Below are 920,200 nucleotides of genomic sequence, written 5' to 3' on the forward strand. Positions count from 1 at the left end.
TGGCCGCCCCCACAGGCGGCTTCCGGCCCTCGCTCGACCCGGGCAAGTCGCTGCTGCGCCGCCCGGAGGCGCTGCTGTTCCTGGTGCCGATGGCGCTCGTGGCCGTGGCGATTCCGGTCTTGTTCGTCTGCGGCGTGTTCATCGACGAGGCCGGTGTCGGGAAGGCACCCACCCTCGCCGTCGGTGACTGCGTACGCAACGAAGGCGACTGGAAGGACCAGGACCTGGAGATCGTGGACTGCGGTTCGGCCGACGCGGAGTACAAGGTGACCCGCACGCTCGACTCCTCGAAGGACCAGTGCGCCGACGGGGAGTTGATCGCCGACATCCAATTCAGCCGGGACAAGGTGACGGTGTCCTGCCTCGCCCCCGCCCGGTAGGGGCGAAGGGGCACAGGGCAATGGGACAGTGGGGCAACAGGGGTCCGGAGGATCAGCCCCCGCCCGGCTCTGCCCCGGGCTCCTCTCCCGCCCCGAGCAGCGCCAGGAAGTCCCGGAACGCCGCCGGCATGTCCACCTCCTCCGGGTCCAGCAGCCACTGCAGTTGCAGGCCGTCCATCACGGCGGCCAGCAGCGGCGCCGCCCGCTCGGCGGACAGGCCGCCGGGCAGCGTGTCGCCGTACTCGGCCCGCAGCACCTCGGCCATCGAGGCCCGCACGGCGCGGAAACGGGATTCGAAGAAGGCGCGGGCGGGGTGGTCCTCGGTGACGCTGTCGGCGGACAGCACCGTGTAGGTCTGGACGATGCCGGAGCGGGTGGCGTTGTAGTCGACGAGCTGGGCGAGGGCGTCGGTGCGCAAGGTGCCGGACGCCGCGGCGGCCGAGGCCAGGTCCCAGCGGTCGCGCGCCTCCAGCACGCCGACCAGCAGCAGCTGCTTCGTCGGGAAGTGGTGCAGCAGCCCCTGCTGGGTCAGTCCGGCGCGCTCGGCGACGGCGGCGAGTGAGGTACGGCGGTAGCCGCGCTCGGCGATGAGCTCCATGGCGGCCTGCAGGATGGCCTCGCGCCGCTCCGCGCGCCGGGTCTCCCGCCCGCCGCCGCCCCGCCGGGCGCCCGCCCCGCCACCGTGGGATCTGTCCTGGTCTGGTGCAGTCACCGGCCGAGCGTAACTCCCGCGTGGAGATCCCGTACGACTGGTGTATCGGAAAGGTAACGACGCCTACCGGCCAGGAGGTGGGGCGGCAAGAATCGCGGCAAGGGGGGCCGCACGTCCATCAGGGAGCACCGGAGAACCGCATGACCGACACCCAGCCCCACCACCCCACCGACGCCCCACACCGTGCCCGCGGCGAGGCGCACGACTACACCGCAGTGGTGGAGCGGGCGCTCGCCGCGCTCGACCTCGATACCAAGGTCCGGCTGCTGTCCGGCCAGGACATGTGGACCCTGCCGGCCGTGCCGGCGATCGGGCTGCGGTCGCTGGTGATGTCGGACGGCCCGGTCGGTGTGCGGGGCCGGGAGTGGAACGCCGAGGACCCCTCGGTCACGCTGCCCAGCCCCACGGCGCTGGCCGCGACCTGGGACCCCGCGCTCGCCCGCCGGGCCGGCCACCTCCTCGCCCAGGAAGCCCGCCGCAAGGGCGTGCACGTACTCCTCGCGCCGACCGTCAACCTCCACCGCTCACCGCTGGGCGGCCGCCACTTCGAGTGTTACGCGGAAGACCCGCTGCTCACCGGCGCGATCGGTGCCGGGTATGTGCGCGGTGTGCAGGAAGGCGGCGTCGGCACGACGGTCAAACACTTCGTCGGCAACGACGCCGAGACCGACCGTTTCACCGTCGACAACCGCATCGCCCCGCGCCCGCTGCGCGAGCTCTATCTCGCGCCCTTCGAGCACATCGTCGAACACGCCCGCCCCTGGGGCGTCATGACCGCCTATCACCAGGTCAACGGCGCGACGATGACCGAACACCGGGCGCTGGTGCAGGACGTGCTGCGCGGCGAATGGGGCTTCGACGGCGTCAATGTCTCCGACTGGACGGCCGCCCGCGACACCGTGCGCGCCCTGCGCGCCGGCCTGGACGTGGCGATGCCGGGGCCCCGAACGGTCTACGGCGCGCCGCTCGCCGAGGTCGTCCGTGCGGGTGAGGTGGCCGAGTCGGAGGTGGACGACGCGGTGCGCAGGGTGCTGCTGCTCGCCGCCCGCACCGGATGCCTGGAAGGGGTGCCGGCCGCGGTCGGCCCGGCCGGTGTCCCGCAGGGCATCGACGGCCGGGCGGTGGCCCGCGAGATCGCCCGGCGGGGGTGTGTCCTGCTGCGCAACGAGCCGGTGGGCGGGGCACGGCGGGCCCTGCCGCTGGACGCCGCGGCCCTGGGCAGGGTCGCCGTCATCGGGGCGGCCGCCCGAGAGGCCCGGGTCCTCGGCGGCGGCTCCGCGACCGTCTTCCCCGACGCGGTCGTCTCCCCGCTGGAGGGGCTGCGCACCGCGCTCCCCGAGGACGTCGAGGTCACCTTCGCCGTCGGCGCCGATCCGCGCACCCGGGTCCCGCACGCCCGCGACGGCTTCACGCTGCGCGCCCGCTACCTCGCCGCCGACGGCCGCGTGCTGGCGGAGACACCGCAGGCCGACGGCAAGGTGCAGGTGACCGGCCGCCTGCCCGAGGGCGTCACCCGGCAGGACCTGAGCGCCGTCGAGCTGACCGGGAGCTACCTCCCGCGGCTCACCGGCCGCCACACCCTCGCGGTCTCCGGCAGCGGCGAGCTGCGGCTGACCGTCGGCGGTGCGGTCCTCTTCGACGGCCGCCTCGCGCCCGAGAGCAACGACCCCTTCGAGACCTACCTGCGTCCCGCCCAGCGGCGCATGACGGCGGAGCTGACGGCGGGCGAGAGCGTCGAGATCACCCTGCGGTGCACGGCGGACGGCCCGCAGCCGGGCGAAGGCCCGGCCTCGCCGGCCTTCGCCCTCGGCCACGGCGAACCGCAGCCCGACGCCGATGCGCAGATCGAGGAGGCGGTCCGCGCCGCGGCCGGCGCCGAAGTCGCGATCGTGGTCGTCGCCACCACCGAGGAGACCGAGTCCGAGGGCTTCGACCGCAGCGATCTGCGGCTGCCCGGCCGCCAGGACGAGCTGGTCACCCGGGTCGCCGCCGCCAACCCGCACACGGTCGTGGTCGTCAACTCCGGTTCCCCGGTGGAGCTTCCGTGGCGCGCCGAGGTCCCCGCCGTGCTGCTGAACTGGTTCCCCGGCCAGGAGGCCGGTGCGGCGCTGGCCGACGTCCTGCTCGGTGCCCATGAGCCGGGTGGCCGGCTCCCCACCACCTGGCCCGCCCGCCTCACCGACGCCCCGGTCACCACCGTGACCCCCGCCGACGGTCAACTCACCTACTCCGAAGGGGTGTACCTCGGCTATCGCGGCTGGCAGCGCTCCGCCCCCGCGCCCGCCTACCCCTTCGGCCACGGACTCGGCTACACCGACTGGGAGTACGAGTCGCTGGACACCACCCCCGACTCGGTGCGGGTGCGGATCCGCAACGCGGGCGACCGGCCCGGCCGCGAGGTCGTCCAGATCTATCTGGCGCCCACGGCGGACGCCGCCCCTGACGCCCCGGAGCGCCCGGTCCGCTGGCTGGCCGGCTTCGCGGTCGTCGAGGCCGGCCCCGGTGAGAGCGCGGAGGCCGAGATCCCGCTGCCGGACCGGGCCTTCGCGGTCTGGGAAGCGGGCGACGGCGGGGAAGCGGCGGACGGCGGCTGGCGCCGGGTCAAGGGCGTCTACCGCGTCGAGGCGGCGCACAGCGTCGACGACCGCAGGCTGACGGCGGAGGTCACCGTCGGCTGACCCGGCCGGGGACGGGGGCGCTCCTGCCCGGGAACGCCCCCGGCGGCGCCCCCTCACGAGGTCACCACGGACACATCACCGCCGCTCGTCCGTGCCGCCACCTTGTGCGCGGAGCCCTCGTCCGTCGGGACGGAGACCTTGCGGGTGCCGCCGCTCGTCGAGGCGTCCACGGCGTAGGAGGAACCCTTCGGCAGGCGGATGGTGACACTGCCTCCACTGGTCCGGCCCGACACCTCGTCGGGTGCCGTGGACAGCGCAAGGTCCACGTCTCCGCCGCTGGTCCTCGCCTTCGCCGTGCGGGCCGAGGAGTCCGCGACGGTGATATCGCCGCCGCTGGTCTCCGCGGCGATGCCGCCCGACGCGCCGTGGACGATGATGTCCCCGCCGCTGGTCCGCAGGTCGACCGAGGCGTTGCGCGGCAGCAGGACCCGGTAGTTCACCGCGCACTTGCGCCCCATGCCGCATTCCTCGGCCTTGAGCGTCAGCCGGCCGTCCTTGACCCCGTGCTCGGGGGACGGCTTCTGCTTGTTGTACTCGTACTTCTCCGTCACCTTCACCGACCCGCCGGCGTCGATCGGCACCACCTCGATGTCCCCGCCGTGCGTCGTCGCCGAGAGTGCGGTGACCTTGCCCTTGACGGTGTACGTCCGCTCCGCCTCCTTCGTCAGGCCGAAACCCGACACCGAGCAGCCGGTCACCAGCACGGTCAACGCCGCACAGGACAGTACGAGATGGGGAACGCGAAGGCGGGCCATGGCGAGAGGTCTCCCGGGGCAGACAGCGGACGAAGGGACCGGAGTTCCGGTCACTCCTCATCGTTCCTGCTCCGCCGCCCCACCGCGTCAGCGCACAGGATGACCTCCTCCGGCCCCCGCCCTTAAGGGTTTCCCGCACTCCTGGGGCCTGAAGGGAGGCCCCAGGGACCTGTCTTCAGGCCCGAGGCCGCACCGAGAACGCGTAGACGGTCTGTGACCGATAGGTCTCGCCGGGCCGCAGCACCGTGCCGGGGAAGTCCGGGCGGTTCGGCGAGTCCGGGAAGTGCTGGGTTTCCAGGGCCAGGCCGGCCGCCGGTCCGTAGGGGACGCCCGAGGTGCCGGTCAGGGTGCCGTCGAGGTGATCCGCCGTGTAGAGCTGCAGACCGGGCTCGGTGGTGGACAGGTCCAGGACGCGGCCCGAGCGCCGGTCGTACAGCTCCGCGACCGTACGCGGCGCGGCGTACACACCGCCGTCCAGCACGAAGTTGTGGTCGTAGGCACCCGCCACCGCACGCGCCGCCCGGAAGTCGAAGCGGGTGCCGGTGACATCGGCGGGCGGACCGGGCAGCGGTATGCCGGTGCCGTCGACGGGCGTGTACCGGGACGCCGTCAGCCGCAGCTCGTGGCCGGTGGCGCTGCCGCTGCCGTCGCCCCCCAGATTGAGGTAGGTGTGGTTCGTGAGGTTGACGACGGTCGGTGCGTCGGTCGTCGCCTGCGAGACGATGCGCAGCGCGCCCGCCGAGAGGGTGTACGTCACGCGGACGTCCAGGGCGCCGGGAAAGCCTTCCTCACCCGCCGGGCTGACCCGGTGCAACTGCACGCCCCCGTCGACCTGACAGGCCTCCCACACCACCCGGGAGAATCCCCCCGGCCCGCCGTGCAGACTGTGCCGCCCGTCGTTCGGCGTCAGCGTGCGGGCCTCGCCGTCGAGCGTGAAGGACGCCCCGGCGATCCGGTTGGCGTACCGCCCGACCAGCGCGCCGAAGTACGACCCGCCGTGCGCGGCATACGGCGCGAGGTCGGCGAAGCCCAGCGCCAACTGCCCCCTCGTCCCGTCCCGGTCCGGCGCCTCCACCGTCTGGATGATTCCGCCGTAGGTGAGGAGGCGGACCCGCAGCCCGCCCGGACCCGACTCCAGGGTCCAGCGGTCGACGCGGGTGCCGTCGTCCAGCATGCCGAAGGATTCCCTGCTGACCTGCGTCGTCATACGCGTGAGCCTATGCCCAGCCCCTACGGCTGCGCCCGGGTGATCACACGGAACGCCAGTGCCGCCAGCTCCTTCTGGCCGCGGGCGCCCGGGTGGAACCAGTCCCAGGTGCTCAACTGGCGCCCGGTGAAGCGGTAGTCGAAGACCGACTTGTCGAAGCGGCACAGCGGATCCTTGCCGCACACCTCGGCCAGCGCCGCGTTGTAGGCCACCACCCGTTCCCGCACCGTCGCCCGGCGGCCTCGCGCCGCCTTCGTCAGATCGTCCGGATCGCGCAGCATGGACCCGCAGATGCCCAGCTTCCACACCTGTTTGCCGAGCGGGTTCTTGCGCCCTTCGGACCACAGCCGCAGCAGGTCGGGGACCGCCGCGACATACACCTGGGTGTGCGGCAGGGCGCGCCGCAGCCGCTTCATGGAGCGCGCGAAGCCGGCGCGGAAGGCGGCCGTCGGGGTCATCGCCCCGACGTCGCGCCGGCAGGCGTCATTGGCGCCGATCAGGACCGTGACCAACTCGGGTTTGCGGTGGACGGCCGCGGTGATCTGGTCCGGCAGATCGCTCATCAGCGCACCGGTCCTGGCGAAGTTCCAGCTCTGGGTGGCGGGGTGTTTGACGAGCCGTCGGGCGACGCTGCCGACCTTGGGGTCGGTGCCGGTGGCCCAGGAGACCCGGGGGCATTCGGAGAGCAGCGTGCAGGCGTCGAAACCGACCGTGATCGAGTCCCCGAGCGCCGCGACCGAACCGGGGTCGGTGTGCCATACGGGCGTCGGCTTGGGGTGCGGCTTCTGGGGGTGCCCGCCGCCGCTACAGGCGGTGAGGGCGATCACCAGGGCGGAAGCGGCGGCGACGGTGCGTGAGGAGCGGCGGCCGAGGCGGCTGCGCCGGGGGCGAACAGGCCGATCGATCTGCTTCATCCCCTGTCCCCTCCGGCGTGCGAGTGATATCTCTTCGGGTACCGACGGTACGTCACCCCCGGGCCGGCACCGCGCGGTAGCTTTGCCCCGTGCCTGCCGGGCGGTGACCCCAAGTGGCTGGTGCAGTCGGCACAGACCAAATTACATCACGTCATTTCCTGTCCCTTTTGCGGCAAATTCCGCCTAATGGTGTTTACTGTAGGTCACCAGCATGCTGGTGCCGAAGTGGTCACTGGGGCAGAATGACAACTGTCCCGGCCGCAACCGGAACGGGCACGAGGCCGCTGGGGAAGGCGAACCTCGAACCGCACTGGAGGTCCCGGTGACGACACGTGGAGTTCTGTACATCCACTCCGCTCCGCGCGCGCTGTGCCCGCATGTCGAATGGGCCGTCGCGGGCGTCCTCGGTGTGCGCGTCAATCTCGACTGGATCCGCCAGCCGGCGTCCCCGGGCACCTGGAGAGCCGAGTTCTCGTGGCAGGGGGAGGCCGGCACGGCCTCCAAGCTGGCCTCCGCGCTGCGCGGCTGGCATCTGCTGCGCTTCGAAGTGACCGCGGAACCCTGCTCCACCGCCGAGGGCGAGCGCTACAGCTCCACCCCCGACCTGGGCATCTTCCATGCCGTCACGGGCATCCACGGCGACATCCTCATCCCCGAGGACCGGCTGCGCGCCGCGGCCGCCCGCGCGGCGCGCGGCGAGACCGACCTCGCCGCCGAGGTCGACAAGCTCCTCGGCAAGCCCTGGGACGACGAACTGGAGCCCTTCCGGTATGCGGGCGAGGGCGCCCCGGTCCGCTGGCTCCACCAGGTCGTCTAGCCGCGCCGCGCCCTGTCCCGACACGCGGCAGCAGTTGCCCTGGAGTGCGCTCCACGGCCTAGCGTGCCGTCATGGCCGACAACAATTCTTCCGACGCCCCGTCAGTAGCGGTGCTCGGCACCGGAATCATGGGTGCGGCGATGGCCCGCAACCTCGCCAGGGCCGGTCTGGACGTCCGGGTCTGGAACCGCACCCGCGCGAGGGCCGAGCCGCTGGCCGCCGACGGGGCCCGCGTCACCGGCACGCCCGCCGAGGCGGTGGACGGCGCCGATGTGGTCCTCACGATGCTCCTGGACGGGGAGGCCGTCCTGCAGGCGATGCGGCAGGCCGCGGACGCGCTGCCGTCCGGTGCCCTGTGGCTCCAGACGAGCACGGTGGGCACCGAAGCCCTCCCGTCACTCGCCCGGTTCGCCGACGAGCACCGCCTGCGGTTCGTGGACGCCCCCGTACTGGGCACCAAGGCGCCCGCGGAAAAGGGTGAGTTGACGATCCTGGCAGCCGGCCCGCAGGACGTCAGGGAACGCGCCGAGCAGATCTTCGGCATCGTCGGGAGCCGCACCCGGTGGGTCGGCGGGGACGGGGCGAGCGGGGCGGCGAGTCATCTCAAGCTCGTCGTCAACAACTGGGTGCTGACGGTCATCAACGGTACGGGTGAGTCTCTCGCGCTCGCCAGGGCACTTGGCGTGGACCCGCGCGACTTCCTCGGCGCGGTCGCCGGCGGGGCGCTCGACATGCCGTATCTCCGGCTGAAATCCGAGCTGATCCTGTCCGGGAACTACCCACCGAGCTTCACGGTGTCCGCGGCCCGCAAGGATGCCCGGCTGATCCTGGAGGCCGCCCGGGACGGTGGTGTGCGCATGGACCTGGCCCAGGCCTCCGCCGAACGCTTCCGGAGGTCCGAGGAGCAGGGGCACGGCGAAGAGGACGGCGCGGCCGCCTACTTCGCGAGCTTCGGGGGCTGAGCGGCCCGCGGGAGGAACGCCGAGGGCCCGTCCGGTGAAGTCCTCACCGGACGGGCCCTCGGTACGTGCGTCAGACCGTCCGGAAGGCCAGGACCACGTTGTGGCCGCCGAAGCCGAACGAGTCGTTCAGGGCCGCGATCCGGCCCTCGGCGGGCAGCTTGCGGGGCTCGCCGCGGACGATGTCCGCGTCGGCCTCCGGGTCGAGCTGCTCGATGTTGATCGTCGGCGGGGCGATCCGGTTCTTGAGCGCGAGGACCGTGGCCACCGTCTCGATGCCGCCCGCGCCGCCCAGGAGGTGGCCGGTCATCGACTTCGTGCTGGTGATGGCCATATGGTCGACGTCGTCGCCGAACGCCTTGCGCAGTGCCCGGAGCTCGCCGACGTCACCGGCAGGCGTCGAGGTCGCGTGCGCGTTCACGTGCACGATCTCGGCGGGGTCGAGGCCGGTGTTGTCGAGCAGGTTCTGCAGCGCCGCCGCGATGCCGTTGCCGGACGGCTCGGGCTGCGTGATGTGGTGGGCGTCGGCCGAGATGCCCTGGCCGACGGCCTCCGCGTAGATCGTGGCGCCGCGGGCCTTGGCGTGCTCCTCGGACTCCAGGACGATCACGCCCGCGCCCTCGCCGAGCACGAAGCCGTTGCGGTCGACGTCCCAGGGGCGGGAGGCGCCCTGCGGGTCGTCGTTGTTCTTGGACATCGCCATCATGTTGCCGAATGCCACGATCGGCAGCGGGTGGATGGCGGCCTCGGTGCCACCCGCGACGACGACATCGGCGCGGCCCGAGCGGATCATCTCGATGGCGTAGCCGATGGCCTCGGCGCCCGACGCACACGCCGAGACCGGCGTGTGCACACCGGCGCGGGCGTTGAACTCGATGCCGACGTTGGCGGACGGCGAGTTCGGCATCAGCATCGGCACGGTGTGCGGGGAGACGCGGCGTACGCCCTTCTCCTTGAGCACGTCGTACTGGTCGAGCAGGGTCGTCACACCGCCGATGCCGGAGGCGATGACGGCGCCCAGACGGTCGGGGTTGACCGCCGTGTCCTCGCCGGCCTTGGCGGTGAAGCCCGCGTCCTTCCAGGCCTCCTGGGCCGCGACGAGCGCGAACTGCGCCGAGCGGTCCAGCTTGCGGGCCTGCGGGCGGGGAATGGTCTCGGACGGCTCGACGGCGATCTGCCCGGCAATACGGACGGGCAGATCGGTGGCCCAGTCCTGTTCGAGGGTGCTGACACCGGAACGTCCGGCGAGCAGGGCCTCCCAGGACGAAGCGCTGTCGCCACCCAGCGGTGTGGTTGCGCCGATACCGGTGACGACCACGGTGCGATTGGTCGCGTTCACGGGAATTCTTACTCCACGGGTAGAGGGGTCTGAATCGACGGCGCCACCGCGGGGTGGCGACATGCGCGGGAGCTGGATCAGCTCTGGTGCTTGAGGATGTACTCGGTCGCGTCGCCGACCGTCTTGAGGTTCTTGACGTCGTCGTCCGGGATCTTCACGTCGAAGCGCTCTTCGGCGGCGACGACCACCTCGACCATGGACAGCGAGTCGACGTCCAGGTCGTCGGTGAAGGACTTGTCCACCTGGACGTCCTCGGTGGGGATCCCGGCGATCTCGTTCACGATCTCGGCGAGACCGGCGACGATCTCTTCCTGAGTGGCGGCCATGATGGCGCTCCTTCGGTCATTTTATGGGGAAACTGCGTTACTTGCGGTGAGGATCCGTGCGACGGCCGACACGTCCGGGGACGTACGGCCCTGCGCAGATCTTGCCTAGGGGAGGGTAACGACCGTCGCGGCGTAGACGAGACCCGCCCCGAAGCCGATGACCAGCGCGGTGTCGCCGCTCTTGGCCTGCCCGGTCGCCAACAGCCGCTCCATGGCGAGCGGAATGGAGGCGGCCGAGGTGTTGCCGGTGGTCTCCACATCGCGGGCGACCGTCACGCTCTCCGGCAGCTTCAGAGTCTTCACCATCGAGTCGATGATCCGCATGTTGGCCTGGTGCGGGATGAAGACGTCCAGGTCGTCCGGGCTGACTCCGGCCGCGTCCAGCGCCTGCTGGGCGACCTTCGCCATCTCGAACACCGCCCACCGGAAGACCGACTGGCCCTCCTGCGTGATGGCGGGGTACCGGATCTCCTCCGGAGCCGGGCGGCCCTCGGGGGCGTCCCCTCCGGGGAGGGGGGTGGAACGGTAGACGTCCCAGCCGAGGGTCTGCTTGATGGTCTCGGACTTGTCGCCCTCCGAGCCCCAGACGGTCGGGCCGATCTCCGGCTCGTTGGCCGGGCCCACGATCACCGCGCCGGCGCCGTCACCGAAGAGGAAGGCCGTCGCACGGTCCTCCAGGTCGGTGAGGTCCGACAGCCGCTCGACACCGAGGACCAGGACGTACTCCGCCGAGCCCTCGGTCACCAGGCCCTTGGCCAGGGTCAGGCCGTAGCCGAAGCCCGCACAGCCCGCCGAGATGTCGAACGCGGCCGGCTTGCCGGCACCGATACGGTGCGCGATCTCGGTCGCGATGGCCGGAGTCTGCTTGAAGTGCGACACGGTGGAGACGATCACGGCGCCGATCTGCCCGGGCGTGATGCCCGCGTCGGCGATCGCCTTGCCCGACGCCTCGACCGACATGGTCGCGACGGTCTCGTCGGGACCCGCCCAGTGGCGGGTCGCGATACCGGACCGCGAGCGGATCCACTCGTCGGACGAGTCGATGTGCTGGAGGATCTCCTCGTTCGGCACGACACGGGTCGGGCGGTAGCCGCCGACACCCATGATCCGCGCGTACGGGGCGCCCTTCGAGGGCTTGATCTTCGAGGTCATGCGCTTCGGACTCCTATTCGGCCGGTGCAGCGTTGTCGGCGTGTCCGGCGATCAGCGTGCGGGCCGCGTCGAGGTCGTCGGGCGTCTTGAGGGCGAGGGTCTGCACGCCGGGCAGCGCGCGTTTGGCCAGGCCGGTGAGCGTGCCGCCGGGAGCCGCCTCGATGAGCGCGGTGACCCCGAGCTCCTTGAAGGTCTCCATGCACTGGTCCCAGCGCACGGGGTTGGCCACCTGGCCCACCAGCCGCTGCACCAGTTCCCGGCCGTCGGAGACCAGCCGCCCGTCCTTGTTGGAGACGTAGCGCGTGTGCGGATCGGCGACCGACACCTGGGTGGTCGCCGATTCCAGAGCCGAGACAGCGGGTGCCATGTGGTGAGTATGGAACGCGCCGGCCACCTTCAGCGGTACGACCCGGCGAGTGCCCTCCGGCTTGTTCTCGACCAGTGCGGCGATCTGCTCGGTGGTGCCCGCGGCGACGATCTGTCCGGCGCCGTTCACATTCGCCGGGGTGAGGCCCAACTGCTCCAGATGCGGGATGACGACGTCCGCCTCGCCGCCCAGCAGGGCGGCCATACCGGTCTCGGTGACGGCGGCGGCCTCGGCCATCGCCTGGCCGCGCCGGCGCACCAGCGTCATCGCGGCCTCGTCGGAGATCGCGCCGGTCAGTGCGGCGGCGGCGAGCTCACCGACGCTGTGGCCGGCTGCCGCGCCGACCTGCGCGGCGACGTCCTCGGCCGTCGCGAACAGCTGCCGGGCGGAGACCAGGGCGGAGGCCACCAGCAGCGGCTGCGCCACCGAGGTGTCGCGGATCTCCTCCTCGTCCGCCTTGGTGCCGTAGTGGACCAGGTCCAGGTCGATGGCGTCCGACCAGGCACGGAGCTGGTCCTCGACACCGGGGAGGTCGAGCCAGGGAGTCAGGAAGCCGGGCGTCTGAGCGCCTTGGCCGGGAGCGACGAGTACGAGCACCCTCACACTCTCTCTTGTGGGTGGTTCCGCCCGCCCGTGGGGACAAGGACGAAGAACCATCGGGGGAATTGTTGGTGTCCGACAAAAGTCTAGGGTTGCGCCTCACCGTCAGCCAGGCGCCCCAGAATCAACGCGATACGGAGGGTGAACGCCGAGCGCACATCGGAGGGTGACCAGCCGGTGACGTCCGTCACACGTCGCAGCCGATAGCGCACGGTGTTGGGGTGCACGAACAGCATCCGGGCGGCGCCCTCCAGGCTGCTCGCCTGCTCCAGGTAAACGCTCAGCGTTTCCAGAAGTGCCGACCCCGCTTCCTCCAGTGGTCTGTAGATCTCCTCCACCAGCTGCTCGCGGGCGACCGGGTCCGAGGCCATCGCGCGCTCCGGCAGCAGGTCGTCGGCGAGCACCGGCCGCGGCGCGTCGGGCCAGGCGGCGCACGCCCGCAGGCCGGCCGCCGCGGCCTGCGCCGAGCGGGTCGCGGCCAGCAGATCGGAGACCACCGGGCCGGCCACCACGGCACCGGCGGCATACGGGCCGATCAGCGCCTTCGCGGCCTTCAGCGGGTTGTCCGAGCCGCCCGCGATCACCACCAGGCGGGAGCCCAGCACACCGGTCAGCACCTGGAGCTTGGCGTGCCGGGCGGCCCGCCGGATCGCCTCCACGGTCAGTTCGCTGTCCCCGTCCGGGGCGGTGCCCAGCACCACGCACACATGTTCGGGGGAGTTCCAGCCCAGCGCCGCGGCACGGGAGACCGCGCCCTCGTCCGCCTCGCCCGACAGCACCGCGTTGACCACCAGCGACTCCAGCCGGGCGTCCCACGCGCCGCGGGCCTCGGCGGCCTGGGCGTAGACCTGGGCGGTGGCGAAGGCGATCTCCCGGGCGTAGACCAGCAGTGCCTCGCGCAGTACGGACTCGTCGCCCGGGGCCGCGACCTCGTCGATCGCGGACTCCATGACCTCGATGGTCGTCCGCACCATCTCCACGGTCTGCCGCAGGGTGATCGCCCGGGTCAGCTCGCGCGGTGCCGTGCCGAAGACGTCGGTGCTGATCGCCTGTGGGGTCTCCGGGTGCCGGAACCACTCGGTGAACGCGGCGATACCGGCCTGTGCCACCAGGCCGATCCAGGAGCGGTTCTCCGGGGGCATCGCGCGGTACCACGGGAGGGTGGCGTCCATGCGGGCGATGGCCGCGGCCGCCAGTTTGCCGGAGGAGTTCTCCAGGCGCCGGAGGGTGGCGGAGTGCGGGTGCGCGTCGCGCGATGCGGGTTCAGACACGGGACAAGCCTGCACTATCGGGGCGGGAGGGTGCGGGGGCGGGGCTACGGTGGGCCCATGATTCAGGTGCGCAGAGGCCATGAACGGTATCCGGGCGGGGATGCGGAGGCCGGGATCGAGTCACTGCACGCGTTCTCCTTCGGGCCTCATTTCGACCCGGACAATCTGCGCTTCGGTGCGCTGGTCGCCTGCAACGAGGAGCGGCTGGCGGCGGGCGCCGGATTCGACGAGCATCCGCACCGCGACACGGAGATCGTGACCTGGGTGGTCGAGGGCGAGCTGACCCACCGCGACTCGGCCGGCCACGAGACCACCGTACGCCCCGGTGATCTCCAGCGGCTCAGCTCGGCCGGCGGCGTACGGCATGTGGAGCGCAACGACGGCGCGCGGCCGCTGCGGTTCGTCCAGATGTGGCTGGCGCCACGGGAATTCGGCGGCGAGCCGTCGTACGAGGTGGTGCGCGGAATCGCCGACGGCACCCCGTACGCCGTCCCGCGGGCCGGGGCCCTGCTGCATCTGCGCCGCCTCGCCGAGGGCGAGCGCACCGCGGTCCCGGATGCCGCACGGGCGTATGTGCAGGTGGTGCGTGGCGCCGTACGGATCGGTGCGGAGCGCCTGGAGGCCGGCGACGCGGCGCGGATCACCGAGGGGGCGGGCGTGGAGCTGCAGGGGCTGGCGGCGGCGGAGTGCCTGGTGTGGGAGATGGGGGCGGAGCCGGCGTACGGGTGAGGGCGGCGGCGGGCCCGGAGCCGGCGGCGGGTCCGGGGCCGGCGGCGGGTCCGGGGCCGGCGGTGGCGCGCCATGCCGGTGTGTCGCGCCGTCCGGGGCCGGGGGGCGTTCGCACTGTCCGCCCCGGATCGCCCGCTTACGCCCGCGTACCGCCCGTATCGCCCTGTCAGGCGGTCTGTGCCAGCTCGGCCAGCACCGCATCGGTCAGCGGCGGCCAGGCCTCGACGGCCCACGGCCCGAAGGCCCGGTCGGCCAGCGCCACACACGCCGCGCGCGCGTCGGGATCCACCCACAGGAATGTCCCGGACTGGCCGAAATGCCCGAAGGTGCGGGGCGAGGACGTGCTGCCCGTCCAGTGCGGTGACTTGCCGTCGCGGATCTCGAAGCCCAGCCCCCAGTCGTTCGGCTTCTGGTGGCCGTAGCCCGGCAGCACCCCCGTCAGGCCGGGGAAGGCCACCTGCGTCGCCTCCGCGAGCGTCTGCGGTGCGAGCAGCCGCGGCGCCTGCAGCTCGGCGGCGAACCGGACCAGGTCGGCGACGGTGGAGACGCCGTCCTTGGCGGGGGAGCCGGGCAGTTCCGTCGCGGTCATCCCGAGCGGTGTGAGGACCGCCTCCTGCAGATACTGCGGGAAGGGGATGTCCGTCGCCTTGGCGATGTGGTCGCCCAGCGCCTCGAAACCGGTGTTGGAGTAGAGCCGGCGGGTGCCCGGCTCGGCCATCGTGCGCTGCTCGTCGAAGGCCAGCCCCGAGGTGTGGGCGAGGAGGTGACGGACCGTGGACCCCTCGGGTCCGGCCGGTTCGTCCAGCTCGACGGCGCCCTCCTCGACGGCCAGCAGGGCGGCATACGCGGCCAGCGGCTTGGTGACGGACGCCAGCGGGAAGCGGTGCTCCTGGGGGCCGTAGGATCCGGCCACCGACCCATCGGCTCGTACGACGGCGGCCGCGGCGGTGGGCACCGGCCAGTTCTCGATCATCCGCAGGCTCTGCATGCCCACGAGCCTAGGCGGTGTCCCCTCCGCCCTGTCCGGGAGGTCCGCACGTCCCCAAATCCCGGTCAAGTCTGCCCGTGATCCGCACTTGCCTGGAGTGCACTCGAAGTCTCTAGCGTTGAAGACGTCGAGAGGCACCCGGCGAACAGGCCGGGAGACAACCGGCGATCCAGGGGAGACGGGGCATGACGGTAACGCAGAGCGAACCGGTCACGAGCGGGGCCGCGGCCGGGAAGCTACCGGCGAGGCCGCGCAAGTGCGGCCCGGCGCTCACGCACCCGCGGCCCGCCGGCCGGGACCAGTACACGATCAGCGAGGTGGCGGAACACACCGGACTCAGCGCCCACACCCTGCGCTGGTACGAGCGCATCGGCCTGATGCCGCATGTGGACCGCACCCACACCGGGCAGCGGCGCTTCACCAACCGCGATCTGGACTGGCTGAGCCTGGTGGCCAGGCTGCGGCTGACCGGCATGCCGGTCGCGGACATGGTCCGCTACGCCGAGCTGGTGCGGGCCGGGGAGCGCACCTTCGCCGAGCGCGAGGAGCTGCTGACCGCGCACCGCGAGGACGTACGACAGCGGATAGCCGAGCTGCAGAGCACGCTGGACATCCTCGACTACAAGATCGACATCTATGCCGACGCCCGCCGGGCGTCCGAGAGATTCTGAGGGCTCCATGGGTAGCAACAAGATCGAGACGGTCGAACTGGGCACCGGCGGACCGCGGGTCGGGGTACAGGGCCTCGGCTGCATGGGCATGAGCTTCGCCTACGGCCCGACGACGGACGTCGACGAGGCGCGGGCCACGCTGGAGCGGGCCCTGGAGCTGGGCGTGACGCTCTTCGACACGGCCGACATGTACGGCCTGGGGGAGAACGAGAAGTTCATCGCCCCGTTCATCCAGGCGCACCGCGACGAGGTCGTGGTGGCCACCAAGTTCGCGATAGCCGCCGACCCGGACCACCCGGACGACCGGTCCAAGCGCGTCATCCGCAACGACCGGCCGTACATCCGCCAGGCCGTCGAGGGCAGCCTGAAGCGTCTGGGCGTCGACGAGATCGACCTGTATTACATGCACCGGCGCACGGCGGACGTCCCCCTGGAGGAGTCGGTCGGCGCGATGGCCGAGCTGGTGGCCGAGGGCAAGGTCAAGCACCTGGGGCTGAGCGAGGTGACCGCCTCCGAGCTGCGCGCGGCGCAGGCCGTGCACCCGATCGCGGCCCTGCAGTCCGAGTGGTCGCTGTTCAGCCGGGACATCGAGGACGGCGTGGTGCAGGCCGCGGCCGAGCTCGGGGTCGGCGTCGTCCCGTACTCGCCGCTCGGCCGGGGCTTCCTCACCGGTGCGTTCGTCAGCGCCGACAAGGAGCTGACGGAGGACGACTTCCGGCGGACCCAGCCCCGCTTCACCGGCGACAACGCCACCGCCAACGCCGCGCTGCTGGAGCCGGTCCGCAAGCTCGCCGATGCCCATGGCGTGACGCCCGGCCAGATCGCGCTGGCCTGGGTGCAGCACCAGGCCACGGCCCACGGGATCGCCGTCGTGCCGATCCCCGGCACCCGTAAGCGCAGCCGTGTCGAGGAGAACACCGGGGCCACCCGGATCCCGCTGACCGAGCAGGACCTGGCGCTGCTGGAGCCGATCGCCGGACAGGTCGCGGGGGCGCGGTACGCGGACATGACGCACACCTCGGCGGGGCGGCCGTAAGGCCCGCGGGGCGGGGCCGGTGGTGCGCTTCGTTGCACTACGGCCCCGCCGCCCGGCCGGGTGCTCACGCCAGCCCCAGCGCAAAGGCGGCGAACCCGGCGGCCAGCAGCGCCGCGCCGGCCCGGCGGGCCCGGGTGACACCGGTCCACGGCGCCTCGAAGCGGCGGGTGGTGCGCGCGATGAGGAGCAGCGCCACGCCGAACACCGGCAGCCAGGCGAGCCGGGCGAGGATCCAGCCGAGGGTGTCGGGCTGCGTGGTCAGCCCGGGGATCTCGCCCAGGAAGGATGCGGGCACGGCCGCCGAGAGCATCGCCGTCTGATGCCAGCACAGGACCGTCATCGCCGAGAGGTTGACGATCGTGACCGGCGCCCACAGGGCAGGCCGGTGCAGGAGACGGGCGAGCCGGTCACGGAGCAGGACGGCGGCGCCGGACTGGGCCGCCGCCAGCGCCAGGACCAGCAGCGACGGCGGGTGGGAGTTCGTACGGTCCTGACCGGGGACGCCGACCATGCTCACCGGGTAGTGGAAGAACAGCAGCAGCGCGGCGAACAGTGCGGCGCCCCCGAGCAGCAGCGACCAGGCGGTGCGCACGCCGAGCCGCCGCCCGCCCCAGGACACCCCGAGCTGATAGGCGAACAGCCAGCCGGGCAGGAGATTGAGCAGGCCGGTCCACCCCGGCATGACATCGGCGGACGGCCCGTAGCGCAGGAAGTCCACCGCCGCCACGACGGCCGCCGGCGGTGCCGCGGCCCAGGCGCCCCACCGCCGGGCGGCACGCAGGCAGTACGGCGTGAGCGCGGTGACCGCCGCATACACGCCCACGAACCACAGCGGCTGGATCACCAGCGTCGCCCCGGTCCGCAGCGTCGCCTCCGGCACCCCCAGGCCGTACAGGACGGGGAGCAGCACCGCCCACACGGCCGTCACCCCGAGGACCGGGCGGCCCAGCCGGAGGATCCGGCCGCGCAGCCAGACTCCGGCCCACTCGCCCCGCTCGGTGGCGCGCCGGAGGGAGCGCACCGACGCATGGCCGCCGACCAGGAAGAAGATGCCGAGCATCTGCAGCACCCAACTGGCGGGCGCGAGAGCGCCGAAGGTGCTCAGCGGGCTGGTGTTGTGCAGTGCGCCGCCGGCATCGCGGGTGAAACCCCCGAGCAGCCAGTGGCCGAGGGGCACGGCGAGCAGGGCCAGCGCGCGCAGCCCGTCGAGGGCGCGGTCGCGGTCCGCCGGCGTGCGGTCCTCGATGGTGCGGACCGTCTTGGAGGTGGCGTCTCTGAGAGACGTGAGGAAGGCGATGTCCATGAGGCGTCCTTGAGTCCTGGGACCGGAGGGTGGGGTGAGCGGGGAGGCACGGGCGCCGGGGCCTGGGCCCGGGACCCAGCGGCCTTGCACGGACCGGTGTCGCGGACCGGTGTCGCGGACGGATGCCGCGGATCGGTGTCACGCACCGGCGTCAGCGCACGGCGCCGTAGCGGCCCAGCACGATGGCCGCGAAGTTCCGCAGGGAGTCCGTACCGGGCGCGAGATAGCCGGTGTGGCCCACGGCCCGCACGGCGGAGACCCGGCGGGCGCCGAAGGCGGGGTCGGTGGGGTCGGTGCCGTGCCCCAGGCCGAACAGTTCGACGTTCGGGACATCACCGATCCAGTCGGACCCGTCCCGCGCCGCCCAGACCCGGGCCGAGGTGTGCAGCTGCGCCACGTTGTCCCGGCGGACGCCGGGCGAGCCGAAGAACACCAGGTCGGCGATGCCGCCGTGGGCCGGCTGCGAGGCGGCCAGCCCGCAGACCACCGAGCCGTAGCTGTGGCACAGCACGGCCGGGGCCGGGGCCCCCACGGCGGCCAGCCCGGACAGCAACCGGGCCAGCCGCGGCGCCCCGGCATCGGCGAGCCGGCCGGTCATGGCATCCGGGCCGATACCGACCGGTGTGGTGTATCCGGCCCAGGCGATGACCGCGGTACGGGTCCCGGGTGCGTCGGCGGCCAGCCGGGTCCGCAGCGACCTGGCCATGCCCGCCGGTGTGCCGTACGGGTGGTGGTCGCGGTCGAAGGAGGTCAGGTCGATGTCCGAGCCCGGCACGATCACGGCGGTGCGCTCGGCGGTGGCCAAGTCGCCGTACACCTCGGCCACTTGTCCGCGGCCGCGGGGATCGTAGGCGAGGATGTGACGGCCGGGGGAGAGCAGCGAAGCGCAGCGGGCGGCCGCCTTCCTGGCCTGCCGGTGCTCCTGGAGGGTGCCGGCCGGATCGGTGGCGCGGGCCAGCCGGCGGTCCCGTTCCGCCGCCAGCGCACGGGAGTTGGCCGCATACCGCACGGCGGGGGGCACCCCGTCGAGATTGCCGACGGTGAGCGGGTGCCGGGCCACCAGAGCCTGCCGCTGCCCGTCGGTCAGCGAGGCGAAGAAGCGGGTGACGTCGGCGGGCCGTGCGGTCGCCGGGTCCGGCAGCCGGACGCCGAGGGAGTGGTCGGCGCGCCAGGCGGCGGCGCCGGGCGCCGGGCCCGTGACGGCGCTCTGTGCGGTGCCGGCCGCCCAGCCGCCGGTGCCGGCGGCCAGGGTCAGCGCGAGCGCGGCGCCGAGGAGCGTGCGCCGGCCGCGTTGAGCGATGCTTCGCAGCCTGGACATGGTGGTGTCTCCCTCTCCCGTTGGTGTGGCGGAGGGAAACGTAGGAAGAGGGTGTAGGGCGCGGCGTCACACCGCGGAGCCAACTGCCGGGTGATACCCCGGTAGGGGGGAGGCGCCTCCCTCGTCCTCAAGGAGGGGCAGCGCGGGGAAGGGTACGCCCGGGAACCCTCCCCTCCGCTACGGCTACCGCTCCCGGCCGCTACTGCTCCCCGGGCGTGACCAGCCCCGACTCGTACGCGAAGATCACGGCCTGGGCGCGGTCCCGCAGCGCCAACTTGGCGAGCACCCGGCTGACATGGGTCTTCACGGTCTGCTCGGCGACGATCAGCGCAGCGGCGATCTCCTGGTTCGACAGACCGCGGGCGATCAGCTCCAGCACCTCCGTCTCGCGCGGGGTGAGGCCCGTCAGCTGTAGCGCCGCCCGGCCCTTGCGGGGCGCGGGCCGCCGGCGGGCGAAATCGGCTATCAGCCGCCGGGTCACGGACGGGGCGAGCAGCGCCTCCCCGGCCGCCACGACCCGGACCGCGGAGATCAGATCACCCGGCGGCGCGTCCTTGAGCAGGAAGCCGGACGCCCCCGCCCGCAGTGCCTCGTAGACGTAGTCGTCGACATCGAAGGTGGTCAGCATCAGCACCTTCGGGCGGTGCGGCACCCCGGGGGACGGATCGAGCAGCTGCCGGGCCGCCTCCAGCCCGTCCATCTCGGGCATCCGGACATCCATCAGCACCACATCGGGGTGCGTCCGGCGGCTCAGCTCCACTCCCTGCACCCCGTCCGGCGCATCGCCCACCACTTCGATATCGCTCTGCGCGGCGAGCAGCGCGGCGAAGCCCGCGCGCACCATGGCCTGGTCGTCGACGATGATCACGCGCGTGGTCATACGGAGTCGGAATCCTTCGGTCCAGGGGAAGCCACCGGGGCGGGCGGCGGCGAAAGGGGGAGCTGCGCGGCCACCCGGAACCCGCCGTCGGGCAGCGGCCCGGTGTCGAGCGAACCGCCCACCAGCCGCACCCGCTCCCGCATGCCGACGAGGCCATGGCCGGTGCCGTTGGTCTCCAGCGGTGCACAGGGCGCGGACGGCGCGGGCGGCGGGGAGTTGACGACGAGGACGGTCAGCCGGGAGCCGTCCGCCGCCGTCGTCACCGACACCCGGGTCGGTGCGCCCGGGGCGTGCCGTACGACATTGGCCAGCGCCTCCTGCACGATGCGGTACGCCGACAGATCCACCGCCGGTTCGAGCGGCCCCCGGTCCCCGGGCAGCGAGAGCTCCACCGGCACACCCGCCCGTACGGTCCCCTCGACCAGCTTCGGCAGCATGCCGATACCGGGCTGCGGGGTCTTCTCCGGGCCGCCGTGCCGCTCCGCCTCCTCGCTGCGCAGCACCCCGAGCAGCCGGCGCATCTCCGCCAGCGACTCCCGTGCGGTCGCCGCGATCGACCCGAACTCCTCCTCGGCCTCCCGGGGTATCCCGCTGATGCGGTACGGGGCGCTGTCGGCCTGGACTGTGATCACCGACATGTGGTGGGCGACGACATCGTGCAGCTCGCGGGCGATACGGGTGCGCTCCTCCAGCAGCGTCCGACGGGCCCGCTCGGCCTCGCTGATGGTCTCCTGCTCGATCAACTTCCGCCGGGCGTCGCCGCGTTCCCGCAGCGTGGCGCCCATCAGCAGCACCACCCCGGTCAGCACGAACAGCAGCACCCAGGTGCCGTTGATCCGGTCCGGGGCGACCGCCTCGGAGAGCACGCCCGCCACACCGGTCGCCAGCCAGACGGCGATCAGGGTGCGGCCGCGCTCGCGCAGCGACAGCGCCACCATCAGCGCGAGATAGCCGACGATCGCCGTGGGCGGCCAGGGCCAGGAGCGGTCCGCGACGTCGTCCGCGTGGATGAGCGCCAGGGCGCAGACCACGTCCGCCGCGAAGATCACCCACCAGGCCTGCAGCGGCCGGGTCACCGCGAGCAGCAGCGGCGCGACCTGCGCGGTGGCCAGCGCGCCGGACAGTCCGCCGTCCAGGCCGTAGTCGTGGCTGAGGAGGGTGATGGTCGTCGGCAGCAGGGACACCGCGAACACGAACGCGACCAGATACGGCAGCCGGCGCAGCCAGGCGCTCCGGACGCTGCCGAACAGCGGGGTGCCGGGTTCGGTCGGCGTGCCGAGCTCGACGGCGAGGAGGTGCGGTGCCTGCCGTACGGCGCGCAGCACCCGCCCGCGGGCCGGCTCGGGTGCGGGGAGGGAAGAGGGTCGGATCATCGCGCCCTCCATCCAAGCGGAGCGCCGCGGCCGTGGCGTCATACCAGGGGCCGGACTTCCACCCCCTACCACGGTATGAGCCCCCGGATCCCGTCCCAGGGATCCCGTCCCCGGGTCCGCACCCCGGCCCGCAGGATTCCCGAGGGCATCCGGAGTCCTTGCCCCCTTGGAGCCCCGGAGCCGCTACAGCTCCGCCAGCAGCTCGGCCTTCTTCGCGCTGAACTCGTCGTCGGTCAGCAGGCCGGCCCCGTGGAGCTCGCCGAGGTGCCGTATCCGGTCCGCGATATCCGCGGGGTCCCGGCGTGCGTCCCCGGTCCGGCGGCGCGGTTCGCGCTCCGCCGTCTCCGACGCCGGCTCGGCGGCGCGTACGGCCTGCAGCACCGAGGCCGCGAACGGCAGCGACTCATGAACGGGGCCGTACCCCAGCCCGAACACCACCGCGGCCGGATCCTGGTCCGCCTCGCCGGTCCCCGGTTCACGGGCACCGCGCTCCAGCAGACGCAGATAGCCGTTGAGGATCTCCGGTGACCGCCACTCGACCCCGGCCAGTTCGCCGACCGGGAAGGTCTGGTCGCCGCACTTCCACTTCGCCGAGGACGCACCCGTCCAGAACCACCGGAAGGCGACCGAACGGCCGTCGAAGGACGCCTTGCCGTCGTACGCCTTGAAGTGCAGCGGCGGCTCCGGCGCGGCCACCAGGTGGCGGTCGGCGGGTTCCTTCGCATCGGGGCCGAGCACCGTGCGCAGCTCGTCGGCGTAGTACTCGGCCAGCGTCTCGCGCTCGGCCGGCAGCACCAGCCGGTACGGATCGGCGTCCTTCTTGAGCTGTCCGTCCGCCGCCTCCATCAACGGATCGGCGCCGGTCCGGGGCACGGCATGCAGCACCACCGTGCCGCGTCTGCCTCCGGTCACCTCGACGGAGCTCAGCGCCTCGTACGGAATGCGTCGCTCGCCGAGCGCCTGGAACAGCTTCGGCCTGCGGATCCCCCGTTCGAAGCGGATGAGTACGGAGTCCGTGTCGAACTCCCAGACGGCATGAAAACCGGCCAGCACATCACCCATGCGGCTCATCGTATGCGGGCGGTTGCCCGCCCGTCCCCCTTCCGGACACCTCGGGGCGTTCTGCCGAAGCTACGCGCGTCACTCCGGCCACCCGCTGCGTTCCCTGTACTGGTGGACGTCCCCGGCGCCGGGTGCGGTTCCCGTGGGCACGGCCCGTCCCCGGGCGCCGGGCCGTGCCCACGGAACCAGTCGTACGGGCCGACGGCCCTCAGGCCAGCCCCGAACTGCAGTGCGGGTCATCGGTGGCGCAGGAGACGGTGCTGGTCGCGCCCACCCCGACCAGGGCGAAGTTGCGCAGGCTGCGGGTACCGGGCGCGAAGTAGCCGGCGTGCCCGACGGCGCCGTCGGCCGACAGGACCCGTGAGCCGAAGGACGGATCGACGGGGTCGGCGCCGTGGCCGAGCCCGCCGACCTCCAGGTAGGGCACGTCCGCGATCCAGTCGTCGGCGTCCCGCATGGCCCAGACGCGGGCGTGGGTGCGCAGCCCGGAGAGGTTGCCGGCCCGCATGCCGGGGCTGCCGGCCACCGCGATGTCCTCGACGTTGGACGGCAGGTCACGGGCCGCGACGCCGCACACCACGGACCCGTAGCTGTGGCAGAACAGCGAGACGGCGTCGGAGGAGGGCAGCGCGTCCACCAGGGCGCGCAGCCGGACCGCGCCGTCCGCGGCGAGCTTCCCGGTGGCGGCCTCGACGCCCATCCCGGCCGGCGAGGTGTAGTCGGCCCAGGCGATCACGGCGGTACGGGTGCTCGGCCGGGCTTCGCGCTCGGCGCCGTAGAGGGACCGCGCCATGCCGACGGGGGCGGTGTTCGCCCGCGCGGTGCGCTCGAAGGTCGACAGGTTGGTGTCCACGCCGGGCACCACGACCGAGACCCGCTGCGCCGCCGGGAGGTTGCCGAAGACCTCGGCGGCCCGGCCGTCGCCGGCCGGATCGAACGCCAGGATCTGCCGGGCGGGACTCATCATCGACTCGAAGCGGTGCATCAGCCGGCCCGCCTCCTGGCGGCCGACGGGAGTGAGCCGGCGGTCGCCCATCCGCTGTTTCTCGATACCGCGGGCATCGTCGATGGCCATCCGGTTGGCGCGGTAACGCAGCGGTACGGGGGCGCCGTTCATATTGCCCACGACCAGCGGAAAGCGGTCGGCGAGCTGCTGCTTCTCGGCACCGGTGAGCCCCGCGAAGAAGCCCCGGAGCGCGGCCGGCGAACCGTCGGGGTCGGGCAGCGGGCGGCCGTGGAAGGTGGCGTGCTGCCAGGCGGTCTTGGCGGTGGCCAGCGGATGGGCGTCTTCCTTGGTTCCTCTGACGGCCGTCCAGCCGGTGAGGGCAAGCATCACGAACACCACCGCCAGGGCGAGCGCGGCACGCAAGGCGGAGGACTGCAGGAAGCTGGAGGAGGGGCCGAGGCCCGGGAAGGAAGTCACCGCGTGCCACCCTAGGAGAAGCGGAAGGGTGCTTGCTGTGACCGTGAGTGAGATCACGTTTCACGGTGGGTATTTCGACCAAACCGGACACGTGTCAGCCGTTTTCGGTGCTCAGTCGTGCAGGCGCGGTCTCAGGGGGCGCGCGGAGTGATCGCGTAAAGGTGGATTTCCGTTACGGGGAGTAACGCATGCCGCGCGGGTGGCGGGGCTGTCGCGGACCCGTCGTACGAGCCGCTGTGCGGGCCGTCGCGCTCACTTCGCCCGCCAGTCGCCCTCCATCGCCGGCCCGATGTGGTCCAGATAGGACTGGGTGAGCTCGCGGATGGACGCCACGCTGCAGTCCTGCCCCTCGCCCCACACCTTGCCGGCCACCCGCATCACCCCGCTGAGCGCGGCAACCAGCACCCTCGGACGCGGATCCTCATCCACATCCAGTCCCTCGCGCCGGGCGATCAACCGCGCGATCTGCTCCTCCAGTTCGGAGGAGCGCCGCAGATGCGCGGCGACCAGTGCGGGCGTCGACTCGATCATCTGGAACGAGCGCATGTACAGCTCCACCGGGATCACCGACTCGATGGCGCTGCCGATGTCGTCCCAGGCCACCATCACGGCGGTGCGCAGGGCGGTGAGCGGTGCCTCCGCCGCGGGCCGTGCGCTCAGCTCGTCGAGGAAGCGGGCCTCGACCATCTCCTGGACGGCAAAGGCGACGTCTTCCTTGTTGGCGAAGTAGCGGAAGTACGTCCGCTGGGAGACATCCACGGCCTCCGCGATCTCGTCGATCGTCGTCGCCTCGTACCCCTGCTCCGTGAAGAGTTCGAGTGCCGCGCGGATCAGCGCGTCGCGGGTGCGCTGCTTCTTGCGTTCCCGCAGGCCGGTGGGTGCCGTATGCGGCGTCGGGTCCGCCATCCTGAGCCGCCTTTCCGTGGTGTTCTCGCTGCTCAGGTTACCTGTGAGCGAAATGACAGTTACCGACTCATGATTTGCTTTGTCAACTGTCAGTGGCTGACATTAGCCTCGTCGTATGAGTTCTCAGACGCCGGTCGCCGTCGCTGCGCCGGACCTTCCCGCACCAGAGCCCTCGAAGGGGCTGCGCGGCCATCCGTGGCTGACCCTCTTCTCCGTCGCGATCGGCGTCATGATGGTCGCCCTGGACGGCACGATCGTCGCCATCGCCAACCCGGCCATCAAGAAGGACCTCGGTGCCTCGCTCGCCGACGTGCAGTGGATCACCAACGGCTACATGCTCGCGCTGGCCGTCGCGCTGATCACGGCCGGCAAGCTCGGTGACCGCTTCGGCCACCGCCAGACCTTCCTCGTCGGCATCCTCGGCTTCGCCGCCGCCTCCGGCGCCATCGGCTTCTCCCACGAGGTCGCGCTGGTCATCACCTTCCGTGTCCTGCAAGGCCTGTTCGGCGCGCTGCTGATGCCCGCCGCGCTGGGGCTGCTGCGCGCCACCTTCCCGGCCGAGAAGCTCAACATGGCGATCGGCATCTGGGGCATGGTCATCGGCGCCTCCACCGCCGGCGGGCCGATAGTCGGCGGACTGCTGGTCGAGCACGTCAACTGGCAGTCCGTGTTCTTCATCAATGTCCCGGTCGGTGTGCTGGCGCTGGTCCTCGGCCTGGTGATCCTCAAGGACCACCGTGCACAGAACGCCCCGCGCTCGTTCGACATCCCGGGCATCGCGCTGCTCTCCGGAGCGATGTTCTGCCTCATCTGGCCGCTGATCAAGGCGTCGGAATGGGGCTGGGGCGACATGAAGACCTGGGGCTTCCTGATCGCCGCGGTGGTCCTCTTCGCGCTGTTCGCCGTCCTGGAGACCAAGGTCCGCGAACCGCTCGTCCCGCTGCGGATGTTCCGCTCCCTGCCGCTGACCGCCGGCACGGTCCTGATGGTGCTGATGGCCTTCGCCTTCATGGGCGGCCTGTTCTTCGTGACGTTCTACCTGCAGAACGTCCACGGCATGACCCCCGTGGACAGCGGTCTGCACCTCCTCCCGCTCACGGGCATGATGATCGTCGGCTCGCCGCTCGCCGGCGCCCTGATCACCAAGCTCGGCCCGCGCATCCCGCTGGTCGGCGGTATGGTCCTCACCGCCGTCGCGATGTACGGCATGTCCGGTCTCGACACGGACAGCACCACCGGCCCGATGTCCCTCTGGTTCGCGCTGCTCGGCCTGGGCCTCGCGCCCGTCATGGTCGGCGCCACCGAGGTCATCGTCGGCAACGCCCCGCTGGAGCTCTCCGGCGTCGCCGGCGGCCTCCAGCAGGCCGCGATGCAGGTCGGCGGCAGCCTCGGCACGGCCGTGCTCGGCGCGGTGATGGCCTCCCGCGTCGACAACGAACTCCCGGACAACTGGAAGGCCGCGGGCCTCCCGCCGGTCCCGCCCGGGCAGGCGTCCCAGCTCTCCGACGCGGTCTCGGCCGGTATCGCCCCCGTCCCGAAGGGCACCCCGCCGGAGTTCGCCCAGAAGATCACCTCCGTCGCCCACGACACCTTTGTGTCCGGCATGGGGCTGGCCTTCACGGTCGCCTGCGGTGTGGCGGTCGTGGCCGCCGTCGTCGCCGTCTTCACCAAGCGCGGCGCGAACGCCGAGGCGGGCGCCGGGGTCGGCCACATCTGACCGGGCCCGGCCGCAGGGCACACCCTCCGCGGCGCCCGGCGTCCGAGCGCCCACCGCGCGGGGACGAGCCCGGCTCCGACGCCCTGACGCCCGGCGCCGGCGCGCGGCAGGTACGAGGCTCGTCCTCGTCCGGCCGCGCGCCGTTGCGTGGTGCCTGTGCGGTGCCCCGCGTGCTGCCGTCAACGGCGGGCGTCAACCGGCCGTCCCGGACCACGTCCGGCCCCTCCCGCCGTGCGACCGGCGGGAGTTGGCCCTGCCGGAGGACCGGTCCCTCAGCCGAATCCCTCATCCGGATGAGCCGGCGCGGGAACCGGACCGGGCACCGGCCTCCTCCTGGGGCATCGGGTGCCTCCCGGACCCCGGCAGGCCATGGGGCGAACGGTTTCCGCACTCCCTGTCCGCCGGTCCGTCCCACGTCAACGCCGTGCACCGGACGCCGCACGCCGGGCCGTTCCGGCTGTCCACATCCCTGATCCGGGTGGCCGTGCCGCCACGGCCTTGGCAACCGCGCCGCGCCCTCGCGAAGCTCGACACCGCAGCACCCGCCGCGGGCAACCCGCCCAGGGCGGAACGCCATCGTCGTACTTCACGGGGGAGAGATTCCTATGCGTCTGCGTCTGCGCACGCCCCACACCACCGCGCTCCTCACCGGCCTCGCCGCGCTCACCGCCGCCCTCGCCGTCCCGCCGGCCCTCGGCACCCCGGCTGCGCACGCGGCCCCCGGCGGTCGTGCCGGTGCCGCCTCGGGCCAGTGCGCGGCAGGACAGCTGTGCCTGTGGCCGAAGGCGGACTTCGGCGGCACACGGCGGACCTACGAGCTGTCCGACACCGATATCGAGAGCTGCACCCCGCTGCCCAAGGGAACGAGTGCCGCCGCGCTCGCCAACCGGACCGGCCGGCCGGTGACCACCTACCAGAGCGAGGAATGCGCCGAGACCGCCGAGTTCGACACCTACCCGGGCGGCGGCAGCTGGGTGCCGCGGTCCCCGTACCAGGTACGGGCGTTCAAGGTGTGGGAGCGCTGAACCGGCCGCCCACGGACCTCCCCGTGCGCCCCGCCGCGCCCCACCACACACCGCCCGGCCGCACACCACCGCGCCCCCCGGCCGGCGAAGGACGCCGGCCGGGGGGCGCGGGAGAGGAGACGCGGCGGTCTGCCGCGGAGGGGTCAGGCGTCGCCGCCGGCCTCACCCGCGTCGGCGGCCGTGACGTCCAGGAGCTGGTAGCGGTCGATCGCCTGCTTCAGCAGCGACCGGTCGACCTTGCCCTCCTTGGCGAGCTCGGTGAGCACGCCGAGGACGATGGACTGCGCGTCGATGTGGAAGAAGCGACGGGCCGCACCACGCGTGTCCGCGAAGCCGAAGCCGTCGGCACCCAGCGACTGGTACGTGCCGGGAACCCAGCGCGCGATCTGGTCGGGCACCGCCCGCATCCAGTCCGAGACCGCGACCGTCGGACCCTCGGCACCCTGGAGCTTCTGCGTCACGTACGGGACGCGCTGCTCCTCCTCCGGGTGCAGAAGGTTGTGCTCCTCGATCTCCACCGCGTCGCGGCGCAGCTCGTTCCAGGAGGTCGCGGACCAGACATCGGCCTTGACGTTCCACTCGTCCGCGAGGATCTGCTGGGCCTCGACGGCCCACGGCACCGCGACACCCGAGGCGAGGATCCGGGCCGCGTGCTCGCCCTTCTCGCCCGCCTTGATGCGGTGCAGACCCTTGAGGATGCCCTCGACGTCGACGTCGGACGGCTCCGCCGGGTGCTGGATCGGCTCGTTGTAGACGGTCAGGTAGTAGAAGATGTCCTCGGCGTTCTCGCCGTACATCCGCCGCAGACCGTCCTTGACGATGTGCGCGATCTCGTAGCCGTAGGCCGGGTCGTAGGAGACACAGGCCGGGTTGGTCGAGGCCAGCAGCTGGGAGTGGCCGTCGGCGTGCTGCAGCCCCTCACCGGTCAGCGTCGTCCGGCCCGCGGTCGCACCGAGCACGAAGCCGCGCGCGAGCTGGTCGGCCATCTGCCAGAACTGGTCGCCGGTGCGCTGGAAGCCGAACATCGAGTAGAAGACATAGACCGGGATCAGCGGCTCGCCGTGCGTCGCATAGGCGGAGCCCGCCGCGATCAGGGAAGCGGTGCAGCCCGCCTCGGTGATGCCGTCGTGCAGCATCTGGCCGGTCGGCGACTCCTTGTACGCGAGGAGCAGTTCGCGGTCGACCGACTCGTACTGCTGGCCCAGCGGGTTGTAGATCTTGGCCGACGGGAAGAACGCGTCCATACCGAAGGTCCGGTACTCGTCGGGCGCGATCGGCACGAAGCGCTTGCCGATCTCCTTGTCCCGCATGAGGTCCTTCAGGACACGGACGAACGCCATGGTCGTGGCGATCTTCTGCTGTCCCGAGCCCTTCTTGGCACCCGCGTACGCCTTGTCGTCCGGCAGCTTCAGCGGCTCGGCGCGCACGACACGGGTGGGTACATAGCCTCCCAGCCCCTTGCGGCGGTCGTGCATGTACTGGATCTCTTCGGAGTTCCGGCCCGGGTGGTAGTACGGCGGCAGGCCGTCCTCCAGGTCCTTGTCCGGGATCGGCAGGCGCAGCCGGTCACGGAAGCCCTTGAGGTCCGCGACCGTGAGCTTCTTCATCTGGTGGGTCGCGTTGCGGCCCTCGAAGTTCGGACCGAGCGTCCAGCCCTTGACGGTCTGCGCGAGGATCACCGTCGGCTGGCCCTTGTGAGCCTTGGCCGCCGCATACGCCGCGTAGATCTTCTTGTGGTCGTGACCGCCGCGGCCCAGGTGCAGGATCTGGTCGTCGGTCATGTTCTCGACCATCGCGCGCAGCCGGTGGTCGTCGCCGAAGAAGTGCTCGCGGATGTACGCACCGGTCTCGGTGGCGTACGTCTGGAACTGACCGTCAGGCGTGCTGTTGAGCTTGTTGACCAGGATGCCGTCGCGGTCCTGCGCGAGCAGCGGGTCCCAGCTGCGGTCCCAGACCAGCTTGATGACGTTCCAGCCGGCGCCGCGGAACTGCGACTCCAGCTCCTGCATGATCTTGCCGTTGCCGCGGACCGGGCCGTCGAGGCGCTGCAGGTTGCAGTTGACGACGAAGGTCAGGTTGTCCAGGCCCTCACGGGCGGCGATGGACAGCTGGCCGAGCGACTCGGGCTCGTCCATCTCGCCGTCGCCGAGGTAGGCCCAGACGTGCGACTTGGAGGTGTCGGCGATGCCGCGCGCCTCCATGTAGCGGTTCATCCGCGCCTGGTAGATCGCGCCGAGCGGGCCGAGGCCCATCGAGACGGTCGGGAACTCCCAGAAGTCCGGCATCAGCCGCGGGTGCGGGTAGCTGGACAGGCCGTCGGGGGCCTTGGACTTCTCCTGCCGGAAGGCGTCGAGCTGGGCCTCGGACAGCCGGTCCAGGAGGAAGGCGCGGGCGTAGACACCGGGCGAGGCGTGGCCCTGGAAGAAGATCTGGTCGCCGCCGTCGCCCTCGTCCTTGCCCCGGAAGAAGTGGTTGAAGCCCACGTCGTAGAGGGAGGCGGAGGAGGCGAAGGTGGCGATGTGCCCGCCGACGCCGATGCCCGGACGCTGGGCGCGCGAGACCATGACCGCGGCGTTCCACCGGGTCGCGTTCAGGACCTTGCGCTCGATCTCCTCATTGCCCGGGAAGAACGGCTCGTCCCTGGTCGCGATGGTGTTCACGTAGTCCGAGCTGCGCATCTCGGGCACGGCCACCCGCTTCTCACGCGCGCGCTCGATCAGGCGGAGCATGAGGTAGCGGGCACGTTCCCGGCCCCGCTCGTCGACGGCCGCGTCGAGCGAGTCGAGCCATTCCTGGGTCTCTTCGGGATCGAAGTCCGGGACCTGGCTGGGAAGGCCGCCAATGATGATCGGGTTTCGATCGGATCCGGAAGCCACGCTGTTCCTTCGTGTTCGGTTCGTTTCGTGCTCTGCAAGTGATTGCTGCGGTGCACGGGACGAATGCTGTCGCTGCCTTGGTGTCGCGCCGTCTTCCATCGTGTACCGAGCCACTGGGATACGTCACCTCTACCGATGGGTAACCCATCCGTAGAGAGATGGCGCTGAAAAGGCCGATTTCTCGGGTCGGCCAAATCGCAACCATACGCCCATGTCGAAAGTGCTTCGCGTACGGACGTGCGGGCCCCGAAACCGGGTCCGAGGCCGGCCGCCGCCCCCGAAGGGACCAGTCCCGCGCAAGTACCCGATAAACTTCACAGAAAGCTGTGGCGTGAATCACTTCAGCCTGGCCTGCGGGGGTCGTGCTTGCGGCGAGACGCCTCGAAACGTCACTGTTTCGGCGGTCTGGACCGCCGGGTACTTGCGCGATCCGCCCGGCCCGTGTGGACTACGCCCAATGCTCCGCGCACGCGCGGGGTCCCCGAGCATTTCCGAAACATGACAGGAGGCAATCCGTGAGCGCGACCGCGGACCACGCGGAGGAGCGGACCAACCCTGCCGCCAGGCTGGGGTTCGAGCCCGGACAGGTGGTCCAGGAGATCGGCTACGACGACGACGTCGATCAGGATCTCCGCGAAGGCATTGAGACCGTGATCGGCCAGGATCTCGTCGACGAGGACTACGACGACGTGTGTGACGTCGTGCTGCTGTGGTTCCGCGACGAGGACGGCGACCTCACGGACGCGCTGGTGGACGCCATCGGGCTGATCGACGAGGGCGGGCAGATCTGGCTGCTGACCCCGAAGACCGGCCGCGACGGCTACGTCGAGCCGAGCGACATCAATGAGGCCGCGCAGACCGCGGGTCTGTCCCAGACCAAGAGCATCAACGCGGGCAAGGACTGGGCAGGCAGCCGACTGGTCACGCCCAAGGCCGGCAAGCGCTGAGCCGCACGGTCTCACCGTTCGCCACCGAGCCCCCTCCGCCTGTTCCGGAGGGGGCTCGGCCCTGTTCAGGACGGGTTCCCCGGACGTGCGCCGCGGCGCGTAGGGTTGGCCGCGTCCTGTTGAGCGTGAGCGGAAGGGAAGCACCCCATGGCGATCGAGGTCGGCACAAAGGCTCCGGATTTCGAGCTGAAGAACCAGCACGGCGAGCTGGTCAAGCTCTCCGATTTCCGCGGCGAGAAGGCCGTCGTCCTCCTCTTCTACCCCTTCGCCTTCACCGGCGTCTGCACCGGCGAGCTCTGCGCGCTCCGTGACGAGCTGCCGAAGTTCGCCAACGACGACGTCCAGCTGCTGGCCGTCTCCAACGACTCCCCGTTCTCGCTGCGCATCTTCGCCGAGCAGGAGGGGCTGGAGTACCCGCTGCTGTCGGACTTCTGGCCGCACGGCGAGGCCTCGCGGGCGTACGGCGTCTTCGACGAGGAGAAGGGCTGCGCGGTGCGCGGCACCTTCATCATCGACAAGGAAGGCGTGGTGCGCTGGACGGTCGTCAACGGCCTGCCCGACGCCCGTGACCTGAACGAGTACGTCAAGGCGCTCGACACCCTCTGAGGCGGCGCGCTCTCCCGGCGCCCCGGCGTACCTGCGCCCACCGGGCCGAATCCGCACTGATCCAGGTGCGATATCTGCAATCGGTGGGAACCGGTCACTAGGATCAATTCGTTGATCCGATGCCATGCACGATGGGGGCGCAAATCTTTACGTACCCCTCGAATCTATGGGAGGACTCGTGGGAGTCAGCCTCAGCAAGGGCGGCAACGTCTCGCTGACGAAGGAAGCCCCCAATCTGACCGCCGTCGTCGTCGGTCTGGGCTGGGACGCGCGTACGACCACCGGTACGGACTTCGACCTGGACGCCAGTGCCCTGCTGACGAACGACCAGGGCAAGGTGGCCAACGACCAGAACTTCGTGTTCTTCAACAACCTGAAGAGCCCGGACGGTTCGGTCGAGCACACCGGTGACAACATCACCGGTGAGGGCGAGGGCGACGACGAGCAGATCAAGGTGAACCTGGCCGCTGTGCCGGCCGAGGTCTCCAAGATCGTCTTCCCGGTGTCGATCTACGACGCCGAGACCCGCCAGCAGAGCTTCGGCCAGGTCCGCAACGCCTTCATCCGCGTGGTCAACCAGGCCGATAACAACGAGCTGGCGCGCTACGACCTGAGCGAGGACGCCTCGACCGAGACCGCCATGGTCTTCGGCGAGCTGTACCGCAACGGCGCCGAGTGGAAGTTCCGGGCCATCGGCCAGGGCTACGCCTCGGGTCTGCGCGGCATCGCGCAGGATTTCGGCGTCAACGTCTGATCGGCCGGAGCCGACGGGATCCGTGGGGATCCGACGGGATCCGCCATCTGATCGTCGACGTCCGGACCGGACAGCACCACTGCAGGGGCTGCCGGGCCAGGAGTGACCGCGACCGGCGCCGTACGCCCCGCCCGGGGAGTACGGCGCCGGACGTGCATACAGGGACACGGGCCGCGCCGGGCACGGCCCGCACGGACACAGGGGAGGAAGCGCACGATGAGCGTCACGCTCGCCAAGGGGGGAAATGTCTCCCTTTCCAAGGCCGCTCCGAATCTCACGCAGATCATGGTCGGCCTCGGCTGGGACGCACGGTCCACGACCGGAGCGCCCTTCGACCTCGACGCCAGCGCGCTGCTGTGCCAGTCGGGCCGGGTGCTGGGGGACGAGTACTTCGTCTTCTACAACAACCTCAAGAGCCCCGAGGGCTCCGTCGAGCACACCGGGGACAACCTCACCGGCGAGGGGGAGGGGGACGACGAGTCCGTCCTCGTCGATCTCTCGCAGGTGCCCGAGCAGGTCGACAAGATCGTTTTTCCGGTCTCGATCCATGAGGCCGATGCGCGCGGCCAGAGCTTCGGCCAGGTCAGCAATGCCTTTATCCGGATCGTCAATCAGGCCGACGGCAGCGAACTCGCCCGTTACGACCTCAGCGAGGACGCCTCCGCCGAAACCGCAATGATCTTCGGCGAGGTGTACCGCCACAACGGCGAATGGAAGTTCCGTGCGGTAGGGCAGGGGTACGCGTCGGGTCTGCGGGGCATCGCTCTAGACTTCGGGGTCAACGTTTCGTAAAGCGCCGCGCGCTGCGCGCGGGGGACCCCATACAGCGAGGGATTGGGTAGGCAGTGCTCCTGAAAACCTTTGGCTGGTCGTTCGCCATCACGGTGATAGGCCTCGCCTTGGCGGGCGTGCTCTGGGGGTGGCAGGGGCTCGCGATCGTCGGGATCCTGTCCGTCCTGGAGATCTCGCTCTCGTTCGACAATGCCGTGATCAACGCAGGCATCCTGCGCAAGATGAACGCCTTCTGGCAGAAGGTCTTCCTCACCGTCGGCATCCTCATCGCGGTGTTCGGCATGCGGCTGGTGTTCCCGGTCGTCATTGTCGCGATCACCGCGAAGCTGGGGCCGATCGAGGCGGTCAACCTCGCCATCAATGACAAGGCGCAATACCAGGAACTGGTCACCAGCGCGCACCCGGCCATCGCGGCCTTCGGCGGAATCTTCCTGCTGATGATCTTCCTCGACTTCATATTCGAGGAGCGCGACTACAAGTGGCTTTCCTGGATCGAGAAGCCCATGGCCAAGATGGGCAAGCTCGACATGCTGTCGGTCATCATCGGGCTGGTCGTCCTGCTGGTGAGCGCAATGACGGTGGCCACCGCCGCCGCGCACGGCGCCGGTGACAAGAGCGCCACGGTCCTGCTGGCCGGCGTCGCGGGCATGATCACCTATCTCGTCGTCGGCGGCATCTCCGGCTACTTCGAGGACAAGCTGGAGGACGAGGACGAGGACGAGGAAGGGGAGGAGGCCGCGGCGGCCCCCGCGAAGAAGGGCACCGGCGCGGCAGTGGGCCTGGCCGGCAAGGCCGCGTTCTTCATGTTCCTCTACCTTGAGGTCATCGACGCGTCGTTCTCCTTCGACGGCGTCATCGGCGCCTTCGCGATCACCAACGACATCTTCATGATGGCGCTGGGCCTGGGCATCGGCGCGATGTACATCCGCTCGCTGACCGTCTTCCTGGTCCGCAAGGGGACCCTGGACGACTATGTCTACCTGGAGCACGGCGCCCACTACGCGATCGGCGCGCTGGCCGTGATCCTGCTGGCCACGATCAAGTACGAGATCCCCGAGGTCGTCACCGGCCTGGTGGGCATCTCGCTGATCGGCCTCTCCTTCGCCTCGTCCGTGATCAGGAACCGGCGCGAGGGCAAGCCGGGAGATTCCTCAAAGGCACAGTCGGAAGTGGCGCACCGAGTGTGATGCGACGCTGATTGCGGAACGCTCTCTGCGGGGCGGCCCTGAGGTGTGGACCTCCAGGCCGCCCCGCAGCGATGTGGGGCCGAGCAATGGGGTGGGCAGAGTGTCGTTCCTGGGGAATCTGTGGCGCGGTGGCGCCGCGAAGTTCGACTTCGACAGCGGCGGAGCGTCGTACGTCGTCGAGCTGACGAAACGCAATCCGACCGTCTCCCTGACCAAGCAGGGGGCGGCCACCGGACATCTGCGGGTCAATCTGCACTGGCAGATGCGGCCCTCGGACCTGCACGAGCGGAGCGGGCAGGGCAGGGGCGTGCTGCGGCATCCAGGCAAACTGTTCAAGCCCGAGATAGTGCAGGCGCAGGGGCCGGCCGTGGTCAACGTCGACCTGGATCTGGCCTGCCTGTACGAGCTCACGGACGGCACCCGGGGCGTGGTGCAGCCGCTGGGAAACTTTCTGGGCGATCTCAACGGGGCGCCCTTCGTCAAGCTCAGCGGCGACGACCGCTTCGGTTCGGGATCCGGCGAGACGCTGTACATCAACCTGGACCACCGCGACGAGATCAAGCGCATGCTGATCTTCGTCTACATCTACGACGGCACACCGGCCTTCGACCGTACGCATGCGGTCGTGACGCTCTACCCGAGCAGCGGACCGCGGGTGGAGGTCAAGCTGGACGAGCGGGCGCCACAGGCGCGCTCCTGTGCCGTCTTCATGCTCGAGAACGTCAAGGGCGAGCTGACGGTGCGCCGCGAGGTGAAGTACGTCTACGGCTTCCAGGCGGAGCTCGACCGGCTGTACGGCTGGGGGCTGCAGTGGGGGCGGGGCTACAAGACCAACGCCTGAGCCGGGCACGCTGCGGCCCGCCGCCGGAGCGGCGCGCCGCTCGTTCCGGCTCCGGCCCCCGCGGCCGCCGGTCCGAGCCGCGCCCCCGCGGCCTTACGTCTGTGCCGCGTCCCCGCCGCCGGGGGCGTCCGCCCGGTCTCCCTAACGGCGCTGGAACTGCGGGCCCTGGGGCGGCAGGACGAAGGACGGGTCCGGCACGAAGGGCTGCTGCACCGGGTAGCCGTACGTCGAGGCCGGTGGTTGCTGCGTCGGCTGCGGAGGGCTGTACGGGGACGGCGGCGGCTGCTGTGGCTGGTACTGGGGCGGCGGTCCCGGGTAGCCGTAGGCGGGCTGGACCGGGGGCTGCGTCGGCGGTGGCGGAACGTTCTGCGGATAGCCGTAGCCGCCGCTCGTGGGCGCCGTTCCCGGCGTCTGGGGCGCCACGGTGGGAGGTGAGGCCAGTGGTGCGGACGAAAGAGGCTCCGGCATGGCGTCCGGCACGTGCTGGGTGACCGCCTCCGGGTCCGACGCCGACGAGGCCTGGGGGGCCGCCGCGGACGGGGGGCCGGAGGCCTCTTCGGGCCAGGTGCTGGGCGGCGGGGTCGCGGCGGAGGCGGCGGGGCCGGTCATCGCCGGGCCGGGGGCGGCCGGGCCGGGGACGGTCGGGTCGCCGGACGGGCCGGGCTCGCTCCCGGGGGCCGGGGCGGCGGTCGATGCCGGCTCCGGCCCGGGGGGTGCCGACACCGGGGCTTCCGAGGCCGGCGGACCGTCGGCGGCAGCCTCGTTCTCGTCCACCGAGATCCCGAACTCGGTCGCCAGGCCGACCAGACCGCTCTCGTAGCCCTGCCCCAGGGCGCGGAATTTCCAGCTGTCGGCGCGCCGGTACAACTCCCCGCAGATCAGGGCCGTTTCCTCGCCCGTCTCGGGAACCACATCGAAGACCGCGATCGGCTCGCCGTCGCTCTGCGCCGCGTCGTACAGCATGACCCGCAGATCCGTGACGCCCGCGAACGGGCCACCGTCCGAGGAGGCGGCCAGCACGACCCGGTCCACCGACGCGTCCAGCGCCGACAGGTCCGCCTCGATGGTGTCGGTCAGGCTCTCTGCGAGCTGTGTCTTGGGCAGGTGCCGCACCAGGCCACTGGGGTGCCGCGGTTGGTTGTAGAAGACGAAGTCCTCGTCGGAGTTCACGCGCCCCTCGGGTCCCACCAACAGGGCCGAGGCATCGACATCGGGGACACCGGCGCCGGGGGTCCAGCGCAGGACGGCCCGGACCGCCGTGGCATCGAGGGGTACGTTCGACCCTTTCAGCATCGCGTGCGTCATGCCGCAATCCTGCCTTCCCGGAGGTCGCAGCGACAACGCGGGGGGCCGCGAGCCGTTCCCGGGGCGTGGCCGTGGATGCCCGGGCGCCTCGTGGGGGTTACGTGATTTTCACGCACGCGGGAACTAACCAGGCCCCCACACACGTACGATTACCGGCTGGATCCAGACAGCGAGACGCAGCGGGGGTGCCGGATCCCGCATGTAGACGGGGAGTTATATGCGTCATTTTGGGTACCTTCCGCCCGACATCCGGAAGACACTGTTCCACCAGGAGCCGGTGGAGTTCACCGCCGGCTCTCCGGCCCGCACGCTCGCGGTCGCTCTGGGGGCGACGCTCTACAGCCCCGCCACCCGCCCGCGACTCGCCGCCGATGTCCTCAAGCAGGCCGCGCGTGGCGTGACCTCCATGGTCCTGTGCCTCGAGGACTCCATAGGCGACGGGGATGTCGAGGCCGGCGAGGAGAACCTTGTGCGGCAGCTCGGCCTTCTCGACGAGGCGGCAACTGCGGGCGCTGATCTTCCCCTGCTGTTCATCCGCGTCCGCACACCCGGCCAAATACCGGATCTCGTCCGCCGGATGGGCACTGCCGTGCACAGGCTGTCCGGTTTTGTACTTCCGAAGTTCACCGAGGAGCGTGGCATCCCGTTCCTTGAGGCGCTGAACGAGGCCGAGGGCGACTGCGCCCGGCCGCTGTTCGTGATGCCGGTGCTGGAATCGCCGGAGTTGCTGCATCTGGAGAGCCGCGCCGAAACCCTTGCGGGCATCGCCCGGACCGTGGACAAATACCGGGACCGGGTGCTTGCCCTGCGGCTCGGCGTCACGGACTTCTGCTCCGCCTATGGACTGCGCAGAGCCCCCGACATGACGGCCTACGATGTCCAGATCGTTGCCTCCGTGATCGCCGATGTGGTGAATGTGCTGGGGCGGGCGGACGGCACGGGCTTCACGGTCACCGGCCCGGTGTGGGAGTACTTCCGGCTGCAGGAGCGGATGTTCAAGCCGCAGCTGCGCCGCAGCCCCTTCCTCGGACGCGCCGAGGAGTTGCGCACGGCCCTGATCGAGCACGACATGGACGGCCTGCTGCGGGAGATCGAACTCGACCGCGCGAACGGTCTGCAGGGCAAGACCTGCATCCACCCCTCGCATGTCGCGCCGGTGCACGCCCTCTCGGTCGTCAGCCATGAGGAGTTCAGCGACGCGGTCGACATCCTGCGGCCCGAGCGGGGCGACGGCGGGGTGCTGCGCTCCGCCTATACGAACAAGATGAACGAGGTGAAGCCGCATCGCGCCTGGGCCGAGCGGACCCTGCTGCGCGCCGAGGCGTTCGGGGTCGCCCGGGAAGGCATCGGGTTCGTGGAGCTGCTGACGGCGAGCCTGCCGCAGGCGTGAGCGAGCGGGCGTGAGCGGGCGTGACGTGAGCAGGCATGACGTAAGCAGGCGTGACCTGCGGGACAACAGATGAACGGTACGACGGAGGAGACGGAACACGTGGTCTGGACGGGAGAATGGGTCGCCGGCCGGCTCGGGGTCTCGCTGAGCGGCGGGGACGAACTGCCGGAACTGCTGGGGCTGGCGCTGCGGCGTAACCCCAAGCGGGCCCATTTGCTCGTGTCGAACGTGCTCGGCAAGCACGTGCCCCAGCGGCCGGATGTGGTCCATGGCGCCGGCGTCGGGCTGGGGCGCCGGGTGCGGAAGCTGCTGGGCGACGAGGCCGCTGCCCGCTCCGTCGTCCTCGGCTACGCCGAAACCGCCACCGGCCTGGGACATTCGGTGGCCGACGGCCTGGCACTCGCGCCGTATCTGCACTCCACCCGCCGGCCGGTCGCGGGCGTGGCGCAGGTGGGCGGGTTCGAGGAGGAGCACAGCCACGCCACCTCGCATCTGCTGCTCCCGGAGGACCGTGCACTCCTCGCCGGGGACGGACCGCTGGTGCTCGTCGACGACGAGTTCTCCACCGGCCGGACCGTCCTGAACACGATCACCGCGCTGCATGCGCACTTCCCACGCGAGCGGTACGTGGTCGTCGCCCTGGTCGACATGCGCTCCGACGCGGACCGCAGCCACCTGGAGAAGTTCGCGGCGGAACTGGGTGCCCGCGTCGACCTCGTGGCACTGGCCGCCGGCGGCGTACAGCTGCCTGCGGACGTCCTGGCCCGTGGCCAGGAACTCGTCGCCGCGCAGGAGGCGCTTGCGGCGCGGGCCCCTGCGCCCGCCACGGGGACCGTGCCCGAGGGAGCGGGCTCCGAGGGCGCTGGTTCCGAGCGCACTGACCGCGGTCCCGGTTCGGCAGATACACCGACGGCGCCCGGTGGCGGCGCTGGCGTCCTGCGGGTCGGTCTCGACTGGCCCGCCGGGCTGCCGGACGGTGGTCGGCACGGCTTCACACCGGCGCACCGCGCCCGGCTGGAGGCCGCTCTGCCGCACATGGCGACCCGGATCGCCCGGCAACTGGACGGCGCCCGCCGCATCCTCGTCCTCGGCAACGAGGAGTTGATGTACGCGCCGCTGCGGATGGCCCAGGCCCTGGACACTCTCCTGGCCGAGGAGGCGGGTGGTGCCGAGCCGGCGCCGCACGTCTTCTTCTCCACCACCACCCGGTCGCCGGTGCTCGCCGTCGACGACCCCGGTTACGCGATACGGACCCGGCTGTCCTTTCCCGCTCACGACAGGCCGGCCGACGGTCCGGGGGAGCGGTACGCCTACAACGTGGCGGCCGGCGCCGACCCGGAACGCGGCTTCGACGCCATCGTGGCCGTCGTGGACTCGCACGGGGACTGCCCGGAACTGCACGCCACCCACGGTCTGCTGCACCGGCTCACCGAGCACACCGGCCGGCTGCTGCTCGCCGTCATCCCCTCGTACGCGCCGCAGCCGCAGCCGCAGCCGCAGCCACAGCCCCGGTCCAAGCCCCATCCCGAACCGCAGGTCCGGTCCATGCCCCTCCCCGAGCCGTTGCGCGGCCCCGCCTTCTCCTCCTACACCGCTGACGAGGTCGGCTGGCTGCTGCAGGACCTCTCCGATGTCACCCTGGAAGCGCCGACCGAGGAACGCGAGGAGGCGATTCAGCGCGGTGGCGCCCACTACGCCGAGTCGCTGCCGGTCGAATACCAGCCGAGCGAGCAGTACCAGGAGCTGTTCCACAGCGCGCTGCGGACCTCCGCGAGCCGGATTGCCCGGGCGGTCGGGACCGTCACCGAGACCGTGCTCGCCGAACGCGGCCCACGCCCCGTGCTGGTGTCGCTGGCACGGGCCGGTACCCCCGTCGGGGTGCTGATGCGCCGCTGGGCGCTGCACACCCACGGCGTGGAGCTGCCGCACTACACCCTCTCGATCGTCCGCGGGCGGGGCATCGACACCACCGCACTGCGCTGGCTGGCCGCCCATCACGATCCGGCGGATGTCGTCTTCGTGGACGGCTGGACCGGCAAGGGCGCCATCACCCGCGAACTCGCCCAGGCCCTGGCGGACTTCCCGGGCTTCGACCCGCGGATCGCCGTGCTCGCCGACCCCGGCGGCTGTGTCGAGACCTATGGCACCCGGGACGACTTCCTCATCCCGTCCGCCTGCCTCAACTCCACCGTCTCCGGCCTCATATCCCGCACCGTTCTGCGCGACGACCTCGTGGGGCCGGACGACTTCCACGGTGCGAAGTTCTACCGGGACCTGGCGGCGGACGATGTGTCGCACGCGTTCCTGGACGCGGTCGCCGCCCGCTTCGACGACGTGGCCGCGGAGGTCGCGACGGAGGTGAAGGAGCTGGCCGCCGCCGACCGGGCGCCCACCTGGGAGGGCTGGGCGGCCGTTGAACGGATCAGCGAGGAGTACGGCATCCACGACGTCAATCTCGTGAAGCCCGGTGTCGGCGAGACCACGCGCGTCCTGCTGCGCCGGGTCCCCTGGAAGATCCTGGCCCGGCAGGGAGCCGGGGCCGATCTCGATCATGTGCGCCTCCTGGCGGAACAACGGGGCGTGCCCGTCGAAGAGGTCGGCGAACTGCCCTATACCTGTGTCGGATTGATCCACCCCCGCTTCACCCGCGGGGCCACGGGCGCCGACGGCAAGGCGGTGGCCTCCTGATGAGCGCGATCGTCGCCAGCGACCTCGACCGCACCCTGATCTATTCGGCCGCCGCCCTGAGCCTCGCCATGCCGGACGCCGAGGCCCCCCGGCTCCTGTGCGTCGAGACCTATGAGCGCCAGCCGCTGTCCTATATGACGGAGACGGCCGCGGCCCTGCTCGCCGAACTGGCCGGCGCCACCACCTTCGTCCCGGCCACCACCCGCACTCGCGAGCAGTACGGCCGTATCCACCTCCCCGGGCCCGTCCCCGAGTTCGCCGTCTGCGCCAACGGCGGCCATCTGCTCGTACGGGGGGAGTCCGACCCGGACTGGCAGCGCACCGTCGCCGGGCGGCTCTCCTCGCAGTGCGCACCCCTGGACGAGATCCGTGCGCACCTGGTCCGCACCGCCGACCCGGCCTGGTTGCGCAAGGAACGCGTTGCCGAGGACCTTTTCGCCTATCTCGTCGTGGAGCGGCCACTGCTGCCGGACACCTGGGTGAAGGACCTGACCGGCTGGGCGGACGAACGCGGCTGGACCGTGTCCCTGCAGGGCCGCAAGATCTACGCCGTGCCGAAGCCGCTGACCAAGAGCGCAGCAGTGGCGGAAGTGGCCCGCCGCACCGGGGCCTCCGAGATCCTCGCGGCCGGTGACTCCCTTCTCGACGCCGACCTGCTGCTGGCCGCGGACCGCGCATGGCGGCCCGGACACGGCGAACTGGCGGACTCCGGCTGGCACGCCCCTCATGTCACGGCGCTCGACGAACAGGGTGTCGCGGCGGGCGAGGAAATCGTGCGGGCCTTCATTCGCGGCGCCGCATCCCCGAGCCGGGCCGGCTGACACGGGCGGCCACGAAGACCGCCAGCGGCAGGATCACCTCGCTCGGCAGCGGCGGGAACAGATTCTCCGCGGCGATTGCCACGCCCGCGCCGGGCGCGCCGAGCGTGTCCATGAGGCCCGGTGATCCAGCCGGGTGCGGTGCTTCCGATGCTCTCGATCATGCTTCAACGCTATGAATTCGCACCTCACGGCACATTGCGGTACACCGCACAAAAAACTGCGGTTTTCCGCAGTGCGCGGGGATGCGCGGTGCGGCTAGCGTTTTGATCATGTGGGGAATGGCACGGCGCGGATTGCGCTTGGCGACAGGGCTTGCGCTCGGTGCTGTGATGACGGCGGCCGAGCTCCCCTTCGTTGTGCTCTCCGGCCTCTCCCTGCTGCTCGTCCTCGCCTGGCCGCGCGGCCGACGCGTGGTCCTCGAGCACGTGTGCGCCGCGGCGCGGCTCCTGACCGAGAACAATCGAGGCCGCCTCCGCGTCTATTTCGTGACCGACACGTCAGACACCTACACCGGCCCCCGCGCGTTGCACTATCTCTCCCTGCGCTGGGGGTTGGGCCTGCTGGGGGCTCTCGTCCTGAGCGCGGCGCTGATCGGAGCGGCGTACGGCACCGTCTGGATCTACATCCTGCTCTTCGACGAAGCCCGCCATCCCGGCACCCTCGCGCTGACGAGCGTCGGCGGCCTCTTTCTTCTCTTCCTCGGCCTGCAGAGCAGTTTCGGCGTCGCCGGGCTGGAGACCAAGCTGGCGCGGTATTACCTGGGCCCCAGCCACCAAGAGGCGCTGGAGCGCCGTATCGAGCAACTGGCAGCCAGTCGCGCCGGCGTCATCGCCGCGGTCAACGATGAGCGCCGCCGTATCGAACGCGATCTGCACGACGGTGTGCAGCAGCGGCTGGTGGCCCTGGGCATGCTGCTCGGCCGCGCGCTGCGCAGCCAGGACGCGCAGCGCGCGGACCAACTCCTGCGCCAGGCCCACGAAGAGAGCAGCCAGGCCCTGACCGAGCTGCGCGAGGCGGCATGGCGGGTCTATCCGACGGTGCTGGACGAAGCAGGGCTGCGCGCAGCCCTGGAAACGGTCGCGGAACGCTCGGCCATCTCCGTACGCCTCGACTACGAACTTGCCACCGAACCCGACACCGCCGTGGCCACGGTCGCCTACTTCGTGGTCTGCGAAGCCGTCACCAACGCCGTCAAGCATTCCGATGCCGGACAGATAACGGTCCGCGTCGCCCCTGGCGAGGACGCCGTGCTCGTGCACATCGAGGACGACGGTTTGGGCGGCGCGGATTCGTCCGGCAGTGGCCTGTTCGGGCTGGCCCGCCGGGTCGCCGCCCTCGACGGCCGGTTCCGGGTGGACAGCCCGGCCGGCGGACCGACCATCATCACCGCGGAGCTGCCGTGCGCGTAGTGCTTGCCGACGATTCGATCCTGCTGCGGGAGGGCCTGGTGCGCCTTCTTGCCGAAGAAGGACACGAGGTGGCCGCCGCGGTCGGCGACGCCGATCAGCTGATCGCCGTGCTGGAGCAGGTGGGAGAGCGGGGCGAGAAACCGGACGCGGTGGTCGTGGACGTCCGGATGCCACCCACGCACACCGACGAGGGGCTGCGCGCCGCCGTACAGATCCGGGAGCGCTGGCCCGACGTCGGCGTACTGGTGCTCTCGCAGTACGTCGAGCGTCGCTATGCGACGGAGTTGCTGACCGACGACAGCGAGGGGGTGGGATATCTGCTCAAGGATCGGGTGCTCCAGGTGGACGAGTTCCTGGACGCGCTGGAACGGGTGGGCGCAGGCCAGGCTGCCTTCGACCCCGAAGTCGTACGGCAGTTACTGACACGCAGCCGTCGCACGGATCCGCTCGGCACCCTCACCGCACGCGAGCGGGAGGTGCTGGGGGAGATGGCGCAGGGCCACACCAACGCAGCGATCGCCGTCCGGCTGCACATCTCGCTGAGCGCCGTCGAGAAACACACCAACGCGATCTTCGACAAGCTCGATCTGATCGGCACCTCCGGATACTCACGCCGGGTCCTGGCGGTGTTGCGCTATCTGGGGACGTGAGACCGGGGAGGGAAGGAAGGCACGAGGCGAGGGAGCGACCGGAAAGCAGTCGGTGAAGGTGGCGGCTCGGTTAGTCTCGCCGAGGCGGTTGGCCGCATCGTCCGGTGATCGCCCGAGACCGCGATCCTTGACCCAGGGGAGAGCCAGTGACCGAGTCCAAGAGCACGCCGATCACGGCGGAGATGTACGACTACGTCCTCGCCCACAACCCACCGTTGAACGCCGCGCAGCGGGACATCGTGGAGCTCACCCGACAGCAGTTCCCCGAGGCGGCGGGGATGCAGTCAGCGGAGGAACAGGGGCCCCTGCTGGCGTTCCTGGTGCGGCTGATCGGGGCTCGGCATGTCGTCGAGGTGGGAACGTTCACCGGGTTTTCGGCGCTGTCCATGGCCCAGGCGCTGCCCGCGGACGGCACGCTGATCGCCTGTGATGTCTCCGAGGAGTGGACGGCGTACGGCCGGGAGGCATGGGAGAAGGCCGGTGTCGGGGACCGCGTCGAGCTGCGGATCGCGCCCGCGCTGGAAACGCTGCGGGCGATGCCGACCGAACCGCATATCGACCTCGCCTACCTCGACGCGGACAAGGGCGGCTATATCGCGTACTGGGAAGAGCTGGTGCCCCGGCTGCGGCCGGGCGGCCTGATCGTGGCGGACAACGTCCTGTACCACGGGGAGGTTGCCGACCCGGCGGCGACCGGGTCGGCCCTCGCGATCAGGGCCTTCAACGACCATGTAGTGGAGGACTCCCGTATGGAGGCGGTCATTCTCACGGTGGCCGACGGCGTGACCCTGGCACGCAAGAGGTAGCGGCCGGGGCTCCAGGCCCCGCAGTCGCCGTGAGTACTAGCCGCCGCAGCAACCGCCCCCGCAGCAGCCGCCGCCTCCGCCCTGCGGGGCGGCAGCGGTCGCGGAGCCGCCGACGGCGACCGTGGAGAGGAGCTTCACGGTGTCCTCGTGGCCCTCGGGGCACACGGCCGGGGCGGAGGACTCGGCCATCGGCCGGTTCAGCTCGAAGGTGGAGCCGCAGGGGCGGCACCGGTATTCGTAACGAGGCATGAGCACAGGTTAGCCGCGGCGCCGCTCAGCGGACGACGGTGCCGGGCGGCGCGCCCAGCATGCCCAGCTCCGCACGGGTCGGCGCGCCCTCCCAGTCGCCGGGGGACGCGACCGCGAATGCTCCCGTGGTGACGGCCCGCTCCAGGCATGCGGCCGGCCCTTCACCGTCCAGCAGCGCCGACAGATAGCCCGCCACGAAGGCATCGCCGGCCCCCACGGCATCGACGGCCCGTACGGCCTTGGCGGACCGGTGCAGGGAGCCGCCGTGCGTGAAGGCCGTTGCCCCCTCCGCGCCGAGTTTGACCACGATCTCGCCGACGCCCAGCTCCCTCAGCAGCCTGGCCTGCGACGCGATGCCGGCGGCGGAGTCACCGTCGGCGTCCCGGGGCGGGAGGCACAGCGGAAGCTCGTCATCGGAGGCGATCAGGAGATCCACGAAGGGGATCCACTCGCCCAGGACCACGGCGGCTTCCTCGGCCGTCCACAGCCGGGCGCGGAAGTTGACATCGAGGCAGACCAAGGAGCCGTGCTCGCGGGCCAGTCGGAGGGACTGCAGAGCTGCCGAGCGAGCCGTGGGGCTCAGGGCCGGGGTGATGCCCGTCAGGTGCAGGACGCGGGGCGGGGCGGCGCGGAAGGCGCGTTCGATCACGTCTGGCGTGAGCCGCGAGCCGGCCGATCCCGCACGGTAGTAGTGCACCCGGGTGATGTCGGGCAGCCGCGGTTCGAAGAGGAGCAGCCCGGTCGGGGCACCCGGATCGGTCGGGGCGCCGGACACCTCGACGCCCTCGGCGCGCAGCGTACGCAGCACCAGTTCCCCGGCCTCGTCCTCGCCGACCGCACCCGCCCAGCGGACCTCGTGCCCGAGCCGGGCCAGCCCGATCGCCACGTTGCTCTCCGCTCCGGCGATGGAGACCTGCATCGTGCCGCCGAGCTTCAGCGGGCCGCTGCCGCGTAGCGCGACCATGGTCTCGCCGAAGGTGAAGACGTCCGGACGGCCCGGTTGCCGGGGAACCCGTGGACGGCCCGGCGCGGCCCCGGGGCGGGCATCGGCGCCGCCGCCGTGCTGTCCGTCCCCGTGTCCGTCCCCGTGTCCGTCCCCGTGTCCGTCCGCGGCCCCATGCCCGTCCCCGTGATCGTCGCTGTCCCGCGGTGCTTGTCCGCCCCCGGCAGCCGACTGCCCCGTCATCGTGCGCACACCGCCCTGAACTCCGCCGCGCGCTTGCGCAGCCCGTCCAGGTCGCCCCCGTCCGCCGCGTCCCCGACCAGCGGCGAGCCGACACCCACCGCTACCGCCCCGGCGGCGAAGTACGCCTGCGCGGCGGCTGCGTCCACGCCCCCGACCGGCACGAACGGCAGCTCGGGGAAGGGCGCCCGCAGCGCCTGCAGATACGCCGGTCCGCCGGCCGACGCCGGGAACAGCTTCAGGGCCGAGACGCCCAGCGCGTCCGCGGCGATCACCTCGGACGGCGTCAGCACGCCGGCGAGCGTCGGCAGGCCCTGGCGTACGGACTCCTCCAGACCGGCCCCGAGGCCGGGGGTGACAATGAGATTCGCCCCGGCTTCGGCGGCGCGCCGGGCGTCCGATGCGGTCAGGACGGTGCCGGCGCCGAGCCAGGCCGCGTCGCCCAGCTCGGCGCGCGCCCGTCGGATCACGGTGAGGGCGTCCTTCCCGCTGAGCGAGATCTCGATCAGCGGAAGGCCCGCCTCCACAAGCGCCATGACGGTACGGAAGGACGCCTCCGCATCTCTGCCCCGGATGATGGCGACCAGTCGCTCGGTCCGGAGCGCTGTGCTGAGGTCCATGGCGTTTCCTGCTTTCTCCTGCACCCCGCCGCGTGGGTGACTGCGCGGCTGGGTCGTTCGGGCGCGCGGGTGACACCTTCGATTATTCCGGGCCGCACCGACAGGTGTACCGGGCGTGCCGGATGTGCCGGAGATGCCGTGCGTGCCGGAGGTGTCGTGCGTGCCGGAGGTGCCGGGGCCGACAGGTACACCCCCTCACCATTCGGCGAACGACCCGTCCTCATGGCGCCACACGGGGTTCCGCCAGGCGTGGCCCCGCTCATCCGCCGCCCGCACCGCGGCCTCGTCCACCTCCACACCGAGCCCGGGGCGGTCGGTCCGCAGCAGTGATCCCCCGTGGAAGCGGAACGGCTCCGGATCCACCACGTAGTCCAGCAGCTCGGCGCCCCGGTGGTAGTGGATCCCGATGGACTGCTCCTGGATGAGGAAGTTCGGTGTGGTGAAGGCGACTTGGAGGCTGGCGGCGAGTGCGACCGGACCGAGCGGGCAGTGCGGGGCGAGCTGCGCCCCGTACACCTCCGCGAGCGCGGCGATCCGGCGCAGCTCGGAGATGCCGCCCGCATGCGAGACATCGGGCTGGAGGATCGCGACGCCGGCTTGGAGGGGAGCCAGGAACTCTCGCCGGGTGAAGAGACGTTCACCGAGTGCGAGGGGGATGTTGGAGGCGTTGACGAGATCAGGGAGGGCTTGCAGGCAGTCGGAGAGGACGGGCTCCTCGACGAACATCGGCGCGTAGTCGGCCAGCAGGGGGAGGAGCCTGCGGGCGTTGGCGGGCGAGACCCGGCCGTGGAAGTCGAGGCCGAAGTCCCGTTCGTCGCCGAGGACTTCGCGTGCCGTCTCGGCGCGCAGCAGGCATTCCCGTACCTCGGCGCGGGTGGCCACCGGCGTCATCCGGCCGCAGCCGTTCATCTTGACGGCGGTGAAGCCCGCCTCGATCTGGGCGGTGACCGCGTCGCGGACGGCGTGCGGCTCGTCGCCGCCCACCCAGGCGTAGGCGCGGATCCGCTCGCGTACCGGTCCGCCCAGCAGCTGGTGGACGGGGACGCCGTGCCGCTTCCCCTTGATGTCCCACAACGCCTGGTCCAGGCCGGCGACCGCGGACGACAGGACGGGCCCGCCGCGGTAGAAGCCGCCTTTGGTCATGACCTGCCAGTGGTCCTCGATGCGCGCCGGATCCTGGCCCAGAAGGTACTCGGACAGCACCTCCACCGCCGCCCGGACCGGCTCGGCCCGCCCTTCGACCACCGGCTCACCCCAGCCGACGACGCCCTCATCGGTCTCCACCCGGACGAACAGCCAGCGCGGTGGCGCGAGGAACGTCTCGATGCGGCTGATCTTCATGGAACGGCTCCGTCCTGTCGGGGTGCGGGTGCGGCGCGCCGCCTACGGGCGGAGTCCGCTTTACCGGACCGATGCCTTTCCCCTCAACCCCTACGGATGCTCCCGCGCCAACCCCTACGGATGCTCCCGCGCCGACAGATCAAGCAGTTCGAGCATCGCCATATAAGCCCCGTCGACGTCCCGGCTCCGTACGGCCTCGACCACCGCGGCGTGGGCCGCATGAGGATGTTCGAACACGCCGTCCGCGGCGAGCACGGCCCGTTCGCGCTGGACGAGTACCGGCACGATCACCCGGTGCATCTGCGCGTAGAAGCGGTTGTTCGAGGCGATCAGCATCGCCGTGTGGAACGACGCATCGGCGCGTATGCGCAGTGCCGGATCGGTGTCGGTCGTGGCCATCGCGCCGAGCGCGGTGTCCAGTGCCGCCAGATCCTCATCCGTGCGGCGCTCCGCAGCGAGCGCGGCCGCCGCAGGCTCGATGGAACGGCGCAGTTCGAGCGCATCGGCGAAGAAATCGGACGAGACACCGGCCGCGAGCTTCCAGCGCAGCACGTCCGGATCCAGCAGGTTCCAGTCCTCCCGGGGGCGGACGAACGTGCCACGCTCCTTGTCGGCATCGAGGAGACCCTTCATGGTCAGCACCTTGACCGCCTCACGCAGCACGGTCTGGGTCACGTCCAGCTGCGCCATCACGTCCGGCATGACGAGGCTGCCGCCCTCACCGTAAGTGCCCTTGATGATCCGCCTCGCAAGCGCTTCGACCGCCTCGTGGTGCACCCCGTGCCCGCCGGCGGAGGAGGCGGTGTGCTCCGAACGGCTCATCGTGTGCTCCCTGCTCTCCCCGTGTTCGCCGACCTGCCGCCCCTCCCTCCAACCCACGCCGTCCCACCCGGCCGCCGCACCGGCCTGCCCAGCGCTCGGCCGTCACACCGCACCTGGAGGGACGCGTCGGCCAAGTCCCCGTGATCCGGTTCCCGTCATCAGCCGTCAGGGCGTACCGAGCACCCCATTCCCACCTCGGTACGCCCTGACGTCTCTCCTCGCCCCGGCTCAGGGCCTCTTGCCGGCGGTACCGGCATCCGTGCCGGTGCCGGAGCCCGCACCCACCCCCCTGGTACCGGAGGAGGCAGTACCCGTGCCCGTACTCGTACCCGTGCCCGTACTCATGCCCGTGCGGGATCTGCTCCCGCTGGTGCCGGCGCCGATCGAACCGCGCCCGGCATGCGAGGCGCCTTGGACGTTGACCCGCGCCGCCTGCCGTGCGGCGGTCATGCCGGAGACGGGATGCAGCTGGCCACGGTCGAACCGTTCCGCTTCCTCCGGGTGCCGGGCGCGCCAGTACGGATTGTCGTGCGAGAGGCCGCCGCTGACCCGTCCGTACATCCCGAAGACCAGCAGCATCAGTCCGACCGCAAAGCTGAAGAGGACGTTCTGGAGCCGGAAGGCGAGGAAGTTCGCGCCGGTGTCCAGCAGCGCCAGGTTCACGAAGCCGCTCAGGAGGAAGAGGATGCCGAACACGATGTTGAAGGTCGAGGCGAAGTTCCCGCCGATCACCATGCCGGCGACGAGGATCGCGCCGACGACGATGGAGAGGATGCTCAGGGAGCCGTTGGTGTTCAGCCCGGCAACGGTGTCGCCGCCGGTGTCGAAGAAGCCGATGTGGTGGGTCAGCCCGAGGATGCCGAAGGCGATCAGCACCAAGCCCATCAGCCCCGCGCCGATGCGGTAGACCTTGCTGAGCCGGTGGTCCACGGGCAGATGCTCATCGAGCCGGGTGTGATGCGCCTTCGTCCGGTGAAAGGGGTTCGAGGGCCCGTGCAGGGTCTGGCCAGTAGCCCCAGTAGCCATCTCCGGCCTCCTTCGCGCAGGTGTGCCGCCTGGGCCGTACTTCCCTCCAGGATCCGCCCACGTGCGACATCACGCCATTGCACCCTGGGTGACGGGCAGGTGGCCGCGGCGACGAGCACAGAGGCGGCATCCGCCCCGGGACCACCCGCCGGCCCACCTCCGGAGCCTCAGCCGCTCCCGCAGTCTCAGCCGCTCCCGCTCCCGCTCCCGCTCCCGCAGCCTCAGCCGGCCCCGCCCCCTGGACCGCCCCTGGCCCCGCGGATCTCCTGCACCACCCGGGCCGCCGTCTCCCGTACCGCTTCGGTCTCCGTCAGGAAATGCCACCAGTCCGGATGCCGCCCCTCCAGGCCCGCGACCGCACGGTCCAGCCGCGCCACCGCCTCGTCCAGGGGGCCGGCATGCCGCGGCTCGGGGGTGCTGCGCCCGGCCATCGCCAGCCGCTGCGCATCCCGGACCGCGAAGCGCGTCCGTTCGACCTCCTTCTGCCGGTCGAACGACACCGCATCGAGCCGCTGCAGCCGGTCACCGGCCGCCGAGACCGCCTCGTCGGTGCCGTCCAGCAGCGCCCGTACGGTGGCCAGCAGGCTCGTGGCATCCGCCCAGCGCTGCTCGTCCCGCGCCTGCTGCGCCTCCCGCAGCTTGACCTCGGCCTGCCGGACGGACTGCGCGGCCTGTTCCGGTACCTGCTGCAGGTCCTGCCAGCATGCCGCGCTGTACCGCCGCCGCAGCTCGCTGAGGACCGGGTCGACCTTCCCGGCACGCGTCGTGATCGCCTGGGACCGGGTCCGCAGTGACACCAGCCGCTTGTCGATCTCCGCCGCCTTCCCCGGCAGCCGCTCGGCCTCGGTCCGTACGCCCTCGGCCTTGCGCAGCATGTCGTCGGCGCGCCGGATCGTCTCCTGTACGCCATGCTGCCCGGCACCCTGGTTGAGCTTGGTCAGCTCGGGCCCGAGCGCCGCCAGCCGGGTCGCGAGATCATCGGCCCGCAGCCCCTGCGCACGGACCGCGTCCAGCGCATTGCTCGCCGCCAGCAGCGCCTGCCGCGCCCGCTCCACGGCCGGAGCCAGCCGCGCCAGCTGTGTCTCGGCGGTCTGCAGCAACGGCCCGAGCCCTTGCGCGAACCGCTCCAGCTCGCTCCGGACGCGATCCAGCTCCTCCTTGGCCCGCGTCAGATCCGCTCGCGCCCGCGCCACCGCGGCACCGTCCAGATCGTCACGGTCCAGATCGTGGGAGTCGACCGCGGTGATGTACTGCTGACTCACCTCGTCGATCCGCCGGCCGAAGCCCTCGTAATCCGCCGCGGCCTTCCGCGCGGCCGGCGAATTGTCGACCGCGGTGATCGTCTCTATGGAGATCCGCAGGTCACGGTGTGCGGTGTCCAGCTCGTAGAACGCCGCCGCCGCGGCGTCCTTCGCGGCCTGCGCGTCGGCCCGCTGACTCTCCCCGCGCCCGAACCAGCGACGGGTCCCCCCACCCGCGAACGACACCGGCACCATCGCCACCAGCAACGGCAACGGCAGCAACACGAGCCCCACCACATCGCGGAGCGGACCCCCACGGACGCGACGGCGTTCTCGCTGCTCATGCGGCTGCGTCTCTGTCGCCGTCACTTCCCTCTCCCGATCGGATCGCCCCAGGACCGAATGTCATTCTCCCACTCACCGGAAACGAACACACCGGCCGGTAAGTTCGGACTTCGAGTACGGGTTTGCCGTTCAGCCCCAGAGGCAAGGTAGTCTGTCGGCTCGGCCAGGGCGCATAGCTCAGCGGTAGAGCGCTGCTCTTACAAAGCAGATGTCACAGGTTCAAATCCTGTTGTGCCCACAGAGAAATAGCAGGTCAGAGGGCCCTTCGCGGCGGCACGCGGAGGGCTTTCCGTGTTCTTTGCCCGGCGGTACATGTTCCGTACGCCTCGGTCCGTACACGTCGGCGCGGTCAGGTCGCGTTTCCACCGCAGATTCCTGCTCCGGCTCGGCGAGCGACCTGGCTGCCTTGCGCGTCTTCCCCAGAGCTTGTCCGGGGGCTTTACCAGGCTGCTGGAGACGGGCGGCCTGTTACTGATCTTGTAAAGGCATCACGCCACGGGGGCTCGGGGCATGTGAACGGAGGCGGGTGGCTGCATGCAGCCACCCGCCTACTCGGCCCACTCCGTCAGCCGCATGCCGAGGTCGGGGGCCGGTCCCAGGTCGTACGGCGGTGGCGGCTCGAACGGCAGATTCATGATTTTCCCTCCCCCTGTCCGGCCACCCCTGATCGAGCGGGTGGCGGCTACAGGGGGCGCGCTCCCTCGCGGGGCGGGCCTGTGCGCCGGCTCGCTACACCTCTGTTTCTGCGAGTTGCCGGATCAGGTGGTCGGCGAATGCGGTGATCACTGCGGGGAGTTGACGGCCTGCCATGGCCTGGATCTGGAGGGTGCGGAGGTGCATTTCCGGGTTGAGGATGGCGAGGGCTTTGAGGCCTTCGCGGCGCAGGCGTTCGTGCACGCTGATGTGGCCGGTCAAGGAGACGGCGTCGGTCTCTTTGACGAAGGTGGACAGCGCGATGGAACTCGAGCTGACCAGCAGCGGTTCGAAGGTGATGCCCTCGATGGAGCAGCAGAGGTCGAAGAGGCGTCTGTTCGTGGTGCCTTCTTCGGTGAGGGCCACCGGGTAGGGGAGGAGGTCGTGGAGGCGGATTTCGTCTCGTTCGGCCAGTGGGTGGTCCGATCTGACCAGGGCTTGGATCGGGGCCCGCTGGGCGTGTACGACGCGGACATCGGGGGCGGGGGCGAGGCTGAAGGTGACTCCCAGGTCGACGGAGCCGTCCTGGACCATTTGCGTGGTCAACGAGGGGGTCGCCACGGGCAGTTGAAAGGTGGTGCCCGGGTGTTCCCTGCGGAAGGCGGCCATGGCCTGCGGGAGGAATTCCTGCGCCGCGCCCTGTGAACTGGCCACTCGGACGACGCTTCCCAGCCGGCCGCGCCCGCGGATATCCGCGAGCACCTGGTCGGTTTCCAATGCGGCTCGGCGCGCATAGGCGGCGAGCAGAGCACCGGCCTCGCTCGGCACCATTCCGCGCGGTCTGCGCTCGAAGAGCGGTACGCCGATTTCCTGCTCGAGTTTGCCGATTTGCCGGCTGATGGCCGAGCCCGCGACCAGCAGCCGTCTGGACGCCTCGTTGACCGAGCCGGTACGGACCACTTCGAGGAAGTACTCAAGAGCCGGACTGTTCAGCATGCCGCCAGCATAAGGAGCCATTGCATTTCAGGCAATGGTTTGTTCTATAAATTGCGATTGTGCGAATGGTGGGGTTGTGCCTACCTTCTCCCTATGCCCTGCGGGCTCACCCGGCCGGGCGGACCGCACGACGGGGAAGCGCCCCACTGGGCGCCCTCACCGGCGACCGGCCCAGGGGCCTCACAGCCGCTCAGGTGTGCATCCTCCCCGCAGGCAGCCGAGGCAGGGGAAAACGATGAATGCGACAGCCTCCAGCGAATTCACCGGCTCGTGTGCGATGCCGCACCGGGACGCGGAATTCCTCTGCCCGCTGCCCCACATACCGGAGGCCGTCGGCGTGGTGCGCCGCCGTGCACACACGGTCCTGACCGGCTGGAATCTGTCTCCCGCCACCATTGAGGACGCAGTGTTGGTGATTTCGGAAATGGTCACCAATGCGGTCACTCATGCCCTGCCCCCGGCGCTGCTGCAACTGTCCCGGACGGGCGGCGGCGAAGGGCCCTGCGCCCTGCGTATCGAGGTCACTGATGCGGGACCGTCGGCGGACGCCCGGCGGCCGGACGGCGGCCCGCAGGCCGGGGAGCACGGCCGTGGGAGCGGCATCGTCAGCGCCCTGTCCGTCCGGCACGGCGTCCGCGCGGACCGCGGCTGGATCACGCGGTGGGCGGATCTCCGGGCGGCGTGAGGACGCGTTCGCCACAGCGTTGCCGTAAAGGCAATCAGGTGTTCTAGAAGTTGCGATTGTGTGAACGACCCGGCGGCCCTAGCGTCATCGCTCAGCGAGTTCACGAGCCCCGCCTTCCGCTTCTCACTCATCCATCGGCGGTTCCACTCTGCGCGACAGTTCGCCTGCTCGATTCGAGGGAGTAACACTCATGACGACCGCTAGAGAGACAGGCCAGATGATTGCCGAGAAGCCCCTCAGCAAAAGCCGTGCGAGGCGTGCCGTGCTCGCGGCCACGGCGGGAAACACGCTGGAATGGTTCGATCTGGCCACGTACGGGTTCTTCGCGGTTTCGATCTCCAAAGCGTTCTTCCCCGCCGGCGACCCGACCGTTTCCCTGATGCTCGCCTTCGGCACGTTCGGGGTGTCGTATCTGGTCCGGCCCTTGGGTGCTCTTGTCTTGGGGACTTTCGCGGATCGCACCGGTCGTAAGGCCGCGCTGCTGCTCACGATTCGGCTCATGATGGTCGGGACTTTGCTGATCGCCTTGATGCCGACTTACGAATCCATCGGACTTGCCGCGCCGGTCCTGATTCTGGTGGCCCGGCTGCTGCAGGGATTCTCGGCGGGTGGCGAGTTCGGCAGTGCCACCGCGTTTTTGGCCGAGCAGGCGCCCGACCGGCGTGGCTTCATGGCGAGTTGGCAATTTGCCTCTCAGGGGTTGGCGACGCTGCTGGCCGCGACATTCGGCACCGTGCTGAGTCTCACGCTGTCCGGAGCGCAGCTGGATTCCTGGGGCTGGCGCATCCCCTTCCTCGCCGGCCTGCTGATCGGCCCGGTCGGGTACGTGATCCGCCGTCAGGTCCCGGAGTCTCCCGAATTCGCCGAGGCCACCGAGGCGGGGGACGTCGCGACGACCCCGGTCCGGCAGGTACTCCGGGACCAGAAGCTTCGGGTGCTCCTCATGGTCGGCGCACTGGTGATGTCCACCGCGGTGACCTACGTGATCGTCTATATGCCGACCTATGCGCAGGAGACTCTGGGCCTGCCGCCCTCCGCCGGCTTCATCGGGGCGGCGGTGTCCGGCGTGGCGCTGACGGCCGTGACGCCCCTGGTCGGTCACCTCTCGGACCGGACCGGCCGCATCAAGATCATGCTCATCGCCGGGACCGCGATGGTACTCAGCATCTACCCGCTGTTCCTGCTGCTGTCGGGCAGCCCGTCGCTGCTGGTCATGGGCGTGGTGATGTTCACGCTCGGCGTCTTGAAGGCCTGCTACTTCGGTGCGCTGCCCGCGTTGATGTCCGAGGCCTTCCCGACCGGCACGCGCAGCACCGGGCTGTCGCTGAGCTACAACATCGGCGTGATGTCCTTCGGCGGCTTCGCTCCCGTGATCATCACCTGGATGATCGCCGCGACCGGCAGCCACCTCTCACCGAGCTTCTACATCATGGCGGCCGGCGTCCTGAGCATCGCCGCCCTGCTGGCGAGCCGGCGCTTCCTCTCCCTGCGCTGACGCACCTGGCGCCGCCCCCCGGCCGGTATCCGGCGGACCGCGGAGCCCAAGCCCCCAGCCCCCTCAGCCCCAGCCTCCTCAGCCCCCAGCCCCCACGAAAGAACGAGGCCCACCATGACGGACGCTTCCGCGATCCGCGCCCAACTCTCCGGCACCCCGCGTGAACTGGTGCACGAGCGCCAGGAGGAACTGATCGCCGGACTGATGGACTACGTCAGCCAGCCCGGTGTGAGCGCGACCGGCGAAGGATTCCCCGCCGCCACCGACCGTGCGGTCGAAGAGGTCAAGCGGGCCGGCCTGACCCCGTCGGTACTCGTCGGCGACGGCCGGCCGCTGGTGACCGGGCACCGCGCCGGGCCCGCCGGAGCGCCGCACGTCCTGATCTACGGCCATTACGACGTCCAGCCGACCGGGCCGCGCGAGCTGTGGGATTGCGACCCCTTCGCTCCGGTCGTGCGCGACGGACGGATCTGGGGGCGCGGCACCGGCGACAACAAGGGGCAGCATTACGCGCACCTCCAGGCGCTGCGCCTCTTCGAGGAGCAGGCCGGCGCGCTCCCGTGCTCGGTCACGGTGCTGCTCGACGGTGAGGAGGAGATCGGCAGCCCGTCGCTGGCAGGCGTTCTGCGCGCACACCCCGAGCGGTTCGACGGCGATCTCGTCGTCTGGAGCGACCGTTCGGTGCACGAGTCCGGTGAATGGTGCGTCTCGCACGGCGTGCGGGGCATGCTCCGGCTCCGGCTCCGGGCGACCGGCCCCAGCCGCCCGCTGCATTCCGGCAACTTCGGCAATGTCGCGCCCAATCCGGCATGGCAGCTGGTCCAGGCGCTCGCCAGCCTCAAGGACCCCAGCGGCCGGGTCCTCGTCGAGGGCTTCGAGGACGGCCGGGAACCGCTGTCCGACGCCGACCGTGCCGCGTTCACCGCTCTCCCGCTCGATCTGCCGCAGGTCCTCGGCGACATCGGGCTGACCGAAATGGACCCGGCCTTCGACGGGCTGTCCTTCTACGAGCGGCTGGCCGACCGTCCCACGCTGACGATCAACGGGATCACCACCGGCGATGTGGCCCGGACCATCATCCCCGACACCGCGGAGGCGGGCGTCGACATCCGGCTGACGGCGGGCCAGGACCCGCAGGCCGTCTTCGAGCGCGTGGCCGCGCACCTGCGTATCCACGCGCCCGGGGTGACCGTCACCAAGTCCGGTGGTGTACCGGCCTCCAGGACCCCGATCGACAATCCGTATACGCCCAGGGTGGCGCGTGCCATCTCCCGGGTCACCGGGCGCGACCCGCTGCTGGTCCCCGCGTACGGCGGCACGCTTCCCGACTGGATCTTCACCGGGGTCCTCGGCCTGCCCAGCATCGGCCTGCCGCTCGCCAACGCCGACCAGGCCAACCACGCACCCAACGAGAACCTGCGCGTCGACTACTTCCTCGACGCCACCGCGATCTGCATGGAGCTGCTGCTCGAACTGGGCGCCTGACCCTCCGGCCCCGGCGACATCACAGGAACAGAGGCGACACCGCAATGCCCACCACACCCACACCACACCCCCCGCCCTGGCTCGTCCACGACGGCGTACTGACCGGCCTGAAGGTCCTCGATCTGTCCCGCGTCCTGTCCGGGCCGTTCTGCAGCATGATGCTGGCCGATCTGGGCGCTGATGTGATCAAGGTCGAGGACACCGCCTCGGGCGATGACACCCGCGCCTGGGGTCCTCCCTTCCAGGGGGCGGACGCGGCGTACTTCCACAGCGTCAACCGCAACAAGCGCGGTATTGCCGTCGACCTCAAGGACCCCGACTGCCTGCGCCTGATGCAGGAGCTGGCCGCCGGTGCCGATGTGATCGTGGAGAACTTCCGGCCCGGCACCGCGGCCCGCCTCGGCCTCGGCTATCAGGATGTCCGCGACCGGAATCCCGGTGTCGTGTACGCCTCCATCAGCGGTTACGGACAGACCGGGCCGTACCGGAGCGAGCCGGGCTATGACGCGATTGCCCAGGCGGTCAGCGGCGTCATGAGCGTGACCGGAGAACCCGGCGGTCCGCCGGTGCGGTTCGGGGTGTCCCCGGCCGATCTCGCCGCCGGGATGTGGGCCGCCATCGGCGTCCTGGCCGCCTTGCGCAACCGCGAGCACACCGGCAGCGGCGAGTGGGTCGATGTCTCGCTGCTGGACGGCCAGGTGGCCTGGCTGAGTTACGTCGCCGGTGGGTACTTCGCCTCCGGCGAGGTCCCGCGGCGCCATGGCTCGGCCCACCCGACGATCGTGCCGTACCAGGCGTTTCCCACCGCCGACGGGCACCTCATGGTCGCCGCCGGAAACGACGGCCTGTGGCGCCGGTTCGCCACCGCGATCGGATGCGCCGAGCTGGCCGACGACCCACGGTTCGCGACCAACCCCGACCGGGTCCGCCATCGCGGGGAACTGCTCCCGCTCATCGAGCACGCGCTGCGGGCACGCGGTGCCCGGGAATGGGCCGAGATCCTCACCGAGGCGAAAGTGCCGGTCGGTCCGATCAACACCGTCGAGCAGGCCCTGCGGCATCCGCAGGTCCTCGCGCGCGGCATGGTCGCCGAAGTCGAGCACCCCGACGCCGGCACCCTGCGCACCATCGCCTCGCCCCTCAAACTGTCCGGCCATCCGGCCACGGTGCGCACCCCGCCGCCCCGCCACGGGGAGCACACCGCACAGATCCTGACCGCCCTCGGGGTCGGCCCGCGGCAACTGGCAGGGCTCCGCGCGCGAAAGGCCGTGAAGTGACCCCCGTACCCGCCCCCGACCCGGCCTATCGGATATCCCGGTCCGGGCCGGCCGCCGAGATCCGTATCGGTGACGGCAGCCGGCGCAACGCCCTTCCCGGCCGGGCCTGGGCGCGGCTGGCCCGGGAGGTCGGGGAGCTCGGGGCGGACCGGTCGTTGCGGGTGGTGGTGATCCGCGGGCAGGGCGACACATTCTGCGCCGGTTCGGACGTGGCCGACTGGGTGGAGGCGGACACCGGCTACGTCGAGGAGTGCTTCGCGCAGATGGAAGCGGCGTTCACCGCGATCGAGGACTGTCCCGTTCCGGTGATCGCCGAGATCCGCGGTGTCGCCGCCGGTGCGGGGTGCCAACTCGCCCTCGCCTGCGACCTGCGGCTCATGGCGGACGGGGCACGGATCGGGATGCCGATCGCCAGGCTCGGCATCCTCGCCAGCCCCGCCTTCGCCGCACGCCTGGTCGCGCTGGCCGGACCGGCCGTGGCGCGGGAACTGCTCTACACCGGCCGGCTGCTCGACGCCCGCACCGCGGTGGCCCGCGGGCTCGCGGAGGACCGCGTGCCCGAGGCACAACTCGCCGCCCGCACCGGCGATCTCGCCACCGCGGTCGCCGGCCATCCGCCCGCGGCGATCCGGGCCGCCAAGCTGGCGGTGACCGCCGCGCTGGCACCGCAGCGGCAGGCCGCCGCCGTCAACCCGCGGTCCGCGGTGGCGCGGTCCGACTTCGACCGGGCGATCAGCGCCTTCCTCGGGCGGCGGTCGGCTGCCGCGCCGGTCCCGCCTGCCGCGCCGGCGCCGCCTGCCGTGTGAAGGTCGGCGCCGGTCGGTGCGTCCCTCCTGTGCCGGTCCGGGGCGCCGGCCGGGGGCCTCGGGGGCCAGTTCCGGAAAGTGGCCGGAAAACGGCCGGATACCGGCCCAAGGGCTCTGGGCAGCGGTGGGGCCGGTGGGGTAGATCAGGAGGGGGGAGGGCACGGTGGCCCCTGGCGGTGTCGTGGCAGGAGATCGGAGAGCAGGCTGCATGTCCGTACGACGTCTGAACCACGCGGTGCTTTACGTCCGTGATGTGGCGCGGTCGGTAGCGTTCTACACCGACGCGCTGGGGCTCACGGTGGGGACGGAGGTGCCGGGACAGGCCGCTTTCCTCAGCGCTCCCGGCTCACTCAACGATCATGATCTGGCGCTGTTCGCGGTGGGAGCACAGGCGCCGGGGCCCGAGGCCGGGCGGGTCGGGCTCTACCACCTGGCCTGGGAGATCGGCACGCTCGGCGAGTTGGCCGCGGCCCATGCGCAGCTCGTCGAGCGGGGCGCGCTGGTGGGGTCGAGTGATCATCTCGTCGCCAAGTCGCTGTACGCCAAGGACCCGGACGGCAACGAGTTCGAGGTGATGTGGCGGGTCCCGCGGGAGGACTGGCCGGGACCGGACCAGCCGGAGCGGCTGCGGCCACTCGATCTGGCGGAGGCGCTGCAGCGCTGGGGACCGGACCTGGCGACGGGGGCGGCGGCCGGTTCGGCCACCTGAAGGGGGGCGGTGCCCCGGCGCCACTACGGGTGCGCCGGGGACGTCTGCGGGGCGTGGGGCCCACGTGCCTCAGGCGTGTGGGGCCCCCGTGCCTCAGGCGTCCGGCGTGGCGGGCCCCGCCGAGCCCGTCTGCTCCGTCGGCCGGGTTCGCTCTGATGGTTCCGCCCGTTCCGCCCGCTGCGCCCAGCGCTTTTCGACGCCGGCCAGTCGCCAGTACGCCAGCGCCGCGGCCCACACCACCACGAACAGGCCGACGATGAGGAAGCCGACATTGTCGAGGTCGAGGCCGGAAATCCAGCCGGTCAGCGGGTCGTTGAGGGCAAGCTTCTCGTGCAGTACGGTCACCAGCTCGATCGTGCCGATGAAGAAGGCGACGGCGATCGACAGGCCGGTGATGGTGAGGTTGTAGTAGACCTTGCGCACCGGGTTGGAGAACGCCCACTGGTAGGCGAAGTTCATGAAGGTGCCGTCGAGGGTGTCGAACAGGCTCATGCCGGCGGCGAAGAGCAGCGGCAGGCACAGCACGGCGTACCAGGGCAGGCCGGCCGCGGCGCCGCTGCCCGCCATCACCATCAGCGTCACTTCGGTCGCGGTGTCGAAGCCGAGTCCGAAGAGGAAGCCGAGCGGGAACATCTGGCCGGGACGGGAGATCGAGCGGGTGAACCGTCCCAGAAAGCGGTTCATGAAGCCGCGCGCGTCGAGGCGCTGCTCCAGCTCGGCCTCGTCGTAGTGGCCGTTGCGCATACCGCGGAAGACCCGCCAGATCCCGGCCAGCGCGATCAGGTTGAGGGCGGCGATGAGGTAGAGAAAGCTCCCCGAGATCGTGGTACCGATCGTGCCGAGGATCTGGTGCGTACGGGACTCGTCGTTGAGCAGAGTGCCCGCGAGCTGGGCGCCGCCCGCCACCAGGGCCGCCATCGCGACGACCACGCTGGAGTGGCCCAGGGCGAACCAGAAGCCGACCGAGACCGGCCGCTTGCCGTCGGCCATCAGCTTGCGGGTGGTGTTGTCGATGGCGGCGATGTGGTCGGCGTCGAAGGCGTGCCGCATCCCGAGGGTGTAGGCGGTGACACCGAGCCCCACGCCGAAGACCTGGCTGCCCACGGCGTAGTGATAGGGCACCACGAGCAGGAAGAGCACGCCGAAGGCGATGACGTGCAGACCGGCTATGACGGCCATCAGGCCCGCGGTGCGGACGGTGTCCTGCCGGCGCCAGCGGAACGCCGCGGAGGCAGGGGTGGTACGGGTATCGGTGGACAGGGCCATCCGGCGGTCACTCTCCAGCACCTCGTGGATCACTTCGTGAGATGCCGTGGCCGGTCTCCTGGCTTAGGGGTACCTCCCTGCTCGTCAAGAGCTAGGGGGAGGGTGCACGCGCCCGCCCCGCCTTCCCGGCCGCGGGGCGCGGTCAGTGGCGCCGCAGGCGCGCCGTGCGCCTGCGGAAGGGGCGGAAACTCCCCGATCACAGTGGCGAGGGCCGCTCCGGTCTGGGACCCCAAGGTCCGTCACCGGATTCCCGAACACCACGGCCCGGTCACTCTAGCTGCCGCGGGGTGCTCGCTACCGCCCCGGTCGCACTTTGCGCCGGCGATCCCGGGGGCGTGGTCCGTGGCGGTGCCGTAAACCTCAGCAGTCCTCGGTAGTCCCCAGCAGCCCTCAGTAGTCCAGGGACGAGAGGAAGGCGTGGAGTTCGCGGTCGAAGAGTGCGGTGTTCTCCAGATTGACCATATGCGCCGCGCCCGGTATCCGGACTCTTCGGGCGCCGGGAACGGTCAGCGTGATCGCATGGGCGTTGGCGGAGATGTCCCTGCTGTCGAGGTCGCCGTCGAACACGACGGTGGGCACCCGTATCTCGCCCAGGCGGTCGGCGGCGCCGGCCTCAAAGGGCATACCGGCACCCGCGCCCTCGGCATGTACCTCCACATTGGCCTCGGCCGAGGCGCGCATCCGCTCACGGAATCCCGGGTGCACCGCGAAGGGGTCGCGGTGCGGACCGTCCACCCACATCCGCAGGAAGTGCTCGACATAGCGTTCCGCGCCGTCCGGTGCGCCGATCGCCGCCACCTGCGCCTTGATGTGTTCCAGGAGGAAGGGGTCGGTGAAGGCGCGGCCGCTGATGCCGGGGGAGGCGAGCGCGAGGGCCGTCACCCGCTCCGGGCGGGCTATGGCGGTGTCGAGCGCGACCCGCGCGCCATGGGAGAGGCCGACGAGGACGGCGCCGGGAACATCGAGGGCGTCGAGCAGGGAGCACAGGTCGTCGTGGTTCGCATAGTCCCCGGTGACGGTGGAGGACAGGCCATGGCCGCGGAAGTCGTAACGGATCGCGCGCAGGCCGGAGTTCACCAGCCAGGCGAACTGCTCGTCCCACATGTGCTGGTCGAGCATGCCGCCGTGGAGCAGCACCACCGCGGGGCCCGAGCCGGCCGTCTCGTAGAACAGCTCACCGTCGTCGACCGGCACGAGCCCGTTGTCGATCTCGGACCAGTCGGTGATTCCTCGGGTCATCTTGCGGGCCGTCCTTTGTGTGCCGGATGCGATGAGGTGGGCGTGATGGTGCCATTGTCGCCGCTCTTGCCGCTGCTGCCGCAACTGCCGGTTTCCTCCGGTGTCATGCGTGAGCCGTCCGCCAGCTGCCGGAACTCCTCGCCGAGCCGGTCCAGAACGTGCAGCGCCGTACGGACGTCCTCGGCGGACAGGTCGGCCAGCCGCTGCCTCAGCTCCGCCGCCTCGGATTCCCGGACGCCGCGTATCGCCTCCGTGCCTTCGTCGGTGAGCCGGATCAGGGACGAGCGGCGGTGCGCGGGATTCGGGGCGGTCACGACCAGGCCCAGCTCCATGGCGTGGTTCACCCAGCGCTGCACCGGCTGCCGGTCGAGCCCCATCCCGCGCGCCAACTGCGGCACGGTGCGCGGGCCTTCGGCGCGCAGCGCGTCCAGCAGCGCGTGTTCGCCGGCGGTCATGCCCGTGCCCGTCAGCTCGTGTTCCACCGCGCGGACGACCGTGCGATGCAGCGGCCACAGGCGTCGGAGGACGCCGTACAGCAGGTCTTCGGTGGGCGACGGCTCTCCGCCGTCGGTGTCTTTCGCGTCTCCGGCATGCTGCTCACTGACACTCATGATGTCATGATGACATCGCTGATGTCGTTTGAGAAGGGGGGCTTCGCGGAAAGGAATGGAGCGGAAAGGAAGGGAGGAGGCGGCGGGCGTGACGGGGCTCGTGCGGCCGGTCGACGGGAAATGACGAGAGCGGTCGGCGCGAACGGTCGACGAGAGCAGTCGCTGAGAAGCGACGAGGGAAGACGAGGGAAGGGGACGGCGGATGAAGGTCGGTTTGTTGCGTGCGGTCGGGGTGGCCACGGCCGTGTACGGGGTGGCGGTGGCGGCGCTGCCCGATCTGCTGGCACGGCCCTCCGGGCTGGCCGACGCCCAAGGGCGGACCGCGCCGGCGACCCGTACCGCACTGCGCCCGCTGGCCTGGCGGGACGCGGTGAGCGGGCTGGCGATGACGCTGGCTCCGGAAGGGCCGGCGCTGCGCACCGCCGCGTATGTGCGGATCGCGGCGGACTTCGGGGACGCCGTCGTGCTCGGTGCGACGCTGCCGGGGCGCGGCCGGAAGCTGACGGCGGTGGCGGTGTCCGCCGGGTGGGGTGCGCTGTCGGTGGCCGGGCTGCTCGCCGGCCGGCGGCGGTGGGGGAGCGGGGTCATGCGCTCGGTGGAGGTGGGGCCTCTCCGGGTGCGAAGGTGACGACGAGGTCGGCGCGGTCGCGGGTGGCCGCCACCACGCGGGCGTTGGCCTCGTCCGAGGTGCGTACGAACCGTTCGGCGTCGGCGCGTGGACGCCCGAACCGCTCGTGCCGGCCGACCAGCCGCCGGATCCGTTCCGTGGTCTCCAGCTCCACGTACCAGACCTCGTCGAGCAATGCCCGGACCCGTGGCCACGGGGCGGAGTCGAGGAGGAGGTAGTTGCCCTCGGTGACGATGAGGGGAATATGGGGCGCCACGGGGATGCTGCCGGCCACCGGCTCCTCGATACGGCGGTCGAACGCCGGGGCGTAGACGGCGGTGTCCGGTTCCGGGGAGCGCAGACGCGTCAGCAGCGCGGCGTAGCCGGCCGGGTCGAAGGTGTCCGGCGCGCCCTTGCGGTCCGTACGGCCCAGGCGGTGCAGCTCCGCCTCGGCGAGATGGAAGCCGTCCATCGGGACGAGCGCCGCCTGACCGGCCAGCTCCGCCACGAGGTGGGCGGCGAGGGTGGACTTGCCCGCGCCGGGCGGGCCGGCGATGCCGAGCAGCCGCCGTCGGCCCGGGGTCGCGGAGGCGGCGAGCCGGCGGGCGCGGGAGAGGAGGAGCCGGGGATCCATGGTGCGTCCATCGTGCCTGACGGGATGCGTTCCCGGTGCCTGACGGGGTGTTTCCCGGGTGCCTGACGGTGTGTCCCGGGTGCCTGACGGCGGGGTGCGTTTCTCGTGCCGGGGACGGGGCGCCGATTCGGGCTTGCGGTTTCCGCCGCGTCAACTCCTACGGTCATCCGTGGGGCCGGAGAGACCGGCCCGGCGAGGGAGGCACGGCAATGGCCTGGTCGATCGCGGAAGTGGCCCGGATGTCCGGGGTGACGTCCCGGACGCTGCGGCACTACGACGAGATCGGTCTGCTGCCGCCTGCAGGGACCGGAAGTAACGGGCACCGCTATTACGAGGAGGCCGATCTGCTGCGGTTGCAGCAGATTCTGCTGATGCGGGAGCTGGACCTGGGACTGCGGGAGATCCAGGCGGTTCTGGACAGCCAGGTCGACCGGGTGGCCGTACTGCGCGAGCACCACCGGCGCCTGCGGAGGGAACGGGACCGGCTGGAGACGCTGGTCCGCACGGTCGGGCGGACCCTCGCCGAACTGGAGGAAGGCAAGGACGACATGGCAAAGATCAACAGGCCGGAGAACCTGTTCGAGGGCTTCGAGACCTCCGCCGCCGAGGCGGAGGCCGAGGTGCGCGAACGGTGGCCGGAACAGTGGGAGCAGGCCCGGCAGGCCAGGGAGGCCATGACCACTGAGGACCAGGAGCAGTGGCAGCGTGAGGTGACGGCGCAGATGATCCGCACAGCGGAGTTCATGGTGGCCGGCACACCGGTTGCCGATGCCGCGGTGCAAGCCGAGATGCACGCTCACCACCAGGGCATCTGCCGGTTCTGGACCCCGAACGCGGTCGCCTACAAGGGGCTGGCCCAGACCTACGTCGACGACCCGCAGATGCGTGCCAACTTCGACTCGATCGCCGAGGGGCTGGCCGTCTACCAGCAGCAGGCGATGGTCGTCTACGCGGATGCCCGGCTGAGCTGACCGGGCCGGCTGAGTCGACCGGGCCGGCCGACGGCTCTCACTGCCGGGGGGCTGCAGACCCCCGGCGGCAAGCAGCTCTCTTCCCCTCCCCGCGCTCGGAACGTGCGACCCGCCGGACGTCCTCAGGGAGTGCCGGACGCACTCCGGTCCGCGGTGCCCAGGCGCCACAGGGAGGTGACCTCGGCCGCGCGGGCCACGTGAAGCGGGTCGGAGGTGTCGCGGGCACGCGGATGGCGCGGGGTGATGTCGTGCCGGCCCAGGACCGTCAGGCCGGCCTTGGCGAAGGCGTCCAGCAGCTCGTCGTGTCCGCGCAGGCCGAGGTGTTCCGCCAGGTCGGAGAGGATCAGCCAGCCCTCGCCGTCCGGTGTCAGATGGTCCGCCAGACCGCTCAGAAAGCCGTACAGCATCCGGTTCCCCGGGTCGTACACCGCGTACTCGACGGGTGAGGTCGGCTTCGCGGGCACCCACGGGGGGTTGCAGACGATCAGCGGGGCGCGGCCGGCCGGGAAGAGATCGGCCTCGACCACTTCCACCTGTCCGGCGACGCCCAGCCGTTCGGTGTTCTCACGGGCACAGGCCAGCGCACGCGGGTCCTGGTCGGTGGCCACGACCCGGCGGACGCCGCGCCGGGCGAGGACCGAGGCCAGCACGCCGGTGCCGGTGCCGATGTCGAACGCCAGCTCGTCGCCGGGCAGCGGAGCCTCGGCCACCAGGTCGACGTACTCGCCGCGGGCCGGGGAGAAGACGCCGTAGTGCGGATGGATACGGTCGCCGCCGAGCGCCGGGATCTCGACGCCCTTCCTGCGCCATTCGTTGGCGCCGATGAGACCAAGGAGTTCGCGCAGCGAGACGAGCGAGGCGGTCGGATTCATGCCCTCGGCGGCGGTCGCGGCGCCTTCGGTCTCCCCGGCAGCCTCCCCGGCGGTCTTCCCGGTGGGGCCGTACGCCCTGGTGCAGGCCTCGCGGACATCGGGGGCGCGGTGCAGCGGGACGGCGAGGGTCGCATCGAGCGGAACCAGCAGCATGCCCAGGATGCGGGCGCGGTGATTCTGTGCGGCGCGGTGCACATGGAAGGCCTGGGTGACATCGGCGGGCGGCGCCTTGCGGGGGCGGCGGTCGATGCGGCGGGCCAGCGCCGTCAGCAGCTGGCGGGCGTTGTGGAAGTCGCCGCGCCACAGCAGCGCGGTGCCCTCGCAGGCGGATCTGTAGGCGTCGTCGGCCTTCGTCCGGTCGTCCGCGATGACGACGCGGCGTGGTGGCGGGGTGCCGTTCTCGGAGCGCCAACGGGCGGAACGGGGCTCGTCGGCCTCGGTCCATTCGACGACCGGCGGTTGGTTCACCGAAATGTGCCTCTGTGTGTGGTTCGGGCCCGTCCCAGGGGTGCCGCTGTGGTGCGGCGCCGGTCCGGTGCCGGGGGGAGCGGCCGGGCGCTCGCGGAAGACGGCGGGCGGGGTGGTGGACGGTTGACTTTACTCCGTATCGGCCTCGGGCCCTGCCCCTGCCCGGCGCCGGCAGCGCACGGCCGACGCCGGGCCACGCAGGACGAAGCCGGGGCGGGGTGGGCAGGACAGGGCCTGGGGCAGGCGGGGCCGGCGCCAGGGCCGGGGTCAGGCGATGCCGAACGCCGTGGCGTAGCGCACCGTGCCGCGCGGGGGCGGGGAGCCGTCCAGGGAAAGCGCCATGAAGGCCTCGTCCGGCCAGGGCTGCGGGGGCAGGATGCCGAAGCGGGTGGCGGCCGGTGCGAATCCGAAGCGTGGGTAATACGGCGCATGGCCGAGCACGATCGCGGTCCGCTCGCCGGCTTCCCGCGCCGCCTGAAGGAGCGCCCTGATCACCGCGCCGCCCGCACCGCACTTCTGGTACCCGGGCAGCACCGCGCACGGGGCGAGCGCCACGGCAGGGACGTCGTCGACATGACAGCGCGTCAGCAGCGCATGGGCGACGGGGATGCCGTCCGGTGCCTCGGTGACGTAGGACAGCCCCGGCAGCCAGGCCACCGGGTCGCGGCGCAACGCGTCGACGAGGTCCGCCTCACCGGCCGTCTCGAAGGCGGCGAGGTGGATCCGGCGGACGGCCGGTATGTCCCGGGCGGTTTCGGGGCGGGGGTGCCAGGTGCCGGGGGCCGGGGCGTGAGGGGTGGTGGCGCCGGGGGAGGTGCCGCCGGGGGTGGGTGAGCCGTCGCTGTCGTGGGTGCCGCTCATGTGCTTCATCGTCGCACCGGGGTCTGACAGCCCGGCCAAGGATTTCCGCTCCGAATGGCTGGTGACTGGCGACTTGGTGGCAGGTGGCAGGTGGCAGGTGGCAGGTGGTCGGAGGCCGGTGGTCAGCCGAGGCCTCGTCCGGGCCTGCCGGCCTGTCGGCCTCCCGGCCTGCCGGCCTCCCGGCCTGCCGGCCTGTCGGCCTCCCGGGCTGTCGGCCTCCCGGGCCGCGCAGCGTCCCCGTCAGTCCGCGGCCCCGTGTTCCGGGCGGCGTATCAGGAAGGCGGCCGCGGACCCGGCGGCGAAGAGGGCCATCACGGAGAGGGCGGTGCCCACCCAGGACGTGCCGAGCCACTGCCCGCCGAAGTAGCCGAGGCTGACGCTGTAGGCGGCCCAGGCGAGGGAAGCCAGCGCGGACCAGGGAAGGAACTCGCGGACCGTACGGTGCGCAACGCCGGCCCCGAGGCTGACCACGGAGCGCCCGGCGGGTGCGAAGCGGGCCAGGACGACGATGCCGCCGCCGCCTCGCGTCAGCGCCGTACCGAGTCGTTTCTGCGCCGCCGTCAGGCGGCGGGAGCGGCCGATGGCGCGGTCGAAGCGGTCGCCGCCGCGCCAGGCGAGCCGGTAGGCGGCCATGTCGCCGAGCACCGAGGCGGTGGCCGCGCACAGCATCAGGGAGAACATCTCGGCCGGGTGCGTACCGGTGTGGACGGATGAGGTGACATCGACGCCGCCCACCGCCTCCGCCGCGGTGCTGGTGCCGGCGGCAGTGGTGGCCGCGGCGATCACCAGGACTCCGCTGGGCAGGATCGGCACGAACACATCGAGAACGATCGAGACACTGACGATCACATACACCCAAGGGGTGCCGCTGAGGGACCCCAGCTTTTCCAGCAACGCCCTGCTCCCGGTCCGAACCCCGCCGCGACGTCGCTCGGTGCGGCAGGGGCGGCCCTTACAGCCATACAGCGTACGCCTGGGCTCTGCGGGCGCCGGCCGGGGGTGGACGGTGCGGCGCCCGCAGCCCGTACGACGGAGACGCCGCACGGCCCGCGCGACGGCGATGCCGTACGGGCCGTGCGAGGAGGCGGGGCCGGGGTGCGCCGGCCCCGCCGGCGCGTGCGTCAGGCGGCGGAAGGCTCCTGGCGTGCGGTTGAAGCCTGCTCCTGCCGGTCCTCGCCGAAGAAGACCCGGTCGAGTGCCCATGTTCCGGGGCCGGAGAAGAAGATCAGCAGGAAGGCCCAGCAGAACATCACCGAGGCCTCACCGCCGTTCTGTATCGGCCACAGCGCGGAGCCCTGGTGCATGGAGAAGTACGCGTACGCCATCGAGCCGGAGCTGATGAATGCCGCGGGGCGGGTGCCCAGGCCGAGCATCACGAGGATGCCGCCCGCCAGCTGGATCACGGCGGCGTACCAGCCCGGCCAGGCGCCGGTGGGGACGGTGCCGCCCTGGCCCATGGCGCCACCGAGGACGCCGAAGAGGGAGGACGCCCCGTGGCAGGCGAAGAGCAGGCCGACGACGATGCGGAAGAGCGCGTGCACGTGCGGGGCTGATCTCTGGATGAGCGAGGACAGGGGTGCGGACATGTGGGGACTCCTACGGTTTCTGGGGACGAGGTAACCGCCGGAGACAGAGGTTAGGGACACCTAAGCAGTACTTGCAAGTTCAACTTCTGGCCGAATCGGACCTTTGGCCGGAAACCGCCGAGCCGGTCACCGTGACCGCGGCCGTCCCCGCTCCTGTCCCCGTGACCGCGCCCTGCCCGGTGACCGGGCCCGCCCCTTTTCCCGCCCCCGTCCCCGTCCCCGTCATCGCGGCCCGCAGCGCCGCCCGGGCCACGGCGTCCGTGTCCGCCAACGTGACCGACCCCACTCCTGGACGGGCCCCCGCCGCCGTCACCCAGTGCACGCCCTCCGTGGGCACCCCCACCGCGAAGCGCCGCGGGTGGCGCGCGCCGTTGGCCCTGACGAGGTGGTACGGGCTCGGCGACACATCGAGGCCGCCCGTTTCGTAGCCGTCCGTGGTGTGCGGCCGGCAACCGCCCTCGGCCAGCAGCCGGGCCAGCAGCGGGTCCGCGGTGTACCGCAGATCCGGCTCCGGCAGCCGCGCCTCGATCAGCGCCGTCGCCGTCACCTCCGAGCCCGCGACGTCCGGCGAATGGGCCGTGAAACCGGGCCCGCGGCCGTCGGCGCCGCCGAGCCGGACGGTCATCCGGGGGCCGGTCACCTCCAGCACCCCCGCCTCGATCAGCGCGGTCATCTCCTCGATCCGGCGCCGCGGCGGCCCGATGGACAAGAAGGCGTTGAGCGGGGTGTACCAGCGGTCCAGGTGCCGGTGGCGGGAGGCGCCGGCCAGCCCGCCGTGGTCGACGATCTGCCGCAGCTCGTTGCGCAGATCCCGCAGCACGTCGAGGGCCGCCTTGAGCGGGCCGGACACATTGTCCTGCCGGGCGTGTGCGACGTCCTGGCGCAGATGTCCCAGCAGCCACTCCCGGAACGCGGCCCGGTCGGCGAACGACCGCTCCGCGTGCGGCCGGGCGATCCGGTCCCAGTCCCAGCGATCGGCCGGTGCGATACCGAAGGCGCCCAGGGCGGCGGCCTCGTCGGTGCCGCGGTGTGCGCTGCTCAGGAAGCGCTCCCGGAAGCGGCGGCACGGCTCCCCGCCCGCACCGCGCCGCCTCAGCAGCGCCTCGTAGTAGACCGCTTCCACCTCCTTGGCCACCAGGGGCCAGACCTCGGTCAGGAAGTCGGGCAGATCGCCGGAGTCCGCGCGCTTGCGGAAGGCCGCTATCACGTCCGGCGTCAGCAGCAGCGGCAGATGGCGGCCGTGCGCGCCCTTCGCGTTGTCGCCGCGTGCGTGGTAGGGGATGCCGCGGCGGGAGCCCGCGTACAGCCGGGGTTCGCGGCCGGACGGCAGATAGGTCAGCGCCCCGTCCGCACCCTCGACGAACCGGCCGCCGCGGGCCGTGGTCAGCAGCGCCATGTGATCGAAGAAGTTGAGACCGAGACCGCGCAGCAGTACCGGGCGGCCCGGGGCCAGTGCCGCCAGAGGAGCGGAGAGGTCGGCGGGGTTGGCGGGCGGGAGATAGTGCAGGCCGTGCCCGGCGGCGTAGTCGGCCAGGCGCTGTTGCTCGGGGCCGGCCACGGCCGGCAGATGGCCCTGGGCGAGCACCACCGCCCCCAGCCCGTGCAGCGACCGCCCGTCGTCGAGGGTGAGCGACTGCGAGCCGTCGGGGGCCTCGGCCAGGCGCACCGCGCGGGCCCGGTGCACCACCACCGTCACCTCTTCGGGAGCGGTGCGCACGGTCCGGCCGAAGACCCACTCCAGATAGCGGCCGTACAGCGCACGCCCCGGATAGTCGTCCGGGCCGACCTCACAGCCCTCCCAGGCGTACAGGCTCGGCCCGGTGCGTATCGGCCCCGCGCACTCGACGCTGTCGTCGGTGAACAGCGTGACCTGCGAGGCCACGGTGTTCATCAGCAGCTCGGGGGGCTGGGCGGTGCGCCACACCTGGCCGGCGCCGGGCGGGGCGGGGTCGATGACATGGACGGTCAGCCGGGCACCCGGGGCCAGTTCGGCGGCCGAGGCGCAGATCCGCTCCAGCACGCTCGTCCCGCGCGGCCCCGCACCGACGAGGGCGAGAGCGGGCCGTGGCGGGCGGTCGGCGAGATGATCGGCGGCCAAAAGGGGCTCTCCCTGGGGCGGCGGACGGCCGGCCGCGCGGGCGCGGCCGCCCGAGAGTGCGGGCGACGGGCAAAGGTGCGCCCCATCATCACCGCCCGATCCGCCGTTGCAGCACCCGGGGGTGGGCAAAAAATACGCCGGAACCCCGGGGCGGTTGCCCGGCCGGCCCGCCCTGCCGGACACCTGCCGGACGGCTACCGGAACCAGAGCGTCCGGATCATCCGGTCTTCGGTCGTTCGGTCCCCGGGGCACGCCCGCCCGCACCACCCGATTTCCCGGCAACCCGTGCATCGGACAGCGCCGCCCGCCAGACCGTGACGAGCCGGACGCCGCCCCGCTTCTCCCGGCGGGTCTGATCCAGGGCGAGGCGCGCCGTCCGGCCCGCCAGCGTCAGCGTCATCAGCTGGTTGCCGAACCACGGGCCGCCCGTACGCCGCCACTTCACGGCCGGGCGGGTCAGCCGCCCGTGCCGGGCCAGCAGCTTCCCCAGCCAGCGGCCCGGCCGGCTCCAGCCGAAGCGGAAACCGGCCTGCAGCGAGCCGGGGATGCTGTTGTGAACGGGGGAGCAGGTCAGTTGCAGCACCCGGCTCGTGGGGTGCGGCCCGGCGCCGCGCCAGTGCGGCTCGGCCACATAGGCGTGGTGCACATCCCCGGACAGCACACAGACCGTCGCCGGAGCGTCCTCGCCACCACCGGCCTCGGCGATCAGCTCGGTGAGCGCGGTGAACGAACCGGGGAAGGCCGCCCAGTGCTCCAAGTCGGCGCGCTGGCGCAGGAATTCGCTTCTGCGGGCCCAGCGGGGGCCGCGCTCGCCGGCGCACAGCGCCGCGTTCCAGCCCTCCGCGGCGTGGATGAAATGCGGCAGCAGCCAGGGCAGCGAACTGCCCAGCAGCAGATGGTCGTAGCCGCCGCGCCCCTCCAGCACCGCCTGCCGCAGCCATTCACCCTCGGTCTTGTCGAGCATCGCGCGGTCGCTCTCGTCCAGCACGCGGGTGGCCCGGGTGTCGATCATGACCAGCCGCACCCGGCCGAAGTCGCGGCGGTAGCTCCAGCGGGCGCACGCCGGATCGGCATCCGCACCGGCCGCGAACTCCCGCACCGCCTCCGTCGCGTCCGGCAGCGCCCGCACCCGCGCGTACAGCTCGTCGGCGGCCAGCTCGGCGGGCGAGAGATTGCCCAGGTGCTGGTGGACCCAGTACGACATCAGGCCGCCGAGTATCCGCTCCCGCCACCAGGGGGTCGCCCGCATCCGGGCCACCCAGGCCGCCGAGGTGTTCCAGTCGTCGATCACATCGTGGTCGTCGAAGATCATGCAGCTGGGGACCGTGGACAGCAGCCAGCGGACCTCCGGGTCGAGCCAGGACTCGTAGTAGAGGTGGGTGTACTCCTCGAAGTCAGCGACCTGCTTCCAGGGCGGCTCGCCGAGGTCGCGGCGGCCGGCCAGCACGCGGGCGGTCGCCTCGGAGGTCTGGTCGGCGTAGACCTGGTCGCCCAGCAGGAGCAGCACGTCGGGGCGCGGACGGCCGGGATCGGCGGCCAGTGTGGCGGCGAGGGTGTCCAGGGCGTCGGGGCCGACCGGGTCGTGCGCCGCGTTCGAGGGCGTCGCCGACCAGCGGCAGGAGCCGAAGGCAAAGGCCAGCGGCTCGTCGGGGGAGGCGGGCAGCGTACGGATCGTGCTCGCCGGGAAGCGGCTGCCGGGCAGTGGCCAGACCTGCCCCAGGGCACCGCCGGGAGACGCCCCCGGCTCTTCCAGCAGGACCTCGTAGGGCGTCTCGGTGCCGGGCGTGAGGCCGGTCACCGGGACCAGCGCATAGTGGTGCCCGGCCACCTGCCAGGTCCGTTCCGCGCCGGCTGCCCCGCCGTCGCAGCGGATGTGCACCACGCACGGCTCATCGGTCTCCACCCACACCGTCGCGCTGTGCGCGTCGACGTAGCGCAGCAGCGGCCCCAAGCGCAGTCCGGCCATCGGTGTCTCCCCACTCGTCGTGGTCAGAGGATAGGAGCACCACGGGCGCTGCGGGGGGCCGGGGCGGCGGCGCGCCCGCCGGCCGGTGGTTCCGGCCGGCGGGCGCACAGGACCGGCTGCGCGGGGAGGGCGGCTCAGCAGCCGTCCAGGATCTTCTTCAGCGCGGCCTTCTCCGCCGAGTCCGCGGTCATGCCGTACTCATGCTTCACCGACACCCACATCCGGGCGTACTCGCAGTGGTACGAGGCCTTCGGCGGCAGCCACTTCGCCGGGTCCTTGTCACCCTTCTCCTGGTTGAGGTTGTCGGTGACGGCGATCAGCTGGGAGTGGGTGAGGTCGTTGGCCAGCTCCTGGCGGCGCGCGGTGGTCCACTGTGCGGCGCCCGACTTCCAGGCCTCCGACAGCGGTACGACGTGGTCGATGTCGAGGTCGGCCGGGTCGGTCCAGGTCGCGCCGTCGTAGGCCGAGACCCACTTGCCGCTGGTTGCCGCGCAGCTGCTGTCCTGCTGTACGTCCGTGCCGTCGCGCTTGAGCACCACTTCGCGGGTGTTGCAGTTCTTGCCCTGGTCGATCCAGTGCGGGAACTTGTCGCGGCTGTAGCCGTCCTGCGGGCCCTCGGGCTGTTCCTTGATCTGGGTGAGGTACGTCCGTGCGGTGGCCGCGTCCGGCGGGCTGGGAGGTGCCGCCTGGGCGGTCTGGCCGCTGAGTGCCAGCGTGCAGACCAGCGCCGCCGCCGATCCCGCGGCGAGGGAAACGCGACGCGCGTAGACCTTTTTCATCGAAACTCCCGGAATGTGGGGGGAAGTTACTGTGCGGTGCCGCCCCATCGTGGCGATGTGGGGTTTCCACGAGATGGGCACCAGGTAACAGAGTGGCGACATGCCCACGTCAGTTCAAGGGGGGCTGACGGGGCACCACAAATGCATCACGGCACTCCGGTTGACCTGCTCCCGCGTATGCGCCCCTGTCGCCGCCTTACAGTGAGCGCGTGCTGCTGCCGGTCAACGTCACCCTCGGGGTCGTCCTCGCCGTCCTGCTGGCCGCCGCGGTGGCCGTTGCCGCGCTGGCGCGCCTCGGTCATGCCCGGGCCATCGCCGTCGCCGGAGTGCGCGCCGCCGCCCAACTCGCCGCCGTCTCCTACCTCATCGGCTGGGTGGTGCACGCCCTCCCCTGGCTGCTGAGCTTCCTCGCACTGATGTTCGCGGTGGCGGTACGGACCGCAGGCCGCCGGATCACCCGGAACCGCACCTGGTGGTGGGCCGCCGTGCCGATCGCCGCCGGGGTCGTCCCGGTCGTCGCTCTGCTGCTGCTCACCGGCCTGGTGCCGCCGCGCGGCCTGACCCTGATCCCCGTCGCGGGCATCCTGACCGGCGGCGCGCTGACCGCCACCGTCCTGGGCGGGCGGCGGGCGCTGGACGAGCTGGCGACGCGGCACGGTGAGTTCGAGGCGGGTCTCGCGCTGGGGCTGGCGGACCGCGACGCCCGGATGGAGGTCGCCCGCCCGGCCGCTTCGGACGCCCTGCTGCCGGGGCTCGACCAGACCCGGACCGTGGGATTGGTCACGCTTCCCGGCGCCTTCGTCGGGATGCTGCTGGGCGGCGCCTCCCCCGTACAGGCGGGCGCGGTGCAGCTGTTCGTGCTGGTCGCCCTGCTGGCGGTGCAGGCGGCGGCCTGCGCGACGGTGCTGGAGCTGGTCGCGCGCGGACGGCTGCACCGCGTACCCTTGACGGCAGCAGAAGGGGAGTAGCTCTCTGCCGGACCGTCGACATACTGCCCTCCCGTTGCCCGCCCGCCCTTCCAGGTGGAGCGCCTGACCGGCGCCGGGACAACGGGGGAGCCGGCGCCCGGAGCCCGGTGCGTACGCGTACCGGGCCAGCGAGACCTTCGGCCGCAGTGTCTGACGCTGCCGTGCCGAAGCGACCCCTCTCCCGGGCCCCTTTGGTGCGGCCCGACCGATCGAGGTATTCCACCCCGTGTTCAGCCTTACCGTCGCCGCAGTCGTCTTCGGCGTCGTCTTCCTCGCCGAACTGCCCGACAAGACCGCCCTCGCCGGCCTGATGCTCGGCACCCGCTACCGCGCCTCGTACGTCTTCGCCGGCGTCGCCGCGGCCTTCCTGGTGCATGTGGCGCTCGCCATCGCCGCGGGCAGCGTGCTGACGCTGCTCCCGCACCGCTGGGTCCAGGGGGTGGTCGGCGTTCTCTTCCTGGCGGGCGCCGCCGTGCTGCTCTTCAGGAAGGACGACGACGAGGAAGAAGTGAAGAAGCCCACCGACCAGAGCTTCTGGAAGGTCTCCGGGGCGGGCTTCATGATGATTCTGGTCGCCGAGTTCGGTGATCTGACGCAGATCATGACCGCCAACCTCGCGGCCCGTTACGACGACCCGCTCTCGGTCGGCATCGGCGCCGTCCTGGCCCTGTGGGCGGTGGCCGGCCTGGGCATCCTGGGCGGCCGTACGCTCATGAAGTACGTGCCGCTGAAGCTCATCACCAAGATCGCGGCGGGTGTGATGCTGCTGCTGGCGGGCTTCAGCCTGTACGAGGCGGCTTCCGGCTGAGCCGTGCGCGGGACGGGGCGGGCGGGGGCTCCCGGCGGGCGCTCCCTCCTGGCCTCGCGGCTCCCCGCCCCGCGCCCGGCGCGGGGCTCAGTCCGTGAGATGCACCGCGATCATGCCGTCCGCCAGCGCCTCGACGCGGATGCCGGTGAGGTCGCGCACCTGCACGGTGGGGGCGAAAGCGGCGGCCCGGTCGCCGACGCCGACCACCCGCATGCCGGCCGCCCGGCCCGCCTCGATGCCCGCCTCGGAGTCCTCGAAGACCAGGCAGTCCTCGGGTGCGTGGCCCAGCTCGGCCGCGCCCTTGAGGAAGCCCTCCGGGTCGGGCTTGCTGGCGCTCACGCTCTCCGCCGTGATCCGCACGGCGGGCATCGGCAGCCCCGCCGCGCCCATCCGGGCGTCGGAGAGCGGGATGTCGGCGGAGGTCACCAGGGCGTGCGGGAGCGTGGCGAGCGCGGCCATGAAGGCGGGCGCGCCGGGCACCGGCACCACGCCGTCCGTGTCGGCGGTCTCCTGCGCCAGCATCCGGCGGTTGTCGGCCAGGTGGCGTTCCATGGGACGGTCCGGCAGCAGTGCGGCCATGGTGGCCCAGCCCTGCCGGCCGTGGACGACCTTGAGGACCTCGTCCGCGTCCAGTCCCTGCTCGTCGGCCCAGCGGCGCCAGCAGCGCTCGACGACCGCCTCGGAGTTCACGATCGTGCTGTCCATGTCCAGCAGCAGGGCGCGGGCGGTGAGCGTGGTGGTGGCCGGCATCGGCGGGCTCCTGGGCGCTACGGGCATACATACGGATGGTGCCGCGGTATGCGGACGGTCATACGGATGGTGCCGCCGTATGCGGACGGTCCTACGGGCGGTGCGGATCGCACGGGGAACACAAGAGTGGTTCCGCCCGCCGGTCAGGGAGTGCGGGCGGAACCACTTTGTTTCTTCACGATACAAAACGTATCCGGGTGCCGACAACCGGGCCTGGTCAGCGCCCCGCGCCGGGGCCGGTCCGCCGGGTCAGGGCGGGCTCTCCGCCGGGTCAGGACGGGCCCTCCGCCGGTGTCCTCGCCCGTGGCGTCGGGCAGTGACACGTACGGCCGAACGCGCAGCGGGTCAAAGCCGTCCGCATCGACCGCCGCACACAGACAGGCCGGCCGGCCGTCGCCGCGTACGGGGGCGGAGCAGTGCGGGCATAGCGGTGCCGTCACGAGCGGCCCCCTCCCTGGAGGCGTCGAACCGGCAGCGATTGCCCAAAGGGCACACCCGTTCGCACAGGCGCTCGAAGACATCCGTACGGCATATCCCGGATGTCCCCCGAACGGCCCCGGATACCGAACGCCGTCCGCGGGCCATATCCGGCCGAACCGCCCAGGATGGGAGGAGCCCGAAGGGCGCTCCGCGACGGAAAGGGCGGCCCGGCGGAACAGAGGAGACGCTCATGGCGCAGGACACCGGCGCTCCTGCCGTCCCCCGCGAGGGCGGGTCACGGCGAACGGTCCTCGCCGCGATCGGCGCGCTGCTGCTCGGCCTGCTCATCGCGGCGCTCGACCAGACCATCGTCGCCACCGCGCTGCCGACGATCGTCAGCGAGCTCGGCGGCCTCGACCACCTCTCCTGGGTGGTCACCGCCTACCTCCTGGCCTCGACGGCCGCGACTCCCCTGTGGGGCAAGCTCGGTGACCAGTACGGCCGCAAGAGGCTGTTCCAGACCGCCATCGTGATCTTCCTGATCGGGTCGGTGCTGTGCGGTATCGCGCAGAACATGGGCCAGCTGATCGCCTTCCGGGCCCTCCAGGGGCTGGGCGGCGGGGGCCTGATCGTGCTGTCGATGGCGATCGTCGGCGATATCGTGCCGCCCCGCGAACGCGGGAAGTACCAGGGCCTGTTCGGAGCCGTCTTCGGCGGTACCAGCGTCCTCGGACCGCTGCTCGGCGGGCTGTTCGTGGACCACCTCAGCTGGCGCTGGGTGTTCTACATCAATGTCCCCGTCGGCATCGTGGCGCTCGCCGTCATCGCCGCCGTGCTGCACATCCCGCGCCGCCGCACCCCGCACCGGATCGACTACTCGGGCACCGCCGTGATCGCCGCGGTCGCCGCCTGCTTCGTCCTGATGACCTCGCTCGGTGGCGTCAGCTACCCCTGGGCCTCCTGGCAGATCGTGGGCTGCGGCGTCCTGGGCGTCGTACTGCTGGCAGCGTTCCCCGTCATCGAGCGCCGGGCCGCCGAACCCGTCCTGCCGCTGCGCCTGTTCCGCAGCCGCACCTTCACACTGACCGCCGCCATCGGCTTCGTCGTCGGCTTCGCGTTGTTCGGCTCGATGACGTATCTGCCGACGTTCCTGCAGGTCGTGCAGGGGGTGACGCCGACCATGTCCGGGGTGCACATGCTGCCGATGGTGGTCGGCATGCTGCTCGCCTCCACCGGCTCAGGCCAGCTCGTCAGCCACACCGGCCACTACAAGGTCTTCCCGATCGCCGGCACCGGTGTCACGGCGCTGGGACTGCTGCTCCTGCACCGGCTCGAACCGTCCAGCGGCGTCGCGGGGATGAGCGCCTGCCTCTTCGTCTTCGGCTTCGGGCTCGGCCTGGTCATGCAGGTGCTGGTGCTCATCGCGCAGAACGCCGTCCCCTACCGGGACCTGGGCGTCGCCACCTCCGGCGCCACGTTCTTCCGCTCCATCGGCGCCTCGTTCGGGGTCTCCCTCTTCGGCACGCTCTTCACCAGCCGGCTCCGGCCGCGGATCGCCGACGCCGTCGCCGGAGCGCATCTGCCGCCGGGCGTCGACCCGTCCAGGATCGCCGAGGATCCGCGGACCGTCGACCGGCTGCCGTCCGGGCAGGCCGCCGGGGTCCTCAACGCCTACTCCGTCTCGATCACCGACGTCTTCCTCTACGCCGTCCCGGTCGTCCTGGCCGCGTTCGTGCTGGCCTGGTTCCTCAAGGAGGAGCCACTGCGCAGCAGCGTCACCGCCCCCGACACCAGCGAAGTGCTCTCCTCCAACCCCGTCGTGCGGTCCTCGCACGACGAATGCGCCCGCGCCCTGTCCACACTCGGCAGCAGGGAAGGCCGTAGGCGCATCTACGAGAAGATCACCGCTCGGGCCGGGCTGGACCTGGGACCTGCGGCCGGCTGGCTGATCCTGCGCATCCACCGCGACGGAGCGGTGGAACCGGCGCTGCTCGCCGAGCGCAGCACCGTCCCGCCCGGGGTGCTCTCGGAGAGCATCCGCCAGGTCGAGGAACGCGGACTCACCACCCGTGACGGGCAGGTCCTGCGGCTCACCGACAGCGGACGGGAGGCCGCCGACCGGCTCGCGGCGGCCCGCCGGCAGTCGCTCGCTCAGATGCTGGGCGACTGGTGGACCCAGGACCGGCCCACCGATCTCACCGCACTCGTCCGGGAGCTGACGGCGGAGCTGTGCGGCTCGGACGCGGAGGAGCCCCGCCACGGCCCTGCCCGCCGACCGCTGCCCCGCACCCCTCCGCACACGCCACAGCCGCCTGATCTGGCGAAGTGAACGTGCCGGAAGGCGAGTTGACGGCACCGGACCTCCCGACCGGTCAACGGCCCCCGTCCAGCCGCTTCTCGAAGAAGATCTCCGCGTAAGGGTCCTCGTGGTACGGATCGATCTCGACGAAGCCGTGCCGCCGGTAGAGCGCGACGGCCTCCACCAGATCCCGCCGGGTGTCCAGCCGGATCCGCTCGGCGCCCAGCTGCGCCGCGGCCCGCTCGGCGGCCGTGAGCAGCACGGCCGCACCGCCCCGGCCGCGCCGGGCGGCCCGTACGAACATCTGCTTGAGCTCCGCGGTCCGTGCGTCCAGCATCCGCACACCGACGCAGCCCGCCGCCACCGCGCCGTGGCGGGCCACCAGCAGCGTGCCGTGCGGCGGCGTCAGATCGGTGCTGGGGTACTCCGCCACCCCCTCGTCGATCTCCTCGGGAGTCGAGCGGCGGCCTTCGTGCAGGGCGAAGTAGCGGTCCGCCACCTCGGTGTAGTACTCGCGCAACAGCGCCTCGGCATCCGGCGAGCCGACCGGCTCCGCGGAGACGGCCCAGGGGAGGCGGAGGGCGGCGGCGTCACTCATGGCGTCATTGTGGCGGCCGGTGCGGCACGTGGCGCAACGGTTTTCCGAGTGACGCCGCCGAGGGCGCTCAGCCCTGCTTCGGGCCGGTCTGCTGCACCACCTCGAAGGACCACAGAGTGGAACCCGACGCGGCGGGCTTGGGCCGCTCGCCGCCCCCGTCGCCGCCCTGCTGGTGCGCGGCCTTCATGGGACCCTCCATCCACGCCTGGAACGACTCCTCGTCCCGCCACCGGGTGTAGACGAGGTACTGCTCGGTGCCCTCCACGGGGCGCAGCAGCTCGAACCACTCGAAGCCGTCGGAGGAATCCACGGTGCCGGCGCGCGACGCGAAGCGCTTCTCCAACACCTCGCGCTGCTCGGCGGGCACGGTCAGTACATTGATCTTGACTACGCTCATGGCTCCATCTTGCCGCACGGCCGCCCCGCGGCAACGAGCGAGGCGCGCCGCCTGCGCGACAGTGGTTGCATGGGCAAGGCCCGCGGGCGCGGTCGTTCAGCCGTGCAGCTTCAGGCCCTTGGTGATTTTGTCGATGATGCCGCGCGGTCCGTGGACGGCGAGTCCCACCAGATCGAGGTCGGCGACGGCCACCGCCCGTACCGCTGCCCGGTTGTCGTCGTCGTTTCCTGTGCGGAACATGTCGGCGGTGTACAGCGCGGTCGGTACGCCGCGGCTGAGTGCACGGGCGTGGGTACGGGTCAGCCCTCGGGCATCGGCGGTGTAGCACAGCACCGGCTCGCGGAAGAGTGCCAGGTAGTCCTGCCCGGAGGCGTCCTCGTAGGGCTTGCCCATGATGTCGTCACAGGCGTGCGCGATACCGCTGGCGAGGAAGGCGGTGACGTTCAGCTTCTGCCAGACGGCGAGGTCGTCCCGGACGATCACGGCGATCTTGGTGTCGAAGCGGGGCGCGGCCGGGGCCGTGCCGGGGGATGCGGCAGGGGCCGTGCCCGGGGCTGCGGTCGGGGCCGTGTCAGCGGATGCGGTCGGTGCAGTCGTCATACGGGGAGTGTCGTCCGGCATCCGGACGGCCGTCTTGAACGCTGGTGCGGCGCGGCAGACTGGAGTGATGAGCAGGCAGCACGGCGGGGACTGGGCGCGCTACTGGCGCGACCCCGAGCGGCCCCTGGAAGCGATGCATGCGCACTTCGTCCGCCATGTCTTCCACCCGCACAGTCATGACGCCTACTCGTTCGCCGTGACGGAGACCGGCGCCCAGCGCTTCACCTGCCGCGGTGCGGGCCACACCAGCGCGGCCGGCATGGTGATGGCGTTCAATCCGGACGACCCGCACGACGGGGAGTCCGCCGTCGAACTCGGCTTCACCTACCGGATCATGCACATCGGCCCGGACGTGGTCCGCGGCGTTCTCGACGATGTCACCGACGGCCGGGGCGCCATGCCGCTGTTCGCCCGTCCGGTCGTCGACGACCCGGTGCTGGCCCGCGCCCTGCGCCGGCTGCACCCGGCACTGGTCGGCGGCGCGGACCCGTTGGTGCGGGAGGAACGGCTCACCGCGGCCGTCGAAGCCATGGTGCGGCGCAATGCGTCCCGCGGCGCCACGCCCGCCGGACCGCGCGAACTGCCCCCGGGCGCGCAGGCACCGGCGGCCCGGCGCGTCCGCGAGCTGCTGAGGGCGGCCTACGACCAGCCGCTGTCCGCGCAGGATCTCGCCGATGCGGCGGGCTGCAGCCGTTTCGCGCTCTACCGGGCGTTCCGGGCCGAGTACGGCATGGCGCCCAGCGACTTCCAGCGGCTGCTGCGACTGCGCCGCGCCCGCACGCTGCTCATCGACGGCCGGCCGACGGCCGAGGCGGCCACCGAGGCCGGCTTCGCCGACCAGGCGCACTTCCACCGCTGGTTCGTCCGCTGCTTCGGTGTCACACCGGGTGCCTTCCGCGGGGCCGGGGCGCAGGCGTGAGGCGCCGGACGCGAGGCCGCAGCCGTGAGCCGTACACGTGAGGCAGGAGACCTGAGGCAGGAGACCTGAGGCAGGAGACCTGAGGCCGTACACAGCAGCGCTCCGCCCCGCCGGTTGGACCGGCGGGGCGGAAGGAAGCCGCAGTGGCAGCAGTGTCGGTAACGACCCGATCGGGCCGTCGTCCGCCGGGGCGCGTGGTGCGCTCCGTGCGGTGTGCGGTCAGGCTGCCGAGCCGGCCGCGGCCGCGCTGCGGACCTCGCGTGCCTCCGCCTCGGTCTCGACGGCCGGCGGGGAGCCGGGCAGCGGCTTGCGGGCGCTCTCCGACATCAGCAGGACGGCGATGCCGCCGATCACGGCCGCCGCCATCATGTAGTAGGCGGGCATCATCTTGTTGCCGGTCGCGCCGATCAGGGCGGTGACCACCAGCGGCGTCGTCCCGCCGAAGAGCGACACGGACACGTTGAAGCCGATCGACAGGGAGCCGTAGCGCACCTTGGTCGGGAAGAGTGCGGGCAGCGCGGACGGCATGGCCGCGGTGAAGGTGACCAGCAGCAGGCCGAGGGCGGCCATGCCCAGCGCGATGGCGGCCAGCGAACCCTGCCGGATCAGCAGCAGGGCCGGCACGGACAGCACCAGGAAGCCGGCGCAGCCCGCGCCGATGACCGGACGACGGCCGAAGCGGTCGGTGAGCCGGCCCGCGAACGGCTGGACGCCCATCATCAGGACCATCACCGCGAGCACGACCAGCAGTCCGTGCGTCTCGTCGTACTTGAGCTCCGAGGTCAGGTAGCTCGGCATGTACGACAGCAGCATGTAGTCGGTGACGTTGAAGACCAGGACCAGCCCGACGCAGAGCAGCATCGACCGCCACTGACCGAAGATCATCTCGCGGATACCGATCCGCTTCTCGGCCTCGCGGCGCGCCTTCTCCTTGGTCCGCGCCTCCTTCTCCAACTGGGCGAAGGCCGGGGTCTCTTCCAGCCGCATCCGCAGGTAGAGGCCGATGATGCCCATCGGTCCGGCGATCAGGAACGGGATGCGCCAGCCCCAGGAGGTCAGGTCGTCGGTGGACAGCAGCGCGGTCATCAGCGTGACCAGGCCGGCGCCGCCGACGTAACCGGCCAGGGTGCCGAACTCCAGCCAGCTGCCGAGGAATCCGCGCTTCTTGTCGGGCGCGTACTCGGCGATGAAGGTGGAGGCGCCACCGTATTCGCCGCCGGTGGAGAAACCCTGTACCAGGCGGGCGACGAGCAGCAGGATGGGCGCCCCGACGCCGATGGAGGCATAGGACGGGATCAGGCCGATGGAGAAGGTGCCCGCGGCCATCATGATCATGGTGATCGCCAGGATCTTCTGCCGGCCGATCTTGTCACCGAGCGGCCCGAAGACCATGCCGCCGATGGGACGGACCAGGAACGCCGCCGCGAACGCCCCGAACGTCGACAGCAACTGCGCGGTCGCATTCCCGGACGGGAAGAAGACGTGTCCGAGGGTGACCGCGATGTAGCTGTACACGCCGAAGTCGAACCACTCCATCGCATTGCCGAGCGCGGCCGCCGACACGGCACGTTTGACCATCGCGGGATCGACGATGGTCACCTCGTCCGATGGCTGCTGTGCCGGATCCCCGGCCCGCTCCCGTTGCGGATCGGATGCGGTATCGGCATGGCTGCCGACGGGGTTACGGGGCCCGGGGGCGACGGTGGAATGCGTCGGCACGTGCTCGCTCGCCTGCGCTCTCTTTGGACGACAACATGACTCCGCCCGCCACGGAGTGGCGGGCCCAAGCCCGCCATGGAGCGGCGGGCAAAGGTCGACCATAGGGGCAGACCGGATCATCACGGACAGTGCGCGGACGACCGCGCAGGTGGCCGTATACCCGCTCCTTGCTGGGGAAACGCCCTGTCGTGCAGCAATCCACGGCACTTATGTCTGTGATCCATATCGCGGTGATCCGCTGCAACCTTCGGCGGATTGTGAGGTGTGTCACGCGTAGGGGTGCACGCATAGGGGTGCCGCGGCCGGCATGGAAGCGGCGCGGGCCGGCATGGAAGCGGCGCGGCGGCACACTTCGGACCGCCGCGCCGATGTGGATCGTCGCGTTCCCTCAAGGATCGGCCATGGCCGCCGGCCCCGCCACTCGGGCGCGGGCCCGGCCGGCCGCCACGGTGCGCCCCCGCGTCGCCAGGGCAGCCGCAGCTCCGGCAGCCACGCCTCAGGGCGTCCGTGCCTCACGGCATCCACTCCTCACGGCATCCACGCCTCGTACGACATGACCTCCCCCGACTTGATCCTGAAGTCCGGCGCGTCCTTGGTGAAGGTGATCTCCAGCCCCAGGAGTTCCCCGGTGCGCGGATCGAGGATCACCATCTGGCGGGTGGAGTTCGCGGCGCCGTCGGGCCCGTCGTACACATACGCCTGCCCGCGCCGGCCCAGCCGGTCGGTGACCACGCCCGCCTGCCGCAGCCCGTCCGCATCGGCCAGCATCCGGACGATGGCGGCCGTCTCGCGCGGCCCCGGCGTCCACTCCTGACGGAAGGAGGAGAGCGCCTGCAGGAGCTCCGGAGTCGTACGGGTGCCGCCGGGACCGCCGTACAGCCACGACAGCTGTTCGCGCAGCGCCGCGGGGTCGGTCGACGGCCTCGTACGGGAAGCGAGGCCGCTGTGCTGGGCTTCGGAGCCCGCCGGATAGGTCTTGCGGTGCAGTACCTTGCCGTCGCTGACGGTCTGCCAGTGACCGTCGTTGTCGTGGATCACCGGGCGGCCCGGGTGCCGGGGGTCGGTGGCCACGACCAGTTCCGAGCCGCTGCCGTCGTCGTGCCAGCGGGTGATGCGCTCCTCGGGCACGGTGACGGGCGGATCGGCGTCGGGGCCCGACTCCATGCTCATGTACCAGCTCTGCAGATGGCTGCCCCGGCTCGGCCCGTCCGCGGCACCGGCCGCCCGCGCCCTGGCTTCCGCCCTGCGGGCGAGGACGTCCAGCGAGACGGACGGCGCATCGGCGTGCAGGGCGAGGGCGACGGGCGCCGCGACGGCGGGGCCGCTGCCGACACCGGAAAAGGTGAGTACGAGGGCGGCGACGACGGCCGTCGACACGGCGGTGGCGGTCAGGCCCAGCACCAGACGGCGGCGGCGCACGGGACGCGGACGGCTGCCGGGGACCGTGCCGGCCGTCAATGCCTGCAGGCGGGCCTCGGCCGACGCGGTCAGCGGGCGGTCGCGCCAGGGCCCCTCCTCGGCGGAGACGGGGTCGGCCTGCCGCAGCAGCTCCAGTTCCTCAGTCATGGCTGCGGCCTCCGGCTCGGGTCGGTACGGGGTGGTGGGCAACTCTGGGCGGCGTGGGTGGTGAGGGCGGCGGTGCAGGGAGTGACGGTGGCTGTGCAGGGGGCGCGTCGGGCCGTGGCGGGGGTGCGTCGGGCCGGGCGGCGCCTCTCTGCCGCATCCGCTCGATCTGCGTACGGAGCCGGCCGCGTGCCCGATGCAGCCGCATGGCCGCCGCGCTCCGGCCGCAGCCGAGGGTCACCGCCAGCTCCTCGACGGTCAGTTCCTCCCAGGCCGTCAGGCGCAGCACCTCCCGGTCGGCGGGGGAGAGCCGGGCCAGCGCCTCGTGCACCCAGGAGCCGGGCCGCTCCGCGTCCGGGCTTTCCACGGTCTGCCGTTGTTGCGCCGCCTCGTGGTTGCCGAGCCGGTGCAGCAGCCGCCGGTAACGGCCCAGCCCCCGCAGCGTATTGGCCAGACAGTTCCGGGCCACCCCGTACAGCCAGGGCAGTGGCGCATCGGGGAGTTCGGTGCGGCGTCTCCAGGCTATGGAGAAGACCTCCGCCACCACTTCCTCGACCTCGTGTGCCTGCCCGTCCAGCCGTCGCGCCACGAAGCGGCTGACCGCCCAGTAGTGCGCGCGATAGGCCTCGGCGAAGGCGTCGTCCGTGCTCATGAACCCTTGGTGTCCGGCATGGCCTTGATCGTCACACCTCCCCTGGGTGAGACTTCCCACCGGCCGTCAGGGCCCGCCGTTCCTCGCCTCGTGTGACGTCCGCGGCGGCTGCGGACACCTACGGGGCATGAGATCTCCCGTGAAGTGGCTGACGACCACCGACCACAAGACGATCGGCACGCTGTACCTGGTCACCGCCTTCGCATTCTTCTGCGTCGGCGGACTGATGGCGCTGCTGATGCGCGCCGAGCTCGCCCGTCCGGGCCATCAGCTCCTGTCGAACGAGCAGTTCAACCAGGCGTTCACGATGCACGGCACGGTCATGCTGCTGATGTTCGCGACGCCGCTGTTCGCCGGCTTCGCGAACTGGATCATGCCGCTGCAGATCGGCGCGCCCGACGTCGCCTTTCCCCGGCTGAACATGTTCGCGTACTGGCTCTATCTCTTCGGTTCGCTGATCGCGGTGGGGGGATTTCTGACGCCTCAAGGGGCGGCGGACTTCGGCTGGTTCGCGTATGCACCGCTCTCCGACGCCGTGCATTCCCCCGGTGTCGGCGGCGATATGTGGATCATGGGTCTGGCCTTCTCGGGCTTCGGCACGATCCTCGGTTCGGTCAACTTCATCACGACGATCATCTGCATGCGGGCACCCGGCATGACGATGTTCCGGATGCCGATCTTCACCTGGAATGTGCTGCTGACCGGTGTGCTGGTCCTGCTGGCCTTCCCGGTGCTGGCGGCGGCGCTGTTCGCGCTGGAGGCGGACCGTAAATTCGGGGCGCATGTCTTCGATGCGGCAAATGGCGGGGCGTTGCTCTGGCAGCATCTCTTCTGGTTCTTCGGCCATCCTGAGGTGTACATCATCGCTTTGCCGTTCTTCGGCATCATTTCCGAGGTCATTCCGGTGTTCTCCCGGAAGCCGATGTTCGGTTACATGGGTCTGATCGCGGCGACGGTGTCGATTGCCGGTCTGTCGGTCACGGTGTGGGCGCACCACATGTATGCAACGGGCGGTGTGCTGTTGCCGTTCTTCTCGTTCATGACGTTCCTGATCGCGGTGCCGACCGGTGTGAAGTTCTTCAACTGGATCGGCACGATGTGGAAGGGCTCGCTGTCCTTCGAGACGCCGATGCTGTGGACGATCGGCTTCCTGATCACCTTCACCTTCGGTGGTCTGACCGGTGTCATCCTGGCCTCGCCGCCGATGGACTTCCACGTCTCGGACTCGTACTTCGTGGTGGCGCACTTCCACTACGTGGTGTTCGGCACGGTCGTCTTCGCGATGTTCGCGGGCTTCCACTTCTGGTGGCCGAAGTTCACCGGCAAGATGCTGGACGAGCGGCTGGGCAAGATCACCTTCTGGACGCTGTTCGTGGGCTTCCACGGCACCTTCCTCGTCCAGCACTGGCTGGGTGCCGAGGGCATGGTGCGGCGTATCCCCGACTATCTCGCCGCGGACGGATTCACCGCCCTGAACACCGTCTCCAGCATCTTCTCCTTCCTTCTCGGGCTCTCCCTGCTGCCGTTCTTCTACAACATCTGGAAGACGGCGAAGTACGGCGAGAAGGTCGAGGCCGACGACCCGTGGGGCTACGGCCGCTCGCTGGAGTGGGCGACGTCCTGCCCGCCGCCGCGGCACAACTTCCGCACCCTGCCGCGCATTCGCTCCGAATCCCCGGCATTCGACCTGCACCACCCGGAAATCGCAGGAGGCAGGGAGGCCCTGGCGGATGCCGCCGGGAAAACGCCTGCCGCCGGCATCGGGGCACGTACATGAGCGAGGGAATGCGAAGGAGCGAGGGAATGCGAAGGAGTGCGGGAACGCGGAGAGGCGCGGAAATGCGGCGGAGTGAGGAAGTGCGCAGGGGCGAGGAAGTGCAGCGGCGCGAGGAAAAGCAGAGGGGTGAGGAAATGCAGTGGGACCAGGCCATCAACGAGATCGAGGGATTTCTCCTCTGGGAGGCGGAGAAGGACCGGACCCGCACCCGCGCCCAGGCCTTCTGTGCCGGCCTGCCCTGGCTCACCGACTCCCAGCGGCGGGAAGTGGAGTGGCGCTACTGCCGGGACCAGCGCGATACCTCACGCGCCTACCTGGAGCGCATCGCGGTCCGCAGCGCCACTCTGCGGACCGAATACGAAGACGTCTACCGGGCCCTGCGGCGACGGCTGATCACCGGGCTCCTGAGCGGCACGGTGGCCGTGGCGGCGCTGGTGACCGTAGCGGCCGCCGGCCTGGCCGTACGCTGAGAGCGACGCGACGGCCCGCTGTGCCCCGGGAACGGGCGGACGTCCCCGGGGCGGGAACGGGCGGGCGAACGTCCCCCGGGGCGGTAACGGGTGACGCCCGCTCACCACGGCCCGTCACCCGTGGCCCGTCCGCCGCTCAGGCCGTGACGGTGATCTGGGACGCGGGGTCGGTGGTGTCACTGACCTTGTAGACGGCGTTGAACGTCGAGGTGGTCGCGCTGGTCGGGCAGCCGAAACCGCCCGTCACCTTCACCGGCACCTGTGCGTTGGTGAAGCCGAGAGCGGAGGGCGCGCCGTTGGTCCAGGTGCCGTTCACCGTTGCTGCCGAGGTGGGGGCCGCGGTCACCGTGCAGGACGCCAGACCGCTGGTCTTGAGCACGAAACCGCCGACGGGGATGGTCAGTCCGGCGGTCACCGGCGCCCCGTTCTGCATGGCCACGCCCCAGGTGCCGCTGGTGGTGACACTCGCGCTGACACCCGGCATGCTCGTCGAGCAGGAGCTGTAGGTGGCCGGAGTGGTGGAGCTGCTGACCGGGCCCGCCGGGTTCTGGTTGCCGGGCGCGGCCGGAACCTGCCCGCTGGAGGAAGAGACCGTACAGGTGACGGTCACCGAACCGGCCTTGAAGGTGGCCTTGCCGCTGAGCGCGGCGGTGAAGCTGTGGCCTGCGGGGCTCACGGTCGTGGACGCTGCCGGGGCGGATGCGGCGGCGGCGGGCTGTGCCGTCGCCGAGCCCGTCATGGCGAGCGACAGACCGAGGGCCGCGACGACCCCGGTACCGGCGGTGAGTAAGGCGTGCTGACGGGGTGTGTGCCGGGCGGGCTGCGTCATGGTCATCGCGGGTCTCCTTCGAGGGGGTGGGGTGCCGGAGGGAGCGGGTGGTGCCGGAGGGTGTGGTGCGCGTGGGTGATGCGGGCAGCGCTCCGGTTCCGTACGCGGGCAAGGCGTGGGGATGTGCGTACGGGCGGACGCCGGCCGGCGGCGGGCTTACGGTTCGCTGGGGGCCGGCGCACTGCTGCCGGGCTCGGCACGGGCTCCGGGCTCGGCACGGGCTCCGGGTTCGGCACGGGCTCCGGGTTCGGCACGGGCTCCGGGTTCGGCAATGGTCCCGGACTCGGCAACGGCCGTGGGAGCAGTGGCGGTTGTGGCGGTTGTGGCGGTTGCGGTGGTGGCGGAGCCTTCGGGATCCGTCGGGGCGACCGGCTGCCAGGCAAAGATCATCGAGCCGCCGAGAATCCCGATGATGGTGCCGATCAAGAAGCCGCCGAGGTTGGACATCACCAGCGCGGCCGCCGCGCACAGCACGGTGAGCACGCCCGCGAGGCCCCGGTAGTGCGGCGCGAACCACGCCGAGAGCCCCATCACGATCATCACCAGCCCCATCAGCACCGACGGGATGCCCGCGATGCCCTGTTGCAGCATGATCTTCAGCGGTGCCAGCGGGATGGCGCAGATCTCGGCGCCGGCGACGACGGCCGCCAGGCCGCCCCAGAAGGGCCGCCCCCTCCGCCAGCGCCGCCAGGTCAGAAGCATTCCTTCTTGCCCTTGGAGATCTTCATGTTGAGGCCGGACAGCTTGAAGGTCCCCGCGTTGGTGGCCCAGGCGGTCTGCCGGAGGTTGCCGATGTTGATGTCATCGGCCTGCTGGGCGAACAGGTCCTGCATGCCCTGGGCGCTGTCCGGCCCCTTGTCGAGGGTGGAGGCGTCCCGGCCGATCTCGATCTGGTGGAAGGTCGCATCGCCGGAGAGCTGGGTGGCGTCCACGAAGAGATTGGTCGCCTCGACGGGCTTGCCGCCCGTACCGGCGCTGAGGTTGAGCGAGATATCGCCGATGACCGGCAGGTGGGTGACGACCGACTGGCACAGGTGGTTCATCTGGGCCGACTTGATGGCGGTGACGGCGACCGGCAGGAGATCTCCCCTGGCGTTCGCGTCCACGCCGCCGTACTGGGCGAACCCTTCGCCCTTGAGGCTGTCTGCGGAGACCTTGAACTGCTGTCCCGAGACGGCGAACGATGCCGCCAGTGCCCCGTTGGCCAGGGCGATGCCCAGGGCGGCGGTGCCGGCGAGGGCCGGGACGGACAGCACGGCGAACTTCCGCCAGCTGATACGTCCCGTGACAGGTCTGCCGTGTGCGTCCTTCATGATGGTATGTCCCCTTCGGAGAGCGGTGGAGCGCACTGTCGAACGCGTGGGGTGCGGTTGCGCAAGGTGCGGATGCGCAAGATGCGGTTGGTGCTGACGTCGCGCGGAGAGCCGGCCTGGGCATCCATGGGGGACGTCGTGCGGCTCGGGGGTGCGCGGCGTCGAGCGGTGCGCGAAAATGTCGAACTGCCAATTGTTACTGGCGAGTTGAATGTAAGTCTGCCCATGGCGGCTGGCAAGGTTGAGGGCGGAACCGTTTTCGGACATACCGTCGGTCCGGCTTTCGCCGCTCGCTGCCGGCCTCTCGCCGCTCGCCGTTGGCCGCTCGCCGCCGGTGATCGGCGGCCGCCGACCGTCGGCCGCCGACCATTGTCCGTTGTGCCCGTCGGCTCAGCCGTAGTGGACCTGAAGCTCCTTGACCCCATTGAGCCAGGCCGAGCGGAGCCGGCGCGGGTCGCCCGCCAGGCTGATGCCGGGCATGGCGTCGGCGAGCGCGTTGAAGATCAGGTTGATCTCCAGGACCGCAAGGGACTTGCCGAGGCAGAAGTGCGGCCCGCCGCCGCCGAACCCCAGGTGGGGGTTGGGGTCGCGGGTGATGTCGAAGACCTCGGGGTGGTCGAAGACCTCCGGGTCGTGGTTGGCGGAGGAGTAGAAGATCCCCACCCGCTGCCCCTTCTTGATCTTCGCCCCGCCCAGTTCGGTGTCCTGGGTGGCGGTGCGCTGGAAGGAGACCACCGGCGTCGCCCACCGCACGATCTCCTCGGCCGTCGTCCCGGGGCGCTCGCGTTTGTAGAGCTCCCACTGGTCGGGATGGGTGAGGAAGGCGTGCATCCCGTGGGTGATGGCATTGCGCGTCGTCTCGTTGCCGGCCACCGCCAGCAGCAGCACGAAGAAGCCGAACTCGTCCGAGCCGAGATTCCCCTCGTGCTCCGCCGCGACCAGCCGGCTGACGATGTCCTTGGCCGGGCACTCCTTGCGCGCCGCGGCGAGGTTCATGGCGTACGAGATCAGCTCCATGGCCGCGTTGACGCCGACCTCTTCGGTGATGGCCAGTTCGGGATCGTCGTACGCGATCATCTTGTTCGACCAGTCGAAGATCCGGGCCCGGTCGTCCTGGGGGATGCCGATGAGTTCCGCGATGGCCTGGAGGGGGAGTTCGCAGGCGATATCGGTGACGAAGTCGCCGGAGCCCTTCCGGCGCGCCCCGGCGACGATGTGCGCCGCCCGGTCGCGCAGCGCGTCCTCCAGGGCGCGGATGGCGCGCGGGGTGAAGCCGCGCTGCACGATCTGGCGGACCCGGGTGTGCTCGGGCGGGTCCATGTTGAGCATGATCAGCTTCTGGACGTCGATCTGGTCGCGGGTCATGGACGACTGGAAGCGGATGATCGAGGTGTTGAGGTTCGCGGAGAAGATCTCCGGCTTGGTGGACACCTCTTTGACGTCCTGGTGACGGGTGACCACCCAATAGCCGTCGTCACCGAAACCGGCGATGCCGTGCGGCTGGGCGTTCCACCACACGGGCGCGGTCTGCCGCAACTGCGCGAACTCCGGGAGCGGAACGCGGGACTGGTAGACGTCGGGGTCGGTGAAGTCGAACCCTTCGGGCAATGCGGGGCATGGCATCGGCGACTCCTGGTCCATCCGGCGGCCGGCGTCTGGCGTCGGGCGGTGTCCGGCGCCCGGCGGTGTCTGACGGTGCATCAGATATGGGTCGCGGTGAACGTAGTGACGAGTTCTGTAACTAGCAAGGGTCGTGGCGACTCCCTTTCCGGACAACAGCGTTGCATGCCCCTTGCGTCCCGGGGGGTGGCTCATAAGACTGTGGCAGAACTAGAACGCGTACTAGTTCTTCTTCCGTGGGTGCCGGGACGCCCCGCGGACGCGAGGAGAGGACGAGTCAGTCATGGCCGCGGAACCCGTCATCGTCGAAGCAGTACGCACCCCGATCGGCAAGCGCCAAGGCGCGCTCGCCAACCTGCACCCCGCCTATCTCCTGGGCGAGACCTACCGCGAACTCCTCGCCCGTACGGGCATCCAGCCCGACTGCGTCGAACAGATCGTCGGCGGCACCGTCACCCACGCCGGTGAACAGTCCATGAACCCGGCACGCAACGCCTGGCTGGCGATGGGCCTCCCGTACGAGACCGCCGCGACCACGGTGGACTGCCAGTGCGGCTCCTCCCAGCAGGCCAACCACATGGTCGCCAACATGATCGCGGCCGGGGTCATCGACATCGGCATCGGCTGCGGCGTCGAGGCGATGTCCCGGGTGCCGCTGGGCAGCGGCTCCAAACACGGCCCCGGCAAGCCCTGGCCCGACGAGTGGAACGTCGACCTGCCCAACCAGTTCGAGGCGGCCGAACGGATCGCCCGCAAGCGGGGGCTGAGCCGTGCGGACGTCGACTCGCTCGGCCTGCGCTCCCAGGAACGGGCGGCCGCCGCCTGGGCCGAGGAACGCTTCAAACGGGAGACGTTCGCCGTCCAGGTCCCCACCACCGAGGACGAACAGGCCGCGGGCCAGGGCATGTGGCGGCTGGTCGACCACGACGAAGGGCTGCGCGACACCAGCCTGGAGGCCCTGGGCGGCCTCAAGCCCGTGATGCCGACCGCCGTCCACACGGCGGGCAACTCCTCGCAGATCTCCGACGGTGCCGCCGCGGTGATGTGGGCCTCCAAGCGCATGGCACGCGCCCTCAAGCTCAAGCCGCGGGCCCGCATCGTGGCCCAGGCGCTGGTCGGCTCCGATCCGCACTTCCACCTGGACGGTCCCATCGACGCCACCCGGGCCGTGCTCGGCAAGGCCGGGATGTCCCTCAAGGACATCGACCTCGTCGAGATCAACGAAGCCTTCGCCTCCGTGGTGCTCTCCTGGGCGCAGGTCTTCGAGCAGGACCTGGAGAAGGTGAACGTGAACGGCGGCGCGATCGCCCTGGGCCACCCGGTCGGCGCCACCGGCGCCCGGCTCCTCACCACCGCACTCCACGAACTCGAACGCCGGGACAAGGAGTTCGCCCTGATCACCATGTGCGCGGGCGGGGCACTGGCGACGGGGACGATCATCCAGCGGCTGTAGGGCCTGGCGGGGCGGGCGCCGGTGGCTGTCACCGCGAGGGGAAGGACGGTTGCCGGGTCCGGGGCCAGGGCCAGGGCCGAGGCCTGGGCTTGGGCCGAGGCCTGGGCTTGGGCTTGGGCTTGGGCCGGGGTCGGGGTCGGGGTCGGTTGCCCCGCATCGGGGGTGCGGGGCCGCGGGGGGATTCTCTCCACCCTGAGGGAAACCTCAGTTGAGTTGGGGGGAAACCCGCATTCCGCGGGGCACGCGCTCTCCGTAGCGTCGACGACATGACGAAGAACGCCGCGCAGCAACAGCATGCACCTTCCGCCGCGTCCGGTGCACCGGCCGAGCCGGGGGCATTACGCGGACAACGGTGCGTGCCGCGTGCACTGGCCGCGGGAGCCGCTCTCGCGCTGACAGTGCTGACGACGGCCCCGGCCGCGCTGGCGGCACCGTCACACCTGACTCCGGGTGCCGCACAGGGCGCCCGCGCCGCCGCACGGACGACCACCGGCTCCGTGCCGAGCACGGCCCAGAAGCGAGGGACGCTCCTCTCCCTCACGCCCCTCGGCCGGCAGAACCGCGCCGAGGTCGTGGCCCGGGCGCAGAAGCAAGGCCTGGAGGCCGGCACCGCCCGGCACGGCGTCGCCGCATACCGCCTGATCTACCGCACGATCACGCCCGAAGGCCGCCCCACCACCGCGTCGGGCCTGCTGGCCCTCCCCGTCGGCAGCGGCCGTCGGCCTCTCCCACCCGTCGTCCACGGTCACGGCACCCTCGCCTACCGGGCCGACGCCCCGTCGGTGGCGGAAGGGCCCGACCGCGCGGTGTCGGTGCTGTACGCCTCGGCCGGTCGCGCCGCCCTCGCCCCCGACTACCTCGGCCTCGGCGCCGGCCCCGGGCACCACCCCTACATGGACGCCCGGTCCGCCGCCTCGGCTTCCCTCGACATGCTCCGGGCAGCGCGTTCCGCCGCCCCGGAACTCGGCGCCACCCTCGGCCGCACGGTGTCACTGACCGGCTTCTCGCAGGGCGGGCAGGCCACCATGGAACTGGGCCGTGAACTCGCCCGCGGCGCCGATCCCCGATTCCGGCCGGGGATGCTCGCCCCGGTCGGCGGGCCGTACGACCTCGACGGCAGCGAACTCCCCGGCATATTCGACGGTCGTATCGCTCCCGGGGCCGCCGTCTACTACCTCTCCTACTTCCTCACCGCACAGAACCGTCTGCACCCCCTCTACCGCGATCCGGGCGAAGTGTTCCGTGCGCCCTACGCCCACCGCGTCGAGGACCTTTTCGACGGCAGCCACTCGGAGGAGGACATCGTCGGAAAGCTCCCCGCCCGCATCGAAGACCTGCTCACCCAGACCTGGTACAAGAAGCTCCAGCACCCTTCCGGCGCCCTGCTCGAAGCCCTCCGCGCCAACGACCGTACCTGCGAATGGAAGCCGGGCCGGGGCGTGCGGATCACGCTGTACACCGCCACCGGCGACCGTGACGTGCCCATAGCCAACGCCCGTAGCTGTGCAAAGGATCTGGCCGGCCACGGCACCCGGGCCACGGTCATCGACCAGGGCGCCGACGCCGGTCACGGCACCTCGTTCCTGCGCTCGGAACCGTCCATAGCCCGCGCCCTGCCGGTCGCCCGCTGACACCGCTCAGGCGGCGTCAAGCCGGTCCGGCGGTGCTGCCCCGGGCAGCACCGCACCGGTCACGGGGCGGCGGCCCCTCCGGGGGGATCGCGAGTGAAGGAGACGGGGACGTCGAAGGCCGCCCGGCGGGTGGCGCGGCGCAGGGCCTTGAGGACGGTGCCGCCCAGCGTGCAGGTGAGGAGCACGGTGGCCAGGGCCCGGGGGAGGTCCCAGCCGAGGGACGTGGCGAGGCAGTAGGCGAGGTAGCGGGCGAGGTTCTGGTCGAGCGGGTCCCCGGGGACGAAGGAGACCCCCGAGGCCATGCCGCCGATATAGGGCCAGCCCTGAAGGTTCATGACCAGGCCGTAGAGGAGGGCGGAGACGGCTCCGTAGGCGGCGAGCACGGCCAGTTCACGGCGGCCGCGCAGCCGGTCGGGCCCCGGCAGCAGGCCGGCGCCCATCGACACCCACCCCATCGACAGCATCTGGAACGGCATCCACGGGCCGACACCGCCGGTCAGCAGCGCCGACGCGAACATCGCCACGGACCCCAGCACGAACCCGAAGCCGGGCCCGAGCACTCGCCCCGACAGCACCATCAGAAAGAACATCGGCTCGATACCGGCCGTCCCCGCGCCCAGCGGGCGCATCGCGGCTCCGGCCGCGGCCAGGACGCCGAGCATCGCGATGGCCTTCGCGTCCAGGCCGGTGTCGGCGATGGTCGCCACGACCACGGCGAGCAGCATCGGCAGCAACGCGGCGAACAGCCAGGGCGCGTCCCGGGAATGGGCGAGCCCGGAGGCGGAGTCGGCGAGCAGCGGCCACCCGAAGGCCATCACGCCGATGGCTGAGACGAGAACCAGCGCGGCGATGGAGCGGGGACCGAGCCGTACGGCACGGGCCCGGCGGCCGGGACCGGTGCGCGGCCCGTCGCCCTCCGGCCGGTGCGGGTGTGCGCTCATACGGGGCCTCCGGGGTGTGCACTCATGCGGCGGCCTCCGGGGTGTGCACTCATGCGGCGGTCTCCGGGGCGTGTGCTCATGCGGGGGCCTCCAGAGCGTGTGCCACCTGGGAAACGGTCAGCCAGGGCAGCGGGGAGAGCACCTTGGCGACCTGCGGTGCGAAGGAGGGAGAGGAAACCACGACCTCATCGGTGGGACCGTCGGCGACGATCTCACCGTCGGCCAGGAGGACGACCCGGTGGGCCAGTTCGGCGGCGAGTTCCACGTCATGGGTGGCCAGGACGATGGCGTGGCCCTCGGCGGCCAGTGCCCGCAGCACCTCGATCAGACGGGCCTTGGCGGCGTAGTCCAGGCCGCGGGTGGGCTCGTCGAGGAGGAGCAGCGGAGGACGGGCGGTCAGCACGATGGCCAGGGCCAGGGCGAGGCGCTGGCCCTCGGACAGATCGCGGGGATGGACGAAGTCGGGGACGTCCGGCAGCAGCCGGGTGACCAGGGCCCGGCAGCTGCCGGGGGCGGCGTCCGCGTCCTGGTCGGCCGCGGTGCACTCGGCCGCGACGGTGTCGGCGTACAGGAGGTCGCGAGGCTCCTGGGGGACGAGGCCGGCATGCCGCAGGAGGGCTCGCGGGCTGGTGCGGTGCGGGGTGACGCCACCGACCCGCACCGTCCCGGAGAACGGTGCGTGCATACCGACGAGGGTGGTGAGCAGGGTGGACTTCCCCGCGCCGTTCCGCCCCATCAAGGCCAGCATCTCGCCGCCCCGCACGGTCAGATCCACCTGGTGCAGCGCCTCGGTCCGCCCCCGGCGGACACTGAGCCCACGGACGACCGCGGCGGCACCGGCGGGGGAGCCGGCAGAGGCCGGCGTGCCCGCAGAAGCCGGGGGCGGCACCACCGGCGAGCCCACCGGGCCCCGGCCCGTACCCGTACCTGTGCTCGTGCCCCCGCCCGTGCCCGTCCCCGTCCCTGTACCCGTACCCGTACGCGTCTCCGGTGCCGGCGGCCTGACTCCCGCCAGCCGCTCGCGCAGGGGCGCGGCCTTCCGGCGGGCGTCGCGTACGGACAGCGGGAGCGGCGACCAGCGGGCCAGGCGGCCCAGGGCCACCACCGGGGGGTGGACGGGGGAGACGGCCATGATGTCGGCGGGGGTGCCGATGACCGGGGGCGCGCCGGGGGACGGGAGCAGGATGACCTGGTCGGCGTACTGGACCACCCGCTCCAGGCGGTGTTCGGCGAGCAGGACCGTGGTGCCGAGGTCGTGGACGAGGCGTTGGAGGACGGCAAGGACCTCTTCGGCGGCGGCGGGGTCGAGTGCCGACGTCGGTTCGTCGAGGACCAGGACCTTGGGGTGGGTGGTGAGGACCGAGCCGATCGCCACCCGCTGCATCTGGCCGCCCGAGAGGGTGGCGAGGGCGCGGTCGCGGAGTTCGGCCAGGCCCAACAGGTCCAGGGTCTCCTCGACACGGCGGCGCATCACGTCGGGTGCGAGGCCCAGCGACTCCATCCCGTAGGCGAGTTCGTCCTCGACGGTGTCGGTGACGAAGTGTGCCCGCGGGTCCTGGCCCACCGTGCCTACGACGTCGGCCAGTTCACGCGGCTTATGGGTGCGGGTGTCCCGTCCGTCGACGCTGACCCGGCCGCGCAGGGTGCCGCCGGTGAAGTGCGGGACCAGGCCGCACACGGCGTTCAGGACGGTGGACTTGCCGACGCCGGAAGGGCCGACCAGGAGACAGAGTTCGCCCTCGGGGACGGTCAGGTCGATGCCCTGGACGGCGGGCGCCGCGGCGTCCCCGTAGGTGACCGAGACCTGCTCGAACCGGATCACTGGGTGGGCTCCTTCGCGTGCGGATCGCCATCGGGGGCACGGCCACGGGACGCGGCCCTGGCTGCCCTGCTTGCTCTGCTTGTCCTGGCTGTTCGGCCCGCCTGTTCCGCCCCGTCCGCCCGGCATGCCCCGTCCGCCCGGCATGCCTCGTCCGCCCGGTCCGCCCGGCCCGTGCCCGGCGGGAGCGGGGCGACGAACGCGGGTAGCAGCCCCACGAGAACGGAGGCGGCCGGCCAGAGGGGGAGGACCGGGGCGGTGAGCGGGACCGCGGGCGGGTGGAGGGCGGTGGCTGCGTAGTCGTTCGCCCAGATCACCAGGGCGGCGACGGCGATACCGGAGCCCGCGACCAGCCAGGCGCGGGCGCCCCACCGGTCGGGCCGGTAGCGGCTGCGCACCGACCTGCGGCCGCCGAGCCACAGCCCGGCGAGCGCCGCCGCCAGCCCGGCCAGCAGCAGCGGCAGCCCGTAGCCGCCGCCGGCATCGCCCAGCAGCCCGTACGTCCCGGCGCAGATGCCGAGCAGCCCGCCGAGAGTGAGGACGGAGGTGAGGCGCCGTACCGCGGGCGGCACCTCGGCCGTGCGGCCGTAGCCGCGTGCGTCCATGGCCGCGGCCAGTGCCACCGAGCGTTCCAGAGCGCCCTCCAGGACCGGCAGCCCGACCTGGAGGAGCGCCGTGAAACCGCGGTCCGGGCGGCCGCGCAGCCGGCGCGCGGCACGCAGCCGCTGGACATCGGCGACCAGGTTCGGTGCGAAGGTCATCGCGACGACGACCGCGACGCCCGCCTCGTAGAGCGCACCGGGCAGCGACTTCAGCAGCCGGGCCGGGTTGGCCAGCGCATTGGCGGCGCCCACGCAAATGAGGAGAGTGGCCAGTTTCAGCCCGTCGTACAGCGCGAAGACCATGCCCTCGGCGGTGACCCGGCCGCCGATCCGGACGCCCTTCGCCCAGCTGGGCAGCGGCACTTCGGGCAGCGTGACCAGGGTGTGCGTACCGGGGATCGGCGAGCCGAGGACAAAGGCGAAGAGCAGCCGGATGGCGATCACGACCAGCCCGAGCTTGACGAACGCCCCGTACGAACGGGCCCACGGCGCGTTCGTACGGCGGGCCGCGACGACATAGCCGGCCACCCCCACCAGCAGTCCCAGCAGCAGGGGATTCGTGGTGCGGGAGGCCGCGGTGGCCAGGCCGAGTGCCCACAGCCACCAGGCGCCGGCGTGCAGCGCGGTGGTGCGGGTCGCCTGCGGGGCGCTCATCCGCGTCGGCGGCGCGCCTGCCACACCGCCGCCGCGCCCAGTACGACGACGGCCGCGACCCCGCCGACCAGCCCGGCGGACGGGCCGCCGTCGCCCGCACCGCTTGCGTCACCGCCGCTGCCCGCGTCGCTCCCGTCCGCCGACGCGCCCGAAGACGGCGCGGCGGACGACGCGGGCTCCTTCGCTCCCTCCACCTGTTCCGCGCACCCCGCCTCCGGGTAGCCGGCGATGGCACACAGCAAGGCGCGGGAGTCATAGCGCAGCGGCCGGGCCACCGCCGCCAGCGCCTCGCCCGCCGAGGCGTCCTCCGCCACCTGGGCGCACTCCGTCCTGGGCTTCGGCGGCCGCTCCCCGCCGGGCGCATCCGTCGCGGTGCCGAAGTCGATGACGATGCCGACCCGCTTGCGGCCGTCCTTCGCGGGGGTGCCGTGGCAGATCGCGTCGAAGGCGGCGGCCGTACGGGGCTTTCCGGCCGCGGCCGAATCGGCGCTGACGGCGAAGCGGAAGCCCGCCACCGCGCCGTCGGCCGGCCGCAGCGTGGCCGGCCCTTCGGTGGCATACGCCCAGGAGCTGCCCTTGCCGTGCCAGAAGGACCAGTAGCGGTACTCCTGCGCCTGGGCGGGCCCGGCGGCCAGGCCGGTGACCGCACCGGCCAGCAGCACCGCTCCGGCGATCCCGGTACGCCGCACCGGACGGGACTGCCGCATCAGAGCTGGGTCTTCTTACGGCTGCTCAGCAGGAAGCCGATGCCGGCACCGATGGCGAGGCCGATGCCGATGATCCACACCAGGCCGAAGCCGCCGCCCTTGGAGCCGTCGGCGTCCTTGCCGTCCTTCGTCGCCGCGGCGGCCGGCTCGGGGCCGGTGGCGTTGAGCGCGGCCACCAGATCGGTGCCGCCGAAGGAGCGGGGGTCCGTGCCGGTGGCATGGGCGGCCAGCACCAACTGGGCGTACGCGGCGGGGCCGTTCTGCTTGGCCCAGCCCGCCGCGTTCTTCTCCAGCCACTTCAGCGGCTTCGCGGCGGCGGTGGTGTGCGCGCCGGCCGCCAGTGCCACCACGGCGTCGGCGGTGTTGCCGACATCCGGCTGCTCCTTTGCGCCCGGCATCGCGGAAAGCAGATGCTGCCCGTTCTTGTCGAGCTGGGCGACGAGGTAGCCGGAGCCGCCCTGGGCCGCCTGTGCCGGATCGCTGCCGCCCGCCTTCTTGTCGTCGCCGTCCTTGCAGCTCAGCGGCTTGACGGGGGTGTCCGCGCCCTTGCCGGCCGGCTCGACGACAAAGCCCTTGCCGAGCGCTCCGGTCGCGGCGGCCGCGGTGGCGTCCGCGTTCGGGGCCGCCCCCTTGAGCTGGAAGGTGAACGCACCGCGCGCATCCTCCTTCGCCTCGCAGCCCAGCCGGAAGGTGAGCAGCGCGTCGAAGGGGGTCTTGCCGCCCTTCTTCGAGGTCACGGACCCCGGCTTCTCACCCGCCGCGGCGAGCGCGCCGATGACCACGGAAGTGGAGTTGGCATCGCTGGCCGAGCCGGCCATCGAGCTCCAGCCGCCGTCGTCGTTCTGCACCGATTTCAGCCAGCTCACGGCCTTCTTCACGGTGTCCCCGTGCCCGCCGAGCGCGGCCAGCGCCTGCACCGCGGCGGCCGTCTGGTTGGTGTCCCGCCCGGTCTTGGCGTCGCAGGGCGTGCCCGGCTCGGCCCGGAAGGCGGTGAACGAGCCGTCGGCGCACTGCTGTCCGGCCAGCCACTGCACGGCGGACGCCGCGGGGCGGATGCCCACGGTGTCCTGGGCCAGCAGTGCGAGGGACTGCCGCCAGACCCCGTCGTACTGCGGGTCCTTGGTGCCGTACAGCCCGGCGGGCAGCTTCTTGGGAGAGGCGGAAGCGGAGTCGGCGTACGCGGCGGGGGCAGCGGCCGCGCCCAGCACCGCCACGGCCGCCAGCGCCGTGGCGGCGCGGCGCGCCAGGAAGGCGACGGAGTGCGTCAAAGGGGCCGGGTGAGCCATGGAAGCCATGGGGGCCATCGGGTCGGTGCCTCTCGGGTCGGGTCGCGGCGATGCTACGCAGCCACGCTCGGCCGGCCACTCGCGTGCCGATACGTACATCGGCCGCGGTGGCACCGGGCTCAGCTCCGTATACCTCGACGGTGCCGCGCACCGGCCGTCCGCAGGGGCGGCGGTTCGGTGGCGGGAGCCTTGGTCGTGCCCTGTCGGGTGCTCCGGCTCGTACGGCCCGCCACGCCGGGCCGGGGGCACGGTGCGGGCGGGCGTCCTCACGGTTGCGGGTCAGCGCCGGATTTCCACCGGCTTCCCCCGATCGGGTACGGATGAAGTTGTCCCGCACACCTTAACCGGCGTCCGCCGGGCCATTCGCTCGCCCGTACGAACCGGCCCCGCGCCGGGGAGCGCCGGGAGCGCCCCTGAGCCGGCCCCTGTCTCCGCCCTCAGTCCGCCCCTGCCTTTGCCCCGAGCCCGCCCCTTCCTTTGCCCCTGAGTCCGTCTCCCTCACACCGCCTGGTACCGCACCGGATCGGACCCCGGCACCCGCTCCGCCTGCCCCTGTTTCACCAGACGGCGCAGATGGGCCTCGGCCTCCGAGACGGCGATATTGCGGGAGGCGTAAGGGATCTGCTCCCAGGGGCGGTTCCACTCCATGGCCATGGCGAGCTGCCAGGGGGTACGGGGTTCGCGGAGCAGTTCCCGCAGCCGGCGGAGCCGTTCCTCGTGGTGCGCGATGAGCTCGCGTACCCGTCCGCCGGCGTCGGTGAAAGCGTGCTGGTGGGCGGGCAGCACCTCGGCGGGGGCGAGCCTGCCGACGCGTTCGAGGGAGCCGAGATAGTCACCCAGGGGGTCGGGAACGGTGACCCCCTCCGGGTCCTCCGGGTCCTCCGCGCCCTCCGGGTCCTCCGCGCCCTTCGGATCCTCGTACAGGCCGATGTGCGGGGTGATGCCGGGGAGGAGGTGGTCCCCGGAGAAGAGCCGGCCGAAGCCGCCGACCCGCCCCGAGGGGTGCTCCTCCTCCAGGTGGAGGCACACATGCCCCGGGGTGTGCCCCGGTGTCCAGATGGCGCGCACCCGGCGCCCCGGCAGGTCGAGCAGTTCACCGGGGCCGATGTCACGGTCGGGCAGTGCGGCCCCCTGCCCGGGGAACTTCCGGCCGCGGCCATGCGCGCGGGCCTCCCGCAGCGGTGCCAGATGCTCGTCGGGCGCGCCCGCCGCCACGAGCCTGGCGGTCAGGTGGTCGAGCCACCGGCCCGGTTCGGCCTCGCGGGTGCGGCGGACCACGGCGGTGTCCGCGGCATGCATGGCGATCCACGCGCCGGAGGCCTCCCGCACCTTGGCCGAGAGGCCGTGGTGGTCGGGGTGATGGTGGGTGATCAGGACGCCGTGGAGGTCGGCGGGCGCGAAGCCGCAGGCGCTGATGCCGGTGACGAGTGTCGTCCAGGAGTCCGGGTCGTCCCAGCCGGTGTCGATGAGCACCGGTCCGCGGTCGGTCTCCAGGAGATGGACGAGGGTGTGTCCGAGCGGGTTGTCCGGGATGGGGACGGCGATGCTCCACACCCCGCCCTTGTGGTCGGTCGCCTGCGGCGTCATCCCGGTCCCCTCTCGGTGTGCCGTACACCCGGTACCCGGCCTCACTATAACTAGAACTGGTTTCAACGTGACTGGTCTGCGGTGCGAACCGCTCCCGCGTCACCTCGCGAAGTGACCGGTGCTGCTGCGGGAGTTGGGATTCGGCCTCGCGCCGTGGACTCCTGTAACTAGAACTGGTATCAGTTCCTGGGTCGGTGGGCAGTTCTGATGCGGCGTGCTGCGTGCTGCGTGCGGCGTGCGGCAACGGAAGAACTCCCGGAAACCGCAGGAGCTCCCGGAACCTCAGGAACTCCAGAAGCTCCAAGAACTCCAAGAACTCCAAGAACCCAAGGAACCGCGAAAAGCGCCCAGCACCCCCGAAAACCGTCAGGGATCGTCGAACAGGCGGCCAACCCGCAGGAGGCGGCAGCGATGAGCGACCTCGTCGAGCACGGCAAGCTCTACATAGGCGGTGAGTGGGCCGATCCGGCCGGCCGGGACGTGATCGAGGTCGTCTCGCCCCACACCGAACAGGTCATCGGCCGGGTGCCGCACGCCTCGCGGGCCGATGTCGACCGTGCGGTGGCCGCGGCCCGTACGTCCTTCGACTCCGGGGTGTGGGCGAACGCCCCGCTGGCGGACCGGATCGCGGTGGTGACCCGCATCAAGGACGCCTTCGCGGCCCGCAGTGAGGAGATCGCCAAGGTCATCAGCTCCGAGAACGGCACGCCCGTCACCTCCGGCGTCATGGTGCAGTCGCTGGCCGCGATGCTGGCGTGGGACGCGGCGCTGACGGTGGCCGGTGACTTCCCGTTCGAGGAGCGGCGGGACGGGGTGCTGGGACCGCTGCTGGTGCGGCGGGAGCCGGCCGGGGTGGTCGCGGCCGTCGTGCCGTGGAACGTCCCGCAGTTCACCGCCGCCGCCAAGCTCGCGCCGGCGCTGCTGGCCGGCTGCTCGGTGGTGCTGAAGGTGTCCCCGGAGACCCCGCTGGACGCGTACCTCCTCGCGGAGATCGCGACGGAGGCCGGGCTGCCGCAGGGCGTGCTGTCGATCCTCCCGGCGGACCGCGAGGTGAGCGAGTACCTGGTCGGACACCCCGGCGTGGACAAGGTGTCGTTCACCGGCTCGGTGGCGGCGGGCAAGCGGGTCATGGAGGTCGCGGCCCGGAACCTCAGCCGGGTCACGCTGGAGCTGGGCGGGAAATCCGCCGCGGTGATCCTGCCGGACGCGGATCTGGACGCCGCGGTGGCCGGCATCGTGCCGTTCGCCTGGATGATCAACGGCCAGGCGTGTGTGGCCCAGACGCGGATCCTCGCCCCGCGCAGCCACTACGACGAGATCGCCGAACGGTTCACCGCGGCGGCGTCCGCGCTCACCGTCGGCGACCCGCTGGATCCGGCCACCGAACTCGGCCCGCTGGTCGCCCGCCGCCAGCAGCAGCGCTCGCTGGACTACATCGAGCTCGGCCGGAAGGAGGGCGCCCAGGTCCTCACCGGCGGCGGCCGGCCGAAGGGGCAGCCGACGGGCTGGTATGTCGAGCCGACCCTCTTCGGCGAGGTCGCCAACTCCATGCGGATCGCCCGCGAGGAGATCTTCGGCCCGGTCATCTGCCTGCTCCCGTACGACGACGAGGCCGAGGCGGTACGGATCGCCAACGACTCCGACTACGGGCTCTCCGGCTCGGTGTGGACGGCCGACGTCGACCACGGCATCGACCTCGCGCGGCAGGTGCGCACCGGGACGTACTCGGTGAACACCTTCAGCATCGACATGCTCGGCCCGTTCGGCGGCTACAAGAACTCCGGTATCGGGCGGGAGTTCGGGCCCGAGGGCTTCGGCGCCTACCTGGAGCACAAGATGATCCATCTGCCGGCCGGTGCCTGATGGGGGACCGCTGGCAGGTGGAGGTGGACCGCCGCGTCTGCATCGGGTCCGGGATGTGTGCCGCGGCGGCGCCGGACGGCTTCCGGCTGGACTCGGCCCGGCAGTCGCACCCGGTGGCGCCGGAGGCGGAGGCCGGCGAGGGCGTGCTGGCGGCGGCCGAGGGGTGCCCCGTGGAGGCGATCACCCTGACCGTGGCCGGCAGCGGCGAGGCGGTCTTCCCGCCGGAGGAGTGAGCGGCCCGGGGCGGGGCGAGGGGGGAGAGGCGGCCGTTAAGGGGGAGGTCCCGTAGGGGGGTGGGGGTGGCGGTCCCGTAGGGGTGCGGAAGGCCCCCTACGGGCCAACTACCCAGGTGAGGAGCGGGGTTAACGCTCCGCGCCGGGGGCGCCGGATGTACCGGGGACACCGGATGCGCCGGGCGCGCCGGGCGCGGTGAGGCCGATCAGCCGGCACACCGTCTCGATGTCTATTTTCACCTGGGCGATCGAGGCCCGTCCCGAAAGCCAGGTGATCAGTGCCGAGTGCCAGGTGTGCTCGATGACCCGGACCGCGGAAAGCTGTTCGGGGGTGGGCGAGATGGAGGAGCGCGCCGGCTCCTGCGAAGGGTGGTGGTGGGCGACGGGCGGGGCCATCGCGTCGAGGATGATCGCGGTGGTCAGCCGGGAGACGGTGTCGACCTCAGGGCTGACGGAACGGTCGGCGAAGGTCAGTGCGCGCACCATCGCGTCCGCGAGATGCGGTTCGCGCTGCAGGGCGCGGAAGGCCCGCATCAGGGTCTGGGCGACCCGGGCGCCCGGGTCCTGCTCCGACGGCGGGCGCTTGCGCAGCGTTTCGTGCATGTGCTGGAGCTGGTCCTGCATGGTGGCGACCAGCAGATGCACCTTGGAGGGGAAGTAGCGGTAGAGGGTGCCGAGCGCGACGCCCGAGGACTCGGCGACCTCGCGCATCTGCACGGCGTCGAAGCCACCACGGGACGCCAGCTTGGCGCTGGTGTGCAGGATGCGGCGGCGCCGCGCCTCCTGACGCTCGGTCAGGGGAGGACTCGCGGGAAGGGCCGGTCTGGCCGCCTTGGGTTCCGTAGTCATATTTCCCATTCCGTGGCATTCCGTCCGCGATGCGGTGAGTGCCGGTGGTGTGCTCGGCACAGCATGGCAGGGGGGCGGGTGGTGGCGCGAATCACCTGGTGCGGCTCTTTTCGCCTCGTGCTCGGCCGGTAGATTCGAAGCTGGGTGAACTGATGAGTAGCCAATCAGTTCTGAAACTTGTTCTAGATTACCGCCAGCGGTTACGCTCCGGCGAAAGTCCAGTGAGAAGGGGGCCGAGCGTGACCGCAGAGGCCGTCCAGGCAGCCGCGCCTCGCCCCGCAGAGGCCTCCTCGGCCTCCGCCCCGTCGAACGGTGAGCGTCCCCTGCGCATCGCGATGCTCACGTATAAGGGGAACCCGTTCTGCGGCGGCCAGGGCGTCTACGTCCGCCACCTCTCGCGCGAACTGGCCCGCCTCGGCCACACCGTCGAGGTCATCGGCGCCCAGCCCTACCCCGTCCTGGACGAGGGGGTGCCCCTGACCGAGCTGCCCAGCCTGGACCTCTACCGCCAGCCCGACCCGTTCCGCACGCCGAAGCGCGGCGAGTACCGCGACTGGATCGATGCGCTCGAGGTCGGCACGATGTGGACCGGCGGCTTCCCCGAGCCGCTGACCTTCTCCCTGCGGGCCCGGCGCCACCTCGCCGCCCGCCGCGGCCAGTTCGATGTCGTCCACGACAACCAGACCCTCGGCTACGGCCTGCTCGGCGGGCCCGGCGCGCTCGGCGCCCCGCTGGTCACCACCATCCACCACCCCATCACCGTCGACCGGCGGCTCGACCTCCAAGCCGCCGGCAGCTGGCGGCGCCGCGCCTCCGTCCGCCGCTGGTACGGCTTCACCCGCATGCAGAAGCGCGTCGCCCGGCGGCTGCCGTCGGTGCTGACCGTCTCCGGCTCCTCCCGCCAGGAGATCGTCGACGACCTCGGGGTGTCGGCCGGCCGGATCCATGTGGTCCATATCGGCGCCGACACCGACCTGTTCTCGCCGGACGCCTCGGTGGCCGAGGTGCCGGGCCGGATCGTCACCACCTCCAGCGCGGATGTGCCGCTCAAGGGTCTGATCCACCTGGTCGAGGCGCTCGCCAAGGTGCGCACCGAGAACCCCGATGCGCATCTGGTGGTCGTCGGCAAGCGCGCCGACGACGGGCCGGTCGCCGCCGCCATCGAACGGCTCGGGCTGTCCGGCGCCATCGAATTCGTCAAGGGCATCACCGACGGCGAACTCGTCGACCTGGTGCGCAGCGCCCAGATCGCCTGTGTCCCCTCCCTCTACGAGGGCTTCTCGCTGCCCGCGGCCGAAGCGATGGCCACCGGCACCCCGCTGCTGGCGACCACCGGCGGCGCGATCCCCGAGGTCGCCGGGCCGGACGGCGAGACCTGCCTCGCGGTGCCGCCGGGCGACGCCGGCGCGCTGGCGGGCGGACTGCTCCGGCTGCTGGGCGACGAGCCCCTGCGCCGCCGGCTCGGCGCGGCCGGCCGGGAACGGGTACTGGCCCGCTTCACCTGGCGCCAGGCCGCCCTCGGCACCGCCGAGCGCTACCGCGAGGCCATCGCCCTCCAGGGCGGCCTGGATGCCGCCCGTACCTCCTTGCGGGCCACGTCCGACAGGACCGCGGGCGCCGCGCCCGCGCCGAGCACCGCCGGACACGTCTAGCGGCCCGGCCGGCCCCGTCCTCTTTCCGCAGCCACACCGCCACCAACCGCCGGACGAAAGCAGAACGCCGTGCTGACCGTCGACTTTTCCCGTTTCCCGCTCGCTCCGGGCGACCGCGTGCTCGACCTGGGGTGCGGCGCCGGCCGGCATGCCTTCGAGTGCTACCGGCGCGGCGCGCAGGTCGTCGCCCTCGACCAGAACGGCGAGGAGATCCGCGAGGTCGCCAAGTGGTTCGCCGCGATGGAGGAGGCGGGCGAGGCCCCGGCGGGCGCCTGTGCCACCGCCATGGAGGGCGATGCGCTGAACCTGCCGTTCCCCGACGACAGCTTCGACGTCGTGATCATCTCCGAGGTCATGGAGCACATCCCGGACGACAAGGGGGTGCTCGCCGAGATGGTCCGGGTGCTGCGTCCCGGCGGCCGGATCGCCGTCACCGTCCCGCGCTACGGCCCCGAGAAGGTCTGTTGGGCACTCAGCGACGCCTACCACGAGGTCGAGGGCGGCCATATCCGCATCTACCGCGGCGACGAACTCCTCGGCAAGATGCGGGAAGCCGGACTGGAGCCGTACGGCACCCACCATGCGCACGGGCTGCACAGCCCCTACTGGTGGCTCAAGTGCGCCTTCGGGGTCGACAACGACAAGGCGCTGCCGGTGCAGGCGTACCACAAGCTGCTGGTCTGGGACATCATGAAGAAGCCGCTGGCCACCCGGCTCGCCGAGCGGGCGCTCAACCCCGTCATCGGCAAGAGCTTCGTCGTCTACGCGACCAAGCCGCACCTGCCCGGGACGGCGGCTGCCGCCGAACCGGCAACCACCGAAACGGCGGCCACTGAGCCGGCAGCCACCGAACCGGCGGCCACGTCCTCCGAGCCGGCGGCCCCGAAGCCCGCCCGAGGCGCCAAGCCGGGCACCAAGCCGGGCGCCGCGTCCGCCGCCAAGGCTCCGGCCAAGTCCACCTCCAGGACTTCCGCCGCCAAGTCCTCCGCCAAGTCCGCCAAGAACTCCACCGGGGCCGCCAAGTGACAAGTCCCGGGCGTACCGAACGGCTGGTCCTGCCGGGGGTGCTCACCGCCGAGGAGGCGGCCCGCACGGTGGCCGGCATCCTGGCGGCCCAGCGGCCGGACGGCGCGATCCCCTGGTTCCGGGGCCACCACCTCGACCCGTGGGACCACACCGAGGCCGCCATGGCCCTGGACGCGGCCGGTGAACACGAGCGTGCCGAGGCGGCGTACGACTGGCTGGTACGGCATCAGAACCCTGACGGGTCCTGGTACGCGGCCTACGCCGACGGTGACGCCGAAGAGCCCACCGACCGCGGCCGGGAGACCAACTTCTGCGCCTATATCGCGGTCGGCGTCTGGCACCACTACCTGTCCACCGGCGACGAGACCTTCCTCGACCGCATGTGGCCCGCGGTCCACTCGGCGATCGAGTACGTCCTGGAGCTGCAGCAGCCCGGCGGCGAGATCGGCTGGAAGCGCGAGGACGACGGCACCCCCGTCACCGACGCGCTGCTGACCGGCTCGTCCTCCGTCTACCAGGCGCTGCGCTGTGCGCTCGCCCTCGCCGCACAGCGCGAGGAGCCGCAGCCCGACTGGGAACTGGCGGTCGGCAGCCTCGGCCATGCGATACGCAGCCACCCCGAGCGGTTCCTCGACAAGGCCCGCTACTCCATGGACTGGTACTACCCGATCCTGGGCGGCGCGGTCCGCGGCGCGGCGGCCAGGGAGCGTATCGACGCGGAGTGGGAGCGCTTCGTGGTGCCGGGTCTGGGCGTGCGCTGTGTGCTGCCCAACCCCTGGGTCACCGGCGGGGAGAGCGCGGAACTGGCGCTCGCGCTGTGGGCGATGGGGGAGTCCGAGCGGGCCGTGCAGATCCTGAAGTGGATCCAGCACCTCCGCGCCGAGGACGGCATGTACTGGACCGGATACGTCTTCGACGACGACGCGATCTGGCCCCGCGAACGCACCTCCTGGACGGCCGGCTCGCTGCTCCTCGCGGTGGCCGCCCTGGGCGGCGACGAGGCCACCACCTCGGTCTTCGGGGGCGAGTGGCTCCCGACGGGGCTCGATCCGGACTGCTGCCGGCCGCCGGGCCCGTAGGACGGCGCGCCCCCGGAAAAGGGAGCGCGGGGAGGGGGAAGGCGCACTATTGTGCGCCGCATGACACTCCAAGGATCCCTCTCCCACGAGGAATACTGCGCCCAACTCCTCGCCGAGACCGATGCGTTCCGGGCGATCGTGCGGACCGCCGACCTCTCGGCGACCGTGCCGACCTGCCCCGACTGGACGCTGGCCGATCTCGCCCGGCATGTGGGGGGTGCGCACCGCTGGGCCGGCACGCTCGTCGCCACCCGCGCGACGGAGAGCGTCGGCCCCGCGGACGTCCCTGAGGGCGCCGGGCCCCAGGGCGCCGGTCCCGGGGGCGAGGACGCGGCGGCGCTCGACGCCTGGCTGGCGGCGGGCGCCGAGCGGACCGTCGCCGCCCTGCGGGAGGCCGGTCCCGACGCGGAGGTCTGGAGCTGGACGACGGCACGGAACAGCGGTTTCTGGGCCCGCCGGATGACCCATGAGACGGTCGTCCACCGGGCCGATGCGGCACTCACGGCCGGCGTCCCCTTCGAGGTCCCCGCGCCGGTCGCCGCGGACTGCCTGGAGGAGTGGCTGCAGATCGGCGAACTGCCGATGGTGGTGGCCCGCTTCGCCGAGCGCGGCACGACGCTGCTCGGCCCCGGCCGGACGATTCACGTCCACGCCACCGACGCCCCGCCCGGGCTGGACGCCGAGTGGCTGCTCGACCTCACGGGGGAGGCGCCCGCCCACCGCCGCACCCATGAGAAGGCGGCGGTCGCGCTGCGCGGCCCCCTCACCGATGTGCTCCAGGTCCTCTACCGCCGGCTGCCCGCCGACAGCGACCGGGTCGAGGTGCTGGGCGAGCGCGCCCTGCTCGACCAGTGGCTGGAGTGGGCGTCCTTCGGGTGACCGGCCGGCCGGGCTCAGGAGTTGAGCTCGGCGAGTACCCGTAGCGTGTGCGGGTCCGGGGCGGTGACCAGCAGATCCGTGACCGGGCCCGCACGCCACAACTCCAGCCGCTCGGCGATCCGTTCCCGTGGGCCGACCAGGGAGATCTCGTCGGCGAAGGCGTCCGGAACGGCGCGGACGGCCTCCTCCTTACGGCCGTCGAGGAAGAGCCGCTGCACCCGCCGGGCCTCCTCCTCGAACCCCATCCGCGCCATCAGATCGGCGTGGAAGTTCCTGGCGGCGTGGCCCATCCCGCCGATGTAGAAGCCGAGCATGGCCTTCACCGGCAGCAGCCCCTCGGCGAGGTCGTCACAGACCACGGCGCGGGCCATCGGGGCGATCAGGAAGCCTTCCGGGGCGTCGGCGAGCGAGGCCCGGTAGACATCGGGGCGCTGCGGTGACCAGTACAGCGGCAGCCAGCCGTCCGCGATCCGGGTGGTCTGGGCGATGTTCTTGGGACCCTCGGCACCGAGGAGGAGCGGAATGCCCGCCCGGAGCGGGTGGGTGATGGGCTTGAGCGGTTTGCCGAGGCCGGTGCCGTCCGCACCGCGGTAGGGGTGCGGGTGGAAGCGCCCGTCCGAGGCCACCGGCCCCTCACGGCGCAGGACTTGGCGGATCACGTCCACATATTCGCGGGTGGCGGTCAGCGGGCTCTTCGGGAAGGGCCGTCCGTACCACCCCTCGACGACCTGCGGTCCGGAAAGCCCCAGGCCCAGCAGCAGACGCCCGCCGGAGAGATGGTCGAGGGTCAGGGCGTGCATCGCGGTGGCCGTGGGGGTGCGGGCCGCCATCTGTGCGATACCGGTGCCCAGTCTGATGCCGGAGGTGTGGGCGGCGATCCAGGTGAGCGTGGTGAAGGCGTCCGATCCCCAGGCCTCCGCGGTCCACACCGAGTCGTACCCCAGCCGCTCGGCCTCGCGGGCGAGTTCGAGGTGCCGGGGATCGGGGCCACGGCCCCAGTAGCCCAGTGCCAGCCCCAGTCGCATGCCGATCGCCCCTCCCGGACGCGGTGACCGTTCCGTGCCGACGGCGGCCCGTGCGACGGTGGTCCGTGCCGACGGCGGCCCGTGCTGACCGCATCTTTGCTGACGGTATGTCAGGTGCCGTGCGTCCGGTGACTGTACGGCCCGGTCGCGGACATGGCAACGGCCCCCCGCCCGCGAGGGCGAGGGGCCGCGAGGTGGGAGGCCGCGAAAGGACCGCCGGGTGTCCGGTGTCAGCCGCGCTGGATACCGGTGGTGTCCTGCAGCACGCCGCGACGGCCGTCCTGGGTCTGGGCGATCAGGGCCTGGCCGCGCTGCTCCACCGCGAGGTACCAGGTGCCGGGCGCCAGTTCGGCGATCGGTGCCGGCGAACCGTCCTCGCCGTACAGGGGGCGGGCGACGGGCACCGCGAACCAGAACGGGGCGAAGTCCGTGGGGGCGCCGGCCGCGGGGGTGGCCCCTGCGGGGGCGGCTGCCGCGTGGCCGCCGGCCGTGGCGTCGGCCGGTGCCTGCTGGCCGTAGGGCTGGCCGGGCTGGGGCTGCTGCTGGCCGCCCGGGTAGCCGTAGCCGTGGCCCGCCTGCTGCTGGGCGCCGGGGTAGCCGTAACCCGGGTTGGGGCCGGCCCCGTAGGGGGCGGGCTGCGGCTTGGGGGCGCCGACCAGCGCGACCTTGAGCGCCGGGACGAGCGGCCCGGCGACCGCGCCACCGGCCAGGATCAGGGCGGCGATCAGGCCGAGGATCAGGCCTGCCCCGCCGCCGGCGGCGGCGATGATGGTCCACAGCGCCGTCCAGGCCGCGAAGACGGTGAGGGCGACACCGAACTGGCCGACGTCGAGGCCGGCCACCTTGCGCGGCTGCGACTGCGGAAGCGTCCGGCTGAGGATGATGATCGCCGCACCGATCACTCCGGCCAGGTACACGCTCATGAGGAGGCCCAGCGACTGCCAGGCGTTGATGCCCGAGGCGGCCTGGGCTTCGCAGTACTTGGCGAGCGCGCCGGAGCCGGAGCAGTCCGGGGCACTGGCGAGATCGAGGAACGAGGCGATGAACAGCAACACCGCTGCTCCGATCACCACGCCGTCGCCTCGAGTGAGGGAGCGGATGTTCACGTAAGGGTCCTTTGTCGGTTTCGTGGGTCCGGTCGTCGCTGTCGCGGTGCGCAGTGCGAGGCACGGCGGTGGCCACCCATCGTAAAGGGGAACCCGGCGCCGAATCCTGCGGGCTGCCTTGTTCGTTTCCCCGCTCTATCGGCACGGCGTACCGGATGCGGTATCGGCGGGGTTTCGGAGGGGCTTTGGGGGCGTGGGCCGGCGGTCCGGTCAGCGCGTCAAGAAGTCCGTAATGCCCTCGGTGATCCCACGGGCCGCTTTCTGCCGCCACCGGGCGTCGGTCAATTGCGCGGCGTCCTCGGGGTCGCGCATATTGCCGCACTCGATGAAGACCTTCGGCACCGTGGAGAGGTTGAGGCCGCCGAGATCGGAGCGTACGTCGAGTCCGGTGCCGTGGCCGATGTAATTGGAGGGTGCGCTTCCGGTGACCGCGCGGAACCGGCCGGCCAGCCGTTCGCCCAGCTTCCGCGAGGGCGCCACGATCGGGGCGGTGGCGGCAGGACGGGCCGACACACGGGCGGGCAGGATGACATGGAAGCCGCGGTTGCCGGCGACCGAGCCGTCGGCATGGATCGAGAGCGCGGCATCGGCGTGCTGCTCGTTCCCGATATCGGCGCGCTCGTCCACGCACGGCCCGTACCGGCGGTCGCCGTCCTGGGTGAACACGACCTCGGCGCCCGCGGCCCGCAGGAGGGTGCGGGCGCGGCGGGCGACGTCGAGGGTGAAGGACGCCTCGGCGTAACCGTCGTTGGTGGAGGTGCCGGTGGTGTCGCACTCCTTGCGGCCGTTGCCGATGTCCACCTGCCGGGCGATCTCCCGGCCGTGCTCGCTGTTGTGCGGATTGTGGCCGGGGTCGATCACCACGACCTTGCCCTTGAGGCTGCCGTGCGCGCCGCCCGGGCCCTGGGGGCCGCCGCTCGCCGCGCCGCCGCTCCCGTGCCCCGACGACCGGCTCGGTGCGGGCTGCCCGGCCCCCGGGAGCCCGGGGCCGTCACCCGCCGGCCGCCAGACCAGCCAGCCCCCCAGGCCGGCGGCCACCACGGCGGCCACCACGGCGGCCAGTACGGCAAGGAGGGCGCCGCGCAGGCGGCGGTGCGGAGAAGGAGTACTGCCGTTCGACACGTCGGCGATCGTAGCCCGCTCAGATGCCGGCCCCGGTGCGCCGCAGTACGTGCAGCGACCGGTGGGCCGATATCTCGGTGAAGGCGCCGGACTCCAGGGCCCTGCGGTAGATGCGGTACGGGGCCTGGCCGCCGTCCGCCGGGTCCGCGAACACGTCGTGGATGACCAGCAGCCCGCCGGGGGCGAGGTGCGGCGCCCAGCCCTCGTAGTCGGCGGTGGCGTGCTCGTCGGTGTGCCCGCCGTCGATGAAGACCAGGCCCACCGGCGCCTGCCAGACGGCGGCGGCCTGCGGGGAGCGGCCCACCAGGGCGATCACCTGGTCCTCCAGGCCCGCGGCGTGCAGGGTGCGGCGGAAGGTGGGCAGGGTGTCCATCCGGCCGACCTCGGGGTCGACGACGGTCGGATCGTGGTACTCCCAGCCGGGCTGCTGCTCCTCGCTGCCCCGGTGGTGGTCGACGGTGACGGCCATGACCCCGGCGGTGCGGGCGGCGTCCGCGAGCAGGATCGTGGACCGGCCGCAGTAGGTGCCGACCTCCACCAGCGGCAGCCCGAGCGCCGCCGCCTCTGTCGCCGCCGCGTACAGCGCAAGGCCTTCGTCCACGGGCATGAAGCCCTTCGCCGCCTCGAACGCGGCGAGGATCGCCGGCTGCGGAGCGGTCGGAGCCGTGGGAGCGGACATGGGCTGCCTCCTGGTGGTGCGGTCAGGGCCTCATCGTGCCGTACGGGCCCGGGCGGGCGAGGTGCGGGTCTCCCTTCCGGTCATTCGGATATCGGATATCGGATATCGGAACGGGGTTCCTGTTTCCGTGCACCGGGGGCCTGGCTGTTCCTGGATGTTCCCGGCTGTTGACGGCTGTTCCTGTCGGTTCCGGCAGGTACCTGTCGGGTTCCCGTCGGGGTTCTGCCGGATTTCCGCCGGGTTCTTGCCGGGTTCTCGCTGGGTTCTTGCCGGGTTCTGCTGGTTCCCCTCGGCTTTCCGCCGGTTTCCGGTCCGTTCCCGGCGGTTTATCGTCGGCCGTTTCCCTGCTGCCCGAAAGCGGCGAATGCGCGACGGGGAACCAGTACGGAGGGAATGGCGGCCCGCGTCATCCCGCGAAGACGTGTTCCGGAATTCACCGGACCGATTCCTGTGTGCCTCTTCATGGTTCCCCGTGGTTCCCCGTCGTTCCCCGTCGTTCCCTGGGGAACCCCGGCGGGGGAGTGGCGCATCAGCTGTCCAGCAGAAAGCCCAAGGGTCCGCGGAGGTCGGCAGGCCCGCGGTAGTGCACGCCGGTCATCCCGAGCCCGGCCGCGGCTTCGACGTTCTCGGGTCGTCCACGAAGAGGCACCGGCCGGGAGTTGTCCCGCCCCGCGCCACCCGGCTCGCACGGCTCCGTCTTTTCCTGACCTTCCGTCAGAATGCAACGTGTTCTAGTCTGTTGCGCATGGGTATCGGAATCACAGCAGAGCACCGTGACCTGGCCGAGGCGGCGGGGGGCTGGGCCGCGCGGGCCGTGCCGCCCGAAGAGGTGCGCAAGCTGCTCGACACCGCACTCGGCCCGCAGGGGCGGCCCGCTTACTGGGACCAGCTCGCCGCCCAGGGGCTGCTGGGGCTCCACCTCCCCGAGGCCGATGGGGGCGGTGGCGGTGAACTGCTCGATCTCGCCGTCGTGCTGGAGGAAATGGGCCGCGCCGCGCTCCCCGGTCCCTATCTGCCCACCACCCTCGCCGCCGAGCTGCTGCACCGCGGCGGCGGCCACCGGCCCCTGGTGCGGGCCCTGGCCGAAGGGGAGCGCATCGCCGCCGTCGCCCTGGGGCCCGGTTCCCTCACCGCCACGGCGCAGGACGGCGGCTACGTCCTGGACGGCACCGCGCCCCCGGTCCTGGCCGGCGCCGATGCGGATCTGCTGGTGCTGGCCGCGCAGACCCCCGAGGACACCGTCTGGCTCGCCGTCGACGCCGGGACCCTGTCCGTACGCGTCCAGGAGAGCGCCGATCCGACCCGGCCGACCGCCGAGGTGAGCGCGGACGCCGTGCCGGTGCCCGGCGACCGGCTGCTGGCCATCGACAGCGACCTCGTGCGTGACACCGCCGGGGTGCTGTTCGCCGCGGAGAGCTGCGGAACGGCCGCATGGTCGCTGCACACCGCCGCGGAATACGCCAAGGTACGCGAGCAGTTCGGCCGTCCGATCGGCCAGTTCCAGGCGGTCAAACACCTCTGCGCCGATATGCTCGTCCGCTGCGAACAGGCCCGCGCCCTGGTCTGGGACGCGGCCCGCGCGCTGCACGAGCCGCCCGCGGTCCGCGCGCTGGTCGCGGCGCTGGCCACCGCGACCGCCCTGGACGCCTCCTTCAGCTGCGCCAAGGACTGCATCCAGGTACTCGGCGGCATCGGCTTCACCTGGGAACACGACGCCCACCTCCATCTGCGGCGGGCGACCGTGGCCCGCCAGCTGCTCGGCAGCGGCGACACCCACCGGTTGCGCGCCGCCCGCCACGGAGCCGACGGTGCCCGGCGCGCACTGCACCTCGAACTCCCCGCCACGGCACAGGAGTACCGGGCCGCGGCCCGCACCGTCGTCGACGGCGTCCGCGGCCTCGACCCCGCCGCCGTACGGCGCGCACTCGCCCCCTCCGGTTATGCCGCGCCGCACCTGCCCAAGCCCTACGGACTGGGCGCAGGCCCCGTACAGCAACTGGCGATCCAGCAGGAGTGCGCCGCCGCCGGCGTCCGCATCAGCGATCTGGGCATCGCGACCTGGGTGGTCCCCTCGCTGATCGCCCACGGCACCCAGGAGCAGCAGGAGCGCTATCTGCTGCCGTCGCTGCGCGGCGATCTGCTGTGGTGCCAGCTGTTCTCCGAGCCCGAGGCCGGCTCGGACCTGGCCGCCCTGCGCACCCGCGCCGAGCGGACGGACGACGGCGGCTGGCGGATCAACGGCCAGAAGGTGTGGACCTCGGCCGCCCAGGGGGCGAGCCACGGCATCCTGCTGGCCCGTACCGACCCGGAGGCCCCCAAGCGCAAGGGCCTGACCTTCTTCGTCGTCGAGATGAAGACGCCCGGCATCGGCGTCCGCCCGCTGAAGGAGATCACCGGCGACGCCCTCTTCAACGAGGTCTACTTCGACGATGTGCTGCTGCCGGCCGGCGCGGTGGTCGGCGAGGTCGACGACGGCTGGAAGGTGGCCCGTACCACCCTGGACAACGAACGCATCCACATGGCCGACCAGCTGACCTTCGACACCGGCCTGGAGGCGCTGCTCGAGTGCGCCGCGGGGCTGGACGCGACGGTGCGGGCGAAGGTGGGCGCGCTGGCCGCCGAGGCGCACGCCCTGGGCTGCATCGGGCTGCGCACCACGCTCCAGCAGGTATCGGGTCTGGAGCCGGGGGCGGGCGCCAGTATCCGCAAGCTGGTGCAGACCCCGCACCAGCAGAAGGTCGCCGAACTGGCGCTGGAACTGCTCGGACCGGACGGCGCGGTGCGGGAAGGGGCCGGCGGGCGGGCGCTGCACGGCTTCTTGATGTCGCGCTGTCTGACCATTGCCGGCGGCACCACCCAGGTGCAGCTGAACGTCGTCGCGGAGCGGCTGCTCGGCCTGCCCCGGGATCCGGAGCCCCGCCCGCTGATCTGAGACTCCCCGGACCTGGCTTCCCTGAGCTGCCTGCTTGGCCCGGTCCCTGATCTGATCCCTGATCTGGCCCCTGCCCTCTGATCTGCCCTCAGATCTGGCCCCCTTGATCCGGGGCCCCTGCTCTGAATGCCCTGATCCGATCTGCATGCCCGGATCCGACTCCCCGGATCCGGCCACTTCCAGGAGGACATGCATGGCTGGCAAGGCGTATCTCGTCGGTGTCGGGATGACGAAGTTCGAGAAGCCCGAGACCCGCGCATGGCAGTACTGGGATATGGCGGAGGAAGCGGGCACCAAGGCGCTCGCCGACGCCGGGATCGGCTACGAGGCGGTCGAGCAGCTACCGGTCGGCTTCTGTTACCAGGCCTCGACGGCAGGCCAGCGCGCCGCCTACGAACTGGGCCTGACCGGCATCCCGGTCTACAACGTCAACAACAACTGCGCGACCGCCTCGACCGCACTGATGATGGCGCGCCAGTTCGTCGAGGCCGGGATCAACGACTGTGTGATGGCGCTCGGCTTCGAGAAGATGAAGCGGGGCGCGCTGGGCGGCGATGCGGGCAGCGGCGATTTCCAGACCTCGCCGGTGGCCCGCCACTACGGGGTGATGGCTGCCGCCCACGGCTTCGAGATGACCCCGCCCACGGCCCAGATTTTCGGCAACGCGGCCCGCGAGCACATGGAACGCCACGGCACCACCGCCGAACAGCTCGCCGCGGTCGGTGCCAAGAACCACCGGCACTCCGCCCACAACCCCCACGCCCAGTTCCAGGACGTCTACACCGTCGAGGAAATCCTCGCCGCCAGGACCATTCACCGGCCGCTGACCAAGCTGCAGTGCTCTCCGACCTCCGACGGAGCGGCCGCGGCCGTGGTCGCCTCCGAGCGGTTCGTCCGCGAACACGGCCTGGCCGACCGTGCGGTGGAGATCGTGGCGCAGGCCATGACGACCGACACCGAGGAAAGCTTCTCCTCCGGTTCCTGCATCGATGCCGTCGGCAAGCCCATGACACGGGCCGCGGCCCGGCAGGTCTTCGCAGCCTCCGGCCTCGGCATCGAGGACGTCGACGTCATCGAGCTGCACGACTGCTTCTCCATCAATGAGCTGCTGACCTACGAGGCCCTGGGCATGTGCGCGGACGGGGAGTCGGGGAAGCTGGTCGCCGACGGTGCCACGACCTACGGCGGCCGCTGGGTGGTCAATCCGTCCGGTGGCCTGATCTCCAAGGGGCATCCGCTGGGCGCGACGGGGCTGGCGCAGACCGCCGAGCTGGTCTGGCAGCTCCGGGGCACGGCGGGCGAACGGCAGGTCCCCGGTGCCCGGGTGGGCCTGGCACACAACATCGGACTGGGCGGCGCCGCGGTGGTGACCTTGCTGCGCAGGTGATCAGGTGATCTTTGCGACCGGGGTGATGCGTTCAGGGTGATGTGTCCGGGGCGATGTGTTCGGGGTGATGCGATCGGGGCGATGCGATCGGAGTGATGTGGGCGGGTCGATGTGATCGTGTCGGTGTGATCGTGCCGATGCGGTAACTGGGGCCGTTGTGTGGGTAGTTGGTCTACCGGGGGCCTTCCCGCCCCGTAGGGGACCGCCCCTACGGCCCCGGCTCCGGCTCCCGGCCCTGGCCTCCCCCCGCCGCCCGCCCCTGAGCCCTCCCCTCTGCCGCGCCTCTCCTCCCCCCGGCCCTCCGTCCTGCGCCCTACGTCTCCGGTCAGGTGGCCCATGCACCGATATACCGATGCGGGATCCAAGCGGCGAATGCGAGCATGGGCGGCATGCCACCGATAGCCGCCCCCGCCACCATGCCCGAAACCACGCGCCGGACGGCCGCACCGGCGTGGCTGGTGATGCTGCTGGTGTGTGCGGGGCAGTTCCTGGTCGTCCTGGACGTCTCCGTCGTGAACGTCGCCCTGCCTGCCATGCGGACCGGCCTGGGCCTGAGCGAACTGGGTCTGCAGTGGATCGTCAACGCGTATGTGATCACCTTCGCCGGCTTCATGCTGCTCGGCGGCCGGGCCGCCGATCTCTTCGGCCGTAAGCGGGTCTTCGTCCTCGGGCTGGCGCTGTTCACCGTCGCGAGCGCGGGCGGCGGGCTGGCCCAGCAGCCCTGGCAGCTGATCGCGGCCCGGACGGTCCAGGGCGTCGGCGCCGCCGTGCTCTCACCGGCCACCCTCACGATCCTGACCACGTCGTTTCCGCCCGGTCCGGCACGCAACCGGGCCATCGCCACCTGGACGGCGGTCGGTGCCGGCGGTGGCGCGGTGGGCGGTCTGGTCGGCGGGGTGCTCACCGAATACCTGTCATGGCGCTGGGTGTTGCTGATCAATGTCCCGGTCGGGGCGCTGGTGCTGACCGGTGCGGTGTGGTGGCTCACCGAGAGCCGGCAGGGTGCCGGGCGGCGGCTGGACGTGCCCGGCGCGGTGCTGGTGACCGCCGGGCTCGCGCTGGTGGCGTACGGGATCGTGCAGACCGAGACGGACGGCTGGACCTCGGCCTCCGCGCTGCTGCCGCTGGCCGCCGGGCTGGTCGTGATCGCGGCGTTCCTGGCCGTCGAGGCGCGCGCCAAGGCTCCGCTGATGCCACTGGGGCTGTTCCGGGTGCGCTCGGTCTGCTCGGCGAACGGGGCGATGGTGCTGGCCGGCGCCGCGATGTTCTCCATGTGGTACTTCCTGTCGCTGTACGTGCAGAACGTGCTGGGCTACCGGCCCCTGGAGGCCGGGCTCTCCTTCATTCCGCACTCGCTCTCCATCGTGCTGGGCTCCAAGGTCGGACCGCGGCTGATGAACCGGGTGGGTGCCAAGACCCTGGCCGTCACCGGTGCGGTGATCTCCGCGTCCGGTATGGCGTGGCAGGGGACGATGGACGTCGACGGCACCTATCTCGGCACGATCCTCGGCCCCGGCATCCTGATGGCCCTGGGCGCAGGGCTGACGGCGACGCCGATCGCGGCGATCGCCACGTCCGGCGCCGACCCCGCCGACCAGGGGCTGGTCTCCGGCCTGATCAACACCTCCCGCCAGATGGGCGGGGCGCTGGGGCTGTCGGTCCTGTCGACCATCGCCGCGTCCCGTATCGCGGCGGGTCACGGCGGTCCGAAGGCCCTGGCGGACGGTTACGGTCTGGCCTTCCAGGTCGGCTCCATGATCCTGCTGTGCAGCATCGTGCTGATGGTCCTCGCGCTGCCCCGGCGACGCGAGGACGCCGCCCACGGCTGAGCAGGCCACGGCTGAGCTGCCCACCGCCGAAACGCCCACGACCGAACCGGCTACTGCCGAACCGGCTACTGCCGAGCCGCCCACGACCGAGCCGCCCACGACCGAGCCGGCTACTGCCGAGCCTGGCCATGACCGAGCCGGCCGCGGGGGCCCTCCGGCCCGCTGCCTCCCGCTACAACCAGCCGTTCCGCCGCGCCGCCCGCACCGCCTCCATGCGGTTGCGGGTGCCGGTCTTGCCGATGGCCGCGGAGAGGTAGTTGCGGACGGTGGCCTGGGAGAGGTGGAGTCTGCCGGCGATATCGGCGACCGTGGCGCCGTCCACGGCGGTGGTGAGGACGTCGCGTTCGCGCTGGGTCAGAGGGTTGGGACCGGCGCTCAGCGCCGCAGCGGCGAGGCCGGGGTCGATGACCCGCTCGCCGGCGAGCACCCGGCGGATCGCCGCCGCCAGTTCCTCCACCGGGCCGTCCTTCACCAGGAAACCGGACGCACCGGCCTCCATCGCACGGCGCAGATAGCCGGGGCGGCCGAAGGTCGTCACGATCAGCACCTGGCAGGACGGCAGCTGTGTGCGCAGGTCGGCCGCGGCGTCCAGGCCGCTGCGGCCGGGAAGTTCGATGTCCAGGAGGGCGATGTCGGGACGGGCGTCCAGGGCGGCGGCGACGATCTGATCGCCCGCCGCGACCTGGGCCACGACCTGCATGTCCTCCTCCAGGTCGAGCAGCAGCGCCAGCGCGCCCCGCATCATCCCCTGGTCCTCCGCCAACAGGACCTTGATCACCTGGTCAACTCCTCCACGTCCGCCATATCACCCGTGCCGACCGGCAGTTCCGCCGTGACACGGAAGCCGCGGCGGCCGTCCGGGCCGCTGCGCAGGGTGCCGCCTGCCGCGGCCAGCCGCTCGGCCAGCCCCTTCAGCCCGGTGCCGCCCACCGGTCCCGAAGAGCCGGCCGGCACCGTGCTGTCCGGCTCTCCGGAGCCCGGCGCAGCAGGCTCCGGGCGGCCCGTGCCGTCCGGTCCCTGCGCACCGCCCGTAGCGCTCAAGTCGTCCCTCACCCCGTAGCCGCCCGGACCGCCGCCGTCCGGATCTTCTCCGGCCGGGCCGCCGCCGCGCCCGGGGACGCGGTCGCGGAGCCAGGCCAGGCCGGGTGCCGGGGCAGCACCGGAGCTTACGGGACCGCGGCCGTCGTCCGTGAGCGTCAGCCGTACCCGCTCCTCGTCGGCGTGGACGTCGATCTCGCAGCGGGTGGCGCCGCTGTGCCGGACGGTGTTGGTGACGCCCTCACGGACCACCCAGCCCAGCAGTGCACCGGCCTGCGGGGGCAGCGGCGGTCCCGCCTGCCGTACGACGGGTTCGATACCGGCCGCCTCCAGCACCGAGCGGGCCCGGTCCAGCTCGGTGGTCAGACTGCCCTCGCGGTAGCCGGTGACCGCCTCGCGGATCTCGGTCAGCGCCTGCCGGCCGACCGCCTCGATATCGGCGGCCTGGGCGAGCGCCGCCTCCAGATTGCGCGGGGCCAGCCGGCGGACCGCCTCGGCCTTGACCACCACCACGGACAGGGTGTGCCCCAGCAGGTCGTGCAGATCGCGGGAGAAGCGCAGCCGCTCCTTCTCGACGGCGCTGCGGGCCAGCTCCTGGCGGGTGGTGTTCAGCTCCTGGATGGTGTCGAACAGGCTGAGGACCGTGGCCGTCACCGTGCCGGACAGGAACGTGCCGTACCCGATGCCGAACGAGCCCCACGGGTCGGGGCCGTGCCGGCCGACCAGATATCCGGCCGTGCCGCTGAGCGTGATCAGCCAGAGGGCGAGCTTCTTGCCGCGCAGCGCGCGCACCGTGCCGGAGGCCAGTGACAGCAGCGGGAAGAACAGGAACCAGTTGCCGCCGAACCCGAGCGCGATGGCGAAGGTGACGGCGGTCAGCAGGCCCAGGGCGTACAGCGGATGGCGGGAGTCGCGCAGCCGGGGGTTGAAGGAGGACCAGACGACGGTGATGTAGAGGGAGTTGAAGGCGAGCAGCCCGAGACCGGCCAGCCACGGATTGCCCGTCTTGCCCTGGATGATGTTGGAAAAGGCGCCCAGGCCCATCAGCAGCCACGGCAGGAAGGCGTACTTGCCCGGCCCCCGGTCCGTTTTCCTGCCCGGACGCTTCGGCCGGCACGTGAGGTCGCCGGCGCCCTCCGCGCCGCCGGGTTTGCCGTCACCGGCGGCCCGCTGCTTGCTGTGCTGCACTGTCACTTCTCCGGTCTGCACCATCGTCGATCACACCGTTCGCGCGGCCCGACGGTACGCGTACACCGCATATCCGCCGAAGAGTGCCAGCCAGGCGGCCAGCGCCGCTACTGTGCCCAGGCCCGGAGCGGCGCCCTGGGTGACGCTCTGGCCGAGCTCGGCGAAGCGGTTGCCGGGGGTCCAGGACGACAGCGAGCGCAGCCAGCCGGGGAACAGCTCGGCCGGGAACCACAGGCCCCCGATGATCGACAGCAGCAGCATGCAGCCCGTGTTGACCAGGCCGGTGGACTGCGCGGAGAGGCGGTAGCCGTTGCCGAGGCCGAGCAGGGTGAAGGGGGCGGTGCCGATCCACAGCAGCCCGGCCAGTGCGGCCCACTGCCAGGCCGGCATCCGGACGCCGTTGACCAGCGCGCCCACCAGCAGGACGGAGGCGATGGCCGGCAGTACCGTCACCGAGCCGGTCAGTCCACGGCCCACGACGACCCGTATCGGGCTCAGCGGGGTGATGCGCAGCTGCCGAAGCCAGCCCAGCTGTTTGTCCTCGGCGACGCCCGTGCCCGTGCCGATCGCCGCGCCGAGCGCGCCGTATGCGGCCATACCGACCATCGACGCGGTCTTCCACTCCATACCGGCGCCGCCGGGGCCCGCGCCGATGTTGGTCATCAGCACATACATCAGCACCGGCATCCCGATGCCGAAGATGACGAAGCTCCGGTCGCGCAGGGTGCGACGCACTTCGAGGCGGATGTAGTCGAGCATCACGCAAGCTCCTTCGCGGACCGGGTGGCGGCGGTGTGCGCCGGGGTGTGGCCGGCGGCGTTGCCGGAGGTGAGAGTGAGGAAGGCGTCCTCCAGGCCGGTGGGGGTGACCTGCAGTGCGCGGACGAGCCCGAGCCCGGCGAGGGCCACGACGGTCGCGTCGGAGTCCGCCGTCCGCAGCAGTGCACGGTCGCCGCGCACCTCCACGGCGCTCACGCCGGGCAGGGTGGCCAGCGGCTCGGTCGCCGCGCCCGCGAGGTCGAAGGAGACCAGCGTGCCGCCGGCCCGCCGCTTGATCGACTCGCCGCTGCCGTCGGCGACCACCCGGCCGCCGTCCATCACCACGATCCGGTCGGCGTGCTCATCGGCCTCCTCCAGGTAGTGGGTGGAGAACACGATGGTGTTGCCGCGGCGGGCGTACGCGCGCATCGAGCGCCAGAAGGCGCGGCGCGCCTCGACGTCCAGTGCCGCGGTCGGCTCGTCGAGCACCAGCAGCTCCGGGTTGCCGGCCAGCGCCACCGCGAAGCGGACCCGCTGGGCCTGCCCGCCGGACAGCCGGTCCACCCGCCGCCCGGCGAACTCGCTCAGGCCCGCCAGCTCCAGGGCCTCGGTGACCGCCATGGGGTGGGGGTAGGTGGCGGCGACGAACGTGATCAGTTCGCGGACGGTGACCCGCGGAAGGGGCTTGCCGTCCTGCAGCATGGCGCCCACCCTGCCCGCCCGTACCGCCGTCTCCGGCGTGCCGGCGAACAGTTGCACCGATCCCGTACCGGGCGGCAGCAGGCCCAGCAGCATGGTGAGGGTCGTGGACTTCCCCGCACCGTTGCGCCCGAGCAGCGCCACCGTCTCGCCCACCGCGATCTCCAGGTCCAGCCCGTCCACGGCCCTGACCGCACCGTAACTCCGTGTCACCTCGGAGAATGCCACTGCCGCGGCGCCGCCTGTCGTGTACGCAGCGCTGACCGGCTCGTTCGTCCGTGCCATGCCCACCCCCGCCTCTCGTTCGATGTCTATGACATTACGGAGAGTTGCTGCGGGGTGTTAGAGGCGAATGTGTGTGATCCGCCCTGACAAATGTCACGGTTGGGCGCGGCAGTGGCCGGGGTGCGGGCGCGCCGGCGCAGGGGATCCGGGGGGGAGCCGAGGGGATCCGAGGGGAGTCGTGAGGGGGTCAAGGCGAATCCGAGCAGATCTGACGCAGTGTCAGGGGGCTTCCGGGCGTGGGACGGATCGGCTATACATGAGGGCCATCGGCTAGAACGCGTTCTAGAAGCGTGAAAGGCATGCCGGCGGAGCGCGGCCGCGCCGACCAGGTACGACCCCGGCACGGTCGACGGTGCGGACGGCCGGGCCGGGGTCTTCACAACGTGGTGAAGGAGCAAACAGCCCCATGCCCATCGACGCCGCCAAGGCCACCTCCGCCGAGCCGCGGACCACCGAACTCGCCTGGGACCACAAGGACGTCCAGCTCTACCACCTCGGCATCGGGGCCGGCGCGGCCACCCCGGAGAAACCTCACCCCGCCACCGACCCGGACGAACTGCGCTACACCCTGGAGAGCGCGCTGCACGTCCTGCCCGCCTTCGCCACCGTCGCGGGCGGGGGAATGGCCCTCGCCGGCGGGCTCTCCGCCCCGGGGATCGACGTCGACCTCGCCGCGGTCCTGCACGGCGGCCAGACCGTCACCGTGCACCGCGCCCTCCCGGTGAGCGGCCGCGCCACCCAGACCTCGTCCGTCCCCGCCGTGTACGACAAGGGCAAGGCCGCCGTCATCGTGCTGCGCTCCGAAGTCGCCGACGACGACGGGCCGTTGTGGACCTGCGACACCCAGATCTTCGTCCGCGGCGAAGGCGGCTTCGGCGGCGACCGTGGCCCCTCCGCCCGCCTCGACCTCCCCGACCGCACCCCCGACCTGCGCACCGAACGCCACATCCGCCCGGACCAGGCCCTGCTCTACCGCCTCTCCGGCGACTGGAATCCCCTGCATGCCGATCCCGGGTTCGCCAAGCTCGCCGGGTTCGACCGGCCGATTCTGCACGGACTGTGCACCTACGGGGTCACCCTCAAGGCCGTGGTCGACACGCTGCTCGGCGGCGACGTGGCCCGCGTGCGGTCGTACACGACCCGCTTTGCCGGGGTGGTCTTCCCGGGGGAGACGTTGCGGATCGGCCTGTGGCAGGAGCCCGGCCGGATCCAGGTGTCGGTCACGGCCGCCGACCGCGACGATGCGCCGGTGCTGGCCGACACGGTGGTGGAGCACAGCTAGCGAGACACCCGGTAGGGAGAGGCCCGGTAGCGAGACACCCGGTAGGGAGAGACCCGGTAACGAGTGCCGTCCGGGGTGCGCCTTGCGCCCCGGCCGGTCCGGGCGGGGGCGGGATTGCCGTACGTACGAGAGGAGTCGTGACATGCGCGCAGCCGTACAGCACGAGACAGGGCAGGACAAGCTCGAAGTCCTCGACGACGTCGAGGCGGTGGGGTTCGGCCCCGGCAAGGTCAGGATCCGGATCCGGGCGACCGGTCTGTGCCACTCCGACCTCTCGGCGATGAACGGGGTGCTGCCGCAGCCCGCCCCCTTCGTCCCCGGGCACGAGGGCGCAGGCGAGATCCTTGACGTCGGCGACGGCGTCACCGGGCTCGCCCAGGGCGACCGCGTCCTGATGTGCTGGCTGCCCGCCTGCGGCAGCTGTCCGTCCTGCAAGCGCGGCCAGACCCATCTGTGCCTGGCCGGGTTCATGAACGCCGGCACCCCCAACTTCCGGCGCGCCGGCGGCGACGTCTTCGGCTTCGCCGGCACCGGCACCTTCACCGAGGAGGTCGTGGTCGCCGCCAACTGCGCGGTCCCCATCCCGGACGACATCCCCTACGAGATCGCCGCGCTCATCGGCTGCGGCGTCACCACGGGGCTCGGTGCGGCCCTCAATACGGCCAAGGTGGAGGCCGCTTCCTCGGTCGCGGTGATCGGCTGCGGCGGCGTCGGCATCTCCGTCATCCAGGGGGCGAAGGCCTGCGGCGCGGCCCAGATCATCGCGGTGGACCCCGTGCCCGCCCGCCGGGAGGCCGCGCTCCGCTTCGGCGCGACCGAGGCCGTCGCCCCGGAGGAGTTCGCCGACGCCAAGGCCCGGATCACCGCGGGGGAGGGCTTCGACTACGTCTTCGAGGTGGTCGGCAAGTCCGCCACCGCCCGCACCGCCTACGAGATGACCCGGCGCGGCGGCACCCTGTGCGTGGTCGGCGCGGGAGCCATGGACGACACCTTCCAGGTCAATATGTTCGAGCTGTTCTTCGACGAGAAGCGGATCCTGCCGTCCCTGTACGGCGGCGCGGATGTGCTGCGCTCCTACGAGCGGGCCATCGCCCTGTGGCGGGCCGGCCGGATCGACCTCGAAGGCCTGATCACCCATCGCGTCCGGCTCGCCGAGATCAACGACGCGCTCGACCAGATGCGCTCAGGGACCTCGCTGCGCACCTGCATCGAGATCTGACGCCCGCGGCGCTCACGCTTCCACGGGAGCGCGTCGCCGCGCCCCCTCACCCCGTATCCACCGCACCCCACCGAGCTCCGAGAAGACTGGAGAGGACAGGAATGGCACAGCCACTGGAGGGCCTGACCGCGATCGTCACCGGTGCCGGGCGCGGCCTGGGCCGCGCCGAAGCCCTTGAACTCGCCCGCCTCGGCGCATCCGTCGTGGTCAACGACTACGGGCAGCCGGGCCGCGACGGTTCGGGCGAGGCCTCGGCGGCGCCCGCCGAGGACGTCGCCGCCGAGATCCGTGCGGCGGGCGGCCGGGCCGTCGCCCACCTCGGCGACGTCGCCGACCACGACGACGCCCGCGCCCTCGTGCAGCTGGCGGTCGAGACCTACGGACGGCTCGACATCCTGGTCAACAACGCGGGCATCCTGCGCGACCGGATGGTGTTCTCGATGAGCGAGGACGAGTGGGACTCGGTCATCCGCGTCCACCTCAAGGGCCACTTCAACACCACCCACTTCGCCGCCGCCCACTGGCGCGAGCGTTCCAAGGCGGCCGGCGGTCCGGTGCACGGCCGGATCATCAACACCTCCTCCGAGGCGTTCCTGGCGGGCTCGGCGGGCCAGCCCAACTACGCGGCGGCCAAGGGGGGCATCGTCGGCCTGACCACCTCCACGGCGCTGGCGCTGGGCAAATACGGCGTGACCACCAACGCGATCTGCCCGCGCGCCCGTACCCGTATGACGGAGGACGTCTTCGCCGGCTTTCCCGCACATCCGGGGGGCGGGGAGTCCGGGGAGGGCCGCGAGGGCGAGGGGGGCGGGCTCGATGTGCTCGCGCCCGAACATGTCGCGCCGCTCGTCGGCTATCTCGCCTCGCCGGCCGCGGCCCGGGTCAACGGCCAGTTGCTGGTCGTGCACGGCGGCATGGTCGCCATCGCCGAACGTCCGCGGATCGCCGCCAAGTTCGACACCGGCAAGGATCTCTTCAGCTTCGAGGAGCTGGATGAACTGCTGACCCCGTACTACGCACAGCGCCCGCCGGACGAGACCTTCGCGGCGGCCGAGGTGCTGGCCCTCAAGCACGACTGACCCCGCCGCGCGGCGCACCGTGCACCACGGCCGTGGCCGCCGCCCGCGACGATGCGGTGCGGCGGCCACGGCCGTTCGTACGGTCGGCGGGCGGGACGCGCCGGACCGGTCTTACGCGTCCTGCGGCTGCTTGTCCCGGCGGTGCCGGCCATGGGCGGCGGAGCCGGACTCCTCGGCGGCGGCCGGGCCACGGTGCTTGCCGGAGCTTGCGGCCTCGGCGGCCTGGGCGGATGCCTCCTGGGGGCTCGCCTGGGTCGTGTCGGTTCGGGCTTCGGACATGGGAAGAGTCACTCCGTCAGATTGCTTACAGCTGTACGCGTCGGGACCTCGCCCGACGACCGCCAAGGCTGACCCGAGCGGCACTGTCGGTGGCCGGTCAACCGGCTGCGTAGCCCCCGCCCGAAATTCTAACGGGGCCGGAAAACGCACTCCACCGGGTCTACCGGGCCGCCTGAGGTGCCTGTTGCAGGGGAACTGGCCTGCACATTCCAGGATGTGGGGGGAGGCGCGGCGGTTCCGCGGGCGCGGGCCGGGGTTGTGCAGATGCTGTGGAGCGGTTGTCGGTATTCGCCGCATCCGGGACAATCCCCCCGCCCCTCCCGGCAGCCGCCGCGGCCACCGCCCCGGAAGGCACCCCCTGCGTCCCGGGCGCTTCCTGGATCCCCGGCGCCTCCTGCACCTCCTGCACCTCCTGAGCCGACGGTTGCTGCTGCACGGGCTGCACGGGCTGCACCGGCGGTTGCGGCTGCACCGGCAGCTGCGGCTGCACCCCTCGCACCGCTTGCTCCGGCGGCTCCACCGGCCGCCCCGGCCCCACCACCCCCACCGGCTGCCCGTGCCCCACCTGCTCCACCAGCCGCTCAGCCCCCACCCGCCGCGCAGCCTCCACCAACCCCGCCGCCCCCGGCCGCACGGAGATCCGCGCCACTCCGCACGGCTCCGCCCCCGTCGCGTACGGCAGCAGCAGTTCGCCGCCCGCCGTCCACAGCCCGGCCTCCGCCAGCCACCCCTCCGGCGCCGGGAAGTGCCGCAACTGCCGCTCCGCGGGCCGCCAGACCCCCAGCCACGTCCCGTTCGCCGCGGCCACCCGGAACGCCACCGCACAGCTCTCCGGCGCCAGCATCTGTCCCGGCTGCATCGCGAACGGTGCGAGAGCCGCCTGCGCGGGATGCAGGCACTCCGGGAAGCGCACCGGCAGGCTGCTGCCCAGTACGCACCAGCCCAGCCGGTCGTGCCCCGGGGCGTCCGACCGCAGGAGCAGCAGCCCGCTGTCCGGATCGGCGAGCAGCAGCCGGTCGTTGCTCTCCTGGGTGATCTGCAGCAGCGGACCGGTCTCGCCGCCCCGCTCCAGATCGACCACCACGGTCTTCGTCCGGCCGTCCGTCTCCCGGTCCAGCGCCAGCAGCCGGCCGCCGCGGTCCAGCCAGACGCCCCCCGTACAGCGTCCCGGGATCCGGGCGGCCCGCTCGGGTCCTTCCGTGCCGCCGTGCAGTAGCCACAGGGTGGTCCGGTGCTCCTCGGGGGCCAGGGCGTAGCCCCGTTTCCCCCCGGGGGCGGGCGGCAGCAGGGTCAGCTCGGGGGCGTGCACGGCGCCCAGCAGGAGTTCACCGGTGCCGGGGCCCGCCGGGTAGAGCAGGGAGACGGCGAAACGGCCGGCGACCCGGCGCAGGATCAGCACCCGTCCGTCCGCGAGCGGCAGCAGCGCGCTGTCCGGCTCCTCGGGCTGGTTGCCCTGCAGCGGCACGGCGTACGGCTCGGGGCCGCTCAGCGTCCAGCGCTCCGGAAACCAGCTCCCGGCGGCGTCGTTGTGACGGGCGAGCCGGGCGGCGTACGAACCGTCGGCGGCGATCGTCAGCGCCGCGCGGTGCGCGCGGTCCCGCACATCCCGCATGTCCCGCGCCCTGGCGTCCTCAGTGGCACAGATCGTCATCGCAAGGTCACCTCCAGTCGGCAACCGAAGCTAGTTTTCGCACGTCCGGCCGATCGCCGGGAGGTGCCACACTTCACGCATAAGGGTGGCGATTGTCCGGTTCGCCGGTTCCCGGTGGGAGGGTTGTGCTTCGGATTTCCGGCACGGGCGGTGCGGAATTCCGGCACGGGCGGTGCGGAATTCCGGCACGGGCGGTGCGGATTTTCCGCATGGGCCGGGCGGCGGAGGGGCAGGGGCGGGGGAGACGACCCGAGGGCCCCGCGCCATGTCACAGCTGGGAGGTAATCTTCCACCCGTGCCCGTACTGTCTGAAGTCCTCACCGCGCTCGACGCCCTCTGGCCCCCCGAGCGGGCCGAAGGGTGGGACGCCGTCGGCACGGTCTGCGGAGATCCCGGCGCCGAGGTCCGCCGGGTGCTGTTCGCCGTCGACCCGGTCCAGGAGATCGTCGACGAGGCGGTGAAGCTCGGCGCCGACCTCCTCGTCACCCACCACCCGCTCTATCTGCGCGGGACGACGACGGTCGCGGCCTCGACCTTCAAGGGCAAGGTCGTGCACACGCTCATCAAGCACGACATCGCCCTGCATGTCGCGCACACCAACGCCGACACCGCCGACCCCGGTGTCTCCGACGCCCTGGCCGGCGCGCTGGACCTGCGCATCCTCGGCCCGCTGGTGCCGGACCCGAGCGATCCGGCGGGCCGCCGGGGCCTGGGCCGGATCTGCGAGCTGCCGCATCCGATGACGCTGGCCGACCTCGCCGCCTACGCCGCGGAACGGCTGCCCGCCACCGCTCAGGGCATCCGGGCGGCCGGCGACCCGGACCGCGAGATCCGGACCCTCGCCGTCTCCGGCGGCTCCGGCGACAGCCTCTTCGATGACGTACGGGCGGCCGGTGTGGAGGCCTTCCTCACCGCCGACCTGCGCCACCACCCGGCCTCCGAGGCCCTTCAGACCACCGGGCAGAACAGCCCGCCGGCGCTGCTCGACGCCGCCCACTGGGCCACCGAATGGCCGTGGTGCGAGCAGGCCGCGGCCCAGCTCGACGCGGTCTCCGACCGGCACGACTGGGGACTGCGCACGCATGTCTCCCGCACGGTCACCGACCCCTGGACCGCCCACGCGGCGTCCACCCCCTTCTTCGCCCCGACCCACACCACAGGAGCCCCACGCTGAACGCCGCGCCCGCCGACCAGATCCGCCTCCTCGACGTCCAGGCCCTGGACGTGAGGCTCACCCAGCTCGCCCACCGGCGCAACAACCTCCCCGAGCTGGCCGAGCTGCAGACCCTGGAGGCCGACCTCATCCAGCAGCGCGACCTGCTCGTCGCCGCGCAGACCGAGGAGAGCGACACCAGCCGCGAGCAGACCAAGGCCGAGCAGGACGTGGACCAGGTGCGCCAGCGCGCCGCCCGCGACCAGAAGCGCCTGGACTCCGGTGCCGTCACCTCCCCCAAGGACCTGGAGAACCTCCAGCGCGAACTGACCTCGCTGGCCAAGCGCCAGGGCGACCTGGAGGACGTCGTCCTGGAGGTCATGGAGCGCCGCGAGAGTGCCCAGGAGCGGGTGACCGAGCTGACCGGCCGGGTCGACGCCATCCAGGCCAAGGCCGATGACGCCGCCGCCCGCCGGGACGCCGCCTACGCCGAGATCGACACCGAGCGCGGCACGGTCGCCAAGGAGCGCGAGCTGACCGTCGCCGACATCCCGGCCGATCTGCTGAAGCTCTACGACAAGATCCGCACGAAGGAGGGCGGCGTCGGCGCGGCCCGCCTCTACCAGCGCCGCTGCGAGGGCTGCCGCCTGGAGCTGAACATCACCGAGGTCAACGACGTCCGCGCGGCCGCCGCCGATGCGGTGCTGCGCTGCGAGAACTGCACCCGCATCCTGGTCCGTACGCCCGACTCGGGTCTGTAGGCCGTGTCGCGCGTCCTGATCGTCGAGGCGGACGGCGGGTCCCGGGGCAACCCGGGGCCGGCCGGCTACGGCGCGGTCGTCCTCGACCCGGAGTCGGGCGAGGCGCTGGCCGAGGCCGCCGAGTTCATCGGCACCGCCACCAACAACGTCGCCGAGTACAAGGGCCTGGTGGCCGGTCTGCGGGCGGCGCATGCGCTCGATCCGCAGGCCCGCATCCGGGTGCGGATGGACTCCAAGCTCGTCGTCGAGCAGATGTCGGGACGCTGGAAGATCAAGCACCCGGACATGAAGCCGCTGGCCGCCGAGGCCGGTGCGGTCTTCCCGCCCGGCCAGGTCACCTACGAGTGGATCCCGCGCGCGCAGAACAAGCACGCGGACCGGCTCGCCAACGAGGCGATGGACGCCGGGAAGACCGGCCGGCAGTGGGAGCCGGGCAACTCCACGGCGGCGCTCGCCACCGCGGCCGCGCCCGCCCGCAGCGCCGCCGCCCGGGCCGCCGACGAGGCGGTGGCGACGGCGGAGGAGGCCGCGTCTTCCGCCGCCCCGGCGGTCGGCTGGGGCTCTCCCGACCTCGGCCCGCCCGCGACCTTCGTCCTGTTGCGGCACGGCGAGACCCCGCTGACGCCCGAGAAGCGGTTCTCCGGCAGCGGCGGCACCGACCCCGCGCTCTCCGCCGCCGGGCGCCGCCAGGCCGAGGCGACCGCCGCCGCGCTCGCCGCCCGGGGCACGATCCAGGCCGTCGTCAGCTCACCGCTGCGGCGCTGCCGGGAGACCGCCGGTGCGGTCGCGGACCGGCTCGGCCTGGAGGTCCGTATCGAGGAGGGCCTGCGCGAGACCGACTTCGGGGCGTGGGAAGGGCTGACGTTCGCCGAGGTGCGCGAGCGCCACCCCGACGACCTCGACGCCTGGCTCGGCTCCGCCAAGGTGGCGCCCACCGGAGGCGGCGAGTCCTTCGCGACGGTCGCCCGCCGGGTCGCCGTCGCCCGCGACAAGCTCCTCGCGCGGTACGCGGGCAAGACCGTCCTCGTGGTCACCCACGTCACCCCCGTCAAGACGCTGGTCCGGCTGGCGCTGGGCGCCCCGCCGGAGTCGCTGTTCCGGATGGAGCTGTCCGCGGCGTCGCTCTCGGTCGTCGCGTACTACTCCGACGGCAACGCCTCGCTGCGGCTGCTGAACGACACCTCGCATCTGCGGTAGCGGCCGTGCCGCGACAGCGCGGCCGCGCACCCCATGGCCAGGGCGACAGGGCCCGGCACCTCGCAGACCGAGGTGCCGGGCCCTTCGCACGCGGCAGCCTCAGGCCGCCAACGCCGCCGCCTCCCGGGCGAGTCGGCGCACCCGGTCCCAGTCCTTCGTGGCCAGCGCCTCGGCCGGCAGCATCCAGGTGCCGCCGACACAGCCGACGTTCGGCAGCGCCAGATAGGACGGCGCCGACGCCAGGCCGATGCCCCCGGTCGGACAGAAGCGGGCCTGCGGCAGCGGCGCGGCCAGCGCGGCGAGATAGGCGGTACCGCCCGCCGCCTCGGCCGGGAAGAACTTCATCTCGGTGACGCCCTCCGCCAGCAGCGTCACCACCTCCGAGGCCGTGGAGACCCCCGGCAGGAACGGCACCCCGGAGTCCCGCATCGCGCCCAGCAGCCGCGGCGACCAGCCGGGGCTGACCAGGAAGCGGGAGCCGGCCGTCAGGGCCGTCTCGACCTGGCCGGGGGTGAGCAGGGTGCCCGCGCCGATCACCGCCTCCGGGACCTCGTCGGCAACGGCCCGGATCGCGTCCAGCGCGGCGGGCGTCCGCAGGGTCACCTCGATCGCGGGCAGCCCGCCCGCGACGAGCGCCCGGGCGAGCGGTACGGCATCGGCCGCGTCGTCCAGCACGACGACCGGGATGACGGGGGCGAGCCCGAGGACAGAGGCGGGGGAGGGGGCGGCGCGGGTCACGTCGCCCATGGTGCGCCCGCTCACCCACTCTCCGCAACGAGTGTTGCGCATGCTGCAACGGCCCGGCTGGGCGGTCCTGCCGTCCGTCCGCTGGGCGGCCCCGCAGTCCGTCCGCCCCTTGTCCCGCCCGGCCCCGCCCTACAGCTCCGTCACGATCACATCGACGGCCCACGCCTTGCCGTCCTTCGCCGGAGGCTCCGCCTCCACCGCATACCCCAGCCCCCGCAGCGCCTCCACCAGCTCCGCCGGACCCGCCGGAGCCAGGCCCGCCGACAGCAGATCCCGCACCAGCCGTCCCTTGGTCGCCTTGTTGAAGTGGCTGACCACCGTCCGCTTCTCCACACCGGCCACCGTCTTCGACTGCAGCACCCGCACCGTCGCGGTCCGTCCGGCCACCTCGCCCTTGGGCTTCCAGGCCGTCGCATACGCCGCCGAGCGCAGATCGAGGACCAGTCCGTCCCCGGCGGCCTCGGGCATCACCTCGGCCATCGGCGCCCGCCAGTACGCGCCCAGCGCGCCGAGCCCCGGCAGCTTCACGCCCATCGAGCAGCGGTAGGACGGAATCCGGTCGCCGATCCGTACGGCGCCCCACAGCCCCGAGAACACCAGCAGGGACCGCTCGGCCCGCTTCCGGGCCGCCGCGTCCAGGGACGCCAGACCGAGCGCGTCATAGAGCACCCCGGTGTAGATCTCCCCGGCCGGCCGCGTCCCTGCCGTCCGCAGGCCCGCGTTCTTGGCGATCTCGCCCTTGAGGCCGTCGCTGAGCCCCAGCACCTCCTGGGCCTTGGCCTCGTCCGCCGCGCACAGCCCGACCAGCTCCTCCAGCACCGCCTCGCGCGCGGCGGTCAGCGCGGGCAGCGACAGCGCACCGGCATCCAGCGGCGCCCCGGCCGCTCCCGCGGCCTTCCCTTCGGACGGCGGCAACAGCACGAGCACGGTGTTTCTCCCTCACGGCGGTACGGGTGGTACGGCGGGGTGCGGCCCCGGCACAGGGTATGGCCTGCGGCGGGTGGGCCAGGAACCCGCGAGGCGCGGCCGCCGCCCCCCGGGCCGGGCACCTGCACGCCGCCCTGGGGCCGGCCCCCCCGCACGCCACCTCGGGGCCGTTCCCCGCCGCACGTCACCCGGAGCCGTTCCCACAAGCCACCCGGCACGGCCACCCGCACGCCGCGCCGGGAGCGGCCGCCCGCCATACGCTCGATGGCATGCCCCGTCTCCATATGCATGTGACCGACGCAGCCGAGGCCCCGCTGCGGGTCGCGCTGCATGAGCTGCGCGGAAGGCTGGAGATCCCGGACCACTTCCCGCCCACGGCCCAGGCCGAGGCGGAGAGCGCCGCCCGCGCCCCGCGCATCCCGGCCGCCGACGGCGCGGTGGCGACCGAGCACACCCTGGAGGACGCCACCGACCTTCCCCTCTTCACCCTCGACCCGCCCGGCTCCCTCGATCTCGACCAGGCCATGTTCCTGTCCCGGCGCCCCGGCGGCGGCTATCGCGTCCACTACGCCATCGCCGATGTCGCCTCCTTCGTGACACCCGGCGGCGCCCTGGACGCCGAGGCGCACCACCGGGTGATGACCCTCTACTTCCCCGACGAGCGGGTTTCGCTGCATCCCCATGTGCTGAGCGAGGGCGCCGCCAGCCTGCTGCCCGACCGGGACCGCCCGGCCGTCCTGTGGCAGCTCGACCTCTACGCGGACGGTGCCCTGGCCGCCGCGTCCGTACGCCGTGCCCTGGTCCGCTCCCGCGCCCGGCTGGACTACGCCGGCGTCCAGCGGATCCTGGACGACTCGACGGCCGAGGAACCGCTTGCCCTGCTCCGCGAGATCGGCCTGCTGCGCGAGGAGCTGGAGGTCGCCCGGGGTGCGATCTCCCTCAACGTCCCCGAGCAGGAGATCGTCGAGCGGGACGGCCGCTACACCCTCGAATACCGCGCCCCGCTCCCGGCTTACGGCTGGAACGCGCAGATCTCCCTGCTCACCGGCATGGCGGCGGCCGAACTGATGCTGGCCTCCGGCACCGGCATCCTCCGCACGCTGCCTACCGCTCCCGACGGCTCGGTCGCCCGGCTCCGCCTGACCGCCCGCGCGCTCGGCGTCGACTGGCCGCACCACACCTCGTACGCGGCGCTGATCCGCACCCTCGACCCGCGCCGCCCCGCCCACGCCGCCTTCCTGCAGGAGTGCACCGCCCTGCTGCGCGGCGCCGGCTACACCACCTTCGACGGCACCGCGCCACGGGCCGCCGAGGCGCTGCACGCCGCGGTCGCCGCCCCGTACGCGCATGCCACCGCGCCGCTGCGGCGGCTGGCCGACCGCTACACCTCCGAGCTGTGCCTGGCCGCTTCGGCCGGCGTCGAACCGCCCGGCTGGGTGCGCAGCGCGCTGCCCGCCCTGCCCCGCGAGATGGAGACCGGTGCCCAGCGCGCCAACCAGGTGGAGCGCTCCTGCGTCGACCTGGTGGAAGCGGCGCTGCTCCGGGACCGGGTCGGCGAGATCTTCGAGGCGCTGGTCGTCGACATCCAGGAGAAGGACCCCACCCACGGCACCGTCCACCTCTACGACCCGGCCGTCATCGGCACCGTCGAAACCGCCCCGGAAGGCCCCGCGCTGCCCCTGGGCCACCGCATCCCGGTCCGCCTCGCCGAAGCCGAACCGGGCCACCACCCCGTCCGCTTCACCCCTGCCTGACCGCGGCCCCGCCCGTCTCCGGCGTCCTCCCCGCGCCCGCCTCCGGCGCCGCGGCCTCTCCCGTCTCCCGCGCCGTACCCGCGTTCACCGCCGCCAGTTGCGCCCGCAGGGCCGTCACCGCCGCTCGCGCGTCATCGGCATGGAACCGCACCGTACGCACCGTCTCCCGCCGCCCCAGCAAACGGACGGCCACGACCGGTTCGGACAGCTCGACGGTGACCGAGGTCTGATCGCCGACCGCCAGCTCCACCACCACGTTGCCGTCCTTCTCCGGCTCCCGGACGAACCGGAGGTCGTGACGCACGGAGGCGATCAGCTCCAGCGGGATCCGTATGTCCCGGCCCGCACCGGCCCGTAGCCACAAGGTCTCCGCCCCCAGCACATGCGGCCGGGTGACCGCCGCCGCCTGCAGACCCAGTACCACCAGCACGGTGTAGAGGTCGAGGACCAGCATCACCGTGTGCGCCGCCGGGCGGTCCGCCAGCAGCACGCTGACCCCGACCGTCTCCACCACACACACGAACGCCAGCCCGTACACGAACGCGGCCTGCGCCCCCGCATACGCCAGGGCCCGCTCGCCCGGCGCCACCCCGATCCGCCGCCGCGCCACCCACCAGCCCAGGCTGACCAGCCACCGCGCCTCGTAGGCGCCCAGCCGGCGCAGCGCGGCCACCCGGCTCACCGCGCACGCTCCGCGATCAGCTGGATCGCCCGGCGTACGGCCTGGGCCTGCGCGGGCGCGAAGTGCGCGTAGTACGCCGTCAGGAAGCTGTCGCCGGCCTCCGCGCCCACCCCGGCCGCCTGTTCCCAGTGCTCCCTGCCTGCCTGGGCGACCACCGCCTCCGGAATGCAGTCCGCGAGCGCCCGAGCGGCCGCTTCCACCCGCGGATCGTCGGCCGGGGCCTCCGCCAGCGCGTCGAGCAGGCCGTACACCTCGTACATCTGCTGCATCGCCCCGGGCGCCGCGACCGCCTCCCCCAGCAGCTCCACCATCCGCTTGTTCCCCTCCGCCTCGCCCGTCGATTCGAGCAGCGCCAGCACCTCCCGTTCCTTCGCCGCCATCGCAGGCTCCGGCCCCGGGTGCGCGGCGGAAGCGCGGGCCATCTCTGCGAAGAGCGCCGCCAGTTCGTCCGACACCGGCCCCTCCGCGGGCAGCCCCCCGTGCTCGTCCGCCTGCCGCCGCACCGACGCCAGCCGGGCCCGCCGCGACCGGATCTCCTCCTCCTGGCGGGCCAGATCCGCGTCCAGCTCGGACAGCACCTCGTGCAGCTCACGCCCCGCGTCGTCGGCGAGGACGTCCCGCACCTCGTCCAGCCCCAGCCCCAGCTCCGTCAGCCGGCGCACCCGGGCGAGCGCGACCGCGTCCCGCAGCCCGTACTCCCGGTAGCCGTTGGCGCGGCGTTCCGGCTCGGGCAGCAGTCCGAGGTGGTGGTAGTGGCGGACGGCGCGGGTGCTGACGCCGATCAGACCTGCGAGCTCTCCGATTCTCATGCGCCCAGTACAAACGTTGCCGCTGCGACAAGGTCAAGGCCCGGACCCGGCGGGGAACGGGAGGCCCGGCGGGAAACGGGGAAGCCCGGGGAGGGGAACGGGCAAGCCCGGCGAGGACCGCTGCCCCCTACGGGTAGCATGGTCACCACGGCGGACGAGCCGGCCGGACGGCCGCGTGGGGATCACTGATCCCCCCGAGGAACGTCCGGGCTCCACAGGGCAAGGTGGTGGGTAACGCCCACCCGGGGTGACCCGCGGGACAGTGCCACAGAAAACAGACCGCCGGCGGCTTCGGCCTCCGGTAAGGGTGAAACGGTGGTGTAAGAGACCACCAGCCTCCGGGGTGACTCGGAGGGCTAGGTAAACCCCACCTGGAGCAAGGTCAAGAGGAGGCATCGGCTGATGCCTCTGCGCGGACGACCGAGGGCTGCCCGCCCGAGTCCGCGGGTAGACCGCACGAGGCTGCCGGCAACGGCAGCCCTAGATGGATGGCCGTCTCCCCCCGGCCCGCAAGGACCGGAGGCGACAGAACCCGGCGTACAGGCCGACTCGTCCGCTACTACAGCTCTGTCCAGGGCGAATACCCTGGCCGGGGCCGTGGTGCTTCCCGCCGGGCTTCCTGCCCTGACCTGCGGCTTCCCGGGAGTTCCCGTGGGGATGTTCGTGAACGAGCGCGGGACCAACCAGCGTTCGTACCGGGTGAGGCATCACGTACGAGGCGGTGTTCGACGCCGGATGGAGAACAAGCCCACGCCGAGCACCGCTACCTTTAGCACTTGGGTACCCGCTCGGGGGACACCTCGCCACCGTCGCTCATGATGGACGTGCTCGCGTCGATATAGCCGGATCCGCCGTCATAGGAGATCTTGTACGTCGCGCCGTAGCCGAATCCGGTCGCATCCGCTTTGCCTGGTGTGTAGCACTCGACTGTTACCGGCGTGAGCGTGGTCAGATCGGCGATCGGGTTCTGGCCCCGGGGATCAGCGTTCGGCCAGACCGAGACCTTGTCGTAGTTTCCGATCTTTCCGTCGACGCCACATCCTGCCAGCACAGCCGTCGCCAACCCGGCTGCTACAACCGACACCACCACGTTCCGTTTGCGATTCACTTGTGTCCCCGTCCTGTCCGCCCGCGCGGAATCCGTTGCGTAAAACACCTGCGAGTTCGATGCCCTGCCCACGGCAAGGCCGCACCTTGTCGTTTAATCCGCGCGTCGGGGTTCGGGGGCTGCCGTGGAGGGGTTCCGGTAGGGCCGGCCGGTGGTGAGTTCGAGGCCTGAGGTGGAACAACTGCTAGTCACCCCCTCCACCGCCACAGGACGAGCCGCACGACGAGCCGCACGACGAGCCACAGGACGGAGTGGAACAGCCGCCGCCTGGATGAGGCCGCCGCCTGCACCTCGCCCCCGTTGGGACCAGTGTGCTCGGCGGCGCCGTCCACAGTTCCTTGTCCGTGCTGAACCCTGCCTCTTCGATCAGGGCCACGGCCCGCAGGTGTGCGCCCGGGTCGCGATCGGGGGTGTCCGGCCCGTCGGGGTGGTGGTGTACGAAGTTTCCGAGCCGGGCGCACAGCTTGGCGTACAGCGCCGTGTGCAGAATGAGGGCGTGCCACCCCTCGTCGACCATGCGCGAAGGCCGGATGGACGTCGTCGGGAACTTCGCGGCGGCCACGACGAACTTGAGGGCTTCTTCCACGACGCGCCTGGCCGTAGGCTCGTCCATGCCAGGGTTGTTGTCCATGACCGTTGCGACGACACCTCTGAACGCGTCAGGAGCGAGTAAGTCACGCAGTTCGTGCATGTCGTGTTTTCCTTCCTGGTGTGTTTCCTCTGGCGCCCGCCTCGGCCGTTCGACCTGCCAGGATTGATCCGGCCGGGGCGGGAGTCGCTTCGCTGGGTCAGCCCACTGGCCGGTCACTGCGCTGCGAGCTGTCCGCCACGCTGGGCAGGGGTGACTCCAGATGGCGCTTGAGGCGCTGCAGCGTGGTGCCGATGTTGGTGTTGTTGACGCCGCTGCGGTCGAAGACGCCGGTGATCAAGATGGCGAGGGGCATGAACCACAGGGGCACCCGCGTCCAGGTGGTCTCGGTGAGGTGCAGCCCTCCGCTGTGGGTGCGATGTCGTGCTGCCGGCGGGAGATGGGGACTCCGAGCGGCGCCGTCACCTCGTAGGCGAAGCACCGGCTCGGATCGGCATCCGTGATACGGCAGGTGGTGGCCCAGCGACGCAGGCCGTTGCGGTTGTGGCCGTGGAAGCGGGCGCCCACCGCTGGTGCAGTGGCTCCGCCCAGCCAGCGGGCACGGTGGGCCTCTTCGGCGAGACGGACTATGACGGGCGGATCGCTGACAACGCGATACGCATCAGCCGGGGTTGTCCTGATGGCCACCGTGCCGGTGGCCGCGGGGGCCGGGAATCGCGGAATGCGCAACAGGCGCAGCACGGGCATCGGAGCCTCCTCGACTGATGTAATCAGCGATTACATCAGTGCGCGGAGTGGCCGTCAAGACCCTGCGAAACCTGGTCAGTTGGCGATGCCGAGGCCGATGGTGTCCAGAACCTGCTCGGTCAGCTGTTCCGCCTGATCCGGCGGCAGATACCCATCAACGATCATCTGTGACAGGCCGTAGACGATCGCCTGACCCGCGAGAGCCACCACTGCGGGATCGCCGGGGCGCAGCACACCGGCCTTCTGATCGGCGACGATGATGTCGGTGAGAGTCCGCTCGATGTCGGAGAGGCGCTGGTGCAGTTCGGCAGGCCGACTGTCGCTGAACACCCTGGTCTTGATCAGCTCGAAGCGGCGCGGGTGGCGGATCGCGTAACGGACGAAGCCCAGGCCGAAAGCGCGCATCACAGAACCCTCGACGTCTGCGACCATGCCGAGCTGCCATTCCCCGAAGTCGACCAGAATGTGGTCGGCGACCGCTGTCAGCAGCGCCTGACGGTCGGCGAAATGCCGAAACGGCGCTCCTGGCGACACCCCTGCCCGGCGGGCGACTTCACGGACAGTCACATGCTCCACCCCGCGCTCGTCCAGGAGCTCGATGGCCGCAGCGGTGAGCGCGGCGGGGAGGTCGCCATGGTGATAACCAGCGCGTTCAGTGGACTTGGCCTTCATGTACGCAGTGCTACCACACGTGGAAGTGCGACTGACCGGTGCCCTGGGAGCACCTCGTGGTGTCCGCGGGTCATGTACGTGGCGGGCAGGTTCCGTAGATCCCGTATGCGGGCGTGGACGGGGTTCTCGCCGGTCGGCATCCGTGGCCTCGAGGCCCTGCCGGGCTACCCGTACGGTCCACTGGCCAGATGCAGCCGCCCTGTCGGGGCGACCAGTGCTGTGGCCTGGTCACCACCCACGACCCGTGGCCGTCTCGGGCCAGGATGTCTCTCGCGTACAGGCCGACTCGTCCGCCATCACGACCCTGAACAGGGCCGTGATGCGTCAGGGCGCTCAGCCGAGGCATCAATGCGCGGACTCCCGGCGGGGTGCCATCGTGTGAAGCCAACGATCAGCGGGTCCGCGGCGGTTGGGGCACGACGGTCGCGACTTGGGGGTATTGATGGATGTCACAGGATACTCAAGCGAATTCATTACCGATCGTGCCTTCCCGGCGGCGATGAAGCGGTTCACTCTACGTCAGGTCCGGAGATGGCCCGGATTGTTTTTGGACGGAGAGAGGGTGGCCGCGGAATCACTGAGGGATTGGCTACTTCCGGAGAATGCAGAAGATGACTACTCCAGCATTGTCACCTTCTCCGAGAGTCGAAACATGGAGGAGTTCTGGGAGCGTTGCGGGTACGCGCTGAATTGCCAGGGTGAGGGGCCGTTCTCCATTCTTTACAAGCGTTACCCAGATGTACTCCGAGCGCACCGGGTAGCCGGAGTTCAGCTCGCTGATCCGGAAAGTTCAGCGGTGGTGGAGGGTGCTTCGCTTCTCTTGTCCGAGTGCTATGTCGTCAGCCTGGTCACTCCCGAAGACCCCAGGACCGATCCGTTCTCCGGTGGCATCCTCCGCGATTTCCTCGATTCATTCAGCCGGTAATCGGATCCGGGTGCACCGAGACTGCCTGCTGCCGGCCGATCCGGATCAACTGCCGGTGTCGATGTGTGAGGAGATCCGGGGCACCAGGCCTCGTTCCCGTATTTGGTGGGAGTGCAGGAGGTAGCCGAGGTGCAGCCGGTTTCTTGCTCCCAGCCTTCGCATGAGGTCCGAGACATGACGCTGGCAGGTCCGTAAGGACATGCCCAGGCGGCGGGCGATGACCTTGTCCTCAAGGCCCTCTGTCAGCAGATGGGCAATCGTGGTCTTGATGTCGTCCAGGACTTGGTCGGCGGTCACCGGGTCGTACCTGGAGGGAAAGGGGATGGCCGTGCTCCAGGCCGGTTCGAACGAGGTCCGCATGAAAGCGACCACGTGGGGATCCCGGACGATCAATGCGCCGTACCGGTCGTCGCGCAGAGACGTCACCGCCACCTTGCCGTCGAAGAGGAGGAGGTTCATGAATCCGTCGCTCCGGGTGCGGACTTCGGCTCCCCGCCCGGTGACGTGATGGACGAACTCCGCGGTCGCGGGGCTGAATCGCGCGGTGTGCTGGTAGAGGGTCCGCAGCCGGACGCCCCGGTCCAGTAACTCGTCGGTGCGCTCCAGTGATTCCTTGAGTGCTTCGGCGGGCCGGGCTCCGCCCGGCTGAGCGGTGATCACTTCCTCGGTGGCCTCGGCGGCGAGCTGGGTGAGGGCCCGGCGGACCGAGGGAAGATCCGGAACGATCTCCAGCGGACACGACCCGGCCTCGTGCAGCGTGGCGCTCTCGTAGACCTGCGCGAGTTCGGAGTACACCTCACGGATGGCGTCCACCTCACGCTGACGGCGGCTGAGTTCCCTGACGATCGGCCAGACGAACTGCACCCTGGCGCTTTCGGGCGAGAGGGCCCGCAGGGTGCCCTTCTCCCACGAGGACCTGCACAGCAGCCTGAGCGTCATCAGCTGCTCGATCGCCCGGTCCAGGGACTCGTCGGCCATCCGCGTCCGCGTACGCACCTCGCAGGCAGGGATGCCTTCGGGAGCCTCGGCCAGGAACCGGTACACAGCCCGGACTTCCTCACTCAGAGCAGGCCATTCCCCTGTGGCATGAAGGCCGGATACCTCCACGTTGCACACCCCCGGTGTGTCTGAGCCGCGCGGCACATCGATACCTGGCACGCCGGAGACCGCCTCCGGAGGCGGAGCACCCGGAGGCGGCCTCGATCACCCCATCACTCATACTTTATGCCGAGTTAAGGAATTCTCCGTGGTGGCTTCGATGTTCGCCACAATTGGCTGGTTCTCAGCGGAGTAGCGCAGCAGCGGAGTAGCGGACAGGGCGGCCCGGTGCGCGGACCAGATCGCTCCGTTCCCCCGACCCTTGACGTATCTGCGCCAGTCGCAGACACGACACCCCGTGTGTGTGTACGCACCGCCCGTTGTCACGCAGGCTCATTACGGTGCCGGTCCCCTGAAGACACGGAGTTGCCATGACGCTCACCGCACGATGTCCGGCTGTACCCGTACACCACGCCCTGACCAGCGGCCCGTCGGCTCTCGGCCTTGGCATGACCGCCGACCTCGGCTGGGGAGACTGAGCGTTCCTCCTCCCCGGCAACCGTCCGCTGACAGGAGTTCCGTCCGTGAACGCAAGGCGCTATTCGCTGACCCCGCAGATGGCCCAGTACGACGACTTCGTCGATCGCGGGGAGACCCGCTGGGTGCCCTACCTGATGTACTTCCACCGGGCGGATTACCGCTCCGGCGTCGTGAACACCGATCGTCTCGGATTCCGCGTCTCCCATGGCGCGACCGGCACCGCCTCCGTCGCCGACGCACCCGCCGACGGCACGGTCAACGTCCTGGCGGGCAGCTCCACCGCATTCGGCGTGGGCACCACCAACGACGCCGCCTCGATCCCGTCGCGTCTGTGGAGCCGGCACGCGCCCTCCGCCCCCTGGCTGAACCTCGGTGCCCGCGGATACTGCTCCACGCAGGAGATGATGCTCTACCTGCTGCACCGCGAGATGCTGCCGCCGGTCGACCGGATCGTCATCCTCTCCGGGCTGAACAACCTGGCGCTGGCCGGCCTCCCCCGCGCCCTGCAGGGCGATTACGGGGCCTTCTTCTTCTCCGGCGAGTACTACCAGCAGATGGAGGAGCTGCGCTCGCGCCACCGCAAGGCCAAGCGCACCGGCCGGTTCGGGCGCGGCGAACGCCGGGCCGCCGAGCCGCCGCAGGCACCCGCCGACGAGGCGCCGCTGACGCTCGACGAACGGCTGGCGACCGCCATCGAGCGCACGGCGCTCGACCTGGAGCGCTTCAAGCTGCTGGCCGGCACCTCCGGCACCCGGATCTCGTTCGCTCTTCAGCCGCTGGCCACCTGGGTGCGGGAGACTCCCTCGCCCGAGGAGGCCGAGCTCTTCCGCGAACTGGACGGCAAGCAGTCGACGTTCTGGCAGCTCTTCGGTGAGATCGCCCCCGCCGAGGTCGGCCGCCGTTACGCCGAGGGCATCGCGCAGGCGTGCGCCAAACACGACGTGGCGTTCCTGGATCTCAACCCGCTCGTGGCGGATGCTGCAGATCCCGGGCAGTGGCTGTTCGTGGACCGCGCGCACTTCACCGACGAAGGCTACGACCTGGTCTCCGGTCTGCTGGCCACGGGCCTGGGTCTGTCCTGACCACGGCCTCGGCCTGTCCTGACCACGGGCCCGGCACCCCGGGCGGCCGGGCCTGTCCTGACCGCGCCGACGAGCCCCCGCATCGCACCCGCCACTCCTGAAGGGAACCTCCCATGGCACTGCTGCGTAAAGTGCTCGGATTCTTCCAGCGCAAGCGCAAGACCAAGTCCAAGGACGACGCCTCCATCTACCCGATGTTCTGACACCCCGGACCCGGACCGGAACCACAGGAGGAGCGTCGATGCAACGCCAGCAGGCGGCGGCCGGCACCGCCGGCCGCCGGCCCCGGGCCGTCGCGGAGGAGTGCCGCACGCTGTACGTACGGGCGGCGGACCCGGAGGGGTTCCCCCCGAGGGTGGCGATTCCGGACGAGTACTCCCGTGCGCTGACGGCATCCGCGCAGACGCCGGCGGACTGGGAGCGCCGGGCCGGCGCATGGTCGGTCCGGGCCGGCGAGGACTATCGGGCACTCGCGGCCCGGGCCGCCGACCAGGAGTCGCGTGATGCCCTGGTTCGCCGGGCGGCCCTCGGCGCGGCTCCGCTCGCACTGGTCTCGGGCGCCTGGCTGCAGTGGCTGAGCAGTCCCGGCAACGGCGACAGCGAGCTGACGATGCGTACGCTCTCGCTCTACGCCCAGGACCTGGGTGCCGGGCATCCCGGTGCCGACCGGGGCAGCGCGTACCGGGCCCTGCTGCACCACCTGCGGCTCGCGGAGCGCGCCGCACCCGTCACCCGGCTGGCCCAGGACCCGCAGGTGTCCGACCTGGCCTTCGCTCTGCCCGGGCCGCTGCTGACCATGAGCCGACGGCCCGACGACCATCGCGCGGAGCTGGTGGGTGCCGATCTGTGCCTGCGGGCGGTCGGGCTGCTCCCGCCCCTTGCCCTGGTGCGTGAACTGCTCCCGGCGGCGGCCGACTGGACCGCCCTGGACCCCGGGGCCGCCCGCCGGGCGGATACGCCGACCGGACTCGCGCTCGCCCGTGCCGGCGCCGCCGCGCTCCCGGCCGAGAGCCCGGATGCCCCGGGGCTGATCGCGGGTTTCCGCTGGGCCCTGGACATGCTGCAGCGGTGGAGCGGCGGCCTGTACGAGGAGGTGTCGGCGGCCCTGGACCCGGCCCATGACATGGCGGAGCTGCTGAGGCTCCGGGCCCGCGAAGCAGCCCTGTACCACCAGGATTTCAAGGTCGGGGGCCGCGCGCTCGGCGACTGGTTCACCGAGGCCCGTACCGCACCCCACGGACTGCTCCGCGCCCTCGCGGCCAGTCGGCTCGTCAGGCCGGGGAGCCCCGAGCGCAGCCCCCTGCTGCGCGGCCTGATCTCCGAGAACGGCCCGATGTTCCGGATCTTCTCCCCTGCGGACGAGGCCGTGATCCGGCGCTGGATCCGTTCGCTGCCCGCGGTTGCGGCCGCGGACCGCGACGGACAGGCCACGACCACGGCCACCGTCACGGCCACGGACACGACCACGGACACCGTCACGGCCCCGGCCCCGGCCCCGGCCCCGGCCATGGACACGGAAACGGACACCGTCACAGTGACAGTGACGGGCCCGGACCCGGACCCGGGCCCGGACACAGCGCGGTCCCTCCCCGTCCCGGCGGCCGTACGAGCCCCGGCCGCGCGGCGCGACCGGACCCCCGGCACCCTGCGCGAGGCGTACCACCTCCTGCTCAGCCGCGGTGACACACCCGCGCTGCGCCGGTACGCCACGGGGTACGTACACGGCTGGCTGGCGCGCTCCCGCGTCGGCTGGGACACGGCCGGGCATCTGCCTCCGGACCACTGGGATCCGCGGGGGCTGCGCCCGTGGCTCCAGGAGCAGCACGACCGGCACGGCCGGGAATTCGAGCAGGGGGCGGACGCACCCCTGCCCTCCAAGGAGGCGCTGGTCGACGCCACCGTGCAGCTCGCTCCCCTGACCCTGATAGACGGCAGCTGGCTGCAGGGCTTCACGGACTACGGCCATGCCTCCTCGGACGTCGGCCATCTGCTGTTCTCCACCTACTGGGACGAACTCGGCAACGGGGACCTCGGCCTCAACCACCCCCTGATCTACCGCGAGGTGCTGCGGGAGATGGGCGTCGAACTGCCGCCCACCGCTTCCCGCGAGTTCGCGCAGTGGCCGGGGTTCCGGGAGGAGTCGTTCGAGCTGCCGGTGTACTGGCTGTGCATCGGCCGGCTGCCGCGCACCTTCCTGCCGGAAGTGCTGGGGCTGAACGTGGCGATGGAGCTGTCCGGCGTCGGCGGCGGCTACCGGCGCGCCCGCATCGGCCTGGAGAAGTACGGGTTCAGCACCCGTTTCGTCGACATCCACAACACCATCGACAACGTCGCCACGGGCCACTCCGCCTGGGCCGCCGACGCGGTGGACGCCTATATGGCCGCCGTGCCCTCCGTGCTGGGTCCGGGCTGCGAACCGGGGATCTGGGAGCGCGTCAGGACGGGCTACCGGTCGTTGAACCCACCGGGCGGACGGCGCGCCAGAAGGGCCGCCCGGACGGCCACGCGCGCATACGAGAACAAGCGCGCATACGAAAACAAGGGAGAGATTCATTGAGTCACGTCCTGGCCTTCATCGCCATCGCCCTGGTGGTGAATCTGACACCGGGGCCGGCGATGCTCCACTGCGTCGCGAGCAGCGTCAGCAGGGGGCCGCGGGCCGGTATCAGGGCAGCTCTGGGCGTGGAACTCGGGGTCTTCGTCTACGTCGTGGCGACCGTGACCGGGCTCGCCGCACTCCTGGTCTCGGCCCCGACCGCCTACACCGTGGTGCAGCTCATCGGTATCTGCTTCCTGGCCTACATGGCCTGGACGAGCGTCCCGCGCGGCAAGCAGGACGAAGGGGAGGACGGCGTCACCCAGCGGGGTTCCGGTGGCCGCCCGTTCGTCAAGGGCTTCCTGCTCAATGTGTCCAATCCGAAGATCGCCCTGTTCTTCCTGACCATCCTTCCCCAACTGGTGCCCTCCGGAGCGAGCTCCTGGCAGCTCCTCGCCTTCGGTTTGGGCTTCAACCTCTCCGGATTCACCGTCAACACCCTGGCGGGGCTGCTCGGCCACCAGCTCGCCCCGGCCACCGACCGGCTCGGCCCCGTGCGCAACGTTCTGCCCTGGATTCCTCCCGCGGTGTTCCTCGCCCTCACCGCGGCCGCGCTGTGGAGTGTGATCACGTGATGCGAGAACGGCTGGAGGCCCTGCGGGCCCGAATAGACGCCGCGGCCACGGCAGCGGGCCGGCGCCCCGAGGCGGTGGAACTGCTCGCCGTGTCCAAGGGACACCCGGTCTCCGCGATCCGCGAGGCCCGCGCCCTCGGCCTGGACCGCTTCGGCGAGAGCTACGTCGGCGAGGCCCTGCCGAAGACGGCCGAACTCCGTGGCTCGGGTGTCCAATGGGTGTACCTGGGGCCGGTCCAGAGCAACAAGACCAGACTCCTGGCGGAGCATTTCTCCTGGGTGCTGGGGCTCTGCTCGCAGAAGGCGGCCCGGCGCCTCGACGCGCAGCGCCCCGACGACCTGCCGCCGCTCCAGGTGTGCGTCCAGGTCAACGCCGACGGCGATCCCGCCAAGGCGGGCCTCGCCCCGGATCAGCTCGACCCGTTCCTGGAGTCGGTCCAGGACCTGAGGCGCCTGACCGTCCGCGGCCTGATGACCATTCCCCGCAAGGCGGTGCCCGCTGCGCCCGTGACCGGCCCGCCCGCCTTCGAGGTACTGGCCGAGCTGTTCGCCAAGCAGGTCGCGGCAGGGCACCGGTGGGACACCCTCTCCATGGGGATGAGCGGCGACTTCGAGGCGGCGATCGCCGCCGGATCGACCCAGGTGAGGCTCGGGACCGCACTGTTCGGCCCACGGCCCGCCAAGCCCGGCACCCGCACCCCAGGAGTGGACGCTCACCATGACTGACCTCGTTCTGGGTATCTCCGCCTACTACCACGACAGTGCGGCAGCTCTCGTGGACGGCACGGCCATCATCGCCGCCGCGCAGGAGGAGCGCTTCACCCGGCGGCGCCACGATCCGTCCTTCCCGGCCCAGGCGGTGTCGTACTGCCTGGCCGAGGCGGGCGCGACACTGCGGGACGTCAGCGCAGTGGCGTACTACGAGGATCCGGCGCTCAAGTTCCGCCGCGTGCTGGCCTCGTACGCCGGCGCCGCGCCGTCCGGCTTCCCCTCGTTCCGGGACACCCTGCCGGAGTGGCTGCGCTGGAAGAGGCGGGCGGAACAGACCGTCCGGCGGGAGCTGGCGGCACTGGGTCAGGGAGCGGTGCCGGACATCATCTGCCGCCGCCACCACGAGTCGCACGCGGCCTCCGCGTTCTTCCCCAGCCCCTACGAGTCCGCGGCCGTGCTCTGCATCGACGGGGTGGGGGAGTGGGCGACCACCTCGCTCTGGCACGGACGCGCGGACCGCCTCGCACCGCTGGCCGAGCTGCGCTTCCCTCATTCACTCGGCATGCTGTACTCCGCGTTCACCTACTTCTGCGGATTCAAGGTGGACTCCGGCGAGTACAAGCTCATGGGGCTGGCGCCCTACGGCACGCCCCGTTACGCGGACCTGATCCGCGAACGGCTGATCGATCTCAAGCCCGACGGTTCCTTCCACCTGGACATGCGCTACTTCGCGTACCTGCGGGGTCAGGTGATGACCGGCCGCCGTTTCGAGGAGCTTTTCGGCGGGCCGCGCCGCCGTCCCGAAAGCCCCCTGACGGAGCGCGAGTTCGACCTGGCCGCCTCCGTGCAGCAGGTGACCGAGGAAGCGGTCCTGCGCCTGGCCAGGACCGCGCAGCGGCAGACCGGGGAGACCCGGCTGTGCCTGGCGGGCGGGGTGGCGCTCAACTGCGTTGCCAACGGGCGGGTGATCCGCGAGGAGATCTTCGACGGGGTGTGGGTGCAGCCGGCGGCCGGTGACGCGGGCGGCGCCCTGGGCGCGGCGCTCGCCGTCGCGATGGAGGGCGGCGCCGAGCGCACCCACCTCGGGAGCGGCGGGGACGCCATGTCCGGCGCCCTGCTGGGCCCCGCCTACCGGGACGAGGAGATCCAGGCGTACCTGGACGGCGCCGGTGTGCCGTACACCCGCTTCGAGACGGACGCGCTCGCGGCCAGGGCGGCTGCGGAGCTGGCGCGGGGCAAGGTGGTCGGCTGGTTCCAGGACCGGATGGAGTTCGGGCCGCGTGCCCTGGGCGCCCGGTCGATCCTGGGCGACCCCCGCGACACCGAGATGCAGTCCGCGATGAACCAGAAGATCAAATTCCGGGAGTCCTTCCGCCCCTTCGCGCCGGCCGTCCTCGACACCGACGCCGAGGACTACTTCGAACTCAAGCAGGAGAGCCCCTACATGCTGGTGGTCGCGGACGTGGCCGCCGCCCAGCGGCTGCCCGCCGAGGACGCCGGCGCCCGCGGACTGGAGCGGCTGAAGGTCCACCGCTCGACCATCCCGGCCGTCACCCACGTGGACATGTCGGCCCGCGTCCAGACCGTGAGCCAGGAGGCCAACCCGGCCTTCCACCGCCTGCTGACCGCCTTCAAGGCCGAAACCGGCTGCCCGGTCCTGGTGAACACCTCCTTCAACGTGCGGGGAGAGCCCATCGTCCGCTCGCCCGAAGAGGCCTACCGGTGCTTCATGCGCACCCGGATCGACGTCCTCGTGCTCGGCAGCTTCCTGCTGCTCAAAGAGGCCCAGCCGGCCTGGAGCGAGGACGGCGACTGGCGCGACGAGATCCCCCTCGACTGACCCTCTGCCGGACCAAGGAGAACCGCCCATGACCATGAGGAACCTCGCACTCCTCCTGCTCTACTGCCTGGTCGTCGTCCCCGCGGGAATCGTGGCGAGCCTGGGGCGCGACCCCCTGCGCCGCGGCATCGACCGCACCGCCGCGACCTACTGGATCGACGCCGGGGGAGCGCGCAGAAGCACGAAGGCATAAGGACCCGGCACGCGTGGCGGCCCCCTCGCCATTAAGATCGCTTACTTATTCGCGAGGGGGAAGCATGCGCAAGATCATCATTGGTACGGCTCTGGTCCTGACCACGTCTCTGCTGACGGGATGCGGTAGCGACGACAAGCCTGCGCCCGCCGGCAAGTCCGCGCACGCGCAGGCCGACGCGGGCGGGAAGCCGGGACCGGACAGCGGAAGCGGCGAGGTCAAGCACAAGGTCACCCTCGAAGTCCTCGGCACCGGCACCTCGCAGGTCTACTACAACCTCGACACCAACAAAATGGTGACGGCGACGCTGCCCTGGAAGAAGACCTCGGACATCACCCTGACCACCGACGCCGAGAAGAGGATCGGCATCGGGGTGTCCGTCGTTCCCGGCTCCGTGCCCGCCTCCGACGGCACGCTCCGCGCGGCGGCCTGCGTCATCACCGTCGACGGAAAGAAGGTCTCGGACAACAAGGGGGGCAAGTCCGACAAGATGTGCAAGTACACGGTGAAGTGAGGACGCCCGGCCGGCCGTGAGAACCGCCGCCACGCTTCACCGTGCCGGCGTGCGCAGAGGGTGGCACGACAGGGCCCGGAGGCAGGCTAAGCCGCCGGGCCCGCTCCTTTGGCCTTGGCCTTGCCCTCTTCGTGGCAGCGGGTTCTTGGCCAGCCGGCTGCAGGGTGTGCCGGCGGTCCTGTTCAGCGGCAGCGGGCGGGGGTGGACCTGCGGCTGACGGGGCAGGGGCAGGGGTAGGGGGGCGGCTCCGCAACCCGTCCTCTTCGGTGCCGAGTTGGCGGCGGAGGCCGCAATCCGCAAGGCGGCCGGGGTGCCGTGCCGGCCGTTCCGGAACCCTTGACATGGGTGAGCAGGTGCTTCTTGCGGCCGTCGGGGTCACGTGGCAGGGCCGGGCAGCTCTGCACGGCCAGTACCACCACGACGACGGTCATCGCGCGCCTGCTCGGTATCGGTAAGGGGCTGCGCCCTCTGCTCGCTGTCACCGCTCCCCCTCGGACCGACGGCGCAGGTCCGTCCGTCCCGATGTCCCCATGTCCCGGCCTCGAAAGGCGGTTGTGGCGCCGGGCTCTCCCCTGTGGAGCCCGGCACCACCGCTCGGAAGGCGGCAGTGGAGAGGCACGGAAACCGTGCGATCGGTTCCCATGTGCGAGGTGAACCCCGGTCGCACAGCGGCACCGCCCTGGCGAGGATCCTTCAACAACACCGCGTTGTCAACAATCGTTTAATCCAGGAGCGTTGGCGGCGGCTTCGGGGGCTGCCGAGCGGTCGTACCCGACACAATTGTGGTGCCGTTCATGGCGTACGGTGCTGGCGACCGTTAATCTCGGAGTGGCTGCGAGTGCGCCGCCGCCCCCGCCCCCGCCCCTGTCTACCGACCAGGAGACCGCCCATCGCCATGGATGCCTCCCACGCGCACCCGGCGGATGGTCTCCCCGCCGTCGTCGCAGCGATTGACGAACTCCTCCGGGACCTGGGCCTGGGACGCGACGTCATCGACATCGACCACCTCTCGCACCGGACGGGCATCACGGTCCCCCGCGTCCAGGCGTTGCTCGATCACACCGGCCAGGAATCCGAGAACGTGCAGGACTCGTTCCAGGACCGCCTCGTCTTCCTGCGGGACACCCGTCGCAAGCCCGACGGGAAGAGGTACACCCTCGACGAGATCGGCGCGGGGGCCGGCATCTCCCACGGTCAGGTCGGCTACCTCCTGAACGGCAAGCGGAAGAGCCCCGGGCTGGACGTCACCCGGAAGCTGGAGAAGTTCTTCGGTGTCGAGCCCGGCTTCTTCACCGCCACCGAGCGTCAGGCGCTCTACCGGGCCCTGCAGTCGACGCACGAGCAGCTGACCCATCTCGCGCTGCTCCGGGGCAAGGGCATCGACCGGCTGGCGATGCGCAGCGGCACCAGCGGTGACAGCAGAATCGACCGGGAGCTGCGGGAGGCGCTTTCCGAGGCCCTGAGCCGGCCGGAGCGTGCGGATCCCGAAGTACGGGAGCTGACGGACCGTATGTGCTCCCTGCCCACCAGAAGCAGGAGGCGGGTCTTTCCGCTGATCCAGGGGCTGTTGGGGCTGGCGCGGCCCGAGAGCGACGACGGCCCGCCGCCCGGGCGGCGCGGCAGCTGAACGGCACGCGAACCCCGTGCACTGCGCGGTACCTGCGCGGCAGCTGAACGGCACGGGAGGCCCGCGGCCTGCGTGGTCTTCGTCTTCGATGCGGTGGGGCTCAGCTCCTGCCGACCGCTCCCGGTGAGGTGCCGCCGACTGCCGGACCGGCGTCACGACGGCGTCGCGCTGCCACGTACTCCCGGCCGAGAAGCCGGAGCGCCGCAGCCACATCCGGCCGGGCGGACCCGTCGAGCAGCGCGGTTCCCTTCCTTGCCACTGCCCGCAGGGTCAGGCCCTGGATGCCGATCAGGGCGCGGACGAACGGCCGGCTACGGGCGTGCACCAGATCCACGAGCCCGTAGGACGCGGTCAGTCCGGTACGGATCTGCCGGGCCTGGTCACCGACCAGCCCACGGAAGCCCTCGGGGGCGCCGCCCTTGCGGGCCGGGCCGGTGTGGGCCGGGCCGGTGCGCGTCAGGTCGGTGCGGGTCAGGCCGTGCCGGGCGAGGAGTTCTTCCGGGATGCCCAGCCGCCCGTTGCCCAGGTCCTCGGCAAGGTCGTTCAGGAAGTCGAGACGCTGACTCGCCTCGATGAAGCTCCGGCAGCCGGCCAGGTACGCGTCCGCCGGCGCCCCCGCGTCGAGCAGGCAGGCGATGAGCATGAAGGCGGGCAGCGAATAGCCGTCGATGTAGTGCTGGAAGTCGCTCTCCGAGGCAAAACCCTGCGCCTGCACCTCCAGGGGCGCGCCGGCGAGGAAGTCTTCGACGTACTGCCGCAGCCGGGGATGCCTGGAGATGGTGTCAAGGAGCGCCCGCAACACGGGCTCACCGGCTTCGCCGCTCTTGAGGGCGGCGTGCACCCTGCCCTCCCAGTCGGCGAGCGCGGCGATCCGCTCGTCGGCCGGTCCTTGGTCGATGAGGTTGTCGCTGTGGTGCATGAACGCGGTCGCGGCGATGACGTCGGGCACGAACTCGGCGGGAAGCAGCAGGCGTACGGCGGTGTACTCGGCGCGGGCGTACCGGGCCACCAGTCGGCGCTGCTCGCTGTAGTCGCGACGCAGCGAGGGGTCCGTGATCCCTGCCCGGTCGAGCGTCTTCGGCCACGTGGCCATCGTCAGCTCCCCTCCATGTTGGCGGTGCACTTCACCTTAGGTGATCGCGGTTGAGGGGCCTGAGGGGCCTGAGGGGCTTGAGGGGCCTGACGGGCCTGACGGGCCTGACCTGATCCGTCCCGGCATCGCCGGCCTGCACCGCGTGGTGCGCCGGCCTCCTGGGTGGCGGCAAGGCGCCCCGGCCGGACGGGAGGTGACGCTTCCGGTCGGGGCGCCCCATGGAGGCGGGCGATGTGAGGGGTGGCGGTGTGAGGAGGGGCGTGAGGACGGGCTTCAGCGAGTAGTGGCCAGGACTCGTGCCGTTCGGGCCAGCACCCGGGGATGGGTCAGCGATTTCGGATGCCGGCGCATGTGCACGACGTCCATGAACGCCTGGTTGACGCCGGAGTCGAGGACGGACGCTTCCGCGATCTTGTCGCCGGCCCAGCGGGCGAGCCGGTAGCCACGGGGGTACGGGCCCTGTACATGAGGCTGGGCGAGGTCCGCGGTCGCCGACACCTGCCAGGCCGCATCGACCACCACGGCGGCCCGCCGGAAGTACTCCCAGGCCGGATCGTGCGGAGGCGACCCGGCGCGCAGATACGCGGACAGACACGAGGCCTGCAGCGCGGCAAGGGTGAGACCCTGCCCGTAGATCGGGTTGACCGAGGCAACGGAGTCTCCCACCGCCACCAGTCCACCGGGGAACCGCCTCAGCCGGGTGAAGTCGCGGCGCCGGCTCTCCTGGAAGGGGAAGGTCCGGACGTCGCCGAGCAGGGTGCACCGGTCCGCCACCTCGTGCAGCGGAGAGACACAGCGCCGCATCCGGGCCAGAAAATCGGCCGGATCTCGCCCCGGGCGGTGATCCGTGTATCCGGCCAGTACCACCATCCAACGGTTGTCCTCCACCGCCACCATCGCCCCTGGTTCGCTGAGCGTGGGCTGGTATCCACTGGCAGGGCCAGGGGAGGCGTGTGCGACGACCGTGGAGGGGAGTTCGTCGCCGCGCCGGAAGACGGCCGTGGCGTAGCCGAGGTCGATCCTCATCCGGTGCAGCGGGGCGTGATCCCACCCGCTGCGGAGCAGCCAGGTGCCGAGGCGGCTGGACCGCCCCATGGCGTCGACCACCAGGTCGGCGTCCAGTTCGCCCTGCTGACCGGCGTGAGGTGACGTTTCCTCAGCGGTCGAGTAGCGCACGCCGCAGACCCGGCCGGCGTTGAAGCGCAGGTCTTCGGCGCGCCCCTGCAGGACGCGGACATTCGGCAGGGCCGTGACCCGACGGCGGACCCGGCTCTCGATGAACGGCCGGGTGGCGCCCAGCATCCGGAGGCCGGGAACCGGAGCCTTGAGTGCGCCGTCGACGTAGAACTGCACCTCCGGGCCGGTCCCCAAGCGTGCCCCGCCCGCGACGAGTTCAGCGGTGATGCCCGGGAACCAGCGTTCGAGGTGGGTGTGCCCCATGGACAGCAGCGCATGCAGTTGCTGTCGATGCGGAGCGCCGCGCCCGGTGCCGTCTTCCCCCAGGTCATCCGCTTCGAGGATGACCACGTCGTCGGCATGGTCGCTCAGCACGCGAGCGGCGTACAGGCCGGCGATGCTCCCGCCCAGGACCACAGCTCGTTTCATCAGTCCCCCTAGGTGATTCGATGGTGCCCCGTGCCACAGGGCGCCGGGCATGGTCGGGTGCCCGGGGCCGGCACGGGGGCGGCCAATTCTGCCGCAGCCGTCCGGCGGAACGGGCGGGCGCGGGCTCCACGGCCCGGCATACCGGGGCCGCACCGGCCAGGGGAGACACCCCCTACGGCCGCTCGGATACCTCGGTCACCCCGGATACCTCGGTCACCCCGGATACTTCCGTCGCCTCCGTCACCCCGGTCGCGGAACGCTGTACGCGCACCGCGTGCAAGGCCGTGGCGACCAGCGGGGCGGTGAGTGCCTGGGCGACGCGCAACAGCCGTTGGCGTTCGTCGGAGGCGGGGGTGTCCTCGCCGGGCAGCGCCACCTGCGGGCCCCCGGGCGCCTGGGGGTGACCGGGACAGCCCTGCAGTGCGGCTTCGCGCCGAGCGGCCTGCAGGCGCTGGGCCGCGTCCCGCAGGGCAGCGGCCGTGGCGGCCGCCTCCAGGTCCCGCTCCGAGAGGCGGCGGGCGTCAGCCTTCCCCCGGGACGGCGCGTAGGCGGTGTATACGGCGGCCGCGGGCAGGGGCGACACCCAGGGACGCAGCGCGCGCATCCCGTCCAGGATCTCGATCACGCGGCGGTGCAGGTTGAAACCGACGTTCCATGCCAGGCGATGGCTGCGGGCGCTGTCCACGCTGAAGGCGAGGTCTTCGTCGACCCCTTCGACGACGAGATCCCACAACGGCTGCAGGGCCTTGATGTCACGCCGTTCGCGCAGCCATGCGCCCACCGCGGCTCCCGAGAGGCCGTAGCTGGTGATCAGGGCGCCGATCGAGCCGAAGGTGGAGCCGAGCACCCCCACCGTGTCCAGGGTGTGGTTGCCCAGCGCGGCCAGTGTGATGGCGGGGGCGCAGCACACCACATAGCCGAAGACGAACAGCATGGCGATGCCGAAGGAGCGCAGCGCGCGCTGGAACCGGGGGTCTTCGAGCTTCACCATGCGGCACTGCCGGTAGGTGCTCAGGGTGCCGCAGGCCAGAGTGGCGAGGAAGGCCGCCAGGAACACCTGGACCAGCGGCTCGGTCGCGAAGTTGGTGTTGAATTTCAGGGGATCCGCCGGACCGGACAGGTCGGCGGAACAGAACGTCACCACCATGACGGCCGGCGCCACGACGTACACCGCGGACCACAGCGCGACCCTGCGGCGCAGCACCGCAGGACGCTGCCGCAACCCGGGATCCCACAGCATCGTGAGCAGGTGGAGAAGGGAGAAGCAGGTCAGGATGCCGATGTAGACGGGAAGGGTGGCGAAGCTGGGGACGCCGGTGAGTTCGCCCAGCCTCCGGTACCCCACCGGAGCGGCCATCGTGAACACCAGGCCGGACGTCACGAAGTTCACCGTGATCAGGGACAGCGTGGGGGTGGGATCGCGCAGCAGCGCCAGGCACTTCCACCCGGCGATCACGAAGTCGAGGATCGCAATGGCCAGGTAGATGACGTTCGACGTGCTCTCAGACACCGGACCTCCGGTGGGAGAGCGCCGAGGAGAGGAACCCGTTGGTGCGCTGATCGCGCCGCAGTTCGAGGTGGCGCTGAAGCATCACGGTGGCGAACGCCTCCGCCCGTCGTTCATGGGCGCTGTCGTAGTGCGACCGGTTCAGGACCTGCAGCACCGGCCCCGTCTTCAGCCCGGGGAGGAGCTGCCGCACGGTTTCCTCGGTCATGAGCTGGTCGGAAGAGCCGTCGTCGGCCGGATGCTCCTCCCACAGATGGAACAGCTCGTGAAGGCTGGCGTGGAGGCGGGTCAGTTCGTTCGCGGTGGAATCCACCACGATGAAGTCACGGTCCTTGCCGCGGGCGCAGAATCCGGACACCTGCTGAGGAAGCGGCACTTCGGTGATCGTGATCGGCTTGTTGCGCCGCACGGCCACCGCGTCGACGAGGCCCTGCATGTCCCGTACACCGGACAGCCGGAGGTCGCGGTGGACGAGGCGGGTGACCGACCAGGTGGCGAAGAGGACCGCCAACTGCTCTCGGAGCGAGGTCCACGGGGAGCTGGGAGGCCGGTGCTGAGGGGGCTGCGGCAGCGCTGCTCGCTGCGCTGAACCATGACGGCGGGGCCACCACATGAACGGATACTCCTACGGCTGTTGCTGCGCTCGGGGTGAAGATCGGGGTGAAGAGGGGACGGTACGGGGCCAGGGAAGACGTCGGGCTCGGCGGGCGTCGGACGGTCGGGGTCGGTGCGGTCTCGGCCAGAGTGACTGTAGGGCTACCGAGGGATACCGCACGGCATGTTTCCGGCGGGACGAGACGGAGGAAGGCTTTCTCCGGCCAAAGACGGGGCCGGTCCGGACACGGTCCACCCTCCCCGTCGGGGCTTCGGGGTGCCCCCTTGCCTGCCGGAACGCCCGCATTGCCCCGTAATTCGCTGCATGTCCAACCCATTTCGACTGGCGAGAGTGTAGTGGAGCCCCCTGCCCTTGGTGAGGGCAAGTTACCCGGCGCTCCCGGGCCGGCTCAGGAGCGGGATACCTGTATACCCGCTGGTCAGAGCGGTGCGCCGGGAAGGATCGGCGGGCCGGGCCGCCCCGTCCGCAGGCCGCGGCCGTCCCTGCCGGCCCCGCCTCCTGGCGTCCCCTGGCGTCCCCGGGGCCTCCCTGGCGGCCCCGCCCCGCATGCCGTGGCGCCCCCGCGGATCCCCGCGGACAATGGGAGGCGGGAGCGGTGCCGGCCGTCCGCCCGGACGGTGGGCGCCGCGGCAGTGCTCAGTGCTTCGGGGGGTTGCTCCGAGGACGGTGTGATGCTCGTCGACTGGGATGCGCCGATCACGATGGACGACGGGGTCGAGCTCCGCGCCGATGTGTTCCTGCCGGACGACGGTGAGACCCACCCCGTGATCATGAGCCATGGGCCGTACGCCAAGGGGCTCGCCTTTCAGGAGGGGTTCGCGCCCATGTGGCGCACCTTGGCGGACGAGCACCCGGATGCCGTCGCCGGGTCCTCGAACCGCTACCAGAACTGGGAGACGGCCGATCCGGAGAAGTGGGTGCCCGACGGGTACGTGGTGATCCGGGTCGACTCGCGCGGTGCCGGCCGGTCACCGGGCTGTCTGGACATCTTCTCGCCGCGCGAGACGCGGGACTACTACGAGTGCATCGAGTGGGCGGGCGTCCAGCCCTGGAGCAACGGCAAGGTGGGGCTGCTCGGCATCTCGTACTACGCGGTCAACCAGTGGCAGGTGGCCGCGCTGCGGCCGCCGCACCTCGCGGCCATCTGCCCTTGGGAGGGTGGCACCGACTTCTACCGTGAACTCACCCATCACGGCGGGATCCTGCACACCTTCCTGCAGCAGTGGTACCCGGCGCAGGTCGCCGCGGTGCAGCACGGGGTGGCCGGCAGTCCCTGGCACCGGATCACGGGCGTTCCGGTCACCGGGCCCGGGGTGCTGAGCGACGAGGAGCGGGCGAAGAACGCGGCCGACACGGTCGGCGCGGTGCACGATCGAGCGCTGCTCGACGCGTACTACCGGGAGCGGACCGCGGACCTGCCGCGGATCACCGTCCCGGTGCTGTCCGCGGTCAACTGGGCGCATCACCTGCACACACGGGGCGGCTTCGAGGGATACGAGGGGGTCGCCAGTGACCGGAAGTGGCTGGAAGTGCACGGACTGCAGCACTGGGTGGAGTTCTACACGGACTACGGGGTCGGCCTGCAGAAGCGGTTCTTCGGGCACTTCCTCCAGGGCCGCGACACCGGCTGGGACGACCAGCCGCCGGTCCTCCTCAACATCCGGCGGGCGGACGGCGGCTTCGAGCAACGGCCCGAAGGGGAGTGGCCATTGGCGCGCACACGGTGGACGGCGTTCCACCTCGATCTCGACCGCATGGCGCTCGCGCCGGCGGCGGCCCCCGGTGAGCGGAGTGCCGGTTTCGATGCGCTCGGCGACGGTCTGACGTTCTGGACCGAGCCCCTGGCGGACGAGCTGGAGCTGACCGGGCCCGCCGCCGCGTCGCTGCGGGTGGCCTCGTCGACCACGGACGCCGATCTGTTCCTCACCCTCCGGGTGCAGGACCCCGGCGGCCGCGATGTCACCTTCGTCAGCGCGATGGACCCGCACGGGGCGGTCGGGCTGGGCTGGCTGCGGGCCTCGCTCCGCAAGCTCGACCCCGCCCGCAGCGAGCCGTACCGGCCCTGGCACACCTTCGACGAGCGGCAGCCGCTCACCCCCGGCGATCCGGTCGACCTGCACATCGAGATCTGGCCGACGTCGGTGGTCGTCCCGGCCGGCTACCGGCTCGGCGTCTCGGTCCAGGGCCGGGACTTCGAGTTTCCGGGGGAGGGGCCGTGGCCGTCGGCGTCCGGGGTCGCGATGCGGGGCAACGGCATCTTCCTGCACACGGACGCCGAGGACCGGGGCTCGGACGTCTATGCGGGCCGGACGACGCTGATCAGCGGGGGGAGGCATCCGTCCTTTCTGCTGCTGCCGGTCGTTCCGGGCAGGGACGGCGGGTGAGGGGGCCGTACGCGGTCCGGCCGTACGGCCCCCGGGGCGCGGGCCGGGAGGTCAGGAGGACTGGGCCGTGGTGTAGAGGTTCTTGGCGTCGTCGCCGAAGTACGGGCCGAACATGGTGGTGGGCCAGAACTGGTAGCCGAAGCTGTTCACCGAGGACTGCAGGCCGGTGCCGGTCTTCTCGTCGAAGGTGGTGAACCAGGGGCCGCCGCTGGAGCCGCCGGTCATGTTGCAGGCGAGGCCGTGGTCGCCGGAGAACAGCGGGTCCTTGAAGGTGGTGCCGCTGCAGTAGATCAGCTTGCTGCCGTCGTACGGGGCGGCCGCGGGGAAGCCGAAGGCGTACATCGCCTTGCTGTAGCCGGAGTTGAAGGACAGGCCCTGGCCGCCGACGACATCGGTGAGCTTCTTGCCGTCGAGCGGGGCGACCACCGCGGCACCGACGTCGTAGTTGATGTCCTCGCTCGCCGTCCACTGCGGGGTGGAGAGCGTCTTGGCCGCCGCCCACTTGCCGTACGGAGCCTGGCCGTCGTGGTAGCCGGGGACGAAGACCCAGTCGGTGTGCCAGACGCCGCCCAGCTTCACACAGTGCCCCGCGGTGAGCACGGTGCTCTTGTTGCTGCTGGTCACCGCGTCACCGGAGCAGGAGGCGGTGCGGCCCTGGTAGGTGAAGAACACCCGGCCGGTGGTCTTGGTGACCGCGCCGCCGCCGGTCCAGGGCCCGCCGGCCTGGGGGAGCGTGCCGGGGAGCAGCGGGGTGACGGAGGGCGCCTTCGAGGCCTGCGGGAGCCGCGGGAGCGTGGGGGTCACCTTCAGCGGGGCGCTGCGCGGGACCGTGGTGGCGGGGGTGTGCTTCGCGGGTGCGGTGAGGTCCAGGGGGACGGCGCTGCGCATCCGGTCCGCGGTCCAGAAGGCGCCGGGGGCGGTCCGCGGGGCGGGGGAGCGGTGCGAGGGGGAGTGGTGCGGGGTGGCGGCGGCCGAGCCGGTGGGGAGCAGCAGGGCGAGCAGCGTACCGGTGGCGGTCAGGGTGCCGAGGGCGGCCCGGGACCTGGGCACGCGGCGTGGCGCGGGTATGCCGTGAACGGCCGGTATGCCACGAACGGTTCGTCTCACGCGTAACTCCTTCTGCGGGGGCCGCGCGCGCCGGGGCGCGCACGGCCGCGGGGGATCGGGGCCGCGCGCGGGCGGCCCCGGCAGATGAGTGGTGCGGATCCGAGGCAAGGGTGCCACCGGAAGCGGCAAGAGGGCAGGGGTCGTACGGGGATTCGACGCGCCGGGCCGGTGCGGCGGCTCGGCCCCGGCCGGCGGGCGCCGCCATCAGGGCCGGCGCCCCGGCCCGCTTTCAGCCCCCCGGCAGCCTCGCCCCCGGTCCCGCCCTCCCCCCAGCCCTCAACCCCGCCCGATATAAGGCATGTTGGTCGCCATCACCGTCGCGAACTGCACATTGGCGGCCAGTGGCAGCTCCGCCATGTGCACCACCGTGCGGGCCACATCCGCCGCGTCCATCACCGGCTCCACCGCCAGCTGGCCGTTCGCCTGCAGCGTGCCGGTCTGCATCCGGCCGGTCATCTCGGTGGCCGCATTGCCGATGTCGATCTGGCCGCAGGCGATGCCGTACGGACGGCCGTCCAGGGAGAGCGACTTGGTCAGGCCGGTCATCGCGTGCTTGGTGGCGGTGTACGCGACGGAGTGCGGGCGCGGGGTGTGCGCGGAGACCGAGCCGTTGTTGATGATGCGTCCGCCCTGCGGCTCCTGGGACTTCATGGCGCGGAACGCGGCCTGGGCGCAGAGGAAGGAGCCGGTGAGGTTGACGTCGACGACCGCGCGCCAGTCGTCGGGGGACAGTTCCTCCAGCGGCACCGTCCGGCCGAACGTGCCCGCGTTGTTGAAGAGCAGATCGACCCGGCCGAAGCGTTCGCGGGCGGCGGCGAAGAGGGCGTCGACCTCGTCGGGGCGGGTGACATCGGTCGGCACCGTCAGCACCGCGGGGCCGCCGGCGTCCAGCGGGCCCGCCAGCCGGGAGGTCTCCGCCAGTGCCTGTGCGCGCCGCCCGGCCAGGACCACCGTCCAGTGGGCGGCGATCAGGGCATGGGCGACCGCCCGCCCGATTCCGGAGCCGGCGCCGGTGACCACGGCCACCTTCCGGTGCGGTGCCCCGCCCTGCCGTGCCTCCTGTGGTGCCGGTGCCGTCTGCATGCTCTGCCCGGCCCGCGAGGCCGGCGCCGGCAGCGTGGGCCGGTCCGCGGTCGCCGTGCCGCCCACCTGCCCGGCCCGTGCCCTCGGCGTCGTCCGCGCGGTCCGTGCCGGCTCTGTGTTCTCTGCCATGGCGGCAGCGTAAACGGCGTACGGCGGGCGGACGGGCAGCCGCCGCGCCTCAGCCCGTGGTGTGGAAGCGCTGCAGTACCGCGGCCTTCGTGGCGGTGAACTCCTCCTCGGTGAGGACGCCCTCCCGGCGCAGTGCGCCCAGTTCGCGCAGGCGGCGCAGCAGGGCGTCATGGTCGTCGGCGGGGGCCGCGCCGGATGCCGGGGGAGCGGCCGGGGTGGGTGCCGTGGCGACGGGCAGGGCCGGGGCGGCGGGCAGAGCCGGGGTGCCCGCCGACAGGGCCCTGCCGGGGCCGGCCGACGGGTGCGGCAGCCGTGTCGCGACGGCGGCGGCCAGCAGCGCCGTCGTGCCGCTCTCCTTCTTGAAGCCCCACAGTTCGATGGCGAGAGGGTCGTGCTCCGGCGCGATCCGCTCCGTCGCCCCGTGCGTCCGGAAGCGGAGATAGCCGGACTCCAGCCCGGCGGCGGCCCGCCACTCCACCGCTTCCAGATCGGCCAGGGCAAAGTCCCTGGGGCCCTGGTTCCGCTTGGACTCGCTGGTGTTCCAGCGCCATTCGAGGTGCACCCGCTCCCCGTCGAAGGAGGCGATGCCGTCCACCCCCGCGGCCGACAGTGGCACGGCCGGACCGGGCAGCAGATAGCGGTCGGCGGGCCCGTCCGGAATCTCCTCCAGCAGCAAGGCCTGGCGCACCACGTCCACGAAGTACTCGGCGACATCAACCCGCGCGGCGTCCACGGCCACCTGGTACGGGTTCGCCTCGTCCGGCAGGCTGCCGCCGGTGACCTGCAACAGCGGGTCCGCGCCGTCCCGCAGCCGCAGTCGCAGCCGGCCGCCCTTGCGGGCCGGTTCGTAGGCGATCCCGGCTATCGCGATCAGCGGCACGGTGAACTCCCCGAGGTCCTGGCGGAGTTTGTGCACTCCGCGCTCGTGCCCCGGCACGATCCGCACGGCCTCGTCGTCGAAGGTCCAGGTGCCGTCGCGCACCATCAGTTCAGCCATGCCCCGAATCCTACGGAGGCACGGCGGGTGCCGTGATTGTCCGACGGCGTCCGTTGCGGGACCGGTCCTCATCCACCTGTCATGCCTGCGTCGTGCACGGGACAGCGCCCCGCCGTCCCGCGGCCCTGCAATCACTGGGACAACCGCCGCCAGGGGAGGGCCAGATGACGCACCACGCACCGCACGAGCAGGAGATCCGGGCCGCCGCCGCACACTTCGGCCGCCGCCGCTTTCTCACCGTCACCGGAGCCGCCGCCGCGCTCGCCTTCACGACCAACCTCCCGGGCACCGGCGCCTTCGCCGCCGAGGCCGATGCGCGGAAGATCGCCGAGAACCCCTTCACGCTCGGCGTGGCCTCCGGGGACCCGCAGCCCGGCTCCGTGGTGCTGTGGACCCGGCTCGCCCCCCGCCCGTACGAGTCCGGGGGAGGCATGCCGAACGCCAGGGTCACCGTCCGCTGGGAAGTCGCCTACGACGAGCGCTTCCAGCGGCTGGCCGGCCGGGGCCGCGCCGAGGCGCACCCGGAGTTCAACCACTCCGTGCACATCGAACCCACCGGCCTCGCACCCGACCGCGTCTACTACTACCGCTTCCGCGCCGGCAACTGGATCAGTCCGGTCGGCCGCACCCGTACCGCTCCCGGCCGCGCCGCCCGGCTCTCCGAGCTGAAGCTCGCCGCGGTCTCCTGCCAGGCCTACCACGACGGCTACTTCACGGCCTACCGGCACCTGGCCGAGGAAGACCTCGACGTCGTCTTCCACCTCGGCGACTACCTCTACGAGTACCCGGTCGACGCGGCCGGCGGCGTCCGCCGCTACACCGACCGCACGCTGCCCGCGGTCTTCAACCGGGAGACGGTCACCCTGGAGGACTACCGGCTGCGCTACGCCCTCTACAAGTCCGACCCGGACCTGCAGGCCGCGCACGCCGCGCACCCCTTCATCGTCACCTGGGACGACCACGAGGTGGAGAACAACTACGCCTCCGACATCAGCGAGGACCACCTCCCGCCCGCCGCATTCCTCGTCCGCCGGGCCGCCGCCTACCGGGCGTACTGGGAGAACCAGCCGTTGCGCCGTCCGCAGCGGCCCGACGGTGCCGACGCAAGGCTCTACCGCCGCGTCCAGTACGGCCGGCTCGCCCAGTTCGACATCCTCGACACCCGCCAGTACCGCTCCGACCAGGCCTACGGTGACGGCTGGCACGCCCCGGGCCCCGAGTCCCTTAACCCCGAGCGCACCCTGACCGGCGCCGCCCAGGAGCGCTGGCTGATCGACGGCTGGCGGCAGTCCTCCGCGCGCTGGAACGTCCTGCCGCAGCAGGTCACCTTCTCCGAGCGGCGCAATGCCACCGGCGCCGGCTACCAGCTGAGCATGGACGCCTGGGACGGCTATGCGGCCTCCCGCGACCGGGTCCTTGCGGGCGCGGAGTCGGCGGGCGTGGACAACCTCGTCGTGCTCACCGGCGATGTGCACGTCCACTACGCCTTCGACATCAAGAAGGACTTCAAGGACCCCGGCTCGCGCACCGCGGGGGTGGAGTTCGTCACCACCTCGATCGCCAGCGGCAAGGACGGCGCGGACAAGCCCGCCAACTGGGCCGCGTACCTGGCCGCCAACCCGCACATGAAGTTCTACAACGGCCGGCGCGGCTATGTGACCGTCACCCTCGGCCAGGACACCGCCCGCGCCGACTACCGCACGGTGCCCGCCGTCACCACCCCCGGGGCGCCGGTGCACACCGCCGCCTCCTTCGTCTCCGAGGCGGGTGATCCGGGGCTCAAGCCCGCCTGACCGGGTCGGCCGGGACCTGGGTCCTAGGACCTCGGAACGTCCGGTTTCCGTCCAAGGGACCGGTCCGGAACCCCCCGGAAGCCGTCCCGTGCATGACACCATGGTGCCGCCCTCGACGACCCATGGAGACGCAGATGACGGAGCCCGGCGCGGCCGATTCCACGGACCTTCCCGCCATAGCCGAGCGGGGCGCGGCAGCAGCACCGAGCGCACCGGCCCCGCTGCCCGCGTCCCGCCGCACCGGCCTCCTCGTCACCCTCGTCCTCGGCGGCCTCACGGCGGTCCCGCCGCTCTCCATGGACATGTATCTGCCGGCCCTGCCGCAGGTCACCGCGGCCCTGCACAGCCCGGCCGCCACCGTCCAGCTCACCTTGACCACCTGCCTGGCGGGCATGGCGCTGGGCCAGATGATCGTCGGCCCGATGAGCGACAAGTGGGGCCGCCGCCGCCCGCTGCTGGCCGGCATGGTGATCTACATCCTGGCGACCGCGCTGTGCGCGTTCGCCCCCACTGCCGAACTCCTCATCGGCTGCCGCCTGTTGCAGGGCCTGGCGGGTTCCGCCGGGATCGTCATCGCCCGGGCGATGGTCCGCGATCTGTACGACGGCGTGGCGATGGCCCGGTTCTTCTCCACCCTGATGCTGATCTCCGGAGCGGCGCCGGTCGTCGCCCCGCTCATCGGCGGCCAGATCCTGCGGATCACCGACTGGCGCGGTGTGTTCGTCGTCCTCACCGTCGTCGGGGTGGCGCTCACCCTCCTGGTGTGGCGCCGGCTCGACGAGACCCTGCCGCCCGCCCGCCGTCACCCCGGCGGCCTCGGCCAGGCCCTGCGCACCATGCGCGATCTGCTCGCCGACCGCGCCTTCTCCGGCTACCTCCTCGTCGGCGCCTTCGCCTTCGCCGCTCTCTTCGCCTATATCTCCGCCTCGCCGTTCGTCATCCAGGAGATCTACGGCGCCTCCCCGCAGACCTTCAGCCTGCTCTTCGGCCTCAACTCGGTCGGCCTGGTGTGTGTCGGCCAGTTCAACGGCAAGGTCCTGGTCGGCCGGGTCAGCCTCGACAAGGTGCTCGGCACCGGACTGGCCGTGATCGCGCTCGCCGCCGCCGGGCTGCTGGTGATGTCCTCCGGCGTCCTCGGCCGTCCCGGCCTGGTCCCGGTGGCCGCCGGCCTCTTCGTCCTCATGTCGGCGATGGGCCTGGTCATGCCGAGCACCAACACCCTCGCGCTGCTGCGCACCCCACATGCGGCCGGCTCCGCCTCCGCGCTGCTGGGCACCTCCACCTTCCTGCTCGGCTCGGTGGCCTCGCCGCTGGTGGGCATCGCGGGCGAGCGGACGGCCCTGCCGATGGCCCTCGTACAGCTCTCCTGCGCCATATTGGCGCTCGTGAGCTTCCTGGGAATGTGCCGCCCGTGGCAGCGTAGGGGGGAGAGCAACGGGAGCACGGCCGGCGAGAGGACCAGGCCCTGAACGCACCGAGACTCACCTATGGCACGCCGGCCCGGGCGGGACTGGACCCCGCCTGTATGGAGCGGCTGGTCCGCGGCGTGCGGGCGCTGCCCGAGGGCCGTCCGCCCTGGGCGCCCGGAGTCGTCGTCCTGGCCGGCCGCGGCCCCGTCGTCGCCGCCGAGGCCGCCGCGGGCTGGGCGCTGCGCTACCGGGCCTGGGACCCCGAGCGCGAGCGCGGCCTCGATCTGCCCCGCGACCTGTGGGAGCCGATGCGGGTCGGTACCGTCTTCGACCTCGCCTCGCTCAGCAAGCTCTTCACCGCCGTCGCCGCGGTCCAGCAGATCGAGCGCGGCCGGCTGGCCCTCGACGACGAGGTCCGCGCCGATCTGCCCGCCTTCGCCCCCGGCATCACCGTCCGGCAGCTGCTCACCCACACCTCCGGCCTCGCCCCCGAGCTGCCCTTCCACGACCACCGGACCCGCGCCGCCCAACTGGCGCTCCTGTGGGCGGAGGCCGCGGCCCCCAGCGGCCGCCCGGGCACCGCACACCGCTACTCCGACCTCAACCTCATCGCCCTCCAGCTGCTCCTGGAGCAGCGCACCGGACACCGGCTCGACGCCCTGATCCGCGACGGCATCACCGGCCCGCTGGACATGTCCAGCACCTCCTACGGCCCGCTGGCGCCGCAGGGCGTGGCGGCGACCGAGGACCAGCGGCGGCCCTGGGCCAAGGCGGACCGCGGCCTGGTCCGCGGCGAGGTGCACGACGAGAACGCCTGGGCGCTGGGCGGCGTGGCCGGCCACGCGGGCCTCTTCTCCACCGCCCAGGACCTGGCCGTGTTGTGCCGCACCCTGCTCAACGGCGGCGCCTACGGCACGGCCCGGATCCTCGGCCCCGATGCCGTCGCCGCCCTCCTCGACCCGCCGGGCCTGGGCTTCGGCGTCGACCAGCCGTACTTCATGGGCGAGTTGGCGGGCCGCGGCGCGGCCGGGCACACCGGCTTCACCGGTACCAGCCTGGTCCTCGACCGGGCCACCGACACGTTCCTCGTCCTCCTCGCCAACACCGTCCACCCCTGCCGCCACAACGGCGGCAGCGCCCCGCGCGCCGCGGCCGCCACCAGGCTGGCCCGCGCGGTGTCCCGCGCCACCTGACCCGGCAGGGCCCCGTGCCAGGCAGAGCCCCGTGACCAGGCAGGGCACCCCACCGGGCCCCGTAGAATTTCCCCCATGCACGAGGAACTGCGCGCCGCGCTGGCGGGCCTGCTCGACGGCCTGCCGCCCAAACAGGCCGCGCAGGCCGTCGAGCGGCTGATCGCCAACTACCGGGGGCGCACCCCCACCGACGCCCCGGTCCTGCGCGACCGCGCGGATGTGGCCGCGTACGCCGCCTACCGCATGCCGGCCACCTTCGAGGCGGTACGGGCGGCGCTGGCCGCGTTCGCCGCCCGGGTCCCGGACTGGTCCCCGGCCACCCACGTCGACATCGGCGGCGGCACCGGCGCCGCCACCTGGGCCACCGCGGCCACCTGGGAAGGCCCTCGCAGCACCGTCCTGGACTGGGCGCAGCCCGCCCTCGACCTGGGCAGGGAACTGGCCGCCAAGACCCTCCCCGACACCACGTGGCAGCGGGCGGTCATCGGCGAGGGCCTGCCGGTCCCCGCCGGCACGGACCTGGTCACCGTCTCCTACGTCCTGGGGGAGCTCCGCCCCGAGGACCGCCGCGCCGTCGTCGCCGCGGCGGCCACCGCGGCCACTACCGTCGTCCTGATCGAACCCGGCACCCCCGAGGGCTACCTCCGCATCCGCGAGGCCCGCACCCAGCTCACCGAGGCCGGACTGCGCATCGTCGCCCCCTGCCCGCACGGCGACACCTGCCCCATCAGTCCTGGACAGGACTGGTGCCACTTCGCCGCCCGGGTCAACCGTTCCTCCCTCCACCGCCAGGTCAAGGGCGGCTCCCTCCCCTACGAGGACGAAAAGTTCAGCTACGTGGCCGCGACCACCCTCGACGCCACCCCCGCGCCCGCCCGCATCATCCGCAAGCCCCAACTCCGCAAGGGCCAGGTCCTCCTGGACCTGTGCACGGCGCAGGACGGTCTGCAGCGCACCACGGTGACCAAACGGCACGGCACCCACTACCGCGACGCCCGCGACGCCTCCTGGGGCGACGACTGGTCCTGACCGGACCCACGGGGGTGCACGCCACCGTTCGGGTGGTCCGCGGCTCACTTCTCGTGCGCCCGCTCCTGGAACCTGCGCAGGAGTTCACGGCGCCGTTCCCGGGCCTCGGACCGTCCCGGGCCACCGCGGTCCGCGGCGCCGCCGCCACGCAGCGCGCCACGCGAGAGTTTGGCGCGGGTGCCGCCGACCCCGAGCATCCCGCCGGCGTTTCCCTTGCTCATGGAATTGCCCTCCTTCTTCCTCGTCGCTTTCCTCTGGAGCCTTTTCCTCTGCAGCTTTTTCCTCTACATCGAGCGAGACGGATCGTCTCGCTCGCGCTCCACTATGGGCGAGACGATGCGTCTCGTCAAGACGATACGTCTCGCCTCCCCCTCGCTAGACTTCGCCGCATGGCCGACAAAGCAGCCCCCGACTCTCCCCCTGGCGCCGCTGGGGGGACCCCCACTCGCCGCAGCGAACGCTCCCGCCGGGCGATCTTCGATGCCGCCCTCGCTCTCGTCGGCGAGGTGGGCTACGACAAGCTCACGATCGAAGGCATCGCCTCCCGGGCCGGGGTCGGCAAGCAGACGATCTACCGCTGGTGGCCCTCCAAGGCCGCCGTCCTGCTGGACGCCTTCACCGCCGGCGTCGACGACTACTCCGCGCAGGGGCTGCCGGACACCGGCGACCTGGCCGCGGACCTGAAGTCCGTGCTGCGTGCCACCGTCGACGAATTCAACGATCCGGCGTTCCAGGCCCCCTATCGCGCCCTCGCGGCCGCCGGCGCCAACGACGAGGAGCTCTCCCGCGCCTTCGTCGCGCGGCTGATGGAACCCGGCACCCGGGTCTACATCGACCGGCTGCGGGCGGCGCAGGAGGCGGGCGAGGTGGCCGACGGCGTCGATGTGCGGATCGCCACCGAGATGATGCTGAGTCCCTTCTCACAGCGCTGGCTGATGCGTACCGGCGAATTGACCTACGGCTTTGTCGACACCCTTGTCGACCAGGTGCTGCACGGCCTGCGCCCCCGCGGCTGAGCGCGCGGGCGGCCGGGCGCGGGCGGCGGCATCCTGTCGCCGATGACCTGAATTGCCGGTATTGGCCCCCCCTTCGTTCACCCCGGATCTCCACACCGGTCACCCGAGGCGCAGGATGGTGGCAGCATTGATCCCAGACCACCGCTCGAAGTGAGGGGATAGATGGAACGCAAGAGCAGGTTCTCCCAGTGGCTGCGCCGGCCGAAGAGCGGATCGGACGGCGGCGATACGGACACGGGATCAGCGGCTGCACGCAGCCGCGAGGACCTGCTGCTGGCGGCGGCCGACGCGGGCTTCCCGGTGGCACCGGCGGCGCACCCCTCCGGCTACGGCTGTTCCTGTGAACGCATCGGCTGTCCCACCCCCGCCCGCCATCCCATCTCCTTCGGCTGGCAGACCGTCGCCACCACCGACCGCGACAAGGTCGCCGCCTGGGTCCGCACCCTCCCGCAGGCCAACTTCATCACCGCCACCGGCATCACCCACGATGTGCTGGACGTCCCCGTCGAGGCGGGCCGCAGCGCCCTGGGACGGCTGGACGCGGCGGGTATCGAGGTCGGGCCGATCACCCTCAGCGGCGCCGGCTTCAACGGCCGGATGCTCTTCTTCACCGCCACCCGCGGCACCCCGGACGACGAGGACGAGTGGTGGCCCTGCGAGCTGGACTGCCACCCCGAGACCATGGACGAGCACCCGGGGCTGCGCTGGCACTGCCGCGGCAGCTATGTGCTCCTGCCGCCCTCGGCGCTGCCCGGCGAGCAGCCCGCGGTGAGCTGGCTGCGCGGCCCCGAGCTGACCCTGCCCGACCCGCTGACGCTGCTGGAATCACTCACCGACGCCTGCGCGGAGTTCAACGACCGCGAGCCGCACCACCACGAGGCGGCGGCCTGGCCGATCGGCCGCTGAGCGGGCCCCGCCACCCCTTTGCTCACCCCGTACGGAGACATACCGAAGGGCCGCCGTGACCCGGCGGCCCTTCGCGTACGTACGGTTTCCCGGCCGGCTACAGCGGCTTCACCGTGGTCTTCGCCTCGATCCGGTTGAGGACCGCGACCTTCCCCCCGGCGCTCTTGGCGGGCACCTTGACCGTTTGGCCGGAGACCGTGGTGAACAGCATCCGGTTGGTCTTCTTCGGCGGCCCCTCCAGGAGGCCCTTCAGCTTTCCGACCGAGATCGTCGCCCCGGCGAACAGCGTCTGCTGCTGGTGGTAGACGGTCGAGAAGAACACCAGCGCACCGCCGTCCGTCGTCCGCAGCGCCACCGGCGGGTAGGTCGCGGGCGAGTCCTCCCACATGATGCGCTGGCCGGCCCGGTTGGCGTCCTTGGCGCGCCGCGCCCGCCAGCCGTCGGTCTGCGGGCCGGAGGCGAAGGTGCTCCCCTTGCCGGTGTTCAGGTAGTCCGCGTAGGTACTGCTCAGCTTGCCCGGATCGACCGCCAGGCCGGACTTGGCGCCGGCGGGCACCGCCTCCGCGTAGCCCTTCTTGTCCGTCTTCAGCTCCGGGGCCTTGTTGTCCGCGAACGTCGCCAGGTACACCGCGCGCCACTGCTCGTCGATGCCGTTGCGGCTGAACACCAGGAACCAGCGGGTGTTCTGGCCGTGGGCGTTCTTGCGGTTGCTGGCCGCGTCCGCGATGAAGTACTTCGGCCAGCCCGCCTGCTGGGGCACGGTGAAGTGCGGATCCGTGAACGCCAGGTCCGTGAAGCCCGGATTGCCCTGCGGCCGCAGGGCGTGTGCCGCCTTTATCCCGGCCTGGTCGATGGCGAGCAGCGCGCCCCCCTCGAAGGAGGGGTTCAGCGCCGGATCGAGCTGACGGTTGGCCTTGTTGAAGGTCTCGGTGAAGTGCGTGAGCGCCTTGGTGCCCTCAGCCTTCGACACCGCCGGCAGCATCTCCCTCTCGCCGTGCACCGTCATGCACCCGCTCACTATCACCATCGCCGCCACTGCCGACGTCAGTGTTGCGGGCACCCGGAACGGCGACCTGCGTGTCATGGGGCTCGGGCTCCTTCGGGGCGACCGGGGCGGACGGGGCGGCCGCCGGGGTGGCACGATTCGGCGCCACCCTACCGGGGGCGAAGAAGATCGTGAGCGTGGGGATCAGATACAGAGCCCACACCGTGACCTGAAGAACGGTCGGGTCCGGCTGGAAGTTGAAGATGCCCTTCAGCAGGGTTCCGTACCAGCTGTCGGCCGGGATCCGGTCGCTGATGTCGAACGCCTGCGAGGCCAGCCCCGGCAGGAGGTCCGCCTCCTGCAGATCGTGGAAGCCGTACGCCAGCACACCCGCCGCGACCACCACCAGCATGCCGCCGGTCCAGGTGAAGAACTTCGCCAGGTTGATCCGCACCGCACCGCGGTAGAACAGCCAGCCCAGCAGCACCGCCGTCAGCAGGCCCAGCAGCGCCCCGACCAGCGGCCGGACGCCGTCGTCGGCGGACTGCGCGGCGGTCCAGATGAACAGCGCGGTCTCCAGGCCCTCGCGGCCCACCGACAGGAACGCGGTGACCACCAGCGCCACGGTGCCCATCTGCAGCGCCGCGTCCAGCTTGCCGTGCAGCTCCTTCTTCAGATGCCGCGCGGTGCGCCGCATCCAGAAGACCATCCACGTCACCAGGCCGACCGCAATGACCGACAGCGAACCGCCCAGCGCCTCCTGGGCCTTGAAGGTCAGGGTCTGCGACCCGAACTGCAGCGCCGCACCGAACGCGAACGACAGCACCACGGCGAGCGTGATCCCGAGCCAGACCGGACGCAGCGCCTCCCGCCGCCCGGTCTTGACCAGATAGGCGATGAGGATGCAGACGACGAGGCTGGCTTCCAGGCCCTCGCGCAGACCGATCAGGTAGTTGCCGAACACGTCGGTTCCTTCCCTTCCTTCATGGTGCCGACGCCCTTCTTCCGGGCGTGGGGTGTGTCGATGGTGTCGGCGGTGACGACGGTGTCAGCGGTGACGACGGTGTCAGGCGAACAGCTCCCGGCCCCACCAGTCGTCCGCGTTCCGGACGCCCGGCGGCACCGCGAAGACCGCTGAACCCACGTGCTGGATGTATTCGTTGAGCGCGTCGTTGGCCGCCAGCCTCTGCTGGAGGGGGACGAAGCCATGGCGCACGTCCCGCTGGTAGGCGAGGAAGAACAGCCCCGCGTCCAGCCGCCCCAGGCCGTCCGTACCGTCGGTGAAGGAGTAGCCGCGGCGCAGGATGCGTATCCCGCCGTTGGAGTCCGGGTGCGCGAGGCGGACATGAGCGGTGGGCAGCATCGACTTCAGATGCGGGGTGTCCCGCTCGTGCTTCTTGCCCACCGGCGCGCCCTCGCCCTTGTCGCGGCCGAAGATGTCCTCCTGCTCCTTGCGCGAGGTGCGGTCCCAGGTCTCGATGTGCATCCGGATCCGGCGCGCGACGAGGTAGGAGCCGCCGGCCATCCAGCTCTCCTTGCCCTTCGCCTCGCCGTCCGCGACCCAGACGTGCCGGTCGAGCGCGGCGGTGTCGGTGCCCGCCAGGTTGTGGGTGCCGTCCTTGAAGCCGAACATGTTGCGCGGGGTCTGCGCGTCCGGCGTCGTCGAGGAGGTCTTGCCGAAGCCCAGCTGCGACCAGCGGATCGCGACCTTGCCGAAGCCGATCCGGGCCAGGTTGCGGATCGCGTGCACCGCCACCTGCGGGTCGTCCGCACACGCCTGGACGCACAGATCGCCGTTGCTGCGCGCCTTGTCGAGGTTGTCGCCGGGGAACTGCGGCAGATCGATCAGGGCATCGGGCCGCCGGGCCTTGATGCCGAACCGGTCCTTGCCGTCCTTCTCGAACAGCGTCGGGCCGATGCCGAAGGTGAGGGTGAGCCGGGACGGCGGCAGCCCGAGCGCTTCACCGGTGTCGTCCGGCGGGGCCTCCGCCAGCCCGCCGACCGCGCCGTCGCCGACCGGGTCCCCGGCCGTCATCCGCGCCGCCGCCTTCGTCCACTCCTTGAGCAGCGCGATCAGCTCGTCGCGGTCGTCGGTGGTGACGTCGAACGAGGCGAAGTGCAGCCGGTCCTGGACGGCGCTGGCGATGCCCGCCTGATGCCTGCCGTGGAAGGCGATCGCGGAGCGCGAGGTCGCGTCCGCGCCGGCCGGCTGGGCGTCGCCGCCGGTGCGCAGCGCCGCCGCCGTACCGCCGGCCGCGACCGCGCCCAGCGCCAGGCCCGCGCCTCCCCAGCCGAGCAGGGAACGCCGGGACGGCGCGCGCCCGTCGGCGGCCTGCGCGGCCGTGCCGTCGCCGGTGCCCGTGCTGCCCTCGGTGGCCGTGCCGTCCTCGGCGGTGGTGCGGCTCTCGGCGGTCGCGCCGTCCTTGCCGGTCATGCCCTCGTGCTGCGTCATCGTGCTCCCTCGCCCGCGGCGGACTACTTGGTGGTGGCCACGGCGGCGGCCAGCTTCGACAGCGGCTCGGCCAGCGCGTTGACGCCGTCGGAGAGCTTCTTGCGGTCGTCCTTGCCGACCGTGTCGTAGGAGGCGAAGCCGTCCGCGGACTTGCTGTCGCGGTGGTCGTCGAGCAGCGTGCGGATCGCCTTGAACTGCTTGTCCAGCTCCTTGGCGAGCGCCGGGTCGTTCTTGCCGACGACCGGCTTCAGCAGCTCGTACGCCTTCTCGGCACCCTCGACATTGCCCTGGAAGTCGACCAGGTCGGTGTGGCTGTAACGCTCTTCCTCACCGGTGACCTTGCCGGTGGCCACCTCGTCGAGCAGTTCCTTGGCGCCGTTGGCCATGCTGGTCGGGGTGATCTCGGCCTTCCCGACCCGCTTCTGCCAGTCCTTCAGATCGGTGATGAGCTGACCGGCGAGCTTCTTGTCGTCCCCGGAGATCTTCTTCTCCTCCCACAGGGACTTCTCCAGCTTGTGCCAGCCGGTCCACTTCTGGCCCTTCTCCACACCGTCGGCGCGCACATCGACCTTGGGGTCGATGTCACCGAACGACTCGGCGACCGGCTCGGTGCGCTCCCAGCCCACCCGCGAGAGGGCGTAGGACTTCTTGGCGGCCTCGACATCTCCGCTCTTGACCGCGTCGGCGAACTTCTGTGCCGCCGGGAGCGTCCGGTCGGCCTGCTCCTGGACGTAGGTGCGGTACGCGGCGACCGCGGCATCCAGCTTGGGGTCGCGCTTGGCATCCGCGCCCTTGCCGCCGGCGGTCACCTTCTGGCGGATGCCGTGGCCCTTCATGCCGGGCTTGCAGGCGACCTCGTACGCACCGGCCTTGATCTCCGCGGTGATCTCCGCGTGGGTGCCGGGGCCGATGTTCTCCCGCTCGGTCACGATCCGGTCGCCGGGCGCGTAGACGTACACCTCGGTGACCTTGGAGCCCTTGTTCTGGACCGCGAACCGGACATGTCCGGCGGGGAACTCCTTGGCGGAGAGCTCACAGCTGGAGTCGGTCGCGGTCACCTCGATGGCGCCCTTGCCGCCGCCCTTGCCGTCGTTCTTCGCGGCGCAGCCGGCGACGGCGGTGACGGCCGTGGCAGCGGCGAGGGCGACGACGACGGAGGAGCGATGGGCTCGCATACGGGGCTCCAGGCGGGCTCGGGTGGAACGGAAAGGACTAGGCGAACGATAAACAGTCAAGAAGATCGCCACTAAGGCGGCCCTAACTTATCTGAGGCTTACCTGTTTTCGCCCGCCCAGTCCAGTGATCCCGCTCTCATGGACAACGACTGGATCACGGATCGGCCCGAGCCCGGTCACGGAACCGTCATGCGTCGGTCAAGGTAAGGGTCATGCCGCGCGACGGGTGATGACCGGCGGCATTCCGGTCCGCGACGGTCCGCGGAGGGCCGACTGCCCCTCTCCGGGTGCCGGCCTCTCGGTGCCGGCCCCTTGGCGGCGGCCCCTTGGCGGCGGCGCCTCGGCGGTGGCCCCGCTCACCTCTGCCGCGCCGCCCCGCGATTCACTGTCGGGATGACCGAACTCGAGGTACTCCGGGTGTTCTGCGGGCCCGACGGCGCCGGAGGCAATCTGCTGGGCGTCGTCCGCGACGGGGCGTCCGTCCCCGGCGCCGCCGGGCGAGCCGCCCTCGCGGCCGAACTCGGCTTCAGTGAAACCGTGTTCCTCGACGACGCACACCGGGGCACCGTGGACATCCATACCCCGAGCGTCCGGCTCCCGTTCGCCGGGCACCCGTTGGTGGGTCTGGCCTGGCTGTTGCGGAGCCTGGGGCAGCCGCCGCGCACCCTGCGCCCGGCAGCCGGTGAGGTCGCGGTCCGCTTCGAGGAGGACGTGGTCTGGGTGCACGGGCGCGCGGAGTGGGTGACCGCCCGCACCACCCGGCGGTACGCCTCGGTGGCCGAGGTCGACGCGCTGCCCGCACCACCACCGGGGGAGGGCTGGCTCTACGCCTGGGCCTGGCAGGACGAGGCCGCGGGAGTGGTCCGGGCGCGGGCCTTCCCGCGGCGCGGCGACGCCGTCGTCGAGGACGAGGCCACCGGCGCCGCCGCCCTGCTGCTGACGCACGAGCTGGGGCGCCCGCTCGACATCCGGCAGGGCACCGGCTCCCGGATCCTCACCCGCCCGTATCCGGACGGCACGATCGCCATCGGCGGACGGGTGCGTCCCGATAGGCGCTAGCGGTCAGGGGCGGAGCCCGTAGGGGTGGCCCCTACGCGCTCAACGGGAACTGCTCACCCAGCTCCCGGAAGACCGCGCTGTTCAGCCGGAAGGCGCGCTTGCACTCGTCGACCACCCGCTGCTTCTCCAGGTCGTCCACCGGCAGGGCGTCCAGCAGCGCCCGGTACTCGCGCTTGAAGGCGGCCGGGTTGGCGATGTCCTCGAAGACGTAGAACCGCACGCCGTCGCCCTTGCGCGCGAAGCCCCAGGTCTTTTCGGCCGTGCCGCGGATGATCTGGCCGCCCGAGAGGTCGCCGAGGTAGCGGGTGTAGTGGTGGGCGACGAAGCCGCCCGGCCAGTCGCGGACGCAGGCCGCTACCCGGTCGGCATAGGCGGCGGTGGCGGCCAGCGGCTCCAGGCCGGTGTGCCAGGACGGGCCGCCGAGGTGGGCGAGGTCGCGCTCCAGTGCGGCGGTGCGGGCCAGCTCGGGACGGACGAAGGGGCCCGCCACCGGGTCGTCGGCGAGCGGCCCGGAGGCATCTTCCAGCGCGCGGTAGACGAACCACAGCTGCTCGGTGTAGCGCCGGTAGGCGGCGACGCCGAGCCTGCCGCCGAGCAGGTCGCTCATGAAGGAGGAGTTCTCGGCCTCGGTGTGCTGCTCGTGGGACGCGGTGCGGATGACCGCCGAGAACGGGGTGGCGGGAGCGGACGGGGTCGGGCTGGACGCTTCCAAGACGGACCTCCGGGGGGCCGAGGGGAGCGGACGGGAACAGGCCGGCTCCGCCGAGCCGCCGACCCTGGGCCACCTAACTACTGAGGCTTACCTGAGTCAACCCGTTCCCGACGTCCTGTCGGTAACGAGCCTACGCCTGTTCCCGACGCCCTGTCGGTAAAGTTCCGGCCGTTCCCGTCAGGGCAGCGTGAGGATCTCCGCCCCGGTGTCCGTGACCACCAGCGTGTGCTCGAACTGCGCGGTCCGCTTGCGGTCCTTCGTCACCACCGTCCAGCCGTCGTCCCACATGTCGTAGTCGTGGGTCCCCAGCGTCAGCATCGGCTCGATCGTGAACGTCATACCGGGCTTGATGTCGGTGGTGTGGTGCGGGCTGTCGTAGTGCGGAACGATCAGGCCGGAGTGGAAGGAGGAGTTGATGCCGTGCCCGGTGAAGTCACGGACCACTCCGTAGCCGAAGCGCTTGGCGTACGACTCGATGACCCGGCCGATGATGTTGATCTGACGGCCCGGCTTGACGGCCTTGATCGCGCGGCCCAGCGCTTCCCGGGTCCGCTCGACCAGCAGCCTGGACTCCTCGTCCACGTCGCCGCACAGGTAGGTGGCATTGTTGTCGCCGTGCACACCGTTGATGTACGCGGTGACGTCGAGGTTCACGATGTCGCCGTCCTTCAGGACGGTCGAGTCCGGGATGCCGTGGCAGATGACCTCGTTGAGCGAGGAGCACAGGGACTTGGGGAAGCCGCGGTAGCCGAGCGTGGACGGGTAGGCGCCGTGGTCGCACATGAACTCGTGGGCGACCCGGTCCAGTTCATCGGTCGTCACGCCGGGTGCGATCAGCTTGGCGGCCTCCTCCATCGCCTGCGCGGCGATCCGGCCGGCGATCCGCATCCGTTCGATCGTTTCGGCGTCCTGCACCTCGGGCCCGGTGTACGGGGTGGGTGCGTCCTTCCCGACGTATTCGGGGCGCGGGATCGAGGCGGGGACGGGGCGGGTGGGGGAGATCTTCCCCGGGACAAGAAGCGACTGGCCAGACATGCCAGCGAGTGTATCCGCGGGCCGTCGGGCAGGATGGTGGCACAGAGCATCCACAGGAGGCGGCAATGGCGCTGTTCAAGAGGCGTACGGTCGGCAGGCCCGGCGAGTGGTTCTACTGCCTCGAGCACCGGACGGTCGAGGAGGGGCCCCAGTGCCGCGCCGCCGACCGCCTCGGCCCGTACCCCACCCGCGAAGAGGCCGAGCACGCCATGGAGACCGCCCACGAGCGGAATGTGGAGTGGGAGACCGACCCGAAGTGGCACGACGGCCCGGGGCGGGAGAAAGGTGACGGGGAGGGGTAGGAGCCTTCCGGGCTTCTCTGGGGGCGTTTGAGCGGTTCTGGTGCTTTGTTTCCGGCCCCGGACTACCAGTCTTTCCGGCCCCGGACTACCAGCGAGGCGGCGGCGGGGCGGTCAGTCCGTCCGCGAGGCGGGCCAGGCGGTCGCGGAAGCGGCGGTGCCTGCGGGGGGCGGGCAGGCTGTTCTCGCCGGCGGCCGCGCTCACCAGATGCTGGACCGTGTCGAGGTCGAGATCGGCCGGCTCCTCGTCCGCGCCGTCGGGCGGGGGCGGGGGTGCGGCGAGCGCGTCATGCGCCAGGGCGTGCAGATCGCGGTCGCCGCCGTCCAGGGCGAGTACCGTCGCGCCGTTGCGGCGGGCGTCATGCACCCGCTCCAGCAGCCCGGCGCCCGGCTGCTCCGGCGTCACGACCAGCAGCGTCTCGCCGCGTCCGGCCGCCGCCAACCGGCCGAGGCCCACTGCCAGATGGGCCGGCGCCCCGCCGGGGGCCCGGTGGCGCACCAGCGTCGGCGACAGCTCGGGCCGGCCCGACCAGGCGGCCTCGTCGTCGAGGTGGGCGGCCAGGTGCCAGGGCTCGTACGAGGCGCTGCCGACCAGCAGCAGCCCCCCGCCGTGCGGGGTGACGGCGCCGCGCAGCGTCCCCGCGAAGCGGCGGGTGGCCTGGACCCACTCGGTCCCGGCGAGAACTTCGCGCAGCAGGGCGACCCGTACGGCATCCATGGCCCGGCATCCTGCCGCAGCACGGCGCTGTCCGGTGGCGGTTTCCACGGGTGTCACCCGTACGGGAGGCGGCCCTGTCGGACGGGCTGCAGGCCGGCGGCGGTGAGCCGACGTCCTACCTCCGCCACGGCCTCTTCGCTCAGCGGGCGCTGCGGAAAGGCGGTGGCGCCCCCGTCGATCACGCCGAGGAGGTGGAGGGCCGCCTTGAACGCGCCCAGCGCGGAGGAGCTGCGCCCCATCTCGGGCTCGGGGCCGGCATCGACCATGGCGAACAGGGCGACCAGGCGTTCCTGTTCGGCGGCCGCCCGCTCCCAGTCGCCGGCCCGGGCGGCGTCGTAGAGGCGGACGTAGGCCGCCGGGTCGACATTGCCGATACCGGGGACGACGCCGTCCGCGCCCGCCAACAGGGCGGCGTCCACGGTCAGTTCGGAGCCGGTGAGGACCGAGAAGCCGGGGGCGGGGCCGGTGCGCCGGGCGGTGCGGCCGCCGAGCGCGGTGAGCAGGCGGCGCAGCGAGCCCTCGTCGCCGCTGCTGTCCTTGAGCCCGGCGAGCGTGCCGTCCGCGGCCAGCTCCCGCACCAGCGACGGGGACAGCTTGCTGTGTACGGCGACGGGGATGTCGTAGGCGAACAGCGGGAGGTCCACGGCCGTGCGCAGGTGGCGGAAGTGCGCGGCGATCTCCCGGGGGTGGGTGCGGGTGTAGAAGGGCGCGGTGGCGACCAGGGCGTCGGCGCCGAGGGCGGCGGCGGTCCGGGCGTGGTCGAGCACCCGCGGGGTGGTGGTGTCGATGACCCCGGCGAGCACCGGGACCCTGCCGTCCGCGGCCTTGAGGACGGTCTCCAGCGCGGTGCCGCGCTGGGCGTCGGTGAGGTAGGCGACCTCGCTGGTGGAGCCGAGGGCGAACAGCCCGTGGACGCCGCCGTCGAGGAGGTGGTGCACCAGGCGGGTCAGTGAGGCGGTGTCGATCTCGCCGCGCGGGCCGAGCGGGGTGCAGACCGGCGGGATGACGCCGTGCAGGGGGGCGGGCAGTGCCATGGGGGCTCCGGGGTCTCCGAGTCCGACATAGGACATCCCATGTCCTATGTTGAGCACAATAGACCTGTTCACAGGCGGTCGGTCAAGGATCCGCGGTCGGTGGGGCGGGTGGCGGACGGGGCTGCCGTATGACAGTCGCGGGAGCGGGAGAGGGAGATTCCATGGCGCGAGGGACGATGGCCGAGGAGGTGCAGGCGCAGATCAAGCAGTTGATCCTGCAGCGCGGACTGACGCCGGGCGATCCGCTGCCCACCGAGGCCGAGCTGGTCGGCCTGCTCGACGTCAGCCGCAACTCGGTGCGCGAAGCGCTCAAGGCGCTGCAGGCGATGCGCATCGTGGAGATCCGGCACGGCTTCGGCACCTACGTCGGCCCGCTCACCCTGGAGCCGTTCGTCGAGGGCGTCGCCTTCCGCGCCGCGGTCCGCCACCACCAGGGCGAGTCCAGCCTGTACGAGCTGATGGAGGTCCGCGAGGCGCTGGAGGCGGGGCTGATCGGCACGGTCGCCCGCGACCTGTCCGCCGAGGATCTTGCCGTCCTCAAGGGGCTGGTGCAGCGGATGGCGGAGGAGGCGCGGGGCGGGCAGGTGCAGAGCGCCACCGACCGGGCCTTCCATCTCGCCCTGTACCGCTCGCTGGGCAACCACTTGCTGAGCGAGGTGCTGGACGCGTTCTGGGCGGCGCTGCGCCGGGTGCGGGAGGACCTTTCCGACGACGGCCCCGACCCGGAGGTGACACATCGCCAGCACCGGGAGATCGTCGACGCGTTGGAGGCGGGTGACGGCGACCGCGCCGTGGAGGCGATACACCGGCACTTCGACGGCATCCGGCGCCGGCTGACGGAGTAGTGAGGGGGCCGGGCCGGCCGAGGGGACGGCAGAGGCAGGGCAGGGGTGCGGCAGAGGTGTGGTGAAGGTGCCGCTGCGGGCGTCGCCGCCCCCGTTCACCGGGATGTCACCCCGTGTCGACGGTGCCTTTGCCGGCGCGGGAATGCCCCATGTGCGGTGTCTTGACGGCAAGTTGGGCACTCCCTATGGTCGCCGCAGGACAAGGGACATCCTACGTCCCCGCCCGTGGGGGCGCCCGACCGCTCCACGGGGCGGGCGACTTCAGCGCGTGCTCGACGATCACCTTGCGCCGTATCCGCAGCCGCATCCTCGTGGGGGAGCCGATATGAGCAACCGCACCGTGCACCGCAGAACGGTCCTGGGAGGGGCGGCCGCCGTCGCCGCCGGCTGGGCGCTCACCGGCTGCGGCGAGGGCGGGGACGGCGACGGCAACCCACCCCGGGAGCGCAAGAAGGGGCAGCGGATCGAGCTGACCTTCTGGTCCTGGGTGCCGGGCATCGACAAGCCCGTAGACCTCTGGAACCGCAAGCATCCCGAGGTGCAGGTCAAGGTCGAGAAGGTGTCGGCCGTGGGCGGCCAGCAATACGCGAAGATGCATGCCGCCATCAAGGCCGGGAACCCGCCCGACCTGGGCCAGATCGAATTCCCCGCTCTCGCCGGCTTTCTGCTCGACGACGGACTGCTCGACCTCGCCCCGCTCGGCGCCGCCCGCCACCGGAACAAGTTCTTCGGCTGGCAGTGGCAGCAGTCCGTCTTCGGCAAGGGCCTCTACGCCATCCCCCAGGCATCCGGGCCGATGGGGCTCTTCCTCCGCCAGGACCTCTTCGACAACTGGGACGTGCAGACCCCGCGGACCTGGGACGAGTACGAGGCCGCCGCCAAGGCCGTCCGGAAGAAGGGCGCCTGGATCGAGACCTTCGCCCCCACCAACGGCAACCGCTTCGCCGGCCTCGCCTGGCAGGCGGGCGCCAAGTGGTACCGGACGCACGGCGACACCTGGATCGTGCAGATCGACGACGCACCCACCCGCACGGTCGCCGACTACTGGGAATCCCTGGTCAAGCAGAAGCTCGTCAAGACCATCCCGGACCGGCAGAACGCCTGGTACAAGGATCTGCAGACCGGCGCCATCCCGGCCTGGATCGGCGCCAGTTGGGGCGATGCGCTGCTGGCCGGCAATGCGCCGGGCACCAAGGGGAGGTGGCGGGCCGCACCGCTGCCGCAGTGGAAGGCGGGCGAGCAGGCCTTCGCCAACTGGGGCGGCTCGACCACCGCCGTCTTCGCCAAGGCCCGCTACCCCGAGGACGCCCTGGACTTCGCCGTCTGGCTCAACACCGACCCCGAGTCGATCGCGCTGCTGATCGACGGCGGCTATGGCTTCCCCAGCGCCAAGAAGGGCTATGCCGCCACCGATCTCGACGTCGACAAGGACTTCTTCGGCGGTCAGGCGTACAGCAAGGTCTTCGCGGCCGCCGGTGCGCACGTGGACACCAGCTGGCGGTGGGGGCCCGGGGTGGACACCCTCTACCAGCGGCTCGGCGACGCCTTCACCGATGCGCTGGCGGACGGCGGCTCCTTCCGCTCGGTCCTGACGAAAGTGCAGGCCCAGACCGTTGCCGACCTCAAGGGCAAGGGCCTGAAGGTGGAGAGCGGGTGAGCCGGGACACGCCGGTCCGGCCGGACCCGGTCCCCCGCGGCGCGGCCCGCAAGAACACCGGCCGCCGCCCGCGCCGCGCGACCCGCACCGAGGCCCGCAACGCCCGCGCCGCCGCCGGATTCGTCCTGCCGTTCCTCGCCCTCTTCGGCCTCTGCTTCCTCGCCCCCCTCGGCTACGCCCTCTACGAGAGCCTGCAGAAAACCGAACGCACCGGCCCGCTCGGCCTCGGCGGTCAGGAACACCAGGCCTTCGCCGGCCTCGCCAACTACGCCCACGCCCTCTCCGACGACCGGTTCCTGGCCGGCTTCGGCCGGGTGCTGCTCTTCGGCGCCGTCCAGATCCCGCTGATGATCGTGCTGGCCACCGCCCTCGCGCTGCTGCTGGAGAGCGCGAGCGCCCGCGCGGTCCCCTTCTTCCGCAGCGCCTTCTTCCTGCCGTACGGCGTGCCGGGAGTGATCGCCTCGATCCTGTGGGGATTCCTCTACGTGCCGGGCATCAGCCCGCTGGTGAAGATCGCCGAATCCATGGGCTGGAGCATCGACTTCCTCTCCCGCGGCACCGTCCTGTGGTCCCTCGCCAACATCGTCACCTGGCAGTTCACCGGCTACAACATGCTGGTGCTGATCGCCCAGCTCAAGGCCGTACCGGGGGAGCTGTACGAGGCGGCACGGATCGACGGGGCGAGCGCCTGGCAGGTCGCCCGGCACATCAAGATCCCGCTGCTCCGCCCTGCGCTCGTGCTCACCGCTGTCTTCAGCATCATCGGCACCCTCCAGCTGTTCGCCGAACCCATGGTGCTGCGCCCGCTGGCCTCCTCCATCGACTCGGGCTTCACCCCGAACCTGCACGCCTACAGCGAGGCGTTCGTCGGCAACAACCAGCAGGCGGCGGCGGCCGAGGCGGTACTGCTCGCGCTGGTGGCGTGCGCGGTGTCCTTCGGTTTTCTGCGGCTGGCCGGCGGGCGCGCCGGGGAGCGCGGATGACACCGCCCCCGGTCCGCCACCGGATCATCACCGCCTCGCTGCTGACCGTCGCCGCGCTCTACTTCCTGGTCCCCGTCTACTGGCTGGCGGTCTCCGCCACCAAGAACAGCGCCGACCTCTTCGGCACCTTCGGCTTCTGGTTCTCCGGCCATCCGCACCCCGTCGACCACCTCGTCGACGTCCTCACCTACGACCACGGCATCTACGCCCGCTGGTTCGCCAACTCCCTCTTCTACGCCGGGACCGGCGCGGTCTGTGCCACCCTGCTGTCCGCCGCGGCCGGCTATGCGCTGGCCGTCTTCCCGTTCCGCGGCCGGGAGGCGGTCTTCAACGTGGTGCTCGCCGGGGTGCTGATCCCCGGCACCGCACTGGCCCTGCCGCTCTACTTCCTCTTCAGCGCGCTGGGGCTGTCCAACACCTACTGGGCGGTGCTGATCCCCGGCACGGTCAGTCCGTTCGGCGTGTATCTGTGCCGGATCTACGCCGCCGCCGCGGTCCCCGACCCGCTCCTGGAAGCAGCCCGGATCGACGGCGCGGGCGAGGCCAGGATCTTCGGCGGGATCGCGCTGCGGCTGATGACCCCGGCGCTGGTGACCGTCTTCCTCTTCCAGTTCGTGCACATCTGGAACAACTACTTCCTGCCACTCGTGATGCTCTCGGACTCCGACCTCTACCCGGTCCAGCTGGGCCTGACCTCCTGGACCGGCTACGCCGACCGCCAACCGGTGCTCTACCAGTACACGGTGGGCGGGGCCTTTCTCTCCGTGGTGCCGCTGATGGTGCTGATGACGGTGCTCCAGCGGTACTGGCGCACGGGCCTGACCGAGGGCAGCGTGAAGGCGTGACGGTCCGCGGTGACGGCGCGGGCGGTTCGCCGTGACGTCACGACAGGGGCGCCGTGACGGCCCGACCGGTTCCGTGCCGAGGGCCTGACCTGTTCCGTGCCGAGGTCCTGACCGGTTCGCGGTCGGCGCGTGACAGGATCGCTGTCATGACTACTCCTGACGATGGCCGGTTCTCCCCGAACGCCGCGACGCGCGCGAAGGCCGCCCTCAAGCGTGACCCCTGGGACCTCCCGGACGTCTCCGGCCTGGTGGTCGGCGTCCTCGGCGGCACCGGCGACCAGGGCCGCGGCCTGGCCTACCGGCTCGCCCGGGCCGGCCAGAAGGTGATCATCGGCTCCCGGGCCGCCGAGCGCGCCGAGACCGCCGCCGGCGAACTCGGCCTGGGCATCGAGGGCGCGGAGAACGCCGTCTGCGCCCGGCGCAGCGATGTGGTGATCGTCGCCGTGCCGTGGGAGGGCCACGCCAAGACCCTGGAGGCGCTGCGCGAGGAGCTGGCCGGCAAGCTCGTCATCGACTGCGTCAATCCGCTCGGCTTCGACAAGAAGGGCGCCTACGCGCTCAAGCCGGAGGAGGGCAGCGCCGCCGAGCAGGCCGCGGTCCTGCTGCCCGAGTCGCGGGTCACCGCCGCCTTCCACCACCTGTCCGCGGTGCTGCTGCAGGACCCGGAGACCGAGCGGATCGACACCGATGTGATGGTCCTCGGTGAGTCCCGCGCCGACACCGACCTGGTGCAGGCGCTGGCCGCCCGTATCCCCGGTATGCGGGGCGTCTTCGCCGGCCGGCTGCGCAATGCCCACCAGGTCGAGTCGCTGGTTGCCAACCTGATCTCGGTCAACCGGCGCTACAAGGCACACGCGGGGCTGCGCCTCACCGACGTCTGAGCCGGCCGGCCGCGGCGGCAGCGGGCGCTGCCGGACCGCCGACCGGTGCACACGGGGCGATGGGGGACACTGGGGAGGACCGCACCACTGTCGACAGGAGCCGCTTCCATGCCCCCCTTGCCCCCGTCCGGCCCGGCCCGCCGGCTCGCTCTCATGGCCCTCGCCGTGTGCGTCCTCTCCGTCGCCGCGGCCGTGGTCGCGTTCGTCCAGGGCAGCTTCTTCGGCATCGTCTGGATCCTGCTGGCGGGCATCTCCAGCAACATGGCGTGGTTCTACCTGCGCAGGGCGAAGCTCCAGCGGGCGCAGCAGGCCGGCTGAGCCCGGCGCATCGAGCCCTCCTGCCGAGCCCGGTCCCTCAGGCCGGCCTGCGGAGCCCGGTCCCCGAGCCGGCCTGCGGAGCCCGGCCCCTCACGCCGGCCGGCCGGGCCCCGGCCCTCAGAAGAGGCCCCCGCTCTGCGGCAGCGGCGGCTCGCCCTGCCAGAAGCGGAAGAGCTCCTGGCCGAGGTAGGTGTCGAGCGAGGAGACGCCGAGGCCGTGCAGGATCGTGTTCACCAGGCCGAAGAAGGCCTGGTTGACCTCCGGGACCCACAGCAGCCCGAAGACCGCCAGCAGCCCGAACGGCGCGAACGGCTCCACCTGCCGCCGCAGCTTGTACGACAGCCACGGCTCGATCACCCCGTAGCCGTCCAGCCCCGGCACCGGCACGAAGTTCAAGATCGCGGCGGTCACCTGCAGCAGCGCCAGGAACGCCAGCGCGAAGCGGAACGGGGCGGGCACCCCGGCCAGCCCGTGCAGCCAGAACGGCGCCGTGCACACCGCCGCGAACACGATGTTGGTCAGCGGCCCGGCCGCCGAGATCAGACTGTGCCGCCAGCGCCCCTGGATCCGGCCCCGCTCGATGAACACCGCGCCGCCCGGCAGCCCGATCCCGCCCATGATCACGAAGATCACCGGCAGCACGATGCTGAGCAGCGCATGGGTGTACTTCAGCGGATTCAGCGTCAGGTAGCCCTTGGCCTCCACCGAGATATCGCCGCTGTGCAGCGCGGTCCTGGCGTGCGCGTACTCGTGCAGGCACAGCGACACCACCCAGCCGGACACCACGAACAAGAACACCGCGAAGCCGGTGTTCGCCGCGAGCGTTTCGCTCCACACCGCCCAGCCGGACACCGCCATGACGGCGACGAGCGCGAGAAAGACCGGGCTGATGCGGCGGTCGGCGCGTCGGATTGCTGTGGTCATGGTGCAAGGCTCCCGGGTGTCTGATGAGGGGCAGCCATGACCGTAACCGCGTCACGGCGGCCGGCGCACGGCGGTGTGCCGGCGGGCTCGTGCACGGACCCCTGCCCAGGACCCGTGCACCCGAAAACGACGCTTGGTGCCTGGAGAGTTCTGGCTTTCGACGACAATGGGCCGGTGCGCTACGGAATTCTCGGCACCACCCAGGCCGACCGGCCCGACGGCACCCCCGTCGCGATCGGCGGACCACGCCTGCGCGCGCTGCTCGCCGCCCTCGCGCTGCGCCCCGGCCGGGCACTCTCCCCGGATGTACTGATCTCCGACATCTGGGGCCTGGACCCGCCCGCCGACGCGGCCGGGGCGCTGCAGGCGCTGGTCGGCCGGCTGCGCCGTGCCCTGGGGCATGCCGCGGTGGCCTCGGCCGACGGCGGCTACCGGCTGTGCGCCGAGCCCGACGCCGTCGATCTGCACCGTTTCGAGCGGCTTGCGGCGGAGGGCGGCCGGGCGCTGACCGCCGCGGACCCGGCCGGTGCCGCCGCCCTGCTCGACGACGCCCTGGCGCTCTGGCGCGGTCCGGCCCTCGCCGATCTGCCGGACGCGGGCGCCGAGGCCTCCCGCGCCGAACGCCGCCGCCTGGACGCCCAGCGCACCCGCCTCGCCGCCGACCTCGCCCTCGGCCGGGCCGACCGGGCGCTGCCCACCCTCCACGCGCTGTGCCAGGACCACCCGCTGGACGAACCCCTCCAGGCCCTGCGGCTGCGCGCGCTGCGGGCCGCGGGCCGTACGGCGGAGGCACTGGCGGCCTACGAGGAGATACGCACCGGCCTCGCCGACCGCCTCGGCGCGGACCCGGGCCCGGAGCTGCGCGCCCTGCACGCGGAACTGCTCCGTCCGCCGGCGGAGACGGTGCCGCCGCCTGTGCACCCCGGCGCTCCCGGTGCCACCCACGTCCCCGGTGACGCTCACCTCCCCGGTGCCACTCACGTCCCGGCCACCGCACACCCGCCCGGCCCCGGCGCCCCCACAGCCGTCCCCGCTCCCTCAGCCGTCCCCGCTCCCTACCTCACCCCGCCCCGCCCCCGCCCCGGCAACCTCCGCGCCCGGCTCACCTCCTTCGTCGGGCGGGACACCGATCTGGCGGCGATCCGCGCCGATCTGGCCGAGCACCGGCTGGTGACGCTGCTGGGCCCCGGCGGCGCCGGCAAGACCCGGCTGTCGCAGGAGGGCGCGGAGGCCGCCGCGGCCGCGCTGCCGGACGCCTGGCCGCACGGCGTATGGCTGGCCGAGCTGGCACCGGTGGACGATCCGCAGACCGTGCCCGAGGCGGTGCTGACCGCGCTCGGGGCCCGCGAGACGGTCGTCCGCGGCACCACCGCGGAAGGCCTGCGGGCCGCCGCCGATCCGACCGCCCTGGACCCGCTCGGCCGGCTCGCCGAGCACTGCGCGGGACGCCGGATGCTGCTCGTCCTCGACAACTGCGAGCATGTGATCGGCGCCGCCGCCGAGCTCGCCGAGCGGCTGCTGGCCGACTGCCCCGGGGTGACGGTGCTGGCCACCAGCCGGGAGCCGCTGGCCGTACCGGGCGAGGTGCTGCGGCCGGTCGAGCCGCTGCCCGCCCCCGTCGCCCTGCGGCTGCTGGCCGACCGCGGGGCCGCCGCCCTGCCCGGCTTCCGTATCGAGGCCGATGAGGAAACCACCGCGGCCTGCACCGAGATCTGCCGCCGGCTGGACGGGCTGCCGCTCGCCATCGAACTCGCCGCGGCCCGGCTGCGGTTGCTGACGCCCCGGCAGCTCGCCGACCGGCTCGACGACCGTTTCCGGCTGCTGACCAGCGGCAGCCGGACCGTGCTGCCCCGCCAGCAGACGCTGCGCGCGGTCGTGGACTGGTCCTGGGACCTGACCGACGAGCCCGAACGGGCGGTGCTGCGCCGGCTGTCCGTCTTCGCCGGCGGCTGCGATCTGGCCGCTGCCGAGGAGGTGTGCGCGGGCGACGGCGTCGACCGGCGCGAGGTGGCCGCGCTGCTCGGCTCACTGATCGACAAATCGCTGGTGGTCGCGGCCCCGGCCGGCCAGGTGCCGGGCGGCAGCCGTTTTGGCGGGGGAGAGATGCGCTACCGGCTGCTGGAGACGGTGGGGGAGTACGCCGGCGAGCGGCTGGACGAGGCCGGGGAACGGGCCGGTGCCGAGCGCCGCCACCTCGTCGCCTACCGCGAACTGGCCCGCACCACCGACCCGTTGCTGCGCGGCCCCGGCCAGCGCGCGGGCATGGCGCGGCTGGAGCTGGAGCACGACAACCTGCGCACCGCGCTGCGCCGCGCCCTCGCCGCACGTGACGAGCACGAGGCGCTGTGCCTGGTGCTGTCCCTGCAGTGGTTCTGGTCGCTGCGCGACCACCGCAGCGACGCCCGCCACTGGGCGACGGCGGCCGCCGCGCTCGGCCCCAACCCCTTCACCCCGCCCGCCGAACCGGCCCCCGTCCTGCACGAGAGACCCATCGACGCACCCCCGCCGATGGCTCCCGAACAACTGCAGGAGGCCCGCCGCGAGGTCCGGCTGGTCGCGCTCTCCAGCCGGGACAGCGATATCGAGGCGCTGCACGATCCGGCGATGCAGGAAGAGCTGGCCGGGATGCTCACCGTCTACCGCACCGGTATGCCGCAGACCTGCAAGGTGCCCGGCGCGCTGTGGTACTACGCGGTGCTGATCACCGGACGGTTCGACGAACTGGCCGAGCTGGTCGAAGGCGCGGTGCAGGCCTGCCGCGACCTCGGCTACGAATGGGAGCTCGCCTACATCCTGCAGTTCCGCTCGAAGATCCTCAACGACCGTGCCGGCGGGCTGGCGCAGGCGGCCCGCGATGCCGACGAGGCGCTGCGCACCTTCCTGAGGATCGGCGACATATGGGGCGTGGCCGAGGCGCTGGCGGGACGCGCCGAAACCCATGAGAGGCGGGGCGCGTACGCGCAGGCGGCGCGTGACTACCGGGCGGCGATGGTGCATGCCGAGAACCTGGGGGCGCACGGCCAGACCCTGCTGCTGCGCTGCCAGCTGGGTGCCGTACTGATCGAGGACGGCCAGGCGGAGACCGGCGAGCGGATGCTGCGTGAGGTGCTGGCCGAGGCGGTGAAGGGCAACAGCGGCCGGGACACCGAGCCGTTCGCCCGGCTGACCCTCGCGATGTGGCTGACGACGAAGGGGGCTCTCCGGGAGGCGCGGTCGGAACTGCACGCGGTGCGCGAGGCCTTCGCCTCGCGCGCCCCGGACCTGTTCACCGGGATGCTGGAGTCGTCGCTGATCTCGCTGGACCTGGAAGAGGGCCACCGCGAGGAGAGCCTGCTGACGAGGTTCCGGACGGCCATGGACCGCATGAAGGACCCCCTGACGCAGATGGTTGCGCCGGACCTTCCCGTGGTGCAAATCCTCACCGGTGCACGGGTGTTGATGGCGGTGCGGGGCGAGTGGGCGGGGCGCGACGCGGCGCGTCTGGTGGGGGCGTACGACGCGCTGCGGGCAGCCAGCCATGTCCCGCCGCGGATCATCCGCGACGACCGGGCCCGTACCGAGGCGGCCGCGCGGGCACTGGTGGGCGATACGGCCTATGTACAGGCGTACGCCGAAGGCGGTGGCCTCTCCCTCGAAGAGGCCACCGCCCTCATCTGACGCGAGCCGGGCGAAGGCGGTCCCGCAGGGAAGCCCCCTGCGGGACGCGCGTCAGGTCTTCTTGCGGAACTTCGCCACCGCGAGCGGCATGGTGACGGCCGTGATGGCGACCGCCCAGCCGAGGGTGACCAGTGCCGGGTGGGCCACCGCCCCCTGGTCGTTGATCAGCGCACGGGACGCGTCCGCCAGATTGGAGAGCGGGTTGACCTTGGTGAACCCCTCCAGCCAGCCGGGCATCGAGGTCGTCGGCGCGAAGATCGACGAGCCGAACTGCAGCGGCATCAGTACCAGCATCGCCATGCCCTGGACCGCCTGAGGGGTCTTCACGGTGAGTCCCAGCAGGATGAAGATCCACATCAGGGCGGCGCCGAAGGCGGTGGACAGCACGACCGCAGACAAGAACGCGAGCATGCTGCCCTTGATCTCCAGCCCGAGCAGGAATCCCATGCCGAGCAGGATCGCGGTGGCGATCAGCATCCGGCCGATCTCGACGACGATCTTGGCGATGAGGACCGAGGACCGGGCGATGGGCATCGTCCGGAAGCGGTCCATCACGCCCTTGCGGAAGTCCTCGTTGACGCCGCTGCCCACCGCCATGGCGATGTTCATGCCCAGCATCGCCATCATGCCGGGCACCAGGCGCTGGATGTAATCGTGCTGGTGGCCCTTGCCGGCGATCGCGCCGCCGAAGACATAGGTGAACAGCAGGATGAAGATGATCGGCATCAGCAGGACGTCCATCATGGACTCCGGGTCCTGCTTGATCTGCAGGGCGTTGCGCCGCACCAGCGCCCCGATGTGCCGCAGATTGGCCCGCAGACCGATCCGGCCCTCATCGGCGCCGGCCTTCACCCGTGGCGCCGCCATCGTTGCCGTACTCATGCCGACACCCCCGCGTACTGCTCGTCCATGGCGTCCTCGGAACCGGATCCGGCCTCGGCCTCGGAGGTCTTCTGGCCGGTGATGGCCAGGAACACCTCGTCCAGACTGGGCAGATGGGTGCTGATCCCGGCGAGCGCGATGCCCTCCCGGCCGAGCACATTGACCACCGCGGTCAGCTGCTCATCGCTGATGATCGGTACGTTGACCACACCCCCGTCGTGGTCGGCGGTGGCACCCGCGATGCCGTCCAGACCGGCCCGGGCGACGGCCTCGGCCATCCGGTCCAGCTCGCCGGGGTCCGACGGCCGGATCTGCAGCGTCCGCCCGCCGACCTTGGCCTTGAGCTCGTCCACCTGGCCCTCGGCGATCACCCGGCCGCGGTCGATGACCGTCAGCTCGTTGGCCAACTGCTCGGCCTCTTCCATGTACTGGGTGGTCAGCAGCACCGTGGCGCCGTCGCGCACCATCCGCTGGACCTCCTGCCACACCTCGTTACGGGTGCGGGGGTCCAGGCCGGTGGTCGGCTCGTCCAGGTAGAGGACCGCCGGTTGGCCGATCATCGAAGCGGCCAGGTCGAGCCGGCGGCGCATACCGCCGGAGTACTTGGCCGCGGCCCGCTTGGCGGCCTCGGTCAGCGAGAACCGCTCCAGCATCTCGTCCGCGCGGCGGCGGGCGTCCTTGCGGGACAGATCGAGCAGCCGCCCGATCATGTAGAGGTTCTCCCAGCCGGAGAGCTTTTCGTCGACCGAGGCGTACTGCCCGGTCAGGCCGATGGTGCGGCGCAGTGCGCGGGGCTGGCGCACCACATCGAAGCCGGCCACGAAGGCGCTGCCGGCGTCCGGCACAAGGAGGGTGGACAGGCACCGCACGAGGGTCGTCTTGCCGGCGCCATTGGGGCCGAGCACGCCGAGCACGGTGCCTTCCTTCACGTCCAGGTCCACCCCGTCGACGGCCTTGACCGCGCCGAAGTGCTTGACCAGACCGCGCACCTCCACGGCGTTGCCGCCCTTGGTGGATATCGTCTGTCGCGTCATGACCCCAAGGTGTCAGCTGCCACCGACAGCGCACCGACAGTTTGCCTACAAGGCCGTTGCCTTCCCACGTTTTCGGCTTTCCCGCCGTGGGGGTTTCTCTTTGTTGCGCCTGGCGGCGGGCCCGTCCGCTGCGCTTTGCCTTCGCCCGTTTTTGGCTTTCCCGCCGTTGCGCCTGCGCCTGGCGGCGGGCCCGTCCGCTGCGCTTTGCCTCCGCCCGTTTTTGGCTTTTCCGCCGTTGCGCCTGCGCCTGGCGGCGGGCGGGGTCCGCTGCGCGGGGCGGGTCCGCTGCGCGGGGCTGTCGGGGTGCGGTGACGGGCCTGCGCGGGTGGGTGTCCGGACTGCTTCGCTTTACGTCCGGACACCCACCCGCTCCGGCCCGTCCCCTCCCGTTGGGGGGTGGGAAGAAGGCCGGTGGGAGTGCGCGTAGGTGGTCCGGTGCTGCTCGTGGAACACGTGGAAATGCCTACGACCGTGGCCCGCCCCCACCCACATTCACTCACTCACCCACGGGAGGGGACGGGCCGGAGGGGCAGGGGTGTGGGACGTAAAGCGAAGCAGTCCCACACCCCTGCCCCGCAGGCCCGTCACCGCACCCACAGCCCCGCGCAGCGGACCTGGCCCGCCGCAGGCGCAACGGCGAGAAAGCCAAAAACGGGCCGAGGCAAAGCGCAGCGAAACGGTGAGAAACCCCCACGGCGGGAAAGCCAACGTAGACGGTTCAGTGAAAGAGATGCGGCTCCGCCGGAAACGCGCCGCCGACGACGTCCTCGGCGAACTCCTTGGCCGCGCTTCCGAGCAGCTCCCGCAGGGCAACGTACTGCTTGACGAACTTCGGGACCCGGCCGGCCGTCATTCCGGCCATGTCGGTCCATACCAGCACCTGGGCGTCGCAGTCCGGGCCGGCGCCGATACCGACGGTCGGGATGTAGAGCGAACGGGTGACCTCGGCCGCCAGCTCGGCCGGTACCGCCTCCAGGACGACCGCGAACGCACCGGCGTCCTGCACCGCCTTGGCGTCCCGCAGCAGCTGCTGGGCCGCCTCCTCGCCGCGGCCCTGGACGGGGTAGCCGCCGTAGGCGTGGACCGACTGCGGGGTCAGCCCGACATGGGCCATCACCGGGATGCCGGACGAGACCAGCAGCTCCACCTGGTCGGCGGAGCGCTCGCCGCCCTCCAGCTTGACGGCGCCCACGCCCGCTTCCTTCACCAGCCGGGTGGCGTTGCGCAGCGCCTGCACCGGGCCTTCCTGGTACGAGCCGAACGGCAGATCGCCGACGACGAGCGCGCGCCTCGTGCCCCGGACGACCGCCGCGGACAGCAGGGTGGTCTCGTCCATGGTGACCGGCACGGTGGATTCGTAACCGAGGTGACAGTTGCCCATCGAGTCACCGACGAGCAGAACGGGGATGCCGGCCTCGTCGAAGACGGAGGCGGTCATGGCGTCGTAGGCGGTGAGCATCGGCCACTTCTCGCCGCGCTCCTTGGCGGCGGCGATGTCCCGGACGGTGATCCGGCGCGACCCCGAGCCCCCGTACAGAGACTTGGCAACCGGCTTCTGGGCAGGCGAAGGCTGCGTCATGGTGACGGCTCCTGTTCGTCATCTCGAGGCACCCTGACGGTGTCCCCGGACTCGTCTCCATGCTGGCACGGCCCGCGTGCAAAGGAAAAGGGAAGGGGCGTGACCGCTCTCGCTTCGGCCGGAAGCCACCCCTGCTCCGCCCGGAGGACCGCTCTCGCTTCGGCCGGAAGACGGCCACCGCTTCGCCCGGAAGAAGGGACCTGCCCGCGCGGCTACCCGATACGGAACGGTGCCGTATCGGAATCTCCCTAGGGTGCCGGGCATGGCCTCCTCCTCCAGCATCCCGGGCGCACCGCCGGCCCGACAGATCCCGGACCCCGTCCACCGCCGCCGCTGGGCGATCCTGTCCACCCTCATGCTCAGCCTGCTGATCGTGGTGCTGGACAACTCGATCCTCAATGTCGCCATGAAGACGATCGCGACTCCGGCCCCGCTCGGCCTCGGCGCCACCCAGAGCGAGCTGGAGTGGGCGATCAACTCCTACACGCTGGTCTTCGCCGGTCTGCTGTTCACCGCGGGCCTGCTCGGCGACCGGGTGGGCCGCAAGAAAACGCTGCTTTTCGGCCTGGCCGTCTTCGGTGCCGGGTCGGTGCTCGCCGGGGTCTCCGGATCGCCGGCGGAGCTGATCACCTTCCGCGCGCTGATGGGGCTGGGCGGCGCCTTCGTGATGCCGTCCACCCTCGCCATCCTGATGAACGTCTTCGAGCGGGAGGAGCAGCCCCGGGCGATCGGCATCTGGGCCGGCGGGGTGGGGCTGGCCATCGCGGTCGGCCCGATCGCCGGAGGGCTTCTGCTCAGCCACTTCTGGTGGGGCTCGGTCTTCATGATCAACGCCCCGGTCGTCGTGGTCTCGCTGATCGCGATGGTGATCCTGGTGCCCGACTCCAAGGACCCCGGTCCCGGCCGGCTGGACCCGTTCGGGGTGCTGCTGTCCGTCGTCGGGCTCGTCCTGCTGGTCTACGGCATCATCAAGGGCGGTCAGCTCGCCGACTTCGCCGACCCGCAGGTGGTCGGCGCGATCGCCGGCGGCCTGGTGGTGCTGGTCGTCTTCGTGCTGCACCAGAAGCACAGCGACCATCCGTCCATCGACATCAGCTACTTCCGCAGCCCCGCCTTCTCGGCCGCCATCGCCGCCATCGCGCTGGTCTTCTTCGCGCTGATGGGTGTCGCGTTCTTCACCGTCTTCTACATCCAGAGCGTGCGCGGCTACACCCCGCTGCAGGCCGGGATGCTGTTCCTGCCGCTGGCCGCCGCCCAGACGATCTTCGCGCCACGGGCCCGGCTCGCCGTCGACCAGTACGGCGCCCGCGCGGTGTGCACCTTCAGCATGTTCGTGGTGGCCACCACCATGTCGGGCATGCTGCTGCTGGACACCGACACCCCGATCTGGGTCCTGGAGGCGCTGTTCTTCCTGCAGGGCGCCGGTATGGCGCACATCATGCCGCCGGCCACCGTCGCGGTCATGCAGGCGCTGCCCCGGGAGAAGGCCGGCTCCGGCTCGGCGCTCAACAACGTCTTCCGGCAGGTCGGCGGCACCCTCGGCGTCGCCGTCCTCGGCTCGCTGCTGTCGACGAGCTACCGCGACCGTATGCAGGACACCCTCGACCGGCTGCCGGGAGTACCGCCCGCCGCCCGGCACGCGGCCGGGGAATCCATCGAGGCGACCCACGGGCTCGCGGACAGGATGGGACCGGCGGGCCGGTCGCTGGCCGCCGTGGCCGACGACGCCTTCATCCACGCCATGCACATCACCGCGCTCGGCTCGGCCGCCGTCGCGCTGCTGGGGCTCGTGGTGGCCGCGGCCTTCCTGCCGGGCAAAACGGCACCGGCGCCGCAGCCGGCCGAGCCGCAGGAAGAGCGGACGGCGGGCGTGGAGCGATGAGCCGGGCGGCGGCGGACTCCGGGGCGGCGGCCGGGGAGCGGCCGGGCCCGGCGGTCCCCGGGCGCCGCGGCCGGCCGCGCAGCGCCGCGGCCGACTCGGCCATCATCGAGGCCGTGCTGCGCCTGATCGAGGACGGGGCCTCCATAACTGAGCTGTCCATGGAGCGCATCGCCCGGGAGGCAGGCGTCGGCAAGGCCACGGTCTACCGCCGCTGGCCGGGGAAGAGCGCCCTGATGCTCGATGTCATGCGGTCCCTGGACGTCCCGGGCCCGCTCCTGGACGGCACCTCGGTACGCGACGACCTGGTCTCGCTGCTGGAATTCCTGCGCCGCCGCGGCCTGGCCAGGCGCAGCTCCGCGCTGCTGCGCACCCTCGTCAGCCATGCGCAGCCCGAGCTGTGGGCGGAGTACCACGACACCGTCGTACGGGCTCGCCGCGAGGCGCTGCTCGGGGTGCTCCGGCGCGGGGTGGCGAACGGCGATATCCGCACCGACCGGGACCTGGAGACCGTCGCCGACCTCTTCGTCGGTCCGATGCTGGCCCGCGCCCTCCTGCACGAGTGGAAGGAACTGCCCGAGAGTCTTCCGGCGGACATCGTCGACATGGTCCTGGAGGGCGTACGGCCGGCGGCGACGGATACGGAGGCGCCGGATGCGACGGCGGCGCCGGATGCGACGGCGCCCGATACGGGGGCGGCAGATACGGCGGCGGGCCGAACTCCGCGGTGCGGCAGGGGCCTTGGGAGCAAGGACACCCACCCCGGCACTCCGTGTGCAGACGGCCCCGTATGACCGGCCCGTGCCTGTTCTGTCACAGCCGCTGTCATGAACCCCGGTACCGGAACCCCGACCCGCCACCATGCCGTCCTCACTTCTAAGAAAGCGCATTACGGACCATCGCCTAGGGTCGGAGACCACAGGTCAGGCGCGAAGCAACGCAGTGAGGACAGCTACATGGCGCAGGCATACATGACGGAGCCGGGACAGGGGCACAACCCCGGGCAGGCCGGTTCCCGGGCCGAACGCCTGCGGAACTGGTGGCGTCCGGAGGGCATGTGGCGGCGCGGCATCGTGCTCGCGGTGCTCGCGGTCCTGGTGGGCCTGCTGATGATGCTGCACTCCCAGATCCCCAACACCGTGGGGAACCTGGGCAGTCTGCTGGAGACCTTCCTGCCGTGGCTGGGGCTGTGCCTCCCGCTGCTGCTCGTCGTCGCGGTGCTGCGCCGCTCGGCGACCGCGCTGGTGGCGCTGGTGCTGCCGGTGTTCGCCTGGATCAGCCTCTTCGGCGGGCAGATCACCGACAAGGCCGGCAACGGCGGCAATCTCACGGTCGCCACCCACAACGTCAATGCCGACAACCCCGACCCGGCGTCCACCGCGCGGGACATCGTGGCCTCCGACGCCGATGTGGTGGCCCTGGAGGAGCTGACCGGCGACGCCCTGCCCGCCTACCGGAAGGGGCTGGCGAAGGCGTATCCGTACCACACGGTCGAGGGCACCGTCGGGCTGTGGAGCAAGCGCCCGCTGTCCGAGACGAAGCCGGTGGACATCAAGATGGGCTGGACCCGCGCGCTGCGGGCCACCGTCACCGCCGCCGACGGCCAGAAGTTCGCCGTCTACGTCGCGCATCTGCCGTCGGTACGCGTCAAGGTCGCGGCGGGCTTCACCGCCAACCAGCGCGACGGCAGCGCCGCGGCGCTCGGCGAGGCGATCGCCGCCGACCCGGAGCAGAAGGTCATGCTGCTCGGCGACCTCAACGGCACCATGAACGACCGCTCGCTGGCCCCGGTCACCTCCCAGATGCGCTCCGCCCAGGGCGCGGCGGGTGACGGCTTCGGCTTCAGCTGGCCGGCCGCGTTCCCGATGGCCCGGATCGACCAGATCATGATGAAGGGGATGGACCCGGTCAATGCCTGGGTGATGCCCGAGACCGGCAGCGACCACCTTCCGGTCGCGGCGACGGTGAAGATCTGACCGACGGGCTGCCGACGGGGATCCGACGCGGGTTCGTCACGTCCCGTTCCCCCGCTGGAATACTGCGCCTGAGAGACTTTGTTCCGTAAGAGAACTTAAGTGCTTACGGTCCGTGCGCTGCGTGCCCGCCCGCACGCAAAACCCTGAAAGGTCTTTCATGCCCTTGGCTCTGCTCGCGCTTGCGATCTCGGCCTTCGGTATCGGCACCACGGAATTCGTGATGATGGGCCTGCTGCCCGACGTCGCGGACGATCTGGGCACCTCCGTGCCCACCGCCGGCTACCTCGTCTCCGCCTATGCCCTCGGCGTCGTCATCGGCGCCCCGCTCCTGACCGCCCTCGGCTCCCGCATCCCGCGCAAGCGGATGCTGGTGGGCCTGATGGCGGTCTTCACCGTCGGCAACCTCGCCTCCGCCCTGGCTCCCACCTTCGGGCTGCTGATCGCCGGCCGGCTGCTGGCCGGGCTCCCGCACGGTGCGTTCTTCGGCGTCGGCGCGGTGGTCGCCGCCCGGCTGGTGCGCGAGGGCCGCCAGGCCCGTGCGGTCGCCACGATGTTCCTCGGCCTGACCGTCGCCAACATCATCGGCGTCCCCGCGGCGACCCTGCTGGGCCAGCAGCTCGGCTGGCGCGCCACCTTCCTCGTCGTCGCCGCCATCGGGCTGGCCGCCATGGCCGCCCTGGCCCGGCTGATCCCCCCGCTGCCGGCCGAGGAGCGCTCCGGGCTCGGCAGCGAGCTGCGGGCGCTGGGCAACCGCCAGGTGCTGCTCGGCCTGCTCACCACCGTCTTCGGCTTCGCCGGGATCTTCGCCGTCTACAGCTACCTCGCGTCGATGATGACCGAGGTCACCGGCTTCGCCGCGGGCTCGGTGCCGCTGGTCCTCGCCCTCTTCGGCATCGGGATGACCCTCGGCGCGCTCGCCGCGGGACCGCTCACCGACCGGGCCCTGCGCCCGACCCTCTACGGCTCGCTGGCCGCCCTGGCCCTCGTCCTGACGGCCTTCCATTTCACCGCCCAGGTGAAGTGGGCGGCGCTGGTGACGGTCGTCCTCATCGGCGCGGTCGGCTTCCTGACCACCACGCCCCTGCAGATGCTGGTCATGAACAAGGCCCAGCAGGCCCCGACGCTGGCCGCCGCCTCCAACCAGTCCGCCTTCAACCTCGCCAACGCCGGGGGCGCCTGGGTCGGCGGCCTGGCCCTGGCGGCAGGCTGGGGCTGGACCTCCCCGACCCTGGTCGGCGCGGTGCTGGCCGCCCTGGGGCTGGCCGTCGCCGTCGTGGCCGGTCTCCTGGACCGCGGTGCCCACGACTCCTCCCGGATCGTGGCCCGCAGCGGTGAGAGCCACAGCGGTGAGAGCCACAGCGGTGAGAGCCACAGCGGTGAGAGCCACAGCGGTGAGAGCCACAGCGGTGGGACCGGCAGCGGCGAGACGGCGGCCGGGCAGACCGCGGAAGGAAGCCGACGCCCCGTCAGCTCCCCTCCCGCCAGTGGTTGGTGATCGGCAGCCGCCGGTCCTTGCCGAAGCCCTTCGCGGAGATCTTGGGGCCGGGCGGGTACTGGCGGCGCTTGTACTCGGCGTGGTCCACCATCCGCAGGACCCGCGTCACCAGGGCCTCGTCGAAGCCCTGGGCGACGATGTCCTCCCGGCCGCGGTCGTGGTCGACATAGAGCTCCAGGATGCGGTCCAGGATGTCGTAGTCGGGCAGTGAGTCGGTGTCGACCTGGCCGGGGCGCAGCTCGGCGCTCGGGGGCTTGGTGAGGGTGTTCTCCGGGATCGGCGGGATCCGGCCGCGGTCGGCGGCGGCCTGGTTGCGCCAGCGGGCCAGCTGGTAGACGACCGACTTGTAGACGTCCTTGATGGGGCCGTAACCGCCCACCGAGTCGCCGTAGAGGGTCGAATAGCCGCAGGCCAGCTCGGACTTGTTGCCGGGGGCGAGGACCAGGTGGCCTTCCTGGTTGGAGAGGGCCATCAAGGTGGTGCCCCGCAGCCGCGACTGCAGATTCTCCTCGGCCAGCCCGGTCAGCGGCAGCGCCGCCATATAGGCGTCGAACATCGGGCCGATCGGCACCGTACGGAATGCCAGGCCCGTACGGCTCGCGAGTTCGGCGGCGTCGGTGAGGGAGTGCTCCGACGAGTAGCGGGAGGGCATCGCCACGGCGTGCACGTGCTCCGCCCCCAGGGCGTCGCAGGCGAGCGTGGCGACCAGCGCCGAGTCGATGCCGCCGGAGAGGCCGAGCACCACGCTGCCGAAGCCGTTCTTGGCGGCATAGGCGCGCAGGCCGACGACCAGCGCGGTGTAGATCTCCTCCAGGTCCGTGAGGCGGTCGGCCTCGCCGCCGGGCGTCTCGGGCGGGTAGGGCGGCAGCGGGTCGGGCGACAGGACGCGGTGGTCGACGCGCAGCCCGTCGTCCAGCACGCCCGACGGGGGCACCGGCGCCGCGGCGGGCAGGTCCAGATCGACCAGCACACAGCCCTCCGCGAACTGCGGTGCCCGCGCGATCACGGTGCCGTCCTTGTCGACGACGATCGAGTCGCCGTCGAAGACCAGCTCGTCCTGCCCGCCGATCATCGCCAGATAGGCGGTGGTGCAGCCGGCCTCCTGGGCCCGCTTGCGGACCAGCTCCAGGCGGGTGTCGTCCTTGTCCCGCTCGTAGGGCGAGGCGTTGACCGACACCAGGAGCCCGGCGCCCGCGCTGCGCGTCGCCGGCACCCGTCCGCCGTCCTGCCACAGGTCCTCGCAGATGGCGAGCGCGACATCCACCCCGTGCACCCGCAGGACGGGCAGGGTGTCGCCGGGGACGAAGTAGCGGAACTCGTCGAAGACGCCGTAGTTGGGAAGGTGGTGCTTGGCGAAGGTCAGCGCGACCTCGCCGCGGTACAGCACGGCGGCGGCGTTCTGCGGGGCGCCCGCCGGCCGGCCGTAGCGCGGCCTGGCCTGCGCACCGCGGTCGAGATAGCCGACGATCACCGGGAGGTCGCCCAGGCCCTGCGACGCCAGCCGGCCGGCCAGCGTCCGCAGCGCGTCGCGGCTCGCCTCGACGAACGAGGGGCGCAGCGCCAGGTCCTCGACGGGATAGCCGGTCAGCGCCATCTCGGGGAAGGCGACGAGGTGCGCGCCCTGGTCGGCGGCGTGCCGGGTCCAGCGCAGGATCGTCTCGGCGTTCCGGTCGAGAGCGCCGACACAGCTGTCGATCTGGTTGAGGGCGAGACGAAGTTGAGGCACGACGCCAGTGTAATCGTCTTTCTGACGCAATGGGGGGTGGAGAAGGGCGGAGACGCCCTTCGCCACCCCCGGGCCGCCGCTTCTTCTACTTCCGGTACTTCTTGCGGTACCCGATGACCGTCATCATCCCGGACTCCGAGTGGTAGATGTTGTGGCAGTGGACCATCCACAGACCGGGGTTGTCGGCGTGGAAATCGACGTCCACCCTGCGGCCGGGCAGCAGGATCGTGGTGTCCTTGCGGGGCCCGCCGTCGGGCAGCGTGAAGGTGTGGCCGTGCAGATGCATCGGGTGCCACATCCTGGTGTGGTTGCGGAAGATGATCCGGACCCGCTCACCGGCCTCGACGGGATACCGCTGGGAGGGCGTGTACGGGCTCCCGTTGATCGCCCAGTCGTACTTCTCCATGGTCCCGGTGAGGGTCATTTCGATGGTGCGGTCGGGGCGGCGCGACATGGACCGCACCGACTCGGCGGCCGTGAGCCGGTCCGCCGTCATGATCCTGCCGTACAGGCTCTTGGGCCGGGCGGACGCGCCGGGTGCCTCGCCGCCCCCGGTGCGCAGCAGGCCCAGCGCGGAGCGCCCCTTGCCCTCGGCGAGCACGGTGAGCGGGAAGACGCCGTCCCCGGCCGTGACCAGGACGTCATAGCGTTCGGCCATCCCGATGAGCAGCGCATCGGTCTCGGCGTGCTCGACGGGCAGGCCGTCGGTGTGCGTCACGGTCATCCGGTGGTCGCCGAGTGCGACGCGGTAGGCGGTCTCGCTGCCCGCGTTGATGAAGCGGATACGGATGCGGTCGCCGGGCCGGGCGCGGAAGGTCCGCGGGTCATGGACGGTGCGGCCGTTGACGAGGTGGTAGGGGTGGTCCACATCCCCCGCGTCGTGGCCGAGCAGCCTGCTCCGGGCGCCCTTGAGCATCCGCGACGGGCCGTCGGAGGGGACGGCCGCGCCCCCCATGGCGTGGGCTCCGCGGCCGCTGCCCCGTGGGTGGCCCATCTCCGTCTCGCCATGGCTCATGGGCCCGCGGTCCACGCCCCCGTGCAACTGCTTGAGCACGTCTTCGGGTGTGCTCCCGTCGACCCCGTCGACCCAGTCGTCCAGCAGGACGATCCACTCCTTGTCGTAGGAGAGCGCTTCCCTGGGGTCGTCGACGATCAGGGGGGCGTACAGCCCGCGGTCCAACTGGAGACCGGAGTGCGGATGCACCCAGTGGGTGCCGGGGGTGGTGACCGCGAAGTGGTAGTCGAACGTGCTGCCGGGCCTGATGGACCGCTGGGTCACCCCGGGGACGCCGTCCATGTCGTTGCGCACCGTCAGCCCGTGCCAGTGCAGCGTCGTGGACTGCGGAAGGTGGTTGGTGAGGGTCAGTGCGATCCGGTCGCCCGCGGTGACGCGCATGATCTTGCCGGGCAGCGCATCGCCGTACGCCCAGGTCTCGACGGTACGGCCGCCCAGGTCGAACCGGCTGATCCCGGCGGTCAGCGCGAAGCGGCGCAAGGGGCCCGCACCCCGCCTGCGCTCGGCCTCGGCGACCTCCGGGCCGTGCGGGGACACATAGCCGGACGGGGGGCGGTCGTCCGGACCGGTGGACGCGGCCATGCCGTTCATGCCGTCCATACCGGAGTGCGGGCCGGAGCCGGTCTTGCCGGTGGCGCAGGCGGAGAGCAGGCCGCTGCCGGCGGCGGCGAGACCTGCGCCGAGCACGGCGCGGCGGGAGTGCGTACGCATGGGAGAAACACCTCGAGACGATGTCGGTGGTGATCTGGGCGGGGTGAGGGCACTGCCGCGGGCTCCGGTGGGCGTCGGCGGCGGGGCGCGCTCCTGCACGCGCGGCACCGACAGTTCAGATGAGGAGTGTGGGGCGCGGCGGCCCGGATATCGGCCACCGGCCGGTCTCCCGGCACTCGGCCGGGGCGCCGGCGCCGAGGAAGGCCGGCAGGGCGGGCGTCCGGAGGGGAGCGAGGGCGGCAGGCGGCGCGGTGAACAGCAGCAGACGGCCGCACCACGCGGCGGTCTTGCCCTGTTCCTGCATCGCGGACCTCTCGACGGACGGCGAACCGGCGGACGCGGGAGGAGGTCCGCTTGCCGCAATCTACCCCCGAGGGGTATGGGTCTCGTGGTGGCCCGCCGGACGGAGTGCCATTGCGCCGTCCGGCGGGTGACCGGAGCCCTCCGGCGGGGCGTGGCGGCGCCGTCCGCCGGGCGGGGGCGGGCTGCGCTCAGAGGGCGGACAGCAGGCCGCTGAGCTGCGGCACCTGCTCCCGCTCCGCGGCCTCCGGCGCCAGCCAGGATCCGTCGGGGAAGGAGAGGTCCACCCGGCGGGTGTGGCGCGCGGGATGCGGCTCGGTCCGCAGGGTGAACCGGCCGCGGGGCAGCTCGCCGAGTAGCTGCGCCGCCTCCCCGGGCCGCAGCAGGGCCGAGCTGTGCGCAAGGAGCCAGGCGTCCCGCTCGGGGACGACGGGGCTGGGGTGCATGTCCGTCTCTCTGTTCCCTGTCCCTTCTCGGCGCCCGGCCGGTGGGTTCGTCGCCGAGGGGGCCGGCCGCTGATCAGCGTAGGAAGGCCAGGGAACGGACCCTTCAACACCGGGTCAACGGCCGCTCAGGCCCGCTTCAAGACTCCGCCAAGCCCCCCGTTTGCCCCCGTCCGCTGCGCTGAGCCCGCTCGCCGCGGGAAGGATGCGGGGTGAGGGTTACGGGACGGCGGTTCTGATTCAGGCCAAGGGTGCGTAATGTGACGGTAACCCCCTCACGTGATACTGGTGTGCCACGTCGCGTGATCCGGCGCGTGTGGACAGGCCGATTGACCTGCAAGGATTGGTGACCCATGGACAAGCAGCAGGAGTTTGTGCTCCGCACGCTCGAGGAGCGCGACATCCGCTTCGTACGGCTGTGGTTCACCGATGTCCTCGGTTTCCTCAAGTCCGTGGCGGTGGCTCCCGCGGAGCTGGAGCAGGCCTTCGACGAGGGCATCGGCTTCGACGGCTCGGCCATCGAGGGGTTCGCCCGGGTGTACGAGTCCGACATGATCGCCAAGCCGGACCCCGGCACCTTCCAGATCCTGCCCTGGCGCGCCGAGGCCCCCGGCACCGCCCGGATGTTCTGCGACATCCTGATGCCGGACGGCTCCCCCTCCTACGCCGACCCGCGCTACGTCCTCAAGCGCATCCTGGCCAAGACCTCCGACCTCGGGTTCACCTTCTACACCCACCCGGAGATCGAGTTCTTCCTGCTCAAGGACAAGCCCGTGGACGGCCAGCGGCCGACCCCCGGCGACTCCTCGGGCTACTTCGACCACACCCCGCAGAACGTCGGCATGGACTTCCGCCGGCAGGCGATCACGATGCTGGAGTCGATGGGCATCTCGGTGGAGTTCAGCCACCACGAGGGCGCCCCCGGCCAGCAGGAGATCGACCTGCGCTACGCCGACGCCCTCTCGACCGCCGACAACATCATGACGTTCCGGCTGGTCATGAAGCAGGTGGCCCTGGAGCAGGGCGTCCAGGCGACGTTCATGCCCAAGCCGTTCTCGGAGTACCCGGGCTCCGGCATGCACACCCACCTCTCCCTCTTCGAGGGCGACCGCAACGCCTTCCACGAGTCCGGCTCGGAGTACCAACTCTCCAAGGTCGGGCGCTCGTTCATCGCCGGACTGCTCCGGCACGCGGGCGAGATCTCGGCCGTCACCAACCAGTGGGTCAACTCCTACAAGCGCATCTGGGGCGGCGCCAACCGCACCGCGGGCGCCGGCGGCGAGGCCCCCTCGTACATCTGCTGGGGCCACAACAACCGCTCCGCGCTGATCCGCGTCCCGATGTACAAGCCCGGCAAGATGGGCTCCACGCGGGTCGAGGTCCGCTCCATCGACTCCGGCGCCAACCCCTACCTGACCTACGCGGTGCTGCTCGCGGCCGGTCTCAAGGGCATCGAGGAGGGCTACGAGCTGCCGGCCGGCGCCGATGACGACGTCTGGGCGCTGTCCGACTCCGAGCGCCGGGCGATGGGCATCGAGCCGCTGCCGCAGAACCTCGGCGAGGCCATTGAGCTGATGGAGCGCAGCGAACTGGTCGCCGAGACGCTTGGCGAGCACGTCTTCGACTTCTTCCTCCGCAACAAGAAGCAGGAGTGGGAGGAGTACCGCTCCGAGGTCACCGCCTTCGAGCTGCGCAAGATGCTGCCCGTGCTCTGAGCCACCGCGCCACCGAGAGGCTGCACCCATGGCACTTCCCGCTCCGCAGGGCCGGCGGAGCAGCACCTACACCCGGCTGCTGAGGCACGGTTTCACCAACCCCTCGGCGGCCGGGGAGCTGCTGGACGCCCCCGAACTCGCCTCCGTGCGTGATGACTCGGTGCTGCTCGAAGCCCTGGGCGCCACCGCCGACCCGGACCTGGCACTGCACAGCCTGGTCCGGCTGGTGGAGGCGCAGGAAGAGGACGAGCAGCAGACGCTGCTGAGCACCATCGTCGCGGCGAAACCGCTGCGCGACCGGCTGCTGGGAGTGCTGGGCGCCTCCGAGGCGCTTGCCGACCATCTCGTCCGGCACCCGCGCGACTGGCAGTCGCTGGTCACCTACGAGTCGGTCGACCTGCACCCCACCACCCCCGAGTTCGAGCTGGCGCTCGCCGAGGGGATCTGGGCCGGCCAGAACGCCGAACGGCCCCGCGCCGACGCGCTGCGCACCGCCTACCGCCGCTCCCTGCTGGGCATCGCCGCCCGCGATGTGTGCGGCACGACCGATGTCGCCGAGGCCGCGGCCGAGCTGGCGGACCTGGCCACCGCCACGGTACGGGCCGCCCTGGAGATCAGCTACGAGGAGGCGCCCGGCGACGCCGCGGTGTCCCGGCTGGCCGTCATCGGCATGGGCAAATGCGGCGGCCGCGAGCTGAACTACGTCTCGGACGTCGATGTCATCTTCGTCGCCGAGGCCAAGGAGGGCGTGGACGAGGCCCAGGCGCTGCAGGCCGCGACCCGGCTCGCCGCCCGGATGATGCGTCTGTGCTCGGACAACACCGTCGAGGGCACGATCTGGCCGGTGGACGCCAACCTGCGCCCCGAGGGCCGCAACGGACCGCTGGTGCGCACCCTCTCCAGCCACCTCGCCTACTACCAGCGCTGGGCCAAGACCTGGGAGTTCCAGGCGCTGCTCAAGGCCCGGCCGATGGCCGGCGACCTGCAGCTGGGCCAGGAGTACGTGGACGCGCTGGCACCGATGGTGTGGGAGGTCGCCGAGCGGGAGAACTTCGTCGCCGATGTGCGCCAGATGCGCCGCCGGGTCGTCGAGAACATCCCCGCGGCCCAGGTCGAGCGGGAGCTCAAGCTCGGCCCCGGCGGCCTGCGCGACGTCGAATTCGCCGTCCAGCTCCTGCAGTTGGTGCACGGCCGCAGCGATGCCACGCTACGCAGCGCCACCACCCTCGACGCCCTCGCGGCACTGGCCGCCGGCGGCTACGTCGGACGCCAGGACGCCGCGGCCCTGGACGCCGCCTACCGCTTCCTGCGCACGCTGGAGCACCGCATCCAGCTCTTCCGGATGCGCCGTACCCATCTGATGCCCGAGGGCGAGGGCGAACAGCGGCGCCTGGCACGCTCGTTGGGCCTGCGGACCGAACCGGTCGACACCCTCCGCAAGGAGTGGAAGTGGCACGCCCGCGAAGTGCGCCGGCTGCACGAAAAGCTCTTCTACCGTCCGCTGCTCGATGCCGTCGCCACGCTGGAGCCCGGCGAGACCCGGCTCTCCGCCCGGGCCGCCGGCCACCGCCTCGAAGCGCTCGGCTACGCCGACCCGGTGGCCGCGCTGCGGCATCTGGAGGCGCTGGCGTCCGGCGTGACCCGCAAGGCCGCCATCCAGCGGACGCTGCTGCCGGTGCTGCTGGCCTGGTTCGCGGACTCCGCCGACCCGGACGCCGGACTGCTCAACTTCCGCAAGGTCTCCGACGCGCTCGGCAAGACGCCCTGGTATCTGCGGCTGCTGCGCGACGAGGGCGCGGCCGCCGAAAACCTCGCCCGGGTGCTGTCCGCCGGCCGGCTCGCCCCCGATCTGCTGCTGCGCGCCCCCGAGGCGGTCGCGCTGCTCGGTGCCCCCGACGGGCTGCAGCCACGCAGCCGGGCCGCGCTGGAGCAGGAGGTGCTGGCCGCGGTCGGCCGCGCGGACGGCGCGGAGGCGGCGGTCGCGGCGGCCCGCGGAGTGCGCCGCAGAGAGCTGTTCCGCACGGCCGCCGCGGACGTCATCGGCGCGTACGGCACGGAGTTCAGCCCGGCGGACAACGATCACGGCCACTCCGTCGACGCCGTCGGCTCCGCGGTCTCCGACCTCAACGCCGCCACCCTCGCCGGCGCCCTGCGCGCCGCGGTCCGCCAGCAGTGGGGCGACACCCTGCCCACCCGCTTCACGGTGATCGGCATGGGCCGCTTCGGCGGCCGCGAGCTGAGCTACGGCTCGGACGCCGATGTCCTCTTCGTCCACGAGCCGCGCGAGGGCGCCGATGAACAGGAGGCCGCCAAGGCCGCCCACGCCGTCGCCAACGAGATGCGCCGGCTGCTCGAACTCCCCTCCTCCGACCCACCGTTGCCCATCGACGCGGACCTGCGCCCGGAGGGCAGGTCGGGCCCGCTGGTACGGACCCTCGCCTCGTACGCGGCCTACTACCGGCGCTGGTCGCTGGTGTGGGAGTCGCAGGCCCTGCTGCGCGCCGAACCGGTCGCGGGCGACGCCGAACTGGGGGAGCGGTTCATCGAGCTGATCGACCCGCTGCGTTATCCGGCCGAGGGCCTGGGCGACGACGCGGTCCGCGAGATCCGCAAGCTCAAGGCCCGGATGGAGGCCGAGCGGCTGCCCCGCGGCGCCGACCCCACCACCCACGCCAAGCTCGGCCGCGGCGGCCTCAGCGACGTCGAATGGACGGTGCAACTCCTGCAGATGCAGCACGGCTGGGAGGTCCCCGGCCTGCGCACCACCCGCACCCGCGAGGCGTTGGCGGCCGCGCACGCCGCCGGCCTGATCGACACCGAGGACGCCCAGACCCTCGACGAGGCCTGGGTCCTGGCTGCCCGGGTACGCAACGCCGTCATGGTGGTGCGTGCCCGCCCCGGCGACACGTTCCCCGTTGACGGCCGGGAAGTGGCAGCCGTGGGCCGCTACCTGGGCTACGAGGAGGGCCACATCGGCGAGATGATCGACGACTACCGCCGCATCACCAGGCGGGCACGCGGCGTGGTCGAGGAGATCTTTTACGGCGCGTGAGGGCCGGGGTGCCGCTCGGGCCGTCGCCTCGCTGAAGGGTCGCAGGCGTGGGGCCCACTTGGATGTACCGAGGTAACGATCACTCCGCTGATCTGGGGTTTTTGCGCTGGTTGGCATGGAAGCGCGCTTTCTTCTGACGATTCCCGCACGTGTTCATGTCACACCATTTGCGGGTGCGGCTCTGGCTGGTGTCGAAGAAGGCGGCTTGGCAGGTTGGTGAGGCACACAAGGCCAATTTTCCGTCTCGTTCGCCGGCGATGATGCTGATCGCGTCGGCGGCGATCACGCTGAGGGCATCTTCCACGCAGGAAGCCGAGCCGAGCCGCCATCGCCGCTTACCCTCGGGCGTCAGGATCGCCGCGGCCCGGCCCTGAGCGCTGCAGTCATTGATGACTTGGACAGCCGGCGCAGGGAGAGCGTCCTGGATCGCGGCCGCTGTCGCGGCGGCGTGAATCGACTCCCTCAGTTCCCGGGCGAGGTCGAGCTGGGCAGTGGTGCAGGAGTCCACGGCGAGGCCGTTCACTGCCAGCCAGTCGACGAGTCGGTGCGGCGTGGGAATGCGCTCCACGGCGTTGCCATAACGCTCCGACAGCGTCCCCGTGAAGCTGGTCGCCAGCACCTTGCCGAGGCGGAAGTCAGGGAATCCAGCATGCATGGAACCACCTTAGGGGGTTGCAGCGTGGCTCGGAGAACTGCTAGAACCGCCTTAGCCGGTTCCGCGATGGCCAGGAGGTCTCATGCCCCGTCCCACCACCGAGGTGCAAGCATTTGAAGCCCACGCAACTGATGCCGACCTCGACGATCTGCGCGCGCGACTGGCCGCGGCGCGACTACCGGAGGCCGAGACGGTCCATCGCGCCGCGCCCGGCCCTCGCCGATGGGAACAGGGCGTTCCTCTCGCCGACCTCGTCGATCTCGTGAACTACTGGCGCACCGGGTACAACTGGCGGTCGTTCGAAGAGCGCCTTCACCGGATCGGCCAGTTCCGCACGACCATTGACGATCTGGGAATCCACTTCCTGCACCGCCGATCCGCGCGCGCGGATGCCACTCCTCTGATCTTGACGCACGGCTGGCCAGGCAGCATTGCTGAGTTCATCGATGTAGTGGACGAGCTGGCAGATCCGAAAGAGGCAGGCGCGCCGGCGTTCCACGTCGTGGTCCCGTCGCTACCGGGCTTTGGTTACAGCGACAAGCCGGCCACCACCGGGTGGGGAACCGAAAAGATCGCGGCCGCATGGGTGGAACTGATGGGAAGGCTCGGCTACCGCAAGTTCGCAGCCCACGGCGGCGACTGGGGAGGCAATATCACCACGGTTCTCGGCGGCAGGTTCCCGGCGCACGTTCTCGGCATCCACACATTGTTCGCGGAGGCGCCGCCCGGGTTGACAACGGACGGGCTGACGGCGGTCGAGCGCCAGTGGACCGAGGAAACCCGCGATTTCTGGCGCCACCGCGCGGCGTACGCGAAGCAGCAGGCGACCCGGCCGCAGACCATCGGCTACTCGCTCGTCGACTCACCGGTCGGGCTTCTTGCCTGGATCCTTGACAAGTTCGCCGAGTGGACAGATACCGAAGACAGCCCGTTCGAGACGATTTCCAGAGACCGGGTTCTTGACGACGTCACCCTGTATTGGCTGACGCGGACCGGCGCTTCGGCGGCCCGCATTTACTACGAAAGCCACAACTCGCTGGACCCCGAGCTTCGGGTCGACGTCCCGTCAGCAATCACTATGTATCCCCGCGACATCGAGAAGTGTCCGCGCCCCTGGGCACAGGAGCGGTACCGGCAGATCGTCCGATGGAGGTCGCCCGAAAGCGGGGGACATTTCCCGTCGCTGGAGGTTCCCGAGTATTTCGTCAAGGACCTGCAAGAAGGCCTTGCGGCAGTGCTGGCCGCCCATCGGTGAACGCGGCTCGGCGACGCGGCACCCGCCACCCGCCCCTCCTCAGGCTTCGTGGAAGAGGGCGCGCGGAGGCCGTATGAGGCCCGGGCTCACGCCGTCACGGGCGACAGACGTGACAGCCGATGCGGCAACGCCCCGTACCACACGCACGCCACCACGAGGCCGAAGGCGAGGCACAGCACGCCCCCCATCGCGTCCAGCCAGAAGTGGTTGGCGGTGGAGACGATGACCAGGAGGGTCGTGGCGGGGTAGAGGAGGCCGAGGGTCTTGGCCCAGCGGGAGCGGGCGAGGAGTGCGATGGTGATGCCGCACCACAGGGACCAGCCGATGTGCATCGACGGCATCGCGGCGTACTGGTTGGACATCGAGGCGAGGTTGCCGGAGGCCAGTGAGCCCCAGGTCCCGTGGTGGACGACAGTGTCGATGAAGCCGCCGTCCGGCATCAGCCGGGGTGGCGCCAACGGGTAGAAGTAGTAGCCGATCAGGGCGATGCCGGTGGTGGCGAAGAGTGCCAGCCGGGCGGCGGCGTAGCGGCCGGGGTGCCACCGGTAGAGCCAGACCAGCACCCCGATCGTCACGATGAAGTGCAGCGTCGCGTAGTAGTAGTTCATCGTGACGATCAGCCATGTCACGGAGTTCACGGCATGGTTGACGGTGTGTTCGACGGCGATTCCGAGGGCGTGCTCCGCCTGCCAGATCCAGTCGGCGTTCCTCAGGGCCTTGGCCTTCTGCTCGGGCACCGCGTTGCGGATCAGCGAGTACGTCCAGTAACTGACCGCGATCAGCAGGATCTCGAACCAGAGCCGGGGGGTGCGAGGAGCACGCAGACGGGCCATCCGCCTCTCGGCCACCGGGTGGTCCGCGCGTTCCCCCTTGGGTGGCGGGGTGGTCGGCAGGCCGTCCAGCGTCCTCGTATTCGCTTCACCCATAGGCAGACAGTCTGCCAGAAAGGGGCGTACCGGCGATCATCCTTCGGTCGGGTATTCGAAGCCGCATATCGGTCTCAAGAGGGACGCCGGACCCCCGTATTTCTGGGGGAAGCAGCCCTCAGGGAGCCCTCAGGTAGCCCGCAGCGGCTTCGGGATCCTGGCCGGTTTCGGGGCCGAGGCGGTCGATCCGCGCACCACCAGCTCGGGGTGGAAGACGAACTCGCTGTGCGGGGCCGGGGTGCCGCCGATCTCCTCCAGCAGCGCGCGCACGGCCGCCTGCCCCATGGCCGTGACCGGCTGCCGGATCGTGGTCAGCGGCGGATCGGTGAAGGCGATGAGCGGGGAGTCGTCGAAGCCGACCACGGAGATCTCGCGCGGGACGTCGAGCCCGCGCTGCCGGGCCGCCCGGATCGCGCCGAGCGCCATCATGTCGCTGGCGCAGACGAGGGCCGTGGCGCCCCGCTCGATCAGCGCGCCCGCCGCGGCCTGGCCGCCCTCCAGTGTGTAGAGGGAGTGCTGAATGAAGGGCTCGGTCTCGGCCGGGCCGGTCTGCAGCCGCTCCTGCATGGCGCGTACGAAGCCCTCGATCTTGCGCTGCACGGGCACGAAGCGCTTGGGGCCGAGCGCCAGCCCGATCCGCCGGTGGCCGAGCGCGCTGAGGTGGGTGACGGCCAGATCCACCGCGGCCCGGTCGTCGGGGGAGACGAAGGGCGCCTGCACCTTGTCGGAGAAGCCGTTGATGAGGACGAACGGCACGCCCTGGCCGCGCAACTGCTCGTAGCGCTGCATATCGGCGGAGGTGTCGGCGTGCAGCCCGGAGACGAAGATGATGCCGGCCACCCCGCGGTCGACCAGCATCTCGGTCAGCTCGTCCTCCGTGGAGCCGCCCGGCGTCTGCGTCGCGAGGACCGGCGTATAGCCCTGGCGGGTCAACGCCTGCCCGATGACCTGCGCAAAGGCCGGGAAGATCGGGTTCTCCAGCTCCGGCGTGATCAGCCCGACCAGCCCCGCGCTGCGCTGCCGCAGCCGCACCGGGCGCTCGTAGCCCAGCACGTCGAGGGCGGCGAGCACGGACTGGCGGGTGGTGGCGGAGACGCCGGGCTTCCCGTTGAGAACCCGGCTGACGGTGGCCTCGCTGACACCCGCCTGTGCTGCGATATCGGAGAGCCGGGCGGTCATGGGTGGGACTGTACCGGTCTGCTGTCAGATTGCCCACCAGGTGCAGCTGTCCCCGGGGAGGTGGGCGGCGGCGCCGTCGACGCTCACCGGGGCGCTGGAGAGCAGCGGTGTTCCGGGGGTGGGGAGTTCGACGTCGTGCCCCAGGGTGTTGACGGTGCACAGCAGGCCGGGGCGGGTGAAGGCGAGCGCCCCGTCGGGGGCGGGCGCCCAGCTCATCGCGCCGTCGCCCAGCCCCGGCAGCCGGCGCCGCAGATCGAGGGCGGTGCGGTAGAGCTCCAGGGTGGAGGCGGGGTCGCCGGTCTGGGCCGCGACGGTGAGCGGTGCCCAGTCGGCGGGCTGCGGCAGCCAGCTGCCGCCGGGGCCGAAGCCGTACGGCGGCGCCTCGCCGGACCAGGGCAGCGGCACCCGGCAGCCGTCGCGGAAGCCGTCCTGGCCGCTGGTGGAGGCGACGCCGTCCGGGGCGGACTCGGTGTCGGTGCCGGGGCCCGCCGCGCCGGTCGCCCGGCCGCCGCGGAAGAACGCCGGGTCCTGGCGGACCTCGTCGGGCAGGTCGGTGACCTCGGGCAGGCCCAGTTCCTCGCCCTGGTAGAGGTAGGCGGAGCCGGGCAGGGCCAGCATCAGGAGGGTGGCGGCGCGGGCGCGGGCGAGGCTGCCGCCGAGGCGGGTGGTGTGGCGTACGACGTCGTGGTTGGACAGCACCCAGGTGGTGGGGGCGCCGACCGAGGCGGTGGCGGCGAGCGAGGCGTCGATCACCGAGCGCAGCGCGTCGGCCTGCCAGGCGGCGTTCAGGAACTGGAAGTTGAAGGCCTGGTGGAGTTCGTCGGGGCGTACGTACAGGGCGAGGCGTTCCGGGGTGGGGGCCCAGGCCTCGGCGACGCCGATGACCTGCCTGCCGCGGGCGTCTCCGTAGCCGTCCAGCAGCCGGCGCCAGGCGCGGTGGATGGCGTGCACGCCGTCCTGGTCGAAGAACGGCAGGACCTGGCTGCCGATGAGCTGGGCCTGGGCGCCGTGGCCGATGTCCGGCAGGCCGGGCGCCTTGATCATGCCGTGCGCGACATCGACCCGGAAGCCGTCCGCCCCGAGGTCGAGCCAGAAGCGCATGATGGCCTCGAATTCGGCGTGCACCTCCGGGTTCTCCCAGTTCAGGTCGGGCTGCTCGGGGGCGAAGAGGTGCAGGTACCAGTCGCCCCGGTCGGTGCGCGTCCAGGCCGGGCCGCCGAAGATGGACTCCCAGTCGTTGGGCGGGAGTTCGCCGCCCTCGCCCTTGCCGGGGCGGAAGAGGTAGCGCTGCCGGGAGAGCGCCGGGTCCTGGAACCACGGGTGCCGGTCGGAGGTGTGGTTGGGGACGATGTCGACGATCACCCGCAGGCCCAGGTCATGGGCGTCGCGGAGGAGTTCGCCGGCGTCCTGGAGGGTGCCGAAGAGCGGGTCGACGGTGCGGTAGTCGGCGACGTCGTAGCCGCCGTCGGCCTGGGGTGAGGCGTAGAAGGGGGTGAGCCAGACGGCGTCCACCCCCAGGTCCTTGAGGTACGGCAGCCGCTCGCGGATTCCGCGCAGATCGCCGATGCCGTCGCCGTCGCTGTCGGCGAAGGAGCGGACGTAGACCTGGTAGATGACGGCGTCGCGCCACCATCCGGGACCTCGGCCCGGTCCGGGGGCCTGGGGGGCGGGGCTGGGGGAAGTGAGCTCCTGGGTCATCTGCCGTCCCTGTCGAGGTCAAGAGGCGTCGGTGCCTTCAAGGAATCAACGCTCGGGCGGGCGCGGGGTGACGGTGCCGGGAGCGCCCGGAGGGTCCCCTTCCAGCCATCTCGTTGCACTTCGTTCCCGCAGTCTTGCAGAAAATTGCCGCAAGGTCTTTCGGTTTGTTTTCCGCGCTGTTACGTTCCTGACCGCCATCTGAGGCATTTCCCTAAGGAGTTCACATGCGGCGTGGCATACGGGGCGCAACGGCCACCGCGCTGGTAGCGGGCCTGGCACTGGCGGCGACGGCGTGCGGCGGAGGTGACGGCGGCAGCGGCGGCAACAGCGGGGGCGAACTGTCCGGAACCGTTACCTTCTGGGACACCTCCAACGACGCCGAGAAGGCGACGTACCGCAAGCTTGCCGAAGGTTTCCAGAAAGAGCACCCGAAGGTCCACGTCAAGTATGTGAACGTGCCGTTCGGCGACGCCAACGCCAAGTTCAAGAACGCCGCCGGCGGCAACTCCGGCGCCCCCGACGTGATGCGCACCGAGGTCGCCTGGGTCGCCGACTTCGCCAACCTCGGCTACCTCGCGCCCCTCGACGGCACCCCCGCCCTCGACAAGGCCGACGACTACCTCCCGCAGGCCGTCGGCTCCACGAAGTTCAAGGGCAAGACCTACGCCGCACCCCAGGTCATCGACACCCTCGGCCTCTTCTACAACAAGAAGCTCCTCAAGGACGCCGGCGTCGAGGTGCCCAAGACCTTCGCCGAACTGGCCACCGCCGCCAAGAAGATCAAGGCGAAGACCGGCGCCACCGCCCTCTACCTGCGCGGCGACGACCCCTACTGGTTCCTGCCCTACCTCTACGGCGAGGGCGGCGACCTGGTGAACGCCCGCGACAAGGTCGTGGAGATCGACGACGGCGCCGGCGTCAAGGCGTTCAAGACCCTCAAGAGCCTGGTCGACTCCAAGGCCGCCGTCACCGATGCCACCGACGGCCAGGAGAACCAGCTCAAGGCCCTCAAGGACGGCACCGTCGCGATGGCCGTCGACGGCCCCTGGGACATCGAGGGCGCCCGCGCCGGCAAGGCCTTCAAGTCCCCCGCCCACAAGGACAACCTCGGCGTCGCCCCCGTACCCGGCGGCAGCACCGCCCAGGGCTCCCCGCAGGGCGGCTGGAACCTCTCCGTCTACGCCGGCAGCAAGAACCTCCAGGCCTCCTACGCCTTCGTCAAGTACATGAGCTCGGCCAAGGTCCAGCAGCAGACCAACGAGAAGCTGAGCCTGCTGCCCACCCGCAAGTCCGTGTACGAGGTGCCGGCCGTCAAGAACAACGAGATGGTCCAGTTCTTCAAGCCCGCCGTCGACGGCGCGGTCCAGCGCCCCTGGATCGCCGAGGGCAACTCCCTCTTCGAGCCGGTCAAGGTCCAGATGAACAAGGTGCTCACCGGCGCCTCCTCGCCCGAGCAGGCCGCCAAGGCGGCCGGCGACGCCTACCGGAAGCTGCTCAAGGACTACAAGTGACCTTCGCTGTACGGGTGCGCCGGGCGCTGGGCACCCACTGGTACGCATGGACGATGGTCGCCCCGGTGGTACTCGTCATCGGGGTGATCATCGGCTATCCGCTGGTGCGCGGCGTCTTCCTCTCGCTCACCGACGCCAACGAGGCCAACGTCGAGCGGAACATCGGCGTCAACCACCTCCCCGCCACCTACAAGTTCACCGGCCTGGACAACTACCGGGCGGTGCTGGCCGACGGCGTCTTCTGGGACCGTCTGGGCTGGACCGTTCTGTGGACCGTCGGCTGCGTCTCGCTGACCTTCCTGACCGGCCTCGCCCTGGCGAACATGCTCAACCGCACGCTGCGCGGCCGCACCTTCTACCGCCTCGCGCTGATCCTGCCGTGGGCCATCCCCGCCTTCATCTCGGTCTTCACCTGGCGGATGCTCTACAACGAGAAGAACGGCATCCTCAACAAGCTGCTGGCCGGCGGCGGTATCGACGCGGTCCCGTGGCTCAACGACCCGACCTGGGCCAAGCTCTCGGTGATCGCCGTCAACGTCTGGCTGGGCGTGCCCTTCATGCTCGTTGCGCTGCTCGGCGGACTGCAGTCCATCCCCGGCGAGCTGTACGAGGCCGCCGAGATGGACGGCGCGGGCCCCTGGCAGCGATTCCGCAACATCACCGTCCCCGGCCTGCGCGCCGTCAGCAGCACGGTGATCCTGCTCTCCACCATCTGGACCTTCAACATGTTCCCGGTGATCTTCCTGCTGACCCGGGGCGGCCCCGGCGACGCCACCGAGATCCTGGTGACCTACGCCTACCGGCTCTCCTTCCTCGACAGCCCCCGCAACTTCTCCGAGTCCGCGGCCTGGGGCGTCCTGATCCTGGTCCTGCTCTCGGCCGTCGCGGTGGTCTACCGCCGGGCGCTGCGCAAGCAGGGAGAGGTGTGGTGACCATGACCATGACCCGCACACGCAGCAACCGGGCCTCCGCGACCCGGACGCCCGCCCCGCACCGGCCCACGTCCCGTAAGCGCAACGAGCGCTCCCGCCCGGCGTCCCTGGGCCTGCACGCGGCCCTGCTCGTCGCCGCCGCCGTGGCCGTCTTCCCGCCGCTCTGGCTGCTGGTGACGTCCTTCAAACCGAAGAACGACGCCTTCTCCACCGGCCTTGTCACCCACTTCACCCTCGCCAACTACACCCACGTGATCGCCGACACCGAGTTCCTGACCTGGTTCAAGAACTCCGTGATCATCGTCGGGCTGACCACCGTCCTCGGTGTCTTCATCGCCGCCACCACCGGCTACGCCGTCAGCCGCTTCCGCTTCCCCGGGATGCGCCCGCTGATGTGGCTGCTGCTGATCACCCAGATGTTCCCGGTCGCGGTGCTGATCGTGCCGCTGTACAACCTGCTGGCGAGCCTGGGCCTGCTCAACCAGCCGGCCGGCCTGGTCGTCACCTACCTGACCATCGCCGTCCCCTTCTGCGCCTGGATGATGAAGGGCTTCTTCGACACCATCCCGGTGGAGATCGACGAGTCCGGACGGGTCGACGGCCTCAACCCCTTCGGCACCTTCTGGCGCCTGGTCCTCCCGCTCGCCAGACCGGGCCTGGCCGTCACCGGCTTCTACACCTTCGTCACCGCCTGGGCCGAGGTCGCCTACGCCTCCGCCTTCATGACCGGCGAGGAGAACCTGACGCTCGCCGGCGGCCTGCAGACCTTCGTCAACCAGTACACCAACGACTGGGGTTCGATGACCGCCGCCGCCGTGATCATCGCCGTGCCGGCCGCCCTCGTCTTCGCCTTCGCCCAGCGCCACCTCGTCGCCGGACTGACCGCCGGCACCACCAAGGGTTGAGATGACTTCACAGCACACCACCACTCCTGCCACCGACTGGTGGCGCCACGCGGTGATCTACCAGGTCTATCCGCGCAGCTTCGCCGACGGCAACGGCGACGGCATGGGGGACCTGCCGGGCGTCCGCAGCCGGCTGCCGTACCTGCGCGACCTGGGCGTGGACGCGGTCTGGCTCAGCCCCTTCTACGCCTCCCCGCAGGCCGACGCCGGTTACGACGTCGCCGACTACCGCACCATCGACCCGATGTTCGGCACCCTGGCCGACGCCGAGGCCGTCATCCGGGACGCCCACGCCCTGGGCCTGCGCATCATCGTCGACCTCGTCCCCAACCACTGCTCCGACCAGCACGAATGGTTCCGCCGCGGACTGGCGGAGGGCCCGGGTTCGGTACTGCGCGAGCGCTTCCACTTCCGCAAGGGGCGCGGCGAGAACGGCGAGGAGCCGCCCAACGACTGGGAGTCCCTGTTCGGCGGCCCGGCCTGGACCCGGGTCCCCGACGGGGAGTGGTACCTCCACCTCTTCGCCCCCGAACAGCCCGACTTCAACTGGGACCACCCCGCCGTCCGGGACGAGTTCCGTTCCATCCTCCGCTTCTGGCTGGACCTGGGCGTGGACGGCTTCCGGGTCGACGTGGCCCACGGCCTGGTCAAGGCCCCCGGCCTGCCCGACATGGGCCACGGCGAACAGCTGAAGCTGCTGGGCAACCAGGTCCTGCCGTTCTTCGACCAGGACGGTGTCCACGACATCTACCGCTCCTGGCGCACCGTCCTCGACGAGTACTCCGGCGAACGGATCGCGGTCGCCGAGGCCTGGACCCCCACCGCCGACCGCACCGCCCTCTACCTCCGCCCCGACGAACTCCACCAGGCCTTCAACTTCCATTACTTGAACGCGGAATGGGATGCGGCCGCCCTCCGCGAGGCGATCGACTCCTCCCTCGACGCCATGCGCCCGGTGGCGGCCCCCACCACCTGGGTGCTGTCCAACCACGACGTCGTACGCCACACCACCCGCCTCGGCGGCAGCCTCGCCCGCGCCCGCGCCGCCACCCTCCTGATGCTGGCCCTGCCCGGCTCCGCCTACCTCTACCAGGGCGAGGAACTGGGCCTGCCCGAGGTCACCGACCTGCCCGACGAGGTCCGCCAGGACCCCTCCTTCTTCCGGGCCACCGGCCAGGACGGCCTGCGCGACGGCTGCCGGGTCCCGCTCCCGTGGAGCGGCGACGCGGCCCCCTACGGCTTCGGCGACGGCGGCAGCTGGCTGCCCCAGCCCGCTGACTGGGCACCGCTCACCGTCGCGGCCCAGACCGGCGACCCCGCCTCCACCCTGGAGCTCTACCGCACCGCCCTGACCCTGCGCCGCGCCCACCCCGGCCTCGGCGCGGGCGACGCGGTCGAGTGGCTGGACGCCCCCGACGGCGTCCTGGCCTTCCGCCGCCCCGGCGGCCTCGTCTGCACGGTCAACACGACCGGGGCCCCGGCCCGCCTGCCCGCTCCCGGCCGGCTGCTGCTCTCCTCCCGCCCACTGGACACGTCCGAGGGGGGCGTCGAACTGCACACGTCCGCGGGGGCCATCGAGCTGCCCGCCGACACCGCCGTCTGGTGGGAGGAATGACCCTGCCCGATCCCGCCGACGCCACGGCCGCCCCCCGGTTGTCCGACATCGCCGCCCAGGCGCAGGTCAGCGAGGCGACCGTCAGCCGGGTCCTGAACGCCAAGGCGGGCGTGGCGGCGGGCACCCGGCGGCGGGTGCTCGCCGCGCTCGACGTGCTCGGCTACGAGCGCCCGGTCCGGCTGCGGCGGCGCAGCGCCGGACTCGTCGGCCTGGTCATCCCCGAACTGACCAACCCGATCTTCCCGGCCTTCGCCCAGATCATCGAGCAGTCGCTGGCGGGCCACGGCTACACCCCGGTGCTCTGCACCCAGATGCCCGGCGGCGCCACCGAGGACGAACTCGTCGAGCAACTGGAGGAGCGCGGCGTCACCGGCATCGTCTTCCTCTCCGGCCTGCACGCGGACACCGGCGCCGACCCGTCCCGCTACGCCCGCCTGGCCGCACGCGGCGTCCCGTACGTCCTCATCAACGGCTACAACGACCACATCGACGCGCCTTTCGTCTCACCCGACGACGGCGCGGCGGCCCGGATGGCAGTGCGTCACCTGGCCGAGCTGGGGCACGAGCGGATCGGGCTGGCCGTCGGCCCGGCCCGCTATGTGCCCTCCCGCCGCAAGGCCGAGGGCTTCGCGGCGGCGCTGGGCGAGTCGTTCGGCCTGTCGAGGGGGCAGGCCGAACGGCGCGTCCGGCACACCCTGTTCAGCGTGGAAGGCGGACACGCGGCCGCCGCCACACTGCTCGACGACGGCTGCACCGGCATCGTCTGCGGCAGCGACCTGATGGCGCTCGGCGTCGTCCGCGCGGCCCGCCAGCGCGGCCTGGCCGTCCCGGCCGGCCTCTCGGTCGTCGGCTTCGACGACTCCCAGCTCATCGCCTTCACCGACCCGCCGCTGACCACCGTGCGCCAGCCGGTACAGGCCATGGCGACGGCGGCGGTGGGCGCCCTGATCGAGGAGATCCACGAACGGGCGGCGGGCCGCCGGGAACCGCCCCGCCGCACCGAGTTCGTCTTCCAGCCGGAGCTGGTGGTGCGGGGGTCCACGGGGGCGGTACGGCCCTGACCGCGCGCCCCGGAGGCCGGGGTGGACGCGGGCCTGGGCGGCGGCGGGACCGCGCGGTGCGGACGTCCCGGGCGCCGGTCCCTCTCGTCCCCGCGTCAGTGCACGTCGTCAGCGGTCCCGTGAACGGCCGGCCCCCAGTCCGCGGGAATCTCGGAGGCGATCAGGGCGGCGGCCTCCTCCAGGGTTTCGACCCACCCGACCTGGTGACGTTCCGAACCGTTGGGTTCCCACATGCGGATCACCACGAAGCCGCCACCCGCGCTCGGGAACAACGCCGGGATGTCATAGGTCAAGGGGGACTCGGTGCAGCGGCTGAATTGCAGCGATCCATGACTCACCAAGGGGACGAACTGACGCAGCCGAGGCTGTGCATAGGCCGCTTCCACCATGTCCGGGTCGATTACTTCCGCACTCAACGCGCGCACCTTGCGCCACTTGAGCGCCACCACGTCGGACGCGTCGTGGCTGCCCGCCTGCACCCTCAGGCCTCCTGCACGGCGGCGTACGCCACGAACTCCGTCCAGGCCGGGGCGGGCACGGCGAGCTGCGGGCCGGCCTTGTCCTTGGAGTCGCGGATGTGGACGGTGGTGGGGCAGGCGGCGATCTCGACGCAGCTGTCTCCGGCATCGCCGCTGTAGCTGGACTTGTACCAGGAGAGGGCGACTTCCACGCAGTCGTCGCCGGAGCTGCCGCTGTAGCTGCTCTTGAACCAGGCCAGTTCGGTGGTGTTCATAGCGCTCCTCGCATCTGCGTCAGCAGGCTCCGGGAATCCTCCGGAGTGAGGGCCTGCGAACGCAGTTTCGCATAGCGCATGTGCAGTGTGCTGATGGTCTTCGCGTCAGAAATGAGGAGGCCGCTCTCCTGCCCCTCGCAATAGCCATACCACCGGTTGCTCGGGGTCTCCAGGAGCCGCAGCGGGCCATCCATCCCTCCATGAACTCCCCTGGCCAACGGCATGACTTGCAGCTCGACATTCCGGAGGCGCTGGGTGGTCTCCAGCACACGGTCAAGGAGTTCCCGGGCCACGTCAGCCCCGCCGGTCCGGCGCAGAAAGACATGCTCGTCGATGATGAAACTGAACGCCGTGTTCGGCCGGTCCCGCAGCAGCTTCTGCCGGTCCAGTCGGGCGGTCACCTTCGTCTCGGTCTCCTCGTCGGTCAGCAGCGGAATGCGGTGCTCGAACAGCTCCCGCGCGTACGCCTCGGTCTGCAACAGGCCCGGCATCAAACGGCATTCGTACGTGTACAGGCTGATCGCCTGCTCCTCCAGCCGGGCCCACTGCCGGAACCACGCGGCTAATCCCGGCTGCCGGGCCAGCTGCGTCGCCATCGCCCGCAGTACCCCGAAGGCGTCCAGCACCCGCTCGGCCCGCTCGATGAACTCCGGTGGCGGGAGCCTGCGCCCCTGCTCGATCGAGGCGATGGTCCCGGCGGAGAATCCCACCCGCCGCGCCAGTCCCTCCTGCGTCAGTTTCGCCCGCTTCCGGAACGCCTTGACCACGGCCCCGAAGGCCCTGAGGCTGTCGGTGGTTTCGGGCTCGCTGTTGCCCGTTTTGCCGGCCATACCGGCCACCTCCCCTGCGTCTGTCGTGCCACGCGCACAACTCACCCATGGTTACGTTCCGTTATCGCCGATGTCCACCCTTTGCACTCGTACGCTCACGTTGCGTACGAGCTCCGTAGGGGCGGAAACCCTGGCCATGGCTGCCATGGGGGCGTCACCGTAGGGCGCATGCCAGTCCAGTCAACCTTCCGGGCCGCCCAAGCCCCGGTTACCGTACGTGTGTTCACCATGCGCTTCAGTGCGACCCGCCTCGGTGCCCGTCTCGCCCGCCGCCTCGCCGTCCACCGGCTCGATCAGTGGGGCTTCCCCTACGGCAGCGGGTTGTCCGATACGGCCGCCGCGGTCGTCGCCGAACTCGCCGCGAATGCCGTGACACACGGCCGGGTCCCCGGCCGGGACTTCGAGCTGCGCCTCGCGACCCTGTCCCGCGCCCACGCCGGCGCCGCCGCACGCCCCGCGACCCTCCGCATCGAGGTCGCCGACACCCGTACGGAGAAACGCCCGCCGTCCCCTGACGCGCTCACGCTCCCGCCCCCGGACTGCGAAACGGGGCGCGGTCTCCCACTGGTGGCCGCGCTCGCCGACCGCTGGGAGGTCGTCGACCGGGTCCCGGTGGGCAAGGTGGTCCGGGTCGAACTGGACCTGTAGCGCCGCCCGGCTGTGTATGGACCCTGGGCCCGTCCTACCTCCGTCCGAAGGGGGACCGGTGCTTGACGGGTCATCAAACGACTGCTGGGCTGGCTGCTTCGAGTCAGCCAGTCGGAGGTAGCCCAGGTGTCCAGGTCGGATCTTCGCGCGTTATTCCGGTCGAATGATCGTGAGCTGAAAGCCGTTGACTACTTCGCCGACCGGCGTGACGAGTGGGCCACGGTGGTGGAGAGCCTCGTACGCCATACCCGACGGGTGCACGAGGCCGGGTTCGATGTCGAGGATCTGGAGACCCCGCGGCGCAATGTGCTCGTCTTCTACGGGGTCGGCGGTATCGGCAAGTCCACGCTGTCGCGTGGCGTCGCCGAGCACCTGGTGGACGGCGAAGCGCGCGGCGCCGACTGGACTCCGCTGGACCCGCGGGTGGGGCGGGTGGCCCCGGTACGCGTCGACTTGTCGCGTGACTCCGGCAGTGACTTCGAGTCCTTGATGCTTGCCCTGCGGCTCGCGGTGGTCGAGCTGGGGGAGCCGATGCCGGCCTTCGACCTTGCGTTCCAGCGCTACTGGGAGCGTAACCATCCCGGAGAGCCGCTTGAGGAGTATCTGCGGCGCCGCACCTGGTTCAGCCGGTTCCCGGGGGCACGGTCGCTGTCCGGCCAGATGCAGTCGGTGCTGTCGGACGTCGCGCAGGCGGCGTCCTTGCCCGGGACTACGGGCGCGCTCGTCGGAAAGGGGCTTCGGTCCCTTGTCCGTGCGTTGCGGGACCGGCGTCACCAGGTCCGCTCGCTTGCCGAGTGCCGCCGTTTGGCCGACCTGCTCGAAGCCGAACCGGACCTGGAAGCACTCAGCTACTACTCGCATCTGCTCGCCTGGGACCTGAGCCGGCTCTCGGCCAAGCGCCGGGCAACGCTCGTCGTCCTGCTGGACACCTTCGAGGATGTCGGGGACCGCGTGCACCGCGATCTTGAGCGGCTGATCCAGCGGGTGGCGTGGCTGATGCCGAACGTCCTGTTCATCATCACCGGCCGAAACCGTCTGCAGTGGGACGATGCCGGACTGGAGGGGCAACTGGACTGGGCGGGAGCGGACTTCTGGCCTCTGCTCGTCGGCGGTGCGGTGGAGGAACCGCGTCAGCACACTGTCGGCTATCTCTCCGCGGAGGACTGCGAGAGGTACCTTTGCGAGCGGCTGACCGTCGGCAGCCGGCCGCTGATGGATGACAGTGCGCGACACCTGATCACTGCCAACTCGCACGGGCTGCCGCTCTACCTGGACCTCGCGGTGATGCGGTTCTTGGACATGTACCGCAAGAACGGGCGCGCCCCGGTGGCGAGCGAGTTCAATCTGGACTTCCCGGCGCTCGTGGCACGGACCTTCCGGGATCTCACACCGAGCGTACGGCAGGTCCTGAGAGCGGTGAGTCTGCTCGACTCGTTCTCTGTCGAGCTGGCAGCGGCCGGCGCCGGTCTCGATCACGACGCCCCTGCCCTGGAATTGGTCGAGCGCCCCTTCGTGGATCTGGATCCCGGCGCCCCTTGGCCCTACCGGCTGCACAATCTCGTACGCGATGCCATGCGGGAGGCGGACTCGACGAGCGAGGACCGCTGGAGCCCGGCGGACTGGCGGCGGGCTGCGCAACGCACGCTCGATGCCTTGGAACATGAGGCGGACGGAGACCGAAGGCGTCTGGTCGCCGCCCTGAGGCAGGGACTGACGCTCGCCCGCGACTACGGGTTAAAACTCGGCTGGCTGCAGGACGCGGCGTTCCGCTACGTCGACGACTTCGTATGGGAGCCCATCGAACTGCCGGCCCCTGCCCCAGCCGCGCAAGCGAGCCACCACGCCCGGACCGGCAGTGCGGCGGAGGTTCTGGCCAGCACGTTGTCCGCGATCGCACGGCGGCAGCGACGTCACCGGAGTGAAACCGCTGAGCAATTGCGCGGGGTGCTGGCATCCGGGCAGTTGCCCGAGTCGCTGTTGGAGCTGCCGCGCTACTTCCTGGCGGAGTGCGACCGCGATCTCGGGAACTTCGCGGCCTCGTTGGAGGGGATGAGGAAGGTCGTCGACACCGGGGGACGACTTGCCCCCACTGCGGCCCGCGGCCTGGTGCACCTCGCGCGCCGCGTGGGGCGGTTCCCCCAGGTGCATGCCGCAGCCGAGGCCCTTGGCGTGGAGGGCCGCCGGGACCGGGCCCTCGGCGACCTTTGGTGGACCCAGGGGAACATGGCGCTCGCCTGCTCCTCGTACGCGGTCAACCGGGACGAGGCACTGCGGCTCGGCCAGCCGGGCGAGGCCGCGCTGTCACAGGCATGCCTGGCCTTCGCCGCCGCGTTCCGGGATCGCCCCCGCGCCGGGGAGGAGATCACGCGGGCGCAGGACGCCTTGGGCACGGTGTCGATCCGGTGGGCGGAGATTCAGACGAAGATCGCATCGCTCGTGCGGGATGCAGGTGTCAGCGACGACCTGCCGGCCCGCGCCGAGGCAGTGGTCGAGGAGGCGCGTGAGGCGGGACTCACGTCGTCTGTCGCGTACGTGCGCTTCGCGGTCTGTCTCCACGCCGCGGTCCTGGGCGAGTCGGCTCCGCGGGACGAGGCGCGCGAAAGGCTGCACGAGTGTGTACGGGGCGAGGAGTTCGCCTACCTGGTCGAACTGTCGTACCTGATGGCGGGTGAAGAGCCGCCCGCAGATCTGCCGCGCGCCGAATGGGTGGACGAGCGAAGCCGAGTACGGGCACGCTGGGCCGCGATTGTCGATGATCGGCGCCGAGAGGCCGCCGCACAAAGAGGAGACTGAGCCGGGTGGCGACGTACACCAAGCTGGACCAGATCGACCTGCCCGCTGTGTCTGAGCGCTACGGGCTGCAGGACCCGCAACTGGAACCTCTCAACGGCGGCGCGGCGAACTCCAGCTTCCACGTGTCCAGTCCATCGGGCGACTTCACACTGACCATCCTCGACAACCACGACATCGTCAGCGCCCGGAGCCTCGCGACGTACACGCAGGCCGTGTATCGGCTGGGGGTGCCGACGACCGAGGTGGTTCCCGCCCTCGACGGAGAGCTGATCACCACCTTCGACGACGGCCGCCCGGTCATCCTCAAGAAGTGGATCCAGGGGGAGGTGCGCCAGCCGCTGCCGATTCCGGTGCTGCCCGAGGCAGGGCGTATCCTGGCGCAACTGCATGCCCTGGAGCCGGAGTCGGAAGGGCTCGGCGACCTCCCCGTCGGGACGCGCCGCCTCTCGGCTGAGCAGTTGGACGCCATTCCGCAGTTCGCCGACCGGGAGTTTGCGGCGTGGCTCGCGGCTCGCCTGAAGCGGGTGCGCAGCGCCGAAGCCGACAGCCAACGTTCTCGGAAGGTCGCACACGGGGACCTTTTCGCCGACAACGTGATCGTGCGTGACGATGGGACGCTGTCCGTACTGGACTGGGAAACGGTCTCACTCGACGATCCCCTGCTGGATCTCGGCATGGCGGCGGTCGGACTGGCGGCGGAGGATGACGTCCTGGTGCCCGAACGGCTGAGTGCCCTGGTGACGGGATATCAGGCTCTTGCGCCCCTGTCGAAGGCAGATGCAGCCGCACTGCCTCTGGAAATCGAGCACGCGGCGTGCATCATCGCTTTCCATCGCTACTACCGGCACAGCGTTCGCTTTCCCGACCCGAGCAAAAGTACCTATCACCTGAAGATGATCAAGTTCGTGGAATCTGTGGGTGCTTGAACAACGGTGCCACGCCGAACCCCACCGCTCTCACCGGTCGGAGCGGTGGGGTTCGGCGTGGTGGCCCGCTACATCAAGACCGTCGGCTCCTGCCCAGCAGCCCTCACGCTCGCGCCTCTGCTGACCTGGCATGACTTCGGCGACAACTCCTCGGGCTGGGGTAGGAGGCTGCCTGGCACCGGTCCGACCGTCCGGGCGCGTGGGCCCGCGGGGCGGGCCTCCGGTCGGCCGGACCGGCTACTGCGGGAACGTAACACCCTTCCAATGTCTTGCGTAAGGTCTTGCAGCAAGGATTCGGCGCGGATAGAACCATGACCCATGTCCTCCACCACACGCCGGTTCCCCGCTGCGCGCCGCCCCCGCCCCCGCCGGAACCTGGCCGCCGCCCTCGCCGTTGCCCTCGGCGCGGTGACCCTGCTCGCCTCGTCCCCGCTGCACCCTGCGCAGGCGGCCGGGCCGGAGCAGGCCCGGGCCCAGTGGATCGACCGCGACACCGTCGTCTGGAAGGGCGCGGAACATACCGCCTCCCAGCTGGAGTTCGGGGCGCACGGCAAGCGGATACGGCTCACGCCCGGCACCCTCAGCCCCTCCGAACGGCTCGCCTCTCCGCATCTGACGGGCTACCCGGCCTTCACCGTCGACCCCCGCGACCGCCACCTCGCCCGTACCGCCCTGCGCGGCAGGCTCCTCGCCACCCAGCGCACGGCCGACGGGGGGAGTGCCACGACCGGTGTCCAGATACCCGGCGTCCTGGACGACCTCTACGGCGCCCGCGCCCGGCACGCCGCGCTCGGCCCGGTCTTCCACCACGGCCACCCCACCCTCTCCGTCTGGGCACCCACCGCCCGCACGGTCGCCCTCGAACTCGACGGCCGTACCGTCCCGATGCGACGCGATGACACCACCGGCATCTGGCGCACCACCGGCACCCGCGACTGGGCCGGAAAGCCGTACCGCTACCTCGTCACGGTCTGGGCGCCCACCGTCGGCAAGACCGTCACCAACAAGGTCACCGACCCCTACTCCACCGCGCTGACCGCCGACTCGGCCCGCAGCCTGGTCACCGACCTCGACGACCCGGAACTCGCCCCGCCCGGCTGGTCACGGCTGACGAAGCCCGCCGCGGTGCCGCTGCGCCGCGCCCGCATCCAAGAGCTGCAGATCCGCGACTTCTCCGTCGAGGACCGCACCTCCCGCCACCCCGGTCAGTACCTCGCCTTCACCGACCGCCGCTCGGACGGCATGCGGCACCTGGCCTCCCTCGCCCGGTCCGGCACCTCCTACGTCCACCTCCTGCCGGCCTTCGACTTCGCCACCACGCCCGAGCGGCCCGCCGACCAGGCCCGTCCCGGCTGCGACCTGGCCTCGTACGCCCCCGACTCCGACCGCCAGCAGGACTGCGTCGGCAAGACGGCCGGCCGCGACGCCTACAACTGGGGCTACGACCCGCTCCACTACACCGTCCCGGAAGGGTCCTACGCCTCCGACCCGGGAGGCCCGGCCCGCACCGTCGAGTTCCGCCGCATGGTCCAGGGCCTCAACGGCGCCGGGCTGCGCACCGTCATGGACGTCGTCTACAACCACACCGCCGCGAGCGGCCAGGACCCGCACTCCGTACTGGACCGCATCGTCCCCGGCTACTACCAGCGGCTCATGGACGACGGCAGCGTCGCCACCTCCACCTGCTGCTCGGGCACCGCCCCCGAACACACCATGATGGGCAAGCTCGTCGTCGACTCCGTCGTCACCTGGGCCAAGGAGTACAAGGTCGACGGCTTCCGCTTCGACCTCATGGGGCACCACCCCAAGGCCGACATCCTGGACGTCAGGAAGGCCCTCGACGCACTGACCCCCGAGAAGGGCGGCGTCGACGGCAAGAAGATCATTCTCTACGGGGAGGGCTGGAACTTCGGCGAGGCCGCGAACGACGCCCGCTTCGTCCAGGCCACCCAGCGGAACATGGCCGGGACCGGCATCGCGACCTTCAGCGACCGGGCCCGGGACGCGGTACGCGGCGGCAGTCCCTTCGACGGCGACCCCCGCATCCAGGGCTTCGCCTCAGGCCTCTACACCGACCCCAACTCCTCGAAGGAGAACGGGAGTCCGGCCGAGCAGCGCGCCCGGCTCCTCCACTACCAGGACCTCATCAAGGTCGGCCTCACCGGCAACCTCGCCGACTACACCTTCACCGACACCACCGGCCACCGCGTCAAGGGCTCCCAGATCGACTACAACGGCGCCCCGGCCGGATACGCCGCCGCCCCCGGCGACGCCCTCGCCTACGCCGACGCCCACGACAACGAAACCCTCTACGACGCCCTCGCCTACAAACTCCCGCAGCGCACCGGCGCCGCCGACCGCTCCCGTATGCAGGTGCTCGCCCTCGCCACCGCCGCCCTCTCGCAGGGCCCGGCGCTCTCCCAGGCCGGCTCCGACCTCCTGCGCTCCAAGTCCCTGGACCGCAACTCCTTCGACAGCGGCGACTGGTTCAACGCCCTGCACTGGAACTGCGCCGACGGCAACGGCTTCGGCCGCGGACTGCCCCCGGCCGCCGACAACAAGGACAAGTGGCCCTACGCCCGGCCCCTCCTCGCCGACCCCGCGCTCCGCCCCGGCTGCGCCGCGGTCCACCACGCCTCCGCCGCCTACCGCGACCTGCTGCGCATCCACGCCACGGAACCGGCCTTCGGCCTTGAGACCACCGCCCGGGTCCAGTCGGCGCTGTCCTTCCCGCTCTCCGGGCAGGACGAGACCCCCGGCGTGATCACCATGCGGCTCGGCAACCTCGTCGTCGTCCTCAACGCCACCCCGCACCGCCAGGACCAGACCGTCCGCGCACTCGCAGGCGAGCGCTACGCCCTGCATCCCGTCCAGGCCCACGGCACGGACCGGACCACCGCCACCGCGTCGTACGCACGGACGTCGGGCACCTTCACCGTGCCGGCCCGCACGGTTGCGGTCTTCCGCCGCGGCTGAGGCCCGACTCAGGCCTTCAGCCGCTTTTCGAGGAGGGTGACGGCGTACCGGTTGCCGCCGTTCCCCTCCTTGCAGGGCTGCTCCCCGACGACGGTGTAGCCGGCGCCCTCGTAGTAGGTACGCAGCCGCGGGTTGGACGCGAGACAGTCCAGCCGGGCCCACGCGCGGCCCGCCCCGGCCATCCGCCGCTCGGCATGCGCCAGCATCGCCCGGCCGGTTCCGGCCGGTGCCCGGTCGCGGTCCACCATCAGGCGGTGCACATAGCCCGCCACGGGCGGTTGCGGCCCCCACGCGGGCTCGTCACGCCACCACAGTTCGAACGCGCCCACCCGCCGCCCGGCGGCCTCCGCGAGCCAGACCTCGCCGTCCTTCCTCCGCAGCCGGAAGTGCTCCTCGTCCTTCCCGCCGGGCTTCCACTGGTCGATGCCGTTCGCCTGCATCCAGCGGGCCGCGGCGTCGTACAGCGCGACCAGACCCGGCAGATCGCCGCCGTCGTCGGCGGGCCGGAAGGTGATCTCGTCCATGCGGCGATTCTGCCTGCCCACGTTTTCGGCTCTCCCGCCGTGGGGGTTGCTCACCGTTCGCCGCCCGCTGTGCGGCACCGCCCGCCGTTGCGCCTGCGCCTGGCGGCGGGCGGTGTTGCTGCGGTCCGCTGCGGGGGGCTGCACCCCCATGCCGCTCCTGCTAGTGCCACCTTTCATAGGCGGCGGAATCTCTTAGTGATCGAGCGATGATCGGTCGTGGCGACGGACCCGCGAGGGCGGTTTGCCGTCGAGGGGGGCTGAGTAGTGCCCCACGCACTCGGCCGAGAATTGACAGTTTGTTACTCGCTACTACTGGGTTCTCTGGTACGTCTGGCCGAAACGGTCGAAACCTGACAGGGCGCGCATGCCCCACGCCTCCGAATTTGCGTTAGAGCGCACTCCGACTCCTAGGTTCAGAAGCATGCGGTACATCAAACTCGGAACGACCGGACTGGAAGTCTCCGCCATCACCCTCGGCTGCATGAGCTTCGGCGAGCCGGACCGGGGCGGCGAGCCCTGGTCGCTGGGCGCGGACGCCAGCCGGGACATCATCAAGCAGGCCCTCGAGGGCGGCGTCAACTTCCTCGACACGGCCAATGGGTACAGCGCCGGAAGCAGCGAGGAGATCGTCGGCCAGGCGGTCAAGGACTTCACCCGGCGCGAGGAGGTCGTTCTCTCCACCAAGGTCTGGATGCGGATGCGCCCCGGCCCGAACGGCGCCGGGCTGTCCCGCAAGGCGATCTTCGCCGAGCTCGACGCCTCCCTGAAGCGACTGGGGACCGACTACATCGACCTGTACCAGATCCACCGCTGGGACTACGACACCCCGATCGAGGAAACCCTCGAGGCGCTGCACGACGCGGTCAAGTCCGGGAAGGTCCGCTACATCGGAGCCTCTTCCATGCACGCCTGGCAGTTCGCCAAGGCCCTGTACCTGGCTGACCTGAACGGCTGGACCCGGTTCGTGTCGATGCAGGACCACTACAACCTCATCCACCGAGAAGCAGAGCGGGAGATGCTCCCGCTCTGCGCCGACCAGGGCATCGGCGTGATCCCGTGGAGCCCGCTGGCGCGGGGCAGGCTGACGCGGGCCCGGGACACCGCCACGGCGCGTGCCGAGACCGACGAGGGCGGCAAGATCCTCTACCGCGACGAGGACCAGGCAGTGGCCGAGCGCGTCCACGAGATCGCGGGCAAGCGGGGTCTGTCCCCGGCCCAGGTCGCCCTGGCCTGGGTCATGCGCAACCCGGCGGTGACCTCGCCCATCGTCGGGGTCACCAAGCCGGCCCAGCTGGCCGACGCGGTCGCCGCGGTGGACGTCGAACTCGACGAAGACGAGGCCGCCTACTTGGAGGAGCCCTACCAGCCGCACGAGGCCGCCTACCTGGAGGAGTCCTTCTACAAGCCGCACCCTGTGGCGGGCTCCCGGTAGTCCGGGCTGCTGCCGGGCCTTCGACGAGTCCTTGGTCTCGGCCTTCACAGCCCTGTGGTGGGCCCGGCGGTGCTTGCGGGCGGTCGCGCGCAACTGCATGATCTGCGCGCTGCCCGCCAGCGCAGAGCGGGCGGGGCCGGGGTCGCGGAGCATGACACGGTCCGAGCGCAGGCGCCCGACCAGGACGACGGGCAAGTCCGCCAGCGCGTGGGAGAGGTAGACGACTTCGTAGCCGGAGTCCATGACGATCCAGATCTCCGGATCACCCGCCTGCCACCGCTGGGCCTGGCCCAACCGCTCGACAGCATCTCGTAGTTGGGCAGCAGTGACGGCGGTCCCGTCGTCCGCTGGCCCGAGGCGCACGGCGTCCAGCAACGCCACCCATGAGGTCCGGCCGGTCTCCAGGGCGGCGACGAAAGAGTACGGCCAGCCCGGCACGAACTGATCCGTCTTGCGGTCGCCGCGCCCGTAGACGTGGCAGAACAGCCGGTCGTCGCTGGTCGGGGCGTCCGGGCGGAGCCAGTTGCCGACGTCCGCGGCCGGCACGATGCGCCCGTCGGCCGCCCGCGGCAGCGGCAGGCCGGTCAGCGTGCGGCGCAACCGCGTCGGCTCCAGCCAACCGTGGTCCATAGCCGTGTACAGCGCGCCGTGCCCGCGCCGATGCCCGACCACCAGCGACAGCTCGATCAGGGTCTTCACCGGCCCGTCCGCGCACAACACCGCGTCCGTGAGCTCGAAGAGCGCGTCCTGGCGGGCGTAGAGGCATTCATAGAACTCGACCCGAAGGCGGGACAAGATGCCCAATGCTTCGCCTGCGGGCGCATCGATCGGGAGACTCATACACAGCGGCCGTTCTTTCGTGCTTCGTTATTCGACCTCTCGAAGCGTGAAGAACGGCCGCGTCACGTGCCGCCGGATTCCGGGATCTCAGCAGGCCGAGTGACCTGCGACGTTAAACCCCAAGCTCAGTGACGGTTCCCGGAGCCCACGTAGAGCGGCTGGAGGACGGCACCGAGATCAAGCTCGGGGTTTTTCTGTCCGACACCAAGAGCAGGCGCGCGAAGTTGGCCGCGGACAAAGCTGCCGGGAATGTGCTGGCCCGCTTGCGCCGACGATGGCGGCGCAAGCGGTGTTCCCCAGACTGCAGGTGTCTCACGAGGCACCGCGTCGGCCACCTCAAGCAAGCTGCATTGGTTGAGTGTTCAGGCGTTGCGCGCCGTGGCTGCGGGCTTCTGGCCGTTCTGAGCCTGCTGTGCCCGCTCTGCCAGCATCTTCCCCAGGACTTCGAGCCGCGAGGTCTCGAAGGGTTGGCCATCGGAGCCGCCACCACTGATGATCACGAGGACGGAGCCAACGCGCATATTCAGCACGATGCCTCCTTCATTCCCGTTCCCAGGAGGGTAGGAGGATGCATAGCTCTCGTCCCCGATCTGTGGCAGTGGAACCCGGGTCGTACCGGTTTCGCGCTCATCCACCTGATTCTTCCGATACAAGGCACTGGCCTTGTCGGCGCTGGTGAAGGCAGCGACGCTGCAGTGCAGTTTCGCGTCTGGATCCCCCATCAGGTAGTCAGCGCTGTCCAGATGGGTCAGACCGAAGCCCTTACGGAGATGAGACTTCCCGCTCTTGGGTCCCTCGGGCTGTGTCCAGCCTGGCGGCAAGCTGGAAAGCTCAGGAAGCACTTGGCGTAGGGCGCCGGCGCTCAGTGCGGTCACGGATCGCTCCTGTGCTCCTCCACCTCCGGTGACAAGCCGGGCACCGCCGTATATCCCCAGCGCTACCAGGGCGACGAAGACCAGTGCAGCGGCAAGCAAGGAGAAGCGGGCGTTACGTGTGTTGTGGAACGTCACGGGCCCCAGGGAGATCGTATTTCGGCCCCGCAACGTGGAACCGTCGATCGTGATGCCGCCAGAGACCGAGCGTGGAGATTCGGCGGGCGGGGCCCCGGCCAGGACCGTGGCGATCTGCCCAGCGAAGTCCGGATCCGCGTCCATCTCTGCCCGGAGCAGCGCTCGGAGCTCTTCCACCGCCACCGGGTCTCCAGGCCGCTCGTCGACAGCCCGCATTGCTGACCGGCCGTCATCGCTTCTCGTGAGCCGCCCACGCACTACGTCCGATATCGCTTGCCCGACTCCAGTACCCACCGCGGCCGCGGTACCGCCGGTCATCTGAGTGAGTATCTGGACCACTGTCTCCACCATGCGCCATCCGCCTCAATCCCGAGACAACAGGGGCCATTGTCGCCAAGTGGACGCCCCTGCGGGCCCTGACGGCTCACAAAACTCAGATGCTCTCTACAACTCCAAGTTCAGACCGCTGGCGGCCCGGGGCGGTTGCGGGCCCAGCAATTGAGGACGCCGAGGACCGCGAGCACGCGCCCGTGCGACCCGTGTGGCCTGTGCGAGCCGGAGGGGCGGGCGACGGTCATGGTGCGCACGGGCAGATGGGTCAGGGCCCGGCCCGCACCCACTACGAGAGCGTCGACAGCACCGTGCTGATCCGGAACCACCTGACGGGAGTGTGTCTCTATACCGTCACGGTCCGTTTCACCACTAAGAAGGGCCAAGAAGTGGGCACGGGTGAAGACCGGGTCAACGTCCGAGCCGGATCCGAAGAGACGGTCTTTCCGGGTACTCGGACGACAGCCGACGGGCCCTTCGTGGCCGAGCTGCTCCATGTGGACAGGGCTTGCTGAACACCGGACGGATTTGGTTGGCCCGGCCAGTCCTGCAGCCACTGACAACAACTTTGCGCCCGACAGCTGAAGCTGCATCCGGGCCTCGTTGATCCGCAGGCCGACGTCGCCCCCGCACCGCCTGGCGCAACCTCCACGCCCAGCCTCGGGCGCCCGCGCCCGCCCCACTGCGGGACACGAACTGGGCCGAGCAGCGCTCGGACAAACCCCCACCAGCCAGCCGGACATGGACACTGAACCGTGTGGCCTCGATCCGACCGACCGAATCGAGGCCACACGGTGTTCGCGGGGGACGTGAACACCCGCTCAACGAAGGAACCGAGCCCAAGCAACGGCGCAGACAAGGACCAGCCGCTGGTCTCGGGTGGAACCCCGCGGGAGGGAGCAGCGGTTCCAACCGGCCGGTTGGGGACGCCCGTCAGCGAGTGCCCCGGCGCAGTGCGTGCCGGGGCGTCGTCCTTCGCGATGCGGTCCTGGCCTCCGCAGCTGTCGGTGGTGGGCTGGGGGACGGCTTCGGCGAACCGGACCGACTAGGAGCTGAGCCCGTCCACGCGCTCCATGGTTGCGTCCCGGTCACACCACACCGTCGAGGTCCCGCCGGATTCGACCCTGTTGCCGTAGTGCGTGTAATTGCCGTAGCCCCGCTTGAAGCAGGTCGCCTTGGCGACGAAGGCCGACCCGGTACACCTGATCGATCCGCCGGCGTGACCGTCGCTGCCGGGGAAGTACTGGCGGTTGCTGCACGACAGTGCCGTCGCTGACGATTCGGAAGCGTTCGCCGTCGATGTGCCGGCGACTCCCGTCATGACCAAAGCGGAGGAGGCGACCAACAACGCTAAACCCCGAGCACTCATACGTTTCCCCTCGGAAGAGCCATTGTTTGAACCAAGGGACATAGTAGGCATGGGAGCAGAAAGCACACTAGAGTGCCATTCAGGCCACTGGTGACGGTACCCCCGCGAATATCACGCTTGGCTACTTGTCACTTGGTTCGCCGTTCGTTGATGGCACCCCTGGTTGACGGCCCGGCGCAGTCTCGGGGCCGGCCCCCACTCCTGACGATGACGGCCCGTGCCGCCCTGGCGGACCCCGTCTGGGAGTGGCTCGCAGGTAGCGGCGAGCGAAGCGGGTCGCTGGCTCAGCTTGGGGTTTAACGTCGCAGGTCACTCGGCCTGCTGAGATCCCGGAATCCGGCGGCACGTGACGCGGCCGTTCTTCACGCTTCGAGAGGTCGAATAATGAAGCACGAAAGGACGGCCGCTGTGTATGAGTCTCCCGATCGATGCGCCCGCAGGCGAAGCATTGGGCATCTTGTCCCGCCTTCGGGTCGAGTTCTTTGAATGCCTCTACGCCCGCCAGGACGCGCTCTTCGAGCTCACGGACGCGGTGTTGTGCGCGGACGGGCCGGTGAAGACCCTGGTCGAGCTGTCGCTGGTGGTCGGGCATCGGTGCGGGCACGGCGCGCTGTACGCGGCTATGGGCCACGGTTGGCTGGAGCCGACGCGGTTGCGCCGCACGCTGACCGGCCTGCCGCTGCCGCGGGCGGCCGACGGGCGCATCGTGCCGGCCGCGGACGTCGGCAACTGGCTCCGCCCGGACGCCCCGACCAGCGACGACCGGCTGTTCTGCCACGTCTACGGGCGCGGCGACCGCAAGACGGATCACGCAGCGTCACCGCACACTCCAGGAAGCGCGCTCGTTGAGCAGGACCGGATCGAAGCCCGCAGTGCGCTTGTACGAAGCGGCGATCTCCGCTCGTTCCGCGAGCGGGACGACCTGTTCGATGTCGTCGAAGCCACCGGGAGCCCGCTCGTGGGCGAGCCGCATGACGACCTCGGGCCCCTGGCGCCGGTTGGCGAGTTGGAGCGCGGTCGTGGCCGGCCTGCGGATGTCCTCGTACGCGGCGGCGGAGCCGGTCGTGGCGAGTGAGTGGGCGAGCACCCGGGCGTCGATGATCGCCTGGGACGCCCCGTTGGACCCGACGGGGTACATGGCATGCGCGGCGTCGCCCAGCAGGACGACGTCGTCCCTGGTCCAGCAGGGCAGGGGATCGCGGTCCACCATCGGGTACTCGAAGGCCGCCTCGGCTCCCGTGATGATCCCCGACACGTCGAGCCAGTCGAACTTCCAGTCGGCGAAGTGCTCGACGACCGTGGCCGGGTCGGCGGGGCGATTCCAGTTTCCCCGCTCGAGCGGTTCGTCGCCCAGCGGTCGCTCGGCGATCCAGTTGATCAGCCGTCCGTCCCCGATCGGGTAGGCGACGAACTTCTGCGAGCCGTCCCCGGCCATGATCATGGACCGGCCGGTCAGGAACGGCTCGGCGCGGGTCGTGCCCCGCCACAGCACGAGTCCGTTCCACGGCGGTGCCCCTTCGCCGGGGAAGAGCGCGGCCCGGACGGCCGAGTGGATCCCGTCGGCGCCGACGAGCAGATCGGCATCGTGGCGCAGGCCGGTGATCCGGCTCCCGGTGCGGACCGCGTGTGCGCCGAGGCGCTCGCGGACGGCGTCCAGCAGCAGTAGTTGCAGCCTGCCCCGGTGCACCGAGTACTGCGGCCACCGGTAGCCGGCGCCGAGCCCGCGCGGTTCGGACCAGATCGCCTGGCCGTACCGGTTGTAGTAGGCCAGCTCGGCCGTGGGGACGGCGATCGCGGCCAGCCGGTCGGCCAGGCCGAGTTCGGTCAGCTCCCTCACCGCGTGCGGAAGGAGGTTGATCCCGACGCCGAGCGGACGGATCACCTGGGCCGCCTCGTGCACGACGACGTCGTCGAATCCGGCCGCATGCAGGCTGAGCGCGGTGGCGAGCCCGCCGATACCGCCTCCAGCGATGGTGATCCGCACAGCACCCTCCGGCTCGTTGGAGATTGTTACGGCCATAACAATCTCCCGTCGAGGCCGCCATGCGCAAGACTCTGTCCCGTGGAACGACCAGATCTCAGCTACGCCGCCTACGCGCGCGACCGGCTCGCGGGCATGCCGTCACCGGCCGACCCGGAAGCCTTTGCGCTCGCCTACCACCTGCTGCACCTTTCCTACCTGGTCATCGCCGACCTGGAGAGCCACATCCACCGCCCGCGCGGATGGACGCTCCCGGGCTTCCGGCTGATGTTCAAGCTGTGGCTGCTGGGCCCCACCCAGCCCGCCAGGCTTGCCGAGATCTCGGCGATGTCCCGCTCGTCGGTCACCAACGCCGTCAACACCCTCGAACGGGACGGCCTGGTGGAGCGCCGACGACTCCCCGACGACGGTCGCGCCATCGCCGTCGGCCTCACCGCCGCGGGCGCGGACGCCGTCCAGGAGGCTTTCGCCGAGCAGTCCCGCCGCGAGCAGCAGTGGTTCGCCACCCTCGACGCCGAGGAGCGGGCCACCCTCACCAACCTGGTCATCCGCGTCCTCGGCGCGCGGCCCGAGGACGCGGCCTAGACAGGGCCCGGCGGACGGCAGAAGCGCAACGGCGCAAGCCCGACGGGCTGCGGAGGCTCAACGGGCGTCGGCCGGCCCGGGCTGACGGCCCGTGGGGCACCCTTTGCCGTCGATCGGCGGCCGGTCGAGGTCCATGACCGGCCGCAGCGCTCCCAGCAGGGCGCCGACGCACATGTCGTGCAGCTCGGCGCGGCTGAACGCCTGGTGCGTCAGCCAGTCCACGCACAGGGTGCGGACGAACACCAGCCAGCTCATCAGCGCCGCCGACACCATCTCCCTGGGGCCCTCGCCGAGGCCCGTGGAGTCGAGCAGCCGTCGTCGCAGCTCGGCCAGCTCGTCGGTGATGACGGCCTGGATCACCGGGTCGCCGGCGAGTACCCGGTTCGCCGCGAGCACGGTGTTCCGGTGCGCGACGAAGTAGTCGATGTGCGCGTCGAGTCCGGCGGACAGCTGCTCGCGTACGGAGCGGCCCGGGTCGAGTTCCGTCCGGGTCAGCAGCCGGTCGGCGGCCTGCTGGTAGACCGCGGCGAACAGATCGCGCTTGTTCGGGAAGTAGCGGTAGAGCAGGGCGCGGGAGATGCCGGCCCGTTCGGCGACCTCCTCCATGAACACCTCGTCGTACGGCTTCGCCGCGAAGAGCTGGGCTCCGGCGCCGAGCAGCTGGCTCCGGCGCTCGGCGGGGTCGAGTCTGCGGCGCGTGGTCACACCCCCAGGTTACTTGACACCTGTCTACTACGCCGTACGTTCCCCGCTGGTAGACAGGCATCTACTAGCGGGAAAGGTGACCGCCTCATGGCCGGACTTCTCAAGTGGCTGGTGCTGGCAATGGGGGCCGCCTGCGCGGCGATCGGCGTCTTCCATCTCGTGCTCGGCATCGACTCGGTACCGGGCGAGGGATCGGCCGGCGCGACCGTCGACAGCCGGGAGCGGTACTACGGAGCGGTCTTCCTCGGCTACGGCCTCGCCTGGATCTGGGCGGCACGGCAGTCGCCGGTCCCGTCCACGGCGGTGCGGTGGCTCGCCGGAATCTTTCTGCTCGGCGGCATCGGCCGGCTGCTGTCGATGGCGGTCCACGGGCCGCCGCAGAGCTTCCAGATCGTCCTGACGGTCCTCGAACTCGCCCTGCCGCCCCTGTACTTCTGGCTGTCGGACGCCGACGAGCGGGCGGTGGCGGCCCGGCCCCCTGTACGGCGAGCCGACCCAGCGCGTCCGTAGCGTGCGACCGGAAATGATCACCGGGCGGGGAGCCATGATGTGAGGATGACCGCCGACTCACGCGCCCATGCGTTCAACGCCGCCGCTGACCAGTACGCGGCCGGCCGCCCTTCGTATCCGCCCGCGCTCTTCGATTTCGTCGCACAGGTCATGCGCCGGCCCCTGGCGGGTGCCCGGGTCGCCGATGTCGGCGCGGGCACCGGAATCGCCACCGTGCTGCTGCGTGCGCGCGGTGCTGACGTGATCGGGGTGGAGCCGGGCGAGGCCATGGCCGACCGGTTCCGCCTCGGGCTCCCGGACCTACCGGTCGTGAGGGGGGACGGCAACGCCCTCCCGCTCGCGGACGCCTCCCACGACCTCATCACCTACGCGCAGTCCTGGCAGTGGACCGACACCGCCCGCTCCGTCCCGGAGGCGTTGCGGGTCCTGCGTCCGGGCGGTGCGCTCGCGGTCTGGTGGAACACCACCGCCTTTGACGTGCCCTGGATCCGTGACCAGCACGAGCGGATCGCGCGCCACTGCGGAGTGACGCCCTCTTCCCGGACGCGTCCCGACGACGGCGACGCCATCCGGCTCGCGGGCCTGTCGGGGCTCCGGGTCGCGCGCCGCCAGGTGCGGTGGAGCCGCAGGGTCCCCCTCGACACGCACCTCGCCAACATCACCAGCCGCTCGGCGTTCCTGGTCCTTGCCGAGGACGACAGGCGGGCCTTTCTCCGCGAGGAGCGCAGGCGGCTGCACGGGATGTTCCCCGACGAGGCGGTGGAAGAGGCCTATGTGGTGGACCTGTTGGTGGCGACTCGTCCGTGACCTGCACAGAGTCCGGGGGTGTTCTCCCCGGGGTCCGTGGGGCACTACCTAGCCCACCGCCCCCATCGACTTCCCGTTCGCCAGCCGTCCCTGCAGCTGTGCCCGGTCGCCCGACTTCGCCGGGAGGGTCAGCAGGCGGCCGGGGGCCTGGCCGTGTACGTCGCCGGTGGTCGTGATCGAGGTGACCTTGCTGCTGCCCGCGGCCAGCAGCCACCACTGCCCGGTGGCGGACTTCCACAGCACCCCGGCCAGGGCCCGCGGCGCCCGGGGGCCGCAGGCCGTACCGCCCTCGGCGCGGGCGGCCACCGCGCCGGGTGCGTAGCGCCGGCCGCCCGCTGCCGGTGTCTGGATCTGGGCCATCGTCCGGCTGCCCGGACCGCGCCAGGTCTCGGCGCGGGTGCACAGCCAGGCCGCGCTGCCCGCGCTCCCGGGCAGCGGCTGGCGGGCGAACTCCCAGGAGTTCACCGTGCGGACGCCCTGGCCGCGTACCGCGGCAAGCTGGCAGGCCGTGCGCGCCCAGGCCGTCCTGGCGCGCGGCGCGGTCACCTCGCCGGGCTTGCGGGGGGTGCCGTACGTCAGCCGGGCCGGGGTCAGTTCACCGAGGTCGGTGAGCAGACGGCCGCCCATCCGCAGCGCCGGCCAGGTCGTGCACGTCGCCGCGGGCTGTGGTGTGGGCACCGGATCGGTCGTGCCGTCGGGCCTGATCCGCAACCGAGCGCCCGGCGCGTCCGGCTTGACCAGATCGACCAGCCGCGCCGACTTCACCCACGGCGCGGTCAGATACCGGACATTGCCCTGCGTACGGCTCACCACCAGCGCGCTCGCCGAATCCGCCGCCGCGCCGTCGGTCCGCGCGAAGTCCACCGCAGCGCCGGTGCCGTCGCTCTGCCCCTCGCCGTCCGCCGCCTCCGCGTAGCGCACCACCCGCAGCCCGTCGTGCAGGAGCACCACCACGACGTGGTCCACCACGCCCGCGAAGAGCAGTTGGGCCGGTCCGGCGGCCGGTCCGGTCGGGGTGCCGGGCGTCGCCGAGACCGGCACCCCGGCACCGGGCCTGGCCCACACGGCCAGCGCCCGCCGCAGCAGCGCCTTGTCGTGGATCCGGTCGCCGCGGGCGGGCCAGGCCGAGAAGTCCTGCCGGGCGGCGTTCTTCCAGGCGGTCGCGGAGGTCACCGCGAGCTTTCCGGGGTCCAGGGCCGCTTCGGACGCCGCGTTGCGTGCGTACGGCGGGGCGGCGGCGCCGTCCGGGCCCCAGCCGTCGCCCGGCATCCCCAGCAGCGCCCCGCACACCAGCACCGCCGCACCGGCGGTCAGCACCGCCCGGCCGTGCTGCCGCCGCCGGATCAGATCCGTCGGCCTGGCCTGCAGCGCGCAGGGGTCGAACTCCGGTGACTCCAGCAGCGACCGGTCCCGGCTGCCGGCCGGCGTCGTGGCCCGCTCCGCCTCGTCCAGCGCCGCACGGGGGTGTGCCACCCCGGCGGCCTCCAGCACCCGGCGCGTCTCGGGCGCGCTCAGCCGTTCCAGATCGCGCAGCACGAACGCGGCCCGCCCCGGGCCGGACAGCGCCGACAGCGCCTGGTCCAGCGCGAGTTCATCGGCCCCGCCGGAGCGCGGGAACAGTCGCAGGCCCCAGACCTGGGGGAACGGGGCCGGCGGCACCGGCAGCCACCGGCGCGAACGGCCGGCGGCCAGGGCGGCCCGCAGGACCCGCAGCCGTACGAAGGCATAGCCGGGGTCGATCGCCGCGTCCGTGCCGGCGCGCTGGGCGGGCAGTCCCAGCCCGCGGGTGGAGCTGCGCTGGCGCGGCAGGGTGCGCTGCACGACGGCATGGGCGGCCAGCACCCGCCGGCCGCGGCTGGGGCCCGGCGGCAGGACCAGGTAGGCCAGCCGGACCAGCCGCGGGTAGTGCTCGACCAGCGCCGCCTCGGCCTGCTCGACGTCGATGACGTCACCGATGTCCTCAAGGCTGCCGGGGGAGGTGCGGTCCGGACGCTGGGGTGTCGCTTGCTGCTGCTTCACGTTCGGTGAAACGAGTGATTCCTGTGATGGTCACCGGCCCTCCGGGGCGCCCCGACGGGTGACGCTCACACGCCCGCGGCCACCGCGGTGGGTGGACCGCGGTGGCCGCCATGACTGCCGGACGGGCCGGCTTTCGCGCTGTGGGCCGGACGTCAGCGCTGCAGGTCGAACTCGCCGTCCCGCGCGCCGAGTACGAATGCCCGCCACTCCGCCTCGGTGTAGCGCAGTACCACATCGGGGTCCGTGGAGTTGCGCATGGCCACCGCGCCCCGCTCCAGGAAGGCGATCTCCACGGCCTCCTCGGCGTCTCCGGGGGCGCGCTGCCAGGTGGCGTCGGAAATGTCGAGGGCGTAGAGCCACTCCTTCTCAGCTGCGGCACTCAGTCGGGTAGCCGGAGCGGGTTGCCCCGCCCCGGCCCCCTCAGAACCGGACGTGCGGCTGTTCGCCGCATCCGGCTCAAGCGGGCCCCTTGAGCCTTGCGTCGTGGTCATACTTGCTTGGTCCTTTCGTGATCGCCAGCGTGGTGCTGGCGGTGACATTCGGCATGTACGAGGCGGAGATTTTTCGTTTCGTTCAAACCGCCGTCCCGCCGATACACGAAGTGATGCTTATGCAGCGGCTTCATGGATGCCGAGAACCAGGCTGCCCATTCATGCGGGCTGTCGGACTCATACTCGGCACCGAGGATCAGCGGCTGTTTGCATAGCGGACAGATCCCCTGTTGGCGGGCGGCCAGCGTGATCGACAGTTTGTCGGCCGTTGCTGGCATGCTTCTGCGCGTACGGTTTGCCCAGTAGCTCGAAAGGCCCGGGTCATCACGGGAACTTCTTCCCCTGACCATGATGTGCCGTTCGATCCTGGTCCAGCTGAACTTGAAGAGATAGATGCCGGTTTCCCGGTCACCGAATACCCAATTGTCCTGCCGGAGCGAATTGAACTTTCCAAAGTGCCTGTTGACGACCCAGGACTTCGACTTCCTCGGGTGAGAGTGTTTGGCCCACTTATAGGTGAGCAGCCACACATAATCATCCAGTGACGTGAACGTGCGACTGGACACACCCGTCCGGTAGTAGGTAGCCCATCCCCGGATGATGGGATTGAGCTTCTTCACCACGGCGAGAGCGTTGGCCCCTCTAAGGGCCAGGACCTCATCGCGGAGCCTCTTCCGGATCCTCTTGACGGCATCCTTGCTCGGTTTGACGAGTAACTTCCCGTCATACCTGCGAATGTTGAACCCGAGAAAATCGAATCCTTCGTCGAGGTGGACGATCCTCGTCTTTTCCTCGTTGAAGAACAGACCTCTCGGACTCAACCATTGGGCCAGACCATCCTTGACCCGATGTGCGTCGTCCTCGCTGAAACACAACACAACGAAGTCATCGGCATATCGCACAAGCACCGGTGCACTTCTCTTCTGCCATTCACTGGCGCCGTCCATGCAACCAGCGGCCGTACTCATTCCGTGCAGTGCGATATTGAGGAGAAGCGGGCTGACAACGCCGCCTTGAGGTGTGCCCTCTTCGGTCGGCGCGAATCGCGCGTTCTCCATGACTCCGGCCTTGAGCCAGCCACGGATCATTTCCCTTGCCGGGAAGTCGCCGATGCTCCTCATCAGACGGTCATGGTCGATTCGGTCAAACGCCGCTGACAGGTCAGCGTCGAGCGCCCACAGCCGCCGGGCCGTATGGCCACGCACTGTGGAGAAGATGCTCTGAATCGCATCCTGACAGCCCCGGCCCGGACGGAAGCCGTAACTTCGCGCCTCGAACCGAGCTTCCCATTCTGGCTCCAGGGCATTCTTTGCACGGGCCTGGTGGACCCTGTCTCGAATGACCGGGATTCCGAGAGGGCGCTTCTTCCCGTTCGCCTTTGGAATGTACACGCGCCGAACTGCACTGGCTTGTGCAGAGGTTGGCTCCGCACAGATCTCTGCTACCAATTTCCCTCGCTCCGCCGGAGTGAGAGCAGTTCTTCCGTCGATGCCAGCCGTTCGGCGACCAGAGCTCTGCTGAGTCACCCTCTTGACGCTAACTTGCACGTTGGAGCGTGACCGAAGCATGAGCTTCTGCAAGTTACGGACCTTTTTCAGGTCCCCCTCCTGCGAGGCTGTGAAGATGCGCTGCCGCAGCCGCCGTACTGACGCCTCAGCCTTGGCCCAGTCAATGCTGTGCCACATGTTGGCGTAGTCCTTGGGTCCGTTCGCTGGGCAGAGCGATGCGGCAACGTCAGTTTTGGTTGTCACAGCGCTCCCTCCCAGCGTCTAACTTGTCCGTCGGTTCCGGTTTCGTTGCAGTTGCTCTTCACGGGCCTACCTGATCCGCGTGGGCTCCCTTTCGGGCCGGGCACTGGGCCCGTATCCGGCGGGTTATACGAGGCGGTTGGAGATTCGCCTCGTTTTTCCCTGAGCTTTCGCCCTGCCGGCATTCGCTTCTCGGATCATCCTGTCCTGCTGGAGAGTTGGGCCTTCGTCACCTCCGGCTTACCGTGCTGCCGCACGGACTCCAACAGGGTTTCCACGTTCCACTTCTTAGAGATACGACTGGGGTGGGCGCCCTCTTAACCCCGGGACCAATGGTGTCCTCGCCCCTTCACTCTAACCAAGGGGTTCGTTTCACGCTCTTCCGCGTTTAGGTCCTGTCGCCACCGATTGCCTTACCATCCGCGTGACTTGGGGATAACGAGGTGTCATCAAGGGTTCACTTGCGTTCGCCCGTCCAGTCTTCCCCTTCGCCTGTTGCTGCCCGATGGCCTGGGCCGCTCTTGGGCTTTATCCGCTCGGCTTCACACCCCGCCGTTGCCAGCGACGCATGCGAGCGTGGGGACGGGCCTGGACACTGGCCCGGAGCGATCTATTCGTGCACTCTTCTCCCTCTGATCGCCCGCTCCTCAGAAGCGACTTCGTGTCGCACTACCGTGATCCCCTCGCTCGTGGTGCGTTCCCGGTCAGCGTACGCGGCGCTCAGGCGAGCTTCCAGCGGCGGAATTCCGCCGTCCCGCGGTCCTCCGCCGCGGAGTTGGCGGCACACTGGTGCAGACCGGTGTCCTGCCGGGCGGCGGCTCCGGGGACGGTGACGGTGGCGATCTCGCGCCAGGTCGCGCCGTCGTCGGTGGAGCAGGAGCCGGTGTAGGTGCCCGCGGCCCCGGTGTCCTTCCTGCGGGTGAGGCGGAGTAGGACGGGCGCGGTGATGCCGGTGAGCCGCCGGTAGGTGTCCAGGGTGCCGTCGCCGTTCGCGTCGTAGGAGAGCACGACGCCGTTGGCGGGGGTCACGGAGAGGTTGAGGAAGCCGAGGGCGTCCGCGGAGCCTGCGGCTGAGGGGGCGCCCGGGGTGGAGGGGGCGGAGGGCGAGGACGGTGCGGCGAGGCGGTTGCGGACGATGAGGCCGGCCCGGGCCCAGGGGCCGGTCGGGTCCTGGGAGGTCACCTCGACGGTCACCGAGCCGCCCGCGGTGAGCGCGCCCGGCCGGTAGGCCGCGCCGAACTCTGCGGTGGCCTTCCAGAGGTCCGCGCCCCCGCCGTTGACGGCCAGCCGGTCGCCCAACTGGCCGAAAACCGCCGCATTGGTGGTGACGGTCCGCAGTCCGTCGTCCAGCGGCCCCGCCACGTACAGGGTGCCGTGCCGCGCCGCGCGGACCCGGGGCTCGCCCTTCGGGCCGTAGTCGACGGTGAGGTCGTAGGGGAGCGGGTGCAGGGGGGCGTTTTGCGGACCGGCGGGGGCGGTGACCTGCCAGCGGGCGCGGCCGCTGCCGCCGGGCGGGAGCGACGGCAGCGACACCGGGCCCGACGCGGTGGCCGCGACGCCGGTCAGCGCGAAGTCCACCCGGCCGGTCGCGCGCAGCCCGTTGACGTTGCGCAGCGCCGCGGTGACGGTGGCCCGGCCGCCCGGCGGCAGCGCGGGCGGGTCGGCGGTGACCGTGACGGTGCCCTGGTAGGGGGCCTTGGCGAGGGTGTCGTGGACCCGCCGCGCGGTGCGGTACGCATCGGTCGTCGGGCGCAGCGGAGGGGTGGTGCGCGCGCGGGTCCAGGGCTCTTCCAGGGCATACCAGTCGAAGGTCTTCGGCGGCCGGTCCGCGGCCAGCGCGTCGGCCAGTTCGTCCAAGTACGCCTGCCACTGCGGGAGATGGACCTCGCCGATCAGGCCGTGCCAGTCGCGGCCCGCGTAATTGGCGAGCGAACCGCCGTCGGCGGTGGCCCGGTCCGCCCAGGTGGTGATCAGCGCGCGGGCGCTGTGTTCCAGCCGTGCCTGCTCCTCCGTGCCGGTCGCCATGGCCTTGGCCTGTGCCAGCCAGGGGCCGAGCAGGAACAGCCGGTGCGCGCCGGTGACCTCGTCGCTCAGCCGCATCAGCCGCAGCCACAGCTCCGACAGCGCACGGAACGTCGTACGGTCCTTGCGCCGGTAGGCCTCCTGGAGCTGCCCGATCAGCTGCCAGGACCGGTTGGCGAGGGCCTGCCGGGCGGCGTCCGTCAGATCGTGGCGGTAGGCGTCGCTGCCGCGCAGCGCGGGGCGGACCGTCAGCAGCGCGGCGAAGGCGGTGTCGAACGCCGCCGGGTCGAAGGCCGGGGTGTGGGTGGCGTAGACCGTGCCGGAGCGGGCGGCCAGCGAGGGGCGGGCGGCGAAGACCGAGTCGTGCGGCCGGCCGTCCTTGCTGGAGATCTCGTACGTGCTGGTGCGCAGTGCGGCGTACGCGGCGCGGGCCCCGTCGTCGCGGGCGCCGTAGCGCAGGTCGGCATAGCCGTCGAACCAGGCGGCGCGGTCCACCGGGCGCTCCCGCCAGGCCAGTTCGCAAAACAGCTCGAACGCGGCCGGGTCGCGTTCGGCGGCCTCCGGCATGTACGCGGTCCCGGCGAGCTTGCTGCCCGGTTTGTCGCGCCAGGCGGTGAAGCGCTCGGCCCAGATATGGGTCTTGGCGCCGAGGGTGGTGCGGCCGCCGAAGTTGGGGATGGAGCCGAAGGCGTACGGCACCCCGCCCCAGTCCCGTTCCCGGTCGGTGACCGTGTCCAGGTCGCTGAGGCCGTCCACGATCAGCATCCGGTCGTGGTCGACGGCGTCCAGCAGATCGCGCCGGGGGTTGCCCTGCCAGCCCAGGATCACCCAGGTGGCATCGGGGCGGGCGGTGCGCAGGGCCTTCTCGACGGCGCGGGCGGCGTCCGGCACGGGAACGTCGCCGGGGTCGCCGCCCTCGTGCAGCAGATCCATCTTGAAGTGGTCGGCGGGGCCGAGGAGTTGGTGCTGATGGCGGTAGAAGGAGGCGGCGGCAGCGGCGAAGGCGTCGGTGCGCGGATCGAGCCAGTCGGGGCGCTTGAGGCCGGACCAGGTGCCCTGCGGGACGGTGCGCGCGCCGGGGTTGCGGGCGGCGAAACCGTCCGGGACGGTGCCGAAGTAGCCGGGCAGGACGGGATGCATGCCGAGCTCGCGCAGCCGGCCGGTGATCCTGCGGCCCAGGTCGGCGCGCTTGTCGATCAGCTCGCGGCTGAGCGGGCCGCCGTAGCCGCTCATGTTCTGCAGCAGCCACCACGGCTGGTGCGAGGGTGCGGGGAGCCAGGCGCGGGCCTCGGTGTCGGAGTAGCCGGAGTCGGTGAGCAGCCGGTGGTAGACGGCCTCGGCACCGGGGGTGACCAGCACCTCGTTCACCCCGTGCAGCGCCAGCACATCGATCAGCCGCTCCCAGTGCGGCCAGTCGGCGTACGGAGCGGTGTAGCCGTCGTGGGTGTCGTTGAGGGCGAAGCGGTGGCGCAGCGCGGTGGACCGGTCGGCCGGCGAGGCCGGGGCGGGCAGCCGGCCGGGCAGCTCCGCCTGGTCGCCGGCCCAGGACAGATGGGCCCGGCAGGTGTACTTGAGGTACCAGTGGACGCCGGTCAGCAGGACCGCGGGGGTGGTCCCGGAGACCGTGATCCGGCCCGCCCGGCCGTCCACCCGGAAGCGGTCGGCGCCGCCGTCCGGGGCGAGCGGCACCAGCTGGAACTGGTCGGCGTGCCGGGGCAGCAGCCGGGCCAGCGTCGCCCGCGCCGGTGCGGTGTCATATGCCGCTCCGGTGCCGTGCGCCGCTCCGGTGTCGTCCGCCGGTGTCCGTTCCTGGCGGCGGGCCAACCGCCCCGAGGCCGCGGCGCCCGCGGCGGGAGCGGCCCCGCCGAGCGCCGCCCCGGCCCCGATCGCTCCGGCGGTTCCCAACAGTGCGCGTCGTGACGGTCGGCTCATGTGTGCTCCCACTGCTCGGTGGTAACAAACAGTCTCCGTGCGGGTGGCACGCTAACGGGCGCCCGGCCTCAGTCCAAGACGGTATGCGGCGGGACCCGGACACACCGGCCGGGCGATCGGCCCGCAGGGGCGCCGCGCCCCGGCCCCGGAGCGCGGCGACCAGTGTTCCGCGGACCCTCACCCGTTCGCTCCCTGGGCTTCACGCGCCCGGCCGGCGGGCCCGGGAACAGTCTGCCGCGTAGAGAAGGGCCAGGTCATCGGGTTGCGCCCGCACCCAGGGCGTACCCGGACCACCGCGGAGCGGTGGAGCAGCCGAGCAGTGCACCGGCAGCTCGCTCCGTACGGCCCGCCGGCCCCGCTGACTCACCGTCCGTCGACTCGCACAGCCTCCCCACTCCCCACGGAGGGCTCTCATGAGCATGGCATCGACCGCGTCCGCTGCCGTTCGCCGTACCGCTTCCGCTTCCGCTTCCGCTTCCGCTGCCGTCCCCACACCCGTGGCAGCCCCCACAGTCGTTCCCGGCCCGGCACCCGCTCCCGCCCCCACGGCGGCCGCCCCTGCCGGTCCCGGCGCCGACCCCGGCTACACCGCGGAGATCGCCGACACCCGCGAGCAGATCCGCGCCGCACAGCGCCTGCGCCACCAGGTCTTCGCCGGCGAGATGGGGGCGACCCTGCACTCCCCGCTGGCCGGCCACGACATCGACGCCGTCGACGACCTCGCCGACCACCTCGTCGTCACCCACACCGCCACCGGCGACGTCGTCGGCACCTACCGGCTGCTGCCGCCCGGCCGCAGCCCGCGGCTCTACTCCGACGGCGAGTTCGACCTGGGCGCGCTGGCGGAGCTGCGTCCCTCCCTCATCGAGGCCGGCCGCTCCTGTGTCCACCCCGCCCACCGCAGCGGCGCCGTCATGACCCAGATGTGGGCCGCGCTCGCCCGCTACACCCTGCTCTCCGGCCACCGCTACCTCGCCGGCTGCGCCTCCGTCCCGCTCGCGGACGGCGGTACCGCGGCCGCCCACGCCTGGGGGCTGGGCCGCACCCGCTACGCCGCCCCGCACGGGCTGCAGGTCACCCCGCACCACCCCTGGCACCCCACCGTCCCCGTCCCCGCACGCCCCACCCTGGCCCAGCTGCCGCCGCTGCTCCGCGGCTACCTGCGCATCGGCGCCTTCATCTGCGGCGCGCCCGCCCACGACCCCGAGTTCGACGTCGCCGACTTCTTCGTCGTCCTGGACATGGAACGGCTCGACGACCGCTACCGCCGCTACTTCCTGGGCGCGCGGTGAACGGCCCCTGGGACGTCTGGTCCGACTGCACTCCGGACTGCGCCACCCACGCCCTGCCGCGCGTACCGGCGCCCCGCATCGCCCGGCGCGGCACCGCGTTCGCCCGCTGTGTACGGCGGGCGCTGACGGACGGGGAGCGGATGGCCGACCCGGTACGGCTGCGGGCCCACGCCGGGGCGCTGCTCGATGCCCTCGGAGTCCGCGTCGAGGGCGCGGCCGCGCTCACCGCGGGCGGTCGCGACGGTGACGGCACGGGCCCCGGCCCTGGCCTCGGCACCAGCCCCGGCTCCGGCCTCGGCACCGCCAACGGCCCTGGCCTCGGCACCGGCCCCGGCACCCTCATCGTCATCAACCACATCTCCTGGCTCGACATCCTCGCCCTGCTCGCCGTCGAACCGGTCACCCTGCTCGCCAAGCGCGAGGTCGGCACCTGGCCGGTCGTCGGCGGCCTGGCCCGCAGAGCCGGTACGCACTTCATCGACCGTACGAGCCCCCGCCGGCTGCGGCACACCGTCCGGGAGGTGTCCGAACTGCTCGGCTCCGGGCGGTCGGTGGCGGTCTTCCCGCAGGCCACCACCTGGTGCACCGCCGACCGGGGCAGCTTCCGCCGGGCCACTTTCCAGGCCGCCCTCGACGCGGGTGCGCCGGTCCGCCCGGTGACCCTCCGCTACACCCAGCAGGGCCTGCCCAGCACGGTGGCCGCGTTCTGCGGCGAGGACACCTTTGCCGCATCGCTGCGCAGGGTGCTCGCCGCCCGCGCGCTGACCGTTCGTGTCACGGCACATCCGGTGCTGAACGCGGCGGACGGGTTCTGGGACCGGCGGGAGCTGGCGGACCGGGCGGCGCGCGCGGTGCTGGGCGGCCGGCCGGAGCCGGGCGCGGTGGCGGTGCCGGAGTTCCCCGTACCGGCGTTCCCGGTGCCGGGGGTTCCGGTGCCGGAGGTTCCGGTACCCGGGTCCGCCACACCGGAGACTCCGGCCCGTGTTTGAGCAGCTGGACCAGCTCACCGAGCCCCTGCAGGGCATGCTGGGCTCGCCCTGGCTGTGGCTGGTGGTCCTGTTGGTGTCCGGTCTCGATGCGCTGCTGCCGTTCATGCCGAGCGAGACCACCGTCGTCCTGGTCGCCGTGCTCATCGGCCCCGACCTGCCGCTGCTCGCCCTGCTGGCGGGTGTGGCGGCGGCCGGGGCGCTGGCCGGTGACTGCCTCGGCTATGCCGTGGGACGGTACGCGGGCCCGCGCGCGGTCGCCCGGCTGCTGCGGGGCGAGCGCGGCCGGGCCCGGCACTCCAGGGCCCGGGCACGGGTCGAACGGCATGCCGCCCTGCTCATCGTCGCCGGCCGCTTCCTGCCCGGCGGCCGGGTGATCGCCGCCCTGTCCACCGGGAGTGTCCGCTTCCCGCTGCGCCGCTTCGTCGCGCTGGACGCGGTGGGCGCGGGCATCTGGGCGGTGGGCAGCGCGGCGCTCGGCGGTCTGGGCGGTACGGCGCTCACCGATTCCCCGGCCGAGGGGATGCTGCTGGCCTCCGGGACCGGGCTGGTGGTGGCGGGCTGCGTGGGCGCTCTGCACCGCCGGTCCGCCTCACGGGAGGGGGAACGGGGCACACCGAAGCGGTGCGGGCCCCGGATACGCGTGCTGTGAGGCCGGGCGGGGGAGCGGCTCCCCGCCCGGCCTTCAAGGCCGGTGGGCCTCAGATGCCCGGTACGTACTTGTAGCCGACCCGCCGCACCGTCACGATCGACGACCGGTGCGCGGCGCCCAACTTGCGCCGCAGCCGGGCGACATGGACATCGACCGTACGGCCGTCGCCGACGTGCCCGTAGCCCCACACCGTGGACACCAACTGGTCGCGGGTGTGCACCCGGTGCGGATGCGCGACCAGATGGGCCAGCAGCTCGAATTCGAGGTACGTCAGGTCCAGCGGCCGGCCCTGGACCTGCGCGGTGCGCTGTTCGGGGTCGATCCCGACGATCTCGTCGCCGGTTGGCGCGCTCACCCCGGGACCGGCGGTGGCCGGCGACGGGGCGGTCGCGACCTGCTCGGCCGGTACGAGGACGAGATAGCCGACCATCGGCGGCCGGCCGGGCAGCGCGGGCAGGCTGTGCTGCGGGGCCGGAAGCCAGGTGGCGCCGGAGTCCAGCAGCTGGGCGACCGAGGGGACACCGAGGGGCGGGGCACCTTCGCCCGGGGCCGTGGCGGGCGACGCATGGGCCTCGTCCGGCGCCACGGCGCGCAGCCGGTGGCGCGGGGGATGCGGGGGGTGCGAGGCGGGGTGGGCGGGGAGGGGAGCCGTGGCGGAACCGGCGGTCAGGGTACGGAGGTTCGTCATCGGAAGTCAGCTCTTTCGCGCAGAGGGGCGTCGGGGACGTCATGCGCGCGGGCAGGGCGTGAAACGCCGGTCAACGGCGTCGACGAGGGGTGTGCGGGCCCGCGCTCAGTGCGCGCGGCAACACAGACGGTCGAATGCGTGCGCCTGCCGGGACGGCCAGAAAGGCTCGAGGTCGCTGCGACCTGTCGCGGTGTCGGTGAGGCTGGCCATGGGCCCATTGAACCAGACGGCCGGTGATCTGTCCCTCGTACGGCGGGCCCTGTGACGGGATTCGCCGCACACAAGCCGCGCAGGCGCCGGGGCCGGGAGTGCTCCGCGCCCGCGTCGTTCCGCTTCCGCCTCGGTCCGCGCCCGTCTCGGTTCGTTCCCGTCCCGGTCCGTCCCGGCGTCAGTCCACTCTCGCCTCGGCCCGCGCCCGCCTCAGCCCCCTCCCGTCCGTCTCCCCTTTACGGCCCGCATCCCCGTCCCCATGGCCACCCCCAGCGCGAGCGCCACCAGATGCCCGGCGTCGGTGAACGTCCGCCGGCGGCGCAGCACGGGCCAGGTCCCCAGCGCCAGCAGGCCGGCCGTTGCCGCGGCACGCGTGCCACGGTGCGGGACGGTGGCGGCGAGGGCGCCCACCGTGGCGTTGAAGCCGTAGCTGGCTCCGACGTCGATGGCCCGCGCGGTCGCGTCCGGCGGCTCTTCTCCCGTGGCCTCGGGGGCGTGAACGGCGCAGGCTCCGGCGCCGGTTGGGGGAGTTGCGGGAGCGCCGGGAGCACCACCCGGCACTCGGCCCCGCAAGGCCGCGTAGACCAGCAGACTGGCCCCCACGTGACCGGCCGCGAACACCCCTGCCGTGCGCCGGGGGCCCCAGCGCGCCTCGGCCGTGCCGAGGGCGGCGAGCAGCGCGGCGCCGTAGGCCGCCGGCAGCGGCCCCTCGACGAACGCCGCACTGGTGACCAGCGTCTGCCACTTTCCGGCCCGCAGATTGGCGACATTCGTGGAGTGCGCACGCAGCAGTTCCGTGCGCCGGTGGCGGGGGAGCCGCGCGGTGGCGTACGCACCGAGCTGTACGGCACCGACATAGAGCGGCGCGGCCCAGGGCACGGCGACCGGCAGACCACGGGGGAGGCGGGCGGTCGTGAGGACGCGTGATACGGCCCGTGACACAGGACCAGCGGACACGGGACCACCCGACACCGGACCACCCGGCACGGGGCCACTGGACACGGGACCACGGGGCGTCATCCGCGATGCGGCCGTCGGCATCTCAGGCTCCCGTTCCCGTTCTCGGCAGCCGCTTGCGCCAGTCCAGCGGGGCGACCTCGATGATCCGGTCCGGGTCGCCGTCCCACTGAGCCGGCAGGCCCGCCCCGGTGAGCGCCGCCACCACCGTCCGCCCGACCGCGGCACGGTCCTCGGCGGAGGCCTCGCCGGTGTCCGCATGGACGCCATAGCGCACGGCCAGCCCATGGCCTTCCGCTGCCGCCTCGGTGTCCTGGAAGTGGAAGAAGACGAAACCCCGGTCCCCTTCGGCGCGTTCGTGCGCTATCTCGCCCACCGCGCAGTTGCTGCAACAGCTGTAGTTCATCCGGGCGGTCAGCCCCTGGGCGTCCAGTGCCTCGAAGGCCCGCTCCACCCGGTCGGCATCGGTCACCTCGGGCCATTCGGCCTGTTCGGCAAGCCGCTCCTCCCACAGGCCGCCGACGATCCGGCGTGCGTCGTCCAGCGAGACCTGGGCGTCCTCGGGGCCGAAGGCCTCGCAGACGCCCTGTGCGACCTCATGGAAGTCCCGGAAACCGCCATGGATCTGCTCACGCGCCCGCTGCTCGGCGACGGCACGGGTTTCCGGGTCCAGACCGGGCGTGGAGTACAGGTCAGCCCACTGCCAGTCGAGCGCCGTACGCCAGGCCTCCCCGCCGCGCGCCCAGTCCAGGAAGACCTCCACGACCCGCTCGGCGTCGCCGCTCTCCGCGCGGAAGTGCCGCTCCGGCGCGCCGTCGCGGTACTCGACCGTGAACGGCCCGTCGTCGTCCCGCCAGGCCTGCACGAACGCCTGGGCCTCCTCGGGGAACCGCTCGACGACCACGAAATGGTCGTCGTCGGCGCCGATCCGCCGCAGCAGCCCGGTGAGTTCGGCTTCGTCGGGGCGTGATCGGTCCGGGCCGGACTCGGTCTTGACGCTGATCTCAAGCATGACCCCAGCCTGCCAGCCGCCACTGACAATCGGCCCCCGATCTGCTCCTCGCACGACCGCGGGGCCGCGGTACCGCGCGACCCCACGGCCACAGGGCCGGCCACCCGACCGCTCGGCTCCATGATCACGCGCCTGCGCGACCCCACGGCCACGCGACCGCACGCACGCGCACGGGCGGGCAGGCGAAGGGGCCGGACCGCTGCGGACACCGGGGGTACCCCCGGTGTCCGCAGCGGTCCGGCCCCTGGCCCGCGCCCACGCTCCCGCAGACGTCAGACCTGCTCGCGCCGCGCCAGCTCCGTGCAGCAGGTGTCCACCATCAGCCGGGTGACCACATACGGGTCGACGTTGGCGTTCGGGCGCCGGTCCTCGATGTAGCCCTTCTTCTCGACCTCGACCTGCCAGGGGATGCGCACCGAGGCGCCGCGGTCGGAGGCGCCGTAGGAGTACGCGTCCCAGGGGGCGGTCTCGTGCGCGCCGGTCAGCCGGTCCTCGATGCCGGTGCCGTACTGGCGGACGTGCTCCAGCGGCTTGTCGTCCTGGCCCAGCGCCTCGCAGGCGGTGATGATCGGGTCATAGCCCTCCCGCATCGCGCGGGTGGAGAAGTTGGTGTGCGCGCCCGCGCCGTTCCAGTCGCCCTTGGCCGGCTTGGCGTCCAGCGACGCGGTGACGCCGTACTCCTCCGCCACCCGGTGCAGCAGCCAGCGCGCCACCCACATGTGGTCCGACACCTCCAGCGGCGGCAGCGCGCCGACCTGGAACTCCCACTGGCCGGGCATGACCTCGGCGTTGATGCCGGACAGGCCCAGACCGGCCGCCAGGCACAGGTCGAGGTGCTTCTCGACGATCTCCCGGCCGAAGATCGCGTCGGCGCCCACACCGCAGTAGTAGTCGGCCTGCGGTGCCGGGTAGCCGCCGCCCTCGGGGAAGCCGAGCGGACGGTCGCCCTTGAGGAAGGTGTACTCCTGCTCGATGCCGAAGATCGGCTCCTGGCCGGCGAACCGCTCCGCGACCGGGCGCAGCAGCGCCCGCGTGTTGGAGGGGTGCGGAGTGAGGTCGGTGTGCAGCACCTCGCACAGCACCAGCAGGTGGTCGCCGCCGCGGATCGGGTCCGGGCAGCTGAACACCGGCTCCAGGACGAGGTCCGAGGCGTGGCCTTCGGCCTGGTTGGTGCTGGACCCGTCGAATCCCCAGCGGGGCAGCTTGCTCGCTCCTCCCGTGCTGAAGGCCTGGGAGTGGCTCCCGTCCAGGATCTTGGTCTTGGAGCGGAGCTTGGCGGTCGGCTGCGTGCCGTCGATCCAGATGTACTCGGCCTTGATGCTCACGGGGTCCTCTTCACGGTCGGTGCGGGTACGGTGCGGGCGTACCGCCGCACTCTCGCAACGCGCCGTTTCTCGTCCGTTGCCCGTTTGTGAACCACAGGTTACCGAGCCGGACATCCAGCCGTTTCCAAGGAATTCTGTCCCGTGAGCCTGGGATTCCAGGCCTCAATGTGGGCTCCTTCACATCATTCCCATGCGGCGCAGGCCTCGGGCGCGCCGCTTCGGCGCATGACCGGACCGACGGGAGCGACGCCGCGGACGGCACCGCCGACAGCCCTGACAGCCCTGACAGCCCTGACAGCGCCGACGGCACCGCCGACGCCGCTACATCGCCGCCGCGCCCCGCACCCCGCACCCCGCGAGACACTGACCCCATGACGACCCCGCGCATCGGACTCCTCGGCACCGGACCCTGGGCGCGGCGCGTCCATGCCCCCGCCCTCGCCGCCCACCCCGGCGTCGAGTTCACCGGCATCTGGGGGCGCAGGGCGGAGGCCGCCGCCGCGCTGGCCCAGGTCCACCGCACCCGCCCGTACGAGAGCGCCGACGAGCTGTTCGAGGCCTGCGACGCCGTCGCGATCGCCCTGCCGCCTTCCGTCCAGGCCGCGTTGGCGCTCCGCGCCGCCGGGGCCGGCTGTCATCTCCTCCTGGACAAGCCGGTGGCCACCGCCGTGCCCGAGGCCCGCGCCCTCGTCGCGGCCGCCGACCGGGCGGGTATCGCCTCGGTGGTCTTCTTCACGGCGCGCTTCGGGGCACAGGAAGGGGAGTGGATCGCCGCCCAGGCCGCGGCCGGCGGCTGGTTCACCGCCCATGCCGACTGGCTCGGCTCGGTCTTCGCCGACGACAGCTCCAGCCCGTACGCCGACTCGCCCTGGCGCCGTGAGAAGGGCGGGCTGTGGGACGTCGGCCCGCATGCGCTGTCGGTGCTCCTGCCGGTCCTCGGCGACGCGGAAACGGTCACCGCGACCCGCGGCCCCGCCGATGCCGTGCTGCTGACGATGCGTCACAGCAGTGGCGCGGCCAGTTCGGCGACGCTCGGCCTGACCGCGCCCGCCGCGGCGTCCGGCGTCGAGGTCACCCTCCGCGGCACCGCGGGCGTCACCTCCCTGCCCCGTCGCCAGGACGGCCCCGAAGTGGCCTACCGCCATGCGGTCGACGCCCTGCTGGCCGCCGTCGAGACGGGTCTGCCCAACGCCTGCGACCTCCACTTCGGCCTCCGGGTCACCGAAATCCTGGCGGCGGCGGAGGAAACCCTCCCGCCTCTCGTGCCTGACGGGTCATGACCACCAGGCATGCCTGACGGGTCACGACCTCACGTCATGCCTGACGGGTCACGACCTCACGTCATGCCTCACGGGTCATGACCACATGGCGAAATTGGTCGTGGAGGGCATCAGCGAACGTCCGTAGCGTCAAAGCGTGACCGTTTCCTCACACGCCCCGTCACCGGACCAAGGGACCCACCGCCATGACGCCCGCCACCGGCTTCACCAGTTACACCGACGCTCTCCTCGCCGCCCTCGCCCGTGACCCGTCCCGCACCGCGGTGACCGTGGGGGAGGGCGGCGAAGAGATCACCGCCGGCACCCTGCACGCCACCGTCCACCGCATGGCGGCGGTGCTCGCCGCCCACGGCATCGGCCGCGGCCGCACCGTCTGCCTCCTCAGCGGCAACCGCCCCGAGGTGCTTGCCGCCCGCTACGCCGCGGGCCTCCTGGGCGCCCGGGTGGTCTTCCTCTACGACGGCATGGCCGCCGAGACCCTGGCCCGGATCGCCACCAGCGTGGACACCGCCCTGCTCCTGGTCGACCCGGCCCTCCACGACACCGCGCGCACGCTGCTCCGTCATCTCCGGGGGCCGCTCCCCGAGGTCATGACCCTGGGGAAGGGCGCCGTCGGCCCGGGCGTCGGTCCGGGCGCCGATCTGGGCCCCGACCTGCTCGCCGCCGCTGCCGCACTGCCCGCCACCCCCGAGGTCCCGGGCGCCGCGCACCCCGAGGACGACTGGTGCATCCGGCACACCGGCGGCACGACCGGCATCCCCAAGGGCGTCCGGATGAGACACGCCCCGTATGCCCGGATGGTGATCCAGCAGCGCATGGAGGCCGCAGGCGATCCGCCGCGCTTCCTGGCCTGCACCCCGCTCGCCCACCTTGCGGGCATCCTGGCCGATGCCACGCTCGTGGCCGGCGGCACCGTCGTACTGCACCGCGCCTTCGAGCCCGCCGCCGTACTCGCCGCCGTCGCCCGCCACCGCATCACCCACCTCTGGCTGCTGCCCCCGCTCCTCTACCGGCTCCTCGACGACCCCACCCTCCCCACCACCGACCTCAGCTCCCTCACCCGCATCTCCTACGGCGGCTGTGCGGCCTCACCCACCCGGCTGGCGCAGGCCGCCGAGGCCTTCGGGCCGGTGCTGTTCGGGATGTACGGCCAGGCCGAGGCGATGTCGATCACCGAGGCCCGCCCGGAGGACCACCTCCGCACCGGCCCCGGCGGACGGATCACCGTCGGCCGCGCCCTGCCCGGTGTGACCCTCGCCGTGCGCGACGCGGACGGGCGGGACCTGCCGGCGGGGGAGCGGGGTGAGGTCCATGTGCGCTCCACCGCGGTGATGAACGGCTACTGGAAGCAGCCCGACGTGACCGCGCAGGTCCTGGGGGCCGACGGCTGGCTGCGCACCGGCGATGTCGGCGTGCTGGACGACGAGGGGCGGCTCTACCTCGTCGACCGGGTCAAGGACCTGATCATCGTCGTGGGCGGGCACGTCCACCCGGCGGAGGTCGAAGACCTGCTGCACACCCATCCCGCGGTCGCCCACTGCGCCGTCTACGGGGTGCGGGGGGCGGACGAGGCCGAGGAGGTGCACGCCGCGGTCGTCCCCGCGCCGGGGCACCGGGTGGACGCCGACGGACTCCGCGCTTTCGTCACCGAACACAAGGGCGCCCTGTACGCCCCGGCCGCCGTCCGTGTCCTCGACACCATCCCTCTCACCCCCGTGGGCAAGCCGGACAAGGCGCTGCTGCGCGCCACGGCCGCGACGGCCTGACGAACGGCCCTTCGGAAGGCTCTGCGGAAGGCCCTTCCGCAGGTCCCCCGCACGGCCCTCTCCGGGCTCCAAATCCCCCCTGGCCAGGGGCTTTTGTCAGTGCCCGGCAGTAGAATGGGAACCAGTCAGTGAGGGTTCATCCACGCTCCAGGAGGTCGCCGATGGCCGCTGCCACACTCATGACGAAGCCTCTCCCGGCCCACCCACTGCCCAAGAAGCCGCTGCCCGCCGGATGGCCGCGCGAACGGTACGAATCGCACAACCGCCGCCTGAAGGCCATGCGGCTCGCCATAGCCCTGCTCGACACCGGGGTCTACCGCCCCGAGCAGGCCCACAACCGCAAGATCCGCAGCACCGCGGCCGAGATCGGGGTCCACGCCCCGTCCGAGACGACCTGCCGCCTGGTGCGCGCCCTCCTCTACGACCACTGCTGACGGCCGGCACACCAACAGGGCGGCCTGCCCCGGGACTCCCCCGGGGCAGGCCGCCCCTTGCCGTACGGGCACGGCTCACCCGGCCGGGCCGTCCCCCGGACCCTCCGGCCCGCCCTCCCCGGCGGCATCCAGCTCCGTCACTTCCGCCAACGCCTCCTCCAGCCACTCCACCCAGAAGGTCTCCAGGCCGATCCCGGCCCGCAGCACCAGCCGCCGCAGCCGGTCCTCCGGATCCGCCGCGGCCCCGAAATCACGGTCCTCGATCTCCTGGTACTCCGCCAACTGCCGCCGGTGCAGCGTCAGATGCCGCCGCAGCTCCTCGTCGAGCCCGGTCCGCCCCACCACCGCCGAAGCCCGCAGCCGCAGCAGCAGCGCGTCCCGGATGGGCTTGGGATCCTGCTCGCCACCGGCCCAGCGGGTCAGCTCGGCCCGTCCCGCGGGCAGCACCTCGAACTCCTTCTTCTGCCCGCGGGACGGTTGTGCGCTCGGCAGCGCCCGGATGAACCCGGCCTGCTCCAGCTTCCCCAGCTCCCGGTAGATCTGCTGGTGCGTGGCCGACCAGAAGTAGCCGATCGACCGGTCGAACCTGCGGGTCAGCGCCAGCCCCGACGACGGCTTCTCCAGCAGGGCGGTGAGGATGGCGTGCGGGAGTGACATGCCGCCATCCTAGGCAGCCGGCGGCAGGTCACAGCGCCGCCGCCAGCTCCGTCCCCTGGGCAATCGCGCGCTTGGCGTCCAGCTCCGCGGCGACGTCCGCACCGCCGATGAGGTGCACGGCGCGCCCCTCGGCCCGCAGCTCCTCGTACAGGTCCCGGCGCGGCTCCTGCCCGGTGCACAGCACGACGGTGTCCACGGGGAGGGTGCCGGCCGTACCGTCGACGGTGACATGCAGGCCCTCGTCGTCGATCCGGTCGTACGTCGCCCCGGCGACCGTCGTCACGCCCCGGTGCCGCAGCTCCGCGCGGTGGATCCAGCCGGTGGTCTTGCCGAGGCCGGCGCCGACCTTCGACGTCTTGCGCTGCAGGAGATGCACCTGGCGCGGGGCCTTGGGACGCTCGGGCGCCCGCAGTCCGCCGCGCTCGCCGTACTCCGTGTCGACGCCCCAGGCGCGGAAGTAGGTCTCCGGGTCCTGGCTCGCCGCGTCACCGGCATCGGTCAGGAACTCCGCGACATCGAAGCCGATGCCCCCGGCCCCCAGGATCGCCACCCGCTCGCCGACCTGCGCGCCGCCGCGCAGCACATCGAGGTAGCTGACGACGCTCGGGTGGTCGACGCCCTCGATCTCCGGGGTGCGCGGGGTGACCCCGGTGGCCACCACGACCTCGTCGAACCCGCCGAGATCCCCGGCCGTCACGGGGGTGTTCAGCCGGACCTCCACCCCCTGCCGCGCCAGCTGCGTACGGAAGTAGCGCAGGGTCTCCTCGAACTCCTCCTTGCCCGGCACCCGCTTGGCGAGGTTCAGCTGCCCGCCGATCTCGTCCGCGGCGTCGAACAGCGTGACCGCGTGGCCGCGTTCGGCGGCGGACACGGCACAGGCGAGCCCGGCGGGCCCGGCGCCGACCACCGCGAGGTGCTTGCGCCGCCGGGTGGGGGAGAGGACCAGCTCGGTCTCGTGGCACGCCCGCGGGTTGACCAGACAGGACGTGATCTTCCCGCTGAAGGTGTGGTCGAGGCAGGCCTGGTTGCAGCCGATGCAGGTGTTGATCTCCTCGGCCCGGCCGTCCTGCGCCTTGGCGACGAAGTCCGGGTCGGCGAGGAAGGGCCGGGCCAGCGACACCATGTCGGCGCGGCCGTCGGCCAGCAACTCCTCGGCCACCTCGGGGGTGTTGATGCGGTTGCTGGTCACCAGGGGGATGGTGACCGAGCCCATCAGCCGCTTGGTCACCCAGGTGTAGGCGCCGCGCGGCACCGAGGTCACGATGGTGGGGATGCGGGCCTCGTGCCAGCCGATACCGGTGTTGATGATCGTGGCGCCGGCCGCCTCGATCTCCTTGGCGAGCGCCACCACCTCCTCCAGCGTCGAGCCGCCCGGAACGAGGTCCAGCATCGAGAGCCGGTAGATCAGGATGAAGTCCGTGCCGACGCGCTCGCGGGTACGGCGGACGATCTCCAGCGGGAAGCGCACCCGGTTCTCGTACGAGCCGCCCCACCGGTCCGTGCGCTGATTGGTCGCGCCCACGATGAACTCGTTGATCAGATAGCCCTCGGAGCCCATGATCTCGACACCGTCGTACCCGGCGGACTTGGCCAGCTCCGCCGCCCGCACATAGTCCTCGATGGTCTGCTCGACCTCGTCGTCGGTGAGCGCATGGGGCGCAAAGGGGCTGATGGGCGCCTGGAGCGCGCTCGGTGCGACGAGGTCGGCGTGGTACGCGTACCGCCCGAAGTGCAGGATCTGCATCGCGATCTTGCCGCCCGCGGCGTGCACCGCATCGGTCACGGTCCGGTGCTGCGCCGCCTCCTCCTCGGTGGTGAGCTTGGCCCCGCCGTCGTAGGGCCGTCCCGCGTCGTTCGGCGCGATACCGCCGGTCACCATCAGGCCGACGCCGCCCCGCGCGCGGGCGGCGTAGAAGGCGGCCATCCGGTCGAAGCCGTTCTCGGCCTCCTCCAGGCCGATGTGCATCGACCCCATCAGCACCCGGTTGGGAAGGGTCGTGAACCCGAGGTCGAGCGGGCTCATCAGGTGCGGGTACTGGCTCATGGGGGGCCTCCTGGCGCGGTGGTCGTGACAGCAGTTGTAGACCAGCCGCCAGCCTTATGCAACAAGTTGCATAAAACGTGATGCAGGCGACGCCGGTGCGCCCCCCTGCGCCCCTTCGCGCCGCCCTCCTCACCGCACTACTCCCCGCCCTCCTCACCGCGCGCACCGGCCGCATCGGCGCAGTGTGACGTATCACAGACAACACAGGGGCGCTGTGGGAACTTCAACTGTGCTACTCCTCAATGGAGTTGCCGAAGAGCCGAAGGTGCGGGCCGGACGGCACGCGGACCGCACGGATCGCCTGGTGGGGGCGTCCGGGGCGAGGCCGCGGGCCGACGGCGGGCATCCGGCTCGGGACGGTCCCCGTACGTGGAGAGGGTCGCATGAGCACTGCGCAAGCCATCACGCCCGACCAGGTGGTCGACACCGCCCGGTACCCCCTGTCGCAGCTCGACAGTGCCGAAGGGCGGGCCGTGATCACCCGTGCCCGGCGCGAACTCGCGGCGTCCGGCTGCACCGTGCTGCCGGACTTCATCCGTCCGTCGCTCCGCGAGGCGCTGGAGCAGGAGTGCGCGGCCCTCGCGCCCCACGCGCACTACGACGTCGAGACCGTCAACGTCTACAACATCGCGGTGGACCGGGAGCTGCCCGAGGACCACCCCGGCCGCCGGACCTTCCAGCGCGGCAATGCGTTCGTCCCCCGCGACCGCGTCCCCGCGACCTCCCTCATCGGCAGCCTCTACTCCCACACGGCGTTCCAGGACTTCATCGCCCGCTGCTTCGGACTGCCCCAGCTGCACGAGCTGGCGGACCCGCTCTCCGGGCTGGTCCTCAACGTCGTCGCGCCGGGCATGGAGCACCCCTGGCACTTCGACACCAACGAGTTCACGGTCAGCCTGCTCACCCGCCAGGCACAGGACGGCGGCGTCTTCGAGTACTGCCCGAACATCAGGTCCGCCGAGGACGAGCGCTTCGACGACGTCCGCGACGTCCTGGACGGCCGGGGCGAGCGGCTGACCCGGCGCCTCCCCCTGCACCCCGGCGACCTCCAGCTGTTCAAGGGCCGCTATGCGCTGCACCGGGTGAGCCCGGTGCGCGGCGAGCTCGCGCGCCACTCCGCGATCTTCGCCTACAGCGAGCGCCCCGGTGTCATCGGGAGCGTGGCACGGACCCGGCAGCTCTTCGGCCGGGTGCTGCCCGAGCATCTGGCGGCCGAGGGCCGGGCCGTACGGGGCGACCGGCTGCTGGATTAGCGGCCGGCCGGCGAGGACGCGCCGTCGCCGTGCACCGCCGCCCGCCCCGCGCTCCCCGCAGCGGCGGGCACGGTGGGTAACGGCGCGACCATGGACGAGTGACATCACAGGCCCACAGGCCCCCACGACCGGAATCGAGAGAGCAGAATTGAACACCCTGAACACCCGTCAGGAAAGGCCCGCAGTCATGACGACCTTCGCCCATGAGGACAGCCTGCCGCGGGTGCCCCTGCCCACACTGGAGGCCAGCGCCGAGCGGTTCCTCGCCTGGTGCGCACCGCTGCTGACCGCCGACGAGCTGGCGGCGACCGAGGCGGAGGTGGCCGCCTTCCTCCGCCCCGGCGGCCCCGGCCGGGCACTGCACGCCGCGCTGGAGGAGTACGACGCCACCGAGGGCGTCCACAGCTGGCTCGACACCTTCTGGCCGTACCGCTACCTGGGCCGCAGGGACCGGATCGCGCTCAACGCCAATTTCTTCTTCCTCTTCCAGGACGCCGCGCCCCGGCAGTCACAGGTGGAGCGGGCCGCCGGGCTCATCGCCGGAGCCGTCGACTACAAGCGGCAGCTCGATGCGGAACTCATTCCTCCCGTGATGCAGCGCGGCGCACCCCAGTCGATGATCCAGAACAAGTACCTGTTCTCCGCCACCCGCATCCCCGGTGCACAGCAGGACACCGTCCGCAGCCCGTACACCGACGCCTGGCCGGGCCCGTCCCGCGCCCGGCACATCGTGGTGTTCTTCCGCGGCAACATGTTCCGGATGGAGGTGCTCGGCGCCGACGGCGTCCCGCACAGCCTCGACGACCTCGAAGCGGGACTGCGCGCCGTGCAGAAGGCCGGCGCCGAACCGGCCCCCGAGGGCACCCCGGTGGGCCACCTCACCACCATGGCCCGCGCCGAGTGGGCCGCGGCCCGGGAGTCCCTGCGCGCCGGCCACCCCCGCAACGCGGACGCCCTGGACGACATCGAGACCGCCCTGTTCTGCGTCTGCCTGGAGGACTTCGCCCCCGAGGACACCCAGCAGGCCTGCGACCAGCTGCTGTACGGCGACCGCGGCAACCGCTGGTTCGACAAGGCCGTCTCCCTGATCGTCTTCGCGGACGGCCGGGCGGGCATCAACGTCGAGCACTGCGAGCTGGACGGCACCACCATCCTCAGCTTCACCGACGCCCTGCTCAGCACCCCCGCCGAGGAGCACTCCCGCCGCTCCGGCGCCCGCCCCCAGGGGCTCCCCTCCGTGGAACCGGTCGTCTTCGAGCTGGACGACGCCCTCCAGGACCGGGTGCGCTCCGCCGCCGAGGCGTTCGCGGCGTACGGGGCGAACACCGCGACCCGGACCGTCTCCTTCGACGACTTCGGCAGCACCACAGCCAAGGCCCTGGGCTCCTCACCGGACGCCTTCGTCCAGCTCGCCTACCAACTGGCCCACCAGCGCGCCAAGGGGCACCTGGGCGCCACCTACGAGTCGATCGCCACCCGCCAGTGGCGCCGCGGCCGCACCGAGGCGATGCGGGTGGTCACCCCGGAGATCCAGGCGTTCGTCGCCGCGATGGAGGACCCGGCGGCCGACGCGGACACCCGCCGGGCCGCCTTCCGTGCCGCCGCCGCCAAGCACGTCGCCCGCGCCAAGGAGTGCCAGGCCGGCGACGCGCCCGAGCAGCACCTGTGGGAGCTGGAACTGATCCAGCGCCGCCGCGGCACGGAACTCGGCGTGACCGAGCAGCCCGCCCTCTACCGCACGCCCGGCTGGCTGACGATGCGCGACGACTACCTGAGCACCAGCTCGGCCCCGTCCGCCCACATCCAGTACTTCGGCTTCGGCTCCACCAGCAGCCGCTGCATCGGCGTCGCCTACGTCCTCCTGCCCGACCGCTTCCACCTCTACCTGAGCACGCCACTGGCCGTGGCCGACCAGATGCAGACCTTCGCCGACCGGCTCCGGGAGGCGGTGGCGGAACTGCGGGAGCTGCTGGCGGCCGGGCCTGCCGGGGCCTGAACCCCCTCCCCGCTACCGCGCTCCCCGCCACCGGCCATGGTCCGGTGGCGGGGAGCGCCCGCCCGCCCGGCTACTTCAGCAACCGGGACATCCGCCGGTCCGCAAGAACCTTGCCCCCGGTCTGACAGGCCGGGCAGTACTGCAGCGACGAATCACTGAAGGACACCTCACGGATGGTGTCCCCGCACACCGGGCACGGCTCCCCCTTCCGCCCGTGTACCCGCAGCCCGCTCCTCTTCTCCGCCTTGAGATCCTTGAGCGCCAGCCCACGCGACCGCTCGACGGCCTCACCGAGCGTCGTACCGATCGCCTCGTAGATCCGGCCCACCTCGTCCTCCGAAAGCCTGGCGGCCGGCTTGAACGGCGACATCCGGGCCGCGTGCAAAATCTCGTCCGAGTAGGCGTTCCCGATCCCCGCCACCACGCTCTGATCCCGCAGCACCCCCTTGATCTGCCGGCTTTCCCCCGCCAACAGCCCGGCGAAGGCCTCCCGGGTGAATCCCTCAGCGAGCGGATCGGGCCCGAGCCGCGCGACCCCGGGCACCTCGCGCGGATCCCGTACGACATACACCGCCAGGTGCTTCTGACTACCGGCCTCGGTCACATCGAACCCGGCCTCCTCCGGCTCGACCAGCCGCACCCGAAGCGCCAACGGCCCCTTCCCGGGCCGCGGCGGCGCCACCGGCAGCTTGTCGCTCCACCGCACCCACCCCGCCCTGGCCAGGTGCATGACCAGATGCAGCTCCCCGGCCCGGAAATCGAGCAACTTGCCGTGCCGGGTCACGTCCTCGAACGTCCGGCCCTCCAGCGCGGTGAGCGGCGGGTCATAGGTCTTCAGCGCGTGCACGGCGACCGGATACACCCGGGCGACGGAACGGCCGACCAGCTGCCCGGCCAAAAACCGCGACAGACGCTCAACCTCCGGCAATTCAGGCATACCGCCATTTTGCCTCGGAACCTCGCGATCGGATCGCTCCGAAGGGGTCCTTGCGTGCCAGTTGGGTGCGGCCCGGCCGGTGCGGCACCCGCCAACGCAGGTTCGAGCCGGCCGAGGGAGGAGATGCCGCCCTCGCGGGAAATCGGCGACCGCGGCTTCGGGCTGGGCGGTGTCACCGGCACAACCGCAGAGCTGGTCATCCTCTCGGCCTGGGCCCACGCCCCCGACACGTGGAACGATGAGCACACCGCGGGCGCCGGTCTCGCGTCCGCGACCGCGATGCGTGGCCTGAACGCGCTCGGCTCCCCTACTGCGCAGACGGCTCAAGACGCTGCAGTACCGGCACCGTGTCCTCGGCGGATTCCTCGCCGGGACGGGCCTTGCTCTCGACGGACCGGACCGACCCTCAAAACGCCGAAGTCAGTAACCCACGGACAGCCGAAGAGCCGAGCTCCGGACTACGCCCAGATCACTCCTCACTGCCGGCCGTGGAATGTTGTGGTCTCCCCCAGCGTGGCACGCTCAGTGATGATGTGGTTCACCGGTGCGGCGTCGTCGGCGTATCCGAACGAGATCCCGACGAGCAGTTTCCCCGCGGTGACGCCGAGTTCGGCGCGTACCTCGTCGGCGTAGAAGCTCAGCAGTCCCTGCGGGCAGCTGGCCACGCCATACGCGGTCATCGCCAGCAGTAGCGTCTGCATGTAGGCGCCGACGTCGGCAGCCAGCCGCGCGTTGTCCTGTTCGGAGACGAAGAGGAACGCGACATGCGGTGCACCGTAGAACCCCAGGCTCTCGGCGTCATATGCCGCGCGCGCCGCATGGTCGTCAAAGCCGATGCCCAGTGTCCCGTAGAGCCGGCCGCCGAAGGTGGCCCGCCGCTCCTGCTGCACCGGCGAGTAAAGGTCATCGCTGTACGGGAAGTCGACCGACGTGCGCCGTGCGGCGTGGGCCTCCTGAAGGGACGCCGCCAGGCGGTCGCGCGACGCGCCACTGACGACCTCCACCCGCCATGGCTGCGCGTTGGAGTTGGACGGCGCCGCTCCAGCCAGCGAGAACATCGCACGCATCGTCTCCTTGGGCACGGGCTCGGGCCGGAAAGCGCGCGTCGCACGTCGGGCACGGATCAGCTTCTCCGCGTAGCTGCTCAGCTCGGTGTGGCCGGACCAACTCATGGGACTCCTCATCGATGTAAACGTGTCTGTTTACTTGAGGTGGGATAGTAGCCCCGCACCGCGAGCAAAGTAAACGCGGTCGTATGCTTTCTTCATGGGCGCGATGAGTGACACGACGCGGCGAGGAGGGCGAGGCGCAAGGGAACGCATCCTGGCAGCCGCCACCCGGCTGTTCGCGGATCAAGGGATCGCCGGGACCGGCATGGAGCAGGTCGCAGAGGCGGCACCGGTGTCCAAGCGGACCCTCTACGCCCACTTCCGCTCCAGGGACGAACTGGCGATTGCCTACCTGCAGGCGCTGGCCTCGTCGGGGAACACCATGGAGGGTGTGCTGATCCGTGAGGACCTCAGCCCTCGCGAGCGGATTCTTCGCTTGTTCGATCAGCCCACCACGGACACGTCTTCGGTGCGAGGGTGCCCCTTCATCGACGCAGCGGCAGAGTTCCCCGACCCGAAGAATCCGATCCACGCCTACGCACGCGAACAGAAGCTCCGGATGGTGCAGTTGGTCACCGGTCTGGTGGCGGAACTGGACTGCAGTGAACCCGCCGCACTCGCCGAGCAACTGGTGACCCTCGCGGACGGAGCAGCCAGCCGTGCCATGGTGCTGAACCAGGCGGACTACGGCCGGCACGCGCGCGCGGCCGCGAAGACCCTGCTGGAACAGGCTCTCACGCCTCCCTCAAGACGCTGACTTGCCAAGAAAGACGAACGCTCCCCACGGCCGAAGCCAGGCCAGGCGCGTAAGGCTCCGTGGCGACCGCTTCCTGCTCCGACTCCGTCATTCGGGATCAACCACTGCGTCCGCCTCGGCCGCGACCGCGACTCCTGCGTCCGCGTCGGTGCCGTCGACTACCCAGACCCTGAAACGCCGAAATCAGTAGCGTTGTTTTTTCGGCGAGAACTACTGGGACCCGTCGAGGCCTGCGGGTTCAGCTGAACTGATGCTTGTTCAGAGGGAACTCGGGGGTCGGTCCGTGTGCGTCAGCTGGGGGTATCCGTGGGTTCGATAGGAATGTGTGTGTGGTGCGTCGTGGCTACCGCGTCCTGACCCGGGTGGACCGGACCGAACCGCCGGCGGATCCGAGCCGGCGCAAGAGGAATTCGACGAGCGGTTCTGCTCCATCGTCACTGACCTGGTCGGCACACCCACGGAACTTGTCGATGAAGACGGCGCGATTGCCTGGCATTCCAGCTCCACGCTGTGGGGAACACCGCATCCGGCTGATCCCCGCAAGGCTGTGGTGGAGTGCAGTCTCGGCTTCCCAGGTCAGTACCACGACCGTGAGAGCGGCCTGCACTACAACGTGTTCCGTTATTACGACTCACTCACCGGCCGATATCTCAGCCCCGATCCGCTCGGTCTCGGGCCCGCCCCCGACCCACACGGCTATGTCGACAATCCCTTCGCCGAGATCGACCCACTCGGCCTGGCGAAGAAGAAGTGCCCGGTCATCATCGAACGCTACGGCAGCGAGGCGGAAGCGAAGGCGAGCGCAGCAGTGAAGCCGAACGGGGGCCTTGTCCCGAGGCCCGGCCACGAACGGCAGCCAAAGTGGATCGCCCAGACCGGCAAGGTCAACCCCGGCACGCTGGGCAAGAGCAAGAATTACACCCACAAAATGGAGTTCCACTGCAAGCCAGAGGTGTTGGCCTGGCTGAAACAGTACGAGATCAAGCCGACCAACGAGCCGGGTCGCTATGCGGTACCGGCGGACAAGATCGATGAGTTCAACAAGTACGTGGAGAAGACGACCGTCCAGCCGCTCGACTCAGGCGGCGGCCGTAGGAGGAGACGATGAATCCGTCATCGCCGCGCGGACGCCTGCGCGATGCCCTGCTGCGTGTCGGCGAAAGGGGGGACGCGACCGAGGCCGACCTCCGTGCGGCAGTCACCACCGCGCTGCGCGAACTGGCTGTGGAGGCGCTGGGCGAGCGTTCGCGCGTCGAGCTGGTCACCCTTGGCGCTGAGGAGCACCCCTGGGGACGAAGCTTCGGTCTTCGGCTTGCGGACTATGACGTAGAGCTGCCGGACGTGCTCTTGTACGCAGACCAGAGCGACCTTCCGCCCCAGGTGCAGGAGAGTTTCCCGACTCTGAGCCAGGAGGAGTGGGAGGCCGTACTGCTGGTCTCCAAGCTCATCTTCATGGGTCTTCAGTCGGAGCCCGAGCCAGTGCGCGACGATGCCGGCCAACAGCCGCAGGTCACCCCGAGACCGCCCCGGTCGGTAGTGAGAGAGCAATTCTGCCAGGCGCTGGCGGCCATTTCGGAACGCCCTGACCTGCACCAGGACGAACTCACTGCGCAATTGCGGACCGCGCTCCTGAACTTCGCGTCGGAGACACCCGACAACAAGGACGCCGCTCAGCGCATCGCGGTGCTGCACACCGGGGAGCCCCGGCAAGGGCCGCGCTTGTGCCTCAGCCGCTCGGGGCTGGCCTTCGCGAAGGTAGTGCTGAGCGCTGGTGGCTGTCCTGTCCCCAACTGTGTACTGGAGGAATTCCCGGACTTGACCCAGGACGAGTGGAACGCCGTCATCCACGTCACAGGACTGACGATCATGGCGTTCGAGACCGAGCCGGCCCGCGACGTGGGATAGCGTCCGGTCGCGTTGACGGTCCAGGTTCGGCAAAAGACAGTCGGTAACCAGCAGAGCGGTCGCGACAGACGACGAGCGGTTGCCTCCACTCGAGTGGAGGCAACCGCTCTCAGCATTTCCTTCGGCTGCCGAGTTCGAGCTTTACTTTCTAGATGTCGAAGTACAGCACGGAAGCCATTCCGACCTGCGAATATGTGACATGGATGACGGGCCTGGTGCACAACGGGTGCACACTGTGCACCCGCCGGGGGCTGCGGACCGGAGGGGCACCATCCGAGCAGCAGTCCGCCTACCGGGAGACCCCTGGGCGCCCATGCGCACTTGCGTGCGCCCGCTCTCCCCTCCATACCGTGACACACCATGTCAGTACCTGCGGAAAGCATCCTCGCACTACTGCGTCATCAGATCCCCGTACGCGTCAATTCGACAGCCTCGCTGGTGATGGACACCGACAAGGCAGCCACAGCCATCGCCCGCAAACGTGCACGCGAGCGAGGCGAGGAGGAACGAGTTCCTCGTAAGCCCGGGCTGGAACCGCTACAGACGGCCGAACAGAACGATCTCGCCACCACGCCTTGGGAGTTGCTCGGCGTCTTCGCACGAGCCGCCACCTTGGCTCGTCATGGGCGCGGAAGAGGCTTGGCCGAGCACTGGCAGGCCCTGAAGTACTGCCAGGCCCTGGGAGTCGGTGCCAGTGGCTACCTGGCTCTCACCGAGGAGGGGCAGAACCCAGAACTCTCCTACAGGGGGATGCAGGCCCGAGAGTTGGGACGAGCGCTGGGGTTGGCGATCGCACAGCGCACAGTGCGGGCCCGCTTCCCGGATCACCTGGTCTCGACTGTCGACGCCGAGTCGGTGCTGCTTGCTGGATTCGCGCGCTCCGGACCGCGGCCTTCCCTGGGCGCTCGACCACGGCCTGACTTCTTCATCGAGGCATGGAAGCCCGGCGAACCGTCCCGGCTCTTCGTGGTGACGGCCAACGGAAATCACCAGAAGACGACCAAGCGCACGGGGAAGACCGACCGCTCAGCCTTCAAGCAACTGGCCAGGGCCAGTGAGCGCGCTGAACATTTCCACCTCGCCGAGTGGAACACCACGCCCTGCCTCTTGATGTCCACCGAGCTGCTGGCCAAGGAGGGCACCACAGTCCACGCTCTGCAGGCACCGGGCCAGGGGTTGTTACCTGTGCGATCGGTCACAGGACGCGATAGCGCGGACGCCGTGCCGTCGAAGAGGAACCCTCCGTATGCCAACGCTGTGAGGGTGCCTGCCCGCGCTTGCGAGGAAGGCTTCCACGACGGCTTCCTCATTCCACGAAAAGATCGCGCGTGGTTCGGTCAGGTACTTGCCCGAACCAGTGCCGCGGGCCAACTGGCGTTTGCCGGCGCTGGCATGGAGATCGCTCAGTACTTGACCAGCGATCAGGGTTGCAAGCACTACGAACAGCGAACATTCGCAGGATCATCCAGCGTCCGGGACGCAGAGCACTGCTTCGGTGCGACCCGCTTCTTCGGTACTGACCAGGTCTTCAGGTTGAACAGGACCCGCGTCGAGGCGTTCTCAGGGGTGGCAGAGGACCTGTATCAGCTTCTGGTCGAAGGGAAGGTCGAGGCGTACCGGCGCCGCGCATACGAGCTCCGCCCCACGCTGCCGAATGGTGCGACCGCTCCGAAGTGGGGCGCGGTCTCCTTCGGTGAGGACGGCACTGTCATGGCTTTGCGTATTCTCCCGGAAAGAGACAAACGATGTGCTCCGTGAACCAGACCCGGCATGTCCGCGCACTGGTGACCACGCCGGAGACTGACCCAAAGCCCTGTCAGAGGTCGCTCGTAAGCTCTGGAGCATGGGGAGCACTGGAATCACTGAAGCCGATGTCGACAAGGCGATAGCCGTCGTCGAAAGCAGCAGGCAGTCACTTCGGCGGGATGATCCCGCAGTCCAAGCACTCGCCGCAGCGGTATCCGTGCGGCGCCGCTTACAGGGAGAAAAGCCGGTCACGGACGACGAACTGCTTGCGGCGCATGACCAGTTGCACGCAAAGATGCCTCACAGGAACGGCGGCAGCCTGGAGGCACTTGCCGACGCGCTACTGGGTCGCGGGATGGTGCCCTCGCCCGGCGACTACGACGGCGACTGGTGGCTGTGGTGGCCCAAGAAGGGCTATGGGCCGTGTCGTGACTGCCGGCAGAGTCGCTCACTGACGCGCTACTCCGCCAAGTGGGGCAAGCCGTACAGATACTTGTGCGCACGCTGCCGCAAGCAGGAACTGGCAGACGATACGGCGCACCTCAACAGCGTCACCGGTGTCACCCCGGAGGAAGGTGAGTCGGCCGAATCGCTCTTCAGCAGACGTACGGCAGCTCTCATCGGCCAGCTGGGCAGCCAGGCGGCAGCAGCACCCGAGAGGCAAGCGGGTCGCCCGGACACCGAACAGTGGGGCGAGTACGTAGACCGGCTCATGGAAGTGCTCGGCCCGCTCGACTGGGCTGGCTGGGAGGTACCGGACGAATACGATTCGGACTGGGATGCCGAAACTGGCCCGATGCTCTTCGCCACGCTGTGGCGTACCAGCGCCGCGCTGGACATCGAGTACTACCCGCGTGAAAGCCGGCTCCGATTTCTTCCCTACGAAGACGTATGCGGCGATTTCCCGGAATCTTTTTCCGCACTCGATGAAGAGGTCGAACTCACGGTCACCCTCCAGGGCGACGAGGCGGTCACGGTGGTCCAACATCGAGCCGGCGCGTTGGGATTGCTCGATGCAACTCGCGTCCGCGTGGTGGAGGGGGCTGATCGAGAAGCCACGGAGGCGTTCGAAGCGGAATCGCTACTCTCCCTCTTCAGCCCGGCAGCCTCCTACCGGAAGATCCCGGTTGCAGACATCGTCAAGGAAGCTGTACAGCACCCCGATCTCAGCACCTATCTGCGCTGGGTTGTCGGTATGGCGGGCCGCAACGTGCACCCGGATCCGGTGCCCGATGCGGCGGCTCTGGGTATCGCGGCCTGGTGCTGGCGCAATGAAACGGCTGTGGAGGCTCACCACCTTCCCTCGGACGTGCTGATGGCCCGAGTGAACATTGCGGTGACTCGCGCGGTGCTGCCTCATGTCTGCCCGTACGAAGGTATCGACTGGGACGGGATCGAGCAGTCACTGACTGATACAGACTGGGAACTCCCCAACCGTCGAACTGTCTCCTCCCTGTTCGGCGACGGATGGCCGGAGGTGCAGTCGACGGTGCGTGAGCAGATCCGTAAATGGCAACGCCTCGACAGCGAACTTCTTGGTCCGGATACCACTTTGAGGCTGATGACGATCGGGGGCTCGACAAGCTATACGTGTCATTGGTGGGGCCAGGGACGGTGGCGCGCGATCTGCGAAGAGATTGTCTGCGATGCTGTTGAAGCTGGTTTCACGCTGCCACAGCCGTACGACTGCCGTGGTTCTGATGCCTTGATCGACGACTTGGAACACCCGGACATGCAGTCCGATGCCGTGCTGGACTGGCTCATCGACATGCCCGAAGCCCCCGTTTCAGGGCCTCACGGATTGCGCCACCATCCAGCTACCCAGCCGCTCGTGCGCGAATACGATCCGTGGTGGGCAACGCCGGAGGGAGACTGACTCCGCAGCCGTCGGCAGTCCAGTGCCCCTACGAGCAGATCGAGCGTCTGCCTCCAGCAGGACCTGCTGGAGGCAGACGCTCGGGGAGTCCTTCGGCCGACTACTCGCCGAGTTCGAGCTTTACTTTCTAGATGTCGAAGTACAGGTGTAGAAGCGCTCTGACCTGCACAGATACTCCGCTGGCAGGCAAGGTGGTGCACAAGTGGTGCACGGGAGGAGTGTCAGACGGAATTGCTGCGTCTCTTGTGACTTTGGCGGTCTGCCTTGCGGTACTTGCCAGTGACTCGTCGCCTACCTACGGCCATCTCGGTGGTACGGCGACGGTGTTCCAGGACGGCGACCCACCACGCCAATCGGTCACTGGACTTATCTGGGATGAGCAGCCGCAGGGCCCGGAGGCAGAAGAAGACCAGGCTAGTGAATGCGGCGACCAGGCATGCTGCCCACCAAGGCATGCCGGTGACCACGGCTCCAAGGATCTCGATCACGACGTGAGTGCTTTCTGTCGGTAGCGCAGAGGGGCGAATTGGCGTGCGGCCGGCTAGGTGCGTCGCGAGCGAAGGTGGAGCGTAGCGTTTCCGAGCGTGATGGCGAGATAGCCAGGTGCAGACACCGTCCTAGCCCCGGGAATGCCAATGATCGGATCAGTCATTGACGCGGCCAGGTCGTCCGGATAGGGATACGAGTCCCATCGCAGCTCCCAGCTGTCACCGGCCCCCTGAAGCTTCCGGTCTTCGCCGAGACTGCGTTTGCTGTTAAGCCAGCCTGGGCGGCGCAGGGGGTCGTAGAACCAGTTGCCGATTGCCCAGCTGCGGTGAGGGTCTCGTGTTGAGATGCGGCAGAAGACGCCAGCCAGCAGACACTGTGCATGCTCTGTCATAGGAGGCACGCTGGCCAGCTGTTCGCGCTCGCCAGGAGTGAGCGGAACGTCCACGGTGAAGAAGTCGACGTAGGACTCGCTTCGTGCATCGACAGGTTTCCCTGACGGGTTATCCGTAACTACGAACTGCGCGTTTGTAGGCAGGTGCCGCATGACGTAGGTGCCGTACCCACGGTGCTCCTCAACACGCAGACCGGGCACTCCGCCTACCCCATTCGGCTCCGGGAGCAGGTAGTCGACCACGTTATGGGGCACGTCAGTGATGAGCACGATGCGATCGAACCGTGGGGACGCCGTGATGGTGTACGCGGAGAGGGCAGCCACGTGCCAGCCGGCGGGAGTGCTGTAGTCATACCCGCGGTTCAGCAAGCCGAGCGCGAGCAGTGCTCGTAGCTCTCGTTGCCCCGGGATGCAGACATCCAGCCCGATAGAGCGGTCGCGGGCAATTCCTGCTTTGGCTGCGGCGAATTTCTCGCCGGTGTACAGCGAACGGATACGGGCTGCCACGTTCCGCTGGCTTTCGGGCATGCTTCACCTCACCGCTGCCCGGTCAGCGCATCAGGGCCACATACCTTGTGAAACCACGCGTCGTCTGCTGAGTCGCGGAGTAGGTGCTCCACACCCTGCACAGCTTCCGTGAGTACCGGGCTCACATACTTCTGCTGGCGACCGGGCCTCCGCGGACCGGTATTTGATCGCACTGTACCTGACGTCTGCCCGGTTTCGCGTTGAGTTGCCGGAAGTTCTCAGCGCAGGGGAGTGCCGCCTCCGCGGCTGGCGCGGGGTGGAGAGGGGGACAGGTGCCGCAGCGCGTGCATCAGCCACGATGAGCCGTTTCCTGGGCCGCGCCTGATGACAGCAAGAGCGTCAAACGCCCTCGGCGCCAGTTCGGCGACGTCGTCGCTGAGGCCCCGCTGGCTGCCGAACAGAGCCTCGTCTTGCTAGCGCAGGCTGAGGCGGCGAGTGCTAAGACATACGTGCGCATCGTGTACCTGGACAGATGGATCCGAGCGCAAGCTGAGCTCGACCACGTGTGGGAGAGGGCCAGCATTGCTGTGTCAGCCTCCATACGACAGCGCCTTTCCAAAAAATAACGCCAGCGCAATGATGTGCCATCGTGGACGAGCTAGTGATTGCTCTGATTGCAGCCGGGTTCGGGCTGGCAGGCACCGTGCTAGGTGCCGTTGTCGCGGCACGAGCGACGAAGGCCGGAGCCGAAAAGAACGCTGAGACTGTTCGAAGACAGGTAGAGGACCAGGCGACTGCTGAGCATTCGCATTGGCTGAGGCAGCAGCGGCTTAACGCCTACGAAGGGTTCCTGGAAGCCTGGGACGAGTGCCTTCGCTTTACCCAGGCTTCCAGCGATGCCCGCAATGGTGATCTGGCGAGCGTAGACCTGCTGAGAGAGGCCGCAGGCCGAATGGAGGAGCGTGCGAGACGCATCGCGCTTCTGGGGCCACCCGAGGTCACACAGGCGGTTGAGGACTTGGCCGAGACGATGCAGCAAGATGTAGACGCGAGCGCTGAGTTTATGCAGGCGACGGAGGCTGGGCGCTCGGCTATGGACGCGTGCCCTGTCGATGTCGCTGCAGTCCAAGCCGCCACGGAAGACCTTGAGGAGCGTGGCCAGCGGTTGCGGGACCTCCTGACAGGGGCGTCCGAGCACCGTGAGACTGTCGACGGTCACCCGCTCTTGGCGGAGTACCTGGGCAGCCTGCCGATACGACGCCTTCCGATGAGCAGCCTTCATGGCGCGAGCCCGACGCCCCGGCGCGGCCCGCGCTGATGAACCGCAAGCGCACCACCGAGAAGCGAGACCAGGGGAAGACCATCCGCTTCACCCTGACCGCGGTTCAGATCGACCAACTCCTGGCGGAGGGAGCCGGCCATGGTGCCTGACGTCTCCACCGGCTCCAGCGCCCTCGGCCTGATCAACTACCTCTTCGGCCCTGGGCGGCGGGACGAGCACACCGACCCGCACATCGTCGCCGCCTGGGACATGGCCGGCGCCCCCGACCCCGGCCGCGACCATGAGGCCACCTACAGTCAGCTCGCCAGGCGCCTGGATCACCATGTCGACTTGCGCACCCGCGAGCTGGGCGGCCACAAACCGCCGCAGCACGTGTGGCACTGCCCGGTACGCACCGCCCCCGGCGACCGCTACCTCACCGACGCCGAGTGGGCAGAAGTCGCCTGCCGCATAGTGGCGGCCACCGGTATCGCGCCCGAGGGCGACGAGAAGGCGTGCCGGTGGATCGCCATACGACATGCGGACGACCACATCCACATCCTTGCCACTACCGTCCGCGCCGACGGCCGACGGCCGACGCCCCCGCACCCACCGCGACGGCCAGCGGGCACAGCAGGAGTGCCGCAAAATCGAGGTCGAGTTCGGCCTGCGCCGGTTGAAATCCGGCGACCTCACCGCACCGCCCACGCCGACCGGCGCCGAACGTGCCAAGGCCGAGCGCCAGAGCCAGGGCGTCACCGCGCGGGAGTGGCTGCGCGAGCAGGCGTACACGGTCGCTGCCGCCGTACGCAGCGTTGACGACTACTTCACCGTTCTCACGTCGCTCGGCATCCAGGTCAAGCAGCGCATCGGTCCCGAGTCAGGTGAGGTGACCGGCTACAGCCTGGCAGCCCCTGGCGACACCGCCCGAGGCGAGCCGGTCTGGTACGGCGGCTCCAAACTCGCCCCCGACCTGTCCTTCAACCGCCTGTGCGAACGCCTCCCCACCCAGGACGTAACCGACCGCCCGCAGCACATCGACGACCCCCACATGGCATGGCGCGGTGCCGAGTGGGCTGTGCGCACAGCCCACACCTTCCTCGACTCGGGTGACGACGCCGCAGCCCAGGGCCAACTGGATGCCTTCAGCGACGCCCTGCACAACCTGGCCCGAGCCGTACACGGTCCGCACAAGGCCGAACTGCAGGCAGCAGCAACGGTGTTCAACCGTGCCCGCCGCTCTGCGATCCGAGCCGACCACCAGGCTGCCACCTCCCTGCGGGACGCCACCAGGGAACTCGCCTGCGCCAGAGACGAGCCAGGTGGGCTCGCCATTGCCCTCATCTTCGCCGCCCTCCACCTGGCCCGCGCCGCCGCCAATTGGCACGCGCAGCGCGGCCACCAGCAGCAGGCCGCCGCAGCTGAACAGGCCCTCCTCCACCTGCGGGTCGGTTACCAGCAGGCCAGCGCGCCAGTCCTGGCAGATCTCTCCCGCCGAGCCCCAGGCCAGCAGACCATCGACCGATTCGAGTCCACCGTGCGTCAGGCAATCCCCGACCACGCCGACCAGATCCTGGCTGATCCTGTCTGGCCCGCCCTTACCACCACGCTCGCCCGCGCCGAGACCGCCGGCCACAATCCCCGTCAACTCCTGAGCGAGGTTGCCGCCGAGCGTGAACTCGCCACCGCGGACTCACCGGCACAGGTCCTGGTGTGGCGGATCACCGCCCAGCCGAACAAGCGCATGCAAGGAGCGCGCAGGCGAAGCACCGTGAGCGCCACGTCCTTCGCCTCCGCACCTCAGCCCGCGCCCACGACAGTGCACGAGCAGAGCAGCGATCGCAGCCAACGCCAAGCGCGTGGCGGACCACGCCATGGTCGGTGACATCGAGCCGTGAGCGGGCCTGCTTCAACCCTGCCTGTGCTTGACCGAGGACAGCGCCACCACGAGTGCGTCCAGGTCTCCGGTGTAGACGATGACCTCTTCATCGTTGGCCGGGAGGTCGAATCGGGCGAAGAAGTCGTCAAGGGCTTCGGGGGTGACGGTGAGAGCGTTGGCGTCCTCGCGCTGGTTGCGCTCGGCGAGGCGTCCCAGCAGTTCTTCCCGGTCGGCAGGGAGGTAGACCACGACCGGGTAGCCGCCCGCTTCGCGGGCAGCCTGACGCCAGGCGTCGCGCTCTGGGAGCCGCCACAGCCCGTGGTCCAGGACGACGTCGTTCCCGGCCTCCAGCTCCTTGACGAACCGTGCCTGGACCGCCTGGACCACGGGCCGTTCGCGCTCGAAGTAGGTGTGCTCGGGATAGTCCACGCCGTATCGGCCGTGGAGGCGGTGCACCTCCTCGTCCACGGACAGTCGCGTGTAGCCGTGGTCGGCCAGGGCTTGGGCGACGGTGGTCTTCCCGGAGCCGGTAATGCCGGCCAGGAGAACGGCGAGGGGCACGCGGTCATCCCTTCCACGAGGAGCTGTGCGTGGGCGCCTTCATTGTCTCCAATTCTGGCTGGTGCGCGACGTGCGGTCGCCAGGCCGTGACGATGCTGCGGGCCTCGCTGGGCCAGTTGAACGGCATGCGGTCCAGGCTCACCCGGCGGAAGGCGAACCGCGGATCGCTGGTGTTGATCACGCCGCCGTGCCGGCCGACGTGCGACAGGAGACGGCCGGCCTCGTCGCGCACGGCCGGGGTCTCTTCCTGCCATGTGCCGGTCGAGAAGTGCTTGACCCGGCGGCGGAGGTCGTCCAGGACGCCCGAGCGCCACTTGAAGTGGTGAACCGCGCAGATACGGTCGGCATCCGGACGCTGTCCGGGGGCCCTGTGGTTGCCGCCCGCCACGGTGACATCGTGGCGGGCGAGCACGATCTTGCGCGGGTCTCCGTGCAGGAGTCGGTGGCTGAGGTGCCCGCCGAGGGGATAGGCGAGGTCCAGTCCGCCTTCGGGCCGCCAGCCGGTCAGGCGTCCGCTCGCGGAGATCCGGTCGAGCATCAGGCCGCCCACCACGCGGTGCCCGGACTTCTCGGCCTGGGCGATCACCTCACCCAGTGGGGCGGGGTACTGCTGGAACTCGTCAGCGTCGGCGAGCAGGTGCCAGCCCGGGCCGGCCCGGTGCCGCAGGGCGTCTCTGAGCTGGGTGTTGGTGCGCTCGTGCCACGGGCCGGTGCTGGTGCCGGTGGGGATGATGCCCAGTTCGCGGCTGGCGGCCTGCAGTTCGTGCCGCTGCTGGTCGGGCACGTGCTTGGGGAAGTGGAAGGCGATCAGGAATCGCTCGACACCCAGCCACCGGTAGTGGCGGACCCAGGCGGCCAGCAGCGCGGGTTCTACGGGGCCGACGACGGCGATCAGCGCGGGAGAGGTGCTCAGCATCGGGACTCCTTCGTACACAGTGAGGCGAAGGTTCGGGTGAGGAAGCCGGCCTGCTCGGCGGCCGACCGCATCCCCAGCAGGCCGGGAGCTTCGGGGCCGGGCAGCGGAGGTGGCTGGCGGATGACGGTATGCAGGGCTTCGGCGAGGGCGGCCGGGTCGCCGGCGGGGAACGTCAGGGCCCAGGGCTGGCTGCGAAGACGCGCGGTGAGGGCGGGGTCGTGGTCGGAGACGATGAGGGGAACCCCGAGGCGGGCGGCATCCATGACGAGCCCGGACTCCTTGCCGGTCCCGTGGTGGCGGGTGACGAGGGCGGCGTCGGCAGCGGCGTACACGAGCCGCAGTACGGCTTCGCTGACCGGACCGGGCACGGTGTGCACCCGCAGGCCGGGCTGGGCCCGCCACCGCTGGAGGAGTGCTTCGTCGAGGGGGAAACCGGTGACCACCAGGTGCAGGGGTTCCTTGAGCCGGGACAGGGCGGCGTCGATGACGGCGATGTCCTTGTAGGGCCACCACCCGCCCACCAGGCACACCAGGGCCTCGGGGGAGGGGACATCGAACGCGGCACGGCCGCCCTCGCGTTCGCCTGCGGTCAGGCGGTGGCCGTCGTCGACCGCGAAACCGCCGACCGCGGCGGGCAGGCGGGGGAAGGCAGCGGTGAACTGGTCAGCCACGGCCTGTGTCGGATACATCGCGATCACTCGCCCTTCGCCCCGGCGGGCGAGCCGGCCGAGCAGCCGCACGACGGCGTCCTCGTCGGTGACCGCCTCGTGGACGAACCGCAGGTGCGGCTGGTCGCCCAGGAGGGCGGCAGCTCCGTGCAGAGCCTCGCTGGCGGTCAGGATGACCACCGCGTCGGCCCGGGACTCCAGCCGACGCGCGATCCGCAACGCCGCCCCTTCGGTGAGGCAGCAGGCGATGAGGGTGACCTGGTGCGGCAACCGCCGCATCCGGCGGGGCCAGCGGCGCGACCGGAGCAATCGCTGTCCGGCCGCGGAGATGCTGGCTGCCAGCCGGGAGGCGGCCAGCAGGAAGCGCGCCTGGTGCCCGGATGGTCCGGTGACCAACCGGGCCCCCGCCTCACGCAGGGCGCTGACCGCCTCGGTGGCAATCCCGTGCGGGGCGATGACCAGGCTGCCGGGTCGGACTCTGGCGAGGGCTACCAGCGTGCGCTGGTGATGCCCGCCCAGGCGGTTCGCGTACGGCTCGATGAGCACGAGCGGGCCGGTCATCCGGCCACCGCCTGGTCTCCGTGGGCGGTGGTGAACCTTGCCCGCAGCCAGGCAGGGTCGTTGAGATGGCCGAACCGCTGCGGGGCGCAGGCGGCTTCGCGGGCGAAAGCGACGCCATCCCGGGCTCCGGCGGCCGCGTAGGCGGCGAACTCGCCGCTGCGACTGCTCGCCCACGCCTCCACCCGCCGACGGGAGTCGTCGTCGGCCATCCCGTACTCGCTGCCGCGGGCGAGCATCGCGCACTCGCGGAAACCGGCCTTCCACGCGTGGAAGGGGCTCTGGTTGAACCTCGTGATCCCCGCGGTCTGCTGGGCGAACTCGATCCGTCCGGGCAGGGCGGCGAGCACGTCCACGGCCTCGCCCATCTCACGCAGGGCACTGCGGCGGATCAGCTTCAGCCCGCCGTAGCCGTAGGTCAGACCGTTGACCGGGTTGACCGCCCGCCACACCCGCATCGACGCGCCCTCGTCCAGAGGCTCCACCAACGCGGGGTCGAAGCTGGCGTCGATGGCGAAGTCCCCGTCGGCGAGGAAGAACTGCTCGTGGTCGACGACCTCGGCACACAGACGGTAGGCCCGGCGCATCCCGTGTACGCCGTGCAGGCGCTTGACCGCGCCGCCGAGCGTGCGCTGGAGCCGGGAGTGCAGAGAGGTGGCCATCGGCTCGTCGTACGAGAGGAGAACCGCGTCGTAGCTGTTCACGAGACGGCCTCCAGGTAGCGGGCCGCGATCAGGGCGGGGGTGAAGTCGGCGGTGGAGGCGTGGGCCCGCTTGGCGTGCAGGGCATGGAATTCGGCGTCCGTGGCGAGCCGTTCGGCCAAGGTGACGGCCTCGGCCGGGGTGGTGAAGCACAGCTCGGGGTCGATGTGCTCGGCGAGCCAGCCAAGGCGGGGCGAGATGACCGGAAGGCCCATGCCCTGGCAGTCGATCACGCTCATCGACCAGGGGCAGCCCGGCCGGAACGGGGCGATGCCGAAGTGCGCGCCGGCCAGGAGGTCCTTGTAGCGGACGCGGTCGCCACGGTCGGAGACGACCTGCACGTGCGGCAAGGCGGTGAGCTGGTCACGCATCTTCTCGGGGCTGTCGTCCAGGCTCTTGCGCTCCGCCCGGCGCTGGCCGAACAGGTCCATGACCCGCAGCCTGATGGTGCCGGACGCGACCAGGTCGCGGGCCAGGTCCACGAACTGTCCGGTGCCGTAGTGCGCGTACAGCCGGTGGTTGTAGACGCCGATCGCCTCGACGCCGGAGGCGGGCTGCGTGGTGGCGGGGTCGCGTACCAGACGCTCGTCACGCGGGGCGGGCACCACTCGCAGCTTCCCGCCGAGGTCCAGAGTGGTCCGGGCGGCTGCCGCCGACACCCAGGACGCGGCCGTGGAGGAGTGGACCAGCACCCGGTCACAGGCGGCCAGTCCGGCAGCGAACGCCAGCAGTACCGGTCGCCCAAGCGCCGCGTCGTTCAGGGAGGGGTCGAGTTGGAGCCGTCCGCCGCCCGTGAAGGAGAACGGCAGGTAGTGGCAGTAGCCGGCCAGTAGGGCGTTGGATCCGGTCTCCAGTAAGGCCGTGCGGATCGCCGGGGCCTCCTCGATCTGATTGGCCACGACCACGTCGGGCTTCTCCGCCCGGATCAGTGCCACCAGCTCGTCGATGTCCGCGGAGAAGCGGGCCCGGTACTTCGTCCCCGGCACCTTCGTCCGGTGGAATCCGCAGCGTGCATCCCCGGCCGGAGCCGGGGCCGCGACGGTCACTTCGGCGCCGGCGTCCGCCAGAGCGGGGGCAAGCAGGTCCGCGAAGATCCACCCAGAGTCGGCCGAAAGCCGGTCGGGGTTGGAGATGTTGAGCAAGTACAGCACGCGCATGGCGCTTCGTCTCCTTCATCCGCCCGGGGATCGATCCGGGCTGGTAAGGGAAGGAAAGCGGCGACGCAGACCGTGACGGGATGGTGAACTTGGATCACTCACGGTTCATTCATGCTCACCAACGATGACGCGGGGCTTCGATGGAAGCGCAAGGCGAGGAGATCACCGCCGAGCAGGCGGCCGAGGACTACGCAGCCGAGGTGGCGCGCTGGCGGGAAGTACGCGGCATGTCCAAGAGGGCGTTGGCGCTGGCGATGGGCTTCGACCCGTCCTACGTCAGCCACGTGGAGTCGGGCCGCCACAAGCCCAGCGAGGAGTTCTCGCGTCTCGCCGATGAGGCACTGAATGCCGGGAAGGCGATCTGGAGACGCTGGTGCGACTACGAGCAGGCAAAGGCCCGTTCCCGGCGGCCGGCGGCGGCGCCGCCCGCCCAGCGCGGGCCCGAACAGCCGTATGCGACCGGATCGGCCCTCGTCGTCGAACACGACGCGGCACGGCTCCAGTACGACGGCACCTCGTACCGGCTGACCATGCGCCGACGGCTGCGAAACACAGGCGAGGAGCCGGTGACCCGCTACCTGATCCGAATCTCCGTGGACCGCTACCCCGGCGACCCTGAGCAGTCGAACGCGCACTACCGAGCCCACCCGCTGACCTGGGAGGAACTCGACCTCACCGCCACCTGCCGGGGCGAGGCGATGCGGTGGCAGGCCAAGCACGACCGCGACGCCTTCAAGGAGGTGTGGCTGCTGTTCGACAACGAACACGGCCGCTTCCCCCTCTACCCCGGCGAGTCCGTGTGGATCGAGTACGCCTACACCGTCGGCGATGACAAGTGGGGCAACTGGTTCCAGCGAGCTGTCCGCCTGCCCACCGAACAACTCGAAGTCCAGCTCGCCTTCCCTGCCGCCCTTGACCCCGTGGTGTGGGGCACCGAGACCTCCATGACCGCCGAAGCCTCCCCGCTGCGAACCCCTCCCGTCCGCAGCGACGACGGTGAACTACGGCAATTCACGTGGATCACGACTACACCCGCCCTGCACGCTCGGTACCGTCTGGAGTGGCGGTTTCGGGCACGGACCGAACGCGACTCAGATCAAGGGGAGTTCAGGTGATTGACGTGCGGCCCAGCCAGCAGATGCGAGACCTCGGCGTCGTCCAACACGGTGCCGGCATCCTCACCGAACCGGCCCGAGCCTTCGACCTGCCCGCCGAACGCGACGAAGCTGAACGCATCACAGACGAGCTCTTCGCCGCCATGGAACGGATCGGCCAGGTCCACCCCTTCGCCAAAGGCATGGGCATCGCCGCTCCACAGATCGGCATCGCACGCGCCGCTGCGGTCGTCCAGCCGCCTGGCGACGCACCCGCGATCATCCTCCTCAACCCTCGGATCACCACCTGCTCCGAGGAGATGGACGAGCAGTACGAGGGCTGCCTGAGCTTCTTCGACGTCCGCGGCCACGTCCCCCGCCCCCTGAAGATCACCGTCGAGACCACGGCCCTGACCGGGGAGACCGTCACCACCACGTGCGAACGCGGTCTCGCCCGTCTCATCTACCACGAGATCGACCACCTCGACGGCCTCCTGTACACCGCCCGCATGAGGACCGGCGTGGACCCCATCCCCGTCGAGGAGTACCGGCAGACCGGCCGGGCCTGGGTGTATGACGGTGTCTGATCCAAAGGCCCCTGCCCATGCGTTACACGCTTGTCAACGGCCACGATGCCCGTCGGATGGGTACTGAGCCTCCGCCATGAGGTGCCTATGCAGCGGCTCCTTCCCGGAGGCGAGTCAGTTCGTTGATCATTTGCCTGAAGCGCAGGCCCATATCCCGGAGTTGCTGATTCACTATCAGTCGAAGGTGCGGACACAACGGGGAGGGGACACCGTGGACCCGACAATCGTCGCCTTGGCCAGCGCGGGAGGTACGGCCGTGGCATCGGCGATGGCAACGGACGGATGGAACACGCTTCGATCAGGCGTCGTCACTCTGTGGCAACAGTTTCGCCCGAACTCCGCTGGTGAACTGGAACGGGATCTTGACACGACCCGTTCGACTCTTCTCGCAACCCCTGCCAGTGAAGTCGAACAGGTCCGTCAGGCTCTTCAGTCCGCCTGGCAAGGGCGGATGTTGACTCTCTTCCTGGAGGATCCGGCGGCAGCATCGGAGTTCGAAGCCCTGCTGTCGAGGCTCGGGGAAGCTGGCTCGCCCCGGACGAACACCAGCTTCCACGCCGAGGTCCGTGATCACGGACGCGTGTACCAAGCCGGTGGGAATCAGTTCATCAGCGAGCGATGAGCACGGGCCACTGGGACCACGAAGACGACGCCCCTTGGCACATGCGCGCCAGCGCCGAGGATGAGGGGCGCGTCTACCAAGCAGGCCGCGATCAGCACATCACGGAGTTTCACTTTCATGGCTCGGCTCCCGACGTAGACGACGACGAGGATGAAGACGACGACTGGGGCTATTACGAGACGGGAGGCACTTCCTGGGGCATGATCTGGGAGACGTTGCTTAGCGTCCTTCTCGCCTTGGCCCCTCTGCTTCCACTTGCGATCGCGGGCGCCAGCACGCACGCCGTGTGGACCGACAAGTCCGACCCATCGACTTGGTGGTCCGTGCTCTACTCGCTGGGAGCCGTCATCGTTGGTGCAACAGGCTTCATCATCCTTCATGAACGCCTGTCCTACAGGTCGCATCTGATCGACAGGCTTTCCTGGCTGTACGTACCTGTGAGCATTGGCGTCTTCGTCTACTACGTCATTGGGAACCCTGCCGGGCTTCAGCTCAAGTTCATCGGCGACATCGGCCTGGAGCTTGCTCGTAAGCTCGGCCCTCTGTGATCCCGCCCCAAGCAAGTGCCAGCATCAGGAGAAAGCAGCGATGAAGGCGAAAGGCCGGCGCGATGAAGAACACCCTCGGTGGAACATGCATGCCCAGGCCGAGGGTGAGGGACACGTGTATCAAGCCGGTGGCGACCAGCATCTGACGGTTCACGTCCAGGGGATGGAGCCAGACTCCGGGTCAGAACCGTACAGACTGGCTGCACTAATGCCGCTCATCAGACTGGCCCAGTTTGTATTAGTCCTCGCCTTCGTCGTCTGCGCCATGGCCACCGGCCTGGTCCTCTACAGTGGCGGCTTCACAGTCGAGTTCCTTAAGGGCCTAGGGCTCACCTCAGGAATCTTGGCGCTGCTGTTGGTCGTGGAGCGCATTACGACGGGCCGCTGGCACAGGTGGTCACGCCCCCGCCAGCGAGCAGCGCGCCGGTAGGTGCCTGTCCGTGGACGGATCGTTCGAGGGGCGATACCGCGTTTCCGATAGAGGCGTTCCGGGGCTTGGGGACTATGAGCTGGTCGACTTTCCACGGGCACACCCAGGGCACAACGCACCGAAAAACCCTGTGGACCAGTGAGAACTGCCAAGCGTAGTTTTCCCTGGTCCACAGGGTTTTCGCGACATAGTCGCAGGTCAGCCGCCATACCCCGCCACACATCGCCAACAATCCGCAAAAAGGCCAGGTCAGCGTCCTACGGCAACGATCGCCGCAGGTGACCAACCTGTACGATTTCTAGGAGACCAAGAAGGCGGGTCGGACGGGTGCCTCGTCTTGACAGCGCTTACAAACCAGTGGGGCCGCCACTCCAGACGAAGTGGCGGCCCCACTGCATTACTGACGGCGGGTCAGGCTTTGGGTGGTCCGGTGCACACGCGGTGCACAAGGGGGCGGAAAACGGCCAGTAAGAGCGAGAACTACTGAGAAGAGTTTCTGCAGGTCACAGCCTGTTTTCAGGGTTTCCGCCCAGGCCACCCACCCCCACCCTTTAGATGTCGAAGAACTGATGCGTCACAGCCGCCACCTGGGCCGCTAGTACAGGCCGTGGTGATGACCTGCGGGGAAGTGGCTCTCTACGGTCGTCGTTGGTCGACCTGGGGCGTGCTCGGACGGCCCAGGGACGGCCCGTGACGCCCAGAGACGGCCGAGCCCAAAGGCTCAAGGTCGGGTGGTCGTGCGCGCGTCTTCAAGTGGCCGGCGATAGCCATGGTGGACGGCTACGGTGACGGCCATACTTGCTGTATGGGAGGTGGGCGTGTCAAAGACGACCGTGGACGTGGATCCGGAGCTGCTCGAAGCGGCGAAGGCTCGCTTGGGCACCACAACAATCAAGGAAACCATCAATGAGGCGCTGCGAGAGATCGCGCTGCGTGGCGAGCGCGATGAGGCCATTGATGACCTTGCTGGAATGATTCGTGACGGGCAGCTCGACTGGGATGTCATCGACGACAAGAGTGCATACCGGGCCGTGCCGAGTACCTCGGGAGAAGCGAACTCTTCATGGAATCTACGTCGTGAGGACTTAAAATATCTCCCTACTCTTCTAGCGGAGGCCAAGGGGCCGGCTGAACGTGAGGGTGTACTCAGCTCGATTGCCTTCCTTCTCGCGAGCCGCCCTGAGTGGGTGCGCCAAGCTATGGATGAGTTCCGATTTCATGGATTGGCTGATCAGCTTCGGGAAATGAAGGATCACTTCTCCGAACTGGGTTCGCACCCCGATCCTCGCGCTGAGCAGGTTCTGGCAACGCTCATGGAGTGGCTTGAAGAGGCTAATTTACGCGAGGCGGCAGGGTGACTAAGTATTTGATCGACACCTCCGCCGCGCATAGATTTTTTAAAGATCCTGGCTTGTATCCGGAGTGGCGCGCCGTAATTACGCGCGGCGAAGTCGGTATTATTCCGCTCATTGAATACGAGATTTGCTACTCCGCGCAAAAGGCGAGTGATCGCGCTAAGTTGTTAGCATTGCTCAACAAACTCTTTGCTCCGGTCATCCCTCAAGCTGCCGCGTATCAGGCTGCTCGCGAAATTCAGGAAGCATTGACGAGTAAAGGCGCGCATAGGTGCTGTAGCCCGGTGGACCTGACACTTGCTGCGACGGCCGAAATTGAGAACCTAGTCGTCTTGCATGTCGACAAGGATTACGAGACTGTCGCCCGTTTTTGGCCATCATTTAAGCAGGTGCGGTTCGGAGCTGGTGTGCCACTTGAGTAGGTGACGCTGAGATTAGTCGCACCTTCAGCATCGAACACCTCAGCTGTCGACAATCAATTCTCGTGGCGAAGTCGCATGCTGCTGGGCGGGGCACCGACGGAAAGCCGCACCGAATCAAGACCGATCGTCACGGCACCGGCATGCGGTATCGCGCCCGTTACGTGGCGCCGGACGGGGCCGAGCGCAGCAAGTCCTTCCCTGACAAGCAGAAGCGCCTTGCCGAGGCATGGCTGACGCAGATCGCGGCTGACATGAATCGTGGGCAGTACGTCGACCCGTCGGCAGGGAGGGTGACGTTCCAGCAGTTCGCCACGCAATGGCTCGCATCGCAGACCACCGACCCCTCCACGATCGTGGCCATGGAGCTGCGATTTCGGCTGCATGCCTTTCCGCACATTGGGTCACGCTCCCTGAGTTCCTTCCAGCCTGGTCACATCCGTTTATGGGCGCGGGCACTCAAGGATTCAGGTATGGCGGCGTCGTATCAGCGGGTCGTCTTCGCCAACGTTTCCGCCGTTTTCGCAGCGGCCGTCGATGACGCCATAATCACCCGCAAACCCTGCCGCGCAGGCTCTGTGAAAGCGCCCAAGCTGGACGACAGGAAGCTCAAGCCGTGGAGCCATGAACGCGTGACCGCATTGCGGGCCAGTCTCCCGGAGCAGTATGAGACGACCGTTGATGCTGGCGGGGGATGTGGGCTCCGGCAAGGAGAAATCTTCGGACTCGCCGTTGACGAGATCGACTTTCTCGGAGGCGTGGTTCACGTTGTGCGGCAGGTGAAGATGATCGGCCCACATCTCGTGTTCGCCCCGCCCAAGGGCGGCAAGCTGCGAGACGTGCCGATGGCCGACCTCGTTTCACACCGTCTCTCCGAGCACATCACTCGCCATCCGCCCGTTGACGTCACGCTGCCGTGGAAGACACCGGATGGACCGCTCGTTACCGCGAAGCTGATCTTCTACTCACGAGAGCGGAAGGCGCTGAACCGGAACTACTTCAACATGTACTTGTGGAAGCCCGCGCTGGTGGCCGCTGGTGTCATTCCCGAGCGCCGGCCGGGGGAGCGCTTCACCTACTCCCGCGAACACGGCATGCATGCGCTGCGCCACTTCTACGCCTCGGTGCTGTTGGACGCCGGGGAGAACATCAAGGCACTCGCCGAGTACCTCGGTCACTCTGACCCTGGGTTCACGCTACGCACGTACACGCACCTCATGCCGAACAGCCAGGACCGCGCGCGGAAGGCCATCGACGTGGCATTCGGATGGGCCGGTGCGGACGCCGGCGGTGACGACGGAGCGACACCCGCCGCCGCTTGAGCGGCCCCCCCGAGAACGGCCATCGGCCGTGCCTTCCGGTGACGGAAGAACACGGCCGACGGCCCACAGACGGCCCAGGAGAGCGGAAAACCGCTCTGACCTGCGGCGTTCTTAAATGTCGAAGTAAAGCTCGAACTCGTGCGGGTGCGGCCGCAGCTGGATCGGGGCGATTTCGTTGGTGCGCTTGTAGTCGATCCAGGTCTCGATCAGGTCGGAGGTGAAGACGCCGCCCTGCTGGAGGTACTCGTTGTCGGCCTCGAGGGCGTCGAGGACGGCCGGGAGGGAGGTGGGGACCTGGGGGACGCCCGCGTGCTCCTCGGGGGCGAGCTCGTAGAGGTCCTTGTCGATCGGCTCGGCCGGCTCGATCTTGTTCTTGACGCCATCCAGGCCCGCGAGGAGGAGGGCGGAGAAGGCGAGGTACGGGTTCGAGGACGGGTCCGGCGCGCGGAACTCGACGCGCTTGGCCTTGGGGTTCGAGCCCGTGATCGGGATACGCATGGCCGCGGAGCGGTTGCGCTGCGAGTAGACCAGGTTGACCGGGGCCTCGAAGCCGGGGACCAGGCGGTGGTAGGAGTTCACCGTCGGGTTGGTGAAGGCCAGCAGCGACGGGGCGTGCTTGAGGATGCCGCCGATGTAGTAGCGGGCGGTGTCCGAGAGGCCCGCGTAGCCCTGCTCGTCGTAGAAGAGGGGGCTGCCGCCCTGCCACAGCGACTGGTGGACGTGCATGCCGGAGCCGTTGTCACCGAAGATCGGCTTGGGCATGAAGGTCGCGGTCTTGCCGTTGCGCCAGGCGACGTTCTTCACGATGTACTTGAAGAGCATCAGGTCGTCGGCGGCGGCGAGCAGCGTGTTGAACTTGTAGTTGATCTCCGCCTGGCCGGCGGTGCCGACCTCGTGGTGCTGGCGCTCGACCTGCAGGCCGGCCGCGTCCAGCTCCAGGGAGATCTCGGCGCGCAGGTCGGCGAAGTGGTCGACCGGCGGGGCCGGGAAGTAGCCGCCCTTGTAGCGGACCTTGTAGCCGCGGTTGTTCTCCTCCGACCCGGTGTTCCAGGCGCCCGCCTCGGAGTCGATGTGGTAGAAGGACTGGTTCGCGCCGGTCTCGAAGCGCACGCTGTCGAACACGTAGAACTCGGCCTCGGGGCCGAAGAACGCGGTGTCCGCGATGCCGGTCGAGGCGAGGTAGGCCTCGGCCTTCTTGGCGATGTTCCGCGGGTCACGGCTGTACTGCTCGCCGGTGATCGGGTCGTGGATGAAGAAGTTGATGTTGACGGTCTTGTCGCGGCGGAACGGGTCCACACGAGCCGTCGACAGGTCCGCGCGCAGCGCCATGTCCGACTCGTGGATGGCCTGGAAGCCGCGGATCGAGGAACCGTCGAAGGCGAGTTCCTCGGCCGGGTCGAACGCCTTCGCCGGGATCGTGAAGTGCTGCATCACACCGGGCAGGTCGCAGAACCGGACGTCGATGAACTTCACGTCCTCGTCGGCGATGAACTTCTTGGCCTCGTCGGCGTTCTGGAACATCCAACTCCTCCTAGCCCGGTCACCGGTCGGCGGACGCGGGATTGCTACTCGGAACGCGACCATGTGCGGTGGCGCGTTGCCCGACCATAGGCAGGCGGGATTTCCCAAGCATGACCCATTTGTTTCGCCGAGGTTAACCGGCGCACGCCTGCCTTTATTCACCAGTGTGACCCATAAAGGGGCATTTTGGCCCAGGGTGGCGGCCGTTCGCTGCAGCGCCGCGCCGAGCCGTTCCGCCCCTGGCGGCGCGCCCCCGTGGCCCGGCCCGGAGGGCGGGCCCGAGCCGCTTTGCACCGGACCTCGGCGCAGCGAATGTATGCGGTCGCAGTACCGTGGTCGGGTGGACAACAGGCAAGCAATCGGATCGTGGATCTCCGGGCCCCGCGCGGCAGCCGAGGACATGGGTGTCGAGTTCGGGTACCGCGGGCAGCAGCTCGGGCTGCCGGAGACGGGGCCGGGCTCGATCGCGCGCCCCGGGCGCCGCTTCGCCGCGCTCTTCCTCGACTGGGCGCTGTGCCTGCTCATCGCCTACGGCCTGCTCAGCGGCGGTAAGGCGCAGTCGGCGAGCAACTGGGCGCTGGTGGTCTTCGCGGTCCTCAGCGTGCTGACGGTGGGCACGGTCGGGTTCACACCGGGCAAGCGGCTGCTGGGCCTGCGGGTGGTCGCCGAGGGCGGTGGCCGGATTTCGCTGCCGCGGGTCGTGCTCCGCACGGTGCTGCTCGTCGTGGTCATCCCGGCCGTGGTCTGGGACCGGGACGGGCGGGGGCTGCACGATCGCCTCGCGCGCGCCGTGCAGGTCCGCATCTGAGCCCGGACCTCAGGCCGAGTCCGATGGGCGCCGTGCGGGCGTAGCTGAGCCCGTACCGTACGCCGACCCGGCGGGCCCCGGGCGGTACCCCCGGCGGACCCCGGGCGATACCTGAGCCTGTACGCCGCCCCGCCCGTATACGGCGCGTACGCCCGCCCCGCATCCGGCGCTTCCGTCCCCCCGTACGCCCGCCCCGCGTACACCCCGGCAGCCCCCCACACGACGAAACGCCCCGGAGCCACAGGCCCCGGGGCGTCATCGTTCGGTCAGGGTGTCGGGTCCGTCGGCCGGACGCGGGTGCGGACGGCCGTCACGGTCAGCGGGTCTTGCCGCCGCCCTTGGGCATCCGCATGCCCTTCGGCATCGGGCCCTTCGGGACCGGCATGTTGCTCATCAGGTCGCCCAGCGCCTTGAGCCGGTCGTTGACGGCGGTGACCTGGGCGCCGGGGAGTACGCGCGGCAGCTTCAGCAGCGTCGTACGGATCTTCTTCAGCGGCACCTGGCCCTCGTCGTCGCCCACGATGATGTCGTGGACCGGGGCGTCGGCGACGGTGCGCGCCATCCGCTTCTTCTCGGCGGCCAGCAGGCCGCGCAGACGGTTCGGGTTGCCCTCGCCGACCAGCACGATCCCGGCCTTGCCGACGGCGCGGTGGACCACGTCCTGGCTGCGGTTCATGGCCACCGCGGGGGTCACCGTCCAGCCGCGGCCGACGTTGTCCAGCACGGCGGCCGCCGCACCGGGCTGGCCTTCCATCTGCCCGAAGGCAGCCCGCTCGGCGCGCCGTCCGAAGACGATCGCCATGGCGAGGAAGGCCAGGACGAAGCCCAGGATCCCCGCGTAGATTTCGTGGCCGATCGCGAAGCCGATGGCAAGGAGAACGCCGAATACGACGATGCCTACACCAGCGACGACTAGACCGACCTTGGAGTCGACCCGACGGGTCATCTTGTAGGTCAGGGCGATCTGCTTCAGCCGCCCGGTGTTCTCAGCGCCGGCAGCGCCGACAGCGCCCTCAGCATTTACCTTCCTCGCCATACAGCGCAGTCTACGTGGCGTGCGGGTGCTGGGTCGCCGCGGCCTCCAGTACGTACTCGGCCTCGTGGCGGTCCTTGGCGCGGCGGCGGTCCTCCAGGACCGATGTCCAGGCGTTACGACGGGCGGTGCGCTGTCCGCCGCGCATCAGGACGGCCTCGACGGCGCGCAGCGCACCGGTGACCGAAGGGATGGGGAGGGCGGGATTGGCGCGGAGCGGCGCGGCCTGCATGGTGGTGACTCCCTCTGATCTGTTCGGAGAAGCAGGGGTAGGTGCGGGAGCGGTGCGTGCATCCATCGTCACGGAAAGGTGTTACCAACGGATGACCTGCCGGTCAAACACCGATGAAACGTTGACGCGGCCCCCACGCCCCCCGTCAGGGGGAGTGCGGGCCGCGTCCTCCAGCATGTGCCACGTTTCACAAGACGGCGCGCCGGGGAAATCAAACCGCCTGACTGGACGCCTCGGCCTCGCGCCGCTCCATGGCCTGCTGGTAGAGGCGGCCGGCGCGGTAGGAGGAGCGGACCAGCGGGCCGGACATCACGCCGGCGTAGCCGATCTCCTCGGCCTCCTCCTGGAGCTCCACGAACTCGGCGGGCTTGACCCAGCGCTCGATGGGGTGGTGGCGCACGGTGGGGCGCAGGTACTGGGTGATCGTGATCAGCTCGCAGCCCGCGTCGTACAGGTCCTGCAGCGCCTGGCTGATCTCCTCGCGCTCCTCGCCCATGCCCAGGATGAGGTTGGACTTGGTGACCAGACCGGCCTCGCGGGACTTGGAGATGACCTCCAGCGAGCGCTCGTAGCGGAAGCCGGGGCGGATGCGCTTGAAGATGCGCGGGACCGTCTCGACGTTGTGCGCGAGGACCTGGGGGCGGGAGGAGAAGACCTCGGCCAGCTGCTCGGGGACCGCGTTGAAGTCGGGGATCAGCAGTTCGACGCCGGTGTCGGGCATCGCGGCGTGGATCTGCCGGACGGTCTCGGCGTAGAGCCAGGCACCGCCGTCGTCCAGGTCGTCGCGCGCGACGCCGGTGATCGTGGCGTACTTCAGGCCCATGGTCTGCACGGACTCGGCGACCCGGCGGGGCTCGTCGCGGTCCAGCTCCTGCGGCTTGCCGGTGTCGATCTGGCAGAAGTCGCAGCGGCGGGTGCACTGGTCACCGCCGATGAGGAAGGTCGCCTCGCGGTCCTCCCAGCATTCGAAGATGTTGGGACAGCCCGCCTCCTGGCAGACCGTGTGCAGACCCTCGCTCTTGACCAGGCTCTGGAGGTGGTTGTACTCGGGACCCATCTTCGCCCGGGTCTTGATCCACTCGGGCTTGCGCTCGATGGGGGTCTGGCTGTTCCGGACCTCCAGGCGCAGCATCTTGCGTCCGTCGGGTGCGACTGCGGACACGACCGGCTCCCTACGACTTCGTTTCTTCGGCGTACACCAGGGTACGCCCGTTGATTCGCACGTCTTTACGTGCGGGGCAACCCCGTATGGCGGGGTGGCATTCCCGGCGGTCCGGGGAGGACCCCGGCCGGGCGGCCGTCCGGCCCGGGACGGCCGGGCCGGCGACCGCTCGGTCAGACCGCGCGGGGGAGCAGTTCGGCGCCCTCCAGGACGTCCCGCAGATGTTTCTCGGCGACGGGCAGCACCTCGGCGATGGTGATCTCGCGGCCCAGCTCGCCCGCCAGCGAGGCGACGCCGGCGTCCCGGATGCCGCACGGCACGATCTTGTCGAACGAGGTGTTGTCCGGGTTCACGTTCAGCGCGAAGCCGTGCATCGTGACGCCCTTGGCGACGCGGATGCCGATCGCGGCGAGCTTGCGGTCCTCGCGGCGCTGGCCGGCGTTGGACGGTGCGTACTCCGGGCCGTTCAGCCGCGGATCGAACAGCTCGTCCGCCAGCCGCGGGTCGAAGTCGAGGTTCAGCCCGCCCAGGGCCGCTCGCTCCTCGACCGGGTCGCCCAGGATCCACACCCCGCTGCGGCCCTCGACCCGGGTGCCCTCCACGCCGAACTCGGCACAGACCCGGATCAGTGCCTCTTCGAGCCGGCGGACATGGGCCACGACGTCCACCGGGCGCGGCAGCTTCTGGATGGGGTAGCCCACCAGCTGGCCGGGCCCGTGCCAGGTGATCTTCCCGCCGCGGTCCACGTCGACGACCGGGGTCCCGTCCAGCGGACGCTCGTCGTCGGTCGTACGGCGTCCCGCGGTGTAGACGGCCTGGTGCTCCAGCAGCAGGCAGGTGTCGGGCAGCTCGTCGGCGAACCGGGCGGCGTGCACCCGGCGCTGCTCCTGCCATGCCGAGGTGTACTCCACGGCGTCGGCGCCGAAGCCCAGATGCACAAAGCGCAGCCCCTCGGGTACGGGGGTCTCCCCCCGAGAGATCGCAGTCACGGCAGCTCCTCTTCGAACCTTTGTTGCACTTTGCTGCAACGTTGATGCCACTTCGCGCCATGCCACTGTACGGCCGCCTCTTCCGGTCCCCGCAGGCGGCCGGTGTCCGCCCCTCCCGCCCCTGCTCACACGATCGGATGAACGCGGGGAGGAGGCGGTGATCGGGGCGCCGAAGGCCGTTACATTCACGCCGTTCCACAAGGGCGAATGAGCATGCCGGACAGGGTCCGCCGAACCCGGCAGCGGCCCGGAAGGCAGGAGACCGGTAAAGCTGATGACGGAACGACCCCCGCACCACACCCCCAACCGCCAGCTCGCCGCGCTCATCGCCGAGGCGGGATTCTCCAATGCCGGGCTGGCCAGACGGGTGGATCAGCTCGGCATCGAGCACGGCCTCGACCTGCGGTACGACAAGACGTCGGTGACCCGCTGGCTGCGCGGCCAGCAGCCCAGAGGCACCACCCCCGCCCTGATCGCGGAGGTCTTCACCCGCCGGCTGGGGCGCCGGCTGTCCGCCCAGGACCTCGGCCTGGACGCCTGTGCGCCGGTGTACGCCGGGCTGGAATTCGCCGCGAGCCCCAGCGAGGCGGTGGACATCGTCAGCGGCCTGTGGCGCAAGGACTCCGGCAGCCATGCCGAGCTCCGCAAGATCGCCTTCACCCCGGCCGGGCTCGTGGTGCCCAGCCGCGACTGGCTGATCGGGCGCGCCGACGAACGGGTCGCCCGTGGCGAGACCAACGGCGACGGCGCGGGCCGGGTGCCTGCACAGGGCCGGGTCACGGTGCCCCGGCAGCGCCGCACCGACCGGGTCGACCGCACCCAGGGCTCCAAGGTCACCTCCGGCGACATCGCGGCACTGCGCTCGGTCGGCGAGCTGTTCCGGGCGCTGGACCACGCCTACGGCGGCGGCCATGCCCGCCAGGCCCTGGTGCGCTATCTGGAGCACGAGGCCGAGCCGATGCTCCGCGGCAGCTACGGCGAGGCCATCGGCCGCCGGCTCTTCGCGGCCGCCGCCGATCTGACCCGGCTGGCGGGCTGGACCTCGTACGACATCGCGGCCCATGGGCTCGCCCAGCGGTACTTCGTCCAGGCCCTGCGGCTGGCCCAGGCCGCCGGGGACCGGGCGTACGGGTCCTACGTCCTGGTGACGATGAGCCGGCAGGCCGTCTACCTGGGGCACGGCAGGGAAGCCGTGCAGCTGGCGCGGGTCGCCCAGCAGGGCGTCGGCGGCAGCGCGCCGCCCGCCGTGCAGGCGCTGCTGCACTCCGCGGAGGCACGCGGCCACGGTGTCCTGGGCGAGGTCCGGGCCTGCACGACGGCGCTGGCCCGTGCCGAACGGGCGCTGGAGACCGTCCGCCCCGGTGACGACACCCCGTACTGGGCGCGCTTCTTCGACGAGGCGCAGCTCGCCGACGAACTGGCGCATTGCCACCGCGATCTCCAGCAGTACCGCGCCGCCTCCCAGCACGCCGAGCGCTCCCTCCAGCTGCGCGCGGCCGGGTTCGCCCGCAGCAGGCTCTTCTGCCGGGTGGTGCTGGCGACCGCGCGGCTGGGCCTGGGCGAACTGGAGCAGGCCTGCACGCTGGGCGCCGAGGCGGCGCTCCAGGCCTCCGAGATGCGGTCCGTACGGGCCCACGAGTACGTCAGGGAGTTCGAGCGCCGCCTGGAGCCCTACCGGGACGCGGCGGCGGTGCGGGGATATCGCGAACGGGTGGCGGCGCTCGGGTGAGGGCGGGCCGGGCCGTTGGGGTGAGGGCCGGTCCGGCCGCCCGGGTCAGGCCGCCGTGGGCAGGGCGTCCGGTTCCGTGGTGAAGGCCGGCAGCCCGAAGTCCTGGAGGAGCGCGCGGGCGGCGCGGCGGCCCGAGTTCAGCGCGCCCTGGAGCGTGCTGGTGTCACGGTGATCGCCGCACACATAGAGGCCGGAGAGCACCCGCACCGGCCGCTCCGGGTCGTGCGGCGCCGGCATCGCGGGGACCGCATACGGGTCGTGATGGGCGGTCAGCAGCTGCCAGTCGTCGGTGTGCGCACCGTAGATCCGGTCGAGCTGGGGGCGGACCGTCTTGTCCAGTACGGACAGCGGCAGCATCGCTGCGGCGCCGAGCACGGTCGTGGTGATCAGGGACCGGCCCGGCGGTGTACGGGAGGGGTCGATGGCGCCGGCGGCGTAGCTGTAGGCGACCGGACCGTCCGTCGGGAGGATCAGGGCCGTGTCGCGGGACGGCGCGCCGCGGCCCCCGTCCGCCGCCGCGGTGTGGTGCAGGACGGCGAGCGGGTGGAAGGCCGGCACCCGCAGCCCCGGCAACAGCTCGGCCGCCTCCCGCGCGCCGGTGGCCACCAGTACCGCCCGACAGGGGATATGACCGTGCTCTGCGGTGCTGACGCCGGTGGTGGAGACGGCGGTGACCTGCACGGACGTACGGACCGTGCCGGGCGGCAGGGTGGCGGCGAGCAGTTCGGGGACGGTCGCGGCGCCGCCGGCCGGCAGCCACAACCGGCCCTGGGCGTAGGCGCGCAGCGCCGCCGCCGCGCCCCGGCTGGAGCCGCGCAGCTTGGGATCGCACAGCAGCGCGGCCAGCAGGGGCCGCAGGAACGCGTCATGGCCGCGGTGCGGGAAGGCGGGGCGGCTCGCCAGGGCGTCGTGGATCGGACGGTCGGCAGGCGGGGCGTGGGGGACGAAGGCCGGGGGAGCGGCGGCGGTGCCGGCGGCGCGGCGGTCCGTTCGGCGGTCGATACGGCGGACCGGGCGGCGGTCCGGGGGCGGTACGGTCCGCCGGTCGGTGAGGCGGACGGTCTGACGCTCCGTCCGGCGGTCCGTACGGCGATCGGCGCGCGAGAGGGCGCGGGCCGCGGACAGCGCGCCCTTCGCGCTCCGGGGCGCGCTGACGCGCTGCGCCCGCTGGCCGTTGTGGACGCTCAGACCGGGCGCGAACGGACGGAGCGTCAGCTCGCCGAGGCCCGGGGTGCGGCACAGATCGGCGGCGGAGACGGCCAGCGGCCGGCCGCAGCGGTCCAGCCGGAAGCCGTCGAGGTGGTCGGTGGCGGACCGGCCGCCGATCCGCGGCGCGGCCTCCAGGACCGTGACGGACACCCCCGCCCCGGTCAGATGGCGGGCGGCGGCGAGTCCGGCCGGACCGGCCCCCACGATGACGACGTCCACGGCCGATGCGGTACGCAGCACATGCCCCTCCCGAGGTCGGTCCCAACGGCGGCGCACCCCTGTCGTGCCCGGTGCCGCCATGGGGGATACCGAGATGAGGCGTGCGAGGTCGGCAGGAGGCGGCGGTCCGTTCGAGAGGGGGCGTCCAAGGGGCGCGTCGACGCGCCCCTTGGCCAAAGCTTCCCGTGTGGCCCCGCGGCTATGCCGCCCGGACGACGGTGTGACGCGGACGACTTTGCGGTGCGGACGACGGGATGACGCGAATGCCCCCGCTGCGGACGGCTACGCGGCCCCGGGACCACGCGGCCCGGAGCGCTGTGCCGCCCGGACCGCCTCGATGATGCGCGGATGGGCGAACGCGAACCCGGAGTCCAGCAGCCGCCGCGGAATGACCCGCTGGCTGCCCAGCACATCGCCGGCGAACTCGCCCAGGGCGGCCCGCAGGACCGGCGCCGGCACGGTGAACAGCGTGGGCCGGCCCAGGACATGGCCCATCACGGCGGTGACCTCACGGTTGGTGACCGGTTCCGGTGCCGTGAGGTTGACCGGACCGGCCAGGTCCTCGGTGTCGATGAGGTGGCGGAGCGCCCTGATGTGGTCCTCCAGGGCGATGAAGCTCCAGTACTGGCTGCCGTCGCCGAGCCGGCCGCCCAGACCGAGCCGGAAGAGGGGGAAGAGCCGGCCCCAGGCGCCGCCGGAGCGTGCCACGACCAGACCGGTGCGGGCGAAGACGGTACGGATGCCCGCGTCCTGGGCCGGCTTCGCGGCGTCCTCCCAGGCCACACAGACCTCCGGCAGGAACCCGTGGCCGGCCGGTGCGCTCTCGTCCGTCCGCCGGTCACCGGTGTCGCCGTAGTAGCCGATCGCGCTGCCGCACACCAAGACCCCCGGCGGGGTGTCCATGGCGGCGAGGGCCGAGGCGAGGGCCCGGGTGCCCAGGACCCGGCTGTCGCGGAGCTCCTGCTTGTAGGCGGCCGTCCAGCGGTGGTCGCCCACCCCGGCGCCGGCCAGGTGGACGACGGCCCCGCAGCCGGCCAGCCCGGCGGTGTCGACCTCCTGGCGCCCGGGGTCCCAGCGCACCTCGTCGGCGGCCGTGGGCGCGCGCCGTACGAGCCGGACGACGTCATGGCCCTCCGCGCGCAGAGACCGTACGAGCGCCGTGCCGATGAGTCCGGTCGAGCCGGTGATCGCGATCCGCATGGGGCCATACTGCCCGCAGCGACGGACCGGTGGTGACACCCGGGGGCCCGGGCCCGCCGCGTCCCCGGCGTGAACCGGCCCCGCGGCTACGGCCTGAAACGGTCCCAGAGGGTGGGGAAGCGCTCCGCCATGCTCCGGTCGTCGTCGAAGTCCAGGTACGTGCCGACCGGTTCGCGGGGCGGCGCGGGTAGCCCCAGGTCCGGCATCACCCCGCCGGTCAGCTGCTCGTACGCCTCGTCGGCCGCATAGCCCAGCTCCTCGGCGTCGCCGTCCACCGCCTCGTCGAAGTCGTCCAGCAGCTCGGCGAGCTGGTCGGGGTCGTGCAGCGCGCCCTCGAAGACCTCCCGGCCCTGGGCGATCAGCCAGCAGCGGAAGTAGTCGAAGGCGTCGTCGCCGGCGCCGCCCAGCATCACGGAGGCCGCGGCCCACAGATCCCAGGAGTACGCCCGGTTGTAGCGGGCCTCGAAGTGGCGCGCGAAGTCCACGACGGCATCCGGGTCGAGCCCGAGGAGCCGCTCGACCAGCGCATCGGCCTGCTCCTCAGGGTCGCCCGCGGCGGCCTCGCGGGAACCGTCGATCAGTTCCCAGAACTCCGTCTCGTCCATCACCGCTCCAGCATCTGCCCTGCCGGCGCCCGTCGCATGCGGAGTCCCCCGGATGCGACGGGGTCGTTATCCGGATCGGTGACGTGGCGGGCGCGCCGGTGACGGGGTGTTCGGATCGGGTTCGCTCACCGGCCGGCTCCGCCGTGTGACCGTCCCAAGAATCACTCGTTGGACGGCGTGCAACGACCGAACGACGGCATATCCACCATTTCGCGAAGGGCTGTTCCAGGCCATGCCCATGGACGAACGCACCCGGGCCGATGTCGAACGGGCCGAGGCGGCCCTCGTCGAGCACTATCCACGGCTCGTCCGCCTCACCTACCTCGTCCTGTCCCCGTCGACGGGCCGCCACCGCCGGGTCCTGACCGCCCACGGTCTGGTCCAGCGGGCGCTGCCGCGGGCGCGGCTGCGCCGGCCGGACGGCGGACTGCCGGCACAGCGCGGCCCGGCGGCAGAACCGGGCTACGACGTGGTGCGGCTGCGGGCCCTGCGGCTGGCGCTGGCGCACGAGGGACGGCCCCTGCGGGGACCGGCGGCCCTGCCCCAGGTCTGGGGCCTGCGGCTCTTCCCGCGGGTCGGCGGCGCGGAAGAACTCGCCCTGGACCAGGCGCTGTCCGCGGTGCCGGCGTCGGTGCGCGCCGCCCTCGGGCTGTGGCATCTGGAAGGGCTGGACGAGGACGCCGCACGCAGCGTGCTGGCACGGGCCGGGGTCGAGGAGCCCGATGCGGCACAGCGGGCGGCGGCGCAGCTGGACCGGGAGACGGAGACGGGCGCCGCGGCACTGCTGAACTCGGCGGAGTTCGACCCCTGCACGGTGCAGACCCGGCCGACCGACCTGCTGCGCCGCCGGCAGCGGGTCCGGGCGGCGATCGCGCTGGTGGCCGTACTGGCGGTCGGCGCCGCGGCGGCCGGCCTGCTGCGCGGCGACGGGGACCGGGCGGGGCGCCCACCGACCACGGCGGAGCAGGCGCTGGACCCGGGCCGGCTGCTGCGCACCCCCAACGAAGCGTGGACGGACACCTCCCGGGTGGACTTCACCGCCTGGCCCGTCCGCGGCCGGCAGGCCGGCGACCAGGAGCTGCTGGGGCGGGCGCTGCGGGTCTGGGCGGCGCCACCCGCCGACGCCCGGATCATGACATCCGCGGGCACCTCCACCCGGCCGCCCGACCACCCGCCGCAGCTGCTGTACGCGGGCCAGATCGACGCCGTGACGGTCGTGGTCTTCTACGACGGCGAGCGGCTGGTGCGCTACGCCGAGCCCGAAGGCGCCACGCCCACCCTGCACTTCGCACGGGTCGACGACGCGGATCTGACGACCGGTGCCGCGCTGGTGATCGGCCGCGGCAACGGCTGGATGCGGTATCTGCTGGCGCCGTGGGTCTCCGACGTCGGCGTCCGCGACCTGCTGGCACCGGCCGCCCCGGTGCACGGGCTGCATGTCACCCCGGACGGGGTCACCGACCGCATCCCGGTACCGCCCGAGGGGGGCACCGGCTGCGGGCACTGGCCGGCGGCCCAGTTCCGTCCCTCGACCCGGATCGCGGGCACCGGCGTGAACCCTCCCTTCCTGCTGACCGACCTCAACGATCTCGTTCCCGTCCACCTGACCTCCGTGCCACCCGGCGGCGCACCGGCCGCCCAGGCGGGCGAGGCGACCGGCACCCCGGCCCTGCAGGGCTGGGCCCGTACGGCCTGCTCGCTCGGGTCGCTGCGGGGCGCCGGCGTACGGTCCGTCGGCAACTGGGCGTTCGCCGGCCAGCGCCTCCCGGAGGACAGCGGCAGCGCGACCTGGGTGTGCAGCCGTGCCGACACCTGGCGCGGGCCCGGCAGCGTGACCCTGCACTTCCTGCCGCCCGCCACGCGCCCGGCCGAGCCCGGCCGGATCGCCGGACGGGCCGGGGACACCGCCGCCTGCAGCCGCTTCGGAGCCCCCGTGGTCGGGAACGTCCACTGGCGGGCGCGGTCCGGCAAGTGGTATCTGCTCGCGGCCGGCAGCCAGGGGGTCGGCGGTATCGATGCCACCGGCGGGGTACGGGTCTTCGGCCACACGAACACGCTCGCCGCGCCCGCCGGGCGGAACGCCCCCGACGAGGTTGTCGGACGGCTGCGGAGCGGGGGGACGGTGCGCGCGCTCCGTCCGTAGGCGCTGGGCGGATCGCTGTACGGCGGCTGATGACTCCGGACAGGCGGCCGATGAATCCTGACAGGAGATGTCGGGTTTCACTGCCACGGTCGCCGTGTACGGATGCGAGGCACCTGACAGCGAGGAGTGGCGTACATGACGGGACAGCGGGAACTGGCGGGACGGGTGGCGCTGGTGGCCGGGGCGACCCGCGGGGCCGGGCGGGCGATGGCGGTCGAGCTGGGGCGGGCCGGCGCCCTGGTGTATGTGACGGGGCGGACCACGAGGGAACGGGTCAGCGAGGTCGGCCGGGCCACCGAGACGATCGAGCAGACCGCGGAGCTGGTGAGCGCGGCGGGCGGCACCGGTATCGCCGTACCGACCGACCATCTGGACCCCGCGCAGGTCAAGGCGCTGACCGAGCGCATCGACCGGCAGCACGGCCGGCTGGATGTGCTGGTCAACAGCGTCTGGGGCGGCGACCGGCTGATCGAGTTCCACACCAAGCTGTGGGACCTCGACCTGGAGAACGGGCTGCGGATGTTCCGCCTCGGCATCGACACCCACGTCATCACCAGCCATTACGCCCTGCCCCTGCTGATCAGGCGGCCCGGCGGTCTGGTGGTCGAGGTCACCGACGGCACCGCCGCCTTCAACCGTACCTACCGGGACAACCTCTGCTTCGACCTCACCAAGAACGCGCCGCACCGCATCGCCTTCGGTCTCGCCGCCGAACTGAAGGAACACGGGGGCACGGCGGTCTCGCTCACCCCCGGCTTCCTCCGCTCCGAGGAGATGCTCGACCACTTCGGGGTGACGGAGGAGAACTGGCGCGATGCGGTGGCCGAGGAGCCGCACTTCGCCATCGCCGAATCGCCGGCCCTGATCGCCCGCGGCGTACGGGCGCTCGCCGCCGACCCGGCCAAGGAACGCTGGAGCGGCCGGTCGCTCTCCAGCGGGCAGCTGGCGAAGGAGTACGACTTCACCGACACGGACGGCTCGCGGCCCGACTGCTTCGGTTACTTCGAGGAGGTCGTCTTCGGCGGGAAGGAGGGCAGTGCGGAGGACTACCGCTGAGGACTACCGCTGACGGTGGCCGCTGACGCGGGCCGGTACCGGTAGGGGGCCGCCGGTGCCGGAGGCATCCGGCGGATCACGGTCCGCCGTCGCTCGGTCCGCCGTCGCCCGGTCCGCCCGCGTCCGGCCCGACTCCTGCGCCGTCCCCCTCCCGGTACAGCGCGGCCATCCGGCGGGCGGCCGAGGCGAGGCGCTCACGCAGCTCGGGGGGGGCGAGGATGTCGCCCTCCGGGCCGAGCGCCAGCAACTGGGCGTAGGCGACCTCGGCGGACTCCACGGCGAGTGTCACGGTCAGCCGGCCGTGCTCATCAGGACCGTCCGTGCTCTGCGCCCGCGCGATCGCCTCGCGGGCCGCGGCGCGTTCGGTGACGTACGGCAGCTGACGGACACCGCGCGGGGACAGCCGCAGCACCACCTCCTCGCGCAGGATCGACCGGGCGAACTCGGCCGCCCGTTGTGCCCAGAACTCCGGGAGATCGAAGGAAACATCACGGGCGAACCGCCCGCCGGTGCTGTCGGCGTCGTCGTCCCCGGAGGCGTTGCCGCTCCCGGCGGGCGCCACGGCGGTGAACCGGTCGACACGGTAGACGCGGTAGTCGCCCTGCGTACGCGCCGCCAGATACCAGACGCCCGCCTTCAGCACGAGGCCGTACGGCTCCAACTCCCGCTCCACCTCGGTGTCCTTGCGGAGGTAGCGGGCGGCGATCCGGCGGTCGTCCCAGACCGCGTCGGCGATCTCAGGGAGCAGGGCCGGTGTCTCGGGCTCCTGATACCACCCCGGTGCGTCGAGGTGAAAGCGCTGGGCGGCGCCGGTCGCGGCGTCCCGCAGCTCGGGCAGCAGGGCGGCGGAGACCTTCAGCCGGGCGGCGGACGCGGCGTCCGCAAGGCCCATCTCGCGCAGGGCGGAGGGCACTCCGGACAGGAAGAGGGCTTCCGCCTCGCTGCGGCCGAGGCCGGTGAGCCGCGTGCGGTAGCCGCCTATGAGGCGGTAGCCTCCGGCCCGGCCGCGGTCGGCGTAGACGGGCACCCCGGCCTCGGAGAGCGAGAGGACGTCCCGGGCGACCGTACGCTCGGAAACCTCCAGCTCCCGCGCCAGCTCGGCGGCCGTCATCGACGGTCGTGCTTGGAGCAGCAACACCATTCTGATCAGGCGGGCAGCGCGCATGGGTCCATGATGGGGGCCGCGGGGGCGTTGTTTGTCTGCGGGTGCGTTGTGGCTGGGCGCGCAGTTCCCCGCGCCCCTTTGGGGCGCCGTGGCGCCGGCCTCAGTGTCGCTGGTTGGTCTGTGGGGGCTGGCGCCGTGCGGGGTTCGTGAGTGCCGCGGGGGCCGGAGGGGACGCACCGGGACCCTCCCCCAGCCTTCGGCCGGGAGGTGCCCCCACGGCGCGGGCGGCCCTGGTACGTGCGATTGGTTGCCCCGGCGTTCGCTGCGGTCCTGCGGGCGGGTCCCGGTACATCCCCTCCGGCCTTCGTTCGTTCCCGTCTGCCGCCCGGTGGCACTGTCCGTCACCGATCACAAACGCACGCACGCCTCCGGCCAAGGAACGCCCAGTGCCCTGCCAAGGGGTGAGCTGGTGGTGGCCGTAACGGTGATCGGTACGGCGGACGGTCGCCAACGTGCGGCGGTCGGAGGGGATGTCCGGTGCCCCGCCCGCAGGACCGGAGCGAACGCCGGGGTACTCAATCCCATGGACCAGGGCCGCCCGCGCCGTGGGGGCACCTCCCGGCCGAAGGCTGGGGGAGGGGTACCGGGCGTCCCCTCCGACCCACCACCCGCAATGACAAGGCGCACCGGCCGCAGCCACCGGCAACGCGCGCCTGGCCAGACACCACACAGACACAAAAACAGCCCGGCCCGGCCGTAGTCAGGGCGTGGTCGGCCGGGCCGGTGGTGGTTTCCCGTGTGGAGGCCCCGGGCGCGGGAAGGTGGCCTCCACACGGGAGTGGGGGTGCCCCGGAGGGCGGGCGGCGCCCGGTGCGGGCCGGGGCCGCCGGCGAGGCACGGGCCGCGGTGCGGCGGCCCCTGGCTCACAGGCCGTAGCGCTCCCTGGCCTCCTTGACCGCCTCCGGCTTGACCTGGCCGCGACGGGCAAGGGCGGCGAGCGCCTGGACGACCACCGACTGCGGGTCGACGCCGAAGTGGCGGCGGGCCGCCTCGCGGGTGTCGGACAGGCCGAAGCCGTCGGTGCCGATGGAGGTCCAGTCCTGCTCGACCCAGGGGGCGATCTGGTCGGGGACCGCCCGCATCCAGTCGCTCACCGCGACGACCGGGCCGGGGGCGCCGGCCAGCGCACGGGTGACGTACGGGATCCGGTCCTCGCCCTCCAGGCGGGCGGCATCGCACTCCAGGGCGTCGCGGCGCAGCTCCGTCCAGGACGGCGCCGACCAGACGTCCGCCGCCACGCCCCAGTCGTCGGCCAGCAGCTGCTGCGCCTCCAGGGCCCAGTGGATGGCGGTGCCGGACGCGAGCAGCTGCAGCTGCGGGCTGTCGGCCTCGGGCCTGGTGCCCTCGTTGAAGCGGTACAGGCCCTTGAGGATGCCCTCCTCGACGCCCTCCGGCATGGCCGGCTGGACCTTGGTCTCGTTGTAGACCGTGAGGTAGTAGAAGACGTCCTCGGCGTCCGGGCCGTACATCCGGCGCAGGCCCTCCTTGACGATGACCGCGACCTCGTAGGCGAAGGCCGGGTCGTAGGAGAGCGCCGCCGGGTTGGTGGAGGCGATCAGGTGCGAGTGGCCGTCGGCATGCTGAAGGCCCTCGCCGGTCATCGTCGTACGGCCCGCGGTGGCGCCGATGACGAAGCCCCGGCCCAACTGGTCGGCCAGCGCCCAGAACTGGTCGGCGGTGCGCTGCCAGCCGAACATCGAGTAGAAGATGTAGAAGGGGATCATCGGCTCGCCGTGCGTCGCGTACGACGTCGCGGCGGCGGTGAAGTCGGCGAGCGAACCGGCCTCGGTGATGCCCTCGTTGAGGATCTGGCCGTCCTTGGCTTCCTTGTACCAAAGGAGCTGGTCACGGTCGACCGGGTCGTACGTCGCGCCCTTGGGGGAGTAGAGGCCGGCGGTCGGGAAGAGCGATTCCATACCGAAGGTGCGGGCCTCGTCGGGGACGATCGGGACCCAGCGCTTGCCGGTCTCCTTGTCCCGCATCAGGTCCTTGACCAGCCGGACGAACGCCATGGTGGTGGCGATCTCCTGGCTGCCGGAGCCCTTCTTCAGGGCGTCGAAGGCCTTGTCGGCGGGCATCGGCAGCGGCTTGGCGACGACCTTGCGGGCGGGGGCCGGGCCGTCGAGGGCGGCGCGCCGCTCGCGCAGGTACACCATCTCGGGGGAGTCGTCGGCCGGGCGCCAGTACGGCACCTGGTCGCCCTCCAGCGCGCTGTCCGGGATGGGGAGTTCGAGGACGTCACGCATGGTGCGGAACTCCGCCATGGTGAGCTTCTTCATCTGGTGGTTGGCGTTGCGGGACTCGAAGCCCGCGCCGAGGGTGTAGCCCTTGACGGTCTGCGCCAGGATGACGGTCGGGGCGCCCTGGTGCTCGACGGCGGCCTTGTAGGCGGCGTACACCTTGCGCGGCTCGTGGCCCGCGCGGGAGGTCTGGAACAGCTCCAGCAGCTTGGCGTCGGTGAGGTTGCGGGCGAGGGCCTGCAGGGACTCGTTGGCGCCGAAGAAGTGCTCGCGCAGGTAGGCGGCGTCGCGGGTGGCGTACGTCTGGAACTGCGCGTCGGGGGTCTCGCCGAGGCGGCGGATCAGCGCGCCGTCGGTGTCGAGCGCGAAGATCTCGTCCCAGGCCTGGCCCCACAGCGACTTGACGACGTTCCAGCCGGCCGCGCGGAACTGGGCCTCCAGCTCCTGCACGATCTTGAAGTTGGGGCGGACCGGGCCGTCGAGGCGCTGCAGGTTGCAGTTGATGACGAAGGTCAGGTTGTCCAGGCCCTCGCGGCCCGCGAGCGCCAGTGCGGCGGTCGACTCGGGCTCGTCCATCTCGCCGTCGCCCAGGAAGGCCCAGACGTGGGAGTGGGCGGTGTCCTTGATGCCGCGGTGCTCCAGGTAGCGGTTGAAGCGCGCCTGGTAGATGGCGGAGAGCGGGCCCAGTCCCATGGAGACGGTGGGGAACTCCCACAGCCAGGGCAGCCGCCGCGGGTGCGGGTAGGAGGGCAGGCCCTCGCCGCCGGCCTCCTGGCGGAAGTGGTCGAGGTGGTCCTCGGTGAGGCGGCCTTCGAGGAAGGCGCGGGCGTAGATGCCGGGGGAGGCGTGGCCCTGGATGTAGAGCTGGTCGCCGCTGCCTCCCCCAGCTACCGCTGGGGATGCCCCCAGCCCTTCCTTGCCGCGGAAGAAGTGCTGGAAGCCGGTCTCGTAGAGCCAGGCGGCGGAGGCGAAGGTGGCGATGTGGCCGCCGAGCCCCAGGGCGGAGCCGCGGGTCACCATCGCGGCGGCGTTCCAGCGGTTCCAGGCCGTGATCCGGGCCTCCATCGCCTCGTCGCCGGGGAAGGCGGGCTCGGCGGAGGTCGGGATGGTGTTGACGTAGTCCGTCTCCAGGAGGGACGGCAGGGCGGTGCCTTCGGTGCGCGCGGTGTGCTCCAGGGCGCGGCGCATCAGGTACGCGGCGCGCTGGGGGCCCGCCGCCTCGGTGACGGCGTCAAGCGACTCGCGCCACTCGGCGGTCTCCTCGGGGTCGCGGTCCGGGAGCTGGTCGAGCTGGCTGTACGGCAGGCGCACGGGATCGGGCATGGGTGGCCCCTTTCCGGACGGGAGGTAGCTCGGGGGTGCCGTCGTGACCGGCCGCGTCCTTCAGGGTGGACGGCGGCCTGACGACACCCCCTACGAGTTCGGCAGGCAGGGTTGTCGCGCCCCGACGGAAGACGATACGCCTCTGATCGATGATCGATCAACGGTCTCCGGGCGAATAACCGCAGGTCGGCACGGGGTGCCGCATTTTCGGGCACCGCGTGCCAGCCGGAAAGAGGGGGCCGCCGGCCCCGCCCGAGGCCTCCTCAGACCCGAGGTGCGCAGCTCAGGACGTGTGACTTGAGCAAGGCGCCGATCTTCGGGTCGCGCCGCCGGAACGCGTCCACGATCTCCTGGTGGTCCTGGGCGTGCGAGCGCGGCTCCGGGCTGAACCAGCGGATCGACAGCGTCGTCCAGACCTCGATGCCCAGCGACTCCCAGGTGTGCAGCAGGACGGCGTTACCGGCGGCCCCCACGATCTCCCGGTGGAAGGCCACCGTGTGCCGCACCTGCGCCTCCCCGTCACCGGTCAGTTCCGCCTCGCGCAGCGCCGCCACCTCGCGGTCCAGCGCCACGGTGTCCTCGGCCAGCCGTCCGGCGGCCAGTTCGGCGGCCACCTGCTCCAGCCCGGCCCGTACCGGATAGCTCTCCTTGAGGTCGTCCGCGGTCAGATTCCGTACCCGTACGCCCTTGTTCGGCGCCGATTCGATCAGCTGCAGCGACTCCAGCTCCCGCAGCGCCTCCCGTACGGGCGTCTGGCTGACCTCCAGCTCCACCGCGATCCGCCGCTCCACGATCCGCTCGCCCGGCTGCCAGCGGCCGCTGACGATCCCCTCGAGGATGTGCTCGCGGATCTGCTCGCGCAGCGAATGGACGACGGGCGGGGTCATGAGGTGCTCCTTCAGAGCGCGTGGTGACGAGGGGGCCATTATCCGGGACGGGCGGAAGGGCCCGGGCGAAAGTGCTCAGGACGCGCAAAGGGGCCGGCCCCGGCTCGTACGAACCGGGGCCGACCCCTTTGCACACCTATGGCGTGACTGCCGGAATCAGAGACCGATCTCGGTCTCGAACTCGGCGGCCTCCAGGATCTGCTTGACCGTGGTCAGGTAGCGGGCGGCGTCCGCGCCGTCCACCAGACGGTGGTCGTAGGAGAGCGCCAGGTAGGTCATGTCGCGCACCGCGATGGTCTCGCCGAGGTCCGGGTGGTTGATGACCACCGGGCGCTTGACGGTCGCACCGATGCCCAGGATGCCGACCTGGTTCGGGGGCACGATGACGGTGTCGAACAGGGCGCCGCGCGAACCGGTGTTGCTGATGGTGAAGGTCGCACCGGACAGCTCGTCCGGCGTGATCTTGTTCGCGCGGACCTTGCCCGCCAGGTCCGCCGTCTTGCGGGCGATACCGGCGATGTTGAGGTCACCGGCGTCCTTGATGACCGGGGTCATCAGGCCCTTCTCCGCGTCCACCGCGATACCGACGTTCTCGGTGTCGAAGTAGGTGATGGTGCCCTCGTCCTCGTTGATCCGGGCGTTGACGACCGGGTGGGCCTTCAGCGCCTGGACCGCGGCCTTGACGAAGAACGGCATCGGGGAGAGCTTGACGCCCTCACGCTGCGCGAACCCGTCCTTGGCCTTGTTGCGCATCCGCATGATCGCGGTGATGTCCACCTCGACCACGGAGGTCAGCTGCGCCTGGCCGTGCAGGGCCTTCATCATGTTGTCGCCGATGACCTTGCGCATCCGCGGCATCTTGACGGTCTGGCCGCGCAGCGGGGACGCCTCGATGACCGGGGCCTTGGAGGCGGCCGGGGCGGCGGCCGGAGCCGGCGCGGCCGCCTTGGCGGCCTCGGCGGCGGCGATGACGTCCTGCTTGCGGATGCGGCCACCGACACCGGTGCCCTTGACCGTGGACAGGTCGACGCCGTTCTCCGCGGCGAGCTTGCGCACCAGCGGGGTGACGTAGGCGCCGTCGCCCTCACCGGCGACCGGGGCCGGGGCGGGGGCAGCGGCCGGCTTGGGGGCCGGAGCCGGAGCGGCCGGAGCCGGAGCCGGGGCGGGCGCCGGGGTGGCAGCGGCCGGAGCGGGTGCCGGAGCCGGTGCCGGGGCGGGCTCCGGAGCGGCGGCCGGGGCCGGAGCGGCCGGGGCCGGGGCGGCGGCCGGAGCGGCGCCGGCCGCACCGATGACGGCGAGCTTGGCGCCGACCTCGGCGGTCTCGTCCTCACCGACGACGATCTCCAGCAGAGTGCCGGACGTCGGGGCAGGGATCTCGGTGTCGACCTTGTCGGTGGAGACCTCCAGCAGCGGCTCGTCGGCCTGGACCTCCTCGCCGACCTCCTTCAGCCAGCGGGTGACGGTGCCCTCGGTGACGCTCTCGCCGAGCGCGGGGAGGACGACGTCCGTGCCCTCGGCGCCGCCCGCGGGGGCAGCGGCGGGGGCGGGGGCCTCGGCAGCCGGAGCCGGCTCGGGCTGCGCCTCGGCCGCAGGGGCCTCGGCGGCGGCCGGAGCCGCCTCGGCCGCGGGTGCACCGCTGCCGTCGTCGATGAGGGCCAGCTCGGCGCCGACCTCCACGGTCTCGTCCTCGGCCACCTTGATGGCGGACAGGACGCCGGCCGCCGGGGCCGGGATCTCGGTGTCGACCTTGTCGGTCGACACCTCGAGCAGCGGCTCGTCGGCCTCGACGCGCTCACCCTCGGCCTTGAGCCAGCGAGTGACGGTGCCCTCGGTGACGCTCTCGCCGAGCGCCGGCAGGGTTACGGAAACCGCCATGGTTTCAGTTGCTCCTTACAAGTGTGGTGCGGATGTGGTCGCGCCCGGGACTGGGGTCAGTCGTGGGAGTGGAGAGGCTTGCCGGCCAGGGCCAGGTGGGCCTCGCCGAGGGCCTCGTTCTGCGTCGGGTGCGCGTGCACGAGCTGCGCAACCTCGGCCGGCAGGGCCTCCCAGTTGTAGACCAGCTGGGCCTCACCGACCTGCTCGCCCATACGGTCACCGACCATGTGGACGCCGACCACGGCACCGTCCTTGACCTGGACGAGCTTGATCTCGCCCGTGGTCTTCAGGATCTTGCTCTTGCCGTTGCCCGCGAGGTTGTACTTGAGAGCGACGACCTTGTCGGCGCCGTACAACTCCTTGGCCTTGGCCTCGGTGATGCCCACCGAAGCGACCTCGGGGTGGCAGTACGTGACGCGCGGCACGCCGTCGTAGTCGATCGGCACGGTCTTCTGACCGGCCAGCCGCTCCGCCACCAGCATGCCCTCGGCGAAGCCGACGTGGGCGAGCTGGAGGGTGGGAACGAGGTCACCGACGGCCGAGATGGTCGGCACGTTGGTCTGCATGTACTCGTCGACGAGGACGTAGCCGCGGTCCGTCGCGACGCCCTGCTCCTCGTAGCCCAGGCCCGCCGAGACCGGCCCGCGGCCGATCGCGACCAGCAGCACCTCGGCCTCGAAGGTCTTGCCGTCGGCGAGGGTGACCTGCACGCCGTCGGCGGTGTACTCGGCCTTGTCGAAGAAGGTGCCGAGGTTGAACTTGATGCCGCGCTTGCGGAAGGCCCGCTCCAGCAGCTTGGAGCTGTTCTCGTCCTCGACCGGGACGAGGTGCTTGAGGCCCTCGATGATGGTCACGTCGGTGCCGAAGGACTTCCACGCGGAGGCGAACTCGACGCCGATGACGCCGCCGCCCAGCACGATCGCGGACTTCGGCACGCGGTCCAGCGTGAGCGCGTGGTCCGAGGAGATGATGCGGTTGCCGTCGATCTCCAGGCCCGGCAGCGACTTCGGCACGGAGCCGGTCGCCAGCAGGACGTGGCGGCCCTGGACACGCTGGCCGTTCACATCGACGGAGGTCGGGGAGGACAGCCGGCCCTCACCCTCGATGTACGTCACCTTGCGGGAGGCGATCAGGCCCTGCAGGCCCTTGTACAGGCCCGAGATGACCTCGTCCTTGTACTTGTGGACCGCCTCGATGTCGATGCCCTCGAAGGTGGCCTTGACACCGAACTGCTCACTCTCGCGAGCCTGGTCGGCGATCTCACCGGCGTGCAGCAGAGCCTTGGTGGGGATGCAGCCGTTGTGCAGGCAGGTACCGCCGACCTTGCCCTTCTCGATCAGGGCGACGTCCAGGCCCAGCTGCGCCCCGCGCAGGGCAGCGGCGTAACCACCGCTACCGCCTCCGAGGATCACTAGGTCGAAAACGGTGCTGGCGTCGTTCGCCACGTCACGTCCTCCATGCATGGGTACGCCGGAGCCGGTCTCCGATGACCGGGCGGCGGCTGTGGTTCGGCCGCTTTTACTTCGGCCCTGGGTAAGGGGGGCCCTGTCCTGCCGAGAACCCATCTTCGCACTTGTTCAACGAAGCCGGGACGGCGGGCCGGTCTCAGGGCGGACGATCAGCCGCCTCGTAAGGGTTACCGGCGCGTACTTGCGTACGGATTTCGTTGAGGGCGAACACGGGGCGCGGGCGCGCGTACGGCCCCGGGCGGTATGCCCGGGGCCGTACGGAAATGACGGGCAAGGGGGAGGAAGCTCCCCCGGGGCGGCCGTCAGCCCAGGTCGCCCGCGGCGGTGCGCTCCGCCAGCCGCACCAGGGTGCGCACCGCGGATCCCGTGCCGCCCTTGGGGGTGTAGCCCCACGGCGCGCCTTCGTGGAACGCCGGGCCCGCGATGTCCAGGTGGGCCCAGGTGATGCCCTCGCCGATGAACTCCTTGAGGAAGAGCCCGGCGACCAGGCCGCTGCCCATCCGCTCACCCATGTTGGCGATGTCGGCAACCGGGGAGTCCATGCCCTTGCGCAGCTCGGACGGCATCGGCATCGGCCAGGACTGCTCGCCGACCTCCTCCGCGATCTCGTGGATCGAGGTGCGGAACGCGTCGTCGTTGGCCATGATCCCGAAGGTGCGGTTGCCCAGCGCCAGCACCATCGCGCCGGTCAGGGTGGCGACGTCCACGATCGCGTCCGGGGTCTCCTCCGAGGCGCGGGTCAGCGCGTCGGCCAGCACCAGCCGGCCCTCGGCGTCGGTGTTCAGCACCTCGACGGTCTTGCCGCTGTACATGGTCAGCACGTCACCGGGACGGGTGGCGGAGCCGGACGGCATGTTCTCGGCGAGCGCCAGCCAGCCGGTGACGTTCACCTCCAGGCCCAGCCTGGCGGCGGTCACGACGGCGGCGAACACCGCGGCGGCGCCGCTCATGTCGCACTTCATGGTCTCGTTGTGGCCGGCCGGCTTGAGCGAGATACCGCCCGAGTCGTAGGTGATGCCCTTGCCGACCAGGGCCAGGGTCTTGTTCGCCTTGGGGTGCGTGTGCGCGATCCGCACCAGCCGCGGCGGGGCCTCCGCTCCCTGGCCGACGCCCAGCAGGCCGCCGTAGCCGCCCTTCTTGAGCGCCTTCTCGTCCAGCACCTCGACCTTGAGGCCGAACTCCTTGGCCGCGGCCTGCGCCTCGGCCGCGAAGGCCTTCGGGTCGAGGTCGTTGGGGGGCATGTTGATCAGGTCGCGGGCGCGGTTGATCTCCGCGGCCAGGGCCTGGGCGCGCTCGGCGGCGGCCTTGAACTCCTTGTCACGCGGCTTGCCGCCCAGGAGCGCGACCTCCGCGAGCGGCGCCGACTTGGCGTCGTTCTTCTTGCCGCCCTTGGCGCCGTTGCCGTTGCTGCGGTAGGCGGTGAAGGAGTACGCGCCGAGCAGCGCACCCTCGCTCACCGCGGCGGCCGCCTCGGCGTCCTCGACGGGCAGCGCGAAGGCGGCCTTCTTGGTGCCGGTCAGGGCGCGGGCGGCGCTGCCCGCGGCGCGCCGCAGCGCCTCGGTCCCGTAGCCGTCGTCCTTGCCCGGCGCCTCGCCGAGGCCGGCCGCCAGCACGACCGGTGCCTTGAGGCCGTCGGCGGCGGGCAGCTTGGTCACCTCGCCCTCGGCACCACTTGCGCCGAGGGTCTCCAGCACAGCGGCGAGCTTGCCGCCGAAGGCCTTGTCCACGGCCTCCGCGCCGGGGGCGACAACGACGCCCTTGGCGCCCTTGGCCACGCCGACGACGACGGCATCCGCACGCACCGTTGCGGCGGAAGAAGTACTGAGGGTCAGTGCAGTCACGGTGATGAAGGTCCTGTTCCGTCCGGGGAATCCGTCTGCGCGCAGCGCGCTGCTGCGGCCGAGCCTACGCTCGGCGGCGCCACAAGGCCCGTCCAATACCACACCGGCACATAACGGGGCCGGGGGAGTGAGCGGTTTGCGGGGTGAACTGCCCTTATTTGTCGCGGAGTCAGGGGAAACGGGAGGCGCGCCCGGGCGTGGGCCGTGAGCTACCCGAGAGCCAGCGCCACCACTGCCGTGAGCCCCGCGCTCTCCGCGAGCGCCCCGAACACATCGCCGGTCACCCCGCCCAGCCGCCGCCGGCAGTGCCGCAGCAGCAGCTCGCCCAGTCCGAGGCCGAGCAGCGCCGCGAGCCCGGCGTGCAGCGCGCCGTACGCACCGAACGCGGCACCGGCCGCCGCGCATCCGGCCACCACAGCCCCCGCGCACAGCAGCGCCGCCCGCACCGGGACGGTGCCCGCGACCGCCGCGCCGAGCCCTTCCGGACGGGCGGCCGGCACCCCCGCACGGGAGGCGAGGGTCAGCGCGCAGCGCGCGGTGACCGCACCGACGGCCGCCGCGACGGCGCCGCGTGCCCAGCCGTCCGCGTACAGCGCCTCCAGCGCGGCCACCTGGGCCAGCAGGGCGAACAGCAGCGTGATGACCCCGAACGGGCCGATATCGGACTGCTTCATGATGCGCAGCGCCTCGTCGGCGGGCTTGCCGCTGCCCAGCCCGTCGGCGGTGTCGGCGAGCCCGTCCAGATGCAGCCCGCGGGTGAGCACGGCGGGTACCACGGCGGTGGCGACCGCGGCGAGCAGCGGACCGCCGCCGAGCAGCAGCAGCGCCGCGCCGAGCGCGGCCGCGCACAGCCCGGCCACCAGTCCGGCCAGCGGCGCGCAGAGCATGCCGCCGCGCGCCGCCTCCCGGTCCCAGCGGGTGACGCGTACCGGCAGCACGGTCAGCGTGCCGAAGGTGAAGCGCAGGGCGTCGAGGAGGGCCGGGGGAGCGGGGGTGTCGGTCACCGCGGCAGGCTATCCGGGCGCCTGCCGCATTCGACCGCCGGTCCGGGCCGTCACCCGTCAAACCGGGCCGCAGGGTGGTGAAGTGTCCCTACCCGACAAATGGGGAGCGTGTGGGATGGGCCACTGGTGGTACCGCAATATCGTCGAGCCGGGGAAGCTGCCGCTGCTGCTCGCCCTTGCCTCCTTCGTGCTGACCTTCCTCGTGACCCGGGCCGTCACCCGGCTCATCCGTGCGGGCAAGGGGCCGTTCCGCAACATCACCCCCGGCGGTGTGCACGTCCATCACGTGGTGCCCGGCGTGATCCTGATGGTCCTCGGCGGGTTCATCGCCCTCGCGGGCGGCCGGCGCGGCTTCGGTTCCGGTGTCGCCGCGGTGCTCTTCGGTATCGGCGTGGGCCTCGTCCTCGACGAGTTCGCGCTGATCCTCCACCTCGACGATGTGTACTGGACCGAGGAGGGCACCAAGAGCGTCGAGATCGTCATCCTCACCGTCGCCCTGGTGGCTCTGATCCTCGCCGGCTTCCTGCCGTTCGGCGTCAACGAACTCGGCCCGGAGGAGAGCACCGACCGCTTCACGGTCGTGCGGACCGTGGCCGTCAACTTCCTCTTCGCGCTCATCGCGCTCACCAAGGGCAAGGGCCGGATCGCGCTCATCGGGGTCCTCGTGCCGTTCGTCGCGCTCTTCGGCGCGATCCGGCTGGCCCGCCCCAACTCGCCCTGGGCCAGGCGCTTCTACCGCAAGCGCCCGAAGGCGCGGGCCCGTGCCCGGGTCCGCGCCTACCGTCACGACCGCCGCTGGTCGGCCCTGCGCCGCAAGGCCGAGCATGTCATCGGGGGCGCTCCCAGCCGCTGACCCGCGGTGCGTCCCCCGGCCCGCGCAGCCGCCCCACCTCCCACAGCGTGCACACCACGAGCACCGCCAGCACCGCCGCGACATGCTCCTTGCCCGCCAGGTTGTTCTTGATGGACACCACCTCGACGACCATCGCCACGGCGACCGCGGCACAGGTGCACCACGCGCGGTAGCGCCAGCACACGAAGACCGCCAGTCCCACCACGGCCGCCGACGGCCCGGTGTCGATGACGTACTTGTCCGAGTCGGGCAGCCCGAGCGGGCTCACCGGGCCGATCCAGATGCCGATCCGCGCGTACATCGTCCCGGCGAGCGTGGCGACATAGGCGACCAGCAGCGTCTGCCGCCGGCCCACACAGATCTCCGCGATCCCGAAGACCACCAGGATCTGCACCAGCGCCCCCCACACCGGAAGGTCCAGCGCCGGGACGAACAGCGACAGGGGGGTGCGCAGCAACGCCACCCACAGGTGCTCCCAGGCCTGTACGGAGCCGATGTTCTGGACCGTCCGATAGCCCCAGGACTGGTTCTGCACGAAGTGGAGGACCAGGGTCAGGCACACCGCGGTGAGCGTCAGCGGAATGGCCCGCAGCTTCGCCGTGACCAGCGAGGACCGTACCGTCCGCAGGAGCGGGCCCCACTCGCGCAGCGCGGCGCGGACCGGGGCGGACAGCTCCTGCCGCCCCGGGGCGGGGCCCTCCCGCCGCCCCGGCACCGGCCCGCCCTGCTGCCCCGCACCGGCCGCGCTCACCTCGCATGCTCCAGGTGCGTGCGGTTCAGCCACTTGGGCAGACCGGGGGCTTCCAGAAAGCCTTCCGCACGGCCGGCGGCGATGCCGATCCGCAGCAGATCGGTGCTCTTTTCGAAGAGCATGTAGCGCGGCTCCCAGATCGGCCGGTATTTCGCATTGGCGCGATAGAGCGATTCGATCTGCCACCACCGGGAGAAGAAGCTGAGCAGTGAGCGCCACAGGCGCAGCACCGGGCCCGCGCCGAGCCGCGATCCACGTTCGAAGACGGAACGGAACATCGCGAAGTTCAGCGAGAGTTGAGTGACCTCCACCTCTTTCGCCCGCTGGATCAACTCCAGCACCATGAACTCCATCAGGCCGTTCTCGGAGTTCCGGTCCCGCCGCATCAGATCCAGCGACAGGCCCTTTTCGCCCCAGGGCACAAAGCTGAGCAGCGCCCGCAGCTCGCCCGCTTCCTCCCCCGCGCCGCCGTCGCGGCATTCGAGCATCACGCAGCGCCCGTCGCCCACGTCGCCGAGCCGGCCCAGCGCCATCGAGAAACCGCGCTCGGTCTCCCCGTCGCGCCAGTCGTCGGCCAGCCGCAGCAGCTCGGCCATCTCCGCTGCCGGGATGTCCTCGTGGCGCCGGATACGGACGGTGTAGCCGGCCCGCTCGACGCGGTGGTAGGCCTGCCGTACGGTGCGCATCGCGCGGCCGCCGAGGGTGAACTCCGCGGTGTCCACGATCGCTTCGTCGCCCAGCTCCAGCGCGTCCAGACCGTGCCGGGCGTAGATCGTGCCGCCCTCCTCGCTCGCGCCCATCACCGCGGGCGCCCAGCCGTGCTCCCGGGCCTCGGCCAGCCACACCTCGATCGCCCCGGGCCAGGCCTCGGGGTCCCCCAGCGGATCGCCGGAGGCCAGCGACACTCCGCCCACGACGCGGTAGGTGACCGCCGCCTTGCCGCTGGGGGAGAACAGCACACTCTTGTCGCGGCGCAGCGCGAAGTAGCCCAGCGAGTCACGGTCGCCGTGCCGCGCGAGGAGTGCGCGCAGCCGCTCCTCGTCGTCCTCGGTGATCGCCTCGGTGCTGCGGACGGACCGGAACGCCGCCCACAGCACCGCGACCAGCAGCAGCGTGCTGAGCACATTGATCGTGACATTGACCCAGTTCGGGGTGGCGATCTCCGGAAAGGCGCGGTCGTCGGCGGCCAGCGACACCAGCCGCATCAGGCCGTAGCGCCAGCGCTGCACAAACGTCGAGGCGCCGTCCCCCGCGGTGTTGGTGACGGTCACCAGCAGGGCCGCCAGCAGCGAGGCCACCAGCAGACCGCCGGCCGCGACCGCCGCCGCCAGCTTCGGGTTCGTACGGTCGCCCTTCGCGGAGAACTCGCGGCGCCCCACCACCAGCGCCGCGGCGAACACCACGGTCACCCCCAGCGACACCCAGTTCTGCGCATGCCCGCGGAACTCCGGGGCCGCCACCATCCCGTATCCGAAGAGCAGCGCCAGCAGCCCGGACAGCACCAGATTCAAAATCCAGGCCGCCCGCTTGCGCCGCCGCAGGGTCACCGACAAGAAGAGCGAGAAGGCGCCGGAGGCGAACCCCGCCGTCAGCAGATACGGAGTAAAGAATTCCGCGATGTTGTGCCGGCGGATGTCATTGCCGAACGACACCCATACCGCGCTCAGCAGATTGATGAAGGTGACCGTGCGCAGATACCAGATACCGAATGCGGCACCACGCTGTGACCACGTGCCGTGCGGGCGGTCTTCGTCCGGACTCAAGCGATGTCTCCCATAAAACGTGTAAAGCGTGATCTTATGGGGAGCCGCCGGTGGTCCGGTACGGGCAGGACGTGGTGAGCGCCCGGGCCGGGCGCTCGTCCGCTCGCTTCCTGTGGCGGCCGGCCGGGGTGGGCCGGCGCCGGGTCAGTCGCGTACGGGCAGTTCTGCCGCCAGGGCCGCGGCCGCCCGTACCAATGGCAAGGCCAGCAGCGCCCCGGTCCCCTCTCCGGCAGTGACGCCGTGGTCGAGCAGAGGGTTGAGTGCGATCCGGTCCAGCGCCTTCGCCTGGGCCGGCTCCCCGCTCGCCTGCCCGGCCACCCACCAGTCCGGCGCCCGGAACGCCACCCGCTGCGCCACCAGCGCACAGGCCGCCGAGACCACCCCGTCCAGGATCACGGGAGTGCGGCGCACCGCGCTCTGCAGCAGGAAGCCGGTCATCGCGGTCAGATCCGCACCGCCGACCGCGGCCAGCAGCTCCAGCTGGTCACCGAGCACCGGACGGGCCCGCCGCAGCGCGTCGCGGATCGCCGCGCACTTGCGCATCCAGGCCAGATCGTCGATGGGAGCGCCGCCCCGCCCGGTGACCACCGAGGCGTCCGTACCGCACAGCGCGGCGATCAGCGTGCTCGCCGCGGTCGTCCCGCCGACGCTCAGATCACCCAGCACCACCAGATCGGTGCCCGCGTCCGCCTCCTCGTCGGCGACGGCCATCCCGGCCCGGAACGCCGCCTCGGCCTCCCCGGCCGTCAGCGCGTCCTCGATGTCGATCCGTCCCGAACCGCGCCGCACCCGGTGCCGGGTGACGTCCTCGGGCAGCTCCTGCGGGTCGCAGTCCACCGCCAGATCCACCACCCGCAGCTGCGCCCCGGCGCCCCGGGCCAGCACCGCGGCCGGGCTCGCCCCGTCCAGCACGGCCCGTACGAGATCCCTGGTGCCGCCGGCCGGCCGGGCCGACACCCCCAGTTCCGCCACCCCGTGATCGCCCGCGAACAGCAGCACCCGCGGCCGCTCGACGGGCCGCACCGGCACCTGCTGCTGCGCGGCGGCCAGCCACTCGCCCAGCTCGTCCAGGCGGCCGAGCGCACCCGGCGGCACGGCCAGCCGGGCCCGCCGCTCCTCGGCATCACGGCGTGCACCGCCATCGGGGCGCTCGATCAGGTGGGCGAAGTCGTCGAGGTTCAAGGCGCTCATTGGGCGCAGATTACCGTCAACTCACCGCTGACGAAGCGCACCGGGGGGAACGGCCCGGGGCGAGGTGGCCGAGGCGAACCGGACCTCGCACACCAGCGGGGTCAGCGCGCGCAGCACCGGGACGTGGTGTCCGCGCCACACCAGCCGGGACCACAGGCCGCCCGCCGCCGCGCCGCCCGGCACCGGGCCGATTTCGCGCACCGCGACGATGCCCGGGTGCAGGCAGGCCACCCGCGGCAGTTGGGCACGGTCCAGCCCCCAGCGCGGGGCCGGCCACCGGCCGCCGGCCGCGGCGGCCCGCCTCGCCAGCGCGGTCGCCCGTCCTGGCAGCGCGTCAAAGACCAGCACACCGCCGGGAAACCGCTCCGCACACGCCGCCAGCAGCGCGCGCACCGCGGGCGGCGGCAGCCGCATCAGCACCCCGGGAGCCGTGACGACGACCCCGCGCCACGGCTCCGGCACCGCGTCCAGCCAGGCGTGATCGGTCACCGCGCGGGCCACGGTCCGCCGCCGGGCGCCGTCCGGGAGCAGTATCCGGCGGGCCGCCGCGGTCTTCGGGGGCACCACCGTCAGCCAGGTCAGCCGCCCGTTGTCCAGCCGCCAGAAGCCGGTGCCCAGCCCCTCGCCGAGCGCGACCACCGTCGCCTCCGGATGCCGCTCCAGATAGGCGCGCACGGCCGCGTCGAAAAGCCGCCCGCGCCCGCGGGGCTCCCGCACGGTCCCCGCCGCCCACCCGGCCGGCGCTTCGGATTCGGTCCGCTCGGATTCGGTCACGGGTCAAGAGCACCCGGCGCCGCGCCCCCGGGCAAGCGGACACGGGCCGCGCCGGGCCCGTGTCATCCACGCAGCGCAAGCGCCTGCCCCGCGACGACCAGCAGCACCTGCTCGCACTCCGCGGCGAACGCGGCGTTCAGCCGCCCCAGTTCGTCACGGAACCGACGGCCCGCCGGGGTCGCCGGGACGACCCCGGACCCGACCTCGTTGCTCACCGCCACCACCGGCCTGCGCGTCTCGCGCAGCGCCGCCACCAGCGCATCGGTCCGCTTCCGCAGCGCCTCCCGGCCGCCGGCCTCCCAGGTCGCGTCGTCCCACGCCCGGACGTCGTCCATGACATGCGTCAGCCACAGCGCCAGACAGTCGATCAGCAGCGGCGAGGTCCCGGCCGGGCGGCCGGTACCGGGGCCGGGGCCCGCACCGGGCGCGCCGGCTCCGGTGCCGGGCACGGCACCTCCCCGGCCCGGGCCCGCGGCTTCCGCGCCCGGCCCGGCGGCTTCCGTGTCCGGCCCGGCCCCCAGCAGCGGCAGCAGATCGCAGGTCTCGACGGTGCGCCAGCTGCTGGGGCGCCGCTCACGGTGCAGCGAGACCCGCTGCGCCCAGTCCTGGTCACCGTCCCGGGTCCCCCCGGTGGCCACGTACACCACGTCGGGGAAGGCCGCGAGCCGCCGCTCCGCCTCCACCGACTTGCCGCTGCGCGCCCCGCCCAGCACCAGGGTCCGCCGCGGCAGATCCGGCACCGCGTGAAACTCGCCGACCACCAGCGTGCTGCCGTCCGCGACCGCGCGGGCCCCCACCGCCGCGAGCCTGCGGTGCAGTTCGGGCCCCGGCGGCACACCGTGGTCGAGGTGCACGGCGACCACGTCCGTCGCCGCGTCGACCGCGCCGCTCGCCCGCAGCCTGGCCAGCGCATCGGGCCGCTTCGCCACGTCGAGCAGCACCAGGTCGTAGGGGCCGGTGCCGCCGGCGCCCGCCTCACCACCGTCCGCCGCCCGGCCGTTCCCGTTGCCCAGTCCGGCCGGCGCCGCGCCCGGTGGCAGATACAGCAGCCGCTCGCCGTCCGCGCCGGAGATCTCATAGCCGGTACCGGGGATGTCCACCGCGACGGCGCGCACCCGGTGCCCGTCGAGCAGCGCCAGCTCCCGCCCGTCCGCGACCCGGCCCGGCTGCGGCAGCCCGGCCGGCACCTCCAGCACCGGGCCGTCGTGCGGATGGGAGAGCAGTACCTGCCGTACGCCCGCCAGGGACTGCCCGGCCCGGGCGGCCGCGAAGGCCGGGCCCGGCGTCAGGTCGATCATCAGCGCGCCGTCGACGAGCAGCGCGGTCGCCGCCCGCGCCTCGTCGCCGACGGCGGTCGCACAGGCGGCACACGGGCAGCCGGGGCGCGGCAGCCCCTGCGGGGCCCCGGTGCCAAGGAGAGTCACATCCACACCGCCGAGTTTCCCGCGTCCACGCCGGGCGGGCGCGGCGGGGGCGGACTCGACACGGCCGTTAGGCTGCCGATCAGCACGGAAGCACGGCACCGGGGGTGCGTCAGGACGCGCCCGCGGTGGCACAGATTCGTACTCGGTGGGATCCAGGAGGCGCACATGGCGTGGACGTGGCGGTTCGAGAAGGCCGACGGTTCGGAGACGGCGCCGGCCGTGCAACCGGAGGAGTTCACCACCCAGGGCGACGCGGAGTCCTGGATCGGCGAGGAGTGGAAGGCCCTCCTCGAAGGCGGCGTCGACCAGGTCAGGCTCTTCGAGGACGGCACCGAGATCTACGCGGGCCCGATGAGCCTGCACGCGGCCGCGGAGGACTGAGCCCCGACGACGCGACGGGGCCCGGCCGGCCTCGAACGACGCTTGGCCGGGCCCGCACGGGCCCGGCCAAGCATCCACATCAAACCGCCGCGACGGCGCGCGACCACAACGGCGGGGGTCCGGCGGAACAGGGGACGTCCCCAGCCGCCAGGTACGGCGCCCTTAAGGCCGCTGCCCCCGCTTCACCTGCGGCTTCGGCAGCCGCAGCCGCCGCATCTGCAGCGTCCGCATCACCGCGTACGCCTTCACGCCCTTGAGGTTTTCGTTCGGGAAGCGCTCCTGCAGCCGCTTGCCCAGACGGAACCAGATCAGGACCGAGTCGAGCACGATCAGCACGATGATCACGAGCCACAGCAGCAGCGCGATGCTCTGGATCGACGGCACCCGGATCATGGTGAGCACCAGGATCACCACGGCCATCGGCAGGAAGAACTCGGCGACGCACCAGCGGGAGTCGACGAAGTCGCGCGCGAAGCGGCGCACGGGCCCCTTGTCGCGCACCGGCAGATACCGCTCGTCGCCGCTGGCCATCGCCTCGCGCTGGCGGGCCATGTCGACCCGGCGGGCCTCACGCTGGGCCTTCGCCGCGTCCTTGCGGTTCGTGGGCGTATGCGCACGGGAGCGGCGCTGTGACTGGGCATCGCTGCGTTTGGGCGTCGGGCGGCCCTTGGGGGCCTGCGGATCGCGGGGCTGCTGGGGCTGGTCCGCGGTCACCTTGGCGGTCGCGGCCTGCTCATCCTTCGAACGGCTTCGGAACACAACACCCAAGAGTACGTGCTCGCCGCGGGTGAGCCACGGTCCGACGGGGCACGATCCGGCAACGGCGCTTGTGGAAACCGGCGTCTGGCCAGGCCGGAACCCATGCGCTACCGGGACAGAGCGGACATCGTGCCGATAGTCCGGACTCTCCCTACTCCTTGCGCGGGAGAAGAACGCGCCCCGATCGTCCTGGAGGAGGAGCACATCCGGGCGCGAACAGTGCGGTAATGGAACCAGGGCCCGTACTGTGGGGTCTGTAGATGTGCTGGAGCCTAAGCCCGAGGTGACTCGGCCAGAAGGGGGCGCGCGAGGCCCATGAGCGATGGTGTCATGAAGCGGATGGGAATGATCTTCCGCGCGAAGGCCAACAAGGCCCTGGACCGGGCCGAAGACCCGCGCGAAACCCTCGATTACTCGTACCAGAAGCAGCTGGAGCTGCTGCAGAAGGTGCGCCGCGGCGTCGCCGACGTGGCGACCTCCCGCAAGCGCCTGGAGCTGCAGCTCAACCAGCTCCAGGGCCAGTCCGCCAAGCTGGAGGACCAGGGCCGCAAGGCGCTGGCGCTCGGCCGTGAGGACCTGGCCCGCGAGGCGCTGAGCCGGCGCAGCGCGCTGCAGCAGCAGGTCACCGACCTGGAGACGCAGCACCAGACGCTGCAGGGCGAGGAGGAAAAGCTCACGCTCGCGGCGCAGCGGCTGCAGGCCAAGGTCGACGCCTTCCGTACGAAGAAGGAGACGATCAAGGCCACCTACACGGCCGCCCAGGCCCAGACCCGGATCGGCGAGGCCTTCTCCGGCATCTCCGAGGAGATGGGCGACGTCGGCATGGCCATCCAGCGTGCGGAGGACAAGACCGCGCAGCTGCAGGCCAGGGCCGGTGCCCTCGACGAGCTGATGGCCTCCGGCGCGCTGGACGACCCGACCGGCATGGCCAAGGACGACATCACCGCCGAGCTGGACCGGCTCTCCGGCGGCAGCGACGTCGAACTGGAGCTGCAGCGGATGAAGGCCGAGCTCGCGGGAGGCTCGTCCGGCCAGCAGGCCATCGAGGGCGGTCAGAACGGCGGGGCACAGTCCGCCCCGCAGCAGGACCGGCCGCGTTTCGACAAGCAGTGACGGCCGGCGGCGGATAGCCTCGCCGGAGATCGTCGGACCGGACCAAGGGAGACCGTCGTGATCGTACGGATCATGGGGGAGGGCCAGGTGAAGCTGGACGATGCCCACTTCACCGAGCTCAACCGACTGGACGATGAGCTGCTGGCCGAGATGGAGAGCAACGACGAAGCAGGTTTCCAGCGCACTCTCGATGCCCTGCTGGACGCGGTCCGCCGGCTCGGTACACCGCTTCCCGACGATGCCCTCGAACCGTCCGAACTCATCCTGCCGTCCGCGGACGCCTCTCTCGAAGAGGTCCGGGAAATGCTCAGCGACGACGGCCTCATCCCGGGCTGAACCCCGGTCCGGTCCCGGCCCGGCCCCGGTCCGGCCCCGCCCGGTCACTCCACTCCAGCGCACGGCGCCCCGGTCCCCCGATGGGCCGGGGCGCTACCGTTTGCTCTTGTGAGCCACCTCGACCCCCGCCCGGACGCGCCCCGCGCCGGCCGCTTCCCGTGGCAGCGGGCCCGTCCGCTCGCCTTCGACACCGTCCTGGCGGTGGCCGTCTTCGCGTGCGTCCTGTGCGGCGCGGTGGCCGACCCGCACGGCCCGCACGGCCCGCGGTTCGGCGCTCACCACCTCTCCGCCACGACCGTGTGCTTCGCCGCGCTGGCCTGTGCCGCCCTGGTGCTGCGCCGCCGGCTGCCCCGTACGGTCCTGGCCGTCACCGGCGTCTGCACCATCGTCGAACTGCTCGCGCGCTCCAGTGACCCGCGCGCCCCCGTGGCCGCCTCCGCGGTGATCGCCCTCTACAGCCTGGCCTCGCGCACCGACCGGCCCACCACCTGGCGGATCGGCGCGCTGACCGTCGTCGTCCTGACCGCCGCCGCGATGCTCTTCGGCCCCCGCCCCTGGTACGCGCAGGAGAACATCGCGATCTTCGCCTGGACGGGCATGGCCGCGGCGGCCGGCGACGCGGTCCGCAGCCGCCGGGCCTTCGTCGACGCCATCCGTGAGCGCGCCGAACGCGCCGAGCGCACCCGCGAGGAGGAGGCCCGGCGCCGGGTCGCCGAGGAGCGCCTGCGGATCGCCCGTGAGCTGCACGATGTCGTCGCCCACCACATCGCCCTGGTCAACGTCCAGGCCGGCGTCGCCTCGCATGTCATGGACAACCGCCCCGACCAGGCCAAAGAGGCGCTGGCGCACGTCCGCGAGGCATCCCGCTCGGCGCTGGAGGAACTCCGTGCCACGGTCGGCCTGTTGCGGCAGTCCGACGACCCCAAGGCGCCGACCGAGCCGGCGCCCGGCCTCGGCGTCCTCGACCAGCTCGTCGACGGGTTCGTCCGCGCCGGGATCCCCGTCGATCTGGAGATCCCGCACGAGCCCCGCCCGCTGCCCGCCTCCGTCGACCTCACCGCCTACCGTGTGGTCCAGGAAGCGCTCACCAACGTCCACAAGCACGCCGGCGAGGGGGCCCGCGCGACGGTGCGGATCCTGCACTCCGAGACCGCGCTGACCGTGACCGTCCTGGACGACGGCGCGGGCCGGGCCGGCATCCCGCGGCAGAAGGGCGGCGACCGGCCGCCCGTGGAGGTGGGCGGGCCCGGCGAAATGGAGGACAGCGGCGGCGGCCACGGCCTGATCGGGATGCGCGAGCGGGTCTTCGCGCTGCGCGGCACGGTCGTGACCGGCCCGCGCGCGGCCGGCGGCTTCCAGGTGCGGGTCACCCTTCCGCTGCACACCGTCCGTACGGGGGAGTCAACATGACGATCAAGGTGCTGCTCGCCGACGACCAGACGCTGCTGCGCAGCGCCTTCAGGGTGCTGGTCGACTCCGAGCCGGACATGGAGGTGGTGGCGGAGGCCTCCGACGGCGCCCAGGCGTACGAGCTGACCCGGGCGAAGCGCCCCGACGTGGTCCTGATGGACATCCGGATGCCCGGGGTGGACGGCCTGGCGGCCACCCGCATGATCAGCGAGGACCCGGAGCTCACCGGCGTCCGGGTGGTCATCCTGACGACCTTCGAGGTCGACGACTATGTGGTGCAGTCGCTGCGGGCCGGTGCCAGCGGCTTCCTCGGCAAGGGTGCCGAGCCGGACGAGATGCTGGGCGCGATCCGGATCGCGGCGGCCGGCGAGGCGCTGCTGTCGCCCGTCGCGACCAAGGGCCTGATCGCCAAGTTCCTTGCGCAGGGCGGCAGTACGGGGGACGGCGGGCCCGGCGGCCGGGGCGCCGAGCGGCTGGCGACGCTGACCGGCCGCGAGCGGGAGGTGCTGACCCTGGTGGCCGGCGGGCTGTCCAACGACGGGATCGCCGAGCAGCTGGCGGTCAGCCCGCTCACCGTCAAGACGCATGTGAACCGCGCGATGGCCAAACTCGGTGCCCGCGACCGGGCCCAGCTGGTGGTCATCGCCTACGAGTCCGGACTCGTACGCCCACGGGTGCAGTGAAGGGGGAGGGGCCCGTACTCCCAACGCGGTACGGGCCCCGGCCGGAAACCGACCTGCGAGCGAGGAAAACCGGCCAGGGCATGGCGGAAGGTGTAGGTGGGCCCGGGAAAGGCCCCGCCGACCGTTTCAGAACAGAAGAGAGACCCCACCCATGTCCTGGCTGTCCCGACTCAGCCTCGTACAACGGGGCCTGATAGCGCTGATGTCGATCGTGGCGATCGCCTTCGGCGCCATCGCGATCCCACAGCTCAAGCAGCAGCTCCTGCCGTCCATCGAACTCCCGATGGTGTCCGTGCTGGCCCCCTACCAGGGCGCCTCCCCGGACGTCGTCGAGAAGCAGGTCATCGAACCCCTCGAGGACGGCGTCCAGGGTGTCGACGGCATCAAGTCCGTCACCTCGACGTCGAGCGAGGGCTCGGGCGTCATCATGGCGCAGTTCGACTACGGCAACGACTCCAAGCGCCTGGTCGCCGACGTCCAGCAGGCCGTGAACCGCGCCCGCGCGAAACTGCCGAAGGACGTCGACCCGCAGGTGGTGTCCGGTTCGACCGACGACATCCCCACCGTGGTCCTGGCCGTCTCCTCGGACTCCAAGGACCAGCAGACGCTGGCCGACCAGCTCAACCGCAGCGTCGTGCCGGACCTGAAGAACATCGACGGCGTCAGCCAGGTCAGCGTGGACGGCGTCCAGGACCGGATCGTCGCGGTCACCCCCGACGACAAGAAGCTCGCCGCCGCCGGGCTGAGCGCCCAGTCGCTGGGCCAGGCGCTGCAGAACGGCGGGACGTCGGTGCCCGCCGGCTCGTTCTCCGAGGACGGCAGGAGCAAGACCGTCCAGGTCGGCGCCGGCTTCACCTCCGTCGCGCAGATCAAGGACCTCAAGCTCGCCCCGTCGGCGGGCGGCGGTGCGTCCGCCGGCGGTGACGCCTCCTCGGGCGGCGGGGCGTCCGCCGGCGGCAGCGGTCCGTCCGCGGGCGGGCGTCCGGGCGGCGCGGTCCGCCTCGGCGATGTCGCCACCGTCAAGGAGGAGCAGGCCACTCCGACGTCCCTGACCCGCACCGACGGCAAGCCCAGCCTCGCCGTGAACGTGACGATGGACAAGGACGGCAGCGCGGTCGCCATCTCCGACGCCGTCAAGGACAAGCTCTCCAAGATCCGTCAGGACCTGGGCAAGGGCGCTCACGTCACGGTCGCCTCCGACCAGGGCCCGCAGGTCTCCAAGTCGATCGACTCGCTGACCACCGAGGGCCTGCTCGGCCTCGCCATGGCGGTCATCGTCATCCTGGTCTTCCTGCTCAGCCTGCGCTCCACGCTGGTGACCGCGGTCTCCATCCCGCTCTCGGTCGTCATCACGCTGATCGTGCTCTGGACCGGCGACCTCTCCCTCAACATGCTCACCCTCGGCGCGCTGACCATCGCGATCGGCCGCGTCGTCGACGACTCCATCGTCGTCCTGGAGAACATCAAGCGGCACCTGGGCTACGGCGAGGAGCGCCGCGAGGCCATCCTCAACGCCGTCAAGGAGGTCTCCGGAGCGGTCACCTCCTCCACCCTCACCACGGTCGCGGTCTTCCTCCCGATCGGTGTGGTCGGCGGCATGGTCGGCGCCCTGTTCGGCTCCTTCTCGGTGACGGTGACCGTCGCCCTGCTCTCCTCCCTGATCGTCTCCCTGACCGTCGTCCCGGTGCTGTCCTACTGGTTCCTGCGGGCCCCGCGGATCCCCGAGGGCACCACGGTGGACGACCTGCGCCGGGCGGCCGAGGAGAAGGAGGCCAAGAGCCCCCTCCAGCGCTTCTACGTCCCGGTCCTGCGGTTCGCCACCCGCCGCCGGCTCACCAGCCTGGCCATCGCCGTGGCGGTCCTCCTCGGCACCTTCGCCATGGGCCCCCTGCTCAAGACCAACTTCCTCGACCAGGGCGCCCAGGACACCCTCACCCTCAAGCAGGAACTCAAGCCCGGCACCAGCCTGGACGCGGCCGACAAGCAGGCCAAGCGGGTCGAGAAGGTGCTCGCGGCCAACGACGACATCGCCGACTACCAGGTCACCGTCGGCTCCTCCGGCTTCATGGCGGCCTTCGGCGGCGGGACCGGCGCCAACCAGGCCTCCTACCAGCTCAAGCTGAAGGACTCCGCGGACTCCGACAAGGTCACCGACGCGCTCCGTGCCGACCTCGACAAGCTCGGCAAGTCCCTCGGCGACACCAGCTTCGCCACCGGCGGCGGCTTCGGCAGCCAGGACCTGAGCGTGGTCGTCAAGTCCGGTGACGCCGGTGTCCTGAAGACGGCCGGTGAGCAGGTCCGCAAGGCCGTCGCCGGCCTCGACGACGTCACCGACGTCCAGAGCGACCTCTCCCAGAGCGTCCCCCGGATCTCCGTGAAGCCCAACGCCAAGGCGGCCGCGGCCGGTTACGACCAGGCCTCGCTCGGCGCGGCGGTGACCCAGGCGGTCCGCGGCACCACCAGCGGCAAGGCCGTCCTCGGCGACACCGAGCGGGACATCGTCGTCAAGTCGGCCCACCCGGCCACCACCGAGGACGAGCTGAAGAACCTGACCGTCCCGACCCCGTCCGGCCCGGCGAAGCTCAGCAGCCTCGCCACCGTGCAGACCGTCCCCGGCCCGGTCCAGATGACCCGGATCGACGGCGCCCGCTCGGCGACCATCACCGCCAAGCCGACCGGCGACAACACCGGCGCGGTCAGCACCCAGCTCAAGCAGAAGATCGACGCGCTGAAGCTGCCGGACGGCGCCACCGCGACGATCGGTGGCGTCTCCCAGGACCAGTCCGACGCGTTCTCCTCGCTCGGCCTGGCGATGCTGGCGGCCATCGCCATCGTCTTCATGCTCCTGGTGGCCACCTTCCGCTCGATGATCCAGCCGCTGATCCTCCTCGTCTCGATCCCCTTCGCGGCGACCGGCGCGATCGGCCTGCTGGTCGCCACCGGCACCCCGCTGGGTGTCCCGGCGATGATCGGCATGCTGATGCTGATCGGCATCGTGGTCACCAACGCCATCGTGCTGATCGACCTGATCAACCAGTACCGGGCGCAGGGCTACGGCGTCGTCGAAGCGGTCATCGAGGGCGGCCGCCACCGGCTGCGCCCGATCCTGATGACGGCGCTGGCCACGATCATGGCGCTGCTTCCGATGGCGCTGTCCATCACCGGTGACGGCGGCTTCATCTCCCAGCCGCTCGCCGTGGTCGTGATAGGCGGCCTGATCACCTCCACCCTGCTCACCCTCCTCCTCGTCCCGACGCTCTACGCGATGATCGAGCTCCGCAAGGAGCGCCGGGCGGAGAAGAAGGCCGCGAAGCGGTCCGCCAAGGACGGCCCGCAGCCCGAGGAGACCGACCGCACACCGGAGCCGGCGAGCGTCTGACGCCGGTGAACGTCTGACGCCGACGAGCATCTGACGCTGACGACGAGGCGACACCGCAGACAAGGTGACACCACCGACAGAGTGACGCAGAAACGATGCCCCCGCAGGCCGGTGCTTGCGGGGGCATCGTGCTGGGCATCCCCGTCCCGGGGCTCGCAACGGCCCCGCACCGACGAAGGGGGAGCACGATGGGCAAGCACGGGGACGGCAAGGGCGGCGAGGAGGGCGACAAGCAGCAGAGCCCGAAGGAATCCGACGGCCGGTGGACCAAGCCGGTGACCAATCCACCGAAGAAGTAGGGGGCGGCGCCATGTCCTCGCCGAGCCGGCTGGTGGAAATCCTGCACAACAAGGGCGAGTTGGCCCCCGAATGGGCCCCGACGGTCGCCGCCGTCGACCGCGCGCATTTCGTCCCGGACACCTTCGAGGTGGCCGACCGCACGGTCTCCCGCTCCGCGGACGAGGCGGAGTGGCGCCGGATGGTCTACGCCGATCTGCCCCTCATCACCCAGCACAACGACGGCCGGCGCGCGGCGGGCGAGGTGGCCTTTCCCACCTGCTCGACGTCGATGCCCTCCCTCATGCTGGCGATGGCCGCGGTCGTCCGGGACGGCGACGCGGTACTGGAGGTCGGCACCGGCACCGGCTACCACGCCGCCTGGCTCGCCCACCGCCTCGGCGGGGACCGTACGACCACGATCGAGACCGACAAGGCCCTGCACGACATCGCCCGGGACAACCTCGCCCGGGCGGGCCTGCACCCCCACATGGAGTGCGGCGACGGCCTGGCGGGCGTCCCCGCGCGGGCCCCGTTCGACCGGATCATCGCGACCTGCACGGTCCGCGACATCCCCTACGCCTGGGTGGAGCAGACCGCACCGGGCGGCACGATCCTCACCCCGTGGGGCTCGTCGTTCCACTCCTACTCGTTCGCCACCCTGACCGTCCGCGACGGGCGGGCCACCGGCGGCTTCTCCGGCCGCCCGGCCTTCATGTGGGCCCGTCAGCAGCGCCGCTCCTACGGCCGCATCAGGGACTGGTACCACGGCGAGGAGGGCGACCACTCCACGACCATGATCGACCCCCGGGTACTGGAGGACGATCCACACGCCCGCTTCGCCGTCGGACTACGGGTACGGGACGCCTGGCCGCTGCTGTGCCACGCCGACGACGGCAGCGACGAGGCCACGTACTGGCTCTTCGACGACGCCCGCACCTCATGGGCCACCGCCGAATACGTCCCCGGCCGCGCGGTGTACGACACGGAACAACACGGCCCACGCCGCCTGTGGGACGAGGTCGAGTCCGCCTACCGCGCCTGGCGGGCACAGGGCGGCCCTCCCAGGGACCGCTACCGCATCACCGTCACCGCTGACGGGCAGCGTGTGTCGCTGTGACCGGGCCCCGTCCCGGCGACGCGCCGGGACGGCCCGAACGGCGTCTCTAGTCCACGTCTAGCTCTGGACCTTGAGGGAATCCACAAAGGTGCTCCAGGCCGCGTGGGGGATGAGGAGCGCGGGGCCGAGCGGGTTCTTGCTGTCCCGTACGGGGACGAGACCGGGGAATCCGTCGGCGACCTCGACGCAACTCCCGCCGTTGGTGTTGCTGTAGCTGCTCTTGCGCCAGCGAGCCGCGCTCAACTCGGTTGTGTGTCGCATGGCTTGTAGTCCTCCATTGCTGTTCGGATCAGGTCCGCTGACTCCGCCAGTGAGAGGGCATTCGCACGCAGCACCTCGTACCGGCGCCGCCACTTCTTCACGGCTTCCGAATCCTCGTGGAGATGCGCGGCCTCGATGCCCTCTTCGTAGGCCATGGTGGAGCCGTCGGGAAGCGTCAGCAGATTCAGGGCGCCGCCCATCAGCGGGTACGGACCCGCGCTGAACGGCATGACCTGCACCTTACTGTCGGGAGTATCCATCTGTTCGAGCAGCCGAGCCAGTTGTTTGTGCATGCACTCCCTGCCGCCCGCGTGCCGCCGGAGCACAGCCTCGTCGATGATCACCCATCGGTATGGCCGGGCGGCCGAGTGCAGACGCTCCTGACGGGACATCCGGGCGTTGACGCGCTCTTCGACCTGTTCCTTGGCCAAGTCCTCCTGACAGCCCAGAGAATCGCGGGCGTACTCCTTGGTCTGCAGCAATCCCGGCACGGCCTGCGGTTCATAGACCTCGATCACCTCGGCGCGTGCCTCGAAGTCCATGAAGCGCCGGTACTGATCCGGATGTGCCTCCCTCTTCGCGAGCTGGTACAGGCCGTGGAAGTGCTCCTCCGTGCCGAATGCCGCGTCGAGTGCGGCGGGTAGTTCCGGGGGTGGCATCAGCTCCGCCGCCTCGACGCGCGCCAGGGTGCTCTTGCCGAAGTTGACGATGTTCGCCAACTGCACCAGCGACAGCTTCGCGCGCTCGCGGTGGCGGCGCTGTTCGGCGCCGAAGAAGTGGCGTGCGGACAGGTACGGGGTCAGTTCCTTCGAGGTGAACTTCATATCCGTCAGCTCTCGGTCGTCCCAGCTCAACAGGCGGACGAGACACCTGCGTTGAGGCCATGTCCCACAGGGTGGCGATGGCGATACACACGGTAGTGAGAAGGGTCGATCCGAAGGAAGCGAGTCATATGTACGAGCGTTCGCCGTCACGGTGTTCGCCTCCGCGGCTGCTGCCGTGGACCAGGCCGGACGGCGCCCCGTGCTACCTGAGCACGGACAACCCCGACAGCCCCCTTTCCCTGCTGGCCGACCACGCCGAGGACGAGCTGATCGAAGCCGCCGAGGCCCTGCTCGACGAGACCGGGCCCCTGCCCGCCGTACGGGGCGCCGACCCCCGGGAGCTGTGCCGGACGGCCGCCGCACTCCACCAGGCGCTGCGGGACGTATTACGGATCGCGGTCAGCCGGGGTGACCGGCTGCCGGAGCCGTGCGATCACGGGGAGACCAGATTGTGCGAGGGGCGGACCTGCTGCCGGGCCTGCCGCCAGCAGATCTATCTGTAGAGCGGCAGAGCGCAGGGTCGTAGAGCCGTAGACGAGTCCGTGACGATCCGTCTGCGGCCAAGACGGCAGACGCAATTGGCGGCAGACGCAGGTGGCAGCGCACGCATTTGGCCGCGCATCTCTCGCCGACCGCGGAGGCCGGTGGTTTTGTGACGGGTGGAGCTGGACCGACGAAAGGTGAGCAACCGTGCCGTCTGCGCTGGCCCGCAGGGCCACCCCCGTCATCGCGCTCGGGCTGGGCCTCGCCCTGGCTCTCGCGGCGCCGCCGCCCGCCCTCGCTTCCCCGGGAGACGTCCGGGTCCGCGTCGGCGTCACCGGCGGCCCCTACACCGCCAGCGTGGGACTCGTCATCACGGGACCGCGCACGCTCCTGGGCGGTTTCTACTGCGCCGCCGACGGCCTCTCGCCCACGCCCCTCACGGCCCTGGTCGACGCCGATGAGCAGTACGGCCTCGGCGGCGTCAAGGCGCGCTGGGACACGAAAGCCCAGGATTTCGTCGTCACCGAGATCCACGGCGACGTCGCCGAGGGCAAGAAGAAGTGGAACGCGTACGTGAACGAGGAAAAGATCAAGAAAGGCCCCTGCCACACCGCGATCAAGGGCGGCGACAAAGTCCGCTGGACCCTCGAATAACCGCGGGGAACCGCCAAGCAGGGCAGACGGCCCGCCCCCACCCACGGAAACACCATCCCCCACGGGAGGGGACGGGCCGGAGGGGCCTGGTGTGTGGACGTAAAGCGAAGCAGTCCACACACCAGGCCCCGCAGGCCCGCACCCACAGCCCCGCGCAGCGGACCCCGCCCGCCGCAGGCGGAACGGCGAGCAACCCCCACGGCGGGAAAGCCGAAAACGTGGGCTACGGCAGCGCAAGCATCCGCTCGAGCGCCAGCTTCGCAAAGCTCTCGGTCTCCCGGTCGACCTGGATGCGGTTGACGACCTTCCCGGCGGCCAGCGACTCCAGGGCCCACACCAGGTGCGGGAGGTCGATGCGGTTCATCGTCGAGCAGAAGCAGACCGTCTTGTCGAGGAAGACGATCTCCTTGTCCTCCGCGGCGAAGCGGTTGGCCAGCCGGCGGACCAGGTTGAGCTCGGTGCCGATGGCCCACTTCGAGCCGCGCGGGGCGGCCTCCAGCGCCTTGATGATGTACTCCGTCGAACCGACGTAGTCCGCCGCCGCCACGACCTCGTGCTTGCACTCGGGGTGAACGAGGACATTGACGCCCGGGATGCGCGCGCGCACGTCGTTCACGGACTCCAGCGAGAAGCGGCCGTGCACCGAGCAGTGGCCGCGCCACAGGATCATCTTCGCGGCCCGCAGCTCCTCGGTGGTCAGGCCGCCGTTCGGCTTGTGCGGGTTGTAGAGCACGCAGTCGTCCAGGGACAGGCCCATGTCGCGGACGGCGGTGTTGCGGCCCAGGTGCTGGTCGGGCAGGAACAGCACCTTCGTCGCACCGGGCTCGCCCTGTTCAAATGCCCAGTCCAGCGCCCGCTTGGCGTTGGAGGACGTGCAGATCGTGCCACCGTGCTTGCCGGTGAAGGCCTTGATGTCGGCCGAGGAGTTCATGTACGAGACGGGGACGACCTGCTCGGCGACACCGGCCTCGGTGAGCACGTCCCAGCACTCGGCGACCTGCTCGGCGGTGGCCATATCGGCCATCGAGCAGCCGGCGGCGAGGTCGGGGAGGATGACCTGCTGGTCGTCGCCGGTGAGGATGTCCGCGGACTCCGCCATGAAGTGCACACCGCAGAAGACGATGTACTCGGCGTCCGGCCGGGCGGCGGCGTCCCGCGCGAGCTTGAAGGAGTCGCCGGTCACATCGGCGAACTCGATGACCTCGTCGCGCTGGTAGTGGTGCCCGAGGACGAAGACCTTGTCCCCGAGCTTCGCCTTCGCCGCGCGGGCGCGCTCGACGAGGTCGGGGTCCGACGGGGCCGGCAGATCGCCGGGGCACTCCACACCGCGCTCGCTCTTCGGGTCGGCCTCGCGGCCGAGGAGGAGCAGGGCCAGCGGGGTCGGCTGGACGTCCAGGGGCTGGGCGGTGGTCACGACACGCACCCTCTCTTTTCTTCGATGAGCGCGGCGCAGCCGCATCCGTGGGAGCCGGTGTGTCCACCGGGAGCCTTTTCGTCTATATGACGCTATCTATCATAGCTGCTTCACGTCACTTTGACGACGGCCATCGTGTCGATGTGTCGCATCAGCACCCCCGTCCTGCCTCCGGGCGCCGCCGTGTGCGGTCGGCCACGTGTTCCCGGCGGCCGGTGTGCGAGCATGAGGAGAGAACAAGGCGAGAGGCTCGCCCGGACGGTGTCCGGAAACCGGCTTCTCGGCAATTCGCGCCCAGCCGGAATTAATCCGGGACGTCGCCGGTTGCAGCTGGTTGCATCCGATGACAAGCGGTCCGTACAACCCGGGAGAGATGTAGATGAGCGTTCAGGACGAGACCACCGTCAGCGACGGCATCATCCTGTCCGACGCGGCCGCGTCGAAGGTCAAGAGCCTGCTGGAGCAGGAAGGCCGGGACGACCTCGCGCTGCGGGTGGCCGTTCAGCCCGGCGGCTGCTCCGGTCTGCGCTACCAGCTCTTCTTCGACGAGCGTTCGCTCGACGGCGATGTCGTCAAGGACTTCGACGGTGTCAAGGTCGTCACCGACCGGATGAGCGCCCCCTACCTGGGCGGTGCCTCCATCGACTTCGTCGACACCATCGAGAAGCAGGGCTTCACGATCGACAACCCGAACGCCACCGGCTCCTGCGCCTGCGGCGACTCCTTCAGCTAAGGAGCGCGGGCTCCGGCCGAGGAGCACGGCAGCTCGTCGAAAGGCGGCGCCCCCCCCCGAGTGGGGGAGCGCCGCCTTTCGTTTTCCTGCCCCCGCCGCGGGCGGCCGCACCGCGGCCGGTCGCCGCTCGGGCACGGACTCACCGCTTGGGCACGGACTCACCGGTCGACACATCGACCACCTTCCGGCCGTCCAGCGGCTTCTGCAGCGTCACGGTCTTGGTGAACTCCTTGGCGATCTTCACGCAGACCTGGCCCGGCTTCTTGTCCTTGCCGACGACCTTGGTCTTCACGGTCGCGCCGGATTCCTCGGCGCTCACCGAGTAGGTGCTGCACACCCCGCCCCAGAAGTGCACCGTCAGCTTCTTGCCGCCGTCACCCACGTCGTACGACTCCAGGGCCATCGCCCCGGGCTTGCCGGACGGCTTCGTCGCGCTCGGCGACCCGCCGCCCCGGTGGGCCAGGTACTTCGGGTTCACCGCCGGGTGCGCGATCGTCGAGGTGGCGTCCGGACCGCTGCCGGTGCCCGGCTGGCGCACCTTGTACAGCCACGACGGCACCAGCGCCTGCCCGCCGTCCACGTACTGCACCGAGAGGCCGAAGACGGCGCCGGTCACCTCCGACGGCTGCTGCGCCTTCGTCGGCGCCGGCTCGCACGGCGCTATCCCGCCGCCCTTGCCCCCCTTGTCGTCCTTGCCGCCCTTGTCACCGGGCATCGAGGGGCAGCTCGCCGGCTTGCGGCCCCCGCCCTCGTTCAGCCGGTCCAGCGTCTTGCCGGCGTCCAGCACCGGATAGACCGCGCCCTTGGCCGGGTTCGCCAACTGGCCGCTGCCGCCGACCACCTGGCCGTCCGAGCCGACCTGGAGATCGCTCTGCCAGCCGTACGTCGGCAGCCCGCCGAGCACCGGATTCGCGCTGACGATCCGCACCGCGCCGGACAGCCCGCCCGCATCGAGCCGGGCGTTCTCCTGGCCGAGCGCCTTCAGCACCGGCCGCACGGCCTTCTCGGCCTTCTCCGGCGACACCGCGCCCTTGCTGTCGTCCTCGGTCGTGACGTCCCCGCCACCGCGGTACGAAGGACAGCCGGGACGGCCCGACGGCGCCGCGCCGTCGGCCTGGTCCTGACCCTTGCCGCCCTTCGGGGAGGCGGGCAGGGCACAGTTCGTGCCGCCCGGCGTGCCGTACTGCGAGTACGTCCAGGCGCCCGAGCCGGACTTCTTCACCTCCAGCACGGGACTACGGGCGTCCCGCGTCAGCCCGCCGGCCTTCCAGGAGGTGCCCTCCGAGCGCACCTTTCCGGACACGTCCAGCGCCTTTGCCAGCCGTTCCACCGACTCGCGGCTGATCTCGCCCTTGGGGCGGTACACCGGCGCGGACGCCGGGCCGCCGGGCAGTTTCTTCACCGCCCGGTACTTCGCGCCCTGGGGGTTGGGCTCGCCGGCCGCGATCGAACCGCCGCCGGTGTAGCCGTCGAGCGCCAGCGGTGGCGGGTCGCCCTTGGCCGCTGAACCCGCGCCTTCGTTGCTGGACGCGGACGAGACCCAGTACGCCGCGCCGCCCCCGGCGAGAAGTACCGCCGCGGCCATCGAGGCGACCACCACAGGGGTGCGCCGCCTGCGCTCCTTGGGGTTCGGGGTGTCGGTGGTGTCCTCGGTGTTCACCGCATCGCTCCTTCGGCTCCGCTGAACATCTGACGTGCCATCCTCCGTGAGGTGACGCCGATGGGACGGAGCGGGGGTGGATACGGTTCCGGCCGGGCGGCCGGTCAGTCGCCGTACGGGGACATTTCAGTCGCCGTACTCGGACATTCCGTCCACGAGCGCGGCCGAACGGGAGGGGACCTCGACGCCGCGCAGATCGGCGGCGCGCCCCGGCGCGGGCGCGGACCGCCGTCCGGACGTCCACCGGTCCGCCATCCGTGCGCAGTCGCCGCGCAGCTCGTCGAGCGATTCGGGGTCCTGCGCGGCGGGCGAGACGCCCTCACGCGGTGTGACGGCTTTCACAGGTTTGGTCATAGGGGCACCGTACGCAGCCATATAGCGACGAGAAAGACCTACTATTGGGTAGTTTCAGCCATTCCAAGTGTCCGGGATGACCAGGTGGCGCGCGACCCCGGCGGGTAGCGTGGCTACACGTCAGCCCGCCCCTACGCCTTCCGCAGGAGCAGACCCGTCGTGCGTATCGCAGTCACCGGCTCCATCGCCACCGACCACCTGATGACCTTCCCCGGCCGTTTCGCCGATCAGTTGGTCGCCGACCAGCTGCATACGGTCTCCCTCTCGTTCCTGGTCGACGAGCTCGACGTCCGCCGCGGCGGCGTCGCCGCCAACATCTGCTTCGGCATGGGCCAGCTCGGCACCGAGCCGATCCTGGTCGGTGCCGCCGGCAACGACTTCGAGGAGTACCGCGCCTGGCTCGACCGCCACGGCGTCGACACCCGCTCCGTCCGTATCTCCGAGGTGCTGCACACCGCGCGCTTCGTGTGCACCACCGACGCCGACCACAACCAGATCGGCTCGTTCTACACCGGCGCGATGAGCGAGGCCCGGCTGATCGAGCTGCAGCACGTGGCCGAGCGGGTCGGCGGCCTGGACCTCGTCGTGATCGGCGCGGACGACCCCGAGGCGATGATCCGGCACACCGAGGAGTGCCGCAGCCGCGGTATCCCCTTCGGCGCCGACTTCTCCCAGCAGATCGCCCGGATGGACGGCGACGCCATCCGCACCCTCATGGAGGGCGCCGCCTACCTCTTCTCGAACGAGTACGAGAAGGGCCTGATCGAGTCCAAGACCGGCTGGACCGACGAGGAGATCCTGGCCAAGGTCGGCACCCGCGTCACCACCCTCGGCGCCAACGGCGTCCGCATCGAGCGGGTCGGCGAGCCGGTCATCGAGGTCGGCGTCCCGGAGGAGAACACCAAGGCCGACCCCACCGGCGTCGGCGACGCCTTCCGGGCCGGCTTCCTGTCCGGTCTGGCCTGGGGCGTCGGCCTGGAGCGCGCCGCCCAGATCGGCTGCATGCTGGCGACGCTGGTCATCGAGACCGTCGGCACCCAGGAGTACGAGCTGCACCGCAGCCACTTCATGGACCGCTTCACCAAGGCCTACGGCCACGAGGCCGCGGCCGAGGTCCAGCAGCACCTGGCCTGACCGGCCCTCCTTCAGACGCGGCGCCGCACGACGTACGCGGCGCCGCGCTCGGCCCTCCGCTCGCCCAGGTACTCCTGGTCGCGCATGGCGCACCAGGCGGGGATGTCCTGCCGGGCGGCCTCGTCGTCGGAGAGCACCGTCACCGTCCCGCCGACCGGCACCTCGCCGATCACCTTCGCCAGCTCGATGACCGGGATGGGGCAGCGCTTGCCCAGCGAGTCGACGACGAGCCCGGCGGACTCGGCGGCTTCCGCGGGCTCGGCGGCCTCCCCGGCCTCCGTAGCCTCCCCGGCCTCGGCCGCCTCCCCGGCCTCCGTAGCCCCCGCCGCCGGGACGCCCAGCCGCTCCCGCACCGCGCGCACCACCCGCGGCAGCACCTCCAAGAAGCGCTCCACGTCCGCCTCGGCCGTGCCGTACGGCAGCGAGACCCGCACATTCCCCTCGGACAGCACCCCCATCGCGCGCAGCACATGGCTCGGCGTCAGGGTGCTGGACGTGCACGACGATCCGGACGACACCGAGAAGCCCGCCCGGTCGAGCTCGTGCAGCAGGGCCTCTCCGTCGACATAGAGACAGGAGAAGGTGACGAGATGAGGGAGGCGGCGCACCGGATCGCCGACCACCTCCACGTCCGGGACCAGCTGAGGCACCCGCGTCCGGATCCGGTCCACCAGTCGCCGCAGCCGAGCCGCCTCGTCCCCGGTCTCCGTCCCCGCGCGCAGCGCCCGCAGGGACGCCGCCGCGGCCACGACGGCGGGGATGTTCTCGAAGCCCGCGCTGCGGCCCGACTCCCGCTCGTCCCGCGGCCCCTGGGGCGCGAACCGGGTCCCCTTGCGGACGGCGAGCAGCCCCACGCCGGGCGGTCCGCCCCATTTGTGGGCGCTTGCCGTCAGCAGCGACCAGGCGCCGGGCACCGGCCCCCACGGCAGCGACTGCGCGGCGTCCACCAGGAGGGGGACGGCCGCCTCCCGGCAGAGCGCGGCCACCTCCTCGACCGGCTGTGCGGTTCCCACCTCGTGGTTGGCGGACTGGAGAGCGACCAGCGCGGTGTCCGGGCCGAGCGCGGCGGCCACCTCGCCGGGTGCCACCCGGCCCGTACGGTCGACGGCCAGTTCCGCGCGGCTGCCGCCGGCCGCCTCGTGGACCTCGGCGGCGTGCAGGACGGAGGAGTGCTCCACGGCGGAGTACAGCAGCCGGCGGCCGGCCCGCCGGCGGGCCGCCAGTGCGCCGGAAACTCCCGTATGCACCGCCTGCGTCCCCGAAGGGGTGAAAACCAATTCGTCGGGGCGGCAGCCCACGGCCTCGGCCGCGGCCTCCCGCGCGGCGTCCAGCAGCAGCCGGGCGCGCCGCCCCTCCCGGTAGAGGCGGGCCGGGTCGGCCCAGCCCTCGTCGAGCGAGGCGAGCAGGGCCTCGCGGGCGACCGGATGCAAGGGGGCGGCCGACGCCGCGTCGAAATAGGGCACGTACGAGACGTTAGTCCTCCGCTCGCGGCCGGGGGCGGCCCCGGCCCCGACGTGCGGCGGCGCGCGGCTCCCGGGCGCCGCCGGCGGGTGGAGCGCCCCCGGTCGACGCCCGGGGGGAAGGCCCCCGGGGAGCGGCGCGGGAGCCCGGCCGGGCACGGCGTCAGATGCCTGGTGGAAGCGGGTATTCGGGGGTTCGGCGGGCGCCTCCCGGAAGCCCTGGCCACCCCTTAGGGGTGCGTCGCGGCGCGTTGGGCACCCTCCCCGCGCGACCCCAAATAGCGTCCAGTAAGGTTTGGCCCGCATAAACATCCAAACCCCTGCCCGACGCAGGGCGGCGACCGACCAGCGAGTAAGGCCGCAGCCGACCGCGCGGGCGAGACTCTCGGGAAGGCGCTACGTGAGTCCCAACGGCTCCGACCGCTCGTCGCGGCGCCCGATGCGGCGGAAGCTGCCGCAGGTGCTTGCTGCGGGCCTGGTCCTGGCGACCGCTACTGGTTGCACATATAAGGACTTCCCCCGCCTCGGCATGCCAACGCCCGTCACCGACGAGGCGCCGCGGATCCTCTCTCTTTGGCAGGGCTCCTGGGCCGCCGCCCTCGCAACGGGCGTGCTGGTCTGGGGCCTGATCATCTGGAGCGTGATCTTCCACCGCCGCAGCAGGTCCAAGGTGGAGGTCCCCCCGCAGACGCGGTACAACATGCCGATCGAGGCGTTGTACACGATCGTCCCGTTCATCATCATCGCGGTGCTGTTCTACTTCACCGCGCGCGATGAGAGCGCAATCCTCAAGACTTCCAAGAAGCCCGACCACATCGTCAACGTGGTCGGCTTCCAGTGGAGCTGGGCGTTCAACTACCTGGAGAACGTGGACGGCAAGAAGTCGACCTCGAACATCAACTCCAGCGCACTGGACGGGATCCCGCCCAAGTGGAAGAAGGGCGCACCGGCCGGTGCCGACGGCGTCTACGACGTGGGCACCCCGGGTGAGCGCAACCCGCAGACCGGCAACCCGGGCCCGACCCTGTGGCTGCCGAAGGGCGAGACCGTCCAGTTCGTGCTGACCTCGCGTGACGTCATCCACTCGTTCTGGGTGGTGCCCTTCCTGATGAAGCAGGACGTCATCCCGGGCCACACCAACGTCTTCGAGGTGACTCCCAACAAGGAGGGCACCTTCATGGGCAAGTGCGCCGAGCTGTGCGGTGTCGACCACTCCCGGATGCTCTTCAACGTCAAGGTCGTCTCCCCCGAGCGGTACCGGGAGCACCTGAAGGACCTGGCGAAGAAGGGCCAGACCGGATACCTGCCGTCGGGCATCAAGCAGACGGATCACGCCAGGAATGCGGAGACCAAGAACCAGTGAGCATCCTCAACGAACCTCAGGGTGCCGCCGCCGATACGGCTCCGGCAGCACCGCCCGTACGCAAGAAGCAACCCGGCATCGCTGCGGTGAAGTGGCTGACGACCACTGACCACAAGACCATCGGCACGATGTACCTGGTCACGTCGTTCGCGTTCTTCTGCGTCGGCGGACTGATGGCGCTGCTGATGCGCGCCGAGCTCGCCCGTCCCGGCACGCAGATCATGTCGAACGAGCAGTTCAACCAGGCGTTCACGATGCACGGCACGATCATGCTGCTGATGTTCGCGACGCCGCTGTTCGCCGGCTTCGCGAACTGGATCATGCCGCTGCAGATCGGCGCGCCCGACGTGGCGTTCCCGCGGCTGAACATGTTCGCCTACTGGCTGTACCTCTTCGGCTCGCTGATCGCGGTGGCCGGCTTCCTCACCCCGCAGGGTGCGGCGGACTTCGGCTGGTTCGCGTACTCGCCGCTCTCGGACGCGGTGCGTTCGCCGGGCGTCGGCGCGGACATGTGGATCATGGGTCTGGCCTTCTCGGGCTTCGGCACGATCCTCGGTTCGGTCAACTTCATCACGACGATCATCTGCATGCGGGCACCCGGCATGACGATGTTCCGGATGCCGATCTTCACCTGGAATGTGCTGCTGACCGGTGTGCTGGTCCTGCTGGCCTTCCCGGTGCTGGCGGCGGCGCTGTTCGCGCTGGAGGCGGACCGTAAATTCGGGGCGCATGTCTTCGATGCGGCAAATGGCGGGGCGTTGCTCTGGCAGCATCTCTTCTGGTTCTTCGGCCATCCTGAGGTGTACATCATCGCTTTGCCGTTCTTCGGCATCATTTCCGAGGTCATTCCGGTGTTCTCCCGGAAGCCGATGTTCGGTTACATGGGTCTGATCGCGGCGACGGTGTCGATTGCCGGTCTGTCGGTCACGGTGTGGGCGCACCACATGTATGTGACGGGCGGTGTGCTGCTGCCGTTCTTCTCGTTCATGACGTTCCTGATCGCGGTGCCGACCGGTGTGAAGTTCTTCAACTGGATCGGCACGATGTGGAAGGGCTCGCTGTCCTTCGAGACGCCGATGCTGTGGACGATCGGCTTCCTGATCACCTTCACCTTCGGTGGTCTGACCGGTGTCATCCTGGCCTCGCCGCCGATGGACTTCCACGTCTCGGACTCGTACTTCGTGGTGGCGCACTTCCACTACGTGGTCTTCGGCACGGTCGTCTTCGCGATGTTCGCGGGCTTCCACTTCTGGTGGCCGAAGTTCACCGGCAAGATGCTGGACGAGCGCCTCGGCAAGATCACTTTCTGGACGCTGTTCGTGGGCTTCCACGGCACCTTCCTCGTCCAGCACTGGCTGGGCGCCGAGGGCATGCCGCGGCGCTACGCGGACTACCTCGCGGCCGACGGCTACACGACGCTGAACACCATCTCGACGATCAGCTCGTTCCTGCTGGGCCTGTCGATCCTGCCGTTCCTCTACAACGTCTGGAAGACGGCGAAGTACGGCGAGAAGGTCGAGGTCGACGACCCGTGGGGCTACGGCCGCTCGCTGGAGTGGGCGACGTCCTGCCCGCCGCCGCGGCACAACTTCCTCACCCTGCCGCGCATTCGCTCCGAATCCCCGGCGTTCGACCTGCACCACCCGGAGATCGCAGCCCTCGACGCGCTGCACAACGGCCGCGCCTCCGAGGACGACAAGGCCCTCGCCGGCGGCAAGGAGGCGGGCAAGTGAAGATCCAGGGCAAGATGTTCATCTGGCTCTCCGTCTTCGTCCTCGCCATGGCGATCGTCTATGGCGTGTGGTCGAAGGAGCCCGCGGGTACCACCGCACTGTTCCTCGCCTTCGGCCTGTGCATCATGGTCGGCTACTACCTGGCCTTCACGGCCCGGCGGGTCGACGCGGGTGCCCAGGACAACGAGAACGCCGAGGTCTCGGACGACGCCGGTGAGCTGGGCTTCTTCAGCCCGCACAGCTGGCAGCCGCTGTCCCTGGCCGTCGGTGGCGCGCTCGCCTTCCTGGGCGTGGTCTTCGGCTGGTGGCTGCTGTACTTCTCGGCCCCGGTGATCCTCGTCGGCCTCTTCGGCTGGGTCTTCGAGTACTACCGCGGCGAGAACCGCACGCAGTAACCACGGCGCAGGACGCCACGGCGGGCCCGGACACCTCAACAGGTGTCCGGGCCCGCCTCTTTTGGCGGCCGGGAGCAGACCCGTTTGCACTCCTCCAGCGCGCTGGGACAGGTGATTCTTCATATTTTTGGGGCATGAGTCACAGACCTCGAACCCGGACGGTGCTGAGCTGCGGCCTCCTGCTCGTGCCCCTTGCGGTGAGCGCCACCGCGTGCGGGGGCTCGGATTCGGAAACGCTCTCCGGCACTCCCTACGACGCGTCCGACCAGATCACGGCCAACACCCCGGCCGGCACCCAGAAAGCGGACCCCGACAAGCCGCTGGAGGTGTCCGTCAAGGGGAACGACGCGCGGATCACCGATGTGACCGCCACCGACACCACAGGACGCTTTGTACGCGGCGAGCTGAGCGCCGACGGCAGGCACTGGCGCACCACGGCGCCCCTGGCCGCCGGCAGCCGCTACACGGTGCGGGTGAGCACCGAGGAGGAGGACGGGTCGCCCGGCCGCAAGACGCTCGTGGTCAACACCCGCGGCGCCGACGGCCAGTTGACCGCCGCCTTCGGCCCGAAGGAGGGGGAGTACGGCGTCGGCCAGCCGGTCACCGCCGAACTGAGCCAGCCGGTCAAGGACCCCACGGCCCGGGCCGTCGTCGAGAGCGCCCTGAAGGTCGACTCCATGCCGCGGGTGCAGGGCGCCTGGCACTGGGTGGACGACAAGAAGCTGCACTTCCGCCCCAAGGAGTACTGGCCCGCGCACGCGACCATCTCGGTGCACAGCAACCTGGCGGGCCTGAAGGTCGCCAAGGGGCTCTACGGCGGCCCGTCCAAGCCCGTGAAGCTCACCACCGGCGACCGCGTGGAGGCCATCACCGACGCGGCCACGCACCAGATGACGGTGCTGCGCAACGGTGAGTCGATCAACACCATCCCCGTGACCACCGGCAAGCCCGGCTTCTCCACCCGCAACGGCGTCAAGGTCGTCCTCGGCAAGGAGAGCTTCGTACGGATGCGCAGCTCGACGGTCGGCATCTCCGCCGGGAGCGGGGAGTCCTACGACCTGCCGGTCTACTGGGCCACCCGGGTGACCTGGAGCGGGGAGTACGTCCATGCCGCACCCTGGTCCGTCGGCTCGCAGGGCGCGGCGAACGTCAGCCACGGCTGTACGGGCATGTCCACCAGCAACGCCCAGTGGTTCTTCAACCACGTGCGCATCGGCGACATCGTCAAGGTCGTCAACAGCGGCGGCGACACCATGACGCCGTTCGACAACGGCTTCGGCGACTGGAACATGCCCTGGCAGGAATGGCGCGAGGGCAGCGCGCTCAAGAACAAGGCCAACACGACCACAGGAGCCGCCGGGCGCCTCCAGGACCCCGCCGACGACGCCCGGCTGCGCCCGAAGTTCTGACGCCGCCCGGCGGGTTCCGAGGCGGCCCGGCGGCCGCTCAGGCCTGTACGAGGTTCCTGCGGCGCAGCAGGCCGGCCAGGGCGTCCGCGAAGGCCACCGGGTCCAGCGGATGCGTCACCGCGGCATCCGCACGGCTCCAGGTCGCCAGCCAGGCGTCCTGGGGGCGGCCGATCAGCAGCAGCACCGGCGGGCACCGGAAGATCTCGTCCTTGATCTGCCGGCAGACGCCCATCCCGCCCGCGGGTGCGGTCTCGCCGTCCAGCACGCAGACGTCGATACCGCCCTGCTCCAGGGCCGTGAGGACGGCGGGCGCGGTGGCGCACTCCAGGATCTCGATCTGCGGGGCATCGGCGGCGGGGCGCCGGCCGGCCGCCAGCCGGACCTGCTCGCGGGTGCCTGCGTTGTCGCTGTAGACCAGCACCGTGGCAGTCGCCTGCATCGTTCCTCCACGCTTCGTAGCGGCACAGCATCGGGTGGGGCGGATGCTACTCCCGCGGCGGGTGTCCGCAGGAGGGGTTGAGCGGATCCAAGATCTGCCCGACGGGCCGTCAGGACCGGCCCGGGACGGGCCGGCGGGCGGCGGGCCACCCGGTGCGTCCCCCCTTCGGGCGACCTCCGGAATTGGGCCGTACGAGCAGGGCATACGTCCTTGACACACCGAACGGCACCCCCCGGAGTGAGGGCGGGATAAGCGACCGACATAATGTCGGTCGTGGCGACAGCAACGACAGTAGAAACCGGGCACGCGCACCCGTCGGTCAATCGGCCGAACCTCACCAGCGTCGGAACCATCATCTGGCTGAGTTCCGAGCTGATGTTCTTCGCGGCCCTCTTCGCGATGTACTTCACCCTTCGTTCGGTGACCGGATCCGAGTATTGGAAGGAATCCGCCAGTGCGCTGAATCTTCCGTTCTCCGCGACCAACACCACGATCCTGGTGCTCAGCTCTCTGACCTGCCAGCTCGGCGTTTTCGCGGCCGAGCGGGGCGACGTCAAGAAGCTCCGGGCCTGGTTCGTGGTCACCTTCATCATGGGTGCGATCTTCATCGGCGGTCAGGTCTTCGAGTACACGGAGCTGGTCAAGCACGAGGGCCTGTCGCTCTCGTCCGGCCCGTACGGCTCGGTGTTCTACCTGACCACCGGCTTCCACGGACTGCACGTGACGGGCGGTCTGATCGCCTTCCTGCTGGTCCTGGGCAGGACGTACGCGGCCAAGAGGTTCACCCACACGCAGGCCACCGCGGCCATCGTCGTGTCCTACTACTGGCACTTCGTCGATGTCGTCTGGATCGGCCTCTTCGCCACGATCTACCTGATCCGGTAACCGGTCCGACCGGTACCGCATATCAGACAGACATAGCCAAAGCATCGACGCAGAAGATCCTGACACCGGGGTAATCCGTGAAAAAGCTCTCCGCACGACGGCGCCATCCGCTGGCGGCGCTCGTCGTCCTACTCTTCGCGCTGGCGGTCACTGGGGGGCTGTACGCCGCGTTCGCGCCGGCGGACAAGGCTCAGGCCGATGACACCGCCCAGTCTCTTGCCGTCAAGGAGGGCAAGAAGCTCTTCGCCGTGGGCTGCGCCAGCTGCCACGGCACCGGCGGTCAGGGCACCTCCGACGGCCCGAGCCTGGTCGGCGTGGGCGCCGCAGCCGTGGACTTCCAGGTGGGCACCGGCCGGATGCCGGCCCAGCAGCCCGGCGCCCAGGTGCCGCGGAAGAAGAACATCTACACCAACGCCCAGATCGACCAGCTCGCGGCCTACGTCGCGTCGCTGGGCCCCGGCCCGAGCGTGCCGTCCAAGGAGCAGTACAGCGCCGACGGTGCCGACATCGGCAAGGGCGGCGAGCTGTTCCGCACCAACTGCGCGCAGTGCCACAACTTCACCGGCAAGGGCGGCGCCCTGACCGACGGCAAGTTCGCACCGACGCTCGAAGGCGTGGACCCGAAGCACATCTACGAGGCCATGGAGACCGGCCCGCAGAACATGCCCTCCTTCGGTGACGGCTCGCTGTCGAAGGAGAACAAGAAGGACATCATCGCGTACCTCGGCGCCGTCAACGGCGATGCATCCGAGAGCCCCGGCGGCCTCGACCTCGGCGGTCTCGGTCCGGTCAGTGAGGGTCTCTTCGGCTACATCTTCGGCCTGGGCGCACTGATCGCGGTCGCCATCTGGGTCGCAGCCCGGACTACGAAGGCCAAGAAGTCATGAGCGAGACTGGACGACACGAAGACGTGCCAGAAGAAACCCTTCCCACTGAGCGGGAGACGGCTCACGAAGGCGCGGTGGCCACGGCGGAGAACCCGTTCGCCGACCCGGGCCTGCCGCCCCACGAGCACCGCGCCCAGGACATCGACGAGCGGGCCGCCAGGCGCTCCGAGCGCACCGTGGCGCTGCTCTTCGTGGTGTCGATGGTGGCGACGGTCGCCTTCATCGCCTCCTATGTGGCGATCCCGATCGACAAGATCGTCTTCATCTGGCCGATCGGTCACATCAGCGCGCTGAACTTCGCGCTCGGTCTGACCCTCGGCGCGGCGCTCTTCTGCATCGGCGCCGGTGCGGTCCACTGGGCCCGCACGCTGATGTCGGACGAGGAGGTCGCCGACGAGCGTCACCCGATCGAGGCCGCGCCCGACGTCAAGGCCAAGGTCATGGCGGACTTCGCGGCGGGTGCCAAGGAGTCGCAGATCGGTCGCCGCAAGCTGGTCCGCAACACGATGTTCGGTGCGCTGGCCCTGGTGCCGCTCTCCGGTGTCGTCCTGCTGCGCGACCTCGGCCCGCTGCCCGGGAACAAGCTGCGCACCACGAACTGGAAGAAGGGCGTCCGGCTCGTCAACCAGTCCACCAACCTCCCGCTGCGTCCGGAGGACATCGCGGTCGGCTCCCTGACGTTCGCCAAGCCCGAGGGCCTGGAGGAGAACGACGAGGAGTTCGCCGAGAAGATCGCCAAGGACGCCCTGATGCTCGTGCGGATCCAGCCGCAGGACATCAAGGACAAGCACGAACTCTCCTGGTCGCACGAGGGCATCGTGGCGTACTCGAAGATCTGCACCCACGTGGGTTGCCCGATCAGCCTGTACGAGCAGCAGACGCACCACGTGCTCTGCCCGTGCCACCAGTCCACGTTCGACCTCTCTGACGGTGGTCGGGTGATCTTCGGTCCGGCCGGACACGCCCTGCCGCAGCTGCACATCACGGAGAAGGACGGCTTCCTGGAGGCCGCAAACGGCTTCGAGGAGCCCGTCGGCCCGAGCTTCTGGGAGCGCGGATGAGTAACGAGACAACCGCGACCAGCACACGCCGTGGCCCGGCGCCACGGGGCGAGCGGATCGCGGACTGGGCGGACGGACGGCTGGGCATCTACAGCCTCGCCAAGTCCAACATGCGCAAGATCTTCCCGGACCACTGGTCCTTCATGCTGGGTGAGGTCGCGCTCTACAGCTTCATCATCATCATCCTGACCGGTGTCTACCTGACGCTGTTCTTCCACCCGAGCATGGCCGAGGTGACCTATCACGGTTCCTATGTGCCCATGCAGGGAATCCGGATGACCCAGGCCTTCGAGTCGACGCTGGACATCAGCTTCGACGTGCGCGGCGGCCTGCTCATCCGCCAGATCCACCACTGGGCCGCGCTGGTCTTCCTGGCCGCGATGATGGTCCACATGATGCGGGTGTTCTTCACCGGTGCCTTCCGCAAGCCGCGCGAGGTCAACTGGCTGTTCGGCTTCCTGCTGTTCGTGCTGGGCATGTTCACCGGCTTCACCGGCTACTCGCTCCCCGACGACCTGCTCTCCGGCACCGGCGTGCGGTTCATCGAGGGCGTCATCCTGGCGATGCCGCTGGTCGGTTCGTACCTGCAGTTCTTCATCTTCGGCGGGGAGTTCCCGGGGCACGACATCATCCCGCGGTTCTTCACGGTGCACGTCCTGCTGCTGCCGGGCATCATGCTCGGCCTGCTGGTGGCGCACCTGATCCTGGTCTTCTACCACAAGCACACCCAGTTCCCGGGTGCCGGCAAGACCAACAACAACGTCGTGGGCATGCCGCTGCTGCCGGTCTACATGGCCAAGGCCGGAGGCTTCTTCTTCCTGGTCTTCGGTGTGATCGCCGCGATCGCCGCGATCGCCAGCATCAACCCGGTGTGGGCCATCGGCCCCTACCGCCCCGACCAGGTGTCCACCGGCGCCCAGCCCGACTGGTACATGGGCTTCGCCGAGGGTCTGGTGCGTGTCATGCCGGGCTGGGAGTGGAACTTCTGGGGCCACACCCTCAACCTGGGCGTGCTGATCCCGATCCTGGTCTTCCCGCTGGTCCTGGTCGCGATCGCGGTCTACCCGTTCGTCGAGTCCTGGGTCCGCGGTGACAAGCGCGAGCACCACATCCTGGACCGCCCGCGCAACGTCCCGACCCGTACCGGCTTCGGTGTGGCCTGGCTGGTCGCGTACTTCGTGATGCTGATCGGTGGCGGCAACGACCTGTGGGCCACCCACTTCCACCTGTCGATCAACTCGATCACCTGGTTCGTCCGGATCGCGTTCTTCGTCGGGCCGGTGCTGGCCTTCATCGCCACCAAGCGGATCTGCCTGGGTCTGCAGCGCCGCGACAAGGACAAGGTGCTGCACGGCCGCGAGTCCGGCATCATCAAGCGCCTGCCGCACGGTGAGTTCATCGAGGTCCACGAGCCGCTCGACCAGGAGCAGCTGCACGTGCTCACCCAGCACGAGCAGCCCACGCCGCTCGAGCTCGGCCCCGAGGTCGACGAGAACGGTGTGGCACGCAAGGTGTCGCGCTCGCAGAAGCTGCGGGCCAAGCTCTCCAAGACCTACTACGGCGAGGACAACGTCATCGCCAAGCCCACGGTCGAGGAGTACAAGGAGATCACCAGCGGCCACGGCCACCACTGATCACCTCGGCGCCTCATGGCGCACCGTAGGAGCACGCCACCCAGAGGGCCCCGTCCGTTGATCGGACGGGGCCCTCCGGCCTGCCCGGCGGCTCGATAGGGTGAACGCACAAGCAGGAGACAAATCAGGAGTGTGGACCATGAACGTTGCGACCCCCCTCGGCGGCGACAGCGTGGCGGCCCACACCTGGCCGGGCATCCTCAACGCCCTGCTCGACGGCCGGGACCTCGCCGCGGAGGACACCGCTTGGGCGATGGACCGGATCATGCGGGGCGAGGCCGGCGACGCCCAGATCGCCGGTTTCGCGGTGGCGCTGCGGGCCAAGGGCGAGACCGTCGCCGAGATCTCCGGGCTCGTCCGGACCATGTACGAGCACGCCCGGCTGATCGAGGTGCCGGGACCGAGCGTGGACATCGTCGGCACCGGCGGCGACGGCGCCAAGACGGTCAACATCTCCACGATGTCCTCGATCGTGGTGGCCGGCACCGGAGCGAAGGTCGTCAAGCACGGCAACCGCGCGGCCTCCTCGGCCAGCGGCGCCTCCGACGTGCTGGAGAAGCTCGGCGTCAATCTCGACCTCACCCCGCAGCGGGTCACCGAGGTCGCCCGAGAAGCGGGCATCACCTTCTGCTTCGCGGTGAAGTTCCACCCCGCGCTGCGGCACGTCGCCAACGCCCGGGGCCAGCTCGGCATCCGGACGACGTTCAACGTGCTGGGCCCACTGACCAACCCCGCGAAGGTCCGCGCCCAGGCGACCGGGGTCGCGGACGCCCGGATGGCGCCGATCCTGGCCGGGGTGCTCGCCGAGCGCGGCTCGTCGGCGCTGGTCTTCCGCGGTGACGACGGCCTGGACGAGCTGACCACCACCGCGACCTCCCGGGTCTGGATCGTCCGGGACGGCACGGTGCGCGAGGAGTCCTTCGACCCGCGGGACGTGGGCATCGACCTGGTGCCGGTGGAGGCGCTGCGCGGCGCGGACGCGTCGTACAACGCGGAGGTGGCCCGCCGGCTGCTGGACGGGGAGACCGGCCCGGTGCGCGATGCGGTGCTGCTGAACTCCGCGGCGGCGCTGGTCGCGCTGGAGCCCTCCGACGCCCCGCTGGCCGAGCAGATCCGGGCCGGTATCGACAAAGCCGCCGCCGCGATCGACTCGGGGGCGGCGCGGCAGGCCCTGGAGCGCTGGGTGACCGCCAGCAACACCTGAGCGCCCGGTGACACAGAGTGTGACGCAAGCCCCGTTCCGCCATCCGGACCGGGGCTTGCGTGATGTTGCCCGTATGGCATGATTCTGCGCAGGTCACGAGTGACAGCGATGCAGGCCCCGGCCCGCTGTCCGGCAACCCTCCTTCCGTGGCGGGGTGCCCCGGGTGATGACCAGGCCGTAGGCAGCGAGGTCTGCGGCAAGCGCGGATCCCTCGCCAGGGATCCTGGTCCCCGAGGGAGAACTTCCGTGAATCAGCGAATGCGATAGGGCTCGACGGCCCCTTTTCCGCATCCCTTTTTCCTTTCCGCTGCGGCGTCCTGCCGTGCGCTGTGCGCGCACCTGACGCGTTCCGCCCCGCAGCGAATTCACTTACTTCTTACGGGAGTTCGCCATGTCCGTTTCCGCCGTTGCCGCCGACCGCTCCGTCTGTGCCCCGCTGCCCGTCCTCGGCCGGGACGTCCGCGTCCCGCTGGTGACCGGCGGCGAGGTCGACTACGCCGCGCTGGACTACGCCGCCAGCGCCCCCGCGCTGCAGCGGGTCTGGGACGACGTGGCGGCCTACGCCCCGTACTACGGCAGCGTGCACCGCGGCGCCGGGTACCTCTCGCAGCTCTCCACCGACCTCTTCGAGAACAGCCGCCGGACCATCGCGGAGTTCCTGGGGTGCGGAGACGAGGATCAGGTGGTCTTCACTCGCTCGACCACGGACTCGCTGAACCTCCTCGCGGCGGTACTCCCCGAGAACACCCGGGTGTTCGTCTTCGAGACCGAGCACCACGCCTCGCTGCTGCCGTGGGAGCAGCGCGCGGACGTCACCGTGACCTACCTCAACGCGCCGCGCACCCCGCAGCAGGCGGTGGACACCCTGGAGAAGGCGCTGGCCGAGCGCGACCCCTACGGCCCGGCGCTGGTCTGTGTGACCGGTGCGTCGAACGTGACCGGTGAGCTGTGGCCGGTGCGGGAGCTGGCGGCCGCCGCGCACGCGCACGGTGCGCGGATCGTGCTGGACGCGGCTCAGCTCGTCCCGCATCACCCCGTGGACATCGCGGAGCTGGACGTCGACTGGGTCGCCTTCTCCGGCCACAAGCTGTACGCCCCGTTCGGCGCCGGTGTGCTGGCCGGCCGCGCGGACTGGCTGCAGGACGCCGCCCCGTATCTGGCCGGCGGCGGCGCCAGCCGCAAGGTCTCCCGGCGCACGGACGGCGGGGTGGACGTCGAGTGGCACACCACCGCCGCCCGTCACGAGGCCGGTTCGCCCAACGTCATCGGCGCCTACGCCATCGCCTCGGCCTGCCAGGCCCTGACCGAGGCCGGTTTCGAGGACCTGGCCGCCCGCGAGCAGGTGCTGATCACCCGGGTGCGGGAGGGCCTGGCCGAGGTGCCCGAGGTGAACGTGCTCTCGCTCTTCGGCGAGGACGCGGCGCGGGTGGGCGTCTTCTCCTTCGTCGTCGAGGGCTGGAACAGCTCGCACTTCGCCGCGGCGCTGTCGGCGGAGTACGGCATCGGCGTCCGCGACGGCCTGTTCTGCGCGCACCCCCTCGTCCGCACCCTCCTGGGCAGCGAACCGCAGGACCCGGGAGAGTGCGGCGCCCCGGAGGCGGCCCCCGGCGAGCGCTCCCTGAACGCCATCCGCGTCAGCGTGGGCGTTGGCACGCCGGATGAGCACGTCGAACGCTTTGTCCGAGCGGTCAAGGAACTGGTCGCGAACGGCGCCCGCTGGAACTACCAGACGGAGGACGGCCGTTGCGTTCCCGCGCGAAGCGCGGTTTGAATCCCACGTTTTTGGCTTTCCCGCCGTGGTGGTTTCTCGCCGTTGCGCCTGGCGGCGGGCCAGGTCCGCTGCGCGGGGCTGTGGGTGCGGTGACGGGCCTGCGGGGCCGGTGTGTGGGACTGCTTCGCTTTACGTCCCACACACCGGCCCCTCCGGCCCGTCCCCTCCCGTGGGTGAGTAAGTGAACGTGGGTGGGGGCGGGCCACGGTTGTAGCCGTGCGGCCCCTACTGGTCATTCAGGGCAACCCATTTTCATGGGATCACGAGGCGCACTAGACCACCTGGATGCACCCCCACCTGGCCTTTTCTCACCCCCAACGGGAGGGGACGGGCCGGAGCGGGTGGGGTGCCGGACGTAAAGCGAAGCAGTCCGGCACCCCACCCGCGGAGGTCCGTCACCGCACCCCGACAGCCCCGCGCAGCGGACCGGCCCGCCGCAGGCGCAATGGCGAGAAAGCCAAAAACGGGCCGAGGCAAAGCGCAGCGAACCGGCCCGCCGCAGGCGAAAAGAAGAGAAACCCCCACGGCGGGAAAGCCGAAAACGCAGGAAAAGACACTCGCTACGCGTCGAGCCCAATCGCAAAGGCAGCCTCAAGGTCATGCTGCGAATACGTGCGGAACGCAATATGCGTCTCGGTGGAGGCGACGCCGGGGACCTTGCTGATGCGGCCGGGGATGACGTCCGCGAGGTCGTCGTGGGCGGCGACCCGCACCATGGCGATCAGGTCGTGGGCGCCGGTGACCGAGTAGACCTCGCTGACCCCTTCCAGCGCGGCGATCTTCTCGGCGATCTCCGGGATCTGGTCCACGTTGGTCTTGATGAGCACGATCGACGTGATCACGGCTGGCTCTCTCCCTCGGTCGCCCGGTCATCTCCCCTGGTGGCCCCCACACTATCCCTCCGGTAGCGGGCCCAGGCGTACAGGAAGCCGAGCGTGAAGCCGATGACATGGGCGAGGTAGGCGACGCCGGGACCGCGGGGGTCGTCCTGCGCGGCCTGCCACTGGAGGAAGAACCAGAACAGCAGCACGATCCAGGCGGGGAAGCGCAGCGGCAGGAAGAAGAGGAACGGGAAGAGGCTGGTGACCCGGGCCGTGGGGAACAGGAAGAGGAAGGCGCCGAGGACTCCGGAGATCGACCCGGAGGCGCCCACCAGTGTCTGCCCCGAGGCGGCGTGGGCGGCCGCGTAGCCGAGCAGCGCCAGGTAGCCGATGATGAGGTAGAAGGCGGTGAACGGCAGCCTGCCCATACGTGTCTCGGCCATGGCGCCGAAGACGTACAGGAACAGCACGTTGCCGAGCAGGTGCAGCCAGCTGCCGTGCACGAATAACGCGGTGAGCGGGGTGATCAGCGCCCGCAGCGAACCGCTCCACAGCTCCAGTGGGATCACGCCCCACCGCTCGAAATAAGCGGTCTGGGCCTTGAGCAGGGCCTCGCCGGTGCCGTATATCCGGTTCAGGCCGGAGGCGGGGCCGATCACGAAGACCGCGCAGCACAGGCCGATCAGCACATTCGTCATCCGCGAGAACACCGCGGCCAGCGACCGGGTGGGGTGCGGAGGGCGGGGGAGGAGACCGGACGAGCGGGGTGAACGGGGTGAAGGGGCCGGCGCCGTCATGAGGTGATCATGACCCAATGCGGGCAATCAGGACAGAGTGCCTCGCCGCGTCCCGGCACCTGGGCGGGCCCGCACCGGCCCCCCATCAGGCCGTAGGGTTACGGGCAGTACTTTGCGTACTTCCGCGATCCGACGGCGCACCGCGTGAACCGCGCAGCAGCACGACACCGATGAGCACGAAAGAGGACGACACGATGGCTGTTCCCCTGCCGACGGACGGGACCCGGTGGCGCTGCACGCTGTGCGGCAACCTCACCCGGTTCGACGTGACGCGCCGGTCCAAGGTCGTGGAGTACGTCCACCTGGACCTGGCCGGGGCGCCGACGGTGGAGGAGCGCGAGGTCCTGAGTGAGAGCATCGAGTCCGTGCGCTGCCGCTGGTGCAATGCGGTCGACCAGATCGAGCTGGTCGACCGCCCGGGCGCGAACGCCTGAGATCGGAGCGATGCAGCCGTGGTGGACCGTCCAGAAGGGGAGCCGGGGGGTCGGCGTGACGACGCACCCGAGAGTGCGGCGGACGACGTGCTCGACCGTCCGCTGCCCGAGGGCGTACGGCGTCGGGTCGTGGCGCTCACCGCGGAGTCGTTCGGCGCGCTGACCCTCGCCGAACTCCCGCCCCCGCTGCGGCAGTACGCCCGGTTCACCCCGACTCGTCGGGCCAAATTCGCCGGAAATGCGATGGCCGCGGCGCTGGAGAGCGACGCGGTCTTCCGGCAGCGGATCGCGGGCAAGCTGCGCGAGGCGCAGTCGGAGCTCGCCGAGGCGCTGGAGCACGGCACCCCGCCCGCGGCCGCGGATCCGCTCGATGTCGCGGCGGCCGCCTATGTGCTGCGCCCCGAGGGCTGGGTCAAGCTCGTCGCGGCGGCCGGTGAGGAGGCGCAGCGGGCGCGCGCCGAGCGGGCCGGCGAGGAGGCCGAACGCGAGCTGGCCAGGCTGCGCGAGGAGCTGGCGCAGGCGCGCGGCGAGGCCCGTACGGAGGCCGACCGGATCCGGGTGGATCTGGATGCGGTCCGCAAGGAGAACGAGTCCCTGCGGCGCAAGCTGCGCAGCGCGCTGAGCGACGTCAAGCGCGGTGAGGCCGCGGTGCGCAAGGCCGAGGCCGCCGTGACGGACGTGCGGGACCGGGCGGCCACGGAGAAGACCGCGGCGGACAGTGAGGTGCGCCGGCTCAAGGCCCGGATCGCCGAGGCGGAGACGGCGTTGGAGACCAGCCGGCGCTCCGCCCGTGAGGGCCGCAGCGTCGAGGACATGCGGCTGCGGCTGCTGCTGGACACGGTCCTGGACGCGGCGCAGGGGCTGCGCCGCGAGCTGGCGCTGCCGCCCGCCAGCGTCCATCCGGCGGACACCGTCGAGGCGGTCGCGCCGGGACGGATGACGCCCAAGGACATCGCGACGCGGGCGCTGTCGGAGATGGACCCGGCGCTGCTCGACCAGCTTCTGGCGCTGCCGCAGGCGCATTTGGTGGTGGATGGCTACAACGTCACCAAAACCGGCTATCCGACCATGCCGCTCGACAAGCAGCGGCTGCGGCTGCTGGGCGGCCTCGCGGTGCTGGCGGCGCAGACCGGCGCGGAGATGACCTGTGTCTTCGACGGTGCGGAGCTCGCGGCGCCGGTGCTGCTCGCGCCGCCGCGCGGCGTCCGGGTCCTGTTCAGCAAACCGGGCGTAACGGCCGATGAGTTGATTCGTCAGCTGGTTCGGGCCGAACCGCCCGGCCGTCCGGTCGTCGTGGTCTCCACGGACCGGGAGGTGGCCGACGGGGTGGCGAAGGCCGGGGCGCGGCCGGTGGCATCGGCCCTGCTCCTCAAGCGACTTGCCCGGACCTGACAGGCTGCCCGTTCCGGCCGCCGGAACACCGGAAAACGCCGGCGATCCGTCTCTGAGTGTCAATTGACGCTCACTGCCTGTGTGATGTTGGTAAAGGATGGGGCTTGTGGCGCAGAATTTTTCCCTGAGGATTTGAAGCGATCACAGCTCGGTTACTAAGGTCAGGCCCGAACCTTCATGAATCTGATCATCCAACCGGGATGAACCGTGGAGGTACCGCCGAGTCCGCGGCGTTCACGCGGAGCCGGGGTCTCACCCCCCCCACTTCCCGGTAGGCGGCTGGAGGAAGAAGGAGCTCGCCCCCGTGGCGTCCCACCGTCGACCCAAGCAGCCGAGCCGTACTCGCGTGACCGTGCTCACCGCCACCGCCGCGGCGGCCGTCGCCCTTTCGTCCCAGGCCGCCCAGGCCGACCCCCATCAGTCGAAGAAGGACGTCAAGTCCGAGGTCGACAAGCTGTACAACGAGGCCGAGCAGGCCACCGAGAAGTACGACGGGGTCAAGGAGCAGCAGGACAAGCTCCAGAAGGAGGTCGACGACCTCCAGGACAAGGTCGCCCGCGGTCAGGGTGACCTGAACCAGATGCGCAAGGGCCTCGGTGCCGTCGCCTCCGGCCAGTACCGCAGCGGCAGCATCGACCCCTCGGTCCAGCTGTTCCTCTCCGGCGACCCGGACACCTACCTCGAAAAGGCCGCCACGCTCGACCAGTTGAGCGGCAAGCAGGCCGACCAGCTCAAGACCGTCGCGGACAAGCAGCGCCGGCTCGCCCAGGAGCGCGAGGAGGCCTCGGCCAAGATCAAGGACCTCTCCGAGACCCGTAAGGCGCTCGGTGACAAGAAGGACGAGATCAAGGGCAAGCTGGCCGAGGCGCAGCAGCTGCTCAACAAGATGACGGCCAAGGAGCGGGCGGCCATGCAGGCCGAGGAGAACCGCGCCAACCGCAGCAACTCGCGGGTCAACCTCGGCGATGACGTGCCGGCCTCGCAGCGCGGTGCGGCCGCCCTGGCCGCCGCCCAGTCCAAGATAGGTTCGCCGTACGTCTGGGGCGCCACCGGCCCGTCGTCCTTCGACTGCTCGGGTCTGACCTCCTGGGCCTACCAGCAGGCGGGCCAGTCGCTGCCGCGTACCTCGCAGGCCCAGGCCAACGCCGGTACCCGGATCGCCTCGCAGAGCGCCCTCAAGCCCGGCGATCTGGTGCTCTTCTACAGCGACCTGCACCACATCGGTCTCTATGCGGGCAACGGTCAGGTGCTGCACGCACCGAAGCCCGGCGCCTCCGTGCGCTACGAGCCCATGAGCAACATGGAGTTCGCGTTCGGCGTGCGGGTCTGAAACCTGCGGGTCTGAAACCTGCGGGTCTGAAAAGCCTCACAACCCTCTCAACCTGCCGCCCGAACGGGCGAATTGTGGCCTCGGCCACTGACTTACCGCCCCGCCGGTGACCTGCACAGTCACCGGCGGGGCGGCTTTTTGCGGGTGAAAAGGCGGCTTTGGCCGGATCGCACCGGCGCCGTACTGTCTGCCCTCGCAGCTTCCGGTTCACCGACCGCCCTCCCGGGGCGGCAGGGGCTTCCCCCGAGCTCTCGGCTGCGCTCAAGCAGGGGGTACCCCCGTCGGAAGGAGTTCGGCTCTCGTGGCGTCCCACCGCCGTACCTCGCAGCAAGGCCGGACCACCCTCGCCAAGGTCACCGTGGTGTCGGCCGCCCTGACGGCCGCGGCCGCCGCGCTGTCGGCACCGCAGGCCGTTGCCGACCCCGCCGGCCGCACCGCCGCCGGCCGCACCGCGGCCCACGACGCGGCGGCCTCGCGGGTCGACCGTCTCTACGAACAGGCGGAGCGGGCCACCGAGAAGTTCAACGGCGCGGACGCACGGACCAAGAAGCTGCGCGGCCAGGTGGCGGCCCTCCAGGACCGCACCGCCCGCGCCCAGGAGCGGGTCAACCGGATGCGCGGCAGGCTGGGCGCGCTGGCGGCCGCGCAGTACCGGGCCGGCGGGATGGACCCCACGGTCCGGCTGATGCTCTCCGAACGCCCCGACACCTACCTGGAGAAGGCCTCCGCCCTCGACCGGCTGGGCGCAGGACAGGCCCGCGAGCTGCGCGGGCTGCGGGCCGCACAGCGCTCCCTGGAGCAGCAGCGCAGGGAGACGGTACGGAAGCTGGCGGAGCTGGAGGCCGGCCGCAAGGAGGTCGCGCGCCACAAGAAGGACGTCCAGCACAAGCTGGCCACGGCGCGGCGGCTGCTGAACGCGCTCCCCAAGGACGCCAAGGAGGCCTATGCCCGGGCCTCCCGGAGAGACGGGCGGCATGAGGCGGTACCGGACCTGCGCGGGGCGGTACCGGCCTCCGGGCGGGCCGCGGCGGCCGTCGCCGCAGTACGTGCCGCCGTCGGCCGGCCCTACTCCTGGGGAGGCAACGGCCCCTCGGCCTTCGACTGCTCCGGACTCACCCAATGGGCCTACGGGCGGGCCGGCGTCTCCCTCCCGCGTACCTCGCAGGCGCAGCGCGGCGCCGGCCGGCAGGTGCCCCTCAGCCAAGCACAGCCCGGTGACCTGGTCATCTACCGCTCGGACGGCAGTCATGTCGGGATGTACGTCGGCAACGGCCAAGTGGTCCACGCGCCCTATCCCGGGGCACGGGTGCGGTACGACCCCGTCGGGATGATGCCGATCTCGTCCCTCACCAGGCCCTGAGGCGGGGCGCAGCGTTTTTGCCCCGGCCGGGGCGGATCTACGATCGTCCGCATGTCACACCAGTGGGCAAGGCGACGGCTGCCGCGGGCCGGGGCGGCGGGCTGTACCGCCCTGTTCCTCGGGCTGCTCGCCCCGCTGACCGGCTGTGCGCCCACGAACTCCACCCCGGCCCGCTACCCGGACGTCCAGCGGATGCTCGACGCCCGTGCGCGGGCCGTCCAGCGGCGGGACGCGGCGGGCTTCCTGGCCACCGTCGACCCGCGGGCCACCGGCTACCGGGACCGCCAGCGCACGATGTTCGACCGTCTGGCAGGTGTACCGCTGGCCGAGTGGCACTACGAGCTCGACGCGACCGGCGCCTTCCCGCTCGCGGCCGGTGAGACCGACGCGCACCTGGCCGCGAAGGTCCAGCTGCGCTACCGCTTCAAGGGCTATGACACCTCGCCGGTGCACGCCGTCCAGTACCTCACCCTGACCCGGCGGGACGGCCGCTGGCTGATCTCCTCCGACACCGACGGCGCGCCGGCGGGCAAGAGCGGCACCCGCCAGCTGTGGGACCAGGGCCCGGTGCGGCTGGTCCGCGGCCGGTACAGCCTGGTCCTGGGTGACGCCGCGCATCTGGCGCGGCTGAAGGATCTGGCGCGCCGGGTGGACCGGGCGGTGCCCGCGGTATCGGCCGCCTGGAAGGGGAAGTGGTCGCGGAAGGTCGTGGTGGAGGCGCCGGATTCGGTCGAGCGGATGGCGCAGCTGATGGGCAGCGACGATGCGTCCGGGTACGCGGGGATCGCGGCGGTCACCACGGGGGAGGCGGGCGTCTCGACGCCCGCGCCCGCGGACCGTGTGATCGTCAACCCCGAAGCCTACGAAGAGCTCAACGACCTGGGCCGCACGGTGGTCCTCACCCACGAGACCACCCATGTCGCCACCCGCACGGCCACCACGGCGGCGACCCCGCTGTGGCTCTCGGAGGGCTTCGCCGACTGGGTCGCCTACCGGAGCAGCCACCGCAAGCCCGACACCACCGCCCCCGAACTCACCCGCGCCGTCGCCCGGGGCAAGGTCCCCGCCCATCTGCCGACCGACGCGGACTTCGGCTTCAAGGCCGGCGCCGACCGGCTGGCCAAGGCCTACGAGGGCAGCTGGCTGGCCTGCCGGATGATCGCCGGCAAGTGGGGCGAGGCCAGACTGATCGCCTTCTACCGTGCGGCGGGCCAGGGCGCGCTCCCTGCCTCGTCGGGGAGCGCGGGGGCGCCGATGGAGGCGGCCACGGCGGTCGCCGCGGCCTCCCGTACGGCCGCACGGGCGGCAGGACCCGGACACCGGCCGCCGGCCCGCGCCGACCGGACGGACCGCGCCCTGCGCTCCCAACTGGGCGTCGGCCTCGCGGAGTTCACCCGGCAGTGGCGGGCCTATGTGAAGGCACAGTTGCGGCGGTGAGGGTGCCCGCCGGGCTCAGCGTCCCGGCGACGGCGACCCGTCCGCCGGTGTCTGCTGCGCGGAGCCCGTGAGCCGTGGGGGAGCGGCGGCGGTCTCGCCGGCCGGCCGGCGTGCGCGCACCACGCCGGCCGCCCCCGTACGCCCGGCCCCGCCGCCCCGTGTCGAGGCCCACAGCCGGCGGCAGGCGAGCAGCGACGCGGCGACCAGCAGGCCGTTGCGCACGGCCAGCAGCACGACGGCCGGAAGATCGCTCGCCACGATGTGCGCGAACCAGACGGGGAACTCCAGCTGGGTGATCCCGGTGGCCAGCAGGACCAGCACGGCCGGCAGCATCTGCCGGCCCGCCCGGACCGTCACGCACACCGCGGCGAGCCCCACCAGCCAGAGCATGTACTGCGGGCTGATCACGCGGCTGGTGGTCGTGAACAGCAGGGTGGCGGCGAAGGCGGCGTCGCACAGCGTCGTGGGGCCCGGCTCCCCGGCGCGCAGCCGCCACAGGAACAGCCAGCCCACGGCGGCGAGGCTCAGGGTGAGCGCCAGGGTGCTGACGAGCGGGACGCCCGGGCCGAGGAATTCCAGCGAGCCGTAGTGCAGCAGCACCTGCCCGTCCCACCCGTACTGCCGGGCGATATGGAAGACCAGCGCGCCGAGCGATTCGACCTCCGTCCCGCGGTCGCGCTGGAAGGTGAGGAAGGCCAGCGCGCCCGGTGCGGCGGCCACGAAGAACAGGGTCAGTCCGGCCGCGGTGCCGGCCGCGCTCCACCACAGGGCGCGGGCCCGGCGCCCGCGCACCGCCGCCCCCGTCAGCAGCAGCACCGGCCAGACCTTCAGCAGCGCACCGAAGGCGACCAGGGCGCCCGCCACCCGTGGCCGGCGAGCGGTCGCGAACAGTGCGGCGGCGGCGACGGCGGCGACCATCAGGTCGTAGCGGGCGTACGCGGTCGGGCCCAGCAGTGCCACGCCCGCGATCCACACCCAGGCCCCCGCCGGGCGGTGGCCGGGACGCCGGCCGGCCCGCAGGAAGAGAGCCAGCGCCGCCGCGTCCGTGACCAGGATCAGGGTGTAGAAGGCGGGGGCGTAGTCCAGGAACGGCAGCAGACCGGGGGAGAGGATCGCCAGCGCCGCGGCCGGCGGGTACTGCCAGGTCACATCGGCCAGCGGGAAGGTGCCGGTCTTCAGGACCTCGGACCAGTTCTGATAGATCACCGAGACATCGGTGGTGACATCCGGTCCCGGCAGCACCAGCACCCTCAGGACGCACAGCAGGATCACGGCCCGGGTCACGGTCCAGGCCGCTACCGGGAGCCACACCCCGCGCGCTCTGCTGATGCTGCTCATCGTCACCTCATCGCTCCTCGGCCGTGGCCCTCCGGCGCCGCCCGCGGCACCGCGGACCCGGTGCCCGGTGCACCGCGGACCGCTCGTGCCCTCTGCATGATGCCGGTAGCGGCCGGTCACGACCGTAGACGAGAGGGGCGTGGCGGGGCGGGCCGCCCCCGGCCGGGCGCCGACCGGTACTGTCGGGCCGAAACCGCCGAGACCGAACGCCGAGACCGACAGCCGAGACACCGCCGAGAGACCATCGTGCACAAGACCTTGATCGTCACGAACGACTTCCCGCCCCGGCCCGGCGGCATCCAGGCCTTCCTGCACAGCATGGCGCTGCGCCTGGACCCCTCCCAGGTCGTCGTCTACGCCTCGACCTGGAAGCGCGGCGCCGAGGGTCTTGCGGCCACCGCCGCCTTCGACGCCGAGCAGCCGTTCCCGGTGGTGCGCGACCGTACGACGATGCTGCTGCCCACCCCGAGGGTGACCCGCCGGGCCACCGGGCTGCTGCGCGAACACGGCTGCTCCTCGGTGTGGTTCGGCGCGGCGGCGCCGCTCGGCCTGATGGCGCCGGCGCTCCGCTCGGCCGGGGCCCGCCGCATCGTGGCCACCACGCACGGCCACGAGGCGGGCTGGGCGCAGCTGCCGGCCGCCCGGCAGCTGCTGCGCCGGATCGGCGAGGGCACCGACACGCTCACCTACCTCGGCGAGTACACCCGCTCGCGGATCGCCGGTGCGCTCACCCCGCAGGCCGCGCGGCGGATGGTCCAACTCCCGCCCGGTGTGGACGAGAAGACCTTCCACCCCGGCTCGGGGGGCGACGCCGTACGGGCCGCGCTCGGGCTCGCCGGCCGGCCGGTGGTGGTCTGCGTCTCGCGGCTCGTCCCGCGCAAGGGCCAGGACACCCTGATCGAGGCGATGCCGGCCATCGTCTCGGCGGTGCCCGATGCCGTCCTGCTGATCGTCGGCGGCGGCCCGTACGAGAAGGAGCTGCACGCGCTGGCCCAGGAGAAGGGCGTCGGGGACGCGGTGCGCTTCACCGGCGCGGTCCCCTGGGAGGAGCTGCCGGCCCACTTCGGCGCCGGCGACGTCTTCGCGATGCCCTGCCGCACCCGCCGTGGCGGGCTGGACGTCGAAGGCCTGGGCATCGTCTACCTGGAGGCCTCCGCCACCGGACTCCCCGTGGTGGCGGGCGACTCGGGCGGCGCCCCCGACGCGGTCCTGGACGGCGAGACGGGCTGGGTCGTCCCCGGCGGCTCCCCGGCCCCCACCGCGGACCGCATCATCACCCTGCTCCAGGACCCGGACCTGCGCCGCACCATGGGCGCACGCGGCCGGGCCTGGGTGGAGGAGAAGTGGCGCTGGGACCTGCTGGCGGAACGGCTGAAGGAACTGCTCTAGGGGACCGCACGGAGGGCATCCGCCCAGGCCGCCGGGCCGGTGCGCCACGGCGCGGGCGGATCGCCGTCGCACAACGGCAATCCGCCGCCGTGGCGCTGCCACGACGGCGGATTCCGGTGTACCGGTGCGGCCCCCGCAGGGCCGGCCCCTACGCGCGGTAAAGCGCCTCGATATCCTCCGCGAAGTCCTTTGCCACCACGTTCCGCTTGAGCTTCAGCGACGGCGTGACATGGCCCGACTCCTCGGTGAACTGGGTCGGCAGGATACGGAACTTGCGCACCGACTCGGCCTTGGAGACGGCCGCGTTGCCGTCGTCGACGGCGCGCTGGACGGCGGCCAGCAGCTCCGGGTCCCCGGCGATCTGAGACGGCGTCACATCGGCGGGGTGGCCGTGCTCCTCGGCCCAGCGGGGCAGGAACTCCTCGTCGAGGGTGACCAGCGCGCCGATGAACGGCCGGCCGTCGCCGACGACCATGCACTCGGCGATCAGGGCGTGCGCCCGGATGCGGTCCTCGATCACGGCGGGGGCGACGTTCTTGCCGCCCGCGGTGACCAGAATTTCCTTCTTGCGGCCGGTGATGGCGAGGTAGCCGTCCTCGTCGAGGGTGCCGAGGTCGCCGGTGTGGAACCAGCCGTCGGACAGCGCCTCCTTGGTGGCCGACGGGTTGTTCCAGTACTCGGTGAACAGGTGCTCGCCGTGCAGCAGCACCTCGCCGTCGTCGGCGATCCGCACGACCGAACCGGGCAGCGGCTGGCCGACGCTGCCGATCTTCTGCCGGTCCCAGGGGTTGAAGGCGGTGGCCGCACAGGACTCCGTCAGGCCGTAGCCCTCCAGGACGGTGAAGCCGATGCCGCGGTAGAAGTGGCCGAGGCGCTCACCGAGCGGGGCGCCGCCGGAGATGGCGTGGGTGGCGCGGCCGCCGAGGACGGCGCGCAGCTTGCCGTAGACCACCCGGTCGAAGACCTTGTACTTCAGCTTCAGTCCGAGCGCCGGGCCCTGGGGGGTGTCCAGCGCGCGGCTGTAGGCGATCGCGACGTCCGCCGCCTTGTCGAAGATCTTGCCCTTGCCGTCGGCCTGCGCCTTGGCCCGCGCCGAGTTGTAGACCTTCTCGAAGACCCGGGGCACGCCCAGGACCAGCTTCGGCCGGAAGGAGGCGAGGTCGTCGGTGAGGTTCTTGATGTCGGGGGCGTGGCCCAGCTTGATGGGCGCCATCACCGCGGCGACCTGCACCAGCCGGCCGAAGACATGCGCGATGGGGAGGAAGAGCAGCACCGAGGAGTCGCCGGTGCGGAACAGCGGCCGCAGCCGTTCGACGATGTTGCCGCACTCGGCGAAGAAGCTGCGGTGGCTGAGCACACAGCCCTTGGGGCGGCCGGTGGTGCCGGAGGTGTAGACGATGGTGGCCGGCGAGTCCGCGTCGGCGAGCGCGCTGCGCGCGTCCACCTCCTCGTCCGTGACGTCGGCACCCGCGGCCCGCAGCCGCGCGATGGCGTCCCGCTCGATCTGCCAGATGTTCTCCAGCTCCGGCAGCCGGTCGCGGACCGATTCGACGGTCGCCTCGTGGGTGGGGGACTCCACCAGGCAGGCCACCGCGCCGGAGTCGCCGAGGATCCACTGGATCTGTTCGGCCGAACTCGTCTCGTACACGGGGACGGTGACGGCTCCCGCGCTCCAGATGGCGAAGTCCAGCAGCGTCCACTCGTAGCGCGTGCGCGACATCAGGCCGACCCGGTCACCGGGCCGCACGCCCGAAGCGATCAGACCTTTGGCGGCGGCGCGGACCTCCGCGAGGAAGGCGGCGGCGGTGACGTCCTGCCACCCGCCGTTCACCTTGCGTCCCATGACGGCAACATCCGGGTGCTGCGCGGCATTTCGGCGGATGAGATCCGTCAGATTGCCGTCCGCGGGGACCTCGTACAGGGCCGGAAGGCTGAACTCGCGCAAGACTGCTGCTCCTCAAAAGCGCCGGCGCCACGACGCTGTGTGTACACCGACGGCGGTCCATGGTGGTGCAAGGGGGATTGGACTGCCCGGACGTTACCCATGGGTATTGCGTTCGGGATAGGGGGGATGGCCAGATGTTCGATGCGTCACACGCGGTGGGGCACGCCATGGGGTACTTTTCCCGCGCAGACTAGACCAGCGGGTCGGTGACCCGAAAGTAACCCGAGGCGCCGGCCCCCCTCCCCGCGCCCGCCCGCGCGATCTAGGGTGACGCCATGCGTGTGCATGTGGTCAGTGACGTACACGGCAACAGCCGGGACCTCGCGGCGGCCGGAACCGGTGCCGATGCCCTGCTCTGCCTCGGTGACCTGGTTCTCTTCCTCGACTACGCCGACCATTCGCGCGGAATCTTCCCCGACCTCTTCGGCGCCGAGAACGCGAGCGCGCTGGTCGAACTGCGCACCGCCCGCCGCTTCGAGGAGGCCCGCGCACTGGGCCGCCGGCTGTGGGGCGAGCTCGACGCCACGGGCGCGAGCCGGGAGTCGGTCATCGAGGGCGCGGTCCGCAAGCAGTACGCCGAACTCTTCGCGGCCTTCCCCACCCCCACGTACGCCACCTACGGCAACGTCGACATCCCGCGCCTGTGGCCCGAGTACGCGGGAGACGGCGTCACCGTCCTGGACGGCCAGCGGGTGGAGATCGGCGGCCGGGTCTTCGGCTTCGTCGGCGGCGGCCTGAGCACGCCGATGCGCACCCCGTACGAGATCAGCGACGAGGAGTTCGCCGCGAAGGTCGAGGCGGTCGGCGAGGTGGACGTGCTGTGCAGCCACATCCCGCCCGAGGTCCCCGAGCTCTGCTACGACACCGTCGCCCGCCGCTTCGAGCGCGGCAGCACCGCCCTGCTGCACGCCATCCGCACCACCCGGCCGCGCTACGCCCTCTTCGGCCATGTGCACCAGCCGCTGGCCCGCCGGGTCCGGGTCGGGGCCACGGAATGCATCAATGTCGGCCATTTCAATGCGACCGGGACGCCCTATGTCATGGAGTGGTGAGACCGGCGGCCCCGGGGCGTGAACCCGGGCGGCCCCGGGTCGTGAACCCGGTGGCGGGCGGCCGGGCGGCACCTCGCCCCGTCGTGCCGGGCCTGCTGGTGTCCGCCCGCAGGTTCCCGCGCGGTAGCCTCAGAGCCGGTAGCAGCACAGACACCGCGCAATGGGGTCTCCCCGGCTCATGGGGGCGCCACCGCTCAGGCGAAGCCGGGAGCGGGGGAGGAGCCGAGAGCTCGGGGAAGGTCGGCGGACCGGCATGAATCGGCATGATGGAGGAGTCACGGCGATGGCCGAACACACCAGCTCGAGCATCACGATCGAGGCGGCACCCGCCGAAGTGATGGGAGTGATCGCCGACTTTGACCGCTATCCGGAATGGACCGGCGAGGTCAAGGAGGCGGAGGTCCTGGACAAGGACGATCACGGCCGCGCCGCGCAGGTGCGCCTGCTGCTGGACGCCGGAGCGATCAAGGACGACCACACCCTCGCCTACACCTGGACCGGCGAGAGTGAGGTCAGCTGGTCCCTGGTCAAGTCGCAGATGCTGCGCGCCCTCGACGGTTCCTACCGCCTGGCCGCGCTGGGCAACGGCGCGCGCACCGAGGTGACCTACCAGCTCACCGTCGACGTCAAGATCCCCATGCTCGGGATGATCAAGCGCAAGGCGGAGAAGGTCATCATCGACCGTGCGCTGGCCGGGCTGAAGAAGCGCGTCGAGAGCGGTCCCGCCGAGCACGCCGCCGGGGCCGACCACGCCGCCGGGTCCGCCGACGAGGCCAAGAAGCTCTGAGCGTGCGCATCGTCCTCGTCACGGGCTCCGGCGGCGCGGGCCGCACCACGCTCGCCGCCGCGACCGCCCTGGCCGGCGCCCGCCGGGGCGCGCGGGCGCTCCTGCTCACCACCGGGAGCAGCGCCCCGGAAGCGGTGCTGGGCACCCCCCTCGGCGCCGACGCCCCCACCCCGATAGCGCCGGGCCTGCACGCCCTGCGGATCGACCCCGGCGACCGCTTCCGCCAGGAATTCCTCGCCTTCCAGGAGCGGGCCGGCGCGGTCCTCGACCTGCTCGGCGCCGGCCCCCTCGACGAGGACGAACTCACCGAACTCCCCGGCTCCGAGGACTTCGCGCTGCTGCACGCGCTGCGCACCGAACACACCTCGGGCGACTGGGACATGGTCGTCGTCGACATGCCCCCGGCCGCCGAAACGATCCGGCTGCTCGCCCTGCCGGCCCAGGTACGCCGCTATCTGCGCCGCCTGCTGCCGCCCGAACGCCAGGCGGCCCGCGCCCTGCGTCCGGTGCTCGCCCAGCTCGCCGGTGTCCCGATGCCGGCCCAGAAGCTCTACGAGGCCGCCGGGCGCTGGGAGAGTGAACTCGCCGCCGTCCAGCGGGCGATCGACGACCCCGGCACGTCCGTACGCCTGGTCACCGACGCCGGACCGGTCGCCGCCGCCAACCTGCGCACCCTCCGCGCCGGCCTGGCGCTGCACGGCCGGCGCACCGACGGTGTGATCGTCAACCGGCTGCTGCCCACCGGCTCGGCCGACCCGTTCCTCGCCGCCCTCTCCGGCAGTCAGCAGACCGCCCTCAAGGCGCTGCGCGAGGAGTTCCCCGACATCCCGGTCCACGAGGTGGCGCACCTGGGCCGCGACCCGCAGGGCGTCGACGAGCTGGACGGGTTGATCGACGGGCCGGCCGCCGGGATCGGCGCGGCGGGACCCGACGACGGGCCCCGCCCGGACCCCTGGACCGTCGAGGACCGGTTGGCCACCGACGGCATCCTCGTCTGGCGGGTGCCGCTGCCCGGAGCCGAGCGCAAGGGCCTCGGCCTGGTGCGCCGCGGCGACGAGATCGTGGTCAGCGTCGGCCGCTTCCGGCGGATCCGTACGCTCCCCTCCGCGCTGCGCCGCTGCACCGTCTCCGGCGCCGGACTGCGCGACGGCTCCCTGGAGATCCGCTTCACCCCCGATCCGGACCTGTGGCCCAAGAGCGACTGAACGCGCTACCACCGTTCGGGTACCGTCGAGGGTGGGCCCCGCCCCGGGGTGCCGCCTTGCACCCCTCCGCCGTACCGCCTCGCCGCAGGAGTCACGGAGTTCCTCATGAGTGATGCCACCGAGCGCCCCGCCGACCGCAGGGCCGAGCCCGATGCCGACGCCTGGGAGACGGCCTGCGCCGAGGACCTTGCGGCCGAGAAGGCCCGGCACCGCGCCGCCCACGGCCCGCAGCCGGGCAGCGCGGCGGAGGAGCTGCGCAAGCTCGCCGACGCGGTGACCGACAAGCTCTCCGGCATCCAGCTGCCCGGCGCGCTCGGCGGCATCGCCGCGCAGGGCGCCGTCAGCCAGCTGTTCAAGCAGGCCAAGGCAGCCGTCGAGCCGGTCATCGAGCGCAACCCCGACCTCTTCGACCACCTCGCCGCGGCCGGCTCCGAACTCCTCGCCGCCTACCGCTCCGCCGTCGAGAGCGGCGAACGCCGCTGGACCCGCGACGACCTCGACGAGGGCCCCGCCGCCCGCCGCGGCGACGACCCGCGTGACGACGACGGCCCCACCGGCACCGAGCGGATCGACCTCGACTGAGTCCCCACGGCCTCGCACCCAAGAGGCGGCCGCCCGGGCCCGCCGTCTGACGGGCACGGCCGGCGCCCCCGCCTCCGGTACGGTGGGTCCTGGCGGGGTTCGAGCGAAAAACTGAGGGACACATGGGACTCACCATCGGCGTCGACATCGGCGGCACGAAGATCGCGGCCGGCGTGGTCGACGAAGAGGGCTCGATCCTTGAGACGTGCAAGGTTCCGACTCCGCATGCCACCGAAGCGCTGACCGAGGCCATCGCGGACGCCGTGCGGACCGTCGGGGCCGGCCACCGTGTCGAGGCCGTCGGCATCGGCGCCGCCGGCTATGTCGACGAGAAGCGCGCCACGGTCCTGTTCGCACCGAACATCGACTGGCGCCACGAACCGCTCAAGGACAAGGTCGAGCAGCGCGTCGGCCTCCCCGTGGTCGTCGAGAACGACGCCAACGCCGCGGCCTGGGGCGAGTACAAGTTCGGCGCCGGCCAGGGCCACAGCGACGTCATCTGCATCACGCTCGGCACCGGCCTGGGCGGCGGCATCATCATCGGCAACAAGCTGCGCCGCGGCCGCTTCGGTGTCGCCGCCGAATTCGGGCACATCCGGGTGGTGCCCGACGGCCTGCTCTGCGGCTGCGGCAACCAGGGCTGCTGGGAGCAGTACGCCTCCGGCCGCGCCCTGCTGCGCTATGCCCGCCAGCGCGCGTTCGCCACCCCCGAGAACGCCCAGATCCTGCTGTCGCTGGGCGACGGCACCTCCGAGGGCATCCAGGGGCGGCACGTCAGCGAGGCCGCCCGCCAGGGCGACCCGGTCGCCATCGACTCGTTCCGTGAGCTGGCCCGCTGGGCCGGCGCCGGCCTCGCCGACCTCGCCTCGCTCTTCGACCCGTCCGCCTTCATCGTCGGCGGCGGCGTCTCGGACGAGGGCGAACTGGTCCTGGAGCCGATCCGCAAGTCCTTCCGCCGCTGGCTGGTCGGCAACCAGTGGCGGCCGCACGCCCAGGTGCTCGCCGCCCAGCTCGGCGGCAAGGCCGGTCTGGTCGGCGCGGCCGACCTGGCGCGCCAGGGCTGAGGGCCCGGGGCCCACACGCCTGCTCATCCGTACGGCACCGCCCGTCGCGTCCCCCAGGGGTGCGGCGGGCGGTGCTCTATGTTGGCCCGCGTGACGATCCCGGTGAGAGGACCCGCCGCCGTGCTCCGGCTTCCCGATTCCCGTACCGAGCCCGACGGTACGGCCGTGATCCGGGTGCTCAGCTACAACATCCGCTCGATGCGCGACGACCGGGCGGCACTGGCCAGGGTCATCCGGGCCTGCGCTCCCGATCTCGTGCTGGTCCAGGAGGCGCCGCGGTTCTTCCGCTGGCGCAAGGCCGCCGAGCGGCTGGCCCGCGCGGCCGGTCTGGTGTACGTCACCGGCGGCGCCACCGCCGCAGGACCGATGATCCTGTCCACCCTGCGCGCCCAGGTGGAGCGCACGGAGGATGTCCTGCTGCCCCGCACCCCCGGCCTGCACCAGCGCGGTTTCGCCACCGCCGTGGTGCGGATCGGCGGTGCCCGGCTCGGCGTGCTCAGCTGCCATCTCAGCCTCGCCGCCCGGGAGCGTGACGAGCAGGCCGGGCTGCTGCTGGAGCGGCTGGCGGCCCTCGGCGTGCCGTACGCCGTGGCCGGCGGCGACCTCAACGAGCGGCCGGACGGCGGGAGCTTTGGGCGGCTGGCGGGGGCGCTCACCGATGCCTGGGCGGCACGGCCGTGGGGCGGGGAGCTCACCTCCACGCCCCGTGACCCGCATCAGCGGATCGACGCGATCTTCACCACGCCGGGCGTGGAAGTCCTCGGCTGCGGTGTGCCGCACGGCCTGCCGGGGGTACGGGAGAGCGACCTCACCGCCGCGACGGACCATCTGCCGGTGCTGGCCGCGCTGCGGGTGCCGGCCGGGGCTGACTCACACCACCGCTGACTCACACCACCGCGCCGCTGCCCGGCAGATCGTTGTCGTCCTCGTCGTCGTTCTTCATCCGGGCCACCAGGGTGGCGAACCCGCCGAGGAAGCCGCCGATGCCCAGGACCGTGATCCACCAGGTCACCGGCTGCTGCAGCAGCACCATGGCCACCAGCAGCAGCGGACCGCCGATCACCGCGAGCCAGGCGAACTTGGCGGTGACATCGGCCTGGGGAAGCGGGGGCGGCTCGGGCGGGGTGAAGTGGCCCTCGTCGGTCTCGTCGAAGTCGTCGTCGGACGGCTCGGAGGGGGACCAGTTGCGGGGGCCGACGCCCGGCGCGAAGACGACGAAGCTGCCCGGACGGGGGGCGTCGTCCTTGCCGTCCCCGGCCCCGTCCTTCCCGGAGGACTCAGGGGAGTCCTTCCCGGAGCCCGCCGAGCCCGCCGTGGAGTGCTTCCCGGTGTCCTCCACGGCGCTCTCCCCGGCGTCCGCCGCGGGGTTCTCCCCGGTCCTCTCCGGGTTCGTGCCGCCGTTCCCCGCCGGTTCGTCCGTGCCGTCGTCGCCGTCTCCCGGGGGGAACGACGGCTGGGCGCCGTAGCCCGCCACGATCTCGGCCCAGGCGGCCTCTTCGTCCAGTGGGTCCCGCGGGTCGCGGGGGCTACGCTCCGCCACTGGCCGCCGTCCCCTCCGAAGCCGCATCCGCCCGTGCGTGCGGCGCGAGGCGGGTGATGAAGGCGAACGTCTCCCGGAAGATCTGCTCCGCGTCGTGGTCGAGGGTGGCGACGTGGAAGCTGCGCTCCAGGAGCGTCTGGCGGACGTCCGTCGAGGACACCCGGCTCAGGATGCGTTCGGAGTCCACCGGCGGGACGACATGGTCCTGCGGGCTGGTCATCACCAGCAACGGCTGGGTGACACCGGGGAGTTCGGAGTCGACCTGCTGGAAGAAGCGGCGCACCGCATACGCGGCGTGCAGCGGCACCCGGTCGTAGCCGACCTCCACCGCTCCGGGCTTGGCGATGTCGCTCGTCAGCCCCTTGGTCGTCCGGACGAGATGGCGCAGCACGGGCAGCAGCGGCCCGGCCGCGTCGTGCACCTTGTTGGCGGGGTTGACCACGGCCACCCCGCCGATGGCGTCGCCGTGCTTGGCGGCCAGCCGCAGCGCCAGCGCGCCGCCCATGGACAGGCCGCAGACGAAGACCGAGGTGCAGCGCTCGGTCAGCGCCCGCAGCTCGCGGTCGACCTCGGCGTACCAGTCCTGCCAGGTCGTGATCTGCAGATCCTGCCAGCGGGTGCCGTGACCGGGCAGCAGCGGCAGACTGACCGTGAGCCCCTGGTCGGCCAGGTATTCGGCCCAGGGGCGTACGGACTGGGGGGAGCCGGTGAAGCCGTGGCACACAAGGACGCCGACCTCTCCGCCGTCACGGCGGAACGGCTCGGCTCCGGGAAGGAGCGGCACCGGGGGACTCCGATCGATGAGGGGGGCTGGCGAGTTACCTCAGGGTACGCAAAGTGACGGCGGGCGGATAGGTCCGGCGGCAGCCGCGGCGCGAGGGGGCCACCGGGGCAGGTTAAGGTCTTTGCGTCACACACAGGAGGCAGTCGGTTGATCTACGGCGCAATGAAGTTTTCCATCGGCGGGTCGCTGAAGCTTGCCTTCAGGCCCTGGGTGGAAGGCATCGAGAACATCCCCGCCGAGGGCCCGGCGATCCTCGCGAGCAACCACCTGTCCTTCTCGGACTCGTTCTTCCTGCCCGCGGTGCTCGACCGCAAGGTCACCTTCATCGCGAAGTCCGAGTACTTCACCTCCCCGGGGGTCAAGGGCAAGCTGACCGCCGCGTTCTTCAAGGGCGTGGGCCAGCTGCCGGTGGACCGCTCGGGCGGCCGGGGCGCGGGCGAGGCGGCGATCAAGAGCGGTATCGAGGTGCTGGAGCGCGGTGAGCTGTTCGGCATCTACCCGGAGGGCACCCGCTCACCGGACGGCCGGCTCTACCGCGGGAAGCCGGGCGGTCTGGCCCGGGTGGCGCTCGCCACCGGAGCACCGGTCATCCCCGTGGCGATGATCGACACCGAGAAGGTGCAGCCCCCCGGCAAGATCGTGCCGAAGATGATCCGGCCGGGCATCCGCATCGGCAAGCCGCTGGACTTCACCCGCTATCAGGGCATGGAGGGCGACCGCTTCATCCTGCGGTCGGTCACCGACGAGGTCATGTACGAGATCATGAAGCTCTCCGGCCAGGAGTACGTCGACATCTACGCGACCGCGGCCAAGCGGCAGATCGCTGACGCGGCGAAGGCCGAGGCGGCACAGGCCGAGGCACAGAAGAAGGCCGAGGCGGAGCGGGCCAAGAAGGCGGCCGCCGAATAGACGGGCAGGGCCGAGACCGGGCGTGACCACGCCCGGCGAGGGGGACGGCAATGACGTATACGGACACGGATACCGGCACCGGCACCGGCACGACGAGCACCGCCATGGCCGCCAGGCGCCACGGCAAACGCCCTCCGAAGGTGCTGCGGATGTCCGTCGAGCTCCCGCTGTGGCGCGCGCTCACCGGCTACCGGATCCTCACCCTCGTCTACACCCTCTGCCTGGTCGCGCTCTCCTACCGGCAGTACGCCCACCCGCTGGGCGCCGCCGCCTATATGGGCGCGCTGACCGTCTGGACGGCGCTGACCTGGCAGCGCACCACCTCGGCGGAGCGCTGCACCCGGCACTTCCTCGTCGCCGACCTCGGCTTCGCGATCGGCGGCATCCTGCTCACGCTGGTGGTCGACACCCACGCCCGCATCATGGACGGCGGGCCGACGCTGCCGTCCATCTGGACGGCGGGCGCGGTCCTGGGCTTCGCGATCAAGGGCGGCTGGCGCTGGGCGGCGGTGGCCTCCACCGTCGTGGCGGTGGCCAATCTCGTCGAGCGCCAGGAGCTGGCCCGCGACACCATCCACAACGTGGTGCTGGTGTGGGTGGCCAGCGTCGGCCTCGGCTATGTCGTCGAGGTGGCCCGCTCCAGCGAGCGCACCCTCGCCCGCGCCCTGCAGATCGAGGCCGCCACCCGGGAGCGGGAGCGGCTGGCCCGCGACATCCACGACAGCGTGCTGCAGGTGCTGGCGATGGTGCAGCGGCGCGGTGCCGAGATCGGCGGCGAGGCGAGCGAACTCGGGCGGATGGCCGGTGAGCAGGAGGTCGCGCTGCGGACCCTGGTCGCCGGCGGGCTGGTGTCGCCGCCCGCGCTCCGGGCGAGGGTGCCGCACCAGGCCGACGGGGGCGCGGGGGAGCGGGCCGCGGCGTCCGCCGTGGCCGTGCCGGCGCCGCCCGGTGACGGACCGTGCGACGTGCGGGCGCTGCTCGCGCCGTACGCGGGCGCCGGTGTCACTTTCTCCGAACCCGGTGCCCCGGTCGCGCTGCCGCCCGCCGCGGCGGCCGAGCTCGCGGCCGCTGTCAGTGCCGCGTTGGACAATGTACGGGTGCATGCGGGGGCGAAGGCCCACGCATGGATCCTGGTGGAGGACGAACCGCACGCGGTGATCGTGACGGTCCGCGACGACGGCCCCGGCATCCCCGAGGGCCGGCTCGCGGACGCCGAGCGCGAGGGCCGTCTGGGGGTGGCGCTGTCGATCCGCGGCCGGCTGCGGGACCTGGGCGGCAGCGCGGAGTGGATCTCGGTCCCCGGCCAGGGCACGGAAGTGGAGTTGACGGTCCCCAAGGGCGGTGCGCCCGAGGGCGGAAAACGGGGGAAGGGCGGAGCGTGAGAGAGCAGGGGCTGAAGGTCATGGTGGTCGACGACCACCCGATGTGGCGGGACGCGGTCGCGCGGGATCTGGCGGAGGCCGGGTGCGAGGTGGTCGCGACGGCCGGTGACGGCCTCCAGGCGGTGCGCAGGGCGCAGGCCGCGGGGCCCGATGTGCTGGTCCTGGACCTCAATCTGCCGGGGCTGCCCGGTGTCCGGGTGTGCCAGGAACTGGTCGGTGCCAATCCGGCGCTGCGGGTGCTGGTGCTCTCCGCGAGCGGGGAGCACGCCGATGTCCTGGAGGCGGTCAAGTCCGGGGCGACCGGCTATCTGCTGAAGTCGGCGAGCACCGACGAGCTGCTGGACGCGGTGCGGCGCACGGCCGCCGGTGATGCGGTGTTCACCCCGGGCCTGGCCGGTCTGGTACTCGGCGAGTACCGCAGGCTGGCGACCGAACCGGCCCCGGCGGCGCCCGACGAGGTGGGCGCACCCCAGTTGACGGACCGGGAGACCGAGGTGCTGCGCCTGGTCGCCAAGGGACTCTCGTACAAGCAGATCGCCGAGCGGCTGGTGATCTCGCACCGCACGGTGCAGAACCACGTCCAGAACACCCTCGGCAAGCTCCAGTTGCACAACCGCGTGGAGCTGGTGCGCTATGCGATAGAGCGCGGCCTCGACGAGGGGTGAAGCGCGGCCTCGACGCGGGGGAAGCCGCGGCCTCGACGAGGCGTGACCGGGGCGCTCGCCGTCCGCCCCGGCCGCCACCCGGAGGAAGCCGCCCGTACGGGTGAACGCCCCCTGCCAACTCCCCGGTAAATCACGGACATCGCCGTTTGCCCCATCCCGGAGTGACCCAGATCACCATTAGCGTGACCGGCGTCGGCTCACACACGGCCGTGCGCGGCCACTGTCGGGAGGTAGGTGAAGCAGCGATGCGGGTCGGAGTACTGACCGGCGGCGGCGACTGCCCGGGTCTGAACGCAGTGATCAGGGGTGTCGTCCGCAAGGGCACCCAGGAGTACGGATACGAGTTCGTCGGCTTCCGGGACGGCTGGCGCGGGCCGTTGGAAGGCGACACGGTCCCGCTGGACATCCCGGCGGTGCGCGGCATCCTGCCCCGCGGCGGCACCATCCTCGGCTCCTCGCGGACCAACCCCTTCAAGGAGAAGGACGGTGTCCGCCGGATCAAGGAAACGCTCGCCAAGCAGGAGGTCGAAGCGCTGATCGCGATCGGCGGCGAGGACACCCTCGGCGTCGCCGCCCGGCTCTGTGGCGAACACGCCGTCCCCTGCGTCGGCGTCCCCAAGACCATCGACAACGACCTGTCCGCCACGGACTACACCTTCGGCTTCGACACCGCCGTCGGCGTCGCCACCGAGGCCATCGACCGGCTGCACACCACCGCCGAGTCCCATATGCGGGTGCTGGTCGTCGAGGTGATGGGCCGGCACGCCGGCTGGATCGCGCTGCACTCCGGCCTCGCCGGCGGCGCGAACGTCATCCTCATCCCGGAACAGCGCTTCGACATCGAGCAGGTCTGCCGGTGGATCGACTCCCGCTTCAAGGTCCGCTACGCCCCGATCGTGGTCGTCGCCGAGGGCGCGATGCCCAAGGACGGCCAGATGGTGCTCAAGGACGACTCCACCGACTCCTTCGGGCATGTCCGGCTGTCCGGGGTGGGGGAGTGGCTGGCCAAGGAGATCGAGGCGCGGACCGGCAAGGAGGCGCGGACGACGGTCCTCGGGCACACCCAGCGCGGCGGTACGCCCAGCGCCTTCGACCGCTGGCTGGCCACCCGCTTCGGGCTGCACGCCATCGACGCGGTCCGCGACGGCGACTTCGGGAAGATGGTCGCGCTGCGCGGCACGGACATCGTCCGGGTGCCGATCGCGGAGGCGACCGCACGGCTGAAGACCGTCGATCCGGCGCGCTACGCCGAGGTCGGTGTGTTCTTCGGCTGAGCCGGCCGTCGCGGGTGTCCGTGACCCGGGCGCCCGCACCTCGTGACCGTCACTCGTGACCCGGCGCCGTGACCCGGAGCCTCCCGCCGCCGTCCCGGTCTCCGGGCGGCACCCGCAGGCGAGGGGTCGTATATTCGCCGTATTCGCCCTATGTGCTGCATGCGGCATACGCGATATATCCGGCCCCTCGCCCCTGGGCGGGGCGCACCACCGGCGGGAGAACCGGGAGAGCTCGTGGAGATCGTCGCCTTCGGGGTGCAGGCCGATGAGCGGCCGTACCTGGAGAAGGCCTTCGCCGGCCGCCATCAGGTCCGCAGCCTGGAGGTCTTCCTCAACCGCGACACCGCGCCCATCGCCCGCGGCTACGAGATCGTCAGCTCCAGCGTCAACGGTGACCTGGGCGCGGACGTCCTGCAGACCCTCGCGGCCGGCGGGACGAAGCTGATCGCCCAGCGCTCCACGGGCTTCCACAACATCGACCTGGAGGCCGCGGCCGACCTCGGGATGAGCATCGGCCGGGTCTCCTGCTACTCCCCCTACGCGGTCGCCGAATTCGCCTGGGCGCTGGCGCTGGCCGTCAACCGGCGGATCGTCCGGGCCACCACCCGCACCCGTAACTTCGATTTCCGGCTGGACGGCCTGATGGGCCGCGATCTGCGCGGGCGGACGGCGGGGGTGCTCGGCACCGGCAAGATCGGCGAGGCGTTCACCCGGATCGCCCACGGCTTCGGGATGAACCTGCTGGGCTGGGACCTCGTCGAGAATCCGCACTGCACCGCGCTGGGCATGCGGTACGTCCCCCGGGAACGGCTGCTGGCCGAGGCGGACCTGATCACCCTCCATCTCCCGCTGGTGGACGGGACCCGGCGGATCGTCGACGCCGCGGCGCTGGCCGCGATGAAGGACGACGCGATCCTGGTCAACTCCAGCCGCGGCGGGCTCATCGACACCGAGGCCCTTGTCGACACGCTCAAGGCCGGCCGGCTCACCGGTGTCGGCCTGGACGTCTACGAGGAGGAGGCCACCTTCTTCTTCTTCGACAAGTCCCTGGACATCATCGACGACGACAGCCTCGCCCGCCTGATGACCTTCGGGAATGTGCTGGTCACCTCGCACCAGGCGTACTTCACCGAGGACGCGGTCGGCCAGATCGTCGCGGCCACCGTGGCCAACGTCGAGGACCACCTGGCCCACCGCACCAACGAGAACATGCTGGTCACACGAGGACAGCTGCCAGCAGCTGCGCGGTGACCGAGGCGCCGTCCAGGGTCAGCACCGACTCCGGGTGGAACTGCACACCGGCGAAGCCCGGGCCGCGCAGGGCATGCACCTCACCGCTGTCCGCGTCCCGGCTCAACTCCACCCGGTGCATGGCGAGTTCGGCCGCCGTGGTGTCGTCGCAGCGGGCCGTGAAGGTGTTGTAGAAGCCGACGGTCTCCGGGCGGCCGAAGAAGTCGATCCGCTCCTGCGCGCCCTGGCAGGGCACCTCCTTGCGGACGATCTCCAACCCCAGCTCGGCGGCGAGCAGTTCATGCCCCAGGCAGACCCCCAGCAGACCGTCACGGTGCCCGGCGACCAGCTCGGCGGTGAGCGACCGCAGAAAGCGCATCTTGGGGTCGGTGGCGTCCGAGGGGTTGCCCGGCCCCGGGCCCAGCACGACCGGGCCCCGGTGCGCGCGGGCGGCCTCGCGCAGCCCCGGCTCGTCGAAGCGGCGCACGGTGACGTCCAGCCCCGAGGTGCGCAGCAGATGCGCCAGCATCGCGGTGAAGGTGTCCTCCGCGTCGATGACCAGCGCGTGCCCGCTCAGCGCGGCGATCGGTGCGGTGGTCTGCATCCGCAGCCAGAAGGGCGCGAGGCCGGCGCGGCGGGCGTCCAGCGCGGCCTGCACCCGGGGGTCGTCGGTCAGTCGCTGCCCGCGGCCGGCGCCCGCCGTCCGCGCGGGCGCCGGCCGTACCCCCAGCGCGCTCAGCACCCCCGCGGCCTTGGCGTGCGTCTCAGCGACCTCGCTGCGCGGGTCGGAGGCGCGGACGAGGGTGGCGCCGACCGGTACCCGCAGTCGGCCGTCCGCGGAGATGTCGGCGGTACGGATCAGGATCGGCGAGTCCAGCGTCTGCGCGCCGCCCGCGTCCCGGCCGATCAGTGCCAGCGCCCCCGCGTAGTAGCCGCGGCCCCGCCCGCCGGCGTCCGCCGGCTCGTACCGTTCGATCACCCGGCAGGCGTTCTGCACCGGCGACCCGGTGACGGTCGCCGCGAACATCGTCTCCTTCAGCACCTCGCGCACATCGAGGGTGGAGCGGCCGCGCAGTTCGTACTCGGTGTGCGCGAGGTGCGCCATCTCCTTGAGCCGGGGCCCGATCACCACCCCGCCCCTGTCGCCGACGGTGCACATCATCTTCAGTTCCTCGTCCACCACCATGGACAGCTCCTCGGCCTCCTTGCGGTCGTCGAGGAACGCCAGCAGGCTCTCGGCGGTGGGGCCGCCCTCCGGGTAGCGGTAGGTGCCGCTGATCGGATTCATCACGACCGTCCCGGCCGCCCGTCCGCCGTCCCCGGACGGGGGCTCATCCGGCCCGCTCCTGGCCCCGGTCATCCGGACGTGCACCTCGGGGCTGGCGCCCACCAGGGTGTGCACCCCGGGGCGGTGCACCACATACGTCCAGTACGCGCCGCGCTCACCGGCCAGCAGCCGCCGGAACAGCGCCAGCGCGCCGGCCGACGAGAAGTCCTCGACCGTGCCCTCGAACGTCCTGCGGATGACGAAGTTCGCGCCCTCGCCGGTGCCGATCTCGTCCAGTACCACCCGCCCGACGATCTCGGCGTAGGCGTCGTCGTCCACATCGAACGCCCCGTCCGTCACCCGTACCTCCTGCACGGGCAGCGCCGCCAGCACCTCGTCGAGCGGCAGCTCCGCGCTCTCGCGGGGGCGTAGCACGGCCAGCGGTGTGCCGTCGTCATGGGCTCGGAAGCCGCGCTCGCGGATCTGCCGGAACGGGATCAGCGCGAGTGCGTCGGTCACCGGCGCGTGCGGCACCCCCTCGCCCAGCGGGATGTCGGCCAGCCGCCCGACCTCGTCGACCTCACCGATCAGCACCTCGACGGTGGGGGAGGCCGCCTCCCGCCCGGGCGTGCGGCGGTGGAGCAGGGCGAACGGCGGGCAGGCGGGGTCGAGCAGCCGCCGGACGAGTGCGGCGGCGTCCGGGCGGGCGGCGGGTGGCTCGCGGTGCATGACGGGGTTCCTTCCGGGAGAGGAGGAACGGCCGCCGCAAAAGGCTGAAGGCCGCCCCTCGGGCGGCCTTCGCGAAGTGTGTGGTGTGCGCGCGAATCAGTGGGCCGCCGGATGAGCGGTCCACCACCAGTTGCTGTTGATCGCCGGTCGCGTGCACATGGGGGGAACCCTACCGGACCGTCCGAGTGCAGTGCGTCTCAAAGTCCGGATACCGGAACGGACAGCCTCGCGGGACCCCGTAATGTGGGCAGTGTGACCGTGAACGCTGAAACCCACGCCGGTGGACACACCTGGCGAGACCTGCCCGCGGCGCAGCAGCCTGACTGGCCGGACCAAAAGGCTCTGCGCGATGTGATCGCGGAGCTCGAGTCCTATCCGCCGCTCGTCTTCGCGGGCGAGTGCGACCAGCTGCGCGAGCGCCTGGGAGCGGTCGCCCGTGGTGAGGCGTTCCTGCTTCAGGGCGGCGACTGCGCGGAGGCCTTCGACGCCGTATCCGCCGAGCACATCCGTAACAAGCTCAAGACGCTCCTCCAGATGGGCGCCGTCCTGACCTACGCCGGGTCCGTCCCGGTGGTCAAGGTCGGCCGGATCGCCGGCCAGTACAGCAAGCCGCGCTCCAAGCCCACCGAGACCCGCGACGGGGTGACGCTGCCGACCTACCGCGGCGACTCCGTCAACGGCTTCGAGTTCACCGAGGCGGCCCGGATCCCGGACCCCGAGCGGCTGAAGCGGATGTACCACGCCTCCGCGGCGACCCTGAACCTGGTGCGCGCCTTCACCACGGGCGGCTACGCCGACCTGCGGCAGGTGCACGCCTGGAACCAGGACTTCGTGAAGTCCTCGCCCTCCGGACAGCGCTACGAGGCGCTGGCCCGCGAGATCGACCGCGCGATGAACTTCATGAACGCCTGCGGGGTGGACCCGGAGGAGTTCCGCACCGTCGAGTTCTTCGCCTCCCATGAGGCGCTGGTCCTGGACTACGAGTCGTCGCTGACCCGTGTCGACTCGCGCACCGGCAACCTCTACGACGTCTCCGGCCACATGGTCTGGATCGGCGAGCGCACCCGTCAGCTCGACGGTGCGCACATCGAGTTCGCCTCGCGCATCCGCAACCCCCTCGGCGTCAAGCTGGGCCCGACGACCACTCCCGAGGACGCGCTGACGCTCATCGAGCGGCTCGACCCGGAGCGGGAGCCGGGCCGGCTGACCTTCATCACCCGCATGGGAGCGGACAAGGTCCGCGACAAGCTCCCCGAGCTGGTCGAGAAGGTCACCGCCTCCGGCGCGCAGGTCGCCTGGATCTGCGACCCGATGCACGGCAACACCTTCGAGGCGGCCTCCGGTCACAAGACCCGGCGCTTCGACGATGTGCTGGACGAGGTCAAGGGCTTCTTCGAGGTCCACAAGAGCCTCGGCACGCACCCGGGCGGCATCCACGTCGAGCTGACCGGTGACGACGTCACCGAGTGCGTGGGCGGCGGCGACGAGATCTTCGTCGACGACCTCCACCAGCGCTACGAGACCGCCTGCGACCCGCGGCTCAACCGCAGCCAGTCGCTCGACCTGGCCTTCCTGGTGGCGGAGATGTACCGCGACCAGTGAGCCGGTCGGCCGCTGACCTGCGCTGACGGTCAGGGGCACAACGAAAGTGGGGCGCGGATCCTGTGATCCGCGCCCCACTGCGTTGTGCCGCCCCCGCCGGGGCAGGTAAGGTAAGGGTTACCTCACCCAAGATCAGCCGGAGGGATGAGGTGACTCCACGGAAGGTGAAGCCGCGTGTACGTCTGCTCCTGCTTCGGGATCACCGAGCAGCAGGTCCGTGAACACGCGGACACGGGCGCCTGCACGCCCCGGCAGATCGCCTCCGCCTGCAAGGCCGGCACCGACTGCGGCGGCTGCGTCAAGCGCATCCAGTCCCTGCTCGGCCGGGGCGCCTGTCCCCGCCGGGAGCTCATCGACAGCGGTGTGCCCGAGCCGCTGGGCGCGGAGGCGGACGCCGTGGGGCCCGCGGCGCTTTCGGAGGCCGCGTAGCCCGGAGGACCGACGGGGATCTCCCGCGGCGGCTCCGTGGAAGGCGCAGGGTGGGCATCCGGCCGCTCGCTCAGCTCGGCTGCTCGATGACCTGGGCGATGTAGAGCGCTTCTCCGAGCTTCTCCACCAGCTCCAGCTGGGTGTCGAGATAGTCGATGTGGTGCTCCTCGTCCGCGAGGATGTCCTCGAAGATATTCGCCGAGGTGATGTCGCCCTTGTTGCGCATGAGCTCGATACCGCGCTTGAGGCGGTCGATGGCCTCGACCTCGATCTGCCGATCGGCCTGGAACATCTCCGTGACGGTCTGGCCCACCCGTACGTGGAACAGCCGCTGGTAATTCGGCAGAGCTTCCAGGAAGAGAATCCGGTCCGTCAGAATCTCTGCGTGCTTCATCTCGTCGAAGGACTCTGAGCGGGTGTACTTCGCGAGCTTCGTCCAGCCGAAGTTCTCCTGCATCTTGGCGTGCAGGAAGTACTGGTTGATCGCGGTGAGCTCGGCGGTCAGCTGCTCATTGAGGAATTCGATGACCTCGGGGTCGCCCTGCATGGCTGCGGGCTCCTTCCACGCGAGAACTGGGCAGGTGCCGCATCCTCGCACCGCCCGGAGCAGGGCGTCCAGTAAGTGCACGCTTAGTGCGAGTTGCCCGAATCCCTCCCTCCCTGGTCATCGGCACCCCTTCCGGTCTGACACCATGGAGGGCATGGGTCAGCCGGAAAGCCGCGAAGAGGAGCATCCTCAGCTGCCTCCGGGGCAGCGGTTGCAGCGGGGCTGGCCGGTGACGCATTACGGGCCGGTGCCGAAGTTCCGCGCCGAACGCTGGGAGTTCCGCGCATTCGGCGCCACCGCCGACGACGCGAAACACTGCTGGTCGCACGAGGAATTCACGGCACTGCCGTACGCCACGGTCGTTGCCGATATGCACTGCGTAACGAAATTCAGCATGCTGGGAGCCGAATGGGGCGGAGTGCGCACCCGAACGATCCTCGAACTCGCGCCGCCGGCCCCCGATGTCACCCATGTCATGGTGTGGGCCGAGTACGGCTTCAGTTCGAATGTACCGATCGAGGATTTCGCCGCGGAGAAATGCCTCTTCGCCACACACCGCTCGGGTGAACTCCTCACCGCGGAGCACGGCTTCCCGGTCCGCCTGATCGTTCCGCACCTGTACGCCTGGAAAGGCCCCAAGTGGGTCCGCGGCATCGAGTACATGCGGGCCGACCGCCGCGGCTTCTGGGAGGAACGCGGCTACCACAACCTGGGCGACCCCTGGCGGGAGCAGCGCTACTCGTACCAGGAAGAGCCCGGGGACGGCCCCGAGCTCTGATCCCGGCGCCCCGGACGGGGCTCAGGCCCCGCGCAGCTCCTTGAGCCGGGCCACGTCCGCCGCATGCCCCTCCTTGCCGCCCGGGGTCTCGACCACCAGCGGCACACCCTCCGTCGCCGGGTGCCGGAACAGCTCGCCGAACGGCTCCGCACCGATGTGACCTGCGCCGATGTTCTCGTGCCTGTCCTTGTGGGCACCGACAACGTCCTTGGAGTCATTGGCGTGGATCAGCTTCAGCCGGCCCTCGCCAGCGACCTCCACCAGCTCGTCCAGCAGCGCCTTCGTGCCGCCCGGCGCCGCCATGTCGTGCCCCGCCGCGAACGCATGACAGGTGTCGAGGCAGATCCCCAGCTTGGGGTGCCGGTCCAGCGCGTCGAAGTACGGACCGAGATCTTCGGCCAGCGCGCACAGCGACGCCCCCTGCCCGGCCGTCGGCTCCAGCAGCAGCCAGGGGTCGTCCGGGTGCGTCAGCTCGTCGAGCAACGGCCGCATCCGCTCTCTGACCTGCGCCATCGCCGTCTCGCGCGGCCGCCCGCCGGTCGCCGAACCGGTGTGCACGACCACGCCCAGCGCGCCGATCTCCCGGCCGCGGCGCAGCGAGTGGCGCAGCGAGGCCACGGACTTGTCGACGGTCGCCTCGGTGTGCGAACCGAAGTTGATCAGATACGGCGCATGGACATACGCCGGAATCCCCTCCTCGGCGCAGGCCGCCCGGAACGCCTCGTCCTGTCCGGGGCTGCCGGGCAGCGTCGCCCAGCCGCGCGGATTGGCCACAAAGACCTGGACGACCTCGTCGCCCATCTCCCGGGCGTAGGGAAGGCCGGTCTTGGCCAGGCCGCCGGCCACCGGAACATGGCCGCCGACCGGGTTGCGTGCACGGGCGCGCTGCGCGTCGCCCTCGGGGAAGGTACTCACCCTCCCAGGGTGCCAGGTGCCCCACGCCCGCCGGACGGCAGCCGTGGGGCACGGACGGCGGGTCCTACAGGGCTCCCTTGAGCTCGATGGTGATCGTGCCGCCCTTCGGCGCCTTCTTGCCGGGGTCGACGGACTGGCTGTCGACCGTGTCCTGCGGGAACAGCAGCGGCTTTTTCACCTCGACCTGGAAGCCCAGATCCGTCAGCTGCTTCTTGGCGTCATCGACGTTCTTGCCGGTGACATTCGGGACGGCGATCATCTCCGGACCCCTGGAGAGCGTGAGGGTGACCGTGTCGCCCTTGCCGAGCTTCTTCCCCTCGGCCGGGGTCTGCCGGGCGACGGTGCCCTTGTCCTGGGTGGAGAACACCGGCTCGTCGGCGAAACGCACCTGGAAACCGGCCTCGCGCAGCGTGTTCGCCGCGTCCGCGCGGTCGCTGCCGAGCACGCCGGGGACCTCGACCGCGCTGCCACGGCTGACCGTCAGCCCCACGCCCGTATCGGGCCGCCGCTTGGTCCCGGCAACCGGGTCCGTACGGATCACCGAGCCCTTGGCCACCTCGTCGTTGAACTCCCGGGTGACGGCGGCCGGCACCAGCCCGCGGTCGCGCAGCTTGCGCTTGGCGTCGGCGACCGGGGTGCCGGACAGGTCCGGGACCTCGACGATCTCCGGTCCGCGGGAGATCGTGACGGTGACCGTGCCGGTGCCACGGATCCGCTTGCCGTTCGCCGGATCCGTCTTCATGACGTGGCCGCGCTCCACGTTCGAGCTGAAGCCGCGCACCACCTTCACGCCCAGGCCGTCGTCCCGCAGGGTCTTCTCGGCCTTGGCCTGCGTCATCTCCAGCACCGCAGGGACGGTGGTGAACTGGCCGTCGGTGATGTACCAGACGCCCGTGCCGACCCCGAGGATCAGCAGGACGGCGGCGATGACGGTGACGAGCGGCCGCCGCCGGAGCCCGCGGCGGGGTGCCTCCTCGGCGGGCACCGGCCGCAGCCGGGTGGTCTGCTCGGAGGCCGTCGGTACCTCCAGCCGGCTGGTGCGGTTCAGCTCCGCCTCGCCGGCCCCCGGCAGCGCTGCGCCATCGGTGCGGGGTATCACGTCCGTACGCGCGAAGTCATCGCCCCTGCCCCCAGCGGCCAGGTCCCTGGCCTCCGGCGGTACGACGTCCAGCTGGGCGTCGGTCAGCTGTGCCCGGGCCTCCTGCGCCCGGGACAGCAGCACCACCGCGTCCTGCGGACGCAGCTGCGGCTCGCGGGCACAGGCCAGCGCGACCAGCTCGTCCAGCTGCGGTGCGAGACCGGGCACCAGCCCGGACGGCGGCAGCACGTCCTCGTGCAGATGCTGGTAGAGGATCTGCGCCACGGAGCCACCGGTGTGCGGCTTGCCGCCGGTCAGCATCTCGTAGAGCACCACACCGCAGGCGTAGACATCGACCCGGGCGTCCGCGGTGCCGTGCTCCAGCTGCTCGGGAGCGAGGTAGGAGACGGTGCCCAGGACGGAGCCGGTCGAGGCGGTGGTGTTGGTGTCCACCGCCCGCACCAGACCGAAGTCGGCGACCTTGACCCGGCCGTCGTCGCCGATCAGGACGTTCTCCGGCTTCATGTCGCGGTGCACCAGCCCGGCGCGGTGCGCGGCCCCCAGGGCGGCCAGGATCGGCTCCAGGATGTCCAGCGCGGCCCGCGGCTGCAGGGCGCCCCGCTCGCGCAGCACATCGCGCAGCGTGCAGCCGGCCACGTACTCCATGGCCAGATACACGTACGTACCGTCCGTGCCCTGGTCGAAGACGCCCACCACATTCGGATGCGACAGCCGCGCGACCGACTTCGCCTCGCGGATGAAGCGCTCGACGAACGCCTCGTCCGTGGCGAGACCCGGGTGCATCACCTTCAGCGCGAGCACGCGGTCGAGCCGGGTGTCCATGGCCTGGTAGACCGTGGCCATACCGCCTGCGGCGATGCGCGCCTGGACGCGATAACGGCCGTCGAGCAGCTGGCCCACGAGCGGGTCCTGAAGGGTGGTATCCACGGCAGACGAGTCTAACGTTCCGCTGCGCTTGGGTTTTGGCCCACGTATTTGGCTGGCCCGCCGTGGGGGTTTCTCGCCGTTGCGCCTGGCGGCGGGCGGGTCCGCTGCGCTTTGCCTCCGCCCGTTTTTGGCTTTTCCGCCGTTGCGCCTGCGCCTGGCGGCGGGCGGGGTCCGCTGCGCGGGGCGGGTCCGCTGCGCGGGGCTGTCGGGGTGCGGTGACGGGCCTGCGCGGGTGGGTGTCCGGACTGCTTCGCTTTACGTCCGGACACCCACCCGCTCCGGCCCGTCCCCTCCCGTTGGAGGGTGGGAAAAGGCCGGTGGGAGTGAGCGTGGGTGGTCCGGTGCTGCTCATGGAACACGTGGAAATGCCTACGACCGTGGCCCACCCCCACCCACATTCACTTACTCACCCACGGGAGGGGACGGGCCGGAGGGGCAGGGGTGTGGGACGTAAAGCGAAGCAGTCCCACACCCCTGCCCCGCAGGCCCGTCACCGCACCCACAGCCCCGCGCAGCGGACCCCGCCCGCCGCCAGGCGCAACGGCGGGAAAGCCAAAAACGGGGCGGAGGCAAAGCGCAGCGAAACGGCGGGAAAGCCAAAAACTCAAAAGGCCGGCCGCTCAAGGTCAAGCTCTGCCACGCCCTCCGTCGGCGACGACGCCAACGCGAAGTGACGTCGTGGGATGCGTCCCGCGCGAAACGCCAGGCGGCCCGCCGTGACGGCGTGGCGCATGGCGGAGGCCATCAGTTCGGGTTCCTGGGCGCGGGTCACCGCGGACGCCAGCATCACCGCCGCGCAGCCCAGCTCCATGGCCAGGGAGACGTCCGAGGCCGTTCCGGCGCCCGCGTCGAGGATGACGGGGACGCCGGCCCGCTCGGTGATCAGCTGGAAGTTGTGGGGGTTGCGGATGCCCAGGCCGGAGCCGATCGGCGAGCCCAGCGGCATGATCGCGGCGCAGCCCGCGTCCTCCAGTTTGCGGGCCAGCACCGGATCGTCGTTCGTGTAGGGCAGCACGGTGAAGCCGTCGTCCACCAGGGTCTCGGCGGCGTCCAGCAGCTCGATCGGGTCGGGCAGCAGGGTGCGCTCGTCGGCGACCACCTCCAGCTTGACCCAGTCGGTGCCGAGCGCTTCCCGGGCGAGCCGGGCCGTGAGCACCGCTTCGCCCGCGGTGAAGCAGCCCGCGGTGTTCGGCAGCACCTTGATCTTGTGCCGCTCCAGTACGGACAGCACCGAGCCCTGCACGGTCGGGTCCAGCCGCCGCATGGCGACCGTGGTCAGCTCCGTACCGGAGGCGAGCAGTGCCCGCTCCAGGACGTCGAGGCTGGGTGCGCCACCGGTCCCCATGATCAGGCGGGACGCGAAGGTGGTGCCGGCGAGGGTGAGGGGGGCGGGGTCACTGCCCGCGGCGTGGCCGCCGTCGGATGCGGGGGCCGTTCCCCGGAGCGCTGCGGTGTCGGTCATGTCTGCGGATCAGCCTCCCTGGACCGCGGTGAGCACCTCGACGCGGTCGCCGTCGGCGAGCAAAGTGGCGGGCCACCGGGTACGGGGCACCACGGTCTCATTGACCGCCGCGGCCACCCCGGCGGGCGCCTGGGACAGCGTCGCGACGAGCCGTTCGAGGGTCAGGCCGGCGGGGATCTCGCGGGGCTCCCCGTTGACGGACACCGAGACGGTGGGGGCGGGTGGGGCGGCGTTCATACGGGCTGCTCCTGTGGGGCACGGGTGCGCTCGGGTCCCGGCGCGGCGAGGGGGGTCCCCCCGGGCCGTTCAGGCGTGGGGGAGAAGCGCGCGGGGGAGAAGGGGCGGGCCTCCTCGGGAAGGAGGCCGGTGGCCAGTACCTCGGCCATCGCGTCACCGGTGACGGGGGTGAGCAGTACCCCGTTGCGGAAGTGGCCGGTGGCGAGGTGGAGGCCGGGCAGTGCGGTCGGCCCGAGCATCGGGGCGTTGTCGGGGGAGCCGGGGCGCAGTCCGGCGCAGGTCTCGACGAGCGGGAGCTCGGTGATGCCGGGGACCAGTTCATGGGCGTCGCGCAGCAGCTCGTAGACCCCGCCGGCGGTCACGGTGGTGTCCCAGCCCAGTTCCTCGCTGGTGGCGCCGATGACCAGTTCGCCGCTCTCGCGCGGGACCAGGTAGAGCGGGCCGCCGCGGACGACCGCCCGTACGGTGCGGGAGAGGAAGGCGGGGCTGCCGGCGGGCATCTCCGGCAGCCGCAGCCGCAGCACCTGGCCCTTGACGGGGCGCACCTGCGGCAGCACCTCGTCGGGCACGCCGTCGAGCCGTCCGCTCCAGCTCCCCGCGGCCAGCACGACCTGGCCGGCCGCCACCCGGGTGCCGTCGGCGAGTTCGGCGCCGGCGGCCCGGCCGCCGGCGACCGTCAGCCGTACGGCCCGGCTCCGGTGGAAGGCCACCCCGGAGCGCTCACAGGCGGTTGCCAGCGCGCTCGCCAGGCGGCGCGGATCGACCTGGTGGTCGCCGTCCACCCGCAGGCCGCCGCGTACCCCGGGGGCCAGCATCGGCTCCAGGCGCCGGCACTCGCGTCCCGTGAGCCACTGCGACTCCAGCCCCGAGCGGGTCTGCAGGGCGTGCAGTTCGCGCAGGTGGGCGCGGTCGTCGGCGTCCAGCGCGACGGCCAGGGTGCCGCACCGCCGGTAGCCGACGGGCAGTCCTGCGGCCTCCTCCAGCTCTTCGACGAAGCGGGGGTAGCGCCGGGCGGAGGCGAGGTTGAGGCCCAGCAGGGTCTGCTCGCCGTAGTGGAGCTCGGTGACCGCGGCCAGCATCCCGGCCGCGACCCGGGCGGCGCCGCCCCCGGGCGCGGGGTCGGCCACCGCGACGCTCAGCCCGCGGACGGCCGCCCGCCAAGCGGTGACCAGGCCGACGATGCCGCCGCCGATGACCAGCACATCAGGGCTCTGCGGCGTGGGTTGTGATCGTGTGGCAGCTGCGTGCATGGGCATCCAGCCCCTCCCTTCGCCGGCATGACCCGGATCAGGTTCGTACGGTCGGAGGCCGGCCAGCCTCCCTCTCAGCCCGGTGCGCCCGGGCTCCCGCGAGTGCGTGTATCCGTCACCCTAATACGGGGCCGCGAGGCGGCGTAAGGCAGCGCCCCGGCCTCCCGGGGGCCCGTGCCCCGGGCCGCCCGGACGGTGACGCTGTGTCAGAGATCTCCTTGCGCGCTGCTGCGAGCCGCCTCACACCCCGTCCTAGAGTGATCGGGTGAGCGAGCAGAGCAAGTCCTCCCAGGCCCCTGACCGCACGCCGCACGTCGTGATCGCCGGCGCCGGAATCGCGGGGGTGCAGACCGCGGTCGCCCTGCGCGAACAGGGCTGGCCCGGCGCGATCACGCTCCTCGGTGACGAGCCCCACCAGCCCTACGACCGTCCTCCGCTGTCCAAGGCGGTACTGCTGGGCAAGGCCGAGGGCTCCACCTTCGACGTCGATTTCGCCGCGCTCGGCATCACCCTCCACCTCAGCCGCCCGGTCACCGGCCTGGTGCCGGACGCCCATGTGATCGAGACGGCCGGGGGCCCGGTCCCCTACGACTACGCGGTCCTGGCGACCGGCGCCGAGCCGGTCGTGCTGCCCGGCAGCGAGGGACTGCCCGGCGTCCATCTGCTGCGCACCCTGGACGACGCCGAGCGGCTGCGGCCGGTGCTCGCCGCCCAGCACGAGATCGTGGTCGTCGGGGCCGGCTGGATCGGTGCCGAGTTCACGACCGCGGCGCGCGAGGCGGGCTGCGCGGTCACCGTCGTCGAGGCCGCCGACCGCCCGCTGGCCGGTGCGCTGCCCGCCGAGGTCGCCGCCCGTATGACCGGCTGGTACGCGGACGCGGGCGCGGAGCTGCGCACCGGCGCCCGGGTCGCCTCCGTCACGGCGGGCGCGGTCACCCTCGACGACGGCACGGTGCTGCCCGCCGACGCGGTGGTCATCGGGATCGGCGCCCGCCCCGCGACCGGCTGGCTGGCGGGCTCGGGCGTCGAGCTCTCGCCGCGGGACGGCTCCGTACTGGCCGACGAGCAGCTGCGCACCTCCGTGCCCGATGTCTACGCGGTCGGCGACTGCGCCTCCTTCCCGTCGGCCCGCTACGGCGCCCGCCTGCTGATCCACCACTGGGACAACGCCCTCCAGGGCCCGCGCACGGTCGCCGAGAACATCGCCCGCGGCGAGGCGGAGGGGGTGGCCTACGACCCCGTCCCGTACTTCTGGTCGGAGCAGTTCGGCCGGTTCGTGCAGTACGTGGGCCACCACGGGGACGCCGACGAGCTGGTCTGGCGCGGTGACCCGGCCGGGGCCGCCTGGTCGGTGCTCTGGCTGCGCAGTGAGGGGGGTCTGCGCGAAGCGGAGTCGGATCGGGGCGATGGCGGGCGGCGGGCGGGACGGCTCGTCGCGCTGCTGGCCGTGGGGCGGCCCCGGGACCTCGCCCAGGGACGCAAGCTGATCGAGCGGGGCGTCGCCCTGGACCGGGAGCGGGCCGCGAATGCGTCGGTGCCGCTGAAGGCCGCAGCGCTGTAGCCGGGCGCCGGGAGCGCGGTGGCCGGCCGGGCGCCGGCCGTCACCCTCCGGTGTGCAGCAGGCCTCTGATGGCGATGCCCGGCTACCGGCTGTCAGTGGGAGGTGGCAGGCTTGTCCTGTGACCGAGATTGACGCAAACATCGATGGACTCGTCCCCGCCTGGCTCACCCTCCCCGACATCGCCGAACAGCTCGGCGTCGAGGTGACGCGGGTCCGGCAGCTGGTCAAGGAGGGCCAGCTGATCGCGGTGCGCCGCGGCGAAAACCGGGCGCTGCACGTGCCCGCCGATTTCATCCAGGACGACAAGGTGGTCAAGGGCCTCGTCGGCACCCTCACCCTCCTCAAGGACGACGGCTTCACCGACGAGGAGATGCTGGAGTGGCTGTTCACCCCGGATGAGAGCCTGCCCGGCACGCCCGCCCAGGCGCTGCGCGAGAATCGCGGTACGGAGGTGAAGCGCCGGGCCCAGGCGCTCGCCGTCTGACGCCATGACGCGGCCCGCACTGTGCCGGCAGCCGCACCAGCATCCGTAACCGCATCCGCGGGGCGTACGGACCGGAAGGCCCGGCCCGTACGCCCCCGACCTGGGGGGAAGCCGCCCGATGACCACCGCACGCCCGGCTCTGTCCGATGCCCGGCTCTACCTCTGCACCGACGCCCGCCGGCGTCAGGGCGATCTCCCGCAGTTCCTGGACGCGGTGCTCGCCTCGGGTGTGGACATCGTCCAGCTGCGGGACAAGGGCATGGAGGCCGGCGAGGAGCTGCGGCATCTGGAGGTCTTCGCGGACGCCTGCCGGCGGCACGGCAAGCTGCTCGCGGTCAACGACCGCGCCGATGTCGCCCACGCGGCGGGCAGCGAGGTCCTGCATCTCGGACAGGGCGATCTGCCGGTCCCGGCCGCCCGCGCCCTGCTGGGCCCGGACGTCCTCATAGGCCGCTCCACCCACGCCGAGGCCGAGGTGGACGCCGCACTCACCGAACCCGGTGTGGACTACTTCTGCACGGGCCCCTGCTGGCCGACCCCCACCAAGCCCGGCCGCCACGCCCCCGGCCTCGACCTGGTCCGTTACGCCGCGGCCCGCGCCCCCGAGCGCCCCTGGTTCGCGATCGGCGGGATCGACGCCCGGAATCTGGACGAGGTGCTGCAGGCGGGCGCCCGCCGGATCGTGGTGGTCCGCGCCCTCACGGAGGCGGACGATCCGGGAGCGGCGGCCGCCGCACTGGCCCGGCGCATCCGGACCTGGGACGCCCCGGAGGCCCCGGACGCCTCCGCACCGTCGCGTCCGGCCCGCGAGGCCGGATGACCGAGTGGCGGGTGACCGGGTGACCGGCGTCACTGTGCGCGGTGCCGAGCACCGGGCCGTCTGCTGACGTCCGGGCGACCGGAAAATGTCCACCCAGTGGACATCAACCCGGCCAACCAGGCATTACGCCCGACGCGGTTGGTGTGGGCCCGGCCGGTGGTTAACCTGCCGGTATGGCCCTAGGTACAGCTTCCACCAGGACTGATCGCGCACGCACGGTGCGCGACCTGCTTGCTTCCGGCAAGCAGTCGTATTCGTTCGAGTTCGCCGCCCCCAAGACGGAGAAGGGCGAGCGGACGCTGTGGAACGCCATTCGCCGCATCGAGGCCGTCTCGCCGACGTTCGTCTCCGTGACGTACGGCGCCGGCGGCACCTCCCGTGACGGCACGGTGCGCGCCACCGAGCGCATCGCCACCGACACCACCCTGACCCCGGTCGCCCACCTCACCGCGGTCAACCACTCCACGGCCGACCTGCGCAACATCATCGGCCAGTACGCCGACGCCGGGATCCGCAACATGCTCGCGCTGCGCGGTGACCCGCCCGGCGACCCGATGGGTGAGTGGGTCAAGCACCCCGACGGCATCGGCTACGCCGCCGACCTGGTCCGGCTGATCAAGGAGTCCGGCGACTTCTGCGTCGGCGTCGCGGCCTTCCCCGAGATGCACCCGCGCTCGGCGGACTGGGACACGGACGTGGCGCACTTCGTCGACAAGTGCCGGGCCGGTGCGGACTTCGCCATCACCCAGATGTTCTTCTACCCCGAGGACTACTTCCGGCTGCGGGACCGTGTTTCGGCGGCGGGTTGCTCGACGCCGATCATTCCGGAGATCATGCCGGTCACGAACGTGCGCCAGATCGAGCGGTTCGCTCAGCTCAGCAACGCGGCCTTCCCGCCCGAGCTGGCCGAGCGGATCCTCGCCGTCAAGGACGACCCGGCGGCGGTACGCTCCATTGGTATCGAGTACGCAACGGACCTGTGCGCACGCTTGATGGCCGAGGATGTTCCCGGGTTGCACTTCATTACCCTGAACCACTCCACGGCGACCCTGGAAATCTACGAGAATCTGGGACTGCACCAGCAGTCCTGATCACGGTGGCCGGCGAGCGGCGGAAGAGGGGCGTATATGGGCTGGACGGTCCTCTACATCGCGTTCGGCCTGGTGGCACTGTGGCTGTTGGGTGAGGTCCTGCTCCAGAACAAGGCGCGGCTGCGCTGGCGGCTGCTGGCCTTCGCCGGCTTTCTCGGTGTGGTCGTCGGTGTCATCATCCCGTCAATACTCGTGATCGGGCTGGGACTTGTCGCCTTCGCCATCGGGCAGACGAATGTGACGCTCTCCTTCCGTCGCGGCTTCACCACCGGCTGGGCCCTGCGCAGCAAGCCCGGGGCCGGGGCGTCCGGCGACAGCGGCCGGCGCCGCCGGGCCCGCCCGTCCGGACCGCCGCCCGCCGAACCGACCCTGGAGGTCTCCGGCCTGGAGGCGGTGGCGCCCACCGAGGCACCCGGCCGGGCCGGCGACGGGGGCCCGGACACCTTCGAGAGCACCGGCGGCTTCCAGCGGGTGGACCCCTATGCCGGGCAGGAGGCCTTTGCCGGGCAGGACACCTTTGCCGGGCAGGGCTCCTACGGCGGACCCGGTACCCCCGCGGGTCAGGACGGCTTTGCCGCGCAGGACACCTTCGTTGCGGGGCAGGAGGCCTTTGCCGCGCAGGAGACCGTGGTCGGGCAGGGCTTCTACGGCTACACCCCCGGCGACGACTACCGCGGCCAGGACCCGTACCAGGGGCAGCAGCAGAATCAAGACGCTTACGCCACCCAGGCGTTCGCCGTCCAGGACGACTTCGCGCGGGCCGACACCACCGCCGTCTACGCCCCCCAGCCGATGCCCGAGGAGACCGGCCAGTACGGCGTCTACAGCCCCGACGCCCGTGGCCAGCAGCCCGGTTACGGCGGCTACGACGCTGCTGCCGGTAACGGCAACGGCAACGGCTATGCGTACGGCGGCGGTTACGATCAGACCGGAGCCGGCCAGGACCCCTACGCCGACCCCTACGCCGACCCCTATGCGGCCTACGGCGACGGCCAGGGCCAGCAGGCGCCGTACACCGACCCGTACCTCGGCGGCCAGCAGTACGCCCCGTCCTACGACCCCTACCAGCAGGCGGACCCCTACGCCTCCTCTCCCTACGCGGCGCAGCAGTACGACGCCCAGGGGCAGCCGCTCGGCCAGGGATACGGCGAGACCCCGCCCGGTGGCGTCTGGGTCCCCCAGCAGCGCGATGCCGAACTCCCGCCCGAGCAGCCCTACCCGCCCTACCAGCAGCCGGGGTACGACGGGCAGCAGTACCGCTACTGAGCGGACGGACGCACGGCCGGCGGCGCCGCGCGCCGCGACGGCCCGCCGGGGCACCCCCGCCGGAGCAGCCCCGTCCCGCCACTCAGGTGGAGCCGTGCCAGTCGTCGCCGTTCACGATCAGGCCCGCGACGATCGCGCCCGACATCCCGGCATGCGCCGGTCCGCCGCCCGGGTGCGACCAGCCGCCGACCGCGTAGAGCCCCGGTATCCGGGTGCGGTTGCCGGGCCGCAGAAAGCGGCCTTCCCGGCCGGCCAGCGCCGGTCCCGGCACCGGTCCGTCCGGCGCCGGCGGCAGCACCTCCCGCCACAGCATCCGCTCCCGCAGCCCGGGAACCGCGGCCTCGGCGCTCTCGGTCATCCACTCCGCGCAGGCCTCCGCGGCCTCCCCGCCCGGCCGGTCGGCCGGGCCGGGCACGGCCACCGTCGCGGTCAGGGTCACCGCCTCATGCGCGTCGTCCGGCCGGGTCGCCGGATCGTCCGGGCGCAGCACCGTCACCGTGGGCCGGGCACCAGGAGGCCGCGGCCCGGAGCCGTCGCCGAACACGCCCGCCAACTCGGCCTCGCGGTCCGGGGCATGGACCACCGTGCGGTGCACGGCATCCGCGGGGCGCGCACCGCGCAGTGCCAGACAGACCGTGAGCCGTCCGGTGCCCCGGTCACCCGGGCCCAGGGCGGGACGCACCTCGTCGGCACCCCACGGCTCCCTGCCCCCGCAGAGCTCCACCAGGCGCACCGGATCGATGCCCGCGACCACGAACTCGGCCTCCTCCACCCGGCCGTCGGCCAGCTCCACGCCCGCCGCCCGGCCGTCCTTCTCCACGATCGCGGTCACCGCCGTGCCGAAGCCGAACTCCACCTTGCGCGCCAGGCACCGCTCGTACAGCGCCCCGGCCAGCGCCCGCATACCGCCGCGCGGATACCAACTGCCGAAGGTCTGCTCCATGTACGGCAGCACGACGGCGCTGGCCGGGGCGCTGCGCGGGTCGAAGCCGTACGCCAGCGCATGGCTCTCCAGCAGCGCGGTCAGCCGGGGGTCGGCCAGCTCCCGGCGGGCCACCTCGGCGAGGGTGGCGGTGGTGGGGCCCTTGCCCCGGCCGAACAGCCCACGCCTGCGCACCGCCGGATACGGATCGCGCCCCAGCACCCGCCAGTCCTGCCACAGCGGCTCCTCCAGGAGCGGGCGGCGGGTGGCGTCCCAGGCCTCACGGGCGCGGCCCATCAGGTCGCTCCAGCGTTCACCGCGGCCCGCGCCCAGCGCCTCGTCCAGAGCCGCCAGCACCCCGGCCCGGGAGGCGTTCGGCAGCGAGACGGCCGTTCCGTCGGCGAAGACATGCCGGCTCGCGGGGTCGACCTGGGACAGCTCGACGCAGCTCTCCAGCGGCTCGCGGCCGGTCTTGAGGAACAGATCGCGGTAGACGGCCGGCAGATGCAGCAGGCCGGGGCCCGTATCGAAGGCGAAGCCGTCCCGCTCCCGCCGTTGCAGCGCGCCGCCATGGGTCGCGCCGCGCTCGAACACCGCCACCCGGTGGCCCGCGACGGCCAGCCGGGCAGCGGCTGCCATCGCGCCCATCCCGGCGCCGATCACCGCAATCCGTGCCATGCCTGCGACTTTATCCGGACCCACTGACAACGCCCGCACGGCCGGGGACCCGGCCCGGCAGCGGCCCTGCCGCCGCCGGGGCGGCAGGCCGTCAGAATGCCGGGGGCAGCGCCTCGCCTGCCGCGGCCAGTCGCTTCTCCTCGCGCCGCTGCCGACGGCGCCGCAGGTACCGGCGGATCCGCGACCACAGGAACACCACCAGGGCGATCCCCGCGGCCAGCAGCGCCGCCGCGATGACCGCAGCGGCCACCGGATGGAACACCGCGAAGACGATGATCCCGGCGACGCCCAGATCTTCGGCGAGGCTCAGCACGATGTTGCTGGCCGGCTCCGGCGAGGTGTTGACCGCGATCCGGGTGCCGGCCTTGACCAGATGGCTCAGCAGCGCCGTGGAACCGCCCACCGCACCCGCCGCCAGCTCGGGCAGCGAGCCGTTGTGGCCGGCCAGCAGCGCCGCCACGACGGCGCCGGCCACCGGCCGGATCACCGTGTGGACCGCGTCCCAGACCGAGTCGGCGTACGGGATCTTGTCGGCGACGGCCTCGCACAGGAAGAGCACCCCGGCCACGATCAGCACATCGGGTCGCTGCAGCGCCGCGGGCACCTCGTCGGTGACGCCGGTCGCGCCGAGCAGGCCGAAGAGCAGGACGACGGCGTAGGCGTTGATCCCGCTCGCCCAGCCACTGGTGAAGACCAAGGGAAGTACGGACACGCGGGAAAGCGTAGGCCCCGGCCGGGGGCCGGTGCGCAGAAACGCAGGCTCCGGCTGGGGGCCGGTGCTCAGGATTGAGTATCCGTACTCAGACGCCGAGATGAGTAGGTACGCGGATGGGCCGGCACCCGCCCGGAAGGAAGAGTGGGGACCACGGAAGGGAAGCGGCGCCGCACCGCCGACACGGGGCGGCGGAGCGGCGCGGCTCCCGGACGTGACGGGGGAACACGGGGGAAGCACGGGGGAGTACGGGGGAAGCGCTGTCCTGGTCGGATCGATGGGGGAACGATCCGCGCCAGGGCAGCGCACTCTTTTGTGCGGGCCCCGGGGGAAGGCGGTGCGCGCCGTACCCGACCACTGCGGCGCGCACCCGCTGCCTCCCCCGGGCGACCCGCCCGGGCTACGAGAGACGGCCGCTGACCCGCCCCTGGAGCAGTCGCGACAGCGCCGCGTGCACCTCGTCGATCGACCGCTCCGGCTGGTAGGACTGCCAGTCCAGGGCGGCCACCAGCACCATCCCGAACAGCGCCGACGCGGTCAGCGGGATGTCGATCTCCTCGCTCAGCTCGCCGCCCGCCACCGCCTCGCGCAGCACGTCCTCCACCACGGTGATGGCCCGCTCGCGCACCCCCATCAGCGTCGACTGCCAGGCCCGGTTGGTGCGCCACAGCTCGGCCACGTAGAGCTGGGTGAGCGCCGGGTAGCGGGAGATGAAGTCCAGCCCGGCCCGGATCATCGCGTCCAGCGCGTCGATCCGGCTGCCACCCCGGCCGGTGACCTCCTCCGCGGCCGCCTGCAGGGAGGTCGTCAGCATGTCGATGCCGTGCCGCAGCAGCTCTTCGAAGAGCACGTTCTTGCTGGCGAAGTTGTAGTAGACCGTGCCCTTCGCGACGCCCGCCCGCTCGGCGATCTCGTCCACCGTGGTGGACGAGAAGCCCTGTTCGGCGATGAGCGTGACCGCGGCCTCGAAGAGCTTGCGCCGGGTGGCGTCGCGGCGTGTATTGGAGCTGTCCATGGGGGCGATTGTGCCGGTCCCCGGGGATCGGTGCGCGGCGCGGCGAGGGGACCGCCCGGCGTGCGGCTCCGGGGGAAGCGCCGGCCGGGCGGCGGCGGGGGCCGGGCGGGCGGCTGCGGCCGGCGGACCGGCGCTCACAGGCTCAGCTCCGGGTGCAGGTCCTTCATCCGCACCACCTGCCGGCCGCGTGCCGTCAGGGACGTCAGCACGAGCGCCCCCGCGGTGAACACCAGCAGCACCACGCTGCCCTGCCACACCGGCGCGAGCTCCCCGCCGGTGATCAGCCGGCGCAGCCCCTCCACGACGTAACTCATCGGCAGATACGGGTGGATGGCGGCGAAGAAGCCCGGACTGGTCTGTACGGGATAGGTGCCGCCCGCGGAGGTCAGCTGGAGCATCAGCAGCGCCAGCACCAGGATCCGGCCGGCCGGGCCGAACTGTGCGTTCAGCCACTGCACGATCGCCGAGAAACAGGCCGTGACCAGCACCAGGAAGCCGATCGTGCCGGCCGCCCGCACCATTTCCAGGCCGATCGCGAAGTGCAATACGGCCATCAGGGCGGCGGTCTGCAGCACCCCCACACCGAACACCGGCAGCCATCCGGACACCGCCACCCGCCAGGAGGGCGCGCCCATCGCCAGCGCACGCCGGTTCAGCGGCTGGATCAGCATGTACGCCACCATCGCGCCGACCCACAGGGACAGCGGGATGAAATACGGGGCGAACCCGGTGCCGTAGTTCGGCGCCTTGTGGGCGGCGTCCGAGGCCAGCTGTACGGGGTCGGACATGACCTGGGTACGTGCGTCGCGGTCCTTCCTGCCGTAGTCGGGGATCTGCTTCGCCCCGTCGTGCAGCCCGCCGGCCAGCTTCTGCGAGCCGTCGGAGAGCTTGAACATGCCGCCGTTCAGTGTGTGGGCACCGTCCTTGAGCCTGCCCACACCGGAGTCGAGGTCGCCCATACCGGCCGCGGCACGGCCCGTACCGTCGTGCAGCCGGTGCGCGCCGTCGTCGAGCTTGTCCGCGCCGGCGGCCAGCCGGGCGTTGCCGGCGGCCAGCTTGCGCGCCCCCGCGGACACCTTGTGCGCTCCGTCGTTGAGATCGTTGATCTTCTTGACGGCGGCGTCCATGTCGGCGCCCAGGGTCGGCCCGTGCCGCGCCAGCTCGCCCGCCAGGGAGTGCAGCGTGTCCAGGTCCCGGCCCAGTTGGTCGAGGTTCTTCTGGTCGTGGACGTACCCGCTGACCTCCTCGGCCCGGTCCGCCGCGGTGGCCGCCTCCTCCTTGAGCTGCTTCAGCTCCGTGCAGGACGTGTCGAGCCGCACCGCGCCCTCACAGCGCAGCCGGTAGTAGGCGGCCAGATGGCCGGAGATCCCCCGGGAGAGCTTCGCCCCGCTGGAGGCCGCGGCGGGGAGCTTGCCGAGGTGGTCACGCACCGCCTGCGAACCGTCGGCGACGAGCCGCGCCGCCTCGCCGATCTCCTTGCCGTGCGCCCGGATGAAGGGCCCCACCTTGCCGACGACCCCGTTGACCGTGTCGGCCAGCTGCTGGGTCCCCTGGGCCACCTGCCCGGAACCGTCGGCCAGTTGGCGCGAGCCGTGGGCGGCACTCCCGGCTCCCCTGGCGAGGTCAGAGCTGCCCCGGGAGAGCCGCCCCGCGCCCGCGTCGAGGTCGCCCAGGCCGGTGACCAGCTTGCCGCTGCCGTCCTTCGCGGTGCCCAGGCCGCCGGCCAGTTCGCCCGCGCCGTGCCGGGCCTGCCCGATGCCGTCGTGGAGCCGGTCGGCACCGTCCGCGGCCTGCTCGGTCTTGCCGTGCAGCGTCGAGAACGAGACGAAGATCTTGTCGAGGAAGGTACGCGCCGACTTCGTGGAGGCCGCGGAACGCACCTCGGAGAACACCGTCCGGGAGATCTGCCCGACGATGTAGTTGTTCGCGTCGTTCGTCCGTACCTTGAGGGCGCCGGTCTCCGGGTGGTCCCCGGAACTGGAGGCGATCCGCCGGCTGAAGTCCTTCGGGATCGTCAGCGAGAGGTAGTACGAGCCGTCCTCGACGCCCCGGGCGGCCTCCTTGGCGTCCACGGGGCGCCAGTCGAAGGTATGGCTGCCGGCCAGCCCGTCGACGATGCTGTCGCCGGCCGAGAGGTGCTTCCCGTCGACGGCCGCACCCTTGTCCTCGTTGACCAGCGCCACCGGAATCTTGTCCAGCCGCCCGTACGGGTCCCAGAAGGACCACAGGTACAGCGCGCCGTACAGGAGCGGCAGCAGCAGAAGGGCGGCCAGCGCGGCGCGCGGCAGCTTCCCCCTGCCGAACCGCTTCAGCTCAAGCGCGGCCAGCTTCGGCGAGCGCATCGGCTGCCCCCTCCTCGTCGTCGGGCCCGTCGTGCTTGCCGGACGTGCTGTCTTTGCCGCCCTTGCAGCCCTTGCCGCTGTTGCCGCCCTTGTTGGCCTTGGCGGCCTCGTCGCTGTCCTGCTCGTCCGTGGCGTCCGTGGCATCCGTGGTGGCGGAGGACTCGCCGGACGTGCCCTTCGGGGTGTTCCGCTCCGGGCGGGCGCCCGTATGGACCAGCACCACGCCCTCGCCGTCCTCCGGCGGCTCGCTGCACACCGCCAGCACGGTGGTACCGGCCGCCGCCAGGCCGCGCAGCAACGCCCAGGCCGCGGCGCGCTCGTCGTCGGACAGCTTCAGATCGGTGTCGTCGACGGCCAGCAGCCGCGGGCCGCCGATCAGCGCGAGCGCCACGGACAGCCGCAGCGCCTCCAGCCGCTCCAGGTCGCGGACGGACGTACGGATCCCCTTGGGCAGCGCCTCCGGGGCGAGGCCCGCCGCCGCGAGGGCGGTGTCCACCAGGGCGCGGGCTTCGGCCCGGCGCTCGTGCCGCGGCCGCAGCAGTGCCCGCAGTGAACCGCCGAACCGGCCCTGCAGCAGGGCGCGTTCCCGCAGATGCTCGCCCACCGTGAGGGCGGGATCGAGCTCGGCGACCCCCGGCACATGGGCGAGCGCGGCGACGGACCGGACAGCGGCCCTTTTCTTCGGCAGCGGCAGTCCGCCGACCTCGGCGGTGCCGGCGGCGGACTTCATCCGGCCGGTGAGCGCGAGCAGCAGACACGTACGGCCCGAGCCCGAAGGGCCCTGTACGGCGATCAGTGAGCCGGGTCCGGCGGTGATGCCGATGTCCCGGAACGCCCATCCACGGGGGCCCTTGACCCCGAATCCCGTGGCCGTGACCGCCGCGCCGTGCGGGGTGCTGTCCACGATCCCCTCCTTGAACTGACTGGTCAGTTCAAAAAGTATGCGGTATCCCACCCCCCGTTCCGCAAGGGGGCGTGGGGAATCCGGCCCGGAAATCCGCCCGGGAAATCCGCCGCGCGCATGTCCCCTTTCCCACGAAAGTGCAGGTCAGTGTCGATTGTCAGTGGTGTACGTCACGATGGCTTCATACGGTCCGAATCGGCTTCGGTCCCGAACCGGTATGCGACGACAGGAGGTTCGTCATGGCAGCTCGTCCCAGCGGGGGCAGCTCCGCTGCGTACGGTCCCCCGAGCGATGTCCACCCCGTCCCGCGAAGGGCGGCCGCGCCACCCGCCGCCCGCACCTTGCTCGCCCAGGCCCAGCAGGGCCTCGATGAGGCACAGACCCTGGAAACCCCCAACGAACAGTTCGCCACGGCCCATCTGGCCGCGCTGCGCACCGCCGCCGCAGTCCTCGCCGTCCGCGGCCGGCCGGAGAGCACGCTGCGTCGCAGGCAGCGTATCCGCAGCGCCTGGGAGGTTCTTCCCGAGGTCGCGCCCGAACTCTCCGAGTGGAGCGCCCTCTTCGCCGCCGGCGCCGCCCGCCGGGCGAAGGCCGAGGCCGGTATAGCCGGCGCGGCCTGCCGCCGGGACGCCGACGATCTGCTGCGCGACGCCGCCATGTTCCTGCGCCTGGTGGAGCGGATGCTGCTCCTCCAGCCGTCGCTGCCGCCACAGCGGGCGGGATAGGAACGGCGCAATCGCGGCGGCGGGCCGGGGTCCGGCAGGCCGGGGGCGGCGGGGAGCCGCGACGGGGGGATGGGGGAGTGGGGTGGGTGGGGAGGGGGTGGGGCCGGGGGGAAAGGGGGAGGAGGAGAGGCGAAGAAGGGGCGCCCGCCCGGCGACGCCACCCACTGCCGGGGTCACGCCCCGCCAGGGCCACCCACCGCCAGGGCCACCCACCGCCAGGGCCACCCACCGCCAGGGCCACCCACTGCCAAGGCCACCCACCCGCCCCGCGGTCCGTCGCCCCGTAGCCCCGGCGGCGTCAGCCCTCCGCCGTCCAGCGCGTCCGCCCCCTCCGCCCCGCATCCCGCGTTCCCCGGCGCCACGCCCCTCGGCGCCCCGCCCTCCCCGGCGCCCGGCCGGCTCCGTGGACGGCGGACGCTGGACGGCGCGGGACGGAATAGGGTGGTGGACGCCTAGACGTTCATGCCCCCGCCGAGGAGCCACCCGCCGTGTCTGACCCGCTGCGCCCCCGCGCCTCCCTTCGTACCGCCGTGGTCTGGGACGTCCTCAAGGACGCCCTGGAGCGCCGGGTCAAGGCCGCCGGGCGCGACGCCCTGGACGTCCTCGACACCGGCGGCGGCACCGGCAACTTCGCCGTGCCGGTCGCCCGCCTCGGCCACCGCGTCACGGTCGTCGACCCCAGCCCCAACGCCCTCTTCGCCCTGGAGCGCCGCGCCGCGGAGGCGGGCGTCGCCGACCGGGTACGCGCGGTGCAGGGGGACGCCCACGGTCTGTTCGACGTCGTCGAGCGCGGCGTCCATGACGTCGTGCTCTGCCACGGCGTGCTGGAGTACGTCGACGACCCGGCCGAGGGCGTCCGCAACGCCGTCGACGCGCTGCGCCCGGCCGGCACCCTCAGCCTGCTCGCGGCCGGTCTGGGCGGCGCGGTCCTCGCACGCGCCCTCGCGGGCCACTTCACCGAGGCCCACCAGGCCCTCACCGACCCGTCCGGACGCTGGGGCGAGGGCGACCCGATGCCGCGCCGGTTCACCGCCGACCAGCTCACCGAGCTGGTGTCCGGCACCGGTCTGCAGGTCGGCGCGGTGCACGGCGTGCGGGTCTTCGCCGACCTCGTCCCCGGGGTGCTGGTCGACACCGAGCCGGGCGCCATGGACGCCCTGCTGAAGCTCGAAGCGGCCGCGGCCGAACAGCCCGCCTTCCACTCCGTGGCCACGCAGTTGCACGTCCTCGCCGAGCGCGACTGACCCACCCGGCACACCCGGCTACCGCGTGCAGTCGGCCACAGACCACCCGATCAGCCCCTTCGCCCCGTATGATCGGGGTACGACGTTCCGGCATGGCGGACAGGCGGGTGGGGAATGCAGGCAGCATCACCACCGGTCGCCGCGGCGGCCCGGACAGTGAATTGGCGTCGAGGGGCGGGTTTCACGGGGACGATTCCCTGCCTATCCTGAAAGGGTCGCACCCCGGTCGCCCCCGCGACCGACGAGTAGGAGGACTCCGTGCCGCTCTCGGAGCACGAGCAGCGCATGCTCGAGCAAATGGAGCGAGCGCTGTACGCCGAAGATCCTAAGTTCGCGACAGCGCTTGAGGGAAGCGGGCTGCGTACGTACACCCGGCGACGGGTCTACCAAGCGGTCGCGGGCTTCCTGGTGGGTATCGCCCTGCTCATGGCCGGTATGGTCGCGCAGCAGATCTGGATCAGCGTGGTGGGATTCCTCGTCATGCTCGGCTGCGCAGTGCTGGCGGTCACGGGCTGGCGCAAGGCCCCCAAGCCGGGTGAGCAGCAGTCCGGCGCGGGTTCCGGAGGTGGTGCACCGGCGCGCCGACAGGCCAGGCAGCGGCGCTCGATGATGAATCGCATCGAGGACCGCTGGCAGCGGCGCAGGGACGAACAGCAGGGCCACTGAGCAACTGCAGGCCACTGAGCAACCGCAGGGCGGCTGAGGAACAAGTAGCCCTTGAGCCGACGGGGCGAGGAAGCGGGCCCGCGGGACTGTCTGAAGTGGACCTGAAGCCCCATTGAGATCGTTCCGGCGAGCTCAATGGGGCTTCAGAAGTTACTCCGGCATTTCTTTTCCGAATCCATTTCTCCTGCTGCTTTTCCGGCATTTCTTCCCGCTGTTTCTTCTTGCTCTGTGCGCCGTTCTTTCCCGCCGGGACTTCTCCGCTTGCCGAAGGCCGGGCTCTGTGCTTCCGCGCCGAGCCCGGCCTTCCGGCGCTTCGGGAGCCACCCTGCCCCCGGCCTCGTGACTATGCCCGCTGCCGGCCCGGCCGGAGGGCGGCCGCCGCACGCCGTACCGAGACCACCGGCCGGCTGCTGCGGCACCGGAGCAGCCAGGCCGTCCACCGCGCTGACCAGGCCCAACGGAGGCGCGCCACCGAACGCGGGGCGAGCTGGGCGCGCAGCCTCAGGCCACGGGGCGCGGCGTCCCGCAACCCGGCCCGTACCTGTTGCACCTCCGCGGCGAGTCCGGACACCGGCTGCGGTTGCGGTGCGTACAGGACCTGCTCCACCGCCGCGGCAACGCGCTGGGCGGCTGCGGCGGGCTCCGGTTGCAGTTCTCCGAGACCGATGATCCGCGCGGCCGCCTTACGCGGAGTCAGCGACTCGTCCGGCAGGATGCCGAAGTCCCAGGCGGTGTCCTGCAGCTCCTGCCAGGCGGCGAGGGTGCCCGCCGCATGGTCTCCGTCCGGGCCGGCGGCCGCCAGCCGTCCGGCCCGCGTCCGCAGCCGCCACAGCAGCGGGGCCACGGGCAGCAGCAGGACGAGCAGGGCTGCCAGTGCGATACCGGCGGTCGCCCAGGGGGACGGGCCGTCCTCCGGGGGGCGGATGCCCCCGTTCTCGGCGGGCAGCGTGAGGCACCCCGAACCGGAGCCCGCGCCGGAGCCGGAGCCGGACCGCTGTGCGCCGGGGCCGCAGGACGGGTCCGCGGAGGGGCCCTCCGAGGGCGCCGCGGACCGGGAGGGCGCCGGGGCCGGGCTGCCGCGGTCGGCCGTGCCCGGGGTGGCGGGGTACGCGTAGTCAGGGATGCTGCCGCGGCTCGGGGTCGGCTCGAAGCGGGTCCAGCCGATGCCCTGGAAGTACAGCTCGGGCCAGGCATGGGCGTCCTTGAGGCCGACCGAGGTCGTGCCGTCGGGCTGCTTGGTGCCCGGGGTGAAACCGACCGCGACCCGGGCCGGGATGCCCAGCGTCCGGGCCATCGCCGCCATCGAGAAGGAGAAGTGGACGCAGAAGCCCTCCTTCTGCCTCAGGAACCGCGCAATGGCATCGGAACCACTGCCCGCCCGGACGTCCGTGTTGTAGCTGAAGCCTCCGTTGAGCGCGAACCAGTCCTGCAGTTTGACGGCCTTGGCGTAGGTGGTCGGTGCGCCGCGGGTGACCCGGCGTGCGGTGTTGCGTACGACGGGGGGCAGCGAGTCCGGGACCTTGGTGTACTCGCGCAGCAGGTCGGCGGGCGGCGCCGGCGCGGCGGCCAGCTGCCCGGAGGTGGGCCGCACCTGCAGGCTCTCGACCTGGTACTGCAGGCCGTGGGTGTTCTGCCCGCGGTCCCCGACGAGCGTGCGGCCCTGGGGCTCGAAGCGCCAGCGCCCGGAGATGTCCACCCTGGACGCCGGATAGGGGAGCGGCAGCCAGTTCTGGGCGTACCACCCGGCGGTCGAGATGGAGGTGTTGATCCGGTTGAGGTCGACCGCGGAGCTGAGGCCGGGCGGTCGCGGAAGCTGCTCGGGGACGTCCGTGACCGTGCGCTCGGACGGCTTCCAGGTCGTGCCGTCGAACTGGTCGAGGGCGACGATCCGGAGATACAGATCGCGGGTGTCGGAGGCGGTCGTGCGGTAGTTGAGGACTTCTTTGTCCTCGGGCTGGTTGAGGCTGTCCTGCAGCGACACCAGCGGGTTCACCGCGGAGATCGTGCCACCGCCGCCGGGTCCCGTGCCGTTGCCGGAGGTGCCCAGCAGGCCGCCGCCGAGGGAGGGCAGCACGGCGGGCACCACCACGGCGAGCCCGAGCGCCATCGCGCCGATCCTGCGGCCCGTACGGACCGGGGCGGACGCCGGCACGCCGGTGCCGGCCGCGAACCCCCGTCCGCCGCCCGGCCGGTCCGCTCCGGCGACCGGCCCGCCGAACACCCGGCCCCACTGGGAGAGCCGGTCGCGGCCCTCGGCCAGCAGAAGCAGCAGATAGCCGGCCGCCGCGGTCAGGAACAGCAGCCAGCCCGCGCCGCCCTGGGACAGGCCCGCCGCCACCGAATACAGCGCGAGCAGCGGCAGCCCGGCGGGCGCGGCGCTGCGGTAGGTGACCGCCAGCGCGTCCACCGTCAGGCCGATCACCAGCACGCCCAGGACCAGCAGCAACCGGATGCCGGGGGTGACGGGGGCGGGGATGGCGTACCGGCCGACGTCCCGTACACCGGCCTGCAGCAGCCGGCCGAATTCCGCTAGGGCGTCCGGTCCCGGCAGCAGTCCGAGGACCGCCTCGTTCCTGGCGAACAGCAGGGTCATCAGCAGCACGGCGGCCAGGGCCTGGACGCCGATGGTCAGCGGTCCGGCGAGGGGCACCCGGCGGGCCGCCGCACCCACGCCGCTCATGAGGGCCAGCAGGATCGCCGCCTCGAACATCCAGGTGATCGGATCCACCAGCGGCAGCAGCGCGCCGGCGGCACACAGGGTGGCCACCGCCGCGCACACCGCCAGCCGCGCCCGGCCGCTCATGCCCGTGCCTCATTTCCCTCGGGACCCGGGCACCGCCCGTACGGTCCGCCGACCCTGCCGCCTGCCCGGCCGCGGGGCCGGGGCGTACCCGACCACCCGCCCCCGCGCAGCCGCTTGTCCGTCACCCGTCCGATCTCCACGCCCCCGTTCACGACCGGCCCCCGGCCACCGTCTCCGGCGTGCTCGCATCCGCCGGCCACCCGGGATCCGGCCCGGCGCGGTCCGCGGCCGCCCGCCACAGGTCGGCGAGCGCGTCGCCGGGAGTCACCGGCAGTGCCGTCCAGCCCGCCCGGCGCAGCAGCCGGACCCGTTCGGCGACCGGGACCTGGCCGGCGGACAAGCTGATCCCACCGGGGCCTCGCGTCCAGGCGTCGCCGTCCAGGACGAAGGCGACGGCCCCGCCGCACCGCTGCCGTATCCGTCCGGCGACCGCCGCCTGCTCCTCGTCCAGATCGCCGAAGAAGGCGATCAGCACTCCTTCGTCGCCGCCGCGCACGGCGTCGTACACCGCCGACAGTCCCTCTGCCTCGGAGTGGTCCACGGCCGCGAGGGTGTCCAGCAGCAGGCCCACGGCGTCGGCGGATGCGGCGCCGCCCGCGAAACCGCCGGCGCCGTCGGGACCGGGCACCGAGGTGCCGGTGTCGGTCAGCAGCCGCACCGAGAAGCCGCGCTCCAGCAGGTGCACCGCGGCCGAAGCGGCGCCCGCCACCGCCCACTCGAAGGCCGAGTCGGGGCCCGCTCCCGGGTGGGCGACGGCGCGGGTGTCGAGCAGGACCGTGCAGCGCGCCTTCTGCGGCTGCTCCTCCCTGCGGACCATCAGCTCGCCGTGGCGCGCGGTGGACCGCCAGTGGACCCGGCGCAGATCGTCGCCGTGCCGGTAGTCGCGCGGAATGAGGTCGTCCTCGCCGGCCAGCGCCAGGGAGCGCTGGCGTCCGTCGCCGTATCCGGCGGCCTCGCCGGCCAGCCGCACCGGCGGCAGCGGTTCGACCCGCGGCACCACCGTCAGGGTGTCGACGGTGCTGAACGAACGGGTCAGCTCGCACATCCCGAACGGATCGGAGAGCCGTAGTTGCAGCGGCCCCAGCGGATAGCGTCCGCGCAGGTCGGCGCGGACGCGGTAGGAGACCTCGCGGCGGCCGCCGGGCTCGACGCGGTCCAGGACGAAGCGCGGCCGGGGGCCGAGGACGTACGGCACCCGGTCCTGGAGCATCAGCACGCCCGTCGGCAGCCGGGAGACGTTCTCCATCCGCAGCCGGACCCGGGACTCGGCGGTCGCGGGCACCCGGGCGGGGGAGAGCGCACGGCTGCCCGCGACCCGGTAGCGGGTGCGGTGCAGCACCAGGACGCACACCAGCGGGAGGGCGGCGAGCAGCAGACCTACCCGCAGCAGATCCGCCTGCCCCAGGAGGTAGGAGCACGCCATGGCCGCCAGCCCGGCCGCCAGGAACGATCTGCCCCGTGTCGTCAGCCCCCCGAGGGCCGCCCGCAGCCCGCAGTGCTCCGCCGTCCCCTCGCCGCCCCCCTCGGACATCACAACCCCCGTACGCCGGGCGGCTGCTGACCGGGTGTCCGCCACGCCTGCGCGGACGGGTCGGGGACCGGGACGCGCCGCAGGATCTCCAGCACGATCTGTTCGGCCGTCCGGCGGTTCAACTGGGCCTGGGCGGTGGGCAGCAGCCGGTGCGCGAGCACCGCCGCCGCCAGCGACTGGACGTCGTCCGGGAGGACGTACTCCCGCCCCAGGAGCGCGGCCGAGGCCTTGGCCGCGCGCAGCAGATGCAGGGTCGCCCGCGGTGAGGCGCCGAGCCGCAGCTCGGGATGGCTGCGGGTGGCCGCCACCAGGTCCACGGTGTATCTGCGCACCGTTTCGGCGACATGGACCGTGCGCACCACCTCGATCAGCTTCACGATCTCGTGGGCGTGCGCCACCGGACGGAGGTCGTCGAGCGGTGAGGCACCGCCGTGCACATCCAGCATCTGCAGCTCGGCCGACGGGCTGGGGTAGCCGATGGACACCCGCGCCATGAAGCGGTCCCGCTGTGCCTCGGGGAGGGGGTAGGTGCCCTCCATCTCGACCGGGTTCTGGGTGGCGACCACCATGAACGGGCTGGGCAGCTCGTAGGTCTGCCCGTCCATCGTGACCTGGCGCTCCTCCATGGACTCCAGGAGCGCCGACTGGGTCTTGGGCGAGGCGCGGTTGATCTCGTCGCCGATCACGAACTGGGAGAAGATCGCGCCGGGCTTGAACTCGAAGTCCCGCTGCTGCTGGTCGAAGATGCTGACGCCCGTGATGTCGGAGGGCAGCAGGTCGGGCGTGAACTGGATGCGCCGCACCGAGCAGTCGATGGAGCGGGCGAGTGCCTTGGCGAGCATGGTCTTGCCGACGCCGGGCACATCCTCGATCAGCAGGTGCCCCTCGGCCAGCAGCACGGTCAGCGCGAGCCGTACGACCTCCGGCTTGCCCTCGATCACGCCCTCCACCGACCGGTGGATACGCTCCGCGGTGGTGGTCAGACCTCCCCCTGCGCCCGGCGCCGCCCCCACTCCCGGCTCCGCTCGGGCGGGGGGACCCCCAAGGCTCGCTCGCTCGTCATACGCCGTCACTCGGCCCTCCTCGGCCCCGCACTACGGGCCGGTGCCTTCTTGCGGACCGGCCCACCCCGAACGTGGCGTCGCACCCGGCCACCGCCGGGACGACGTCACCCCCGCATTCTTGCCGCCCGCGCGGCTTCGCGTCATGACCTGTGGATAACTCACAAGGATAGGCCCCGGCCTTCGTGACGAATGCGACTTTTCGTTCCCGTTCGCACGTCAGGGAGGCCGGGGCCGGGGGGTGTCAGCGCTGCGGATCGATCTCCCGCAGCAGTCCGGTGGTCACGTCGAAGACAAAGCCGCGGACATCGTCGGTGTGCGGGAGGAAGGGCGAGGTGCGCACCCGCTCCATGGACTGCCGTACGTCCTCGTCGAGGTCCTTGAAGGCCTCGACCGCCCAGGTGGGGCGCTGTCCGACCTCGGCCGCCAGGTCGTGGCGGAAGTCCTCGGTCAGGCTGAGCAGACCGCAGCCGGTGTGGTGGATGAGGACGACCGAGCGGGTGCCCAGGGCACGCTGGCTGATGGTCAGGGACCGGATGATGTCGTCGGTGACCACCCCGCCGGCATTGCGGATGGTGTGGCAGTCGCCGAGTTCGAGACCGAGTGCCTTGTGCAGGTCGAGCCGGGCGTCCATACAGGCCACGACGGCGACCTTCCGGACGGGCCGGGCGTCCATCCCGGGGTCGGTGAAGGCTTCGGCGTACCGCCGGTTCGCCTCGACGAGACCGTCCGTGACGGTGTCACCGGCGCGGGTGCCGGCACTGCCGGCGGACGAGGGCAGCGGCTGCGATGCAGGTATGGGCATGGATTCACGGTAATCGCCGTCCGCCGCTCCGGCCGTCTGAGAGGCCGGGCATAGGGGGCAACGTCACTCCATGTGAGGTACTCCACAGGGCTGTCCCGGGCGCCGCCGTCCGGGTGAGGAGCCCGCGGCAAAGGCGGTGCGAAAGCCGTCGCAGGACGCGCGGAACCGGTTGATTGACCGGGGCGACCGGTGGACTAAAGTGGCGCGAAGTGGGAGGCGTGACGCTCTCCTTGGATACCGGATTCCTCGCGTGCGCGCGTCGTACGTACGGCTCGGCCTCCTCCCGCTCCCATGGTCTTCCGACGTCACTTCCCCGTCGCCGGAGGGCCACTTCCCCTTCAGAGCGGGCGGGGACCAAGCGGTACGTGCGGCATCCCCCAGCCAGCGGCCGGGGCCCCACCTGCCGCCCAGCCCATCGGAAGGCACATGAGCGAGCGTAGCGAGCGATTCAGGAAGCGGTGCGCACATGCCGCCCGCAGGCGGGCCGAGCGCAGCGGAGCCGTCGCATGACCAACAGCACTCGCCACGTCCCCGTCATGCTCCAGCGGTGCCTGGACATGCTCGCCCCCGCCCTCGCCGAGCCCGGCGCGGTCGTCGTCGACTGCACGCTCGGCCTCGGAGGGCACAGCGAGGCGCTGCTCGCCACCTTCCCGGCGGCCCGGCTGATCGCCCTCGACCGCGACCCCGCGGCCCTGAAGCTCGCGGGCGAACGGCTCGCCCCCTACGGAGAGCGCGCCACCCTGGTGCACGCGGTCTACGACGAGCTGCCCGAAGTCCTCGGCCGTCTCGGCACCCCGCGCGTCCAGGGCGTCCTGTTCGACCTCGGCGTGTCCTCCATGCAGCTCGACGAGGCCGACCGCGGCTTCGCGTATGCGCAGGACGCCCCGCTGGACATGCGGATGGACCAGACGACCGGCATCAGCGCCGCGGATGTCCTCAACACCTATGCGCCCGGTGAGCTGGTCCGGATCCTGCGCTCCTACGGGGAGGAGAAGCAGGCCAAGCGGATCGTCGAGGCCGTCGTCCGGGAGCGTGCCAAGGAGCCGTTCACCAATAGCGCACGGCTGGTCGAGCTGATCCGGGATGCGCTGCCGCAGGCCGCCAAGCGCACCGGCGGCAATCCCGCCAAGCGCACCTTCCAGGCGCTGCGCATCGAGGTCAACGGTGAGCTCGCCAGTGTCGAGCGCGCCGTCCCGGCCGCCGTGAAGGCGCTCGCCGTGGGCGGCCGGATCGCCGTGCTCTCCTACCACTCGCTGGAGGACCGCCTGGTCAAGCAGGTCTTCGCGGCCGGAGCGGCCAATACGGCGCCCGCCGGACTGCCGGTCGTCCCCGAGCGCTACCAGCCCCGGCTCAAGCTGCTGACCCGCGGCGCCGAACTCCCCACGGAGGAGGAGGTCGCCGAGAACCGCCGGGCCGCCCCCGCCCGGCTGCGCGGCGCGGAGCGTATCCGCGAGAACGTGGAGGACACCGCATGAAAGGCCAGGGGCGGCCGCGCGGCAGGCAGAAACGCCTGGCCGCGCTGTTCCCCTCCGGCGCCGGATCCGCCGGCACCGCGGCCCGCACGCCCTTCGTGGTCCTCATCGTCGTCCTGCTCGGCTCCGGCCTGATCACCCTGCTGCTGCTCAACTCCGCGCTCAACCAGGGATCGTTCGAGCTCAGCAAGCTGGAGAAGAAGACCGACGAGCTGACGGACGAGCAGCAGGCGCTGCAGCAGGACGTGGACGCGTACTCCGCCCCCGGCGCGCTGGAGCGGCGGGCCCGCCGGCTGGGCATGGTGCCGGGCGGCAGCCCCGCGTTCCTGCTCCCGGACGGCACCGTCCGCGGCAGGACGGGCCCGGCCACGTCGGACGGGGCCCCGCTGAGCACCTCCGCCGAGCCGTCGGCAGCGAGCGCGGCCGGCCACCGGGCCCCGGCCGCCCTCTCCCCGACGACCTCCGGCAGGTGAGCGCGGCATGACCGAGCCCAGGGACCCCCGCCGGGTGCCGCGCCCCGCCCAGCGCGGCGGCCAGGCGGGCGGTCGCGGCGGGCAGGCCGGTGGCCGGGGCGGCCGCCCGCCCGCCAAACGCCCCGCGCCCCGGCCGGGTCCCCGGCCCCCCGCCCGCCGCCCTGCCCGACCCCGCTCCGGGACCCCGGTGCTCCGCCTGGGCAGCCCGCGCCCCCGGCTGCGGCTGGTCTCCCTCGCGCTGACGCTGGTGATGCTGGTCTTCGTCGTACGCCTCTTCCAGGTGCAGGCCGTGGACGCCGGGGCGTTCGCCGCCAAGGCCAACGAGAACCGCTATGTACCGGTCAAGCTGGCCGCCGAGCGCGGTGCGATCACCGACCGCAACGGCGTGGACCTCGCCACCACCGTCGACGCGTACGACATCACCGCCGACCCGAGTCTGCTGGCGCCCGCCAAGACCAAGATCGACGACGCTCCGCAGCGGGCCGCCGCGCTGCTCGCGCCGATCCTCGGCGAGGACCGCGCTACCCTCGCCGCGAAGCTCGACCAGCCCAAGGCGCGCTACGTCCTGCTCGCCCGGCAGCGCACCCCGCAGGTCTGGAAGCGGATCAAGGACCTGCGCGCCGGGCTCGACGCCAAGGCGGCCGCCGCCCCCAAGAGCGCACCCCGCCCCGACGTCCTGGTGGGGATCTTCGCCGACAAGCACAGCAAGCGCCTCTACCCGAACAAGGACCTCGCCTCCGGCGTCCTCGGCTTCGTCAACGGTGCCGGCAAGGGCGGCGGCGGCCTGGAGGCGCTGCTGAACAGGCAGCTGGCGGGCAAGGACGGCAAGCTCGTCTACGCCCAGTCCGGCGGCCGCCGGGTGCCCACCGCCGACACCCAGGAACACCCCGCCGTCCCCGGCAGCGACGTCGAGCTCACCCTCGACCGCGACATCCAGTGGGCCGCCCAGCAGGCCATCACCGAGCAGGTCGCCAAGTCGAACGCCGACCGCGGCTACGTCGTCGTCCAGGACACCCGCACCGGAGAGATCCTGGCACTCGCCAACGCGCCCGGGTTCGACCCCAACGAGGTGTCGGAGGCCGATCCGGAGGCGCTGGGCAACGCCGCGCTGTCCGACGCCTTCGAGCCGGGGTCCACCAGCAAGCTGATGTCGATGGCCGCCGTCCTGGAGGAGGGCGTCGCCACGTCCGCCACCCGCGTCACCGTGCCCAACCGGCTGCACCGCGGCGACCGGCTGTTCGCGGACGACGTCGACCACGCCACCTGGCATCTGACGCTCAACGGCGTGCTCGCCAAGTCCAGCAACATCGGCACGATCCTCGCCGCCGGCCAGCTCGGCCGGACCCAGCCCCAGGCCAACCAGGTCCTCTACTCGTACCTGCGGAAGTTCGGTATCGGGAAGCCGACCGGGCTCGGCTTTCCCGGGGAGACCGACGGCATCCTGGCCAAGCCGCAGGACTGGAACACCTCACAGCAGTTCACCATCCCGTTCGGCCAGGGACTGTCCCTCAACGCCGTACAGGCCGCCTCGGTCTACTCCACGATCGCCAACGGGGGCGAGCGCATCGCCCCCACACTGGTCCGCGGCAGCACCGGACCCGACGGCCACTACGCACCGGCGCCCAAGCCCGGCAGGAACCGCGTGGTCAGCCCGAAGACCGCGCGCACCCTCGCCACCATGCTCGAATCGGTGGTCGACGACGAGGAGGGCACCGGAGCGAAGGCGAAGATCGACGGCTACCGCGTCGGCGGCAAAACCGGAACGTCCAACCGGGTGGACCCCAAAACCGGCCGGTACCACGGCTACACCGCGTCCTTCGCCGGCTTCGCACCGGCCGACAAGCCCCGCATCACGGTCTACTGCGCCGTGCAGAACCCCACCACGGGCAGTTACTTCGGCGGCCAGGTCTGTGGCCCGATCTACCAGCAGGTCATGGCCTTCGCGCTGAAAACCCTCCAGGTCCCGCCGACCGGCGCGGGACCCCCGCGGCTGCCGGTCACCTTCACGCCAGGCCAATGAAATCGAGGCAATTCCGCCGTGACGACCATCACCCCCGACGGCACCCCCGACGGCACCCCCGTCGCGGGAAACTGCTCCTCCCCACGGCCCTCACTTCGCCCCGGGCCGGTGGTGCCCGGTACGCTCACCGCCGTGTCACACGCTGATCAGTCCCCGAAAGCCCAGCACGCCGAGAAGGGCGGGCCCGGCACCTATCCGGGAGCCCCACGCCCTGAAACGGTCCGCCCCACCCCCCTGGCGGACCTCGCCGAGCAGCTGGGATGCCCCGCCCCGGATCCCGGCCAGGCCGATGCCACGGTCACCGGCATCACCCATGACTCCCGGGCGGTCCGCCCCGGCGACGTCTATGCCGCGCTGCCCGGCGCCCGTCTGCACGGCGCCGACTTCGTCGCCCAGGCCGCCGACCTCGGCGCCGCGGCGATCCTGACCGACCCGTCGGGCGCCGAGCGCGCCGCGGCGACCGGCCTGCCGGCCCTCGTCGTCGAGAACCCGCGCGCCCGGATGGGCGCCCTGGCCGTCTCGATCTACGGAGCGCCGGGCGAGGACCTCCTCCAGATCGGCATCACCGGCACCTCCGGCAAGACCACCACCGCCTACCTCATCGAGGGCGGGCTGCGGGCGGCCGCGGCCGGGCGCCCCGACGGCGGGCTGACCGGCCTGATCGGCACCGTCGAGACCCGTATCGGCGACGAGCGGATCAAGTCCGAGCGCACCACCCCCGAGGCCACCGACCTGCAGGCGCTGTTCGCCGTGATGCGCGAGCGCGGCGTGCGTGCCCTCGCCATGGAGGTCTCCAGCCACGCCCTGGTCCTCGGCCGGGTCGACGGCTGCGTCTTCGACGTCGCGATCTTCAACAACCTCAGCCCGGAGCACATGGAGTTCCACTCCGGGATGGAGGACTACTTCCAGGCCAAGGCCCAGCTGTTCACCAAGGCCCGCAGCCGGGCCGGCGTCGTCAACCTCGACGACGAGTACGGCAAGCGGCTGGCCGAGGGCGAGTCCGAGGTCCCGGTCACCACCTTCTCCGCCGAGGGCCACCCGGACGCCGACTGGCGGGCCTCGGACGTCGAGGTCGGTGCGCTCGGCTCGACCTTCACCGTGCACGGGCCGGACGGACAGACCCTGCGCGCCGCCTCCCCGATCGCCGGCCCGTTCAACGTCGCCAACGCGCTCGCCGCGATCGTCTCGCTGGTCGTCGCCGGCATCGACCCGCAGACCGCGGCCGACGGCGTCGCCGCGGTGCCCGGCGTCCCCGGCCGCCTGGAGCGGATCGACGCCGGCCAGCCGTACCTGGCGGTCGTCGACTACGCCCACAAGACCGACGCTGTCGAATCGGTTCTGCGCGCGCTGCGCAAGGTCACCGACGGCAAGCTGCACGCCGTCCTCGGCTGCGGCGGCGACCGTGACCCGCACAAGCGCGGACCGATGGGTGCCGCGGTGGCCCGGCTCGCCGACACGGCCATCCTGACCTCCGACAACCCGCGTGGCGAGGACCCGCTCTCGATCCTCGCCACCATGCTCGCGGGGGCCGCGGAGGTTCCCATCCACGAACGCGGCACGGTGCTGGTCGAGGAAGAGCGGGCCACCGCCATCGCCGCCGCCGTCGCCCGCGCCGAGTCCGGCGACACCGTGATCGTCGCGGGCAAGGGCCACGAGCAGGGCCAGGACATCGCCGGAGTGGTACGCCCCTTCGACGACCGCCAGGTGCTGCGCGATGCCATCGAGGACTCGCTGAAGTCACAGCAGTCGCAGCAGTCACCGCAGCCGAACCACCAGGGATGACACACCGCCATGCGCGCACAACCCCTTTACCGTCACCGCCCGCCCCTCGCCGGGGGTGACCTGTGATCTCCCTGTCGCTCGCCGAGATCGCGAGCATCGTCGGCGGCCGGCAGCACGACATACCGGACGACGGCCGCCGGGTGACCGGACCGGTCGTGGCGGACTCCCGCGCGGTATGCCCCGGCGCACTCTTCGTGGCCTTCGCCGGTGACCGTGCCGACGGCCACGACTTCGCGGCGGGTGCCGTCGAGGCGGGCGCGGTGGCCGTCCTGGCCGCCCGCCCCGTGGGTGTCCCCGCGATCGTCGTCGACGACGTGGTCGCCGCCCTCGGCGCGCTCGCCCGCGCCGTCGTCGGGCGGCTGGGCACCACCGTCGTCGGCCTCACCGGCTCGGCCGGCAAGACCAGCACCAAGGACCTGATCGCCCAGCTGCTGCAGCGCACCGGCCCGACGGTCTGGCCGGAGGGCAACCTCAACAACGAGATCGGGCTGCCGCTGACCGCGCTGCGCGCCGATGAGACCACCCGCCACCTCGTCCTGGAGATGGGCGCCCGCGGCGTCGGCCACATCCGCTACCTCGCCGGGCTGACCCCGCCGAGGATCGGTGTGGTGCTCAACGTCGGCAGCGCGCACATCGGCGAGTTCGGCGGCCGGGAGCAGATCGCCCTGGCAAAGGGCGAACTCGTCGAGGAGCTGCCCTCGGCCGAGGACGGCGGGGTCGCGGTGCTCAACGCCGACGACCCGTATGTGCGTGCCATGGTCCCCCGCACAACGGCCCGCACCGTCCTGTTCGGTGAGGCCGCGGACGCCGCCGTACGTGCCGAGAATGTCCGGATCACGGAGGCCGGACAGCCCTCCTTCACGCTTCACACACCCTCCGGGTGCAGTGATGTGACGATGCGGCTGTACGGTGAGCACCACGTGTCGAACGCGCTTGCCGCGGCCGCCGTCGCCCATGAGTTGGGCATGTCCGTGGACGAGATCGCCACCGCGCTCTCCGAAGCCGGCACGCTCTCCCGCTGGCGTATGGAGGTCACCGAGCGCGCGGATGGCGTGACGGTCGTCAACGACGCCTACAACGCGAACCCCGAGTCCATGCGAGCGGCGCTGCGAGCGCTGGTCGCCATGGGCGCAGCCGCCAAGGCGAAGGGCGGTCGCACGTGGGCGGTGCTCGGTGAGATGGCCGAGCTCGGCGGGGAGTCGCTCGCCGAACACGACGCGGTCGGGCGGCTGGTCGTCCGGCTCAACGTCAGCAAGCTCGTGGCAGTCGGCGGCAGGGAAGCGGCCTGGCTCGACATGGGCGCCAAGAACGAGGGTTCGTGGGGTGAGGAGTCGGTGCACGTGTCCGACGCGCGGGCGGCGGTCGACCTGTTGCGCAGCGAGCTGCGACCGGGAGACGTCGTGCTGGTGAAGGCGTCCAGGTCGGTGGGGCTGGAGCGGGTGGCCGCAGGATTGCTGGACGACGCAGGCCTCGAGGGCGCTGCCGGCGCCGAGGGTGGAGCCGCGTCCCGATGAACTCGATGAAGCAGATCCTCTTCTCCGGAATGATCGGGCTCTTCCTGACCCTGATCGGCACCCCGCTGCTGATCAAGCTGCTGGCCAAAAAGGGATACGGGCAGTTCATCCGCGATGACGGCCCGCGCGATCACCACAGCAAGCGCGGTACGCCCACCATGGGTGGTATCGCCTTCATCCTGGCCACGATCATCGCCTATGTGCTGACCAAGGTCATCACGAGCAGTGACCCCACCTTCTCCGGTGTGCTGGTGCTGTTCCTGATGGCGGGCATGGGCCTGGTCGGCTTCCTCGACGACTACATCAAGATCGTCAAGCAGCGTTCGCTGGGCCTGCGGGCCAAGGCCAAGATGGCCGGCCAGCTGATCGTCGGCATCGCCTTCGCCGTGCTCTCCCTGCAGTTCGCCGATCTGCGCGGGCAGACCCCGGCGTCCGACCGGCTCTCCTTCACCCAGGACTTCGGCTGGCAGATCGGCCCGGTGATCTTCGTGATCTGGGCCCTGTTCATGATCCTGGCGATGTCCAACGGCGTGAACCTCACCGACGGCCTCGACGGCCTCGCCACCGGCGCCTCGGTGATGGTCTTCGGCGCGTACACGTTCATCGGCATCTGGCAGCACCAGGAGTCGTGCGCCAACCAGATCACCGCGGGACCGGGATGTTACGAGGTCCGCGATCCACTCGACCTCGCGGTCGTCGCCTCGGCCCTGATGGGCGCCTGCTTCGGCTTCCTGTGGTGGAACACCTCGCCCGCCAAGATCTTCATGGGGGACACCGGTTCGCTGGCCCTGGGCGGCGCGCTGGCCGGTCTGGCCATCTGCTCCCGTACGGAGCTGCTGCTGGCCATCCTCGGCGGCCTCTTCGTCCTGATCACGATGTCCGTGGTCATCCAGGTCGGCTCGTTCCGGCTCACCGGTAAGCGGGTCTTCCGGATGGCGCCACTCCAGCACCACTTCGAACTCAAGGGGTGGTCCGAAGTCCTTGTGGTGGTCCGGTTCTGGATCATCCAGGGCATGTGCGTCATCGTGGGACTCGGCATCTTCTACGGCGGCTGGCAGGCGGCAAAGTGACCATGCAGAGCCCGGCGGACTTCGCCGGTCGGCGCGTCACCGTTGCCGGCCTGGGCGTGAGCGGCGTTCCGGCCGCCCGCGCCCTGGCCGGCCTCGGCGCCCGCGTCACCGTCGTCAACAGCAGCGACGGTGAGCGCGAGCGTGCGCAGGCCGCCGAGCTGGAGGAGCTGGGGGCCACCGTCCGCCTGGGCGACGGCGACACCCTCCCCGAGGGCACGGAACTGGTCGTCACCACCCCGGGCTGGAAGCCGGCCAGTCCGCTCTTCGCCGCGGCCGGGAAGGCGGGCGTCGAGGTGTGGGGCGATGTCGAACTGGCCTGGCGGCTGCGCGGCCCCGACTCCGCCCCCTGGCTGGCGGTCACCGGCACCAACGGCAAGACCACCACCGTCCGGATGCTGGCCTCGATCCTGCAGGCGGCGGGGCTGCGCACCGCCGCCGTCGGCAACATCGGCGTCCCGCTCGTCGATGTGGTGCTCGGCGAGGGGCAGCCGGACGGCGCGTCGTACGACGTCCTCGCCGTCGAGCTCTCCAGTTACCAGCTGCACTGGGCGCCCTCCGTACGGGCGCACTCCGCGGCCGTCCTCAACCTCGCCCCCGACCACCTGGACTGGCACGGTTCCATGGCGGCCTACGCCGCCGACAAGGGCCGTATCTACGAGGGCAACACCGTCGCCTGCGTGTACAACGCCGCCGACCCGGCGACCGAGGAGCTGGTCCGGGCGGCCGACGTCGAGGAAGGCTGCCGCGCCATCGGCTTCACCCTCGGCACCCCGGGGCCCTCCCAGGTGGGCGTCGTCGAGGGCATCCTCGTCGACCGCGCCTTCGTGGAGAACCGGCAGCAGCAGGCCCAGGAGCTCGCGGAGGTCTCGGACGTCACGCCCGCGGCCCCGCACAACATCGCCAACGCCCTCGCGGCCGCGGCGCTGGCCCGGGCCTTCGGGGTGGCCCCCGCCGCCGTACGCGACGGACTGCGCGCCTTCCACCCGGACGCCCACCGCATCCAGCACATCGCGGACCTCGGCAACGTCCGCTACGTCGACGACTCCAAGGCCACCAACACCCATGCCGCCGAGGCGTCGTTGGCGGCGTACGAGCACATCGTGTGGATCGCCGGCGGCCTCGCCAAGGGCGCGACCTTCGACGAGCTGGTGCAGAAGTCGGCGGCCCGGCTGCGCGGTGTGGTGCTGATCGGTGCCGACCGGGCGCTGATTCGCGAAGCCCTGGCGCGACACGCCCCCGATGTCCCGGTGGTCGACCTCGACCGGACCGACACTGGGGCGATGTCCGAGGCGGTCCGGGAAGCGAGCCGCCTGGCCGAGCCCGGCGACACCGTCCTGCTGGCTCCGGCCTGTGCCTCGATGGACATGTTCGTCAATTACAACAAGCGGGGCGAGGCCTTCGCCGACGCGGTCGGCGAGCTGACCGCACGGGATCACTAGACCGTTTCTCCCCGCTGTCGTCGTCAGCCGGCGGCGAGCGCACCTGTGGAGGGGACGAGGATGACGGCCCGATCGGCGAAGCCGGCCCCGTCGCGTCCGCGCCGGCCCTCCGCGGTGCGCACGCCGCGCGCCGGCCGCACACCGGGCGGTCCCCGGGGGCTGCACACCCGCCTCAAACGGGCCTGGGACCGCCCGCTGACCGCCTACTACCTGATCCTCGGCGGCAGCCTGCTGATCACCGTCCTGGGGCTGGTGATGGTCTACTCGGCGTCCCAGATCAAGGCGCTGCAGTCCGGTCTGGCCCCGACGTACTTCTTCCGCAAGCAGCTGCTCGCCGCCGTCCTCGGCGGCGGGCTGCTGCTGGCCGCCTCCCGGATGACGGTACGGCTGCACCGCACGCTGGCCTATCCGCTGCTCGCCGTCTCCGTGTTCCTGATGTGCCTGGTGCAGATTCCGGGCATAGGGGTCGCGGTCAACGGCAACCAGAACTGGATCAACCTCGGCGGCCCTTTCCAGATGCAACCGAGCGAGTTCGGCAAACTCGCACTGGTGCTGTGGGGAGCCGATCTGCTGGCCCGCAAACAGGACAAGCGGCTGCTGGTGCAGTGGAAGCATCTGCTGGTGCCGCTGATCCCGGTGGCGTTCCTGCTGCTCGGTCTGATCATGCTCGGCGGCGACATGGGTACCGCGATCATTCTCACGGCGATCCTCTTCGGGCTGCTGTGGCTGGCCGGTGCGCCGACCCGGCTGTTCGTGGGGGTACTGGGCGGCGCCGCGCTGATCGGGGCGCTGCTGATCAAGACCAGCGCCAACCGGATGTCCCGGCTGGCCTGCATCGGCGCGACCGATCCGGGCCCCGGCGACCAGTGCTGGCAGGCCGTGCACGGCATCTACGCCCTGGCCTCCGGCGGATTCTTCGGTTCGGGCCTCGGCGCCAGTATGGAAAAATGGGGAGAACTCCCCGAACCGCACACCGACTTCATCTTCGCCATCACCGGGGAGGAACTGGGTCTGGCGGGGACGCTGTCGGTGCTCGCCCTCTTCGCGGCTCTAGGCTATGCGGGTATCCGCGTGGCCGGACGCACGGAGGACCCCTTCGTACGGTACGCCGCGGGAGGTGTGACCACCTGGATCACGGCTCAGGCCGTGATCAACATCGGTGCGGTGCTCGGCCTGTTGCCGATCGCCGGTGTCCCGCTCCCGCTGTTCTCCTACGGAGGCTCGGCCCTGCTGCCGACGATGTTCGCCATCGGGCTGCTGATCGCCTTCGCGCGTGACGAGCCCGCTGCACGGGCGGCGTTGTCGGCCCGGTCGGCGCGGAAGCCGGTCTTCGGCAGAAGGCAGGCTGGGGTGAGATGGAAGACGATGAGACGGCGCGTCAAGAAGCGGCCGTCCGGAGAGCGGTGAATTTCGGTGCATGTCGTACTCGCCGGTGGGGGGACCGCCGGCCACATCGAGCCCGCGCTCGCCCTCGCGGACGCACTGCGGAGGCAGGACCCCACCGTGGGGATCACGGCACTCGGTACGGAAAAGGGCCTGGAGACCCGCCTCGTCCCGGAACGCGGCTATGAGCTGGGCCTGATCCCGGCCGTACCGCTGCCGCGCAAGCCCACCCCCGAGCTGATCACCGTCCCCGGGCGGCTGCGCGGCACGATCAAGGCCGCCGAGCAGATCCTGGAGCGCACCAAGGCCGACTGCGTCGTCGGCTTCGGCGGCTATGTGGCGCTGCCCGGCTACCTCGCCGCCAAGCGCCTCGGGGTGCCGATCATCGTCCACGAGGCCAATGCCCGCCCCGGCCTGGCCAACAAGATCGGCTCGCGGTACGCCAAGTTCGTCGCCGTCAGCACCCCCGACAGCAAGCTGCGCGGCGCCCGCTACGTCGGCATCCCGCTGCGCCGCACCATCGCCACCCTGGACCGTGCCGCGGTCCGCCCCGAGGCGCGGGCAGCCTTCGGGCTCGACCCCAACCTCCCGACCCTGCTGGTGTCCGGCGGTTCGCAGGGCGCCCGCCGGCTGAACGAGGTCACCCAGGCCGCCGTCCCGGCCCTCCAGCGTGCCGGGATCCAGGTGCTGCACGCGGTCGGCCCGAAGAACGAACTGCCGCACGCGGACAACATGCCCGGGATGCCCCCCTATGTCCCGGTACCGTACGTGGACCGGATGGATCTCGCGTACGCCGCGGCCGACATGATGCTCTGCCGCGCGGGCGCGATGACCGTCGCCGAGTTGTCCGCCGTCGGGCTGCCGGCCGCCTTCGTCCCGCTGCCCATCGGCAACGGCGAGCAGCGGCTCAACGCCCAGCCGCTGGTCAACGCCGGCGGGGGCCTGCTGGTCGATGACGCCCAGTTGACCCCGGAGTGGGTGCAAAGCAGCGTGCTCCCGGTCCTGGCCGATCCGCACCGGCTGTACGAGATGTCCCGCGCGGCCTCCGAGTTCGGCCGCCGGGACGCCGACGAGCTGCTGGTCGGCATGGTGTACGAGGCGATCGCGCAGCACAACAAGTAGCGCACGAGAGAAGGCAGGGAGCGTGGCCGGACCGGCAACCGCCCGACGCGGCGAGAAGAAGTCACCGTCCGGCCCGCCCTCCGCCGCGCCACCCCGCGCGACGGGATGGAGGCGGGTGCGCATTCCCCTTCGCGCGCCGGGCCGCCGCAGTCTGATCATCATCACGATCGTCGCGGTGCTGCTCGGCGCGTTCGGCGTCTGGGCGCTCTACGCCTCGAACTGGCTCCGGGTGGAACGCGTCGAGGCCACCGGCACCCGCGTGCTGACACCGCATGAAGTCGTCGCCGCGGCACGCGCCCCGATGAGCGAGCCACTGGTCTCGGTGGACACGGACGCGCTCGCCCGGCGGTTGCGCGCGCGACTGCCGCGCATCAAGACCGTGGACGTCGAGCGGTCCTGGCCGCACACAATCGGTCTGAAGGTGACCGAAAGAATGCCGGAACTGCTGATGCGAGCGGGCGGAAGGTTCGTCGAAGTGGACGCCGAGGGCGTCCGGTTCGCCACCGTTCGCACCGCCCCCCGGGGCGTTCCGCTTCTGGAAATGACCGTTTCCGACTCCCCGAGTCCGTACCAGTTCGGAATCGACCGGTTGCGGCGGGCCGCGGTCGAGGTCACCCGGGATCTGCCCACGGCCGTGCGCAAGGACGTACGCAAGGTCCGTGTACGGTCCTACGACGCCGTCACCCTCGAACTGACCGGCGGCCGCACGGTTGCGTGGGGCAGCCGCGAAGAGGGCGCCGAAAAGGCAAAGGTGCTGACCGCGCTGCTGAAAGCGGCGCACGGCGGGCGCCACTTCGACGTCTCGGTCCCCAGTGCCCCTGCGGTATCCGGGAGTTGACGTGCCCCGCCGCAGGCCAGCACCCTGGATGGCTACGACTATGGGTGATCACATAGGGTGAAAAGAAAAACGGGAGGTTCGGCGTGTTCGTTGAACGCGCGCGCCTTGTCGACTTAGTGTCTCGTTCCAAAGGGACTATGGAACCAAGGAACACAGGCACAGGTAACCCTAAACTTCAACGTTAGGGTTCGGGTCGGCGATACGAACCGTCCCATCGGCATCAGTCGGCGTCCACACGCAGTGCGGCGACGACACGTAACTCGAGGCGAGAGGCCTTCGACGTGGCAGCACCGCAGAACTACCTCGCAGTCATCAAGGTCGTCGGCATCGGCGGCGGTGGCGTGAACGCCATCAACCGGATGATCGAGGTCGGGCTCAAGGGCGTCGAGTTCATCGCGATCAACACCGATGCGCAGGCGCTGCTGATGAGCGACGCCGACGTCAAGCTCGACGTCGGCCGCGAAATGACGCGCGGGCTCGGCGCCGGCGCCAACCCGGATGTGGGTCGCAAGGCGGCCGAGGACCACCGTGAGGAGATCGAGGAGGTCCTCAAGGGGGCCGACATGGTCTTCGTGACCGCGGGTGAGGGCGGCGGCACCGGCACCGGCGGCGCACCCGTCGTCGCCAACATCGCCCGCTCGCTGGGCGCCCTGACGATCGGTGTGGTCACCCGCCCGTTCACCTTCGAGGGCCGCCGTCGCGCCAACCAGGCCGAGGACGGCATCGCGCAGCTGCGCGAAGAGGTCGACACCCTCATCGTGATCCCCAACGACCGGCTGCTGTCCATCTCGGACCGTCAGGTGAGCGTGCTCGACGCGTTCAAGTCCGCGGACCAGGTGCTGCTGTCGGGTGTCCAGGGCATCACCGACCTGATCACCACACCGGGTCTGATCAACCTCGACTTCGCCGACGTCAAGTCCGTGATGTCGGAGGCCGGTTCCGCGCTCATGGGCATCGGCTCGGCACGGGGCGACGACCGTGCGGTGGCCGCCGCGGAGATGGCGATCTCCTCGCCCCTCCTGGAGGCCTCCATCGACGGCGCCCGCGGGGTGCTGCTCTCCATCTCCGGCGGTTCCGACCTCGGTCTCTTCGAGATCAACGAGGCCGCGCAGCTGGTCAGCGAGGCCGCCCACCCGGAAGCCAACATCATCTTCGGTGCGGTCATCGACGATGCGCTGGGCGACGAGGTCCGGGTGACGGTCATCGCCGCGGGATTCGACGGCGGTCAGCCGCCGGCCCGCCGCGATGCCCAGTCGGCACTGTCGTCCCCGAAGCGCGAAGAGCCCGCCCCGGCCCCGAGCCGTCCGGCCACCCCGCCGGAGCCGCGTTCGTCGTCCTTCGGCGGACTGGGTTCGGTTCCGGTGCGTGACGAGGAGCCGGCCCCGGCCGAGTCCTCTTCTTCCTCCTCACTGAGCGAGGTCCCGTCGCCCCCGGCGAGCGCTCCGCAGGTTCCCCCGGCCCGTCCGTACTCGGACTCCGCGGCCGAGGAACTGGACGTCCCCGACTTCCTGAAGTGACGTAAAGCACCGAAGTGATAGGGACACAGCACCACGAGAGCGGCGCGCACTTCGCCTTCACCGACAGGTGGGGCGGGGTGAGCGCCGCTCCGTACGATCAGCTCAACCTGGGCGGCGCGGTCGGCGACGACCCGCAGGCCGTATACGCCAACCGCGCGCGGGCCGCCGCGGAACTCGGCCTCGACCCGGCCGCGGTGGTGTGGATGCACCAGGTGCACGGCCGGGACGTCGCGGTGGTCGACGGGCCGTGGCACGGCGACGACATCCCCGGTGTCGACGCGGTGGTGACCGGCCGCCGGGGCCTCGCGCTCGCCGTGCTGACCGCCGACTGCACCCCGGTCCTGCTGGCCGATCCGGTCGCCGGGATCGCGGGGGCCGCGCATGCCGGACGGCCCGGTCTGGTCGCCGGGGTGGTCCCGGCGGTCGTCGAGGCCATGGTGCAGCAGGGGGCGGTGCCGGCGCGGACCGTCGCGTACACCGGACCGGCGATCTGCGGGCGGTGTTACGAGGTGCCCGAGGCGATGCGCTCCGATGTCGCCGCGGTGGCACCCGAGGCCCGTGCGGTGACCGGCTGGGGCACTCCCGCGGTGGACGTCACCGCAGGGGTACGGGCCCAACTCGCCGCGGCGGGCGTGCAGGTGCGTGAGGATTCCCACATCTGCACCCGCGAATCCGCCGACCACTTCTCTTACCGGCGCGACCGTACGACGGGACGGCTCGCGAGCTATGTATGGCTCGGGGACACCCCCGGCCCGCGGCTGGGGGAGGCCGAGCTGTGACCAACGACCGCAAGACGCAACTGGCCGAGAACCTGGCCCGGGTGGAGGAACGTATCTCCGCCGCATGTGCCAGGGCCGGCCGGCCGCGTGACGAGGTGACCCTGATCGTGGTCACCAAGACCTACCCCGCGAGCGATGTCCGGTTGCTCGCGGAGCTGGGGGTGCGCCAGGTCGCGGAGAACCGCGATCAGGAGGCCGCTCCCAAGGCCACTGAATGCGCTGATTTGCCCCTTACTTGGCATTTTGTTGGGCAGCTGCAGACCAACAAGGTGCGCTCCGTGGCCGGTTATGCCGGAATTGTGCAATCGGTCGACCGGGTCCGGCTCGTCACCGCACTGTCCAAGGAGGCGGTGCGTGCCGGGCGTGAACTGGGCTGTCTGATCCAGGTGGCGCTCGATGCGGAGGCGGGGGAGCGCGGTGAGCGCGGCGGGGTGGCACCCGACGGAGTCGGGGCGCTGGCCGAAGCGGTCGCCGGGGCCGAGGGTCTGCGGCTGGACGGTGTGATGACCGTCGCCCCGCTGGCCGGGCCGTACGCCGGACGTGAACTCGCCGCTTTCGGGCGGCTCATGGAAATCTCATCCGACCTGCGCGCGGGTCATCCTGCTGCCACCATGGTGTCCGCAGGTATGAGCGCGGACCTCGAAGAAGCCGTGGCGGCCGGGGCGACACATGTGCGCGTCGGCACTGCGGTACTCGGAGTCCGACCACGGCTCCGGTAACGTCGCCAAGCAAGTCGGACCACAGCACAAAATATGGTCATTCCCGCAAAAAGCGGGCAGGCCGCGTGGATCCAAGGCCCCTGGTGACGGAGCCGATCCACCACAGAGCGGAGGACGCAGAGAATGGCCGGCGCGATGCGCAAGATGGCGGTCTACCTCGGCCTCGTGGAGGACGATGGGTACGACGGCCGGGGGTTCGACCCCGATGACGAGTTCGAGCCCGAGCTTGACCCGGAGCCCGACCGGGGGCGGCGTCAACAGCACCCAGTGCAGGCCGAAATCCCCCCCGAAAGGGAGGAACCCGTCCGTGCCGTGACACCTCCGGCGCAACGTGAACCGGCCCCGCTCGCCGCGGAAAACGGACGACCCGCGCGAATCGCCCCCGTGGCATCCATCACACCCGAACGTCCAAATCTGGAGAAGAACGCACCGGTGATCATGCCCAAAGTTGTGTCCGAGCGGGAGCCCTACCGCATCACCACACTCCACCCCCGGACCTACAACGAAGCCCGTACCATCGGGGAACACTTCCGTGAGGGCACTCCGGTGATCATGAATCTCACGGAGATGGACGATACCGATGCGAAGCGACTTGTCGACTTTGCGGCCGGTTTGGTGTTTGGTCTTCACGGCAGCATCGAGCGGGTGACGCAGAAGGTGTTCCTGTTGTCGCCTGCTAACGTCGATGTCACGGCGGAGGACAAGGCCCGCATCGCAGAGGGCGGGTTCTTCAACCAGAGCTGAGACGCAACACCGGGCACACCGAGGCCGTGAGGCCAACACACGAGCAAGGCAAGGGGAGAGGGACTGCGCGAGATGAGTGTCTTTGGTCAGGTGATCTACATCGCGCTGTACTGCTTCCTGATCGTGTTGATCTTCCGGCTGGTGATGGACTATGTCTTCCAGTTCGCCCGTTCATGGCAACCCGGCAAGGCGATGGTGGTCATTCTTGAGGCCGCCTACACTGTCACTGATCCGCCACTCAAGCTTCTGCGGCGGGTAATCCCGCCGCTGCGTCTCGGGGGCGTGGCGCTCGATCTGTCCTTCTTCGTATTGATGATCATCGTGTACATCCTGATCACCGTCGTGAGGTCGGTGTTGTTGGTGTGAACGATACGGTCTTGCCGATTGCCGACGACTACGTTGAGGTGAAGTAGAGATGCCGTTGACCCCCGAGGACGTGCGGAACAAGCAGTTCACGACCGTCCGCCTCCGAGAAGGCTATGACGAGGACGAGGTCGATGCCTTCCTCGATGAGGTCGAAGCCGAACTGACCCGGCTCCTGCGGGAGAACGAGGACCTTCGCGCCAAGCTGGCCGCTGCCACCCGCGCCGCCGCGCAGAACCAGCAGCAGCAGGGGCTGCGCAAGGGACCGGACCAGCAGCAGGAGCAGCAGCAGCGGCCCGGGTCTCCGGTGCCCGCCGCCATATCCGGTCCGCAGCCGGTCCCGCCGCAGCAGCAGCAGGGGATGGGTGGCCCTCCCCAACTGCCTGGTGGTGCACCGCAGCTGCCTCCTGGTCCCGGTGGCCACGGCCCCGGCCCGCAGGGCCCGCACGGTCCCGGTCCGATGGGTCCCGGCGGTCCCATGGGCGGCCCGATGGGCGGTCCCGGCGGACCGCAGCTGCCCGGCCCCGGTGGCCAGCAGGGCGGCCCGGGCGGTGACAGCGCGGCGCGCGTGCTGTCGCTGGCACAGCAGACCGCCGACCAGGCGATCGCGGAGGCCCGTTCCGAGGCCAACAAGATCGTCGGCGAGGCGCGCAGCCGTGCCGAGGGCCTGGAGCGGGACGCCCGCGCCAAGGCCGACGCGCTGGAGCGGGACGCGCAGGAGAAGCACCGCGTGGCGATGGGCTCGCTGGAGTCGGCCCGCGCGACGCTGGAGCGCAAGGTCGAGGACCTGCGCGGCTTCGAGCGCGAGTACCGCACGCGGCTGAAGTCCTACCTGGAGAGCCAGCTGCGTCAGCTGGAGAACCAGGCCGACGACTCGCTGGCCCCGCCGCGGACCCCGGCTGCCGCTTCGCTGCCGCCGTCCCCGTCGATGGCGTCGGCCGGTGCCGGCAGCATGGGCGGCGGCAACCACACCATGGGTGGCGGCCAGCAGATGGGCGGCAACCACTCCATGGCCGGCCAGTCCAACGGCGGTCCGTCCTACGGCGGGCAGCAGCAGATGTCGCCGGCGATGACCCAGCCGATGGCTCCGGTGCGGCCGCAGAGCCCGCAGCCGATGCAGCAGACGCCGTCGCCGATGCGCGGCTTCCTGATCGACGAGGACGACAACTGACGTCCGCGTAGCGCGCAGAGTCGGCAATCAGGGCCGGGCCCCGAGGGAACACTCCTTCGGGGCCCGGCCCTTTTGTGTGTACTTGCGCGCGGGGGGCGGGGGCGGGGGGCCTCGCCGGGGTGTCCTCGGGGACGGCGAAGCCCCCCGGTGCGGATCGCACCGGGGGGCTCGGCAGGCCGGGTGACCGCGGGTGCGGTTACGCCTTGCGCAGCTGGAACGTGAGGGCCAGGCTCTCGTCGGTGAACGCGGGGCCGTAGGAACCGTCCGCCTCGCCGGGGGTGAAGTCGTCGGCGAGCACTTCGTCGGAGATCAGGCCGGCGTGGTCGGTCAGCGCCGTGCGCACCTCCTCGTCGGTGGACCGCCAGCGCAGCGCGATCCGGTCGGCGACGTCCAGGCCGCTGTTCTTCCGGGCCTCCTGGATCAGCCGGATCGCGTCGCGGGCCAGGCCCGCCCGGCGCAGCTCCGGGGTGATCTCCAGGTCGAGGGCGACCGTGGCACCGGCGTCGGAGGCCACCGACCAGCCCTCGCGCGGGGTCTCGGTGATGATGACCTCGTCGGGGGCGAGGGAGACGGTTTCGCCGTCGACCTCGACACTCGCCGTGCCGTCGCGCAGGGCCAGCGAGAGGGCGGCGGCGTCCGCCGCGGCGACGGCCTTGGCGACTGCCTGGACGCCCTTGCCGAACCGCCTGCCCAGGGCACGGAAGTTCGCCTTGGCGGTGGTGTCGACCAGGGAGCCGCCCACCTCCGACAGCGCGGCCAGCGAACTGACGTTCAGCTCCTCGGTGATCTGCGCGCGCAGGTCCTCGGGCAGGCCCGCGAAGCCGTGGGCCGCCACCAGTGCACGGGACAGCGGCTGGCGGGTCTTCACCCCCGACTCGGCGCGGGTCGCACGGCCCAGCTCGACGAGCCGGCGCACCAGCTGCATCTGGCCGGACAGCGCCGGGTCGATGAGCGTCCGGTCGGCGACCGGCCAGCCGGCGAGGTGGACGGACTCCGGGGCCTCGGGGACGACCGGGACGACCAGGTCCTGCCAGACCCGCTCGGTGATGAACGGGGTGAGCGGGGCCATCAGCCGGGTGACCGTCTCGATGACCTCGTGCAGCGTGCGCAGCGCGGCCGCGTCGCCCTGCCAGAAGCGGCGGCGCGAGCGGCGGACGTACCAGTTGGAGAGGTCGTCGACGAAGGAGGAGAGGAGCTTGCCGGCGCGCTGGGTGTCGAAGGCTTCCAGCGACTCGGTGACCTGCTCGACCAGGGTGTTCAGCTCACCGAGCAGCCAGCGGTCCAGCAGCGGCCGGGCAGCCGGGGCCGGGTCGGCGGCGGAGGGCGCCCAGTTCGACGTACGGGCGTACAGCGCCTGGAAGGCGACGGTGTTCCAGTACGTCAGCAGCGTCTTGCGGACGACTTCCTGGATGGTGGAGTGGCCCACCCGGCGGGCGGCCCAGGGGGAGCCGCCGGCCGCCATGAACCAGCGGACCGCGTCGGCGCCGTGCTGGTCCATGAGCGGGATCGGCTGGAGGATGTTGCCCAGGTGCTTGGACATCTTCCGGCCGTCCTCGGCGAGGATGTGACCGAGGCAGACCACGTTTTCGTACGAGGACTTGTCGAAGACGAGCGTGCCGACGGCCATCAGGGTGTAGAACCAGCCGCGGGTCTGGTCGATGGCCTCCGAGATGAACTGCGCCGGGTAGCGCTTCTCGAACAGCTCCTTGTTGCGGTACGGGTAGCCCCACTGCGCGAACGGCATCGAGCCCGAGTCGTACCAGGCGTCGATGACCTCGGGGACGCGGGTCGCGGTGCCCTGGCACGTCGGGCAGGCGAAGGTGACCGCGTCGATGTACGGGCGGTGCGGGTCCAGGTCCGACTGGTCGGTGCCGGTCAGCTCGGTCAGCTCGGTGAGCGAGCCGACGCAGGTGAGGTGGTTCTCCTCGCAGCGCCAGATGGGCAGCGGGGTGCCCCAGTAGCGGTTGCGGGACAGCGCCCAGTCGATGTTGTTGTTCAGCCAGTCGCCGAAGCGGCCGTGCTTGACCGACTCGGGGAACCAGTTGGTGTTCTCGTTCTCCCGGAGCAGGGCGTCCTTGACCGCGGTGGTGCGGATGTACCACGACGGCTGGGCGTAGTAGAGCAGCGCGGTGTGGCAGCGCCAGCAGTGCGGGTAGCTGTGCTCGTAGGCGAGGTGCCGGAAGAGCAGGCCGCGGGCGTCGAGGTCGGCGACCAGCGCCTCGTCGGCCTTCTTGAAGAACTGGCCGCCGACCAGGCGCAGTTCCTCCTCGAACGTGCCGTCCGGGCGGACCGGGTTGATCACCGGCAGGTCGTACGCCTTGCAGGTCTTGAGGTCGTCCTCACCGAAGGCCGGGGCCTGGTGGACGAGACCGGTGCCGTCATCGGTGGTGACGTACTCGGCGTTGACGACGATATTGGCGCCCTCCAGCTCGACGAGGCCGAAGGGGCGCTCATAGGCCCAGCGCTCCATCTCGCGTCCGGTGAACGACTCGCCGGTGGCGGTCCAGCCCTCGCCGAGGGCCTTCTCCAGCAGCGGCTCGGCGACGACCACCTGCTCGCTGCCGTCGGTGGCGACGACATAGGTGACGTCGGGGTGCGCGGCGACCGCGGTGTTGGAGACCAGGGTCCAGGGGGTGGTCGTCCAGATCAGCAGCGCGGCCCGGCCGGCCAGCGGGCCGGACGTCAGCGGGAGGCGGACGAAGACCGAGGGGTCGACGACGTTCTCGTAGCCCTGGGCCAGCTCGTGGTCCGACAGGCCGGTGCCGCAGCGCGGGCACCAGGGGGCGACGCGGTGGTCCTGGACCAGCAGGCCCTTGGTGAAGATCTCCTTCAGCGACCACCACACCGACTCGATGTAGTCGGGGTCCATCGTGCGGTACGGGGCGTCCAGGTCGGTCCAGTAGCCCATACGGGTCGTGAGCTCGGCGAAGGCGTCGGTGTGGCGGGTCACCGACTCGCGGCACCTGGCGTTGAACTCGGCGATGCCGTACGCCTCGATGTCCTTCTTGCCGTTGAAGCCCAGCTCCTTCTCCACGGCCAGCTCGACCGGGAGGCCGTGGCAGTCCCAGCCGGCCTTGCGGTCGACGTGGTAGCCCTGCATCGTGCGGAACCGGGGGAAGACGTCCTTGAAGACGCGCGCCTCGATGTGGTGCGCGCCGGGCATGCCGTTGGCGGTCGGGGGGCCCTCGTAGAAGACCCACTCGGGCCGTCCCTCGGACTGCTGGAGGGTACGGGCGAAGATCTTCTGTTCCTGCCAGAACTCGAGCACGGCGTGCTCGAGGGCGGGGAGGTCTACCTGGGCGGGTACCTGGCGGTACTGGGGCTGCGGACTCATCGGGGGCTTCCTCCGGCGGACACCTGCTGCGTTCTCCGTCCGGAGGGACGAGAGCCTGCGCTCCCGCGGTACCACCCTCCTTGGCGGTGCCACTGCACCGCCCCCTCATTGGGGTCGCGCTGCCGGTTCTACTCGCCCTGGGTGGCCCGAGGTCCGTGGGCGGAGCCCACTGTCCAAACCCGTGGGCGGAGCCCACTGTCCAAGACTTTCTTCCGGCGGCTCCGGGGTGATCTTCACGTCGTGCACGCCCCCGGGCTTCCACCGTCCCCGGGTCGCTGCTGGCTGCGTACGGCGCTACTCGTCCCGTCAATGCCTCTCGCTCGGCCCAGTGTACGGGGCCGCACCGACAGTGGCCGACCGGATTTCCGGCAGTCGGGGGAGGCGGGCCGGCGCCGGCTTGGTACGGGAGGGGGCCGGGCTGTACGGGAAGGGGCCCGGGCCGCGCGGCGCGACGGGTCCGGGGCCGCTCGCCGCGCCGGGCGCCGGGCGCACGCCGTGACCCGAATGGCGAGCGGGCGGGTACCGCGCCGGGGGACGGATTACCGGCCGGGGAGCGGGGCACAAACGAGGCAGACCGGACGTCCGGGCCGGGTGGCAGGTCCCGAAGGGCGGTGCGTCCCGTTGCCGCGTGGCGTGCAGCGATTTATCGTTCCCGTCACGATTCGCGAACAAAGTCACATATGTGAAGGGGTCGCGGCCATGGTGGCGAAAAAGACCGCCGCGGAGAAGAGCACGACGCCTGCCGACGAGGCCGTCGCGAAGCAGCCTGCAGCGAAGAAGACGGCCCCGAAGAAGGCAGCTCCGAAGAAGGCCGCGGCCAGGAAGACGGCGGCCGGTACGACCACGCCGGGGAAGACCACGGCCGGACGGGCGGCGCCGGAGAAGGCGGCCGCGAAGAAGCCGGCGGCCAAGAGGACCGCGGCGAAGAAGATCGCGGCGAAGAAGACCGCGAAGAAGGCTCCGGCCAAGACGGCCGCGGTGCCCGCTAAGAAGACGGGAGCCAAGACGGTGGTGGCGAAGAAGACTGCGGCCGCAGCGGCCAAGGCCCACGGCAATGACTCCGCGGTGCCCATGGCCCGGGTGGCCGCGGCGCCGGGGGAGCTCGCCGTACGGCCCGGCGAGGAGCCCTGGACGCCCGAAGAGGTCACCGAGGCGCGGACCGAACTGATGGAGGAGGCGGCACGGCTGCGGCTGGAGATCGTCTCGGCCGAGGACGCCATCGCCGGGCTGATGCGCGACTCCGGTGACGGCGCGGGCGACGACGAGGCCGACACCGGCACCAAGAACATCACCCGCGAACACGAGCTGGCGCTCGCCTCCAACGCCCGCGAGATGCTGCACCAGACCGAGCGTGCCCTGGGCCGGCTGGACGCGGGCACCTACGGCCTCTGCGAGAACTGCGGCAACCCCATCGGCAAGGCGCGGATGCAGGCCTTCCCCCGCGCCACGCTGTGCGTGGAGTGCAAGCAGAAGCAGGAGCGCCGTTGAACCGGCCGGCAGGTGTCGCCGACGGCACCCGGTCCGCCCGCGCCCGTACGTGTGTGCCGTACTCTCGTGGTTCAGCCGGGCATGGCCCGGCCGTGGACACGACGGGCTGAGGGACTCACACGTGGCTAAGGCCGAACGCATCACCGGTACGCCGGAACCCGAGCCGGGTACCGGAGCGGATTCCACGGCGGAATCCGAGGGGGGAGAGGCGGTGGAGGCGGAGCAGGGCACCGGCCATCGCAAGCGGCGGATCACCGCGCTGCTGCTGGTCGCGCTCTTCGTCTACCTGCTCGACCTGGGCAGCAAGCTTCTGGTGGTCGCGAAACTGGAGCACCACGAGCCCATTCAGGTCATCGGGACGCTGCTGCAGTTCACCGTGATCCGTAACCGCGGCGCCGCGTTCAGCATCGGCGAGGCGCTGACGATCTTCCTCACCATCATTGCGACGGTCGTGATCGTGGTGATCGCCCGGATCGCCCGCAAGCTCTACAGCCTGCCCTGGGCGATCGCGCTCGGGCTGCTGCTCGGCGGCGCCTTCGGCAACCTCACCGACCGGCTGTTCCGCTCGCCGGGGGTCTTCGAGGGCGCAGTGGTCGACTTCATCGCCCCGGCGCACTTCGCGGTCTTCAACCTCGCCGACTCCGGGATCGTCTGCGGCGGCATCCTGATCGTGATCCTGTCCTTCCGCGGACTGGACCCCGACGGGACCGTGCACAAGGACTGATCCCCCGTGGCGGGGCCGACCGGGGCAGGAGCCACTGGTGGTGCCGGCCCCGGGCCCCGGCCCCGGGCAGGGCACCACTACGGGACTGCCATACTCGTGGGGTGAGCACCATTCCCGAGATCCGCACCCTGCCCGTACCGGACGGCCTGGAGGGCGAGCGCGTCGACGCCGCGCTGGCCCGGATGTTCGGCTTCTCCCGTACGAAGGCGGCCGAACTCGCCGCCGCCGGCAAGGTCCGGGTCGACGGCTCCGAGGTGATGAAGTCCGAGCGGGTGAGCGGCGGCGCCTGGCTGGAAGTGGAGATGCCGCAGGCCGCGGCGCCCGTGGAGATCGTCGCCGAGCCCGTCGAGGGCATGGAGATCGTGCACGACGACGACGACATCGTGGTGATCGTCAAGCCCGTCGGCGTGGCCGCGCACCCCAGCCCCGGCTGGACGGGAACGACCGTCATCGGCGGTCTGGCCGCGGCCGGCTACCGCATCTCCACCTCCGGTGCCGCCGAGCGCCAGGGCATCGTGCACCGTCTCGACGTCGGCACCTCCGGCCTGATGGTGGTCGCCAAGTCCGAGCGCGCCTACACCCTGCTCAAGCAGCAGTTCCGTGAGCGCACGGTCGACAAGCGCTACCACGCCCTGGTCCAGGGCCACCCGGACCCGATGAGCGGCACCATCGACGCCCCCATCGGCCGGCACCCGCAGCACGACTACAAGTGGGCGGTGACGGCCGAGGGCAAGGCGTCCGTCACGCACTACGACCTGATCGAGGCGTTCCGCGCGGCCAGCCTGCTCGACATCAAGCTGGAGACCGGCCGCACCCACCAGATCCGGGTGCACATGTCCGCGCACCGCCACCCCTGCGTCGGCGACCTGACCTATGGCGCCGACCCCACCCTCGCCAAGCGCCTCGGCGTCACCCGGCAGTGGCTGCACGCCATGCGGCTGGGCTTCGAGCACCCCTCCGACGGCCGCTGGGTCGAGTTCGAGAGCGGCTACCCGGATGACCTGCAGCGCGCCCTGGACACCGTCCGGGACGAGAGCAGCTGACGCGGAGGACATCGGGCGGGCGCCGACACGGCGGGCAGGAGCCCGTGTCATGGCACGCTGGGGTCGGAAAATGACCGCATCCGACCCCGGAGCGTAGCCACCGTGGACCAGCTGGCTCTGATGTTCGTCCTGCTGCTCGGAGCCGTGGTCATGGTTCCGGTCGGCGACCGGCTGGGACTCCCGTCGCCGGTGCTGATGACCCTCGTCGGCGCCGTGCTGGCACTGCTGCCGTTCGTGCCCAACGTCGAGGTACCGCCGGAGTTCATCCTGCCGGTGGTGCTGCCGCCGCTGCTCTACGCGGCCGTGCAGCGCACCTCCTGGCGCCAGTTCACCGCCAACGTCCGGCCGATCTTCCTGCTCGCCGTGGCGCTGGTCTTCGCCACCACCGCCGCGGTCGCCGCCGTCGCCCAGGCGGTGGTGCCCGGGATGCCGGTGGCCGCAGCGGTGGTGCTCGGCGCGCTGGTCGCCCCGCCCGACCCGGTGGCCGCGACGGCCGTTGCGGGCAAGCTCGGGCTGCCCCGCCGGCTGGTGTCGATCCTGGAGGGCGAGGGGCTGTTCAACGATGTCACCGCCATCGTGCTGTACCACGTCGCGCTCGCCGCGGCGGTCAGCGGAACCTTCTCGGTGCCCGCCGCGGTCGGCTCGCTGGTGCTCTCCGCGGTGGTCGCCATAGCGGTCGGCCTGGGGCTCGGCTGGGTCACCAACAAGCTGATGGGGCTGCTCGGCGACCCGACGCTGCAGATCGGTCTGACGCTGCTGGTGCCGTTCGTCGCGTACGTCCTGGCCGAGAACTTCCGCGGATCCGGGGTGCTGGCGGTGCTGACCTGTGCGCTGTTCCTGGCCGAGTACGCGGTCGACCCGGACGACGTGATGGGCCGGCTCGCCGGCTACACCTTCTGGGAGGTCGTCGACACCCTCGTCACCGGTGTCGCCTTCGGGCTGATCGGCCTGGAGCTGCACAACATCTTCGGGGCGGCCTCCCACCGCTGGGGCCAGCTCCTCGGGGCCGGCGCCGCCGTCGTCGGGGTGGTCGTCGGCGTCCGTCTGCTGTGGCTGCTGCCCGCCGCCTGGCTGGCCAGGCGGATGCACAAGCGCCGCGACTACGACGAAGAGATCCCGATGAGCTGGCGGGAGACGCTCATCATGTGGTGGGCGGGGATGCGCGGGGTGGCCTCGGTGGCGCTGGCGCTGGCCATTCCGTACAGCGTCGACGGCGGCGATGACTTCCCGGTCCGTGACGACATCCTCTTCATCGCCTTCGCAGTGGTGCTCAGCACGCTCCTCATCCAGGGCCTCACCCTGCCCTGGCTGGTGCGCCGGCTGCGGGTACGGGCCGACACCGATGCCGTCGACGCGCTGGAGCGGGAGCTGGCGCTCCGGGTGATCAAGGCGTCCAAGCGGCGGCTGAAGGAGATCCTGGAGGTCGAGGAGCTGCCCGACGAGGTCAGCGAGCAACTGGCCCGCCGCGCGCACGACATCGGCGCCCGGATCGCGCCGGACATCGTCGACGACGAGCGGCGCGAGCTCTTCGACAAGCGCATCACCCGGCTGAAGAAGGTGCACCGCATCCAGGGCGAGATGCTGTCGGCCGCCCGGCACGAGGTACTGGCGGCGCGCAGCGAACCGGGCGCGGACCCGGAGATCGTCGACCGGGTGCTGCGCCATCTGGACATGCGCAGCCTGCGGGGTGCGCCTTAGGGGGTGTCTCCCCCTAAGGGCTGTCCGGCGGCGCCGTCGCCGTGGTGATCCGTGGCAGTGCGTAGGCGTGTTCGGTCCGCAGCCACTCCAGCAGCCGCTCGCGGACCTCGCAGCGCACCGTCCACAGCGTGTCCGAGTCCCGGGCGGTCACCAGCGCACGCACCACGATCGTGGACGGTGTGGTGTCGGTGACCACCAGGCTCTGGGACCTGCCGTCCCACTCCGGGCACTCCTGGAGGATTTCCAGCAGCCGCTGGCGCATCTTCTCCACCGGCGCGCTGTGGTCGAGGTGGAGGAGGACCGTGCCGGTCATCTGCGCACCGCCGCGCGACCAGTTCTCGAAGGGTTTGCCGGTGAAGTACGACACCGGCATGGTGATCCGGCGCTCGTCCCAGGTCCGCACGGTCAGAAAGGTCAGCGTGATCTCCTCGACGGTGCCCCACTCGCCGTCCACGACGACGGTGTCCCCGATGCGCACCATGTCGCCGAACGCGATCTGCAGTCCCGCGAAGAGGTTGCCGAGGGTGGACTGGGCGGCGATACCGGCGACGATGCCCAGCAGCCCGGCCGACGCCAGCATGGAGGTACCGACTGCCCGCATCGCCGGGAACGTCAGCAGCATCGAGGCGGCCGCGACGACGATCACCACGGCCGTCACCACCCGCTGGATCAGCGTCACCTGGGTCCGTACCCGCCGCACCCGCGCCGCGTCCCGGGCGCCCGCCGCATAGCGCGAGTACGAGGACTCGACGATGGCCGCCGCTGCCCGGACGACCAGCCAGGCGGTGGCCGCGATCAGGACCAGGGTCAGCGCCTGCCCGATGCCCGCCGCATGCTTTTTGACGGACTCCAGCCCCGTATGGTTGAACGAGCCGCGCAACAGGGCCGCGCAGAGCACCACTTGCAGCGGTATCCGGCAGCGGCGCAGCAGGCCCCACAAGGGGGTCTCCGGGTGGCCGGCATCGATCCGGCGCAGTGCCCGGTCGGCGAGCCAGACCAGGATGAGCGCGAGCAGGACCGCGCCGCCGATGACGACGACCGGACGCAGGACGTCCTCCAAGGACACGGGACTCCTCCTCCGTGGGGTACGAGGGGCTGTGGTGTGCTGGTACCCGGTCCCCGTGACCGTAACTGGCAGGATGGGGCGAGATCGATCCAACCCCAGGGAAGTGATGTCAGTGCCGGCCGCCTCCGAGTCCCCGACCAGCGGACTTTCGACGATTGTGCTGTTCCATTCGGTGTGCGGGCTGCGTCCCGCGGTGCACGCGGCGGCGGACCGGCTGCGCGCCGCGGGGTACGAGGTGATCGTCCCCGATCTCTTCGACGGCCGGACCGCCGACTCCGTCCCGGACGGCATTCTCATCAAGGACGAGATCGGCAAGGAGGAACTGCTCAAGCGGGCCATCACGGCCGTCGCGCCCTACTCCGACCGCGGACTGGTCTACGCCGGCTTCTCCTTCGGCGGCTCCGTCGCGCAGAACCTCGCGCTCGGCGACGAGCGGACCCGCGGGCTGCTTCTGCTGCACGGCACCTCGGACATCGCGGACGGCACCGTCGCCGACGACCTGCCGGTGCAGCTGCATGTCGCCGACCCGGACCCGTACGAGCCGCACGACTGGCTGAACGCCTGGTATCTGCAGATGCGCCGGGCCGGCGCGGACGTAGAGGTCTTCCGCTACGCCGGCGCCGGCCATCTCTTCACCGATCCCGGTCTGCCCGACTACGACCAGGAGGCCGCGGAGAGCGCCTGGAAGGTGGCGCTGGGCTTCCTCGCCGAGCTGTGAGCCGGCAGGCCGGGCGGGCCCGGGCCGGCGTCCCCTAGACGAGCGGCTGGCCCGCGCGCTCCACCTGCTGGCTGCCGGACCGGGTCAGGTACGAGCGCAGCAGGGTGCTGGTGGCGTTCGGATCGGTTTTGTCGGAGATGCCGAAATAATCCATCTGCGTCCGCTCGGCGTCGATGTCCAGGACCCCGTAGCCGTGCGAGTCCATGTCCAGCCACTTCACATGCCGGTTGGCGGCCTTGATGGCGGCGACCCCGGCCAGCGAGACCGTGTGCGGGGCGACGTGCAGGAAGTCGTCCACGTTGTCGGAGGTGACGGAGGTGACCACGAACTCCGTCGCCACCGCGCGGTCGGCGGGGTAGGTCGCCGCCTGGAGCGGCACCTCGTTGGCCCAGGCCATGTGGATGTCGCCGGTCAGGAACACCGTGTTGTCGATGCCGCGGTCGCTGAGGTGGCTCAGCAGCTCGCGCCGGTCGTCGGTGTAGCCGTCCCACTGGTCGGTGTTGATCGCCAGGCCCTCCTTGGGTATCCCCAGGATCTCGGCGAGCGGGCCCAGCAGCTTCGCGGGGACGGCGCCGAAGGCGACCTGCGAGATCATCACCGAGGTGCCGACCAGCCGCCAGGCGGTGTCCGAGCGCTCCAGTCCGGACTTGAGCCAGTCCAGTTGGGCCCGCCCGGTGATCGTGCGGCTGGGGTCGTCGACCGCGCCGCTGCCCGGCTTGGCCTGGGCGTCGCGGAACGAGCGCAGGTCCAGCAGGTGCAGATCGGCGAGGGTACCGAAGCGCAGCCTGCGGTAGGTGGTCCCGGCGATCGAGGGGCGCACCGGCATCCACTCGAAGTAGGCCTGCTTCGCGGCGGCCATCCGCGCGGACCAGGGGCCCTCGGTCTCCGGGGTGTGGTTCACCGCGCCGCCCTTCCAGGCGTTGTCGGCGAACTCGTGGTCGTCCCACATGGCGATGACCGGGTGGGTGGCGTGCATGGCCATCGCGTCCGGGTCGGTCTTGTGGACGCCGTGCCGGGTGCGGTAGTCGGCGAGCGTCAGCAGCTCGTGGGCCGGGGAGTGCGGGCGGACGACGTACTTGAACTCCGGGTACTCGCCGGACTTGTACTCGTAGAGGTAGTCGCCGACGTGGAGCACCGCGTCCAGCTCGGTGCGGGCGGCCAGGTGCCGGTAGGGGGAGAAGTAGCCGGACTCCCAGTTGGCGCAGGAGACCACGCCGAAGCGGATGTTGCCGGCCGCGGTGTCGGGGGCGGGGGCGGTACGGGTCCGGCCGACGGGGGAGTGCTGTCCGTCGACGGTGAAGCGGTAGTAGTAGTGGGTGGCCGGGTGCAGGCCGCGGACGTCCGCCTTGACCGTGTGGTCACTGGCGGCGGAGGTGGTCAGGTTCCCCCGGGCGACAACGGACGTGAAGTTCTTGTCGCTCGCCACCTGCCAGCTCACCTTGGTGGCCGGTCCGCGGCCGGAGCCGGGGGTCGCCGACGCGGTCGGCGTGACCCGGGTCCACAGCAGGACGCCGTCCGGGAGCGGGTCCCCGGAGGCGACTCCGTGCTGGAAGAACGAGTCCTGGTCCGCGGCCCCTTGGGCGTGTGCGGTGGCGGCGCCGGCGAACGGCAGAAGAGCGGCGGTGGCGGCTACGGCCGTGACGGCAGTGCGGCGCGAGATCTGGTCATGATCGGTCACGGCCGATCACCTTACTGGCCGGTAAACGGCGCCGGGAGGGCGAATTCCGATAACTCCGAGAATTCGCCCGCCCGTTGTCCGAAAGGCACTCAGTGCGCGCCCGTGGGGTCCTTTTCGCCCTCGCGAATGCCCTTCGAGCCGCCTTCGCCCGTGCTGCCGCCCTTGCCCGGGTCTCCTCCGGCCGGCCCCTTCGCCGGGCCGAACTCCTTGTCGATCATCTTCTTGAAGTTGGCCTGCGCGAGCTGCATGTACTGCGCCTGCGTCATCTGCTGCCGCGGGACCTGCGGCAGCTCCAGCTTCTTGTCGCCGTGCAGGAACGTGGGCGTGCCCTTGACGCCCTTGCGGCCGAACAGCGCGGTCATCTCCATCGCCCAGCGGTCGTAGGTGCCCTTCTTGACCGCCGAGGCGAACGCCTTGTCGTTCTTCAGCTCCGGCACCTCGCCGGCGACCTTGAGCAGTTCGGCGTCCTTGGCGTAGAGGTCCTCGCGCTCGTCGGGGTGGTACTTGGCCGAGTACAGCGCCGACTTGTACTTCAAGAAGGCTTCCGGGCTGACGTTCAGCGCCGCGCCGAGCGCGCTGAGCGCGTTCTTCGAGCCCTCACCGCCGCCCATGCCGTCGAGGAAGGTGTACATGGTGAAGCGGACCCGGTACCGGCCGTCCTCGATGTCCTTGGCCAGGGCCTTGCCGCTGCTCTGCTCGAAGGTCGCACACATCGGGCAGCGGATGTCCTCGAAGACCTCCAGGGTCTGCTTGGCGTTCTTGTCGCCTATCAGGATCTCGGTGCCGTTCTTGCCCTGGGTGTGCGCGGGCGTGACGAGCTTGGCCTCCTTGGCGGCCTCCCAGCCCTTGGGCTCGTTGGCCTTCATCACGGCGTAGCCGATGCCGCCGGCCACGGCCAGGACGCCGATCACCGCGCCCGCCGCGGTCAGTTGGCGGCGCAGCTTCTCCTTCTTCTTCTGGCGGTCCCGCTCGGCCCGGATGCGTTCGCGGGCCGCGGTCTTGTTGGCCAGGTTGTTGCGGTTGCTCATGGGTGGTGTGGTCCCCTCAAGGTCGTGCCGGCTTCTGTGTGCTGGTCAGGCGCTGGCCGGGCGGGGCGGGCCGCGGCGCCGTACGCAGTGCACGAGGAGGGGGAGCGGGCGGGCCGGCGGCAGCGGGTGCAGCGGCCGGATCCGCCGGCGGGGCGGGGAGGGGCGGCGCTGCGCACCGCGACCGCGGTGCGCAGCGGACGGAAGGCACCGGCCGCGGCGGCGCGCAGCAGGGCGTCCAGGGCGGCATCCCCGCGGTGCAGCCAGGCCGCGGCGAGCAGGCCGACCGCGACATGGGCGGCGAGCAGCAGCCAGGGGGCCGCCGCCGGGACGGCCGGCGGCAGCGGCGCACCCGGATGGGCGGCCGCCCGGGCCAGCGGTGTGCCCCATTCGCCGCTTCGGCACAGCAGTTCGACGCCGACCGAGCGCAGCGGGCCGGTGACCGGGCCGCCGGCCGGCCCGTAACAGGTGTGCTGCCCGGCGGTGAAGACGGTGTCGGCGGCCAGTTCCAGCGGTACCAGGAGCGCGGCGACGGCGCCGAATCCGCGCTCCCGGCCGGTCAGCAGATAGGCCGCGGCGAAGGCACCGGCGCAGATCGCGACGACCGGAGCAAGCGGTAACGGGCGGTGCGAGAACAGCACATGGGAGGCCGTGGACAGGGTGGTGCACAGCGCAGCGAACAGTGCCGCCCGCACCGCCCTGAGCTGAACCCCCGGCGCAGCCGCCGGCCGGGCCCCGGGGCGGCGTACTCCCGTCGCCTGCATGAGCGGGAGTCTGCCATGTGTACGGCACGGGCCCGGGTCAAGATTTGGCATCGGCCGGCGCGCACGGAGCACGCCGGCCGAGAGGTGCGGCGCACGGCCCGGCCGGTGGCGGGCCGCCCGCGTCACTTCTTCAGTGCCTTGTCCACCATGGAGTTGAAGGCGGCCACGCTGGAGGGTGCCACCTTGCCCTGCGGGCTGTCCGTGCCCAGCACCGTGTCATTGAGCTTGATCGTCGGGGTGCTGGTGACGTCCTTGACCGCGCTGAACGCGTCGGACATCTCCAGCGCCCACCGGTCGTACGTGCCCGACTTGACGTTCTTCTGGAAGGCCGCGTTGCCCTTGAGTGCCGGGATGGTGTCGGCGACCTTGATCAGGTAGCTGTCGTCGGCGAACTTGTCCGGCCCGGTCTCGTCCGGGTGGAACTCCTTCGAGTACAGCGCGTACTTGTACTTCAAGAAGGCGTCCGGGCTGACGTTCAGGGCGGCGCCCAGTGCGCTCAGCGCGTTCTTGGAGCCGGTGCCCCTGAGGTTCGCGTCGAGGAACGTGCCCAGGTGGTAGGACGCCTTGTACTTGCCGTCCTTGATGTCCTTCTCGACGGTGGCCCCGGCGGTCTGCTCGAAGCCCGCGCAGCCGGGGCAGCGCGGGTCCTCGAAGAGGTTCAGGGTGTTCTTGGCGTCCTTCTTGCCGACGACGACCGTGGTGCCGTTCTTGCCGCTGGTGTTCTGGGGCTTGGTCAGCGGGGCCTTCGCGGCCTTCGCCCAGTCGGTGCTGTCCCCGGCGGCGGCGGAGCCGCTGTCGCCGCCCATGGAGGAGACCGCCACCCCGATCCCGCCGGCGATCGCCAGGACGGCGACGATCGCACCGCCGACGATCAGCTGCCGACGGACCTTGTCCTTCTTCGCCTGCCGCTCACGCTCGGCGCGCAGCCGCTCGCGGGCTGCCTGCTTGTTGGCCTGGTTGTTGCGGTTGCTCATGACTGTTCCTGCTCTGTGAAGATCCGTGAGGCGGGAGATATGTGCGGTCGAAGGCGTACGCACGCGGCGCGGGCGTACGCGGGCCGCGCGCGGCCGAAGGCCTACGCGGCCAGTGCGCAGGGCGGTCCACGGCGCACGACACAGTGCACGAGCAGGGGGACGGCACGGGCGGGGCGCCCGGGCCGTACGGGGGCGGGCACCGGGCGGCGCGGCGCGGCGCCGGCGACGACGACCGCGACGGCGATCAGCAGCGGGCGGAAGGCGAAGCCCGCCACCGCGCCCAGCAGCTGGTGCAGCGCTCTCTCGCCGCGGCGCAGCCAGCCCGCCGCCAGCAGTCCGGTGCCCACATGTGCCGCGAGCAGGACGAGCCAGGTGACCACGGGCGCGGTGTCCTCCGGGGACAGCCGCGTCAGCGGTGCGCCGACGGGATCGCCACCGCACAGCAGATCCACGCCCAGTGAGCGCAGCGGGCCGGCGACCGGGCCGCCGGCCTCTCCGTAACAGGTGTGCTGCCCCAGGCTGAAGGCCAGATCGGCGGCCAGTTCCAGGGGGACCAGCAGCGACGCGATCCGCCAGAAGCCGCGCTCCCGCCCGGCCAGTGCATAGGCGAGGGCGAACACGGCAGCACTGAGCGCGGTGACCAGGCTCAGCGGCAGCGGCATACGGGACAGCAGGACGTGCGACCCCGCGGAGAGCGTCACGCACAGCGCCGTGAAAAGCGCTGCGCGCAGTGCCCGCAGGTGTGCCGCCGAGATGTCCATTGCAGCCGAGTGTGCCATGGGCCGGGGTAAGCGGCGGCTAAGGGGGTCCGAAGCCGTACGCACCGGTGCATACGGTGCGTACGGCATATGCCGGCCCTCTCGTCCTGCCCGCCCTGCGGACCGGGGCCCGCGCTACAGCCCCGGGATCTGCCCGTTGCGGAAGAGGTCCACGAAGATCTGGTGGTCACGGCGGGCGCGGGCGCCGTAGGAGTGCGCGAAGTCGACCAGCAGTGATGCGAAGCCGTCCTCGTCGGCGGCGATGGCCGCGTCGATGGCCCGCTCCGTCGAGAACGGCACCAGCGAGTGGCCGCTCTCGTCGTCCGCGGCGGCGTGCATGGTCGCGGTGGCCCGGCCCAGGTCGGCCACCACCGCCGCGATCTCCTCCGGGTCGTCGATGTCCGACCAGTCCAGGTCGACCGCGTACGGCGAGATCTCGGCGACCAGCTGGCCCGCGCCGTCCAGTTCGGTCCAGCCCAGCCACGGGTCGGCGTGGTCCTGCAGGGCGCGCTGTGAGATCACCGTGCGGTGGCCCTCGTGCTGGAAGTAGCCGCGGACCGCGGGGTCGGTGACGTGCCGGGAGACGGCCGGGGTCTGCGCCTGCTTCATGTAGATCACCACATCGTTCTCCAGGGCGTCGCTGTTGCCCTCGAGCAGGATGTTGTACGACGGCAGACCGGCCGAGCCGATGCCGATGCCCCGGCGCCCCACCACGTCCTTGACGCGGTAGGAGTCCGGGCGGTCCAGGCTCGACTCCGGCAGCGTCTCCAGATAGCCGTCGAAGGCGGCGAGAACCTTGTAGCGGGTCGCCGCGTCCAGTTCGACACTGCCGCCGCCCGCCGAGAAGCGCCGCTCGAAGTCCCGGATCTCGGTCATCGAGTCCAGCAGTCCGAACCGGGTCAGCGAGCGGGCGTCGCGCAGCGCGCCGAGCAGCGGTCCCTCGGCGGTGTCCAGGGTGAAGGGCGGCAGCTCGTCCCGGTCGGAGCTCTTCGTCCCCGAGGCCAGCGCGTGGATGCGCTCCCGGTAGGCGGCGGCGTAGGTGCGCACCAGGTCGGTGATCTGCTTGTCGCTGAGCGCCTTGGCGTAGCCGATCAGCGCGACCGAGGCGGCGAACCGCTTGAGGTCCCAGGTGAACGGCCCGACGTACGCCTCGTCGAAGTCGTTGACGTTGAAGATCAGCCGGCCCGTGGAGTCCATGTACGTGCCGAAGTTCTCGGCGTGCAGATCGCCGTGGATCCACACCCGGCCGGTCTGCTCGTCCAGATACGGGCCGCCGTCCTTGCCGCCGTCGTCCTGCGCGGCCTCCAGGTCCCGGTAGAACAGGCAGGCCGTGCCCCGGTAGAAGGCGAAGGCGGAGGCGGCCATCTTCCGGAATTTCACACGGAAGGCTGCGGGGTCGGCGGCGAGCAGCTCCCCGAAGGCGGTGTCGAAGACGGCGAGAATTTCTTCGCCGCGCTGCTCGGCGTCCTGCGCCGGGGCGTGCTGGGACGGCATCGCTGGGTGCCTCCTGAAGTGCGGAAGGGGTACGGAGAGCCGTGGCGGAGCCCGTCGCGGATCTGCCACTGACAACGCGCGAGGCTACTCGTCGGTGCCCGCCGATTGTCAGTGGGGAGTCGTAGACTTCGAGACCGTCTCACCCATCCGTCGCCGACCGTGCACCGGTCGTCCGGCCGCCGTCCCCCGCCGAGGCGCTTCGCGCCGTTTCGTACTTTCGGAGGTCCCCCGCCGTGGCAGCCCCGTCCAGGCCCCCCTTCACGCACCTGCATGTCCACACCCAGTACTCACTGCTGGACGGTGCGGCGCGGCTGTCGGACATGTTCAAGGCGTGCAACGAGATGGACATGACGCATATCGCCATGTCCGACCACGGCAACCTCCACGGCGCGTACGACTTCTTCCACTCGGCGCAGAAGGCCGGGGTGACGCCGATCATCGGCATCGAGGCGTACGTGGCGCCGGAGTCGCGGCGGCTCAAGCGCAAGGTCCAGTGGGGCCAGCCGCATCAGAAGCGCGATGACGTCTCCGGTTCCGGTGGTTACACCCACAAGACGATCTGGGCGGCGAACAAGACCGGTCTGCACAACCTCTTCCGGCTGTCGTCGGACGCGTACGCCGAGGGCTGGCTGCAGAAGTGGCCGCGGATGGACAAGGAGACCATCGCCCAGTGGTCCGAGGGTCTGATCGCCTCCACCGGCTGCCCGTCCGGTGAGCTGCAGACCCGGCTGCGGCTCGGGCAGTTCGACGAGGCGCTGAAGTCCGCCTCCGAGTACCAGGACATCTTCGGCAAGGACCGGTATTTCCTGGAGCTGATGGACCACGGCATCGAGATCGAGCGCCGGGTCCGCGACGGCCTGCTGGAGATCGGCAAGAAGCTCGGCATCCCGCCGCTGGTCACCAACGACTCGCACTACACCTACGCCCACGAGTCCACGGCGCACGACGCCCTGCTGTGCATCCAGACCGGCAAGAACCTCTCCGACCCGGACCGCTTCCGCTTCGACGGCACCGGCTACTACCTCAAGTCCACCGACGAGATGTACGCCATCGACTCCTCGGACGCCTGGCAGGAGGGCTGCGCCAACACCCGCCTGATCGCCGACCAGATCGACGTCTCCGGGATGTTCGAGAAGCGCGACCTGATGCCGAAGTTCGACATCCCCCAGGGCTTCACGGAGGTCACCTGGTTCCAGGAGGAGGTCCGGGTCGGCATGCAGCGCCGCTTCCCGGGCGGTGTCCCCGAGGACCGGCAGAAGCAGGCCGAGTACGAGATGGACATCATCATCCAGATGGGGTTCCCCGGCTACTTCCTCGTCGTCGCGGACTTCATCATGTGGGCCAAGAACAACGGCATCGCGGTCGGCCCCGGCCGTGGCTCCGCGGCCGGCTCGATCGTGGCGTACGCCATGGGCATCACCGACCTCGACCCGATCACGCACGGGCTGATCTTCGAGCGGTTCCTCAACCCCGAGCGTGTCTCCATGCCCGATGTCGACATCGACTTCGACGAGCGCAGGCGCGTCGAAGTCATCCGGTATGTCACGGAGAAGTACGGCGCCGACAAGGTCGCCATGATCGGCACCTACGGCAAGATCAAGGCCAAGAACGCCATCAAGGACTCCGCGCGCGTCCTGGGCTATCCGTACGCCATGGGCGACCGCCTCACCAAGGCCATGCCCGCCGACGTCCTCGGCAAGGGCATCGACCTCAGCGGCATCACCGACCCCCAGCACCCGCGCTACAGCGAGGCGGGCGAGATCCGGGGGATGTACGAGAACGAACCGGACGTGAAGAAGGTCATCGACACCGCCAAGGGCGTCGAGGGCCTGGTCCGGCAGATGGGTGTGCACGCGGCCGGCGTGATCATGTCCAGCGAGCCCATCGTCGACCACGCCCCGGTCTGGGTCCGGCACACCGACAACGTCACCATCACGCAGTGGGACTACCCCCAGTGCGAGTCGCTGGGCCTGCTCAAGATGGACTTCCTGGGCCTGCGCAACCTCACCATCATGGACGACGCCGTCAAGATGGTGCGGAAGAACAAGGGCGTCGAGCTGGAGATGCTCACCGTCCCGCTGGACGACCCCAAGACGTACGAGATGCTCTGCCGCGGTGACACGCTCGGCGTCTTCCAGTTCGACGGCGGCCCGATGCGTTCGCTGCTGCGGCTGATGAAGCCCGACAACTTCGAGGACATTTCCGCCGTCTCGGCCCTGTACCGTCCCGGCCCGATGGGCATGGACTCGCACACCAACTACGCGCTGCGCAAGAACGGCCTCCAGGAGATCACCCCGATCCACCCGGAACTGGAGGAGCCCCTCAAGGAGGTCCTCGGGCTCACCCACGGCCTGATCGTCTACCAGGAGCAGGTGCAGAAGGCCGCCCAGATCATCGCCGGGTACTCCCTCGGCGAGGCCGACATCCTCCGCCGCGTCATGGGCAAGAAGAAGCCCGAGGAACTGGCGAAGAACTTCGTCCTCTTCCAGGAGGGCGCCCGGAAGAACGGCTTCTCCGACCAGGCCATCCAGGCCCTGTGGGACGTCCTGGTCCCCTTCGCCGGCTACGCCTTCAACAAGGCGCACTCCTCCGCGTACGGCCTGGTCACCTACTGGACCGCCTACCTCAAGGCCAACTACCCGGCCGAGTACATGTCCGCGCTGCTGACCTCCGTGCGCGACGACAAGGACAAGTCGGCGGTCTATCTGAACGAATGCCGCCGCATGGGCATCAAGGTGCTGCCGCCGAACGTCAACGAGTCCGAGGCCAACTTCGCCGCCCAGGGTGACGAGGTGATCCTCTTCGGCCTCACCGCGGTCCGCAACGTCGGCCAGAACGTCGTCGACTCGATCATCCGCTGCCGCAAGGCGAAGGGGAAGTACTCCTCCTTCCCCGACTACCTCGACAAGGTCGACGCGGTCGTCTGCAACAAGCGCACCACCGAATCGCTGATCAAGGCCGGTGCCTTCGACGAGATGGGCCACACCCGCAAGGGGCTGACGGCGCACTACGAACCGATGATCGACAACGTCGTCCAGGTCAAGCGCAAGGAGGCCGAGGGGCAGTTCGACCTCTTCGGCGGCATGGGTGACGACAGCGCGGACGAGGGACCCGGCTTCGGGCTGGACATCGAGTTCTCGGACATCGAGTGGGACAAGACCTACCTCCTCGCCCAGGAGCGCGAGATGCTGGGCCTCTACGTCTCCGACCATCCGCTCTTCGGCCTGGAGCACGTGCTCTCCGACAAGGCGGACGCCGCCATCGCCCAGCTGACCGGCGGCGACTACTCCGACGGTTCGATCGTCACCATCGGCGGCATCATCTCCGGCCTGCAGCGCAAGATGACCAAGCAGGGCAACGCCTGGGCGATCGCCACCGTCGAGGACCTGGCCGGCTCCATCGACTGCATGTTCTTCCCGGCGACCTACCAGCTGGTGTCCACCCAACTCGTCGAGGACACCGTGGTCTTCGTCAAGGGCCGCCTCGACAAGCGGGAGGACATCCCGCGGCTGGTGGCCATGGAGATGATGGTCCCCGACCTCTCGGAGGCCGGCACCAACGCCCCCGTGACGATCACCATTCCGACGGTCAAGGTCACCCCGCCGATGGTCGAGAAGCTGGGCGAGGTGCTGAGCAGCCACCGCGGCTCCACGGAGGTGCGGATCAAGCTGCAGGGGGCACGCAAGACGACCGTGCTCCGGCTGGACCGGCACCGGGTCACGCCCGACCCGTCGCTGTTCGGTGACCTCAAGGTGCTGCTCGGCCCGTCCTGCCTGGCGGGCTGACCACCGGCCGCCGGCCTGCAGACGCCGCGAGACGGCCGGGCCCCGGACGACAGGCCCTACCCCGAGGGGCGCGCCCGTAGTGGACGCGCCCCTCAACCTCTGTGTGGCGTGGATCAGTTGAGATCAGTTGTGACCGAAGCGCCGCTGGTGCTTACGTGCAACATCTGCCGGGCTGCCCTGCGCCTGCGACCGCGACTGGGACTGTGCCTCCAGGCTCGACTTCTGGGCTTCCTGCTGGCCACGCTCGGCCGCGGATGCCGTCTTCTGCTGCTGACTGCGGTCCCGCTTCTTGTCCTTGGCCATGATCGTGCCTCCTGAGGGGGGAATCCGGGATCGGGGCCGGAACCAGACTTACACGCCGGACAGAGCGCTGCATTTCGGGCAATTACCCTGCGTTAAAGGGTTGATCACACGCTGTACTCAAGATTCTTGCCGAATCCGCCACGCCGAAGATCGAGTTCGGGCAGTTAACGCCCGCAGGGTCGGGCAGACTCGAAGGACAACCGAAGAAAGACTCGTGCCACGGGCCGAGCCGGGGGGCGACCGGACATCAGCACCTCAGGGAAGAGGGTGGATCGTGGATCGCTGTGTCGTCCTGGTGGACGCCGGGTATTTGCTCGGCGCCGCGGCGAGCCTGCTCGCCGGAGAGCCCGCCCGTTCCCGGATCACGGTGGATCACGCCGCCCTCATCCAGGGACTGCGGCAGCGCGCCGAGGCGGACACCGAACGCCCGCTGCTGCGGATCTACTGGTTCGACGGCGCCCCCGACCGCGTCCCGCAACCCGAGCACCGCCGGCTGCGGGTCATGCCCCGGGTCACCGTCCGGCTCGGCGCCCTGACCCGCAGTGACGGGCGATGGGCGCAGAAGGGCGTGGACGCCGCCATGCACGCCGAGCTGACCGAACTCGCCCGTAACCGCGCCTGCTCCGACATCGTCCTGGTCACCGGCGACGGCGACCTCCTGCCCGGCCTGATGTCCGCCAAGGAGCACGGCGTCGCGGTCCACCTGTGGGCCGTCCAGGCCGCCGACGGCGACTACAACCAGTCCGAGGACCTGGTCGCCGAGGCCGACGAGCGGCGGGTACTGGACCGGACCTGGATCACCCGCGCGGTCCGGGCCAAGGAACTCGGCGGCCCCTGCGCCCCGCCGCCCGTGCCGCGCCCCGAGATCGCCGCGATCCTCTCCGCCCCGCTGCCCGAGTCCGCGGTCGCTGCGGCGGCGGCCGCGGCCGCCGCCGCAGCCGCCGCCTCCGGCCCGGAAGCCGCCGAGCACGCCCACGAGCACAACGGCGCAGGCGGCGTCTCCCGGCCGCCGGCGGGAACCGCGAGCGCCCCGGCCACCGCGGACGATCCCGGGGCCGTGGGCTCCCGGGGCGTCCCCACCCCCAAGGACCTGGCCGGACTCGGCCGCGCCCACGCCGCGGGCCAGGGACCCGCGGGCCCGGGCGGCTCCGCCCCACAGGCGCCCGCGGCCGGTGCCACCCTGCGCTGGTCGTCCGACAAGGGCTGGGTCGAGCGTGGCGGCCCGGTCGGTGAGCCCTCCGAGACCGCGGCCCTGCCCACCCTCGCCCAGCTCACCAGCGCAGAGCAGCGCTGGGCCGACCGCGAGGAGGACATCACCGCCGTCAGCGGCGACCCCTTCGAGGTCGGCCAGGTCTTCGCCCGCCGCTGGACCGACCGGCTCTCCGACACCACCCACCTCCAGCAGCTGTCGACGGAGTACCCGCGCATCCCGCACCGCATCGACGGCGAACTGCTGCGCTACGCCGCCCGGTTCGGGCTGCTGGCCCACAAGGACGACCAGATCGACGAGCACGACCGGTATGCGATCCGGGCCGGATTCTGGCGCGAGGTCGATCTGCGGACGGCCGCCGAGCACGCCCCGGCCGGGGACTGACGGCCCCCGGAGCCCCTGCGCCGGCCCGCTCGCCGAGCCCCGCGGCCCGGAGGCGGGCCGGGGACGCGTACCCTCATAGCTCGTGAGGACGGGCGCAAAACAGGTGGAGCGCGGGGTGCCGGTGTGCGCCGTGCGGGACCTGGTCAAGACGTACCCCGCGATGCGCGGGCGCCGCGGGGCGGCACGGGCATCCGCCGTACGCGCCAACGACGGCATCACCCTGGACGTGCACCGCGGCGAGATCTTCGGGCTGCTCGGCCCCAACGGAGCCGGCAAGTCCACCCTGGTCCGCCAGCTGACCGGACTGCTGCGCCCGGACTCCGGCAGCATTTCCGTACTGGGCCACGACCTGGTGCGCCACCCGGAGCGGGCCGCCCGGCTGCTGGGCTACCTGGGGCAGGAGTCCACCGCCCTGGACGAGATGACCGTCGCGCTGGCCGTGGAGACCACCGGCCGGCTGCGCGGCCTCGGTGCCCGTGAGGCGCGCGCCGAGCGGGACGCGGTGATCGGCGAGCTGGGCCTCGACGGCCTCACCGGACGGGCGCTGAAGAAGCTGTCCGGCGGGCAGCGGCGGCTGGCCTGCCTGGCCACCGCGCTGATCGGCGAGCGGCCGCTGCTGGTGCTGGACGAGCCGACCACCGGGATGGACCCGGTCGCCCGGCGCGCCGTGTGGGCCGCGGTGGACCGGCGCCGCGCCGAGCGCGGCGCCACGGTGGTGCTGGTGACCCATAACGTGCTGGAGGCCGAGAGCGTGCTCGACCGGGTCGCGGTGATCGACCGGGGCCGGGTCATCGCCTGCGACACGCCCGGCGGGCTGAAGGAAATGGTGAGCGAGGAGGTCCGGCTGGAGCTGGTGTGGCGCGACCGCCCGCCGCTGGAGGTGCCCGAGGTCGCCGCCCTCGAAGCCGACGCGCACACCTCGGGGCGCCGCTGGACCCTGCGCCTGCCCGCCGACCGGGCCCGCTCCGCCGTCGCCGCGGTCACCGCGGGCCCCGCCTTCGCGGCCCTGGACGATTTCACGCTGGCCACGCCCAGCCTGGAGGATGTGTACCTCGCCCTGGGGGGCCGGGCGGAGGGACTGGTCAAGGCGTGACGGATGTGAACGGGGACCGGTGCGGCGGACGTATGGAGTACCACGGGGGCAGCGAGGAAGGCGTGGTGACAGCGTGAGTGTGGTTCCGGTGCAGGCGGTGGCCGGGGCGGCCCCGGAAGCCGGGGCACGGCCCGAGGAGGCTGCCGCGCCGCTGGCACCGCGCGCCCGCCTGGTGCCCGCGCTGGCGGCCGTCTACCGCGCCCAGCTCTCCCGGGCCCGGGTCGCACGGATCCCGCTGCTGTTCGTCGCCACCTTCCAGTCCATCGGGATCATGGTCCTGCTGCGCGGGGTGGTCGACGGCGGCGAACCGGCCCGCTCCGTGGTGTCCGGCTCCAGCGTGCTGGTCGTCGCCTTCGTGGCGCTCAATCTCCTCGCCCAGTACTTCGGGCAGCTGCGGGCCGGCGGGGGGCTCGACCACTACGCGACGCTGCCGGTGCCGCCGGCCGCCGTGGTACTCGGCGCCGCCGCCGCGTACGCCTCCTTCACCGTGCCGGGGACGGTGGTCACCGCGGTCACCGGCTGTGTGCTCTTCCAGCTGCCGATGGCCCACCTGTGGGTGCTGGCCGCCGTGCTCCCGCTCGCCGGGGCGGCGCTGGCCGGTCTCGGCGCGGCCCTCGGCCTGCTCGCCCCCCGCCCCGAACTCGCCACGCTCTGCGGCCAGTTGGGCATGTCGGCGGCGCTGCTGCTGGGTGTGCTGCCGGCCGAACGGATGCCCGCGGTGATCGGCTGGGCCCGCGATCTGCTGCCCTCGACCTACGGTGTGGAGGCGATGGCGCGCAGCTTCGACCCGCATCCCGACTGGGTCGCGGTCGGCGTGGACCTGGGCGTCTGTGCGGCCGTCGGGGTGCTCTCGCTGGCCGTTGCCACCTGGGCGTACCGCCGGGCGGCGGCCCGATGACGGGGTCCACCACACCGAACGGCCGTCCTGCTTCCGGTCCCACCGGCCCCACCTGGCACGATGACGGGGTGACCGCACCGCTGACGCCCCCCGACAACCAACCGCCCGACGAGCCGCAGCACCCCGAGGCCGCGCCCGTCGCCGACCACGGCGGCCTCGGCGGCCCCGAGCTGGCCCGTGAACTGCGCGAGGGCGCACTGATCGCGCTGGTGGTCGCGGTGACCGGTGTGCTGCTCGGCCTGCTGTGGAACTGGCTCGCGCCGCACATCCCGCTGATCGCGGACACCCGCAACGTCTACCTCAAGAACACCGAGGGCGAAGAGGCGATCGGCGCGGACGGCACCTTCGTCCTGCTGTCCCTCGGCTTCGGTGTGCTCACCACCGCCGCGGTCTTCCTCTTCCGCCGGCGTGGCGGGATTCCGCTGGTCGTGGCGCTGGTCGTGGGCGGACTGCTCGGCGCGGTGCTGGGCTGGGTGACGGGCATGTGGCTGGGCCCCACCCCGGACGTCGCCGCGCACGCCAAGCAGGTCGGCCCCGGGGTGGCCTTCAGCGGCCCGCTGCGGCTGCAGGCCAAGGGCGCGCTGCTGGCCTGGCCGATCGCCGCGATGCTCACCCAGCTCGCGCTGACCGGGCTGTTCGGGCCGCGCGACCCGGAGCCGGAGGCGCCGCACTGGCCCGGGGAGCAGCACGGGGACCCTCACGGCGCCCAGCACGGTGACGACCAGCGCGACGACCAGCACGGTGACGGCCACGGCGACGGCCCTCATGGTGACGCCCACGGCGACGATCACGGCGGCGGCCATCGCGACGATCACCGCAACACTCACGGGAGCCACCCCGGACAGCAGCCGCCTGCCGCGGGCTGACCTGCGCGGATTTCCGGGGCGGCCGCCGATCCGGCCGCCCCGCCGTGCGTGCGTGCCGCCTGCGTTCGTGCCGTCAGCCGAGGTGCCTTCTGCCGAGGTGCCGTCAGCCGCGGGCGATGGGCGCGAGGCGCGCCCCCGTGAGCGCCACCAGATCCGCCGGCGACAGCTCGACCTCCAGCCCCCGCCGCCCCGCCGACACACAGACCGTCGGCCGGCCCTCGGCCGAGGCGTCCACGACCGTGGGCAGCCGTTTGCGCTGTCCCAGCGGGGAGATCCCGCCCCGGACGTAGCCCGTGCTGCGTTCGGCCGCCGCCGGGTCGGCCATCGTGGCCCGTTTGCCGCCCACCGCCGCCGCCAGCGCCTTGAGGTCCAACGACCCCGACACCGGGACCACGGCCACCGTCAGCGCCCCGTCGACATCCGCCAGCAGCGTCTTGAACACCTGCTCGGGCGCGACGCCGAGGGCCTGGGCGGCTTCCTCGCCGTACGACGGGGCGGCCGGGTCGTGCTCGTAGGAGTGCGTGGTGAACGGGACGCCCGCCGTGGTGAGGGCGACCGTGGCAGGGGTGCCGACGGATTTCCTGGACTTCTTCGCCACCGTCTTCGTGCCTCGCGTCGGTCGGACCGGCCCTGCGGTGCCGGCGGGTCGTTCAGTTGGGACTGGTCGGCTGCCGGGTCAGATCCACGGCCGGCAGCGACGGGAGCTTACCGAGCAGCGCCGACTCCTGACGAAGGAGTTTCAGCTCCTGTCCCAGCCGGGACGCGGTGTCCGGCGCCTCCAGCAGCCGCTGCTTGGCGGGGACGTCCAGCACGGCCGCCGCGGCGACGAGGTACGACAGCACCGACGGATCGGCGGGCAGGTCCTGCCCGCTCGACAGGGTCCGCTCGTTCGCCCAGGCCAGCCGCTTCTGGTAGGTACGGAAGGCCCGTACGACGCCCGAGGCGAGCACGCCCGCGCCCTCTCCCTCGCCGTCCTCCAGCTCCTCCAGCTCGCCGGTCAGATACGGCCCCGAGGCGTCCACCGACAACAGCCGGAAGCGGGTGGTGCCGGTGGCCAGGACCTCGTAGCCGGTGTCGTCGTCGGACGACTTCTCCCGGATGGTCGCCGCGTCGGCGATACAGCCCACGGTGTGGAACGCCTGCATCGGATCGTCGCCGAAGCCCGCCGCGGGGCCGTCGGCGGACGGCAGGGTGGCATCGTCCGGCATGCCCTGCGCGGTGGGGGCGACCTCGCGGCCGTCCCGGATCGCGATCACGGCGAAGCGGCGGTCGTCCTCGGACACCGCGCTCAGATCACGCATCATCGCCCGGTACCGCGCCTCGAAGACGTTCAGCGGGAGCACGAGTCCCGGGAACAGCACCGAGTTCAGCGGGAAGAGCGGTAGGCGCAGGGAGGTCACAGCCCGTAAGCCTAGACGCTGCGCTTGGCTGTGCTCCCATGTGGGCGGGTATTCCTCGGCGGCCCGCCCCCGCCGTGGGGTTGCCGGCCCTCGCGCCTGGCGGCGGACTGCTGCGCTTTGCCTCCGCCCCGTTTTTGGCTTTCCCGCCGTTGCGCCTGGCGGCGGGCGGGTCCGCTGCGCGGGGCTGTGGGTGCGGTGACGGGCCTGCGGGGCAGGGGTGTGGGACTGCTTCGCTTTACGTCCCACACCCCTGCCCCTCCGGCCCGTCACCTCCCGTGGGTGAGTAAGTGAACGTGGGTGGGGGCGGGCCACGGCCGTAGGCATTTCCACGTGTTCCACGAGCAGCACCGGACCACCCACGCTCACTCCCACCGGCCTTCTTCCCACCCCCAACGGGAGGGGACGGGCCGGAGCGGGTGGGTGTCCGGACGTAAAGCGAAGCAGTCCGGACACCCACCCGCGCAGGCCCGTCACCGCACCCCGACAGCCCCGCGCAGCGGACCCGCCCCGCGCAGCGGACCCGTCCCGCGCAGCGGACCCGTCCCGCGCAGCGGACCCGCCCCGCGCAGCGGACCCGTCCCGCGCAGCGGACCCGCCCCGCGCAGCGGACCCCGCCCGCCGCAGGCGCAACGGCGACAAACCCCCACGGCGGGACAGCCGACAACGTGGGCAGCCTCAGCTATTGCCTCCGAAGGAGCCGCGACGCGCCCGCCGCCACCGTCGTGGCGAGGACCCAGCCCGCCAGGATCAGGAGGGCCGCCGCCCACTGCGCGGCGCCGCCCGGCTTCCACGCCGCACCCTGATTGAGGTCGATCACCGGCAGGAGGAGGTCCAGGGAGTAGAGGTAGGGGTTCCAGGGCGGTGCCTCGCCCGCCTTGAGGGGCGGGGGCGGGGACATCGAGAAGTAGAGCGTGCCGATGGCCCACAGGATGGCCATCCACACCGCGGCCCGCCCCGGGCGGTAGCCGTAGGCCACCGTCCAGTCCTGCAGGAACCCCCAGGCCTTGGCCGCCAGCGGCAGCGTCTCGCGGCGCCGCCGCTGTTTGGCCAGCAGCACCTCGCGGGCGTCCGCGTCCTCGCCGGTGGTGCGCAGCGAGGCGGCCAGCATCTCGTACGGCTCGGGCGCGTACTCCGGGGTCGCCGCGGCCACCCACTGCAGCCGCAGCGCCAGCGGGAAGGGGCCGCGCGGGATCAGCGTCTCGTAGGCGAAGCCGGCCATCCACAGTCCGCCGAGCCCCGGCCAGCTCGCCGACTTGTCGATGAGATTGACGACCCGGGCACCGGAGAGGATCACCCGGCCGCGCTGCGGCCGGTCGCACAGGAAGCGCAGCTCGGGCGTCTGGATGCGGCGCAGCGACAGCTCCTGGTCGGACTCCATGATGAACCGGGCGTGCTCACAGTCGACCGCGTCGCCGAACCGCCCGTCGTCCAGCCGCATCCCGCCCTCGCACTCGAAGCGCTGCATACGGGTGCCGCGCGAGGGGGTGTGGGCGATGCCGTACGGGGGAGTGGCGCTGCTGGAGAACGGCGAGTTGGCCAGGCCCGCGGCGGTCAGATAGAGGGTGCGCTCGACGGTCAGCTGCGGGGCGTTCAGCGCCCGCCGGCCGAAGGGGTTGCTCAGATGACTGCCCCGCAGGCTCAGCGACACGCCGATGGTGGCGCCGCGCAGCGACAGCTCGCCGTAGGACTCCATCATCTCGGCCTGCAGGTCCTGGGCGACGGTCATCCCGTCCGCCGTGATGGACCGGCCCTGCCGGTCCTTGTGCACCACGGTCTGGTTGAGCATCAGGTCCGTGCCGATGTGCGCGTCGGTGAGCCGGACGCCGGAGGCCACCACACAGCGCGGCAGATGGAGATCGCCCTCGGTGTGCAGCCGGGCCGCCTCCAGCCGGGGTATCGCACAGTTCACCAGCCGCAACGTGGTGAACCGGCTCTCCGGCAGCACCACCTCGGCCTCGAAGCGGCAGTCCCGCAGCTCCACGAATGGCTTGATCGTGCCGCCCGCCAGGTCGAGAGTGTCCGTGATGTACGCACCGGTGAGCTGCAGCGCGGAGACCCGGCCCGGTTGCGGGGACGGCCCGTCGAGCAGCAGTAACGCCACGACCCTGGCCCGCACCCGGCGCTCCGGGCCCCACAGATGCTGCCCGTGCGGATCGTCGCGGGCCGGGTCGCCGATGTGCAGATCGCAGGTGCTGCCGTTGCGGAAGGCCTGCCACATGCTCCATTCCGCCGATGTCAGCTGCAGATCGGCGGGCGCGTCGCCGTCCCCGGGCTCGGTCACAGTGGATCCCCCTTGCTCTCCCGTGGTGTGTCGCAACCTGTTCGGACGCATGGCGTGCACCGGTCGTGCGGCGTCCCACAGGCGTCCCCGTACGCCGTCACGTGGCCCTTGCCCGCCCCGTGACTGCTTGAACACGCGTGGTCAGGGCCAACTCCGGTCAACTTCCGGGGCCGTATCACGGTGTGTGGAGTGCGTGTGCCGCTGTGTATCACTGAGTGATACGGCCGCTCGGGCCCAGGAGCGGGTCTGAGACACTGGGAGGGTGATCTCCCGAATCGATCTGCGCGGTGACGCCCTCCCCGAGGGCGGCGCCCTGCGCGACCTGCTGCCCCGTGCCGAGTTCGACGTGGAAGCCGCCCTGGAGAAGGTGCGGCCCATCTGCGAGGACGTACGCCATCGCGGCACCGCGGCGCTGATCGATTATGCGCGGCGGTTCGACGGCGTGGAGATCGAGCGCGTGCGGGTGCCCGCCGCGGCACTGCGCGCGGCCCTCGACGAGCTGGACCCGGCCGTGCGCGCCGCCCTGGAGGAGTCCATCCGGCGTGCCCGGATCGTCCACCGCGAGCAGCGCCGCACCGACGTCACCACCAAGGTCGTGCCCGGTGGCACGGTCACCGAACGCTGGGTCCCCGTCGAGCGGGTGGGCCTGTACGTCCCCGGCGGCCTCGCGGTCTACCCGTCGTCCGTGGTCATGAACGTCGTCCCGGCGCAGGAGGCCGGCGTCACGGGCATCGCCGTCACCTCCCCGCCGCAGAAGGAGTTCGGCGGCCGGCCGCACCCGACCATCCTCGCCGCCTGTGCCCTGCTCGGCGTCGACGAGGTCTACGCCGCCGGCGGCGCCCAGGCCATCGCGATGTTCGCGTACGGCACCGAGGAGTGCCTGCCGGTCAACCTCGTCACGGGCCCCGGCAATATCTTCGTCGCCTCCGCCAAGCGCCTCCTCAAGGGCCGGATCGGCATCGATGCCGAGGCCGGGCCCACCGAGATCGCGGTGCTCGCGGACGCCACCGCCGACCCCGAGCACGTCGCCGCCGACCTGATCAGCCAGGCCGAGCACGACACCCTCGCCGCCGCCGTCCTGGTCACCGACTCCACCGAGCTCGCCGACGCCGTCGAGGACGCGCTCAAGCAGCAGGTCGCGGCCACCAAGCACATCGAGCGGATCACCGAGGCGCTGGCCGGACGGCAGTCCGCCGTCGTCCTCGTCGACGGCATCGACGAAGGCCTCAAGGTCGTGGACGCCTACGGTGCCGAACACCTGGAGATCCAGACCGCCGACGCCTCCGCCGTCGCCGCCCGGGTCCGCAACGCCGGCGCGGTCTTCGTCGGCCCCTGGGCCCCGGTCTCGCTCGGCGACTACTGCGCCGGCTCCAACCACGTCCTGCCCACCGGCGGCTGCGCCTGCCACTCCTCCGGCCTGTCCGTGCAGTCCTTCCTGCGCGGCATCCATGTCGTGGACTACTCGCGCGACGCGCTGGCCGAGGTCGCCCACCATGTGGTGACCCTCGCCGAGGCCGAAGACCTCCCGGCCCACGGCGCCGCGCTGAAGGCCAGGTTCGAATGGAAGGTCCCGCAGAGCAAGTGAGCAGGCACGTGACCAGGATCGACGATCTCCCCATCCGGGACGAGCTGCGCGGCAAGTCCCCCTACGGCGCACCGCAGCTGGACGTCCCGGTGCGTCTGAACACCAACGAGAACCCCTATCCGCTGCCCGAGCCGCTGGTCGAGCGGATCGCCGAGCGGGTGACCGAGGCCGCCCGCCGGCTCAACCGCTACCCCGACCGGGACGCGGTCGAGCTGCGCACCGAGCTGGCCCGCTACCTCACCCGCACCGGCGGCCACGAGGTCACCGCCGACCGGGTCTGGGCCGCCAACGGCTCCAACGAGGTCATCCAGCAGCTGCTGCAGACCTTCGGCGGCCCCGGCCGCAGCGCCCTCGGCTTCGAGCCGTCGTACTCCATGCACGGGCTGATCTCCCGCGGCACGGGCACCGGCTGGATCTCCGGCCCCCGCAACGACGACTTCACCATCGACGTCGAGGCGGCCCGGGCGGTCATCGCCCGGCAGCGGCCCGATGTCGTCTTCATCTGCTCGCCCAACAACCCCACCGGCACCGCCGTCGGGGAAGCGACCGTGCTCGCGCTGTACGAAGCGGCGCAGGCGGCCCGGGCCGACGAGGCCGGCGCCCTGGTGGTGGTCGACGAGGCCTACGGCGAGTTCAGCCACCGGCCCTCGCTGCTGCCGCTGATCGAGGGCCGGCCGAACCTGGTGGTCTCCCGGACCATGTCCAAGGCCTTCGGCGCCGCCGGACTGCGGCTGGGCTACCTCGCCGCCGACCCCGCCGTGGTCGACGCGGTGCAGCTGGTCCGGCTCCCGTACCACCTCTCGTCCGTCACCCAGGCCACCGCGCTCGCCGCGCTGGAGCACACCGACACCCTCCTGAAGTACGTCGCGCAGCTCAAGACCGAGCGGGACCGCCTGGTCACCGAGCTGCGGGCGGCCGGCTGCCAGGTCGTCGACTCCGACGCCAACTTCGTGCAGTTCGGCCTCTTCGAGGATGCGCACGCCACCTGGCAGGCGATCCTCGACCACGGCGTGCTGGTCCGGGACAACGGCGTACCGGGCTGGCTGCGGGTCACCGCCGGCACCCCGGCCGAGAACGACGCGTTCCTCGACGCGGTTCGCGCAGTACTGAAGGAGAGCAAGCGATGACCCGCGTAGGACGCGTGGAGCGCACGACCAAGGAAACCTCCGTCCTCGTCGAGATCGACCTCGACGGCAGGGGCGAGGTGGACGTGTCGACCGGTGTGGGCTTCTACGACCACATGCTCGACCAGCTCGGCCGGCACGGCCTGTTCGACCTCAAGGTCAAGACCGACGGCGATCTGCACATCGACACCCACCACACCATCGAGGACACCGCGCTGGCCCTGGGCGCCGCGTTCAAGCAGGCCCTCGGTGACAAGTCCGGCATCTACCGCTTCGGCAACTGCACCGTCCCGCTGGACGAATCGCTCGCCCAGGTGACCGTGGACCTCTCCGGCCGCCCGTACCTGGTGCACACCGAGCCGGAGAACATGGCGCCGATGATCGGCAGCTACGACACGACCATGACCCGGCACATCTTCGAGTCGTTCGTCGCCCAGGCCCAGATAGCACTGCACATCCACGTCCCGTACGGCCGCAACGCCCACCACATCGTGGAGTGCCAGTTCAAGGCGCTGGCCCGCGCCCTGCGCTACGCCAGCGAACGTGACCCGCGCGCGGCCGGGATCATCCCCTCGACCAAGGGAGCCCTGTAGCCCGTGAACGGTCTGTCCACCGTCTTCATCCTGCTCGGGCTCTTTCTCCTCGGCGGTGTCTACTCGTTCTGGAAGCAGCAGCTGCCCAAGGGCCTGATCGTGCTGGTGTCCGTCGGTTCGGCGCTGTGCCTGCTCGCCGGCGTGCTGCGGCTGGAGGTATGGAATTGACCCCCTCGGCATCCCGTAAGAACGTCGTCGTCTTCGACTACGGCTTCGGCAACGTCCGCTCCGCCGAGCGCGCCCTGGCACACGTCGGCGCCGAGGTGGAGATCACCCGGGACTTCGACCGGGCGATGAACGCCGAGGGCCTGCTGGTCCCCGGCGTCGGCGCGTTCGCCGCCTGCATGGCCGGGCTCAAGCAGGCGCGCGGCGACTGGCTCATCGGACGCCGGCTGGCCGGCGGACGCCCCGTGATGGGCATCTGCGTCGGCATGCAGATCCTCTTCGGCCGCGGCATCGAGCACGGCGTCGAGACCGAGGGCCTGGACGAGTGGCCCGGCACGGTCGGCCCGCTCAAGGCCGAGGTCGTCCCGCACATGGGCTGGAACACCGTCGAAGCGGCCGGGGACTCGCAGCTCTTCGCCGGGCTGCCCGCCGACGCCCGCTACTACTTCGTGCACTCCTACGCGGTGCACGACTGGGAGCTGGAGGTCGGCAACCCGCACCTCGCCGCGCCGAAGGTCACCTGGGCCACGCACGGCGAGCGGTTCGTGGCCGCGGTCGAGAACGGCCCGCTGTGTGCCACCCAGTTCCACCCCGAGAAGTCCGGCGACGCCGGCGCCCAGCTCCTGACCAATTGGATCGAGACCCTGTAATGCCGAACGCTGCGAAGCTCGAACTCCTCCCCGCCGTCGATGTCCGCGACGGCCAGGCCGTCCGCCTGGTGCACGGCGAGTCCGGCTCCGAGACCTCCTACGGCGACCCGCTGGAGGCCGCCCTCGCCTGGCAGCGGTCCGGCGCCGAGTGGCTGCACCTCGTCGACCTCGACGCGGCCTTCGGCACCGGTGACAACCGGGCACAGATCGCCGAGGTCGCCCGGTCCATGGACATCAAGGTCGAGCTGTCCGGCGGTATCCGCGACGACGACACGCTCGCCGCTGCCCTGGCCACCGGCTGCCGCCGGGTCAACCTCGGCACCGCCGCACTGGAGACCCCCGAGTGGGTCGCCAAGGTCATCGCCGAGCACGGCGACAAGATCGCGGTCGGCCTGGACGTCCGCGGCACGACGCTGCGCGGCCGCGGCTGGACCCGCGACGGCGGCGACCTCTACGAGACGCTGGCCCGCCTCGACTCCGAGGGCTGCGCCCGCTACGTCGTCACCGACATCAACAAGGACGGCACCCTCCAGGGCCCCAACGTCGAACTGCTCCGGAACGTCTGCGCGGCCACCGACCGGCCCGTGGTCGCCTCCGGCGGTGTCTCCTCGCTCGACGACCTGCGGGTGCTGGCCTCGCTGGTACCGGAAGGTGTGGAAGGGGCGATCGTCGGCAAGGCGCTCTATGCGAAGGCGTTCACCCTCGAAGAAGCGCTGGCAGCAGTGTCGTAAGTGTCGTAACGGCGAACGAAAGGCCGCATGATGACCATCGAGCGCGTACGGACCCCCAACCCCTGGGAAGAGAAGATCGGTTTCGCACGCGCCGTGGCGGCCGGCGACCGGGTCCTGGTCGCCGGGACGATGCCACTGGTCGACGGCGTCCTTGTGGGCGAGGGCGACCCGTACGAACAGACCAAGGCCGCCTTCACCCACGCGCTGGATGCGCTCAAACCCTTCGGCCTCGGCGCCGACGCGGTCCTGCGCACCCGTGTGTACCTCACCCACCTGCGTGACGTGGACGCGGCCGGCCGCGCCCACCGGGAGCTCTTCGAGGCCGCGCCGCCCGTTTCGAGCCTGGTCGTGGTCTCCGGATTCGTCGACCCCCGCGTCCTGGTGGAAGTGGAACTGGAAGCTTTCCGAGAACTGTCAGAGAGGCCTGAACCGACATGACCCTGGCGGTCCGAGTCATCCCTTGCCTGGACGTCGACAACGGCCGGGTCGTCAAGGGCGTCAACTTCCAGAACCTGCGCGACGCGGGCGATCCCGTCGAGATGGCGAAGATCTACGGCGAGGAGGGCGCCGACGAGCTGACCTTCCTCGACATCACCGCCTCCTCCGGCAACCGTGAGACCACCTACGACGTGGTCCGCCGCACCGCCGAGCAGGTCTTCATCCCCCTCACGGTGGGCGGCGGCGTCCGCACCCCCGAGGATGTCGACAAGCTGCTGCGGGCCGGCGCGGACAAGGTCGGCGTCAACACCGCCGCCATCGCCCGCCCCGACGTGATCCGCGAGATCGCCGAACGCTTCGGCAGCCAGGTCCTGGTCCTCTCGGTCGACGCCCGCCGCACCGACGCGGGGACGCCGTCCGGCTACGAGGTCACCACCCACGGCGGCCGCCGCGGCACCGGCATCGACGCCGTGGAATGGGCCCACCGCGCCGCCGAACTGGGCGCCGGCGAAATCCTCCTCAACTCCATGGACGCCGACGGCACCAAGGACGGCTACGACGTCGAGATGATCGAGGCCGTCCGCAAGCACGTCACCGTCCCGGTGATCGCCTCCGGCGGCGCCGGCAAGCTGGACGACTTCTCCCCGGCCGTCGCGGCCGGCGCCGACGCGGTCCTGGCCGCGTCCGTCTTCCACTTCGGAGACCTGCGCATCGGCCAGGTCAAGGACGCCCTCCGGGGGGCGGGGCACCCGGTGCGCTGACCGCCGGAGGGCCGCGGTCCGATACGGCGTTCCGTCCCGCTCAGCGCCCCTTCCGCGCCGCCCGGACGAACTCCCGGTTCATCGTGGCGATGCTGAAGAGCGGAATCCCCTTGGGACAGGCCGTCGCACACGCCCCGGTGTTGGTGCAGCCGCCAAAGCCCTCGGCGTCCATCTGTCCCACCATGTCCAGGACGCGGCTCTCCCGCTCCGGGGCGCCCTGGGGCAGGGAGTTGAGGTGGACGACCTTGGCGGCGGTGAAGAGCATCGCCGAGCCGTTGGGGCAGGCCGCCACGCAGGCGCCGCAGCCGATGCACTCGGCGTGCTCGAAGGCGGTGTCGGCGGCCGGTTTGGGCACGGCGGTGGCATGGGCCTCGGGGGCGGCGCCGGTCGGGGCCGTGATGTAGCCGCCGGACCCGATGATGCGGTCGAAGGCGGAGCGGTCGACGACCAGGTCCTTGACGACCGGGAAGGCGGCGGCCCGCCACGGCTCGATGTCGAGGGTGTCGCCGTCCCGGAAGGACCGCATGTGCAGCTGGCAGGTGGTGGTGTGCTCGGGGCCGTGCGCCTCGCCGTTGATGACCAGCGAGCAGGCGCCGCAGATGCCCTCGCGGCAGTCGTGGTCGAAGGCGACCGGATCGTCGCCGTTCAGGATGAGCTCTTCGTTGAGGGTGTCGAGCATTTCCAGGAACGACATGTCCTGCGAGATGCCGTCCACCTGGTACGTGGTCAGGGCGCCGGGGGCGTCGGCGTTCGGCTGGCGCCAGATGCGCAGGGTGAGCTTCATGCGTAGCTCCGCTGGGTGGGGTGGACGTATGCGAAGACCAGGTCTTCCTTGTGGAGGACGGGGGCCTCGCCGGTGGCGGTGAACTCCCAGGCGGCCGCGTAGCAGAACTCCTCGTCCCGGCGGGCGGCCTCGCCGTCGGGGGTCTGCGATTCCTCGCGGAAGTGGCCGCCGCAGGACTCGGCGCGGTGCAGGGCGTCGAGGCACATCAGCTCGGCGAGCTCCAGGTAGTCGACGATGCGGTGGGCCTTCTCCAGGGACTGGTTGAACTCTTCGCCGGTGCCGGGCACCTTGATGCGGCGCCAGAACGCCTCGCGGATCTGCGGGATCCGGTCGAGAGCCTTGCGCAGCCCCTCGTCGGTGCGGGTCATCCCGCAGTACTCCCACATGAGCTCGCCGATCTCGCGGTGGAAGGAGTCGGGGGTGCGGTCGCCGTCGACAGCCGGCAGCAGGTTCAGCCGGTCCTCGGTCTCGGCCAGCACTTCCTGTACGACGGGGTGCTCGGCCGTGAGCGTGTCGTGCTGCGGATGGCGGGCCAGGTAGTCGTTGAGGGCCGGCGGGAGGACGAAGTAGCCGTCGGCGAGGCCCTGCATCAGGGCGGAGGCGCCGAGGCGGTTGGCGCCGTGGTCGGAGAAGTTGGCCTCCCCGATGGCGAACAGGCCGGGGACGGTGGTCTGCAGGTCGTAGTCGACCCACAGGCCGCCCATCGTGTAGTGCACGGCCGGGTAGATCCGCATCGGCGTCTCGTACGGGTTCTCCGCGGTGATCCGCGCGTACATGTCGAAGAGATTGCCGTACTTCTCCTCGACCGCGCCCCTGCCCCACCGCGCGATCGCGTCGGCGAAGTCCAGATACACGCCCTGACCGCCGGGGCCGACGCCACGGCCCTCGTCGCAGACGCTCTTGGCGGCCCGGGAGGCGATGTCGCGGGGGACGAGATTGCCGAAGGAGGGGTAGCGGCGCTCCAGGTAGTAGTCGCGCTCCTCCTCGGGGATCCGGTCGGGCGGGCGGACGTCGCCCCGGGCCTTTGGGACCCAGATGCGCCCGTCGTTGCGCAGCGACTCGCTCATCAGCGTGAGCTTGGACTGGTGGTCGCCGGTGCGCGGGATGCAGGTGGGGTGGATCTGGGTGAAGCAGGGGTTGGCGAAGTACGCCCCGCGCCGGTGCGCCCGCCACACGGCGGTGGCGTTGGAGTGCATGGCGTTCGTCGACAGGTAGAAGACGTTGCCGTAGCCGCCGGACGCCAGGACCACCGCATCCGCGAGGTGGCTCTCGATCCGGCCGGTGACCAGATCGCGGGCGACGATGCCGCGGGCCCGGCCGTCGACGACGATCAGGTCGAGCATTTCGGTACGGGCGTGCAGGCGCACCGTCCCGGCCGCGATCTGCCGGGAGAGCGCCTGGTAGGCGCCGAGCAGCAGTTGCTGCCCCGTCTGGCCGCGGGCGTAGAACGTACGGGAGACCTGGACGCCGCCGAACGAGCGGGTGTCGAGCAGACCGCCGTACTCGCGGGCGAACGGCACGCCCTGGGCCACGCACTGGTCGATGATCTCGACCGAGATCTGCGCGAGCCGGTGCACATTGGACTCCCGGGCGCGGAAGTCGCCGCCCTTGACGGTGTCGTGGAAGAGCCGGTGGACGGAGTCGCCGTCGTTGCGGTAGTTCTTCGCCGCGTTGATCCCGCCCTGGGCGGCGATGGAGTGGGCCCGGCGCGGGGAGTCCTGGTAGCAGAACTGCTCGACGTGGTAGCCCTGTTCGGCGAGGGTGGCACCGGCCGCGCCGCCCGCGAGTCCGGTGCCGACGACGATGACGGTGTGCTTGCGGCGGTTGGCCGGGCCCACGAGCTTGGCCTCGAAGCGGCGGCGGTCCCAGCGCTCGGCGACCGGCCCGCCGGGGGCCGCGGTGTCGGCGACGGGCGCGCCGGTCGGGTAGTCGGCGTAGCTGCCGTACGGCGTCGTGCCGGGGGCCGGCGTCGGGCCGGCGGACGGTGTCGCATCGGCGGTCAAAGTCGGATCGGTGGTCGGCGTCATGTCAGCTCACTACTCCGGTCATCACGGAGACGGGGACGGCGAGGAAACCCGCGGTCAGGACGGCGGCGAGGGCGTTCGCGAGGGCCTTGAGCGTCCGGTCGCGGCCGGCCCGGCCTGCGCCCAGCGTCTGCGCGGCGCTCCAGAAGCCGTGCCGGATGTGCAGGCCGAGGGCGAGCATCGCCACGACGTAGACGGCGTTGCCGTACCAGGTGGAGAAGGTGGCGACCACGTTCGCGTACGGGTGGCCGGCCTCGGCACGCGGATTCACCGTCAGCGTCGTCAGGTCCAGCAGGTGCCAGACGAGGAAAAGGCCGAGGATGACGCCGCCCCAGCGCATCGTCCGGGTTGCGTAGCTCGCGCGGCGGCGCAGAAGGAGGTGCGGCGCGAAGCGCCCCCGCCGGGGGTGGTGGCCGTGCGACGGGCGGGCGTACTTCGTGGGCCGGGCGGCGAGGTCGCGCCGGCTGAGCTGGTACGCGGCCACCGCATGCACCACGACCGCGGCCAGCAGTACCACCCGCGCGATCCACAGGAACCACTCGTGGTGCAGGAACGGCTCGCCGATGGTGCGCAGCCAGGCGGCGTACGCGTCGAAGTCCGCCGCGCCGAAGAAGATCTTGAGGTTGCCCAGCATGTGGACGACCAGATACAGCAGCATCACGAGGCCGCTGACGGCCATCGCCGTCTTCTTGCCGATGGTCGAGCGCCACAGGAGGCCCGCGAAGGACGGCCGTCGGCCCGTCCGTGTGTCCAGTGCCATGGGTCCCGACGGTAGGGACCGGCCTCCGATCGGTCCAAGACATGGTCCGGCTCATCTCCATAGGCTGGGCCTATCGCCGTCTACCCTTCCCCGTATGCAGATGCAGCAGCTCCGCTACTTCACGGCCGTGGCCGACACCCGGCACTTCACCCGCGCCGCCGAGCGCGAACATGTTGCCCAGCCCTCCCTTTCCCAGCAGATCCGTTCACTGGAACGGGAGTTGGGAGCGGAGCTCTTCCACCGCGCCCGCGGCCACATCTCCCTCACCGATGCCGGCGAGACGCTGCTGCCGCTCGCCCGGCGGATCCTCGCCGATGCCGAGACCGCCCGCCGCGAGGTCCAGGAGGTCGCCGGGCTGCGCCGCGGCCGGCTGCGCCTCGGCGCCCCGCCCAGCCTGTGCGCCAGCCTCGTCCCCGACGTCCTGCGGGCCTTCCACACCGCATATCCGGGGGTGGACCTCCTGGTGACCGAGGACGGCTCGCAGGACCTCGTCCGGGCGCTCGCCGACGGCGCACTGGACCTGGCCCTGGTCATCACCCCGCTCCCGCTCCAGGCCCCCGCCCTGACCACCTCCGACCTGTTGCGCGAGGAACTGGTCGTGGTCTCCGCTCCCGACCGCCCGGCCCCCGTCGGCCGGCGCACCCGCATCCGGGTGGAGGATCTGCAGGGCCGGCCGCTGGCCATGTTCCGACGGGGCTACGACCTGCGGGAATTCACCACCGCAGCGTGCCGGGCGGCCGGTTTCGAGCCCGCCTTCACCGTCGAGGGCGGTGAGATGGACGCGGTCCTCGGTTTCGTCCGTGCCGGGCTGGGCCTCGCCGTGGTCCCCAGCATGGTCGCCGAACGCTCCGGACTGCGCGTCACCCCCTTCTCGACGCCCGGTATGCACCGTGTGGTCTCCGTCGCCCACCGGGGCGATGTCTCCCCGCCGCGCGCCGCCCGGGAACTGGAGCGCATCCTGCGGGAGCACCTGGAGCCGGACGGCCCCTGAGCGGGCAGGACCCCGGTGGACGGGGGAGAGGGGCGGATCACCGGGCGGGGCCGGGCGCGGCCCCGTGGCAGGGGGCCGTGGCCGGTCGTAGGCTGGCCGCATGTCGACCCATGCGAAGCGTGAACGGCTCCTTCTCGCCGACCTGTTGGAGAGCGCCGGCCCCGAGGCGGCGACGCTGTGCGAGAACTGGAGCGCGCGGGACCTGGCCGCGCATGTGGTGGTGCGCGAGCGGCGCGCCGACGCGGCCGGCGGGCTGCTCGTCAAGCCGCTGGCCGCCCGGCTGGAGCGGGTGCAGGCGGAGTTCGCCGGCAAGCCGTACGAGGAGCTGATCCGGCTGATCAGGACCGGGCCGCCGCGGTTGTCACCGTTCGCGCTCAAGCAGCTCGACGAGGCGTCCAACACCGTCGAGTTCTATGTCCACGCCGAGGACGTACGGCGGGCGCAGCCGGACTGGACCGCGCGGGAGCTGGACCCCGTGTTCTCCGACGCGCTGTGGTCCAGGATCGAGCGGATGGCCCGGGTACTGGGCCGGAAGTCGCCGGTCGGCCTGGTGCTGCGGCGCCCGGACGGGCGGACGGCGGTGGCCCATCGCGGCACCCCGGTGGTCACGGTCGTCGGCGAGCCGGGCGAGCTGACGATGTTCGCCTTCGGCCGGCAGGAGGCCGCCGATGTGGAGCTGGACGGCGACAAGGACGCCCTCGACCGGCTGCGGGCGGCGAAGCTGGGGGTGTGAGCCCGGCCCTCCGGGAAGCCGGGGGTGAGCCCGTCCCTCCGCGTCCGTGAAGCCGGGGGCCCGCCGCCGTCGCACGACGGGAGCACGCCCTCTCACGACCGGAACACCACCGCCACGACCACCACGCCGACCACCACCGCCGCCACGAACACCGCCCCCAGCACCCGCGCCGCCACCCGCGCGGCGCGGTCCGGGTCCGGCGGCGGTGGCGGCGCGGGCGGCTGCTGATGATGCATGCCTGCAGGATGCCGCACGGCACAATGGACACCATGAGCAGCCGCGCCGCCACCCCGGACACCACCCCCGCCCTGGACCCCGCCATCGCCGCCCGCCTCAAGCGCGGCGCCGACGGCCTGGTCCCCGCCATCGCCCAGCAGTACGACACCGGCGAGGTGCTGATGCTCGGCTGGATGGACGACGAGGCGCTGCGCCGCACCCTCACCACCGGCCGCTGCACCTACTGGTCCCGCAGCCGCCAGGAGTACTGGGTCAAGGGCGACACCTCCGGCCACGTCCAGCACGTCAAGTCGGTGGCACTGGACTGCGACGCCGACACCCTCCTGGTCCGGGTCGACCAGGTCGGCGCCGCCTGCCACACCGGCGACCGGACCTGCTTCGATGCGGACGTACTGACCACCCGGGCCGGTCAGGACCAGTAGGCTCCGCTGCCATGACCACGGGAACCACCGGCACCGCCACACCGGACCTCGACACCTTCCGCACCCTCGCCAAGGACCGGCGGGTCATCCCCGTCACCCGGCGCCTGCTCGCGGACGGCGACACCCCGGTCGGGCTCTACCGCAAACTCGCCGCCGAACGCCCCGGCACCTTCCTCCTGGAGTCCGCCGAGAACGGCCGTACGTGGTCGCGCTACTCCTTCATCGGCGTCCGCAGCGCCGCCACGCTCACCACCCGCGACGGGCAGGCGCACTGGCTGGGCAGCCCGCCCGTCGGCATGCCGGCCGGCGGCGACCCGCTCGACGCGCTGCGCGACACCGTCGAGGCGCTGCACACCCCCCGCGACCTCATCGAGGGCGAGGGCCTGCCGCCGTTCACCGGCGGCATGGTCGGCTACCTCGGCTACGACATCGTGCGCCGGCTGGAGAAGATCGGCGAGCAGACCGAGGACGACCTGCAGCTGCCCGAGCTGACCATGCTGCTCACCTCCGACCTCGCCGTCCTCGACCACTGGAGCGGCACGGTCCTGCTGATCGCCAACGCGATCAACCACAACGACCTCGACACCGGTATCGACGAGGCCTACGCGGACGCGGTGGCCCGCCTGGACACCATGGCCGACGACCTCGCCCGGCCCGCGCCCGCCGGTGCCGCCGCGCTGCCGCCCTCCGAGGTCCCGCCGTACACCGCCGAATGGGGCGGCCCGGCCTTCCGGGAGGCCGTCGAGGACATCAAGGAGCGCATCCGGGCCGGCGAGGCCTTCCAGGTCGTGCCCTCCCAGCGCTTCGAGACCCCCTGCACGGCGAGCGCGCTGGACGTCTACCGGGTGCTGCGGGCCACCAACCCCAGCCCGTACATGTACCTCTTCCGCTTCGAGGGCGAGGACGGTGTGCGGACCGGCTTCGACGTCGTCGGCTCCAGCCCCGAGGCGCTGGTGAAGGTCGAGGACGGCCGGGCCATGGTCCACCCCATCGCCGGCACCCGCCCGCGCGGCGCGACCGTCCAGGAGGACCAGGCCCTCGCGGACGAGCTGCTGGCCGACCCCAAGGAACGCGCCGAGCACCTGATGCTGGTCGACCTGGGCCGCAACGACCTGGGCCGGGTCTGCGAGCCGGGCAGCGTCGAGGTCGTCGACTTCATGTCCGTCGAGCGCTACAGCCATGTGATGCACATCGTCTCGACGGTCACCGGGCAGGTGGCCGAGGGCCGCAGCGCCTTCGACGTGCTCACCGCCTGCTTCCCCGCGGGCACGCTCTCCGGCGCCCCCAAGCCGCGCGCCCTGCAGATCATCGAGGAGCTGGAGCCGACCCGGCGCGGTCTGTACGGCGGCTGCGTCGGCTACCTCGACTTCGCCGGCGACTCCGACACCGCCATCGCGATCCGCACCGCCCTGCTGCGGGACGGCACCGCCTACGTCCAGGCGGGCGCCGGGATCGTCGCCGACTCCGACCCGGTGGCCGAGGACACCGAGTGCCGCAACAAGGCGGCCGCGGTGCTGCGGGCCGTGAACACCGCGAACCACCTGGGCGGGTAGCCGCCGAGGGGTGGTCCACCGGGCGGGACCACCAACGGCCCCTGCCCCGGTCCACCCGGCTGCGGGGTGCCCCGAGTGCCCAACAAGGCGGCCGCGGTGCTGCGGGCCGTGAACACCGCGAACCACCTGGGCGGGTAGCCGCCGAGGGGTGGTCCACCGGGCGGGACCACCAACGGCCCCTGCCCCGGTCCACCCGGCCGCGGGGTGCCCCGAGTGCCCAACAAGGCGGCCGCGGTGCTGCGGGCCGTGAACACCGCGAACCACCTGGGCGGGTAGCCCCCGCGCCTGGGGTGCCACCCCCGCGCGCCGGGCCCCGCCGGCCGGTGCGCGATAGTGGTACCCGTGAGTGCCGTACCCCAGACCCCTGCCGAGACCCAGCCCTCGGTCACGCCCGGGCCCCCGCCGGCCAGGCCCGCGTCCCGTGCCAAGCGCAGTCTCGCCCTGGCGCTGCCGGCCGGTGCGGTCGGCGCCGCCCTGGCGCTGCTGGCCTCCGGCCGCACCTGGGCCAAGGGCACCGCGGTGCTGGCCCAGGGCGAGCTGCCGCGCAGCGTGACCGGCGCCGATGTGACCGGTGTGCCCGGCGCGCTGGCCGTCGTCGGGCTGGCCGCGCTGGTCGCCGTCTTCGCCGTGCGCAAGGCCGGCCGGATCGCGGTCGCCGTTCTGCTCACGCTCAGCGGCGTGGGCATCGCCGTCGCCGCGGTGCTGGGCAACTCCGACACCTCGGCGCTGCGGGAGAAGGCCGCCACCGCGGTCGGACTGACCGACGCCGGTGTGCATCACGTCACGCACACCGGATGGCCGTGGGTGGCCGCCGCCGGCGGTCTGCTGCTGCTGCTCGCCGGGCTGCTGGCACTGGTCTGCGGGCGCCACTGGCCTGCCATGTCGGGCCGCTACGAGCGCACGCCCGGGGGCGGCCGCGGCCCGCGGCGGACGCCGCCCGCGCCGGATCTGGACCGCCCCGAGGAGATCTGGAAGTCCCTGGACCGCGGTGAGGACCCCACCCGGTAACGGTGCTCCACCCGGCATCGGTGACAATGGGCGCTGAGGATCACCGCGCCCCGACCCCGGCGCGAGAGAGCAACGAGGAGCATTCATGTCGAGCAGTGGCCACGGACACACCCCCGCCGCCTGGACCGGCGTCATCATCTCGTTCATCGGCTTCTGTGTCTCCGGAGCCTTCATCGTGCTGGGGAACGTGCCCGGCTTCTGGGCCGGCATCGTGCTGATCGGTCTCGGCGCCCTGGCGGGCGGTCTGATGCGCGCGGCCGGCCTGGGCCAGGAGCCCAAGCGCTCGGCCAAGCCGCGCACCCAGGCGAAGGCGCAGCCGCAGGAGGGCTGAGCCGGCCGCAGGAGGGCTCGGCCTTCCGCTCCCGTGGCGCCGCGACCCGGCGCCACCCTCGTGGCACCCCTCGAAGGCGCCGCTTCCCGGTCCGTACGCACCCCTGGTGCCGTACCAGCCGTCCGTGCCTCTTCCGTACGGCGGCCGAGAAGCTGCGCCTTCGCGCGTACGGCCGCACAATCGGCACGTGAGCGAACCCGCGGCGCGGCCCCGGCCCGAAGCCCGACTCCACGGCGGGCTGCCCCGCCGTCTGGCAACGCCCCTGGGCGTCCTGGCCGCCGCCACCGCCGCCTTCGCCTGCCTCGGCGTCGTCGACCCGAACGAGCCCGGGCACTACCCGGTGTGCCCGCTGCTGCACCTCACCGGCCTCTTGTGCCCGGCCTGCGGCGGCCTGCGCAGCGCCCATGCCGTCGCCCACGGCGATCTCGTGGCGGCGCTGGGCGCCAACGCCTTCGCGGTGGCCGGGTACGCCGCCTGTGCGGTCCTCTGGGCCCGCTGGCTGGGGCGTGCGGTGCGCGGCCGCCGTACGGCGGGCCCGCGGCCGCGAGCCGCCCACTGGTGGGCGCTGGGCGCTCTGCTGCTGGTCTTCACGGTCGTCCGCAATCTCCCCTTCGGCAGCGGGCTGGCACCGTGATCCGCAGGCCGCGCGGGCCGGCCGCGCCCGCCCGTCCGGGGCTCCGGGATGTCCAGGTCGTGGGACCACGGTCCACCGGATGTGAGACCTGGATCCTTTGGCGGATACCATCGGAGTGCCGGATGGGACAGCTCGTCCCACAGGCCACTGTCCACCTCCACCGCTCAAGAAGGAGGCCGCTCGCGTGAGTGTGCTCGACGAGATCATCGACGGCGTCCGTGCCGACCTCGCAGAGCGGCAGGCGCGCGTCGGCCTCGACGAGCTCAAGGAGCGGGCCCAGAAGGCGCGTCCCGCCAAGGACGGCGTCGCCGCGCTCAAGGGCGAGAGCGTCACGGTGATCTGCGAGGTCAAGCGCTCCAGCCCGTCCAAGGGCGCGCTCGCCGCGATCGCCGACCCGGCCGGTCTGGCCGCCGACTACGAGGCGGGCGGCGCAGCGGTCATCTCCGTCCTGACCGAGCAGCGCAAGTTCGGCGGTTCGCTGGCCGACCTGGAGGCCGTCCGCGCCAAGGTCGACATTCCCGTGCTGCGCAAGGACTTCATCGTCACCGCCTACCAGCTGTGGGAGGCCCGTGCCTACGGCGCCGACCTCGCGCTGCTGATCGTCTCCGCGCTGGAGCAGGAGGCGCTGGTCTCGCTGATCGAGCGGGCCGAGTCGATCGGGCTGACGCCGCTGGTCGAGGTGCACGACGAGGAAGAGGTCGCCCGCGCGGTGGACGCCGGCGCCAAGATCATCGGTGTCAACGCCCGCAATCTGAAGACCCTTGAGGTCGACCGCGGCAACTTCGCCCGGGTCGCCCCCGAGATCCCCGACCACATCGTCAAGATCGCCGAGTCCGGGGTGCGCGGACCGCACGACCTGATCGCGTACGCCAATGACGGCGCGGACGCGGTGCTGGTCGGCGAGTCGCTGGTGACCGGCAAGGACCCCAGGACCGCGGTCGCCGACCTGGTCGCCGCGGGCTCCCACCCGGCGATCCGGCACGGCCGGTCCTGAGCGCCAGGGAACGGCACACACCGACATGACCGCCACCGCCGCGAGGCTCAGCTGCCGGGCCCGGGTTCCGTACCCGGGTCAGGTTGGCGCGCGCGCCGCGGCGGGGGCCACCCGCGTCCCGCGCCCGGCGCTGGTCCCCGGCTTCCCGCCCGCCGCCCACCGCCGCCCCGAGCCGCAGCGCTGCGCGCTGCCGCCGTGGCACCGCGGCTGCCGGGCGCCCGCACGACGGGTCCACGGGCGCAGGGTCAGGTACCACATCGGATCCGAGCCGGGACAGATCAACGGCAGGCGATGGCGACCGGGGTCCGCGCGCTGACGCGTCGGCCCCTTCCGGGCGCCGGGGTGCCGGTGGGTGCGGCGGTCGTCTGACCGCTTGCTCACCCCCCCCACCCCCGAACCCACCCCCGCCCCCCCCCGAGGGGGGCGGGGGAGCGCCGCGGCCGGGTCCTGCGGCCGGGTCCCACGGCCCGCGCGACCGGGTCCCACGGCCGCGGGCCCCACAGCCCGCGGCCGGGTTCCAGGCCCGCGACCGGATCCCACCACCCGCGACCGGGCCCCACGACGCCGTCCGGCCCTCCGCGAAAGCCGCCCCGTGCGGCTCCGCGGCGGCACCGGCCCGTGCGGCGCGCGCCGCCTACCGTGATGCCCGTATCCCGAATCCCGAATATCTCCGACACAACCGGACTTCCGGGGCAGCCCGCCCCGGCCGAGGAGTGCGTCTGATGTCCTCCGATTTCTTCCTTCCCGACCCCGAGGGGCGCGTGCCCAGCGCCGAAGGCTATTTCGGCGCCTTCGGTGGCAAGTTCATCCCCGAGGCGCTGGTCGCCGCGGTCGACGAGGTCGCCGCCGAGTACGAGAAGGCCAAGGCGGACCCCGCGTTCGCCGCCGAGCTCAACGACCTGATGGTCAACTACACCGGGCGCCCCAGCGCGCTCACCGAGGTGCCGCGCTTCGCCGAACACGCCGGCGGGGCCCGGGTGTTCCTCAAGCGAGAGGACCTCAACCACACCGGCTCGCACAAGATCAACAACGTGCTGGGCCAGGCGCTGCTCACCAAGCGGATGGGCAAGACCCGGGTCATCGCCGAGACCGGCGCCGGCCAGCACGGTGTCGCCACCGCCACCGCCTGCGCCCTCTTCGGCCTCGAATGCACGATCTACATGGGCGAGATCGACACCCAGCGGCAGGCCCTCAACGTCGCCCGGATGCGGATGCTCGGCGCCGAGGTCATCGCCGTGAAGTCCGGCAGCCGCACCCTCAAGGACGCCATCAACGAGGCCTTCCGCGACTGGGTGGCCAACGTCGACCACACCCACTACCTGTTCGGGACCGTCGCGGGACCGCACCCCTTCCCGGCGATGGTGCGCGACTTCCACCGCGTCATCGGCGTGGAGGCGCGCCGCCAGATCCTGGAGCGCGCGGGCCGCCTGCCGGATGCGGCCGTCGCCTGTGTCGGCGGCGGCTCCAACGCCATCGGCCTCTTCCACGCCTTCCTCCCGGACGCCGGCGTCCGGCTCGTCGGCTGCGAGCCGGCCGGCCACGGCCTCGAGACCGGCGAGCACGCGGCCACCCTGAGCGCCGGTGAACCGGGCATCCTGCACGGCTCCCGCAGCTACGTCCTCCAGGACGAGGAGGGCCAGATCACCGAGCCGTACTCCATCTCGGCCGGCCTCGACTACCCGGGCATCGGGCCCGAGCACGCCTACCTCAAGGACAGCGGCCGCGGTGAGTACCGTGCCGTCACCGACGACGCCGCGATGCAGGCGCTGCGCCTGCTCTCGCAGACCGAGGGCATCATCCCGGCCATCGAGAGCGCCCACGCGCTGGCCGGCGCCCTGGACCTCGGCAAGGAGCTCGGTACGGACGGCCTGATCGTCGTCAACCTGTCCGGGCGCGGCGACAAGGACATGGACACCGCCGCCCGTTACTTCGACCTGTACGACACGGACGCCGCCGTCGAGGCGGACAACGCCGCCGCCGACGCGGAGATCGAAGGGGACGTCAAGTGAGCGGGAACATCAAGCTGCTGAGCGACACCCTCGCCGCCGCCAAGGCAGAGGGCCGCTCCGCCCTCATCGCCTACCTGCCGGCCGGGTTCCCGACCGTCGACGGCGGCATCGAGGCGGCCAAGGCCGTCTTCGACGGCGGCGCGGACGTCGTGGAGGTCGGGCTGCCGCACAGCGACCCGGTCCTGGACGGTCCCGTCATCCAGACCGCCGACGACATCGCCCTGCGCGGCGGGGTGAAGATCGCGGACGTCATGCGGACGGTGCGCGAGGCACATGAGGCCACCGGCAAGCCCGTCCTCGTCATGACGTACTGGAACCCGATCGACCGCTACGGCATCGAGCGGTTCACCGCCGAGCTCGCCGAGGCGGGCGGCGCCGGCTGCATCCTGCCCGACCTGCCGGTCCAGGAGTCCGCGACCTGGCGGGAGCACGCCGACAAGCACGGCCTCGCCACCGTCTTCGTCGTCGCCCCCAGCAGCAAGGACGCGCGACTGGCCGAGATCACGGCCGCGGGCTCCGGCTTCGTCTACGCCGCCTCGCTGATGGGCGTCACGGGCACCCGTGAGTCGGTGGGGGCGCAGGCGCAGGACCTCGTACGGCGCACCAAGGCGACCACCGCCCTGCCGGTCTGCGTCGGCCTGGGCGTCTCCAACCCCGAACAGGCCGCCGAGGTGGCCCGGTTCGCGGACGGAGTGATTGTCGGCTCGGCGTTCGTCAAGCGGCTGCTGGCGGCGGACGGCGACCTGGCGGACGGTCTCGCCGGGATCCGCGCCCTGGCGGCCGAGCTGGCCGAGGGCGTGCGACAGCGGGCCTAGCGCGGTGCGCGCCGCCGGTCCGGCAGGGACGGGAGACCGGCGCGCTGTCCCTCGATAGGGCGAACATCGGTGCGGAGGGGTGCGGCGGCACCCCTCCGCTTCGTTGTCCAGGGGCGTGAGCCAGAAGAACCATGAGGGTAAGAGAACCGCCCGCGAGCGGCTGCAGGAACAGCGGGAAAAGGAGAAGGCACGTGCCCGGCGCGGCCGGCAGGCCGTCGTCGCCGGAGCGGTGGTGGTGGCGCTGGCGGTCGCCGGCGGCATCGCCGTCTGGGCGACCTCGGCCGGCAGCGGCAAGAGCAGTTCCGACAACGAAACCGCCCGTCCGAAACAGGCCGGCGGCGGCAGCAGCCCCGCCATTCCCGTCGGCGCTCCCCACGCCCCCTCCACACTCACGGTGTGGGAGGACTTCCGCTGCCCCGCCTGCCAGCAGTTCGAGACCGGCTTCCGCCCGGCCATCCACGAGTTGCAGGACTCCGGTCAGCTCAAGAACGAGTACCACCTCGTGACGATCATCGACGGGAACGCCGGCGGCAAGGGGTCCCTCAACGCCGCCAACGCCGCCCTCTGCGCCCAGGACGCGGGGAAGTTCCGCGAGTACCACGACGTCCTCTACTCCCACCAGCCGCCCGAGGAGCAGGACAAGTTCGCCGACAAGCAGTACCTCCTCCAACTCGCCGGCAAGGTCAAGGGACTGGTGACCCCCGCCTTCACCCGGTGCGTCAACGACGGCAGATACGACCGCTTCGCGCAGAAGTCCACCGACGCCTTCGCCAAGTCCGGATACCGCGGTACCCCGACCGTCCTGCTCAACGGAAAGGACCTCGCGAAGGAGAAGGGCGGCCGCCTCACCCCCGCGGACCTGAAGAAGATGGTGCAGGACGCCAACAAGGGCAAGCAGCCGGGGAAAAGCGCCTCGCCGCACACCGGCGCCTCGCCCCACTCCGGCGCCTCGCCGCACCCGACCACCTCGACCCGGGGGAAGCAGGCCGCCCGGAGCACCCCGCCCCGGGGAGAACACGCCGCCCGGAGCGCTTCGCCCCGGGGGAAGCAGCACGGCATGAGCGCCACGCCGGGAACTTAGGGGGACTTGGGGACTCGGCCGGGGCGCTGGGGACTCAGGGGAAGACCCCCTGGCGGACTTAGCGGTCCTGGCGGTCCTGGCGGTCCTGACGGGCTCCGCACCGGCGGCGCCGCGGTCCTCCCGTACACACAGCGTCATCGCACGACAGCGGGGTCGTTACGCAGCCGTTGCCGGGTGGGTTGTCGCCGACCCCGCCCGGCGCGGTAGCGTCGACCTTGCCATGGACCTCGCATTCATTCCCAGCCCGTCGGTCGGCGTCGTACATCTCGGCCCGATCCCGCTGCGCGGCTACGCATTCTGCATCATCATCGGCGTCTTCGTCGGCGTCTGGCTCGGCAACAAGCGCTGGGTACAGCGCGGTGGCCGCTCCGGCACCGTCGCCGACATCGCCGTGTGGGCCGTGCCCTTCGGGCTGGTCGGCGGCCGCCTCTACCACGTCATCACGACGTACGAGCCGTACTTCGGCCCGAACGGCCACCCGCTCGACGCCTTCAAGGTGTGGGAGGGCGGCCTCGGCATCTGGGGCGCGGTCGCGCTCGGGGCCGTGGGCGCCTGGATCGGCTGCCGGCGGCGGGGCATCCCGCTGCCCGCTTACGCCGACGCGCTGGCGCCCGGTCTGGCCATCGGGCAGGCGATCGGCCGCTGGGGCAACTGGTTCAACCAGGAGCTGTACGGCAAGCCGACCGATGTCCCGTGGGCGCTGAAGATCAGCTCCGACCCCGCGATCGGACGGATCGGCGGCACCTACCACCCGACCTTCCTCTACGAGAGCCTGTGGTGCCTCGGCGTGGCGGCGCTGGTGATCTGGGCCGACAAGCGCTTCCGGCTCGGCCACGGGCGGGCCTTCGCGCTGTACGTCGCCGCCTACTGCACCGGGCGCGCCTGGATCGAGTACATGCGGGTCGACGAGGCGCACCACATCCTGGGCCTGCGGCTCAACGTCTGGACCGCGCTGATCGTCTTCGTCCTCGCCATCGGCTACCTGGTGGTCTCCGCCAAGAAGGCACCCGGCCGGGAAGCGGTCGTCGAACCGGGGGCGCAGCTCGCCGAGGGTGAGGGCGCGGATGAGGGCGGCGAAGGCGCCAAGGACGCGGACGGCGCCAAGGGCGCTGAGAGCGACGCCGACGCCGACGCCGATGCCACCGCCGACGCCGCGGCCGTAAAGCCCTCGCCGGAGTCGGCTGCCGCCGACGGGACGGAGCCGGGCGCCGTCGGGACCGCGCAGGCCGGGAAGCCCGCGGAGTCCGCGAAGGACGAGTCCGCGGGCGAGAAGGCCGAGGAAGCGGTGGACGCCCCCGCGGCGGATGCCGCCAAGCCCGCCGGAAGCGGCAGCACCAAGAAGTCCTGAGGCAGCCACCGGCCGCCGACCGCGCCGGGCGGACCCGATACGTCGGGTCCGCCCGGCGCTGTGCTGTCCCGGGGCGTTGCCGCGCCGTCAGCGCCGTCGCTCGGCTAGCTCCAGCACCCGCCGGGCCCCGCCGGCGGGGGAGCCGCCGTCACAGCGCACCCGCCGCGCGCAGCCCGTCGATCTCGGGACCGGTCAGGCCGATCCCGGTGAGCACTTCGTCCGTGTCCGCGCCGTGCGGGCGCCCCGCCCAGCGGATGGCGCCCGGCGTGGCGGAGAGCCGGAAGAGCACGTTCTGCATCCTCACGGTGCCGAGTTCGTCGTCCGGGACCTCGGTGATCGTTCCCAGCGCCTGGTACTGCGGATCCGCCATCACCTCGCGGATGTCGTAGACGGGTGCCACCGCCGCTTCGGCCTTCTCGAAGGCGGCCAGCACCTCGGCCCGGTCGTGCCGGGCGATCCAGCCGGCGACCGCTGCATCGAGCTCATCGGCGTGCCGGGCACGCCCCTCGCCGGTCGCGAACCAGGGCTCGTCGATCACCTCGGGCCGGCCGACCAGCCGCATCACCCGCGCGGCGACCGACTCGGCCGAGGTGGAGACCGCCACCCAGGAGCCGTCGGCGGTGCGGTAGGTGTTGCGCGGCGCGACATTGGGGGAGCGGTTGCCGGTCCGCGGCTGGACGTGACCGAGCTGGTCGTACCAGAGCGGCTGGGGGCCGAGGACGGTCAGCATCGGTTCGATCAGCGCCAGGTCGATCACCTGGCCGCGGCCGGTCGCCGCCCGGGCGTGCAGCGCGGCCATCACGGCGTACGACGTGGTCAGCGCGGCGATCGCGTCGGCGAGGCCGAACGGCGGCAGGGTCGGCGGGCCGTCCGGCTCGCCGGTGATCGCGGCGAAGCCGCTCATCGCCTCGGCCAGGGTGCCGAACCCGGGGCGGCGGGCGTACGGGCCGAACTGCCCGAAGCCGGTGACCCGGGCGAGCACCAGCCCCGGATGGCGCGCGGACAGTTCGTCCCAGCCCAGCCGCCAGCGCTCCAGGGTCCCGGGCCGGAAGTTCTCGATGACGACGTCGGCGCCGGCGGCCAGCCGCAGCAGGACCTCCCGGCCCTCCGGGTGGGACAGGTCGAGCGTGACGGTCTTCTTGTTGCGGCCCAGCAGCTTCCACCACAGGCCGATGCCGTCCTTGGCGGGCCCGTGGCCGCGTGACGGGTCGGGACGGTGCGGATGCTCGACCTTGATCACCTCGGCGCCGTAGTCCCCCAGCAGGGTGGCGGCGAGCGGACCGGCGAACAGCGTGGCGAGATCGAGCACCCGCAGTCCGGCGAGCGGGCCGGGGGAGGGAGCCGCACCATCGGGCCGGTCGCCGGCCGCCGTGGCCGTCACCGTCCGCTCGCCTCCGTCAACGCCGGGATGGCCGAGATCGCGGTGAAGGCCTGCTCGTGGGTGCGGGCGCGGGCCCGGTCACGGGTGAAGATCTCGCGGGCGACGGTGGCCAGCGCGGCCCCGGGCGCCTGCAGATCGAGACGGCTGGCGCGGGCGACCTCCTCGCTCCACTCGGCCGGTACCGCCGCCGCGCCACGCAGCGCGCCGGCGAGCGCGCCGCTCATCGTGGCGATCGAATCGCAGTCGCGGCCGTAGTTGACCGCGCCGAGGACCGTGGCCCGGAAGTCGCCGCCACCGGTCAGCAACATGCCCAGGGCGATGGGAAGTTCCTCGACGGCGTGCAGCCGGGAGGGGCGCCGGGCGCCGAGCGACGGGTTGCGGTAGTCCGGGCCCACCGTGTCGAAGGGGGCGACGGCCGCACGCAGCGGCGCCGGCGCCGACGCGGTGTCGGTGAGCGACGCCGCGGCCTCGCAGACCGCCTCGATCGCGGCACGGGTGCCGTCCTTGGCCAGCCGCAGCGCCTGGACGACGACCGAGGACGGGGTGGCGTCCGGCAGGAACGCGGCGGCCACGGCCGCGGCGAACACCCCCGCCGCCTCCCGCCCGTAGGAGGCCTGGTGCGCACCGGCGATGTCCAGCGCCTCGGCGTACGCCCGGTCCGGGTTGCCGGCGTTGACGATGCCGACCGGAGCCATGTACATCGCCGCACCACAGTTGACGATGTTGCCGACGCCCGCCTCGCGGGGGTCCGCGTGCCCGTAGTGCAGCCGCGCCACGATCCACTTCTCGGCGAGGAAGATCCGCTGCAGCGGCAGCGCCTCGGTCTCCAGTTCCGGGATCCAGCGCGGGGTGCCGATCAGGTCCGGCACGAGGTGGTCGGCGATGTCATAGGCGTCGAGGTGGTCGCGCACCGTTTCGTAGACCCGCACCAGCGCATGCGTCATCAAGGTGTCGTCGGTGACGTGGCCGTCGCCCTTGTGGTACGGCGTGAGCGGGCGGGCGGTGCGCCAGTTGTCGTGGAACGGTCCGACGATGCCCTCGACCCGGCCGCCGTGCCGCTTGACGATCTCCTCCGGCGACCAGCCCTGCACGGGCCCGCCGAGCGCATCGCCGACGGCGGCGCCGACCAGGCATCCGGCCGCCCGGTCCTCCAGGGAGGGCGGGGCGGAGACGGCGGGCGGCACCGGACCCGCGGGCGACGGCTCGGCGACCGGGGGGACCGCGCGGGCCGGGAGGGTCCGGACGGCCCCCGCGTCGGAGGCGCCCGGTGCATCCGACGCATCCGGCGTATCCGGTGTCGCGGTCGGCGTCGCCTCCGGCGTCGCGGCCGGTGTCTGCTCGCTTGCGTACGTCATCTGCGGGTGAGTCCTTCCACGGTGGGGGAGGCGGCCGGCAGGGCGCCGGGGACGGCATCGGGGAGGGCCGGCGGGACAGCCGTCCCGGTGGCTCGGGGGCGCCGGCCGGTTTTGGACCGCTGCGCTGTATCCGTGCCACGCGGCGGCCCGGCTCTCCTGTCCCGGGCGGCAGGGTCACCCGGTCGACTCCCCCGGAGGGCACCCGGCACGGGACCTCCCGAAGGCCCGAAAACGGGGTGTGACCCGGATCTCATCGCCAAGTTCAGGGAAAAACCGCAGGTCAGCGCGGTAAGTTCGGCCTTCCTTGCTAGCGGCGGAGGGTGCTGCGCGCATAGCTTCGAGGTGTTGGAGGGGGAAGCGCCGCCATCGGCCCACACCTCGCTGCAGGGAGTAGGTACCGATATGTCCGTCATGGAGATCATGGATGCCGCGGCGCCGACGCATGTGGCCCACCGCGACAACCACACCCACCGCGATGTGAACGGCGGCTGGCTGCGCCCCGCCGTCTTCGGCGCGATGGACGGGCTGGTCTCGAACCTCGCCCTGATGACCGGTGTCGCCGGCGGTGCGCTGTCGCAGCAGACGATCATCATCACCGGCCTGGCGGGGCTGGCCGCCGGCGCCTTCTCGATGGCCGCGGGGGAGTACACCTCGGTCGCCTCGCAGCGTGAGCTGGTGCAGGCCGAGCTGGACATCGAGCGGTCCGAGCTGCGCAAGCACCCGAAGGACGAGCTGGAGGAGCTGGCGGCGCTCTACGAGTCCCGCGGGGTCGAGCCGGCGCTCGCCCGGCAGGTCGCGGCCCAGCTGTCCCGGGACCCGGAGCAGGCCCTGGAGATCCATGCCCGCGAGGAGCTGGGCATCGACCCGTCCGACCTTCCTTCGCCCACCGTCGCCGCGGTCTCCTCCTTCGGATCGTTTGCGCTGGGCGCACTGCTGCCTGTCCTTCCTTACCTGCTGGGGGCGTCCGCGATCTGGCCCGCGGTGCTGCTCGCGCTGGTCGGACTCTTTGCCTGCGGGGCCGTGGTGGCGCGGGTGACGGCACGTTCCTGGTGGTTCAGCGGGCTGCGGCAGCTGGCCCTCGGCGGCGCGGCCGCGGGTGTGACGTACGCCCTGGGAGCACTGTTCGGAACCGTCGTAGGCTGACGTGTCATACGGGTGACTGCATAATTACCGCGTTACCCAGCGGTTTCGGTTTGTTGACGACCGGGCATAAGGCCCAGGCGTCGCGGGCAACGTCGCTCGCCGAACGCCGCCTTGTGGGACGGCCTGGATTCCGTCCGTGCACTGACTCGCCGCCCGTGCGGTGTCCGCATGTTGGAAGCCCCTTTTCGCTTTTTGAGAAGGGAGTCATCCTGTAACCTGCACGAAATTTCGCGGAGGGCCAACGTCGTCCCTCGGCAATGCCTATGCCACGACGACGTTGGGAGAGCCGATGCGTCTCGCGTCCACGCACTCCGCGACCACCAGCAGCGCCAGCGCCGCCGCCTGGTCGCCCATGGACGGCCGCCCTGCCCAGCAGGGCATGTACGACCCGCGCAACGAGCACGACGCCTGTGGCGTCGGCTTTGTGGCCACCCTCACCGGCGAGGCCAGCCACGCACTGGTCGAGCAGGCACTCACCGTCCTGACGAATCTGGAGCACCGCGGTGCCACCGGCTCCGAGCCCGACTCGGGTGACGGCGCCGGCATCCTGCTCCAGGTGCCGGACGCGTTCCTTCGCGAGAACGTCACCTTCGAGCTCCCCGAGGCCGGCGCCTACGCCGTCGGCATCGCCTTCCTGCCGTCCGATGCCCAGGAAGCGGCCGACGCCGTCTCGCGCATCGAGACGATCGCCGGCGAAGAGGGCCTGAACGTCATCGGCTGGCGGGTGGTCCCGGTCGCCCCGCAGCTGCTCGGCAACGGCGCCCGCGCCACCATGCCGGCCTTCTCCCAGATCTTCGTCGGCGACGGAGAGAACACCGGGCTGGCACTGGACCGCAAGGCCTTCGCGCTGCGCAAGCGCGCCGAGCGGGAGGCCGGGGTCTACTTCCCCTCGCTGTCCGCCCGCACGATCGTCTACAAGGGCATGCTGACCACCGGCCAGCTGGAGCCCTTCTTCCCGGACCTGTCCGACCGCCGCTTCGCCACCGCCGTCGCGCTGGTCCACTCGCGGTTCTCCACCAACACCTTCCCGAGCTGGCCGCTCGCCCACCCGTACCGCTTCGTCGCGCACAACGGCGAGATCAACACGGTCAAGGGCAACCGCAACTGGATGCGGGCCCGCGAGTCGCAGCTGGCCACCAAGCTCTTCGGCAAGGAGAACGCCGAGAACCTGGAGCGGCTGTTCCCGGTCTGCACCCCGGACGCCTCCGACTCCGCCTCCTTCGACGAGGTCCTGGAGCTGCTCCACCTCGGCGGCCGCTCGCTGCCGCACTCGGTGCTCATGATGGTCCCCGAGGCGTGGGAGAACTCCCCCTCCATGGACCCGGCCCGGCGTGCCTTCTACCAGTACCACTCCACGATGATGGAGCCCTGGGACGGCCCGGCCTGCGTCACCTTCACCGACGGCATCCAGGTCGGCGCGGTCCTCGACCGCAACGGTCTGCGCCCCGGCCGCTACTGGGTCACCGATGACGGCCTGGTCGTGCTCTCCTCCGAGGTCGGCGTCCTGGACATCGACCCCGCGAAGGTGGTCCGCAAGGGCCGCCTGCAGCCCGGCCGGATGTTCCTGGTGGACACCGCCGAGGGCCGCATCATCGAGGACGACGAGATCAAGGCGCAGCTCGCCGCCGAGCAGCCCTACCAGGAGTGGCTGGACTCCGGCCTGATCGAGCTCGCGGACCTGCCCGAGCGTGAGCACATCGTGCACACCCACGCCTCGGTCACCCGCCGCCAGCAGACCTTCGGCTACACCGAGGAAGAGCTGCGCGTCATCCTCGCCCCGATGGCCAAGGCCGGCGCCGAGCCCATCGGCTCGATGGGCACCGACTCGCCGATCGCCGCGCTCTCCGAGCGCCCCCGGCTGCTCTTCGACTACTTCACCCAGCTCTTCGCGCAGGTCACCAACCCGCCGCTGGACGCCATCCGCGAGGAACTGGTCACCTCGCTGATCTCCTCCCTCGGCCCCCAGGGCAACCTCCTGGAGCCGAGCGCGGCCTCCTGCCGCAGCGTGACCCTGCCCTTCCCGGTCATCGACAACGACGAGCTGGCCAAGCTCGTCCACATCAACGCCGACGGCGACATGCCCGGCATGAAGGCCGTGACCCTCTCCGGCCTCTACCGGGTCTCCGGCGGCGGCGAGTCGCTGGCCGCCCGGATCGAGGAGATCTGCGCCGAGGCCGACGCCGCCATCGACGACGGCGCCCGGCTGATCGTGCTCTCCGACCGGCACTCCGACGCCGAGCACGCGCCGATCCCGTCGCTGCTGCTCACCGCCGCGGTTCACCACCACCTCATCGGCACCAAGGAGCGCACCCAGGTCGGTCTGCTCGTCGAGGCCGGCGATGTACGCGAGGTGCACCACGTCGCGCTGCTCATCGGCTTCGGTGCCGCGGCCGTCAACCCGTACCTGGCCATGGAGTCGGTCGAGGACCTGGTCCGCGCCGGCACCTTCCTGCCGGGCGTCGAGGCCGAGACCGCCATCAAGAACCTGATCAAGGCGCTCGGCAAGGGCGTCCTGAAGGTCATGTCCAAGATGGGCATCTCCACCGTCGCCTCCTACCGCGGCGCACAGGTCTTCGAGGCCGTCGGCCTGGACGAGGAGTTCGTCGCCCGGTACTTCCACGGCACCGCCACCAAGATCGGCGGCGCCGGCCTGGACGTCATCGCCAAGGAGGTCGCGGCGAGGCACGCCAAGGCCTACCCGGCCTCCGGCATCGCCGCCACCCACCGTGCGCTGGACATCGGCGGCGAGTACCAGTGGCGCCGCGAGGGCGAGCCGCACCTCTTCGACCCGGACACCGTCTTCCGGCTCCAGCACTCCACCCGCTCGCGCCGCTACGACATCTTCAAGCAGTACACGGACCGGGTGAACGAGCAGTCCGAGCGGCTGATGACGCTGCGCGGCCTGTTCTCCTTCGCCTCCGAGCGCTCCTCGATCCCGATCGAGGAGGTCGAGCCGGCGTCCGAGATCGTCAAGCGCTTCTCCACCGGCGCCATGTCGTACGGCTCCATCTCCCAGGAGGCGCACGAGACGCTGGCCATCGCCATGAACCAGCTGGGCGGCAAGTCCAACACCGGTGAGGGCGGCGAGGACCCGGACCGTCTCTACGACCCGGCGCGCCGCTCCGCCATCAAGCAGGTCGCCTCCGGCCGCTTCGGTGTGACGTCCGAGTACCTGGTCAACTCCGACGACATCCAGATCAAGATGGCCCAGGGCGCCAAGCCCGGCGAGGGCGGCCAGCTGCCCGGCCACAAGGTCTACCCGTGGGTCGCCAAGACCCGGCACTCCACCCCGGGCGTCGGCCTGATCTCCCCGCCGCCGCACCACGACATCTACTCCATCGAGGACCTGGCTCAGCTGATCCACGACCTCAAGAACGCCAACCCGCAGGCCCGCATCCACGTGAAGCTGGTCTCCGAGGTCGGCGTCGGCACGGTCGCCGCGGGTGTCTCCAAGGCGCACGCGGACGTGGTCCTGATCTCCGGCCACGACGGCGGTACGGGCGCCTCGCCGCTCACCTCGCTCAAGCACGCGGGCGGCCCCTGGGAGCTGGGCCTGGCCGAGACCCAGCAGACGCTGCTGCTCAACGGCCTGCGCGACCGCATCGTGGTGCAGACCGACGGCCAGCTCAAGACCGGCCGCGATGTCGTCATCGCCGCCCTGCTGGGCGCCGAGGAGTTCGGCTTCGCCACCGCACCGCTGGTCGTCTCCGGCTGCGTCATGATGCGCGTGTGCCACCTGGACACCTGCCCGGTCGGCATCGCCACCCAGAACCCGACGCTGCGCGAGCGGTTCAGCGGCAAGGCCGAGTACGTCGTCAACTTCTTCCAGTTCATCGCCGAAGAGGTCCGTGAGCTCCTCGCCGAGCTGGGCTTCCGCAGCCTCGACGAGGCCATCGGCCACGCCGAGCTGCTGAACACCTCCCGCGCCGTGAACCACTGGAAGGCGCAGGGCCTGGACCTGGCCCCGCTGCTGCACGTCCCCGAGCTGGCCGAGGGCGCCGTGCGCCACCAGGCCATCGAGCAGGACCACGGCCTGGAGAAGGCGCTCGACAACGAGCTGATCAAGCTCGCCGCCGATGCCCTGGCCGCGGACACCGCCGAGGACGCCCAGCCGGTCCGGGCACAGATCGCGATCCGGAACATCAACCGGACCGTCGGCACCATGCTCGGCCACGAGGTCACCAAGAAGTTCGGTGGTGCGGGTCTGCCCGACGACACCATCGACATCACCTTCACCGGCTCGGCCGGCCAGTCCTTCGGCGCGTTCCTGCCGCGCGGCATCACGCTGCGCCTGGAGGGCGACGCCAACGACTACGTCGGCAAGGGCCTGTCGGGCGGCCGGGTCGTCGTCCGCCCGGACCGCGGCGCGGACCACCTGGCGGAGTACTCCACCATCGCCGGCAACACCCTCGCCTACGGCGCCACCGGCGGCGAGCTGTACCTCCGCGGCCGGGTCGGCGAACGCTTCTGCGTCCGCAACTCCGGTGCCACGGTGGTCTCCGAGGGTGTCGGCGACCACGGCTGCGAGTACATGACCGGCGGCAACGCGGTCGTGCTGGGCGAGACGGGCCGCAACTTCGCGGCCGGTATGTCCGGCGGCTTCGCCTACGTCATCGACCTCGACCCGGCCAACGTCAACAAGGAGCTCGTCGACGCGGTGAACCCGCTGAACGACGACGACAAGCAGTGGCTGCACGACGTCGTGCAGCGCCACCAGGAGGAGACCGGCTCCACCGTCGCCGCCAAGCTCCTCGCCGACTGGGATGCCGCAGCCGCGCGCTTTTCCAAGGTCATCCCGCCCACCTACCAGGCAGTGCTCGTCGCCAAGGACGCCGCTGAGCAGGCCGGACTCTCCGAGTCCGAGACCCACGAGAAGATGATGGAGGCGGCGACCAATGGCTGACCCCAAGGGCTTCCTGAACCACGAGCGCGAGGTCGCCAAGACCCGCCCCGTGGAGGAGCGCGTCAAGGACTGGAACGAGGTCTACCAGCCCGGCTCCCTGCTGCCGATCATCAGCAAGCAGGCGTCGCGCTGCATGGACTGCGGTATCCCGTTCTGCCACAACGGCTGCCCGCTCGGGAACCTCATCCCCGAGTGGAACGACTACGCCTACCGCGAGGACTGGACCGAGGCCAGCGAGCGGCTGCACGCGACCAACAACTTCCCGGAGTTCACCGGCCGGCTGTGCCCCGCGCCCTGTGAGGCCGCCTGTGTGCTGGGCATCAACCAGCCGCCGGTGACCATCAAGAACGTCGAGGTCTCCATCATCGACAAGGCGTGGGACAACGGGGACGTCACCCCGCAGCCGCCCGAGCGCCTGTCCGGCAAGACCGTCGCCGTCATCGGCTCGGGCCCCGCGGGCCTGGCCGCCGCCCAGCAGCTGACCCGGGCCGGCCACACCGTCGCCGTCTACGAGCGCGCGGACCGTATCGGCGGTCTTCTCCGCTACGGCATCCCCGAGTTCAAGATGGAGAAGCGCCACATCAACCGCCGCATCGAGCAGATGCGCACGGAGGGCACCAAGTTCCGCACCGAGGTGGAGATCGGCCGGGACCTCGACGCCACGAAGCTGCGCAAGCGCTACGACGCCGTGGTCATCGCCGCCGGCTCCACCACCTCCCGCGATCTGCCGGTGCCCGGCCGCGAGCTGAACGGCATCCACTTCGCGATGGAGTACCTGCCGCTCGCCAACAAGGTGCAGGAGGGCGACCTGACCGTCGCCCCGATCAGCGCCGAGGGCAAGCACGTGGTCGTCATCGGCGGCGGCGACACCGGCGCGGACTGCGTCGGCACCGCCCACCGCCAGGGCGCGGCCTCGGTCACCCAGCTGGAGATCATGGGCAAGCCGGGCGACGAGCGGAACGCCAACCAGCCCTGGCCGACCTTCCCGATGCTCTACAAGATCACCTCCGCGCACGAGGAGGGCGGCGACCGGATCTACTCCGTGTCCACCACCCACTTCGAGGGCGACGAGGACGGCAACGTCCAGTGGCTGCACCTGACCGAGGTGGAGTTCAAGGACGGCCGCCCGGAGCCGAAGCCCGGCACCGAGCGGAAGATCCCGGCCCAGCTGGTCACCCTCGCCATGGGCTTCACCGGCACCGACCGGGAGAACGGCCTGGTCGAGCAGTTCGGCCTGGAGCTCGACGAGCGCGGCAACATCGCCCGCGACGCGGACTTCGCCACCAACGTCCCCGGCGTGTACGTCGCCGGTGACGCCGGCCGCGGCCAGTCGCTGATCGTGTGGGCCATCGCCGAGGGCCGTTCCGCGGCCAAGGGTGTGGACCGCTTCCTGACCGGAGTCAGCGCCCTGCCGGCTCCCATCAAGCCGACGGATCGCGCACTGACCGTGTGATCCGTCCCCCGATGTCCCGTACAACGTCGTACGGAACAACCGCGGCGCCTGTCCCCCTCCCCCGACCGGGAGGGCAGGCGCCGCGGGCCTGTGCCGGCACGCCCGGTCCCCGGAACCGAGCCCGGCGCCCTACGCGCCACCGCTCCCGGCCGGGAAGCGCCGCTCCCGCTGCCGTGCCATCTCCCGCGCGGGCGCCGGCACGGCCTGCGGCGGGGGAGAGCCCGACGGCCGGAAATCGTGCACCGGCGGATGCCACGCCGCCGGCCCGGTCACCGGGCCGCTCAGCGGCACCACCCACCGCGGATCGGCATGCACCCGCAGCACCTGCGCCTCGACCTGCGTCCACGCCCCGTCGGTGACCGTCCGCTCCCCGACCCGGCGGGCCTCCAACTGCACCGGGCAGTGCGCCAGTCGGGGCGGCCGCACCAATTCGGACGGCTCCGTCCAGGGCGCATCCGTGGCGCAGGGCATGCTGCCCGTCGTCCCCTCCCCGGTCCCCGCTCCGTCCGGCGGCAGATTGAAGACCACGTCCGGGCGCACCGCGAGATTCCGCGCGGTCCGGCCGCGGGCCGGCAGCCAGACGCTGACGACCGGTCCGAGCTCCCACCGGATGCGCAGCTCGACCAGCACGAATGTCCCGTCGTCGTTCTCCGTGGACAGCAGCGCCGGGGCGACCGAACTGCTCTTCTCCAGCGCGACTTTCATGGCTCCGAGGATAGAAGCCGGTTGATTCGGTGCTCACCGAAATGTGATCAGAGGTTACTCTGTGTACATGAAACGATGGGACGCCGATCAGGAAAGCGTCGCGGAAACCCCCGATCTGGCCGCCCTTGCGGCGCTGCTCGCGGACCGCACCCGTGCCGCCATCTGCATGGCCCTGCTCGACGGCGGCGCCTGGACCGCCGGTGAACTGGCCGCATATGCCGCGGTGGCGCCCTCCACCACCACCGAACACCTCAACCTCCTGGTCGCCGGAGGCCTGCTCGCCGAGGAGCGGCAGGGGCGGCGGCGCTATGTACGCCTGGCCGGGCCGGAGGCCGCGGAGACCCTGGAGAACCTTGCCGGCCTCGCCCCCTACCGCCGGGTCCCGGTCCGCTCCCTGGCCGAGGCCAATCACCGCAGGGCGCTGCACCACGCCCGGACGTGCTACGACCACATCGCCGGTGCGCTCGGCGTGGCCATCGTCGAGGCGATGACCGAACGCGGCCTGCTGGGGCGGGATTACGGCCCGGTGCTGACCGTGGACGGGGCCGGCTGGCTGACCGCCCTCGGCATCCCCGACGCCGGCCCCTCGGCGGCCCACCGGGCGCATGTCCGCACCTGCCTCGACTGGACGGTGCGCCGCCGCCATCTCTCCGGCGCGGTCGGCGCCGCCCTCTACCGGCACGCCCTGGAGCACGGCTGGGTCGTCAAGGCCGTCGCCACCCGCATCCTGACCGTCACCGCGGCGGGCCGTACGGCCTTCCGTGCGCAGCTCGGGCTGCCCGACGAGGCGCTGTTCCCCTCCCTCACCTTCGCCCCGCCTCCGCCCCCGCGCGGCGGCCCCGGGATGCTCAGCCCTCGCCGACCTGGCTGATCCGGTCGTCGCCGAGCTTGCGCTGGGTGTCCTGGAGCAGGATCCGCAGCAGCCCGGCGAGCTGCTTCTGCTGTGCGGGCGTCAGGCCGTCGGTCAACTCGGCCTCGCGGTGCAGTACTTGCCCGACCGTGGCCTCGACCTTCTCGTGGCCGGCCGGGGTCAGCTCGACCAGGACCGTGCGGGGGCGGTCCTCGCCGGGCCGCCGGGTGACCAGCCCCTCGCGCTCGGCGCGGGTCACCCGCTGGGAGATCGCCCCCGCGGTGACCAGGGAGCGGCGGCTGAGTTCGCGGGTGGTCAGGGTGTACGGCGCGCCGCTGCGGCGCAGCACGCTGAGCAGGTCGAGGGTGGCCGGGTCCATCCCGGCGCCGGCCAGCACCCGGCGCCGGTCGTCGCCCAGCAGCTTCGCCAGCTGCCAGATCGGCGTCACGATGCCGATGGAGGAGACCGGGGTGCCGGGGCGTTCACGTTCCCAGGCGGCGGCGATCTCCTCGACGGGATACGGGGGAGCGGGGGGCGCCGGGTGGTCGGAGCCGTCCTTCGCCTCGGAATCTCTTGCCACGGGCCCTCCCGGCGGTGGTACGTTCAGCTCTAAATTTAGACCTGAACGTGATGGACGGAGCTCAGCATATGTCACGCACCATCCTGGTCACCGGCGGCGGCACCGGCATCGGACGCGCCGTCGCCCACCACTTCGCGGACGCCGGCGACGACGTCATCGTCACCGGCCGGCGCCCCGGCCCGCTCGACGAGACGGCGGCGGGCCGCCCGGCCGTCCGCCCCCTGGTGTGCGACCACACCGACCCCCGGGCTCTCACCGCGCTGCTCGCCGGGCTCCCCGGGCGGATCGACGTCCTGGTGAACAACGCCGGCGGCAACACCGACCTCGACACGGACGACGCCACCGACCTGGCGTCCTATGCCCGCACCTTCCGTGCCAACCTCGACGCCAACCTGCTCAGCGCCGCGCTGACCACCAGGGCGCTGGACGGCCGGCTCGCGGCCGGCGGCGCGGTCGTGCACCTCGGATCGATCGCAGCCGACCACGGCAACGGCGCCTACGGAGCGGCCAAGGCCGGCCTCGCCTCCTGGAACATCGGGCTGTCCCGGACGCTCGGCCCCCGCGACATCACCGCCAACGTCGTCTCGCCCGGCTATATCGCCGGCACCGACTTCTTCCGCGACCAGCTCACCGACGAGCGCCGCGACCACCTGGTGGCCGCCTCGGCGGTGGGCCGCGCCGGGTCCCCCGCCGACATCACCGGCACGGTGGCCTTCCTGGCCTCACCGGCGGCCCGGCACATCACCGGCCAGGTGCTGAACGTCAACGGCGGTACCCGCGGCACCCGTTGAGGCCTCCCCGGCCCGGCCGGCCCGCGCGCCGGGCCGTGGCGGGCCGGGCTACGCGCCGTCGCCGTCCTCCGCGAGCCGGGCCGGGAAACCGCCGGTCGCCACCGGCCCCCAGCGCAGCGGGGTCACCCGGATCAGCGACTTGCCCTGCGTGCGCATCGCCTCCCGGTACTCGTCCCAGTCCGGGTGCTCCCCGGCGATGTTGCGGTAGTACTCGACAAGCGGCTCGACCGAATCCGGGGCGTCGATGACCTCGGCCTCGCCGTCGATCTGCACCCACGGGCCGTTCCATTCGTCGGACAGCACGATGACGCTGACCGAGGAGACCCGGCGGACGTTGCGGACCTTGGCGCGCTCCGGATACGTCGACATGACCAGCCGTCCGGAGTCGTCCACCCCGCAGGTCAGCGGCGAGCCCTGCGGGGTGCCGTCGCTGCGGCGGGTGAGCAGGATCGCGCGGTGACGGGGGCGGACGAACTCCAGCAGCCCGGGCAGGTCGACACGGGTGTTGCGGGCGATGGAAGGGCTCATACGGGCGAGCCTAGGGGGTGGAGTGCGCGTGCGCGCGAACCGCGGAGCGGGCGCGCGCTCACGCCGCACCCGCCGGTCAGCCCTTGACGAGCTGCTTGCCGGTCGCCGCGTCCACGACCTTGCGGCCGTCCAGCGCACTCTTGAGGTGCACGGTCACCTTGTCGGTGGCCAGCTGCTCGGTGCACATCCCCTTGGCGCTCTTCCGCTTGCCCCAGCCGGTGATCACCACAAGGTCCTTCGACTCATGGCTGCGCGCGCCGAAATGGACGTCGCAGGCGCTGTGCCCGACGGTGACCGTGATCTCCCGTGCCCCCTTCTTGCCGGGGCGCTCCGCGGCGACCAGCGGCAGCAGCGCCTGCCGGCGGCCGTGCACGGGGGAGACCTTCGGCCAGTCCCGCACGATCTGATCCGCGCGCTGCTCGAACGCATCCTGCTTCTTCGGCGGTGCCGCGGGGGTCACCTTCTGCTCGCTCTGGCCACAGCCGGACAGCGTGACGGCGCCGGCCGCCGCCAGCGCGAGCACGGCGGTGAAGGTACGGGTGCGGGAGAGGTGGGATCCTCGCATGACATTGCCTCCTTGTGTCACGGATGGGACGTGCCAGGCGCAAGACAGGTTCCGGCCGCTTTCCGCCGTTGCCGTGGATGCCGCCGGGGCCGGGGAGACGCTTGTCAGCCGTCCGGTCCGCCCACCGTGAAGCCCGTTCCGCCCACGGTGAACCAGCGGCGGCGGTGGACCGTCCGCCCGCTAGCGTCCGGACCATGGACACCCTCACCGAGCTCACCCCCACCGTCTGGCAAGTCCCGTTCCCCGTAGGGCACGTGTACGTCGTCGCGCTCGCCGACGACGGTTACGCGGTGGTCGACACCGGCGTCCCCGGCTCGGCCCCCGCCATCCTCGACGCCCTCGCCCGGCTCGGCGGCCGGCCACAGCAGCTGCGGCAGATCGTGCTCACCCACTCCCACCTGGACCACATGGGCTCCGCCGCCGAGCTGGCCGCCGCCACCGGTGCCCGCGTCCTGGCCGGCGCACTGGACGCCCCGTACATCCGTGGCACCGCCCCCGAGCCCGCGCCGGTGCTCAGCCCCGCGGAACGGTCCCTGCACGAAGGGGTCATGGCGGGCCTGGCGGCCGCCGGGGTCCCGCCGCTGCGCCATACCGAGGTCGACACCGTCCTGCACGACGGGGACACCCTCGACGGCTGGGGCGAAGAGGTACGGGTGCTGCACGTCCCCGGCCACACCCCCGGCGGGATCGCCCTGCACCTCCCCGCGAGCCGGCTGCTCTTCCCCGGCGACCTCATCGCCACCGACCCCGACGGCCGCCGCGCGGTGCTCGGCCCCTTCAACGTCGCACGCGAGGAGGCCATCGCGTCCTTCCGGCGCCTGGCCGCGCTCGAAGACGTCGACACGGTCTGCGTACCGCACGGCATCCCCCTGCGCACCGGCGCCCGGGACGTACTGGCCGCGGCCACGCCGGAGAAGGACTGGCTCTGAACGGGTGCCCGCGCGGGGCGCGGCGCGTCCGCCACGCCTGGTGACACGGGTAATCTCGCGCGGGTGTTCCCCGGCCCGGCGAACCGGCCCGGCGAACACCGGCAGGCGGGCGAGCGCGGGATGCGAGGAGAGACACGGGCATGCAGTTGCACACCCACGAGTGGGGCACCGGCGAGCGGACCGCGGTGCTGGTCCACGGACTGATGTCCGATCACCGCACCTGGCACCGCGTCGCTCCGGCACTCGCCGACCGGGGCTATCGCGTCATCGCCGTCGACCTGCGCGGCCACGGCCGCAGCCCGCGCGGCGACTACGACACCGAGCTGTACGCGGAAGACCTCGTGGAGACCCTGCCCGCCGGCCCCGAGGTCGTCATCGGGCATTCACTGGGCGGCCTGGCACTGTCCCTGGCGGTGGAGCGGCTGCAGCCGCGACGGGCCGTCTACAGCGACCCCGCCTGGCAGTTCCCGAGGTTCCAGGAGCCCGTCGACCCCGCCCTGTTCGTCACGTTCAAGCGGGCCGACCGGGCGATGCTGCGCACCTTCAACCCGCGCTGGAACGACACCGATCTCGACATCGAGCTGGCCACGATCGCGCAGTGGGACACCGCCACCGCCCTCGCACTGTCCGCCGTGCACCGGCAGGACCATGTGCCCGAGAAGCCGGTCGTCCCGTCGCTGGTGCAGTTCGCGGGGGAGGGCTTCCTCCACTCCGAGCAGGCGGCACACGAGCTGACCGGCCGCGGCTTCGAGGTCCGTACGGTGCCCGGCGTCGGACACACCATCCACCGCGACGACTTCGACGGTTTCATGGCGGGGCTGGAGGGGTGGGTCTAGGGGGAGACAGTCCTCCAGCGTGGCTCCTCCGGTGCGCCGGGAGGCGTCCTGCCGCTCCCTACTTGTCGTGTGCAGCCCCATACTTGCCGTGTGATGAGCGAGGACGAGGACGCGGAGCGTGCCCGGCGCTGGCTGGCAGAGGCAGGTGTGACACAAGTCAGCAGTGACGCCTGGCGGCGGGACGATTCTCCGGAGGCGCTGCTGACGCCGAACGAGGTGGCACACACCTGGACGGGTGTGGCGCTGGAGGATCCCGCGCTGGATGCGACCGCCCGGCTGCGGACCGCCTTCGGCCTGCTGGATCTGCTCGGCGAGTACTGGGTGACGAGGGAGATCCGCCTTGCTCTCGCGGACCAGCACAACCCCCTGCCGGCGGAGGCATTCTGGGATGCCTGCCGGCTGCGGCTGGAGGCGGAGGCCGAGCCCGAGGCGCTGCTCTACTCGCTCTGGGTCGACTGGTTCGAGGACCGGGACACCTCGGCGACGGCGTTCGCCGAGGTGTTGGGCAACGACCTCGCCTCGCTGCCGGCCCACGAGGTACCTGCCGGCCCGGACCGCGGCCCGTCGCTGCGCCGCGCCCGGCGTGTTCTCGAAGCCTCGGGACCCGTGCCCTGGCCGGTCAAGCAGCCGGCCTACCGGACGGCGGCGGGGATGCCCGAACTTCACCCCGCGCTGTTCCGCGGGCTCCTCGGCAGCTACCACGATGTCTACGGAGACCTCGAACCCGAGGCCGCCGTCGCCCTCTTGAGGCAACTGGACCTCCCGGCCGGTACCGAGCATCTGACGAAACTGCACCAGGCCCTCGAGGCCGGCCATCGCCATCACCACCTCGCTCCGCACGCCTGGCGGTGAGCAGCGGTGAGCAGCGGTGAACCCGGCGGATCCGGCAGGGAGCCCGGGCGCCGGCCGCCGCTCGGTCATGTATCGCAGTCCAGCAGCGTCTTGCACAGCCCGCAGCGGGCCTGCAGCCGGCCACGGACCGGGACCCGGATCCGCTGGTGGCAGGCGGGGCAGGGGAAGGACACCCGCAGGGGAGGCGGGCCCTCGAAGGCGTAGTCGCCGGTGGCGGGCGGGCGGCCGGTGCGCCGCGGATCCTGCGCGGCCCGGCGGTCCTTGGCGTAGCGCAGGCGGGCGGCCCAGCCGGCGGCGGCGAGCGGCGGCCGGCGGGCGTCCCGGCGGGCCCGTGCCGCGCCCGCCGTGTACGCGTCGTACGCCTGCGGGCTGGTGAACCACGGCGACGGGTCCTCGCCGAAGAACTCGGCCCGCTGGGCCAGGACATACCCGAACTCCTCCGGCGTCAGGTAGCCGAGCTTCTGCGAGAGAGGGCCGTGCTCGCGGTAGGCGTCCAGCAGCAGCCAGCCCGCGCCGAGGTACGCGGCCGCGGTGTCGGTGAGGATCTCGTTGTCCCGGGTGCCGGGGAACGACAGGTCCAGACGGTGCAGATACAGGTGCATCACCTCATGGGCCAGCGCGGCGCCGATGTCCTTGCGGTGCTTCCTGAAGCGGTCGTTGAGCTCGATGAAGTACGCGGTTCCCGCGGTGAGTTCGACCGTGGCGGCGTGTTCCATCTCCCGGAACGTGATGACCGTCCGCGCGTCCGGCAGACGCAGATGGCGGAGCATGGCCCGCGCGACCCGCTGCGCCCCCAGGTGCAGATCCTCGGTCTCGTCGAAGGCCACATCGACCGGCAGCACGCTGGTGGCGAAGGTGTTCACCGTGTCGTACGACAGGCGTTTGAACAGCGCGTGGACGGCCGCGCGCACCGTGTCGAGATGCGGGTATCCGTGCTCGATCTCACTGCCGCCGGTGGTCACCCGGCCACTGTACGGGGGGCCGGGAAGGTCCGGTATGGGCCGTACGGGGCCTGTGGGGCACGCGAGTTGGCCGGATGCGCACTCTTGTCACCCCGAGCGGCCACTCCACATAATCACAGAGCGCTTTACGGACTCATCCCCCACTGGGTCCGGTCGCCTTGCGGCGTGCGGTCGTCCTCCACACACCTTTTGCGGCGGCCACGTCCGGCTCCGGTGTTGGCATGGGCTCGTCATCGACGTGCAACCCCCCACGAAAGGAAGCCCGTTGCGCAGCTACCGGAAGCCCCTCAGAAGATCCCTTGCCCTCGGCGCCGTCGCCCTGGCCGCCGTCAGCCTCCAGCCCGGCTCGGCCTCGGCCGCCCCCTCGCCCGCCCCGTCCGGCTCCGTCCACACCAAGGTCGTCGGCGGCACCAAGGCCGACCAGGGTGAATTCCCGTTCATGGTCCGGCTGTCGATGGGCTGCGGCGGCGCCCTGTACACCAAGGACATCGTGCTGACCGCCGCGCACTGTGTCGACGGCAGCGGCGCGAACACCTCCATCACGGCCACCGCAGGCGTGGCCGACCTGGAGGACTCCCACGCCGTCAAGGTGAACTCCACGCAGGTCCTCCAGGCCCCCGGCTACAACGGCAAGGGCAAGGACTGGGCGCTCATCAAGCTCGCCAAGCCGATCGACCAGCCCACGCTGAAGATCGCCGAGGACGACAAGCTCAACAACGGCGACTTCACCATCGCCGGCTGGGGCGCCGACAAGGAAGGCGGCGACCAGCAGCGCTACCTCCTCAAGGCCACCGTGCCGTTCGTCGACGACGCCGCCTGCCAGAAGGCCTACGGCGACCAGCTGACGCCCGGCGACGAGATCTGCGCCGGCAAGCTGGACACCGGCGGCATCGACACCTGCCAGGGTGACTCCGGCGGCCCGATGTTCCGCAAGGACGACGCCGGGCAGTGGCTCCAGGTCGGCATCGTCTCCTGGGGCGAGGGCTGTGCACGCCCCGGCAAGCCCGGTGTCTACAGCGAGGTGAGCACCTTCGCCGCGAACATCAAGAAGGCCGCGGGCGAACTGGGCGGCTGACCGCGCCTCGTCAGTGGTCCGTGCTTCGTCAGCGATCCGCGCCTCGTACGTGATCCGTACCGCATACGCGGCCCGTACCACGTGCACAAGAAGCGCACCACGCACAAGAAGCGCACCACGCACGAGAACCGCAGCGCGTACACGAAGGGCCCGGGGATCCGTGGTGGATCCCCGGGCCCTTCGCCGGGTCCGACGTCCCCGGCCTCGGTCCGGGACCTTGGTCCCTTCGCGCCACGGCCGTTGGTCCGGCCGCCGCGGGACCAAACGCGTGCTCGCGGCCGGGCCTTGTGCCGTCAGGGATGACCGGACGGCCTATGGGCGGCCCCGTGACGGCTTCCTACCGTGAACCGTATGAGCACCGAGCCCCGCCCCCGACCCCCGGCACGCGACCGCGGCCACCGAGCGACGGTCCTCGCCGCGCTGCTCCTCGCCGCCTCCGCGGCGACCCTCGTCTATGTGCTGCTCGGCGGCCCGGACGACCCCGTCGAGCTGCCGGCCGACGACCGCCCGAACGCGGCCCAGGGCTGATCGGCAGGCCCCCGCCGCCGGTGCACCGGGCCGTCCCCGGCCGCGGCGCGGCGGCGGCCCGCACGCCGCCACCCGGAGGGAGGGAGACCGCCCACGCCGTCCGGAGGGTCGACGCCGTCCGGAGGGGAGACGGTCACGCCGCCGGGGGAGACCGATACGGGCCCGCCACCCCGAGGGCGCCCAGGAGGAACGACATGCCGATCAGTGTGGTGATCGCGGACGACCAGGAAGTGGTCCGGATGGGCTTCCGGACGGTTCTGGAGAGCCTGCCCGACATCGAGGTCGTCGCCGAGGTCACCGACGGCGAGGCCGCCCTCGCGGCCGTCGAACGGCTGCGCCCCGATGTGCTGCTGCTGGACATCCGGATGCCCGGGACCGACGGACTGGAGGTCACCCGGCGGCTGACCGGGCGCCCCGCCGGCCGCCCCGAGGACCGGCACACCCCTGGGACCGTCCCTGGGATCGTCATCGTCACCACCTTCGACCTGGACGAATATGTGCACGCCGCGCTGTACGGCGGCGCCTCGGGCTTCCTGCTCAAGGACGCCGGCCCCGCGCTGCTCGTGGAGGCCGTACGGGCCGCCGCCGTCGGACACTCCGTGCTCTCGCCGTCGGTCGCCGCCCGGCTGTTGCGCGAGCTGTCCCCGGCCGGCGGCAAGGGCCGGGCGGCGGCCCGCACCCCGTCCGAGCCGCTGACCGGCCGCGAACGGGATGTCGTCCGGGCGCTGGCCGGCGGCCGGACCAACGCCGAGATCGCCGGCGCCCTGTATCTGTCGCTGTCCACGGTCAAGTCCCATCTGGCGAACGTGCAGATCAAACTGGACGCCCGCAACCGGGTCGAGATCGCCTTCTGGGCCTGGGAGAGCGGTCTGTCCTCCGGCGGCCCGTGAGCGAGCACGGCGAGCGCACTCGGACGCGGCCCGGGATGCGCCGTATCCCGGGCCGTGTCCCGGTGTGCGCCCGGTGGGCCGCGCCGGGCAGCCGGCCGGCACGGTGGGCGAAGAACCCTCCGCGGCAAGCCGTCGCCGCCCGGGCCGCCCTCGCGGTGGCACTGCTGCTCCTCGTCGGGTCCGAGGCGCTGGCGACGGCCCGTCAGCCCGCCCGGCCGCACCTGATCGTGGTGGCCGCCGGCATCGTGGTCTGTCTGTGTGCGGTGCCCTCCGAGCGGATCCCGCTCACCGGCCGTGGGTGGACCGCGGCCGCGGTCTCCCTCACCGCGTCGGCGGCGCTGATCGCCGGGCAGCACGCACGGGAAGTGTGGGGCCTGGGCGAGGGCATCGCCCTGCTCGTCCTGCTCGCCGCCGTGATCCGCCGGGCGCCCGGCCGCACCGCCGCCGTCCTCGGCCCGCTGCTGGGCCTGGCCTGCGTCCTCGCCCCGCTGCGGGACGTCAGACCGGGGCTGTTCACCGTCGTCTCCGCCGTGCTCACCGTGGTCGTCGCCGCGTATGCGGCGATCCTGCGCCGGCAGGACGCCCGGCGACTGCGCGACCTCGCGGCCGTGCGGGCCGCCGAGCGCCTGGAACTGGCGCGGGAGCTGCACGACCTGGTCGCCCACCATGTCACCGGCATCGTCGTCCAGGCCCGCGCCGCCCGCTTCACCGCTCTTGAAGGCCGGCCGGCCGGTGCCACCCTCGAACGGATCGAGGCCTCCGGCAGCGAGGCGCTGGGCGCGATGCGCCGGCTGGTGCGGGTGCTGCGCGAGGACGGGGCACACCCGCACCCGGTCGCCGGGCTCGCCGAGGTCCGGGCGCTGACCGAGGCGTTCGCCCGCACCGGCCCGCCGGTCGTCCTCTCCGTCGACACCGGCCTGGCACAGACGCTGCCGGACGATGTCGCCGCGGCGGTCTACCGCATCGTGCGCGAGGCACTGACCAATGTCCGCAAGCACGCGGCGGACGCCACGGCGGTACGGATCGGCCTGCGGTCCGTCCCCTTCGGGGCGGAGCTGCGCATCGCCAACGACGGCGGCCGGCCGGCCCGCCTCGGCGAACAGGCCCGCGGCGGTGGCTTCGGACTGGCCGGGCTCACCGAACGGGCCGAGGCGATGGGCGGACGGCTCCTCGCCGGCCCCGCGGCCGAGGGCGGCTGGGAACTCACCGCCGTACTGCCCCTCGACAGCGGGGCGACGGCCTGAGGCCACCCGGGCCGCACCGGCCGCCACCGGTCGGCCGCGCCCTGCTCGCCACCACCGACGAGCTCCTGCGCCCACGCGCCCGCGAAGGAAGATGCCTTGCCTGGCGCGCCCCACCTGTCAGGTCGTTGTCGTGCCGTGCAGGCCCTCCGTGGCGTTGAAGAGCCCGTGAGCACCCCTACCGCCCCGCGGCCGGCCGAAGGACGGAACCCATGAGCGTCGAGCCCGTCGACTACAGCAACGGCGTCGACCCTGAACGCGCCCTCAAGTACGCCATCCAGCACACCGTTCGGCCTTGAGCTGGACACCACCGGCCGGTAGCCCGGGATCACCACCTCATCGTCCTCGTCGACGAGCCGGTGCAGCTGGTCCGTTCCCAGGCGGCGCTGAACGAGGTGTTCGCCGCAACCGCCCCCGCCCCGCCGCCCACATCTGTCCAACACCTGCCCCTCCTTTGTCCATAGGCGCACCACCCGCACGCGCAGCACGCTGTCCGCCGACAGGCAGTGCAGGCACGAAGGAGGACAGCGCGCGTGAACGAACAGACCGGCGCCCCGCGCGGGCCCAGCCGCAGAAACGTCGTCGCCGCCACCGCGCTCGCCGGAGCGGCGGGCGCCCTCCCACTCGGCGCGCACCCCGCCACCGCCGCACCCCGTGCAGGCGAGGCGGTGCTCCGGTCCGACGCGCTGGAGGTCCGGGTCGACACCGCCTTCCCCCGGATCGTCTCCTACACCGACCGCGGCACCGGCGCCGTCCTGCACGGCCAGGACACCCCCGTCACCCAGGTCCTCCTCGACGGCACCGCCCACACCCCCCGCGTCACCCACCGCACCCGCGCCGACCGCGCCACCTACACCCTCGCCTTCGACGGCGGCACCCGCATCACCGTCGAGATCGCCGTCCGGGACCACCGCACGACCTGGCGGGTCACCGGCATCACCGACACCCCGGCGCTGCGCATCGGCACCCTGGAGATTCCCGGCCTCGCCCTGCTGAGCGTCCGCAGCGACCAGCCCGGCGCCGCCCTGCTGGCCGCCCGGATCGAACTGGACAAGGCCAAGAGCGGCGACACCCTGGTACAGGTCACCGACGACACCCCCGCCGACGCCGCCCCCACCGGATGCGCCTACGCCGTGGTCGCCACCGACGCGCTGGCCGGCGCCGTTGAGACCAACACCTGCTACGACAAGCCCACCGGGGCCACCACCTGGGAGAACGGCCGCCTCTGGCGGCAGACCGTCAAGGGCGACGGCTTCGTCAAGGCCCAGCTGTCCTGCGGCCGGTGGACCCACCGGGCGGAAGGCGCCCCCACCGCCACCGACCCGCTGCCGTACGCGACCGTCATCGTCACCGGCGACCGCAACGGCGACGGGAGGACCGACTGGCAGGACGCCGCCATCGCGCTGCGCGACATCATGGTCATGCCGCTGGGCGCCGGGGAACAGCACCTGCGGGTCGTCCCGCACATCCCGTTCAACTTCGCCAGCCAGGCCACCAACCCGTTCCTCGCCACCCTCGACCACATCAAACGGATCGCCCTGGCCACCGACGGACTGCGGCAGTTCACCCTCCTCAAGGGCTACCAGTCCGAAGGCCACGACTCCGCCCACCCCGACTACGGCGGCAACTACAACACCCGGGCCGGCGGCCTCGCCGACCTCAACACACTGCTCCGCGCCGGCAAGAAGTGGAACAGCGACTTCGCGGTGCACGTCAACGCCACCGAGTCCTACCCCGTCGCCCACGCCTTCTCCGAGCAGCTGGTCGACAAGCACGACGAACAGTGGGACTGGCTCGACCAGTCCTACCGCATCGACGCCCGCCGCGACCTGGTCTCCGGCGATATCGCCCGGCGCTTCGCGCGCCTGCGCAAGGAGACCGACCCGGCCCTCACCACCCTCTACCTCGACGTCTTCCGAGAGTCCGGCTGGAACTCCGACCAGCTGCAGCGCCATCTGCGCGACCAGGGCTGGCAGATCGCCACCGAATGGGGCCACGGCCTGGAGCGCTCCGCCCTCTGGTCGCACTGGGCGAACGAGACCGACTACGGCCCCGACACCTCCCGCGGCATCAACTCCCGGCTGATCCGCTTCCTGCGCCACCACCACAAGGACGTCTTCGCCGACAAATGGCCCACCCTGCTCGGCAACGCCCGGATGGGCAACTTCGAGGGCTGGGTCGGCAAGACCGACTGGAACGCGTTCCACACGATCATCTGGACCGACGCCCTGCCCGCCAAATACCTCCAGGCGTACCCGATCAGCACCTGGGGCGCGCACGAGATCACCTTCGAGGGCCCCACCCAGACCTCCGTCAGCGACGCCGAGGGCACCCGCAAGATCACCACCGACGGCCGGCTGGTCTACGACGACGGCACCTACCTGCTCCCCTGGGAACCCCGCCGGGCCACCGACCCGCACCGGCTCTACCACTACAACCCCCACGGCGGCACCACCACCTGGACGCTGCCGCGCGGCTGGAGGGGCACCGCCGCCGTCTACGCCTACCGGCTCACCGACCAGGGCCGCACCCAGGAAACCCGGCTCCCCGTCAGCGGCGGCAGGATCACCCTCACCGCCCGGCCCGGCGTCGCCTACGTCGTCCACCGCACCAAGGCCCCGGCGCAGCGCGACCCCGGCTGGGGCGAGGGCACACCCCTGACCGACCCCGGCTTCCACTCCGGGAACCTGGCCGGCCGGCAGGTCACCGGCCCGGCCTCCGTCCGGCTCAGCAAGCTGGGCGACTACGAGCTGGTCATCGACGCCGGCGCCGCCGCCACCGTCGCCCAACGCCTCGACCGCCTCGCCCCCGGCAGCTACGCCGCCTCCGTGCAGGCCGAGGTCGGCGCCACGGCGGGGGAGCGGCGGCGGGCCGCCCTGGAGGTCCGTACCGCCGACGGCGTCACCGCCGCCAACTGGACCGACACCTCCACCGCAGGCAACTACGTCGCCGCCGACCGCAAGTCCGGCACCCGCTTCCAGCGCCTCTTCACCCACTTCACCGTCCCCGAGGGCGGCGGCCCGGTCACCCTCACCCTCACCGCGGCGGCCGGCCGGGCCCGGATCAGGTTCGACAACCTCCGCGTCGTACCGGCCCGGCCCACCGCCAAGCCGGGCACCCTGGCCTACGAGGACTTCGAGCACGTGCCCCAGGGCTGGGGCGTCTTCGTCAAGGGCGACGCGGGCGGCAGCACCGACCCCCGCACCCATATCGCCCAGCGGCACGCCCCGTTCACCCGGCGCGGCTGGAACGGCAAGGCCATCGACGACGTCATCGACGGCGGCCAGTCGCTCAAGTCACGCGGCGAGAACACCGGACTCGTCTACCGGACGGTTCCGCACACCGTCCGCTTCACCCCCGGCCGCCGCTACCGCGTCACCTTCCGCTACGAGAACGAGCAGGCCGGCCAGTACGCCTGGGTCACCGCCGCCGACACCCCCGCACCCCGCGAACTGACCCGCACCCCGCTGCCCGTCGCCGTCCAACCCGCCACCCACGCCTACGAGTTCACCGCACCGGCCGACGGCGAGGCATGGGTGGGGCTGCGCAAGGTGGCCGACGACGCGACCGCGGAGTTCGTCCTGGACTCCTTCGAGGTACGCGAGATCTGACGCGCCCCGGGGCGGCCCGCCGCCCCACGGACCGCTCAACGACCGCCCGCGCACGGATACAGACCGGGCGCCCCCGCCCCGTCCCCCACCAGGGCCGGGGCGCCCTCCCACTCCCACAACAGCAGCTCGTTGGCGCCCTCGCGCAGCACCGGGCCCGGCACATACAGGGTCCGCTGCGGCCCGAGATCCCAATAGCGCCCCAGACAGAAACCGTTGATCCAGACGAAACCGTGGCGCCACCCCGGCAGCGCGAGATCGGCGTCCCCGGGCCGCCCGGTCACCGTCACCGTCCCCCGGTACAGCCCCGCGGCCCCGCCCGCCTCCTCCACCGCCCGGAACGGCACCCTCGCCAGCGCCCCGGCATCCTCCATCGCCTCCAGCCGCAGCCCCCGTGACCGTACGCCGTGCAGAAACTGCCGCTCGTGCAGCAGCCCGCCCGTGATCCCCTTGGACTCACCGAGCCGCGGACCGTAGTTGACCCGCCCCAGCGACGCCACCCACAACTCCACCGACGCCGGCCCCGCCACCTCCCCGAGCACGGCGTCCTCGGTGTCCACCACGGGCCCGCGCACTCCGTCGACCCACACCACCGCCCGGTCCCGCAGCCCGCTCACCCGCAGCGGACGGGGACCACGCGGCCCCGGCACCTCGACCCGGTAGCGGACCACACCCCGGTCCACCCCCAGCTCCTCGAACGTCGCCGGAGCGCCCCCCTCCCTCTCCGCACCCCCCAGCACCTCCATCACCTCCCCGGCACACGCCCACTGACCGACCACCGCACGCACCGGCTCCGCCAGCACCCGCAGCGGCTCCGGCACCCGGGGCAACGGCCCGTCCGCCCACTCGGCAAGCACCTCCCGGAACCGCCAGAACTTCTCCGTGGGCCGCCCGCGTTCATCGACCGGCGCCCCGTAGTCGTACGAGGTGACCGTCGACCGCAGCGCCCCGTCATGCAGCTCGCCCGCGCGGTTCGCCCCCGCCCACCCGCCGAAATTCGTCCCGCCGTGCGCCATATAGAGATTGACCGACGCCCCGCACTCCAGAATCTCGCGCAGCGTCGCCGCGGCATCCTCCGGAGCACGCGCCACCTGCTCCTGCCCCCAGTGCGCGAACCACCCGCACCAGAACTCCATGCACATCAGCGGACCCTTGGCCTGATGGCGCCGCAGTGCCGCCAGCGCCTCCCCGGCCCCCGAGCCGAAGTTGACGGTGGCCGGCAGGCCCGGAACCGCACCACCGCTGAGCATGTGGTCCTCGGGCCCGTCCGAGGTGAACAGCGGCACCCGCACCCCCAGCGCCCGCAGCCGCTCCACGAGGTGCGCCAGATACCCGGCGTCGCTGCCGTACGAGCCGTACTCGTTCTCCGCCTGCACCATGATCACCGGGCCGCCGCCCGCGCCGCCGGGCCCCGCCGCCGTGCACTGCCGCGCCACGACCTGCGGCAGCAGCCGCCCGAACCAGGCGTCCACGGCCCGCAGATACGCCGCATCCCGCGTCCGTACCCGCCGCCCGAGCGGCCCGGTCAGCCACTGCGGCAGCCCGCCGTTCTCCCACTCCGCGCAGATGTACGGTCCCGGGCGGACGATCGCCCACAGCCCCGCCGCCTGCACCGCGTCCAGGAACCGCCCCAGCGCCTCCGGGTCCCTGAACTCGCCGGGCCGCGGCTCGTGCAGATTCCACGGCACATAGGTCTCCACACAGTTCAGGCCCATCGCCCGGAGCATCGCCAGCCGGTGGTCCCACTGCGCCTCGTGCACCCGGAAGTAGTGCATCGCCCCGGACAGCAGCCGCACCGGCCGCCCGTCCAGCATGAAGTCCCGCTCGCCCGCCTCGAACTGCGTCACGTCACCCGCCCCTGTGTCGTCTCCCGTGCGCCACCGGCCGGGCGCACCCGGTCACCGGTCACCCTTGCCCTCTGGCGGTGTGACGGTCCATGGACAAAGATCGGATCTGTTTGGACGGTTCGACGGTCCGACGCAGCGGTACGGAGCGACGGGAGGCCCGGACGTGTACCACACCTGGATGCGCTACTTCACCCCGAGCCCGGTCCACCACCGGCTCGGCCTGGTGTGCCTGGGAGTCGGCCTCCAGCACGGCTCCCTGCCCACGGTCGGCCCGCGCACCCTCGACCACCATGTCGCCATCGTCATCAGCGCCGGCCGCGGCTGGTTCACCGCCCCCGACGGCCGGCGCCGCGCGGTGACCGCCCCCGCCCTCCTGTGGATCATGCCGGGGGTGCCGCACCACTACGGCGCCGACCCGGAGACCGGCTGGGACGAGAGCTTCGTCGACTTCACCGGGCCGGCCGCCGCGACCTACACCGAACTCGGCTACATCGAACCGGACCGCCCGCTCGTACCGCTCGCGGACACCGGGCCGGCCCGCACCGCCATCGGACGGATCGCCCGCGCGGCGCGGCGCGGCAACCCCCTGCTGGAGGTGGAGACCTCCGCCGCGGTCCACGAACTCCTCGTCGCCCTGCGCAGGGCACGCGCCGACACCGACGCCGACGGGGACCCGGTCCTCCAGGCCCTCGCCCGGGACGCCTTCCTCCCCCTCTCGGTCGCCGAACACGCCGCCCGGCACGGCATGACCCCCGCGGAACTCCGCACCGCCGTACGCCGCGGGGCCGGCTGCAGCCCCAAGGACTACCTGCTGGGCATACGCCTGGGCCGCGCCAAGGAACTCCTGGTGGGAACCGAACTCCCGGTGGCGGCGGTGGCCCGCCGCGTCGGCTACGACGACCCGGCCTATTTCAGCCGCCTGTTCACCCGGCGGGTGGGCACCGCCCCCGTACGCTTCCGCGACCGCCAGGTCCGCAACGTACCGGGCGGCTGGTCCACGCAGGTCCCGGATCCGGATGACCCGCCGCTGGTCAGCGGGTGCAACGGCTGAGGTGGGTTGGGGCCGCTTCGGCTCGGCTGGGGGGCGGGTTGTCTGTGGCTGGGGCCGGTGCGCCTTTTCGTTGTGGGTGGTGGGTCGGAGGGGACGCCCGGTACCCCGTCCTCGGCGCGGGCGGCCCTGGTACGTGGGAAAGACTGACCCGGCGTTCGCTCCGGTCCTGCGGGCGGGGCACCGGACATCCCCTCCGACCGCCGCACGTTGGCGACTGTCCCGCCGTACCGATCACCGTTACGACCACCACCAGCTCACCCCTTGGCAGGGCACTGGGCGTTCCTTGGCCGGAGGCGTGCGTGCGTTTGTGATCGGTGACGGACGGTGCCACCGGCCGGCAGTCGGCAACGAACGAAGGCCGGAGGGGATGTACCGGGACCCGCCCGCAGGACCGGAGCGAACGCCGGGGCAACCAATCGCACGTACCAGGGCCGCCCGCGCCGTGGGGGCACCTCCCGGCCGAAGGCTGGGGGAGGGTTCCGGTGCGTCCCCTCCGGCCCCAGCGGCACTCACCGACCCCGTAAAGGCGCCAGCCCCACGAGCCAACCGGCGACACCGAGGCCGGCGCCACGGCGCCCCAAAGGGGCGCGGGGAACTGCGCGCCCAGCCACAACGCACCCGCAGACAAACAACGCCCCCAGAACAGGGATGCACCCCCCACCGGCATTACGGCAGCATGACGTCATGCCCGCACTGCAGCGCGACGAGGCGCAGACCCGAGCCCGGCTCATCGACGTCCACCGTTACGAGATCGCCCTCGACCTCACCCGAGGCGAGGACCACTTCGCCTCCCGTACGGTCATCCACTTCACCGCGCACGCAGACGGCGACACCTTCATCGAGGTCAAACCCGCCGAGCTGCACTCCGCCACCCTCGACGGCCACCGGCTCGACCCCGCGGCCCTGGAGGACAACCGCCTCCCGCTCACCGGCCTCACCCCCGGCGCCCACGAACTGCGCCTGGACGCCACCATGCGGTACTCCCGCACCGGCGAAGGCATGCACCGCTTCACCGACCCCGCCGACGGCGAGACCTACGTCTACACCCAGCTGTTCATGGAGGACGTCCAGCGCGTCTTCGCGGCCTTCGACCAGCCCGACCTCAAGGCCGTCTTCGCCCTCACCGTCACCGCCCCCACCGACTGGACCGTCCTCGGCAACGGCATCGCCACCCAAGGCGACCCCGGCCACTGGATCCTCGCCCCCACCCCGCTGATCTCCACCTACCTCGTCGCCGTCGCCGCCGGCCCCTGGCACTCCGTACGCACCGAACACGCCGGACTGCCCTTCGGCCTCCACTGCCGCCGCTCCCTGGCCCCGTACCTCGACGCCGACGCCGACGAAATCCTCGACCTCACCCGGCGCTGCTTCGACCGCTACCACCAGATCTTCGAGGAGCCGTACCCCTTCGACTCCTACGACCAGGCCTTTGTCCCCGAGTTCAACGCCGGCGCCATGGAGAACCCCGGCCTGGTCACCTTCCGCGACGAATTCGTCTTCCGCTCCGCCGTCACCGACACCGAACGCCAGACCCGCGGCATGGTCGTCTCCCACGAAATGGCCCATATGTGGTTCGGCGACCTCGTCACCCTCCAATGGTGGGACGACATCTGGCTGAACGAGTCCTTCGCCGAATACATGGGCTACCAGGTCCTGTCCGAAGCCACTCGCTTCAGCGACACCTGGACCGACTTCGCCATCGCGCGCAAGGGCTGGGGCTACGACGCCGACCAGCGCCCCTCCACCCACCCCGTCGCCCCCGCCCCCGAGGACGTCCCCGACACCACCTCGGCGCTCACCAACTTCGACGGCATCTCCTACGCCAAGGGCGCCTCCGCACTGCGCCAACTCGTCGCCTGGATGGGGGAGAAGGACTTCCTCGCCGGCATCAACGACCACTTCGCCCGGCACCGCTTCGGCAACGCCACCCTCGCCGACTTCATCGATTCGCTCTCCCGCGCCACCGACCGCGACGTCCACGCCTGGGCCGAGCGCTGGCTACGCACCACGGGAGTCGACACCCTGACCCCCGTCGTACAGGAAGGCACGGACGGCCACTGGAGCGTGTCCGTCGAGCAGACCGGAAGCCAGGACGGCACCCGCCCGCACCGGCTCACCATCGGCCTCTACGACCACGACCGCACCACCCCGGGCCGCCTCGTCCCGCGCGAGCCGCTGTCCTGGGACGTACCCGACGGCGGCGGCCACTCCGCCACGGGCGGCCGCCCCGCCCTGCTCCTGCTCAACGACCAGGACCTCAGCTACGCCAAGGTCCGCCTCGACCCCGTCTCCTGGGACACCGCTCTCGGCGCACTGTCCGGACTTCCCGAACCGCTGACCCGCGCCGTGGTGTGGAACGCCGCCCGCGACATGGTCCGCGACGGCGAACTCGCCCCCGCCGCCTACCTCGACGCCGCCCGCACCCACCTCCCGTACGAAACCGACCTCGCCGTCGTCCAGGGCGTCCTGGCCTTCGCCCGCACCCAGATCGCCGACCGCTACCTCCCCCGCACCGAACGCCGCACCGCCCTCGCCACCCTCACCTCCCTCAGCCGCGACATACTCCGCCGCACCGAAGGCCCCGAACACGGTGCGGAAGCGGGGCTGCGGCTCACCGCCGTCCGCACCTTCATCGACAGCGCCACCACCCCCGAAGGCATCCAGGACTGGCTCGACGACGGCAGCGTCCCCGGCGGCCCCCGCCTCGACCCCGAACTGCGCTGGCGCATCCTCGGCCGGCTCGCCACCCTCGGTGCGGCGCCGCTCGACGAACTCCGTGCCGCCATCGACGCCGAACTCGCCCGCGACCCCAGCGCCACCGGCCGCGAAGGCGCCGCCCGCTGCCACGCCGCGCTCCCCGACCCGGCCGCCAAACAAGCCGCCTGGGACGCCCTGTTCACCACCGACGGCAAGGCCGCCCTGTCCAACTACCTCTTCACCGCCACCGCCACCGGCTTCTGGGCACCCGAGCAGCACGACCTGCTCCGCCCGTACGCCGCCCGCTACTTCACGGAGGTCCCCGCCCTCGCCGCCGCCCGCGGCCCCGCCCTCGCCGATGCCGCCGGCCGCTACGCCTTCCCCGCCGTCTTCGTCGAGGAGGACACCCTCCGGCGCGGCGAGGCCTGCCTCACCGACGGCGACCCGACACCCGCCCTGCGCCGCAAACTCATCGACCAGCTCGACGATCTGCGCAGGGCGCTGAAGGTACGTGCCGCGGCCGGGGGCGCCTAGCGTGTCGAGGCCCGGGCATCCCGTTCATCCTTAAGCTCGATGGGACATACCAGGCACATTGCCCCACGAGTTCAGGAGTGATCATGACCGGCTCTGCCACCCAGGGAATCAAGACCGTGCTGCACCCCGTGTCCGACCTGGCGACGGCCAAGGCGGTGTACGCCGCCCTGCTCGGCGTACCGCCGCAGGCCGACGAGTCCTACTACGTCGGTTTCGAGGCCGCGGGCCAGCACATCGGGCTGGTGCCGGGCGGCGGCCCGCAGGGCATGACCGCACCGGTGGCCTACTGGCACGTGCCGGACATCGAGGCGAAGCTGGCCGAGGTGACCGCCGCGGGCGCCACCGTGAAGGAGCCCGCGCACGAGGTCGGCGGCGGCCGCCTGGTGGCCACCGTCACCGACCCCGACGGCAACGTCCTCGGGCTGCTTCAGGACCGGTGAGGGCCGCCCTCTCGCCCCCCGTCCCCCTCTCGCTCCCCGCCGCCTCCGGGCCGGGCGCAAGGTGAACCGGATGCCCGGCCGCGCGCCGCTGCGCAACGGCCGCCGGCCGGGCTGACGCGTCGGCCGGACGGGCGCACCGGCCGAGCGGGCGGGCAGCGCGCCACCCCGGCCGGCGCCGCCGACCAGGCGGACGCGGTGGACACCGCCCGTGGCACGACCCCTCCGGCACAGCAAAATCAGACGTTACGCTCGGAGCCGGTCAGACCGCACCAGGCGACGCCGACGGAGACTGCGAAGGCGGCCGTCCTCACAGAGGGAGACACGATGAGCAAGGTCACGAGGACGGACCCGCAATCGCCCGCGCCGCACGCCGCCGACAGTCACGATCTGATCCGCGTGCACGGCGCGCGCGAGAACAACCTCAAGGACGTCAGCATCGAGATCCCGAAGCGCCGGCTGACGGTGTTCACCGGCGTCTCCGGCTCGGGCAAGAGCTCGCTGGTCTTCCACACCATCGCCGCGGAGTCGCAGCGGCTGATCAACGAGACCTACAGCGCCTTCGTGCAGGGCTTCATGCCGACCCTGGCCCGGCCCGAGGTCGACGTCCTCGAAGGGCTGACCACCGCGATCATCGTCGACCAGCAGCGGATGGGGGCCGACGCCCGCTCCACCGTCGGCACCGTCACCGACGCCAACGCAATGCTGCGCATCCTCTTCAGCCGGCTCGGGAAGCCGCACATCGGCCCGCCCGGCGCGTATGCCTTCAACGTCCCCTCGGTCCGGGCGAGCGGTGCCATCACCGTCGAACGCGGAGCCCGGAAGGCGGTGAAGGCGACCTTCACCCGCACCGGCGGCATGTGCCCGCGCTGCGAAGGCCGCGGCACGGTCTCCGACATCGACCTCACCCAGCTCTACGACGACTCCAAGTCGATCGCCGAGGGCGCGTTCACCATCCCCGGCTGGAAGTCCGACAGCTTCTGGACCGTACGGGTCTACGCCGAGTCGGGCCTGCTCGACCCGGACAAGCCGATCCGCAAGTTCACCAAGAAGGAGATGCACGACTTCCTCCACCGGGAGCCGACCAAGGTGAAGGTCGAGGGCGTCAACCTCACCTACGAAGGGCTGATCCCCAAGATCCAGAAGTCGTTCCTGTCCAAGGACAAGGAGGCGCTGCAGCCGCACATCCGGGCGTTCGTGGAGCGGGCGGTCACCTTCACCACCTGCCCCGAGTGCGACGGCACCCGGCTCAGCGAGGCAGCCCGGTCATCGCGCATCGGCGACATCAGCATCGCCGACGCCTGCGCCCTGCAGATCAGCGACCTGGCCGCATGGGTCAGCGGCCTCGACGAGCCCTCGGTGGCGCCCCTGCTCACCGCGCTGCAGCAGACGCTCGACTCGTTCACCGAGATCGGCCTCGGCTACCTCTGCCTCGACCGGACCTCGGGCACCCTGTCGGGCGGCGAGGCGCAGCGCGTCAAGATGATCCGCCACCTCGGCTCCTCGCTCACCGACACCACCTACGTCTTCGACGAGCCCACCACGGGCCTGCACCCCCATGACATCCAGCGGATGAACAACCTGCTGCTACGGCTGCGCGACAAGGGCAACACGGTGCTCGTCGTGGAGCACAAGCCGGAGACGATCGCGATCGCCGACCACGTCGTCGACCTGGGCCCCGGCGCCGGTGCGGCGGGCGGCACGGTCTGCTTCGAGGGCACCGTCGAGGGGCTGCGGGCCGGCGGCACCGTCACCGGCCGCCATTTCGACGACCGGGCCGCCGTCAAGGAGACCGTGCGCACCCCCACCGGAAGACTGGAGATCCGCGGCGCGACCACGCACAACCTGCGCGGCGTCGACGTCGACATCCCGCTCGGCGTGCTGACCGTCGTCACCGGCGTCGCCGGGTCCGGAAAGAGCTCACTCGTCCACGGGTCGCTGCCGGGACGGGCGCAGGGCACCGCCGAGGGCGTGGTGTCGGTCGACCAGGCCCCGATCCGCGGCTCACGACGGAGCAACCCGGCAACCTACACCGGGCTGCTCGACCCGATCCGCAAGGCGTTCGCCAAGGCCAACGGCGTGAAGCCGGGGCTCTTCAGCTCCAACTCCGAGGGTGCCTGCCCCACCTGCAACGGCGCCGGCGTCACCTTCACCGATCTGGCGATGATGGCCGGCGTCGCCTCCCCCTGCGAGGAGTGCGAGGGGAAGCGGTTCCAGGCATCCGTCCTGGACCACCACCTCGGCGGCCGCGACATCAGCGAAGTGCTGGCGATGTCGGTGACCGAGGCCGAGGAGTTCTTCGGCGACGGCGAGGCACGCACGCCGGCCGCGCACCGCATCCTCGGCCGGCTCGCCGACGTCGGGCTCGGCTACCTCGGCCTCGGCCAGCCGCTCACCACACTGTCCGGCGGCGAGCGGCAGCGGCTCAAGCTGGCCACCCACATGGCCGAGAAGGGCGGCGTCTACCTCCTCGACGAACCGACCGCCGGCCTCCACCTCGCCGATGTCGAGCAGCTGCTCGACCTGCTCGACCGCCTCGTCGACTCCGGCAAATCGGTCATCGTCATCGAACACCACCAGGCGGTCATGGCGCACGCCGACTGGATCATCGACCTCGGCCCCGGCGCCGGCCACGACGGCGGGCGGATCGTCTTCGAGGGCACCCCCGCCGACCTCGTCGCCGCCCGCTCCACCCTCACCGGCGAGCACCTCGCGGCCTACGTCGGCACCTGATCCGGCGGGCGGCACCCCTGGCAGGCCCTCGCGGCCACCGTGAGACGGGTGCCGCCCCGCCCCGGACGGAAAGCCGCCGCGGCCGGCCGACGGCACCCGAACACCTGCGGTGCACCCGTACCACTTACGGGTGGTATGACCGCGCAACCAGTGGATACAGACTGTACAGGGAAAGTAACTTAGCGCTGCCTGAGGGCTGATCCCCACGGGACCGACGCCCCAACTCCCCTGACAGAAGAGCACATTGATGCCTGTGCCCCCTGCCGGCACCGCCCTCGCAGGCGGCACCAACGGCCCCCGCGCGCTCCGCCCCTTCCTCGACACCGTCCTCGACGCCCTCACCACCGGAGCCGAGGACCGCGCCGGCCCCCTCCCACCCGGCGGCCCCGCCACCGTCACCCGCGCCGTACGCGACGCCTGCCACCCCCTGCTCCCCGACCACGGCACCGGCCCGCACACCGCCCTGCGCACCCTCGTCCACACCCTCGCCGCCGGCGCCGCCGACCCCGCCGACCCCCACTGCGCCGCCCACCTGCACTGCCCGCCGCTCGCCCTCGCCGCCGCCGCCGACCTCGCCGCCGGCGCCCTCAACCCCTCCATGGACTCCTGGGACCAGGCCCCCGCCGCCTCCGCCCTCGAAGCCCTCACCAGCCGTGAACTCGCCGCGCTGGTCTACCCCCGGGCCACCCGCCCCGACGCCCTGATCACCACCGGCGGCACCGAATCCAACCAGCTCGCCCTCCTCCTCGCCCGCGAAGCAGCCGCCTCCGAAGGCACCGCGACCGACCCCCACCGGCCCACCCCGCCCCTCCAGATCGTCTGCGGCGCCAACGCCCACCACAGCATCCACCGCTCCGCCTGGCTCCTCGGCCTCCCCGAACCCCTCACCCTCCCCACCCCCGACGGCATCCTCACCCCCGACACCGTCCACACCTGCCTCGCCAACATCGCCGGCCGCACCGGCCCCGTCCTTCTCACCGCCACCGCAGGCACCACCGACTCCGGCGCCCTCGACCCCCTGCCCGCCCTCGCCGACCTCGCCGACCGGCACGGCGCCCGCTTCCACGTCGACGCCGCCTACGGCGGAGCCCTCCTCTTCAGCGACACCCACCGCAGCGCACTGAACGGCCTCGCCCGCGCCCACACCGTCGCCCTCGACCTGCACAAACTCGGCTGGCAACCCGTCGCCGCCGGCCTCCTCGCCGTCCCCGACCCCGCCACCCTGGCCCCCCTCACCCACCAGGCCGACTACCTCAACGCCGACGACGACACCGAAGCCGGCCTCCCCGACCTCCTCAGCCGCTCCCTGCGCACCACCCGCCGCCCCGACATCCTCAAAATCGCCGTCACCCTCAAAGCCCTCGGCCGCCACGGCCTCGGCGAACTCGTCGACCGCACCCTCGCCGCCGCGCAGACCCTCGCCGACCTCATCGAGGCCCACCCCCGCTACGATCTCCACTCCCGCCCCGCCCTCAGCACCGTCCTCTTCCGCCCCACCGGCGCCGACGACACCACCCTCGCCACCATCCGCCGCACCCTCCTCACCGACGGACAGGCCGTCCTCGGCCGCGCCACCACCCCCACCGGCCTCTGGCTCAAAGCCACCCTCCTCAACCCCCACACCCAACCCGGAGACCTCACCACCCTCCTCAAACTCGTGGAAGGCCACACGCCTCGATGAGCGCCACCCCGCACCCGGAAACCCCCCACACCACCCACACCACGAGCCCCGGCGAACCCCTCGACCTCGCGGGCATCGGCATCGGCCCCTTCAACCTCTCCCTCGCCGCCCTCGCCCACCCCCTCACCCCCCTCCGCGCCGCCTTCTACGACCAGCGCCCCGCCTTCCACTGGCACCCCGGCCTCCTCATCGACGGCGCCACCCTCCAAGTCCCCTTCCTCGCCGACCTGGTCACCCTCGCCGACCCCGCCAGCCCCTGGACCTTCCTCAACTACCTCAAAACCCGCGAACGGCTCTTCCCCTTCTACTTCGCCGAACGCTTCCACCTCCACCGCGCCGAATACGACGCCTACTGCCGCTGGGTCAGCGAAAACCTCCCCAGCCTCCACTTCGGCCACCAGATCGACGCCGTCCGCTGGAACCCCGAACACGAAGTCTTCGAAGTCGACTTCACCCAGCTCGACACCGAAGGCGAAGCCGAAGCCCTGGGCCGCACCTACGCCCGCAACCTCGTCCTCGGCATCGGCACCACACCCCACATCCCCGTCCCCCTCCGCCCCCTCGCCGAGGCCCCCACCGTCCCCGTCATCCACTCCGCCGACTACCTCGACCACCGCGACACCCTGCTCGCCGCCGGCCACGTCACCGTCATCGGCGCCGGCCAGTCAGGCGCCGAAATCTTCCTCGACCAGCTCCGCGCCCGCCCCGCCGGCCGCGAACGCCTCCACTGGCTCGCCCGCACCCCCGCCTTCGCCCCCATGGAATACAGCAAACTCGGCCTCGAACACTTCACCCCCGACTACACCCGCTACTTCCACGCCCTGCCCGAACGCGTCCGCGACGACCTCGTCCCCGGCCAGTGGCAGCTCCACAAAGGCATCGACCACGCCACCCTCGGAGCCATCCACGACGAGCTCTACCGCCGCACCCTCGACGGCGGCTGGCCCGACGCCACCCTCACCCCCGGAGTCTTCGTCCGCACCGCGGGCCGCGTCGGCACCACCAAAGTCGAACTCCACCTCGACCACACCCAGCAAGGCACCCGCACCCGCCTCACCACCGACGCCGTCATCCTCGCCACCGGCTACCGCGAACGCCGCATGGACACCCTGCTCGCCGCCATCGACCCCTACGTACGCCGCGACTCCGGCGCACGCCCCCGCATCGACGCGGACCACCGCCTCGTCCTCGACCCCGCCCTCACCGGCTCCGTCTACGTCCAGAACGCCGAAACCCACACCCACGGCGTGGGCACCCCCGACCTCGGCCTCGCCGCCTGGCGCAGCGCCACCATCCTCAACTCCCTCACCGGCAACACCCCCTACCCCCTCCCCAGCCGCACCGCCTTCACCAGCTTCGGCCTCCCGCAGCCGTCGACGGGACGCACCGGCATGGTCCCCCGCCAGGGCTCCACCCTCGTCCCCCGCCGCTGACCCCGGCCCCGCCACTCACATCCGCCCACCACGCGCCACCAGGCCCACGGGACCGGGGAGCGCCGGGCCCGGAAGAGACCACGGCCACCCCCCGGACCGCGCCCCTCCGCCCCCGCGCGGCCCCTGGCCGTCCACCGGAAGTCAGAACACCGGCACCCCGTCCCGCGTCAGCTTCCAGTCCACCGAAGCGAACCGGGCAGGATCGATCTGCCCACTCTCCTGCACCCACCCGATAATCACATTCCGGATCTCGTCGGACGTCGACCACACCTGCTCCGCGGCCGCCACATGCGGGAAATTCCCCCCACCACTCGCCCGGTAATTGTTCACCGCCAGCACGAACCGCGCCGCATCATCCAACGGCTTCCCGCCGAACATCAGCTTCCCGACCCGCTGCCCCGCCGGCTTCGCGATATCGATCTCGTACGAGACACCGCTCACCACGTCATAGTTGTAATCCGGCGTACCGTCCGCATTCGTGACCTTCGACGGATCCACCGGACCACCGGCCGCCGTCCGCACGTAATACCGCGCCGAAAACTCCAAATACGCCCGCACCTGCGCACCCGTCAACACCCGCGCCTCCAGCGTATTGTCGAACGGATACAGCGCCGCCATCGACCGGATCGTCACATCCCCCTCCGGCACCCTCGCGGTCCGCGAAAAACACGACGCCTGCGACAACACCGGCAACGACGCATACGCCGACCCCACAAGCGCCTTACGCACCACCTCCGCCTGCACAAACGCAAGGAAGTCCAAAACCGGCGTGTCCTTCACCGGCGCCTCGGCCGCCGTCATCTCCGCCTTCGACCGGCCGATCACCCGGTTCACATACGCCACGACCTTCCGGTGCTCCGCCCGCAACAACCCCGTGATCCGCGCATCCTCCGCCACCGCATTCGAGTTCAGCACCCGCGAGGCGACCGACGCCACCTCCCAGCGCCCCCGATGCCACTCCACCGCCACATCGAAGAGCGTCAGCCGCTGCCCCCACTTCAACGGCTCGGAGAGCACCACCTCCCGGCCCGACTCCTTGTTCACCACCCGCCGCTCGGGAACCTCCACATGCGCATGCCCCACCAAGATCGCATCGATCCCCGGCACCTGCTCCGCCACCAACGCCGCCGCATTCTCCACATACGGCAACTGATCCCCGTACGACGACGTACCGCTCATCCCGGAATGCGCCGCCACGATCACCACATCCGCGCCCATCGACCGCAGCTTCGGCACCCACTTCGCCGCCTGCTCCACCAGCCCCGGAAACGCCAGCTTCCCCTGCACATGCGCCTTGTCCCAGATCGCGATCCCCGGATTCGTCAAACCCAGCACCGCCACCGTCACCTCCCGGCCGCGCGGTGACCGCAACCGCTTCAGCACATACGGACGGAACGCCGGCCGCAACGACTTCGCATCCACCGCATTCGCCCCCAGCAGCGGAAAATCACAGCTCTCCTCGAACTTCCGCAGCACCGGAATGCCGTAATTGAACTCATGATTCCCCAGCGCCGCGGCGTCATAGCCGATCGCATTCATCGCCCGCGCCATCGGATGCACCGGCCCGCCCGGATCCGTGATCGGATCCACCTTGGCGTAGTAATACGCCAGCTGCGTCCCCTGAATCGTGTCACCCGCATCGATCAGCAGCGTGTGCCGCCGGCCCTTCTCCCGCCGCACCTGCGTCACCAGCGTCGAAATCTTCGCCAGACCGACGTCGTTGTGCGCCGCGTCGTCGAACTCCGCGTCGGTGGTGTAGTCCCAGTTGAAGACATTGCCGTGCAGATCCGTCGTGCCCATGACCGTGAAGGCGTACCGCTCCCGCCGGTGACCGCGGCCACCGTGGTCACCGGACCCCCGGGCCTCCACCGCCCCGGCCGCCGGCGCGCCCGCCGCCCCCGCGAGCGCCATCCCGGCCCCCGTCACCACGGAACGCCCCAAGAACTTCCTACGGTCGAGCGACATGCCAACTCCCTTGGATGAACGCCAAAACGCCGATGCGCGCCGCCACACAGCGGGACAACGCGCGTAGATTCTGGCGCAGCCGCACCCCGCGCAACACCCCTCACGCGGCTCCCCCGGATGCCCCACCCCGACCGGCCCCGATATGCGACCCTTCACCACCCGCGCCCCCGCACCCACACGCCCCGCACCCGCACACCGCACGACCACACGCCCCGCACCCCACACCCGAGGCCCGCCCCACCGAGCACACCGGACACACCGGCCACCGACCCCGAAATCCGGGAGACACCATGACCGACCCCGCCGCCACGACCTCCGCCGTCCCCGCCTCCGCCGTCCCCACCCCCGCGGGCGCCCCGACCGCCCTCCCGTACGGCACCCCCGACACCCCCCGCCTCGCCGTACGCGGCGAAGCCCGCCTCGACGTCGACCCGGAAATCGCCCGCATCGCCGTCACCGTCAGCGCCCGCGGCACCGACCGCACCACCGCCCTCACCGACCTCACCCGCCGCAACGAACAAGCCCTCACCCTCATCAAGAGCTACGGCGACGCCATCGAAAAACTCGAAACCGGCACCTTCAGCCTCACCCCCCAGCTCACCGAGAAAGGCCGCCACGAACGCGTCCGCGCCTACCACGGACGCGTCACCCACACCGCCACCCTCAACGACTTCACCACCCTCGGCGAACTCACCACCCGCCTCGCCGACCTCGACCTCACCCGCGTCGACGGCCCGTGGTGGGACCTGCGCCCCGACTCACCCGCCCACCGCGCCGCCCGCACCCAGGCCGTCCGCGAAGCCGTCCAGCGCGCCCGCGAATACGCCGAGGCCGTCGGCGCCCGCCTCGACGCCCTCCTCGAAATCGCCGACCTCGGCGCCGAGAACACCGCCCCCGCCCAAGCCCCCGGCATGCGCGGCTTCGCCGGCTACGGCCGCGCCGCCGTCCAGGAATCCGCCCCCGCCCTCGACCTCGAACCCCAGCGCCAAGCCGTCCATGCCCATGTCAACGCACGCTTCACGATGACCCGCCCCGTATTGTGAGACCGCGCGCACGGAATGAATTTCTGCTCATCGGAGCGCCATCGCGCCCATTCCATTACTTGTCAACAGCCTTTCATCAAGCGCTCGTTGAGCAGTCACTTCCCTACCGTTCCCTACCGCCCGGTAAGTCATAGAGTCGAAGCATGCGCCGAGCAAAGATCGTCTGCACACTGGGACCCGCCACCGACTCGTACGAGCAGATCAAAGCCCTCGTCGACGCCGGAATGGACATCGCCCGCTTCAACCTCAGCCACGGCACCTACGCCGAACACGAGGCACGATTCGACCGGGTCCGCAAAGCCTCCGAAGAAACCCGCCGCAGCGTCGGCATTCTCGCCGACCTTCAAGGCCCGAAGATCCGACTCGGCCGATTCCGCGAAGGCCCTGTACTTCTCGAACGCGACGACGAGTTCACCATCACCGTGGAACCCGCCGTCGAAGGCGACCGCCAGATCTGCGGCACCACCTACCACGGCCTCGCCGCCGACGTCACCACCGGCGAACGCATCCTCATCGACGACGGAAAGGTGACCCTCGAAGTCACCGACGTCGACGGACCCCACGTCCGCACCAGGGTCGTCGAAGGCGGCATGGTCTCCGACCACAAAGGCCTCAACCTCCCCGGCGTCGCCGTCTCCGTCCCCGCCCTCTCCGACAAGGACCAGGACGACCTCCGCTGGGCCCTGCGCTACGGCGCCGACATCATCGCCCTCTCCTTCGTCCGCAGCGGCCACGACATCGACGACGTCCACCGCATCATGCGCGAGGAAGACCGCTTCCTCCCCGTCATCGCCAAGGTCGAAAAGCCCCAGGCCGTCGACAACATCGACGACATCGTCGCCGCCTTCGACGGCATCATGGTCGCCCGCGGCGACCTCGGCGTCGAAATGCCCCTCGAAACCGTCCCGATCGTCCAGAAGCGCGCCGTCAAACTCGCCAAGCGCAACGCCAAACCGGTCATCGTCGCCACCCAGATGCTCGACTCGATGATCGACAACTCCCGCCCGACCCGCGCCGAAGCCTCCGACGTCGCCAACGCCGTCATCGACGGCACCGACGCCGTCATGCTCTCCGGCGAGACCAGCGTCGGGAAGTACCCCACCGAGACCGTCAAGACGATGAGCCGCATCGTCGAGGCCGCCGAGGAAGACCTCCTCGCCAAGGGCCTCCCGCCGCTCACCGAGGCCAACAAGCCCCGCACCCAGGGCGGCGCCGTCGCCCGCGCCGCCGCCGACATCGGCGACTTCCTCGGCGCCAAGTTCCTCGTCGCCTTCACCCAGTCCGGCGACACCGTCCGCCGCCTCTCCCGCTACCGCTCGCCCATCCCGCTGCTGGCCTTCACCCCCGACCCGGCCACCCGCTCCCAGCTCAACGTCAGCTGGGGCGTGGAGACCTTCCTCGGCCCGACCGTCAACTCCACCGACGAGATGGTCGCCCAGGTCGACGAGCAGCTTCTGAGGCTCGGCCGCTGCCAGAAGGGCGACGTCGTGATCATCACGGCCGGTTCCCCGCCCGGAGTCCCCGGCTCCACCAACCTCGTCCGCGTCCACCACATCGGCGAGGACGACTCCCCGAAGTAGCCCCACCCGCACCGCGATTCCGCTGGGCCGAGGTACCTGACTGCCGTCCCCGTCAGTACTTCGGCCCGATGTGTCGGTCCATGAGAGCGACGGAGGCTCTGCGGGCTACGGAGATGTTCTGTGCCCTGCGGGATTGCCGGGCGGGTTTCCACTCGACGCCGACTGCGTCGAGGGTGTCGGTGTAGAGGCCGATGATGTCGGCGGACCTATTGGTGAAGAAGTACCGCGGGTATTCGTAACGCTTGCGCTGTCCGGCGACCGTGCGGGTGGCCCAGTTGGTGATCCGGCAGCCGTCGGAGTGGATGAGTCCGCGAAGGAACTCCCAGGGGTGGGCGTCGACGATCTGCTGCTGCCAGGTTTCGAGGACGATGGGTCGCTCGTGCTTCTTGCCGGGGCTGTGTTGAGGGAAGAGGCAAAGCCAATGGTGGCTGTAACTCGTCACCATGACGCAGCCCTCGCGCTGGACGATGCACGCGCTGTTCGTCGGTCGGACGGCCTTTACCGCTTTGCGGCACGCGACGATCAACCCCGGCCAGGCATCTGCGCAGGCGATGCGCAGCACATATCCGTGCCGTCGAGGCTGCCTGCTGAGGCACCCGTCACCGAGGTAGAGGCCGAGTAAGTAGGCATAGGCCGTAGCTGCCTCAGGCGGTTGCGGAACTGTCCTGCATCGCGGGCATTCCGTCTTGCGTGAGAGCGGTTCGATCCTGGTCTGCCAGGATCGGATGGCGAAGCGGGATATCCCGGTTTGCATGCTCACGGAGTTGAGACTGTGGCCGTGGGCGACAAGGGCGAGCGCGCGCTCACGCGTTGCGATGTCGTACATGCATACGAGCGTGATAGCGGTGGCGCCCAGTGGTGGGATTTCGCCGTACCGTCACCGGAAAGGGTGACAGTGGATGTCGCTAACGCGATCTTCGAATCGAAGAGAAAGTGCCCCAGGTGGGATTCGAACCCACACTTTCGGCTGTTTGAGAGCCGCCTCTCTAACCAGTTGGAGTACTGGGGCCTTAGAAAGGGAGGATACCTGCTGCCCTGCGTGGTCCCACCCTACAGGAGCTAGGTAGGCTCATGGGGCACCACCTGCCTGGAATGAGGAGTCCCGTGAGCGCCGCCGAGCCCGAGCAGCCCGTCGCCGATGACGATCAGTCGCACGTCCCGCCGCTGACCACGCGCGTCGTGATCGCCGAGGACGAGGCCCTCATCCGTCTCGACCTCAAAGAGATGCTGGAGGAAGAGGGCTACACCGTCGTCGGTGAGGCCGGGGACGGCCAGACCGCCGTGGAGCTGGCCCGGGAGCACCGTCCCGATCTGGTGATCCTGGACGTGAAGATGCCGGTGCTGGACGGTATCTCGGCGGCCGAGAAGATCGCTGAGGAGAGCATCGCGCCGGTGCTGATGCTGACCGCGTTCTCGCAGCGTGAGCTGGTGGAGCGGGCGCGGGACGCGGGCGCGATGGCGTATCTGGTGAAGCCGTTCTCCAAGACCGATGTGGTTCCCGCGATCGAGATGGCGGTGAGCCGGTTCACCGAGCTGCGGACGCTGGAGCAGGAGGTCGCGGACCTCACGCAGCGGCTGGAGACCCGGAAGCTGGTGGACCGGGCGAAGAGCATTCTGCAGACGCAGTACGGGCTGACGGAGCCGGCCGCGTTCCGGTGGATCCAGAAGACGTCGATGGACCGTCGGCTGTCGATGCAGCAGGTGGCCGAGGCGGTCATCGAGGACGCCGAGGAGAAGAAGCAGCAGAAGGAGCAGTAGCCGGCGGCAGCCGGGCTGGTCCCGAGCGTGTGAGCGGCCCCGTACCGATCTTCGTCGGTGCGGGGCCGCTCGCGTCGGTGCGGGTGGGTCAGTCCTCGCCGAGGTAGGCCTTGCGGACGGATTCGTCGTGGAGGAGGGATGTGCCGCTGCCGGAGAGGACGATGCGGCCGATTTCCATGACGTGTCCTTGGTCGGCGAGGGAGAGCGCGGCCTGGGCGTTCTGTTCGACGAGGAGGATGGTGGTGCCTTGGGAGCGGAGTTCGCGGATGGTTTCCATGATCTTCTGCATCATGATCGGGGAGAGGCCCATGGAGGGCTCGTCGAGCATGAGGAGTTTGGGGCGGGACATCAGGGCGCGGCCCATGGCGAGCATTTGCTGTTCGCCGCCGGAGAGGGTGCCGGAGGCTTGTTTGCTGCGTTCGCCGAGGATGGGGAAGAGCTCGTAGACGCGTTGGATGTCTTTTTCGATGCCGTCGGCGTCCTTGCGGAGGAAGGCGCCGAGCTGGAGGTTTTCGGCGATGGTGAGGCGGGGGAAGAGGCGGCGGCCTTCGGGGGAGTGGGCGAGGCCGCGTTCGACGATTTTGTGGGCGGGGACGCCGTCGAGGGGTTCGCCGTCGAAGGTGATCTTGCCGGCGAGGGGCTTGAGGAGGCCGGAGAGGGTGCGCAGGGTGGTGGTTTTGCCGGCGCCGTTGGTGCCGATGAGGGTGACGGCCTGTCCTGCTTCGACGGAGAACGAGATGCCTTTGACGGCTTCGATCTTGCCGTAGGCGACGCGGAGGTCCTCGACTTGGAGCAGTGCGGTCATGGGGTGTCTCCGGTCTGTCCCTGGGCCGGCTGGTCTGGTGGGGTAGGCCCGTCTGCTGCGTCGGGTTCTCCTGCTCCTTCGGGCTTTCCTGGCCCGTCGGGTTTTTCTGTCCCGGCTGCCGGGCCTGTTGTGCCGTCCGGAGTTGTGGTGCTGTCCGGGGTCGTTGTGCTGTCCGGGTCCGTGGTGTCGTCCGGCGCCGGTATGTCCTCGACGGGTGTGCCGAGGTAGGCGGCGATGACGCGTTCGTCGGCCTGGACGACTTCGGCGGTGCCCTCGACGAGTTTCTGTCCTTGGACGAGGACGGCGACGCGGTCGCAGAGGTTGAAGATGAAGCGCATGTCGTGCTCGATGACGAGGACGGCGGTGCCCTGTGCGCGGATGGCGAGGACGAGGTCCTGGGTGGCGCGGGTTTCCTGGGGGTTCATGCCGGCGGTGGGTTCGTCCAGGAGCAGCAGGCCGGGTTCGCTGGCGAGGGCGCGGGCGATTTCGAGCTTGCGTTGTTCGCCGTAGGGGAGGTTGCGGGCGAGGTGGTCGCGTTTGTGGGCGAGGCCGGTGAATTCCAGGAGTTCCATGGCGCGTTGTTCGCTGGTGCGTTCGGCCTTTTTGAAGCCGGGGCCGCGGAGGAGGGCGGACCAGAGGCCTTCTTTGGTGCGGGTGTGTCGTCCGACGAGGACGTTTTCGAGGACGGTCATGTTGGCGAAGAGGCGGATGTTCTGGAAGGTGCGGGCGACGCCGGCCTGGGTGACGAGGTGGGGTTTGCGGGAGAGGCGGGTGCCTCGGTAGCTGACGGTGCCTTCGGTGGGCACGTAGAGGCCGGTGAGGCAGTTGAAGAAGGTGGTTTTGCCGGCGCCGTTGGGGCCGATGAGGCCGACGATTTCGCCGGTGCCGACGGTGAGGCTGACGTCGCGTACGGCGGTGAGTCCGCCGAAGCGCATGGTGACGCCGTCGGCTCGCAGGACGGTGTCGGTGTCAGTGGCGGGTGCGAGGCTGGTGGGTGTGGTCATGGTCGTCACGCCTTTGCCTGGGTGGCGCCGAGGGTGGCGTCTGCGTCGGGGAGGCGCTGGTCGGGTACGTCGAGTTGGCCGGTTTCGTGAAATTCGAGTTGTTTCCTGCGGTCGGGGATGAGGCCTTCGGGGCGGAAGCGCATGAGGAGGACGAGGGCGATGCCGAAGAGCAGGAGTTGGTAGTCCTGGATGAAGTCGAGCTTGGCCGGGATGAGGAAGAGGAGGGCGGCGCCGACGAGGGGGCCGCTGAGGGTTCCCATGCCGCCGAGGATGACGGCGGCGAGGAGGAAGGCGGAGTTGGGGGGCTGGGGGCCGGCGAACTGGAACTGTTCGGGGGTGGCGGTGGTGACGACGTGGGCGTGGACGGTGCCGGCGAGTCCGGCGAGGGCTGCGCCGAGGGCGAAGGCGAGGAGGCGGAGGCGGAAGCTGTTGATGCCCATGGCGATGGCGGCGGTTTCGTCTTCGCGGATGGCGATCCAGGCGCGGCCGATGCGGGAGGCTGCGGCGCGCCGGAAGACGAGGACGACGAAGGCCGTCACGAGGATCATCAGCAGGTAGTAGTTGCCGTAGGTGGCGAGGGGGATGCCGAGGATGACGTGGGGTTCGCCGAAGTTGAAGCCGAAGATTTCGAGGTTGGGGATGTTGGGGATGCCCATGGCGCCGTTGGTGATGTCGGGGCCGGTGGTGCCGTTGAGGTTGAGCATGGCGATGCGGAAGATCTCACCGAAGCCGAGGGTGACGATGGCGAGGTAGTCGCCGCGTAGGCGCAGTGTGGGTGCGCCGATGAGGACGCCGAAGACGAGGGAGGCGGCGGCGCCGGTGAGGAGGGCTGCCCAGAAGGGGAAGTGGAGCCCGAAGGCGGATTCGGGGGAGCCGGAGACGAGGGCGGCGGCGTAGGCGCCGACGCCGAGGAAGGCGACGTAGCCGAGGTCGAGGAGGCCGGCGAGGCCGACGACGACGTTGAGGCCCAGGGCGACGGTGGCGAAGATCAGGATGTTGGCCCCGACGATCGTGTACTGGTCGGTGTCCTGGGTGAAGGGGAAGCAGGCGGCGGAGAGGAAGGCCGCGCCGAGGGCGACTGTGCGGTGGGTGTGGGTGAGTGCGGTGAGGCGGGCGATGAGTCCGGCCCGGTGGAGGGCGGGGACGGCGAGCGCCGTGAAGATCAGGTAGCCGACGAAGGGGGCGCCGTCGTCGGTGTCGATGCCGTAGGTGAAGGCGAGGAGTCCGGCGGCGAAGGCGGCGGCGATGATCAGGATCTCGGCCCAGGAGGGGAGTGCGCGGGTGGGGCGCCGGAGGGGGCCGGGGGTGAGGGTGGCGGTGAAGCGCTGCCAGGGGCCCGAGGGTGGCCGGTCGGCGGCTCGGTCGGGGGGCAGGGCGAGGGCGCCGGCCAGGGTGAGCAGGGAGGTGGCGGCTGCGAGGGCGCCGCCGGGTTCGAGGTTGACCAGGCCGTGGAGGTGGACGGCGATGGCGATGAGGGTGAACCAGGTGGCGGCGAAGGTGGCGAGGGCGGCGAGGAGGGTGGGGGCGTTGCGTCCTGCGGGGGTGAGCCATTGCAGGCCGCGGATGCCGAGTGCCGCGAGGGCGAACAGCAGGGTGAGGACGCCGCCGGCGAGGGTGACGACCTGCAGTCCGGCGGGGGAGAAGTAGTAGGTGAGGTCGCCGGGGAAGTCGCTGCTCCAGGTCCAGGCGAGGCCGGTGGTGGCAGCGGTGGCGAGGGCGCCGGCGGCGGTGAGGAGGCGCGCGGTGCGTTCCGGGAGGGGGAGCAGGCCGCGGGCGGGGGGTGTGGTGGTGTTCGTGGTCATCGTTATCACGCCCGATCCGCGACGCGTTCGCCCAGGAGGCCTTGTGGTCGGAGCAGGAGTACGAGGATGAGGAGGACGAAGGCCCAGACGTCCTTCCAGGCTCCGCCGCCGAATTGCTCCATGCCGGGTATGTCCTCGATGTAGGCGGTGGCGAGGGCTTCGGCGATGCCGAGGACGACGCCGCCGAGCATGGCTCCGTAGATGTTGCCGATGCCGCCGAGCACGGCTGCGGTGAAGGCCTTGAGGCCCATGATGAAGCCCATGCGGAACTGGACCTCGCCGGTGCGCAGGCCGTAGGCGACGGCGGCGACGCCGGCGAAGGCGGCGCCGATGGCGAAGGCGAGGACGATGATGCGGTCGGTGTTGATGCCCATGAGCTTGGCGGTGTCGGGGTCCTGCGCGGTGGCCTGCATGGCGCGGCCGCTGCGGGTTTTGGCGACGAAGAAGCCGAGGGCGATCATGCAGGTGGGGGCGGCGATGAGGACGAAGAGGTCGCCGCGCTGGACGGTGGCTCCCAGGATGTCGAAGGCGTGGCCCTTGAACTGGGGGAAGACGCGGGCCTGTTTGCCGTCGGGGTACCACTTCCAGATGGCTTGCTGGAGGGCGATGGACAGGCCGATGGCGGTGATGAGGGGTGCGAGGCGGGGTGCGCCGCGCAGCGGTCGGTAGGCGAATCGTTCGGCCGCGATGCCGACGAGGACGGATACGGCGATGCCGCCGAGCAGCATGACCGGCAGGGCGAGGGCGAGAGAGGTGCCGGCGGGGAGAGCGAGGAAGACGCTGAGCGCTCCGAAGCCGCCGACCATGAATATCTCGCCGTGGGCGAAGTTGATGAGCTGGACGATTCCGTAGACCATCGTGTAGCCGATCGCGATGAGTCCGTACATCGCGCCGAGGATGAGTCCGTTGGCCAGCTGTTGCGGCAGTTCGCTCACCGCGGGCCTCCGTTGGGTGGGGTTGAGGGGTCAGAGCCAGTTGTGTTGAGGGATGAGAGCCGGCTGGGGTGTGAGGGATGAGAGCCGGCTGGGGTGTGAGGGATCAGGGCCGGCTTGGTCTCAGGGATCCAGAACGGCTGGGGTTGAGGGGCCGGAGTCAGCCGGCTGTGAGGATCCAGGACGGCCGGCTGTGGGGGGGGCCGGGCCGGCCGGGTGTGAGGCGTCCGGGCCGCCGGGAACGAGGGATCGAAGCCGGGCCGGGAGCGCGGTCCGCGGACCGCCCGGCAATGCGAGATCCAGGCCGGGGCGCAGGAGTGGGCGGAGCGGATTCCGGTGTGCCCCAAAGTCCCCCGGTGGTGTGCCACGGGCCGCGCCAGGGTCATTGGTGCGTCCTGGCGCGGCCCGGGGTGAGGTGGTGCGGTGCGGTCGGTCAGCTCTTGTCGAACTTCTTGAATTCGGCGCTGAAGCGGGAGGCCCAGGCGCCCTTTTCGACCTGGTAGGCGGTGATCATGGTGTTGGTGGTGTCGCCGTATTTGTCGAAGGCGATGGGGCCGGTGACGCCGTCGAAGGTCACCTTGTTCATGGCGTCGGCGACCTGCTTGCGGGCGTCGTCGGGGAGCTTGCCGTTGTGGGCTTCGACGACCTTTTTGACGGCCTGGATGACGGCCCAGGTGGCGTCGTAGGTGGAGCCGCCGTAGGCCTCGTAGCCCTCCTTGAAGCCGGCTGCCTTGTAGTCGGCGATGAACTTCTTGGCGGAGGGGAGCTCTTCGACGGGCTTGCCGACGGAGGAGGCGTAGTCGCCCTGTGCCTTCTTGTTCAGCTTGATGTAGTCGCTGCTGTACATGCCGTCGCCGCCCATCACGGGGGCGGTGACGCCGCCGTCCTTGAGCTGCTGGCTGAGGGGGCCGGAGGCGGGGTATTCGCCGCCGTAGAAGACCATGTCGGGTTTGGCGGACTTGACCTTGGAGACGACGGCCTTGAAGTCGCGGTCGTCGGGGCTGACGTGCTCGGTGCCGACGATCTTGCCGCCGAGTTTGGCGAACTGGTCCTTGAAGGAGGAGGCGAGGCCGACGCCGTAGGTCTTCTGGTCGTCGATGACGTAGGCCTTCTTGGCCTTCATCTTCTCCCAGGCGTACTGGCCGTCGAAGGCGCCCTGGACCTCGTCGGTGGTGGCGGTGCGGAAGTAGGTGGGGAACTGGCGGACGCGCTTGTTCTGCTTCCAGTCCTTGCCCTGGGTGAGGTCGGGGGTGGTGTTCGCCGGGGATATCAGCGTGAGGTTGTTCTGTTTGGAGACCTGCTGCATGGACTGGGCGACGCCGGAGTTGAGGGGGCCGATGACGCCGAGGACGTCCTTGTCGCCGGCGAGCTTGGTGGCGTTCTGCTGGCCGACGTTGGGCAGGGCCTTGTCGTCGAGGGCTTCGAGTGTGAAGGTGACGCCCTTGACCTCGCCGGCCTTGTTGGCGGTGTTGACGGCGAGCTGGGCGGAGTTGCGGATGCCCAGGCCCAGCGCGGAGAGCTCGCCGGTGGTGGGGGCGTCGAGGCCGATGACGACCGTGGACTTTCCTTCGCCGCTCTGGTTGTCGTCGCCGCGCGAGCCGCACGCGGAGAGCGTGAGGGCGCCGGTGGTGACTGCGGTGGTGAGGATGAGCAAGGAACGGTGACGCACGATCAGTCCTTTCCCTGGCGCGGCCACGACTGTCGCATGGCCGTTTCGCTCGCCGGGCTGTACGGGCCGTACAGGGTCCGTGCTTGCAGCGCGCCCGGCGGCGCGGTGACTGGCGGTGACTCTAGAGCGGTGTTCGGCGCACCGGCAGAGGCGCTGAGCAGGATGTGACGCTCTTGTTATGACCTTCGATGAGCGTTTTGCCGTTATGGTCCTTACACCGGAGGGCGAACGCGGTGCGGAGGGTGAACTCGCACTTCCACGGGGGGATGGGGCGTGCGGTGACGGCGGAGCGTCCGGATAGCGGATGCGGTGTGCGCGGGGGCGCCGGGGGCCGTGCGGGGGACGGGAGTTGGTGCCCTCGCCGTGGGGCGCGCGTGTGACGCAGGGTTACGGCAATGCGTACGGCCCCGCTCCCGGGGCCGGGTGCGGGGCCGTTGAGTGCGGCCGGCGGTCCGCCGGCCGGTGCGGGTCAGCTGCGGTAGACGTCGGCGTCCGTCTCGCGCAGCATGCAGGTCAGGCGGGCGGTGCAGACCCGCTTGTCGTGCTCGTCGGTGATGACGATCTCGTAGGTGGCCGTGGACCGGCCGCGGTGTACGGGGGTGGCGACGCCGGTGACCAGGCCGGAGCGGGCGCCGCGGTGGTGGGTGCAGTTGAGGTCGACGCCCACCGCGATCTTGGTGGGGCCGCCGTGCAGCATGGAGCCGACGGAGCCGAGGGTTTCGGCCAGGACGGCGGAGGCGCCGCCGTGCAGGAGTCCGTAGGGCTGGGTGTTGCCCTCGACGGGCATGGTGCCGACGACGCGCTCGGGGGCGGCTTCGGTGACCTGCACGCTCATCCGTTCGCCGAGGTGCCCGGCGGAGAAGAAGGACGGCAGGTCGAGGCCGAGGCCGGCCCACTGGTCGAGGACCTCCTGCGGAAACTTGGTCGTGCTCTGCTCACCCATGCCTACGGCTCCGTTCGCTCGCCCGTGATCGTCGTCGATCCGTGCCTGTTCCTATCAGGCCCCTGAGCAAGCGCTCAGCGCGGGGTTGTTGTTCCCGCCGGCCGGCCCGGTGGCGGTCAGTCCTCGCGGGGGCTCTCCAGGCGGATCACGAGCGACTTGGCGGCAGGGGTGTTGCTGGTGTCGGCGGTGTGGTCGAGCGGGATGAGGACATTGGTCTCGGGGTAGTAGGCGGCCGCGCAGCCGCGGGCCGTGGGGTAGTGCACCACCCGGAAGCCGGGCGCGCGCCGCTCGCTGCCGTCCGTCCATTCGCTGACCAGGTCGGTGTACGCCCCGTCGGCCAGGCCCCGTTCGCGGGCGTCGTCGGGGTGGACGAGGACGACGCGGCGGCCGTTCTTGATGCCGCGGTAGCGGTCGTCGAGGCCGTAGATGGTGGTGTTGTACTGGTCGTGGGAGCGCAGTGTCTGCAGCAGCAGCCGCCCTTCGGGGGCGGTGGGGTATTCCACGGGCGCGGCGGTGAAGTTGGCCTTCCCGGTGGCGGTGGGGAAGCTGCGGCTGTCCCGGGGGGCGTGCGGGAGGGCGAAGCCTCCGGGGCGGGCCACCTTGGTGTTGAAGTCCTCGAAGCCCGGGATGACGTGGGCGATGCGGTCCCGGATCGTCGCGTAGTCCTTCTCGAACTCCTCCCAGGGGGTGCGGCTCTCCTCGCCCAGGACGCGGCGGGCCAGGCGGGCGACGATGGCCGTCTCGGACAGCAGCTGGGGGCTCGCGGGTGCCAGGCGGCCCCGGGAGGCGTGCACCATGCCCATGGAGTCCTCGACGGTCACGAACTGTTCGGTGCGCTTCCCGTCCGGCCCGGTTTGTACATCGCGTTCGGTGCGGCCGAGGGTCGGCAGGATCAGCGCTCGGGCGCCGGTGACCGCGTGCGAGCGGTTGAGCTTGGTGGAGACGTGGACGGTCAGCCGGGCGCGGCGCATGGCGGCCTCGGTGACGTCGGTGTCGGGGGTGGCGGCCACGAAGTTGCCGCCCATCGCGAAGAACACCTTGGCCTGCCCGTCGCGCAGTGCGCGGATGGCGCGGACGACGTCGAGTCCGTGCTCCCGGGGCGGGGCGAAGCCGAACTCCTTCTCCAGGGCGTCGAGGAAGGCGGGGGCGGGGCGTTCGAAGATGCCCATGGTGCGGTCGCCCTGGACATTGCTGTGGCCGCGTACGGGGCAGACGCCGGCCCCGGGGCGTCCGATGTTGCCGCGCAGCAGGAGGAAGTTGACGACTTCCTGGATGGTGGGGACGGAGTGCTTGTGCTGGGTCAGGCCCATTGCCCAGCACACGATGGTGCGGCGCGAGTCGAGGATCATGGCCAGGGCGCGGTCGATCTCCGCGCGGGTCAGGCCGGTGGCGCGCAGCGTCTCGTCCCAGTCGTTGTCGGCGCGGGCCTGCTGGGCGAACTCCTCGAAGCCGTGGGTGTGGGTGCGGATGAAGTCCTCGTCGAGGGCGCCGTCGGTGTCGAGGAGGAGGCGGTTGAGGGCGCGGAAGAGCGCCTGGTCGCCGCCGAGGCGGACCTGGAGGAAGAGATCGGTGAGCGCGGTGCCGCCGCCGGCCAGGCCGCGCGGGGTCTGCGGGTTCTTGAAGCGCTCCAGACCGGCTTCGGGCAGCGGGTTGATCGAGATGATCTTCGTGCCGCCGGCCTTGGCCTTCTCCAGGGCGGTGAGCATCCGGGGGTGGTTGGTGCCCGGGTTCTGCCCGGCGATGATGATCAGGTCGGCCTGGTAAAGGTCCTCCAGCAGGACGCTGCCCTTGCCGATGCCGATGGTCTCCGTCAGCGCGGAGCCCGACGACTCATGGCACATGTTGGAGCAGTCGGGGAGGTTGTTGGTGCCGAATTCGCGGGCGAAGAGCTGGTAGAGGAAGGCGGCTTCGTTGCTGGTGCGGCCGGAGGTGTAGAAGACGGCCTCGTCGGGGGAGCCGAGGGCGGTCAGCTCCTCGCCGACGATGTCGAAGGCCCGCTCCCAGGTCACCGGCTCGTAGTGGTCGGCGCCCTCGGCCAGGTACACGGGGTGGGTGAGGCGGCCCTGCTGGCCGAGCCAGTAGCCGCTGCGGGTCGCGAGGTCGGCGACGGAGTGGGCGGCGAAGAAGTCCGGGGTGACGCGGCGCAGGGTGGCTTCTTCGGCGACGGCTTTGGCGCCGTTCTCGCAGAATTCGGCGGTGTGCGGCTTGTCGGGCTCGGGCCAGGCGCAGCCGGGGCAGTCGAAGCCGTCGCGCTGGTTGACGCGCAGCAGGGTGAGGGCGGTGCGGCGCACGCCCATCTGCTGCTGGGAGATGCGCAGGGCGTGGGCGATGGCCGGCAGTCCTACGGCGGAGTGCTGGGGTTCGCTGACCTGGGGCGCGTCCTGGACGGGGTCCGACGCGGGCGGCTTGCCTGCCATGGCGCTCTCCCTTGAGCCTGAGCTGCTGCTCGCTCCGCCGGGTGCGGCGGATCGTTGCTGTACGCATCTGATCCTGTCACGGACGCCGGGGGTGGTGTAGGGGCGAGTGGGGGGTGCGTCCGCGGTGGGGCGGCCGGGGCGGTCCGGGGCGGTGTGCGGAGGCGGTCCGGGGCGTGTGCGGAAGTGGTCGGAGGTGGTGGCCGGGGCCGGTCCGGCGTGGTCCGGGGCCGGTCTGCGGTCGAGGAGCCGTGACCGTCGCGGCGGGGATTGTCAGTGGGGCGTGGCAGGATCGGGGGCGTGGCAGCAAAGGCAGCGAAGAAGAGCGAAGCGACCGGCACCGAGGCGGCGGCGGGCGGCCGTCCCCGTCTGCTCCTGATGGACGGGCATTCCATGGCATACCGGGCGTTCTTTGCCCTGCCCGTGGAGAATTTCACGACCGTCACGGGACAACCGACCAATGCGATCTACGGCTTCGCGTCGATGCTCGCGAACACCCTGCGCGACGAGGCGCCCACGCACTTCGCGGTGGCCTTCGACGTCTCGCGCAAGACCTGGCGGTCCGAGGAGTTCGCCGACTACAAGGCGAACCGCTCCAAGACCCCCGACGAGTTCAAGGGCCAGGTCGAGCTGATCGGCGAACTGCTCGACGCGATGCACGTCAAGCGGTTCGCGGTCGAGGGCTTCGAGGCCGACGACGTCATCGCCACGCTCACCGAGCAGGCCACCGCCCAGGGCTTCGAGGTCTTGATCGTCACGGGCGACCGCGACTCCTTCCAGCTGGTCTCCGACGACGTCACGGTCCTCTACCCCACCAAGGGCGTCTCGGAGCTGACCCGCTTCACCCCGGAGGAGGTCTTCGCGAAGTACGGCCTGACCCCCGCCCAGTACCCGGACTTCGCCGCGCTGCGCGGCGACCCGTCGGACAACCTCCCCGGCATCCCGGGCGTCGGCCCGAAGACCGCCACGAAGTGGATCAACGAGTTCGGTTCGTTCGCCGAGCTGGTGGAGCGCGCCGAGGAGGTCAAGGGCAAGGCGGGCGTCAACCTCCGCGAGCACCTGGAAGCGGTGAAGCTCAACCGCCGGCTCACGGAGATGGTGCGCGATGTCGCGCTGCCGTGCGGCCCGGCGGAGCTGGCCCGCGAGGCGTACGACCGCGATGCGCTCACGGTGTTCCTCAACGGGCTGGAGATCCGCAACCAGGGCCTGCGCGACCGGCTGCACGCCGTCGATCCCGGAGCGGCCGAGGCCGCCGACGAGGCCGCCCCGGCCCCGGGCGTCGAGGTGGACGGCACGGTCCTCGGCACCGGCGAACTCGCTCCGTGGCTGGCCGAACACGGCACGGGCCCGCTGGGTGTGGCCACGGTCGACGTATGGACGCTGGGCAGCGGCAGTGTCGCCGAGGTGGCGCTGGCGGCCCCCGCGGGCGCGGCCGCCTGGTTCGACCCCGCCCAGCTCGACGAGGCCGACGAGCAGGCCTTCGCCGCCTGGAGTGCGGATGCCGACCGTCCCAAGGTGATGCACAACGCCAAGGGCCTGATGCGGGTCTTCGGCGAGCACGGCTGGCGCATCGAGGGCGTCACCATGGACACCGCCCTGGCCGCCTATCTGGTCAAGCCCGGCCGCCGCTCCTTCGCGCTGGACGCGCTCTCCCTCGAATACCTGGGGCGTGATCTCGCCCCGGCCGCGGCCGGCGACGGCCAGCTCGCCTTCGGCGCGGACGAGGAGGCCGAGGCGGACGCCCTGATGGGGCAGGCCCGTACGGTCCTCGACCTGGGGACGGCGTTCGAGGCGAAGCTGGCGGAGGTCGGCGCGGCCGAGCTGCTGCGCGAGGTGGAGCTGCCGACCAGCGAGCTGCTGGCCCGGATGGAGCGGGCCGGTATCGCCGCCGACCGGGGCTGGCTGGAGCGGATGGAGCAGCAGTTCGCGGGGGCGGTGCAGCAGGCCGTCAAGGAGGCGCATGAGGCCGCGGGTCACGAGTTCAACCTCGGCTCGCCCAAGCAGCTGCAGGAAGTCCTCTTCGGTGAGCTGGGCCTGCCCAAGACCAAGAAGACCAAGACGGGCTACACGACCGACGCCGATGCCCTGGCCTGGCTGGCGTCGCAGACCGACAACGAGCTCCCGGTGATCATGCTCAGGCACCGTGAGCAGGCCAAGCTGCGGACGACCGTCGAGGGTCTGATCAAGACCATCGGCGCCGACGGCCGGATCCACACCACCTTCAACCAGACGGTGGCGGCCACCGGCCGGCTGTCCTCCACGGACCCCAACCTCCAGAACATCCCGGTGCGTACGGACGAGGGCCGGGCGATCCGCCGCGGCTTCGTCGTCGGCGAGGGCTTCGAGTCGCTGCTGACCGCCGACTACAGCCAGATCGAGCTGCGGGTGATGGCGCACCTCTCCGAGGACGAGGGCCTGATCGAGGCGTTCACCTCCGGCGAGGACCTGCACACCACCGTCGCCTCCCATGTCTTCTCGGTCGGCACGGACCAGGTCGACCCGGAGATGCGCCGCAAGATCAAGGCGATGTCCTACGGCCTGGCCTACGGCCTGTCGGCGTTCGGCCTCTCCCAGCAACTGGGCATCCAGCCCGACGAGGCCCGCAAGCTGATGGACAACTTCTTCGAGCGGTTCGGCGGAGTGCGCGACTACCTTCAGCGCGTCGTCGAGGAGGCCCGCGCCACCGGCTACACCGAGACCATGCTCGGCCGCCGCCGCTACCTCCCCGACCTCAACAGCGACAACCGCCAGCGCCGCGAAATGGCCGAGCGGATGGCGCTGAACGCCCCGATCCAGGGCACCGCCGCCGATATCGTCAAGATCGCGATGCTACGGGTCGACGCGGCGATGCGGGCCGCCGAGCTGCGGTCGCGGATGCTGCTCCAGGTCCATGACGAAATCGTCGTCGAGGTCGCCCCCGGTGAACGCAAGAAGGTCGAGGAACTGCTCCGCCGGGAGATGGCCGCGGCGGTCCAGCTGAGCGCCCCGCTGGATGTCTCGGTCGGCTCCGGCAAGGACTGGGAGTCGGCGGCGCACTGAGCCGGGAAGCGGGCCGGTGACGGCGCGGGCGCCCCGCGCCGCCTCCGGCCACGCAGCCAGGCCGCAACCCGGCCCGCACCGCACCGAGTTGCGGCCGCTTCCGGCCTGCTCGACGTGTGGCCCGAACACGGTCGTCGCCCGACGCGTCATGGATCTTGTTCACCGCGAAAGCGCTCTGCTTTGATCACTGCGTGATACGCCGTGTGGCCCGAGCCCTGGGCACCTATGTCTCCCGCAGCCCGGTCACGGCCGGCTACGCCGGACTGCTGTTGTCGACCCATCTGTGGTGCGCTGCGGTGCTGTCCACCGCGGAGGCACAGCGTGTGGTGCTCGGCGTCAGTACAAATCTGGACAACTTGCAGGACCGTCCGGTCCGTGTGCTGGCGGGCAGCATGCTGTTCTTCGACGGCACGCTGACCGAGATCACCTCAGAGGCCTTCGCCGGCACGCTGATCACGCTCGGTCTCGGCGTCATCGTGTGCCTGGCGTGGCTGGAGCGACGGTACGGAGCGGGGCGTGCCTACGCCCTCTTCGTGCTGGGGCATCTCGGTGCCACGTTGCTGACCGTGCCGTTGATCCATGTGGCCCTCGCCCACGGTTGGTACCCGGACAGCGTCCGGCACGCCACCGACTTCGGCATCAGTTACGGGGCCGAGACGGTGCTGGCGACGGGGGCGCTCCTGCTGCGCCGGGCGCGGTGGCTCGCGGCGGCCGGTGTCGTCGCCTGGCCGGTGCTCGGCGGCGACTGGAGCGGGGAGCTGCCCGACTTCACCACCGTCGGACATCTGCTGGCGGCCGCCATCGGCTTCGTCTGCGCAGCCTGCCTGCTGCGGGCCGCCCGGCGCGCCGCCCCGGCCCCGGTGCCGCACCCCGGCCCGGCACTGGTCGAGTAGCCCGACGAGTGCCGCGAGCGCGGTACCCAACAGGCGCCCCGGGCGCCGTCACTCGGCGCCGGGCGACGTGTTCCGTGACGCCGCAGCGCCCGACGGCGGCACCGCCCGGGGCGTGGTCCGCGCCATGGGCGCCGGCGGCCGGCCCAAGGCGTCGGCCGCCCGGGTGCGGCGGTGCAGCCGTCGTACAGCCACCGCGTAGGAGGTCACGTCCGGTGCGAACGACCCCGCCACGAGCGCCGGGGCGGCCAACGGACCACGCGCCGCACAGGTCCACCGGATGGCGGGAAGCACGGCAGCGGCATGGCTGAGCGTAAACGGCGTGGCGCCTCTCCCGGATCGATTCGGATCATTATGTGTCCGATGTTGGTGGTAGATGCCGGGCCCGAGTTGTCGTAGTCTCGCCTGAGTTGGAGCGCTGGGGAGCGCAACACCGCGTCAGGGGCGCGGTAGGGCAACGCGGAGGGGAACCACGTATGGCAGCCACATTCCGAAGGCGGCTCCGGAGGGGAGCGGCCTCGACAGCGGTGGCGGCCGTGGTGCTCGCCGCCCTGACCGCCTCTCAGGCACCTGCCGCCACCGAGGACTCGGCCGCCAAGGGGTCGAAGTCCGCCCCGCCCGCCGACACCCCCATCGACGGGGGTTCCGCGTACTTCACCGACCGGCCGCCCGTCCACAGGCCGGCGCCGCCGCACGATACGCACCACACCGGCCAGGGCCCCGTCCTCGGCACCGGGCCCGCCGAAGCCGGCCTGCCCGCCACCGTCCTGGCCGCGTACAAGAAGGCCGCCTCGGCGGTCGGCGCGTCCGATCCGGGCTGCCGGCTGCCCTGGCAACTGCTCGCCGGAATCGGCAAGGTCGAGTCCGGACAGGCACGCGGCGGCGCCGTCGACGCCGAGGGCACCACCCTTCAGCCGATCCTCGGCCCGCAGCTCAACGGCCACGGCTTCGCCCTGATCAAGGACACCGACGGCGGCCGCTACGACGGCGACCTCACCCTCGACCGTGCCGTGGGCCCGATGCAGTTCATCCCCTCCACCTGGTCCAACGGCGGCCCCGACGGCACCGGTTGGGGCGCCGACGGCAACGGCGACGGCAAGAAGGACCCCCACAACGTCTTCGACGCGGCCCTCGCCGCGGGCCGCTATCTCTGCGCCGGCGGCCGCGATCTGTCGGTCCAGGGCGACCTGGACCGGGCGATACTCGGCTACAACGCGTCCGAGGACTATCTGCGGACGGTGCTGTCCTGGTACGCGTTCTACCGCAAGGGCACCCACGAGGTCCCGGACGGCCGGGGCGTCCTTCCGGTGCACCGCGACGGCACCGGCACGTCCGGCGGCCACAGCGGCGGCCGTACCGGCGAGGCCACGCGCCCCCGCCACAGCTCTCCCGCACCGGGCCGGCATCCGGGGTCCGGCGGATCGGGCACCGGCACACCGAACCGCCCCGGCAGGCCCGGGGGTTCGGACGGCACCGGCCACACCCCGGGCGGCCATACGGGGACGCCGACCCCGAAGCCCACCCCGAAGCCGCCCACCGAGCCCGCCAGGCTCACCACTCTCGAACGGGTCGGCGACAAGGACTTGAGCGCCACCGCCGGCACCGAGTTCGCCGCGTCGCCGCGGGTGCGCGCCAAGGACGCCGCCGGCAAGGCCGTCGCCGGCGCCCCCGTCCGCTTCACCCTGCCCAAGACCACCGGCGCCCGCTTCCCCGGTAACGCCACCTCTGTCACCGTCCCGACGGACAAGGACGGCCTCGCCACCGCTCCCACGCTGCGTGCGGGCGACACGGCCGGTGCCTTCACCATCCGGGCCACCGCCGTGGGCCGTACCGCCCCCGCCGTGGCCTTCGGCGCCACCGTCAAGGCCAAGCCGGCCCCGAAGGCCGACAAGCTCCTCCGCACCTCGGACAAGGAGCTGACGGCGACCGCGGGGCAGGCCTTCGCCGAGGACGCGGTCGAGGTCGAAGCGACCTACCAGGGCAAGGTCGCGCCGGGCGCCGCGGTCACCGCGACCATGGTCACCGACGACCCGAAGCAGCCCGAGGAGAACGACAAGGGCCCCTACTTCAGGGACCCCGCGGCCACCGGCGAGGGCAAGAACAAGCCGGTCCGCACCCTCACCGGGCTCACCACCGACGCCCACGGCCTGCTGAAGCTCCCGAAGATCTACACCGATACGCACGCCGGCACGTTCCTGCTGCGGCTGACCACCGCCGACGGCGCCGTACTCACCATCGAGCTGAAGGTCGCCGCCCCGGCCGGTTCCTGACCACTCCCGGCCCGGCATCGCTCCGGCCGGTCCCGGCACCACGACCGGGCCGGCCGGCCGGGCCGACGATCCGGGCCGGCCGCCGCGCCGGCCCGCCACCGCCGTCCTGCCCTCCGTCCAGGGCAGGACGGCGGTGTCACGTGTTCTCATCTCGGCCGCCCGTTGCTACGGTGCCCCAGCCCTGACGCTGTATCAGCTCCCGGGAGGCCGACCATGCGCGCCCTGACAGCAGCCGCGGCCGGACTGGCCGCGGCGCTCGCCCTCGTGTTCACCCTCGCGGCGATCGGCGCACCCCGCGGTACGACCTCGCCCAAGCCGCTGCTGACCACCGTCCCCAAGCACCCCTGAGCAAGGGACGCCACCGCCATGCGCCGTACTGTGCCCACTCGGGGGACCACCCCCGCGCCCCCGGCCGGCTCCGGCACCGCAGGCCCCGGCCGGGGCAGGGGAGCGCGAGGGATGCGCCGCCCGGCGAGCCTGGTGCTGCTCGCCCTCGCCGTCTTCTTCACCGCCCTGTCCCCGCTGATGCGGTGGTACGCCTTTCCGCGGCTCGCCAAGATCCCGCCCGGCCAGTACCAGGGCATGGTCCTGGAGGCCAGGCCCGCCACCCTCCTCAACTACGGGACGATGAAGGCCGAGCGCGTCCCCGCGGTCACCATCGTGCAGACCCTCAAGGGCGATGTCGCCGCCTCCGAGCGCATCGAGCAGTCCGCGGGCCGCGACGTCGTCGTCTGGGACGCGCTGTCCTACATCGTGGGCCCCGACGGCAAGATGGTCTCCGAAATCCCCGAGCGCTACCTCTTCGACGCACACTCCCAGGAGCCCGTGCACGCCACCGGCGAGATGGTCGACGGCGACCCGGTGCACCGCGAGGGCATCGAGTACAAGTGGCCGTTCCTCACCGAGAAGCGCGACTACGCCTACTTCGACGCCCAGACCCGCACCTCGGCCCCCATCCACTACAGGGGCACCCGCACCTTCCGCGGTCTGGAGGTCTACTACTTCGAGCAGACCGTCCCCTGGACCAAGGTCGCTTTCCCCAAGAAGATGCCGGTCAAGGGCATCACCCCCCGGTCCGTCGAGAAGACGGGCACCACCCGCTGGTACACCACCAAGCGGATGTTCTGGGTGGAGCCGGTCACCGGCGCGCCGGTCAACGGCCAGGAGATCCACCGGGAGGAGCTGCGCGGCGGCCAACTGCTGCCCGGGGGCGGCAAGGTCACCGCGTTCGCCGGCCATGTGAAGATGCGCGACGACTACATCGACTCCACCGTGGCCTTGGTGGCCTCGCAGCGCACCCTCGTCCTGCTGCTCACCCGCTACCTCCCCTGGGGGTTCCTGGTCCTCGGCGCCGCGTTGCTCGCCCTGAGCCTGCACTGCGAAGCCCGTGGCCGCCGCCCCCGCGCCCCGGCCGGCAAGGCGCCCGCCCCCGTGCCGCCGTCGTCCGGCGGCGGCGTTGTCAGTGCCGGCCCGTAACGTGGACACATGACGTCAGCGAGCCGCCTCCGCGCCCCTCCGGCCCCGCGCTCAGCCCCGCTTGAGCCGCGCCGAGGTGTGCCGGGTCGGCTCGGCCGCCGAAGGATCCTGTGGCCAGGGGTGCTTGGGGTAGCGCCCGCGCAACTCCGCGCGTACGGACCGGTATCCGTCCCGCCAGAACGAGGCGAGATCCGCCGTGACGGCAGCCGGACGCCCCGCGGGGGACAGCAGATGCACCAGCACGGGAACCCGCCCGCCGGCCACCCGCGGCGACTCCTGCAAGCCGAACAACTCCTGGAGTTTGACGGCCAGCACGGGCTGCTCACCCTCGTAGTCCACCCGCACCCGCGAACCACTCGGCACCTCGATGCGCTCCGGTGCCAGCTCGTCGAAGCGCGCCGCGTCACCGGTCGCCCAGGGCAGCAGCCGGGCCAGCGCCTGCCCCGCATCGATCCGTGCCAGGTCGGCCCGCCGCCGCGCCCGTCCGAGCTCCACCCCCAGCCACTCCTCGACGCGCTCCAGCAGCGCCGCGTCCGACACATCGGGCCACGGCGGGCCCAGCTCCCGGTGCAGAAACGCCAGCCGCTGCCGCAGCGACACCGCTCCGGGCGGCCACCGCAGCAGACCGAACCCCTCCCGCCGCAGGCCCGAGAGCACCGCGTCGCGCAGCAGCCCGGGGCCGGGCGCGGCCAGCGGCCGGGACGCCAGCTCGATCGCCCCCAGCCGGGTGACGCTCCTGGCCACCACGTCACCGTCCGCCCAGCGCACCTCCTCACCCGAGGAGTACAGCGCCCGCGCCGCGGCACATGCCGTCTCCTCATCGATCACCGCCGCGAGCCGTACCCGCGCGGACACCGCCGCCACCGGCCGGTCCGCCACCGCAACCGCCAGCCACCCCGCATCCCGCAGCGCCGATCCGCCGCCCCCGTCCGAAGGACCCGGGCGGTGCCCCCGTCCGGCCTGCGCCCCCGGACCCGGCCCTGCCCCCGCCAACTCGGCGCCGGTCCCCGACGCCATGAGATAACTCCCGCCCCCGCGGGCGCGTGCCACCCGCTCCGGGAAGGCCAACGCGGCAAGGAGCCCGGCGACCGCATCGTCGGTGACCGCTGCCGCCGTGCCGCCCCCGCTCCCGGCTCCGCTCCGGCTGCCGCCGGCGACCGCAGCGGCCTGGCCGCCCCCGCTCTCGGCGGTGTTCCGGCTTCGTCCGGCGCCGGGCCCCGCGCCCGTTTGCCCGCCACCGGGCCCCGCGCCCGCTCCTCCGCCACCGGGCTCCGCGCCCGCTCCTCCGCCACCGGGCCCCGCGCCCGTCCCGGCCCCGGATCCTGCGCGGGCGTCCGCGCCCGACCCGGCCCGCGGCTCCCCGGCCGCCGACGCCAAGCGCCGCGCCTCCTGCCGCCACCTCGCCGCGTACGCATCCCCGCCTCGCCGTGCGGTGCGCCACGCACCCGCCAGATCGTCCCCGTACGCCCGCGGCGGCTCCTCGCTCAACAGGGCCACCACCTCGGCGGCGCGCCGCACACCCACCTCCGGTGCGCCGTCCAGCAGGGCGCGCGCCAGCCGGGGGTGCAGTCCGAGCCGTGCCATCCGTACCCCCCGCGCCGTTGCCCGGCCGGTCCCGTCCACCGCACCGATCGCCGTCAGCACCTCCCGTGCCGCGGCCAGCGCACCGGCCGGCGGCGCGTCGAGCAGTGCGAGACCGGCGGCCGCCGGATCGCCCCAGCAGGCCGCCTGCAGGGCGAACGCCGTCAGATCGGCGACCTTGATCTCCGGATCGGGGAACGCCGGCAGCCGCCCGTCCTCGCCCTGCGACCAGCAGCGGTACACCACCCCCGGCGCCTCACGCCCCGCCCGGCCGGCGCGCTGACGGCCCGCGGCCCGGGAGGCCCGCACGGTCGTGAGCGCGCTCAGCCCCCGTGCATGATCCGTCCGCGGCACCCGCGCCAGCCCGCTGTCCACCACCACCCGCACGCCCGGCACGGTCAGGCTGGACTCCGCCACCGAGGTGGCCAGCACCACTCTGCGCAGGCCGCCCCCGCCCGCCAGTACGGCGTCCTGCACCTCGGCCGGGGCCCGCCCGTGCACCTGCAGCACCTCGGCGTCCGCCCCGGCCAGCTCCCCGGCGACCCGCCCGATCTCCCCGACTCCGGGGAGGAAACACAGCACATCACCCGTCTGCTCGCGCAGCGCCCGCCGCACCACCGCCGCCACATGCGCCAGCAGCGCCGGATCGACGCGCATCCCGTGTGCCGGCCGCACCGGCCGCTCCGGCGGCGCCCACACGACCTCCACCGGATGCGACACACCCGACGCCTCGACCATCGGCGCTGTGCCTTCCGAGCCGCCCAGCAGCCGTGCCCAGCCCTCGGCATCCGTCGTGGCCGACGCCGCCACCAGCCGCAGCTCGGGCCGCAAGGTCTCCCGTACGTCCAGGAGGAACGCCGCGGAGGTATCGGCGTCGAGATGCCGCTCGTGACACTCGTCGAGCACCACCACATCGACGCCCGCCAGCTCCGGATCGCGCTGCAGCCGCTGCAGCAGCACCCCGGTCGTCACCACTTCCACGGTGGTGCGGGGCCCGGCCCGGCGCTCCCCGCGCACCGTGAACCCGACCCGGTCCCCGGTCTTCTCGCCCAGCAGCCAGGCCATCCGCCGCGCGGCCGCACGCGCCGCGATCCGCCGCGGCTCGGCGACCAGCACCCGCCGCTCGGGCCCCTCGCCGGTCAGGCCCGCCAGCTCCAGCGGCACCCGTGTCGTCTTGCCGGTGCCCGGCGGCGCGCACAGCACCGCGGCACCGGGCCCGTCGAGGGCGGCGCGCAGCGCGGGCAGCGCGGTGCGCACGGGCAGCTGGTCAAGGGCGTCACGGCGGATCACGCCCCCAGTCTGCCGCCCCGGCCGGGCCCGCCGGCCGGCCGCCCCGGGGGCACCGCGCTGCCCGGGCACCCGTGCCTGCCCCGCCGGCCGCCTGCTCCCCACCGGCACCCCCGGTCCGCCACGCCGCACCACCACGCCGCACCACCGGTCCCTGAGCCGGGCACCACCGGTCCGCTAAGGAGCCACCGCCGAGCACACGAAGATCGCCGTCCCCGGGATCAGATGCCCGCGCAGCGGGGACCAGCCGCCCCACTCCTGGGTGTTCCATTCGGGCCATTCCGGCTCGACGAGGTCCTCCAGCCGGAATCCGGCCGCCACCAGGTCCCGCACCCGGTCGCCCAGCGTCCGGTGGTGCTCGACGTACACGGCCCGGCCGGACTCGTCCTGCTCGACGTACGGCGTGCGGTCGAAGTAGGAAGCCCCCACCGACAGCCCCTCGGGTCCCGGCTCGTCGGGAAAGGCCCAGCGGATCGGGTGCGAGACGGAGAAGACGAACCGGCCGCCCGGCCGCAGTACCCGGCGCACCTCGCGCAGCACCCGCACCGGATCGGCGACGAACGGCAGCGCCCCGTACGCGGAACAGGCGAGGTCGAAGCCGCCGTCGCGAAACGGCAGCGCCCCGGCGTCCGCCTCGACCAGACCGAGGGCGTCCCCGCCCGGCCCGCCGGCGATCCGCAGGGCGTGCTGCAGTTGCCGGTGGGAGATGTCGAGCGCCACCGGGAGCGCGCCCTGCGCCGCCAGCCAGCGGGAACACTGCGCCGCACCGGCTCCGATCTCCAGGATCCGGCGCCCCTTCAGCTCGGCCGCCGGCCCCAGCAGCGCGGCGTCCGCCTCGTCCAGCCCCTCGGGGCCCCAGATGAACCGGTCGTCCCCGAGGAAGGCACCGTGCTCGCTCTGGTACTCGTCCGCGTTGCTGTCCCACCAGCCCCGGCTGGCCCGGCTGCTTTCGGTGTCCGAGGCGTCACGGCGAGTCGCCTCCGGCTCGTGCTCTTGGTTCATCGCGCCCGTCGTCGTAAGGTTCGCTCTGCTTGTCGCTGCAGGGACTGTGAGGCCGTTCGACCTCGCGGAACATCGTGTGTGCCGGTTATGGGGCGTTTGCCCCCGGTGTGCGCGTTCGCGCATTGACCGGGTCCGGCTGCCCCCGTATGCTACAAGTTGCGCTGCGGGCTTGCGCGCCTCAGACGTAGCAGGCCGCGCTCGCATCTGTATGTATGTCCCCTCGGTTTTGAGGCGATCTCGGGTCGCTCAGGATGCTCAGGCATCCGCGGGCTTCCGGTGAATACGTCTTTGACACTGTCCGGCTTATGCAGAGGCGATACGGGCTCTCGGCGTAGCAGTACCTACGACTTCAATGTCCGCACCGGAGCCTTTACCCACATGACGAGCAGCACCGAGACCACCGCCACCACCCCGCAGGTTGCGGTCAACGACATCGGTAACGAGGAAGCCTTCCTCGCCGCGATCGACGAGACGATCAAGTACTTCAACGACGGCGACATCGTCGACGGCGTCATCGTGAAGGTCGACCGGGACGAGGTCCTGCTCGACATCGGTTACAAGACCGAAGGTGTGATCCCGAGCCGCGAGCTCTCGATCAAGCACGACGTCGACCCCAACGAGGTCGTTGCCGTCGGCGACGAGATCGAGGCCCTTGTCCTCCAGAAGGAGGACAAGGAAGGCCGCCTGATCCTCTCGAAGAAGCGTGCCCAGTACGAGCGCGCCTGGGGCACCATCGAGAAGATCAAGGAAGAGGACGGGATCGTCACCGGTACCGTCATCGAGGTCGTCAAGGGTGGTCTCATCCTCGACATCGGCCTCCGTGGCTTCCTCCCGGCCTCCCTGGTCGAGATGCGCCGCGTCCGCGACCTCCAGCCCTACGTGGGCAAGGAGCTCGAGGCCAAGATCATCGAGCTGGACAAGAACCGCAACAACGTGGTCCTGTCCCGCCGTGCCTGGCTGGAGCAGACCCAGAGCGAGGTCCGCCAGACCTTCCTCACCACCCTCCAGAAGGGCCAGGTGCGCTCCGGCGTCGTCTCCTCCATCGTCAACTTCGGTGCCTTCGTGGACCTGGGCGGCGTCGACGGTCTCGTCCACGTCTCCGAGCTGTCCTGGAAGCACATCGACCACCCGTCCGAGGTCGTCGAGGTCGGCCAGGAGGTCACGGTCGAGGTCCTGGACGTCGACATGGACCGCGAGCGCGTGTCCCTGTCGCTCAAGGCGACCCAGGAAGACCCGTGGCAGCAGTTCGCCCGGACCCACCAGATCGGTCAGGTCGTCCCGGGTAAGGTCACCAAGCTCGTTCCCTTCGGTGCGTTCGTGCGCGTCGACGAGGGCATCGAGGGCCTGGTCCACATCTCCGAGCTGGCCGAGCGCCACGTCGAGATCCCGGAGCAGGTCGTCCAGGTCAACGACGAGATCTTCGTCAAGGTCATCGACATCGACCTCGAGCGTCGCCGGATCTCGCTGTCGCTGAAGCAGGCCAACGAGTCCTTCGGCGCCGACCCGTCGGCCGTCGAGTTCGACCCGACCCTGTACGGCATGGCCGCGTCCTACGACGACCAGGGCAACTACATCTACCCCGAGGGCTTCGACCCCGAGACCAACGACTGGCTCGAGGGCTACGAGACCCAGCGCGAGGCCTGGGAGAACCAGTACGCCGAGGCGCAGCAGCGCTTCGAGCAGCACCAGGCTCAGGTCATCAAGTCCCGCGAGGCCGACGAGCAGGCTGCGGCCGAGGGTGCTGCGGCGCCGGCGGCGCAGGGTGGCGGCCAGACCGGCGGCGGCAACGCCGGCGGCGGCGGCTCCTACTCCTCGGAGTCGGCGGACAACTCCGGCGCCCTGGCGTCGGACGAGGCCCTTGCCGCGCTCCGCGAGAAGCTGGCCGGCGGCCAGAGCTGAGCTCTTGCCGATAGGCACTAGCCGATAGACGAAGGCCCGTTCCCGGAAGGGAGCGGGCCTTCGTCGTGTCCGGGGGCAGGCGCGGGCGGTGCGGACGGCGCGGCAGGCGCGTAGGGGGCCGGGGGCCGGTGACGGCGCTCCGGCCGGGGGTGTAGTGGGGTGTGGAGGTGAACCCGCCCTATCCAGTGGCGAGTTGAGGTTCCTTCAGGCGAGTTCGGGTTTCTGTAGGCGGGTGAGGCGCGGGCCGGGATCGCTGCGGGTCGGGGATGGCCGTATCGGGACCGGGGCCCGGGGCCCGGGGGCCGGGGACCTCGGCCCAAGCCGGGGCGCGGGGGACCGGTGCGGGAGCGGGAGCAGGAGCAGGAGCAGGAGAGGGAGCGGGAGAGGGGCCGGATCGGGACTGTCGGCCGGGCCGGAGCCGGGGCATGTGCGAGGCAGGGGCTTCCGCGTCATCGGGAATCGGGAATGCCCGCGCGGGATCGTGCGTTGCCGCTGAGGAGAACGAGGAGGAGCAGTCACTGTGTTGGATCCCCAGGGTATGTACGAATGGGAGCCGAGCGGGCTCGCGGAGGTGGAGGCGATTGCCTCCAGGGACTCCGCCGGACTGGTGCTGCTGTACCACTTCGACGGGTACATCGACGCCGGCGAGACCGGCGACCAGATCGTGGAACGGCTGCTGGACGGCCTGCCGAACCAGGTCGTCGCCCGCTTCGACCACGACCGCCTCGTCGACTACCGCGCCCGCCGTCCGTTGCTCACCTTCGAGCGCAACCGCTGGACCGCCTACGAGACCCCGAGCATCGAGCTGCGGCTCGTACGGGACACCACGGACGCGCCGTTCCTGCTGCTGTCCGGACCCGAACCGGACGTCGAGTGGGAGCGCTTCGCGGCCGCGGTGAAGGAGATCGTGGAGCGCCTCGGCGTACGCCTCTCGGTGAACTTCCACGGCATCCCCATGGGCGTGCCGCACACCCGCCCCGTAGGCATCACCCCGCACGGCAACCGCACCGATCTGATGCCCGGGCACGGCGGCTTCTTCGACGAGGCTCAGGTGCCCGGCAGCGCGGAGGCGCTGATCGAGTTCCGGCTGGCGGAGGCGGGACACGACGTCCTGGGCGTGGCGGCACACGTACCGCACTACATCGCACGGTCCGCCTATCCGGATGCCGCGCTGACAGCGCTGGAAGCCGTGACGGCGGCGACCGGGCTGGTGTTGCCGGGCGCCGCGCATTCGCTGCGTACGGAGGCGCTGCGGACGCAGGAGGAGATCGAGCGGCAGATCTCGGAGGGCGATGAGGAACTGGTCGCGCTGGTCAGCGGGCTGGAGCATCAGTACGACGCGGTGGCCGGGGCGGAGAGCCGGGGGAACCTGGTGGCCGAACCGGTGGAACTGCCGTCGGCCGATGAGATCGGCAGGGAGTTCGAGCGCTTCCTGGCGGAGCGCGAGGGCGACGGCGGCGCGGGCGGGGCCTGAGCGACCGCAAACCTGCCGGAGCGTGAGGGGCGGGGGGTGAGTGAGCCGGGGCGTGAGGGGAGCCGGGCTTGAGCAGGCCGGGCTTGAGGGAGGGCGGGGAGGGGCAGCCCGGGGCCATCTGCTGCGCGCCCGTCGTCCGCAGCCTCCTGCGCTCCCTGTCGTCCGGGCGCAGCGTATAGCGTGGGCCCATGGTGAAGGTGGGGCTGACCGGCGGAATCGGTGCGGGCAAGAGTGAAGTTTCGCGCTTGCTGGCGTCGTACGGTGCGGTGGTGGTGGACGCGGACAAGATCGCACGCGAGGTCGTCGAGCCGGGTACGCCCGGACTGGCGGCAGTGGTCGAGGAGTTCGGCAGCGACGTACTCGCGCCGGACGGCACGTTGGACCGGCCGAAGCTGGGCCGGATCGTGTTCTCCGACCCAGGGAAGCTGAAGGCGCTGAATGCGATCGTGCACCCGCTGGTGGGGGCGCGGTCGGCCGAACTCGAAGCATCGGCCGGGCCGGACGCGGTGGTGGTGCACGATGTCCCGCTGCTGACGGAGAACGGCCTGGCACCGCTCTACGACCTGGTGGTCGTGGTCGACGCCGCGCCGCGGACCCAGCTGGACCGCTTGGTGCGGCTGCGCGGTATGGCGGAGGAGGAGGCCACGTCACGGATGGGGGCCCAGGCCACCCGCGAACAGCGGCTGGCCGTCGCGGATCTCGTCATCGACAACGACGGGCCGCTGGACGCGCTGGAACCCCAGGTCCGCGCCGTATGGGAGCGGCTGCGGAGCGCCTGAGGCCGGAGGGTAACCTCGCCGCCATGACTGCTGCTTCCGACCTCGACGCCACGAACTCCGCGACAGGGCCCGCCCGCACCACGGAGCCGGGCTCCGGCCCCGGCCCGGTTGCCGCCGCGCCGCCCGTTGCCGGTGACCCGGCGCCCGCCTCGTTCGTGGTCAACATCCCCGGCATCGCGGATGCCGAACTGGAACCTGACCCGCTGGACCCCTCGCAGATCGTCGCCGGCGAGCCGGTGGTGACGGGCAAGGTGCTGTGGGAGTCCCCCGACGGGCAGCAGATCCGCGGAATCTGGCAGATCACACCGGGTGTGGTGACGGACACCGAGGCCAATGAGCTGTTCGTGGTCGTCAGCGGGCGCGCCACCATCGAGGTCGAGGGCGGCTCCGTGCTGGAGGTGGGCCCCGGCGATGCCTGCGTGCTGCGCGAGGGCGACCGCACGCGGTGGACCGTGCACGAGACGTTGCGCAAGGCGTACCACATCAGCCTGTAGGAAAGCGGACCGGTAGCGGGCGGCCGGCGGTGCTCCTCCTCCGCCGGCCTGGTCGGCTGGGCTCGCACAGGGAGGCCGGGAGCCCCGGTTGAAGCCATGCCGACCGGGGAATGCCGCGGCCGACGCGAATGTTGTGGAGCAGGTAACGCCGTACGGTCCGTGGACGGTGCATGCGCCGACGGCGACGGAGAGGAGCAGCCGTGCCCGAGAGCAGCCCCGAGACGCATGTCATCGACTTCCGCGCGGCGGAGCAGCTGTTGGCGGCCCGCGACCCGCGCGGGGCGATCCGGCTGCTGGACTCGGTCATCACCGCGCACCCCGAGAACACCGCGGCCCGACTGCTGCGCGCCCGTGCCTTCTTCCTCGCCGCTCAACTGCGGCCCGCGGAACTCGAGTTCCAGATCGTGCTGGAACGCGAGCCGGACAACGCCTTCGCACACTTCGCGCTCGGCCGCACCCTGGAGCGTGCCGACCGCGCCGAGGAGGCGCTGCGCCACTTCCGGCTGGCAGCAGCGCTCGAACCGCGCCCGGAGTTCATCGAAGCCGCCCGCTTCCCACCGAGTACGGCCAACGGCGACGGTGGGGGCAATGGCGACCATGATCGGGGACACCCGGACGCCGGTCCGAAGTAGCCGCGCCGCCCGAGCCGATCGCGGCCGGCACGGCGCCCCGCCTTCGTCGTCAGCGTTACCTTGCGGCCCGCGCCGCGGTGCCTACGGTCTCCTGTCCCGTCTCCTGCCGGGGCCGTTCCGTATGCCGTATGCGTCGTTGCGCCCTCGGTCGGGGGCGTACGGCGGTATGTCCTTTCCCGGCTGGTAGTGCGGTCCCTGGTGGATGTGGCGGATCACCACGGCCAGGTCGGTGGCCGCCACCATGGCCAGCGCGGCACAGGCCGCCGCCCACTCCGGTCGCCCGGTATCGACGAAGGCCACGGTTCCGGCGATTGCCCACAGCAACCCCCACAGCGCCAGTCCGCAGCGGATTTTCAGCGGGCTACGTGCCTGAAGGGGCTCATTTCCCGTACGCATCGGCACCCATCTCCTACCTCCAGGATCCTCCCGATCGCCCGGCCAGTCACCTGTCTCCGGCACTTATTTCCCTGCTGTGCGCCGCTCTGTCCGCTCCTTCCGCCGGCTGTTCCGTGGGCTTTTCTCCGGTGGTGCACGGGTCGGGGAACGGGGCAGGGGGCGGGTCGCCGGCGGGGTGGCTGTTGATCCAGGACAGTCCGCCGATGTCGAGGAGTGAGCGGGCGCGGGTCACGGCAACGTAGGCCAGGCGCGCCTCGTCGGGGTCGACCGGGCCGGGCAGCGGGGTCCCGTCCTCGCCGGGCTCGTCGAGGTCGTCGGGCCCCGTGAAATCGTCCGCGATGCGCACGCTTGCCCACTCCCGGCCCTTGGCCCGGTGCGCCGTGGACACCGTCACCTCGGCGGAGCCCTCGGGTGAGAGCTGATCCAGGGCGTGGAGCAGTGCCTCCGTGCCGTGCGCGTCGACGAGCTCCGCCAAGGGGAGCAGGTCCCGCCCGGCCGGGTCGGACTCCGCGTACTCGCGCAGTTCGGCCCAGGTCTCGAAAAGCATCAGCTCGGGGTGGCCGGTGCGGCGGCCGGCCTCGAGATCGTATGCGGCGCGGGCGAGAGCGCTGAGTGCGTGGCCGCCGCCGGCGAGGGCGACCCGGCGGCCCGCCTCCAGCTGCCCTATGACCTCCGCCATCGCTCCCACATTTGTCCGGCACAGGATCGCCTCCGGCAAGGGGACCCTGCGTAACTCCGTCTCCCGGCAGGGCGAACCGGTGAGCCGGATCGGGGCGCCGGCGATGGTCAGCCAGCGATTGGCCTCGGCCGCAAGAGCCGGCCCGAAGCGGAACGACCGGGAGAGGCTGAGCTGTCTGCCGTCGAACCCGGTCATGACGTCGCGGGCGCCGCGCCAGCCGTAGATGGCCTGGGCCGAGTCTCCGACCAGCACCAGTTGTGCGTGGTCGCGCTGGGCCGTGAAGACCTGCTCGACCACGGGGCTGGTGTCCTGCGCCTCGTCCAGGAGCAGGAAATCCACCGGGATGACGGGCTCGCGCAGCGCCCACATCTTGAGGTAGTGGTCGTGCTCGAAGCGGACGACGCCCTGGTCCGGATGCTGCAGGTCCGCCCAGGCCTTGCGCGCGTAGGGCAGGACGAGAGCGGCGAGCTGTGCGTGCAGCGGCGCGGATTCGGCTCCGCGCGGGGGCGGGACGTGATGGGGCGCGATCTCCTGGTCGGCCGACTGGCAGAAGCGGGTGACGGTGCGCAGGACCGTGTAGGAGAGCGCCTTGTGGGTCACCTTGCGTGCGCCGATGGGGACGGTCATGCCCTCGTCGATGCCCAGGGCGGCGCCCGTGCGCCATCCTGCTCGCCGAGGGGCGTTCATACGTGCCTGGTAGCGATTGCCCACGGCGGTGTAGGCGAGGGAGTGGGCGGTTCCGCAGGACACTTCGGCGGGGAATGTCCGCGCGGCATGGCGCGCGACCGCTCTGTTGAAGGCGATGTACCGGCCTGCTCGGCCCTGCCGCCGCGCGGTGCGGGCGAGCATCGCGAGGGTGGTCGTCTTGCCGGTGCCGGCGCCGGCCTGGATCACCAGGTGTGCGCCGGTCGGGAAGGCCTCCGCCGCTGCGGATTGTTCGGGCGTGGGGATGTGCATGCCGTGCTCCTCATCGACGCTGGGTGATTACTGAGAGTGACGACGTTCCTCACCGTAGCGGATTTCGGGCCGAGGGCGAGAGGGATTGCTGTGGCCTGTGGATAACCTCCGGGCCCGCGCGCGGAAGGCCTGGTCGGGACGCATTGTCAGTGCTGTCTGCTTCCATCGGTCGGGAAGGGCCGGGACCGCGGCGGAGCGGGGCGAGGAGGCAGGGTCCGCTCTCGTTCGGCTCCTGCGACGTGCCGCGTGGAGTGCGCGCGGACGAGAGGTGCCGGTGTGGTCATGGTGCGCGGCGGGGGCTTCGGTGCCCGGCGCTCCGAGGGAGGGGTGAACGCTGGGGAGGGAAGCGGAAGACGTGGTGCGTGCGACCGTAGACTCGCAGGTCGGGGGCGCTGGATCAGGCCGGTCGCGGCAGGTTCTGCGGGCGCTGCGGCCGGGGTGGAACGACCACGCGGTGAGCGATCGAGCAGTGCACGACCACGCCGTGAACGATCGAGCCGTGCACGACCGCGCAGCAGACGATCAAGCGGTGCACGACCACGCAAGGAACGACCGAGCAGTAAGGAATGGGATGACCGGGCGGCGGGAGGCGGCAGGGGAGGCCCGGCCGTTGCACGGCCCGCCCACGACCGGATCCGGGGGCATGGGAGAGAGCGGGGAACCCGGCGCTGCGTCTCGCTGCGCCGCGGTCTTCCTGCCCGCTGTGCCCGGCCGGCCACCGCGCGCCGGGAAGATTGCTCTGTGGCGGCCCGATGGCGGCCCCCTCCCGGACGTCGGAACCGGGGAGGACGGCGGGGCCGCGCCGGGCGGCGGGACCGTGCCGGGCGGCGACGCGACCGCCGGGCCGGGGCAGCTGACAATCGTCCGACGCCATGGGAACGGCGCCCGTAGCCGCACGGTCCCTGCCGTGTTGCTTCCCCTGGCCGAGGCCGTCCCCCTGCTGGTCCGTGCCCGGCACGACCCGGCCGCCCACCCGGCCGCCGCCTGCTGGGGCGCGGCCACCCTGCATGCGCTGCATCTCGCCGCCCGCGGCAGGCTGCTCCCCGGGCTGACCGCCGAGGACACCGACGCCTGGCGCGCCGGGCCGCTGGACCCCGACGACATCGCACATCTCCGGGCCATCGCCGCCGCCATGCCCGGCGAGGCCCACGCCGTGCCGATCGCCGGCAGCCGCCCGCTCCAGGTGTACGACCCGGCGGCCCTGGTACGGCTCTACGTGGACGCGGTCGCCGATGCGCTGCCGCGTACCCCTGCCGCCGCACTGGTCGCCGGCGCCCCGTTCGCCGCGACCGCGCCCCAGCACCTTCCCGGCGCCCGGGACTGGGCCGCCGAGGTCGCGGCCGGCGTCGACGCGGGGGTACGCCTCTCCCTGCGCCTCGATCTCGCCCCGCACAAGCTCTTCGACCGGAGGGAGGAGAGCGGGGCGGACGGAGCCGAACAGCGCAGTGCGGCGGCCGCCGTCCTCCAGGTGCACAGCCTCACTGACCCCACCCTGGTGACGGACGCCCGCGAACTGTGGGACGGCGAGGAGCCCGCACCTTTCGGGCCGCGCTCCCGTGTCGACACCCTGCTCGCCCTGCGGCGCGCCGCCCGCATCTGGCCCCCGCTCACCCGCCTCCTGGAGCAGCCCGTTCCCGACGTACTGGCGCTCAGCGAGGACGAGTTGTACGCGCTGCTGGGGGAAGCCGCACCCCGCCTGGGCGCCGCGGGAGTGGCCGTCCACTGGCCCAGGGAACTGGCCCGCGGCCTGACCGCGACGGCGGTGCTGCGCCCGGCACCGGGCTCCGCCGCGGACGGCTTCGGCTTCTTCGACACCCGTGAACTCCTGCAGTTCCGCTGGCAGGTGGCGATGGACGGGGTGCCGCTGAGCGAGGCGGAGATGGACGCCCTCGCCGAGGCACATCGCCCCGTCGTCCGGCTGCGCGACCAGTGGGTCCTGGTCGACCCCGGTCTCGTCCGCAAGGCCCGCAAGCGCGAACTGGGCTACCTGGACCCGGCCGAGGCCCTTGCCACGACACTCGACGGCACCGCCGAGGTGGACGGCGAGGAAGTCGACGTGGTGCCCGAGGGCGCCCTCGCCGCGCTGCGCGGCCGTCTCACCGCCGAGGCGGGGCCGCTGCCCCAGCCGCCGGGACTGCGGGCCACCCTCCGCGACTACCAACTACGGGGCATGGCCTGGCTCGACACCATGACCTCCCTCGGTCTCGGCGGCTGCCTCGCCGACGACATGGGACTGGGCAAGACCCTCACCGTCATCGCGCTCCATCTGCACCGCCGGCCCGCCGCACCGGTCCTCGTCGTCTGCCCGGCCTCCCTGCTCGGCAACTGGCAGCGCGAGATCGAACGCTTCGCCCCCGGTGTCCCCGTACGCCGCTTCCACGGCACCGGCCGCAGCCTCGACGGCCTGGCGGGCGGCTTCGTGCTGACGACGTACGGGACGATGCGCAGCAGCGCCCCCCAGCTGGCCGGACACCCATGGGCCTGGATCGTCGCCGATGAGGCCCAGCATGTGAAGAATCCGCGCTCCTCGACGGCCAAGGCGCTGCGCAGCATCAAGGCCCCCGCCCGGATCGCCCTCACCGGCACGCCCGTGGAGAACAACCTCTCCGAGCTGTGGGCTCTCCTCGACTGGACGACCCCCGGGCTCCTCGGCTCCCTCAAGACGTTCCGTGCGCTGCACGCCCGGGAGGTCGAGGGGGGCGAGGACGCGCGGGCGGCCGAGCGGCTGGCCAGGCTGGTGCGCCCGTTCGTCCTGCGCCGTAAGAAGTCCGATCCGGGCATCGTCCCGGAGCTGCCGCCCAAGACCGAGACGGACCACCCGGTGGCGCTGGGGCGCGAACAGGCCGCGCTGTACCGGGCCGTCGTCCGCGAGACCCTTTCCCGGATCGAGACGGCCGAGGGCATCGCCCGCCGCGGTCTGGTCATGAAGCTGCTCACCGCCCTCAAACAGATCTGCAACCACCCCGCGCAGTACCTCAAGGAGGCCGCGCCCGGTCTCGCCGCCCGCTCCGGGAAGCTCGAACTCCTCGACGAACTCCTGGACACCATCCTCGCCGAGGACGGCGCCACCCTGGTCTTCACCCAGTACGTGGGCATGGCGCGGCTGCTCGAACGCCATCTGACCCACCGGGGCATCCCGGTACAGCTCCTGCACGGCGGCACCCCCGTCGCCGAACGGGAGAAGATGGTCGACCGCTTCCAGTCGGGCCACGCCCCGGTCTTCCTGCTGTCCCTGAAGGCGGCGGGCACCGGCCTGAATCTGACCCGTGCGGGACACGTGATCCACTACGACCGCTGGTGGAATCCGGCGGTGGAGGAGCAGGCCACGGACCGGGCGTACCGTATCGGCCAGACCCGGCCCGTCCAGGTCCACCGGCTGATCGCCGAGGGCACGGTCGAGGACAACATCGCCCAACTCCTCAGCGCCAAAAGGGCACTCGCCGACGCCGTGCTCTCCGGTGGCGAGAGTGCGCTCACCGAACTGTCCGATGCCGAACTGGCCGACCTCGTCTCCCTCAGGAGGCCCGGATGACTCCCCGCCCCGCCTCCGGGCGCGCCGCCGCCGCGGACCGGCTGGCCCGCGCGGACCGCTCGCGCACCTTCCCGCCCCTGCCGGCCCGGACCGGAGCCCGCGGGCTGTTCGCCGAATCCTGGTGGGGCAGCGCCTGGCTGGACGCGCTGGAGACCACGGCCCTCGACAGCGCCCGGCTCGCCCGCGGCCGGACCTACGCCCGCGACGGCCATGTCGACACCATCAACGTCACCCCGGGCCGCATCGTCGCCACCGTACGCGGCAGCAGGCCCCGCCCCTACAGCGCGGAAATCCGCCTCAACACCCTCACCGACCAGGAGTGGGACGGACTCCTGGACGCCGTCGCCGCGGAGCCCGGACAGCTCACCGCCCTGCTGGCCAAGAAGCTGCCCCAAGCCCTGGCCGAGGGCGAGGTGCGGCTCCTCCCGGGGCCGGGCGACCTCGTCCCCCGGTGCTCCTGCCCCGACCACGGCAGGCCCTGCAAACACGCCGCCGCGCTCTGCTTCCAGGCCGCCCGCCTCCTGGACGTCGACCCGTTCGTCCTGCTGCTGATGCGCGGCCGCGGCGAACGCGAACTCCTCGACGCGCTCTCCCGCCGCAACGCCGCCCTCACCGCCCGCGAGGCCCGCGCCCACCGGCCCGTCACCGCCCAGCCGCCCCCGCACCGCCCCGCGCCCGAAGGCGGAATCCCCCACACCGTCACCGCACCGAGCGCCGCGACGGCCGCCGGCGCGGACCCGGGGGAGTCCGCGGAAGCGGCCGGGCCGCAGGCTCTCCCCGGTGTCCTCGCCAGGGCGGCGCTCGCCGACCGCCCCCGTCCGCCGCTCCCTCCACCGCTGCCGGCCCCACCCCGCCCCGGCCACCCGCCGGCCCTGCCGGACGCCGACCACCTCCCCTTCGACCCCGCGGCCCTCGAATTCCTGGCAGCCGACGCCGTGGCCCGTGCCCACGCCTGCGTCTCCGCCGCCGGATCCGCGCGGCCCGAGGACGGGCGGCGCCCCGGGGACGGGCGGCGCCCCGGGGACGGGCGGCGCCCCGGGGACGGGCGGCACCCCGGCGACGGGCGGCCGCCCGTCCGCAGCCCCTTCCCGGCGCTGCCCGTATGGGAGGACGCCGTCCGCCTGGCGGCCACCGCCCATCCCACCGCCGGCCTGACCTCCGCCACCCGGGCCCTCTACCGCGACCTCGCCGCGGCAACCGGCCGGACGACCACGGACGTGGCCCGCTCCGTCGCCGCCTGGCGGCAGGGCGGCCGCGAAGGCCTCGCCCTCCTCGAAGCCGCCTGGAACCCGCCGGCCGGTGACTTCGACCGGGCCCGCAGTGCCCTCCTCGCCGCGGACCTCCCGGCCCTGCGCCCGCGCCACAACCACCTCACCGACGCGGAGCGCGGCATCCAGCTCCGATTCGGCCACGACCACCGCTGGTATCCGTACGAATCCGAGCCCGGCGCCGAGGACTGGTGGCCCACCGGCCCCGCGGACCCCGACCCCGTGGGCGCCCTCACCACGCTGCTCGCGCGATGACTAACCTCGACGCCGTGGAAGGTCTCGATGCTGTCACCCGATCCCTCGCCCGGCGCACCCCCGAGCAGCTCGCCGCGCTCCTCACCCGGCACGCCGAACCGCTCGCCCGCCGGCCCGCCCCCACCGAACTGCGCGGCCTGGCCCAGGCGTTGTGGTCCTACGAAACCCTCCACCACCTGGTGCTGCATCTCGACCACCCCCGGCTCCAGGTGCTCGCCGCCACCGCCCGCATCAGCCAGGAGCGGGCCGGGCGTGACGCCCCCGGCCCCGCCGCCCCGGCCCCGGGCGCCGACTACCAGTCCCTGATGGCGCACCGGCTGTCCTTCGCGCATCTGGCCACCGAACCCGTCCCGCCCGAGGACGTCTACGCCGCCCTCGGGGCCGCCTCACCCGGCCCCGCGCGCACCGCCGCCGAATCCGCACTGCGCCACCTCTGCGACGACGGACTCGCCGCGCCGGCCGAGGACGGCACGATCGTCGTGCCGCCGCGCGCCCCACAGCTCCTGGCCGCCCACGACCTCGGCCCGTTCCTCGCACACGCCCCGCAGCCCGCTCCGGACAACACCGCCGCCCCCGGAGCGCCCGCCGCCACCGTCCCCCCGACCTCGCCGCACGACGAATCCCGGGCCGCCGCGGCGACCCTCGCCGCCACCGCCGACCGGCTGCTGGCCGCCCTGGCGACGCAGCCCGCCGCGCTGCGCAAGTCGGGCGGGCTGGCCGTACGGGAGATCAAACGGCTGGCCAAGGCGGCCGGCGCCACCGAACCGCACACCCGCCTCCTCCTCGACCTCGCGCTGGCAGCCGACCTGATCGCGCTGACCCGCAGCCCGTCCGGCATCACCGCACTGCCCACCGGCGCCTACGACGACTGGCTCACCCGCCCGCCCGGCGCCCGCCTCGCCCCGCTCCTGGCCGCCTGGTCGGGACTGTGGGACATCCCCACCCACACCCCGGCCGGCGAGACCCCGACCGCACTGGTCCGTGGCCACGACCGGCACGCCCCCGCCCTCCGGCACGCGCTCCTCGCCGCCCTGGCCGCCGTCCCCCTCGACGGGGGCACCCCTCTTCCGCCGTTGCCGTTCACGGAGCCCGCACGGCAGGAGACCGGCACCCGTACCCCGTGGGAGGACCTGCTCGGGGCCGCGGACTGGCATCGCCCCCTCGCCGTCACCCGCCAGCCGATGGCCGGGGAACGCGCCGCCCACACCCTCCACGAGGCCGCCTGTCTGGGGCTGGTCGCCCACGGCACCCTCACCCCCCTCGGCCGAGGGCTGCTCGCCGACCCGCGCTCCCTCGACGAGCCGCTGGGCGATCTGCTCCCGCCACCCCTCGAACAGGCCCACTTCCAGGCCGACCTGACCGCCGTCGTGCCTGGCCGTCCCACCGCCGCGCTCCAGGCACTGCTGACCGCAGCGGCCGACCGGGAATCCGAAGGCCACGCCGTGACCTGGCGCTTCACCCCCCGCTCCGTACGCCGCGCGCTGGACGCCGGCCACCGCGCCGAAACCCTCCTCGACGACCTCGCCCGCGCCTCGGCGACCGGCACCCTGCCGCAACCGCTCGGCTACCTCGTCCGGGACGCCGCCCGCTCCCACGGCCGGATGCGTGTTGTGCCCGCCGCCTGCTGCATCCGCTCCGACGACGAGGCCCTGGTCGAAGAGCTGGCCGCGCACCGCGCCCTGCGTGACCTCGGGCTGCGGGTCATCGCCCCGACCGTCCTGGTCAGCAGCCGGCCGCCGGCCGCCACCCTGGACGCGCTGCGCGCCGCGGGCTATGCGCCGGCCCTGGAATCCGACACCGGCACCACGACCGTCGAACGCCTCCCGGCCCACCGGACGAAGGCCCCCGCCCCTCCCCGCAATGCCCACGCACCGCTCGCCCTCGCCCACCGCCTCCTGGGGCTGCCGGCACCCTCACCGGAGGCCACCACGACCGGTGCCAGGTGACCCGTTGCGGGGGCGGCGCGGAGGTCTGTCCCGGCACCAGGCGGCGCGCCGGATACGTGGTGGCGGCCTCAGCCGTCCGCCGGTTTCCGCCGGCCGGCCCCGCCGATACGGCGCAGGGCGGTCGGCCCGAAGCCGAGGCGCGGGAGGCGTCTGGGGGTGGGCTGTGAGCCGTGGGGCCGGGGCGGTGCCGCGGGCTGCCCCGGAGCGGGCGGCGCGGCGGAGAGCGTGGCCGCGGGCGTCGCCGCGAGGGCGGCGGCACCGGCCGCCGCCGGGGGAAGCGGGGCGGCGGACGACGCGGGGCCGGCCGTCGCCGGCCGCGGGGGCGGGAGCGCCCGCGGTGCGACCGGCCCGCCCGCCGCGCCACTTGCCGCCGGGCCGGTCCGTGCCGCGTTCCGGAGCAGACCGAGTACGGCGAAGGGGCGCAGGACCGGGGCCGTCGGAGCGAAGGGCGTGACGACATCGAGGTAGGCACGGCTGACGGCGGGCCGGCCGGCGGCGGGGGAGGGGAGCACCGTGCCGGTGGCCAGGGACCACGGTGCCCGGGCGAGGCGTCCGAGGCTCCGCTGCACCTTCCGGGCGAGCGCCGGCTCGTCGATCCCGTGCCGCCGCAGTGCCCCGCGCAGCACGGCGGCACCATGGGCGGCGAGGGCCAGGCCCTGACCGCAGTCGGGGGCGAGCGAGACCACGGCACCGCCGAGGGCGATGAATCCCGTAGGCCAGGACGGCAGTTGTTCATAGCGCCGCCGCCGGCTGGTGGTGTCCCGGGACAGCCGCACCTCGCTCAGCGGCTCGGCGTCCGCGATGAGGTCGCCGATGTCCCCATTGCCCGTGCGGCGCGCGAACGGCACGAACCGGCCCGCGTGTTCGGAGGGCCGGTCGTCCCCGGTGCCGGTGAGCGTGACCAGCCAGCGCCCGCCCTCGATGGGGACCAGTGTCGCGGTCTTGCCGGGAACCGGGCGCCGCGGCGCGACAGCACCGGGAGCCGGGGCGATGAACGCCGAACGGGTGGTGAGCACCGGACAGTTCTCCATGCCGTCGGGGGCACGGAAGATACGGGTCGCCGAGACGATGTCGCAGTCCGCGAGGTCTTCGCGTGCGGTGGGCAGCCCCAGCGCGGCCAGCCGGTCCCGGGTGGTGGAGTGCCGGCCGGTGGCATCGACGACGAGGTCGGCATCCAGAAGGTACGCGGCGCCGGTGGTGGTGTCCCGGACGCGCACGCCGGTGATGTGTTCCGCGGTGCCGGTGAGCCCGGCCGCTTCGGTGCCGTCGAGGACGCTCACCCCCGGGAGGGCCGCCGCCTGTTGGCGGATGACCCGGTCGAGCAGATCGCGGGAGCAGGCGATCAGATGCTCCGGACGTGCCCGCCGGACCGACCGGCCCGCCGGGCGCCGGTCCGCGGACTCCGCCGGGTTCGGCATCCTGCGGGCGCCCTCGGACAGGCAGCGTTCGAGGCTGCCGGGCAGCAGGGCGTCGACCACCCGCGCGCCGTCCGCCGTCAGCAGATGGGCGTGCCGGGCCCGCGGAAGGTCCGTGGGCAGGGCGGGGGTCCGGGGCAGCCGGTCGCGCTCGACGACGATGACGTCGGCGTGTTCGGACAGTGCTGCGGCGGCGAGCATGCCCGTGAAGCTGCCGCCGAGCACCACGGCGAGGTAGGGGTGGTGGAACTGGAGCCCGTTGCTGCTCGTCGTGCTCGGTCCGTTCATGAGCAGTCCCTTTCTCGGCGGCGGAGCACGGATCCCCGGCGGGTGCGGGTCACGTCCAGAAAGGGCGGTGCCGCATAGGGCCGGGAACGCCGGCGCGCGGCGGCGATGACGGCGTCGGTGACGGCGGTGAACGAAGCCGTCAACGAGAACGGCAGGGACGCGGATGCGGTCCGCAGTATGCGCAGAAGTGCCGGTGGAACCGGTTGCGCTCGTTGTGGGTCCCGGCAGGCCGACGCGAACGCCGGCCTGCCGCCCCCCGATTTCCCCATCATGATTCCCCCTCAGGCCGTGCCCGCATCGCCCCGCGCACCGTCACGTCCCCCTTCGCCACCCGCCCGTATCACCGGGTGGGGCGGGCGAGCACAACTGCCTCGTGGAATGCGCTCTGCCCGGGGGACGCAGCCGTCACATCCGGTCAACGGCGGACACCCTTCCGGATCGTAGGCGGCGCCGATCACATCCGACAGCCGGGTGTGAGAGAGGGACGCGTGGTGGCCACCCCGGAGATACCGATGGGTAGATCTGCAGCAAAACGGTGCAATGGGCGGAAACCTCTGTGGCGCTTTCTCGCGACGCGAGAAAGACGGGCCGGAATATCTCGTGAGGGGAGGAACGGCGGCACACGAAGTCGCGCAGGGTTGGCGGGAAATGATCGGGTACCGGCGGACAGATGGCCGGCCTGCCTACCCTGTGCGGGCACCGCACTGGAGAACCCGAGGGAGAGTCGTGCGCGCGATTGTGATGCGAGAATTCGGCGGCCCGGACGTGCTGCGGCTCGAAGACGTTCCCGAGCCCGAGGCCCGCGCCGGCCACTCGTTGGTCGAGGTGTCCCTGGCCGGCATCAACTACGCGGATGTGCACGTACGCGGGGACTCCTACCTCGCACCCGTCGAGCTGCCGTACGTACCCGGGAACGAGGTCGTGGGGACGGTGGACGGCGGCCGGCGCGTCGTCGGGCTGTGCCGCGGCGGCGGATACGCGGAGCGGACGCTGCTGCACCGCCGCGTGACCTGGGACATCCCCGACGCCATCGGCGATGAACAGGCCGTTGCGCTGGCGCTGCAGGGCAACAGCGCCTGGCATCTGCTGTTCACCTCGCTGCGCCTCACCGAGGGCGAGACCGTCGTCGTACCGGCCGCGGCGGGTGGCGTCGGTTCGCTGGCCGTCCAGCTCGCCGCGCACGCCGGAGCCAGGGTCATCGGCCTCGCGGGCTCCCCGGAAAAGCGCAAACTGGCCCGGGAACTGGGCGCCCACGCGGTGGTCGACTCGACCGCCGAGGACCTGACCGAGCGCATCCTGGACGCGGCCGGCGGGCCGGTCGCGGCGGCGCTGGAGATGACCGGCGGGGTCACCTTCGAGCGGACCCTCGCCGCGGTCGCACCGCGCGGCCGCCTCGCCGTCTACGGGTTCGCCGGCGGCGACCTGGCGAGCGTGCCCACCCGGGAGCTGATGGAGCGGAGCATCAGCGTCTCCGGCTTCTGGCTGCCGCAGCTCTACGCGGACCGCACGGCCCTGCCGACGTCCATGCGGGCGCTGTTCGACGCGGTCGCCGACGGCACCCTCAAGCCGCTCACCGGCACCGCCTACGCACTCGGCGAGGCGGCACGGGCGCACCACGATCTGGCCGCACGCACCCCGACCGGAAAACTGGCCCTCGACGTCACCCGGTAACTCCGGTGACCCGGGGTGCCGGACGGGCACCACGCCTGCGGGAGCGGTCCCCGGGACCGGCCGCCGGGAGGCGCGGCCGACGGGGGCGGCGGCCCGCAGCGCACCTGCCGTGCGCCTTCGGGCGCCAACCACTGCCAGGGGAGAGAACACACGATGGGCAACAGCACCGCAGCCACGGGAGCGTCGGCCTCGGCCGCCGTGCCCGCCACCGGCACGGCGCCGCGTTCCGTGGGCCACGCCAAGAAGGCGCGCCAGGACGCCAAGGGCACGTCGTCCGCGGGCTCCAGGGCATCGGGATCCGGCCATGCCGAGCGGGTCTTCCTCGTCCAGACGGCCTTCGCCGAACTGGGCGGATCCGCCCACGGCCCGGGTGAGATCGCGGAGTTCACCGGCCTGGACGACTCCGTCGTCTACCGCATCCTGCAGTCCGGCATCTACCAGCGCATCTTCGAGCGGGTGGACCGCGGCCTCTACCGGCTGCGCACCTCGGCGGCCCAGCTGGCCTTCACCGCGCTCGACCACCGGCTCGACGGCGCGGCCTCGCAGACGGTGCTGAGCGAACTGCGGACGGCCACCGACGACGGGCTGGCGTTCCTCTACATGGTGGCGCCCTTCTCCGGCGCGCAACGGCAGTGCGTCGACATGGCCGTGGGCGACTCCGACCTCGCGGAGCTGGGGATGACGCCGCGCGATGTGCTGTCCGTGACGCGTTCGCTGCGCACCGGTGCCTCCGGGCGGACGATCCTCGCCTACCTGCCGGAGGTGCTGCAGCAGCGGGTGCTGGCCGAGCCCGTCCCCGACCAGGCGGGACCCGGTGTCTACCGGGACAACGAGGCGCTGGTGGAGTCCCTGGCCGAGGTGCGCGACCTCGGACACGCCCTCGGGTACGAGGAGTGCATGGCCGGCTGGAACTCCTGTGCGGCGCCGATCATGTGGGACGGCTCCATCATGGGAGCGGTGCTGCTCCTCAAGGTCAAGTCCGTGATGCCGGTGGCCCCCGACGGCGTCATCGAGGCGACGAAGGAGGCGGCGGCCGAACTGAGCCGCCACGGCGCCGCCCGGCCGTCCGCGGACCAGGCCTGAGCCGCGGCGACCGGCGCTCGGCGTCCCGCGCCGGCTGCCGGGCACAATGGCGGGGTGCGGCTCGAAGCGATCACCTGGGAACGGCTCACCGACGCGCTCGCCGAGCGCATCGTCACGATGCCGGCGAAGGACGGGAGCCCCTGGCTGCGGGTGGCCCTCGACGGGGCGCCCGCCGCCGCGCCGGGCGAGCTGGCCGGGCGGCTCGCCGAGGCGCTGCGGGTCCGGGGGCGGGCGGTGCACCAGGCCGGCACCTTCGGCTTTCTGCGCCCCGCCTCGCTGCGGCTGGAATACGGCCGCGAGGATCCCGACGCCTACCACGACGAGTGGTTCGACCGGCAGGCCCTGTGGCGTGAGGTGTTCCAGCCGCTGGACGTGGGCGGCACCGGGCGGGTGCTGCCGGACCTGTGGGACCCCGCGGCGGACCGGGCGACGCGCAGCGCGTACGTGGAGCTGCCACCCGGCGGTGTCCTGCTGCTGCACGGCCCTCTGCTGCTCGGCCACTGGTTCCCCTTCGATCTCTCCGTGCATCTGAAGCTGTCTCCGGCCGCGCTCGCCCGCCGCACTCCGCAGGGCGAGCGCTGGACCCTGCCCGCGTTTGCGCGTTACGAGGCCGAGACCCGGCCCGAGGAGGCGGCGGACGTGGTCGTACGGGCCGACGACCCCCGCCGGCCGGCCTGGAGCGGCCCGCTCTGAACGCCCGGACACGGCCTGCGTCCTCGGCCCCACAGCCGCCCCCTCCCCGTTGGAAGAACCCGTGGAAAAACCGTACGGCCGACCACTGACAATCGAGCCCGGACCGCTGCACGCGGACCGCTGATCACCGTGCCGGCGGCGGCGGTTAGCGTGACTCCGTGACCACTTCATTCAATGCATCCGACGAGTCCGCCGTGCTGCCCGGCAGCCAGGGGCCCACCGCGACGGTGGAGGCCCGTCCGCAGTCCGTCGGCACCGTGACGATGACCTATGCGCCCGACCCCGACGGCGACCCGGACCCCGGCGAGATCGTGTGGACCTGGGTGCCCTACGAGGAGAACGACGGCCGGGGCAAGGACCGCCCCGTGCTGGTCGTCGCCCGCGAGACCGGCGGAACGCTGCTGGCCGTGCAGCTGTCCAGCAAGCGGCACCAGAACGACCGGGAGTGGGTCCCCCTCGGGGCCGGCCCGTGGGACCGCGCGGGGCGGGACTCGTGGGTGGCCGTGGACCGGGTGCTGCGGGTGCACCCGGCCGGGATGCGGCGTGAGGCCTGTGCGCTGGACCGGGGCCGCTTCAACCTGGTCGTCAACCGGCTGCGCGAGCGCTACGGCTGGCGCTGACGGCGGGACTCCGGGGCGCCGGAGCTCGGGTGTGCCGAAGCTCCGGGGCGCCGGACTCCGGCGTTTCGGGACTCAGGGTTCCGGGACTCAGACGTCGGCCAGGGCCAGGAGCTTGGTGACGGTGTTCCAGTTACGGGCCGTCGCCGTCACGCCGAGCCGGGCGCGGCTCACCACCTGGGCGAGCTTGGAGCGGCCGATGCCGCCGGGGCACCACAGATACAGTTCGCGTCCGGTCAGCCGGTACTGATCGGGCGCGAACGCGGCCGCGTCGAGGCCGTCCAGCCGGGAGGTGTCGGCCGGCACCTCCGACAGGAACGTGACATGCAGGCTCTTGGGATCCGCTACCGCCTGGGGAAACGGATTCGCGGCGACGACGGCGGCCAGCTCGTCGCGGGTCCGGACGACGACCGGCACCGTCAGGCCGAGTTCGGCGGTGATCCGGTCGTGGAACACCCGGGCCGTTTCCTGCGGTGAGGTACCGGGGTCGGCGAAGACGATATTGCCGGTCTGCAGGAGCACCGAGACCTCGCGGAAGCCCAGGGACTCGGCGAGCTCCAGCTGCTTCGCCTTGGGGAAGGAGTTGTGGCCGCCGACATTGATGCCGCGGAGCAGAGCGATCTGACGGGACATGGGCTGCCCTTCGTAGGAGCCGGCCTCGGCGAGGACGGACGACGGTCACGATCAGAAGAGCGGAGCGGGCAGCACCCCTTCGAGGGCCAGCAGCAGACGCTTGGTCTCCAGACCTCCGCCGAAGCCGCCGATGCCGCCGTCGCTGGCGACGACACGATGGCAGGGGACGACGACCGGAAGCGGATTGGCGCCCATCGCTGCGCCCACCGCACGGGCGGCACCCGGTTCCCCGACCCGGTCGGCGAGGTCCTGATAGCCGACGACGCCGCCATAGGGGACCCCGGCGGCCAGGGCCTGCAGGACCCGGGCGGAGAAGCCGGCGGACAGCGACCAGTCCAGCGGGACGGTGAAGGACTGCAGCTCTCCGGCGAAATAGGCGGTGAGCTCGGCCGTGGCCGTCGCCAGATGAGGGAGCGCGGCCGTCGGCGCCCCGCCGAAGAACTGCTCCAGCCGGGTCAGCTCCCGGCGGGCCGTCTGCCCGTCGGCGTGGAAGACGACGCGGACCAGGCCCTCCCGGGTCGCGGCGAGCAGCAGCGGGCCGATCGGGGTTTCCAGCCGCGTCCAGGCCCAGTCGCGCCGGGCCGCCGCCCCAGCCTCCGGTGCGGCGTGAGGCGGCTCCTGCGGACGCGCGGCCTGCTCGGAATTCGTCACCTGATCAGGGTAGGACGCACCACTGACAACGCCGCGGGGAACGGACCGGCTGCCGGCAGCTGAGCCCGTTCCCCGGCCGGCTCCGGCTCAGTCGTCGTCGCCCCCCACCGCGCCGCGCACCACGTCGGGCTTGTTGGTGATGATGCCGTCGACGCCCAGACCGGCGACCTTGACCGCGGTTGCCGCGTCGTCGACGGTCCAGGTGTACAGGTCCAGCGGCCGGCGGTGCGGGCCCTTCAGGCCGTGCACGGCGGCGACGTACTCCGGGGTGACCGCCGTGTGGACGGGGTTGATCTGATCGCAGTACCTCGCGAACTTCGGGAGGTCGGCGACGGACGGGTTGCCGAGAAAGCCCGTCTTGATGTCCGGCCGCAGGCGGTGCACGGTCTTGAGGGCGTCGGCATTGAAGCTCTGGATGATCAGACGGCCCTTGACGTGCCCCTTGTCCAGCCAGCCCGCCCGGCGCAGCTCGGCGAGGGTCTGCCGCTCGATGCCGGGGTAGAGCTCCGGCGATTTCAGCTCCATCAGCAGACTCTGGTCGTTGTGCTCGACCTCGTCCATGTAGTCCTCGAGGGTCGGCACCCGCTCCCCGCGGAACTTCCGTCCGAACCAGCTGCCCGCGTCCAGCTTCTCGATCTCGTGGAGCGTGAAGTCCGATACGTTCCACGGGGAGCGGCCGGGAAAGACCTGCTCGACGTTGGTCGTCCGGGCGAGCGAGTTGTCATGGAGGATGACCAGCTCGCCGTCCTTGGTGCGCTGGACGTCGTTCTCGACCCACTCGAAGCCCAGCCGGTCGGCCGCGTCGATCGAGGCGAGGGTGTTCTCGGGCGCGTACGTCGAGGCGCCGCGGTGAGCGATCGTCACCGGAGGGCGTCCGTCCGGTGCGGCCTGGGCGACGGTTGTGGAGAGGGCGAGCGCGGACAGACCCATGAGCGCACCGGCGGCAACGGTGGCGACGGGGCGAATACGCATACGGACTCCTCGTGGCGTCGTGGACGTGAGCTGACGTGAAGTGACGTGAACCGGGTCGGACGGGCAGAGGCTCGCAGCTGTGCCGTAGCGGGAGGCGGTCGTGTGGTGGCCGGGCGCTGAACGGGGAGTGGCCGGTTTTCCGTTGCGGAGCGACACGCAGTTGCAGGATGCCCGGATGGGCCGTGCCACAGACGTACGCCCCGACGCCGTCCAACTTGCCGGAGCCTCGGCATCCGCGCATCTTGACCGATGATGCGTCACCCGTCGTGCGCCTGAACGGTTTTGGTCGAACACCTTGCGGGGCAGCCGGCCGCGCCGGCTCCGTGCGTGGGCGCGTCGTGCTCACGGTGCCCGGGCACCGAACCCGGGCACCGAACCCGGACCTGGCCCCGGTCGCGGAGGGAAGCAGGGCCGCCTTCCCTCGTGTCCCGGGTGCCCCACGTGTTCCGCACGTCTCCTGCGCGCGAGGGGCGCGGCCGGCCTGCGGTGTCCCACGCTCCGGTGTGTCCCGCCGTCCTACCGGCTCGCCGTCCCGCTGTCCCGCCGGCCCGTCGGCCCGCCGCTCCGTGCCGCCCGTCGGTCCCGGCCCGCCCCGCCGCTCGTCGTACACCGCCTGACGTCCGGCAAGCGGCCCCCGTCACAACCCCCGAAACCGCAGGTCAGAGCGTTGGTCACATCGATTGTCAGTGCCGAGTCGTACGGTGGGTGGCATGCGGCCCGTATCAAACATCGAACGCACGGTGGCGCCCTTCGAGGTCGTCAGCCCCTACCAGCCCAACGGCGACCAGCCCGCGGCCATCGCCGAACTCGACCGGCGTATCCGCGGGGGTGAAAAGGACGTCGTCCTGCTCGGTGCGACCGGCACCGGCAAGTCGGCGACCACCGCGTGGATGATCGAGAAGCTGCAGCGCCCGACGCTCGTCATGGCGCCCAACAAGACCCTCGCGGCCCAGCTCGCCAACGAATTCCGCGAGCTGCTGCCGAACAACGCCGTCGAGTACTTCGTCTCCTACTACGACTACTACCAGCCCGAGGCGTACGTCCCGCAGTCCGATACGTACATCGAGAAGGACTCCTCCATCAACGAGGAGGTCGAACGGCTGCGTCACTCCGCGACGAATTCGCTGCTCACCCGGCGTGATGTCGTCGTGGTCGCCTCGGTGTCCTGCATCTACGGCCTGGGTACGCCGCAGGAGTACGTCGACCGGATGGTGCCGCTGAAGGTCGGCGACGAATTCGACCGCGACGCGCTGCTGCGCCGCTTCGTCGACATCCAGTACACCCGCAACGACGTGGCCTTCACCCGTGGCACCTTCCGGGTGCGCGGCGACACCATCGAGATCTTCCCGGTGTACGAAGAGCTGGCCGTGCGGATCGAGATGTTCGGCGACGAGGTCGAGGCGCTGTCCACCCTCCATCCGCTCACCGGTGAGGTCATCAGCGAGGACCGGGAGCTGTACGTCTTCCCGGCCAGCCACTACATCGCGGGCCCGGAGCGCATGGAGCGGGCCATCGCCGGGATCGAGGCCGAGCTGGCGGACAGCCTCGCCACGATGGAGAAGCAGGGCAAGCACCTGGAGGCCCAGCGGCTGCGGATGCGCACCACCTACGACATCGAGATGATGCGTCAGATCGGTTCCTGTTCGGGCATCGAGAACTACTCGATGCACATGGACGGCCGCGAGCCCGGCTCCGCGCCCAACACCCTCCTCGACTACTTCCCCGACGACTTCCTGCTGGTCATCGACGAGTCGCATGTCACGGTCCCGCAGATCGGTGCCATGTACGAGGGCGATGCCTCGCGCAAGCGCACCCTCGTCGAGCACGGTTTCCGGCTGCCGTCCGCCATGGACAACCGGCCGCTGAAGTGGGAAGAGTTCCTGGGGCGCATCGGCCAGACCGTCTACCTGTCCGCGACCCCCGGGAAGTACGAGCTCTCCCGCGGCGACGGCTTCGTGGAGCAGATCATCCGCCCGACCGGTCTGGTCGACCCGGAAGTGGTGGTCAAGCCCACCGACGGACAGATCGACGACCTGGTGCACGAGATCCGTACGCGCACGGAGAAGGACGAGCGCATCCTGGTCACCACCCTCACCAAGAAGATGGCCGAGGACCTCACGGACTACTTCCTCGAGCTCGGTATCCAGGTCCGCTATCTGCACAGCGACGTGGACACCCTGCGCCGGGTGGAGCTGCTGCGGGAGCTGCGATCGGGTGAGTACGACGTCCTGGTGGGCATCAACCTGCTGCGGGAGGGCCTTGACCTGCCCGAGGTCTCCCTGGTGGCCATTCTGGACGCCGACAAGGAGGGCTTCCTGCGGTCCGGTTCGGCGCTCATCCAGACCATCGGACGTGCGGCGCGCAATGTCTCCGGACAGGTGCACATGTACGCCGACAAGGTCACCCCGGCGATGGAGAAGGCCATCGACGAGACCAACCGCCGCCGGGAGAAGCAGCTGGCGTACAACAAGGAGAACGGCATCGACCCGCAGCCGCTCCGCAAGAAGATCGGCGACATCGTCGCCACCCTCGCCCGCGAGGAGATCGACACCCAGGAGCTGCTGGGCACGGGGTACCGCAAGGGCGCCGAGACCAAGGAGACCCAGGGCAAGGCGCCGGTCCCGGCGCTCGGCGGGAAGGCCGGGAAGGCCGGGAAGGCCGCGAAGGGCAAGGGCGGCAAGGCAGGTGCGGATCTGACGGACCGTCCCGCCGCCGAACTGGCCGCGCTCATCGAGGAGATGACGGAGCGGATGCGGGCCGCCGCGGCGGAGCTGCAGTTCGAGGTCGCCGCCAGGCTGCGCGACGAGGTGGGCGAACTGAAGAAGGAACTGCGGCAAATGAGGGAGGCCGGGGTGAAGTAAGGGGGAACGGCACGAGCGGAGCGGCACAAGCGGCACGGGCGGAGCGGCATGAGCTGCAGCGGCATGAGCTGAGGGGGAGTACGGGGGCGGTGCGGGACCGCCCGCAGGGTCGGCCGCCGCGCCCGCCCCGGTCCGGCATCGCCGCACGTGAACGGGGGTCGGCCGGCGGTGCCCGGTGTGTTGCAGAAGCGCCACAAAACGCGGGTCCGGCGCGCCCCGGTCCCGTCGTCGTGCGTAGGGTCGAAGGGGCCGCCGGAAAGCTGGGCGGGGACAGTACAGAGAGGGGACGGGCGTGTCGGTCAATTTGTCCAAGGGGCAGGGCATCAGCCTGCAGAAGTCCGACGGCGGAAGCCTGACCGCGGTGCGGATGGGGCTGGGGTGGCGCTCGGCGCCGCGCCGTGGCCTGTTCGGCCGGCGGACCAGCGAGATCGACCTCGACGCCTCGGCGGTGCTCTTCGCCGACAAGAAGCCGATAGACGTCGTCTTCTTCCAGCACCTGGTCAGCGACGACGGCGCGGTCCGGCACACCGGTGACAACCTGGTCGGCGGCGCGGGCCAGGGCGGCGACGACGAGGCGATCCTGGTCGACCTGGCGCGGGTGCCGGTGCACATCGACCAGATCGTGTTCACCGTCAACTCCTTCACCGGCCAGACGTTCGCCGAGGTGCAGGACGCCTTCTGCCGCCTGGTGGACGAGACCACGGGCCAGGAGCTGGCCCGGTACACCCTCACGGGCGGCGGCAACTACACCGCACAGGTCATGTCCAAGGTGCACCGCGTCGGCAACGGCTGGCAGATGACCGCCATCGGTGAGCCCTCCGTCGGCCGCACGTTCCAGGACCTCGTGCCGGCGATCCTGCCGCACCTGTAGCCACCACCGTCCGGCCGTCACCGTCGCGGCGGCGCGCACCGGGCCGCGCCGTCGAACCCCTGGGCCCGCGCCCGGGGCAGGGCCCGGGCATGCCACAACCACCAGGGGGAACAACGATGACGGCCGAGCTGGTCCGGGGGCAGAACCATCCACTGGACCGGACGCGGATCGAGGTCCGGGTGACGGCGGGCTCTCCCGTCGTGGCCGGGGTCACCCTCGGCGACGAGCAGGGCAGGCTCGCCGGCGCCGAGGCGGTGGCCCACCCGGGCGCGCCGCGGCGCACCGGCATCGAGGTTCCCCGTCAGGCGGCCGCCGAGCACCGCATCGCGGTGGACCTCGACGCGCTGCCCGCCGCCGTCCACCGGGTGAGCGTGCTGCTGGCGCTGCCCGGCGGGACCGGCGCCCTGACCGCCTTCGGCTCGGCCGCCGCGCCCGCCGTCACGGTCACCGGTCTCGACGGCACCGGCCTCGCCCGCTACACCGTCACCGGCCTGGGCGCCGAGTCCGCCGTCGTCGCCCTGGAGCTCTATCGCCGGCAGGGTGTCTGGAAGGTACGAGCCGTGGGCCAGGGGTACGCCGGCGGCCTCACGGCGATGCTGGGCGACCAGGGCCTGCCGCAGGCGGCGGAGCTGGCCGCGGAGATCGAGGAAGCGGTCAGCCGGGGGCAGGCCCGTGCGGTCCCGGCGCCCGCCCCCGTGGCGGCGAGCCGGTCCGAACGGCCCGGGGCCGGCCCGGCCGCCGCGGACCGACCGTGCCCCGCGCACCCTCCCGCACCTGACGGCCCGGCACCCTCCGGGACCGGCCCCGGAACTGGACCCGGAACCGCCCCTGGAACGGACCCCGGTGCCGGAGCGCAGACCGGAACCGGAACCACCGGCGCAGCGCCCGCACCCGTGGGCGGCGGCCCCGTCGACTACCGCCACCCGAAGCGCCGCAGCACCCCCGCACCGGCCGGTCCCGCCCCGGCCGGGGGGCCGGCCCCTGCCGCCCCCGCTCCCTCGCCGGCCGGCAGCCCCGCGACGCCCGACGGCCCCCCGCTGCCCGTGGCCGGTGACGCCGCCGGCTGGAGCATGGAGGAGCGGCTCTACAACCAGGTCTGGGGGATGTTCGAGGACCTGGCCCGCTCGGTCGCGGCCTACCGCAGCGCCTCCGGCTTCGCCGAGTCGCGCCTGGAGCAGGAGCTCGACCAGGCCCTGTCCGACCCGCGCAACCGCCTCGGTACGGCCGCCGACGACGCCCGTGCCGCCGCCCGCGACAAGCACGCCGCCCTCGTCACCCAGGCCCGCGCCGCCCTCGACCGTGACCTCGCACAGCTCGCGGCCGAGTCGGCGGTCGTCGAGCCCGCCCTGCCGCCCGCCTTCGCCCGCTGGGACAACCCCGTCTGGCAGGGCCACCACGCCCCGTCCACGCGTCCGATGGCGTTGCGCCTGGGCGATGTGCACCTTCCCGAAGTGCTGGACCTGCGCATTCCCATGCTCGTACGCCTCCCCCTGGAGCGCGGGCTGTGGATCGACAGCGGGCCCGATTCCTACGCCGCGGGCACCGGCCCCGACCCCGGGCGCGACATCCCCCGGCGGGAACTGGGCAGCGCGCTCACGGACGGGCCGCCCGACGAGGCCGGACTGCGCCGGCTGGCCATGGAGACGGCCGTGGCGATCGCCGCCCGGCTGCTCGCCATCCACCCCGCCGGTGACTTCGCGGTCCAGGTCATCGACCCGGGTGGTACCGCCGCGCCCGCACTCGCGCCGCTGGTGGAGAGCGGTGTGCTGCCCGCCGCCCCGGTGCCCGGCGCCCAGGGTGTGACCGCGGTGCTGGAGGCGCTGACGCGACGGGTGGACCTCGTCCAGATGGCCGTGCGCCACCGCGCGGCGGACTCACTCCCGCCGGACCTCGACACCGCCGGCCAGCTGCTGATCGTGCACGATTTCCCGCACGGTTTCGACGACCGCGCCCTCACCCGGCTGCGCTACCTGGCCGACGAGGGGCCGGCCGTCGGCGTGCACCTGATGCTGGTCGCCGACCGCGCCCAGGCCCGGGACCACGGGCCGGTCCTCGACCCGCTGTGGCGCTCGCTGCTGCGGATCACACCGGTGCCCGATGCCCATCTCGCCGACCCCTGGGTCGGTCATGCCTGGACGTACGAGCCACCGCTCGCCCCCAGGGGAAGTCAGGTGGTGCGCCAGGTGCTGGGCCGGGTAGCGGCCGCTCGCCGGCCATCCTGACCAGGCCTTTTGTATTTTTCTTTACTATTCATTGCCTTTCCTTTACGCTTCTTGGTGCGGAGGGGAGTATTCCCGCTACGACGTACCCGTCATCACGGACCGGGAGTGTGACGCGGTCCCGGGGCGTCGGCCCCGTTCCTCCATACGGCGGAGCGGGGCGGAAGAGACCTCCGGCAGCGACGACGCTGTAAGTGCCGTACGACTCTGCCGGAGGAGCAGTGGACGTTTCCCTGAACCTGTGGGTGCTGACCATCCTTGGTCTGTGCGCCCTGATCGCCGCCGATTTCTTCATCGGCGGACGCAAACCGCACGAGGTCTCCCTCAAGGAGGCCGGAATCTGGACCGGTGTCTGGATCGCGCTCGCCGGGCTCTTCGGCCTCGGGCTGCTGCTGTTCGGCGGTGCCGCGCCGGCCGGCGAGTTCTTCGCGGGCTTCATCACCGAGAAGTCCCTGAGCGTCGACAACCTCTTCGTCTTCGTGCTGATCATGGCGAAGTTCGCGGTCCCGGCGATCTACCAGCAGCGGGTGCTGATGGTGGGGGTGCTGATCGCGCTGGTGCTGCGGGCCGGCTTCATCGGCGCGGGCGCCGCGATCATCGCCAACTTCTCCTGGGTCTTCTACATCTTCGGCGCGTTCCTCATCTGGACCGCGTGGAAGCTGATCAAGGAGGCCCGCGCCGAGGAGGAGGACGAGGAGTTCGAGGAGAACCGCTTCCTCAAGATGGTCGAGAAGCGCTTCCCGTCGACCGACGCCTACCACGGCACCAAGCTGTTCGTGGTCGAGAACGGCAAGCGGCTGATGACGCCGATGCTGATCGTCATGCTGGCGATCGGCACCACCGATGTCCTCTTCGCGCTGGACTCCATCCCGGCGATCTTCGGCCTCACCCAGGACCCGTACATCGTCTTCACCGCCAACGCCTTCGCCCTGATGGGTCTGCGGCAGCTGTACTTCCTGATCGGCGGGCTGCTCAAGAAGCTGGTCCACCTCTCGTACGGCCTGTCGGTCATCCTCGGGTTCATCGGCGTGAAGCTGGTGCTGCACGCCCTGCACGAGTCCGGGGTGCCCGTTCCGGAGATCGATATTCCGGTCTCGCTGGGCGTCATCTGTGCCGTGCTGATCGTCACGACGATCACCAGCCTGCGTGCCTCGAAGAAGCAGGCGGCGGCCGACGCGGCGGCCAAGGAGCGCATCGACGTCTGAGGCCGGTCCGCACGGCGCACGCGCGCCCGGTTCCCGCTCCCCATCGGAGCGCGAACCGGGCGCCGTCGTTCGTGGTAGGCCCTGGGGGAGTACCCGCGGGGCCCGCGCTGTGCCGTTCCCTGCGTTACCAGCCGCGCTCGTGCCACTCGGCGAGGTGCGGCCGCTCCGCGCCGAGCGTGGTGTCGGAGCCGTGGCCCGGATACACCCAGGTCTCGTCGGGGAGTTCGCCGAAGAGCTTGCGTTCCACGTCGTCGATCAGGTGGGTGAAGTTCTCGGCGCTGCCGAAGGTGTTGCCGACGCCACCGGGGAACAGGCAGTCCCCGGTGAACAGATGCGGGGCACCGTGCGGGTCGTCGTAGACCAGCGCGATGCTGCCCGGTGTGTGTCCGACCAGATGGCGCGCCGTCAGCTCGACCCGGCCGACGGTGAGGGTGTCGCCGTCCTCGACCGGCACATCCGTGGGGACGGGAATGCCCTCGGCGTCGTACCGCCCCGCGTAGGTCCGCGCACCCGTCGCATCGACGACCTCGCGCAGCGCGCCCCAGTGGTCGCCGTGCCGGTGCGTGGTGACCACGGATCCGATGCCGCTGTCGCCGATCAGCGCGAGAAGGGTGTGCGGTTCGGCGGCCGCATCGATCAGCAACTGCTCATCGGTCGCCCGGCACCGCAGTACATAGGCGTTGTTGTTCATCGGACCGACCGCGACCTTCGAGATCATCAGGTCGGTCAGCTCGTGCACGTCGGCCGGTCCGCCGACCTTCACTGCTCCGCTGTAGCCCATGGGACCACTCTAGAGCGGCGGCACCGCGGGCAGGCCGGAGCCGTGACCGTCGAGTGCGCCACCCCCGCCGCGTCCGGTGAGCCAGCCCACCAGCGCGACCGCGGAGCCCGTCACCACCACGGGCCGGTCCCCGGCGCCCGGCCCGGTGGCGAGGCGGCCGGTGCGCCACCGGCGGCCGTCGTCGGACCGCAGTTCCAGCGGGGGCAGATCCGGGTGACCGGCGAACTTGACCGTGGCCAGGAAGGCCAGTTGGCGCTCGACGAAGTCCGGGGAGAGCTGGTCGAGGGTGTGGCCCACGCCGAGGTCGACATGGTGCAGTTCCAGCTCGGCCAGCCGGCGCAGCGGCAGCCGGTCGGCCCGTTCGACGACGTTGTTGCGCATCTCGACCTGGTAGGCCCGGCGGTCCCGCGGCAGGTCGTCCATCGCCTTGTCGAACCGCGCCGCGGACTCCCTGAGGTCCTCCAGATGCGCCGCCAGCGGGCGGTCGGCGCCCCGCTCGATATCGGCGGCACGGGCCTCGGGGCCGGCGTACATCGGTGTGGGCACATCCGTCCGCGCCCAGGTGAGGAGGTTGCCCAGCGCGTCCGCGTTGCGGGCCAGATGGGAAAGGACATGGCCGCGGGTCCAGCCGGGCAGCAGCGACGGCTCGCCGATCGCCGCGTCGTCGAGTTTGCTCACCGAGACGAGGAGCCGGTCGGTGGCCTCTCGGACCGCTGCCACATCGTGCGGGAAGTCGGGCGGGGTGAGGGTCATGGTCCGACGCTAGCGCCGTCGGCGCGGGTTCGGGAGTGGGCCGGCTCCGATCGAGGGGTACGCGGGCGGAGCGGGCGGCGCGCGGCAGCCGGAAGGATCCGCCGGTCTGCGCCGCCCGCCAGGCGTATGGATCACGAGCGTGGTCAACAGCCGTGACCCCTACAGCCAGGGCCTGTCTTCACTGGCCCGTCGTTCGCCTGGAGGTCAGACCGTCGCCTCGCCGGGCGTCCCGAACCAGAGCCGCAGCGCGGCGTCCAGCCCGTCCGGGCCGCCGGGAGTGTCCACCGCCCAGGCGGTGGTGCCGTCGGGACGCACCAGCAGGCCGGCCAGACCGGGCCGCCCCGGGCAGTCCACCGTGAGCGCCCGTATCCGGTCGCCGTATCCGGCGGCGGGCCTGCGCACCTCGGCGTCCCCGGCGAGATCGAGCAACAGCCCCTGCCCGCCGTGCAGATGGTCCGCGAGCCGGGTGCCGTCACCGAGCTCCAGGTCGGGCGCGCTGTGGCCGGTCAGCGGATGGTCGCCGGGCAGGTCGTAGCGCTGCCGGACGCCGGAGATCTTCTTGGCGAAGAAGGTGGTGGCGGCGACCGTCTCCGTCAGTTCGGCGATCACCCCGCGCAGCGCCCGGGCGTGCGACTCCGGCCGCATCAGCGCCACTTGGGCCCGGGTCCACTCCAGCACCCATGCCCCCAGGGGATGCCGCTCGGCCGTGTAGCTGTCGAGCAGCCCCTCAGGTGCCCAGCCGTGCACCGTGGCGGCCAGCTTCCAGCCGAGGTTCATGGCGTCGCCGATGCCGAGATTCAGTCCCTGGCCGCCGAACGGCGAGTGGACGTGCGCCGCGTCACCGGCGAGCAGGACCCGCCCCGACCGGTAATCGGGCACTTGGCGCGCGTTATCGGTGAACCGGGTCGCCGAGTGCACCGCGTGGATCGTGACGTCCGCGACCCCGGACACCTTGCGCAAGGAGGCCTGCAACTCCTCGGCGGTGACGGGGGCTTCGCGGTCCGCGGGCGGTCCGTCGAACTCCACGGTGAGGATCCGGCCGGGCACCGGACCGTGGGCATACGTCCCCGTCCGGGTGAAATTCCAGCCGGCGCCCAGGGCATCGGCTCCGGTCATCTCGACGAGGGCCTGACGGCCGGTGATCTCCGGGGCCGTACCGGGGAAGGGGAAGCCGGCGAGCCGGCGGACGGTACTGCGGCCGCCGTCGCAGCCGGCCAGCCAGCCGGTGCGCAGCGACCCGTCCGAGGTGTGGACGTGCACACCGTCCTCGCCGGCGTCGAAGCCCGTCAGGGTCACCCCGCGGCGCAGGTCGACCCCCAGCTCGGCGGCGCGGGCGCCGAGCAGCCGCTCCAGGGCTTCCTGGGGTACGAGGCCGACCTCGGCGGCGGGCCCGGGGCCGTCGAAGTCCGGGTCGGACTCGTCCAGCAGGTCACCGCGCAGCATGATGCCCGCGAAGTGCCCGGCGAACCTCGGCGGCTGCTTCACGCCGGTGGCGCCGGCGGCCTGGCGCTGCCGCATGAACGAGCTGACCCTGTCGTAGGCGTCGCGCTGTACCGCCGCCAGCCCGGGCAGCAGCCCGCGCCGGTAAAAGGCCTCTGCCGTGGGGGAGTTGACCGCCCCCGCCTTGATGGTCGTATCCACGTCGGTCAGCCGCTCCAGGACGACGACCGACACGTCTGCCAATGCGAGTTCGCAGGCGAGCGTCAGCCCCACCGGGCCGCCCCCTGCCACTACTACGTCTGCGTCATGCTTCATGGCGGTAAGTGTAGTCACTATAATTTTATTGCGACTAAAATCAGGTCTAACATTCCGGCCATGAAGGATGGCGTGACGGACGAAGAGCGGCGCGGCGGTGACGCGGCGGGTCCGCGCGACCGGTGGGAGGAGACCGGTTTCACCGCGGACGACGGGCGGCTGACGCTGCGCGAGCGCAAGAAGCTGCGCACCCGGCAGCGGATCTCCGGCGAGGCCACGCTGCTGTTCATCCGGCGGGGCTTCGACAACGTGACGGTCGCCGAGGTGGCCCGCGCCGCCGAAGTGTCCACGATGACGGTCTTCAATTACTTCCCGCGCAAGGAGGACCTGTTCCTCGACCGGGTCCCCGAGGCCCGGGAGCTGATCATCCGCGCCGTCCGCGAGCGCGGTGCGGACGAGTCACCGCTCGCCGCGCTGCGCCGGCTCGTTCTGGGGCTGCTGGCGAAGCGGCATCCGCTGGCCGCCGTGGGGGAGGGGTTCGAGCACTTCTGGCGGACGGTGCTGGACTCGCCGGCGCTGCGTGCGCGGGGCCGGGAGGCGCTCGAGGAGATGGAGAACACACTGGCCGCGCTGCTGGCCGAGGCGGCGGGCGGTGCGGCGGACCGCCCGGGCCCGGACGCCCGGCTGGCCGCGGCGCTGATCGTCGCGGGGATCCGGGCGGCGGGTGCCGAAGCGCTGGCCCGGCAGCTCGGGGGTGACCCGGTGGAGGAGGTGGCCGTTGAGCAGGCGGAGGTGCTGCGGCGCACCTTCGATGCGCTGGAGCGTGCGCTGCCCGGTGTCGCCTGACGGGGGAGTCCCTGCGGCGTGCGGGGTGTAGGAGGTGTACGGGGCGTGGGAGTCGTGCGGGGAGCACGACGAGCGCGGGGTGCGCGGCGGGGCGGGAAGATTGCGGGGCCGCCACACGTTCGGGTGAAGAGGGCTTGCGAACCCCCTAAATCGAATGCGCGTGCTATAAGCTCGTGTGTGGCATCCCAAAGACAGTGCCGCGGCGGGCCCCATACCCTGGGGCGGGGGCTCCGCTCCGCTCCGTCGCCTCTGCTCACCCACCGCGCGGCGGACGCAGAGCCGCGGCCCCCGCCCCCTTCCAAGAAAGGTGCCGACCGGCGTGGCCGACCGTCTCATCGTCCGTGGCGCTCGCGAGCACAACCTCAAGAACGTCTCGCTCGACCTCCCCCGCGACTCCCTCATCGTCTTCACGGGGCTCTCCGGGTCGGGCAAGTCCTCGCTCGCCTTCGACACGATCTTCGCCGAGGGGCAGCGGCGCTATGTCGAGTCGCTCTCCTCCTACGCCCGGCAGTTCCTCGGGCAGATGGACAAGCCCGATGTGGACTTCATCGAGGGCCTGTCCCCCGCGGTGTCGATCGACCAGAAGTCGACGTCGCGCAACCCCCGCTCGACGGTCGGCACGATCACCGAGGTCTACGACTACCTCCGTCTGCTCTTCGCCCGTATCGGCAAGCCGCACTGCCCCGAGTGCGGGCGGCCGATCGCCCGGCAGTCGCCGCAGGCAATCGTCGACAAGGTGCTCGAACTCCCCGAGGGCAGCCGCTTCCAGGTGCTCTCCCCCCTGGTGCGCGAGCGCAAGGGCGAGTTCGTCGATCTCTTCTCCGACCTCCAGACCAAGGGCTACAGCCGGGCCCGGGTCGACGGGGAGACGATCCAGCTCTCCGAGCCGCCGAAGCTGAAGAAGCAGGAGAAGCACACCATCGAGGTGGTCGTCGACCGCCTCACGGTCAAGGATTCCGCCAAGCGCCGGCTCACCGACTCCGTCGAGACCGCCCTCGGGCTCTCCGGCGGCATGGTCATCCTCGACTTCGTCGATCTGGACGCGGACGACCCGCAGCGCGAGCGGATGTACTCGGAGCACCTGTACTGCGCCTACGACGACCTCTCCTTCGAGGAGCTGGAGCCCCGCTCCTTCTCCTTCAACTCGCCCTTCGGTGCCTGCCCGGACTGCACCGGCATCGGTACGCGCATGGAGGTCGACCCCGACCTGATCGTCCCCGACGAGGACCGCTCCCTCGACGAGGGCGCCATCCACCCCTGGTCGCACGGCCACACCAAGGAATACTTCGGCCGTCTGGTCGGCGCGCTGGCGGACGCCCTCGGATTCCGTACGGACATCCCCTGGGCCGGGCTGCCGGCCCGCGCCAAGAAGGCGCTGCTGAACGGCCACAAGACCCAGATCGAGGTGCGCTACCGCAACCGGTACGGCCGCCAGCGGGCCTACACCACCCCCTTCGAGGGCGCCGTCCCGTTCGTCAAGCGGCGGCACTCCGAGGCGGAGAGCGACAGCAGCCGGGAGCGCTTCGAGGGCTATATGCGCGAGGTGCCCTGCCCGACCTGTGAGGGCACCCGGCTGAAGCCGATCGTGCTCGCCGTGACGGTCCAGGAGAGGTCGATCGCCGAGGTCGCGGCCATGTCGATCAGCGACTGCGCCGACTTCCTGCGGGAGATGAAGCTCACCGCCCGCGAAAGGAAGATCGCCGAGCGGGTCCTCAAGGAGGTCAACGAGCGGCTGAAGTTCCTGGTCGACGTGGGCCTGGACTACCTCTCGCTGAACCGCGCGGCCGGCACCCTCTCCGGCGGCGAGGCCCAGCGCATCCGCCTCGCCACCCAGATCGGCTCGGGTCTGGTGGGGGTGCTCTACGTCCTCGACGAGCCGTCGATCGGCCTGCACCAGCGCGACAACCACCGGTTGATCGAGACCCTGGTGCGGCTGCGCGACATGGGCAACACCCTGATCGTCGTCGAACACGACGAGGACACCATCAAGGTCGCGGACTGGGTGGTGGACATCGGCCCCGGCGCGGGCGAGCACGGTGGCAAGGTCGTGCACAGCGGTCCGATGAAGCAGTTGCTGGCCACCAAGGAGTCGATCACCGGCCAGTACCTCTCCGGCAAGAAGGTCATCGCGACCCCGGACGTCCGGCGGCCCGCCGACCCGTCGCGGCAGCTGACGGTCCACGGCGCGAAGGAGAACAACCTCCGCGACATCGACGTCTCCTTCCCGCTCGGAGTGTTCACCGCCGTCACCGGCGTCTCCGGATCCGGTAAGTCGACGCTGGTCAACGACATCCTCTACACCCACCTGGCGCGCGAGCTGAACGGCGCCAAGTCGGTCCCGGGCCGGCACACCCGGGTGGCCGGCGACGACCTGGTGGACAAGGTCGTACATGTCGACCAGTCGCCGATCGGCCGGACCCCGCGCTCCAACCCGGCCACCTACACCGGCGTCTTCGACCACGTCCGCAAGCTCTTCGCGGAGACGATGGAGGCCAAGGTCCGCGGCTATCTGCCGGGGCGTTTCTCCTTCAACGTCAAGGGCGGCCGCTGCGAGAACTGCTCCGGCGACGGCACGATCAAGATCGAGATGAACTTCCTGCCGGACGTGTATGTGCCGTGCGAGGTCTGCCACGGTGCGCGCTACAACCGGGAGACGCTGGAGGTCCACTACAAGGGCAAGTCCATCGCCGAGGTGCTGGACATGCCCATCGAGGAGGCGCTGAGCTTCTTCGAGGCGGTGCCGACCATTTCCCGGCATCTCAAGACGCTCAACGAGGTCGGCCTCGGGTACGTCCGGCTCGGCCAGTCCGCGCCGACGCTCTCCGGTGGTGAGGCGCAGCGCGTCAAGCTGGCCAGTGAGCTCCAGAAGCGCTCGACGGGCAGCACGGTCTACGTCCTCGACGAGCCGACCACCGGCCTGCACTTCGACGACATCAGCAAGCTGATCAATGTGCTGTCCGGCCTGGTGGACAAGGGCAACACGGTGATCGTCATCGAGCACAACCTCGATGTGATCAAGACGGCGGACTGGGTCGTGGACATGGGCCCCGAAGGCGGCAACGGCGGCGGTCTGGTCGTCGCCGAGGGCACCCCGGAGGGCGTCGCCTCGATCCCGGCCAGCCACACCGGCAAGTTCCTGCGGGAAATCCTCGGCGACCGCGTCAGCGATGCCGCGCCGGTGGGGGCCACCGCGAAGAAGCCGGTGGCCAAGAAGGCCGCGGCGAAGAAGCCGGCCGCCAAGAAGACCGCGACCGCGGCCAAGAAGACGACGGCCCGGGCCCGCAAGGCCACCTGACACCGCCGGACGGTTCCCGCCGGGCCGTCATCGCTCCCCGTACAGGGACGCGGTGACGGCCCGCTGCTATGCCGCCAACGTCTCCTACGCCGCCAATGTCTCTCCTACGCCGCCAACTCCGCGGCGAAGGGCGGTTCCGCTCCTGCACGGGAGCAGGTGACGGCGGCCGCGCGGGCGGCGAAGCGCAGGATGTCGCGCCAGTCGTCGTCGCCGAGGGCGGCTACGGCGGCGTACGAGAGGGCGTCATGGGCGTCCAGGCGGTGCAGGAGTGCGGCGTTGACCGTGTCGCCGGCTCCGATGGTGTCGACGACGGTGACCCGCTCGCCGGGGACCGTCAGCTCACCGCCGCCGCGCCTCAGCACCGTCAGGCCGTCGGCCCCACGGGTCAGCACGATCGCGGCCGGCCCTGCCGCCAGCCATCCCTGCGCCGCCGCGGCGACCGCCTCCCACGCGCCGCCCGGCGCCGCGCCGTCCCCGGTACCGGCCCCGGCCCCGGCCAGCCACAGGGCGTCCTCCTCCGACAGTTTCAGCAGGGCGAGGTCGGGGAGCCAGGAGAGGAAGCGGGCCCGGTAGGCGTCCGGGTCCGGGATCAGACCGGACCGGATGTTGGGGTCGAGCGCCGTGAAGACACCGCGCCGGGCCTCGCGCCGCAGCAGGGACTCGTACGCACTCGCGCCCGGTTCCAGGACGAGCGAGCAGGTGCCCAGGGAGAGCGCACGGACCCCGGCGGGCAGCGCGGGCGGCAGGGCGAAGAGCCGGTCGGCGGTGCCGTCCGCATAGAAGCCGTAGCCCGCTGACCCGTCCGGGCTGATGTCCGCCACGGCGAGGGTGGTCGGCTCGCTGCCGCGCTGCACCAAGGAGGTGTCGACACCGCCGCCCACCAGCCCCTGGAGCAGCGCCTCGCCGAAGCTGTCGGTCGAGATCCGGGAACAGAACGCGGCCGGCGAGCCGAGCCGTCCCAGCGCGACCGCGGTGTTGTACGGGCCGCCGCCGCGCCGCGGCAGCAGCGCCGGCAACCGGTCGTCCGAGGTGGGGTTCGCTCCCGTGCCCTCCAGGGAGGGGGGAGTGTCCTGCGGGCTGGGGACGAGGTCGATCAGCGCCTCGCCGGCGACGACGATCACGGGATGGGGTTCCTTTCCTGGGCGGCCGGGGGCGTGGCCGGGGCGGTTTCGGCGCAGCCGCACGACGTACGGTGCACAAAGGTGCAGGGGAGGCGGACGGTGCGCGGGGGCCGTTCCGGCTGCGCCAGGCGCTCCAGCAGCAGCCGGACCGCCGCCGCCCCGATGTCCTTGCTGGGCTGGGCGATCGCGGTCAGCCGCGGCGTGAACAGATCGGCCCACGAGAAGTCGTCGAAGCAGGCCAGCGCGATATCGCGGGGTACCTCCAGGCCGAGTTCGCGCAGGGCCCGGAGGGTGCCGATGGTCATCGCGTTGTTGGCGGTGATGATCGCGGTGGGCGGTTCGGGGGCGGCCAGCAGATGGCGGGTGGCGTCCTGGGCGCCCGCCGCCTCGGAGTTGCCGCCGGCGAGGAGTTCGGGCGCGAAGGGCAGTCCGTGGGCGCGCAGGCCCTCGCGGTAGCCCTGGACCCGCTCGGTGGTCGTGCTCAGGCCGGGCAGACCGGCGATCAGACCGATCCGGGTGTGCCCCGACTCGGCCAGATGCCCGACCAGTTGACGCACCGGGCCGGTGTTCTCGGCGCACACCTGGTCGTGGTCGTCGCCGACCAGCCGGTCCAGGAACACGGTGGGCACCTCACGGCGGGCCAGATACTCCACCATCCCGGCGGGCTCCGCGGACGGCGCCACGATCATGCCGTCCACACGGCGCTCGTGGAGCAGCTGGACGACCTTGCGCTCGTGCCGCGGGTCGTCGTGCGGATCGGTGATCAGCAGGCTGTAGCCGGCCTCCAGGGCGCCCGCCTCGACCCCCTGAAGGATCTCGGTGAAGTACGGGTTGCTGATCGCGGAGACCGCCAGGCCGATCGAGCGGGTGCGGGAGGTGACCAGGGAGCGGGCCAGGGTGTTGGGGGTGTAGCCGAGCTCGTCGATGGCGCCGAGCACCGCGGCACGGGTGCCGGGCCGCACCGGACGGGTGTCGTTCAGCACATGCGAGACCGTGGCGACGGAGACCCCCGCGCGCCGTGCCACATCCGTCATCGTCGTCATCCGGCTCTTCCTCCCCGAGCGTGCGGCGCCCCGTCGGCACCGCGGCCTCCCACGGCCCCGTCCCGCGAAGTCCACCACATTACGAGTACTCGACCGCAAACGTAAACGCTTGCGCAAGCGTTTACGTCCAAGCTGCCTTCCCGGCATCGCCATCCCGCACGACGTCGTGAGGAGGCGCCGATGCGCGCTCTCGTGGTCACCGCACCGGGCAAGGGGGGCAGCACCGCTGTCACCGAGCTGCCCGACCCCCGCCCGGAGCCCGGTGAGGTGGTCGTGCGCGTCACGTCCCGTGGGCTGTGCGGCACCGAGGTCGTGGTCGATGCGACCGGCGCCGTCGCGGCCATCGAGGACGGGCTGGGCCGGGTGCGCCGCGGGGGTACCTTCCTGCAGTTCGGCGTCGCCGACCCGGTGCGCGCGGCCTCCTTCTCGCCGTACCGCGTCCACCACCACGAGATCGACATCATCGGTTCGATGGCGGTGCACCACAGCTTCCAGCCCGTCACCGATGTGCTCGCCGCCGGCCTCGGCGGCGTCCCCGTCGACTCGCTGGTCAGCGACGTCTACGGCCCGGACGGGTTCGACGAGGCGGTGGCCCGGTTCCGCGCGGGCACCGGCCGCAAGATCCACATCGCCCCGCAGAAGGGCTGAACGCCGTGCCCGCACGCATCAAGAACGCGCTGATCTGGGGCTTCGGGGCCCTCGGCGGCATCCTGTGGGGCTATGACACCGGAGTCCTCTCCGGCGCCATGCTCTTCATCAAGAACGACATCGCCCTCACCCCGCTCCTGGAGGGCCTGGTCGTCTCGGGCCTCCTGGTGGGCGCCATGCTCGGCGCGGGTCTCTCGGGGCGGCTGAGCGATGCCTGGGGGCGCCGGCGGCGCGATCCTCGCCAACGTCGGCATCGGCCTGCTCAACACGGTGATGACGCTCCCGGCGATGCGGCGGGCCGCAGCCTGGAGGAGATCGAGCAGGACCTGCTGCGGGGACGCCCGGCCCGGCCGGAAGCGGAGCGGTCTGTGCCGGTATCGTCGGGAGCCGCCCCCCACTGATGCCGTGACCTCTGGAGCAGCCATGAGTCAGTCCTTCGCCCGCCGGACCGTGCTGCGGGGGGCCGCGCTCGCCGGGGCCGCGGGCTTCGGCCTGGCGGCCTGCTCGCCGGGTGACTCGGGCGCCAACGCCTCGGCGGTGCCCGCCGAACCGGTCGACCTCGGATCCGCCACCGCGGTGCCGGTCGGCGGCGCCAAGCTCTACCGAGAGGACCGGCTCGTCGTCTCGCAGCCCGCCAAGGGCACCTACAAGTGCTTCAGCGCCAAGTGCACCCACGCCGGCTGCATCCTGGCCGAGGTCGAGAAGAAGGAGGGCAGCTGCCCCTGCCACGGCAGCCGCTTCGACGTCACCACCGGCAAGGTCATCCAGGGCCCGGCGTCCGAGCCGCTGCCCGAGATTCCGGTCAAGGCCGAGGGCGGCAAACTGATCGCGGGCTGAGGCCCCGGCCCGCCGGCACCGCCCGGGGCTCACCCCCGGTCCAGGAGACGGCCGAGGGCCTACCCCCAGTCCCAGGCGATGCCCAGTATCCCCGGACGGACGCCCTGCTCCACGAGGTGCACGGCGCGGTGCCGCCCGCTGAGCGTCAGCTCCTGCCGGCCGCTGCGCGGGGCGCCCGCCGAGGCCTGGGCGAAACGCGTGCAGCGCACCGGCAACGCGGCCTCGTCGAAGCGCACCTGCAGGACGTACTGGCCGCCGGCGAAGCCGAAGCCGCGCAGATACTCCGCGCTCGGGCCGCCGCTGCCGTCCTCGAAGGCATAGCCGAAGACATGGGTGTCACCGGCCCGCAGCCGGGTGTCGAAGAGCAGCTCGGCGGCGACCACTCCGGCCTCGGCGTGCCCGCGTACCCGGCCCAGGCGGCAGTTCTCCGCGGCCCGTACCCGCACCCCGGACGGATCGCAGCCCGCCTCGCCCCGGTGGAGGGCGACATAGCGGTCCACGCCGTCCCGGTGGGCGCGGACCACCTGGAGCGATTCACGGGCGAGGAGCTGGCGCCCGGGGCCGATGCGGACCCGCTCGTGATGGCCCATGGTGTGCAGTCCGCCGTCCGCGGGGGCCTCCAGCTCGGCGAACAGCCGCTGCAGGGCGGTGGCGGGCGCCACCAGCGAGCGGTACGAGCGGGCGGGCGGCCGCTCGGCCGCGGGGCGGGCGCCGCCCTCCGGGACCAGCAGCCGGTGCAGCGAGTGCGCCGGCAGGTCGAGGACTTCCTCCAGGGCCCGCACCGCCCGCAGCGACTCGGGGCGCTGCGGCCGCCGCGCGCCCTGCTGCCAGTAACTCAGGCTGGTCACCCCGATGGTGACGCCGCGCTGGGCGAGCTTGTGCTGGACGCGGGTGAGGGCGAGCCCCCGTTCGGTGAGCGCGGAGCGCAGCGCGAGATGGAACGGCCCGGTCCGCAGCAGCTGGGCCAGCTCCGCCGACCGGGGGGTGTCCTGTGCCATTGCCTCAATCCTCCGGCGCGCGAGGTGAACGTTCACAACCGGATCGCACGCTGCACGCGCTGCCTGCCCGTTCACTTCAGTACGCCGGGCACCGGCCGCTCACATGCGGGGCGGTCCGTCCACACCCCTCATGCCACCCCGCATTGAAGCGTGTTGACCTGCCTGCGACAACACCTGATGCTCCTGGGCGGCATCCGGGCTGCAACGCCGCCTTCGGCCTCGCGCAGCACGCCTCCGACTGGGGGCATCAACTCGGGTTCCTACGTGGCCAGTTGGCTCGGCTACGGCAGCATGCGGGACGAGACCGACGCCTGCCGGCCCACCGAGACCCGGGCCCCATGGCCTCCGGCAGTGGCCTCATGCATGTGATCTACGGATATGACACGGATCGCCACTGGGTGTACCGGGATGATCCATGGTCGACCAATAATCGCTACAACTGGGGCGATTTCGACTACTACGTGAACGGCAGCTCCTTCTCCTGGACACACTCCCTGTACCGGATAGGAGCCTGGGGGCATGACGAAGCGCACCGCCGTCCGCACCACCCTTCGCGCCGTCGCCACCGGCACGTCCCTCACGGCCCTCCTCGGTCTCACCCCGCACCTCGCCCTGGCCGCCCCCGCGTCCGTCCCCGTGCCCCGGACCCAGGCGCCGGCCGCCCCGGCCCCGGCGAGCGTCACCGCCGCCCGCGCGGCGGCCACCGCCCCCGCGACCCTGGACAGCCTCGCCCGGTTCTTCACGGCCGAACGCAAGCGCGGCGGCGGACGCGCCGTGGCCCCCGGCACCGGGCAGGCCGCACCGCACATCGAAGGCGCCGCCGTCCCCGTCCACGTCCTGTCACCGGACTTCGTCCGCGGCCGGCCCGGCGCCCCGGTCGCCCGCCTGGAGTTCTTCGCCCACAAGGCCGTCGCGGGCGACGGCCGCACGGCGACGGTGTGGACCGCACGGCGGGGCGCCGCCTGGAAGGTCGTCACCCTCGCCACCGGCGACGACGAGACCCGCTATGCCGCGGCCGGGGCCGCGTGGGCGAAGGGCGGCACGGTCTTCCACGAGCCGCAGACCGGCGCCTGGTACGTGCAGCACGGCGACCGCATCGAGCCACTGGACGCGGACGCCCGCAGGGCCGTCGGCGCGCACGGGACCACCGTCGCCGCCTACCGGGAGAAGACGGCGAGGGCATACGGGGACAGCCTCCCCGGCTCCGCGTACGACCGGCGCGGCGCGGCCGGCGGCTACGGGCCGGTGGCCGCGGCCCCGGCCGAGGACCGGGGGCCCCGCGCACCGCGCCCCGTCACGGCGGGTGCGTTCGCGGGCGACAGCCTGCCGGTGACCGCCGCCACGAGCGTGGCGGGCGCCGCCGCCCTGCTCGCGCTGGGGCTGTCCGCCTCGGCGGCGCTGCGCAGGCGGCGCAGCGCCTGACCGGTCCCTTGCCCGGCCCGCCTGACCGTCACATGCCGTCGGTGCGGCGGGCAGGCCGCCTCGCGCCGGCCGTCCCCCCGCCCCCTCCTGGGCCCGCCCCCCGGCCCGCCGCCCGGCGCCCGCGCCGCCGGGCCGGGATCGGCGGTGGCCTGGGAACGGTGATTGTCGGTCCCGGTCAGTAGGGTGGTGGGCATGGCAGACCCCAGCAGCTATCGACCCAAGCCGGGACAGATCCCCGACTCGCCGGGGGTCTATAAGTTCCGCGACGAACACGGCCGGGTCATCTACGTCGGCAAGGCCAAGAGCCTGCGCCAGCGCCTGGCCAACTACTTCCAGGACCTGGCCGGCCTCCATCCGCGTACGCGCACGATGGTCACCACCGCGGCCTTGGTGGAGTGGACCGTCGTCTCCACCGAGGTCGAGGCGCTCCAGCTCGAATACAGCTGGATCAAGGAGTTCGACCCGCGCTTCAACGTCAAGTACCGCGACGACAAGAGCTATCCGTACCTCGCGGTGACCCTCAACGAGGAGTTCCCGCGCGCCCAGGTCATGCGCGGCGCCAAGAAGAAGGGCGTGCGCTACTTCGGTCCGTACGGCCATGCCTGGGCCATTCGCGAGACCGTCGACCTGATGCTGCGGGTCTTCCCGGTACGGACGTGCTCCGCCGGTGTCTTCAAGCGCTCCGCCCAGATCGGCCGCCCCTGCCTGCTCGGCTACATCGGCAAGTGCTCGGCCCCCTGCGTCGGACGGGTCTCCGCCGAGGAACACCGCGAACTCGCCGAGGAGTTCTGCGACTTCATGGCCGGCCGCACCGGCGCCTACCTCCGCCGCCTGGAGCGCGGGATGCAGGAGGCCGCCGAGGAGATGGAGTACGAACGCGCCGCCCGGCTGCGGGACGACATAGGGGCGCTCAAGCGGGCCATGGAGAAGAGCGCCGTGGTGCTCGCCGACGCCACCGACGCCGATCTGATCGCCCTCGCCGAGGACGAACTCGAAGCCGCCGTCCAGATCTTCCACGTCCGCGGCGGCCGGGTGCGCGGCCAGCGGGGCTGGGTGACGGACAAGGTCGAGGCCGTCACCACCAGCGGTCTCGTCGAGCACGCCCTCCAGCAGCTCTACGGCGAGGAGCGGGGCGACGCCGTCCCCAAGGAGGTCCTGGTCCCGGCGCTCCCCGAGCCCGTCGAGCCGATCGCGCAGTGGCTCTCCGAGCGTCGCGGCTCCCAGGTCTCGCTGCGCATCCCGCAGCGCGGCGACAAGAAGGACCTGATGGCCACGGTCGGCCGCAACGCCCAGCAGGCCCTGGCGCTGCACAAGACCAAGCGCGCCTCCGACCTCACCACCCGCTCCCGCGCCCTGGAGGAGATCGCCGAGGCCCTGGGCCTGGATGCGGTGCCGCTGCGCATCGAGTGCTTCGACATCTCCCACCTCCAGGGCGATGACGTGGTCGCCTCGATGGTGGTCTTCGAGGACGGTCTCGCCCGGAAGAGCGAATACCGCCGCTTCCAGATCAAGACCTTCCAGGGCCAGGACGATGTCCGGTCCATGCACGAGGTCATCGGCCGCCGCTTCAAGCGCTATCTCCAGGAGAAGCAGAAGACCGGTGAGTGGACGGAGGAGCCGTCCGCCGACGCCCGCGTGGACGACAACGGCGTCACCGCCGGCGCCGGGACCACGGACCGCACCGGGGTCACGGACGGCCCCGGAGCCACGGACGGCACCGGGCCCACGGACAGCCCCGGCGGCATCACCCCCGGCCCCGGCATCACCCCCGTCACCGGCCCCGGCACCGTCACCACGCGCCCGGACGAGCCGGAGCCGGACCCCATGGCCGGCCGCCCGACCGACGAGGACGGCCGCCCCAAGCGCTTCGCCTACCCGCCCCAGCTCGTGGTCGTCGACGGCGGCGCCCCGCAGGTCGCGGCCGCCCGCCGGGCCCTGGACGAGCTCGGCATCGACGATGTCGCCGTGTGCGGTCTGGCCAAGCGCCTCGAAGAGGTCTGGCTGCCCGAGGACGATGACCCCGTCGTGCTGCCGCGCAGCAGCGAGGGCCTTTACCTCCTCCAGCGCGTCCGCGACGAGGCGCACCGCTTCGCGATCACCTACCAGCGCAGCAAGCGCGGCAAGCGGCTGAAGTCCTCGCCGCTCGACGCCGTCGCCGGCCTCGGCGACACCCGCCGGCAGGCGCTGCTCAAGCACTTCGGCTCGGTGAAGAAGCTGCGGGCCGCGACCGTCGACGAGATCTGCGAGGTCCCGGGCGTCGGCCGCAAGACCGCGGAGACGGTCGCCGCGGCGTTGGCGGGGGCGGCGCCGTCCGCCCCTGCGGTGAACACCGCCACAGGAGAGATCATGGAAGATGACGGGGCCCCACCGGCCGCGTTGTCGGCAGAACGGGGGCAGGAACGATGAGTACACCGCACGAAGCGCAGGAAACCGAGAGAGACGGTGCACAGGTGAGCACGGGCACGACCGACCAGGGCGAGAGCGCCGCGATCCCCGAGTTGGTGATCATCTCCGGGATGTCCGGCGCCGGCCGCAGTACGGCCGCGAAGTGTCTGGAGGACCTCGGCTGGTTCGTCGTCGACAACATCCCGCCCGAGCTGATCGCGCCGATGGTCGAGCTGGGCGCCCGATCGCAGGGCAATGTCGCCCGGATCGCGGTCGTCGTCGACGTCCGCGGCCGCCGCTTCTTCGCCCACCTCAAGGAGTCGCTGGCCACCCTCGACGCGCAGAACGTCAAGCGCCGCATCGTCTTCCTGGAGTCCTCCGACGAGGCCCTGGTGCGCCGCTTCGAGTCGGTGCGCCGCCCGCACCCCCTCCAGGGCGACGGCCGGATCGTCGACGGCATCGTGGCCGAGCGGGACCTGCTGCGCGAGCTGCGCGGCGACGCCGACCTGGTCATCGACACCTCCAGCCTCAACGTCCACGAACTCCGCGCCAAGATGGACGCCCAGTTCGCCGGCGAGGAGGTCCCCGAGCTGCGCGCCACGGTCATGTCCTTCGGCTTCAAGTACGGCCTGCCGGTCGACGCCGACATGGTCATCGACTGCCGCTTCATCCCCAACCCGCACTGGGTCCCCGAGCTGCGCCCCTTCACCGGTCTCAACGACGAGGTCTCCAGTTACGTCTTCAGCCAGCCGGGCTCCAAGGAGTTCCTGGACGGCTACGCCGAGCTGCTGCGGATCGTGGCCGAGGGCTACCGCCGTGAGGGCAAGCGCTATGTGACCATCGCCGTGGGCTGCACGGGCGGCAAGCACCGCAGCGTCGCGATGTCCGAGAAGCTTGCCCGCCGGCTGGTCTCCGAAGGGGTGGAAACCGTCGTCGTCCACCGGGACATGGGGCGCGAGTGAGCGGGCGTGCGCCACGGCTGCGCAGGGTCCGGCGTTTCGTCCCCAGCGGCCGTATGACGAAGGGGGCCACCCCCAAGGTGGTGGCACTGGGCGGCGGCATGGGCCTGTCCGCCTCGCTCACGGCGCTGCGCCGGATCACCGGTGACCTGACCGCGGTCGTCACGGTCGCCGACGACGGCGGCTCCAGCGGGCGCCTCCGTGACGAGCTGGGTGTCCTGCCGCCCGGCGATCTGCGCAAGGCGCTGGCCGCGCTGTGCGGCGACGACGACTGGGGCCAGACCTGGTCCCGGGTGATCCAGCACCGCTTCACGAGCGAGGGCGAGCTGCACGACCACGCGGTCGGCAATCTGCTGATCGTCGCGCTGTGGGAACAGCTCGGCGACCATGTCCAGGCGCTCGACCTGGTCGGCAGGCTGCTCGGCGCGCACGGCCGGGTACTGCCCATGTCGGCGGTGCCCCTGGAACTCCAGGCCGAGGTCAAGGGCCATGAAGAGGGCCGACCGGACGCGATCACCACGGTCCGCGGCCAGGCCACCGTCGCGCTCACCCGCGGCGAGGTGCAGTCCGTCCATGTGGTCCCCGCGGACCCGCCGGCCGTCCCCGAGGCGGTCGCCGCCGTACGTGACGCCGATTGGGTGGTGCTCGGACCGGGCTCCTGGTTCTCCTCCGTGATCCCGCATCTGTTGGTGCCTGAGCTGCGCGAGGCGCTGGAGGAGACCAAGGCCCGAAAAGTCCTTTCGCTCAACCTTGCGCCCCAACCGGGCGAAACCGATGGCTTCTCCCCGCAGCGTCATTTGGAGGTTTTGGCCCGACACGCCCCTAAACTCGCCTTCGACGTGGTGCTGGCCGACAAGGCCGCCGTGCCCGACATCGAAGGTCTGACGGTTGCCGCGAAGCAGCTGGTCGGCAGCGAGGTCGAGCTGGCGGCGGTCGCCGCACAAGGAGACGACGCCCGGTCGAGCGCCGGGGGAGCCCCCGACCGGCACGACCCGGAGCTGCTGGCAGCCGCGTACGACCGTATTTTTCGGATGCATGGAAGGATCGGCCCATGGCGATGACGGCAGCGGTGAAGGATGAAATCTCCCGGCTCCCCGTCACCCGGACCTGCTGCCGGAAGTCGGAGGTCTCGTCGATCCTGCGGTTCGCGGGCGGTCTGCACCTGGTCAGCGGGCGCATCGTGATCGAGGCGGAGCTGGACACGGGCATCGCCGCCCGGCGGCTGCGCAAGGACATCCTGGAGATCTTCGGGCACAGCTCCGACCTGGTGGTGATGGCCCCCGGCGGCCTGCGGCGCGGCAGCCGCTATGTCGTACGGGTCGTGGCCGGCGGCGATCAGCTGGCGCGCCAGACCGGTCTGGTCGACGGCCGCGGCCGCCCCATCCGCGGGCTGCCACCGCAGGTGGTCTCCGGCGCGACCTGCGACGCCGAGGCGGCCTGGCGTGGCGCCTTCCTGGCCCACGGCTCGCTGACCGAGCCCGGCCGCTCCTCGTCCCTGGAGGTCACCTGCCCCGGCCCCGAGGCGGCGCTCGCACTGGTCGGCGCGGCCCGCCGGCTCGGTATCGGCGCCAAGGCCCGAGAGGTACGCGGTGTGGACCGCGTCGTCGTCCGTGACGGTGATGCGATCGGCGCGCTGCTGACGCGGCTCGGCGCGCATGAGTCGGTGCTGGCGTGGGAGGAGCGGCGGATGCGCCGCGAGGTGCGGGCCACCGCCAACCGTCTCGCCAACTTCGACGACGCCAACCTCCGCCGCTCGGCGCGCGCCGCGGTCGCCGCGGGCGCCCGGGTCCAGCGGGCCCTGGAGATCCTGGGCGAGGAGGTCCCCGAGCACCTTGCGGCGGCCGGCCGTCTGCGCATGGAGCACAAGCAGGCGTCCCTGGAGGAGCTGGGTGCCCTCGCCGACCCGCCGCTGACCAAGGACGCCGTCGCCGGCCGGATCCGCCGGCTGCTGGCGATGGCCGACAAGCGGGCTCAGGACCTGGGCATCCCCGGCACCGAGTCCAACCTCACGGAGGAACTTGCCGAGGGCATGGTGGGCTGAAACGGAAGCCCGGTCCTTCTTCGTCTGCGCCCTCGGCGCCCGTATGGGGCGCCGTGGGCGCCTCTTTGTACAGAGGTGCGGAGGAGGCGCGTAAAGGCGGGCGTCAGAGGGGCTGAAGGGCGCTCACTTGAGCATCTTTCGGCGTCGATGTCAATGTCACGTACGTCTCTTGCAGGGGGTAGGGTCGGAGGCGGTCGGGGACATCCCATACAGCTCGCCGGTAACTGCGCCGGCGTACCAACGAGGAGATCGGTTCGTGACGATCCGCGTAGGCATTAACGGATTCGGCCGCATTGGTCGCAACTACTTCCGCGCGCTCCTGGAGCAGGGCGCGGACATCGAGATCGTCGGTGTCAACGACCTGACCGACAACGCCACCCTGGTTCACCTGCTGAAGTACGACACCATCCTGGGTCGTCTCAAGCAGCCCGTCAGCCACACCGACGACAGCATCACGGTCGGCAACCAGACCTTCAAAACGATGGCCGAGCGCGACCCGGCCAACCTCCCGTGGGCCGAGCTCGGCGCCGACATCGTCATCGAGTCGACCGGCATCTTCACCAAGAAGGCCGACGCCGAGAAGCACCTCGCGGCCGGCGCCAAGAAGGTCCTGATCTCCGCGCCCGCCAAGGATGAGGACATCACCATCGTGATGGGCGTCAACCAGGACAAGTACGACGCCGCTCAGCACCACGTCATCTCCAACGCCTCCTGCACCACCAACTGTGTGGCGCCGATGGCGAAGGTTCTCGACGAGAACTTCGGCATCGTCAAGGGCATGATGACCACGGTCCACGCCTACACCAACGACCAGCGCATCCTGGACTTCCCGCACAGCGACCTGCGCCGCGCCCGCGCCGCCGCGGAGAACATCATCCCGACCTCGACGGGTGCCGCCAAGGCCACCGCCCTGGTCCTCCCGCAGCTCAAGGGCAAGCTGGACGGTATCGCCATGCGCGTGCCCGTCCCCACCGGCTCGGTCACCGACCTGGTCCTGGAGCTCGACCGCGAGGTCACCAAGGACGAGATCAACACCGCCTTCCAGAAGGCCGCCGAGGGTCAGCTCAAGGGCGTTCTCGAGTACACCGAGGACCCGATCGTCTCCTCGGACATCGTGAACTTCCCGGCCTCCTGCACCTTCGACTCCCAGCTGACCATGTCGCAGGGCAAGCAGGTCAAGGTCGTCGGCTGGTACGACAACGAGTGGGGCTACTCCAACCGCCTGGTGGACCTGACCACCTTCGTCGGCGGCCAGCTCTGATCCCTGGCTGACGCCCGGGACACCGAGATGTGGGGACGGGGCTCGTGTGACGCGATGAGGCGTCGCACGAGCCCCGTTCCGCGACCGACCGACCCATGTGATGGAGTCATTCCTCATGAAGACGATCGACGACCTCCAGGTAGCCGGTAAGCGGGTCTTTGTCCGCGCCGACCTGAATGTGCCACTGGACGGCACCACCATCACCGACGACGGCCGGATCCGCGCCGTTGCCCCGACGATCGCCAAGCTCGTCGAGCGCGGCGCCAAGGTGATCGTCGCCTCCCACCTGGGCCGTCCCAAGGGCGCCCCGGACCCGGCCTTCTCGCTGGCTTCCGCCGCCGGGCGACTGGGGGAAATCCTCGGGCAGGCCGTGGCGTTCGCGACCGACACGGTCGGTGAGTCCGCCGCGTCCGTGACGGCCGCGCTGGCCGACGGTCAGGTGGCCGTGCTGGAGAACCTTCGCTTCAACGCGGGCGAGACCAGCAAGGACGACGCCGAGCGCGCCGCCTTCGCCGACCGTCTCGCCGCCCTCGCGGACCTGTACGTGGGCGACGGTTTCGGTGCCGTGCACCGTAAGCACGCCTCCGTCTACGACCTGCCCCGGCGCCTTCCGCACGCCGCCGGCGATCTGATCGCCACCGAGGTGCGCGTCCTGAAGAAGCTCACCGAGGACGTCAAGCGCCCCTACGCCGTCGTGCTCGGCGGTGCCAAGGTCTCCGACAAGCTCGCCGTCATCGACCAGCTGATCGAGAAGGCCGACCGCATCCTGGTCGGCGGCGGGATGGCGTACACCTTCCTCAAGGCCAAGGGCCACGAGGTCGGCATTTCGCTGCTCCAGGAGGACCAGGTCCCGGCCTGCCTGGAGTACCTGGCGCGGGCCGAGAAGCGCGGTGTGGAGTTCGTCCTCCCCGTCGACGTCCTGGTGTCGTCCGAGTTCCCGGACCTGAAGACCAAGGCCCCGGCCCACCCCGAGACCGTCGCCGCGGACGCCATCCCGGCCGACAAGGAGGGCCTGGACATCGGCCCGAAGACCCGCGAGCTCTACGCCGCGAAGCTCGCCGACGCGGCCACCGTCTTCTGGAACGGCCCGATGGGCGTCTTCGAGCACCCCGACTACGCCGGCGGCACCGAGGCCGTCGCGAAGGGGCTGCTGGACTCGGACGCCTTCACCGTCGTCGGCGGTGGTGACTCGGCCGCCGCCGTGCGTCTGCTGGGCTTCGACGAGAATGCATTCGGCCATATTTCGACCGGCGGCGGCGCCAGCCTCGAATACCTCGAAGGCAAGACGCTGCCCGGCCTCGCCGCTCTGGAGGACTGAACAACGTGACTGACCGCACCCCGCTGATGGCGGGCAACTGGAAGATGAACCTCAACCACCTCGAGGCCATCGCCCACGTCCAGAAGCTCGCCTTCGCCCTCGCCGACAAGGACTTCGACGCCGTAGAGGTCGCGGTTCTGCCGCCCTTCACCGACCTGCGTTCGGTGCAGACGCTGGTCGACGGCGACAAGCTCAAGATCAAGTACGGCGCCCAGGACATCTCCGCGCACGACTCCGGCGCCTACACCGGTGAGATCTCCGGCGCGATGCTGTCCAAGCTCAAGTGCGCGTACGTGGCCGTCGGCCACAGCGAGCGCCGCCAGTACCACGGCGAGAACGAAGAGATCTGCAACGCCAAGGTCAAGGCCGCCTTCCAGCACGGCATCACCCCGATCCTGTGCGTCGGTGAGGGCCTGGACGTGCGCAAGGCCGGCAACCAGGTCGCGCACACCCTCGCCCAGGTCGACGGTGGTCTGGCGGACGTCCCGGCCGAGCAGGCCGAGACGATCGTGATCGCCTACGAGCCGGTGTGGGCCATCGGCACCGGCGAGGTGGCCACCCCCGAGGACGCGCAAGAGGTGTGCGGTGCCATCCGCGGCCGCCTCGCCGAGCTCTACAGCCAGGAGCTGGCCGACAAGGTCCGCATCCAGTACGGCGGCTCGGTCAAGTCCGGCAATGTCGCCGCGATCATGGCGCAGCCCGACGTCGACGGCGCGCTGATCGGCGGCGCGGCGCTTGACGCGGACGAGTTTGTGAAGATCGTCCGCTTCCGCGACCAGTAGCAGCTATGACGAGGGGGAGCCCTCGTCGTACCCTGTCGGGGCCGGGACCGGTGCAGCAGCACCGCCCCCGGCCCCGCACCATTTGTTACCGATATCGTGATCCATACCTCCGTCCGTCAGTCCTAGAGAGTTGGTCCAGCCGTGGTCATCGGGTTCTCGATCGCCCTCATCGTCTTCAGCCTGCTGCTGATGATGCTGGTGCTCATGCACAAGGGAAAGGGCGGCGGCCTGTCCGACATGTTCGGTGGCGGCATGCAGTCCTCGGTCGGTGGCTCCTCGGTCGCCGAGCGCAACCTCGACCGCATCACCATCGTGATCGCGCTGTTGTGGTTTGCCTGCATCGTGGTGCTCGGCATCCTGATGAAGCTCGGCAACTGACAATGCGTCGGAGGCGCGGCCTATCATGAGGGTGGCGTCCTCGGACGGGTAACTCCAGCCACTGGACGCGCGTTGGGCCTTACGTAGACTGGGGCGTTCCGCAGCCCAGCTGCTGCGAGAGGCTGTGCAGCACCATGACGCAGGGAGTTACAACCGTGGCAAGTGGCAACGCGATCCGAGGAAGTCGGGTCGGGGCGGGGCCGATGGGGGAGGCCGAGCGCGGCGAGTCCGCGCCGCGCACCCGCATCTCCTTCTGGTGCTCCAACGGGCACGAGACGCAGCCCAGCTTCGCCGGCGACGCGCAGGTTCCGGACACCTGGGACTGCCCGCGTTGTGGTTTCCCGGCAGGCAAGGACCGGGACAGCCCCCCGGACCCGCCGCGCACCGAGCCCTACAAGACCCACCTCGCCTACGTCCGGGAGCGCCGCAGCGACGCCGATGGCGAGGCGATCCTCGCGGAGGCGCTTGCCAAGCTCCGCGGCGAAATCTGACGGACCAGCCAGCTCATCTCGGTCGGCCCGGCCGGAGGGGACCACACCCCCTCCGGCCGGGCCGACCGCGTGGGTACGCCTTCGCGAGCCGCGCCCGTTCCGTGACCGTTCCACGTCCGCTCCGCGACCGGCAGCACCTGCCACCTGCCACCTGCCACCTGCCGCACCGGCTGCACCGGGCGCATCTGAGGCAGCGGATGGGGAAGTTGCCCGAGGATCGCTGTCAGTGGTCGCCCGTACTGTTTTCGTAGGCGCACGCTGCGGACGGGGGACGGGCGGGATGGCACGCAGAAAAGCAGGCGCGGAGGCGGGTACAGGGACGGAGAGGGGACGTGCGGCCGGAGTCGGCGCGCTCGTCCTGGGCGGTGGCTTCGGCCGGTTATGCGGCGCCGCCGCCGTCTCCCGCTTCGGTGACGCCCTGCGCGGCACGGCGCTGCCGCTGCTCGCCTATACCCTGACCGGTTCCCCGCTGTTGATCTCACTCGTCACCGCCTGCGGCTTCGTTCCCTGGCTGCTCTTCGGGCTGCTGGGCGGCGCGGTGGCGGACCGGGTGGACCAGCGGCGGGCGATGTGGGCGGTCGATGTGCTGCGCGGGCTGCTGATGGCCGGCTTCGCCCTGGCCGTGGCGCTCGACCGGGTGAGCATCGGGCTGCTGCTCGCCCTCTCCTTCGCGCTCACCACCCTCCAGACACTCTTCGACAACGCCGCCACGGCCCTGCTGCCCGTGGTGGTGCCCCAGGAGAAGCTGGGCCTCGCCAACGCGCGCCTGATGACCTGTCAGGAGGTGGCCGGGCGGTTCATCGGCGGACCGCTCGCTCCGGCGCTCATCGCGCTCGGCGCCGCGCTCCCGTTCCTGGCCGACGCGGCCACCTACGTGCTTGCGGCCGCTCTCGTCGCCTCCCTGCGCACCGGCCCGCCGGCTGCCCGCCCGGCCGTCGCGGGACGCACCCTGCGGCACGACATCGCCGACGGGATACGGCAGTTGTGGCGCGACCGGGTGCTGCGTGCCCTCTGCCTGTCGGTGGCGCTGGGCAATATCGGCCTCGGCGCGCTGATCGCGACCCTGGTGGTGGTCGTCAAGGGGTGGCTGGGCGCCGGGGATTTCGGCTATGCGGCCGTGACGACCGGGTACGGCATCGGGATGGTGCTGGGCGGCCTCCTCGCACGGCGGGCGATCGCCGCAGCCAGGGGCGGCGGCCCTGCCCTGCTGATCGCCGGAGTGCTCCAGACCGTGGTGCTGGTGGGTCTCGGGACGCTGCGCTCACCGGCGGCCGCGGCCGTCTTCCTGGGCCTGTTCGGCTTCGCCTCCATGGTGATCAACGTCCTGGAGGCCACCGTCGTACAACAGCGCAGCCCGGCCGGGATGCCCGGGAGGATCAGCGCCGCTTTCCGTACGGTCTCCGTCGCCGGGACACCGCTCGGCGCGCTGCTCGGCGGCGCGGTCGCCGGGCTGTACGGCCCCCGCAGCCCGGCGCTGCTGGCCGCCGCGCTGCTGGCCCTGGGCTCCGTCGCGCTGATACCTGTTCTTCAGGCCCCCGACAGCACCTGGTCCGGCAGTGGACAGATACCTTCCCCCACTCTCGGCTTCGCTCGAGTGGGAGGTGCTCCCACCGCGCGCTGATCAATTAGGTTGGGAGGCGGCGGGGCCGGTACGAGATGAAGAAGGCTGATGTCCGAGATGAACGCAGAAGGCCGCAGCAGGCTCGATCAGTTGCCTGAGTGGACCGCGCTGAGCAAGCACCGGGAGCAGATGGCGCAGGTGCATCTGCGCGAGCTGTTCGAGCGGGATCCGGGGCGCGCCGAGCGCTACACCCTTCAGGTCGGCGATCTGCACCTGGACTACTCCAAGCATCTGGTCACCGACGAGACGCTGGAGCTGCTGCGCGACCTGGCCGCGGCGCGGGGGGTGGCCGAGCTGCGGGACGCGATGTTCCGCGGGGAGAAGATCAACATCACCGAGCGGCGTTCCGTGCTGCACGTCGCGCTGCGCGCCCCCGCCTCCGAGGCCATCAAGAGCGACGGCGAGAACGTCGTCCCCGGGGTGCACCACGTCCTGACGAGGATGGGGACCTTCGCCGACCGGATCCGCTCCGGCGACTGGAAGGGCCACACCGGCAAGAGGATCAAGACCGTCGTCAACATCGGTATCGGCGGCTCGGACCTGGGCCCGGCGATGGCGTACGAGGCGCTGCGCGCCTTCACCCACCGGGACATGCAGTTCCGCTTCGTCTCCAATGTGGACGGCGCCGATCTGCACGAGGCGGTCCGCGATCTGGACCCGGCCGAGACGCTGTTCATCGTCGCCTCGAAGACCTTCACCACCATCGAGACCATCACCAACGCCACTTCGGCCCGCGACTGGCTGCTGACCGGTCTCGGCGCCGGGGGAGAGGCCGTCGCCAAGCACTTCGTGGCGGTGTCGACCAACGCCGGGAAGGTCGCGGAGTTCGGTATCGACACGGACAACATGTTCGAGTTCTGGGACTGGGTCGGCGGCCGCTACTCCTACGACTCCGCCATCGGCTTGTCGCTGATGGTCGCGATCGGCCCGGAGTGCTTCCGTGAGATGCTGGCCGGCTTCCACCTCGTCGACGAGCACTTCCGCAGCGCCCCGCCGGAGGAGAACGCCCCGCTGCTGCTGGGCCTGCTCGGCATCTGGTACGGCAACTTCTGGGACGCCCAGTCGCATGCCGTGCTGCCCTACAGTCATTACCTCTCCAAGTTCACCGCCTATCTGCAGCAGCTGGACATGGAGTCCAACGGCAAGTCCGTGGACCGCGAGGGCCATCGGGTCGGCTGGCAGACCGGACCCGTCGTCTGGGGCACGCCCGGCACGAACGGCCAGCACGCCTACTACCAGCTGCTCCACCAGGGCACGAAGATGATCCCGGCCGACTTCATCGGCTTCGCCCGGCCGGTCGACGACCTGCGGCCTGGCCTGGTCGCCCAGCACGACCTGCTGATGGCCAACCTCTTCGCCCAGGGCCAGGCGCTGGCCTTCGGCAAGACACCCGAGGAGGTGCGTGCCGAGGGCGTGGCCGAGGAACTGGTGCCGCACAAGACCTTCCCGGGCAACCGGCCCACCACCACCGTCCTGGCCGGTGAACTCAGCCCGTCCGTGCTGGGCCAGTTGATCGCGCTCTACGAGCACAAGGTGTTCGTCCAGGGTGCGGTCTGGAACATCGACTCCTTCGACCAGTGGGGCGTGGAGCTGGGCAAGGTCCTGGCCAAGCGCGTCGAACCGGCCCTGACGGACGGCGCGGAGGTGCCGGGCCTCGACGCCTCCACGGCCGGCCTGGTCGCCAAGTACCGGGAGTTGCGCGGGCGTTGATCGCCGGGATCACTGAGGTCACCGAGATCGCCGGGATCACCGGGGTCGCCGGGATCACCGGGGTCGCCGGGATCACCGGCAGCGCCGCCCGGTGACCACGGCGACGCCGAAGGCCCCGCACCCTTCAGGGCGCGGGGCCTTCGGTATCGGCTCCTGCTGCGGCGTTCAGGCCGACGCCGGCGGGTAGAGGCCGCGCGGCAGTTGCGCCGCCGCCGCCCCGTCCAGCAGCCACAGGGTCCGGCTGCGGCCCCGTGCGCCGGCCGCCGGAGCCTGGACCTCCCCGGCGCCGGAGAGGGCGATGGCCGCGGCGTTGGCCTTGTCCTCACCGGCCGCCAGCAGCCAGACCTCCCGTGCCGCGCGGATCGCGGGCAGGGTCAGCGAGGTGCGGGTGGGCGGCGGCTTGGGGGCACCGTGCACCCCCACCACCGTCCGCTCCTGCTCGTAGACGGCAGGCAGCTCGGGGAAGAGCGAGGCCACATGGGTGTCCGGGCCGACGCCCAGCAGCAGGACGTCGAAGGAGGGCACAGGACCGTGGTCCTCGGGGCCTGCCGCGGCGGCCAGTTCGGCCGCATACGCCTCGGCGGCGGCGTCGGCGTCCTTGCCGTACGGGCCGTCCGACGGGGGCATGGGATGCACCCGGGCCGGGTCCAGCGGGACGCTGTCCAGCAGCACCTGCCGGGCCTGGGTGTAGTTGCGCTCCGGATCGCCGTCCGGCAGGAACCGCTCGTCGCCCCACCACAGATCGAGGCGGGACCAGTCCACGGCATCGCGGGCGGGCGCCTCGGCGAGGGCCGCGAGCAGCCCGTTGCCGTTGCGCCCGCCGGTCAGGACCACGGAGGCGAAGCCGCGGGCGGCCTGGGCATCCACGATCTTCGTGATCAGCCGGGCCGCCGCGGCCTTGGCCATCAGCTCCTTGTCGCGGTGGACGACGACCTGCGGAGCGCTCACTTGGCGGCTGCCTTCTTGGCCGCCTTCTTGGCCGCGGGCTTGGCCGGTGCGTCCTTGCCGGCCTCCGGCTCCCCGGCCTCCGGCTCCCCGGCCGGCGGCTGCCCGCCCGCCGGCTGCCCGCCGACGCCGTCACCGATCCGGTCCACGCCGTACTTCAGAGCGCCGGCGTAGATCTCGTCCGGGTCGAGCCGGCGCAGCTCCTCGGCCAGCAGCTCGGCGGTGTCCCGCCGTTTGAGCGCCACCGCACGGTCGGGCTGGCCGTGGATCGAGAGCGTGGCCAGCGAACCGTCCGGGCGGTCCAGCACGATCGCACCGGTGCTGGACTCCATCCGTGCGGCCGTCAGACCCGGGCCGCCGGACACCTTGCGGGTGACCGGGACCTGCAGCCGGTCGGCCAGCCACATGGCAAGCAGCTCGCAGCTGGGGTTGAACTCCTCACCGGTGACCTCGGCCGAGGTCACCGTGCACGGAGCCTGGTCGAGCGCCGCCGCCAGCATCGAGCGCCAGGGCGTGATGCGGGCCCAGGCCAGATCGGTGTCACCCGGGGTGTAGGTGTCCGCGCGCGCCGCCAGCTCCTCGATGGGCTGCTCGGCGGCGTAGGCATCGGTCACCCGGCGCTGGGCCAGCGCGCCGAGCGGGTCCTTGGCCGGGTCCAGCGGGGCGTTCACCGCCCACCAGACCACGACCGGTGCGTCCGGCAGCAGCAGCGGGAGCACCACCGACTGGGCGTGGTCGATCACATCGCCGTAGAGGCGGAGTATGACCGTCTCGCCGGTGCCGGCGTCCGTGCCGAGCCGGACCTCGGCGTCGAGGCGGGCCTTGGCGCGGTCGCGCGGCGACCGGCTGACCCGCTTGATGACGACGAGGGTGCGCGAGGGGTGCTCACGGGACGCGTCGTTGGCCGCCTTCAGCGCGTCGTAGGCGTTCTCCTCGTCGGTGACGATGACGAGGGTGAGCACCATGCCTATGGCCGGGGTGCCGATCGCGCGGCGTCCCTCGACCAGCGCCTTGTTGATCTTGCTGGACGTGGTTTCCGTCAAATCGATCTTCATGGCCGACGCCAGCTCCGTCCGTCTCGTGCGAGCATTTCGTCCGCCTCGGCGGGGCCCCAGCTGCCCGCCGGGTACTGCGCGGGCCTGCCGTGCTTCTCCCAGTACTCCTCGATCGGGTCGAGGATCCGCCAGGACTGCTCCACCTCCTCCACACGCGGGAAGAGGTTGGCGTCGCCGAGCAGCACATCGAGGATCAGCCGCTCGTAGGCCTCGGGGCTGGACTCCGTGAAGGACTCGCCGTAGGCGAAGTCCATCGACACGTCCCGCACCTCCATCGAGGTGCCCGGGACCTTGGAGCCGAACCTGACGGTCACGCCCTCGTCCGGCTGCACCCGGATGACCAGGGCGTTCTGCCCCAGTTCCTCGGTGGCGGTGCGGTCGAAGGGGGAGTGCGGGGCACGCTGGAAGACCACCGCGATCTCGGTGACGCGCCGGCCGAGGCGCTTGCCGGTGCGCAGGTAGAAGGGGACGCCCGCCCAGCGGCGGTTGTCGATCGACAGCTTGATCGCGGCATAGGTGTCGGTCTTCGACTTGGGGTCGATGCCGTCTTCCTGGAGGTAGCCGACGGCCTTCTCGCCGCCCTGCCAGCCCTCCGCGTACTGCGCGCGGACCGTCTCCTTGCCGAGGTCCTTGGGCAGCCGGACCGCGCCCAGCACCTTGGTCTTCTCCGCGACCAGCGCATCCGCCTCGAAGGAGGCGGGCTCCTCCATGGTGGTCAGCGCGAGCAGCTGGAGGAGGTGGTTCTGGATGACGTCACGGGCGGCGCCGATGCCGTCGTAGTAGCCGGCCCGGCCGCCGATGCCGATGTCCTCGGCCATCGTGATCTGGACGTGGTCGACATAGCTGCGGTTCCACAGCGGCTCGAACATCGTGTTGGCGAACCGCAGCGCCAGGATGTTCTGGACCGTCTCCTTGCCCAGGTAGTGGTCGATCCGGAAGACCTCGTGGGGCGGGAAGACCTCGTGGACGATCCGGTTGAGCTCCTTGGCGCTCTCCAGGTTGTGCCCGAAGGGCTTCTCGATGACCGCGCGCCGCCAGGAGCCCTCCTTCTGGTCGGCCAGCCCGTGCTTCTTGAGCTGCTGGACGACCTGGGGGAAGAACTTCGGCGGTACGGACAGGTAGAAGGCGAAGTTGCCGCCGGTGCCCTGGGCCTTGTCGAGCTCGCTTATCGTCTCCTTCAGCGTCTCGAAGGCCTCGTCGTCGTCGAAGTTGCCCTGGACGAAGCGGCAGCCCTGGACCAGCTGCTGCCAGACCTCCTCGCGGAACGGCGTACGCGAGTGCTCCTTGACGGCCGCGTACACCTCCTGCGCGAAGTCCTCGTGTTCCCACTCGCGGCGGGCGAACCCTACGAGCGAGAAACCCGGCGGCAGCAGACCGCGGTTGGCCAGGTCGTAGACGGCGGGCATCAGCTTTTTACGGGACAAATCGCCCGTGACGCCAAAGATCACCAGGCCCGACGGCCCCGCGATACGCGGGAGCCGTCGGTCCAGGGCGTCACGAAGCGGGTTGGCTCCGTGTGCATCAGACAAGGGAGATCAGCCCTCCGAGGGAGCGAGGCGCTTGAGCTCCGCCTCCGTGGACTTGAGCAGGTCGTTCCAGGACGCCTCGAACTTCTCCACGCCCTCGTCCTCCAGGACCTGTACGACCTCGTCGTACGAGATCCCGAGCTTTTCGGTCGCCTCCAGGTCGGCCTTGGCGGCGTCGTACGTGCCGCGCACGGTGTCACCGGTGATCGCGCCGTGGTCGGCGGTGGCCTCCAGGGTGGCCTCCGGCATGGTGTTGACCGTGCCCGGGGCGACCAGCTCGTCCACGTACAGCGTGTCCTTGAAGGCCGGGTCCTTGACACCGGTCGAGGCCCACAGCGGACGCTGCTTGTTGGCGCCGGCCTTGTCGAGGGCGGCCCAGCGCTCCGAGGAGAAGACCTCCTCGTACGCCTGGTAGGCCAGCCGGGCGTTGGCCAGCGCGGCCTTGCCCTTGAGGGCCTTGGCCTCGTCCGTGCCCAGCTTCTCCAGGCGCTTGTCGATCTCGGTGTCCACCCGGGACACGAAGAACGACGCGACCGAGCGGATCAGCGACAGGTCCAGGCCCGCGGCCTTGGCCTTCTCCAGGCCCGCCAGGTAGGCGTTCATGACCTCGCGGTAGCGCTCCAGCGAGAAGATCAGCGTGACATTGACGCTGATGCCCAGGCCGATGACCTCGGTGATCGCCGGGAGGCCCGCCTTGGTGGCCGGGATCTTGATCAGCGTGTTGGGGCGGTCCACCAGCCAGGCCAGCTGCTTGGCCTCGGCGATGGTCGGGACGGTGTGGTGCGCCAGACGGGGGTCGACCTCGATCGAGACCCGGCCGTCCTGGCCGCCGGTGGCGTCGAAGACCGGGCGCAGGATGTCGGCGGCGTCGCGGACGTCGGCCGTCGTGATCATGCGGATGGCTTCCTCGACGGTGACCTTGCGGGCGGCGAGGTCGGCGAGCTGCTGCTCGTAGCCGTCGCCCGAGGAGATCGCCTTCTGGAAGATCGACGGGTTCGTCGTGACGCCGACGACATGCTGCTGGTCGATCAGCTCGGCGAGGTTGCCGGACGTGATGCGCTTGCGCGACAGGTCGTCCAGCCAGATCGCGACGCCTTCGTCGGAGAGGCGCTTGAGTGCGTCTGTCATGGGTTCTGCATCTCCTACTAGTCGTGTACGGGCGTCAGCGCGCGGCGGCTTCGACCGATTCGCGGGCGGCGGAGGCGACCGCGTCGGCGGTGAAGCCGAACTCGCGGAACAGGGTCTTGGCATCGGCCGAGGCACCGAAGTGCTCCAGGGACACGATGCGCCCGGCGTCACCGACGAAGCGGTGCCAGGTCAGACCGATGCCGGCCTCGACGGCGACCCGGGCCCTGACGGACGGCGGGAGCACGCTGTCGCGGTAGGCCTGGTCCTGCTGGTCGAACCACTCGACCGACGGCATCGACACCACGCGGGTGGGCACGCCCTCGGCCTGCAGCTGCTCGCGCGCCTCGACGGCGAGCTGCAGCTCCGAGCCGGTACCGATCAGCACGACCTGCGGCGTGGTGCTCCTGCCGTCGGCGTCCTCGGCCTCGAACCGGATGTAACCGCCCTTGGCGGTGTTCTCGTCGGCCGGGTACGTCGGCACGCCCTGACGGGTCAGCGCGAGGCCGTGCGGGGCCCCCACGCCGTACTCCTTCGTCCAGCGCTTGAGGATCTCGCGCCAGGCGAGGGCGGTCTCGTTGGCGTCGGCCGGGCGGACGATGTTCAGGTTCGGGATGGCACGCAGCGAGGCCAGGTGCTCGACCGGCTGGTGGGTCGGGCCGTCCTCGCCCAGGCCGATGGAGTCGTGCGTCCACACGTAGGTCACCGGCAGGTGCATCAGCGCGGACAGCCGGACGGCGTTGCGCATGTAGTCGGAGAACACCAGGAAGGTGCCGCCGTAGACCCGGGTGTTGCCGTGCAGCGTGATGCCGTTCATCTCCGCGGCCATGGAGTGCTCACGGATACCGAAGTGGATCGTGCGGCCGTACGGGTTCGCGCCCGGCAGCGGGTTGCCCTCGGGCAGGAACGACGACGTCTTGTCGATCGTGGTGTTGTTCGAGCCCGCCAGGTCGGCGGAGCCGCCCCACAGCTCGGGGATGACCGCACCGAGCGCGTGCAGCACCTTGCCGGACGCGGCGCGGGTGGCCACGGCCTTGCCGGTCTCGAACGACGGGAGGTGGTCCTCCCAGCCCGCGGGCAGCTCGCCCGCGGCGACCCGGTCGAACTCCGCGGCGTGCCCGGGGTTCGTGGTGCGCCAGTCGGCGAACCTCTTGCCCCACTCCTTTTCGAGGTCACGGCCGCGGTCGAGGGCGGCGCGGGTGTGCGCCAGCACCTCTTCGGGGACCTCGAAGGACTTCTCCGGGTCGAAGCCGAGGACCCGCTTGGTGGCCGCGACCTCCTCCTCGCCCAGCGCCGAGCCGTGCGCGGCCTCGGTGTTCTGGGCGTTGGGGGCCGGCCAGGCGATGATCGAGCGCATCGCGATGAACGACGGGCGCCCGGTCTCGGCCTTGGCCGCCTCGATGGCGTGGTACAGCGCCTCGGGGTCCAGGTCGCCGTTCGCCTTCGGCGCCACCCGCTGCACGTGCCAGCCGTAGGCTTCGTAGCGCTTGCAGGTGTCCTCCGAGACCGCGGTCTCGGTGTCGCCCTCGATCGAGATGTGGTTGTCGTCCCACAGCATGATGAGGTTGCCGAGCTTCTGGTGGCCCGCGAGCGAGGAGGCCTCGGCGGAGATGCCCTCCTGCAGGCAGCCGTCACCGGCGATGGCGTAGATGTGGTGGTCGAAGGGCGAGCTGCCCTCGGGCGCCTCCGGGTCGAACAGACCGCGCTCGTAGCGGGCGGCCATCGCCATGCCCACCGCGTTGGCGACACCCTGGCCCAGCGGGCCGGTGGTGGTCTCCACGCCGGTGGTGTGGCCGTACTCGGGGTGGCCCGGGGTCTTCGAGTCCCAGGTGCGGAACGCCTTCAGGTCGTCCAGCTCCAGGCCGTAACCGGCGAGGTAGAGCTGGATGTAGAGGGTCAGGCTGGAGTGGCCCGCGGAGAGGACGAACCGGTCGCGTCCGGTCCAGTTCGCGTCCGCCGGGTCGTGCCGCAGCAGCTTCTGGAAGAGAAGGTAGGCGGCCGGAGCCAGGCTCATGGCTGTACCCGGATGGCCGTTACCGACCTTCTGCACGGAATCCATGGCCAGGACACGGACCGTATCCACTGCCCGCTGATCCAGTTCGGTCCACTCGAGGTCTGTGGTGGTCGGCTTGGTGCTCACCCTGAGTCAGGGCTCCTCTCCACATGTCGAATGCCGCGGACGGTATGTCCGCCAGGCGGTGTCGAGCCTACCCCCGCAAGTGCGTGCGTCTTTTCGACGCTCAGTCGGTGTTTTCGGCGCTCAGTCGGTGCGTAGGTGTCACGGCAGCTCGTCGCTTTGGGCAACCACCTCGCCACCGGCGGCATTCCCGGCCCTGAGGCGACGGCCCTACGACCAGACTGCCGGGCGCCGGTCGCATTCGCCTCCCGAACGCCGGGCGGCCGCCGGGGTGCAGATGCCCCGCCCCCTCACGGCCCGACGCCCAACACGACCCCACCCCCGCGAAGATCGCCTTATGGCCAACGTCTAAAGTGGCGTGGTACGCGCAAGCCCTTCACCGGGTAATCACGGCCGGACGGGCTTGCAGGCCTTATCTCTTCCGCGGCAGAGGCCGCTGATGTTACTTCCAGGGGTGTGCGTGACGGCCGTCGAATCCCGTCCTGTGGGGGCGCTTTCTCCGGTCCCCGGGAGTCCTGGCGACCGGCCGTTCGGGGCCCGCGTCAAGGCGTTCGTGGCGCTGACCAAGCCGCGGGTCATCGAGCTGCTTCTGATGACGACGGTGCCGGTGATGTTCCTGGCGGCCAAGGGCGTGCCGGATCTGATGCTGGTGCTGGTGACCTGCATCGGCGGCTATCTCTCCGCCGGCGGCGCCGCCGCGTTCAACATGTACCTCGACCGCGACATCGACGCGCTGATGGACCGTACGTCCCAGCGGCCCCTGGTCACCGGCATGGTGAGCCCCCGCGAATGCCTGGTCTTCGCGACCGCGCTCGCGGTCGGCTCCACGGCCCTGTTCTGGTTCCTCGTCAACCCGCTGTCGGCGATGCTGTCGCTCGGTGCGCTGCTTTTCTATGTCGTCGTCTACACGATGATCCTCAAGCGGCGGACCTCCCAGAACATCGTCTGGGGCGGCATCGCGGGCTGCCTGCCGGTCTTCATCGGCTGGTCGGCGGTGACGAACTCCGTTTCCTGGGCCTCGTTCATCCTCTTCCTCGTCATGTTCTTCTGGACGCCGCCGCATTACTGGCCGCTGTCGATGAAGGTCAAGGAAGACTACGAGCGCGTCGGGGTGCCGATGCTGCCGGCCGTCGCGGGCAACAAGGTCGTCGCGCGCCAGATCGTCGCCTACAGCTGGGTGATGGTGGCCGTCTCGCTGCTGCTCCAGCCGCTGGGCTACACGGGCTGGTTCTACACCGTCGTCGCGGTCGTCTGCGGCGCCTTCTGGCTCAAGGAGGCGCACGGTCTGCAGTCCCGCGCCAAGGCCGGGATCACGGGCGCCAAGCTCAAGGAGATGCGGCTGTTCCACTGGTCCATCACCTATGTGTCGCTGCTGTTCGTCGCCGTCGCCGTGGATCCCTTCCTTCGCTGATTACCGATGGGTAGCATGTCGGTATGGCAGACACCCAGCAGGCGGACGAGCAGACGGAGACGGCGGCCGGCGTGAAGACCGCGGCACGCACCGACAAGAGGGCCGGCAAGCGCGCGGACCGGCTCGCCAAGCAGATCCGCGCCTTCGCCGCCACGCACGGCGGCAGCGCCGAGGGCCAGCTCGCGCACATCGGCCGGGGCCGCACCCGGATCGCGCTCGTCGGGGCCGACGGCGAGTGGGGCAACCTCGTCGCGGACACCTTCGGCTCCGCCAAGGACGCCGCCGACAAGGCCGGCCTCACGCTCCACGACGACTTCGACGGCGACCTCGCCGCCAAGGTCCGTACCGGCCGCTACGAGTGGTCCCGGATGGCGGGCATCCAGGTGGGCGGCCCGTCCAACGGCTGACGGTCCGGCGCCCGCGCGCCGTGCGCCGGAGCGCACGCCGGAAGCGGAGCCCGATACCTCACCACCTCCTCGCCCGTTAAGCCCACCAGGTGTGGCGCTCGGGCCGCGCCCGGCGGGCCTACGGCGAGGAGGAGCGGATGGACGGCCTTCCGCCGCTCATCGATCAGCACAGCCATGGCGCGGTGCACGGTGAGCTCGGTCTCGGCTCCTTCGAGACCCACCTCGCCGCCGCGGTCGGCGCCCACGGCCCGGCCCCCGCAGGCACCAGTTACTTCGACAGCTTCACGGGCCTTGCGATACGCCGCTGGTGCCCTCCGCTGCTCGGCCTGGAACCGCAGTGCCCGCCCGCCCGCTACCTGGCCCGCCGGCGCGAGGTCGGCGCCTACCGGGCCGGCCGTCTGCTGCTGCGCGGCTCCGGCATCGGCACGTTTCTGCTGGAGGCCGGCACCCCCGGCGCCCTGACCTCGGCCGGCGAACTGGCCACCGCAGCCGAAGCCGGAGCTCACGAGGTCGTCCGGCTCGAACCGCTCGCCGAGCAGGTCGCCGACACCTCCGGCAGCGTCGACTCCTTCCTCGGCTACACCGCCGAGGCCCTGTACGCCGCGGCCCAGCACACCGCCGCTTTCGCCTCCGGCGCCACCTACTGCGACGGGCATGCGCCCGAAGCGGGAGAGGTACGGCGCGCCGCGGACCGCTGGCTGTGCGGCCGCCGTCCGGGGGAGCGGCTGGGGGAGCCCGTGCTCGTACGGCATCTGCTGTGGAGCGCGGTGGCGACCGGTCTCCCGGTGCAGCTGCACTGCCCCGATCCGCGGCCGCTGGCGGGCTTCCTGCGTGCCACGACCGGCATCGGCTCGGCTCTCGTCCTGCTGCCGCGGCCGCCGCACCACCGGCGGGCGGCGGAGCTCGCCGCGGCGCACGCCCATGTGTACGCCGACGCCGGGCCCCGCCCCGAGGACACGCTCGGCCGGGCGCCGTTCGGCAAGCTGCTGTTCTCCTCGGGTGCCCGCGGGCTGCCCGAGCTGTATGTGACCGGCGCCCGGTTCTTCCTGCGGGCCATGGGCCGCCTCGTACGGGAGTGGGCCGACGAGGGGCTGTGCGGCGCCGAGGACGGGCGCCGGATCACCGAGATGGTCGGGTCGGGGACCGCGCGCCGGATCTACCGGCTGAGCGCGGAGGCCGGCTGAGGTTCCGGTGCCTCGTGCCCGCCCGTGAGGGCGGGCTCGCCGGGGTCCCCCTCCAGGAGCGGCCCGCGGTCGCGCAACGACAGGCAGACCCGCAGCACACAGAGCCACACCAGGGCCGACCCCAGCATGTGGAAGCCGATGACGAGTTCGGGCAGGCCCATGAAGTACTGGACATAGCCGATGACGCCCTGCAGGGCGAGGCAGGCAAGCAGCTCCAGGACCATCCGGCGCGGGGCGGCCGGGGCTTTGACGGCCCGCAGTGCGAACCACAGGGCGACGGTCAGGCCGACGACGATGTAGACGAAGTCGACGTGGAGCTGGGTGATCTCCTGCCAGTCCAGCGGGATGCGGTGGACCTTCTTGGCGTCGCCCGCGTGCGGGCCCGTGCCGGTGACGACCGTGCCGATGACCGTGAGCGCGCCGGTCGCCCCCACCAGCAGCCAGGCCAGCTGCCGCACCGGACGGGCGACCAGGTCACGTGGCGCCTCGTCGCCCTCGCACGCGCGCCGCCAGCTCAGTACGGCGACCGTGAGCAGCCCCGTTGCCGCCAGGAAGTGTGAGCTGACGATGTACGGGTTCAGGCCGGTGAGGACGGTGATGCCGCCGACGACGGCGTTGGTCATGACGAGCCAGAACTGCGCCCAGCCGAGGCGGGTGAGCGAGCGGCGCCGGGGGTGGCGGGCGCGGGCGGCGATGATGAACACCCCGACGACCACGCACAGCACGTCGGTCAGCATGCGGTTGCCGAACTCGATGAGCCCGTTGATGCCCATCGCGGCGGTCGGCGTCAGGCTGTCCGGCGTGCACTTGGGCCAGGTCGAGCAGCCCAGTCCGGACTGGGAGAGCCGGACCGCGCCCCCCGTGACGACGATGATCACGGCCATCACGACGGTGGCCAGCGCGGCCCGTCGCACCAAGGCCGCGGACGGCTGCCAGCGGCGGGCGATCAGCTCGAGGGGATTCAGCGTTTTCGGCACGGGAGACATCGTAGGCGGGCCCTTGTGCAAGTTTTCACGAGGGGTGCGCCGGGCGGCGGTCCGCACGCGGAACCGCTCGGGGGCACGGCCGCCCGGCGGCTCACTCCCAGCGGAAGAAGCGGGCCGCCGTGCCCAGGCCCAGCACCGACCAGACCGCCAGGATGCCCAGGTCCCGCCAGGGGATCTGGGCGCCGTGCTGGAGGACGTCGCGCAGTCCGTCGGACAGCGCCGCGATCGGCAGCAGTCCGAGCACGCTCTGTGCGGCCTCGGGGAACTTGTCCAGCGGAACGATCACGCCGCCGCCGACCAGCAGCAGCAGGAACACCAGGTTGGCCGCCGCGAGGGTGGCCTCTGCCTTGAGCGTGCCGGCCATCAGCAGGCCCAAGCCCGAGAAGGCGGCGGTGCCCAGCGCGAGCAGCAGCACCACCGAGGCCGGGTTGCCGTGCGGGGACCAGCCCAGTGCCAGGGCCACGGCCGTCAGCAGCGCGGTCTGCAGCACCTCGGTGACCAGTACCGCGCAGGTCTTGGCGGTCATCAGCCCCCAGCGCGGCAGCGGCGAGACGGCCAGCCGCTTGAGCACGCCGTAGCGTCGTTCGAAGCCGGTCGCGATGGCCTGGCCGGTGAAGGCGGTCGACATCACGGCGAGCGCCAGGATGCCGGGCGCCAGGAAGTCCACGGAGCTGCCCGCGCCGCCGGCCGTGTCGGTGGGCACCGCGATGATGTCGACGGCGGAGAACAGCACCAGCAGCAGCGTCGGGATGATGACGGTCAGCAGCAGTTGTTCGCCGTTGCGCAGCAGCATCCTGGTCTCCAGGGCCGCCTGCGCGCGGATCATCCGGGGCAGCGGGGCGGCACCGGGCCGCGGGGCGAACGTACCGGTGCCGGCGGCGGTGTCGTTTCCGGCCTCCAGAGCGGTCATGCGCGCAGTTCCTTATCGGTGAGCTCCAGGCTGTGCCTGCCCGGGGGGCGCCCCCCGGACCCCCGGCCGAAAACCGTGTGGCCGTGATTCATGCGCGCAGCTCCTTACCGGTGAGCTCCAGGAAGACGTCCTCCAGGGTGTGGCGCTCGACAGCGATCGCGTCGGGCAGCACGCCGTTCTGGGCACACCAGGAGGCGACGGTGGCCAGCAGCTGCGGGTTGACCTTGCCGTGGATGCGGTAGACGCCGGAGGCCGGTTCCGTGGCGGCGCTGTCGGCGGGCAGCGCCTTGAGCAGCGAGGCGAGGTCGAGGCCGGGGCGGCCGGTGAAGCGCAGGCTGTTCTCCGCGCCGCCGCGGCACAGCTCGTCCGGGGTGCCCTGGGCGATCACCCGGCCGCCGTCGATGATCGCGACATCGTCGGCCAGCTGCTCGGCCTCGTCCATGAAGTGGGTGGTCAGTACGGTGCTGACGCCGTCGGTGCGCAGCTCCCGTACGAGGTCCCAGGTGGCGTGCCGGGCCTGCGGGTCGAGGCCGGCCGTCGGCTCGTCGAGGAAGACGAGTTCGGGGCGGCCGACCACGGCCATCGCCAGCGCGAGGCGCTGCTGCTGGCCGCCGGACAGCCGCCGGTAGGGCGTCCGGCCGCAGCTGCCCAGACCGAGCCGGTCGATGAGCCCGCCGACGTCGAGGGGGTGGGCGTGCAAGGTGGCGGTGTGCCGCAGCATCTCCTCCGCCTTGGCGCCCGCGTAGACGCCGCCGGACTGCAGCATCACGCCGATCCGCGGCCGCAGTGCCGCGGCGTCGGCGACCGGGTCCAGGCCCAGGACCCGGACGCGGCCGGCGTCCGGGCGGCGGTAGCCCTCGCAGGTCTCGACCGTGGTGGTCTTGCCCGCGCCGTTGGGGCCGAGCACGGCGGTCACCGCGCCGCGTGCGACGGTCAGGTCGAGGCCGTCCACGGCGGTTTTGGTCCCGTATCGCTTGACCAGGCCGACGATCTCGACGGCCGGCTCTCGTCCGGGGGGCCGGGGGGCGCCCCCCGGGGAGGTGCTGGGCATGGCGGGCAGTCTACGGAGAGTGGCGGGGGGCTCTTCAACGGGGGCGCCGGTGCATTTCCGCGCCCGGGTACGCGAACGGCGGTATGCGGCCCTGCTGATTCCACCGCCCCGCGCGCCCTGGTGCGCCCCACCGTGCGGGACCGCCCCGTCGCAGGTCGGCAGCGCTTCCGGGGCTCGGAAGGTACTTGAATTTAGGGCAGCCTAAGTGATAGAGGCCACCCGTCCGTGATCCGGACGAGGCTTGTGTCGCTTCGGCGAATTACGCAACAATGACGTTGTGAAATACGCGAGCGAGGATCAGGAAGGGCCCGCGGTCGATCCGACCGCAGGGCCGGCCGCCTCCGCGCCCGAGCAGGACGGGCAGCGTGCAACGGACGCCGCGCCCGCCCCGGCGCCGCACGACGAACAGCAGGGCACCCGCAACCGGGTCGCCCGCTCCATCCTCGACCACGGTCCGTCCACCGCGGCCGAGCTGGCCCTGCGGCTGCGGCTGACCCAGGCCGCCGTGCGCCGGCATCTGGACGCGCTGGCCGCCGAGGGCGTCGTCGAGCCCCGTGAGAAGCGCGTCTACGGCGCGCGTGGCCGCGGCCGCCCGGCGAAGTCCTTCGCCCTCACCGACTGCGGGCGGGACGCCTTCGACCAGGCCTACGACCAGCTCGCCTCCGACGCGCTGCGCTGGATCGCGCAGAGCGCGGGCGGCGGCGAGCAGGGCGAGGCCGCCGTCGCGGCATTCGCCCGCGCGCGGCTCGCCGCCCAGGCCGAGGGGTACCGCAAGGCGGTGGAGAGCGCGGAGCCGGAGGCCCGTACCGAGGCCCTGGCGAAGGCATTGACCGCGGACGGGTACGCTGCTACGGCGCGCAGCGCCCCCAATCCCCAGCTCGGTGAACAGCTCTGCCAGCACCACTGCCCGGTCGCCCATGTCGCCGAGCAGTACCCGCAGCTGTGCGAGGCGGAGACCGAGGTCTTCTCCCGATTGCTCGGGACCCACGTACAGCGGCTTGCCACCATCGCCCACGGCGACGGGGTGTGCACGACCTTCGTCCCGAAGGCCGGTGCCGGCAAGGCCGCTCACAGCACCGCACGCACCACCAAGACCACCACAGCATCTGCAAGCACGGCCGGGAGGAACCCCGCATGACGCTCCCCACGGAGACTGCTCACCCTGAGCTCGAGGGCCTGGGCAAGTACGAATACGGCTGGGCCGACTCCGACGTGGCCGGCGCCTCCGCCAAGCGCGGTCTTTCCGAGGCCGTCGTCCGCGACATCTCGGCGAAGAAGAACGAGCCGGAGTGGATGCTCAAGCTCCGCCTCAAGGGTCTGAAGCTGTTCGACAAGAAGCCCATGCCGAACTGGGGCTCGGACCTGTCGGGCATCGACTTCGACAACATCAAGTACTTCGTCCGCTCCACGGAGCAGCAGGCCGCCTCCTGGGAGGACCTGCCCGAGGACATCAAGAACACCTACGACAAGCTCGGCATCCCCGAGGCGGAGAAGCAGCGTCTGGTCGCCGGTGTCGCCGCGCAGTACGAGTCCGAGGTCGTCTACCACCAGATCCGTGAGGACCTGGAGGAGCAGGGTGTCCTCTTCCTGGACACCGACACCGCGCTCAAGGAGCACCCGGAGCTCTTCCAGGAGTACTTCGGCACGGTCATCCCGGTCGGCGACAACAAGTTCGCGTCGCTGAACACCGCGGTGTGGTCCGGCGGCTCGTTCATCTACGTCCCCAAGGGTGTCCACGTCGACATCCCGCTGCAGGCCTACTTCCGGATCAACACCGAGAACATGGGCCAGTTCGAGCGGACGCTGATCATCGTCGACGAGGACGCCTACGTCCACTACGTCGAGGGCTGCACGGCGCCGATCTACAAGTCGGACTCGCTGCACTCCGCGGTCGTCGAGATCATCGTGAAGAAGGGCGGCCGCTGCCGCTACACGACCATCCAGAACTGGTCGAACAACGTCTACAACCTGGTCACCAAGCGCGCCGTCGCCTACGAGGGCGCGACCATGGAGTGGGTCGACGGCAACCTCGGCTCCAAGGTGACGATGAAGTACCCGGCCGTCTACCTGATGGGCGAGCACGCCAAGGGCGAGACCCTGTCCATCGCCTTCGCGGGCGAGGGCCAGCACCAGGACGCCGGCTCCAAGATGGTCCACATGGCGCCGAACACCTCCTCCAACATCGTCTCCAAGTCGGTGGCGCGAGGCGGCGGCCGCACCTCCTACCGCGGTCTGGTCGAGATCGGCGAGGGGGCCGCGGGCTCCAAGTCCAACGTGCTGTGCGACGCCCTCCTGGTGGACACCATCTCCCGGTCGGACACCTACCCCTACGTCGACGTCCGCGAGGACGACGTCTCCATGGGCCACGAGGCGACCGTCTCCAAGGTCAGCGAGGACCAGCTCTTCTACCTGATGGCCCGCGGCCTGACGGAGTTCGAGGCCATGGCGATGATCGTGCGCGGCTTCGTCGAGCCGATCGCCCGCGAGCTGCCGATGGAGTACGCGCTGGAGCTGAACCGGCTGATCGAGCTGCAGATGGAAGGTTCGGTCGGCTGACGCCCGGCCCCCAGCAGCGACTGACTCTCTGATTGCAGAAAGCGAGCACTACAACAGCCATGGCTGAGGCTCAGAACTCCCCCTCTCTCGGCTCCGCTCGAGCGGGGGGACCCCCAGCGGCCGGTTCCACGACCACCGGCTCTCTCGCGGTGGCCGCGGAGTCCACCGTCGCCACCCGGATGAGCGCCCCGCCGTCCTACGACGTGGCGGACTTCCCGGTGCCGCACGGCCGCGAGGAGGAGTGGCGCTTCACGCCCCTCGCGCGCCTCAAGGGCCTGCACGACGGCAGCGCCGAGGCGGGCGGTCCCGACCTGAAGATCGACATCACCGCTCCGGAGGGTGTCACGCACGAGCTCGTCGACCGCGCGGACCCGCGGGTCGGCAAGGCCGGCATGCCCGTCGACCGGGTCGCCGCGCAGGCGTACAGCTCGTTCGAGAAGGCGTCGGTGATCTCGGTCCCCAAGGAGGCGCAGCTTTCCGAGCCGATCCGGATCACCGTCCACGGCGAGGGCGGCACGGCCTACGGCCACCAGGTCATCGAGCTCGGCGCGTTCGCCGAGGCGGTCGTGGTCATCGACCACACCGGTGACGCGGTGCTCGCCGCCAATGTCGACTACCTCCTCGGTGACGGCGCCAAGCTGACCGTCGTCTCCGTCCAGGACTGGGACGACCACGCCGTCCACACCGGGCAGCACAACGCCCTGGTCGGCCGGGACGCCGGCTTCAAGTCCGTGATCGTCACCTTCGGCGGCGACCTCGTCCGGCTGCACCCGCGCGTCACCTACGCGGGCCCCGGCGGCGAGGCCGAGTTCTACGGTCTGTACTTCACCGAGCAGGGCCAGCACCACGAGCACCGGCTCTTCGTCGACCACGAGGCGTCCAACTGCCGCTCGCACGTCGTCTACAAGGGCGCGCTGCAGGGCGACGACGCGCACGCCGTGTGGATCGGTGACGTGCTGATCCGCGCCTCGGCCACCGGCACCGACACCTACGAGCTCAACCGCAACCTCGTCCTCACGGACGGCGCGCGGGTCGACTCGGTCCCCAACCTGGAGATCGAGACCGGCGAGATCGTCGGCGCCGGCCACGCCTCGGCGACCGGCCGCTTCGACGACGAGCAGCTCTTCTACCTCATGGCCCGCGGTATCCCGGCCGACGAGGCCCGCCGTCTGGTCGTCCGCGGCTTCTTCGCCGAGCTGGTCCAGCAGATCGGCCTCCCGGACGTCGAAGAGCGTCTGATGAGCAAGATCGAGGCCGAGCTGGAAGCGTCCGCGGCATGACGTACGTACGCGCAGCGGCGCTGAGCGAGCTGGAGGAGGACACCCCCAAGCGGGTGGAGCTCGACGGCACGCCCGTTTCCCTGGTCCGCACCGAGGGCGAGGTGTTCGCGATCAACGACATCTGCTCGCATGCGAACGTCTCCCTCTCGGAGGGGGAGGTCGAGGACTGCTCGATCGAGTGCTGGCTGCACGGTTCGAGCTTCGACCTGCGCACCGGCAAGCCGAACGGCCTTCCCGCCACGCGCCCCGTCCCCGTATACCCCGTCAAGATCGAAGGGGACGACGTGCTCGTCTCCGTCACCCAGGAGTCCTGAGTTCCCCATGGCAACGCTTGAGATCCACGACCTGCACGTCTCCGTCGAGGCCGAGAACGGCCCGCGCGAGATCCTGAAGGGCGTCGACCTGACCGTGAAGCAGGGCGAGACGCACGCCATCATGGGCCCCAACGGCTCCGGCAAGTCGACCCTCGCCTACTCCCTCGCAGGTCACCCCAAGTACACGATCACCGGTGGCACCGTCACCCTCGACGGCGAGAACGTCCTGGAGATGTCCGTCGACGAGCGCGCCCGCGCCGGCGTCTTCCTCGCCATGCAGTACCCGGTCGAGGTGCCCGGCGTCTCGGTCTCCAACTTCCTGCGGACCTCCGCGACCGCGATCCGCGGCGAGGCCCCCAAGCTGCGGCTGTGGGTCAAGGAGGTCAAGGAGGCCATGGAGCGCCTGCAGATGGACCCCTCCTTCGCCGAGCGCAACGTCAACGAGGGCTTCTCCGGCGGTGAGAAGAAGCGCCACGAGATCCTTCAGCTGGAGCTGCTGAAGCCCGCCATCGCGATCCTCGACGAGACCGACTCCGGTCTGGACGTCGACGCGCTGCGCACCGTCTCCGAGGGCGTCAACCGCGTCCGCGAGACCGGCGAGGTCGGCACGCTGCTGATCACCCACTACACGCGCATCCTGCGCTACATCAAGCCCGACCAGGTCCACGTCTTCGCCAACGGCCGGATCGCCGAGTCCGGCGGCGCCGAGCTCGCCGACAAGCTGGAAGCCGAGGGCTACGAGGAGTACACGAAGGGTGGCGCAACCGCGTGACACAGCTGCCGGGCCTCCTCGACACAGAGGCGATCCGTAAGGACTTCCCCATCCTGGACCGTCAGATCCATGACGGGAAGAAGGTCGTGTACCTGGACAACGCGGCGACCTCGCAGAAGCCGCGTCAGGTCCTCGACGCCCTGAACGCCTACTACGAACGCCACAACGCCAACGTCCACCGCGGCGTGCATGTGCTCGCCGAGGAGGCCACGGCGCTCTACGAAGGCGCCCGTGACAAGGTGGCCGCCTTCATCAACGCCCCGAGCCGCGATGAGGTGATCTTCACCAAGAACGCCTCGGAGTCGCTGAACCTCGTGGCCAACATGCTCGGCTGGGCCGATGAGCCCTACCGCGTGGACCGCGAGACCGAGATCGTCATCACGGAGATGGAGCACCACTCCAACATCGTCCCGTGGCAGCTGCTCTCGCAGCGCACCGGCGCGAAGCTGAAGTGGTTCGGGATCACCGACGACGGACGTCTCGACCTGTCCAACATCGACGAGATCATCACGGAGCAGACGAAGATCGTCTCCTTCACGCTGGTCTCCAACATCATGGGCACCATCAACCCGGTCGAGACGATCATCCGCCGTGCCCAGGAGGTCGGCGCGCTGGTCTGCATCGACGCCTCGCAGGCCGCCCCGCACATGGTGCTGGACGTGCAGGCGCTGCAGGCCGACTTCGTGGCCTTCACCGGTCACAAGATGTGCGGTCCGACCGGCATCGGTGTGCTGTGGGGCCGCCAGGAGCTGCTGGAGGACCTTCCGCCCTTCCTCGGCGGCGGCGAGATGATCGAGACCGTCTCGATGCACTCCTCGACCTATGCGCCCGCGCCGCACAAGTTCGAGGCCGGTACGCCCCCGATCGCCCAGGCCGTCGGCCTCGGCGCGGCCGTGGACTACCTCACCTCGATCGGCATGGACAACATCGCCGCGCATGAGCACGCGATCACCGAGTACGCCGTCAAGCGGCTGCTGGAGGTCCCCGACCTGCGCATCATCGGCCCGAGCACGGCCGAGGACCGCGGGGCGACGCTCTCCTTCACGCTCGGTGACATCCATCCGCACGATGTCGGCCAGGTGCTGGACGAGCAGGGCATAGCGGTCCGCGTGGGGCACCACTGCGCACGGCCGGTCTGCCTGCGCTTCGGAATTCCTGCGACCACGCGGGCGTCGTTCTATCTGTACTCCACGCCCGCCGAGGTCGACGCCTTGGTCGGGGGCCTGGAGCACGTCCGCAACTTCTTCGGTTAAAAAGACCCAGCCGGTTAACAAGCACAGCGGATGAGGACGAGGACTGACTGAGCCGTGAAGCTGGATTCCATGTACCAGGACGTCATCCTGGACCACTACAAGCACCCGCACGGGCGCGGTCTTCGGGACGGCGACGCCGAGGTGCACCACGTCAACCCCACGTGCGGTGACGAGATCACGCTGCGCGTGCGGCTCGACGGCTCGACGATTGCGGATGTGTCCTACGAGGGCCAGGGCTGCTCCATCAGCCAGGCCAGCGCGTCGGTGCTCAACGACCTCCTGGTCGGCAAGGAGCTCGGCGAGGCGCAGAAGATCCAGGAGACCTTCCTGGAGCTGATGCAGTCCAAGGGCCAGGTGGAGCCGGATGACGCGATGGAGGAGATCCTGGAGGACGCGGTGGCGTTCGCCGGTGTCTCCAAGTACCCGGCGCGTGTGAAGTGCGCGCTGCTCAGCTGGATGGCCTGGAAGGACGCCACGGCCAAGGCCCTCTCCGAGGAGGCGAAGACCGCATGACCGACACCCCGACCACCACCAAGCCGGCCTCGGAGGAAGAGGTCCGCGAGGCGCTGTACGACGTCGTCGACCCCGAGCTGGGCATCGATGTCGTCAACCTGGGGCTGATCTACGGCATCCACGTCGACGACGCCAATATCGCCACCATCGACATGACGCTGACCTCCGCGGCCTGCCCGCTGACCGACGTCATCGAGGACCAGGCGAAGTCCGCCACGGACGGCATCGTCAGCGAACTGAAGATCAACTGGGTCTGGATGCCCCCGTGGGGCCCGGACAAGATCACCGACGACGGCCGCGAGCAGCTGCGCGCGCTGGGCTTCAACGTCTGACGAGATCTCCTGAGCGATACGGCCGTGCCCGCCAGTCACCACTGGCGGGCACGGCCGTATCGCGTGGCGGGCGGACCGGCCGCCACGCATATGTACGCTCGTACGCAACGCTGTGTACGCTCGTACGCATGGCCTATCTGACGCTCGCCGGCGCGATCCTCTCCGAGGTGCTTGCGACCACCGCGATGAAGTACAGCGACGGCTTCAGCAAGCTGTGGCCCTCGCTGGCCACCGCGCTGGGCTATCTGCTCGCCTTCGCGCTGCTCGCCCAGACGCTCACATCGATGAGCGTCGGCACCGCGTACGCCATCTGGGCCGGTGTCGGCACGGCGCTGATCGCCGCGATCGGGATGGTGTTCCTGGGGGAGAGCACCGGTGCGCTGAAGATCCTCGGCGTACTGCTGGTCATCGCGGGTGTCATCGTGCTGAATCTGGACGGGGCGCACTGATGGCCCGGCGCTACGACCCGGACCGCCGGCAGCGGATCATCGACGCGGCGATCACCGTGGTCGGCGGGCGCGGGATCGCCGGGCTCAGCCACCGCGCCGTGGCCGCGGCGGCGGATGTGCCGCTGGGCTCGACCACGTACCACTTCGCGACCCTGGACGAGCTGCTGGTCGCCGCATTGCGGCAGTCCAACGTCGGGTGGCTGGCCGACTTCGCGCGCCGGGTCGACGGCATCGACCCGTCGGCACCGCTCGCCGAGGAGGTCGCGAGGCTGGTCGAGGACACGCTGACCGGTGACCGCAGGCGGATGGAGCTGGAGTACGAGCTGTATCTGGCGGCGCTGCGGCACGAGGCGGTGCGGCCGATCGCCGCCGCATGCCTGGACGAGATGGTGCGGCTGCTCGGAGCGCGGATCGGCGACATGCGCACGGCGCGGACGGTGGTGGCGCTCACCGACGGGCTGGTGCTGCAGCATCTGCTGACCGGGCAGCCCTTCGATCCCGAGGCGGTGCGGGCCGGGCTGGCCGGAGTGCTGGGCTGAGCCGGCCGTCGTACGGACCCCGGGAGACGGGCTGCGGTGCCCCACGGCCCGGCCCGGCCGCTGAGACCGGTTCGCCTCGGCGGGCGCCCTCCGGTTAGGTTTCGGACATGACCGATGCTGCTGTTTCCCGTACTACCGGCGCCGTCGCCGCCGGGCTCGCCACCGTCACCTCCGACGGCACCGTTCTCGACACCTGGTTCCCGGCGCCCGAGCTGGTCGGTGCGCCCGGCCCGGCCGGCACCGAGCACCTCGACGACGAGCGCGCCACCGAACTGCTGGGCGCCGCCGTGCTCAAGGCGATCGGCCCCGACCCGGTCCGTGGTGTCGAGGTCGTCGCCGTCCGTACGGTCATCGCCTCCCTGGACGACAAGCCGCTGGACGCGCACGACGCCTACCTCCGCCTCCACCTGCTCAGCCACCGGCTGGTCAAGCCGCACGGACAGAACCTGGAGGGCCTTTTCGGGCTGCTGTCCAACGCCGCCTGGACCTCCCTGGGCCCGGTGGCCGTCGACCAGGTGGAGACGGTGCGGCTGAACGCCCGCGCCGAGGGCCTGCATCTGATGGTCACCAGCATCGACAAGTTCCCCCGGATGACCGACTATGTCGCGCCCACCGGGGTCCGGATCGCGGACGCCGACCGGGTGCGTCTGGGTGCGCACCTCGCGGCCGGCACCACCGTCATGCACGAGGGCTTCGTCAACTTCAACGCCGGGACGCTGGGCACCTCCATGGTCGAGGGCCGGATCAGCGCGGGCGTGGTCGTCGGCGACGGCTCCGACATCGGCGGCGGCGCCTCCACCATGGGCACCCTCTCGGGCGGCGGCAAGCAGATCATCTCCATCGGCGAGCGCTGCCTGCTGGGCGCGGAGTCGGGCATCGGCATCGCGCTCGGCGACGAGTGCGTGGTCGAGGCGGGCCTGTACGTGACCGCCGGTACCCGCGTCACGCTGCCCGACGGCCAGATCGTCAAGGCCCTGGAGCTCTCCGGCGCGGACAACATCCTCTTCCGCCGCAACTCCACCACCGGCACCGTCGAGGCCCGCCCGAACAAGGCGACCTGGGGCGGCCTCAACGAGGTGCTGCACAGCCACAACTGAGGCCATGGGCGGGCCGGTCGTCGTGCGGCCGGCCCGGCACGGCAGCGTCAGCGGCCCGGCGGGGGGGACCCGCCGGGCCGTTTCGGCTTCCGCCCCAGCCGCCCCTGTTGTCCCAGCCGCCCCCGCCGTCCCGGTCCCCGCGCCGCCGGGCCGCCGATAGGCTGTGTGCCATGCGTGATCTTGCAGCGGGGATGCGGTATCTGGGTAAGGGGCAGCGCTGGGTCGCCCGGCACGGCCGGTGGTGGGGATTCGGGCTGATTCCGGCGCTGATCGCGCTGGTGCTGTACGCCGCGGTGCTCACCGTGCTCGCCCTCTGGTCCGGCGATATCGCGGCCTGGGCGACGCCGTTCGCCGACGACTGGGGCTCGCCCTGGCAGGGGCTGCTGCGCGGAGTCTTCGTGGCGCTGCTGATCGCCGGCGGGCTGATGCTGTCGGTGCTGACGTTCACCGCCGTCACCCTGCTGATCGGCGACCCCTTCTACGAGTCGCTGTCGGAGAAGGTCGAGGAGTCCGAGGGGTACTGCCCGCCGTCCCCGGACCGCCCGCTGTGGCAGGAGATCGGGATCGCCCTGCGCGACAGCGTCCATGTGCTGCTGCGGGCCGCCGGTTTCGGGATCCTGCTGTTCGTCCTCGGGTTCGTGCCCTTCCTCGGGCAGACCGTGGTCCCCGCCGTCGGCTTCTGCGTCTCCGGCTTCTTCCTCACCGTCGAGCTGACCTCGGTGGCCCTGCAGCGCCGGGACATACCGGTGCGGGAGCGGCTGCGGCTGCTGCGGGGCCGTAAGGCGCTCGCGGTCGGCTTCGGCACCCCGGTCGTGCTGTTGTTCCTGATCCCGTTCGTCGCGGTGGCGCTGATGCCGGGCGCGGTGGCCGGCGCGACGCTGCTGGTACGGGACCTGGTGGCGGACGAGGAGGAGCCGCCCGCGCCGGACCGGGACGGAGCCGCGGCGGGGCACGACCCGGCCGCCGGTGCGGCGTACGGACAGCCGGGCGCACCGTACGGACAGCCGGGCGCACCGTACGGACAGCCGGGCGCGCCGTACGCGCAGCCGGGAGCCCCGGGCGGCTTCGGGGCGGCGCCCGCGCCCTACCCCGCTAACCAGGGACAGCCGCAGGCACCGCAGCAGTATCCCCGTCCGCAGTCCGGTCCAGGGTCGTCTGCAGCGCGTCCGCCAGCCGCCTGGTGAGCTCGGCATCCGCCGCCAGCAGCGGGCCGCGGACCGGCCCCGCGGGCAGGCCGAGGTGGTTGAGCAGCGCCTTCACGGTGACCGCGCCGGGGTTCTCACCGCCGGTCACCGCCTCGATGAGCGGGATCAGCGCGAGCTGACGGCGGGTCGCCCCGGCCGTGTCGCCGGCGTCGAAGGCGTCCAGCAGGGCGCGCACCGCCCGCGGCGCGGCGTTGCCGGCGGTGCTGATGCAGCCGGAGCCGCCGAGCGCACGGAGCGGCAGGATCTGTTCGTCGCAGCCCGCGTAGTAGGCCAGGCCCGTTGCGGCCAGCACCTTCGCCGACTTCAGCGGGTCGTAGGCACAGTCCTTGACCGCCGCGATCCGCGGATGGGCGGCCAGCCGCAGCAGCGTTCCGGCGGCCAGCGCGGTGCCGGTGCGCCCCGGGATGTCGTAGAGCATCACCGGCAGTCCGGTGGCGTCCGCGACCGTCCGCAGGTGGTGGGTGACGGCCTCCTGGGTGGGCCGTGAGTAGTAGGGCGTGACCACCAACAGGCCGTGGGCGCCCGCCCGTTCGGCGCTGCGGGCCAGGGCGACGGAGTGGCGGGTGTCGCTGGTGCCGATCCCGGCGGTGATCCGGGCCCGGTCGCCGACGGCCTCGACGACGGCCCGCAGCAGGGTCTCCTTCTCGGCGTCCGAGGTCGTCGGGGACTCCCCGGTGGTGCCGCTCAGTACCAGTGCGTCGCAGCCGCCGTCGTCGACGAGATGGGTGGCGAGCCGCTGAGCGCCGTCGGCGTCGAGCGCTCCGTCGGGGGTGAACGGGGTGATCATGGCCGTCGCGACCCGGCCGAAAGGCGATGCGGCTGCCGGGGGTGTGAGGGGAGTGGTCATGGTCTCCATGCCAGGGGTCTGGTGGCGCCTCATATGTCACGTCCACTTGGTTGTGCCGGCTGGTGTGTCAAGCGGCGCTCCGTCCGGCCCTGGGGCCGGAACGCGAAGCGGCCGCCGCGCCTTCCGGTGCGACGGCCGCTCGGGCATCACAGGCCCATCACGCGCCAGTCAGGCCATTCCGCGAACGCTTCAGGTCCTGGGTCCGCTCGGAAGCGGACTCCTCCGACGACTTCGGCTTCCGCTGGTCGGTGCGCCGCTCGGCGGCACGGTCCTTGTTGCCCGACTTACGGTTCTGGGACTTCGGCATGATGACTCCCTAATGTCTCGCCGAATGTTTCTTACATGCCCAGTACCGCACCCCCCGCGGCAGTTGGCCCCCCGGCGTGGGCCAGGCAGGTGACGGGAGTGTCACACGGGGTGACATGCCGCGGACTACGGCTTGATGCGCAGCACCTGCGGATCGTGGTCGCTGGCCTGGTCGGCGTACTCCGCGTTGAGGTGCACGATGTCGTAGTCGGACCGCGTCAGCGGACGGCTGGTGAGCATGTGGTCCAGCACCTGTGAATTGCCGCTGTAGACATAGCCGTAGCGCTCGGCGGCCGGCAGCCGGCCCACCTGGTCGGTGAGCACACCGCCGGCGGTGAGGTCCTTCAGGGCCGGCGAGAACTGGTAGTCGTTGAGGTCACCGGCCACCACCACACCGGCCTTCGGGTCCTTGGCCAGCAGGTCCTTGACGAACGCGTTGACCAGGTGGGCCTGGGCGGTGCGCTGGGTCTCGGAGCTGCGGGCCGGGGGCTGGAAACGGCTGTCCAGACCCTGGTCGCCGCCCTTGGAGTTGAAGTGGTTGGCGATCACGAAGACCCGGCTGCCGGGACGGCTCTTCGCGGAGAACTGGCCGACAAGAGGCTTGCGGCTGGTCTTCCACGCCTCGTCGGCGGGCGCGATCCGGCCCGGGGACGCGGACAGCGAGGCCTTGCCGTGGTCGTCGACCACCTTCACCGGGGTGGTGGCGTCGCCGCCCTTGATGTCCGTGAAGGACGCCCGCCCGGGGTTGAACAGGAACGCCGTGCGGATGTTGCCGCCGGGCTGGCCGCCGTCCTGGTCGTTGACCGGGTCGATCTGCCGCCACTCGTACGCCGGACCGCCGGCCGCCTTGATGGCGTCGGTCAGCTTCTTGAGGGTTTCCCCGGCGGTGACCACGCCGTTGTCCTTGGGGCCGCTGTCGTCCTGGACCTCCTCCAGCGCCACGACATCGGGCGAGGACAGGTTCTGCACCAGCGCCTTCGCCAGCCGGTCGAACTTGGCCTGCGGGGTGGCGGGGGACAGGTTCTCGACGTTGTAGGTGGCCACCGCCAGCTCGTCGGACTTCTGCTTGCGGGTGGTCTCCGGCGTGGGGCTCTGACCGGTGACCTTGCCCAGCTCGGTGGCCTGCAGGGTGTAGCCGCCGAAGTTGTCGTAGTCCAGCGGCCCGGCGGTGGTGCCGGACAGCGCCTGGCCGACGTCGGCGACCGGGAACGGCTGCGGGTCAGGGGTGCGAAGCTCCGGTGGAGCCGGTGCTTGCGCCGGGGGAATCAGGGACGCCACCTTGACCCGGCCGCCGTTGGGGTCCGCGTACGAGCCGTAGAGCGTCCCGCCGCGGGCGGTGCGGTGGTGGCCGGGCTCGGCGGTCACCCACAGCTCGTGGTAGCTGTTGGTCGGGCCGACGACCGGGGCGTTCGAGACGGAGACCCGCATGCCCTCCAGGGACTCGTAGCGGTCCAGGGCGTACGACGAGGGGCGCAGCTTCAGCGACTCGATGCTCTTGCCGCCCGCGGAGGGGGCGTAACGATTCGGCACCGAGGCCGGGTTGAGCTTGAAGGCGGCCGGCAGCGGGGCGCCGGAGGAGTCCACCTTCCAGGTCGCGCCGGTGATCTCGGTGACGGACTGCAGGCCGGCGTCCTTGCCGCCGGGGTAGTACTCGCTGACCGTGCCGGAGAAGGTGATCGCATCGCCGACGGCGACCTTCGGCGTCTCCTTTCCGGTGAAGACGAAGACCGCCTCGCTGGTGGCGGGGTTCTTGTCCGGGTGCGGGTCCTGCACCCAGAAACCGCGCGCCGAGCCGAACGCGCGGATCGCGGTGACGGTGCCGGGCACCTCGCTGACCTGCTGTCCGGCCAGCGGGGATATGCGGGTGCTGCCCTGGATGTCGTGGATCCGGGTGCCGGCGGCGGAGGCGGACTGCGTGGCGGTCAGCAGTCCGCCGGCCAGGGCGGCACAGATCACCGCGCCGAGAGTGACCGGTCTGCGGAGTGAACGACGGGACGGCATGGATGCCTCCGAGGTATATGGGGGGTGGCCGGTGAAGGTGCGTGCGGAGCCGGACCGGTGCGCGCTACGCGCGTCGATCTGCGTCAATCTCTTGCGCACACAGGGGAGTTGTCAAGCTTCTCCCGGTGACCGGCAGGGGGTGCGAAGGTGAACCGTCCGGGTTACGGCGAATTCCGTCTACGCTTGGGCGGCGCACTCCCCCAGCTACGGCTGGGAGGTACCCCAGCCGTAGTCCGTCCGAGGAGCTGAGCACCCGATGTCCGCAGACCGCCCCACCCTGCCGCCGGTGCGGCTGCACTCCGAAGCGGAGCTGGCCAGGGACGCGCTGAGCGCCCCCCTGCTGGCCCGGGCCGCGAAGCTCGCCCGCTGGGCCGAACGGGGTGTCCCGGTCGGCGTCGGCGGCCAGATCCTCGACGAGCCGCTGGCCGCCGCCACCGAGCACCTGGGCCTGGCCGGCGACGAGGACGGCGCCGCCTACACCGCCGAGGCCTGGCAGCTGGCGGTGGACACCGGACTCGTGGAGATCGAGGAGAGCGCCGACGGCGAGGACGGCGCCGACCTCCCCGACGATGCCGCCGCCGGCCTCGCCACCCCCGGTGAGGAGCTTGACCTGCTCACCTCCGGCAGCCCGCAGGACATCCTCGACATCTGGCTGGGCGGCATGGAGACCGTGCTCGCCGATGCGGCCGCCCCCGACCTCGCCGATCTCGCCGACCGGCTCACCGAGGGCGGCGAACTCGACCTGGACGCGATCGACTGGAACCCGGAGGAGGAGGCCGAGCTGCTGGACGGCATCCTCGGCAACCTCTACCTGCTCACGGCCCTGAACGAGAGCCCCGACCAGGAGGTTCCGCTGCCCGCGCTGGCCGCCTCCATGATCGTCCCGGACGATATGGACGAGCCCACCGACGACGTCCTCGAAGAGGTCTCCGAGGCGATGATGCGCCTGGACGACCAGTTCCGGGTGCTGGAGCCGATCGGTCTGGTCGCCTACCAGCCCGTCGACGAGGCGCTGATCGAGGAGCTGGACGAGGACGGCGAGACGGTCCTTGCCCCGGGCTCCTCCGAGGGGTCCTCCGCCGCGGGGCCGCTGACGGACGAGGACGTCTCCCGCTACGGCCTGGTCCGCCTCACCCCGCTCGGCGTCTACGCGGTACGCGCCCGGATGCGGGACGCGGGGGTGGACGCCCCGGCGGTCGGCGACCTCGCCGACAAGGGCGCCGACGTCCTCCTGGAGGCGCTGCCCGACTACCCCGAGGCGCTGGCCCAGGCCGAGTCCGAGCTGTGGCTCGCCGCCCGTACGCCCCTGGACGCCGCACGGGACCTGCTCACCGCCGCCCGCGGCGACGACGACCGCGCCCCGCGGCGCCGGCTGGCCGCCCAGCAGACCCTCTCGCTGGTCTCGCCGGACGCCGAGGCCGCGCTGCGCGACGTGCTCGACGACCGGCAGCTCGGCGGCCTGGCCCGGGTCTGGCTCGCCGAGCGGGCGCTGCCCGGCATCCCCGAGCCCTCCCAGGAGATGATCTTCTGGCTGACGGTGGACACCATCGCGGCGCAGCTGGAGAGCGCCGAGGAGGACGCCACGGGCGAGCTGCGCGACCTGGTGCAGGGCCTGACCGAGCAGCACAGCGGGTTCTTCGACACGGCCTGGCGGGTGGACCACCCGGCCACCGCCGACGTCCTGGAAACCATGGGCCGGCTGCACCCGGACAAGAAGGCGGCCAAGGAGGCCCGCAAGGCGGCCTTCAAGGCGCGCTCGCGGCAGTCCGGCTAGCCGGAGGAACCGGGCACGGGCGGAGCGGACCACCTTGCGGGGAGACACCCCCCCTGCACCCGGGGCCGGTCCGGCGGAACAGGGCCGCGAAAGGTCGTGATCCGCCGGACCGGCCCCAACTGCTTCCTGGATGTCGCACGGCGTTCAACTGGAGTTCGACGACGCACGAGAGCGTGTGCGGCGCAGGCACAGGGGATGTAGAAACCGGCCATCCAGGAGATGACAATGCCGCTCACCCGCAGAGACTTCGCCAAGCGCTCCGCCCTCGCCGGCGCGGGGGTCACGCTGGCCGGGAGCGTCGGGGTGCTGGCCACCGCGCCCGGAGCCCTCGCCGAGGAGGTACCGGACGCCGGCCGGGGCGACGCGGCGGACGGCCACGGTCACGGCATCGGCTACGGCCCGCTGGTCCCGGACCCGGACGGCATCCTCGCGCTGCCCGCCGGGTTCTCGTACAAGATCATCACGCGGACCGGCGTCACCAAGCTGGACAGCGGCGAGTCCACCCCCTCCAACCACGACGGCACCGGCACCTTCGCGGGCCGCCGTGGCACCACCCTCCTCGTCAACAACCACGAGCTGAAGGGCCCGCGCGCCGACTGGCCGCACCCGGTGCCGCTGACCGAGGGGCTGGTCTATGACCCGGCGGCGGCCGGCGGCTGCACCGTCGTCGAGGTGGCCAAGGACGGTACGCCGGTCGGTGAGTGGGTCGGCATCGCCGGTACCTCCACCAACTGCGCGGGCGGAACCACCCCGTGGGGCACCTGGCTCACCTGCGAGGAGAACGAGGACAAGGCCGGCCAGCACGGCATGACCAAGGACCACGGCTACGCCTTCGAGGTCGACCCGCACGACCTCCGGGCCGGCCGCAACCCCAAGCCGGTCAAGGCGCTGGGGCGCTACGCCCACGAGGCCGTGGTCGTCGACCCCAAGCGCGGCCACCTCTTCCTGACCGAGGACGCCGACACCCCCAACGGCCTGTTCTACCGCTGGACCCCGCCGCACGGATTCCGGCACGGCCGCGGAGCGCTGCGCACGCTGGCCGATGACGCCGGCGTGCTGGAGGCCTTCAAGTGCTTCGACTCCGGCGGCCGCTTCGTCGACGACCTCTCGCGCGCCACCAAGGCGGGCACCGTCTACGGCGTCGACTGGGTCGAGGTCCCCGACCGCGACGCCCGCAAGGTCTCGGTGCGCAAGCAGTTCAAGGACGGTGAGGTCACCCGGGCCCGCAAGCTGGAGGGGCTGTGGTGGGCGGACGGCGGCGCGTACGTGGTGTCCTCGTTCGCCCGTGACGAGAGCCCCGTCCAGCACGACGGCCAGGTCTGGTTCTACGACCCGCGGCGGCGGACCCTGACGCTGAAGGTGCTGCTGGGTGTCAACAAGGAACCGTCGAAGGACGGCGCCCTGGACGGACCCGACAACATCACCGTCTCGCCCTACGGCGGGCTGATCATCGCCGAGGACGGCGAGGGCGTCCAGCACCTCTTCGGGGCCACCGAGGACGGCCGGACCTACCCGATCGCCCGCAACGACCTCAACATCGGCACCGCGGACGAGCCGGAGTTCAGCGAGTTCACCGGGCCGGTGTTCTCCCCGGACGGGCGGACGCTGTTCGCCAACATCCAGGAGCCCGGCATCATGCTGGCCATCACCGGTCCCTGGAAGCGGCAGCGCCGTCAGGGGTAGTGCCGTCAGCGGTAGCGCCGTCAGTGGTGGTGCGGTCAGCGGCAGCCGTCACCCCGGCGGCGAGCGCTCCGTGAGCCGTAGCCGTACCCCGGCGCGCACGGGACGGGTGGCTCAGTCGGCCCCGGCCGTGAGCACGTAGTAGTCCAGCAGCCCGGTCTCGTACGCCGTCAGGTAGCGGCGCGGCCACTCGTCGCGGAGCTCGGGGTGCTGGGCCATATAACGGTCGTAGGACTCCCAGACGCCGTCGCCGATGGACCGGACCCGGACCTCGCGCAGCCCCGCCGCGGTCAGGGTCGCCGCGACCTCGTCGATCACGTGCGGGACGTCCAGGCCGTCGGCGTACGGGGGCAGCACGGTGGGCAGTGTCCGGGCGGCCGCACGGGTGCGGGCGAAGAACGTCGTCAGCGCCAGCCGGCCGCCCGGGCGCAGCACCCGCGCCGCCTCCCGGGCGAAACCGGCCAGATCGCGGAAGTGCTGCGCCGCCTCGACGGAGAAGAGGAAGTCGGCACAGCCGTCGGGTAGCGGGATGCGCTCGGCCGCGCCCTGGAGGAACGTCAGCCGCCCGGAGGAGTCCGGGGAGGGGGCGAGCAGCGCGGCATTCGCCTCCCGGGCACGGACGATCTGGTCGGGGTGCGCGTCCATGCCCAGGACCGTGCCCAGGCCGAACTCCCGCAGCGCCAGCGCGGAGCCCAGCCCGCGTCCGCAGCCGACCTCCAGGGCGGTGCGGCCCTGCGGCCGGTCGAAGGTGCCGAGCACCAGGCGGTAGAGATCCTGCTCGCTGCGCACCCGGTCGGCCTCGGTCAGCGGCCGGCCGGCGGGGCCGGGCAGGCCCGTCCAGTAGCCGAAATTGATGAAGCCGCCGGCGAAGGCGGGGACGGTGCTGAGGTCGAGCTCGCCGTAGGTCAGCGCGACCCGGTCGGGAAGGTCCGGGGGTGCTGGACCGTCCGGGGGATCCGCGGGTCCGGCCGGCGACGGCTGCTGCTGCGTCATCGAACGCTCCTCGTGCGTGCCGTGGGGGACGCGCCGCGACGGGCCGGACGGGGCGGCCGTGACGGGGCGGGGCCAAAGGGCGTGGCGGGAAGGGGGACGGCACAATTTTCGGTCCTGGGCCCGTTCCCGCACCAGGGGAGTTTTCGGTCCCGGGCCGTAGTGCCGTCCCTGACGGGCGCGAGGGCCGTCAGGGAACGGTGGCCCGTCAGGGACGGTGGGCGTCAGGGACCGTGGGCGTCAGCGGCTCACAGGGCCTGTGCGGCGGGTTTGACCATGCCGCGCACCGTACGGGCGTCGACGAACTCGCCCAGTGCGGTCATCTCCCACTCGCCGGAGAACTGGCGGATGAGCTTGGCCATCATCACGCCCGTGCGCGGTTCGGCGTGGGTGAGGTCGAAGCGGACCAGCTCCTCGCCGCTCTGGGCGTCCACCAGGCGGCAGTACGCCTTGGCGACGTCGGAGAACTTCTGGCCGGAGAAGGAGTTCACGACGAAGACCAGGCCACTCACCTCCTGGGGCACTCCGCCGAGGTGGACGGTGATCGCCTCGTCGTCGCCGGCACCCTCGCCCGTGAGGTTGTCGCCGGAGTGCTGGATCGCACCGCCCAGGATCATCAGCTTCCCGAAGAAGCAGTTGTCGACCTTTTTGCGGTCCGGGCCGTAGGCGATGACCGAGGCGTCCAGGTCGATGGTCTTGCCGCGGAAGGCCGGCTCCCAGCCGAGGCCCATCGTGACCGAGGTCAGCAGCGGACGGCCGCCCTTGACCAGCGAGACGGTCTGGTTCTTCTGCAGGCTGACCCGGCCCTTGTCGAGATTGACCTTGCCGGAGCCGGGTGCCGCAGCGGCGGGGGCCGGCGCCGCGGCGGCCGGCGGCGGGGCGACCGGGGCGGGGGCGCCCGCGGGCGGTCCCCACTGGCCTGCGGGGGCCTGCGGCGCCGGGGGAGCGGCGGGCGCTTGCGGTGCGGCGGGTGCCTGCGGTGCGGCGGGTGCCTGCGGGGCGGCGGGCGCCTGGGGGGCGGCGGCGGGCGCGGCCGGCTCCTCCACGCTGACGCCGAAGTCGGTGGCGATCCCCGCCAGGCCGTTGGCGTAGCCCTGGCCGATCGCGCGGACCTTCCAGGCACCGCCCCGGCGGTAGATCTCGACGACCACCAGTGCGGTCTCGGGGCCCAGCTGCGGCGGGGTGAAGGAGGCGATGACGCTGCCGTCGTCGGCGTTGCGGACCGTGCCGGTCGGCTCGGTGCCGGCGAAGGTCGCGCCGGGGGCGTCCGGACTCGCGGTGACCACGATCTTCTCGATGCCCTCGGGTACCGCGGCGGTGTCCACGGTGATGGTGTCGCCGCCGCCGGCCCCCGCGGAGTGCGTCACGCCCGGTCCGCCGGGCTGGTTGTAGAACACGAAGTCGTCGTCGGAGCGCACCTTGCCGTTGGCGGCGAGCAGCAGGCCCGACACGTCCAGCCGCACGGGGGCGGTGACGTCCACCGCCACCCGCACGGCGTTGAGCGGGAGGTTCGAGCCAGGAGTCATAGCGGTCATGCCGGGCTCAACGATCGGCCCGCCTTTGCGGTTCCATTACCTGCGGTCCGATGGCCGCCGGGCCCGGTCACCGGCGTTCGCGGGAGTTGCCGAAGAGCAGCCGGTAGGCGATCAGCAGGACCAGGGCCCCGGCGACCGAGGCGATCCACATGGACGGTTCGCCGAAGTCCTTGGGGATCGGGCGGTGCAGGAACTTGGTGGAGAGCCAGCCGCCGAGGAAGGACCCCACGATGCCGATCAGGGTCGTGCCGACGATGCCGCCCGGGTCCCGCCCCGGCAGCAGGACCTTCGCGATGATGCCCGCGATCAGCCCGAGTACGAGCCAGCTGACGATGCCCATGATGCGTTCCTCGTTCCTGAGCGGTGGGTGGGTACACAGACCAGGACGCCACCCGGGCGGCGGGGGTTCCGCGGCGTGGCAGGGGCCACGTGCGGGCCCCTGCGTGCGGGACCCCCGGCATGACCACCGTGCGGGACCGTCAGTGCGGCCACCGGGGCGGGTCGGTGCAGAAGGTGCCGCCGAGGAAGGCGTGTTCGGGGTTCTCCGGGTCCAGTGCGCCCTGCGCGGCGATCAGCCGTTCCGCGTACGGCTCGGAGTCGTCCTGCGGCGCGTATCCCAGGGCGCGGGCGGTCGACAGGTCCCACCACAGGCGGGTGTTGGCGGAGGAGCCGTAGACGACGGTGTGGCCCACGTCCGGCGCGGTGAGCGCGGCGTGCAGCAGCCGTGCGCAGTCGGCCGGGCTCAGCCAGAGGGACAGCATCCGTACCGAGGCCGGCTCCGGGCAGCAGGAGCCGATGCGGACCGAGACGGTCTCGATGCCGTGCAGGTCCCAGTAGAGCGAGGCCAGATCCTCGCCGAATCCCTTGGACAGCCCGTAGTAGGTGTCGGGGCGGCGGGGCGTGCCGACGGGGATGGCGCCGGAGCCGTCCGCGGGGCGCGGGGTGAAGCCGACGGCGTGATTCGAGGAGGCGAAGACGACACGGCGGACGCCCGCCTCGCGCGCCGTCTCGTACAGGCGGTAGGTGCCCTCGATGTTGGCGCGCAGGATCTGCTCGAAGCCGGCCTCCAGGGAGATGCCGGCGAGGTGGATCACCGCGTCGACCCCGCGCACCGCCTCGCGCAGTGCCTCGGTGTCGGCCAACTCGGCCGTGATCGCGTCCGGTTCGCCGGCGGTGGTGTCGACGGGCCGCCGGTCGAAGAGGCGCAGCCGGTACCCGTAGGGCGGCAGCAGCTCACGCATCAGGGTGCCGAGCCCGCCCGCGGCGCCGGTGAGCAGGACGGTGCGGGGGGCGGTGCGGGGTGCGGTCATGGGCGGGGACTCCTCCGGCCGAACAGCAGGGCTGTATGCGCGGACAGCATGCAGCTGTGTGGACACGCTAAAGGAGCTGGTTCACGGCCGGTCAAGACGCTTGACGGGGCTGGTGAATCCGCTGGTGGCGCGGCAGCGGCCGGCGCCTGATCACCCGACCGGACGCATCACCCCCGGCCGGACGCATCACCCCGGCCGGACGAACCCGCACTCGTACGCGGCGATCACCGCCTGGGTCCGGTCCCGCACCCCGAGCTTGGCCAGCACCCCCGCCACATGCGTCTTGACCGTGGCCGGGCCCACCCCCAGCCGGTCCGCGATCTCCGCATTCGTCAGCCCGGCCGTCATCAGCCGCAGCACCGCCCGCTCCCGCTCGGACAGCCGGGCCCGCAGCGCCCGCACCGCGTCGGCCGCCGCCCGCTCCCCGGCGTGCCGGGCGGCCAGCCGCCGCACCGCAGCGGGGAACAGCAGCGAGTCGCTGCGCGCCACCAGCCGTACGGCCTGGACCAGGTCCTGTGCACCGGACCGCTTGAGCAGGAACCCGCTGGCGCCGGCCCGCAGTGCGTCATAGACGTACGAGTCGTTCTCGAAGGTGGTCACCACGATGATGCGGGGCGGATCCGGCATCCCGGCGAGCACCTGCTCGGTCGCGCGAATACCGTCGATCTCCGGCATCCGGACATCCATCAGCACGATGTCCGGGCGCAGTGCCCGGATCAGCGGCACCGCCTCGGCACCGGTCGACGCCTCGCCGACGACCTCCATGTCCGCCTCGGCGCCCAGGATCGCGCGCAGCGCCGTGCGCACCATCCGCTCGTCGTCGGCGAGGACGAGGCGCAGCGGGCGGGCAAGGCCCCCGTCACCCCCGTCGCCGGACCGCTGGTCGTCGTCCTGACGCGTGGTCATGCCCCGCTCACCTCTCCTCCCTCACTCACCCTCTCCCCCTCACTCACCCTGTCCCCGCTCACTCGCCCTGCCCCCGTTCCCGGCCCGTGCTCTCGCGTCCCGCTGCTCATCGCCGCGTCGCCCTGTCGCCGGGGCGTCCCGTTGCCCCGTCGTCCCGTCGTCCCGTCGCCCCGGCCGACGGCAGCCGGGCCGTCAGCCGCCACACGCCGTCCTGGGCCCCGGCCGTCGCCTCGCCGCCCAGCAGCCGGGCCCGCTCGGCGATTCCCCGCAATCCGCGGCCCCCGAACGGACGGCCCCCGCCCGAAGGGTCCGTCGCCGCGGGGGAACCGTCCTCAGGACCGGTCACCGGATTCTCCACCCGGATCGTCAACTCCCGCTCATCACAACGCAGTTGAAGCCGTACCGGTACCGGCCCGGCATGCCGCAGCGCATTGCTGAGGCCTTCCTGCACGATCCGGTAGGCCTCCCGCGAGACCACCGGTGCCGGCCCCGCGCACCGCCCCTCGACCGTCGCCTCGACCGCCAGGCCCGCCGCCCGGGTCCGGGCGAGCAGCGCGTCCAGGCCGTCCAGGGTCGGCGCGGGCGCGGCCGGACCGGCGCCGTCCTCCTCGCGCAACAGGCCCAGTACGGTGTCCAGTTCGGCGACCGCCTCGCGGGTGGTCTCCTCGATGGCGGCCAGTGCCCCGCGGGCGAACTCCGGGTCCGCATCCAGCACCCGGCGGGCCGCACTCGCCTGGAGGGTGACCGCGCTCAGCGCATGTCCGACGGCGTCGTGCAGCTCGCGGGCCAGCCGGTTGCGGGACGCCAGATCGGCCGCCCGGCGTTCGGCGGCGGCCAGCCGGTCGGCGGGCGTCGGCCCCAGCAGCACCGGGGCGCAGCGGCCCAGCAGCGCTCCGGCACCCCAGGCGGTGCCGGTCACCAGCGCCAGCAGCGCCAGCCCCGTGAGCGGCCCCAGCGCACCGTGGAAGGCGTCCGGCCAGCCCGGCGGGGGGTGCCGCAGGGAGTCGGAGAACGGAAGCATCAACAGCAGGACGGCGGCCGGCGGGGCGGCCAGCGTCATCCCGCTGACGATCCCCCCGGCCAGCAGATGCGCCACGAACCACAGCGCCGTCCGCCGCCGGGCCGCCCAGGAGAGAGCCGGCCCCTCGGCCAGCCGCTCCGCGGGCACCGCGCACAGCGACCGTACGGCCGCCACTTCCAGCGGCCGCAGCAGCGGGAAGAGCAGCGCGGCCAGGGCGGCCAGGGGCAGCGCACCGCCGAACGCGACGAACTGCCAGCCCACTCGGCGCAGCGGGTCGGCCCCGTCCACGAGCAGCGGGATCACGACCGACGCCAGCAGATAGAACGGCATCAACAGTGCGCCGCCCAGCACCAGATGGACCCAGCGCCGGCCGGCCCGTCGCACCGGGCGGCCGGTGCGGGTGTTCATGGCGTCCAGCCTTCCGCGGGCCGTCCCCGGTGCGCCTCGGCCCCGATGACGATCCCCCTCCGCCGTACGGGGGAGGGGGACGCGTAAGAGGACCGGCACAGGGGGCTCACAGCCGCCGGGTGGCCGGCGTCAGCCGGTCGCGGGCGTCGAACAGGGTGTCCTTGATCATCTGCTCATGGGCCGGGGTCAGCCGGGCCACCGGCACCGAGCAGCTGATCGCGTCCCGGGCCGGGGTGCGGTACGGGATCGCGACGCCGAAGCAGCGCAGGCCCAGGGTGTTCTCCTCGCGGTCGACCGCATAGCCCTGCTCGCGCACCGCGTGCAGCTCCTCGATCAGCTGCTCGCGGTCGGTGAGGGTGTGCTCGGTGAGCTGCGCGAGCGCCGGCGGCAGCATCGCCCGCACCTGGTCGTCGGTGTACGTGGCGAGCAGCGCCTTGCCCAGCGAGGTGGAGTGCGCGGGCAGCCGCCGGCCGACACGGGTGAAGGGGCGCAGAGAGTGCTGCGACTGACGGGTGGCGAGGTAGACGACGTTGGTGCCGTCCAGGCGGGCGAGGTGGATGGTCTCGGTGGTGTCGTCGCAGAGCCGGTCCAGCGTCGGCCGGGCCGCGGCCACCACCTCGTCGCCGTCGATGTACGACGTGCCGACCAGCAGCGCGCGGACACCGATACCGTAGCGGGTGCCGGTGGCGTCGGTCTCGACCCAGCCCAGGTCGGCCAGGGTGCGCAGCAGCATGTAGAGGCTGGATTTCGGGTAGCCGACGGCTTCCTGGACGGAGGACAGACTGTGCATACCGGGGCGACCTGAGAAGTACTCGAGCAACTCCACCGTCCGCACCGCGGATTTGACCTGAGATCCACCGGTCTCGGCAGCTGACATCGCCCTTGACCCCCCTGTTCGGACCGCCATAGAGTCCCGGTTGTTCACCATGTGGGACAGTGTTCAGCATATCGAACGCCATCCGAGGTGCGGCAGGACTCGGAAAGACTCGGCAGGCACGCCCGGGAGGAATGCACGGTGGCAGCAGCAGCACCAGTCTGGAGTGTCGACCCCCGAACCGGGAAGCAGCGCGAACAGGTTGCGGTGGAGGCCACGGCCGACGAGGTGGACACCGTGGTCCGTGCCGCCCACGCGGCCCGGGACGCGCTCGCCGACCGTGCCGTACGCGCCGCGCTGCTGCGCCGCGCCGCCGATCTGCTCGACGACGCGGGCGAGGCGGTCATCGAGGCCGCCGACGCCGAGACCGCGCTCGGCCCCGGCCGGCTCACCGGCGAACTCGGCCGCACCACCTACCAGTTGCGGGCCTTCGCGGACCTCGTACAGGAGGGCGCGTTCCTCGACGTACGGATCGACCACGCCGACCCCGGCCTCACCCCGCCCCGGCCCGACCTGCGCCGTTACAAGATCCCGCTGGGCCCCGTCGCGGTCTACTCCGCCAGCAACTTCCCGCTCGCCTTCTCGGTGCCGGGCGGCGACACCGCCAGCGCCCTCGCGGCCGGCTGCCCCGTCGTCGTCAAGGCGCACCCGGACCACCCGGCCACCTCCGAGCTGTGCGCCGCGCTGCTGCGCCGCGCCGCCGCCGAGGCCGGCCTGCCGGAGGGCGTGCTGAGCCTGGTGCACGGCTTCCAGGCCGGTATCGACCTGGTGCGCCATCCGCTGATCACCGCGGCCGGGTTCACCGGCTCGGTGCGCGGCGGCCGCGCCCTGTACGACGCGGCCGCGGCCCGCCCGCACCCCATCCCCTTCCACGGCGAGCTGGGCAGCCTCAACCCCGTCGTGATCACCGAGGCCGCGGCCGCGGAGCGCGCCGAGCAGATCGGCGCCGGACTGGCCGGTGCGATGACGCTCGGTGTGGGCCAGTTCTGCGTCAAGCCGGGCCTGGTCCTGGCGCCCGAGGGCGAGGGTGGCGAGCGGCTGCTGACGGCGCTGACCGACGCGGTCAGCGACACCGAGGCCGGGGTGCTGCTCGACCACCGGATGCGGCAGGCGTTCCTCGACGGTGTCCGCACCCGCGCCGAGCTCCCCGACGTCGAGGTGCCGGTGACGCCGGGCGCGGGCAGCGAGCACACCGTCAGTGCCGGCTTCCTCTCCGTGCCGGCCGCCCGCCTCGCCGCGGAAGGGCCGCACGACCTCCTCCTGGAGGAGTGCTTCGGCCCGGTCACCGTCGTCGCCCGCTATGCCGACGAGGCCGAGATCGGCGCCGTACTCGCGCGGTTGCCCGGCAACCTCTCCGCGACCCTGCAGATCGGCGACGCGGAGAGCGCCGGCAGCGACGACGGGGGCCGCGGCGCCCGGCTGCTGGCCGAGGTCACCCCGCTCGCTGGCCGGGTGGTCGTCAACGGCTGGCCCACCGGAGTCGCCGTCGCCCCCGCCCAGCACCACGGCGGCCCCTACCCGGCGACGACCTCCACCTCGACCTCCGTGGGCGGCACCGCCGTCGAGCGCTGGCTGCGCCCGGTCGCCTACCAGAACACCCCGCCCGCGCTGCTGCCGCCCGAGCTGCGCGAGGACAACCCGCTCGGTCTCCCGCGCCGCGTCGACGACCGCGCCGAGGGGGCGTAGACACCGCGCTCCCGGCCCACCGATGAGGCCGCCTTCCCCCTCACCCTGATGCCGGCCCCGGCGACGGCTTCGGCCCCGCCGCGTCCGGCTCCCTCAGGGCGATGATCTGCAGCCGCTCCGCCGTCCGCCCGTCCAGCGTGTCCACCACACCGGCCCGCTCTTTCCGCACCGAGAAACCGGCCTCCCGCAGCAGCCCGCGCAGCCGCTTGGGCGGATGGTGCCGGAACACCCCGCCATCGGGCGTCTCGAAGACCCCGTACGTCCCGTAGCGCTCCGCGAACCGCGCATACCGCTCCCGGTTGAGCGCATCGCCCTGCAACGGCACATCGCTGAGGTACACCACCCCACCGGGCCGCACCAGCCGCCCCAGCTCCCCGGCGATCGCCGTCTGGTCCGCGTCCCCGGGAACGCAGGTGAGCACCGCGAACAGCAGCGCCGCGTCGAAACTGCCGTCCTCGAACGGCAGCGGGAACCCGGGACACCGCATGAGCGCCAGCTCCGGATGCTCCCGCCGGCCCCGCGCGATCAGCGCCGCCGAGACATCCACCCCGCTGACCGCCCCGTACCCGAGCCCGGCCAGCTCGGCGGTCAGCCGCCCGTAGCCGCAGCCGTAGTCCAGCACCCGCGCGCTCCGCGGCACCCAGGCGTCCAGCAGCGCCGGATCGAGCGGATGGGTGAAGGTCTTGGCGGACCCGGTCGTCTCCCAGAACCCGAGGAATCCCTGTGGCGAGGTCATGCCGGGACGCTACCCACGAAACAGCCTGCCGGCGCCCGGGGAAACCGCTGGGACGGGCCGCTGGAGCGGGACGGCCCCGGGAATACCCCGCCGTCGCCCGGCGGTGCACGCGGACACATCCCTCATGGATTCGTTGATCTCTAGGAACAGCGTTTCTCGAGGGATTCCGGAGTCAGTTGGTGATCACCGGGTCCACGAGTGTCGACCAGAATTGACGGCGTTGCCGTGGGCCCGGCGCGAAAACGGGAGGCGGGTGTCGACGGGCCGTTGGCAGGATGTCCGCGCTCAAGACTCAAGGGGAAAGGACCCGACGACCGTGGCTCGTGCCATCACTCTGATCCGCTCCGCCTCCCTGTCCGACGTCGCCGAATACGCCTACGCAGCTACGGCTCCCGCCGACTCCCGCCTGATCTTCCTCGCCGGGGCGTGTCCCCTGAACGACGACGGCTCGACGGCAGCGATCGGGGACTACGCGGGCCAGGCGCTGAAAGCCGTCGAGAACATGCGGGCTGCTCTCGCTGCCGCCGGCGCGTCACTCCAGGACGTCATCAGTACAAGGGTTCTCGTCGCATCGGCCCGGCGGGAGGACCTGGTGTCTACCTGGGAGGTAGTCCGGGACTCGTTCGCTGACCACGACGTCCCCAGCACCTTGATGGGCGTCACCGTCCTCGGCTATAAGGACCAGCTCGTCGAGATTGAGGCCGTCGCCGCCGTGCTCGACTCTTGAGGTCCATTCACACGACGCGACGGCCGAGCGTGCCCTGGACCCGAAGTGCCTGGTGGTAGCAGCGCGAATATGGGATTACCGGCCGCCTGCGAAGGCGGCCGGCAATCGAGGCAGGCAGTTCTGTGGGTCAGCTGGCCCTGACCGGGGTAGCAGGTCACCAGCTCGCCGGCGTAGTGAAGTCACTTGTCGATGGGTTTGGGAGGCGCCCGGATCCACGGATGGGTGATGTCGACGAGTTTGCGATAGAGCCACCCTCACGAGGAAAGTCAGCTCATGCGCGTCGAAATCTGGTCCGACATCGCTTGCCCGTGAACCATGGGAACGCCAGGTTCCCGCGCATGCCTGACCAGCGGCCATGACCAGGCAACGACGGAGCCCCGCCCGTGCGCCACGGGGGCAGCGCACGGACGGGGCCGATCAGGGGCCGCCTACGCGGTCAGGATGGGTTCGAAGTAGCCGGGGGAACGGAACAGGCCCATGAAGGTTCCAGGGCCGTGCCGATCGTCCAACCACGCTCCCAGCGCCCCCATATCACCGCTGATGATGGCCGTGAGAAGGATGGCGTGGAAGTCGTCTTCTTCCCCGGGGCGTACTCCTCCAGGAACACCGCGTACCGGCGATTGACGCCACGCTCGTAGCCGTTGAGCGCCGCCGCGTACCGCGTCTGCTCTGTACTTTCCAGCAGGTCCACCACGCGCCCGGTGTCCTCCTCGGTCAGCGTCCCCGTCACATCCCGGAACGCGAGTGCGCCGAGAACGTCCGAGGGTTCCGTCACGCCGAAGCGTTCGGCCGTCTGCCGGGTGATGGCGCGCGCCTCTCTGTCGCACGCGCCTTCCATAACGACCCCGAGGTTTCGCGTGTGGCGGCTTCCGCGCTTGTCAGCAGCCGAGTAGCACTGTCCGCCTGTTCGGCGGTAGTTAATCCCGTACTGAGTGCGGACGGGCGCGCCTGCCACTTCCACATACCGCCGACGCGACCCGTAGTGAAGGCAGTCATGGGCGTACGCACGCAGCAGGTCGAGAAGTGCCAACGCAGGGCATTCGGGATTCGGGTGTTCCATGGGTCCGAACATGGTGATGACGGCCGCCATTTGAAGGTGCCGGTATCCCTGGTCCGGGTGGTGGAATCCGCCGGAGGCGCCAGCGCGCGAGGATTCGCAGCCGACCAACACGCGGTCAAGCGGCAGCATCACCGTCAGCCCATATCGCGTACCGTCGTTCGGCGTTTTCGACGCCGACATGGAAAGGCGTGGTGTCGATTCCGTCGGCCGCCCACCGGCTGAGCACTTCCGAGAGGGGCCGGAACACGTGGGCGGGGTGCTTTCCCGTGAGGGGGGACACGTCAGCACGCATGGCCGCCAGCGCTGCCATTGTCTCAGCGCCGTTTACGGACTCGTTCGGGGCGAGTTCCGCTAAGTCGACGTTCCTGATTTGATGAGCTGAATGTGACTGTCTTGCATCCCATCCGGGAGCGCATCCGGGCTGAACCATTTCGCCTCCAGGATCTCGAAGCCGTCGAGCTTGAGAGTTCCACCCACGTGAAGTGCCTCGTACGCGATTTCCACGCGGAGCTTGTAGCCGCTGGTCACCTGCACCAGTCGCCCCGGCACAACTTCAAGGCCGGTTTCTTCCCGGACCTCCCGAACAATGGTCTTCGGGAATTCCTCGCTCTTGACCGCGTAGCCGGTCGGAAGTCCCCATGGCCGGTCAGCGGGCCACATCCGGTGTTTGAGAAGAAGGACTTCGCCCGCCTCGCTGCGAACGATGCCCGTTACGCCAATCATGAACTTGGCGTGAGCGAACCACAGGACGCGCCATTGCAGAGGACCGCGAATGAGCTTCCACATTCGGGCAATAATTCGCTTCATACGCACCCTTTCGACAGGGCAAGCGGGTTAGACGCTTGCGACGCTGGCACAACCTATGCCTTGGGGTGTGGGTCACGCCCGAGCTTCTACGGACCCGACAGAGGCGGGACGCAGTTCGGGCAGTCCTCGGGGTGGAAAGGCGACGGGGGATGCGTCGGGCCTGGGAGGCAGACCACCCCCGAGACCATGTCCAGCGCTCCGCCGTACCGTTCCCACCAACCAGTCGGAGAGGCCGTGTGCTCGCCATCCGGGTTTGCCTATGAGGCTGACCAGTTCCGGGGCCGGGAGCGGGCGCGTGGGGCGCTCCTGACGCCGCGCGGGCACCGTGCCCATCAGTGTGCGTCCGAGAAGTGCCGACGCAAGCGGACGTTGCAGTCACTCACACGGCTACCGTCGCCGTTCGCCTTGGCCCGGTCCCGGTCTATGGCCACCTTGTCGCAGTGGGCACAGCCGGGGGTGGGCTTGGGGTCGGGCTCCAGCGTCAACGGGAGATCGACAGGCTTCTCCTGCACGGTGTTCGTCTGCGCTGTGGTCTGGCTCGCCATGGTCGCCAACCTGCTCGTCCGATCAAGTCTGCGTCTGTTGTTGGGCGATGACCCACAAAAGCGCCATCAGTCGTCTACCGCCACAGCAGAAAGGCCGCAGTCCTGCCGCAGCCTGGCCTCACTGGCTACGCTGGCCAGGGAAGACGCACCGGCGCGAGAGGGGAAGGGCCACGATGGCCAGTCGGCGGCGGGGGCTGGCGGAGCGCCGGAAAGCATGCGGGCTCAACCAAGAGGAATTCGCGGAAGCGGTCGGCGTCGACCGCTCAACCGTCCAGCGCTGGGAGAACGGGAAAAACGACCCTCAACCTTGGCAGCGCCCGAAGATCGCAAAGGCGTTGTCGATCACATCGGTGGAACTTGACGCACTGCTGGTGCCCGACGCATACGCGCCGCCGTCACGTGATGGGTGGCTCATTACCCCGTCACCAAACAGCGACGATGAATTCGATGCGCTCGAACTAGCGCGGCGAGTATCAGCCAGTGACGTGGGCAAAGAGACGCTGAATCACCTCGAACGCACATTCGATGAACTCGCTATGAAATACCCTGCTTCCCCTCCGCGAGACCTGCTCGAACGAGTGCGCAAGCATGCCGCATACGTGGCCCACCTCATGAATGCACGCATGACTCTTGCAGAACAGCGCCGCCTTTATTTAGTCGGAGGCTGGTTTCAGCTATTGGGCGCCACACTGCATATCGACCTGCACCAGGACCACGCAGCGACAGCCCGCTTGCAGACAGCCGCCACTCTCGCACAGCACGCGGAGCACCGAGAGATTGAGGCGTGGTGTTACGAGACCGACGCCTGGCGAGTCCTTACGGAAGGTGATTACGCCCGCGCCCTGGACCTCTCACTGATTGCACAGGAATTGGCGCCGGCCGGAACTTCCGCTGCCATTCAAGCCACAGCGCAAGAGGGAAGGGTCAGAGCGCGACTCGGAGAAGGGCCGGAAACCTACGCGGCCATAGAGCGAGTCCATCGGATGTCGGCCGGGATGGTCCCACATAAGGGCACCGAGCATCATTACCAATACGATCCGGGTAAGGCCCTGGCTTACACAGCGACGACGCTTGCGTGGGTCGGTGATCCCGCAGCGGAAGACTACGCACGTCAGGTAATCGCCAGACTCGCACCCGCTGACGATGTGGAGAAATGGCCGCGTCGAGTGGCCTCGGCAAATATTGATTTGGCGCTGGCTTTGCTCGGAAGTGATCGGCTGGATGAGGCTTGCAACGCAGCGCAGCGGGCCATACTGTCCGGCCGCATTGTTCCGTCGAATCACTGGCGCGCTCTTGAAGTCGTTATGGCTGTGGAGCAGCGTCAGCTGCCGGAAGCGCCCGACCTGCGAGAGGCCTACCAGGGATTAAAGGCGCTCCCCAAGAGTGAATAAGCGGCGCGCCCGGCGCCAGAACGCCGTGCTGGACGCCTTCTACCGCGCCAACTTCGCCGATACGGCCCCGGTCATGGACGCGCCGGGGGATCACCGAGCACAGTGGGGGCATGCAGCGACGTGCGTCACTCGGCGGGGACGAGTTCGAGCCCCGGACGACCTATCTGAACTCCGCCTCCAGCGGGCTCCTTCCCGCACGCAGTGCCGCCGCCCTGCGCGCCGCCGTCGGGGAATCCGTTTCCCACGGCACCATGGGCCGCGACTACTTCGCCGCCGCCCATGCCTCCCGTGCCGCCTTCGCCCGGCTGCTGGACGTTCCCGCCGAGCGGGTCGCCGTCGGCAGCTCGGTCGCGGTGCAGTCCGCGTTCGTCGCCGCCTCGCTCCCGGCCGGTGCCGAAGTGCTCGCTCCCGAGGGCGACTTCAGCTCCCTGCTCAATCCGTTCGCCGCCCACCCCGGGATCAAGCTGCGCACCGTGCCGCTGGAGGCGCTTGCCGATGCGGTGCGCCCCGGCACCGCGCTGGTCGCCTTCAGCGCCGTGCAGTCGCTGGACGGGCGGATCGCCGACATGGCGGCGGTCCGCGAGGCGGCGCGGGCCCACGGGGCGCGCACCTACCTCGACATCACCCAGGCCGCCGGCTGGCTGCCGCTGCGTGCCGCCGACTTCGACTTCGTCGTCGCCGGGGCCTTCAAGTGGCTGCTGTGCCCGCGCGGGACGACCTTCATGGCGTTCGGAGGGGACATCGGGCGGGGCGGGGAGTGGCCCGCCGCCCTGCACGCCGGCTGGGTCGCGGGCGAGGACATCGGTACATCCACCTACGGCCCGATCCGGCCGGCGGCCGACGCCCGGCGCTTCGACGAACCGCACGCCTACCTCTCCTATGTGGGCGCCGAGCAGTCCCTCGGCCTCCTCGGCGAGCTGGGTGTGGCGGCCGTCCACGCCCACAACACCGCGCTCGCCGACCACTATCGCGCGGGCCTGGCCGACCGCGGTCTGACGCCCTGCCCCGCGCCCGGCTCGGCGATCGTCTCCACCCCCGGGATCGCGGACGCGGAGCAGCGGCTGACCGAGGCGGGAGTGCGGGTCTCGGTGCGCGGCGGGCTGCTCCGTGCGGCCTTCCACCTCTACAACTCGACGGACGACGTGGACCGGTTGCTGGCCCTGCTGGGGTAGCCCGGACCGGCCCCCGCTCACACCAGCGCGGCCGCCGCACAGACCCTGCTGTGCGGCAGCCGCGCCACCCGTACTCCGCCGTGACTACCTCACCGGCGTGAAGTCCCGGGCTCCGATGTACTCGGGGCGCCGGACCGGCGCCGCGAACGGCTCCACCGCTTCGTTGTCCACGCTGTTGAAGACGATGAAGACATTGCTGCGCGGGTACGGCGTGATGTTGTCACCCGAGCCGTGCATGGCATTGCAGTCGAACCAGGTCGCCGAGCCGGCCTTGCCGGTGAAGAGACGGATGCCGTGCTTGTCCGCCATCTTCGTCAGCACCTCGTCCGACGGGATGCCCGCGTCCTGCATCTGCAGGGACCGCTTGTAGTTGTCCTTCGGCGTCTCGCCCTCACAGCCCACGAAGTGCTGGTGCGAGCCGGGCATGATCATCAAGCCGCCGTTGGTGTCGTAGTTCTCCGTCAGGGCGATCGAGACCGACACGGTGCGCATATTCGGCAGACCGTCCTCGGCGTGCCAGGTCTCGAAGTCCGAGTGCCAGTAGAAGCCGGAGGCACCGAAGCCCGGCTTCACATTGATCCGCGACTGGTGGACGTAGACGTCCGAGCCGAGGATCTGACGGGCACGGCCGACCACACGCGGGTCGGAGACCAGGTTGGCGAACACCTCGCTGATCTTGTGCACCTCGAACACGGTCCGCACGTCCTGGGACTTCGGCTCGACGATGGAGCGCGGGTCGGCGCGCATCGTCGGGTCGAGGACGAGACGGTCCAGTTCGGCGCGGTACACCGCGACTTCTTCCGCCGTGAGCAGTTCCCCGATGGCGAAAAAGCCGTCACGTTCGAAGTCGCTCAGCTCGGACGGCGCGAACGGGCCGGCCGCTCCGGGCTGCGACCACACCACCGGGTCCTTCCGCGGGGTGATGACCTCAGCGGTCCCACGGGTCGGGTACAGGTCGGCGGTGCGCTCGGGTGCGGTGGTCATGGTGTTGCCTTCCTCTCCTCTCGTACGGGCTCTGGCTTCCTTGCGTGTGGGCGTGCCTTCCTCATCTGCCGGACGGGGCAGGCGGGTGCCGATCGCCTCAGACCGTCTCGGACTCCGGCTCGGGCTCGGTGAGCAGCGGGTAGACCCCGTTCTCGTCGTGGTCCTCGCGGCCGGTGACCGGCGGGTTGAAGACACAGACACAGCGGAAGTCCTTCTTGATCCGCATGGTGTGCTTCTCGTGCCCGTCGAGCAGGTACATCGTGCCCGGCGTGATGAGGTGCTTCTCGCCGGTTTCGTCGTTCGTGAGCTCGGCCTCGCCCTCCACGCAGAGTACGGCTTCGATGTGGTTCGCGTACCACATCGAGGTCTCCGTACCGGCGTACAGGGTGGTCTCGTGCAGCGAGAAGCCGACGCGCTCCTTGGCGAGCACGATGCGCTTGCTCTCCCAGGTGCCCGACTTGGCCTTGACGTGGCGGTCGGTGCCTTCGATGTCCTTGAAGGATCGGACGATCACGGTGACTCGGTGCCTTTCTGTGGAACGGTAAGGGGCTCTGGAGTGGTCAGAGGCAGTCGCGGACCGCGCGGGCGAGGATCCGAAGGCCCTCGTCCAGCTCCTCGGGGGTGGTCGTCAGTGCGGGCAGCAGCTTGACGACCTCGCTCTCCGGGCCGGAGGTCTCGATCAGCAGACCCAGCTCGAAGGCGCGCTTGGCAATCTTGTCGGCGACGGGCTTGTCGTTGAGCTCCATGCCCCACACCAGACCGCGGCCGCGGTACTCGGCGATGGCGTCCGGGTGCTCCTCGGCGATGGCCTTGAGGTGTGCTTCGACGATCTCACCGCGGGCGAGAGTCTGCTTCTCCATCTGGCCGTCGGCCCAGTAGGTGTCCAGCGTCGCGGCGGCGGTGACGAACGCCGGGTTGTTGCCGCGGAAGGTGCCGTTGTGCTCGCCCGGCTCCCAGATGTCCAGCTCAGGCTTGAACAGGGTGAGCGCGAGCGGCAGGCCGTAGCCGCTGATGGACTTCGAGACGGTGACGATGTCCGGCACGATGCCCGCCTCCTCGAAGGAGAAGAAGGCACCCGTACGGCCGCAGCCCATCTGGATGTCGTCGACGATGAGCAGCATGTCCCAGCGCTCGCACAGGTCGGCGAGGGCACGCAGCCACTCGGGACGGGCGACGTTGATGCCGCCCTCGCCCTGGACCGTCTCGACGATCACGGCGGCGGGGGTGTTCAGGCCGGAGCCCTGGTCCTCCAGCAGCCGCTCGAACCACAGGAAGTCCGGGTAGGTGCCGTCGAGGTAGTTGTCGAACGGCATCGGGGTGCCGTGCACCAGCGGGATACCGGCACCGGCCCGCTTCATGGAGTTACCGGTGACGGCGAGCGCGCCCAGCGACATGCCGTGGAAGGCGTTGGTGAAGGACACGATCGACTCGCGGCCCTTGACCTTACGGGCCAGTTTGAGCGCGGCCTCGACGGAGTTGGCGCCCGTCGGGCCCGGGAACATGACCTTGTAGGGCAGGTCACGGGGCCGCAGGATGATGTTCTGGAACGACTCCAGGAACGCCCGCTTGGCCGTGGTGGACATGTCCAGGCCGTGGGTGACGCCGTCCCGCTCGATGTAGTCGATCAGAGCGCGTTTGAGCACGGGGTTGTTGTGGCCGTAGTTGAGCGAGCCGGCCCCGGCGAAGAAGTCGAGGTAGGTGTGGCCGTCCTCGTCGGTCATGCGGCTGCCCTGCGCGCGGTCGAAGACGGTGGGCCAGCTACGGCAGTAGCTGCGGACCTCCGACTCCACGGTCTCGAAGACGCTCAGATCGGGCTGGGTGATGGTCACAACATGCTCCTGGGAGATGAGTGGCGAAAAGGATCAGGAAGTCTGTGGGGCTGGGCGGTGCCGGCGGTGTCGCGTGGGTGTGGTGCCGGGTCCCGCATGGCCGCTGCGGCGCGGTGGCCGCGCGGTCCTTGGGTGGCGTCAGTGCTCCGGGCGGGCCGGTGGACGGAACGGGCCGATGAGGTGCAGCACCTCCGGCTCGTGGCCCTGCTCGGGGAACAGCCCCGCGTCGAAGAGCACCTCGCGCTTGATCGGCACTGAGTGCCGCTCGGCGAAGGACGCGAACAACCGGTTGGATGCGGCGTTGTCGGGGGTGATCGTGGTCTCGACGAAGCGCATGCCCAGCTCGTCCCTGGCACGGGCGCCGAGCCCGTCCAGGAGTGCGGCCGCCAGCCCCTGGCCACGGTGCGCGTCGTCGACGGCTACCTGCCAGACGACGAGGGTCTCCGGGCGCTCGGGGCGGATGTATCCGGTGACGAAAGCGGCCGGCTCGCCCTCCGTGTCGCGGGCGACGACAGAGGTGGCGGCGAAGTCGCGACACCACAGGAGGTAGCTGTACGAGGAGTTGAGGTCCAGCGTCTTCGAGTCGCGGGCGATACGCCAGATCGCGGCTCCGTCCTCCACGCGTGGGGTGTCGAGCTTGAAGCCCTCCGGCAATTCTCTGATATCGCTTCGGGCACCTGCATGGTCTGCTTGTGCGGCGGTCATAGAAATTAAATTTACCCAGGGAAAAAGGAAATTGCATCGTGGGCAGGGGTTACAGAAGCGCCGAAGATGTGTTATCGCGCGGGGGCGCCCGTACGCGCGGTCCCACCGCGAGATGTCCCGATTTGACGGGGATGTTCGGGGCGAAACGGACACGTTGTGTAGTCGGTCACAGCTCCGTAACACCGATGAGATCCGTCCGAATTGCGGAACTTGCCACTAGCGAAATCTTGGCGTTTGGGGTGCGGAAAAGCGGGCAGAAGAATACGGGAAGCTGTACGCACGAGTAATTGGGAATTCGCCCCCCGAAGGCTGGGCGTAAGGCCCATCGAAACCTGCTCGGCACATCGATGGCAAGACCCGTAAGAACATGCGCGAGACGATGTCCGCAAGCGCGCGGAGAACGTCGGCGGAAGCGTGCGCAGAACGTGCGGAAGATGTACGGAGAGCGACCGGGGTGAAAAGCGCGGCACGCGCTGTGGCAATCCCGGGAAACGGCGGGGGAATGCCGCCTTGCGGCCGGTGTGGCCGTACGGGTCACAGCGGCGGTGACGCCGCCTACAGTGCCCCTATGACGTCCATGAGTGAAGGTGCGGTGCTGCACCTCAAGGGGAGGGTCCTCGTCGGGCCGGACGAGGTGCGCGACGAGCTGTGGGTGGTTGGCGGCCGGGTCACCTTCGACCGGCCGGTGATGGCACGGGATGCCATCACCGTGACGGGCTGGGCGCTGCCCGGCCTGGTCGACGCCCACTGTCATGTGGGCCTGGACGCGCACGGCCCGGTGGACGACGCCACCAGCGAGAAGCAGGCGCTCACCGACCGTGACGCCGGCGCGCTGCTGATCCGTGACGCCGGCTCCCCGTCCGACACCCGCTGGGTCGACGACCGCGAGGACCTGCCGCGGATCATCCGGGCCGGCCGCCACATCGCGCGCACCAAGCGCTACACCCGCAACTACGCGCACGAGATCGAGCCCGAGGACCTGGTCGCCTATGTCGCCCAGGAGGCCCGCCGCGGCGACGGCTGGGTCAAGCTCGTCGGCGACTGGATCGACCGCTCCACGGGCGATCTGGGGGCCTGCTGGCCCCAGGGGGCGGTCGAGGCGGCCATCGCCGAGGCCCACCGGCTGGGCGCCCGGGTGACGGCCCACTGCTTCGCCGAGGAATCCCTGGCCCCGCTGGTCGAGGCCGGCATCGACTGCATCGAACACGCCACCGGACTCACCGAGGACACCATCCCGCTGTTCGCGGAGCGTGGTGTCGCCATCGTTCCCACGCTCGTCAACATCGCCACCTTCCCGCGGCTCGCGGCCGGCGGCGAGGGGAAGTTCCCGCGCTGGGCGGACCACATGCGGCGCCTGCACGCGCGCCGCTACGACACCGTACGGGCGGCCTACGACGCCGGTGTGCCCGTGTTCGCCGGCACGGACGCCGGCGGCGCGCTCGCCCACGGGCTGGTCGCCGACGAGGTCGCCGAGCTCACCAAGGCCGGTCTGTCCGCCGTGGCGGCCCTCTCCGCCACCACCTGGGGGGCCAGGGACTGGCTGGGCCGCCCCGGCCTCACCGAGGGCGCTCCGGCGGATCTGGTGGTCTACGGCAGCGATCCGCGCGAGGACGTCCGGGTGCTGGCCGCGCCGCGGCGGGTGGTGCTGCGCGGGCAGGTCGTGGGGTAGCCGCCCGGCAGCGGGTGGCGCCGGGGTCCCGAGCGGGTGTCCCGGCGTCATCCGGCCCGGTCAACCCGGGTCACCCGGGCGGTGGGGCCGCTGGGGCGAGTGTGGTGCCCCGTGCCGCAAGAATCGAATAAATACGCGGAAACCACCCATTGGGATGAACTGACGCCACGTGGCTCCCCGTTCACCCTCCGTGCGGACACGATGTGCGGGTCGAGGTCGTCGGCCCGCGTGATGTCCCCCATGGCGCGGCCGGCGGCTCCATTTCTCCTGTGAGGGTTCCACACACGTGTCCACCAGTCCCGCCCGCTCCTTCGGCATGCCCCGACGCCTCGCCGCGACCTTCGTCGCCACCGCGCTCACGGCCGGTCCCGCCCTCCTGCTGGGCGCCGTGCCCGCGCATGCCACCGGAGACCACGGCCCGGCCCGCGGCACCGCCGACGCGGTCGTGCTGCGCACCGGCCTGAACGTCGGGCTGCTCCACAAGACGCTCGACGTCCCGCTGAACGCCGTCCTCAACGAGGTGCACGCCCCGGCCTCGGCCTCCAGGACCGCCCTCACCGTTCGCCTCGACGGCATCGACCACGGCAAGCCGTTCAGCGTGCTGCGCGCCGATGCCGCCACCGCACGGGCCACCGCCGACCGCCACAAGGCCGAGGGCTACGCCCACCTCGTGAAGGCGAAGGTGCAGGTGCCCGGTCTGGCGCTGCGGTCCCTGGTCGAGGTCCGGCAGGTCACCGCCAAGGCGGTGTGCGAGGCGGGCGAGCGGCCCCGGGCCGAGGCGAACGTGCTGGGTGACGTCCTCGTCCTGGGCAAGCGGGTCGGGCTCACGGCGGGCGGGACGACACACGTCGAGGTGCCGGGCGTGGGCGAGGTGCGGCTCGACCTGTCCCGCAAGAACGTCCTGTCCAAGAGCGCCGCGGCCACCGCGCTCGACCTCAAGGTCTCCCTCAACCCGTTGAAGCTCGGCGTTGCCGAGGTGCGCGGCGGGGTCACGCTGGCCCGGGCCACCTGCACCGCGCCGGGCGTCAAGGCGCCCGAGCACAACGGCTCCGGCGGCACTGGCGGCGGTACCGAGCCGGACGGTGGCAGCAAGCCGGCCGAGGGCAAGGGCACCGAGGTGCAGCAGACCGGCTCGCGGCCCGGCACCCAGAACCTCGCGGAGACCGGCGGCAGTTCGGCCACCCCGTATCTCGCCGGGGGCGCGGCCCTGCTGGTCGCCGCGGGCGCCGGGGCGGTCGGCTATGCCCGACGGCGCCGCAACGCCGCGCAGGGCGGCCGCGGCTGACGGACCCCGTACACCGCGCCGGTGCTGTGGGGGCGTCGCGCGCGGAGTACGGCCCGAGGTGCGCCGTACCGGGCCGGAGACGGCCGGGTGCGGCGCACCTCACTTGTGCCGGGTACCGCCGCGGCTCTTGTCTCATCTCCCACGGCTTCGGCCCAATTACCACCACCCCTGAGGAACCAGATCACCCATCCCTCACTGGCAAAGAAATTGACGCTTTGTCAGCTCCCATGCCCCGGTTACCATGATCAGTTGCGGTCACGCCGGCGGCCTTTGGAGAGGGAGTTCCCCATGTCAACGATCAGCATAATTACCTCTGTGCACGACGGCGGCCATCATTATATTGATGAGACGTATCAATCTCTGCGCGAGCAGAAACTTCCCGGCGACTGGGAATGGCATTGGTACGTCCAAGAGGACGGCCACACCGGAATCACCGACGGCATCTTTCCCCAGGATTCCAGGATCTCGGTCGAGTCGGGCCTGCCGGCGCGCGCCGCGGTGGGACGCACGCACGCCCTCGCACGTGCGACCGGCGAGTTGGTCCGGACACTGGACGCGGACGACGTCTTGCTGCCGGGAGCCCTCGAGCGCGACATCGAGACATTGGAACGCGTTCCGTGGTGCGTATCCGCGTGCCTTGACCTCCACGAGGACGGCAGTACGTCACCGGGCCCGTACGACCCTCCGGGCGGCCCTGTCGAGCCCGGCAGGTTCTTCGACGAGGTGGTGGAACAGCGTCTGTCCGTGCAGGCTGCGACGTTCGCCGCGCGCCGCCCTCTGGTGCTCGCGCTGGGTGGTTGGCATGCGCTGACCGGAGCCGAAGGAGTGGCCCTGTTGCTTGCCGCGGAGGCTGTCGCACCCGGTGAATTCATCGCGGAGCCGAGCCTCCTCTACCGGAAGCACCCCGACCAGACCACCGCGGCGGATCGCTACTGGAACCCGGCAGAGGCAGCGACGCGCATAGGAGCAGGAATACAGCGGGCCCGGGCGATGCGGGAAGTTGGCTGGACGTGGCCGTGAGATCCCCGGCATTCATGCGGCGGCGCGTCACATCCGAGGCGTGATGAGGGGAATTGGTCGCACACGGGACTGGCAACTGGGAGGGGGTGCTGTTGGTCAATTCGGGCTGTGCGTGACGCCGTTTCTCAAGATCTGGTTGTGGGCTTCAGAGCCTACGTTGACATGTTGACGGGCATCGCTGTCGATATGACCCGATGAGTCACGGGAGATCGCGGCAATGTCCCATTCGCCACTCAGGGCATTGCCTTAACGGTTATTTGGGTGAAGGTTATCCCTCTCGCAAGGCAGAGACGGGACCTTGACGGCAGGGTTCAGCGGAGCACCTCGGCCAGCGCCGCCGCGAACCGGTCCGTCGTGGCCCGGTCCCGTACCGCCAGGCGCAGCCAGCCGGGGCCCAGGCCGGGGAAGGTGTCACCGCGGCGTACCGCGAAGCCGCGGGTCCGCAGCGCGGCGCGTACCGCGTCCGCGCCGGGCAGCCGGATCAGCACGAACGGACCCGCCGCCGGGCCCGCCGCCCGGATCTGTCCGAACTCGCCCAGCCGGGCCAGCAGATGCGCCCGGTCCCCGGCGATCTCCCCGGCCGCCGCCTCCGCCTCGGCCAGCGCCCGCGGCGTACAGCACGCCTCGGCGGCGGCCAGCGCGGGACTGGAGACCGGCCACAGCGGCTGCGCGCGCTCCAGGGCGGCAATGGTGTCCGGGGCGGCCAGCACATAGCCGATCCGCAGCCCGGCCAGCCCCCAGGTCTTGGTGAGGCTGCGCAGCACGACCAGACCCGGCAGGTCGGTGCGCCCGGCCAGCGTCTCCCGCTCACCGGGCACCGCGTCCATGAAGGCCTCGTCCACCACCAGCGTCCGGCCGGGCCGCGCCAGGGAGGCCAGGGTGTCCGCCGGGTGCAGGACCGAGGTGGGGTTGGTGGGGTTGCCGACGACGACCAGATCGGCTTCCTCCGGCACGGCGGCCGGATCCAGCCGGAAGCCCTCGTGCGCGTCGAGCAGCACCCGCCCGACGTCGTGCCCCGCGTCCCGCAGCGCCGCCTCGGGCTCGGTGAACTGCGGATGCACCACGACCGGCCGGCGGGCCCGCACGGCGCGCGCGATCAGCACGAACGCCTCCGCGGCCCCCGATGTCAGCAACACCCGTTCCACGGGCAGGCCGTGCCGGGCCGCGACCGCCCGGCGTGCCGCGCGGCCGTCGGGGTACGCGGCCAGGCCGTCCAGGGAGGCGGCGATCTCGGCCTTGAGCCAGGCCGGGGGAGTGCCGGTACGGACATTGACCGCCAAATCCGTCAATCCGTCCTCCGCACCCCGCACTTCGGCATCGCCGTGGTGGCGCAGGTCGGGCTCGCGGTCGGGCTCGGGGTGCCGCGGGCCGGGCCCGGGGGACGGTGCGTCCCGGCCGTGGGACGGCGTGTCCCGGCCGGGCGGTGGTGTGTCCTGGCCGGGCGGTGGTGTGTCCTGGCCGGACGGCAGGAGAGGGGCGGGCCCGGTGTGTGCCGGCATGCTCACCGCTCCCCGGCGTCCGCCGCCACCGCAGCGGTCCGTCGCGCCGTGCCGTCCGTCCCCCGGGCGTCCTCCGCCGCCGCCCGGCAACCGCACGCCGCACCGCCGAGCAGCGGATCGTCCGCCACCGTCGCGCGGTAGCGCTCCATGACCGCCTCGGCCACCTCGGCCGCGGGGCCGATCGCCTCCGCGCCGAACACCTCCGTACCGGGGTGTGCCGCGGCCCAGCCCTCGGCCTGCAGGTGCAGCCGCGCCAAGAGACCGCCGGGGAAGAAGAAGTAGGGCAGCACCACGATCCGGCCCGGCCGGCCGGGCGACGCCGCGACCGTCAGTGCCCGGCACCGGTCCAGGCCCGCCGGCACATCGGGCGCCGCCTGGGAGACGAACGCGGTCTCCACACCCGCGAAGCCGCGCCCCTCCCACAGCAGCCGTGCGGCCCGTGCCACCTCGGCGTTGGCGTACGGATCGGCCGCGCCGCGCCCCACCAGCAACACCGTGGTGCGCGCCCGGTCCCCGGGCCTGCGGGCGCCGGCGGCCAGCGCCTCGTCCAGCCGTCGTTCCAGTACGTCGAGCACCTTGGGATGGGGCCCCAGTTCGGCGTCACAGGCGTAGCCGAGCCCCGGGTGACGCTCCGCCGCCCGCTCCAGCGCCGAGGGCAGCGCGTCCGGTAGGGGGCCGGTAGGGGCCGGCAGCAGCGGTATGACGGCGAGCCGGGTCGCGCCCCGCGCGACGAGCTCGTCGACGGCGTCGTCCAGCGGCAGGGGCGAGTCCGGGACGCCGAAGAACCCGCCGGCGACGGGCACGTCGGGGTGGCGCTCGCCGAGCATGCGCACCAGTGCGCGCAGCGCCTCGGCCCCGCCTTCGTCACGGGTGCCGTGACCGGCGATGAGCAGTGCGGGAGGAGTGGTCACTGGGTCTCCTTGCTACCGGGGGGTGCGCTGCCGGGCGCCGGGTCGCCGGCGTCCGCCGTCCGCCGATCCGGGCCACGGCGGGGCGGGTTGGGGGAGGCCATGACGATAACCGTCCCGGCGGAGGGCACGACGGGCGCTCCCTCCCTACCAGCGGTAAGGGTGCCGCTGTCCGTTACAGCCGGCCCGGCGCCTACGGCCGGTACGGCGAGTGCACAGGTCGCCCGGGCCGGCGGCGGCGATGTCCGCTTGCCGGCGGCCAGTGCGGCACCCGGCCCCGCGGCCAGCAGTGCGGCGGCCTCGGCCACGCTCGGCGTGTTGACGGCGGCCGCTGCGGCCGCGGACGGCTCCGGTACCGGTACGGCCGCCAGCGCCGCCGCCGGGAACGACCGCAACGGCACCCCCAGCTCCCGGGCCGCCCCGGTCAGCCCCGGCTCGTCCGCCTTGGCGGCCACCGTTGCCAGGGCGACGACCTGGCGGACGGCGTACCCCGCCGCCGCGCAACTGGCCGTGATCAGGTCCAGCACTTCCGGCACCGGGACGCCACGGCGCGCGCCCACCCCGGCGACCAGCGGCACGAGGGGCGGCGGGGGCGGTGCCCCGGCCTCGCCGGCCTCGTCGTCGGCCGCCCGGCCCCTCATGCCGCGACGGCTCCCCGGCCGGCGGCCCCCAGGACGACAGCGGCCGGCCCGGGCCGGCCCGCCGGGACCGTGGGGAAGGCGCCGGGGCCCCCGGGCTCCCCGCTGCCGTTCCCGCGGGTCGTCAGGCGGGTCCTCACCCGCATCCTCACGCCGAGCTCCGGGCCACGGCGCCACGCGCCGCGCTCGCCACCAGACGCCCGGCCAGCGACGGCTCGGCGGCCCAGTGCACATGCAGGTACGAGGCGTGCACCCCGCCGGACACAAAGCCCTCCACCCGCCGCTCCGGGTGGGTCAGCCCCCATGCCGGGTCCGCGCCCGCGCCCGGCTCCAGCACCGTGCGGTGGAACTCGTGGCCGCGCACCCGGGTCCCGGCCGCCGCCAGCGCGTTGTCCCGCAGCGCCACCGCCTCGCGGTAGCCGAGGGTGAGCCGTTCGGTCATCCGGGACTCGGCGGGCAGCACCCCGCACATCGGCTTCCCGTCCAGCGACCGGGACAGGTAGAGCAGCCCGGCGCATTCGGCGGAGACCGGCGCCCCGGACGCGGCCAGGGCGGCCACCGCCGCGCGGAGCGGCGCATTCGCCGACAGATCCGGTGCGTACATCTCCGGGAAGCCCCCGCCGATCACCAGCCCCCGGGTGCCGGGCGGCAGTTGTTCGTCCCGCAGCGGGTCGAAGGCGGCCACCTCGGCGCCCGCGGCGGCCAGCAGCTCGGCGTGCTCGGCGTACGAGAAGGTGAACGCGGGGCCGCCCGCGACGGCGATCAGCGGCTTCTGAGGGGCGGTGACCCCCTCGGCCACGGACAGCTCCACCGCCGGGTCCCAGGGGGCGTCCGGCAGCTCGGGCACCGTACGCGCCAGCGCCAGCAGCGCCTCCAGGTCGCAGCCCTCGCGGACCCGCGCGGCCAGCTCGGCCACCGACTCCACCGCCTCGGCCCGCCGTTCGGCGACCGGCACCAGGCCCAGGTGACGCGACGGCGTACCGGCCCGCCCGTCCCGGCGCAGCGCGCCCAGCACCGGCACCCCGGACGACTCCATCGCCTCCCGCAGCAGCTCCTCGTGGCGGTCCGAGCCGACCTTGTTGAGGATCACCCCGGCCAGCCGCACCTCCGGATCCCAGGAAGCGAAGCCGTGCACCAGCGCGGCCACCGACCGTGACTGCGAGGACGCGTCCACCACCAGCACCACCGGCGCCCGCAGCAGCTTCGCCACCTGCGCCGTCGAGGACAGTTCGCCCATCTGGGACGCCCCGTCGAACAGCCCCATCACGCCCTCGACGAGCGCCAGATCGGCGCCGGCCGCGCCGTGCAGGAACAGCGGCGCGATCCGGCCGGGCCCGCACAGATAGGCGTCCAGATTGCGGCCGGGACGGCCGGTGGCGAGGGAGTGGTAGCCCGGATCGATGTAGTCCGGGCCCACCTTGTGCGGCGACACCACGAGCCCGGCCTCGGCGAACGCCGCCATCAGGCCGGTGGCCACCGTCGTCTTCCCCGCGCCCGAGGACGGCGCGGCGATCACCAGCCGGGGGATCGCACCGCCGCTCATGCCGCGCTCACCCGGCTCACCATTCGATGCCCCGCTGGCCCTTCTGGCCGGTGTCCATCGGGTGCTTGACCTTGGTCATGTCCGTCACCAGATCGGCGAAGTCCAGCAGCGCCTCGGGGGCGTTGCGCCCGGTGATGACGACATGCTGCGTACCGGGACGGTCGCGCAGCGCCGACACCACCTCCTCGGTGTCGATCCAGCCCCACTTCAGCGGGTACGCGAACTCGTCCAGCACCAGCAGCTTGTACGTCTCCGCGGCGAGGTCCCGCTTGACCTGCTCCCAGCCCTCGCGCGCCGCCTCCTCGCTGGAGGCGATGTCGCGCTGGACCCAGGACCAGCCCTCGCCCATCTTGTGCCAGGCGACGGTGCCGCCCTCGCCGGACTCCCCGAGCACCTTCAGCGCCCGCTCCTCGCCGACCTTCCACTTCGCCGACTTCACGAACTGGAACACCCCGACCGGCCAGCCCTGGTTCCAGGCACGCAGCGCCAGCCCGAAGGCCGCGGTGGACTTGCCCTTGCCCTGGCCGGTGTGGACGAACACCAGCGGGCGGTTGCGGCGCTGGCGGGTGGTGAGCCCGTCGTTCGGTACGACGGACGGCTGTCCCTGCGGCATTACGCGGCCTTCCTGTTGCCTTGTACGGTCCGTACGAGCGCGGAGACGCTGTCCGCGCGCAGTTCGTCGAGGGTGACCGCGGTGCCCTGCAGATCACGGGCCAGCTCGCCCGCAAGACCCAGCCGCACCGGGCCCGCCTCGCAGTCCACGACCACCGAGGCGGTGCCCTCGGCGGCCAGCAGGCGGGCCGCGCGGGCGGCGCGTACGACGGGCTCCGGGCCGCCGGTCGCCCGTCCGTCGGTGACGACCACCAGCAGCGGCCGCCGCGAGGCATCCCGCATCCGCTCCACCCGCAACACCTCATGGGCCCGCAGCAGCCCCTCCGACAGCGGCGTACGGCCCCCCGTCGGCAACTGCTCCAGCCGCGCCGCGCCGGCCTCCACCGACGAGGTCGGGGGCAGCGCCAGCTCGGCGCCGGTGCCCCGGAAGGTGATCATGCCGATCTTGTCGCGCCGCTGGTAGGCGTCCAGCAGCAGCGAGAGCACCGCGCCCTTGACCGCGCTCATCCGCTTGCGCGCCGCCATCGAACCGGACGCGTCCACGACGAACAGGACCAGATTGCCCTCCCGCCCCTCGCGTACCGCCTCGCGCAGATCGTCCCGGCGCACCACCAGACCCCGCCCGTGGCGGCCGCGGGCCCGCTGGTGCGGCGCCGCGGCCTGCACGGTCGCCGCCAGGTGCAGCTTGCCCAGGGCGCCGTGCGGACGCCGTGCCCCGGTCGTCCGGCCGTGCGCGGTCCGCGCCCGCGACCTGCGGCCGTCCGCGCCCTCGCCCAGGCCCGGGACGTCGAGGCGCCGGGTGCGGAACGGCTCGCCGGCGCCGACCGCGGCCTTCTCGCCGCCCGCGGCGGGGGCGCCCTCCTCGGACTGCTCCGGGGCCGCGGGCTGCTCCTGAGGCCGCTCGGGGCCCTCGGCGCTCTCCCGCTCCTGCTGGTGCGGGAGTTCGGGGCTCTGCGCCGGGGACGACTCCTGCGGACCGCCGTCCCCGCTGTCCTGCGGGGGCGCTCCGCCGCCGTCCGGACCGCCCCCGCCGGGGCCGCCGTCCGGGCCGTCCGGGTCCGGATCGTCCTCGCCGTCCGTGCCCGGGCCGTCCGTGTCCTCGTCCGCCCCGCCGAACTCCTCCAGCGTTCGGTCGAGCTTGTCCTCGTCCAGGCCGGGCGCGTCGAAGGGGTTACGGCGCCGGCGGTGCGGCAGCGCCAGCAGCGCCGCCTGGCGTACGTCCTCCTCCAGGACGTCGGTCCGCCCCGCCCACGCGGTCAGCGCGGTGGCGGTACGCGCCATCACGATGTCCGCGCGCATCCCGTCCACCTCGAACGCCGCGCAGGTCGCGGCGATCTGCCGGAGCGCCCCGTCGCCCAGCGTCACCCGCGGCAGCAGCTCCCGGGCGGCGGCGATCCGCCCGCGCAGCGCGTCCTCCTCGGCCGCCCAGCCTGCCGCGAACCCCGCCGGATCGGCGTCATAGGCCAGTCGGCGCCGGACCACCGACACCCGCTCGTCGGGCTCCCGGGAGGCGGCCACCTCGACCGTGAGCCCGAACCGGTCCAGCAGCTGCGGCCGCAGCTCCCCCTCCTCGGGGTTCATCGTCCCGACGAGCAGGAAGCGGGCCGCGTGCCGCACGGACACGCCCTCGCGCTCCACGTACGAGGCGCCCATGGCGGCCGCGTCCAGCAGCAGGTCCACCAGGTGGTCGTGGAGGAGGTTGACCTCGTCGACGTAGAGGATCCCGCGGTGTGCGTCCGCCAGCAGGCCCGGCTCGAAGGCCTTCACGCCCTCGGACAGCGCCCGCTCGATGTCCAGCGCGCCCACCAGCCGGTCCTCGGAGGCGCCGACGGGCAGTTCGACCATCCGCGTCGGGCGCTCCTCGGCGGCAGCCCTCTCGTGCGGCCCGTCGGGGCAGCCGGGGTCGGGCGCGGCCGGGGCGCAGGCGAAGCGGCAGCCGCTGACCACGTCCACCTGCGGCATCAGCGCCGACAGCGCGCGGACGGCGGTGCTCTTGGCGGTGCCCTTCTCCCCGCGGACCAGCACCCCGCCCACCGCGGGGCTCACCGCGTTCAGCAGCAGCGCCAGCCGCAGATCGTCCATGCCGACCACCGCGGTGAAGGGGTACTGCGGGGCGGTGTGGTGAGCGGTTGTCATGCTGTGTCGTCCTCCAGGTCGTCGGGCGGCTGTGTTGTCCGCGTCGGCAGCGGTCCTCCGTTGCGTACCCTCATGGCGCCCCCGGAGGCACGAACGGCAGCTCCTCCGGTACTCCTTCCTCGATCAGCCGCAGCAGCGCGCCGGTGTCCGCGTGCTCCTCGATCAGATCGCCCAGCCGGTCGAGCTGCTCCTCGCGCAGGGCGGCGAAGGCGGTGTCGGGGGCCGGGACGAACGCCCGGCCCGCATCCGCCGCGACGCGCCGCAGGAACGCCCGCCGGAAGCCGTCGCTCTCCAGCGAGCCGTGCCAGTGCGTGCCCCATACGGAGCCGGCCCGGCACCCGTCCAGGCTCCGCCCTTCGCCGTCGGACATGAACGCCTCGTCCCCGCCGGTCACTTCGGCGACCCCGTGGTGGATCTCGTAGCCCGCCACCGGCTCGCCCAGCGCCTCGCCGACCGGCCGCGCCAGGGTCTTCTCCGCCGCGAACCGTACGCGCACGGGCAGCAGTCCCAGCCCGTCGACCGTGCCGGCCTTTGACTCCACGTCGTCCTCGATGCGTTCGCCCAGCATCTGGAAGCCGCCGCAGATGCCCAGCACCGGGCGGCCCTCGGCGGCCCGCCTCACGACCGCGTCCGCCAGCCCGCGCTCGCGCAGCCACTGCAGCGCCCGGACCGTGCCCCGGGTCCCCGGCAGCACCACCAGGTCCGCGTCGGCCAGCTCCTCGGCCCGGTCCACGAACCGCACCACCACGCCCGGCTCCGCGGCCAGCGCGTCCACGTCCGTGAAGTTCGACATCAGCGGGACGGCACAGACCGCCACCCGCAGCACCTGGGCGCCGTGCGGCGGAGCCACCACGCTCTCGCGCACCGCACCGCGCAGCGACACCCTCCCCCAAGCTCTCGACTTCGTTCGAGCAGGGGGGACCCCCATTCCGTCCTCCTCGTCGATGCCGAGGCCGTGCGAGAAGGGCAGCACACCCAGCGTCCGCCGCCCGGTGAGGCCGCGCAGCATCTCAAGGCCCGGCTCCAGCAGCGTCACATCGCCGCGGAACTTGTTGACGAGATACCCCGCGACCAGCGCCTGGTCCTCCTTGGACAGCAGCGCGGTGGTGCCGAAGAAGGAGGCGAACACCCCGCCGCGGTCGATGTCACCGACCACCACCACCGGGATCCGGGCGGCCCGTGCCAGACCCATGTTCACGAGGTCGGTGCGCCGCAGGTTGATCTCGGCCGGACTTCCGGCGCCCTCGCAGATCACCGCGTCGTGGGTACGCCGCAGCTCCGCCAGGCAGTCGGTGACCGTGCCGAGCAACTGTTCCTGACGGCCCTCGTGGTAGCCCCGGGCACTGAGCTCGCCCACCGGCTTCCCCAGCAGCACCACCTGGCTGCTGCGATCGCTGCCGGGCTTGAGCAGGACGGGGTTCATCAGCGCGGTCGGCTCCACCCGCGCCGCGGCGGCCTGCATCGCCTGGGCCCGTCCGATCTCCGCGCCCTCGCGGGTGACGAACGAATTCAGGGACATGTTCTGCGCCTTGAACGGCGCCACCCGCACCCCCTGCCGGGCCAGCCAGCGGCAGATGCCCGCCGTCACCACGCTCTTGCCGGCGTCGGACGTCGTACCGGCCACCAACAGGCCACCGCCGACGGCCCCGCCCGATCCCTTGAACCGCCCGTTCACCGGGTCCTCCTCATGCGCCGGGCCCCCGGCTGTCGTGAGCCGTACGCGCCAGTGCACGCACGGTCCTGCGCGATACCGCACCCGCGGCCGGGCGGGCGGCAGCCACCGGGGCCCGCCGCAGCGCCCCGGCCGCCAGCCGCGCCGCCACCGTCGTCGCCAGCGCAAGGACGCTCACCCGGCGCGAGAGCCGCACGGCCCGTTCGATGTCGGGCACCGCGACCGGCGGCGCCCCGTCGTTGAGCACCGGCCGGTGCTCCACCCGCCCGCCATAGGCCAGCGTGCCACCCAGCCGTACGCCCAGCGCGCCCGCGAACGACGCCTCCACCGGGCCCGCGTTGGGGCTCGGATGGGCGCCGCCGTCCGCCCGCCAGGCCCGCAGCGCACCGCGCCGGTCGGGGCCCGCGAGCACGGTGAGGGCGGCGGTCAGCCGGGAGCCGGGCCAGCCGGCGAGGTCGTCGAGCCGGGCCGAGGCCCAGCCGAAGCGGCGGTGGCGCGGCGACTTGTGCCCCACCATCGCGTCCAGGGTGTTCACCGCCCGGAACGCCACCAGGCCGGGCACCCCGCCCAGCGCGCCCCACACCAGGGCGCCGACCACGGCGTCCGAGGTGTTCTCGGCGACCGACTCCACCACCGCGCGGGCCATCTGGGCCCCGTCCAGGGCCTGGGGATCGCGGCCGCACAGATGCGGCAGCCGCTCCCGCGCCACGTCCAGGTCACCCGCCGTCAGCGCACCGCCGACGGCCCGGGCCTCCCGGCCGAGCGAGGTGCCGCCCAGCACCGCCCAGACCGTGGCCGCGGTCAGCGCGATCCGGGCGCCGTCGCGCAGGGGAGCCGGGGCAACGGCCCGTACGGCGCGCTCCAGCAGCGCGGCCCCGGCGGCGGCACCGCCCGCACACAGCACGGCGTGCGCCGCTCCGTATCCGCGGTGATCGCGCCACAGCCGGCGTTCGACGGCGCTCGCGGCCCGGCCGAAGGCGGCCACCGGATGGCCGCGCCGCGGGTCCGCCGCGATCAGGTCGCCGAGAAAGCCGAGGGCCGCGCCGCACGCATATCCCGCGTGTTCGCCGCGCACCGGTCAGACCGCCGCTGCGGCGTGTCCAACGGGCCCTGTGGCGGCGGGCAGTGGAGATCTCGAAGGGCGGCCGGGCATGGCGGTGTGTCCTCACTCAGGGTCCGCGCCCTGGCTCGACGTGACGGCGACAAGAGTCTCCTGGCTCCCGGATCGGCGAGTCCTCCGGCCTTCCAGTCCCTGCGTACGTCATCCGACGTACGCGAGGCGGACCGTGGCCTTCGCTGGAGGAACGCTCCCCGGTGACAGTGGCGGGACCGCGCCGGATTCGCACCGGACTTCCTCAGCTGTCGCCGAATGGCTCCGGCAGTCCACCACGCCCCGCGATGCCCGTCAACTCGCCCTTGACCTGCAACGCTGCCCTGTGGCACGCGCTGTGGTGCACGCCACAGCGTGGCAGGAAGGTCACAGACGGTTGCCCATGCCCCTGATTTCACGTCACTATCTGGTGGTGCACGGTGGCGACGGGGCCGCCGGAAGGGGGCCGGGGGATGCCGCAGAGTGCTGACCGCCACGAGATCCGCCTCAGGATCACGGGCACGAACAATCCGGACCAGGACATCGAAGACCTCAGGGCCTGGCTGGAGCGCGAGCCGTGGCTGGACCGGCACGGCCACGACTGGCAGCTCCGGCCGCGGCCGGCAAACGAGAGCGACGACGGCCCCGGTGACATGGCCGCCGGCCTCGACGACCTGATCCTGGTCATCATCGGCGCCGTCACCGGCGAGATCACCAAAAGTCTCACCATCGCCCTGCAGGAGTGGCTGCGACGGCGCAGGGAGGAACGCGACACCGGCGAGCGGCCCGCCGTCGCGGTCGGGGCCGGTGACGGGGACCTGCGCGCGCTCGGCGACCCGGGCCCGGCCACCGCGGCCCCCGAACACCCCGATCCCGGCAGCCCGGCGGACGGGAGCGGCAGCACCGCCGGGGACTGAGCCGGATGTCCGAATACGACGCACGGGGCAAGGTCAACCGGGCGCTGCTGATCAGCGTCGACGACTACCGCACGCTGCGCCCGCTGCCCGCGGTGAAGGACAACGTCCGGAAGCTGGAGCAGGCCCTGCTCGCCCCCGGCACCGATCTGTTCACCAAGGGCGAGGTCGTCACCTGCCGGCCCCAGGAGCCCTGGGAGGTGGAACAGGCGCTGGACACCGTCGTCCAGGAGGCGCGCGGGCTGCTGCTGGTGTACTTCTCCGGCCACGGCCGGGTGGGCAGCGACGGCGGCAATCTGCACCTCATGGTCGGCGCCTCGGAACGCCGGCACAAGACCGTCTCCTGGCAGGACACGGTGCTGTCCTATCTGGACAACGCCCGGGCCGACCGCATCGTGATCGTCCTGGAGTGCTGTTACGCCGGCAACGCGAGCGAGGCCTTCCACTCCTGCCGCAACCCCACCTCGCTGCTGATGGCCGCGCAGCCCAACCGCCGGATCTTCAGCGGCGAGGAACCCACCGGGGGCAGCGTCTTCAACCGTGCCCTGGTCCAGATCCTGGAACGGGGCATCCCCGGCAAACGGTTCGTCACCTTCGAGGACCTGGTCCGGGCACTGCGGGAACAACTGGCCGGTGAACGCACCCCGATGGGCGACGTCTGGGAGCCGCGCTCGGCGAAGCAGAACACCGTCGACGACGTCATCCTGTCCTTCGCCACCCCCGAGGCCCGCCCGCCGACCCCGCTGCGGATCCGCTTACGCCGCCGCCTGAAGTCGTCCTTCCGGCGCTGGACCGGACTCCTGCTGATCCTGGCGATCATCCTCGTACCGGCCGTCACCGGCGTCGTCCTGCTCCGGCTCCCGAACGACGGGGCGCCCTGTCCGCCCGCCCTCGAACTGCGGCTGCTCACCGCCCCCGAGGCCGAACCCGCGCTGCGCCAGGCCGCCTTCGACTACGAGATGTCCGAGACCAACACCCGGCCCCTGACCGGTGAGGGCAACCTCCCCGACGGCTGCCGGCGCGCCCAGATCACCGTCTACTCCGCCGCCCGGGACCAGGTCGACCAGGGCTTCGCCGCCGCCGCACGCTGGCAGGGCGAGGCCCTGGGGACCGGGCAGACCCGGCCGGCCGACAAGGGCCTCGACCCCCCGGGCCGGCCCGGACCACAGCCCGACGTCTGGATCCCCGAGTCCACCGCCGACTACTACGAGGCCCGCCGCGGTATGCCCGCCACGACCTCCCCGGCGACCCTCCACTACAGCGCCCCCGTCGCCTACACCCCGCTGGTCGTCGGCATCCCGGAGAGCCGGCGGCTGGACGACGTCGAACCGGCCGACGCCTCCTGGCCGGATCTGCTCACCCAGACCGACGGCAGCCACCACGACCTCAGACTCCTGCGGCCCAGCCCGGTGCTGTCCGGCACCGGGCTGCTGCACACCCTCGGCCTCTACCTCGCCCACGTCGGCCCGGGCGGCACCGCGACGGGAGCGCCCGACCTCACCCTCGCCCGGCAGGCCGAGGAGCGGCTGTCCGCCCCGGGCAGCCAGTACGCGGGCAGCACCGAACTGCTGTGTTCGCTGCGGCCCGACACCGGCACCGACGCCGCCGGCTCCGTCGACCGCGCGAAGTCCGCGCCCCTGGTGTCGGAGAAGTCCCTCGCCGACTACAACCTCGGCCACGCCATCGGCAGTTGCCCGGCCCGCCCGTCCGCACTCCCGTTCCGCAACCGCTACCTCGCCTACTACCCCGAGAACGTCCCCGCGCTCGACCATCCCCTGGTCCGTGTCGACTGGCAGGGCGCCACGGACGCCACCGTGCGAAAGGCCGCCGTCGCGAGCTTCGCCGGCTGGCTGCGCGCCCCCGGCGGCGGGCAGCGCACCCTCACCGCGCAGGGTTACCGCGGGGTGCGGGAGGCGAGCCCCCCACCGGGCTCACCGCTGCGGGACAGCCGCGCGGACGTCGACCCCGTCGGGCCGGTCGTGCCCTTCACCGCCGGCCCGGAGCAGGTCTCCCAGGTGCTGGACGGCTACGACAAGGCCCAGAAGTCCAGCCAGGTGCTGATCCTCATGGACACCTCCACCTCCATGGCGGACGGCGGCAGGCTCCCGGTCGCCCTGAGCGCGGCCGGACGCGCCCTGGAGATGGCCGGCCCGCGCCACACCTACGGCCTGTGGGCCTTCCCGGACCGCGCGCACCCCGCCGACGCCGACGCGGTGCGCGAGCTGGTCCGGCTGGGCAGCGCCGACCCGGCCCCGGGCAAGGCGGCGCTGGACCGGATCGCCGGCGGCGAACTGGTCGAGCACGGCGCCGCGATGGAGGAGGCGCTGACCCGTGCCCTGCGCACGATGAAGAAGTCCCCGGCCACCAACAAGGCCATCGTGCTCCTGCTCGACCAGGACGACGGCGCGGGCCGCCGTGCGGCGAGCGTGGAGCGGACGCTTGGCACCCTCCTGGAGGAGAAGCCCGACGTGCCCATCCTGGCGCTGGTGCTGGGCCGGTCCGGCTGTGACACCTTCGCCTTCCGGCAGCTGGCCGGCGCCTCGCACGGACAGTGCGTGCCCGCAGGACCGCAGGCCGTCGACACGCTGGCCGGCCGGATCGCCTCCATCGGCACGGCCGCCAAGGGGGACCGATGACCGCTGTGCGCACCACCGCGCCCGCCGCCGCGCTGTGTCTGCTGCTGACGCTGGCGGTGAGCGGCTGTACGCCGGGGGAGCAGGACGTCCCGGAGAAGGGCGCGATCGTCTTCGCCACCGGCAGCGACCTCAGCAGCTCCGGCATCCGCCAGGACCTGATCCACGCCTGGGAGAAGGAGCACGGCCGCACGGTCCGGATCGTCGAACTCCCCGACACCGCCGACGGCCAGCGCAGCCAGCTGCTGGCCGCGGGCCAGTCCGGCAACGGCGGCTACGACGTGCTCAACCTCGATGTGGCCTGGACCGCGGAGTTCGCCGAGGCGGGCGTGATCCGCCCCTGGCCCGCGAGCCTGGACGGGGACTTCCTCGGCAGCGTGGCCAAGACCGTGGAGTACGACGGCAAGGTGTGGGGCGTGCCCTTCAACACCGACGCCGGGCTGCTCTACTACCGCAAGGACATCCTGGACGCGTACCACCACGGCGCCCCGTCCACCTGGGATGAACTCAAGGACGTGGCGAGCGAGGTGACCAAGGACTACAACCGGAAGGCGGCCCACGATGCCGCCGCCGGCCAGAAGAAGCGGCCCACGATGTACGGCATGGTCGCCCAGTTGCGGCCCTACGAGGGACTGACCGTCAACACCCTGGAGTCGGCCTGGGTCTACGGCGGCGACCCGGAGGCCACCAGTTTCACCAAGGGCGAGCAGGTCGGCGCGCTGCAACTGGGCGTCGCCGAGCTCAAGAACCGGCTCGATACGATCATGCCGCACGAGGCCACGGCCATGGACGAGACGGAGAGCCGCCGCTGGTTCGCCGACGGCCGCGCGCTGTTCATGCGCAACTGGCCGGTCGAGTACGCCTCGGTCGCCCGGAAGCTCACGCCGGGCAAGGAGTTCGACGTCACCCAGCTGCCCGCCCGTCCCAGCGACGGCAAGCGGATGTCCGTGCTGGGCGGGCAGAACCTCGCGATCTCCGCGGGCAGCAAGCGGCCGGCCGGCGCCCGGTCCCTGATCGAGGCGCTGACCGGTGCGGGCAGCGAACGCTGTCTGCTGGAGCGGGGGTTCGCGGCCACCCGCAACTCGGCGTACCGGGACGGGCCCACGGCACCGCGCTGCCCGCTGCCGCCCCGCGACGCGGAGCGCGGCGGCCCGGGAGCGCCGGAGCCGCGCCCCGACCCCCGCACCCTGCACGAGGCGCTGCTGGCGGCCGAACCGCGCCCGCGCAGCGCCCACTACCAGACCTTCAGCAAGGTCGTTCAGCTCGGGGTGTCCGCCTTTCTCAACGGCCGCGGCGGCACGGCCATCGCCGACCGGCTGGCCCGGGAGGCCGATGACGCGCTCGGCGGACGGGGCACACCGACGACGAAGCGCCCGGCGGACGACGGCTGATGCCGTGGTCCGCCGGGCGCCGCGCGCTGTCCGGTGCCGCCTCCGGTGGAGGTCAGGCGGCGACGATCAGATAGATGCCATAGGCCACCGCCGCCGCGCACAGGGCGAAGGCGGTCACCGCGCCGGCCCGCGCCCCCGCACCCGGTGCGGCGACCGCGGCCGCGGCGCCTTCCGGCTGCGGCCTGCGGGAGGTACCGACGATGCCGACGGTGAACAGGCCCACGATCCCGACCGTGACCGCGAGGGTGACGCCGAAGACCTGGCCGAGAGCTGCCCAGTCGATGCTCATGGAGTTCCTTATCAGGTGATGACAGCTAGCGGGAGACCGTCGCGGCCTTGGGGCGCGGGGCGGGTGTCGCGGGGGTGCCGGGGCCGGATGCCTGGGCCGGGATCCCGGCGGCCTCCGGGGCGTCGGCCGGCTGGGCGTCCGTCACCGGGACATCAGCCGCCGGGGCGTCGGCCGCCGGGGCGTCGGCCGCCGGGACTTCGGTCGCCGGGGCCGGCTGGCCCGCCGGGGGAGGGGAGACGGTGCGCAGCGCGGCGGTCACCACGCCCACCGGCTCCGCTGCCGGGCCTTCGTTGACATTGGTGTGGTCGATCGGCTTGCGCCGGGAGGCGGCCCAGATCGCGCCGCAGATGCCGAGTGCGAGCACGGCCACCGCCGCCACACCCCAGTCGCCCTGCCCCGCGAGGAACGCGGCGCCCGCCGCGACCAGACCCGCGGCCGGCAGCGTCAGACCCCAGGCCAGGACCATCCGGCCGGCCGTGGACCAGCGCACCACGCCGCCCTTGCGGCCCAGGCCCGAGCCCATCACGGCACCGGAGCAGACCTGGGTGGTGGAGAGCGCGAAGCCGAGGTGCGAGGAGGCCAGGATGGTGGCCGCCGCGCCGGTCTGGGCGGCGAAGCCCTGCGGCGGCTGGATGTCGGTGATGCCCTTGCCCATCGTGCGGATGATCCGCCAGCCGCCCAGGTACGTACCGAGCGCAATGGCGAGACCGGCCGAGGCGATGACCCACAGCGGCGGGTCGGCGTGCGGGGCGACCACACCGCCGGTGATCAGCGCGAGGGTGATCACACCCATCGTCTTCTGGGCGTCGTTGGTGCCGTGGGCGAGGGAGACCAGGGCGGCGGAGGCGATCTGCCCCGCGCGGTAGCCCTTGGCGGTGTCCGCCTCGTCGCGGTTGCGGGTCAGCCGGTAGGTGAGCCGGGTCGCCGCCATCGCGGCCAGGCCGGCCACGACCGGGGCGGCCACCGCCGGGATCAGGACCTTCATCACCACGGCCTCGCCGTGCACCCCGTGGGTGCCGACCGACACCAGGGTCGCGCCGATGAGACCGCCGAAGAGGGCGTGGGAGGAGCTGGAGGGGAGACCCGCGAGCCAGGTCAGCAGGTTCCAGACGATGGCGCCGACCAGGCCGGCGAAGATCACTTCAGGTCTGATGCCGGCGCTCTCGTCGATGATCCCGCCGGAGATGGTCTTGGCCACCTCCACGGACAGGAACGCACCGACGAGGTTGAGCCCTGCCGACATCGCCACCGCGGCCTTGGGTCGCAATGCCCCGGTGGAGATGGTGGTGGCCATTGCATTGGCCGTGTCGTGGAAGCCGTTCGTAAAGTCGAACACCAAGGCCGTGACGATCACGATCCCGATGAGAAGCGTGATGTGTTCCATTCACCCAGGCAATCAGTTCGGAGGTCAGCGTCGTTGGGACCGTACGGAGAGTGGGTGAACGGAAAGTGAACTGGGGCGGGCGCGGTGATGACGCCCCCGCAGTGTTCACAGGGAGGTGTCTCCCGCGTCACTTCCGCCTCATCCGTTGGCGAACTTGATGCGTTGTGCGGGCGGGCCCTCCCCGCGGGAGCGTCGCGCGCCGGCTCCCCGGCGACGTTAACGGAGAACCAACACAAGGTGACCCGTCTCCGGGCAATCCTCCGCAGAGAGGCAGATATCCCTATATGGCGGATTCCGGATGGTCGGGCCCCGTCGTACTCTGCCCCGGCCTGCTCGTACGGTGTCGCGCACCGCAACCCGCCACTCGCCGCACCGCGCCGGAGGACCCATGAAGGACCACGCCGACCGCCTCGCCGAAGCCTGGGGCGAACTGGTCGCCACCGCCCGCAGAACCGTGTCCGACGGACTGGTCGTCGGCACCTCGGGCAATGTCTCGCGCCGCATCAAGGACCTGGTCCTGGTCACCCCCAGCGGCGTCCCCTACGACCGGCTCGGGCCGGGCGACACCACCGCGGTCGACCTCGAAGGGCGCCAGATCATCGGCACGCTCCGGCCGACCAGCGAACTGCCGATGCACCTGGCGGTCTACCGCAGCACCACGGCCACCGCCGTCGTCCACACCCACGCCCCGTATGCCACCGCCGTCTCCACCCTCGTCCCCGAACTCCCGCCGGTCCACTACATGACCGCGGCGCTCGGCGGCCCCGTGCGCGTCGCCCCCTATGCCCTGTACGGCAGCGACGAGCTCGCCGCCCACATGCTCGACGCGCTCCGCGACCGCACCGGCTGCCTGCTGCAGAACCACGGCACCCTCACCCACGGCGACAGCCTCGGCCAGGCGCTGGACCGCACCGCCCAGCTGGAGTGGATGTGCCGGGTCTGGCTGACCGCGAGCTCCGTGCCGGGGCACACGCCGAACCTGCTGTCGGCCGGACAGCTCGACGCGGCCGCCGCACAGCTGCGGGACTACGGCCGGCAGGGCTGAGCACCCGTAGTGGACGGCGGCGCGGCCCGCACGCCGTCCACCCGGCCGCCGTCCACCCGGCTGCCCCGGTCACCCGCCCGGCACCGCCAAGTGGCCGCGCCCGCCGCCGCTGCGCACACTGAACAGGTGCGCCTGGTTACCGCGGCGGCCGTGGCCGCCACCACCGTGATCGGTGCCGGGGCGGCCGCCGTGGCGGTCGGCCGGTACGCCGGCGACATTGCCCTGAAACCGTCGCCCGACGACCCCTTCCCGGGCGACTCCCGTCTCACCGTGCACTCCGCCACCGAGAACCGCATCGCCCTCACCCGCAGTCTGGCGACCCTGCGGCCCGGCACCTACGGGCTCACCGGCTCCGGCTGCCATGCGGTGGTCGGCGATGTCATCCACGGCGTACCGCACCCCGCCGACGCGGTCGTACGACGCCTGGTGCGGGTCACCCACGGCACCCTCAAACCGGGCAACCGGATGCGGCTCACCCCGCAGGTGCACCTCGGCAACCCCCGTGACGCCCTCGGCCTGGACTGCGCCGATGTCGACGTCCCCGGTGAACTCGGCGCCCTCCCGGCGTGGTTCCTCCCCGGCGTACGCGACACCTGGGTCATCACCGTCCACGGGCTGGGCACCACCCGTGAACACCCGATGGTGGTGATGCCGTTCCTGCACCGCCACCGGCTGCCCGTCCTCGACCTGGCCTACCGCAACGACGTCGGCGCCCCGCGCACCGCCGACGGCCTGAGCCACCTCGGCGACACCGAATGGCGCGACCTCGACGCCGCGATCCGCTACGCGGTCCGCTACGGCGCCCAGGACATCGTCCTCTACGGCTGGTCCACCGGCGCGACCATGGCGCTGCGTGCCGCTGCCCACTCCGCGCTGCGCGCCCGGATCAGCGGCCTGGTCCTGGACTCCCCGGTCCTCGACCGGGGTGCCACCATCCGGGCGCTGGCCGCCGCCCGGCGGGTCCCGCGCGTCCTGCTGCCGCTGGTCGTACGGGCCGCAGAGGGCGCCACGGGAATGCCCGTCGACCGGCCCGACGCCGTCGACCCGGACGGGCTGAACGTCCCCATCCTGCTCTTCCACGGGCCCAACGACCTCATCGCCCCCTGGTCGGCCTCCCGTTCCCTCGCCGCCCGCCGCGCCGACCTGGTCACCCTTCAGCCGGTCCCGCACGCACCGCACGCCGCGATGTGGAACGCCGACCCGACGGGCTGCGAAGAGGCGCTGCGGCGCTTCCTCACCCCGCTCATGTGACACCCGCCCCGCCGGCCCCGCCGGGAGCCGGCGCCCGATGACGCCCGGGCATACGGGGCGACAACTCCCCTCATCAGGGACGGGCCGCCAAGATGACATGGCCCCGGCAGGTCGCAGGCAGGGTTCCGATTGGGCTTTCGGGCCGACAGCGGCAACACTGCTCCTGTGACGTCCCGTACCCCGCGCGACTCCCGGCTCCGCATCGTCCCCCGTCAACCGGTTGCGGCCGCCCGCCGGGCGGTGACAACCCGGACCAAGCGTCCGGCGCCCCGCCCGCCCGAGGGCACGCCGCCGCCCGCGGAACTGGCCCGGCAGGCCCGGACCGTGCTGGCCGGCGCCGCCCGCCTCGCCCGCTGGGCCGACGGCGCCGCGCTGCGCGCCGGAGCGGACGGGGCGCTGCCGAAGGCCGCGGCACAACGCGCCGCCGAGGCCCTGCGCCTGACACCGCAGCAGGTCCGCACCGACTGGGACCGGGCCCGGCTCGCCGGCCTCGTCGAACTCCACGACGGCCTCGCCCGCCCCGGCTGGCGGCTGCGCGCCTGGGACCGCGACGACACCGCCGTGCTGCGCGGCTGGGTCGCCCTCTTCGACGCCTGGTCGCTGGCCCGCCCCGCGCCGGCCACCGCCGGCCCCGCGATAGTCGCCGAAGTCGTCGAGGCGCTGCCGCAGTTGCTGTCCCTGCTGCACCTGTCGGCCGGGCCCGTCAGGCTGCCGGTGCTGCTGGACATGCTGGACCAGCGCGTCGCCGAGCTGCGCACGGAGCGCTGCGAGGTCCCCTACGGCCAGGACCCGGCCCCGGGCAGCGCCGACCATGCCGCGCCGGCGGCCGACGACGCCGCGGGGGCGTCGCTGGCCGAGCTGCTGGGCTGGGCGCTGGACGCCCTGCTGACGGTCGGCGCGCTGGTGGCGCCGGACGGTGCGCGCGACGGCGTCCACGAGGCCTTCCACGACGCGTCCGAGGCACAGCTGACGCCGCTCGGCAACTGGTCGGTATGGGTCAAGCTGGAGCAGATCTGCGTCGCCGCGCAGAGCCCGGCCGGCCATATCGAGCAGTCCGCGGAGGCGATGCTGCGCGGCTGTGCCCGGCTCACCCCGGGCCCGGCCCGCGCCGAGTACCGCGCCTGGCTCGCCGCCCGCTCGGTCGGCGCGGCCGTCGAGGAGCTGCTGACCGTGGCCCGCGGCGAGGACGCGCTGCTGCGCGGCCTGGCCTTCGAGGCGCTGCGGGCGGTCGGCGCCCCGGCCGAGGCCGCCGTACGCGCCGCGGCCGACGAGCCGGCCCTGCGGCCGTACGCCCTGCTGTGGCTGGTCGAGCACGAGGGCGGCGACCCGGAGACCGCGCCCGATGTGCTCACCCGTGAGGAGTCGACCTGGCTGTGGGTGGACACCGCGGCGGCCGTCGCCGACCACGGCGAGACCCAACTGCTGGTACGGCACCTCGACTCGGCGGTCCAGGGCTCGGTCCCGCGCCTCCTGGAGGAGGTACGCGCCATCGGCCACCCCCGCACCGTCCAGGTCCTGGTGGCACTGGCCGCCGCCCACCCCGACCCGGCACTGGCCAAGGCGGTGCGGCGCGCGGCGTTCCAAGTCCACACCGGTGGGGTTTGACTGTTCGTCTGCGCTTTGCCCCTGGCCCACGTTTTTGGCTTTCCCGCCGTTTCGCTGCGCTTTGCCTCCGCCCCGTTTTTGGCTTTCCCGCCGTTTCGCCTGGCGGCGGGCGGGGTCCGCTGCGCGGGGCTGTGGGTGCGGTGACGGGCCTGCGGGGCAGGGGTGTGGGACTGCTTCGCTTTACGTCCCACACCCCTGCCCCTCCGGCCCGTCCCCTCCCGTGGGTGAGTAAGTGAACGTGGGTGGGGGCGGGCCACGGGCGTAGGCATTTCCACGTGTTCCACGAGCAGCACCGGACCACCCACGCTCACTCCCACCGGCCTTCTTCCCACCCTCCAACGGGAGGGGACGGGCCGGAGCGGGTGGGGTGCCGGACGTAAAGCGAAGCAGTCCGGCACCCCACCCGCTCCGGCCCGTCACCGCACCCCGACAGCCCCGCGCAGCGGACCCCGCCCCGCGCAGCGGACCCCGCCCCGCGCAGCGGACCCCGCCCGCCGCAGGCGCAACGGCGGGAAAGCCCAAAGCGGGGCGGAAGCAAAGCGCAGCGGACCCGCCAGGCGCCACGGCGAGAAACCCCCACGGCGGGAGAGCCGAAAACGTGGGAGGGAAATCGACTTGCACGGGGCCGTTAGACTGCCTCCCATGGCAGTTCTCCCCCGGGTTCATTAGACGGCGCAGCCCGCTCTCGGACCGTCCGTCCAATCCGCCGTCTTCCTGCCCTGGAGTTTTTCCGTGATTACCGCCTCCGGCCTTGAGCTGCGCGCCGGCGCCCGCATCCTCATCGAGTCCGCTTCCTTCCGTATCGCCAAGGGCGACCGCATCGGCCTGGTGGGCCGTAACGGCGCCGGCAAGACCACCCTCACCAAGGTGCTGGCGGGCGAGGGCATCCCCGCCTCCGGCTCGGTCACCCGCGCCGGCGAGGTCGGCTATCTGCCGCAGGACCCGCGCACCGGCGACCTGGACGTGCTGGCCCGCGACCGCATCCTGTCCGCCCGTGACCTCGACAGCGTGCTGCGCAAGATGCGCGAGAACGAGGACCGGATGGCCAACGGCAAGGGCGCCACCCGCGACAAGGCGATGAAGAAGTACGAGCGCCTGGAGACCGAGTTCCTGACCAAGGGCGGGTACGCCGCCGAGGCGGAGGCCGCGACCATCGCCGCCAGCCTGGGCCTGCCCGACCGCATCCTCGGCCAGCCGCTGCACACCCTCTCCGGCGGTCAGCGCCGCCGCGTCGAGCTGGCCCGGATCCTGTTCTCGGACTCCGACACGCTGTTGCTCGACGAGCCCACCAACCACCTCGACGCGGACTCCATCGTCTGGCTGCGGGACTACCTCAAGACCTACCGCGGCGGCTTCATCGTGATCTCCCACGATGTCGACCTGGTCGAGACCGTGGTCAACAAGGTGTTCTACCTCGACGCCAACCGCTCGCAGATCGACATCTACAACATGGGCTGGAAGCTCTACCAGCAGCAGCGCGAGGCCGACGAGAAGCGCCGCAAGCGCGAGCGCGCGAACGCCGAGAAGAAGGCCGCGGCGCTCAACACCCAGGCCGACAAGATGCGGGCCAAGGCCACCAAGACCGTCGCCGCCCAGAACATGGCCAAGCGCGCCGACAAGCTGCTCGCCGGCCTGGAGCAGGTGCGCGCCGCCGACAAGGTCGCCAAGCTGCGCTTCCCGGACCCGGCGCCGTGCGGCAAGACCCCGCTCACCGCCGAGGGCCTGTCGAAGTCCTACGGCTCCCTGGAGATCTTCACCGACGTCGACCTGGCCATCGACAAGGGCTCCCGGGTCGTCATCCTCGGTCTGAACGGTGCCGGCAAGACCACCCTGCTGCGGCTGCTGGCCGGCGTCGAGACACCGGACACCGGTGAGGTCCGCCCGGGGCACGGCCTCAAGCTCGGCTACTACGCCCAGGAGCACGAGACCCTGGATCCGGACCGTACGGTCCTGGAGAACATGCGCTCGGCCGCCCCGGACATGGACCTGGTCGCCATCCGCAAGACGCTGGGTTCCTTCCTCTTCTCCGGGGACGACGTCGACAAGCCCGCCGGGGTGCTCTCCGGCGGCGAGAAGACCCGGCTCGCCCTGGCGACGCTGGTCGTCTCCTCGGCCAATGTGCTGCTGCTCGACGAGCCCACCAACAACCTCGACCCGGCCAGCCGCGAGGAGATCCTGGGCGCGCTGCACACCTTCACGGGCGCGGTGGTCCTGGTGTCGCACGACGAGGGAGCGGTGGACGCGCTGGAGCCCGAGCGCATCATCCTGCTGCCCGACGGCGTCGAGGACCTGTGGGGCCAGGACTACGCGGACCTGGTCGCGCTGGCCTGATCACGGCGTATGGATCATGCCGTATGGATCATTCGGCCGATGTGTGATCCATCATCTGAGTGAGAACGGCTCGTACACCGGCGAGTCTGCGGCATCCGGCCGGGCCCTTGGGGCCCGGCCTTCGCCGTTTCGTCGGCATACCGCCTGACCTGCCCCTTCTCGCGGAAAGCCGGGGCCGGGCGGCCGTCCACAGAGTCGGAATGTGGCATTCCGGTCCGCGTGAGCGCCCGCCGGACGGCAATGGATGTCGTACTGACCCTGCGGAATGGGTGGCCAGGAAGCCGGAGAGGGGTGATCATGAGAGTCCAGAGCGCACTTCCCACGAGGAGGCACGGGTGGCCGAGACTCTGAAGAAGGGCAGCCGGGTAACCGGCGCCGCGCGCGAGAAGCTCGCGGCAGACCTGAAGAAAAAGTACGACTCCGGTGCGAGCATCCGGGCGCTGGCCGAGGAAACCGGCCGCTCCTACGGATTCGTGCACCGGATGCTCAGCGAATCCGGTGTGGTCCTGCGCGGTCGAGGCGGAGCCACAAGGGGCAAGAAGGCCGCATCGGCCTGACGGCTGCGACTCCGGGTGCAAACGGTGTCCCCCCGGTCGACCGAGCGGTCGACCGGGAGGTTACCGTTCAGTCACTTACGCACGCAGGTGCGGACGGCTGACTCGGAGGCGCTGATGACTCTGCTCGACAAGGACGGTGTGCGACTCGCCGTTGACGGTGCGATCGCCACGGTGACCCTCGCCAACGCAGCGAAGCGCAATGCGCAGTCGCCGGCCATGTGGCGGGCGCTCGCCGAGGCGGGTTCCTTGCTGCCGGGAAACGTGCGGATCGCGGTGCTCCGTGGTGAGGGCCAGTCCTTCTCCGCGGGCCTCGACCGTCAGGCGTTCACGCCCGAAGGCTTCGACGGCGAGCCGTCGTTCATCGATCTGGCGCGCGGCACGGACAGCGAGCTGGACGCCACGATCGCCGAGTACCAGGAAGCGTTCACCTGGTGGCGGCGCAACGACCTGGTGTCCATCGCCGCCGTGCAGGGCCACGCCATCGGCGCGGGCTTCCAGCTCGCCCTGGCCTGCGATCTGCGGGTGGTCGCGCCCGACGTCCAGTTCGCCATGCGCGAGACCAGCCTGGGACTCGTACCGGACCTGACCGGTACCCACCCCCTGGTGGGGCTGGTGGGCTACGCCCGGGCGCTGGAGATCTGCGCCACGGGCCGCTTCGTGCATGCCGAGGAGGCCGAGCGGATCGGCCTCGCCAACCTCGTGGTGCCCGCGGACGAACTCGATGCCACGGTGACCGACCTGGCCGCCGCGCTCACCGCCCCGCCGCGGGACGCCGTCATCGAGACCAAGGCCCTGCTGGCCGGCGCCGCGGGCCGTACGTACGAGGAACAGCGCACCGCCGAACGGGCCGCGCAGGCACGCCGGCTGCGCGACCTCGCGGGCGTGGGGGAGTAGCCCCCGCTGCACTCCTTCACCGACGGGCGTCCCTTCCGGCCGGGGGTGCCCGTCAGCTCCGTTCCACGGCGGTGACCAGCACGGCAACCGTCGACGGCGCCGCCGGCGCGGCGGCCACCGCCCGCCGTACGGCACTTGAGACGTCCAGGGCCCGGTAGCCGGGCGCGGTCGCCAGCTGGATCAGCACATGGCCGTCGGTGCAGCGCACCGCACGGGACGCCCCGCCGAGCACCGGTGCCAGCCGGGCCACCCCCGGTACGCCCCGCGCGACGGCGGTGAGCCCCGCCGGGTCCTCCTGCGTCGCACCGCTGCCCTCATCCCCCGGGGGAGTGGCAGACGGCCCCTGCGTACGGTCGGCAGGCGACGACGGTGCCTCGCCCTCGTCCAGCAGCTCGCTGACCTGCAGATCCACCACACCCACCACCAGCCCCAGCTCCCGGACCGAGGCCTCCAGCAGCGCGGTGCGCACCTGGTCGGCGACGGTGGGCAGCGGCCGGCCGGCGACCGTGGCGAAATCCGCCTCGATCCGCAGCGGGCCGGGCGGCAGCGCGCTCGGCGGGGCCGGCACCGCGGGCTGCGGGGCCCGGTCCGGGTCGGCGACGGACAGCCGCAGCGTGCCGAGGCGCACCCCGGCCGGTGTCCCGGCGGCCGCCCGCAACGTCCCGGCGGCCGCCTGCTCGGTGATCCATGATCCGTCCGCGGGCCCGCCGAGCGGCAGCACCCGGCCGATCCCGAGCTGTACCCGCACCGCCTGCGCCCACTGGTTCGCGGCCACCGCGTCACCCCTTTCCCGGCGGTCCCCGGACCCGTTCCGGACACCTCCCGCACCACTCCACCAGCCTGCCGCAGACCGGCCCCCACGGCCCGTACGGCAGGGCGGTGTGCCGGGCGTCGCCGTGCGGAGCACTCCGCTGCCACGTCCCCGGAGCGGCCCGGGGGATGCGGACCTACTGTGGGCAACGGAGCGGGCGGACCGCTTCTCCTCGCGGAAGCGGACCGCTTCTCCTCGCGGAAAGGGACGACGGCGATGAGCGAGAGCCAGCAGCAGGCAGAGGGGCCCCGGACTCCTGCCAAGCGGGGTGGCGGCGACCCCGCGACCCGTGGGCGGACCACCATCGCCGATGGTGTGGTCGAGAAGATCGCCGGTCTGGCGGCCCGGGACGTCCTGGGCGTGCATGCCATGGGCAGCGGCTTCGCCCGTACGCTCGGCGCCGTACGCGACCGGGTGCCCGGCGGCGGCAGGTCCGCGACCGTGACCCGCGGGGTCAAGGCCGAGGTCGGCGAGGTGCAGACCGCGCTGGACCTGGAGATCGTGGTCGACTACGGCGTCGCCATCGCCGATGTGGCGCGCTCCGTGCGGGAGAACGTCATCTCCGCGGTGGAACGGATGACGGGCCTGGAAGTCGTCGAGGTCAACATCGCGGTCAGCGACGTCAAGCTGCCCGACGAGGAAGACGAAGAAGAGGGAGCGGAGCCGCGGCTCCAGTAGCCGCGTCCGTCCGGAGGGGTAGCGAAGGAGCGCACGATGAGCATGGCCGTGGTCGGCCTCTTGGCCGGTATGGCGCTGGGCTTCGCCGGATACTTCGGTGGCTTCGGCGCCTTTGTCCTGGTGGCGGCGCTGGGCGCTATCGGGTTTGTGGCCGGCAGACTCCTGGACGGGGATCTGGAAGCCGGCGATTTCTTCCGTCCGCGCCGCGGCGACCGCGACGAACGGCGGCGGTGAAGCCGGGTGGCGACGGTGTCCCCGGCCGCCGCTGCCGCCGGCGTGGCGGCGGGCGAGCGGGGCGCGACCAGCATCGCGGACCGGGTGGTGGCGAAGATCGCCGCACAGGCGGCCCGGGAGGCCCTGCGCCGGCAGTCCCCGCAGGCCCGCACGCAGGCGCATGCGACGGTGACCGTGCACCGGCGCGAGGACCGCCGGCACTTCGGCGAGGCGCGGGTGCGGATCGCCGTGGAGCTGGGCTACCCCTCCGACATCGGCGCCCAGTGCCGGGCGGTACGCCGTCACGTCACCGAGCGGGTCAAGGCGTTGGCGAGCATGGACGTGCCCGAGGTCGCCGTGGAGGTCGAGCGGCTGCACTCCCCGCTGGAGGAGCGTACGGGCCGCGGGAGGGTGCGATGAGCGACGACGCGGAGCAGCCGGACACCCGGCGGATGCCCACCCTCGACAAGACACCCGACGCCACGGACGGACGGAGCGATTCCGCCCCGGACCCGGCCGCGACGGACGAGGGAGACCACGGCCGCAGCGGGCGCTTCTGGTCGGCCCGCCGGGTCCCGGCCGCGGTGGTCGCGCTGGTGCTGCTGGCCGCCGCCGGACTGCTGCTCTACGACGTGGTCGCGGTGCGCGCCCACCACCCCGCGATGGCCTGGCGCCGGTGGCTCGCCCGCGAACTGGCCACCCGTCACCTCGACAACCCCTGGGTGCTGGCCGCCGCCGCTCTCGCGGTGGTGCTCGGCATCTGGCTGATCGTGCTGGCGCTCACCCCCGGACTGCGCCAGGTGCTGCCGATGCGGCCGACGGCGCCGGACCTCCGGGCCGGGCTGGACCGGGCGGCCGCCGCGCTGGTGCTGCGCGACCGCGCCATGGAGGTGGCCGGTGTCCAGTCCGTACGGATGAAGGTCGGCCGCCGCAAGGCGAAGGCGCACGCCGTCTCGCACTTCCGTGAGCTGGACGAGGTCCGCGCCGACCTCGACGTCGCGCTGGGCGAGGGCCTGCGGCAGCTGGGGCTCGCGCACCGGCTCGGCCTGACCGTGCACGTCCGGCGCCCGAAGAAGGGATGAGGCAGCGATGCGCAGGGTCGGCAGAGCGATCAACCGGGTACTGCTCGGCGTGACCGGTGCGGTGCTGCTGGGCACCGGTGGCCTGGTGCTGTTCGGCGGCCTGGACCTGCCCGCGAGATGGCGGGTGCGCCTGCCCGCCCACTGGCCCTGGTCCCGCCCCGGCGACGTCCTGCTCTCCGCGCAGCAGCGCACCCGCTGGAGTGGCCAGGGCTGGTTCTGGCCCGCCGTGATCGCCGCCCTGGCCGTCTTCGTGCTGCTGATGCTGTGGTGGCTGCTGTCCCAGCTGCGGCGCCACCGGCTCAACGACCTCCTCGTCGACAGCGGCGACGGCGAGGGCGCCACCCTGCGCGGCCGGGCGCTGGAGGGCGTCCTCGCGGCCGAAACCGAGTCGCTGGAAGGCGTCGACCGGGCCGGGGTACTGCTGACCGGCCGCCGGAGCGAACCGCGGATCCGGGCCCTGCTGTCCCTCGCCCCGCACGCCGACCCGGGCACCGTGGTCCGCCGCCTGTCGGACGAGGCGGTGACCCACGCCCGCCGCTCGGCCGGGCTCGACCGGCTGCCGGGGGACGTCCGGCTGCGCGCGGTCAAGCACCGGCCCGAGCGGGTCAGTTAGGGCCAAGCGGGTCAGTGCGGCCAGGGGACTCCCCGTCAGAAGCCGTGCCGGGCCCCGCCGTCCACCGGCACCATCACCCCGGTGACATACGACGCGGCCGGCGACAGCAGGAACGCCGCGGCCCGGCCGAACTCCTCCGGTGTGCCGTAGCGGCCCAGCGGGATCGCCGCGGAGTTACGGGCGCGGCTGCCCTCCGGGTCGCCGGAGAGCGCGTCGAGCTGGGTCATCCGGTCGGTGGCGATCCGGCCGGGCAGGACGCCGAGGACCCGGATGCCGCGCGGGCCGAGTTCGACCGAGAGCGACTTGGCGAAGCCGGCGAGGCCGGGGCGGAGCCCGTTGGAGACCGTCAGCCCGGGGATCGGCTCGTGCACCGAGCCGGACAGCACAAAGCCGATCACACCGCCCTCCGCCAGCTCGGCGGCGGCCGTGCGGGCCAGCCGTACCGCGCCGAGGAAGACCGATTCGAAGGCCTGCTGCCACTGTGCGTCGGTGTTGTCGAGGGCGCCGCCGGGCGGCGGGCCGCCCACGCTGATCAGCACGCCGTCCAGGCGGCCGAAGCGCTCCCGGGCCGCGGCCACCAGGCGGTCGGGGCCTTCCGGGTCGGCGTTGTCGGCCGCCACCCCCAGGGCACGTTCACCGAGCGAGGCCGCGGCCGCCGCCGCGCTCTCCTCGGTGCGTCCGGTGAGCACGACGTTGGCGCCGTCGGCGACCAGCTCACGGGCGGTGGCGAAGCCGAGGCCGCGGGTCGCCCCGGTGACGAGGTACGTCCGGTCGGTGAGTCCAAGATCCATGGCCCTAGTCTGCCCCGGCCCCCTCCTGGAGCCCGAAGGCGGTCCCCACCAGCCCGATATGGCTGAACGCCTGCGGATAGTTGCCCAGCTGGCGTCCGGCCGCCGGGTCGTACTCCTCGGAGAGCAGCCCCACATCGTTGCGCAGGTCCAGCAGCCGCTCGAACATCTCCTGGGCCTCGTGCCGCCGTCCGCTCATCCGCAGCGCGTCGACGAGCCAGAACGAGCAGGCCAGGAAGGTGCCCTCGTCGCCGGGCAGCCCGTCGACCGAGCCGCCCTCGGTGCTGTAGCGGCGGACCAGACCGCCGTGGCTCAGTTCCCGGCGCACCGTGTCGATGGTGCCGGCGACCCGCGGGTCGTCCCCCGGCAGAAAGCCGACCCGGGGGATCAGCAGGGTCGCCGCGTCCAGCTCCGCCGACCCGTAGAACTGGGTGAAGGTGCCGCGGCCGGCGTCATAGCCCCGCTCGCACACCTCCCGGTGCACCTCGTCGCGCATCGCCCGCCAGCGGTCGACGTCCCCGCCCAGTTGGGGATTGGCCTCCAGCGCCCACACCACGCGGTCGGCCGCCACCCAGGCCATGACCTTGGAGTGCACAAAGTGCCGGCGCGGCCCGCGGATCTCCCACAGCCCCTCGTCGGGGTCGCGCCAGGCGGACTCCAGATAGTCGACCAGCGCGCGCTGGATGCTCCAGGCGTGCGGCTCCGACGGCAGCCCGGCCGTGCGCGCGATGTGGAAGGAGTCGAGCACTTCGCCGTAGACGTCGAGCTGACGCTGTTCGACGGCGGCGTTGCCGATGCGTACGGGCACGGAGTCGGCGTATCCGGACAGCCACGGCAGCTCGGCCTCCGGCAGCCGCCGCTCACCCGCCAGCCCGTACATGATCTGCAGATCGTCGGGGGCGCCGGCCACCGCGCGCAACAGCCAGTCCCGCCAGGCGCCGGCCTCCTCCAGGTATCCGGCGGAGAGCAGCGAGTTCAGGGTGAGGCTGGCGTCGCGCAGCCAGCAGTAGCGGTAGTCCCAGTTGCGTACCCCGCCCAGTTCCTCGGGCAGCGAGGTGGTGGGGGCCGCGACGATGCCGCCGGTGGGCGCGTAGGTGAGCGCCTTGAGGGTGATCAGCGAGCGCATCACGGCCTCGCGGTAGGGGCCGTGGTAGCGGCAGCGCCCGGACCAGGTGTGCCAGTCGTCCAGGGTGTCCTGAAGCGCCTCGAACGGGTCGATCTGGACCGGCCGGGGCTCGTGGGAAGGGTGCCAGGTCAGCACGAACGCGGCGCGTTCGCCCGCGGTGACGGTGAAGTCCGAGCGGGTGCTGAAGTCCCTGCCGTAGGTGGTGCTCTGTGCCGGGGTGCGCAGCCATACCGAGTCCGGCCCGGCGACCGCGACCCGAGAGCCCTCGGTGGCCCGCACCCAGGGCACCGCCCGGCCGTAGTCGAACCGCAGCCGCAGCACCCCCCGCATCTCGACGCTGCCGCTCAGGCCCTCGACGATCCGTACGACATCGGGCTGGCGGTCGCGCTGCGGCATGAAGTCGATGACCCGGACGCTGCCCGTGGGGGTCTCCCACACCGTGTCGAGGATCAGCGAATCACCGCGGTAGGAGCGCTCCGCGCGGGCCTCGGAGGAGCGGGGGGACAGCCGCCAGTGGCCGTTGTCCTTGTGGCCCAGGAGCGCGGCGAAGCAGGCCCCGGAGTCGAAGCGGGGCAGGCACAGCCAGTCGATGGAACCGTCGCGGCCGACGAGGGCGGCGGTCTGCAGATCGCCGATGAGCGCATAGTCCTCGATATGTGGGTGCACTCAGCGGCTTTTCCCGCACGGCGCGGGCGCCACGCGCTGTGGCGGCTGTACGGGCTACGGCGTGGCCGCCACCGGCGCCGTGTCGTCGGCCTCCGGAGCCTCGGGAGCCTCCGGGTCCGGTCCGGCCTCGGCTGCCTCCTTCTCCTTGGCGGCGGCCTCCACCCGGTCGCGGCGCTCCCGGCGGACCAGGATCACCCAGCCGACCGGCACCGCCGCCGCGAACAGCCACCACTGGACCGCATACGCCATGTGCGGCCCGATGGAGTCGTGGTCCGGCTCGGGGACCAGCTCCGGCTTGCCGCCGGGCGGCTTGGGCCCGGTCTGCTCGATATAGCCGCCGAGCAGCGGCCGGCCGACCTGCTTCGCCTGCTCCTTGCTGTTGATCAGCATGATCTGGCGGGCGGGCAGGCCCTTGGTGTCCTTGATGCCGCTGACCGCGGTGGTCTCGTCGGCCATCATCCGGCCGGTCACGGTGACCTTGCCCCGGGGTGCGGCCGGGACGTCCGGGAACCGGGTGAGGTCGTTGCCCGCCGAGATCCAGCCGCGGTTGACCAGTACGGCCCTGCCGTCGCCGAGGACCAGCGGGGTCAGGACGTAGTAGCCGATGCTCTGCTCGTCGGCGGCGGTGCGCTGACGGACCACGACCTCGTGCGCCGTGTCGAAGGTGCCGGTGGCGGTGACCGTGCGCCACATGTCGTGGTGGGGCAGGTTCCGGCCGGGCGCGGTCAGTTCGGTGACCGGGACCGGCCTGGCGGCCAGGCTGCTCGCGATCAGCTGGTTCTGCGCCACCTTGTGCTCATGGCGGTGGAGCTGCCAGAAGCCCAGCTTGATCATGACGGGGATCAGCACGAGACCCACGAGGGTGAGGATCACCCACTGCCGGGACAACAGGAAGCGGTACACGGCTTCGACGGTACCCGGGCCTGTGCCGCACCCGAGCCGGGGGTCCCCGGTAGCGTGCCGGGGGAGGGGCCGGCCGGGTGGCACCAGGCGGGGCCGGGTGGGCTCAGACCCGGTCGACGATGCCCACCCTCCCGTCCGACCGGGCGCAGTGCGCACCGCAGTACCACTGCCCGTCGGCTTCCACGCCCTGGCCGATGATCTGGCACCGGCAGTGCTCACAGATCGGCGCCATGCGGTGGATGGCGCAGGCGAAACAGTCGAAGACGTGCACCGCGCCCTGCGCGTGCACCTCGAATGTCATGCCGTATTCGTTTCCGCAGACCTCACAACGTGCCATGCGCCACAGGGTGCGGGCGGTGCCCCTGCGGGGCGAGGTGCCGACGGGTGTGTTGGACGGGCTTCACCCGGACGCAGGCGCCGATGCCGCCGGCTCGACATCCTGCAGCAGCTGCATGAAGGCCGCCTCGTCGATCACGACCGTGCCGTAGGAGGCGGCCTTGGCCGTTTTGGAGGTCCGGGCATCGGGGTCGTTGGTCACCAGCAGGCTGGTCAGCCGGGACAGACTCGTGGCGACATGGAGCCCGGCCTCGATGGCCCGGTCCTCCAGCAGCTCGCGGTCCACGGAGGTGTCGCCGGAGAAGGCGACCCGCATGCCCTGGACGAGCCGGCCACCCGCCTTGTAGCGCCCCGGGTTGGGGTACGGGCATGCCGGGCGCTTACGGGAGGGCCGCCAGGACGTGGGGCGGTACGCCGAGGCGGTGGCGTGCTGCCGGGGTGCGGGGGTGTCCGACCACTCCGTCAGCGGCTGGCAGTTCATCAGCGGCAGCCGCAGATTCTCCTGTGCGGCCCGCCGCAAACCGGGACGGAACGCCTCGGCCAGCACCCGGGCGTCGTCCAGCGCGTGGTGCGCGCGCTCCTGCACCACGCCGTAATGCGCGGCGAGGGATTCCAGCTTGTGATTGGGCAGCGGGAGCTGCAGCTCCTTGGACAGGGCGATGGTGCACAGCCGCTGTTGGACCGGTGCCGTCGCCGCGGCGCGGGCGTACTCGCGGGCGATCATCGACCAGTCGAACATCGCGTTGTGCGCGACCAGTACCCGGTCCGCCAGGCGCCGGGACAGCTCCGGGACGATCTCCGGGAAGAGGGGGGCGTCGGCCAGCACGGCGCTGGTCAGACCGTGGATCCAGACCGGCCCCGGGTCCCGCTGCGGGTTGACGAGGGTGTACCAGTGGTCCTGGACCTCGCCCTGTGCGTCGAGTTGGTACACCGCGGCGGAGATGATCCGGTCGTCGCGGGCCAGGCCCGTGGTCTCGACGTCGACCACCGCGTATCCCTCGGGATATGCGGACGGCCAGGGAGCCGGCGGCGTCTGCGGGCCCGGCTGCTGCCCGATCTTCGGCGCGATCGGGTCGGCTGCTGCCATGCGGTCTTCGAGCATGGTCACTGAGGATACGGGCCACCACTGACAGCCACCGAACCGGCGTGGGGCGCGCGGGGGCAGTTGCACGCCCCACGCGGCGTGGGGGCCGGCGCCCGCGGCGGGCAGCGGGGAGGCCGACGGCGCTCTTCGGACCCTCCCTGTTCCCGTGGTGGGCAGCGAAGTTGACGGCGGGCCGGAAGCCGGTCACCGGTACTGGCGGGAAGGCACCCCTGACGCCCCTTACACCCCTTACGCCCCCAGCTGCCGCGCCGGCTGGGCCACCTCCGTCACCGAGCCGTCCCCGCCGACGCTCACCCGGTGGAGCGTGGCGCCCGGTCTGCGGGTGACGACCTCCACGAGGCGGCCGTCGGCGAACACCCCGGCGGCGCCGTCGTCGACCGCCCAACCTGCGGGCAGCGCACGGTCGTTGACCGCCGCGAGATAGCCGGGCCTGCGCTCCGGTTCCCCGTCGTAGTGCGGGCACAGGCTGCCCGGCAGCAGTCCCAGCCCGTCGGTCAGCGGCACGGGCGGGCCGAAGGAGTCGGAGAACGCGGTCTCGAACCAGCAGCAGGCCCCGGCGCTGATGCCGCACAGCAGCACCCCTGCCGCGTACGCCTCGCGCAGGATCGCGTCCAGGCCGTGCAGCCAGACGGCAAGCATGTTGGCGGTGTTGCCCCCGCCGGCATAGACGATGTCCTGGGCGAGGACGAAGGACCGCAGATCGGTCACGGTGCGCCGGAACAGCTCCAGATGGCCCGTTTCGCACCCGCGCCCGGCGAACGCCGCGTGGAACCCCTCGATGTACCCCGGTGCGTCACCGCTCGCGGTCGGCAGGAAGCAGACCTTCGGCCGGGGCCGTCCGGCCCTCTCCAGTACGAAGTCGTCCAGCAGGGTGTCGGAATCGTCGGAGAAGCCGCCGCCGAGCAGGGCGATGGTGGGTGGGCGGGTCATGGAACCTCGATTCCGGTCGTCGTGGGGACCTGCCGCCGGGCCGTCGCCGGGCCGTCGTCGTGGCGCAGCTGACGGCGCGTCTTACATACTTCTCGGTAACAACCCCTAGCGGCACCGCCGTCCACGCCTTTATGGTGCGGGACATGCCGCACCTGCCCGATGTCCTGTTGTGGTCCATACCGGCCTTCGTCCTGCTCGCTGTGATCGAGATGGTGAGCTACCGCCTCCATCCCGACGAGGAGGCGGCGGGCTACGAGACCAAGGACGCCGCCACCAGCGTCGGCATGGGCCTGGGCAGCCTCGTGTTCGACGCACTGTGGAAGATCCCCATCGTGGCGATCTACGCCGCGGTCTACGCGATCACCCCGCTGCGGATCCCCGTGGTGTGGTGGACGCTGCCCCTGATGCAGCTCGCCCAGGACTTCTTCTACTACTGGTCGCACCGCGGCCACCACGTCATCCGCGTCCTGTGGGCCTGCCACGTGGTGCACCACTCCAGCGAGAAGTTCAACCTCACCACCGCCCTGCGGCAGCCCTGGACGACCTGGACCGTCTGGCCCTTCTACGTCCCGATGATCGCGCTCGGTGTCCATCCGGCCGTGATCGCCTTCACCTCCGGCGCCAACCTCGTCTACCAGTTCTGGGTGCACACCGAGCGGATCGGCACACTGCCCCGGCCCTTCGAGTTCGTGCTCAACACCCCCTCCCACCACCGGGTCCACCACGCCTCGCAAGGCGGCTACCTGGACCGCAACTACGGCGGGATCCTGATCATCTGGGACCGGATGTTCGGCTCGTTCGCCGCCGAGGTCGAGCGACCGGTCTACGGGCTCACCAAGAACATCAAGACCTTCAACCCGCTGCGGGTGGCCACCCATGAGTACGCCGCCATCGCGCGCGACATACGGGCCGCGGACAGCTGGCGCGAGCGCGCCGGGCGGGTGTTCCGCGGACCGGGCTGGCAGCCGGCCGGGCGGGCCGCCGCGGGGCAGGCCCCGACGGCCGGCCGGCCGGAGGCCGAGGCGCGCCCCTCCGTCGGGGAGCCGGCCGCATGAGGGCGCGGTGGCCGCGGGCCGTCCGGCCCCTGCTGTGGGTCTTCGCCGTACTGGCCGTCGTGCACCTGGGGGCGCTGCTCGCCGGTGTCCCGGCCGTCGGGCAGCTCACCAAGCCCGCGCTGATGCCGGTGCTCGCCGCTTACGCGCTGGCGCGCGGCGGCCCCCCGCTGCTCGCCGGTGCGCTGCTGTGCGGCTGCGGCGGGGACACCTTCCTCCAGATCGGCGGGGACATCGCCTTCCTGGTGGGGATGGGCTCGTTCGCCGCCGGACACGTCTGCTATCTGCTGCTGTTCGCCCGGCACGGGGCGGCGCCGGAGGCCGGACGGCGGGGGCGGACGGTCGCCGCCGCCGCTGCGTATGCCGTGCTGCTCGCCGGCACGGTGGTGCTCCTGTGGCCGGACCTCCCGGCCGATCTGCGGATCCCGGTCGCCGGCTACAGCCTGCTGCTCACCGCGATGGCGTTCGGCGCGCTCCGGGCGGGCTCCCTGGCCGCCGCCGGCGGGCTGCTCTTCCTCCTCTCCGACACCCTGATCGCGAGCGGCATCGCCCACTGGCCGCAGCTGCCCGCCCCGCAGTTCTGCATCATGCTCACCTATCTCGCGGCCCAGTACGCGCTGGCCGGCGGTGTGCTGCGGGCGGCCGGCACCGCTCCCCGGCCCGCACCGGAGGCCGGTGCACCGCGGGCCGAGGTGGCCGGACGCACCGCCGCTTGAGTCTCCCCCCGTGGGAGCCCCGACAGTGGACGGCATGTACGAGGACGGCACAGGCCTGCTCACCATCGGCGCGCTGGCGCGCCTGACCGGCATTCCGGTCAAGACCATCAGGAACTGGTCTGACCAGGACCTGCTGCCGCCCGCCGCCCGCACCCCCGCGGGCTACCGGCTGTACGGCGCGGACGCCCCGGCCCGCCTGGAGATCGTGCGCAGCCTGCGCGACCTGGGCATCGGGCTGGCGGCGATCCGCTCCGTGCTGCACCGCGAGAGCACCATCGCCGAGACGGCCGCGCAGTGGGCGGACGCGCTCGACGCACAGATCCGCACTCTGCAACTGCAGCGCGCCGTGCTGCGCTCGGTGGCCACGCGGGGGAGCGCAGCAGAGGAGCTGCCTAGCATGACCGAACTGGCCCGCCTGTCGGACCAAGAACGCCGCCGCATCATCACGGACTTCGTCGAGGACGCCCTCGACGGCGTGCACGCCCCCGCCTACCGCAGCGGTCTGCTGGCCGCCGTCCCCGATCTGCCCGACGACCCCACTCCCGAGCAGGTCGACGCCTGGACCGCACTGACCGCCCTGGTCCGGGGGCCGGAACTACGGGCGGCGCTGCGCCGGCTGGCCGAGTACAGCGCGCGTACCGGGCCGGCCGCGAGCGAGCCGCGCGCTGCGAGCGGGGCGCACACCGCGGGCGAGACGACCCCGGCCGCGCAGGAACAGGTCGCGCAGGAACAAGCCGCACAGGAACAAGCCGAGCACGAACAGGCCGCACAGGAACAGGCGGCAGTGCGCGTCGCGGAGCTGATGCGGCTGCGCGGAGAGGAGGCCGTCACGGCCGGTATCGCCCCCGACTCCCCGGCCGCGGAGCCCTTCATCGCCGAGCTGATCGCCGCCTGGCTCCCCACTCAGGCCGGCACCCCCGACCCGCCCGACGGGGACGGTCCGCAGGCCCGCGGCCGGCTGCTGGAGCAACTGGAGACCGCCGCCGAGCCGGCCGTCGAGCGCTACTGGCAGCTGCTGTGCACCGTCACCGGCCGGCCCGCCCCGCCCCGCTGGGACCTCGCGGGCACTTGGACCGCGGCCGCGCTGCGCGCCCACCCCCGGCCGTACGAGCTGGACCGCTCCGCGTTCGACGGCACCGACCCGGACCGGGTGATGCACGCCTACGAGCAGGTGATCCGGGACGTGTCCGCGGTGGTCGCCGCCGTACGGCCCGAGGACCTCGGCCTGCCGACACCGTGCGCGGGGTGGAGCGTACGGCAGTTGCTCGACCACATGGTGTGGGAGAACCTGATGGCCGCCTCGGTCGCCGAGGACGCCCCGCGCACCGACCACACCGCCGACCACCTCGGCGACGATCACCGCGCCGCCTTCGAGGACTCGGCGCGTGCCGCCCTCGCCGCCTTCACCCACAGCGGGATGCTCCGGCGCACCTACGGTCCCTACGACGCGCCCGGCGCGATGCTCGTCCAGCAGGTGGTGGTCGAACTCCTCGCACACGGCTGGGACCTGGCCCGGGCGACGGGCGCGCCGACCGGTCTGGCACCCACGGTCGCCGAGGAGACCCTGGCGGCGGCCCGCCGGATCTACGGCGCCGCACCGCGCACCGAGGGCGGCTCGTTCGCCCCCGAGCGCCCCGCCCCGCCCGGCGCGCACGCCACGGACCGGCTGGCGGCCTTCCTCGGCCGCGACCCGGCCTGACCGGCCCGCCCGTCCCGGGGCTCGCCCGCCCCGGGGTCCGCCCGCCCCGCAAGGCAGAGGGCCGGGTGACGCACCACCCGGCCCTCCCCCGCAACTACCCGGAAATGACCGGGAGTTACTTCTTCACCGCGTCCAGCGCATCGACGATGCCGTAGCCGAAGTGGCTGTTGACATGCTTGGTGCCGGTGCAGGTCGCGTCACCCGTGGGGCAGCCGGGGTTGTCCGCCTGCTCCTTGAGGAGCCACTGGATCTCCTGCGGGCTGGACTTCGGGTGGGTGCTCTTGAGCAGCGCCGCGACGCCCGCGACGTGCGGGGTCGCCATGGACGTGCCGGCCAGGTAGGCCCAGTCACCGCCCGGCATGGTGGAGAGGATGTTGCCGTTCTTGGCGGGCAGCTCGGGCACCTGCCGCGAGTCGCCGCCCGGTGCCGCCACATCGATCTGGCCGAGGCCGTAGTTCGAGTAGTACGACTTGAGCTTGTTGACGCCCGCCGCCGCGACCGTCACCGTGCCCGGCAGCTGGGTGGGAACGTCCCAGCAGGTCTTCGGGTTGATGGTGCGCTCGACCGGGGTGGAGTCGTTCGGGCTGGAGGCGTCGGGCAGCTGGGGAGCCGCCAGGTCGAGGCCGGAGTTGCCCGCCGCGGCGATGTTGAGTACGCCCTTGCGCTGGGCGTAGCTCGCCGCACGGCCGACCGCGTCGATGATGGCGGCCTGGTCCGCGTCGTCCTTGCAGTTGAACATCCACGGGTCGACGTAGTAGCTGTTGTTGGTGACCTCGACGCCGTGGTCGGCCGCGAAGACGAAGGCGCACACCACGCTCTCGGCGTAGAAGAGGCTCGTCTCCGGCTCGCTGACCTTGAGGGCGGAGATCTTCACGCCCGGCGCGACACCCGCCACGCCGACACCGTTGCGGGCCGCGGCGATCGTGCCCGCGACATGGGTGCCGTGGTAGTCCTCGTCCGGGTTCCAGGGGCGCCAGGCGCCCTTGGAGGTGTCGGCCACGCCGCCCACGCAGTTGGCGGACTGCTTCGCGGAGAAGTTGGGCTTCAGGTCGGGGTGGGTGTCGTCCACGCCGGTGTCGATGATGCCGACGGTGACGTTCCTGCTGCCGGGGTTCACCTTCGCGGCCTGGTCGGCCTTGATGGCGGGCAGGTCCCACTGCAGCGGTTCGAGCGGTTCCTCGCCGTTCGCCTTGGCCGCCTTGCCGGCCGCCGCCAGCTGGGACTTCGGCAGGTCGATCTTCTGCGGCTTGCCGATGTCGGTGGTGCCCTGCGCCTTCAGCGGCGCGGTGCGGGTCGCGCCCGCCGACTGCACACCGGGCACCGTGCGCAGGGTGGTGGCGAACTGGGGGTTGGCCGAGTGGACGACGATCACGCCTATCCGTTCATGGGCGATGACCACCTTCCCGCCGGCCTTGGCTATCGCCTTCTCCACCTTGCCGACCACGGCGTGGCCGGGCGTGGTGTTCACGACGTACGACAGCAGCGGGCCGTCGGCCGGGGCCGCTGCGGCCGGGGCGGAGTCCCGGGACGCGGCGGTGGCCGCATTCGGGAGGAAACCGAGGGACGCGGTCAGAGCCAGTCCGAGCGGTACGGCCAGCGCCCGCATGCGTCTGGATCGGGGATGTGCCATGGATACTCCACATCATCCGTGAGACCGCCCGTGCGCGGGTTGCGCACGGGCGGTTGCAATGAGAAGTGAAGTTATCGGCGACCACTCGTGTGCAGCAATGGACTTCGGAGAAAAAACGGGGAGAAAACCCGCCAGGAGTGTGAAATTGATAGTGCGTCAGCCGATTTCGGCCGTCTTGGACGCCTTCAGGTCCGGTCAGCCGTCGCGTCGCAGGGTGGTGATGCTCAGCGGGGGCAGCGCGATTCGCGGTCCGTACCAGCGGCGCGCGGTGGCGGCCGTCCCCGGCCGCGGTTTTTCCGACGGGGCGAGGGCGAGCGGCGCCGGCAGCCGGATGCTGCCGTAGGGGCGCCGGCGGGGGACGGGGGGCTGCGGGGCCTGCTGTGGCGGCGGGTTCACACCGGGCTCAACGAAGCGCCCCGCGCACGGTGGCGGTCCGGCGCGGGCATTCCCCCGGTTTCTTCTGGGATTCAACCAACGAACCCCTGTCGTATCGTCTGATGCGCCTCTACCATGCGTGATCCAGATCACTTACGTGAGCTTTACCGCCGGCCGGGCCCTCCCCGGGCCGATCCGCCGGACCGGCCCGGGCCCGCCCCTTCGCGTCAGGAGATTCCGTGAGCGCCGCACCGACCCTCGACCCGGGGACGCATGAGCCGCCCGACTACATCCAGGTGCAGTCGAGTGCGGAATTCGATGAACTCCGCCGTGCGCACCGCTCGTTCGCCTTCCCGCTGACCGTCGCCTTCATCCTCTGGTACCTCGGGTACGTGCTGCTGTCGAGCTACGCCGGCGGCTTCATGGGCACCAAGGTCCTCGGCCATATCAATGTGGCCTTCGTCCTCGGCATCGCCCAGTTCGCCACGACCTTCCTGATCGCCTGGTGGTACTCCCGGCACGCCGCCACCCGGCTCGACCCCAAGGCCGAGGCCATCAAGTCCCGCCTGGAAGGTGACGCATGACCCCTCTGCACCGTCCCCTCGCGCTCGACCTCGCGGCCGGCGGCGCGGGCGAGCACCGCGCCCTGATCGTCACCCTCTTCGCGGTCTTCGTCGCCGCCACCCTCGGCCTCACCGTCTGGGCGGGCCGGCAGACGAAGGGCGCGGAGGACTTCTACGCCGGCGGCCGGCAGTTCAGCGGATTCCAGAACGGCCTGGCCATCTCCGGCGACTACATGTCCGCCGCGTCCTTCCTGGGCATCGCCGGCGCCATCGCCCTCTTCGGCTACGACGGCTTCCTCTACTCCATCGGCTTCCTCGTCGCCTGGCTCGTCGCCCTCCTCCTGGTCGCCGAACCACTGCGCAACTCCGGCCGCTTCACCATGGGCGACGTCCTCGCCTACCGGATGCGCCAGCGCCCGGTCCGCACCGCCGCCGGCACCTCCACCATCATCGTCTCGATCTTCTACCTGCTCGCCCAGATGGCGGGCGCGGGCGCCCTGGTCACCCTGCTCCTGGGCATCACCAGCGAGGCGGGCAAGATCCTGGTGGTGGTCCTCGTCGGCGTCGTGATGATCCTCTACGTCACCATCGGCGGGATGAAGGGCACCACCTGGGTCCAGATGGTCAAGGCGGTCCTGCTGATCGCCGGCACCCTGCTGATCACCTTCCTGGTGGCGCTCAGGTTCCACTTCAACCTCTCCGAGCTGCTGGGCGCCGCCGCCGAGAACAGCGGCAAGGGAGCCGCCTTCCTGGAGCCCGGCCTCAAGTACGGCGCCACCGCCACCTCGAAGATCGACTTCATCTCGCTGGGCCTCGCCCTCGTCCTGGGCACCGCGGGCCTGCCGCACATCCTCATCCGCTTCTACACCGTCCCCACCGCCAAGGCCGCGCGGAAGTCCGTGAACTGGGCGATCGGCATCATCGGCGTCTTCTACCTGATGACCATCGCGCTCGGGTTCGGCGCCGCGGCCCTGATCAAGCCCGGGACGATCACCGCCTCCAACAAGGCGGGCAACACCGCGGCCCCGCTGCTCGCCCAGGAGATCGGCGGCGGCGCGGGCTCCACCGGGGGCGCGATCCTGCTCGCCGTCATCTCCGCCGTCGCCTTCGCGACCATCCTCGCGGTGGTCGCCGGCCTCACCCTCGCCTCGTCCTCGTCCTTCGCGCACGACCTGTACGTCAATGTCCTGCGCAAGGGCAAGGCCACCGAGAAGGAAGAGGTCGGCGCGGCCCGCTGGGCGACCGTCGGCATCGGCGGTGTCGCCATCGTCCTGGGGGTCTTCGCCCGCGGCCTGAACGTCGCCGGCCTGGTGGCGCTCGCCTTCGCGGTCGCCGCCTCCGCCAACCTCCCGACCCTCCTGTACAGCCTGTTCTGGAAACGCTTCACCACCCGGGGCGCCCTGTGGTCCATCTACGGAGGGCTCGTCTCCTCCGTCCTCCTGGTCCTCTTCTCCCCGGTCGTCTCCGGCAAGGAGACCTCGATGTTCCCCGGCGCCGACTTCGCCGTCTTCCCCCTGGAGAACCCGGGCCTGATCTCCATCCCGCTGGGCTTCCTGCTCGGCTGGCTCGGGTCCCTGCTGTCCAAGGAGGAGCCGGACGCGCAGAAGTACGCCGAACTGGAGGTCCGCTCGCTGACCGGGACCGGAGCCCACTGAGGCGGCCCGGCTGAGCCGTCCCTACAGGGCCCGGGCGGGGTGGCATCGTAGATCTCTACGACTCCACCCCGCCCACCTCGTGCTTCTCCTCCCTGCCCGTTGTCACACCCATCGCGTAGGCTCGAAGTCGTACTGATCCACCGAAGGAGAGGTACCGAGCCAACACTCTTGGGGAGGGGGCCCAGTGCTCATCGACACTTATGGCCGTGTGGCCACCGACCTGCGCGTTTCACTCACCGACCGGTGCAATCTGCGGTGTACGTACTGCATGCCGGAAGAGGGGCTGCAGTGGCTGGCCAAGCCTGACCTGCTCACCGACGACGAGATCGTCCGGCTGATCGGCATCGCCGTGCGGGACCTGGGCATCGAAGAGGTCCGCTTCACCGGCGGTGAACCGCTGCTCCGCCCCGGCCTGCCCGGCATCGTCGAGCGCGTCGCCGCCCTCGCCCCGCGCCCCCAGATGTCGCTGACCACCAACGGCATCGGCCTGCAGCGCACCGCAGCCGCACTCCGCGACGCCGGCCTGGACCGCGTCAACGTCTCCCTCGACACCCTGCGGCCCGACGTCTTCCAGGCCATGACCCGCCGCAAGCGGCACGACGATGTCCTGCGCGGCCTGGAGGCGGCCCGCACGGCCGGTCTGACCCCGGTCAAGGTCAACACCGTCCTGATGCCGGGGCTCAACGACGACGAGGCCCCCGACCTGCTGGCCTGGGCCATCGCTCATGACTACGAGCTCCGCTTCATCGAGCAGATGCCGCTGGACGCCCAGCACGGCTGGAAGCGCGACGGCATGATCACCGCGGGCGACATCCTCTCCTCGCTGCGCACCCGCTTCACGCTCACCCCCGAGGGCCAGGACGAACGGGGCTCCGCGCCCGCCGAACGCTGGATCGTCGACGGCGGGCCGCACCGCGTCGGTGTGATCGCCTCCGTCACCCGCCCGTTCTGCCGGGCCTGCGACCGTACGCGACTGACCGCCGACGGCCAGGTCCGTACCTGCCTGTTCGCCACCGAGGAGACGGATCTGCGCACCGCCCTGCGCTCCGGTGCCCCGGATGACGAGATCGCCCGCATATGGCAGCACGCGATGTGGGGCAAGAAGGCGGGCTCCGGCCTGGACGACCCCTCGTTCCTGCAGCCGGAGCGTCCGATGTCCTCGATCGGCGGCTGAGCCGGTCCGGCGCCGGCGACCCGAGTCAGTGGCCGGCGTCAGTGACTGAGTCAGCGGCCGGCGTCAGTGACCGGCGGCCGACGCCTCCCACTCCTCCAGCGTCACGACATCCTTGAGGAAACCGCGCACGCCGAGGAACTGCGACAGATGCTCCCGGTGCTCCTCGCAGGCCAGCCAGGTCTTGCGCCGGTCCGGAGTGTGCAGCTTCGGGTTGTTCCAGGCCAGCACCCATACGGCGGCGGCGCGGCAGCCCTTCGCGGAACAGATGACGGTGTCCTCGGCGGGGTCCTGGGGGTTCGGGGAGTTCACGGCCTCAACCCTACGTCCTGCGCTCACGGCCCCGGGCCCGGCCACCGCACCTCGCGGACCTGCGGACATGACGACGCCGGGCAGCCACGGGGGGAGCCGCCCGGCGTCGGTCCGTCGCTCCGACGGGGGATGCGGAGCGCGTACGCAGTATGTCACGGGGGAGGGTGCCTAGTGCACTGGAACTCCATGATTGATCTGAGCTTTTCTTGAGCTTTGCAGACCGGGTGATGATCAGCTGGGGTCCTGTGGCGAGGCGGAGGAACCCGCCGCCGGCCGCTCCGGAACGGATTCCGTGGGAGCGTCGCCGGCTCCCGGCGTCAGCATCGGCCGGGTCGGGCCCGCGACAAAGGTCTTCGGGAGCGAAGGGGCGTTCTCCCGGCCCGCGTTGGCGATCACCACCGCGATATAGGGCAGCGTCAAACCGAGCACCAACGTCGCAATGGCGACGGGCCGTTCGATGTTCCACAGCACGACGGTGAGCACGACGGCCACCGTCCGCACCGCCATCGAGATCACGTACCGCCGCTGCCGTCCGCGCACATCCTCGGACAGGCCCTGCCGTGCCCCGGTGATCCGGAAGGCCTGGCCGCTGCTCTGCTTCCGCATCACGTTCCACCGCCTGCTCAGTCGTGCCGGATTCTCCCCGGTATCCGGTCGGTTTCCACGGTACGCCGCGGCCGCGCCGCCTTCGAGACCGGGTCATGCCCCGTTCCGGCGGGGTCTGTCACCCCGTTCCGGCGGGGTCTGTCACCGCACTGGTGCGTACGACGGTTCCCGGCGTGCGCCATAGCCGATGCGGGGCGACACTGAGCGGGCGAGTGTCATCTGCACCGTGCCGCAGGAGGAGTCGACATGACGTGGTTGTGGGCCATCATCGTGGGCCTGGTGCTCGGCCTGATCGCGAAGGCCATCATCCCGGGCAAGCAGCAGATCCCGCTCTGGCTGACCGTGATCTTCGGCATGCTGGGCAGCGTCCTCGGCAACTGGGTGGCCACCGGCATCGGGGTGAATGACACCAAGGGCATCGACTGGATCCGGCACCTGTTGCAGCTGGCCGGCGCGATCGTCGTCGTCGCCGTCGGTGACCGTATCTGGGCCTCCATGCGCGGCCGCAAGAAACATGCCGCCTAGACGCCCCCGAACACGGGCGGCCGGCGCGCAGCGATGCGCACCGGCCGCCCGTGTCCTCTGCCGTCTCAGCGGCCGTCGAGCTGAGCCAGCTTCCGTCCGGCCTTGAGGTATGCGACCCCGGCCGTGTCCGCCAGCTTCTCGGCCAGCACCTCACCCAGCGGCCGGACCGAATCGGCCTCCGCGAGCGTCACGGTCTGCTGCCCGTCCTCGCCCTCCACGACCAGCCGCAGCGCATTCTGCTTGGCCAGCCGCCGCGCCGCCGAGGCGCTGGGCGTGAACTCCAGGATCTTGGTCAGCACCGTCGCCACCGTCTCCGCGCCGTGCGCGGCGACATCGACGACCGGGAGCGAGTCCACATCGGAGAACGACTTCTTGGAGAACTGCGCGACGAAACCGGCCCGCGCCGCCATCGCCGCCTCCATGCCGTACAGCGCCGCCACGACCTCGCCCGCCAGGACCTTCTTGAGGTCCATCGGGTGCAGCGAGCGGTCCGTGACCCGGCCCAGGACGAGCGCGATCTCCCCGTCCGTCCACTCCGTCCAGGCCTTCAGGTACGGCTCCATCAGCCGGTCGGGCACCGACATGATCTTGCCGAAGACATCGTCGGCGGGGGCGCTCAGCCCGACGTAATTGCCCTTGGACTTGGACATCTTGGCGCCGGTGCCGTCCGTGCCCTCGATCAGCGGCATGGTCACCACCAGCTGCGGCCGCTGCCCGCGCAGCTCCATCAGCTTGCGGCCCATCTGCAGATTGAGCAGCTGGTCGGAGCCGCCCAGCTCCACATCGCACTCCAGCGCCACCGAGTCCAGGCCCTGCGCGATGGGGTACAGCAGCTCCGTCATGGTCAGACCGGAGCCGGCCGCCAACCGGTTGCGGAAGTCCTCGCGCTGCAGCAGCTGGGAGGCCGGAACCTGGGCGAGCAGCATGAGCAGTTCCGGGAAGGTGTACGGCGCCAGCCACTCGCTGTTCTGCCGGAAGCTGACCTTCTCGAAGTCGAAGAAGGGCCGCACCTGTTCGCGGTACGTGGCGAGGTTGTGCGCGATGTCCTCGTCGGTCAGCGGCGGGCGCTCGGCCGTACGGCCCGACGGGTCGCCGATCTTGGCGGTGAAGTCACCGATGATCAGGGTGACGTCATGGCCCAGCCGCTGGAACCGGCTCAGGACGATCAGCGGCACCGCATGCCCCAGGTGGACATCGGTGGCCGTCGGGTCGATGCCCAGCTTGATGTGCAGACCCTGGCCGGCCGCCCGGCGCTCCTCGATCCGCTCGGCCAGCTTCTCCACGCCCGGCAGGACCTCGACCGTACGGGCCGCGATCAGCTCGGCCTGCTCCTTGGCGGGCAGGTCCGTCAGGTCGAGATAACGCCGCGCGCCCGTCTCCTGGAGCAGCTCCCGGACCGTGGCGTCCGAGGAGAGGTCGGCGGAGAGCAGGGTGGTGGCGCGGGCGACGGATTCGCCGAGGCGTGTCATGGCGTTCCTGATCGATCGTGGTTCCCGAACGGGTGGACAAGCGGACAGTCTATTGGTCCCGGAGGACGCACCCGCGCCGTCCGCCTGCCACCGCCCGCCGGCCTGCCCGCCGCAACCGGCGGGGCGGACATCACCGGCCGGGCGGGACGCCCGCGGCCTCACACCCCGCGGCTGACCGAGCTCATGTGGAAGTCCGGGACGCGCAGTGCCGGCATCGCGGCCCGGGTGAAGTAGTCGCCCCACTCCCGCGGCAGGGTCCGCTCCGTACGGCCCGCCTCCACCGCCCGGGACAGCAGGTCCACCGGCGACTCGTTGAACCGGAAGTTGTTCACCTCGCCGACCACCTCGCCCTGCTCGACCAGGTAGACCCCGTCCCGGGTCAGCCCGGTCAGCAGCAGCGTCGCCGGGTCGACCTCGCGGATGTACCACAGGCAGGTCAGCAGCAGCGCCGGGCCGTCGTGCCCGGCGGCGGCCACCATCTCCTCCAGCGAGCGGGAACCACCGCCCTCCAGGAGGAGGTTGTCGATGCCCGGCGCCACCGGAAGGCCGGTGAGCCCGGCGCTGTGCCGGGTGGTCGGCAGCCGGTTCAGCACGCCTTCGCGCATCCACTCGGTGGCCGTCAGCGGCAGCCCGTTGTCGAAGACCGACGCATCGTCGCCGGAGGAGTGCGCCAGCACGAACGGTGCGCACTCCAGACCGGGCGCCCGTGGGTCGCTGCGCAGCGTCAGCGGCAGCTCGCTGAGCCGTTCGCCCAGCCGGGTACCCGCCCCGGGCCGGTCCGCCGCACCGTCGTGGGCCGGCCGGGAGAAGACCGTGCGGCCTTCGACGGCGTCCCGGGCCCCGGAGGACCACATCTGGTAGACGAGCAGGTCGGCGACGGCGGTCGGCGGCAGCAGGGTGTCGTACCGCCCGGCGGGCAGCTCGATCCGCCGCTCGGCCCAGCCCAGCCGCCGCCCCAGCTCACCGTCCAGCTCCCGCGGATCGACATCGGCGAAGTCCCGGGTCGCCCGGCCGGCCCAGGCAGAGCGGGGTCCGGCCGCGCCAGTACCTGCGGACTTGGCGTTCAGCTCCAGCGTCCCCGTGGGCTGGTCGTGCCGCAGCCGCAGCCCGGTCGAGGTGCCCAGATACGAGGAGACGACATCGTGCCGGGCGAAGCCGTACAGCTCACGGCCGCCCGCGCGGGCCTGCCGGAAGGACTCACCCAGCGCCGGGGCGAACGCCGCGAACACCTCCGAGGAGGTCTCGGCGGGCGCCTCGGTGAAGTCGGCGGACCCCTTCTCGCCGCCGACCAGCGGCTGGGCGTCCTCGGCGGGCCCGGCGTCCCGGGCGGCCGCCTCGGCGGCACGTACCAGCGCCTCCACGTCGTCCGCGGTCACCGCGGAGCGCGAGACGACACCGGACGCTGTGCCCTGGCCGCCGTCCACGGTCGCCACGACCGTGAGGGTACGGCCGCGGGTGACGCCGTTCGTGGTGAGCGCATTGCCCGCCCAGCGCAGATTGGCGCCGGAGTGCTCATCGGCGATGACCACACAGCCGTCGGCCCGGGAGAGCTCCAGGGCCCGCTCGACGATCTCGTGCGGCCTGTTCCTGCGCGGTGTACGCGTGCTCATCGACCGGCCTCCTGCGTGGTGTTCAGAATGTTCACGCCCTCGAAGAGAGCCGACGGGCAACCGTGGGAGACCGAGGCCACCTGGCCCGGCTGGGCCTTGCCGCAGTTGAAGGCGCCGCCCAGGACATAGGTCCCCGGACCGCCGACCGCGGTCATCGAGCCCCAGAAGTCGGTGGTGGTCGCCTGGTAGGCGACATCACGCAGCTGCCCGGTCAGCCGTCCGTTCTCGATCCGGTGGAAGCGCTGCCCGGTGAACTGGAAGTTGTACCGCTGCATATCGATCGACCAGGACCGGTCGCCGACGACATAGATGCCGCGCTCCACCCCGGAGATCAGCTCCTCGGTGGACGGTCCGTCCGGGGCCGGCTGCAGCGAGACGTTCGCCATCCGCTGGACCGGCACATGGCCGGGGGAGTCCGCGTACGCGCAGCCGTTGGAGCGGTCGAAGCCCGTCAGTTTCGCGATTCTGCGGTCGAGTTGGTAGCCGACCAGGGTGCCGTCCTTGACCAGGTCCCAGGACTGGGCGGCCACCCCCTCGTCGTCGTAGCCGATGGTCGCGAGCCCGTGTTCGACGGTCCGGTCGCCCGTGACGTTCATCAGCGCGGAGCCGTACGCCAGCTTCCCGAGCTGGTCGAAGGTGGCGAACGAAGTGCCCGCGTAGGCCGCCTCGTAGCCCAGCGCCCGGTCCAGCTCCGTCGCGTGCCCGATCGACTCGTGGATCGTCAGCCACAGATTGGACGGATCCACCACCAGGTCGTACGTGCCGGCCTCGACGCGCGGCGCGCGCATCTTCTCGGCGAGGTGATCCGGGATACGGGCCAGTTCACCGTCCCAGTCGTAGTGGTCGCCGGTCAGGTACTCCCAACCGCGGCCGGCCGGCGGGGCGAGGGTGCGCATCGAGTCGAAGTCGCCGGTCACCGGGTCCACCGCGACCGCGGTCAGTTCGGGGTGCAGCCGCACCCGCTGCTGGGTGGTGCCGGTGCCCGCGCTGTCGGCGTAGAACTTGTTCTCCTGGACGGTCAGCAGCGAGGCGTCCGCGTGGGCCACGCCCGCGGCGCCCAGCAGCCGGGCGCTCCACTCGGCCAGCAGCCCGCTCTTCTCGGCGTCCGGTACGTCGAACGGGTTGATCTCGTACGAGGAGACCCAGGTGCGGTCCGGGTGCGCGGGCTCGTCGGCCAGCTCGACCCTCTCGTCGGAGCCGGCGGCCCGGATGACCTTGGCCGACAGTTTGGCCATCGCCACCGCCTGCGAGGCCACCCGCGCCGCCGCGTCCATGGTCAGATCCACCCCGGAGGCGAAGCCCCAGGCCCCGCCGTGCACCACCCGGACCGCGTACCCGAGGTCGGTGGTGTCCGAGGTCCCGGACGTACGGGCGTCCCGCAGCCGCCAGGACGCGCTGCGGATCTGCTCCAGGCGGAAGTCCGCATGGTCGGTGCCCAGCGCGCGGGCGCGGGCCAGCGCGGCATCGGCCAGCGCGTGCAACGGCAGCGCCAGGAATGTTTCGTCAACGGCATGGAGTGCAGGCAAGGAGTCCTCCCGTGGTCGGCGCCTGCATCATGCCCTGCCGGGCGCCTGTGGCCCAGGGTACGGCGGTGCGCGGCGCCGGGAGTCAGCCAGGGCGTGCGCAGGTGCCGGGCGCCGGTGCGGGCACGGCCGGTGGCCGCCGGGGGCGCGCCGCGGGCACGCACGGTGGCCGCCGAGGGGGCGCGTCGCGGTGGTGGTTCTGTGGAGACCCGACAGTGACCGGCGCCCGTGCCTGTCCGTGCTGGATTCCACCTAAAGGCTCCGTGACCGATAGTTTCGTATCGAACGCAGGACGGACAGGAAACGGAAAGGGTGATCTCTTGAGCCGCTCGGTTCTGGTCACCGGAGGTAACCGCGGCATTGGCCTCGCCATTGCCCGTGCCTTCGCCGAGTCAGGCGACAAGGTCGCCATCACCTACCGCTCGGGCGAGCCGCCCGCGGGGTTTTTGGCCGTGAAGTGCGACATCACGGACAGCGAGCAGGTCGAGCAGGCGTACAAGGAGATCGAGGAGAAGCACGGTCCGGTCGAGGTGCTGGTGGCCAACGCCGGCGTCACCCGTGACCAGCTGCTGATGCGGATGTCCGAGGAGGACTTCACCTCGGTCCTGGAGACCAACCTCACCGGCACGTTCCGGGTGGTCAAGCGCGCCAACCGGGCGATGCTGCGGGCCCGCAAGGGCCGCGTCGTGCTGATCTCGTCCGTGGTGGGCCTGACCGGCGGCGCGGGCCAGGCGAACTACGCCGCGTCGAAGGCCGGCCTGGTGGGCTTCGCCCGCTCGCTCGCCCGTGAGCTGGGCAGCCGCAACATCACCGTCAACGTCGTCGCCCCCGGCTTCGTCGACACCGACATGACCCGTGTGCTCACCGATGAGCAGCGGGAGAGCATCGTCAAGCAGGTGCCGCTCGCGCGGTATGCGCAGCCCGAGGAGATCGCCTCCTCGGTCCGCTTCCTGGCCTCCGACGAGGCCGCGTACATCACCGGAGCCGTCATTCCTGTCGACGGCGGATTGGGCATGGGTCACTGATCAGCATGAGTGGAATCCTTGCAGGCAAGCGCATCCTGGTCACGGGTGTCCTGACCGAGTCGTCGATCGCTTTCCAGGCGGCCAAGGTCGCCCAGAACGAGGGCGCCGAGGTCATCCTCACCGGCTTCGGCCGGCTCTCCCTCGTCGAGCGGATCGCCAAGCGGCTGCCCAAGCCGGCCCCGGTCATCGAGCTGGACGTCACCAACCAGGAGCACCTGGACGGGCTGGCCGACAAGATCCGTGAGCACCAGGGCGAGGGGGCCCGTCTTGACGGCATCGTGCACTCCATCGCCTTCGGCCCGCAGGGTGCCTTCAACTTCCTGGAGGCCGAGTGGTCGGACGTGGGCACCGCGGTGCAGGTCTCGGCGTACTCCTACAAGTCGCTGACCATGGCCTGCCTGCCGCTCATGGAGCACGGCGGCGCGGTCGTCGGCCTCACCTTCGACGCGCAGATCGCCTGGCCGAAGTACGACTGGATGGGCGTGGCCAAGGCGGCGCTGGAGAGCACCAACCGCTACCTGGCGCGTGACCTCGGCGCGAAGAACATCCGCTGCAACCTGGTCTCGGCGGGCCCGATCAAGTCGATGGCCGCCAAGTCCATCCCCGGCTTCGAGGAGCTGGCGGACGTGTGGAACCACCGCGCCCCGATCGGCTGGGACCTGGCCGACCCGGAGCCGGCCGGCCGCGGCGTCGTCGGCATGCTGTCCGACTTCTTCCCGCGGACGACGGGCGAGATCGTCCACGTCGACGGCGGTGTGCACATGATGGGCGCCTGACGCACCGGCGCCTTTTGCGCTGCCCGTCCGTGCTGCTCGTCCGTACTGCCCGTTCCGGTCCGCCGGGGCGGGCAGTACGCGTTCACGGGCGAGGCAGAGCGCGTCTGCGGGCCGGCGGCGCGGGTTTGCGGGGCGGGAGCCGGCGGGGCCCACCGGGATGTGGTGCGTGCGGTGTGTGCGCTGCGTGTGGTGCGTGCGGTGTTCCGCGGGTCAGCCGCGGTCCGGGAGGCCGAGCCGGCAGCCGAAGGGGTGGGCGCTCGCCTCGGCGGCGGCCCGCTGGCCGTCGCCCGCCCGGATCGCCTCGACCAGCCGGGCATGGTCCATATGCGCCTCGGGCCGCAGCTCCTCGCCCACATCGGCCCGCAGGAAGTCGCGCAGCACGCCCCCGAGGTCGGCGTAGATCTCGGCCAGCACCTCGTTGTGCGAGGCCGCCACGATCGCCATGTGCAAGGTCGCGTCCGCCTCCACGAAGGCCTCCGCCGCGCCGGACTCCCAGGCCCGCTCGCGGCGCTCCAGCAGGGCGTCGATCTGCCGCAGGTCTTGTGTGGTGCGGCGCTCGGCGGCGAGCCGGGCGGCCGACGTCTCCAGGGCACTGCGCAGCTCGGCGACGTGTCCCGGCTCGGCCGCGGCGAACCGGCGGTTCATCACCCCGGCCAGTTCACTGGTCGCCACCACGTACGTGCCCGAGCCCTGCCGGATGTCCAGCAGCCCGTTGTGCGCCAGCGCCCGTACGGCCTCGCGGACGGTGTTGCGGGCCACCCCCAGCTGCTCGACGAGCGCCGGCTCGGTCGGGATACGGGAGCCCACCGGCCACTCGCCGGACGTGATCTGGGCGCGCAGCTGCGCGATCACCTGGTCGGCCAGCGCGGACCGGCGGGGCGAGGTCAGAGGCATGGCTGCACTCCGGGGTGAAGGAGACGACGGACGGGGGCGGTGCCGCGCCCGGCGGAGCCTTGTGGCCGTCGGCGCCGGCCGGGCCGGCAGAGGCTATCGATATCGGCTGGACAGGCATTCATCCCATGATTCTATGATGGCGCCTATGGCAGACGACGACCTCGCGACCCTCGGCCCCGCCGCCGAGCCCCCCACGACCCTCGCCGACCGGCCCGCCGGCGGCACCGGACGCCCGCAGCCGGGCCTCGGGGAAGCCGCTCCGGAGAGCCACCACCAGGCGGGCGGGCAGGCCGGTCACCGGCTGCGGTGGGTCGTGATCGCCGGTCTCGTCCTCGCCGCGCTCAACCTCCGCCCGGCCATCACCAGCCTCGGCGCGCTGCTGGAAGAGGTCCGCGACGGTCTCGGCATGAGCGGCACCGTCGCCGGCCTGCTGACCTCCGTACCCGCGCTGTGCTTCGCCGCCTTCGGCATCGCCGCACCCCGTCTGGCCAGGCGCTTCGGGCCCGGCGCGATCGTCTGCGCCGGTATGGTCGCGATCACCGTGGGCGTCGTGGTGCGCCCGTACGCCGGCGGCACCGGCGGCTTCCTCGCCGCCAGCGGGCTCGCCCTGGCCGGCATCGCGGTCAGCAACGTCCTGATGCCGGTGGTCATCAAGAGCTGGTTCGCCGACCGGGTCGGCCCGATGACCGGGCTCTACTCCATGGCGCTGGCCCTGGGCACCTCGCTCGCCGCGGCGCTCACCGTGCCCATGACCGATGCGCTCGGCGGGAGTTGGCGGACCGGCCTGGCGGTGTGGGCGCTGCTCGCGGCGGTCGCCGTGCTGCCCTGGCTCGTGGTGGTACGGCAGCGCAGGGCCGCCGCCGGGCCTGCCGCGGGCGGCGCGGCACATACGGGGGAAGCCACCGTACGGATCACCTCCTCACCGACCGCCTGGGCGCTGGCCGTCTTCTTCGGTCTGCAGGCCACCGCCGCGTACATCACGATGGGCTGGATGCCGCAGATCTTCCGCGACGCCGGGGTCTCGGCGGGCACCGCGGGAGTGCTGCTGGCGGTCACCATGGCGATGGGCGTCCCGCTCTCCTTCGTCCTGCCGCGGCTGGCGGCCCGGATGCGGCATCAGGGTCCGATCGCGGTGCTGCTCGGTCTGTGCGGCCTGGCCGGTTACGCCGGGCTGTGGCTGGCGCCGGCCGCCGGCGCCTGGGCCTGGGCGCTGCTGATGGGCATCTCCAACTGCGCCTTCCCGCTGGCCCTGACGATGATCGGGATGCGTTCGACCAGCTCCGCCGGGGTCGTCAAGCTCTCGGCCTTCACGCAGAGCGTCGGCTATCTGATCTCCGTTCCCGGACCGCTGCTGGTCGGCACGCTCTACCAGCACAGCGGTGGCTGGGGGCTGCCGATCGCCCTGATGGCGGGGCTGATGGTGCCGCAGATCGCGGTGGGTGTGCTGGCCGGGCGGGACCGCCGGATCGAGGACGAGACCTGAGTGCGACACTGGGCGCATGCCAGTGCTCGAACCGAATCCGCAGGGCAGCCAGAAGAAGCTGCTCCTCGTGCTGGGCGTCATGCTCGGCGTGACCGTCCTCGTCGCGATCATTGCGAGTATCGCGGCGCCGTAGGGAAACCCCCTGGGCGTACTCGGCCAAGGGGCCGGTCCCGGCCGGGGCGCGGCCGGGCCGAGGCCGGCCGGGGCGTGGGTGGGGGCGGCCCGGGCGTGGTGGGGTGCCCCCGTCCCCTAGGGGGCCGGCGCCAGGGTCGAGTGGGGGGCTTCCCGGATAGGAACGGCCGCCGGGAATCCGTAGCTTCGAAGAGCACCGCACACAGCGGTGGGCGTGCCGCGGCCCGCGGTAGCGCCGCCCCTCGATGCGCCACGGAGGCGATGCGCATGTCCGCCGCGTCCAGCCGGCCGGCCGCCGCCAAGGCCCGCCGTCCCCGCCTGCGGGTGCACCTGCCGTGGTGGGCACTGGCCCTGCCGGTGATCTCCTTCGTGGTCCTGCTGATACTCGTCGCCAGTCCCGCCGAGGCGAGGGCCGCGAGCGCACCGCAGGGCCTGGTCGCGCTGGTGAAACTCCTGGCCCGGATGGTGCGCGGCGGTGTCTGACGCCCGCCCGCCGCCCGCGCCTCATCTCGCGGAGGGAGCACTTCAACACCCCGCGCCCCGTGCCGCCTTTCGTGCGAAGCTGGGACGCATGAGCGCCGATACACCCCGCCGGATTGTCCTCCTCCGACATGCCAAGGCCGAATGGTCGGAGACCAGCGATCATGAGCGTCCGCTCGCCGAGCGCGGCCGCAAGGATGCCCCGGTCGCCGGCCGCTGGCTGGCCGGAGCCGGGATCACCCCCGATCTGACCCTGTGCTCGACGTCAGCGCGTACCCGTGAGACATGGAAGCTCGCCGTCCACGAGCTCCCGCAGCGACCCAAGACCGTCTATGAGGAGCGGATCTACGAAGCCTCCCTGGGCGAGCTCATCGCGCTGCTGAACGAGACCTCCGACGACGTCACCGACCTGATGCTGGTCGGGCACAACCCCGGCGTGCACGCCCTCGCCGACGCGCTCTCCGGCGACGCCGAGGGTGATCTGCTGCCCCGGATGAACCGCAGCGGCTTCCCGACGGCCTCGCTCGCGGTGCTCGCCTTCAACGGCTCCTGGAAGTCCGTCGAGCACGGCGTCGGTCGCCTGGTCGCCTACTGGACCCCCCACGGATAAGGCTGAGGACCCCGCGCGCCCGGAGTGCGGGGAAGCGTGATGCACGCGAGAGGGCCCCGGCACACAGGTGCCGGGGCCCTCTTCTGTCCGTCGTCGCCCTTCGCCGGGCGGCGCTCCGTGCCGCGGCCGGGCCGACCGGGCCGGGCCGGACCACCGGACCGGGCCAGGCCGTGCCGGACCGCTCAGCCGACGAGGGTGTCCGCCGCCTCGACCTCTTCGCGGGTGATGCCCAGCAGATACAGCACGGTGTCCAGGAACGGCACGTTCACCGCGGTGTGCGCCGCCTCCCGCACCACCGGCTTGGCGTTGAAGGCGACACCGAGCCCGGCCGTGTTGAGCATGTCGAGGTCGTTGGCACCGTCCCCGATCGCCACGGTCTGCGCGAGCGGCACCCCGGCCTGCTGCGCGAACTCCCGCAGCAGCCGCGCCTTGCCCGCCCGGTCCACGATGTCGCCGGTGACCCGCCCGGTGAGCTTCCCGTCGACGATCTCCAGGGTGTTGGCCGAGGCGAAGTCCAGCCCCAGCTCCTCCTGGAGCGCGTCGGTGACCTGCGTGAAACCGCCCGATACGACGCCGACTTGATAGCCGAGCCGCTTGAGGGTCCGCACCAGGGTGCGGGCCCCGGGGGTGAGGCGCACCTCCTTGCGCACGGCCTCGACCACGGACGCGTCGAGCCCGCCGAGCAGCTCGACCCGGGCGTGCAGCGACTGCTCGAAGTCCAGCTCACCGCGCATCGCGGCGGCGGTGACCTCGGCGACCTCGGCCTCACAGCCGGCGTGCGCCGCGAACAGCTCGATGACCTCGTCCTGGATGAGCGTCGAGTCGACGTCCATGACCACCAGCCGCTGCGCCCTGCGCTGTAGCCCGGCCGCCACCACCGCGACATCCACGCCGAGCCGTGCGGCCTCGGGGGCCAGCACGCTGCGCAGCGCCTCGGTCGCCGCACCGGACACCGCGAACTCGACGGCGGTCACCGGATACTTGGCAAGCCGGAAGATGCGGTCGATGTTGCCGCCGGTGGCCGTTATGGCGGCGGCGATCGCGGCGGCGGTCTCCGCGGTGAGCGGGTGTCCCAGCACGGTGACGTGCGAACGCCCGGTGCCGCGCGGGCGGTTGTCACCGCGGCCGGAGATGATCTCCGCCTGGAGGTTCAGCGACTCGGCCCAGCTGTGCACGGTGGCCCGCAGGTCGCCTTCGGAGGTGCCGGAGGAGCCCTCGGCGGGGGAGGGGGCGGTGACCAGCGCGCACAGCGTGATGCGCCCCCGGGTCACCATCTGTTCGATGTCCACGACATCGACGGAGTAGGCAGCGAGGGTGTCGAAGAGACCTGCGGTGATGCCCGGCCGGTCCTTCCCGAAGATCTTCACGAGAAGGGTCGGTAGGTCATCGCCCGGTACGGCGGTGGCAGGCGGGATCTGCGATGCGCTCATGGTGCCCTTACGGTAACCGCCGGGCGGTCGCGTCCGTACGGGTGTCCGGCGTTCGGACCCGCGCGGCCCGGTCCCGCCGCGCCCGCACCCCTGTGCCTTGGCCCCCGGCGGCCCGTCGATCGTTATCGAGTCGTGTCCGGCTCACTCCGCGCCGCCCGACCAGGACATCTGCCCCGGCACGCCAACCCGCCTGCCGGGGCGACGGGTTCGGCGCACCGGCGGTACGCAGACGTGGCAGACCGAGCGGTCGGTCAGATGCGTATCCGCTTCCTCCCATAATGCGGCCTCCGCCGCGGACGTGCAGGGCGTCGACGGCGGGCCGTGCCGCTCCCGCCCGAGCCCCTTCCGACCGGAACGCCCGTTATCCGGTGATCTCTGGGTATCCGTGGGTGCTTCCCGCGCTCCGGGGGCCTTTGACGGGCAGTGGCGCACACACCTGCACCCCGGCCCCGTCCCGGTTACCGGTCCAGGGGCCGAGCCTGAAATAGTTCCTCACGATGTTCACCATCCCTGGACTTCCCATACAGGGCGTCACTCGGGGGACTATGTAATGGGGCGTGGAGTGCCTGAACTCGTACTCGAATTGAACGGAAGGACCTGGACGCTCGACCCGTCCCGGTCCTACAACGTGGGCCGTGATCCGCAGGGCGACATGGTGCTCGACGACGCCAGGGTCTCCTGGCGGCACGCCACCGTGCGCTGGGCCGGCCACAGCTGGATCATCGAAGACCAGGGCAGCACCAACGGCACGTATGTCCAGGGCCGGCGGATCCACCAGATGGAGATCGGCCCCGGCGCGACCGTGCATCTGGGCAACGCCACCGACGGCCCCCGGGTGACCCTGTCCGCCGGGGCGCCGGCCGCCGACGCCTTCGGCGCGCAGGCCGCGCAGGCCGCGATGGCGCCGCAGCAGCAGCCCGCCCAGGGCTGGCAGGCGCCCCCCGCGCAGCAGTCGCCGGGCCGCCACCAGCCGCCCGCCCAGCAGGGCTGGCAGGCGCCGCCGCAGGACCAGCAGCAGGCGTACGTCCCACCGCAGCAGGCCCAGCAGGCCCCACAGGCCCAGCAGTCTTCGCAGGCCGTGCCCCCGCAGCAGGCCCGGCAGTCCCCGCAGGCCGGCACCCCGGTCCACGGCGACCGCAGCCCGACCACCTTCCACCGCCTCGACTCGGGGCGGGTGATGCGCATCGGCCGTGCGCTGGAAAACGAGCTGGTCGTCTCCGACCTCCAGGTCTCCCGCCACCACGCCGAGTTCCGCGCCACCCCCGACGGCCGGTTCGAGATCCACGACCTCGGCAGCCACAACGGCACCTACATCAACGGCCAGCCGGTCCCCAAGTCCGGCAAGGCGCCGGTCGGCCCGAACGACATCATCGGCGTCGGTCACTCCACCTTCCGGCTGGTCGGCGACCGCCTCGAGGAGTTCGTCGACACCGGTGAGGTCTCCTTCTCGGCCCGCCACCTCACGGTCACCGTCGACGGCGGCAAGCAGATCCTCAAGGACGTCTCCTTCGGCGTCCCCGAGAAGTCCCTGGTCGCGGTCATCGGCCCCTCGGGCTCCGGCAAGTCGACGCTGCTCAAGGCGCTGACCGGCTACCGCCCCGCCAACGAGGGCGATGTCCTCTACGACAACCGGAACCTCTACAAGCAGTTCGCCGAACTGCGCCAGCGCATCGGTCTGGTCCCGCAGGACGACATCCTGCACAAGGAGCTGACCGTTGAGAAGGCCCTCAGGTACGCGGCCAAGCTCCGCTTCCCCGGTGACACCGCGGACGCCGAGCGCAAGGCCCGGATCGACGAGGTGCTGCACGAGCTCAAGCTCCACGTCCACAAGGACAAGAAGGTCACCTCGCTCTCCGGCGGCCAGCGCAAGCGGGTGTCGGTGGCCCTGGAGCTGCTGACCAAGCCGTCACTGATCTTCCTGGACGAGCCGACCTCCGGTCTCGACCCGGGCATGGACCGCGATGTCATGCAGCTGCTGCGCGGCCTCGCCGACGACGGCCGTACGGTCCTGGTCGTCACCCACTCGGTGGCCGAACTCGGCCTGTGCGACAAGCTGCTGGTGATGGCCCCGGGCGGCGGTGTGGCGTATTTCGGCCCGCCCGAGGAGGCGCTCAATTTCTTCCAGTACGACACCTGGGCGGATGTGTTCTCCGCGTTCGAGAACTACCGCGACTACGACTGGATGGGACGCTGGCGCGGCTCCCCGCATTTCCAGATGTACGCGGCGGACTTCGACGCCGTCGCCCCGCAGTCGGTCAATGTCCAGGTGCCGCCGGCCCGGATACACAAGTCCCAGAGCTGGGGCTCGCAGCTGTGGACGCTGATGCGCCGCTATGTCTCGGTGCTCGCGTCCGACCGGGGATTCCTGGGGCTGATGGTGATTCTGCCCGCGGTGCTCGGCGTGGTCTCGATGCTGATTCCCAGCGACTACGGCCTCGGCTACGGCCCGATGACCAAGGGCCGCACCAACCGCGATGCGAGCACCATCATGCTGATCCTCGCGGTCGGCATGTGCTTCTCGGGCGCCGCCAACTCGGTGCGCGAACTCATCAAGGAACGGGTGATCTACGAGCGCGAACGGGCCACCGGCCTGTCGCGGTCGGCGTATCTGATGTCCAAGGTGATCGTGCTCGGGGTGGTCACGGCCATCCAGGGCGTGATCATTGCGGCGATCGGCTTCTCGACCCGGAACCTGCCCTCCGAGGGCCTGATCCTGGCGAAGGCCCCGCAGATCGAACTGGCGCTGGCGATCATCGCGCTCGGCTTCACCTCGATGATGTTCGGCCTGATCATCTCCTCGCTGGTGAAGACCGCGGAGAAGACCATGCCGCTGCTGGTCATGTTCGCCATCGTCCAGGTGGTCTTCACCGGCGTGCTCTTCCAGCTCTTCGACACCCCGGGCGTCGCACAGTTCGCCTGGCTGATGCCGTCGCGCTGGGCCGTCGCCGCGATGGGCGCCACCGCCGACATGAACACCCTGCTGCCCTGGGAGCCGGGCAACCCGGACCCGCTGTGGAAGCACCAGACCGGCGTCTATGTGATGGACATGATCATCCTGATCAGCCTGGGTGTCGCGCTCGCCTTCGTCGTGGCACGGCTGCTGCGCCGCCACGAACCCGAGGTCATGCGCAAGTAGCACCGCACCGTGCGCCGCGCCGCGCACCGCACCCGCACGCCCGAGGGGCGGCACCCGGGACCGGGTGCCGCCCCTCGGCGGTGTGCGCGACGGCGGACTGCCTGAACCGGCGGCTCAGTACGCCGAGTTGACGTTGTCCATCGAGCCGTACTTGGCGGCCGCGTAGTTGCAGGCGGCGGTGATGTTGGCGACCGGGTCGTACAGGTTCCAGGAGGTGCCTTCGACGTGGTACGTCTTGAAGGTCGGCGCGATGACCTGCAGCAGGCCCTTGGACGGGGTGCCGTTGATGGCGTTGATGTCCCAGTTGTTGATGGCCATCGGGTTACCGCTGGACTCGCGCATGATGTTGCGGTGGATGCCCTCGTACGAGCCGGGGATGCCCTTCTTGGCCATGATGGCCAGCGACTCGCGGATCCAGCCGTCCAGGTTGTCCGGGTAGGTCTTGGCGGCCGGCTTGGCGGCGGTCTTCGCGGGCACCGGCTTCACGGCCGGCTTCGCCGCGGCGGGGATCGCGGTGCGTACGGCGGACCGGCTCGCGGCGGCCTTCGTGGCGCGCGCCTTCTCGGCCTGGGCCTTCGCCACGGCGGCGGCCTTCGCCTTGGCGGCCTTGACGGCAGCGGCCTTCTTGGCGGCGGCCTCGGCCTGGCCCTTGGCGGCGGAGCTGTCGGCCTGCTTGGCGATCGTGGCCTGCTGGGCCTCGGCGGCGGTACCGACCGCGCTGAAGGCGACCGGCTTCACGTTCTCGACAGCGGTGGCCTGCGCCCCGCCCTGATCGGCGCCCGCACCCGGAACGGCGGTGAAGACCAGAGCTGCGGCACCGGCTGCGGCGACACCGGCGACGGAGAGCTTCTGCGTCCGGGTCAGGCGGCGGAGACCAGAAGTGGCGTGCTGAGGCATGGCGGGACAGACCTTCCGATGGGGGGACGCCGCACGGGCCCGGAATGGTGGCGAACGCCGTAATTCCCTTCACGGCGCCGAGCGACGGGGCCATTCTTAGCGGCCGGAAATTCCCCCGGCAAAGGTGTGACGTACGATCCGGGTTAGTGGAACCCTGGCGGCGGATATTGCGTCCCGAAGAGGACTTTCCCAGCTCACGCAGTAATGGGCGGTCCACTAACCCGGCTCGTAAGTGACCTGCGTCCTATGCGCGGCGTCACAGTGCAACGGTGTTTGTCTCGCCGGACGTAATTGCAAACGCACAGTCCGTATGCGTCATATCCCCGCCCGAACCCTGCGACGGAATCCTGGACCGGCCCGGCCACACGGCCCGGGCCGGGGCGCCGCTGCACATCCTCCGCACCCGGAACTCAGTCGGGCAGCACGAGATGCAGATCGCCGAATTCATGCCACAGATAGCGCCGCCGCACCGCCGCCGCGTAGGCCCGGCGCAGCGCCTCCCCGTCGTCCGCCACCGCCTGGAGCATCAGCAGATGGGAGGCGGTGGGCTCGTGCAACCCGGTGAGCAGGCCGTCCACCGCCCGCACTCCGCGCTCCGGCGTGACCACGAGTTCCGTCCAGCCGGCCGCGGCCCGCACCCGCCCGTCCGTGCCGGTCGCCGACTCCAGGGCCCGTACGGCCGTGGTCCCCACCGCCACGATCCGCCCGGCGGGGGCGCCCGGACGCTGCCGCCGCGCCGCCGCCCTGCGCCGGGCCCGCGCGGCGTTCACCAGCCACGCCGTCACCGGCGGCACCACGAACCGCTCCGCATACGGCGGCTCGAACGCCTCCGCCGAGGCGACCCCCGTATGCAGCGAGACCGGCGCGAACTGCACCCCCTTGCTGACCAGCCGCGCCACCAGCGCGGCGGTGAAGGGCCGGGCGGCACTCGGCATCTCCGCGCTGCCGGCGCCGGGGGAGTCCACCGCGAACACCGTCTGGTACGCCTCCAGCAGCTGGTCCCGGTCCGTGTAGCCGTAGCGGATCGGCCGCCCGTGGCGCCGCATCAGCCCGTGCACCTCCGCGCCCGTCACCCGCGCCCACCACAGCCGGGCGCTCCCGGGGTCCAGCGGGGCCTGAAGCGCCAGCCGCGCCCCGCCGGGCAGCCGCACCACCGTGCCGGCCGGGCCGCCCGCCCGCGGCACGGTGCTGCCCCGCCCGTCCGGACTCCGCAGCTCCACCGCCCAGCAGCCGTCCACCGCCCGGCCCGCCGGGTGCCACCGGTCCGCCCGCGTGGAGAAGTGCACCACCACCGGCTCACCGCGCCCCCGGCCGTCGCCGACCCGGCCGTCCACCGCGGCCGGCAGCGTCCGCGAGGTGTTCACCACCAGGACATCCCCGGCCGCCAGCAGATCCGGCAGCTCGCCGAAGCCGTGGTGGCCGCTCGCCGCCGCACCCCGGCTCACCATCAGCCGTACGGCGTCCCGGCCGAGGCCGGGCCCCCGCTGCTCGGCCGGAACCCCGGCCGACAGCTCCGCCGGGACCTGTACCGCCTCCGTGATCACCGGGAGCTCCCCCCGTCGGACGCGGGCGCCCCGTCGGACGGCTCCGCCCCGGCCGCCGCGTGATACCGCCCGCTGGGGGCCTTGTCGTCCAGCAGGCGCAGCAGCCCGGGGACCACGGCCCGGGGCAGTGGCCGCCCGGAGGTGTCCTCGTCCGGTACCGCTGCCGCGTACAGATCGGTCCGCATGTCACCGGGGTCCACCCACCACACCCGCAGCTCCGGCTCCTCCACCGCGAGCACCGCCGACTGCTGGTCCAGCGCGGCCTTCGTGGCGCCGTACCCGCCCCAGGCCGGGTACGCCTCGACGGCCGCGTCCGAGCTGATGTTGAGCACCGCCCCACCCGCCCGGGCAAATGCCCCTTTCGCCCCGATAGCCGCATCGCTTACCGATCCATAGATGGGCAAATCGGGCGATCCGGCATTTCGGGCATTCTCGGTGTAAGGGCGTGAATCGTATGCCGCGTTATTTCCGGCATCCGCTATATGAGGAGCGTTCCCTATGAAGGGGATAACTTCCTCATACGAGGACAGGTAGGAGGAATTCCGCAAGAGCGGCAAAGCCTCCTGGACGAGTCCGAGCGGTGCCACCACATTCACCTCCAGTGCCGCCCGCAGCCCGTCCAGCGGATGGTCCGCCAGCCGCGCCAGCGGCTCGGCCCCCAGCGCGCTCGCGTTGTTCACCAGCAGATCGAGCCCGCCCAGCGCACCGGCCGCGGCCACCAGCGCCGCCCGGTGCCCGTGGTCCGTCACATCCCCGGGCAGCGCGACCACCCGCACCCCCGTCCCGCGCAGCTCCCGCGCCGCGTCCTCCAGCGGCCCGGGCGACCTGGCGTCCACGACCAGATCCCACCCCCGTGCCGCCAGCGCCGCGCCGAGCGCCCGGCCCAGTCCTTTCGATGCCCCCGTGATGACCGCCACCGGCATGATCGCGTCCCCTTTCGGTCCGGACCGGGATCCCGGCCCCGCCCTCACCGTAGGAACGCCGCGAGCCCCCGGACGTCGGCCGCCGGACCGGCCGTGGCCAGGGCATTCGGCCTAGGCCCGGCGGCGTAGGCGGCGGCCGCCGCCGGACCGATACGCGCTGGTCGCACCGCCGGTACGGTGTGCCCATGACCAACGGACCGGGAGCCGGAATCCCCGCGGTGAGCACCGCGATCCTGGCGATGAGCAGGCATCTGGAGGTGCGCGACGTCCTCAAGACGATCGTGGCCTCGGCCCGCGAGCTGCTGGACGCCGAGTACGCCGCCCTGGGCGTGCCCGACGACCACGGCGGCTTCGCCCAGTTCGTGGTGGACGGCGTCAGCGCCGAGCAGTGGAAGGCCATCGGCCCGCTGCCCCGCCAGCACGGCATTCTCGCCGCGATGCTGCACAACGCCACCCCGGAACGGCTCGCCGACGTCCGTGCGGACCCCCGCTTCGGCGGCTGGCCGTCGGCCCACCCGGACATGTCCGACTTCCTCGGCCTGCCGGTCGCCGACGGCGACGAGATCCTCGGCGCCCTCTTCCTGGCCAACAAGCGCTGCCCCAAGCCGTCCGGCGGCTGCGGTTTCACGGAGGAGGACGAGCGGCTGCTCGGGATACTCGCCCAGCACGCCGCCATCGCCCTGACCAACGCCCGCCTCTACGAGCGCAGCCGCGAACTGACCATCGCCGGGGAGCGCGCCCGGCTCGCCCACGAGCTGCACGACGCGGTCGCCCAGAAACTCTTCTCGCTCCGCCTCACCGCCCAGGCCGCCACCGCCCTCGTCGACCGTGACCCGGCACGTGCCAAGGACGAGCTGCACCAGGTCACCGCGCTGGCCGCGGAGGCCGCCGACGAACTGCGGGCCGCCGTCATCGAACTGCGCCCCGCCGCCCTGGACGAGGACGGCCTGGTCGCCACCCTGCGCTCGCAGGTCCAGGTCCTGGACCGGGCGCACTCCGCACGTGTCACCTTCGCCGCCCACAGCGTCCGGGCGCTGCCCGCCGCCCAGGAGGAGGCGCTGCTGCGGGTCGCCCAGGAGGCGTTGCACAACGCCCTGCGGCACTCCGGCGCCGAGCTGGTCGAGGTGACCTTCACCCGCAGCGGCCAGGGCGCGCTGCTGCGGATCGCCGACGACGGCTGCGGCTTCGACCCCGGCGCGGTCCGCCGGGCCGGCCGCCACCTGGGCCTGGTCTCGATGCACGACCGCGCGAGCGGCGTCGGCGGAAAGCTCACCGTGGAATCGGAGCCCGGTAAGGGCACCACTGTCGAGATGGAGGTGCCCGGTGGCTGACAGGGACAGGAGCGGCGCAATGGGGAATCCCGCGGACGGAGCAGGGGCGGCCTCCGGGCGGCCCGCGGGCGGCGGGCAGGTGATCCGCGTACTGCTCGTCGACGATCACCAGGTGGTGCGCCGTGGGCTGCGGACGTTCCTGGAGGTCCAGGACGACATCGAGGTGGTGGGCGAGGCCTCCGACGGCGCCGAGGGCATCGCCGCCGCCGAAGAGCTGCGCCCGGACGTGGTCCTGATGGACGTCAAGATGCCCGGCATGGACGGCATCGAGGCGCTCCGCAGGCTGCGCGAACTGGACAACCCCGCCCGGGTGCTGGTGGTCACCAGCTTCACCGAACAGCGCACCGTCGTCCCGGCGCTGCGCGCGGGCGCGGCCGGCTACGTCTACAAGGACATCGACCCGGACGCGCTGGCCGGCGCCATCCGCTCGGTCCACGCGGGCCATGTCCTGCTGCAGCCCGAGGTGGCCGGCGCACTGCTGTCCCAGGAGGAGAACAACGGCGGCCAGGGGCGCGGCACTTCCCTCACCGACCGGGAGCGCGAGGTCCTCGGCCTGATCGCGGACGGCCGCTCCAACCGCGAGATCGCCCGTGCGCTGGTGCTGTCCGAGAAGACCGTCAAGACCCATGTCTCCAACATCCTCATGAAGCTCGACCTCGCCGACCGGACGCAGGCCGCACTGTGGGCCGTACGGCACGGCATCGGGGCCTGAACGCTCGTGGGGGAGCGCCGGGCACGACGGGGCTCCTCTACCGCCGACACAAGCGGAATGTCGTCTTCAGATCCGAGATTCATACTGTCGTGTAGCCGTAGCCCATTCGGCGTATCCCTTCTCGGCCCGGGCCGTTGTCCAGTGCAGTCGTGGCGGCTGGCCACGGCAACGGCAACGAGGAGCTAGAGAAGTGAAGAACATCAAGCGCGCAGCGGCCATCACGATGGTGGCGAGCGGTCTCGCCCTCGCGGGCGCCGGCGTCGCCTCGGCCCACTCCCCGCAGGCCCAGGGCGGTGCGGTGCACTCCCCGGGAATCGTCTCCGGCAACGTCATCCAGGCCCCGGTGCACGTCCCCGTGAACGCCTGCGGCGTCACCGCCACCGTCATCGGCGCGCTCAACCCCACCTTCGGCAACCCCTGCGTCAACGTCTGACCCCAAGGCGCCCGCAGGACCTCGTCCGACCCCCGCGATGCCATGGTCCGCGCGGGCCGGACCGGACCGGCCCCGTCCCGTCTCGGACGCGCGGCCGGTCCCCCACCCTCCGCCATCGTCTTACGGCCCTGTGCCACCACGTGAGGAACACGCCCCCATGAACACCGCCAAGAAGGCCGCACTCGTCCTCGCCGCCACCGGGATCGCCCTCGGTGCGGCCGCCGGATCCGCCTTCGCGACCAGTGGCGCGCAGGCCGACGGCACGGCCGTGCTCTCCCCCGGCATCGGCTCGGGCAATCTCGCCCAGGTCCCCGTGCACGTCCCCGTGAACGCCACCGGCAACACCGCCAACGTCATCGGCGTGCTCAACCCTGCCTTCGGCAACGCCACCTCGAACAACTGAGGCTGTCCGAACGGGCCGGCCGGCTTCGCCTGCCCAGAGGCGTCCGGCCCGTTCGGCAAAGGCCCCGCCGACCACACAATGGTCGGCGGGGCCGCTTCCGTTCACCCGCGGTGCCGCTCCCTCTCCTCCACCGCGGAGTTGTACGCCGCCACCTGCGCCCGCCGGGCCGTCCGCTCCACCGGCCGCAGCGCCTCGGCGCGGGCCGCGATCTCGGACGAACTCACCGCCGCACCGTGCTCCCTGCCGTCCCCGCCGGCCTGCTGCGCGATATCGATGAGCGCGCCGACGCGCTGCGCCAGCTCCAATACCCGTACCGCCCGCGGCGGGTATCCGGGAGCCAGCACCTGCCGGCCGGCCTCCGCCCGCGCCCGGTACGCCTCCAGCGCCGCCTGCGCCACCGGGCCGGCCCCGGCCACATCCAGCTTCGAGAGCAGTTCGGTCGCCTCCCGCAGGGCCTCCGCCAGTTCCCGCTCGGCCTCGCCCAGCGACGGCACGTCGGCCGGCGGCGCCTCCCGCACCGGCAGGCAGTGCCAGACCACCTCCACATGCACATCGGGTCCGGTGCCACCCTCCGGCCCGGCCTCGTACCGCTCCGGAATCAGTCCCAGACCGGCGCCCGGGGCGAGCACCGCCTCCTCCGCTTCCAGCGCCCGCGCATTGAATTCCGGCGGTCCGCAGAGTCCCAGCGGATGCCCGGGAGCCGGCAGGGCCACCCGCAGGCCCCTCGCCCCCAGCGTCCGCAGCCGCCCCAGCGCGAGCGTCAGACCGACCGGCGCCTCCTCCCCGGGCAGGCCCTCCACGCGGTGCACCGCATCGTCGTCCGCGATCCGGTGCGCGGCTTCATCAGGTGAGACAAGTCCGGCCAAAAGGGCATTTCCCCATGCCGCAAGCCGTCCTGAACGTGGTTCATCGAGCATGGCCCCCAGCCTAGGGAAGAGCACCGACAACGAGTGGCGTAGGTTTGCAGGGGGGCTGCGCCTACAGGTGTACGCGACGACCGAGAAGCAATGGGAGACAACGCGCTCATGAGCGATGTGCTGGAGCTGGTGGACGTATCCGTGGTCCGCGAAGGACGGGCTCTGGTGGACCAGGTCTCCTGGTCGGTGAAGGAAGGGGAGCGCTGGGTGATCCTCGGCCCCAACGGTGCCGGCAAGACCACCCTGCTCAACCTCGCCTCCAGCTATCTCTTCCCGAGCTCCGGCAGCGCCTCGATCCTCGGCGAGCAGCTCGGCCGGGTCGACGTCTTCGACCTGCGCCCGCGCATCGGCATCGCCGGCATCGCGCTGGCCGACAAGCTGCCCCGCAGCCAGACCGTCCTGCAGACCGTGCTCACCGCCGCGTACGGCATGACGGCCGGCTGGCAGGAGAGCTACGAGGACATCGACGAGCAGCGCGCCCGTGCCTTCCTCGACCGCCTCGGGATGAACGACTACCTCGACCGGAAGTTCGGCACCCTCTCCGAGGGCGAGCGCAAGCGCACCCTGATCGCCCGCGCCATGATGACCGACCCCGAGCTGCTGCTGCTGGACGAGCCGGCCGCCGGTCTCGACCTCGGCGGCCGCGAGGACCTGGTCCGCCGCCTCGGCCGCCTCGCCCGCGACCCGTACGCCCCCTCGATGATCATGGTCACCCACCACGTCGAGGAGATCGCCCCCGGCTTCACCCACGTCCTGATGATCCGTCAGGGCAAGGTGCTGGCCGCCGGCCCCCTGGAGCTCGAACTCACCTCCAGCAACCTCTCCCACTGCTTCGGCCTCCCGCTGGTCGTCGAGCGCAACGGCAACGACCGCTGGACCGCGCAGGGCCTGCCCCTGACCTGACCGTCCGCCACCGGACCGCCCTCCTCAACGGGCCGTCCCCCGGACTCCGTCCGGGGGACCCGGTCGCGGCACCGCACGCTTCCGGCCGCTGACCGATCGCGCCCTGTCCCGGGCCGCCGCGCGGACCTACCATGAACCCGTGGATCCATGGGTGTGGTGGCTGATCGCCGCCGTAGGACTGGGCATTCCCCTCGTCGTGACCGCGATGCCCGAATTCGGGATGCTCGCGGTCGGTGCCGTCGCCGGTGCCGTCACCGCAGGCCTCGGTGGCGGCACCGTCCCGCAATTCCTCGTGTTCGCCGCCGTATCGGTGGCGCTGATCGCCGTCGTGCGCCCCCTCGCCAACCGCCACCGCGGTCAGAGCCCCCAACTGGCGTCCGGCATCGACGCGCTCAAGGGCAGGAGCGCCACGGTCCTGGAGCGGGTCGACGGCGGGGTCGGCGGCCGCATCAAACTCGCGGGTGAGATCTGGTCCGCCCGTTCCCTGGACGGCAATCAGGTCTACGAGCCCGGCCAGCAGGTGGACGTCGTCGAGATCGAAGGCGCCACCGCCGTCGTCATCTGACCCGAACACGCTGCGCGACGAGCCAGGACTCTGAAAGACTGATCAATGGCAAGCCGGTCACCGGCCGGCGCGGACCAGCAACGAAGGGCACGGGAGCCGCTGTGGAACCGATCATCATCGTCCTGATCATCCTGGTGGTGCTCGTGTTCATCGCACTCATCAAAACGATCCAGGTCATCCCGCAGGCCAGCGCCGCCATCGTCGAACGCTTCGGCCGCTACACCCGCACCCTCAACGCGGGCCTGAACATCGTCGTCCCGTTCATCGACTCCATCCGCAACCGCATCGACCTCCGCGAACAGGTCGTGCCGTTCCCGCCGCAGCCGGTGATCACCCAGGACAACCTGGTCGTGAACATCGACACCGTCATCTACTACCAGGTGACCGATGCCCGCGCCGCGACCTACGAGGTCGCCAGCTACATCCAGGCCATCGAGCAGCTGACCGTCACCACCCTGCGGAACATCATCGGCGGCATGGACCTGGAGCGGACCCTGACCTCCCGCGAGGAGATCAACGCGGCGCTGCGCGGCGTGCTCGACGAGGCCACCGGCAAGTGGGGCATCCGCGTCAACCGCGTCGAGCTGAAGGCCATCGAGCCGCCGACCTCCATCCAGGACTCGATGGAGAAGCAGATGCGCGCCGACCGTGACAAGCGCGCCGCCATCCTCCAGGCCGAAGGTGTCCGGCAGTCCCAGATCCTCACCGCCGAAGGTGAGAAGCAGTCCTCGATCCTGCGTGCCGAGGGTGAGGCCAAGGCCGCGGCCCTGCGCGCCGAGGGCGAGGCCCAGGCGATCCGCGTGGTCTTCGAGTCGATCCACGCCGGCGACCCGGACCAGAAGCTGCTCTCCTACCAGTACCTCCAGATGCTCCCGAAGATCGCCGAAGGCGACGCCAACAAGCTCTGGATCGTGCCCAGCGAGATCGGCGACGCCCTCAAGGGCCTCGGCGGTGCCCTCGGCAACTTCACCCCGCCGACCGGCGGCGGCTCCATCCCCAAGCCCAGCTCGCCGAACCGCGAAGCACCCCCGATCGACTGACACCCCCGACCGACCCACACCGCCGGGCCCTGGTGCATGATCGGGCGCAACCGCACCGCTCATGCACAGGGGGATCCGCGTGACCATCTGGGAAGCCGTCGCCATCTTCGCCGCCGGAATCGGCGCCGGCACGATCAACACCGTCGTCGGGTCCGGCACCCTGATCACCTTCCCGGTGCTGCTCGCCTTCGGCGTGCCACCCGTCACCGCCAATGTGTCCAACACCCTTGGCCTGGTGCCCGGTTCGATCAGCGGAGCCATCGGCTACCGCCGCGAGCTCGCCGGCCAGCGCCGCCGGATCCTCCGCTTCGGCGTCGTCGCCCTCATCGGGGGTCTGGCCGGCGCGATCCTGCTGCTCGCACTGCCCTCGAAGGCCTTCGACGCGATCGTCCCCGCCCTGATCGCCGTCGCGCTGGTACTCGTCATCGTCCAGCCGAAGCTGGCCGCCGCGCTCCGCGCCCGCCGTGAGCGCAACGGCACCACCCCCCACCGCGACGGCGGCATCGTGCTGCCGGCCGGACTCCTGCTCGCCAGCGCCTACGGTGGCTACTTCGGCGCCGCCCAGGGCGTGCTCTACCTCTCCCTGATGGGGCTGCTGCTCCCCGAGGACCTGCAGCGCCTCAACGCCCTCAAGAACGTCCTCGCCGCGATCGTCAACGGCGTCGCCGCGGTCTTCTTCCTCTTCGTCGCGCACTTCGACTGGGCCGCCGTGGGCCTGATCGCGGTCGGGTCAGCCCTCGGCGGCCAGGTCGGCGCGAAGGTGGGCCGCCGTCTGCCGCCCACCGCCCTGCGGGCCGTCATCGTCGTCGTCGGCCTGCTGGCCATCGCCCAACTCGTCCTCAAATAAGGCGAGTCGGGAGACGGCCCGGAATCCGACGGCCCGGCCGGCCGCGCCCTACGCAGGCAGCGCCAGCCACTCCGGCAGCCCCTCCCGCACCGACACCCCCAGCGTCGACAGCAGCGCATCGGCCGGCGTCGGCTCGAACGGCCGCCGCAGCAGCTGCATCCCCGCCTGCTCGGGCGTACGGTCCGCCTTGCGGTGATTGTCCTCCGCACACGAGGCGACGGTATTCAGCCAGGTGTCCCCACCGCCGTGCGACCGCGGCACGACATGGTCCACGGTCGTCGCCCGGCGCCCGCAGTACGCACACCGGTGCTGGTCACGCACCAGTACCCCGCGCCGCGACCAGGCCGCCCGTTGTCGGAACGGCACCCGAACGTACCGGCAGAGTCTGATCACCTGCGGCACCGGCACGTCCACCGCGGCGGCACGGATCCGCAGCCCCGGGTGAGCGTGCTCGATGACCGCTTTGTCCTGCATGACCAGCACCACCGCACGCCGCAGCGACACCGTCGACAGCGGCTCGAAGCTCGCATTGAGCACCAGCGTCTCGCGCATCCCGCCCACCTCCCGGACCCGCTCCGCCCCCGCGGCGAAGCTGCTCCACTGTGCAGCGGCAGGTATTCCCCGAACAACGCAATTTCCGCATGCCACAAGGGAAATGGAGAGGGATCAGCAGATGAAAAGGAAGGACCGGCGGCGCCCCACGGGCCACGGAAAAGAGTGCGCTCCGGGTCCCACCCCCGTGAATTACCGGGACCCGGAGCGAACGGCAGCCGATGAGGACACCCGAGACACATACGGGCTCCGGCGAACAGCGGGCGACACACCTGCGCCCCGCCGCTCCCGCCACTGCGGTACCTGCTGCCCGACGCCCCTTTTACGGGGCGGCGGCACGGGAACCACTGTGTGTGCCGGAAGCGCCGGGGCGCAACGGAATTAGGGCGCTCAGCCCGTCGCGGGAATCTCGTACTCGGCGATCAGCTGAGCCCGCCCGAGCGTGTGGAACCGCAGGTTGAAGCCCACCACCGCGGGCGAGGCCCCGGCGTTGGGACCGAGCTTTTCCTGGTCCACCGCGTACACCGTGAACACATAGCGGTGCGGACCGTCCCCGGGCGGCGGCGCGGCGCCCCCGAAGTCCCGCGTCCCGTAGTCGTTACGGACGTGCACGGCGCCCTCGGGCAGTCCCTTCATCTCCCCGGACCCGGCACCGGCCGGCAGCTCCGTCACCGACGCCGGAATGTCGAACAGCGACCAGTGCCAGAAACCACTGCCCGTCGGCGCGTCCGGGTCGTAGCAGGTGACGGCGTAGCTCTTCGTCCCCGCGGGCGCACCCTCCCACCGCAGCTGCGGCGAACGGTTCCCCTCGGCGAACACCTGCTCCGGCCGCAGCGTCCCGCCCGGCTCCACCTCGTCGCTCAGCACCGTGAACTCCGGCACCGGCGGATGGAAATCGTGCGGGAGCGGCCGCCGCTTCAGCTCGGACACTGCAACACCTCCTGGTCGCTTGCTGACACCTGTCCGGCCAGGTTAGAGCCAGTTCCGCTTACCGCCGACCTCCGCCAGCCACTGGTTGAGGTAACCCGCCCAGTCGGTCCCCTCGAAGTCGTTCAGCCCGACCGTGAACGACCGGTAGGTGTCCGACCCCTCGCTGAACAGACCGGGCTTCTTGTCCATCTCCAGGACGACGTCCATCTCCCGGTCGTCCGCCACGAACGACAGCTCGACCTGGTTCAGGCCCCGGTACTGCTGCGGTGCGTAGAACTCGATCTCCTGGTAGAAGGGGAGCCGCTGTCGCGTTCCCCTGATGTGCCCCTGCTCGAGATCAGCGGCCTTGAAACGGAACCCCAGCCGCCCGAACGCGTCCAGGATCGCCTGCTGCGCCGGCAGCGGATGCACATTCACCGGGTCCAGGTCACCGGAGTCCACCGCCCGCGCGATCGCCAGCTCCGTCGTCACCCCGACGTTCATCCCGTGCAGATGCGTCCCCAGGAACGTGGTGATCGGCGTCTCCCACGGAATCTCCAGCCCGAACGGCACGGTGTGCGCCGCCCCCGGCTGCACCGCAAAGGCACCGCCCAGCTGCACCTTGGTGAACTCGATGTTCCGCTTGTACTCCTCGTCGCCGCTCTCGACCTCGACCCGCGCCTGCAGTCCGACGGACAGCCCCTGGATGTCCTGGGCCACGGACCCGCCCTGGATCCGCACCTCACCCTGTACGACCCCACCCGGAACGACGTTCTCCTCAAAGAGCACCGTCTCCACCGACGCACCCCCGGCGCCCAGGCTCGCCAGCAGCTTCTTGAATCCCATGCTCGTCCTCCCCAGGCACAGTGCCTGTGCTGTGTATTGCGCGCCGAGCTCTCGGCTTGATCCCTACGAACGCGAAACCGTACGACGCGGTTCCACGGCCCACACTTTCCCAACCCCCACGTCCCCATGGCCAGCCGGCCTCCCCAACGGCTGCACTACTCTCGGTCCGCATGACCGACGTACCGGAACGTATGCCGCTCGCCCACGACTTCTTCGACCGTCCCGTGGTGGACGTGGCTCCCGACCTGCTGGGCCGCATCCTGTGCCGCAACACCCCGGACGGTCCGATCGAACTCCGTCTCACCGAGGTCGAGGCGTACGACGGCGACACCGACCCCGGTTCCCACGCCTACCGTGGCCGCACCGCGCGCAACGCCACCATGTTCGGCCCGCCCGGCCATGCGTACGTCTACTTCATCTACGGGATGTGGTTCAGCCTCAACGCGGTCTGCGGCCCCGAGGACAAGGCGAGCGGTGTCCTCCTGCGCGCCGGCGAGATCCTCACCGGCGCGTCCCTGGCGGCCACCCGCCGCCCCAAGGCCCGCAACACCAACGAACTGGCGAAGGGCCCGGCCCGCCTGGCCACCGCCCTCGACATCGACCGGACCCTCGACGGCACCGACCTGTGCAGCGCAGCCACCGCCCCCCTCTCCCTCCTGCACGGCCGCCCGCCCGCACCCGAGCTGGTACGCAGCGGTCCGCGCACCGGCGTAGGCGGCGGAGCCGACCACCCCTGGCGCTACTGGATCGCCGACGACCCCACGGTCAGCCCCTACCGACCCCACACCCCCCGGCGCCGCACCACCACCGCTACTTGACTCGGTGTCGCCGACCGCCTAACGTGGCCCGAGCCGCTGGAGACGGGCAGCGCTATTTGCGCAGACCGCCAGGCGGCACAACCAACTACTCCGATCGGCTCCCTTACGGGTCCTGTTTTCGCGTTGCCGAAATTCGATCCGGCCGTCTCGATTATGAGTCGCCAGGGAAAGCCGCTAAAGTAGTAACCACGCCGAAAGGGCAGCAGCGAATAACTGCCCCACGGCGGACCTCCGACGGATATCGGAACCGGAATCGAATAGAAACCGGATCTGTTAGACTCGGAAAGGCCGGAAAGCGAAAGCCGAACGGCCGACCCGCTCCAACAGGGAGCCAGAGACGGAAACGGATCTGGTAAGGTTGGAAACGCGAAGAAGCCGAAAGGCGGAAACGCACCGGCGAAAATCGGGCCCGCAAGGATCTGATAGAGTCGGAAACGCAAGACCGAAGGGAAGCGCCCGGAGAGCCTGGTGAAACAGGCACAAAGGAAGCGTCCGTTCCTTGAGAACTCAACAGCGTGCCAAAAGTCAACGCCAGATATGTTGATACCCCGTCCACCGGAAATATCCGGGGGATGAGGTTCCTTTGAAAGTCCACCACGGCCCATGCGGTCGGGGTGGCACACACAGCGAGGACGCTGTGAACGACCGGACCTATTCCGTCTGGTTGTTCCGCTCTCGTGTGTGTTTCACCCGATTACGGGTAAACATTCACGGAGAGTTTGATCCTGGCTCAGGACGAACGCTGGCGGCGTGCTTAACACATGCAAGTCGAACGATGAACCTCCTTCGGGAGGGGATTAGTGGCGAACGGGTGAGTAACACGTGGGCAATCTGCCCTTCACTCTGGGACAAGCCCTGGAAACGGGGTCTAATACCGGATACGACTACCGACCGCATGGTCTGGTGGTGGAAAGCTCCGGCGGTGAAGGATGAGCCCGCGGCCTATCAGCTTGTTGGTGGGGTGATGGCCTACCAAGGCGACGACGGGTAGCCGGCCTGAGAGGGCGACCGGCCACACTGGGACTGAGACACGGCCCAGACTCCTACGGGAGGCAGCAGTGGGGAATATTGCACAATGGGCGAAAGCCTGATGCAGCGACGCCGCGTGAGGGATGACGGCCTTCGGGTTGTAAACCTCTTTCAGCAGGGAAGAAGCGAGAGTGACGGTACCTGCAGAAGAAGCGCCGGCTAACTACGTGCCAGCAGCCGCGGTAATACGTAGGGCGCAAGCGTTGTCCGGAATTATTGGGCGTAAAGAGCTCGTAGGCGGCTTGTCACGTCGGATGTGAAAGCCCGGGGCTTAACCCCGGGTCTGCATTCGATACGGGCAGGCTAGAGTTCGGTAGGGGAGATCGGAATTCCTGGTGTAGCGGTGAAATGCGCAGATATCAGGAGGAACACCGGTGGCGAAGGCGGATCTCTGGGCCGATACTGACGCTGAGGAGCGAAAGCGTGGGGAGCGAACAGGATTAGATACCCTGGTAGTCCACGCCGTAAACGTTGGGAACTAGGTGTGGGCGACATTCCACGTCGTCCGTGCCGCAGCTAACGCATTAAGTTCCCCGCCTGGGGAGTACGGCCGCAAGGCTAAAACTCAAAGGAATTGACGGGGGCCCGCACAAGCAGCGGAGCATGTGGCTTAATTCGACGCAACGCGAAGAACCTTACCAAGGCTTGACATACACCGGAAAACCCTGGAGACAGGGTCCCCCTTGTGGTCGGTGTACAGGTGGTGCATGGCTGTCGTCAGCTCGTGTCGTGAGATGTTGGGTTAAGTCCCGCAACGAGCGCAACCCTTGTTCTGTGTTGCCAGCATGCCCTTCGGGGTGATGGGGACTCACAGGAGACTGCCGGGGTCAACTCGGAGGAAGGTGGGGACGACGTCAAGTCATCATGCCCCTTATGTCTTGGGCTGCACACGTGCTACAATGGCCGGTACAATGAGCTGCGATACCGCGAGGTGGAGCGAATCTCAAAAAGCCGGTCTCAGTTCGGATTGGGGTCTGCAACTCGACCCCATGAAGTCGGAGTTGCTAGTAATCGCAGATCAGCATTGCTGCGGTGAATACGTTCCCGGGCCTTGTACACACCGCCCGTCACGTCACGAAAGTCGGTAACACCCGAAGCCGGTGGCCCAACCCCTTGTGGGAGGGAATCGTCGAAGGTGGGACTGGCGATTGGGACGAAGTCGTAACAAGGTAGCCGTACCGGAAGGTGCGGCTGGATCACCTCCTTTCTAAGGAGCACTTCTTACTCGGACTTGTCCGGGTCAGAGGCCAGTACATCAGCGAATGTCTGATGCTGGTTGCTCATGGGTGGAACGTTGACTATTCGGCACACTCGGTTGGTTGTCACTAGTACTGCTTCGGCGTGGAACGTGGGGATTGATGGAGTGGGCCGGGCACGTTGTTGGGTATCTGAGGGTACGGACTGTTGAGTCTGGACCTTCGCGATGCCGGCCCCAGTGAACTCAGCCTTCGGGTTGGGGTGGTGGGTGGCTGGTCGTTGCTTGAGAACTGCACAGTGGACGCGAGCATCTGTGGCCAAGTTTTTAAGGGCGCACGGTGGATGCCTTGGCACCAGGAACCGATGAAGGACGTGGGAGGCCGCGATAGGCCCCGGGGAGCTGTCAACCGAGCTTTGATCCGGGGGTGTCCGAATGGGGAAACCCGGCAGTCGTCATGGGCTGTCACCCGCTGCTGAACACATAGGCAGTGTGGAGGGAACGCGGGGAAGTGAAACATCTCAGTACCCGCAGGAAGAGAAAACAACCGTGATTCCGGGAGTAGTGGCGAGCGAAACCGGATGAGGCCAAACCAGTCACGTGTGATACCCGGCAGGGGTTGCGTGGTTGGGGTTGTGGGAGTTCTCTTGATCGGTCTGCCGGCCGGTCGACGAGTCAGAAACCGTTGATGTAGGCGAAGGACATGCGAAAGGTCCGGCGTAGAGGGTAAGACCCCCGTAGCTGAAACATTAGCGGCTCGTTTGAGAACCACCCAAGTAGCACGGGGCCCGAGAAATCCCGTGTGAATCTGGCGGGACCACCCGTTAAGCCTAAATATTCCCTGGTGACCGATAGCGGATAGTACCGTGAGGGAATGGTGAAAAGTACCGCGGGAGCGGAGTGAAATAGTACCTGAAACCGTGTGCCTACAAGCCGTGGGAGCGTCGCGCAGAGACTTGTCTCTGCGTCGTGACTGCGTGCCTTTTGAAGAATGAGCCTGCGAGTTTGCGGTATGTTGCGAGGTTAACCCGTGTGGGGAAGCCGTAGCGAAAGCGAGTCCGAATAGGGCGTTGAGTAGCGTGCCCAAGACCCGAAGCGGAGTGATCTAGCCATGGGCAGGTTGAAGCGGAGGTAAGACTTCGTGGAGGACCGAACCCACCAGGGTTGAAAACCTGGGGGATGACCTGTGGTTAGGGGTGAAAGGCCAATCAAACTCCGTGATAGCTGGTTCTCCCCGAAATGCATTTAGGTGCAGCGTCGTGTGTTTCTTGCCGGAGGTAGAGCACTGGATAGGCGATGGGCCCTACCGGGTTACTGACCTTAGCCAAACTCCGAATGCCGGTAAGTGAGAGCGCGGCAGTGAGACTGTGGGGGATAAGCTCCATGGTCGAGAGGGAAACAGCCCAGAGCATCGACTAAGGCCCCTAAGCGTGTGCTAAGTGGGAAAGGATGTGGAGTCGCAGAGACAACCAGGAGGTTGGCTTAGAAGCAGCCACCCTTGAAAGAGTGCGTAATAGCTCACTGGTCAAGTGATTCCGCGCCGACAATGTAGCGGGGCTCAAGCACACCGCCGAAGTCGTGTCATTGCAGCATGAGGACCAACGTCCGTTGTGATGGGTAGGGGAGCGTCGTGTGCCGGGTGAAGCAGCCGTGGAAACGAGTTGTGGACGGTTCACGAGTGAGAATGCAGGCATGAGTAGCGATACACACGTGGGAAACGTGTGCGCCGATTGACTAAGGGTTCCTGGGTCAAGCTGATCTGCCCAGGGTAAGTCGGGACCTAAGGCGAGGCCGACAGGCGTAGTCGATGGACAACCGGTTGATATTCCGGTACCCGCTTTGAAGCGCCCAATATCGAATCCATTAATGCTAAGGCCGTGAAGCCGCCCTGGAGTCTTCGGACAAAGGGGAGTGGTGGAGCCGCTGATCCAAGGTGGTAGTAGGTAAGTGATGGGGTGACGCAGGAAGGTAGTCCAGCCCGGGCGGTGGTTGTCCCGGGGTAAGGGTGTAGGGCGTTGTCCAGGTAAATCCGGACAGCATGAAGCCTGAGACCTGATGCCGAGCCGATTGTGGTGAAGTGGATGATCCTATGCTGTCGAGAAAAGCCTCTAGCGAGTTTCATGGCGGCCCGTACCCTAAACCGACTCAGGTGGTCAGGTAGAGAATACCGAGGCGTTCGGGTGAACTATGGTTAAGGAACTCGGCAAAATGCCCCCGTAACTTCGGGAGAAGGGGGCCATTGCTGGTGATGGAATTTACTTCCTGAGCTGGTGGTGGCCGCAGAGACCAGCGAGAAGCGACTGTTTACTAAAAACACAGGTCCGTGCGAAGCCGTAAGGCGATGTATACGGACTGACGCCTGCCCGGTGCTGGAACGTTAAGGGGACCGGTTAGTCACATTTCGGTGTGGCGAAGCTGAGAACTTAAGCGCCAGTAAACGGCGGTGGTAACTATAACCATCCTAAGGTAGCGAAATTCCTTGTCGGGTAAGTTCCGACCTGCACGAATGGCGTAACGACTTCTCGACTGTCTCAACCATAGGCCCGGTGAAATTGCATTACGAGTAAAGATGCTCGTTTCGCGCAGCAGGACGGAAAGACCCCGGGACCTTTACTATAGCTTGATATTGGTGTTCGGTTCGGCTTGTGTAGGATAGGTGGGAGACTTTGAAGCCGTGACGCCAGTCATGGTGGAGTCATTGTTGAAATACCACTCTGGTCGTGCTGGATGTCTAACCTGGGTCCGTGATCCGGATCAGGGACAGTGTCTGGTGGGTAGTTTAACTGGGGCGGTTGCCTCCTAAAGAGTAACGGAGGCGCCCAAAGGTTCCCTCAGCCTGGTTGGCAATCAGGTGTTGAGTGTAAGTGCACAAGGGAGCTTGACTGTGAGACTGACGGGTCGAGCAGGTACGAAAGTAGGGACTAGTGATCCGGCGGTGGCTTGTGGAAGCGCCGTCGCTCAACGGATAAAAGGTACCCCGGGGATAACAGGCTGATCTTCCCCAAGAGTCCATATCGACGGGATGGTTTGGCACCTCGATGTCGGCTCGTCGCATCCTGGGGCTGGAGTCGGTCCCAAGGGTTGGGCTGTTCGCCCATTAAAGCGGTACGCGAGCTGGGTTTAGAACGTCGTGAGACAGTTCGGTCCCTATCCGCTGTGCGCGTAGGAGTATTGAGAAGGGCTGTCCCTAGTACGAGAGGACCGGGACGGACGAACCTCTGGTGTGCCAGTTGTCCTGCCAAGGGCATGGCTGGTTGGCTACGTTCGGAAAGGATAACCGCTGAAAGCATCTAAGCGGGAAGCCTGCTTCGAGATGAGTACTCCCACCCCCTTTGAGGGGTTAAGGCTCCCAGTAGACGACTGGGTTGATAGGCCAGATATGGAAGCCTGGTAACGGGTGGAGTTGACTGGTACTAATAGGCCGAGGGCTTGTCCTCAGTTGCTCGCGTCCACTGTGTGGTTCCCGGGTTGCGAACAGTCGCAATCGCTGGTTGAACCAAGTTTCACTTCAATTAACTGAAGAGTGTGCTTGTTCGCTAGAACCCGATAGGGTTTCGGTGGTCATAGCGTTAGGGAAACGCCCGGTTACATTCCGAACCCGGAAGCTAAGCCTTTCCGCGCCGATGGTACTGCAGGGGGGACCCTGTGGGAGAGTAGGACGCCGCCGAACAATCTTTCAGGACCCTTGGTCCCAGCGTTCACGCTGGGACCAAGGGTCCTTTTTGTTTTTATGCCGAAGCGCGCCGAAGTCATCGGTGCGTGAGAATGAATGCAGTACCGAAGACAGGAGTCACGTCGATGTCCACCAACTCTTCCGACGATCGTTCGGAGCGCCGGCCGCAGCGGCGCGACGACGGTGACCGCGGTGGTTTCCGGCGTGACGACCGGGGGCCGCGTCGTGACAACGACGGCGGTGGTCGCCCGGCCGGCGGCGGTGGCGGTTATGCGGGGCGGGACAACCGCGGTGGGGATCGTGGCGGGGACCGTGGTGGTTTCCGTCGTGATGATCGTCCGTCCGGCGGTGACCGGGGTGGTTTCCGTGGCGGAGACCGCCGTGACGACCGTCCGCGTGGGCCGCGTCGCGATGATGAGCGCGGCGGTGGATTCCGGCGGGATGACCGTGGCGGGGACCGTGGTGGTTTCCGGCGGGACGACCGTCCGTCGGGTGGTGACCGTGGTGGGTACCGCGGTGGCGACCGTCGCGATGACCGTCCGTCCGGCGGCGAGCGCGGCGGATTCCGGCGTGACGAGCGTCGTGACGACCGCGGTGGGGACCGGGGCGGGTTCCGTAGGGATGACCGTCGTGACGACCGGGGCGGGGACCGTGGCGGGTTCCGTCGTGATGACCGTCCGTCCGGCGGCGAGCGCGGTGGATTCCGGCGTGACGAGCGTCGTGACGACCGCGGTGGGGACCGGGGTGGGGACCGTGGTGGTTTCCGTCGTGATGATCGTCCGTCGGGTGGCGAGCGGGGCGGGTTCCGCGGTGGCGACCGTCGCGATGACCGTGGCGGGGACCGTGGTGGTTTCCGTCGCGATGATCGTCCGTCCGGCGGCGAGCGGGGCGGGTTCCGCGGTGGCGACCGTCGCGATGACCGTGGCGGGGACCGTGGTGGTTTCCGTCGCGATGATCGTCCGTCGGGTGGCGACCGGGGTGGATTCCGTGGTGGCGACCGTCGCGATGACCGTGGCGGGGACCGTGGTGGTTTCCGGCGGGACGACCGTCCGTCCGGCGGCGAGCGCGGTGGATTCCGCGGTGGCGACCGTAGGGATGACCGGGGTGGGGACCGCGGCGGTTTCCGTAGGGATGACCGTCGTGACGACCGTGGCGGGGACCGTGGTGGTTTCCGGCGGGACGACCGTCCGTCCGGTGGCGACCGGGGTGGGTTCCGTAGGGACGATCGGCCGTCGGGTGGTGACCGGGGTGGGTACCGCGGTGGCGACCGGCGGGACGAGCGTGGGCCGCGGCGGGACGACCGTGGTGGGTTCCGCAGGGACGATGAGCGTGGGCGTCGGCCGTATGGTGCGGGGCGCGGGCGGGATGACCGCCGGGACGACCGGCGCGATGACCGGCGGGACCGGGACCGGGAGCCGATCAAGCGGCTGCCGATTCCGGAGGATGTCACCGGTGACGAGATTGACAAGGATGTGCGTCAGGAGCTGCTGAGCCTGCCGAAGACGCTTGCCGACGATGTCGCCAAGAACCTGGTGATGGTGGCGAAGCTGCTGGACGAGGACCCGGAGAAGGCGTACGGGTACTCGCGGGTGGCGCTGCGGCTGGCGTCCAGGGTTGCGGCCGTGCGCGAGGCCGCGGGCTTTGCGGCGTACGCGGTCGGCAAGTACAGCGAGGCGCTGGCGGAGTTCCGGGCGGCACGGCGGATGACCGGCAGCGTGGAGCTGTGGCCCGTCATGGCGGACTGCGAGCGCGGTCTGGGGCGGCCCGAGAAGGCGATGGCGATGGCCGGTGAGCCCGAGGTCCAGAAGCTGGACCGGGCCGGACAGGTCGAGATGCGGCTGGTCGCGGCCGGTGCCCGGCGGGACATGGGGCAGGCGGACGCCGCGGTGGTGACGCTGCAGAGCCCGGAGCTGGCGTCGAGTGCGGTGCACCCGTGGACGGCGCGGCTGCGGTATGCGTACGCGGATGCGCTGCTGGCGGTCGGGCGCGAGGACGAGGCGCGCGACTGGTTCGCCAGGGCGCTGGAGGCCGACCAGGGCGGCACCACGGATGCCTCGGACCGGCTCGCCGAGCTGGACGGGGTGGAGTTCACCGATGCGCTGGACGAGGCCGACGAGGTGGATGAGGCGGCCGAGGGCGACGGTGCACGTGACGATGACAGTGCACGGGACGACGAGGGTCCGGCGAAGGACTGAGCCCGCGGCTCGTTGCGTGATGAGCTGACGTGAGAAGAAGGGCGGGTCCCCGTGAGGGGGGCCCGCCCTTCTTCTTTTTTGCGGTGCGGGTCAGGGGGCCGGTGCGTAGGGGGCGAGGGGGTTGCGGAGGGTGCCGATGAGCTGGAGGGCGCCGGCGGGGTCCTGGAGGTCGACCATCTGCTGGTTGTTGCGCAGCTGGAGGCGGTTGAGGCAGGAGAGGGCGAACTCGTCGGTGAACATGTCGTACTGCCGGAACTTGTCGGCCAGGTGGGGAGCCGTGGCCTGGTAGTCGGTGACGCAGGCGGCGACCGTGCGCCAGAAGGTGTCCTCGTCGAGGATGCCGCGGTCGTCGAGGGTGCCGCTCAGGAAGCGGAGGAAGCAGTCGAAGACGTCGGTGAACACGGAGAGGAGTTTTTTGTCCTCGGGGACGTCGGCGCGGATGCGTTCGACGGCCGGGGGCAGGACCGCGTGCGGGTCCATGACGGCGATCTCTTCGGCGATGTCCTTGAAGATCACGCGGTCCACGGCGCCGTCCTCGAGGACCAGGATGGCGTTCTCGCCGTGCGGCATGAAGACCAGGTCGTACGCGTAGAAGGCATGCAGGACGGGGGTGAGGTACGCGTCGAGGTAGCGGCGGAGCCAGACGGCGGGCTCCAGGCCGGACTCCTCGATCAGGGCGGCGGCGAACGAGCCGCCCTCGTCGTCGAGGTGCAGCAACGAGGCCATGGTGGCCAGCCGTTGGCCCGGTTCGACGGTGGGTACCGGGCTTTCGCGCCACAGGGCGGCGAGCATTTTCAGATACGGGGAGCCCTTGGCGGTGGCGGCCTCGTACTGGCGGTGGTGGTAGCCGATGGCGGCGCGCTCGCGGATGATCGAGAAGCGGGCGGCCCGGAAGGTGTCATCGGCGGCGATCAGGCGGGCCAGCCAGTCGTTGATGGCCGGGGTGGCTTCCATGTAGGAGGCGGACAGGCCGCGCATGAAGCCCATGTTGAGGACGGAGAGGGCCGTTTTGACGTAGTGCTTGGCGGGGTTGGTGGTGTTGAAGAAGGTGCGGATGGACTGCTGGGCGAGGTAGTCGTCGTCGCCGGGGCCCAGGCACACCAGGCGCTGCTGGGCGACCTCGGCGGCGAAGGTGACGGAGAGCTTGTTCCACCACTGCCAGGGGTGGGTGGGGAAGAAGTAGTAGTCGTCGGGGTCGAGGCCGAGGCCGGTGAGGGTGGTGGTGAAGCGGGTGCGGGTGGTGTCGTCGAGTTCGTCGCGTATGAGGGTGTCGTAGTCGAGGCCGGCGCCGGCGGTGAAGGTGGCGTGGCCGCGGTGGGCGGCGAGCCAGATCAGCCGGAGTGGGCTCGCGGTCTCCGGGGCGTAGGCGTGGTACTCGTGGATGCCGAAGCCGAGGCGGCCGTTGTTGGCGACGAAGCAGGGGTGGCCCTCGGTCATGCCGGTCTCGATGGCCTGGAACGGCGATGTCGCGAGCTCGGCGGCGCCGGGCAGGCCGGCGGCCAGTTTGTAGGCGGTGCCGGACAGGGTGGAGCTGATCTCCTCCAGGTAGACCGGCAGGATGTCCTCGCCGAGGCCCAGGGCTTCGCGCAGTTCGATGAAGAACTCCAGTGCGTCCAGGGGGAGTTCGGTGTCACCGCGGTGGCGGGTGATGCTGTCGGCGTCGACCTGCCAGTGATCCAGTGCCTGCCGGCGGGCGGCGAAGCGGTAGGCGGTGGTGCCGTCGTCGCTGCGTACGGTGTAGTGGTCGTCCTGCGGCAGGCGCCGGGGGGTGAGCAGCCGCTCATGGGCGAACTCGGCGAGCCCCTTGCGGATCAGCAGGCGGTTGGCACGGGCCCACAGCGCGGGGGTGAGGTGGGCGACGGCGTCCTGGGCGGTCGGCCCGTTGCCGGCGGTCATCGGTGGTCTCCTTGGGTGGCCAGGAACTGTGCGCGGGTGCAGGTGCTGAGGTACGCGTCTTTGGAGGGGAGCGAGACGGTGCGCTGGATCTCGAAGCCGACGGCCTTGTTGAGGGCGTGGACGGCGGTGTTGCCGGCGTCGGGTTCGACGACCACCCGGCGGGTGGCCGGGTCGGCGAAAAGCATCTCCATGACGGTGGTGATGACGGCCCGGGTGAAGCCGTGGACGGGGGTGTCGGTGGGGGCCGCCAGGAAGTGCATGCCGACGTCGCCGGGGGCGGCGGTGTGGATGCCGGCCAGCTCCCGGTGGGCGGGGTCGTAGCGCTCCGTCAGGAAGGCCGGGGTGCCGTTGTGCAGGCCGAGGAAGGCGTCGTGGAAGGGGTCGGCGGCTATCCGCGTGAACTCCTTCTCGACCGCGGCGAGGTCGCACTCCTGCATCAGCCAGAAGACGGCCTTGGGGTGGGTGACCCAGCTGTGCAGCAGCTCGGCGTCGGCGGACGGGTCGACCGGGCGCACGGAGAATTCTCCCAGCGCGGGGTCGGTACGGGTGAAGAGCACAGTGCTCATGCCGGGGTCTCCATGAGGTGGTGCGGGCCGGCCGGGGCGGCGAATTCCTGGAAGGCGATGGCCTTTTCGACCGGGTAGTACTCGCGGCCGAGCAGTTCGCGGATGATGCAGGCGTTGCGGTAGGCGGCCATGCCGAGGTCGGGGGTGACGAAGCCATGGGTGTGCAGCTCGGCGTTCTGCACATAGATGCCGTGGCCGGTGGTGTCGATGCTGTAGTTGCGGGCCACGTCGTAGCGGCCGGCGTCGTCCCAGGCGATCCGGTCGTGGACGGGGGCGAGGAAGTCCGGTACGCGGTAGCGGTAGCCGGTGGCGAGGACCAGACCCTGGGTGTCGAGGGTGAAGTCGGTGCGCTGTTCCTCCTGGCGCAGGCCGAGGGTGTAGGTGCCGCTCGCCTCGTCGTAGCCGGCCCGGTGCAGCGCGGTGTTGGTGAGCAGCCGGGTGGGGACGGGGCCGGCCAGGTTCTTCTGGTAGAGCAGGTCGAAGATGTCGTTGATCAGGGCGGAGTCGATGCCCTTGTAGAGGTGTTTCTGGGTGGCGTTGAGGTGGTCGCGGGTGGCCGGCGGGAGGGCGTGGAAGTAGTCCACGTACTCCGGTGAGGTCATCTCCAGCGTGAGCTTGGTGTATTCGAGGGGGAAGAAGCGCGGGGAGCGGGTGGCCCAGGTCAGGTGGTAGCCGTGGCTGTCGATGTCCTGGAGGAGGTCGTAGTAGATCTCCGCGGCGCTCTGGCCGCTGCCGATGAGGGTGATGCTCTCCTTGGCCTGGAGGGCGGGCTTGGCGTCCAGGTAGCCGGCGTTGTGCAGCAGGTCGCCGCCCAGGCCCTGGCAGGCGTCGGGGAGGTAGGGCGGGGTGCCGGTGCCCAGGACGAGCTTGCGGGCGCGGTGGGTGGTGCGCTCGCCGGTGGGCAGGTGCTCTGCGTGGACGACGTAGACCTCGGCGCCCGGGTCGTACTCGACGTGGGTGACCCGGTGGGCGAAGCGGACGGTGTCGAGTTTGCCGGCCGCCCAGCGGCAGTAGTCGTTGAACTCGGCGCGCAGCGGATAGAAGCTCTCGCGGATGTAGAACGGGTACAGCCGCCCCGATTCCTTGAGGTAGTTCAGGAACGAGAAGGGCGAGGTGGGGTCGGCGAGGGTGACCAGGTCGGCCAGGAACGGCACCTGGAGGTGGCTGCTGTCCAGCATCATGCCGGGGTGCCAGTCGAAGGACGGCTTGTCGTCCAGGAACAGGCCGTCGAGTCCGTCGATCGGCTCGGTCAGACAGGCCAGGCCCAGGTTGAACGGGCCGAGGCCGATGGCGATGAAGTCGTAAGGGGCGGACACGAGGTCTCCGATGGGGGAGGTCTGCGGTGAGGAGGGTCAGCGTGCGCTGAGCGCCGGCCGCGGCTGCTCGGCGAGGAAGGTGCCGGCGTGTTCGGCGATCAGGTCGAGGACGGTGGCGATGTCCTCCACCGTGGTCTCCGGGTTGAGCAGGGTGAACTTGAGGTGGTGGCGGCCGTTGACGACGGTGCCCGCGACGATCGCTTCACCTGAGGCGGCCAGGGCCTCGCGGGCGTGCAGATTGACCCGGTCGCCGAGTTCGGGGTCCTGGTCGGTGCCGGGGACGTAGCGGAAGACCAGGGTGCTCAGCTGGGGCTCGACGACGACGGAGAAGCGGGGGTCGTCGTGGAGGAGTTTCCAGGCCTCCGCGGCGCGGTCGATGACGTCGTCGAAGAGTTCCCCGACGGCGCGGGCGCCCATGATGCGCAGGGTGAGCCAGAGCTTGAGGGCGTCGAAGCGGCGGGTCGTCTGGATCGACTTGTCGACCTGGTTGGGGATGCGCGCTTCCGCCATGCGGCGCGGATTGAGGTAGTCCGCGTGGTAGGTGACGTGCTGCAGCGTGGCGCGGTCGCGGACCAGGACGGCGCTCGAACTGACCGGCTGGAAGAAGGACTTGTGGTAGTCGACGGTCACCGAGTCCGCGAGTTCGATGCCGGTCAGCAGGGCGCGGCGGCGGGAGACCAGCAGGCCGCAGCCGTAGGCGGCGTCGACATGCATCCAGGTGCCGTAGCCGGCGCACAGGCCGGCGATCTCGGGGAGCGGGTCGATGGAGCCGAAGTCGGTGGTGCCGGCGGTGGCCACGACGGCCATGGGTATCAGGCCGTCGCGGTGGCAGCGCGCGAGTTCCGCGGCCAGGCTGTCGGTGCGCATCCGCTTGTGCTCGTCGGTGGGGACGGTGATGACGGCCTCCGCGCCCATGCCGAGCAGGGTGGCCGACTTGCGGATGCTGAAGTGGCTGCACTCGGAGGTGAGGATCCGGAGCCGGGGCAGGACGTCCGTGCGGCGGGCGGCTGGGGGTCCCCCCTGCTCGAACGGAGTGGAGAGCTTGGCGGACGGTGCGCCGTCAGCGGTCAGCGCGCGGCGGCAGGCCTCGTCGCGGGCGAGCAGCATGGCCTGGAGGTTGGACTGGCTGCCGCCGCTGGTGAAGATCCCGTCGGCCGCTTCGCCCAGGCCGATCCGCTCGGCCGTCCAGTCGATGAGCCGGCGCTCGATGAGGGTGCCGCCGGCGCTCTGGTCCCAGGTGTCCAGGGAGGAGTTGACGGCGGAGAGCACGGCCTCGCCGACGAGGGCGGGAATCACCACGGGGCAGTTGAGGTGCGCCAGGTAGCGCGGGTGGTGGAAGTAGACGGCGTCGCGGAGGTAGACCTCTTCGAGCTCGTCGAGCGCGGCGGCCACGTCGTGCAGCGGTGCGTCGAGGTCGACGCCCATGACGGCGGGGGTGAGGTCGTCGACGGTGATGCCGGTGAACGGGCGGGTGGTGCCCGCGATTTTGGCGCCGATCCGGGTGACGCTCTCGGTGACCGCGCTGTGGTAGCGCTGGGCCGTCTTCTCGTTGAGCAGGTATGTCCGGCTGTCGGCCGGGTCCTCGGCGGGGCGCGCGAGGAGATCCATGAAGGGGTCCTCCCTGGTGCGGACTTGACCACGTCCTGCGCAGGCTGGAGGGCGCGCAGGGGCAGGGAGACCCACCCGTGCGACGTGGTTAGGTAAGGCTAACCTAATGTCGCCCGGAGTGGGGTGTGGGGTGCCGGGGAGGGGCGGCGGCCCGGAAGATTCAGTTCCGGTGGTCGTCCAGGGTGCGCAGGACCAGACCGGTGGCGGGCTTGGGGCCGAACGAGGTGGACTTCCGCGGCATCGTCACGCCGTGCTCCGCGAGTTGACGGACCGTCTCCTCGGAGGTGGCGCGCATCAGGACCGCGGTGCCGCCGTGCCGGGCGGCCTGCTCGACGGCGGCGGCGGTGTGATGCAGATAGCTGATGTCGGAGGGGTGGTCGGGGATGTTCCAGACCTCGTCCAGCAGGACGGAGTGCAGCACCGTGGCGTCCAGCCGCCGCCAGGCCTCGGGCCGGTCCCGGCGGATCGTACGGTCCAGCAGGGAAGGGTCGGGGCGGTCCAGGAGGTGGAAGGAGTCCGGCCCGCCGGCGAGGACGAAGGCGGTGCCGGGCGTCTCCTCCAGGGCCTCCAGGGCGGTGGACAGCTCGCCCGGCAGGGTACGGGCCCGGAAGGCGCCGGCCAGATCCGCCAGCGCCTTGGCGGGCGGCAGATGCGGCAGTACCCGGTGGATCGCCCGGACCTGGAGCGGGTAGCGGGCGGTGTCCACCAGCAGCACCAGGCCGGACGCCCAGGGCGAGGCGGCGGTGGCGCCGGGCTGCTGCTCGTACAGCCGCTGATAGGTCGCCCAGCGGTGGTGGCCGTCGGCGATCAGCGCCTGCCGGCAGGTGAGGTCGTCGTCGACGGCGGTGAGGTCGGCGGGGTCGGTGACCGCCCACAGGCGGTGCGCGAAGCCGTCCTCGGTGGTGGTGGCCAGCAGCGGGTCGCGCTCCACCGTGCGCTCGATGACCGCGGCGGCGCCGGTCGCGGCGCCCTGGCTGCGGTAGGAGAGCAGCAACGGCTCGAAATTGGCGGCCGCCGCGCGCATCAGGGCGGCCCGGTCCTCGACCACCTCCGGGATGACGCCCTCGTGCGGCAGCACCGGGCCGTCCAGGCCCAGCGCCCCGATCAGTCCGCGCTGCAGCACCTCGCCGGAGCGCTGCTCGTAGACGTACAGCGCGGGCTCGGCGTCCTGCCTCAGCACGCCCTCGGCCCGCCAGCGGCGCAGGGTGTCGGCGGCCTGGCGGTGGCGGGTGGTGGGGTCCGCGGCGTGCGGCAGGATCAGCCGGACGATGTTGTACGGGTCGGCGGTCTCCAAGTGGCGCACGCCGTCCGGCCGCACCACCACGTCGTACGGCGGGGACATCACAGCGGTCAGGCTGCTGACCCGGTCGCGGTCGTATCGCAGTCCGCGGAACGGGAGGAGGCGGAGGCCGTCGGTACTGGTCATTGAAGAATGCTATGCCGCCGGGCCGATGAGGGAAGATCGGGGGACAGCCCGTGCGTGGCTGGAAATATCGGTATGCGCGAGGGGGAGAACGGTGTACCGGGCGGCGCGGTGCGCGCGCGCCCGGTGCCCGGCGGATCTCGTCGTGCGGTGTGTGGGAGCGAGGAGCGAGACGGCATGAACGAGCAGATTCGCAGGCGGCCCGACGGGTGCCGGCGCCCGCTGAGCGAGGCGTACGACACGGCGCTGCTGGATCTGGACGGGGTCGTCTACGCCGGCGGGCAGGCCATCGCCCATGCCGTGGAGTCGCTGACGCGCGCACGGGACGGCGGGATGCACCTCGCCTATGTGACCAATAATGCCGCCCGTACCCCGCAGGCCGTTGCCGGCCAGTTGTCCGGCTTCGGGCTGCCGACCGGTCCGGCGGATGTGATCACGTCGGCGCAGGCGGTGGCACGGCTGATCTCCGAGCAGGTGCCGGCGGGCGCGCGGGTGCTGGCCGTCGGGGGCGAGGGGCTGTGGGTGGCGCTGCGCGAGCGCGGTCTCGAACCCGTCCGCTCCGCGGACGACGACCCGGCGGCGGTGGTGCAGGGCTTTGACCCCACGCTGGACTGGGAGCGGCTGGCGGAGGCCGCGTATGCGGTGCAGCGCGGGGTGCCGTGGTTCGCGTCCAACACCGATCTGACGATCCCCAAGGAGCGGGGGATCGCCCCCGGCAACGGTGCGCTGGTGGAGGTGGTGCGGACCGCCGCGGGCGGCTCGCCGCAGGTGGCGGGCAAGCCGCAGCCGCCGATGCACCGGGAGACGGTGCTGCGCACCGGTGCGCAGCGGCCGTTGGTGATCGGCGACCGGCTCGACACCGACATCGAGGGGGCCTGCAACGGCGGGGTCGACTCGCTGCTGGTGCTCACCGGCGTCACCACCCCCGCCGAACTGCTGGCCGCCCCGCCGCAGCACCGTCCCGCGTACGTGGCCGAGGATCTGCGCGGGCTGCTGGCACCGCAGCCGGAGGTCACCGCGGACGACGGCGGGTTCCGGTGCGGCGGCTGGCGGGCCGAGGCGGCCGGTGACGCGCTGGCCGTGACGGGCGAGGGGACGCCGCTGGACGGGCTGCGGGCGCTGTGCGCGGCGGCCTGGACGGCTGCCGGGGACGGCAGTTGCGGGGCGGATGCGGGGAAGGCGCTGGGGCGGATCGGGGGGTGAGGCGGGGCGGGGCCCGGGCCTTGCGGTCCGGGTCTTTTGCCCCAAGGCGCCGGCGGGTTCGCCGGTCCTCGCCGTCAGTTACCGCCGTCAGCCCTCGCCGTCGGCCCTGGCTGTCAGCTCTCCTCGGCCGCCGTCGTCGTCGCCGCGGCCGCCGCGGTCAGCTCCGCGATCAGGTCCTCCTCGGTGGCGCCGCGGCGCCAGTAGCCGGTGAACTTCACCGCCCTGCGGTCGATGCCGCGTTCGCGGACGAGGTGCCTGCGCACCGCCTTGACGGTCCCGGCCTCGCCGGCGATCCAGGCGTACGGGGTGCCCTCGGGCAGCTCGGCGGTGCGCAGCGCGTCGAGCACCGGCTCGTCGCGCCCGGGGGCCGCCTCGTCCCGGACGAGCCAGCGGATGCCGGCATCGGCAAAGGTCGAAAGCCGCTGCCGGTCGTCCTCGTGCGTGATCTCGATCCAGACCTCGGCCCGGGTGCCGGGGGAGAGCCAGGACAGGATGCCGGCGATCGCGGGCAGCGCCGTCTCGTCGCCGGTGAGCAGAATCCAGTCGGTGCCGGCCGGTGGCCGGAAGTCGACGCCGCCGTTGTCCTCGACGGCCGGGGCGAGGACGGTCAGCCGGTCGCCGGGCCGGGCCCGGGCCGCCCAGCGGGAGGCGGGGCCGCCCGCCGTGGCGGCGGTGTCAGGACCGGCGCCGTGCAGCGCGAAGTCGACATCGAACTCCGCCGGTTCATGGCGCTGTTCGCGGATCGTGTACGAGCGCATCACCGCACGCTCGGCCGGATCCTGTGCCCGCCAGGCGGTGTACCAGCCGTCGCCGGTGTCGTCGAAGACCGGCCGGTCCTGGTGGGGCTGCGGGAGGAAGAGCTTGAAGCGCTGGTCGCGACCGCCGGAGGCCAGTTCCGTGAGCCGCTCGCCGCCGAAGGTGATCCGCACCATGGAGGGGCTCAGCCGCTGCGACCGGACGACGTGCACATCGAAGAAGCGGAACGGTGCGGTGGACGGGGCGACGGTCGTGGTCATACGGGAACCTCCCGGAACGGTGGTGGGGGCGGGGGAGGCCGCGGCGGGCGGCGGACGGCGGGCCGGTCTTCACCGTCCCGTCGTCCGCCCGGAGAGGCGGCCGGGGCGGTGGAGAGCGGTCCTGCGGCCGGCGGGCGCCGATCGCCGCGGCCGTACGTCAGTTGGCCTTCTTGGCGCCCTCGATCGCCTTGGCGAGCGATTCGATGAGCGGCGCGGCGCCCGCGTAGGAGAAGCGCGGCTCGCTCGACCAAGGGGTGATCTGGCCGGCCTTGACGGCGGGCAGCTTGGACCAGGAGGGCTTGGCGGCCAGGTCCTTGGGCTGGAGGGTCGCGGTCCGGTTGTCCAGCAGGAGGACGTCGGCCCGGTACTTGTCGGCGTTCTCCCAGCTCAGGCTCTCGAAGTAGCCGCCCTTGTCCAGGTGGTCGGGGACGATCAGATCCACGCCGAGGGACTTGTAGTACATGAGGTCGGCGTTGATGCCGGGGTTGGAGGCGTAGAAGAGGTCGGGGCTGCCGGAGCAGGCGAGCACCTTGACCGGGTGGGACTTGGCGGCCTTGCGCAGCGCCGCGGAGGCCTTCTCGAAGCGGGCCTTGGCGTCGGTGACCTTATTGGCCTTCAGATCGGCGCCGAGCGACCCGGCCAGCTCGGCGTAGCGCTCGATGATCTTGATGAGCGGGGTGCGGGAGGAGGTGAGGGCGACGGACTCGGCGAGCTTGGTGATCTTGTCCTTGCTGTCGTCCGGCACGAACCACAGCGCGCCCGGCTCGTACATGTTGGTGACCAGCAGATCGGGGCGCAGCGCCGCGTACTTCTCGACGTTGAACTGGTTGTAGGCGTTGCCGATGAGGGTGACCTTGTCGACGTCCAGGTCACCGGCCTGCGGGTCGGGCTTGCCGTTCTTGAGCTTGGTGGGGCCGAAGACGCCGACGATCTGGTCGTCGATCCCGAAGTCGTGCAGTGCGGCCGCGGTGCCGGTGAAGGCAACGAGGCGCTGGGGGGTGTTCTTCAGGGAGACCTTCTGCTTACGGTCGTCGGTGAACGACCAAGGGCCCGTCCCGGCGCCGCTGTTGGTGCCGCCCGAGTCCTTGTTCCCGCCGCATGCGGCGAGCAGGGCGCCGATGCCGAGGGCGCCGCCCGTGGCCAGAATGCCGCGACGGGACGGGGTGACGCTACGGGAGGTGCTCATGATGACGGTGCTTCTCTCTGGGAGGGGCGGCTGGTCAACATGAGGGTAGGCTAACCTAACTATCGTGTTGGTTGACAGTCCCCCCGAAGCAACAGCGGCCCCGGCCCCCGTGACCCCCAGGAGACGGCATCTCCTGCGCTCCGCGGGGCTGGTGGCCTCCCTTGCCGTACTGGCCGTGATCGCTGTCCTCGGTATCGCCGTCGGCGCGAAACAGATCCCCCTCGACCAGGTGTGGCACGGGGTGTTCCACTACTCCGGCTCCGACACCGACGTGGTCATCCGCGATGTCCGCTTTCCCCGCACCCTGCTCGGCCTGATCATCGGCGCCGCGCTCGGCCTGGCCGGCACGGTCATGCAGGCGCTGACCCGGAATCCCCTGGCGGACCCGGGAGTTCTCGGCATCAACGCCGGCGCCTCGGCCGCGGTCGTCTCCGCCATCAGCTTCTTCGGCGTCACCTCGCTGGACGGCTATGTGTGGTTCGCGTTCGCCGGCGCCGCGGTGGTCTCGGTGGCGGTGTACGTCCTCGGCGGCACCCGCAGCGCCACACCCGTACGGCTCGCCCTCGCCGGCACCGCGCTGACCGCCGTCCTCGTCGGCTACATCAACGCCGTCAACCTGATGGACACCGCGGCCCTGGACAAGATGCGCTTCTGGACGGTGGGTTCGCTGGCCTCGGCCACCCTGCCGACGGTCGGCCGGATCGCGCCATTTCTCGCCGTGGGGGGTGTCCTCGCGCTGCTGCTCGCCCGGCCGCTGAACGCCCTTGCGCTCGGCGACGACCAGGCGCGGGCGCTGGGCGCCCGGCTGACCCGCACCCGGGTACTGGCGATGCTCGCGGTCACCCTGCTGTGCGGCGGGGCGACCGCCGCCTGCGGCCCGATCGTCTATGTGGGCCTGATGGTTCCGCATGTCGTACGGGCCATCACCGGGCCCGATATGCGCTGGATCCTGCCGTACTCCGCGGTGCTCTCGCCGGTCCTGCTGCTCGGCGCCGATGTGCTCGGCAGGGTGGTGGCGCGGCCCGGTGAGCTGCAGGTCGGCATCGTCACGGCCGTTGTCGGCGGCCCGGTCTTCATCTCTCTCGTACGGCGTCGGAGGATGGCCCAGCTGTGAGCGCGAGTGTGCGGCCCGGGAAGGGCACCGAGGAGAACACCGAGCCGAGCGGCGGGCCGAGCGGCGGGCCGAGCGCCGAGGAGAGCGCCGAGCCGGGCGTCGAGGCGGTCGCGGCGGCCGGTGCCGCGCGCGGCCGGGCGGGGAGGGCCCGGCGGGTCACGGTGGTGCGGACCAGGGGCGGGCTTTCGGTACGCCTGGACGTGCCCGCCGTGGTGGCCGGGCTGGTGCTGCTGGCCGTCGCGCTGGCGGCCGCCATCGCCCTGATCGGCTCCGGCGACTACCCGATGAGCCCGGCCGAGGTGATCGCCACGCTGACCGGCGGCGGCGATGCCGGCCAGGAGTTCATCGTGCAGGACCTGCGGCTGCCGCGGGTGCTGGTGGGGCTGCTGGTCGGCGCCGCGTTCGGGATCGCCGGGGCGGTCTTCCAGTCCGTTTCGCGCAATCCGCTGGGCAGTCCGGACGTCCTCGGTTTCGCCCAGGGATCGTCCGTCGGCGCGCTGGTCGCCCTCGTCTACTTCCAGGCCGGGACCTTCGCGGTCGCCGCCGGAGCGGTCGTCGGCGGCGTGATCACCGGCGTCGCCATCTTCCTGCTCGCCTGGAAGCGCGGCATCCACGGCTACCGCTTCGTGCTCGTCGGCATCGGAGCCAGTGCGATGCTCTACGCGATGGTGCTCTACCTCCTGACCAAGGCGAACATCGTCGACGCGACCCGGGCCACCACCTGGATGACCGGTTCCCTGAGCGGCCGCGGCTGGGACCAGTTGTGGCCGCTGGCCGCCGTCTGCGTCGTCCTCGTCCCGCTGCTGCTGTTCCACGGCCGCCCGCTGCGCATGCTGGAGATGGGCGATGACGCCGCGAGCGCCCTGGGCGTACGGGCCGAGCGGGTCCGTATCGTCGTGCTGTCGGCGGCGGTCGTGCTCGTCGCCGCCGCCACCGCGGCGGCCGGGCCGATCTCCTTCGTGGCGCTGACCGCCCCCCAGCTGGCCCGGCGGCTGTCCCTCCCGCGCTTCCTCAAGGGCACGGGCAGAGGCGCACCCCTGCCTGGCCCCAATCTGCTGCTGTCCGCCCTCATGGGCGCCGTGCTGCTGGTCGCCGCCGACTGGGCCGCCCAGCGGCTCTTCGGCGCCGACCAGCTGCCGGTGGGCGTGCTGACCGGTGTCCTCGGCGGTGGCTATCTGCTGTGGCTGCTGGCCACGGAGCGCAAGGCGGGGCGGATATGAGATGGCGGACGCAACGGACCAACGCGCCGGGCAACAGCATGCATACGACAACCTCAGGAGTTCCGAAGTGAGCCGTCTTGCGGCTGAGAAGGTCACCCTCGCCTACGACCAGCGGGTCATCGCCGAGAACCTCTCGGTGGCCATCCCCGACCACTCCTTCACGGTCATCGTCGGCCCGAATGCCTGCGGTAAGTCCACGCTGCTGCGCGCGCTCTCGCGGATGCTCAAGCCGTCCACGGGATCGGTGCTGCTGGACGGCTCCGCGATTTCCTCCCTGCCGGCCAAGAAGGTCGCCAGGACGCTCGGGCTGCTGCCGCAGTCCTCGATCGCCCCGGACGGGATCACCGTGGCGGACCTGGTGGCACGCGGCCGCTATCCGCACCAGGGCCTGCTGCGGCAGTGGTCGGCCGACGACGAGCGGATCGTCCAGGAGTCGATGGCGGCCACCGGGGTCGGCGAGCTGGCCGACCGCTATGTCGACGAGCTGTCCGGCGGGCAGCGCCAGCGGGTGTGGATCGCGATGGCGCTCGCCCAGCAGACGCCGTTGTTCCTGCTCGACGAGCCGACGACGTATCTGGACATCCAGCATCAGATCGAGGTCCTGGACCTGTGCGCCGAGCTGCACGAGGAGCAGGGGCGGACGCTGGTCGCGGTGCTGCACGACCTCAACCACGCGGCCCGTTACGCGACCCATCTGATCGCCATGAAGGACGGCGCGGTCCTCGCCGAGGGCGCGCCGGGCGACATCGTCACGGCGGAGCTGGTGGAACGGGTCTTCGGGCTCAGCTGCCAGATCATCGAGGACCCGGAGACCGGCACCCCGCTGGTCGTCCCGGCCGCGCGCAAGCCCCGTAACGGCGGGAGCGGAGCGGGCCGGGGCGCGGCGCGGAAGCCGCGCACGGGGCAGGACGGGGGCCGGGCCGACGGAGCCGCCACGGGTGGTGCCTCGGCCGACGGGCACCCGGACGACGGGAAGACGAAGGCCGAGACGGCGACTACAGCAGCGTCCTGAGGCGCAGCAGGTCGCGCAGGCCGGCCTCCAGCTTGACGCGACCGCTGCCCCAGGCCTTGGCGAAATTCAGCTTCCCGTCCACCAGGGCGACCAGATCGTCGCCGGCCATGGACAGGCGGATCTCGGCCTTGTGCGGAGGCGGGCCGGGGACATGGGTCACCTCCTGGACGGAGCCGTCGGACAGCCGCCCGAGGAAGGTCACATCGAGGTCCGTGATGCGGCAGCTGAGCGAACGGTCGAACGCGGCCGCGCGCCGGACGTTGCCATCCGCCGAGGACAGATTCTGGGCCAGCCGGTCGAGAGCGGCGCGGCACTGGTCGAGGGTTGCCATCGTGAGCGACGATACGCCAGGTCGGGGACGGCTCGTTCGTCCTTGTCAGCCTTCGCCAAGGTAGCGTCGGGGGCATGGAAGAGCCGATGCCCGGCCCGGAGCCGGAGGCGCCCGCGGAAGCCGCGCCGGCGGAGCCCGTGCCGTCCGGGAAACAGCAGGAGGGCAACGGGGGCGCGAGCGCCGCGGGAGCCGCGCCGGCCGGTCATGCCGAGCCGCAGCCGGTCGGGGTGGGGACGACCCCGACCGGCCAGGCCGCGGTCGACACCACGCTGCGCCGCCTCGCCGATGCCGACCACCTCCCGGCGAGCGGACACCTGCAGGTGTACGAGGATGTGCACCGTGGGCTGCGCGATGTGCTGGCCGGTCTCGACCAGCACCCCGGGCCGCCCGCCCCTTCCCCGACGACGCACGACAAGACGCACGACAACAGGAGCTGAACCACAGGTGGCAGGAGTGGCACGACGCCGACTCGACGCGGAGCTGGTGCGCCGCAAGCTGGCCCGTTCCCGCGAGCACGCGAGCCAGCTGATCGCCGCGGGCCGGGTGACCGTCGGCGGGGCGACCGCAACCAAGCCGGCCACTCAGGTGGAGACCAGCGCGGCCGTGGTCGTACGCGAGGACGAGAGCGATCCGGACTATGTCTCGCGCGGCGGGCACAAGCTCGCCGGAGCTCTCGCCGCCTTCGTACCGCTCGGCCTGAAGGTCGAGGGCCGGCGGGCGCTGGACGCGGGCGCCTCGACCGGTGGCTTCACCGATGTCCTGCTGCGGGCCGGTGCCGGTCACGTCGTGGCCGTCGACGTCGGATACGGACAGCTCGCCTGGTCGCTGCAGAGCGATGAGCGGGTCACCGTGAAGGACCGCACCAACGTGCGCGAGCTGACCCTCGAACAGATCGACTCCCGGCCCGTCGATCTCATCGTCGGCGACCTCTCGTTCATTCCGCTGGGGCTCGTGCTGCCCGCGCTGGCCCGCTGTGCGGCGCCCGACGCGGACCTGGTGCTGATGGTCAAGCCGCAGTTCGAGGTCGGCAAGGAGCGGCTGGGCAGCGGCGGGGTGGTGCGCAGCGCGGAGCTGCGTGCCGACGCGGTACGGGCGGTCGCGCAGCGCGCCGCGGAACTGGAATTTGGCGTACTTGGCGTAACTGCGAGCCCGCTGCCCGGACCTTCGGGGAATGTCGAGTACTTTCTGTGGCTCCGCGCCGGGGCGCCTGCACTCGACCCGGCGGACGTCGACCGTGCAGTGGCGGAGGGGCCTCGTTGACCACTACCCAGGCAGTTGAAGGCAGCGCAGCACACGGGAACACCGGAGCCGGGCGGACGGTCTTCCTGCTCGCTCACACCGGCCGCCCCGCGGCCATCCGCAGCGCCGAGCTCGTCGTCCAGGGGCTTTTGCGCTGCGGCATCGGAGTGCGGGTGCTGGCGGAGGAGGCCGCGGATCTGCCGCTGCCGCCGTCGGTCGAGCGCGTCGAGTCGGAGCAGTGCGCGGCCGAGGGCTGCGAACTGCTGGTGGTCCTGGGCGGGGACGGCACACTGCTGCGCGGTGCGGACTTCTCCAGGACGTCCGGTGTCCCGATGCTCGGCGTCAACCTCGGCCGGGTCGGCTTCCTCGCGGAGGCCGAACGCGATGACCTCGACAAGGTCGTGGACCGGGTCGTCACCCGCGCGTACGAGGTCGAGGAGCGGATGACGCTCGATGTCCTCGTACGCAACAACGGCAGTGTCGTCTACACCGATTGGGCCCTGAACGAGGCATCGGTGGAGAAGGCCGCCCGGGAGCGGATGCTGGAGGTCGTGACCGAGGTCGACGGCCGGCCCGTCTCGCGCTTCGGCGGCGACGGGGTGGTCTGTGCGACGCCGACCGGCTCCACCGCCTATGCCTTCTCGGCCGGCGGCCCGGTGGTCTGGCCCGAGGTCGAGGCCCTGCTGATGGTCCCGATCAGCGCCCATGCCCTGTTCGCCAAGCCACTGGTCACCTCGCCGCGCTCCGTCCTGGCGGTCGAGGTACAGCCCAAGACCCCGCACGGCGTCCTGTGGTGCGACGGCCGCCGCAGCATCGAACTCCCGGCCGGTGCCCGTGTCGAGGTCCGCCGCGGCGCCGTGCCCGTACGCCTGGCCCGCCTGCATCATGCCTCCTTCACGGACCGCCTGGTCGCCAAGTTCGCCCTCCCGGTGGCGGGGTGGCGGGGAGCACCGCACTAGGAACTGCCGACGGCCTTCTCCGCCGGAGAAACAGGGGCCGGCGCGGCGGGGAATGCCCCCGTGCCGCCCCTTGCCGGGGACCTGGGCGGTGGTTCGCCTCCGGCCGTGACGGCGCCTTCCCGCCTCCGCCCGCACCGCTCACACGGTCCGTCACGGCGTCCGGCCGCACCTCTGGATCCGGGCCGCGGCGACATCCGGTCCTATGATCCGTGAAAGGGGAAAACGGGGCGGAAAGGGCAGGGGCGGGGATGGAGAAGGGGGAGCGGATGGACCGGAACATGCGCAGTGTGGAGGACGTACTCAGGCTCCTGGACGGTCTGTTCGCGCCGGAGGCGGACCGCTGGACGGCCGAAGGGGCCTCTTGGTGGGACGACTTCTACGCGGACCGCTCCAAGCCGGTGCCCTTCTTCGTGGCGAAGCCCGACGAGAACCTGGTCTCCTACCTCGAACGCGGACTGATCAGCCCAGGGCGCGCCCTCGACCTCGGGTGCGGCCCGGGCCGCAACGCACTGCACCTCGCCTCCGCGGGCTTCGCGGTGGACGCCGTCGACCTCTCGCCGGCCGCCATCGCCTGGGCCCAGGGCCGGGCCCACGAAGCGGGAGCCGATGTCAGGTTCCTGTGCGGCGACGCCTTCGCCCTTGCGGAGACCGCACTGACCGGCCCGTACGACCTGATCTACGACTCCGGCTGCTTCCACCACCTGCCGCCGCACCGCCGCATCAGCTACCTCGCCCTCCTCGACCGGGCCCTGGCGCCCGGCGGGCATCTCGCCCTCACCTGTTTCGCGGCGGGCGGGATGGGCTCCGAACTCGGTGACACCGACTTCTACCGCCAGGCCCGCCTCCACGGCGGCCTCGCCTACACCGCGGAGTCCCTGCGCTGGATCTTCTCCGGTCTGTCGGAGGTGGAACTGCGTCGCATGCACGACGAGGGACCGGAGTCCGCGTGCTTCGGCGAACCGTTCCTGTGGACGGCCTTGTTGCGCCGTACGGTCCCGTCGGAGCCGGCGCCCGGCACCTGACCACCCGGCACCGGACGGTCCCTCATCGAGGCGCATGCGGGCCCCGTGCCGGTGAAGGCGGGCCCCGTCCCGGTGAATGCGGGCCCCGTGCCGGTGAAGGCGGAGCGCCGGCCACGCGGTGCCGCATGCGCCGCCGCTCTCGGCATGGGCGCACCTTTCGTTCCGGTCTGTGACCATCCCGACGGCAGAGCGTGATCGCGTACCACGGGGAATTCCTCCGCTTTGCGCGGAGGTTTTCCGCGGTGCCGGTGGCAGGAGTGAGGGGAGGCCGTCGCGGGGCGGCCCCTGGACCTCGTAAGGTCGTATCCGTGTTGGAGGAGATGCGGATCCGGTCCCTGGGTGTCATTGACGACGCCGTTGTCGAGCTGTCCCCCGGCTTCACGGCGGTGACCGGCGAGACGGGCGCGGGCAAGACCATGGTCGTCACCAGCCTCGGCCTGCTGCTCGGCGGGCGTGCCGATCCCGCGCTGGTGCGGATCGGCGCCAAGTCGGCGGTCGTGGAGGGCCGGATCGGCGTCGGCCCCCGGGCTCCCGCTGCCGTACGGGCGGAGGAGGCCGGCGCGGAGCTGGACGACGGCGCGCTGCTGATCAGCCGCACGCTCTCCGCCGAGGGGCGTTCGCGCGCCCACGTCGGCGGCCGCTCCGTACCGGTCGGCCTGCTGGCAGAGTTGGCTGACGACCTGGTCGCCGTGCACGGCCAGACCGACCAGCAGGGCCTGCTGCGGCCGGCCCGCCAACGCCAGGCGCTGGACCGCTACGCCGGGGACACGGTCGCCGTTCCGCTCGCCAAGTACACCGCCGCCCATCGCCGGCTGCGCGGCGTCGCCGCCGAGCTGGACGAGCTGACGACGCAGGCCCGTGAGCGTACGCAGGAGGCCGATCTGCTGCGCTTCGGCCTCGACGAGATCGCGGAGGCCGAGCCGCAGCCCGGGGAGGACACCGACCTCGCCGCCGAGGCCGAGCGGCTGGGGCACGCCGAGGCACTGGCCTCCGCGGCGAGTGCCGCGCACGCCGCGCTGGCCGGCAACCCCGAGGACCCCGAGGGCGTCGACGCCACGACCCTGGTCGCCGGCGCGCACCGTGCGCTGGAGGCCGTGCGCAGTCATGACCAGGAGCTTTCCTCGCTCGCCGAGCGGCTCGGTGAGATCGGCATCCTGATGGCGGACGTGGCGGGCGAGTTGGCCAGTTACGCGGACGGCCTGGACGCCGACCCGTTGCGGCTCGCCGCGGTCGAGGAACGCCGCGCCGCCCTGAACCATCTGACCCGCAAGTACGGCCAGGACATCGCGGCCGTGCTGGCCTGGTCCGAGGAGAGCGCCGCCCGGCTCGCCGAACTGGACGGCGACGACGACCGGATCGGCGAGCTGGCCGCCGAGCGGGACGCATTGCGCGCAGAACTGGGCGAACTGGCACAAACATTGACCGATGCCCGTACGGCGTCGGCGAAGCGTTTCGCCGATGCGGTCACCGCCGAGCTCGCCGAACTCGCGATGCCGCACGCCCGGGTGACCGTCGAGATCCGCCAGACCGAGGTCGCCGAGGACGCCGACGGCATCGAGGTCGGCGGCCGCACCGTGGCCTACGGACCGGCCGGCGCCGACGAGGTCGAACTCCTGCTGGCCCCCCACCCGGGCGCACCGCCCCGGCCGATCGCCAAGGGGGCGTCCGGCGGTGAGCTCTCCCGGGTGATGCTCGCCGTCGAGGTGGTCTTCGCCGGCTCCGACCCCGTACCGACCTACCTCTTCGACGAGGTCGACGCGGGGGTCGGCGGCAAGGCGGCCGTCGAGGTCGGCAGGCGGCTGGCCAGGCTCGCGAAGTCGGCGCAGGTCATCGTCGTCACGCACCTCCCGCAGGTCGCGGCCTTCGCGGACCGCCAGCTGCTCGTGGCGAAGACGAACGACGGGTCGGTCACCAGGAGCGGCGTCACGGTCCTGGAGGGTGAGGAGCGGGTCCGCGAGCTCTCCCGGATGCTGGCCGGCCAGGAGGACTCCGAAACGGCCCGCGCGCACGCCGAGGAGCTGCTGGAGACGGCGCGCACGGGGAGTTAGAGGGGGACACCCCTAGGGCCTGTCTTTGACCGCAGGCCGACGGCGGTCGGTGAGTGGACGGCGGCCGGGAGCCGAGGGTAGCCGGTGAGCCGACGCCGGCCGGTGAGCCGACGCTCGCCCGCGGAGTGGCATCGCTCACGGCGTGCCCGCCGCGACGTCGGTCGCCCGCTCTCTCCGCGCCGCCGTTTGCGCTGGTCAGGTGCCCCCTGCGGCGGGCCGGGCGCTGCTGGTCCTCGCGGCGTGGCCCCCTTCGGCCATGACTACACTCGCCCACCATGTGCGAGCCCAGACGGTATGCAAACCGGCACAAGAGACGCGGCGGCCGACTGTGCGCCGCTGCTTGTGCCGGGCGCGCGGGGGCTGCGCGGAACCTGCTCGCTACCCTCACGGCTGCCCCGTACCGGACCTCCGCCGTCCGCAACAGCACCCCCTCGGCGCCGGTCCGCGGCACCCCGGGGGCCGTGTGAGACGCCGCGCGAACCGGGCCCGGCACCGGCGGTCCCGCGACCCGCGCGGTCACTGGCTGCTGCTGCTCCTGATCCTCCCGGTGATGTTCGGCGCCCTGCTCTTCGAGGGCTGGACCACCCATGAGGTGGATGCCGCGAAGACGCGCAAGGACTGCACCAGCCCCGTGCCCAGGTCCGTCGACAAGGGCGGCCCGGTGCTCCGGTTCCACGACGGCAAGGCGGTCTCGTCCGCGGTGCCGGCCCGTACGGTGGCGCTCACCTACGACGGCGGGCCCGACCCCGTATGGACACCCCGGCTGCTCGACCTGCTGCGCAAATACCACGCCCATGCCACGTTCTTCCTCCGCGGCGCGCAGGCGGCCCAGCACCCGGATCTGGTGCGGCGGATCAGGGACGAGGGCCATGAGATCGGCTCGAACACCTACACCGGCGCCGCCATGGGCGCTTCCTCGCCGCTGCGCGCCTCGCTGGAGCAGTCGCTCACCCAGAAGGTGCTGGCGGGCAGCGCGGGCCTCCACACCAAGCTGCTGCGGCTGCCGCAGACCACCGCGGTGGACACCATGTGCGGCGCCGAATGGAAGGCCGCCCGGAAGGCCGGCGCGGAGGGGTACACCCTGGTCGCCGCCGACCGGTGGTTCCGTAATCCGTCGCAGGGCGTGATCCGGCAGTTCGGCCAGAACGATCTCGCGTACCTGGGGACCAAGGAACTGCTCGACAACCCGAAGGCCGCCAAGTTCACCACCGTGACGGCGGGGGTCGGGCAGCCTCCGTCCGACGAGCCGGCCTCCGGTGTCGAGCGCTGGTCGGGTACGGCCCTGATCTGGGCCAAGGCCCTGGGACATGCCTTCATCAGCGCGATGGCCTGGGTGCTCGCGATTGCGGGCGGACTGGGGCTGCTGCGGCTGGCGATGCTGGTGTTCTTCGCCCGTACCCACGTCCGGCGGCTGACCCGTATCCGTCCCGGATCGACCGTGCTGCGGGAGGTCACCGATCCGGTGACGGTGCTGGTCCCGGCGTACAACGAAGCAGCGGGTATCGAGTCCACCGTCCGTTCGCTGCTCGCCTCGACCCACCGGCAGCTGCAGATCATCGTGATCGACGACGGGTCGTCGGACGGTACGGCGGACATCGCGGCCCGGATCGGCGATCCGCGGGTGCGGGTGATCCGCCAGGCCAATGCGGGCAAGGCGGCCGCCCTCAATACCGGGCTGGCCCATGCGCGGTACGAGATCGTGGTCATGGTCGACGCCGACACCGTCTTCGAGCGGGACGCCATCCACCACCTCATCCAGCCGCTCGCCCACCCGGCGGTGGGTGCGGTCAGCGGCAACACCAAGGTCGGCAACCGCCGTCGCCTGCTGGGCAGGTGGCAGCACCTGGAGTACGTCTTCGGGTTCAACCTCGACCGGCGGATGTTCGAGGTGCTGGAGTGCATGCCGACGGTCCCCGGCGCCATCGGGGCCTTCCGCCGGGATGCGCTGATGGGCGTCGGCGGCGTCAGCGGGGACACGCTCGCCGAGGACACCGATCTGACGATGGCCCTGTGGCAGGCGGGCTGGCGGGTGCTGTACGAGGAGTCCGCCGTGGCCTGGACCGAGGTGCCCAGCTCGCTGCGGCAGCTGTGGCGGCAGCGCTACCGCTGGTGCTACGGCACGATCCAGGCCATGTGGAAGCACCGCGGGGTCGTCGTGCAGGCGGGCCCGGCCGGGCGCTCCGGCCGCCGCGGACTGAGCTATCTCGTCCTGTTCCAGGTCGCGCTGCCGTTGTTCGCGCCGGTCGTCGACATCTTCGCGCTGTACGGGCTGCTCTTCCTCGGCCCCTGGCAGTCGGCGGGCGTCTGGTGCGGCTTCCTGCTCGTGCAACTGCTCTGCGCCGGATATGCGCTGCGACTGGACGGGGAGAAGCTGCGGTCGCTGTGGGCGATGCCGTTCCAGCTCCTGGTCTACCGGCAGCTGATGTATCTCGTCGTCATCCAGTCCGTGGTGGCCTTCCTGCTCGGCACCCGCCTGAAGTGGCACCGGATGCACCGCTCGGGGACGGCCGCACAGCAGATCGGGCAGCCGGTGGCGTACCGGAGGCTGTCGTCGAGGTGACCTCAAAGTCCGCTTTCTCCCCTCTGGGCGCCATCCGGTAGTGCGGGATAGCGGAACATTTGGTGAAGGACGCGTGAGCATGCAGACTGTCCGCCCATGAGTGACTGGCCGGCCGGGGTCCCTGACGCCCACCGTTACGGTGGTGCGGGGCAGCCGGTGCATCCCGTCACCGGGCAGGTACGGCAGCACGACCCGTCTCCACCGCAGCCGGTCATCGAGCCACGGCTGCCCGGCCCGTACGGCGGGCGCGGTGGGCCCGTACGCAGGAGCACCCGGCCCGCGGCCACCCGCCCCACCTGGCGCCGCCGGATCCTGCGGCTCGCGGGCCTCCTGGCCGCCGTGGCCCTGCTCGCCTCCGTCGGCACCTACACCTGGGCCGACACCAAGCTGGAGCGCGAGGTCGACCTCGGCAAGCTCGCCGGCCGGGCGGCTCCCGGCAAGGGCGCCAACTATCTGATCGTGGGCTCCGACAGCCGCCAGGGCCTGTCGGGAAAGCAGCTGAAGGACCTGCACACCGGCGGCTCGGCGGCCGCGGGCCGCCGCACCGACTCGATGATCCTGCTGCACACCGGCGCCCACGGCACCACGATGATGAGCCTGCCGCGCGACTCCTGGGTGACCATCCCGCCGTACACCCGCCCCGAGACCGGCAAGCACTACGCCGCCTCCAAGGACAAGCTCAACGCGGCGTTCTCGCGCGGCGGTCCCGAACTGCTCGTACGCACCATCGAGCACAACACGGGCCTGCGCATCGGGCATTACACGGAGATCGGCTTCGCGGGTTTCGTCGGCATCGTGGACGCGGTCGGCGGAGTGCCGATGTGTCTGGACAAGGGCGTCAAGGACGAAAAGTCCGGCGAAAACCTCACCAAGGGCTGCCATACGCTCGACGGCCGCGCCGCGCTCGCGTTCGTCCGCCAGCGTCATCAAGAGGCTCAGGGTGACCTCGGCCGCAGCCAAAACCAGCAGAAGTTCCTGGCCGCGCTCTCCCACAAGGCAGCCAGACCCGGCACCCTGCTCAGCCCGTCCAAGATCTATCCCACCCTGAACGCGGGCCTCGACACGCTCATCGTCGACAAGAGCATGAGCCTGTGGAACCTCACTTCGCTCTTCGAAGCGATGAAGAGCGTCTCGGCCGGCAACGGCGCCCGCGTCCGTGTCCCCGTCTCCAGCCTCGGCTTCAAGACCCCCAAGGGCAGCGCCGTGAAGTGGGACACACCGCGGGCGAAGCAGCTCTTCGCGGAACTGCACAACGATCAGCCGGTGACGGCCGGTGACGGCCGGGGCGAAGGGCCGGAAGCCTCAGGGGATGTCTCCCCCTGAGCGGGCCGTCCCGTCCGCCGGGTGACGGGTGAAGCGCCCTAGGGTGACGGCAGTTGAGTGCGGCACGGTGCCGGGCGAGGGGAGCGACATGGTGGTGGTGGCAGGTACCAGGGTGCTGGGGCGGATCTCGGTTCTCCTGGGGGCGGCAGGGGTGACCAGGGCCGCGTATACGGCGCTCAGGAAGCGGCCGCCGGGTGGTGCCGCCCGGTGGGAGCGGAAGAACTACGCCGGCCGGACCGTCGACCTGCACGCCGGGCTCGCCACGGCCACCGGTACCGCGCTCGCCGCCGCCACCGCACCGGGGCTGTCCGCCCGGACCCGGGCTGCCACGGCGCTGGCAGTACTGGCCGCCGGGGGCTGCGGGGCGTACGACGACGTGTGCGGCGCGGATGACCCCCGCCGCGGATTCCGGGCGCATCTTTCGGCACTCCGGGACAAGGAAGTCACCAGCGGCGCCGTGAAGCTGTTCGGGATCGGCGCCGCGGGGCTCGCCGCGGGGGCCCTCCTCAAGGAGCGTCCGGCCGACAAGCTCCTGGCCGGTGTGGTGATCGCGGGCTCGGCCCACCTGGTCAACCTCCTGGATGTCCGGCCGGGCCGGGCGGCCGCCGCCGTCCTGGCCATCGGCGCACCCGGGCTGCTGCGCCGCGGTCCGGCGGGCCCGCTGTCCGCGGCGCCCTTGGGGGCCGCGGCGGCCGTCATCGGGGATGACCTCGGGGAGCGCACGATGATCGGGGACTCCGGGGCGCACGCCCTCGGCGCGGCGCTCGGCCTCGCCATCGTCACGGGCAACGGCCGCCGGGGACTGGCCGCACACGCCGCGGCGCTGGTCGCCGCCGCAGCCGCGGGGGACCGCGTCAGCCGGGCGGCCGCGGCGGTCTGAGGCCGCCAGGGGGAGGGGCCGGAGCCCCCGAGCCTCCCGAACACCACCTCCCCCAGCCCGCCGATCCGGCCACACACCCATGCGCTCCGGCCGACGGCGTACGCGCCCCTTACCGTGGCGCAGGCGCACTCCAGGAGGTGGACTCACTCGAACGAGCCGTTAATCCGCGCGGGCGGTTTGTCGCCCATGTGGGTGATCTGGTGGGTGCCGGGGTGAGACTTCCCACCGGAACGGCAGGCTGACGGTGCCGAATTGACATCGCCGGGCTGGCATCCTGGGCGCGGTGCGCAGTCGCGGGCGTGCTCGCCCCGTCCTGTCGGGCGTGCTCGACCCGTCCTGCCCGTCCTGCCCGTCCGCCGGGCAGGCGGGCGGCCGCTTGTCCGCGTCGCGGGCGCCCCGCAGTAAACGGACCGACCCACCGGTACGGCCCGTCCGCCCCGACCCAGGAGCCCGACCACGTGATCAGCACCCCGACCTCCGCGCACGGGCTGTCGCCGCTGCGTACGGTCCAGGTGCTGGGGCACGGCAGCGCCGGCAGCGCCGCGCACGTCCGCTCGCTGGCCGAAGGGCTCGTCGCACGCGGGGTGCGGGTGACCGTGTGCGCCACCCCGGAAACCGAGGAGGCCTACGACTTCACCGGCACGGGCGCGCGGTTCGTGCATGTCCCTCCGCGCACGGATCCGGCGAGCGTGGCCTCGCTGCGCAGCGCCTGCTGGGATGCCGACCTCGTGCATGCGCACGGTCTGCGGGCCGGGCTGCGTGCCTCGATGGCGTTGCGCGGACTGCGCGGCCCCCGGGGCGGGCGGCGGGTTCCCCTGGTCATCACCTGGCACACCAAGGCGCACATCGAGGGCGCACGGGCCGGGCTGGTGCATCTGATGGAGCGGCGGGTGGCGCGGGCGGCGGCCGTCGTACTGGGAGCGTGTTCCGACCTCGTGGACCGGGCGCGTGAGCGGGGCGCGCGTGATGCCCGGCTCGCGCCGGTCGCGATTCCCCGCCCCCGGGCGGGCGGTGCTCCGGCCGATCCCGGGAGCCACGACCGGATGTTCCGCAAGGAGCGGGCCGAACTGGGCGCGGTGGACCGCCCGTTGCTGCTCGCGGTCGGCCGTCTCGACCCGAGCCAGGGGCATGACCTCCTGCTGGACGCGGCGCACGCCTGGTGCGCGCTCGACCCGCAGCCCCTGGTTGCCATCGCGGGGGAGGGCGAGCAGCGGGCGGCACTGCAGCGGCGGATCGACGCCGAGCAGTTGCCCGTCCAGCTGCTCGGGCGCCGCGACGATGTGCCCGAACTCCTCGCCGCCGCCGACCTGGTGGTGCTGCCCAGCAGGTGGGAGGCCCGCTCGCTGATCGCCCAGGAGGCGCTGCGCGCCGGGGTGCCGCTGGTCGCCACCGACACCGGAGGCACCCGCGAACTGGTCGGCCGCGCCGCGGAACTGGTGCGCTACGGCGATGCCGCCGCCCTGGCCCGTACGGTGCTCGCGCTCCTTGCCGATCCGGTACGGCGGGACGCACTCGCCGCGGCGGGCCGCCACCAAGCCGCCGGCTGGCCCAGCGAGAACGACACCGTCACCCAGGTCCTCAGCGTCTACGACGAATTGACCCAGCCGGTTCAGCCGGCGTAGCCGGGGCGTCGCGGCATCGAGGTATCGAGGTATCGAGGTATCGAGGGGCCGGACACGGTCGGGCGCGGCGGGGCACGGTCGGGCGCTGTCGGATGCGTCCGGGCCCGCCGCCCGTTACGGCTTGTCCGTATGGCGCCTGGCGCGCAGGGCCAGGCGCAGGCCCAGGACCGTCTGCGGATCGTCCAGGTCCGTGCCCAGCAGCTGAGCGATACGGGCCAGCCGGTCGTACAGCGTCTGCCGGTTCACATTCAGGTCGCGGGCGGTCTCCGCCTTGCGGCCCGCGCTGGCCAGATAGGCCTCCAGCGTCGGCAGCAGCGGCTGACGGGCACCACGGTCATGGGCGAGCAGCGGCCCGATGGCGCGCTCCACGAAGTCGGTGAGCACCCCCTGCTCGCCGTGCTCGCGCATCCGCCACAGCAGCAGCTCGATGTCCAAGCGGCGCGCGTCGTACCAGGGCGCTTCCGGCAGCCCCTGGGCCGCGGCCGCCGCCTCCGCGGCATGCCGCAGGCCGGGGCCCGCCGCCGCCCAGTCGCCCGGAGTACCGACCACGACCACCGGACGGTGGGCGGCCGGCCGGTCCAGGCCCGTCCGGACGACTCCGGCACGCAGCGCGTCGGCGATCCGGTCGGCGAGCGCATCGCGGTCCTGGCCCGCGCGCAGCGCGATGAGCATCGGAACCCGGCCCTCCACGGGGCGTACGCCGAGGAGCACGGGCACTCCGGGGGCGGCAAGTTCCTCGCGCAGCGCCTGGGCGAGCAGCGCCCAGCTGCCGGGGGAGGGAAGGCCGGCGGGCAGCCGCATCACCACCGGCAGCACGGGGTCCGTGCCGGGGCGGAAGCCCAGCAGGCGGGCCTGGCCGGGCGCCTCGGCGGCGGAGATCCGGCCCTCCGCCAGGTCGGCGAGGAAGTCGCCGCGGCCACGCGCGGCGAGCACTTCCTCCTGGCGGGACTGGAGCATGACGACGGCCAGCAGGTCGGCCGCGCGCTCGGCGGCGATCCGGTGCACCGGCGCCAAAGGGGCGTTGACGGGCAGCAGGACGAGCCGGGCGCGGACCGCGTCCGGGCCGGGGCCTCCCCCGCTCTCGGCTCCGCTCAAGCGGGGGGACCCCCATCCGGGAACGTCGATGCGTACGCCGGTGTCGCGCAGGCCCTCCCAGGCCAGCAGCGGGTCGGCGTCCGCCGGGCCGTCATCGGCGTCCGGGCCGGCCGCGTACAGCGGGCTGCCGTCGGGGGCCTCCAGACAGAGCGGGTTGCCGGTGAAGACGGCCAGCAGCCGCAGCACCTCGGGAGCGCCACCGCCCCGCAGCAGCACATCCGTGCAGCGCCGCAGGATCTCGTCGGCGCGCCGCAGCAGCGCGTAGTGGCTGTTGATGATCTCGGTGTGGATCGCTTCGGTGACCGTGACGTACGGGACCTCGCGGTGCAGCTGGATCAGCGGAAGTCCGCAGTCCCGTGCGGCGTCGACCAGCGCGGCCGGCAGGGACGCGAAACGGGAGCCCAGCTCCACGACGAGAGCGGCGATCTCGCGGTCCGCGAGCTTACGGATGAAGGCGCGCTGTTCGGACGGCCGGGCACCGAGTCCGAGTCCGGTGGTCAGCAGCAGCTCGCCGCCCTTGAGCAGCGAGGCGATATGCGGGACCTCGCCCGCGTGCACCCAGCGCACCGGGCGGTCCAGCCGGTCCTCGCCGGCCAGGACCTCCGGCAGACCCCGTCGCAGCGCGGGCAGCTCCAGTGCCCTGCGTACCGTGATCTCGGCTTCGATGTTCGCTTCCGGCCCCATGACCTGGAACGGTACCCGTATTCCGCGGTGCGGAGCAGCGCGGTCCGGACGGCGGTGCCCGCGCTGTACGGCGGTGGAGCTGCGTGGCCGGACGGCGGTGCCGCGCCGCACAGGGGCAGAGCGGGACAGGGGCACGGTCCCGGCCAGGACCGCGCCCACCGCCGCCCTCATGCCGACTCCCGCACCACCAGCCGCGCCTGGGTGATCACCGGCGCGAGTTCCGCCGGACCGGCCCCGGGCCCGTGCCCCCCTCCCGGCGCCCCGTCAGCGCCATCCGGCCCGTCCGCTCCGTCTGTGTCATCCGCCCCCGCGGACCTCCGCGGATCCAGCAGCCTCAGCAGCAACCGGGCCATCAGCCGCCCCATCTCCTCCACGTCCTGCCGCACCGTGGTCAGCGGTGGATCCGCCCAGGCCGCCGGCTCCAGATCGTCGTAGCCGACCACTGCCACATCGTCCGGCACCCGCCGCCCGCGGGCCCGGAGCGTGCGCAGCGCGCCGCTCGCCATCAGGTCGGAGCAGACGAAGACGGCGTCCAGGTCCGGTACGGCATCGAGGAGCCGGGCCATGGCCCGCTCACCGCCCTGCGCCGTGAAGCCGCCGTCCGCGATCAGCCGCGGGTCCGGCTCCGGTGTGCCGAGCGCATCGCGGTAGCCGTCGAGACGGTCCACCGCGGACGTCTGGTCGAGCGGTCCGGTGATCACGGCGATCCGGCGGCGGCCGCGGCCGAGGAGGTGGCGTACGGCCTGGCGGGCGCCGTCGCGGTTGTCGTTGTCGACGTACAGCGGCCGGGGCGCGCGGTCGGCGCCCGCCCAGCCGGGCCGGCCGCCGTAGACGGTGGGCAGTCCGGCGCGCTCGGCCATGGCCGGCAGGGGGTCGTCGCGGTGCAGCGAGAACATCAGCGCGCCGTCGACATGCCCGGCCGACAGATAGCGGCCGATGCGGTCGTAGTCGGCGCGCCGCTCGACGAACATCAACAGGAGCTGGGTGTCGGCCGCGGCCAGTTCGCGGCTGATGCCCCGCAGTTGGCGCCCGAAGAACGGATCGCTGAAGACCCGGGCCTCGGGCTCCGCGATGACCACGGCGACCGCTCCCGTGCGGCGGGTGACCAGCGAGCGGGCCGCGCTGTTCGGTACGTACCCCAGCGCGGCGACCGCCTCGCGGACCCGTTCGCGGACCGCGGCCCGTACGCCCGTACCGCCGTTGACCACGCGGGACACCGTGGCGCGGGAGACCCCGGCGAGCGCGGCGACCGCCTCCAGCGTCGGGCGCGGACCCGGACCGTTCGGCTCAGCCACCATCCACTCCTCTCCACTCCTTCAACTCCTTTTTCCTCACGATGACTTGACGGTGTCCCGTCGAGTCGGCAGGGTTCACTGCGCACGATATGAGAGCGCTCTCACGCTGGCTGGCCCAAGGAACTCCCCACCCCCCACTGCCGGAAAGAGTGTCATGAGCATGAGATATCGGCCCGGGAAGTCCTGTGTACAAGCGGCGGCAAGGCGGCAAAAGCCCGCCCCACGAGGAGCCGCCTCGTGATCACTCGCCGCGGCCTGCTCGGCGGCCTCGCCGCCGGTGCCGCCACCGCCTCCGGCATCGCGTCGGCCGCCCGTGCCTTCGGCGCCCCCGCCCCCGTGTCGCCCGCCCGGACCGGCCGGGCCGCCGCCTCGATGCCCCTGCACGTCGTCAACCACTCCGGCGCCTACGCCAACTCCTCGGTCTGGCTCTACCTCGTCGGCAACGACGGCACCCAACAGGTGCACGTCACCCCGGACGGCGAGCTCAGGCCCGTCGCACTCGCCGACAACGGCCCGGACGGCTACACCGACTACGCGATACCGCTCGCCGCGAGCGGCACCACCACCCTTCGGCTGCCGCAGATGTCCGGCCGGATCTACACCGCGCTGGGCGGCAAGCTCAAGTTCAAGGCGGTCGAGGACGGCAACGGCAAGGCCGCGCTCGCCTACCCGGCGGGCTGGGTCGCTTCCGACCCCAACTACGACGTTCTCCACGATTGCGCCGAGTTCACGTACAGCTCCGGCGGGATGTTCTGCAACACCACGATGGTCGACATGTTCAGCGTCCCGCTGGCGATCGAGCTCACCGGGGCCAGGAAACAGACCACCGGTGAGCTCAAGGACGGCGCCCGCGCCACGGTCTTCTCCGACGTCCGGGCGGCCGAGGGATTCGACCGCCTGGTCATCGGCGACCGGCGCGTGATCGCCCCCGGCCACGGCCTGGACAGCGGGCTGTTCGCCGCGGACCACCTCGCCCCGGCCATCGACGAGGCCTGGTCCGCCTACGCGGGCAAGGACCTGACCGTCACCACCGACGCGGGCACCTTCACCGGCCGGGTCAGCGGCGGAAAGCTCTCCTTCACCGTCCCCCAAGGCCTCAAGGGCCGGGGTGAGGGTGCCCCCACCGGGACGGTCTCCTTCGACAAGCCGTCCACCCGCGACGTCCTGTTCTGCGACGGCACCCTCGCGGCGCCCAACGACAGCACCCGCGGCCCGGTCGCCGCCGTCCTGGGCGCCGCCCTCAACCGCTCCACCCTCACCTCGCAGGCGCAGCAGCCCACCACCGATCCGGCCGCCTTCTACCGGGAGCGGCTGACCAATCACTACGCCAGGGCCATGCACGCCGCCACGCGGGACGGCAAGGCCTACGGCTTCGCCTTCGACGACGTCGCCGGCTTCGCCTCGTACATCGAGGACGGCGCCCCGAAGGAGATCACCCTCACCCTGACCCCCTTCTGACAAAGACATCCGAGAAAGAGAATCTGACAAGGAGAAGGTGCCGCCCGAAAGCCGGACGGCACCACAGAACTCCGGGCGGTTGGCGCCCCGAAGGGGGGCGCTAACCGCCGTAGGCCCCGCTGGCCGTCAGCCGCAGCGCCGTGTCGATCAGCGGAACATGGCTGAACGCCTGCGGGAAGTTGCCCACCTGCCGCTGGGCCTTGGGGTCCCACTCCTCCGCGAGCAGGCCCAGGTCGTTGCGGAGCGAGAGCAGCTTCTCGAAGAGCTTGCGGGCCTCGTCGACCCGGCCGATCATCGCGAGGTCGTCGGCGAGCCAGAACGAGCACGCCAGGAAGGCGCCCTCCTCACCCTCCAGGCCGTCCACCCCGAGATCGTCCGCACCGGACGTCGGGTAGCGCAGCACGAAGCCGTCCTCGGTGGACAGCTCCCGCTGGATCGCCTCGATCGTGCCGATGACGCGCTTGTCGTCCGGCGGCAGGAAACCCATCTGCGGGATCAGCAGCAGCGAGGCGTCCAGCTCCTGCGAGCCGTAGGACTGGGTGAAGGTGTTGCGTTCCTTGTCGTAGCCGTTCTCGCAGACGTCCCGGTGGATCGTCTCGCGCAGGTCCTTCCAGCGCTCCAGCGGCCCGTCGACGTCCCCGGCCTCGATCAGCTTGACCGTGCGGTCGACCGCGACCCAGGTCATGACCTTGGAGTGCACGAAGTGCCGGCGCGGGCCGCGGACCTCCCAGATCCCCTCGTCCGGCTCGTCCCAGTGCTTCTCCACCCACTGGATCAGCTTGAGCTGGAGCAGCGAGGCGTAGTCGTTGCGCGCCAGGCCCGTCATGTGCGCCAGGTGCAGCGCCTCGGTGACCTCGCCGTAGACATCGAGCTGGAGCTGTCCTGCGGCGCCGTTGCCGACCCGCACCGGACGGGAATTCTCGTACCCGGGAAGCCAGGTGAGGTCGTTCTCGCCGAGTTCGCGCTCACCGGCGATGCCGTACATGATCTGCAGGTTCTCCGGATCGCCGGCCACCGCCCGCAGCAGCCACTCCCGCCAGGCCCGCGCCTCTTCGCGGTAGCCGGTGCGCAGCAGGGAGGACAGGGTGATCGCGGCGTCCCGCAGCCAGGTGAAGCGGTAGTCCCAGTTGCGCACGCCGCCGATGCACTCCGGCAGGGAGGTCGTCGGCGCCGCCACGATCCCGCCGGTCGGCGCGTACGTCAGCGCCTTGAGCGTGATCAGCGAGCGCACCACCGCATCGCGGTAGGGGCCGTGGTACGTGCAGTGCTCGACCCACTCGCGCCAGAACTCCTCGGTCGCCTCCAGCGACGCCTCGGGCTCCGCCACGGCCGGCGGCGGCTTGTGGGAGGGCTCCCAGCTGATCGTGAACGCGATCCGCTCACCCGGTGAGACGGTGAAGTCGGAGAACGTCGTCAGGTCCTTGCCGTAGGTCTCCGCCTCGGTGTCCAGCCACACCGAATCGGGGCCCGCCACCGCGACCGTACGGTCGTCGACCTTGTGCACCCAGGGCACGACCCAGCCGTAGGAGAACCGCATCCGCAGCTGTGAGCGCATCGGGACCCGGCCGCTGACGCCTTCCACGATGCGGATCAGTTGCGGCGCCCCGTCACGGGGCGGCATGAAGTCGATCACGCGGACCGTGCCGCGCGGGGTGTCCCACTCCGATTCCAGGACGAGCGAATCGCCCCGGTAGCGCCGGCGGTCGGCCGGCGCGGGCCGGCCCCCGGGGCCGTTGACCGGCCCCATCCGCCAGAATCCGTGCTCCTCCGTGCCCAGCAGCCCTGCAAAGACCGCCGGGGAGTCGAAGCGCGGCAGGCACAGCCAGTCGACCGTGCCGTCCCTGCACACTAGAGCGGCGGTCTGCATATCGCCGATAAGTGCGTAGTCCTCGATGCGCCCGGCCACGTGCATCTCCCGTCGAACTGGAGTCACGCCCCCCATGGGACGTTGTGATCTGTCCGTCCTGCCCATGAAACGTCGCCGAGCAGCGGGACCGGAAATCGGGCTGGGGGCACCGCCCAGCGGTAGCTGGGGGAGGGTGGTGCCTCCCGGACGGCTCGTTGCGAGTGTCCGAGCAGGATACGACGCACGTGGGTGATCCGCGCGCCCCTCGCAACGAGTGAAGCGGTCCAAATGGGTGGCCTCCGTCACGTGACAGCGTCATCCGGAACCGCCGCCGCCGGATTCCCCGTGCGGCCGGACACGACCATGCCCGGTCGCTGATAGCCTGGTACCCCGTGGACCGGTGGGACGCAGATAGATGTCACGGCAGAAGTCACGGCACCCCCGAACCGCAGCGACGGCACCTGAATCCCAGGCCCCACGCCGCTTCGCACCTCTCCACCTCGCGACCACGGGAGCTCCCTCTTGGCCATGCCGCCCACTGCTTCTCGAATGAATGCAGCCACGACGACCAAGCACCTCTTCGTCACCGGGGGCGTCGCCTCCTCGCTGGGCAAGGGGCTCACCGCCTCCAGCCTGGGTGCTCTCCTCAAGGCGCGGGGCCTGCGGGTCACGATGCAGAAGCTCGACCCGTACCTGAACGTCGACCCGGGAACGATGAACCCGTTCCAGCACGGTGAGGTCTTCGTCACCAACGACGGCGCCGAGACCGACCTGGACATCGGCCACTACGAGCGCTTCCTCGACGTCGATCTCGACGGCAGCGCGAACGTCACCACCGGCCAGGTCTACAACACCGTGATCGCCAAGGAGCGGCGCGGCGAGTACCTCGGTGACACCGTGCAGGTCATCCCGCACATCACCAACGAGATCAAGCACCGCATCCGGCGGATGGCGACCGAGGATGTCGACGTCGTCATCACCGAGGTCGGCGGCACCGTCGGCGACATCGAGTCGCTGCCGTTCCTGGAGACCGTCCGCCAGGTCCGCCACGAGGTCGGCCGGGACAACGTCTTCGTCGTGCACATCTCGCTGCTCCCCTACATCGGCCCGTCCGGTGAGCTGAAGACCAAGCCGACCCAGCACTCGGTCGCGGCGCTGCGCAATATCGGTATCCAGCCCGACGCGATCGTGCTGCGCGCCGACCGCGAGGTGCCGACCGCCATCAAGCGCAAGATCTCGCTGATGTGCGACGTCGACGAGGCCGCGGTCGTCGCCGCGATCGACGCCCCGTCGATCTACGACATCCCCAAGGTCCTGCACACCGAGGGCCTGGACGCCTATGTCGTACGGAAGCTGGACCTCCCGTTCCGCGACGTGAACTGGACCCAGTGGGAGGACCTGCTCGACCGCGTCCACAACCCCGACCACGAGGTCAAGGTCGCGCTGGTCGGCAAGTACATCGACCTGCCGGACGCCTACCTCTCGGTCACCGAGGCCCTGCGGGCCGGCGGTTTCGCGAACAAGACCCGCGTGAAGCTGAAGTGGGTCACCTCCGACGACTGCAAGACCCCGGCCGGCGCCGCCCAGCAGCTCGACGACTGTGACGCCGTCTGCATCCCCGGCGGCTTCGGCGACCGCGGTGTCGACGGCAAGGTCGGCGCGATCACCTACGCCCGGGAGCACAAGCTCCCGCTGCTCGGCCTGTGCCTGGGCCTGCAGTGCGTGGTCATCGAGGCGGCCCGCAACCTGGCCGGCATCGAGGGCGCGAACTCCACCGAGTTCGACCCGGCCGCCGCCGACCCGGTGATCTCCACGATGGCCGAGCAGATGGACATCGTCGCAGGTGAGGGCGATATGGGCGGCACGATGCGACTGGGGATGTACCCGGCCAAGCTCGCCGAGGGCTCCATCGTCCGTGAGGTCTACGACGACCAGCCCTACGTCGAGGAGCGCCACCGCCACCGCTACGAGGTCAACAACGCCTACCGCGGTGAGCTGGAGAAGAAGGCCGGGCTGCAGTTCTCCGGCACCTCTCCGGACAACAAGCTCGTCGAGTACGTCGAGTACCCGCGCGAGGTGCACCCCTACCTCGTCGCCACCCAGGCGCACCCGGAGCTGCGCTCCCGTCCGACCCGCCCGCACCCGCTCTTCGCCGGGCTGGTGAAGGCCGCGGTCGCGCGCAAGACGGGCACCGCGAAGTAAGGGACACCACGGCGGATACGGTTGCCGGGGTACGGCCTCTTCGAGGTCGTACCCCGGTTTCTGCGTTGGCATCGGCAACACACAGGAGGACGCGCCATGGCGATCAAGGACACCCCCGAGGAGTGGACGGTCACCGCGACCACGACGCCGTTCACCGGGAACAAGACCAGCGTGCGCACCGACACGGTCGTCATGCCGGACGGCTCCACCGTCACCCGCGACTACCAGGTCCACCCCGGTTCCGTGGCCGTCCTCGCCCTCGACGACGAGGGCCGGGTGCTGGTGCTGCGCCAGTACCGCCACCCGGTACGCCAGCGGCTGTGGGAGATCCCCGCCGGGCTGCTCGACGTCCCCGGTGAGAACCCGCTGCACGCCGCGCAGCGCGAGCTGTACGAGGAGGCACACGTCAAGGCCGACGACTGGCGGGTGCTGACCGATGTCTACACCACGCCCGGCGGCTGCGACGAGGCCGTACGGATCTTCCTCGCCCGTGGCCTGTCCGAGGCCGAGGGGGAGCGGTTCGAGGTCTCCGAGGAGGAGGCCGACATGGAGCTGGCCCGGGTGCCGCACGACGAGCTGGTCCGCCTGGTGCTCGCCGGTGATCTGCACAACAACTGTCTCGTCGTGGGGGCGCTGGCGCTGACCGCCGCCCAGGGCGGCGAGGGCCTGGACGCGCTGCGGCCGGCCGGTGCCCCGTGGCCGGCCCGCCCCTTCGAGGCCTGAGCCGCCGGGCCCGCCGCCCCGTCCGCCACGAGCCGGTCGGATGATCCACCGATCCGATCGGGTGACGCAACCGCCCTGCTCTGCAGGGGAGGTGACGGCCCGTGAACTACGCTCGGCAGCGTTCCGTCCCAGCGGCGGACACGTACGTGCAGGTGGACGGGAGCGTGACCGGTGACGGATCAGGCGGTGGGCGGGGGGCACCTCCCGCCGGAGATGGCGGACGGGCCTGCCACGGCGGCACCCGGAGAGCGGGCGCCGGGGGTCCGCAGAGACGGTGCCGCCGCCCGCCCCGCCGCCCGTGCGACTGCCGCCGCCCCCGCCACCGGCGGGTTCGCCGGACGCCGCCGCGAGCTCAAGGCGCTGCACGCCGATATCGCCCGGGCCGGCCTGGACACCCTCTCCGGCCGCAAGGGCGCCCGCAGCCGGGTGCTGCTGATCGCCGGCCGTCCCGGCTCCGGACGTACGGCCCTGGCCGAGGAGCTGCTGCACGAGCTGGCGGACGGCCACCCCGACGGAGTGCTGCGGGCCACACTGACCGGGCCGGGCGGCGAACCGGCCGACACCGGCCGCACCGCGCGGGAGCTGCTGGCCGCGCTCGGCCGAGGCGCCGTGCCGGGCGCCGCCGAGGACGAGCTCACCGGGCAGCTGCGCGACGCCCTCGCCGGGCGTCGCGCGCTGCTCTTCCTGGATGACGCGCCGGGCGCCGAGCAGGTCGAACCGCTGCTCCCCGACGCCCCCGACTGCCTGGTCGTGGTGGTCTCACAGGGGCCGCTGACCGGCATTTCGGACGTCCGGCCGTGTGCCCTGGGCGGCCTGGACAGCGCGGCCGGTGTCGACATGCTCAGCCGGTACGCCGGGCCGACCCGGATCACCGTCGACCCGCGCACCGCCGACAGCGTCGCCGAGGAGTGCGGCGGCCAGCCCGCCGCGCTGGTGCTGGCCGGGGCCTGGCTCGCCGCCCGCCCCATGTCCTCGGTCGCCGATCTGTACCAGGCGCTGCACGCCGTCCCGCTGCCCGAGGACCTGCCCACCGGCGCCCGCCCGCTGTACCGCGCCTTCCGGCTGGTCCACGACGCCCTGCCGCCGCCCGCCGCCCGCATACTGCGGCTGATCACTCTGGCGCCGGCCGGTCTCGTGGACGCGCATATCGCCTCCGCCCTGGCCGGCTGCTCGGTGGCGGCGGCTGCCACGACGCTGGGCGACTTCACCGCGCTGGGCCTGCTGCGGCCGGCCGGCGCCGAGGACGACGGGGCCGCCGCCGGCGACGGTGCGCCCGACCCGGCCCTGCGGCCGCAGTACCGCCTGCCCGGCTGCCTCGCCCCGCTGGCGCGCGACCTGCTCGGGGAACACGAGCGCCCGGCCGACATCCAGCTGGCCCGCGCCCGGATGCTGGAGCGGACCGTACGGCTGCTCCAGTCCTGCCGGGCGATGGCCGAGCCGGCCGACTCGCCCGCGCGGCACAAGGTCGCCGGGCTGCCGCGCTCGCTGCGCTTCTCCTCACGGGCCGCTGCCGCGCACTGGCTGCACACCCGCCGCGGCGCGCTGCTCGACGCCGCCGCCATTGCCGTCGCGGACGGTGAACTCGACACTCTGGACCGCCGGTTGATGGCCGCGCTGACCCGCACGCTGCTCGCGCACCAGGGCCCCGAGGCCGCCGCCCCGGACCTCTATGCGCTGCACACACTCGTGCTCCAGGTCGCCGAGCGGCGCGAGCTGCCACGGGAGAAGGCCGCTGCTCTGCTGAACCTCGCGGACCTGGACGGGCAGGCGGGCCGCAGCACCCAGGCGCTCACCCGCTACCGGGGTGCGCTGGAGGCCGCCCGCTCGGTGCAGGACCCGGTGGCGACCGGCCGGGCGCTGGAGTCGCTGGGCGGTACGTACACCACGCTGGGTGACTGGCAGCGGGCCGCCGACTGGTACGGCCGGGCGCTGGAGCTGCGGCTGGCCCGCGGCGAGAGCGGGGACGCGGCGCGGCTGCAGGGCCGGATCGGCGGGGCGCACACCTACGCGGCCCGGTGGGGCGAAGCGCTCAAGGCCTGGCGGGCGGCGGTCGGCACGTACCGCAGGACCGGCGATGTGGCCGGCCAGGCGAGGGCGACCGGTGAGCTGGCCCGGGTGCAGGAGTACGCGGGGCGGCCCGAGGAGGCGCTGCGGACCTGCCTCGAAGCCCTCGGCATCGCCAGGAAAGCGGTCGACGGACGACTGGAGGCGGCACTGCAACTACGGATTGCGGACACCCTGGAGCGGCTCGGGGACCCGGCAGCGGCACGGCTCCATCGGGCCGTGGGGGAGCGTCTCCTCGAAGATCACTCCCAGTAGCCTGCGAAATCGGTGGTGCTTCTCGCAAGAATTAATGCTTTGCAAGGCTAGACAACGAGAGCTCCTTCAATAGACTGGCCGGGCCGCGTTCGGCGCGGTCAGTTCCGTCATGCAACGCATGAGGGGATAATTCCTCCTGCACCCTCTCTTTCAAGGACCGTGATCGACGTGAAGGTCGGCATCCCCCGCGAGGTCAAGAACAACGAGTTCCGCGTGGCTATCACGCCCGCCGGAGTCAACGAACTCGTCCGCCACGGCCACCAGGTCTTCATCGAGAAGGACGCCGGCGCCGGCTCCTCCATCACGAATGAGGAGTACGTCTCCGCCGGTGCCTCCATCCTGGACACCGCCGATGAGGTCTGGGGCACCGCTGACCTGCTGCTGAAGGTCAAGGAGCCGATCGCGGAGGAGTACCACCGCCTCCGCAAGGACCAGACGCTCTTCACCTACCTGCACCTGGCCGCCTCCCGGGAGTGCACCGACGCGCTGCTGGAGTCCGGCACCACCGCGATCGCCTACGAGACCGTCGAGACGGCCGGCCGCCAGCTGCCGCTGCTCGCCCCGATGTCCGAGGTCGCGGGCCGGATCGCCCCGCAGGTCGGCGCCTACCACCTGATGCGCCAGGCCGGCGGCCGCGGTGTGCTGCCCGGCGGTGTCCCCGGTGTCCACGCGGGCAAGGCCGTCATCATCGGCGGTGGCGTCTCCGGCTGGAACGCGCTGCAGATCGCCGTGGGCCTCGGCTTCCACGTCACCCTGCTCGACAAGGACATCAACAAGCTCCGCGAGGCCGACAAGATCTTCGGCACCAAGGTGCAGACGATCGTCTCCAACGCTTACGAGCTGGAGAAGGCCGTCGTCGAGGCCGACCTCGTCGTCGGTGCCGTCCTGATCCCCGGCGCCAAGGCGCCGAAGCTGGTCACCAACGAGCTCGTCGCCAAGATGAAGCCCGGAAGTGTTCTTGTCGACATCGCGATCGACCAGGGCGGCTGCTTCGAGGACTCCCGTCCCACCACGCACGCCGAGCCGACCTTCGCGGTCCACAACTCGGTCTTCTACTGCGTCGCCAACATGCCCGGCGCGGTGCCGAACACCTCCACCCACGCGCTCACCAACGCCACGCTGCCCTACATCGTGGAGCTGGCGAACCGCGGCTGGGTCGAGGCGCTGCGCCGTGACCCGGCGCTGGCCAAGGGCCTGAACACGCACGACGGCAAGGTGGTCTACGGCCCCGTCGCCGAGGCGCACGGCCTGGAGCACGTCGAACTGCGCACGCTCCTCGGCTGAGACGTCAACGAAGCGCGTCAACGCTGTATATCCGGCCGGGCCTTGTCGACAAGGCCCGGCCGGTTGCATGCGTGGCGCGCGGAACGCCGCGTTCCGGAACGCCGGCCCCCAACTCGCCGCGAACGTGACCCTTTAGCCGTTTCGCGCACCCCGGAAACTTCGGTCCGACGCCACTTGCGCCCTTGACATCGGGGGTCCGGTTACCGACACATCGTGCCGGGTCCGGTGGATTGTGTTGCTGCGGACGCCCGACACGCCATAGAGTCGCCAACCGTCGGCATGGTGCCACGCTGACCTATCGATAAAGTTTCCTGGTCACATCCAAGGAGGTAAGACGACTTGTGAATGAGTCGACATTTTCTCCCGGAGGTGGTCAACCAGGAGCGGTTGCAGGGGACCAGGGTCCCTCGGGGCGCGAGGCTGTCGGCTCCGTTGCGGTCCACACCTTCGCAGCCCATCAGAGCATTTCCACGACAGCCCACCAGAGCATGGACGGCCATCACGTGAACGCCATGGCCGGCGACCGGGGCAGTGGAGAACCCGCCCGTCTCGCCGACTACGACGACCTGCCCGAGGGGCACTTCTACGATCCGGACGCGGAGTACGAGCCCGACCCCGAATACGCCGCGACGCTCGCGCCGGACGCCGCGCGCCAGCGCCGGGAGCGCGTCGGCCCGACCGGACGCCCGCTTCCCTATTTCCCCATCCCGGGACCGCTGTCCGACCACGGCCCCGCCAAAATCATCGCCATGTGCAACCAGAAGGGCGGGGTCGGCAAGACCACCTCGACCATCAACCTGGGTGCCGCGCTTGCCGAATACGGACGACGGGTGCTGCTCGTCGACTTCGACCCCCAGGGTGCCCTGTCGGTCGGACTCGGCGTCAACCCGATGGAGCTCGATCTGACGGTCTACAACCTGCTCATGGAGCGGGGCATGGCGGCCGACGAAGTGCTCCTGAAGACCGCGGTCCCCAACATGGACCTGCTGCCCAGCAATATCGATTTGTCAGCTGCCGAGGTGCAGTTGGTCAGTGAGGTCGCGCGCGAGTCGACCCTGCAGCGCGCCCTGAAGCCGCTGCTGGCCGACTACGACTACATCGTCATCGACTGCCAGCCCTCCCTCGGTCTGCTCACCGTCAACGCCCTGACGGCGGCTCACAAGGTCATCGTGCCGCTGGAGTGCGAGTTCTTCGCGCTGCGCGGTGTCGCGCTGCTCACCGAGACGATCGAAAAGGTTCAGGAACGGCTCAACCCCGAACTGGAGCTGGACGGCATCCTGGCGACGATGTACGACTCCCGCACGGTGCACAGCCGTGAGGTGCTGGCGCGCGTCGTCGAGGCCTTCGACGACCACGTCTACCACACCGTCATCGGCCGTACGGTCCGCTTCCCCGAGACCACCGTCGCGGGCGAGCCGATCACCACGTACGCCTCCAACTCCGTCGGCGCCGCCGCCTATCGCCAGCTCGCCAGGGAGGTGCTCGCCCGGTGTCACGCCGAGTGAGTCTGCCGGGAGCCGACGAACTGTTCCGTACCACCGGGGGAGGGGGGCTGCAGCCCTCCAGCCCCCGCCGCTCGGCGAACGGCTCCACGGCCGGCGGCGAGGCGCCCCGGGTACCGGCACCGGCCGGTGAGCCCGATACGGCGGAGGAGGAGCCGGAGACGGCCACCGCGGTACGGCAGCGACGGCCCGGGGGCGGCGGTTGGGATGCCCCGGCGGCGACGGCCGGTGACGGCGGACCGGCCACACCGCCCCGGGTACCCGCCGTCGGCCCGCCGGCCGAGCACGGCGGCCGGGAGAACGACGGCGACGCCGCCAAGGGCCACCGGACCCAGGCGGGCCAGGGCGGCCAGGCGGCTTCCGATGCGGCCGCGGCGACGGCACAGGCCGGTGGCCAGGGTCGCCGGCGCGGCGGCTCCCGCGGCGCCAACCGCCGCCCCAGCGGCCGGGAGCGGCACGACGAGAAGATCACCGTCTATGTCTCCGCCGAGGAGCTCATGGACCTCGAACACGCCCGGCTGGTGCTGCGCGGTGAGCACGGTCTCGCCGTCGACCGCGGCCGGATCGTCCGCGAGGCGGTCGCCGTCGTCCTCGCCGACCTGGAGTCGCGCGGCGACGCCAGCATTCTGGTGCGGCGGCTGCGGGGGCGCTGACGCCCGGTCCCGGCGCATGCATGGGGCGCGGCCGGTCCGGTACCACCGGGTGCCTGCGAGGTGGCCGCTCGCCGTGGTGGCGGCGCTTTCCTGTGGCGGTTGCCGTGGATGGCGGGGTGCCGTGGTGCCGAAACGGTGCGGAAACGTCACGCCGCGCGGGACCGGCCGCGCCGGGGTCGGCGCTCGCGCGGGTGCCGCGGGATAGCCTGCCTCCTCGGCGGGTTGTCCCGCCCGTGACCAGCCCGTCGCCCCCGGCACGGGACCACAGCACCATGGACCGACCGCGATGCCGACGACCAACGACGACGCCCCCGCGCCCCGCGCCCGCAGACCTCTCGGGCGCGGGGCCGCCGCGGGGCCGGTGGCACCGGATGTGCCGGCGCCACCGGACGACGTCCCCGCGGACACCTCCGCGGGCACCCCCGAGGACACTCCTGATGCCTCTCCCGGCGGGACGTCCCCCGGGGCCGGCGACGGCACGTTCACCCTCCGGCTGGAGAACTTCGAGGGCCCCTTCGACCTCCTTCTGCAGTTGATCTCCAAGCACAAGCTGGACGTCACCGAGGTCGCGCTGTCGAAGGTGACCGACGAATTCATGGCGCACATCCGGGCCATGGGGCCGGACTGGGATCTGGACCAGACCACGGAGTTCCTGGTCGTCGCGGCGACGCTGCTGGATCTGAAGGCGGCCCGGCTGCTGCCCGCGGCCGAAGTGGAGGACGAGGCCGATCTCGCGCTCCTGGAGGCCCGTGATCTGCTCTTCGCCCGGCTGCTGCAGTACCGCGCCTACAAGCGCATCGCGGACATCTTCAGCGGCCGGCTGGCCGACGAGGCCCGGCGCTGTCCCCGTACCGTCGGGCTGGAGCCGTACCTCGCCGAGCTGCTGCCCGAGGTGGTCATCAGCACCGGCGCGGAGGGTTTCGCCAAGCTCGCGGTGAAGGCGATGCAGCCCAAGGCCCGGCCGCAGGTCTACATCGACCACATCCATGCGCCGCTGGTGAGCGTGCGGGAGCAGGCCGAGGTGCTGATGGCGCGGCTGCGGGAGGCGGGCGAGGCCGGGTTCCAGGATCTGTGCGCGGACGCTCCGGACACCCTCACCGTCGTGGCGCGCTTCCTGGCCCTGCTGGAGCTCTACCGGGAGCGGGTGGTGGTCCTGGAGCAGGAGGAGGCCCTGGGGGCGCTCACGGTCCGGTGGACGGGCACGGAGGGGGCCGAGCCGGTGGTCACGGACGAGTTCGACCAGGAACCGGGGCAGCGCGCCGCCGAGGCGGAGCAGGGAGCGCACACAGCAAAGGAGCGGGCATGAGCGGCGTGGCCGGCAACGGGGCGTACGACATCACGGAGGCGGCGTCCGGTCCGGGCGAGGTGGCGGGCGAGGCCGCGGGGGAGCGGTCCGGGGCACCGGCCGGGGCGCTGGGCGTGGCCGAACTGGCCCTGAAGCCCGCGCTGGAGGCGGTCCTCATGGTCGTCGACGAGCCCGCGACCGAGGAACACCTGGCCAGGGTGTTGCAGCGGCCCCGCCGGGCGGTCGCGCTGGCGCTGCGCGAGCTGTCCGACGACTACGCCCGCCAGGGGCGCGGATTCGACCTGCGGCTGGTGGCCGGGGGCTGGCGGTTCTACTCCCGTGCCGCGTACGCGGACGCGGTGGAGAGCTTCGTCCTGGACGGGCAGCAGGCCCGGCTCACCCAGGCGGCTTTGGAGACTCTGGCCGTGGTCGCGTACCGTCAGCCGGTCAGCCGTTCCCGTGTCTCGGCCGTACGCGGCGTGAACTGTGACGGTGTGATGCGCACGCTCCTCCAGCGCGGCCTGGTGGAGGAGGCGGGGACGGAACCTGAAACAGGTGCGATCCTGTACAGGACGACGAATTACTTTCTGGAGCGGATGGGCCTGCGCGGCCTGGACGAGCTCCCTGAGCTCGCACCGTTCCTCCCGGAGGCGGAGGCGGTCGAGGGCGACTCCCCGGAAGGTATCCCGTCGTTCGACGTAGACGACAGCGGCGACTCTCAGACGGATCATTGATGCGAAGCAGCGGCAGGAACAACAGGGACAGCGGCCGGGGCGACCACCGCGGCGCCGGTGGGGGCACCCCGCGCCCCAAGGCCGGGGGGAAGAGGGACGACAAGCAGCGCTCGGGCCGTCCCCGTCCCGAGGAGCGCCGCTACGACGTGGGCGGATCCGGCGGCACCGGGGGCTCCTCGGACCGCAAGGACGAGCGCGGCGGCGCCACGAGCGGTGGTCCCAAGAGCGGCAGTCCCAAGAGCGGCGGCAGCCGCGGCGCGGCGGCCCGTGGCGGCGCCAAGGGCGGCCCGCGTACCGGCGCCGCGTCCAAGGGATCCCGCCCCGGCGCCAAGGGCGGCCCGCAGCGCGGCCGGGGCCAGGCGCCCGCACGGCCCCGTGAGTACGACGCCCAGGTGGAGGAGCGCAACCGCGCCCGCCACGACAAGCCGCAGGTCAAGACGCCCAAGACGTTCGGCGACCAGGAGGGCGAGCGCCTGCAGAAGGTGCTGGCCAGGGCCGGTATGGGCTCGCGGCGGGCCTGCGAGGAGCTGATCGACCAGGCGCGGGTCGAGGTCAACGGCCAGATCGTCATGGAGCAGGGCGTCCGGGTCGACCCGGAGAAGGACGAGATCAAGGTCGACGGCCTCACGGTCGCCACCCAGTCGTACCTCTTCTTCGCGCTGAACAAGCCGGCCGGTGTGGTCTCCACCATGGAGGACCCGGACGGCCGCCAGTGCCTGGGCGACTACGTCACCAACCGTGAGACGCGGCTGTTCCACGTCGGCCGGCTGGACACCGAGACCGAGGGCATCATCCTGCTCACCAACCACGGCGAGCTGGCCCACCGTCTGACGCACCCGCGCTACGGCGTCAAGAAGACCTACCTGGCCGCGATCCAGGGCCCCCTCCCGCGCGACCTGGGCAAGCAGCTCAAGGACGGCATCCAGCTGGAGGACGGCTACGCCCGCGCAGACCACTTCCGGGTCGTGGAGAACACCGGCAAGAACTACCTCGTCGAGGTCACGCTCCACGAGGGCCGTAAGCACATCGTGCGCCGGATGCTGTCGGAGGCCGGCTTCCCGGTCGACAAGCTGGTGCGGACGAGCTTCGGCCCGATCGCCCTGGGCGACCAGAAGTCGGGCTGGCTGCGCCGGATGACCAACACCGAGGTCGGCATGCTGATGCGCGAGGTCGAGCTCTAGCCGCCGCACGGCAGGTAAAGGCCTTGCGACGGCGTCGCACCACCCCTTAATGTCATGGTGACATTAAGGGGTGGTTTTTTGATGGTGTCCACGGGGTCCGCCGCTACCGGCTCGCTGATCGGGCTCGCTCTCGGTGACGCGCTCGGCTTTCCCACCGAGTTCAACGATGTGCCGTCGATCCTGGCCAAGTGCGGCCCGTGGCGGGAGATGGCGCTGCCCGATCCCGCCTTTGTCACCGACGACACCCAGATGACGCTGGCGCTGGGCCGCGGGCTGCGCACCGCCATGGGGCGCGGCGACCTCACGCCGGCCGGTCTCGTGGGTCCCGTGCGCGAGGAGTACGTGGCCTGGTGGCGCTCGCCCGACAACAACCGGGCACCGGGCGGGACGTGCCTGAGGGCCTGTGAACTGCTCAGTGACCGGGATCTGCCCTGGGCCGGGGCCGCCCAGATGGGGTCGAAGGGCTGCGGCGCCAATATGCGGGTCGCGCCGATCGGGCTGGCGCCGGGGCTGAGCCACCGGCAGCGCTCCGGCGCCGCGCAGCTGCAGTCCGCGCTGACCCATGGGCACCCCACCGCGCTGGCCGCCGGCGATCTGACCGCCTACGCCGTACGCGCCCTCGCCGACGGCACGCCCCCCGCCGAGCTGCCCGGCCGGCTGCGGGCGTACGCCGAGGACCATCGCACCCTCTACCCGGAGGACTGGCTCGGCGACCTGTGGCGGCGGACCCAGGACCCCTCCGCGACGGCCTTCGCCGCCCGCGGCTGGGACGAATGCCTCGGTGTCCTGGACCGGCTGGACGCGGCGCTCGGCGCCCCGGACCCGGAGGCCGACCCCTGCCTGGCCACCGGCGCCGGCTGGATCGCCGAACAGGCGCTGGCCACCGGCTTGCTCTGCTTCCTGCTCTTCCCCGACGAACCGCTCACCGCGCTGCGCCGGGCCGCCTGCACCTCCGGCGACTCCGACTCGATCGCCTGCCTCACCGGCGCCTTCGCGGGTGCCTACCTGGGCGCCGGCGCCTGGCCCGAGGAGTGGGCCTCCCGTATCGAGTACCGCGAGGAACTGCTGGCACTGGGGGAGGCCTGGGATGCCTGAGTACCCGGCAGCGACCGGAGCGGCCGGCCTTCAGCCGAGCGCCGAGGCCCGCCGGGCCCGGAACAGGAAGTCGGCCACCCGGCCCCGGTCCGGCTCGGCCGGCAACGGCGAGCCGGACACCGCGGCCTCCGCCTCCTCGGCCAGCCGCGCCATCCGGCGCTCCACGGTGTCCCAGGCCACCTCACCGCGCCGGACCGCCAGCAGCTCCTCCCGGTCCTGCCCGACGTCCAGCGTGAGCCTGCCGGTACGGAGCAGATCGCGGGACGAGGCCAGCAGCCGCAGCAGATGCATGGCGTGCTTCCAGCGGGGCGCGCCGTGCTGGCGCACATCGGCCCGCAGCTGCTTGAGCTGGCCGCCGGCGTAGCCCGTGAAGGTGCGGTGGGCCTGCCGGGACAGGAAGGCGTCGCGCAGCGCGAGCAGTTCCCGGCCCGTGGCGTCGACCCGCTCGACCAGGGGGGAGTGCAGACACTCCAGGATGGTGGGGTTGGCGCGCAGGGCCAGCTGGCAGAACCGCTCCAGCTCCCAGGAGAACTCCTCCTCGCGCGGCCCCTCCACATGGGTCGGCGGCTTCTCGAAGCCCCAGAAGAGCGGGGTGGGCGCGAGATACACCCCGCGCCGGTCGGTGTCACTGGTCTCCGTGGCCAGACCGAAGGCGCGTGAGCCCATCACACATGCGTAGACGGTGTGCTCGGCGACCAGGGTGTGACCTTCGGCGGCTTCGGACATGGCGGCGATTGTCGCTGGTGGGATGGTGAATGTCACCAGGTTTTGGAAGCGGAATATCCAACTCCGGCAGCGTGCTCACTGTCGGTGGGCGGCCGGTCGCGACGCGCAGGGGCCGCCGCCCGTGCGCCCGCGGCCTTCTCGCCGGACGGCCGCCGCGTACGGATTGTCGGTGCGGCTGGTTACGCTGATCAGTGCGCGCACAGGTGCGTGACGCGGCACAGAACGCAAGGGGAGCAGCGACGTGGCGGTACGAGCGGTCCGCGGGGCCGTCCAGCTGGAGCGGGACGACGCGGAGCATATGCAGCAGCAGGTCGGCGAACTGCTCACCGCCCTCCTCGAACGCAACGGCCTGTGCGCGGACGACCTGATCAGCGTGTGGTTCACCGCCACCCCCGATCTGCACAGCGACTTCCCGGCCGCCGCCGCGCGCGCCCTGGGCATCACGGACGTGCCGCTGATCTGCGCCCAGGAGCTGGACATCACCGGCGCCATGGAGCGCGTGGTGCGGGTGCTCGCCCATGTCGAGACCGGTCTGTCCAAGGCCGGGATCGCCCATGTCTACCTCGGCGCGGCCGGGGCGCTGCGAAAGGACATCGCGCAGTGAGGAGCGCACTCGTCATCGGAACGGGCCTGATCGGCACCTCCGCCGCGCTGGCGCTGAGCGCCCGCGGCGTCCAGGTCTTCCTGGAGGACCACGACCAGGCCCAGGCCCGCACCGCCGCCGCGCTCGGCGCGGGCACCACCGAGGCGCCCCCGGGCCCGGTCGACCTGGCCATCGTGGCCGTGCCGCCGGCCCATGTCGCGGCGGCGCTGGCCGATGCCATACGGCGCGGGGTGGCCCGCGCCTACCTCGACGTCGCCAGCGTCAAGGGCGGCCCGCGCCGCGAGCTGGAGGCGATGGGCTGCGAGCTGTCCGGCTACCTCGGCACCCACCCGATGGCCGGCAAGGAGCGCTCCGGCCCGCTGGCCGCCACCGCCGACCTCTTCGAGGGCCGGCCCTGGGTGCTCACCCCGACCCGCGACGGCGACACCGAAGTGCTCAATCTCGCCCTGGAGCTGGTCGCCCTGTGCCGGGCCGTCCCGGTGGTGATGGACGCGGACGCGCACGACCGCGCCGTCGCCCTGGTCTCGCACACCCCGCAACTGGTCTCCAGCCTGGTGGCCGCCCGGCTCAAGGGCGCCGACGAGACCGCCGTACGCCTCTGCGGCCAGGGCATCCGCGATGTGACGCGGATCGCGGCCTCGGATCCGGCGATGTGGATCGACATCCTCTCCGCCAATCCGGGTCCGGTCGCCGATGTGCTGGGCGAGATCGCCGCCGACCTGGACGAGACCGTACGGTCCCTGCGCGCCCTGGAGTCCGCCGACGACGCGAAGCGCGGCGGTGGCGCCGGCGGCATCGAGGACGTGCTCCGCCGCGGCAATGCCGGGCGGGAGCGGGTGCCCGGCAAGCACGGCGCCGCCCCGGCCACCTATGAGATCGTCGCCGTGCACATCGGCGACCAGCCCGGCGAGCTGGCCCGGATCTTCGCCGACGCCGGCCGGGCCGGGGTCAATATCGAGGACGTCCGCATCGAGCACGCCACCGGCCAGCAGGCCGGCTTCATCCAGCTCATGGTCGAGCCGCAGGCCGTTCCGGGACTGACCGCGGAGCTGCGGGAGCGGGGCTGGTCGATCCGGCAATGACACCGTGGACGGCGCCGTGCGGGTGAGCCAGTAACCTTGTCCGAGGCCATTGTGGCCCTTGGACCCCCGCCCCGTGTACAAGAAAGGTGTTCGTCACCGTGGAAACCGCCGCTCGGACCGCCCCGGCAGCAGTGATTGTCGCCATCGACGGCCCCGCAGGCACGGGCAAGTCCAGCACGTCCAAGGCCGTCGCCGCCAAGCTGGGCCTCGGCTACCTCGACACCGGCGCCCAGTACCGCGCGATCACCTGGTGGATGCTGACCAACGGCATCGACGTCAACGACGCGACCGCGGTGGCCGACGCTTCTGCCAAGCCCGTGATCGTCTCCGGCACCGACCCGGCCGCCCCGACCATCACGGTCGACGGCCTGGACGCCGCGGGCCCGATCCGCACCCAGGAGGTCACCGCCGCGGTCAGCGCCGTCAGCGCCGTGCCCGAGGTGCGGACCCTGATCACCGATCTGCAGCGCAGCATCGCCGCCGAGGCCCCCAACGGCATCGTCGTCGAGGGCCGGGACATCGGCATCACCGTCCTGCCCGACGCCGACCTCAAGGTCTTCCTCACCGCCTCCCCCGAGGCGCGGGCGGCCCGCCGCAGCGGCGAGCTCAAGGGCAAGGAGGCCGGCGACCTGGCCGCCACCCGCGAGGCGCTGATCAAGCGGGACGCCGCCGACTCCGGCCGCAAGACCTCCCCGCTGGCCAAGGCGGACGACGCCGTCGAGGTCGACACCACCGAGCTCACGCTGGAGCAGGTCATCGAGTGCGTGGTCACCCTCATCGAGGGCGCCGGCGCCGAGAAGGCAGGGCGGGTCGCCCGGTGACCGACAGCGGCGGGGCCCCGAGCGAGGCGGGCGCCGCGGTCGGCCGGCGGATCGGCATCGGCCTGATGTACGGGCTGTGGCGGCCGCGGGTGCTGGGCGCCTGGCGGGTGCCCTCGGCCGGCCCGGTGATCTTCGCCGTCAACCACTCGCACGGCATCGACGGCCCGATGCTGATGGGCACCGCGCCGCGGCCGGTGCACTTCCTGATCAAGAAGGAAGCCTTCAAGGGCCCGCTGGACCCGTTCCTGCGGGGCATCGGGCAGGTGAAGGTGGACCGCAGCACCGCCGACCGCAAGGCGATCACCGACGCGCTCGGGGTGCTCCAGCAGGGCGGAGCGCTGGGGATCTTCCCGGAAGGCACCCGCGGCGAGGGCGACTTCGCCTCCCTGCGGGCGGGCCTGGCGTACTTCGCGGTGCGCTCCGGCGCCCCTGTGGTGCCGGTGGCGGTGCTCGGCAGCACGGAGCGGCACAGCCGGCTGACGTCGGCCGTGCCGCCGCTGCGCTCCCGCGTCGATGTCGTCTTCGGGGACGCCTTCGAAGCGGGCGACGGCAGCGGGCGGCGCACCCGTAAGGCGCTCGACGAGGCGACCGTACGGATCCAGGAGCGGCTGACCGCCCACCTGGCACAGGCCAGGCGCCTGACCGGGCGCTGAAGAGACTTGAGTAGTGGGCCGCGGACGAGCGGCCCACCGATCACGATGATGAACGAGGAACGGACTTCATGAACGACCAGATCCCCGCCGGCGACGAGCACGGTGCGCTGGGCGACGCCGAGTACGCGGAGTTCATGGAGCTCGCCGCGGAGGAGGGCTTCGACCTCGAGGAGGTCGGGGGCGACATCGCCGCGGCCGGCCACGGCCCGCTGCCCGTCCTCGCCGTCATCGGCCGCCCCAATGTCGGCAAGTCGACCCTGGTGAACCGCATCATCGGCCGCCGGGAAGCGGTTGTCGAGGACAAGCCGGGCGTCACCCGCGACCGCGTCACCTACGAGGCCGACTGGAACGGCCGCCGCTTCAAGGTCGTCGACACCGGCGGCTGGGAGCAGGACGTCCTCGGCATCGACGCCTCCGTGGCGCTGCAGGCCGAGTTCGCCATCGAGGCCGCCGACGCGGTGGTCTTCGTGGTCGACGCCAAGGTCGGCGCGACCGACACCGACGAGGCCGTCGTCAAGCTGCTGCGCCGGGCCGGAAAGCCCGTGGTCCTGGTCGCCAACAAGGTCGACGGCCCGTCGGGCGAGGCCGACGCCGCCATGCTGTGGTCGCTGGGCCTCGGCGAGCCGCACCCGATCTCCGCGCTGCACGGCCGGGGCACCGGCGACATGCTCGACGCCGCGCTGGAGGCGCTGCCCGAGGCGCCCGCGCAGACCTTCGGCACGGCCCTCGGCGGCCCCCGCCGGATCGCGCTGATCGGCCGCCCGAACGTCGGCAAGTCGTCGCTGCTGAACAAGGTCGCCGGCGAGGAGCGGGTGGTCGTCAACGAGGTGGCCGGCACCACCCGTGACCCGGTCGACGAGATGATCGAACTCGGCGGCAAGACCTGGAAGTTCGTGGACACCGCCGGTATCCGCCGCCGGGTGCACCTCCAGGAAGGCGCCGACTACTACGCCTCGCTGCGCACCGCGGCGGCCGTCGAGAAGGCCGAGGTCGCGGTCGTCCTGATCGACGCGTCCGAATCCATCAGCGTGCAGGACCAGCGCATCATCACGATGGCCGTGGAGGCCGGACGCGCCCTGGTCATCGCCTACAACAAGTGGGACACCCTCGACGAGGAGCGCCGCTTCTACCTGGAGCGGGAGATCGAGCGGGACCTCGTGCAGATCCCCTGGGCGATGCGGGTGAACGTCTCCGCGCGCACCGGCCGCCACATGGAGAAGCTGGTCCCGGCGATCGAGACCGCGCTGGACGGCTGGGAGACCCGGATCCCCACCGGGCGGCTGAACGCCTTCCTCGGTGAGATCGTCGCCTCCCACCCGCACCCGATCCGCGGCGGCAAGCAGCCCCGCATCCTCTTCGGCACCCAGGCCGGCACCAAGCCGCCGCGCTTCGTCCTGTTCGCCTCCGGCTTCCTGGAGGCCGGCTACCGCCGCTTCGTCGAGCGGCGGCTGCGCGAGGAGTTCGGCTTCGACGGCACGCCGATCCACATCTCCGTGCGGGTGCGCGAGAAGCGCAGCAAGAAGAAGTAGCGGCGGCCCGGGCCGCGCGGACCGCTCAGTGTCCGTGCGGCCGGGCGTCCCGCTGGGCCGGCGGCAGCGCCGCCGGGACATGGCCCCGCGGGTGGTACGGCTGCCGGCTCACGACCTCCCAGTGGCCCGCGGACGCCGCCGTACGGTTCCAGTTCACGGCACCGCGCAGCGACTCCGGGAGCTCCGGCTCGTCCGTACGGTCCCCGGGCAGGGCCCGGAAGGCGCGGCGGTACTCGGCGTACAGCGCGTCATAGATCGGCGTGGCCGAACCGTGGTCCGTGGTGTGCGTCGTCCGGTGTTCGTAGGACGGGCGCATGCCGGGGATCGGGTGGGTGTACGGGGCGCGGGAGGAGGGGTCGTATGCGTGCACGTCTGTGCCAACGACCTCGACGGCTGCGGGATGCGGCTTTCGTGCGGAAATGGCTGATCGCGAGGGCGTGACCGTCCGGAATGGCGGTCCCGCCCCCGCGATCGGGTGCCGGGGGCTGTCAGGTGCCGGCCAGCGGCATCTCCGCGGCGACCAGGGTGCCCTTGGCCGCGGCCTTCTCCAGCGCCTCGCGCATCAGGTCCTCGCGGGGCTGGTGGCCGATGGAGCCCGCGGGCGCCGCGTACATCAGCACCGACTGCGCCTTGTTGGCCGCGGCGCGCCAGCCGTCGGAGACGGCCAGCGGCTGGTGGGCCTGCCACCAGGCGGCCTGCTGGCCGGCGCCGCCCGGCTGCAGGACGGCGTGCAGTTTGCCCATGGCCAGCAGCGCGGACCAGCCCGGGTTCGGGCCGGGGAGCTGGTTCATGTCCGGCACCGGGTGGAAGCCCTGCTCCAGGAGCAGCGGAAGGAAGTCGTCGTCCGGGCCGACCGAGCCGGGGCGGGCGATCGGGCCGTCCGGCTCCACCACCAGGGCGGGGCGCAGGTCGCCCTCGACCAGCACCAGACCGCAGGTGATCCCGAGGGTCGCCTGGCGCGGGGTGGTGGGGAGCGGGACGGCCGGTGCGGGAGTCTCCGGGGCGGCGTCCTCGCCGGTGATGGAGCGCACGGCTCCCTGGAGCTGCTCCTCCGACACCGGGACGACCTGCGAGGGGATGCAGGTGGCATGGGCGAACGCGAGCACCGCGGTCTCCTCGCCCACGAACAGGACGGTGCTGGTGCGCTCCTGCTCGCTGTCCCCGGGGGTCCGGCAGGAAGTGCAGTCGTAGCTGCCGGGGGCGTCGCCACCGGCCAGCAGGCGGTCGGCTTCTTCATCGCCGATCTCGGCGCGAACGTCGTCGCTGACGTCGAGCATGCGCGGCACGGGTGGCTCCTCGATCTCTGTGCGTCTGCCGGGTGGTCTCCCGGCTCGTACAAGGACAACGGGTGACCTGCGGCAGGAGTCACGCGAGGGCGGGAACGGAATCGAACCAATCCCCGCACAGCGGAAAACCGTGGAAAGCCGTCCCAGAAGCGGTCACATAACGCCAACTCTTGCGCAGAACCTGGTGCAGTCGGCGGTGTTCCGTACACCGGACCGGGTGGGGGCGGGGTCCTCGGGGCGTGGCGCGCTGGTCAGCGGCCGACGGCTGCTTACCGTCACCGGCTATGTCGGACAACTCTTCGGCGCCTCGGCGCTTCGTGGGATCCGTCGGGCTGCTCACCGCTGCGGCCGCCGCCCTGGTGCTCTGCCTGCCCGGCGACGCCGCCGCCGACGGGACCGGCGGCGGCCCCGGCGGCAAGGCCACGCACGCCTGCGCCGCCGACCAGTGGCCGTGGGGCTGCCTCGCGGAGTGCGAGAGCAGCGGGGACTGGCACGTCAACACCGGCAACACCTTCTACGGCGGGCTGCAGTTCTGGCAGCCCACCTGGGAGGCCTTCGGCGGCCTCGACTTCGCGGAGCGGGCCGACCTCGCCACCCGCAAGAACCAGATCAAGATCGCGAAGCGGGTGCAGGCCGCCCAGGGGTGGGGCGCCTGGCCGGTGTGCGCCCGGCGTTACGGGCTGATCGCCCCCGCGCGGACCCATGTCGTACGGCGCGGGGAGACGCTTGGCGAGATCGCCGAGAAGTACCGGGTGAAGGGCGGCTGGCGGGCGCTGTACAGCGCCAACCGCTCGACCATCGGACCGGACCCCGGCAAGCTCCTGGCCGGCACCGAGCTGCGGCTTCCCGAGAGCCCGAAGAAGCACTCCCGTCCGGCGCGCGACGACTGACGGGCGCGCGGCGGGAGTCCGGCGGCGGGAGCGCCGTGCCGGCGGCCCGGGCCCGGTCCGCCGGAAGGCCTGGTGAACGCGGCGGAGGCGGAGGGAATCCAGGAGCGGGAGGTTCCCTGTCCCGGCTACCGATGACCTAACTTTTGCGGAACAAGTTGGCGAAAGGCCCAACCGGGAACCCGTTTTCGCGGTCCTACCGTTCGCAGGGGGATGCGTCGCGCCATCGGGAGGGGGGCGCGACGCATCCCACGGGGAGACCGGAACGGAAGACCAGGGGACACGGGGACGGATGCACATCTCATTCCTGATTCACAATGCCTACGGCATCGGGGGGACGATCCGGACGACGTTCAACCTCGCGCGTACGCTCGCCGAGCAGCACGACGTCGAGATCGTGTCCGTACTGCGCCACCGCGACGCCCCGGTCTTCGACCTCGGCCCGCGTGTCGCGCTGCGGCATCTCGTGGACCTCAGGGAGAACAGCTCCGCCTACGAGGGCGCGGATCCCGCGCACGCCCGCCCCGCCAGGATATTTCCCGCCGCCGAGAACCGGTTCGGCCAGTACAGCGAGCTCACCGACGGCCGGATAGCCCAGCATCTGCGCCGGATGGAGACCGACGTGGTGGTCGGCACCCGGCCCGGCCTCAATGTGCACATCGCCAAGCAGGCGCGCCGCGGCCCGGTCCGGATAGGCCAGGAGCACCTGACCCTGGACACCCACAGCAAGGCGCTCAAACTCGCGCTGCGCAGCGCCTATCCGCGCCTCGACGCGGTCACCACCGTCACCGAGGCCGACGCCCGTGCCTACCGCCGCACGCTGCGGCTGCCCGGTGTGCGGGTCGAGTCGGTGCCCAACAGCGTGCCGGCGCCCGCTCTCGCGCCCGCCGACGGCAGCGGCAAGTGGGTCGTCGCGGCCGGCCGGCTCACCCGCGTCAAGCGCTATGACGTCCTCATCCGCGCCTTCGCCCACGTCGTTGCCGAGCGCCCCGACTGGCGGCTGCGGATATACGGCGGCGGCGCCGAGAAGGCCGCGCTGCGCGCCCTGATCGACGAACTCGGCCTGTACAACCACGTCTTCCTGATGGGCCCGGCCAACCCCCTGGAGCCCGAGTGGGCCAAGGGCTCGATCGCGGCGGTCTCCTCCAGCCTGGAGTCCTTCGGGATGACCATCGTCGAGGCCATGCGCTGCGGCCTGCCGGTCGTCGCCACCAACTGCCCGCACGGGCCCGGCGAGATCATCGACGACGGGGTGGACGGCAAGCTGGTTCCGGTCGGCAATCCGGAGGCGCTGGCCGGCTCGCTGCTCTCGCTGATCAACGACGACGCCGCCCGCAAGCGGATGGGCGGGGCCGCGCTGGCCTCGTCGGCCCGCTTCGACCCCGCCACGGTGGCGGAACGCTATGAAGAGCTCTTCGCCGAACTGCTCGCCCGCAGGCGGGGCCACCGGCTGCACGGCAGTCTGCATCGCGCCCGGGGAGCCCTGCTCGGCGGCGCATACGCCACCAAGGATGCGGCCCGCGCCGCGATGAGAGGGGTGCGGACGGTATGACGGCGTCGAGCCAACTGACCGTGACCGGAGACGAGATGAAGGGGCCCTCTGCCATCGATCAGGAAGCCGGAGTTCCGGTGAGCGCGCACACCCCGGGCCCCGAACGGGCGGGGGAGCGGGGGACGGAGACGGAGCCGGCCGAACTGCGGGCCGACTGCATCGCGGACTCCGCGGGCGGCCTCACCTTCGACCTGAACGTCCCCCAGGACACCCCCACCGCCTGGAGCGCGGCGCTGGTGCTGCGGCTGCGCGGCGGCGACGGTGCGGACGACGAAGTGCGGCTGCCGCTCGGCCCGAACGGCGCCGGACGCCTGCGCGCCGTGCTGCCCAGCACCGTCTCCCTCGCCGAGGGCCGCTGGAACGCCTACGCCGACCTCGGCGACGGCCGGGACCCGCGCCGCCTGCTGCCGGGCGTCAACGACCTGCGGTCACTGGTGGACCGCAGGCCGCTGGCGGGCATCGGCCGGCTCGGTGTGCGCATCCCGTACGCGACCAAGTTCGGCAACCTCGCGCTGCGCAGCTGGCTGCGCGGTCCGCACGCCGAAGCCGGTGACATCCTTGTCACGCCCGACGGCATGACGGTCTCAGGGCGGCTCTACGGCACCGTGCCGGGCTCCGGCGCCCGTGCCGAGGCACGGTCGCGCCGCGCCCCGGGCTCCCCGGGCGCCGCACCGGCCACGGTCACCGTCCCGCTGACCGTCGAGGGCTCCCGGTTCACCTTCACGCTGCCCTACGAGGAGCTGGCCGGCCGGTGGCAGCAGGGCAGCGAGCCCTGGGACCTGTGGCTGCGCCCCGCCGAGGGCGCCCGGCCGGTGCGCATCGCCCGCCTCCTGGACGACGTGGCCGACAAGAAGCAGGTCTTCAGCTACCCCGCGCTGCCGGTGCCGGCCGCGGCGGAACAGCTGCGGATCGGCCCGTACTACACGCTCGACAACGACCTGGCCGTCCGGGTCGCGGGACCCGCCGGGGACTGACGGAGCGGCGCCCGCGGTCCCGGTGACGCATCGAGGACCGCGGCTGTCCGCAAAGGCTGCGAGACTCGGGCCATGTTGGAGACCTCGGCACGTCTGCTCCGCCTGCTCTCGCTGCTGCAGGCCCACCGGGAGTGGTCCGGCGCGGAGCTCGCCGACCGGCTCGACGTCACCCCGCGCACGGTACGCCGGGACATCGACCGGCTGCGCGAGCTGGGCTACCCCGTCCACTCCGCGCCGGGGACGGCCGGCGGCTACCGGCTCGGCGCCGGTGCGGAACTCCCGCCGCTGCTGCTCGACGACGAGGAGGCGGTGGCGGTCGCGGTCGGGCTGCGCACCGCCGCGGTGGGCGGTGTCGAGGGCATCGAGGAGTCCTCCGTACGCGCGCTGGCCAAGCTGGAGCAGGTGCTGCCGCACCGGCTGCAGCGCCAGGTCGGTGCGCTGAACGCCTTCACGGTCCCGCTGCCCGGCAGCGGCGGCCCCCGGGTGGACCCGAACGTCCTCACCGAGCTCGCGCACGCCTGCCGGGACTGCCGGCAATTCCGCTTCGACTACACCACCCACGACGGCACCTGCTCCCGCCGCATCGTGGAGCCGCACCGCCTCGTCTGTGCCCGGCGCCACTGGTACCTCGTCGCCTGGGACGTGGACCGCGCGGACTGGCGCACCTACCGGGTCGACCGCCTCACCCCCACCCCGCCGCACGGGCCGCGCTTCACGCCCCGCCCGCCCCCGGCCCCGGACCTCGCCGAGTACGTCGCCCGGGGCATCTCGACCCGGGTCTACGCCCGGCAGGCCACCGTGCTGCTGCACGCCCCGCTGGAGCGCGCCGCGGAGCGCATCGGCCCGGCCGCCGGGACGCTCGAAGCCGTCGACGAGCAGTCCTGTCTGCTGCGTACGGGGGCGCACAGCCTGGAGCTGATGGTGCTCCACATCGTGCTGACCGGATTCGACTTCGAGGTCCGCGAGCCGCCGGAACTGCAGAGCCGCATACGGGAGATCAGGGACCGGCTCTCCCGGGCACTGGCGGCGGCGCCGCCGTCGGCTGCTTCCCCACCTCCGGATGGTGCAGATCGAAGGCGGGGGCCTCGGAACGGATCTTCGGAAGAGTCGTGAAGTTGTGCCGCGGCGGCGGCGAGGAGGTCGCCCACTCCAGTGAGCGGCCGAAGCCCCAGGGGTCGTCCGTGGTGATCCGGGAGCCGTGGCGGGTGGTCTTCCAGACGTTGTAGAGGAACGGCAGCGTGGACAGGCCCAGCAGGAAGGAGCCGACGGTGGAGAGGGTGTTGAGGGCCGTGAAGCCGTCGGCGGCCAGATAGTCGGCATAGCGCCGCGGCATGCCCTCCGCGCCCAGCCAGTGCTGGACGAGGAAAGTGGTGTGGAAGCCGACGAACAATGTCCAGAAGTGGATCTTTCCCAGCCGCTCGTCGAGCATCTTGCCGGTGAATTTCGGCCACCAGAAGTAGAAGCCCGCGTACGTGGCGAAGACGACCGTCCCGAAGACGACGTAGTGGAAGTGGCCGACGACGAAGTAGGAGTCGGTGACGTGGAAGTCCATCGGCGGGGAGGCGAGGATGACGCCGGTCAGCCCGCCGAACAGAAAGCTCACCAGGAACCCCACCGACCACAGCATCGGCGTCTCGAAGGACACCGAGCCGTGCCACATGGTGCCGATCCAGTTGAAGAACTTCACCCCGGTCGGCGCCGCGATCAGGAACGACATGAGGGAGAAGAACGGCAGCAGCACCGCCCCCGTCACGAACATATGGTGCGCCCAGACCATCACCGACAGGGCCGTGATGGCCATCGTCGCCCCGATCAGCATCACGTAGCCGAAGATCGGCTTGCGGGAGAAGACCGGGATGATCTCCGTGATGATGCCGAAGAACGGCAGCGCGATGATGTAGACCTCGGGATGGCCGAAGAACCAGAACAGGTGCTGCCACAGCAGCGCACCGCCCCACTGCGCCTCGAACACCACCGACCCGAACTGCCGGTCCGCCTCCAGCACCAGCAGCGCCGCCGCCAGCACGGGGAACGCCATCAGCACCAGGATCGAGGTGAAGAGGATGTTCCAGGTGAACACCGGCATCCGGAACATCGTCATCCCGGGCGCCCGCAGCACGATGATCGTGGTGATGAAGTTGACGGCACCGAGGATGGTGCCGAAGCCGGCCAGCGCCAGCCCCATGATCCACATATCGGCGCCGACACCGGGGGAGCGGACCATAGAGTTCAGCGGGGCGTAGGCCGTCCACCCGAAGGCCGGGCCGCCGAACGGCGTGAGGAAACTGCCCAGCACGATCAGGCCGCCGAAGAGGAAGAGCCAGTACGAGAACATGTTCAGCCGCGGGAAGGCCACATCGGGCGAGCCGATCTGCAACGGCATGATCTCGTTGGCGAAACCGGCGAATGCGGGAGTGGCGAAGAGCAGCAGCATGATCGTGCCATGCATGGTCACCGCCTGGTTGAACTGTTCCGCGTCGATGATCTGCAGCCCCGGACGGGCCAGTTCCGCACGCATCACCAGTGCCAGCAGACCGCCCACCAGGAAGAATCCGAATGCGGTGATCAGATAGAGGTGCCCGATCTTCTTGTGATCGGTGGTCGTCAGCCAGTCGACCAGCACCGACCCGCGGTGCCGCGCCCTGGGGGGCCGCAGGTCCGCCTGGCCGGTGTCGGTAACCATCCGCTGCGCCCCGTTCTTCGAAGGTGTACTGGGCCCGGCACATGATGCTCGCGCGGGGGGCGCAGAGCGAGGTGGCGCTCCGGTCCGTTCCGGTGGGATCAGGCGGTGGACGGCCCGGTGGACGGTCCGGCGGACGGCCCGGCCGGCGGTGCCGGAGCGGGCGCGGAAGCGGCAAGCGGGGCGATGTGCGGAAAATGTGTGCGGAGTGTGTCTCGTTGGACAATTTCCCGGCGGCCGATAAAGAGCGTCAGGTGCGGGGAATCCGAAACTTGCCGGGGATTATTTTCGGACGGCTTGCCGCGATGCGCCGGGTGGCCAATCCCGTTTCGCATTTGATCAAGGCGGAATTCCGGCTGCTTAATTTTCCACCCGGTTGCGCCATCACACGGCGCGTAAGGGTGACGGAAGTTCCGGCAAACGCACCAGTGTTCGCTGTGACACAAGTGTGACCAAGGCCGGACCGTGAGGTCACCGAGGTGTGCGAGGGCCGGGCTTCCGCGGGCCGCCGCGGACGCCTACGGTGGCTGTCATGGCTGACGTACCGAACCTTCCGGACAACCCTCAGGACGACATCGAGGCGTATGCCGGCCTTGCCCAGCAGGACGCCGAAGAGCAGGCCAGAGGGCGAGGCTGGACCACGGTCCGCTCGCTGCCGCCGGGCGCGATCATCACCATGGAGTACCTGGCCGGCCGGCTCAACTTCGAGGTCAAGGACGGCACGGTGCACCGCACCTGGCAGGGCTGAGCGACGTACGTACGACGAAGGCCCCGGCCGCTCCGAGGGGAGCGGCCGGGGCCTTCGCCGCGGGGTGGGGGTGTGCGTACCGGCCCCGCCGCCTGCGCCGCGCTCAGCCGTTCGCGTTGCGGCCGCGCCCGGTGACCGGGCTGAGCGGCGTGGTGCGCGAACGGTCCGCGTGCGGCGGCCGCCGGCTGCCCGCCGGGGTGACCGGGGCACGCTCCGAACGGATGGTGTGCGGGCGCGAGGGGTGGTGCGGCCAGGCGTCCGGGGTGTGGGCGGCGGACCGGCCGCCCGTACCGGCGGAGATCGTCTCGCGGACGAGCACCTCGCCATCGGGGGCGATGCGCTGCCGGGAAACCCCCGGAGCCAGCGAGCCGACCGGCAGCGGGCCGCGCAGCGAATCGGGGCGCAGCCGCAGCCACAGCCGCAGCAGGATGCCCATGAGGCGGTCTTCGAACCAGGTGATCCCGGGCTCCAGCCAGGGCATCGCCAGCAGCACCAGCAGCCCCGCGGCCCAGCCGAGCAGCACATCGCTGACCCAGTGGGTGCCGAGGTAGACGGTGGTCATGCCGACGCCCAGCGCGCCCAGCGCGGCGATCACCGACAGCGTGCGGCGGCGCAGCGAGGTGGTCGCCAGGTAGGCCAGCACGCCCCAGGTGACCACGGCGTTCGCGGTGTGACCCGAGGGGAATATGTCGCCCCCGAGCCCCATCTCGTTGGCGCCGACCACGGTCGCGTAGTGCGGTCCGAGCCGCCCCATGCCGAGCTTGGCGGCGCCCACGGTGACGTTCAGCAGCAGCAGCGAGGCGCCGAGCACCAGCAGCGGGTGGAGGTTGCGCTGGCGCCAGCAGCGCCAGCCCAGCCATGCCGCCACCGCCACCGCGGTCGGTCCGCGCTGGCCCAGTACAACGAAGTAGTCGAGGAAGGCATGGATCTCGGGCCACTGCTTGTACGGCCTGAAGAACATGACTTGCCAGTCGAACGTGACCAGCCATGTAGTAGCCAGCACCCCGGCCACGATCGCGAGGTACACCGCCAGCGTTCCCCAGAACAGCCACAGGCGGGTCCGGGTCATGCGGGGCGGTCGGACGCGATCGGTCGGGCGCTGCTCCTCCATCTGGTCGAGCTTGTCATCGGTACGCACTCAATCGACGTTACCGCGTGTGATGTAGGTGCTTGGTCAAACTGTGCGCTTTGTAATGACGATGTGATGTGGAATGTGTCTCAATCGGGGCTTCGGAGCTGGGATTTGGCGGGGAATTCCCGGCGATTCTCAATCGCTTCCCGAGGTCCGCGTGTCGTCACCGTGAGCGCCTTATCTGCTTTTCCCCGGCGGAGTTTATCCGCTCGTCGTCCAGGGGTCGCGCGGCGTTCCCCCGAGAGGTGTCACGGAGAGCGTTCGTTCGATTACGAAGCGTTTCCGGGGGGTCACGGCGGACCCGAACCGTTCAGCCAGAACGCCCCGTACGCCGCGGAGCCGGCCGCCGCCAGGCCGACGACCAGCCAGGACCGGACCGGGTGCCGGCGCGCGAGCCCGGCCGCCAGCGGAAGCAGCAGCGGATAGGCCGGCAGTATCAGCCGCGGCTTGGACCCGAAGTAGCCCTTGGCGGTCAGGGCGAGCAGCAGCACCGTGCCGCCGTAGACCGCCAGCGGCAGCGGCTGGCCCTGCCGTACGCCGCACAGATACAGCCAGATCACCAGCCCGACGCCGAGGAGCAGCCCGAGTCCGGCCGCGAACGAGGGGCCCGACAGCAGGTCCCCGATGAAGGTGCCGAAGGCGATCCCCCCGTCGAAGCCGTTGCCCCAGCCCCCCTGGACGTCCAGATAACCGGTGAACGAGCCCTGCCGCGCCGCCACCCACAGGAAGTACCCGCACCAGCCGAGCGGGGCGAGCAGCACACCGGGCAGCAGGCCCGGCTGCGCGCGCAGCGCCGCGCGCCCCCGTACGCCGCCGGCCCGCTGCCGCCACAGCGTCACCGCCGCGGTGGCCCACACCGCCGCGACCACCGCCGCACCCACCGGCCGGGTCAGCCCGGCCAGCGAGGCCAGCACCCCCGCCCACACCCAGCGCCCGGTCAGCACGGCATACAGGGCCCAGGCCGCGAGCGCGGTGAACAGCGACTCGGAGTACGCCATCGACTGCACGATCCCGACCGGCACCGCGGCCCACAGTGCCGCCAGGGCGACCCCGGTCCGGTGCCCGTGCAGCCGCTCGCCGGTCGCGTACAGCGCCCAGGCGGCGGCCGCCGACGCCAGCCAGGAGACCACCAGCCCGGCGTCGGCGGGCGACAGCGGCAGAACGGCCGACAGCCCCCGCTCCAAAGACGGCAGCAGCGGGAAGAACGCCAGGTCGGAGTGCACGGCGCCGTGCGGCAGTTGCACCGTGTAGCCGTAGCCCTGCTCGGCGACCCGGGTGTACCAGAGCGCATCCCAGCGGGCGGCCAGCAGCGTGTGCCAGTCCTTGCCGTTGACCGTGGACCAGACCCCGAGGACGACGAGCCCCAGCAGCCGGATCGCCGCGAAGGCCGCCAGCGCGGGCGCGGCCCGGCGCAGCGTGGCCCGCGCGGCGGGGGCCTCGCACAGGGGACGGCCGGGAACGGCCGCGGAGGCAAGATCGTTCATCCGGAAGATTATCCAGGTGGCCGAAGAACGAGGGCCGACGGCGGGGTGGGGAACGCACGGCGCTGCGATGTGCGTCTCTTCGTGAGGTGAGCCACGCGGCACTCACCGGGACTCGCGTAGTCTGACGTCCTTACTCGCTTGTGCCGCCGGTTCCACCGGGGCGTTTTCGCGCCCTGATCCGTGGCCGCGAGAGCATGACTGGAGGTGCTGCATGTCCGGGACGACCGCGTCCGGCAGTGGACGGACGGCTGGTGTTCCCCGGCTCACAGGCGGCGGCGCGAACCGCTGGACCGTGCTGATCGTGCTCTGCGTCAGTTTGCTCTTCGTCGCACTGGACACCACGATCCTGTACGTCGCCGTGCCCTCCGTCACCGAGGACCTGCGACCGGGCCCGGTGGAGCTCCTCTGGATCGTCGACGTCTACCCGCTGATCGCGGCCTCGCTGCTGATCCTGTTCGGCACCCTCGGCGACCGTGTCGGCCGCCGCCGCATACTCCTTCTCGGCTACGGCCTCTTCGGCCTGGCCTCGGCCGCCGCCGCGCTCGCGCCCAACCCGCAGATCCTGATGGTGGCCCGCGCCCTGCTCGGCATCGGCGGCGCCATGATCATGCCGGCCACGCTGTCGATCCTGCGGCAGGTCTTCCCCGACCGTCGCGAGCGCGCGGTCGCCATCGGCGTGTGGAGCGCGGTGGCCGCGGTCGGCGCCGCGGTCGGCCCGGTCCTCGGCGGCTTCCTCGTCGAGAACTTCTGGTGGGGCTCGGTCTTCCTCATCAACATCCCGATGATGGCCGCGATGCTGCTGATAGGCCGGTGGCTGCTGCCCGAGTCGCGGGGGGAGCGCAACGGCCCCTGGGACGTGACCGGCGCGATCGTCGCGGCGCTCGGCGTGCTGGGCATCGTCCTCGGCGTCAAGCGGATCGGCAGCGGCGCGGCGGTGCTGGGCCCGACCACGCTCCTGCCCATCGTCCTCGGCGTGCTGCTGCTGGTGCTGTTCGTACGCCGCCAGCGCCGGCGCAAGCACCCGCTGATCGATATGCGGCTGTTCGCCAGGCCCGCCTTCGGCACCTCCGTCGGCTGCATCGTGCTGGCCATGCTGGCCCTGGTGGGCCTGCAGCTGATCGCCGTCCAGTACCTCCAGCTCGTGCTCGGACTGAGCCCGCTGCAGACCGGTCTGCGGATGCTGCCGCTGGTCTTCGCCGCGATGGCCGCCGGCCTGACCGGCTCGAAGATGCTGCAGGCCCTCGGCCCGCGCGCGATGGTCTCCCTCGGCTTCGTACTGACCGCCGTCGCGGTGCTCTGCCTGACCGCGATGAGCAGCCAGGACCGCCCCTGGCTGCTGTCCGCGGGCTTCGTCCTGCTCGGCTTCGGCTTCCAGTCCACGCTGTTCGGGGCGTACGAGTCGATGCTCAGCGAGGCGCCTGCCGAACAGTCGGGCGGGGCCGCCGCGATCGGGGAGACCTCCTACCAACTCGGCGCGGGGATCGGTGTCGCCCTGCTCGGCAGCGTCATGAACGCCGCCTACGCCCCGGGCCTGACGCATGTGGACGGCGTTTCCGGGCGGGCCTCCGCCTCGGCCGCGCACTCCCTCGGCGAGGCCTACAAGGTGGCCGCCGGCCTGGGCGAGGGCGCCAAGGCGGCGCTGCGTGAGGCCGCCCGGGAGTCCTTCGTCCGCGGGCTGCACGTCACCCTCGTCGCCAGCGCCGTGCTGCTGCTGGTCGGTGCGGGGATCGCGCTGCGGCTGCCGCGCCGGGCGGCGGAGTCCACGGAGCGGGCGGAAGCGGACGGGGAGCCTGCTCCGGGCGCCGGCACGGCCGGCGCCGGCCGCGGCAGCGGGGAGCCCGCCCCGGCGAGTTCCGGCCGCTGACCGGCGCTGCTCCCTCCGGGTGCCGTCGCCCGGCCGTGCGCGTGCCTGCCCCGCCTGGTGTGTGCCTGCCCGCCGCGCGGCGGTGACCCTTGCCGCGCGGCACCGCGCGCCGTACCGTCGGAAGCGAATAACTACCGCTGCTAGTTTTTCGCGAGCGCTGAACCCGCCGGAGGCCCCGCCATGCCCGCAAAGCCGTCCGCCACGTCCCCGGTGCCCTCGGCGGTCCCGCCGTTCGACCCCGGCGACCCGCTGGGCCTCGACGACCTGCTGACCGACGAGGACCGTGCCGTCCGGGACACCGTCCGGGGGTGGGCCGCAGGCCGCGTCCTGCCGCACATCGCCGACTGGTACGAGCGCGGCGAACTTCCCGGCATCCGTGAACTCGCCCGCGAACTCGGTTCCCTGGGCGCCCTGGGGATGTCCCTGACCGGCTACGGCTGTGCGGGCACCTCCGCCGTCCAGTACGGCCTGGCCTGCCTGGAGCTGGAGGCCGCCGACTCCGGTATCCGCTCCCTGGTCTCCGTCCAGGGCTCGCTCGCCATGTACGCGATCTGGCGTTTCGGCTCCGAGGAGCAGAAGCAGCAGTGGCTGCCCCGGATGGCGGCCGGCGAGATCATCGGCTGCTTCGGCCTGACCGAACCGGACGTCGGCTCCGACCCCGCCGCGATGCGGACGCACGCCAAGCGCGAGGGCGGGAGTGGCGGCGACTGGGTGCTCAACGGACGCAAGATGTGGATCACCAATGGCTCGGTGGCCGGCGTCGCGGTGGTCTGGGCCCGGACCGACGACGGCATCCGCGGCTTCCTGGTCCCCACGGACACCCCTGGGTTCTCGGCCCCCGAGATCAAGCACAAGTGGTCCCTGCGGGCCTCGGTGACCAGCGAACTCGTCCTGGACGACGTACGGCTGCCGGCCGACGCGGTGCTCCCGGAGGTCACCGGACTGCGCGGCCCGCTCGGCTGCCTCAGCCACGCCCGCTACGGCATCATCTGGGGCTCCATGGGGGCCGCCCGCACCAGCTTCGAGGCGGCGCTGGACTACGCGACGACGCGGGAGCAGTTCGGCAGGCCCATCGGCGGCTTCCAGCTCACCCAGGCCAAGCTCGCCGACATGGCCGTCGAACTGCACAAGGGGATCCTGCTGGCCCATCATCTGGGGCTGCGGATGGACGCGGGGCGGCTGCGCCCCGAGCAGATCAGCTTCGGGAAGCTGAACAACGTACGGGAGGCGATCGAGATCTGCCGCACGGCCCGGACGATCCTCGGGGCCAACGGGATCTCGCTGGAGTACCCCGTCATGCGGCATGCGACCAACCTGGAATCGGTGCTCACCTACGAGGGCACCGTCGAGATGCATCAGCTGGTGCTCGGCAAGGCGCTCACCGGTCTGGACGCCTTCCGGTGAGCGGCCCCGCCCGCTCAGGCCGGTCGCTGTGTGATCCGGGGGCCCGCACACCGGCGGCTGCCGCCGCGAGCCCCGGGCCCCCGGCCGGAAGCACGCGGGTCGCGCTCAACTCTGGTTGAAGAAACCGCCGTTGCGGTGGGCGCGGGCCTCGCCGCTGACGACCTGGTAGTCGGCGGGGGTCAGCAGGAACACCCGGGTGGCGACCCGCTCGATCGAACCGCGCAGACCGAACGTCAGGCCGGCCGCGAAGTCCACCACCCGCTTGGCGTCGGAGGGCTCCATCGCCGTCAGGTTGACGATCACCGGGACGCCGTCCCGGAAGAGTTCGCCGATGCCGCGGGCGTCCCGGAAGCTCTCCGGGGTGACCGTGGCGATGCGGGTGCCCTGGTCCTGGGCGGTCTCGTCGGCCACCCGGACCCGGGGGTCGGTGACCCAGGGGCCGTCGCCCGAGTCGCCGGCATCGGGTCCCTCGGCGTAGTCGTCGTCGTAGTAGCGCTCGTCATCACTGTCGTCGACGAGGCCAAGCCAGGCGCTCGCCTTGCGCACCGATCCCATTGACGCCTCCTCTCACCCGCGGTGTCTGTGTGTGTACCCCTATCGTCGTCCATCAGGCCGACAGTGTGCCAAGTGGATAGCCGCCGCACGGGGGGTTCGTGACACATCTGGTGCAAAGAGGGTGGCGCGTCATCACCTTTCGCGCCCCGTAAGGAAACTGACAGTATGAAGAACCTCACGGTCGGTACCTGACCCTCCGGTGACGGGAAGCGGTCAGCGGCAGGCGGACCGGACCGGCGGGTAGGTTCATGCGCGGGACCAGCACACATGCCCCGTCGTTCGACGGCCCCGGATCAGCGGATCTCGGGCGGGTTGATCCGCGATGCCGTCAGGGCGGACGGCCCGGTGCCCCACTTCTTGAGGATCCGGCCGTAGGTGCCGTCCTTCTGCAGCCGGCCCACCGCGGCCTGCACGGCGGGCGCCAGCGGGGTGCCCTTCCTGAACGCGAAGCCGACGTCCAGCCGCTTGAACTCATTGAGGAAGCGCAGGCCCGGCTGCTGCCGTACGGCGTAGCGCAGCCCGTTGACGGTGCTCATCACCACCTCGGTGCGGCCCTGCCGGAGCGAGATCCACAGTGCGCCCTGCTCGGCATAGGTCTTGTCGTCGTAGGGCTTCTTGCCCGCCTGGGCGCACCGGTGCCGGTTCTCCTCCAGCGTCGCCTCGAAGGTGGTGCCGGCGCCGGTGGCGACCGTCAGTCCGCACAGCTGCCGCAGCGAGCCGACCTTCTTCAACGGGCTGTCCTTGCGGACCGCGAAGCCCTGGCCGTCGTTGATGTACGTCACGAAGTCGAGGGTCCTGCGGCGCTCGTCGGTCACGCCGAAGTTGCCGGTGCCCATGTCGTATGTGCCGCTGCCGAGGGCCGGCAGTGGGGATCTTGTCGTCGGCGGCCGGGGCGCCCGCGGCTCCGGCCGCGCCGGGCGGGCCGCCGGCACCGCAGGCGGTGAGCGCCCAGGCCGCGGCGGCCAGGAGCGCGGCGGTGCGCAGGGCGGTGGTGCGCCGGGCCGTGGTGCGCCGGGCGGTGGTGCGCACGCCGGCGGTACGCAGGGCGATGGTGCGGGGCGTGGCCGGGCTCATGGGTGCGGGCTCTCCAGGTGCTTTTCGAACGGCAGCGGGCCGATCGACTCCGGGGCGGCGGACAGATCGAACAGGGGGCGGTAACCCGCCGCGAGATAGAGGCCCTTGGCCTCCGGCTGGCGGGGGCCGGTCGTCAGGAAGACGCGGGTGTAGCCCCGGCCGGCGGCATCCCGCTCCAGGGCGTCCAGGACCCGCCGGGCCAGCCCGCGCCTGCGGTGCGCGGAGTGCGTCCAGATCCGTTTGAACTCGGCGGTCTGTGCGTCATAGCGGCGGTAGGCGCCCCCGGCGACCGGGCTGCCGTCCGCCAGGAGCAGCAGGAACGTGCCGCCGGGCGGGGCGAACTCCTCGGCCGGGTACTCCAGGCCCAGATCGACGGGTCTCTCGTACCGGGTGCGGTATTCGTGGGTGAGTTCGTCCAGCAGGGGGCGGGCCAGCGGATCGTGGACGGTGGTGTGCCGGACCGTCAGGCGGGTGGTCGGCGGCGGGCCGGGCGCGGCGCTCACCGGGCCGCCGCCGTGACGGGCCGTGGCACCGGTGCCACGGCGGCGGACCGCGCGTGCGGGACGTGGTCGGTCGACGTCGTGATGCCGAAGCGCATACTGCGCCCTTCTTCGAGCATGCCGAAGGAACAACAGGACAGGGGAGGGGAATAGGACAGGAGAGGTGAAAGGGACCGCTGCGTACGGGTAGTGCGGGTGGGGCGAGGGGAGGGGGGTGCGCCGGACGGCGGCGCGAGGTGTGAAGGCGCGCGGTTGACGGGGAGAAAGAACCGCGGAACGGCCCGGCCTTGGGGGCGACGGGCTTCAGGGCAGGGCGTCAGCTCAACAGGACGACGACCACACACGACCGAAGTCGATGTGGTCGCGGGTGACCAGCCGCTGCCGGAGATACATGCGAGCAAGTGGAACAGGCATCCGTTTCCGCGTCAACCATGAAGTGATCCACGGCTCACAGTCCGGACGGCCTTGACAGCCAGGCGTGTTCACCCCATAGCCTCAAGGGCCGGTCGTGCTGAGGGGCACGGCCCGTTTCCGCCTGTGTGAAGGCGCTCCACTCCCGTGCTCGCGCTCGGTATCCACGGAGCCTTCGCATGCCTTCCGACACCCTCGGCACCCCTACGGCCGACACCTCTACGGCGACCGCCGCGGCTCCGCCCGACGACGTCACCGGCCACCCCGCCCCCCGGATCGTGCCGCGCCGCCGCACCGGCCAGTGGGCCGCGGCCGCCGCCGTCCTGGTCCTGCTCGCACTGGCCCTGCAGTCCGTCGTACGCAACGACGCCTTCCAGTGGGACGTGGTCGCCGACTACTTCCTGACCCCCGCCGTACTGCGCGGCCTGGGCCTCACCCTGTGGCTGACCGTGCTCGTCATGGTGCCGGGTTTTGCGCTGGGCACCCTGCTCGCGACGATGCGGCTGTCCGCCAACCCCGTGCTGCGCGGCGTGAGCTGGGGGTATGTCTGGCTCTTCCGGTCGATGCCGGTCCTGGTGCAGCTGCTGTTCTGGTTCAACATCGGGGCGCTGTACCCGACGATCCTCGGCATCAAGACCGTCCATCTGCTCGGCCCGCTCGCCATCGCCCTGATCGGCCTCACCCTGCACGAGGCCGCCCACGCCGCCGAGGTGGTCCGCGGGGGCATCCTCTCCGTCGACAAGGGGCAGCTGGAGGCGGCCCAGTCGCTGGGGCTCGGCGCCTGGCGGCGGCTGCGCCGCATCGTGCTGCCGCAGGCGATGCGCGCCATCGTGCCGCCGGCCGGCAACATGCTGATCGGCACCCTCAAGGGCACCTCCATCGTCAGCGTCATCGCCGTCCAGGACCTGCTCTACTCCGTCCAGCTGGTCTACCACCGCACCTACCAGGTCATTCCGCTGCTGCTGGTCGCCACCCTCTGGTACGTCGCGGTCACCTCGGTGCTCGGCGTCGGCCAGTACTACCTGGAGCGGCACTACGCCCGCGGTGCGGCCGGTGCCCGATGAACCGGTCCGCGAACCCGTCCGGGCGGCCGTCCGTGGTGATCGTGGGAGCCGGGCCGCGCGGCACCGGGCTGATCGAGCGGATCGCCGCCAACGCCCCTGAAGTCCTCGGCGACCTGCCCTTCGACCTGCCCTTCGATCTGCATCTCGTCGATCCCCACCCGCCCGGTGGCGGCCGTATCTGGCGCGCCGGCCAGTCGCCCCTGCTGTGGATGAACTCCACGGCCGAGGACGTCACCATGTTCACCGACGAGAGCGTCGACCTGGACGGGCCGGTGCGGCCGGGACCCTCGCTCGCCGAGTGGGCCCGCGCGGTGCGCGACGGCGAGATCCCCGTCGCGCCCGGCCTGGCCGATGCCCTCGCGGAGCTCGGGCCCCGCGACTTCGCCGGCCGGCGGCTGCAGAGCGCCTATCTGAGCTGGGTGTACGAGCGGTCGGTGGCCGCACTGCCGCCGACCGTCGCCGTCCATGAGCACCGGCAGCGGGCCGTACGGGTCTCGGGCCCGCGCGACGGCCGGCAGCAGGTGCACCTGGCGGGCCGCCCCACCCCGCTCCCGGCCGACCTCGTGGTGCTCACGCTGGGGCATCTGGAGGCCGAACTTACGCCAGAGGAACGGGAGTTGACGGACTTCGCGGCCCGGAACGGGCTGACGTACCTGCCGCCCGCGTTCACCGCCGACAGCGAGCTGAGCGCCCTCGGGCCCGGTGAGCCGGTGCTCGTGCGCGGCTTCGGGCTGGCCTTCGTCGATCTGATGGTGCTGCTGACCGAGGGCCGCGGCGGCACCTACACGACCGGCGCCGACGGGCAGCCGGTCTACCGGCCCTCGGGGCGCGAGCCCGTCCTGCACGTCGGATCGCGCCGCGGCGTGCCCTACCACTCCAAGATCGGCTACGAACCGGAGGGCGAACGGCCGCCGCTGCCCCGCTTCTTCGGGCCCGAGCAGGTCGATGCGCTGCTCGCCCGGCCCGACGGGTTCGACTTCCGCCGTGACGTCTGGCCGCTGATCGACAAGGAGCTGGGCTTCGCCCACTACCACCGGCTGTTCACCGCCCACCCCGCTCGCACCCGGATGCACTGGCCGGACTTCGAGGAGAAGTACGCCGCCGCCGACCCGGGCAGCGCCGCCCTCCAGGCCCTGGTCACCGCCGCGGTCCCGGACCCCGCCGACCGCCTCGACCTCGAAGCCCTGGACCATCCGCTGGACGGCCTGCGCTACCCCGGCGCCGAGGCGCTGCAGGACGGACTGCGCCGCTATATCGAGGCCGACCTGGCCCGCCGTCACGACCCCGCGCACAGCCCCGACCTGGCGGTTTTCCTTGCGCTGCTGTCGGTCTACGGGCAACTGGTCCGGATCGGCGACCGCGGCCCGTGGTGGCACGGGTTCTTCAGCTATCTCGCCTCCGGCCCGCCCGGACCGCGGCTACGGCAGCTGCTCGCCCTCTCCCGGGCCGGGGTGGTCCGCTTCCTCGGCGCCGGCACCACCGTCACCGCCGACCCGCGGCGCGGGGTCTTCCGCGCCGAGAGCGCCAGTGTGCCGGGGAAGCCGGTCGAGGCCCGGGCGCTGGTCGAGGCGCGGCTGCCGCAGGCGACCGTCGAGCGCACCCGGGACGCCCTGCTGCGCGCCCTGTACGCCGACGGCGCGGCCGCGACCCCCACCGGGCTGCTGGCGGTGGCCCCCGCCGACGCCCGGATCCTGGACCGGAGCGGCCTTCCGTACCCCCGCCGCTTCGCCCTCGGCCCGCACACCGACGCCCGCTCCGGCGGCGCCTTCGCCCGGCCCCGTACCAACGCGCCCGCCTTCCGGCAGAACGACGCCACCGCGCGGGCGCTGCTCACCTTCCTGCGGGACCGGGCCGCCCCGGCCGCGCCCCGGCCCGCCGCCTTTCTCGTCCGCCCCGCTCCCACCCCCGAGGACACCCATGCCGCTGACCAGTGACCCACCCGTCGGACAGGCCGCACCCCAGCCGGCCACACCCCGGCAGACGGCTGCCCAGCAGGCCGGAACACCGCCGGCGGACGACCCGGCGGCCCTGAAGGTCGTGCCCGTCCGCCATCCCTGGCGCTGGGCCGCGATCGTGGTGACGGCGGTGCTGATCGCCCAGTTCGTGCACGGTCTGGTCACCAATCCCGCCTGGGAATGGGAGGTGTTCGCCCAGTTCTTCACCGCGCAGACCGTGCTCAAGGCGGTCGGGGTGACCCTTCAGCTCACCGTCTACGGCACCGCCCTCGGCTTTGCGCTGGGCATCGTGCTGGCCTTTATGCGGCTGTCCGCGAGTGCCTTCCTGCGCTGGGCCGCCTTCGGCTACATCTGGGCCTTCCGCTCCATCCCGCTCATCGTCCAGCTGCTGTTCTGGTTCAACCTCTCCTACCTCTACAAGCGCCTGGACGTCGGCATCCCCTTCGGCCCCGGCTTCGTCCACGTCGACACCATGGGCCTGGTCGGTGCGATGGGCGCGGCGGTGCTCGGGCTGGCGCTGCACCAGGCCGCGTACGCCGCCGAGATCGTGCGCGGCGGGGTGCTGGCCGTGGACGGCGGACAGCTGGAGGCGGCCGCGGCGCTCGGCATCCCCCGGCTGCGGCAGCTGCGGCGCATCGTGCTGCCGCAGGCGGCCCGCTCGATCCTGCCGAACGCCACCAACGAGGTCATCTCCCTCTTCAAGGGCACCTCGATCGTCTCGGTCATGGCGATCGGCGAACTCTTCTACCAGGTCCAGGTCATCTACGGCCGCAACGGCCGGGTCGTGCCCCTGCTGATGGTCGCCACCGCCTGGTACGTCCTGCTGACCACCGTGCTCTCCGTCCTCCAGCACTACGTCGAACGCCACTTCTCCAAGGGAGCCACCCGATGAGCACGCAGAGCGCCATGGTCGACATCCGCGCCGTCCACAAGAGCTTCGGCCCGCTCCAGGTGCTGAGCGGGGTGGACCTCCAGGTCCGTGCCGGTGAGGTCACCGTCATCCTCGGCCCGTCCGGCTCCGGGAAGTCCACCCTGCTGCGCACCGTCAACCACCTGGAGAAGGCCGACAGCGGCTCGGTGAGTGTGGACGGCGCGCTGGTGGGCTACCGGCGCGAGGACAAGGCCGCGGTGTGGCGGGCCTTCCGCAAGGCCGGCGGTGGGCGACGGCCGGGCAGGCTCTACGAGCTGCGCGAACGCGAAATCCTCAAGCAGCGCACGGAGATCGGCTTCGTCTTCCAGAACTTCCGTCTCTTCCCGCATCTGACCGTGCTGGAGAACATCACCGAGGCCCCCGTCGCCGCGCTGGGCCGCCCGAAGAAGGAGGCCGCCGAGTCCGCCCGGGCGCTGCTCGACCGGGTCGGGCTCGCCGGCAAGGCGGACGCCTACCCGCGGACGCTCTCCGGCGGCCAGCAGCAGCGCGTCGCCATCGCCCGCGCGCTCGCCCTGGAGCCCAAGCTGCTGCTCTTCGACGAGCCGACCTCCGCGCTCGATCCGGAGCTGGTCGGCGAAGTCCTGGAGGTCATCAGGAACTTGGCGCACCGGGGCACCACGATGATCGTCGTCACCCATGAGATCGGCTTCGCCCGTGAGGTGGCCGACACCGTCGTCTTCATGGACGGCGGACGGATCGTCGAGCAGGGCCCGCCCGGTGACGTCCTCGACCATCCGCGCCATGAGCGCACCGCGTCCTTTCTCTCCAAGGTCCTGTGAACATGAGGAGCCATCCGTTGAACCGCCGCCGTACCCTGACCGCCGCCGTGATGCTCGCCGCCGGCTCCGTAGCGCTCACCGCCTGCGGCGGGACCGCGGCGTCGGGCCACAACAGCGTGCCTGCCGCCGCCGGAGGCCGGGGACCGAAGATCAATATCGGCCCCGACCAGCACCGCATCCATGGCGCCGAGGACCCCGAGAGCGCCGCGCTGGTGCCCGCCCGGGTCCGGAAGGCCGGCTTCCTGCGGATCGGCGTGGGCGCCGAGTCCAGCCCGCCGCTGAGCTTCTACGCCACCGATGACAAGACCCTCATCGGTGTCGAGGAGGACATCGCCACCCTCGTCGCCGACACCCTCGGCCTCGAGCCCCGCTTCGACCCGCTGTCCTGGGAGAACCTTTTCGTGGGCCTGGACAGCGGCAAGCTCGACGCGGTCTTCGCCAACGTCACGGTCACCGAGGAGCGCAAGGAGAAGTACGACTTCGCCACCTACCGGCGCGACCAGCCGGCCATGGAGGCGAAGAAGGGCAGCGGCTGGAAGGTACGGGGCGCCAAGGACGTCGCGGGGAAGACCATCGCGGTGGGCACCGGCACCAACCAGGAGAAGATCCTGGTCGACTGGAGCAAGGAGAACGAGAAGGCCGGCCGCAAACCGGTCGGCATCAAGTACTTCCAGAAGCCCTCCGACACCTACCTCGCGCTCCAGTCGGGCCGTATCGACGGCTTCTTCGGCCCGAATCCGACCGCGGCGTACCACGTGAACACGGCGGGACAGACTCAGATCACCGGCACCTTCTCCGGCGGCGGCGACCGCGTCCAGGGCAAGATCGCCGCCACCACCAGGAAGGGCAGCGGCCTGGTCAAGGCCTGTGCCGCTGCCCTGCAGAAGGTCATCGACAACGGCCGCTACGGCAAGGTGCTGGCGCGCTGGGGGCTGACCGGGGAGCGGCTGACGACCTCACAGGTCAACCCGCCCGGCCTGCCCAGGACCGCCAACTGACCGGCGCCCGGCGCAGAAAGGAAGCCCCGCCCATGTCCCTGCCCATGTCCCTGCCCCCGCGCCCCCTGCATCTGGCCGTCGCGCTGGACGCCCCGCGACGGCCCGGCGCCCCGGCCGCCTACGCCCCGGCCGCCTACGCCCCGGCCCCCTCCGACACAGCGCACTTCGACGCGGCGCACTTCGTGGCGCTCGCCCGACTCGCCGAGCGCGGCGGCCTCGGCTTCGTCACCCTCGGCGACAGCTTCGCCCGCCCCGGACTCGACGCGCTCGCCGTCCTGGCCCGCGTCGCGCCCGCCACCGAGCGGATCGGCCTGGTCCCCGCCGTCACCACCACCCACACCGAGCCGTTCCATGTCTCCACGGCCGTCGCCACCCTGGACTGGGTCAGCCACGGCCGGGCCGGCTGGAGCGTCGAGGTGTCCACGACGGAGGCCGACGCCGCGCTCTTCGGCCGCCGTGGTGCGGCCCCGCCCGCCGAGGTCTGGCGCGAGGCCGGTGAAGTCGCCGATGCCGCCGCCCGGCTGTGGGACAGCTGGGAGGACGACGCCGAGATCCGCGACCGGGCGAGTGGCCGGTTCATCGACCGGGACAAGCTCCACCACGTCGACTTCACCGGCAGCTCCTTCTCCGTCCGCGGCCCCTCCATCGTGCCCCGGCCCCCACAGGGCCGGCCGGTCGTCGTGGTCGAGATGACCGCTGCGGGGGAGGACGCCGCGGCGCCGACGGATCCGGTCGTGGGGGAGGTGGCCGCCGCCCACGCCGATGTCGCGCTGGTCCGCGCGGAGGACCCGGGCACCGCCGGCGCCGCCCGCGCCGAACTGCGCGCCCGTGCCCGCGGACACGGCCGGGACCCCGGCCACCTGCTCGTCCTGGCCTCGCTGCCGGTCGACCTGGAGAGCCCGGCCGACGCCGCGGGGCTCGCCGAGCTGCTGGGCGACTGGCACGCCGCCGGCGCCGCCGACGGCTTCCATCTGCGGCCCGCCGACCCGGCCCGCGACCTCGCGCTGCTCGTCGACGGCACCGTCCCCGTGCTCCGGCACCGAGGTCTGCTGCGCCGCTTCGACCCCGGCGCCACGCTGCGCGAGCACCTCGGCCTGCCGCGCCCCGCCAGCCGCTACGCCCCCGCCCGGGAGGCCTCCTGATGTCCCCGGCCGCACCGGACGCTCCGGCCCGCACGCAGATCCATCTGGCCGCGCATTTCCCCGGCGTCAACCACACCACGGTCTGGGCGGACCCCCGGTCGGAGAGCCAGATCGCCTTCTCCTCCTTCGCCCGTCTCGCCCGCACCGCCGAACGCGGACTGTTCGACTTCTTCTTCCTGGCCGAGGGGTTGCGGCTGCGCGAGCACAAGGGCCGCATCCACGACCTCGACGTGGTCGGCCGGCCCGAGTCGATCACCCTGCTCAGCGCCCTGGCGGCGGTCACCGACCGGCTGGGCCTGGCCGCCACCGTCAACGCCACCTTCAACGAGCCGTATGAACTCGCCCGCCGTCTCGCCTCCCTCGACCACCTCAGCGGCGGCCGGGCCGCCTGGAACGTCGTGACCACCTCCGACGCCTTCACCGGCGAGAACTTCCGCCGCGGCGGCTACCTCGACCGCGCGGACCGGTACACCAGAGCCGCCGGATTCGTCGCCACGGCACGGGAGTGGTGGGACTCCTGGACACAGGACGGACAGCCGCGCCCGGTCGATCACCGCGGGGAACACTTCACCGTCCGCGGTGAATTCACCGTGCCGCGCAGCCCGCAGGGCCACCCCGTCGTCATCCAGGCGGGGGACTCGCCCGAAGGCCGGGAGTTCGCCGCCTCCGCCGCCGACGTGATCTTCACCCGGCACAGCGGCCTGGAGGCGGGCCGCGCCTTCCACGCCGACGTCAAGGGCCGGCTCGCGGCGTACGGCCGGCAGCCCGGCGACCTCAAGATCATGCCGGGGGTCACCGTCGTCCTCGGCGACACCGCGGCCGAGGCCCGGGAACATGCCGCCGAGATCCGCCGGCAGCAGGTCTCCCCGCAGAATGCGCTGCTGGCGGCGGAGCAGATCTGGGGTGTCGACCTGTCCTCGTACGACCCCGACGGGCCGCTCCCGGACCTCGACCCGGTCCCCGGCAGCGAGCTGGCGCAGGGCCGCGTCAAGATCGCCGACCCGAAGGCCGTGGCCGCCAGATGGCGGGCGCTGTCGCAGGCCAAGGGGCTGTCGCTGCGCGAGACGGTCATCGAGACCACCGGCCGGCAGTCCTTCATCGGCACCCCGCAGGCCGTCGCGGCAGAGATGGAAACCCATGTGCGCACCGGCGCCGCCGACGGCTTCATCCTGGTGCCCCATCTGACCCCCGGCGGGCTGGACGAGTTCGTCGACCGGGTCGTCCCGTTGCTCCAGGAGCGCGGTGTGCACCGCACGGAATACGCCGGTACGACGCTGCGCTCCCACCTCGGGCTGCCGGAGCCCGTACACCGGCCCTTCCCGCCGCCCGGCACCACCCTGCCCGTCGCTCCGCCGGCCGGCGAGCGGAACCGCGTCGTCCGCTGATCCGTCCCACCCCCGACCGAGGGGGTCAGCGCCGCCCCGGCAGCCGTCAACGAGGCTGCCGGGGCGGAGTGTTGCGGTGATGCGGCCATGAAGCACGTGTATCCGGCGCAAGACAATCGTGTGGACCTCTTGCGCTGCGGGGGTGGCGCGCCCGAAACTCCGCTCAGCGCTTGTCAGGGGCACGCTGAAAATGAACGTGCGGATTCTCGCGTGCCCTTCGGCTGCGCCTCACGGGCTGCCCACCGGCGGCCCCCCGATCCCCCTCGGAGGAATCAGTGAGGAACGAGCGCACCACCCCCCGCAGCGGCGTAGCGAGACGCACCCGGCTGATCGCCGTGGCGTCCGGACTGGTGGCCGTCGGCGCCATCGCCATCCCCACCGCCAACGCGCAAGACCCCGCCCCCGCAAGGACGTTCAGCGCCACCCAGCTCACCGCCGTCGGCCGGGCGATACGCGGCGCGGATGTCGCGGGCACCGCCTGGCGGGTCGACAGCAAGAGCCACACCCTGGTCGTCACCGCGGACCGCACGGTCTCCCAGGCGGAGATCGCCAGGGTCGAGCGGGCCGCGGGCAGCAACGCCGATGCGGTCCGCATCGACCGGATCGCGGGCACCTTCCGCAAGTTCATCTCCGGCGGCGACGCCATCTACGCTCCCGGCTGGCGCTGCTCACTGGGCTTCAACGTCCGCAGCGGCAGCACCTACTACGCCCTGACCGCCGGTCACTGCACCGACGGCAATCCGCCGTGGACCACCGGCTCCGGTGCGAGCATCGGCCCGACCGCGGGCAGCAGTTTCCCCGGCAACGACTACGGCATCATCAAGTACACCGGCTCGGTCTCCCACGAGGGCACGGTCGGCAGTCAGGACATCACCAGCGCCGGCACCCCCTCCGTCGGCCAGTCGGTCACCCGCCGGGGCTCCACCACCGGCATCCACAGCGGGAAGGTGACCGCGCTGAACGCCACCGTCAACTACGGCGGCGGCGACATCGTCTCCGGACTGATCCAGACCACCGTCTGCGCCGAGCCCGGCGACAGCGGCGGCCCGCTCTACTCCGGGACCAAGGCGCTCGGCCTCACCTCCGGCGGCAGCGGCGACTGCACGTCCGGCGGCACCACGTTCTTCCAGCCGGTCACCGAGGCGCTGAGCGCCTACGGGGTGAGCGTCTACTGACGCCGGCCGGCTGACGACCGTACGGACCGGTCCGCGCGCACCGGGACCGTACGGGGGCAACCGAACCGATCGCCGGACCCGGCTCCGGCAGCACAAGGGCCCCCGTCCACCGGTGGACGGGGGCTCGCCCGTGCCGCCCGCGCCTGGCGGCGCCCGGCAGCGCCCGCTGTGAGCCTCCTCGCCCGCCTCCCCTGGCCGGGCATACCATGGGAAACAGCGCGATTCGGACGGCGCGCGGCACACGTCAGGGAGCCGTGATGGTCGAAGAACTGGTGACGGCCGGGGTGGCGCTGGCCTCCGTGGGGGCCGTGTATCTCGTGGCCGCGGCGCGGGTGGTCAAGCAGTACGAGCGGGGTGTGGTGCTCCGGCTGGGGCGGCTGGCCTCCGAGGTGCGCGGGCCGGGGTTCACCATGATCGTTCCGGGCATCGACCGGATGCGCAAGGTCAACATGCAGATCGTCACGATGCCGGTGCCCGCCCAGGAGGGCATCACCCGGGACAATGTGACCGTCCGGGTCGACGCGGTCGTCTATTTCAAGGTCGTGGACGCCGCGGACGCCGTCATCCGGGTCGAGGACTACCGCTTCGCGGTCTCGCAGATGGCGCAGACCTCACTGCGGTCGATCATCGGCAAGAGCGAACTGGACGACCTGCTGTCCAACCGGGAAAAGCTCAATCAGGGCCTGGAGCTGATGATGGACAGCCCGGCCATCGGCTGGGGGGTGACCGTCGACCGGGTCGAGATCAAGGACGTCTCGCTGCCGGAGACGATGAAGCGGTCGATGGCCCGCCAGGCGGAGGCGACCCGGGACCGGCGGGCCCGGGTGATCAACGCCGATGCCGAGCTGCAGGCGTCCAAGAAGCTGGCCGAGGCGGCCGAGGCGATGTCCGACCAGCCCGCGGCGCTGCAACTGCGGCTGCTGCAGACCGTGGTGGCGGTCGCGGCCGAGAAGAATTCCACCCTTGTCCTGCCTTTCCCGGTCGAACTGCTGCGGTTCCTGGAGCGCTCCGGGCTGCAGGCCCAGGCGGAGACCGCGGCGGCCGAAGCGGAGCGAGGGGCCGCGCGGCGGCCGGCCGGTCCGGCGAAGCCCGGGGTCTCGCGAGCGGCCGTCGAGGGCGGCGAGGGGGGCGCGCCGCCCCCGGAGCTGGAAGACCTTCCGGACGCCGAGGACCTGTCGTAGCGGCGGAGTGGGCAGTTCGTCCCTGATGTCCGTCCGGTCGCCGTATATGCCTTCTTATGCGGTCACTTGCGGCGTTCTCTGCTGCGCGGGGGCCGGTTCCCGGCTGCCGTTTTCCGGCCAGCTATAGTCCTCACACGTTGCCGTCCGCCGGGCGCCTGGTGTGCCCGCTGATGTCCGCACTCGGGGCCGAGGCGTGCGGACATCGGTGTGACCGTCGTGTGGCGAAATGGTGAACTCCCGTATGTGAGACCGGAACCCGGTCTTGTGCGCGAGTGAGGCGGATGGCAATACTCGGCTCCGCACGCGGGCATGGACGCGCCTCCCGGGATCCGCTCCCCGGGCAGATCCGTTCCTGCCCCGATTCCTCACTCTCCGGGCCCGGACAACTCCCCACAGTTTCCGGGCTCTTCCCCCCACGGAGGCTCTGACTTGAAGCACCGTCGCATACCCAACCGGCGCGTCATCGTCGCAGGTGCGGGAGCCCTTGCGCTCGCCGCCACCGCCACTGTCACCCTCGCCAACGCCAACGCGTCCACGGCCCCCGCGCGCACCCCCGCGCTCGCCAAGCTGACCTCCACCGCGGCGTCGGCCCTCGCCTCCCACCTCAAGACGGACACGGCCGGTTCCTTCTACGACGCCAAGGCCAAGAAGCTGGTCGTCAATGTGGTGAACAAGGCGCAGGCCCAGGCCGTGCGGGCGAAGGGGGCGGAAGCCAGACTCGTCAAGCACACCTTCGCCCAGCTCGACTCGGCCCGGCGGACGCTGAAGTCGAAGGCGACCATCCCCGGCACGTCCTGGGGCATCGACCCGCAGAGCAACAAGGTCGTGGTCACCGCCGACCGCACGGTCAAGGGCACCAAGCTGGACCGGCTCACCAAGGTCGCCAAGGCCCTCGGCGACAAGGTCGAGGTGCGCCACAGCAAGGGTGAGTTCAAACCCTTCATCGGCGGCGGCGACGCGATCTGGGGGAGCGGGGCCCGCTGCTCGCTCGGCTTCAATGTCGTCAAGGACGGCAAGCCGTACTTCCTGACGGCCGGCCACTGCGGCAACGAGATCAAGAGCTGGTCCGACAAGCAGGGCGGCTCGGCGATCGCGACCACCGAGGACTCCAAGTTCCCGGGCGACGACTTCTCCCTCGCCAAGTACACGGGCGACACCGCGCACCCCAGCGAGGTCGACCTCTACAACGGCAGCACGCAGAAGATCACCAAGGCCGCGGAGGCCACCGTCGGCGAGAAGGTGCAGCGCAGCGGCAGCACCACCCAGGTCCACGACGGCACCGTCAAGGCGCTGAACGCCAGCGTCAACTACCAGGAGGGCACGGTCGAGGGTCTGATCCAGACCGATGTCTGCGCCGAGCCCGGTGACAGCGGTGGCGCGCTCTTCGACGGTGACGCCGCGATCGGTCTCACCTCCGGCGGCAGCGGCGACTGCTCCCAGGGCGGCGAAACCTTCTTCCAGCCGGTCCCGGAGGCCCTGAAGGCCTACGGCGCGCAGATCGGCTGACCCCGCGCGGCGGCGCGCTCCTCCCGGCGCACGGCACCCCTCCAGGCGCACGGCACCGGCTCCCGGATGCTCGGCGTCCGGGAGCGGGCGCCGGCCCACGGTGCCCGCCGCACACGACGATCCCCGGGCACCATCCACCGGTGCCCGGGGATCTGAAGCAGCTCGGCCGAGCTCAGATCGGATCAGCTCAGAACGCGAAGACCGCGTCGCTGTCGTTCCTCATCGCGCAGGGGTTGGCGAAGGTGTAGCTGTACGAGACCCGCTTGCCCTGCCACACGCCGTCCGCGGTGACCACGAAGGGGTTCCACTCCTTGGTGCACAGGCGCTCCGAGGTGGCGCCGGTTATCGCGGTGAAGTCGCCGGCCACTGCCCGCAGCTGGGTACAGGCGGCCTTCGGGTCGGGGTGGCTGCCCCTGGCCCCGGGCATACAGCTGAGCGTCACGGCGCGCTGCACCGTGGCGGTCGCACGGCTTTCGCCCTGGCCCACCGTCAGCACCAGTTCCGTCGGGGCGTACAGACCACCGGTCCGCGTCGGCTGCGCCGGTGCGGCGGCCTGTGCGGTGGTGGCCAGCGTGCCCAGGACCAGTGCCGCGCCGAGCGCGACCGCCCCAGTGATGTACCGCATGACGAACACTCCCTTGCTCGAAGGTGCAGATACCGGACGGGAGTCTGGCCCAACCGCACCCCGAAAGCATCCTGAGTGTGCATAAGGCGATCGCTTTGAGTCATTAGGCGAAAGCTGAGAGTAATGGCGCGAACGCAACCGGAGGCGGTGCGGGTCGCCCGGAGGGAAGGCGGGTTCGGCCAGCGGGGATGCGGCGCCGGTCATGCCCCTGGCAAAGGTCACCCGCACCCGGAAGGGAAGAATCCGGCCGCCGACCGGCCGTTCGGGCGGGTTTCGATCTCCGGCGATTGGCCGAAGAGGAGGGCCCGAGGCGCCCTCCGTGCTGCCCGGGGCGCCCGCTGAGGTAAGAACCGGCCACCGGCGGCTCGGCTTACCGGGCCGGGGGCCGGTGTTCCCGGTCGTGTGCCTCGTCGAGCTGCGGCAGTCCGGCCGTCAGCGCCCGCAGGCACCGCACCACCAGCTCGCCGGGCCCCCGCGGGCCGTCCGGCGCCCCGTCCCCCGCCGCCCACTCCTCCACCGCGACCCGCATCGCGGTATTCGCGGCGGCCGCGGCCAGTCGCACCTCCAGACCTTCCGCGCCGGTCAGCCGTGCCAGGAGCGGCACCAGCGCCTCCTCGGCGTCGTGGTGGACCCGGTGCCAGACCGCGCGCAGCGCGGGATCGCCGGGCATCGCCCGCAGCAGTCCGCGGGTCCAGCGCAGGGCCTCCGCGGCCGGTTCGTCGGCGGGGGTCAGCGCCCGGCGGGCCGACCGCTCCAGCACCTCGCGTACGGGAGGTGCGCCCGGCCCGGCCGATGCGGCGGCGAGCTCGTCGGTCCACTGCCGCACCCCGTCGGCGAGCAGCGGCCGCACCGCCTCCTCCTTGGTGCGGAAGTAGCGGTAGAAGGTGCGCAGCGCGACTCCCGAGGCGCGGGCGATGTCGTCGGCGGTGACGGCGGTGCCGCGCTCGGCGAAGAGCGCCGCCGCGGTACGGGCGATCTCCAGCTGGGTCTCGGCCTTGCGCCGTTCGGTGAGCGAGGCGCGGGGGAGCGGGGCCGGGCGGGGTGAGGTCGGCATGGCGTCAGCCTACGGAACTCCGCGCCGTAGTGGCACGTAACGTGAGATTGGCACGATGTGCCAGTCAGACGTACTGTGCCAATGCGCTCACGTACCGACGCACCTCAACGCACCAACGCACATCGAGAACGGAACCGGACCATGAACCGCTTCGACGGCCGCCGCACCCTGATCACCGGAGCCGGCTCGGGCATCGGCCGGGCCACCGTCCACCGGATCCTCGCCGAGGGCGGCCGGGTGGTGGCGGCGGACATCGACGCGGCGGGTCTGCGGGCCACCGCCGACCGTGCGGCCGCGGACGGCGCCGCCGGACGGCTGGAGACCACAGTGCTGGACATCGCCGACGAGGCGGCGGTCCGCACCGCCGTCCCCGCCGCGGTGGCCGGCCTCGGCGGCCTGGACGTCCTGGTCAACGCGGCCGGCATCCTGCGCGCCTCGCACACCCACGAGACCGCCCTGGCCGACTTCCAGCAGGTCATCTCGATCAACCTGACCGGCACCTTTCTGATGATCCGTGAGTCGCTGCCCGCGCTCCTGGAAGGCCGCGCGCCGGTCGTGGTCAACTTCAGCTCCACCTCCGCCTCGTTCGCGCACCCGTACATGTCGGCGTACGCGGCGAGCAAGGGCGGCATCCAGTCCATGACGCACGCCATCGCGAGCGAGTACGGCAAGCAGGGGCTGCGCGCGGTCTGCGTGGCGCCGGGCTCCATCGCCAGCGGCATGACCAACGGCGGCGTCCCGGGCCTGCCCGAGGACGCCGATACGAGCCTGTTCGACAAGCTCACCCCGGCCCTCGGCGAGGGCTTCGCGAGCCCGGACACGGTCGCGGGCGTCATCGCGATGCTCGCCTCACAGGACGGCGCGTTCATCACCGGCACGGAGATCCGGATCGACGGCGGCACGCATATGTGAGCCGTGGGGCGGTGGGGGGCTGCCGGTGGCCGAGCCGCCGGCCCGACTACTCGACCTCAGCGAGGCGGACTGTCTCCGGTCTTGGCTCTGCGGGGGACACCGGGCCTCAGCGCCCCGGGGCTCGTGCCGCGAGAACGGGGATGGAGGCGATCTTCCGCGCGTTCAGGTGCTCCCACATCAGCCCGGAGGGGCGATGGGGCGACAGGCAGGTGATGACCTCTTCGGGCGTCACGATCACATTCACGCCGACATCGTGTGTGGTCGCCGGCATTTCCTCGTCGAGGACTTGCAGCCCGTGCACAGTGGTGACGACGACGGTGTGCTCGCCGATGAGCCCGGCCTCGGTGAGGAACGCGAACTCCAGGTCGGAGTAGCCGGCCCCCTTGCCGATACGCACCCCGGCCCGGTTCACGGCGACGCTGCCCAGCACCACCATGTCCACCGGCTGGAGTGCCTCCACGCCCACTTTGGGGGCGATGTCGGCAGCAATCCGGCTGGAGGCAGCTTCGGTTGGAGGGATGGTGAGGGCCGCGGGGTCCAGCAGGTAGAAGGGGCGGGGGTCGGCGAGCTTGGGCACGGCCATGAAGACGGTCTTGCCTTCGGAGAGCGCGAGCGCGCGCACGGGGAGTTGGGCCTTGTCGGGAACGGACTTGACCACCCGCGCGTGCTTCCAGGCGGGCAGCTCGCCCAGCCTGGCGGCTGCCTCCTGCGATCCGACGAAGTTCGGGATGCGGCCGTGCGTGGTGGCATCGTGGCTGGCGCCGTTGGCGTCCAGGATGTCCCATACGCGCTCGCGCACTTGTTGCTTCTCGCGGTCCACGTCCGTGACCGTCTGCTCGTCGTTCATGCCGCCTCCATCAGTGCCAACAGGCGATCCTGGGCCTGGGGAAGCCGCAGGCGAGAGCGTGGTGTCCGCGGGCGGCAAAGTCGGTCAGCGGAGCGGTGTGGCGTCTCTTTGCCACTGGTGCCCGCGCCGTGCAGAACTGCAGCCGCAAGGGGGGACTTCTTGGACCGGGACGAGCAGACCCCATGAGCCGCAGACCGAAGCGGATGCCGTCTGCGCTAACCGGCCCTCTTGGCCTGGACGTCTTCGGCCGTCAGGGCCTTACCGCCGATTGCCCATGCGCCGCTGGGCGTCTCGGTGACCACGACATGTGTCACCGGGCGCAGTGCCTCGCCTTCGATGGCGATCAACGCCTCGGAGACATCTTCGACCATCTTCTGCTTCTCTTCGGGGGTGAATACCCCTGCGATCACCTTGATGTCAATGAAGGGCATCGGATGCCTCCCACGTGATGGTGAGATCCGGCCGTCATGCCGCTCTTTCCGGCGAGCCGTGACGCCGATGAGGTCAACGACTGCTTGTGCAGGCATGTTTCTCCCAGTGTCGCAGATCGGCTCCGATGACGTGCGGGAGCGCGGGCCCCTACGCCCCGCCGGGCATCACGCCTGCCCCGTTTCGAACCGGCTCACCTTTCCGTCCTCCACCGTGAAGTGCCAGCGGGTACGCATCTCGCCCCAGGTGTCGTTGCGGTAGTCCGCCACGAGGGAGAGGCCCTGATGTGACTCGGACTGCACGTCCATGTGTCCTCGGGTGGTGAAGATCTCCCGTTCGCACCACTCGCGCAGATCCCGGTCGGATCCGTCGTCGGACATGGTGGCGTCAGGGGTGAGGGTGGCGAAGAACGCCTGCTCGTCATTGCCGTTGAGGGCCGTGACCAGGGCGCGTACCGCGGGGTGGGAGAGCCGGTTGGGGGAGATGGTCATGAGGGGTTCCCGCCCTTCTTGCGGAAGATCGACAGTGCCGGGGTGATCAAGGTGCCCGGCAGGTCCTGGCAGGCCGGGGTGGTGGCGCCCACCGCGAAGACGACTGGGGCGCTCAGCCCCCACAGCCCGAGGAAGGCGCCGGGCAGGGTGCTGCGGACGCTTTTGCTCGCCATCTTCCGATGGGGGGTGGGGGTGCGCAGAGCGGGTGGGGCTGATCGGCGGAGGGCGGGGGTGGCCCTCGGCACGTCTTCGTACGAATGTTCGATGGGCGGGTTATGGTGGAGGGGAGGAACGAGGGACACAAGGGAAACAAGGTCAGCCGGGGGCGGGTGAGGTGCAGGAGGTGCGGATGCCCGGGTTCACGCATCTGCACACCGCTTCGGGGTTCTCCCTGCGCTATGGCGCCTCCCCTCCGGAGCGGCTTGCCGAGCGCGCCGCCGAACGCGGGATGGATGCCCTCGCGCTGACCGACCGGGACGGGCTCTCCGGGGCCGTACGGTTCGCCAAGGCCGCCGCCGAGGCCGGAATCCGCCCGCTGTTCGGCACCGAACTCGCCGTGGCGGAGTGTGAGGCGGGCCCCGTCGGCACCGCTACCGCGCGGCGGCGCACCCCGGTGCGCGGTGGCGCCTTCCTCGACGAGTCCGCCGCCCGCGCCGTCTTCCTGGCCCGCGACGGAGCGGCCGGCTGGGCCGCCCTGTGCCGGCTGGTCTCCGCCGCCCACGCCGGCCGGGCCGAGCGGCCCGTCCTCCCGTGGAGCGCCCTGGAATCCGCCGCGGACGGGCTGACCGTGCTGCTCGGGCCGGACTCCGAGGTCGGCCGGGCGCTGGCCGCCGGCCGCCCGGACCGCGCCGCCCGGCTCCTCGCTCCCTGGCGCGAGCTCTACGGCGAGGCGCTGTGCCTGGAGGTCGTCGACCACGGGCGGCCCGGCAGCGGCCCGGGCTCCCCGCGGCTGGCCGCCCGCACCCTCGGCTTCGCCGTCGACCAGGGCGTCCGCGCCGTCCTGACCAACGCGGTCCGCTATGCCGATCCCGGTCAGGGGCCGGTCGCCGATGTCCTGGACTCCGCCCGCCGCCTGGTGCCGGTGGACCGGCACCGGCCCGAGTCCTGGGACAGCGGCGAGCGCTGGCTCAAGGACGCCGCCACCATGCGCCACACCGCCGAGCGGATCGCCGAGGCGGCCGGATTCCGGCGCGGCCTGGCCCACCGGCTGCTCACCATGACGGAGGAGACCGCCGGTGCGTGCCTGGTCGACCCGCAGGACGACATCGGGCTCGGCCGGGTCCACTTCCCCGAGCCGCGGCTGGTCGGGGCCGGCCACCGCACCGCCGCCCGGGTACTGCGCTCGCGCTGCGCCGCCCGGATGGTGCTGCGCGGCTACGACCGCGACCGCGCGCGCTGGGCGCGGCTGGACGACGAGCTGCGCACGATCGAACGGCTCGGCTACCCCTCGTACTTCCTGACGGTTGCTCAAGTGGTGGACGACATAAGGGAGATGGGCATCCGGGTCGCGGCCCGCGGGTCCGGCGCCGGGTCCCTGGTCAACCACCTCCTCGGCATCGCCCACGCCGACCCGGTCGAGCACGGGCTGCTGATGGAGCGCTTCTTGTCCGAGCGCCGGGCGGCGCTGCCGGATATCGATATCGATGTCGAGTCCGCCCGCCGGCTGGAGGTCTACCGCGCGATCTTCGACCGCTTCGGCGCGGAGCGGGTCGCGACCGTCTCGATGCCCGAGACCTACCGCGTACGGCACGCCGTACGGGATGTGGGCGCCGCCCTGGGCATGGACCCGGCGCAGGTGGACCGCCTCGCCAAGGCCTTCCCGCACATCCGCGCCCGCGACGCACGGGCGGCGCTGGCCGAGCTGCCGGAGCTGCGCGGGGTGCGGGAGGCCGGCGACGAGCGGCTGTGGCAGCTGGTCGAGGCGCTGGACGCGCTGCCGCGCGGGATCGCCATGCACCCGTGCGGGGTGCTGCTCTCCGACGCCACGCTGCTGGACCGTACGCCCGTCGTGCCCACCAGTACCGAGGTCCCGCACGCCGGGGGCGGGGAAGCCGGCCCGCTCGCCATGTCCCAGTTCGACAAGGAGGACGTGGAGGACCTGGGGCTGCTCAAGCTCGATGTGCTGGGCGTACGGATGCAGTCCGCGATGGCGCATGCGGTCGCCGAGATCGGCCGGGCCACCGGGCGCCGGATCGATCTCGACGACCCCGCGCAGGTGCCGCCCGGCGACCGGGCGACCTACGACCTGATCCGCTCGACCGAGACACTCGGCTGCTTCCAGATCGAGTCGCCGGGCCAGCGCGACCTGGTCGGCAGGCTGCAGCCCGCCACCTTCCACGATCTGGTCGTCGACATCTCCCTCTTCCGGCCGGGGCCGGTCGCCGCCGATATGGTGCGGCCCTTCATCGAGGCCCGGCACGGCCGCAGGCCGGTCCGCTATCCGCACCCGGACCTGGCGGAACCGCTGCGCGAGACCTACGGGGTGGTGGTGTTCCACGAGCAGGTCATCGAGCTGCTGCGGATCATGACGGGCTGTGCCCGGGACGAGGCGGACGAGAAGCGGCGCGCCCTGTCGCACCCCGAGCTGCAGGGCCGGCTCCGCGCCTGGTTCGCCCGGTGCGCCGAGCGGCGCGGCTATCCGCCCGACGTGATCGCGCGCACCTGGGAGATCGTCGAGGCCTTCGGCTCGTACGGCTTCTGCAAGGCGCATGCGGTGGCCTTCGCGGTGCCCACCTACCAGTCCGCCTGGCTCAAGGCGCACCACCCCGCGGCCTTTTACGCCGGGCTGCTCACCCATGACCCCGGGATGTATCCGAAGCGGCTGCTGCTCGCGGACGCGCGGCGGCGCGGGGTGCCGGTGCTGCCGCTGGACGTGAACCGGTCGGCGGTCGCTCACCGGATCGAACTGGTGTCCGGCTCCGGTGGTGGCGGACCCCGCTCCGGTGCGGTCTGGGGCCTGCGGCTCGCACTCTGCGATGTGCACGGTATGAGCGAGGCCGAGGCGCGGCGGATCGCGGCCGGGCAGCCCTACCACTCCCTCCAGGACCTGTGGCAGCGGGCCAGGCCGAGCCGCCCGGTGGCCGAACGCCTCGCCCGGGTCGGCGCGTTGGACGCCTTCGGCGCGAACCGGCGGGATCTGCTGCTGTACCTCGCCGAGCTGCACCGCCACGGACGGCAGGCGTCCGGCGGTCAGTTGACGCTGCCGTCCGGGGCCCTGGACGGCGCGGGCGCACAGCGGGCGGCGCCGGCCGATCAGGTCGAGCCGGCGGGGCTGCCCGACCTCAGCGATATCGAACGGCTCAGCGCCGAGCTGGGCGTCCTCGGCATGGACACCTCCCGCCATCTGATGGCCGACCACCGGGATTTCCTCGCCGAGCTGGGCGCGCTGCCGGCCCGGCTGCTGCGCAGCGCCCGGCACGGCGAGACGGTGCTGGTCGCCGGGGCCAAGGCGGCCACCCAGACGCCACCGATCCGCTCCGGCCGCCGGGTCATCTTCACCACGCTCGACGACAGCACGGGTCTGGTCGACTGTGCCTTCTTCGACGACTCGCACGAGGCGTGTGCGCACACCGTCTTCCACTCCTGGCTGCTGCTGGTGCGCGGTACGGTCCAGCGGCGCGGCCCGCGCAGCCTCAGCGTGGTCGGCGCCGCCGCCTGGAACCTCGCCGAGCTGGCCGAACTCCGCCGCGAGGGCGGGCTGGAGGCGGTCGCCGCCCGCCTCGCGACGGGACCTGAGAAGCCGGAGGGGCAGGAGGGGCAGGAGGGGCGGCACGAGCCGGCGGCCGGGGCGGACGACGGGCAGGACGGGGCGGGCAAGGGGCCGGGGGAGGGGCCGAAGGGACACGGGGCGGGCCGGGAACCCGCCCCGGGCGCCGCCCCGGGCCGGACCATCCGGCTGGAGACCGGCTATGAGCTGCACCCGTGGGCCGACCTCCAGCCCGCGGGCGAACGCGCCGCCACCGGACGCAAGTTGTGGCACTCCAGCCCGGGGAGCGCGGGATGACCCCCGCACCGCCGGAGCCGCCCGCCGCACCGCCGGAGCCGCCCGGTGCCCCGCCGGAGCCGCCCGCCGCACCGCCGGAGCCGCCCGGCGCCCCGCGGCAGCCGGGCATGCTCCACATACGCTTCCGGGCCGCCGACGGCACCCCCGTGAGCGCCGGAGAGTTCGAGCAACTGCTGCGGCTCCTCGCGCGGTTCACCCCGGTGATCGAGGCGTTGCCGCCGGACGCCGCGCTGGCGGATGTGCGCGGTGCGCTGCGCTACTTCGACCGGGACGCGGCGGGCATCGCCGAACTGGTGCGGCTGCGCGCGCTGGCCTGGCACGGCGTACGGTGCACGATCGGGATCGGCGCCAACCCGCTGCTCGCCCGGATGGCGGCGCAGGCGGCGGCACCCGGGGAGATCCGGGCCGTCCCCGAGGACACCGAGGCCGTCGCCGCCTTCCTCGACCGACGCCCTGCCTCGGCACTGCACGGCGTCGGCCCGGCCACCGCCCGCGCCCTGTGCGCGTACGGGCTCGACAGCGTCGGCCGGATCGCCGCCGCACCGCCCGCGACCCTGCAGCGGATCCTCGGCGCGAAGACCGGCCGCCTCGTGTACGAGCGGGCCCGCGGCATCGACCCGACGCCGGTGACGCCCAACGCCGCGGCCCGCTCGATGGGCGCGGAACACCGCTTCGCCCACGACGAACTGGACCCGGCCAGGCGCCGCCGGGCACTGCTCTCGCTCGCCGACGACCTCGGTGCCCGGATGCGCGCGAGCGGGCAGGTGGCCCGTGCGCTCACCCTCACCGTCCGCTACGCCGACCGCTCCACCACGACCCGCACCCGGCGGCTGGACGGGCCGACCGCGCACGGGCCCGCGCTGACCGGGGCGGCCTATGCGCTGCATGCCGCGCTCGGGCTGCAGCGGGCGCGGGTACGGTCCGTGGCGCTGCGCGCGGAGGATCTGTGCCGTGCCGAACTCGCCGCGCGGCAGCTGACCTTCGACCCGTCCGACGACAAGGCGCACCGCGTCGAGGCGGCCGTCGACCGGGCCAGGGCGCGCTTCGGTGCCGGGAGCGTACGCCCCGCGGCGACACTCGGCCCGCACGGCCGTAAGCCCCCGCCCCCGGGCACCAAGCCCCTCGGCCCCGGGGCCGTCCGCCCGTAGGGGGCATCTCCCCGAGGGTGTGCCCCCGGTGCCTCAGCCGTAGAGCTTCTTTGCGTACTCCGGGCCGTAGTGCCGCTCCAGCTCCTCCAGCGGCATGTCCTGGAGCTCGACGCCCTTGACGATCCGGGCCCGCGAGGGCAGGGCGTCGGGCTGCCAGGTCTCCGGATTCCACAGCTCCGAGCGCAGGAACGCCTTGGAGCAGTGGTAGAAGACCTCCTCGACCTCCACCAGCAGCGCCAGCCGCGGGCGGTTGCCCTTCATGATCAGCGCGTCGAAGAACGGGGCGTCGCGCAGCAGTCGGGCGCGGCCGTTGATCCGCAGGGTGTCACCGCGCCCCGGGAGGAAGTAGTCCAGGCCGACATGCGGATTGCCGAGGATGTTCCTCATGCCGTCCAGGCGCTTGTTGCCGGGGCGGTCCGGGATCACCAGCGTGGTGTCGTCCAGGACATGGGTGAATCCCGCCGGGTCGCCCTTGGGCGAGACGTCGCACCGGCCCTGCGCATCCGCGGTGGCGATCACACAGAACGGCGAGCGGGCCAGCCACCGGCGGTCCAGGTCGTGCAGCCGATGGCGGGTCTTGTTCGCCGCATGGGAGCTGGGCTCGCCGACCAGCTCGCGCAGTTCCCCCTCCGACGAGACCTCCACCATGCCGGTCAGATCCGCTGTCCCCGTCGTCTCCGTCGGTGTCATCGGTGTCATCGGTGCCATCGGTTTCCCCTCATGCCCTTTGTGCCGCGGTCGCTGGTCAAGGCGCTGTCGGCCGTGATGTCACTGGTCAAGGCCTTACCGACTGTACGGGACGGCTCCGGTCCCTGGCGGCCGCACGGACGGAACCGGGCACCGGCATACCGCCGGCGCTCTGCGTCCCGGACGTCCGGTGAGGGTCATGTGTGGCTTCCTTCACCGTCGCACCGCTGGCACGCCGTGCTTACCCAGCCGTAACTTACTTGCCAGTCAACTGCGTTGACCCTTGCGATCCGGATCGCGTGAACGGCTCACCGAGCACTTCGGAGTCCCCTCACCCCGCAAGGAGCATCGTATGAAGCTGCGCTGGTCAAGAACGCTCACCCTCCTTCCCGCCCTCGCGCTGGCCCTCGGTCTCACCGCCACCGCGCCCGCCGCTGCGGACGCCCACCCGTCGCCCACCACCACCCCGGCCGGAGACGCTGCGCGCCACCTCTCTCATGCGTCGCCCACCACCACCCCGGCCGGAGACGCTGCGCGCCACCCTTCTCATGCGTCGCCCACCACCACCCCGGCCGGAGACGCTGCGCGCCACCCTTCTCATGCGTCGCCCACCACCACCCCGGCCGGAGACGCTGCGCGCCACCTCTCTCATTCCGCCGTCCGCAGCGGCTGGAACAACTACTCCTGCAAGCCCTCCGCCGACCACCCGCGCCCGGTGGTCCTGGTGCACGGCACCCTGGGCAACGCCATCGACAACTGGCTCGGTCTCGCGCCCTATTTGGTGGCCCGCGGCTACTGCGTCTTCTCCCTGGACTACGGGCAGCTGCCCGGCGTCCCGTTCTTCCACGGGCTGGGGCCGGTCGACGCCTCCGCCCAGCAGCTCGCCGACTACGTCGACCGGGTGCTGGCCGCCACCGGCACCTCGAAGGTCGATATCGTCGGCCACTCGCAGGGCGGCATGATGCCGCGGGTCTACATGAAGTTCCACGGCGGCGCGGGCAAGGTGAACGCGCTGGTCGGGCTGGCCCCCGACAACCACGGCACCGACCTGGACGGGCTGACCCGCCTGCTGCCCTACTTCCCCGGTGCCAAGCAGTACCTCGACAAGGCGACCCCGGGCCTGTCCGACCAGATCGTCGGCTCGGACATCCTCAACCGCCTCAACGAGGGCGGCGACACCGTCCCCGGAGTGCACTACACCGTGATCGCGACCAAGTACGACGAGGTCGTCACCCCCTACCGCACCCAGTTCCTGGACGGCCCCGACGTGCACAACGTCGTGCTCCAGGACCTGTGCGCCGTCGACATCTCCGAGCATGTGGCCATCGGCCTCGTCGACCGCGTCGCCTTCCACGAGACGGCGAACGCCCTCGACCCGGCGCACGCCACCCCGACCACCTGCGTGTCGGGCTGACCGGGGGCCGGTGCGGCCCACCGCCGTACGGGTGGTGGGCTCGTCCCGTACGGCGGTGGGCCGCTGTCCTCAGTCGCCCGCCAGCAGGGCGTCGGTGCACTGTTCCGCCAGGTCCTCGGCGTGCGGGGGCAGCGGGCAGCCGCCGCGCAGATGGCGGCGTACCAGCGACAGCGGGAGATCGATGACGGCGAGCGTCACCCGGTCCAGGCCCGCCCTGCCGTGCAGCCCCAGTGCCCCCGCGAGCGCCGCCATGGCCGCCCGCACCTGGATGTTCCCCTCCTCCGCACGGAGCAGATGCTCGTCGGACCAGTCGTCCCATCCGAAGTCGTGCTCCCCGTACAGGAGCAGCGAGGCCTTCGCCGGGTGGGTGCGGCTCCACGCCACGATGTGCCGGGCGGCCGCCCGGCCCCCGGCGCGCGGGTCCTCCGACGATTCAAGGGCCTCGAAGTAGCCCTCCTGGAAGTCCTCGACGGTACGCAGCCACACCTCGGCGAGCAGTGCCGGGCGGCCGGCGAAGCGGTGGTAGAGCGAGCCGCTGGGCGCGCCGACGGCCGCCGCGACCGCGGACATGGTGACGCCCGACGGCCCGGACTCGGCTGCCAGCCGTACGGCGGCGTCGAGGAGCTGCGAGGTAGCGAAGCGGGAGGGCCTGGCCATGTTCTAGAGGGTACTCTCCACTATGAGGGAGAGCATCCTCCGGAGCGGGGCGGACGGCCCGGCGCGCGGCGACGCCGCCCCCGGGGCGAAGAGGGGGCGGCGTCGTTTCCGGGACGGCCGCGGTGCGGTCGTCAGCCCGGCGCGGTCGTCAGCCGCGGTGCCGGGCGGCCTTGCGGCGGGTGGTGGCGAGCAGCACCCCGGCGCCCATGGCCAGGACGGCGGCGCCGCCGATGGCCAACGGGGCGGTGGAGCTGTCGCCACCGGTCTCCGCCAGCTGCTGCCCGCCGGCCGGCTTGCCGCCGCCCTGGGCCTGCGGGGCGTTGCCGCCGCTCTGCGAACTGCCGCCCGGCGCGGGGGCATCGGCGTCCGCCGGGGTGACGGCACCGATGTGGGGGGCGGCATCGGTGTGGGTGCCGGTGCCGCTGCCTTGGTGGTCGTGCCCGCTCATGTCCATCGACGACTTGCCGGCGCCCGCCGCGAGCTGGTGGGCGGTCGGCGCCGAGGCGGTCGGCGCGGGCTTCGCCGCCACCTGGCCGCTGTCCTTCCCGAAGACGACGTCCGAGCAGGTGTAGAACGCCTCGGGGCTGTCCGATCGCTGCCAGATGCTGTAGATCAGATGGCGCCCGGACCGGGCCGGCACCTTCCCGTTGAAGACGTACTCCCCGTTGGCCAGCTTCGGGTCGGTGACCTTCGCGAACGGCTTCGACTCCAGGTCGGACCACTTCAACGGCTTGGCCGGGTGGTAGCTGCTCTTGGTGAGGTACAGCTCGAACGACCCCTTGTGGGGCGCGGTGGCCTTGTAGTGGAAGGTGTGACTGCCCGCCCGCATCCTGGAGGAGGGCCAGTCGGCGCGGGGCAGGTCCAGGCCCTTGTACTCGGGGTTGTTGGCGCTGCACAGCTTGCCGTCCGGGATACGGGCCTTGGACCGGCCGCCCGCTTCGCCGTCCCGTACGCCGTTCCAGTCGTAGAGCGCCTGGGTGCCACCGGCCCGCACGGCCGCCTTGCACGCCGCGGACTTCGGGCTTTCGGGCCCCTCCGCGAAGCATGCCGACACCCGGCTGACCGGGTCCGTCATCGAGCCGTGCGCGGCGGCCGGGCTCGCGGCGAGCAGGGTGAGCGCGAGCGGGCCGATACCGGCCAGTGCGATCCCGGTGGCCTTGCGACGAGCGGTCATGGTGGGGGTCTCCTTCATCCGTTGCATCGAGCGGGGCGCGAGGCAGCACTGTGGTGGGGGGTCGGGACGCGGACCACGGCGCCGTCCCCCGGAGAGCGGCGCCGGCGGCCCGCAGCGCCGCCTTACGAGAAGCACGCTAGCCCCGCTGAACAGCGGATTTACCCCTGGAGAGCGGTTCCTGAGGATCTTTATGACGGGCTTAAGGAGCCACTAAGCGGGGGCACAGGCAGGCGGGGAGGAAACGGGCACCGGGAGCGGGGAGTGCTGCGTCAGCGGTCCGTGAGTGTCCGGGCCGGTCCGCCTCGGGTGGCTCCTCCGGCCCCGGCTCCCCGTCCTCACCGCCCCTACGCGCCCGTGAAGTCCGCCTGGTCGTCGAGGTCTTCGAGGAGCGTGCCGAGGTCGGCCGGCGGGGCGGTCCCGGTGGTGGGGCCGAGCGGCAGTTCGGCCCAGATGATCTTTCCTTGGGCGGTGTAGCGGGTGCCCCACCGCTGGGCGTAGCGGGCGATGAGGAACAGCCCGCGGCCCCCCTCGTCGGTGGTCCGCGCATGGCGCAGGTGCGGGGTGGTGCTGCTGGCGTCCGAGACCTCGCAGATCAGTTCCCCCGCGCGGATCATCCGCAGGCCGATCGGCCCGGAGGCGTGCCGGATGGCATTGGTGACCAGTTCACTGACGATCAGCTCGGTGGAGAAGCCGAGTTCCTCCAGACCCCATTCGCGCAGCAGGCGGGCCGCGGTCCGGCGGGCCTCGCCGACCGCGGACGGGTCGGCGGGGATCTCCCACGTGGCCAGCCGGGTCCGGGGCAGGGCCCGGGTACGTGCCAGCAGCAGCGCCACATCGTCGACCGGCCGCCCGCCCGGCAGACCACCGATCACCGTCTCGCAGATGTCCTCCAGCGGAGCCTGTGGATCGGCCAGCGCCTGCCGCAGCCTGGTGATCCCCCCGTCGAGATCGAGGGCCTTCCCCAGCAGCAGTCCGTTGGTGTACAGGGCCAGCAGACTCCCTTCCCGCAACGGCAGTTCGACGGATTCGAAGGGCATACCGCCCAGCCCGAGCGGCGGGCCGGTCGGCAGATCCAGCAGCTTGCCCGCGCCGTCGGGGCCGACGAGCAGCGGCGCGGGGTGACCGGCGCGGGCCAGGGTGCAGCGGCAGCTGACGGGGTCGTAGACCGCGTACAGGCAGGTGGCTCCGATGACCCCGTCGTCGGCGTTCGCGTCGTGGGCGACCCGGTTGAGCATGTCGTCCAGATGCGCCAGCACCTCTTCCGGGGACAGGTCCAGGTCCGCGAGCGCCTGTACCGCGGCGCGCAGCCGCCCCATGGTGGCTGCGGCATGCATCCCGTGGCCGACCACATCACCGACCACCAGCGCGACCCGGGCCCCGGACAGCGGGATCACATCGAACCAGTCGCCGCCGACCCCGCTGAGCGAATCGGCCGGCAGATAGCGGTAGGCGGCCTCCACCGCGCACTGCTCGGGCAGATCACGCGGCAGCAGGCTGTGCTGGAGGGTGAGGGCCGCGGTGTGTTCGCGGGTGTACCGGCGGGCGTTGTCGATGGATATCGCGGCGCGGGCGACGAATTCCTCGGCGAGCACCAGGTCGTCGGGCTGGAACGGCCCGGTGGCCTGCCAGCGGGCGAACGTGGCCGCTCCCAGGAAGACGCCCCGGGCCCGCAGCGGCACCACCATCAGCGAGTGGAAGCCCAGAGCTCGCAGGTGCGCCGCCCGGACCGGGTCCTCGGCCGACGGGTCGCCGTCGGCGGGATCCAGCGTCCGGACCAGCGTGGAATCGCCCTTGGTGAGGCTCGCCACCACGGGCGCCGACGGGGGATAGGCGACCGGCTCCCCGATGGCGACCACCGCCTCGGGGCAGCCCTCGTGGACGGACTGCGCTCCCGCCCGGCGCATGGTCAGCAGATCCGCCGCATCCAACGGGCCGGCCGCCGCCTCCTCCCCGGAGAGCAGCGCATCGAGCAGATCGACGGTGACGAAGTCGGCGAGATCCGGCACCGCCGCATCGGCGAGTTCCTGTGCGGTCCGCCAGACGTCCAGTGAGCTGCCGATGCGTTCCCCTGCCTTGTTCAGCAGCGCCATCCGCTGCCGGGCCCGGTAACCCTCCGTGACATCGAGGACCATGTAGCAGATGCCGAGCACCTGTCCTGCCTCGTCCTCCAGCCGGAAGAACGACGTGGAGTAGGCGTGCTCCCGCTCGGGATCGGACTGCGGGCGCCCCAGGTATTCGTAGCCGACCGAGGGGGTGCCGGTACGCAGCACCCGGCGCATCTCCGCCTCGATGGCCTCCACGGCCAGGCCCGGCTGCACTTCCGCCAGGCGTTTCCCGAGACGCTGCTCGCGGCTGGTACCGCCCATCTGTTCCAGGGCGTCGTTCAGCCAGACGAACTGCAGATCGGCGTTGACCATGGCCACACCGATCGGTGACATGCCGAGGATGCCCTCCAGAAACGACCGGCTCGCCCCTGACCACGGCGTCCGGGCCATCTCGGCGGCAAGGACAAGGCGCGAGAAGCCGTTGTGGGCGTCCATGACCGGCAGCACGCGGAACTCCAGGTCGAGCCGGTGCCCGTCCTTGTGGCGTACGGCCTCCAGCCCGCTCCAGCCGTCCGCCGACGCCAGCCGGCTCTCCCACCTGCTGTCCTGATCCGCGCCGGCGCCCACCCCGGCGAAGAGGTCCGCCAGCGGCCGGCCGACGGCCTCGGACACCGGATAGCCGAGAAGCCGCTCGGCGCCCGCGGTCCAGCCCTGCGCCACCCCTGCGCGATCGGCCATCACCACGGCCGTCCGTGTGAGGTCGAAGACCCCGTCTCCGGAGAGACGGCTGCTCTGAGAAGCACTCATCTGACCGGTCCAATGCCGGTCGCACCATGCGGCAGGCGCTCTGTCCGGGGCGGCGCCGCCGCATCCGACCGGCCCCTACAACGGTACTCCCTCACCCTGTCCGGGCGCTCTTCCCGGCGCCCGCTGCAGGGCGCTCCCGGCCCGGGCCGAAATGCGCCCACCCGGCGTTGTCAGTGGTCCCTGGCACCCTCGGCGTATGAGTAGCGACGCGTTCGCCGACCCGGCCCTCCAGCCCTCCGCCGACCTCCCCAACCCCCCTGCCGGCCAGGGGGAATCGGCCCTGCCGACCGCCGACGCCGCCTACTGGGAACAGGCCGCCGCCTCCTTCGACGACGAGCCCGACCACGGCCTTCGCGACCCCGCCGTCCGCTCCGCCTGGGCCGCCCGGCTGCGCTCCTGGCTCCCGTCCGCTCCCGCCACCGTCCTCGACCTGGGATGCGGCACGGGAAGCCTGGCCCTGCTCGCCGCCGAGCAGGGCCACCGGGTCACGGGCGTCGACCGCTCCCCGCGCATGATCGCGCAGGCGCGCGGCAAGCTCGCGGGCCACGACGCCGCGTTCCTGGTCGGGGAGGCCGCCGAACCACCCGTGGGGGAGCAGCGGTTCGATGCCGTCCTGGTGCGCCATGTCCTGTGGGCGCTGCCCGGCCCTTCGGCCGTCCTGCGCCACTGGGCCGGGCTGCTCGCTCCCGGCGGGCGGCTGGTGCTGGTCGAGGGCCGCTGGGGCGAGGCCGAGCCGATCGGCATCCCGGCCGGCGAACTCACCGCCCTGGTCGAGCCGTTGGCGGCACACGCCCGCGTGGAGAACCTTTCGCACGATCCGGTGCTGTGGGGCAAGGAGGTGACCGACGAGCGGTATGCGCTGGTCGCCGAGTTCCCGCCCGGCATACCGCAGTGACCGAGCGGCGTGTCAGGGCGGGTCAGTCCGCCGCCCTTTCCCGCACACACCGCCACGTCGTGGCGAACGGCCGGTAGCCGAAGGAGCGGTTGACGGCGAGCATCGCCGTGTTGCCGGCGTCGTTGTGGGTGAAGGCCTCGGTGCAGCCCGCATCGCGGGCGCGGTGGAGGGAGAAGGCCTTGGCCAGCCCGGCCAGGCCCCGGCCGCGGAAGGCGCGGCGGGTGCCGGTCATGGCGGAGGAGTAGCGGGTGTCACCGTCCGTTGCGGCCAGGGCGAAGGAGGCGATCTCCCCGTCCACGGTCACCACCGAGGTCAGGTCCGGATCGAGATGGGGATGTTCCCAGACATGCAGCAGCCAGTCCTCGTAGGCCATGGCGTCGATGGCCACCTCGCCCGGTTCGTCGGCGCTGACCTCGGTATCCGCGGCATACAGCAGGCGCGGGTCGGCCTCGAAGTCCGCGCCGGTGTGCAGCCGGACACCGGAGGGCAGCGCGGAGGGGAGCGGCGGCAGGCCGCCGGCCGTGAGGTCGAGACGCAGGTAGTGGGCCGGGCGGGCACGGCGGTAACCGTGACGTTGGGCAAAGTCCGGTGTGCCGGGCTCGTCGGCCGCCCAGACGAAGATCCGGTCGGCACCGGCCCCGAAGAGGTGCTCCTCGGCCGAGGCCAGCAGGGCACGGCCGACACCCCGGCCGCGGTGCCCGGGATGGACCTGAAGGGACACCGTGGCCTGGCCGGGGACCTCGGCGTCGTGCAGCACCCCTGCCTGGACCGCGCCGGCGATCCTGCCGCCCAGTTGCGCGACGCACAGCCGCAGGCGCTGCGCCGCGGGGGCGGTGGAGACCTCCCAGGCGATGCCCTGCGGGGTGGAGAGCCGGTAGGGCAGGACGGCCCGCCGCAGGTCGGCGACGGCCTTGGCGTCGGCGGGGCGGTAGTCGCGCACGGTAACGGTAAGTGTCATGACGGCGCACGGTACGCGCCGGTGCGCCGTCGTGCCGCTCCTTTTCCGCGCCCTCGATCGCTCGCCCGGGCGTGCGCTCCCGGTCGGTGCCGTTCCCGGTCGCTGTCACCCCCGATCGCTGTCACCCCCGATCGGTGTCATCCCTCCGAGGAGTGACACCTTCCCGCACGCCCCGGGCTCCTGACGCACAATGGATGCGACAAAACCGCGCACCGACGGACGGGTACGAGCACGGCAGGTGTCCCGGGGCCGAGGCCCCGGGGGTACGAGCCGCCACGCATCCGTCCGCCCCACCCACCGCACCAGGAGCGCCACCGTGTCCCCGCAGACCTTGACCCTCACCATCGATCCGGCGGCGGCCGCCGCGCCGTTCGAGCAGGTACGCACCCAGATCGCGGACCAGGCCAGGGACGGCGGCCTCCCGGTCGGCTACAAACTCCCCACCGTCCGCGGCCTGGCCGAAGACCTCGGCCTGGCCGCCAACACCGTCGCCAAGGCCTACCGCGCACTGGAGACCGACGGGGTGATCGAGACCCGGGGCCGCAACGGCAGCTTCATCGCGGCGGCCGGGGAGGCCGCGGACAAGGAAGCCGCCGCGGCCGCCGAGAGCTACGCCCACCGGGCCCGGCGCCTGGGCCTGGACCACCGTGCCGCGCTCGCCGCCGTCGAGAACGCCCTGCGCGCTGCCTACCCCGACGCCTGAGCCGCAGCCACCACGCCCCACGCCCCACGCCCCACGCCCGAAAGGATCCGCATGCCCAGCAAGCACGCGCTCGTCCGCCGTCCAGGACCCCGCCTCGCCGAGGGGCTGGTCACCCATATCGAACGGCATCCGGTCGACCCCGTGCTCGCCCTGCGCCAGTGGGAGGCCTATGTCCAGGTGCTGCGCGACCACGGCTGGCACACCGTCGAGGCCGCCCCCGCCGACGACTGCCCCGATGCGGTCTTCGTCGAGGACGCCGTGGTGATGTTCCGCAATGTGGCGCTGCTCGCCCGCCCCGGCGCCGGTGTCCGCAGGGCCGAGGTGCCCGGCACCCGCGCGGCCGTGGAGGCGTTCGGCTGCTCCGTCAACGAGATCCGGGAGCCCGGCACCCTTGACGGCGGTGATGTCCTGAAGGTCGGCGACGCCCTCTACGTCGGCCGCGGCGGCCGCACCAACGCCGAGGGCATACGCCAACTCCGCGCCGCCTTCGAACCGTTGGGCGCCCGCGTGATCGCCGTACCGGTGAGCCGGGTGCTGCACCTCAAATCCGCGGTGACCGCCCTCCCGGACGGCACCGTCATCGGCCATCCGCCCCTGGTCGACGACCCCGCCGCGTTCACCCGGTTCCTGCCCGTCCCCGAGGAATCCGGCGCCCATGTCGTGCTGCTCGGCGGCGGCACCCTGCTGATGGCCGCCTCCGCACCCAGGAGCGCGGAACTCTTCGCCGACCTGGGGTATCAGCCGGCCGTCGTGGACATCAGCGAGTTCGAGAAGCTGGAGGGCTGCGTGACCTGCCTGTCCGTACGGCTGCGCGAGCTGTATGCCTGACGGCGCGTCACCCCGGGCAGCTCGTGTGCCTGCCCGGGCCGTACCCCCGGCCGTGCCTATCGTGGCGCCATGAGCAACCTCGACCTCAGACCCGCGCCCCATCCGTGCGGCGGCAACGGCCGTACGGGCCCGGTCCGCGACGTCCAGCCCGGTAAGCAGATGCCGCTCGGCGAGAGCACCGTCGTCCGCAGACTGCTGCCGAACCTCGGCCGGCGGATGGTCGGCGCCTGGTGCTTCGTCGACCACTACGGTCCCGACGACATCGCCGGTGAGCCCGGGATGCAGGTGCCGCCGCACCCGCACATGGGCCTGCAGACCGTCAGCTGGCTGCGCGAGGGCGAGGTGCTGCACCGCGACAGCCTCGGCAGCCTGCAGACCGTACGGCCCAGGGAGCTGGGCCTGATGACCTCGGGCCGGGCCATCGCCCACTCCGAGGAGTCACCGTCCGGCCATGGCCGCATCCTGCACGGCGCCCAGCTGTGGGTGGCACTGCCCGGCGGACACCGCGACACCGCCCCGGCCTTCGAGCACCACACCGAGCTGCCGGTGATCACCGGCGGTGGCGGACTGTCCGCCACCGTCGTCCTGGGTGAGCTGGCCGGCGCCACCTCACCCGGCACCACCTACTCCCCGCTGGCCGGCGCCGACCTCACGCTCGCCGCCGGCACGGACGCCCGCCTGCCGGTCGACCCCGACTTCGAGTACGCGGCGCTGGCCATCTCCGGCGAGAGCGAGGTCGACGGGGTACGCCTCGCCCCCGGCGCCCTCCTCTACCTCGGCTGCGGACGCAGCGAACTGCCCCTGCGCGCCGGCTCCGACAGCAGCCTGATGCTGCTCGGCGGCGAGCCGTTCGAGGAGCAGATCCTCATGTGGTGGAACTTCGTGGGGCGTTCGCAGCAGGACATCGAGGAGGCCCGCGACGCCTGGATGTCGGGGTCCCGCTTCGGCGAGGTGCACGGCTACGACGGGGAGCGGCTGCCGGCCCCCGACCTTCCGGCGGTGCCCATGAAACCGCGGGGACGGGTGCATTGACGGGGCGGGCGGTGGTGGTACCGGAGGGAGGCTCGTAGGGCAGACGACCGGGGCCGGGGGCTCGGACGTGCAGAGATTCACAGGGGCGCAAGGGCGCAAGGGTGCAGGTTCACAGGGCCAGAGGTTCACGGAGTCGGAGGTTCACAGGTAGAGCCCCGCATCGGCACCCGAGTCCTGGGGCGGGACCGAAGCGGGCCGGGTGCCGCGCCGCAGTGCGTAGAGTTCGGCGAGCGAGGCGCCCTCGCGTCCGATGCCCTGCTCCGTGCCGAGCCAGCGCACGGCCTCCGGGCGGGTCAGCGGCCCGACCTCGATCCGGGCCAGACAGCGGCCGGGGCGGACCACCGCCGGATGCATCCGCTCCAGATCCTCGTTGGTGGTCACCCCGACCAGGACGTTACGGCCCTGGCCCAGCAGTCCGTCCGTCAGATTGAGCAGCCGCGACAGCGCCTGGCCCGCGGCGTGCTTGGCCTCGCTGCGGATCAGTTCGTCGCAGTCCTCCAGGAGCAGCAGCCGCCAGCGGCCCTTGCCGGTGCTGTCGTCCTCGCCGATCGCGATGTCCATCAGATAGCCGACGTCGTGGAACAGCCGCTCCGGGTCCAGGACGCAGTCCACCTGGCACCAGTCGCGCCAGGAGCGGGCGAGCGTGCGCAGCGCGGAGGTCTTGCCCGTACCGGGCGGGCCGTGCAGCAACAGCAGCCGTCCGGCGATCTCCTCGGGCGCCACCTTCATCAGCCGGTCCATGGCCTCGGCCACCGGCGCGGTGTAGTTGGGCCGGATCTCCTCCCAGGTGCCGGCCGAGATCTGCCGGGACGTGCGGTGCGGTCCGCGACGCGGCGAGAAGTACCAGAAGCCCATCGCCACGTTCTCCGGCTGCGGCTCCGGTTCGTCCTGTGCACCGTCGGTGGCCGCTCCCAGCACCTTCTCGGCCAGCTCGTCGGTGACGGCGGTGACCGTCACATCGGCGCCGCGGTTCCAGCGGGAGACCAGCAGGGTGAAACCGTCGCCCTCGGCGAGCGTGGCGCTGCGGTCCTCGTCCTTCGCCGAGCGCAGGACCCGCGCGCCCGGCGGCAGCAGCGTCAGGCCGGACTTCACCCGGTCCAAGGACCGGCTGCGGGCGTACGGCTGTTCTCCCTTCGCGAATCGCCCGAGGAAGAGCGCGTCGACGACATCGGCGGGCGCATCGCTGTCGTCCATGGTCAGCCGGAGCGGAAGGGACTCCTCGGCGGCGGACGGCTGGACGTGATCGGCACACATGCCGCCATGATCTGTCACAGCCGTCCGCCACGTACACGGATTATCCCGGCGTTTTCCCTGCACCAGAACAGAACTGTTACCCAGAAACTCGGGCGTAGTGGGTGGTTCGCTGGCTAATCTGCCCATTGTGCGACGCCATGGTGGGGAACGTCAGGGCCGGGGGGCTGCGATCGCGGCCGGGGTGGCGGTGCTGGCGATACTGCTGGCCCTCTGCTCCCTTCCGGGCGACGAGGGCGGGGATGCGAAGCGGCCCGCGCGCCCGCGCGTCGCCGGCCCCGCGGTGGGCTGGGGGTTCACCCACACCCAGTTCAGCGCGGACGACGGCACCGATGCGGCCACCGCACGGGCCGCGCGGCTGCTGTCCGCCCACCCGATGCCGCAGAACCAGCACCTGATGGGCTGGGGCGCGGACAACCCCGAACCGAGTCCGGGCCGCTATGACTTCGCCGGCCTGGACCGCCGGCTCGCGCTGATCCGGCAGACCGGCGGCACCCCCGTGCTGACCCTGTGCTGCGCACCGGACTGGATGAAGGGCGGCCCGGCAGGGCACACCGACTGGAGCACCCTGGAAAAGGCGCCAGGACCGGCGCATTACGCGGACTTCGCCGCGCTGGCCGGAAAGGTGGCCCAGCGCTATCCGGACGTACGGCACTTCGTCGTCTGGAACGAATTCAAGGGATTCTTCGACGACGCCAAGGGCCGCTGGAATTACGAGGGGTATACCCGCCTGTACAACCTGGTCTACCGCGCGGTGAAGAAGGTGAACAGCGCCAATCAGGTGGGCGGCCCCTATCTCGTGATGGACAGTTATGCCCCGGGCGACGACACCTACGCCTCCGGCCTCAAGGGCCCCTGGGGCAGCATCGACCGGCGCGCTCTCGACGCCTTCGCCTACTGGAACCGGCACAAGGCCGGCGCGGATTTCCTGGTCGTCGACGGCTCCAGCTACAGCAAGGACAACCGGTACGTCCCGGATGCGTTCGCCGCCACCCGGAAATTCGCCGACGTGGGGCGGTGGCTGCGCAAGGAGAGCGGGCTGCCGCTGTGGTGGGCGGAGTGGTACGTCGAGGTCCCGGACGCCCACGACGACCGGGCCGGCTGGAGCGAGCGCCGCCGCACCGCCGTACAGGCCACCGCGCTGATCGAGATGGCGGCCGGCGGCGCCGGCAGCGGGTTCTACTGGAACCCGGAGACCCGGGGAGCGCACTGCCCCGGATGCCTGTGGACCAGCACGGAACGGGACGACGGGGGAACGGGGCTGCCCATGATGGACCTGCTGTCCCACTTCTCCCGCGCCTTTTTGCCGGGGGATCGGCCGCAGGACCTCGACACCGGCGGGACGACGGTCCGGGGGCTGGCCGATGACCGGACGGCGCTGCTGGTCAACACCAGGGACCGCCGCGCCGTGGCGAGAGTGGACGGCAAGGACGTCACGCTCGACGGATACCAGGTGCGGTGGATCGACCGCACCTGACCCGCACCTGACCCGCGCGTGCTGCGTTCCCGGACGGCTCCTGACCTGCGGGCGCCGCGTTCCGGGACGGCTCCCGGCGCGCTCGCGCCACCCCTCACGACATCGTCAGGAACCGCTGCACCAGCGACGCCAGAAACACCGCCAGCAGCGGCAGTGAGAACCAGAACAGCCCCTGGATCCAGTGCAGTTGGCGCACGCCGGGGGCCACCGCGACCCGCAGCACCTCGCGGGCCGCCAGCACCACGATCAGCGCGAGCGCCGCCAGCGCACCGAGCACCGACCACGGCGTCCAGGTCACCTGCGGACCGGCCCTGCCGGGCCGGGGCGGCGGGACCTTGCCCGCCGGGCGCCGCGTCAGCTCGTACACCGCCGCATGCCGGTTGGCCAGCACCCGCCGCAGCTCGGGGCGCCGGTCCAGGGTGGCGCGCAGCCGGGCCTCCCAGTCCTTGCGGTATCCGGAATCCAGTCGCAGCGACTCCGACTGGCCATGGCCCACGATGAGGTACGACTGCGGCCCCGCCTCCCGCAGGGCGGTCACGACCGGGCTCACCCGGTCCGGATCACGGGGTGCCAGGACCGGTTCGTACTGCACCCGCTCCATGTCCTTGGCGCCCCAGGGCATCGCCGGGGTGACGCTGTTGACCGGATCACTGCTCAGCCACAGCAGCCGCGCGGTCGGCCGGTCGTGCGCATAGACGTAGTCCATCGCCGCGACCTCGCCCGGCCGGATCCGCTCGAACGGCTCGTTGCCCCAGCGGGCGACGAGGAAGCCGACGGCCAGCAGCAGGCCCGTCAGCAGCGCGGCGAGCGGACCGAGACCGCGCCGGGTGCCGCCCTCGCGCGGGAACAGCGCCAGCGCGGCCAGCACCGCGGCGCCGGGCAGTGCGAACAGAAAGACCCGCAGCGCCATTTCACCGCCGTAGGACTGCATCCCGAACGCCAGGAAGGGCACGAAGGCCAGCACCGGCAGCGCGCGTTCGGTGAAGCCGGCCCTCCGCCGCCGCAGCACTCCCCAGCAGGCCAGCGTGAGGACCCCGCCCGCCAGCGCCACCCGGGTGTAGAGCACCAGCTTGTGGGTGGGGTCGCCGCCGCCGCCGATCCGGTCCGTGACGGACGAGGCGACATTGCCGCCGATGCCGCCGAGCCCGCCGAACAGCTCGTCGAAGTGGCCCGACCAGTAGGGCTCGGCCAGGAACCCGATCCAGGCCAGGACCAGGACGCCGCACAGCAGCGGCAGGCCGTGGAGGCTGGAGCGGCGGACGAGCACCAGGAAGGTCAGCACACCGAGCATCACGAACGGGGTGAGCTGATGGCCCGCCACCGACGCCGTGAACAGGGCGGTCAGCACACCGAGCAGCGTCACCAGCTGACCGCGGCCGGCCGGCCGCACCTCCGCCTCGCCCGGCCGCCGGATACCCCACGTCGGCCGGGGGTCGCGGAACCACACCAACAGGATCGCCACAAAGGCCAGGTAGAGGAGGTAGGTGAACCCCTGAGGGGAGAAGTAGTCCTGGCCGACCCAGCCGCACAGCGCGAACAGCCACAGGGCGCACCACTTCGCCCGCCAGCTCGCCCGTACCGCCCGCAGGAGGAGGAAGAGCGGCGCCAGGTAGAGGAGCTCTACGGTCAGCGGCCACCAGCGCAGCACTTCGGTGAAGTCCGTGACCCCGCAGGCCCCGGCGACGAACTGGACCGCGGCGAAGAAGCCGGGCCAGCTCCAGCGGGCGTCCAGGTCCGGTACCGCGGAGCCGGTTCTGCCGAGGTAGTCCAGGAACCCCAGATGCTGCCAGGCCGTCGGAAAGCGCGGCTCGGTCTCCAGTACGGCCGGCAGCGCATGCAGCGCCACCACCGTCAGCAGCAGCACCGCGGCGAGCAGCGCCCGCCGTGGCCGGGAGAGCGACAGCGCCGCGCCGAAGGCCGCCACCAGCAAGACGGTCCCGGCGAGCGTCGCCACGGGCAGCACCGAGATCAGCCCGAGCCCGTTCATCCGGTCCAGCGCGGCGTCGCCCATCTGGCGCAGCGGCAGCCAGAACAGCGCGAGCGCGGTGGCCAGCAGCGCCCAGACGGCGAGGTCGGGGCGGCTTCGGAGGCGTACGAGGAGCGCGCGGCGGCCCGGCGGCCCGCCCCCGGGCTGCGAGCGGGGCAGGGTGGTGACCGCCGGCTGGCCTTGCGCCTGGTCCCCTTCCACCGCATCCCCCAGCTCCCCGTGGACGGACAGGCCCGCCGGAGCCCCGTCGGGGGCGGGTCCGCCCGCCGGTGCGCGGGGGGCCGGCGCGGGCACCGTCCCGCGCAGTACCCGGCTCAGCCGGACACCGGCGATCGCGACGATCACCGCCAGGCTGGAGATCTCGGCGACACCGGCGCCGGTCAGCCCCATCCGCGGCAGCAGCACCAGTGTCAGCCCGAGCACCAGCACACACAACAGGCCCTGCAGCGCGACCAGTCCGGACGTACGGCTCTGGGCACGCAGTACCGCGAAATGGACCTCCATCACGACCCGCAGTACCGCCCCCACCGCGAACCAGCGCAGCAGCGGCGTCGCCGCCTGTGCGTACCCCGGGCCGAAGATCCCCAGAATATGGGGGGCGCCGAGGAACAGGGCGGCACAGACCGGGAGCATGATGCGGGCCATCCGCCGCAGCGCGGCGCGGGTGTGGTGGGCCAGCTGCGCAGGATCGTGCGCCCCCTCGACGGTCAGCGAGACGCCCATGTTGAGGGCGAGCAGATTGACCGTGCCCCCGATGGTGGTGGTGAGGTAGAAGTACGCATTGTCCGCCGCGCTGACCTGCGAGGCCACCAGGACCGGCACGAGATAGACCACGGCGAGCGAGAACAGCGACCCGGTGGAGTCGCCGGCCAGGAAGCGGCCCATCACCCGGAGCGACGGCGGCCGTGCGGTGCGGTGCGTGGCCCGTACGTGCCGGGGCACCAGCCGCCGGAACACCAGCCAGCCCAGCGGAATCACCGATACCGCGATCGCCGCGGCCCAGGAGGCGAAGACCCCGGCGGTGGGCAGCGCCGCGGCGAAGACCACCAGCAGCCCGAGCTTCACCGCGGAGAAGGAGAGGTTGCCCACCGGCACCCACAGGGCACTGCGCAGTCCGGTCAGCACCCCGTCCTGCAGGGTGAGCAACGACCAGGCGACCACGGCCAGCAGGAAGCCGAGGCCGTTCAGCGGGCCGTGCAGAAAGCGGTACGAGGGCCCCCAGAGGCCGAGGGTGAGCAGGAAGACGGCCGCTGCGGCGGCCACCACGGCCGAACTGCCCGCGTAGGTCCGCAGTACCAGCCGGCCGGTGCCCCGCCCGGCGACCGGGATGAAGCGGGCCAGCGCGCCGGTCAGGGTCACCGCCGTCAGCCCGGCCAGCAGCTTCATCGCGGCGATCGCCGCCGAGCCCTGGCCGACCGCGGATTCCGTGTAGTAGCGGGCCGCGACCAGCCAGAACCCCAGGCCGAGCAGCCCGGAGACGCCGGTGTTGAGCATCAGCGCATAGGCGTTGCGGAGCAGCGGACTCCCGCCGCCCCGCCCGGGGAGCCGGCGCGCGCGGCCACCGCCTCCCCGGGGCTCCGGTTCCGTGTGCTCCTCGGTCTTGGTGGTGGTGTCAGACACCGGCTTGGTTGCCCCTTCCTCCGCCGCGGGCGTGCCGCGGCGCGCTCAGCCGCCCGGCGTGCACAGCCGGACCGCCTGCCGCGCTCTGCGGACCACCGCGTACCCCTTGGTGAGCACCCGGTCCCGGGCGAAGGCGCGGACCAGCCCGCGGCCCTCGATGATCCGGGCGAACTCCTCGGTGCCCGTACGGCGCCGCACCGTCAGCCGGGCCAGGGCGTACGGCCCTTGACGGCGGGCCGCGAGCGCATTGCCCACCGCGAGCGCCTGCGAGAACCCCAGAGCGCGCACCGTCCGCCGCACCCGCCGGCTGGAGTGACCGTAGGGGTAGGCAAAGGATTCCGGCGGTGTGCCGATCTGCTCGGCGATGATCTCCCTGCACCGCAGCACCTCGTGCCGCAGCCGCGCGTCACCGAGGCCGTCCAGCTGCGGATGGCTGTGGCTGTGCCCGCCGATCTCCACACCCGCCGCGGCCAGCTTCCGCACCTGGTCCCAGCCGAGCATGGTGTCCAGGGCGCCACCGGTGTCGTACGGGCCGGGCAGCCAGCCGGTCGAGACGAAGAGGGTGGCCGGGAAGCCGTGCCGGGCGAGGGCGGGCAGTGCGTGCCGGTACACGCCTTCGTAGCCGTCGTCGAAGGTGATCAGCACCGGCTTGGCCGGCAGCGGACCGCCGCCCCGCCAGGCCGCCGCGAGCGCGGCGGTGGTCAGCGGGGTGAAACCGGCGTCGGCCAGCACCGCGAGCTGCGCGGCGAAGGCCTCGGGCGGCACGGACAGCTCCCGCACGGCGGGTGCCGGAGCCGCGGTCACCGCGTGGTACATCAATATCGGCACCACAGGCGGCCGTTCGCTCATACCGCCGCCCCCTCGCGCTCCGGTGCCGCCCCTGCGGCCGTACCGTCCGCCGGACGGTCAACTCCCCCTCGTTCAGAGGAATTTGCCCGTGCCCGCCGTGCCCGCCGTGCCCGTGCGGTGCCCCACGCATAACCGGCTGCGGCGGCGGTCACGCCGGCCACGATCGCGCCCGCCCGCCCGGCGCCGCCCGGCCGGCGCAGCAGCGCGTCGCGCACCCCGCGCAGCACGCCCACGGGCAGCACCCGGGTCGTATAGCGCCGCTCGGCCGACAGCCCGTCCCGTGCGCCGACACTGCGGGTCACCAGCGCCTTGGACAGGCCTTCGGCGTACGCCCGGCTGCGGAAGTAGCCGAACCGCTCCCGTGCGGCCGGGACCCGGTGGTGGATGACCGACCGGTCGTCGATCAGCAGCACGGCGTCCGGCAGCGAGCGGCTGATCCGGATGCACAGCTCGGTCTCCTCGCAGCCCAGCGGGCGCCGCCCGGCGTCCCGGCCGATCCCGACGGCGAATCCGCCGACGAGATCGAACGCCACCCTGCGGAAGGAGGCATTGCCGCCCAGGACGTTGCGCACCCGCACCCTGCCCGGCGGCAGACCCCGGTACGTACAGCCCACCACCCAGTCGAACTCCTCGGGGAACCACGCCGGCCGGCGGCCGGACGCCCAGACCGGCTCGGTGCGCCCGCCGACCGCCATCACCGCCGGGTCGGCGTAGGCCGCGGCGAAGTGGCACAGCCAGTCCCGCTCGGCCACCGCATCGTCGTCCAGGAAGGCGACGATCTCGCCGCCGGCCACGGCAACGCCGGTGTTACGCCCTGCGGACAGTCCCTGGGGGCCTGAATTGGCCATGATCCGCACGGGAGTTGCGGGCGCACGGGAAGCGGGTGCGCCCGCGTGAGCGCCCTCGAAGTGCTCCCTGAGCCGGGCCAGCAGCGCGGGGTGATGGTCCACCACCACCAGCAGTTCATGGGCGGGATGGGACTGTCCGTCCACCGACGCCACCGCGGCGAGGATGTCGTCCCACCGGTCCTCGGTGTGGACGCAGATGACGACGGAGATCCGTGGTGCCGGGCCGGCCGCCGGACTCGCCGCGCTCATCGGGCGTTCCCGGTGATCAGCGCGGGCCGGGCCGGCCGGTTCCTTCTGGAGCCCCGCTCGCGCAGGATCACCTTCAGCACCCGCAGCCCGTCCCGCACCGCCCGCAGATTGCTGACGCCGTGGATGCGGTTGTACTCGTGGCTGGGGATCTCCTGCACCCGCAGCCCGGCCTTGACCACCCGGATGTTCATCAGCGTCTCGACCTCGAACCCGGCACAGTCCAGGGCTATTTCGTCCAGGCAGTGCCGCCAGAAGGCGTTGTATCCGTAGCAGAGATCGGTGTAGCGGGCGCCGAACTTGGTGTTGACCACGGCGGTCAGTACGCGGTTGCCGAGCTTGCGGACGGGCGTCATGTCGTCCGTGCCGCCGCCGTTGGCGAACCGCGAGCCCTTGGCGAAGTCGGCCCCGGAGACCAGTGCCGAGACATAGCTGACGATCTCGCCGCCGTCGGCCGACCCGTCCGCGTCGATCATCACGATGATCTCGCCGGTGCAGGCCGCGAAACCGCTGATCAGCGCGTCGCCCTTGCCCTTGCCGCGCTGCGGTACGACCGTGACGTCCGGCCACAGGTCACGGGCGACCCGGACCGTGTCGTCGGTGGAGTTCCCGTCGACCAGGATCACCTCATGGATCCAGTCCGGCAGGGTCTTGAAGACATACGGGAGGTTTTCCGCTTCATTCATCGCCGGGATGACGACACTGACCGGTGGAGCAATGGCCAGATGCGAGGAAACGGGACGGTAGACGGCCTGGTCCGGCAGCAGCGTCAGCGGCGGTTCTTCCGCATCGGCCGGGCGAAGGAACGAGCTCATCGGGTTTCTTGCCCTCTCGTCCGGTGGACCGCCCACCCCCGGGCGGTCCGTGTGGTTATCCGGGTCGAAAGGGGGGTTCACACCCCGGTCGCACGGCAGGGTTCACCGTGCGGACAGGGCGAGCAGACACGCGTGATTCCGGCTGCGCGGCTCGTGCTCCGGCCCTCGGCAAGCTGTGATCGGCAAGCGAAGACCGTGCGCACGGGACCCCCCCACCGCGCACCGCACCGGTCGCTGCATCGTGTCGCGCGGGCTCTCCCCAGAGCCGTCTTGCGATGATCGTCCGGTGCGGGTGGATGTGCGTCGGTATTGATGTCAGGGACTGTAGGGCACGCCCTTCCACGTCAAATACCCTTTGCGGCAACTGGCCGGTGCACTCGGGGGCACGCCCGTATTGATGCACCGGCGCACGCCCCGTTGCGCCCTCCGGAACTCCGCAAAACCCCGGCACGGACCGCCGCTGCCGGGTTATGCGTCACCGATGCGACCGGATCCGGCCCACCCGTTTGAGCAGGCGGTCGGCGGGCGCGAACAGCTCCGGCCTGGCCAGCACCGCATGACGCAGCGCACGCACCGGCGCGCGCCGCGCCCGGTGCCCCAGCGCCACCGGATGCCGCCGCATCACCCACCCCTCGGACACCAGGAGTTCACGGGTCTTGAGGGAGTCCTTGTAGTCCTTCGCACCACGCCCCAGGTCGAGATACCCGAGGGATTCCGCGGCCGCCGCCTGCGCCATCCGCAGATGCAGCACCAGCCCGGGGGAGAACTTCGCGAACCGGGGGTCGTAGGCCGGGAACCAGCAGGCGAGGACGGACTCCGAACGCAGCCCGAAGTGCGCCGCGACCGGCCGCTCGCCCGCGTACAGCACCGACAGCAGCCCCGCGAAGGAAGCGCTGCGGGTATGGAACAGGTGCTGCACGAGCCGGACGATCCAGGGGTGCGCGAAGCGGTCGCTGCGCCCCGTCCTGCGGTACTGCGCCGACTTCCACTGCATGAGCGTCCGCAGCGCCGCCGGGTCGCGCTCGTCGTGGACATAGCGCAGCGGCCCGATGTCCCGGCCGAGCTTGCGTTCCTTGGCGAGCGTGGTCCGGGCGAACTTCGGCGACCGGGCCCGCAGCCCCGCCAGATAGGCCTCGAAGCCCTGGTCCACATCGATGACGGGTGAGGCATGACCACTGAACGAGGCCGCCTCGAAGGGCTTCTGGCCGTCCACCAGATGATCGAACTCCAGCACCGACAGCCCGCAGGCCCGCAGCAGCTCCCGGGCGTCCCAGCGGAACCCGGGCCGGTGCACCAGCCCCTGGGCATCGGAGACGCCCAGGCCGACCGCCCGCCCGGTCCCGAGCGCCGAGCGCTGGAAGGGCAGGAACGCGGCCGGCTCGCCGTGCTCGCGGAGCACCGCGATCCGTACGCCGCTCCGGCAGTGGCCGACGGCCAGCGTGAACTCGGGGGAGAGGAAGGGGTTCGCCAGCTGCGGCGTCCCCAGGGACCGTGCCCGGGACTGCAGGGCGGTCCAGGCACTCCGGTCGGCCCCGGTCAGTTCGCCGGGGCGGTACACCGCCACGTCCATCTCAGCCTGCCCGGCTTCCAGGGGCCCGGCCCGTGCGCCGCCGTACCGCGCCGGCCAGCAGCAGGGCGCCGCTGAGCCCCGCCACCGCGAGCACGCCGCCGCGCAGGGACCACAGATGCAGCGCGAGCATGGTCTGCGCCACCAGCAGATCGATGGCCAGTGCCCCGGCCCCGGCAGCGACCGCGCGGCCGAGCGGATCCATCCGGCCCAGCGCCACGGCGAGCGCGCCGGCGGGTGCCATCAGAAGGAAGAAGAGAGTGAACGGCGCGCGGAGGGGTGAGCCGATATCGGCGAGCGCGAGGACGGCGCCCATGATGCCGATGCCGACCGCCACTCCCGCGACCAGCGACGCGGTGGCGCTCGCCGGGCGCTTCCCGGGTGGTGGCAGGTCGTGCGGGCCGTGCTGAGCGATGGTCTCGGTGTGCATTGGCAGCTTTGCCCCCCATAAGCGCCGGATGCCGGGCCTCAATGTCGCGCAACGCCCGGAGCACCGTCAAGACATGACGAAGGCCGGAAACCTACGCAACCGTGCGGGGCGGAAGCGCCGGGCCGCAGCGCCGGGCCGCAGCGCCGGGCCGCAGCGCCGGGCCGCCCTCGGACGGCGCAATGGCGGCAGCGTGGGCCGGCCGTCCGGAGACTGGGGGGACGTGCCGCGAGGTGAGGTGACCGCCGGAAGGAGCCGTGCCCGTGGAGCCGCCGAGCGGAATCGCCCTGACGGTGATCATGGTGTGTCTGACCGTGGCCACCGGAGTGCTCGACGCCGTCAGCTTTCTGTCGCTCGGTCAGGTCTTCACCGCCACCCAGACCGGCAATCTGCTCTTCCTCGGGTTCGGTATCGCCGGTCAGGGCGGATTGCCGGTCCTGGCGACGGTGGTGTCGCTCGGCGCCTTCGCCCTGGGCGCGGCGCTCGGGGCGCGGTGGGAATCGGCGCTGGCCGTGCGGCGGCGCCAGTGGTTCCCGGTCGCGCTGGCCACGGAGGCGACGCTGCTGGCCGGGGCCGCGGTGGCCGCATGGGAGTGGGGGCCGGTCCGTGGCCTGCCGCAGGGCCGGCGCCTGGTGGTCGTCGGGCTGATGGCGGTGGCGATGGGCATGCGCAATGTCACCGCCATACGGACCGCCGCCCCCGACTTCACGACGACGGTGGAGACCCGGGCGATGACGGCCCTGGTCAGCGGGTCACCGCTGGGGCACGACAAGCGCCTGGGGTACGGCAGTCACGTGGCGGGCCGCCGGCTGGTCTCGGTCTCCGCGATGTTCGCCGGGGGTCTGCTCGGCGCCGGACTGCTCGGTCTGGGGACGCGTCCGACGCTGGTGATCCTGCTGGTGGCCCTCGTCATCGCGGCCACCGCCTTCCTCGTTCCCGGCCTCGCCGGCCGCCTGGGACCCACCGAGGAAGGGTGAACATTCCGTCGTATCGGGATATTTGCCGTGAACTGTCGATGACTTTTGGCATGGACACTTCCGGCTACCCGCGAGTTTTGCTACCACAAAAGTGGCAGAGACCCTGCTAAGGGAGGTTCCATGAGACTGTCCCGATGTGCGGCCTTGGCATCCGCCTTCTTCGTCACCATGGCGCTCGCGCTCACCGGCGCGAGCGCCGCCGTATCGGCACAACTCCCCACCGCCACGGGCTATGTGGCCCTCGGCGACTCCTACTCCTCCGGTGTGGGAGCCGGCAGCTACGACAGTGCCAGCGGCTCCTGCAAGCGCAGCACCAAGGCCTACCCGGCCCTGTGGGCCGCCGCCCACTCCCCCTCCTCCTTCCACTTCACCGCCTGTTCCGGCGCCCGAACGGGTGACGTTCTCAGCGGTCAGCTCGCCCCGCTCAACAGCTCCACCGGCCTGGTCAGCATCACCATCGGCGGCAACGATGCAGGTTTCGCCGACACCATGACGGCCTGTGCGCTCCAGGGCGAGAGCGCCTGTCTGGCCCGCGTGGCGCAGGCCAGGGCCTACATCGACACCAGCCTGCCCGCTCAGCTCGACGGGGTGTACAACGCCATCTCCCAGAAGGCTCCGGCCGCGCATGTGGTGGTGGTGGGCTACCCCCGCTTCTACAAGCTCCGCGGGAGCTGCATCGCCGGCCTCTCCGAGAGGTCCCGTGCCGCGATCAACGCGGCCGCCGACGACATCAACGGCGTCACCGCCAAGCGGGCCGCCGACCACGGCTTCACCTTCGCCGATGTCAACGCCACCTTTTCCGGCCATGAGCTGTGCTCCGGCAGCGCCTGGCTGCACAGCGTGACCCTCCCCGTTCTGGAGTCCTACCACCCCACCGTCACCGGGCAGTCCGGCGGCTATCTGCCGGTGTTCGCCTCCGCTGCGTAATCATCCGCTCGCCGGCCGCCGGGGAGAGGCAGTGAGATCCCGGTCTCTCCCCGTGCGCGCCGACGGCCCGTCAGGCGCCCCGTGCGGCCCCCGCGGCAGCCCGATGACGCTCAACTCGCCCTGGCCCATGCGGTGTACGTGACATTCCGTATGGTGTTTGTCAACGTCAAGGCGAGGCAGGTGAATCCGTTGACCGGTCTGCACGCGTGTCCTCCGAGAGAGATAGGGTTACCCTGCCCGGGCCGGGTGCCCTCGTAGGGTGGGGAGAGTCATGGAACAGATAACAGTGCGTAGCAGGGCGCGAGTCCCTGCCATCAATTGCGGGAGCGGTGCGTCCAGTGCGCGTCTCGACCGCCATTTCGCGGTGCTGGGTGGTCCCGCCATCCCGCAGCGCGAGGTGGAGGGCGCGACTTCGCTGATGCAGGAGCTCACCGCGCGCGATCGCTCGCGTGTGAGGAACAGCCGCGGCGCCAGGGTGTCGTTGTTCGCGCCGCTGCGCAGGCTGCGGCGCTCGCTGTTCGGGGGTCACGGCTGATCCGCTGCTGAAGCGGCATCTCGGGCGATCACACCGTCCCGGCGCGGCACCGCGGTCCGATCGCTCGGCAGGCCCAGGGCGCCGGCAGCTCGTCGGTGTGCTCGCCGGGGCGGGAATCCCTGTCCCGAAGATGCCGTGAGGCACCCGCTCGATTGCTCCGGCCCCGTCCCCCACCCGGCCGGCGCAGCATTCCCCACCACCCGTTGCCCGGCAACGGGTGGTTTTGTGTGCCCTCCGGGGCCGGGTTCGTCCGGGTGCCTCCGCAAGACCCGGGCCGGGCCGGCGGCTTCCTCCGGAAGCGCCGCGCCGCGCCCCTTCGGGGCTCACAGCAGCGCGAACTGCCCTTCCGGGCCCTCCTCGTGGTGGTCGAGCACCGAGGCCGGGCGGTGTGCGGAGACCGGCGCCGGGAGGATACCGGCTGCCCGCAGTTCGCCGGCCGTCAGCTGCGGACCGCCGTCCTCCGTGTACCGCCGCAACTCCTCGCACTGCGGCTGCAGTTCGGACAGCAGCGCCAGTACGGTGATCAGCTCCAGCACCTCCGAGGTCCACTCCTGTCGCCAGTCGGCGGGGCGCAGCGCCGCCAGCGAACCGGCCTCGGGCGCGTCCGTGCCCGCCGCGGCCGTGCCGGTGCGCTCGGCCAGCCACGCCTCCAGGACACGTGCGCCGCCCGCGTGGAAGTCCCAGGCGCCCGGCGGCACCGGTGAGATCCGGCCGCCGCCGAGCAGCAGCGCCTCCTCCGCCGGGTCGTAGCCGACATCCTGCGGCAGCCCGCGGGCGGGGAGTGCGGAGCGTACGTACGGGCGCCGGCCGCCCGGCATCCGGGGCCGCTCGCCGCCGCGCCCGCCGTCCGCCCCGGGTGCGTAGGCGCCCCGGGTGGCGAGCCAGAGCAGCCGCTCGCCGAGTGCGACGCCGCGGTCCCAGAGCTCCGGGTCGGCGGTGAGCGGCACCGTGCAGCCCTCGGGGGAGTGCCGGGCGTTCGCGACGAGCCAGGCCAGCAGGTCCGTCGGCGCCACCGGGCGGTCCAGGCGCCGGCCGAGGAGGGCGAGCAGGCCCGGGGCGAGATTGGGCTCGTGTCCGCCGGGCCGCCGGTAGAACGGGCGGATCCGTCCGGGGCGGCCCGCCGGTGAACGCCCGTCGGGCAGCAGCGCGGAGCACACCACCGCGGGGCCGGGCACCTGCGGCACCTGCCCCCACTCGACCACGAACAGCTGCCGTTCGTCCGCCACCCGCCACAACTCCGGCCGCGCGCCGTCGATCAGCCGGTGATCGGGCAGCAGCCACTGCTGGTCGAACGGGCCGTGCACCACCCGTACCGGCTCGGGGCACGGGCCGCCCGCACGGTACAGCCGCTCGGTCGCCGTGGCCTGGCCCGGCAGCTGGCCGACGGCGGAGTGCAGGGTCCGGGCCCGGGACGGCCGGAACAGCCGCTCGCGGGCCGCTGCGTCCTCGGCGTCCACCAGCGCCGCCCAGCGGGCCCGCAGCGTGGCCGGATCCGGCGCCAGTACCCAGGAGCGGCCGAGCCGCAGCGGCGCCACGGACCAGGGCATGAGATCGGACAGCCGTGGCGCGTCCTGCTTCGCCGTCACGCGGAGCCCCTCCCGGACCGTTCGGTTGACCCCGGCATGGTATCCACCGGGCCGGCGCCGGCATCGAATCCGCAGGCCGCCTTCACCTTCGGGGGCGGCCGGGCAGGCGGTCTTCCGCTTGCTGATCTTGGAGGAGTACGGTCCTCGCCGTACGCCCGACCACGCGGTGCGGACCTGGCTCCGTCCTGCGCGCCGGGACCTGCTCAGGGGAGGACCGCCATGACGGACACCACCTCTCCCACGCCTGAACGGCGCGGGGGGACCCCCACCGGCATCCGGGCCGCCGCACGGCTGGACCGGCTGCCGCCGTCCCGGTGGCACCGCCGGATCACCCTCGTCGTCGGCATCGGGGCCTTCTTCGACCTCTATGAGATCTTCCTCGGCGGGGTGCTGGCCGCGGCCCTCGCCGAACAGTGGCACCTCGGGCCCACCGCGAAATCCTGGGTGATCGCCACCGGCTTCCTGGGGATGTTCGTCGGCGCGAATGTGCTCTCGGTGCTCGCCGACCGCTTCGGGCGGCGCCGGATGTTCCTGATCAACCTGGCGGCGTACTCGTTCTTCTCGCTGCTGTGCGCCTTTGCCCCGGACCTGTCCTGGTTCCTCGTGCTGCGCTTCCTGGCCGGTCTGGGGCTGGGCGCCGAACTCGTGCTGGTCGACACCTATCTCGCGGAGTTCCTGCCCCGGGCGGTACGCGGCCGCTATATCGCCCATGCGTACACCTTCGGGTTCCTCGGTGTTCCGGTCGCCGCGCTGCTGGGTGCCCGGCTGGTGGCCGCCCATCAGCCGCTGGGCGTCGAGGGGTGGCGCTGGCTGCTGGTCGCCGGTGCGCTGGGCGCCGGGTTCCTCCAGGTGATGCGCCGCCAACTCCCGGAATCCCCCCGGTGGTTGGTGGTGCAGGGACGTGGTGAGGAAGCCGAACGGATCGTGGCCGGGCTGGAGGAGCGGGTGGCCCGGGAGAGCGGCGGCAGCCTGCCGTCGGTACCGGAGGCGGAGACCGTACCGGAGCGGAAGGTGCCGCTGGCCGAGATGTTCCGGGGTGACCAGCGGCGGCGCACCGTCATGTGGTGGATCTTCCAGGTGCTGCAGACCGCCGGCTACTACGGCTTCGGGTCGCTGGCGCCGGTGGTGCTCACCGCGAAGGGCCACACCGTCACCGCATCGCTGCTGTACGCGGCGCTGAGTTTCTGCGGCTATCCGGTCGGGTCCGCGCTGTCCGTCCCGCTCATCGACCGGATCGAACGCCGGACGCTGATCATCGCCTCGGCGCTGGGTATCGCCGGCTGCGGTCTGGCCTTCGGTTTCGCCACCGCCTCCTGGGCCATCGTCACCTTCGGCTTCCTGCTGACGGTCTGCAGCAATGTCTTCTCCAACGCCTTCCACGTCTACCAGACCGAGATCTTCCCGACCGGCCTGCGCAGCAGCGCGATCGGCATCGCTTACTCGCTGTCCCGGCTCACCTCGGTCGTGCTGCCGTTCGTCGCGCTCAGCGTGCTGACCGACCTCGGGGCGGTCGCGGTGTTCGCCGGGTCGGCGGGCCTGATGCTGCTGCTGTGCGTGGACGTAGCGCTGCTGGGGCCGCGAAGTACGGGGCGGAGCCTTGAAAGGATTTGAGCTCTTCTTTTTTGGCTGCCCCGCCGTGGGGGTTGTTCACCGTTGCGCCTGGCGGCGGGCCGATCCGCTGCGCTTTGCCTCCGCCTCGCTTTGGGCTTTTCCGCCGTTGCGCCTGCGCCTGGCGGCGGGCGGGTCCGCTGCGCGGGGCGGGTCCGCTGCGCGGGGCTGTCGGGGTGCGGTGACGGGCCGGAGCGGGTGGGTGTCCGGACTGCTTCGCTTTACGTCCGGACACCCACCCGCTCCGGCCCGTCCCCTCCCGTTGGAGGGTGGGAGAAGGCCGGTGGGGGTGCACGTGGGTGGTCCGGTGCGCCTCGTCGGCACGGGAAATGGCCATGCCGGCCCGCCCCCACCCACATTTACTTACTCACCCACGGGAGGTGACGGGCCGGAGGGGCCTGGTGTGTGGACGTAAAGCGAAGCAGTCCACACACCAGGCCCCGCAGGCCCGTCACCGCACCCACAGCCCCGCGCAGCGGACCCGCCCGCCGCAGGCGCAACGGCGAGCAACCCCCACGGCGGGACAGGCAAAAACGTGGGCAGAGGCTACGCCTCAAGCGTGACGGTGAACGAGAAGCGGTCGCCCCGGTAATGGATCCGGGCGACATCGACCACGCCGCCGTCCTCACCGTAGGTGACACCCGTGTAGTGCAGGATCGGGCTGAGCAGCGGAACCTGCAGCAGCCGGGCGGTTTCCGGGTCGGCCAGCCGGGCCTCGACGCTGTCGGTGATCCGGCTGATCCGTATGCCCACCCCGTCCCGCAGCACCTTCGTCATCGGCCAGCGCAGCAGATCCGCCGGATCGATCAGCTCGGCGACCTCGGGGCGTACGTAGTTGTGTGCGTGATTGGTCGGCTCGCCGGTCTCCTCGTCGCTGCGCAGCCGGCGGAATCCTGTCACCTCCGTCATGTCCGGGAAGTACTCGGACAGTTCGGACGGTACGGCGGTGGGGCCGTGCTCCAGCAGTTCGGTGCTCATCCCGGACTGCTGGGCGACGATCGTGTCCACCGAGCCCAGCAGCCGCACCGGCGCACCGCGCCGGGCGCCCGGCTCGATGAAGGTGCCACGGCGCCGGTGGCGGCTGATCAGGCCCTCCGCCTCCAGTTCCTTGAGGGCCTGGCGCATGGTCAGCACGCTCACGCCGTAGTGCGCGGCGAGTGCGTCCTCGGTGGGCAGCCGCAGCGGTGCCTCGGGTGAGCGGCCGAGTATGGAGGCGCGCAACGACTGCGAGACCTGGTACCACAGCGGCAGCTTGCGGTTCAGGGCGAGCGAGTCGGGAGCGAAGGTGGTCACGAGGCGTTCCCCGGTGTCACAGGCGGAAATGACGTTGCAGACCCTGCCATACGTCGTCGTAGCCGCGCTGCAGATGGCCGGCGTCCCGGGCCTGCTCGGTCAGCGTCAGCGGCCAGCGGGTCTCGAACATGAAGGCCAGTCCGTCGTCGATCTTCTGCGGCCGCAGCTCGGCGGCGCTCGCCCGGTCGAAGGTCTCCCGGTCGGGCCCGTGCGCCGACATCATGTTGTGCAGTGAGCCGCCGCCCGGCACGAAGCCCTCCGCCTTGGCGTCGTAGGCGCCCTCGATCAGCCCCATGTACTCGGTCATCACATTGCGGTGGAAGTACGGCGGCCGGAAAGTGTCCTCGCCGACCAGCCAGCGCGGCGCGAAGGCCACGAAGTCGACACCGGCCAGCCCCGGGGTGTCGGAGGGGGCGGTGAGCACGGTGAAGATCGACGGGTCGGGGTGGTCGTAGCTGATCGAGCCGATGACATTGAAGCGGCGCAGGTCATAGACGTAGGGGACGTGGTTGCCGTGCCAGGCGACGACATCCAGCGGCGAATGGTCGTAGGTGGCCGTCCAGAGGTGGCCGCAGAACTTGTTCACGACCTCGACGGGGCCCTCGACGTCCTCGTAGGCGGCGACCGGTGCGCGGAAGTCCCGGGCGTTGGCCAGGCCGTTGGCGCCGATCGGGCCCAGGTCGGGGAGCTGGAAGGGGCGGCCGTAATTCTCGCAGACATAGCCGCGGGCGGCCGGGCTCTGCCCGCCGTCGGGTGCGGTGTCCAGCAGCTCGACGCGGAAGCGGATGCCGCGCGGGATCAACGCCACCTCGCCCGGTTCGGCGTGCAGCAGGCCGAGTTCGGTGCGCAGCAGCAGCCCGCCGCGTTCCGGCACGATCAGCAGCTCGCCGTCCGCGTTGCCGAACACCCGCCGCTCCATGGAGGTGTTGGCGCAATAGAGGTGGACGGCCATGCCGGTGCGCTGGGTGGCGTCGCCGTTGCCGCCCAGCGTCCACAGCCCGTCCAGGAAGTCGGCCGGGCCGGCGGGTTCGGGCAGGGGGTTCCAGCGCAGCCGGTTGGGGTCGGGGGTGCAGTCGGTGAACGGCGCCGAGCGGACGGCGCGCTGCCCGGCGCGGACGAACGGCGGATGGGCGGCCGACGGGCGGATGCGGTAGAGCCAGGAGCGGTGGTTGTGGCCGCGCGGTTCGGTGAAAGCGGACCCGCTGAGCTGCTCGGCATACAGGCCGAGTGGTGCGCGCTGGGGGGAGTTGCGGCCCACCGGCAGCGCGCCGGGGACGGCCTCCGAGCTGTGCTCGTTGCCGAAGCCGGTGCTGTACGCCAGCCCTTCGGCCGTTTTCCTCGCCTGCTCGTTGCCCGTGCCTGCCATCGCGTGCTCCCGCCACTCAAGGAATCCTATGCATGACCTTAGGATTGCCGTCGGGGGGCGTCAACGGAGGCTCCCGGCCGCGTCGGCCGGATCGCGGCGGTCGGCCGGATCGCGGCGGTCGGCCGGATCGCGGAAGTTCGGCCGGATCGCGGGAGTCGGTCGGATCGTGGGAGTCGGTCGGACAAGGGCTGTTCACGGCGGTCAGCAGGCGGCCGGCTTCGGCGGGCCGGATCGCGGCGATGGCGCTCATGCCCGTCGCGGCGGCGGGCAGGATGGACGGGTGCAGCAGCCGACCTCCCGCCCCGGCCCTCCGCCCGCCTCCCTGCGCCGTGCACCCGTCCAGCAGCGCAGCGCCCGGCGTCTGGCCAGAATCCTCGATGCGTGTGCCGAAGTCCTGGAGGAGACCGGGTACGACGAGCTGAGCACCCGGGCCGTGGCCGGCCGCGCCGGCGTCCCGATCGGCTCCGTCTACCGCTTCTTCCCCAACAAGCGCGCCATGGCCGAGGCCCTTGCCCGGCGCAATCTCGACGCCTACACGGACCGCATCACCGCCCGGCTGACCGCCCCGGCCGGCCGGCCGCTCCAGTGGCGCCACGCGATGGACGTGGTGGTCGACGAATACCTCGCCATGAAGCGGACCATGCCGGGCTTCGCCCTGGTGGAGTTCACCGTCCCCGCCCCGCACGCCTCCCGGCAGGCCAACTACGAGGTCGCCGACCGGCTGCGCGCCCTCCTCGCCGGCCCGCTCGGTCTGGACACCGCCGACGAGCGGCTGCGCACCGCCTTCCTGGTCGGCGTCGAGACGGCCGACGCGCTGCTCCAGCTCGCCTTCCGCACGGACCCGGCCGGCGATCCCGCCATCGTCACGGAGACCAAGGAACTGCTCCGGGCCTATCTGGCGCGCTATCTGGACGGGGCGGGCTCGGGCGCGGGCTCGGGGGAGGGGTGAGCGGCCGGCCGGGCTCGGCGGCCCCGCGTCCCGGGGCCCCGGTCGGCGGCAGGTTGCCGGTTGTGCGCACGCCCGTCCAGTGAGATCCGTATTGACCTGGGGTTTTGCTCGTATTGCTCGCGTGTCAAGACCTTGTTAACAAAAGTTAAGGGGACCTACCGTCGCCTGAACTGCCACCCCCCGGCAGATGTTCAAGGGCGAACGTGAGGTACCCCTAATGCTGACAATCCTCGGATTCGTCATGATCGCCGCCTTCCTGGCGCTGATCATGATGAAGAAGATGTCACCGATGGCCGCGCTGGTGCTCATCCCCGCGCTGTTCTGCGTCCTGGTCGGACAGGGCGCGCACCTGGGCGACTACGTCCTCAAGGGCATCGGCGACCTGGCCCCCACGGCCGCGATGCTGATGTTCGCCATCATCTACTTCGGGGTGATGATCGACGTCGGGCTCTTCGACCCGGTCGTCCGCGGCATCCTGAAGTTCTGCAAGGCCGACCCGGTGCGGGTGGTGCTCGGCACGGCCCTGCTCGCCGCGATCGTCTCGCTCGACGGCGACGGCTCCACCACGTTCATGATCACCGTCTCGGCGCTCTACCCGCTCTACAAGCGGCTGAAGATGAGCCTCGTGGTCATGACCGGTGTCGCCGCCACCGCCAACGGCGTGATGAACACCCTCCCCTGGGGCGGACCGACCGCCCGCGCCGCCACCGCCCTCAAGCTCGACGCCGGCGACATCTTCGTCCCGATGATCCCGGCCCTGGCCGTCGGCCTGGTCGCGGTGTTCGCCCTCGCGTACGTCCTCGGCCGGCGCGAGCGCAAGCGGCTCGGCATGCTGACCCTCGGCGACACCCGGCTGGTGCCCGGGGCCGCGGACGAGAACGAGACGGAGAGGGAGACCGAACAGGTGCTGGTCGGCGCGGGTGCCGGTGGCGCGGGGAGCGCCGGTGGCACGGGGACCGTCGGCGACGGTGCGCAGCGAGGCACCGGCGGCGCGGGCACGGGCTCCGGAGGCCAGCCCGACGCCGACGCTGATGCCGACAGCGACAGCGACAGCGACAGCGACAGCGACAGCGACAGCGACAGCGACAGCGACACAGAGACAGACACAGACACCGACGACGGCCTCCAGGTCCTGGACCCGCAACGCGCCACCCTGCGCCCCAAGCTCTACTGGTTCAACGCCGCGCTCACCGTCGCGCTGCTCATCCTGCTGATCCTGCAGGCCCTGCCGATCCCGGTCCTCTTCCTCCTGGGCGCGGCCCTCGCCCTGACCGTCAACTTCCCGCACATGAAGGACCAGAAGGCCCGCGTCGCCGCGCACGCCGAGAACGTGCTCAACGTCTCCGGAATGGTCTTTGCCGCCGCCGTCTTCACCGGTGTGCTCACCGGCACCGGCATGGTCGAGCACATGGCCCGCTGGCTGGTCAGCGGCATCCCCGACGCCCTCGGCCCGCACATGGGCATCGTCACCGGCGTCCTCAGCATCCCGCTGACCTACTTCATGTCCAACGACGGGTTCTACTTCGGCATCGTCCCGATCCTCGCCGAGGCCGGCGCCGCCCACGGCGTGGCCCCCATCGAGATCGCCCGTGCCTCCCTCGTCGGACAGGCCCTGCACATGTCCAGCCCGCTGGTCCCCGCCGTCTATGTCCTCGTCGGCATGGCCAAGGTCGAGTTCGGCGACCACACCAAGTTCACCGTCAAGTGGGCCGCACTGACCTCCCTGGTGGTGCTGTGCGCCGGTGTGCTCTTCGGCATCCTCTAGATGACCGGCACCGACGACGGCACCGAAACCGGCACCGGCACCGCGAGGCCCGGCAGGAGCTGGCTGCTGCGCCTGGTCGTCACCTTCTCCTTCGCCCAAGGAGCGGTGAGCATGGCCAGGCCGGCCGTCTCCTACCGGGCCCTCGCCCTGGGTGCCGACGGGCGCGCCATCGGCGTGATCACGGCCGTCTACGCACTGCTGCCGCTGCTCGTCGCCGTCCCGCTCGGCCGCCGGACCGACCACGGCCGCTGCGCCCCGCTGCTGGTCGTCGGGGTGGCGCTGATCAGCGGTGGCTGTGCGCTCAGCGGTCTGGCCGGTTCGCTGCCCGTGATGGCCGCCTGGAGCGGGGTGATGGGGCTGGGACACCTCTGCTTCGTCATCGGCGCCCAGTCGATCGTCGCCCGCCGCAGCGCACCCGAGGACCGCGACCGCAATTTCGGCCACTTCACCATCGGCGCCTCCCTGGGCCAGCTGATCGGCCCGGTCGCCGCCGGGCTCGTCATCTCCGAGCGCGACGGCCGGATGGCCCCGACGAGCGCCACCGCCCTGCTCGTCTCCGGCGTCGTCGCCGCCGTCTCCTACGCCTCGCTCTGGCGCCTCGAACAGCGCCCCGGTGCCGCGGTTCGGGGCACCACGGGCCGTACGGCGGGGCCACCGGTCCCGGTGCGGGGCATCCTGCGCACCCGTGGCGTCCCGGCAGGCATCTTCATGAGCCTGGCCGTGCTCTCCGCGACCGACATCCTCACCGCCTACCTCCCCGTCATCGGCGAGGACCGCGCCATCGCCCCCACGGCCATCGGTCTGCTGCTCAGCCTGCGGGCCGCGGCCACCATCGCCTGCCGGCTGGTGATGACGCCGATGATCCGGTGGCTGGGGCGCACCGCGCTGATGGCCGGCAGCTGCGCGCTGGCCGGTCTGCTGTGCGTGGGGCTGGTGCTGCCGATTCCGGTGCCGGCGCTGGCGGCGATGCTCCTCGCACTCGGCTTCTGTCTCGGCGTCGGCCAGCCGCTGTCGATGACGACGGTCGTCCAGGCCGCTCCCGACCGGGCCCGCAGCACGGCGCTGGCGCTCCGCCTGACCGGCAACCGGCTCGGCCAGGTCGCCGCCCCCGCCGGCGCCGGCCTGCTGGCCGGACTCGCGGGCACCGCCGCGCCCTTCGTCCTGCTCGGCGCGCTGCTGCTGGCCTCCGGCGCGATGGCCGCCCGTACGGGGCGGGCGCCCGGCGGACCGGTCGCGCCGTCACGGGACGGGCGGACCGGAGAGCGGGCGCGGTGCACGGCAAGGCGGGATTCCCCCACATGACCCGGGAAACATGGGGGCCATCCACCAAGGCGGGAGAGTGCGGGCGCGCCCTAGGGTCGTGGTGACCGTCCAGGCGGGAGGTGACGGGCTCGCCCTGGGCCCGTGGTCACCGTCACCCCACACGTGTGGCGGATTCCTGGCACGCACAAAACTACCGGCGCTAGTTTGGGTGGACGACCAGCAGCCGGCTCGGGAGGACCACGACGTGAAGCAGCACGACGCGATGTACATCGACGGAAGCTGGCGGCCCGCCGAGGGCAGCGGCACGATCGAGGTCGTCAACCCGGCCGACGGGCAGGTCATCGCCACCGTCCCGGCCGGCTCGGCGCAGGACGTGGACGCCGCGGTCCGCGCCGCGCGCGGGGCGCTGCCGGGCTGGGCCGCCACCCCGCCCGCCGCGCGCGCGGCCCACCTGGCCGCGCTGCGCGACCAACTCGCCGCGCGCGCCGAGGAGATCGCCGAGACCGTCACCGCCGAACTCGGCTCGCCGCTCGCCTTCAGCACGACGGTGCACGCCGGGGTGCCGCTCGCGGTCTGCGGCTCGTACGCCGAACTGGCCGGCACCCACTCCTTCGAGGAGAAGATCGGCAACTCCACCGTGCTGCACGAACCGGTGGGTGTGGTGGGCGCGATCACGCCCTGGAACTACCCCCTGCACCAGGTCGTCGCCAAGGTCGCCCCGGCGCTCGCGGCCGGCTGCACGGTGGTGCTCAAACCCGCCGAGGACACCCCGCTGGTCGCCCAGCTCTTCGCCGAGTGCGTCGACGCGGCCCGGATACCCGCCGGTGTCTTCAACCTGGTCACCGGACTCGGCCCGGTCGCCGGACAGGCGCTCGCCGAGCACGAGGGGGTCGACCTGGTCTCCTTCACCGGCTCGACGGCCGTCGGCAAGCGGATCGGTGCCCTCGCGGGCGCCGCGGTCAAGCGGGTGGCGCTGGAACTGGGCGGCAAGTCCGCCAATGTCATCCTGCCCAGCGCCGACCTGCCCAAGGCGGTCGCGGTCGGCGTCGCCAATGTCATGGCCAACTCCGGCCAGACCTGCAGCGCCTGGACCCGGATGCTGGTCCACAAGGACCGGTACGCCGAGGCCGTCGAGCTGGCGACCGCGGCGGCCGCCAAGTACGTCCCGGGGGAGCGGGTCGGCCCGCTGGTCAGCGCCAAGCAGCGGGACCGGGTGCGCGGCTACATCGAGCAGGGCATTGCCGAGGGCGCACGGGTCGCGGCGGGCGGACCGCAGGCACCCGCCGGGACGGGCTTCTACGTCACACCGACCGTCTTCGCCGATGTCACCCCGGAGATGACCATCGCCCAGGAGGAGATCTTCGGCCCGGTCCTGTCGATCCTGAAGTACGAGGACGAGGATGACGCCGCCCGGATCGCCAATGACACCGTCTACGGGCTGGCCGGCGCGGTCTGGGCGGGCGACGACGCCGAGGCGGTCGCCTTCGCCCGCCGCCTGGACACCGGCCAGGTCGACATCAACGGCGGCCGGTTCAACCCCCGTGCCCCCTTTGGCGGTTACAAGCAGTCCGGCATCGGCCGCGAGCTGGGCCCGCACGGGCTGACCGAATACCTGCAGACCAAGTCGCTGCAGTTCTGATCCGGGGGCGGGGCGGGGCGGGCGGTGCGGGGCCAGGCCCGGCGGGGCAGGGCCCGGCCGGTGCCGCATCCGGCCGCGCTGCTCGCCCTCCCTCGCCGGCCCCACCACCCTTACCACCCCCGCCAGTACCGCACTCCGTACTCCGACTCCGCACCGAGGAGACTCCTTCCGTGGTCCGCGCCGCCGTACTGTCCGCCGTCAACGCCCCGTTGCGGGTCACCGAGATCAACCTGCCCGAGCCCGGCCCCGGCCAGGTCCGTATCCGGCCCGCCGCCGTCGGCGTCTGCCACTCCGACCTGTCCCTGTCCAACGGCACCCTGCGCCAGTCGGCCCCGGCCGTCCTCGGTCACGAGGGCGCGGGCACGGTCACCGCGGTGGGCCACGGGGTGACCACGGTGGCCCCAGGCGACCAGGTCGTCCTCAACTGGGCGCCGTCCTGCGGCGACTGCCACTTCTGCGGCCTGGCCGAGCCCTGGCTGTGCGCCCGTTCCGGCCACGCCGCGGACGCTCCGTACGCCACCCTCGCCGCCGACGCCACCGACCTCTACCCCGGCCTCGGCACCGCCGCGTTCGCCGAGGAGACCGTGGTGCCCGCGCGGGCCGCGCTGCCGCTGCCCGACGGGGTGCCGCTCGCCGACGCGGCGCTGCTGGGCTGCGCGGTGCTCACCGGCTGGGGCGCCGTGCACCACAACGCCCGGGTACGAGCGGGGGAGTCGGTCGCGGTCTTCGGCGTCGGCGGGGTGGGCCTCGCCACGCTGCAGGCCGCGCGGATCGCCGGCGCGGGCCCGATCGTGGCCGTGGACGTCTCACCGGAGAAGGAGGAGCTGGCCCGCGCCGCGGGCGCCACCGAGTTCGTGGTGGCGGGCGACGACACCGCCAAGCGCATCCGCAAGCTCACCTCAGGCATGGGCGCCGATGTCGCCGTGGAGTGCGTGGGCCGCGCCGACACCATCCGCACGGCCTGGTCGTCGACCCGCCGCGGCGGCCGCACGACGGTCGTCGGCATCGGCGGACAGGACCAGCAGGTGACCTTCTCCGCCCTGGAGCTCTTCTACTTCGGCCGGACCCTCTCCGGCTGCGTCTACGGCAACAGCGACCCCGCCCGCGACCTGCCCGCCATTGCACAACACGTCCGCTCCGGCGCCCTCGACCTGTCCGCCCTGGTCACCGAGCGCATCACCCTGGACGACATCCCCTCCGCCTTCGACGCCATGCTGGCGGGCAGGGGCGGGCGGGCGTTGGTGGTCTTCTAGAGGCAACGCCGTTCAGTTAGGGCGGGCTCGGTGGTGTCAAGGGCTGCTTGTGAGCATGGTGATGCTGATGGTGGCCTTGTAGGTGGTGCGGTCGATGGCGGGTCCGCGTGCGTTGTATTTGGAGATTGCGCGTTTGACGATGCGGTCTTTGGTGCGGACCCGCCTGGCCGGCAGGAGGTGAGCCAGGACGTGACGGCCGATGGTGCCGACGAGATCGATGTCGGTGCCGGTGATGACGCCCGCGGCCAGGACAAGTTGGTCTCGGGCAGCGGCGAGGGCCGTGGTGAAGCCGGCCCGGTCCGGGTCGGTGCCCGGGGCGCTGTCGGTGGCGTCGGTCATCGCAGTGCGTAATGCCTGGTAGGCGGTCAGCAGGGCCCAGACTTCCTGTTCGATGCCGTCGGGAGTGCGGGCCCGCAGGACACGTCCGCCCAGAGTCGTCGACTTCAGCTCGGCGTAGGCGGTCTCGATCTCCCAGCGCTCGTGGTAGAGCCGGACGAGTTCACCAGCCGGGTGGGTGGCCGGGTCGGTAAGGGTGGTCAGCAGCCGGTAGTGGCCGGTGCGGGTGCCCTGGGCAGTGCGGATGGTGATCTCGGCGTCGATGACGCGCATGGTCAGCGGTCCGATCCGGGTCAGTACCGAGCCGTCGTGGCAGCGGGCCACCGCGGGCAGTCTCCGGTTGGCCTTGCAGCGGACGAGCAGATGGGTGCCGGTGGCGGCCAGTTGGTTCAGCAGGGCGGCGGAGGAGAAGTTCCGGTCGCCCAGCAGCAGCATTCCGGGCCGCAGGCTGTCTGCCAGGCAGCGGGCGTATTCCAGCTCGCCATGCGTGGCCGGGCCGAACACGGCCCCGATCACCGACCGGGTGCCGCAGGCCACCAGCGCGGCCAGACGCAGTTGCGGGTAGCCCGAGGTCCCGTTGCCGAGCCGCTGCCGGGTGAACACCGCGAGGTTGGCCGGGCAGTCCGGGACCGGCAGCAGGGTGCCGTCAACCGCGACGACCCTCAGTCCCCGCCACCGCCCGGCGGCAGCGGTCGTGGCCGCGGGTCCGCTCACCAGGTTGAACAGCGCCTTCATCGGTGCCGGACCCAGCCGCTGGCGGGCTTGGCGAAGAGCACTGCCGCTGGGCCGGAGCAGCGGCAGGCCCGCCAGCCCGGCGCACAGCCGGTCGAAGACCTGCTGGTAGCCCAGCCCGTTGAAGAGTGCCGCGGCCGGCAGCAGGTACACCGTGACCCGCGCCGGCACCAGCCGGACCCTGCGCTGCACCGCACCGGTCTCCGCCAGCACCGCATCGACCATCTCGAACGGCACGATCCGGGTCAGCTCACCGATATGCCCCGGCGCGAACACCCCGGCCGCTACCCGGGCCGTCCTGGTTATGGCAGCCTGTTCCAACAGCGGAGCTCCCGTAGTGAGGATGTCTTGGAGGACAGCCCTCTTCTACAGCAGCTCCGCTGCCTCGTTCACCAGCCTTGACGAACGACCTCCGCGCCTAACTGAACGGCGTTGCTTCTAGAGGTCTTCAACGGCTGTGGTTACAGCGGTTCGAGCGCGGCGCCCTGCAGTCCCCTGCCGGCGGTACGGCGAATGTCCAGGTCTGCCGGCGTGCGTAGTCGGTCTCGGTGAAGCCGTTGCGGCGGCCCTTGGCAGGACCTCGGTCGAGGCGGATGCGGTAGATCAGCCGGGACCGGTGGCCGGCCTTGGTGCAGATCAGTGCAGCCATGGAGACTCGTTTGGCGCCTGCGGCGGTGATCCTCACTACAGGGGTGCAGCAGCAGGTCCGGCCCGGCCAGGGTGCAAAGAAGAGACCCCGCTTCGCGGCGGCCGTCGATGCTCTGGCACAGGGATACCCGGGTATCTGCACAACAGGTCTACGGTGCCGTAGAACTACGGCTGCGTGCGGGCCAGTTCGTCCAGTGCTTTGTGGCCTACGTGCGGGGCGCTCATGGCCAGCCAGCCGTGGCCGCGTATCTCGGCGTCGGCGTCAACCGGGCGCGGGTGCACGGACAGGTACTCGCACGCTTCCATGGCGCCGGCGGTGCCTTCATCGGGCTCGGCCTCGTCGAACTCCGGGTCGAAGTCCTCGTCGTCGATGGCACGTGTTTCCCAGGGCAGGGGCTCGCCCACCCATTCGGGATTGCTCTCCAGCGCGTACCGGCGCGCGATGCGGCCGGCTTCGGCGACCGCCCAGATATCCGCTCCGCCCGCGACGTCTTCATAGAACATCTGCGCCTCGCCGCAGTGGGCGCTCAGCCGCTCCAGGGCCCCCATCATGCCGTCCCAGCCCCGGCCGATGACGCTGTCGAGGTTGCCGAATATCAGGCGCCAGCCGTCGATTTCAGGGGTGACGAAGACGGGGTCGGCGTTCGGCCGGGCCGGCAGGTCGGCCACGTCGAGTCCTTCGCGGAAGGTGACCGGGACCCGGTCGTGGAGGTCCAGTGCCGCGAACAAGCCCTCGTAGCTCTCACCGGGCACCACGTACCACCAGCAGGTCGGGAGGTGGAACGGCGGTTTCTCGCCGCCGGCCTTGAGCTGGGCGCGGCGCGCCAGCAGCTTCCTGTCCCGCTCTCCCAGCCGGTCGGTGAATCCGGCCCGCAGCAGGGTGCCCAGTCGGTTCTCGCTCATGATCCAGGAGCTTACGACGCACCGCTGACAACCTTGGCGGTAGTCAGCAGTCAGCAGTCAGCAGTCAGCAGTTGGCAGTTGGCAGAGAGCGGAGGCGGCTGGTCCCCGCCTGCTCAGCCGCCGTTCGGCGGTACGAGTTCCGGGTGCTGCAGGGCCAGGCCGTCCACCAGCGCCTGCAGTCCGGTCTCGAACGCGCCCTCGTCGACCTGGCGTTGATGCTCCGCCAGGAGGTGGGCCTGGCCCAGGTGCGGGTAGTCGGCGGGGTCGTAGGCGCTCGGGTCGTCCACGAAGCCGCGGGCGAACGAGCCCAGCGCGGAGCCGGCCACGAAGTAACGGACCATTGCGCAGACCCTGGTGGCCTGGGCGGGCGGCCAGCCCGCCTCGACCATCCCGCCGAACGCCGCATCGGCCATCTTCAGTCCGGCCGGGCGGCGGCCGGGTCCCTGGGCGAGGAAGGGCACGATCTGCGGATGCGCGGCGAGTGCCGCGCGGTAGGAGCGGGCCCAGGCGAGCAGCCCGGCGCGCCAGTCCGTGCCCGTCTCGAAGCCCGACACATCGACCTGGGCGATGACCGTGTCGGCCACCGCGTCGAGGATCTCGTCCTTGGTCGTGAAGTGGTTGTACAGGGACGGCCCGCTCACGCCCAGCTCCGCCGCCAGGCGCCGGGTGGAGAGCGCCGGCAGCCCTTCGGAGTCGATGAGCGCCAGCGCCGTGGAGACGATGCGCTCGCGGCTCAGCAGAGGCTTGCGGGGTCGGGCCATGACGCACATAGTAGGGGCTGCCCATCGAAAACTAGCAGTGCTCATTAACTGTTGCTGTCCAGGTGCCCGTCCACCGGCTGCTTCGGCCTGACCGAACAGGGCACCGGCTCCGACGCCGCGAAACTCGCCGCCGGGCGGTCCGCGACGGGGACTCGTACGTCATCGACGGCACCAAGATGTTCATCACCAACGGCACCTGGGCCGATGTCGTGCTGCTCTTCGCCCGCACCGGCGGCGCTCCGGGGCACCAGGGCATCAGTGCCTTTCTCGTCCCGGCGGACAGCCCCGGCCCGGAGCGCCGTGAGATCCACGGCAAGCTGGGGCTGCGCGGCCAGGCCACCGCGGAGCTGGTCCTGGACGGCGTACGGGTCCCGGCCACCGCCATGCTCGGCCCCGAGGGCAAGGGGTTCTCGGTCGCGATGTCCGCGCCGGCCAAGGGCCGGATGTCGGTGGCGGCCGGCTGTGTGGGCATCGCCCAGGCCGCCCTGGACGCCGCACTCGGCTACGCGGGCGAGCGCGAGCTCGGCGTGCACCGGTCCGTCCGCGGGTGCTCAGCCGCCCGCCCGCGGGCGCTGACCGGTCCGTCCGCGGGCGTCCCGGCTGCCTGCCGCCGGGCCCTAAGCGCTTGCTCAGCGGCGCGATATGGTGTTCGATCCGTCAGAGGAGGGTCCCTGGCGGATCGAGGAGCGGGGTAGGCGATGGGTGCGGCGGCAAAGCGGGCCGAAGAGGAGAACCAGGAGTGGGCCGGGGTGACCCCGGACGCCGCGCGGCGCCTGGTCAGTGCCGCTGTCGAGGCCTTCGCCGAGCGTGGCTACCACGCCACCACCACCCGTGACATCGCCGGCCGCGCCGGTATGAGCCCGGCCGCCCTCTACATCCACTACAAGACCAAGGAAGAGCTGCTGTACCGCATCAGCGGCATCGGCCACGAGAAGGCGCTGCGCATCATGGACGCCGCCGCCGAGGCCGAGGGCAGCGCCACCGAGCGCCTTCGCGACGCCGTGCGGACCTTCGCCCGCTGGCATGCCGAGCACCACACCACCGCCCGGGTCATCCAGTACGAGCTCCAGGCGCTGAGCCCCGAGCACTACACCGAGATCACCGGTCTGCGCCGCCGTACGGACCGGGTGCTGCGGCAGATCATCCAGGACGGCGCGGACAGCGGGGAGTTCCAGGCCGACGACGTGCCGGGCACCACCCTCGCGGTGCTGTCGCTGTGCGTGGACGTCGCCCGCTGGTTCACGGCCCAGGGCCCGCGGACACCCGACGAGGTCGGCACCCTCTATGCCGACCTCGTGCTGCGCATGGTGGGTGCGCCGGTCGCCTGACGCGTGTGGTGGCCGGTTGACGTGCAACCCCTGCCGGCATGCCCCGGTGAGCGGCCTTTGCCGGTCTTTCCCGGGCGTCAGCGCCTCTCGGCTGACGGCACCCCTACTTCTTGAAGCTCTTCGCCCATTTCCGGGATGTGGAGGCACCCATCGCCAAGATCCCCACTCCCGTGCAGAACCACCACATGGACCACAAGGTCGCCCCGACACCGGTCTCCCGGAAGCGTGACCCGCTGCCGATCCAGGACTCGGCCACGTCGAGCTTCTCGCCGGCCGGATAGTCCTCCGCGTTCTCCAGCCTCCCGCTCCACCCGTCGTCGAAATTCCCGCCGCGAGGGGCGAAGTCGCCACCGCACTCGTAGTCGGCATTCTTCCCGTGGGGGTTGGTGTCGGTGCAGTAATCGACCTTGAAGGTGCCGCGTGTGCCCACCAGGCCGGTGGCCTGCACACCCTGGACGCCGTTGAGGACGACAGACCCGGCACCGACAAGGGTGAGCACGAAGCCGAGCAACAGCCCGGTGACCCGCCATCCCCGTGCCGGCTTCGGCTCCTTCTGCTGTTTGTTGCTCGCCTTACGCGATATCGCACTGCGCATCCGAGCACCCTAGTGGCGTCGTGGCGCTTCGCCGCCCTGGTCGGCGCGCTGTCAGGACATCTTCCCGGCGGGCGGCCGCGCCGCGTCAGGCCCCGCGACGGGTGCGCGCGCCCGACGCCGCGCCCCCGGCACGGCGGTCCGGCTGCGGCGGCCCCGGCTACAGGTAGAAGCGGCTGACCGACTCCGCGACACAGACCGGCTTGTCGCCGCCCTCGCGCTCGATGGTCACGACCGTGGCGAGCTGGACGCCGCCGGGCACCTCGGTCACCTCCGCGATCCTGGCGGTGGCGCGCAGCCGTGAGCCGACCGGGACGGTGGCGGGGAAACGGACCTTGTTGGTGCCGTAGTTGATGCCCATCTTCACGTTGTCGACCCGCATCAGCTGCGGTACGAAGGCGGGCAGCAGCGACAGCGTCAGGTAGCCGTGCGCGATGGTGGTGCCGAAGGGGCCGGCCGCGGCCTTCTCCTGGTCCACATGGATCCACTGGTGATCGCCGGTGGCCTCCGCGAACAGGTCGATCCGCTTCTGGTCGATCTCCAGCCAGTCGCTGGTGCCCAGCTCCTCACCGACTGCGTCGCGCAGTTCGTCGAGCGATCCGAACACTCGGGGCTGTGCCATTTTCGTCCGCCTCCTCGGGATCCATCCGCCGCTGTGGTGCACCGGCCGATGCTTACTAAGCGCTTGCTCAGCATGCTGAGTGCGGGTGCCCGCTGTCAACGGTCCGGCGAGCCGCGGAGTCCGGGAAGACGCCACGGAGGGTCGCCTAGGGTTGAACCGTGCCCCAGCTTCCGTACAAGGTTCACGAGCTCACCGTCGGCCAGCTTTCCGCGCGCAGCGGTGCCGCGGTCTCCGCGCTGCACTTCTACGAGTCCAAGGGGCTGATCAGCAGCACCCGGACGGCGGGCAACCAGCGGCGCTATACCCGTGACGCGCTGCGCCGGGTCGCGTTCGTGCGGGCGGCGCAGCGGGTGGGGATCCCGCTCGCGGTGATCCGTGACGCGCTGGCCGAGCTGCCCGACGAACGCACGCCCAACCGCGCCGACTGGGCCCGGCTCTCCGCGGTCTGGCGCGCCGAGCTGGACGAGCGGATCACCCAACTCGTCGAGCTGCGTGACCGGTTGACGGACTGCATCGGCTGTGGCTGCCTCTCGCTGGAGACCTGTGCGCTGTCCAACCCGTACGACAACCTCGGTGAGCAGGGGCCCGGCGCGCGACGGCTGCGGGTCGACCGGAGCGTCAAGGACCCGGAGGGGGCGCAGCAGCGCGCGGGCGGCGAACAGCGGCATACGGGGGTCCGGCGCGGCGAGCGGGACGACGCGCAGGGGTGCTGTACGGACGAGCCGTGAGCGCGGATGCGCCCGCCCCACAGCGGGGCGGGCGCAGGTATGCCGGCTCCGTCACCACATGGACGGGGTGCGGTGGGCCCACGGGCGGGCCTGCTCCAGCTGTGCCGACAGTGCGATCAAGGTGGCCTCGTCGCCGTAGCGCCCGGCCAGCATCACCCCGATCGGCAGTCCCTCGGCGTTCCACTGCAGCGGGACACTCACCGCGGGCTGGCCGGTGGCGTTGTAGAGCGCGGTGAACGGTGTGAAGGCGCCGATGGCGGCGAACTCGGCCTCGGGATCGGCGTCGTTGCGCAGCCCGCCGACCGGCACCGGAGGCGCGGCCACCGTGGGCGAGAGGATCACGTCATAGCCGGTGCCCGGCGGCATCAGGCCGTCCGCGACGGACTGGGCGAGGAGCCGGAACGCGTACATCGAGCGTGCGAAGTCCGTACCGGAGACCTCGGCGCCGCGGGCGCGCAGCGAGCGGGTGAGCGGCATCAGCAGTTCCTCCCGCTCCGGCGGCACGGGGCGGCTCGCGGCGAGCACCGACCAGACACGGGTGAAGGCGAGCAGGATGCCGTCGTCGGCCGGCAGCGACAGCTCCTCGACCTCGTGGCCGAGCCCGGCCAGCAGGGCGGCGGTGTCGGTGGTGGCGGTGCGGCAGTCGGAGTGGACCGTGAGGCCGGGGACGGGCGGCTCGGTGAGGCAGGCGATCCGCAGCCGTCCGGGGTCGCGGCGGGCGTGGGTGGCGAAGGTCTCCCCGGGCGGCAGAGGCGGCGCGGCGAACGGGTCGCCGGGCATCGCGCCCGCCATGACGTCCAGCAGGGTGGCCGCGTCCGCGACCGTACGGGCCAGTGGTCCCGAGGTGGCCAGGCCGGAGATGTCGTGCAGCAGCGGGCCGCCGCTGATCCGGCCGCGGCTGGGCTTGATGCCGAACAGTCCGCAGACGGAGGCCGGGATACGGACCGAGCCGCCGCCGTCGCTGGCGTGCGCGAGCGGTGCCAGGCCGCCGGCCACGGCCGCGGCCGCCCCGCCGCTGGAGCCGCCCGCCGAGCGTGCCAGGTCCCAGGGGGTGCGGGCGGGCGGTGCCAGGTCGTTCTCGGTGTAGCACGGCAGCCCGAATTCGGGGGTGTTGGTCTTGCCGAGCAGGATCGTGCCGCCCGCCCGCAGCTTGTGGACGACATGGTCGTCGACGGTCGGCACATGCCCGGCCAGCGCCCGGGAACCCATCGTGCAGCGCACCCCGGCGACCTGGTTGAGGTCCTTCACGGGGACGGGGACGCCGTGCAGCGGCGGGAGCGCACGGCCCTCCCGGCGGGCCGCGGTGGCCTCGCTCTCGGCGTCCGAGGCCTGCTTGCGGGCCATCTCCGGGGTGCGGGTGAGGAAGGCACCGAGGGAGTCGTCCAGCCGCTCGATCCGTGTCAGGTAGTGCTCGGTGAGTTCCACGGGGGAGAGCTCACCCGTCCGGATTCCCTCGGCCTGTTCGACCGCGGTCAGATCGTGCAGTTCGGCCATGGACGTCCACCCTCTCCTACGGGTGCCCGTACGGCCCTGTGCCGTACGGGCAGGAGGGCCGACGACACCAGGCGGGCGCGATGCCGGTATGGGTGGTCAGCCCGTGAACAGTTGTTTCAGCTTGAGGGCCGGCTCGTAAAGGCCGTAGCGGAACGGGATGCCGACCCGGAGCCGGACGAGGGCGGACAGGAGGGCGCGGCGGGCAGGACGAGCCGGCGGCCTCCACCCCGGAGGGGCGACGATGCGGGAGCGGGCGAGCGCGATCATGCGGCGGCACCTCGCCGGTTATCCGCCGGAACGCACCTCGCCGGTCATCGCCGGAACGTACCTCGCCGGTCATCCGCCGGGAAGGCCGCTCAGCAAGGTCGCTGCAGCGGACACCAGTTGGGCATTGGCAGTAGCCGGCCGGCCGTCGGGCAGCAGCAGGGTGTCCTCGATGCCGATCCGGGTGGACAGGCCCAGCTCGCCGGCCAGCCGCAGCACGGGCCAGGCCCCGCCGTCCATCCCGTGCAGCAGCACCGGGCGGCCGGGCGCGGCGCCGGCCACAGCGGTCAGCAGCTCACGCGCGAGGGGCGGCGCGGACCCGGCGTCGGTGTCCATCACTTCGGCCAGCACCCGCAGCACCCGCGGCGCGAGCGGGGAGCGGGCGAACGACTCCGCGGCGTCCGTGCCCGACCAGCTGCCGGCCTCGATGCCTATGCCGCGCTCCAGCAGGGCGGCGGCGACGGCTTCGGCGCCCGGCTCGTGCCAGTTCACCGAGGCGTGGTCGGGCAGCACCGTCCAGGAGCGGACCCGCTCCGCGCGGACTGCGGGATCCGGCTCGCACCAGGCGCCGGTCGTCACCCCGACCGGGACATCCACCACCGCCCGGACGGCTTCCAGGGCGGCGGCCACCACGTGCGGCGCAAGGGAGTCCTCGCCGCACGGGGTCTTGGGGTGGACATGGACATCGCAGGCACCGGCCGCCACCGCCTGCTGCGCGGCCTCGGCGAGGGCGGCCGGTGACACCGGAACCGCCGCGGAATCGGCCGCCGTACGGGGGCCGTTGAGACAGACCTGAAGCATGCCCCGATGATGACAGCAGGGTATGACAGGGGCACTGATTCCGGCCGTTCCGGTGTCACCGGCCGTACGACACCCCCTAGGTGTATCGCCCTGTGAGGCTGGGGACGCGGCCTGGCGCCTCAGGCCGCCGCGAACGCCTCCGCCTCGTGCACCCGCACCCGGCCCGCCGTGGTCAGTGCCTCGTGCGTCAGCACGGACAGCGGGGCCAGCACCCCGCACTGCAGGCAGGCCGGCCCGGGTGCCGGTGCGTCCACCGCATCGGGGAGCCAGGCGAAGCGGGTGCCGCTGCACACCGGGCAGTCGCGGCGCGGCCGCCCCGCTTCCATCGCCACGATCATGCGGCGCAGCACCACCGCGAGACGGGCCGCGGGGTGGCGCTGCGGTGACTCGCACGGCACGATGTCGCAGCCGCCCCAGGTCCGCCGGTGCCATTCGTCGATCGCGCCGGGCTGCCGGATGCCGTCGTGTTTCTCCTTGCGGCGCCGGGCGGCGAATTCCTCCTCGTACGCGAGCCAGAGCGTGCGGGCCTCTTCCAGCTCGGCGAGCGCGGCCATCAGCCGCTCCGGATCGGGGTCGCGGTCCTGGGTCGCGATACCGGCCCGGGTGCACAGGTGGTGCCAGGTCGCCCGATGCCCGTAAGGGGCGAAGCGTTCAAGACACTTGCGCAGGGCCGTGCGTCGCTGGGTCGCGACGAGTCGTGGATTGCGGACCTGTTCTGCGAGGGCTCTGAAACCGGCCATTTCATCCCACCTCCGTGGGGAGGATCCGACTGAACGGAGATGGGACGTAGTCGATCACCAACTGGATCCCTCGAACTTTCTTGCGATTTCAGGGGCGATGTTGCGGCTTTCCGGGGCGGCCCCGGCGGAAACTCCCGCTGCGGAGAGAAAAGTTGACTGTTGTTCATCTTCCGGTCAGGGATAACCGGCGGTAACGTCCCGCCCGCCCTCCCCCTCGCTCGTGACGGGCAGGGGACCCCCAGCGAGGAGCAGGAATGCGACGACGTACCGGAAGGCTCAGGACTGCCGTCGCGGCGGCCCTGTTCGCCTTGGGTGCCACGCTCTTGGCACCGCCCCCCACCGCGGCCGCGGCCGCCGCACCGTCCCCCACTCTCGACTTCGCTCGAGCGGGAGGTGCCCCCATCGCCCACGACTACTGCCAGGGCCAGTGCGCCGACATCCTGCCGCCCGGCGCCACCGGCAACGCCACCTTGGTGGAGATCCTCGGCAACAAGGTGTTCGGCACCCACCCCGAGCACTCCACCGACCAACTCGGCCCGTACGGCGCGCTGGCGAGCGGCTACCAGTCGCTCACCGACGACACCCTCACCCAGTTCTTCAACGACGCCTCCTTCGGCGTCCCCCAGGACCAGGTCGGCAAGGTCACCACGCCCCGCAACGACGTGACCATCACCCGGGACAAGAAGACCGGGGTGCCGCACATCAAGGGCACCACCCGCTACGGCACCGAGTTCGGCGCAGGCTACGCCGCGGGCCAGGACCGGCTCTGGCTGATGGACCTCTTCCGCCACATCGGCCGCGGCGAACTGACCTCCTTCGCCGGCGGGGCCCTCGCCAACCAGGGCCTGGAGCAGCAGTTCTGGCCGCAGGCGCCCTACACCGAGGCCGATCTCCAGGCCCAGGTCGACAACATCCGCGACTCCAACGGAGAGCGCGGCAAACTGGCCATGCAGGACGCCCAGGCCTATGTCGACGGCATCAACGCCTACCGCGAACAGTCCAAGAACGGCCGCTACTTCCCCGGTGAGTACGTCCTCACCGGCCATGTCGACGCGATCACCAACGCCGGTGAGATCCAGCCCTTCAAGCTCACCGACCTGATAGCCCTCGCCTCCGTCGTCGGCGGTCTCTTCGGCAACGGGGGAGGCGGCGAGGTCCCCTCGGCCCTCGCGCTGCTCTCCGCCCAGCAGAAGTACGGCGTCGAGAAGGGCACCCAGGTGTGGGAGTCCTTCCGGGAGCGCAACGACCCCGAGGCCGCCAAGACCCTGCACGACGGCAGCAGCTTCCCGTACGCGGTCAAGCCGGCCAAGGCCCAGGGCACCGCACTGCCCGACCGCGGCTCGGTCACCCCCGAGCCGCTGGTCTTCGACCGCACCGGCGCGGCCACCGTCAAGAGCGGGACACCGCCGCGGGACCCGGTCAAGGCGCCCGGGAAGTACAAGAAGCTGGAAGGCCTCTTCAAGGACGGGGTGCTGCCCAAGGGGAGCTTCGACCCCACCCAGCACCGCGGGATGTCCAACGCCCTGCTGGTCTCCGGCAAGCACTCCGCGAGCGGCCACCCGGTTGCCGTCTTCGGCCCGCAGACCGGCTACTTCGCGCCCCAGCTCCTGATGCTCCAGGAGATCCAGGGGCCCGGCATCAGCGCCCGCGGCGCCTCCTTCGCGGGCGTCGGGATGTACGTCCAGCTCGGCCGCGGGCAGGACTACGCCTGGAGCGCCACCTCCGCCGGCCAGGACATCACCGACACCTACGCCGTCGAGCTGTGCAACGCGGACGGCTCCGCGGCCACCAAGGACTCCACCTCCTACCGCTACCGCGGGGCCTGCGTCCCCATGGAGAAGCTGGAGCGCACCAACTCCTGGAAGCCCACCGTCGCCGACCCGACGGCGGCCGGCTCCTACCGGATGCAGGTCTTCCGGACGAAGTACGGGACCGTCACCCACCGCGCCACCGTCGACGGCAAGCCCGTCGCCTACACCGCGCAGCGCTCCACCTACCGCCACGAGGCCGACTCGATCATCGGCTTCCAGATGTTCAACGACCCGTCCTACGTCCGCGACGCCAAGACGTTCCAGCAGGCCGCCGAGCACATCGGCTACGCCTTCAACTGGTTCTACGCCGACTCCCGTGACATCGCGTTCTACAACAGCGGCCTCAATCCGGTCCGCAACCCCGACGTCGATCCCGCACTGCCCATCAAGGCGGACGACGCCTACGAGTGGAAGGGCTACGACCCGGACACCAACACCACCGACTACACCCCGCCCGCCCAGCATCCGCAGTCCGTCGACCAGGACTACTACATCTCGTGGAACAACAAGCAGGCCAAGGACTACGACTCGGCCGGCTTCGGCAACGGGTCGGTGCACCGCGGCAATCTGCTGGACGACCGGGTGCGCGCGCTGACCGAGGCCGGCGGGGTGACCCGGGCCTCGCTGACCCGCGCCATGTCCGAGGCCGCCGTCACCGACCTGCGCGGCGAGGACGTGCTGCCCGAACTCCTGCGGGTCCTGCAGAGCAAGCCCGTCACCGACCCGAAGCTGAAGACCGCGGTCCAGCAGCTGGAGGCCTGGCGCAAGGACGGCGCCCAGCGCCGCGAGACCGCCGCGGGCTCGCACACCTACACCCACCCCGACGCCGTACGCCTGATGGACGCCTGGTGGCCGCTGATGGTCGACGCGGTCTTCAAGCCAGGGCTGGGCGGCGACCTCTATGACGCGCTGCGGGCCAATCTCGGCATCGACGAATCCCCGTCGGCCGGCCACGGCCCGACCGGGGCGCACGCCGGATCGGCCTTCCAGTACGGCTGGTGGAGCTACGCGGACAAGGACCTGCGGTCGGTGCTCGGCGACAAGGTGGCCGGCCCGCTCGCGCAGCCGTACTGCGGCAACGGTGAACTCGCCGCCTGCCGCGACACCCTGCTGGCCACACTCCAGCAGGCGACCGGGAAAACGGCCGAGCAGGTCTACCCCGGCGACGACAGCTGCAAGGCCGGCGACCAGTGGTGCTCGGACGCGATCATCCACCGCGCGGTGGGCGGTCTGACCCACGACACCATCAGCTGGCAGAACCGGCCGACCTACCAGCAGGTCGTGGAGTTCCCGGCACACCGGTAGGGGGAGCGCGGCACGGCGAGGCCCCGGGGTATCACCACCGCCCCGGGGCCTTCGCGCGCGCCCGCCGGGTGTCTTGCCGTGCCAATTCCCTTACCGGGAAGCCCGACTGCCCTCCGGGCCGGAATTCCACGGGGGTTATGCTGCAGGGTTCTGAACTCCAGGGATTGGGAAAGCGAGGCATGGCCTTGTCAGGTCCGCAGCAGTACCCGACGGAGCTGCTGGATACCACCATGGACCAGCTGCGCACGCTGATCGTCGTCCACGAGGCGGGCACCGCGCTGGGCGCCGCGCGGCGGCTGGGCCGCGAACAGTCCAGTGTGCAAAAGCAGCTGGACACCATGAACCGCACCTTTGCCGCGCTGTGCGGCGAGGAGCTGGTCCTCAAGCAAGGGCGGGGCCGGGACGCCCTGTTCACCGCGACCGGCGAGGCGCTGGTCGAGCTGGCGCGGCGCACGCTGGGGGAGTGGTCGGACGGGGTGCGCGACGCCCGCCGCCGGCTCGGCCGGACGCTGTCCGTCGGCACCACCCGCTACACCCTGGGCTTCCTGCTGGACGCGGTGGAACGCGTCGCGGAGGACTATGAGCGCGACGACGTCGATCTGAAGGTCACCCATGTCCGCACCGGCGACCTCTTCACCAAGCTGCGCACCAAAGAACTCGATCTGGTCTGCGGCAGCGTCGTGGTCACCCAGGACGACGAAGCGGAGCTGCTGGCTCCGTACGAGGTCATGGAATGGCGGCGCAGCGGGCTCTCCCTGCTCACGAACCTGCCGCCGGAACGGCTCCCCGGCACCTCCTTCGGCGCCCACGACCTGCCCCGGCTGCCGCTGGTCGTCTCGACGCGCGGCCTGATCAGCCGTTTCCTGACCTCCTGGTACGGCCCCGACTACCGGCACAAGCTGTCCGTGGCGGCCGAGATCGAGGCCGCGCACTACGGCTTCGAACTGCTGCGGTCGGGAGTGGTCAGCGGGGCGATGCTGGTCACCCGGGGCATCGGGGAGGCCGCCGCCGACGGCCGCCTCCCGGAAGCCGGCGGGCTGCGCACCCTGGAGATCGTCGGGGAGGTGGGCCCCCGGACCGAGGTGCTGGTCGGCGTCTTCACCCGCCGCGGCGAGCGGGACTCCTACGCCCCCGGCCACCCCCTCAACCTCCTGTGGGACGCGCTGTCCAGGGAGAGCGGGCGATGGTGGCTGAGCTCGTGAGCGCGCGGGGGCACCGGCCGCTCAGACCAGCTCCCGCTCCCGGGTCTCCGGCAGTGCCAGCACGCACAGCAGCGACACGACCGCCATCGCGCTGACGTACCAGCCCACCGAGGCCGACCCGTACGCCGACTGGAGCCGGGTGGCGACCAGCGGGGCCACCGCGCCGCCGAGGACGCCGCCCAGGTTGTAGGCCAGCGAGGCACCCGAGTACCGCACCCGCGTACCGAACAGCTCCGGCAGATACGCGCCCATCGGGCCGTACACCACACCCATGCAGAACAGCGCGCCGCCGATGCCGAGGGCGATCAGCACCGGCGTCCCGGTGTCCAGCAGCGGGAAGAGCACGAGGCCCCACACCACCGCGAGGGCGCTCCCGGCGAGGATCAGCTTGCGGCGCCCGGCGGCGTCGGAGCGGGTGGCGGCGAGCCAGGTACCGGCGGCGAGGAACAGGCAGGCGACGAGGGAGAGCCCCAGCATGGTGTTGCGGGAGATGCCGAGGGTGGTGGTGGCGTAGGACAGGCAGTAGGTCGTCGCGGTGTAGAAGAGGCCGTACGCGACGATCATTCCGCCCGCGCCCAGCAGCAGTTCGCGCGGATGACGGCGCAGCACCTCGACGGCGGGGACCTTGCTCGCCTCCTGGGCGTCCAGCACCTTCGCGAACACCGGCGTCTCACTGATCTTCAGCCGTACGAACAGCCCCACCCCGACCAGCAGGAACGACAGCAGAAACGGCACCCGCCAGCCCCACGAGCCAAACGCCGCGTCATCGAGCACCGACGACAGCAGCCAGAACACCCCGGTCGCCGCGAAGAACCCCACGGACGGGCCGAGTTGCGGGAAGGCCGCATACAGCCCACGGCGCCTGCGCGGCGCGTGCTCGACCGCGAGCAGCGCGGCCCCGCCCCACTCGCCGCCCAGGCCGATGCCCTGCAGGAAGCGCAGCACGAGCAGCAGCAACGGCGCCCAGACGCCCCAGGTGCCGTAGCCCGGGAGCAGCCCCACGCACGCCGTCGAGAGCCCCATCAGCAGCAGCGAGGCGACCAGCACGGACTTACGGCCCACCCGGTCACCGAAGTGGCCGAAGAGCACCGAGCCCAGCGGCCGCGCGGCGAACGCCACCGCGTAGGTGGAGAAGGACGCGAGGGTCGCGTTGACCGGGTTGAGCGTCGGGAAGAACGCCTGGTTGAGGACGAGCGCGGCGGCCGTCCCGTAGATGTAGAAGTCGTAGAACTCGATGGCCGTCCCGATGAAGGAGGCCACCGCCACCCGGCGCAGGCTCTCACCGCCGCCGGCCTCCCCTTTCGTCTCCGGGGGAGAATCCGCCGGGGTCTGCGCTGATGCCTGCGCTGATGTCGCGTCACTACTCACCAGCGCACTTTCCGGCCCGGTGCAGGGGGCAGTCAAGAGGCGAAATGGGCTGTCTCGGTTCTTGAGACCGGGGTCGGGCGGGACAGGCGTCGGCCGGACCGGGGGCGGCCCGGATCGAGGCCGGCCCGGATCGTGACAGGCCGGAGCCGGTCGCGCTCCGGGCCAACGCCCGTTACGGGTACCGCAGATACCGCCGTCGCACCGCTCGGAAGCGCTGCAGGCCCGCGCGCCAGGCGGCCACGATCTCGTCCGGATCCGCGCCCGCGTCGATCATCTTCCGGACGGTCGACGAGCCGGTCAGCCGGTCGATGCCGTTGTCGGGACGCCAGGCGAAGCCGCTCCAGACCCGCTTCGCGGTCACCAGGAGGCCGATGCCGGTACGCACCGGGTCGAACGCCTCGCGGTCGTGGACGTGCAGCTGGACGCCGCCGATCGTCTTGCCCTGGAACTTGGAGAAGGTGGGAGCGAAGTAGGCCTCCCGGAAGTGGACGCCGGGCAGGCCCAGTCCGGTGGCGGCAGCAGCCCAGCGGCGGTCGATGCCGTCCGCACCCAGCAGCTCGAAGGGGCGGGTGGTGCCGCGCCCCTCGGAGAGGTTGGTGCCCTCGAAGAGACAGGTGCCGGAGTAGACCAGGGTGGTGTCGGGCGTGGGCATGTTGGGGCTCGGCGGCACCCAGGGCAGGCCGGTGGCGTCGAAGAAGTCGGTGCGCCGCCAGCCGGTCATCCGCACGGTCTCCAGCTCCACCGGGCGCCCGGCCGCCTGCGGCACGAACTCGCCGTTGAACAGCAGCGCCAGCTCCGCCACCGTCATCCCGTGTGCCTGCGCGATCGGCTCCCGTCCGACGAACGAGGCGTACGCCTTGTCGAGCACGGGGCCGGTGGCCGAGCGGCCGGTGACCGGATTGGGCCGGTCGAGGACGACGAAGCGCTTGCCGGCGAGCGCCGCCGCCACCATGCAGTCGTACAGCGTCCAGATGTAGGTGTAGAACCGCGCGCCCACGTCCTGGATGTCGAAGACGACGGTGTCCACACCGGAGGCGCCGAAGATGCCGGCGAGTTCCCTGCCGCTCTTGTTGTACGTGTCGTAGACCGGCAGTCCGGTGGCCGGATCGTCGTAGCGGCCCTCGGAACCGCCGGCCTGCGCGGTGCCGCGGAATCCGTGCTCGGGGCCGAAGACGGCGGTCAGCCGCACCCGTTCGTCGGCGTGCATCACATCCACGATGTGCCGCAGATCCCGGGTGACGCCGGTGGGGTTGGTGACGATGCCGGCCCGGTGGCCGTCCAGCAGGCGGTAGCCGTCGGCGGACAGCCGGTCGAAGCCGGTGTGTACCCGCCGGCCGCCGCCGTGCGGGGCACGCACCGCCTGCGCGGGCCCCGCGCCCGCGGCCCATGCCGCACCGGTCGCGCCGGCCGTCGCCAGCCGCCCGAGCAGAACGCGTCTCGACAGAGCCATCCGCACACCTCCGTGATCAGGGAATCAACCTCAACCGGGTACGTGTCGTGTGCACGCTAGCCCGCTCCGGGGCGTGGCGGAATGGACCCGGCCGGTACGGCAAGGACTCTTCCGCCGGGACATACCGACTGGTTAGTCTGCCTCCGTCGCACCGACCCGACCGAGGGAGACCCAGGGTGGAAGCCGTACGGGACAAGACCGTTGTCGTGACCGGGGCGGGCGGGGGGATCGGCGCCGCGCTGGCCCGCCGGTTCGCCGCCGAGGGCGCCCGGGTCGTGGTCAACGATCTCGACGAGGCCAAGGCGGCGAAGACCGCCGGGGAGATCGGGGCGATCGCGGTCGCCGGCGACGCCTCCGCCGTCGTCCCGGCCGCACGGGCGGCGCTCGGCGGCGGTATCGACATCTTCTGCGCCAACGCGGGAGTGGGGACCGGCGGCGGGCCCGAGGCGTCCGACGAGGACTGGACGCTGGCCTGGGACGTCAACGTCATGGCACATGTCCGGGCCGCGCGGGAGCTGGTGCCCGAGTGGCTGGAGCGCGGCAGCGGGCGCTTCATCTCCACGGTCTCCGCCGCGGGCCTGCTCACCATGGTCGCCGCCGCCCCGTACAGCGTCACCAAGCACGGCGCCTACGCCTTCGCCGAATGGCTCTCGCTGACCTACCGGCACCGCGGTATCGACGTCCACGCCATCTGCCCGCAGGGCGTCCGCACCGACATGCTGGCCGCCACCGGCGCCGCCGGGGACCTGGTCCTGACGCCCACGGCCGTGGAACCCGAGGACGTCGCCGACGCCCTCTTCGCGGCGATGGCCGAGGGCCGCTTCCTGGTGCTGCCGCACCCCGAGGTCGCGGACTACTACACCGCGCGGGCGGCGGACCCCGACCGCTGGCTCGGCGGGATGAACCACCTCCAGCGGAAGTTGGAGCAGGCCGAGGGCGGCCGCTCCTAGGAGCACCCGCCCCGGCAGCGGGGTGCAGGGTGACGGGCCGGCCGGGCCCGGCGCGTCACCGCACGCCACCCGCCACCCCGCGTCACCCGGGCGTTTCCCCCGCAGGGATGATTCAGGCGATCAGGAAGAAAGGGCCGCACCCCGATGACCTCCTACCAGGACATGCCGTGGCTGGCACAGCTCACCGATGCCCAGCGCGCCCCCGTCCAGCCGCCCCCCTCGACGCTGCACGCCTTCCGGGCCGCGGTCGGCCGCGTCCCCGACCGTACGGCGCTCGCCTACTTCGACGGCCGGCTGTCCTACGCCGAGACCGATGCGCTCTCCGACGGCATCGCCGCCCACCTCGCCGGGCGCGGCTTCCGGCGCGGCGACCGGGCCGCGGTCATGCTCCAGAACACCCCGCACTTCGTGCTCGCCCTGCTCGGCGTGTGGAAGGCCGGCGGTGTGGTGGTACCGGTCAACCCCATGTACAAGTCCGCCGAAATGCGGCACATCCTGGACGACGCCGAGGTCACCGCCGTCATCTGCGCCGACCGCACCTGGGACGGCTTTCTGCGGGCCACCGCCGCCGAGGCGCCGTCCGTCCGGATCGCGCTCACCACCTGGGAACGGGACCTGCAGACCCGCGACGACCGGCGGGTGCTGCGCGGTGACCGGCTCGGTCCGCAGGAGGGCGCCGACGATCTGCTGACCGCCGCCCGCACTGCGGGGAGGATCCGCGCGGTGCCCGCCGACCCGGAGCTCACCGCCGACGACCTCGCGCTGATCAGCTACACCTCCGGCACCAGCGGCACCCCCAAGGGCGCCACCAACACCCACGGCAACATCACCTACAACGCCGAACGCCAGCGCACCGGCCTGGGCCTGCCCGAGGGCGCCACCTACTTCGCGCTCGCCCCGCTCTTCCACATCACCGGCATGGTCTGCGAACTGGCCGCCTGCGTCGCCAACTCCGGCACCCTCGCGCTCGCCTACCGCTTCGACGCCGGTGTCGTCCTGGACGCCTTCCTGGAACACCGCCCCGCCTATACGGTCGGGCCCTCCACCGCCTACATGGCGCTGATGGCCCACCCCGAGGTCACCCGTGACCACTTCGCGTCCTTCCGGACCATGTCCTCGGGCGGTGCGCCGCTGCCGCCCGCCCTCGTCGAGAAGTTCCGCACCGACTTCGGGCCGTACCTCCACAACGGCTACGGTCTGACCGAGTGCACCGCCCCCTGTGCCAGCGTCCCGCCCGGCAGAAAGGCACCGGTCGACAAGGTCTCCGGCACGCTGGCCGTGGGCGTCCCCGGCCCCGACACCGTCGTGCGGATCACCGACGAGAGGGGCCGGGACCTGCCGTTCGGCGAGCAGGGCGAGATAACGGTCCGCGGCCCCCAGGTCGTCCCCGGCTACTGGCGCCGCCCCGACGCCACCGCCGAGGCCCTTCCGGACGGCGAGCTGCGCACCGGTGACATCGGTTTCATGGACGCCGGCGGCTGGCTGTACGTCGTCGACCGCAAGAAGGACATGATCAACGCCTCCGGCTTCAAGGTCTGGCCCCGCGAGGTCGAGGACGTCCTCTACAGCCACCCGGCGGTGCGCGAGGCGGCGGTCGTCGGGGTGCCCGATGCCTACCGTGGCGAGTCGGTCAAGGCCTATGTCAGCCTGCGCCCCGGCGCGTCCCCGGAACCCGCCGAGCTGGCCGCTTACTGCAAGGAACGGCTCGCGGCGTACAAATATCCCCGCGCGGTGGAGATCCTGGCCGAGCTTCCGAAGACCACGAGTGGCAAGATCCTCCGACGGGAGCTGCGCCACCGCGCATGACTAGCACGAAGGACAGGTGAGGGCGATGGCCGGCACGAAGGACGGCAACGGCAACGGCGGTGCGAAGCCGGTGGCCCAGCGGCTGCTGGCCACCGCCACCAGGCTCTTCGCCGAGCAGGGCTACGACCGCACCTCCGTCCAGGAGATCGTCGATGCGGCGGGCGTCACCAAGGGCGCCCTGTACCACTACTTCGGCTCCAAGGAGGATCTGCTCCACGAGGTCTACGGCCGGGTCCTGCGACTCCAGCAGGAGCGGCTGGACCACTTCGCCGGTGCCGACGCGCCGGTGGAGCAGCGACTGCGGGACGCCGCCGCCGATGTGGTCGTCACCACCATCGACAACCTCGACGACACCAAGATCTTCTTCCGCTCGATGCACCAGCTCAGCCCGGAGAAGGACAAGCAGGTACGCGCCGAACGGCGCCGCTACCACGAGCGGTTCCGGGCCCTGGTCGAGGAGGGCCAGCGCACCGGCGTCTTCGCCGCCGACATCCCCGCCGACCTGGTCGTGGACTACCACTTCGGCTCCGTGCACCACCTGGGCACGTGGTATCGCGAGGACGGACCGCTCAGCCCGCAGCAGGTCGCCGATCACCTGGCGGATCTCCTGCTGCGGGCCCTGCGGCCGTAGCGCGCACCGCGCGCCGCGGTCGCCGCCCGTACCGGCCCGCCGCGGTGTTCCGTTGGCCACATGTGCGGGAGTGGCGTTCCTCACACACCCTCACCCTGTGTATCGGAACGGCCACACCGAGGCGGGACGGGCCGCCTCCCGGCGCGCTCCTGAGGGCCTTCACCGCATCTTCAGGAAATTGTTGGATTGCGCGCAAGGCCTGTGGGAATGCGCTCCCGGGCAACGACACTCAAGGGGTGGTTACGGCTCGGGGCTGTCCTCATCCGCCGTCCGTAACTTACGGTATCGATAGTTCTGCTATCACTACCGATGTGGGTGGCCTTGTGGCTGAAGTGACGCTGTTTCTCCGGGAGTACGCACGGACGCGCCGGGAGGTGGGCGCGATTGCTCCGAGCAGTCCCCGGCTCGGCAGGGCCCTGACCCGCTATCTGATCCCCAGCCCCGGCCGCTCCCGCGCGGTCCTGGAGGTGGGTCCCGGCACCGGCGCGGTGACCCGCCATATCGCCGACGCGCTCGGCCGCGAGGACACCCTCGACCTGGTCGAGGCCAACCCGCGCTTCGTCGACATCCTGCACGGCGCCTACGGCGGCGACCCCCGGCTGCAGTTCCTCACCGGTCTGGTGCAGGAGCACGAACTCGGCACCTACGACACGATCGTCTGCGGCCTGCCGTTCGCGAACTTCGACGCCCCGACCACGACGGACATCTTCGACCGGCTGCTCGGCGCCCTGCGGCCCGGCGGCACCCTCTCCTTCTTCGGCTACGTCGGCGGGGCCACGGCGCGCCGCACGTTCACCGGCAAAGCCGCCCGCGCCCACGTCCTCGACGGCCAGAACGCGCTGCGCCGCATACTCGACCGGCACACCTTCCGCACCGAACTGGTGCTGGGCAACCTGCCCCCGGCCCGGGTGCACCACCTCGTACCGGCCGGCGAGCCCGTTCACCCCGTCTGAGACCGCGCCCGCACCCGCCGGGCCACGTCCTCCTGGGCGATACGCCGCAGCGCGGCCATCGCCGTGTCGCCCAGTACGGTCCCGAGCACCGCACCCTCGATCTGGGCGTCGAGGCTCGGGACCCCGTCGAACGCCGCCAGCTCGGCGGCGGCCAGGGACCCGGCGGCCTGTGCGTACCGGTCGAGCAGGCCCAGCAGCTCGCTCTGGTCGAGCTCGTGGTAAGCCACCACGACCTGCACCAGCGTCCGCCACCCCGGATTCTCCGGCCGTACCGACCAGTCGTGCCGCCGCACCAGCTCCGCGACCTCGCGCTCGGCGCGCTCCCACATCTCGTCGGTGCCCCGCTCGGCGGCCACCTTGCTGACCGCCGACTGCGCGGTCCCGAGCATGCCGTGCGGGGTGGTGCCCGGAGAGTCGATGCCGGCCAGTACCTCGGCGGCCGCCGCGATGGACAAGCCGCCCACTTCGGTCAGCGCCCGGATCAGCTTCAGCCGCCGGATGTGCGAATCGGCGTACTGGACCTGGTTCGGACTGATGCGCTCGCCCGGCGGCAACATGCCTTCCCGGGTGTAGTACTTGATCGACGGAACCGGCACCCCGGTCCGCCGCGCCAGTTCTCCGATACGCATCCCCCGAGGATAACGGCGGGGCCCTGCCGGCCGGGGCCCGCTCCGACCGGTGGACAAGGGGCCCCGCTCGCGTCGTACGCAGGCCGTGCCCGAGGTCCCCACCCCCTCGGTCACGGCTGCGGTACCGGGGCGGCCCCGGGGCGTCGGGCCCTACAGGTAGCGCTTCAACTCGCGGCGCGCCAGGGACCGTTGGTGCACCTCGTCGGGGCCGTCCGCCAGCTGGAGCGTGCGGGCGCCGGCCCACAGCTCCGCCAGGGGGAAGTCCTGGCTGACGCCGCCCGCGCCGTGCAGCTGTACCGCCTTGTCGAGGATGTCCACGACCGTGCGCGGGGTGGCGATCTTGATGGCCTGGATCTCGGTGTGGGCACCCTTGTTGCCGACGGTGTCCATCAGCCAGGCGGTCTTCAGCACCAGCAGTCGCAGCTGCTCCACCGCCACCCGGGCGTCCGCGATCCACTCCTGCACCACGCCCTGCTGGGCCAGCGGCTTGCCGAACGCCGTACGGGTCACCGCACGGCGGCACATCAGCTCGATGGCGCGCTCGGCCATGCCGATCAGCCGCATGCAGTGGTGGATCCGGCCGGGGCCGAGCCGCGCCTGGGCGATGCCGAAGCCCCCGCCCTCCTCGCCGATCAGATGGCCCGCCGGCACCCGTACGTCGTGGAAGACCACCTCGGCATGGCCGCCGTGGTAGTGGTCCTCGTAGCCGTAGACCTGCATGGCGCGCTTGACCTCCACGCCGGGGGTGTCCCGCGGAACCAGGATCATCGACTGCTGGCGGCGGATGTCCGCGCCGTCCGGGTCGGTCTTGCCCATCACGATGAAGATCTGGCACAGCGGGTTCATCGCGCCGGAGATGTACCACTTGCGGCCGTTGATGACATAGCTGTCGCCGTCCCGCTCGATCCGGGTCTCGATGTTGGTGGCGTCCGACGAGGCCACCTCCGGCTCGGTCATCGCGAACGCCGACCGGATCTCACCGGCCAGCAGCGGCGCCAGCCACTGCTTCTGCTGCGCCTCGTTGCCGAACTGCGCCAGTACCTCCATGTTGCCGGTGTCCGGTGCCGCGCAGTTCAGTGCGGTGGGTGCCAACTGGGGGCTGCGGCCGGTGATTTCGGCCAGCGGGGCGTACTGGAGGTTCGTCAGCCCGGCGCCGTGCTCCGGGTCGGGGAGGCTGTGCTCGTCCACAAAGAACAGGTTCCACAGCCCCTGCCTGCGGGCCTCGGCCTTCAGCTCCTCGACGATCGCCGGGGTGTCCCACGGCGAGGCGAGTGCGGCCCGCTGCTCATGGGCGGTCCGCTCGGCCGGGTAGACGTGCTCGTCCATGAACGTCAGGAGCTTTTCGCGCAGCTCCTCGGTGCGGGCGTCGAATGCGAAGTCCATGGGCGTCTCAGCCTTCCTTGAGGGTGGTGAGTCCGTGGTCGATGAAGACGGGGACGAGCTCGCCGATCCGGTCGAACCCGGCGCCGACGGTCTGGCCGAGCGTGAAGCGGTAGTGGATGCCCTCGAGGATCACGGCGAGCTTGAACCAGGCGAACGCCGTGTACCAGGCGATGGCGGAGGTGTCCCGGCCGGAGCGGGCGGCGTAACGCTCGATCAGCTCGCCCGGCGAGGGGTGACCGGGGGCGCCGCTGGTGGTGCTCACCGGCGACTGCGGCAGGCCCAGGTCCGAGCTGTACATCGCCAGCAGACCGAGGTCGGTCAGCGGATCGCCGAGCGTGGACATCTCCCAGTCCAGGACGGCCTTGAGGGTGTCGTCGGCCCCGATCAGGACGTTGTCGAGGCGGTAGTCGCCGTGGACGACGGCCGGGGCGGGCGAGGCGGGCAGCGCCCGGCCCAGTGTCTCGTGCAACTCGTCGATCCCCGGCAGGTCGCGGTTCTTCGACGCGCTCAACTGCTTGCCCCAGCGGCGCAGCTGGCGCTCCAGGAAGCCGTCGGGGCGGCCGAAGTCGCCGAGCCCGACCGCCTCCGGGTCCACCGCGTGCAGGTCCACGAGCGTATCGACCAGGGAGAGCACCACGGCCCGGGTGCGCTCGGCCCCGAGCGGGGCCAGCTGGCCGGCCGTGCGGTAGGGCACGCCCTCGACCAGCTCCATCACATAGAAGGGTGCGCCGATGACCGACTCGTCCTCGCACAGCAGCAGGGCCTCGGGCACCGGCACCGGCGTCTCGTGCAGGGCGCTGATGACCCGGTGCTCGCGCCGCATGTCGTGCGCGGTGGCCAGCACATGGCCGAGCGGCGGCCGGCGGACGACCCAGGAGGCGGCGCCATCGGTGACGCGGTAGGTGAGGTTGGACCGCCCGCCCTCGATCAGCCGGGCCCGCAGCGGGCCGCCGGCCAGCCCCGGCCGCTCCCGGCCCAGATGCTCGCGCAATCGCTCCAGGTCGAGGCCGGGAGGATCCTCCCGGTCCTGGGTCTGCGGGGGAGGGGTGCCCTTGCTCATCGTGCTCCTCCGTACGGAGTGGACGGTCGGTCGGTCGCAGCACGATCATGCCGACTAGTCGGTATGGAGTCCAGTGCCGGGGTGTGGGGCGTGGGTCACGCGGGGATTTTCCGCCACACCGGCGGTCCCGGGCGCCCCCGGCCGGCTCGGGCTGCCCCCGGCCGGCTCGGGCTGCCCCGGCGCCGGCCGCCCCTGGCCCCCGTCGCTCCCGGCCTTCTCTCAGGCCTCCGCCCTCACGCCCGTGATCAGGCGTGACACGCCATCGGCACTCCGCCGTTCATCACCGTCATATCGCCGAACCCGGCCGCCACGTCGAGCGGCGCACCCGGCGCGGTGCCCGCCAGCTCCGCGTACGCCCGGTGCAGATTCGCCACCAGCCGCTCGCTCTCGGCCAGCTCCGCGAACGGGCCGAGGTCCGCCTCCCGGGCCACCTCCAGCGGCGTACGGCCGGCCGCCCGGCCCTCCTGCGCCAGCCGGCCGACGAACCGCAGGTAGCGCTCGATGCCGTCGTACACCTCGGGGCCGGTCACCGGACCGTGCCCGGGGACGACGGTGACCGCGTCCAGGGTGCGGAGCAACTGCAGTGCGCGCAGCGATCCGGCCAGCGACCCCATGAAGACGAACGGGGTACCGCCGTGGAAGACCAGGTCTCCGGCGAAGACGATGCGCTGCCGGGGCAGCCAGACGACGGTGTCGCCGGTGGTGTGTGCCACGCCCGGGTGGATCAGCCGCACCTCGATGTCCCCGACGTGCAGGGCCAGCTCGTCGGTGTAGGTGACCTCGGGCGCCGTCAGACGGATGTCGCCGTACTCGACCTCGGGCCACACCGCGTGCAGCTGCTGTCCGGCGGCCAGCAGCTCACGGCGGCAGGAGGCATGCCCGATGACCGTCGCCTCGGGCGCGAAGACGCAGTTGCCGTAGGTGTGGTCGCCGTGGTGGTGCGTGTTGACCACCATGCGGGGCGTGGGTGCGCCGCTCTCGGCGATCCGGCGGCGCAGCAGGCGCGCCCGGCTCTCGGTGGCGGCGGTGTCCACGACCAGGGTGGCGTCCCCGTCGGTGACGAAGCCCGCGTTGTTCAGGCACCAGCCGCCGTCCGGCTGGATAAAGGCGTGGACCCCGGCGGCCAGTTCGGTGAGGTAGGGCTCGGCGGTCGGTGCCGCCGAGGTGTGCGCTGCCGGGGCCTGCGCCCGCGTGTTCCGTGCTGTCGAGTCGCCCATGCGGGTGTGTCCCCTCGTCCGGTGGTCCCTCATTTCCCGCTGCCGGGGCGGGAGTCGGTCCCGACCCGGGACGGCGGGGGTCGCGTCACCGTACCTCTGTCGCCCGCCGCGGTGGCGCCGCACCCCGGCTCAGGGCCCCTGCTCAGTGCCCCGGCCGTACCAGGATCACCGTGCCGCACAGCGCCAGCCCGAGGGTGCAGCCGACCAGCAGCAGGGCCGTCCGCGGGGGCAGGCCCGGCGGGCGGCCGGTGACCATCGCCCGCATCCGGTGGTGCGCGAGCACCACGAACGCGATCCACAACAGGCCGGTCAGCGCCGCCAGAACCACCTCCACCGGCCCGGGGGCGGCGCTCTGCAGCAGCTGACGGGCGGCCAGCACCGCCATCGCCGTGGCGGACAGCGTGGTACGCCGCCACGCCAGCCTGGTCCGTTCCGGCTGCAGCCCCGGGTCCCGGTCGGGGGCCGGCCGCGGCATCCCCGCCGCCGGCCGTGTTCCGCCCGCCATCGGCTAGGTGGTCCGGCCCAGGAGGACCAGCACGACCACCGCCACCGCCAGGACGCCGACGCTCAGCGCCAGCGCCGTGGGGAAGCGGCTGACCGGCAGGTCCTCGCCGCGCCGCATCGCGCGCTCGCAGCGCACCCAGTGGTTGACCGCCCGCAGCGCACACAGCGCGCCGCCCACCAGCAGGACGACGGTGAAGGTGACCCGCAGCCCCTGGTGCAGCCGGGGCAGGAACTGGTCCACCGCGAAACCGCCGCCGATCAGCGCCAGCCCGGTGCGCAGCCAGGCGAGAAAGGTGCGCTCGTTGGCGAGCGAGAAGCGGTAGTCGGGGGTCGTGCCCTCCTCGCGGATCCGCGCGGGCGAGAACCACAGCCGCACGGCCGCGCCGGCCGACCGCAGCCCCTCAGTGAGGATCATGGCCGAAACCCTATCGGCCGGCCGGTGCCCTGCCCGGGGCGCATCAGAGCTCCCCCGCCTCCCGCCGGGCCAGCAGCTGCCGGTACGCGGCGAGCCCGTCCGGCGTCCACGGCCACTCGTCCAGCCGCCGGGTCAGCTCCTCCTCGGTCAGGAACGCGGACCAGTCGATCTCCGACTCCTGCGGGGCGACCGGCAGCGTGCAGCGCACCTCGTAGACCGCGGACCACCAGGTGTGCTCGGCCGTCTCGTAGAGGAACTTGAACAGCGGCCGGGGCGGCTCCAGTCCCTGGACCCCCAGCTCCTCCTCGGCCTCGCGCAGCGCCGCCTGGTCGTAGGTCTCGCCGGTGCCGACCACGCCTCCCACGAACATGTCGTAGTGCGAGGGGAAGACGAGCTTGTGCGGGGTGCGGCGGTGGACGAAGATCCGGTCCGCCTCGTCCCGGGCGAGGACGAAGGCACAGCGGGTGCGCATCCTGCGGGCGTAGCTCTCGCCGCGTGGGGCCTGCCCCACGACCTGATCGTTCTCATCGACGATGTCGAGGATTTCGTCCGCGTTGAGCGGTTGCTGATCGGTCATGGCAGCCATGCAACCACCCGGGCCCCGGGCACAGCTCACCGGGCGGCGGTCTCCGGGCGGCGCTCTGCGAGGGCGGTCGCCGCCGCGGGGGAGCGGCCGGGACGCCCTCCTCAGCGCGGCTGCAGCTCCCGCACGTTCTCCCGCCGGCCGGACCCCGGCGGCATCGCCGGATGGCTGCCGATCAGCACGATGCCCGCGACGACGGCCACGATCCCGGCCACCTCCCACGCCAGCGCCGCGGGCGTCACCCGCAGCTGGTCGCCGAGGAACCCCACCCCGCAGGCGATGCCGGCCAGCGGCTGGGCGGCGGTCAGCGCGGGCAGCGAGAGCCGCAGCGGCGCCGACTCGAAGGCGCTCTGTACGAGCACCAGCGCCAGCACACCGAGCACCACGATGGCGTACGGCTGCCAGCTGGTGACCAGGGCCGACCAGCCGCCCTCGCTGAAGTGCTCCCCGCTGATCCGGGTCAGCGCGTCCTGCAGCCCGTAGATCAGGCCCGCCGCGATCCCCAGCAGGGCGGCCTCCAGGCTCACATGCACCCGCTCCCGCTTGGCGACCGCCGCCAGCAGCAACGCGGTGCCCAGCACCATGCCCATGATCAGCCACTGCCACAGATGATCCGTGCTGCGCTGCCCGCCCTGGGGGCGCCCCGCCACGATGAAGGCCGTGACCCCGCCCGCCAGCAGCCACAGCCCGGCCCAGCCGCTCCGGCCGAGCCGCTGCCGGGTCAGCCGCCGCGACAGCGCCATCGCGAACAGCAGATTGGTCGCCAGCAGGGGCTCCACCAGAGTGATGTCGCCCATCCCCAACGCCATCGCGCCGAGCGCCATCCCGACCACCATCAGACCGATACCGGCCAGCCACAGCGGCATCCGCACCAGATCGAGCAGCAGACGTACCGAGAGGTAGTCCTTCATCGGGGCGTGCTGCGCCGCGGCCTGCTGAAACACGAAACCGAGTCCCAGACAGCAGGCCGCTCCAAGGGCGAGCAGTATCACCGTCACGTCGCACCTCGTATCGGGGGGCGGGGGATGCGCCTGAGGATAGTCACCAGGCGGCGGGCGTGGGGTGGCCCTCGTCACCGACCATTCTCCCGCGCGCCTTGGTGTACTGCGCGGTAACCAGGTGGTTGACGCGGCAGTCGGGTGCGCTGAGGATCGTTCCACCAGGCGGCCGGGGCGCCCGGCGTGCCCCGTTGAGGAGTTGCTGAGATGGCGTACGACGCTGATGTGATCGTGATCGGAGCGGGACTCGCGGGCCTGGCGGCCACCGCGGAACTGGTGGACGCCGGACGGAAGGTGATCCTCCTCGACCAGGAGCCCGAGCAGTCCCTCGGCGGACAGGCGCACTGGTCCTTCGGCGGTCTCTTCCTGGTGGACTCCCCCGAACAGCGCCGGCTGCGCATCCGCGACAGCCGTGAGCTGGCCTGGCAGGACTGGCTGGGCACGGCCGGTTTCGACCGGCCGGAGGACCACTGGCCGCGCTCCTGGGCCGAGGCCTACGTCGATTTCGCGGCCGGCGAGAAGCGCTCCTGGCTGCACCGGCAGGGCGTACGGCTCTTCCCCGTCGTCGGCTGGGCCGAACGCGGCGGCTACGACGCGACCGGGCACGGCAACTCCGTCCCCCGCTTCCACATCACCTGGGGCACCGGCCCCGGGCTGGTGGCCCCGTTCGAGCGCCGGGTGCGGGCCGGGGTGGCCCGCGGACTGGTGGAGCTGCGCTTCCGCCACCGGGTGACCGGGCTGTCGCGCACCGCGGGGAGCGTGGACACCGTCAGCGGCGAGGTCCTGGAGCCCTCGGACGCCGAGCGTGGCAGGCCCAGCAGTCGCGAGGTGGCCGGCGCCTTCGAGCTCAAGGCCCAGGCCGTGATCGTCACCTCGGGCGGTATCGGCGGCAATCACGAGCTGGTGCGCGCCAACTGGCCGAAGCGGCTCGGCAAGCCCCCGCGGCGGATGCTGTCCGGGGTGCCCGCGCATGTGGACGGCAAGATGCTGGGCATCGCCGAGGCGGCGGGCGGCCGGATCATCAACCGCGACCGGATGTGGCACTACACCGAGGGCATCGACAACTGGAACCCGGTCTGGCCGCAGCACGGCATCCGGATCCTGTCCGGACCGTCCCCGCTGTGGCTCGATGCGCGCGGCAAGCGGCTGCCGGTGCCGCTCTTCCCCGGCTTCGACACCCTCGGCACCCTCGAACACATCATGCGGACCGGCCATGACCACACCTGGTTCGTGCTCACCCAGAAGATCATCGAGAAGGAGTTCACCCTCTCCGGCTCCGAGCAGAACCCCGACCTGACGGGCAAGAGCATCCGCGGCGTGCTGGGCCGGGCCAGGGCCGGCGCACCGGGGCCGGTGCAGGCGTTCATGGACCGTGGCGCGGACTTCGTCGTCGAGCGCTCGCTGACCGATCTGGTGCGGCGGATGAACGAGCTGACCAAGGAGCCGCTGATAGCCGAGGAGGCGCTGCGCGACGCGATCGTGGCGCGGGACCGGGAGATCGCCCACTCCTTCACCAAGGACCTCCAGGTGACCGCGATCCGCGGGGCCCGCGCCTACCTCGGGGACCGCCTGATCCGCACCGCGGCGCCGCACCGGCTGCTCGACCCCAAGGCCGGCCCGCTGATCGCCGTACGGCTCAACATCCTCACCCGCAAGACGCTCGGCGGTCTGGAGACCGACCTCTCCTCACGGGTGCTGACCGACGGTGGCGCGCCCCTGCCCGGCGTGTACGCGGCGGGCGAGGCGGCCGGGTTCGGCGGCGGCGGGGTGCACGGCTACCGCTCGCTGGAGGGCACCTTCCTCGGGGGCTGTCTCTTCTCCGGCCGGACGGCGGGGCGGGCGGCGGGGCGGGCGGTGTCCTGACCGGGCGGGGGTGACGCGATACGGCGGGACGCGGTGCGGGAGAGGGAGAGGGACATGTGGTGCGGCAGAGAGAGGGGGGCGGATCCGGCCATTCCCCTTCGCGCCTTGACGCGGAGCTCTGCGGGCCGCTTTGCTGTGCGTGATGACTGGTGCGGACCAAGTCATTACCCTCTGTAGAGGTGCGCGGATCCGGTCCCCGCCCGCCGAGGACGACTCGGTGCGGTGAGACGGCCGGTGCGGCGCGCCATGGAGCCCCTGATGGAGCCCCTGACCCGTGATTTCGATGTCGCCACCGATGCCGCCACCCCTCCGACGCGCCCGCCGCCCCGGCACCCCGGCGCTCACCCCGGCCCTGGACGACGCCCAACTGGCTCTCGCAGCCGAGGCGTTGACGCTCGGCCAGTGGGCCAGGGTGCGTACCCTGCTCGCCGGGACCGGTGCGCACTGGGATCTGCGCGGCCACCGGTTAACCGTCCTGGCCACCTGCCCCGGCAGTGCCGCCTGGGCCGGCGACTGGCTGCTCGCCGAACCGGACAGCGGTGACGCCGCCACCCTCCTGGCCCTCGCCACCGTCCATCTCGCCCTGCGCGGCGAGAGCGGCACCGAGGCCGCCGCCGAGGCCTGTGCCACCGCCGCCCGGATGCTGCCCGACGACCCCACCCCCTGGCTCGGCGCGCTGATCCTCGCCCGCCGCACCGGCACCCCGGGCGAACGGGCTCACGCCTTCCGCCAGGTGTGCGCCCGCCACCGCGACCACCACCACGCACACCACCTCATGACGGCCTCCCTGGCCGAGCAACTGCCGGGCGTCACCGACGATCCACGGCACCCGGTCCATGTCTTCGCGGCCCGCGCGGCGGCAGGTGCCCCCGCCGACTCCCCGCTCGCCCTCCTCCCCGTCGTGGCGTACGCCGAGCGCTACCGCGTCCTCGCCGCCGCGGGCCTGGCTCCCCCCGACCCCGCGGACTGGGGCCACTGGTCCACCCGGCGCGCCCGGCAGGTGCTGCAGACCGCCGTCGACTGGTGGCTGGAATGGGAGGGCGAGGAACACCCCCGCCGCAAGATCGATCTCAACTACCTCGCCCATGCCGCGTTCCACCAAGGGCGGACCGCCGAGGCCGCCACGCTGTTCCAGCGGATCGGTCCGCACGCCACACGCGCCCCGTGGTCGTACCCGGGCCGCGACGGCACGGGCGCGTTCCGGGCCGCGCGGGCCACCGCACTGTGCCGCGCCCGGGACGCCGCCGCCCCGTGACCCGGCGGCGCTGATGACGAAAGTCTGACGCCGGGGCCGGGACGCTGGCCCCGGCGCCCGCGGGGTGGTCGAATCGAAGGGTGACCAAGGACGCGAAGAGGCCCCGCCCGGCGGGCGGCGACGAGGACGGGCAGGGCACCCCCGTGGGCCGCCGCGTGGTGCTCGGCATGCTCGCCGCCGGTGCCGCGGGCGTCGCCGCAGCCCCCTTCCTGCAGAGCGCCTACGACAGCACCCTCGGGGCCGCCGCACAGCAGGACCCCACCGGCCTGACCGGGCTGCTCCCGGGCGGCGGCGGCTTCCGCTACTACTCCGTGACCGGCTCCGTACCGGCCAAGGACGCACGCACCTACCGCCTCGGCATCGACGGCCTGGTCCGCCACCGGACCACCCTGAGCCTCGCCGGTCTGCGCCGGCTGCCGCAGACCCGGCTCGTCCGCGACGTCCAGTGCGTCACCGGCTGGCGGGTGCCCGCCACCCCCTTCGAGGGCGTCCGCCTCTCCGCCCTCCTCGACGCCGTGGGCGTACGCCCCGAGGCCAAGGCCGTCCGCTTCACCTGCTTCGACGGCACCTACAGCGAATCCCTCACCCTCGAACAGGCCCGCCGCGACGACGTCCTGGTCGCCCTGCGGATGCAGGACAAGCCGCTCGCCCACGCCCACGGCGGTCCGGTGCGCCTCTATGTCGGGCCCATGTACTTCTACAAGTCGGCGAAGTGGCTCTCCGGGATCACCGTCACCGACCATGTCCAGCCCGGATACTGGGAGAACCTCGGATATGACATCGACGCCTGGGTCGGCCGGTCGAACGGACGCGACGATGCCCCGACCACCTGAGAGCCGGTCCGGGGCCACCACGGCACGCCGCCGCGTCCCGCGCTTCACCCCCGCCGAACACCGGGTGCACCGCGCCACCGCCACCTTGATGGCCGTCTGTGTCCTCACCGCCGGCTGTCTCTACCTCCCCTTCCTCGCCGAACTCGTCGGCCGCCGCCATCTGATGGTCACCGTCCACGAGTGGTCCGGCATCCTGCTGCCCGTCCCCCTGCTGCTGGGCCTCGGCTCCCGTGCCCTGCGCGCCGACCTCACCCGCCTCAACCGTTACGGCCCGCACGACCGCCAGTGGCTGCGCGCCGCACTGCGCCGCCGAGGGGGCCGCCCGGCCGGCAAGTTCAACGCCGGGCAGAAGCTCTACGCCGCCTGGATCGCCGGTGCGGTCCTGGTGATGCTCGGCACCGGCCTGCTGATGTGGTTCACCCTCCCCCAGGCTCTCGGCTTCGCTCGAGCAGGGGGGACCCCCATCGCGCCCCTGGTCTGGCGCACCGGCGCCACCTTCGTCCACGACTGGCTCGCGCTCGCCGTGGTCATCGTGATCGCCGGGCATGTCGGGAAGGCGTACGGCGACCCCGAGTCACGCCGCGGCCTGCGCACCGGCTCCGTCGACGCGCAATGGGCACGGCGTGAGCATCCGTTGTGGGTGCCGGGGGAGGGGGACGGGGAAGACGGCGGGGAGGCACGGGACAGCGCAAACGGGGACTTCGGCGACAGGTCCTAGCCCCCAACGGCGGGGCCGTTCCCGTCCGTTGCCAAGACTCCTCTGCAGAGACCTCTATGCAGAGGAGTCTTGGCAACTCTAGGCTGCCGTTCATGCCTGACGCCTCCACACCACCGCACCCGCCCCGTCCGACGCCGACGCCGACGGCCGTGCCCCCGACCCGCCGGATGGACGCCCGCAGTCTGCGCGGGGTCGCCCACCCCTTGCGGATGCGCCTCCTGGAGCTGCTGCGGCTCGACGGCCCGGACACCGCCACCGGACTCGGACGCCGTCTCGGTGAGAACACCGGCACGGTCAGCTGGCATCTGCGGCACCTCGCCGAACACGGCTTCATCGAGGAGGAGACCGGCCGCGGCACCAAGCGCGAACGCTGGTGGCGGGCGGTCCGGGTCGCCCACCGGCTCGACACCACCGAATTCCGCGACGATCCGGACACCCGTGGTGCGCTGGCGCTCTATGTGCACGAAATCGTCCAGCAGCACTTCAACCGGGTCGTCAGCTACCTCACCGAGGACTGGGCCCCGGAATGGCGGGACGCCGGCACCCTCTCCCAATGGCACGACCTGCGCCTGACGCCCGGACAGCTCGCCGCACTGAACGAGGAGTTGGAGCAGGTGGTCGCACGGCACCGGGCGGCGGCGCACGGCGGACCCGGCGGGGACGCCCCCGAGGAGCGGCCCGTCGTCGTCCAGTTGCAGGCCTTCCCGCGCAAGGAGCGTCACGAGCGATGAGCGGACTGCTGCGCCGCCATCGTGACTTCCGGCTGTTGTGGTGCGGTGAGACGGCGGGGAAGTTCGGGGCGTCGGTCACCACCGTGGCGATGCCGCTGGTGGCGGTGTCCACCCTGCACGCCTCCACCTTCGCGGTCGGGCTGCTCAGCGCCTGCGGCTGGCTGCCCTGGCTGCTCATCGGCCTCCCGGTGGGCGTCTGGGTGGACCGGACACGCCGCCGGCCCCTGATGCTGGGCGCCGCCGGGCTGTCACTGGTGCTGTTCGCCGCCGTACCGGTCCTCGCCCGGTACGGCGGGATCGGCCTCGGCCTGCTGATCACCGTGGCCCTGCTGGCCGGCGCGGCGGCGGTGGTCTTCCAGACCGCCTACAGCGCCTACCTCCCCGGCCTGCTCGCACCGGCCGACCAGGCCGAGGGCAACGCCAAGCTGCACGGCAGCGCCTCGGCGGCGCAGATCGCGGGACAGGGGGCGGGCGGCTTCATCGCCCAACTGGCCGGCGCCGTCAACGCGTTGTCCGCCCAGGCGGCCACCTTCCTGGTATCCCTGCTGTGCCTGCTCCGCATCCGGCACCGCGAGCCACGCCCGGACCCCCGCGACCGCGCGTCACGGACCCTGTTTGCGGACATCGCCGAGGGGCTGCGGCTGGTCACCGGCGATGTCTGGTTCCGCACCCTGACGCTCTTCGGCGCCGCCTCCAACCTCGCGCTCATGGGGTACCAGTCGATTGCGGCGGTCTTCCTGGTCCGCGAGGTCGGTCTGCCGCCCGGTGCGGTCGGCGGGCTGCTGGCGCTGGCCAGTACGGGCGGGATCGTGGGTGCCTTCCTGGCGCGCCGGGCCGCCGACCGGTTCGGTACGGCCCGTGCCATGCTGCTGTGCGAACTGGGCCTGTCCGGCACCGCGTTGCTCATCCCCCTCGCCGCCCACGGCGCCGGGGCGCTGCTCTACGTCGCGGGCAGCTTCGGCGTCTGTGCGGGTGTGGTGGGCGGAAACACCCTCAAGGTGGGCTTCCAGCAGCGCTACTGCCCGCCGGCCCTGCTCGGCCGGCTGATCGCCGGCAGCTCCTTCCTCAACTACGGCACGCTGCCCCTGGGCGCGCTGCTCGGCGGTGCGCTCGGCTCCGCCCTCGGCCTCCGCACAGCCATGTGGATCATGACCGCCGGGGTGCCGCTGGCCGCCCTGATCCTGCTCTTCTCGCCGGTCGGGGCCGTCCGCGACCTGCCGGTGCGCCGGACGGGGGACGAGGGGCGAGAGGAGCGCCGGGACGAGCAGAGGGAGGAGCGGCGGGAGGAGCAGAGGGAAGGGCAGAGGGAAGGGCAGAGGGAAGGGCAGCGGGCCGAGCGCCGGGCCGAGAGCCACGAGGGGCCAGGAGAGCGGGGCGCGGATCCGGAGGGCCGGGACGGAGCGGCGGCACGGCGCTGAGGCGCGCCAGGGTGCCCAGGCGCGCCAAGGCACCGAGGCGCGCCACGGTGCCAGGCCCGCCAGCCCCGCCAAGGCCCGTCAGCCACACCCGTACGCCCACGCCGCGGACGGCCCGGCCCCACGCCCGCCGGACCGTCCGCGGCCCCGTCCGCGCCCCGCCTACAGCTCCACCGGCACGTCCGCCGACGGCAGTTCGACCTCGAAGCGGCAGCCCGCCCCGGTATTCCGTACCGTCGCCCGGCCCTCATGGGCCTCCACGATCCCGCGGACGATCGCCAGGCCCAGCCCGGCGCCGCCCTTGCCGTCCGCGCGCGGGGTGCGGGCCGCGCCGCCGCGCCAGCCGGTGTCGAAGACCCGCGCCAGATCCTCCGGCGGAATGCCCCCGCAGCCGTCCTCGACCGCAAGGATCACCCGGCCCTTCTCGTGCCGTGCGCTGACCGCCACGGTGCCGTCCGCCGGTGTCGCACGAATCGCATTGACCAGCAGATTGCCCAGGACGCGGGTGATCTGCTGGGCGTCCACCCGCACCGGCAGCGGTACCACCCCGCCGTCCACCAGCCGCACCCCGCCGGCCCGCGCCAGCGGCCCGGCCCCGGCGAGGGCATCGTCCACCAGGTCGTACACCGACACCCGCGACAGCGTCAGGGCCAGCGCCCCGGCCTGGATCCGGGAGAGTTCGAAGAGGTCGTCGACCATGGCGGCCAGCCGGTCGACCTCGACCCGCATCCGTGCGTGGTAGCGCGCGGTGTCCTCGGCGACCCCGTCCTCCAGCGCCTCGGCCATCGCCCGCAGCCCGGCGAGCGGGGTGCGCAGGTCGTGCGAGATCCCGGCGATCAGATCGCGCCGGGAGGCATCCAGTGCCCGCTCCCGCTCCCGTGCCTCGGCGAGCCGCCCGCTGGTCTCCTCCAAGGCCCGCGACAGCGCGGCCAGTTCCGCGGTGGGCGGTTCGGCGGGCGCCACGAAGCCGCCCTCGCTGCCGACCGTACGGGCCGAGCGTGCCAGCTCCCGGCTGCCCGCCGCGATCCGGCGTCCGAAGAGCAGCGCGGCCGCCAGCGACACCACCCCGGAGACGGCCACCACGGCCATCACCACGCCCAGGTCGTGCCCGGACAGGAACATCGCCTGGGCGACCGCCACCGTGCCCGCCGCCATCGCGGCCACCGCCAGCACCGCCACCGCGAACAGCGACAGCGCGACCGAGCGCCGCCGCAGCACCCGTACCGCGGGCGCCGCGAGCACGCCCGCCAGCGCCGCGCCCAGCGCCGCCAGCGCCACGATGACCAGAAAGTCCGTCATGAGAGCAGATCGCCTCCCAGCAGCGGTCCGGGCTCCGGCGGGGGTTCGTCCTCCATGGGGTCGAAGCGGTAGCCCGCGCCCCAGACCGTCGTCACCAGCCGTGGCGCGGCCGGATCCGCCTCGATCTTCTCGCGCAGCCGCCGCACATGCACGGTCACCGTGGACAGATCGCCGAACTCCCAGCCCCAGACCCGGGCCAGCAGCTCCTCCCGGGAGAAGACCTGTCCGGGATGGCGCATCAGGAAGACGAGGAGGTCGAACTCGCGGGCGGTGAGGGAGATTTCCCGTCCGCCGCGGTCGGCGCGCCGGCCGCCGGGGTCGGCACGGAGGTCCCCGGCGCACAGGACGGCGGAGGGCGCCGCGGCCGGCGGCGCGGACTCCGCACGGCGCAGCACCGAGCCGATCCGTAGCACCAGCTCGCGCGGGCTGAAGGGCTTGGTCACATAGTCGTCCGCGCCCAGTTCCAGGCCGAGGATGCGGTCCGCCTCCTCGCCACGGGCCGTGAGCATCACCACCGGGACCGCCGGGCCGTCGTCGGCGCGGCGCAGCCGGCGGCACACCTCCAGACCGTCGATGCCGGGCAGCATCAGATCGAGCACCACGAGATGCGGACGGAACTCCGCGGCCTGGTCGAGGGCGGCGAAACCGTCGGCGGCGTGCCGGGTGGTGTAGCCGGCGCGGGAGAGATAGCCGGTGACGACCTCCGCGACGGTCGGATCGTCCTCGACGACCAGGACACGGCGCGGCGGCCCGTGCAGCGGGACGGGCGGGGGCGCGGAGGGCGGCGTTGCGCGGTGCACGGGCTCAGCGTGCCCTTCTGGAGAGAGGCGTCATGGGTCCAGCCAACACCAGCACGCGCGGTGGCGGGCAGGCCGGCCTGCTGTCGTAAGACTCCGGTAACCCATGGCCGGTGGCCGGTGGCCGGTACCCGGGCCGTGAACCGGTGGCGGTGTACTTCAGGGGGCCGGCGGGCGGCTCGATGCGGGGCGCGGTGCCGTCACGGCCCCGCTGCCCCCGCTGCCCCGTCGTAGCCCCGGCTCAGCCCCGTCCTGGCGCCTCAGCTCTCCAGCCCCTCCCGTACCCGTCGCGACACCGTGATCGCATAGAGGTCGAGCACGCCCGGCGGTTCGGCCAGGCCGGGCCCGCCGGCCCGGATCCACGCGGCGATATCGGCCAGCGCGTCGTCGTCGTTGACCAGCCCGAGCCACACGGGGCGCCCGCCGGCCGCCCGGCCCGCGGGCGAGGGCTGGACCACGACCACATTCGCCTGGTCACAGACGTCCAGACACTCCGAGGCCCGCACCGGCGCCGCGCCGTCGAGCGCCGCGCGCAACCGCGGTATCTGCCCTGTGTGGTCGACGCCCGGGATCTTGGCCGCATCGCCGCAGCAGCAGCCGCGGCATACGGTGACCCGGCACGGGGCCGCGGTGGCTGCCCGTCCGGCATGCTTGTCGATCATCCGGCTCATGCTACGGCCGGCGCCTCGCCCCCGATGCGGGAGGGCCGGGCGGGGGTAGGAACCCGGTTCCGCGGGATAGACATCCGGCATGCCCCTCACCGACCCCCAGCCTCACCCCCACCCCGGCCCCCACCCCGGCCCCGCACCGGAGAGCGAGATACCCGGCCCGGCCGGTCTCCCCGTGCTCGGCTCGATGCTCGACCTGCGGCGCGACTCCCTCACCACATTCCTCGACGCACGGCGTACGCACGGCGATGTGGTGCGGCTGGTGGCCGGCCCGCCCGGCCTGCGCAGTGTGTTCCATGCGGTCTTCGCGCCCGAGGGCGTGCAACAGATCCTCGCCTCCCAGGCCGCCGACTTCCGTAAGGACCACCCGCTCTACGAGGAGGTCCGTCAGGCCTTCGGCAACGGCCTGCTCACCAGCCAGGACTCCGACTACCTCAGGCAGCGTCGGCTGGTGCAGCCGCTGTTCACCAAGCGCCGGGTCGACAGCTACGCCGCGGCGATCACGACCGAGGCCGGCACCCTCGCCGAGCGCTGGCGCGCCGCCGGGGACCACACCGTCGACCTGGTCCTCGAGATGAACCGGCTGGCGCTGCGCACCGTCGCCCGGATCCTGTTCGGCCTGGACGCGGCGGCGGCCGAGGACGCCTTCCACCGGTGCGCCCCGGTCATCAACGCCTATGTCGTACGGCGTGCCTACGTACCCGTGAAGGTCCCGCGGGAGTGGCCCACCCCCGCGAACCTGCGGGCCCGGGCCGCCACCGACGAGCTGAACGCCCTGTGCGACCGCATCATCGCGGACCGGCGGGCGGCGCGCGGGGCGGCCACGGAGGCGGCAGCCGCGGCGGACGAGAGGGACGAGGGGGACGAGAAGGGCGAGAGGGGCGAGGGGGACGACCTGCTGTCCCTGCTGGCCGCGGCCGGCAACGACGAGGACGGTTCCCTCGACGCGACCGAGGTCCGCGAACAGGTCCTGATCTTCCTGCTGGCAGGGCACGAAACCACCGCCACCTCCCTCGCGTTCACCCTCCACCTCCTCGCCCGGCACCCCGAGGAGCAGCGCAGAGTGCGCGAGGAGATCGACCGGGTGCTGGGCGAACGCACCCCCACGGCCGCCGACCTGGACCGTCTGCCGTACCTGACCCAGGCGCTCAAGGAGTCCATGCGGCTGTATCCGGCGGCACCGGTCATCAGCCGCCGGGCCGTGGCCGCCACGGAGATCGGCGGATACCGCATCCCGGCCGGTGCCGATGTGGTCGTCGCGCCCTGGGTCACCCACCGCAGTCCGGAGTTGTGGGAGGACCCGGAACGCTTCGATCCGCGGCGCTTCGCACCCGAGCGGGAGGCGGAACGGCACCGCTACGCCTGGTTCCCGTTCGGCGGCGGGCCGCGCGCCTGCATCGGGCAGCACTTCTCGATGCTGGAGTCCGTGCTGGCGCTGGCCGTGCTGCTGCGGACGTACGAACTCGAAGCCGTGGACCAGGAGGTGCCGGTCGCCGCCGGGATCACCCTTCAGGCCACCGGCCCGGCCCGGGTGCGCCTGCGCCCGCGCGACGGAGCCGTGGAGTAGGGGCCCGAGGGCCCGGGGACGCCGCACGCACAGCGGAAAGCCGCACGCACAGCGCAAAGCCGCACACGCAGCGGAAACGAACGCCACCACAAGCCACACCACAAATGCAACGCAAATAGCGTTTGCGTTCCGGCGGCGTCCCCCGTATCGTCACTCCTGGTCCCATTGCCGCCGATCGGAGAAGGCCGTTGCTCGTCTGAGGTCCTGAGGCACCGCGCCCGCGACGGTGATCCGCCCTGCGCTTCCGGTTTCCGGAGCGGCGGTTCATGCCTCGCGCGGCCCGTCCGCGACCTCGGCGTACGTACGGCGTACCCGACGCATCCCGGCGTTTTGATGACGCGCCGACGGTGCGGTGTCTCCCAGCGCATTCCCCACACCCCCTTCGCGCCCAGGAGACCCCTGTGTCCATGCCACCCACCTCCGCGTCCTCCGCGGCCATCGTCTGCACCGGCCTCGGCTTCAGCTGGCCCGACGGCAGCCCCGTCCTGGAAAATCTCCCGCTGGCCGTCGGCCCCGGCCGTACGGGCCTCATCGGCTCCAACGGGGCCGGAAAGTCCACCCTGTTGAAGCTGATCGCGGGCGAACTTCCCCCGACCGCCGGCAGCGTCAAGGTCGCCGGCGAGGTCGGCTACCTCCCGCAGCACGCCTCGCTCGACACGCACCTGCGGGTCGACGAAGCGCTCGGCATCGCCGCCGCGCGCGCCGCCCTGCACGCCATCGAGGGCGGCGACCCGAGCGAGGAGCACTTCACCGTCATCGGCGACGACTGGGACGTCGAGGAGCGCGCCCGCGCCACCCTCGACCAGCTCGGGCTGCCCGGCCTCGACCTCGACCGCACCATCGGCGAGGTGTCCGGCGGTGAGGGTGTCCTGCTGCGGCTGGCGGCCCTGCTGCTGCGCCGGCCGGACGTGCTGCTGCTCGACGAGCCCACCAACAACCTCGACGGACCGGCCCGGCAGCGGCTGTACGACGCGGTCACCGGCTGGTCCGGCGTGCTCGTCGTGGTCAGCCACGACCGTGAACTCCTCGAACTCGTCGACCGGATCGCCGACCTCCGCGACGGGGAGATCCACTGGTACGGCGGCAACTTCAGTGCCTACGAACATGCCCTGGCCGTCGAACAGGAAGCGGCCGAGCGGACGGTGCGGGCCGCCGAGGCCGACGTCCAGCGCCAGAAGCGCGAACTGGCCGACGCCCAGATCAAATTGGCGCGCCGGGTGCGTTACGGCAACAAGATGAACGCCAACAAGCGCGAGCCGAAGATCGTCATGAACGAGCGCAAGAGGGAGGCCCAGGTATCCGCGGGCAAGCACCGCACCCTGCACACCGAACGTCTCAAGGAGGCCAGAGAACGCCTCGGCGAGGCGGCCGAGGCGGTCCGGGACGACGACGAGATCCGTATCGACCTGCCGCACACCGCCGTGCCGCCCGGCCGCACGGTGCTCACCCTGCACGCCCTGCGCACCCGTTTCGGCGCCCGTGCCGAGCTGGAGGTGCGCGGCCCCGAACGCATCGCGCTGACCGGCCGCAACGGCTCCGGCAAGACCACCCTGCTGCGGACCCTCGCCGGGGAGATCCCCCCGCAGGAGGGCGCCGCACAGGCCCATGTCCCCTTCCGGTTCCTGCCGCAGCGGCTGGACGTCCTCGACCCCGCGCTGACCGTGGCCGAGAACGTCGCCCGCTTCGCCCCGGACGCCACCAACAACCGCATCCGGGCCCGGCTCGCCCGCTTCCTGTTCAAGGGCGCACGGGCCGACCAGCAGGCCGGCACGCTCTCCGGCGGCGAACGCTTCCGGGCCTCGCTCGCCGCCCTGATGCTGGCCGAGCCGGCCCCGCAGCTGCTGATGCTCGACGAGCCGACCAACAACCTCGACCTCGCGTCGGTCCGCCGGCTGGTCACGGCCCTGGAGTCCTACGAGGGCGCGCTCCTCGTCGTCAGCCACGACCCGACGTTCCTGAGGGACATCGGCATCACGCGCCGGCTCGCCCTGGAAGACGGTGAACTGACCGATATCGCACCGCTGTAGACGGAACGGGGCGGGCGGGGCGGGGGAGTGGAGACGCCCTCCGCCCCGCCCGCCCGCGTCGGCGGCCCCCGTCCGGCGTCAGGCCCGCGTCAGTCCTGCGGCCGGCCGGCCCGCCGGGCACCGGCCCCCGCGCCGAACAGCTCCAGAGCCGCCCCGCACTGGGAATGCAGCGGCACCGGCAGCTCATGGGGAGCGCACCAGGCGAGCGCATCGAACTTGTGCGGCTCGCCGATCGTCACCTCGGCCGGCTCCACCCGTACGGCGAAGACCACCGCGACCCAGTGCGAATCGACCGGGTCACCGCGCAGCACATTGCGCACCCCGACCTGCTCGATGCCGAGCGGCCGCACGCCGTACTCCTCCTGCACCTCCCGTGCCACGGCCGTCTCGAAGGACTCACCGAACTCCAGCGCCCCGGCGCCGCAGTCCCACGTCCCCGGCTCATCCCTGGCCCCCGCGCTCCGCCGGGCCAGCAACACCCGCCCGGCACCGTCATGGCACACGAACACACAGGACACCCCGGGCCCCGCCACCGTCATCTCTCCCACCCTTCTCAGAAGTGCCGCAGCAGATCACCGAACGCCGACAGCCGCAGCACCTTCTCGTCGACGGGGTCGAGTTCCCCGTGCTCCAGGACCCAGGTGTGGTCGTGCGGGATGAACACCGCGTTCAGGCCCGCGGAACGGGCCGGCAGGATGTCCGACTTGGGGGAGTTCCCGATCATCCACGCCGAGCCCGGCTCCAGGTCGTAGGAGCGGGTCAGCTCCTGATAGGTGGCGGTGTTCTTCTCCGCCACGATGTGGACGCCCCGGAAGTGCCGGGTCAGCCCGGAGGCCGTGATCTTCCGCTGCTGCTCCTCGGTGTCGCCCTTCGTCAGCAGCAGGAGATCGTGCCGCCGGGCGAGTTCGGCCAGGGTCTCGGCGACGCCGGGAATCAGCTCCACGCGGTCCCCGTCGAAGGCCGCGGCCCACCCGGAGATCCGCGCCGCCTCCTCGGCCGTAGCGGCCCGGCCCCGCAGCCGCGCCACGCACTCGCCGAGGCTGTGCAGGAACACCTTGCTGCCGTATCCGAGGGTCACCGCGTTCGCCGCCTCGATCCCGTCGAGCACGGCCCGCACCCCGGCCCGGTCGAGTCCGGGGTGGGTCATCCACTCCAGGAACTCGTCGATGACCCGCTCGAAGACCACGTTGTTCTCCCACAACGTGTCATCTGCATCGAAAATCAGCATGCGTCCGCCAGTCCCTCTCCCGCACTCACTCCACCGACCGGCGCACCTTAGGCACACCCGGCGGCCGTCCGCACCGCAAATTCCGTGCGGCCACCGGCCCGAACGCGCCATGGGGGCGCCCCGCCGCCAGGCCCCCGATCACACCACCGGGCCCGGGTCCCACGCCGCCAGCCGCCGCCCGCTCTCGAACCGCCGCGTCCTGCCGTCCACCGGATCGGTGAACTCCAGCACCTTCGCCAGCAGTTGGAGCGGCGTGCCGAAGTCGTCCGGGTCCGGGTCCCCGACCACCGGATAGACCGGATCGTGGAGGATCGGCAGCCCGAGGCGGTTCATATGGACCCGCAGTTGATGGGTGCGGCCGGTCGCGGGCAGCAGCCGGTACCGGCCCAGCCCGCCCCGCCGCTCCACCAGCTCGATCCGGCTCTCCGCATTGGCCGCACCGGCCTCCTCGCGCGCGGCCATCACCCCGCGCTCCTTCACGATCCGGCTGCGCACGGTCACCGGCAGCGCCACCGCCTCGTCGTACGGCGCCACCGCCTCGTACTCCTTGCGCACCCGCCGTCCGCCGAACAGGCCCTGGTACGCGCCCCGGTCCTCGGGCCGTACGACGAACAGCGCCAGCCCCGCCGTGAGCCGGTCGAGCCGGTGCGCGGGCTGCAGCGCGGGCAGCTCCAGCTCGCGCCGCAGCCGGGCCAGCGCGGTCTCGGTGATGTGCCGCCCGCGCGGCGTCGTGGCGAGAAAGTGCGGTTTGTCGGCGATCACGATCCGCTCGTCGCGGTGGACGATCCGCACCTCGAACGGCACCGGCACCTCCGGCGCGAAGTCCCGGTGGAACCAGACATACCGTCCGGGCTCGTACGGCTCCGCCCCGCTCAGCGCACCGCCGGTCCCGACGAACCGCCCCGCGCCCAGCATCGCGTCCACCCGCTGCGCCCCGATCGCCCCCTGGAACCGGTCGACCAGATGCTCCCGGACCGTGCCCCACACCCCGTCCGGATCGGCGGGCAGCCGCACCCGTACGGGATCGATACCGTCGCGCTGGGGGAGCGGGGCGGGCGGAACCGGGGATCTGCGTCTCACCCGGCAAGAGAACCCCAGCCGGGCCGGCAACGCAAAGACCCGGCCGCCGCCGACAGACCCGCGGCCAGGGCAGGAGGGGCCACACCATGGACCTGACGCGCATACTGGAATGTATGCCGCATATGGCCGGACTGTACGAGCGAAGCGGCGAGCTCAGGGTCTTGCGGGCAGCGATGGAAGCGACCCATGGCGGCCATGGAGAAGCCGTGATGATCGAGGGTGCGCCCGGAATCGGCAAAACCAGTCTGCTCGCCGAAGCCAAGCGGATGGCCGTGTCCGCCGGTTTTCAGGTGGCCGGCGCGCGAGGATCGGAATTCGAGAGCGACTTCCCCTTCGGCGTGGTGCGGCAGCTCTTCGAACCGATCCTTGCACGGATGGACGCGGAAGATGCGCAGCGCATCCTGTCCGGCACCGCGGGTCAGGCAGCGATCGTGCTGCAGAGAGTGGTTCCCGAACATTCCCCGGGCGGCGATTTCTCCGTACTTCATGGTTTGTATTGGCTGACCGCAGACCTCTGCGAAAAGCAGCCCCTGGTCATTGCGGTCGACGATCTGCACTGGGCGGACAGCGATTCACTGAAATTCCTCAGTTATCTCATGCCGCGCCTCGAGGACATCCCGGCCTGCGTGGTGTGCACCCTCAGACCATTTGAGGAATATGCCGAATCGAATACGCTTGACCAGATTGTCACCGCACCGTCCGCGGTGCTCGTTTTCCCGTCTAAATTGACTGCTGAGGCATCGGCCTCGCTCATCATCAGTGAATTCGTGAAAGCCGGGTCACCCGAACCGGAGGACGAGGCCTTCCTCTCCGCCTGCTGGTCCGCGACCGGCGGGAACCCCCTTCTGCTCAAGGAGCTCAGCGAAGCACTCAACGGCGAGCACGTTGAACCCACCGCCGCGCACATTCCGCAGGTCTACGCCCTGGGCCCGCGCGCGATCGCCCGGCGGGTGGCGATGTGGATGCGCCGCCTCCCCTCGGGCTGTGGCCCACTGGCCCGGGCCATCGCGGTGCTCGGGGAGGGTGCGGACCTGAGCCATGCGGCGGAGCTGGCGGGGCTTGACCGGGACGATGCGATGGAGGCGGCAAAGAGCCTCGAGCGCGCCCAGATTCTCCACCCCGTCCCGTCGGACGACACGAAATCCCGGATGGGGTTTGTGCATCCGCTGGTGCGGGCCGCCGTGTACGAGGAGATCACACCGGCCGACTCCCACCGCGCACACAAGACCGCCGCGAACCTGCTGCGAGACTCCAAGGCCGAGATCGAGAAGGTCGCCCTGCACCTGCTGCGCACTCTGCCCTCCGGTGACGCCGCGACCGTGGCCATGCTGTGGTCGGCGGCGCGGAGCGCCCTGGCACGCGGCTCCCCGGAGACTGCGGCGAAATATCTGCGCCGCGCCCTGGCCGAGCCCCCGCCGACCGGGGACCGGCGCGACCTTCTCTTCGAACTCGGCAGCACCATGCGGCGGGTGGACAGCGCGGCAGCCGTTCAGTACCTCACGGAGGCACACGAACTGACCGGGCCGTCACGGCAGCGCGTCGAAATCGCCCTGGCCCTCGGTGACGCGCTGCTCGCGCTCCGGCGCTCCGAAGAGGCCCGGGCGGTCTGGCAACAGGCCCTGGCCGGTACGGCGCCCGAGGACACCGAACTGCTCTACCAGCTGAACGCCTGCATCCTCTCGATTCCGCTCTACGAACCCGGTCGGCCGGATCTGCGTCAGGACATCCTCGGCCGCGTTGGGGAACTGCGCTCCCCGAAACCGAGCGGGAGCACGGGCGGCCGGTACCTGGACTGCGTCATCGCCGGCCATGACGCCGTCATCGGCGACCCGCGGGCGGTCGTACGGGCGCAGCGCGCGCTCCGCGAGGACACGCCGGCCCTGCCGTCCGACGGACAGACCTCGCTGTCCTTCGGCTGGCTGGTGCTCATCAGTGCCGACCGCAAAGAGGTCCTGGGCAGTCTGGACGCCGCGGTCGAGCAGGCGCACCGGCAGGGCTCGGTCAACGACCTGACCGGGGCGCTGACCTACCGCGCGATGGCGCGGCTGTACCGGGGGGATCTCGACGAGGCCGCTGCGGACGCCGCGGACGCGATGCACGCCGTCGAGACCTCCTCGCTGGGTCTGCGCCGGCTGGTCCTCGGCCCCGTCCAGGCCGAGGTGCAGATGGAGCAGGGCGCACTGTCCCGTGCGCAGGCCACCTTGGAGTGGACCGGAGTTCCCGATCCCGCGCCGCTCACCGGGCTGATGTACTACGTGCTGTACAGCCGGTCCCATCTGCTGCGCCTCCAGGGCCGCACCACGGAGGCCTTCCACGCCGCGCTGGCCGCGGGCCAGTCGTTCAGCGCGGCCGGCGGGGACAATCCCGCCATCGTCCCCTGGCGGTCGGAAGCCGCCCTGTGCCTGCATCTGCTCGGCCGGGACGAGGAAGCCAGGACCCTGGCCGACGCGGAGCTGAAACTGGCCCGCTACTGGAGCGCGCCCCGAGCCCTCGGCCGCGCTCTGCGCATCGCCGGCACCCTGAGCGAGGGCGACGCGGACGTCGGCCTGCTGCGCGAGGCCGTTACCCGGCTGAAGGGATCCCCGGCCCGCCTGGAGTACGCCAAGGCGCTGGCGGACTACGGGGCGGCGCTGCGCCGGCACGGCGTACGGAGCCAGGCGCGGACGCTGCTCAGCGACGCCCTGGACATCGCCGAGGCGCGTAGCGCGGCACCCCTCATCCAGCAGATCCAGGACGAGCTGCACGTGGCCGGGATCCGCCCGCGGCGCCACGCCGTCACCGGTCTGCAGTCGCTGACACCGAGTGAGCACAGGGTCTACGACCTCGCCGTCGCCGGACATACCAACCGGGAGATCGCCCAGCAGCTGTTCGTCACAGCCAAGACCGTGGAGGTGCACCTGTCCAGCGTCTACCGGAAGCTCGGCGTCACCAGCCGGCGCCAGCTCGGCGGGCGCTCCGAGCAGACCGACGCGACAGAAGAACCGGAGTGACTCATGGCCGCCACGCCCGATGCGAAGCCGCCCGGCGCGGCAGACGTACTGCAGAGCGGAACGCGCAGCGGCCACCGAATGCGCTTTGCACCCCGCATCTGGCACAAGCTGCTGGCCATCTGCATCGCCCTTATGGTCCCGCTCGGGCTGGCTACGTTCTACCTGGTCGACCAGCAGAACAGCAAGATCGATTTTACTCGCACCGAGCTGAGCGGCGTTCAGTACCTGCGTCCCGTGAGCGCATTGATACAGGACCTCTCCGATCGCCGTGCGCTGCTGCACCGAGAGAGCACCGGAGAGTCCGTACCGAGGAGCCGGGTCGCGGCAGCCGACCATGCCGTCAGCGAAGGCTTCACGGCGCTCACGAAGGTCGACCGACGGCTGAGGGAGCCGCTGCGAACGACCGTCTCCGACCTTGCCGCCAAGGGGAAAGCCCCGCTGGCGCCCGCGGCCCTGCGCCACGACTGGGCACAGCTGTCGTCGGCTCCGTCCGACGTCCGTGCCCTCGTGTCGCGGTACAACCGGCTCATCGGGAAGCTGCTGGCGCTCGGTTCCTACGTCGGAGACACTTCGAAGCTGATTCTCGACCCCGACCTCGACACGTACTACACGATGGCCGGCCTGCTGCTCCACGAGCCACAGGTTCTGAACCAGCTCTACCGGATGGCGGACACGGGAAGCTCGATCCTTGTCCAGGGCGGCAAGTCCAGCGCTGACCGGGTACGCCTCGCCTACGACACCACGGTGCTCAACCAGAACGTCCTCCAGCTCAACAGCGATCTGAACCGGGCCTTCGAGTCCACCTCCTACGCCGGCCTCCGCCCCGCGACCCAGCCCCTGCTGGCCAAGGCAACCGCATCGGTCCGTGAGGTGACCGGCACCGTGAACCGGCAGTTCACGAACAGCGACCGGAGCGATATCTCCCGGGCGGCCTGGTCGGCCCGGGCCGCCGGCGCCATCCGGGCGAACTCGAACCTGTGGAAAGCCCTGTTCGACCAGGAAGCCCACATGCTGAGCACCCGCCTGGACAACTTCCACGACCGCAACCTGCGGGTCCTGGCCGGCATCGCCGCAGTCCTGGCCGTGATCATCGTGGTGGCCGCGCTGCTCTCCCGACGCATCACCGGCAATGTGGCGGCGGTGGTGCACGCCGCGCGGGCTCTCGCCGCGGGCGACCTCACACGCCGCGCAACGGTACGGAGCCGCGACGAGGTCGGCGCGATGGCCACCGCCTTCAACGTCATGGCCGGGCGGCTCCAGGAGAGCTACTCCGCCGTCGAGGAGGAGGTCCGCCAGCGCACCTCGGAGCTGCGCCACAAGACCGACTCCCTCAGCCTGCTCCAGCACGTGGCCTCCGCCGCCAACGAGGCGGACACCTCGCAGGACGCGACGCAGACGGTCCTGGACCTGGTGTGCGGGCACATGGGGTGGCCGGTCGGCCACGTCTACCTCGTCGAGCCCACCTCCGGCTCGGGCTCCCGCACCGGCCGGCCCACCCCGGACGCGGAGCTCACCCTGTCGCCCATCCGGCACGTCGATGAGCGGAACCTGCGGGCGCCGCTGCACGACATCGCCGCAGCGGCCGGGCTGTACGAGCCGGACGGCCTTCCCGCCACCGTGCGCGCCACGGGCCGCCCCGCCTGGACTCGTGACATCACCGCGGGCTCCTCCCGGCCCGGCAAGACGCCGCCCGCGGCCACGGAGAGCGCCGGGGTGACCGGCAGAATCGCCGTCCCGGTCGTCATCGGAAAGGATGTCGCGGCGGTCCTCGACTTTCTGACCCCCGAGGCCATGGAGCCGGATGATGCCTTGCTGCGGCTCCTGCTCGACGTCAGCACCCAGCTCGGACGGGTACTGGAACGGTCCCGTGCCGCTGCGGAGCTCCAGGCATCCAAGGAGGCGGCAGAAGTCGCCACCCAGGCCAAGAGCGCCTTCCTCGCGACCATGAGCCATGAGATCCGCACACCGATGAACGCGGTGATCGGCATGACCGAAATACTGCTCGACACCCCGCTCGATGCCGAACAGGCCGAATTCGCTCAGGTCATCCAGAACAGCGGTAACAGCCTGCTCACCATCATCAACGATATCCTTGACTTCTCCAAGTTCGAGGCCGGGAAATTCGATCTCCGGCTCCAGCCGCTGGAGCTTCGCCAGTGCGTGGAGTCAGCCTTCGACTTCGTTGCTCCGATGGCGGCGGAGAAGCGAGACCTCGACCTGGCATACATCATCGATCAGGAATTGCCGGAAGAGATCATCGGAGATATCGACCGACTGCGGCAGATCCTCATCAACCTGCTCAATAATGCCGTGAAATTCACGGAAACCGGCGAGGTGGTCCTCAGGGTCGGGTTGGCCGACCCGGAGTCGGGTACCGGGGAGCCGCGGGAAACGGTGCACCCGCCCGCTACAGAGGACGCGGACGACATCATCCGGCTCCACTTCTCCGTGAGCGACACCGGCATCGGAATGGCCGGGGACCGCCTGGGCCAGCTGTTCCGGCCCTTCGAGCAGCTCGATACCTCCACCACCCGGCGTTTCGGCGGAACGGGACTCGGACTGGCCATCAGCAAGCGGCTGGCCGAGCTCATGGGAGGCACGATGTGGGTGGAGAGCGAAGAGGGCGTGGGTTCGACATTCCACTTCACGGTAGAAACGCGGGAAGTTCCCGAAGCGATGCGCACCGGCCAAGTGGTCTCCCGTGTCGAGCTCCGGGGAAAACACCTGCTGGTCGTGGACGACAAATCCACGAACCGGATGATTCTCACACGCCAGGCAAGTGCCTGGGGAATGGTGGTACGCGCCACGGGATCCCCGAGGGAGGCCCTCGAATGGGTCCGGCAAGGCGATCCGTTCGACATCGGAATTCTGGATATGCAGATGCCGGACATGGACGGCGTCATGCTCGCGGAAGAAATCCGCCGCTGCCGGAGCAAGGAAGAGCTGCCGTTGTACCTGCTGACCTCCGTCGGCCGCCCCATGGCGACCCACGACAGCCTGGCGGAGTTCTCCGGGTACCACACCAAACCGATCCGGGCGGCCGAACTCTACGCGGACCTCTGCCGCACACTGCTCGGTGCCGCGGCACCCGCCGAAACGCCCCGCGCGGCGCAGCGGCCGGAGGCAAAGGAGAGCCGCCCTGCGCCCCTGCGCATCCTCCTGGCCGAGGACAACGTGGTGAACCAGCAGCTGATCGTCCGGATGCTCCGGAAGATCGGCCACTCGGTGGAGACGGTCGGCAACGGAGCCGAAGCGCTGGAGTCGCTGCGCCACAAGCTCTACGACGTGGTCCTCATGGATGTGCAGATGCCGGTGATGGACGGCCTGGACGCCTCCCGACGGATCCACCGGTCCCTGTCCGCCGCGGATCGGCCGTACATCATCGCCCTCACCGCCAACGCGATGAGCGAGGACCGCGACGCCTGCCTCGCCGCAGGGATGGATGACTACCTCAGAAAGCCCCTGCGCGGCGTCGATCTCGCCGAGGCACTCGACCGTGTGCCACCCGGTGCCCCTGCACCGGGTCCGGACGCGGCGCGGCCTGCCCGGCGCCCGGAGACGACGGCGCCCGCACGAGGACCGGAAGCGGCGCCGCCCGCACCCGGCCCGGAGACGGCGCCGCGCGAGCCGGAGGCCGGCCCCGGAACGGAGGCGTCGGCCCTGCCGGTCCTCGACACACCCACCTTCCAGCGCCTGATCGGTTCCCTGGGCAACGAATTCGTCAGCCGACTCATCGATGTCTTCCTGGAGGACTCCCCCCAACTGACCGAAAGCCTTCGCCGCAGCCTCGACGAGGGGGACGGCAGCGAACTGCGTCGAGCGGCTCACACGCTCAAATCCCACGCACAGACCTTTGGATTCCCGCGGCTCGTTCAGCCGTGCCAGGACGCGGAGGACCTCGGCGCCACCGGGGATCTGCGCGAAGCAGCACCGCTGGTGACCCGGATCGAAGGGGAGTACCGCGCTGCGAGAGACGGGCTGGTCGCACAGAGAGCGGAGCTTGGCCATGACCGATAGCAATGCCGTGACGGAGAGAACCGAAGGGAAAGGGCGCGTCCTGGTCGTGGACGACGATCGCACGAACCGCATGATGCTCACCTACCGCCTGGAAATGGCGGGGCTGGAGACCGCGACGTCCGAGAACGGGCTCGAGGCCCTGCAGATGCTGCGGGAGAGCGACTTCGATGTGGTGCTGCTCGACATCCTCATGCCGGGGATGGACGGCTACGCGACGCTCGATCTGATGAAGCACGATCAGCAGCTCAGCCGTACGCCCGTGATCATGATGTCGGCCGTCGGCGATCTGGACAGTGTCATCCGCTGTCTCGAAATGGGCGCCGAGGACTATCTGCCGAAGCCCCTGGACCACCTCCTGCTGGCGTCAAGGGTCAACAACATCCTGCTGAAGATCCGGCTCGAACAGGTGGAACAGGGGCTCGACCACATCGCTGACGCCGTGAAGGCCATGGTCGGCGGCGCGCTCCCGGCCGGGGCCCTGGACCAGGTTGCCGGGCAGACCGACTCCGTCGGCCGTCTGGCACGGCAGCTTCAGCAGCTCGCGGTCGTGACCCCGGAGCGAGGAGCACACTCCGCACCCGCCGCCCCGTTTAGGGGGCGTACTGGGGGGTTCCCCTAACGACTGCCGTACGGCACCGAGCGCACGGTGAAGGCATACGTCAGCTCCCCGTCCCAGCCGAGAGGACGGGAATGAGAGGTGGGGTGGACGATGCCCCGGGTCCTTGTTCGCACGACACGGCGCTCCTGGGTGCCCCAGCGGAGCCCGTGTGACCTCCGGACGCCCCCGGCCGCCCACTGTCCCTCCGAGAAGCGAGGGCAGACAGATGTTCCCGGAACCGGCGTGGCCCCCTGGTACGGCCCGACAGCCTACGGCGGACCCAGAGGGGACGCCGTACGCGTTCTCCTGGTCCGTTCCCGGAGCGAGGGCTCTCGTACGGCAGCCTCAGCCCCATCGATCCCAGCTTCCCGCTGCAGCGGATTCCGCTCGGCTGGACCACATCGTCATGAGTACCGTCGCTCGCGCACTCCGCGATTCCGTACGTGATCGCGTACTGCTCCCGCTGTGCCGTCTGCTGGGGCGGCTGGCGGCGACCACCGCTGCACGGGTCACTCAGCTGTCCCGGTGCCTGAGGAAGACGCGCAATGTGGTCTCCCAGCCGCTCGACTCCCATGTACGCGCCGTGCCCCAGGCCCGGCGGATCATCCGGACCGAGCTGGCCCGATGGGGGCTGCACGAGTATGTCGAGATCGCCGAACTCCTGGTGAGCGAACTGGTCACCAACGCGCTCCGGCACGCAAGGGGGCCCATCCAGCTGCGGATGTCCCACTCCGCTGATGGCCGGATGCTGCGCTGCGACATCGCCGACGGCTGCCCCGCCACCCCGCCCGCAGCCCGCCCACCCGCCCGCGCCGACGAGGAACACGGCCGAGGACTGCACCTGGTCGACCAGCTCTCGACCCGCTGGGGCGCACGGCACACCGCCGCGGGGAAGACCGTCTGGTTCGAACTGCGCACCCGCGGCAGGGCCCGCCGGGGGCGTCTGCGGCGGCGACGCTGATCCGTGCGGATACGGAAGGGCCTCGACCCGCTGGAAGCGGTACGAGAAGCAGCGCCCCCGGGCCGCGCTTCAGCTGGACGCCAAGGTCATCGAACCTCTCGGCCGGACCGGGCGCAAGCAGCGCTGCTACCAGTACACCGCCCTCACCTGCACCCTCATCCGCTACCGCCGCCCGGTGTCGGCAAAGCCGAAAACCACTTCTCCCGGCGGTCGCGGTGGGAGAAATTTGCCACGGGTAAGGAGATCGCCGGTCGTCGCACGCGCCGCACCGGCGCCGGCGGGAGGAAGACCATGGCGAGACCCGAGGTCGGGGTGGCTTGACGCCGCTGTGCGGAATGTGGCGGATACGAGTACGGCGGCGCGCCTGCCGTCCTTCCGAATGAGATGACTTCTTAGCGGTGGCCTGGGAGCGGGTGTCTGGCAACCGGGGCGCCAGGCCCGCAGGTGCGGATGCGGTCACCCGCGACGGGGAACGTCATGACTGCAGGGCGGGATGAGCTGGAGATCTACGAGTGGTCGGTGAGCAGGGTGGCGGCGAAGCCGAAGAAGGCCACGCCGGTGATCTGTTCGAGGCGACGACGGAACGCGGGGCGTTGGATGCGCTCGCTCAGCGCCGAGGCGGCAGGGTGAGGATGCCCAGGGCGGCGGCCAGCCCTCCCTGCCTGCCCTTGGCCATGGACGTCCGGACAACGAGCAGCGTGTCGGGACCGGGTGCCATGTTGATGAGCATGGCCACGCCGGCGAAGGCCGCCGCGGCGGTGATCGTGGTGTGCGTTTCGGGTCTCCCGAGGTGACGGTGCGGAGGCGGAAACGTGGTCCAGAAGACCACGATCACCGAGCTCCGGACAAACCACTTTGCGGCTGGTGCCTGAGCTGCGGCCCCTGGGCCTTACCGAGAGGCCCCGGACACGCATCCGGTGCCTCTCGGTACCGTCACTTCTCCCGTCTCATTCCTGGCGAGCGAACCGGTCGAGGGCGCGGAGCACCTGGGCACGTGTCGTGTCGCTGCCCAGATGGCCCGCGTTACCTACGACGATCAGCTCCGCGTCGGGCCATGCGCGGGCGAGTTCCCACGCGGTGTCGAGCGGGCAGCCCATGTCGAGCCTGCCGTGGACCAGCACGCCGGGGATACCCGCGAGGCGGTGGGCGTCACGGAGCAGGGCGCCTTCCTCCAGCCACGCGCCGTGGGAGAAGTAGTGGGAACAGATGCGGACGAAGGCCAGTTGTGCGGCCGGGGGGCGGTCGCCGTACGGGTTGGAGGCGCCGTTCGTCTCCCCGGACACGACAGCGTCCTCCCAGGCGCACCAGTCGGCCGTGGCCCTCTCCCTTACGGCGGCGTCCGGGTGTTCCATCAGGCGCGCGTAGGCCGCGACGATGTCGCCGTCGCGCCGTGTGCCGGGGGCTCCGGCGAGGAAGCGTTCCCACTGCTCGGGGTAGAACCGGCCCACGCCCCGGTAGAGCCAGTCGGTTTCGGAGCGCCGGGTGGTGGTGACGGCGGAGATGACGATCTCCGACACCCGTTCCGGGTAGGTCTCGGCGTAGGCGAGGATCAGCGTGGATCCCCACGAGCCGCCGTACAGCAGCCAGCGGTCGATACCCAGGTGCTCCCGCAGCCGCTCCATGTCGGAGATCAGGTGCTGGGTGGTGTTGTGTCGCATGTCGGTCGTGGGTTCGCTCGCGTGGGGGGTGCTGCGCCCGCAGCCGCGCTGGTCGAACAGGACGACCCGGTACCGTTCCGGATCGAAGTACCGGCGGGCGGCGGGCCCGCACCCCGATCCCGGACCGCCGTGGACGACGAGCGCGGGCTTTCCGTCCGGGTTGCCGCAGACCTCCCAATACACGACGTTGCCGTCGCCGACGTCGAGCATCCCCTTCTCGTACGGCTCCACCGGCGGGTGCAGCTCGCCCATTTCCAGGCCTCCTGACAATCACATGCAACATCGGACTCATTCATTCAGGGCATGGCCCCGCCAGGCGCCTTCGGTCGAGTGGGGAGCCAAAGACATCAGCCTCGCGCGACAGCTTCCTCCCGCAGGAACGTCGCCGGGCACTGGAGTACAGCGATCGCGCCCGGCGTTCCCGCGTCGACGCGCTGGCCGGCGAGGCGTACCTGAGATGCGGCCTCCACGAACTCGTCGTGGACCCGCTCGACCTCGCCTCTCCGAACAGGATATGACGCAGAGGAGTTGGCGCACGCTGGTTCAGCGACACCGAACAGCGCGAACGGCAGTACACGTTCGCCACATGGCTCGCCCGCGTCTTCGCGCCCGGACATCTTGGCCGCACCGTCCGGGCCATGTGTGAGAGCCGAAAGCGGCAACCGGATGCCGCCGCAACGGGAGATCCTCACCGAGGAACAGATCCACCACATGATCAAGACTCTCGTGGGAGGTGGGCGGCCGCCGCGGTCCGCCGGGCGGGCCTGGGGCCGGCTCCGGGCCGCCAGGCCTGAAGACAGAGCGCCGCTGTACGCCGACTTCGGTCCTGAGCTGGGGTACCACGCACATCAGCGGGTGGTGACCGTCCGGTCACCACCCGCTGATGTGCGTATGTGAGTGTCCGAGGGGGGACTTGAACCCCCACGCCCGATAAAGGGCACTAGCACCTCAAGCTAGCGCGTCTGCCATTCCGCCACCCGGACAAGGTGTCTGCCGGTGCGGCCTGGGCCGTTCCGACGTGGAAAACAATAGCAAACGTTCGCGGGTGGTCGATCACCCCTGCATTCGGCCGGAAGCGGGGCTGTGACCAGCGCATGTCGGGAGTATTGCGGCCTTGGGCACAGCGGGCGGCGGGTGGAGGATGGCAGTGGACCCCGCCGTGGGCCGTGCCCTCAGGGTGCGCGACGCGGCCGTGAAGCCAGAGGAGGCACCGTGAGTCAGCTCCGCGAGCGAACCATGGAGAGGTGGGAGCCCCGCGCATGCGGGGCCGGGCGAAGCGAGGGCGCGGCATGAGCCAGTCGCAGTCGGGCCGTACGGTGACCGGTGAGGACGAGGTCGTCGACCTGTGCCGGGATCTGATCAGGATGGACACCAGCAACTACGGCGATCACTCGGGCCCGGGAGAGCGGGCCGCCGCCGAGTACGTCGCGGAGAAGCTTGCCGAGGTCGGCCTGGAGCCGCAGATCTTCGAGTCCCACAAGGGCCGCGCCTCGACCGTCGCCCGGATCGAGGGCGAGGACCGCTCGCGGCCCGGGCTGCTCATCCACGGTCACACCGACGTGGTGCCGGCCAACGCCGACGACTGGACCCACCATCCGTTCTCTGGGGAGATCGCCGACGGCTGCGTCTGGGGCCGGGGCGCGGTCGACATGAAGGACATGGACGCAATGACGCTGGCCGTCGTCCGTGACCGGCTGCGCACCGGGCGCAAGCCGCCGCGCGACATCGTGCTGGCGTTCCTCGCGGACGAGGAGGCGGGCGGCACCTACGGCGCGCGCTACCTCGTCGACCACCACCCGCACCTCTTCGAGGGCGTCACGGAGGCGATCAGCGAGGTCGGCGGCTTCTCCTTCACCGTCAACGAGCAGGTGCGGCTCTACCTCATCGAGACGGCCCAGAAGGGCATGCACTGGATGAAGCTGACGGTGGACGGCAACGCCGGACACGGGTCGATGATCCACAAGGACAACGCGATCACCGAACTGTCCGAGGCGGTCGGCCGGTTGGGCCGGCACGAGTTCCCGGTGCGGGTGACCAAGACGCTGCGCTCCTTCCTCGACCAGCTCGGGGACGCGCTGGGCACCGAGCTCGACCCCGAGGACATGGACGCCACGCTGGCCAAGCTCGGTGGTATCGCCAAGCTGATCGGTGCCTCGCTCAAGAACACCGCCAACCCGACGCAACTGGGCGCCGGCTACAAGGTCAACGTCATCCCGGGGCAGGCCACCGCCCATGTCGACGGCCGTTTCCTGCCGGGCCACGAGGAGGAGTTCCTGGCCGACCTGGACCGGATCCTGGGCCCGCGGGTGAAGCGGGAGGACGTCCACGCGGACAAGGCGCTGGAGACCACCTTCGACGGTGCGCTGGTCGAGGCGATGCAGTCGGCGCTGCAGGCCGAGGACCCGATCGCGCGCGCCGTGCCGTACATGCTCTCCGCCGGTACGGACGCCAAGTCGTTCGACGATCTCGGGATCCGCGGATTCGGCTTCGCCCCGCTGAAGCTGCCGCCGGAGCTGGATTTCGCAGGGATGTTCCACGGCGTGGACGAGCGGGTGCCGGTGGACGGACTGAAGTTCGGGGTCCGGGTGCTCGACCGGTTCATCGACCAGAGCTGAATTCGGCGCGGATTTCCTGCCTTTCGCGCCGGCTTCGCTGAAAAGGATGAACGCGCCGATGTGTTCGTAGCTTCAACAGCATTTTTCTCGTTGCAGTGAGTGCGGTCCGCGGCTGGGATCGTATTGCCTACAAGGAGGAATAATGATCAAGAAGGTCGTCGCCGCTGCGGCAGTGGCCGGTGGTGTCGTGCTCGCCGGTGCGGGCCTGGCCGTTGCTGACTCGGGTGCCCAGGGTGCGTCCCTGAACTCTCCTGGTGTGGTGTCCGGTAACACCATCCAGGTTCCGGTGCACGTTCCGGTGAACGCCTGTGGCAACACGGTCTCCGTGATCGGGCTGCTGAACCCCGCGTTCGGCGCGGGCTGCGTCAACAAGTGACCTTCTGGCGTCCTTTGGCGTTGTATTTGCACCCGGTAAGGGTCTGACTCGGTCCGGCTCCGGAAGGCGCACCACGCATTCCGGAGCCGCTGGGTTTCGGCGGGCCGGTGGATCTTTCCGAGGATCCTCACTTGTCCGTATTCCTGTAAGGCACTAGGCAGGGGAACAACCTATGAGACAGGTCGCACGAAAGGGCCTGATCACCATGGCGGCCGCCAGTGGCGTACTCGCCATGGCCGCCGGCTATGCACAGGCCGACGCGGGAGCCGCCGGAGGCGCGGCGAACTCTCCCGGCGTGGGATCCGGCAACAATGTTCAGGTACCGGTGCACGTACCGGTGAACGCCTGTGGCAACACCGTCAATGTCGTCGGGCTGCTGAACCCCGCGTTCGGCAACCACTGCGCCAACGTCGGCGGCGGCCGGCACGTCGGCGGACACCAGGGTGGACACCAGGCCGGGCACCAGGGCGGTGCGAACGCCGCGGGCGGGGCCTCGAACTCGCCCGGTGTCGCGTCGGGCAACAGTGTCCAGGCTCCGGTCGACGTACCGGTGAACGCCTGTGGCAACAACGTCTCGGCGGCCGGGCTGCTGAACCCGGCCTTCGGCAACCACTGCGCCAATGGGTCGGCGCCGGCCCCGGGCCGGCCGCATCACCCGGGCAAGCCCCACCAGCCCGGTAAGCCGCATCACCCGGGCAAGCCGCACCAGCCCGGTAAGCCGCACCACCCGGGCAAGCCCCATCAGCCGGGCAAGCCCAGCCAGCAGTCGCCGCACACGCCGGGGACGAAGCCGCAGACCGGGGGGCACAGCCAGATCGTGACGCCCCCCAAGCCCGTCGGTCACCTCGCGCAGACGGGTGCCGGAGGGGTCGGCTACGCGATTCCGGCCAGCGCCGGACTGCTGCTCGGGGGCGCCTTGCTCTACCGCAAGGCGCGCGCCGCCCGCCGGTGAGCAGCACGACATAGCGCACCGGCGCTCCACGGAGCGGGCCCTGCCCAGGCGGGGCCCGCTCTGCCGTGCTCAGGCGCCGGTGGCGCTCACCATGTGGCGCGGAGCTGGCGGATGATCCGGCGGCGCAGCCGCACCTTGCGGCTCCCGTCCGGGTTCAGGCGCAGTCGGTCCAACTCCCAGTGTCCGTACTCGGCATGGTCGGTCAGCAGGCGAGTGGCGGCCTTCCGGGACACTCCCCGAGGCACGTACACATCGCAGAATTCGTATTCCGGCATCGCATCTATTGTGCGGGACCGGCCCCGGTACGGATAGCGTCTGCACTATGTCTGATGCTGCGCAGCCTTCCGCTGCCGAGGTACGTGCCGCCGCCGAGGCGGTCAAAGCCGCGCTGGACCGTCACCTCGACGCGGTCGAACGCCGCTCGGGGCAGGACGATCCGGCCGTCTACGCCGCGTTCGACGAGCTCGCCGCGGCGGCAGAGGTCTATGACGAGCTGCTCTACGACACCTACGACGAGGTCACCCCCTTCGAGATCCCGGGGAGCGACGCACTGCCCGCCTACGCGGGCCCGGAGGAGCCGAGTGCGCTGAGTGTGCTGATCCGGCGCGACTACACCGTCGCCGAACCGCAGCGGCTGCTGCATCAGGCCCAGCGCATCGCCGACCTCGATCCGGACGCCGCCGACGAGGCGGCGGGCAGCGGCGCCGACGCCGCCGCGGTCGTCGGTACCAGCGTGCATGCGGCGCTGGGCGTGCTCTTCGGGGAGTTCGAGCCGGACGAGATCGCCTCCCGGCACAAGGAGTTCGGCCTGGAGGAGGGCGACTCCACCCTGTGGGTGGCGGCCGCCGACGACCCGGCCGAGCCGGGGGAGTGGCTGTCCGCGCCGTTCGATCAGGCAGACCCCCAGCGGGTGGTGTGCCGTTTCGATGTCAGCGCGGTCTTCGACGAGGAACTGGGCGACGACGACGATCTGGAGGCGCCCGGCCGCGGACGGTGAGGCGGGTGCGGTGGCGGGCTCCGCCCTGCCACCGCGCCCGGCCCCACAAGCCGCTGCCCCGGCCCGCCACAGCGCCCTGATCCGTGTGCACCGACCGCTGCCCCGGTCCGTCGGCAGCCTCCTGCTGACGGATCGGGGCAGCGGCTGTGGGGCGTGTGGTGAGGGGGAGCGGGCGCGATCCGGTCAGCCGGCCGCCGGCGGCTCCTCGGCGCTCTGGACGCTGTGCTGCAGCAGGGTCCGCAGCCGGGTGGTGCGTTCCTTGACGGGTACCTCGGCGACGGCGCGGGGCAGCGCCTGGTCGACCCCCTGGACGACCGACAGGTGGCGTTCGCCGCGGCTGAAGGCGGTGTAGACCCAGGCGCGGGTCAGACCGCCGGCGGCGTCCCCGGGCAGCACGACCACCGCGGCGGGCCAGCGCATCCCGGCCGCCTGGTGGGCGGTGAGCGCCCAGCCGTGGCGTACGGCTCCCGCGGCGACCTGTTCCCTCGGTACCACGGCCGCGGTGCCGTCGCAGTCGAGATGCAGCCCGGATGCGTCCGCGCCGGTGACCGTGCCGGGCACCGTGCGGCCGGGTGCCGGGGCGTAGGCCACACGGTCGCCGGCGTCGAAACCGCCGAACCGGCCGGGGCCGGGATGGAGCCGTTCCTTGAGGGCGGCGTTGAGCGCGCGGGTGCCGGCCGCTCCGCCGTGGCCGACGGTGATGACCTGGGTCTGCTCCGCGGGGACACCGAGCGCCCGGGGCACGGAGTCGGCAACCAGCTGGACGGTGCGGTGCACCGCCTCTCCGGCATCCCGCGCCGGGACGATCACCACTTCCTTGCCGGGCGCCTCGACCTGGCTCAGCTCGCCGATGCCGATGCCCGACACCAGTTCGCCGATCGGGCCGAAGTCCGGGGTGCGGGAGGCGACCTGGGGGCAGAAGCGGGCCGCGAGCAGATCGGCGAACAGCCGGCCGGGACCGGCGGACCACAACACGCCCGGGTCGCCGCTGAGCACCAGGCGGGTCCCGTCGGTCAGCGACTCGACGAGCAGCGCGGCGGTCTCCAGATCCAGCTGCGGGGCGTCCAGCACGACCAGCAGATCGAGCGCCAGGGCGCCGTCGGCGTCGCGGCCGGGGCCCTGGCGGCCGGACAGCAGACCGGACACGGTCACCGCGGCCGCGCCGGGGTCCCCGGACGCGTCGGCGGCCTCCGGGGTGCTCGCGGTGAGGTGTGCGGCCAGGCGCCGCCGGCCGTTCTCGGTGTGCGTGGCACCGAACGCCCGCAGGCCCAGCGAGCGGGCCGCGGCGATCAGCGCGGCGGGCTCCGCGCGGGCCGCCTCGGCACCGGTGTGCGCCACCAGGCCGCTGTGTGCGGCTGCGCGGATGAGCTCCGCGGCCGACGGCGACGGTGCGGTGGCCGCCGCGGCCTCCCAGGCGGCGGCGGAGGGGCGTACGGGCCGGGGGGTGGCGGTGTCGTCGGCGTCGGCGGGTGCACCGGTGCCTCCGGCGCCGGGGGCCGGGGCGTCGGCACCCTCCGCGGACGGGTTCCGGTCGGTTTCCGCGGGCTCCGCGGCTGCCGTGCCGCCGCCGGCTTCCCCGGCGTCCGCCGCGCCGTCCTGCTCCGGCCCGGCCACCGCTTCGAAGGTGTTCAGGAGCCGCGCCAGGCCGTCGGCGACGCTCTCCTCGGCCATCGCGAACCGGTCCAGGCCGAGCAGGATCCGGACCGGCTGTTCTTCGTCCTCGTCGTCGCCCGTGGCGGGACGTGCCCGGCCCGGTTCCTCGATCGCGTCCTGGAAGACCAGCACGGCACCGTCCGCGATGGCGGTCTGCAGGGCCTCGTCGGGGTCGGGCACCGAGCGCTGGGCGAGTGCGGCGCGCAGCGCGGCGGCCTCCAGGGCGGAGTGCCCCGCGACGGCGGCCTGTTCCAGCAGCCAGCCGACCAACGCCTGCGCGCGCCGCTCGTCGCCAGGGCCGCAGGCCGGGCCGAGCAGCGCCCGGGCAAAGCCGTCGGCCTGTTCGGGGCGCACCCCGGGCACACCGAGCAACTGCCAGGGGTCCTCGCTCAGCGCCTCGGCCGCCCGCTCCCCGAGCACTTCCGCGGCGGACTCCGCCAGCGCCTGGGGCGCGCCGCCCGCCGTGAGGACCTGCCGTACGCCCTCGATGCCGGGGGCCGCGGCCACGGCGGGGCGGGGGGCGGGAGCCGGGCCGGCCGGAGCCGGTGGGGCGGCCGGGTCCATGGCGCCGGTGTCCGTGGCGGGGCGTGCGGCCGGACCGCCGGCGTCGGATGCGGTGCCGGGCCGGGCGGCCTCCGGGACGGGGCCGGGGGATGCGCCCTGCTGCGGGGCGCGGCCGGCGGTGTCCGGGCCGTCCGCGCGGGGCCGGGCGGCGGGTGCGGCCTTCTTGGCGGGGCGGGGCGCGTCGTTGAAGAACGAAGCGGCCGTGCGCTCGCCGCTCTCCACCGCGCGTACCGCCGCGGCCAGCGCGTCCGCGGTCGCCTTGGCCGACGCGGGCACCGCGGTCTCCCGCGCCGCGCCGGAGGCGGGAGCCCGGTCCCCGGCGCCGGGTGCCGCGGGCGCCGGCTCGCTCACCGGAGCCGTCGCGTCCGCGGCCCGCGCCGGGGAGCCTTCCGGCGCCGTCGTGTCCGTGTCCGTGTCCCTGTCCGGTGCTGCGGTGTGCTCCGGCGCCGTCGGGTCTGTGCCCGTGTCCGGCCCTGTGGCCTGCTCCGGCGTCGTCGTGTCCGTGTCCGGTGCTGTGGCGTGTTCCGGCGCTGTCGTGTCCGTGTCCGGTGCTGTGGTGTGCTCCGGCGCCGTCGCGTCCGGGCCCGGCGCCGTGGCGTCGTTCTGCGGTGCCGCAGGGGCTTCCGGTGCCGCAGGGTCCTCCGGCGCCGTGGGGTCGTCGGGTGTCTGGGCATCCGCAGTCCCGGGCGCGGCCTCCTGCTCGGGCGGGGTTTCGCCGGCGAGGCGGTCGGTACTCACAGCGTGCTCCAGTCGTGATCGGGGTAGTGGTGCACCGGAGCCGAAACATCGTCCAGCGCCCGGCGGATCTCGTCAGGAAGACTAAGGGTCTCCACTGACAATGCGGCTCTGAGCTGCGCTTCCGTGCGGGCGCCCAGGATCGGCGCGGTCACTCCGGGGCGGTCGCGGACCCAGGAGAGCGCGACCTGGAGCGGAGTGACGGCCAGTCCGTCGGCGGCGGTGGTGACCGCTTCGACGACCCGGCCCGCCGTTTCGTCGAGGTAGGGCGCGACGAACGGGGCCAGATGCTCCGAGGCGCCCCGCGAGTCGGACGGCGTCGCATGGCGGTACTTACCGGTCAGCACGCCCCGTCCGAGCGGCGATGACGGCAGCAGGCCCATACCCAGATCGAGCGCCGCCGGCAGCACCTCGCGCTCGACGCCGCGCTGGAGCAAGGAGTACTCCATTTGTGTGCTCGCCAGCCGGTTGCGTACACCGGGCGCTGCCAGCTGCCAGGTGCCCGCCTTGGCGAGCTGCCAGCCGGAGAAGTTCGACAGCCCCACATAGCGCGCCCGGCCGCTGGTGACGGCGAGGTCGAGGGCCTGCAGGGTCTCCTCCAGCGGTGTGTGCGGATCAAAGGCGTGCAGCTGCCACAGGTCGACGTACTCGGTGCCCAGCCGTTCCAGGGAGGCGTCCAGGGCGGCGAGAAGATGGCGCCGGGAGCCGTCGACGCGGCGGTCCGCGGCCAGGACGCTGCCGGCCTTGGTCGCGATGACCAGGTCCTCGCGCGGAACGAGCCCTTCCGTCAGCCGGCCCAGGAGGTATTCGGCGCCGCCGTCGGCGTAGATGTCGGCGGTGTCCACCAGCGTGCCGCCGGCCTCCCAGAACGCCTTGAGCTGGTCGGCGGCTTCCTGCTCGTCCGTGTCGCGGGCCCAGTTCAGGGTGCCGAGCCCGAGGCGGGACACGCGAAGGCCCGTACGGCCGAGGTGCCTTTGCTCCATGGGCCTTGAGATTACTGGCCGCGAGCCGGGAACAGGGGACCTGTGGACAACCCGCCGATGACGGCCGGCGGGGGCGCGCGCTACAGTCCCCGGAACAGCGACGTTACTGATCGGTAAGGGGAGCGGCATGAGGCTTGGCATCAACCTCGGCTACTGGGGCGCCGGGATGGATTCCGACAATCTCGCGGTGGCGCAGGAGGCCGACCGCCTGGGCTATGCCGTCTGCTGGGCCGCGGAGGCCTACGGCTCCGACGCCGCCACCGTGCTCTCCTGGGTCGCGGCCCAGACCGAGCAGATCGACATCGGTTCGGCGATCTTCCAGATCCCGGCGCGTACACCCGCGATGACCGCGATGACGGCCGCCACCCTGGACTCCCTCTCCGGGGGCCGGTTCCGGCTGGGGCTCGGCGTCTCGGGACCGCAGGTGTCCGAGGGCTGGTACGGCGTCAAGTTCGACAAGCCGCTGGCGCGCACCCGCGAGTACGTGGACATCGTCCGCAAGGCCATGTCGCGCGAGCGCCTGTCCTACCAGGGCGAGCACTGGACGCTGCCGCTGCCCGACGGCCCCGGCAAGCCGCTGAAGCTCACCGTCCACCCGCAGCGCGAGCACATCCCGCTCTACATCGCCGCGATCGGCCCGAAGAACCTCCAGCAGACCGGTGAGATCGCCGACGGCGCTCTGCTGATCTTCCCCTCGGCCGACCACCTGGAGGAGACCGCGATCTCGCACCTCCGGGCCGGCCGCGAGAAGGCGGGCAAGACGCTGGAGGGCTTCGACGTCTGCCCGACGCTGCCGCTGGCCGTCGGCGCGGACAAGGACGTCAGCGCGCTGGCCGACATGTTCCGTCCGTACACCGCCCTGTACGTCGGCGGTATGGGCAGCCCGAAGCAGAACTTCTACAACCAGCTCGCGCAGCGGATGGGGTACGAGAAGGAGGCCGCCGAGATCCAGGGCAAGTACCTGTCCGGCGACAAGGAAGGCGCCGCCGCCGCGATCCCGGAGCAGCTGATCGACCAGACCACGCTGCTCGGCTCCGTCGAGCGGATCGCCGAGCGGATGCAGGCCTACGCGGCGGCCGGCGTGACCACGCTGACGCTGGCCCCGGCGGGCTTCACCCTGGAGGACCGCCTCGCCTCCCTGCGGGCCGGCACCGAGGCGCTGGAGCGGACCGGCCTGGCGTAGGCGACAGGGGCGGCAGGCGCTCGTACCGGAACCCGTCCGAAAGCCCCGCACACGGCCCGGCGCCCGCGGCGCCGGGCCGCTCGGCCCCGCGGCCGTGGCGGGGGCTCGGGGGATCTTCCCCGCCGCGGCCGTCAGGCAGCACAACGCGGTGATGTGCGCCCGGGTTACGCCCGCGACCAGGACGGACATCGTCCGGACGGCCGTACGGACCGCCGCTCCGGTTGCCTCCCGCGGAACACGCCCTTTGACTTTTCCTACGGGTGTGTCCGTTCGGAGGTGGCGCAGATGATCTCGGCCCGAAGCCTGTTCCAGGAGATCGTCGACAATGACGACTCCTACCGCCTGTTCTGCTCCATCGCGGCCAGCGGAGAGGCTCAGGGCGGCTGGGAGAACGGCCGGATCGCCGCCCTCATGCCCGCCTCGCTGCGCGAGCTGGCGCCCAAGGTCACCCGGCACGGCGCGGACGAGGACAAGCACGGCCGGATTTTCCACGCCCTGCTGCGCAAGCGCGGCCTGACGCCCGCCGGCGTCCCCGCGGAGACCGACTACACCGCGCTGCTGGAGCGGCGGGGCATCGGCCTGGCGCACGACAAGCTGCGCCGCGACGAACCGCTCACCGAGCTCGACATCATCACCTACCTCTCCCACAGCCGGGTCACCGAACAGCGTGCCGCCGACCAGATGGTGATGCTCAGCACGTA

784 protein-coding genes, 3 tRNA genes, 3 rRNA genes, 1 other RNA gene, 15 pseudogenes and 5 riboswitches (2 of these 811 running past the window's edge) are annotated in these 920,200 nt (G+C 71.6%); of the genes and pseudogenes, 443 read left to right on the forward strand and 363 right to left on the reverse strand.

Annotated features, from left to right (window positions below; genetic code table 11):
- Positions 1–380, forward strand: the 3' portion of a protein-coding gene (locus OHS81_RS25640) for an LppU/SCO3897 family protein (protein WP_328387002.1). Its footprint begins 169 nt before the window's first position; only the last 380 of its 549 coding nucleotides appear in the window; its start codon lies off the left edge, out of view; the stop codon is at positions 378–380.
- 52 nt (positions 381–432) lie between these two features.
- Here OHS81_RS25640 and OHS81_RS25645 read toward each other — a convergent pair whose 3' ends face one another.
- Positions 433–1,092, reverse strand: coding sequence for a TetR/AcrR family transcriptional regulator (locus OHS81_RS25645; RefSeq protein WP_328387003.1), 660 nt, complete (start codon positions 1,090–1,092; stop codon positions 433–435).
- Positions 1,093–1,232: 140 nt separating this feature from the next.
- Between OHS81_RS25645 and OHS81_RS25650 the strand changes: the two genes are divergently transcribed.
- A complete protein-coding gene (locus OHS81_RS25650; protein ID WP_328387004.1) occupies positions 1,233–3,770 on the forward strand; it encodes a beta-glucosidase family protein in 2,538 nt (845 codons plus the stop codon).
- A 53-nt stretch (positions 3,771–3,823) separates the two neighbouring features.
- On the opposite strand, the gene OHS81_RS25655 is transcribed toward OHS81_RS25650, so the two are convergent.
- The 3 genes from OHS81_RS25655 to OHS81_RS25665 all read right to left on the reverse strand — a co-directional run bounded on the left by OHS81_RS25655 (position 3,824) and on the right by OHS81_RS25665 (position 6,646).
- Positions 3,824–4,525, reverse strand: a complete 702-nt coding sequence (locus tag OHS81_RS25655) for a DUF4097 family beta strand repeat-containing protein (RefSeq protein ID WP_328387005.1) — start codon at positions 4,523–4,525, stop codon at positions 3,824–3,826.
- A 175-nt stretch (positions 4,526–4,700) separates the two neighbouring features.
- Entirely contained in the window at positions 4,701–5,732 is a 1,032-nt protein-coding gene (locus OHS81_RS25660; RefSeq protein ID WP_328387006.1) for an aldose epimerase family protein, read from the reverse strand.
- Between the two features lie 23 nt (positions 5,733–5,755).
- Entirely contained in the window at positions 5,756–6,646 is an 891-nt protein-coding gene (locus tag OHS81_RS25665) for a GDSL-type esterase/lipase family protein (RefSeq protein WP_328387007.1), read from the reverse strand.
- A gap of 322 nt (positions 6,647–6,968) precedes the next feature.
- Here OHS81_RS25665 and OHS81_RS25670 point away from each other — a divergent pair, with 322 nt between their 5' ends.
- Together OHS81_RS25670 and OHS81_RS25675 are read left to right on the forward strand one after the other, a co-directional pair.
- The gene (locus OHS81_RS25670) at positions 6,969–7,463 is read left to right on the forward strand and encodes a DUF3145 domain-containing protein (RefSeq protein ID WP_328387008.1); all 495 of its coding nucleotides are present in this window, start codon (positions 6,969–6,971) and stop codon (positions 7,461–7,463) included.
- A 71-nt stretch (positions 7,464–7,534) separates the two neighbouring features.
- A complete protein-coding gene (locus tag OHS81_RS25675; RefSeq protein WP_328387009.1) occupies positions 7,535–8,425 on the forward strand; it encodes an NAD(P)-dependent oxidoreductase in 891 nt (296 codons plus the stop codon).
- A 70-nt stretch (positions 8,426–8,495) separates the two neighbouring features.
- On the opposite strand, the gene fabF is transcribed toward OHS81_RS25675, so the two are convergent.
- The 5 genes from fabF to OHS81_RS25700 form a co-directional block, all read right to left on the reverse strand.
- On the reverse strand, positions 8,496–9,761 hold the full coding sequence (gene fabF, locus OHS81_RS25680; protein ID WP_328387010.1) for a beta-ketoacyl-ACP synthase II: 1,266 nt from the start codon (positions 9,759–9,761) through the stop codon (positions 8,496–8,498).
- A 77-nt stretch (positions 9,762–9,838) separates the two neighbouring features.
- A complete protein-coding gene (locus OHS81_RS25685; protein WP_030991425.1) occupies positions 9,839–10,087 on the reverse strand; it encodes an acyl carrier protein in 249 nt (82 codons plus the stop codon).
- 105 nt (positions 10,088–10,192) lie between these two features.
- Complete coding sequence (locus OHS81_RS25690) at positions 10,193–11,239, reverse strand: ketoacyl-ACP synthase III (RefSeq protein ID WP_328387011.1); 1,047 nt, start codon at positions 11,237–11,239, stop codon at positions 10,193–10,195.
- Positions 11,240–11,252: 13 nt separating this feature from the next.
- Entirely contained in the window at positions 11,253–12,203 is a 951-nt protein-coding gene (locus OHS81_RS25695; RefSeq protein WP_328387012.1) for an ACP S-malonyltransferase, read from the reverse strand.
- An 89-nt stretch (positions 12,204–12,292) separates the two neighbouring features.
- Positions 12,293–13,477, reverse strand: coding sequence for a PucR family transcriptional regulator (locus OHS81_RS25700; RefSeq protein ID WP_030081381.1), 1,185 nt, complete (start codon positions 13,475–13,477; stop codon positions 12,293–12,295).
- Between the two features lie 57 nt (positions 13,478–13,534).
- Between OHS81_RS25700 and OHS81_RS25705 the strand changes: the two genes are divergently transcribed.
- Positions 13,535–14,206 (forward strand): pirin family protein, encoded by a 672-nt coding sequence (locus tag OHS81_RS25705; protein WP_328387013.1) that lies wholly within the window; start codon positions 13,535–13,537, stop codon positions 14,204–14,206.
- Between the two features lie 166 nt (positions 14,207–14,372).
- Here the strand turns inward: OHS81_RS25705 and OHS81_RS25710 are convergent, their stop codons facing one another.
- Positions 14,373–15,194 (reverse strand): serine hydrolase domain-containing protein, encoded by an 822-nt coding sequence (locus OHS81_RS25710; RefSeq protein WP_328387014.1) that lies wholly within the window; start codon positions 15,192–15,194, stop codon positions 14,373–14,375.
- 185 nt (positions 15,195–15,379) lie between these two features.
- Here OHS81_RS25710 and OHS81_RS25715 point away from each other — a divergent pair, with 185 nt between their 5' ends.
- Together OHS81_RS25715 and OHS81_RS25720 are read left to right on the forward strand one after the other, a co-directional pair.
- On the forward strand, positions 15,380–15,865 hold the full coding sequence (locus OHS81_RS25715; protein WP_328387015.1) for a MerR family transcriptional regulator: 486 nt from the start codon (positions 15,380–15,382) through the stop codon (positions 15,863–15,865).
- A 7-nt stretch (positions 15,866–15,872) separates the two neighbouring features.
- Entirely contained in the window at positions 15,873–16,901 is a 1,029-nt protein-coding gene (locus OHS81_RS25720; RefSeq protein ID WP_328387016.1) for an aldo/keto reductase, read from the forward strand.
- A gap of 64 nt (positions 16,902–16,965) precedes the next feature.
- On the opposite strand, the gene OHS81_RS25725 is transcribed toward OHS81_RS25720, so the two are convergent.
- From OHS81_RS25725 to OHS81_RS25755, 7 genes are all read right to left on the reverse strand, one after another.
- Positions 16,966–18,204 carry an acyltransferase family protein gene (locus OHS81_RS25725; protein WP_328387017.1) on the reverse strand — a complete coding sequence of 413 codons (1,239 nt, stop codon included), beginning with the start codon at positions 18,202–18,204 and terminating at the stop codon, positions 16,966–16,968.
- Positions 18,205–18,355: 151 nt separating this feature from the next.
- Positions 18,356–19,522: an alpha/beta hydrolase gene (locus OHS81_RS25730; RefSeq protein ID WP_328387018.1), complete on the reverse strand. Its 1,167-nt coding sequence runs from the start codon at positions 19,520–19,522 to the stop codon at positions 18,356–18,358.
- A 199-nt stretch (positions 19,523–19,721) separates the two neighbouring features.
- Positions 19,722–20,402: a response regulator transcription factor gene (locus OHS81_RS25735; RefSeq protein ID WP_328387019.1), complete on the reverse strand. Its 681-nt coding sequence runs from the start codon at positions 20,400–20,402 to the stop codon at positions 19,722–19,724.
- Positions 20,399–21,775: a sensor histidine kinase gene (locus tag OHS81_RS25740; protein ID WP_328387020.1), complete on the reverse strand. Its 1,377-nt coding sequence runs from the start codon at positions 21,773–21,775 to the stop codon at positions 20,399–20,401. Before OHS81_RS25740 ends, OHS81_RS25735 begins: the two co-directional genes overlap by 4 nt.
- Before the next feature lie 183 nt (positions 21,776–21,958).
- Positions 21,959–22,837, reverse strand: coding sequence for a DUF4429 domain-containing protein (locus tag OHS81_RS25745; RefSeq protein WP_328387021.1), 879 nt, complete (start codon positions 22,835–22,837; stop codon positions 21,959–21,961).
- A gap of 208 nt (positions 22,838–23,045) precedes the next feature.
- Complete coding sequence (locus OHS81_RS25750) at positions 23,046–24,260, reverse strand: alpha/beta hydrolase (RefSeq protein ID WP_328387022.1); 1,215 nt, start codon at positions 24,258–24,260, stop codon at positions 23,046–23,048.
- Positions 24,261–24,512: 252 nt separating this feature from the next.
- Positions 24,513–25,166 (reverse strand): TetR/AcrR family transcriptional regulator, encoded by a 654-nt coding sequence (locus OHS81_RS25755; RefSeq protein WP_328387023.1) that lies wholly within the window; start codon positions 25,164–25,166, stop codon positions 24,513–24,515.
- Between the two features lie 115 nt (positions 25,167–25,281).
- Here OHS81_RS25755 and OHS81_RS25760 point away from each other — a divergent pair, with 115 nt between their 5' ends.
- Together OHS81_RS25760 and OHS81_RS25765 are read left to right on the forward strand one after the other, a co-directional pair.
- A complete protein-coding gene (locus OHS81_RS25760; protein WP_328387024.1) occupies positions 25,282–26,883 on the forward strand; it encodes an MFS transporter in 1,602 nt (533 codons plus the stop codon).
- Between the two features lie 605 nt (positions 26,884–27,488).
- Positions 27,489–27,908 (forward strand): peptidase inhibitor family I36 protein, encoded by a 420-nt coding sequence (locus OHS81_RS25765; protein WP_328387025.1) that lies wholly within the window; start codon positions 27,489–27,491, stop codon positions 27,906–27,908.
- A gap of 143 nt (positions 27,909–28,051) precedes the next feature.
- Here the strand turns inward: OHS81_RS25765 and aceE (OHS81_RS25770) are convergent, their stop codons facing one another.
- The gene (aceE, locus tag OHS81_RS25770; protein WP_328387026.1) at positions 28,052–30,784 is read right to left on the reverse strand and encodes a pyruvate dehydrogenase (acetyl-transferring), homodimeric type; all 2,733 of its coding nucleotides are present in this window, start codon (positions 30,782–30,784) and stop codon (positions 28,052–28,054) included.
- Positions 30,785–31,299: 515 nt separating this feature from the next.
- Here aceE (OHS81_RS25770) and OHS81_RS25775 point away from each other — a divergent pair.
- The 6 genes from OHS81_RS25775 (at position 31,300) to OHS81_RS25800 (ending at position 35,911) form a co-directional block, all read left to right on the forward strand.
- Positions 31,300–31,731 carry a DUF3052 domain-containing protein gene (locus OHS81_RS25775; protein WP_030081424.1) on the forward strand — a complete coding sequence of 144 codons (432 nt, stop codon included), beginning with the start codon at positions 31,300–31,302 and terminating at the stop codon, positions 31,729–31,731.
- A 147-nt stretch (positions 31,732–31,878) separates the two neighbouring features.
- Positions 31,879–32,337 (forward strand): peroxiredoxin, encoded by a 459-nt coding sequence (locus tag OHS81_RS25780; RefSeq protein WP_328387027.1) that lies wholly within the window; start codon positions 31,879–31,881, stop codon positions 32,335–32,337.
- Between the two features lie 178 nt (positions 32,338–32,515).
- The gene (locus OHS81_RS25785; RefSeq protein ID WP_328387028.1) at positions 32,516–33,091 is read left to right on the forward strand and encodes a TerD family protein; all 576 of its coding nucleotides are present in this window, start codon (positions 32,516–32,518) and stop codon (positions 33,089–33,091) included.
- Positions 33,092–33,307: 216 nt separating this feature from the next.
- Positions 33,308–33,883, forward strand: coding sequence for a TerD family protein (locus tag OHS81_RS25790; RefSeq protein ID WP_328387029.1), 576 nt, complete (start codon positions 33,308–33,310; stop codon positions 33,881–33,883).
- Positions 33,884–33,936: 53 nt separating this feature from the next.
- The gene (locus OHS81_RS25795; RefSeq protein ID WP_328387030.1) at positions 33,937–35,070 is read left to right on the forward strand and encodes a DUF475 domain-containing protein; all 1,134 of its coding nucleotides are present in this window, start codon (positions 33,937–33,939) and stop codon (positions 35,068–35,070) included.
- A gap of 100 nt (positions 35,071–35,170) precedes the next feature.
- A complete protein-coding gene (locus OHS81_RS25800) occupies positions 35,171–35,911 on the forward strand; it encodes a TerD family protein (RefSeq protein WP_328387031.1) in 741 nt (246 codons plus the stop codon).
- A gap of 141 nt (positions 35,912–36,052) precedes the next feature.
- Here the strand turns inward: OHS81_RS25800 and OHS81_RS25805 are convergent, their stop codons facing one another.
- A complete protein-coding gene (locus tag OHS81_RS25805) occupies positions 36,053–37,216 on the reverse strand; it encodes a TerD family protein (protein ID WP_328387032.1) in 1,164 nt (387 codons plus the stop codon).
- Positions 37,217–37,433: 217 nt separating this feature from the next.
- Here OHS81_RS25805 and OHS81_RS25810 point away from each other — a divergent pair, with 217 nt between their 5' ends.
- The 3 genes from OHS81_RS25810 to OHS81_RS25820 all read left to right on the forward strand — a co-directional run bounded on the left by OHS81_RS25810 (position 37,434) and on the right by OHS81_RS25820 (position 42,115).
- Complete coding sequence (locus OHS81_RS25810; protein WP_328387033.1) at positions 37,434–38,606, forward strand: HpcH/HpaI aldolase/citrate lyase family protein; 1,173 nt, start codon at positions 37,434–37,436, stop codon at positions 38,604–38,606.
- 69 nt (positions 38,607–38,675) lie between these two features.
- Positions 38,676–41,294 carry a phosphoribosyltransferase gene (locus OHS81_RS25815; RefSeq protein WP_328387034.1) on the forward strand — a complete coding sequence of 873 codons (2,619 nt, stop codon included), beginning with the start codon at positions 38,676–38,678 and terminating at the stop codon, positions 41,292–41,294.
- Positions 41,294–42,115 (forward strand): HAD family hydrolase, encoded by an 822-nt coding sequence (locus tag OHS81_RS25820; protein ID WP_328387035.1) that lies wholly within the window; start codon positions 41,294–41,296, stop codon positions 42,113–42,115. Before OHS81_RS25815 ends, OHS81_RS25820 begins: the two co-directional genes overlap by 1 nt.
- Positions 42,116–42,119: 4 nt before the next feature.
- Here OHS81_RS25820 and OHS81_RS25825 read toward each other — a convergent pair.
- A pseudogene (locus tag OHS81_RS25825) lies at positions 42,120–42,276 on the reverse strand (DedA family protein); the annotation flags it as partial.
- Between the two features lie 108 nt (positions 42,277–42,384).
- On the opposite strand from OHS81_RS25825, the gene OHS81_RS25830 reads away from it, so the two are divergent.
- From OHS81_RS25830 to OHS81_RS25840, 3 genes are all read left to right on the forward strand, one after another.
- Positions 42,385–43,524, forward strand: a complete 1,140-nt coding sequence (locus tag OHS81_RS25830; protein ID WP_328387036.1) for a sensor histidine kinase — start codon at positions 42,385–42,387, stop codon at positions 43,522–43,524.
- Complete coding sequence (locus OHS81_RS25835) at positions 43,515–44,174, forward strand: response regulator transcription factor (RefSeq protein WP_328387037.1); 660 nt, start codon at positions 43,515–43,517, stop codon at positions 44,172–44,174. Before OHS81_RS25830 ends, OHS81_RS25835 begins: the two co-directional genes overlap by 10 nt.
- 182 nt (positions 44,175–44,356) lie before the next feature.
- On the forward strand, positions 44,357–44,980 hold the full coding sequence (locus OHS81_RS25840) for an O-methyltransferase (RefSeq protein WP_443058868.1): 624 nt from the start codon (positions 44,357–44,359) through the stop codon (positions 44,978–44,980).
- 36 nt (positions 44,981–45,016) lie between these two features.
- On the opposite strand, the gene OHS81_RS25845 is transcribed toward OHS81_RS25840, so the two are convergent.
- The 7 genes from OHS81_RS25845 to OHS81_RS25875 all read right to left on the reverse strand — a co-directional run bounded on the left by OHS81_RS25845 (position 45,017) and on the right by OHS81_RS25875 (position 51,831).
- Positions 45,017–45,229, reverse strand: coding sequence for an FmdB family zinc ribbon protein (locus tag OHS81_RS25845; protein WP_328387039.1), 213 nt, complete (start codon positions 45,227–45,229; stop codon positions 45,017–45,019).
- Between the two features lie 25 nt (positions 45,230–45,254).
- Positions 45,255–46,424: a sugar kinase gene (locus OHS81_RS25850; protein WP_443058764.1), complete on the reverse strand. Its 1,170-nt coding sequence runs from the start codon at positions 46,422–46,424 to the stop codon at positions 45,255–45,257.
- The gene (locus tag OHS81_RS25855) at positions 46,412–47,032 is read right to left on the reverse strand and encodes a bifunctional 4-hydroxy-2-oxoglutarate aldolase/2-dehydro-3-deoxy-phosphogluconate aldolase (RefSeq protein WP_328387040.1); all 621 of its coding nucleotides are present in this window, start codon (positions 47,030–47,032) and stop codon (positions 46,412–46,414) included. Before OHS81_RS25855 ends, OHS81_RS25850 begins: the two co-directional genes overlap by 13 nt.
- 195 nt (positions 47,033–47,227) lie before the next feature.
- Positions 47,228–48,373, reverse strand: a complete 1,146-nt coding sequence (dgoD, locus tag OHS81_RS25860) for a galactonate dehydratase (RefSeq protein WP_328387041.1) — start codon at positions 48,371–48,373, stop codon at positions 47,228–47,230.
- 114 nt (positions 48,374–48,487) lie between these two features.
- Positions 48,488–49,195 (reverse strand): FadR/GntR family transcriptional regulator, encoded by a 708-nt coding sequence (locus OHS81_RS25865; RefSeq protein ID WP_328387042.1) that lies wholly within the window; start codon positions 49,193–49,195, stop codon positions 48,488–48,490.
- A gap of 228 nt (positions 49,196–49,423) precedes the next feature.
- Positions 49,424–50,221, reverse strand: a complete 798-nt coding sequence (locus tag OHS81_RS25870) for a DUF4383 domain-containing protein (RefSeq protein WP_328387043.1) — start codon at positions 50,219–50,221, stop codon at positions 49,424–49,426.
- Positions 50,222–50,442: 221 nt separating this feature from the next.
- On the reverse strand, positions 50,443–51,831 hold the full coding sequence (locus OHS81_RS25875) for a hypothetical protein (protein WP_443058765.1): 1,389 nt from the start codon (positions 51,829–51,831) through the stop codon (positions 50,443–50,445).
- Between the two features lie 142 nt (positions 51,832–51,973).
- Between OHS81_RS25875 and OHS81_RS25880 the strand changes: the two genes are divergently transcribed.
- A tRNA-Val gene (locus tag OHS81_RS25880) sits at positions 51,974–52,045 on the forward strand.
- Positions 52,046–52,536: 491 nt separating this feature from the next.
- Here OHS81_RS25880 and OHS81_RS25885 read toward each other — a convergent pair.
- A complete protein-coding gene (locus tag OHS81_RS25885) occupies positions 52,537–53,436 on the reverse strand; it encodes a LysR family transcriptional regulator (RefSeq protein ID WP_328387045.1) in 900 nt (299 codons plus the stop codon).
- Positions 53,437–53,671: 235 nt separating this feature from the next.
- On the opposite strand from OHS81_RS25885, the gene OHS81_RS25890 reads away from it, so the two are divergent.
- The 6 genes from OHS81_RS25890 to OHS81_RS25915 all read left to right on the forward strand — a co-directional run bounded on the left by OHS81_RS25890 (position 53,672) and on the right by OHS81_RS25915 (position 59,893).
- A complete protein-coding gene (locus OHS81_RS25890) occupies positions 53,672–54,121 on the forward strand; it encodes an ATP-binding protein (protein ID WP_328387046.1) in 450 nt (149 codons plus the stop codon).
- 217 nt (positions 54,122–54,338) lie between these two features.
- Complete coding sequence (locus OHS81_RS25895; RefSeq protein ID WP_328387047.1) at positions 54,339–55,616, forward strand: MFS transporter; 1,278 nt, start codon at positions 54,339–54,341, stop codon at positions 55,614–55,616.
- Between the two features lie 114 nt (positions 55,617–55,730).
- A complete protein-coding gene (locus tag OHS81_RS25900; RefSeq protein WP_328387048.1) occupies positions 55,731–57,101 on the forward strand; it encodes a M20/M25/M40 family metallo-hydrolase in 1,371 nt (456 codons plus the stop codon).
- 44 nt (positions 57,102–57,145) lie between these two features.
- The gene (locus OHS81_RS25905; protein WP_328387049.1) at positions 57,146–58,378 is read left to right on the forward strand and encodes a CaiB/BaiF CoA transferase family protein; all 1,233 of its coding nucleotides are present in this window, start codon (positions 57,146–57,148) and stop codon (positions 58,376–58,378) included.
- Positions 58,375–59,184 carry an enoyl-CoA hydratase/isomerase family protein gene (locus OHS81_RS25910; protein WP_328387050.1) on the forward strand — a complete coding sequence of 270 codons (810 nt, stop codon included), beginning with the start codon at positions 58,375–58,377 and terminating at the stop codon, positions 59,182–59,184. The genes OHS81_RS25905 and OHS81_RS25910 overlap by 4 nt, the downstream gene beginning before the upstream one ends.
- Before the next feature lie 208 nt (positions 59,185–59,392).
- Positions 59,393–59,893, forward strand: a complete 501-nt coding sequence (locus OHS81_RS25915; protein ID WP_328387051.1) for a VOC family protein — start codon at positions 59,393–59,395, stop codon at positions 59,891–59,893.
- A gap of 93 nt (positions 59,894–59,986) precedes the next feature.
- Here OHS81_RS25915 and OHS81_RS25920 read toward each other — a convergent pair whose 3' ends face one another.
- The 3 genes from OHS81_RS25920 to OHS81_RS25930 form a co-directional block, all read right to left on the reverse strand.
- Positions 59,987–61,192: a HoxN/HupN/NixA family nickel/cobalt transporter gene (locus OHS81_RS25920; protein ID WP_443058766.1), complete on the reverse strand. Its 1,206-nt coding sequence runs from the start codon at positions 61,190–61,192 to the stop codon at positions 59,987–59,989.
- Positions 61,191–61,436, reverse strand: a riboswitch (cobalamin riboswitch). (Overlaps the previous gene by 2 nt.)
- Before the next feature lie 113 nt (positions 61,437–61,549).
- Complete coding sequence (locus OHS81_RS25925) at positions 61,550–62,398, reverse strand: alpha/beta fold hydrolase (protein ID WP_328387052.1); 849 nt, start codon at positions 62,396–62,398, stop codon at positions 61,550–61,552.
- Positions 62,395–63,009, reverse strand: a complete 615-nt coding sequence (locus OHS81_RS25930) for a MarR family winged helix-turn-helix transcriptional regulator (protein ID WP_328387053.1) — start codon at positions 63,007–63,009, stop codon at positions 62,395–62,397. Before OHS81_RS25930 ends, OHS81_RS25925 begins: the two co-directional genes overlap by 4 nt.
- A gap of 202 nt (positions 63,010–63,211) precedes the next feature.
- Between OHS81_RS25930 and OHS81_RS25935 the strand changes: the two genes are divergently transcribed.
- Positions 63,212–63,637, forward strand: a complete 426-nt coding sequence (locus OHS81_RS25935) for a hypothetical protein (RefSeq protein ID WP_328387054.1) — start codon at positions 63,212–63,214, stop codon at positions 63,635–63,637.
- Here the strand turns inward: OHS81_RS25935 and OHS81_RS25940 are convergent.
- Positions 63,594–64,250 carry a nucleoside/nucleotide kinase family protein gene (locus OHS81_RS25940; protein ID WP_328387055.1) on the reverse strand — a complete coding sequence of 219 codons (657 nt, stop codon included), beginning with the start codon at positions 64,248–64,250 and terminating at the stop codon, positions 63,594–63,596. The two genes, OHS81_RS25935 and OHS81_RS25940, sit on opposite strands and share 44 nt — an antisense overlap.
- 209 nt (positions 64,251–64,459) lie before the next feature.
- On the opposite strand from OHS81_RS25940, the gene OHS81_RS25945 reads away from it, so the two are divergent.
- The gene (locus OHS81_RS25945; protein WP_328387056.1) at positions 64,460–65,221 is read left to right on the forward strand and encodes a MerR family transcriptional regulator; all 762 of its coding nucleotides are present in this window, start codon (positions 64,460–64,462) and stop codon (positions 65,219–65,221) included.
- A gap of 122 nt (positions 65,222–65,343) precedes the next feature.
- Here the strand turns inward: OHS81_RS25945 and OHS81_RS25950 are convergent, their stop codons facing one another.
- The 7 genes from OHS81_RS25950 to OHS81_RS25980 form a co-directional block, all read right to left on the reverse strand.
- Positions 65,344–66,561: a class I SAM-dependent methyltransferase gene (locus OHS81_RS25950; protein WP_328387057.1), complete on the reverse strand. Its 1,218-nt coding sequence runs from the start codon at positions 66,559–66,561 to the stop codon at positions 65,344–65,346.
- Between the two features lie 267 nt (positions 66,562–66,828).
- Positions 66,829–67,422 (reverse strand): GNAT family N-acetyltransferase, encoded by a 594-nt coding sequence (locus tag OHS81_RS25955; protein ID WP_328387058.1) that lies wholly within the window; start codon positions 67,420–67,422, stop codon positions 66,829–66,831.
- A 240-nt stretch (positions 67,423–67,662) separates the two neighbouring features.
- Positions 67,663–68,316, reverse strand: a complete 654-nt coding sequence (locus OHS81_RS25960; RefSeq protein WP_328387059.1) for a DedA family protein — start codon at positions 68,314–68,316, stop codon at positions 67,663–67,665.
- Positions 68,317–68,543: 227 nt separating this feature from the next.
- Positions 68,544–69,008 (reverse strand): DoxX family protein, encoded by a 465-nt coding sequence (locus OHS81_RS25965; protein ID WP_328387060.1) that lies wholly within the window; start codon positions 69,006–69,008, stop codon positions 68,544–68,546.
- Between the two features lie 79 nt (positions 69,009–69,087).
- On the reverse strand, positions 69,088–71,106 hold the full coding sequence (locus OHS81_RS25970; protein ID WP_328387061.1) for an FAD/NAD(P)-binding protein: 2,019 nt from the start codon (positions 71,104–71,106) through the stop codon (positions 69,088–69,090).
- A gap of 217 nt (positions 71,107–71,323) precedes the next feature.
- Positions 71,324–73,072: an alkaline phosphatase D family protein gene (locus OHS81_RS25975; protein WP_328387062.1), complete on the reverse strand. Its 1,749-nt coding sequence runs from the start codon at positions 73,070–73,072 to the stop codon at positions 71,324–71,326.
- 134 nt (positions 73,073–73,206) lie between these two features.
- Positions 73,207–73,851 (reverse strand): HNH endonuclease family protein, encoded by a 645-nt coding sequence (locus OHS81_RS25980; RefSeq protein ID WP_328387063.1) that lies wholly within the window; start codon positions 73,849–73,851, stop codon positions 73,207–73,209.
- A gap of 209 nt (positions 73,852–74,060) precedes the next feature.
- Between OHS81_RS25980 and OHS81_RS25985 the strand changes: the two genes are divergently transcribed.
- Together OHS81_RS25985 and OHS81_RS25990 are read left to right on the forward strand one after the other, a co-directional pair.
- Entirely contained in the window at positions 74,061–74,819 is a 759-nt protein-coding gene (locus OHS81_RS25985) for an ABC transporter permease (RefSeq protein WP_328387064.1), read from the forward strand.
- A gap of 226 nt (positions 74,820–75,045) precedes the next feature.
- Entirely contained in the window at positions 75,046–75,627 is a 582-nt protein-coding gene (locus OHS81_RS25990) for a TMEM165/GDT1 family protein (RefSeq protein ID WP_328387065.1), read from the forward strand.
- Positions 75,628–75,714: 87 nt separating this feature from the next.
- Here the strand turns inward: OHS81_RS25990 and OHS81_RS25995 are convergent, their stop codons facing one another.
- Positions 75,715–76,377 carry an HAD-IA family hydrolase gene (locus tag OHS81_RS25995; protein WP_328387066.1) on the reverse strand — a complete coding sequence of 221 codons (663 nt, stop codon included), beginning with the start codon at positions 76,375–76,377 and terminating at the stop codon, positions 75,715–75,717.
- Between the two features lie 670 nt (positions 76,378–77,047).
- On the opposite strand from OHS81_RS25995, the gene OHS81_RS26000 reads away from it, so the two are divergent.
- Positions 77,048–79,126 (forward strand): MDR family MFS transporter, encoded by a 2,079-nt coding sequence (locus OHS81_RS26000; RefSeq protein WP_328387067.1) that lies wholly within the window; start codon positions 77,048–77,050, stop codon positions 79,124–79,126.
- A 43-nt stretch (positions 79,127–79,169) separates the two neighbouring features.
- Here the strand turns inward: OHS81_RS26000 and OHS81_RS26005 are convergent, their stop codons facing one another.
- From OHS81_RS26005 to OHS81_RS26015, 3 genes are all read right to left on the reverse strand, one after another.
- Complete coding sequence (locus OHS81_RS26005) at positions 79,170–79,694, reverse strand: GNAT family N-acetyltransferase (protein WP_328387068.1); 525 nt, start codon at positions 79,692–79,694, stop codon at positions 79,170–79,172.
- 67 nt (positions 79,695–79,761) lie between these two features.
- On the reverse strand, positions 79,762–80,091 hold the full coding sequence (locus tag OHS81_RS26010) for an antibiotic biosynthesis monooxygenase family protein (protein ID WP_129296640.1): 330 nt from the start codon (positions 80,089–80,091) through the stop codon (positions 79,762–79,764).
- Positions 80,092–80,187: 96 nt separating this feature from the next.
- The gene (locus tag OHS81_RS26015; RefSeq protein WP_328387069.1) at positions 80,188–80,691 is read right to left on the reverse strand and encodes a DUF2000 family protein; all 504 of its coding nucleotides are present in this window, start codon (positions 80,689–80,691) and stop codon (positions 80,188–80,190) included.
- Between the two features lie 67 nt (positions 80,692–80,758).
- Here OHS81_RS26015 and OHS81_RS26020 point away from each other — a divergent pair, with 67 nt between their 5' ends.
- Positions 80,759–81,610, forward strand: a complete 852-nt coding sequence (locus OHS81_RS26020; RefSeq protein WP_328387070.1) for an AraC family transcriptional regulator — start codon at positions 80,759–80,761, stop codon at positions 81,608–81,610.
- Between the two features lie 219 nt (positions 81,611–81,829).
- On the opposite strand, the gene proP is transcribed toward OHS81_RS26020, so the two are convergent.
- The 3 genes from proP to OHS81_RS26035 form a co-directional block, all read right to left on the reverse strand.
- Positions 81,830–83,329, reverse strand: a complete 1,500-nt coding sequence (proP, locus tag OHS81_RS26025; protein ID WP_443058767.1) for a glycine betaine/L-proline transporter ProP — start codon at positions 83,327–83,329, stop codon at positions 81,830–81,832.
- 528 nt (positions 83,330–83,857) lie between these two features.
- Complete coding sequence (locus OHS81_RS26030; protein WP_328387071.1) at positions 83,858–84,895, reverse strand: CU044_5270 family protein; 1,038 nt, start codon at positions 84,893–84,895, stop codon at positions 83,858–83,860.
- The gene (locus tag OHS81_RS26035) at positions 84,888–85,544 is read right to left on the reverse strand and encodes an RNA polymerase sigma factor (protein WP_328387072.1); all 657 of its coding nucleotides are present in this window, start codon (positions 85,542–85,544) and stop codon (positions 84,888–84,890) included. The genes OHS81_RS26030 and OHS81_RS26035 overlap by 8 nt, the downstream gene beginning before the upstream one ends.
- 139 nt (positions 85,545–85,683) lie before the next feature.
- Here OHS81_RS26035 and ctaD (OHS81_RS26040) point away from each other — a divergent pair.
- Both ctaD (OHS81_RS26040) and OHS81_RS26045 read left to right on the forward strand, forming a co-directional pair.
- Positions 85,684–87,321: pseudogene (gene ctaD, locus OHS81_RS26040) on the forward strand (aa3-type cytochrome oxidase subunit I); the annotation flags it as partial.
- Positions 87,322–87,455: 134 nt separating this feature from the next.
- Positions 87,456–87,791 (forward strand): hypothetical protein, encoded by a 336-nt coding sequence (locus OHS81_RS26045; protein WP_328387073.1) that lies wholly within the window; start codon positions 87,456–87,458, stop codon positions 87,789–87,791.
- 136 nt (positions 87,792–87,927) lie between these two features.
- Here OHS81_RS26045 and OHS81_RS26050 read toward each other — a convergent pair whose 3' ends face one another.
- From OHS81_RS26050 to OHS81_RS26065, 4 genes are all read right to left on the reverse strand, one after another.
- The gene (locus tag OHS81_RS26050) at positions 87,928–88,626 is read right to left on the reverse strand and encodes a hypothetical protein (RefSeq protein WP_328387074.1); all 699 of its coding nucleotides are present in this window, start codon (positions 88,624–88,626) and stop codon (positions 87,928–87,930) included.
- 150 nt (positions 88,627–88,776) lie between these two features.
- Positions 88,777–89,322, reverse strand: a complete 546-nt coding sequence (locus OHS81_RS26055; protein ID WP_328387075.1) for a DUF6114 domain-containing protein — start codon at positions 89,320–89,322, stop codon at positions 88,777–88,779.
- Positions 89,313–89,933, reverse strand: coding sequence for a DUF6230 family protein (locus tag OHS81_RS26060; RefSeq protein WP_328387076.1), 621 nt, complete (start codon positions 89,931–89,933; stop codon positions 89,313–89,315). Before OHS81_RS26060 ends, OHS81_RS26055 begins: the two co-directional genes overlap by 10 nt.
- A gap of 390 nt (positions 89,934–90,323) precedes the next feature.
- Positions 90,324–91,556 carry a cytochrome P450 gene (locus tag OHS81_RS26065; RefSeq protein WP_328387077.1) on the reverse strand — a complete coding sequence of 411 codons (1,233 nt, stop codon included), beginning with the start codon at positions 91,554–91,556 and terminating at the stop codon, positions 90,324–90,326.
- Positions 91,557–91,836: 280 nt separating this feature from the next.
- Between OHS81_RS26065 and OHS81_RS26070 the strand changes: the two genes are divergently transcribed.
- Both OHS81_RS26070 and OHS81_RS26075 read left to right on the forward strand, forming a co-directional pair.
- On the forward strand, positions 91,837–93,006 hold the full coding sequence (locus OHS81_RS26070; RefSeq protein WP_328387078.1) for a steroid 3-ketoacyl-CoA thiolase: 1,170 nt from the start codon (positions 91,837–91,839) through the stop codon (positions 93,004–93,006).
- Positions 93,007–93,272: 266 nt separating this feature from the next.
- Complete coding sequence (locus OHS81_RS26075) at positions 93,273–94,637, forward strand: alpha/beta hydrolase family protein (RefSeq protein WP_328387079.1); 1,365 nt, start codon at positions 93,273–93,275, stop codon at positions 94,635–94,637.
- A 59-nt stretch (positions 94,638–94,696) separates the two neighbouring features.
- Here the strand turns inward: OHS81_RS26075 and OHS81_RS26080 are convergent, their stop codons facing one another.
- The 6 genes from OHS81_RS26080 to OHS81_RS26105 all read right to left on the reverse strand — a co-directional run bounded on the left by OHS81_RS26080 (position 94,697) and on the right by OHS81_RS26105 (position 102,233).
- On the reverse strand, positions 94,697–95,578 hold the full coding sequence (locus OHS81_RS26080; protein WP_328387080.1) for an ECF transporter S component: 882 nt from the start codon (positions 95,576–95,578) through the stop codon (positions 94,697–94,699).
- 76 nt (positions 95,579–95,654) lie between these two features.
- Positions 95,655–97,400, reverse strand: coding sequence for an ABC transporter ATP-binding protein (locus tag OHS81_RS26085; RefSeq protein ID WP_328387081.1), 1,746 nt, complete (start codon positions 97,398–97,400; stop codon positions 95,655–95,657).
- On the reverse strand, positions 97,397–98,653 hold the full coding sequence (locus tag OHS81_RS26090; RefSeq protein ID WP_328387082.1) for a CbiQ family ECF transporter T component: 1,257 nt from the start codon (positions 98,651–98,653) through the stop codon (positions 97,397–97,399). The genes OHS81_RS26085 and OHS81_RS26090 overlap by 4 nt, the downstream gene beginning before the upstream one ends.
- Positions 98,650–99,360: an SCO2322 family protein gene (locus tag OHS81_RS26095; RefSeq protein WP_328387083.1), complete on the reverse strand. Its 711-nt coding sequence runs from the start codon at positions 99,358–99,360 to the stop codon at positions 98,650–98,652. The genes OHS81_RS26090 and OHS81_RS26095 overlap by 4 nt, the downstream gene beginning before the upstream one ends.
- On the reverse strand, positions 99,360–100,664 hold the full coding sequence (locus OHS81_RS26100) for a prenyltransferase/squalene oxidase repeat-containing protein (protein ID WP_328387084.1): 1,305 nt from the start codon (positions 100,662–100,664) through the stop codon (positions 99,360–99,362). The genes OHS81_RS26095 and OHS81_RS26100 overlap by 1 nt, the downstream gene beginning before the upstream one ends.
- A gap of 220 nt (positions 100,665–100,884) precedes the next feature.
- A riboswitch (cobalamin riboswitch) is annotated at positions 100,885–101,004 on the reverse strand.
- Positions 101,005–101,144: 140 nt separating this feature from the next.
- The gene (locus OHS81_RS26105) at positions 101,145–102,233 is read right to left on the reverse strand and encodes an MBL fold metallo-hydrolase (RefSeq protein WP_328387085.1); all 1,089 of its coding nucleotides are present in this window, start codon (positions 102,231–102,233) and stop codon (positions 101,145–101,147) included.
- 411 nt (positions 102,234–102,644) lie between these two features.
- On the opposite strand from OHS81_RS26105, the gene OHS81_RS26110 reads away from it, so the two are divergent.
- Positions 102,645–104,096, forward strand: coding sequence for an aldehyde dehydrogenase (locus tag OHS81_RS26110; protein WP_328387086.1), 1,452 nt, complete (start codon positions 102,645–102,647; stop codon positions 104,094–104,096).
- Complete coding sequence (locus OHS81_RS26115) at positions 104,096–104,329, forward strand: ferredoxin (RefSeq protein WP_328387087.1); 234 nt, start codon at positions 104,096–104,098, stop codon at positions 104,327–104,329. The genes OHS81_RS26110 and OHS81_RS26115 overlap by 1 nt, the downstream gene beginning before the upstream one ends.
- 129 nt (positions 104,330–104,458) lie before the next feature.
- Here the strand turns inward: OHS81_RS26115 and OHS81_RS26120 are convergent, their stop codons facing one another.
- Complete coding sequence (locus OHS81_RS26120) at positions 104,459–105,178, reverse strand: TetR family transcriptional regulator (RefSeq protein ID WP_328387088.1); 720 nt, start codon at positions 105,176–105,178, stop codon at positions 104,459–104,461.
- 239 nt (positions 105,179–105,417) lie between these two features.
- On the opposite strand from OHS81_RS26120, the gene OHS81_RS26125 reads away from it, so the two are divergent.
- The 4 genes and pseudogenes from OHS81_RS26125 (at position 105,418) to OHS81_RS26140 (ending at position 109,814) form a co-directional block, all read left to right on the forward strand.
- Positions 105,418–106,830 (forward strand): glycosyltransferase family 4 protein, encoded by a 1,413-nt coding sequence (locus OHS81_RS26125; RefSeq protein ID WP_328387089.1) that lies wholly within the window; start codon positions 105,418–105,420, stop codon positions 106,828–106,830.
- A 69-nt stretch (positions 106,831–106,899) separates the two neighbouring features.
- Positions 106,900–107,631: pseudogene (locus tag OHS81_RS26130) on the forward strand (class I SAM-dependent methyltransferase); the annotation flags it as partial.
- 221 nt (positions 107,632–107,852) lie between these two features.
- Entirely contained in the window at positions 107,853–108,935 is a 1,083-nt protein-coding gene (locus OHS81_RS26135; RefSeq protein ID WP_328387090.1) for a prenyltransferase/squalene oxidase repeat-containing protein, read from the forward strand.
- Positions 108,936–108,995: 60 nt separating this feature from the next.
- Positions 108,996–109,814: a maleylpyruvate isomerase family mycothiol-dependent enzyme gene (locus tag OHS81_RS26140; RefSeq protein ID WP_328387091.1), complete on the forward strand. Its 819-nt coding sequence runs from the start codon at positions 108,996–108,998 to the stop codon at positions 109,812–109,814.
- 14 nt (positions 109,815–109,828) lie between these two features.
- Here OHS81_RS26140 and OHS81_RS26145 read toward each other — a convergent pair whose 3' ends face one another.
- From OHS81_RS26145 to OHS81_RS26160, 4 genes are all read right to left on the reverse strand, one after another.
- A complete protein-coding gene (locus tag OHS81_RS26145) occupies positions 109,829–110,839 on the reverse strand; it encodes an LLM class F420-dependent oxidoreductase (RefSeq protein ID WP_328387092.1) in 1,011 nt (336 codons plus the stop codon).
- A 230-nt stretch (positions 110,840–111,069) separates the two neighbouring features.
- On the reverse strand, positions 111,070–111,945 hold the full coding sequence (locus OHS81_RS26150; RefSeq protein ID WP_328387093.1) for a hypothetical protein: 876 nt from the start codon (positions 111,943–111,945) through the stop codon (positions 111,070–111,072).
- A 210-nt stretch (positions 111,946–112,155) separates the two neighbouring features.
- On the reverse strand, positions 112,156–113,067 hold the full coding sequence (locus tag OHS81_RS26155; RefSeq protein WP_328387094.1) for an N-acetylmuramoyl-L-alanine amidase: 912 nt from the start codon (positions 113,065–113,067) through the stop codon (positions 112,156–112,158).
- Positions 113,068–113,086: 19 nt separating this feature from the next.
- Entirely contained in the window at positions 113,087–113,746 is a 660-nt protein-coding gene (locus tag OHS81_RS26160) for a class I SAM-dependent methyltransferase (protein WP_328387095.1), read from the reverse strand.
- 745 nt (positions 113,747–114,491) lie between these two features.
- Here OHS81_RS26160 and OHS81_RS26170 point away from each other — a divergent pair.
- The 3 genes from OHS81_RS26170 to OHS81_RS26180 all read left to right on the forward strand — a co-directional run bounded on the left by OHS81_RS26170 (position 114,492) and on the right by OHS81_RS26180 (position 119,894).
- Positions 114,492–116,678 carry an acyl-CoA dehydrogenase gene (locus tag OHS81_RS26170; protein ID WP_328387096.1) on the forward strand — a complete coding sequence of 729 codons (2,187 nt, stop codon included), beginning with the start codon at positions 114,492–114,494 and terminating at the stop codon, positions 116,676–116,678.
- A gap of 193 nt (positions 116,679–116,871) precedes the next feature.
- Positions 116,872–118,065 carry a lipid-transfer protein gene (locus tag OHS81_RS26175; protein WP_328387097.1) on the forward strand — a complete coding sequence of 398 codons (1,194 nt, stop codon included), beginning with the start codon at positions 116,872–116,874 and terminating at the stop codon, positions 118,063–118,065.
- A 380-nt stretch (positions 118,066–118,445) separates the two neighbouring features.
- The gene (locus tag OHS81_RS26180; RefSeq protein WP_328387098.1) at positions 118,446–119,894 is read left to right on the forward strand and encodes an MFS transporter; all 1,449 of its coding nucleotides are present in this window, start codon (positions 118,446–118,448) and stop codon (positions 119,892–119,894) included.
- Positions 119,895–120,066: 172 nt separating this feature from the next.
- Here the strand turns inward: OHS81_RS26180 and OHS81_RS26185 are convergent, their stop codons facing one another.
- The 4 genes from OHS81_RS26185 to OHS81_RS26200 are packed head-to-tail and all read right to left on the reverse strand — an operon-like array spanning position 120,067 to position 123,862.
- Positions 120,067–120,672, reverse strand: coding sequence for a response regulator transcription factor (locus OHS81_RS26185; RefSeq protein WP_328387099.1), 606 nt, complete (start codon positions 120,670–120,672; stop codon positions 120,067–120,069).
- Positions 120,669–122,144: a sensor histidine kinase gene (locus OHS81_RS26190; RefSeq protein WP_443058768.1), complete on the reverse strand. Its 1,476-nt coding sequence runs from the start codon at positions 122,142–122,144 to the stop codon at positions 120,669–120,671. Before OHS81_RS26190 ends, OHS81_RS26185 begins: the two co-directional genes overlap by 4 nt.
- A 6-nt stretch (positions 122,145–122,150) precedes the next feature.
- Positions 122,151–122,879 carry an ABC transporter permease gene (locus tag OHS81_RS26195; protein WP_328387100.1) on the reverse strand — a complete coding sequence of 243 codons (729 nt, stop codon included), beginning with the start codon at positions 122,877–122,879 and terminating at the stop codon, positions 122,151–122,153.
- Positions 122,879–123,862: an ABC transporter ATP-binding protein gene (locus OHS81_RS26200; protein ID WP_328387101.1), complete on the reverse strand. Its 984-nt coding sequence runs from the start codon at positions 123,860–123,862 to the stop codon at positions 122,879–122,881. The genes OHS81_RS26195 and OHS81_RS26200 overlap by 1 nt, the downstream gene beginning before the upstream one ends.
- A gap of 406 nt (positions 123,863–124,268) precedes the next feature.
- Here OHS81_RS26200 and OHS81_RS26205 point away from each other — a divergent pair, with 406 nt between their 5' ends.
- The 3 genes from OHS81_RS26205 (at position 124,269) to OHS81_RS26215 (ending at position 127,442) form a co-directional block, all read left to right on the forward strand.
- Positions 124,269–125,144, forward strand: coding sequence for a MaoC/PaaZ C-terminal domain-containing protein (locus OHS81_RS26205; RefSeq protein ID WP_328387102.1), 876 nt, complete (start codon positions 124,269–124,271; stop codon positions 125,142–125,144).
- A 142-nt stretch (positions 125,145–125,286) separates the two neighbouring features.
- Complete coding sequence (locus OHS81_RS26210) at positions 125,287–126,363, forward strand: Zn-dependent alcohol dehydrogenase (protein ID WP_328387103.1); 1,077 nt, start codon at positions 125,287–125,289, stop codon at positions 126,361–126,363.
- Between the two features lie 101 nt (positions 126,364–126,464).
- Positions 126,465–127,442 (forward strand): 3-oxoacyl-ACP reductase, encoded by a 978-nt coding sequence (locus tag OHS81_RS26215; protein ID WP_328387104.1) that lies wholly within the window; start codon positions 126,465–126,467, stop codon positions 127,440–127,442.
- 111 nt (positions 127,443–127,553) lie between these two features.
- Here OHS81_RS26215 and OHS81_RS26220 read toward each other — a convergent pair whose 3' ends face one another.
- Both OHS81_RS26220 and OHS81_RS26225 read right to left on the reverse strand, forming a co-directional pair.
- Entirely contained in the window at positions 127,554–127,721 is a 168-nt protein-coding gene (locus tag OHS81_RS26220; RefSeq protein ID WP_328387105.1) for a hypothetical protein, read from the reverse strand.
- A gap of 160 nt (positions 127,722–127,881) precedes the next feature.
- Complete coding sequence (locus tag OHS81_RS26225; RefSeq protein WP_443058769.1) at positions 127,882–129,372, reverse strand: hypothetical protein; 1,491 nt, start codon at positions 129,370–129,372, stop codon at positions 127,882–127,884.
- A 295-nt stretch (positions 129,373–129,667) separates the two neighbouring features.
- Here OHS81_RS26225 and OHS81_RS26230 point away from each other — a divergent pair, with 295 nt between their 5' ends.
- Genes OHS81_RS26230 through OHS81_RS26240 form a run of 3 tightly spaced genes read left to right on the forward strand, consistent with a single transcriptional unit; the run spans position 129,668 to position 132,483 of the window.
- Positions 129,668–130,546 (forward strand): Nif3-like dinuclear metal center hexameric protein, encoded by an 879-nt coding sequence (locus tag OHS81_RS26230; protein WP_328387106.1) that lies wholly within the window; start codon positions 129,668–129,670, stop codon positions 130,544–130,546.
- On the forward strand, positions 130,543–131,286 hold the full coding sequence (locus OHS81_RS26235) for a zinc ribbon domain-containing protein (RefSeq protein WP_328391436.1): 744 nt from the start codon (positions 130,543–130,545) through the stop codon (positions 131,284–131,286). The genes OHS81_RS26230 and OHS81_RS26235 overlap by 4 nt, the downstream gene beginning before the upstream one ends.
- 3 nt (positions 131,287–131,289) lie before the next feature.
- Positions 131,290–132,483: a bifunctional RNase H/acid phosphatase gene (locus OHS81_RS26240; RefSeq protein WP_328387107.1), complete on the forward strand. Its 1,194-nt coding sequence runs from the start codon at positions 131,290–131,292 to the stop codon at positions 132,481–132,483.
- A gap of 99 nt (positions 132,484–132,582) precedes the next feature.
- On the opposite strand, the gene eda is transcribed toward OHS81_RS26240, so the two are convergent.
- Both eda and yaaA read right to left on the reverse strand, forming a co-directional pair.
- On the reverse strand, positions 132,583–133,230 hold the full coding sequence (gene eda, locus OHS81_RS26245) for a bifunctional 4-hydroxy-2-oxoglutarate aldolase/2-dehydro-3-deoxy-phosphogluconate aldolase (RefSeq protein WP_328391438.1): 648 nt from the start codon (positions 133,228–133,230) through the stop codon (positions 132,583–132,585).
- A 129-nt stretch (positions 133,231–133,359) separates the two neighbouring features.
- Positions 133,360–134,157: a peroxide stress protein YaaA gene (gene yaaA / locus OHS81_RS26250; protein ID WP_328387108.1), complete on the reverse strand. Its 798-nt coding sequence runs from the start codon at positions 134,155–134,157 to the stop codon at positions 133,360–133,362.
- Positions 134,158–134,426: 269 nt separating this feature from the next.
- Between yaaA and OHS81_RS26255 the strand changes: the two genes are divergently transcribed.
- The gene (locus tag OHS81_RS26255; protein ID WP_328387109.1) at positions 134,427–135,911 is read left to right on the forward strand and encodes an RNB domain-containing ribonuclease; all 1,485 of its coding nucleotides are present in this window, start codon (positions 134,427–134,429) and stop codon (positions 135,909–135,911) included.
- Here OHS81_RS26255 and OHS81_RS26260 read toward each other — a convergent pair.
- The gene (locus tag OHS81_RS26260; protein ID WP_328387110.1) at positions 135,898–136,593 is read right to left on the reverse strand and encodes a hypothetical protein; all 696 of its coding nucleotides are present in this window, start codon (positions 136,591–136,593) and stop codon (positions 135,898–135,900) included. The genes OHS81_RS26255 and OHS81_RS26260 overlap by 14 nt on opposite strands.
- Positions 136,590–137,402 carry a MerR family transcriptional regulator gene (locus OHS81_RS26265; RefSeq protein WP_328387111.1) on the reverse strand — a complete coding sequence of 271 codons (813 nt, stop codon included), beginning with the start codon at positions 137,400–137,402 and terminating at the stop codon, positions 136,590–136,592. The genes OHS81_RS26260 and OHS81_RS26265 overlap by 4 nt, the downstream gene beginning before the upstream one ends.
- A gap of 155 nt (positions 137,403–137,557) precedes the next feature.
- On the opposite strand from OHS81_RS26265, the gene rnpB reads away from it, so the two are divergent.
- An RNA gene (gene rnpB / locus OHS81_RS26270) (RNase P RNA component class A) lies at positions 137,558–137,958 on the forward strand.
- A gap of 213 nt (positions 137,959–138,171) precedes the next feature.
- On the opposite strand, the gene OHS81_RS26275 is transcribed toward rnpB, so the two are convergent.
- The 5 genes from OHS81_RS26275 to OHS81_RS26290 form a co-directional block, all read right to left on the reverse strand.
- The gene (locus tag OHS81_RS26275; protein WP_328387112.1) at positions 138,172–138,510 is read right to left on the reverse strand and encodes a hypothetical protein; all 339 of its coding nucleotides are present in this window, start codon (positions 138,508–138,510) and stop codon (positions 138,172–138,174) included.
- Between the two features lie 184 nt (positions 138,511–138,694).
- Positions 138,695–139,201, reverse strand: a complete 507-nt coding sequence (locus OHS81_RS26280) for a glycine-rich domain-containing protein (RefSeq protein ID WP_328387113.1) — start codon at positions 139,199–139,201, stop codon at positions 138,695–138,697.
- A 97-nt stretch (positions 139,202–139,298) separates the two neighbouring features.
- A complete protein-coding gene (locus OHS81_RS26285; RefSeq protein WP_328387114.1) occupies positions 139,299–139,454 on the reverse strand; it encodes a hypothetical protein in 156 nt (51 codons plus the stop codon).
- Complete coding sequence (locus OHS81_RS37490; protein WP_443058770.1) at positions 139,436–139,846, reverse strand: SRPBCC family protein; 411 nt, start codon at positions 139,844–139,846, stop codon at positions 139,436–139,438. Before OHS81_RS37490 ends, OHS81_RS26285 begins: the two co-directional genes overlap by 19 nt.
- Positions 139,847–139,921: 75 nt before the next feature.
- On the reverse strand, positions 139,922–140,518 hold the full coding sequence (locus OHS81_RS26290; protein ID WP_328387115.1) for a TetR/AcrR family transcriptional regulator: 597 nt from the start codon (positions 140,516–140,518) through the stop codon (positions 139,922–139,924).
- A gap of 652 nt (positions 140,519–141,170) precedes the next feature.
- Here OHS81_RS26290 and OHS81_RS26295 point away from each other — a divergent pair.
- Positions 141,171–141,443 carry a hypothetical protein gene (locus tag OHS81_RS26295; protein WP_328387116.1) on the forward strand — a complete coding sequence of 91 codons (273 nt, stop codon included), beginning with the start codon at positions 141,171–141,173 and terminating at the stop codon, positions 141,441–141,443.
- Positions 141,444–141,488: 45 nt separating this feature from the next.
- Here OHS81_RS26295 and OHS81_RS26300 read toward each other — a convergent pair whose 3' ends face one another.
- Positions 141,489–142,487, reverse strand: a complete 999-nt coding sequence (locus OHS81_RS26300) for a LuxR C-terminal-related transcriptional regulator (protein ID WP_328387117.1) — start codon at positions 142,485–142,487, stop codon at positions 141,489–141,491.
- Between the two features lie 578 nt (positions 142,488–143,065).
- On the opposite strand from OHS81_RS26300, the gene OHS81_RS26305 reads away from it, so the two are divergent.
- The 8 genes from OHS81_RS26305 to OHS81_RS26340 all read left to right on the forward strand — a co-directional run bounded on the left by OHS81_RS26305 (position 143,066) and on the right by OHS81_RS26340 (position 152,158).
- A complete protein-coding gene (locus OHS81_RS26305) occupies positions 143,066–144,103 on the forward strand; it encodes an SGNH/GDSL hydrolase family protein (protein ID WP_328387118.1) in 1,038 nt (345 codons plus the stop codon).
- 241 nt (positions 144,104–144,344) lie between these two features.
- Positions 144,345–146,660 (forward strand): iron-containing redox enzyme family protein, encoded by a 2,316-nt coding sequence (locus tag OHS81_RS26310; RefSeq protein ID WP_328387119.1) that lies wholly within the window; start codon positions 144,345–144,347, stop codon positions 146,658–146,660.
- A complete protein-coding gene (locus OHS81_RS26315; protein WP_328387120.1) occupies positions 146,657–147,274 on the forward strand; it encodes a LysE family translocator in 618 nt (205 codons plus the stop codon). The genes OHS81_RS26310 and OHS81_RS26315 overlap by 4 nt, the downstream gene beginning before the upstream one ends.
- Positions 147,274–147,999 (forward strand): YggS family pyridoxal phosphate-dependent enzyme, encoded by a 726-nt coding sequence (locus OHS81_RS26320; protein WP_328387121.1) that lies wholly within the window; start codon positions 147,274–147,276, stop codon positions 147,997–147,999. The genes OHS81_RS26315 and OHS81_RS26320 overlap by 1 nt, the downstream gene beginning before the upstream one ends.
- Positions 147,992–149,824: a carbamoyltransferase family protein gene (locus tag OHS81_RS26325; RefSeq protein WP_328387122.1), complete on the forward strand. Its 1,833-nt coding sequence runs from the start codon at positions 147,992–147,994 to the stop codon at positions 149,822–149,824. Before OHS81_RS26320 ends, OHS81_RS26325 begins: the two co-directional genes overlap by 8 nt.
- A gap of 28 nt (positions 149,825–149,852) precedes the next feature.
- Positions 149,853–150,017 (forward strand): hypothetical protein, encoded by a 165-nt coding sequence (locus OHS81_RS26330; protein ID WP_328387123.1) that lies wholly within the window; start codon positions 149,853–149,855, stop codon positions 150,015–150,017.
- A gap of 64 nt (positions 150,018–150,081) precedes the next feature.
- Positions 150,082–150,531, forward strand: coding sequence for a hypothetical protein (locus tag OHS81_RS26335; RefSeq protein ID WP_328387124.1), 450 nt, complete (start codon positions 150,082–150,084; stop codon positions 150,529–150,531).
- An 895-nt stretch (positions 150,532–151,426) separates the two neighbouring features.
- The gene (locus OHS81_RS26340) at positions 151,427–152,158 is read left to right on the forward strand and encodes a helix-turn-helix domain-containing protein (protein WP_328387125.1); all 732 of its coding nucleotides are present in this window, start codon (positions 151,427–151,429) and stop codon (positions 152,156–152,158) included.
- 100 nt (positions 152,159–152,258) lie between these two features.
- Here OHS81_RS26340 and OHS81_RS26345 read toward each other — a convergent pair whose 3' ends face one another.
- The 4 genes from OHS81_RS26345 to OHS81_RS26360 form a co-directional block, all read right to left on the reverse strand.
- Entirely contained in the window at positions 152,259–153,251 is a 993-nt protein-coding gene (locus tag OHS81_RS26345) for a phytoene/squalene synthase family protein (RefSeq protein WP_328387126.1), read from the reverse strand.
- A gap of 273 nt (positions 153,252–153,524) precedes the next feature.
- Positions 153,525–154,856, reverse strand: a complete 1,332-nt coding sequence (locus OHS81_RS26350; RefSeq protein ID WP_328387127.1) for an FAD-dependent oxidoreductase — start codon at positions 154,854–154,856, stop codon at positions 153,525–153,527.
- Between the two features lie 172 nt (positions 154,857–155,028).
- The gene (locus OHS81_RS26355) at positions 155,029–156,366 is read right to left on the reverse strand and encodes an MAB_1171c family putative transporter (protein ID WP_328387128.1); all 1,338 of its coding nucleotides are present in this window, start codon (positions 156,364–156,366) and stop codon (positions 155,029–155,031) included.
- Complete coding sequence (locus OHS81_RS26360) at positions 156,359–156,976, reverse strand: hypothetical protein (protein WP_328387129.1); 618 nt, start codon at positions 156,974–156,976, stop codon at positions 156,359–156,361. Before OHS81_RS26360 ends, OHS81_RS26355 begins: the two co-directional genes overlap by 8 nt.
- 674 nt (positions 156,977–157,650) lie before the next feature.
- Here OHS81_RS26360 and OHS81_RS26365 point away from each other — a divergent pair.
- On the forward strand, positions 157,651–159,363 hold the full coding sequence (locus tag OHS81_RS26365) for a CocE/NonD family hydrolase (RefSeq protein WP_328387130.1): 1,713 nt from the start codon (positions 157,651–157,653) through the stop codon (positions 159,361–159,363).
- Positions 159,364–159,414: 51 nt separating this feature from the next.
- On the opposite strand, the gene OHS81_RS26370 is transcribed toward OHS81_RS26365, so the two are convergent.
- From OHS81_RS26370 to OHS81_RS26380, 3 genes are all read right to left on the reverse strand, one after another.
- Positions 159,415–160,470 carry a trypsin-like serine peptidase gene (locus OHS81_RS26370; protein WP_328387131.1) on the reverse strand — a complete coding sequence of 352 codons (1,056 nt, stop codon included), beginning with the start codon at positions 160,468–160,470 and terminating at the stop codon, positions 159,415–159,417.
- Positions 160,471–160,746: 276 nt separating this feature from the next.
- The gene (locus OHS81_RS26375) at positions 160,747–161,553 is read right to left on the reverse strand and encodes an SDR family oxidoreductase (RefSeq protein ID WP_328391440.1); all 807 of its coding nucleotides are present in this window, start codon (positions 161,551–161,553) and stop codon (positions 160,747–160,749) included.
- A 178-nt stretch (positions 161,554–161,731) separates the two neighbouring features.
- Entirely contained in the window at positions 161,732–162,679 is a 948-nt protein-coding gene (locus tag OHS81_RS26380) for a DUF4429 domain-containing protein (protein WP_328387132.1), read from the reverse strand.
- 164 nt (positions 162,680–162,843) lie between these two features.
- Between OHS81_RS26380 and OHS81_RS26385 the strand changes: the two genes are divergently transcribed.
- The 4 genes from OHS81_RS26385 (at position 162,844) to OHS81_RS26400 (ending at position 168,103) form a co-directional block, all read left to right on the forward strand.
- Positions 162,844–164,472 carry an alkaline phosphatase D family protein gene (locus tag OHS81_RS26385; RefSeq protein ID WP_328387133.1) on the forward strand — a complete coding sequence of 543 codons (1,629 nt, stop codon included), beginning with the start codon at positions 162,844–162,846 and terminating at the stop codon, positions 164,470–164,472.
- Between the two features lie 134 nt (positions 164,473–164,606).
- Positions 164,607–165,941 (forward strand): multidrug effflux MFS transporter, encoded by a 1,335-nt coding sequence (locus OHS81_RS26390; RefSeq protein ID WP_328387134.1) that lies wholly within the window; start codon positions 164,607–164,609, stop codon positions 165,939–165,941.
- Between the two features lie 56 nt (positions 165,942–165,997).
- Positions 165,998–167,074, forward strand: coding sequence for a serine hydrolase domain-containing protein (locus OHS81_RS26395; protein WP_328387135.1), 1,077 nt, complete (start codon positions 165,998–166,000; stop codon positions 167,072–167,074).
- 75 nt (positions 167,075–167,149) lie between these two features.
- Positions 167,150–168,103, forward strand: coding sequence for a small ribosomal subunit Rsm22 family protein (locus OHS81_RS26400; protein ID WP_328387136.1), 954 nt, complete (start codon positions 167,150–167,152; stop codon positions 168,101–168,103).
- 44 nt (positions 168,104–168,147) lie between these two features.
- Here the strand turns inward: OHS81_RS26400 and OHS81_RS26405 are convergent, their stop codons facing one another.
- On the reverse strand, positions 168,148–168,324 hold the full coding sequence (locus OHS81_RS26405; RefSeq protein WP_328387137.1) for a DUF6243 family protein: 177 nt from the start codon (positions 168,322–168,324) through the stop codon (positions 168,148–168,150).
- 168 nt (positions 168,325–168,492) lie between these two features.
- Between OHS81_RS26405 and OHS81_RS26410 the strand changes: the two genes are divergently transcribed.
- On the forward strand, positions 168,493–169,119 hold the full coding sequence (locus OHS81_RS26410; RefSeq protein WP_328387138.1) for a TetR/AcrR family transcriptional regulator: 627 nt from the start codon (positions 168,493–168,495) through the stop codon (positions 169,117–169,119).
- A 162-nt stretch (positions 169,120–169,281) separates the two neighbouring features.
- Positions 169,282–170,025, forward strand: coding sequence for a bifunctional DNA primase/polymerase (locus OHS81_RS26415; RefSeq protein WP_328387139.1), 744 nt, complete (start codon positions 169,282–169,284; stop codon positions 170,023–170,025).
- A gap of 97 nt (positions 170,026–170,122) precedes the next feature.
- Here OHS81_RS26415 and OHS81_RS26420 read toward each other — a convergent pair whose 3' ends face one another.
- The 4 genes from OHS81_RS26420 to efeO all read right to left on the reverse strand — a co-directional run bounded on the left by OHS81_RS26420 (position 170,123) and on the right by efeO (position 174,637).
- A complete protein-coding gene (locus tag OHS81_RS26420; RefSeq protein WP_328387140.1) occupies positions 170,123–170,995 on the reverse strand; it encodes a hypothetical protein in 873 nt (290 codons plus the stop codon).
- Positions 170,982–171,974: an iron uptake transporter permease EfeU gene (gene efeU / locus OHS81_RS26425; RefSeq protein ID WP_328387141.1), complete on the reverse strand. Its 993-nt coding sequence runs from the start codon at positions 171,972–171,974 to the stop codon at positions 170,982–170,984. The genes OHS81_RS26420 and efeU overlap by 14 nt, the downstream gene beginning before the upstream one ends.
- Positions 171,975–172,076: 102 nt before the next feature.
- Positions 172,077–173,444, reverse strand: a complete 1,368-nt coding sequence (efeB, locus tag OHS81_RS26430) for an iron uptake transporter deferrochelatase/peroxidase subunit (protein ID WP_443058869.1) — start codon at positions 173,442–173,444, stop codon at positions 172,077–172,079.
- Positions 173,445–173,485: 41 nt separating this feature from the next.
- The gene (gene efeO / locus OHS81_RS26435; RefSeq protein WP_328387143.1) at positions 173,486–174,637 is read right to left on the reverse strand and encodes an iron uptake system protein EfeO; all 1,152 of its coding nucleotides are present in this window, start codon (positions 174,635–174,637) and stop codon (positions 173,486–173,488) included.
- 393 nt (positions 174,638–175,030) lie between these two features.
- On the opposite strand from efeO, the gene OHS81_RS26440 reads away from it, so the two are divergent.
- Positions 175,031–175,696, forward strand: a complete 666-nt coding sequence (locus tag OHS81_RS26440; RefSeq protein WP_328387144.1) for a PhzF family phenazine biosynthesis protein — start codon at positions 175,031–175,033, stop codon at positions 175,694–175,696.
- A gap of 31 nt (positions 175,697–175,727) precedes the next feature.
- Here OHS81_RS26440 and OHS81_RS26445 read toward each other — a convergent pair whose 3' ends face one another.
- Both OHS81_RS26445 and map read right to left on the reverse strand, forming a co-directional pair.
- Positions 175,728–176,408, reverse strand: a complete 681-nt coding sequence (locus OHS81_RS26445) for a biliverdin-producing heme oxygenase (RefSeq protein WP_328387145.1) — start codon at positions 176,406–176,408, stop codon at positions 175,728–175,730.
- A gap of 177 nt (positions 176,409–176,585) precedes the next feature.
- Positions 176,586–177,443, reverse strand: coding sequence for a type I methionyl aminopeptidase (map, locus tag OHS81_RS26450; protein WP_328387146.1), 858 nt, complete (start codon positions 177,441–177,443; stop codon positions 176,586–176,588).
- Positions 177,444–177,508: 65 nt separating this feature from the next.
- On the opposite strand from map, the gene OHS81_RS26455 reads away from it, so the two are divergent.
- Positions 177,509–177,745 (forward strand): hypothetical protein, encoded by a 237-nt coding sequence (locus tag OHS81_RS26455; RefSeq protein WP_328387147.1) that lies wholly within the window; start codon positions 177,509–177,511, stop codon positions 177,743–177,745.
- 85 nt (positions 177,746–177,830) lie between these two features.
- Here OHS81_RS26455 and OHS81_RS26460 read toward each other — a convergent pair whose 3' ends face one another.
- Entirely contained in the window at positions 177,831–178,460 is a 630-nt protein-coding gene (locus tag OHS81_RS26460) for a hypothetical protein (protein ID WP_328387148.1), read from the reverse strand.
- A gap of 53 nt (positions 178,461–178,513) precedes the next feature.
- Positions 178,514–179,494 (reverse strand): dihydrodipicolinate synthase family protein, encoded by a 981-nt coding sequence (locus OHS81_RS26465; RefSeq protein ID WP_328387149.1) that lies wholly within the window; start codon positions 179,492–179,494, stop codon positions 178,514–178,516.
- 161 nt (positions 179,495–179,655) lie between these two features.
- Between OHS81_RS26465 and OHS81_RS26470 the strand changes: the two genes are divergently transcribed.
- The 6 genes from OHS81_RS26470 (at position 179,656) to OHS81_RS26495 (ending at position 185,023) form a co-directional block, all read left to right on the forward strand.
- The gene (locus OHS81_RS26470; RefSeq protein WP_328387150.1) at positions 179,656–180,339 is read left to right on the forward strand and encodes a FadR/GntR family transcriptional regulator; all 684 of its coding nucleotides are present in this window, start codon (positions 179,656–179,658) and stop codon (positions 180,337–180,339) included.
- Positions 180,340–180,664: 325 nt separating this feature from the next.
- Positions 180,665–181,996 carry an ABC transporter substrate-binding protein gene (locus OHS81_RS26475; protein ID WP_328387151.1) on the forward strand — a complete coding sequence of 444 codons (1,332 nt, stop codon included), beginning with the start codon at positions 180,665–180,667 and terminating at the stop codon, positions 181,994–181,996.
- Positions 181,993–182,979, forward strand: a complete 987-nt coding sequence (locus OHS81_RS26480; RefSeq protein WP_328387152.1) for a carbohydrate ABC transporter permease — start codon at positions 181,993–181,995, stop codon at positions 182,977–182,979. The genes OHS81_RS26475 and OHS81_RS26480 overlap by 4 nt, the downstream gene beginning before the upstream one ends.
- Positions 182,976–183,824, forward strand: a complete 849-nt coding sequence (locus tag OHS81_RS26485) for a carbohydrate ABC transporter permease (RefSeq protein ID WP_328387153.1) — start codon at positions 182,976–182,978, stop codon at positions 183,822–183,824. Before OHS81_RS26480 ends, OHS81_RS26485 begins: the two co-directional genes overlap by 4 nt.
- Before the next feature lie 146 nt (positions 183,825–183,970).
- Positions 183,971–184,705, forward strand: coding sequence for an NADPH-dependent F420 reductase (gene npdG, locus OHS81_RS26490; protein WP_328387154.1), 735 nt, complete (start codon positions 183,971–183,973; stop codon positions 184,703–184,705).
- A gap of 108 nt (positions 184,706–184,813) precedes the next feature.
- Positions 184,814–185,023, forward strand: a complete 210-nt coding sequence (locus OHS81_RS26495; protein ID WP_328387155.1) for a hypothetical protein — start codon at positions 184,814–184,816, stop codon at positions 185,021–185,023.
- Positions 185,024–185,140: 117 nt separating this feature from the next.
- Here OHS81_RS26495 and OHS81_RS26500 read toward each other — a convergent pair whose 3' ends face one another.
- Positions 185,141–185,947: a site-2 protease family protein gene (locus OHS81_RS26500; protein ID WP_328387156.1), complete on the reverse strand. Its 807-nt coding sequence runs from the start codon at positions 185,945–185,947 to the stop codon at positions 185,141–185,143.
- 174 nt (positions 185,948–186,121) lie between these two features.
- Between OHS81_RS26500 and OHS81_RS26505 the strand changes: the two genes are divergently transcribed.
- A complete protein-coding gene (locus OHS81_RS26505) occupies positions 186,122–189,604 on the forward strand; it encodes an AfsR/SARP family transcriptional regulator (protein ID WP_328387157.1) in 3,483 nt (1,160 codons plus the stop codon).
- A gap of 51 nt (positions 189,605–189,655) precedes the next feature.
- Here OHS81_RS26505 and OHS81_RS26510 read toward each other — a convergent pair whose 3' ends face one another.
- The 3 genes from OHS81_RS26510 to panB form a co-directional block, all read right to left on the reverse strand.
- Positions 189,656–190,486 (reverse strand): ABC transporter permease, encoded by an 831-nt coding sequence (locus OHS81_RS26510; RefSeq protein WP_328387158.1) that lies wholly within the window; start codon positions 190,484–190,486, stop codon positions 189,656–189,658.
- Positions 190,483–191,520, reverse strand: a complete 1,038-nt coding sequence (locus tag OHS81_RS26515) for an ATP-binding cassette domain-containing protein (RefSeq protein ID WP_328387159.1) — start codon at positions 191,518–191,520, stop codon at positions 190,483–190,485. Before OHS81_RS26515 ends, OHS81_RS26510 begins: the two co-directional genes overlap by 4 nt.
- A 718-nt stretch (positions 191,521–192,238) precedes the next feature.
- Complete coding sequence (panB, locus tag OHS81_RS26520; RefSeq protein WP_328387160.1) at positions 192,239–193,099, reverse strand: 3-methyl-2-oxobutanoate hydroxymethyltransferase; 861 nt, start codon at positions 193,097–193,099, stop codon at positions 192,239–192,241.
- Between the two features lie 262 nt (positions 193,100–193,361).
- Between panB and OHS81_RS26525 the strand changes: the two genes are divergently transcribed.
- From OHS81_RS26525 to OHS81_RS26540, 4 genes and pseudogenes are all read left to right on the forward strand, one after another.
- Positions 193,362–194,981 (forward strand): MFS transporter, encoded by a 1,620-nt coding sequence (locus OHS81_RS26525; RefSeq protein WP_328387161.1) that lies wholly within the window; start codon positions 193,362–193,364, stop codon positions 194,979–194,981.
- Positions 194,978–195,613 (forward strand): annotated as a pseudogene (locus OHS81_RS26530) (TetR/AcrR family transcriptional regulator); the annotation flags it as partial. The gene OHS81_RS26525 and the pseudogene OHS81_RS26530, both read left to right, overlap by 4 nt.
- A gap of 336 nt (positions 195,614–195,949) precedes the next feature.
- Complete coding sequence (locus OHS81_RS26535; protein WP_443058870.1) at positions 195,950–196,954, forward strand: endonuclease/exonuclease/phosphatase family protein; 1,005 nt, start codon at positions 195,950–195,952, stop codon at positions 196,952–196,954.
- A 157-nt stretch (positions 196,955–197,111) separates the two neighbouring features.
- On the forward strand, positions 197,112–198,449 hold the full coding sequence (locus OHS81_RS26540; RefSeq protein ID WP_328387163.1) for an MFS transporter: 1,338 nt from the start codon (positions 197,112–197,114) through the stop codon (positions 198,447–198,449).
- Here OHS81_RS26540 and OHS81_RS26545 read toward each other — a convergent pair.
- The 4 genes from OHS81_RS26545 to OHS81_RS26560 all read right to left on the reverse strand — a co-directional run bounded on the left by OHS81_RS26545 (position 198,421) and on the right by OHS81_RS26560 (position 202,647).
- The gene (locus tag OHS81_RS26545) at positions 198,421–200,175 is read right to left on the reverse strand and encodes an NAD+ synthase (protein ID WP_328387164.1); all 1,755 of its coding nucleotides are present in this window, start codon (positions 200,173–200,175) and stop codon (positions 198,421–198,423) included. The genes OHS81_RS26540 and OHS81_RS26545 overlap by 29 nt on opposite strands.
- 85 nt (positions 200,176–200,260) lie before the next feature.
- The gene (locus tag OHS81_RS26550; RefSeq protein WP_328387165.1) at positions 200,261–201,901 is read right to left on the reverse strand and encodes a multicopper oxidase family protein; all 1,641 of its coding nucleotides are present in this window, start codon (positions 201,899–201,901) and stop codon (positions 200,261–200,263) included.
- Between the two features lie 115 nt (positions 201,902–202,016).
- A complete protein-coding gene (locus tag OHS81_RS26555; protein ID WP_328387166.1) occupies positions 202,017–202,205 on the reverse strand; it encodes a hypothetical protein in 189 nt (62 codons plus the stop codon).
- 187 nt (positions 202,206–202,392) lie between these two features.
- On the reverse strand, positions 202,393–202,647 hold the full coding sequence (locus OHS81_RS26560; protein ID WP_328387167.1) for a hypothetical protein: 255 nt from the start codon (positions 202,645–202,647) through the stop codon (positions 202,393–202,395).
- A 350-nt stretch (positions 202,648–202,997) separates the two neighbouring features.
- Here OHS81_RS26560 and glnA (OHS81_RS26565) point away from each other — a divergent pair, with 350 nt between their 5' ends.
- Together glnA (OHS81_RS26565) and OHS81_RS26570 are read left to right on the forward strand one after the other, a co-directional pair.
- The gene (gene glnA / locus OHS81_RS26565) at positions 202,998–204,359 is read left to right on the forward strand and encodes a type I glutamate--ammonia ligase (protein WP_018090204.1); all 1,362 of its coding nucleotides are present in this window, start codon (positions 202,998–203,000) and stop codon (positions 204,357–204,359) included.
- A gap of 28 nt (positions 204,360–204,387) precedes the next feature.
- A complete protein-coding gene (locus OHS81_RS26570; protein WP_328387168.1) occupies positions 204,388–207,411 on the forward strand; it encodes a bifunctional [glutamine synthetase] adenylyltransferase/[glutamine synthetase]-adenylyl-L-tyrosine phosphorylase in 3,024 nt (1,007 codons plus the stop codon).
- A 79-nt stretch (positions 207,412–207,490) separates the two neighbouring features.
- Here OHS81_RS26570 and OHS81_RS26575 read toward each other — a convergent pair whose 3' ends face one another.
- The gene (locus OHS81_RS26575; RefSeq protein WP_328387169.1) at positions 207,491–208,066 is read right to left on the reverse strand and encodes a CGNR zinc finger domain-containing protein; all 576 of its coding nucleotides are present in this window, start codon (positions 208,064–208,066) and stop codon (positions 207,491–207,493) included.
- An 82-nt stretch (positions 208,067–208,148) separates the two neighbouring features.
- On the opposite strand from OHS81_RS26575, the gene OHS81_RS26580 reads away from it, so the two are divergent.
- The gene (locus OHS81_RS26580; protein ID WP_328387170.1) at positions 208,149–209,321 is read left to right on the forward strand and encodes an epoxide hydrolase family protein; all 1,173 of its coding nucleotides are present in this window, start codon (positions 208,149–208,151) and stop codon (positions 209,319–209,321) included.
- An 86-nt stretch (positions 209,322–209,407) separates the two neighbouring features.
- Here the strand turns inward: OHS81_RS26580 and OHS81_RS26585 are convergent, their stop codons facing one another.
- The 3 genes from OHS81_RS26585 to OHS81_RS26595 all read right to left on the reverse strand — a co-directional run bounded on the left by OHS81_RS26585 (position 209,408) and on the right by OHS81_RS26595 (position 213,124).
- Positions 209,408–210,247, reverse strand: a complete 840-nt coding sequence (locus OHS81_RS26585; RefSeq protein ID WP_328387171.1) for a phosphatase PAP2 family protein — start codon at positions 210,245–210,247, stop codon at positions 209,408–209,410.
- 129 nt (positions 210,248–210,376) lie between these two features.
- Complete coding sequence (locus tag OHS81_RS26590; RefSeq protein WP_328387172.1) at positions 210,377–211,426, reverse strand: LacI family DNA-binding transcriptional regulator; 1,050 nt, start codon at positions 211,424–211,426, stop codon at positions 210,377–210,379.
- A 24-nt stretch (positions 211,427–211,450) separates the two neighbouring features.
- Positions 211,451–213,124, reverse strand: a complete 1,674-nt coding sequence (locus OHS81_RS26595; RefSeq protein ID WP_328387173.1) for a glycoside hydrolase family 13 protein — start codon at positions 213,122–213,124, stop codon at positions 211,451–211,453.
- 224 nt (positions 213,125–213,348) lie between these two features.
- Between OHS81_RS26595 and OHS81_RS26600 the strand changes: the two genes are divergently transcribed.
- From OHS81_RS26600 to OHS81_RS26620, 5 genes are read left to right on the forward strand one after another with little or no spacing between them, the layout of a single operon-like run.
- Positions 213,349–214,635, forward strand: a complete 1,287-nt coding sequence (locus OHS81_RS26600) for an extracellular solute-binding protein (RefSeq protein WP_328387174.1) — start codon at positions 213,349–213,351, stop codon at positions 214,633–214,635.
- A gap of 53 nt (positions 214,636–214,688) precedes the next feature.
- On the forward strand, positions 214,689–215,567 hold the full coding sequence (locus OHS81_RS26605) for a carbohydrate ABC transporter permease (protein ID WP_443058871.1): 879 nt from the start codon (positions 214,689–214,691) through the stop codon (positions 215,565–215,567).
- Between the two features lie 2 nt (positions 215,568–215,569).
- Positions 215,570–216,472: a sugar ABC transporter permease gene (locus OHS81_RS26610; RefSeq protein WP_328387176.1), complete on the forward strand. Its 903-nt coding sequence runs from the start codon at positions 215,570–215,572 to the stop codon at positions 216,470–216,472.
- Between the two features lies 1 nt (position 216,473).
- A complete protein-coding gene (locus OHS81_RS26615; protein WP_328387177.1) occupies positions 216,474–218,087 on the forward strand; it encodes a glycoside hydrolase family 13 protein in 1,614 nt (537 codons plus the stop codon).
- Entirely contained in the window at positions 218,084–219,148 is a 1,065-nt protein-coding gene (locus OHS81_RS26620; RefSeq protein ID WP_328387178.1) for a LacI family DNA-binding transcriptional regulator, read from the forward strand. Before OHS81_RS26615 ends, OHS81_RS26620 begins: the two co-directional genes overlap by 4 nt.
- 95 nt (positions 219,149–219,243) lie before the next feature.
- On the opposite strand, the gene OHS81_RS26625 is transcribed toward OHS81_RS26620, so the two are convergent.
- The 3 genes from OHS81_RS26625 to OHS81_RS26635 are packed head-to-tail and all read right to left on the reverse strand — an operon-like array spanning position 219,244 to position 220,711.
- Positions 219,244–219,627 carry a DUF6193 family natural product biosynthesis protein gene (locus tag OHS81_RS26625; protein WP_328387179.1) on the reverse strand — a complete coding sequence of 128 codons (384 nt, stop codon included), beginning with the start codon at positions 219,625–219,627 and terminating at the stop codon, positions 219,244–219,246.
- A 2-nt stretch (positions 219,628–219,629) separates the two neighbouring features.
- Positions 219,630–219,881, reverse strand: a complete 252-nt coding sequence (locus tag OHS81_RS26630) for a DUF397 domain-containing protein (RefSeq protein ID WP_328387180.1) — start codon at positions 219,879–219,881, stop codon at positions 219,630–219,632.
- Positions 219,878–220,711: a helix-turn-helix domain-containing protein gene (locus OHS81_RS26635; protein WP_328387181.1), complete on the reverse strand. Its 834-nt coding sequence runs from the start codon at positions 220,709–220,711 to the stop codon at positions 219,878–219,880. Before OHS81_RS26635 ends, OHS81_RS26630 begins: the two co-directional genes overlap by 4 nt.
- Positions 220,712–220,879: 168 nt before the next feature.
- Here OHS81_RS26635 and OHS81_RS26640 point away from each other — a divergent pair, with 168 nt between their 5' ends.
- The 4 genes from OHS81_RS26640 to pulA all read left to right on the forward strand — a co-directional run bounded on the left by OHS81_RS26640 (position 220,880) and on the right by pulA (position 228,054).
- The gene (locus OHS81_RS26640; RefSeq protein ID WP_328387182.1) at positions 220,880–221,359 is read left to right on the forward strand and encodes an ATP-binding protein; all 480 of its coding nucleotides are present in this window, start codon (positions 220,880–220,882) and stop codon (positions 221,357–221,359) included.
- A 126-nt stretch (positions 221,360–221,485) separates the two neighbouring features.
- Positions 221,486–224,152 (forward strand): ATP/GTP-binding protein, encoded by a 2,667-nt coding sequence (locus OHS81_RS26645; protein WP_328387183.1) that lies wholly within the window; start codon positions 221,486–221,488, stop codon positions 224,150–224,152.
- Positions 224,153–224,157: 5 nt separating this feature from the next.
- On the forward strand, positions 224,158–225,078 hold the full coding sequence (locus tag OHS81_RS26650) for a phosphotransferase (RefSeq protein WP_328387184.1): 921 nt from the start codon (positions 224,158–224,160) through the stop codon (positions 225,076–225,078).
- Positions 225,079–225,396: 318 nt separating this feature from the next.
- Entirely contained in the window at positions 225,397–228,054 is a 2,658-nt protein-coding gene (gene pulA, locus OHS81_RS26655; protein WP_328387185.1) for a pullulanase-type alpha-1,6-glucosidase, read from the forward strand.
- A gap of 8 nt (positions 228,055–228,062) precedes the next feature.
- On the opposite strand, the gene OHS81_RS26660 is transcribed toward pulA, so the two are convergent.
- The gene (locus OHS81_RS26660) at positions 228,063–228,578 is read right to left on the reverse strand and encodes a GNAT family N-acetyltransferase (RefSeq protein WP_328387186.1); all 516 of its coding nucleotides are present in this window, start codon (positions 228,576–228,578) and stop codon (positions 228,063–228,065) included.
- A gap of 421 nt (positions 228,579–228,999) precedes the next feature.
- On the opposite strand from OHS81_RS26660, the gene OHS81_RS26665 reads away from it, so the two are divergent.
- On the forward strand, positions 229,000–230,010 hold the full coding sequence (locus OHS81_RS26665; RefSeq protein WP_328387187.1) for an aldo/keto reductase: 1,011 nt from the start codon (positions 229,000–229,002) through the stop codon (positions 230,008–230,010).
- Between the two features lie 126 nt (positions 230,011–230,136).
- On the opposite strand, the pseudogene OHS81_RS26670 reads toward OHS81_RS26665, so the two are convergent.
- The 3 genes and pseudogenes from OHS81_RS26670 to OHS81_RS26680 all read right to left on the reverse strand — a co-directional run.
- A pseudogene (locus OHS81_RS26670) lies at positions 230,137–230,850 on the reverse strand (transposase); the annotation flags it as partial.
- Positions 230,851–231,212: 362 nt separating this feature from the next.
- A complete protein-coding gene (locus OHS81_RS26675; RefSeq protein WP_328387188.1) occupies positions 231,213–232,211 on the reverse strand; it encodes a hypothetical protein in 999 nt (332 codons plus the stop codon).
- 1,024 nt (positions 232,212–233,235) lie between these two features.
- Entirely contained in the window at positions 233,236–233,511 is a 276-nt protein-coding gene (locus OHS81_RS26680) for a hypothetical protein (protein ID WP_328387189.1), read from the reverse strand.
- Positions 233,512–233,971: 460 nt separating this feature from the next.
- On the opposite strand from OHS81_RS26680, the pseudogene OHS81_RS26685 reads away from it, so the two are divergent.
- Positions 233,972–234,367 (forward strand): annotated as a pseudogene (locus OHS81_RS26685) (transposase); the annotation flags it as partial.
- 9 nt (positions 234,368–234,376) lie between these two features.
- On the opposite strand, the gene OHS81_RS26690 reads toward OHS81_RS26685, so the two are convergent.
- Positions 234,377–235,579 (reverse strand): flavin-dependent oxidoreductase, encoded by a 1,203-nt coding sequence (locus tag OHS81_RS26690; RefSeq protein ID WP_328387190.1) that lies wholly within the window; start codon positions 235,577–235,579, stop codon positions 234,377–234,379.
- Between the two features lie 42 nt (positions 235,580–235,621).
- Here OHS81_RS26690 and OHS81_RS26695 point away from each other — a divergent pair, with 42 nt between their 5' ends.
- Positions 235,622–236,125 (forward strand): MarR family winged helix-turn-helix transcriptional regulator, encoded by a 504-nt coding sequence (locus OHS81_RS26695; RefSeq protein WP_328387191.1) that lies wholly within the window; start codon positions 235,622–235,624, stop codon positions 236,123–236,125.
- Positions 236,126–236,182: 57 nt separating this feature from the next.
- Here OHS81_RS26695 and OHS81_RS26700 read toward each other — a convergent pair whose 3' ends face one another.
- Entirely contained in the window at positions 236,183–236,830 is a 648-nt protein-coding gene (locus tag OHS81_RS26700; RefSeq protein WP_328387192.1) for a TetR/AcrR family transcriptional regulator, read from the reverse strand.
- Positions 236,831–236,917: 87 nt separating this feature from the next.
- Between OHS81_RS26700 and OHS81_RS26705 the strand changes: the two genes are divergently transcribed.
- Both OHS81_RS26705 and OHS81_RS26710 read left to right on the forward strand, forming a co-directional pair.
- Complete coding sequence (locus tag OHS81_RS26705) at positions 236,918–237,340, forward strand: DUF4345 domain-containing protein (RefSeq protein WP_328387193.1); 423 nt, start codon at positions 236,918–236,920, stop codon at positions 237,338–237,340.
- 45 nt (positions 237,341–237,385) lie between these two features.
- Complete coding sequence (locus tag OHS81_RS26710) at positions 237,386–238,147, forward strand: class I SAM-dependent methyltransferase (protein WP_328387194.1); 762 nt, start codon at positions 237,386–237,388, stop codon at positions 238,145–238,147.
- A gap of 48 nt (positions 238,148–238,195) precedes the next feature.
- Here OHS81_RS26710 and OHS81_RS26715 read toward each other — a convergent pair whose 3' ends face one another.
- The 4 genes from OHS81_RS26715 to OHS81_RS26730 all read right to left on the reverse strand — a co-directional run bounded on the left by OHS81_RS26715 (position 238,196) and on the right by OHS81_RS26730 (position 246,359).
- Positions 238,196–240,166, reverse strand: coding sequence for a hypothetical protein (locus tag OHS81_RS26715; protein WP_328387195.1), 1,971 nt, complete (start codon positions 240,164–240,166; stop codon positions 238,196–238,198).
- A 152-nt stretch (positions 240,167–240,318) separates the two neighbouring features.
- Positions 240,319–240,549 carry a DUF397 domain-containing protein gene (locus OHS81_RS26720; RefSeq protein ID WP_030083635.1) on the reverse strand — a complete coding sequence of 77 codons (231 nt, stop codon included), beginning with the start codon at positions 240,547–240,549 and terminating at the stop codon, positions 240,319–240,321.
- Positions 240,550–240,653: 104 nt separating this feature from the next.
- Positions 240,654–242,342, reverse strand: coding sequence for a group II intron reverse transcriptase/maturase (ltrA, locus tag OHS81_RS26725; protein ID WP_328387196.1), 1,689 nt, complete (start codon positions 242,340–242,342; stop codon positions 240,654–240,656).
- A gap of 783 nt (positions 242,343–243,125) precedes the next feature.
- Positions 243,126–246,359 (reverse strand): alpha-N-acetylglucosaminidase, encoded by a 3,234-nt coding sequence (locus tag OHS81_RS26730; RefSeq protein ID WP_328387197.1) that lies wholly within the window; start codon positions 246,357–246,359, stop codon positions 243,126–243,128.
- Positions 246,360–246,772: 413 nt separating this feature from the next.
- On the opposite strand from OHS81_RS26730, the gene OHS81_RS26735 reads away from it, so the two are divergent.
- The 3 genes from OHS81_RS26735 to OHS81_RS26745 are packed head-to-tail and all read left to right on the forward strand — an operon-like array spanning position 246,773 to position 249,289.
- Positions 246,773–247,651 (forward strand): GNAT family N-acetyltransferase, encoded by an 879-nt coding sequence (locus OHS81_RS26735; RefSeq protein WP_328387198.1) that lies wholly within the window; start codon positions 246,773–246,775, stop codon positions 247,649–247,651.
- Positions 247,648–248,640, forward strand: coding sequence for a lysophospholipid acyltransferase family protein (locus OHS81_RS26740; RefSeq protein ID WP_328387200.1), 993 nt, complete (start codon positions 247,648–247,650; stop codon positions 248,638–248,640). The genes OHS81_RS26735 and OHS81_RS26740 overlap by 4 nt, the downstream gene beginning before the upstream one ends.
- A complete protein-coding gene (locus tag OHS81_RS26745) occupies positions 248,633–249,289 on the forward strand; it encodes a DedA family protein (protein WP_328387202.1) in 657 nt (218 codons plus the stop codon). The genes OHS81_RS26740 and OHS81_RS26745 overlap by 8 nt, the downstream gene beginning before the upstream one ends.
- Before the next feature lie 49 nt (positions 249,290–249,338).
- On the opposite strand, the gene OHS81_RS26750 is transcribed toward OHS81_RS26745, so the two are convergent.
- The 4 genes from OHS81_RS26750 to glnII all read right to left on the reverse strand — a co-directional run bounded on the left by OHS81_RS26750 (position 249,339) and on the right by glnII (position 253,481).
- Positions 249,339–249,977, reverse strand: a complete 639-nt coding sequence (locus OHS81_RS26750; protein WP_328387204.1) for a winged helix-turn-helix domain-containing protein — start codon at positions 249,975–249,977, stop codon at positions 249,339–249,341.
- Between the two features lie 420 nt (positions 249,978–250,397).
- Positions 250,398–251,129 (reverse strand): rhomboid-like protein, encoded by a 732-nt coding sequence (locus OHS81_RS26755; protein WP_328387206.1) that lies wholly within the window; start codon positions 251,127–251,129, stop codon positions 250,398–250,400.
- Positions 251,130–251,229: 100 nt separating this feature from the next.
- Positions 251,230–252,156 (reverse strand): DUF6891 domain-containing protein, encoded by a 927-nt coding sequence (locus tag OHS81_RS26760; protein WP_328387208.1) that lies wholly within the window; start codon positions 252,154–252,156, stop codon positions 251,230–251,232.
- Positions 252,157–252,428: 272 nt separating this feature from the next.
- On the reverse strand, positions 252,429–253,481 hold the full coding sequence (gene glnII / locus OHS81_RS26765) for a glutamine synthetase GlnII (RefSeq protein WP_328387210.1): 1,053 nt from the start codon (positions 253,479–253,481) through the stop codon (positions 252,429–252,431).
- Positions 253,482–253,852: 371 nt separating this feature from the next.
- On the opposite strand from glnII, the gene OHS81_RS26770 reads away from it, so the two are divergent.
- The 3 genes from OHS81_RS26770 to OHS81_RS26780 all read left to right on the forward strand — a co-directional run bounded on the left by OHS81_RS26770 (position 253,853) and on the right by OHS81_RS26780 (position 256,961).
- Complete coding sequence (locus OHS81_RS26770; RefSeq protein ID WP_328387212.1) at positions 253,853–254,761, forward strand: Gfo/Idh/MocA family protein; 909 nt, start codon at positions 253,853–253,855, stop codon at positions 254,759–254,761.
- A gap of 185 nt (positions 254,762–254,946) precedes the next feature.
- Positions 254,947–256,527 (forward strand): AMP-binding protein, encoded by a 1,581-nt coding sequence (locus OHS81_RS26775; protein ID WP_328387214.1) that lies wholly within the window; start codon positions 254,947–254,949, stop codon positions 256,525–256,527.
- A gap of 161 nt (positions 256,528–256,688) precedes the next feature.
- A complete protein-coding gene (locus tag OHS81_RS26780) occupies positions 256,689–256,961 on the forward strand; it encodes a hypothetical protein (RefSeq protein WP_088797340.1) in 273 nt (90 codons plus the stop codon).
- A gap of 75 nt (positions 256,962–257,036) precedes the next feature.
- Here OHS81_RS26780 and OHS81_RS26785 read toward each other — a convergent pair whose 3' ends face one another.
- Positions 257,037–257,618 (reverse strand): PadR family transcriptional regulator, encoded by a 582-nt coding sequence (locus OHS81_RS26785; protein ID WP_328387218.1) that lies wholly within the window; start codon positions 257,616–257,618, stop codon positions 257,037–257,039.
- A 28-nt stretch (positions 257,619–257,646) separates the two neighbouring features.
- Positions 257,647–259,662 carry an NADPH-dependent 2,4-dienoyl-CoA reductase gene (locus OHS81_RS26790; RefSeq protein ID WP_328387220.1) on the reverse strand — a complete coding sequence of 672 codons (2,016 nt, stop codon included), beginning with the start codon at positions 259,660–259,662 and terminating at the stop codon, positions 257,647–257,649.
- Between the two features lie 383 nt (positions 259,663–260,045).
- Here OHS81_RS26790 and OHS81_RS26795 point away from each other — a divergent pair, with 383 nt between their 5' ends.
- Positions 260,046–260,915 carry a HalD/BesD family halogenase gene (locus OHS81_RS26795; protein WP_328387222.1) on the forward strand — a complete coding sequence of 290 codons (870 nt, stop codon included), beginning with the start codon at positions 260,046–260,048 and terminating at the stop codon, positions 260,913–260,915.
- A 187-nt stretch (positions 260,916–261,102) separates the two neighbouring features.
- Positions 261,103–262,911: a choline/carnitine O-acyltransferase gene (locus tag OHS81_RS26800; RefSeq protein WP_328387224.1), complete on the forward strand. Its 1,809-nt coding sequence runs from the start codon at positions 261,103–261,105 to the stop codon at positions 262,909–262,911.
- A 70-nt stretch (positions 262,912–262,981) separates the two neighbouring features.
- Here the strand turns inward: OHS81_RS26800 and OHS81_RS26805 are convergent, their stop codons facing one another.
- Positions 262,982–263,848: an Fpg/Nei family DNA glycosylase gene (locus tag OHS81_RS26805; RefSeq protein WP_328387226.1), complete on the reverse strand. Its 867-nt coding sequence runs from the start codon at positions 263,846–263,848 to the stop codon at positions 262,982–262,984.
- A gap of 141 nt (positions 263,849–263,989) precedes the next feature.
- Between OHS81_RS26805 and OHS81_RS26810 the strand changes: the two are divergent.
- Positions 263,990–264,169 (forward strand): annotated as a pseudogene (locus OHS81_RS26810) (NADP-dependent oxidoreductase); the annotation flags it as partial.
- 155 nt (positions 264,170–264,324) lie between these two features.
- Here OHS81_RS26810 and OHS81_RS26815 read toward each other — a convergent pair.
- A complete protein-coding gene (locus OHS81_RS26815; RefSeq protein ID WP_328387228.1) occupies positions 264,325–265,020 on the reverse strand; it encodes a nitroreductase in 696 nt (231 codons plus the stop codon).
- Between the two features lie 94 nt (positions 265,021–265,114).
- Between OHS81_RS26815 and OHS81_RS26820 the strand changes: the two genes are divergently transcribed.
- The 5 genes and pseudogenes from OHS81_RS26820 (at position 265,115) to OHS81_RS26840 (ending at position 271,241) form a co-directional block, all read left to right on the forward strand.
- Positions 265,115–265,714 carry a TetR/AcrR family transcriptional regulator gene (locus OHS81_RS26820; RefSeq protein WP_443058771.1) on the forward strand — a complete coding sequence of 200 codons (600 nt, stop codon included), beginning with the start codon at positions 265,115–265,117 and terminating at the stop codon, positions 265,712–265,714.
- A gap of 388 nt (positions 265,715–266,102) precedes the next feature.
- Positions 266,103–266,822 (forward strand): annotated as a pseudogene (locus tag OHS81_RS26825) (RHS repeat domain-containing protein); the annotation flags it as partial.
- Entirely contained in the window at positions 266,819–267,619 is an 801-nt protein-coding gene (locus tag OHS81_RS26830) for a hypothetical protein (protein WP_328387232.1), read from the forward strand. The pseudogene OHS81_RS26825 and the gene OHS81_RS26830, both read left to right, overlap by 4 nt.
- Positions 267,620–267,979: 360 nt before the next feature.
- Positions 267,980–269,377, forward strand: a complete 1,398-nt coding sequence (locus OHS81_RS26835; RefSeq protein WP_328387234.1) for a hypothetical protein — start codon at positions 267,980–267,982, stop codon at positions 269,375–269,377.
- A gap of 85 nt (positions 269,378–269,462) precedes the next feature.
- Positions 269,463–271,241 carry a hypothetical protein gene (locus OHS81_RS26840; protein ID WP_328387236.1) on the forward strand — a complete coding sequence of 593 codons (1,779 nt, stop codon included), beginning with the start codon at positions 269,463–269,465 and terminating at the stop codon, positions 271,239–271,241.
- 541 nt (positions 271,242–271,782) lie between these two features.
- Here the strand turns inward: OHS81_RS26840 and OHS81_RS26845 are convergent.
- Positions 271,783–272,649 carry a hypothetical protein gene (locus tag OHS81_RS26845; RefSeq protein ID WP_328387238.1) on the reverse strand — a complete coding sequence of 289 codons (867 nt, stop codon included), beginning with the start codon at positions 272,647–272,649 and terminating at the stop codon, positions 271,783–271,785.
- 589 nt (positions 272,650–273,238) lie between these two features.
- On the opposite strand from OHS81_RS26845, the gene OHS81_RS26850 reads away from it, so the two are divergent.
- Both OHS81_RS26850 and OHS81_RS26855 read left to right on the forward strand, forming a co-directional pair.
- On the forward strand, positions 273,239–273,907 hold the full coding sequence (locus tag OHS81_RS26850) for a hypothetical protein (protein ID WP_328387240.1): 669 nt from the start codon (positions 273,239–273,241) through the stop codon (positions 273,905–273,907).
- Positions 273,908–274,009: 102 nt separating this feature from the next.
- Positions 274,010–275,735 (forward strand): annotated as a pseudogene (locus tag OHS81_RS26855) (relaxase/mobilization nuclease domain-containing protein).
- Positions 275,736–275,759: 24 nt separating this feature from the next.
- Here the strand turns inward: OHS81_RS26855 and OHS81_RS26860 are convergent.
- Genes OHS81_RS26860 through OHS81_RS26880 form a run of 5 tightly spaced genes read right to left on the reverse strand, consistent with a single transcriptional unit; the run spans position 275,760 to position 280,290 of the window.
- Positions 275,760–276,290: an AAA family ATPase gene (locus OHS81_RS26860; protein ID WP_328387242.1), complete on the reverse strand. Its 531-nt coding sequence runs from the start codon at positions 276,288–276,290 to the stop codon at positions 275,760–275,762.
- A gap of 4 nt (positions 276,291–276,294) precedes the next feature.
- On the reverse strand, positions 276,295–277,206 hold the full coding sequence (locus tag OHS81_RS26865) for a glycosyltransferase family 2 protein (RefSeq protein WP_328387244.1): 912 nt from the start codon (positions 277,204–277,206) through the stop codon (positions 276,295–276,297).
- A complete protein-coding gene (locus OHS81_RS26870; protein WP_328387246.1) occupies positions 277,200–278,435 on the reverse strand; it encodes a glycosyltransferase in 1,236 nt (411 codons plus the stop codon). The genes OHS81_RS26865 and OHS81_RS26870 overlap by 7 nt, the downstream gene beginning before the upstream one ends.
- Positions 278,432–279,136 carry a hypothetical protein gene (locus tag OHS81_RS26875; protein WP_328387248.1) on the reverse strand — a complete coding sequence of 235 codons (705 nt, stop codon included), beginning with the start codon at positions 279,134–279,136 and terminating at the stop codon, positions 278,432–278,434. The genes OHS81_RS26870 and OHS81_RS26875 overlap by 4 nt, the downstream gene beginning before the upstream one ends.
- A complete protein-coding gene (locus OHS81_RS26880) occupies positions 279,133–280,290 on the reverse strand; it encodes a glycosyltransferase (RefSeq protein WP_328387250.1) in 1,158 nt (385 codons plus the stop codon). Before OHS81_RS26880 ends, OHS81_RS26875 begins: the two co-directional genes overlap by 4 nt.
- Positions 280,291–280,430: 140 nt before the next feature.
- Between OHS81_RS26880 and OHS81_RS26885 the strand changes: the two genes are divergently transcribed.
- The 7 genes from OHS81_RS26885 (at position 280,431) to OHS81_RS26915 (ending at position 286,667) form a co-directional block, all read left to right on the forward strand.
- Positions 280,431–281,405, forward strand: coding sequence for a helix-turn-helix domain-containing protein (locus OHS81_RS26885; RefSeq protein ID WP_328387252.1), 975 nt, complete (start codon positions 280,431–280,433; stop codon positions 281,403–281,405).
- Positions 281,402–281,971: a peptide deformylase gene (locus tag OHS81_RS26890; protein WP_328387254.1), complete on the forward strand. Its 570-nt coding sequence runs from the start codon at positions 281,402–281,404 to the stop codon at positions 281,969–281,971. The genes OHS81_RS26885 and OHS81_RS26890 overlap by 4 nt, the downstream gene beginning before the upstream one ends.
- A 130-nt stretch (positions 281,972–282,101) precedes the next feature.
- Complete coding sequence (locus tag OHS81_RS26895; RefSeq protein ID WP_328387256.1) at positions 282,102–282,593, forward strand: hypothetical protein; 492 nt, start codon at positions 282,102–282,104, stop codon at positions 282,591–282,593.
- Positions 282,590–283,141, forward strand: a complete 552-nt coding sequence (locus OHS81_RS26900; protein ID WP_328387258.1) for a hypothetical protein — start codon at positions 282,590–282,592, stop codon at positions 283,139–283,141. Before OHS81_RS26895 ends, OHS81_RS26900 begins: the two co-directional genes overlap by 4 nt.
- Positions 283,142–284,389: 1,248 nt before the next feature.
- On the forward strand, positions 284,390–284,929 hold the full coding sequence (locus OHS81_RS26905) for a type II toxin-antitoxin system VapB family antitoxin (protein WP_328387262.1): 540 nt from the start codon (positions 284,390–284,392) through the stop codon (positions 284,927–284,929).
- Positions 284,926–285,348, forward strand: coding sequence for a PIN domain-containing protein (locus OHS81_RS26910; RefSeq protein WP_328387264.1), 423 nt, complete (start codon positions 284,926–284,928; stop codon positions 285,346–285,348). Before OHS81_RS26905 ends, OHS81_RS26910 begins: the two co-directional genes overlap by 4 nt.
- Positions 285,349–285,410: 62 nt before the next feature.
- Positions 285,411–286,667 carry a tyrosine-type recombinase/integrase gene (locus tag OHS81_RS26915; RefSeq protein WP_328387266.1) on the forward strand — a complete coding sequence of 419 codons (1,257 nt, stop codon included), beginning with the start codon at positions 285,411–285,413 and terminating at the stop codon, positions 286,665–286,667.
- A gap of 111 nt (positions 286,668–286,778) precedes the next feature.
- On the opposite strand, the gene glnA (OHS81_RS26920) is transcribed toward OHS81_RS26915, so the two are convergent.
- Positions 286,779–288,188 carry a type I glutamate--ammonia ligase gene (glnA, locus tag OHS81_RS26920; protein WP_086715079.1) on the reverse strand — a complete coding sequence of 470 codons (1,410 nt, stop codon included), beginning with the start codon at positions 288,186–288,188 and terminating at the stop codon, positions 286,779–286,781.
- A gap of 340 nt (positions 288,189–288,528) precedes the next feature.
- Between glnA (OHS81_RS26920) and OHS81_RS26925 the strand changes: the two genes are divergently transcribed.
- Positions 288,529–288,996 carry an RDD family protein gene (locus OHS81_RS26925; RefSeq protein WP_328387273.1) on the forward strand — a complete coding sequence of 156 codons (468 nt, stop codon included), beginning with the start codon at positions 288,529–288,531 and terminating at the stop codon, positions 288,994–288,996.
- A gap of 316 nt (positions 288,997–289,312) precedes the next feature.
- On the opposite strand, the gene OHS81_RS26930 is transcribed toward OHS81_RS26925, so the two are convergent.
- From OHS81_RS26930 to lipB, 4 genes are all read right to left on the reverse strand, one after another.
- Complete coding sequence (locus tag OHS81_RS26930) at positions 289,313–290,032, reverse strand: DUF4191 domain-containing protein (protein WP_328387275.1); 720 nt, start codon at positions 290,030–290,032, stop codon at positions 289,313–289,315.
- 10 nt (positions 290,033–290,042) lie between these two features.
- Positions 290,043–290,261 carry an SCO2195 family GlnR-regulated protein gene (locus OHS81_RS26935; protein ID WP_129296777.1) on the reverse strand — a complete coding sequence of 73 codons (219 nt, stop codon included), beginning with the start codon at positions 290,259–290,261 and terminating at the stop codon, positions 290,043–290,045.
- A gap of 211 nt (positions 290,262–290,472) precedes the next feature.
- The gene (gene lipA, locus OHS81_RS26940) at positions 290,473–291,423 is read right to left on the reverse strand and encodes a lipoyl synthase (RefSeq protein WP_328387278.1); all 951 of its coding nucleotides are present in this window, start codon (positions 291,421–291,423) and stop codon (positions 290,473–290,475) included.
- A gap of 173 nt (positions 291,424–291,596) precedes the next feature.
- Positions 291,597–292,412, reverse strand: a complete 816-nt coding sequence (gene lipB / locus OHS81_RS26945; protein WP_328387280.1) for a lipoyl(octanoyl) transferase LipB — start codon at positions 292,410–292,412, stop codon at positions 291,597–291,599.
- A 274-nt stretch (positions 292,413–292,686) separates the two neighbouring features.
- Here lipB and OHS81_RS26950 point away from each other — a divergent pair, with 274 nt between their 5' ends.
- On the forward strand, positions 292,687–294,141 hold the full coding sequence (locus tag OHS81_RS26950; RefSeq protein ID WP_328387282.1) for a regulator: 1,455 nt from the start codon (positions 292,687–292,689) through the stop codon (positions 294,139–294,141).
- Positions 294,142–294,186: 45 nt separating this feature from the next.
- Here the strand turns inward: OHS81_RS26950 and OHS81_RS26955 are convergent, their stop codons facing one another.
- From OHS81_RS26955 to OHS81_RS26965, 3 genes are all read right to left on the reverse strand, one after another.
- Positions 294,187–295,590, reverse strand: a complete 1,404-nt coding sequence (locus OHS81_RS26955; RefSeq protein ID WP_328387284.1) for an FAD-dependent oxidoreductase — start codon at positions 295,588–295,590, stop codon at positions 294,187–294,189.
- Between the two features lie 261 nt (positions 295,591–295,851).
- Positions 295,852–296,769, reverse strand: a complete 918-nt coding sequence (locus OHS81_RS26960; RefSeq protein WP_328387286.1) for a TIGR01777 family oxidoreductase — start codon at positions 296,767–296,769, stop codon at positions 295,852–295,854.
- 86 nt (positions 296,770–296,855) lie between these two features.
- Positions 296,856–297,374 (reverse strand): DUF4240 domain-containing protein, encoded by a 519-nt coding sequence (locus OHS81_RS26965; protein WP_328387288.1) that lies wholly within the window; start codon positions 297,372–297,374, stop codon positions 296,856–296,858.
- 238 nt (positions 297,375–297,612) lie between these two features.
- Between OHS81_RS26965 and OHS81_RS26970 the strand changes: the two genes are divergently transcribed.
- Together OHS81_RS26970 and OHS81_RS26975 are read left to right on the forward strand one after the other, a co-directional pair.
- Entirely contained in the window at positions 297,613–299,517 is a 1,905-nt protein-coding gene (locus tag OHS81_RS26970; RefSeq protein WP_328387290.1) for a hypothetical protein, read from the forward strand.
- Positions 299,518–299,652: 135 nt separating this feature from the next.
- Positions 299,653–300,573, forward strand: a complete 921-nt coding sequence (locus OHS81_RS26975) for an SDR family oxidoreductase (RefSeq protein ID WP_328387292.1) — start codon at positions 299,653–299,655, stop codon at positions 300,571–300,573.
- Between the two features lie 76 nt (positions 300,574–300,649).
- Here the strand turns inward: OHS81_RS26975 and OHS81_RS26980 are convergent, their stop codons facing one another.
- The 7 genes from OHS81_RS26980 to OHS81_RS27010 all read right to left on the reverse strand — a co-directional run bounded on the left by OHS81_RS26980 (position 300,650) and on the right by OHS81_RS27010 (position 312,377).
- Positions 300,650–301,738 (reverse strand): helix-turn-helix transcriptional regulator, encoded by a 1,089-nt coding sequence (locus OHS81_RS26980; RefSeq protein WP_328387294.1) that lies wholly within the window; start codon positions 301,736–301,738, stop codon positions 300,650–300,652.
- An 863-nt stretch (positions 301,739–302,601) separates the two neighbouring features.
- The gene (aceE, locus tag OHS81_RS26985) at positions 302,602–305,301 is read right to left on the reverse strand and encodes a pyruvate dehydrogenase (acetyl-transferring), homodimeric type (protein WP_328387295.1); all 2,700 of its coding nucleotides are present in this window, start codon (positions 305,299–305,301) and stop codon (positions 302,602–302,604) included.
- A 263-nt stretch (positions 305,302–305,564) separates the two neighbouring features.
- Positions 305,565–306,188: a GntR family transcriptional regulator gene (locus OHS81_RS26990; RefSeq protein ID WP_328387297.1), complete on the reverse strand. Its 624-nt coding sequence runs from the start codon at positions 306,186–306,188 to the stop codon at positions 305,565–305,567.
- A 156-nt stretch (positions 306,189–306,344) separates the two neighbouring features.
- The gene (sucB, locus tag OHS81_RS26995; RefSeq protein WP_328387299.1) at positions 306,345–308,063 is read right to left on the reverse strand and encodes a 2-oxoglutarate dehydrogenase, E2 component, dihydrolipoamide succinyltransferase; all 1,719 of its coding nucleotides are present in this window, start codon (positions 308,061–308,063) and stop codon (positions 306,345–306,347) included.
- A gap of 56 nt (positions 308,064–308,119) precedes the next feature.
- Entirely contained in the window at positions 308,120–309,508 is a 1,389-nt protein-coding gene (gene lpdA, locus OHS81_RS27000; RefSeq protein ID WP_328387301.1) for a dihydrolipoyl dehydrogenase, read from the reverse strand.
- Between the two features lie 326 nt (positions 309,509–309,834).
- Positions 309,835–311,373, reverse strand: coding sequence for a leucyl aminopeptidase (locus OHS81_RS27005; RefSeq protein WP_328387303.1), 1,539 nt, complete (start codon positions 311,371–311,373; stop codon positions 309,835–309,837).
- Between the two features lie 209 nt (positions 311,374–311,582).
- A complete protein-coding gene (locus OHS81_RS27010; RefSeq protein WP_328387305.1) occupies positions 311,583–312,377 on the reverse strand; it encodes an adenosylcobinamide-GDP ribazoletransferase in 795 nt (264 codons plus the stop codon).
- A gap of 115 nt (positions 312,378–312,492) precedes the next feature.
- Here OHS81_RS27010 and OHS81_RS27015 point away from each other — a divergent pair, with 115 nt between their 5' ends.
- Complete coding sequence (locus OHS81_RS27015; RefSeq protein WP_328387307.1) at positions 312,493–313,230, forward strand: hypothetical protein; 738 nt, start codon at positions 312,493–312,495, stop codon at positions 313,228–313,230.
- On the opposite strand, the gene OHS81_RS27020 is transcribed toward OHS81_RS27015, so the two are convergent.
- From OHS81_RS27020 to OHS81_RS27040, 5 genes are all read right to left on the reverse strand, one after another.
- A complete protein-coding gene (locus OHS81_RS27020) occupies positions 313,205–313,981 on the reverse strand; it encodes a hypothetical protein (protein WP_443058772.1) in 777 nt (258 codons plus the stop codon). The genes OHS81_RS27015 and OHS81_RS27020 overlap by 26 nt on opposite strands.
- The gene (locus OHS81_RS27025; RefSeq protein WP_328387309.1) at positions 313,978–315,744 is read right to left on the reverse strand and encodes a phosphatidylglycerol lysyltransferase domain-containing protein; all 1,767 of its coding nucleotides are present in this window, start codon (positions 315,742–315,744) and stop codon (positions 313,978–313,980) included. The genes OHS81_RS27020 and OHS81_RS27025 overlap by 4 nt, the downstream gene beginning before the upstream one ends.
- Before the next feature lie 144 nt (positions 315,745–315,888).
- The gene (gene cobT / locus OHS81_RS27030; RefSeq protein WP_328387311.1) at positions 315,889–316,935 is read right to left on the reverse strand and encodes a nicotinate-nucleotide--dimethylbenzimidazole phosphoribosyltransferase; all 1,047 of its coding nucleotides are present in this window, start codon (positions 316,933–316,935) and stop codon (positions 315,889–315,891) included.
- Between the two features lie 21 nt (positions 316,936–316,956).
- Complete coding sequence (locus OHS81_RS27035) at positions 316,957–317,709, reverse strand: class I SAM-dependent methyltransferase (protein WP_328387313.1); 753 nt, start codon at positions 317,707–317,709, stop codon at positions 316,957–316,959.
- Positions 317,710–317,771: 62 nt separating this feature from the next.
- A complete protein-coding gene (locus OHS81_RS27040; protein WP_328387315.1) occupies positions 317,772–319,139 on the reverse strand; it encodes a bifunctional adenosylcobinamide kinase/adenosylcobinamide-phosphate guanylyltransferase in 1,368 nt (455 codons plus the stop codon).
- 159 nt (positions 319,140–319,298) lie between these two features.
- Between OHS81_RS27040 and OHS81_RS27045 the strand changes: the two genes are divergently transcribed.
- Positions 319,299–319,514, forward strand: coding sequence for a hypothetical protein (locus OHS81_RS27045; protein WP_129296797.1), 216 nt, complete (start codon positions 319,299–319,301; stop codon positions 319,512–319,514).
- Positions 319,515–319,676: 162 nt separating this feature from the next.
- Here OHS81_RS27045 and OHS81_RS27050 read toward each other — a convergent pair whose 3' ends face one another.
- Positions 319,677–320,273, reverse strand: a complete 597-nt coding sequence (locus OHS81_RS27050; protein WP_328387319.1) for a DUF3043 domain-containing protein — start codon at positions 320,271–320,273, stop codon at positions 319,677–319,679.
- A gap of 315 nt (positions 320,274–320,588) precedes the next feature.
- Between OHS81_RS27050 and OHS81_RS27055 the strand changes: the two genes are divergently transcribed.
- From OHS81_RS27055 to OHS81_RS27080, 6 genes are all read left to right on the forward strand, one after another.
- Entirely contained in the window at positions 320,589–321,386 is a 798-nt protein-coding gene (locus tag OHS81_RS27055) for a PspA/IM30 family protein (RefSeq protein WP_129296799.1), read from the forward strand.
- 57 nt (positions 321,387–321,443) lie between these two features.
- Positions 321,444–321,722, forward strand: coding sequence for a PspA-associated protein PspAA (gene pspAA / locus OHS81_RS27060; protein ID WP_328387322.1), 279 nt, complete (start codon positions 321,444–321,446; stop codon positions 321,720–321,722).
- A 108-nt stretch (positions 321,723–321,830) separates the two neighbouring features.
- On the forward strand, positions 321,831–323,132 hold the full coding sequence (locus OHS81_RS27065; RefSeq protein WP_328387324.1) for a sensor histidine kinase: 1,302 nt from the start codon (positions 321,831–321,833) through the stop codon (positions 323,130–323,132).
- Positions 323,129–323,815 carry a response regulator transcription factor gene (locus OHS81_RS27070; RefSeq protein WP_328387326.1) on the forward strand — a complete coding sequence of 229 codons (687 nt, stop codon included), beginning with the start codon at positions 323,129–323,131 and terminating at the stop codon, positions 323,813–323,815. Before OHS81_RS27065 ends, OHS81_RS27070 begins: the two co-directional genes overlap by 4 nt.
- 151 nt (positions 323,816–323,966) lie before the next feature.
- Complete coding sequence (locus OHS81_RS27075; protein ID WP_328387328.1) at positions 323,967–327,194, forward strand: efflux RND transporter permease subunit; 3,228 nt, start codon at positions 323,967–323,969, stop codon at positions 327,192–327,194.
- Between the two features lie 310 nt (positions 327,195–327,504).
- Complete coding sequence (locus tag OHS81_RS27080; RefSeq protein ID WP_328387330.1) at positions 327,505–328,590, forward strand: methyltransferase domain-containing protein; 1,086 nt, start codon at positions 327,505–327,507, stop codon at positions 328,588–328,590.
- A gap of 57 nt (positions 328,591–328,647) precedes the next feature.
- On the opposite strand, the gene OHS81_RS27085 is transcribed toward OHS81_RS27080, so the two are convergent.
- Positions 328,648–328,851, reverse strand: coding sequence for a DUF397 domain-containing protein (locus OHS81_RS27085; protein ID WP_328387332.1), 204 nt, complete (start codon positions 328,849–328,851; stop codon positions 328,648–328,650).
- Positions 328,830–329,675, reverse strand: a complete 846-nt coding sequence (locus OHS81_RS27090; protein WP_328391444.1) for a helix-turn-helix domain-containing protein — start codon at positions 329,673–329,675, stop codon at positions 328,830–328,832. The genes OHS81_RS27085 and OHS81_RS27090 overlap by 22 nt, the downstream gene beginning before the upstream one ends.
- A gap of 128 nt (positions 329,676–329,803) precedes the next feature.
- On the opposite strand from OHS81_RS27090, the gene OHS81_RS27095 reads away from it, so the two are divergent.
- The gene (locus OHS81_RS27095) at positions 329,804–330,178 is read left to right on the forward strand and encodes a hypothetical protein (RefSeq protein ID WP_328387334.1); all 375 of its coding nucleotides are present in this window, start codon (positions 329,804–329,806) and stop codon (positions 330,176–330,178) included.
- A gap of 187 nt (positions 330,179–330,365) precedes the next feature.
- A complete protein-coding gene (locus OHS81_RS27100) occupies positions 330,366–330,812 on the forward strand; it encodes a hypothetical protein (RefSeq protein ID WP_328387336.1) in 447 nt (148 codons plus the stop codon).
- A gap of 223 nt (positions 330,813–331,035) precedes the next feature.
- Here the strand turns inward: OHS81_RS27100 and nadA are convergent, their stop codons facing one another.
- Positions 331,036–332,235 carry a quinolinate synthase NadA gene (gene nadA / locus OHS81_RS27105; RefSeq protein ID WP_328387338.1) on the reverse strand — a complete coding sequence of 400 codons (1,200 nt, stop codon included), beginning with the start codon at positions 332,233–332,235 and terminating at the stop codon, positions 331,036–331,038.
- A 370-nt stretch (positions 332,236–332,605) separates the two neighbouring features.
- Between nadA and erpA the strand changes: the two genes are divergently transcribed.
- On the forward strand, positions 332,606–332,959 hold the full coding sequence (gene erpA / locus OHS81_RS27110) for an iron-sulfur cluster insertion protein ErpA (RefSeq protein ID WP_006606077.1): 354 nt from the start codon (positions 332,606–332,608) through the stop codon (positions 332,957–332,959).
- A gap of 139 nt (positions 332,960–333,098) precedes the next feature.
- Here erpA and OHS81_RS27115 read toward each other — a convergent pair whose 3' ends face one another.
- Positions 333,099–334,619 (reverse strand): hypothetical protein, encoded by a 1,521-nt coding sequence (locus OHS81_RS27115; protein ID WP_328387341.1) that lies wholly within the window; start codon positions 334,617–334,619, stop codon positions 333,099–333,101.
- A 126-nt stretch (positions 334,620–334,745) separates the two neighbouring features.
- Positions 334,746–334,973 carry a hypothetical protein gene (locus tag OHS81_RS27120; RefSeq protein WP_328387343.1) on the reverse strand — a complete coding sequence of 76 codons (228 nt, stop codon included), beginning with the start codon at positions 334,971–334,973 and terminating at the stop codon, positions 334,746–334,748.
- A 159-nt stretch (positions 334,974–335,132) separates the two neighbouring features.
- Between OHS81_RS27120 and OHS81_RS27125 the strand changes: the two genes are divergently transcribed.
- Entirely contained in the window at positions 335,133–336,107 is a 975-nt protein-coding gene (locus OHS81_RS27125) for a carbohydrate kinase family protein (protein ID WP_328387345.1), read from the forward strand.
- 11 nt (positions 336,108–336,118) lie between these two features.
- Here OHS81_RS27125 and OHS81_RS27130 read toward each other — a convergent pair whose 3' ends face one another.
- Complete coding sequence (locus tag OHS81_RS27130; RefSeq protein ID WP_328387347.1) at positions 336,119–337,570, reverse strand: cysteine desulfurase/sulfurtransferase TusA family protein; 1,452 nt, start codon at positions 337,568–337,570, stop codon at positions 336,119–336,121.
- A 397-nt stretch (positions 337,571–337,967) separates the two neighbouring features.
- Here OHS81_RS27130 and ctaC point away from each other — a divergent pair, with 397 nt between their 5' ends.
- From ctaC to OHS81_RS27150, 4 genes are all read left to right on the forward strand, one after another.
- Entirely contained in the window at positions 337,968–338,930 is a 963-nt protein-coding gene (ctaC, locus tag OHS81_RS27135; RefSeq protein WP_328387349.1) for an aa3-type cytochrome oxidase subunit II, read from the forward strand.
- Positions 338,927–340,663, forward strand: coding sequence for an aa3-type cytochrome oxidase subunit I (gene ctaD, locus OHS81_RS27140; RefSeq protein ID WP_328387351.1), 1,737 nt, complete (start codon positions 338,927–338,929; stop codon positions 340,661–340,663). Before ctaC ends, ctaD (OHS81_RS27140) begins: the two co-directional genes overlap by 4 nt.
- Positions 340,660–341,058 (forward strand): cytochrome c oxidase subunit 4, encoded by a 399-nt coding sequence (locus OHS81_RS27145; protein ID WP_030812810.1) that lies wholly within the window; start codon positions 340,660–340,662, stop codon positions 341,056–341,058. The genes ctaD (OHS81_RS27140) and OHS81_RS27145 overlap by 4 nt, the downstream gene beginning before the upstream one ends.
- Before the next feature lie 134 nt (positions 341,059–341,192).
- Positions 341,193–342,467, forward strand: a complete 1,275-nt coding sequence (locus OHS81_RS27150; RefSeq protein ID WP_328387354.1) for a L,D-transpeptidase — start codon at positions 341,193–341,195, stop codon at positions 342,465–342,467.
- 37 nt (positions 342,468–342,504) lie between these two features.
- Here OHS81_RS27150 and OHS81_RS27155 read toward each other — a convergent pair whose 3' ends face one another.
- Positions 342,505–342,906, reverse strand: coding sequence for a hypothetical protein (locus tag OHS81_RS27155; RefSeq protein WP_328387356.1), 402 nt, complete (start codon positions 342,904–342,906; stop codon positions 342,505–342,507).
- 264 nt (positions 342,907–343,170) lie between these two features.
- On the opposite strand from OHS81_RS27155, the gene ctaE reads away from it, so the two are divergent.
- The 6 genes from ctaE (at position 343,171) to OHS81_RS27185 (ending at position 350,348) form a co-directional block, all read left to right on the forward strand.
- Positions 343,171–343,791, forward strand: coding sequence for an aa3-type cytochrome oxidase subunit III (gene ctaE / locus OHS81_RS27160; RefSeq protein WP_086717031.1), 621 nt, complete (start codon positions 343,171–343,173; stop codon positions 343,789–343,791).
- Positions 343,792–343,868: 77 nt separating this feature from the next.
- A complete protein-coding gene (gene qcrC / locus OHS81_RS27165; protein WP_328387359.1) occupies positions 343,869–344,678 on the forward strand; it encodes a cytochrome bc1 complex diheme cytochrome c subunit in 810 nt (269 codons plus the stop codon).
- Positions 344,675–345,739 carry a cytochrome bc1 complex Rieske iron-sulfur subunit gene (qcrA, locus tag OHS81_RS27170; RefSeq protein WP_328387361.1) on the forward strand — a complete coding sequence of 355 codons (1,065 nt, stop codon included), beginning with the start codon at positions 344,675–344,677 and terminating at the stop codon, positions 345,737–345,739. The genes qcrC and qcrA overlap by 4 nt, the downstream gene beginning before the upstream one ends.
- The gene (gene qcrB / locus OHS81_RS27175) at positions 345,736–347,373 is read left to right on the forward strand and encodes a cytochrome bc1 complex cytochrome b subunit (RefSeq protein WP_328387363.1); all 1,638 of its coding nucleotides are present in this window, start codon (positions 345,736–345,738) and stop codon (positions 347,371–347,373) included. The genes qcrA and qcrB overlap by 4 nt, the downstream gene beginning before the upstream one ends.
- A 139-nt stretch (positions 347,374–347,512) precedes the next feature.
- A complete protein-coding gene (trpD, locus tag OHS81_RS27180; protein WP_328387365.1) occupies positions 347,513–348,577 on the forward strand; it encodes an anthranilate phosphoribosyltransferase in 1,065 nt (354 codons plus the stop codon).
- A 91-nt stretch (positions 348,578–348,668) separates the two neighbouring features.
- Positions 348,669–348,786, forward strand: a riboswitch (SAM riboswitch).
- 182 nt (positions 348,787–348,968) lie between these two features.
- Positions 348,969–350,348, forward strand: a complete 1,380-nt coding sequence (locus OHS81_RS27185; protein WP_328387367.1) for an aminotransferase class V-fold PLP-dependent enzyme — start codon at positions 348,969–348,971, stop codon at positions 350,346–350,348.
- 560 nt (positions 350,349–350,908) lie between these two features.
- On the opposite strand, the gene OHS81_RS27190 is transcribed toward OHS81_RS27185, so the two are convergent.
- Together OHS81_RS27190 and OHS81_RS27195 are read right to left on the reverse strand one after the other, a co-directional pair.
- A complete protein-coding gene (locus OHS81_RS27190; RefSeq protein WP_086716532.1) occupies positions 350,909–351,190 on the reverse strand; it encodes an Lrp/AsnC family transcriptional regulator in 282 nt (93 codons plus the stop codon).
- Positions 351,187–351,867, reverse strand: a complete 681-nt coding sequence (locus OHS81_RS27195; RefSeq protein ID WP_328387370.1) for a rhomboid family intramembrane serine protease — start codon at positions 351,865–351,867, stop codon at positions 351,187–351,189. The genes OHS81_RS27190 and OHS81_RS27195 overlap by 4 nt, the downstream gene beginning before the upstream one ends.
- 293 nt (positions 351,868–352,160) lie before the next feature.
- Here OHS81_RS27195 and OHS81_RS27200 point away from each other — a divergent pair, with 293 nt between their 5' ends.
- The 5 genes from OHS81_RS27200 (at position 352,161) to OHS81_RS27220 (ending at position 357,919) form a co-directional block, all read left to right on the forward strand.
- On the forward strand, positions 352,161–352,400 hold the full coding sequence (locus tag OHS81_RS27200; protein ID WP_030086623.1) for a hypothetical protein: 240 nt from the start codon (positions 352,161–352,163) through the stop codon (positions 352,398–352,400).
- Between the two features lie 18 nt (positions 352,401–352,418).
- The gene (locus OHS81_RS27205; RefSeq protein ID WP_328387372.1) at positions 352,419–353,792 is read left to right on the forward strand and encodes an NYN domain-containing protein; all 1,374 of its coding nucleotides are present in this window, start codon (positions 352,419–352,421) and stop codon (positions 353,790–353,792) included.
- 304 nt (positions 353,793–354,096) lie between these two features.
- Positions 354,097–355,122: a C40 family peptidase gene (locus OHS81_RS27210; protein ID WP_328387374.1), complete on the forward strand. Its 1,026-nt coding sequence runs from the start codon at positions 354,097–354,099 to the stop codon at positions 355,120–355,122.
- A 301-nt stretch (positions 355,123–355,423) separates the two neighbouring features.
- Positions 355,424–356,482, forward strand: a complete 1,059-nt coding sequence (locus tag OHS81_RS27215) for a C40 family peptidase (protein WP_328387376.1) — start codon at positions 355,424–355,426, stop codon at positions 356,480–356,482.
- Positions 356,483–356,533: 51 nt separating this feature from the next.
- A complete protein-coding gene (locus tag OHS81_RS27220) occupies positions 356,534–357,919 on the forward strand; it encodes a hypothetical protein (RefSeq protein ID WP_328387379.1) in 1,386 nt (461 codons plus the stop codon).
- A gap of 15 nt (positions 357,920–357,934) precedes the next feature.
- Here the strand turns inward: OHS81_RS27220 and OHS81_RS27225 are convergent, their stop codons facing one another.
- Positions 357,935–359,257, reverse strand: a complete 1,323-nt coding sequence (locus OHS81_RS27225; protein ID WP_328391446.1) for a glycosyltransferase 87 family protein — start codon at positions 359,255–359,257, stop codon at positions 357,935–357,937.
- A 246-nt stretch (positions 359,258–359,503) separates the two neighbouring features.
- On the opposite strand from OHS81_RS27225, the gene OHS81_RS27230 reads away from it, so the two are divergent.
- A complete protein-coding gene (locus OHS81_RS27230) occupies positions 359,504–360,646 on the forward strand; it encodes a glycosyltransferase family 4 protein (RefSeq protein ID WP_328387381.1) in 1,143 nt (380 codons plus the stop codon).
- A 148-nt stretch (positions 360,647–360,794) separates the two neighbouring features.
- On the opposite strand, the gene OHS81_RS27235 is transcribed toward OHS81_RS27230, so the two are convergent.
- On the reverse strand, positions 360,795–362,591 hold the full coding sequence (locus OHS81_RS27235; protein ID WP_328387383.1) for an AMP-dependent synthetase/ligase: 1,797 nt from the start codon (positions 362,589–362,591) through the stop codon (positions 360,795–360,797).
- Positions 362,592–362,866: 275 nt separating this feature from the next.
- On the opposite strand from OHS81_RS27235, the gene OHS81_RS27240 reads away from it, so the two are divergent.
- The 6 genes from OHS81_RS27240 (at position 362,867) to OHS81_RS27265 (ending at position 368,166) form a co-directional block, all read left to right on the forward strand.
- A complete protein-coding gene (locus OHS81_RS27240) occupies positions 362,867–363,643 on the forward strand; it encodes a metallophosphoesterase family protein (protein ID WP_328387385.1) in 777 nt (258 codons plus the stop codon).
- 283 nt (positions 363,644–363,926) lie between these two features.
- Positions 363,927–364,430 carry an SRPBCC family protein gene (locus tag OHS81_RS27245; protein ID WP_328387387.1) on the forward strand — a complete coding sequence of 168 codons (504 nt, stop codon included), beginning with the start codon at positions 363,927–363,929 and terminating at the stop codon, positions 364,428–364,430.
- 2 nt (positions 364,431–364,432) lie between these two features.
- The gene (locus OHS81_RS27250) at positions 364,433–365,635 is read left to right on the forward strand and encodes an ArsA family ATPase (protein ID WP_328387389.1); all 1,203 of its coding nucleotides are present in this window, start codon (positions 364,433–364,435) and stop codon (positions 365,633–365,635) included.
- 105 nt (positions 365,636–365,740) lie between these two features.
- Positions 365,741–366,217, forward strand: coding sequence for a DUF5304 domain-containing protein (locus OHS81_RS27255; RefSeq protein ID WP_328387391.1), 477 nt, complete (start codon positions 365,741–365,743; stop codon positions 366,215–366,217).
- Positions 366,218–366,339: 122 nt separating this feature from the next.
- Positions 366,340–367,281 (forward strand): ROK family glucokinase, encoded by a 942-nt coding sequence (locus OHS81_RS27260; protein WP_328387394.1) that lies wholly within the window; start codon positions 366,340–366,342, stop codon positions 367,279–367,281.
- A 120-nt stretch (positions 367,282–367,401) separates the two neighbouring features.
- Complete coding sequence (locus OHS81_RS27265; protein ID WP_328391448.1) at positions 367,402–368,166, forward strand: endonuclease/exonuclease/phosphatase family protein; 765 nt, start codon at positions 367,402–367,404, stop codon at positions 368,164–368,166.
- Between the two features lies 1 nt (position 368,167).
- On the opposite strand, the gene OHS81_RS27270 is transcribed toward OHS81_RS27265, so the two are convergent.
- Both OHS81_RS27270 and OHS81_RS27275 read right to left on the reverse strand, forming a co-directional pair.
- Positions 368,168–368,821, reverse strand: coding sequence for a hypothetical protein (locus OHS81_RS27270; RefSeq protein WP_328387396.1), 654 nt, complete (start codon positions 368,819–368,821; stop codon positions 368,168–368,170).
- Complete coding sequence (locus OHS81_RS27275) at positions 368,808–369,605, reverse strand: alpha/beta hydrolase (RefSeq protein ID WP_328387398.1); 798 nt, start codon at positions 369,603–369,605, stop codon at positions 368,808–368,810. Before OHS81_RS27275 ends, OHS81_RS27270 begins: the two co-directional genes overlap by 14 nt.
- A 162-nt stretch (positions 369,606–369,767) precedes the next feature.
- Between OHS81_RS27275 and OHS81_RS27280 the strand changes: the two genes are divergently transcribed.
- The 5 genes from OHS81_RS27280 to OHS81_RS27300 all read left to right on the forward strand — a co-directional run bounded on the left by OHS81_RS27280 (position 369,768) and on the right by OHS81_RS27300 (position 375,086).
- Positions 369,768–370,514, forward strand: a complete 747-nt coding sequence (locus tag OHS81_RS27280) for a lysophospholipid acyltransferase family protein (protein WP_088797274.1) — start codon at positions 369,768–369,770, stop codon at positions 370,512–370,514.
- Between the two features lie 104 nt (positions 370,515–370,618).
- Positions 370,619–371,896, forward strand: a complete 1,278-nt coding sequence (gene macS / locus OHS81_RS27285; RefSeq protein ID WP_443058872.1) for a MacS family sensor histidine kinase — start codon at positions 370,619–370,621, stop codon at positions 371,894–371,896.
- A gap of 20 nt (positions 371,897–371,916) precedes the next feature.
- Positions 371,917–372,561: a response regulator transcription factor gene (locus OHS81_RS27290; protein WP_328391451.1), complete on the forward strand. Its 645-nt coding sequence runs from the start codon at positions 371,917–371,919 to the stop codon at positions 372,559–372,561.
- A gap of 245 nt (positions 372,562–372,806) precedes the next feature.
- Complete coding sequence (locus tag OHS81_RS27295; RefSeq protein ID WP_328387402.1) at positions 372,807–373,835, forward strand: 6-phosphofructokinase; 1,029 nt, start codon at positions 372,807–372,809, stop codon at positions 373,833–373,835.
- Positions 373,836–374,069: 234 nt separating this feature from the next.
- Positions 374,070–375,086, forward strand: coding sequence for a 2-hydroxyacid dehydrogenase (locus OHS81_RS27300; protein WP_328387404.1), 1,017 nt, complete (start codon positions 374,070–374,072; stop codon positions 375,084–375,086).
- Here the strand turns inward: OHS81_RS27300 and OHS81_RS27305 are convergent.
- Positions 375,052–377,061: a chorismate-binding protein gene (locus OHS81_RS27305; RefSeq protein WP_328387406.1), complete on the reverse strand. Its 2,010-nt coding sequence runs from the start codon at positions 377,059–377,061 to the stop codon at positions 375,052–375,054. The two genes, OHS81_RS27300 and OHS81_RS27305, sit on opposite strands and share 35 nt — an antisense overlap.
- A gap of 252 nt (positions 377,062–377,313) precedes the next feature.
- On the opposite strand from OHS81_RS27305, the gene OHS81_RS27310 reads away from it, so the two are divergent.
- Entirely contained in the window at positions 377,314–378,663 is a 1,350-nt protein-coding gene (locus OHS81_RS27310; protein WP_328387408.1) for a class II 3-deoxy-7-phosphoheptulonate synthase, read from the forward strand.
- A gap of 174 nt (positions 378,664–378,837) precedes the next feature.
- Positions 378,838–379,092 carry a (2Fe-2S)-binding protein gene (locus OHS81_RS27315; RefSeq protein WP_328387410.1) on the forward strand — a complete coding sequence of 85 codons (255 nt, stop codon included), beginning with the start codon at positions 378,838–378,840 and terminating at the stop codon, positions 379,090–379,092.
- Between the two features lie 70 nt (positions 379,093–379,162).
- Here the strand turns inward: OHS81_RS27315 and bfr are convergent, their stop codons facing one another.
- Positions 379,163–379,639: a bacterioferritin gene (gene bfr / locus OHS81_RS27320; RefSeq protein WP_311626815.1), complete on the reverse strand. Its 477-nt coding sequence runs from the start codon at positions 379,637–379,639 to the stop codon at positions 379,163–379,165.
- A gap of 154 nt (positions 379,640–379,793) precedes the next feature.
- Between bfr and OHS81_RS27325 the strand changes: the two genes are divergently transcribed.
- Complete coding sequence (locus tag OHS81_RS27325) at positions 379,794–380,417, forward strand: sulfite oxidase-like oxidoreductase (protein WP_328387419.1); 624 nt, start codon at positions 379,794–379,796, stop codon at positions 380,415–380,417.
- A 21-nt stretch (positions 380,418–380,438) separates the two neighbouring features.
- Here the strand turns inward: OHS81_RS27325 and OHS81_RS27330 are convergent, their stop codons facing one another.
- The 5 genes from OHS81_RS27330 to thiO form a co-directional block, all read right to left on the reverse strand.
- The gene (locus OHS81_RS27330; RefSeq protein WP_328387421.1) at positions 380,439–381,332 is read right to left on the reverse strand and encodes a deoxyribonuclease IV; all 894 of its coding nucleotides are present in this window, start codon (positions 381,330–381,332) and stop codon (positions 380,439–380,441) included.
- Positions 381,333–381,396: 64 nt separating this feature from the next.
- Positions 381,397–383,358, reverse strand: coding sequence for a Stk1 family PASTA domain-containing Ser/Thr kinase (gene pknB, locus OHS81_RS27335; RefSeq protein ID WP_328387423.1), 1,962 nt, complete (start codon positions 383,356–383,358; stop codon positions 381,397–381,399).
- Between the two features lie 604 nt (positions 383,359–383,962).
- Positions 383,963–384,820 carry a thiazole synthase gene (locus tag OHS81_RS27340; protein ID WP_328387425.1) on the reverse strand — a complete coding sequence of 286 codons (858 nt, stop codon included), beginning with the start codon at positions 384,818–384,820 and terminating at the stop codon, positions 383,963–383,965.
- A gap of 9 nt (positions 384,821–384,829) precedes the next feature.
- Positions 384,830–385,057 (reverse strand): sulfur carrier protein ThiS, encoded by a 228-nt coding sequence (gene thiS / locus OHS81_RS27345; protein WP_328387427.1) that lies wholly within the window; start codon positions 385,055–385,057, stop codon positions 384,830–384,832.
- Positions 385,054–386,307: a glycine oxidase ThiO gene (gene thiO, locus OHS81_RS27350; protein ID WP_443058873.1), complete on the reverse strand. Its 1,254-nt coding sequence runs from the start codon at positions 386,305–386,307 to the stop codon at positions 385,054–385,056. The genes thiS and thiO overlap by 4 nt, the downstream gene beginning before the upstream one ends.
- Positions 386,305–386,417, reverse strand: a riboswitch (TPP riboswitch). It overlaps the preceding gene by 3 nt.
- A gap of 155 nt (positions 386,418–386,572) precedes the next feature.
- Here thiO and OHS81_RS27355 point away from each other — a divergent pair.
- From OHS81_RS27355 to OHS81_RS27375, 5 genes are all read left to right on the forward strand, one after another.
- Positions 386,573–387,868: an NAD(P)/FAD-dependent oxidoreductase gene (locus OHS81_RS27355; protein WP_328387431.1), complete on the forward strand. Its 1,296-nt coding sequence runs from the start codon at positions 386,573–386,575 to the stop codon at positions 387,866–387,868.
- 118 nt (positions 387,869–387,986) lie between these two features.
- Positions 387,987–388,352, forward strand: coding sequence for an Rv2175c family DNA-binding protein (locus OHS81_RS27360; protein ID WP_030086548.1), 366 nt, complete (start codon positions 387,987–387,989; stop codon positions 388,350–388,352).
- 118 nt (positions 388,353–388,470) lie between these two features.
- Entirely contained in the window at positions 388,471–389,172 is a 702-nt protein-coding gene (gene thiE, locus OHS81_RS27365; protein ID WP_328387434.1) for a thiamine phosphate synthase, read from the forward strand.
- 173 nt (positions 389,173–389,345) lie between these two features.
- A complete protein-coding gene (gene metF / locus OHS81_RS27370) occupies positions 389,346–390,263 on the forward strand; it encodes a methylenetetrahydrofolate reductase [NAD(P)H] (protein ID WP_328387436.1) in 918 nt (305 codons plus the stop codon).
- Between the two features lie 36 nt (positions 390,264–390,299).
- On the forward strand, positions 390,300–391,529 hold the full coding sequence (locus tag OHS81_RS27375) for a hypothetical protein (RefSeq protein ID WP_328387438.1): 1,230 nt from the start codon (positions 390,300–390,302) through the stop codon (positions 391,527–391,529).
- An 82-nt stretch (positions 391,530–391,611) separates the two neighbouring features.
- On the opposite strand, the gene OHS81_RS27380 is transcribed toward OHS81_RS27375, so the two are convergent.
- The 5 genes from OHS81_RS27380 to OHS81_RS27400 form a co-directional block, all read right to left on the reverse strand.
- Complete coding sequence (locus OHS81_RS27380; RefSeq protein WP_328387440.1) at positions 391,612–393,129, reverse strand: phytoene desaturase family protein; 1,518 nt, start codon at positions 393,127–393,129, stop codon at positions 391,612–391,614.
- Between the two features lie 91 nt (positions 393,130–393,220).
- Complete coding sequence (locus tag OHS81_RS27385; RefSeq protein ID WP_328387442.1) at positions 393,221–393,841, reverse strand: DUF4126 domain-containing protein; 621 nt, start codon at positions 393,839–393,841, stop codon at positions 393,221–393,223.
- A gap of 400 nt (positions 393,842–394,241) precedes the next feature.
- Positions 394,242–394,856, reverse strand: coding sequence for a TetR/AcrR family transcriptional regulator (locus OHS81_RS27390; protein WP_328387444.1), 615 nt, complete (start codon positions 394,854–394,856; stop codon positions 394,242–394,244).
- A 134-nt stretch (positions 394,857–394,990) separates the two neighbouring features.
- Positions 394,991–397,198, reverse strand: a complete 2,208-nt coding sequence (locus OHS81_RS27395) for a YhgE/Pip domain-containing protein (protein WP_328387446.1) — start codon at positions 397,196–397,198, stop codon at positions 394,991–394,993.
- Positions 397,170–398,102: an ATP-binding cassette domain-containing protein gene (locus OHS81_RS27400; protein WP_328387448.1), complete on the reverse strand. Its 933-nt coding sequence runs from the start codon at positions 398,100–398,102 to the stop codon at positions 397,170–397,172. Before OHS81_RS27400 ends, OHS81_RS27395 begins: the two co-directional genes overlap by 29 nt.
- Positions 398,103–398,341: 239 nt before the next feature.
- Here OHS81_RS27400 and OHS81_RS27405 point away from each other — a divergent pair, with 239 nt between their 5' ends.
- The 3 genes from OHS81_RS27405 (at position 398,342) to OHS81_RS27415 (ending at position 400,737) form a co-directional block, all read left to right on the forward strand.
- A complete protein-coding gene (locus tag OHS81_RS27405; RefSeq protein ID WP_328387450.1) occupies positions 398,342–398,827 on the forward strand; it encodes an SAV_6107 family HEPN domain-containing protein in 486 nt (161 codons plus the stop codon).
- 488 nt (positions 398,828–399,315) lie between these two features.
- A complete protein-coding gene (locus OHS81_RS27410) occupies positions 399,316–400,071 on the forward strand; it encodes a methyltransferase (protein ID WP_328387452.1) in 756 nt (251 codons plus the stop codon).
- A 258-nt stretch (positions 400,072–400,329) separates the two neighbouring features.
- A complete protein-coding gene (locus OHS81_RS27415; RefSeq protein ID WP_311623295.1) occupies positions 400,330–400,737 on the forward strand; it encodes a DUF3040 domain-containing protein in 408 nt (135 codons plus the stop codon).
- Between the two features lie 343 nt (positions 400,738–401,080).
- On the opposite strand, the gene OHS81_RS27420 is transcribed toward OHS81_RS27415, so the two are convergent.
- The 4 genes from OHS81_RS27420 to OHS81_RS27435 all read right to left on the reverse strand — a co-directional run bounded on the left by OHS81_RS27420 (position 401,081) and on the right by OHS81_RS27435 (position 406,937).
- Positions 401,081–403,540 carry a transglutaminase family protein gene (locus tag OHS81_RS27420; RefSeq protein ID WP_328387457.1) on the reverse strand — a complete coding sequence of 820 codons (2,460 nt, stop codon included), beginning with the start codon at positions 403,538–403,540 and terminating at the stop codon, positions 401,081–401,083.
- 148 nt (positions 403,541–403,688) lie between these two features.
- Positions 403,689–405,071 carry a DUF58 domain-containing protein gene (locus OHS81_RS27425; RefSeq protein WP_328387459.1) on the reverse strand — a complete coding sequence of 461 codons (1,383 nt, stop codon included), beginning with the start codon at positions 405,069–405,071 and terminating at the stop codon, positions 403,689–403,691.
- Positions 405,071–406,144, reverse strand: coding sequence for an AAA family ATPase (locus tag OHS81_RS27430; protein ID WP_443058773.1), 1,074 nt, complete (start codon positions 406,142–406,144; stop codon positions 405,071–405,073). The genes OHS81_RS27425 and OHS81_RS27430 overlap by 1 nt, the downstream gene beginning before the upstream one ends.
- A gap of 232 nt (positions 406,145–406,376) precedes the next feature.
- A complete protein-coding gene (locus tag OHS81_RS27435; RefSeq protein WP_328387463.1) occupies positions 406,377–406,937 on the reverse strand; it encodes a beta-class carbonic anhydrase in 561 nt (186 codons plus the stop codon).
- A gap of 506 nt (positions 406,938–407,443) precedes the next feature.
- On the opposite strand from OHS81_RS27435, the gene rsmH reads away from it, so the two are divergent.
- The 16 genes from rsmH (at position 407,444) to OHS81_RS27515 (ending at position 425,343) form a co-directional block, all read left to right on the forward strand.
- On the forward strand, positions 407,444–408,412 hold the full coding sequence (gene rsmH, locus OHS81_RS27440) for a 16S rRNA (cytosine(1402)-N(4))-methyltransferase RsmH (protein WP_328387465.1): 969 nt from the start codon (positions 407,444–407,446) through the stop codon (positions 408,410–408,412).
- Entirely contained in the window at positions 408,409–408,882 is a 474-nt protein-coding gene (locus OHS81_RS27445; RefSeq protein ID WP_328387467.1) for a septum formation initiator family protein, read from the forward strand. Before rsmH ends, OHS81_RS27445 begins: the two co-directional genes overlap by 4 nt.
- 7 nt (positions 408,883–408,889) lie before the next feature.
- Positions 408,890–410,902 (forward strand): peptidoglycan D,D-transpeptidase FtsI family protein, encoded by a 2,013-nt coding sequence (locus OHS81_RS27450; protein WP_328387469.1) that lies wholly within the window; start codon positions 408,890–408,892, stop codon positions 410,900–410,902.
- Positions 410,903–410,920: 18 nt separating this feature from the next.
- Positions 410,921–412,684, forward strand: coding sequence for a UDP-N-acetylmuramoyl-L-alanyl-D-glutamate--2,6-diaminopimelate ligase (locus OHS81_RS27455; RefSeq protein WP_443058774.1), 1,764 nt, complete (start codon positions 410,921–410,923; stop codon positions 412,682–412,684).
- Positions 412,685–412,746: 62 nt separating this feature from the next.
- Complete coding sequence (locus OHS81_RS27460) at positions 412,747–414,198, forward strand: UDP-N-acetylmuramoyl-tripeptide--D-alanyl-D-alanine ligase (RefSeq protein WP_328387471.1); 1,452 nt, start codon at positions 412,747–412,749, stop codon at positions 414,196–414,198.
- A gap of 5 nt (positions 414,199–414,203) precedes the next feature.
- A complete protein-coding gene (gene mraY, locus OHS81_RS27465) occupies positions 414,204–415,268 on the forward strand; it encodes a phospho-N-acetylmuramoyl-pentapeptide-transferase (RefSeq protein ID WP_088801983.1) in 1,065 nt (354 codons plus the stop codon).
- Between the two features lie 2 nt (positions 415,269–415,270).
- Positions 415,271–416,707, forward strand: coding sequence for a UDP-N-acetylmuramoyl-L-alanine--D-glutamate ligase (gene murD / locus OHS81_RS27470; RefSeq protein ID WP_328391456.1), 1,437 nt, complete (start codon positions 415,271–415,273; stop codon positions 416,705–416,707).
- A 60-nt stretch (positions 416,708–416,767) separates the two neighbouring features.
- The gene (gene ftsW / locus OHS81_RS27475; RefSeq protein ID WP_328387473.1) at positions 416,768–418,114 is read left to right on the forward strand and encodes a putative lipid II flippase FtsW; all 1,347 of its coding nucleotides are present in this window, start codon (positions 416,768–416,770) and stop codon (positions 418,112–418,114) included.
- A 6-nt stretch (positions 418,115–418,120) separates the two neighbouring features.
- Positions 418,121–419,212 carry an undecaprenyldiphospho-muramoylpentapeptide beta-N-acetylglucosaminyltransferase gene (gene murG, locus OHS81_RS27480; protein ID WP_088797240.1) on the forward strand — a complete coding sequence of 364 codons (1,092 nt, stop codon included), beginning with the start codon at positions 418,121–418,123 and terminating at the stop codon, positions 419,210–419,212.
- Positions 419,213–419,234: 22 nt separating this feature from the next.
- Positions 419,235–420,050: a cell division protein FtsQ/DivIB gene (locus OHS81_RS27485; protein WP_328387476.1), complete on the forward strand. Its 816-nt coding sequence runs from the start codon at positions 419,235–419,237 to the stop codon at positions 420,048–420,050.
- Positions 420,051–420,331: 281 nt separating this feature from the next.
- Positions 420,332–421,567 carry a cell division protein FtsZ gene (gene ftsZ, locus OHS81_RS27490; protein ID WP_328387478.1) on the forward strand — a complete coding sequence of 412 codons (1,236 nt, stop codon included), beginning with the start codon at positions 420,332–420,334 and terminating at the stop codon, positions 421,565–421,567.
- A gap of 14 nt (positions 421,568–421,581) precedes the next feature.
- Positions 421,582–422,346, forward strand: coding sequence for a peptidoglycan editing factor PgeF (gene pgeF / locus OHS81_RS27495; protein WP_328387480.1), 765 nt, complete (start codon positions 421,582–421,584; stop codon positions 422,344–422,346).
- Positions 422,298–423,065: a YggS family pyridoxal phosphate-dependent enzyme gene (locus tag OHS81_RS27500; RefSeq protein WP_328387482.1), complete on the forward strand. Its 768-nt coding sequence runs from the start codon at positions 422,298–422,300 to the stop codon at positions 423,063–423,065. Before pgeF ends, OHS81_RS27500 begins: the two co-directional genes overlap by 49 nt.
- 123 nt (positions 423,066–423,188) lie before the next feature.
- Entirely contained in the window at positions 423,189–423,809 is a 621-nt protein-coding gene (locus OHS81_RS27505; protein ID WP_328387484.1) for a cell division protein SepF, read from the forward strand.
- Between the two features lie 72 nt (positions 423,810–423,881).
- Complete coding sequence (locus OHS81_RS27510; protein ID WP_042162056.1) at positions 423,882–424,175, forward strand: YggT family protein; 294 nt, start codon at positions 423,882–423,884, stop codon at positions 424,173–424,175.
- Positions 424,176–424,224: 49 nt separating this feature from the next.
- The gene (locus OHS81_RS27515) at positions 424,225–425,343 is read left to right on the forward strand and encodes a DivIVA domain-containing protein (RefSeq protein WP_129296869.1); all 1,119 of its coding nucleotides are present in this window, start codon (positions 424,225–424,227) and stop codon (positions 425,341–425,343) included.
- Positions 425,344–425,539: 196 nt separating this feature from the next.
- On the opposite strand, the gene ileS is transcribed toward OHS81_RS27515, so the two are convergent.
- Positions 425,540–428,677: an isoleucine--tRNA ligase gene (gene ileS, locus OHS81_RS27520; protein ID WP_328387490.1), complete on the reverse strand. Its 3,138-nt coding sequence runs from the start codon at positions 428,675–428,677 to the stop codon at positions 425,540–425,542.
- 699 nt (positions 428,678–429,376) lie between these two features.
- On the opposite strand from ileS, the gene OHS81_RS27525 reads away from it, so the two are divergent.
- The 4 genes from OHS81_RS27525 to OHS81_RS27540 all read left to right on the forward strand — a co-directional run bounded on the left by OHS81_RS27525 (position 429,377) and on the right by OHS81_RS27540 (position 433,630).
- Positions 429,377–430,165, forward strand: a complete 789-nt coding sequence (locus OHS81_RS27525; protein ID WP_328387492.1) for a TraR/DksA family transcriptional regulator — start codon at positions 429,377–429,379, stop codon at positions 430,163–430,165.
- Positions 430,166–430,286: 121 nt separating this feature from the next.
- Entirely contained in the window at positions 430,287–430,889 is a 603-nt protein-coding gene (lspA, locus tag OHS81_RS27530) for a signal peptidase II (RefSeq protein WP_328387494.1), read from the forward strand.
- 101 nt (positions 430,890–430,990) lie between these two features.
- A complete protein-coding gene (locus OHS81_RS27535) occupies positions 430,991–431,932 on the forward strand; it encodes an RluA family pseudouridine synthase (RefSeq protein ID WP_328387496.1) in 942 nt (313 codons plus the stop codon).
- Between the two features lie 120 nt (positions 431,933–432,052).
- Complete coding sequence (locus OHS81_RS27540; RefSeq protein ID WP_443058874.1) at positions 432,053–433,630, forward strand: Na+/H+ antiporter; 1,578 nt, start codon at positions 432,053–432,055, stop codon at positions 433,628–433,630.
- Between the two features lie 13 nt (positions 433,631–433,643).
- On the opposite strand, the gene OHS81_RS27545 is transcribed toward OHS81_RS27540, so the two are convergent.
- Positions 433,644–434,690: a mechanosensitive ion channel family protein gene (locus OHS81_RS27545; RefSeq protein ID WP_328391458.1), complete on the reverse strand. Its 1,047-nt coding sequence runs from the start codon at positions 434,688–434,690 to the stop codon at positions 433,644–433,646.
- A 112-nt stretch (positions 434,691–434,802) separates the two neighbouring features.
- On the opposite strand from OHS81_RS27545, the gene OHS81_RS27550 reads away from it, so the two are divergent.
- Entirely contained in the window at positions 434,803–435,414 is a 612-nt protein-coding gene (locus tag OHS81_RS27550; RefSeq protein WP_328387500.1) for a dienelactone hydrolase family protein, read from the forward strand.
- Between the two features lie 34 nt (positions 435,415–435,448).
- Here OHS81_RS27550 and OHS81_RS27555 read toward each other — a convergent pair whose 3' ends face one another.
- The 6 genes and pseudogenes from OHS81_RS27555 to OHS81_RS27580 all read right to left on the reverse strand — a co-directional run bounded on the left by OHS81_RS27555 (position 435,449) and on the right by OHS81_RS27580 (position 442,107).
- On the reverse strand, positions 435,449–437,092 hold the full coding sequence (locus OHS81_RS27555; RefSeq protein WP_328387502.1) for an alkaline phosphatase D family protein: 1,644 nt from the start codon (positions 437,090–437,092) through the stop codon (positions 435,449–435,451).
- A gap of 89 nt (positions 437,093–437,181) precedes the next feature.
- On the reverse strand, positions 437,182–438,120 hold the full coding sequence (locus OHS81_RS27560) for a thioredoxin domain-containing protein (protein WP_328387504.1): 939 nt from the start codon (positions 438,118–438,120) through the stop codon (positions 437,182–437,184).
- 45 nt (positions 438,121–438,165) lie between these two features.
- A pseudogene (locus OHS81_RS27565) lies at positions 438,166–438,881 on the reverse strand (hypothetical protein).
- A gap of 122 nt (positions 438,882–439,003) precedes the next feature.
- Positions 439,004–439,855 carry a thioredoxin domain-containing protein gene (locus tag OHS81_RS27570; RefSeq protein ID WP_328387508.1) on the reverse strand — a complete coding sequence of 284 codons (852 nt, stop codon included), beginning with the start codon at positions 439,853–439,855 and terminating at the stop codon, positions 439,004–439,006.
- 101 nt (positions 439,856–439,956) lie between these two features.
- Positions 439,957–440,616, reverse strand: a complete 660-nt coding sequence (locus OHS81_RS27575) for a hypothetical protein (RefSeq protein ID WP_328387510.1) — start codon at positions 440,614–440,616, stop codon at positions 439,957–439,959.
- 132 nt (positions 440,617–440,748) lie between these two features.
- Complete coding sequence (locus tag OHS81_RS27580; protein ID WP_328387512.1) at positions 440,749–442,107, reverse strand: DUF2252 domain-containing protein; 1,359 nt, start codon at positions 442,105–442,107, stop codon at positions 440,749–440,751.
- 233 nt (positions 442,108–442,340) lie between these two features.
- On the opposite strand from OHS81_RS27580, the gene dnaE reads away from it, so the two are divergent.
- Positions 442,341–445,892: a DNA polymerase III subunit alpha gene (dnaE, locus tag OHS81_RS27585; protein WP_328387514.1), complete on the forward strand. Its 3,552-nt coding sequence runs from the start codon at positions 442,341–442,343 to the stop codon at positions 445,890–445,892.
- A gap of 123 nt (positions 445,893–446,015) precedes the next feature.
- Here the strand turns inward: dnaE and OHS81_RS27590 are convergent, their stop codons facing one another.
- Positions 446,016–446,195 (reverse strand): hypothetical protein, encoded by a 180-nt coding sequence (locus OHS81_RS27590; RefSeq protein WP_328387516.1) that lies wholly within the window; start codon positions 446,193–446,195, stop codon positions 446,016–446,018.
- 274 nt (positions 446,196–446,469) lie between these two features.
- On the opposite strand from OHS81_RS27590, the gene OHS81_RS27595 reads away from it, so the two are divergent.
- The 4 genes from OHS81_RS27595 to OHS81_RS27610 all read left to right on the forward strand — a co-directional run bounded on the left by OHS81_RS27595 (position 446,470) and on the right by OHS81_RS27610 (position 450,646).
- A complete protein-coding gene (locus OHS81_RS27595) occupies positions 446,470–447,789 on the forward strand; it encodes an NYN domain-containing protein (RefSeq protein ID WP_328387518.1) in 1,320 nt (439 codons plus the stop codon).
- A gap of 160 nt (positions 447,790–447,949) precedes the next feature.
- Positions 447,950–448,882 carry an ABC transporter ATP-binding protein gene (locus tag OHS81_RS27600; RefSeq protein ID WP_328391460.1) on the forward strand — a complete coding sequence of 311 codons (933 nt, stop codon included), beginning with the start codon at positions 447,950–447,952 and terminating at the stop codon, positions 448,880–448,882.
- Positions 448,883–448,970: 88 nt separating this feature from the next.
- Entirely contained in the window at positions 448,971–449,780 is an 810-nt protein-coding gene (locus tag OHS81_RS27605) for an ABC transporter permease (protein WP_328391462.1), read from the forward strand.
- Positions 449,777–450,646 carry an ABC transporter permease gene (locus OHS81_RS27610; protein WP_443058775.1) on the forward strand — a complete coding sequence of 290 codons (870 nt, stop codon included), beginning with the start codon at positions 449,777–449,779 and terminating at the stop codon, positions 450,644–450,646. The genes OHS81_RS27605 and OHS81_RS27610 overlap by 4 nt, the downstream gene beginning before the upstream one ends.
- 103 nt (positions 450,647–450,749) lie before the next feature.
- On the opposite strand, the gene ybaK is transcribed toward OHS81_RS27610, so the two are convergent.
- From ybaK to OHS81_RS27625, 3 genes are all read right to left on the reverse strand, one after another.
- Positions 450,750–451,244 (reverse strand): Cys-tRNA(Pro) deacylase, encoded by a 495-nt coding sequence (gene ybaK / locus OHS81_RS27615; protein ID WP_328387522.1) that lies wholly within the window; start codon positions 451,242–451,244, stop codon positions 450,750–450,752.
- 52 nt (positions 451,245–451,296) lie between these two features.
- Positions 451,297–452,046, reverse strand: coding sequence for an LON peptidase substrate-binding domain-containing protein (locus tag OHS81_RS27620; protein ID WP_328387524.1), 750 nt, complete (start codon positions 452,044–452,046; stop codon positions 451,297–451,299).
- Between the two features lie 679 nt (positions 452,047–452,725).
- Positions 452,726–454,327, reverse strand: a complete 1,602-nt coding sequence (locus OHS81_RS27625; RefSeq protein ID WP_328387526.1) for an oxidoreductase — start codon at positions 454,325–454,327, stop codon at positions 452,726–452,728.
- A 262-nt stretch (positions 454,328–454,589) separates the two neighbouring features.
- On the opposite strand from OHS81_RS27625, the gene hisD reads away from it, so the two are divergent.
- The 8 genes from hisD to hisF are packed head-to-tail and all read left to right on the forward strand — an operon-like array spanning position 454,590 to position 460,374.
- Positions 454,590–455,912, forward strand: a complete 1,323-nt coding sequence (gene hisD / locus OHS81_RS27630; RefSeq protein WP_328387528.1) for a histidinol dehydrogenase — start codon at positions 454,590–454,592, stop codon at positions 455,910–455,912.
- A complete protein-coding gene (locus OHS81_RS27635; protein WP_328387530.1) occupies positions 455,888–457,039 on the forward strand; it encodes a histidinol-phosphate transaminase in 1,152 nt (383 codons plus the stop codon). Before hisD ends, OHS81_RS27635 begins: the two co-directional genes overlap by 25 nt.
- Positions 457,036–457,629 (forward strand): imidazoleglycerol-phosphate dehydratase HisB, encoded by a 594-nt coding sequence (hisB, locus tag OHS81_RS27640; RefSeq protein ID WP_086716854.1) that lies wholly within the window; start codon positions 457,036–457,038, stop codon positions 457,627–457,629. The genes OHS81_RS27635 and hisB overlap by 4 nt, the downstream gene beginning before the upstream one ends.
- Before the next feature lie 3 nt (positions 457,630–457,632).
- Positions 457,633–457,797, forward strand: coding sequence for a hypothetical protein (locus tag OHS81_RS27645; protein WP_328387534.1), 165 nt, complete (start codon positions 457,633–457,635; stop codon positions 457,795–457,797).
- Positions 457,788–458,444, forward strand: coding sequence for an imidazole glycerol phosphate synthase subunit HisH (gene hisH, locus OHS81_RS27650; RefSeq protein WP_328387536.1), 657 nt, complete (start codon positions 457,788–457,790; stop codon positions 458,442–458,444). Before OHS81_RS27645 ends, hisH begins: the two co-directional genes overlap by 10 nt.
- The gene (priA, locus tag OHS81_RS27655; protein WP_088797211.1) at positions 458,444–459,175 is read left to right on the forward strand and encodes a bifunctional 1-(5-phosphoribosyl)-5-((5-phosphoribosylamino)methylideneamino)imidazole-4-carboxamide isomerase/phosphoribosylanthranilate isomerase PriA; all 732 of its coding nucleotides are present in this window, start codon (positions 458,444–458,446) and stop codon (positions 459,173–459,175) included. The genes hisH and priA overlap by 1 nt, the downstream gene beginning before the upstream one ends.
- Before the next feature lie 30 nt (positions 459,176–459,205).
- Entirely contained in the window at positions 459,206–459,613 is a 408-nt protein-coding gene (locus OHS81_RS27660; RefSeq protein ID WP_311623411.1) for a Rid family hydrolase, read from the forward strand.
- A complete protein-coding gene (gene hisF / locus OHS81_RS27665) occupies positions 459,610–460,374 on the forward strand; it encodes an imidazole glycerol phosphate synthase subunit HisF (RefSeq protein WP_328387539.1) in 765 nt (254 codons plus the stop codon). The genes OHS81_RS27660 and hisF overlap by 4 nt, the downstream gene beginning before the upstream one ends.
- A 40-nt stretch (positions 460,375–460,414) precedes the next feature.
- On the opposite strand, the gene OHS81_RS27670 is transcribed toward hisF, so the two are convergent.
- Genes OHS81_RS27670 through OHS81_RS27680 form a run of 3 tightly spaced genes read right to left on the reverse strand, consistent with a single transcriptional unit; the run spans position 460,415 to position 463,942 of the window.
- The gene (locus OHS81_RS27670; protein ID WP_328387541.1) at positions 460,415–461,158 is read right to left on the reverse strand and encodes a succinate dehydrogenase/fumarate reductase iron-sulfur subunit; all 744 of its coding nucleotides are present in this window, start codon (positions 461,156–461,158) and stop codon (positions 460,415–460,417) included.
- Positions 461,155–463,185 (reverse strand): fumarate reductase/succinate dehydrogenase flavoprotein subunit, encoded by a 2,031-nt coding sequence (locus OHS81_RS27675; protein WP_328387543.1) that lies wholly within the window; start codon positions 463,183–463,185, stop codon positions 461,155–461,157. Before OHS81_RS27675 ends, OHS81_RS27670 begins: the two co-directional genes overlap by 4 nt.
- A gap of 1 nt (position 463,186) precedes the next feature.
- Positions 463,187–463,942, reverse strand: coding sequence for a succinate dehydrogenase (locus tag OHS81_RS27680; protein WP_328387545.1), 756 nt, complete (start codon positions 463,940–463,942; stop codon positions 463,187–463,189).
- Positions 463,943–464,036: 94 nt separating this feature from the next.
- Here OHS81_RS27680 and OHS81_RS27685 point away from each other — a divergent pair, with 94 nt between their 5' ends.
- Together OHS81_RS27685 and OHS81_RS27690 are read left to right on the forward strand one after the other, a co-directional pair.
- A complete protein-coding gene (locus OHS81_RS27685; RefSeq protein WP_328387547.1) occupies positions 464,037–464,933 on the forward strand; it encodes a LysR family transcriptional regulator in 897 nt (298 codons plus the stop codon).
- Between the two features lie 100 nt (positions 464,934–465,033).
- Positions 465,034–465,666: a TIGR03085 family metal-binding protein gene (locus OHS81_RS27690; protein ID WP_328387548.1), complete on the forward strand. Its 633-nt coding sequence runs from the start codon at positions 465,034–465,036 to the stop codon at positions 465,664–465,666.
- A 92-nt stretch (positions 465,667–465,758) separates the two neighbouring features.
- Here the strand turns inward: OHS81_RS27690 and OHS81_RS27695 are convergent, their stop codons facing one another.
- On the reverse strand, positions 465,759–465,902 hold the full coding sequence (locus OHS81_RS27695) for a hypothetical protein (RefSeq protein ID WP_328387550.1): 144 nt from the start codon (positions 465,900–465,902) through the stop codon (positions 465,759–465,761).
- Positions 465,903–465,935: 33 nt separating this feature from the next.
- On the opposite strand from OHS81_RS27695, the gene hisI reads away from it, so the two are divergent.
- The 11 genes from hisI (at position 465,936) to lgt (ending at position 476,098) form a co-directional block, all read left to right on the forward strand.
- Positions 465,936–466,325 (forward strand): phosphoribosyl-AMP cyclohydrolase, encoded by a 390-nt coding sequence (hisI, locus tag OHS81_RS27700; RefSeq protein ID WP_328387552.1) that lies wholly within the window; start codon positions 465,936–465,938, stop codon positions 466,323–466,325.
- A gap of 11 nt (positions 466,326–466,336) precedes the next feature.
- Complete coding sequence (locus OHS81_RS27705; protein ID WP_328387554.1) at positions 466,337–467,878, forward strand: anthranilate synthase component I; 1,542 nt, start codon at positions 466,337–466,339, stop codon at positions 467,876–467,878.
- 342 nt (positions 467,879–468,220) lie between these two features.
- A complete protein-coding gene (locus tag OHS81_RS27710) occupies positions 468,221–468,886 on the forward strand; it encodes a TIGR02234 family membrane protein (RefSeq protein ID WP_328387556.1) in 666 nt (221 codons plus the stop codon).
- An 85-nt stretch (positions 468,887–468,971) separates the two neighbouring features.
- Positions 468,972–469,217 (forward strand): HGxxPAAW family protein, encoded by a 246-nt coding sequence (locus OHS81_RS27715; RefSeq protein ID WP_129296900.1) that lies wholly within the window; start codon positions 468,972–468,974, stop codon positions 469,215–469,217.
- Positions 469,218–469,404: 187 nt separating this feature from the next.
- Positions 469,405–469,851 carry a DUF2752 domain-containing protein gene (locus OHS81_RS27720; protein WP_328387559.1) on the forward strand — a complete coding sequence of 149 codons (447 nt, stop codon included), beginning with the start codon at positions 469,405–469,407 and terminating at the stop codon, positions 469,849–469,851.
- 184 nt (positions 469,852–470,035) lie between these two features.
- Entirely contained in the window at positions 470,036–470,845 is an 810-nt protein-coding gene (trpC, locus tag OHS81_RS27725) for an indole-3-glycerol phosphate synthase TrpC (RefSeq protein WP_088797201.1), read from the forward strand.
- Positions 470,846–470,870: 25 nt separating this feature from the next.
- Entirely contained in the window at positions 470,871–471,161 is a 291-nt protein-coding gene (gene trpM / locus OHS81_RS37495; RefSeq protein WP_443058776.1) for a tryptophan biosynthesis modulator TrpM, read from the forward strand.
- 406 nt (positions 471,162–471,567) lie between these two features.
- On the forward strand, positions 471,568–472,854 hold the full coding sequence (trpB, locus tag OHS81_RS27730; protein ID WP_328387562.1) for a tryptophan synthase subunit beta: 1,287 nt from the start codon (positions 471,568–471,570) through the stop codon (positions 472,852–472,854).
- Positions 472,851–473,669, forward strand: coding sequence for a tryptophan synthase subunit alpha (gene trpA, locus OHS81_RS27735; protein ID WP_093639328.1), 819 nt, complete (start codon positions 472,851–472,853; stop codon positions 473,667–473,669). The genes trpB and trpA overlap by 4 nt, the downstream gene beginning before the upstream one ends.
- Before the next feature lie 115 nt (positions 473,670–473,784).
- Positions 473,785–474,750 carry a DsbA family protein gene (locus OHS81_RS27740; protein WP_328387568.1) on the forward strand — a complete coding sequence of 322 codons (966 nt, stop codon included), beginning with the start codon at positions 473,785–473,787 and terminating at the stop codon, positions 474,748–474,750.
- A gap of 220 nt (positions 474,751–474,970) precedes the next feature.
- Positions 474,971–476,098, forward strand: a complete 1,128-nt coding sequence (gene lgt, locus OHS81_RS27745) for a prolipoprotein diacylglyceryl transferase (RefSeq protein ID WP_328387570.1) — start codon at positions 474,971–474,973, stop codon at positions 476,096–476,098.
- Between the two features lie 148 nt (positions 476,099–476,246).
- Here lgt and OHS81_RS27750 read toward each other — a convergent pair whose 3' ends face one another.
- Together OHS81_RS27750 and OHS81_RS27755 are read right to left on the reverse strand one after the other, a co-directional pair.
- Complete coding sequence (locus tag OHS81_RS27750; protein ID WP_328387572.1) at positions 476,247–477,479, reverse strand: CaiB/BaiF CoA transferase family protein; 1,233 nt, start codon at positions 477,477–477,479, stop codon at positions 476,247–476,249.
- Positions 477,476–478,834: an ADP-ribosylglycohydrolase family protein gene (locus tag OHS81_RS27755; RefSeq protein WP_328387575.1), complete on the reverse strand. Its 1,359-nt coding sequence runs from the start codon at positions 478,832–478,834 to the stop codon at positions 477,476–477,478. Before OHS81_RS27755 ends, OHS81_RS27750 begins: the two co-directional genes overlap by 4 nt.
- Positions 478,835–479,245: 411 nt before the next feature.
- Between OHS81_RS27755 and OHS81_RS27760 the strand changes: the two genes are divergently transcribed.
- The 3 genes from OHS81_RS27760 (at position 479,246) to OHS81_RS27770 (ending at position 486,333) form a co-directional block, all read left to right on the forward strand.
- A complete protein-coding gene (locus tag OHS81_RS27760) occupies positions 479,246–479,977 on the forward strand; it encodes a VIT1/CCC1 transporter family protein (protein ID WP_311623412.1) in 732 nt (243 codons plus the stop codon).
- A gap of 289 nt (positions 479,978–480,266) precedes the next feature.
- The gene (gene gltB, locus OHS81_RS27765; protein WP_328387577.1) at positions 480,267–484,880 is read left to right on the forward strand and encodes a glutamate synthase large subunit; all 4,614 of its coding nucleotides are present in this window, start codon (positions 480,267–480,269) and stop codon (positions 484,878–484,880) included.
- Positions 484,873–486,333 carry a glutamate synthase subunit beta gene (locus tag OHS81_RS27770; RefSeq protein ID WP_328387579.1) on the forward strand — a complete coding sequence of 487 codons (1,461 nt, stop codon included), beginning with the start codon at positions 484,873–484,875 and terminating at the stop codon, positions 486,331–486,333. Before gltB ends, OHS81_RS27770 begins: the two co-directional genes overlap by 8 nt.
- Positions 486,334–486,462: 129 nt before the next feature.
- Here OHS81_RS27770 and OHS81_RS27775 read toward each other — a convergent pair whose 3' ends face one another.
- Entirely contained in the window at positions 486,463–487,038 is a 576-nt protein-coding gene (locus OHS81_RS27775) for a hypothetical protein (RefSeq protein WP_328387581.1), read from the reverse strand.
- Positions 487,039–487,105: 67 nt separating this feature from the next.
- Here OHS81_RS27775 and OHS81_RS27780 point away from each other — a divergent pair, with 67 nt between their 5' ends.
- Positions 487,106–487,909: an ArsR/SmtB family transcription factor gene (locus tag OHS81_RS27780; RefSeq protein WP_328387583.1), complete on the forward strand. Its 804-nt coding sequence runs from the start codon at positions 487,106–487,108 to the stop codon at positions 487,907–487,909.
- On the opposite strand, the gene OHS81_RS27785 is transcribed toward OHS81_RS27780, so the two are convergent.
- Positions 487,887–488,468, reverse strand: a complete 582-nt coding sequence (locus tag OHS81_RS27785) for a MarR family winged helix-turn-helix transcriptional regulator (RefSeq protein ID WP_328387586.1) — start codon at positions 488,466–488,468, stop codon at positions 487,887–487,889. The two genes, OHS81_RS27780 and OHS81_RS27785, sit on opposite strands and share 23 nt — an antisense overlap.
- A 68-nt stretch (positions 488,469–488,536) precedes the next feature.
- Between OHS81_RS27785 and OHS81_RS27790 the strand changes: the two genes are divergently transcribed.
- Positions 488,537–489,259, forward strand: a complete 723-nt coding sequence (locus OHS81_RS27790; protein ID WP_328387588.1) for an SDR family NAD(P)-dependent oxidoreductase — start codon at positions 488,537–488,539, stop codon at positions 489,257–489,259.
- Positions 489,260–489,307: 48 nt separating this feature from the next.
- Here OHS81_RS27790 and OHS81_RS27795 read toward each other — a convergent pair whose 3' ends face one another.
- Positions 489,308–489,787, reverse strand: coding sequence for a PPOX class F420-dependent oxidoreductase (locus OHS81_RS27795; protein WP_328387590.1), 480 nt, complete (start codon positions 489,785–489,787; stop codon positions 489,308–489,310).
- A gap of 76 nt (positions 489,788–489,863) precedes the next feature.
- Positions 489,864–490,352: a hypothetical protein gene (locus OHS81_RS27800; RefSeq protein ID WP_328387592.1), complete on the reverse strand. Its 489-nt coding sequence runs from the start codon at positions 490,350–490,352 to the stop codon at positions 489,864–489,866.
- Between the two features lie 194 nt (positions 490,353–490,546).
- On the opposite strand from OHS81_RS27800, the gene OHS81_RS27805 reads away from it, so the two are divergent.
- The 3 genes from OHS81_RS27805 (at position 490,547) to OHS81_RS27815 (ending at position 492,969) form a co-directional block, all read left to right on the forward strand.
- Positions 490,547–491,281, forward strand: a complete 735-nt coding sequence (locus tag OHS81_RS27805) for an MBL fold metallo-hydrolase (RefSeq protein ID WP_328387594.1) — start codon at positions 490,547–490,549, stop codon at positions 491,279–491,281.
- Between the two features lie 140 nt (positions 491,282–491,421).
- Entirely contained in the window at positions 491,422–492,117 is a 696-nt protein-coding gene (locus tag OHS81_RS27810; protein ID WP_328387596.1) for an alpha/beta fold hydrolase, read from the forward strand.
- Positions 492,118–492,210: 93 nt separating this feature from the next.
- Positions 492,211–492,969, forward strand: coding sequence for a hypothetical protein (locus OHS81_RS27815; RefSeq protein WP_328387598.1), 759 nt, complete (start codon positions 492,211–492,213; stop codon positions 492,967–492,969).
- Between the two features lie 65 nt (positions 492,970–493,034).
- Here the strand turns inward: OHS81_RS27815 and OHS81_RS27820 are convergent, their stop codons facing one another.
- Positions 493,035–493,931: a hypothetical protein gene (locus tag OHS81_RS27820; protein WP_328387600.1), complete on the reverse strand. Its 897-nt coding sequence runs from the start codon at positions 493,929–493,931 to the stop codon at positions 493,035–493,037.
- Between the two features lie 265 nt (positions 493,932–494,196).
- Here OHS81_RS27820 and OHS81_RS27825 point away from each other — a divergent pair, with 265 nt between their 5' ends.
- The 5 genes from OHS81_RS27825 (at position 494,197) to OHS81_RS27845 (ending at position 501,276) form a co-directional block, all read left to right on the forward strand.
- Positions 494,197–495,006, forward strand: coding sequence for a S1 family peptidase (locus OHS81_RS27825; RefSeq protein WP_328387602.1), 810 nt, complete (start codon positions 494,197–494,199; stop codon positions 495,004–495,006).
- 351 nt (positions 495,007–495,357) lie between these two features.
- A complete protein-coding gene (locus OHS81_RS27830) occupies positions 495,358–495,534 on the forward strand; it encodes a hypothetical protein (protein WP_328387604.1) in 177 nt (58 codons plus the stop codon).
- A gap of 194 nt (positions 495,535–495,728) precedes the next feature.
- Positions 495,729–496,424 (forward strand): response regulator transcription factor, encoded by a 696-nt coding sequence (locus tag OHS81_RS27835; RefSeq protein ID WP_328387606.1) that lies wholly within the window; start codon positions 495,729–495,731, stop codon positions 496,422–496,424.
- Positions 496,421–497,668 (forward strand): sensor histidine kinase, encoded by a 1,248-nt coding sequence (locus OHS81_RS27840; RefSeq protein WP_328387608.1) that lies wholly within the window; start codon positions 496,421–496,423, stop codon positions 497,666–497,668. The genes OHS81_RS27835 and OHS81_RS27840 overlap by 4 nt, the downstream gene beginning before the upstream one ends.
- Before the next feature lie 530 nt (positions 497,669–498,198).
- Positions 498,199–501,276, forward strand: coding sequence for an endo-alpha-N-acetylgalactosaminidase family protein (locus OHS81_RS27845; protein ID WP_328387610.1), 3,078 nt, complete (start codon positions 498,199–498,201; stop codon positions 501,274–501,276).
- Positions 501,277–501,311: 35 nt separating this feature from the next.
- Here the strand turns inward: OHS81_RS27845 and OHS81_RS27850 are convergent, their stop codons facing one another.
- On the reverse strand, positions 501,312–503,120 hold the full coding sequence (locus tag OHS81_RS27850) for a glycoside hydrolase family 35 protein (protein ID WP_328387612.1): 1,809 nt from the start codon (positions 503,118–503,120) through the stop codon (positions 501,312–501,314).
- A 163-nt stretch (positions 503,121–503,283) separates the two neighbouring features.
- Here OHS81_RS27850 and OHS81_RS27855 point away from each other — a divergent pair, with 163 nt between their 5' ends.
- The 6 genes from OHS81_RS27855 (at position 503,284) to OHS81_RS27880 (ending at position 513,686) form a co-directional block, all read left to right on the forward strand.
- Positions 503,284–504,171: a helix-turn-helix domain-containing protein gene (locus OHS81_RS27855; RefSeq protein WP_328387614.1), complete on the forward strand. Its 888-nt coding sequence runs from the start codon at positions 503,284–503,286 to the stop codon at positions 504,169–504,171.
- Positions 504,172–504,855: 684 nt separating this feature from the next.
- Positions 504,856–507,402 carry an aminopeptidase N gene (gene pepN / locus OHS81_RS27860; protein WP_328387616.1) on the forward strand — a complete coding sequence of 849 codons (2,547 nt, stop codon included), beginning with the start codon at positions 504,856–504,858 and terminating at the stop codon, positions 507,400–507,402.
- An 83-nt stretch (positions 507,403–507,485) separates the two neighbouring features.
- Positions 507,486–507,842 (forward strand): VOC family protein, encoded by a 357-nt coding sequence (locus tag OHS81_RS27865; protein ID WP_328387618.1) that lies wholly within the window; start codon positions 507,486–507,488, stop codon positions 507,840–507,842.
- A gap of 324 nt (positions 507,843–508,166) precedes the next feature.
- Positions 508,167–510,572 (forward strand): excinuclease ABC subunit UvrA, encoded by a 2,406-nt coding sequence (locus OHS81_RS27870; protein WP_328387620.1) that lies wholly within the window; start codon positions 508,167–508,169, stop codon positions 510,570–510,572.
- A gap of 247 nt (positions 510,573–510,819) precedes the next feature.
- Entirely contained in the window at positions 510,820–512,253 is a 1,434-nt protein-coding gene (locus tag OHS81_RS27875) for a pyridoxal phosphate-dependent decarboxylase family protein (RefSeq protein WP_328387622.1), read from the forward strand.
- The gene (locus OHS81_RS27880; RefSeq protein WP_328387624.1) at positions 512,250–513,686 is read left to right on the forward strand and encodes a lysine N(6)-hydroxylase/L-ornithine N(5)-oxygenase family protein; all 1,437 of its coding nucleotides are present in this window, start codon (positions 512,250–512,252) and stop codon (positions 513,684–513,686) included. The genes OHS81_RS27875 and OHS81_RS27880 overlap by 4 nt, the downstream gene beginning before the upstream one ends.
- 141 nt (positions 513,687–513,827) lie before the next feature.
- Here the strand turns inward: OHS81_RS27880 and OHS81_RS27885 are convergent, their stop codons facing one another.
- The gene (locus OHS81_RS27885) at positions 513,828–515,651 is read right to left on the reverse strand and encodes a bifunctional metallophosphatase/5'-nucleotidase (protein ID WP_328387626.1); all 1,824 of its coding nucleotides are present in this window, start codon (positions 515,649–515,651) and stop codon (positions 513,828–513,830) included.
- A 290-nt stretch (positions 515,652–515,941) separates the two neighbouring features.
- Here OHS81_RS27885 and OHS81_RS27890 point away from each other — a divergent pair, with 290 nt between their 5' ends.
- Both OHS81_RS27890 and pyk read left to right on the forward strand, forming a co-directional pair.
- Positions 515,942–516,694 (forward strand): SIMPL domain-containing protein, encoded by a 753-nt coding sequence (locus tag OHS81_RS27890; RefSeq protein ID WP_328387628.1) that lies wholly within the window; start codon positions 515,942–515,944, stop codon positions 516,692–516,694.
- Positions 516,695–516,837: 143 nt separating this feature from the next.
- Entirely contained in the window at positions 516,838–518,274 is a 1,437-nt protein-coding gene (gene pyk, locus OHS81_RS27895; protein ID WP_328387630.1) for a pyruvate kinase, read from the forward strand.
- Between the two features lie 52 nt (positions 518,275–518,326).
- On the opposite strand, the gene OHS81_RS27900 is transcribed toward pyk, so the two are convergent.
- Together OHS81_RS27900 and OHS81_RS27905 are read right to left on the reverse strand one after the other, a co-directional pair.
- Positions 518,327–519,100 carry a transcriptional regulator gene (locus OHS81_RS27900; protein ID WP_328387632.1) on the reverse strand — a complete coding sequence of 258 codons (774 nt, stop codon included), beginning with the start codon at positions 519,098–519,100 and terminating at the stop codon, positions 518,327–518,329.
- Positions 519,101–519,208: 108 nt separating this feature from the next.
- Positions 519,209–519,283: transfer RNA gene (locus tag OHS81_RS27905), tRNA-Leu, on the reverse strand.
- 83 nt (positions 519,284–519,366) lie between these two features.
- Here OHS81_RS27905 and OHS81_RS27910 point away from each other — a divergent pair.
- Positions 519,367–520,032, forward strand: coding sequence for an ANTAR domain-containing response regulator (locus OHS81_RS27910; protein ID WP_443058777.1), 666 nt, complete (start codon positions 519,367–519,369; stop codon positions 520,030–520,032).
- Between the two features lie 88 nt (positions 520,033–520,120).
- On the opposite strand, the gene OHS81_RS27915 is transcribed toward OHS81_RS27910, so the two are convergent.
- The 7 genes from OHS81_RS27915 to OHS81_RS27945 all read right to left on the reverse strand — a co-directional run bounded on the left by OHS81_RS27915 (position 520,121) and on the right by OHS81_RS27945 (position 529,604).
- Positions 520,121–520,837: an ABC transporter ATP-binding protein gene (locus OHS81_RS27915; RefSeq protein WP_328387636.1), complete on the reverse strand. Its 717-nt coding sequence runs from the start codon at positions 520,835–520,837 to the stop codon at positions 520,121–520,123.
- Positions 520,834–521,850 carry an ABC transporter ATP-binding protein gene (locus OHS81_RS27920; protein WP_443058778.1) on the reverse strand — a complete coding sequence of 339 codons (1,017 nt, stop codon included), beginning with the start codon at positions 521,848–521,850 and terminating at the stop codon, positions 520,834–520,836. The genes OHS81_RS27915 and OHS81_RS27920 overlap by 4 nt, the downstream gene beginning before the upstream one ends.
- Positions 521,847–523,643 (reverse strand): branched-chain amino acid ABC transporter permease, encoded by a 1,797-nt coding sequence (locus OHS81_RS27925; RefSeq protein ID WP_328387641.1) that lies wholly within the window; start codon positions 523,641–523,643, stop codon positions 521,847–521,849. Before OHS81_RS27925 ends, OHS81_RS27920 begins: the two co-directional genes overlap by 4 nt.
- 5 nt (positions 523,644–523,648) lie before the next feature.
- Positions 523,649–524,578, reverse strand: a complete 930-nt coding sequence (locus OHS81_RS27930) for a branched-chain amino acid ABC transporter permease (RefSeq protein WP_088797169.1) — start codon at positions 524,576–524,578, stop codon at positions 523,649–523,651.
- 430 nt (positions 524,579–525,008) lie between these two features.
- Positions 525,009–526,229 carry a branched-chain amino acid ABC transporter substrate-binding protein gene (locus OHS81_RS27935; RefSeq protein ID WP_328391467.1) on the reverse strand — a complete coding sequence of 407 codons (1,221 nt, stop codon included), beginning with the start codon at positions 526,227–526,229 and terminating at the stop codon, positions 525,009–525,011.
- Between the two features lie 484 nt (positions 526,230–526,713).
- Positions 526,714–527,187, reverse strand: a complete 474-nt coding sequence (locus OHS81_RS27940; RefSeq protein ID WP_328387644.1) for a PaaI family thioesterase — start codon at positions 527,185–527,187, stop codon at positions 526,714–526,716.
- A 116-nt stretch (positions 527,188–527,303) separates the two neighbouring features.
- Entirely contained in the window at positions 527,304–529,604 is a 2,301-nt protein-coding gene (locus tag OHS81_RS27945; RefSeq protein WP_328387646.1) for an FdhF/YdeP family oxidoreductase, read from the reverse strand.
- Positions 529,605–529,901: 297 nt separating this feature from the next.
- Between OHS81_RS27945 and polA the strand changes: the two genes are divergently transcribed.
- Complete coding sequence (gene polA, locus OHS81_RS27950; protein ID WP_328387648.1) at positions 529,902–532,640, forward strand: DNA polymerase I; 2,739 nt, start codon at positions 529,902–529,904, stop codon at positions 532,638–532,640.
- Between the two features lie 191 nt (positions 532,641–532,831).
- On the forward strand, positions 532,832–533,533 hold the full coding sequence (locus tag OHS81_RS27955; RefSeq protein ID WP_328387650.1) for a rhomboid-like protein: 702 nt from the start codon (positions 532,832–532,834) through the stop codon (positions 533,531–533,533).
- Between the two features lie 183 nt (positions 533,534–533,716).
- Here the strand turns inward: OHS81_RS27955 and OHS81_RS27960 are convergent.
- A pseudogene (locus OHS81_RS27960) lies at positions 533,717–533,908 on the reverse strand (DUF4184 family protein); the annotation flags it as partial.
- A 98-nt stretch (positions 533,909–534,006) separates the two neighbouring features.
- Here OHS81_RS27960 and OHS81_RS27965 point away from each other — a divergent pair.
- The 3 genes from OHS81_RS27965 (at position 534,007) to OHS81_RS27975 (ending at position 537,276) form a co-directional block, all read left to right on the forward strand.
- Complete coding sequence (locus OHS81_RS27965) at positions 534,007–535,800, forward strand: lytic transglycosylase domain-containing protein (RefSeq protein ID WP_328387652.1); 1,794 nt, start codon at positions 534,007–534,009, stop codon at positions 535,798–535,800.
- A 213-nt stretch (positions 535,801–536,013) separates the two neighbouring features.
- Positions 536,014–536,148 (forward strand): SPW_0924 family protein, encoded by a 135-nt coding sequence (locus tag OHS81_RS27970; protein WP_328387654.1) that lies wholly within the window; start codon positions 536,014–536,016, stop codon positions 536,146–536,148.
- Between the two features lie 111 nt (positions 536,149–536,259).
- Entirely contained in the window at positions 536,260–537,276 is a 1,017-nt protein-coding gene (locus OHS81_RS27975; RefSeq protein ID WP_328387656.1) for a DUF3068 domain-containing protein, read from the forward strand.
- 51 nt (positions 537,277–537,327) lie between these two features.
- On the opposite strand, the gene OHS81_RS27980 is transcribed toward OHS81_RS27975, so the two are convergent.
- Positions 537,328–540,147 (reverse strand): ATP-dependent RNA helicase, encoded by a 2,820-nt coding sequence (locus OHS81_RS27980; protein ID WP_328387658.1) that lies wholly within the window; start codon positions 540,145–540,147, stop codon positions 537,328–537,330.
- A 174-nt stretch (positions 540,148–540,321) separates the two neighbouring features.
- Positions 540,322–541,146, reverse strand: a complete 825-nt coding sequence (locus tag OHS81_RS27985) for a class I SAM-dependent methyltransferase (protein WP_328387660.1) — start codon at positions 541,144–541,146, stop codon at positions 540,322–540,324.
- Between the two features lie 378 nt (positions 541,147–541,524).
- Between OHS81_RS27985 and rpsA the strand changes: the two genes are divergently transcribed.
- The 5 genes from rpsA to OHS81_RS28010 all read left to right on the forward strand — a co-directional run bounded on the left by rpsA (position 541,525) and on the right by OHS81_RS28010 (position 546,424).
- Entirely contained in the window at positions 541,525–543,045 is a 1,521-nt protein-coding gene (rpsA, locus tag OHS81_RS27990; RefSeq protein WP_129296945.1) for a 30S ribosomal protein S1, read from the forward strand.
- Positions 543,046–543,565: 520 nt separating this feature from the next.
- Complete coding sequence (locus OHS81_RS27995) at positions 543,566–544,519, forward strand: PAC2 family protein (RefSeq protein WP_328387665.1); 954 nt, start codon at positions 543,566–543,568, stop codon at positions 544,517–544,519.
- Positions 544,520–544,707: 188 nt separating this feature from the next.
- Positions 544,708–545,298 carry a dephospho-CoA kinase gene (coaE, locus tag OHS81_RS28000; RefSeq protein WP_328387667.1) on the forward strand — a complete coding sequence of 197 codons (591 nt, stop codon included), beginning with the start codon at positions 544,708–544,710 and terminating at the stop codon, positions 545,296–545,298.
- 173 nt (positions 545,299–545,471) lie between these two features.
- Positions 545,472–545,792 (forward strand): cupin domain-containing protein, encoded by a 321-nt coding sequence (locus OHS81_RS28005; RefSeq protein WP_328391469.1) that lies wholly within the window; start codon positions 545,472–545,474, stop codon positions 545,790–545,792.
- A 200-nt stretch (positions 545,793–545,992) separates the two neighbouring features.
- Positions 545,993–546,424, forward strand: a complete 432-nt coding sequence (locus OHS81_RS28010; protein ID WP_328387669.1) for a tetratricopeptide repeat protein — start codon at positions 545,993–545,995, stop codon at positions 546,422–546,424.
- 81 nt (positions 546,425–546,505) lie between these two features.
- Here OHS81_RS28010 and OHS81_RS28015 read toward each other — a convergent pair whose 3' ends face one another.
- Both OHS81_RS28015 and OHS81_RS28020 read right to left on the reverse strand, forming a co-directional pair.
- The gene (locus tag OHS81_RS28015; protein ID WP_328387671.1) at positions 546,506–546,820 is read right to left on the reverse strand and encodes a DUF6343 family protein; all 315 of its coding nucleotides are present in this window, start codon (positions 546,818–546,820) and stop codon (positions 546,506–546,508) included.
- Positions 546,821–546,866: 46 nt separating this feature from the next.
- Complete coding sequence (locus OHS81_RS28020; RefSeq protein WP_328387673.1) at positions 546,867–548,456, reverse strand: UvrD-helicase domain-containing protein; 1,590 nt, start codon at positions 548,454–548,456, stop codon at positions 546,867–546,869.
- Positions 548,457–549,027: 571 nt separating this feature from the next.
- Between OHS81_RS28020 and OHS81_RS28025 the strand changes: the two genes are divergently transcribed.
- The 3 genes from OHS81_RS28025 to OHS81_RS28035 are packed head-to-tail and all read left to right on the forward strand — an operon-like array spanning position 549,028 to position 555,457.
- A complete protein-coding gene (locus OHS81_RS28025) occupies positions 549,028–551,988 on the forward strand; it encodes a DEAD/DEAH box helicase (protein ID WP_443058779.1) in 2,961 nt (986 codons plus the stop codon).
- Positions 551,985–553,511, forward strand: coding sequence for an SWIM zinc finger family protein (locus OHS81_RS28030; protein WP_328387676.1), 1,527 nt, complete (start codon positions 551,985–551,987; stop codon positions 553,509–553,511). The genes OHS81_RS28025 and OHS81_RS28030 overlap by 4 nt, the downstream gene beginning before the upstream one ends.
- The gene (locus OHS81_RS28035) at positions 553,508–555,457 is read left to right on the forward strand and encodes a helicase-associated domain-containing protein (RefSeq protein WP_328387678.1); all 1,950 of its coding nucleotides are present in this window, start codon (positions 553,508–553,510) and stop codon (positions 555,455–555,457) included. Before OHS81_RS28030 ends, OHS81_RS28035 begins: the two co-directional genes overlap by 4 nt.
- Positions 555,458–555,525: 68 nt before the next feature.
- Here OHS81_RS28035 and OHS81_RS28040 read toward each other — a convergent pair whose 3' ends face one another.
- Entirely contained in the window at positions 555,526–557,160 is a 1,635-nt protein-coding gene (locus OHS81_RS28040; protein WP_328387680.1) for an FAD-dependent oxidoreductase, read from the reverse strand.
- A gap of 726 nt (positions 557,161–557,886) precedes the next feature.
- Here OHS81_RS28040 and OHS81_RS28045 point away from each other — a divergent pair.
- From OHS81_RS28045 to OHS81_RS28060, 4 genes are all read left to right on the forward strand, one after another.
- Positions 557,887–558,831, forward strand: coding sequence for a quinone oxidoreductase family protein (locus tag OHS81_RS28045; RefSeq protein ID WP_328387682.1), 945 nt, complete (start codon positions 557,887–557,889; stop codon positions 558,829–558,831).
- A gap of 153 nt (positions 558,832–558,984) precedes the next feature.
- Entirely contained in the window at positions 558,985–559,914 is a 930-nt protein-coding gene (locus tag OHS81_RS28050) for an IclR family transcriptional regulator domain-containing protein (protein WP_328387684.1), read from the forward strand.
- Positions 559,915–559,968: 54 nt separating this feature from the next.
- Positions 559,969–560,607 (forward strand): uridine kinase, encoded by a 639-nt coding sequence (locus OHS81_RS28055; protein WP_328387686.1) that lies wholly within the window; start codon positions 559,969–559,971, stop codon positions 560,605–560,607.
- 158 nt (positions 560,608–560,765) lie between these two features.
- Entirely contained in the window at positions 560,766–561,227 is a 462-nt protein-coding gene (locus OHS81_RS28060; RefSeq protein WP_088797150.1) for a type II toxin-antitoxin system PemK/MazF family toxin, read from the forward strand.
- An 87-nt stretch (positions 561,228–561,314) separates the two neighbouring features.
- On the opposite strand, the gene OHS81_RS28065 is transcribed toward OHS81_RS28060, so the two are convergent.
- From OHS81_RS28065 to OHS81_RS28075, 3 genes are all read right to left on the reverse strand, one after another.
- Entirely contained in the window at positions 561,315–561,857 is a 543-nt protein-coding gene (locus OHS81_RS28065; protein ID WP_328387689.1) for a DUF1697 domain-containing protein, read from the reverse strand.
- Between the two features lie 51 nt (positions 561,858–561,908).
- The gene (locus tag OHS81_RS28070) at positions 561,909–562,508 is read right to left on the reverse strand and encodes a methylated-DNA--[protein]-cysteine S-methyltransferase (RefSeq protein WP_328387691.1); all 600 of its coding nucleotides are present in this window, start codon (positions 562,506–562,508) and stop codon (positions 561,909–561,911) included.
- A gap of 87 nt (positions 562,509–562,595) precedes the next feature.
- Complete coding sequence (locus OHS81_RS28075) at positions 562,596–563,480, reverse strand: glycerophosphodiester phosphodiesterase (protein WP_328387693.1); 885 nt, start codon at positions 563,478–563,480, stop codon at positions 562,596–562,598.
- Positions 563,481–564,190: 710 nt separating this feature from the next.
- Here OHS81_RS28075 and uvrB point away from each other — a divergent pair.
- The 4 genes from uvrB to OHS81_RS28095 all read left to right on the forward strand — a co-directional run bounded on the left by uvrB (position 564,191) and on the right by OHS81_RS28095 (position 570,636).
- Positions 564,191–566,341 carry an excinuclease ABC subunit UvrB gene (uvrB, locus tag OHS81_RS28080; protein ID WP_328387695.1) on the forward strand — a complete coding sequence of 717 codons (2,151 nt, stop codon included), beginning with the start codon at positions 564,191–564,193 and terminating at the stop codon, positions 566,339–566,341.
- Positions 566,342–566,633: 292 nt separating this feature from the next.
- Positions 566,634–567,212 (forward strand): TerD family protein, encoded by a 579-nt coding sequence (locus OHS81_RS28085; protein WP_328387697.1) that lies wholly within the window; start codon positions 566,634–566,636, stop codon positions 567,210–567,212.
- A 116-nt stretch (positions 567,213–567,328) separates the two neighbouring features.
- Positions 567,329–569,434, forward strand: coding sequence for a TerD family protein (locus OHS81_RS28090; protein WP_328387699.1), 2,106 nt, complete (start codon positions 567,329–567,331; stop codon positions 569,432–569,434).
- A gap of 218 nt (positions 569,435–569,652) precedes the next feature.
- On the forward strand, positions 569,653–570,636 hold the full coding sequence (locus tag OHS81_RS28095) for a TerC family protein (RefSeq protein ID WP_328387701.1): 984 nt from the start codon (positions 569,653–569,655) through the stop codon (positions 570,634–570,636).
- 124 nt (positions 570,637–570,760) lie between these two features.
- On the opposite strand, the gene OHS81_RS28100 is transcribed toward OHS81_RS28095, so the two are convergent.
- From OHS81_RS28100 to OHS81_RS28110, 3 genes are all read right to left on the reverse strand, one after another.
- On the reverse strand, positions 570,761–571,417 hold the full coding sequence (locus tag OHS81_RS28100; protein ID WP_328387704.1) for an MBL fold metallo-hydrolase: 657 nt from the start codon (positions 571,415–571,417) through the stop codon (positions 570,761–570,763).
- 9 nt (positions 571,418–571,426) lie between these two features.
- Complete coding sequence (locus OHS81_RS28105) at positions 571,427–572,170, reverse strand: maleylpyruvate isomerase family mycothiol-dependent enzyme (protein WP_328387706.1); 744 nt, start codon at positions 572,168–572,170, stop codon at positions 571,427–571,429.
- A 204-nt stretch (positions 572,171–572,374) separates the two neighbouring features.
- Positions 572,375–573,925 (reverse strand): FAD-dependent monooxygenase, encoded by a 1,551-nt coding sequence (locus tag OHS81_RS28110; RefSeq protein WP_328387708.1) that lies wholly within the window; start codon positions 573,923–573,925, stop codon positions 572,375–572,377.
- Positions 573,926–573,985: 60 nt separating this feature from the next.
- Here OHS81_RS28110 and OHS81_RS28115 point away from each other — a divergent pair, with 60 nt between their 5' ends.
- Together OHS81_RS28115 and uvrA are read left to right on the forward strand one after the other, a co-directional pair.
- On the forward strand, positions 573,986–574,711 hold the full coding sequence (locus tag OHS81_RS28115; protein WP_328387710.1) for a TetR/AcrR family transcriptional regulator: 726 nt from the start codon (positions 573,986–573,988) through the stop codon (positions 574,709–574,711).
- Between the two features lie 319 nt (positions 574,712–575,030).
- Positions 575,031–578,006: an excinuclease ABC subunit UvrA gene (uvrA, locus tag OHS81_RS28120; RefSeq protein WP_328387712.1), complete on the forward strand. Its 2,976-nt coding sequence runs from the start codon at positions 575,031–575,033 to the stop codon at positions 578,004–578,006.
- Between the two features lie 104 nt (positions 578,007–578,110).
- On the opposite strand, the gene OHS81_RS28125 is transcribed toward uvrA, so the two are convergent.
- Both OHS81_RS28125 and OHS81_RS28130 read right to left on the reverse strand, forming a co-directional pair.
- Positions 578,111–579,127 carry a carbohydrate kinase family protein gene (locus tag OHS81_RS28125; RefSeq protein WP_328387714.1) on the reverse strand — a complete coding sequence of 339 codons (1,017 nt, stop codon included), beginning with the start codon at positions 579,125–579,127 and terminating at the stop codon, positions 578,111–578,113.
- Positions 579,124–580,170 (reverse strand): LacI family DNA-binding transcriptional regulator, encoded by a 1,047-nt coding sequence (locus OHS81_RS28130; RefSeq protein WP_328387716.1) that lies wholly within the window; start codon positions 580,168–580,170, stop codon positions 579,124–579,126. Before OHS81_RS28130 ends, OHS81_RS28125 begins: the two co-directional genes overlap by 4 nt.
- Before the next feature lie 180 nt (positions 580,171–580,350).
- Here OHS81_RS28130 and OHS81_RS28135 point away from each other — a divergent pair, with 180 nt between their 5' ends.
- The 3 genes from OHS81_RS28135 to OHS81_RS28145 are packed head-to-tail and all read left to right on the forward strand — an operon-like array spanning position 580,351 to position 581,655.
- On the forward strand, positions 580,351–580,818 hold the full coding sequence (locus tag OHS81_RS28135; RefSeq protein WP_328387718.1) for a hypothetical protein: 468 nt from the start codon (positions 580,351–580,353) through the stop codon (positions 580,816–580,818).
- Between the two features lie 5 nt (positions 580,819–580,823).
- Positions 580,824–581,219 carry an MFS transporter gene (locus tag OHS81_RS37500; protein ID WP_443058780.1) on the forward strand — a complete coding sequence of 132 codons (396 nt, stop codon included), beginning with the start codon at positions 580,824–580,826 and terminating at the stop codon, positions 581,217–581,219.
- Positions 581,220–581,241: 22 nt separating this feature from the next.
- Positions 581,242–581,655 (forward strand): Rieske (2Fe-2S) protein, encoded by a 414-nt coding sequence (locus OHS81_RS28145; RefSeq protein ID WP_328387720.1) that lies wholly within the window; start codon positions 581,242–581,244, stop codon positions 581,653–581,655.
- Between the two features lie 59 nt (positions 581,656–581,714).
- On the opposite strand, the gene OHS81_RS28150 is transcribed toward OHS81_RS28145, so the two are convergent.
- Positions 581,715–582,653, reverse strand: coding sequence for a hypothetical protein (locus tag OHS81_RS28150; protein ID WP_328387722.1), 939 nt, complete (start codon positions 582,651–582,653; stop codon positions 581,715–581,717).
- 519 nt (positions 582,654–583,172) lie between these two features.
- Between OHS81_RS28150 and OHS81_RS28160 the strand changes: the two genes are divergently transcribed.
- From OHS81_RS28160 to pgi, 12 genes are all read left to right on the forward strand, one after another.
- Complete coding sequence (locus OHS81_RS28160; RefSeq protein WP_328387724.1) at positions 583,173–584,075, forward strand: hypothetical protein; 903 nt, start codon at positions 583,173–583,175, stop codon at positions 584,073–584,075.
- Positions 584,076–584,267: 192 nt separating this feature from the next.
- On the forward strand, positions 584,268–586,481 hold the full coding sequence (gene uvrC / locus OHS81_RS28165; RefSeq protein ID WP_328387726.1) for an excinuclease ABC subunit UvrC: 2,214 nt from the start codon (positions 584,268–584,270) through the stop codon (positions 586,479–586,481).
- Entirely contained in the window at positions 586,478–587,422 is a 945-nt protein-coding gene (gene rapZ, locus OHS81_RS28170; protein WP_328387728.1) for an RNase adapter RapZ, read from the forward strand. The genes uvrC and rapZ overlap by 4 nt, the downstream gene beginning before the upstream one ends.
- Entirely contained in the window at positions 587,419–588,480 is a 1,062-nt protein-coding gene (locus OHS81_RS28175; protein ID WP_328387730.1) for a gluconeogenesis factor YvcK family protein, read from the forward strand. Before rapZ ends, OHS81_RS28175 begins: the two co-directional genes overlap by 4 nt.
- Positions 588,471–589,460 carry a DNA-binding protein WhiA gene (gene whiA, locus OHS81_RS28180; protein ID WP_018091880.1) on the forward strand — a complete coding sequence of 330 codons (990 nt, stop codon included), beginning with the start codon at positions 588,471–588,473 and terminating at the stop codon, positions 589,458–589,460. Before OHS81_RS28175 ends, whiA begins: the two co-directional genes overlap by 10 nt.
- 256 nt (positions 589,461–589,716) lie before the next feature.
- On the forward strand, positions 589,717–590,721 hold the full coding sequence (gene gap / locus OHS81_RS28185) for a type I glyceraldehyde-3-phosphate dehydrogenase (RefSeq protein ID WP_129296974.1): 1,005 nt from the start codon (positions 589,717–589,719) through the stop codon (positions 590,719–590,721).
- A 115-nt stretch (positions 590,722–590,836) separates the two neighbouring features.
- Positions 590,837–592,039 (forward strand): phosphoglycerate kinase, encoded by a 1,203-nt coding sequence (locus OHS81_RS28190; RefSeq protein WP_328387734.1) that lies wholly within the window; start codon positions 590,837–590,839, stop codon positions 592,037–592,039.
- A 5-nt stretch (positions 592,040–592,044) separates the two neighbouring features.
- Positions 592,045–592,821, forward strand: a complete 777-nt coding sequence (gene tpiA / locus OHS81_RS28195; protein ID WP_328387736.1) for a triose-phosphate isomerase — start codon at positions 592,045–592,047, stop codon at positions 592,819–592,821.
- 141 nt (positions 592,822–592,962) lie between these two features.
- Positions 592,963–593,199: a preprotein translocase subunit SecG gene (gene secG / locus OHS81_RS28200; protein ID WP_189099770.1), complete on the forward strand. Its 237-nt coding sequence runs from the start codon at positions 592,963–592,965 to the stop codon at positions 593,197–593,199.
- A 155-nt stretch (positions 593,200–593,354) separates the two neighbouring features.
- Positions 593,355–593,690: an RNA polymerase-binding protein RbpA gene (locus OHS81_RS28205; RefSeq protein ID WP_006606296.1), complete on the forward strand. Its 336-nt coding sequence runs from the start codon at positions 593,355–593,357 to the stop codon at positions 593,688–593,690.
- Between the two features lie 280 nt (positions 593,691–593,970).
- On the forward strand, positions 593,971–595,311 hold the full coding sequence (locus OHS81_RS28210; RefSeq protein WP_328387742.1) for an MFS transporter: 1,341 nt from the start codon (positions 593,971–593,973) through the stop codon (positions 595,309–595,311).
- A gap of 57 nt (positions 595,312–595,368) precedes the next feature.
- A complete protein-coding gene (pgi, locus tag OHS81_RS28215; RefSeq protein WP_328391473.1) occupies positions 595,369–597,021 on the forward strand; it encodes a glucose-6-phosphate isomerase in 1,653 nt (550 codons plus the stop codon).
- A 165-nt stretch (positions 597,022–597,186) separates the two neighbouring features.
- Here pgi and pgl read toward each other — a convergent pair whose 3' ends face one another.
- From pgl to tkt, 5 genes are read right to left on the reverse strand one after another with little or no spacing between them, the layout of a single operon-like run.
- Entirely contained in the window at positions 597,187–597,969 is a 783-nt protein-coding gene (gene pgl, locus OHS81_RS28220; RefSeq protein ID WP_328387744.1) for a 6-phosphogluconolactonase, read from the reverse strand.
- Positions 597,966–599,021, reverse strand: a complete 1,056-nt coding sequence (gene opcA / locus OHS81_RS28225; RefSeq protein WP_328387746.1) for a glucose-6-phosphate dehydrogenase assembly protein OpcA — start codon at positions 599,019–599,021, stop codon at positions 597,966–597,968. The genes pgl and opcA overlap by 4 nt, the downstream gene beginning before the upstream one ends.
- Positions 599,018–600,550, reverse strand: a complete 1,533-nt coding sequence (gene zwf / locus OHS81_RS28230; protein ID WP_328387748.1) for a glucose-6-phosphate dehydrogenase — start codon at positions 600,548–600,550, stop codon at positions 599,018–599,020. The genes opcA and zwf overlap by 4 nt, the downstream gene beginning before the upstream one ends.
- 6 nt (positions 600,551–600,556) lie before the next feature.
- Positions 600,557–601,675 (reverse strand): transaldolase, encoded by a 1,119-nt coding sequence (tal, locus tag OHS81_RS28235; protein WP_328387750.1) that lies wholly within the window; start codon positions 601,673–601,675, stop codon positions 600,557–600,559.
- 34 nt (positions 601,676–601,709) lie between these two features.
- Positions 601,710–603,812 (reverse strand): transketolase, encoded by a 2,103-nt coding sequence (gene tkt / locus OHS81_RS28240; RefSeq protein ID WP_328387752.1) that lies wholly within the window; start codon positions 603,810–603,812, stop codon positions 601,710–601,712.
- Between the two features lie 451 nt (positions 603,813–604,263).
- Here tkt and OHS81_RS28245 point away from each other — a divergent pair, with 451 nt between their 5' ends.
- The 3 genes from OHS81_RS28245 to OHS81_RS28255 all read left to right on the forward strand — a co-directional run bounded on the left by OHS81_RS28245 (position 604,264) and on the right by OHS81_RS28255 (position 606,811).
- Positions 604,264–605,220: a heme o synthase gene (locus OHS81_RS28245; protein WP_328391475.1), complete on the forward strand. Its 957-nt coding sequence runs from the start codon at positions 604,264–604,266 to the stop codon at positions 605,218–605,220.
- Positions 605,221–605,243: 23 nt separating this feature from the next.
- Complete coding sequence (locus OHS81_RS28250; RefSeq protein WP_328387755.1) at positions 605,244–605,627, forward strand: hypothetical protein; 384 nt, start codon at positions 605,244–605,246, stop codon at positions 605,625–605,627.
- 137 nt (positions 605,628–605,764) lie between these two features.
- Positions 605,765–606,811 (forward strand): amidohydrolase, encoded by a 1,047-nt coding sequence (locus OHS81_RS28255; protein ID WP_328387757.1) that lies wholly within the window; start codon positions 605,765–605,767, stop codon positions 606,809–606,811.
- Here OHS81_RS28255 and OHS81_RS28260 read toward each other — a convergent pair.
- The 3 genes from OHS81_RS28260 to OHS81_RS28270 all read right to left on the reverse strand — a co-directional run bounded on the left by OHS81_RS28260 (position 606,784) and on the right by OHS81_RS28270 (position 609,758).
- Complete coding sequence (locus OHS81_RS28260) at positions 606,784–607,788, reverse strand: COX15/CtaA family protein (RefSeq protein WP_328387759.1); 1,005 nt, start codon at positions 607,786–607,788, stop codon at positions 606,784–606,786. The two genes, OHS81_RS28255 and OHS81_RS28260, sit on opposite strands and share 28 nt — an antisense overlap.
- 100 nt (positions 607,789–607,888) lie before the next feature.
- Entirely contained in the window at positions 607,889–608,707 is an 819-nt protein-coding gene (locus OHS81_RS28265) for an ABC transporter permease (RefSeq protein ID WP_328387761.1), read from the reverse strand.
- A gap of 88 nt (positions 608,708–608,795) precedes the next feature.
- Entirely contained in the window at positions 608,796–609,758 is a 963-nt protein-coding gene (locus OHS81_RS28270; protein ID WP_328387763.1) for an ABC transporter ATP-binding protein, read from the reverse strand.
- Between the two features lie 277 nt (positions 609,759–610,035).
- On the opposite strand from OHS81_RS28270, the gene OHS81_RS28275 reads away from it, so the two are divergent.
- From OHS81_RS28275 to OHS81_RS28330, 12 genes are all read left to right on the forward strand, one after another.
- The gene (locus OHS81_RS28275; protein ID WP_328387765.1) at positions 610,036–610,896 is read left to right on the forward strand and encodes a helix-turn-helix transcriptional regulator; all 861 of its coding nucleotides are present in this window, start codon (positions 610,036–610,038) and stop codon (positions 610,894–610,896) included.
- Positions 610,893–612,314, forward strand: a complete 1,422-nt coding sequence (gene sufB / locus OHS81_RS28280) for a Fe-S cluster assembly protein SufB (protein ID WP_260638218.1) — start codon at positions 610,893–610,895, stop codon at positions 612,312–612,314. The genes OHS81_RS28275 and sufB overlap by 4 nt, the downstream gene beginning before the upstream one ends.
- A gap of 59 nt (positions 612,315–612,373) precedes the next feature.
- A complete protein-coding gene (gene sufD, locus OHS81_RS28285) occupies positions 612,374–613,594 on the forward strand; it encodes a Fe-S cluster assembly protein SufD (RefSeq protein ID WP_328387773.1) in 1,221 nt (406 codons plus the stop codon).
- Positions 613,591–613,908, forward strand: a complete 318-nt coding sequence (locus OHS81_RS28290) for a non-heme iron oxygenase ferredoxin subunit (protein WP_018091858.1) — start codon at positions 613,591–613,593, stop codon at positions 613,906–613,908. The genes sufD and OHS81_RS28290 overlap by 4 nt, the downstream gene beginning before the upstream one ends.
- Positions 613,909–613,915: 7 nt before the next feature.
- On the forward strand, positions 613,916–614,680 hold the full coding sequence (gene sufC, locus OHS81_RS28295) for a Fe-S cluster assembly ATPase SufC (RefSeq protein ID WP_159480282.1): 765 nt from the start codon (positions 613,916–613,918) through the stop codon (positions 614,678–614,680).
- Entirely contained in the window at positions 614,677–615,933 is a 1,257-nt protein-coding gene (locus OHS81_RS28300; protein ID WP_328387777.1) for a cysteine desulfurase, read from the forward strand. The genes sufC and OHS81_RS28300 overlap by 4 nt, the downstream gene beginning before the upstream one ends.
- A 54-nt stretch (positions 615,934–615,987) precedes the next feature.
- Positions 615,988–616,446, forward strand: a complete 459-nt coding sequence (gene sufU, locus OHS81_RS28305) for a Fe-S cluster assembly sulfur transfer protein SufU (RefSeq protein ID WP_328387779.1) — start codon at positions 615,988–615,990, stop codon at positions 616,444–616,446.
- Entirely contained in the window at positions 616,443–616,778 is a 336-nt protein-coding gene (locus OHS81_RS28310) for a metal-sulfur cluster assembly factor (protein ID WP_129296992.1), read from the forward strand. The genes sufU and OHS81_RS28310 overlap by 4 nt, the downstream gene beginning before the upstream one ends.
- A gap of 128 nt (positions 616,779–616,906) precedes the next feature.
- A complete protein-coding gene (locus OHS81_RS28315) occupies positions 616,907–617,227 on the forward strand; it encodes a DMT family transporter (RefSeq protein WP_328387781.1) in 321 nt (106 codons plus the stop codon).
- Positions 617,227–617,766 carry a TetR/AcrR family transcriptional regulator gene (locus OHS81_RS28320; RefSeq protein WP_328387783.1) on the forward strand — a complete coding sequence of 180 codons (540 nt, stop codon included), beginning with the start codon at positions 617,227–617,229 and terminating at the stop codon, positions 617,764–617,766. The genes OHS81_RS28315 and OHS81_RS28320 overlap by 1 nt, the downstream gene beginning before the upstream one ends.
- Positions 617,767–617,873: 107 nt before the next feature.
- Positions 617,874–618,863, forward strand: a complete 990-nt coding sequence (dapD, locus tag OHS81_RS28325) for a 2,3,4,5-tetrahydropyridine-2,6-dicarboxylate N-succinyltransferase (protein WP_328387785.1) — start codon at positions 617,874–617,876, stop codon at positions 618,861–618,863.
- Positions 618,864–619,033: 170 nt separating this feature from the next.
- Entirely contained in the window at positions 619,034–620,047 is a 1,014-nt protein-coding gene (locus tag OHS81_RS28330) for an EI24 domain-containing protein (protein WP_328387787.1), read from the forward strand.
- Here OHS81_RS28330 and dapA read toward each other — a convergent pair.
- The 3 genes from dapA to OHS81_RS28345 all read right to left on the reverse strand — a co-directional run bounded on the left by dapA (position 619,956) and on the right by OHS81_RS28345 (position 623,222).
- Complete coding sequence (gene dapA, locus OHS81_RS28335; protein ID WP_328387789.1) at positions 619,956–620,915, reverse strand: 4-hydroxy-tetrahydrodipicolinate synthase; 960 nt, start codon at positions 620,913–620,915, stop codon at positions 619,956–619,958. The two genes, OHS81_RS28330 and dapA, sit on opposite strands and share 92 nt — an antisense overlap.
- 157 nt (positions 620,916–621,072) lie before the next feature.
- Complete coding sequence (locus OHS81_RS28340; RefSeq protein WP_176956553.1) at positions 621,073–621,222, reverse strand: hypothetical protein; 150 nt, start codon at positions 621,220–621,222, stop codon at positions 621,073–621,075.
- Between the two features lie 125 nt (positions 621,223–621,347).
- A complete protein-coding gene (locus tag OHS81_RS28345; RefSeq protein ID WP_328387795.1) occupies positions 621,348–623,222 on the reverse strand; it encodes an endonuclease/exonuclease/phosphatase family protein in 1,875 nt (624 codons plus the stop codon).
- 256 nt (positions 623,223–623,478) lie between these two features.
- Between OHS81_RS28345 and OHS81_RS28350 the strand changes: the two genes are divergently transcribed.
- Together OHS81_RS28350 and OHS81_RS28355 are read left to right on the forward strand one after the other, a co-directional pair.
- Complete coding sequence (locus tag OHS81_RS28350; RefSeq protein ID WP_328387797.1) at positions 623,479–624,996, forward strand: hypothetical protein; 1,518 nt, start codon at positions 623,479–623,481, stop codon at positions 624,994–624,996.
- A 225-nt stretch (positions 624,997–625,221) separates the two neighbouring features.
- Positions 625,222–626,679: an alkaline phosphatase PhoX gene (locus OHS81_RS28355; protein ID WP_328387801.1), complete on the forward strand. Its 1,458-nt coding sequence runs from the start codon at positions 625,222–625,224 to the stop codon at positions 626,677–626,679.
- Positions 626,680–626,790: 111 nt separating this feature from the next.
- Here OHS81_RS28355 and OHS81_RS28360 read toward each other — a convergent pair whose 3' ends face one another.
- From OHS81_RS28360 to OHS81_RS28390, 7 genes are all read right to left on the reverse strand, one after another.
- Entirely contained in the window at positions 626,791–627,669 is an 879-nt protein-coding gene (locus OHS81_RS28360) for a class I SAM-dependent methyltransferase (RefSeq protein WP_328387803.1), read from the reverse strand.
- 245 nt (positions 627,670–627,914) lie between these two features.
- Positions 627,915–629,192: a TerD family protein gene (locus OHS81_RS28365; RefSeq protein WP_328391477.1), complete on the reverse strand. Its 1,278-nt coding sequence runs from the start codon at positions 629,190–629,192 to the stop codon at positions 627,915–627,917.
- A 76-nt stretch (positions 629,193–629,268) separates the two neighbouring features.
- On the reverse strand, positions 629,269–629,541 hold the full coding sequence (locus OHS81_RS28370; RefSeq protein ID WP_088797103.1) for a GlsB/YeaQ/YmgE family stress response membrane protein: 273 nt from the start codon (positions 629,539–629,541) through the stop codon (positions 629,269–629,271).
- A 139-nt stretch (positions 629,542–629,680) separates the two neighbouring features.
- Positions 629,681–630,511, reverse strand: coding sequence for an NAD-dependent epimerase/dehydratase family protein (locus OHS81_RS28375; RefSeq protein WP_328387806.1), 831 nt, complete (start codon positions 630,509–630,511; stop codon positions 629,681–629,683).
- A gap of 186 nt (positions 630,512–630,697) precedes the next feature.
- Entirely contained in the window at positions 630,698–631,417 is a 720-nt protein-coding gene (locus OHS81_RS28380) for a response regulator transcription factor (RefSeq protein ID WP_328387808.1), read from the reverse strand.
- Between the two features lie 106 nt (positions 631,418–631,523).
- Positions 631,524–632,846 (reverse strand): sensor histidine kinase, encoded by a 1,323-nt coding sequence (locus OHS81_RS28385; RefSeq protein WP_328387810.1) that lies wholly within the window; start codon positions 632,844–632,846, stop codon positions 631,524–631,526.
- A gap of 106 nt (positions 632,847–632,952) precedes the next feature.
- The gene (locus OHS81_RS28390) at positions 632,953–633,723 is read right to left on the reverse strand and encodes an IclR family transcriptional regulator (protein WP_328387812.1); all 771 of its coding nucleotides are present in this window, start codon (positions 633,721–633,723) and stop codon (positions 632,953–632,955) included.
- Between the two features lie 138 nt (positions 633,724–633,861).
- Between OHS81_RS28390 and OHS81_RS28395 the strand changes: the two genes are divergently transcribed.
- Positions 633,862–635,406, forward strand: a complete 1,545-nt coding sequence (locus tag OHS81_RS28395) for an aldehyde dehydrogenase (NADP(+)) (RefSeq protein ID WP_328387814.1) — start codon at positions 633,862–633,864, stop codon at positions 635,404–635,406.
- A gap of 40 nt (positions 635,407–635,446) precedes the next feature.
- Here the strand turns inward: OHS81_RS28395 and OHS81_RS28400 are convergent, their stop codons facing one another.
- Positions 635,447–636,142 (reverse strand): class I SAM-dependent methyltransferase, encoded by a 696-nt coding sequence (locus tag OHS81_RS28400; protein ID WP_328387816.1) that lies wholly within the window; start codon positions 636,140–636,142, stop codon positions 635,447–635,449.
- A 316-nt stretch (positions 636,143–636,458) separates the two neighbouring features.
- Between OHS81_RS28400 and OHS81_RS28405 the strand changes: the two genes are divergently transcribed.
- A complete protein-coding gene (locus OHS81_RS28405; protein ID WP_328387818.1) occupies positions 636,459–636,869 on the forward strand; it encodes a RidA family protein in 411 nt (136 codons plus the stop codon).
- A gap of 436 nt (positions 636,870–637,305) precedes the next feature.
- Here the strand turns inward: OHS81_RS28405 and OHS81_RS28410 are convergent, their stop codons facing one another.
- From OHS81_RS28410 to OHS81_RS28420, 3 genes are all read right to left on the reverse strand, one after another.
- Positions 637,306–638,109: a hypothetical protein gene (locus OHS81_RS28410; RefSeq protein ID WP_328387820.1), complete on the reverse strand. Its 804-nt coding sequence runs from the start codon at positions 638,107–638,109 to the stop codon at positions 637,306–637,308.
- A gap of 171 nt (positions 638,110–638,280) precedes the next feature.
- Positions 638,281–638,736, reverse strand: a complete 456-nt coding sequence (locus OHS81_RS28415) for an NUDIX domain-containing protein (RefSeq protein WP_328387822.1) — start codon at positions 638,734–638,736, stop codon at positions 638,281–638,283.
- A 332-nt stretch (positions 638,737–639,068) separates the two neighbouring features.
- Positions 639,069–639,281 carry a hypothetical protein gene (locus OHS81_RS28420; RefSeq protein ID WP_328387824.1) on the reverse strand — a complete coding sequence of 71 codons (213 nt, stop codon included), beginning with the start codon at positions 639,279–639,281 and terminating at the stop codon, positions 639,069–639,071.
- A gap of 173 nt (positions 639,282–639,454) precedes the next feature.
- On the opposite strand from OHS81_RS28420, the gene OHS81_RS28425 reads away from it, so the two are divergent.
- Together OHS81_RS28425 and OHS81_RS28430 are read left to right on the forward strand one after the other, a co-directional pair.
- Entirely contained in the window at positions 639,455–640,672 is a 1,218-nt protein-coding gene (locus tag OHS81_RS28425) for a helix-turn-helix domain-containing protein (RefSeq protein ID WP_328387826.1), read from the forward strand.
- Between the two features lie 110 nt (positions 640,673–640,782).
- On the forward strand, positions 640,783–641,844 hold the full coding sequence (locus OHS81_RS28430) for an aminotransferase class V-fold PLP-dependent enzyme (RefSeq protein ID WP_328387828.1): 1,062 nt from the start codon (positions 640,783–640,785) through the stop codon (positions 641,842–641,844).
- A gap of 84 nt (positions 641,845–641,928) precedes the next feature.
- On the opposite strand, the gene thpD is transcribed toward OHS81_RS28430, so the two are convergent.
- The 4 genes from thpD to ectA all read right to left on the reverse strand — a co-directional run bounded on the left by thpD (position 641,929) and on the right by ectA (position 645,362).
- Complete coding sequence (thpD, locus tag OHS81_RS28435; protein WP_328387830.1) at positions 641,929–642,828, reverse strand: ectoine hydroxylase; 900 nt, start codon at positions 642,826–642,828, stop codon at positions 641,929–641,931.
- Between the two features lie 97 nt (positions 642,829–642,925).
- Positions 642,926–643,342 (reverse strand): ectoine synthase, encoded by a 417-nt coding sequence (locus tag OHS81_RS28440; protein ID WP_328387832.1) that lies wholly within the window; start codon positions 643,340–643,342, stop codon positions 642,926–642,928.
- A 46-nt stretch (positions 643,343–643,388) separates the two neighbouring features.
- Entirely contained in the window at positions 643,389–644,657 is a 1,269-nt protein-coding gene (ectB, locus tag OHS81_RS28445) for a diaminobutyrate--2-oxoglutarate transaminase (protein WP_328387834.1), read from the reverse strand.
- A 138-nt stretch (positions 644,658–644,795) separates the two neighbouring features.
- The gene (gene ectA, locus OHS81_RS28450) at positions 644,796–645,362 is read right to left on the reverse strand and encodes a diaminobutyrate acetyltransferase (RefSeq protein ID WP_328387836.1); all 567 of its coding nucleotides are present in this window, start codon (positions 645,360–645,362) and stop codon (positions 644,796–644,798) included.
- Positions 645,363–645,939: 577 nt separating this feature from the next.
- On the opposite strand from ectA, the gene OHS81_RS28455 reads away from it, so the two are divergent.
- From OHS81_RS28455 to OHS81_RS28465, 3 genes are all read left to right on the forward strand, one after another.
- Positions 645,940–647,031, forward strand: coding sequence for an amidohydrolase family protein (locus OHS81_RS28455; RefSeq protein WP_328391479.1), 1,092 nt, complete (start codon positions 645,940–645,942; stop codon positions 647,029–647,031).
- 316 nt (positions 647,032–647,347) lie between these two features.
- Positions 647,348–648,316, forward strand: coding sequence for an SCO1860 family LAETG-anchored protein (locus OHS81_RS28460; RefSeq protein ID WP_328391481.1), 969 nt, complete (start codon positions 647,348–647,350; stop codon positions 648,314–648,316).
- 288 nt (positions 648,317–648,604) lie between these two features.
- Positions 648,605–649,336, forward strand: a complete 732-nt coding sequence (locus OHS81_RS28465; protein WP_328387838.1) for a glycosyltransferase family A protein — start codon at positions 648,605–648,607, stop codon at positions 649,334–649,336.
- Positions 649,337–649,647: 311 nt separating this feature from the next.
- Here OHS81_RS28465 and cobC read toward each other — a convergent pair whose 3' ends face one another.
- From cobC to OHS81_RS28505, 8 genes are all read right to left on the reverse strand, one after another.
- On the reverse strand, positions 649,648–650,835 hold the full coding sequence (gene cobC / locus OHS81_RS28470; protein ID WP_328387840.1) for an Rv2231c family pyridoxal phosphate-dependent protein CobC: 1,188 nt from the start codon (positions 650,833–650,835) through the stop codon (positions 649,648–649,650).
- Between the two features lie 2 nt (positions 650,836–650,837).
- Positions 650,838–651,746 carry a sirohydrochlorin chelatase gene (locus OHS81_RS28475; RefSeq protein ID WP_328387842.1) on the reverse strand — a complete coding sequence of 303 codons (909 nt, stop codon included), beginning with the start codon at positions 651,744–651,746 and terminating at the stop codon, positions 650,838–650,840.
- A complete protein-coding gene (locus tag OHS81_RS28480; RefSeq protein ID WP_443058781.1) occupies positions 651,743–652,384 on the reverse strand; it encodes a cobalamin biosynthesis protein in 642 nt (213 codons plus the stop codon). Before OHS81_RS28480 ends, OHS81_RS28475 begins: the two co-directional genes overlap by 4 nt.
- A 145-nt stretch (positions 652,385–652,529) precedes the next feature.
- The gene (locus OHS81_RS28485; protein ID WP_328387844.1) at positions 652,530–653,924 is read right to left on the reverse strand and encodes a cobyrinate a,c-diamide synthase; all 1,395 of its coding nucleotides are present in this window, start codon (positions 653,922–653,924) and stop codon (positions 652,530–652,532) included.
- A gap of 16 nt (positions 653,925–653,940) precedes the next feature.
- Positions 653,941–654,537, reverse strand: a complete 597-nt coding sequence (gene cobO / locus OHS81_RS28490; RefSeq protein WP_328387846.1) for a cob(I)yrinic acid a,c-diamide adenosyltransferase — start codon at positions 654,535–654,537, stop codon at positions 653,941–653,943.
- Positions 654,537–656,672 carry a putative cobaltochelatase gene (locus OHS81_RS28495; protein ID WP_328387848.1) on the reverse strand — a complete coding sequence of 712 codons (2,136 nt, stop codon included), beginning with the start codon at positions 656,670–656,672 and terminating at the stop codon, positions 654,537–654,539. Before OHS81_RS28495 ends, cobO begins: the two co-directional genes overlap by 1 nt.
- A 70-nt stretch (positions 656,673–656,742) precedes the next feature.
- A complete protein-coding gene (locus tag OHS81_RS28500; protein WP_328387850.1) occupies positions 656,743–658,347 on the reverse strand; it encodes a cobyric acid synthase in 1,605 nt (534 codons plus the stop codon).
- A gap of 10 nt (positions 658,348–658,357) precedes the next feature.
- Complete coding sequence (locus tag OHS81_RS28505; protein WP_328387852.1) at positions 658,358–659,419, reverse strand: cobalamin biosynthesis protein; 1,062 nt, start codon at positions 659,417–659,419, stop codon at positions 658,358–658,360.
- Between the two features lie 131 nt (positions 659,420–659,550).
- A riboswitch (cobalamin riboswitch) is annotated at positions 659,551–659,701 on the reverse strand.
- Positions 659,702–659,907: 206 nt separating this feature from the next.
- On the opposite strand from OHS81_RS28505, the gene OHS81_RS28510 reads away from it, so the two are divergent.
- Genes OHS81_RS28510 through OHS81_RS28520 form a run of 3 tightly spaced genes read left to right on the forward strand, consistent with a single transcriptional unit; the run spans position 659,908 to position 664,372 of the window.
- The gene (locus OHS81_RS28510; protein ID WP_328387854.1) at positions 659,908–660,351 is read left to right on the forward strand and encodes an effector-associated constant component EACC1; all 444 of its coding nucleotides are present in this window, start codon (positions 659,908–659,910) and stop codon (positions 660,349–660,351) included.
- A 5-nt stretch (positions 660,352–660,356) separates the two neighbouring features.
- On the forward strand, positions 660,357–662,984 hold the full coding sequence (locus tag OHS81_RS28515) for a VWA domain-containing protein (protein ID WP_328387856.1): 2,628 nt from the start codon (positions 660,357–660,359) through the stop codon (positions 662,982–662,984).
- Positions 662,981–664,372: an extracellular solute-binding protein gene (locus tag OHS81_RS28520; RefSeq protein ID WP_328387858.1), complete on the forward strand. Its 1,392-nt coding sequence runs from the start codon at positions 662,981–662,983 to the stop codon at positions 664,370–664,372. The genes OHS81_RS28515 and OHS81_RS28520 overlap by 4 nt, the downstream gene beginning before the upstream one ends.
- Before the next feature lie 52 nt (positions 664,373–664,424).
- On the opposite strand, the gene OHS81_RS28525 is transcribed toward OHS81_RS28520, so the two are convergent.
- Complete coding sequence (locus OHS81_RS28525) at positions 664,425–664,661, reverse strand: hypothetical protein (protein WP_328387860.1); 237 nt, start codon at positions 664,659–664,661, stop codon at positions 664,425–664,427.
- Positions 664,662–664,686: 25 nt separating this feature from the next.
- Positions 664,687–666,045, reverse strand: a complete 1,359-nt coding sequence (locus OHS81_RS28530; RefSeq protein ID WP_328387862.1) for an inorganic phosphate transporter — start codon at positions 666,043–666,045, stop codon at positions 664,687–664,689.
- Positions 666,046–666,433: 388 nt separating this feature from the next.
- Between OHS81_RS28530 and OHS81_RS28535 the strand changes: the two genes are divergently transcribed.
- The 6 genes from OHS81_RS28535 to OHS81_RS28560 all read left to right on the forward strand — a co-directional run bounded on the left by OHS81_RS28535 (position 666,434) and on the right by OHS81_RS28560 (position 673,728).
- A complete protein-coding gene (locus OHS81_RS28535; RefSeq protein ID WP_328387864.1) occupies positions 666,434–667,090 on the forward strand; it encodes a class II aldolase/adducin family protein in 657 nt (218 codons plus the stop codon).
- A gap of 126 nt (positions 667,091–667,216) precedes the next feature.
- The gene (locus OHS81_RS28540; protein WP_328387866.1) at positions 667,217–668,341 is read left to right on the forward strand and encodes an alpha/beta hydrolase; all 1,125 of its coding nucleotides are present in this window, start codon (positions 667,217–667,219) and stop codon (positions 668,339–668,341) included.
- Between the two features lie 165 nt (positions 668,342–668,506).
- Positions 668,507–669,946, forward strand: coding sequence for a hypothetical protein (locus OHS81_RS28545; protein WP_328387868.1), 1,440 nt, complete (start codon positions 668,507–668,509; stop codon positions 669,944–669,946).
- A gap of 732 nt (positions 669,947–670,678) precedes the next feature.
- Positions 670,679–672,277 carry an ABC-F family ATP-binding cassette domain-containing protein gene (locus OHS81_RS28550; RefSeq protein ID WP_328387870.1) on the forward strand — a complete coding sequence of 533 codons (1,599 nt, stop codon included), beginning with the start codon at positions 670,679–670,681 and terminating at the stop codon, positions 672,275–672,277.
- A gap of 335 nt (positions 672,278–672,612) precedes the next feature.
- A complete protein-coding gene (locus OHS81_RS28555) occupies positions 672,613–672,834 on the forward strand; it encodes a helix-turn-helix domain-containing protein (protein WP_006606369.1) in 222 nt (73 codons plus the stop codon).
- Positions 672,835–672,948: 114 nt separating this feature from the next.
- Positions 672,949–673,728 (forward strand): enoyl-CoA hydratase/isomerase family protein, encoded by a 780-nt coding sequence (locus OHS81_RS28560; protein ID WP_328387872.1) that lies wholly within the window; start codon positions 672,949–672,951, stop codon positions 673,726–673,728.
- A 52-nt stretch (positions 673,729–673,780) separates the two neighbouring features.
- Here OHS81_RS28560 and OHS81_RS28565 read toward each other — a convergent pair whose 3' ends face one another.
- Positions 673,781–674,503, reverse strand: coding sequence for a hypothetical protein (locus OHS81_RS28565; protein WP_328387874.1), 723 nt, complete (start codon positions 674,501–674,503; stop codon positions 673,781–673,783).
- Between the two features lie 252 nt (positions 674,504–674,755).
- On the opposite strand from OHS81_RS28565, the gene OHS81_RS28570 reads away from it, so the two are divergent.
- The 5 genes from OHS81_RS28570 to amaP are packed head-to-tail and all read left to right on the forward strand — an operon-like array spanning position 674,756 to position 677,125.
- Positions 674,756–675,217 carry an Asp23/Gls24 family envelope stress response protein gene (locus OHS81_RS28570; protein WP_328387876.1) on the forward strand — a complete coding sequence of 154 codons (462 nt, stop codon included), beginning with the start codon at positions 674,756–674,758 and terminating at the stop codon, positions 675,215–675,217.
- A gap of 36 nt (positions 675,218–675,253) precedes the next feature.
- A complete protein-coding gene (locus OHS81_RS28575; protein ID WP_088797070.1) occupies positions 675,254–675,451 on the forward strand; it encodes a hypothetical protein in 198 nt (65 codons plus the stop codon).
- A gap of 6 nt (positions 675,452–675,457) precedes the next feature.
- Positions 675,458–675,850, forward strand: coding sequence for a hypothetical protein (locus tag OHS81_RS28580; RefSeq protein WP_328387880.1), 393 nt, complete (start codon positions 675,458–675,460; stop codon positions 675,848–675,850).
- Entirely contained in the window at positions 675,847–676,512 is a 666-nt protein-coding gene (locus OHS81_RS28585; RefSeq protein WP_328387882.1) for a DUF6286 domain-containing protein, read from the forward strand. Before OHS81_RS28580 ends, OHS81_RS28585 begins: the two co-directional genes overlap by 4 nt.
- A 7-nt stretch (positions 676,513–676,519) precedes the next feature.
- On the forward strand, positions 676,520–677,125 hold the full coding sequence (gene amaP, locus OHS81_RS28590) for an alkaline shock response membrane anchor protein AmaP (protein ID WP_328387884.1): 606 nt from the start codon (positions 676,520–676,522) through the stop codon (positions 677,123–677,125).
- 35 nt (positions 677,126–677,160) lie between these two features.
- On the opposite strand, the gene OHS81_RS28595 is transcribed toward amaP, so the two are convergent.
- From OHS81_RS28595 to OHS81_RS28620, 6 genes are all read right to left on the reverse strand, one after another.
- Positions 677,161–677,916 (reverse strand): SDR family oxidoreductase, encoded by a 756-nt coding sequence (locus tag OHS81_RS28595; RefSeq protein WP_328387886.1) that lies wholly within the window; start codon positions 677,914–677,916, stop codon positions 677,161–677,163.
- A 4-nt stretch (positions 677,917–677,920) separates the two neighbouring features.
- A complete protein-coding gene (locus tag OHS81_RS28600; protein ID WP_328387888.1) occupies positions 677,921–679,705 on the reverse strand; it encodes a glycoside hydrolase family 15 protein in 1,785 nt (594 codons plus the stop codon).
- Between the two features lie 54 nt (positions 679,706–679,759).
- The gene (locus OHS81_RS28605) at positions 679,760–680,608 is read right to left on the reverse strand and encodes an SURF1 family cytochrome oxidase biogenesis protein (protein WP_328387890.1); all 849 of its coding nucleotides are present in this window, start codon (positions 680,606–680,608) and stop codon (positions 679,760–679,762) included.
- A 103-nt stretch (positions 680,609–680,711) separates the two neighbouring features.
- Positions 680,712–680,945: a hypothetical protein gene (locus OHS81_RS28610; RefSeq protein WP_030087516.1), complete on the reverse strand. Its 234-nt coding sequence runs from the start codon at positions 680,943–680,945 to the stop codon at positions 680,712–680,714.
- Positions 680,946–681,008: 63 nt separating this feature from the next.
- Positions 681,009–682,046: a DEDDh family exonuclease gene (locus tag OHS81_RS28615; RefSeq protein ID WP_328387892.1), complete on the reverse strand. Its 1,038-nt coding sequence runs from the start codon at positions 682,044–682,046 to the stop codon at positions 681,009–681,011.
- 231 nt (positions 682,047–682,277) lie between these two features.
- Positions 682,278–682,979 (reverse strand): peptidase E, encoded by a 702-nt coding sequence (locus OHS81_RS28620; RefSeq protein ID WP_328387894.1) that lies wholly within the window; start codon positions 682,977–682,979, stop codon positions 682,278–682,280.
- 143 nt (positions 682,980–683,122) lie between these two features.
- Between OHS81_RS28620 and OHS81_RS28625 the strand changes: the two genes are divergently transcribed.
- The 3 genes from OHS81_RS28625 to OHS81_RS28635 are packed head-to-tail and all read left to right on the forward strand — an operon-like array spanning position 683,123 to position 686,446.
- Complete coding sequence (locus OHS81_RS28625; RefSeq protein ID WP_328387896.1) at positions 683,123–684,034, forward strand: sterol desaturase family protein; 912 nt, start codon at positions 683,123–683,125, stop codon at positions 684,032–684,034.
- Positions 684,031–684,747: a lysoplasmalogenase gene (locus tag OHS81_RS28630; protein WP_328387898.1), complete on the forward strand. Its 717-nt coding sequence runs from the start codon at positions 684,031–684,033 to the stop codon at positions 684,745–684,747. Before OHS81_RS28625 ends, OHS81_RS28630 begins: the two co-directional genes overlap by 4 nt.
- Positions 684,748–684,757: 10 nt before the next feature.
- The gene (locus OHS81_RS28635; protein WP_328387900.1) at positions 684,758–686,446 is read left to right on the forward strand and encodes a TIGR03086 family metal-binding protein; all 1,689 of its coding nucleotides are present in this window, start codon (positions 684,758–684,760) and stop codon (positions 686,444–686,446) included.
- Positions 686,447–686,561: 115 nt separating this feature from the next.
- Here OHS81_RS28635 and OHS81_RS28640 read toward each other — a convergent pair whose 3' ends face one another.
- Together OHS81_RS28640 and OHS81_RS28645 are read right to left on the reverse strand one after the other, a co-directional pair.
- A complete protein-coding gene (locus tag OHS81_RS28640; protein WP_328387902.1) occupies positions 686,562–688,076 on the reverse strand; it encodes a S8 family serine peptidase in 1,515 nt (504 codons plus the stop codon).
- Positions 688,077–688,271: 195 nt separating this feature from the next.
- The gene (locus OHS81_RS28645) at positions 688,272–688,472 is read right to left on the reverse strand and encodes a hypothetical protein (RefSeq protein ID WP_328387904.1); all 201 of its coding nucleotides are present in this window, start codon (positions 688,470–688,472) and stop codon (positions 688,272–688,274) included.
- 218 nt (positions 688,473–688,690) lie between these two features.
- Between OHS81_RS28645 and OHS81_RS28650 the strand changes: the two genes are divergently transcribed.
- The 3 genes from OHS81_RS28650 to moaA all read left to right on the forward strand — a co-directional run bounded on the left by OHS81_RS28650 (position 688,691) and on the right by moaA (position 691,843).
- Positions 688,691–689,035 carry a DUF485 domain-containing protein gene (locus tag OHS81_RS28650; RefSeq protein WP_328387906.1) on the forward strand — a complete coding sequence of 115 codons (345 nt, stop codon included), beginning with the start codon at positions 688,691–688,693 and terminating at the stop codon, positions 689,033–689,035.
- The gene (locus tag OHS81_RS28655) at positions 689,032–690,669 is read left to right on the forward strand and encodes a solute symporter family protein (RefSeq protein ID WP_328387908.1); all 1,638 of its coding nucleotides are present in this window, start codon (positions 689,032–689,034) and stop codon (positions 690,667–690,669) included. The genes OHS81_RS28650 and OHS81_RS28655 overlap by 4 nt, the downstream gene beginning before the upstream one ends.
- A gap of 184 nt (positions 690,670–690,853) precedes the next feature.
- Positions 690,854–691,843, forward strand: a complete 990-nt coding sequence (moaA, locus tag OHS81_RS28660) for a GTP 3',8-cyclase MoaA (protein ID WP_328387910.1) — start codon at positions 690,854–690,856, stop codon at positions 691,841–691,843.
- 63 nt (positions 691,844–691,906) lie between these two features.
- Here moaA and OHS81_RS28665 read toward each other — a convergent pair whose 3' ends face one another.
- Positions 691,907–692,152, reverse strand: a complete 246-nt coding sequence (locus OHS81_RS28665) for a hypothetical protein (protein WP_328387912.1) — start codon at positions 692,150–692,152, stop codon at positions 691,907–691,909.
- Between the two features lie 231 nt (positions 692,153–692,383).
- Entirely contained in the window at positions 692,384–692,758 is a 375-nt protein-coding gene (locus OHS81_RS28670) for a DUF3099 domain-containing protein (protein ID WP_328387914.1), read from the reverse strand.
- A gap of 246 nt (positions 692,759–693,004) precedes the next feature.
- On the opposite strand from OHS81_RS28670, the gene OHS81_RS28675 reads away from it, so the two are divergent.
- Positions 693,005–693,283, forward strand: coding sequence for a GlsB/YeaQ/YmgE family stress response membrane protein (locus tag OHS81_RS28675; RefSeq protein WP_328387916.1), 279 nt, complete (start codon positions 693,005–693,007; stop codon positions 693,281–693,283).
- A 65-nt stretch (positions 693,284–693,348) separates the two neighbouring features.
- Here OHS81_RS28675 and tyrS read toward each other — a convergent pair whose 3' ends face one another.
- The 3 genes from tyrS to OHS81_RS28690 all read right to left on the reverse strand — a co-directional run bounded on the left by tyrS (position 693,349) and on the right by OHS81_RS28690 (position 697,888).
- Entirely contained in the window at positions 693,349–694,752 is a 1,404-nt protein-coding gene (gene tyrS, locus OHS81_RS28680; protein ID WP_328387918.1) for a tyrosine--tRNA ligase, read from the reverse strand.
- 158 nt (positions 694,753–694,910) lie between these two features.
- Positions 694,911–696,362 (reverse strand): metallopeptidase TldD-related protein, encoded by a 1,452-nt coding sequence (locus OHS81_RS28685; RefSeq protein ID WP_328387920.1) that lies wholly within the window; start codon positions 696,360–696,362, stop codon positions 694,911–694,913.
- Positions 696,359–697,888: a TldD/PmbA family protein gene (locus tag OHS81_RS28690; RefSeq protein WP_328387922.1), complete on the reverse strand. Its 1,530-nt coding sequence runs from the start codon at positions 697,886–697,888 to the stop codon at positions 696,359–696,361. Before OHS81_RS28690 ends, OHS81_RS28685 begins: the two co-directional genes overlap by 4 nt.
- A 317-nt stretch (positions 697,889–698,205) precedes the next feature.
- Between OHS81_RS28690 and fabG the strand changes: the two genes are divergently transcribed.
- Both fabG and fabI read left to right on the forward strand, forming a co-directional pair.
- Entirely contained in the window at positions 698,206–698,910 is a 705-nt protein-coding gene (fabG, locus tag OHS81_RS28695; protein WP_328387924.1) for a 3-oxoacyl-[acyl-carrier-protein] reductase, read from the forward strand.
- A gap of 5 nt (positions 698,911–698,915) precedes the next feature.
- Entirely contained in the window at positions 698,916–699,686 is a 771-nt protein-coding gene (gene fabI / locus OHS81_RS28700) for an enoyl-ACP reductase FabI (protein ID WP_189102722.1), read from the forward strand.
- 210 nt (positions 699,687–699,896) lie between these two features.
- Here fabI and OHS81_RS28705 read toward each other — a convergent pair whose 3' ends face one another.
- On the reverse strand, positions 699,897–700,580 hold the full coding sequence (locus OHS81_RS28705) for a FadR/GntR family transcriptional regulator (protein WP_328387934.1): 684 nt from the start codon (positions 700,578–700,580) through the stop codon (positions 699,897–699,899).
- 145 nt (positions 700,581–700,725) lie between these two features.
- Here OHS81_RS28705 and OHS81_RS28710 point away from each other — a divergent pair, with 145 nt between their 5' ends.
- The 4 genes from OHS81_RS28710 (at position 700,726) to OHS81_RS28725 (ending at position 703,285) form a co-directional block, all read left to right on the forward strand.
- Positions 700,726–702,063 (forward strand): CynX/NimT family MFS transporter, encoded by a 1,338-nt coding sequence (locus OHS81_RS28710; protein WP_328387936.1) that lies wholly within the window; start codon positions 700,726–700,728, stop codon positions 702,061–702,063.
- 16 nt (positions 702,064–702,079) lie between these two features.
- Positions 702,080–702,196 (forward strand): SGM_5486 family transporter-associated protein, encoded by a 117-nt coding sequence (locus OHS81_RS28715; RefSeq protein WP_256331552.1) that lies wholly within the window; start codon positions 702,080–702,082, stop codon positions 702,194–702,196.
- A gap of 266 nt (positions 702,197–702,462) precedes the next feature.
- Positions 702,463–702,678 carry a hypothetical protein gene (locus OHS81_RS28720; protein ID WP_328387941.1) on the forward strand — a complete coding sequence of 72 codons (216 nt, stop codon included), beginning with the start codon at positions 702,463–702,465 and terminating at the stop codon, positions 702,676–702,678.
- 88 nt (positions 702,679–702,766) lie between these two features.
- Positions 702,767–703,285 carry a SixA phosphatase family protein gene (locus OHS81_RS28725; protein ID WP_129297059.1) on the forward strand — a complete coding sequence of 173 codons (519 nt, stop codon included), beginning with the start codon at positions 702,767–702,769 and terminating at the stop codon, positions 703,283–703,285.
- A gap of 182 nt (positions 703,286–703,467) precedes the next feature.
- Here the strand turns inward: OHS81_RS28725 and serB are convergent, their stop codons facing one another.
- Positions 703,468–704,715, reverse strand: coding sequence for a phosphoserine phosphatase SerB (gene serB, locus OHS81_RS28730; protein WP_328387944.1), 1,248 nt, complete (start codon positions 704,713–704,715; stop codon positions 703,468–703,470).
- Positions 704,716–705,265: 550 nt separating this feature from the next.
- Here serB and OHS81_RS28735 point away from each other — a divergent pair.
- On the forward strand, positions 705,266–707,851 hold the full coding sequence (locus OHS81_RS28735; RefSeq protein ID WP_328387946.1) for an ABC transporter ATP-binding protein/permease: 2,586 nt from the start codon (positions 705,266–705,268) through the stop codon (positions 707,849–707,851).
- A gap of 114 nt (positions 707,852–707,965) precedes the next feature.
- On the opposite strand, the gene OHS81_RS28740 is transcribed toward OHS81_RS28735, so the two are convergent.
- From OHS81_RS28740 to OHS81_RS28750, 3 genes are all read right to left on the reverse strand, one after another.
- The gene (locus OHS81_RS28740; RefSeq protein WP_328387948.1) at positions 707,966–708,748 is read right to left on the reverse strand and encodes a transglycosylase SLT domain-containing protein; all 783 of its coding nucleotides are present in this window, start codon (positions 708,746–708,748) and stop codon (positions 707,966–707,968) included.
- Positions 708,749–709,158: 410 nt separating this feature from the next.
- Positions 709,159–710,289, reverse strand: coding sequence for an S-adenosylmethionine:tRNA ribosyltransferase-isomerase (locus tag OHS81_RS28745; protein ID WP_443058875.1), 1,131 nt, complete (start codon positions 710,287–710,289; stop codon positions 709,159–709,161).
- Positions 710,289–711,215, reverse strand: coding sequence for an SDR family NAD(P)-dependent oxidoreductase (locus OHS81_RS28750; protein ID WP_328387952.1), 927 nt, complete (start codon positions 711,213–711,215; stop codon positions 710,289–710,291). Before OHS81_RS28750 ends, OHS81_RS28745 begins: the two co-directional genes overlap by 1 nt.
- A 185-nt stretch (positions 711,216–711,400) precedes the next feature.
- Here OHS81_RS28750 and OHS81_RS28755 point away from each other — a divergent pair, with 185 nt between their 5' ends.
- The 4 genes from OHS81_RS28755 (at position 711,401) to OHS81_RS28770 (ending at position 714,094) form a co-directional block, all read left to right on the forward strand.
- Positions 711,401–712,546, forward strand: a complete 1,146-nt coding sequence (locus OHS81_RS28755; protein WP_328387954.1) for a GAF domain-containing sensor histidine kinase — start codon at positions 711,401–711,403, stop codon at positions 712,544–712,546.
- A 19-nt stretch (positions 712,547–712,565) separates the two neighbouring features.
- Positions 712,566–713,258: a response regulator transcription factor gene (locus tag OHS81_RS28760; protein ID WP_328387956.1), complete on the forward strand. Its 693-nt coding sequence runs from the start codon at positions 712,566–712,568 to the stop codon at positions 713,256–713,258.
- Between the two features lie 190 nt (positions 713,259–713,448).
- Positions 713,449–713,691, forward strand: a complete 243-nt coding sequence (locus OHS81_RS28765) for a chaplin (protein WP_328387958.1) — start codon at positions 713,449–713,451, stop codon at positions 713,689–713,691.
- Between the two features lie 157 nt (positions 713,692–713,848).
- Positions 713,849–714,094 carry a chaplin gene (locus tag OHS81_RS28770; protein ID WP_328387960.1) on the forward strand — a complete coding sequence of 82 codons (246 nt, stop codon included), beginning with the start codon at positions 713,849–713,851 and terminating at the stop codon, positions 714,092–714,094.
- A gap of 101 nt (positions 714,095–714,195) precedes the next feature.
- On the opposite strand, the gene OHS81_RS28775 is transcribed toward OHS81_RS28770, so the two are convergent.
- Positions 714,196–715,011, reverse strand: coding sequence for a hypothetical protein (locus tag OHS81_RS28775; RefSeq protein ID WP_328387962.1), 816 nt, complete (start codon positions 715,009–715,011; stop codon positions 714,196–714,198).
- Positions 715,012–715,119: 108 nt separating this feature from the next.
- On the opposite strand from OHS81_RS28775, the gene OHS81_RS28780 reads away from it, so the two are divergent.
- The 4 genes from OHS81_RS28780 to OHS81_RS28795 all read left to right on the forward strand — a co-directional run bounded on the left by OHS81_RS28780 (position 715,120) and on the right by OHS81_RS28795 (position 718,366).
- On the forward strand, positions 715,120–715,914 hold the full coding sequence (locus tag OHS81_RS28780) for an ABC transporter ATP-binding protein (RefSeq protein WP_311626890.1): 795 nt from the start codon (positions 715,120–715,122) through the stop codon (positions 715,912–715,914).
- Positions 715,915–716,065: 151 nt separating this feature from the next.
- Positions 716,066–716,479: an NfeD family protein gene (locus tag OHS81_RS28785; protein ID WP_328391483.1), complete on the forward strand. Its 414-nt coding sequence runs from the start codon at positions 716,066–716,068 to the stop codon at positions 716,477–716,479.
- Positions 716,480–716,580: 101 nt separating this feature from the next.
- Positions 716,581–717,519, forward strand: coding sequence for an SPFH domain-containing protein (locus tag OHS81_RS28790; RefSeq protein ID WP_030087611.1), 939 nt, complete (start codon positions 716,581–716,583; stop codon positions 717,517–717,519).
- A gap of 79 nt (positions 717,520–717,598) precedes the next feature.
- On the forward strand, positions 717,599–718,366 hold the full coding sequence (locus OHS81_RS28795; protein ID WP_328387967.1) for a sulfite exporter TauE/SafE family protein: 768 nt from the start codon (positions 717,599–717,601) through the stop codon (positions 718,364–718,366).
- Positions 718,367–718,414: 48 nt separating this feature from the next.
- Here OHS81_RS28795 and OHS81_RS28800 read toward each other — a convergent pair whose 3' ends face one another.
- From OHS81_RS28800 to OHS81_RS28810, 3 genes are all read right to left on the reverse strand, one after another.
- Positions 718,415–718,918, reverse strand: a complete 504-nt coding sequence (locus tag OHS81_RS28800; RefSeq protein WP_129297069.1) for an HNH endonuclease — start codon at positions 718,916–718,918, stop codon at positions 718,415–718,417.
- Positions 718,919–719,308: 390 nt separating this feature from the next.
- The gene (locus tag OHS81_RS28805; protein WP_328387970.1) at positions 719,309–719,848 is read right to left on the reverse strand and encodes a YbhB/YbcL family Raf kinase inhibitor-like protein; all 540 of its coding nucleotides are present in this window, start codon (positions 719,846–719,848) and stop codon (positions 719,309–719,311) included.
- 42 nt (positions 719,849–719,890) lie between these two features.
- Positions 719,891–720,673 (reverse strand): sporulation protein, encoded by a 783-nt coding sequence (locus tag OHS81_RS28810; protein WP_328387972.1) that lies wholly within the window; start codon positions 720,671–720,673, stop codon positions 719,891–719,893.
- A gap of 170 nt (positions 720,674–720,843) precedes the next feature.
- Between OHS81_RS28810 and OHS81_RS28815 the strand changes: the two genes are divergently transcribed.
- From OHS81_RS28815 to OHS81_RS28840, 6 genes are all read left to right on the forward strand, one after another.
- Positions 720,844–721,491 (forward strand): DNA-3-methyladenine glycosylase, encoded by a 648-nt coding sequence (locus OHS81_RS28815; protein WP_328387974.1) that lies wholly within the window; start codon positions 720,844–720,846, stop codon positions 721,489–721,491.
- A 707-nt stretch (positions 721,492–722,198) separates the two neighbouring features.
- Positions 722,199–723,727: ribosomal RNA gene (locus OHS81_RS28820) — 16S ribosomal RNA — on the forward strand.
- A gap of 305 nt (positions 723,728–724,032) precedes the next feature.
- Positions 724,033–727,152 (forward strand): 23S ribosomal RNA (locus OHS81_RS28825).
- A 116-nt stretch (positions 727,153–727,268) separates the two neighbouring features.
- Positions 727,269–727,385: ribosomal RNA gene (rrf, locus tag OHS81_RS28830) — 5S ribosomal RNA — on the forward strand.
- Together the 16S, 23S and 5S rRNA genes form the textbook arrangement of a ribosomal RNA operon.
- Positions 727,386–727,658: 273 nt before the next feature.
- Positions 727,659–728,879, forward strand: coding sequence for a hypothetical protein (locus OHS81_RS28835; protein ID WP_328391712.1), 1,221 nt, complete (start codon positions 727,659–727,661; stop codon positions 728,877–728,879).
- A complete protein-coding gene (locus tag OHS81_RS28840) occupies positions 728,816–729,583 on the forward strand; it encodes a tetratricopeptide repeat protein (protein WP_328391485.1) in 768 nt (255 codons plus the stop codon). Before OHS81_RS28835 ends, OHS81_RS28840 begins: the two co-directional genes overlap by 64 nt.
- Positions 729,584–729,673: 90 nt before the next feature.
- Here the strand turns inward: OHS81_RS28840 and OHS81_RS28845 are convergent, their stop codons facing one another.
- The 5 genes from OHS81_RS28845 to OHS81_RS28865 all read right to left on the reverse strand — a co-directional run bounded on the left by OHS81_RS28845 (position 729,674) and on the right by OHS81_RS28865 (position 736,395).
- Positions 729,674–731,479 (reverse strand): IucA/IucC family protein, encoded by a 1,806-nt coding sequence (locus OHS81_RS28845; RefSeq protein ID WP_328387976.1) that lies wholly within the window; start codon positions 731,477–731,479, stop codon positions 729,674–729,676.
- The gene (locus OHS81_RS28850) at positions 731,476–732,045 is read right to left on the reverse strand and encodes a GNAT family N-acetyltransferase (RefSeq protein ID WP_328387978.1); all 570 of its coding nucleotides are present in this window, start codon (positions 732,043–732,045) and stop codon (positions 731,476–731,478) included. Before OHS81_RS28850 ends, OHS81_RS28845 begins: the two co-directional genes overlap by 4 nt.
- A complete protein-coding gene (locus OHS81_RS28855) occupies positions 732,042–733,361 on the reverse strand; it encodes a lysine N(6)-hydroxylase/L-ornithine N(5)-oxygenase family protein (protein ID WP_328387980.1) in 1,320 nt (439 codons plus the stop codon). The genes OHS81_RS28850 and OHS81_RS28855 overlap by 4 nt, the downstream gene beginning before the upstream one ends.
- Before the next feature lie 36 nt (positions 733,362–733,397).
- Positions 733,398–734,969 carry a pyridoxal phosphate-dependent decarboxylase family protein gene (locus OHS81_RS28860; protein ID WP_328387982.1) on the reverse strand — a complete coding sequence of 524 codons (1,572 nt, stop codon included), beginning with the start codon at positions 734,967–734,969 and terminating at the stop codon, positions 733,398–733,400.
- Positions 734,970–735,129: 160 nt separating this feature from the next.
- Positions 735,130–736,395, reverse strand: coding sequence for a DUF1015 domain-containing protein (locus tag OHS81_RS28865; RefSeq protein ID WP_328387984.1), 1,266 nt, complete (start codon positions 736,393–736,395; stop codon positions 735,130–735,132).
- Positions 736,396–736,569: 174 nt separating this feature from the next.
- On the opposite strand from OHS81_RS28865, the gene OHS81_RS28870 reads away from it, so the two are divergent.
- Entirely contained in the window at positions 736,570–737,595 is a 1,026-nt protein-coding gene (locus OHS81_RS28870) for an HAD-IIA family hydrolase (RefSeq protein WP_328387986.1), read from the forward strand.
- Positions 737,596–737,708: 113 nt separating this feature from the next.
- On the opposite strand, the gene OHS81_RS28875 is transcribed toward OHS81_RS28870, so the two are convergent.
- A complete protein-coding gene (locus OHS81_RS28875) occupies positions 737,709–738,611 on the reverse strand; it encodes a siderophore-interacting protein (protein WP_328387988.1) in 903 nt (300 codons plus the stop codon).
- A 157-nt stretch (positions 738,612–738,768) separates the two neighbouring features.
- On the reverse strand, positions 738,769–739,797 hold the full coding sequence (locus OHS81_RS28880) for an ABC transporter substrate-binding protein (RefSeq protein ID WP_328387990.1): 1,029 nt from the start codon (positions 739,795–739,797) through the stop codon (positions 738,769–738,771).
- 64 nt (positions 739,798–739,861) lie between these two features.
- On the opposite strand from OHS81_RS28880, the gene OHS81_RS28885 reads away from it, so the two are divergent.
- The 3 genes from OHS81_RS28885 (at position 739,862) to OHS81_RS28895 (ending at position 743,143) form a co-directional block, all read left to right on the forward strand.
- Positions 739,862–740,911: a FecCD family ABC transporter permease gene (locus tag OHS81_RS28885; RefSeq protein WP_328387992.1), complete on the forward strand. Its 1,050-nt coding sequence runs from the start codon at positions 739,862–739,864 to the stop codon at positions 740,909–740,911.
- A 161-nt stretch (positions 740,912–741,072) separates the two neighbouring features.
- A complete protein-coding gene (locus tag OHS81_RS28890) occupies positions 741,073–742,131 on the forward strand; it encodes a FecCD family ABC transporter permease (RefSeq protein WP_328391487.1) in 1,059 nt (352 codons plus the stop codon).
- A 67-nt stretch (positions 742,132–742,198) separates the two neighbouring features.
- Entirely contained in the window at positions 742,199–743,143 is a 945-nt protein-coding gene (locus OHS81_RS28895) for an ABC transporter ATP-binding protein (RefSeq protein WP_328387994.1), read from the forward strand.
- Here OHS81_RS28895 and OHS81_RS28900 read toward each other — a convergent pair.
- Positions 743,127–743,474, reverse strand: coding sequence for an SCP2 sterol-binding domain-containing protein (locus OHS81_RS28900; RefSeq protein ID WP_311625719.1), 348 nt, complete (start codon positions 743,472–743,474; stop codon positions 743,127–743,129). The two genes, OHS81_RS28895 and OHS81_RS28900, sit on opposite strands and share 17 nt — an antisense overlap.
- A 74-nt stretch (positions 743,475–743,548) precedes the next feature.
- On the opposite strand from OHS81_RS28900, the gene OHS81_RS28905 reads away from it, so the two are divergent.
- The 9 genes from OHS81_RS28905 to OHS81_RS28945 all read left to right on the forward strand — a co-directional run bounded on the left by OHS81_RS28905 (position 743,549) and on the right by OHS81_RS28945 (position 755,127).
- On the forward strand, positions 743,549–743,911 hold the full coding sequence (locus tag OHS81_RS28905) for a hypothetical protein (protein WP_328387998.1): 363 nt from the start codon (positions 743,549–743,551) through the stop codon (positions 743,909–743,911).
- Positions 743,912–743,918: 7 nt separating this feature from the next.
- Entirely contained in the window at positions 743,919–744,734 is an 816-nt protein-coding gene (locus OHS81_RS28910) for a TlyA family RNA methyltransferase (RefSeq protein ID WP_328388000.1), read from the forward strand.
- Positions 744,731–745,672, forward strand: a complete 942-nt coding sequence (locus tag OHS81_RS28915; protein ID WP_328388002.1) for an NAD kinase — start codon at positions 744,731–744,733, stop codon at positions 745,670–745,672. Before OHS81_RS28910 ends, OHS81_RS28915 begins: the two co-directional genes overlap by 4 nt.
- Before the next feature lie 266 nt (positions 745,673–745,938).
- The gene (locus tag OHS81_RS28920) at positions 745,939–746,694 is read left to right on the forward strand and encodes a class I SAM-dependent methyltransferase (protein ID WP_328388004.1); all 756 of its coding nucleotides are present in this window, start codon (positions 745,939–745,941) and stop codon (positions 746,692–746,694) included.
- 320 nt (positions 746,695–747,014) lie between these two features.
- Positions 747,015–748,742 (forward strand): DNA repair protein RecN, encoded by a 1,728-nt coding sequence (gene recN, locus OHS81_RS28925; protein WP_328391489.1) that lies wholly within the window; start codon positions 747,015–747,017, stop codon positions 748,740–748,742.
- 463 nt (positions 748,743–749,205) lie between these two features.
- Positions 749,206–751,302: a bifunctional polysaccharide deacetylase/glycosyltransferase family 2 protein gene (locus OHS81_RS28930; protein WP_328388006.1), complete on the forward strand. Its 2,097-nt coding sequence runs from the start codon at positions 749,206–749,208 to the stop codon at positions 751,300–751,302.
- Positions 751,303–751,398: 96 nt separating this feature from the next.
- On the forward strand, positions 751,399–752,625 hold the full coding sequence (locus OHS81_RS28935) for an LCP family protein (protein ID WP_328388008.1): 1,227 nt from the start codon (positions 751,399–751,401) through the stop codon (positions 752,623–752,625).
- Positions 752,626–752,713: 88 nt separating this feature from the next.
- A complete protein-coding gene (locus tag OHS81_RS28940) occupies positions 752,714–753,505 on the forward strand; it encodes a hypothetical protein (protein ID WP_328391491.1) in 792 nt (263 codons plus the stop codon).
- Between the two features lie 458 nt (positions 753,506–753,963).
- Positions 753,964–755,127, forward strand: coding sequence for a glycosyltransferase family 4 protein (locus tag OHS81_RS28945; RefSeq protein WP_328388010.1), 1,164 nt, complete (start codon positions 753,964–753,966; stop codon positions 755,125–755,127).
- Between the two features lie 114 nt (positions 755,128–755,241).
- Here OHS81_RS28945 and OHS81_RS28950 read toward each other — a convergent pair whose 3' ends face one another.
- Both OHS81_RS28950 and OHS81_RS28955 read right to left on the reverse strand, forming a co-directional pair.
- Positions 755,242–756,906 (reverse strand): PucR family transcriptional regulator, encoded by a 1,665-nt coding sequence (locus OHS81_RS28950; RefSeq protein WP_328388012.1) that lies wholly within the window; start codon positions 756,904–756,906, stop codon positions 755,242–755,244.
- Positions 756,907–757,073: 167 nt separating this feature from the next.
- Positions 757,074–758,204 (reverse strand): LacI family DNA-binding transcriptional regulator, encoded by a 1,131-nt coding sequence (locus OHS81_RS28955; RefSeq protein WP_328388014.1) that lies wholly within the window; start codon positions 758,202–758,204, stop codon positions 757,074–757,076.
- 234 nt (positions 758,205–758,438) lie between these two features.
- Between OHS81_RS28955 and OHS81_RS28960 the strand changes: the two genes are divergently transcribed.
- Positions 758,439–759,659: a beta-1,3-glucanase family protein gene (locus OHS81_RS28960; protein WP_328388016.1), complete on the forward strand. Its 1,221-nt coding sequence runs from the start codon at positions 758,439–758,441 to the stop codon at positions 759,657–759,659.
- A 100-nt stretch (positions 759,660–759,759) separates the two neighbouring features.
- Here the strand turns inward: OHS81_RS28960 and OHS81_RS28965 are convergent, their stop codons facing one another.
- The gene (locus tag OHS81_RS28965; protein ID WP_328391493.1) at positions 759,760–761,571 is read right to left on the reverse strand and encodes a glycoside hydrolase family 15 protein; all 1,812 of its coding nucleotides are present in this window, start codon (positions 761,569–761,571) and stop codon (positions 759,760–759,762) included.
- A gap of 462 nt (positions 761,572–762,033) precedes the next feature.
- Between OHS81_RS28965 and OHS81_RS28970 the strand changes: the two genes are divergently transcribed.
- From OHS81_RS28970 to OHS81_RS29015, 10 genes are all read left to right on the forward strand, one after another.
- Positions 762,034–763,707, forward strand: coding sequence for a CTP synthase (locus OHS81_RS28970; RefSeq protein WP_328388018.1), 1,674 nt, complete (start codon positions 762,034–762,036; stop codon positions 763,705–763,707).
- Between the two features lie 96 nt (positions 763,708–763,803).
- Positions 763,804–764,430 carry an NUDIX hydrolase gene (locus OHS81_RS28975; protein ID WP_328388020.1) on the forward strand — a complete coding sequence of 209 codons (627 nt, stop codon included), beginning with the start codon at positions 763,804–763,806 and terminating at the stop codon, positions 764,428–764,430.
- Positions 764,431–764,601: 171 nt separating this feature from the next.
- Positions 764,602–766,749 carry a tetratricopeptide repeat protein gene (locus OHS81_RS28980; protein WP_328388022.1) on the forward strand — a complete coding sequence of 716 codons (2,148 nt, stop codon included), beginning with the start codon at positions 764,602–764,604 and terminating at the stop codon, positions 766,747–766,749.
- Between the two features lie 168 nt (positions 766,750–766,917).
- The gene (gene ald / locus OHS81_RS28985) at positions 766,918–768,033 is read left to right on the forward strand and encodes an alanine dehydrogenase (RefSeq protein WP_088801953.1); all 1,116 of its coding nucleotides are present in this window, start codon (positions 766,918–766,920) and stop codon (positions 768,031–768,033) included.
- Between the two features lie 488 nt (positions 768,034–768,521).
- The gene (locus OHS81_RS28990) at positions 768,522–769,538 is read left to right on the forward strand and encodes a ParA family protein (protein WP_129297091.1); all 1,017 of its coding nucleotides are present in this window, start codon (positions 768,522–768,524) and stop codon (positions 769,536–769,538) included.
- Positions 769,523–770,188 (forward strand): hypothetical protein, encoded by a 666-nt coding sequence (locus tag OHS81_RS28995; protein ID WP_328388025.1) that lies wholly within the window; start codon positions 769,523–769,525, stop codon positions 770,186–770,188. Before OHS81_RS28990 ends, OHS81_RS28995 begins: the two co-directional genes overlap by 16 nt.
- Positions 770,189–770,474: 286 nt before the next feature.
- The gene (locus tag OHS81_RS29000; RefSeq protein ID WP_328388027.1) at positions 770,475–771,494 is read left to right on the forward strand and encodes a segregation and condensation protein A; all 1,020 of its coding nucleotides are present in this window, start codon (positions 770,475–770,477) and stop codon (positions 771,492–771,494) included.
- Positions 771,491–772,207, forward strand: coding sequence for an SMC-Scp complex subunit ScpB (gene scpB, locus OHS81_RS29005; RefSeq protein ID WP_328388029.1), 717 nt, complete (start codon positions 771,491–771,493; stop codon positions 772,205–772,207). Before OHS81_RS29000 ends, scpB begins: the two co-directional genes overlap by 4 nt.
- Positions 772,207–773,388, forward strand: coding sequence for a pseudouridine synthase (locus tag OHS81_RS29010; protein WP_328388031.1), 1,182 nt, complete (start codon positions 772,207–772,209; stop codon positions 773,386–773,388). The genes scpB and OHS81_RS29010 overlap by 1 nt, the downstream gene beginning before the upstream one ends.
- Before the next feature lie 81 nt (positions 773,389–773,469).
- Positions 773,470–774,483 (forward strand): ADP-ribosylglycohydrolase family protein, encoded by a 1,014-nt coding sequence (locus tag OHS81_RS29015; RefSeq protein ID WP_328388033.1) that lies wholly within the window; start codon positions 773,470–773,472, stop codon positions 774,481–774,483.
- Positions 774,484–774,513: 30 nt separating this feature from the next.
- Here the strand turns inward: OHS81_RS29015 and OHS81_RS29020 are convergent, their stop codons facing one another.
- Positions 774,514–775,209: a nucleotidyltransferase domain-containing protein gene (locus OHS81_RS29020; RefSeq protein WP_328388035.1), complete on the reverse strand. Its 696-nt coding sequence runs from the start codon at positions 775,207–775,209 to the stop codon at positions 774,514–774,516.
- 241 nt (positions 775,210–775,450) lie between these two features.
- Here OHS81_RS29020 and aroH point away from each other — a divergent pair, with 241 nt between their 5' ends.
- The 5 genes from aroH (at position 775,451) to der (ending at position 779,898) form a co-directional block, all read left to right on the forward strand.
- A complete protein-coding gene (gene aroH / locus OHS81_RS29025) occupies positions 775,451–775,813 on the forward strand; it encodes a chorismate mutase (RefSeq protein WP_328388037.1) in 363 nt (120 codons plus the stop codon).
- Positions 775,810–776,895, forward strand: coding sequence for a prephenate dehydrogenase (locus OHS81_RS29030; protein WP_328388039.1), 1,086 nt, complete (start codon positions 775,810–775,812; stop codon positions 776,893–776,895). Before aroH ends, OHS81_RS29030 begins: the two co-directional genes overlap by 4 nt.
- Positions 776,896–776,981: 86 nt before the next feature.
- Complete coding sequence (cmk, locus tag OHS81_RS29035; protein WP_311625739.1) at positions 776,982–777,716, forward strand: (d)CMP kinase; 735 nt, start codon at positions 776,982–776,984, stop codon at positions 777,714–777,716.
- The gene (locus tag OHS81_RS29040; RefSeq protein ID WP_328388043.1) at positions 777,713–778,369 is read left to right on the forward strand and encodes a lysophospholipid acyltransferase family protein; all 657 of its coding nucleotides are present in this window, start codon (positions 777,713–777,715) and stop codon (positions 778,367–778,369) included. Before cmk ends, OHS81_RS29040 begins: the two co-directional genes overlap by 4 nt.
- Positions 778,370–778,437: 68 nt before the next feature.
- On the forward strand, positions 778,438–779,898 hold the full coding sequence (der, locus tag OHS81_RS29045) for a ribosome biogenesis GTPase Der (protein WP_328388045.1): 1,461 nt from the start codon (positions 778,438–778,440) through the stop codon (positions 779,896–779,898).
- Positions 779,899–779,923: 25 nt separating this feature from the next.
- On the opposite strand, the gene OHS81_RS29050 is transcribed toward der, so the two are convergent.
- A complete protein-coding gene (locus OHS81_RS29050) occupies positions 779,924–780,268 on the reverse strand; it encodes a hypothetical protein (protein ID WP_328388047.1) in 345 nt (114 codons plus the stop codon).
- A 118-nt stretch (positions 780,269–780,386) separates the two neighbouring features.
- Positions 780,387–781,184, reverse strand: coding sequence for a hypothetical protein (locus OHS81_RS29055; protein ID WP_328388049.1), 798 nt, complete (start codon positions 781,182–781,184; stop codon positions 780,387–780,389).
- 284 nt (positions 781,185–781,468) lie between these two features.
- On the opposite strand from OHS81_RS29055, the gene OHS81_RS29060 reads away from it, so the two are divergent.
- The 4 genes from OHS81_RS29060 (at position 781,469) to OHS81_RS29075 (ending at position 785,710) form a co-directional block, all read left to right on the forward strand.
- On the forward strand, positions 781,469–782,074 hold the full coding sequence (locus OHS81_RS29060; protein WP_328388051.1) for a transglycosylase family protein: 606 nt from the start codon (positions 781,469–781,471) through the stop codon (positions 782,072–782,074).
- Positions 782,075–782,363: 289 nt separating this feature from the next.
- Positions 782,364–783,623 (forward strand): glycosyltransferase family 4 protein, encoded by a 1,260-nt coding sequence (locus OHS81_RS29065; RefSeq protein WP_328388053.1) that lies wholly within the window; start codon positions 782,364–782,366, stop codon positions 783,621–783,623.
- Positions 783,620–784,597, forward strand: coding sequence for a hypothetical protein (locus OHS81_RS29070; protein ID WP_328388055.1), 978 nt, complete (start codon positions 783,620–783,622; stop codon positions 784,595–784,597). Before OHS81_RS29065 ends, OHS81_RS29070 begins: the two co-directional genes overlap by 4 nt.
- Positions 784,598–784,669: 72 nt before the next feature.
- Positions 784,670–785,710 carry a helix-turn-helix transcriptional regulator gene (locus OHS81_RS29075; protein ID WP_328388057.1) on the forward strand — a complete coding sequence of 347 codons (1,041 nt, stop codon included), beginning with the start codon at positions 784,670–784,672 and terminating at the stop codon, positions 785,708–785,710.
- Here OHS81_RS29075 and ctaD (OHS81_RS29080) read toward each other — a convergent pair.
- Positions 785,595–787,280: an aa3-type cytochrome oxidase subunit I gene (ctaD, locus tag OHS81_RS29080; protein ID WP_328388059.1), complete on the reverse strand. Its 1,686-nt coding sequence runs from the start codon at positions 787,278–787,280 to the stop codon at positions 785,595–785,597. The genes OHS81_RS29075 and ctaD (OHS81_RS29080) overlap by 116 nt on opposite strands.
- Positions 787,281–787,809: 529 nt before the next feature.
- Between ctaD (OHS81_RS29080) and OHS81_RS29085 the strand changes: the two genes are divergently transcribed.
- Positions 787,810–788,025, forward strand: a complete 216-nt coding sequence (locus OHS81_RS29085) for an I78 family peptidase inhibitor (protein ID WP_328388061.1) — start codon at positions 787,810–787,812, stop codon at positions 788,023–788,025.
- Between the two features lie 103 nt (positions 788,026–788,128).
- Here OHS81_RS29085 and OHS81_RS29090 read toward each other — a convergent pair whose 3' ends face one another.
- Positions 788,129–789,163, reverse strand: a complete 1,035-nt coding sequence (locus tag OHS81_RS29090) for a phosphatase PAP2 family protein (protein ID WP_328388063.1) — start codon at positions 789,161–789,163, stop codon at positions 788,129–788,131.
- Positions 789,164–789,447: 284 nt separating this feature from the next.
- Positions 789,448–790,641, reverse strand: coding sequence for a glycosyltransferase family 39 protein (locus tag OHS81_RS29095; protein WP_328388065.1), 1,194 nt, complete (start codon positions 790,639–790,641; stop codon positions 789,448–789,450).
- 211 nt (positions 790,642–790,852) lie between these two features.
- Between OHS81_RS29095 and OHS81_RS29100 the strand changes: the two genes are divergently transcribed.
- Entirely contained in the window at positions 790,853–792,505 is a 1,653-nt protein-coding gene (locus tag OHS81_RS29100) for an MFS transporter (RefSeq protein WP_328388067.1), read from the forward strand.
- A gap of 180 nt (positions 792,506–792,685) precedes the next feature.
- Positions 792,686–793,909 carry an acyl-CoA dehydrogenase family protein gene (locus tag OHS81_RS29105; RefSeq protein ID WP_328388069.1) on the forward strand — a complete coding sequence of 408 codons (1,224 nt, stop codon included), beginning with the start codon at positions 792,686–792,688 and terminating at the stop codon, positions 793,907–793,909.
- Between the two features lie 105 nt (positions 793,910–794,014).
- Here OHS81_RS29105 and OHS81_RS29110 read toward each other — a convergent pair whose 3' ends face one another.
- From OHS81_RS29110 to OHS81_RS29120, 3 genes and pseudogenes are all read right to left on the reverse strand, one after another.
- Positions 794,015–794,464 carry a cell division protein SepF gene (locus OHS81_RS29110; RefSeq protein ID WP_129297110.1) on the reverse strand — a complete coding sequence of 150 codons (450 nt, stop codon included), beginning with the start codon at positions 794,462–794,464 and terminating at the stop codon, positions 794,015–794,017.
- A 293-nt stretch (positions 794,465–794,757) separates the two neighbouring features.
- Positions 794,758–795,330, reverse strand: a pseudogene (locus OHS81_RS29115) (transporter substrate-binding domain-containing protein); the annotation flags it as partial.
- 204 nt (positions 795,331–795,534) lie between these two features.
- Positions 795,535–796,041 (reverse strand): GNAT family N-acetyltransferase, encoded by a 507-nt coding sequence (locus OHS81_RS29120; RefSeq protein WP_328388072.1) that lies wholly within the window; start codon positions 796,039–796,041, stop codon positions 795,535–795,537.
- A gap of 587 nt (positions 796,042–796,628) precedes the next feature.
- Between OHS81_RS29120 and OHS81_RS29125 the strand changes: the two genes are divergently transcribed.
- The 10 genes from OHS81_RS29125 (at position 796,629) to OHS81_RS29170 (ending at position 808,565) form a co-directional block, all read left to right on the forward strand.
- Positions 796,629–797,513: an amino acid ABC transporter permease gene (locus OHS81_RS29125; RefSeq protein ID WP_328388074.1), complete on the forward strand. Its 885-nt coding sequence runs from the start codon at positions 796,629–796,631 to the stop codon at positions 797,511–797,513.
- Positions 797,510–799,447, forward strand: a complete 1,938-nt coding sequence (locus OHS81_RS29130; protein ID WP_328388076.1) for an FAD/NAD(P)-binding protein — start codon at positions 797,510–797,512, stop codon at positions 799,445–799,447. The genes OHS81_RS29125 and OHS81_RS29130 overlap by 4 nt, the downstream gene beginning before the upstream one ends.
- Positions 799,431–800,360: an amino acid ABC transporter permease gene (locus OHS81_RS29135; RefSeq protein WP_328388078.1), complete on the forward strand. Its 930-nt coding sequence runs from the start codon at positions 799,431–799,433 to the stop codon at positions 800,358–800,360. Before OHS81_RS29130 ends, OHS81_RS29135 begins: the two co-directional genes overlap by 17 nt.
- Positions 800,357–801,178: an amino acid ABC transporter ATP-binding protein gene (locus OHS81_RS29140; RefSeq protein WP_328388080.1), complete on the forward strand. Its 822-nt coding sequence runs from the start codon at positions 800,357–800,359 to the stop codon at positions 801,176–801,178. Before OHS81_RS29135 ends, OHS81_RS29140 begins: the two co-directional genes overlap by 4 nt.
- 50 nt (positions 801,179–801,228) lie before the next feature.
- Entirely contained in the window at positions 801,229–802,176 is a 948-nt protein-coding gene (locus tag OHS81_RS29145) for an ABC transporter substrate-binding protein (protein WP_328391496.1), read from the forward strand.
- 44 nt (positions 802,177–802,220) lie between these two features.
- Positions 802,221–803,318 carry an LLM class flavin-dependent oxidoreductase gene (locus tag OHS81_RS29150; RefSeq protein ID WP_328391498.1) on the forward strand — a complete coding sequence of 366 codons (1,098 nt, stop codon included), beginning with the start codon at positions 802,221–802,223 and terminating at the stop codon, positions 803,316–803,318.
- Positions 803,318–804,703: an NtaA/DmoA family FMN-dependent monooxygenase gene (locus OHS81_RS29155; protein ID WP_328388082.1), complete on the forward strand. Its 1,386-nt coding sequence runs from the start codon at positions 803,318–803,320 to the stop codon at positions 804,701–804,703. The genes OHS81_RS29150 and OHS81_RS29155 overlap by 1 nt, the downstream gene beginning before the upstream one ends.
- A 275-nt stretch (positions 804,704–804,978) precedes the next feature.
- Positions 804,979–805,878, forward strand: coding sequence for a S1 family peptidase (locus OHS81_RS29160; RefSeq protein WP_328388084.1), 900 nt, complete (start codon positions 804,979–804,981; stop codon positions 805,876–805,878).
- Between the two features lie 257 nt (positions 805,879–806,135).
- Complete coding sequence (locus tag OHS81_RS29165; protein ID WP_328388086.1) at positions 806,136–807,059, forward strand: slipin family protein; 924 nt, start codon at positions 806,136–806,138, stop codon at positions 807,057–807,059.
- A 429-nt stretch (positions 807,060–807,488) separates the two neighbouring features.
- Positions 807,489–808,565 carry a S1 family peptidase gene (locus OHS81_RS29170; RefSeq protein ID WP_328388088.1) on the forward strand — a complete coding sequence of 359 codons (1,077 nt, stop codon included), beginning with the start codon at positions 807,489–807,491 and terminating at the stop codon, positions 808,563–808,565.
- Between the two features lie 187 nt (positions 808,566–808,752).
- On the opposite strand, the gene OHS81_RS29175 is transcribed toward OHS81_RS29170, so the two are convergent.
- Positions 808,753–809,190 (reverse strand): subtilase-type protease inhibitor, encoded by a 438-nt coding sequence (locus OHS81_RS29175; RefSeq protein WP_328388090.1) that lies wholly within the window; start codon positions 809,188–809,190, stop codon positions 808,753–808,755.
- A gap of 370 nt (positions 809,191–809,560) precedes the next feature.
- Positions 809,561–810,244, reverse strand: a complete 684-nt coding sequence (locus OHS81_RS29180) for a TetR/AcrR family transcriptional regulator (RefSeq protein ID WP_328388092.1) — start codon at positions 810,242–810,244, stop codon at positions 809,561–809,563.
- Positions 810,245–810,385: 141 nt separating this feature from the next.
- Here OHS81_RS29180 and OHS81_RS29185 point away from each other — a divergent pair, with 141 nt between their 5' ends.
- Positions 810,386–811,156 carry an SDR family NAD(P)-dependent oxidoreductase gene (locus tag OHS81_RS29185; RefSeq protein ID WP_328388094.1) on the forward strand — a complete coding sequence of 257 codons (771 nt, stop codon included), beginning with the start codon at positions 810,386–810,388 and terminating at the stop codon, positions 811,154–811,156.
- 106 nt (positions 811,157–811,262) lie between these two features.
- On the opposite strand, the gene OHS81_RS29190 is transcribed toward OHS81_RS29185, so the two are convergent.
- From OHS81_RS29190 to OHS81_RS29205, 4 genes are all read right to left on the reverse strand, one after another.
- Positions 811,263–812,003 (reverse strand): 5-formyltetrahydrofolate cyclo-ligase, encoded by a 741-nt coding sequence (locus tag OHS81_RS29190; protein ID WP_328388096.1) that lies wholly within the window; start codon positions 812,001–812,003, stop codon positions 811,263–811,265.
- A 215-nt stretch (positions 812,004–812,218) separates the two neighbouring features.
- Entirely contained in the window at positions 812,219–812,434 is a 216-nt protein-coding gene (locus OHS81_RS29195; RefSeq protein WP_088796979.1) for a tautomerase family protein, read from the reverse strand.
- A gap of 165 nt (positions 812,435–812,599) precedes the next feature.
- Positions 812,600–812,923, reverse strand: coding sequence for a nuclear transport factor 2 family protein (locus tag OHS81_RS29200; protein WP_328388098.1), 324 nt, complete (start codon positions 812,921–812,923; stop codon positions 812,600–812,602).
- The gene (locus OHS81_RS29205; protein ID WP_328388100.1) at positions 812,920–813,096 is read right to left on the reverse strand and encodes a hypothetical protein; all 177 of its coding nucleotides are present in this window, start codon (positions 813,094–813,096) and stop codon (positions 812,920–812,922) included. The genes OHS81_RS29200 and OHS81_RS29205 overlap by 4 nt, the downstream gene beginning before the upstream one ends.
- 176 nt (positions 813,097–813,272) lie before the next feature.
- Here OHS81_RS29205 and OHS81_RS29210 point away from each other — a divergent pair, with 176 nt between their 5' ends.
- Both OHS81_RS29210 and OHS81_RS29215 read left to right on the forward strand, forming a co-directional pair.
- Positions 813,273–816,926, forward strand: a complete 3,654-nt coding sequence (locus OHS81_RS29210) for a DNA polymerase III subunit alpha (protein ID WP_328388102.1) — start codon at positions 813,273–813,275, stop codon at positions 816,924–816,926.
- Positions 816,923–818,074 carry a DNA polymerase Y family protein gene (locus OHS81_RS29215; RefSeq protein ID WP_443058782.1) on the forward strand — a complete coding sequence of 384 codons (1,152 nt, stop codon included), beginning with the start codon at positions 816,923–816,925 and terminating at the stop codon, positions 818,072–818,074. Before OHS81_RS29210 ends, OHS81_RS29215 begins: the two co-directional genes overlap by 4 nt.
- Positions 818,075–818,107: 33 nt before the next feature.
- Here OHS81_RS29215 and OHS81_RS29220 read toward each other — a convergent pair whose 3' ends face one another.
- Positions 818,108–818,773 carry a pyridoxamine 5'-phosphate oxidase family protein gene (locus OHS81_RS29220; protein ID WP_328391502.1) on the reverse strand — a complete coding sequence of 222 codons (666 nt, stop codon included), beginning with the start codon at positions 818,771–818,773 and terminating at the stop codon, positions 818,108–818,110.
- 340 nt (positions 818,774–819,113) lie between these two features.
- Between OHS81_RS29220 and OHS81_RS29225 the strand changes: the two genes are divergently transcribed.
- The gene (locus OHS81_RS29225) at positions 819,114–820,175 is read left to right on the forward strand and encodes an alpha/beta fold hydrolase (protein WP_328388104.1); all 1,062 of its coding nucleotides are present in this window, start codon (positions 819,114–819,116) and stop codon (positions 820,173–820,175) included.
- A gap of 69 nt (positions 820,176–820,244) precedes the next feature.
- On the opposite strand, the gene OHS81_RS29230 is transcribed toward OHS81_RS29225, so the two are convergent.
- The 3 genes from OHS81_RS29230 to OHS81_RS29240 form a co-directional block, all read right to left on the reverse strand.
- Positions 820,245–820,832: a TetR/AcrR family transcriptional regulator gene (locus tag OHS81_RS29230; protein WP_328388106.1), complete on the reverse strand. Its 588-nt coding sequence runs from the start codon at positions 820,830–820,832 to the stop codon at positions 820,245–820,247.
- A 148-nt stretch (positions 820,833–820,980) separates the two neighbouring features.
- Positions 820,981–822,006 (reverse strand): lytic polysaccharide monooxygenase, encoded by a 1,026-nt coding sequence (locus OHS81_RS29235; RefSeq protein WP_328388108.1) that lies wholly within the window; start codon positions 822,004–822,006, stop codon positions 820,981–820,983.
- Positions 822,007–822,350: 344 nt separating this feature from the next.
- A complete protein-coding gene (locus tag OHS81_RS29240) occupies positions 822,351–824,858 on the reverse strand; it encodes a SpoIIE family protein phosphatase (protein ID WP_328388110.1) in 2,508 nt (835 codons plus the stop codon).
- A gap of 196 nt (positions 824,859–825,054) precedes the next feature.
- Between OHS81_RS29240 and OHS81_RS29245 the strand changes: the two genes are divergently transcribed.
- Complete coding sequence (locus tag OHS81_RS29245; protein ID WP_328388112.1) at positions 825,055–825,753, forward strand: class I SAM-dependent methyltransferase; 699 nt, start codon at positions 825,055–825,057, stop codon at positions 825,751–825,753.
- Between the two features lie 22 nt (positions 825,754–825,775).
- On the opposite strand, the gene OHS81_RS29250 is transcribed toward OHS81_RS29245, so the two are convergent.
- Positions 825,776–826,711, reverse strand: a complete 936-nt coding sequence (locus tag OHS81_RS29250; RefSeq protein ID WP_328388114.1) for a GNAT family N-acetyltransferase — start codon at positions 826,709–826,711, stop codon at positions 825,776–825,778.
- A 316-nt stretch (positions 826,712–827,027) separates the two neighbouring features.
- Here OHS81_RS29250 and OHS81_RS29255 point away from each other — a divergent pair, with 316 nt between their 5' ends.
- The 3 genes from OHS81_RS29255 (at position 827,028) to OHS81_RS29265 (ending at position 829,274) form a co-directional block, all read left to right on the forward strand.
- Positions 827,028–827,414, forward strand: coding sequence for a GntR family transcriptional regulator (locus OHS81_RS29255; protein WP_328388116.1), 387 nt, complete (start codon positions 827,028–827,030; stop codon positions 827,412–827,414).
- A 51-nt stretch (positions 827,415–827,465) separates the two neighbouring features.
- Entirely contained in the window at positions 827,466–828,242 is a 777-nt protein-coding gene (gene ddaH, locus OHS81_RS29260) for a dimethylargininase (RefSeq protein WP_328388118.1), read from the forward strand.
- A gap of 69 nt (positions 828,243–828,311) precedes the next feature.
- Positions 828,312–829,274: a pirin family protein gene (locus OHS81_RS29265; protein ID WP_328388120.1), complete on the forward strand. Its 963-nt coding sequence runs from the start codon at positions 828,312–828,314 to the stop codon at positions 829,272–829,274.
- 141 nt (positions 829,275–829,415) lie between these two features.
- On the opposite strand, the gene OHS81_RS29270 is transcribed toward OHS81_RS29265, so the two are convergent.
- Positions 829,416–830,528 (reverse strand): DUF5925 domain-containing protein, encoded by a 1,113-nt coding sequence (locus OHS81_RS29270; RefSeq protein WP_328388122.1) that lies wholly within the window; start codon positions 830,526–830,528, stop codon positions 829,416–829,418.
- Between the two features lie 127 nt (positions 830,529–830,655).
- On the opposite strand from OHS81_RS29270, the gene OHS81_RS29275 reads away from it, so the two are divergent.
- The gene (locus OHS81_RS29275) at positions 830,656–832,002 is read left to right on the forward strand and encodes a xylan 1,4-beta-xylosidase (RefSeq protein ID WP_328388124.1); all 1,347 of its coding nucleotides are present in this window, start codon (positions 830,656–830,658) and stop codon (positions 832,000–832,002) included.
- Between the two features lie 94 nt (positions 832,003–832,096).
- Here the strand turns inward: OHS81_RS29275 and OHS81_RS29280 are convergent, their stop codons facing one another.
- From OHS81_RS29280 to OHS81_RS29305, 6 genes are all read right to left on the reverse strand, one after another.
- Positions 832,097–835,609, reverse strand: coding sequence for a lipopolysaccharide biosynthesis protein (locus OHS81_RS29280; protein WP_328388126.1), 3,513 nt, complete (start codon positions 835,607–835,609; stop codon positions 832,097–832,099).
- A 45-nt stretch (positions 835,610–835,654) separates the two neighbouring features.
- Positions 835,655–836,458: a polysaccharide deacetylase family protein gene (locus OHS81_RS29285; RefSeq protein WP_328388128.1), complete on the reverse strand. Its 804-nt coding sequence runs from the start codon at positions 836,456–836,458 to the stop codon at positions 835,655–835,657.
- On the reverse strand, positions 836,455–837,555 hold the full coding sequence (locus OHS81_RS29290) for a glycosyltransferase family 2 protein (RefSeq protein WP_328388130.1): 1,101 nt from the start codon (positions 837,553–837,555) through the stop codon (positions 836,455–836,457). Before OHS81_RS29290 ends, OHS81_RS29285 begins: the two co-directional genes overlap by 4 nt.
- Positions 837,552–838,367, reverse strand: coding sequence for a glycosyltransferase family 2 protein (locus tag OHS81_RS29295; RefSeq protein WP_328388132.1), 816 nt, complete (start codon positions 838,365–838,367; stop codon positions 837,552–837,554). Before OHS81_RS29295 ends, OHS81_RS29290 begins: the two co-directional genes overlap by 4 nt.
- Positions 838,368–838,842: 475 nt before the next feature.
- A complete protein-coding gene (locus tag OHS81_RS29300; protein ID WP_328388134.1) occupies positions 838,843–839,937 on the reverse strand; it encodes a GNAT family N-acetyltransferase in 1,095 nt (364 codons plus the stop codon).
- A 1-nt stretch (position 839,938) separates the two neighbouring features.
- The gene (locus OHS81_RS29305; protein ID WP_328388136.1) at positions 839,939–840,364 is read right to left on the reverse strand and encodes a hypothetical protein; all 426 of its coding nucleotides are present in this window, start codon (positions 840,362–840,364) and stop codon (positions 839,939–839,941) included.
- 260 nt (positions 840,365–840,624) lie between these two features.
- On the opposite strand from OHS81_RS29305, the gene OHS81_RS29310 reads away from it, so the two are divergent.
- From OHS81_RS29310 to OHS81_RS29320, 3 genes are all read left to right on the forward strand, one after another.
- A complete protein-coding gene (locus OHS81_RS29310; RefSeq protein WP_328388138.1) occupies positions 840,625–841,338 on the forward strand; it encodes a YoaK family protein in 714 nt (237 codons plus the stop codon).
- Between the two features lie 120 nt (positions 841,339–841,458).
- On the forward strand, positions 841,459–842,265 hold the full coding sequence (locus OHS81_RS29315) for an SGNH/GDSL hydrolase family protein (protein ID WP_328388140.1): 807 nt from the start codon (positions 841,459–841,461) through the stop codon (positions 842,263–842,265).
- Positions 842,266–842,536: 271 nt separating this feature from the next.
- Complete coding sequence (locus OHS81_RS29320; protein ID WP_328388142.1) at positions 842,537–842,800, forward strand: hypothetical protein; 264 nt, start codon at positions 842,537–842,539, stop codon at positions 842,798–842,800.
- A 323-nt stretch (positions 842,801–843,123) separates the two neighbouring features.
- On the opposite strand, the gene OHS81_RS29325 is transcribed toward OHS81_RS29320, so the two are convergent.
- A complete protein-coding gene (locus tag OHS81_RS29325) occupies positions 843,124–844,386 on the reverse strand; it encodes a type ISP restriction/modification enzyme (RefSeq protein WP_328388144.1) in 1,263 nt (420 codons plus the stop codon).
- Positions 844,387–844,605: 219 nt separating this feature from the next.
- Between OHS81_RS29325 and OHS81_RS29330 the strand changes: the two genes are divergently transcribed.
- On the forward strand, positions 844,606–845,997 hold the full coding sequence (locus OHS81_RS29330) for an MFS transporter (protein ID WP_328388146.1): 1,392 nt from the start codon (positions 844,606–844,608) through the stop codon (positions 845,995–845,997).
- A 543-nt stretch (positions 845,998–846,540) separates the two neighbouring features.
- On the opposite strand, the gene OHS81_RS29335 is transcribed toward OHS81_RS29330, so the two are convergent.
- Positions 846,541–847,287, reverse strand: a complete 747-nt coding sequence (locus tag OHS81_RS29335) for a GntR family transcriptional regulator (protein WP_328388148.1) — start codon at positions 847,285–847,287, stop codon at positions 846,541–846,543.
- A 16-nt stretch (positions 847,288–847,303) separates the two neighbouring features.
- On the reverse strand, positions 847,304–848,653 hold the full coding sequence (gene hmgA, locus OHS81_RS29340) for a homogentisate 1,2-dioxygenase (protein ID WP_328388150.1): 1,350 nt from the start codon (positions 848,651–848,653) through the stop codon (positions 847,304–847,306).
- A gap of 280 nt (positions 848,654–848,933) precedes the next feature.
- Here hmgA and OHS81_RS29345 point away from each other — a divergent pair, with 280 nt between their 5' ends.
- The 5 genes from OHS81_RS29345 to OHS81_RS29365 all read left to right on the forward strand — a co-directional run bounded on the left by OHS81_RS29345 (position 848,934) and on the right by OHS81_RS29365 (position 855,522).
- On the forward strand, positions 848,934–849,602 hold the full coding sequence (locus OHS81_RS29345; protein WP_328388152.1) for a TetR/AcrR family transcriptional regulator: 669 nt from the start codon (positions 848,934–848,936) through the stop codon (positions 849,600–849,602).
- A 217-nt stretch (positions 849,603–849,819) separates the two neighbouring features.
- Positions 849,820–851,367: a CitMHS family transporter gene (locus OHS81_RS29350; RefSeq protein WP_328388154.1), complete on the forward strand. Its 1,548-nt coding sequence runs from the start codon at positions 849,820–849,822 to the stop codon at positions 851,365–851,367.
- Positions 851,368–852,669: an MFS transporter gene (locus OHS81_RS29355; protein WP_328388156.1), complete on the forward strand. Its 1,302-nt coding sequence runs from the start codon at positions 851,368–851,370 to the stop codon at positions 852,667–852,669.
- 205 nt (positions 852,670–852,874) lie between these two features.
- A complete protein-coding gene (locus tag OHS81_RS29360) occupies positions 852,875–854,269 on the forward strand; it encodes an aldehyde dehydrogenase family protein (protein WP_328388158.1) in 1,395 nt (464 codons plus the stop codon).
- A gap of 170 nt (positions 854,270–854,439) precedes the next feature.
- Entirely contained in the window at positions 854,440–855,522 is a 1,083-nt protein-coding gene (locus OHS81_RS29365) for a Zn-dependent alcohol dehydrogenase (protein ID WP_328388160.1), read from the forward strand.
- Between the two features lie 36 nt (positions 855,523–855,558).
- Here the strand turns inward: OHS81_RS29365 and OHS81_RS29370 are convergent, their stop codons facing one another.
- The 4 genes and pseudogenes from OHS81_RS29370 to OHS81_RS29385 all read right to left on the reverse strand — a co-directional run bounded on the left by OHS81_RS29370 (position 855,559) and on the right by OHS81_RS29385 (position 858,902).
- Positions 855,559–856,911: an IS4 family transposase gene (locus OHS81_RS29370; protein WP_328388162.1), complete on the reverse strand. Its 1,353-nt coding sequence runs from the start codon at positions 856,909–856,911 to the stop codon at positions 855,559–855,561.
- Positions 856,912–857,119: 208 nt separating this feature from the next.
- A pseudogene (locus tag OHS81_RS37505) lies at positions 857,120–857,284 on the reverse strand (IS630 family transposase); the annotation flags it as partial.
- Between the two features lie 119 nt (positions 857,285–857,403).
- Positions 857,404–858,141, reverse strand: a complete 738-nt coding sequence (locus OHS81_RS29380) for a hypothetical protein (protein WP_328388166.1) — start codon at positions 858,139–858,141, stop codon at positions 857,404–857,406.
- A 113-nt stretch (positions 858,142–858,254) separates the two neighbouring features.
- Positions 858,255–858,902: a TetR/AcrR family transcriptional regulator gene (locus OHS81_RS29385; RefSeq protein ID WP_328388168.1), complete on the reverse strand. Its 648-nt coding sequence runs from the start codon at positions 858,900–858,902 to the stop codon at positions 858,255–858,257.
- Between the two features lie 75 nt (positions 858,903–858,977).
- On the opposite strand from OHS81_RS29385, the pseudogene OHS81_RS29390 reads away from it, so the two are divergent.
- Positions 858,978–859,423: pseudogene (locus OHS81_RS29390) on the forward strand (acyl-CoA dehydrogenase family protein); the annotation flags it as partial.
- Positions 859,424–859,600: 177 nt separating this feature from the next.
- Positions 859,601–860,230, forward strand: a complete 630-nt coding sequence (locus OHS81_RS29395; RefSeq protein WP_328388169.1) for a TetR/AcrR family transcriptional regulator — start codon at positions 859,601–859,603, stop codon at positions 860,228–860,230.
- A gap of 103 nt (positions 860,231–860,333) precedes the next feature.
- On the opposite strand, the gene OHS81_RS29400 is transcribed toward OHS81_RS29395, so the two are convergent.
- Together OHS81_RS29400 and OHS81_RS29405 are read right to left on the reverse strand one after the other, a co-directional pair.
- On the reverse strand, positions 860,334–860,825 hold the full coding sequence (locus OHS81_RS29400) for a hypothetical protein (RefSeq protein ID WP_328388171.1): 492 nt from the start codon (positions 860,823–860,825) through the stop codon (positions 860,334–860,336).
- A gap of 157 nt (positions 860,826–860,982) precedes the next feature.
- Positions 860,983–861,444: a MaoC family dehydratase gene (locus OHS81_RS29405; RefSeq protein WP_129297156.1), complete on the reverse strand. Its 462-nt coding sequence runs from the start codon at positions 861,442–861,444 to the stop codon at positions 860,983–860,985.
- Between the two features lie 158 nt (positions 861,445–861,602).
- Between OHS81_RS29405 and soxR the strand changes: the two genes are divergently transcribed.
- Positions 861,603–862,172, forward strand: a complete 570-nt coding sequence (gene soxR, locus OHS81_RS29410; RefSeq protein ID WP_328388174.1) for a redox-sensitive transcriptional activator SoxR — start codon at positions 861,603–861,605, stop codon at positions 862,170–862,172.
- 51 nt (positions 862,173–862,223) lie between these two features.
- Here the strand turns inward: soxR and OHS81_RS29415 are convergent, their stop codons facing one another.
- The 4 genes from OHS81_RS29415 to OHS81_RS29430 all read right to left on the reverse strand — a co-directional run bounded on the left by OHS81_RS29415 (position 862,224) and on the right by OHS81_RS29430 (position 865,471).
- Positions 862,224–863,666, reverse strand: coding sequence for an amidase (locus tag OHS81_RS29415; protein ID WP_328388176.1), 1,443 nt, complete (start codon positions 863,664–863,666; stop codon positions 862,224–862,226).
- Positions 863,667–863,762: 96 nt separating this feature from the next.
- Positions 863,763–863,933 (reverse strand): MFS transporter small subunit, encoded by a 171-nt coding sequence (locus OHS81_RS29420; protein WP_328388178.1) that lies wholly within the window; start codon positions 863,931–863,933, stop codon positions 863,763–863,765.
- Between the two features lie 69 nt (positions 863,934–864,002).
- Positions 864,003–864,731, reverse strand: coding sequence for a 3-keto-5-aminohexanoate cleavage protein (locus OHS81_RS29425; RefSeq protein ID WP_328388180.1), 729 nt, complete (start codon positions 864,729–864,731; stop codon positions 864,003–864,005).
- A 119-nt stretch (positions 864,732–864,850) separates the two neighbouring features.
- Positions 864,851–865,471, reverse strand: coding sequence for a hypothetical protein (locus OHS81_RS29430; protein WP_328388182.1), 621 nt, complete (start codon positions 865,469–865,471; stop codon positions 864,851–864,853).
- A 254-nt stretch (positions 865,472–865,725) separates the two neighbouring features.
- Here OHS81_RS29430 and OHS81_RS29435 point away from each other — a divergent pair, with 254 nt between their 5' ends.
- Both OHS81_RS29435 and OHS81_RS29440 read left to right on the forward strand, forming a co-directional pair.
- Positions 865,726–868,587, forward strand: coding sequence for a penicillin acylase family protein (locus OHS81_RS29435; RefSeq protein ID WP_328388184.1), 2,862 nt, complete (start codon positions 865,726–865,728; stop codon positions 868,585–868,587).
- A 179-nt stretch (positions 868,588–868,766) separates the two neighbouring features.
- Entirely contained in the window at positions 868,767–869,789 is a 1,023-nt protein-coding gene (locus tag OHS81_RS29440) for a LysR family transcriptional regulator (RefSeq protein ID WP_328388186.1), read from the forward strand.
- A 21-nt stretch (positions 869,790–869,810) separates the two neighbouring features.
- Here the strand turns inward: OHS81_RS29440 and OHS81_RS29445 are convergent, their stop codons facing one another.
- Together OHS81_RS29445 and OHS81_RS29450 are read right to left on the reverse strand one after the other, a co-directional pair.
- The gene (locus OHS81_RS29445) at positions 869,811–871,157 is read right to left on the reverse strand and encodes an MFS transporter (protein WP_443058783.1); all 1,347 of its coding nucleotides are present in this window, start codon (positions 871,155–871,157) and stop codon (positions 869,811–869,813) included.
- A 172-nt stretch (positions 871,158–871,329) separates the two neighbouring features.
- Complete coding sequence (locus OHS81_RS29450; RefSeq protein ID WP_328388188.1) at positions 871,330–872,607, reverse strand: exo-beta-N-acetylmuramidase NamZ family protein; 1,278 nt, start codon at positions 872,605–872,607, stop codon at positions 871,330–871,332.
- A gap of 176 nt (positions 872,608–872,783) precedes the next feature.
- On the opposite strand from OHS81_RS29450, the gene OHS81_RS29455 reads away from it, so the two are divergent.
- From OHS81_RS29455 to OHS81_RS29470, 4 genes are all read left to right on the forward strand, one after another.
- Positions 872,784–873,557, forward strand: a complete 774-nt coding sequence (locus OHS81_RS29455; RefSeq protein ID WP_328388190.1) for an SDR family oxidoreductase — start codon at positions 872,784–872,786, stop codon at positions 873,555–873,557.
- A gap of 144 nt (positions 873,558–873,701) precedes the next feature.
- Positions 873,702–875,363 (forward strand): AMP-binding protein, encoded by a 1,662-nt coding sequence (locus OHS81_RS29460; protein WP_328388192.1) that lies wholly within the window; start codon positions 873,702–873,704, stop codon positions 875,361–875,363.
- Between the two features lie 25 nt (positions 875,364–875,388).
- Positions 875,389–875,994, forward strand: a complete 606-nt coding sequence (locus tag OHS81_RS29465) for a TetR/AcrR family transcriptional regulator (protein ID WP_328388194.1) — start codon at positions 875,389–875,391, stop codon at positions 875,992–875,994.
- Positions 875,995–876,326: 332 nt separating this feature from the next.
- Complete coding sequence (locus tag OHS81_RS29470; RefSeq protein ID WP_328388195.1) at positions 876,327–876,947, forward strand: class I SAM-dependent methyltransferase; 621 nt, start codon at positions 876,327–876,329, stop codon at positions 876,945–876,947.
- On the opposite strand, the gene OHS81_RS29475 is transcribed toward OHS81_RS29470, so the two are convergent.
- The 8 genes from OHS81_RS29475 to OHS81_RS29510 form a co-directional block, all read right to left on the reverse strand.
- Positions 876,935–877,576 (reverse strand): MerR family transcriptional regulator, encoded by a 642-nt coding sequence (locus tag OHS81_RS29475; protein WP_328388197.1) that lies wholly within the window; start codon positions 877,574–877,576, stop codon positions 876,935–876,937. The two genes, OHS81_RS29470 and OHS81_RS29475, sit on opposite strands and share 13 nt — an antisense overlap.
- Before the next feature lie 150 nt (positions 877,577–877,726).
- Positions 877,727–878,959 carry an acyl-CoA dehydrogenase family protein gene (locus OHS81_RS29480; RefSeq protein WP_328388199.1) on the reverse strand — a complete coding sequence of 411 codons (1,233 nt, stop codon included), beginning with the start codon at positions 878,957–878,959 and terminating at the stop codon, positions 877,727–877,729.
- 7 nt (positions 878,960–878,966) lie between these two features.
- Positions 878,967–880,019, reverse strand: coding sequence for a phosphotransferase family protein (locus tag OHS81_RS29485; RefSeq protein WP_328388201.1), 1,053 nt, complete (start codon positions 880,017–880,019; stop codon positions 878,967–878,969).
- Positions 880,020–880,264: 245 nt separating this feature from the next.
- On the reverse strand, positions 880,265–881,236 hold the full coding sequence (locus tag OHS81_RS29490; RefSeq protein WP_328388203.1) for an MBL fold metallo-hydrolase: 972 nt from the start codon (positions 881,234–881,236) through the stop codon (positions 880,265–880,267).
- A gap of 142 nt (positions 881,237–881,378) precedes the next feature.
- Positions 881,379–881,741, reverse strand: a complete 363-nt coding sequence (locus OHS81_RS29495) for a DUF202 domain-containing protein (protein WP_328388205.1) — start codon at positions 881,739–881,741, stop codon at positions 881,379–881,381.
- A gap of 3 nt (positions 881,742–881,744) precedes the next feature.
- Positions 881,745–882,155 carry a YidH family protein gene (locus OHS81_RS29500; protein ID WP_328388207.1) on the reverse strand — a complete coding sequence of 137 codons (411 nt, stop codon included), beginning with the start codon at positions 882,153–882,155 and terminating at the stop codon, positions 881,745–881,747.
- A gap of 43 nt (positions 882,156–882,198) precedes the next feature.
- A complete protein-coding gene (locus OHS81_RS29505; RefSeq protein ID WP_328388209.1) occupies positions 882,199–882,732 on the reverse strand; it encodes an NUDIX hydrolase in 534 nt (177 codons plus the stop codon).
- Between the two features lie 110 nt (positions 882,733–882,842).
- Positions 882,843–883,736: a DMT family transporter gene (locus OHS81_RS29510; RefSeq protein ID WP_328388211.1), complete on the reverse strand. Its 894-nt coding sequence runs from the start codon at positions 883,734–883,736 to the stop codon at positions 882,843–882,845.
- Positions 883,737–883,943: 207 nt separating this feature from the next.
- Here OHS81_RS29510 and OHS81_RS29515 point away from each other — a divergent pair, with 207 nt between their 5' ends.
- The 6 genes from OHS81_RS29515 (at position 883,944) to OHS81_RS29540 (ending at position 890,554) form a co-directional block, all read left to right on the forward strand.
- On the forward strand, positions 883,944–885,599 hold the full coding sequence (locus OHS81_RS29515; RefSeq protein ID WP_328388213.1) for an FAD-binding dehydrogenase: 1,656 nt from the start codon (positions 883,944–883,946) through the stop codon (positions 885,597–885,599).
- Between the two features lie 283 nt (positions 885,600–885,882).
- Positions 885,883–886,854: a hypothetical protein gene (locus OHS81_RS29520; protein ID WP_328391506.1), complete on the forward strand. Its 972-nt coding sequence runs from the start codon at positions 885,883–885,885 to the stop codon at positions 886,852–886,854.
- A gap of 80 nt (positions 886,855–886,934) precedes the next feature.
- Positions 886,935–887,687, forward strand: coding sequence for a molybdopterin-dependent oxidoreductase (locus tag OHS81_RS29525; RefSeq protein WP_443058784.1), 753 nt, complete (start codon positions 886,935–886,937; stop codon positions 887,685–887,687).
- Complete coding sequence (locus OHS81_RS29530) at positions 887,671–888,405, forward strand: cytochrome b/b6 domain-containing protein (protein ID WP_328388215.1); 735 nt, start codon at positions 887,671–887,673, stop codon at positions 888,403–888,405. Before OHS81_RS29525 ends, OHS81_RS29530 begins: the two co-directional genes overlap by 17 nt.
- Positions 888,406–888,572: 167 nt before the next feature.
- Entirely contained in the window at positions 888,573–889,136 is a 564-nt protein-coding gene (locus OHS81_RS29535; RefSeq protein WP_443058876.1) for a helix-turn-helix domain-containing protein, read from the forward strand.
- Complete coding sequence (locus OHS81_RS29540; protein ID WP_328388219.1) at positions 889,133–890,554, forward strand: MFS transporter; 1,422 nt, start codon at positions 889,133–889,135, stop codon at positions 890,552–890,554. The genes OHS81_RS29535 and OHS81_RS29540 overlap by 4 nt, the downstream gene beginning before the upstream one ends.
- Before the next feature lie 159 nt (positions 890,555–890,713).
- Here OHS81_RS29540 and OHS81_RS29545 read toward each other — a convergent pair whose 3' ends face one another.
- The 3 genes from OHS81_RS29545 to OHS81_RS29555 all read right to left on the reverse strand — a co-directional run bounded on the left by OHS81_RS29545 (position 890,714) and on the right by OHS81_RS29555 (position 893,309).
- Positions 890,714–891,850: a sensor histidine kinase gene (locus tag OHS81_RS29545; protein ID WP_328388221.1), complete on the reverse strand. Its 1,137-nt coding sequence runs from the start codon at positions 891,848–891,850 to the stop codon at positions 890,714–890,716.
- Positions 891,847–892,650 carry a response regulator transcription factor gene (locus OHS81_RS29550; RefSeq protein ID WP_328388223.1) on the reverse strand — a complete coding sequence of 268 codons (804 nt, stop codon included), beginning with the start codon at positions 892,648–892,650 and terminating at the stop codon, positions 891,847–891,849. Before OHS81_RS29550 ends, OHS81_RS29545 begins: the two co-directional genes overlap by 4 nt.
- Before the next feature lie 257 nt (positions 892,651–892,907).
- The gene (locus OHS81_RS29555) at positions 892,908–893,309 is read right to left on the reverse strand and encodes a (2Fe-2S) ferredoxin domain-containing protein (protein WP_328388225.1); all 402 of its coding nucleotides are present in this window, start codon (positions 893,307–893,309) and stop codon (positions 892,908–892,910) included.
- An 88-nt stretch (positions 893,310–893,397) separates the two neighbouring features.
- On the opposite strand from OHS81_RS29555, the gene OHS81_RS29560 reads away from it, so the two are divergent.
- Together OHS81_RS29560 and OHS81_RS29565 are read left to right on the forward strand one after the other, a co-directional pair.
- Positions 893,398–894,882, forward strand: a complete 1,485-nt coding sequence (locus OHS81_RS29560) for a cytochrome P450 (protein ID WP_328388227.1) — start codon at positions 893,398–893,400, stop codon at positions 894,880–894,882.
- A 407-nt stretch (positions 894,883–895,289) separates the two neighbouring features.
- A complete protein-coding gene (locus OHS81_RS29565; protein ID WP_328391510.1) occupies positions 895,290–896,909 on the forward strand; it encodes an ABC-F family ATP-binding cassette domain-containing protein in 1,620 nt (539 codons plus the stop codon).
- Between the two features lie 89 nt (positions 896,910–896,998).
- On the opposite strand, the gene OHS81_RS29570 is transcribed toward OHS81_RS29565, so the two are convergent.
- From OHS81_RS29570 to OHS81_RS29580, 3 genes are all read right to left on the reverse strand, one after another.
- Positions 896,999–897,448, reverse strand: coding sequence for an NUDIX hydrolase (locus OHS81_RS29570; protein ID WP_328388229.1), 450 nt, complete (start codon positions 897,446–897,448; stop codon positions 896,999–897,001).
- 14 nt (positions 897,449–897,462) lie between these two features.
- A complete protein-coding gene (locus tag OHS81_RS29575) occupies positions 897,463–898,137 on the reverse strand; it encodes an HAD family hydrolase (RefSeq protein WP_328388231.1) in 675 nt (224 codons plus the stop codon).
- Between the two features lie 138 nt (positions 898,138–898,275).
- Positions 898,276–899,217: a pseudouridine synthase gene (locus OHS81_RS29580; protein ID WP_328388233.1), complete on the reverse strand. Its 942-nt coding sequence runs from the start codon at positions 899,215–899,217 to the stop codon at positions 898,276–898,278.
- A 173-nt stretch (positions 899,218–899,390) separates the two neighbouring features.
- Here OHS81_RS29580 and OHS81_RS37510 point away from each other — a divergent pair.
- The 5 genes and pseudogenes from OHS81_RS37510 to OHS81_RS29605 all read left to right on the forward strand — a co-directional run.
- Positions 899,391–899,783, forward strand: a pseudogene (locus OHS81_RS37510) (AAA family ATPase); the annotation flags it as partial.
- Positions 899,784–899,984: 201 nt separating this feature from the next.
- Entirely contained in the window at positions 899,985–902,207 is a 2,223-nt protein-coding gene (locus tag OHS81_RS29590; protein ID WP_328388237.1) for a helix-turn-helix transcriptional regulator, read from the forward strand.
- Positions 902,208–902,210: 3 nt separating this feature from the next.
- The gene (locus OHS81_RS29595) at positions 902,211–906,224 is read left to right on the forward strand and encodes a response regulator (protein ID WP_328388238.1); all 4,014 of its coding nucleotides are present in this window, start codon (positions 902,211–902,213) and stop codon (positions 906,222–906,224) included.
- Positions 906,214–906,843, forward strand: coding sequence for a response regulator (locus OHS81_RS29600; RefSeq protein ID WP_328388240.1), 630 nt, complete (start codon positions 906,214–906,216; stop codon positions 906,841–906,843). The genes OHS81_RS29595 and OHS81_RS29600 overlap by 11 nt, the downstream gene beginning before the upstream one ends.
- Positions 906,844–907,228: 385 nt before the next feature.
- The gene (locus OHS81_RS29605; RefSeq protein WP_328388242.1) at positions 907,229–907,783 is read left to right on the forward strand and encodes an ATP-binding protein; all 555 of its coding nucleotides are present in this window, start codon (positions 907,229–907,231) and stop codon (positions 907,781–907,783) included.
- 607 nt (positions 907,784–908,390) lie between these two features.
- On the opposite strand, the gene OHS81_RS29610 is transcribed toward OHS81_RS29605, so the two are convergent.
- From OHS81_RS29610 to OHS81_RS29620, 3 genes are all read right to left on the reverse strand, one after another.
- Entirely contained in the window at positions 908,391–908,612 is a 222-nt protein-coding gene (locus tag OHS81_RS29610; protein ID WP_328388244.1) for a hypothetical protein, read from the reverse strand.
- 118 nt (positions 908,613–908,730) lie between these two features.
- Complete coding sequence (gene pip, locus OHS81_RS29615) at positions 908,731–909,693, reverse strand: prolyl aminopeptidase (protein ID WP_328388246.1); 963 nt, start codon at positions 909,691–909,693, stop codon at positions 908,731–908,733.
- A 646-nt stretch (positions 909,694–910,339) separates the two neighbouring features.
- Positions 910,340–910,424, reverse strand: a tRNA-Leu gene (locus OHS81_RS29620).
- Between the two features lie 306 nt (positions 910,425–910,730).
- Here OHS81_RS29620 and OHS81_RS29625 point away from each other — a divergent pair.
- The 3 genes from OHS81_RS29625 (at position 910,731) to OHS81_RS29635 (ending at position 913,384) form a co-directional block, all read left to right on the forward strand.
- Positions 910,731–912,056, forward strand: a complete 1,326-nt coding sequence (locus OHS81_RS29625) for a M20/M25/M40 family metallo-hydrolase (RefSeq protein WP_328388248.1) — start codon at positions 910,731–910,733, stop codon at positions 912,054–912,056.
- 142 nt (positions 912,057–912,198) lie between these two features.
- Positions 912,199–912,432 carry a chaplin gene (locus tag OHS81_RS29630; RefSeq protein WP_328388250.1) on the forward strand — a complete coding sequence of 78 codons (234 nt, stop codon included), beginning with the start codon at positions 912,199–912,201 and terminating at the stop codon, positions 912,430–912,432.
- A gap of 172 nt (positions 912,433–912,604) precedes the next feature.
- Positions 912,605–913,384: a chaplin gene (locus OHS81_RS29635; protein ID WP_328388252.1), complete on the forward strand. Its 780-nt coding sequence runs from the start codon at positions 912,605–912,607 to the stop codon at positions 913,382–913,384.
- An 86-nt stretch (positions 913,385–913,470) separates the two neighbouring features.
- Here the strand turns inward: OHS81_RS29635 and OHS81_RS29640 are convergent, their stop codons facing one another.
- On the reverse strand, positions 913,471–913,659 hold the full coding sequence (locus OHS81_RS29640) for a DUF5703 family protein (RefSeq protein WP_006607658.1): 189 nt from the start codon (positions 913,657–913,659) through the stop codon (positions 913,471–913,473).
- A 47-nt stretch (positions 913,660–913,706) separates the two neighbouring features.
- Between OHS81_RS29640 and OHS81_RS29645 the strand changes: the two genes are divergently transcribed.
- On the forward strand, positions 913,707–914,381 hold the full coding sequence (locus OHS81_RS29645) for a hypothetical protein (protein WP_328388253.1): 675 nt from the start codon (positions 913,707–913,709) through the stop codon (positions 914,379–914,381).
- Between the two features lie 183 nt (positions 914,382–914,564).
- Here the strand turns inward: OHS81_RS29645 and OHS81_RS29650 are convergent, their stop codons facing one another.
- Together OHS81_RS29650 and OHS81_RS29655 are read right to left on the reverse strand one after the other, a co-directional pair.
- Complete coding sequence (locus OHS81_RS29650; RefSeq protein ID WP_328388255.1) at positions 914,565–917,336, reverse strand: helix-hairpin-helix domain-containing protein; 2,772 nt, start codon at positions 917,334–917,336, stop codon at positions 914,565–914,567.
- Positions 917,333–918,316, reverse strand: coding sequence for an aldo/keto reductase (locus tag OHS81_RS29655; RefSeq protein WP_328388257.1), 984 nt, complete (start codon positions 918,314–918,316; stop codon positions 917,333–917,335). The genes OHS81_RS29650 and OHS81_RS29655 overlap by 4 nt, the downstream gene beginning before the upstream one ends.
- Before the next feature lie 127 nt (positions 918,317–918,443).
- On the opposite strand from OHS81_RS29655, the gene OHS81_RS29660 reads away from it, so the two are divergent.
- Positions 918,444–919,499, forward strand: coding sequence for an LLM class F420-dependent oxidoreductase (locus OHS81_RS29660; protein ID WP_328388259.1), 1,056 nt, complete (start codon positions 918,444–918,446; stop codon positions 919,497–919,499).
- 285 nt (positions 919,500–919,784) lie between these two features.
- A protein-coding gene (locus OHS81_RS29665) for a ferritin-like domain-containing protein (protein ID WP_328388261.1) crosses the window boundary here: on the forward strand, positions 919,785–920,200 show its 5' portion. It continues 373 nt past the right edge of the window; only the first 416 of its 789 coding nucleotides appear in the window; it begins with the start codon at positions 919,785–919,787; the stop codon falls past the right edge of the window.

Origin of the sequence: Streptomyces sp. NBC_00400, from assembly GCF_036048035.1 — a bacterium.
In the GTDB taxonomy this organism is placed as follows: domain Bacteria; phylum Actinomycetota; class Actinomycetes; order Streptomycetales; family Streptomycetaceae; genus Streptomyces.

Coding starts and splice junctions, on each gene's coding strand:
- OHS81_RS27505 (WP_328387484.1), top strand. CDS start 423,189: ATGGCCGGCGCGATGCGCAAGATGGCGGTCTACCTCGGCCTCGTGGAG.
- OHS81_RS25720 (WP_328387016.1), top strand. CDS start 15,873: ATGGGTAGCAACAAGATCGAGACGGTCGAACTGGGCACCGGCGGACCG.
- pgi (WP_328391473.1), top strand. CDS start 595,369: ATGAACGCAGAAGGCCGCAGCAGGCTCGATCAGTTGCCTGAGTGGACC.
- OHS81_RS27200 (WP_030086623.1), top strand. CDS start 352,161: ATGGCTGTTCCCCTGCCGACGGACGGGACCCGGTGGCGCTGCACGCTG.
- OHS81_RS29165 (WP_328388086.1), top strand. CDS start 806,136: ATGGTCGAAGAACTGGTGACGGCCGGGGTGGCGCTGGCCTCCGTGGGG.
- OHS81_RS26580 (WP_328387170.1), top strand. CDS start 208,149: ATGCCCCGTCCCACCACCGAGGTGCAAGCATTTGAAGCCCACGCAACT.
- OHS81_RS28530 (WP_328387862.1), bottom strand. CDS start 666,045: ATGGAACACATCACGCTTCTCATCGGGATCGTGATCGTCACGGCCTTG.
- OHS81_RS26290 (WP_328387115.1), bottom strand. CDS start 140,518: ATGAAGGCCAAGTCCACTGAACGCGCTGGTTATCACCATGGCGACCTC.
- OHS81_RS28210 (WP_328387742.1), top strand. CDS start 593,971: ATGGCACGCAGAAAAGCAGGCGCGGAGGCGGGTACAGGGACGGAGAGG.
- OHS81_RS27760 (WP_311623412.1), top strand. CDS start 479,246: ATGGAGATCATGGATGCCGCGGCGCCGACGCATGTGGCCCACCGCGAC.
- OHS81_RS27085 (WP_328387332.1), bottom strand. CDS start 328,851: ATGCGACACACAACCGAGTTGAGCGCGGCTCGCTGGCGCAAGAGCAGC.
- OHS81_RS26605 (WP_443058871.1), top strand. CDS start 214,689: ATGGTCGCCCCGGTGGTACTCGTCATCGGGGTGATCATCGGCTATCCG.
- dgoD (WP_328387041.1), bottom strand. CDS start 48,373: ATGAAGATCAGCCGCATCGAGACGTTCCTCGCGCCACCGCGCTGGCTG.
- aceE (WP_328387295.1), bottom strand. CDS start 305,301: ATGCCCGATCCCGTGCGCCTGCCGTACAGCCAGCTCGACCAGCTCCCG.
- OHS81_RS26900 (WP_328387258.1), top strand. CDS start 282,590: ATGAGCACGGGCCACTGGGACCACGAAGACGACGCCCCTTGGCACATG.
- OHS81_RS28315 (WP_328387781.1), top strand. CDS start 616,907: ATGGCCTATCTGACGCTCGCCGGCGCGATCCTCTCCGAGGTGCTTGCG.
- OHS81_RS26510 (WP_328387158.1), bottom strand. CDS start 190,486: ATGAGTACGGCAACGATGGCGGCGCCACGGGTGAAGGCCGGCGCCGAT.
- OHS81_RS29430 (WP_328388182.1), bottom strand. CDS start 865,471: ATGGCCGGTTTCAGAGCCCTCGCAGAACAGGTCCGCAATCCACGACTC.
- OHS81_RS25930 (WP_328387053.1), bottom strand. CDS start 63,009: ATGAGTGTCAGTGAGCAGCATGCCGGAGACGCGAAAGACACCGACGGC.
- serB (WP_328387944.1), bottom strand. CDS start 704,715: ATGAGCGCATCGCAGATCCCGCCTGCCACCGCCGTACCGGGCGATGAC.
- eda (WP_328391438.1), bottom strand. CDS start 133,230: ATGGGCGACGTGACCCGCGCCGCCCCCTCCCCCGCCTCTGTCCTCGGG.
- OHS81_RS28290 (WP_018091858.1), top strand. CDS start 613,591: ATGACGTACGTACGCGCAGCGGCGCTGAGCGAGCTGGAGGAGGACACC.
- thpD (WP_328387830.1), bottom strand. CDS start 642,828: ATGACCACCGCACCCGAGCGCACCGCCGACCTGTACCCGACCCGTGGG.
- fabI (WP_189102722.1), top strand. CDS start 698,916: ATGAGTGGAATCCTTGCAGGCAAGCGCATCCTGGTCACGGGTGTCCTG.
- pepN (WP_328387616.1), top strand. CDS start 504,856: ATGCCCGCACTGCAGCGCGACGAGGCGCAGACCCGAGCCCGGCTCATC.
- OHS81_RS29285 (WP_328388128.1), bottom strand. CDS start 836,458: ATGAGCGAACGGCCGCCTGTGGTGCCGATATTGATGTACCACGCGGTG.
- OHS81_RS25780 (WP_328387027.1), top strand. CDS start 31,879: ATGGCGATCGAGGTCGGCACAAAGGCTCCGGATTTCGAGCTGAAGAAC.
- OHS81_RS28965 (WP_328391493.1), bottom strand. CDS start 761,571: ATGCACGTGGCCGGGCGCATCGAGGACTACGCACTTATCGGCGATATG.
- OHS81_RS29190 (WP_328388096.1), bottom strand. CDS start 812,003: ATGAACGACGAGCAGACGGTCACGGACGTGGACCGCGAGAAGCAACAA.
- OHS81_RS26730 (WP_328387197.1), bottom strand. CDS start 246,359: ATGAGCCGACCGTCACGACGCGCACTGTTGGGAACCGCCGGAGCGATC.
- OHS81_RS28340 (WP_176956553.1), bottom strand. CDS start 621,222: ATGCCGAAGTCCCAGAACCGTAAGTCGGGCAACAAGGACCGTGCCGCC.
- OHS81_RS26800 (WP_328387224.1), top strand. CDS start 261,103: ATGACGACCTTCGCCCATGAGGACAGCCTGCCGCGGGTGCCCCTGCCC.
- OHS81_RS28415 (WP_328387822.1), bottom strand. CDS start 638,736: ATGAAGCGAATTATTGCCCGAATGTGGAAGCTCATTCGCGGTCCTCTG.
- OHS81_RS27770 (WP_328387579.1), top strand. CDS start 484,873: ATGGCTGACCCCAAGGGCTTCCTGAACCACGAGCGCGAGGTCGCCAAG.
- OHS81_RS25810 (WP_328387033.1), top strand. CDS start 37,434: ATGCGTCATTTTGGGTACCTTCCGCCCGACATCCGGAAGACACTGTTC.
- OHS81_RS27835 (WP_328387606.1), top strand. CDS start 495,729: ATGCCGATCAGTGTGGTGATCGCGGACGACCAGGAAGTGGTCCGGATG.
- OHS81_RS29155 (WP_328388082.1), top strand. CDS start 803,318: ATGTCCCCGGCCGCACCGGACGCTCCGGCCCGCACGCAGATCCATCTG.
- OHS81_RS29105 (WP_328388069.1), top strand. CDS start 792,686: ATGCCCGCAAAGCCGTCCGCCACGTCCCCGGTGCCCTCGGCGGTCCCG.
- OHS81_RS26310 (WP_328387119.1), top strand. CDS start 144,345: ATGCAACGCCAGCAGGCGGCGGCCGGCACCGCCGGCCGCCGGCCCCGG.
- OHS81_RS28850 (WP_328387978.1), bottom strand. CDS start 732,045: ATGAGCACTGTGCTCTTCACCCGTACCGACCCCGCGCTGGGAGAATTC.
- OHS81_RS29290 (WP_328388130.1), bottom strand. CDS start 837,555: ATGAGCGCGGCGAGTCCGGCGGCCGGCCCGGCACCACGGATCTCCGTC.
- OHS81_RS26345 (WP_328387126.1), bottom strand. CDS start 153,251: ATGGCCACGTGGCCGAAGACGCTCGACCGGGCAGGGATCACGGACCCC.
- OHS81_RS29635 (WP_328388252.1), top strand. CDS start 912,605: ATGAGACAGGTCGCACGAAAGGGCCTGATCACCATGGCGGCCGCCAGT.
- OHS81_RS25690 (WP_328387011.1), bottom strand. CDS start 11,239: ATGACCTCGAAGATCAAGCCCTCGAAGGGCGCCCCGTACGCGCGGATC.
- OHS81_RS29440 (WP_328388186.1), top strand. CDS start 868,767: ATGGCCTTGTCAGGTCCGCAGCAGTACCCGACGGAGCTGCTGGATACC.
- OHS81_RS29560 (WP_328388227.1), top strand. CDS start 893,398: ATGCCCCTCACCGACCCCCAGCCTCACCCCCACCCCGGCCCCCACCCC.
- OHS81_RS25870 (WP_328387043.1), bottom strand. CDS start 50,221: ATGGCTACTGGGGCTACTGGCCAGACCCTGCACGGGCCCTCGAACCCC.
- OHS81_RS27325 (WP_328387419.1), top strand. CDS start 379,794: ATGGGTCAGCCGGAAAGCCGCGAAGAGGAGCATCCTCAGCTGCCTCCG.
- OHS81_RS28130 (WP_328387716.1), bottom strand. CDS start 580,170: ATGACGACGATGACGGATGTGGCACGGCGCGCGGGGGTCTCCGTCGCC.
- OHS81_RS26750 (WP_328387204.1), bottom strand. CDS start 249,977: ATGACGAACCTCCGTACCCTGACCGCCGGTTCCGCCACGGCTCCCCTC.
- OHS81_RS29320 (WP_328388142.1), top strand. CDS start 842,537: ATGGAACAGATAACAGTGCGTAGCAGGGCGCGAGTCCCTGCCATCAAT.
- trpD (WP_328387365.1), top strand. CDS start 347,513: ATGAACGTTGCGACCCCCCTCGGCGGCGACAGCGTGGCGGCCCACACC.
- OHS81_RS26100 (WP_328387084.1), bottom strand. CDS start 100,664: ATGGCCCCCATGGCTTCCATGGCTCACCCGGCCCCTTTGACGCACTCC.
- OHS81_RS27715 (WP_129296900.1), top strand. CDS start 468,972: ATGTCGAGCAGTGGCCACGGACACACCCCCGCCGCCTGGACCGGCGTC.
- OHS81_RS28755 (WP_328387954.1), top strand. CDS start 711,401: ATGACCAACGGACCGGGAGCCGGAATCCCCGCGGTGAGCACCGCGATC.
- OHS81_RS26840 (WP_328387236.1), top strand. CDS start 269,463: ATGGGGAGCACTGGAATCACTGAAGCCGATGTCGACAAGGCGATAGCC.
- OHS81_RS28480 (WP_443058781.1), bottom strand. CDS start 652,384: ATGAGGGGCCGGGCGGCCGACGACGAGGCCGGCGAGGCCGGGGCACCG.
- OHS81_RS26285 (WP_328387114.1), bottom strand. CDS start 139,454: ATGCCCCTCGCCATCTTGATCACCGGCGTCTTCGACCGCAGCGGCGTC.
- OHS81_RS28255 (WP_328387757.1), top strand. CDS start 605,765: ATGGACGGCCTTCCGCCGCTCATCGATCAGCACAGCCATGGCGCGGTG.
- OHS81_RS26400 (WP_328387136.1), top strand. CDS start 167,150: ATGCACGAGGAACTGCGCGCCGCGCTGGCGGGCCTGCTCGACGGCCTG.
- OHS81_RS29400 (WP_328388171.1), bottom strand. CDS start 860,825: ATGCGCAGTGCGATATCGCGTAAGGCGAGCAACAAACAGCAGAAGGAG.
- opcA (WP_328387746.1), bottom strand. CDS start 599,021: ATGAAGATCGATTTGACGGAAACCACGTCCAGCAAGATCAACAAGGCG.
- OHS81_RS26535 (WP_443058870.1), top strand. CDS start 195,950: ATGACGGAGCCGGGACAGGGGCACAACCCCGGGCAGGCCGGTTCCCGG.
- OHS81_RS28360 (WP_328387803.1), bottom strand. CDS start 627,669: ATGACGCAGCAGCAGCCGTCGCCGGCCGGACCCGCGGATCCCCCGGAC.
- OHS81_RS26010 (WP_129296640.1), bottom strand. CDS start 80,091: ATGAGCGTAGTCAAGATCAATGTACTGACCGTGCCCGCCGAGCAGCGC.
- OHS81_RS28065 (WP_328387689.1), bottom strand. CDS start 561,857: ATGTCCCGTCAGATCGCTCTGCTCCGCGGCATCAATGTCGGCGGCCAC.
- OHS81_RS27815 (WP_328387598.1), top strand. CDS start 492,211: ATGAGCGAGGACGAGGACGCGGAGCGTGCCCGGCGCTGGCTGGCAGAG.
- OHS81_RS27255 (WP_328387391.1), top strand. CDS start 365,741: ATGAGTGATGCCACCGAGCGCCCCGCCGACCGCAGGGCCGAGCCCGAT.
- OHS81_RS29555 (WP_328388225.1), bottom strand. CDS start 893,309: ATGATCGACAAGCATGCCGGACGGGCAGCCACCGCGGCCCCGTGCCGG.
- OHS81_RS27910 (WP_443058777.1), top strand. CDS start 519,367: ATGAGGAGTCCCGTGAGCGCCGCCGAGCCCGAGCAGCCCGTCGCCGAT.
- OHS81_RS29505 (WP_328388209.1), bottom strand. CDS start 882,732: ATGACCGATCAGCAACCGCTCAACGCGGACGAAATCCTCGACATCGTC.
- OHS81_RS26780 (WP_088797340.1), top strand. CDS start 256,689: ATGGCCGCTGCCACACTCATGACGAAGCCTCTCCCGGCCCACCCACTG.
- OHS81_RS28575 (WP_088797070.1), top strand. CDS start 675,254: ATGAGCATGGCCGTGGTCGGCCTCTTGGCCGGTATGGCGCTGGGCTTC.
- OHS81_RS28535 (WP_328387864.1), top strand. CDS start 666,434: ATGAAGGACCACGCCGACCGCCTCGCCGAAGCCTGGGGCGAACTGGTC.
- OHS81_RS28040 (WP_328387680.1), bottom strand. CDS start 557,160: ATGAACGGACCGAGCACGACGAGCAGCAACGGGCTCCAGTTCCACCAC.
- OHS81_RS26790 (WP_328387220.1), bottom strand. CDS start 259,662: ATGAGCCAGTACCCGCACCTGATGAGCCCGCTCGACCTCGGGTTCACG.
- OHS81_RS29295 (WP_328388132.1), bottom strand. CDS start 838,367: ATGAGCTCGTTCCTTCGCCCGGCCGATGCGGAAGAACCGCCGCTGACG.
- OHS81_RS25730 (WP_328387018.1), bottom strand. CDS start 19,522: ATGTCCAGGCTGCGAAGCATCGCTCAACGCGGCCGGCGCACGCTCCTC.
- OHS81_RS26500 (WP_328387156.1), bottom strand. CDS start 185,947: ATGACCACAGCAATCCGACGCGCCGACCGCCGCATCAGCCCGGTCTTT.
- OHS81_RS26465 (WP_328387149.1), bottom strand. CDS start 179,494: ATGGCACTGCCCGCCCCCCTGCACGGCGTCATCCCGCCGGTCTGCACC.
- OHS81_RS27685 (WP_328387547.1), top strand. CDS start 464,037: ATGCAGATGCAGCAGCTCCGCTACTTCACGGCCGTGGCCGACACCCGG.
- OHS81_RS25925 (WP_328387052.1), bottom strand. CDS start 62,398: ATGACCCGAGGAATCACCGACTGGTCCGAGATCGACAACGGGCTCGTG.
- OHS81_RS25675 (WP_328387009.1), top strand. CDS start 7,535: ATGGCCGACAACAATTCTTCCGACGCCCCGTCAGTAGCGGTGCTCGGC.
- OHS81_RS26515 (WP_328387159.1), bottom strand. CDS start 191,520: ATGACGCGACAGACGATATCCACCAAGGGCGGCAACGCCGTGGAGGTG.
- OHS81_RS26340 (WP_328387125.1), top strand. CDS start 151,427: ATGGATGCCTCCCACGCGCACCCGGCGGATGGTCTCCCCGCCGTCGTC.
- OHS81_RS27925 (WP_328387641.1), bottom strand. CDS start 523,643: ATGACCACGAACACCACCACACCCCCCGCCCGCGGCCTGCTCCCCCTC.
- dapA (WP_328387789.1), bottom strand. CDS start 620,915: ATGACCACTCCCCTCACACCCCCGGCAGCCGCATCGCCTTTCGGCCGG.
- OHS81_RS26965 (WP_328387288.1), bottom strand. CDS start 297,374: ATGGACGAGACGGAGTTCTGGGAACTGATCGACGGTTCCCGCGAGGCC.
- OHS81_RS27070 (WP_328387326.1), top strand. CDS start 323,129: ATGACGATCAAGGTGCTGCTCGCCGACGACCAGACGCTGCTGCGCAGC.
- OHS81_RS26440 (WP_328387144.1), top strand. CDS start 175,031: ATGACCGAACTCGAGGTACTCCGGGTGTTCTGCGGGCCCGACGGCGCC.
- OHS81_RS27880 (WP_328387624.1), top strand. CDS start 512,250: ATGAGCGCCACCCCGCACCCGGAAACCCCCCACACCACCCACACCACG.
- OHS81_RS25890 (WP_328387046.1), top strand. CDS start 53,672: ATGAATGCGACAGCCTCCAGCGAATTCACCGGCTCGTGTGCGATGCCG.
- OHS81_RS28625 (WP_328387896.1), top strand. CDS start 683,123: ATGCCGCACCTGCCCGATGTCCTGTTGTGGTCCATACCGGCCTTCGTC.
- OHS81_RS28770 (WP_328387960.1), top strand. CDS start 713,849: ATGAACACCGCCAAGAAGGCCGCACTCGTCCTCGCCGCCACCGGGATC.
- OHS81_RS29060 (WP_328388051.1), top strand. CDS start 781,469: ATGTCGGACAACTCTTCGGCGCCTCGGCGCTTCGTGGGATCCGTCGGG.
- OHS81_RS26395 (WP_328387135.1), top strand. CDS start 165,998: ATGGAGCGGCTGGTCCGCGGCGTGCGGGCGCTGCCCGAGGGCCGTCCG.
- OHS81_RS26385 (WP_328387133.1), top strand. CDS start 162,844: ATGACGCACCACGCACCGCACGAGCAGGAGATCCGGGCCGCCGCCGCA.
- OHS81_RS26060 (WP_328387076.1), bottom strand. CDS start 89,933: ATGAAGGACGCACACGGCAGACCTGTCACGGGACGTATCAGCTGGCGG.
- OHS81_RS25940 (WP_328387055.1), bottom strand. CDS start 64,250: ATGGATCCCCGGCTCCTCCTCTCCCGCGCCCGCCGGCTCGCCGCCTCC.
- OHS81_RS28495 (WP_328387848.1), bottom strand. CDS start 656,672: ATGACAACCGCTCACCACACCGCCCCGCAGTACCCCTTCACCGCGGTG.
- OHS81_RS26265 (WP_328387111.1), bottom strand. CDS start 137,402: ATGAGAATCGGAGAGCTCGCAGGTCTGATCGGCGTCAGCACCCGCGCC.
- OHS81_RS28035 (WP_328387678.1), top strand. CDS start 553,508: ATGACTAACCTCGACGCCGTGGAAGGTCTCGATGCTGTCACCCGATCC.
- lgt (WP_328387570.1), top strand. CDS start 474,971: ATGGACCTCGCATTCATTCCCAGCCCGTCGGTCGGCGTCGTACATCTC.
- OHS81_RS26360 (WP_328387129.1), bottom strand. CDS start 156,976: ATGTGGTGGCCCCGCCGTCATGGTTCAGCGCAGCGAGCAGCGCTGCCG.
- rsmH (WP_328387465.1), top strand. CDS start 407,444: ATGACCAACAGCACTCGCCACGTCCCCGTCATGCTCCAGCGGTGCCTG.
- OHS81_RS25815 (WP_328387034.1), top strand. CDS start 38,676: ATGAACGGTACGACGGAGGAGACGGAACACGTGGTCTGGACGGGAGAA.
- ctaE (WP_086717031.1), top strand. CDS start 343,171: ATGTCGGTCGTGGCGACAGCAACGACAGTAGAAACCGGGCACGCGCAC.
- OHS81_RS29420 (WP_328388178.1), bottom strand. CDS start 863,933: ATGATCGCGCTCGCCCGCTCCCGCATCGTCGCCCCTCCGGGGTGGAGG.
- OHS81_RS27790 (WP_328387588.1), top strand. CDS start 488,537: ATGTCACGCACCATCCTGGTCACCGGCGGCGGCACCGGCATCGGACGC.
- OHS81_RS26590 (WP_328387172.1), bottom strand. CDS start 211,426: ATGACCGCCCGGCTCTCCGATATCGCAGCACAGGCGGGTGTCAGCGAG.
- OHS81_RS27195 (WP_328387370.1), bottom strand. CDS start 351,867: ATGACGAATGTGCTGATCGGCCTGTGCTGCGCGGTCTTCGTGATCGGC.
- OHS81_RS26330 (WP_328387123.1), top strand. CDS start 149,853: ATGACCATGAGGAACCTCGCACTCCTCCTGCTCTACTGCCTGGTCGTC.
- OHS81_RS26630 (WP_328387180.1), bottom strand. CDS start 219,881: ATGAACACCACCGAACTGGCCTGGTTCAAGAGCAGCTACAGCGGCAGC.
- murD (WP_328391456.1), top strand. CDS start 415,271: ATGCAGAGCCCGGCGGACTTCGCCGGTCGGCGCGTCACCGTTGCCGGC.
- OHS81_RS27540 (WP_443058874.1), top strand. CDS start 432,053: ATGTTCGTCCTGCTGCTCGGAGCCGTGGTCATGGTTCCGGTCGGCGAC.
- OHS81_RS28875 (WP_328387988.1), bottom strand. CDS start 738,611: ATGACCACGACCGTCGCCCCGTCCACCGCACCGTTCCGCTTCTTCGAT.
- cobO (WP_328387846.1), bottom strand. CDS start 654,537: ATGCCGCAGGGACAGCCGTCCGTCGTACCGAACGACGGGCTCACCACC.
- OHS81_RS25665 (WP_328387007.1), bottom strand. CDS start 6,646: ATGAAGCAGATCGATCGGCCTGTTCGCCCCCGGCGCAGCCGCCTCGGC.
- OHS81_RS26560 (WP_328387167.1), bottom strand. CDS start 202,647: ATGCACCCCAGCCCCGTCGTCCCCGAGCGGGACGCCTGGCTCCTTGCG.
- OHS81_RS28750 (WP_328387952.1), bottom strand. CDS start 711,215: ATGCCGGTGGCGGTCATCACGGGGGCATCGAAAGGACTGGGCCGGGCG.
- OHS81_RS29300 (WP_328388134.1), bottom strand. CDS start 839,937: ATGGACGTGGCGGTGTACCGCCCCGGCGAACTGACCGGGGCCGACCGG.
- OHS81_RS26080 (WP_328387080.1), bottom strand. CDS start 95,578: ATGAGCGCACACCCGCACCGGCCGGAGGGCGACGGGCCGCGCACCGGT.
- OHS81_RS28075 (WP_328387693.1), bottom strand. CDS start 563,480: ATGCGTATTCGCCCCGTCGCCACCGTTGCCGCCGGTGCGCTCATGGGT.
- OHS81_RS25955 (WP_328387058.1), bottom strand. CDS start 67,422: ATGAGCGGCACCCACGACAGCGACGGCTCACCCACCCCCGGCGGCACC.
- tyrS (WP_328387918.1), bottom strand. CDS start 694,752: ATGACACGCCTCGGCGAATCCGTCGCCCGCGCCACCACCCTGCTCTCC.
- rapZ (WP_328387728.1), top strand. CDS start 586,478: ATGAGTACACCGCACGAAGCGCAGGAAACCGAGAGAGACGGTGCACAG.
- OHS81_RS27800 (WP_328387592.1), bottom strand. CDS start 490,352: ATGCGAGGATCCCACCTCTCCCGCACCCGTACCTTCACCGCCGTGCTC.
- OHS81_RS26030 (WP_328387071.1), bottom strand. CDS start 84,895: ATGACTGAGGAACTGGAGCTGCTGCGGCAGGCCGACCCCGTCTCCGCC.
- OHS81_RS29495 (WP_328388205.1), bottom strand. CDS start 881,741: ATGGCGGGCGGAACACGGCCGGCGGCGGGGATGCCGCGGCCGGCCCCC.
- OHS81_RS26550 (WP_328387165.1), bottom strand. CDS start 201,901: ATGCGTACGCACTCCCGCCGCGCCGTGCTCGGCGCAGGTCTCGCCGCC.
- OHS81_RS28990 (WP_129297091.1), top strand. CDS start 768,522: ATGGACGGCCATCACGTGAACGCCATGGCCGGCGACCGGGGCAGTGGA.
- OHS81_RS27090 (WP_328391444.1), bottom strand. CDS start 329,675: ATGAAGTTCACCTCGAAGGAACTGACCCCGTACCTGTCCGCACGCCAC.
- OHS81_RS29210 (WP_328388102.1), top strand. CDS start 813,273: ATGCCCGGGTTCACGCATCTGCACACCGCTTCGGGGTTCTCCCTGCGC.
- OHS81_RS28025 (WP_443058779.1), top strand. CDS start 549,028: ATGACCGGGCGGCGGGAGGCGGCAGGGGAGGCCCGGCCGTTGCACGGC.
- OHS81_RS28775 (WP_328387962.1), bottom strand. CDS start 715,011: ATGCTCGATGAACCACGTTCAGGACGGCTTGCGGCATGGGGAAATGCC.
- OHS81_RS29175 (WP_328388090.1), bottom strand. CDS start 809,190: ATGCGGTACATCACTGGGGCGGTCGCGCTCGGCGCGGCACTGGTCCTG.
- OHS81_RS25865 (WP_328387042.1), bottom strand. CDS start 49,195: ATGAGCCGTTCGGAGCACACCGCCTCCTCCGCCGGCGGGCACGGGGTG.
- amaP (WP_328387884.1), top strand. CDS start 676,520: ATGCGCAGGGTCGGCAGAGCGATCAACCGGGTACTGCTCGGCGTGACC.
- OHS81_RS27915 (WP_328387636.1), bottom strand. CDS start 520,837: ATGACCGCACTGCTCCAAGTCGAGGACCTCCGCGTCGCCTACGGCAAG.
- OHS81_RS37490 (WP_443058770.1), bottom strand. CDS start 139,846: ATGCCCGTGCTGCGCCTGTTGCGCATTCCGCGATTCCCGGCCCCCGCG.
- OHS81_RS26475 (WP_328387151.1), top strand. CDS start 180,665: ATGAGCAACCGCACCGTGCACCGCAGAACGGTCCTGGGAGGGGCGGCC.
- OHS81_RS29600 (WP_328388240.1), top strand. CDS start 906,214: ATGACCGATAGCAATGCCGTGACGGAGAGAACCGAAGGGAAAGGGCGC.
- OHS81_RS27810 (WP_328387596.1), top strand. CDS start 491,422: ATGCAGTTGCACACCCACGAGTGGGGCACCGGCGAGCGGACCGCGGTG.
- OHS81_RS26115 (WP_328387087.1), top strand. CDS start 104,096: ATGGGGGACCGCTGGCAGGTGGAGGTGGACCGCCGCGTCTGCATCGGG.
- OHS81_RS26770 (WP_328387212.1), top strand. CDS start 253,853: ATGACGACCCCGCGCATCGGACTCCTCGGCACCGGACCCTGGGCGCGG.
- bfr (WP_311626815.1), bottom strand. CDS start 379,639: ATGCAGGGCGACCCCGAGGTCATCGAATTCCTCAATGAGCAGCTGACC.
- OHS81_RS29435 (WP_328388184.1), top strand. CDS start 865,726: ATGCGACGACGTACCGGAAGGCTCAGGACTGCCGTCGCGGCGGCCCTG.
- OHS81_RS27690 (WP_328387548.1), top strand. CDS start 465,034: ATGTCGACCCATGCGAAGCGTGAACGGCTCCTTCTCGCCGACCTGTTG.
- OHS81_RS27425 (WP_328387459.1), bottom strand. CDS start 405,071: ATGTCCGAGGGGGGCGGCGAGGGGACGGCGGAGCACTGCGGGCTGCGG.
- OHS81_RS28870 (WP_328387986.1), top strand. CDS start 736,570: ATGAACGAGCAGATTCGCAGGCGGCCCGACGGGTGCCGGCGCCCGCTG.
- OHS81_RS25805 (WP_328387032.1), bottom strand. CDS start 37,216: ATGACGCACGCGATGCTGAAAGGGTCGAACGTACCCCTCGATGCCACG.
- OHS81_RS26540 (WP_328387163.1), top strand. CDS start 197,112: ATGCCCTTGGCTCTGCTCGCGCTTGCGATCTCGGCCTTCGGTATCGGC.
- efeB (WP_443058869.1), bottom strand. CDS start 173,444: ATGACCGGCAAGGACGGCGCGACCGCCGAGAGCCGCACCACCGCCGAG.
- OHS81_RS26280 (WP_328387113.1), bottom strand. CDS start 139,201: ATGCACGAACTGCGTGACTTACTCGCTCCTGACGCGTTCAGAGGTGTC.
- hisB (WP_086716854.1), top strand. CDS start 457,036: ATGACCCGCGTAGGACGCGTGGAGCGCACGACCAAGGAAACCTCCGTC.
- hisH (WP_328387536.1), top strand. CDS start 457,788: ATGGAATTGACCCCCTCGGCATCCCGTAAGAACGTCGTCGTCTTCGAC.
- OHS81_RS27580 (WP_328387512.1), bottom strand. CDS start 442,107: ATGCCGTCCCAGCACGCCCCGGCGCAGGACGCCGAGCAGCGCGGCGAA.
- OHS81_RS29230 (WP_328388106.1), bottom strand. CDS start 820,832: ATGGCCAGGCCCTCCCGCTTCGCTACCTCGCAGCTCCTCGACGCCGCC.
- OHS81_RS25760 (WP_328387024.1), top strand. CDS start 25,282: ATGAGTTCTCAGACGCCGGTCGCCGTCGCTGCGCCGGACCTTCCCGCA.
- OHS81_RS27610 (WP_443058775.1), top strand. CDS start 449,777: ATGACGGGGTCCACCACACCGAACGGCCGTCCTGCTTCCGGTCCCACC.
- OHS81_RS29630 (WP_328388250.1), top strand. CDS start 912,199: ATGATCAAGAAGGTCGTCGCCGCTGCGGCAGTGGCCGGTGGTGTCGTG.
- trpM (WP_443058776.1), top strand. CDS start 470,871: ATGACCGCCACCGCCGCGAGGCTCAGCTGCCGGGCCCGGGTTCCGTAC.
- OHS81_RS25895 (WP_328387047.1), top strand. CDS start 54,339: ATGATTGCCGAGAAGCCCCTCAGCAAAAGCCGTGCGAGGCGTGCCGTG.
- OHS81_RS29265 (WP_328388120.1), top strand. CDS start 828,312: ATGAGCAACCTCGACCTCAGACCCGCGCCCCATCCGTGCGGCGGCAAC.
- OHS81_RS29425 (WP_328388180.1), bottom strand. CDS start 864,731: ATGCTTCAGGTCTGTCTCAACGGCCCCCGTACGGCGGCCGATTCCGCG.
- OHS81_RS28385 (WP_328387810.1), bottom strand. CDS start 632,846: ATGAACACCCGCACCGGCCGCCCGGTGCGACGGGCCGGCCGGCGCTGG.
- OHS81_RS26865 (WP_328387244.1), bottom strand. CDS start 277,206: ATGCTGAGCACCTCTCCCGCGCTGATCGCCGTCGTCGGCCCCGTAGAA.
- OHS81_RS29215 (WP_443058782.1), top strand. CDS start 816,923: ATGACCCCCGCACCGCCGGAGCCGCCCGCCGCACCGCCGGAGCCGCCC.
- OHS81_RS28520 (WP_328387858.1), top strand. CDS start 662,981: ATGACCGCTGTGCGCACCACCGCGCCCGCCGCCGCGCTGTGTCTGCTG.
- OHS81_RS29195 (WP_088796979.1), bottom strand. CDS start 812,434: ATGCCCTTCATTGACATCAAGGTGATCGCAGGGGTATTCACCCCCGAA.
- OHS81_RS27295 (WP_328387402.1), top strand. CDS start 372,807: ATGCGGGTCGGAGTACTGACCGGCGGCGGCGACTGCCCGGGTCTGAAC.
- OHS81_RS25705 (WP_328387013.1), top strand. CDS start 13,535: ATGATTCAGGTGCGCAGAGGCCATGAACGGTATCCGGGCGGGGATGCG.
- OHS81_RS26405 (WP_328387137.1), bottom strand. CDS start 168,324: ATGAGCAAGGGAAACGCCGGCGGGATGCTCGGGGTCGGCGGCACCCGC.
- ddaH (WP_328388118.1), top strand. CDS start 827,466: ATGCCCAGCAAGCACGCGCTCGTCCGCCGTCCAGGACCCCGCCTCGCC.
- OHS81_RS27280 (WP_088797274.1), top strand. CDS start 369,768: ATGAAGTTTTCCATCGGCGGGTCGCTGAAGCTTGCCTTCAGGCCCTGG.
- OHS81_RS29140 (WP_328388080.1), top strand. CDS start 800,357: ATGAGCACGCAGAGCGCCATGGTCGACATCCGCGCCGTCCACAAGAGC.
- OHS81_RS27975 (WP_328387656.1), top strand. CDS start 536,260: ATGCGCCGCCCGGCGAGCCTGGTGCTGCTCGCCCTCGCCGTCTTCTTC.
- OHS81_RS28355 (WP_328387801.1), top strand. CDS start 625,222: ATGCCGCTCACCCGCAGAGACTTCGCCAAGCGCTCCGCCCTCGCCGGC.
- OHS81_RS29565 (WP_328391510.1), top strand. CDS start 895,290: ATGCCACCCACCTCCGCGTCCTCCGCGGCCATCGTCTGCACCGGCCTC.
- OHS81_RS25790 (WP_328387029.1), top strand. CDS start 33,308: ATGAGCGTCACGCTCGCCAAGGGGGGAAATGTCTCCCTTTCCAAGGCC.
- OHS81_RS29490 (WP_328388203.1), bottom strand. CDS start 881,236: ATGGGCGACTCGACAGCACGGAACACGCGGGCGCAGGCCCCGGCAGCG.
- OHS81_RS26075 (WP_328387079.1), top strand. CDS start 93,273: ATGACGAAGAACGCCGCGCAGCAACAGCATGCACCTTCCGCCGCGTCC.
- OHS81_RS25830 (WP_328387036.1), top strand. CDS start 42,385: ATGTGGGGAATGGCACGGCGCGGATTGCGCTTGGCGACAGGGCTTGCG.
- dapD (WP_328387785.1), top strand. CDS start 617,874: ATGACCGATGCTGCTGTTTCCCGTACTACCGGCGCCGTCGCCGCCGGG.
- OHS81_RS26220 (WP_328387105.1), bottom strand. CDS start 127,721: ATGTCCGAAGCCCGAACCGACACGACCCAGGCGAGCCCCCAGGAGGCA.
- OHS81_RS28270 (WP_328387763.1), bottom strand. CDS start 609,758: ATGCCCAGCACCTCCCCGGGGGGCGCCCCCCGGCCCCCCGGACGAGAG.
- OHS81_RS29395 (WP_328388169.1), top strand. CDS start 859,601: ATGGGTGCGGCGGCAAAGCGGGCCGAAGAGGAGAACCAGGAGTGGGCC.
- OHS81_RS29405 (WP_129297156.1), bottom strand. CDS start 861,444: ATGGCACAGCCCCGAGTGTTCGGATCGCTCGACGAACTGCGCGACGCA.
- OHS81_RS26020 (WP_328387070.1), top strand. CDS start 80,759: ATGAGCAGGCAGCACGGCGGGGACTGGGCGCGCTACTGGCGCGACCCC.
- OHS81_RS28135 (WP_328387718.1), top strand. CDS start 580,351: ATGCGCGCTCTCGTGGTCACCGCACCGGGCAAGGGGGGCAGCACCGCT.
- OHS81_RS26870 (WP_328387246.1), bottom strand. CDS start 278,435: ATGACCGGCCCGCTCGTGCTCATCGAGCCGTACGCGAACCGCCTGGGC.
- OHS81_RS27780 (WP_328387583.1), top strand. CDS start 487,106: ATGAAACGATGGGACGCCGATCAGGAAAGCGTCGCGGAAACCCCCGAT.
- OHS81_RS28345 (WP_328387795.1), bottom strand. CDS start 623,222: ATGCCGTCCCGTCGTTCACTCCGCAGACCGGTCACTCTCGGCGCGGTG.
- OHS81_RS28950 (WP_328388012.1), bottom strand. CDS start 756,906: ATGGGGCCGGAAGCGAACATCGAAGCCGAGATCACGGTACGCAGGGCA.
- ileS (WP_328387490.1), bottom strand. CDS start 428,677: ATGAGTCCGCAGCCCCAGTACCGCCAGGTACCCGCCCAGGTAGACCTC.
- erpA (WP_006606077.1), top strand. CDS start 332,606: ATGAGCGTTCAGGACGAGACCACCGTCAGCGACGGCATCATCCTGTCC.
- OHS81_RS29135 (WP_328388078.1), top strand. CDS start 799,431: ATGCCGCTGACCAGTGACCCACCCGTCGGACAGGCCGCACCCCAGCCG.
- OHS81_RS26460 (WP_328387148.1), bottom strand. CDS start 178,460: ATGGATGCCGTACGGGTCGCCCTGCTGCGCGAAGTTCTCGCCGGGACC.
- OHS81_RS26585 (WP_328387171.1), bottom strand. CDS start 210,247: ATGGGTGAAGCGAATACGAGGACGCTGGACGGCCTGCCGACCACCCCG.
- OHS81_RS27525 (WP_328387492.1), top strand. CDS start 429,377: ATGGTGGCGAAAAAGACCGCCGCGGAGAAGAGCACGACGCCTGCCGAC.
- OHS81_RS26665 (WP_328387187.1), top strand. CDS start 229,000: ATGCGGTACATCAAACTCGGAACGACCGGACTGGAAGTCTCCGCCATC.
- OHS81_RS29110 (WP_129297110.1), bottom strand. CDS start 794,464: ATGGGATCGGTGCGCAAGGCGAGCGCCTGGCTTGGCCTCGTCGACGAC.
- OHS81_RS26195 (WP_328387100.1), bottom strand. CDS start 122,879: ATGCTCGACTACATCCGCCTCGAAGTGCGTCGCACCCTGCGCGACCGG.
- OHS81_RS28115 (WP_328387710.1), top strand. CDS start 573,986: ATGAAGGATGGCGTGACGGACGAAGAGCGGCGCGGCGGTGACGCGGCG.
- OHS81_RS26570 (WP_328387168.1), top strand. CDS start 204,388: ATGGCACTTCCCGCTCCGCAGGGCCGGCGGAGCAGCACCTACACCCGG.
- gltB (WP_328387577.1), top strand. CDS start 480,267: ATGCGTCTCGCGTCCACGCACTCCGCGACCACCAGCAGCGCCAGCGCC.
- OHS81_RS25995 (WP_328387066.1), bottom strand. CDS start 76,377: ATGCCGGCCACCACCACGCTCACCGCCCGCGCCCTGCTGCTGGACATG.
- OHS81_RS27395 (WP_328387446.1), bottom strand. CDS start 397,198: ATGCGCTCGCCGAAGCTGGCCGCGCTTGAGCTGAAGCGGTTCGGCAGG.
- OHS81_RS28720 (WP_328387941.1), top strand. CDS start 702,463: ATGTCCGCCGCGTCCAGCCGGCCGGCCGCCGCCAAGGCCCGCCGTCCC.
- glnA (WP_086715079.1), bottom strand. CDS start 288,188: ATGTTCCAGAACGCCGACGAGGCCAAGAAGTTCATCGCCGACGAGGAC.
- OHS81_RS28760 (WP_328387956.1), top strand. CDS start 712,566: ATGGGGAATCCCGCGGACGGAGCAGGGGCGGCCTCCGGGCGGCCCGCG.
- OHS81_RS26815 (WP_328387228.1), bottom strand. CDS start 265,020: ATGAGTTGGTCCGGCCACACCGAGCTGAGCAGCTACGCGGAGAAGCTG.
- uvrC (WP_328387726.1), top strand. CDS start 584,268: ATGGCAGACCCCAGCAGCTATCGACCCAAGCCGGGACAGATCCCCGAC.
- OHS81_RS28485 (WP_328387844.1), bottom strand. CDS start 653,924: ATGAGCGGCGGTGCGATCCCCCGGCTGGTGATCGCCGCGCCGTCCTCG.
- OHS81_RS29305 (WP_328388136.1), bottom strand. CDS start 840,364: ATGCACACCGAGACCATCGCTCAGCACGGCCCGCACGACCTGCCACCA.
- OHS81_RS26035 (WP_328387072.1), bottom strand. CDS start 85,544: ATGAGCACGGACGACGCCTTCGCCGAGGCCTATCGCGCGCACTACTGG.
- OHS81_RS26410 (WP_328387138.1), top strand. CDS start 168,493: ATGGCCGACAAAGCAGCCCCCGACTCTCCCCCTGGCGCCGCTGGGGGG.
- OHS81_RS26785 (WP_328387218.1), bottom strand. CDS start 257,618: ATGTCACTCCCGCACGCCATCCTCACCGCCCTGCTGGAGAAGCCGTCG.
- OHS81_RS29625 (WP_328388248.1), top strand. CDS start 910,731: ATGAGCCAGTCGCAGTCGGGCCGTACGGTGACCGGTGAGGACGAGGTC.
- OHS81_RS26375 (WP_328391440.1), bottom strand. CDS start 161,553: ATGCAGACGGCACCGGCACCACAGGAGGCACGGCAGGGCGGGGCACCG.
- OHS81_RS27695 (WP_328387550.1), bottom strand. CDS start 465,902: ATGCATCATCAGCAGCCGCCCGCGCCGCCACCGCCGCCGGACCCGGAC.
- OHS81_RS26095 (WP_328387083.1), bottom strand. CDS start 99,360: ATGCGGCAGTCCCGTCCGGTGCGGCGTACCGGGATCGCCGGAGCGGTG.
- OHS81_RS29350 (WP_328388154.1), top strand. CDS start 849,820: ATGCTGACAATCCTCGGATTCGTCATGATCGCCGCCTTCCTGGCGCTG.
- OHS81_RS27155 (WP_328387356.1), bottom strand. CDS start 342,906: ATGCAGGCGACTGCCACGGTGCTGGTCTACAGCGACAACGCAGGCACC.
- OHS81_RS29545 (WP_328388221.1), bottom strand. CDS start 891,850: ATGACGGACTTTCTGGTCATCGTGGCGCTGGCGGCGCTGGGCGCGGCG.
- OHS81_RS27095 (WP_328387334.1), top strand. CDS start 329,804: ATGTACGAGCGTTCGCCGTCACGGTGTTCGCCTCCGCGGCTGCTGCCG.
- OHS81_RS26640 (WP_328387182.1), top strand. CDS start 220,880: ATGCCAGTCCAGTCAACCTTCCGGGCCGCCCAAGCCCCGGTTACCGTA.
- OHS81_RS29250 (WP_328388114.1), bottom strand. CDS start 826,711: ATGACACTTACCGTTACCGTGCGCGACTACCGCCCCGCCGACGCCAAG.
- OHS81_RS26705 (WP_328387193.1), top strand. CDS start 236,918: ATGGCCGGACTTCTCAAGTGGCTGGTGCTGGCAATGGGGGCCGCCTGC.
- OHS81_RS28675 (WP_328387916.1), top strand. CDS start 693,005: ATGACGTGGTTGTGGGCCATCATCGTGGGCCTGGTGCTCGGCCTGATC.
- OHS81_RS26970 (WP_328387290.1), top strand. CDS start 297,613: ATGGACGAACGCACCCGGGCCGATGTCGAACGGGCCGAGGCGGCCCTC.
- der (WP_328388045.1), top strand. CDS start 778,438: ATGAACGACCAGATCCCCGCCGGCGACGAGCACGGTGCGCTGGGCGAC.
- OHS81_RS26005 (WP_328387068.1), bottom strand. CDS start 79,694: ATGAGTGACGCCGCCGCCCTCCGCCTCCCCTGGGCCGTCTCCGCGGAG.
- OHS81_RS26525 (WP_328387161.1), top strand. CDS start 193,362: ATGGCCTCCTCCTCCAGCATCCCGGGCGCACCGCCGGCCCGACAGATC.
- OHS81_RS26595 (WP_328387173.1), bottom strand. CDS start 213,124: ATGACCCAGGAGCTCACTTCCCCCAGCCCCGCCCCCCAGGCCCCCGGA.
- OHS81_RS27240 (WP_328387385.1), top strand. CDS start 362,867: ATGCGTGTGCATGTGGTCAGTGACGTACACGGCAACAGCCGGGACCTC.
- OHS81_RS29485 (WP_328388201.1), bottom strand. CDS start 880,019: ATGAGCAAGGGCACCCCTCCCCCGCAGACCCAGGACCGGGAGGATCCT.
- OHS81_RS28640 (WP_328387902.1), bottom strand. CDS start 688,076: ATGGCACATCCCCGATCCAGACGCATGCGGGCGCTGGCCGTACCGCTC.
- thiE (WP_328387434.1), top strand. CDS start 388,471: ATGACCACCGCACGCCCGGCTCTGTCCGATGCCCGGCTCTACCTCTGC.
- OHS81_RS26350 (WP_328387127.1), bottom strand. CDS start 154,856: ATGAAACGAGCTGTGGTCCTGGGCGGGAGCATCGCCGGCCTGTACGCC.
- ltrA (WP_328387196.1), bottom strand. CDS start 242,342: ATGTGGCACAGCATTGACTGGGCCAAGGCTGAGGCGTCAGTACGGCGG.
- OHS81_RS27075 (WP_328387328.1), top strand. CDS start 323,967: ATGTCCTGGCTGTCCCGACTCAGCCTCGTACAACGGGGCCTGATAGCG.
- hisI (WP_328387552.1), top strand. CDS start 465,936: ATGAGCAGCCGCGCCGCCACCCCGGACACCACCCCCGCCCTGGACCCC.
- OHS81_RS29095 (WP_328388065.1), bottom strand. CDS start 790,641: ATGAACGATCTTGCCTCCGCGGCCGTTCCCGGCCGTCCCCTGTGCGAG.
- OHS81_RS26735 (WP_328387198.1), top strand. CDS start 246,773: ATGAGCATGGCATCGACCGCGTCCGCTGCCGTTCGCCGTACCGCTTCC.
- OHS81_RS28100 (WP_328387704.1), bottom strand. CDS start 571,417: ATGGGCTACAGCGGAGCAGTGAAGGTCGGCGGACCGGCCGACGTGCAC.
- OHS81_RS26225 (WP_443058769.1), bottom strand. CDS start 129,372: ATGACGATCTGTGCCACTGAGGACGCCAGGGCGCGGGACATGCGGGAT.
- OHS81_RS28860 (WP_328387982.1), bottom strand. CDS start 734,969: ATGGATCTCCTCGCGCGCCCCGCCGAGGACCCGGCCGACAGCCGGACA.
- pulA (WP_328387185.1), top strand. CDS start 225,397: ATGTCCTCCACCACACGCCGGTTCCCCGCTGCGCGCCGCCCCCGCCCC.
- rpsA (WP_129296945.1), top strand. CDS start 541,525: ATGACGAGCAGCACCGAGACCACCGCCACCACCCCGCAGGTTGCGGTC.
- sufB (WP_260638218.1), top strand. CDS start 610,893: ATGACGCTCCCCACGGAGACTGCTCACCCTGAGCTCGAGGGCCTGGGC.
- OHS81_RS27550 (WP_328387500.1), top strand. CDS start 434,803: ATGTCAGTGCCGGCCGCCTCCGAGTCCCCGACCAGCGGACTTTCGACG.
- OHS81_RS27515 (WP_129296869.1), top strand. CDS start 424,225: ATGCCGTTGACCCCCGAGGACGTGCGGAACAAGCAGTTCACGACCGTC.
- panB (WP_328387160.1), bottom strand. CDS start 193,099: ATGACGCAGCCTTCGCCTGCCCAGAAGCCGGTTGCCAAGTCTCTGTAC.
- macS (WP_443058872.1), top strand. CDS start 370,619: ATGGCCGCCAGGCGCCACGGCAAACGCCCTCCGAAGGTGCTGCGGATG.
- OHS81_RS29010 (WP_328388031.1), top strand. CDS start 772,207: ATGCGAAGCAGCGGCAGGAACAACAGGGACAGCGGCCGGGGCGACCAC.
- OHS81_RS27390 (WP_328387444.1), bottom strand. CDS start 394,856: ATGGACAGCTCCAATACACGCCGCGACGCCACCCGGCGCAAGCTCTTC.
- OHS81_RS29355 (WP_328388156.1), top strand. CDS start 851,368: ATGACCGGCACCGACGACGGCACCGAAACCGGCACCGGCACCGCGAGG.
- OHS81_RS26000 (WP_328387067.1), top strand. CDS start 77,048: ATGGCGCAGGACACCGGCGCTCCTGCCGTCCCCCGCGAGGGCGGGTCA.
- OHS81_RS29415 (WP_328388176.1), bottom strand. CDS start 863,666: ATGGCCGAACTGCACGATCTGACCGCGGTCGAACAGGCCGAGGGAATC.
- OHS81_RS25745 (WP_328387021.1), bottom strand. CDS start 22,837: ATGGGTGATGTGCTGGCCGGTTTTCATGCCGTCTGGGAGTTCGACACG.
- uvrB (WP_328387695.1), top strand. CDS start 564,191: ATGCGGCCCGTATCAAACATCGAACGCACGGTGGCGCCCTTCGAGGTC.
- OHS81_RS29070 (WP_328388055.1), top strand. CDS start 783,620: ATGACGGCGTCGAGCCAACTGACCGTGACCGGAGACGAGATGAAGGGG.
- OHS81_RS26615 (WP_328387177.1), top strand. CDS start 216,474: ATGACTTCACAGCACACCACCACTCCTGCCACCGACTGGTGGCGCCAC.
- OHS81_RS28050 (WP_328387684.1), top strand. CDS start 558,985: ATGGGCAACAGCACCGCAGCCACGGGAGCGTCGGCCTCGGCCGCCGTG.
- OHS81_RS25820 (WP_328387035.1), top strand. CDS start 41,294: ATGAGCGCGATCGTCGCCAGCGACCTCGACCGCACCCTGATCTATTCG.
- OHS81_RS27055 (WP_129296799.1), top strand. CDS start 320,589: ATGAGCGATGGTGTCATGAAGCGGATGGGAATGATCTTCCGCGCGAAG.
- OHS81_RS26795 (WP_328387222.1), top strand. CDS start 260,046: ATGAGCACTGCGCAAGCCATCACGCCCGACCAGGTGGTCGACACCGCC.
- OHS81_RS26960 (WP_328387286.1), bottom strand. CDS start 296,769: ATGCGGATCGCGATCACCGGCTCGACCGGACTCATCGGCACGGCGCTC.
- ctaD (WP_328388059.1), bottom strand. CDS start 787,280: ATGGTTACCGACACCGGCCAGGCGGACCTGCGGCCCCCCAGGGCGCGG.
- OHS81_RS26635 (WP_328387181.1), bottom strand. CDS start 220,711: ATGGCCGGCAAAACGGGCAACAGCGAGCCCGAAACCACCGACAGCCTC.
- OHS81_RS28265 (WP_328387761.1), bottom strand. CDS start 608,707: ATGACCGCTCTGGAGGCCGGAAACGACACCGCCGCCGGCACCGGTACG.
- OHS81_RS27575 (WP_328387510.1), bottom strand. CDS start 440,616: ATGGACATCTCGGCGGCACACCTGCGGGCACTGCGCGCAGCGCTTTTC.
- OHS81_RS28880 (WP_328387990.1), bottom strand. CDS start 739,797: ATGAGCACCTCCCGTAGCGTCACCCCGTCCCGTCGCGGCATTCTGGCC.
- OHS81_RS29205 (WP_328388100.1), bottom strand. CDS start 813,096: ATGGCGAGCAAAAGCGTCCGCAGCACCCTGCCCGGCGCCTTCCTCGGG.
- OHS81_RS28330 (WP_328387787.1), top strand. CDS start 619,034: ATGCGTGATCTTGCAGCGGGGATGCGGTATCTGGGTAAGGGGCAGCGC.
- cobC (WP_328387840.1), bottom strand. CDS start 650,835: ATGCCGGCACACACCGGGCCCGCCCCTCTCCTGCCGTCCGGCCAGGAC.
- OHS81_RS28020 (WP_328387673.1), bottom strand. CDS start 548,456: ATGCACATCCCCACGCCCGAACAATCCGCAGCGGCGGAGGCCTTCCCG.
- OHS81_RS28015 (WP_328387671.1), bottom strand. CDS start 546,820: ATGCGTACGGGAAATGAGCCCCTTCAGGCACGTAGCCCGCTGAAAATC.
- OHS81_RS27940 (WP_328387644.1), bottom strand. CDS start 527,187: ATGGGTGAGCAGAGCACGACCAAGTTTCCGCAGGAGGTCCTCGACCAG.
- OHS81_RS28815 (WP_328387974.1), top strand. CDS start 720,844: ATGACCGACGTACCGGAACGTATGCCGCTCGCCCACGACTTCTTCGAC.
- OHS81_RS29150 (WP_328391498.1), top strand. CDS start 802,221: ATGTCCCTGCCCCCGCGCCCCCTGCATCTGGCCGTCGCGCTGGACGCC.
- OHS81_RS27570 (WP_328387508.1), bottom strand. CDS start 439,855: ATGAGCAACCGCAACAACCAGGCCAACAAGCAGGCAGCCCGCGAGCGG.
- OHS81_RS29380 (WP_328388166.1), bottom strand. CDS start 858,141: ATGAGCGAGAACCGACTGGGCACCCTGCTGCGGGCCGGATTCACCGAC.
- OHS81_RS26390 (WP_328387134.1), top strand. CDS start 164,607: ATGACGGAGCCCGGCGCGGCCGATTCCACGGACCTTCCCGCCATAGCC.
- map (WP_328387146.1), bottom strand. CDS start 177,443: ATGTCTGGCCAGTCGCTTCTTGTCCCGGGGAAGATCTCCCCCACCCGC.
- OHS81_RS28420 (WP_328387824.1), bottom strand. CDS start 639,281: ATGGCGAGCCAGACCACAGCGCAGACGAACACCGTGCAGGAGAAGCCT.
- OHS81_RS29655 (WP_328388257.1), bottom strand. CDS start 918,316: ATGGAGCAAAGGCACCTCGGCCGTACGGGCCTTCGCGTGTCCCGCCTC.
- OHS81_RS26975 (WP_328387292.1), top strand. CDS start 299,653: ATGACGGGACAGCGGGAACTGGCGGGACGGGTGGCGCTGGTGGCCGGG.
- OHS81_RS28610 (WP_030087516.1), bottom strand. CDS start 680,945: ATGGCACGTTGTGAGGTCTGCGGAAACGAATACGGCATGACATTCGAG.
- OHS81_RS27805 (WP_328387594.1), top strand. CDS start 490,547: ATGGACACCCTCACCGAGCTCACCCCCACCGTCTGGCAAGTCCCGTTC.
- OHS81_RS29200 (WP_328388098.1), bottom strand. CDS start 812,923: ATGACCATCTCCCCCAACCGGCTCTCCCACCCCGCGGTACGCGCCCTG.
- OHS81_RS26015 (WP_328387069.1), bottom strand. CDS start 80,691: ATGACGACTGCACCGACCGCATCCGCTGACACGGCCCCGACCGCAGCC.
- OHS81_RS28310 (WP_129296992.1), top strand. CDS start 616,443: ATGACCGACACCCCGACCACCACCAAGCCGGCCTCGGAGGAAGAGGTC.
- OHS81_RS25660 (WP_328387006.1), bottom strand. CDS start 5,732: ATGACGACGCAGGTCAGCAGGGAATCCTTCGGCATGCTGGACGACGGC.
- OHS81_RS25915 (WP_328387051.1), top strand. CDS start 59,393: ATGTCCGTACGACGTCTGAACCACGCGGTGCTTTACGTCCGTGATGTG.
- OHS81_RS29330 (WP_328388146.1), top strand. CDS start 844,606: ATGACGGACACCACCTCTCCCACGCCTGAACGGCGCGGGGGGACCCCC.
- OHS81_RS26880 (WP_328387250.1), bottom strand. CDS start 280,290: ATGCGCGTGCTGTACTTGCTCAACATCTCCAACCCCGACCGGCTTTCG.
- OHS81_RS26660 (WP_328387186.1), bottom strand. CDS start 228,578: ATGGACGAGATCACCTTCCGGCCCGCCGACGACGGCGGCGATCTGCCG.
- OHS81_RS29540 (WP_328388219.1), top strand. CDS start 889,133: ATGAGCGGACTGCTGCGCCGCCATCGTGACTTCCGGCTGTTGTGGTGC.
- OHS81_RS26600 (WP_328387174.1), top strand. CDS start 213,349: ATGCGGCGTGGCATACGGGGCGCAACGGCCACCGCGCTGGTAGCGGGC.
- OHS81_RS28150 (WP_328387722.1), bottom strand. CDS start 582,653: ATGGCACAGGACACCCCCCGGTCGGCGGAGCTGGCCCAGCTGCTGCGG.
- OHS81_RS29465 (WP_328388194.1), top strand. CDS start 875,389: ATGGCCGGCACGAAGGACGGCAACGGCAACGGCGGTGCGAAGCCGGTG.
- hisF (WP_328387539.1), top strand. CDS start 459,610: ATGACCCTGGCGGTCCGAGTCATCCCTTGCCTGGACGTCGACAACGGC.
- OHS81_RS29085 (WP_328388061.1), top strand. CDS start 787,810: ATGGCTGACGTACCGAACCTTCCGGACAACCCTCAGGACGACATCGAG.
- OHS81_RS29645 (WP_328388253.1), top strand. CDS start 913,707: ATGTCTGATGCTGCGCAGCCTTCCGCTGCCGAGGTACGTGCCGCCGCC.
- OHS81_RS29500 (WP_328388207.1), bottom strand. CDS start 882,155: ATGATCCTCACTGAGGGGCTGCGGTCGGCCGGCGCGGCCGTGCGGCTG.
- OHS81_RS26455 (WP_328387147.1), top strand. CDS start 177,509: ATGGCGCTGTTCAAGAGGCGTACGGTCGGCAGGCCCGGCGAGTGGTTC.
- pyk (WP_328387630.1), top strand. CDS start 516,838: ATGCGCCGAGCAAAGATCGTCTGCACACTGGGACCCGCCACCGACTCG.
- efeO (WP_328387143.1), bottom strand. CDS start 174,637: ATGCGAGCCCATCGCTCCTCCGTCGTCGTCGCCCTCGCCGCTGCCACG.
- OHS81_RS29595 (WP_328388238.1), top strand. CDS start 902,211: ATGGCCGCCACGCCCGATGCGAAGCCGCCCGGCGCGGCAGACGTACTG.
- OHS81_RS27500 (WP_328387482.1), top strand. CDS start 422,298: ATGGCTCGGGGACACCCCCGGCCCGCGGCTGGGGGAGGCCGAGCTGTG.
- OHS81_RS28400 (WP_328387816.1), bottom strand. CDS start 636,142: ATGACCTCGCCACAGGGATTCCTCGGGTTCTGGGAGACGACCGGGTCC.
- OHS81_RS26210 (WP_328387103.1), top strand. CDS start 125,287: ATGCGCGCAGCCGTACAGCACGAGACAGGGCAGGACAAGCTCGAAGTC.
- OHS81_RS27865 (WP_328387618.1), top strand. CDS start 507,486: ATGACCGGCTCTGCCACCCAGGGAATCAAGACCGTGCTGCACCCCGTG.
- OHS81_RS25765 (WP_328387025.1), top strand. CDS start 27,489: ATGCGTCTGCGTCTGCGCACGCCCCACACCACCGCGCTCCTCACCGGC.
- OHS81_RS26690 (WP_328387190.1), bottom strand. CDS start 235,579: ATGGCCGTAACAATCTCCAACGAGCCGGAGGGTGCTGTGCGGATCACC.
- OHS81_RS26295 (WP_328387116.1), top strand. CDS start 141,171: ATGGAGGAGTTCTGGGAGCGTTGCGGGTACGCGCTGAATTGCCAGGGT.
- scpB (WP_328388029.1), top strand. CDS start 771,491: ATGAGCGGCGTGGCCGGCAACGGGGCGTACGACATCACGGAGGCGGCG.
- OHS81_RS28685 (WP_328387920.1), bottom strand. CDS start 696,362: ATGAGCACGCGTACACCGCGCAGGAACAGGCCGCACGAGATCGTCGAG.
- OHS81_RS28735 (WP_328387946.1), top strand. CDS start 705,266: ATGGGGCGTGGAGTGCCTGAACTCGTACTCGAATTGAACGGAAGGACC.
- OHS81_RS27885 (WP_328387626.1), bottom strand. CDS start 515,651: ATGTCGCTCGACCGTAGGAAGTTCTTGGGGCGTTCCGTGGTGACGGGG.
- OHS81_RS28900 (WP_311625719.1), bottom strand. CDS start 743,474: ATGGCAACCCTCGACCAGTGCCGCGCCGCTCTCGACCGGCTGGCCCAG.
- priA (WP_088797211.1), top strand. CDS start 458,444: ATGCCGAACGCTGCGAAGCTCGAACTCCTCCCCGCCGTCGATGTCCGC.
- thiO (WP_443058873.1), bottom strand. CDS start 386,307: ATGCACGCAGCTGCCACACGATCACAACCCACGCCGCAGAGCCCTGAT.
- OHS81_RS26215 (WP_328387104.1), top strand. CDS start 126,465: ATGGCACAGCCACTGGAGGGCCTGACCGCGATCGTCACCGGTGCCGGG.
- npdG (WP_328387154.1), top strand. CDS start 183,971: ATGACTACTCCTGACGATGGCCGGTTCTCCCCGAACGCCGCGACGCGC.
- OHS81_RS27560 (WP_328387504.1), bottom strand. CDS start 438,120: ATGAGCAACCGCAACAACCTGGCCAACAAGACCGCGGCCCGCGAACGC.
- OHS81_RS28585 (WP_328387882.1), top strand. CDS start 675,847: ATGAGCGACGACGCGGAGCAGCCGGACACCCGGCGGATGCCCACCCTC.
- OHS81_RS29450 (WP_328388188.1), bottom strand. CDS start 872,607: ATGGCTCTGTCGAGACGCGTTCTGCTCGGGCGGCTGGCGACGGCCGGC.
- OHS81_RS28460 (WP_328391481.1), top strand. CDS start 647,348: ATGCCCCGACGCCTCGCCGCGACCTTCGTCGCCACCGCGCTCACGGCC.
- qcrB (WP_328387363.1), top strand. CDS start 345,736: ATGAGTAACGAGACAACCGCGACCAGCACACGCCGTGGCCCGGCGCCA.
- OHS81_RS27340 (WP_328387425.1), bottom strand. CDS start 384,820: ATGACCGACACCGCAGCGCTCCGGGGAACGGCCCCCGCATCCGACGGC.
- OHS81_RS26110 (WP_328387086.1), top strand. CDS start 102,645: ATGAGCGACCTCGTCGAGCACGGCAAGCTCTACATAGGCGGTGAGTGG.
- OHS81_RS26610 (WP_328387176.1), top strand. CDS start 215,570: ATGACCATGACCCGCACACGCAGCAACCGGGCCTCCGCGACCCGGACG.
- OHS81_RS27680 (WP_328387545.1), bottom strand. CDS start 463,942: ATGGCACTGGACACACGGACGGGCCGACGGCCGTCCTTCGCGGGCCTC.
- OHS81_RS29075 (WP_328388057.1), top strand. CDS start 784,670: ATGTTGGAGACCTCGGCACGTCTGCTCCGCCTGCTCTCGCTGCTGCAG.
- OHS81_RS29220 (WP_328391502.1), bottom strand. CDS start 818,773: ATGACACCGATGACACCGACGGAGACGACGGGGACAGCGGATCTGACC.
- OHS81_RS29575 (WP_328388231.1), bottom strand. CDS start 898,137: ATGCTGATTTTCGATGCAGATGACACGTTGTGGGAGAACAACGTGGTC.
- OHS81_RS27080 (WP_328387330.1), top strand. CDS start 327,505: ATGTCCTCGCCGAGCCGGCTGGTGGAAATCCTGCACAACAAGGGCGAG.
- OHS81_RS26160 (WP_328387095.1), bottom strand. CDS start 113,746: ATGTCCGCTCCCACGGCTCCGACCGCTCCGCAGCCGGCGATCCTCGCC.
- OHS81_RS27380 (WP_328387440.1), bottom strand. CDS start 393,129: ATGGCACGGATTGCGGTGATCGGCGCCGGGATGGGCGCGATGGCAGCC.
- OHS81_RS27420 (WP_328387457.1), bottom strand. CDS start 403,540: ATGAGCGGCCGGGCGCGGCTGGCGGTGTGCGCGGCGGTGGCCACCCTG.
- qcrA (WP_328387361.1), top strand. CDS start 344,675: ATGAGCGAGACTGGACGACACGAAGACGTGCCAGAAGAAACCCTTCCC.
- OHS81_RS27635 (WP_328387530.1), top strand. CDS start 455,888: ATGGAAGGTCCCGCAGAGCAAGTGAGCAGGCACGTGACCAGGATCGAC.
- OHS81_RS26620 (WP_328387178.1), top strand. CDS start 218,084: ATGACCCTGCCCGATCCCGCCGACGCCACGGCCGCCCCCCGGTTGTCC.
- OHS81_RS26980 (WP_328387294.1), bottom strand. CDS start 301,738: ATGCGCGCTGCCCGCCTGATCAGAATGGTGTTGCTGCTCCAAGCACGA.
- OHS81_RS27015 (WP_328387307.1), top strand. CDS start 312,493: ATGGGCCACTGGTGGTACCGCAATATCGTCGAGCCGGGGAAGCTGCCG.
- OHS81_RS28935 (WP_328388008.1), top strand. CDS start 751,399: ATGAGTGACTGGCCGGCCGGGGTCCCTGACGCCCACCGTTACGGTGGT.
- OHS81_RS27245 (WP_328387387.1), top strand. CDS start 363,927: ATGGCCGAACACACCAGCTCGAGCATCACGATCGAGGCGGCACCCGCC.
- OHS81_RS29100 (WP_328388067.1), top strand. CDS start 790,853: ATGTCCGGGACGACCGCGTCCGGCAGTGGACGGACGGCTGGTGTTCCC.
- OHS81_RS29180 (WP_328388092.1), bottom strand. CDS start 810,244: ATGCCGACCTCACCCCGCCCGGCCCCGCTCCCCCGCGCCTCGCTCACC.
- OHS81_RS28090 (WP_328387699.1), top strand. CDS start 567,329: ATGACGGCCGAGCTGGTCCGGGGGCAGAACCATCCACTGGACCGGACG.
- OHS81_RS26205 (WP_328387102.1), top strand. CDS start 124,269: ATGCCCATCGACGCCGCCAAGGCCACCTCCGCCGAGCCGCGGACCACC.
- glnA (WP_018090204.1), top strand. CDS start 202,998: ATGGACAAGCAGCAGGAGTTTGTGCTCCGCACGCTCGAGGAGCGCGAC.
- OHS81_RS27675 (WP_328387543.1), bottom strand. CDS start 463,185: ATGACGCCGACCACCGATCCGACTTTGACCGCCGATGCGACACCGTCC.
- OHS81_RS29660 (WP_328388259.1), top strand. CDS start 918,444: ATGAGGCTTGGCATCAACCTCGGCTACTGGGGCGCCGGGATGGATTCC.
- hmgA (WP_328388150.1), bottom strand. CDS start 848,653: ATGGCAGGCACGGGCAACGAGCAGGCGAGGAAAACGGCCGAAGGGCTG.
- OHS81_RS26820 (WP_443058771.1), top strand. CDS start 265,115: ATGGGCGCGATGAGTGACACGACGCGGCGAGGAGGGCGAGGCGCAAGG.
- OHS81_RS27965 (WP_328387652.1), top strand. CDS start 534,007: ATGGCAGCCACATTCCGAAGGCGGCTCCGGAGGGGAGCGGCCTCGACA.
- OHS81_RS27795 (WP_328387590.1), bottom strand. CDS start 489,787: ATGAGCCCTTCCATCGCCCGCAACACCCGTGTCGACCTGCCCGGGCTG.
- OHS81_RS28595 (WP_328387886.1), bottom strand. CDS start 677,916: ATGGATCTTGGACTCACCGACCGGACGTACCTCGTCACCGGGGCGACC.
- OHS81_RS28955 (WP_328388014.1), bottom strand. CDS start 758,204: ATGGTGGCTGAGCCGAACGGTCCGGGTCCGCGCCCGACGCTGGAGGCG.
- OHS81_RS25935 (WP_328387054.1), top strand. CDS start 63,212: ATGAAGGTCGGTTTGTTGCGTGCGGTCGGGGTGGCCACGGCCGTGTAC.
- OHS81_RS29020 (WP_328388035.1), bottom strand. CDS start 775,209: ATGTCCGAAGCCGCCGAAGGTCACACCCTGGTCGCCGAGCACACCGTC.
- OHS81_RS26680 (WP_328387189.1), bottom strand. CDS start 233,511: ATGACGGGAGTCGCCGGCACATCGACGGCGAACGCTTCCGAATCGTCA.
- OHS81_RS28430 (WP_328387828.1), top strand. CDS start 640,783: ATGCAGCGACGTGCGTCACTCGGCGGGGACGAGTTCGAGCCCCGGACG.
- OHS81_RS29240 (WP_328388110.1), bottom strand. CDS start 824,858: ATGAGTGCTTCTCAGAGCAGCCGTCTCTCCGGAGACGGGGTCTTCGAC.
- mraY (WP_088801983.1), top strand. CDS start 414,204: ATGAAGCAGATCCTCTTCTCCGGAATGATCGGGCTCTTCCTGACCCTG.
- OHS81_RS28975 (WP_328388020.1), top strand. CDS start 763,804: ATGGCGATCAAGGACACCCCCGAGGAGTGGACGGTCACCGCGACCACG.
- OHS81_RS25905 (WP_328387049.1), top strand. CDS start 57,146: ATGCCCACCACACCCACACCACACCCCCCGCCCTGGCTCGTCCACGAC.
- trpB (WP_328387562.1), top strand. CDS start 471,568: ATGTCCTCCGATTTCTTCCTTCCCGACCCCGAGGGGCGCGTGCCCAGC.
- OHS81_RS25715 (WP_328387015.1), top strand. CDS start 15,380: ATGACGGTAACGCAGAGCGAACCGGTCACGAGCGGGGCCGCGGCCGGG.
- OHS81_RS26555 (WP_328387166.1), bottom strand. CDS start 202,205: ATGCAGGAACAGGGCAAGACCGCCGCGTGGTGCGGCCGTCTGCTGCTG.
- OHS81_RS27290 (WP_328391451.1), top strand. CDS start 371,917: ATGGTGGTCGACGACCACCCGATGTGGCGGGACGCGGTCGCGCGGGAT.
- OHS81_RS28350 (WP_328387797.1), top strand. CDS start 623,479: ATGTCCGCAGACCGCCCCACCCTGCCGCCGGTGCGGCTGCACTCCGAA.
- OHS81_RS28835 (WP_328391712.1), top strand. CDS start 727,659: ATGCGGGGCGGGACAACCGCGGTGGGGATCGTGGCGGGGACCGTGGTG.
- OHS81_RS26760 (WP_328387208.1), bottom strand. CDS start 252,156: ATGCTTGAGATCAGCGTCAAGACCGAGTCCGGCCCGGACCGATCACGC.
- OHS81_RS27445 (WP_328387467.1), top strand. CDS start 408,409: ATGAAAGGCCAGGGGCGGCCGCGCGGCAGGCAGAAACGCCTGGCCGCG.
- OHS81_RS28525 (WP_328387860.1), bottom strand. CDS start 664,661: ATGAGCATCGACTGGGCAGCTCTCGGCCAGGTCTTCGGCGTCACCCTC.
- metF (WP_328387436.1), top strand. CDS start 389,346: ATGGCCCTAGGTACAGCTTCCACCAGGACTGATCGCGCACGCACGGTG.
- OHS81_RS25655 (WP_328387005.1), bottom strand. CDS start 4,525: ATGGCCCGCCTTCGCGTTCCCCATCTCGTACTGTCCTGTGCGGCGTTG.
- OHS81_RS27045 (WP_129296797.1), top strand. CDS start 319,299: ATGGCGTGGACGTGGCGGTTCGAGAAGGCCGACGGTTCGGAGACGGCG.
- OHS81_RS25840 (WP_443058868.1), top strand. CDS start 44,357: ATGTACGACTACGTCCTCGCCCACAACCCACCGTTGAACGCCGCGCAG.
- tal (WP_328387750.1), bottom strand. CDS start 601,675: ATGACAGACGCACTCAAGCGCCTCTCCGACGAAGGCGTCGCGATCTGG.
- OHS81_RS26050 (WP_328387074.1), bottom strand. CDS start 88,626: ATGACCATGACGCAGCCCGCCCGGCACACACCCCGTCAGCACGCCTTA.
- OHS81_RS27590 (WP_328387516.1), bottom strand. CDS start 446,195: ATGGCCAAGGACAAGAAGCGGGACCGCAGTCAGCAGCAGAAGACGGCA.
- OHS81_RS26145 (WP_328387092.1), bottom strand. CDS start 110,839: ATGCGACTGGGGCTGGCACTGGGCTACTGGGGCCGTGGCCCCGATCCC.
- OHS81_RS26065 (WP_328387077.1), bottom strand. CDS start 91,556: ATGCCATGCCCCGCATTGCCCGAAGGGTTCGACTTCACCGACCCCGAC.
- OHS81_RS29475 (WP_328388197.1), bottom strand. CDS start 877,576: ATGCGTATCGGAGAACTGGCGCGGCGGACCGGGGTGCCGGTTCCGTCG.
- OHS81_RS26120 (WP_328387088.1), bottom strand. CDS start 105,178: ATGACTACGGAACCCAAGGCGGCCAGACCGGCCCTTCCCGCGAGTCCT.
- OHS81_RS29535 (WP_443058876.1), top strand. CDS start 888,573: ATGGACGCCCGCAGTCTGCGCGGGGTCGCCCACCCCTTGCGGATGCGC.
- OHS81_RS25710 (WP_328387014.1), bottom strand. CDS start 15,194: ATGCAGAGCCTGCGGATGATCGAGAACTGGCCGGTGCCCACCGCCGCG.
- OHS81_RS28780 (WP_311626890.1), top strand. CDS start 715,120: ATGAGCGATGTGCTGGAGCTGGTGGACGTATCCGTGGTCCGCGAAGGA.
- OHS81_RS26180 (WP_328387098.1), top strand. CDS start 118,446: ATGGGCGGCATGCCACCGATAGCCGCCCCCGCCACCATGCCCGAAACC.
- OHS81_RS29270 (WP_328388122.1), bottom strand. CDS start 830,528: ATGTGTGCCGATCACGTCCAGCCGTCCGCCGCCGAGGAGTCCCTTCCG.
- OHS81_RS26710 (WP_328387194.1), top strand. CDS start 237,386: ATGACCGCCGACTCACGCGCCCATGCGTTCAACGCCGCCGCTGACCAG.
- OHS81_RS29235 (WP_328388108.1), bottom strand. CDS start 822,006: ATGACCGCTCGTCGCAAGGCCACCGGGATCGCACTGGCCGGTATCGGC.
- OHS81_RS26365 (WP_328387130.1), top strand. CDS start 157,651: ATGCTCGTCGACTGGGATGCGCCGATCACGATGGACGACGGGGTCGAG.
- OHS81_RS29245 (WP_328388112.1), top strand. CDS start 825,055: ATGAGTAGCGACGCGTTCGCCGACCCGGCCCTCCAGCCCTCCGCCGAC.
- OHS81_RS29145 (WP_328391496.1), top strand. CDS start 801,229: ATGCTCGCCGCCGGCTCCGTAGCGCTCACCGCCTGCGGCGGGACCGCG.
- OHS81_RS29130 (WP_328388076.1), top strand. CDS start 797,510: ATGAACCGGTCCGCGAACCCGTCCGGGCGGCCGTCCGTGGTGATCGTG.
- OHS81_RS29530 (WP_328388215.1), top strand. CDS start 887,671: ATGCCCCGACCACCTGAGAGCCGGTCCGGGGCCACCACGGCACGCCGC.
- OHS81_RS26675 (WP_328387188.1), bottom strand. CDS start 232,211: ATGGTGGAGACAGTGGTCCAGATACTCACTCAGATGACCGGCGGTACC.
- OHS81_RS27775 (WP_328387581.1), bottom strand. CDS start 487,038: ATGAAAGTCGCGCTGGAGAAGAGCAGTTCGGTCGCCCCGGCGCTGCTG.
- OHS81_RS29000 (WP_328388027.1), top strand. CDS start 770,475: ATGCCGACGACCAACGACGACGCCCCCGCGCCCCGCGCCCGCAGACCT.
- OHS81_RS28800 (WP_129297069.1), bottom strand. CDS start 718,918: ATGCGCGAGACGCTGGTGCTCAATGCGAGCTTCGAGCCGCTGTCGACG.
- OHS81_RS25885 (WP_328387045.1), bottom strand. CDS start 53,436: ATGCTGAACAGTCCGGCTCTTGAGTACTTCCTCGAAGTGGTCCGTACC.
- OHS81_RS26775 (WP_328387214.1), top strand. CDS start 254,947: ATGACGCCCGCCACCGGCTTCACCAGTTACACCGACGCTCTCCTCGCC.
- OHS81_RS28375 (WP_328387806.1), bottom strand. CDS start 630,511: ATGACCGCACCCCGCACCGCCCCCCGCACCGTCCTGCTCACCGGCGCC.
- OHS81_RS27900 (WP_328387632.1), bottom strand. CDS start 519,100: ATGTACGACATCGCAACGCGTGAGCGCGCGCTCGCCCTTGTCGCCCAC.
- OHS81_RS26575 (WP_328387169.1), bottom strand. CDS start 208,066: ATGCATGCTGGATTCCCTGACTTCCGCCTCGGCAAGGTGCTGGCGACC.
- OHS81_RS29480 (WP_328388199.1), bottom strand. CDS start 878,959: ATGGACTTCGCATTCGACGCCCGCACCGAGGAGCTGCGCGAAAAGCTC.
- OHS81_RS26140 (WP_328387091.1), top strand. CDS start 108,996: ATGACACTCCAAGGATCCCTCTCCCACGAGGAATACTGCGCCCAACTC.
- OHS81_RS26990 (WP_328387297.1), bottom strand. CDS start 306,188: ATGACCCCGCCCGTCGTCCATTCGCTGCGCGAGCAGATCCGCGAGCAC.
- OHS81_RS27450 (WP_328387469.1), top strand. CDS start 408,890: ATGACCGAGCCCAGGGACCCCCGCCGGGTGCCGCGCCCCGCCCAGCGC.
- OHS81_RS28615 (WP_328387892.1), bottom strand. CDS start 682,046: ATGCTCGAAGACCGCATGGCAGCAGCCGACCCGATCGCGCCGAAGATC.
- sufC (WP_159480282.1), top strand. CDS start 613,916: ATGGCAACGCTTGAGATCCACGACCTGCACGTCTCCGTCGAGGCCGAG.
- OHS81_RS28465 (WP_328387838.1), top strand. CDS start 648,605: ATGTCAACGATCAGCATAATTACCTCTGTGCACGACGGCGGCCATCAT.
- OHS81_RS27705 (WP_328387554.1), top strand. CDS start 466,337: ATGACCACGGGAACCACCGGCACCGCCACACCGGACCTCGACACCTTC.
- OHS81_RS29520 (WP_328391506.1), top strand. CDS start 885,883: ATGTCGCCACCGATGCCGCCACCCCTCCGACGCGCCCGCCGCCCCGGC.
- OHS81_RS25945 (WP_328387056.1), top strand. CDS start 64,460: ATGGCCTGGTCGATCGCGGAAGTGGCCCGGATGTCCGGGGTGACGTCC.
- OHS81_RS26045 (WP_328387073.1), top strand. CDS start 87,456: ATGCAGTGGGACCAGGCCATCAACGAGATCGAGGGATTTCTCCTCTGG.
- OHS81_RS26950 (WP_328387282.1), top strand. CDS start 292,687: ATGACGGAACGACCCCCGCACCACACCCCCAACCGCCAGCTCGCCGCG.
- OHS81_RS26320 (WP_328387121.1), top strand. CDS start 147,274: ATGCGAGAACGGCTGGAGGCCCTGCGGGCCCGAATAGACGCCGCGGCC.
- OHS81_RS28105 (WP_328387706.1), bottom strand. CDS start 572,170: ATGACCCTCACCCCGCCCGACTTCCCGCACGATGTGGCAGCGGTCCGA.
- OHS81_RS27510 (WP_042162056.1), top strand. CDS start 423,882: ATGAGTGTCTTTGGTCAGGTGATCTACATCGCGCTGTACTGCTTCCTG.
- OHS81_RS26930 (WP_328387275.1), bottom strand. CDS start 290,032: ATGGCGAGGAAGGTAAATGCTGAGGGCGCTGTCGGCGCTGCCGGCGCT.
- OHS81_RS28160 (WP_328387724.1), top strand. CDS start 583,173: ATGACGAAGCGCACCGCCGTCCGCACCACCCTTCGCGCCGTCGCCACC.
- OHS81_RS25740 (WP_328387020.1), bottom strand. CDS start 21,775: ATGATCCGACCCTCTTCCCTCCCCGCACCCGAGCCGGCCCGCGGGCGG.
- OHS81_RS26830 (WP_328387232.1), top strand. CDS start 266,819: ATGAATCCGTCATCGCCGCGCGGACGCCTGCGCGATGCCCTGCTGCGT.
- OHS81_RS27985 (WP_328387660.1), bottom strand. CDS start 541,146: ATGAACCAAGAGCACGAGCCGGAGGCGACTCGCCGTGACGCCTCGGAC.
- OHS81_RS25980 (WP_328387063.1), bottom strand. CDS start 73,851: ATGAAAAAGGTCTACGCGCGTCGCGTTTCCCTCGCCGCGGGATCGGCG.
- OHS81_RS27660 (WP_311623411.1), top strand. CDS start 459,206: ATGACCATCGAGCGCGTACGGACCCCCAACCCCTGGGAAGAGAAGATC.
- OHS81_RS28455 (WP_328391479.1), top strand. CDS start 645,940: ATGAGTGAAGGTGCGGTGCTGCACCTCAAGGGGAGGGTCCTCGTCGGG.
- OHS81_RS26415 (WP_328387139.1), top strand. CDS start 169,282: ATGGAACGCAAGAGCAGGTTCTCCCAGTGGCTGCGCCGGCCGAAGAGC.
- OHS81_RS28940 (WP_328391491.1), top strand. CDS start 752,714: ATGGTGGTGGTGGCAGGTACCAGGGTGCTGGGGCGGATCTCGGTTCTC.
- OHS81_RS28740 (WP_328387948.1), bottom strand. CDS start 708,748: ATGCCTCAGCACGCCACTTCTGGTCTCCGCCGCCTGACCCGGACGCAG.
- OHS81_RS28425 (WP_328387826.1), top strand. CDS start 639,455: ATGGCCAGTCGGCGGCGGGGGCTGGCGGAGCGCCGGAAAGCATGCGGG.
- OHS81_RS28365 (WP_328391477.1), bottom strand. CDS start 629,192: ATGACTCCTGGCTCGAACCTCCCGCTCAACGCCGTGCGGGTGGCGGTG.
- OHS81_RS29185 (WP_328388094.1), top strand. CDS start 810,386: ATGAACCGCTTCGACGGCCGCCGCACCCTGATCACCGGAGCCGGCTCG.
- OHS81_RS28920 (WP_328388004.1), top strand. CDS start 745,939: ATGGACCGGAACATGCGCAGTGTGGAGGACGTACTCAGGCTCCTGGAC.
- OHS81_RS28715 (WP_256331552.1), top strand. CDS start 702,080: ATGCCAGTGCTCGAACCGAATCCGCAGGGCAGCCAGAAGAAGCTGCTC.
- OHS81_RS26070 (WP_328387078.1), top strand. CDS start 91,837: ATGGCCGCGGAACCCGTCATCGTCGAAGCAGTACGCACCCCGATCGGC.
- thiS (WP_328387427.1), bottom strand. CDS start 385,057: ATGAACGCCGCCCCACCCGCCCCCACCGTCTCGGTGTCCGTCAACGGG.
- OHS81_RS27600 (WP_328391460.1), top strand. CDS start 447,950: ATGCGCGGGCGCCGCGGGGCGGCACGGGCATCCGCCGTACGCGCCAAC.
- OHS81_RS27120 (WP_328387343.1), bottom strand. CDS start 334,973: ATGACCAAACCTGTGAAAGCCGTCACACCGCGTGAGGGCGTCTCGCCC.
- OHS81_RS25685 (WP_030991425.1), bottom strand. CDS start 10,087: ATGGCCGCCACTCAGGAAGAGATCGTCGCCGGTCTCGCCGAGATCGTG.
- OHS81_RS27225 (WP_328391446.1), bottom strand. CDS start 359,257: ATGAGCAGCATCAGCAGAGCGCGCGGGGTGTGGCTCCCGGTAGCGGCC.
- OHS81_RS28510 (WP_328387854.1), top strand. CDS start 659,908: ATGCCGCAGAGTGCTGACCGCCACGAGATCCGCCTCAGGATCACGGGC.
- OHS81_RS28810 (WP_328387972.1), bottom strand. CDS start 720,673: ATGGGATTCAAGAAGCTGCTGGCGAGCCTGGGCGCCGGGGGTGCGTCG.
- OHS81_RS27670 (WP_328387541.1), bottom strand. CDS start 461,158: ATGAAGCTCACCCTGCGCATCTGGCGCCAGCCGAACGCCGACGCCCCC.
- OHS81_RS28320 (WP_328387783.1), top strand. CDS start 617,227: ATGGCCCGGCGCTACGACCCGGACCGCCGGCAGCGGATCATCGACGCG.
- OHS81_RS27875 (WP_328387622.1), top strand. CDS start 510,820: ATGCCTGTGCCCCCTGCCGGCACCGCCCTCGCAGGCGGCACCAACGGC.
- OHS81_RS27185 (WP_328387367.1), top strand. CDS start 348,969: ATGTCCGTTTCCGCCGTTGCCGCCGACCGCTCCGTCTGTGCCCCGCTG.
- OHS81_RS28380 (WP_328387808.1), bottom strand. CDS start 631,417: ATGACCACGCGTCAGGACGACGACCAGCGGTCCGGCGACGGGGGTGAC.
- OHS81_RS26255 (WP_328387109.1), top strand. CDS start 134,427: ATGCCCCGTCTCCATATGCATGTGACCGACGCAGCCGAGGCCCCGCTG.
- OHS81_RS29015 (WP_328388033.1), top strand. CDS start 773,470: ATGGTGTCCACGGGGTCCGCCGCTACCGGCTCGCTGATCGGGCTCGCT.
- recN (WP_328391489.1), top strand. CDS start 747,015: ATGCGGATCCGGTCCCTGGGTGTCATTGACGACGCCGTTGTCGAGCTG.
- OHS81_RS27870 (WP_328387620.1), top strand. CDS start 508,167: ATGAGCAAGGTCACGAGGACGGACCCGCAATCGCCCGCGCCGCACGCC.
- OHS81_RS25845 (WP_328387039.1), bottom strand. CDS start 45,229: ATGCCTCGTTACGAATACCGGTGCCGCCCCTGCGGCTCCACCTTCGAG.
- OHS81_RS27435 (WP_328387463.1), bottom strand. CDS start 406,937: ATGCCCATACCTGCATCGCAGCCGCTGCCCTCGTCCGCCGGCAGTGCC.
- OHS81_RS26170 (WP_328387096.1), top strand. CDS start 114,492: ATGGGTATCGGAATCACAGCAGAGCACCGTGACCTGGCCGAGGCGGCG.
- OHS81_RS26055 (WP_328387075.1), bottom strand. CDS start 89,322: ATGCTTCTGACCTGGCGGCGCTGGCGGAGGGGGCGGCCCTTCTGGGGC.
- OHS81_RS28970 (WP_328388018.1), top strand. CDS start 762,034: ATGCCGCCCACTGCTTCTCGAATGAATGCAGCCACGACGACCAAGCAC.
- OHS81_RS25900 (WP_328387048.1), top strand. CDS start 55,731: ATGACGGACGCTTCCGCGATCCGCGCCCAACTCTCCGGCACCCCGCGT.
- OHS81_RS28410 (WP_328387820.1), bottom strand. CDS start 638,109: ATGTCGGCGTCGAAAACGCCGAACGACGGTACGCGATATGGGCTGACG.
- OHS81_RS25650 (WP_328387004.1), top strand. CDS start 1,233: ATGACCGACACCCAGCCCCACCACCCCACCGACGCCCCACACCGTGCC.
- OHS81_RS26885 (WP_328387252.1), top strand. CDS start 280,431: ATGGAAGCGCAAGGCGAGGAGATCACCGCCGAGCAGGCGGCCGAGGAC.
- OHS81_RS26470 (WP_328387150.1), top strand. CDS start 179,656: ATGGCGCGAGGGACGATGGCCGAGGAGGTGCAGGCGCAGATCAAGCAG.
- OHS81_RS27755 (WP_328387575.1), bottom strand. CDS start 478,834: ATGACGTACGCAAGCGAGCAGACACCGGCCGCGACGCCGGAGGCGACG.
- OHS81_RS27945 (WP_328387646.1), bottom strand. CDS start 529,604: ATGGCAGGCAAGCCGCCCGCGTCGGACCCCGTCCAGGACGCGCCCCAG.
- ectA (WP_328387836.1), bottom strand. CDS start 645,362: ATGACCGCCGCACAAGCAGACCATGCAGGTGCCCGAAGCGATATCAGA.
- OHS81_RS29225 (WP_328388104.1), top strand. CDS start 819,114: ATGAAGCTGCGCTGGTCAAGAACGCTCACCCTCCTTCCCGCCCTCGCG.
- OHS81_RS25965 (WP_328387060.1), bottom strand. CDS start 69,008: ATGTCCGCACCCCTGTCCTCGCTCATCCAGAGATCAGCCCCGCACGTG.
- OHS81_RS26105 (WP_328387085.1), bottom strand. CDS start 102,233: ATGACGCCGCAGGCGACCGACCACAAGGGCGGGGTGTGGAGCATCGCC.
- OHS81_RS26835 (WP_328387234.1), top strand. CDS start 267,980: ATGTCAGTACCTGCGGAAAGCATCCTCGCACTACTGCGTCATCAGATC.
- OHS81_RS25725 (WP_328387017.1), bottom strand. CDS start 18,204: ATGGACATCGCCTTCCTCACGTCTCTCAGAGACGCCACCTCCAAGACG.
- OHS81_RS27405 (WP_328387450.1), top strand. CDS start 398,342: ATGGCAGCTCGTCCCAGCGGGGGCAGCTCCGCTGCGTACGGTCCCCCG.
- OHS81_RS28705 (WP_328387934.1), bottom strand. CDS start 700,580: ATGCCTCTGACCTCGCCCCGCCGGTCCGCGCTGGCCGACCAGGTGATC.
- ftsW (WP_328387473.1), top strand. CDS start 416,768: ATGACGGCCCGATCGGCGAAGCCGGCCCCGTCGCGTCCGCGCCGGCCC.
- OHS81_RS28250 (WP_328387755.1), top strand. CDS start 605,244: ATGGCAGACACCCAGCAGGCGGACGAGCAGACGGAGACGGCGGCCGGC.
- OHS81_RS29515 (WP_328388213.1), top strand. CDS start 883,944: ATGGCGTACGACGCTGATGTGATCGTGATCGGAGCGGGACTCGCGGGC.
- pip (WP_328388246.1), bottom strand. CDS start 909,693: ATGGGCGAGCTGCACCCGCCGGTGGAGCCGTACGAGAAGGGGATGCTC.
- OHS81_RS25755 (WP_328387023.1), bottom strand. CDS start 25,166: ATGGCGGACCCGACGCCGCATACGGCACCCACCGGCCTGCGGGAACGC.
- OHS81_RS27970 (WP_328387654.1), top strand. CDS start 536,014: ATGCGCGCCCTGACAGCAGCCGCGGCCGGACTGGCCGCGGCGCTCGCC.
- OHS81_RS29125 (WP_328388074.1), top strand. CDS start 796,629: ATGCCTTCCGACACCCTCGGCACCCCTACGGCCGACACCTCTACGGCG.
- OHS81_RS28030 (WP_328387676.1), top strand. CDS start 551,985: ATGACTCCCCGCCCCGCCTCCGGGCGCGCCGCCGCCGCGGACCGGCTG.
- OHS81_RS28725 (WP_129297059.1), top strand. CDS start 702,767: ATGAGCGCCGATACACCCCGCCGGATTGTCCTCCTCCGACATGCCAAG.
- OHS81_RS26190 (WP_443058768.1), bottom strand. CDS start 122,144: ATGGTGCAGACCGGAGAAGTGACAGTGCAGCACAGCAAGCAGCGGGCC.
- OHS81_RS26495 (WP_328387155.1), top strand. CDS start 184,814: ATGCCCCCCTTGCCCCCGTCCGGCCCGGCCCGCCGGCTCGCTCTCATG.
- OHS81_RS29570 (WP_328388229.1), bottom strand. CDS start 897,448: ATGACGGTGGCGGGGCCCGGGGTGTCCTGTGTGTTCGTGTGCCATGAC.
- OHS81_RS27830 (WP_328387604.1), top strand. CDS start 495,358: ATGAGCACCGAGCCCCGCCCCCGACCCCCGGCACGCGACCGCGGCCAC.
- OHS81_RS28390 (WP_328387812.1), bottom strand. CDS start 633,723: ATGTCAGCTGCCGAGACCGGTGGATCTCAGGTCAAATCCGCGGTGCGG.
- OHS81_RS28570 (WP_328387876.1), top strand. CDS start 674,756: ATGAGCGAGAGCCAGCAGCAGGCAGAGGGGCCCCGGACTCCTGCCAAG.
- OHS81_RS26485 (WP_328387153.1), top strand. CDS start 182,976: ATGACACCGCCCCCGGTCCGCCACCGGATCATCACCGCCTCGCTGCTG.
- OHS81_RS28370 (WP_088797103.1), bottom strand. CDS start 629,541: ATGGGCATCGTCAGCTGGCTCGTACTCGGGCTGATCGCGGGCATCATC.
- OHS81_RS28620 (WP_328387894.1), bottom strand. CDS start 682,979: ATGACCCGCCCACCCACCATCGCCCTGCTCGGCGGCGGCTTCTCCGAC.
- OHS81_RS25855 (WP_328387040.1), bottom strand. CDS start 47,032: ATGGACCTCAGCACAGCGCTCCGGACCGAGCGACTGGTCGCCATCATC.
- OHS81_RS28190 (WP_328387734.1), top strand. CDS start 590,837: ATGAAGACGATCGACGACCTCCAGGTAGCCGGTAAGCGGGTCTTTGTC.
- whiA (WP_018091880.1), top strand. CDS start 588,471: ATGGCGATGACGGCAGCGGTGAAGGATGAAATCTCCCGGCTCCCCGTC.
- OHS81_RS28905 (WP_328387998.1), top strand. CDS start 743,549: ATGGAAGAGCCGATGCCCGGCCCGGAGCCGGAGGCGCCCGCGGAAGCC.
- OHS81_RS29385 (WP_328388168.1), bottom strand. CDS start 858,902: ATGGCCCGACCCCGCAAGCCTCTGCTGAGCCGCGAGCGCATCGTCTCC.
- OHS81_RS27260 (WP_328387394.1), top strand. CDS start 366,340: ATGGGACTCACCATCGGCGTCGACATCGGCGGCACGAAGATCGCGGCC.
- cobT (WP_328387311.1), bottom strand. CDS start 316,935: ATGAGCGCCTTGAACCTCGACGACTTCGCCCACCTGATCGAGCGCCCC.
- OHS81_RS27150 (WP_328387354.1), top strand. CDS start 341,193: ATGAGTCACAGACCTCGAACCCGGACGGTGCTGAGCTGCGGCCTCCTG.
- OHS81_RS29460 (WP_328388192.1), top strand. CDS start 873,702: ATGACCTCCTACCAGGACATGCCGTGGCTGGCACAGCTCACCGATGCC.
- OHS81_RS26845 (WP_328387238.1), bottom strand. CDS start 272,649: ATGCCCGAAAGCCAGCGGAACGTGGCAGCCCGTATCCGTTCGCTGTAC.
- OHS81_RS28560 (WP_328387872.1), top strand. CDS start 672,949: ATGACTCTGCTCGACAAGGACGGTGTGCGACTCGCCGTTGACGGTGCG.
- OHS81_RS27220 (WP_328387379.1), top strand. CDS start 356,534: ATGTCACACCAGTGGGCAAGGCGACGGCTGCCGCGGGCCGGGGCGGCG.
- OHS81_RS29605 (WP_328388242.1), top strand. CDS start 907,229: ATGAGTACCGTCGCTCGCGCACTCCGCGATTCCGTACGTGATCGCGTA.
- OHS81_RS26335 (WP_328387124.1), top strand. CDS start 150,082: ATGCGCAAGATCATCATTGGTACGGCTCTGGTCCTGACCACGTCTCTG.
- OHS81_RS26380 (WP_328387132.1), bottom strand. CDS start 162,679: ATGGCTGAACTGATGGTGCGCGACGGCACCTGGACCTTCGACGACGAG.
- OHS81_RS28865 (WP_328387984.1), bottom strand. CDS start 736,395: ATGACCAGTACCGACGGCCTCCGCCTCCTCCCGTTCCGCGGACTGCGA.
- OHS81_RS26175 (WP_328387097.1), top strand. CDS start 116,872: ATGGCTGGCAAGGCGTATCTCGTCGGTGTCGGGATGACGAAGTTCGAG.
- OHS81_RS29315 (WP_328388140.1), top strand. CDS start 841,459: ATGAGACTGTCCCGATGTGCGGCCTTGGCATCCGCCTTCTTCGTCACC.
- sucB (WP_328387299.1), bottom strand. CDS start 308,063: ATGGCGGTTTCCGTAACCCTGCCGGCGCTCGGCGAGAGCGTCACCGAG.
- OHS81_RS29065 (WP_328388053.1), top strand. CDS start 782,364: ATGCACATCTCATTCCTGATTCACAATGCCTACGGCATCGGGGGGACG.
- OHS81_RS26090 (WP_328387082.1), bottom strand. CDS start 98,653: ATGAGCGCCCCGCAGGCGACCCGCACCACCGCGCTGCACGCCGGCGCC.
- OHS81_RS28110 (WP_328387708.1), bottom strand. CDS start 573,925: ATGAAGCATGACGCAGACGTAGTAGTGGCAGGGGGCGGCCCGGTGGGG.
- OHS81_RS28630 (WP_328387898.1), top strand. CDS start 684,031: ATGAGGGCGCGGTGGCCGCGGGCCGTCCGGCCCCTGCTGTGGGTCTTC.
- OHS81_RS25735 (WP_328387019.1), bottom strand. CDS start 20,402: ATGACCACGCGCGTGATCATCGTCGACGACCAGGCCATGGTGCGCGCG.
- OHS81_RS26200 (WP_328387101.1), bottom strand. CDS start 123,862: ATGGCACGGACGAACGAGCCGGTCAGCGCTGCGTACACGACAGGCGGC.
- OHS81_RS27375 (WP_328387438.1), top strand. CDS start 390,300: ATGGGCTGGACGGTCCTCTACATCGCGTTCGGCCTGGTGGCACTGTGG.
- OHS81_RS26805 (WP_328387226.1), bottom strand. CDS start 263,848: ATGCCTGAATTGCCGGAGGTTGAGCGTCTGTCGCGGTTTTTGGCCGGG.
- OHS81_RS27305 (WP_328387406.1), bottom strand. CDS start 377,061: ATGCACCGCGAGCCACCCGCCGCCCGCCCGGACGCCGCCGCACTCGTC.
- OHS81_RS28655 (WP_328387908.1), top strand. CDS start 689,032: ATGACCCCTCTGCACCGTCCCCTCGCGCTCGACCTCGCGGCCGGCGGC.
- OHS81_RS26325 (WP_328387122.1), top strand. CDS start 147,992: ATGACTGACCTCGTTCTGGGTATCTCCGCCTACTACCACGACAGTGCG.
- OHS81_RS28515 (WP_328387856.1), top strand. CDS start 660,357: ATGTCCGAATACGACGCACGGGGCAAGGTCAACCGGGCGCTGCTGATC.
- sufD (WP_328387773.1), top strand. CDS start 612,374: ATGGCTGAGGCTCAGAACTCCCCCTCTCTCGGCTCCGCTCGAGCGGGG.
- OHS81_RS28145 (WP_328387720.1), top strand. CDS start 581,242: ATGAGTCAGTCCTTCGCCCGCCGGACCGTGCTGCGGGGGGCCGCGCTC.
- OHS81_RS27890 (WP_328387628.1), top strand. CDS start 515,942: ATGACCGACCCCGCCGCCACGACCTCCGCCGTCCCCGCCTCCGCCGTC.
- OHS81_RS26935 (WP_129296777.1), bottom strand. CDS start 290,261: ATGCAGGCCGCGCCGCTCCGCGCCAATCCCGCCCTCCCCATCCCTTCG.
- OHS81_RS28670 (WP_328387914.1), bottom strand. CDS start 692,758: ATGCGGAAGCAGAGCAGCGGCCAGGCCTTCCGGATCACCGGGGCACGG.
- OHS81_RS29640 (WP_006607658.1), bottom strand. CDS start 913,659: ATGCCGGAATACGAATTCTGCGATGTGTACGTGCCTCGGGGAGTGTCC.
- OHS81_RS28845 (WP_328387976.1), bottom strand. CDS start 731,479: ATGACCGCCGGCAACGGGCCGACCGCCCAGGACGCCGTCGCCCACCTC.
- OHS81_RS25975 (WP_328387062.1), bottom strand. CDS start 73,072: ATGGCCGGACTGCGCTTGGGGCCGCTGCTGCGCTACGTCGACGCGCAC.
- coaE (WP_328387667.1), top strand. CDS start 544,708: ATGGTGAAGGTGGGGCTGACCGGCGGAATCGGTGCGGGCAAGAGTGAA.
- OHS81_RS28710 (WP_328387936.1), top strand. CDS start 700,726: ATGGCAGACGACGACCTCGCGACCCTCGGCCCCGCCGCCGAGCCCCCC.